Below are 922746 nucleotides of genomic sequence, written 5' to 3' on the forward strand. Positions count from 1 at the left end.
CAGCGTTTGGCGCTTCAATTGAGTTTAAAGCCGGAGCAGCTACGAAATTTGCTGGTGTTTTGGCTTGGGCTGCACGATATCGGTAAGTTCTCCCGAGCTTTTCAGGGGCTTTTTCAACCAACTTCAAGCGTCTCCTTAGTTCCTACCGCTGCGCAATATATCTACAAAGAGCGCCATGACCGCTTAGGCGCAGTGATTTGGGAGGCTAAATGGCTAGACTGGTTTGAAGACGGCACATTGCAGTGGTCAGCTGAGTTGACTCGCACTGATCGCAAGTCCCTACGCGCAGCTCTGCCTATCTTAACTGCGCCTTTTTTTGGTCATCACGGTCAGCCAGTAAGCGCAGGCTCTGTCGATATAGAGATGTTTTTCTGTAGTGATGAGTACGCAGATGATACTGAAGTTGCTCGCCAGTTCATTGCTGACTGGGCTAACGTCGTTCCGCCAGAGTGGCCAATCGAGCAGCTGTTTTCTGAAGAGTGGGTTTATGCCCTGCAGACGCTAAGCTGGACAATCGCCGGATGGGCAACGTTAAGTGATTGGCTAGGCTCGAACCAGGATCATTTCCCCTATCTTCAAGAGCAGCTTCCTCTCGCCGATTATTGGCAAATTGCGTTAAACAATGCTGAAAGCGCGCTGCAAGAAACAGGGTTTAACAAGATTTCTAAGCCCTTGCCTTACGACGGTATGGCTGACTGGTTTGGCAAACAAACCATTACACCAACGCCCTTGCAGCATGCCGCCGAGACAGTAGCACTAACGGATGTGCCGCAACTGTTTATCTTGGAAGATGTCACCGGGTCAGGAAAAACCGAGGCTGCCTGTATTCTTACCCAACGCTTGTTAGCGGCAGGCCATGGTGATGGGCTTTATTTTGCACTGCCTACGATGGCAACTTCCAATGCTATGTATTCGCGGCTGGGTAATTTGCATCGCCGCTTTTATACCGCTGAATCCTCTCCCTCTTTTGTCCTCGCCCACGGTGCGCGTGACTTAAACGACGAGTTTATCGCCGCCGTTGCCGTGCCTCAGCCTACCGATTTGGATTACACCGCTAGCGAATTGTCGGCCACTAGTCGTTGCAATCAATGGCTCGCAGATTCGCGTAAAAAGGCGCTTCTGGCGGAGGTGGGCGTAGGCACCATCGACCAAGCGTTAATGGCCATTTTGCCGTTTCGCCACCAGTCGCTGCGTTTATACGGGCTGGCGCGAAAGGTGCTCGTCATTGATGAGGTGCACGCCTACGACAATTACATGCAAACACTGCTCAGCCAATTGTTGGCCTACCATGCCCGGCAGGGCGGCAGCGCTATTCTGCTAACGGCCACGCTTCCCCGTGCCATGCGCAGTGCCTTAATGGCTGCTTGGCAAAAGGGGCTTGGGCAGCCCGCAACGGAACCACAAAAAGATGACTTTCCGTTACTGACCCATGTGAGCGAAGGGCAGCCTCTGGAGTTGCCACTGGGCTCGCGCAAAGAGGTGTCCAGGAGTGTTGAAGTCGCTTGGCTAACCGAAGAAGAACAGGCGATAGAGGTGGTGCTGGAGGCAGTGGAGGCCGGTGAGTGTATCGCTTGGGTGCGCAATACTGTTGATGACGCTATTCGTGCATTCGAAGCCATCGCCGCCCGCCACCCTGATCCTGAATGCTGCCTGCTGTTTCACAGCCGCTTTGCCATGGTGGATAGGCAGCGCATTGAGTCTCAGGTCATTGAGCGTTTAGGCAAAGACTCAACGCCTGAAATACGTAAGGGTCAAGTGTTGATCAGTACCCAGGTATTTCAGGAGTCTCTCGACTGCGATGTCGATGTGATGATCAGCGATATTGCCCCTATTGACCTACTTATCCAGCGGGCAGGCCGCTTACAGCGCCACCAGCGTGGTGAGCGCTGCCTGCCGCGTCTGCTGGTGCTGTCGCCGCCTTGGGCAGATGATCCCGACGAACATTGGCTTAAGCGAACGCTGCCGGGCACCCAGGCGGTCTATCGCGATACCTCGTTAAGTTGGTTAACGCAGAGGGTATTGTGTCGTTTAGAAGCAATCCGTATGCCCGAAGAGGCGAGAGATCTCATTGAAAGTGTGTATGGCGCTGTATCTGATGATATTCCTGATGCCCTGCAAGCAGCGCGCTACGAACAAAAGGGAATGCAGAAAACGGCAGGCTCAATGGCTAATTTCAACGCGCTCAACCTGGAAGAGGGCTATGTAAAAAGCGATCAGTGGCAGGAAGAACAAGAGATAGGTACACGGCTTATGGATGAGCCTACGGTCAATGTTGTGCTGTTGTTACTCACCGACGATAACGAGCTGGCGCTGTGGGCGGGAGAGCGCCGCCATGCCGATATACTTAGCCAAGTGAAGCTACGCCAAAGCCAGGCAGCCAAGTTGGCAGCGCTGCCAAGCCGCCATGAGAGCCAGTGGCTTACCCTTCAAGAGCGCTATAAAGCATTGAAGTACACCCAGTCTTGGCTGCCTGGTGATGACTCAGATTGTGACTACGACACCCAGTGGGGAGTTAGGTTAGGCAGTAAGGAGCCAGCGCCATGAGGCAATCAATGTTCGCTGGGTTGAAAGCTCATGGCTTCTTCGAAGCTGTACAGGCACTGCTCCGGGAATTCCTGCGGTTCTCGGTCAGTTTCAATCGCAGCGGCACGGCGAGCATCGTCATAAGCTTCGTTCATCAACTCAGGCAGAGATGCCTTCAGGCTAGGGTTATCTTTCAGCAGGCGATTCACCTTGGTTTGAGCGTCCTGAATCGTCAGCCGCCAACTACGCGAACGTCGTTCCGGCTGGTGATCCCATTTCAGCAGGTGCATCAGCAAGCGGGCCAACTGGCTAATCAAGGCGCGTCGCTCGCTTTTGCCCATGCTCTCAATCTCCTCGGCAAGATGCTCCAGATCCAACTTGTCCACTTTTCCAGCGCGCAGAAGCCCCGCCTGTTCAAGCGCCCAGGCATAGGCATCCTGCTCATAATGAATCGCCATTACCCTGATCCTCTTCATCCATGTGACGCAAACGCATGCATCAATAAATGGTTCGACAGTTCTGCAAATGCTTATCTAGGTAAATCCCCGCTCATGCGGGGAACAAGGCTCAATTGCTTACTTGATCTGCCTAGTTTACGGCTCATCCCCGCCCGTGCGGGGATTGTTAGGCTTATTAAGTTTGACCTGTAATTATTGGTTTGGCTAGTTTTCTAGAAAACATATTTGATTTGGATTGTTTACTTATGTTTTTTTATTTCCTATGCTTTCCTCATTATCTTAATGGGGGCTACTGCATATGCTCGGCTGGATAAAGGGCTTTTTTGAAAGACTGGGTGAGTGGGATTGGGTCAGCATCGTTGAGCGTTTGGCATGGCTGTTCCTTTGGAAGCTAAGTAAGCGAATTGCTCACATGCTGGGCAGGAGGTAAGAGTATGAACTTGATCGGTGGCGACCCTTGGTTGCCGTTTCTCCATCGCAGCGGCGAGGTTAAGTGTCGCCCTCCTTCGGCGCTAGCTGATCCTGACGTAATCAATCTGGCCCAGCCACGGGCGGACTTTCAAGGGGCGGCCTACCAGTTTCTGATCGGCCTGCTGCAGACCACACTGCCGCCGAAAACCCATGATGACTGGCTTGATTTGTTAATGGAGCCACCTAGTGTTGCAGCGTTGGATAAAGCCTTCGCGCCTTTCAGTAGCGCTTATGAATTGGGCGGCGATGGCCCCCGGTTTATGCAGGACCTTGACCCGCTGGACGATGTGAAAAACGCGACCGTCAGTGGTTTATTGATCGATGCCCCTGGCGCTAACGGCATCAAAAATAATACTGACTTTTTCGTAAAGCGCGGCCGTGTTGAGGTGATGTGTAACGCCTGCGCGGCTATAGCGCTGTACACCATGCAGATTAACGCCCCTGCGGGCGGCGCTGGTATCCGTGTGGGCTTGCGTGGCGGGGGGCCGCTGACAACGCTGGTGATGCCGGAGTCATCAGATGCCAGCCTGTGGGAGCGGCTGTGGCTAAACGTCATTACACAGAAAGAAGCCACCCAAAAAGGCCAGCAGTGGACAGCGCCGCATCCAGAAGAACCTTCGCTCTTTTTCTGGATGGCCAATACGCGGGTAAGCGATAAAAAAGGCACCGAGGTGCACCCTGAAGATACCCACCCCCTACACGCTTATTGGTCAATGCCGCGCCGCTTTCGGCTGCTATTTGAAGACGCAGATGCATGCCCGTGTGATATTTGCGGACGAAAAACACAGCGGGTAGTGCGCGAATTACGCGCTAAAAAGCAGGGGGCAAATTACGACGGCCCTTGGTTACACCCGCTAACACCCTATCGACGTGACCCCAAAAAGCCCAATGAGTTACCGCTTTCCAGTAAAGGTCAGCCGGGTGGGCTTGGCTATAGGCACTGGTCGGGCTTTGTACTGAATGATGAAGAGAACAGTGGTGCAATCGCGGCAGCGGTGCTGAAAAGTTACATCGACAAACAAAAGCTAGTGACACAAGAACGAGGTCGTGGAGAAGACATTCAGACGCTGCTGAGAGAGGCGCGTTTATGGGTGTTCGGCTACGACATGGACAACATGAAGCCGCGCGGCTGGTACAGCGTCGAAATGCCCCTGGTAGACATTCCACAAGGCCAGCAGGAAAGGCTTCGCGCCTGGGCTCACCAGTTGACAGAGCTTTCTCGCAATATCGCTTGGATGGTGCGCACCCAAGTCAAAAATGCCTGGTTCTCGCGTCCATCGGATGCCAAGGGCGATATGAGCGCCATTGATAACCAGTTTTACGATGCCACCGAGCCTGAGTTTTTTAAAGCGTTGCTAGCCCTGCAGCAGGTGCTGCAACAAGACTCGCCGCCACCGCATATCCCTCCTGTCATTGCTGAGCGTTGGTACTTCGCCCTTAAGCGTGAAGCCATGCGTGTATTCGAAGACCTAGCCCTAAGCGGTTCCCAGGAAAGCATGGATCTAGAACGTGCTACCGCCGCCCATCGGCAGCTGCAAAGCTTTCTTGGTGGCAAGAGCAAAGGTAGCAAAGTGGTGAGTGACTTTATTCAACAGGGTGATTTTGACCCCTCCGCGAAGGCCAAGCGTAAAGCGGCCTCTGCTGCAACAATGACAGGAGACGCCTGATGAGTGATGTGGAGACGCCGGAAACAATCGACAAAGAAGATATTTTGTCCGAGGCGGAGAAAAAAGCGCTCGTCGCTTTGAAGTTGGATGAAGCCGCCGCCCTGCGCCGGTGGTGGCAGCGGTTGACGTTAACCTCACAGGCTTTGAAAGCATTCACCCCCCAGCCACCACTGCCTCGTGGTGTAAGAGCGGTACTGCGACGTTGTGATACCGCTGAGGCCGCCATGTTAACCCAAGGTTTTCGTGAGCTATGGGCGATGCTGCCGGAAGCGACGAAACAAACGGATTATCGCGATGAAAAGCTACAAGTGTGGGCATGCATTGCGTTAATAGCTGCGGAGTTGCGCGAAGAAAAGAAGGGCGCATCGTTAGCCACGCGGCTTGGCCAGCAAAAAGAGCAAACCAAAAAACCGCTGATGAGTGAGCTGCGTTTTCAGCAACTTCTTTCCTGCCGTACGCCGGAAGAGTTCATCCAGCGCTTACGCCGAGCGCTGGCGCTTGCGGATAAGAAAGAAATCAGTGTCGTACTGCTGGCGAGTGTTATCGCGCTCTGGTGGCGTGAGCATCGTGGACGTTTATCTGCCAAGCCTACCCAGCGGCTTGGGTTTGTACTGGCAAATGACTATTTCGCCGCAACGTCTCGCTATAGCCATGGCAGCGACTGATTTTTACGACTGGCGATCAACCTTTCTAGCTTCATATAGACATCACGAACGGAGTTATTCATGAGCCACTTTATTCAACTGCACCTGCTGACTTCTTATCCGCCCGCCAACCTGAACCGCGATGATTTAGGCCGCCCCAAAACCGCCTTGATGGGTGGTGCCAAGCGCCTACGTGTTTCGTCGCAAAGCCTCAAGCGCACTTGGCGTACCTCTGCGCTCTTTGAAGAAGCACTGGCGGGGCATGTGGGTACACGCACCAAGCGTTTAGGCTCTGAAGCCTATAAAGAAATGAAAGAAAAAGGGCTGGATGAAAAAACTGCAGCGGCGAGCGCAGAAAAAATAGCCGGTGTGTTTGGTAAATTGCGCAAAGTAGAAAAAGGCGAAGCCAAAGAGTTTGAAATTGAACAATTAGTGCACGTTGGCTTGGAGGAGCGCCAAGCGATCAGCGCATTGGTTGAAACGCTGGCGGCAGAGAAGCGCGAGCCAAACGATGATGAATTAAAGCTCTTGCGCCACAAGCCCGCCGCCGCCGATGTGGCGCTGTTTGGCCGTATGTTAGCAGCGGTGCCTGAATATAACGTTGATGCTGCCTGCCAAGTGGCCCATGCCATCACTGTACATGCTGCCGAAGTGGAAGATGATTACTTTACCGCTGTTGATGATTTAAACACGGGCGATAAAGACCGCGGCGCGGCGCATATTGGTGAATCTGGCTTTGGTGCCGGGCTGTTCTACCTCTATATCTGCATTGACCGCCAGCAGTTGGTTGAGAACCTGCAGGGTAACAGTGAACTAGCCGACCAAGCGATTGCTGCGCTAGTGGAAGCTGCAGTTAAAACCTCCCCCAAAGGCAAGCAAAATAGTTTCGGTTCCCGCGCCCACGCGAGCTACGTACTGGCGGAAAAAGGCAATCAACAGCCGCGCTCACTCTCCACCGCCTACCTGCGGCCCGTGACGGGCCAGGATCAAACGCGTGATGCGATTAAGAGCCTGGAGCGCCAAGCGCAAGCGTTTGATGATGCTTATGAAGCAGGTGCCGATAGCCGCTTTGTCATCAGTGCCGAACCTGACTATGAAAGACCGCAGCTAAAAGGTGAGGTTAAGAAAGGCAATCTTGCTGAACTGATCGCTTTCTTAAAAACCGACCAGTAAGGAGGCGGCATGACCGACTATCTTATTTTTCGGCTCTATGCGCCGCTTGCCAGTTGGGGGGAGGCTGCCGTTGGTGAGACGCGCCCTACGGCAACTTATCCGGGTAAAGGGGCTGTTTTGGGATTGCTGGGGGCCGCCCTAGGTATTCGTCGCGATGACGATGCAGGCCAAATGCAACTACGTGACAGCATTGCCATGGGTGTCAAGCAGTACACCTCCGGTATGCTAATGCGCGACTACCACACGGTGCAGATGCCCGCCGCACAGTCAAAAGTGAGCTACCACACCCGCAAAGAAGAGCTAAGCGGGCCGCGCGATGCGCTGAAAACAATCCTCTCTAGCCGGGATTATCGCTGCGACGGTCTATGGACAGTAGCCGTTTGGCTAACGCCCGAAGCAACCCTAACGCTTTCTGAACTTGAGCAAGCGCTAAAAACACCCCATTACCCGCTTTATTTAGGGCGCAAATCCTGCCCGCCCTCTGCGCCACTTGCACCTCAATTACGGCAGTGCGCCACGCTTAAGGAAGCCCTGGATGTGGCGTTTCCTAAGCTGGCGGTTAACTGCCAAGAAGACAGAAAGGCACTGCGTTTTCCTGATGAAGCGTTATACGCATGGGAAGGCGAGGCGAGCGGTTTAGATGGCAGCCAAGTGGCAGAGTACAACGATGTATGGGATTTGCCGCTAAATCGCCGCCGCTGGCAGTTTGGCCCTCGGTTAGAGTTTCGCCGTTCAGTGGCAGCTGAGGAGGCACGCTAATGTATCTCTCCCGCGTACGTGTGGACTTCAATGGGCTGTCTCGCGAAAAGCTGTTTGATGTGCTGAACGCAGAAGCCTATACCGCGCATCAGCTTTTATGGCAGCTATTTCCCGAATATGAAGGCCCACGCCCGTTTCTTTTCCGACAGGAAATAGAAGAAGCCGAAGAGAGTAGAGCCATAAAAGGGTTACCGCACTTTTATGTCCTTTCAGACCGCAAACCTGTATCAGTGGCAGGCTTACTTACCGCAGAGAGCAAACCTTACGCACCAGAGCTTAACGTGGGCGATAGGCTGGCATTTCGCCTGCGTGCTAACCCCACCATGGCAGTGCATGTGCCGGGGCAACGTGGCCAGCGTGCCGACGTGTTAATGGCCGCCAAAAAGCCATTCCCGCCGGGGCAGCGTACAAGTCAAGCCTGCGTTGATGCGATGAATAGTAAGGCCCGTGAGTGGCTCGAAAGTCGCGCTGAAACATGGGGCTTTCGCCTGCCGGTTACGCCTGAGCTCGGTGCCTACCGCCAACATGTATTAAACAAAGGCAGCGGAAAGCCGGTTCAGTTTTCTACAGTGGATTATGAAGGGCTGCTAGAAGTCACCGATCCAGGAAAGCTGATCGAAACTATGGCCCACGGCATTGGGCGGGCCAAGGCATTTGGCGGTGGCTTACTACTGCTGCGCCGACCTTAGGAGAACAATATGGGCTTTATTCCACTAAAGCCCATCCCCGAAAAAGACCGTATGTCGATGATCTTTATCGGGATGGGGCAGATAGATGTACGCGACGGTGCTTTCGTCGTTATTGATGAAGTTAATGGCGAGCGCATGCATATTCCGGTGGGTTCGGTGGCGTGTCTGTTGCTTGAGCCGGGTACCCGAGTTTCTCATGCCGCTATTAAGCTCGCCGCTACGGTAGGCACGCTACTGATTTGGGTAGGCGATGCCGGAGTAAGGCTTTACAGCGCTGGCCAACCGGGCGGCGCGAGGTCAGACAAATTGCTCTATCAAGCGCAGTTAGCGTTGGATGAAAAACTGCGCCTAAAAGTGGTACGCAAAATGTTTGAGCTGCGTTTTGGCGAGGAGCCGCCTTCCCGTCGCAGCATCGAGCAACTACGCGGTATGGAAGGCGCCAGAGTGCGTAAAACGTATCAACTGTTAGCCAAACAGTACGGCGTTAAATGGAACGGACGCCGTTACGACCCAAAACAGTGGGATGCATCGGATGTTGCTAACCAATGCCTATCCGCGGCAACGGCTTGCTTATACGGAATTACTGAAGCCGCCATTTTGGCCGCAGGCTACGCACCAGCGATTGGGTATCTGCACACCGGTAAGCCGCTGAGCTTTGTGTACGATATTGCCGATATCGTGAAGTTTGAAACCGTGGTGCCCGCGGCCTTTAGAGTTGCGGCGCGCAATCCCCCCATGCCAGAAAGAGAAGTTCGTATCGCTTGCCGCGATGCATTCAAGCAATCCCGAATTCTCCAGCGCTTAATCCCCATGATCGAAGATGTGCTTGCTGCTGGCGATATACAGCCCCCACCGCCAGCACCCGATGCGGTTCCACCTGCTATTCCCGAACCCGCTTCGGTTGGCGATGCTGGGCATAGGAGCGGATAAATGGCGATGCTCGTAGTGATTACAGAGGCGGTGCCCCCACGCCTACGCGGCAGGTTAGCCGTGTGGCTTTTAGAGATTAGAGCAGGTGTTTATGTGGGTGATGTAAGCAGGCGCATTCGCGAAATGATTTGGGAGCAAGTCGAAGCGTTAGCCGAAGATGGCAATGTTGCCATGGCTTGGGCTAGCAACCATGAATCCGGTTTTGAATTTCAAACCTACGGTGAAAACCGCCGTGAGCCGGTTGACCATGACGGATTACGTTTGGTGCGCTTTTTACCGCCTCAAGTTAACTAACTGATTTTATTTGATCTTTAACAACTTAAAGTGGTTAAAAAGTAAGCAAAATAGCTGGTAGAATTTTTATCTGCTATTTTCTTCTTGTAGATCAAATATCTACAACTAGTCCGATCCCCGCACGAGCGGGGATGAACCGCCAAAGGTTGCGCCCTGCTGGGTGTCGGCCAGCCGATCCCCGCACGAGCGGGGATGAACCGGCCAAGCCCGCCACCAAGAAGGCGGACGCCACCCGATCCCCGCACGAGCGGGGATGAACCGTTAGCCAACACATCAGGCCGTGCCATCTACGCCCGATCCCCGCACGAGCGGGGATGAACCGCCACTGCTCTATCACCTTCCGCAGGCCATGCACCGATCCCCGCACGAGCGGGGATGAACCGCGGAGGTGGACGGCTTTGCGGTGGACCCTGCCCCGATCCCCGCACGAGCGGGGATGAACCGCTGCACACGGCGGCTGTTGGTGTTAGCTGGCACCGATCCCCGCACGAGCGGGGATGAACCGCCCGCCCACGGGCGCTTCAACCGGGTGCGCTCCCGATCCCCGCACGAGCGGGGATGAACCGTCTTCTGGGTCAACACCGCATCCAGCAGGCCGCCGATCCCCGCACGAGCGGGGATGAACCGTACGGGGCCAGCCCCACCAAATGGCTGGGCAACCGATCCCCGCACGAGCGGGGATGAACCGCCGGTGGTAATGGCCGAGCCGATCAGGTTGCGCCGATCCCCGCACGAGCGGGGATGAACCGGAGGTCGCGTAATGAGCCGTTATTCCGATGAGCCGATCCCCGCACGAGCGGGGATGAACCGGCCTGCACCTTGCGGTTGTTGCGGGTCACAATCCGATCCCCGCACGAGCGGGGATGAACCGCCAGGGTGTGCGGCGGATGCATTGTGGAGCCGCCGATCCCCGCACGAGCGGGGATGAACCGGTGAGCAGCTGCTGCCCGCACCCGATGCCACCCCGATCCCCGCACGAGCGGGGATGAACCGGTGGCCGCCTTGAACTGGGTCAGCGTCTCCTGCCCGATCCCCGCACGAGCGGGGATGAACCGCTGTATGTTTTACCGCTAAGAACTTGTATGACCCGATCCCCGCACGAGCGGGGATGAACCGAGAGATAAATACATTCATATCATTTGACCACACCGATCCCCGCACGAGCGGGGATGAACCGTCTTCTGCAAATGCTGGCATTGGTACTTTCTCCCGATCCCCGCACGAGCGGGGATGAACCGTAAGGTTCCCATTGATCGGGATGTTGTCGTAGCCGATCCCCGCACGAGCGGGGATGAACCGCCTGCCGAACTTGTGGTTGGGGGATGTTACACCCGATCCCCGCACGAGCGGGGATGAACCGCGCACCAGGCTATCGGAGTCTGGTTTGCGCTCCCGATCCCCGCACGAGCGGGGATGAACCGAACGAGCCCTAACGCGCCGTCATAATCCACTGCCGATCCCCGCACGAGCGGGGATGAACCGGATACCACTGGTACCGATAAACGGAACTGTCACCGATCCCCGCACGAGCGGGGATGAACCGATCTTGGCCATAACGCTGAACAGAGCTGCGGGCCGATCCCCGCACGAGCGGGGATGAACCGTTCTGGCGCGCTGGCTTTGCGTACGTTTTCGCCCGATCCCCGCACGAGCGGGGATGAACCGTCGCCGCCGTCATCCCACTTGGCCTCAGTTACCCGATCCCCGCACGAGCGGGGATGAACCGCGCATCAAGCAGCCTATTAAAATGGTGGTGATCCGATCCCCGCACGAGCGGGGATGAACCGGTTACCGGCGCAGACGGCTCCACTAGCCGCTCCCGATCCCCGCACGAGCGGGGATGAACCGCACGCGCTCCCATCCGCCCATCATTTGAACGACCGATCCCCGCACGAGCGGGGATGAACCGTCTGTGCGGTTTTCGATAATCGTTACGGCGGTCCGATCCCCGCACGAGCGGGGATGAACCGCTGGACTTATACTGCATGGCATCTTCCATTGCCCGATCCCCGCACGAGCGGGGATGAACCGCGATGGATGAAAGCGACGACCCAGGCGGGCGACCGATCCCCGCACGAGCGGGGATGAACCGCGATACGCGGCGGGGTTAGCGCCCCGCTGCATCCGATCCCCGCACGAGCGGGGATGAACCGCCGCGCTAGCATAATGCAGCGTGCGCCCGCCCCCGATCCCCGCACGAGCGGGGATGAACCGTGACATCGTTCGCAGCGTTAGCCAAAGCGGCACCGATCCCCGCACGAGCGGGGATGAACCGGAGTAGCAGATAAACCTATCACTCGCAACTTACCGATCCCCGCACGAGCGGGGATGAACCGGCGACCGGACGCAGTGGTATGACTCAGTGTCACCGATCCCCGCACGAGCGGGGATGAACCGGAGATAGAGCGGGCGCTAGATATGATTGACACCCGATCCCCGCACGAGCGGGGATGAACCGCGCTCATTGACGAGGCGCGTGCTCAGCTAGGCCCGATCCCCGCACGAGCGGGGATGAACCGGCATTCACCAATGTTATCTTCGTTATCGTACCCCGATCCCCGCACGAGCGGGGATGAACCGAATACTTCACGACTGGCAGAGCATACAAATTACCGATCCCCGCACGAGCGGGGATGAACCGCGTTAACAGTGACGCTAATGCACAGGCCCATACCGATCCCCGCACGAGCGGGGATGAACCGTCCAGCTTTGAGACAAGAGAGCGTTTTGCGGCCCGATCCCCGCACGAGCGGGGATGAACCGCGCGAGCGCATTAACCGTCGATTTAACAACACCCGATCCCCGCACGAGCGGGGATGAACCGTTAATACAGCCAAGGCGCTCGCTAAATCAGCGCCGATCCCCGCACGAGCGGGGATGAACCGGGTTTGCGGGCGCTGTGACCAGCAAGAGCGAACCGATCCCCGCACGAGCGGGGATGAACCGACACGACCGAATCCCCTGGCACCGTGACGCCACCGATCCCCGCACGAGCGGGGATGAACCGTGGTGGACTCCATGGGCTAAAGCCGACGGACACCGATCCCCGCACGAGCGGGGATGAACCGCCGGTACGAGACGAGCTTTTAGATTGTCAACGCCGATCCCCGCACGAGCGGGGATGAACCGCCCCCATTCTTCACCATTTCGATCTTCACATACCGATCCCCGCACGAGCGGGGATGAACCGCTGGCGGGGTTGATTTTAAAGCGGCTTCACAGCCGATCCCCGCACGAGCGGGGATGAACCGGTATCCGGCACCGGCCTAATACAGCAGCTAAACCGATCCCCGCACGAGCGGGGATGAACCGGCGCCGGGCCTCTCTCAGGGCAGTGGCTAGTGCCGATCCCCGCACGAGCGGGGATGAACCGTCAGTGCTGCGCGTGGCCAGCCAGGCATCGTCCCGATCCCCGCACGAGCGGGGATGAACCGGATTTGGCCACCGGCTAGGGTGTCGCCAATAGCCGATCCCCGCACGAGCGGGGATGAACCGCCCAGCCAGGACGTAGAGCGCTACTACCATGCCCGATCCCCGCACGAGCGGGGATGAACCGTCGGTGCTGGAGGCACGCTGCGCCGGTCGCTGCCGATCCCCGCACGAGCGGGGATGAACCGTTTCCGCTCCTGATAATGTCAGCCGTGATACTCCGATCCCCGCACGAGCGGGGATGAACCGCGCATCGAGAACACTATCTACAACGGGATGAACCGATCCCCGCACGAGCGGGGATGAACCGGCTGCTTGCCTAGATGGCTCCATACATTAAGACCGATCCCCGCACGAGCGGGGATGAACCGTCACGCTTGCGCCGCCAAAGTGAAGTCATGGCCCGATCCCCGCACGAGCGGGGATGAACCGCACGCTCAACGCTGAAACGTGGAATCGGTGGCCCGATCCCCGCACGAGCGGGGATGAACCGCGCGAAATTATGCAATTAGTGAACGTCGATCTCCGATCCCCGCACGAGCGGGGATGAACCGTAGAGAACGCTACTGGCGAGTTGGTATTGAGCCCGATCCCCGCACGAGCGGGGATGAACCGACCACACCGAAGAAGACGCCAAGGCGTGGGGCCCGATCCCCGCACGAGCGGGGATGAACCGGCTGCTCATTGTGGCTTGCGTAATGGTTAGATCCGATCCCCGCACGAGCGGGGATGAACCGACGTAGCTGAGGCCGCTTTAAAGCAACGCATCCCGATCCCCGCACGAGCGGGGATGAACCGCTCAAAATTAATAGAGCTGCTCGAATCGGCAGCCGATCCCCGCACGAGCGGGGATGAACCGCGTAGTCCCCGAGCCACGACTCCAGATCAACACCGATCCCCGCACGAGCGGGGATGAACCGGATTAATTTCTAGTTTGCTCATGGCCGCAGTTCCGATCCCCGCACGAGCGGGGATGAACCGTGCCAGTGAATCTACTGGCCAAGACGATAACCCCGATCCCCGCACGAGCGGGGATGAACCGAAATGCGATCGATACGTCGAAGGCGAACGCGTCCGATCCCCGCACGAGCGGGGATGAACCGCCATCGGCTCGTTCGACTCTGCGATCACTGCACCGATCCCCGCACGAGCGGGGATGAACCGCCATCGGCTCGTTCGACTCTGCGATCACTGCACCGATCCCCGCACGAGCGGGGATGAACCGCATTGGGACTTCCTTACGAGGAACTCAACGATCCGATCCCCGCACGAGCGGGGATGAACCGTGTGAATTGTAGCGGGTATTTTATGTCGTGCGCCGATCCCCGCACGAGCGGGGATGAACCGGGGTCGTTTATACGTTGATCGAGATAGGCCGCCCGATCCCCGCACGAGCGGGGATGAACCGCAGTTACCAAGCGGCAAATAGACTTTTAAAAACCGATCCCCGCACGAGCGGGGATGAACCGCCGTCCATCATTACCACCTTGAATAGTTGCGGCCGATCCCCGCACGAGCGGGGATGAACCGCTCGGCTTCGCCATCTCCTGCAAATCCCGGGTCCGGTCCCCGCACGAGCGGGGATGAACCGTCTGGTCTAAAGCCCGCGAGCTAAACGCAGACCCGATCCCCGCACGAGCGGGGATGAACCGCTGCCGCGACCATGGCGACCTCTGCTAAAGATCCGATCCCCGCACGAGCGGGGATGAACCGCGTTGGAGCGTTTCCTTCACAAGCGCCTAAAACCGATCCCCGCACGAGCGGGGATGAACCGCAGCTAGAGGAGAGTGAGAAATGAAAATTATCCCGATCCCCGCACGAGCGGGGATGAACCGACCAACCGCGCTAGCGCTAGCACTATCGGCGCCCGATCCCCGCACGAGCGGGGATGAACCGAACAGGGCTTTACAATCGAGGTGGCGGAGGGACCGATCCCCGCACGAGCGGGGATGAACCGTGATTTTATGCTGGCCTAACCACGTCAACCGGCCGATCCCCGCACGAGCGGGGATGAACCGATCAACGCCCGCGACGGCGGCATTGCCGAGATCCGATCCCCGCACGAGCGGGGATGAACCGCGCTCAACCGTTCTAGCTCAGGCACTGAGGACCCGATCCCCGCACGAGCGGGGATGAACCGACCAGCAAAAGAAGCTAACCGCGTTCCGCGATCCGATCCCCGCACGAGCGGGGATGAACCGCGCGTGTTGCGATGGATGAGGCGCTATGAGGACCGATCCCCGCACGAGCGGGGATGAACCGCTTGGTCGGTTGTAGCCCTCACCAAAGACTAACCGATCCCCGCACGAGCGGGGATGAACCGGGGTGCTCAATATCGTAGGTAAAGGCAATAAGCCGATCCCCGCACGAGCGGGGATGAACCGCAACACCCTGATTCCTAATTTCACCGAGCTTACCCGATCCCCGCACGAGCGGGGATGAACCGGCTACCAACAGCAGCGCCCGCCGCAGAATTCGCCGATCCCCGCACGAGCGGGGATGAACCGTTTTTTCGCAGCAACCAGAACAGCGTTGACAGCCGATCCCCGCACGAGCGGGGATGAACCGATCGTTACTTATATTCCAGAGATGGCCGCTTTCCGATCCCCGCACGAGCGGGGATGAACCGTAATAGTATGGGAGTACTACTAATGATTGGGACCGATCCCCGCACGAGCGGGGATGAACCGCGCGTGCTGGTACACAACACCCAGCCCACGCCCCGATCCCCGCACGAGCGGGGATGAACCGCTGGCCGTGACATGCTTATCAGAGCTTCACGCCCGATCCCCGCACGAGCGGGGATGAACCGCCTTGGTTTAAAACCCGCGCGCTCGCAGATAACCGATCCCCGCACGAGCGGGGATGAACCGGCTGCTTGCCTAGATGGCTCCATACATTAAGACCGATCCCCGCACGAGCGGGGATGAACCGTCCAAACTAGGCTGAACTGAAGGCTCAAATTTCCGATCCCCGCACGAGCGGGGATGAACCGCGTCTTACGCTCTACCCCCATTGCTAGCGCCACCGATCCCCGCACGAGCGGGGATGAACCGGAACCGATTTATGAACATCTTTGAATCTGACACCGATCCCCGCACGAGCGGGGATGAACCGTGGTCATGCTGGACGCAGGCAACCCCTACGCGCCGATCCCCGCACGAGCGGGGATGAACCGCAGTACGGAACTGCTGTTTACGCTGCCGCGCTCCGATCCCCGCACGAGCGGGGATGAACCGGAGCTGGTGATCGTGCCGCTCTTGCTCAGCGTCCGATCCCCGCACGAGCGGGGATGAACCGGTCACGTGTTACCCGGTCGACGTGGCGCGCCTCCGATCCCCGCACGAGCGGGGATGAACCGTTAGAGCGTAGCCAGGGCGCTATTGAGCAAATCCGATCCCCGCACGAGCGGGGATGAACCGTCCACGCCCCAGGGTAATCGCTGTATCACCCTCCGATCCCCGCACGAGCGGGGATGAACCGACAAAGCCAAGAAGTCGACCGATGGACTGAGTCCGATCCCCGCACGAGCGGGGATGAACCGTCTGACCAGCGCAGCGAACAGATTTCATCAAGCCGATCCCCGCACGAGCGGGGATGAACCGCTGGCATCATTGGTGAGGGTAGCGTTCCCACTCCGATCCCCGCACGAGCGGGGATGAACCGTTGTCGTACTCCCATTCCAGTTCGCTGGTGGCCCGATCCCCGCACGAGCGGGGATGAACCGGCCTGCATGCTGCCAGCCAGTGGCTAAAGAGCCCGATCCCCGCACGAGCGGGGATGAACCGTCAGCAGGCGTTAAGCGCTGGCGGTGGGTGCACCGATCCCCGCACGAGCGGGGATGAACCGGCCGCCCCGGCGGTTAGCGATGGCGGCGGGCGCCGATCCCCGCACGAGCGGGGATGAACCGACACGGCCAATGCGATGGCCACCTATAACGACCCGATCCCCGCACGAGCGGGGATGAACCGACTGGCTGCAGGGTATCGTTAACCAAGCTGCCCCGATCCCCGCACGAGCGGGGATGAACCGGTTCGTATGCGCACGATGGTAAAAAGCCTAATCCGATCCCCGCACGAGCGGGGATGAGCCGGAATAAGGCTTGTCCTGCCGCTATCAATGCGTCCGATCCCCGCACGAGCGGGGATGAACCGTAACGGGAAGGGAGGGCATGTAGTTCGTTTCACCGATCCCCGCACGAGCGGGATGAACTGTGTTTCTTATGTCTTACACTAAACGGCCGACCAGTCAGCTTTGAAGCTGGATTGAGGATATGTGTCCCAGGCACCGCTGCACGCTGCGTTCACACCGGGCCACCGCTGTAAGTGCGCTAATGCTTACGCCGTGCTACTAAAAATGTGCTTAGCTCGTGAAAAGAGGCAGAGCTTACGCCGCCCAGGCGTTTTTGGTTGAGTTTTCTGGACGGCGTTGGCGGGGTTATTCTTTCTCTTCCTCCTTATCGTCCTCGTCTTCTTGCCAGTGCTCCATCGCGCGTTTGTCATCGGGCAGGCGCACTATATCGCCCATGTCGAGTTTCTGATGGGATTGAAAGCGGTGGCCGTATTTGTCGAGGATAGCTGCGACGCTGCCAATGCTGACGGCATCCTCTTCTCGGTAGGTTTCAACTTTCACGCGTATAATTTTGCCCATGTAGCGGGCTGAAAGAATGGCGCCTGGGTAGGGCGGCATGTGATCCGGATCGTTCTTAAAGTATTCCGCTACGCTGGCGCTGCCTGGGTCATCCCATTCGATATGCTTATGCATCGCAGTATCCTTAGTAGTGGGTGAGAAAAGGGATAGAAAATAATTGCCTACCTCCAGTGTAGATAATGAAGGTGCCATTCCGCCAATGCAGTATTTCAATGCTGAGAGGGCGTTTTCAGGTGGAGCTTGTCTTATTACTTAACACACCGCCAACGCTAGCAGAGAGAACCCAGCTGTGGCTTATTCCTCGGGCCGCTCTACATATTGAAACATGAAGTTCAGCGCTGCCGGCAGGCTTGCTCGCCATACGCGCCAAGTATGGCCGCCTGGGTATAAATCGAGCCGCACGTAGCCTGGCTGAATACGCTCCATCGCTTGGCGTAGTACCCGAGCGTGATACTCCGCGTCGAATACATCACGGCGCCCCGCACTTATGTAAAGCGGTACGGGGGGAATATCGCTGGTAGTCGAACTTGGCCTTGGTGTAACAAGAAAGCGGTACTCTTCTAAGTGAGCGGTATAGTTGAGCCGCGTCCACAGGTCTTGGTCGAACTGCCCCTGCTCATTCTGAAACGCGGGATGTCGTTTGGCTGAGGAGTTTGCGGGCGGCGTGGGCACGTAGCTTGCTGGGCTTAATGCCGCTACAGCCGCGAACATATCGGGCCGCTCTAGGGCGAAGTTCAGTGCGCCGTAACCACCGGCCGATAGCCCGGCAACCCCACGCAGTTGGCGAGTGTTGCCAACGTTATAAGTGCTTTCGATATGCGGTAACAGGTCATCGAAAAAGGCGCTGCGGGCGGGCTCGTTATATCCATCTACCCACCAGCTTCGGCTGCCCGGCATGACAAATACTGTAGGGGGTATGTGGCCAGCACTTATTAGTCGGCCGGCTATTTGGGGAAGGTTACCCTGGGTGGCCCAGTCAAGCTCATTACCAAACGAGCCGTGGAGTAGATAGATAACGGGGTAGGGAGCTTGAGCATCTTTGTCATAACCCCGGGGTAAATAAATTGTATAAGGGTAGTCGTGACCTAGCGTGGGTGAGGTGAATTGCTCGCGGGATATATCGCCAGCCATCGTGTTACTGCTTATCGCCAAACCAATGGTAAAAGCAATTAAACTGCGCCAAACGCGCTTAAAAAAATACGCTAAAGAAGAGATGAGCACGTGGCCTCCAGGAATTAAATTACGTTACAAACGTCGTACGCCTTAGTTAGGGTTATGCCGCATATCTTAGCCTAGCAGGGTGTTTTCTCATTGGGAGGGTGGATGCAGAAGGTTGAGGAAATTTACTGGTTGCGTGCTTATGGGTGTATCGCTGTTTTCTTATTTCACTGGCTCGACCATATAAATCAGCGTGTTGATAATGTATTTACCGATCTGATGCGTATTCCGCTGGTGCTTGGCACGCCTATTTTTTTGTTTATTTCGATATTTGTGTTTGCCGTTCGATACAACAAACAAGTGCCGTCGGGGTTCCTCGGGCAGCGGGTTAAGTACGTCATGCTGCCCTATTTGGTATATGGATTCATTTATTCGACGGCTGAATGGATGCGTTTACAAAACAGCGATGAGCCGGTTGGCTTTATTAGCAATGCAACGGAGTATTTTGTTTTTGCAGGTTGGCATGGGTACTTCTTGATTATTGCTATGCAGTTTTACACGGCCTACTGGCTATTTACCCGCTGGCAGCTATGGCGCTTTGACCCTATGCCCTGGCTATGGGGTAGCTGCATCGTAAGCATGGCTTACTGGGGTTTAGCTTATTGGCTTGAGGTAGCGCCGCCTGGCTATTTGCTTTGGATTGCCCCGTTGGGCTGGGTGTATCTCTTCTTTTTGGCGCTCGCGCTGGTGCGCTACTACCTTTTAATGCCGTCTGCAGTGTCTCAAATGGAAACGGTTCAGTTACCCGCTTGGATACGTGTGTTGGCTCGGCCAAGATGGCTGATGGGGCTAGTGGTTTGCATTGTGATGGCCACCTTTGCGGGATGGCTGGCCTTTTCATCCAAAGAGGTCTGGGTGATTCCTTTTTTTGTGTTGTTCACGCTGTGGGCAATGCGCTACTTAAAGGGGCGCCGAGCGCCGCCTTGGGTACGCTATATCAATGCGTATTCGTTTGGTATCTACCTTGCCCACCCGATGTTTTTTGCAATCACAGATTTTTTTGTCGGGCCCACAGCGCTTCCCCTGCCTGTATACGCTGTGCTGCTGATTGTAGTGGGGGTTATCGGCTCTATAGCGCTCAACAAATTGGCGAATACGACTACCTGGGGCGCCATGCTTTTTGGCAAACGTTTAAAAGTATAAACGCGGGAATTAAGGGATTAGGTGTGAAGCGTGGAGTGGGTAACGTGCATCGTCTTTAACAAATAAGCCGTGCTGTGAGCGTAGAGTCTTGCTACTGATGGTTTTTAGGCGTGTGGGGCAGGCATAAAGGCGCTGCAGTAAGTCTACCAACGCTGGCTCATCCAGTTCGGGGTCAAACCCGCCTAAGCGTTCTAACCAGGCGCGTCGAATCGCGATGTAAGGTGGCACCGTAATGGCAGAGCCTATAAAACGTTGCAGGAGGCGCGAAGAAAAGCGCGGCGGTGCACTTACAATGATCAATGCGTCGAGAGAAGAGGTATCTAGCTGGGCAATAATCTCGTCCCACTGCTCTGGGGCGATGGTTTTTTTCTTTAGCGCGATAAACAGCCACTCCGCTTGGCTGATATAAGCAGCTTGGTTCAGGCGTGCACCCAGTGGGCGGGAGGGTGTAATTATGCAGTGCACTTGGTAGCGCTGCTCCAAGTCCGCCAAGCGATTATCAGCACGGGTATGAGTGACAATAATGGGCACTAGATGGTCTGAATGGCCGGACTGCCGAATGGAGTGGAGGTGGCGTGGTAAACGGGCACCCGTTACCAGCGCATCAACAATAAAGCAGACCGTACCCATGAAAGCGGCTTCCCATGTTATGAAACCTATAAAGTTTGTAATTTATTGTAGTTCTTGGTTTCTTTAAGTAGCAAGTGAAAGTTGCTTAACACAAATGAAGGTTGTGGGTTTTTTTATGCACCAAGTTGATGCATATAGGTGTTTGCTTGTGTGTTTTTGGTGCGTTTTTCTGGGTTGATGGCAAGGCAGGGCTGCTCTTATAGGCGTCATGCCACATGAAGAGGCATAGTGAGAGAAGTTTTAAATTAATAAATACAATGGCTTGCTATTTTTTAATGCCATATTGGTGCAAAGTTGGCATGCTCTGTGCTTTATATTTTGGAAACAGTTGTTTAGCGGCTAGCGTGTCGTAGGCAGAAGCCCTGTGGCGTGCTACAACAATAGCCGGTTTGGAATATCGCTGGACGTTTTGCTCTTTACCGCCAGACAAACGTTGAGCGAAGAAGAATGACAAACGTGACACATGCCCTTAGCGTGTTGAATGTTTTGTCGAATAACATTTTTATCGATAGCTTTCTGTTTTACGCTTTAAGCCACGCTCATACCGGAGGACACTATGTCAGCCAAGACTCTCGCGCTAATTGAAGAACATGATGTTAAGTGGGTAGACCTGCGTTTCACCGACACCCGCGGTAAAGAGCAGCACGTTACTGTTCCTGCTCGGGATGTGAACGAGGAGTTTTTTGAAAACGGCCAGATGTTTGATGGTTCTTCCATCAACGGCTGGAAGGGCATCAATGAATCCGACATGATTCTGCGCCCAGAAGACGGTACTGGTTTCCTGGACCCCTTCACCGAAGACGCTACCCTGATCCTGCGTTGCGACATTATCGAGCCGGCTACTATGCAGGGCTACGACCGCGACCCACGTTCTATTGCTAAGCGTGCAGAAGCCTACCTGCAGTCTACCGGCCTGGGCGATACGGCTTTCTTTGGCCCTGAGCCTGAATTCTTTATTTTTGATGAAGTGCACTGGAAGTCCGATATCCAGGGCTCTATGTACAAAATCACCTCTGACGAAGGCGCCTGGGCTACCGACAACGTTGTTGAGGGCGGCAACCTAGGTCACCGTCCGCGCGTAAAAGGCGGTTACTTCCCGGTTCCCCCGGTAGATAGCTTCCATGATATTCGTGGTGCTATGTGTAACACCCTGGAAGCGATTGGCCAGACCGTGGAAGTTCATCACCACGAGGTTGCCAACGCGGGTCAGAACGAAATCGGCGTTAAGTTCAACACGCTGGTGAAGAAGGCTGACGAAGTTCAGGAAATGAAGTACGTGATCCACAATGTGGCTCACGCTTACGGCAAAACGGCTACCTTTATGCCGAAGCCCCTGGTGGGCGATAACGGTTCAGGTATGCACATCCACCAGTCCTTCTGGAAAGATGGTCAGAACCAGTTCGCCGGTGACGAGTACGCTGGCCTGTCTGAAATGGCGCTTTACTACATTGGCGGCATCATCAAGCACGCCCGCGCTCTGAACGCCTTCACTAACGCGTCGACTAACTCTTACAAGCGTTTGGTACCTGGTTTTGAAGCGCCGGTAATGCTGGCCTACAGTGCCCGCAACCGTTCTGCTTCTATCCGTATTCCGTACACGGCTAGCCCGAAAGGCAAGCGTGTCGAAACGCGCTTTCCTGATCCGACGGCCAACCCCTACTTGGCGTTTGCCGCCATGCTGATGGCCGGTATCGACGGTATCAAGAACAAGATCCATCCTGGCGATGCGATGGATAAGAACCTGTACGACCTGCCGCCAGAAGAAGGCAAGTCAGTGCCGACCGTTGCAAACAGCCTGGATCAAGCGCTGGAAGCACTCGATGTTGACCGCGCGTTCCTAACCGAAGGTGGCGTGTTCACCGACGAAATGATCGACGCCTACATCGAACTGAAGATGGAAGACGTTGAGCGTATCCGCATGACGACTCACCCCATTGAGTTCGACATGTACTACAGCTGCTAATCAGCGTTATTAATACCTAGCTGCTACTATCACCCCGGCGGTGGTTGTCAGTAGCGAAGTAAATGCGCTAACAAGTACGGTAGTAAGTACTGTTACCAGCACTTATATCAGTACTGAAATAAGCACTGAAACCCCGCCTCGGCGGGGTTTTTTATTGGCACAAACAATGTAAAGGAAGGGGCGCGATGGCATTTGGGCGGCGTTTTGAGGCAAAAAAGAGTTTATTAACAGGCACTTTGCTCGTGCTGTGCCTGTGGGTAAGCGCTGCGCAAGCACAAACGGTTTACCGAGTGCTGGATGAGCAGGGCAGGGTCACCTTTACCGATAACCCGGAGCGCGGCGGCGAAGCGCTGACGTTAGCACCGCTGCCGAGCGTTTCCACGTCTCCCCGCGCTGCCCCATCGGCGCCGCGTCGCCAGGGTAGCCCTGGGCAGCCCTTTATGCCTTACGACCGCTTTGTGATTAGCGCGCCCCAGGGTGGGGCAGCTATTCGCGATGGCATGACCGCCGTCGAGCTGCACGTGTCACCCCCGCTGCGGGAAGATCACAAAGTTCAGCTATTGGTGAACGGTGAGCTTAGCCAGACAGCGCTGAATAGCGATGCATTTTGGTTGACGGGCCTTTCCCAGGGCCAGCACCGGCTTCAGGCTGAGTTGCTCGATAGCAGCGGCCGGGTGCAGCACCGCACTGATCCGGTGAGCATTACCGTTGCTGACGAGTAGCTCTGCACTATAGTGGTGCATTGACATCGCCAAGAAACCGCTACATTGCGCTAGAACGTCTCGCCGTGTTGGGAAACGATGCCCTCAAGCCGTGCAACTCGGCGCTTGCCGATAGTTGGCGTGCTTTTTGCAGTTCTTCCTGCACAACCGGCAGCGCGCCTTTTATGCTGAATCATGCGTATGCCCGAAAGAAGATTCTCAGCACACTGTTTTAGCGTATTACGTCAGCTCACTTAGTCAGGGTATGCCATGTATCAACGTTTGTTAGAACATCTCACAACGGCGGTACTGTTGCTGGATGGCGAGCTACGCGTTCGCTGGATGAATCCTGCTGCTGAAGCATTACTGGCCGTTAGCCTAAGCCGTGTACAGAATATAAGTCTGGATACCCTGCTGGGCAGTGGCGATAGCATTGATGACGTGCTCGCCAAAGCCCGGGATGCCTTTCACCCCTTTACCCAGCGTGAGGCGCGCATTACGCCGCTAAATAGCGAACCCCTCACGGTGGATTACACCGTTACCCCCCTTTCAGAAGATGAGCTGCTGTTAGAAGTAGAACCCCGCGACCGCCTGATGCAAATTTCCCGGGAAGAAGCGTTAACCACCCGCCAGGAAACCATCAAAATTTTAGCCCGCGGCTTGGCCCATGAAGTTAAAAACCCACTGGGGGGGATTCGTGGAGCAGCACAGCTGCTGGAGCGAGATTTAGACGACCCAGCGCTGCGTGAATTTACCCATATCATCGTCGAAGAGGTGGACCGCCTACGTGACCTAGTGGACTCCATGCTTGGCCCCAACCGCATCGTGAAACATGAGCCGGTCAATATTCATAAAGTGCTGGAGCGGGTGCGGGCGCTGCTCATCGCTGAGCACCCTCACGTAGCGGTCACCCGCGACTATGACCCTAGCCTGCCTGACCTTTCTGGCGATGAGTCGCAGATGATTCAGGCGGTGCTTAACGTCGCCCGCAACGCGGTTCAGGCCATGAGTGATGCAGGCACCCCCGCGCCAGAACTCATCCTGCGTACCCGTGCCAAGCGCCAGTTTACCCTGGGGGCCGAGCGCCACCGGTTAGTGAGCGAAGTAGGCGTGATTGATAACGGCCCTGGTATTCCTGATGCATTACGCGAAACGCTCTTCTACCCCATGGTTTCTGGGCGCGCTGAAGGCAGCGGCCTGGGGCTATCCATTGCTCAGTCAATTTTGCACCAACATCAAGGATTGATCGAATGCGATTCACGACCCGGCCACACCGAATTTCGTTTACTGATTCCATTGGTTATTAATTTCACCGGAGAAGCGTCATGACTGAGGCGACACGTACCGATGTTGCACGGGTGGTCATTGTCGACGATGACCGCGCCATCCGTTGGGTGCTCGAGCGCGCGCTGGCGCAGCCAGACCTGCAAGTCGAGTGTATTGAGCGGGCCGACACCGCCTTAGCCCGGCTATTAGAGAACCCGCCCGATGTGCTGGTGACCGATATTCGTATGCCGGGTATTGATGGGCTTGACCTGATGTCGCGGGTGCGCGATGCCCACCCCGATTTGCCCGTTATCGTGATGACTGCTCATTCCGATCTAGATAGCGCGGTGGCCTCCTATCAAGGGGGGGCATTTGAATACCTGCCTAAGCCGTTTGATGTGGATGAGGCGCTTGCCCTAGTGCGTAGAGCTGTTGCCCATGCCCGGGAACGCCAGCGCCCGGTAACGGTTCCAGAAGGCTTAAGCGCTGAAATTATTGGCGAAGCGCCTGCGATGCAGGAAGTGTTTCGTGCCATCGGCCGCCTTTCGCACTCGCATATTACGGTATTAATTAATGGGGAGTCGGGCACGGGTAAGGAGCGCGTTGCCCAGGCACTCCACCAGCACAGCCCCCGGGCGGGTAAGCCGTTTATCGCGCTTAACATGGCGGCAATTCCCCGTGACTTAATTGAGTCTGAGCTGTTTGGCCATGAAAAAGGCGCTTTCACAGGCGCTTCCCAGCAGCGTCAGGGGCGCTTTGAGCAGGCCAACGGCGGTACGCTGTTTTTAGATGAAATCGGCGATATGCCCGCCGAAACGCAAACACGGCTGCTGCGAGTGCTGGCCGACGGTGAGTTTTACCGCGTGGGTGGGCATACGCCGGTAAAAGTTGATGTGCGCATTATTGCGGCCACTCACCAAAACCTGGAGTCGCTGGTCGAGGATGGGCGCTTTCGGGAGGACTTGTTCCACCGTTTAAATGTGATCCGTGTGCATCTGCCGTGCCTAGCAGAGCGTCGGGAAGATATTCCCCGCCTCACGCGCCATTTCTTGGCCGAGGCGGCGAAAGAGCTGGCAACGGATATCAAAGTGCTCACCGCAGAAGCAGAGGCTCACCTTACCCGTTTGCCTTGGCCTGGCAACGTACGCCAGTTGGAAAATATTTGCCGCTGGCTAACGGTCATGGCTTCGGGCCGTGAGATCCTCATTGAAGACCTGCCGCCGGAGCTGCGTACGTTAAGTACGACAGAAAACAGCGCCCACGGCGATTGGCGCTCGGCTTTCAGAGAGTGGGCCGACCGCGCCTTGGCAGAAGGGCATACCCATTTGCTGGAAGAAGCCGTGCCGGATTTTGAGCGCATCTTAATAGAGACAGCGCTGAAGCATACCGGAGGCCGCAAAGGAGAGGCTGCCGAACTGCTGGGCTGGGGGCGCAATACGCTGACCCGTAAATTAAAAACGCTACTGCCCGCGCTAGCCGATGAGGGGGGATAACACCGCATTAAGCGTTTAAGCACCAGAGAATGACGTATGTCACGCGCGTTACTAATAAGGTTGGTAAAGTTAACCTGACAATAACCTTTATGTACGCTTTAGCGTGTATACACCAGAGTGCTTACCGTTATGCCCTCGCGTTTAGAACGCCGTCGCCGCGTCAGCTCCACCGCATTGGCCAACGCCGCTTGGGTGTCGAATACCCTGAGTGCGCTGCGCGACACGCTGACGGCTCGTCACCACAGCCGTGATTTTATCTATGCCTATGGCCATTACCTACGCAGCCGGGTCGTGGCCATGGGCTTTATTTTTTTACTGCTCTCACCGTTATGGCTATTGATTGATGCGATGATGCTGCCCGAACCACTGCACCGTTTTACCCTGGCGGGGCGTGTGGTAATGATGGTGGGGTTCGCGCTGGTGGTATGGTGGGCCTGGCGCAGTGAAGAGCAGATTCAGCGGATACGGTTTAGCACAGGAGCGCTGATTGCTTTGCCAGCGCTGTTTTACGCCTTGGTGTTAAGCCTAGTGCCGCCGGGTGATAGTCAGGCCTTGATCGGCTACAGCTTTATTCCTTTCTTGTTAGTCGCGTCTCTAAGTATCTTCCCCTTCACCTTGATAGAGTCGCTCCTCGCGGGGCTGCTGCTTCAAGGGTTGCTCACCTTTTCCCAGCAGGTGGCCGGTACCTGGCTAACGCCAGTCGGATTTGAAGAGCAGTGGCTATTAGCGGCGCTGCTGGTGGTGGCGCTGACGGCCAACCATTTTCAGCTTAGCCTGCTGTTAAGGCTTTATCGGCAAGCGACCCATGATGCACTGACAGGGCTGCTTAACCGCGGCGCCTTGGAGCGTCGCTTTGCCGAGCTTGAGCGCGAAGCCGCACGTACTGGCAAAGTGCTTCCTTATGGGTTGCTAATGATGGATATCGACCACTTTAAGCAGGTCAATGACACGCACGGTCACTCCGTGGGCGATAAGGTACTGCGCGAATTTGCCCGGGTAATAGCGTTGCAAGTGCGTACTGGCGATATGGTGGCTCGCTTTGGTGGCGAAGAATTTGTGGTGGTGTTGATGGGGGCAGATATCACCAACGCTTCCCTCATTGCTGAGCGCATTCGTGAGGCGGTTGAAACTGCAACGCTGTTTGATCATGACGGCCACCCGGTGCCTGTAACGGCCAGCATAGGCGTGGCCTGCCCCCAGGCCCTGGAAACCAGCGAGGAAGTTCTCAAACGAGCAGATGCGCACCTTTATTGCGCTAAAGCCAAGGGGCGTAACTGCGTGGTCGCGAGTGATCTATAAAAAAGCGCCCGCTGCTTATGCTTAGCAGCGGGCGCTTTAGTGTGGCTTAGGTGTTGCTTATTCGTCGGCGCCGGGTACGCCGCCTAGTTCTTCAATCAGCGCTTTGTAGCTTTCGGTCTGCTCAGTGAGTGTTTGGGTAACCTCATCTTCTGAGAGATAAACCACCGGCATTAAGATGCGCTCTTCGGTGATTTCAATGAAGCGCTCATCCTGGGTAGCGGCTTCCAGTGCTTCGGCCAAGCGTTCAACGTGGGCGTCAGGCGTGTTTTTGGGCACCATTACCACACGGATTTCCGCCGGGTTAATGTCATAGCCGGCTTCCTGCATGCTTGGGGCATCGGGGAACGCCACTAAACGCTCTTCCGCTAGGCTAAGCAGTACGGGCATTTCGCCAGACTCGGCATAGCCTGAGTGGGTGCCGCCACTGTAGGCAAAATCCACATCGCCGGAAAGAATCAGTGGCGCCATGCCGGCACCCCCTGCTGTCGGCACGATGCGAAGGTCGAGGCCTTCTTTCTGAGAGATGTACTCAATGATCATGCGATCAAGGGCGGTTTGCGTGGCGTAGCTAGTGCCCGGGTTTTCCCGCGCGTACTCAACCAGGGATTCCCAGCTGTCGCCGAAGGGGCGGTCTTCACCGGTTACAATGGCCGACTGCCCTAACGTAACGCCTGCAACGTAGCGGAAATCGTCCAGCTGATAGGCGGTTTCAGTTGCTAGCGGGCCGTAAGTAATGGTCATCGAGGTGCCAAAAGCGAAGGTATAGCCTTCATCGCGGTTATTGGCTAAGCGTGTTAGCGCAATACCGCCACCCGCGCCGGGTTGGTTGACCACGTTAACGGGCTGCCCCAGCTCATCTTCCAGTACGTTGGCAAGTACACGTGCCTGAATATCGGTGCTGCCACCCGCGCCAAAACCAACCACTAACGTAAGCGGCTTGTTAGGGAAGTCGCTTGCTTGAACGGTGCTCATGCCGACAGCCAGTGCCGCAGAAAGAATCGCTGTACTAAGAAGTGTTTTTTTCATGGTGCCATTTCCTCAATCGTTTATAGGAATAGTTTTTGATTTTTATATGTCGCGTTATAAAAATAGTTTTCAGGTGTTGGTTAGTTTGAGCACCGCAGGGCTATAGAGAGACCGAGCGGCGCTGTCGGTAAGAGCGGTAGCTGCTCCAAGCGAGGTGCAGCACCATCAGTACCGTGGCGACCACGAAGAGCAGTGCAATAGGCCGCTGCAGCAAAATGCTGATGTCACCGCCGGATAGAATTACTGATTGGCGCAGATTCATCTCCAGCATAGGGGTCACAATGAAAGCGACCAAGAACGTCACGAAGGAGTAATCGTGCTTCTTCAAGAAATAACCAAAGATGGCAAAACCGAACACGGTTAATAAGCCAAAGGTGCCGTACCCCTGCACCTGTATGCCCGCTAGGCACAGGAATATAACCACCGGAATGACGATGTTTTGTGGCACATTAGTGACTTTGGCAAAGATGCGTAGGCCATACCAGCCCACGGCGAGCATAAGTAGGCTTGCCACTACCATGCCCGCAAAAATAGTAAACAGCATTTGTGGATGGTCGCGCAGCATAAGCGGCCCCACCTGAATGCCGTGAATCATAAAGGCGCCTACCAGCAGGGCGGCAGAAACGCTGCCAGGAATGCCTAAACCGAAGAGTGGAATATAGCTGGCGGGGATAACCGCGTTATCGGCTGCTTCCGCGGCGGCAATGCCATTTGGGTTGCCTTTGCCAAAGCTGTGGGGGTCTTTTGAGCCCCGTTTAGCAAGCCCATAGGCCATAAAGGAACCCACTGATGGCCCAAGGCCGGGCAACGCACCTACAAAGGCCCCTACGCCGGTGCTTTTAAAAATAGTAGGTAGCGTCTTTTTAAATTCACCGTAAGAGAGGTCGTCATCAGGGTTATGGCCAAGACGCACCGAGCTGCCCCCTTTAGTACGCCGGTACTCGTCTAACTGCACAAACATTTCCGAGAGCGCTAAGGTGCCAATCACCAGAGGAAGTATAGGGACGCCTTCCATCAACTCAGCGAAGCCAAAGGTTAAGCGCATCGCCCCCGTTTCAGGGTCGAGGCCCACCGTTCCCAAAATAACGCCCATTCCACCAGCCGCCATGCCTTTTAGGAACGAGCCGCCTGCCATGCCAGCAATGAACACCAACGCAAAAATTAGGATAGCCGCTAACTCATAGGGGCCAAATTTGAGCGCCACAGAGGCAAAAGGGATCACCACGGCGATCAGCAGTAAGGTCGAGAGTAAGTCGCCAATGACCGAGGCTAGCAGCCCAACCTTGAGTGCTTTGCGGGGCTGGCCATTTTTGGCCATTGGGTAGCCGTCCAGGCAGGTAGCCGCTGAGGATGGCTCGCCAGGGGTGTTAAGCAAAATAGCTGAAACGGCGCTGCCTGCTGCCGTGCCTTTGGAAAGGCCGATAAGAAAGGCGATAGCCGCATAAGCGGACATATAGAACGTGAGGGGAATAGCGATCGCGATGGCAACGGAGCGGTTTAAGCCAGGAATGACCCCGACTAAATAACCTAATAGTACACCGCCAAGGATGACGCTAATGGAGTGCAGGGTTAATGCATCGCCAAATGCACCCGTAATTGCGCTAAGTTCCGGCATATCAGACCACCCCTATGCGCATTAGATGAACCGTTAATAAATAGAGCGCTGCGGTCGGAATGGCCGCTGCCAGAAGAATAACGTACCAGCGTCGTTCACCAAGCAGCGCGACCAGTGTGCCTACAATAAAAGGAGCTAACCAGGTAAGCGGGATAAACGTGGCTAGCCCGATAAACAAAAGCACATAACAGAAAGGCCAAGATTGGTGCCAAACGTTTGATAGGGGAGGGAGCTTAAACAGTGGCGCACGGCTTTTTTTGAGCTGTATCAGGCTAACAAGCGCAAGCGCAGCGGCACATAACAGCATTACCCAGGCACCTAGCGTGGCAAGGCGTTGGGGGTGCATGCCAAAGGCCATGCCTGAACCACCATACCGAGGGATAATCCAAATCAGCAGCCAGCAGGAGAGGAGGGTAACCCCCAGTCCTGACCACAGATTTTTACGGCGTTCTGCGATATCGGTCGTCATAGTTATTTTTTATTGAAATGAGTTGAGTATCACCACCCTATGAGTCGAGCAGGCAATAATCAACTTGCCGCAATGAAACATTTAAACGCGACAATCAACGCTTTTTTAAGTAAATGCGACGCCGTTAATGCGGTCTGTGAGAAAAAACAGCTGGGATACTAGTTGTGATTAGTAGGTGCAGAGTGAGTGTGAGCATCCGCTTCAAGCACAAACACAGCATCTGCTAATGAAGGGTCGGGTATTTGGCACTCGTTACGCTCCCAGGGTAACAGGCTCAAGGCGTGCTCTACGCCCATCCCGTTAAGCTGGTGGGCAACACCTTCGTTATAGATAACATGGCCCAGGCCCATTAAACCTACGGCCAAATATCCCTGACGAGCTTCGTCGGCTAACCCGTGGGCCATGGCGACGTCCCAACTGAGCTGGGCGTTAATGAAGCGCGTTAGCCGGTCAGGGTCGTCCATGTCCATGGCATGCTGCTCAAATGCCGCTTGCAGCCTTTGTTGGTAGGCGGCAGGCGCGTCTTGCGGGGCGGGAATGTGGTGGCGCTGGTCAGCGGGAACGTTTTCAAATCCCTCTGCAGACAAGCGCTGGCGCAACGCCGGAGTAATGTTTAAGGCAATGAGCGGAATCTGCTGTAATCGCGCAAAGTGAAAAATGGGTAGGTAAAGTGCAGGATCAAAGCCCCATGTCTCTTGCCACTGGGTCTGCTCTAGCAGTTCATTTTCATTCAGCTCACCTGCCACCCAGTCGTCTAGTACTGGCTGCGCGTGACGTGGCAGCATCTCCAAACCGATCACCATATCATTACGCAATGCGTGCAGCCCCGCCAGCGTGCTTAGCTGCCAGCGGTGATGGTCAATGGCGTCATGCCGCTCGCCTAGTAGCACTACCTGTTGCTGGGCAGCCTGAGCGAGAAGTTCGTTATTGGGCACTGCTTGATTCGCTTGCCACCATTCGCCTGGGCTGGGGCAACTGGCGTGCACGCTGAGCGGCGTTAAGCCAATAGCTGCCAGTGAGGCGGTTATCAGACGTAAATTCATAGGGTTGATGCCTACTTTTCAGCCGCTTTTAGACGGTTGATTTCTGCCAGAAGGGCTTCCGCCTCTTCTGTTAAGGTGGCGTTAGCCCGCATGTCACCGTTGCGAGATGCTTCCATCGCCGCCTGTAGTTTACGTTCATAAGCCTGCTGAAGCTTCTTTTTTGGGTCGCGCTTAAATAGTCCGAACATGAGCACTCTCCTAATGGGTGTATATCATTTGTATAGATTTATAGGGTGCATGTCGAATATTTGTTGAAATGCCTCAGGTAAAGACTGCTTAACAAGCGCGGTTGAGTGCCGCGCACTGGCCCAAAAAGCGCTCAAAATCAGCAAGAATAGTGTCCAGGCTATCGTGCAAACGGTGGTCGTCATCGACCATTCGTAGAGAGAGCCGCTGCACGCGGGCGCGTTCGATAACCGGCCCGGGCGGTACTACATCGTCCCGCCACCCATGAACAATATGCGTGACGGCTGCTTGAATAGTCGGCGATGTTTCAGGGTAGTCGAGTAGGCCCAGTGCGGGTGCCAGCAAAAAACAGCCGAGCACGGGCTGCTGCGCACTCACGGCAGCGCTTAACCAGCCACCGATGCTTGAACCAGCCAATACACAATGGGCGGGGGTATCGCGCCGGGATGCCATGGTGGCCCGCAGGTGCTGCAAGCGTTGTTGCGGTTCCGGCATTCCGCGATAGTCCATGACTACCGGCTCACAATCCTCCAGCTGTTCAGCAATGCCGTTGAGCGCCTGTATTTTTAACGCTCCAGGGCCACTTTCTAAGCCGTGGGAGAGGTAGACGGTCATCATAATGGTTAGCTACCTGCTGAGCGTTGGAGGGCTTCGCCGCCCTGTTCGATATCTTGACCCACGCCGCGAACGGTATTGCAGCCGCTGATAACAAGTAGGGTCGCCAGTACTACCACGCCAAGTAAAAGTGTGCGCTTCATCGAAGATTCCTTACAAGGACACGAGCCCAGCACGGGCAAAGAGGTTCACTGATTAAAATAAGCCCAGTTGGCGACTGATGCCACAGGTTTAAGGGGGAATGCTGATGTTTGCCGCGACTTTTTGTCTCATGTGTCAGTTTTATACACTAGAAAACGATTTTTTAAGTCAATCCAGTCGATTTTTCAGCAAATCATTTTTTAGTAAATCTATGTTTTTAATAATATTAATCCTTTGGCTTGGCTTGTTGGCCTATTGTCTGCAGTTACTAGGTGTACCCTGAAGAAACGCTGTCATTTAAAGGATTATAGTTAAAGGATTATTGCAGCCAGCAACGGAAGCGTTAGCAAGGATGGTAATTGGCAATGACAGAAAAATAGTACGAGTAAGCTGACAGGTAAGTCAGGAAGGCACGGAGGCCAGCAGTTGAAAAGGATTTAAAAGGACGCTCAGTTTGCTTGTTACTACTTGCGCAGGGAAGCGTTGGTCATCAAGGTCATGGAGCGGCAACGGTGCAAAATCACCATCTCGTTTAACCGAGGTGGTTTTTTTGCATGTTTGTGATTTAATAACGCGCTGATATTTCTAGGATTTCTTAAAACCTTTGCGTAACGCTCGGCTTTTGTACAGATGAACAAGGCTTTTTGGTCTATTCTTGCGGGACACGCAACTTTTAGCGGTTATAAAACGTCAACGCAGCAGCCGCACACCTTCAGGGACGAGCGTTATGGCCATGGTACTGATGTTATGCATGTTCGTGCTGTTTCTTGTGTTCTCAGGGCTTGGGCTTTACATGATGTTTAAAACATCTTTTTTGGCGACTGTCGACGATATTGACGATATGCCTCCTGAGAGATGAGCCCGCCACATCATTACACCAACGCCCGCAGCTGCGGGCGTTGGTGTTTTAAGTAACCATTTTTATTTGCTTTTATGCCACCGGCCTTTCCCTCGCTCAGGCACCATGCGCCCAAAATAGAGCAACCCAAAGGCTAACCAGCTGAGGGTTAAAATGCCGGTAAATATAAGTACTGAAAGCGCCCCAAACTGGGCGATGAGGGGTAGCGCGGCGGCTGTAAATAGTCCGCCCCCCACGACGGGTTCGAACATCAGCTGCTTGTAGCCAAAGCTTTCAAGTGCGCCAGATTTATTTTTGGGATCGGCCATTTTCATCAGCAGCAAGCCGGTAACGGTGACCCCCATGGATTGGCCAAAATCACCTATGCCGCGCTCAAACCAATTTTCGGGTATCACCCGTGGGGCAATGACGATCAGTACGAATAGGGACCAGCCGATACCTGCCAGGGCAAGCAGTAAGAAAGGCATAAAGTAGTCACCTAGCGTTGTAAGCGACAGAGTGGCCAGAGCGGCAACAATGGTAAAGTCGAGTGCGGTACCTGCGATGCGCGACATGGTTCGTGTGGATACATGCCGCTCCAAGTTGAAGCGCATAATAAACAGTTGAACAATCACGCCACCAATCATGGCAATCGGGAATAGCGGCACGTGGGCTAATATTTCCAGCCCGTCATTGCGCGCCCACGTCATTTGTTCTATCCACTGAAGGGCGGTGAGCAGCAGCCAGCCAATGACAATCGCAATGCCCACTAAGCCGATATGAAGACTGAGTGGGTCGGTAGTGCCTGCTTCTTGCATCAGGTCTTTCTTAAACTCGCTAAACTCTTCGGTTGAGGGGCGATCATCATGACGCATCAGCTCGTCAGGGTCTTCTTGCTCGCCTTCAAGCTTTACCACTCCTCTGCGGGCAGCAATATTGATCAGCACGGTGCCGATCAGGATTCCTGAAACAATGCCTATAGTGGCAAGCCCTAATGCCAAGTCAGCCCCCTCTTCAAAGCCTAGTTCTGAAAAGGTGTCGGCCATGCCCGCGGCGGTACCGTGGCCACCTTCAAAGCCAATTTCGATAAGTGCGCCTACCATTGGGTTCATATTAAAAATGGGTACTAACACTAAAAGCGCGAGGCTTAGCCCTACCACGTACTGGCCCCAGGCCATGGTTTGTCCCACGACTACCTGCGGCCCAGCGCGTAGCCAAATGGCGCGTAAACCAGGAATGGCGGTGCCTATAAAAAGTGCGGCAAATACGACGTTAATCAGCAGGCCCGGCAGGGCCGACCAGCTTTCTTGGACATAGGCGGGGAATAGCCCAGGGCTGTCTGTAAATAGAGTCGGCATAAACCGACCAATAACGTCAGGGCCAAGAAGCAGCAGAAGTAACCCACCAATCACTGAGCTTGGCAAGAAAAGTCGCCGCAGCCAAGGTAGCCAAAGGCGTAGTGCGTTACTTACCAGCAAAACCAGGGCAATAATCACCAGCGCAACAAACAGCTCACCCACTGATAAAGTCATTTCATCACTCCTTGATGAATAGCTGGCGCCGAAGGCGATTCGGCTAAGCCTAAAAATAGACAGGAATGATGTAAACGTAGTGCGAAATGGTTTAAAGCGCTATTAAACCGACGCTATATCAAGCGCGTTAGCCCATGACATAAAGACTAAGAAGCGCGAACCCATACCCGATGGCGGCCCCTGCTATCACGTCGCTGGTGTAGTGCAACCCCAGGCCCACCCGTGACACGGCGATCAGCAGTGAAAGCGGCAGGACAATTGGTAGTAACCACGGGGTATGTGCGGCGACTAATACGCAAAACATAACTGCATGCATGGTATGACCACTAGGGAAGCTGTAGCGGTCACGGGCAGGTTCGCCGCAGTGCACGCCGTTGCGGTAGGTAATAAACGGACGTTCGCGACAAAGGCGAGTTTTAAGCAACCGGTAAGCAACAATTGCCAGACAGGCAGTAGTGGCGTACTGCGCCAAACGCCAACCATGCTGAGGCTGTAGCCAGGGCTGAGCGGCAATTAGTGCTACCCATACCGGCCAGTCGCCTAACCTGCTAGCCGCTTGCAGCGTAAGGCGCCAAGGGCGGTAGAGGCTTAGTAGCGTGATGCGCTGACAAAACCGCCACTCCCACAGGTCAAGACGGTCGAATACGGCAAGCGGACGTGGACGCATGGTGGTTCTCCTGGGCTTGGTGAAGGTAACGCGTGAACTGCTCAGCAATGCCTGACCAGCTCTGTTCTAACACCCGTAGCCTGGCAACACGGCCAAGGCGTGCGTAGTCGGCAGGGTGTTGGCATAGCTCAATGGCTGCCTGTGAAAAGGCAGCGGTGTCGTCTGGGGTAACGGTAATGCCGTTATGGCCGCTTTGAATCAGCTCGGCGCTGGCGGCATGCTGGTAGGCCACCACCGCCAACCCACTTGCCATGGCTTCGCTCACTACGTTGCCCCAGGTTTCCGAAAGCGAAGGAAACACAAACATGTCGGCGCTGGCATAGTGGCGTGCCAAGGTCGATTTATCGACAAACCCAGTAAAGTGAGCCTCGGGCAGTGCCTTTTGCAACTGGGCACGGCCCGGGCCGTCGCCAACAATCACCTGTGCCATATCAGGGCAAACATTGCGCATGGCGTGCAGCGTTTCTTGAAGTAGCGCTAAATTTTTTTCCGGCGCTAAGCGCCCTACATAAAGAGCAACAGGTTGATGGTCGGTAACGCCCCATTGGCGACGCAGCCGGGAGTCACGGTGTGCGGGTGAAAAGTGTTCGCCGTCGATGCCGCGAGACAGCACATTCACATCATGAATGCCCTGCTGCTGTAGCGCCTTTGCTTGTTGGTGAGTAGGCACCAGCGTGAGCGCACACCCGTTATGGAAGTAGCCCAAGTAGCGGCGAGTAACCGCTGATAGCCAGGGCACGCCATAGTCGTAGCAGTAGTGGTCAAAGTTGGTATGCCAACCCGCTACCAGCGCAATTTTCAACCGCCGTGCCGCTTGGCGAGCCGCCCAGCCGAGAGGGCCTTGGGTAGCTAAATACACCGCATCAGGCCGCTGCTTGTGCCAAAAACGCCGTATTTTAGCGGGTGTGCAAAGCCCCACTTGCACCTCGGCATAGCCAGGTAGCGCTAGCCGCTGCACCTGAAGCTCGCTTGTCACCTTTGATGCTTTACCGGCAATGCTGGGTTTCGGGCGTATCACATCCACTGTCACGCCCTGGCGCTTTAGTTCGCGACATAGCCTGCCCAAGGTGTGCGCCACACCGTTGACATCGGGTGACCATGTTTCGCTGACGATACAAAGCCGCATGTGCGATTCATCCCTCATCACATTTAACGCCATGGTGGGCCGTGCGGGTGACACTGGTAAGACAGCAGGATGAAGAACTGATGACAGGCTTGCGCTAGTTTGCGTAGGCTACTCCATAGATAGGGCAGGCTTTACAAAACGCCTGTCGAGAGCCAGTTACACTGGACGTGTATAGATGTTCTATCTTCGTCGTCGTCATCAAGAAAAGCACCAGGGAGCCAAAATGAAATCAACCGTTGTTATTACCGGCGCTAACCGGGGTGTAGGCTTAGCGCTTGCTGAGTACTACGTTGACGCTGGGTGGCGCGTGCTAGGCGTTTGCCGTCAGTCGTCAGAAGAGCTGGTTCGCGTTGCGGATCACGTGTTCGATGGAATTGATGTCACTCATCCCCACGATGTTGCCCGGTTAGCCGAGGCGCTTAATGGCCAAACGGTCGATCTGCTAATTAACAACGCGGGGCTGCTTCGCGATGAGGCCCTGGGCAGCGTTGATTTCGACAGTATCCGTGAGCAGATGGAGATCAACGCCTATGCACCGCTGCGTGTCGTCGAAGCGCTTCTGCCTACCCTTAAAAAGGGCAGCAAAATTGCCAATATCACTAGCCGGATGGGTTCAATAGCGGATAACGATTCCGGTGGACGCTATGGCTATCGTGCCTCTAAAGCGGCGCTCAATGCGTTTGGTAAATCACTGGCGATGGACTTGAAGCCTCAAGGCATTGCGGTGGCGCAGCTACATCCCGGCTACGTGCAAACACGCATGGTGAATTTTGGTGGGTTGATCAGCCCCGAAGAGGCGGCATTAGGCATCGCTGCGCGTATTGAAGCGCTAACACTAGAGAACAGTGGCGGGTTTTGGCATAGCAATGGTGAGTCACTCCCCTGGTGATGGCGGGCGCAATGATCGCGACCGCTTTTTTTCACGCCTGCGCTGCCTCGCAATAGCGTTGCCATTAGCCAGTTGAATTAAGTATGCGATTTCTTCGTCACTTAGCGGTGCGCGCGGTTGGTTCGCCATTGTGGTCACCGTTTCGTTTAGCCTTTATGGCACGCTAACGATGAACTATGACACCCGTATGAACGTAGTGCCGCAGAGGGGAGGGGAGTGTTAATAAATGCTCACGGTGCGGCGGGCGGCAAGCGCTACCCGCCGGGGGCTTGGTGTCTCCAGGGCTTGTCTCTAGGGTTGTGCCTCTGCGTCTATGTTTTCAGAGCTGTGTTTAGGACAGTCTCTTCTAACACGTCAGTGCGCTGCCCCGTGGTGCTGTTAAAGGGGTGCAGTGCGTCTAGGGTAACGTAAAAGCGCAGTGTTTCACCTTCGGCGACCGGCGGCTGGCCTGACACGCGAATGACCGTGGGTTGGTCACTGTCGGCGAGGGTTACATACAGGTGGCTTTCAGCACCGGCGGCCTCAAATAGCGCCAGCGTCGAATCGACAGTTAAGTGGGGGCTTGCTGGTGGTACTAAATGCATGTCATCCGGGCGAATACCGACGATATCTGTACCTTCTGCCAAGTTGTCTAGTAGCCCCTGGGAGCCCCGTGCGTTTAAGTATTCAATGGGCAGCATGTTCATGGCGGGGGAGCCAATAAACCCAGCCACAAACATCGTCGCCGGACGGGCGTAAATCTCCATGGGCGTGCCTACTTGCTCAATTTGCCCAGCGTTCAGCACTACCAAGCGGTCGCCTAGGGTCATGGCTTCCAGCTGGTCGTGGGTCACGTACAGGCTGGTGGTTTTCAGGCGCCGCTGAAGCTGCTTGATCTCTACGCGCATCTGTACCCGTAGTTTGGCGTCTAGGTTGGAAAGCGGCTCATCAAACAAAAAGGCTGCTGGCTCGCGCACTAGCGCGCGCCCCATAGCCACCCGCTGGCGCTGTCCGCCAGAAAGCTTGCGCGGTTTGCGTTCTAAAAAGTCTTCAATTTCAAGCATTTTGGCAGCAGTGCGTACGCGCTTTTCAATCTCATCTTTTTTAAAGCCACGGTTCTTAAGGCCGTAGGCAAGATTGTTGTACACGGTCATGTGCGGGTAGAGCGCGTAGTTTTGGAACACCATGGCAATATCGCGTTCGGCGGGTTCGAGCTTATTGACCACACGATCACCGATTTTGAGCGTGCCATCGGTGATGGTTTCAAGGCCCGCCACCATGCGTAGTAGCGTGGATTTTCCGCAGCCTGAAGGCCCTACCAGCACCACAAACTCGCCGTCTTTAATGTGCAAGTCGATGCCTTTTACCGCATCGACATTGCCTGTGTAGGTTTTCTTTAGCCTTTCCAAGGTAATACTGGCCATCTTATTTCTCCGTCTCGGTCAGGCCTTTCACAAATAAGCGCTGCATAAAGAGCACCACTAGCACAGGGGGGAGTGCTGCCATGACCACCGCCGCCATCACCAAGTGCCACTGCGGGTCGCCATCGGCGGCGGTGGTCATGCGCTGAATGCCCATCACAATGGTGTAGTAGTCGGGGTCGGTGGTGATCAGCAGCGGCCAGAGGTACTGGTTCCAGCCATAGATGAACATGATCACAAACAGCGCTGCGATATTGGTAATCGACAGCGGCATCAGAATGTCTTTAAAAAATTTAAGCGGCCCCGCGCCATCGACCCGTGCTGCTTCCAGCATCTCTTCGGGTACGGTCATAAAAAACTGCCGGAACAGAAACGTGGCGGTCGCCGAGGCAATTAACGGGATAGAGAGCCCGGCAAAGCTGTTGAGCATTTTCAGATCCGCGACCACTTGGAACGTTGGGATAATGCGTACTTCCACCGGCAGCATCAGGGTGATGAAAATGATCCAGAAGAAGAACATCCGGAAGCGGAAGCGGAAGTACACAATGGCAAACGCGGACAGCAGCGAAATGGAGAGCTTGCCGATTGTGATGGCCATCGCCATTACAAAACTATTCCAGAGCATTTGTCCGGCGGGCGGCGCACCGGCGCGGGAAAGGCCGGTGCTCCACATGGCGGTGTAGTTGTCGATTGCGTGGGGGCCAGGCAGTAGGGGCAGCGTGCCGCGCAAGAATTCACCCGGGCCATGGGTCGAGGCAACAATGGCGATATACACTGGAAACACCACCAGCGCGACGCCAATAATGAGAATGGTATGGGCAAACAGGTTGGCCCAGGGGCGATTTTCAACCATCACAAGGCTCTCTTATCGGTAAAGGTTAGAACGTGCGCCATTAGTAGTTCACCCGCCGCTCAATAAAACGGAACTGCACAACGGTGAGCAGTATCACGATGATCATAAGAATCACGGACTGTGCTGCCGAAGAGCCGAGGTTCAGGCCAATAAAGCCATCGGCGTAAACTTTATAAACCAGAATGTTGGTGGCCTGAGAGGGGCCGCCCTGGGTCGTGGCGTGGATAATGCCGAAGGTATCGAACATGGCGTACACCACGTTAACGACCATCAAGAAGAACGTGGTGGGTGAGAGCAGGGGGAACACGATGGTCCAAAAGCGTTTCATTGGGCTTGCGCCATCAATAGCGGCGGCCTCAATCAACGACTGGGGGATAGACTGCATGCCTGCCAAGAAGAACAAAAAGTTATAGGAAATTTGCTTCCAGGCCGCAGCCAAAATCACCAGCAGCATGGCATCGTTACCCGAGGTGCGGTGATTCCAGTTGTAACCCACCATCTCCAGCAGGTAAGGCACGATGCCGATAGAGGGGTTGAAAATAAACCACCACAGCACCCCGGCAATGGCCGGCGCAATGGCATAAGGCCATACGAGGAGTGTGGTGTAGGTGCTTCGCGAGCGAATCATGCGGTTTACGGTACTGGCGAGCAGCAGCGCCACTGACATGGAAATCAGCGTGGTGCCGACGGCAAATACCACGGTGACCGACAGTGAGTTGAGATACGCGCCGTCACGAAATAGCCGGGCAAAATTCTCAAGGCCCACAAAGGTGGTGCGCAGGCCAAAGGCGTCCTCGCGTAGCAGCGATTGATACATCGCTTTGCCCGCTGGCCAGATGAAAAAAATCAGCGTAATAATGACCTGGGGAGCCAGCAGTGCATAAGGCAACCAGCGGCCAGGAAACGTCATGCGTTTAGTCTGCATGGAAGCTCACCTTACAACAAACGAAAGCGCCGCCTACGGGTAGGTAGGCGGCGAAGAAGTTACTAGCTTATTGGTTGGCGGCTTCGAAATCGCGGAGCAGAGCGTTACCCCGGCGGACCGCATCGTCTGCAGCCTGCTGCCCATCTTTGCGGCCGCTCATGACGGCTTCCATCTCCTCGGAGATGATGTCGCGAATCTGCACAAAGTTACCAAAGCGCAGGCCCATGGAGTTTTCTGTGGGCTCGTTGAGGGTCATTTGCTTGATGGACGTGTCGGCACCTGGGTTCTCGTCGTAATACCCCTGCTCCTCGCTTAAATCCCAGGCCGCTTGAGTAATCGGCAGATAGCCAGTGCGCTGATGCCAGTCGGCCTGCACGTCAGGTTGGGAGAGGTAGTCAAAGAAAGCGGCAACGGCCTCATACTCTTCGTCATCATGGCCCTGCATGGCCCACAGCGTAGCGCCGCCGATGATTGAGTTCTGCGGTGCGCCGTCAATATCATCGTAGTAAGGCAACATGCCAAACCCAACCTCAAAGTCGGCATTAGCGGCAATGTCAGCACGAGAAGCGGAGGAGCCAAAGAACATCGCGCAGTCACCGGCGTAGAACATAGGCACCGCGTCGTCACCAGGACCTGGGCCGCCCCAGCGGTAAAGCCCCTCTTCTTGCCAGGCTTTCAAGTTGTCCCAGTGGCGGGCGACGTGCTCGTTATTGAAATTCAGCTCTGTTTCTATGCCACCAAAGCCATTTTCCAGCGTGCCGAGCGGTAAGTTATGCATGGCGGAGAAGTTTTCCAGCATGACCCAGCTAGGCCAGGAGGAGGTAAAGCCACAGCGCGCGGCGCCGGATTCTCGGATCTGTGCTGAGAGCGCTTCCATCTCTTGCCACGTTTGTGGCGGCTGCTCGGGGTCTAGGCCCGCTTCCTCAAACACGTCGCGGTTGTAATACATGATGGGTGTGGAGGAGTTAAACGGGAAGGAAAGCATGTTGCCTTCGGTATCGGTGTAGTAGCCGACGACGGCAGGCAGGAAGGCATCATTATCAAACGCCCGGCCGTGCTCTTCCATTAACTGGTAAACAGGGTAGACAGCGCCGGCGGCATTCATCATGGTGCCTGTGCCAACTTCAAATACTTGTAAAATATGCGGTTGCTCTCCGGCACGGAAAGCAGCAATGGCACCGGTCATGGTCTCCGTGTAGTTACCGCGGTAGCTGGGGTTGACACGGTACTCATCCTGAGAGGCGTTGAAATCTTCCGTAATGCCTTCAAGAATTTCGCCAAGTTGGCCGCCCATGGCGTGCCACCAGCTAATTTCAGTAGTCGCGTGAGCTGACAGGCTAAGGCTGGCAGTCGCTACACCAACGGCAAGCGCGCGAAGTTTAAAACGAGACATAACAGCTCCTTGTAGGCCTGTTTCAAACAGGCTGTGCAATGCGTTTTTTGGATTCATTGGATGCACTGAACAGTAAGAAGTGTAGATGACGTTTTAGTGAATGCACGATGAACTTGACGTGACAGTCAACGTTTAGCAGTTATCGGTTATCTCGCTGAGTAGGAAAAGCCCTGGTGCAGTGCTAGTGTGGCGAAAAACAGTGAATTAAGAGAGTCCTATGACAGACGCAACCACGTTGCTGGCGAAGCTTGTGTCATTTGACACGACCTCCAGCGAATCCAATTTAGCTCTGATTGAGTTTGTTGAGCGCTACTTGGCGGACTACGGCGTTACCTCAGAGCGGGTAATGAGTCCCTGCGGGAAAAAAGCCAATTTAATTGCCCGCATAGGGCCACCGGCGCCAGGCGGCGTCATGCTGTCTGGGCATACCGATGTGGTGCCGGTGGCTGGCCAACCCTGGTCAAGCGACCCGTTTACGCTGCGTGATGGTGAAGATGGTCGACTTTACGGCCGTGGCACTTGTGATATGAAGGGCTTTATTGCCTGTGCGTTAGCGATGGTGCCCGTGTGGGTAAAAGCATCGCTTAAGCAACCGATCTATTTCGGGTTTTCCTACGATGAGGAGATAGGCTGCGTGGGCGCGCCTAGCCTGATTAAGCGCTTCTATGAGCACTACTCCACCACCGCCCATGTGATTGTGGGCGAGCCCACCAGCATGCAGCCGGTGGTAGCGCAAAAGGGCGCTACCAACCTGCGTACCACGGTGATTGGCCGCGAAGCCCATAGTAGCCAAGTGAATCAGGGTACCTCGGCGATCCATGTCGCCGCGCGACTGGTCACCTTTATTGAAGACACTATGGCGGCGCTAATAGAAGAAGGGCGAGTCGACGAAGCGTTTAATGTGCCTCACACTAGCCTTCACGTGGGCAAAATAAGGGGCGGCACGGCCATCAATATCATGGCGCGAGAGTGTCAGTTCGAATGGGAAATTCGTCACTTGCCCACGGAGTCATTTGACGAGATATACGCACGCTTTGAGGCGTTCTGCGCGCAGCTAACCGCGGAGCTACAGGCGAAAGGCAAACACGTAGAGATGACTACCGAGCCGTTGAATGTGACGGTACCAGGGCTTGCTGACCGGGATAATGATCGGGTGTTACGCCTCGCTAAAGATCACTTGCCGACTGCCTGCTGCCATCATGCGGTGGCTTATGCAACAGAAGCAGGGCAGTTCCAGGGTCAGGGCTTGCAGACGATTATTCTAGGGCCTGGCAGTATCGCCCAGGCGCACCAGCCTGATGAGTATATTGAGGTAACCCAGCTAAACGCGTGCACCGCGTTTATGCAGCGCTTAGGCGAAGCGTTAGAAACGCCGTTTTCGGGATGAGGGCTAGTTTCTGGATGAGGTCTAGGTGAAAACGTCCAATAAAAAACACCCGCCAACTATTAACAAAAGCTGTTAACAACGGGCGGGTGCTTTTCTAAGATATTACTCTACTGCTTCAAGCTTGAGGTTGCTCTTCGTAAAGCTCTGCTTTTGCGTGGCGCATCACATCTTCACAGGCCTGTTGGCGGGCCAGCTGGGTTAGCAGCCGCTGGGTCACTTCAAACCCTTTCCCTAAACAGGTATCAACTTCGTCTTGGCTAACGTGTGGAGAGACGTTGCAGTCGATCTTCACTGTGCGTCCGCCGCCTTCAAGACGGTCGGCAAACGCTCTTAGCCGCCACGCGATTCGCTCTTTCCAGTTTGCTGATTCTACCGCGCCTTCGTTTACGCTAAACGTGCACTGCCATTCCGGTTTATAAACCTTCATAGGAGAACCTCCACTGCGTTTGGAAAGAATGATCGGTCGTGTTGCGTACTCCGTCTGTCTAGTGATGTTGCTTTGTTACTATACCCACTCTAGGGCAGCACCGATACACCTACACTGAGGTGATATCAAAACAAATGATCCACTGCGCCCCTACTCTTTGTTCATGCTAGAGCCACCACTATGACTCAGTTAACCGCCGATAGTTGCCCCTGTGGCAGCAATACTTCGCTACAAGGGTGTTGCCAGCCCTATCTTCACGGTGCTAACGCGCCCACGCCAGAAGCGCTTATGCGCTCGCGCTACACAGCCTTTGCGTTGAATCAACCGGATTATCTATTAAACACCTGGTACGCCACCACGCGGCCAGCACACTTGCCGCCAGACCCGGATACCCAGTGGAAGTCGCTGGTTATTGTGGCTGCGCCCCCGCCGAGTAGCAGCACGGGCAGCGTGCATTTTCGGGCCTATTTTCGTGAGCCAGGCGGCTGGCATGTGCTAGAGGAGATCTCGCGTTTTCGCTTTAAAGAGGGGCGCTGGTGGTATGTGGATGGCGATCCTAGGGTTGAGCGGCTAAAGCCTCGTCGAAATGAGCGGTGCTTATGTGGTAGCGAGCGTAAATTAAAGGTATGTTGCGGTGAGTAGCTAACGCTAAGCAGGATGAGGCATTCCAAGCAATGAGCCAGCAGCGAGCACTATCCGACCATCAACCATTATCTGTGTGCCAACACTGGGTAGGGTATTTCTACTGGCGTTGGTTAACGCTGTTACATTGGTTTGGCGTGATCGGGTTCGCCGTGATGGGTTCAGGGGTGATGGGGCTGAGTGTGAGCGCGCCATTACTAGCCGATGAGCCTTATCCCTCTGCTGGGGTTACCTTAGTTGTGCCCTATGGCGAGGGAGGGGCTACCGATGTGCTTTTGCGCGCTGTGGCTGCTCAGGCCCAAGAGTACCTAGAGGTTCCCATCACCACCGTTAACATGCCAGGGGGTGGCGCTATTTTGGGCTCTCAGTTCGTCAAGGGAAGCGCCCCTGATGGCTATACGTTGCTAGGTAGCCACCAAACCATAGACCTTTCCTACCTCGCGGGCGTAACAGGGTACTCGCACCAAGCGTTTGCGCCTGTGGCACTACTCACTCGAACGGTGAACATCCCCGCTACCCGTGCGGGGCAGCCTGTGATAGGCGCCAGTGATATTAAAACCTTGGTTAACCAGCAGCCCGCGCCGTTGCTATTTGGCGTTATACCTAACTCAACAGACCACTTTTTTTGGCTGCACTTTTTTGCTGAGGAAGGTATTTCAGCAGCGGATGTCCAGTTTGTGCACTATCCAGACACCAGTGCCCAAGTCGAGGCTTTGTTGGGCGGGGAGCTGGATTTTGCCATGCTCAATCTTCCTTCTGCGGGCAGGCTGTTTAGCGCTGGCGCATTAGTGCCCCTTGGCGTTGCTAGCGAAGGCCGACTAGCTGCCCTGCCTCATGTGCCCACACTGCATGAGCAGGGAATTGCTTTGGTAAACACCACTGACCGTGGACTATTCGCACCGCTTGATACGCCGCCAGAACGGTTGGCGGTACTGGCGAAGGTATTTGAGCAAGCGCTGGTAGAGCCTGCGCTGATTCAAACGCTAGAGAAAGAGCATGGCTCTTTCGTTGATTTTAAAGCGTTAGATGCCTACGGCCGTTACCTGGAAGAGCAGTATCAGCTACTGCAAACCCTTGCCAGCGCGATACAGTTTGAGCGCTAGCCGCGTGCTAATAATGCAGAGGAGCAAGTGCGTTTCATGCCATTAAATACGCGAGACTTAGCAGCGCAAACGCTGTTGTTAATGGCGACGACGATGCTACTGTTGATGGGTAGTGCAGGGTTGCTAGGGTGGATGATGGTTCCTGGTATCCTGTCTGAGCCGATATTGGTGCCCGACGCCTCGGCTATTACCGTACTCATTGGTAGTGCCCTTTTCGCTACGCTCTTTCACTGCCACAAAGTAAGGGTTGTTAGCGCTGCGCTGTTAACCATGCTGCTGCTTTACACCTTACTCCACAACCAGTTTGAAGGAGATGTGGGCGCTTCCCTGCTCACAGGGGGGCAGCGCATAACATCGTTATCTGCCGCAGTGCTCCTGCTGATTAATCTCTGCTTGTGGTTAGGTATTGCCCACTCCCGTCGCCGTGTTGTTTGGCGCACGGTGGGCCTGGGCTTATGGCTGTTTGGTGGTGTGGTCATCATGTTGATGTGGCAAGCAGGCGCTGCCTATCGTCCGCTCTTTAGCTCGTCACCCATTGCGACGCTAGTGTTTGTTTTTCTGTCAGGCACTGCGCTGTTAGTAGCGGGCTGGCGTGAGCGCACTGAACGGTTAAACCCAGGCAAACAAACGGTTGCAGTAGCGCTTGGGGGCGTGGTGATCAGCTGTTTAGCATGGTTGTTGTTAAGCATGGGTCAGCGCAACGATATCGCGCAGCAGGCGGGATACTTGCTAGATAGCGTTCAACTCAATGCCGAGCAGATTATGACCGCGCGGCTGCAACTCATGCAGCGCATGGCCAACCGGTTGGATGTACTGCCTGCTGACCAAGGGATGGCATTACATGAAAGTGATGCGCAGCGCTATTTTCGTGATACGGCAAGCTTGCAGGCAATTACTTTAGTCAATGCCCAGGGGGACGCTATTTGGTCACAAGGGCGTCGCGACGGCAGTGACGATTGGTTACTTGAACAGATTCGCCAGCCCGTAGTTCAGGAGTGGTTGAGCATCCCCTTTAACCGCTCCCGCTTATTTCAACCCGACGAGGCTCAGCGCAGCTTAGTTATCATGGCGACCCCTGTCGCTAGCCGTGAGCAGCAACTGTTAGCATCCTTTGATTTGCGCACGCTATTAAGTAATGAGCTGCGGCTGGGCCTGGGGCCTTTCCAAGTGGGGGTTAACCGTGGCGCCGAGACGCTGATGGTGCTTCATCCGGTCGGTTTTAGCGCCAACGAGGCCACGGACCCGGCACAGGCACTTGCTGCACGCCATGTTGGGTTGCCCGGTGGGATAAATGTAACGCTCTATGCTTATCCTGGCACGCATCATAATTGGCACGTGATAGGTGTCATGCCGGTAGGGGTTGCCTTAGGCGGCTTATTACTTGGCTGGTTACTGGCGTTTAGCGTGGGGGTAGTGATTGTTAGCACTAACCGAACCAAAGAGCTTTCGGTGGCGCGGGAGTCGTTAGAGCAGAGTGAACAGCACTACCGCTCCTTATTTATCCATCACCCAGATGCAGTGTTTTCGTTAAATGGTGAGGGGAAATTTGTTACAGCGAACGAGAGCTGCGGCTCTATTACAGGCTACAGCAACGATGAAATTATGGGGCAGCACTTTACGCAATTCATTAATGCCGATGATTTCGCGCGTGTGGGGGAGTACTTTCAGCATGTCGTGTTAGGCAATAGTGCCCGGTTTGAACTCACCATTCAGGATCGTTATGGGCGAACCCATCTGCTGGATCTGGTTGCCTTGCCTATTAGTATTAATGGCAATTTTGTCGGCGTGCATTGCCTAGCCCAAGACGTTACCTTAAGCCGTGAACAGCAAACCCGCTTGCGCACCCTGGAACGTAGCGTTGAGGCGAGCGTAAACGGAGTGCTCATTGCCGATGCTTGCCTGCCTGATACACCAATTGTGTATGCCAATAAGGCATTTACGGCGATGACCGGCTACTCCCAGGAAGACGTTATTGGGCACAACTGCCGCTTTTTGCAGGGGCCAGATAGCGACCCTGAGGTGGTTGCACAGCTAAGACGCGGCATCAAAGAGCAGCGCGAAGTCCACGTGACGATATGCAACTATCGGCAGGACGGCACCCCGTTTTGGAATGATTTATATATAGCGCCTGTGCGGGATCAAGAAGGGCGGGTAACGCACTTCGTTGGCATTCAGCACGACATTTCCCAGCAGAAAGCCTCCGAAGCTCGCTTGGCCTATTACGCCAATCACGACGACCTCACACGGCTACCAAACCGTATGCTGTTTGAGGAAACGCTGTGTAAGCAGTTTGCACTAGCCCAGACCCATGAGCAGCGTATTACCGTGCTGTTTGTTGATTTGGATGATTTCAAACCGATTAACGACAGCCTGGGCCATGCGGTTGGCGATCGGGTACTGTTTGAGGTGGCCCAGCGCTTACGCGATGCGCTACGCCAAGAAGATACCGTCGCGCGCTTGGGCGGCGACGAATTTGTACTGCTGCTGACAAACACGCCCCAGGAAGCCCAGGTAGAAGAAGTGGTTGAGCGTTTATTGCCTGCCTTGGCAAAGCCCTACTGTATCGACGGGCGCGAGCTTCATTTAAGTGCCAGCGTAGGCATCGCCATGAGCCAGCCAGACACGCCTCAACCGCAAACACTAATTCAGCAAGCCGATATCGCTATGTACCGGGCCAAGCAGCAGGGACGCAATGCCTACGCCTGGTTTCACCACAACGGCAACGATATCGCCAGTGAGCGGGTCACGCTGCGTAATGACCTACAAGAAGCTATTGAACGCCAAGCGTTCGACCTGTATTACCAACCCATATTTAGTCGCGATGGCCAGATAGCCAGTGTCGAGGCCTTGCTGCGCTGGCCTCATCCTACCCAGGGGTATATCTCCCCTGATCGATTCATCCCGCTGGCAGAGGCGACAGGGCAAATTATGCCTATTAGCGAGTGGGTGCTTAACCGTGCCTGCACGGATATGCAGCAGTTAAACGACAAAGGGCTGGGAGCAAAATGCGTAGCTGTCAATTTGTCTCCCCTGCAGTTTCACCGCGCTAGTTTTCTGGAAACACTGAGCGCAACGCTAATGAATACAGGGATGCCGCCAGCGCAGCTAACACTAGAGCTGACAGAAGGCATTTTGATGGATAACACGGCCAATGCTATTGATATTCTGCACTCGGTGCGCAGTATGGGGATTAAAGTCTCAATTGATGATTTTGGTACCGGCTTTTCAAGCTTGAGCTACTTAAAGCATTTGCCGATTAGTACCGTTAAAATTGATCGCAGCTTTATTAAAGAGTTAACCCATAGCGATGACGATGCCGCTATCGTGCAAGGGATTATTTCCATGGCTCACCACCTGGGGTTAAAAGTGGTGGCCGAAGGCGTTGAAACCGATGAGCAGCATCAGCGGCTACTCACTTACCAGTGCGATTTTTTCCAGGGTTTTGGCTTAGCAATGCCGATGCCGCTATCGGCATTGGAGCAGTTAATGACGGCTCAGGCACTCTCTTCATCTCCCATGCCTTAGCGAGGCGATATGGTAACGGCGGCACACTCAGCGGCAGCGGCTCAGTGGTATCTCTATTTATTGGAGTGCCAACGAGGCACCTATGCAGGAATTACCAATAACCTTGCCAAGCGTTACCAAGCACACTGCAATGGAAAAGGCGCACGCTACACTCGGGCTAACCCGCCGATAGCGCTGCTAGGGGCGCAGCCCTTTGCTGACCGTGCCGCCGCCAGCCGGGCGGAGTACCAATTGAAACAGCAATCGCCCTCTCAAAAGCGTCAATGGGCTGCTCGCTGGCCTTACTCCCTATGAATGAGGACTCGCAATGCTGACATTTTTCTCCGAAGACAGCCGCCGGCGGCAAGCGCGAAGCGAACTACATGATGGCGCAATAGTGGCGCCGTTTGAGTGCCCGGAACGTATAGATTTAGTGCTTAGCGCACTGCGCAAGGCGGCCTTTGAGGTGCGCGCCCCCAGCGATTACGGACTTGCACCGGTGCTTGCGGTGCACGATGCAGACTACATCGCGTTTTTAGAAAATTGCTGGCAGGCCTGGCAAGCCGCCGGGCATGAAGGGGAAGCCATTCCTAATATTTGGCCAGCGCGCACCCTGCGGAGCGACAAAATCCCCCGCTCTGTCAGTGGCCAGCTAGGCTATTATGCCCTAGCGGCGGAAGCCTCCATTACTGAAGGCACTTTTGCCGCCGCCATGGCGAGCAAAGACACTGCCTTGGGCGCCGTCGACTATACCCTAGCAACGGGCGAGCCAAGCTTTGGCCTGTGCCGCCCGCCCGGCCACCACGCGGCCTATGATCAATTTGGCGGCTACTGCTTTTTCAATAACGCCGCAATAGCCGCCCAGCGGGCGGTGAGTGCCGGTAAGCGCCGGGTCGCGGTGCTGGATGTCGACTTCCACCACGGTAACGGTACCCAACACATTTTCTATCATCGTAACGATGTCCTGTTTTTATCGCTGCACGGCGACCCAGAGGTAACCTTCCCCTACTACTCTGGCTACGCTGATGAAATCGGCGAAGGCTCGGGGGAAGGCTATACTGTTAACTACCCGCTACCACCGGGTACCTCGGTAGCGACGTGGATGGCTACCTTGGAACAGGCGCTGGAGCGTATTCATCAAGCTGAATGCGAGCTTATTGTGATATCGCTTGGAGTGGATATATTTGAAGGCGACCCCATTAGTGCCTTTACCTTTCAACACGCTGACTTTACTGCCCTGGGTAAGCGCCTAGCTGACGCTGGGCTCCCGTGTGTGTTTTTAATGGAAGGGGGCTATGCCGTTGAAGAGATCGGTGTCAATGTGGTGAACGTCTTGCAAGGTTTTGAGCAGGGGCGAGGCTAGCCGCGGGATGAGAAGATGACAGTTATCCCAAAATCGGGCAGTCTAATGACCTTTTAGTCAACGTTAGTAATATCAAATAACCGTTTAGCATGGAGTGGAGTGTGGCAGTTTACGGCGGTATTCAGGCACATGAAGTAGAGCGTTGGTTAAATGCGTTAACCAACGCGGCCTATGATCGACGCTGCCCGCTTTCCAAAGTACATGGCGGTAACGCCCGTGCCCGTACCGCCCGCCAAGACCTCTTGCACTTGGCCCACGCCTTTCGCAGCGGCGAGTATAGCCGTGAGCAGCTGGCCGACGGTTTAGGCCGCTGGTGTCAGCACTATTTAAGTGAAGCGGAATGGTATGTATTGGTGGGCAGCCACAACCCCGCGGTCTTCAAACCCTCTTCTCGCGCAGAAGCCCCGACCCCCGATCAGCAGCCGGATGACGCAGACGCGCTGGACGTGCTCTATCAACACCGGGTGGGTTAACCTGCTCCATTAAGCACTGTTACAATGGATAGATGAACAGTGCACTTGTCGCGTCAGCGACCGCCTCCCTAGATGACCCTTTCTATTACCTAACGAACTTTCGTTATGTATTGGCGTGGGTAAGCACTCGCCACCACGATCTATTAAATGCTTCCGAGCGCGATGCTATTGGCCGTTTTGAGACGCTACCTCAAGCCTCCCAGGCGCTACTGGTGCGCATGGTGATGCGTAAAGGTGAACTGTTTCGCCTGGACAAACTGATATATGCGGAAATCGGAGATGTGGAGCAGGCCCTGGCACCGCTGATAGCGTTTGGTTGGGTAGATGACGCACCGCAGTTAAGCCGCCGTGAGCTGTTTCGCCTCTTACGGCTGAGTGAGCTGCGCCAGGCGCTGGCAGGTGAAATCACCAAGGCAGGCCTAGCGCGCAACAGCACGAAAGCTGCGCTTCAAACGGCACTGGACGAGCCGTTCCAGGTGTCCGCACCCCTTCAACAGTGGTGGCCAACGTCCACAACGCAGATTGTGCGGCTGACGGTGATGGCGCTTTGCGACCGCCTACGGCTGATGTTTTTTGGCAACCTACGTCAGGATTGGGCAGAGTTCGTGCTAACTGAGCTGGGCCTGCAGCGTTTTGAGCAGGTACCGCTAACCGCAGCGTCGCGCGCGTTCCAAAGCCGCGATGACGTAACAACGTACTTAACGCTTCACCGCTTGCGCGAACGCCTGGACGACGGCGAGCCGCCGCAGGCGCTTTCCACACAGGTGCCGCCTGCTTCCAGCAACCGTTGGTTAGCCTCTCGGCGGGCGCGGCTACTGTTTACCATGGGCCGTGAGGCCGAGCGTGGTGGCGATGCAGCGTTAGCGTTAACACTGTACGCTGATGCCAATAACAGCGATGCGCGTATTCGCAGGTTGCGCGTGTTAGAGCGTCTGGGCCGTTATTCAGATGCCTATGAGCTTACGGTCAGCGCGCTGGACGCGCAGCCAAAAGAAGGCGAGATCCAAGCCTTGATGCGGCTGTTACCGCGTTTGGCACGCAAACTACCGCAACAGGTTGAGCGCTCGACGGGGTCTGATAAACAGGCGGCTCAGGTGCCCACCTATGTGCTTCATTTGCCAGGCCCCCAGCCAGTTGAGCGTGCCGTTGCTGACTATATGGCGACCCCTAACGCGCCGGTGTACTACGTTGAAAATAGCCTGCTGACCGGGCTGTTTGGTTTGCTGCTCTGGCCGGCCATTTTTAAACCGCTGCCAGGGGCGTTTTTTCACCCGTTTCACAGCGGGCCTGCGGATTTATACCGCGACGATTTTGTTAGCCAGCGCCAAGTCGATATCGACACCTGCCTAGCCCAGTTGGATGACGGCCGCTACCAGGACACGATCCTTCGAACGTGGCACGCCAAACAGGGCATCGCATCGCCGTTTGTTCACTGGGGAGTTGTCAGTGAAGCACTGCTGACGCTTGCGCTTAAGTGTTTACCGCCTGCCCATTTGCGTGCCTGTTTTATGCGGCTATTAGATGACATTAAGCATAACCGCGCGGGCTTGCCTGACCTGATTCAGCTAATGCCGGATGCACCGTCCGGCGAGCCACGCTACAAAATGATAGAAGTAAAAGGGCCGGGAGATCGCCTGCAAGATAATCAGCGCCGTTGGATCGACTTCTTTTGCCGCTTCGGCATGCCCGTTGAGGTGTGCCATGTACGCTGGCAGCCTGAATCTGACGTAGAAGGGGCTGAACCAGAAGGGCCTGAACTAGAAGAAGCCGAATGAGCCGCTATCGGGTAGCGGTGCGCACGCTGTGCGATTTCACCGCTCGGGAAGGCGACCTTGACCACCGCTTTACGCCAGCCCCCAGCGCTCTGGAAGGCATCGAAGGGCATCGATTAGTGGCTAGCCGTCGGGGCGAGGGGTACTTGGCCGAACTGCCGCTTTCCGGTGAGTATCAGGGGCTTCGCGTAGCGGGCCGCGCCGACGGTTTTGATCCCAACGCTAACCGTTTGGAAGAGGTCAAAACCTACCGTGGCAATCTAGATCGCATGGCGGCTAATCAACGCGCGTTGCACTGGGCACAGGTAAAGATATATGGCGCACTGCTATGTGCCGAGCGCCGCCTAGAGCGGGTCACGCTGGTGTTAGTGTATCTGGAGATTGCTAGCGGCCAGGAAACGCTGCTCACCCACGAGGCTAGCGCAACCGAATTGCAGGTGTTTTTTACCGATCAGTGCCAGCGCTTTTTGGCCTGGGCGGAGCAGGAGTCTGCCCATCGCCAGGAGCGGGATGCATGGCTGGCTAGGCTCACGCTTCCTTACCCGGATTTTCGCGCTGGTCAGCGGGCGCTGGCGGAAGATGTATACAAGGCGGCCAGCACCGGGCGGTGCCTACTGGCCCAGGCCCCTACGGGCATTGGCAAAACCCTTGGTACGCTGTTTCCGATGCTCTCGGCAATGCCCCGTCAGCAGTTGGATAGAGTGGCTTTTCTGACCATGAAAACCCCAGGCCGCCGCTTGGCTCTGGACGCGTTGGCGTGTCTTTCTACATCCACTTCATCTACATCCAACCCATCTACACCCCCGGTGCCGCTGCGTGTGCTGGAGTTGGTGGCCAAGCACAAAGCCTGTGAATACCCCGGCACCGCCTGCCAGGGCGATGTTTGTCCGTTGGCGGCCGGTTTTTATGACCGCTTGCCTGCCGCCCGCCAAGCCGCGGTGGCACGTCGCTGGCTTGATCGCGATGGACTGCGTGAGGTGGCGCTTGCCCACAGTGTGTGCCCGTACTATTTGGGCCAAGAGTTAGCCCGCTGGGCCGACGTGGTGGTGGGCGATGTGAATCACTGGTTTGATACTCATGCGCTGCTGCATGGATTGGCCCACGCCAACGACTGGCGGGTAGGTCTGCTGGTAGATGAAGCGCACAACTTAGTTGAACGAGCGCGGGGCATGTACAGCGCAGAGCTTTCCCAGCAGCGCTTGAGCCGACTGCGTCGCCGCTCACCTCCCGCGCTTGCAAAATCGTTAGCCCGGGTCGGTAGGCAGTGGCAGGCGCTAACGAAGGAAGTGTCCACCGATGCAGCGGCGTTACAGCGTTACCATTTACTTGATGCGCTGCCCAACAAGCTGGTGGCTGCGCTGCACACGCTGGCTGGCGCGATCACCGATTATTTGGTTGAGCACCCCGACGCCGCAAGCGTGGAGCTTCAAGAGTTGTTGTTTGAAGCGTTGGCCTTCTGCCGTTTGGCGGAGCAGTTTGGTGAACACTCTCTGTGCGATCTTGCTATATATGGCCGGGGCGATGCGGTACTTGGGCTGCGCAATGTCATTCCAGCGGACTTTCTAGCGCCGCGCTTCAAGGCGGCCCACAGCGCTGTGCTGTTTTCAGCCACGCTGTCCCCATTTCACTACTACCGCGATTTACTAGGGTTGCCGGAAAACAGCGTGTGGCGGGAAGTGGCCTCACCGTTTGCCGCCCGCCAGCTGGAAGTGCGTATTCGCGCCGATATTTCCACGCGCTATCATCACCGCGAGGCCTCTTTGGCGCCTATTGTGGAAGCCTTGGTCAATCAGTATCAGCGTCAACCTGGCCACTATCTGGCGTTTTTTAGCAGCTTTGCTTACCTGGAACAGGTGAAAGCGCAGCTTCAGCACGCACACCCCACCGTACCGACGTTTGCCCAAACCCGGGGTATGCAGGAAGCCGAGCGCGACGCCTTTCTGGCGCGCTTTACCCCAGGGGGTAAAGGGATTGGATTTGCAGTGCTAGGCGGGGCTTTTGCCGAAGGGATAGACCTTCCTGGCGAGCGCTTAATCGGTGCGTTTATTGCTACCTTAGGCCTGCCGCCGTTCAACGATTTTAACGAAGCGCTGAAAGCGCGCATGAACTCCCGTTTCGGCCAGGGCGACGATTACACCTACCGCATACCTGGTATGATTAAAGTTGTGCAAGCCGCTGGAAGGGTGATTCGTAGCCCCCAGGATGAAGGGGTGGTGGTGTTAATGGATGATCGTTTTTCCCAGGCCAAAGTGCGCGCATTGCTGCCACGCTGGTGGGGGCTAGCCCCTTAGCGGGTTGCCAGCGTGTAGCCGGCATTGATTAAGCGCGTGGCGATAGCCGCAATATGGGCAGGGCCGACTTCGCAGCAGCCACCCACCACCGTCGCGCCTTGTTCCACCCACTGAAGCGCGTAATCAGCATACGCCTGTGGGCCCAGATCCTCTCGCGCTGTTAATGTGTCCACGGTGCCCCCTGGCTGAAGTGCTGCGATAGAGGTGAACCCATTAGCAAAGCCACCGAAGGGAATGTTGGCGGCTGCCAGCACGCCCATTGCCGTGGTAATGGCTTCGGGTACGGAGCAGTTCACGAGTATTTTCTCAGCGCCTGCGGCCATCGTCGCTTCTGCCGCGTCAGCAAGAAGCTCGCCAGAGCGCAGACGTGTGCCATCCGTATCGTCGACGGTAAACGCTGTCCATACCCGGGTATCGCGCTCCGCCGCCGCAGTGGTGGCTGCCAGCGCTTCCCGCGCCAGTGACATGGTTTCACAAATGAAGAGATCTACGCCTGCTTGAGCATCCACCAACTGGCGGTAGCTATCCAGACAAGTCTCGTCATCAGGCACTACCTCATGATGGTAACTTGCCACCAGAGGCGGCAGGCAGCCAGCAATAAGGACAGCACGGCCACTCTCTTGCTGCGCCTGTCGGGCTGCGGCAAGTGCCGCCCCATGTAGCGTTGCAAACAGCGCTGGGTCGCCATCCCGCGCTAGCCGTTGAGGGGTGGCGCTGTAGTTATTAAGCGTGATGACCTCTGCCCCGGCCTCAATAAAGTCGCGGTGAGCCGCCGTGACCAGGTGCGGCTCATCGAGCATGACCTGTGCCGACCACAGAGGCGAGGCCGGGTAGCGGCTACGTTTGCGTAGTTCCTGGCCCATGCCGCCATCGAGCAGGGTGACAGAAGGTGTTGAGTCGGTCATGGTGGCGCTTCCTTGTGTATTATCACAACGTTGGCTGTTGGTGAGCTGGGGCTTAAGGCCAGCTTAAGTCCACGGCAACCGGGTCATGATCTGAAGAGCGAAAGGGGTCGGGCTGGATATAAGCGTGCGCAGTGTCCGGCCCGTCATAACCAAGAAAACGCGGTTCATCTGCGTTGATTCGCCACGTTTGCGTCTGGGTCACGGAGCCAGCCAGTTCGGGGCTTGCCAATGCATGATCCAGGTAGCCTGATTCGCCACGGAAGACATAACTATAGCGGTGCTCAGGCGGCAGGTCGCGAGCAAGCAGATCGACCATGCCCGCATGAATCAGGGTACGGATCGGGTCTTCGGCGCCATAGGCATTAAGGTCGCCGGTTAGCAGTAGACGTTGATGACCGGCGGTATCGGCAAGCTGGGCCAAAAAGTCACGCATTGCCTCAGCCTGCTCTACTCGGCGCTCGTTCCAGCAGCCTTGGCCACGGTCAATATCCCCACGGGATGGGCAGCCCGACTTGGCCTTGAAATGCGCCGTCACTACTCCGAAGGCCGGGCTGCCGTTCACATCACGAAAAAAAGCGGCTAAAGGAGTGCGGTGGTGAGCAGGGTGGCTGTCTGCATATAGGTCGCTCAGCGCTTCCACTCGGTCTGGCCGATAGATCAGTGCCACCTTGATGGCATCAGACCCACGATTTGCGCTACCTCCGACGGCCTGATAGCGGATGCCTGTGCGCGTGCTTAGTTGCTCGATCAGGTCGGCCAGAGCGCCCGGGTCATTTTCGACTTCGACCAGCGCAAGAATATCGGCCTGAAGGCCTGAGACCGCAGCGGCCAGCTTGGCTCTCTGGCGTTCCAGCTCATCGCTGTTGGCAGCTCCCCGTTCCCCTAGGGTGGTGAAATAATTTTCTACGTTGAAGGTCGCTACTCTCAGCTGATCACCCGGCGCGGTCAGCGGTTGTGGGCGCGGGTTGGTATCCTCGAAACGCGGCTCTTCAGTTGGATGCAAGCGATAGGCGTCAAAGGCTTGCGTGATAACCCCGGTCAGCCCCTCAATGGTGCTACCTACTCGGCGGCTGCCGTTGGTATCCAGGTAGGGGATGGGGCTTGGGAAAGAACGGTAGCTGCCATCGTCCAGCAGCAAAATAGCTCCCTCCTCAGTCGCTTTCTCCGCTGTATTTGTTGGCCGAAACAGGCGCTCTGCGGCCAGCTTCAGCGTGCCGTAGCGTGCAAGCTCATAGTTGCCGGTAACGGTGAGGGTTTGCGGGAACACCACCAACAGGTCTTCTAGCCGGTGCAACTGATCTTCGTTAAGAGGCCAGGTTACTTCTATAGGCTCAGGCAATTGATGGTTGTCGCAGGTCTCGATCTGCGCGACCCGCTGGAGCTGAATCCGATCGCGGAACCTGCCAGCCTCCGCGTGGAGCTGCAGGTGCTGCCCAGGGGTGATTCGTTCAGCCTGACTCGGTGTAACCCTGGGCATATAGACGAACACGCCCGCTGGGCCGGGGTCAGTGAATTGCTGAAGATAGAAGCCGTTAAGGTTGTCTCTGCCGAGGAACACGCCAGTCACAATGCCGTCGACAACGACGTCGCTACCCTCGGGGAGCGCAGGCTGTTGGCTGCCGCCCTTGATGCTGACTATGTCGGTGGTGGAGGGAAGTGCGCAATTGGCGACCGCTGGCGCGGCCAGCAGCAAAGCTAATAGCGCTATCCAAGTGGCAAGTGAGGCGCGAAGGCGGCCACTTCTGCGAGTCAGTAAATGAAGAACGCCCATGACACGCTCCAAAATGTAGGGGAATGGCCAATCGTTTTCAGGCTTGACAGAGTAGGCCGATAGCTTACCTTACCTGTAGTGGCTTGTCGGCGCTGTTACCTATATGGAACCTAGCGCCTCCCCAACAAAAAACGGCCACTAGCTGATTTAGCTAAGTGGCCGTTTTTAATAGAATTCTTGGTCGGAATAGCAGGATTCGAACCTACGACCTCTGCCTCCCGAAGGCGTTCGCAAATATCCTTCAATCATAAATCAGCAACAAGAAGAAACCATAAATCATTTATAAAACATAATGTTGTTTGTTTTATTTTGTTTCTTGTTGCTACTCCTTTCCCCTCGTTTTATCCTTCGGTTGTCACCTATTTGTCACCTGGAAGGTAGTGCACAGCATGGCTGAAACCGTTACCCGCACAAAGCTAACTGTTAAATATGTAGAGCGATTGGCAAAGGAAATGCCAACAAGTGATGTCTGGGACACAGACCTAGCAGGGTTCCACGTGCGACCAGGGAAACGAGGGCTTACTTTTCGTTTGTACTACCGAACCAAGACCAATAAGCGCCGGATGATGACACTAGGCGCCTACGGCACGCTGACAGTTGCTCAGGCGCGCAAAAACGCTACGGAAGCATTGGCAGTTGTGGCCCAAGGCGGGGATCCACGCGCAGTAATAGAAAAAGACAAAGTTGATGAGGAGTACAGGCAACAGCAGACTATTAGCGCCTATCTGAACGGGCCTTATGCCGTAGTTCAGCGGCGAAAAAAAGATGGCGATGCCACTGTGCGACGTATCAGGAATGCTTTCAAAAGTTGGCTCGAAAAGCCTATGAGTGAAGTCACTCGAGCCGATATAGAACGTTGGCAGGGGGAGAGAGAAGCAAAGGGCGAGGCGTATAGCACCAGCAAGCGACACCTTGGCGCTCTCAAAACTATGCTGGCACATGCAGCTGACCGTAAGGTTATATCTACCAACCCTCTGGCTCGTATTAACCTGCAGCGTCCTGCGATGACGGAAGATGAGATGGCCGAGCAATCGTCTCAGCGACGATATCTTGAAGCTTGTGAGGTCGAGGCTCTGTTTATTGGCCTGGAGTCTTATCAGGAACAGAAGCGTAAGCAGAGGCGTAGTAGTCGTGCTCACGGCAAAGTATATTTGCCTGACCTAGGCGGCGTTACCTATGTAGATCACGTTGTTCCATGGATTATGACGATGTATTACACCGGCTTCAGGCCGGGCGCTCTGTTCGGCTTGCGGTGGGAGCAGGTCAACTTGGACTTCCGTACTGTGCGCAAGGTGATTGAAAAAACAGCGCATCATCGTCCTGAGCCTATGACATTCCCGCTATCCACCTCTGCTGTGAAGGTACTCAAAGGCTGGCACCAGCAGCAGGGCGAGCCGAAATCGGGGTTGGTGTTTCCGTCAGGTCGTAGCGGCAAGCGTATGAGTCCGACCGCAATGCAAAAGCCGTGGGCAAATGTGCGAAAGTTGGCTGGACTGCCAGATGACCTGCATCTGTATAGCCTGAGGCATAACTTTGCTTCTCAGCTCGTCATGGCTGGTATTGACTTGTTGACCGTCAGTAAATTGATGGCTCACTCGGATATTCAGACAACTATTCAACATTATGCTCACCTTCGGCCGGATCATTCACGAGATGCAGTTGAAGTGTTTGCTCATCAAACAGCTCAAGGCATGAGTAAACTTGGCACAAGTGATAGCCAGTCTCAATTTTCCATAGCTTAAGTAAGTTTTATTTTCTATCTGTGAAAGGTTTTTAATGAGTGATTTTGATTACTATCATATTGAGTCGATTGTGGAAATAAAGGATATGGCCACTATCTTGGCGAAGAAAATGGGGGATGCAAGTGTAAGCTCATATGTGGGTTGGTTAAGAGAGCTAACAACCGCTGTAGTCCGTAAAGAAATTACTGGATTTGAAATTTTATGTAAAAATTTTTCTGAAGGTGGCTGGGAACTGGTTTCTGTTGCCGAGCTTGGGAGGAAAATAAGTTTAAATAGCAGAGAGTTTGGTGGTTATTTGAACGATTTTAGTGTCCAGGTAAATAATTTTGAAGTCTTTGAATGGGTTAAAGTAAAATTTTCTAAACAAAGTGAAGATGTTGATAGCTTTGATAATATTCCATTACCTCATCTTTTAATCATAGCTGCACTCTTAGATTTATTAAAAGAAAACGATCGTCTTAATCACACGCAAGCCACACTTACTGAAGAGATCGATAAGCGATTCAAAAATGTAAGCGGGGTGAGTGTTAGTACTATGGAAAAATTGTTTCCTCTTGCAAATAAAGCGATGGGTAATGCTCGAAAACAAAGTGAGAAAAAGTGATTGGATAATTGCTCAGCTATTTCAATGAAATTATCTGAAATTTCAACTGAGTGACTGATTGAGGTGGTAACTTCATTATCGGGGCGTTAACCATCAACATGGAGACGCCTCAGTGCACGCCAAGACTAAACCCTTTGACATCCTTTCTAATGCTCTAGCACGCCACCGTAATGGCTTTGATTCAGCACTTATTGAACTTCCTGAAAAAGCCGTTTTCCCCGGCCTTATCAATGCGCAGCCTTCCACAGCCCGAAAATCCCGTACTACTGGCATTTTGCTGGGCCGCCCCGGTCCACGTTTTGTTAAGCATGGCCGGTCAGTTTTTTATCGCCTAAAAGACGTGCTCGAATGGCTAGAGGCAGGAAAGGACTACAGCAACACTGCAGAGGTTGGACTAGATCAAGGAGTAGCGAAATGAGTTATTCCATAGAGTTTGCTCAACTCAAAATTCGTCAGTTCAATATAAAGCACGCCCAAGTCATCGCCGACACCCCTAGCCAAGAGATTTTACGTGCTGCTGATCCTGCTACAGTCAAGAACCGTAATGCGCGTCGACTGATCCATAAAGCTCAAAGTAAAAGAGGGGGTCAGTGATGCTAGCTTACTCTACCTTTTTTCGCCTTGGTTTTCTGTGTTGGACGCGGCTCGGGAAGGCCTTTGCTTGCCATGATTGTATGAGCATCACCTCTGAGTTTGAAGTTTACGACCTGCAGGGTATCAAGAGAGGGCATCTTGATGACTAGCGCAGAAAATAGCCTCGCTGTGGGTGCAACCACTAGCGAGGCTCAAGGTAATACTTCAGAAGAAAAGAATAGCACCGCTACCGCTGCCCTGACCATCATCACATCAACAAAACCGGAGCGCTTAACCAAGAGTTATCGGCTGGCTGATGGCGAACTGGTGAAGGATCCCGGAGGGGATATGACGCAAGGCAGTGCCGCCGTTTATAGCGTGGATGGCCTGGCAGCTTTTGCCCGCTTGCTGAAATCGCTCAAAACCAACCAAGCGTTGGCCTATGGCTGTCCCGAGCGTCTGACTACCGAGCTGGTATCTAAGCGCCGCTGGCTGGAAGCGGGCCGCCCTGATGACCCTATCCCCCGCAGTAAGGAGCATTTTTCATGGCCTGCTAGCGCTGGTGTCATGATGGCCGATTATGACCCCGGCGATGGCGCGAACACGCTTTCCCGTGATGACCTGCTGGCTTGCCTTCATGAAGCCGTGCCCGCATTGGTTGACGTTGCCGCGCTCTGGTGGCCTTCATCGTCTAGCCATATTGTGAACACGGAAACCGGCGATGATTTAACCGGGCTGCGTGGCCAACGACTGTACTGGCTGGCGCTGGATGCTCGCGATATTGAGCGGGCTGGTCAGGCGCTGCAAACCTACCTATGGGCCGCTGGCCACGGTTGGGTAGACATTGGCGCTGCTGGCCAACGCCTAAAACGTACCCTATTGGATGCGAGCGTCTGGCAGGCAAACCGACTGGATTTTGCCGCAGGTGCTGAGTGCGTTCCACCGCTGGCGCAACAACGCGGCCAGCCGGTTCCCGTTGGTGGTGTGATGGCTGTGTTGGATACCCAGGCGGTAATTCCTAATCCTGACCAGACCACGTTGGCCGCTGCTGAAAAGAATCGTGTGGCTGCCATGAATGCCGCCAAGCCTGAAGCCGATATTGCTCAAGCGGACTATATCGATACCCGAGCTAGCGAAATAGCAGGCAGTGAGGCCAGCGAGGAAATACTACAACAGAGCCGGGAAATCGTGTCACGCGCCTTGAGCCATAGCTTATTGGCTGGGGACTTCCCTATAACCCTGGTAGTTGATGATGGAGGTCATCAGGTATTAACTGTGGGGGAGGTGCTGGATAACTCAGAACGCTATCACAACAGCCTAACGCTGGATCCCATCGAACCTGAGTATCAAGGCGGTAAGACTGTGGGGAAGCTGTACCTGATGGGCGCTCGCCCACGTTTGTATTCGTTTGCTCATGGTGGCAAAACCTACAAATTGAGCAGACCACCTGCCCGCGTGGAGTTAGTTAAAGGTCGTACTTTTGAAGCGGTAGAGCAAGTACTAGGCATCTTGCGCAGGGCCTCGGATGTGTATGATTTTGGTGGGCCGCTGGTGACTGCAACGAATGGCCGTGTTTACCCCTTGGATGAACACGCCCTAAAGCACTGGCTTGGTGGTGCTACGCAATTTTGGCGTTGGCATAAATTGAAAAATGGGGATCACATTGAAGTGTTAGAAGACCCTCCTGTAAGCGTAGCTAAGACCCTTCTGTCACTTGGCGAGCGCCGTGCCCTCAAGCATCTAAATGCTATTATCACCGCGCCAACCTTACGCCTTGATGGCTCGCTGCTGAATCGCCCCGGTTTTGATGAAGCCACCGGCCTGCTACTGGAAATTGACGGCGATGAAGTTCATGCGGTGCCGATACACCCGACCGTGAAGCAGGTCGAAACAGCGCTTGAACGCCTAATGGAGCCGTTTGTTGATTTTCCTCTAGTAGGCCCTGAGGATAGAGGAGTTTTACTCGCTGCGCTGCTAACAGCTGCCGTGCGCCCCGTTCTTCCCACCGCGCCCGCCGTTGGCTTTGATGCGCCCACCCAAGGCAGCGGCAAAACCCTACTGGCCAAGTGCGTGGCAGTGCTGGCGCTGGGAGAGGTTCCTACGATATGGCCACACACCCACGCCCGAGATGATGAAGAAATTCGAAAACGCATCATGACCATCTTGATGACCGGCACACGTGCCGTTATATGGGATAACGTCATTGGCGTGTTTGATAGTGCTGCGCTCGCTGGTGCTCTGACTTCCCAGAATTACAGCGACCGCATCCTCGGCAAAACAGGCAGCGCTAACGTACCCAATAAAGCGCTATGGCTGCTGACCGGTAACAACCTGACCCTGGCCGGAGACTTGCCGCGACGTGTGCTTAAGTGCCGGATAGATCCCGAAACTGATAGACCCTTTGCCCGTCAATTTGACGTGGATCCCGAGACGTATTGCCACCAGCACCGCCAACGCATGATAGCCGATGCTCTGACTGTTATCCGTGGCTGGCTAGAATCTGGTGATGCGCCAGCAACTGGTAGCATGGCGAGCTTTGAAGCATGGGATTTGATGGTGCGGCAGGCGGTAGCATGGGTAGCCCGTCATTTTGGCTCGTCAGGCGAGTATGCAGACCCAATGGAGGCCGTTAACGCTGCACAAGCGGCTGATCCTGAACAAGAACAGTTAGACGCGTTGCTGTGTTCACTGGCAGAGGTGTTTGGTAGAGACCCCTTCACCGCTAAAGACGTGAAGAAAATCCATGACAACTACCATGATCCTCAGCTTCGAGAGTTCTACTTGCCTGATGCAGAGCAGGCCCTTGCAGAGGCTATTACGGAATTCAAAAACTCCAAGCATTTAACCACACGAGGTGTGGGTAGCGTATTCAAATACAGGGCCGACCGAGTTGTAAATGGTAAGCGACTACGCAAACGCAGCGGGCGGGGAGGCGTCGCTGTGTGGATAATTGAGGCTGTTTAAAATTGAATGCCTGAAAGGATTACTTTGGTTGGTCTGATGAGTCTGTTTTCTACCGTCATGGAATAGGCATCCCAGAAACATGATAAATATCTAAAGGATATCAGGGGAGAACTAACCAACCAGAGCAACCAAAGCCATCACCAGTGTATCCCTCTGTGGAAAGTTCCTTGCCCCTTTTGTTTTGAATCCAGAATCAGAGATGGCAGAGCTACTCAATGGGCCGCCAGTAACTATGTATACCCCCCGGTTAGTTGTTCTTGAGAAATGTGAAACTAGAAACATCCAAAATGACCCCACTAGTATAGGAATAGTGTTTTATGAATGAAGTCATTGAACTGCAACAGTCTCGCATGGAAGCTATCCATGAGTTCGCAGGCTATTTACTGGCCAGTGAATGCGGAGTGGCACATGCGATTGCTGAAAAAATCAGTGAGCTTGCTGCGCTTTCCCAGGAGGACTTACAGATAGCACTCGACGCAAGTTAATGGTGCTATCTCTGATCCGCGCTCTTTGGTATGTGGGGGGCAGAGTGGCATCTAATACGCTGTCAATTCGGTGTTACTTTTAAAGTTAATATATTGATTATTATAATTAAAATAATATTTACGCGTTGACTGTAAAGACGATGCTAAATAATATGTTACAAATTGTTACTTAACAGGTGCTATTGTGGCTAAGAAGCGCCGGGTGAAGCAAAACGGCCGTGGTGAGCATCCAGCCAGCCTAGCGAATTTGATTCCTGCCGGGCCTGGCAACCAACGCGCGCGTAAGCATGGTGCCTATGCCCGATACCACCCAGCGGAAATCACCGAGCGGGTGATCCCAGGTGCTACATCCCCTCAGCGCATCGAAGCTTTGATTGAGCTGGAAGAGGCTCGCCTTCACTCAGCATTACAGGAGAAAGTTCGATGGGATGCTCGCTGTGAATACGGTGAAGTGAGTGCCGCTGACTTGATCCTTACAGAGATGCGTACGGGTAGTGATGGTAAGACAACCAAGAGAGAGCGGCCTGACTTTGAGCGTCTGATTGATCGTTCGATGGGGCGAATCAGTGCCCTAATTGACCAGAAAGAACGCCTCAGTGTGCTACCAACCTATGTTGCTACCCATATAGCCACACTTCTCGACAAAGCAGATGCAGAAGGGATGCGGGCAATTGAATGCGCCGAACTTTTCGAGCGTGAAGGTCTTGCTATACCGATATCGGTACAGCAGCGCGTCCGGGCAGAGCTAGCCATGTTGGAGCCCCCAGAGCCAGAGGGTGGCGTAACGGACGAGGAACTTGAGCGGCTATCAGCGGAATATGAGGCGCAGACTGCTAAAGAGTCAGTTTGGCTTACAGAGCGCCAGCGGCAGGTAAAAGACATTCACAAACAAAACGATAGGGAGCGTAACGCCCAATGACCACCCCCAACTACACCAGTGAGCAACTTCAAGAGATCGACGCACTGGAAGCCAAGTATGGCTTCCCAGGCCTAATCGTAGCTGGAGTCGATGCCGGGGTTGCAGCAACACTGACACCATCTCAGCACCAGCACGTAACTAATTGGTTATACATTGCGAATCAACGCTTCGGTGAAGAATTAAAGTCTCAGCTTGGCCGTTCACCAACTGCAGAGGAACTGGCTAACCGCTTGTCGCTATCCATGGCCATAAATCAACGGGTAAGAAGCAGTGCTATTTCATCTGCAAATATTATTCATTAAGGAATGTCCACTAAATAAAGCAGGCGCTGGGAAGAACAATCTGGTTTCCTGGGCGTTTCTACCTGCTACTAGACGATCCAGCATGTCTTTTTATTGGCACATCGCTTGATCATCAGGTAGCTATAATGTCGTGATGTGTTCAGCGGCTGCACACAGTTAATGCAGCCTCTGAATATCTATCGCTTTGCATCTTGCTTCTTGTATTTACATTTCCTCTCTCAGCGAATTTCCCGCAGAATTGTTTCCGCTTGCTCAAGCACTGTTTGCACCGCTTGTTGCGATAGGTCGGGCGGGTAGCCGTATTTCTTAAGGATGCGTTTCACTAAAATCCGCATTCGCGCACGAGCACTTTCTTTCTTGTGCCAATCCACGGTAGCGTTCTTTCGAACCTGCTCCAACAATTCATGTGCAATTAGCCGAAGCTGATCGTTGCCCATTGCTTCAACGGCATTCTGGTTTTGGGCAAGCGCATCGTAAAAGGCTAGCTCTTCATCAGACAAGCCTTCCGCCTCGCCTCTTGCAGCTGATGCCTTCATATCCTTCGCTAGATCTATAAGGGTTTGGATCATATCGGCGGTAGAAATAGCGTTCGCGTGATAGCGAATCACAGCTTGCTCAAGGCGTTCGCTAAAAGCACGGCTTTCCACCACATTGTGTTTAGCCTTGCTTTTAATCTCGCCATTCAACAGCTTCTTCAGTGCCTCAAGAGCGAGGTTTTTGCGCTCCATCGACTGGACTTCAAGTAAGAACTCATCTGATAAGATCGAGATATCAGGCGCCTTAATGCCAGTAGCCTTGAGGATATCGACAATCTCTGCATCTGCTACTGCTTTGTTGACCAGCTGCTCGATAGCAAACTGTTTGGCTCGGGAAGATAACTTACCCTTGACGGTGGTCTTGGCCATAGCCGCGCGAACTGCCTGAAGAAAACCAACTTCGTTTTTAATTTCACTTGCCAGGTCACTCGAAGAGGCCAAAGCGAAGGCACGTGAAAGCTCAAGTGTTGCATCTTGAAAACGCGAAAGCTCTTTTCTCTTGTCGGCTTCAACCGGCTTTCGTTGAGCGGCTTTTGCCTGTTGCCCGACGATCCAATCTATCGCATCCCCTAGCGCCTTGAGTCGCTTCTGTGCCATACCCTCAAGTCCAGCTTGGTAATTGTGACCAGCGAACATAGCGCGTACAACATCAAGCTTTTCAGCAAGCAAAGCGATGGCTTGTTCTTCATCGATGCCAGTTCTTTCACGGTCAGCATCTGAATATTGCGCTAAGGCGTTTTTAAGGTTCTGTGCAATGCCAATATAATCAACTACCAACCCAGCAGGCTTATCGCGGAATACCCGATTAACACGGGCGATAGCCTGCATTAAGCCATGGCCGCGCATAGGCTTATCTATATACATTGTGTGCATGCAAGGTGCATCGAACCCTGTTAGCCACATATCACGCACTATCACTAGTTTTAATGGGTCATCAGGATCGCGCGCGCGCTTTGCCAAATCATCACGGCGTTTTTTGTTACCAATATGGTTCTGCCAGCTTACCGGGTCAGAGGCAGAGCCCGTCATAACAACTTTAATAATGCCTGCTTTGTCGTCATCCGAATGCCATTCAGGACGGAGGGCAACAATTGAGTCATAGAGGGCCACACAAATTCGGCGGCTCATGCATACGGCCATGGCTTTACCGCCCAGAGCCTCTGTCCGCGCCTCTAAGTGTTTCACCAAATCTGAAGCAATCTGTCCAAGGCGTTTATCAGCCCCAACTAATGCTTCTACAGTGCTCCATTTAGCTTTAGCCTTCTCCTGGTCAGATAACGTTTCATCCTCAAGAATTTCGGCGATTTCTTCGTCGATCTTGGGCTTCTCATCCTCTGCCAGTTCGATTCTAGCTACACGGCTCTCGTAGTATATTGGGACCGTTGCTTTATCTTCTACTGCGCGTGTAATGTCATAGATATCGACATAATCACCAAAAACGGCTGGCGTGTTTACATCAGCCGTTTCAATTGGCGTGCCGGTGAAACCAATGAAAGACGCATTTGGCAAAGCTTGGCGTACGTAATGGGCGTAGCCATATTTGCGCTCGCCCGTCTTAGTATTAACCTTGGCATTTAGTCCATACTGACTGCGGTGTGCTTCATCTGCGATGACAATCACATTTCGCCGGTCGGTAAGCGTGGGAAACCGTTCCTCATCTTTTTCAGGCGAGAATTTCTGCATGGTTGTGAAAATGACGCCGCCCGATCGTCGCGCCAGCAATTCCCGTAGTTCTTCGCGGCTCTCAGCATGTGCAGGTGTCTGACGGATTAAATCTTTAGTAAGAGAAAACGTCTGAAATAGCTGGTCATCAAGGTCGTTGCGATCCGTAAGTACTATAAGCGTAGGGTTATTGAGCTTTGCATTGCGCACCAATAGTCCTGCAAAGAATGCCATTAAAAATGATTTGCCAGAGCCTTGTGTGTGCCAGATTACCCCAATACGGCGATCGCCTTCCGGTGACGTGGCTTCAATTGCACTGTTTAGCGCTTTTCGCGCACCATGAAATTGATGGTAACCCGCAATGATTTTAAACGGCCCTTCGCCAACATCACCAAACACTGTGAAATCACGCAACAGCGCCAGAAATCTTTCCTGATCGAAAACGCCCTGCAGTAGCGTGACCATTTCATGGGGGCCTGCTGGCGTGAAATCTCCGACCTCACCAGTGACCGAGCGCCATGGCATAAAGCGCTCTTCACTCGCTGTCAGCGATCCTATACGTGCCAATAGTCCATCGGAGCTAATCAACACAACATTAGTACGAAATAGGGAAGGAATTTGCTGCTTGTAGGTCTGAAGCTGTGCGAATCCATCCTCAATTGTTGTTGCTTCACTTGACGCATTCTTAAGCTCTACGACAGCTACCGGCAGACCGTTTAAGAACACGACTATATCGGGGCGGCGTTTGTATTTGCCCTCAATTACAGTGAACTGGTTTGTTACTAGCCAATCGTTGGCGGCTGGATCATCGAAATCGACTAGCCAAACTTTGTCGCCCTTGATGGCACCATCTTCTGCCCTATATTCGACATCAACGCCATTAACAAGCAACGCATGAATCCGGCGGTTCTCTTCAACAAGACTTGGTGTCTCGGCTACTGTTACCTTGCGCAGCGCGCTCAGTCGAGCATCTTCCGGAATGGCCGGATTGAGTCGCGCAATTGCTAATTTGAGCCGCTCTAGCAAAAGCACCTCACCATGTGACGACCGCTCCGGTGCGCTGCCGTCCGGGGCAATAACATTAGCGCCTAAAAAAGTTATGCCCTGTTCATGTAGAATTTCCAGCGCAGCCTGCTCGACGAGGTCTTCGTTAATTATGCTCATACGCCCCCCTGCAACATAGAAATCAACAGATCTTCTATAGACTGGCTATCTTCCCCGTCTGGGTAGTAAATCGGGTGAATACCTGCTGCTGCCAAAAATTTTCTTCGTATTAAACGATTATCTTTTTCCGATAATGGGAGAAATGCGTAGTGGGGAGTAGGCTCAGCTTGTGCTCGTTCTTTTAGCTGGCAAAGCGCATAGTAGGTCCTATCAGTATCTAGGCTGCATCCTAAAAATAGAAAACCACGCGTGCCTATTAGCTTATCTAGTACATCTGCAAGTTGTGAGTTGTCTTCGTAGTTTGCTTCGTATTCTGATTTTGTAAGAATTCGGCCTACCGAAGACTCAGCTGAGCCATGCAGACGAAGAAGGCAGTGTGGTTCGTTCGCAATTCTCCGTGGAGCCTCTTTAAGTTCGTAGCCACAGAGTTCAGATTTGAAAGGTACGTCACCGTTTTCAAAAGCGCGATATAAGACGTAGTCAAAATTCGTTGTGATCACGCCATTTTCAAATAGAGCAGGCATTAGATTTATTGGTCCAATTGTCCCAAGGCAACCAACACCCAGTTTGCTTCTTATTTCCTCATTGAAAACTGGCATGCCTAAAGTGTCGGCTACAAACTGAGCTGCACTTTCATAGTCTTGTGCAGTTAGAAAGTCTTCGACTGTAGGTAAAGATTCTGGAGAATCTGATAGCAGAGATTTTAAAAAGTCACCCCACCTTAGACCTCCGCTATCAATTGACATGCCTGCGCCAACAAACGGAATAATATTTGTTTGCTTATGAAGCCGATAAAGACTTCTGAAGCGATCAAGGCAGCCGTTTTCGGCTAGGAAACTCAGCGCCCGTTCTTTGCTTTCTTCGATCGTTTGGTTAACCCACTCATTGAATAGTTCACCCTCGGCTGAGTCGTCGAGAAGCTTGAGTGCATCATGTCGTTTCCAGGTAATACCTCTGATTTCAATGTCGCCTTCGTCATTTAGCTCCTCAATGAACCTCTGCTTGAAATACTCCATTCCTAGCTGCCCTCCGTGTGTTCAAGGCGTAGCCTCCCCGACATGAGCTTGGGAAGGAGCAAGTCCTGAATAGCAGTTAGGCTTTGATTTTCCTGTTCGTTGTTACGTATCATCTCCAGCAAAGCACCTGCAACTTTAGAAAACTTTGCCAGCACATCAGCACTTGCATGATTCACCTTTAGTGGACGGAAATTCTTTTTACTGATTTCCTGGAAAGTTGATCCATTTGCGTTGGCTTTGATCAGGTCAAGATTTTCAAGCGTCCAGAAATAGACAAATTCGGTTGGGAGGGCTGGAGCTGGCTGCATTGCAATGAAGCCTTGATTTATAGCCATAGGCTTTTCTACTATGGCGACATAACCAATGGGGGCGCGGGAAGACATAAGGACACTGCCCTTAGGTGACAAACCTGAGCGGATCTTCGCAAGGCCTAAATCGGTTATGCGGCGCTCGGTTTCCCGAATGAACATGCCTGTAAGTTTTGACAGGTCCTTTGGGGTCGCCCAAAGGTGTGTGCCTGCTTCCCAGAAAATTGGTTCTTTGGTGCTTGGGGTACCGCCTCCAACAATTTGGCAAAGATCTCCTATCTCACGTTCTTCCCATCCCTCTGGTAGGCCATTGGCTCCTAGGTTTTTTGGAAAAAGCGAAGTGACAGCCGCAGCTTGAGCACTATCGGGTAGCAGGCCACCAAGAATTGCAACTGGGTCAGTTTCACCTGAAGCAATGCGGCGAGTAGGTCCAAAATCGACAAACCAATCCTTGAATATCGCCCTTGCCATCGATTCCAACGTTTTATTCGTCTGTAGGTTTAAATCGATTTTATCGTCGTACACTAGCAGGCATTTCGCGATCGCTCTTTGTTCGGGTAGGGGTGGTACATCAAGATCGCGAACATACACTGCTGCGCGAGTTGTCGAAGGAATGGGCGATCCATCATCAATCTCGCCGAGTTTATGATGCTGAATGGCATAAAAAAGCCATCGCATGTCTAACTGATCGTGGAGGGGGCGAACATAATAAGCCGTGTCGATTACCCAAAACGGCTCAGTGCAAAAGTTAACTCCTCGGTAGGCTCCTTTTCGACCAAGAATAATTCCTGGTCCTGCAGTCAAATAGTCGCTTGTCCAACCTACAGGGCCGTTCGTGCCGTATACTCGGTAGTCGCCTACTGCGTCTTGATAGCCGCGAATAGCTTTACCGTATTCCAGAGCTATTTCGTCGCCCCAAGTTGAGGGCCGCCAATCAATCATTTTTGCGCACCAGTGAAAGTTGCTCTGATATCGCGTTTTTAAGAAGATCTGCCCGTTCAAATTGATCTGACAGCTTCGCAGTGAGCTGGGCAAACTTCTCTTCAAACGATACCCCGTCATCTATCTCATCCGCGGCCACTACATAGCGACTAGGGGTTAGGACATAGTCATGTTTTCGAATAGTCTCTAGGTCTGCACTTGCGCAGAAGCCAGCCTCGTCCGCATAAGCTAGCTCGGGCGTTTTGGCGCGCCAGCGGTGGTATGTGCTAGCTATTTTCTCGATCTCGGTCTCGCCAAAGTCACGCCGCACGCGATCGACCATATGGCCCATGTTGCGAGCATCGATGAATAGAATCTCTCCGCGCCGGTCGCGGTGGCCGTTGGCGGATTTGTCATTGGCGAGAATCCACAGGCAGGCAGGAATTTGTGTGGAATAAAATAGCTGTCCCGGCAGCGCGACCATACAATCCACCTTATCCGCATCGATCATTGCGCGACGAATATCGCCCTCTCCCGATTGCTGAGATGACATCGAACCATTGGCGAGTACAACACCGGCAGTACCACGAGGTGCAAGGTGGTAAAGGATATGTTGCAGCCACGCATAGTTAGCATTGCCCTTAGGGGGCCTGCCGAATTCCCAGCGAGGGTCCTCGGCTAGACGTTCACCACCCCAATCGGAGATGTTGAAAGGCGGATTGGCTAGGATATAGTCAGCGCGTAGGTACTGAAGCTCATTGCGGATGAAGGAACCTTCGTTATTCCACTTAATCTCTGCATCGATACCCTGAACGGCAAGGTTCATCATAGCCAACCGCCATGTGGTGTGGTTGATCTCTTGCCCATAAACTGAAATATCATCACGGCGACCACCGTGGTCTTCGATAAAGTTCTCAGACTGGATAAACATGCCACCCGAACCACAACAAGGGTCATAGACGCGACCCTGTTTCGGCTCCAGCATGGAAACTAATGTGCGGACAACCGAGCGCGGTGTGAAAAACTCACCGCCACGTTTGCCTTCTGATGATGCGAAACCCGCCAAGAAGTATTCATAAACACGGCCCAGTAGGTCGCGTGCGTCTTCCTGTTGCTTGCGCATATCGATCTTGGAGAACAGATCAATCAGGTCGCCTAACATTTCCTTATTCAGAGTCGGACGGGCGTAATTCTTTGGCAAAACGCCCTTCAGCTTTTCATTGGCGGGAACGCGTTCAATCGACTCCATTGCATCGTCAATGATTTTACCGATATTGGGGTCGCGGGCGTTATTGCGTAAATGTGTCCAGCGGGCTTCTTGTGGTACCCAGAAGATGTTCTCTGCGAGGTATTCTTCTGGATCTTCGGGGTCAGCGTACTCGTCTTTGGCAAGATCGGCATGGTAAGCCTCAAAAGCTTCAGAAATGTATTTCAGGAAAACGAGACCGAGAACGACGTGTTTGTATTCGGAGGGCTCAAGGTTGCCGCGCAGTCGGTCGGCGGCTTTGAACAGGTCGGCCTCAAAGCCTAGGTCGGAAGTGCGCAGATCAGACATTAGATTTCCTAATTTATGTCGGGTGGCAGAGGGCGTGCCGACATTTGAACAATAACGGGCTTTAGCAATAGTGCAGCCACGGCAGTGAGAATGCTGCCGCAGCTAACTTAGGCTGACGGTTAAAGATAACAATATAACAACATATAGGGTTGCTGATGAATATACGCCTAGGCCATATTTTGACTTGCGTAGCAATTCAGGTGAAAGCCTAATAGAACAACAAGTTTGGCTGATGGGGCGATACAGTGTATTGCAGAGCCAGCTGGCATTTTAGTAGGAAGGTGGAAGGTTACGTAATGAAGGTGCGCCGGTAGATCAGCTCATATGGTAGTAGCGTTCAGATTGTCGAGTGCCTGAAATGTGCAACAGGGTGGGGGCTGGTCTATTAAGTGAGACGTTTGTCACCTATATGTCACCTAGAAAAGGGAGTAACAAAAAACGGCCACCTGCTCAATGAGCTAAGTGGCCGTTTTTATTGAATTCTTTGGTCGGAATAGCAGGATTCGAACCTACGACCTCTGCCTCCCGAAGGCAGCGCTCTACCAAGCTGAGCTATATTCCGAACGTTGCTTAAACAGTGCTAGGCAGCGCTTAACAACGGAGCGAATCATACGCAGGCGAAGGGCTTTTTTCAAGCCTCTTTTTACGTGCTCCGTTGCTTTGTTGCGCGGACTTTATGCTTTGCGATCAACCGCTAAGCGTGCGATGTGCGCCATGCTATCACGGTAGGGGCTGGGGGGCAGGGCGTCCAGTTCGGCTAGGGCTTTGTTGGCCATCTCAACGGCGCGTGCACGGGTATATTCCAGCGCACCGGTGGCGTTGATGATCTCAAGCACTTCGTTGAGCTGCTCAAGCCCACCCTGGCGAATCACTTGACGGATCAGCTTAGCCTGTTCCGGCGTGCCGCGTTCCATGGCATGAATCAGTGGAAGGGTAGGTTTGCCTTCTGCTAAGTCGTCGCCAACGTTTTTACCCATGGCTTCGGCATCGCCTTGGTAGTCCAGCAGGTCGTCGATGAGCTGGAAGGCGAGGCCTAGATAACGGCCGTAATACTGCAGGGCGCGCTCTTGGTCAGGTGTAGCGTCTGCAAGTACGGCACCGCTGTGGGAGGCGGCCTCAAACAGCATGGCGGTTTTACCTTGAATAGTTTCAAAGTAGTCCGCTTCAGAAATGCTGGGGTTGCCAATGTTAGTCAGTTGCAGCACTTCCCCTTCGGCGATAATGCAGGTAGCGCTGGAAAGAATCGCCATGATGCGCATGGAACCTACATCGACCATCATTTGAAATGAGCGCGAATAAAGGAAGTCGCCCACCAGTACCGAAGGTGCATTACCCCAGGCATCGTTGGCGGTTTTTTTGCCACGCCGCATGTGTGACTCGTCCACCACGTCATCGTGAAGCAGGGTGGAGGTGTGCATGAACTCAATTAGGGTGGCCAGGGTGATGTGTTTGTCGCCCTGATAGTCAAGGGAGCGAGCAGCCAGCAGCACGAGCAATGGGCGTAAGCGTTTGCCGCCACTTTCAATAATGTATTGGCCGATGGTTTCGACCAGCGGCACTTTAGAATTCAACTGCGCGACAATGGTGCGGTTTACGGCGTCAAAGTCGTCGGCCACCACGGCGTGCAGCGGTGAAGGCGTTGGGCTGGCAGGCGGGGTTTTGGAGACGTTGGCTGTCATGGGTTCCGTTCATCGCGGGGGTAAGGTAGTTGGAGTCATGCTATGGGGCTGGTTGTGAGGCGTCAAGGTAGAGCTAAGCGCTCATGGTGTGATGTCTAATTGACAATGCCCTGTAGCCTTGTGGTAGACAACGATAGTCGCTATAATTCGCGACCCACTCATCATGCTCCCTGTCAGATGGCTGCCAAAAGGGGCGCCACTCGCAGCAGGTCAATAAGAGCGGAAGGCGATGAGCGTTGGTTACGCGGGGCGTAACCGGCATTAACGACAAGTCCGGAGAGCGACATGTACGCAGTTATTAAAAGCGGTGGCAAACAGTACCGTGTTAAAGAAGGTCAAACCCTCAAGCTCGAAAAAATCGAAGTCGCTACCGGCGAAACGATTGAGTTTGATGAAGTGCTGCTGGTTGCAGACGGCGACGACGTAAACATTGGCGCGCCCTTCATCGGCGGTGCCAAAGTGTCTGCTGAGATCGTTTCCCACGGCCGTGGCGATAAAGTAACGATCATCAAATTCCGTCGCCGGAAGCACAGCATGAAGCGTCAGGGCCACCGTCAGTGGTTCACTGAAGTCAAAATTACCGGAATTTCTGCGTAAGCAGCTATTTCCTTTAGGAGGATTTTGCAATGGCACATAAAAAGGCAGCCGGCTCCACGCGCAACGGTCGCGATTCCGAGTCCAAACGCTTAGGTGTGAAACTGTTCGGTGGCCAAGCGGCCAGCGCAGGTAGCATCATCGTTCGTCAGCGTGGCACACGTTTCCATGCAGGCACTGGCGTTGGCTTAGGCCGTGATCACACGCTGTTCGCTCTGAACGACGGCTTCGTGAAGTTCGAGACCAAAGGTCCGAACAACCGTAAATTCGTTAGCATCGTTTCTGCCTAAGTAACACTTGTTGCGCAGAATGAAGATGACGAAATAAAAGCCCCGCCATGGCGGGGCTTTTTTGTCTTTTCGATCCCTTTTGTCCGTTATCAACGGGCGGGATATTGCAGTTAGGGCGGCGGAAGCGGCCGGGAGAATCCAATGCAGTTCGTCGATGAAGCCTCGATTATTGTTGAGGCAGGTAAAGGCGGCAATGGCTGTCTGAGCTTTCGCCGCGAGAAATATGTGCCCAAGGGTGGCCCCGATGGCGGGGATGGCGGTCATGGTGGCAGCGTCTACCTAATTGGTGATGATTCGCTGAATACCTTGATTGACTTCAAGTTTCAGCGTTTTTATAAAGCTGAAAACGGCCAGGGTGGCATGGGCCGTCAGATGAGTGGTAAAGCCGGTGAAGACCTGCACGTGAAAGTGCCAGTGGGTACCACCGTGATTGATGAGGATACCCTTGAGGTCATCGCCGATGTCACTGATGTCGGTCAGGTGGTATTAGTGGGCGAAGGTGGCCGTCGTGGGTTGGGGAATATTCACTTTAAATCCTCCACCAACCGTGCTCCACGCCGCACCACGCCGGGCACCGAAGGCGACCGCCGTAACCTGCGCCTGGAAATGAAGGTAATGGCCGATGTTGGCCTGCTGGGCATGCCGAATGCGGGTAAGTCTACGCTGATCCGTTCGGTATCTGCGGCCAAGCCCAAAGTTGCGAACTATCCGTTCACTACCCTGGTGCCTAACCTGGGCGTGGTGAAGCTGGGCATGCACGAGCACTTTGTAATGGCCGACGTACCGGGGCTGATTGAAGGTGCCTCTGACGGCGCGGGCCTGGGGCTACGCTTCTTGAAGCACCTGACCCGCACGCGTCTGCTGTTCCACGTGGTGGATGTGGCACCTTTCGATGAGTCCGACCCGGTGGAAGCAGCGCAGGCGATTATTCACGAGCTTGGTCAGTTCTCTCCGGCGCTCTCTGAGCGGCCCCGTTGGTTGGTGCTGAACAAGTTTGACCTGCTGCCAGAAGATGAGCGCGAAGCCCGCGCCCAGGCGATTATTGATGCCTTGAACTGGGATGGCCCGGTATTCCGCATCTCGGCCATCAGCAACGACGGCACCGATAAGCTAGTTCAGGCGGCGTATCGCTGGCTGACCGAGCAGCAGCGTCTGGAAAATGAAGATGAAGAAGCTCATGCCCGCGAGCAGGAAATGCGCCGCCGCATGGAAGAGGAGTCAGTAGCCCGTACGGAAGCGCGTCTTGGCCGCCGCCGTAAGCGGGACGATGACGATGACGAAGACGACGACGATTTCGACGATGATGATTACGATGTCGAGGTAGAGTACGCCCCATAACCGACCCTCGGTTGAGTGGGAAGCGTCAACAGGGTTAACGGAAGCAATGCTGTGAGCGAAAAGGCTTGGGAGAGTCGCGACGTGGAAAGCAATGAGCAGTTGCCCGGCCGGGAGGCGTTAAGCAGCGCCCGCCGGGTAGTGGTTAAAATTGGTAGTGCGCTGCTCACCAACGATGGCCGTGGCTTGGACGAGGTGGCGATTGGTGGCTGGGTCGACCAGATTGCCACGCTGCATCAGCAGGGTATCGAGGTCGTGCTGGTCTCATCCGGCGCGGTTGCCGCCGGTATGGTGCGTCTGGGGTGGCAAGCGCGCCCCAGCGCTGTCCATGAGCTTCAAGCCGCCGCAGCGGTAGGCCAGAACGGCCTTACCCAGTGCTACGAGCAGCATTTTGCTCGCCACGGCATGTTAACGGCTCAGATTCTGCTTACCCACGATGACCTGTCTAACCGCAAGCGCTATCTCAACGCGCTGTCGGCGCTGCGTACCTTGGTCGAGATGCGCGTGGTACCGGTCATCAATGAAAACGATACCGTCGTCACCGACGAGATTCGCTTTGGCGATAACGACACCCTCGGCGCGCTGGTTGCCAACCTGTTAGAAGCCGATGCACTGCTGCTGCTTACCGACCAAGAGGGGCTGTTTGACGCCGACCCTCGCCACGACCCCAATGCTCAGATGATTGCCGAAGGGCGCGCTGACGACCCACGGCTAGCCGCTGTGGCAGGCAGTGGTGGGGCCTTGGGGCGTGGTGGTATGAGCACCAAAATACGCGCGGCGCAGCTCGCGGCCCGTTCTGGCGCAGTCACGGTCATTGCCAGTGGTCGCCAGCCAGACGTTATTTCTCGCGTCATGGCAGGCGAAGCGCTGGGAACCTTGTTGCGGCCTGACCAGGCACCTATCGCCGCCCGCAAGCGTTGGCTGGCGGGGCAATTGCAGGTACGGGGCACCTTGGTGCTAGATGCCGGCGCGGTGAACGTACTGCGTGGCAAAGGCTCTAGCCTTCTGGCAGTGGGCGTGCGCGAAGTGCAGGGCAGCTTTAAGCGCGGTGATATGGTGCTGTGCGTGGATGAGCAGGGCACGCGCGTGGCCAAAGGGTTGGTCAACTATGGGGCTGAGGAAGCACGCCAGTTAGCAGGCCAGCCAAGCCACCAGATTGAAGCAATCCTGGGGTACGTAGAAGCTCACGAGTTGATCCACCGCGATAACTTAGTCGTTGTTTAACCGCAAAGTAGCTGTTTAACGGCAAGGTGGCTGTTTAGCGAAGTGATTGTTTAATCGCGAGGGCGGGGCGGCAGCGGCACTTGGCGTGGCCAGTCATTGGGGACAAGGATGAGACGCTCCAGTGGCTGCATCTTTGCTCCTGTTCCTGTTCCTGTTCCTGTCTCCGCTTCTGGGTCGTAAAGCATCACCTGCTGTGGCCCGTAGCGCTCAATCAGCGGCTTCACGATTGCCATTTCCTCGTTGGCTGGCTGAAACGCCGCTTTAGGTGGCGGGGCCAGCCAATGGGGTTTCTCCAACCACGCCATGTGCAGTGACTCACTTGTTTGAGCTGCAAGCGCTGGCCAATCTTTTATATAACACCACCTACCGCGCCGATGATTGGCTGTTGCCCCGATGGGCGGCGGCATTGCCGTGTGCCAGGGATAAAACAGTACGCCGGGCATGGCTAGGCGCTGGGTGAGCTGGCCGTTAAGCGGCGCGGTGGGGCCAAGGTCCCTTGGCGCTAGCCATTGGGTGATCAGTGCCTGCGCGACGGCGGTACTCGAAATGGGCAGCTGATGGTGGCGCAGATGGCTGCATTTCAGTGCTAGGCTGTCTAGCCCGCCAGGGCCAATCCAGCGGCTTTGGCTGGTGGCATCTCCCGGTCCTTCGGGTAGCCCTAGGTAGAACTTAATGGCTACTTCCAAATGCACGGGAGCGGTGTTGTCACGCGTTCGATAGAGCATGTCCAGCTCGCCTAGCGTATTGCGCCGCTGCGTAATGCGTAGGTTCTTGGCCAAAAGCCGGGTAGTGGGGGCATTATCTAACAGCAGGTGCCAAAGCTGTTCGTGGTAGTGGCCCATACGGGTAGCTAACCTGCCATCCAGCGCGTTCAGCTTTGGCGTAAGCTGCGCCAACCAGGCGTCTATGCTGTCCGTCAAACCAAGCTCTTGTTGCGTTGGCTTGCCGCCACAGGGGATGGGCGGCGGTAGCTCAACGACATCCGGCGTGGCGATTAGCCACGCTAAGTCGCGGGCTGCTTGAGAGCTAAGGTGAGCGGAGTAGTGCTCGCTGGGCGCGTTGCTCACTATCACAGAAGGCACTCGTAGCTCATTGCAGGGCGTACGCCGCCAGGAGCACAACGGCGACTAATAGCGCCAGCACTAGCCCCCCTGCGTATCTTGCGTAGTTATGCAGCATAAAAACTCCCTAAACGATGTCAAAGCGGTCGGAGAAAATATGGGTGGGGGCGATTCCCTGGGCAATTAAACCTTTCTCGGCACTATCCATCATGGGGTCCGGGCCGCAAATAAAGTAGTCACGCTTCCCATCATCCCGGGGTAAGCAGCGGGCCAGGAGATCTTGGTCAACGTAGCCCACTTCCCCTTCCCAGCCCTCATGGGGGTCTGAAATAACGTGAATCAGCGTTAAGTTAAGTTGCTGAGCCAATTCATCCAGGTTGTCACGGAAGGTGGCTTCTTGCCAGGTGGGGTTGGCATAAATCAGCCAAATCGGTTGGCGGTCTTGCTGGTCGCGAAAGGTGTAGAGCATGCTCATAAACGGCGTAATGCCAATCCCCCCTGCGATCATTACCAGCCCCGAGGGATTGTTGGGGCGAGGGATGAAAGCGCCAAATGGGCCCTCAATAAACGCAGGTGTATTGGCGGTTACCTTGGGTAGTTGTCGGGTAAAGTCGCCCAGGCGTTTAGCGCTGAAGGTTATACGGCCACTGCTGGCAGCGCTTGATGAGAGCGAAAAAGGGTGTTGCTGAAGCGACCATGGGGTGTTGCCCAGGGTGATCCAGAAGAATTGTCCCGGTTGGAAAGTGAAGCGGTGAGGGCCGGCGGGTTCAAGCGTTAGTGTCGTGGTATCGCCGCGCTCAAGCTTTGTGTCCACTACGCGCCACGGGCGATGGCGCATACGCCATGGCCTTAATAAGCGAGTTTCGAGTACCAAGCAGGCAGGAATCAGAATAAGCAGTGCCAGACCCATCGAGGTAACCAAGCCCTCAGTGTACCGCTGGGCCATTATGGCATGGCCCAGCCCCCCAAAAACGATGAACAGCGCCAAGCCGCCATGGAGTAGTCGCCACCACTCATACGATAGCCCAAAACGCTTTCGCCAGAGCGAGCTAATAATCAGCACAATGCTGGCTATTAATAGCGCCATCAGGGTTAGGGCGCGCAGGGTTTCTTCCCGTGGGTCAAGAAAGTGAATCAGCGAAGGGTGGGCGATAAACAGGGCAACGGGGTGGGCAATAACCAGGAAAAGCGCCCCAATACCGATCTGGCGATGAAACTGCAGTACGTTGTCAAAACCAACTTCATGGGCAAACCACGTGTGTCGGCCAGATATTAACGCCTGCAGTGCCATGATGCTTAGGGCGAGTGCGCCAAGCAACACCGCCGCTTCACCAAGCCAGCTGCGGGGTGTTGGTGGTGAGAGAAGCAGCCAGCCTATCGGTAGCAGGGCAAGTAAACTGTACAGGCTTCCCCAAGCTAGGGCGCTACGTGTTATTGGGCTCACTATGTTCTCCCTGGGCATCCGTGCAAATAGCCTAAGTGTGAGAAAAAGCTGGGATTTCGCAAGTTAAAAAGCGTGTGCATTTACCAAGCTGCTACGCTTACACAGTGCTAAGTCCCTTATGAGCAGGCGCTGACGCCTATCAAGCAGAAGGAGAGTGCTACATGGCTAATGCGAAAGCGAAAAAACATAAAGCAAAGCAGCAAGCATCCAAAACACGTAAACCGCAAGCGGAAAAGAAAACGCTGCAAGCCCTGACCCCTGATACAGGCGCGGCGCTGTTTGAGGATGCTCGCTCACGGCTGGAGGCGGTATTTGAAGCGCTGGATATTCACCCGGATGCTCAGGCACGGTTGATGCAGCCGAGCCTGTCGCTTCAGGTGAGTGTGCCAATACGCATGGATGACGGAAGCCTAAAGGCCTTCCCCGCTTGGCGGGTTCAGTACGATACCAGCTTAGGGCCTGCCAAAGGTGGTGTGCGTTTCCATACGGACGTTAATCAGCATGAGGTCACCACGCTAAGTTTCTGGATGGCGGTGAAGTGCGCGGTGGTTAGCTTACCTTATGGCGGCGGGAAAGGTGGTGTACAGGTAGATGCCAAGGCCCTCTCCTCCCTTGAGCGAGAGCGGTTGGCTCGGGGCTATATTCGTGCCATTGCCGATATTATGGGGCCAGACCGAGATATTCCCGCCCCGGATGTAAATACCGATGCTACGGTAATGGGCTGGATGATTGATGAGTACGAACATATCGTGCGTGCCCAAGCGCCTGCCGCTATTACCGGTAAGCCGCTGTCTCTAGGGGGGTCTCCGGGTCGGGTAGCGGCCACTGGGCGCGGCGCGCTAAAAGTACTGGATTTGTGGGCCGAGCGCGAAGAGCGCAAGCCAGAAGAGACCACCGTTGCCGTACAGGGTTTTGGTAATGCTGCTTATCATTTTGCCCGACTAGCCAGTGAGCGGGGTTATAAAATTGTGGCGCTATCGGACTCAAGCGGCGCCATTTACAGCGCGGACGGGCTTGATGTTGACGCTGCGAAGCAGGACAAAGACAAGCACGGTTCGTTATCCAAGAGTAAGCAGGGCAAATCACTGACGAGCGATAAACTGCTGTCGCTTGAGGTGGATGTGCTGGCGTTAGCGGCACTAGAGAACCAAATTCACTGCGACAACGTTGACGATGTGCAGGCGGGGGCGATTCTTGAAATTGCTAACGGGCCGTTAACTAGCGATGCCGATGATGCATTAGCCAAACGCGAAATACCTGTGCTACCTGATGTCTTGGCTAATACTGGCGGCGTCATTGTTAGCTATTTTGAGTGGCTGCAGAACCGCGCAGGCGAAAAATGGCTAGAAGAAGACGTCAATCAGCGCCTAGATAACCTGCTGGGAGTGCAGGCAGAAAGCGTGTTGGCGCGGGCGGAGAAAGAGAAAGTCACCTATCGCCAAGCCGCCTACCGCCAGGGAATAGAACGCATCGCTGAAGCCATCATGGCGCGAGGAAATTGCCAGAATTACCGTTAACTAAAGTCAGTACAAAAAGAGTAGCGGGCCCAATGGGGCTCGCTAAGTGTTCGCAGTGTGGTGCCATTAATCGCGATCAATCGCGCTGGGTTGTCACACTGGTGTCATGCAGATGTCGCAATCTTGCTGCCCAAGTAGCCACCCGGTATTTCTCTGATGATTTACCGGTTTTTTTCTGTGGCTCATTAAAAACTATAGGGACAACCGTCTTTAAATGGGACAGCAAATATATGACCGCACAAGAAGCGCAGTGGCTGAATAACATTATCGCGGCAGAGGCGCTGCAGGTGCTTTTTCAGCCAATCGTAGATGCCAATCAACAGGCAATTTATGGCTATGAGGCGCTCATCCGTGGTCCCAAAACATCGCCGCTGCACTCGCCCCTACGCCTGTTTGATGTCGCCACCCAAGCCGGGTTGCTCGTTGAGCTGGATATACTCTGTCGTCGCTTGGCGATTCATCGTTTTGCCGAACTTGAATTGCCCGGGTTGCTGTTTCTCAACGTGATGCCGTTGACGATTGTCGAGCGGGACTTCCGTGAAGGGTTAACGCTTGGCTTTATCCAGGAGGTGGGGCTTCCCGCCGAACGGGTGGTGATTGAGCTCACTGAACACGTGCCCATTCACGATTACGACCTAATGCGTCAAGCGGTCGCCCACTACCGTGATATGGGGTTTCAGGTGGCATTAGACGATCTGGGCGCAGGTCACTCTAGCCTGCGCCATTGGTCGGAGTTGCGGCCTGATTTCGTTAAGCTAGACCGCCACTTCATTTCTGGCATTGACCAAGAGCCTGCCAAGCGTGAGTTCCTTCGTTCGATTCTAGATGTGGCGCGCAGCTTGGATTGCCAGTTAATAGCTGAGGGAATCGAAACCGCCGCCGAACACCTCTGCTTGTGGGAATTGGATCGCGGCTTGGCACTGCTACAAGGGTTTTATTTTGCCCGGCCTAGCCCCGATCCGCCGATGCAGCTCCATATGCTGCTACCTGCGGCCACCCAGTTAAAAAGTACGGCGGGTCGTACCGCGCACTCTATTTTGCGTCCGGTTAACCCCGTCGGGCCCAGCTGTGTGGTGCCGGAGCTTGCCGAGCGATTTCGCGAGCACCCCAACCTACGCTGTGTCGCCGTGGTTAAAGAGGGTATTCCCGTCGCCGTGGTGCGTCGCAATGCGTTCTTAACGCTGTTTACTAACCCCTACAGCCATGCTTTGTATGCTAAGCGCTGCGTGCTGGATGTGGGCGACGCCAAAATGTTAGTGGCCCCTGCAGAACTGTCACTGGAAGCGCTGAGCCAACAGCTTACCGACAGCCAAGATATTGAGCTTGAAGACTTTGTGATCGTGGATAACAACGGCCACTATCTTGGTATGGGTACTATTGTTGATCTACTACGCGAGATTACCGCCATCCAAGTGCGTCAAGCCCGCCATGCAAACCCGCTGACGGGGTTGCCGGGCAATATTCTTATCAACGAAACCTTGGTCGCGTATCTGGATAAGAGCGAAGGGTTCGCAGCCGCCTACGTCGATTTAGATAATTTCAAAGCGTTTAACGATGCTTATGGCTACGCCCGCGGTGATCACGTGATTATTTCGCTGTCGCGCTTGCTGCAGGGTCAGGTGGAGAGTGCCGGTGGGTTTATCGGCCATATTGGCGGTGACGATTTTATGATGCTGCTGCCACTTGAGCACTGGGAGGGCGTTTGCCAGCAAATTCTGCGCTCCTTTGAAGTCATGGCACCGGGTTTTTATGAAGAGGATGATCGGCAGCAGGGCGGTATCACTATTGAAAGCCGCCAAGGTGCCACGGCGTTCTTTCCCTTTGTTAGTGTATCGATTGCGGTTAAACCCATTGCCGAGCCTAGCACCTGCAAGGCACTGGATATTGCCGCCCAACTTTCCGAGCTAAAACATCAGGCGAAAAAAATAGTCGGAAATAGTCTCTTTATAGATCGACGGAACTGACGCGTGCTGCCTTAGCTAAGGGGTGTCACTTTGCTGTCATTGAGACGTCACTAGGTTGTCACGGGAGTGACCCGCTGCTGTCATGCAGGCTTGGCAGGATAGCGTCATCTTTGAACAGCTACTTAGGTGATGCATGCACGCTCCCACGCTTTCTAACTCGCTTTCCCGCACATTGATTAGCGCTGCTGTTGCAAGCGCATTTGCGCTGGCAGCGGTTAACGCCTCCGCCGACCTCTCCTCGCGCTACGTAGACAACGATGGCGATATGGTTGCCGATGCACCGACTGACGAGTCTCAGTGGGTCGACCCGGACACCTTGGTCTTTGCCTATACGCCGGTTGAAGACCCTGCTGTTTATGCGGATGTATGGTCTGGTTTTCTGGATCATCTAAGCGAAGCAACCGGTAAACGTGTGCAGTTCTTCCCCGTGCAGTCGAATGCTGCCCAGCAAGAGGCGCTGCGTGCAGGCCGCTTGCATGTCGCGGGTTTCAACACCGGCGGTGTGCCGGTTGCTGTTAACTGTGGTGGCTTTCGCCCCTTCGCCATTATGGCGAGTGAAGATGGTAGCTACGGCTACGAGATGGAAATTATTACCTATCCCGGTAGCGGTATTGAGTCCGTTGAAGACCTTGAAGGTCGCCAATTGGCGTTTACCTCAGAAACCTCTAACTCTGGTTTCCGTGCACCCTCTGCGCTGCTGCGCTCTGAGTATGGGTTAGAAGCCGATAACGATTACAAGACCGCGTTCTCCGGCTCTCACGATAACTCTGTGCTAGGTGTAGTGAATAAAGATTACGATGCTGCCGCCATTGCTAACTCGGTGGCTACTCGGATGATCTCTCGCGGTGTGGTAAGCGAAGGCGATTACGAGATTATCTATACTTCCGAAACCTTCCCCACCACGGCTTATGGCGTTGCCCACAATCTAAAGCCTGAGCTTGCCCAGCAAATTCAAGATGCGTTCTTCAGCTACGACTGGGAAGGCACCGCCCTTGAGGCTGAGTTTGCCAATTCCGGTGAAGCACAGTTTATCCCGATCACCTATGCAGAGCATTGGTCTGTGATCCGCACCATTGCTGAAGCCAACGGTGTGACTTACGACTGCGATTAACCCTTTGGCAGCTGTGCAACCCCATCGGCCAGAAGGGCAACCTTCTGGCCGAACCGTTATGAAGATGAGGTAAACCCATGTTGACACTTACCGGCGTTGGCAAACGTTACCCCACTGGGGATCGTGCGCTTACTGATATCGAACTAGCGCTTCCCAAAGGTCAGGTCATGGCGCTGATTGGGCCGTCTGGGGCGGGTAAAAGCACCCTGATTCGCTGTGTTAATCGCTTGGTGGAGCCCACCCAAGGCAGCATTCGGTTGGAAGATATCGAGCTGACGAAGCTATCAGGCAATCGTCTGCGCCACGCGCGTCGCTCCATGGGGATGATCTTCCAGGAATACGCCTTGGTGGATCGCTTAACCGTGATGGAGAACGTGCTCTCCGGTCAGCTAGGCTATGTTGGATTCTGGCGTAGCTTTTTGCGTCGTTACCCTCAGGAAGCCGTGACCGAGGCGTTTCGGCTACTTGAACGGGTGGGCCTTCCCCATGCCATCGACAAGCGCGCCGATGCGCTCTCTGGCGGCCAGCGCCAGCGGGTTGGCATAGCCCGTGCGCTGTTACAAAGCCCCAAACTACTGCTGGTCGATGAGCCCACCGCGAGCCTTGACCCGAAAACCTCCCGGCAAATCATGCGACTGATTCGTGAGCTGTGCGCCGAGCGTGAGCTGGCTGCGATTATCAACATTCACGATGTGGCGCTGGCGAAGCAGTTTGCCGACCGTATTGTGGGGTTGCGGGCAGGTGAAATCGTCTTTGATGGCAAGCCCAGTGAGCTAACCAGCGAGATTCTTACCACGATATACGGTGAAGAGGATTGGGATACGTCGCCTGAGCCTGTTGAGAGTGACGATGTTGAAGAGAAGGAAAATGCGTTCACTCGCCAACCCTATGCTGCCCACACGCAGCGGCCGTTGGCCAGTGTTGCCAGCGGAGGCGCGCTATGAGCGGTGTTGATACGCTGGCGCGTCAACAGGCGGCACGCCAAGGTCATTGGCGGCGGCTACCGCTGATTGATAATCCGCGTATGCGCTGGGGGTTGGTGCTGGGCGGCGTCGTGTATTTGGTGCTCGCATTAGCGTCTGTTGAAGTCAATTGGGCGCGTGTGGCGGAAGGTTCTGGGCGCGCACTGAATTTTCTCGGAGCGTTTTTGCAGCCCGACTTTGTTAGTCGCCAAAACGACATTATGGCGGGTCTGCTGGAAAGCCTCACCATGACGTTAACCTCTACGGTGATTGGCGTGTTGCTGGCGATTCCCGTGGGGTTGGGGGCGGCGCGCAATATCTCGCCCTTACCCATCTACGCGGTATGCCGCGCCATTATTGCGGTCTCGCGCACCTTCCAGGAAATTATCATCGCGATTCTATTTGTGGTGATGTTCGGCTTTGGGCCGTTTGCCGGGATGCTGACCTTGGCGTTTGCCACCATTGGCTTTATGGCCAAGCTGCTGGCAGAAGATATTGAAGACCTCGACTGGCGGCAGGTAGAAGCCGTGCGCGCCACCGGGGCGAGCTGGTGGCAAACCATGAACCATGCCATTCAACCCCAGGTGATGCCGCGCTTAATTGGCTTGTCGATGTACCGGCTGGATATCAACTTCCGTGAGTCATCGGTGATTGGCATTGTCGGGGCGGGCGGCATTGGCGCGACTCTCAACACCTCACTCAGCCGTTATGAGTACGGTACCTCCGCCGCCATCTTGTTAATTATCATCGCGATTGTACTGATGAGCGAGTACGCCTCCAGCTACGTTCGTCGCTGGACGCAATAACCCCACGCCGCTTGTCGTTAAGAGGAAACGTTATGCCAGTTTCAACAACACCCCAGGGCGCGCCGCTGTGGCAGCGGCGCACTACTCGCGCCCAGTGGCTTCAGTACGCCGCCTGGCTTGTCGGCATCAGCCTGTTTCTACTGTGCTGGAAAGTGATTTCTGATAACACCATGTGGGTGTTTGTCGAAGATGCGGGCCGCCAAGGCAGCGACTTGATCAGCCGAATGATGCCGCCGCGTTGGGAGTATGCCAGCGTGCTATGGAAGCCCATGTGGGATACGCTGAACATCGCTACGTTAGGCACCGTGCTGGGCATTGCCATGGCGTTTCCTGTGGCATTTTTAGCCGCACGCAACACCACGCCGCACCCGCTGGTACGCAGCCTAGCGCTCACCGTTATCGTCTCATCGCGCTCTATTAACTCGCTGATTTGGGCCATGCTGCTGGTCACCATTCTTGGCCCCGGTGTGCTGGCGGGAATCATCGCCATCGCGCTGCGCTCAATTGGTTTTGTCGGCAAGTTGCTCTATGAGGCCATTGAAGAGATTCACCCCACCCCCGTTGAGGCAATTAGCGCCACCGGCGCCAGCCGTCTACAGGTGATGAACTACGGTGTGCTGCCCCAGGTTATGCCTGCTTTCGCGGGTATCAGCGTGTATCGCTGGGACATTAATATTCGTGAGTCTACCGTGCTAGGTCTGGTTGGCGCTGGCGGTATCGGCTTGCAGCTTAACGCGTCGATTAACAGCCTCGCCTGGAACCAGGTTAGCGTTATCTTTGTGATGATTTTTGCCACGGTATTGGTCTCAGAGTGGATCTCTGCCCGTGTACGCCACGCTATTATCTAGCCAGACAGCCAGGGTAAGGAGCGATCATGCGCTTTCCAAATGCCACTATCACGACCATCGATATTATGCGCCACGGCGAGCCAGTCGGCGGGCGCATGCTGCGTGGTAGTACCGACCATCCGCTGAGTAAAGCCGGTTGGCAGCAAATGAGTGATGCCGTGATGCGACAAAGTGTGGGTGGGCGGCTGCCTTATGATGCCGTTATCAGCTCACCGCTGCTGCGCTGTCGTGAATTTGCGCTGTGGTTAGGTGAAGAGTTCGACCTGCCGGTACAGGTGGAGGATGACCTAGCTGAGCTTCACTTGGGGCGCTGGGAGGGCAAAACCCATGCTCAAGTGTTTGCCGAAGAGGGTAGCGAGCAGATGAGCGCGTTTTGGCATAACCCTTCCCAAGCGGCTCCGCCCGAAGGGGAAACAGTAGACGCATTGGATGCTCGGGTCAGTGATGTGTGGCGGCGACTGTTAATAAACCCACCGGGCAAGCATGTACTGGTGGTCGCCCACCTGTTTGTATGTAACGCGTTGCTGCGCCAAGTATTGGAACAGCCGCTTTGCAATGGCTTAGTGATGGATTTGCCCTATGCCGCGATGAGCCGACTACGCCATGAGCGCCATGCGCTGGGAGAAACCACCTTTGTTGAGTGGATTGGGCGTTAAATAAACCGCGCCATGAATCAGTAGCGAGTCACCAGCACTTAGGCCATGATAAAGCGATTGCTAACATGCCGCGCTGGAGCGTTTTATGCCGTTTCCCTGTGTGCTCTCTATGTACTCTGTGCCGCTGGTCCGCTTGCGGCGGTTGATGCCTCTGCAGCGCTTAATCACGCTGTTCGCCCTGTTGCTGATAGCTGGGTGTGCCAGCAAAGAGGTTGCCCCGCCATCTGCGCCTAGTGCTCAGGCGGGGATCTCCATGGAGCGAGCGCTGATTCTTTCCCATGCCCAAAAAGCCATTGGTACGCCTTACCGTTTTGGCGGCAACTCTCCAGAAGGGCTGGACTGCTCGGGGTTAGTTGAAATGACTTATCGCGCAGCAGGTATTCGTGTTCCCCGTACCGCCCATGATCAATTCCGGGCACTGCCTGCGGTTGATACTCCCCGTCCTGGGGATCTGCTGTTTTTTGGCAGTGGCGCGAAAGCCTCGCATGTTGGGATTTATCGCGGTAACCGGCAGATGATTCACGCCCCTGGCAGCGGCCGGGCAGTGGTCAGCGTGCCCTTGGATATCGATTATTGGGAGCAGCGCTTTTTAGGTGCGGCAGGGGCTGCGCCTTAAACCAGCATCATCGACGTAGGGGTGGTTTTTGCATGTTTCTTGACCCTTGTCGCGTTGACTAATCGCTGTTTCATGTAAAACATAGTGTTTGTGTGTGGTGGTAGTATGGCTAAACGTAATCCAACCTATACCGAGTTAGATGAGGAGAACGCAGCTGCGCGTGTCAGTCTCTGAGTCTGCTTAAGGAGCTGGCGTTGTCTCTGCAAACTAATCATGATGCTCCTGAACTGGACAGTGCTACTGCAAGATCGAGAACGACTGGGTCGGTAACTACTGGGTCCATAACTTCTATGTCGACGATCCTAACGTCGAAAACCACCCCTGGTGCACCGCTTCTTCGCGCTGAGTCGGCGTTTAATTTCGCCAACGAAGCCATCATTATTACCGATGCCAACGGCTGTGTGGCCGATGTTAATCCTGCGTTTTGTGAACTTACCGGCTTATGCCTTGAAGAGGTCTACGGCCAATCCTTAGAGGCGTTTAGCATTTTATCCCTCGACGACAGCCGCACCACGCGCTTCATGCGTGAGCAACAGCAGCTTCGGGATCGCAGCAAATGCCAAGTGAGTTACCGCAGCCACGATGGCCAGTTTTACCCTGGCATGATGTCGATAAATCGCGTGCGTAATGCACAGGGGCAGGTCGATCACCATGTCGTTGTCCTGGCTGATCTTTCCGCCATCCCTGCCCACGCGCGTCACCTGAAACGTGAGGTCTTTTTTGATGCGCTGACCGGGTTGCCTAACCTTCAGCTACTCACCCAGTTGATTCAAGAGTCGATCCAGCACGCGGAAGCCAAACAACTACCGCTGGCAATATGTTCGCTGGATATCGACCATTTTCAGACGGTTAACGAGCAGCTAGGTGCCCATGTCGGGGATAGTTTACTTTCCACCTTTGCACAGCGTATTAGCCACCTGCTGTTTGGCGATGATGTGTTGGCGCGGGTGGGAGGCGATGAGTTTGTGCTGCTACTGCACCACAGCGATGATGAGCACTTTTTTGAAAAGCTGCTGGCTACGATCCGAAAACCACTGGTAATTGATGGGCAAAGCATTTATCTCACCGCGAGTTTGGGCATTACACGTTACCCAAATGACCACTCCCAGGGCGATGTGCTGCTGCGCCATGCTCACCAAGCTATGTACCGAGCAAAGCAGCGGGGACGGGATACCTACCACTTTTTTGACCCCACCCAAGATCGTCTGTTGCAAGTGCGTCATGAGCAGCGTCAGCGTTTCATGGATGCCCTTAACCACAACGAGTTGCGGCTTTTTTATCAGCCCCAGGTAGATATGGCCAATGGGCGAGTGGTGGGCGTGGAAGCGTTGATTCGATGGCAGCACCCAGATGAGGGGCTGCTCTCGCCGGCCCAGTTTTTACCCATTATTGATGCCACGCCGCTGGAGGTCGACCTTGGGGAGTGGGTGATTGAGCAGGCACTACAGCAGCTTACCGAATGGCAAAAAGCCGGTATTGTGCTGCCTATCAACGTGAACATCAGCCCTGCCCACCTGCTGGGTAAAGAGTTCAGTGAGCGGCTTGCTGAGCTGCTAGCTAGTTACCCAACGGTTGCGCCTGCCATGCTTAAGCTCGAAGTGCTTGAGAGCGCTGCCATGCACGATATTCAGGCAGCGCTAAAAAACATGGCACGTTGCCAAGCCTTAGGGGTAGGGTTTGCCATTGATGATTTTGGAACGGGCTTTTCGTCGTTAACGCATTTGCGTCAGCTGCCCGTTAATCTAATCAAAATCGATCAGAGCTTTGTACGCGATATGCTGAGCGACCAGGACGATATGGCAATCGTGGAAAGCGTAATCTACATGGCTAACCGCTTTAAGCGGCCGATGTTAGCCGAAGGTGTTGAAACCCTGGCCCATGCGAAAGCGTTAATGGCATTGGGCTGTGAGCTGGCCCAGGGCTATGGCATTGCTCGCCCTATGCCCCCGTGTGATATGCCAGCTTGGCTGGAGGGGTGGCCGCAGCGCAGTGATTGGCACTCTTTAGCAACGCTGCAATAAGGATATGGCAACGCTTCAACGCCGCTAGGGTTATAAGGGATTTAACCTGGGCGGCTCGGTTCAGGCGGCTTGCTCCGGTGGGCTGGTGGCGGCTCCATCGTTACGTGCTTGATTCATTTGACTCTGCTCTAAGGCCGCTTCCAGCTTAGCTTCCAGCAGGTATTGTCGCGCTTGGGCAGCGACCTGATAATCTTTAGGTGAGGGGTCGGCAGGCGCTAAGGCCGCGGCAATCACCGTTTGCATTTTTTCCACTGTCGCTTGTGGGTCGCCAGGAACCGGGCCGTAGTCAATGGGCACTTCGCCGGCAACCGCGTAGCGCTTGCCATCAGGACCTATCTCATACTCGTAGGAGGCGCCGCCAGTATAAGGGCCGCCCGCTATCTGGTGGGCCATTTCATGCTGGCGCACCGCCCGGTCAGTCTGCTTTAGCTGCTCTAAATACTGGATTTCCTCAGGTGCCAGCGGGGTGCCGTCCGCCCGGGTGGGGCCTGTTGCTTCACTGGCGCGCTGATCATCTTCGCTCACCTGCGTAGCATCGTCGGTTTGAGCGCGGCGCTGTGCTTCTTCGGCGATAGCGGGTGACGCTGAGCCACTGGCCGCTATGGGCGAGGCAATAAACGCACTCATAAAGGAGAGTTCCATAAGCAGTTACCGGCGTATAAATGGTTACAGGTAGTCTTGAGTATCAGCGAGCCAGCCCTGGTACGCAAATATGGCGTTCTGTTTTTCTTGGCATTTGCCTGCTTTGGGAGTCGCTAGCGGGCGTAAGTGCTGTCCTCTTTAGTACCGCTCTATTATTATCTGCTCAATATTAAGTGTTACTTTTTTAAGAGTGTTTATGCCTGCCATTGATGTGGTTATCCATCTCTCCGAGAGTGAATGCCTAGCGCACTATGAAGGGCGCTACGCCAATGTGCGTACCCGTAGTGTGGATGGCCGCTGGGTGGTTTTTCCTGCCGAAGCGCTGCGCCGTGTTGTAACAAGAGAGGGTGTTCAGGGCATTTTTCGGCTTGAGTTTTCTGATCAGGGGCGTTTTGTTAGCATCCAATCGCTCTCAAAGCGTTGAGCGCTTGATCAGTGCTCACATGGCACCAACATTGCATGTATACTGCAGTGCAAGTAACGGGCTTACCCGCCCACTAGTAAACAGCCTGCTTACCCGGCAATGGCTGTAGTATCTTTAGGAGATATACCATGTCTGCCTCACCTGTCACCTTAATGGTGGCCCGCCGCGTGGCGAATGGCCGCTATCAAGACTTTAACCGTTGGTTAAATGAAGGTCGTGAACTAGCGGCTGACTTTCCGGGATACCTGGGGTCAGGCGTATTGGCGCCGCCAAAAGATGACGACGAGTATCAAATTATTTTTCGCTTTAGCAGCAGCGACACGCTAAACGCCTGGGAACACTCCGCTTCACGCCACGCCTGGCTTGCCCGTGGGAAAGACCTGTATGAGGCCCCCCATGAGCATCGCGCGACGGGTCTTGATGCTTGGTTTCAGGTTAACCCAGGGGTTACCCCGCCCCGCTGGAAGCAAGCGGTGGCCGTTTGGTTGGCGTTTTTCCCTGTCTCATTAATGTTTCAATGGTTATTTGGCGGCGCCATCGCGGATTGGGCGTTAGTTCCCCGGGTAGTTGTCAGCACGCTAATGCTTACCCCGGTTATGGTGTTTGTTTTTATACCGCTTTCGATGCGTTTATTAGCCCCCTGGTTACAGGGTAAGTGGTCGTTGGGTGACCTTTTATCGAAGTGGCGGCATGGGCAAAAAGTATAGGTTAGTAGGTCGGGTAAATAGCCAATAGTAGTGCTCTATTTGCACTAACATCGTGCAATTAATTACTTTTGGTTAAAAAAGTAAGCTTTGCTTACTACGTCCATGGGGTTCAACGCTGCAAGAGTGCTACGCTATATACGCTTGCAGTAAAAGGATAACTGGCGCTGACCCTTTGGCAGCGTGACAAGTCGCCCCATGGAGTGTTTATGATTCACGTTCATCATCTGGAAAAGTCCCGTTCCCACCGAATCTTATGGCTTCTTGAATTACTAGGCGTTGAGTACGAGATCCAGGTTTATCAGCGTGATCGTAAAACTCAACAAGCGCCAGATGCGCTTAAAAAAATCCACCCGCTAGGTAAGTCGCCTGTTATTACCGATGGCGAATTAACCGTCGCTGAGTCTGGCGCTATTATTGATTACCTTATCAGCCGTTATGGTGAAGGGCGCCTGCAGCCAGCGGAGACTGAGATTAACGACTGGGTAGATTATCGCTACTGGTTACACTATGCCGAAGGCTCATTGATGCCCCTGTTGGTGATGGGCCTGGTGTTTAATCAAATCCCCAAACAGTCACCATGGTTCATTAAGCCCCTGGCTAAAGGCATTAGTTCGACCGTGCGCCAGCGTTTTATTCAGCCACAAATGAACCAGCATTTAGACGTTATTAATAAGCACCTGGGTTCAAAGGAAAACTTCGCCGGACGTTGGCCAAGTGGGGCTGATGTACAAATGAGCTTTCCGCTTCAAGCCGTGGCGGCTACCCAGTCACTGGAAAAGTACCCGCACATTGCCGCGTTTGTAGCGCGTATCGAAAATGATGCTGCGTGGCAGCGAGTAGTCGTGCGGGCAGGCCCGCTCACCATGCCCGGTGAGTAGGGCCGATGATCTCGCGCACGCGAAAACCACTGGGCGTCCGCTTTTCGCTTACTGAGAGCGAGGCTCGGTGTTACCCCCTCCGCTGGCTTACCGGCGCTATGCTGGTAAGCATGTGGCTATGGGCCCCTTCATCGTTGGCGAGTGAAGCGCTACTTGTTGGGGTCTACCACAATCCACCGAAGTTATTTGCTGACAACCAAGGCCAGCTGCGGGGGGTATTGGGTGAGTTGCTAGAAGCGATTGCTGAGGAGCAGCAGTGGCATTTAGAGAGCCTTAGCTGTGAATTTTCACACTGCCTAACGCTGCTAGAGCAGGGCGAGATTGACCTGCTGCCTGATGTTGCGTGGAGTGAGGAACGTGCCCAGCGCTTTGCTTTCCATAATGAACCGGTGCTGCATAGCTGGTCACTGCTCTATCAGCGTGAAGAAATGCGCGTTGAGGCAATTTTGGATCTGGCCCAAATGCGCGTGGCGGTGGTTGAGAATGCCATACAGCAACGTTATTTAGCGGCCGTTACCGAGCGCTTTAATGTGCCGGTAACGTGGGTGTTGGTTAACAGTTTTTCAGAGGGCTTTGAGGCCGTTGCAAGTGATGAGGCTGATCTGGTGGCGTCTAATCACTTATATGGTGATTGGCGTGCTCGTGAATATGGCCTGCGAGAGACGCCGATTATTTTCCAGCCCGCACAGTTATTTTATGCAGCCTCTTATCAAGTCTCTGATAGCGTACTAGAGCGTATCGATACAACGCTCAGAGCCTGGAAACAGGATAGTAATTCTGTCTATTTTGATACGTTACGCGCTTGGCGCGTTTCCACCCCGCCTCCCCCTTTAGTACCCATTTGGCTGTGGTGGGGGGTTGGCCTGCTGACGCTTTTCTTGGTACTGGCCCTGGGCTGCAATGTGCTGCTAAAACGACGGGTAGTGGCTAACCGTGAGCAGCTCGTTACTCATGAAGCGCTATTGGCGACTATTTTGGATAGTGTCGATGCGCATATTTACATCAAGTCACCCTCCTTGAAGTACCGCTTTGTTAACCGGCAAATTAGCGAGCTGTTTGGCTTGCCTGCCGAGAAAATCATCGGCCAGTGCGATGAGGCTTTTTTTGATGCAGCAAGCGCCGCAGAAATGCATCAAGTTGACCGTGAGGTATTAGCGTCGGGCAAAAAAACGACGCTGGAAGAGCACAGCTTGCTCAAGGGTGAAGAGCGGGTGCGTACGTTTTTATCCATAAAAATGCCTCTTGTGATGCGTAAAGGGGAGGCGCCTTGCTTATGCGGTATTTCAACCGAGCTGACAGAATACTTGGAGATGCAGTCGCGCACTCACCATTTAGCCTTTTACGACGCTTTAACGGGATTGCCAAATCGGCGCCTCTTGATGGACTCGTTAGCATTAGTGACGGAACAAGATGATGACGTGTCGACGTTCAGTGCCGTGCTGATTATTGACCTTGATAACTTCCGGCTTATCAATGATATCCAGGGTCATGAGAGCGGTGATCAGCTGTTGATTAACGTTGCAGTGCAGCTGCAGGAGTCGCTTTATAAAGTCATCCAGGAAGCGACCGTTGCGCGGGTAAGTAGCGATGAGTTTGTCGTGTTGTTAAATGCGCTAGGGGAAGAGCCCGAGGTGGCTGCGCTGAGCGCTGAGCGTGTCGCGTGCCAACTGCTGGAAGCTGTTTCCCAACTGCACAACGACCGAGCGCTGCCGGTTAGCGCAAGCATTGGTATTACGCTATTTAAAGGGACAGAGCACAGCATGAATAGCGTATTACAGCAGGCGGATATAGCGCTTCAGCAGGCCAAAGCAGCGGGCGGCAATAAGCTCTGTTTCTTTAATCGGGATATGCAAACCAGCGTACTGGAGCGCGCCAGTTTAGAAGGTGACCTGAACCAAGCAATGGCGCGTAACGAATTGGCGCTTCACTATCAAGTTCAGGTTGACCATCGCAGCGTGACGGTCGGAGTAGAGGCGCTGCTTCGCTGGTACCACCCGCAGCGCGGCTGGGTGTCTCCCGGGACCTTCATCCCTTTGGCCGAAGAGAATGGCCTAATTTTACCCATTGGCTACTGGGTACTTAAATCCGCCTGCGAGCAGCTGGCGAAGTGGGCTGTCCAGCCCGCCTATTCATCGTTGACGATTTCGGTCAACGTCAGTTCAGTGCAGTTCCAACACCCTGAGTTTGTGCGGGATTTAGAGGCGTTATTAGCTGAAACTCAGGCGCCGCCAAACCGTTTGATATTGGAAGTAACCGAGAGCCTGCTCATGCGGGAGCCGACCAGAGTTCGCAATACCATGCTTAAGCTGCGTGCCCAGGGCATTCGCTTTGCGCTGGATGACTTTGGTACGGGCTACTCGTCGTTGAGTTACTTAAAGCGCTTGCCACTTGATGAGCTCAAAATCGATCAGTCGTTTATTCGTGAGCTGCTGACCGACAAAACCGATGCTGCGATTGTGGATACGACGATTCTGCTGGCAGCAAGCCTGGGCCTAACCGTGGTGGCTGAAGGAGTCGAGAAGAAAGAGCAGTTGGAATGGCTGCGGGGGCATGGGTGCTACCGCTACCAGGGGTACCTGCTGGGCAGACCAACGCCAATCGAGTATTTATTTGAAGCTTACTAAAACGCCCGCGCAGCGCTTGTAGACGCTTGGCGCGGGCATTAGGTGTTATGGCGGTTATTTATTAATTAAAGACAGTAAAGCTGTCGGCGTTAAGCCACAGATGCACGAGGATACTGGCGATGTAACCGAGAAAAATAACCGGTGCCCAGCGCAGGTGGCCCATAAAGGTGTAAGCGCCGCGAGCTTGGCCCATAACGGCCACTCCTGCTGCTGAGCCAATAGAGAGTAAGCTGCCGCCTACGCCCGCGGTTAACGTGATCAATAGCCAGTGGCCGTGGGACATCTCTGGCTGCATGGTGAGTACGGCAAACATCACCGGAATGTTATCCACCACCGCCGATACGATCCCCAGCACAATATTGGCCCAGGTAGCGTCCCAGCCTGTGTAAAGCGCTTCGGAAAGCAGCCCAAGGTAGCCCATGAAGCCAAGACCGCCCACGCACATCACCACCCCGTAGAAGAACAGCAGTGTGTCCCACTCGGCGCGCGCCACGCGGTTAAACACATCAAACGGTACCACGCTGCCTAGCTGCTCAAGCTTTTTGTTGTCTCCGCGGCGGCTATAGCGTTCACGCTTGCGCTCCAGCGAGCGGGGTAGCGTGCGGCGCAAGTAATAGCCAAAGAACTGCAAATAGCCAAGCCCAGTCATCATGCCGAGTACCGGTGGGAGGTGTAGCAACGTATGGCACAACACAGCGGTGGTAATCGTCAGCAGGAACAGCGCGATAATTCGCCGTGCACCGCGCTTTAGCCATACATCCTCATAGACGCTGCTGGGTTTCTGATCCTTGATAAAGATGCTCATGATGACGGCAGGAATCAGGAAGTTAACCAAAGAGGGCAGGAACAGGATGAAAAATTCCTGAAACTGAATAAGCCCCGCTTGCCAGACCATCAGCGTGGTGATGTCCCCGAATGGGCTAAAGGCCCCGCCGGCATTGGCGGCCACCACAACGTTAATACAGGCAAGATTAATAAAGCGCTTATCACCTTCAGCCACTTTGGTGATGACAGCACACATGAGTAGCGCCGTGGTTAGGTTATCGGCAATGGGAGATAGCACAAAGGCGAGGCCACCCGTTAGCCAGAACAGCTGGCGGTAGCTAAAGCCTTTACGCAGCATCCACGAGCGCAGCGCATCGAATACCCGGCGCTCTTCCATGGCGTTGATATAGGTCATCGCTACTAGCAGGAACAGCATTAGCTCGGTGAACTCCAAAAGGGTCACACGGAACGCATGTTCTGACGTTTCCGACATGCCATTTTGGACGTACACCCAGCCAATGAGTCCCCAAATGATACCGGCTGCTACCAGTACAGGCTTGGACTTGCGCATGTGGATTTTCTCTTCAGCCATAACTAACGCGTAGGCCAAAACGAAAACTGCGACTGCAAAGAAGCCGATAACAGACGTGGTTAAATCAATATCTCCGGTGACGGCAAAAGCCGCAGGGCTTATACCGAGTAGTAAAGCTGCAAACAGAAAAAGCCAGCGGCGAGAAACTCGCGGCTGGCTGGGGTCTTGCTGCAACATCAACATGATGGGCTTTATCCTAATAAAGATTAGAAGGGGAGAGGGTTAATCGCGGCTAGTTTATCAATCCGTGTTGCATTGCAATACGGAATAAAAACGAATGAAAACCGCTAATAAGGCAGGTATTACGTCTTTTTTTAGAAACTAATTATTTTGCTAATAAAAAACATAAGATTTTGTTGAAATAGCTATCGCTGATATTTTCCGGAGCTCGCTAGTGACTAGTGACAGCGACTATGCTCATGCTCTCTGTGAAGCAGCGCATCCAGTTCATTGCATATGAAGCGTGGCTCGATCCACTGGGCAAGATGTGCGTTGACATAGTGAAGAAAGCGCTGGGCGGATTGGGGAAGCCGCTGGTCATTGCGGACAATCATCTGCCAGTGGCTTTCAATGGGTAAACCTTCTACCGGAAGAATCGATATCTCGGGATGCTCGCTTGGCAGAACATGCTCTGATAGCACCGCGACCCCCATGCGCGCCGCCACGCCAACGCGAATCGCTTCATTGCTGGCCATTTGCAGGGTTTTCTTCATGGTTAGCCCATGCTCTTGTAGCCAACTTTCCAGTAGCATACGCGTGGCTGACCCCGGTTCGCGCAGCAACAAGCGCTCATTAAGCAGCTGCTCCATGGTGATTGATGAGTGCTGTGTAAGGGGGTGGCCAGCGGCAGCGATGGCCACCAGCGGGTTGCGCATAAAGCGTGCTGCCACGGCATGGGCAAGAGCAGGCGGATGGCTAAATACATAAAGGTCGTCTTCTTGACGCTCAAAGCGTGCCAACACTTGGCGGCGGTTGCCAATATGTACCGTTACGTCCACCTCAGGAAACGCCTGGCTAAACGGGCCAAGTAAGCGTGGCAATACATATTGGGCGGTATTCACCAGGGCAATACTAAAGCGCCCCTTGCTGCCTTGCTGAAAATCACTGAGTTGATCTGCAAAGTCATCAAAACGGCCTAAGACATCCCGGCTTGCCTGATAAAGCGCCTGCCCGGTGGCCGTCATGGTAAGCCCTTGTAGATGATGCTCCAGTAGTGGGCTACCAACTGCCTCGCTTAGCCGCTTTAGCTGTTGGGATACCGTCGGCTGGGTGAGGTGCAGCTGTCTTGCGGCTTCGCTGATTGATCCGCAGCGCACGACAGTGACATAGACTTGAAGTAGTCTAAATGTCAGGTGGCGAATGTTCATGGCTCTAGGCGCTCCTGAGGTACCCTTTGGTTACGCCAGCTAGTATAGATGATTATCTATGACTATCTTTCAAGTTATTATTAGTTGTCACCCGTAAATCCCCGCAAAATGCAGCCTCTTTTAACCCTGTGGAGCGTCAGCGATGCCAGATATTGTGGTGATGTTTTTCTTACTGGGGCTTATAGCAGGGGCGGTGAAGTCTGACCTGCAGGTACCCAAAGCCACCTACGACACGTTAAGCCTGCTGTTAATGCTGACCATCGGCTTAAAGGGCGGTATGGCGCTGCACGGGAATATTCATTGGGGATTGGTACCCGAGCTATTAGGCGTTGCGCTACTCTCTGCTTTAACGCCGCTGCTGCTAATGCCGGTGCTGCGGCGCTGGGTACGCCTTTCCCCGGCGGACAGCGCTAGTATCGCCGCCCACTACGGCTCGGTCAGTGCGGGAACGTTTGCGGTGGCGCTGGCCTATGTGGAGGCGCGGCAGCTGGCCGTGGGCAGTGAAGTCACACTCTATTTAGTAGCCATGGAGCTGCCTGCCATTATGGTGGCGATTGCGCTATTTAGGCGCCATCAAGGCGCAGCGGTGAAAGAGAGTACTCGTAAGCTTTGGCATGAGACGCTCACCAACCGTGGCGTGATTTTGCTGGCAGGCGGTGTGGTCATTGGAACGCTCTATGGGCCCTTCCAAGGGGAAGAAGTCACTGCGCTGTTCACGGGGGCGTTCAAGGGGGTGTTGGCGCTGTTCTTGTTGGAGATGGGGTTAACCGCTGCGCAAACTTTGCGGCCAATGCCCTGGCATCACTGGCGCTTGGTGACCTTCGCCCTCATCACGCCGCTGCTGCTATCCATGCTGGGCATTCTCATGGGCACGGCATTGGGACTCCCGGTCGGCTCGGTGGTCATTCTGGCGGCACTTGCTGCAAGCGCTTCTTATATTGCTGCTCCCGCTGCGATGCGCGCGGCCATTCCCCAGGCCAATATCGGCCTAGCGATGCTCGCCTCACTGGGGATTACCTTTCCGCTCAATGTCATGCTGGGCATACCGCTTTACCACATGCTTATCGAATTATGGTTGAGTTAGCGTCCGATAAGCTAGACGTTGCTGAGTCGGTCGCTGGGAGGTGCCCGTGGGCATCCTCAATTGACAGCGCCCGTCTCAGCACCTAGGGTAGCTGCTGTCCTAGGGGAGCCTGCACTGGCTGAGACTCCACCGCCATTTGGCGTTGGTAACCCTTAGAACCTGATCCGGGTCATGCCGGCGAAGGGAAGGATGTAGCCTAACAATACTCCCTCTTTGCTTTCGCCTGCCTGCCGTGCGCCCACTGCACAGCCCGGTCTAACAACAGGCAAAGAGGACCCGCTTTCATGATGCTTGACCCTATCTGGACTGGCCTGTGGCTGTCGCTATGTGCCGTTGCGCTAGCTGTGCCAGGCCTGCTTTATGCCCGCCGTCATCGCGATAATCTTGAAGACTACATTATCGCCCGCAATAGCCAGAATACCCGTGCCACGGTGCTAACACTGGTCGCGACCACGCTGGGCACCTGGATTCTGTTTGGCCCCGCCCAGGCCGCTACCTGGGGTGGCATTGGTGCCGTGCTAGGCTATGCATTTGGTTCGATGGTGCCCAGGCTAGTGATGATCCCTCTTGGCCGACGCATGCGCGAGCTGATCCCCGAAGGCCATGGCTTGACGGAGTTCGTTATCCACCGTTATGGCCGTACCATGTACGCATTCACGCTCGTGATTATGCTGTTTTACCTCTTTATTTTGTTGGCCGCTGGGTTAACCGCTGTTGCCCGTATGGTGGGTCTGCTGGCCCCTATTCCGCTGTGGGTAACGGCCAGTGTGGTGATGGTCGCCACGTTGATTTATACCTTTTACGGCGGCCTGCGCGCGTCCATTTACACGGATAAGCTACAGATGGTGGTGATTATGCCACTGCTAGGGCTGCTGCTGGTGTTTGGCTGGCAGGCTGCCGGTGGCGTTGCGCCAACGCTTGCAGGGCTTGCCGAGAGTGCGCCACAGCTCCTGCAGGTGAGCGATATAGGCGGTATACGCGCAGGGTTAACGTTCTTTCTTGCCGTAGCGCTTACCGGGCTCTTTTACCAAGGTACGTGGCAGCGTATTTACGCGGCGAAAGATACCAAGGTGCTGCGCCGAGGCTTCTGGATTAGCGGTGTATGCAGCTTCATCGTGGTGGCCCTGATGGGGCTATTTGGGTTGGCCTTTGTAGGGCTGGGGCTTGAAGGTGACGGCTCTGTGGCGCTGTTTAGCGTGCTATTGGCGGATGTGCCGTTATGGTTCGCTTTAGCGCTGGTGCCGTTGGGCCTCGCGTTGGTGATGAGTAGCGCGGACTCCACCATTAGCGCAACGTCGAGTATTATTGCTGTGGATATGGGGCGGTTACTCCCCAACGCCAGCAGTGCTTCATTGATGAGTATGTCACGCTGGTTGATTGTATTGGCTGCCATCCCGGTTACCTGGGTCGCCTCCCAGGGGTACAGCGTGCTTTATCTATTTTTGCTCGCTGATTTGCTCTGCTCAGCCGCTGCATTCCCGGTGTTTTTTGGGCTTTTCTATCGCCGTTACACGGGTCTTAACGCGGTTATCAGTACCGCGCTGGGGCTTGTGGCGGGATTGGCAATGTTCCCTGCACCCGGAGCGAGTACGGCAACCTTATTGGAGTCTTTCCTACTAGCGGCGCTGGTGCCCGTGGCGGTGTCGTTGCTGCTCTTACGTGTACTGCCGTCACGCCCAGCGTATGATTTTGGCTTGTTGCACACGGCAGTGCGCCGCTTTAAGGGGTGAATGCCGGGCAGTCGATATAGCGCTAATATGGCCGCCCGGCATCGCTTACGCTGTCGGGCGGGCCAGCCCCAAATGGTCACGCAGGGTGTTACCCGTGTACTCACGGCGGAATAGCCCACGTGCCTGCAGCAGTGGAACGACCTGCTCAATAAAGTCCTCAATACTACCCGGTAGCGTCGGCGGCATCAGGTTGAAGCCGTCTGCGCCGCCGCCCTCTACCCAGCGCTGCATCTCATCTGCAATCTGTTCGGGTGTGCCCACCATCGTGCAGTGGCCTCCGCCTGCCGCCAAGCGGCCTAATAGCTGGCGTAGTGTCGGGGCTTCGCTTTCGATAATGCGCAAAATAGTGGCATAGCGTCCTTTAGGCCCAGCAAAAGCCTCCAGTGGCGGCAGTTCTGGTAACGGTGCATCCAGCTCCCAGTGGCGGCAATCCTGACCGATAAATTGGCTTAGCTGATGCAGCGAATCTTCGGTGGGTAACCGCTCATCCAGTTCACGCTGCTTTGCCTTTGCGGCGGCCTCGGTGGACGCTACATATGTGACCAGCCCAGGCATAATCGCCACTGGCGCGCGGCCAGCCGCCCGCACGCGGGCTTGAATGTCTTGGTAGTAGGCTTGCGCCGAGGGGAGGTCGTAGGCCACCGCATAAATCGCTTCTGCATAGCGCGCTGCCAAGTTGCGCCCCGGTTCAGAAGCACCCGCTTGAAACAGCACAGGATGCCCCTGGGGTGGTCGCGGTACGGTTAGCGGGCCATTGACTAAAAAGTGTTCGCCATGATGATCAATGGGCCGCACTTTGCGTGGGTCAGCATACTGGCCTGCTCGGTCGCAGCGTAACGCATCATCCGCCCATGAATCCCAGAGCGCTAACACCGTTTGCGCAAACTCTTCAGCGCGGGCGTAGCGCACCTGCTGAGGAGGCATGGCCTCAAAGCCATGGTTGCGCGCTTCGCTATCAAACATCGAGGTGACTAAGTTCCACCCCATGCGCCCGTTAGAAATATGATCTAACGAAGCGAGCATTCGCGCCGCATGAAACGGGCTAAAAAACGTGCTGGAAATCGTCGAAATCAGGCCGATGTGCTCGGTGGCGCGGGCCATAGCGGATAGCGCCGTCAACGGTTCTAAAAACCACTGAGGCCCTCCGCTCACGTTGCCTGCGGCATGGCCATCGGCAAAAAAGACGGCGTCTAATTTTCCGCGTTCAGCGGTGCGTGCCAGCGACTCATAATAGCCAATGTCACCCATGCGCTCGGCAGCAGAACCCGGTTCGCGCCACGCGGCCTTGTGATGCCCGCAGCCCATAATGAAAAGATTGAGATGCATCGGTGTTGTCATTAGTTTTTAACCAACCCGCCATCGACCACCAAGTTTTGGCCGGTGACAGCCCGGCTCCAAGGCGATGCGAAAAACAGCGCTGCATCTGCAAACTCTTCCGGAGTAGTGACGCGGCGCAGCGGGGTGTTGGCAGCGATGAGGTCGAACACCGCTTCAGGCGTAGCCGCTGAGGCATCGGTGGTGCGCAGCAGCCCGCCCGAGAGCATATTCACCGTAATACCGTCAGGCCCCAGGTCGTTGGAAAGCGTGCGGGTGAGCGACAGCAGCGCCGCCTTGGCAGCGGTGTAATCGTGGTAAGGCACGACCGGATTCTGGAAGAGGTTAGTGCCAATATTGATAATCCGCCCACCACCCTGTTCGCGCATGCCCGGCAGCGCCGCCTGAATGGTGTTGAGCGCGCCGCGTGCCACGCCCTGCAGCTGCTGGTCGAGGTTTTCCCAGGTGAGTGTATCTGGAGATGGGCGGGCGTCGCCGTTAAATGAAAAATCCGGCAGGGCGTTGTTAATCAGCGTGGTTACCGGCATCCCAAAATGTGCTTGCGCGGTGGTGAACATCGCCTTCACGGCGGCAGGGTCACGCACGTCGGCTTGTATAGCCAGCGCGCGCTCAGGGGCGTGTGCCGCCACGGCATTTGCCGCGTCAGTGCTGTTTAAGTAGTTGACGATAACCCGTGCGCCCTGGGCTAAAAACGCGTGCGCTAGGCACGCGCCTAGGCCACGGCTAGCGCCGGTGATCAATACAAGTTGCTGGGAAAACGGGAGTGCGGTGGGTGTTGTTGGCATTATGGTACGTCCCTCGTAAAGGCGAGGGATGCATACCGGCCCATGGCAGGGCATTAGTGTGACATCCCTTCGCCGGTATGAACTGGATCAGGTTCAGCGGGTCTTATCTCAGCCCTGGCGTAACGCCAGGACACCCCGTGTCGTTTGTTGAAGGTATCCTAACTGATAATCCTGCTCGATTCATACCGCAAGGTTCAAACCGATAGCCACCCGCCGCGCTTGTCAGAATCGCCAGCGCCTAGAAGGCTTCCCATTCGGGTTCTGCTTCGAGTACCTTGCGGTGGTGATTAGCACGAGCGGCCGGAGGAGCTGCTGCCACCGGGACAGCAAGGCGGCTGGCAGTGGTCAACGTTTGTGATACGGCAGCGCTTGCGGGTAGCCCCATCGCGTTATCGTTCATGCGAAATGCGCTAACGGTGTCTGCCAGGAGATCCGCCTGGGACTTCAGCGCCGATGCAGCAGCAGCTGACTGCTCCACCAGACTGGCATTTTGCTGAGTGACTTGATCCATTTGGCTAACAGCAACGCTGACTTGCTCGACCGCCTGGGACTGCTCCTCTGACGCGGCGTTGATGTCCGCCATCAGTTCGGAAACCTGCCGCACACTGCCAACCACCTGCTCCATGGCTTCGCCTGCCTGCTGAACTAATGTGCTCCCGTCTTTGACCAGCTCTCCGTCGAGGGTGACCAGCGCCTGGATCTCTTTGGCGGCCGTGGCGCAGCGCTGAGCAAGGTTGCGAACTTCGCTGGCAACCACGGCAAAGCCGCGCCCTTGCTCTCCCGCCCGGGCGGCTTCCACTGAGGCGTTCAACGCCAGTATGTTGGTTTGGAAAGCGATGCTGTCGATGACGGAAATAATGCTGCCGATCTTTGCTGCACTCTCTTCAAGCTCATGCATCTTGCCCATGGCCTGGGCTGTCTTTTCACCACCGTTATCGGCCAACTGACGAGCGTTGCGCACCAGTTCATTTGCCTGGCGGGTGTTGTCGGCGTTCTGTTTCACCGTCGCGGCAACCTGCTCCATGCTAGTAGCGGTTTCCTGAAGGCTGGCCGCCTGTTCTTCCGTACGCTGAGAGAGGTCGTAATTGCCTGAGGAAATTTCGCCGGAGGCGATATGGATTGCTTGGGCTGAGTGCTGAATCCGTGCCACTAGCTCACGCTGCTGAATCTGTGTTTCGCTCAGCGACTCAAGGGCAAGACCTATTTCATCCCGGCGTTCGATCTCAATATGGTTATTCAGGTTGCCAGCGGCAATTGCCTTAAAATAGCCAATCATCCGGCCGAGGGGCTGGGTAATAACACGAATCAACAGCCATCCGCCTAGGGAGCCAATCAGCAGCGCCAGAATGATCATGGCAGCGGTTAGCGTGCGCATAAAGGTAAACGTTGACTGTGCCGAGGCATACTCGGCTCGTGCTACTTCGCTTTGTAGGTCAATCAAATTACGCAGCGTTTGGTTGGCAGACGTGAACGCGGGACGAGCGACCTCAACCATATGGGCTGTCGCGCGATCAATACTACCTGCTTCGTAGAAAGTGATGGCTGGCGCGATACCCTGCTGAAAGAAAGTGCGACGTTGGTTGCTATAGCGCTCGGCTAACTCTGCCTCTTGGGGCGTTAAGAAGGTAGCCATATAGGCTGACCAAAGCTGCTCCATCGTCTCAGTGTTGGCGGCTACGGTGTCTAAGTGGGACTGACGGTTAGCGCTGCTGGTGGACTCACCACTAGCGGTCTCATGGGTCAAGCTGATTTGGTTGAGTTCTATGATGCTGTCACGCATTAACTCATCAATGCGGGTGAGCTGCTGTACGGGAACTAACCGATCTTCATAAATGGTTTCTATAGCGCCGTCCATGGCGGTCATGCCGCGTATGCCAAAGCCGCCAACAACGGCGATCAGGGCAATTAACAAGACGATCAAAAGGATCAGGCGCGCTTTAATAGTAAGGGACATCCAAACTTCCTAGGAGTGAGGGAGTAGTTAACGGCTTGCTGAAAATGCCAGGGAGAGGCGGGCAGTGTTGCTCGCTTTTTTGTCGTAACCAGTCGGTGTGTATTGATTGTTTGAGTGTTTTATTCTTTTCTATTCTATCGTTATTTTCTTAAATACCTACCGCTATATTCTTCTATGGGCGTTGATGCTTTTAGCTATCTTGTTGTGCGGTACGTTGCTGTTGCGTAAGCGAAGCGGCACATAGCGGCGTGAATCAACGCAGTGAGGTTGCGTTAAAACATTTGCCTGCAGTGCTTAGCTTTTTAGGCGCAATATGGTGCGGCAGGAAGGGCTGTCAAACAAAAAAAGCACCCGTAGGTGCTTGATTTGTATAGTAAGGTGGTGGAGGCGGCGGGAATTGAACCCGCGTCCGCCAGCACTCGCCTATTGGCTCTACATGCTTAGATTCCGTCATTTGTTTTAACGCAACTGACTCCGACGGTCAGGATTCAGTCACGCGAGCCCTCTAAAGTTTAACGGTTGGAGAGAAGACACCACCAACCGCGGTCCTATCAGCTTTAGCTCGTATCCCCTCAGTGATGAATAGGCACATCACCTTAGGGCCAGACAAGAAGCTAACAGTGTTTAAGCTGCTAGCGCGCCTTGAGCGTAGTTTTCGTCATTTGCGACTATTTGATTGTGATGTGGGATTTACGAGATACATCACGCTCTCGGCATGCACCGCAAGGGTTGTCACCGGCGTCGAAACCATGTCGCCCCCTTATTACAAGCGAGCATTCTAACGTGCTCGCTGCTAATTGACCAGTTAAGCCTTGTTATGTTCCCGCATGATTCGCCCTTTTTGACGGCTCCAGTCGCGATCTTTTTCAGTGGCGCGCTTGTCATGCAGCTGTTTACCTGTCACCAACGCCAGCTCACATTTTACTTTATTGCGCTTCCAATAAAGCTTGAGCGGCACACAGGTATGGCCTTTGTCCTGGGTGATCGAAAAGATTTTGGCGATCTCTTTACGATGTAGCAGCAGTTTTCGCGTACGCGTAGGGTCGGCAATCTCGTGGGTGCTTGCCGTATTCAGTGGCATGATATGGCTACCCAGCAGAAATGCTTCGCCGTTGCGTACCAGGATATAGGTATCCGTCAGCTGCGCCTTACCGGCGCGCAAGCTCTTTACTTCCCAGCCAGCAAGCACCAAACCGGCTTCAAGCACCTCGTTGATGTGGTACTCAAACCGCGCCTTCTTGTTTTGGGCAATTACGCTGCTGCTGGGGCCCTTGCTCTTACCTTTCTTAGTGGCCATGGAACCTCATCGTTGATCTGTCGGTAGCGCCCCCATTCGTTATAGGGGGAGGCGTGATACCATTCAAGGTCTGAAAAATGTTTCCCATGATACGCTTTGGGCACTGTGAAGTCAGCGGAGAGGTCAATGCCAACCGTTAATCGTACCGCCTTGGTGCGGCACACCCCCCAGCAAATGTTCGATTTAGTCAATGATTTCGAACGCTATCCCGAATTTTTGCCGGGGTGTCGCCGCGCGCGCTTGCTTGAGCGCGATGATGTTCACTTAATCGGCGAAATGACCTTAGGGCGCGCCGGGGTTGAACAAACTATTACCACCCGTAACGATCTCTTTGCGCCCGAGCGGATAGAAATGTCGTTAGTGAAAGGCCCCTTCAAGCGGCTCACAGGTCGCTGGCTGTTTATCCCCATGGGGGAAGATGCCTGCAAGGTTAGCCTAGAAATGGATTTTGAGTTTAGCAATCGGCTGTTGGGCATGGCGTTTGGCAAACTCTTTCAGCAAATTGCTGGGCAGCTGGTAGACGCTTTCACTAAGCGTGCTGACGAGCTGTATGGACGCTGATGCGTTTACCGTAGAGGTTGCCTTTGGGTTGCCTCATAAGCAGCGTCTAGTGGCCGTTAGGGTGCCTCAGGGTACAACGGCGCGCCAGGCAGTGGCTCTCGCCGATTTGCCAAGCCTGTTTCCTGAACTGCCTAGCACCGCCTTTGAGCAAGCGCCGCTGGGTGTTTTTGGCAAAGCGCTGCGTCAGCCTGAAAAGGAAGTCCTGCGCGCGGGCGACCGTGTGGAGGTTTACCGCCCGCTGCAGGTTGACCCCAAAGCCGCAAGGCTTGAGCGCGCAAAGCGCCAAGCCAAGGGCCAGTAATATTACTCGGTCATAATCACCGGCTGCGGGTTGGGGTCGTTCTCAGGGGTGGGTGCTTGCTGAGTAGGCGTAGGTAGCGCGTCTAGCGGGTCAGATCCTTCTACCGCTGGGCCTACGCCGCTATCGGTGCTGATGGGAAGGTCGCCCGAGAAATTGCCTTGCTGATCAATATTGACCAAGCGCCCTGCGTTATCAAAGGTAAGGGTAACGCGGCGCTGTTCAACGCCGCTGTAGGCTTTGTCGAGGCGGTAAACGTAGTCCCACTGTTGTGAGTCGAAGGGCGCTTCCAACAGCGGACGACCCATGACGTAGGTTACCTGCTCCTGGGTCATGCCTGGTTGGAGCTGGCTAACCATCTCTTGAGTGACCAGGTTGCCCTGGGGAATGTCGCGCTTGTAAACGCCAACGTAGCTGCAGCCACTAACAACGGCTAGGGCAACGGAAAGGGTAATGATACGAGTCAATTTTTGCATTTGAGCCTGTTCTTCACTATCGTGGTTTCGGTCGATCATACCCGACCTAACCTGTTACTGCGAAGAGCAACCATGGCCGATCAGAACCATGAACTGCGCAAAGCCGGGCTGAAAGTGACCCTGCCGCGCGTCAAGATCCTGCAGATTCTCGAAAATGCTTCGGGCCAACACCACCTTAGCGCAGAAGAAGTGTACAAAACACTGATTGATGCGGGCGAGGATGTTGGTTTGGCAACCGTCTATCGCGTGCTGACTCAGTTTGAGTCGGCAGGCTTAGTGATTCGTCACAATTTTGACGGTGGCCATGCGGTATTCGAGATGACTCAAGAAGACCACCATGATCACATGGTGTGTCTGGAAAGCGGTGAAATCATCGAGTTTCTTGATGACATCATCGAGCGTCGCCAGCAAGAAATAGCGGAAGAGCACGGCTACGAGCTAGTAGACCACGCCCTTGTGTTGTATGTGCGCCCTCGCGGGTCGGACATTACGCGCCAAGACAGTGGCCCTACGAATAAAAAATAGCCGTTAGTTGCGCTAAAAATCGCCCCCAAGGAGCCAGTGACGTTTCACTTGCGCCTTGGGGGCGTTTTTATATCGGGCATTTTTATCTCTATTTTAGCCGGTTGCAGTGGGGGCAAGTGAAAACGCCACTAGCAACATAATGGTGCCAATTAACGTATCGAAGATTCGCCATGCGCGAGGAGATTGCAGTTTGGGGCCAAGAAAGCGCCCAAACCCCGCCAGGGAGAAAAACCACAGTAGCGAAGCAGACGACGCCCCAATAACGAACGCCGTTGTATTGGCTTGCTGCACGCCGACACTGCCAATAAGTACAACGGTATCAAGGTATACGTGCGGATTTAGAAGCGAAATAGCGGCTGCTTGGCCCGCAATCTGCCAGCCGCTATGGGCGCCACGCTGTTGGCTGGTTAACAAACCGCTGCTGCCCTGCCAGGCGCGCCTGAAAGCTTGCCCACCCAACCAGCACAGCAGCGCTATCCCTAGCCAAGTCATGACCGGTACCAGTGTGGGTAGCCGTTGCTGAAGCGACTCAATGCTATAAACACCCAGCGTAATTAGGGTGGCATCGATACTGGCGCAAATGGCAGCCACTACCCAGGGGTACTCTCGGCGCATGCTTTTATTAAGCACCCAGGCGTTTTGGGCGCCAATGGCGACAATTAAACCCAGGGAAATGCCAAAGCCCGTGAGTAGCGACGGTGTCATGCGAAGTGCCTCTAATGCTGATTAATGAGCCTTTTACAGTAAGTGTGGGCTTGTTTATTAATCTAACGAATAATATTTATGCTACATAAGCATTTCTTATGCTAAGAGCTATCTACAGCGTCGGCAGCACAGCGCTTTCCAGCCCCTAGTGAGCAGGCGTGTGAATGTGGTTGTGGATAAATGTGTGGATGGGTGTGTGGGTAGTAGGTGGGTAAGCGTGTGAAAAGGTGTGATTAGTGCTTGGCCGTTGTGCGAAAAATATGGGTATGGCCGACGTTTCGTACCCGCCATGGTGCAAAGCACTTTTTATTACGCTGCAAATTTGAGCAATGTGCTGTTCACATCAGTTTTCATGCTATTAAGGAGGCGAAATGTTGGACTACCGGCTATTGGAAGCACTGAGTGCAGTTATTGAAACGGGTGGGTTCGAAAAAGCAGCGCAGAAGCTTCACCTTACTCAATCAGCGGTTAGTCAGCGAATTCGCCAGCTAGAGCACCGCCTGGGCCAACCAGTAGTGCTAAGGCGCTCGCCGCCGATGGCGACAGCGCTGGGGCGTCGTTTGAATAACCACCTGCAGCAGGTTAAGCAGCTGGAATTGGGGCTGTTAGACGAAGCGCAGGGGGAGCCGCTTAAGGTGCGATTGACGGTTAATGCGGATTCAATGGCCACATGGTTAGCGCAGGCGATAGCGGCTTGCCCACTAAGTCATCAGATGGATTTTGATTTAGTGGTTGAAGACCAAGAGGTGGGGCTTGGCCGGATGCGCAATGGCGAAGTGATGGCGTGTATCTGTGCTGAAGCGCAGCCGGTTAATGGGGGCGCGGTAAGCCCGCTAGGTGTTTTGCGTTACCGGGCGCTGGCAAGCCCTGCCTTTATTGAGCGCTATCGCACGCAGTGTGACCCCTGGCGGTTGGTTGACGCCCCCTGCTTGATTTTTAACCGCGACGACCGCTTGCAGCACCAGTTTCTTGAGGCGCAGGGGCTACCGCCGCCTGGTCGTCAGCATCGGGTACCCTCTTCTGAGGGCTTCGTCAAAATGGCACTCCATGGCCTAGGGTACGGTATGTTACCGGAACTACAGGTGGCGGATTACCTCGAAAGCGGTCAGCTGCTGGACGTAGGGCCCGCTTTTACCCTAGATGTACCGCTCTATTGGCACTTTTGGCAAACAGAAAGCGCACCGCTTGCAGCACTGAGGCGCACAGTGATGGAGCAGGCGAGTCGGATGTTGTAAGGGCTTGCAGCGCCAAGCGGGTGGCGCTGCAGTGGTTAGCCCTTAATGCGGCAGGCGCTGGCTGGCGTGGAGCATTTCACGGGCGTGGGCCAGTGTTTGGTCGGAGAGCGTCACGCCCCCCAGCATGCGAGCCAGCTCACTAATTCGCCCGCGTTCATCTAGCAGCGCCATGTGGGTCAGCGTAGTATCCCGCTTGGCGCGTTTTTCGATATGTAGATGCTGATGCGCCTGAGCGGCCACCTGGGGGAGGTGGGTCACGGTCATCACTTGGCCATTTTCCCCCAGCTTACGTAGCAGTTGGCCGACAATTTCTGCTGTTGCCCCTGAAATACCCACATCCACCTCATCAAACACCAGGCTAGGAATAGTAGAGTGAGCCGCTGCCACGACCTGAATTGCGAGGCTGATACGCGAAAGCTCCCCCCCCGACGCCACTTTGGTAAGGGGTCTTGCGGGCTGGCCTGGGTTTGCGCTAATCAGGAACTGAATGTGATCCAGCCCTTCCGGGGTGGGAGTATCACGGGGCGTAACATCGACCTCAAAGCGGGCCTTGCCCATGGCTAGGAAGGCCAGCTGCTGCTGCACCTCTTTCCCCAGGCGCACGGCGGCTTTCTGCCGCGCCTCACTGAGTTTTTTGGCATCGCTACGGTAGCGCTCCCGGCACTCAGCCACCAAAGTGCTTAACGACTCCAGGTCGTTATCGCTACTTTCTAACTGGGCGACCTCGTGGCTCAGCTGGGCGTGCAGCGCACAAATCTCTTCTGGAGCGACGTGATGCTTGCGGGCGATGCGGTGAACATCCCCCATGCGCTCTTCCACCCAGGCCAAGCGCTCTGGGTCTAGCTCAGTGGTACTTGCCAATCGGCTAAGCTCGCTAGAGGCTTCTTCAACCTGAATGCGGGCATCGCTCAGCATGGCCAAGGTATTGGCGAGTGTGCCCTTATCGCTCCCCGGAAGGGCGCTTAAATGAGCGTAAGCTTGATTCAGCAAAGAGAGCGCACCCCCTTCGTCGCTGGCGCAACAGTCGGCGGCAAACTGAGTTTCTCGCAGGGTCTCTTCCGCGTGGGCCAGGGTGTGCTGCTCTTCTTCTAACGTTTTAAGCTCACCCTCTGCCAAACCAAGCTGGTCGAGTTCTTCTACTTGATAGCGCAGCAGCTGGCGCTTGGCTTCCACTTCGCTGCCTTCTTCGCTGAGCTTTTTCAGCCGTCGCCTAGCACTTCGCCATTCGCGAAATGTGTCTGCGAGTTGCTGGCTGCTTTCGCGCAGCCCCGCATAATCATCCAGCAGCGCAAGGTGAGTCTCTTCACGCATAAGTGCTTGATGCGCGTGCTGCCCATGAATTTGGATCAACTGCTCACCCAGAGATTTTAGATCGGCAATCGTGGCGGGATGGCCGTTAATCCATGCTTTAGAGCGCCCGCTGGCAGTGACTACCCGGCGCAGTAAGCACTCTTCTGTGGGTAGTTCTCGGGCGGTTAACCACTCCACGGCGGCAGGCAGGTGCTGAATATCAAAACGGGCAGAAAGGTCGGTGCGTTCGCAGCCGTGGCGCACGCTGCCAGCATCGGCACGCTCACCCAAACAGAGGCCAAGGGCGCCCAGTAGAATCGATTTACCCGCCCCGGTTTCCCCGGTAATGGCGGTCATGCCACGGGTTAAATCGAGTTCCAGACGGTCAACAATAGCGTAGTCCTGGATGGCAAGCTGAGTGAGCATAAGGCCTCCTGAGGCGGTGCGGCACAGAAGCTGGATACTTATCCAATGATTGTTGTTTTATACAGTAGTCGATAACTCACTTCAATGCTGCTCTTGAGATGGCTTTTATGGCCCCCATATAGGCTGCATACGTGGTTAATACTCCCTACTTAACTCTGGTGTGCCGCTTTGGGGCACCACTGCATATTTTTAGGAGCAAGGCATGGCTAAAGAACCGCAAACCCCCATGGATGATGAGCTGGCCCGCCGTGAGCAAGAAGCGGAAGTCACCGAGCAATCCGCTGAAGAGCGTCTGATTGAAGACGAGCTCGAAGGTCTGATTAATGATGAGATCCCGCTTCAAGGCGATGAAGGCAGCCCAGAAGCCGACGTGCTGGCTGCTCAAGTAGAAGAGCTGGAATTAAGTTTGGCAGAAGCTAAAGACCAGGCCCTACGCGCTGCGGCCGAAGCCCAGAACGTACGCCGCCGGGCCGAGCAAGAAGCCGAAAAAGCCCGCAAGTTTGCCCTTGAGAAGTTTGTGAAAGAATTGCTGCCCGTTGTGGACAGCCTCGAAAAAGCGCTCGAAAGCATGCAAGACGGCGCGTCGGATGTTCACCGTGAGGGTGTCTCGATGACCCTGACAATGCAGCTGGGCGTGCTCAACAAGTTTGGCGTTGAGAGTATTGACCCCCAGGGTGAACCCTTCGACCCGCAGGTGCATGAAGCGATGACCATGGTGCCCAATCCCGAGCTTGAGCCAAATACCGTTATGGACGTGATGCAGAAGGGTTATCTGCTCAACGGACGCTTAGTGCGTCCGGCCATGGTGGTGGTTAGCCAAAAAGCTAAGTAAGAAAAGGTTGCCGCTAAGCACAAAAAAGCCCTTGAAATGCTGCTAGCGGCCCCCAAATAAGGGTCAACCCCGCGGGATAAGCCCGCACACTGTTTTAAAAAACGAACTTTTCAGTTTTGTAACAAACGAATTCGAGGTTTTTGCTATGGGACGCATTATTGGTATCGACCTGGGCACCACCAACTCTTGTGTGGCCGTGCTTGATGGTGACAGCGCTAAAGTAATCGAAAACGCCGAAGGCGGTCGTACCACGCCTTCCATCATTGCCTACACCGACGACGGTGAAACGCTGGTAGGTCAGGCGGCGAAACGCCAAGCCGTGACTAACCCTGAAAACACGCTTTACGCCATCAAGCGCCTGATTGGCCGTCGCTTCAAAGACGACGTTGTACAAAAAGACATCAAAATGGTGCCGTACAAAATCGCTGAAGCAGATAACGGCGACGCGTGGGTAGAAGTAAAAGGCAAGAAAATGGCACCGCCGCAGGTAAGCGCGGAAGTGCTGAAGAAAATGAAGAAAACCGCCGAAGACTATCTCGGCGAAGAAGTGACCGAAGCGGTTATCACCGTGCCGGCCTACTTCAACGACAGCCAGCGCCAAGCGACGAAAGACGCTGGCCGTATTGCTGGTTTGGACGTTAAGCGCATCATCAACGAGCCAACCGCTGCTGCACTGGCCTACGGCATGGACAAGTCGCGCGGTGATAAAACCATCGCGGTATACGACCTGGGTGGCGGTACGTTTGATATTTCGATCATCGAAGTCGCTGACGTTGATGGCGAAACCCAGTTTGAAGTGTTAGCCACGAACGGTGACACCTTCTTGGGCGGTGAAGATTTCGATCTGGCGCTGATTAACTACTTAGTTGACCAGTTCAAGACAGACAGCGGCATTGACCTGTCCGGCGACAACCTCGCCATGCAGCGTCTGAAAGAAGCCGCCGAGAAAGCCAAAATTGAGCTTTCCAGCGCCCAGCAAACGGATGTTAACCTGCCCTACATCACGGCGGATAACACAGGCCCGAAACACCTTAATGTGAAGGTGACGCGCGCCAAGCTGGAGTCACTGGTTGAAGAGCTGGTACAACGCTCGCTTGAGCCGTGCAAAATGGCGCTGAAAGATGCTGGCCTCTCTGCATCTGAAATCGACGAAGTGATTCTGGTCGGTGGTCAGACCCGCATGCCGATGGTGCAGAAGAAAGCCGCTGATTTCTTCGGTAAAGAAGCGCGCAAAGACGTCAACGCTGACGAAGCGGTTGCCGTAGGTGCTGCGATTCAGGGTGGCGTACTGGGCGGTGACGTTAAAGACGTATTGCTGCTGGACGTTACCCCGCTGACCCTGGGTATTGAAACCATGGGTGGCGTGATGACTGCGCTCATCGACAAGAACACTACGATTCCGACCAAGAAGACACAAACCTTCTCTACGGCGGATGACAACCAAACGGCCGTGACGATTCACGTCGTTCAGGGTGAGCGTAAGCAAGTGTCGCAGAATAAGTCGCTGGGTCGTTTTGATCTCGCCGACATTCCGCCAGCACCGCGCGGCGTGCCGCAAATTGAAGTAGCCTTCGACCTGGATGCCAACGGTATTCTGAACGTGTCAGCCAAAGACAAGGCGACCAATAAAGAGCAGTCGATCGTCATTAAGGCCTCTAGTGGTCTGACTGATGAAGAGATCGAGCAGATGGTGCGCGACGCTGAAGCCCACGCTGACGAAGATAAAAAGTTCGAAGCGCTGGTACAGCTGCGTAACCAAGCCGATGGCATGATTCACGCCACGCGCAAAACCGTCCAGGAAGCAGGCGATAAAGCGACTGATGACGAGAAGCAGGCCATCGAGACCGCGATCGCTGAGTTGGAAGAAGCGCTCAAAACTGACGATCAGGACAACATTCAGAAGAAACTGGATGCCCTGACCGAAGCTTCGGGCAAGCTGGCGCAGAAGATGTACGCCGAACAGGCAGAAGCTGCCCAGCAGGCTGAGGGTGAAGGCGCTGAAAGTGCTAATGCCAAGCAGGACGACGATGTGGTTGACGCCGAGTACGAAGAAGTCAACGACGATCAGAAAAAGCAGTAATTAACCTCTTTCTGCCAAGGAAAGTGGTGACGCGGGAGGCAACTCCCGCGTTGCTGTTTCCAAGGCCGAGACGCCTATTAAGTGCGTAGCTAACCAGGAGGCGTAGGACCCATGTCCAAACGCGATTATTACGAAGTCCTGGGTGTCGAAAAAGGGGCTGATCAGAAAGAGATCAAAAAAGCCTATCGCCGTCTGGCGCAAAAATTCCACCCCGATCGAAACCCGGACGATAACACTGCAGCGGAAAAATTCCGTGAAGTGTCTGAAGCGTACGAAATCCTAAGCGATGGCGAAAAGCGCGCGGCCTACGACCAGTTTGGTCATGCCGGTGTGGATGGCCAGGGCGGCGGCTTTGGTGGCGGTGGTTTCGGCGGTGGCGCTGGTGACTTCGGCGACATCTTCGGTGATGTGTTTGGCGATATCTTTGGTGGCGGCGGTGGCCGTCGCCGTGGCCCCAACGCACCAGCCCGAGGGTCCGACCTACGCTACAACCTAGAGCTTGATCTAGAGAGTGCGGTGGCCGGTACCACGGTAGACATCCGAGTGCCGCGCCATATCGAGTGTGACCGCTGCGATGGTGGTGGCGCTGAGCCAGGTTCCAGTAAAGAAACCTGCCCCACCTGCCATGGTCATGGTCAGGTACGTATGCAGCAGGGCTTCTTTGCGGTTCAGCAAACCTGCCCGACCTGTCACGGCAGTGGCCAGCACATTAAGGTGCCGTGCCATAAATGTAACGGCGAAGGTCGCGTTCGCGAAACCCGCACCCTCTCGGTGAAGATACCGCCGGGCGTGGACACCGGGGATCGTATTCGTCTTAATGGCGAAGGCGAAAGCGGCGTTAACGGTGGCCCACCGGGTGATCTGTACGTTCAGGTTGCCATTAAGCCGCACCACATCTTCAAGCGCGACGGTAAGCACCTGCAGTGCGACGTGCCGATCAACTTTGTGGATGCCTCGCTGGGTGGTGAGCTTGAAGTGCCGACGCTAGATGGCCGCGTGAAGCTGAAGATCCCGCCGGAAACCCAAACCGGCAAACTCTTCCGCCTGCGTGGCAAAGGCGTGAAGCCGGTACGTGGCGGCGCCCCCGGCGACCTGCTGTGCAAAGTAGTGCTGGAGACGCCCGTCAACCTCAATGACGAGCAGAAAGACCTGCTTCGCCAGCTGCAAAAGAGCTTCGATGGCAGCAACAGCCACAGTCACTCGCCGAAGAAGACAGGTTTCTTCGACAGTGTGAAGAAGTTCTTTGAAGAGATGAAGCCGTAAGAATCTTTATCTATTTCATGCAGTTTGTGTAGCAACGCTAAAAACCAGCATCCATTGGGTGCTGGTTTTTTGTGGACTGTTGCTAAGTGAACGCATCGTTGTAATAAGTGCTCATTGTCCGCTTGGCTCTTATCAATACGCGGATTAGGCTAGTGGGTACTTACTCGCTACCTACATGGAGAGACTCCGATGCCTTTATCCCGTACTGAAATTGCGACCCCCTTTGGTGAGCGGTTGATGAGCCGTCTCTGCCAACACTGGGCGCATACGTTCGTCGTCGAGCAAGGCGACCAGCAAGCCACGATTACCTTCGAGACGGGCACCTGCTTAATCTACGCCGAGCCTGAACGGCTGCTGGTGTCCATTGAAACGCTGGAGGAGGAGCACCTCGATCAGTTAGAAGGCGTGGTGGAGAGCCACTTAGTGCGCATGGCGAAAGACGAGCCGCTGGAAATCGTCTGGGAAAACTAAGGGGGCGGTCTGTTATAATCAGAGCCACTTTTTTGTCCTTATTTTTATCTAACGCGTGATGCCGAACGGCGCATGCGCAGGAGTTGTCATGACCCGAATTGCCATTGTAGGCGTGGCTGGCCGTATGGGCCGCACGTTAGTAAACGCGGTTGAGCAAGAGGCTAAAGCCTCGCTAGCAGGCGGAATCGTTGAGCCGGGCAGCTCCCTGGTCGGTGCGGATATTGGCGAACTGGCGGGCGTTGGCAAGCGCGGTGTGGCAGCGGTGGAGTCATTAAGTGCGATTTTGGACGACTTTGATGTACTGATCGACTTCACCGCGCCCCAGGTAACGCTGGCCAATTTGGCTTTCTGCGCCGAGCACGACAAACGCATTGTGATTGGCACAACCGGCATGAGCGATGATGAGCTGGCCCAGCTTGATAGCTACCGCGATAAAGTGGCCATGGTGTTCGCGCCGAACATGAGCGTCGGCGTTAACCTGACCCTGAAGCTTTTGGAAACGGCAGCTAAGGCGCTGGGTGATGAAGGCTACGATATTGAAGTTATCGAAGCTCACCACCGCCATAAAGTTGATGCGCCCTCAGGTACGGCGATCAAAATGGGCGAAGTGGTCGCGGAAAGTATTGGCCGGACCCTCAAAGAGCACGGTGTATATGAGCGGGTAGGGCAGTGCGGCCCGCGTACTGATAAAGAGATCGGCTTTGCCACCGTGCGCGCGGGGGATATTGTCGGCGAGCACACGGTGATGTTTGCCACCGAAGGCGAACGCATCGAAATTACCCATAAAGCCTCCAGCCGCATGACCTTTGCCAAAGGTGCGGTGCGCGCCGCACGCTGGGTCGCGGGTAAAGAGGTGGGCCGTTACGATATGCAGGATGTGTTGGGGCTGGAGTAGGCGGTAGCGAATGTTTTAAACAGCGAACTATCGCTAAACACCTCTGCTATTCAGGGGTAGTTTTTGGCCAGAAATTCCTGTAACATTCCAAAAATTTTGGCCCAGTGGCTGCAAAAAACAGCAGCATATCTGCAGTGAACGAACATCTGTAGAGAATGCTCTGTAAAAAAGCACCGCGCTTGTTGCACTGGCCTTAGGTTAGAAAAAATAGTCAGCCAAACGCTGCGCCATGGCAACTCGCCGTGGAAGAGAACAACAAGCGGGATGAAACCGATTTTTTTATTATCGGCTTCGTCCCGCTTTTTTACGACCCGACGTTTGCTTATAAAAACGCCGTAACCGGATCGCCGAGCCTGCGCCCACAGGCTCCCACCAGCATGGGAGAACTTGTTTTGAATAACCCCGCATTGAGCAAACCCGCGATATTGGCCTTAGAAGATGGCAGCGTATTTCACGGTACAGCGATTGGCGCGGATGGCGTCACAAGCGGTGAGGTGGTGTTCAATACAGCCATGACCGGCTATCAAGAAATCCTCACCGACCCCTCTTATACCCGTCAAATCGTTACGCTCACCTACCCGCATATTGGCAATACCGGCATTAATTCCGAAGATGTGGAATCCGCGTCTATTGCAGCAGCGGGCCTGGTGATTCGCGATCTACCGCTTATGGCGAGTAGCTTCCGTTCGGAGCAAAGCCTCTCGGATTATCTGAAAAGCCAAAACATACTGGGCATTGCCGACATCGACACTCGCCGGTTAACGCGCATTCTGCGCGATAAGGGTGCGCAAAACGGCGCGATTTTGGCAGGGGCGGATGCAGAGGGCAGCGATGCGGTTGAGCGGGCGCTGGCGGCGGCGAAGGCGTTTCCTGGGTTGAAAGGCATGGACCTGGCTAAAGAAGTCTCGTGTAAAGAAGCTTACGAGTGGTCAGAGGGCGAGTGGACTTTGGGTGAGGGCTACGCCGACATGACTAAGCGCGAGCGTCCTTATCACGTGGTGGCGTTTGATTACGGCGTTAAATTTAACATCCTGCGCATGCTGGCCGCTCGCGGCTGCCGCCTGACGGTTGTGCCGGCGCAAACGCCAGCCGCCGAGGTATTGGCGATGAACCCGGACGGTGTTTTCCTAGCCAACGGCCCCGGGGATCCTGAGCCCTGCGATTACGCGATCAAAGCCATTCAAGAGGTGCTGGAAACCGACACGCCGGTATTTGGTATCTGCCTTGGCCACCAACTGCTGGCACTGGCCTCCGGCGCGAAGACACTCAAGATGAGCCACGGTCACCATGGTGCTAACCACCCGGTGCAAGACTTAGCGTCCGGCACGGTAATGATCACTAGCCAAAACCACGGCTTTGCCGCCGATGAGGCAACGCTGCCCAGTAACGTGCGGGCAACGCATCGCTCGCTGTTTGACGGCACCCTGCAAGGCATTGAGCGCACTGACCGCCCGGCGTTTAGCTTTCAAGGACACCCGGAAGCGAGCCCCGGGCCGCGCGATGTAGCGCCGCTGTTTGATCGCTTTATCGCCATGATGAAAGCGCGTCGCTAACGCAGCGCTGCCAACGTTACGCCGTTTTTGTTGCTCATCGTCACCACTTTTTTGCGGGAACCGTTATGCCAAAGCGTACTGATATCAACAGCATTCTTATTATTGGCGCTGGTCCGATCGTTATCGGCCAGGCCTGCGAGTTCGACTACTCCGGTGCTCAGGCGTGTAAGGCGCTGCGCGAGGAGGGGTACCGGGTTGTGTTGGTTAACTCCAACCCCGCTACCATTATGACCGACCCCGCCATGGCCGATGCCACGTACATCGAGCCAATCACCTGGCAGGCGGTGGAAAAGATTATTGAAGCCGAGCGTCCCGACGCTATTTTGCCCACCATGGGTGGTCAGACGGCGCTTAACTGTGCGCTTGAGCTTGAAAAGCACGGCGTGCTGGAAAAGTACAATGTCGAGATGATCGGTGCCAACGCCGATGCGATTAACATGGCCGAAGACCGCGATCTGTTCGATCAGGCCATGAAGCGTATTGGTTTAGAGTGCCCGAAAGCGAAAGTCGCGCACAGCATGGATGAAGCCTGGGAGATTCAGGCTGAGCTGGGCTTCCCGACCATTATTCGCCCTTCCTACACCATGGGCGGCTCCGGCGGCGGCGTGGCGTATAACAAGGAAGAGTTCGAAGAGATCTGTATGCGCGGTTTCGAGCTTTCCAACAACCACGAGCTGCTGATTGATGAGTCGCTGCTGGGGTGGAAAGAGTACGAGATGGAAGTGGTGCGCGACCGCAACGACAACTGCATCATCGTCTGTGCGATTGAAAACTTCGACCCTATGGGCGTTCACACCGGTGACTCCATTACCGTTGCGCCTGCGCAAACGCTGACGGATAAAGAGTACCAGATCATGCGTGACGCCAGCCTCGCGGTACTGCGTGAGATTGGTGTGGAAACCGGCGGCTCCAACGTCCAGTTCGGTATGGATCCGAAAACCGGCCGCTTGGTGGTTATCGAGATGAACCCGCGGGTATCCCGCTCCTCGGCGCTGGCGTCTAAGGCGACGGGCTTCCCGATTGCCAAAATCGCCGCCAAGCTGGCCGTGGGCTATACGTTAGATGAGCTGCAAAACGACATCACCGGTGGCCGCACGCCCGCGTCGTTTGAGCCCTCGATTGATTACGTGGTAACCAAAATTCCACGTTTCACGTTTGAAAAATTCCCCCAGGCCAATGACCGTCTGACCACCCAGATGAAGTCGGTGGGTGAGGTGATGGCGATTGGCCGGACTTTCCAAGAGTCACTGCAGAAAGCCCTGCGCGGCCTGGAAACCGGTAACGATGGCCTTGATCCGATCATCACCGATTTTACACCGGATAACATGTCGGTCATTCAGGGTGAGCTTCAAGCCGCCGGTGCCGAGCGCATTTTCTACATTGCGGACGCCATGCGCTCAGGTATGAGCGTTGAGGACGTATTTGCGCTGACCAATATCGACCCGTGGTTCCTGGTGCAGCTGGAAGACTTAGTGCTGACTGAAAACGCCGTTGCCAAGCGCACGCTTGCTGACTTCTCTGCCCGCGAGCTTTACCAGCTCAAGCGCAAAGGCTTCGGCGATGCGCGCCTGGCAAAACTGCTTGGCGTGTCGGAAAAAGAGTTCCGCAAAACCCGTCAGGCCGCCGGTATTCGCCCGGTTTATAAGCGCGTTGATACCTGTGCTGCGGAATTTGCGTCTGACACCGCCTACATGTACTCCACCTATGAAGAGGAGTGCGAGGCGGATGTGTCGGATCGCCAGAAAATTATGGTACTTGGCGGTGGCCCCAACCGCATCGGCCAGGGTATCGAGTTCGACTACTGCTGTGTTCACGCCGCTTTCGCTATGCGCGACGATGGCTACGAAACCATCATGGTCAACTGCAACCCGGAAACCGTATCTACCGATTACGACACCTCGGATCGTCTCTACTTTGAGCCGGTAACGCTGGAAGACGTGCTGGAAATTGCCGATAAAGAGAAACCGGTAGGCGTGATTGTGCAGTTTGGTGGTCAAACACCGCTGAAACTGGCCCGTGAGCTGGAAGCCGCAGGCGTGCCGATCATCGGCACCACGCCGGACGCCATCGACCGCGCTGAGGACCGTGAGCGCTTCCAGGTGATGATCGACAAGCTTGGGCTGAAACAGCCGCCTAATGCGACGGCGCGTAGCTTTGAAGAAGCATTTTCTAAGGCAGAAGTGATTGGCTATCCGCTCGTGGTTCGCCCGAGCTACGTACTGGGTGGCCGTGCGATGGAGATCGTCTACGACGCCTCCGAACTTGAAAACTACATGACCCATGCGGTGAAAGTCTCTAATGACTCGCCGGTGCTGCTTGACCACTTCCTGAGCGCGGCGGTAGAGGTCGATATCGATGCCGTTTCAGACGGTCAGCAAGTGGTGATCGGCGGCATTATGCAGCACGTTGAGCAAGCAGGCGTTCACTCCGGTGACTCTGCCTGTGCGTTGCCACCTTACTCGCTGCCTGCCGATGTGCAGGATGAAATGCGTGACCAAGTGAAGCAGATGGCCGTGGAGCTAGGTGTTAAAGGCTTAATGAACGTGCAGCTCGCGTGGCAGGATGGTGAGATCTACGTGATTGAGGTGAACCCCCGCGCCTCGCGTACCGTGCCGTTTGTGTCTAAGTGCATCGGCACGTCGCTTGCGCAAATTGCCGCACGTTGCATGGCCGGTAAAACGCTCGCCGAGCAGGGTTTTGAGCGCGAAATTATCCCGCATTTTTATAGCGTCAAAGAAGCGGTCTTCCCGTTCAACAAGTTCCAGGGCGTAGACCCGATCCTCTCACCAGAAATGAAGTCTACCGGTGAAGTGATGGGGTCTGGCGACACCTTTGCCGAAGCCTTCTTCAAGGCACAGTTGGGCGCGGGTGAAGCGATTCCTGCGCTGGATGGCGAGCGTAAAGCATTCCTGTCGGTGCGCGAGCCGGACAAGCAGGGGATTATCGAAGTTGCGCGTTCTCTGCTAACATTGGGCTTCACACTATGTGCAACGCGTGGCACGGCAGCGGCGCTTGAAGCTGCCGGGCTCGACGTAGAGCACGTCAATAAAGTCTACGAAGGCCGTCCCCATATCGTCGATCTGCTCAAGAACGACGAAATCGCCTACATTGTGAACACTACGGAAGGTCGTCAGGCTATTAACGACTCTTCGGTAATTCGCCGTACTGCTCTCTCGCGCAAGGTGCCCTATGCGACCACCTTGGCGGGCGCTAATGCTGTTTGCATGGCGCTTGAGTACGGTAGGGAGATTACGGTGCGGCGCCTTCAGGATCTGCATGCAGGAGCAACGCAATGAACAAGGTCCCGATGACGGTAGCGGGAGAAAAGAGCCTCCGTGATGAGCTTGCTCATTTGAAGGGCGAGGCACGCCCTCAAGTGATTGCCGCTATCGCAGAGGCGCGTGAACACGGCGACCTTAAAGAGAACGCCGAGTATCACGCCGCTCGCGAGCAGCAGGGGTTTATCGAAGGGCGTATTCAGGAAATTGAGAGCAAGCTCTCTGTTGCTCAAGTGATTGATGTTACGAAGCTGCCGAGAACGGGTAAGGTGATTTTTGGTGTAACCGTCTCGCTGCTGAATCTGGATAGCGATGCCAGCGTAACCTATCGTATCGTGGGTGAAGATGAGGCCAACATTAAAGAGGGTCGCATTTCAGTAACGTCACCCATTGCCCGTGCGATGATCGGCAAAGAAGAGGGCGACATCGTCGCGGTGAAAACCCCCGGTGGTGATGTTGAGTACGAAATTGAGAGCGTAGAGCACCTCTAGTTCGTCGCCACTCGCGGGCGCTAATCGCGTCCGCGCTTTGGTAGCCTAATGACGTTCTAAAAAAAGCCCGAAGCAGTTAATGCCTCGGGCTTTTTGCATCGCTTACGATGTTAGCGCTGCTCGTCGCTTTTAGACGTGGAGCAGGATCTAGTGCCGACCGTGGTGGCTCTCAAAGCGCACAACGTTAGAGAGCTTCGGGTTGGCCTTTGGGTTGCGGCGATAAAGTAGCGCCATTTTACCGATGGTTTGCACCAGTTCGGCCTTACTGTTGGCCAGTAGCTCGTTGACCATTGCGGCGCGGTCGTCGCGCTCGGGCAGGGCAAGCTTCACTTTAATCAGCTCGTGATCATTGAGCGCGCGGCTGAGTTCTGCGAGCAGGTTTTCGGAGACGCCGTTCTCAGAAACGGTGACCACCGGGTTCAGGTGGTGGCCAATGCTACGAAATGCTTTCTTTTGTGCCTGTGACAAGCTCATGGTATCTTGCGGTATCCCGGTTAGCGCTTAACGTTCCATCTTACGGTGAAATGCCGCTAAGTGAAAGCAATCGCGTAAATGCGCCCATCTCTTATATCAGTGTTAGATTCCCACATGCAGCAAAAGCCCCCAAGTCGTAAACATTCAGTGAGCAAGACCAGCAATAACTGGAAGAAGGAACATTTTGACGACCAGTACGTTAAGCAGAGCTGGCAAGACGGCTATCGCTCGCGGGCGAGTTATAAGCTGCTGGAGATGGATGAAAAGGATAAGCTTTTTCGTGCCGGCATGACGGTGATTGATTTAGGGGCAGCACCCGGCGGGTGGAGTCAAATAGCCGCAGAGAAGGTGGGGCCAGAGGGTGTGGTCATCGCCTCCGATATACTGGAGATGGATGCACTCGCGGGGGTTGACTTCATCCAGGGTGATTTTACCGAAGAGCGCGTGCTAAACGCGATTCTTGAGCGTTTAGGAAATCGCCCAGTAGACCTTGTTATGTCGGACATGGCCCCCAATATGAGCGGTATGGCAGCAATTGACCAGCCTCAAGCTATGTATCTGGTAGAATTAGCGCTAGAGCTTGCCCGGGAAACGTTACCCCCTGGGGGACGCTTTTTGGCTAAGGTGTTTCAAGGCGAAGGGTTTGACGCTTACTTGAAAGCGTTGCGCGGTAGTTTTAATCGGGTGGTAACACGTAAGCCTGATGCCTCCCGGGCGCGCTCCCGTGAAGTCTATTTTCTGGCAGAAGGGTTTCGTGGCTAGCGATAGCTGGCTGCGGGCTATTGATAGCGCGCTTTGGGTGCCGTACTGTTTTTTTGACCAGCTGCATGCTGCGTTAGGCACAGTTAACCGGTAGCTAGGTAGCTCAATAGACCTGATTCACCGTAATAGCTAAGTTTTATCGCCGCAATTGCCAGACAGGCAGGCGGAACATGTGTCACATTAGGCATCTTGGACGAGCGTGACACAGATGGCCCAAAGCCATATGCGCTTTGGCAATGGTTGAACGTTAAGCTCTAGTGTAAGGTCTGAGTATTAGCGGTTAACTGACGGATTCTTGTAATGAGGGTAGCCCCTTGAATGATATGGCGAAGAACCTGATTCTGTGGTTGGTCATCGCGGCCGTTCTACTGACAGTGTTCAACAATTTCAGTACGGAAAGTGCACCGCAAGCCACTAACTACTCTCAGTTTGTGCAGCAGGTGCAAAATCAGCAGGTGCGTAGTGTCACTATTGATGGCTATACCATCACGGGTGAGCGCACGGATGGTACACAGTTCCAAACCATTCGCCCTGCGGCAGAAGATCCTAAGCTGATGGACGATCTGTTGAGCAACAACGTAACGGTTGTCGGTAAAGAGCCCGAGCAGCAAAGCATTTGGGTGCGCCTGCTGGTCGCCAGCTTCCCGATTCTGTTGATTCTAGCCATCTTTATGTTCTTTATGCGCCAAATGCAGGGTGGTGCTGGGGGCGGTAAAGGCGGCCCGATGAGCTTTGGCAAATCGAAGGCAAAACTGCTCTCGCAAGACCAGATTAAAACTACCTTTGCTGATGTTGCAGGCTGTGATGAAGCGAAGGAAGAAGTCGAAGAGCTGGTCGACTTCCTACGCGATCCCACGAAGTTCCAGCGCTTGGGTGGCACTATCCCCCGCGGCGTGTTGATGGTTGGCCCGCCGGGTACCGGTAAAACGCTGCTGGCTAAGTCGATTGCCGGCGAAGCGAAAGTGCCATTCTTCTCTATTTCGGGTTCTGACTTTGTTGAGATGTTCGTGGGTGTGGGTGCTTCCCGTGTACGCGACATGTTCGAACAGGCTAAAAAGCAGGCGCCCTGCATTATCTTTATCGATGAGATCGATGCCGTTGGTCGTTCACGCGGTACTGGGATGGGCGGCGGTAATGATGAGCGCGAGCAGACCCTAAACCAGCTATTGGTTGAGATGGACGGTTTCGAGGCGAACGAAGGCATCATTGTTATTGCGGCCACTAACCGTCCTGACGTACTTGACCCCGCGTTAATGCGCCCAGGTCGCTTTGACCGCCAGGTAACTGTTGGTTTGCCTGATATCCGTGGCCGTGAGCACATTTTGGGTGTTCACCTGCGCAAAGTGCCGTTGGCCGACGACGTTAAACCGCAATTGATCGCCCGTGGTACCCCCGGTTTCTCCGGTGCTGACTTAGCCAATTTGGTTAACGAAGCGGCGCTATTTGCTGCCCGTCGTAACAAGCGCCTAGTGGCTATGGAAGAGCTAGAGCTTGCCAAAGACAAGATCATGATGGGCGCCGAGCGCAAATCCATGGTCATGACCGATAAAGAGAAGCTCAATACGGCCTACCACGAATCAGGTCACGCTATTATCGGTTTGGTCGTGCCAGGGCATGACCCGGTCTACAAGGTGACTATCATCCCGCGTGGTCGTGCGCTGGGCGTGACAATGTTCTTGCCGGAAGAAGATCGCTATAGCCTCTCGCGTCAGCAAATTCTCGGTCAGATTTGTTCGCTGTTTGGTGGCCGTATCGCCGAAGAGATGACGTTAGGCCCCAATGGTGTGACTACGGGTGCTTCGAACGACATTAAGCGTGCAACCGAGCTTGCTCACAACATGGTGGCTAAGTGGGGGCTTTCGGATGCAATGGGACCGATCATGTACGACGAGGATGAGTCTCACCAGTTCCTCGGTGGCCCTGGTCAAGGCGGCAAGCTAAAGTCTGGCGAAACGACCACGCGTCTTGATAAAGAAGTCCGCAAGATTATCGACGAGTGCTACGAGCAAGCGCGGCAGATTCTGAACGACAACCGCGACAAGCTGGACGCCATGGCTGAAGCGCTGATGAAGTTTGAAACCATTGACGCCACGCAGCTGAAAGACATCATGGAAGGTCGCGACCCGCGTCCACCGGAAGGCTGGGACGATGGTGATTCATCTGGTGGCGGTATGCCCGTCAATGATGACAAGCCAGAAGCCAGTGCTGAAGAGCCGGTAGACGGCACGCCATCCAAGGATGATGGTGAAGAAGATGACGACGAACCCCGTCGCCGCCCTTCAGATCCGTTAGGTGGTCCTGCTGGGTCGTAAGTACCTTAAGCAGTGTTAGCAAAGGCGTCCCATTATGGGGCGCCTTTTTGTTATGCTGTGGTCATCACGCAGCAATGTTCTCTTTTTAATCAGGCCGCCGCATGAAATCGACAGTTGACTCTTCATCATCTTTACAGGCAGCGGACAGCGCCTTTCACCTGCGCTGTGGGCGCCACTTGCTAGATCTCTCGTTTCCCCGAGTAATGGGTATTCTCAATGTGACTCCCGATTCGTTTTCCGATGGGGGGCAGCACGTCGCCCTGGACGATGCGCTGCGCCATGCGGAGCGCATGCTCGCCGAAGGGGCGGTGATGATTGATGTGGGGGGCGAGTCAACGCGTCCTGGTGCGCCAGCTGTCTCTGAGCAAGAAGAGCTAGATCGTGTGTCCCCTGTTGTGGAAGCGCTAGTGCGAGAGTTGGACGCGTTGGTGTCGGTCGATACCAGCAGTCCAGCGGTCATGCGCCAAGCCAGCGCGCTCGGTGCGGGTATGATTAATGATGTGCGCGCGTTAGAGCGAGAAGGTGCCCTTGCTGCTGCTATCGGTAGTGGCCTGCCGGTCTGCTTAATGCACCGTCAGGGCGAGCCGCAGAATATGCAGCAGTCACCTCGCTATGAACAGCCGGTTGAAAGTGCGGTAGTGGCCTATTTGGCAGAGCGCGTTGCGGCCTGCGAAGCTGCAGGGTTGCGCCGTAACCGATTGCTGCTCGATCCCGGCTTTGGCTTCGGCAAAACCGTTGAACATAATCTACGCTTGCTCAAATATATGGATGCGTTACAGGCGTTAGAGCTGCCACTGTTGGTCGGTATGTCGCGCAAAAGCATGATCGGTAAAGTGCTGGGTCGCCCAGTGGAAGAGCGTTTGGCAGGTGGTCTTGCGCTAACCGCTATGGCGGTCGAGCGGGGTGCTAATATCGTACGCGTTCATGATGTAGGCCCAACGGTGGATGCCGTTAATATGGCGTGGGCAGTGTTGCAAGAGGGCTGCGAGCCGCCGCTAAACAAGGAGTTTGATGCATGACACGACGTTATTTTGGCACAGACGGTATTCGTGGCACCGTTGGGCAGGCACCGATTACCGCTGATTTTATGCTCAAGCTAGGTTGGGCGGCGGGTCAAGTGCTGCGCCGTGAAAAGGGGCCTACCCGGGTGCTGATTGGGAAAGATACGCGTATCTCAGGCTATATGTTTGAATCTGCGCTTGAAGCAGGGCTTTCTGCTGCAGGCGTCGATGTTTCGCTTTTGGGGCCTATGCCCACGCCGGGGATCGCCTACTTAACTCGCACCTTCCGTGCGGATGCAGGTATTGTTATTTCCGCGTCCCATAATCCCTTTGATGATAACGGCATTAAGTTCTTCTCGGCGGAGGGTAAAAAGCTACCCGATGAGATAGAAGATCGCATTGAAACAATGCTGGATGCACCGTTAACCACGGCAGCGGCGGCTTCGCTGGGAAAAGCAACGCGGATTGATGATGCCGCGGGACGTTACATTGAGTTTTGTAAATCTACCTTGCCGGATCGCTTAAGCCTGCACGGACTGAAAGTGGTGCTCGACTGCGCCCATGGCGCGACGTATCACATTGCGCCCAATGTGTTCCGTGAGCTGGGTGCGGAGGTGAGTGTCATCGGGGCCTCCCCTAACGGGCTAAATATTAACCAGCAGGTAGGCTCTACTCATCCCGCAGCGCTGCGGGCAGCGGTTATTCAGCAGGGGGCGGATTTAGGCATTGCTTTTGATGGAGATGGCGACCGCTTGCTGTTGGTCGATGCTGATGGTCGTGAGGTGGATGGCGACGATATTCTTTATCTGATTGCCCGGGACCGTCATGAGCGAGGGCTGCTAGAAGGTGGCGTGGTGGGAACGCTCATGAGCAATTTTGGCCTTGCCATGGCGCTGGAAAAGCTGGGTATCCCCTTTGCCCGGGCCAAGGTCGGTGATCGCTTCGTGATGGAGATGATGGCTGAGAATGGGTGGGAGCTTGGTGGCGAGTCCTCGGGGCATATTGTTTGCGGGCATGTGCAGTCCACGGGGGATGGAATTGTTTCTGCTCTTCAGGTGTTAGCGCTGATGATGCGTGAACAAAAAACCTTACCCACGCTGCTAAAGGGTTTGGAAAAAGTGCCGCAGTCGCTGGTGAATGTTAGGCTGCCAAAGGGCGCTAGTGCCAAAGAAGTAATGGCGTCAGAGCCTTTGCAGCACGCCGTAGCGACGCTTGAAAAAGAGTTGGGTGACCAGGGGCGTGTGCTGCTCAGGCCTTCGGGCACCGAGCCGCTTATTCGCGTGATGGTGGAAGGTCGTGCCCATCTGGATGTGGATAAGCTGGCCGGTCACCTAGCCAATCAAGTGCAGGCGCTGCTGAGTTAAGCTGCGCAACAAACCGCGCTATGCCTGTAACAGCGGTTGTCTTGACAAGGCTGCTCCTATACCATTTCGCTCCACCTTGAGTGAGGATAGTCAATGCGCACGCCATTAATTGCCGGTAACTGGAAAATGAACGGTTCGACGGCGTTGATTCAAGCGTTTGGAGACGCTTTCGCGGCAGCGACACTGTCTGCAGATATCGACGTTGTTATCATACCGCCATTTCCGTATTTGGATGCGGCCCGTCATGCGTTCAAAAACACGCCGCTGCAATTAGGGGCGCAAACGCTCAACCCCCAGCACTCAGGGGCGCATACGGGTGAAATTAGCGGCCGAATGCTGAAAGAGTTTGAGGTTGGCTACGTGCTGGTCGGCCACTCTGAGCGTCGCAAGCTCTATCGTGAAACCGATGAGCAGGTGTTTGACCGCTTGGTAGCCGCCTTGGATGTTGGCCTGAGGCCTATTCTCTGCGTTGGCGAAACCCTGGAAGAGCGTGATGCGGGCAGTACGATGGATATTGTGCTTCGCCAAGTCGGTCATGTGATGGCCCGTTTGGAACCCGCTCAGCGCCTTCATGTCGTGATTGCCTATGAGCCCGTATGGGCAATTGGCACTGGGCGCACCGCCACTCCTGAACAGGCCCAAGAGGTGATGGCGGGTATTCGTGCCTACCAGGCTGGTTTTGATACCTCGCTTGCCGAGCAGCTTAAGCTGCTATACGGCGGCAGCATGAACGCAAGTAATGCGGCTGAGCTACTCGCGCAGCCGGATATCGACGGTGGTTTAGTGGGCGGTGCTTCGCTCAAAACCAACGATTTCTACGCCATTTGTCAGTCAGCAGGATAACGCCATGCAAGTTGCAATTCTTATGGTTCACGTGGTGATTGCGATCGCCCTGGTTGTACTCATCCTGCTTCAGCAGGGTAAAGGTGCCGAAGCGGGGGCCGCCTTTGGTGGCGGTGCATCGCAAACCGTTTTTGGTTCGCGGGGAAGCGGTAATTTCTTATCCCGTACGACCGCTGTGCTAGCGGCAGGTTTTTTCGTAACCTCGATGACGCTCGCTTACTTTGCGACCCAGGCGAGCCAAGCCCCGGAAGCCGGTATCCCCGACTCCCGCCTCATCGAGCAGCAGCGTAGTATTCCAACGCTTGACGACGGGCCTGCAAGTATGGATAATACCGCGCCAGTGCTAGAGGAAAGCAGCGAGTAACGTCTTGATGTCGCTTTCTTTAGCCTCCCCTGATGCCGAAGTGGTGGAATTGGTAGACACGCTATCTTGAGGGGGTAGTGACCGTATGGTCGTGCGGGTTCAAGTCCCGCCTTCGGCACCATCTGTTTTGCTGGCTTGTCAGCTTCCCAGAGTTTTTGCCTAATACGCTTTTGTAAAAGATAGCAGGGGTTGGCACCTGAGACGAAAATTGTACTTGAAGCAAGTTCTTGAAAATGAGTTCTTGACGTAAGTGGTTCAAGTGTCTATTATCGTCGACCTAGATTGATGCGGGGTGGAGCAGTCTGGTAGCTCGTCGGGCTCATAACCCGAAGGTCATCGGTTCAAATCCGGTCCCCGCTACCATCTTCTAGTAATATGTTATATCCCAGTTGCGGTCACTGATGAGTAACTGAGATGGTGAGAAGTCAACTTAACGACATCCGCCGCATGTTGCTAAAGTGGTATTACAGGTTTCTTTCAAAAAGCCCCTTCCTGTGAAGGGGCTTTTTGTTAGTAGCTTTTTTGTTACAGTTTTTGCGAACAAAATTTTTTAATAGCTTTTTGTTAAAGCTTTTTGCGAGCCAAGCGTGTCTCAAGAGCGGATGTCCTCCGAGTAGCCAGAGACACATTTCCGGGTAACGCCAATCAGTCGCCTAGCTTCTCTTATCTCTCCTGGCCAGGTGCCTGATGCAACGGCTATAGGAGCTTTGTCTGTGGCCACAAAACACGCTGCGCTTCACGCGCTGATCGAACCTGTCGTTGCCGCCATGGGCTTTGAACTATGGGGTATCGACCATATTTCCCAGGGTAAGCACTCGCGGCTAGTCATTTATATTGAGCGCGAAAGCGGTGTCAGCGTGCAAGACTGCGCTGATATTAGTCGCCAAGTTAGTGCCGTCATGGATGTAGAAGACCCCATTCCTGGTGAATACCGGTTGGAAGTTTCTTCCCCCGGCATGGCACGCCCCTTGTATACCCTGGATCACTTCATCCGTTATCAAGGCCACCAGGTCGCACTTAAGCTACGCGTTGCTTTTGATGGACGGCGTAAGTATCAAGGGCTTCTCGCCGGTGTTGATGGTGATGAAGTGCTGCTACAGCTGGATGGAGAAGAGTATTGCTTCCCCATCGAAAGCATCGATTCTGCGCAGGTTGTCCCGCAGTTCGACGATTAAACGAGTGGCGGCATCCGGCAGGTAGCCGGGGTGATGCACAAAAGGACAGGTTTTCTGGCGAGGCATACGCATGAGTAAAGAAATTTTAATGGTCGTGGACGCGATCTCGAATGAAAAAGGCGTTCCCCGCGATGTTATCTTTGAAGCGGTAGAAGCCGCGTTGGCAAGCGCATCACGTAAGCGCTTTGATCAGGAAGAAGCCAACGTGCGGGTACACATTGACCGGCGTACGGGGGATTACGATACCTTCCGCACCTGGACCGTTGTCGAAGATGACGAGTTTGAAACGCCAGATTACGAAATCAAAGAGACTATTGCTGAGCAGCGCGACCCGCCGCTAAAGCTAGGCGATATTGTCGAGCATAAAATTGAAAACGCCGCGTTTGGTCGTATTGCTGCGCAAACTGCCAAGCAGGTCATTGTGCAAAAAGTGCGCGAGGCCGAACGTGCTGAAGTCGTACGTCAATACGCGGATCGTGAAGGTGAGCTGGTTGCCGGTATCGTCAAAAAGACTACCCGCGATGGCCTGATTATCGACCTGGGCGAAAACGCCGAGGCCTTCTTGCCCCGCAACGAAATGATTCACGGCGAACGCTACCGCATGAACGAGCGAGTGCGTGCGCTGTTGGTGAAGGTTGATCCAGAGGCTCGCGGCGCTCAGCTTCAGCTGTCGCGCACCAGCCCAGACTTCATTATTGAGCTATTCAAAATTGAAGTGCCGGAAATAGCTGAGCAGCTGATCGAAATTAAAGGCGCGGCCCGGGACCCAGGTTCGCGTGCCAAAATTGCCGTGAAAACCAACGATCGCCGCATCGACCCGGTCGGTGCCTGCGTGGGTATGCGCGGTTCACGCGTTCAAGCGGTCTCTTCGGAGCTGCAAAACGAGCGTGTGGATATCGTGCTGTGGGACGATAACCCGGCGCAGTTGGTGATTAACGCCATGGCGCCTGCGGATGTGGCGTCTATCCTAGTTGACGAAGATGCCCATGCAATGGACGTTGCCGTCGCTCAGGACAATCTCGCTCAGGCCATTGGCCGTAGCGGGCAGAACGTACGTTTAGCCTCTGAGCTGACCGGCTGGCGCATCAATGTGATGACCGAAGACGAAGCCGAGTCTAAGCGTGAGCAGGAAATCGATAGTTTGGTGGACTCCTTCGTTCAGCACTTAGAAGTGGACGAAGATGTTGCCCGCCTGTTGGTAGAAGAAGGGTTTACCACCCTAGAAGAAGTTGCTTACGTGCCGCTTGAAGAAATGCTGGAAATCGAAGAGTTCGATGAAGCATTGGTAGAAGAGCTGCGTGCACGCGCGAAAGACGAGCTGCTGACGATGGCCATTGCCTCGGAAGAAGCCCTAGACGGTGCCCAGCCAGCAAATGACCTGCTGGAAATGGACGGCATGGAGCGCCACCTGGCCTTCATTCTGGCTAGCCGAGGCATTGTCACCATGGAAGATCTCGCCGAGCAGTCTGTCGACGATCTGGTCGATATCGAGGAGTTGGACGAAGCGCGCGCAGCGGCACTGATCATGACTGCCCGTGCGCCCTGGTTTGAAGACGAGAACGCATCGGATTCGAACACACAGTAAACAGGTCACGGGCTGAGGAGGGTCACTATGTCAGATATGACAGTTAAAGATTTTGCAGTAAAGGTGGGCCGTGATGTGCCCCGCCTATTGGAACAGATGAAAGAAGCCGGCTTACAGCACGCCTCAGAAGGCGACGCTGTGTCTGAAGAAGATAAGCAAAAATTGCTTAGCTTTTTGAAGAAAAGCCACGGTGGCAGTGAAGTTGATGCAAGCAAAAACCGCATTACGCTGACCCGTAAAACCCGCAGCCGTATTAAAACCGGTGAGCGCGGCAAGACCATTGAAGTGCAGGTACGTAAGAAAAAAACCTACGTTAAAAGCGCTGAAAATGAGAAGCCGAAAGCCGCTGAGCCTAGCTACACTGGCCCACGCCAGCTAGTAGGTGATATGGCGGAAGCCGAAGCTGAGCGCAAGGTTTCTGATGCGCGTGAAGCAGAGGAAAAAGCCGCCGCACAGAAAGCTCGTGCTGCACAGGTAGCTGAAGCGACTGCGCGCAGTAATAAAGAAGCTGAAGCCGCGCGTAGTAAAAAAGAGATTGATGCAAGACCTAGAGCCGCCAAAGCGCCGGCGACACCTGATGTCGCGGTGCCGAATCTTGAAATCGACGATACGCCGTCACCTGATGATATGCCGCCGGCGCCGCCGAAAGAGGGCCGTACCGACCGTCGTACCGCACCGCCCAAAAAAGCGGCTGCGAAGAAGAAAGGTCGTGACGACGAGGATGATCGTGGTGATCGCGAAGAGCGTAAGCGTGGCGGTGGCGGCAAGAAAGTAAAACGTGCCGAGCAGCGTCGCGGCGGTCGTCGTAGTGGCAACCAGACGGGCAACGGCAAGCACGCGTTCCAGAAGCCGACCCAGCCGATTGTGCGTGAAGTCTCGATCCCTGAGTCAATCAGCGTTGCTGAGCTTGCCGACAAAATGTCGATCAAGGCCAACGAAGTGATCAAGGCCATGTTCAACATGGGTGCTGCGGTCACCATCAACCAGACGATTGACCAGGATACAGCGGCTATCGTCGTGGAAGAGATGGGCCACAAGCCGAAGCTGGTGAAAGATGACGCGCTGGAAACGGAAATGCTCGAAGGCATCTCCTACGAAGGCGAAGAGATCACCCGTTCACCGGTGGTGACCGTTATGGGCCACGTTGACCACGGTAAAACCTCGCTGCTCGATTACATTCGTAAAGCGAAAGTGGCCACGGGTGAAGCGGGCGGTATTACCCAGCACATTGGTGCTTACCACGTAGAAGATAACCACGGTGGCGTGACCTTCTTGGATACCCCGGGTCACGCGGCGTTTACCGCCATGCGTGCCCGTGGTGCCAAGGCAACCGACGTCGTTATCCTAGTGGTGGCCGCCGACGACGGCGTGATGCCCCAGACCATTGAAGCGATTGAACACTCCAAAGCTGCTGAAGTACCGTTAGTAGTAGCGGTGAACAAGATCGATAAGCAGGGCATCGATCTGGATCGCATCAAGAATGAGCTTTCCCAGCACGGCGTTATCTCTGAAGAGTGGGGCGGTGACACCCAGTTTGTTCACGTCTCTGCTAAGACCGGTGAAGGTATGGAAGAGCTGCTGGAAGCGATCCAGCTGGCCTCTGAAGTGCTTGAGCTAAAAGCCGTGCCTTCCGCGCCGGGTAAAGGCGTTGTGGTTGAGTCACGCCTTGATAAAGGTCGTGGTCCGGTCGCTACCGTACTGGTTCAAAACGGTACGCTGAAAAAGGGCGATATCGTCCTGGCTGGCCTGCATTACGGCCGCGTTCGTGCGCTGACCAATGAACTTGCTCAGCAAGTTGATTCGGTTGGCCCCGCCATGCCGGTAGAGATTCAAGGCTTGGGCGGTACGCCGGATGCCGGTGATGACTTCATGGTTGTCGCCGACGAGAAGAAAGCTCGTGAAGTCGCTAACTTCCGTCAAGGCAAATATCGCGAAGTGCGCCTGGCACGTCAGCAGAAGGCCAAGCTGGAGAACATGTTCAGCCAGATGGGCCAAGACGAAGTGGCCAAGGTCAACATCGTCCTCAAAGCCGACGTACAAGGTTCGCTGGAAGCTATCAAAGGCGCCCTGGAAGAGCTCTCCACCGGTGAAGTTGAAGTGGCTGTGGTCTCCTCGGGTGTTGGTGGCATCACCGGTACCGATGCCAACTTGGCGCTTGCCTCTGAGGCTATCGTGGTTGGCTTTAACGTCCGTGCCGACGCTGCTGCCCGCGAGATCATCGAACGTGAAGGCTTGGATCTGCGCTACTACAGCGTCATCTACCAGCTGATCGACGAGGTCAAGCAGGCGATGAGCGGTATGCTCGCACCTGAGTGGAAAGAAGAAATCGTTGGTATTGCTGAAGTACGCGACGTCTTCCGTGCACCGAAGATTGGTGCGATTGCCGGCTGTATGGTGGTGGAAGGCAGCGTACACCGTAATAAGAAGATTCGTGTATTGCGCGATGACGTAGTGATTTACGAAGGCGAGCTCGAATCGCTGCGCCGCTTCAAAGATGACGTTCAAGAAGTACGTAACGGCATTGAGTGTGGCATCGGCGTGAAGAACTACAACGATGTCCAGGTCGGCGACAAGATCGAAGTCTTTGACCAAGTGAAGGTCGAGCGCAGCCTCTAAGGCCGCGAGGAGCAATCATGCGCGAATTTAAGCGTACCGACCGAGTAGCCGACCAGCTCCAAAAGGAGCTGGCGGTACTTATTCAACGCGAAGTAAAAGACCCGCGCTTAGGCATGATTACGGTGAGCGGCGCGACCGTCAGCCGTGACCTGGGTTACGCAGATATCTATGTCACCCTGCTGGGTGAGCAGGACCCTGAGCGTATCAAAGAGAATCTGCAGGTACTGAAGCGTGCCGCAGGCTTTCTAAGAAGCCAAATTGCCAAGCGTATCAAGCTACGCCACGTACCTGAACTACGCTTTCACTATGATGAAAGTGTCTTCCGTGGCCAGCACCTCTCATCGCTGATTGCCGAAGCGGTCTCAACCGACCGTGCCCGCCAGCAGGATGAAGAGGGCGAAAGTGACAACGGCAATAGTGATAGCAACAATGGTGAGGAGACGCGCTAATGGCACGTCGCCGTCGCGGATTACCGGTCAATGGCGTTTTGCTGCTGGATAAGCCCAAGGGCATTTCCAGCAACCACGCGCTACAGCGAGTGCGCCGTCTGTTTGAGGCGCAGAAAGCCGGGCATACCGGCACGCTGGACCCCATGGCAACGGGCTTGTTGCCCATTTGCTTGGGTGAGGCCACTAAGTTTTCCGCGCACCTGCTGGAGGCCGACAAGATGTATCGCACCCGAGTTGAGCTCGGGGTGATCACCGACACCGGCGATGCCGAAGGCACAGTCATCGAACGGCGCGAGGTGCCAAGCCTCACCGAGCAGGATGTTGAAGCGGTCTTGACGCGTTTTCGCGGCGAGATTGAGCAAGTCCCGCCGATGTACTCGGCCCTAAAGCATCAGGGTAAAAAGCTTTACGAGTTGGCCCGAGAGGGCAAGCACGTAGAGCGTGCAGCACGGCGGGTAAGCGTGTATGATGCGCGGCTGCTTGAGTTTGAGGGCACGGCCTTCGAGCTTGAGGTCAGCTGTAGCAAAGGCACCTATATTCGCACCTTGGCCGAAGATATTGGCCAAGCGTTGGGCTGCGGCGCCCATATTAGTCAGCTGAGAAGGCTCAAAACCGGGCCGTTTACCAGCGACGCGATGTGGACGTTGGAAAGCCTTGAAGCGCTGGCAAGCCAAGCCAACCGTGAGGCTGAGCTGATGCCTGTTGATGTGCTGGTGGATCATTTGCCTTCGCTAAACGTGGATGAAACGGCCTACGGGTGTCTTGCCCATGGCCAGTCCGCTCATTTAGCGATTGAGGCACTTGCGCCCGATGCGCTGGCAAGACTTTATTACGCCGAGACGTTTATCGGCCTTGGTGTTGTAAAAAGTGCCCAGGAAGTGGCACCTAAGCGGCTGTTAAGTACCGTCGCTATCTCGTAAACAGCGTTGCAAGGAAGCAGCCGTTTGCGCGAAAATAGTAGTTAGAAACCGTGGTTAAAAACTGCGGTTAGAAACTAGCGGTTAAAAGATCGCTAGTAGAAAGAAGAGAGTCGCCTGAGACTGCAAATATGCGTGGTCTCACCCATTCAATTTTAGGCATATTGCTTACTGGAGAGACAGATGGCATTAACCGCTGAGAAAAAGGCCGAGATCGTCAACGAATACGGCCGCGGCGATAGCGATACCGGTTCCCCTGAAGTTCAGGTTGCACTGCTAAGCGCCAACATCAATGGCCTGCAGGACCACTTCAAAACCAACAAGCAGGATCACCACTCACGTCGTGGTCTGATCCGCATGGTAAACCAGCGTCGTAAGCTGCTGGACTACCTGAAGCGTAAAGATTTCGAACGCTATCAGTCTCTGATTCAGCGTTTAGGTCTGCGTCGCTAAGCATTAGCGGCAATGATTCGAAACGGGCAGCCCCTTGGGGCTGCCCGTTTTTTTGTTTCTGGTAGCCGTATGGCGCCACAGCGCCTAGAATGGTGACGAGTCAAAACGACCCAAGCGAAAAGACAAGTAGATATTAATGTTAAAGGAAGTCGCCGTGAATCCGGTAAAAAAAACGTTCCAATACGGTCGTAGCACCGTCACTTTAGAAACTGGCCGTATTGCTCGCCAGGCCACTGGTGCCGTAATGGTGACCATGGATGAAACCGTTGTACTGTGTACAGTGGTTGCGAAGAAAGAAGCCAACCCCAACCAGCCCTTCTTCCCGCTCTCGGTACACTACCAAGAGAAAACCTACGCGGTTGGTAAGATCCCCGGTGGCTTCTTCAAGCGTGAAGGCCGTCCTACCGAAAAAGAGACCCTCACCTCGCGCCTGATCGACCGCCCGATCCGTCCGCTATTCCCCAAAGGGTTTATGAACGAAGTGCAGGTGATCTGTACCGTTCTCTCTACCGACCGCAACCATGATCCGGATGTAGCGGCGATGCTGGGCACCTCAGCAGCGCTGAGTATCTCTGGCGTGCCGTTTAACGGCCCGATTGGCTGTGCACGGGTTGGTTTTAACGAAGAGCAGGGCTACTTCCTGAACCCGACCGTTGAAGAGCTGGCTGCTTCCGAGCTGGACATGGTGGTAGCGGGTACTGATAAAGCCGTCCTCATGGTGGAATCAGAAGCCCAAGAACTGCTCGAAGACGAAATGCTGGGTGCCGTGCTGTTCGGCCACCAGGAAATGCAGGTTGCCGTCACCGCGATTAAAGAGTTGGTCGCTGAAGCTGGCAAACCGCGCTGGGATTGGCAGCCTGCGCCGGAAAATGTAGCGCTGAAAACCGTCATGGCCGAAGCGTTCGAAGCCAAAGTGGGCGATGCGTACCGCATTACTGACAAAATGGCCCGCCAAGACGCGCTTTCAGCACTTAAAGACGCCGCTGTTGAGCAGCTAGCGGCGGTTGAAGGTGAAGAAGCGGAAGGCAAATTCAGCAAAGATGACGTGAAAGGTGCGTTTGCCGGCCTTGAAAAGCGCGTTGTACGCTCGCGCGTTGTAAAAGGCGAGCCGCGTATCGATGGCCGTGACAACTTCACCGTGCGCCCGCTGGCCATTGAAGTTGGCGTACTGCCGAAAACCCACGGCTCTGCGGTGTTTACCCGTGGCGAGACTCAGGCGATTGCGATTGCAACCTTGGGCACCCTACGTGATTCGCAGCTCATTGAATCCCTGGAAGGTGAGCGTAAAGACCGCTTTATGCTGCACTACAACTTCCCTCCCTACTGCGTAGGTGAAGCGGGCTTTATGGGTGGCCCGAAGCGCCGTGAAATCGGCCACGGCCGTTTGGCGCGTCGTGGTATTCAAGCCATGCTGCCATCTGAAGACGTCTTCCCTTACACCATTCGCGTGGTGTCGGAAATTACTGAATCCAATGGCTCGAGCTCCATGGCCTCGGTGTGTGGCTCTTCGCTTGCGCTGATGGATGCCGGTGTACCGCTGAAAGCCCCGGTGGCGGGTATTGCCATGGGGCTGGTGAAAGACGAAGACGGCTACGCCGTGCTTACAGATATCCTGGGTGACGAAGACCACCTGGGCGACATGGACTTCAAAGTTGCCGGTTCTGAAGAGGGCGTCACCGCTCTACAGATGGACATTAAGATCGAAGGCATCAACGAAGAGATCATGGAGAAGGCGCTGCAGCAGGCGCACGATGCGCGTATCAGCATTCTGGCGCAGATGAACGACGTGATCAGCCAGAGCCGTACCGATGTGTCGGAAAATGCTCCTTCCATGGCCACCATCAAAATCGCCCCGGATAAGATCCGTGACGTCATTGGTAAGGGCGGCGCGACGATTCGTAAAATCTGCGAAGACACCGGCGCGTCTATCGACCTGGACGATGATGGCACCGTGCGCATCTACGCGGAAGATAAAGCCGCGGCGAAGCGTGCCATTGATACCGTACTGGCCATTACCGCAGAAGCGGAAATCGGCAAGCTGTACAACGGTAAAGTGGTACGTATCGCTGACTTCGGCGCGTTTGTTAACATCATGCCGGGTACCGATGGCTTGGTGCATATTTCGCAAATTGTTGCCGAGCGCGTTAACAACGTCCGCGACTTCTTAAACGAAGGCGACGATGTGATTGTTAAAGTGTTGGATATCGACAACCGCAACCGGGTGAAACTCTCTATTAAAGAGATCACCGAAGAAGAGAAAGCGGCTTTCGCTGCTGCCGAGGCAGAAGTTACCGAGTAATTAACCGGTAATGCTTAGCCGTTAAATGCGTCGCTAGTTTGCGACTCATTCACCGCCCCCGCAGCCTTCGGCTTCGGGGGCGGTTTGTTTTGGCGCGTAGGCACGTTTCGTACAACGCCTAGGTTGAAAGGCGCCTCACGGAAATAGTTTATGGTTAGCTGACGATGACGAGCCATGACGATGATCGACCATAAGGACACTACCCACGTGCTCAACTGGAAGGAGGTGCCACAGCTTCCCAAGGCGGAAGGGCGGATTGACGCGATTGATCTTGCCCGAGGCATCGCCATTGGGCTGATGATAATGAGCCACGCCGTTAGCGGGCTGGTGGGCATTCGCAACGTGCCCGAGTGGGGCATGGTGCCTATTCATTTTTTAACCAAATTCTCCTCATCGCTGTTCATCCTGGTGTTTGGCATCGCGTTAGCGGTAGCGTTTCTATCGCATACTCAGCGGGATGACTGGCCTAAGCGTCGGCTAAAGCTCTGGGTGCGGGCTATCGAGGTGTGGTTTTGGTACAAAGCGCTGACGATAGTGGAAATGCTGCCCTTCAGCGCGCCTAGCGATATCGTTGATACGCTGCTCTACCAGCGCTTTGCTATTTGGGTGGAAATTCTCGGCTTTTACGCCATCGCTCTGCTATGGGTGCCGCTGGTACTGCCATTTTGGGCACGAGCGCCGCTATGGGGGCGTTTAGCCACTATTGTTGGCCTAACGGCACTGTCCGCGTGGCTGCAAGGGGTTAGCTTTGGCGGCAACGATATTCTGAAAGCTCTGCTGGTCGACCACGAAGACCACTACGCCTGGGGGCAGCTCAGCCGGGCGCCGTTAATTTTGTCAGGCTTACTGATGGGTGAGGCCGTACTGCGTTGCTACTTCGATCACGCCTTGCGCCGCCGCTTGGTGTTTATACTCATGGGTATCGGCGCGCTAATGGTGGCTGCTTTTTATGGTGTGGCACTGGCCAGTGGCGATGTGTATGGGGCCATGATGGCGGTTGCGCGCAACGCGGGTAAGCACCCGCCTGAGCTGCCCTTTATGCTGTTTAGCATAGGGGGCGCGCTGGTGCTGTTGGGGCTAGCTCTGGCAGGGGGCGCCATGGCTGCTAAAGCACTACGGCCGTTAACCGTGGTCGGCAGCGATGCGCTAAAAGCGTTTATTTTTCACATCGTGATGATTTTTCTGGTGCTGCGTTTTTTGTTGGAAGGCCAAGGCACCTACACCTATCCACAGGCCCTTGGGGTAGGCGGACTGTTGATACTTGGGGCCGCGCTATGGATTTGGCTGACCCGCTGGGTGGCGCGCCACAAATAAGAGGTAACTTTATTAAGGTTATTACTATGTTGAGATCATTCCTGTGTTGAGAATATGACAGTGTTGAAGTTATTACAGGGCTTGCTGGGTATTGCGCTATTCATGGTGCTGCCTGCCTATGCCGCCGAGAACGTTATTAATGGGTACGAATCTCATGAGTACGAATTTGATTGGTACTATGAAGTCGACAAACAGAGCGCGTGGCAGGTTAATTTAAACGCCCGCGTGGCTGCCATCGAGGAGGTGTTTGGTGGGCAGCTGGGTGTCTATTTACAGAACCTGGCAAGTGGGGAAGCCTACTCATGGCGAGCCGATGAGCCGTGGTATTTGGCATCACTGGTGAAAGTGCCGGTGGCGGCCCAAGTGCTGGCCGAACGCCAAGCGGGCACGCTTTCCCTAGATGAGCGGTTAACCCTTGCCCGCAGCGACTATGTAGATGGCGCAGGGCCCGTTAACTGGCACGACCCGGGCGCGTCGATCACACTTCGTTTTTTGCTAGAGCAGATGATTACCGTTAGCGATAACACCGCGTCGGATATGCTGATTAACCGGGTGGGGCTTGATGAAGTAAATGCCCGGGCCAGGGCAATGGTAGCGGCCAGCGGTGGCCATCCTGAGGCGTTAGGCCCCATTAGCAAGCTAGTGGGTGTGCGCCAGGGGGTGTATGGCCAGCTACACCCGGATGCCCGTTCCCTGGATGGGTTAGACTTTATGGCCCTGCGCGAGCACAGCGTTAACCAGCGCCCGGCAGCGCTTGCCCGCACGCTCGGTGTAAGCCGCAATGCGTTTGAGCAGCCCGACTACGACCACGCTTTTGATGCCTACGCAGCAACAGGTGAAAACGGCGGCACGCTGCGTGCCTTTGGCGATGTATTAGCCAGCCTGCACCACGGGGGGATGGCCGACCTCAATGCCGAACAGCGCCAACTGCTGCTGGCGGTCATGGCGCGCACCCGCTCCGGTGAAAAGCGCTTAAAACAAGGCATGGGCAGCACCTTCCACTTTGCCCATAAAACCGGTACCCAGCACCGCCGCAGTTGCGATGCGGGCCTTGCTTCGCGCGTTGGCGCTGAATCGGCGCCGTGGGTGATTGTTGTCTGTAGTCGCGGCCCTCTTGCGCTAAGTGCTCACGAACGGGCGATGGCAAGCATAGGGGAAGCGCTGCGTGAAAGTGGCGCCCTGGCTGGCCCTTAACCAAGCCAATGTGAACGCCTACAACCGCGTGCCAGCGTGATAAACTGGCGACCCGCTTTGGGTTTTCATGTCTATTTAGGAGTTTGTTATGGCACGTGCTAGCGCCCGTCATATTTTGGTAAGCAGTGAAGAGCAGTGCAACGCACTGAAACAAGAGATTGAAAACGGCCGTGATTTTGCGGACGTGGCCAAAGAGCACTCAAGCTGCCCTTCCGGCCGCCAGGGCGGCGATTTGGGTAGCTTTGGCCCCGGCCAAATGGTGCCTGAATTCGACAAGGTTGTATTCAGCGGTGAAGTGAACAAGGTACACGGACCGGTACAAACCCAGTTCGGTTACCACCTGTTGGAAATCACCAGCCGCAGCTAATGGCGCCGAGCGCCCGTTAAGCACCGTGGTGGCAACGCCACGGTGTGAGGAGCACGCCTTGAACGACCCCATTATTACCATCGAAGGCTTGAACAAAACCTACGAAGGTGGCTTTCAAGCGCTTACCCGCGTGGATTTAACCATCCAGCGCGGCGAAATTTTTGCCCTGCTAGGCCCTAATGGCGCTGGTAAAACCACCTTAATCAGTCTGGTGTGCGGGCTCGTTAACCCCACTGAAGGCAGTGTGGTAGTGGATGGTTTCGACAGCGTGAGCCATTACCGCCAAGCCCGTGAGCGTATCGGCCTAGTGCCTCAAGAACTCACCAACGAAGCGTTTGAAACGGTGTGGAACACCGTCAGTTTTAGCCGTGGCCTGTTTGGCAAACCGCCGAACCCTGATCATATTGAAAAGGTGCTTAAGTCGTTAGCGCTGTGGGATAAGCGCAATAACCGCCTGATGACGCTCTCCGGTGGTATGAAGCGCCGGGTGCTGATCGCTAAAGCACTCTCCCACGAGCCACGCATTCTATTTCTGGATGAGCCTACTGCCGGGGTAGATGTTGAGCTTCGCCGCGATATGTGGAACGTTGTGCGCGGGCTTAGGGATAACGGCGTTACGATTATTCTCACCACCCACTACATCGAAGAAGCCGAAGAGATGGCCGACCGCATCGGCGTCATCAATCGCGGTGAAATAGTGCTGGTGGAAGAGAAAGCGGCGCTAATGAAAAAGCTCGGCAGTAAGCAGTTAACGCTACACCTGCACACGCCGCTTACCACGCTGCCTGCCTCCCTTGCCCAAGAAGAGCTCAGCTTAGCAGCGGATGGCTATGAGCTGGTGTACACCTACGAGAGCCGCAAGGAGGAGCAGCCGGGAGAGCCGCCAGAGGGCCGGGGAATTTCAACGCTACTGGCGCAGCTGGAAAAAGAGGGCATTGGCTTTAAAGACCTACACACCCGGCAGAGTTCACTGGAAGATATTTTCGTCGACCTCGTCAAGGAGCGCTCATGAACCTCTACCCCGTTCGCGCCATTTATATGGCTGAAATGGCGCGCACCCGGCGTACGCTGCTGCAAAGCATTGTCTCGCCGGTGATCTCAACCTCGCTCTACTTTGTGGTGTTCGGGGCGGCGATTGGCTCGCGCATCAGCGAGATTAATGGGGTCAGCTACGGCGCCTTTATCGTGCCAGGGCTTATTATGCTCATGCTGCTCACCCAGAGCGTATCGAACGCCTCCTTCGGAATTTTCTTTCCCAAGTTTTCGGGCAGTATTTATGAAATTTTATCGGCACCTATCTCTTACTTAGAAATAGTGGTGGGTTACGTGGGGGCTGCGGCGTCTAAGTCGATTCTTCTGGGGCTGATTATTCTCGCTACCTCGGGCCTATTTGTGCCGCTGGAGATCGCCCACCCTATCTGGATGCTCACCTTTCTGGTGCTTACCGCCGTCACGTTCAGCTTGCTAGGTTTTATCATCGGTATCTGGGCCGATGGCTTCGACAAGCTACAGCTGGTGCCGCTGCTGGTGATTACCCCGCTGACGTTTCTGGGCGGCAGCTTTTACTCCATTGATATGCTGCCGCCGTTTTGGCAAACCGTCACCCTGGCGAACCCCGTGGTCTATTTGGTGAGTGGTTTCCGCTGGAGCTTCTACGGTATTAGCGACGTTAGTCTTGGCGCCAGCGTGGCGATGATTCTGCTGTTCTTAGCCGCCAGCCTTGCCATTATTGCCTGGATTTTCCGCACCGGTTACCGCTTAAAACCCTAGTGTTTTAAGCTATTCGTTTTCTGTTTCTTCGCTTTCTGCTTAAAAGGTAACTCCCGCTTATGCCGCTACTGCAAAGCACCGTGCTTCGCCTGGAACCGTCGCTAGATGGCGAGCGCTTAACCGTTACGGCACCGCCAGCTGAAACCCCCAGCGCCAGTGACGATCCAACGATGACAAGCCTGGTGAACGCGTTAAACGACACCTACAACACCAAAGCTAAAGGGTGGGGGCGATTTGCCGAACAGGGCGAGCAGGCCGGGCCATTGGTGGCCTGGCTGCGGGATTACATGGCCGGTGAGCAAGACTTTACCCAGTTTTCTATCGCCATGGCCGAGCGCCTAGCGCAAACGCTGCAAGAGCAGCTCTCTGTCAGTGGCTACCTGGTCGTTGCTCACCTGCGCCAGGGCGACACCGAAACCCTGTTTTTAGGCTTGGTGCACCAGCGGGAAGGCATTGGCATTAATGAGACGCACCATGCGGTGCCCGCCGCCCAGCTCAATACCCGCCAGCTAACCCTGGCGGCACGGGTAAACCTTACCCAGTGGCAGAGTGATTCCGAAAGCGCCCAGTATGTGTCGTTTTTAAAAGATCGCGGCGGCAAAAAGCTCGCCGATGGCTTAATCGCACTGTTCGGGATGGAAGAGGGCATTGATGCCCCCGCAGAAACCCGTACGCTGCTGAAAGCCTTCAGCGACTACGTGGAAAAAGAGGATTTTGATGACGAGGCCAGCCGGGAAAAAACCGACACGCTAGTCGACTACGCCAACGAGCAGCTGCGCCGCGGCGAGCCAATGACCTTAGAAGAGCTTTCAGGGCTGGTAGACGAAAAGCAGCCCAAAGCGTTTTACGACCATATCCGCAACGCCGACTACGGCCTTTCCCCGGAGATACCGCCGGATAAACGCACCATCAGCCAGTTCCGCCGTTTTACCGGCCGCGCCGGGGGCGTTTCCATCAGCTTTGACTCCCACCTGCTGGGTTCCAGCATCGAGTACGATGAACATCAAGATCGCCTGATCATCAAGCAAGTGCCCAAGCAGCTAAAAGAGCAGTTGGCTAAGCGTAAGGAGTGAGGGGAAAGTAGTGAAGGTTGGAGTGTTGACGGGGGGACTGTGGTGCGTAGCGCGGCACTAACTGCGGTGGTAGAAGTCGTAAGATAAGGTTTTACAACAGGAGAAACAGCGTGCTGGTTGCTATCACTAACTTCTTCCAACGGGCGCTGGCGGAGCCAGAGCAGCGTGAAAATCGAACCATTACATTAGAACTAGCCACCGCGGCGCTGCTGTGCGAAGTGATGCGCGCCGACTATGACCAAAGTGACGCCGAACGCGCCGCGCTCAAACAGATGTTAACCACCCGTTACCAGCTAAGCGACAGCGAAGTGACCGAGTTAATGGCGCTGGCGGAAGCAGAGGTGGATGATGCGGTGGATCACTACCAGTTTGTCAGCCTAATTAAGCAGCACTACGGCTACGACCAGCGCTGCGAGCTGGTGGCATTAATGTGGCAGCTGGCCTGGGCAGATGGCAGTATCGACCCGCTTGAAGAGCACCGCATACGTCGGCTGGCAGACCTTTTACATGTGAGCCACGGTGATTTTATTCGTACCAAGCTGCAGGCAAAAAAGCCGTGTGCCGCCGATGAGTGATGCCCAAGATAAGGCCACCCGCTTAACTGATCTAGTTGACGCCCTGGAGCAAATAGCGCGCGAAACGCCAGCGGTCAGCGAAGATCAACTTAGTGGATCAACATAGCAATTCAACATAGCAACTCAACGTAGCAGCTCAACGACCAGATCATTTAACTGCTGGTGAAATTGGCCGCCCGGAGAAGGGGGCGTTGGGTCGGACGTAATCACCACGGTCATTTCCCGCTCTGGAATGACATAGAGCGCCTGACCACCGTAGCCCCTGCCGTAATACACCGGCACATCCGCAAGCGTCGTAATAAACCACCCGAAGCCGTAACCATCCCCTGTCCATGGGGATTGGCCTCTGGGTGTCCACGAGTCTTCAACCCAGCCTTCCGGCAGCACCCGCTGGCCCACTCCGCTGTCATCGACGACCATGCCATCATTACGATACAGCTCGCCGATCTCTATAAGCGCCCTGGGTGAAAGCTGCATATCATTGCCGCCAAAGTAGATGCCCTGGGGGTCGCGCAGCCAGGGGGGTATCGCAATGTTCAGCGGCTCCCCCAGCAAACGCTGCGCAAGGGCGTGAGTGGTTTCGCCACTTGCCTGGGTGAGTGCCGCAGAAAGCAAATGGCTAGTGCCCGTGGAGTAGAGCATGCGCCCACCGGGTTCATCCACAAACGGGCGGGAGAGTGCGTTATTCACCCAATTGTTGCTGGCGACCCAAGCGCTGTAGTTGCTGCCGGAAGTACGCTCTAACCCCGCCTGCTGGGCCAGCAGGTGCGCCACGGTAATCTCATTCACCTGCGGGTCAGCGCCGTTGGGTAGCGAGCCTAACATCGCCACCAAGGTTTGCTCGGTAGACTCGATCGCTCCCGCCTCAATGGCTGCGCCGGTAATGGCCGCCAGCACGGTTTTGGAAAGCGATTTGATATTGGTAGGTGCAGCGACGCCCGGGCCACCCTGATGCAGTTCGTGAACAATACTGCCCTGGTGAGCAACGACCACCGCATGCACACGGTCTAGTGCCGCCGTTTTCTGGTCGAGCGTGACTAGCGCACTGGTACTAGGTGCGTCAGCCGTTGCGCTAGCGCTAAAAAGCAGTGAGATAGCGGCACAGAAAATCAGTAGCACAGGTAAACGCATAGCAGCACCTTGGCAAAGAGCGGTGGCAGATGGGTAAAGAACAAGCAAAGGTTCGAGGCTAAGATACAGGAGAGGTTCAATCACGAAGTGATGGGGGCATTATGCAAATTGATCAAAAGCCTGCTAGGCTTGAATTGTTCGCTTTAAGGTAAGCAACCCTTTGATTTCTCTAAAACGCAAAAAGCAAGGAGTGCCGTTATGCGTAGCATTATTTACATCGTAGGTTTAGTGGTGGTAGTTCTGTTTGTTCTATCGATGCTTGGCCTGCGTTAATCCAGCACGCCCCGACGTAGCAAAGCGCCTGCAGGTAATTGGCTTCAACTAGCCCCTGCGGGCGCTTTGTATTTTTAAATATCTTTTTTCAAATCACTGGTTTTAAAGCAGTGATTTCAAAACCGCCAGTGTCACGTACTGGCAAGCAGCAAGCGCTACGCGCAGTCTGCGGCCCCTTGGCCAAACATATCGAACATCATCTCTCGCCCCATAGCCGTTAATACCAAACGGTGGTAATCGTTAAATTCCGCGGCACCGCTCTCTTCAAGCACCTGCTGGCAAGCCTGCCAGTGGTTATGCTGCGCGCTTAGCTGGTTAAGCTCGCGCTGGGTAAGGCCGCGCTGGGGCAGAGTGAGGGTTTCAAGTACGTGGCCGCTGTCGTAAAGCAGCTCGGCAACGGTAGAAAGACAGTGACGCAGGCTGCGCTGCACATGGTAAGCGGCCGTAGCGACTTGGGGTGCGGGCTGAAACACCGGGGAAGGCATAAATGTTCTCCTGCAAACAGGACCAAAACGGGCTTGTTGCAGTGCATTATAAAGCAATGAGGGTGTTAGACCAAGGTCTACATTCGAGATGTGCGTTAAGCTGTCATTTACATGCGGTAACTATTGAATGCTTAAAAGTTTTCTTTAATGTTTAAGTTTAGGGTTTAATAGTCGATAACTTTAAATTATAGATCGACATTCAACAGATAAGCAGCGTCAAGATAGTAGAGGGCGTTTTAAAAAAGGACGGTATTGTATGGCTACCATTTCATCACTCGGCATTGGCTCTGGGCTAGACTTGAACGGCTTACTGGATCAGCTGCAGGAAGCTGAGCGAGGCAAGCTCGAACCCATAGAGCGTCAACTGGAAACCCAGCAAACCAAAATTTCCGCTTACGGCCAGCTACAAAGCTCCCTTGCTCAGTTTCAAAGCGCCTCCGCCGCGTTAAACGATAGTGCGCTGTATGAAAGCCTTTCCACCAACGTAGGCGGTAGTGCCGTTACCGCCGCTGCAGACGGTGAAGCGCAGCCCGGCAACTACAACGTAACGGTTGACCGATTGGCGAGCGCTGGCACGCTCGCGACAAATTCGGTCGCTGATCCTGAAGCTTCTCGCACTGATACAGATCGTACCTTAACCTTACAGTTCGCCGGTGATGACCAGCCAAGTGTGCCGGTGCAGATTGCTGCTGGAAGCTCCCTTGAATATATTCGCGATGCGATAAATGCGACCGAAGATAGCGGTGTGTCTGCCTCGATTATCTTTGATGGTGAAGAGTATCGTTTAGCGCTGAACTCTACCCAAACCGGTGAAGCAGCTTCCGTATCTGGCCTTGAATGGGATGGTGCTGACAACCCTCTAGCGGCTGATGTCATTCAAGCGGGTCGAGATGCCTCGTTAAATGTTAACGGCATCGCGATTACCAGCCCTACCAATCAAGTGGAAGGCGCTATCCAAGGCGTAACGCTTAACCTGCAAGAAGAGGGCAGCAGCACCATTGCCGTAGAGCAAGACACCCGCGCCGTGCGTGAAGCCGTTACCAGCTTTGTGGATGCCTATAACGACCTAAAAAGCACCATGGGTGAGCTAACCAGCTTTAACCCAGAGACAGGTGAAGCAGGCGAGCTAAACGGTGACAGTGCTACCCGCTCGGTGGAGTCCCGCCTGCGCAGCGTACTCAGTGGCGGTGTGGAAGGCCAGTTCTCCATGCTGAGCGATATTGGTATTTCGCTACAGCGGGATGGCACGCTTGAAATTGATGATGGTGCGCTGGATGACGCCATTGCCAATAACCAAGACGCGCTTTCGACGTTTTTTGCCGGTGATTCAGCTGAAACCGGCATGGCCGGCCAATTGAACCAAACCATTGAGCAGCTGCTAAGCCCCAATGGTGCCGTCACCGGAGCCATCACTGGTGCTGAAAACCGCTCTGAATCATTGGTTGAGCGTTACACACGTATGGAGCAATCCATAGAGCAAACTATCTCCCGCTACCGTACCCAGTTTGGTCAGTTGGATGGCATGATCGCCCAGATGAACCAAACCAGCGATTACCTCACCCAGCAGTTTGATGCACTGGATGCCCAGCTAGGCCGTAGTTAACAATCGGTCGTGATGCCCTAAAACGCCTGCGCCAAGCAGGCGTTTTTGTTAGATAACCCTCCCGCCTTCTTTGAAAGCTCGAAAAAGCGCTAAAGTTATGCGCTGTTCTGTCGATAAAGATAGTATCTATTTTATGGGGGCGCTGAGTATCACTGCGCGCGCCCGTTCGGTTGTTTAAAAATGGCTTATTTAAATTAGCCATGGTTTAGCTTTTGCACTGAGGAAATCCCGCATGGCGACAATAACCTCTCTTGGCGTTGGTTCTGGCCTTGACCTAACAGGGCTGCTTGATCAGCTTCAGGAAGCCGAGCGGGGCAAACTTGCGCCGATTACGCTTCAGAAAAAACAGCAGCAGGCGAAAATTTCCGCGTTTGGCCAGCTGCAAACGTCGCTGAATGCGTTTCAAGACTCAGTTGCGAAAATTAACGACCCCAAACTGTACCAAAGCCTTTCCGCCAGCGTGCGGGGCGATGCCGTTAAAGCCACCACCACTGCCAGCGCACTGCCCGGCAGCTACCGGGTGGAAGTGACCCAGCTTGCCACCTCCGGCACGCTGGCCTCTAGCCGGGTAGATAAACGCGACGCAGCGCTAAACCTGCAAGGCGCTACGGCGCTGCAGCTCAATTTTGGTAGCGGCGATTCTGTCGACATCGACATTGCCCCCGGCAGCAGCCTTTCCGCGATTCGTGATGCTATTAACGCCAACAAAGGAGTTGGTGTTAACGCCACCATCATCAACGACGGCCAAGGTTACAGGCTGGCGCTAAGCTCTAAAGAGACAGGGGCCGATGCCTCCATTGATGGCTTTAGTTTTATCGATGCTGACAAGCAGCCAGTGACGGGCCCCTTCGCGGAAGATACAGATACCAAACGTGCTGGTGAAAACGCGGCTCTAACGGTAAACGGCATTACCATTAGCAGCGCCAAAAATCAGATTGAAGGCGCGATTCAAGGAGTAACGCTCAACCTCTCTGAACTCAGTATTGCCGATGGTGAAACCGCCACCAGCACTATTAACGTAGAGCGTGATACGCTAAAGCAGCGCGAGGCCATTAACGGCTTTGTAAAAGCCTATAACGACTTAAAAAGTACTATCGGCAAACTCACTAGCTTTAGTGGTGACAGTGAAACCGCTGGCGAGTTAGTGGGCGATAGCACCGTGCGCACCATTGAAAGCCGTCTGCGTAGCGTGCTCACCAGTGGCGTTGAGGGGGGCGAGCTTTCAACCCTCAACCAGCTTGGTATTACCCTACAGCGGGATGGCACGCTGAAGGTTGATGACACTAAGTTAAACGACCTAGTGGCTAATAACCCCCAAGCATTAAGCGACTTTTTTGCCGGTGAGAAAAAAGGCAGTGGGCTGGCAGGCAAACTAGGCACCAGCATTGAACAACTGCTGGGCAATAACGGCGTTGTTAAACTGGCAATAAGCGGCGCAGAAAACCGCGTGAAAAGCCTAGACGACCGTTTTGAGCGCATGGAAAAAAGCATTGAAGGCACCATTATCCGCTACCGAAGGCAGTTCAGCCAGCTAGATGGCATGATTGCCCAGATGAACAGCATGAGCGACTACCTGACTCAGCAGTTCGACGCGCTAGATAACCAGTTAGGCCGTAGAAGAAGGTAAACCCATCGCAGTTAACCTCAGTAAAAACCTAAAAGGCGGCCCAGGCTGCCTTTTCTCATTTTTCAGTTACTATTTTTTACATCTTTTTTTACCACTTCCCCTAAAGATTCCCCTCATCAAGCCGTTATCTATAACAACGGCACATACAGTGGCCGAAAAGCAGGCCTTCTAGGCCAGTGTCCCAGCAAGGAGAATCACCATGTCAGTGATCAATACCAACATCACATCGATGATCGGCCAGCAAAATCTGCAGAAGAGCCAGAACGCGTTGACCACGTCCATGGAGCGCCTGAGCTCTGGCTTGCGTATCAACAGCGCCAAGGATGATGCGGCAGGCCAAGCCATCGCTAACCGCTTCACCGCGCAGATTACCGGCCTTAACCAAGCCAGCCGTAACGCCAACGACGGTATCTCCATCGCGCAGACCGCTGAAGGCTCGCTGAACCAAATCAACGACAACCTGCAGCGTATCCGTGAACTGACTGTTCAGGCCGCTAACGGCACCAACAGCGCCACCGACCGTCAGTCTATCCAAGACGAAGTTAACCAGCGTTTGGCTGAAATTGACCGTATTTCTGAAGAAACCGACTTCAACGGCATTCGTGTACTGTCTGAAGATGCTGACTCATTGCGCATCCAGGTGGGTGCTAACGATGGCCAGACCATCGATATTAACCTGCGCACCATCAACGCCGAAGCCCTAGGCCTGGCAGATTTTGACGTGCGTGCTGCTGTCGCGCCTGAGCTAAGCGAAGATGCTGTTACCGAAATTACTACTGGTGATGACATTGCTGGCTTCGCGGCTACCACTACGTTTGCGGACGATGTCACTATTGCAGGTGGTAATGTTACCTTGCCTGCTGATCCTGCGAACTTTGGTGCAGTCAGTGGTTCTGTGGATACTGTAACCTTTACACAGTTTGTTACAAATAGTGTTGGTGAATTGTTTGCTCAAGTAGAAATCACTGGCTCTGACAGCGCTGGTGATCCTGCGACTGCAACAGCTTTTGTGGCTATCAGCGCTTCGAATATCAGTGCGGGCGGCACCGTTGACCTCACTGGTGGCACGTTTGTAGATGAAGCTGCTGCAGAAAACACTGTAGGTGAAGGTGTGACTGCTGCCTCTACTTCCGCTCTGACTTTCTCCTTCGAGTACACGCAAAACTTCGATAACGAGCCTGCTGGCACTATCGATTTCGTTGAGCGTGATGGTGAGTTGTTCATCCGTCAGGTGGATGGCGATGAGACCAACCTGTTTGCAGTAAGTGCGAGCGCGATCACTGCAAGCGGTACCGTAACATTTGACTTTGACGGCGCTGAGGCTGCTTTCACAGCAACAACGGTAAACATCACTGAAGACGCTTCCATCCAAGGCACTCTGCGTGAGGTACTGGATTCAGACGGTGAAGGTACTAACCAGTTTGTTGACGACCGTGGCGACGACGGCCTGTTTTTGGTTAACGTTAGCGATGGCGGCACCGCTACCGTAGCAGAAGCTGCAGTAGCAGGCGGTGACCCGGTAGAAGTTCGCTTCGGCGGTATCGATGGTGAAACCCTGTTCGCTCAAGTTGAAGTTGACGGCGAAATGCAGAACTTTGCGGTGACCGGCAATGCAACCGACGGCTACGAAGTGGATCTTGAAAGCGGTGCAATCGCTGTAGACGCCACTGAAAACCCGCTGGCAGCACTCGACGCGGCCCTGCAAGATATCGACAACCTACGCTCTGAGCTGGGTGCGGTGCAGAACCGTTTTGAAGACGCCATCACCAACTTGGATACCAACAGCACCAACCTTTCTGCCGCACGTTCGCGCATCGAAGATGCCGACTACGCAATGGAAGTGGCTGATATGACCCGCGCGCAGATTCTGCAGCAGGCAGGTACTTCCGTACTGGCACAGGCCAACCAGATTCCGCAGAACGTTCTTTCTCTGCTGGGTTAATATAAGGCTTAGCCGCAAGGCTGAAGCAGTAATATATAACGGGGCCGAAAGGCCCCGTTTTTATTTTAAAGTAGGATGTTATTATTATGGATAAAACAGGGCGGCCCCAGAATACAATGAGAGAGATACTCAGCAGAAATAATTTTAAAGGGCTACGAGTGAAGATGTTGAGCCAGTATGATGACGACGTAATTGACGGTCTTTATTATGCTGCGTGTCAGGCTGAGTCCCACATCAAGAAGCAAAGTCTTGCTGAACTAGATAGCCTGAAAAATGACAATAATATGCCGGATTCAGATCGAAATGAGCTTGAACTATTTTTAGTTGACGATAATTTTGAGGCAGAATTGATTCGGAAAATTTCTGAAGAAATGGTTATTGCTGCTTTATATAAAACAGTTGAGATAGTTATAAAACGAATGTTAGCCGTTAGTGGCCTTTTTTCAGAAAATGAGGTGCGTAGTTTTTTCAGGATAAAAGAGCTGAAGAGACTGGCTGGCGAGAGAGTGGCTAATTTAGAAGAACTGCCCGGTTTTTCTAGTTACGACGAGCTTAGGTGCATAAATAATTGTATCAAGCATTCAGGTAAGGTTAGTGACGAGTTATCAAATTTTTCGGGATGGAGTAAAAATGAAAAAATTGAGTATTTCTGGGAGCATTACTTAAGAATAAAGCCGGGTGTAAGAAAGTTTGTAACTTCTTTGTCAATAAAGATAATAGAAAAGATGTGAGCTACTCATAGTGTTCAAAAGTAGTTGTAGCTGGTGTTAAAGCATCAGCTTAATGATCCACCTTGTGTTTAGTTTCTGCAGTCAAGTTTTTTCAAGCTGAGAGACTGGTGCTTTTCCATATAAAGCAGGTCGTCATTTATAAAGGGGCCAAAGGTTAGGCCTGATTCTGGAATATATATCATGCCAGGTGCTCGCGATTAAATGCCTTCAAACTCTTCTTCAAACAGGCGAATGGAGGTGTTGATGATGTCGTTATCAGGCAGGCCATCGCGTAATAGGCAGCTTTCTGACCATACCCCGTCATCATCTGGCATAAAGCATGGAATGCGCTTTTGTGTTTGCTTGGCCATTAATACCATTTTTTTTACCACGTAATACGAGTGAGTGGCCATAAATACCTGAATGCCTTGCTTGGCTAAAAGGCCCAAAATATCCAACAGTTTAATAATAGCGGTAGGGTGTAAAGCGGATTCCGGCTCATCGATGAAGATCACCGGATTAGGGCTCAGAAAGCGGTTATCTAGCAGCGTATCCAATATGGCAATTTTTTTAATGCCTTCGGCAGTTCCATGGATCGAGTATTTAGCGTGGCCTTGTTTGTAAATCCACTGGTTGTCTTCAAATACCACTTTCCCTTGAAATATGGCCTCCAGCATAGAACGTGACTGGGAAAAACTGTCGTAATTTCGGCCTTTTTGCGGCTGGTTTTGTAGCGCTAAAACAAGGTCTGAATAGGTCGCATCGTAGCCGAAGGTACGGTCTTGTAGCGCACTTTTGAGGATAATATTCCACAGCGAGAGCACTTCCTTTGGGGGCAAAAAGATAGTGTTATCGTTGCGTGGTGACAGCGTGTTTTTGCTAGGTTTCACCTGTTTGCTGGTGGTGGCACTGAACTCTACTGCAAGCTGGCCGCCATCTTGCATTTTGGTGGCGAGTTTTAGGCGGTTCTGTTTGCCTTTCTTCACTAAATCGCCTAGGTGGTCTGTTTGGAATGTCCAGTACAGCTTATCGCTGAGCACCTCATAAAATTCGCGATTGTCATCGCCTCGGCCATGTTCTTCCTGTGAGCGGATAACGGTGTAAAGCAGTTTCAGTAACCACGTTTTACCGCTGCTATTTTTGCCGATGATAAGGTTAAGGTTGCTAAAGCCCTCGGTATTGAACGAGGTAACGGGGCCAAAATCGTTCAATTCGCAGGTTGCGATCATGTGAGGTGCCTCTTTTAGCATTCTGATGTAGCAGAATTTACGTCGTTGCGGCGTTAATCACAAGGTGGTGGGCATTTCGCATTAGGTGGTTTTAGTAAGCAAAAAGGGCCAACCAAAAGATGCTTGGCCGCTGTTCATGTTTTGTGTGCTGCCAAGGTACAGTGTGATGGTTTAAACGCCAAGCTGTGGCCTGTTTTGGTGGTTACTGTGCTGTTGATAAACCCGCACCACGGGTAAACTGATGCAAAGATAAAAGCGTAAGACAACAAGGAGATTGGCGTGGCGATACGACCCCAGCAGCAGGGTGCAACCCCTTCCGGTAAAGCGGTAAACGCAGTAGTAGAGTTGCTTAATCGCGGAGAGGCGGCCCAAGCAGAACAGCGGCTGCAAGACCTGCGCAAGCGCCACCCAAAGGATGGCCAGCTAATGGGGCTGCTGGCCAATGCCCTGCAAAAGCAGGATAAGCTGGATGAAGCACTAGCGATGTATCGTCAGGCGCGGCAATCGGGTGCTCACCAAGTGAATATGTTGGTAGATTATGCCCAGTGCTTAAACCGACAGGGCGAGCGTGATGAAGCTTTTGAGGTGATTGAGCAGGTGCTGGCTAAGGCACCGCAGTATGCCGATGGGTGGATTGTCAAAGGCGATATTCTGCGCGATACCCACTGTCTTTCCCAAGCAGCTCAGGCGTACCGGCAGGCTCAGGAGGCTAACCCTCAGAGCTGGCGGCTGTATTTAAGCATGGGTCACTTGGTGACCTTTGCGCCAGAAGACCCAGTGTTTGAGGTGCTGGGGAGCCGCCTTGAAAAAGCGACACGCGGAGATATTGCTCTTCAGGCTAAAGAGCACGCGAATCTGCATTTTATTTTGGGTAAGGCGTTTCTTGACGTAGGGGATGATGCCCAGGCATTTGAGCAGTTTACCCACGCAAACGCGTTGATGGATAACAGCCTGCCGCCTATTCGCGCCGAGTTAGAGCGCCGGTTGGGCTTTACGCGCCGCTACTTTACCCCAGCGCTATTTGAGGCATTAGCACCCTATGGGGTGCAATCGCGCCCGCAGTTGATTGTGGCGGGCATGTCGCGTTCGGGGAAAAGCCTAGTAGAGTCCCTTTTTCGTGGTGTGAAAGGTGTCTCATTGGCGGGTGAGGAGTTAGTCCTGGGCGAGTACACCGAGGAACTGTTAGCCCCTTTAGAAAAGCGCCTGCCCGACTACCTTGCCCAGCTAACGCCACAGCGGTTGGCGCAGGATGCCAAAGGTTACATCGAGCGATTAAACCCCGGCGATGACATTAAAATTACCACCGTGCCGGGGGATCTCTGGTACTTGGGCCTTGTGGGTCTGTGGGCGCCTAATGTGCCGATTATCTTCTGTGTGCGTAATTTATTGGATCTGGGTGTGACCGGCTATTTCCACCAGTATTTAGTTCCTGAAGGCTACCGTTATAGCTATGACCAGCACCAGCTAGGTAGGCAAATCGCCTGTTCGGAAAAGGTGATGGACCACTGGGCACAAGTGCTGCCAAACCCTGTTTACTTAGTGGATTACGAAGCGTTAACCCGTGACCCGGAAGGGGTGATGAATAACCTCTTGGCGGATTTAGGACTGGAGCGAGAAACAGCCTACGCGGAGGCCGTTGGGCAAAATGCCGATATGCTCGACCAGATTAGCCCGATTGTTTCCACGGATGCGCCCATGCCGGTCACTGAACGGTTTATTGGCATTGGCGAGCGTTTTCGCCAGTACCTAGGCCCCATGGTTGAAGGGTATAAAACCATTGCTGATGCGTTTCCGCGCTACGACCCGCCCGCTACCTTTCCGCAGCCATTGCCAAACGTGCTAGTGCAAGACGATGATGCGCAAGCGCGCCCCAGCGATGAAGTGACGTTTGATTGGCAGCTGCCTGAGCGCATTGTAGCGCTGGATAACGGCGCGAAACTCTTACATGCCAATGTAGAGGCGCTGATGGCGTTGGAGGCATTTAGTATTGTGGCCTTTGACCCGTTAAGCAAAGTGACCCTTCCTGAGTCGCTTCACGATCATCCTAATGTACAGTGTTTCCCTCACGCGTTGTTAGGTAGCGGGCAACAGGGCACACTTTACGCCTGCTTAGACCCCGCTTTTAGCGGTACCTTGGCGCCGCAAGGCGAACAAGCCAGCACTCATGCCTTACAGGTTTCGCCACACAGCGGCGCACAGGTGCTTGCACGTTTGCCTATTCAAACCATTGCGCTGGATGCCATTGAAGGGCTGCCAAGCGTTGATTGGCTGCTGTTGGATAATCGCCATGACAGTTTGGCGACGTTGAACCATGGCGAGAAAGCATTGGGCGAGGTGTTGGCGATTCAAACGCAGGTTAGTTTTCAGCCCACAAGGGAACGCGAGCCAAACCTAGCAGAGCTTAGCCATTGGGCTGCGCGTAACGGGCTGCGTTTCCATCGCCTGCTAGACCTTGATTACGAACAGGCGATGACTTCACATAACGATGTGATAACTCAGCCTGACTCAACGCGTTTGAAAACTGGCTATGCCCTGTTTTTGCCAAGCGAAGAGCGCTTGCAAACTATGAACGACGTGCAGCGGCTTAAACTGGCGTTCCTGTTAGATACGGTCTACCACATTCATGATATGACGTATGAGCTATTACGCCAGATAGGTGGAGAGCTAGGGGAGCGCTATTTAAAAGCCCGGGGTTATTTCGATAAGCGGAAGGGAGGGCCAGCCTCTGAGGCGCTGGCGGCGGTGCGTGAGGCGCTGGCCCAAGGGCGTGGCGAGGCGCATTTGCCAACGCTGAAGCAGTGGGCTAAGCAATACCCGCGCGACCCGGAAGTGCGTGCCCTTCGCGGGGAAGTGGCATCGTGGAATGGTCAGCACGACGTGGCGCTCTCGCAGCTCAACAAGGCCATTGATTTAGCCCCTGACTCGCTGTCTATTCGTCGGCGTAGTGTTGAGGTGCTAGTGCGAGCGGGCCTGTGGTGGGAAGCTTACTTAGTGATGCAAGCGCTGCACGCCTGCAGCCCTGCCCCTGAAGCGTTGGCATCGTTGTGGCCTGCGGTAATGGCAGCTTACCCGCAAGCAGCAGAACCGCACACCTCTGCGGTGTTGCAACAGCTTGAACAGATAGATGAGCCGCTGACGTTAACCTATAAAGCGTGCCTGCTGGCTCAGCTAGAAGGCGGTGCAAAGGCGCTAGAACCCCATCGTCAAGCTGAAGCTGCGCTAATGGCTGATACCCCTGCCTGGGTGCGGGCAGAGGTGTTCTTTCGTTTGGCGAAAACGTTACAAGCAGCGAATCAGGTTGAAGAAGCGGCCAAGGCTTGCTGGCAGGCGCTATCAGTTCGACCTGCGACCTTTGTCACCCAGTCTGCCCAGCGGCTGTTGAGCGCTTTGTTAGTGGAAGCGAAAGGCGAACTGACGCCGTTTGCCAAGCTGCATGCGCGTCTGCGCGAGCTGAAAAAAACGCATAAAGGCAGTGTGCCTATGGCAGAGTTCGACCTGCTGCGCCAGGGGCTTTCAGCAGCATGGTTGCCTGGCAGTCGGCCAACGGAGGAGCGCTTAGCGGCGTATGAGTTAGCCTCCTATTTGCCCGAAAATGCCAGAGCGCTGGATATTAACGCCGAACAGGGCTGCTTATTGCTAGGGTTAGCTGAACAGTTAAGCCATGCCGAAGGGCTGGGGATGTCTGATTTTCAGCAAGCGCTATGTGAGGCGCTTGGCCAAGCGTTGGATCTGCCTCCAGTAGTGACCAGTAGCGCAAACATTGATCATTTTAAACCGCGCAAAAAAGCCTACGACCTTATTTTGGCCTGTGGTGCCCATCGCCAAAAAGGGCTTTCGAGCAGTGCGCTGGGCGAGTCGCTTTGGTCGCTCTGCGCCGCCGGTGGCATTGTACTGCTAGAGAGCAGTGGAATACGCCAAGCTAATCAGGTGGAGCCCAGCTTTGCTGACCATGCCGGTCGTATAGCGAGTGCCGGGTTTGAGGTTGAGCACGTAGGACACCTTTGCGACGACGGCGTCAACTATCGTGAGTTTTGGGTGTTACGTAAGCCAGCATAGTGACTCTAGCTGAATTTGTTTATACGGCGCTCAAGGGTGCCGTTATTTATTAGGTAATACGCCAATGAATGCGCAAGAGCATCAAAAAATTATTGAAGAACTCCAGGCCCTTATCGACGACACCCAGGCCACGCTTACCCGTTTTGAAGAAACCGGTATGGATAAGGAAATGCCAGAGGATTATAACAAGCTGTTGGAAATTTTAGATGGTGCGGTGAAACAGCAGCGGGAGCATACTCTGGCGATGCTGGCTCACGCTAATCTTTAAGTGCGGTGAAATATGCTGCCATTCCTTTGCTAATCACCCATTCACTCGCCAACCGGCGATGCTACGCTAAGTTTTTTAATCCACAGAAATTAGCTTTTAAGCTGGTTTCATAGGGAGTGCCGTGAAGCCAACCACCACTACCATTTCTGCTTTAGAGGTCGTTAACGACCTGATCCCGAAGCTGAACACGGTCGAACATCATATTGAGCAGATGATTAACGCGGTGCTTGAGGCTAGCTCAGTGCCTAACCAGATTGAACGCTATAGCAAGCTTCAAGCGGAGTTTCAGCTTGAACTCACCATGATTCGTATGAATTTGGAACATTTGTTAAAACGCTACCGTAATGAGTTAAAAACAGTAATGAACGACCCGCGCCAGGATGTGCTGCTTACGTTAGATGCGTATGAAGCCACCGCCATTGAAAATGCAAAACAGCTGTATCGTCGTGTGCAGACGCTACAAACCCAAGGGGTAACATGACGCCTGATGATCACCAGCGCGTGATTGACGAGCTTCAAACGCTTATCGACGAAACGCAGCAAACGTTAACCCGTTTTGAAGCCACGGGCATGGATGAAGAGCTGGGCAGCGGATTACGAAAAGCTTCTGGAGATATTAGATAACGCCATTAAACAACAGCGCGAGCAAACGAAGGCGCTGCTGTTGGTATGAGATTGCTTCGTCGTTGCACTCCTCGCAAAGACAAGAGGATCAATTCTGCGTTTCTGCACGCAGCTTTTCAACTTCTTCAACCGACAATTCTGCAATCTCAGCGATCAGCTGATCATTCATTTCGGTACGGGCAATTAACTTGCGGGCGGCATTACGTTTATTTTCCAGTACACGCTCTTCTGCTTCTCGCAAGGTTTCCTGACGGCCTTTTTCTATCCATTGCTCAGGCCATTTCTTAATCCTTTCTGCCAGCATGTCATGCACCTCGTGTAAATCTTGTAAATCCGTAAAGTCAGGCAGCTCCATCTCAGGCACTCGGCTAGGTAACAGCACTCGGCGTATCCACACCACAAACGCTCGCCTTAGGCCCGTTTGCTCTGGGGCTTTAAGCCACTCCACCAACGTGCCAAGCACTGCCAGCATGTCTTGCTCATCACGGTTGTGTTCCAACCGAAAGAGTGCCGCCGCGACGTTGCGCATTTGATCCGACCAAGCGGGGTCGCTGACAATCGCGCCCTCATCAAGAAGCAAATAGGCCAAGTTTGGTCGGTAGCGCTCAAGGCCGCCCGGTACCCGTTCGACAAGATCCGCTACATTTTGTGCCGCTTTCCAACGCTTCTCTCCATTATAGAGCACAACGGGCAATACCGGTGGCAGCTTGCCACTAGGGGTAAAGGCGTGTTGACGAATTAAGTCCTGATACAGCAGCCCCAGGTACGTCATTATCCGCACGGCCATGTGCGCATCTTCGGAAGATTGGAACTCTAATAGCAAGTAGACGTAAAGCCAATCATCACCCCAGCGTACCCGCCAAATAATATCATCCTCACGATCACGCAGATCCTCGGTGACGTAAGAGCCACTCACCTTTTCCAGCGTCGAGAAATCAAGCTGCTCGACCCACGCTTCCTTGACGAAGCCCGTCAGCAGGTCTTTGACCATCTCGGGATGCGAGAACAGTAATTTGTAGCTGTGGTCGTGACGATTGTGGATGTTAGGGGGCATGCACGCTCCTGTCTCAATACGTTTAACGTTACCACAACACGCCCTATCCCAAGCCATGCGATAGCGCCTCCGCTGGATCGTTAAGTAGCCCAAGGAGCCTGCATCCCTGATGGGGGTAGGTTTTTATACCCTACTTCGCCATTAGGTTATATTGTGCCTAAGCGCGCTTTGCTTTGACGTTTACTAAAGTTATGGTTGGTTAGGCCGTAAATTAAGTATCGTTATGCATCTCATGGAAGAAAAGCAGCGCTCTGGCCGTTATCAATACCAATCTCACCTCATTAATTAGCCAGCAAAAACTGGGTAAATCTAAAAATGCGCTGGCGACCAGGCACCGCACTATTGGCCGGTGCTGAGCGTTGAGGTAATACCGAGGGGCACTCGGAAATTCACGCCTGTGGAGTTTGTATAAGACCAGCAATGCCAGGGCATTGAAGGCAACGGACAACGAAGCAGGAACCAGGGAGGTAACAACCTGGGAATCCGCCGCTATAATCTCTGATTTAGTGGTCGGTGCATGTCAAGATCGCGTACAAAGCCTACAGCAAAGCCCTTAACAGGTCAGTAATGACCCCTGGAGCGCATTCAAACGCGGCGTTAGCACTCAAAACGCAAATACGCGACATTCACGTACTCATTGAACCTGCAGAGCAGTACGGGCTGGGTGCTGAGGAGCCAGAAGGTTACCAAGCACTTTTAGATATTTTGGATAGTCCATCAAGCAGATGATGCTGTTTGTTCTGTGGTGCAGCTTTCTAGTGAGTAAGTTTCAGGCAAGTGACTTGGTGTATTATATTTTTTTGATGTATCTCACTATTGGGTTCGGTAAACATGGCATGCTGAACCCATCACTATAAACCGAAGGGAATCGGCGGTGGATACCTTGGCATTAACACTCGTGATTGCGATTGCGGCGATTTGGTTCAGCCTGAACTGTGGCTTGTTGGTAGTGTATATGCTGTTGAAAGGGGATGTGGTGGGTGGAAGCTCCCTCGTTTCTCAGCGCTCAGCACCTTTGAACGAGGAGCACGCTAATCCAGAAACCCCGGTGCTTGTGGATGAGAACGCCAGTGCGTGGGGGCTGTTTGTGATGTTTGATGCCCCTACTATTGCCAGCAACGAGCGCTTAAGCAGCGTGCTTGCGTCATCCGGTGCGGTGTATGAGAGCAGCAGTAGAACGTTCACCCTGGCAGGTGACTCCCCGCGCAACCCACTACTTATCTCTAACGCTTACCCGCCGGGCACTTTGCCTTCATTTAACCAAGATAATGGCGACTTTCCGGTGAAAGGCGTGACGGTGAAGTTGGCAAAAGAGCTTGCGCGAATTGGCGGCAAGGTGGTGGATGCGGAAAAGCAACCGATAACGGAAGCAGGGTTTAAAGCCGTTATCGCTGGTAAGGCAAAGGTTTAACCTTGCGTTGATGAATCGGTTTTCTGCGGCTCAGCGGGTTCTGTATAAAGGGGCGTTAGCGGCACTCTTTCGATTTTATAAAGGGTGAGGTTATGCCCTATTTTGCAACGTCATGTATGAGAGGCTGCCCTTAATAAGGAAGAGAGTGGGGTGCATTAAGTCATCACAAAACTAGCTATATAAAGCCCTTATCAGAAAGGCTCTTCATGCCCATTGTGTCTAACCTGCTCGTTGATCCCTCTGCGTTAAATGCTGTTCAAGGTCATTACATACCCCACTTAGTGCTCCTGTCATGGGTGATCGCCCTTGCGGCCTGCTACACCGGTTTGGATATTATTAAATTAGTGGGTAAGGCCCAGCGGTCAAGCTGGCGGCGAATATGGCTGCTAGCAGGCGCCAGCGTAATGGGGTTGGGCGTTTGGAGTATGCATTTTATTGGCATGCACGCCTATCGGTTGGATTTCCCCGTCTCCCATGCGCCGCTTCTCACGGCGCTCTCTATTTTGCCAGCGATACTGGGTAGTTTAGGGGCCATGACCGTGCTCTCCCGGGAGGCCCTGCCCCACCGCGCGGTGGTGTGGGCTGGAGCAGGGCTTGGGCTGGGTATTGGCATTATGCACTACACCGGCATGGCCGCTATGCAACTGCCTGCCACCCTTTACTACGCGGTTGACCTCTTTCTGCTCTCATTAGCCGTGGCCGTAGGGCTGGGGGTGCTCACCGTTTATGCCTATCGTCTATGCCGCCAGGAGTGGGGCATGCAGCGTTCGCGACGCTGCGCATTTGTCGCCGCGCTGTGTGCTTCATTGGCTATTTGTGGGATGCACTACGTGGCCATGCGGGCGGCGTGGTTTGTGCCTCAAGTGGGTGCGCACACAGAAGAGGCCGTTGAGCATGCAGGCCTCATTTACCTGATTGGCGGTATGGCGCTGTTCATTGCTTTACTCACGTTGACGGCAAGCTGGGTGCGGCGGCGTTTAGATGCCAGCGAGCGTCACGAACACATGACCCGGACGCGCTTATTGGAGGTGCTTTCTGCACTGCAGGACGGGGTTGTGCTGTTTGATCATAGCGCTCGCATTCGCCTTTGCAACGCCGCGTTTGAACGCTTGTTAGGACTTGATGCTGAGCACTCCCTCGGCTTTTCTCTGCGTCAGCTTGCTTACAGTGATGATAGCCACTCGCTGAATACGCAAATTCAACACTCCCTTGCCTCCCGGGGGGAGTGGCGAGGGTTAATTCAGGCGCGCCACCGCGATGGCCGGCGCTTTCCAGCGTGGCTTAGTGTTAGCCGAGTCACTTACGCAGACAGTGATGAGTGGGACTATGTGGCCCTGCTAAGCGACCGCACCGAAGAGCATCAGGCCGCGCAGCGCATCCGCTATTTGGCGTACCACGATTCGCTAACAGAGCTGCCTAATCGCCGTGCGCTACAGGAGCGGTTAGCGGAGCGTGGGCACTCCAGCGCCGCGCCGCATAGATTAGCGCTGTTAGTACTGTTCGATATTGACCGCTTTAAAGTGCTTAACGATAGCGTCGGCCAAGATGTGGGGGATGAACTGTTGCGCCAGTTGGCACAGCGGCTGCAGCAAGGGGCTGGCCCAGGCCAGTTTGTGGCGCGTTTGGATGGCAATGAGTTTGCGCTGCTTACATCGCTTCCCCTTACATCGATGGAAATCGCCGAACAGGCCGCGCGACGTTTGACCGATGAGCGCTTAGCGACGCTTACCGCTGACTATCAGCTACACGGGCACACCTACCCCTGCCGCTTTAACGTGGGAATGTTGATTTTCTCACCGAAACAGCAGGAGGGCGCTGCACTGCTGTTTAAGCGCGCAGGATTGGCGCTGGTGGAAGCGAAGCGCCAGCGTGACGGAAAACCGAGCCTGTTTTGCACCGCCTTTGAACGCGAACTAGAGGAGCGGCATACGCTTGAGCGTGAGCTTCGCTATGCCATCGGCCACGGCGAGCTTCTCCTTCACCTTCAGCCCCAGGTAGATGCTAATGGGCGTGTGCAGGGTGCCGAAGCATTAGTACGCTGGCAACACCCAACGCGGGGACAGATGTCGCCGGGGAGTTTTATCCCTATCGCAGAAGAGACCGGTTTGATTCTGCCGTTGGGGCACTGGGTGCTTAGGGAGGGCTGCCGGATATTAGGTGAATGGCAGCATGACCCACATTATCGGGACATTAAGCTTTCCATCAATGTGAGCGTTCGGCAGTTTCAGCAGCCTGACTTTGTCGATCAGGTTATTGCTGCAATGAATCAGTTCACGGCGCCTGCGAAGCTTCTCACGCTGGAACTCACCGAATCGCTGCTGCTCAGCGACCCGGCAGGCACTATTGCCAAGATGTCCCAGTTACGCAGGTTGGGGGTACGTTTTGCACTAGATGATTTTGGCACAGGGTACTCGTCCCTGGCTTACTTAAAGTCGTTGCCGCTGGATACGCTTAAAATTGATATCGCCTTTGTGCGCGATTTAACGCGGGATATGCAGGCCACGCCCATTGCAGCCACCATTATCGCCTTAGCGAAAAGCTTAAACCTGTCGGTGATTGCCGAAGGGGTAGAAACCGAAGAGCAGCGAGAGGTGCTAGCCGGGCTGGGGTGTAGCGCTTATCAAGGCTATCTGTTTGGGCGTCCGGTGCCTATTGAGCATTTTAATCCTGCCCTGTTCAGTGCTAAATGCGCCGATAGTTCAATACGTTAGTATGAGGTTTTCTTAACCTATTGCAGTCACAAAATGATAAAATGCGTAACAAAAATGCATGCTTATGGTGCTTAGGAAGGACTACTGAATGGACGCAATGCTTCAGGACGGCTCCAATAAAATCGCTGAATTAGCCCTGCTCAAACGCTATCGGGCAGTGTTTATGCAATCCCGCGAAGCCATTCTATTTTTTAGGCACGGACGTATTATTGACGCTAACCCTTCTGCGTTGGCGCTCTTGGCTATTGAAGATCGTGCCCAGTTGCCAGCGTTGGATATCCTCTGTTTCTCACCGCCAACACAGCCCAATGGCCAGTGCAGTGAAGCGCTGGGCAATGCCTATATTCAGCAAGCGTTTAGCCAGAGCGAAGTGGCGCTGGAGTGGTGGCTTCGCGACCTCAATGGTAGGGAGTTTCCGGCGGATATTATGCTTTACCGGCTTAAACTGCCGGATGGCGTTGTCTTACAGGCCACGATTCGCGACATCAGCGAGCGTGAGGCTCAGCGTAATGCGCTGTTACAGCGAGAGAAAGACCTGCTTGATGTGCACCGTATTGCCCAGATAGGTAATTGGGTGTCGGATTTTGAGAGCGGCGAGATACGCTGGTGCGAGCAGGTCTATCACATCTTTGGCCGCCCCAGTGATGAGCCGATAACCCACGATCTATTTCTACTGGCAGTGCACCCGGATGACCGGGAGCGGGTGCAGGCAGCGTTTAATAGCGCCATGCGAGGGGCGCCTTATGAGGTGATACACCGCATTGTGCGCCCGGATGGGCAGGAGCGCACGGTTCATGAGCGGGGCCAGATAGAGTTCGACCCACACGGTCGGGCACTTAGGATGCTAGGCTCCGTGCAGGATATAACCGAGCAAACCAACCTTGAGAATAACTTGCGCCGTTTAGTGGCGATTCTCGACAGCACCTCCGACCTCATCACGATGCATGGCCCTGACGGCGCCATGCTGTATATGAACAACGCCGGACGGCGCTTTCACGGCCTGCCCACCACGTGTATGAAAAAAGGCGACGATCTACAGTGCGGTTGGCAGCGTTATGGCTTGCCTGAGGAGACAGGCAGTCTTTCAGCGACCATCCGCCGCTTTCATCCAGAGTGGGCGGCGCAGCGTATTGAGCAGGAGGCCATGCCAACCGCTCTGCGCGACGGCCTTTGGCAAGGCGAGACGGCGCTGTTAACCCCTTATGGTGAGGAAGTGCCTGTCTCTCAGGTTATTATTGTTCATTACGATGATAGTGGCCGGGTCGCTCAGACATCCTCGATGATCCGCGATATTTCCGCGCAAAAACGCCTAGAGGCGCAGCTTGCGCACAGTGCTGTTACCGACCACCTGACGGGTATTTACAATCGTAAACGTTTTGATGAGGAAGTCGATAAAGCCCTCGCGAGGCGGCGGCGTAGTGGGGTTAACACGGCGCTGATCTTGCTGGATATTGACCACTTTAAGTTAGTCAACGATACCTACGGCCACGATGTGGGCGACCAGGTGCTGATTGACATCACTCGGCTACTTCAGCGGCACCTGCGGGTGCAAGACTTGCTTGCCCGCTGGGGTGGTGAGGAGTTCGTCATGCTGTTGCCGGATACGACCCTCGCTGATGGGTGCCAGCTAGCGGAGCGCTTACGGCAGTTAATCGCTGAGCACACTTTTAGCGCAGGAACGATTACGGCTAGTTTAGGCGTTACCCTGTTACATGCTGACGATAACCCTTCCCAGTGTATTAAGCGGCTGGATCTCGCCCTGTATCAAGCAAAGCGTGCTGGGCGCAACCAGGTGGTCGAAGCGGTGGTGTGAGGGGGAAGTATATTCTTTTTTGATATATGAACTGTTAAATAAAGAATTTCCAGCGGTCTGCTGCCAGCGGTAGGCTTTAACGATTATACCATTGAGCTAAGCGCCTGCTTTTCTAGCAGGCGCTTTTGGCGTTTCGAGAAGGTGAATTATGGCTATAACCTCTGCAGCGGTTTCCACGAACTATCGTGTGCCGCTACTCGCCACGGCGGCGATTGTGTTGGGAGCGTTGGTCATTGGCGTGGTGTTTAGCGCCAATACGGGCCTGCTTATGATTGTGGGTGGCCTACTAGGCATGGTGCTATACCATGCGGCGTTTGGCTTTACTGCTGCATGGCGGGTGTTTATCACTGAGCGCCGCGGGCGTGGCCTTCGCGCCCAAATGATTATGCTGGCCATTGCGGTGGTGCTGTTTTTCCCGGCGCTGGGTGCGGGCACGCTGTTTGGTACCGAGGTAAGCGGCTTTGTCTCACCTATTGGTATTTCGGTACTGTTTGGGGCGTTTATCTTTGGGGTGGGGATGCAGTTAGGCGGCGGCTGTGCGTCGGGCACGCTGTTCACCGCCGGTGGCGGTAATGCCCGTATGCTCATTACGCTGCTGTTCTTTATTGTTGGTTCGGTGATTGGTTCTGCGCATTTTGCATGGTGGCAAAGCTTGCCTGCGTTTCAACCCGTATCGCTGGTGAATGTGGCGGGTGTCGGCGGCGGAATCAGCATCAGCCTGGTGCTGTTTGCGGCCATTGCTGTATTTACGGTGATTATGGAAAAACGCCGCCACGGGCAGTTAGAGCAGGCGCCGATGATTGATAAGCCCGGCGTAGAGCGGTGGCTTACCGGCCCTTGGCCGTTGGTGGCCGGTGCGGTAGCCCTGGCACTGCTGAACTTCGCAACGCTGGCACTGGCGGGGCGCCCATGGGGCATTACGGCAGCCTTTGCGCTGTGGGGGGCTAAAGGCTTTGAGCTAGTGGGTGGCGATGTTAGCCAGTGGGGCTATTGGCAAGCGCCGGGCAACGCCGCCGCGTTAGAAGCCAGCGTGTGGAGTGACATTACCACGGTAATGAACGTAGGCATTATGCTGGGGGCGCTGGCGGCGGCAAGCTTGGCAGGCCGTTTTGCACCTAACTTTCGTATTCCGTTTAAATCCGTACTGGCCGCCGTGATTGGCGGCATTCTGCTGGGCTACGGGGCACGCTTAGCGTTTGGCTGCAACATTGGCGCTTACTTCAGTGGTATTGCGTCCGGCAGCTTGCATGGCTGGGTATGGATGGTTGCGGCTTTCGCCGGGAACATGGTGGGGGTTAAGCTGCGTCCGTTTTTCTTTGACGGCGTGGAAGGGCGCAAGCCTGTTGCCAAAAGCTGTTAATGCCTAATGTCACGTGAGTGTTGATTAACGTAGCGATGTTAATGCCCCGGCGCGGTTCCTAACCGACAGCGCTGGGGCATTTTCGTTTAAACGGGGGCGCCATAGTGGTATGACCAGTTTAGCCGAGTGATTCTGTACAGCGCAGTGTGTGCCGGTGCAAGCTAGTCGTATGTTTTTTGGCTAAAAAGTAAAGAGCGGGAGCAGTGGTGGGTGCTTGACGTTTGCATTGCTAGTCGCACAGGTAATAGATGCTGTTGTAAAAATACAACATTGGCTACGTTAAACACCTCTCCGTGGTACATTACTACATTTGGTGGCACTGTCGGCGCTTTGTTGCTGTGCAGTAAAGCGCCGACAGTGCCAGCATGAAACACAGTGTATCGATATATAAAGTAGAGAGCGCTCATGACCACCCCAAATAAACGCCCCTTGTACCTTCCTTACGCTGGTCCTTCTTTACTCGAAATGCCGCTATTGAACAAAGGCAGCGCGTTTACTCAAGAAGAGCGGCTGGCCTTTAATTTGATGGGTTTACTGCCCCAAAAAGTAGAAACCATTGATGACCAGCTAGAGCGGGCGTACCGCCAGTACCAGCAGTGCAATAGCGACCTTGAAAAGCATATTCATCTGCGCGCTATCCAAGACGATAACGAAACGCTTTACTTCCGTTTGGTTTCTCAACACTTAGAAGAGATGCTGCCGATTATCTATACGCCTACGGTGGGTAAGGCGTGCCAGGAGTTCTCTAACATTTACCGCAACCACCGGGGGCTGTTTATCAGCTATCCGGATCGCGAGTATCTGGATGATATTCTGCGCAGTGCCACCAAAGATAACGTCAAAGTGATCGTGGTGACCGATGGCGAGCGGATTCTAGGCTTAGGTGACCAGGGTATCGGCGGCATGGGAATTCCCATTGGTAAGCTGGCGCTGTATACCGCCTGCGGCGGCATTAGCCCGGCGTATACACTGCCGATCATGATTGATGTGGGCACCAATAATAAAGCACTGCTGGATGACCCGATGTATATGGGCTGGCGCCACGAGCGGGTAGGGCAAGAAGAGTACGACGCCTTTATGGCGGAGTTTATTACCGCTGTGAAACGTCGTTGGCCTAACGTGCTACTGCAGTTTGAGGATTTCGCCCAGGCCAACGCGGTGCCACTGCTGGAGCGCTACCGTGATGAGCTTTGCTGCTTCAACGACGATGTGCAGGGCACAGCTTCTGTCGTGGTTGGCACGCTCATGGCAGCCTGCCAAGCCCGTGAAGAGACCCTCGCCCAGCAGCGGGTGGTGTTCGTTGGCGGTGGTTCGGCGGGGTGTGGCATTGCTGAGCAAGTGATTGTATCGATGCAAGTTGAGGGCTTGACGGAAAGCGAAGCGCGGGCGCGCATGTTTATCGTTGACCGCGATGGTTTAATGACCACAGATCAAGACTGGCAGCGAGATTTTCAGCGCCGCTTGGCCCACGACCCTGGGTTAGTGGCTGGCTGGAATGGCCAGGGCTTGGAAGAGACCATCGCCCACATTAAGCCGACGGTGTTGATTGGCGTATGTGGCCAGCGGGGCATCTTCACCGAGCAGGTGGTGCGCACCATGCATGCAGGTTGCGAGCACCCGGTTATTATGCCGCTTTCGAACCCCACCTCTCAGGCAGAGGCCATCCCCGAAGACGTTATTCGCTGGACCGATGGCCAGGCACTGGTCGCCACCGGTAGCCCCTTTGCGCCGGTGGTGCATAACGGGCGCACTTACCCCATCGCACAGTGCAACAATGCCTATATCTTCCCTGGCATTGGCCTCGGGGTAGTGGCAGCGCGGGCGAGCCGTGTTACGGATGAGATGTTAATGAGCGCTTCCCGTGCGCTTGCACGTGAGGCGCCCATTGTTAAAGAGGGTAAAGGTGCGCTGTTGCCGCCGCTGTCGCGTATCCGCGAGATCAGCAAGTCGATTGCTTTTGAGGTGGCGGCGCAAGCACAGCAAAACGGCGTGGCGCTCAAAACCAGCGGTACGGAGCTGCGTGAGCGGATTGAAAGCGCGAGCTGGTCGCCGGAGTACCGTACCTACCGCCGTCGCGCGTTCTAATTGTAGAAGCGACGCCTGAACGCAAAAAAAAGCCCCCACCGAGGTGGGGGCATGCAAGCATTGGTAGGTTTTACCCTTAGGCTGCGCCGATCATTTTGCGCAGCACGTAGTGAAGGATACCACCGTGGCGGTAGTAAGCCAGTTCGTTGACCGTATCAATTCGGCACTTGGCATCAACGGTACGTTCGCCGTCACCGTTTTTGATCACGACTTGCACTGTGCCACCGGGGCTTAAATCGCTTAATCCAGCGATAGAAACCTCCTCATCGCCGGTCAGTCCTAGCGTTTCGCGGCTTTCTCCTTCGGGGAACTGCAGCGGTACTACACCCATGCCGATTAGGTTAGAGCGGTGAATGCGCTCGAAGGATTCAGCAATCACCGCGCGCACGCCCAATAAGCGCGTGCCTTTGGCCGCCCAATCCCGCGAGGAGCCGGTGCCGTACTCTTTTCCCGCAATAACCACCAGCGGTACACCTTCCTCTTTGTACTTCATGGCGGCGTCGTAAATCGCCATCTGTTCCCCGCTAGGTACGTGGCGCGTTTCGCCGCCCACGACGCCATCAAGCATCTCGTTTTTAATGCGTACGTTGGCGAAGGTGCCGCGCATCATCACTTCATGGTTGCCACGACGAGAGCCGTAGGAGTTAAAGTCAACGGGCTTTACACCGTGCTCCTGCAAGTAACGTCCAGCAGGGCTGTCAGGTTTAATAGACCCCGCCGGTGAGATGTGGTCGGTAGTCACTGAGTCGCCCAGCATGGCGAGTACTCGGGCGCCCTTCACATCTTCAATAGCGTCGGGTTCGCGCTGCATGCCTTCAAAGAAGGGCGGGTGCTGGATGTAGGTTGACTCCGGCCACTGGTAAACCTTGCTTTCGGGAACCTTGATCGCTTTCCAGGTATCGTCGCCTTCAAACACCGCGCCGTACTCTTTACGGAACATCTCTGTATTGACTTTCTCAACCGCGCCTGCGATATCCGCTTGAGAAGGCCAGATATCTTTCAGGTACACCGGGCTGCCGTCGTCATCATGGCCCAGTGGGTCGGTGGTTAAGTTGCACTGCACGTTGCCTGCCAGTGCGTAAGCAACCACTAGGGGCGGCGAGGCCAGCCAGTTGGTTTTGACTAGCGGGTGAACGCGACCTTCAAAGTTACGGTTACCCGAGAGCACCGAGGCAACGGCTAAATCACCGTTGTTAATCGCGGTTTCAATCTCATCGGGCAGCGGCCCCGAGTTACCGATACAGGTGGTGCAGCCGTAGCCGACGAGGTTAAAGCCCAGGGCGTTCAGGTCGTCGCTTAAATTGGCTGCGGCCAAATAGTCGGTGACGACTTTTGAGCCGGGCGCGAGCGAGGTTTTCACCCAGGGCTTGGTGGTTAAGCCTTTTTTACGTGCGTTGCGGGCCAGCAGCCCTGCCGCCATCATCACGCTGGGGTTGGAGGTGTTGGTACAGGAGGTAATCGCGGCAATGACCACCGCCCCGGGGTCAAGGTTGAAATCTTGGTCGTTGAGTTTTACGTCTTGGCTGGTGTTGTGCTTAAAGCTACGCTCAGCGCCCACCGCGGTTTGCCCGCCTTCTGAGGAGAACTTCCCTTTTGCGGTTGAATCGGCGTTGGTGTCCTCTTGCATGAACTTGTCGAAGGCTCCCGCCATATCCTTTAGTGCCACCCGGTCTTGGGGGCGTTTAGGGCCTGCGAGGCTTGCTTCTACTTCGGTCATGTCCAGGCTGAGAGAGTCGGTGAAGATCGGCTCATCATCTGGCTCGCGCCACAGGCCCTGGGCTTTACTGTACGCCTCTACCAAGGCAACTTGCTGGTCTTCACGGCCGGTTAAGCGCAGGTAGTTGAGCGTCTCTTCGTCTACCGGGAAGAAGCCACAGGTAGCGCCATACTCCGGCGCCATATTGGCGATCGTCGCGCGATCGGCCAAGGGCAGGTCTTTTAGGCCATCGCCGTAGAACTCAACAAATTTACCTACCACGCCTTTTTTGCGCAGCATTTCTGTAACAGTAAGCACTAGGTCGGTGGCGGTAATGCCTTCGCGCAGCTTACCGGTCAGCTTGAAGCCAATGACCTCGGGTATCAGCATGGAGACTGGCTGGCCCAGCATGGCGGCTTCGGCTTCGATGCCGCCCACACCCCAACCCAGTACGCCTAGGCCGTTAATCATGGTGGTGTGAGAATCGGTGCCAACGAGGGTGTCTGGGTAGGCAAGGGTTTTGCCGTCCTCCTCTTTCGTCCATACGGTGCGGCCCAGGTACTCCAGGTTAACCTGGTGACAAATGCCGGTACCAGGGGGCACAACGCTGAAGTTATCAAACGCCTGCTGGCCCCAGCGCAGAAACTCGTAGCGCTCGCCATTGCGCTGCATTTCGATGTCGACGTTCTCTTGGAATGCTGCTGCGTTGCCAAACTTGTCGACCATGACCGAGTGGTCGATCACTAGGTCAACGGGGGAAAGGGGGTTGATACGTGCGGGATCTTCGCCAAGCTTTTCGACGGCAGCGCGCATCGAGGCTAAATCTACAACGCCGGGTACGCCGGTGAAATCCTGCATCAACACCCGCGCAGGGCGGTAGCCGATTTCGCGGCTGGATTTCGCCTCTTTTTGCCAATCTACCAGCGCCTGCATGTCGTCGACGTCGACACTTTCATCATCGGCAAAGCGCAGTTGGTTTTCGAGTAGAATTTTGAGCGTTTTGGGAAGCCGGTCGATATTGCCGAGGGCTTCAGCGGCTTTGGGCAGGCTGTAATAGTGGTACGTCTGGCTGCCCACTTCTAACGTATGCTGCGTATCGGGTATCTTGCTCATGGCCTTCTCCTCTGATTGCTTGGCGTTAGCGACGTAACACGCTACGCGCGATGGTCACTGCTTTCTCCAGTATGGCTCACCCTAATAATAGTGTTGTCATTAGTGTCTTCTCCTACCCATATACATGGTGTTTCATCCATGCCTTTCAAGCCATCTTCGCCTAATAGCGTAGGCTAACCCTTGTAATAGCTTGTACTTGACGCCATTTCAGGCAGACTCTCTTTCAACAAATTCTGGCAACGAACTCTGCTCAATTGTGACCAAAGGTGGTGTCATGGAAACGCGTCATGAACGTTTGATTATTTTGGGTTCCGGCCCTGCCGGTTATACCGCGGCGGTGTATGCCGCACGCGCTAATTTAAAGCCGCTGCTGATTACCGGTTTGCAGGCGGGTGGCCAATTGACTACCACAACCGATGTGGATAACTGGCCTGGCGATGCCCAGGGGGTGCAAGGGCCAGAACTGATGGAGCGTATGAAGCAGCACGCCGAGCGCTTTAACACCGAAGTGCTGTTTGATCACATCAACGAGGTCAGCTTAGGTGAAAAACCGTACACCTTGAAAGGGGATAGCGGTATTTACACCTGCGATGCGCTGATTATTGCCACCGGTGCCAGCGCGCGTTACCTCGGCTTGCCCACTGAACAGCAGTTTATGGGCCAAGGGGTATCGGCCTGCGCCACCTGCGATGGTTTCTTCTACCGTAACCAGGAAGTGATTGTGGTGGGTGGGGGCAATACCGCCGTTGAGGAAGCACTATACCTTTCCAACATCGCTTCAAAGGTCACCTTGGTACACCGCCGCGACACGCTGCGGGCAGAAAAAATCCTTCAGGACAAGCTGTTCGAGAAAGCGGAAGCGGGCAAAATTGCCCTCGAATGGTTCTATGAAGTGGAAGAGGTGCTGGGCGATAACAGCGGTGTTACCGGTGTGCGGGTAAAATCGACCAAAGATGGCGCTACCAAAGAGATTCACGCGCCTGGGCTGTTTATCGCCATTGGCCATAGCCCCAATACCGGCATTTTTGAAGGCCAGCTTGAAATGAACGGCGGCTATATCAAGGTGAACTCTGGCCTGGAAGGCAACGCAACCGCCACCAGCGTGCCGGGCGTGTTTGCCTGTGGCGATGTGATGGATCATATCTATCGCCAAGCCATTACCTCGGCAGGCAGCGGCTGTATGGCAGCACTGGATGCTGAACGCTATTTAGACGGTATCGCTTAAACACGTATATGCACGACGGTTAGGAAGGTTCCATTAGTCAGAGCAATTAATGGGATCTTCTCCTACCCTAGTGCGCCCCCTGGGGTGAATGAAAACTTCCCTTCCAAATGGTTCTGTAGTTGCCCGAACTGGGCAAATTTCCATGGTTCGAGCTCCGTGGCTTATGCCACCCAAGTGGTTATAGTATAAGTAGGTTAAGCTTGCGTTTGTTCTGCTAATCGACGTAGCGCCTGCGGTAGCGGGAAAAAAACGTACAATAGCGTTTCCAGGTATATCCCCCGCTGGCTTTCCAGTAAACACCACTAACTCACCACTCCAATTGTTTGTACCTGATAAACAAGCAGTTCTGGCGCTGTTGATAGGGCAAACCGTCACGTCTCTACGTTGAGTGATCGCCGTATTACGCGCCAGCGTTAACACTGTTTGTAAGCGGTTTACTTCACTGGCGACCGCTGAGCGTTCACCTAATGCCTGAAAATTAGGAAGCCCCCAAGCCGCCAGTATTCCCATTAAAGCTAATGTGATGAGTAGCTCTATGAGCGTAAACCCTGTTGTTTTAGCGTGTAATGGGGATCGAATATGCGGCATGACGTCTCTCAGTGGCTTGACCTAGTGGTTCCCGTCGTTATGCTGGCTTTCCTTGGCTGGCTAAGAGCTGGCTTCATTCTAATAATAACGGACAACGCGTGTGAGTAATTTTCTCATTATTGGTGGCGGGGTCATCGGTATGATGACGGCGCTGCAGTTGGCAGATGCGGGCCAAAAAGTAACCTTAGTAGAGCGGGGCCTATGTGGCCAAGAAGCGTCCTGGGCCGGTGGGGGGATTGTATCACCGCTGTACCCGTGGCGTTATGCGCCGCCGGTTTCCCAGCTGTCGCGGTGGTCGGAAGGGGTCTATCCAACACTAGCGCTGCGCTTACTAGAAGAGACGGGCATTGACCCCGAGTATCGCCAAAAAGGGCTGCTGTACCTGAACGTCGACGACGATGACGCTGCTTTGGGCTGGGCGCGCCAGCTAGGCAAGCCCCTTGAGCGTGTTGATGCAGCGTTTGTCCACCAAAAAGAGCCCCAGGCAGCCGCTCCTGAGGGTAACGCACTGTGGATGCCAACCCTGGGTAGCGTGCGTAACCCGCGCTTGGGGCAGGCGCTGCGGGCGCGTTTAGCCGCAATGCCCGGCGTAACGCTCGTTGAGCAGTGTGCGGTAAGCGGGTTCATTAAGCACGAAGGCAGGGTAGTCGGCGTGGCCACTAGCCAGGGCGATAGGCGAGCCGAGCGGTTGGTGGTGTGCGGCGGTGCTTGGACGGCCCAATTATTAGCTGAGCTAGGCGTTCAGCTACCGGTGCGCCCGGTGAAGGGACAAATGATTGCGTATCAGGCGCCGCCGGGGTTAGTGCAGCGGGTTATTTTAAAGGATGGCCGGTATGTCATTCCGCGCAGCGATGGCTTGATCTTGGTAGGGTCAACCCTGGAAGAGGCAGGGTTTGATAAAACCACCGACGCTGAAGCGCTGGCCTCGCTCAAGAAAAGTGCCGAAGGTATTGTGCCTGCGCTTGCCAAGCTGCCTGTTGCCCACCACTGGGCAGGCCTGCGGCCAGGCTCGCCTGAGGGGTTGCCCTTTATTGGCGCGCTGCCCGGCTGGCCCAATGTTTACGTGAATGCGGGGCACTACCGTAATGGTTTGGTGCTTGCTCCCGCGTCTACCCATGTGCTGGTCGACCAGCTGCTGGGGCGTGAAGCATTGATCGACCCGACGCCCTTTCAGCCGACCGCTAAGCGGTTAACGGCATAAACCGTCAACGCTACTTTTTTTCCGCGCTAGTCGCGGTTCTCTTTGTCCTGCTGCTCTTGCAGGAAACGGTCGCGATGGGCGCTGGAGCAAAACCACTGTTCGTTGTCGCGTAGCGCTTCATCTTCGGGTACGTGCACCTCGCACCAGCGGCAGCGCACCATTTGGCCGCCTTCGTGGCGTTTTAGGGTGCTTTGTTCGTGAGAGAGCCGACGTTCGCGGTAGAGGCCATACAGCTTCAAACCGGCATAAAAAATAACGGCAAAAATAATCAGCCGAATAATCAAAAGGTTCATCCTTTTTCTGCTCCCATGGTGGGATGTGACAAGGGCAAGCGACATATGCGCACCGCATGGCCTTTGCCAGTTGGCGAGCCTTGCGGGACAATGCACCTAGTAAGGTGCCACTCAGTCCTAAAGATTCTCAAGAGATTTTAACGCCCATGCAAGACTTAACGCTGGTTATGGCCCAACTCGACCCTTTAGTGGGAGATATTCCCGGCAATGCTGCCCGCGCAATTGAAGCCGTGCGTGAAGCGAGGATCGAGCATGGGGCGGATATAGTCGTTTTTCCAGAGCTGTTTTTATCCGGCTACCCACCGGAAGATCTGTTACTGCGTCCCTCCATGGAAGCTCGCCTGCGTGAAGCGCGGGCCAAAATGGCGGAAAAAATCGCTCGGGATGTGCTAGTGATTATCGGCTACCCAGGCGTGCGGGAAGGCAAATGCTACAACTTGGCAGGCGTGCTGTATAACGGCCAGTGGGAAGCCGAGTACGCCAAGCAGGCACTGCCCAACTATCAAGTATTTGACGAGCAGCGCTACTTCACATCGGGCACCCAGCCCCTGGTATACGAGCATAAAGGCGCTAAGCTTGGGTTGTTGATTTGTGAAGACCTATGGGAAGGCACGCCGGTCCAAGCCGCCCGAGACGCAGGCGCTGAGGTGCTCATCAGCTTAAATGCCTCGCCTTACCACCAAGACAAGCCCGCCGAACGGCTGCGCCTGTTAGCCGAGCACGCCCAAGATGTACAGCTGCCGATTATTTATGTGAATACCATCGGTGGCCAGGATGAGCTGGTATTCGACGGCGGCTCTTGCTGTGTGGATGCCCAAGGCCAGCTGAAGGTACTTGCCCCTTATTGGCAGGTGGGGTTGATGCCGGTTCAGCTGTTGCAAACCAGCGCCACGACCTGGGAACCCCAGTCGGGTGAAATTGAGCCAGATGTGGCGCCGGAAGAGAGCCTCTACTGCGCGCTCGTCACTGGCCTGCGAGATTACGTTAATAAAAGCGGCTTTGAAGGCGTGGTGCTCGGGCTTTCCGGGGGCATTGATTCGGCGCTTTCCCTGGCGATTGCTGTCGATGCGCTAGGCCCGCAGCGGGTGCAGGCGGTCATGATGCCCTACCATTACACGGCGGATATCTCTAAGCAGGATGCCGCAGAGCAAGCCCAGATGCTGGGCGTGCATTACGATGTCATGCCCATTGAACCCATGGTTGAGGCGTTTATGGGGACGCTGGCGGAAAGCTTTGCTGGCACCGAACGGGATACCACCGAAGAGAACCTGCAGTCTCGCTGCCGTGGTGTGCTGTTGATGGCCATCTCCAACAAGAAAGGCCTGATGGTATTAACGACGGGTAATAAGAGTGAAATGGCGGTGGGCTATGCGACGCTTTACGGCGACATGGTCGGCGGCTATAACGCCATTAAAGATGTGTATAAAACCTGGGTGTATCGCTTATCACGCTGGCGTAATGCTCAGTCGCCGGCCATTCCTGAGCGGGTGATTGAACGCCCACCCAGTGCCGAGCTAGCGCCAGATCAGCAAGATAGTGATTCGCTGCCTGATTACGATGTGCTGGACGCCATTTTAGTGCGTTACATTGAAGGCGATATGAGCGCTGAGGCGATTATTGCGGCAGGTTTTGACCATGAAGATGTGTATAAAGTGGTCAAACTTGTCGACCGTTGTGAGTACAAGCGCCGGCAAGCGCCAGTGGGGGTGCGGGTGACGCCAAGGGGCTTTGGACGTGACCGACGCTACCCCATTGTTAACGGTTGGCAGCCGGGCGAGTAGATGTCTGTATCGGCATTGACGGGTTAAGTGAGTGTGGGCGGAGGTGCTAGGCAGTAGCTAGCCATCTCCGCTGCCGCCACCGGCTTACAAAAGTAATAGCCTTGGTAGGCGTGGCACTGGTGGTCGTTTAAGCACTTCCAGTGCTCCATGGTTTCTACCCCTTCAGCAATCACATTAAGCCCCAGCGAGCGGCCCATGGCGATAATGGTTTCTACAATCGCCATATCGTCTGCGTCATGATGTAGGTCGCGGACAAAAGATTGGTCGATTTTGATCTGGTCCAAGGGTAGCCGTTTTAAATACTGAAGAGACGAGTAACCAGTGCCAAAATCGTCCATCGCAAAACTGATGCCAAGCGCTTTCAGCTGGTGCATGCGGGCAATGATATCGTCGATTTTGCCGATCACCGTGCTTTCAGTGAGCTCCAGTTTAAGCTTGTGCGGTGATGCGCCGCTTATCTCAAGGGCGTGAGCTACATCGTCTACAAAGGTAGGCTGCTGGAACTGCTTGGCACTCACATTAACTGCTAGCACTAAATCTTTGGTGTGCTCATCGGCTTGCCAGGCGACCAACTGCTCGCAGGCAGCGTGAAGTACCCAATTGCCAATGGGTACAATGAGTCCTGTCTCTTCCGCCAAGGGAATAAACGCGCCTGGAGAAACAAAGCCGCGGGTGGCGTGCTGCCAGCGAATCAAGGCTTCAGCACCAATGGCGCTACCCTGGCTATCCACCTGAATCTGATAAACCAGGACAAACTCTTTGTTCTCGATGGCCAAGCGCAGGTCGCGCTCAAGCTCAGTGCGACTTTCAAGCTGAGCCTGAACCGCAGGGTCATAAAACCGGATACTGTTCTGACCCGCGCGCTTAGCAAAATGAACCGCTGAATTCGCATACTGAAATAGGCTATCTACGCTATCGTCAATACCCTTAAACAGCACAAGCCCTTGGCTAACGTTTAAGAACTGGTAGTGACCATCTAGGCAGTAAGGCTGGGTAAGTGCGTGCGCTACCTGGCTAGCGAACAGCTCTGCTTTTTCGGCGGCTTTCAACTTGTCGCTATCTAATCCGTCGATGATGATGGCAAATTCATCCCCATTTAAGCGCCCAATGGTGGCGGCCTGTTGCCCAAGGTTTTGGAGTCGTTCAGCCATTTGCTTGAGAAGCTCATCGCCTGCTTGGTGACCAATGCTATCGTTTATGCGCTTGAATTCATCTACATCCACGTATGCGAGCGCACCATAGGTGTTGGTTTGGCTGTTGGTTTCCAGTGAGTGTTGAAGGTGCTCTTTCATTAAACGCCAGTTGGGCAGGCCGGTGAGCGAGTCGTAATAGGCCAATTGATGCACCTGGCGCTCAGCGTGACGACGCTTCTGCTCTGTATCGCGTAATGAGAGTAGCGCCACCGCGATACGCTGAAGTGGCCCAGTATGCTTCCGGCTTAAACGTTCCACACGCTGCAAATCGGGTAGCGGTTGGCGGCTGTCAGAAAGCGCTAAGATGGCATCGCCGACGGTTACTAAGCGTCGGTTAATCCGCCATGCTGCAAATAAGGCTGCGCTAATCAGCAGTGCAAAAAGGCCCAGACCAATCCAGAGAATGGAGGCACGCGTGTTAGTCAGCGCACTGTAAGACTCACGATGCCGAGCACTGGCGCGTAACGTGAGTTCTTCAAATATCTGCTGTGAAAATAAATTAAATGTTGTGAAGTGGTGCTGTGCCTCTTGGAGGTAAAAGCTAGGCTCACCCTGATTAAGGGTCGCTGCTTCATTGGCCATACTGATAAAACTTCGGTATTGATGAAACACGCGTTGCAGAGCATCAGCGCTTTCTTGACTGAGGTCGAAAATAAGGGGAGATGTCGCCAGCCGGTCAATGTTGTTACTTATTTGAGTAAGTTCTTGGTTAATAACGCCATATTCGGCGTAACGCTGCATGGCGTTTAAATTGATATCCTCAACGCGGCTGAGTACGTCCGTCATCCGCTGGTGAAGATCGCCCAGCTGACGATCAAAGGTAGCCATCTGTACCAACGTATCTAAATCGTTAGATTGTAGCTGGTGATTTTGTAGCGACTCTTCTTGAGATACTTGTAGCGCAATGATTAGTAGCAAAACGGCAGGCAATACAATCATTAAAATAGGCAGTAAAAAGACCATCAGAAGGCTTTTGGAGGGCTTCATCATAACCTCGTGAATCAGGCTTAAGCGTGGCATCTTGCATAAAGATGCCACGCTTGCACTCAATAGCTAGCGGCTGGGTTAGTGTTATATTTGTTAATTATGATTAGAAATTTTTCCATTCAGGCTCAGCCGCCTGTTTGTTTGAGGGGAGTACGTGGGCAGCCTTGTTCTGAAGGGCATGATTAGGGCGAAGAGGTGCGGCTGGCTGGGCCGCGCTCGCAGGTAGTTTGAAAACCCCCATCGCATGGAGTAGTTGGTGGGCATTTTGACGTAAGTTGTTGGCAGCCGTCGCGCTCTCTTCTACCAGGGCGGCGTTTTGCTGGGTAACTTGGTCCATCTCTGTGACGGCTTGCCCTACTTCTTGTACACCTGCACTCTGTTCGGCGCTGGCGTGGCTGATCTCTTGCATAATGCTGGTCACGCGGGCGATGGCAGCAACAATCTCTTCGGTGGATTTACTGGCTTCTTCGGCGCGTTCATTACCGTGATTAACACGCTCCAGGTTGCTGGAAATAAGCTTATTAATTTCGCGAGCGGCGTCGGCGCTACGCTGAGCTAACTTGCGCACCTCTTCTGCCACCACTGCAAAGCCGCGGCCATGTTCTCCGGCACGTGCTGCTTCTACTGAGGCGTTTAGCGCCAATATGTTGGTTTGAAAAGCAATCGAGTCAATGGTGGAAATAATGCCAGCGATCTCCTGCGAGCTCTTGTTCAGGTCATTCATCGTGGCGACAACTTGATGAACGGCCTCGCCACCCTGAGTGGCGGTTTTAGAAGCGCTGGTCGCTTCTTGGCTGGCTTGGGCAGAGTTATCGGCGTTTTGCTTCACCGTGCTGTTGAGTTCTTCCATCGCCGAGGCCGTTTCCGCTAGGGCGCTCGCCTGCTGTTCGGTACGTGAGGCAAGATCATTGTTGCCTTCAGCGATTTGCTCGCTATTGGAGGCAACCGCTTCGGCAGATGCGCGTACCTGGGTCACAATATCTTGCAATTGCTTTGCCATCACCACCTGGGACGCCATGATGCTGTGGTTGTCGCCTTTCTTTAAACGGCCTTTAGTCGCTAGCTCGCCGCGGCCAATGGCTTCAGCAAAAGCTTTTACCTCATGGGGCTCTGCGCCCAGCTCACGCAACAGTTGACGAGATAAAAACACCGCAATTAAGCCACCCACTAATAGTGCAAATAGCGTCAACCCTAGCATCTGCAGCTGAAAGCCTGACGCCGTATCGCGCGCTTCCGCTGTGGTGGCGTTGTTAATCTGCTCTTGTAAATCAATAAACTGATTAATGCGGTTTAGCCACTCTGTGTAAGCGGGTCCGGCCTGTTCAAGCATCAGCCGTTGGGCGTTGTCATATTCGCCCGCTTGACGGGCGCTGATGACCTGATCGGCAAGCGCGTGGGTGGCTGTTTTCTGTTCGTCAATACTGTTGAGCAGGCTCTGTTCTTGTGCACTTCCCGTGTGTTCGCTGGTTACCTGCGACATGCCGGCTGACGCCGTGTCGTAGGCATCGCGCAAGCGCTCGATTTCACTTTCCAGCGCGTTAAGATTGCCATCACCGGCAGTAATCACGACATCGCGCAGCACAATGGCGCGGTCATGCACACTGCCACGCCAGTCCACCGCAAAGCGTTGTTTAGTGCCGTTCACATCGTTAATCGACGTGAGGCCACGGTCGATTTGATTAACTTGGTAAATACCTGCGCTTGTGAGAATAACCAGCAGTGCCAGCAGTGCCGAAAAGGCGATAGTTAGCCGGGTGCTGATTTTCATGGCGTTGAAACGAGATGCTGAGGACAACATTGAGCCTGCTCCCTAGGCGCCGTTGAGGCGCTTTATCATGTAGTTGGAATGATTATAGGTTTTTGTACAACTGTTTGTATATGTTTTGTGTAAATAATTTATAGGAGCATTTTATTCTCGTATAGATAAGTTTTTGTTAATTAAGTGTTTGTGCGATAAAGCAAAAAACCACGCCGAGGCGTGGTTTTTAAAATTGTACAAGGGCTAAACTAATAGCGGGTGCAGACAGCCTCTCAATTGCTGCTGCCATGTTTGGGTACGAAGCGACTGCCGCGTAGTTGCGCGTGGTCGGGGGCATTCTCCCGCAATACGGCGAGCACTTCGCTGGCGCGGTCATCCATCCCCAGCCCTTTATAACCCTCTACCATCGTGGCGAGGGCATCGCGGGTGGCGGTCGCTTCGGGGTAGTTCTCTATAACCCAGCGACCCCGCTCAACGGCGGCTAAGTAAGCGCCGCGGCGTAAATAGTAGTCAGCAACGTGTAGCTCGTGCTGGGCCAGCAGTTCACGCAGGTAAACGATACGCTGCTGAGCATCGGGGGCGTATTGGCTTTGCGGGAAACGCTGTATCAGCTCACGGAAATCGTTATACGCATCCCGGGAGGCGCCCAAATCGCGCTTGGAAATATCGATTAAGCGCAGCCGCTCCAGGCTAAAGCGCCCGGCTTGCCAAGCGGAAAGGCCGCGCAAATAGTAGGCGTAATCAACCTGGGGATGGTCAGGATGCAGGCGGATAAAGCGGCTAGCTGCAGCCCGGGCTTCTTCCCAGTTCTTGTTTTCGTAGTAGGCGTAAATGAGTTCAAGTTGCGCCTGCTCAGCATGTGGCCCGAAGGGGTAGCGGGTGTCGAGTGCTTCCAAGCGCTCAATGGCGATAGGGAAACGATTGCTATCTAGCGCCGTGCGCGCTAACTCATAAAGTTCGCGCTCTTGTACGCCCGCAAATTCATCATCCTCATCAGAGGTTGAGCCATTACTGGCACAGCCTGCTAAAAGGGCAAGGCTCAAGGCTAGGGCGCCAAAGCGGTTGGCAGCGGAAAAAACGCGCATCATCATCCTCGTTGCAAACAAGCCTCAATCACCGAAAAGCGACGATGGCCATAAGTAGAAATGGTAGAATAGGTCGCAGTTAGCCCACTATAAATCACCTCGACGCAAAACGCAGGCTTAGCGATGTTCTGAGTAACGTTTCGTCGGGTGCCGTTAAAGGAAAAGTTTTCATGCCATGGCTAGGTTTTTCGTGTATCGAAGAGGTGCTGCATGTCTCGTATTGTTGAAGCGACGCAGCGGGTACCGGCCACGCTAGCAGGCGCACGCTTTGACCAAGTCGCGGCGGAGTTGTTCAGTGACTACTCCCGCGAACGCCTTAAAGCGTGGATTAACGCCGGTGAATTAACGGTCGATGGCGCAAAACTAAAACCCAAAGCTAAGCTGCATGGCCACGAAATGCTGGTGCTTAAAGCGACCATTGAAGAAGATACGCGCTTTGAGCCCCAGGATATCCCGCTAGATATTGTCTACGAAGACGATGCGGTGATGGTGATTAATAAAGCTGCTGGCATGGTGGTGCATCCTGCAGCGGGCAATCCTGATGGCACTTTGTTGAATGCGTTGCTTCATCATCATTCTGCGTTAGCGGAAGTGCCGCGGGCGGGGATCGTCCATCGCCTGGATAAAGACACCACTGGGTTGATGATGGTCGCCAAAACCCTGCCTGCCCAAACGGCGCTGGTCGAACAGCTCCAGGCGCGCAGCGTATCGCGTCAGTATGATGCAGTGGTGATTGGCAAGCCGGTAGCAGGCAGTACGATTGATGCGCCCATTGGCCGTCATCCGAAAGACCGTAAGCGTCAAGCGGTAACCACGGCGGGCAAGCCAGCGGTGACTCACTACCGCGTGGTGGAGCGTTTTCGCGCCCATACGCACGTGCGTTGCACGCTTGAAACCGGGCGTACTCACCAAATTCGCGTCCACATGGCCCATGCCCGCTACCCACTGATTGGTGACCCGCTCTACAGCGGTCGTGCCAAACTGCCACCGGGCGCCGCTGAGCCGTTAAAAGAGATTTTGCGTGAGTTTCCGCGTCAGGCGCTGCATGCCCGCAAACTGAGTTTTGTGCATCCGGTAAGTGGTGAAACACTTACTTTTCAGATCGATCTACCCGATGATCTGCTAATGTTGTTGGACTACCTGCGCGAAGACAACGAGACCATGCGATGAGCGATGCGATTGATTTAAAGCCCACGCTGCTGTTACCCGACTGGCCCGCGCCTGCGAATGTACGGGCGTTCGTCACCACTCGGGAAACAGGGCCAAGCCAAGATGATTTTGCAGCGTTCAACCCAGCGACCCACGTAGGCGACAACACTGATCACGTCGCGCTGTGCCGTCGGTTGATGCATAAAGAGATCGGTGATGAGCGCCCGCTGTTATGGCTCAACCAAACCCATGGTGCGCGCGTGCAGCAGAGCTACCAAAGCGATACGCCGGAAGCCGATGCGGCGGTTGCCAGCAGCAACGACTATGCCTGTGTGGTACTGACGGCCGATTGCTTGCCGGTACTGTTTTGTAACCGCCAAGGCACGCAAGTGGGGGTGGCCCACGCGGGCTGGCGAGGGTTAGCAGGCGGTGTGCTGGAAGCCACCGTCGCTGCGATGAACTGTGACCCTGACGATATTTTAGTGTGGCTAGGCCCTGCTATTTCTAACGCCCAGTTTGAGGTAGGCCCTGAGGTATACGGCGCGTTTGTCGCGGTACACCCTGAAACGGCGGACGCGTTTGATCACAGCCCCTATCGCCTGGGTCACTACATGGCAGACCTATATCGGCTAGCGCGCTTTCGTTTGGAGGCGCTGGGGATTCACCACATCAGCGGCGGGCATTTCTGTACCGCCTGCGAGTCGCGCTTTTACTCCCACCGCCGTGACAATGGCAACACCGGGCGCATGGCCAGTGTGATCTGGATCAACTAAGTAGCGCTATTCCTTTATGCTTGTGATGCGGCCCTCTTGAAATGTGTGGAACTGACGCCATTTAACTTGTCAAGCTAAACGTTTTTAGCACATTTAAGACACGTTATTGGGAAACACCGTGCGTCCAAACGCACGGCACCCCCAGGAGGTACTCCATGCGATTCGATAAATTTACTGCCAAGTTACAGGCCGCCATTTCTGAGGCGCAGTCCCTTGCGGTTGGGCACGGCCATAATCAGCTTGACCCTGCGCACTTGCTGCTGGCGCTGCTGGATACCAAAGACACCGGCGTTAAAGCCCTGGTTGAAAAAGCCGAGGGCAGCAGCTCGCGCCTGCGTGATGGTTTGGTGCAGCAGTTAGATAACTTACCCAAGGTAAGCCAGTTCGACGGGGATGTTCAGCCCTCCCGTGACTTCATCAAGCTATTCAACTTAACCGACCGGGAAGCGCAAAAGCGTGGTGACCAGTTCATCGCTTCTGAGCTGGTACTGCTGGCAGCGCTGGAAATGAATTCAGCGATTACCAAGCTGATGAAAGAGGCAGGGATTAACCGCAAATCCCTTGAAGCCGCTATCAACAGCCTGCGTGGTGGCGCTACCGTCGACGATGCTAACGCTGAAGACCAGCGTGAAGCGCTTAACAAGTACACCATGGACCTTACCCAGCGTGCGCTAGACGGCAAACTCGACCCAGTGATTGGTCGCGACGACGAAATCCGCCGCACGATCCAGGTGCTGCAGCGCCGCACCAAAAATAACCCGGTACTGATCGGTGAGCCTGGGGTGGGTAAAACCGCCATTGTCGAAGGGCTGGCGCAGCGTATTGTGAACGGCGAAGTGCCTGAAGGCCTGAAAGATAAGCGCGTCCTTTCGCTGGATATGGGCTCGTTACTGGCAGGCGCTAAGTTCCGTGGCGAGTTTGAAGAGCGTCTGAAAGCTGTGCTTAAAGAGCTTTCCCAGGAAGAAGGTCGGGTCATCCTGTTTATTGACGAGCTGCATACCATGGTGGGCGCGGGCAAGGCTGAAGGCGCGATGGATGCGGGCAACATGCTTAAGCCTGCGTTGGCCCGTGGTGAGTTGCACTGCGTGGGCGCCACAACGCTGGACGAGTACCGCAAATACATCGAAAAAGACGCCGCACTGGAGCGCCGCTTCCAGAAGGTGCTGGTGGATGAGCCGTCTGAAGAAGATACGGTGGCCATTCTGCGCGGCTTAAAAGAGCGTTACGAGGTTCACCACGGTGTGGATATCACCGACTCTGCGATCATTGCGGCGGCGAAACTGTCTACTCGCTACATCACGGATCGGCAGCTGCCCGACAAAGCGATCGACTTGATCGACGAGGCGGCGTCACGTATCCGCATGGAGCTGGACTCCAAGCCTGAAGAGATGGATCGACTGGATCGTCGCTTAATCCAGCTAAAAATGGAGCGTGAGGCGCTTAAGAAAGAGACCGACGAGGCCACTAAGAAACGTCTTGACGCGTTGAACAACCAGATCCACGAGTTAGAGCGTGAATACGCTGACTTGGACGAGATCTGGAAAGCAGAGAAAGCCAGTATCCAAGGCGCAGCCCAGTTTAAAGCAGAGCTGGAGCAGGCGCGCATTGACCTTGAGCAGGCGCGTCGCCAGGGCGACCTAGGGCGTATGTCGGAAATTCAATACGGCAAAATTCCTGCGCTTGAGAAGAAAATCAGCGAAGCGGGGGAAGGCGAGGCGGATACGGCCAGCCACCAGCTGCTGCGCTCTAACGTCACCGAAGAAGAGATTGCCGAAGTGGTCTCTCGCTGGACAGGCATTCCCGTCTCCAAGATGTTAGAAGGCGAGCGGGATAAGCTGCTGCGCATGGAAGAGGCGCTGCATGAGCGGGTCATCGGCCAGCATGAAGCGGTAGAGGCGGTGGCTAATGCCGTTCGTCGCTCCCGGGCCGGGCTTTCTGACCCCAATCGGCCTAACGGCTCGTTTTTGTTCCTCGGCCCCACCGGGGTGGGTAAAACAGAGCTATGTAAATCGCTGGCTAACTTCTTGTTCGATACGGAAGAAGCGATGGTGCGTATCGACATGTCGGAGTTTATGGAGAAGCACTCCGTGGCGCGTTTGATTGGTGCGCCCCCAGGCTACGTGGGTTACGAAGAGGGTGGCTACTTAACCGAAGCGGTGCGCCGTAAGCCCTACTCGGTGCTGTTGCTAGATGAAGTGGAAAAGGCGCATCCGGATGTGTTCAACATCCTACTGCAAGTGTTGGAGGATGGCCGTTTGACCGATGGCCAGGGGCGCACGGTGGATTTCCGCAATACCGTGATCGTCATGACCTCCAACATGGGCTCGGATATTATCCAGCGCATGGGCGGGGATGATAACGACTACGAGTTAATGAAAAATGCGGTAATGGAGGTGGTAGGTAATCACTTCCGCCCCGAGCTGATTAACCGTATTGATGAAGTGGTGGTGTTCCACGCTCTTGGTCAAGCGCAAATTCAGGCGATTGCCGGTATTCAGTTAGCGCGATTGAAAGTGCGCTTAGCTGAGCACGACTTGAGCCTGGATATTAGCGATGAGGCGATGGCCCAACTGGCGGTGGTGGGGTTTGACCCGGTGTATGGGGCACGGCCGCTGAAGCGGGCGATTCAAAGCCGGATTGAGAACCCGTTGGCCCAAGACCTGCTGGCAGGTAAGTATGCCCCCGGCGATACTATTCATATCAGCGCGGGTGAAGGGAAATTAATATTTGAGTAATGCATGCTTGGTTACACGCTTAGGCAAGTGAACGCCTTGCGCAATTGAATAGGGCAAAAGCCCCGTTAGCTCTGCTAGCGGGGCTTTTTTAATGGCTTACGGCGACGTTTGTTGCGTTTGTCTTGATCGGAGGTTGACAGGCTGAGGGCGCTAATGGAATCTTGTGGGTTCCTGATTTGCGGGCGCGGAACCAACGGGCAACCCCTAATCCCCGCGCGAAGGGTAGGCAATGGCCTTTACCCGCCGAAGGACTTCCGGGCTTGGGCTAACCGCCCAACCTGGCCAACGCCCCGACACGGCAAACCGCCGTGTGAGGGAGCCACTGATTTATATCGCAATAAATGAGTGCTTCCGATGAGAGTGCAGGCCCTAACCGGGCCATATGCCAGGGTTTGGCATCAGGTGCCGGCAAGGGCCGGCAGCGGCATACCGCCGCACTCGACACCGCAGGATGTCCTGCGGATCGCACTCGAGACCTCCAGGGGAGAAACACAGTGGAACTGCTTTCCGGCGCAGATATGATCGCCCGCTTCTTACAAGATGAGGGCGTGGAATACATTTATGGTTATCCCGGCGGCGCAGCGCTGCACATTTACGATGCGCTGTTCCGTCAGGACAAGGTGAAGCACATTCTTGTGCGTCACGAACAGGCAGCGACCCATGCGGCCGACGGTTACGCCCGCGCTTCCGGCAAGCCTGGAACCGTGCTAGTGACCTCTGGCCCTGGCGCTACCAATGCGGTCACCGGCATTGCGACCGCTTATATGGATTCGATTCCATTAGTGGTGCTATGCGGCCAGGTAATGAGCCACCTGATTGGCGATGACGCCTTCCAGGAAACCGATATTGTCGGCGTGACGCGGCCCATCGTGAAGCATAGCTTCTCAATTCGGCATCCGTCTGAAATTCCAGAAGTGCTTAAAAAGGCCTACTACCTGGCCGCTACCGGACGCCCTGGCCCCGTGGTCGTCGATATACCCAAGGACATGACCGCGCCCACCGAGCGTTATGAGTACGTCTACCCGAAGAAGGTTAAGATGCGCTCTTATAACCCGGTGACTCGGGGTCACACCGGCCAGATCAAAAAAGCCGTTGAGCTGATGCTGAAAGCCAAGCGCCCAGTCTTCTATACCGGCGGCGGCGTGGTGTTGGGCAAGGCGAGTGAAGGGCTGACTGATCTGGTTAAACAGCTCGGTTTCCCCATTACCACCACGCTGATGGGCATTGGCGCCTACCCGCAAAGTGATCGGCAGTGTCTGGGCTGGCTGGGTATGCACGGCTCTTATGAATCCAATATGGCCATGCACCATGCGGATTTGATTATCGCCATTGGCGCGCGTTTTGATGACCGAGTGACCAACAACACGTCGAAATTCTGCCCCACGGCAAAAATCATTCACGTGGATGTGGATCCAAGCTCGGTATCTAAAACCGTGCGTGCGGATGTGCCTATCGTTGGTCCAGCGTCTAGCGTCATTAATGAAATGATCAGCCTGGTTCAAGGTCAGTCAATTTCGCAACCTGAAGCGCTGAGCGAGTGGTGGCAGAAGATTGACGGCTGGCGTGCTGAACGTGAAGGCAAGCTATATGAGTCTTCTAAGCCGGGCGAAGTGTTGAAACCTCAGGAAGTGGTCGAAGCGCTTTGCCGTGTTACTCGCGGTGAAGCCTACGTGACCACTGACGTTGGCCAGCATCAGATGTTTGCGGCCCAGTACTACAAGTTCGACAAGCCTAACCGACTGATCACGTCGGGCGGTTTGGGCACCATGGGCTTTGGTTTCCCTGCGGCCATGGGCATCAAGCAGAACTTCCCAGATGACGACGTAGTCTGCGTCACCGGTGAAGGCAGCTTCCAGATGATGATGCAGGAGCTCTCTACCTGTAAGCAGTACGGCATAGGTGTCAAGATTGTAAACCTCAACAACGCATCGCTTGGCATGGTTCGCCAATGGCAGGATCTGAACTACAAATCCCGCCATGCGCACTCTTATATGGAGTCGCTGCCAGACTTCCATATGCTGATTGAGGCGTACGGATTTACCGCGATCACCGTGAATACCCTTGATGAGTTGGAGCCGGCGCTAGAGCGCGCCTTTGCCAATAAGCATGAGCTGGTGTTCCTGGATGTGAAGGTTGATCCTTTTGAGCACGTCTATCCGATGCAGGTGCCGTTAGGTGCTATGCGTGACATGCTGCTGTCTAAAACGGAGCGTACCTGATGCGTCATATCATCTCGATTCTGATGGAAAACGAACCGGGTGCGCTGTCACGTGTGGTCGGGCTGTTCTCCCAGCGTAACTTCAATATTGAAACGCTGAACGTGGCACCCACTGAAGACCCGTCGCTTTCGCGTTTAACGGTCACCACTATTGGGGATGACCGTGTGATTGAGCAGATCACTAAGCATCTTAATAAACTGATCGATGTGGTGAAGCTGGTCGACCTGACCGAAGGTAATCACATTGAGCGGGAGCTGATGCTGGTGAAAGTGAAAGCGTTAGGCGCTGCTCGCGATGAAGTTAAGCGTACGGTGGATATTTTTCGTGCACAGATCGTCGACGTAACGCCAAGCCTTTATACCGTTCAGATTACTGGCGATGCGGGCAAGCTGGATGCTTTTCTTCAGGCCATGGCGCCGGTAGGCATTCTGGAAGTGGCGCGTACCGGGGTATCCGGTATTGCTCGCGGCGATAAAGTGTTGTCGCTATAAGCGAAGCATGCTTATTGAGTAAGTCGTTGAAAAGCAGCTTAGAAAGCCGTCCTTAACTAGGACGGCTTTTTTTATGGTGTTTTTTAATGCACGTTAACGTGGCGTCACGGTAGCCCAGAAGGCGTCGATCATCGGGTTTTTGAGACGCCGATTAAGCACGCAAAGCCCAACATCGTAGTGGGGGAGCTCGGGTTTTACATTGAGCACTTGCACACGCTCTGCCAGTGGGCTGTTATCTAGCACTATTTTCGGAACCACCCCTACGCCAAACCCCAGCCCAACCATGCTCACAATCGCTTCGTGACCTGCTACCTGGGCATAAATGCGCGGCGTTATGCCCATGGCTTTGAACCACGTATTGGCAAACTCCCTGGAAAGCCCCGCTTCCGACAAGATCATCGGCACGTGTTGCCACTGTTCGGCTGTTGAGCTTTCGGGTTTGCGCGGTAGCCAGTGGTGGGCTTCTGTCGGTGCAATAAACAGCAGCGGTGAGCGGGTCAGTGACTTAAAGGCCAGCGCGCTGGGTGGGATCCTAGGCCGCGGGGTAATGGCCATGTCGTCTGCACCTTCTAACACCCGCGACATCGCTTCGGCAGGGTCGCCGGTATGAAGTTTGAGCTCAATCCCTGGGTGGCGGGTACGTACATCGCTTAATAATTCATACAGAAAGCTATAGCTTGCGGTGACAGAGCAGTAAATGCTGATTTCGCCGCTGAGTTGTGTCGAGGTTGCAGACAGAGTGCGCTTTTGGTTTTCCCACTGCTCTAACGTCTCCTTGGCATAGCGTTGGAACGTGATGCCTTGTGGGGTCAGTGTGACGTGACGGTTATCGCGCTCAAACAGACGCGTACCCAGCTCGGTTTCCACTTGTTGAATCGAGCGGCTTAGCGTCGAAGGGCTGATATGACAAAGCTCGCTGGCGCGGCCAAAGTGCAGTGATTCAGCGAGCGTTACCACATGCTTAAGTAGGCGGAAGTCCATAGGGTGCTCAACATTTTAATCAATATTTCATAATTTGAAATAGTATGTTGCAAATATAGCGTTTTACGCAATAGTGCTGCTGGCGTACAGTGTCTTTAACGCCGAATCCCAGTGCTGCACAAGACGGCACGGGTGGCCATCAACGCTGACACGCGTCATGAAGATCATCACCATACAATGATCACTTTTTGATCGAATACTATTTTTGGAGCTGCGCCATGCACGTTTACTACGATAAAGATTGTGACCTGTCCCTTATCCAAGCCAAAAAAGTCACCATCGTTGGTTATGGCTCACAGGGCCACGCCCACGCGAACAACCTGAAAGAGTCAGGCGTTGACGTTACCGTAGCACTTCGTCAAGGCTCCTCTTCTGCCGCTAAGGCCGAAGCCGCAGGCCTGAAAGTAGCGTCTGTTCCTGAAGCGTGTAAAACCGCCGATGTAGTCATGTTGCTGGCGCCGGATGAAAACCAAAAGGCTATCTATGAGCAGGAGGTTGAGCCGAACCTGAAAGAAGGCGCAACGCTGGCCTTTGCCCACGGTTTCAACATCCACTACAACCAAATCGAGCCGCGCAAAGACCTCGACGTGATTATGATCGCGCCGAAGGCGCCGGGTCATACCGTGCGCTCTGAGTTTGTTAAGGGTGGCGGTATTCCTGACCTGATCGCTATTCACCAAGATGCATCGGGCAATGCTAAAGAGCTGGCGCTTTCCTATGCAGCAGGCGTTGGTGGCGGCCGTAGCGGTATCATCGAAACAACTTTCAAGGATGAGACCGAAACCGACCTGTTCGGCGAGCAAGCGGTTTTGTGCGGTGGTGCGGTTGAGCTAGTAAAAGCCGGTTTTGAAACCCTGACGGAAGCGGGTTATGCACCGGAAATGGCGTACTTCGAGTGTCTGCATGAGCTTAAGCTGATTGTTGACCTGATGTATGAAGGAGGTATCGCTAACATGAACTACTCCATCTCCAACAATGCGGAGTACGGTGAGTACGTTACTGGTCCTGAGGTGATTAACGACGAGTCGCGTGCAGCAATGCGCAATGCACTCAAGCGTATTCAAACGGGTGAGTATGCCAAAATGTTTATTCAGGAAGGCAACACTAATTACCCATCCATGACCGCACGTCGCCGTCTGAATGCTGAGCACGAAATTGAGCAAGTGGGTGCTAAGCTGCGTGGCATGATGCCGTGGATTGCAGCTAATCAGCTGGTTGATAAATCGAAAAACTAAGTGGTTAACGGCTAGTGCATTAACTAGAGCCTCGGGGCGCGCATTGTCGCGCCCCGAGGCGTTTGACGTTGCATGCTGCAATTGACTGGCTGAGTTAGCGCCACCGTGTAGAATGAAAAGAGATCACAGTTCTTGTGGCTTCACTTCAAACGGATGATATTTATGACCCAGGATGCTCGCGATCAAGAGCACGAAAAGACCCCGCAGTCAGCGTCTCAGAAAGGCCAGAAGGCAGCAAGTAGTGACGAGGCGGTCGTTCAAAGCGATGTTGGGCACGATGCTTTTAGTAATGACACGGTTAGCGACGATGCTGTCAGTAATGAAGATCTCGCCGCCGTTTTTTTACGGGAAACTGAGGTCGTTGAAGAAGCGGTTGAAAACGGCAAGAAAATCCGTCGCAAAGGTATTTACTTACTACCCAATCTGTTCACCACGTCTGCGTTGTTCTCAGGGTTCTTCGCGGTGGTGGCGGGTATTAACGGCGAGTTCACCTCCGCCGCAGTGGCGATATTTATTGCAATGGTGTTGGATGGTTTGGATGGCCGCGTAGCCCGGATGACCAATACCCAAAGTGAGTTTGGCGCTGAGTACGATAGTCTAGCCGATATGATCTCGTTTGGAATGGCGCCTGCCTTGGTGGCGTTTACTTGGATTCTGCAAGATATCGGTAAAACAGGCTGGGTCGTGGCGTTTCTCTACGTAGCCTGTGCAGCCTTACGCCTGGCGCGTTTCAATGTGCAAATCGGTAGTGTTGATAAGAAGTGGTTTATCGGCTTGCCCAGTCCGTCAGCGGCGGCGCTTGTGGCTGCTTGTGTCTGGACCTTCCACAGTTTTGATGCAGATGCTTTTGGCTTCAAGTTGCTGATGCTGTTTGTTGTTGGCACTGCGGGTATCTTGATGGTCAGTAATATTCGCTATTACAGCTTTAAAGACCTAGACTTTAAAAAGCCAGTGCCTTTCGTGGTGCTTTTAGCAGTGGTGCTAGGGTTCGTTATGATCTCGGTCGAGCCCTCAGTAATGCTACTACTGCTTTTTGGTGCCTATGTGGCTTCTGGTCCGGTATTAGCTGTGATGCGCAAGGCAAAAGCCAAAAGTTGAGAATTTTTCGACTTGTTTTTAAAATAGCCCTTGCCAAGACGGCAGCGAATCCGTAAAGTACGCATCCGCTGCCGGGGACGCCAAGCGTTACCAGCGGTAAATGAAGGTGAAAACCTTCGGTTTGTCAGTAGGTTAGAGCGGTTGTGCGGCTCGCCTCGTTCGCTGGATTCAGTCACTGAAAACAGCGGTTGACAACCACCAGGAAATGCGTAGAATACGCCTTCCTCGCTGAGGCAAGCCAGTTCAACGGCAAGCCGGTTATGTTAGCGAAACGCTCTTTAACAATTTGATCAGGTAATTCATGTGGGCGCTTGCCGATGAGGGTGGTAAATCACCAAATATCAAGGCAAGCGGTCATGACAATGTAAATTGAAATGAATTCGTTTGAACCTTGAGCCAAGTTTGATGCGCTTTTGTTGCTTTCGGCTAGTCCTTAAGTAACGAGCAAGCATCACAATGATTTTAAACTGAAGAGTTTGATCATGGCTCAGATTGAACGCTGGCGGCAGGCCTAACACATGCAAGTCGAGCGGTAACAGATCTAGCTTGCTAGATGCTGACGAGCGGCGGACGGGTGAGTAATGCATAGGAATCTGCCCGATAGTGGGGGATAACCTGGGGAAACCCAGGCTAATACCGCATACGTCCTACGGGAGAAAGGGGGCTTCGGCTCCCGCTATTGGATGAGCCTATGTCGGATTAGCTAGTTGGTGAGGTAATGGCTCACCAAGGCAACGATCCGTAGCTGGTCTGAGAGGATGATCAGCCACATCGGGACTGAGACACGGCCCGAACTCCTACGGGAGGCAGCAGTGGGGAATATTGGACAATGGGGGAAACCCTGATCCAGCCATGCCGCGTGTGTGAAGAAGGCCCTCGGGTTGTAAAGCACTTTCAGCGAGGAAGAACGCCTAGGGGTTAATACCCCCTAGGAAAGACATCACTCGCAGAAGAAGCACCGGCTAACTCCGTGCCAGCAGCCGCGGTAATACGGAGGGTGCAAGCGTTAATCGGAATTACTGGGCGTAAAGCGCGCGTAGGTGGCTTGATAAGCCGGTTGTGAAAGCCCCGGGCTCAACCTGGGAACGGCATCCGGAACTGTCAAGCTAGAGTGCAGGAGAGGAAGGTAGAATTCCCGGTGTAGCGGTGAAATGCGTAGAGATCGGGAGGAATACCAGTGGCGAAGGCGGCCTTCTGGACTGACACTGACACTGAGGTGCGAAAGCGTGGGTAGCAAACAGGATTAGATACCCTGGTAGTCCACGCCGTAAACGATGTCGACCAGCCGTTGGGTGCCTAGCGCACTTTGTGGCGAAGTTAACGCGATAAGTCGACCGCCTGGGGAGTACGGCCGCAAGGTTAAAACTCAAATGAATTGACGGGGGCCCGCACAAGCGGTGGAGCATGTGGTTTAATTCGATGCAACGCGAAGAACCTTACCTACTCTTGACATCCTGCGAACTTGTGAGAGATCACTTGGTGCCTTCGGGAACGCAGAGACAGGTGCTGCATGGCTGTCGTCAGCTCGTGTTGTGAAATGTTGGGTTAAGTCCCGTAACGAGCGCAACCCTTGTCCTTATTTGCCAGCACGTAATGGTGGGAACTCTAAGGAGACTGCCGGTGACAAACCGGAGGAAGGTGGGGACGACGTCAAGTCATCATGGCCCTTACGAGTAGGGCTACACACGTGCTACAATGGCCGGTACAAAGGGTTGCCAACTCGCGAGAGTGCGCTAATCCCGAAAAGCCGGTCTCAGTCCGGATCGGAGTCTGCAACTCGACTCCGTGAAGTCGGAATCGCTAGTAATCGTGAATCAGAATGTCACGGTGAATACGTTCCCGGGCCTTGTACACACCGCCCGTCACACCATGGGAGTGGACTGCACCAGAAGTGGTTAGCCTAACGCAAGAGGGCGATCACCACGGTGTGGTTCATGACTGGGGTGAAGTCGTAACAAGGTAGCCGTAGGGGAACCTGCGGCTGGATCACCTCCTTAAACGATGCATTATCCTCGCGGTAAGCGCTCACAATGAATTACCTGATCAGAATGCTGTTGATGAGCAGTGATAAACGCTCTTTCACACTAAAAAAGAAGAAAAGACCTTTCTTTTTCTTTTGATGTGGAAAACACGACCCGTTTATCACTGCTTATAGCAGTCGCTCTTTAACAATGTATATCATGCTGACATAAACGCTTCGTAGAAGTGTTTATACGTAATTGTTTTGTGATACGTCTCAAGCGTATCCGGCAATCGTTATTATTGCGAACCCCAGACTCCTTCGGGTTATAGGGTCAAGCAATTAAGCGCACACGGTGGATGCCTAGGCAGCCAGAGGCGATGAAAGACGTGGTAGCCTGCGATAAGGCTCGGCGAGGTGGCAAACAACCTGTGACCCGGGCATTTCTGAATGGGGAAACCCACTCAGCATAAGCTGAGTATCTTACGCTGAATATATAGGCGTAAGAGGCGAACCAGGGGAACTGAAACATCTAAGTACCCTGAGGAAAAGAAATCAACCGAGATTCCCCTAGTAGCGGCGAGCGAACGGGGACCAGCCCTTAAGCATGTGACTGATTAGGCGAACGCGCTGGGAAGCGCGGCCGTAGCGGGTGATAGCCCCGTAGTCGAAAATCTGATCATGTGAAATCGAGTAGGTCGGGGCACGAGAAACCTTGACTGAAGACGGGGGGACCATCCTCCAAGGCTAAATACTCCTGGCTGACCGATAGTGAACCAGTACCGTGAGGGAAAGGCGAAAAGAACCCCGGAGAGGGGAGTGAAATAGATCCTGAAACCGTGTGCGTACAAGCAGTAGGAGCAGACTTGTTCTGTGACTGCGTACCTTTTGTATAATGGGTCAGCGACTTATATTCAGTGGCGAGGTTAACCGTTTAGGGGAGCCGTAGGGAAACCGAGTCTTAACTGGGCGACACAGTCGCTGGATATAGACCCGAAACCGAGCGATCTATCCATGAGCAGGGTGAAGGTTGAGTAACATCAACTGGAGGCCCGAACCAGGATCTGTTGAAAAAGATTTGGATGACTTGTGGATCGGAGTGAAAGGCTAATCAAGCTCGGAGATAGCTGGTTCTCCTCGAAAGCTATTTAGGTAGCGCCTCACGTATTACCGCCGGGGGTAGAGCACTGTTTCGGCTAGGGGGTCATCCCGACTTACCAACCCGAGGCAAACTCCGAATACCGGTGAGTACAGCGTGGGAGACACACGGCGGGTGCTAACGTCCGTCGTGAAAAGGGAAACAACCCAGACCGTCAGCTAAGGTCCCCAAATCCTGGTTAAGTGGGAAACGATGTGGGAAGGCTCAGACAGCTAGGAGGTTGGCTTAGAAGCAGCCATCCTTTAAAGAAAGCGTAATAGCTCACTAGTCGAGTCGGCCTGCGCGGAAGATGTAACGGGGCTAAACCAGGTACCGAAGCTACGGGTTCACACTTAGGTGTGAGCGGTAGAGGAGCGTCGTGTAAGCCGATGAAGGTGAATTGAGAAGTTCGCTGGAGGTATCACGAGTGCGAATGCTGACATGAGTAACGATAAAGGGAGTGAAAAACTCCCTCGCCGGAAGACCAAGGGTTTCTGTTCGACGCTAATCGGAGCAGAGTGAGTCGGCCCCTAAGGCGAGGCCGAAAGGCGTAGTCGATGGGAAACGGGTCAATATTCCCGTACCGGACATGATTGCGATGGGGGGGACGGAGAAGGCTAGGTGAGCCAGGCGTTGGTTGTCCTGGTGAAAGTGAGTAGGCCGAGGTGCTAGGAAAATCCGGCACCTTAAAGCCGAGACACGAGATGAACTGACCACGGTCAGGAAGTCACTGATGCCACGCTTCCAGGAAAAGCCTCTAAGCTTCAGATCATGTGCGACCGTACCCCAAACCGACACAGGTGGTCAGGGTGAGAATCCCAAGGCGCTTGAGAGAACTCGGGTGAAGGAACTAGGCAAAATGGTGCCGTAACTTCGGGAGAAGGCACGCCGGCGTAGGGTGATGAGACTTGCTCTCTAAGCCCGAACCGGTCGAAGATACCAGGTGGCTGCAACTGTTTAGTAAAAACACAGCACTCTGCTAACTCGTAAGAGGACGTATAGGGTGTGACGCCTGCCCGGTGCCGGAAGGTTAAATGATGGTGTTAGTCCTCGGACGAAGCTCTTGATTGAAGCCCCGGTAAACGGCGGCCGTAACTATAACGGTCCTAAGGTAGCGAAATTCCTTGTCGGGTAAGTTCCGACCTGCACGAATGGCGTAATGATGGCCACGCTGTCTCCACCCGAGACTCAGTGAAATTGAAATCGCCGTGAAGATGCGGTGTACCCGCGGCTAGACGGAAAGACCCCGTGAACCTTTACTATAGCTTCACACTGGACGCTGATGTTGCCTGTGTAGGATAGCTGGGAGGCTTTGAAACCCGGACGCCAGTTCGAGTGGAGCCAACCTTGAAATACCAGCCTGGCATCATTGGCGTTCTCACTCAGGTCCGTTATCCGGATCGAGGACAGTGTGTGGTGGGTAGTTTGACTGGGGCGGTCTCCTCCCAAAGAGTAACGGAGGAGCACGAAGGTACCCTCAGCACGGTCGGACATCGTGCAGTGAGTGCAAGAGCATAAGGGTGCTTGACTGCGAGACAGACACGTCGAGCAGGTGCGAAAGCAGGTTCTAGTGATCCGGTGGTTCTGTATGGAAGGGCCATCGCTCAACGGATAAAAGGTACTCCGGGGATAACAGGCTGATACCGCCCAAGAGTTCACATCGACGGCGGTGTTTGGCACCTCGATGTCGGCTCATCACATCCTGGGGCTGAAGTCGGTCCCAAGGGTATGGCTGTTCGCCATTTAAAGTGGTACGCGAGCTGGGTTTAGAACGTCGTGAGACAGTTCGGTCCCTATCTGCCGTGGGCGTTGGATGTTTGAGAAGAGCTGCTCCTAGTACGAGAGGACCGGAGTGGACGACCCTCTGGTGTTCCGGTTGTCACGCCAGTGGCATTGCCGGGTAGCTATGGTCGGACAGGATAACCGCTGAAAGCATCTAAGCGGGAAGCCCCCTTCAAGATGAGACATCCCCGAGGACTTGATCCTCCTAAAGGGCCCAGCGAGACCAGCTGGTTGATAGGCACGGTGTGGAAGCGCTGCAAGGCGTTGAGCTAACGTGTACTAATGGCCCGTGAGGCTTGACCCTATAACACCCAAGGGGTCTGGTCGTAGTAGTAACGAAAACCGGATACGCGCATCAAGCCCAGGGCTTGATAGAGACGCACACAAACACGTCAGCATGATATATATCGCCAGTTACGCCTGACGACCATAGCGAGCGTGAACCACCTGATCCCTTGCCGAACTCAGCAGTGAAACCGCTTAGCGCCGATGGTAGTGTGGGGTCTCCCCATGCGAGAGTAGGTCATCGTCAGGCACTTATACCGCAAAAAACCCAGCCAACAGGCTGGGTTTTTTGTGTGCGTGGAAGAAAAAAGGGGGCTCTCCAGGGAGCATCCCGGAAGCCCGGCGCCCAGATGACCGGCCCAGACATCGTCAGGCACTGGGCATGAGCTTATAGGGTTTTGATCAAAACAAATGTTTTAATAATCTTAATAACAAGGAGTTACCAGGTTAAGCTGGTGTTGTAGGCTCCTTGGCAATTAATATAGCTGAGTAGTTATTATGAAGTTCTATCTCAGGAGGAGAGGCAATATGAGTAAGCAAGTAACCAAGAATTTAGTGATGGCACTATTGATGGCGATGATGGTTGGTGGTTTAGCTGCTTGCGATAATCAAGGCCCAGCAGAAGAAGCGGGTGAAAGTATTGATGAAAGCATGGAAAGCGCCGGTGAAAGTATCGAAGAGATGGGCGAGAACATAGAAGAAGCTGCCGAATAATAGTCTGGTAGCTTAGTAAATAACGAGATGGATTAGTCTCGATACTTACCAAAACAGCCGCTTAAAGCGGCTGTTTTGCGTTTATTAACGTGAAAAAGTAGGGCGTGGTTTAGGCACCAGGGTTTTGCTCAATGCCTTGCAAGTACCAAGGTGCGTCATCGCGCATTGCCCGCGTTAGATGCCAGGTTTCGTTGAACTCGGTCTGTTCACCATTTTCCTCTAAAACCCCATGGAATATAACGGTTGCCTCGGCATATCCGTCGTATTCATTTACGTCGCCAAGCTCGGCAAAAAGCTTAACAACCTCGGTGGAGTTGTCATCGGGGTGCTCGGTGCGCTCTTGGCGTAATAAATTATATAGCTCAGGTGTTACATACTCCTGGATCTGGCTAAGGTCGTTATTATCCCAGGCGCGTTGAAGCGTCATAAAGTGTTCTTTGGCACCTCCTAAAAAACGCTCTTTATCAAACCAGGCGGGCGTACTCTGCAGGCCGCTGGCTAAACTGCCGGGTGCGGCTGAGAAGTTGGTAGCGGCCGGTGTTGGTTCCTGTTGTTCGCGTTGGTAGCCAGCAGCAGAGCTAACAGATGCGGGGCGTCGCTGCCGCATAAATGCACGGAAAGCGAAAATGGCTAAAGCGGCCACGCCTACCATCACCAAGAGGTCCATGATGCGCAGCTCATCGAAGGCGCCGCCAAAGAAGAGTGCCGCTAGCAGGCCGCCTGCGAGTAGGCCGCCCATCATGCCCCCCATACCGCCTCTACGTGCCGCGGCAGCGCCTGCTTGGCCCTGCTGTTGCCCCTGAGCCTGTTGCTGCTGTTGGGGGGCGCTCGCTGGGCGATCCGCTGACCGTGACATGCTGCCCACGTTGCCACCTCCACCCATACGGCGAGCTTCGGCGTGCTCAATGGCTGCGCTGAAGCCCATGACGCTGACCAGCAGCATGACAAAAAACTGTCGTAACATGTTATTTCTCCGATGAGAACGTTGGAATTGACGGTATGCGCCGAGGCGCTATGTAGAAAATAATAAGTGGCTAGTTTACCGTGTAACTTGCTAGGTAGGTTATTCTGAGAATGTTTATAAAGACAAAAATAAGGTGAAAAAGTGCGCTTACATCATCAACAAAGTCTGTTGTTAGTCGTCGATTTTCAAGCGGGATTGCTGCCCGTTATTGAGGGTGGCGAAGCCGCTCTAGAAGAGGCTGGCTGGTTGGCGGGTGTTGCCGAGGCACTGCAGGTACCCGTATGGCTAACCGAGCAGTATCCAGAAAGGTTAGGAGGTACGGCGCCTTCTCTGTTGAGCACGTTAGGCGAGCACAAGGTGTGGCAAAAACTCCATTTCAGCGTGATGGAAGAGCCTGAGTTTGTCGACGCCTTACAAGCTCAAGGGGCGCGGCAAATAGTGATATGCGGAACAGAAGCGCATATCTGTGTGTTGCAGAGTGCGCTTGGCTTGCTTGAGGCAGGCTATGAGGTGTTTTGGCTTAGTGAAGCGACGGCGAGCCGCCGGAAAGATGAAGCGCGACTAGCCCGCGAGCGCGCCTGTGCTAATGGTGCGGTAGCGGTCACTGCGGACATGGTCGCTTATGAGTGGCTGCACCGTTGTGACACAGCCACTTTTAAAGAGGTGCATCAGCGCTTTCTCAAGCCGCGTTCGCCCCGCTCAGTGACGTTTTTCTAATGGTTAAGTGATTAACGATCAGCCTCTTTGCGGGTAAAGACCAGTGTATCGCCCTGGGAGGCAGCTGCATCAAATTGATATCCGGCCTCTTGAAAGCTTGTTAGCTGATCGGGATGGTTAATTTGTTGCTGAATAATCCAAGCGCTCATCAAGCCGCGCGCTTTTTTGGCATAGAAGCTGATGATCTTAAAGGTGCCGTTCTTTTCATCTTTAAAGACGGGCGTCACTACGCGCGCGCTAAGTTGTTTAGTCTCAATCGCCTTGAAATATTCGTTTGAGGCCAGGTTAACGAGCACCTTGGAGCCACTTTCTGCAATTGCGCTATTAAGCGCTTGCGTTAACGTTGGCTTCCAGTACGCGTAAAGGTCGTTGCCAGCGCCATTAGGCAGTTTGGTGCCCATCTCCAGCCGGTAGGGTTGTATTAAGTCTAGTGGCCGTAGTAAGCCATATAAGCCGGATAGAATGCGCAGGTGTTGCTGTGCAAACTGGTTATCAGCGTCGCTAAATGAGCTGGCGTCTAGCCCAGTGTAAACATCGCCTTGAAAGGCTTGTACGGCAGGTTTGGCATTATCTAGAGAGAAGGGTGGCTGCCAATCTGAAAAACGCGCAGCATTCAGGCCTGCCAGCTTATCGCTGATACCCATGAGATCGCTAAGCTGTTGCGGTGAGTAGCCACGCAAAATCTCAATCAGAGGCTTACTGTACTCAAGGAAGCTCGGTTGGGTGACCTGATCAGTAGTGGAGGGCGTTTCAAAGTCTAGCGTTTTTGCAGGGGAAATAACGCTCAGCATAGCCTGCTCCTTATCCCGTGGCAGAAGAGAGAAAATACGTGCGATGATTATACCAAGCCTCGGCGATGACCGAGGCTATCGGTATGATAGTGAGGTGGTTTGACCGCCTAGCGCTTGGCGCCATAAACCGCGCCTACGGGCAGGGGTTCGGCATTCGGCGATGAATGTCCTCGATAGCTTCGAGCACTTCTTCATCAAGCTTGATACTTTCACTGGCGAGATTGCTTTCCAACTGCTCCATTGTGGTGGCGCCAATAATATTGCTGGTCAAAAAACGGCGAGAGTTAACAAACGCCAGCGCCATTTGAGCCGGGTCTATGTCGTGCTCCTTGGCAAGCGTAACGTAAGCCTGCGTTGCGGCCTCTGCTTCTGGTGAGGTGTAACGTTTAAAGCGCTCATAGAGAGTGAGGCGACCCTTAGGTGGCTGCGCCCCATTAAGGTATTTACCCGAGAGCACTCCAAACCCTAGCGGCGAGTAGGCGAGTAGGCCAACATCCTCACGGTGAGCGATTTCAGCCAAACCCACTTCAAACGTACGATTTAGCAGGTTGTAGGGGTTCTGGATGGAGGCGACCCGTGGCATCGCCATCTGATCGGCGAGCTGCAGCATACGCATCACGCCCCAGGGCGTCTCATTGGAAAGGCCGATAGCGCGGATTTTTCCGGCATCCACTAGCTCTTTTAGCGCCGCGAGCGTGTCTTCCAGTGGGGTGGCGTCTTCTTGCTCTTTATGAGTGTAGCCAAGCTTGCCAAAAAAGTTGGTGTTACGGTCTGGCCAGTGGAGTTGGTACAAGTCGATATAATCGGTGTTGAGCCTTGCAAGGCTGGCATCAACAGCTTGATGCAGGTGGTCGCGACTCATCTTTGGCCCGCCACGAATGTGGTCTAGGCCCGGGCCGGCTGCTTTCGTTGCGATAATGACATCATCACGCGAACCGCGAGCCTTTAACCAACTGCCGATATACGCTTCGGTTAAGCCTTGGGTCTCTGCCTTTGGCGGAACCGGGTACATTTCAGCGGTGTCGATAAAATTGATACCAAAAGCTACTGCGCGATCGAGCTGCTCATGGGCTTCCGCTTCGCTGTTTTGTTCGCCAAACGTCATCGTACCTAAGCAGAGTCGGCTGACCTCCATCCCGGTTCTGCCGAGTGGGCGAGTTTGCATTGTTATCTCCTCTATAAGGCGAAATTGCCTCAGGATAAGCGTTATCTCCGCCGTGAATATCAGCGTGTGAGTGGCATGTTAGCGAGGCTCTCCAAAAGCAGCAAATCAATAGGGTTGAGTCGACGCAAAGGCAGGCGTATGCTTGCCAGCCCATCGACCAGCTGAACGCTGGTTAATCGTATGGTTAGCTGTCAAAAGTGGAACCGACTGTTAGCCGAAGATCTCAACAGATAGGCAAGGTGGTTTGCCATGCCGCAGGCATCATCATTGTTTACTCGTCTAGAATTTCGTCTCGCCGAGCAGCTGTTTCATACGCGTTGGCTACTGCCGCGCTCGCCACGCACGCAACGTTTAACGATGCAGTTATTCAAGCGCTGTGCAGAGGCGGGGCATCCTGATGCGCTGTCTATTTACGGCCATATGCTGTTTCATCGCAGCCAGTCACCCCATGACAAAGCACGTGGGGCACGCTACGTGTTAGAGGCTGCTCAGGCTGGCGATATAAAATCTCAGTACCAAGCCGCACGCATTCATGAGCACGGCTGTGTACAGTATCCGCGTCGTGAGGATTATGCGGTTACTCTGTATGCTCGGGCCGCTCAGTCTGGGCACTTTCTGGCAGCTGAAAGGCTTGCCCGAGCTTATCGCCTTGGCGAGCTAGGCTTGGCGATAGATAGTGAACAGGCGGCTTACTGGCAAGGTTTGGCCGACCGTCAGTCCCAGGCTGAGCTGGCGACCGCCTAGCCAATAGGATGAGTAAATGAGGAAGTCCGTGTCCGAGACGCTACCTACAGTGCTGGATATTGAAGCGTCCGGATTCGGGCGCGGCAGCTACCCGATTGAAGTTGGTATTGCCCGTGCTGACGGTAGCTGCTGTGCGTTTCTTATTCAGCCGTTAGAGGAGTGGACCCACTGGGATCCTAAAGCAGAATTGTTGCATGGGATTTCCCGAGAGCGCTTGCGCCAGGAGGGCTACCCAGTACAACAAGTGGCACGTTGGCTTAATGATGAGTTGCGCGAGGTAGGAAAAGCGTACAGCGATAGCTGGGGATACGATAATACTTGGCTATCGCTACTTTTTCATCATGCTGAGCTACTGCCCCGTTTTCGTTTAGAGGCGTTGCGTATCCTGCTCAGTGAAGCGCAGCAGGCCCTATGGAGCGATACTAAAGAGGCGGTGATTGCTGAGCGGGGCATTCACCGCCACAGGGCTGGAGAAGATGCCCGTTTGCTGCAGCTAACCTACCAACGAACGCTTCAGCTTACCGGGGATCCACGCTGTTAGTTCGCGTTTTTACCCTCGGCCCATTGCGCGTTGGCGTTGGCTCTTGCTGCAGCTTGAGCTACTTACTGTAACTGCCCCTCTAGCATCTCTAGTAGCTGAATAGGCGTTGGCGCGTCCACCAGCATATTGCGCGTTGTTTGGGCTAAAAAGCCATGGCTAACGGTGTTGTCTAGAAAGGTCAGCAGCGGTGCATAAAAGCCTTCGGTATCGAGTAGCCCCATGGGCTTGTCGTGAAGCCCTAAGTAGCCCCAAGTCCATATCTCAAACAGCTCTTCGAAAGTGCCAATACCGCCGGGCAGGGCAATAAAAGCGTCAGCGTTGGCGGCCATGGTGGCTTTGCGTTCATGCATATTGGGTACGCGAATCAGCTCAGTCAGGCCGAAATGTGCTTGTTCTCGTTCCACAAGATGATCTGGCATCACGCCAATGACCTTACCGCCGGCCTCAAGGGCTGCATTAGCTAGTTCGCCCATTAAGCCAATACGTGCGCCTCCATACACAAGCGTGTGCCCCCGAGCTGCTAGCGCTGCGCCAAGCGTGCGGGCCACTTGGCAAAATACAGGGCTATTGCCTTCTCGTGAGCCGAGGTAGACACAAATGCGTGACATAGTGAGAGGGTCCTTATAACAATCAATAGAGTGATGTAATTTGATGGCGTTTTGACGGAGCAGGTTAGTCTAGGCAGTCTGCAACCTGGTAGTGCTCGTCCATCCACTGTCCAACGGCGTTATTGCCACACAAATGGTGCGCGTATTGGGTATGCAGGCAGCGCACCTGTTGCCAGTTGCTAATGCCCCCAATACCGCGTTCGGTGAGTACGTCGGTGTAACCCAACATGGCGACTTCATCACGCTGAGCATTACTCATATACGCCCAGCGTGTCTTTACGTAGTCGCGGTGGCTCTCTTGGTACGCCTCCAGAAAATCAGGCTCTTCTTGAAGCCGTTGTTCCAGCGACTTAATGACGCCCACCGCTTCAATGCGTGAAATTTCGACTTTAAGTAGCTCTGAGCAGAGCCAGTAAAGGGTCGGGAAGGGCTTACCATCCACGATAGGCGCCATCCGTAATACTAAAGGCGTGCCTTTAGAATCGGTGGCAGCAACGGCTTCAATACCGCGAGGAGCCCGTCCGAGCTGTTGCGTAATAATCGCCAATTGGCGCTCGTCGGGGGCTTGGTCGGTACGAATTACCATTGCGCAGTTCTCTCACTTTCGGTCGTCTTGAATAAATTTATTTGAGCGGCCAACGGCGCGGAAAAAACAGCGGTTAAGCTGCTCAGGAGAGGCTACATAGCGCCATGTCCGCTCACAGTATTCGGCGGCTCGCGCCATTAGCGCGTCGTACAGTCGGTTGAACGGGGCATCATAATCGTAGGGGTCGGCGCCGAACAAGCGGATATGGGGGTAATCAGCAAAGCGTTCCATAAAGAAACGCTCTAAATCTGCCTCTACGGCCTGGTGTTGCGCCGTATTGTCGGGATCTATCCAAAGGTTATAACGGATCGCCATGGCGGTCTCCCAGCATACCGCAACGCGCGCGGCGGGAATGAACGTTATGCAGGCTCTGGTGCGTCATGCAGGTGCGCTAGCAGTGCTTCACGCAGCTCGCCCTCAATCGGCATAGCGCATTTTGCTTGATGGTCGTACTGCACCAGTATGGTGTGGCCGAGGTTAGTGAGCCTGCCGTGCTGTCGTGCTTCCTGAGTCACCGTAAAAGAGCTAGTGCCTAAGCGTGTCAGGTAGGTACGTAGTTCGATATCGTGACCGTAAAACAGTTCAGCTCGGTAGTCGACTTCCATGCGTGCCATGATTAAGCGCCACTGCTTAGGATTAAGGTCTGGTGTGAATAATTTAAACAGGTCATTGCGTGCCAGCTCAAACCACGCGGGCAAGCGGGTATTGTTAATATGGCCTAGCGCGTCGGTATCATAAAAGGCAGGCTCAATTGTGCGAGTAAACATTGGGTATCCTTATTATTAGTGGTTTAAGTTAGCCAGAATTACCCCTAACAAGCGCTTGGTCAAGTGGTGCGACGCTGATACCAAGCGGTGAGCTGCATCCAACCAAGCAGCCATAGGGTGGCGGTAGCAAACCCTGCCAAGGTGCCCCAAAAAAGCCCCATGGTGCTGTAGGTATAAGATACACATAGGGTGTAGCTAAGCAGTGAGCCCAGCCCCATGGGGTAGTGTTTGATGACGGTGGCTACGGGGGCGTGCCCATTATTGAGATGCAAAATCAGCAGAAATGGCAGCATGGTGACAGGAAAAGCGGCCAGGGTGCCTGCCCACTCCGGTGGTAACCAATGTGCTAGGCGTGTAATTGTAAAAATGATGGCTGTCGCAAGTCCTGCGCGAGCTGCTAGCGCAGGCCAGGTAAACGCTCGGCTAGCTGGGCTTTTAACATCGGGTACAGTGCGAAACAGCCAGCTAAAAACGGCAATAGCGACGAGGGTCACCAGCGTGCCGCTGACCCGATTAAAGTTGAACTGGGCAAGCACGCTGCTCACTGCTAGCCAAGCAACAAGCCCTCCCGCTACGCCGCTTAAAACCCCCTTTAGACCTGGCTGGCGGCCCATCACAAGATAGCCTGCCCCTAGGGCCATGGACGCGGTAAAGCCCGCTAAGGTATGAACCGCGCTTTGGGTCGCAAATTCGGGAGATAGCTCTAAGCCGATAAAAAAAAGCGCCAGCGCGGTGCCTAGTGGGTAACCTGCAAGTAGTCCGGCCATACGTGGGCTAGCACGCACTGCAATGGCGCCCAACCCCAGCACCATGCCAATTGAAAGGCTCAGCTTAGCCAGCTGCCAAGTCAGTGGAACTTCTATCATGAGGTGATTTCCTTCATATTATTGTGCCGTTATTATCGTTGTGCCGTTTGCGTAACACTATTTGATGCATTGATTCATTTTTGCGCTGCCTGCGTGCGGGGGTGCCACGATCGTGATGCGTTCTAACAAGCCAAGTGCTCATCTGCTCTCTCCACCGCCAAAGCCCGTCGGTTGTGAGCTTTGCCTACGCGCTGCGCCACTAACCAAGCATCACCTGATACCGCGTACCCTGCATAACAAGCCACGCTATCAAAAGCGTCATAGCCGGGAGGAGCGCTTAACCGCAATTGTGTGGCTTTGCCATCCCTGTCATAAGCATATTCATCGGCTCTACAGCGAGCGGGAGCTAGCTGATCATTTTGCCACGCTTGACGCTTTGAAAGAGGATGCTGAGATCAGCGCCTTTGTAGCGTGGCTGGCCACCAAACCGGCGGGGTTCAAGCCCAAGTCGTCGGTGCGTAAGCGTCGTTGATGTCAGGCTAAGCGTAACCCTTGCTGGTCGCGCCATGCGGCCTCTAAAGCATCTTCTAAAGGCGCTTTTAAGTGTGCGGGTAGTGCATCTTGAGCCGCCTGAAGCGAATCAAAGGAGCGGTTGCGCAGCCAGCAGTACGCCCACGCGCAGGCTTCCGCTTCGCTTTGTGGGGTGGGGCGGGCGGGCATCTGGTTGAGTAGGAACACGGCGGTACGTGGCGCCCAAAGAGGTATGTCGCCGTGCTCATCTTGACTCCACTGTTCAAGTGTCGCGCCGCTGGGCGTCGCGTCCGGGGTGCCCAGCTTTGCGACCCGTGCGGTTTCAGCCAGGATGAGCGCTAGCTGGTTGGCATCGGCCTGACCAAGCGAGCGCCACTGCCGCAACAGCGCCGAAAGCCCAGCGCGCGTCTTGGTATAAAAGTCATCTTGCGGCATGCTCGGTATCTACTCCCATCAATAAGTGAGATTCGTTATGGCGTTTGATTTTGCCACGCCCGTTGAGCGGCGCCACCCCGAAGGGGGTTATGCATCGCAAAAGTGGCACCGTTATGATGCTGAGGTACTGCCGTTATGGGTAGCGGATATGGATTTTCGCTCCCCACCGGCGGTGGTTGATGCCCTAAAAGCGAGGGTTGAGCACGGTGTTTACGGCTATGGCGAAGTTCCCGCTACGCTAACAGAAGCTCTTTGCCAGTGGAGCGCGCGCCATTACGATTGGCCCATTGACGCTGACTGGCAGTTGTGGCTACCCGGGGTCGTGCCAGCGCTACATTTTGCTGCCATGGCGCTGACTCAGCCCGGGGAAGGCGTGCTTACCATTGCGCCCATCTACCCACCGTTTTTGGCGGTTGCCGAACGTACGGGGCGGTTAGCACAACAGGCGATGTTAGCCGAGCCAGCGGCTGCTGGCGAGCCTTGGCAGCTGGATATTGACGCGCTCGAAGCCGCCATCACCCCGCAAACTCGGCTGCTGCTATGGTGTCATCCGCATAACCCTACCGGGCGGGTGTGGCGTGAGGACGAGCTTAGCCAGTTGGCGGAGCTGATAGAGCACCACGACCTGTGGGTAGTCTCTGATGAACTGCATTGCGATCTTTTGTTGGATAAAGATGCGTGTCATCGGCCCTTGGCCGCGATGTTTCCTGAGTTAGCTAAACGAACCATCACGCTGTGGGCGCCATCAAAAACGTTCAATCTTGCAGGACTTACCAGCGCCTGCGCGATTATTCCGGACGCTGCGCTGCGTAAGCGCTTCGCTGCGGCCACGAAAGGCTTTTTGCCAGATGGCAACGTGCTGGGTTTAGTTGCTGCGGAGGCGGCGTATCGTAACGGTGAGTCCTGGCGTCAGGCGCTTTTGGAGGTCTTGCGGGAGCATCGCGTTAGCTTAGAGGCGCGCGTCGCATCATGGCCTGGGGTGGCGCTAAGCCCGCCTGAGTCCACCTATTTAGCGTGGCTCGATATGCGTCAAGCGGGGTTAGGTGATTCGCCTGCTAAAGCACTGCTTGAGCAGGTGGGTGTAGCACTTTCCGATGGCGCTGCGTTTGGCTGCCCAGGGTTTGTGCGGCTTAACTTTGGCACCACCGCTTCCCAGTTGGAAGCGGCGTTAGTGCGCATGGATCGGCTGTTAAAAGCCTGATTAATAAAGCAGTGCGAACAACTTGCGCCGATAGGTGACGGTAAGCGGGTGGTCGGCGCCAAGCGCATCAAATACCTGCAGCAACGTTTTTCGGGCTGCGTCGTCGTTATAGGCGCGGTCCTGCTTCATTAACGCCAGCAGTGCTTCTAGCCCTGCATCGTATTGGCCATCCGCCACCTGCCGCAGCGCACGTTGGTACTGCGCCTCACTGTCGTGGCGATCACCTAGCGCCGCGACTTCTTCGCTGGAAAGCGCCTGCTCGCTAAACTCTATACTGGCGCGTGCCCCGCGTGCGGGAGCCGCATCGCGCTCTTCAGGGGGCAGGTTATCCAGCACGCTACGGGCATCATCACCACGCTTTTCAGCCACCAAGGCGCGGGCGAGGCCGACCTGATAGGCGTAGTGCTCTGGGTACTGACTGACCAGGGATTGATAAATCTCCCGTGCGGCGGCGGTATCGCCGGCATTCAGCGCTTCTTCTGCCTGCTCTTCGGGGCTGGGGGGCGCATCACCCGGCGCTGGGAAGTAACGGTTTAGCCACTCACGCACCTCTTTTTCTGGCAGAGCGCCCTGGAAGCCATCCACTAAGCCGCCTTGGCTAACCAGTTTTACATCGGGAACCGAGCGTACGCCAAGCTGCCCGCCAATCTCTGGATTTGCCGCGATGTCTAACTTGGCCAACAAGAACGCGCCTGCGTACTCAACCGCCAGTTTATCCAGCACTGCAAGGAGGGTGCTGCAGGTGTTGTCGGTTGGGGAGTAGGCGCCTAGTAATACCGGCACCTGCATAGAAGCTTCCAGCACCTGCTGAATATTCGCTGCGTTTAACTCAATGATGACCTCTTCAGGGGTGACTGAAGGGCGCTCAGTGGGTGCGTTCGCACTCTCTCCTGCGCTAGCGGTGTTGGCGGGCTCCGCAGTAAGCGGGTTGCCGGTACGGGGATCAATAATGGACATGGGTAAACTCTGCGTCGCATGAATAAAGGTTACAGATAGATATGCAGGCAGCAACGAGTGGATTCAAGGAAGCAGGTAGAAATAAACCCCGCTGCAGCGACGCGTAGCGAACCGGTACGCTGTGTTTTTTGACATGGCTCATGCTTTTGTCGAGTGACAACACGCCACAGTTGCACCCAGCGCTATTTGTACTAGCATATTCAAATAAGTTATTTAATTAGAGGTTTTTGTTATGAATGGCTGTATAGATAAAGGCGCTTACAAAAACGCGTTGGCGTTAGGGTCATCCTCTTTGTCGCGAGGCTTAGTAGGGCTAGCTGCTTCACTTGCCTTACTGGCCGGGGGTGCTGGCGTGGTTAACGCAGATGATGCCCCTACCTATAGAGAGACAAATTTAGGGTTATACGTGACGGCCCGAGAAGCGTTCGAGCTGCTGGAGCAAAATGAAAGCGCACTGCTCATTGATGTGCGGGATCCGGTTGAAATCAAATTTACGGGGTTTGCTGAGCCTACTGATATCCACGTGCCCTGGGTGTTAGCAGACACCGCGCAGTTCGATAAAGAGGGCAGTACGTGGCCAATGGTGCGTAATACCGACTTTGAGGCTCAGGTGGCTGCTGCCCTTGAGGCGCATCGCGCCAGTGCAGATACCCCGATTATCGTTATGTGTCGCTCAGGCGCGACGCGAAGCGCTCCTGCGGCGGACGCCATTGCCGAGATGGGGTTCTCAGAAGTCTATTCTGTAAGTGACGGTTTTGAAGGTGGCACGCTTTCTGAAGGTGACTCCAAGGGTGTGCGGGCGCGGGACGGCTGGCGCAATTCGGGGTTGCCCTGGAGCTATGAAATTGACCCAGACGTTGCATGGTATGAATCGCAGTAACGACAACGCGTTAAAACACGCTTTTTTATGATTAATGAAAGGAAGAGACGATGCGTAAGCTGACATTTATAGCAGGTTCACTGGCGCTGGCATTACCGGCATTGGCAGTAGCAGATCAACATGGCGAGCAGGGCGATCAGGCACTGATGGTGCTGACCAGTGACGCCGTGCAAACACAAACGATGGCGATGATTTTAGGCAATGCCATGCGTCAACAGGGCACTGACTTACACATTCTGCTATGCGATGCTGCTGGCGATTTGGCGGTAGAGGGTTTCTACAGTGACGAGGCGGTAAAGACCCCGCCAAGCAACCCTGCTGGAGAGGTTAAACCAGAAGGTATGCTGCAAATGTTGATGGGTGAAGGGGTGAGTGTGGACGTATGCGCGATCTATTTGCCCAACACCGATTACACTCAAGAGGATCTGCTTGACGGAGTGGGCGTTGCCGCGCCGGGCGAAATCGCAGAGATGATGCGTGACCCCGCTATTCCGGTGTATAGCTTCTAAAAGGTATTGACAGTTGCTAGTAAGGCCGCTTTGCGCGTGATAGACTATGCCATCCTCTCAGACAAGACCCGTGAACGGGCAGCCTTTAGACTGCTCGTTACACTATTTGGAAGCGCTTAAAATCCTTTCAAATCAATTGGTTGTTACGGAAACGTCGCGCTGTGGCAAATGCCTAGCCGACAAACACATAGTTAATCCGTTGCCGTTTATTGGCGGCAACCTTTATTCTCCAAGGAGATACCTGTGGCGAACAGCAAGCAAGCACGCAAGCGCGCCCGCCAGGCCGAGACTCGTCGCGTCCTGAAAGCTAGCCAGCGCAGCATGGTCCGCACCTACATTAAGCGTGTGATCAAAGCGATCAACACCGGCGACCATGGCAAAGCAATGGAAGAGTTCAAAGTCATGCAGCCGGTTGTTGACCGTATCGCTGACAAAGACGTTCTTTCTAAAAAGAAAGCAGCACGTCTGAAAAGTCGCTTGAACAAGCGCATTAAGGCTCTGGCGGCGTAAGTCGGCAGACGCCCTATAAAAAACCGGCTGCGGCCGGTTTTTTTGTGTCTAAAGCACCGCCCAAGGCAACCCTGTGTCTCTATGGATTGAGTGATGACCGCGAACACGCCACCCCAAGCTAACATGCCTCCCCAGCGCCGAGGGCTAATGCGCTCGGGGTTAGTGGTTAGCGCCATGACAATGCTCTCGCGGGTGATGGGCTTGGTACGCGATGTGGTGGTGGCCACCTTTCTAGGCGCGGGAAACGGTGCTGATGCGTTTTTTGTGGCGTTTAAGATTCCCAATTTTTTGCGCCGCTTGTTTGCCGAGGGAGCGTTTAACCAAGCCTTTGTGCCGGTGCTTTCCGAGTACTCCACCCAGCGCAGTAAACAGGAGATCCGCGAGCTGCTAAATGCGGTGGCGGGCAGTTTAACGGCTATGCTGGCGCTAATAACCGCCTTTGCGATGTTAGCAGCGCCTTGGCTGGTGTGGGTGTTTGCCCCTGGCTTTGGCCGTGACCCAGAAAAGTTGGCGATGACCGCCGATATGCTGCGCCTGACGTTTCCCTATTTACTGCTCATCTCGTTAACGGCGTTCTCGGGAAGTGTGCTGAATACCTGGAACCGCTTTGCGGTGCCTGCCTTTACCCCGGTGCTGCTCAACCTTTCGTTGATTGGCGCAGCACTGTTTTTAATGCCGCTGATGGAAGAGCCCGCCATGGCACTCGCTTGGGGTGTGCTCATCGCAGGTGCTGCCCAGTTGGCGTTTCAAGTGCCGTTTTTGCTCCGGTTGGGGCTTTTGCCTACGCCATGGCCCAATTTTGCCCATGAGGGTGTGAAGCGTATTTTAAAGCTCATGGCTCCCGCGCTGTTTGGCGTTTCGGTGTCGCAGATAAATCTACTGCTAGATACTATCTTGGCGTCGTTACTGGTGGCAGGTAGCGTGTCCTGGCTCTACTACTCGGATAGGCTGGTTGAGCTGCCGCTGGGGGTTTTCGGCGTGGCGATTGGCACGATTATTTTGCCCGCGCTCTCTAAGCGCCACGCGGATAAATCCACCGAACACTTCTCGGCGATGCTGGACTGGGCCATTCGGGTGGTGCTGCTACTGGGCATGCCTGCCGCCTTGGCGCTGGCCGTATTAGCCGAGCCGTTTTTGATAACGCTGTTCCACTATGGGGCGATGACCGACCACGATATTCAAATGGCCGCCATGAGCCTGCGGGCCTACGCCTTTGGGTTGGTGGCCTTTATGCTGATTAAGGTGTTAGCGCCGGGCTTTTTTGCCCGTCAGGACACGAAAACCCCGGTGAAGGTAGGCATTATCGCCATGGTGGCCAACATGGTGTTTAACCTGATACTGGTTTGGCCATTAGCCCACGCTGGCTTGGCCCTGGCCACCGCGCTGTCAGCGTTTTTAAACGCCGGCATGTTGGGTTACCTGCTTTACCGCCAAAAGGTGCTTGTCTTCCAGCCGGGGTGGGGGCGTTACGCAGTCCAGCTGGTAGGCGGTAGCGCACTGATGAGTATTGCGCTTTATCTTGCAGCCCCCGATTGGCAGGCTTGGCTTGATTTTGAACTGTGGCAGCGCATTCGCTGGGTGGCGGGGTTAGTGGTGCTCGGGGGCGGGCTTTATTTTGTATGGCTGACAGCGCTTGGCCTACGGCTGCGTCATTTTAAGATGAATAGCTAAGGCGAAAAAAGGAGTGGTTAAGATGAGAGTGAAGGTAATCTTCGCCTGCACCTAATCAGCGCCTTCGTTATAATCAAACGCTTTTAAACGGCAAACGCTTTTAAAACGGCAAGAGGTGCCATGCGCGTCATTAGAGGACTGCACAATCTGACAGCGGCTCAACGTGGCTGCGTTGCGACTATCGGTAATTTCGATGGGGTGCATCGCGGCCATCAGGCGATTCTGGAACAGTGTCGTGAGCATGCTGCACGCCTGAATGTGCCGCTGACCGTCGTGGTGTTTGAGCCTCAGCCGCGGGAGTTCTTTGCCGGAGACCAAGCCCCGCCACGGCTCACCCGCCTGCGTGAGAAAGTACGCCTACTGCGTGACCACGGCGCCGAACAGGTGTTGTGTTTGCCGTTTAACGATACGCTGCGCAGCCTAACCGGACGTGAGTTTATCGATCAGGTGCTGATTGAAGGCTTAGGGGTTAAGCACTTAGTGGTCGGCGACGACTTCCGCTTTGGCTGTGACCGCAAAGGTGATTTCAACCTGCTTGAAACGGTCGGGCAAGTGGCAGGGTTTGGCGTTGAGCATACACGTACCTTTAAAGTCGATGACGATCGGGTCTCCAGCACGCGAGTACGTACCTTGCTGGCAAGCGGTAACTTTGACGCGGTTGCGCGTCTACTAGGCAGGCCTTATTCGCTGCATGGTCGTGTGGTACGCGATCAGCAGTTAGGGCGCACTATTGGTGTGCCCACCGCTAACCTGCCGCTGATGCCTCAGCCGTTAACGCTGCGTGGTGTGTTTGCTGTGGTGGCCGAGCTGGCTAATGGACAGCGCTACCCCGCAGTGGCAAATGTCGGGTTTAGACCGACAGTGGGGGCTGAACGGCCCACGCTGGAAGTGCATCTGTTGGACTACTCCGGCGATCTTTACGGCCAGCGGTTGACGGTATACCCCTGTGCAAAGTTACGCGGGGAAGCGAAGTTTGACAGTTTTGACGCGCTAAAAACGCAAATTGAACACGATCAGGCCAGAGCGCGCCGCTATTTTGTGGCAGCGGATGCTGGTTGCATGAATTCTCTTCCGCTGGCCTCGGCCCCGCTTGGGCGTGAGACCGCTTCTTCTGATTTCTCTTCGGCGGATGACCCCGCCGATGCTAACGACGGCTGACCGGACTATGGATTATAAGCACACGCTAAACTTGCCAGAAACCGACTTTCCCATGCGCGGCATGCTGCCGAAGCAGGAGCCAGGGCGCGTTTCAAAATGGCAGGATATGGACCTGTATCAGCGCCTGCGCGACACTCGGGCAGGCGCGCCGCTGTTTGTTCTGCACGATGGCCCTCCCTACGCCAACGGCAGCATTCATATTGGTCACGCCGTTAATAAAATCCTCAAAGACATTATTGTTAAATCCAAAAACCTGGCAGGTTTCGACGCACCTTACGTGCCGGGCTGGGATTGCCACGGCCTGCCCATTGAGCACAAGGTAGAAACCACCCACGGTAAGCACTTAGCTGCGGATAAAGCCCGCGAGCTGTGCCGTGACTACGCCGGTGCCCAGATCGAAACCCAGCTAGCTGACTTTGTGCGCCTGGGGATTATCGGTGACTGGCATCATCCGTATCGCTCGATGGATTACGCCAACGAAGCAGGCGAAATCCGTGCGCTGGCGGATATGGTCGATGCGGGCTACGTGTTCAAAGGCTTAAAGCCGGTTAACTGGTGCTTTGATTGCGGTTCGGCCTTGGCAGAGGCGGAAGTTGAATACGCCGATAAAAAATCGGACGCTATCGACGTGGCTTTCCCCGTAGAAGATGCTGACAAACTGGCAGCGGCCTTTGGCCTAAACGAATTGCCCAAGCCTGCGGCAGTGGTCATCTGGACCACCACGCCCTGGACAATTCCCGCTAACCAGGCGCTGAACGTTCACCCTGAGTTTACCTACGCGCTAGTCGATACTGGCGAACGTCTGCTACTGCTCGCAGAAGAGTTGGTGGAAAGCTGTTTAGAGCGTTTTGGGCTGACCGGTAGCGTTATCGCCACTGCCCAAGGTAAGGCGCTGGACCTGATTAACTTCCGTCACCCGTTCTACGATCGTCTTTCGCCGGTGTATCTAGCGGACTACGTTGAGTCTGAGGTAGGCAGCACGGGCATCGTTCACTCCGCGCCGTCCTACGGTATGGATGACTTCATCACCTGCCGCGAGCATGGCATGAGCTTTGACGACATGCTCAACCCGGTGCAGGGTAATGGCGTGTATGCGGATGACCTGCCGTTCTTCGGCGGCCAAATGATCTGGAAAGCCAACCCGCATATCGTCGAGAAGCTGAGCGAAGTGAACGCGCTGATGGCGCATACGCCTATCAAGCATAGCTATATGCACTGCTGGCGCCATAAATCACCGGTGATTTACCGTGCTACCGCCCAGTGGTTTGTGGGCATGGATATCAAAGGGAAAGATGGCAAAACCCTACGCGAACGGGCATTGGAAGGCATTGAGGCCACCGCGTTTACCCCTGCATGGGGGCAGGCGCGTTTGCATAGCATGATTGCCAATCGTCCGGACTGGTGCATCTCTCGCCAACGCAACTGGGGCGTGCCGATTCCGTTCTTCCTGCATAAGCAAACCGGCGAGCTGCATCCGAAGACGGTTGAGCTGATGGAAGAGGCGGCCAAGCGCGTAGAGCAAGAGGGCATTGAGGCGTGGTTTAAGCTCGACCCTGCTGAGCTCTTGGGTGCTGAAGCGGCTGAGTACGACAAAGTCACCGATACCTTGGATGTCTGGTTTGACTCCGGCACCACGCACCGTCACGTACTGCGCGGCTCGCACCCCCATGGCCATGAAAGCGGTCCGCGTGCTGACCTGTACCTGGAAGGGTCGGATCAGCACCGTGGCTGGTTCCATTCGTCGCTACTGACCGGCGCAGCGATTGACGGCCATGCGCCGTACCGTCAGCTGCTGACCCACGGTTTCACGGTCGATGCCCAAGGTCGCAAGATGTCGAAGTCGATTGGCAATGTGGTTGCGCCGCAAACCGTAATGGATAAGCTGGGCGCAGACATTCTGCGCCTGTGGACTGCCTCGACCGACTACTCCGGTGAAATGGCGGTGTCTGATGAAATCTTGAAGCGCACCGCCGATGTGTACCGCCGCATCCGTAACACCGCACGCTTCTTGCTTTCAAACCTGAACGGTTTTGATCCGGCGAAAGATCAAGTGGCCTTTGGCGATATGCTGGCGTTGGATCAGTGGGTAGTCGACCGCGCGGCACAACTACAGGGGCGCATCGAAAAAGCCTATGAAGAGTACCGTTTCTTGGATGTGTACCAGCAGGTGCATGGCTTCTGTGCACGTGAGTTAGGCGGTTTCTACCTGGATGTCATCAAAGACCGCCAGTACACCACCCAAACGGATTCGCTGGCCCGCCGCAGCGCGCAAACGGCGCTTTATCATGTGGTCGAAGCGCTAAGCCGCTGGGTTGCCCCAATTCTGTCGTTTACCGCCGAAGAGATTTACGAGCACATTCCCGGCGAGCGTGGCGACAGCGTCCTGCTGGAAACCTACTACACCGGTCTTGGAACCTCAGATGATAGTGCTGAGTTAGGCCGTGCTTTTTGGGAGCAAGTGCTGGAAGTGAAGCACTCGGTGAACAAGTGCCTGGAAGATGCCCGTAATGCCAAAGTCATCAAAGGTAGCCTAGCGGCGGAAGTCACGCTTTACGTCAGCGATGAACTGAACGCCACGCTTGCCAAGCTGGGCGACGAGCTGCGCTTCGTTATGCTCACCAGTGAAGTACATCTCGCACCGCTAGCGGATGCCGCCAGCGCTGAAAGCACCGAGCTTGAAGGTTTGAAAGTGGCGGTTAGCGGAAGCGAACACCAGAAGTGCGAGCGCTGCTGGCACCACCGTGCGGATGTAGGCACGCATGCTGAGCATCCGGATCTATGCGGTCGCTGCATCAGCAACCTGCCCGAAGGCAGCGGCGAGATTCGTTACTATGCCTAATGCCGCATCAACGATGAACGATCAACAGCAGCGGCCGCCCATGGGGCGCCCGCTGCGCTGGCTTTGGCTGGCCGTGGCAGTCATCGTGTTGGACTTGCTGACCAAATATATGGCTAGTCACTTTTTAAACTATGCCCAGCCCGTTGAGGTGCTGCCGTTTTTTAACCTGACGCTGCTGCATAATCCAGGTGCTGCGTTTAGCTTTTTGGCAGACCACCCCGGCTGGCAGCGCTGGTTTTTTGCCACGGTAGCCGTAGGTGCCAGCATTGGTTTGACCATCTGGCTTTCCCGCCTGAGGGCCGATGAAAAACTGTTAGCGATTGCCCTGCCGCTGATTATTGGCGGTGCCCTGGGTAACCTCTATGACCGCTTAGTACACGGCTACGTGGTGGACTTTTTATCGTTCCACGCTGCTGGCTGGTATTACCCTGCCTTTAATGTGGCGGATATCGGTATTACGCTGGGGGCAATAGGGTTAATTTGGGAGTCGATAATGGGTGATCGACGCCGCAAAAAGGCGGCGTAACGGCGCCTATCTATATCGCTGATACAATCTTTGCATACGACCGTGAGGAACGTTATGGATTACCTGATCGACGACGGTATGGAAATTACCCTGCACTTCACGCTGAAGCTGGAAGACGGCACGGTAGTCGATTCCACCAAAGAGAAAACCCCCGCCACCTTCCAGTATGGCGATGGCAACTTGCCGCCCGGCTTTGAGCACCCGATTAAAGGCATGGCCGCTGGTCAGAGTGGGTCGTTTCAGATTACCCCTGAGCACTCTTTTGGGCAGCATAATCCGCAAAATATCCAAACCCTGAAGCGTGCTGATTTTGGTGATGAAGAGCCAGAGATTGGCATGGTGATGTCATTTGCCGATAAAGCGGGAACGGAGTTGCCTGGCGTGGTCAAAACCATTGACGGTGACCGAGTAGAGGTTGATTTTAATCACCCATTAGCTGGGCGTACGTTGACGTTTGAAGTGGATGTGCTAAACGTTACGCCCATCACCAAACACTGATTGTAAGAACGAGTTTTCACTTAACCGGCGATGCAGGTTGCATCAAGGCGCTTTTATGCAGTCATCAGAGTCCTCTCAGCCAATACAGATTAAGCTGGCGAACCCGCGCGGGTTTTGCGCTGGCGTGGATCGTGCGATCGACATCGTCAACCGCGCGCTAGATGTCTTTGGCCCGCCCATTTACGTGCGCCACGAGGTGGTTCATAACCGCTTTGTGGTTGAAACCTTACGCGAGCGGGGCGCCGTGTTTGTCGAAGAACTCCATGAAGTGCCCGATGATGTGATCGTGATTTTCTCAGCCCACGGTGTTTCTCGTGCCGTACAACAGGAGGCTGAGCAGCGTGGCCTTAAAGTCTTCGATGCGACCTGCCCGTTGGTTACCAAAGTGCATTTGGAAGTGCTGCGCTACGCTAAGCGTGGACAGGAATGCATTTTGATTGGTCACGAAGGCCATCCGGAAGTTGAAGGCACCATGGGGCGTTACGATACCTCCCACGGTGGCCAGATCTACTTGGTTGAAGATGAGCAGGATGTGGCGAAGCTAGGGGTCAACGACCCTTCTACGCTGGCGTTTGTGACCCAAACCACGCTCTCGATGGACGACACTGCCAAAGTGATCGACGCGTTACGGGAGAAATTCCCAGAGATTCAGGGGCCGCGCAAAGATGATATCTGTTATGCCACTCAAAACCGCCAGGATGCAGTGCGCGAATTAGCGGCGGATAGTGACTTGGTCTTGGTCGTTGGCAGCCCCAATAGCTCCAACTCCAATCGCCTGCGCGAACTTTCTGAGCGTATGGGCACGCCTGCCTATTTAATCGATAATGCTGACCAAATTGAGCCAGCATGGCTTGAGGGCGTTAGCCGTATTGGCGTAACAGCGGGTGCCAGCGCGCCAGAAGTATTGGTGAAGGGCGTCATTGATAAGCTGCAAACGTTTGGCGCAGAGATACCCGTTGAACTCCAGGGGCGTGAGGAAAATATTACCTTTTCTATGCCCAAAGAGCTGCGTGAACAAGTGATTGTAAGCGGGTGATGCAAACGGTATCAGTTTACGACATACTCAAAGTATGAGTTAACTGATACGGGAGCATCGCTTAGTGTCTTACGTTGTTGATTGCCGTGCGGATCATGTCAGTAAGCACCAGCGCGGCTTTACCCTCATCGAATTATTGATTGCGGTGGTCATCGTCGGGATCATCGCAAGCATCGCCTACCCCAATTACACCCGCTACGTTGAGCGCTCCGTCCGCTCTGATGGACAGACTGCACTCCTGCAAGCCGCTTCAGAAATGGAGCGGTGTTATTCACGTAACTATACGTATGACGGGTGTGAGCTAGAGATGGATACTTCGCCCAATGGCCATTACAGTATCTCATCTGACACCCCTAGTGGCGGCTACATATTAACTGCGACTACCCAGCGCTCAGATGGCTGTCCTAGCGATATAACTCTAAATGCGAGAGGGGAGCGTTTACCCGAGGCCTGCTGGTAATGAAACACCAGAAAGGATTTTCGCTGATTGAAGCACTTATTGCGCTTTTGGTGCTTTCTGTTGGTTTGATCGGTGTAGCTGCGATGCAGCTAAAAGCACTACAAAGCGCCACCGCCGGTTATCAACGTTCGGTCGTCACGCTTGCTGCTGTAGATGCTCAGGAGAGGCTTTGGGCGCAACTGGCGCAGGGCAACAGCTGTTCAGAGATGGCCAATAATGTAGAAAGTGAGTGGCAAGACCACTGGTTTTCGGGTAGTGAAACGCCGATTCGCCACTTTTCCGGAGTTATTGAGGCGAACGCAGCAGAGTGTGAGTTCAATATCATGGTGACTCTGAACGAGCATGAGTCAGCCAGTGCTGGCGAAATATTTAGCTATACATTTCGTTTGCCGAATCTGGGTAACGGATGATGCTTAACCAACGCCAAACAGGCTTTACCCTTGTTGAGTTGATGGTCGCTATGGCCATTGGTACAGTGATTATTTTGGGTGCTGGGCAGCTTTTTCTCACAACGTTTCAAACCTTTAAAAAAGTAGATGAGTTAAGTCGTAAACAGGAAGCAGTGGTGTTTGCGACGACCGTTTTAGCCAATGATTACCGCAAAAGCGAAAACAAAAGGGACTATACCTACATTCTGTCCAAGACAACGGATAATCCTGAGGAGTGCTCAATTAGGGCTCGCCGCAACGGTGGGTCACCTCAGCCGATTATAGGCGGGCTGGCACCTTATAAAGATGAAGGTGAGTGCGATACAGGTAGGTTTGTAAGCCTAGCAAAAGGGCTAGATGGCGAGGACTTAGATGGTTTTTACCACTTTACGTTTGATTTTAAGCGTGGTGACGGTCTAGAGACGCTCTCTTTTCATGTGATGGAGCGTAAGTTTTAACGTATGAAGTTAGCTGTTAAGCCTACAAGTGCTGAGCAACGAGGATAAAATGCAGAAACAACAAGGCGCTGCCCTCATTATCGTACTGGTGCTACTGAGTGTGTCGCTGGTAATCGGCATGTCGGGGATGAGTGCCGCACTGGTTGATGAGCGGTTAGCGAGTAATTATCGGGCGTCAGTGCTGGCACAGATGGCGGCTGAAACAGGTGGTAGCAAAAGGGTTAAGCTAATAAGAGCTGAGGAAGAGGAGTTTAACGCTGAAGCTTATCTTGATACTTGTTCAGAATTATCTGATAACTATGGTAGTGATAGCTTTAAAGATTCATTTGAATTTAGAGAAGTGAGTTTTAATAAAGGCGATAGTTTTTTGGTTGGTTACTATTACAGGGGGTGCAAGTTTGAAGATGAAGATTCTGGTTTAAGAGATGCTGATTTAATTATTGGTCAAGTTCGTAGTCAGCCTGGAGGGGAAATTGATGATTTTATTGGAATACATGTTATGGCAGTTGTTGACCGTGGTGTGGGCCCAGGGTTGAGTATTAATAATTCGCCTAGCGTTTCTAGCCCTCTCGTCTGTTTGCGGAGCAGCGGAGAGGGTTGTGGTTGGCAAGATAATAACGTGCAAAATTATTTTGATGGAAGGCCTCATTCTGTTCCAAGTGATTTTGGGTGTAATGGAAATAGCTGTCGTACGAGTCCTGAAGGAGAAGATGGAGCTCCGATTAGTTATGATGCGGACTCAAGGGGGGAATGGGCAGCATATCTTGAATCTTTAGCTGGCAACTTTGATGACTCTTTTAGTGGTGGTAATAATAATTTTGAGGATGGAAGTAGAGGCGATGTACGCCTTGTGGAAATTACTGGCAATGTCAAGCAAGCGTCCAACACGAATACCTATGGCATTATCGTAGTGAGAAGTGGTGCAAAGCTTGAGTTGACAGGCACAGGCCATCATGAAGGCCTCATTATAGTAGAGTCAGGGGGGGGCTTGCTATGGCTAATAATACAAACGTATATGGAAGCGTAATCGCTTTAGGATTTATTGACTTAGGAGTAGGAAATGGTGGCCAAGGTGGTGTGAGATACAGCGCTATTTCCTCAGGTGAAGGAGGCTCAGGCTTCGATTGGGAGATTTTATAGAGAGTTAGCCTTTTGTTATGTCAAGAGCTACCCTAGTTTGATTTTCAGCCCAGTGAGCTAAAAGTATGACCCAATCCAAAACCCGCGTCCTTACCGGCATTACCACCACCGGCACTCCCCACCTCGGCAATTATGTGGGGGCGATTAAGCCTGCCATTGAGGCCAGCCAAGACCCCAACGTTCAGTCGTTTTATTTTTTGGCTGATTACCATGCGCTTATAAAGTGCCCTGACCCTAAACGCGTGCAGGAATCCCGCCTGGAAATTGCCGCCACCTGGCTAGCACTGGGGTTAGACACCGATAACGCGATTTTCTATCGCCAGTCGGATATTCCGGAAATCCCCGAGCTTACCTGGATGCTCTCCTGCGTGTGTGCCAAGGGCCTGATGAATCGCGCCCATGCCTATAAAGCAGCGGTGGCGGAAAACGAAGAAGCGGATAACCAAGACCCGGATAAAGGCATCACCATGGGTCTGTTTGGTTACCCCGTGTTGATGGCGGCGGATATTTTAATGTTCAACGCCAACAAAGTGCCGGTAGGGCGTGATCAGATCCAGCATATTGAAATGGCGCGGGATATCGCAGGGCGTTTTAACCATCTGTATAAAGGTCAGCACTTTACGCTCCCTGAGGCAGTGGTGGACGACAAGATACAGCTGTTAAACGGCTTGGATGGGCGCAAGATGTCCAAGAGCTATGATAATACGATTCCGCTCTTTTCTGCCGAGAAAAAACTGCAAAAGTTGGTGCGTAAAATTAAGACCAACTCATTGGAGCCTGGTGAGCCGAAAGACCCAGATACCTGCACGCTGTTCCAAATTTACTCCGCATTTGCGACGGCTGATGAAACTGCTAGCCTGCACAAACAATATGCCGAAGGGATTGGCTGGGGTGACGCTAAAAATCACGTATTTGACTATTTGAATGCTCATTTGAGCGCCCCACGAGAACGCTACGCTGCGCTTATGGAAGACCCCGCTCATATTGAAGCTGTCCTTCAGAAAGGTGCACTGCGGGCGCGTGAAGAAGCGGCGCAAACAATGGATCGCTTGCGAGCAGCCGTTGGCCTAGGGCGGTTTGTTTAACCCCCAGGCAATTCGACAGCGACGCATGCTGCATACGAAAAAGCCCCTTCCGGTTGGAAGGGGTTTTTTGCAATCTTGTAATAAGACTGCTTAAAGGCGTTGCTTAGCCTTCAATCGGGGCGCGCCAGTCGTCAGAGCCAGAAGTGCCCGCAACAGTGTGTTCCCAATCGATTTTACGGTAAGCCAAAGACACGTCCATCAACTGAGTGAACTCAGACTTGGTGATGTCCTGTGCGTGCGGCATACGCAGGTTGATGTCAACGATAGTGGCATCGGTCAAAGTAGTAGTGAAGAAGTGCTCTTGCTTACCTTCAACAGACGTGCGGTACCACTTCAGCGCTACGTTCGGCAGCATTTCGCCAGACGCAAGGGCGTTGTACATCAACGGCACAGACTTGTTCAGAGCAACAGTGAACACGAACGGCTTGTGCGCACGCTGACCAGAAGGCTGACCAGACTGCGGGTCAGTAGGTACGGTGACAACATGCTTGAACTCTTGAACTAGCATCTCATCTTCGTGGCCTTCAACATAAATGTTGCCAACAGAATCAGGGGTAAAAGCACCAGCAGTGATATTGCCCTGAGTTTGGCCTTCGATGCTGATATAACATGGAGTTGGCATATGACTATTCCTTAAATGTGAGATAAATGTCGTGTGGACACCTTTAATATGGCAATGACTATGCCAATTTTTTTTTATTTATATATATCAGTAGTTTAATTTTCAAAAAATTTTTTAACTAATTTTTATTAGGCAATTTATTGCCTGTTTTAGGCAACTCTTTGCTTGATTGGCAATGAGTTGCTTATTTGATTTGGGGAATAGTTTCTTGCCTAATATTTATTGTTCGCTTAATTTAAAATTAAGTGCTTAATATTAAAAAATGTAGCTAAATTGTCTTTTTTTATTTATTGGCTTGCGCAGCAACTCCTCTCAGCAAGCTATCAGTGTTCCCAGTTTGACTTCATTTGTGCGTTATCTGCGCCAATAACCTTAAGAGATTGCCGATAGAATTTGTAAGACATATCTTACAAATTTAATTTAGCTTTTTAATGGTTGGTTTATTTGCGCCTATGTTCGTCAATTTTCGCCCAAAATGCCGCAAAAATAGCATTGATATAACAGGTGGTTCTTAGGTTGTTATAAATCAACTTTTTTGCCATAAAGGCTGGATTGGCATCACTCTAAAAAATTGGTTATTTTCCCGTGACTAAGAACCGTTAATAGTTACATGATGCATTACTTCTAGGGCGAAATGTTATGGCTAAGCAAGGGACCGTCGCGCCAAAAGAGCGCATTAATATTAAATATGTGCCAGCCACCGGCGACCAGCAGGCTGAAACTGAACTGCCGTTGAAGCTATTAGTCGTCGGCGACTTTAAAGGGGGTGAAGAAGAGACTCCTATTGAAGAGCGTCAGGCTGTTTCAGTTGATAAAAACAACTTTCAGTCAGTAATGCGCGAGGCTGGGCTAAATTTGCAGACCGCAGTGCCCAATCGACTAGATGAAAGTGATGAGCCCGCAGATATCGCTGTAAACCTAAGCTTTAAGTCGCTTGAAGACTTCTCACCTGATGCGGTTGCAAAACAAGTGCCTGAGTTGTGCAAACTAGTTGAGCTTCGTGAAGCGCTGGTTGCCTTAAAGGGACCGCTAGGCAATGTGCCGGCTTTTCGGGATCGGCTACAGAGGCTATTGGAAAGCGATGAAGCACGTCAGCAATTGTTGAGCGAGCTGGCATTGCTGGATGCAGATAAGGATAAGTAACTCCTTTGAATCAGTAGCGCTTTTTCAATCTATCGGCGAATTCGAGGCACAGTGATGAGTAAGACAGCAAAGCAACAGAGCGCGGCTACAGAGACAGAGGAAGTCTCTCTGCTTGATCAGGTCATGGCGCAAACGCGCATGGCGCCAGCTGATGAAGGTTACGACGTTGCTAAGCAGGGCGTGGCAGCGTTTATCGCTGAATTGCTGAATGGCGGAGACGCCGCCCCTAAGGTCAACAAGGCGCTTGTCGATAATATGATTGTTGAGCTAGACCGCAAGATCAGCCATCAAGTGGATGAGGTTTTACATGAAGCTAACTTTCAGCAATTAGAGTCTGCATGGCGTGGCCTGAAGCTGCTAGTTGATCGTACTGACTTCCGCGAAAATATTAAGCTAGATGTGCTTCACGCGACAAAGCAAGAGCTGCTAGAAGATTTTGAATTTGCGCCTGAAATTAGCCAGAGTGGCCTCTACCAGCACGTTTACAATGCGGGTTATGGCCAGTTCGGTGGGGAGCCTGTCGCCGGTATAATCGGGCACTACGATTTCTCTCCCTCCACGCCGGATATGAAGCTGCTTCAGCATACTGCAGCCGTTGGTGCCATGGCGCATGCTCCCTTCATGTCCTCGGTAAGCCCTTCTTTCTTTGGTGTTGAAAGCTTTGAAGAGCTTCCGAATATCAAAGACTTCAAAGCAATTTTTGAAGGCCCTAAGTATGCACGTTGGCGGAGCCTACGTGAGTCTGAAGACGCGCGCTATCTTGGCCTGACAGCGCCACGCTTCTTGCTACGGACTCCTTATGATCCGGTAGAGAACCCGATTAAGACGTTTAACTACCGCGAAGATGTGAGCGGCGACCACGAGCATTACTTGTGGGGCAATACGGCTTATCTTCTGGCGGAACGACTCACCGATAGTTTTGCCAAGTACCGCTGGTGCCCCAATATTATTGGACCGCAAAGCGGTGGCGCGGTCGAAAATCTGCCTGTTCACACCTATGAGGCATTCGGCCAGCTACAGGCGAAAATCCCTACTGAAGTATTAATTACTGACCGCCGCGAATTTGAAATGGCCGAAGAGGGCTTCATTTCCTTAACGATGCGTAAAGGCAGTGATAATGCGGCTTTCTTCTCGGCCAACTCGGTTCAAAAGCCCAAAGTCTTCCCTAATACCGCTGAAGGTAAAGCGACTGAGACCAACTTCAAGCTGGGCACTCAGCTTCCTTACATGTTCATTATCAACCGCTTAGCGCACTACGTGAAAGTGCTCCAGCGTGAACAGGTAGGTTCATGGAAAGAGCGTCAGGATCTTGAGCGTGAACTTAACGCCTGGATTCGCCAATACGTGGCTGACCAAGAAAACCCGCCAGCAGACGTGCGTAGCCGCCGTCCGCTGCGCGCCGCTTCTATTCAAGTGTCGGATGTTGACGGTGAGCCAGGTTGGTATCAGGTGTCTATGTCGGTTCGCCCGCACTTTAAGTACATGGGTGCCAACTTTGAGCTCTCGCTTGTTGGACGCCTCGACAAGGAATAAAGGATGGTCGTCATGGCAACTGACAGCGGTGGAGCGCTTGGGAAAGAGTCGCTAGGGAGTCGGTTGTTTGAACGCCTATCGAACCCTCATCAGCCCGTGCTGCGCAAGGAGGCAGACGAGCTGATGGAGGTTGTCGAGTCAATCAAGCGCCATCTGGTTGAATTACTTAATAGCCATCCGGGAAACAGTGCCTGTGCCCCGGAGCTGGGCTTGCTCGACTTCAACGATGCAACTATTGGCGTGCTGGATTTAGAGCGCAATATCCAGCATGCCATTTGTCAATGCATCGAGCGCTATGAGCCCCGAGTCAAACGTGTGGACGTTGAGTCTTTGCCTAACCATGGCGACCCGCTGCAACTGCGCTTTCAGGTGCATGCAACGGTTGCGCTGGGTCGGGAAAACACTCAAGCCACTATCGATTTGTTGCTTAACAACAAGCGTTATCAGTGTCTCAACTGATAGGCCCGAGAGGCACAAATGCTGAATCGCTACTACCGTGATGAACTCAACTTTTTAAAACGTCAGGGGCGGGAGTTTGCCGAAGCAAATCCCGGCCTCAGCCGTTTTTTGTCTGAGCGCAGTACCGACCCTGATGTAGAACGGCTATTGGAAGGGTTCGCCTTTCTCACTGGCCGCATGCGCGAAAAAGTTGAGGATGAGTTTCCAGAGCTTACTCACTCTCTTATCAGCATGCTGTGGCCAAACTATCTACGCCCAGTGCCTAGCATGACGGTAGTGCAGTTCACGCCTAGTTGGTATTCCCTTAGCCAACAGCAGTTGGTTAAGCGTGGTACTCAGCTGGCTAGTGAGCCCGTGGAAGGAACGCCCTGCCAATTTAGAACCTGCCATGATGTGACGCTCTATCCATTAGCGCCCATAGGGGTTGATGCGCGCCATACCCGCGAAAACTCTATTGTTGAGCTGACCATGGAGGTGCGCAGCGATCAGCCGATGAACGCAATGGGCATAGAATCATTGCGTTTGCACCTAGGTGGCGATGGTTATACCGCGCGTACGCTGCATCTATGGATGAGCCACTACTTAGGGCGGCTAGAGCTGGAAATCGATGACCATAAGCAATTGTTGCCCACGGATGCGCTGAAAACCGTTGGGTTTGAACGCGATCAAGCGTTGTTGCCGTATCCGCAGAATGTCCATCAAGGTTATCGCATTCTGCAGGAGTATCTGTGTTTTCCAGAGGCTTTCCATTTTTTTGATGTACTGGGCCTCGCGAATTATCTGCCCGCTGAGACGGCTAGCAATATCACATTGAGGTTTGTCTTTTCGCGCACCTTGCCCACTGATGCTCGGGTTCAGGAGGAGCATCTGGCGCTTTACTGCACGCCGGCGATCAATCTCTTTGAGCATGATGCTGAGCCGATTGATTTGAGCGGTGAGCGAAGTGAATACCGCATTCGCCCTAATAGCCGTTCACCGTCTCACTATGAAATTTTTAGTGTTGATGACGTCCAGGGTTGGTTAGAAGGAGGGCGCTCGGGTTGGCAGGAGAAGCCCCGCAACTATCTTCCGTTTGAAAGCTTTCAGCATCAAATTGAGCATGACCGAGGACGGGAATCGCTTTACTACCGAGTGCGTGTACGCGACAGCCTGCGTAGCGATGGCTTTGACCACGATATTGCCTTTGTGCGCGGCGATGAGCGTGAATGCTTGGGGCGTCGAGAAACGATTTCTCTGCAGTTAACCTGCAGTAATCGTGAGTTACCTGAGCAGCTGACCATTGGTGATGTTTGCGTGGCAACGGAAGAGAGCCCTGGCTATGCCACCTTTCGCAATATCACTCGGCCGACCCCGGTACTTCGCCCAGCACTTGATGACAGGCTGCTGTGGATATTGATCTCAAACCTATCGCTTAACTATCTCTCGTTGCTTGAGCGCGATGCACTGTGCTCAGTGTTACGTGCCTATGACTTCCGTGCGTTGGTTGATAGGCAGGCAGAACGAGTCGCGCAGAAAAGGCTGGCTGGCATTTTAGACATTAATACCCAGACCGTTGATCGCTTGCGTAAGGGGTTGCCTGTTCGTGGTTTGCGCTCGGTGATGACACTCGACCAAGAGGGCTTTGGGGATGAGGGGAGCCTGTATCTATTTGGCAGCGTGTTAGCGCGTTTCTTTTCGCTATACGCAAGCATCAACTCATTTCATGAGCTGCATGTCATTAACCGCCATAACCAAGAGTGCTATGAATGGACCTTACAGGTAGGGCAGCAGCCCCTGATGTAGCGCTCGCACCTGTTATCCAGGGCGCGCGCCGCTACGATTTTTTTCAACTGGTCGAGCTTCTGCACCGTCATCATGGTGATGATTTAGAGCAGCGGCATAGCGGCAGCGTGCCCGTTTTTCAGCGAGTGCAGTACAGGGCGTCGGCATCGCTTGGATTTCCTGGTAGCGATGTGCTTGCTCTCAGTGAAACCCAGGAAGGTCAGTACGAGATGGAGGTCAGCTTTCTGGGCTTGCAGGGTGCACAGTCACCGCTGCCCGGATACTACCTAGAAGCCTTAGCTCATAGCGCTGCCCACCAAGAGGGTGCCGCCAGCGATTTTCTGGACTTTTTTAACCATCGTCTGCTGACGCTCGTTCACCGTAGTTGGCGGAAATATCGTCACTACGTGCGTTACCAAGATGACGCGAAAGATGGTTTCTCCGCCGCCATCTTTGCCCTGGTCGGTCTAGCTGACAGCGACCTGCGCGGTGAAACACCGATCAACTGGAGCAAAATGCTCGCCTATGTCGGCCTATTGGCAGGGCGTTCGCGTTCTCCTGATGTGGTTAGCGGGATTGTCGGGCACTGCTTTGATTTATCCCAGGTAGAGATAGAAGAGTGGGTGCAACGTTGGGTGGATATTCCTCTTGATCAGCGCAGCCGCATGGGCCTCTCAGGTATGACGCTTGGGGAGGACATGGTGGCAGGCGAGCGAGTCGCTGATGTCAATGGCAAGTTTGCGCTGTGCTTACGTGGCTTGAGCCTGGCGCGATTTAGAGATTTTCTGCCCGATGGTGAAGAGCATCACCCGCTTAAAACGCTGGTGAACTTTGTATTACGTGAGCCTTTGGCTTACGACCTTGAGCTCGAACTGCTGGAAAGCGAGGTAAAACCCATGCGCTTGGGGGATACCCGTTCTTGCCAGCTTGGTTGGACCACCTTTGTCGATCCAGAGAGTGACGACCGCAGCACGCGCCGTCGCGTTCGCATTCAGATGACGAGTTAACCCGATGCAACCTAATCAGCTTGATGCCATTACGTTGGTAGTCACCAACAGCGAGCAGCTTGAAGGGCGTTCGACCAGTAGTTTCGTCTTTTATAACGAAGGCGGAACGTTGGGCAGCAGCACCCATGATGACTGGTTGCTGCAAGACCATGGCGGGCGAATTAGATCAAGCCATGCGGAAATTACCAAAATTGACGGCAAGTTCTGCCTGATTGACCTGAGTGGCCATACGTTCATTAACCGCACCACGCTGCCGATTGGTCGCAATCGCAAGGTGGCGTTACGCGATGGTGATGAGCTGTTGATTGGCGAGTACCGCTTGAAGGTACACCTTGGCGACCGTCATTCATGGCAGCCCGGTGTTCATTCGCTTGCCACGCTTATAGACGAAGAGCATGACGAGGTCACTACTCATGGTGCTGCGTGGCCGACGGAGCGCGGTAACACCTTCAGCCATGAAGCTGAAAAAGGCGATCCGATGGAGGCGCTTGGCGGCGCGTTGCCGGGCTCTATCCAGCATGACCCGATGGTGGCATTAGACCGTGAAGAGAAGTCCTCGTATCCCATGGAATCGCTGGAGGCAATGGCGCTCTCTGAGCGAAAACATACGTATTCAGGCCATGTGTCTCAAGAGCGTTCATATCAAGAGCGCTCTTTCCAGAGCCCGTCATCTCAGAACCAGTCATTTAAAAAACCGTCTTTTCGAAGAAGCCCATCTTTTCAAGACCGGTCTTTCGAAGACAACAGAGGGCCGCAGCAAGAGCGCCATGATGAGCTGCTAAGCCTTCCTGTTGCTAGAACACCTAATGGCAAAACAAATTATGAAACATCAATTTATGAAACAACAGCGCAGAGGAGCAGTGGCATGGACGAGCGGCAGATAAACGACTTAGAGCGCTCAGTTGGGGAGCAACTGGAAGACCGCTGGCAAAAGCCTACGACACAATCCCTTGGCCATGTTGGCGCAGACCCTCTGTTGAGAGGCTTAGGGCTGGATTTATCCTTCCGTGACAGTGAAGAGCAGCAGGCGTTTCTGGAAGAAGCGGGACATACCCTGCGCGCCACCATTGATGGTTTGCGCCTTCTGCAGCAAGCCCAAAATGACACTAAGTATCCGCTGCGAGACCGGCGCTTACAGCCTATTGAAGATAATCCGCTGCGCCTTGGTCAGTCTTACGAAGAGACCGCTGAAACGATGTTTTCTGCTCAGCGTAGCCCCGTGCACTTATCCGCACCGGAGGCAGTCGCAGAGTGTTTGCGCCACCAGGGCCAGCATCAAGCCGCGGTGGAAGAGGCGATTGGTCACGCATTGGGCGCCATTCTCGATGCATTCTCGCCAGAAGCATTGCTCAAGCGCTTTCATGCATACCGCGGAGCCGGTAATCGCATTGAAGATGAAGGCGGTTGGGCGTGGGAGATGTACCACTATTACTACCGTGAGCTTAACTCTGGTCGCCAGCAAGGTTTTCAAAAACTGTTTTGGGAAGTCTTCGAGCAAGCTTACGACCAATCAGTACGTAAGCAGCAGCGTGAGGAGGCATGAGCATGCACGGCATGAACATGCAGAAGGTGGCGCGGTTTACCTCGCTGCTGTTCATCATCCTGCTATTAGCAGGCTGTGCTTCTACCCGTGAAGCCACGGGTAAAGCGTGGCAGGTAATGCGCGACCCATCCATTCCGGTCGGTTATCCCGAAGACCGGCCGACGCTAGTGGATCTCAGCATGATCGCTGAGCCTAACGTCAATCCTAATATCGATGGCGAAGGCACACCGCTGCGTTTTCAGGTGTTGCAATTGAAAGACGATTCCATGCTGATGGCGGCTGATTTAAGTCAACTGAGCCAGGGTCTGGAGGAAGCGCTGGGAACGAACTATCTGACGCATGATGACTTCACTTTACTGCCCGGGCAGTGGAAGTTTTATGAGCCTTTTGAAGTCGACGAAGAAACGCGCTACATCGGGCTGATTGCTTTCTACGCAAACCCCAATGAAGCCGAGTGGAAAAAGGTGGTCAAGGTGAGAACTCGTGGCGAGCACTACCACCTACTGGTTCACCTCCGTGATAGTGAAGTCGAACTAAGGAAGGAGGAATAATGGCCAGTCGCAATCGAGTGGTATGGAGCGAAGGGCTATTCATTAAGCCTCAGCATTTCCAGCAGCAGCAGCGTAGTTTAGAGGGCCTAATAGATGCTCGGCTAAAAGGCATTAGCCATTACCTGTATGGTTTCCATACCCTGGAACTGAATAGCGAATTTCTTAGCTTTGGGCGTATCGCCATTAGCCGTGCCAGCGGTGTCATGCCTGACGGTGTGGCCTTTCAGCTACCGGCCGATGACGTCGAGCCAAACCCATTAGAAATCAGCGATGCCAGTATTACCAACCAGATTGTCTATCTTGGCTTGCCGTTAGCCACCGATGGTGTAGGGGAAGTGCGCTGGCCTGGGGATGACTTGCCTGCGCGCTATCGTCTCTCTTCACGCAGCGTGCGCGACTTGCACTCACGTGACGGTGCGACGGCAGAGCTTGAAGTGGCTCGTGTGTCACCGCGGTTACTGCTGCAAAGCGATGACCGCAGCGGCTACGCCTGTTTGGCAGTGGCCAAAATTGTTGAGCGCCGCCCGGATGGCAGTCTAGTGCTGGATGAGCAATTTCTGCCCACGCTGCTCAATGTTCAGGCAGCGCCTGGGCTGCAGCGTTTTGTCGGCGAAATGGCCGGTTTAATGCGTGAACGGGCGCGCAACATTGCTCAACGCCTTTCCACGCCGCATCAGGCCGGTGTTGCTGACGTCTCTGATTTTATGTTGCTGCAGCTCCTTAACCGCGCGCAGCCGCGTTTTCAACATCTTGCCCGGCTTGGCCAGCTCCACCCTGAGCGTCTGTACGACACCATGCATGAAGTCGCCTGTGAATTGGTCACGTTTACCGATGAATCGCGGCTGCCGCCTGAGTGCCCGGCCTATGACCACGACCACCCCGAAGTCGCTTTCCGGCCATTGATGAAAATGCTGCGCCAAGCGCTTTCAACCGTGCTGGAACCTCGCGCTGTCGCTATTCAATTGCAGGCACGTCGCTTTGGCCTGCTCGTTGCACCACTGTCTGATGTCAGTCTCATCGAATCGGCGGAATTCATTTTGGCGGTACGCGCCGATATGCCCAACGAGCGGCTGCGCAAACTGTTCTTGCAGCAAACTAAAGTCGCCAGCGTCGAACGTATTCGCGACCTTATCAGCCTGCAGTTGCCCGGTGTGCCGCTTGAGCCCTTACCCGTTGCGCCCCGCGAGTTGCCTTATCACGCTGGCTACACCTACTTCCAGTTGGACCGCCAGAGTGAAGCATGGGGAATGCTCAATGGCGCCAGCGGGTTTGCCTTCCACGTCGCCGGTGAATTTCCAGGGCTGGAAATGCAGTTCTGGGCCATCAGGAGTTAAGCCATGCAACATCTCTCAACAGGTGAACAACCTCTTGCACGCGCTCGTCCTGATCACCGGGACAAAGTGCGCCACGAAGACCTCATTAACGAGCGCGGCTTAGAGCACCTGATACATAGCCATGCGGAACAGCTTGATGCTGATGAAGACTATTGGTTTCGTCTACGCGGCCACAACCTAAATCCGCTGGTAGATGCCGCCAGTAGCCTGCTTGGCATGGTAGTGCGTGTTCGCCAGCTCGACAGTGCAGGCGATGTTGAACGCCTTTATCGCCAGGTGGTGGACGAGATTGCCGCCATTGAAATTGAACTCACAGAGCAAGGTTATGACCGGGCGACGTTGCTCGCTTATCGCTACGTACTGTGCTCGTTCATTGATGAAGCGGTCATGGGCATGCCCTGGGGGCGTCAGAGCAAGTGGGCAGAGCACTCGCTATTAACGCGTTTCCATAACGAAACCTGGGGTGGTGAGAAGGTGTTCTCAATCCTTTCACGCCTGCAGCAAGAGCCTCAGCGCTATCGCGACATGCTGGCGTTTATCTATCTGTGCCTGTGCCTTGGCTTTGAAGGCCGTTACCGTGTGATGTCTCACGGGCGTGATGAGTACGAGCAAATTGTGCGTGCCCTGGGCGACCAACTGGCAACGCTCGACCAGCCGCCTGAAGAGGCTCTGACGCAACCACTGCGCAATGTGGTGAACGGTCGGCAGCGACTGCGTACAGGGTTTCCGGTATGGGGCATTTTTGCTCTGTTTGGTATTGCCATGGTGTCGGTGTATTTGGGCTTGTCATGGTCACTTGACCAGCAGTCTGAACAAATTACCACGCTACTCAATCAAATTTACCGATAGGAGATACCATGCTCAGGGTAGAGCTTCCGGCGCTTATAAGCCGTTTAAACGTGATCGCTCGCCAAGGACTCGAACAGGCAGCTGTGTTATGCGCGCAGCAGCAGGCGCCCGAGGTCACCGTTGCTCATTTGCTGCAGGCACTGCTGGATCAGCCGCTATGCGACGTGCGCTGCTTATGCGAAACATTCGATATCGATGCCGCTGAGCTGCGAGCTCAACTCGCTGAAGATATGCGTCCACCGCGTGATCTTGAGGTCACCACCCCTAGCTTTTCACCGCTGCTGGTGGAGCTACTTCAAGATGCTTGGCTGCTGGGTACCACTGAATACCAGCACAGCGAGCTGCGCAGTGGCGCCATCTTTACCGCCCTGCTGTATAGCCCTGAGCGCTATTTAGGCGCAGGCTCTGTTCGCCTGTTGGCAGACATCAACCGTGAAAATTTACGCCGCCATTTCGAGCGTTTAACGGCCGAATCCGCCGAAGCACCTCAAGACAATGCAGTGCCAGGCCAGCGTGCGGCGTCCCCTGGCAGTACTGATGACAGCGCATTGGGACGCTTTGCCACGTCGCTGACTGAACAAGCGCGCCGGGGTGAGCTTGACCCGGTACTGGGGCGTGATCCGGAAATTGACCAGATGCTCGATATCCTAGGGCGTCGGCGCAAGAACAACCCCATTGTGATTGGTGATGCAGGGGTGGGCAAAAGTGCCGTAGTGGAAGGTTTGGCCGCACGCATTGTGGCCGGGCAAGTACCTGCTGCTCTGGCGGATGTTGAGTTACTGACCCTCGATTTAGGTGCGCTCCAGGCCGGTGCGGCGGTGAAAGGTGAATTTGAAAAGCGTCTGAAGGCCGTCATTGACGAGGTCAAAAACGCCCCACGCCCAACGCTACTGTTTATTGATGAAGCGCACACCTTAATTGGGGCTGGTAACCAGGAAGGGGGCGGTGACGCGGCCAACCTGCTTAAACCTGCCTTGGCACGGGGCGAGCTACGTACCATCGCCGCCACCACTTGGCGTGAGTACAAGAAGTACTTTGAAAAAGACCCGGCGCTTTCACGTCGCTTCCAACCTATTGCCCTGGCCGAGCCTAGTGTTGATCAAGCGCTGGTGATTCTACGCGGCCTGCGCGATGTGTATGAGCGCGCCCACGGCGTGTTGATTGGCGACAGCGGTTTGCGCGCAGCCGCAGCGCTTTCTGCCCGTTATTTGGCGGGTCGGCAGTTACCTGATAAAGCCATCGATGTACTGGATACTGCCTGCACACGATTAGCCCAAGCGTTAGATACGCCGCCACGCAAGCTTAGCCATTTGCAAAGTGAGCACACCGCTGCGTTGCGTGAGCGTTACCAGGTGGAGCGCGAACGCCTGCTGGGGCGGGAGCCTGACAGCGAACTCCACCACGAGCTAACCGAGCGTTTAGCCAAATTGGAAGACGAGTTGGCTAGCCTAGAAGCCGCTTGGAAAGTCCAGCGTGAGTGTGTGGATGCCATTGTGTCGATGCATCGCCAGCTGTTAGCAGCGAAAGAGGGCGATGAAGCTGAGCCATTGCCGGAAGGCATCCATCAAGAGCTTGCCGAGCGTGAGCAACAGTTAGCGCAGCTTCAAGAGTCTTTCGCGTTGGTCAACCCAAGCGTAGAAGAAGCACAGATTGCCCAGGTAATCGGCGATTGGACCGGCGTGCCGGTCGAACGCATGACCAGCGACGAGCTAACCCGCCTTACTGAGCTACCCACGCACCTGGGGGCATTAATCCAAGGCCAGGGCAGTGCGATTGAGCGTATCCATCGTCATTTGCTGACCGCGCGAGCGGATCTTCGCCGCCCCGGCCGCCCCCTGGGCGCGTTCCTGTTGGTAGGCCCCAGTGGCGTGGGTAAAACCGAAACCGTGGTGCAAATTGCTGACCAGCTGTATGGCGGTCGCCAGTTTCTTACCACTATTAATATGTCTGAGTACCAGGAAAAGCACACCGTTTCACGCTTGATTGGTTCACCCCCGGGCTATGTCGGGTTTGGCGAAGGCGGGCTATTAACCGAAGCGATTCGTCAGCGCCCCTACTCGGTGGTGCTGCTGGATGAAGTCGAAAAAGCTCACCCGGATGTGCTGAACCTGTTCTACCAGGCCTTTGATAAGGGTGAGCTGGCCGATGGCGAAGGGCGCGTGATCGACTGTAAAAACGTGCTGTTCTTCCTAACCTCCAACCTGGGCTATGAAGCAATTGTCAGCTACGGCGATGACCCCGCCGCGCTGGATGCGGCGCTCTACCCGGTACTGGCGGAATTCTTCAAGCCAGCGCTATTAGCACGTATGGAAGTCGTGCCTTATATGCCGCTTGATGGCGACACCCTGCGCGAGATTGTGAAGGCCAAGCTGGATACCTTAGCTAACCGTATTCGCGAACGTCATCGCCAGGCAGAAGTGGTGCTTGATGACAGCCTGGCCGAAGCGATCTGTAAACGTGCCACGCGTAGTGAAAATGGCGCGCGGATGCTGGAGTCTGTGATTGATGGCGAACTGCTGCCGCCGCTTTCCCGTGCGCTGCTTGAACGCATGGCAAAGCGTGAACAGGTGACCAAGGTAGCGTTAGGTGTGGATGCCGAACAGGGCACCTTTACCGCGGAGGTGGCGTGACATCATGACGCTTCAAGCCATCGACGCCTTTGCTGCCAGCAGGGCATGCTTATCATCGCCACTTGCCGCTATGCCCATCGCGTTAACTCTGGTGGAAAGCGGCAATGCCGAAGTGTTGCGTAAGCGCGCAGCGCAGATACTGTGCGATGGCTTGGCGCTTGACTGCGCAGAGTGCCTGTTTGTAGAAGGCAGCGGACGTTGGCTTGGTCGCGATGGTGACTCGGTGCAGTTTGATTGCAGCGATTTTAGCCACCCTTATGCACACGTGATCCGCAGCGGTAAATCGCTCACGTTAAGCGTTGGTGATGCGCGTACACGCTTGGATCACGCTGGCTTTCAGGCCCAGGTCGCCAACTTAGGAGCCAAAAAACGGCTTCAAGTAAGGCCTTTGCGCGCCAAGGACGGTGAGCAAGAGTGGCTAGGGGTGCTGTTGATGGTGGGTGACGGCAACACGTTTAGCACCCTCAATGATGACCCCGGCATGACAGCATTTGAGGAGCTGCTGTGCCAGCTGTGGGCGCGCTTGTCCCGGGAGCAGGGAGAGCGACACCGCTCGCGGGCACTACGCGATTCGCTCGCCAAGCTCAACGATGGCGCGCGCCGCCAAGCGTTGGCAGAGCAGTTAGCCGACGATCTGCTGGGCCAATCCTCTGCCATGCAAACACTGCGTCAACAGGTGGTTCGGGCGGCAGAAACTAACTTGGCCGTGCTGCTACAAGGTGAGACAGGTACCGGGAAAGACCGCGTGGCGAGGGCATTGCACCAGCTTTCGGCCCGATCAAAAGGCCCTTTTATGGCCATTAACTGCGCGGCGATTCCTGAATCACTGCTGGAGTCTGAGCTGTTTGGTCATGCCAAAGGGGCGTTTTCAGGCGCTGATCATGCCCAGGAAGGACTGATCAGCCAAGCCGACGGCGGTACGCTGTTTCTGGATGAGATCGGCGATATGCCGCTGGCGTTGCAGGCCAAGCTATTAAGGGTGCTTGAAAGCGGGCGTTACCGACCGCTTGGGGCCAGCGAAGAACGCTGTGCTGATCTGCGCTTAGTGGCGGCTACACATCAGCCGCTGCGCGAGCAGATTCGAGCCCAACATTTCCGCGCTGACCTTTACTACCGGTTAGGACAATTTCCGCTCACTTTGCCACCTTTGGAAGAGCGGCGTGACGACATTGCCCTGCTAGCACAATCTTTCATTAGCGACTTTTGTGCCCGGGAAACGCGCGACGAGATGGGGATTACCCCGGCTGCGCTGCGCTTATTACAGCGACGGGAATACCCCGGCAATGTGCGTGAGTTGAAGAACTTGATTGATTACGCCTGCGCCATGACTCCGCAAGGGGCGGATATTGATGCCTATGTCTTCCCGAACGAGCAAACGTTTCCGGGCGAACAAGGCTTTCCTGGCGAAAGCGATGGGCAGGTGGCCTCAGCGTCTCAAGGCAATAATTCGGGGCTCTCCATGGGGCTCTCTTTGCCCAATGATATCGACGACTTGCGGCAAACGCTTCGCGACGTTGAAACCGCCATCATCCGACAGCGGTTAATGCATTTTGGTGGCAATCGCGCCCAAGCCGCAGCAAGCCTCGGCTTACCTAAGCGAACACTGGCACATAAATGTCAGCTGCTAGAACTGGATACCAAATGAAAGAGAGATTACCAATCCGCCAGTGGTCGTGCTGGGTGCTACTCCTTATCGCGGGTTTGGGGAGTACAAGCGTACTAGCGGAACAGCACCAGGCAATGCTTGAAAGCGCGCTGGAGTGTGCAGATGAACCGTCGCGGTTAGAGCGGTTGAGCTGCTATGACAGCGTGTTTCAAACCGCCACCTCTTCCACTGAGGATCGAGAGCTACCGGATTTATGGTATGCAATCGAACGTCAGGAGAGGGATCGCGATAGCGACGACATTGGCTTGTTAGTGGGGCTCACTGGCGACGATGTGTTGATGAGTGTTCCCGCGCTGGGCACGACGCCCCCACGGCCGATCATGGTCATGGCTTGTGAAAAGCAGATCACTCGTTTCCAGCTGCATATGCCAGAGCCCATCGCTAATGCCCGCGTTGACCTACAGCTAACCGCGAGTGGCGCCACGATCCAGCAGCAGTGGCGAGTGCGTGATGGCGGGCATGTGATTAATGGCGGCCGAGGGTTACCCGCTATAGATACCTTGCGCCAACTGCTTAACGCCAACGAAGTCACCATTAGAAGCGATGTATCGAGCTTAAATAGCTTGCGCTTTGATATTGCCGACCTTCGCCAACTCATTCAGCCGCTACGCGAAGCGTGCCGTTGGTAAAGGAACAAACTATGCGTATTACTGCTGAAGTTCATCTGGATCCTTTATTAGCATCGCTGGCCGCGAACGAACAGGGCCCGCCGGTGGGGGAGTCGCTTGAAGAGTCGAGCGACTACATGGCTCTTGATGCTGAGATGATGAAAGTCGGTTCACTGCAGCACGCCAGTGTTGCCTGGGAAACCGCTGAAGCGTTGGCGATTCAAATGCTCAGTCAGCGTGGCAAAGACCTGAAAGTGCTAGGTCATTTACTGCACTGCTTACAGCATGATGGTAATGGCGTGCGCTTTGCGCTTTCGCTGCGTTTGCTGTCGCGAGCGCTTGAGCAGCCGTGGTGGGAGCACGCCTACCCGTTTAACGGCCCGCGCGGTGCCAAGCTACGCCCGCGGCTGTTTCAACAGTTTACTCAGCGCAGCGTCAAACTCGCCACTGGGCTTGATTTTCATAACGCTGAAGATGAGTTCGAGGCCTGTCAAAGCGCACTCACTGAGCTGCAGGCGCGAGCAAAGCAGTTCTCTTTGCCAGGGGATGCGCTAAGCGACTTAAACCGGCAGCTATTAGCGCAGCGCCCGGTTCAGCCGTCTTCTGCCAGCGGTGGCAGCAACGCTGGCGGCAAGGATGCAGGTAGCCAAGAGAGAGGCAGTAATGAGCAAGGCAGTATCCCGCCAGGTAGTCATCAAGCAAATAGTTCAGGCGCTACGCAGCCTGCGACCGCAAAGGCGCCAGAGCTGCGTTTAGAAGCGGGCAATGAGCGCTCTAATCGCCAAGCGCTGCTCAAAATGGCGGACTTCTTAAGTGAGCAGTCGCCGGGTGAACCGCTAGCATATCGCCTTCGCCGCTACGCAGTATGGAGCTCAATTCAGGCGCTACCTGGCTCTAAAGAAACGGGTAAAACCGAGCTAGCGCCGGTTTCCGCAGACCGTATTGCCGACTACCGGGAAGCACTTTCCCGCGGTGGTGACCACGAGCTATGGCAGCGTATCGAAAATAGTTTGGCGGTCAGCCCCTATTGGATAGAGGGCCATCGGCTTAGCGCTGGTTTGGCAAAGCAGTTAGGGCACCCGCGCTGTGCCGAGGCCATTCGCGATGAAGCACAGCGTTTTGTGGAGCGGCTACCGGGGATTGAAAAGCTGACATTTAACAACGGCGCAGGGTTCGTTGACGACGAAACTCAGCGCTGGCTTTACAGCAGTGCCTCAGGCGGTGGCGGTACAGGGGGTGGTGGTGAGGCATGGCAGGCGGGGCTAGAGGAAGCCCGTGGCGCGGTAGAAAGTGGCGATATAGGGGCAGCGTTAAAAGTGCTTGATCAAGGCTTAAGCGCTGCCCGATCACCGCGTGAAAGCACGTATTGGCGGTTAGCGAGTGCCGACCTATTGCACGAAAACGGGTTGGAAAGCCTCGCGCAGCAGCATTACCACACCTTGCATAAGACCGTTAAGGAGCTTGCGCTAGAGCAGTGGGAACCTTCGCTGGTATCGCGCCTTAGCGCAGCGGTTAAAGACACGCACTAATAATGTTCATCATTAAAGGGACGAGGGATAAAGGCTAATGTGGTCAACATTAAAATCAAAGCTAAGCCGCTGGGTGCCGGGTATGTCGAGGGCTCAGACGGCGCAAAACCGGGCCAATGCTCACGGTAACAAAGCCAAAGGGTTGTTAAGGCTTTCAACGCTGCTTTGGGCGGTGCTGCTGGTAGCGTTGGTCGTCGCGATTTGGTGGCTAGGGCCGAGCTGGGAAGTTCGCGGTGTAATGCCCCTCGCGCCGTTAACGAATCGTCTATTGGCCACACTAGCCGTAGTGACGGTGATCGCCGTGATTTGGGGCGTGCGCTTAGCACGACGCTTACGGGCGCTGGATGAAGAGCGCCAGCAGGAAGATGCTCGTCTCCAAGACCCGATCATGTCCCAAGTGGAGCGCCAAGAAGCGTCTCTTAACAGCGTGTTAAATGAAATTGCCGACAGCTTAGGCGGCGGCCATAGCAGCCGCTATCGCCTGCCTTGGTACTTGGTGATGGGGGTCGAAAACGCCGGTAAAACCAGCCTGATCAATCGCTCAGGGCAAAACTTTGCCCTCACCCACGTGATGAAAGCGTCTGGCCAGAGCAGCAAGCAAGGCCAGCTTGGCTTTGACTGGTGGATTGGCGATAAAGCGGTATTGATTGATCCTGACGGTGAACTGCTCACCCAAGGCGCCATGGAAGGTGGAGAGCCTCAGGAGCTTCAACGCAGGCTTTGGGATCACTTCGTTGATTGGCTGGAACGCAATCGCGCCCAGCGCCCCTTAGATGGTGTTGTACTGGTACTTGACCTTGCTCGTCTGAGTCATGCTCAAGTGGCGGTGCGTAAAGGTTATGCCGCGCTACTGCGCAGTCGTCTGCGAGAATTAATGGAGCGCCACGGCACCCGGCTGCCGGTTTACGTCACGTTTAGCAAAATGGACTTGCTGTACGGCTTTGATGACTTCTTCCGCCACTACTCCCGCGATGCGCGCCGGGCGCCGTTAGGGTTTACCTTTTCGCCAGCGTCCATGGATACGCTTGGGAAATGGGAGTCAGAGTTTGAGGCCGACTACGACGCCATGCTGGCGCGTCTAAATCAGCATCTGCCCACCATGCTGTCGGAGTGTCGCGACCGTGAAGAGCGCGAGTCGGTGTTCCGCTTTGTTCGCCAGTTGGCAGGCCTGCGCGATGTGCTGTTCGGCTTTCTGGCCGAGGCGCTATCCAGTGACCGATTCTCTACCGCGGCCATGGTGCGCGGCACGTACTTTACCTCGGTATATCAGCAGGGTGTTCCAGAAGACCCCTTTGTGGATGCCGCCGCTCGCCGTTACGGCATGGATGACAGTATTCAGCCCGCACACCGGGCAGCACGCAGTGCGCTTTATTTTACCGAAGAGCTATTTGATAAGGTCATTTACCCTGAGGCTGGCTTAGCCGGTGATAACGCCAGGGTGACAGAGCGTCGCCGTCGTGCGCGCAATATTAGCCTAGTGGCTTGTTTGATTATGGGCATAGGCCTGGTAGGGGGCTGGGCGCATTTCTACCAGAAAAACAGCGTGTCTCTGGCCGCGGTAGAAGAGCGGGCGGAAACGTTTTTAGCCGCACAGCCTGACGCCTTCCAAAGCGACGATCCCAGTGGTTACGAGTTTTTAGAACCGCTGGACAGATTGCGCTACGCGCTTGAAACTTTCGATGGTTACCGCACCCATACGCCCTATTTGGCCGATATGGGGCTATACCAGGGGCATATCATTGGTGCCCAGGTTGAACGTGCCTATTTGGCCATGCTTGAGCATCAATTCCTACCAGCGCTGATGATTGGCATCATGGACGACATGAACCGCGCTGAAGAAGGCAGCAATGCGAAGCTGGCACTGCTGCGCGTACTGCGCATGATGTCGGATGCCAGTGGTCGTCAGCCCGAGCGGGTAGAGCGCTATATGGCCCAGCGCTGGCAGGCCTATTTCCCCCAGCAGGGCGACGTTCAAGAGCGGCTGTTAACCCACCTAGGCTATGCCTTGGAGCACAGTGACCTAGAAGGCCATATTGCCCAAGGGCAGCAGCGCCCAGCTCAGGCAATGGCGCCGCTGCGTGGCAGCTTGGATGCGGCTCAAGAAGAGCTATCGCGTCAGCCAATTGATGAGCGTATATACGCTGCGTTAAAAGCAGCCGGTAGCCGCCAAGGCGAATCGCTGGATTTACGCCGCAGTGTGGGCACTATGTTTGATACCGTCTTTATGGCCCGCAACGATGAGCCAGAGCATGTGCGCCTGCCGCACTTGATTACCCGAGATGGCTTTGAGAACTACTTCTTACATGAGCTTGATCGAGCCACTGAACTGGCGCTTATCGATGTTTGGGTACTCGGGCAGCGTGACAATATCAACTTCAGCGATGCGGATAAGCAGCAGCTGCAAGCGGCCCTGCGTGAGCACTATGTCAGTGATTACCATGTCAGTTGGCGTGATGCGTTGCGCAATACCCAGTTAGTGCCTCTGCCGGATATTCATCAAGCCATTGTGGTCGCTGACGCACTGGTCGGTTCCCAGCGCCCGTTAGATAGATTACTGGCCGCCGTGGAGCGCAATACCAGCCTCTATCCTGAGTTGCCCGCTGATGACGAACAGGCCCGCGAGGCTCTGCGTCAATCCCAGCGCTATCAGCTGGCGCTTGCCATTGAGCAACCGTTCACACCGATCAACCAGTTGAGCCAGGCGCGTAACGACAACCCTTCTTCGCTAGAAGAAATCAAAGCAGCGGTAACCGACTTACGCGACTACTTACTCGAGATCGAAGAGTCTAGTAATGCTGAGCGTGCGGCCTTTATGAATGTGCGTGATCGGCTCTCGCTGCGGGGTAACGACCCCATTCTTAACCTCCAGCGTATTGCCGACAACACGCCTCAGCCGGTTGGCAACATGTTGCATGAGTTAGCTGGCCAGAGCTGGCAGCTAATGATGGTCAGCGCCACACGCCACCTAGAGCACCTCTGGCTTGACGACGTGGTCGCGCCTTATCAAGAGCGTTTGGCTGGCCGCTACCCCTTAGTACCGAGCGCCACTCAAGAAGTAGCCCTTAGTGACTTTGAGGACTTCTTCTCCCCAGGCGGTACCTTAGATACCTTTTATGAAGACAGCTTAAAGCCCTTTATTGAAGGTGCCCCTGAGTACCTAGTGGATGCCCAAGGCAATTCTCTACTGCGCGACAGCCTGCACCGTGCCGTACAACAGGCCGAACAGATCCGGCGTGCATACTTCAGCCGCGACGGCGCGTTGGACGTAGAGTTTGCCCTGGAACCGGTGAGCCTAAGCCCCGACAAACGGCGCAGTGTGATCAGCGTTGATGGGCAATTAATTGAATATGCCCACAGTGCCAGCCAGCGCGTCTCAATGATTTGGCCAAACGCCCTACGCGGTGGTACGGAAAGCCGTATCACCATGGTGCCCAGTGAAGTGAATCGCTCTCCGCGTAGCGTGGCACAAGATGGCGCCTGGGCTTGGTTCCGGTTATTGGAACAGGCCGATATCACCAGCGTGAGTGAGCGCGAGCTAGAGCTGCGTTTCAGTGTTGATGGCGGCACGATGCGCTATCGCCTGTTTGCCAACGGCGCACCCAACCCCTTCACGCGCCCACAAGCGGCAGGCTTCCAGCTGCCATCAGCACTTTACGCGGAGCGAGGCGGTGATGCTGACCAAACTTAAGCAGCTATTTACCTCCAGCGAACCTCGGCCTATAAGGCGCCACAAGCGCAATATAAAACGCTCGCGCGCCCTGGAAGAGGCGCGTAGCGAAGACATCGACAGCTTTATTGAGGCGGTTTATCAGGCTGATGCCAAGGGGCGCTCCCCTTGGGTGTTGCGAGATAAAAGCGTATTAGACACCTTGCGCCGGGCGTTGGAGTTCACCGTGCATCGCGGTCTATGGCTGCAGCGAGAGGACGGCCAGGTTCAGCACTGGCAGGGGCGGCTGCTTTCCCTGCGCCATGGCGAAGGGCCACCGCTCGGCATGGTGCTCGCTTGTCGGCCGGATGATGAAGCCGCCTGGCAACTGCGCTTTTTTTACATTAGCCAAGAGTGGAAAGGCAGCGGCCATGGCACACGGCTGCTAATGGCCGTAAGACGCAGCTTAAGCGGTGTACCGCTGCATACACGTTTGCCAATGGCCTGTCATACGGCCATTGAGAGTCTCGAAGCCGCAGGCTTTACCCGCCAATACGTCGATGCTTTTGAGGTTGCCAGCTACGAAGCCCCAGCAAAGTGGGACGAATAAGCGGGATCAGAATAAGGAGTATCAACATTGGGCCAGAAATTTGTATTAGTGGGTGATATCGGCACTGAACACGATGGTTTTCCACCGACACCGGTTATCGCGGGCAGTGGCACGGTGTTCATGGACGGTAAACCAGTCGCCAGGGTGGGCGACCCGTTAGAACCTCACGACAAACCCAAGCATCCGCCGCATCCACGTGCTATTGCGCAAGGTTCCAGCACGATTTTAATCGACGGCAAACCGGCGGCACTCACGGGCCACTCGGTGGATTGCGGCGGTGTAGTGATTGGCTCTGGTTCAGGAGAGGGGGCGACATAGCTGGGATTGGTGGCGTTTCTGCAATGGCATTTGCTGCTTCTATGGCGTCTACCGCAAGCTCTACTGTATCTGAGTCGGTTAACAGAGAGGCCTCTATATCTGCTAGTTCGTCGGTTTTGAGTGAAGCGGGCAAAGAGTAGCTCAAAGATGTTGAGCAACTGAGCTTAATGCCTTACGACGATCAAACTGGTGAAGAAATAAACCAGTGGGTGCCCGGAGCAACGATTGGATATGGGCACCTTATTTCACAACAAGAATGGCCTATTTATCAAAATGGCATTACGGCCGAGCAGGCGGATCAAGTTTTTGAGGATGACTTAACACCGTTCGTAAATACAGTAAATCGCATTATTAATGTACCCCTTGAGCCCCACCAATTAGATGCTGCTGTTATGCTCGCTTATAACATCGGTGTTGGCGGCTTTAGCTCATCTTCAGCGGTTAAGCTGATAAATGATCCCCAAGCTGAGACACCATACTCTTCCTTGGAAGACGCATGGAAGGCTTGGAATAAATCCCAAGGCCAAGTGAATCAAGGTCTAATAAATCGGCGCTCAGCAGAGTGGGAAATGTTTTCAAAGGGGGTGTACGAAAGATGGTGAATATTTTTAAAGGAGTTATAATTTTTTTTGCTTTTCCTCCTTTAGTTTTTACTAATGCAGAGGCCATTGAAAAAGAGGGTGCTCTTGAGAAGCTTTATGGTGTCTATTTTGTCGCCAATATAGAACGCTACCGTGGCGGCTTAGTGAGTAATGAAGAGGCTTTTAGACATTTAAATTCTTTAGTGGTAATAAAGGAGGATGAGTTTTCTTTTTTAGATAGGGCTTTTTATGGAAAACCTATTTATGACATTGAAGTTCACGCCATACAGAATGAAGAGGGAAATGTTCCAAGGGCAGATGAACGATTTGGTAATTTCTATGGCTATGGTCAAGAAAGAGAAAATATAAGAACGCTGACCGTGGATGGAAAAAAGCTAAATGAGCCTCCTTATATATTTGAAGTTGTTGAGGATATGCTTTGGTTTTTTTCAGATGGTTGGTTCTACAGGCTTGAAAAACATTCAACTGATGATAGCCCGCTTTCTTTTAATAAGAACGCTGATACCTGCTTAAGCAATCAAATTCAAGGATGACGCCATGACAGGGCTGCAATTTACCTTAACGCTACCCAGCGTTGGTAATCCCCCATTTTTAGAGGGCTTCAAAAGTAGATCTCAGGCCATCATGGCCAACTTCTGTTGAGGAGTGATTCCTCCGAGCCCTATGTTAGGCCGTTCGTGATTGTAGTGCCAGAGCCAGCGAGTAGCATAATCTTGGACGTCTTCAATGCTATCGGACAGATGCTTTGCCAGCCAGTCGTAACGCACCGTGCGGTTTTAGCGTTCGATATAGGCATTCTGCTGGGGTTTGCCGGGCTGGATAAACGCCAACACAATACCTTAGTTTTCCGCCCAGTTCGCCAGCTTGCCGCTGATGTGTTCAGGGCCGTTGTCACAGCGAATAGAGCGCGGTTTGCCCCGCCACTCAATGATCTGTTCCAGTGATCGGATAACACGCTCTGTAGGAAGCGAGAAGTCTACTTCGATGCCAAGGCCTTCGCGGTTGAAGTTATCAATCACATTCAGCAAACGGTAGCTGCGACCATCGTTGAGCTGATCATGCATGAAATCCATCGACCAACTGTCATTGATCATTTCCGGCACGGCCAACGGCTCCGGCTTTTCACGAACCAGGCGTTTCTTGGGTTTTATCCTCAGGTTCAGTTCCAGCTCCCGATAAATTCGGTAAACCCGTTTGTGATTCCAGCCAAACCCTTTGACGTTTCTCAGGTGCAAAAAGCACAGGCCGAAGCCCCAATTTCGCTGGTTATGAGTCAACCGGATCAGCCAGTCGGCAATCTCTGCATTCTCGCTGTTGAGCTTGGCCCGGTAGCGATAGCAGGTCTCGCTGATGCTGAACATCCAGCAAGCCAACCGAATACTGATACGCTTCTCATTGACAGCTTTCTGCGCCATCTCACGGCGTCGAGACGGCTTCACCACTTTTTTTCGATGGCTTCCTTGAGGATGTCCGCTTTCAATCGTTCCTCAGCGTACATTTTCTTGAGCCGTCGGTTTTCATCCTCTAGCTCTTTCAGCCGAGCCATCATGGACGCATCCATGCCGCCGAACTTGGCCCGCCACTTATAAAAGCTAGCACTGCTCATGCCGTGCTCACGACAGAGCTCAGGCACCGGTACGCCGCTCTCAGCTTGCTTCAGAATTGCCATGATCTGGCTGTCGGAAAAACGTGATTTTTCATGCAGAATCTCCCTGCATTTAGCTTACGGAAAATTCTACTTTTGAGCACCCTGGTTTTTTGGGGGGATTACCATGCCTAATGGGGAAACATTTCATAAGCAGTGCGGGGAAGCTGTCCGCTGGCGGTCTCGCCATAGGCAGGCGAACATCCATAAAAACACCGGTACGTTCATTAATAGCCCATAAAGCAGGGGAACCAAACCGATGCCGGGTTGCTGAAGCAGCGTAAAAGCGACCATCATAGCTACCCCCGCATTTTGCACGCCAACCTCAACAGTAATGGCGCGGGCACTGGTATGTGGTAGGCGTAAGCGGCGTGCCACTTGGTGGCCCAACGCCATGCTCAACACGCAAAGTAGCAGCACCGCCAATGTTTCAACGCTGAGCAGCGGGGGTAGGCGCTGAGCATGGCTAACGAATAGCGCGACCACCACCCCAATCATCGCCACGCCAGTTAACACCTTTATTTTGGGCAGTAGCCAGTTCAGCAGTGTTTCCTTTAGTAAGCATCGCAGGAGCATGCCCGCGAGAACAGGCACCAGGGTCACTAGCAGCAGCTTGCCTACGGTTGGCCAGTAGGGGAGGCTTAGTCCGGCACTGCTTAAGCCGAGAAATTCTAGGTTCCAGCCCATAATCAACGGCAGCGTAAAGGGGGCAAGTACCGCCGCAATGGCGGTTAAACTGACGGATAACGCTAAATCTCCCTGTACGAGATAACTGAACATGTTTGAGGTTGCCCCCCCAGGCACCAGCGATACCAGCAACAATCCAGCCGCAGCTAACGGCGAAAGCGGCAGCAAGGCTACTATGCCCCATGCGAGCAACGGCAATGCCAGTATCTGTAGGCTGGTGCCTAGCATTAAGCGGCCTGGGTGGCGACAGGTGTGTAGAAAGTCGTTTTTAGTCAGATTCAGGCCCATGGTCATCATCACACCGGCCAATACCCAGGGAAGCAGTACTTGGGACAACCACTCCGATAACATAGCAATTCCTTAAAAATAGGACAGGCGAAAAGCTTATACCCTCTTAACACACGCTTACCAAGGCACGCTGCGGCGCCCGGTTTGAAACGCCACTACCTTTTGATAAATATCTTTCGCTCGTTCAATCGCGTCTTGTTCCATCTCATCGGTGGTGATAGCTCGGTTGCCACTGCTTCCGTTACTTTTAAGTAGCGTCTGAACATCGGCGCGGTAGCGCTCCAGAAGGTGTTCCAGATTGGTGAGGGTGGCCTGCAGTTCCAGCGTGAATGCTCGACGCTGCTCTAAACGGGTATGTAAATCGTTAGGATTCTTAGCCGTATCAATCAACGCATCTAGCGTGTTATTGACTAGTGTTTGCGCCCGGTGCAACCGGGGGATAATAATGTACACGACGTCGTACAGGTGAACGGGTGACGCATAATTATTCATAAGATGCAGGTGCTTATAAGCATTGAGTAGCAGGTAACGTTGGCATTTTACCCGTCCACAGCCGTTACGCTAGCGCAACCAGGTAAAAACTAAACTAAAAGAACGCGGCGCGTTGCAGCACGCCCCTGGCTCAATATGCAGCGTAAACCTCATGTTGGTTGGAGTGACGCTCGCGGGCGATATAAGCGTTTAAGAGAGGTGTAGGGGCGCGCTCATTAATAGATCCGGAAGCTGCTGCAGTTCATGTAGCGGCATGGGGCGTGCAAATAAGTACCCTTGAAGCAGGTCGCAGTGCCTGCGTGATAAATCTTGCTGCTGTTCTGCCGTTTCAATGCCTTCGGCGACCACTATCATATCCATATGATGCGCCATGGTGATAACGCCTTGTACAATCGCCGCCATGCGGCGGTTTTTTTGAGCCTCTTGTACAAATCTGCGGTCTAGTTTGACTTTATGAGTGGGCAAATCGCATAAGTAACTTAGGCTTGAAAAGCCGGTGCCAAAGTCATCTAAAGCTATACGTACGCCCATGGAAGTAAGGGTCTCCATCAGTGCAATAATGGGGCCTGTTCCGTCTAGTAGTACGCTCTCTGTTACCTCCAGCTCAAGCTGCTCCGCCTGTAATCCAGATATGTACAAGGCGTGTTTCACTTCATCAAGAAAGCCTTCCCGGCAAAACTGTAATGAAGAAATATTAACGGCAACGGGGAGTATGCGCTCACTCTGGGCATTGAGCGCTGCTATATCCCGGCAGGCTTGCAGGAGCACCCAGCGCCCCAGGGGAATGATCTGCCCGGTTTGCTCTGCTAGGGGAATAAACTCACCTGGGGATACCAAGCCCAGGCTCGGGTGTTGCCAACGAACTAGGGCTTCGACGCTGCGTATGCGTCCGCTGACGGCATCCACTATAGGTTGGTAGTGAAGTACAAAATCCCCAGCTGAGAGTGCGGTATGCAGCTCGTGACGCATGGCCACATTGTACTTAACGTTTTCGGCTTTACGACCCCGGTACCACTGCCACGTGTTTCGCCCCTGCCGTTTGGCTTGCTCTAGCGCTAAGTCGGCGTGTTGTAGCAAGCTGTAAGGCTCTTGAATAGAAGGCGTATGGCAAGCAATGCCAATGCTGGCGCTGATATGTATCAGCTCTCCTTCCAGGGCAACGGGTTCTGCCAGGGTGGTTAAAATACGCTCAGCTAAGCTAACAATTGCAGCGGTGTGCCCCTTTTTAACTGCTAGAAGAATGGCAAATTCGTCCCCTACTAGGCGAGCCAGCATATCTGGGTGGCTAATCATCCCTTCAAGGCGGCGGGCAACCGTCACTAATACTTGATTAGCGACCAGGTGTCCCAGCCCATCGTTAATGGCTTTAAATCCGTCCAGATTAAGATGTAGAACTGCTAAGGTGCCGTGGTTTCCCCGCTGGTGTTGCTCAAATACGGTGGATAGCTGCTCGGTAAACGCTGAGTAGTTGGGCAAGTCGGTGAGCAAATCATGCGTGGCCTGGTAGGCCAGTTTTGCTTCCTGCTTTTTCTCGTGCGTAATGTCCTGGTGGATGCCGATGTAGTGCGTGCAGTTGCCCCCAGGGTCGAAGACGGGGCTAACGACAAGATGGTTCCAGAAGGGCTGCCCATTTTTACGGTAATGGAGCAGGGTAATACTGATATCGCGCTTTTCGCGCATCGCGTCTCGTATGGCTTCAGTCGCTTCGGGCCCGGTATCAGGGCCGCGTAGAAAACGGCTATTGTTGCCGATAACCTCGTCAGGTGTGTAGCCGGTAATACGATAGAAAGCGGGATTAGCGAAGACGATAGGCATGCCGTTTTGCTGCGCATCCACCATGATAATGCCGCTGGGGCTGGCTTCCATGCCTCTTTTTAGCAGTCTTAATTCATCGGTTTGCTTATTTCGGGTAGTAACGTCTCTGCATATGCCATAAACACCTACAATGATGTCATCAATAATCACTGGGAAATTAGTGATTTCCAGCGAGTAGTAGTGCCCATTGGCATGCCTTCCCAGGGTTTCGTAGGTGATGGCCTCGCCACGGCAAGCGGTGTTAAACGCTTGTTGGGTTGATTCGCGAAAATTGGGCGCGATGAATTGGCTAAAGTGTAAGCCGATAAGCTCGGATGTATCGTAGCCCGTAATGCGCTCTAGCGCGGTATTACAACGTTGAAAATGACCCTCAAGGTTGAATTCATACACACCGTCAGGGTGGTTAACAAACAGTGAGCGGTGCCATTCTGATTGCATGCGGTGCTGCTGTTTATCGCGGTGGCGCAGCAACACAAGGGCCGCGAGACTGGCGCTGCGGGCAAGGTGGTTCTGCTCTTCTTGCGTGGGTGAGGCAGGGTGCCTGTAATAAGTGGCGAAGGTGCCGAGTAACTCCCCCTGAGTCGAGAGAATAGGCACTGACCAGCAGGCCCGAAGCCCCTCTGCTAAGGCTCCTTCCTTAAAGGCTGTCCAGTGGGGTTCTAGGTCAATATCTTCAGTCACCACTAGCTGTTTTTCAAAAGCAGCTCTTCCGCATGTCCCCACCGCTGGACCAATCATAAGCGCTTGCATGTAGGCAGTGTAGGCGGGTGAGAAGTGGCGGTTAGCAACCAAACTTAAGGTATTGTTAGCCGGGTCAAAGCGCATGATAGAAACCAGCGCTTGGGGCAGCATACGTTCTGCCCATTCGGCTACCGCTGCCAATGTTTTAGTAAGAGGAGCGCCCGCAGCGGCGAGATCGTGGATTTCCTGTTGAGCTTCGAGTAAGGGATATTCGTGGTACATAAAATGCCCCGGGTATTTAAAATCTAATGATTTTCATTGTTATAGGTGCTGGCTGCGGAAACTACGATTAACATCATGTAATTAAGCCTAAAGAATGGCAATCAAAAAAGGCTAATAATGTTTAATTTAGTTGCTTTGGACGAATTGTTGATGGCGTTTTTCCTTGTTTTAAGAATGAGATAATTAATCATCAATAAGCATTAAAAGGGGTTGGGCGAGGTGAGAGCATGCCCCAAAGCTATCTAGCCCTAAAAAACTTGTTTCGTCATACTGCCTCAGAACGCTAAGTTTTAATATGTGGTAGGTAGTTATGGAGCGCTATGGCAACGCTATAAAAGGCTTATCGGTACGCGAAAATCGTGAGACGCACGCCGATATATTGACCAAGCTCATGGTCGGCCACCGTGTCGCCATCCTCGGGTTCCAGAATAAAAGAGCGAATTAAGACACTCTCCTGCTGGGTACTGGCAATCTTGAAGCGGCGACCGCCATTAGGGGCGGCTAGCGCACTTAAAAACTATAAGATGTATTTTTGATACTTGTCATGGTTTTCGATGGTTGCGAGGCGCACAATGATTTTTCCAAGTAAATTAGTCGGGATTATGCCATGCCAACGACCGCCTCATCCCAGCCCGCCTCCACGCTTAAGCATCTGCCATTGGTGCGCCTAGCTTTTAGGCCTTTCTTCCTACTGGCGGCGTTGTTCAGCGTGGCATCGATGTTCGTGTGGTTAGCGTTCTGGCACGGCAATATCCTTTTGCGCCCCTATGGCGGCCTAATTTTTTGGCATCAGCATGAAATGTTATTCGGCTTTGCGGCGGCGGTGGTTGCGGGGTTTTTACTAACGGCGGTGCGTAACTGGACTGGATTGCCAAGCTTAAGCGGCGGGCCGCTGCTGGCGCTAGTAGGGTTATGGCTGTTAGGGCGGCTGCTAATGGCCTTTCCCATGGCGTTGCCGGGCTGGCTAGTACTGATGGTCGACCTTGCGTTTCTGCCGGTGGTTGCCATCGTGATGGCGAAATTAGTGATCACCGCGAAGCGTTGGCGCAATTTGATCTTCATCCCTGTGCTGGCGCTGTTTGCGATGGCTAATCTGGCGATGCACTTGGGGTTGATGAATGGCAATGCCGAGTTGATTCGCCAAGCGGCCTACTTAGCCGTGCTGTTGATCACGCTTTTGATGACCGTCGTAGGCGGGCGGGTGATTGCTATGTTTACCGCCAACCGTTTAGGGCGGCCCAAGCCAGCGCCGATTCCCGTACTGGAAGGTGTTACGCTGGCGAGTACGGCGGGCGTCGTATTATTGCAGTTGGCCATTATGCTGGGCGTTGCCGTTCCTACGATGTTAATGGGTGGGGCGATGGTTTTAGCGGCATTGGCCAACACACTTCGCATGGCACGCTGGAGTGGGCTGCACAGCTGGCGCGAACCATTGCTATGGGGGTTGCATGGCAGCTACGCCTTCATTCCTTTAGGCCTCGTCATGTGGGTATTAGCGCTTATGGGTCTAATGCGCACTGAGCTTGCAATTCACGCCCTAAGTATTGGGGGAATGGGCGTTATGATGTTAGCGATGATGGCTCGGGTGTCACTAGGCCACACCGGTCGGCCAATACGCGCCCTGCCGGGAATCGGCGTAGCGCTGGGGCTGATGTTAATAGCAGCCGTCATGCGCTCACCCGTGTTAGCGCTATTTCCCCAGATCACCCACTGGACCTACACGCTAAGCATCATCTTCTGGTGCTTGGCCTACGTTATATTTCTCGTGCACTACACGTTGCCATTAATGCAGGCGCGCATTGACGGGCAGGAGGGCTAGAGAGTGCTAAGCGCTGACGGTAGGAATGCGCATAAGTTGCGCCAGCTGAGGTTGTTGATTGCCCAGCAAGTCAGCCAGTGTGTAGTTATCTAGTTCGTCTAGAAATGCGGACAACGCATCCTTAAGAATCGATTGAAGTCGACAGGCTGGCGTGATGATGCAGGCGTTATCACTATGAAAACACTCCACTAACGCCATGTCATGCTCCATCTCCCGTACCAGCTCGCCTAACACAATGGTTGCGGGGTCGCGGGTCAGCAGTAAGCCGCTATTCTTGCCGCGAATAGCGGTAACGTATTGTTTCTGGCTAAGTGCCTGAACGATTTTCATCAAATGATTGCGCGATATATTAAAGGTCTCGGCAATCTCATGAATAGTAGAGCGCTCCTCTCCCTTGGCAGCAAGAAAGATCAATACGCGTATCGAATAATCAGTGAATCGGGTGAGATGCATGGAGTTGGCGTTGCTCCGTGGGTAATCAAGCTATAAGTCAGCCAGTCATAAAAAGCATGTTGTATGAATGTTCAGTAGGTTGCAATGAGAACATGGGTGAGTATGACTGATCTCGTCGCTATTACAGTGCATGCCTGAGTGTTTGAGTCGCCTATTTGTTGCCGCTCTTTGACTCAGGTCATGGTTGAGTAACTGGCAAGCATCGAGAGCAGGTGAGGGCAAGTGCAGAGGGGCTTTTAAAACGTATACTGTATGAATATTAACCAGCGTTTGCTGCGTTCACTTCTAGAGACCTTTTTTAAAGATCTTTTTTCAAGGACCCTTTTCAGAGACCTTTCCCTATTATGCTAGATGAGCAGTTGTTCAACCGCCCCCTGGTAGAAAAGTATGACCGGCCGGGTCCCCGCTACACCTCCTATCCTACCGCTCCGCAGTTTCATGCGGCGTTTGCTGAGGATGACTACCGTAGCGCCGCCCAGCGCAGTAATCAGGCTGAAGAACCAAAGCCACTATCGGTTTACGTGCATATCCCGTTCTGCAAAAGCCTGTGCTACTACTGCGCCTGCAACAAGATCATCACCCACAACACCGAGCGTGCGGCTGAGTATCTCCAGTGGCTAAAACAGGAGATTCGCGTTCAGGGGGCACTATTCGATAGCACCCGGCGGATGACCCAGCTACACCTGGGAGGCGGCACACCAACCTACCTGAGTAACGCCCAGCTAGGCGAGCTAATGGCTGCGCTGGACGAAGCCTTCCATTTTGCGGCACCTGCAGAGCGAGAATTCTCGCTAGAGGTAGACCCGCGCACCGTAACCCCAGCGCAGGTGTATGAACTGTACGCGCTGGGGTTCAATCGGTTGAGCTTTGGCGTGCAGGATTTTGATCACGAGGTGCAGCAAGCGGTGAATCGCGTTCAAAGCGAAGAGCAGGTGGTCTTGCTGGTTCAAGCGGCTCGCGATGCCGGCTTTGAATCGGTCAGTGTGGACTTAATCTACGGCCTACCGCTGCAGACGGTAGCAAGTTTCGATACCACCCTGGCCAAAATTATTGACCTGAAACCGGACCGCATTGCTGCATACAGCTACGCCCATCTACCCGACCTGTTCAAGGCTCAGCGGTTGATTCGCCCCGAGGATATGCCGCCGCCAGAGCGGAAGATAGAGCTGCTTGAGCTCACGATCAATCGCCTGACCGCCGCCGGTTACGTTTACATTGGTATGGATCACTTCGCCCTGCCAGATGACGAGCTGAGCCTCGCCCGTGAAAACGGCACGCTGCAGCGCAACTTCCAGGGCTACTCCACCCATGCTGACTGCGACATGATCGGGTTGGGCACTACCTCCATCGGCAAGGTGGGCGACACCTACAGTCAGAACGTCAAGGAGACAGCACAGTACCAGCACCGCATGGAGGAGGGGCGTTTACCTGTCTTTCGTGGCTATCGGCTCAGCGATGATGACCGCCTGCGCCGCGATGTCATTAATACCCTGATGTGCCATGGGCGTCTTGAGTTTGCTGCTATTGAGGCCCGCCACGGTATCGAGTTTCGCAGCTACTTTGCCCGTGCCCTAGCGAGCCTGGAAGAGATGGCTGTGGACGGCTTGATCGCCCTTCGCGACGATGCAATCGAAGTGCTGCCTTCGGGTCGGTTAATGATCCGTAACCTGGCCATGGCGTTTGATGCCTACCTAACGCCGAAGGAAAACCGCTACTCGCGGACCGTATGATTTCCAAGGCTACTCCGCATCTATTTCTTAACATGGACATGGAGGAGTTGCTCTTCGCTATTCGCGACTAAGCTTGAACCAAAGGGGGTGTTCCTGTTCGTAGCGACTTATCTATCATCACGCTTCCGGATAGACAAGTGCTCTAGCGAAGCTTTCATGAGCGGAATTCAAGGAGTATTACCAAAGTGCTCGGGGTGGGGGAAGCGGCAACGGCCCAAGAGGTTCAGAGGGCCTGCCGCACGCTAGCGCCTAAGCTTCACCCTGATGTCAGCAAGGCTGCATTATTGGGTGAAAGTGCGGGATGTGCATCAAAAGGTGCCAGTAACGCCTTGGGCGGCAGCTTTGGTGGGCTGCATCGAAACCCCAACGCCTTCAGGGGTGGAGAGGCTTAAGATTAAAGATCCTCTAACCTGACGGCGTCACGCATCATGCGCATCACTTCATGCTGTTCCAGCGCAAGGACTCCATTCAATAATTCCTCGGTCGACGATATTTCAGCCCGCGCCGATAAATAGCGGTATAGGTTTATAATGCCTTCATGTATCGAGAGCAGCGAGAGCATGACCTCAGTAACGGTCATACGAGCGTAATCAATGCGCTCGAGTTCTTCGTGAGCAAAAGGATGCTTATCGAAATACTCCGCACACCAAGTGTGAAGAGCCGCTGGCTGGGCATCTTCCTCGGTCAATGCAATAACCTTGCTGAGTTCTCGTTCATGTAACGAGAGATAATCCAGCAGCATACGCAGCCTTTCCTGCTGTGCCTCATGCGAGGCGTGCTGAAGTGTATCAGCTAGGTTAGCGTGTAGCCGCCGGGTTAATTCCAGAACGTCTTCAATAGTTTCGACTGTCATCGCTTTACCCTATCTCACGGTTAAAAAAACAACGTGTTATTCGTTTTTTAACCTTAGAGTTCAGACCAAATGCGTTCTCGAAAATCGTCGCTGAGTTCGGATACTTTGCGCATGCGGTTATAAGTGGCTTCTGACATGTCGCCAGCGATTTTATGATAGCAAGATGCCATTGATGCCGGAGTTTGCAGGCCTTCGAAACCAAGCATGCAATGCGTCAGCTTGCTGTAGAAGGGCGCTACAGTTGACATAAATTCAAGCTCATAACGGAAAGCATCGTTAACTGTTTCTAACCAAATGCGCTGCAGCTTGAACGCCGAATGAGTGATTTCCAGGTACCAGAAAACAAGTAGGCTGTCGTCATTGGCTACTCTGGCGTCCAGCTGGGGTTTGGGGGATTTTGGGGTTGTCATTTTTTGGCTCCTCCCGTGGGTTTGAAACAGTATAGTTGCCCCTTTTTTACTACGTTTTTTTAAAAACTTTTTATTTGATCAATATCAATTTTATAAAGATAAAAACTATTTCGATTAACCTAGGTAATATGTAATAGGGTGGTTTTTTTAATACATTTAATTTGTTTTGATAATCCCTTTTTACTATTTTTTGATAAGTCAAGGCAAGTGGTGAAGTCTAATCTAAGTACGTTGGCTTGGTATTGGCCTAAAGCTGTTTTTTGTTTGTTATTTTATTGGTGTTTGGGCAATCACTATGTATGCTTTTTTAATGAGTTTGGCCTAGTGTTAAATGGTTATTTATTTGTTGGTTTATTGTTAAATTTATGATTGTTATATAAAAATTGATATATATCATGAGAAACGGTTTTTTTCGAACTAAGATGGCGGCTTGATTTATGCCCAGTTTGAATCTTTTAGATTTGATAGTGAGAAAATTACAATGGATAAATTAGCAGCTTTGAATTTTTTGCCGCAAGAACAGCTCTATTTGGCTAATTCACACGAACAAAATGAGCTTCATCGCTATCGTTGGCTAGCACTTAGCTTCCTTCCCATTGCTCCTCCTGTAAGCCACCTTATGCAAACGATTGGGATGGAGTGCGTTAACCGCCTTGATAACCTACAAGATGTGGCTAAACAGATGAATCTCCAAGCCTGTATTGCTGAGCTCTCAGTAAAGAAACCTTATCCTTTTTATAGCAGAAAAAAGCCGCATTTTTTTGTGGTCGATGAGCCCATGGGGATACAAGTTCTTGAGGGGGTTGAGGAAACGGCGAGAGAGACATGCACGTTTTTTAGCTGGCTGCTGGAAACAAATACTACCCCCGAATTGCATCAACTTTTATTTAGCTTCGTCACCCAGAAAAACAATGAGTACCGTGTGATTCAGGAGTGTCGCGAGCACTGGGGAACAAGCTTTTCTGAACCAGTTTCCCACTATAGACGTTGAGGTATAAGGTCGTATCAATCAGCAGGCTCATGCTATGGAATCTCCTCCATGGCATGAGTACTTGCGTTCCTGATTCGTAAAATAACTGCAGCACCCTGAGTGCAGAACGTGCATTTGCCCGCCGCTATCCCAGCCAAAAACGAATTTTTTGTGCGTGTATTTTGAGCATTGCAGCTACTTCCAACACAAGCTGGCGCGGTCTAGTTAGGCTTTAGCCTTGGCTGGCTTCGCGCTAGCCGTACACCCCATGGCAGGCTGAGCGTTGCTACTGGAATAATAGAGCATGACGGTTCGCATTATATAACAAAATGAGCTATCGTTATTCCTATTAATGCCGAAGCCCGTAGGAACGCATAATGCTCAACGCTACTTCCCGATACCACCCGGCTGTTTACGGGGCACTACTGTACGCCCGATGGCCGCGAGCCGCAGTGGGGAAGTACGGTGGCTGAACAGCGCACGAGTAACCTGCACTACAGGTCAATGCGCGTGGTGGGCGGTTACCGTCGCCAGAAGCTAACGTTAAGCGTTATGTAAAGTTTCCACTGGATGCTTTAGCAGGCGCCGCGTGGGAGTAAATGTTTAACAAGAGCTATGAAAAAGGGGAAGTGCTATGCAAACACAGCCGTTAGAAAAGGGTGTCGAGATTACGTCGTCACTCACCGTTGAAGCATTAGAGGACGTTAAAGCCAAAGGCTTCAAAACAGTTATCTGCAACTGCAAGGCTGGGGAAAGTGACGAGTTTCCAGATGAAGCGTCCTACCGCCAAAAAGCAGAAGCGATAGGCCTGCACTGGGTACATATTCCGGTAGCACCCGGTGACTATCGCCCCGCGGATGTAGAGGCATTCGCACAGGCCATGCAGCAGTTACCCCGACCTATTTTAGCGTTTTGCCGTTCTGGAAAGCGTGCAACGCATCTTTGGGCGTATGCCAAACGCCATACCGAACAGTGCGACCTAGCCGTGCTTTTCTCTGCTGCAAAAGCCGCAGGGTTTGATTTGGAAGAGCACCGCGAGGGGTTAGAAAATCAGCCTAATGAATAGAACATCGCCGCGGAGTGTGCGGTTGGCGAGTGACTACGTGAGTGCGCAAGATGAGACTTGAGCGTTGGGTGCCATTAGTCGGCTGGCTACGTCGCTACCAGCAAGCGCAGTTCTCTCGGGATGCGCTGGCAGCGGTGATAGTAACGCTTATGCTAGTGCCTCAAGCGCTGGCCTATGCGTTATTGGCAGGGCTGCCCCCGGAAATGGGGTTATACGCCAGCATGCTGCCGCTAGTGCTGTATGCCATTTTTGGTACCAGCGCGAGTTTAGCGGTGGGTCCAGTGGCCGTTGCAGCGCTAATGACAGCGTCTGCGTTAAGCGGTTTTGCGACACCTGGTAGCCCGGAATACATAGGGGCCGCGCTGGTGCTGGCGGCGCTTTCAGGGCTTATTTTGATTGCCATGGGCGTACTGCGGCTGGGTTTTTTGGTGAATTTTTTAAGCCATCCCGTTATTTCAGGGTTTATCACCGCCTCAGGTATTTTAATTGCCATTAGTCAGCTCAAGCATATTTTAGGGGTTGAGGCGTCTGGCCATAACGTAATTGAGTTATTAGGTGCGCTGTTCAGCCAGTGGCAGCAGGTTAACGTCATCACGTTAATGATTGGTTTAGGCGTGTGGGGCTATTTGCTGGTCTGTCGTAAACACCTACAGCAGTGGCTGATAGCGCTGGGGGCTTCCGCCAGCGTTTCCGGCATCGTCGTGAAAGCCGCGCCAATCTCAGCGGTAATGGTTACGACGCTGCTGGCCTGGGGCTTCAGTTTGGATCAACACGGCGTTGATGTGGTGGGCTTTGTGCCCAGCGGTTTGCCAGCTATTGCGCTGCCAAGCCTTGATCAATCGCTGTGGGTGGGGTTGTTGCCGGCGGCGCTGCTAATCAGTCTAGTGGGGTTTGTGGAGTCGGTTTCTGTGGCGCAAACCCTTGCGGCGAAACGCCGTCAGCGCATCGACCCTAACCAAGAATTGATTGCCCTGGGAATGGCGAACTTGGGCGCTGGCGTTAGCGGTGGTTCGCCGGTGTCGGGTGGGTTTTCCCGTTCGGTAGTTAATTTTGAAGCAGGAGCCGCAACGCCGCTGGCAGGTGCATTCACGGCCTTAGGAATTGTGCTGGCGACGCTGTTGTTAACAGACTTGTTGGCGTTTTTACCTACCGCGACGCTGGCGGCTACGATTATCGTGGCGGTAAGCACGTTGATTGATTTACCCGCGGTTAAGCGAACATGGCAGTACTCCCGCAGCGATGGCATGGCCATGGTGGCGACCTTGCTGTTAACGCTACTTCATAGCGTGGAAGTGGGCATTGTAGGTGGCGTGGTGCTCTCGCTGGTGCTGCACCTTTACCGTACCAGCCAGCCGCACAGTGCTGTTGTGGGCCGGGTCCCGGGCACTGAGCACTTTCGTAACGTGCAGCGGCATAAGGTTGAGACGGATGAGCATGTGGCGATGCTGCGAATTGATGAAAGCCTCTACTTCGCCAACGCTCGCTACCTGGAAGACACCGTGATGGCGCTGGCTGCCCGCTCCCCGTCGCTGAAACACATTGTGCTGACCTGCCAGGCCGTCAACATCATTGATGCTTCCGCATTAGAAAGCCTAGAAGCCATTAACGGTCGGCTAAAAGATGCTGGCGCTACGCTGCACTTAGCCGAAGTGAAAGGCCCCGTTATGGACCGCCTAAAAGGGACCGACCTTTATCGCGAACTTACCGGGCAGGTGTTTTTTACCACCTTTGAAGCCTGGCAAGCATTGGTTCACCCCGACGAAGCGGTCACGCCAGTAGCGTGACCGCAAGCGCGAAAGGCGGCCACTTTCAACATATGAAAAAGAGGGGTTAGTGCGTGGTCACCAGCATCACCACGCTAAGAGCAGCTGAGACCCACATGGCCGGTTTGATCGCCTGGATGTTGCCGGTGAAAAGTTTGATCAGGACGAAGCTGAGGAAGCCAAAGGCGATACCCAGGGTGATCGAGTAGGTCAGCGGCATCAAGATGATGGCCAGAAAAGCCGGGAAAGCCTGGTCGAACTCCGTCCACTCGATTTTGCTGATCGGCGCCAGCATGAACAGCCCCACCAGCACCAGGGCAGGCGCCGTGGCAATACCGGGCACCAGTGAAAGCAGCGGCGAGAGGAAGAGGAAAGGCAAGAACAGCAGAGCGATGACCACCGCCACCAGGCCGGTTCGGCCGCCCTGGGCCACGCCAGCGCCGGACTCGATGAAGGTCTGGGCCGCACTGGTACCCAACGGCGCCGCGATCATCGAGGCGAAGGCGTCGACGGTCATGGAGCGTTTCAGGTTGCGCGGGTTGCCATCTTTGTCCTTAAGGTTGGCCGACTCAGAAAGGGCCATGAAGCAGGATAAGGCATCGAAGAAGTTGGTGAACAGCATGACGAAGATGAACGGCAGGTAAGCAACCTTCAGCGCTCCCCAAATATCTACCTGCATCACCGCGCTGAAGTCAGGCCAGGCCGCCAGGCCGCTCCACTCCACGACCACGTCACCGCCCCACAGTCGGCCCATGGGCGATGCCAGCAGGGTAGTCAGGGCGATACCCAGAATCAGCGCACCGTTGAAGCGTAGGATAACCAGAATCGCTGTCGCCATCATGCCGATGAAGAAGGTGACCATGCTGGCATCCATAGAGCCTAGCGTCACCAGCGTCGCGTCGCTGCCGACAATGAAGCCCGCATTCTTGAAGCCGATGAAGGTGATAAACAGACCAATGCCGCAGGTGATCGCGTAGCGCAGCGAAGGGGGAATGGCTTCAATGATCGCCTTGCGGACGTTGAACATGGCCAGTACGGCGAATAGCACCCCGGACCAGAACACGCAGCCCAGCGCCACTTCCCAGGAGAGCCCTGCACCTTGTACCAGGGTATAGGTAAACAGGGCGTTCATGCCCATACCCGGGGCGACCAGAATGGGGTTGCGGGCATAAAGCCCCATGGCTAGGCTGCTCATGAAGCTGATCAGCACCGTAGCCGAGAGCGCGGCGGAGAAGGGGATGCCCGCATCGCTGAGAATGGCTGGGTTGACCACAATGATGTACATGGACGCCAGGAAGGTCGCGATCCCGGCGAGGACTTCAGTGCGCATCGATGAGCCGCGCCGGGTCACGCCAAAATAGTGGTCCAGCCAGTTAGCAGGCCGAGCGGTGCTCTTCTCGGCAAGGGAGGAGGAGTTCGGTTCCATATAGGTGATCCTATTGTTGTTGGAGATCGTTGTTAAAAATCGTCGTTGATCGCCTGGTGGGCCCAGTGGTCAATCCCGTGCGTGTTGGCGCCTTCCGCCCGCCCAGGTTTCCAGTACGCTGCGGTCATCACCCAGCATCATCAGCGCAAATAGGCGCTCGCTCAGGGTGCGACAGCGTGCCTGACGTCTTGACAGCAGCGGTGTGGCATCAGGGTCGAGTACCACGAAGTCGGCTTCCATGCCGGGGGCTAAGCGGCCAATGTTGCTATCCAGTGACAGGGAGCGCGCATTGCCTAGTGTCAGGCCGTAGAACCCTTGCCAGGCGGTTAGGGGCTGCCCCCGCAATTGCCCGACTTGATAAGCGGCTTTGAGGGTCGCTAGCCCGGAAAGGTCGGTTCCCCCACCAACGTCGCTGGCATAGGTCACGTTGAGCCCGACATCGCGTGCGGCGTGGCGGTCGAACAGTCCGCTGCCAAGGAACAGATTAGAACTGGGGCAGAAGGCCAGGTTGGCGCCACGATCCGCCAGTCGGCGGCGCATCCCCTGGTCAAGATGGATGCCATGGGCAAAGGTGCTGCGTGGCCCTACCAGCCCCGACTGCTCGTAGACCTCAAGGTAGTCGCGGCTCTCGGGAAATAGCTCGGCCACCCAGTCCAGCTCGCCGGTGTTTTCGGAAAGGTGAGTCTGTAGCCACAGGCTCGGGTCATTGCGCAACAGCCCGCCCGTCGCGTCTAGCTGTTCGCGGGTTGAGGTGGGGGCAAAGCGGGGCGTCAGGCTGTAGCCGAGCCGCGCTGTGCCGTGCCATTCGCTGATCAGCCGCTCGGCGTCGCGAATGCCACCCTGGGTGTCGTCGCAGAGCGCCTCAGGGGCGTGACGATTCATATGCACCTTGCCCGCCAGCATGCGCAGGTCGCGCTTGCGGCTGGCGGTGAAGAAGGCATCCACCGAACTGGGGTGGCTGGAGCAGAACACCTGGGCCGTGGTGGTACCCACCCGCAGCATCTCATCAAGAAACGCATCAGAGAGCGCCAAGGCATGCTCGTACTGAGCGAAACGACACTCTTCAGGAAAGGTGTAGTCGTTGAGCCAATCCAGTAGCTGCCGCCCGTAGGAGGCCATGATTTCAAGCTGGACGTAGTGCACGTGGCTGTCGATGAAGCCGGGCATCATTAACTTGCCACGGTGGTCGGTCACCTCGATTCCGGGGGGCAGGGTTGGTTCGAGTCGCGCATAGTCATCGATGGCTCGGATGCGGCCATTCTCGATCCACAGGGCAGCGTCTTCGATATGGCAAACGCTGCCTTCGGCAGGGGTGTCGCCCTCGCCGGGGTCGGCATCGAAGCTCAGCAGTTCAGCGCGTATCACGCGCGAGTCGTTTGTCGTCATGAGAGGGGCTCTTTTTTTCAAATGTTTATGAAGTGCGACGGCGCATGTTTAAGAAGTGTGCTGGTCGATGAGGGCGCGTAGTTCGCCTGGGGCGAGGCCGCGTTGGTCGGCCCGCTCATGGGCGCCCATCAGTGGGAGCAGCTCGGCCAGCGCGGCTAGCGCAATGGCATAGGGCGTCTTGTCGCCGCCGGTGCCACCACTTGCCATACCGATGGGGCAGCGCACCCTGGTTAGCGCCACTTCGTCATGACCGGCATCGGTCAGCCGCGAGCGGAAGCTAGCCCACTTGCTGTGTGATCCGATCAGGCCGATTGAGGCTATGTCGTCACGCAGCAGTAGGGCATCCACCAGCTCGCGGTCTTCGGCGTGGTCGTGGGTCAGCACCAGCGCGTGGCTGTTCGCAGGCAGCGCCGCGACGGCGGCACGTAGGTCAGTTGCTTGGTGACAGGTTAGGCGCGGCTGCGCTTCAGCCCAGGCGGGAAAAACAGCGTCGCGGCTGTCGTGCCAAAGCACTTGCCAGGGCAGCGGAGCGGCCAGGCGTACCAGCTCGGTGCCGACATGTCCGGCGCCGAAGAGGGCCAGGGTCGCCGCACTGCCGGGGAAGACCTCCAACAGTACGTTGACGAAGCCGCCGCAACACTGCCCGCTGCGCCCACCCAGGGAGAAAGCTTCAAGGCTCATGCCGGTTTCAGCGCTCGCCAGCCGCTCCCGAGCCGCGTCGATCACCTGAAACTCAAAGGTGCCGCCGCCCAGGGTGTCGTGGACGGCGTCTGCCGTGATCACCATGCGAGCGCCGGGCTCCCGGGGGGTGGAGCCGGCGCTGGTCACCACGGTGGCTAGCGCATGGGGTAGGCCGTCCCTCTGCAGGCGGTGCAGGGCCTCATGCCAGCTTTCGGGGCGCTGGGTGTTCATCACTCGTCACCTTTTTCCAGCGGCCGTTTGTTGTGCAGGGCGTCGTGTTGGGAACCGTATTGGGCGCGTAGAGCCTCAGCCGCCATCAGCACGCGCTCGGGCGTGGCTGGGGTATCGAGCCGCGGCGCCTCGACGTAGTCGGTCAGGCTTGCCAGGGCATCCCGCAGCGCGGACCACACCGCCATGCCGAGCATAAAGGGTGGCTCCCCCACGGCCTTGGAGCGGTAGATGCTGGCCATGGAGTTGGGGTGTCCCTCCAGCAGCTTGACGTTGAACACCGGCGGTAGATCACCATAGGTGGGGATCTTGTAAGTGGCTGGGCCGTCGGAGATCAGCCGTCCGGCATCATTCCACTTCAGTTCTTCGCTGGTGAGCCAGCCCATGCCCTGGAAGAAACCGCCCTCCACCTGGCCGATGTCGATGGCCGGGTTCAGCGAGTCCCCCACGTCTTGCAGGATATCGACCCGGTCAACCTGGTACTCGCCGCTGAGGATATCCACGCTGACTTCTGCCACCGCAGCGCCAAAGGCGTAGTAGTAGAAAGGGCGCCCCTGGCCGACGTTGCGGTCGTAGTGGATCAGCGGGGTGGCGTAGAAGCCTTTCTCCGAGAGCGAGATGCGATTCAGATAGGCTGCCTGGATCAATTCGCCCCAGGGAATGCGGCGTTCGCTCTCGCCGTGGCCGGCAATTAGGTGTCCTGCTTCCAGGCGCATGTCTTCGCGGTCAAGCCCCTGATCCTGATAGAGGTGCTCATGGGCGAAATCGAACAGCCGCTGCTTGAGCTTCATGCAGGCATCCCGTGCCGCTTGGCCGTTAAGGTCGGTGCCACTGGAGGCCGCGGTGGGCGAGGTGTTGGGTACCTTATCGGTGCGCGTGGCGCTAATGCGGACTTTCTCGGTATCCAGCCCCAGCTCACGAGCGGCCACCTGACAGATCTTGGTGTGCAGGCCCTGGCCCATCTCGGTGCCGCCATGGTTGATCATCACGCTGCCGTCGGTATAAACATGCAGCAGCGCGCCGGCCTGGTTGAGGTGCTTAGCGGTGAAGGAAATACCGAACTTCACCGGCGTCAGCGCTAGGCCACGCTTGATGATGGGGCTGTCGGCGTTGAATGCGGTGATCGCACGGCGCCGCTCCCAGTAGTCGCTGCTGGTCTCAAGCTGCTCGACCAGATCATGCAACAGGCCGACCTGATCTACCTGCTGGCCATAGTGGGTAATATCACGACGGGTCGTTTGGCTGTCGGCGCGGTAGAAGTTGCGCTTGCGTACTGTCAGCGGGTCCTCGCTGATGCGTCGGGCGATGTCGTCCATGGCCGCCTCTATCACCATCATGCCCTGGGGGCCGCCGAAGCCGCGAAAGGCGGTGTTGGAAGCAGTATGGGTTCGGGCACGGTGACCGGTCACGCGGGCATCGCCCAAGGAGTAGGCGTTGTCGCTGTGGAACATGGCGCGGTCGACGATGGCGTCCGAGAGGTCCGGGGAATAGCCGCAGTCGCCAATCAAGGTGATCTCGCCGCCCTGAATCACGCCCTGTTCGTCGACGCCCAGCCGGTAGCGGTTATGGAAGGGGTGGCGCTTGCCGGTGGCACGCATATCGTCGCCACGCGGAAGGCGTACCCGGGTGGTGCGTCCGGTACGCCGGGCGACAAGCGCGGCGATGCAGGCCCAGGGTGATGCCTGGGTTTCCTTGCCGCCAAAGCCGCCGCCCATGCGGCGTACCTCTACGGTCACCGCATGAAACGGAATGCCCAGCACCTCGGCTACCAGCTTTTGGGTTTCGCTGGGGTGCTGGTTGGAGGTAAAGACCACCACGCCCTCATCTTCGGTGGGCTGCACCAGGCAGGCCTGGCCTTCCAGGTAGAAGTGCTCCTGGCCGCCGACAAACTGCTCATCTTCCACCACCAGGGCGGCGTCTTTCAGCGCCTGCTCCCAATCACCGCGTTGCTGAACATGGCTGGGGCGCACGAACTCTTCCCGCTCAGCGGCGGCGACCGGATCAAGGCAGGCGGTCTGCTCATCGATCTCTATGACGGCGGCCTGAACTGCCTCACGGGCAGCGCGATGACTCTCGGCGGCCACGGCAAAAATAACCTGACCGACGTAGCTGATCGTATCCGACACGAAGATCGGGTCACCGGGGAAGACCGGGCCGATATCGGTATGACCGTGGACATCATCCACGGCAATCACATCCACCACGCCGGGCATGGTGCGGACTTTATCCAGGTCGAGGCGGGTCAGGCGGCCATGGGCGACGGGAGAGAGGCCTAGGGCCACGTGCAGCGTATCGGCCGGGGCGCTCAGGTCGTCGATGTAGGCCGCCCGCCCGGTGACATGCTTAACCGCGCTCTCATGGGCCTGGGAGTGCGGGTGAGTATTGGTGTAGGGAAGCGTGTCGCGGGCCAGGGGGCCAGAACCTTTGATGCGCCCATCGAGTTCATGGCGTGCAGCCGCGGAGTCGGCGCTGACGTCTTCGGCAGCATCGCTGGGCGCCTTAGCATTCGGCGCTGTAGAGAGCTTAGTGAGCGTACGCATGGAGCATCACCTCCCGAGGGCTGTTGGTGGCGTCCTGGGACTGGTTTTCAGTATTCAGCACCAGGCGCAGGCGTTCGAGTAGGTTGGCGGCGGAAACTTGGCGATAGTGGGCGCTGCCGCGCACATCGGACATCGGCTGGAAATCCTGAGACAGCGCTTGCCGTGCCGCTTGGAAGGCCGCTGATGAGGGCGCTTTGCCCTCAAGCGCTGCTTCGGCCTGGGCTGCACGCTTGGGGATACCGGCCATGCCGCCAAAGGCTAGGCGCACGTCGCGCAGCATTCCATCCTCCAAACGCCAAGCGAAGGCCCCGAGCACCGCAGAAATATCGTCCTCACGCCGTTTGGAAAGCTTCCACACTTTGAGCGTTTCCCCCTCCACGGGGTGGGGTAGGAACAGTGCGCGGATCGCTTCACCCTGCTGCAGGGCGGTTCGCTTGTAGTCGAGGAAGAAGTCATCAAGCGGCAACTCGCGCTCACCTTTGGGGCCAACCAGGCGCAGACGCGAGCCCAAGGCCAGCAGTACCGGTGGGGTGTCGCCGATGGGCGAGGCATTGGCCACGTTGCCGCCCAGGGTGCCCCGGTTGCGAATCTGGGAGGAGCCTAAGCGGTGTAACAGATGGGCAAAGGCGTCAAAATGTTCCTGAAGCAGCGGTTCGATCCGGCTATACGTCACGGCCGCGCCGATCCACCAGCCACGACGCCCATCTTCGAGGGTGGTCTCTTCGATCACGTTCAACTCGGCGACGCGGGTGACATCGATAAGCCGCTCGAAGCGAGCCAGTCGCTGGGTGCTCTCTAGCCACAGGTCGGTGGCCCCGGCAACCAGCCGCGCTTCGGGGTGGCGTCCCAGGCACTCGACCAATTCGGCGAGCGTCGTGGGCTGGGCAAAGAGGCTTTCAACTGCGGCTGGTGAGGCTTTCGGCTCAGGGGCGGCGGCGTCCATCCACAGCGGGCGATGTTCGGGGTGCTCGTTCATGCTCAGCGCGGCGTCGCGGATCGGGCGGTAGCCGGTGCAGCGGCAGAGGTTGCCCCCTAGAGCGGCCTCAAGGCGTTGTGGCGTCAGCGGGGCCAGGGCCTTGTCGGGTTCCCTACGCTGCTGCTCGTGAAGGGTGAACAGCGACATCACAATACCCGGCGTGCAGAAGCCACACTGACTGCCATGGCACTTAACCATAGCGGCCTGAGCGGGGTGTAACTGGTTTCCATCGGCGAGGCCATCCACGGTCACCAGGTGCCGTCCATTCAATTGATGGGCCGGGGTAATACAGGCATTGGCGCTGTGATAGCGCAGCTCGCCGTCGGGCCCTGTTTCGCCAATGGCGACGGTGCAGGCGCCGCAGTCACCAGAGGCGCAACCCTCCTTAGTGCCCGTGGTGCCAAGGGTTTCGCGCAGCAGTTCAAGCACACTGGTTTCGGGGGCTGCCTCGCACTGGCGGGGCTGCCCGTTGAGCAGGAAGTCGATCATCGCCGTGTCTCTTGTTGATCTTGTTAAGGGGAGTATGGGTTGTAATGGTTTGACCGATTGGTCAATATTTTTTCAGCATGTGCCAGGATGTCGCATTTTGCAAGTCCAAGAACGGTCTTTGTGTGACAGAGGGGATGCTTTAAAAGCAGCGGTTGTCGTGCCAGACATTATGCAGCGTCAAAGGCTGTCGCAGAGGAACAACAGGAGGCCCAAGAGAGGGCCGAGGAGGGTGCTGAAGGCGCCGCCGAGCATAATTAGCCCGTCGGCAGGCGGGCGGGGTTAGCGGGGGGCACGGTCGTCCTGTGGCTGCGACGCGTTACCCTCTTGTAGGCGCTCGATAGAGGCATTGCCCTGCTTGGACAAGGTCGCTAGGCGCTCGATCTGCTCATCCAGGCGGGGCAGGGCTTCCTGACGATAGCTCGAAAGATCATCGATGGCGCCCATCACCTCGCTGAAAGCCTCCTCAAGCACTTGCATATCGAGCATCGCGCCGGAGGCCCGCTTCTGGATATCAACGCCTTGCTGGCGCAGGGCCTTGGCGGTTCCGCTGATCATTTGCGATGTGGTGGTGTTGAGGGCTTCAATGCGGTCTAGCACTAGGCGCTGATTAGCCATTGCCATGGCCACGGTTACCGCGACGGTGAGCGCAGAGACGGTGACATTAATGGCCCTGTCCACGCCGCGCATCAATTCCCGGTTGTTGCGGATGATGACCTCTAGCGCCAGTATGCCTTGCTGGCTCACCGCCAGCTGCTGCTGGAGGTCGAGGATGCGCTGGCGTAGGGGAAAGAGCAGCTCCTCCTCAAGGAAATGGCGCCGCGGATCAACGCCGTCGCGAGCGGCGATTTCGTCGCACAATCGGCGGTCGATCATACGGCCCAGTGCAACTTGACGGTTCAACTCGGCAAGGATGTTCGTTAAGGCCTGCTGGTCATCGCTGAGGGTGAGGTTGTCGCGATGGAGCATGTCGCGTCCGCTTTCCAACTCCTCAATGATGGCGTCCAGCGCCTGCTGGGCATTCTCAAACTTACGAAAGTAGCGCTGCAGGCGGCTGTCGAGGCCGGGAATGACGGAAAGAATGCGATCCAGTGTGGTAGGCACCAGGCGATGGCGGGCGGGGTCCAACCCTTCCATGCGCCCACGTAAATCAGTGAGTGCCTTGGCGACCGGCCCGCCTTCGTCGCCCTGGTGGGCCAGCTGGCGCAGCGGGGTCTGTAGCATGGCACTGCGATGGGCGGCCTGCTGCTGTAGTTCAAGGCCCATTTCGTCCACGGCTCGGCGTTGGCGAGCTGCCGATGTCTCATCACCTTCGGCAAGGATATCTTCGACAAAGTTGTCAGCCATCGCCTCAAGCTCAGGGTCGATGTCACGGGCATCAAAATTGTCCGAATCGGCCTGACGCGCCCCTAATTGGCTAGCCCCTAACTGGTCGGCTATCTCGTCTACCGGCGGCAGGGAGAGACGACGTTTGTCATCGGATTGCTGAGCCATAGATAACTCCTGGGCTATTAAAAAACGGTTAAATAGAACCGATTACATAAAATCTCTTTAAAACTGCAAGGTAGCACTGAGTGCCAGCTTAATCCTTGCGTGCATAACGATCCGCACCTTCGACGAAGCGGCGTAGATCCTCCAGCGCTTTTTCGGTGGTGACCGACGCCTGGGGGCGAGCGGTCTCAATACGGGCCATGGAAACAGCGGTATCGTCGAGCACGGTGAGAGCGGATTCGATACGGGCAGAAAGCTTATTCAGCCGGTGTTCAGTCTCCACCAGTAGATCAAGGCGCCGCACTAGGGCGGCGCGTTCCTCCTCGCCCAATCGGTTACTCTCCCGCTCTAGTCGGCCGCGTACGTAATTGCCGTCCACGCTCACCACGCCTCGCGCTTGAGACGCCATGGTCGTTAGCGTATCCACCGCGCCATAACAAACTTGAGTGACCAAGCCTTTTGAACGCTCGAAGGCCAGCTCGCCCGCGTGGAACCGCTCGCCCAGCACGTCCATGACATGACGGTAGCGGCTATAGAGGCGGTCTGTAAGGATCGCTAGGTCGGGGCGTTGCACATCGAGCAGGCTCTGCTTGGCCCGACACATTGCCAGCACAAGGTCGTCGGCTCCCATAGGAGGCCTTGCCGGATCAAGCACCAACACACCCGCTTCATAGGCGTTGCGCTCCTGCTGCGCACGGCGCTGATGTGCCTCGGCCTCTCTTTGGGCCTCCTGGCGCCGCACGCGGCGACGGGCTAGCCAGCCGCGCAGCGTCCGCTCAATGGGCAGCGCCACGGGTATGGCGACAATGCCCGCGAGCCAGCCAAACAAGCTAGGGCTAAAACCACCCCACAGGGAGGTCAGCCACAGCAGCATGCTGATCGAGGGAACCACTAGGCAGTAACGGCCGATAACCCGTAAGCGGCTGGGAACCGCTATCGGAAGCGCCAAACCAGGATTAAACAGACCAACCAGTAGCCAAGGCAGGCAGGTCATAAACAGGCCATAGGAAAATCCTTGCAGGAATCCCAGCATAGAGATGGCTATCCTTCCGTCATGGAACGCGAATGCGGCATTAATAATAAATCAGCAAGCCCCCGTGAACTAGCGGGCCAGCTATCGACAACTACAAAAGGCCACTAAAAGCGACCACTACGAGGGCTTAATAGTTTCAATCGTCTGTTCGGACGCTAACGCAAATGACGCTAACGCGACTATAGGGATAACGTTTCAGATGCCCGCTTGGTTTGGCTGAACGGTAGCCGTAGGGGCGAGGCGCTCTGCGTAGGGGCTAGGAGGCCTGCTATCGGTTGAGAAAAGTTTGCTAAGCTAGCCAGCGGTTTTCTTTGCGGGTGCGCACTAGCATGAGTTCGCTTCACTCTTCATTTCGCCCTACGCGGTGGCTACCCGGCGGGCATTTACAAACGCTGTTTAGCCCGCTGTTCCGCGCTAAGCCCAAACTGCAGCGCCAACGTGAGCGCATCACGCTGAAAGATGGTGACTTTATTGATCTGGATTGGTACGGCCCTCAAGGTGAACAGACGCGCTGCGCGATTCTGCTCCATGGGCTTACGGGCAGTTCAAAATCGCTGTATATCTTGGGCCAGCAGCAGGCGCTGGCAGCGCAGGGGTGGCAGAGTGTGGCGGTCAATTGGCGAGGCTGTTCCGGCGAGCCTAACCATCGCGCCAGGGGCTATCACTCGGGTGCTAGCGAAGACCTTGCCGATATTATCCAACAGCTAGCGGCTCGATACCCCGATAAGCCGCTAGCGGCGGTGGGGTACTCGCTGGGCGGCAATGTGTTGCTCAAGTACCTCGGCGAAACTGGGCGTCATAACCCGCTGCGGGGCGCCGTGGCGGTCTCGGTGCCGTTTCGTTTAGACCACTGCGCTGATCGAATTAGCCAGGGCTTTTCTAGAGTGTACCAGGCACGTTTTCTGCGCGATTTACGCCGCTATGTGGAATCTAAGCAGAGTTCGTTCCGTCAGCAGGGCCGTCAAGAGGAGCTGGCAAGGTTAAGAGCGCTTGAAACGCTGGAGGGCATGAAAACGTTTTGGGACTTTGATGGCAGGGTCACAGCGCCGTTACATGGCTTTGATAGCGCCGATGCGTACTACCAGCGTTGCAGTAGCGCCTTTTTTGTTGAGGCTATTCAAGTGCCAACACTTATTGTGCACGCTGAAGATGACCCTTTTATCTACCCCCACAGCGTACCAACGGCAGACATGCTACCGGGTTGCGTCGCTTTAGAACTTTTACCTAGTGGCGGGCACGTGGGGTTTATTGAAGGCAGCCCCTGGAGGCCGCGCTATTATCTTGAACATCGGTTGCCTGCGTGGCTAAACGCCCAGGTGCCACATGCAGCGGCGACCCATCGCCCTCAGGTGATCGCATCGTAACCGACCACCCTTAGCGAGGTTTTCAATGTCTGGGTTCTATGATCGTTTGAAAGAAGTGGCGTCGCCACGTATTGGCTTGGGCTGTATGAACCTTTCCCATGGCTATGGGCAGTATGTGTCAGAAGAGAAGGGCGTTAAGGCGCTGAACGACGCCTTTGAGATGGGCTATCGCCATTTTGATACGGCCACGCTTTACGGCGGTACCGCTAACGAACGGCTGCTGGGCAAGGCGCTTGCCTCGAAGCGCCAAGAGCTGCTGCTGGCTAGCAAGTGTGGGATGGCCATAGACCCAGAGAGCGGTAAGCGAGTGATCGATGGGCGGCCTGAGACGCTGCGACGTCAGTGTGAGGAGAGTCTGGCTCGCCTGAAAACCGATCATTTGGATCTCTACTATCTCCACCGCATGGATCGCCAAGTGCCCATTGAAGAGAGTGTTGGGGCGCTTGGCCGGTTGGTGGAAGAGGGTAAGCTGCGCGCGGTGGGTTTATCGGAAATCTCCGCAGACACGCTGCGCAAAGCATACGCTGAGTACCCAATAGCGGCGGTACAGTCGGAATACTCACTGTGGACGCGTAACCCCGAAATTGCCCTCAGCCAAGCGTGCAAAGAGCTGGGCACAGCGCTAGTAGCCTTCAGCCCGTTGGGTCGCGGGTTTCTCTCTGGCGCTATCCACGCCCATACTGCATTCGCCGAAGGCGATATGCGCGCTGGAATGCCGCGTTTTAATGGCGATAACCTTATCCACAACCTGACGCTGCTAACGCGCTTTGATAACATGGCGAAAGGTTTGGCCATCACCCCCGCTCAGCTGGCGCTTGCGTGGGTGAAGGCGCAGGGTAGCCATGTGATTCCCATTCCTGGGTCGCGCTCTATTAACCATATGCAGGAAAACCTCAAGGCCGAGCAGCTAGTGTTAAATGACGCGGCGTTGGTGCAGCTTAATCAGATGATGCTGCCTAGCGAGGTCGCGGGTGCTCGATATAACGAGGCACAGCAGGCCGATATCGACACAGAAGAGTTTGCGCACAAGGAATGACGTGCTGTTTGAAGCAACGCCTACGGTAGCCCTCATGTCCAGCATCATGCAATTGACCGCATTCAGCATTAGAGACGTGAAGCCGTTTCCCGAAGTGGGTTGAATGATTGTTGAGGAGGCCTAGGGCGACGATCCGAAGGCCTTTGGACTCGATGTCGTTGCGCAACATTTGTCGCTCATCGCCGGCGTTGCTATGCCTCAGCCCCCAGCTTGTTACTTTTCTGTCTTAAATTTTGCTTTGCAATTACCGCTCATACACATTGTACAGAAGTGCTCCCTATCTTCGTGTTGAGTACCCTTAGCAATGGCAGTGCCGCAGTTGTTGCAAAGCAGAGTGCCAATGCCGTCTTCGACTTTCACAATTGCATGTTCGTAGTCCATAAAGTGCTCCGCGAAGCCCCCATCCTGCAAGTGCGGGAGGTAATAGCTTGTCGGCGAAAGCCAACCCTTCCCTCGTCCCTCTTCTGACGGTGCGATCGAGCATCAGTTCAAATGCTGCGGGTTCCCGGCATATGGGTAGGCTCCTTTCGCTACCCTGGTAGTGCAGGATGAAAACTTGGTCGGAGCAGGTGCCACCTTTAAAGTCACAGCTGTCGAAGTGCTTGTGTTGCATGAAACAACCCACGGCTTTCACCCGTCGCGCGATCTGATGTAGCCACTGGTGCTGGATAAGACCATTTTTAAAAACGGGCAAAATTTGGGCGCAGCGCTTTTTGGAATGACAGGCATAAAAAAAGGCAGACCAGTAAGTAACTGATCTGCCTTTCAAAATATTGGTAGCGGGGACCGGATTTGAACCGATGACCTTCGGGTTATGAGCCCGACGAGCTACCAGACTGCTCCACCCCGCATCAACGTGTTGCGTATTCTACGCATTTTTCATCGTAAGTCAACCCCCTGCATAAAACGCTAGAAAGGCAGGTTGAGACTTTCATCGTGCTGCAACATTAAGCGAGTAGAGCTATGCTTTCATTAAGCATAATAAAAAGCTTACTGTTGGTAGGTCGCACAAGAAAAACAGCGACGTACTATGAGTGATAGAAGCGCTTCTGCGCTTATTTAGAATGGCTTGCGGCGCTATAACATCGCTTACAGTCCAAGCCATTTGTCATATCAGGGAGGTAGTCAATGGCCAATCAAGCCCCCGTCGCCTGGGTAACTGGTGGAACTGGTGGAATCGGAACGGCAATTTGCCGATCATTAGCGGATGCTGGTTATTTGGTCGTGTCGGGGTATCGCAACCCTGACAAGGCTAAAACCTGGCTGGAAACCCAGCAAGCCGATGGTTATAACAACATCGTGTTATCTGGTGTTGATCTTTCCGACCACGATGCTTGCCTAGAAGCGGCTCGCGAGATCCATGATAAACATGGGCCTATTAGCGTGCTGGTTAACTGTGCAGGCATTACCCGTGATGGCACGATGAAAAAGATGTCGTTTGATCAGTGGCATCAGGTCATCGATACGAATCTTAACAGTGTGTTCAACACCTGCCGCAGCGTTATTGAAATGATGCTGGAGCATGGTTACGGACGCATCATCAATATTTCGTCGATTAATGGTCGCAAGGGCCAATTTGGTCAGGTGAATTATGCGGCAGCCAAGGCGGGTATGCATGGGCTTACCATGTCGCTTGCTCAAGAAACGGCGACAAAAGGCATTACGGTAAATACCGTTTCGCCTGGCTACATTGCTACCGACATGATTATGAGTATTCCAGAAAAAGTCCGCGAAGCCATTCGCGAAACAATCCCAGTGAAGCGCTATGGCACGCCAGAAGAAATTGGCCGTTTGGTGACTTTCCTGGCGGATAAAGAGTCTGGTTTTATTACCGGCGCCAACATTGATATCAACGGTGGCCAATTCATGGGCTAAGGAGTAACGCTATCGTTAGAAGTAGCGGTTACTTGAAGGGTAACGTTCAGAAAAGCTAAGGGGACTGACAACGGGAGGCGCTTGCCTCCCGTTGTCGTTATCGTTGCTGCGTTGCAGGCTGCCAGCGCCTTAAGGGTGGGGTACGTGCGCTAAACGGCTTAACAGGCTGTCAAACTCTTCCACTTCTTTTTCCCAAAGCGTTAGCGGTATTGGGCCTAGCGCAAGCAGTGTTGCCAACACATCGATAATTTCCTCTGCGCGGCTACGCTCGGTATGTAGCCCTTCGTTTAAGCGCTCTACCTGGATGGCTAGCCGGAGCGGTTCATCGCGCTGTTTAACGCTACCTAGCGCTAAAAGCGAAAGATGTACGCGCAAGCGGGCAAGGTCATCTTCCAGCGCGGCTAATTGCGCTTGAGAGAGCGGTGCAGAGGTGGCTCGCCGTGATTGATTGCGCTGTTGATGGGCGCCAGCAAAGATGGCGGGCAGCTCAGTGCTGAGCAGCGAAGGGGCATCTACATCCTTTGCGGCTTCACCTGCTAGCGCCTGCTGGTCGGCGGTTAGGTGTGCTTTCACCAGCGGGAGCAGGGCTTGCCACTGCTGCACAGTAGCCGCTACCGCAAGGCGACTTAAACGCTCACGCCTGGCGCGCACAATACCGCTTAAACGCCGCTGCATACCATCGGTACGGCGATTGCGGGGCAGTGGCTCAAGCTGGCTGGCGCGTTTGAGGTAATCCTCCAGGGTTTCGGCTTCGTCGGCATGGGCGGGTTGCCAGCTATCCATTTGTTCAATCAGCGTTTGCATATCATCCAGCTGCTGTTGCTGGCGTGCCGCTTGTTCGTTCTTATGAGCATCGCGCTGGGCAAATAGCTGGTCGCAGGCGTGGCGGAACGTTTTCCAGAGTGCCTGTTCTTCGCCTTTAGGGGCGCGGCCCAGTTGGCGCCACTGTTGCTGAAGCTGCTTGGTTTGAATAATGCGTTTCGCCAGCGGTTGTTCGCTATCGTTTTGCAGTGCCTGCACTTGCTCAATGAGGGCGTGCTTCTGCAGGCCAATGTGCTCGGCGCGCTGGTCAATAAGACGCTGTAAGCGATGCCGGATTTTAGCAAAGCGTTGGCCTACGGCTTCGGACTGTTCCCGGGGGACAGGGCTGTAATCGCGCCATTGATGGCGGGCCTTGTCCCTAATTTCCCGCAGTACATCGGGGTCAGCGTCTTGGGCGGGTTGGTCTAGCAGGGTTTCCAGCTGTTCGCAGAGTGCTTCACGGCTACGCAGGTTGGTTTCTCGTAGGTGGGTAAGCTGCTCGCGCCATGGCGTCAGGCGTTCGTGAATGCGGTCAGAAGCAGCGCGAAAGCGTGCAGACTGTTCACGGTTTGCAGCGGCGTCGCCGAGTGACTTCCACTCTTTCACAAGCTGGCGGTGGTGACGGTCCAGGGCCTCTTCGGCCATGTGCTGGTCGTCTGCAAGGGCTTCAATGCTGGCGCAGAGCTGTTCACGCTTGGGGCCTGCTACAAAGCCTCGCCAGTCGCGAAGCTCGGCTAACCGAGCGCCAAGCTGCTTTAGGCGCGCTCTGTGCGGTTTGGCGTCGTCTGTGGTCAGCGCTTCTAAGGATGGTTTTAGGCGTTGATGCAAACGGCTGGCGCTTTTAAACGCGCCTCGCTCAAGTAGGTGTTCAAGGTTATCAAGCTCAGCGTTCAGGGCGCTAAGCGAGGGCGCGCGGTGCTGTTCCGCGGAGGCTTCCGCCACTAGCGATGCTTGCGCGCGCTTTAGCAGGGCTGGTGGTGCAAGCTCCTTTGGCCAGGCGCATTGGTTAACAATCGCCGTAATGCTGGGGTGGTCGTGGAGCGAGACAGCGCTTTCAAGCGCGCTGGCGTTCTCTTGCCAGCGCTGCCATGCGTCCATGAGCTGTTCATAGCGGGCAAGCGCCTGGGTATAGCGCTTTTGAATAGGATCGCTAGGCGGGTGTAGGTCTGAGAGCGACTGCCAGCGCTGGCTAAGCAGTTGGCGTTGGGCACGCAGGCTGTCTATATCCTGCGCGGTGACTTCGCTTGATTGGTGTAAGCCTTCGAGGGTCTCTTCTAGGCCTTCTAGCAGTTGGTCGCGCGTGCTTTCGGCCTCGGCCCGGCGCACAAGGCTTTGCTGGCGTGCCTGCTCTTGCGTCTCATGGTCATGCAGCGTTTTACGACAGCCGAGCAGGGCTTGATGAAAGCGCTGCTCCTGCTCGATGCTAGGCGGGTGCTCCAAGTGTTGCCACTCTCGCTCCAAGTGCCTGAAACGCCCGCCATACAGCGGCTCCCAAGGCGCTTGGGCATGCTTTTCTAGCTGCTGAAGCAGCTGCTCTCGTTGGTTTTTCTGCTCGGCAAGCCACTCAGCATTATTACGGGACTGGGTGAGTTTTTCCCGCGCCAAGCGCATTACCTGGCGATCCCGTCGCGCCTCTTTGAGTAGTCGCTTGAGGTTGTCTTCGTTTTCAATGCGCTGGGCTGCCTGATGACGTACAGCCGCTACGCCGTTATGGCACGCTTGGTGCGTTAAATCTTGCTCGTCACTCAGCTGTGCAAGGGCCGTGAGGCGTAGATCGAGATTGTCACCTTTCAGGGCAATTGCGTTGAGCAGCCGAGGCTCTGACAGCTCTGTTACCAGGGCTTGACGTTGATGTAAGTCAGCGTGCCCTTCAGCGCCGGTTAAGCGTTGGCAGGCAGCGTTAAACCATGTCTCATCCTGGGGATGCTTGGCGTAGCCGCTCACCAAGCCTTGAATATCATCAAGGGCTAACAGGGCGGCGAGCTGTATCTCGCTATCACTATCTTGCGCTAAGGCATGTAATGCATCGCGCTGCGTTGGTTGTTGTGGGTCTAGCTGGTCGAGTGCCTTAAGACGCACCTCGGAATTGGGGTGCTTCCACCGAGGAGCGAACAGGCGTCTTAACAGTCCGTGCATGGATCATCCTGATGAGAGGTGCGTAGCGTGAAAAAAATCAGTCGTCGGTGCCTAGGCGGTTGCAGTCACCGGCGCTGTCGCTTAGCTTTGCTATATGCGCTGTGGTTCATGATGGATCTTTACAACGCAAAGCGCGAGATTGGGCTACCTTAATCTTACCTGAACATGACTTGGAGTTCGGCCATGAGCCTCAACGCCGATAGCGCAGACATAGCCTTCACCTTCAAGGGCGGTATGCTGCCGATGACCGTCATGGAGCTAAGCAGTGCTGACCCGGAACGTATACGGCGTCAGCTTGCTGGCAAATTGTCGCAATCCCCCGCGTTCTTCCAGCATACACCGGTTGTGCTGAGCGTGGAAAAACTCGATGAACCGCATTTGGCGCTAGAGCGTATATGCGCGGTATGTCGTGACCACAAGCTCTTGCCTGTTGCGGTGCGTGGTGGTGCCGAGCCTGTGCGCCAGTCCGCCTGGGCGCTTGGCCTTGGTTGGTTTGCGCCGGTAGAAGAAGGCCGTGCGAGAATATTAGAAAGCGTTAGCCGGATGATAGAGCCTGACGTGGCGGCCGAAACGGCTGCTGCAGAACAGGAAATACCGGACGGTGCTACGGTGGCGACACGCCTTTACCGTGGCACGGTGCGCTCCGGCCAGCAGGTGAGCGCGGCTGAGGGCGACCTGGTGGTGATTGGGGCGGTCAATGCGGGCGCTGAAGTGCTCGCGGCGGGCAGTATTCATGTGTACGGAGCGCTGCGTGGCCGTGCATTGGCAGGTATTCATGGTAATACCCATGCGGGCATTTACTGCCGCGAACTTGAAGCCGAGCTGCTGTCCGTTGCCGGTAATTATAAGCGGCTGGAAGATATTGACTCCCAATTGCTTGGCCGTGGGGTAGAAGTACATTTTATAAAAGAGCAGCTTGAGATTAAACCGCTGGGTTAAGTCATCTGCATGAGCGTACGTTGGTGCTTCATGCCTAGCGACGGCAAACGCGCTATCCGTTACAGTGTGTCCTGTTGATGACATTGACGTGCTCGTTATGTGCAGGGCGATATTTGAAATGCGTCCGCGATATACGACTTCAAGAAGGAAGTGACTCTTGGCCAAAATTATTGTAGTGACCTCAGGTAAAGGGGGGGTCGGTAAAACTACCAGTGCAGCCGCTATCTCGACCGGGCTTGCGTTGCGTGGCAAAAAAACGGTGGTGATTGATTTTGACGTTGGTCTGCGAAATCTCGATTTAATAATGGGTTGCGAGCGCCGGGTGGTTTACGACTTGGTAAACGTTATTCAGGGCGAGGCAGGCCTTAATCAGGCGCTGATTCGCGATAAGCGGGTAGAAAACCTATTTATTCTGCCTGCTTCACAAACCCGTGATAAAGATGCTCTCACTCAAGAGGGTGTTGAGCGAATACTAGAGCAGTTGAAACAGGACTTTGATTTCATTCTGTGCGATTCGCCCGCCGGCATTGAGCGCGGCGCCCAGCTAGCGATGTACTTCGCGGATGAAGCGATCGTAGTGACCAACCCTGAAGTATCGTCGGTGCGTGACTCAGACCGTATTTTAGGTTTGTTAGGCTCTAAAACTCAGCGTGCTGAACAGAGCCTGGACCCGGTTAAAGAGCATCTGCTTATTACGCGTTACAACCCATCGCGGGTGACCTCTGGGGACATGCTTACCCTGGAAGATATTCGCGAAATTCTTGCTATTGATTTGCTTGGCTTGATTCCTGAGTCGGAAGCAGTGCTGCGCGCTTCCAACCAAGGTGTGCCGGTGACCCACGATGCATTAAGCGACGCCGGTCAAGCGTATACAGACACCGTCTCGCGTTTGCTTGGTGAAGAGATACCGCTGCGTTTTCATGAGTTGCAACGCAAAGGTCTACTTAGCCGCATGTTTGGGGGTAGTCGTCGATGAAACTGCTGGAGTTCTTGAAGCGTGAGCGCAAGAAATCCGCCTCGGTGGCCAAAGAACGTTTACAAATCATCGTGGCGCATCAGCGTAGCCAGCGTGGTCAACCTGACTACATGCCGATGCTTGAGCGCGAACTGCTAGAAGTGATCCGTCGTTATGTCCACGTGGACGATAATGCCATTCAAATTTCGCTGGATAGCGAAGATAACTGCTCAGTGCTTGAGCTAAACGTGACGCTGCCAAAAAGCTAGGTTTGGATAGTGGCAAGAAGGTGTCGCGTTAATTGTATAAGAGGTTGGCAGAGGAAAGATTTTGGCGCATAAGTGCGCAGTGCGGCGGAGCGGCGCGAGGGGCAGCGGTTGTGCTAGGCTTGGGTTTTTCATTGCTCAGCGGAGTGCTTCTTCATGGCGCCACCCAATGCTGCCCCTGTCAGCTTTCTTTGGCATGATTATGAGACATTTGGGGCCGACCCTCGTCGTGATCGGCCTGCTCAGTTTGCTGCGCTGCGCACCGATGCTGAGCTGAATGAAATCAGCGAGCCGATTGAACTCTACTGTAAGCCTGCCGATGACTATCTGCCACATCCGGCTGCCTGCCTGATTACCGGTATTACGCCTCAAAAAGCTCAGCGTAAAGGTCTTCCTGAGGCTGAGTTTGCCACACAGGTTCAAGGCCACATGAGTGAGCCGGGCACCTGTGTGGTGGGCTATAACAGCCTGCGCTTTGATGATGAAGTCTCCCGCCACCTGTTTTATCGTAACCTGCTTGACCCCTACGCACGCGAATGGCAAAACGGCAACTCCCGTTGGGATTTGATCGATGTGGTACGCGCCTTTTATGCGTTGCGTCCTGCAGGCATCGAGTGGCCACTACGGGATGATGGCGCGCCCAGCTTTAAACTAGAGCACTTAACCGCAGCTAATGGCATTGCCCATGAAGGTGCCCATGATGCGGTGGCCGATGTGCGCGCGACCATTGCCTTGGCGCGGCTGTTAAAAGCGCGTAACCCCAAGCTGTTTGATTATTTGCTCGGGCTTAGGGGCAAGCGTGCTGTGGCTAACCAGCTTGACTTGCCCAGTGCCAAACCTCTGTTACATATTTCTCGCCGCTATCCCGCCAGCCGTGGCTGCAGTGCGTTGGTAATGCCGCTGGCCGAACACCCAACCAATCCCAATGGCGTGATTGTTTACGACTTGAGCGTTGACCCTAGTGAGCTGCTTTCAATGAGTGCTGAGCAGATTCGTGAGCGGGTGTTTGTTAGTCAGCAGGATCTCTCTGAGGGTGAAACGCGTATTCCGCTGAAGGTCATTCATATCAACCGCTGCCCGGTGGTATTTCCCGCAACGGCATTAAAAGATGTGGAAGGCCCGCATAAAGGTGAGTATGGCGTCATTGTCGAGCGGTTGGGGCTGGATGTGGATGCTTGTCGCCGTCACTGGAAAACCCTTCGCGACGCCAGCGGCGTGGCGCATAAAGTGGCTGAGGTGTTTAATTCGGCTTACGAGGACACGCCGCACGACCCCGATCTAATGCTCTATTCAGGCAGCTTCTTCTCTGCTGCCGACCGCCAGCAGATGGAGCGTGTTAGGGCTATGGAGCCTTGGGACTTAGTGGGGCAGCGCTTTGCCTTTCAAGATCCGCGCTTGGAAGAGATGCTGTTTCGCTACCGTGCGCGCAGCTACCCGGAAACCTTAGAGGGCGAAGAGCGGGAGCAGTGGGAGGCTTTTCGTTGGACGCGCATCAATGACCCGGTTATTGCGGGCTTTACGCTGAAAGCCTTTGCCCGGGAAATTGAGCGTTACAACCAGCAGTCGCTGACAGATCGCGAGCGCCAGGTATTAGAAGAGCTGGTGATGTATGTTGAAGCAATGATGCCAGCCCAGGCATTTGATGCCTGAGCTGGCAGGTACATTGCTTAATCAGTTGTGGTGGTGGGTACGTCGGCTGTTTTAGCTAAAGGGCTAAGCGCTTCGCGATAGGCGTTAATGTCACTTGGTTCATCGCCTGGGTTAAAGCGAACATCCAACTGCTGCGATAGCAAAGAGGGCCATAGCGCTTGAAGCTCCTCGGCGCTCACCTCTAAAGCGAGGGCCGCTAGCTGCTCGCGGCGGTCGAAGCGCACCTCTTCCAGTGCGGTTGCCTGCCAGAAACGATTGGCCATCCCTTGTAAGCTGGTGTCCCGCTGGCGCAGCCGGTCATGAACCGCCTGGCGGTGGGGGGCCAGCGCTTCATCGGTGAGCAGTGCCAGCCGCTCACCCGCCATGTCCATAAAGGCATCCATGCGTTCGGCTATGGTCGCGCTGTCGACATCAGGCGACTGCACGACAAGGGCCAGGCCGGGTGCTTCAAGTAGCGGCAAATAGCCCGCATTGACTATATAGCCCAGCTGCTCCTCGGTACGCAGCTGCTGATAGAACGGCGTGTCCAGCCACTGCGCCAAAACGCTAATCATGGCTTGTTCTTCAACGGTTTGGTTGCGTCCTTGGAAGTAACGCATTACCAGCGACTCTTCCCGGTTGCTGTGGGGATGCAGGACGCTTGCCTCATCGCTCACGGCTAACGGCGTTAGTTCGCGAATGTCGTCGCGAGTTAAGCGAGGCGTAAGTGCATCGCGTATCACGCTTGCCTGTTCGCTTGCCAGGGTTGCGTCAAGATTGCCAATCGCCATTGCATCTACGTACAGGTCTTTCAAGAAACGTTGACGAAAGTCTTCTAAGTGCTGGCGCTCCATGCGTTGGCTAGCGTTAAGTAGCTCAACGCTTGACCACTGCGGGGTAAGGAGCGCTTCCCCTAGGGTGCGGCTGGCTTGCCCGTATAGCGATGCTTGAGGCGCATTGCGCCATTCGCGCTGAAGCTGGTAGCGCACGCGCTCAAACTCGCTGGGCGAGATATGGGCGGTTTTCAGCTGCTCAAGCGCTTGCTCAATGAGTGGCGTTTGGCCATCACGCCAGCCAGAAAACGACAGCGTAATGCCCCGAGCATGGGGGTAGGCGCTAAACGCTTGCCCGGCAAGCCAGGCAGGGTAAAGCGATTCGTTTAAGCTGTCATTCAGCCAGCTTGCCAGTAGGCGGTTAAGCACGGCCTCTTCTGCTGAGTAGCTGGCGCTAGGATGCTGCAGGCTGACCCGCCACTCAACGCTTGGGGTGTTAAAGCGGGCGTCCTGCATATGCCACGCGGTAAATGTTGAGGCATCTACCAATACGCTGGGCCGCTCATCTTGCCCCGACAGCAGCGTTAAGTCGTTGGCAATAAAGGGGTTGGGTTCGGGTAGCGCTAAACCGCTCAATGCTTGGCCTTGCCGGTTGGGAAGCGCTTCCCGCCACTGGGTGTTAAACCAGGGGGAAACCGTCTCGCTCTCAACGTCTGGCGCTGAGTAGAAGCGCAGCATGTTGTCAGGGGTAAGCGCGTCTAGATAGACCTGTTGGCGCTCACTATCCATGCCGTCCATACGATAGGGTGCGTACTGCACGTCTTCCACTGGGTAGCGAGAGAGGCTCATTGCTAAACGCATGGCTTCCTGCTGTGGCGCACCGTGTTGCTGGAAACGAAAGGCTTGTTCGCTAAGGCTTTGTTGTTCGTCGTAACGCCAGCTATCTATTCCCTCTTCGCGGATCTGTTCAATCGCAGCAAACAGGGTGGCTTCAATATCACCCAGCCGTTCAGCGCCGGAGGGCGTCAGGCTGATGGAAATGGTAAATAATGCTTCGTTGCCATCGCCTCGGCCAACCCCTGCTGAAAGTGCATCGGCCAAGCCTGCTTCTCGTAGCACCGCAAGGAGGCTGCCATCACCTTCATCGCCCAGTAGGTGGGAGATTAGTTGGGTCGGTTTAGTGCGGTACTCCTCGGTGGGGTCGGGGACCGGGAAGTAAAAGCGCAATTGACGGCGATCCTGCAGCGACTGACGCTCAATATAGCGGGGTAGGGTGTCGGCATCCACCAGCGGGACATCAATGGTCGGCACGCTAAGCCCGTTATCTGGGATGTCGGCAAACCGCTCAACAACCCACTCTTCAAGGGTGTCCAGCGACTGAGGTGCCACGACGGCCAAGTTCATTACATTGGCGTCATAATGGCGATGGTAAAAGTCGATGACCCGCTCCCGCAACGTTGCCTCGCCTTCGGGCGGGTTCGCTAGGGTGTCGCGGCTACCAACGGCAAAGCCAGTGGTGGGGTTGTCAGGGTTTAGTAGCTGGTTCAGGACATCGTTTTCACGGCGCGACTCATCACGGATGCGCGCCATGTACTCCGAGTGAACAATATTTCGTTCGCTCTCTAACTTGTCGGCATTGAATAGCGGCGATAGAAAGAACTCGCTAAAACGATCTAGCGCGCCCGGCAGTGCAGAGGGCTCTATGTCGAAAAAGTAGTTAGTGTCCTGTTGGGCAGTAAACGCATTGTGGGCGCCGGCGTTATCCGAAATATAGCGCTGGTAGGCGTCTGATTCGGGGTAGGTCTCGGTGCCCAGAAATAGCATGTGCTCTAGAAAATGAGCCAGGCCTTGTAAATCGTCGGGGTCCTGAGCACTGCCTACGCGTACATTCATAGAGGCAGCCGCTTTATCGGCGTCAGGATCGCTAACCAGCAAGGCTTGAAGACCGTTTTCCAGGGTGAGTACCCGGTAGTCACGGCTATCAAATGGGCTAACCGTCGGCGTAGTGACGTCAGCGATTGGCGTCTCTTCGGCAAAAGCACTCGGTGTCCACCACGCGATGCTGGCGGCGATGCCAATGGCGGCCTGCTGGGCAAAGGGTGGGGCGAACATTTTATAAGGTCGCAACATTAAAGCTCCTGTGACACAGCCCAGCGCAGCATCGGCCCAGTAGGATGGGCGCAGGACGATGACTGGTAGGCAGGGTTATTTACATGTTTTGATACCGGAAAAGCGCCTAACAGTTCCAAAGGTGCGGGCACTAATTTTGCTTTAAGGTCGTCTAGTGGTGTGGCTGGGTCTAACCAGCGTGTTAACGCTTCCGGAGCAATGACCACCGGTAATCGATCAGTAAGTGAGGACAAGCAGGCGTTAGCTGGCACGCTGATCAACGCCGTAGAGTCGGTAAACGTGGTTAGCGTGGTGTGATAGCGGCACCAAAGCGCGCCGAGTAACAGGGGGGTGCGAGCCACGTGAGTGACCAAGTAGGGCTGCTTGCTTCGCGGCTGCGTTTTCCAAACGTAAAAACCGCTGACGGGTATCACACAGCGCCGAGCGCTAAAGGCGTCGTTAAACATGGCGCGTGACGTCAGTGTTTCGGCGCGTGCGCAGTGGGGGGCGTGATCAAGTACCTTCAGCCAAGGGGGGGTCAGTCCCCAAAACAGCGGTTGTAATTGATACCTGCCCTGTTCAAGACGAAGTGCCGACACAGGTTGGCGTGGCGACAAGTTAGGCGACTCAATCAGCGCTTCTGCGTTGCCAAGGGATGGCACTAGGTTTGAAAGAGATAGGCGTTGCACGTGTAGGCGTCCCGTCATGCCTGTCTCCTTATGTGAAATGGCCAGAAAAGTGTGGGGAGGCGGGTGCGAGAAGAATACGGTAATTGTAGCGTTTTAGTGTCGAAAACAGTGTTCGATGTAAGGTATCCTATATCACCCCTTGCTCACGCTAAAGCGCGATGAGGCATTCTTCCTGTTTGCCGTTGACCCTAAGAGATCGCCATGGCCCGTCCTAGACAGCATGCGCCCGATGCCCTCCACGCGCAGGTCATGTACGCTTGTGATGAGTGGTTGGCTAACCAGCCAGTCCATGGTTTGTCACTGCGTGCCTTGGCCCGAGACGTGGGCTGCGCGCCCAGTACGCTGCTAAAACTGTATGGCAGCTTTAACAACTTACTGCAGCACGTCAATGTCGAAACGCTTGCACGGTTGCAGCATACCATTACTAGCCTGCCAGCAGATGACCCTGAGCCTTGGTTGCGCTCACTGGCGCTTGCCTATTGGCACTTTGCGGAGCAAGACTGCTACCGCTGGCAACTGCTGTTTGACTATCCCCTGGCTCAAGAAGGCGAGTTGGATCAGCGTCAAAGCGACTTAATCGAAGCGCTTTTTACCCAGGTTGAAACGTCGTTAAAGCAGTATCAACCCGCGCTGGATGATCTGGAAGCACGTCGCCTGGGGCGTACCCTTTGGGGCAGTGTTCATGGGTTGGTGCAGCTGGGCTTAAACGAGCGGTTAGGCTACTGGCAGGGGCAGCAGCTCAAAGTAGATGAGTTGCTGGATCAGTTAATGAGTACTGTGCTAGCAGGCTTGCGCCATCGGGAGGCGGCGACGTGACATGGCTGGTTAAATGTGTCCGCTATATCCTGCGTAGCGCTATCTATATAGCCATGCGCCTTTGCTATCGGCTTAGCATTCACGGCCGTCACCACTTGCCCAGAAAGGGCGCTGCGCTGGTGGTTTGTAATCACGTTAGCTTTATGGATGCGCTGGTATTAGGCGGTGCTAGCCCTAGGCCGCTGCGGTTTGTGATGGACCAGCCTATTTTCGACTCCCGCTGGCTTAAGTGGTGGTTCCAGCTGGTAGGCGCGATTCCTATCGAGTCTGAGCGGCATAGTCCGGGGGCGCTGCGTCGTGCGCTGGATGATGTCAGTAGCGCGCTACGCCAAGGTGAAATTGTGATGGTCTTCCCAGAGGGGCGCCTTACCCCTGATGGTGATATTCACACGTTTCGTCGTGGGCTTGAAACCATTTTGGCCCGGGATAATGTGCCGGTTATTCCTGCTGGTATTGCAGGGCTATGGGGATCTTGGACATCGCATTATGGCGGCAAAGCGCTTAAAAAGTGGCCTGCCCGCTTCCGTGCGCCGGTCAGCCTCCACTTTGGCCCCCCGGTCATGGCCCAAGAGGCAGAAGAAATTGCCCTACGGCGCTTTTTGGAGGCTCGGGTACGGGCACTTAAAGCGGCTGGCGATAATGAAATTGCCCACCGTTAGTGTAGGTGGGCATGTGAAAGCTGAGTGCTAGCGGCGTGGTAGGCGCTGTTTTTGCCAGCAGCGTGCCGACGTGATCAAGTTGTCGCGAATTTCAAGAATTTCCATACGCGTATTGCCAATTTGTAGGCTAGCAGGCCCCTCTGGAAACGCCTCTAAATGCTCTAAAATTAAACCATTTAGCGTTTTAGGGCCGTCGGTAGGCAGTTGCCAGCCAAGCATCTTGTTGATGTCGCGTATGTTAGCTGTGCCTTCGATAACGTGGCTGCCATCATCCTGCTGATGAATCTCTTCATCTTCTGATACGTCGGTGGTGAACTCGCCAACGATCTCTTCAAGAATATCCTCTAGCGTCACTAATCCTTCCACATCGCCGTACTCATCGACCACGATGCCAATACGGCGCTTCTGTTTTTGGAAGTTGAGTAACTGGGTGTGTAGCGGCGTCGACTCTGGAATGAAGTACGGTTCGCGGGCCTCTTGCACGATGGCTGCTTTAGTAACTTCGCTACGCGATAAAAAGCGTGCGGCATTACGCAAATGCAGCATGCCAATGATGTTGTTGATATCACCTTTGTAGACTGGCAAGCGGGTATGCTGGCTGGTTCGGATCTGGGTCAGAATATCTTCAAGCGAGTCGTCTAGGTCGATACCCAGCACTTCGTGGCGTGGTACCAAAATATCGTTAACGGTGACGTTCTCAAGATCGAGTATCGATAGCAGCATAGCCCGGTGGCGATAAGGGATTAGCGTGCCAGCCTCGTGAACCACCGTGCGCAGCTCGTCGCGGGTTAGGCTGTCGCCGCCGTTCTCAACGCTTTTAACGCCCACTAAGCGTAGTAGGCCATTGGAAATTACGTTCACCAGCCAGACAAGCGGATAAAGCAATTTTAGCAATGGCCCGAGCGCGACCGATGCGGGGTAGGCAATGCGTTCGGGTTTTATGGCTGCGTAGGTTTTTGGCGTCACTTCAGCAAAGATAAGAATCGTGATTGTGAGTAGTGCAGTAGAGATGGCGGGGCCTGATACATCGCCAAAAAAGTGGATGGCAATAATAGTCGCGATAGAGGCGGCTAAATTATTAACAAAGTTATTGCCAATCAGGATAACGCCAATTAATCGGTCTGGACGCGAGAGCAGTCGTAAAACCCGCTTTGCGCGACGGTCGCCGCTGTTGGCCTGATGGCTCAGGCGGTAGCGGTTTATCGACATCATGCCTGTTTCAGAACTGGAGAAGAAGGCAGACAGCAGTATCAAGATAGCTAGCAGGCCGAACAGTAACCCCAGAGGGAAGTCGTCGCTCAAGTCGAAAGTTCCTTTGTGGCGTATCAGGCTCGTTGTGTAGAAGTAAGGCGGTAGCGTGCCGGGGGCATGTCATTAGAAGAACGCATCGTTAAGCTATCAGGCTTAACGGTTAAGTAAAATTTCCAATACAAATTTACTGCCAAAATAAGCCAGTATTAGTAGGCCGCAACCTCCTAATGTCCAACGTACGGCACGCATGCCACGCCAGCCAAAACGATAGCGTCCCACCAGCAGCGTAGTGAAAATAATCCAAGCACCCAGCGAAAGAACCGTTTTATGCGCTAAGTGCTGGGCAAAAAAGTTGTCGAGGAAAATTAGCCCGCTGGCGATCGAGAGCGTGAGTAGCAAAATGCCTGCCCAGACCAACTCAAACAGCACCCGCTCCATGGTGGTAAGCGGTGGTAATGATTGTACGATGCCGCGAATATGGTGATGGCGCAGTGCTTGATTTTGCAAGCCGACAAGCACCGCCTGAACCGCGGCAATTGCGAGTATTGCAAAGGCCAGTGCAGAGCTGACCGCATGTAGCAAGATGCCGGGCGTTAGGCCGCTCTGGCTGCCTTGGCTGGGGAGCCAGGTGGCCACAATTAGCGCGATGCCCGCCAGGGGGAAGAGTACAATGCCGGCATTTAGCACCGGCTTAAATAGGCTGGCGACCAGCACCACGTTAACCGCCACGGCCATCAGCAGCGTGGCGCTCGTGGTAAAACCAGGCAAAAGCCCTGGTGCCGCACCCACCAGCTTCACCACGACTGGGATGTGCAGTAAGAGCCCCAGTGCGCCCAGTAAGCGCACCATGCCCTGCCGAGGGGGCACCCGGCGAAAAAGAGTCATGCCCTGCCAAATAGCAGCGGCAACATAAACAACAAAAGCTATCGTGGCGAAAGGGAGCGCCTGCATGATGCTATCCGTGCGCCTTGCAGCGCGTTGCTGTGAAAATCGATCAACTCAATAACTACTGCCTACTATAACTAATCACAGCGGCGCCGCACAGCCATGGATAGCCAACGCTATCACCATGGAGACTCGCGGCCTGAGCGCGTATAATCGTTACCCACATTCGTCCGGTGAATCCGCCCGGCGACAGCGACGGAGGCAGAGGCCCCATGTTTCAGAATCTGAGCGAGCGTCTTTCCCAGACGCTGAAGTCGATTAAAGGCCAGGCACGGCTGACCGACGATAATATTAAAGATACCTTGCGCGAAGTGCGTAAAGCGCTTCTAGAGGCGGACGTTGCACTGCCGGTCGTGAAGGCGTTTATCGAGCGCGTGCGCGAGCGTGCGGTGGGCCAAGAAGTTTCTAAGAGCCTTTCGCCTGGGCAGCAGTTTGTCAAAATCGTCCAGCAAGAGCTGGAAGCGATTATGGGCGAGGCCAACGAAGGCCTCACGCTAAAAGGCTCGCCAGCGGTTGTGCTGATGGCTGGTTTGCAGGGCGCAGGTAAAACCACCTCTGTTGCCAAGTTGGCCCGCTACCTGCGCGAGCGCGAGAAGAAAAAAGTGCTAGTGGTCTCTGCTGACGTGTATCGTCCGGCGGCGATCGATCAGCTAGAAACGCTAGCCAAAGAGGTCGAGGTTGATTTCTTTCCCTCGCGCTCTGATCAAAAGCCCGTTGATATTGCCACGGCGGCCATTAAGCACGCCAAAATTCAGTTCCACGATGTGGTGCTGGTGGATACGGCCGGGCGGCTAGCCATTGATGAAGCCATGATGGCCGAGATCCAGGCACTGCATAAAGCGATCTCACCTCAGGAAACGCTGTTCGTCGTCGATGCGATGACCGGCCAGGATGCGGTGAATACCGCCAAAGCGTTTAATGAAGCGCTGCCGCTGACCGGGGTAATCCTCACTAAGGCCGACGGTGACGCCCGTGGCGGTGCCGCGCTCTCGGTGCGTCATGTTACTGGCAAGCCGATTAAATTTATGGGTGTTGGCGAGAAGGTCGACGCCCTTGAGCCTTTCCACCCGGATCGCGTGGCCTCGCGGATTCTGGGCATGGGCGACATGCTGTCGCTTATTGAAGAAGCTGAACGCACGGTAGATAAGGATAAAGCCGCAAAGCTTGCCAAGAAGGTTAAAAAAGGCGACGGCTTTGACCTTGAGGACTTCCGCGACCAGCTCCAGCAGCTCAAGAAGATGGGCGGTATGGGTGGCCTGCTAGGCAAGTTGCCCGGAATGGGGCAAATGGCCGAGATGGCCCAGGGGCCAGGCCCGGAAAAAGAGCTGGGTAAGCTTGAGGCATTGATTAATTCCATGACGCCGAAAGAGCGTCGTGCGCCCGATATCATCAACGGCTCTCGCAAACGGCGTATTGCAGCGGGTGCCGGCCTTCAAGTGCCCGATTTAAATCGTCTGCTGAAGCAGCACAAGCAAATGCAGAAAATGATGAAGAAGGCGGGCAAGAAGGGCGGCATGCAGAAAATGATGCGGGGTATGTCCGGCATGATGGGCGGTGGTGGCCCCGGCGGTCCCGGTGGCCCTGGTGGTATGGGCGGCATGGGTGGCCCAGGCGGGTTGCCTTGGCGCTAAGCCGCTGAGCGTTGTTAATGAAGGCTTGGTAAGGTTGACGGCCTGAGAGTTTTCTGGCTGTCAGGCTTTCCAAGCCGGGCGCATTTGCGTAGAATGCGGCCTCTTCATGCGTGGGTGTTGGCATAGCTATGCGTAATTGTAGCCGCGGCACCTTGCATCGAAGTGCTTAAAGTACTCAGTAATCACTAACTTATTGCTGTAAGTGATGACAGTACCCTGAAATCAGCATGATGAGTGTTCTGATAGCGATGTGCGCTATTTCACACTCTCGTAACCTCAACCGAAGGATAGTTATCGTATGGTTACCATTCGTTTGGCACGTGGTGGCGCCAAAAAGCGTCCCTTTTATCACCTGACTGTTACCGACTCTCGCAACGCCCGTGACGGCCGTTTCATCGAGCGTATCGGTTTCTTCAACCCGGTTGCCCGTGGTCAGGAAGAGCGTCTGCGCGTCGATTTAGACCGCGTTACTCACTGGCAGAGCCAAGGCGCCCAGCTATCTGGTCGTGTTGCTGAGCTGGTTAAAGAAGCGCGTAAGCAGGCCTAAGTCTGTTGTTACGTGTTCGGTGCTGTTGCCGTTGGAGCTGTCGTCGATGACGCGTTTAGAAACAAGCCATACTGACGACGCACATGTGGTGCTTGGTAAGCTGACCAGCCCTCACGGGATTAAAGGTTGGCTAAAGGTGTACTCCTATACCAGCCCCATGGACAGCATTTTGCAATACCCCGAATGGTGGGTGCGCCAGGGTGAAACCTTGACGAAGATGACCATTGTTCAGGGGCGTCGGCAAGGCAAAGGGTTAGTCGTTCAGCTTAAGGGCATTGATGACCGAACGGCGGCGGAAGCGCTGGCGCAAACGGATATTCTGATGCCAAAAGAGGCGCTACCTACGCTTTCCAGCGACGAGTATTACTGGCATGAGCTTGAAGGCTTAACGGTTTTTACTCAGTCAGGCGAACGGTTAGGGCAGGTCAGCTACCTGTTTGAAACCGGCGCCAACGATGTCATGGTGGTGCGTGGTGATAACGACGCGATCGACAAGCGCGAGCGTCTGTTACCTTTTTTGCCCGATGATGTGATTGTTGAAATCAGCCCGGAAAATGGCCGTATGGTTGTTAACTGGGATCCCGAGTTCTGAAAATAGGTTTGAAAACTGCGTTGAATAAACCGACTTCGAATGAGCTCACGGCAACTGATTTATCAGCCCTTGCATCAAACAGTGAAAAAGAGACAGAGCGAGTGCCTGCAATGTGGATCGGCGTGGTGTCGTTGTTTCCCGAGATGTTCGATGCTATTACCCAGCAAGGCGTGGTAGGTCGAGCAGTAGAGAAGCAGCGTATTGCCCTGGAGTTTTGGAATCCACGCGATTATGCCACTGACCGCCACCGCAGCGTGGACGACCGCCCGTATGGCGGCGGCCCCGGAATGCTGATGAAGGTAGACACTCTGCGTGCTGCTATCTTCGATGCTCGCCAGCGAGCAGAACAGGCGACCGGTCAAACGCCAACCGTGATTTACCTTTCGCCCCAAGGGCGCAAGTTGGATCAGCAGGGCGTGCAGCTGCTCGCTTCAGCAGGCCCTTTAGTGGTCGTGGCGGGCCGCTATGAAGGCATAGACGAGCGCGTGGTGGAGAGTGACATCGATGAAGAGTGGTCAATTGGCGATTATGTGCTGAGCGGTGGTGAACTGCCTGCCATGGTGCTAATTGATGCGGCGGCAAGGCTGGTACCCGGCGTGCTGGGCCACCAGGACTCCGCTATCGAAGACTCGTTTAATGACGGCTTGCTAGACTGCCCGCATTACACCCGTCCCGAGGTAATTGACGGGCGCCAAGTGCCCGATGTGCTGCTTAGCGGTAACCATGCAGCCATCAAACGGTGGCGGTTAAAGCAGTCGCTAGGCCGGACATGGCAGCGTCGTCCTGATTTGTTGGCAGGGCGAGAGCTTGATGCCGAGCAGCAGCGGCTTCTTGACGAGTTTATCGAGGAACACGCTCTGTCAGCTAAGTAGGGCTTTGCATGCAGGTGCTTAGCAACTACCTAGATCAGAGCGGCGGTGCAGGACGTTAGCTTACGTACAACAGCTAGCCTACGTACCTGCGTCACCCATAACGATTCCCGCGAAGCTCGCTTCGAGCGCCGGGATCACGGTTTGCCCCTCCCACAACTGCGTGGCAAACCACTACGTTATTTAGGAGTATCAAGATGAGCAGTAAGAACAAGGTGATCCAGGCGATCGAATCCGAGCAAATGACCAAAGAGATTCCGGTATTTGCTCCGGGCGACACCATCGTCGTTCAGGTAAAAGTTAAGGAAGGCACCCGCGAGCGTCTGCAGGCGTTTGAAGGTGTGGTCATTGGTAAGCGTAACCGTGGCCTGAACTCCGCGTTCACCGTACGTAAAATTTCTCACGGTGTTGGCGTTGAGCGTACTTTCCAGACCTACAGCCCGCTGGTTGACTCTATTGAAGTCAAGCGTCGTGGTGACGTTCGTCAGGCCAAGCTGTACTACCTGCGCGAGCGCAGCGGCAAGTCAGCGCGTATCAAGGAAAAGCTGGCTTAATCGCCACTTTTTCACGGGCGTTCTGCGCCCGGATACCAAGACCCCGTCTCCGCTCTGCGGGGCGGGGTTTTTGTTTGGTGAGTCACTCCCTAGAGACTGTTAGCCTATGAGCGTGATTGATGCTTTCCTGGATGCCCTGTGGCTTGAGCAAGGGGCAAGCGATCATACGCTAGCGGCCTATCGGCACGATTTGACTGCTTGGCAGCAACAACTTGAAAATGAACAGGAGACGCTGTTAACCCCTTCGCCACAACGCTTTGCAGAATGGCTTGAACGTCGTCGCGAGCAGGGTTACCAACTGCGCAGCAACGCACGGCTGCTCTCCTCACTGCGTAGTTTTTATCGCTGGGCGCGGTTGTATGGGCATATCGCTAGCGACCCACTGGCTGAGGTCACGTTGCCGCCGGTACGGCCAAGCCTGCCCAACATTTTGGAAGAGGACGAGGTTGAGCGACTGCTGCTGGCGCCGGATATCACCACGCCGCTGGGTGTCCGCGACCGCACCATGCTTGAACTGCTGTACGCCTGTGGGCTGCGCGTGTCAGAGCTTGTAGGATTGACCGGCGATGCGGTCAATTTACGCCAAGGAGTTGTACGCGTGCGGGGTAAAGGCGATAAGGATCGCCTAGTGCCTATGGGCGAAGAGGCTGCTGAGTGGTTGGCCCGCTATATGGAAACGACAAGGCCTATGCTCATGCAGGACCCCACGCGCCCGGCGCTATTTCCTGGTCGGGCGGACAAGGCCATGACCCGGCAAACGTTTTGGCACCGTATTAAAGCCCACGCCATCACCGCGGGTATTTCAAGGTCGCTGTCACCTCATACGCTGCGTCATGCGTTTGCGACACATTTGTTGAATCATGGGGCCAATTTGCGGGTCGTACAGCTGCTACTAGGTCATAGTGACTTATCCACAACGCAAATTTACACGCACGTTGCCCAGGCGCGCCTGGAGCACCTGCATGCCGAACACCACCCACGAGGTTGAAGAGATAATGCGCCAACGTAAGACGCTCTTGTTAGGTAAAGCTGCTGCTTTAACACTGCTTGCTCCTTGGGTCGCGGTAGCGGGTAGTTTGTTGCCGGCGCTTGCCAGCGCTGATGTAACGGCCGAGCGGTTAGCCGAAAACCTAAGCGTTAACGGTCAGTCGATGCCGGTGAAACAGGTCAATGCGACGCCAATGGACGGGGTTTACCATGTGCGTCTAGAGAGTGGTGAGTCGTTCTACTCCAATGCGGATGGCAGCCACTTTTTGGTAGGGGACCTCTACCAAAATGGGGATAATGGTCTGGTCAATTTAACCGAGCAGTCGCGTAATCAGGAGCGCGCCGCCGCACTTGCTGCCGTGCCGGACAGCGAGCGGGTGATCTTTCAGGGCATGGGGTCGCCAAAAGCGACGGTCGTGGTGTTTACTGACCCCTCTTGCCCCTACTGTGTGCGGCTACATGAGACCATTCCAGAGCTTAATGAAGAAGGCATTGCCGTCCACTATATGGCGTTCCCCCGTGCAGGCATGGGTAGCGCGGCAGCAACATCGCTAGAGCAAGTGTGGTGCTCGGAAAATCCAAGTGAAGCGATGAATCAGGTAAAGCAGGGCCAGACGCCTTCAAGCTCGGCACGTTGCGATAATCCGGTGAGCGGCCAGTACGATCTAGGGGTAGCGCTAGGGGTGCAGGGCACACCCGCGATTGTCTTGCCCGATGGGCAGCTGGTTCCTGGGTTTGTGCCCCCCGAACGGCTGGTTGCCATGTTAGGCTTGGAAGATGAATAACGTCACATAGAGTGACGAACGATAACGCTGAGACACTGATCGACATAGCGGCACTTGCGGGTGCCCATCACGAAAGGGGAAGTATTTTGAAACCGGTAAGAGTAGGCATTTGTGGGTTAGGTACAGTCGGCGGCGGTACGTTTAACGTATTAACGCGTAATGCGGACGATATTAGCCGCCGTGCGGGCCGCCCGATTGTCATTGAGCAGGTTGCCCACCGCAGCGTTCATCCCGACTGCGATATTACCGGCATTAATGCCACCTCGGACGTATTCGAGGTGGCCAACAACCCTAACGTGGACGTATTGGTAGAGTTGATTGGCGGCTACGACATCGCGCGTGAGCTGGTGCTAACGGCTATTGCCAACGGTAAGCACGTAGTCACTGCTAACAAAGCGCTGATCGCCGTTCATGGCAACGAAATTTTCCGCGCCGCCCATGAAAAAGGCGTGATTGTCGCGTTTGAAGCCGCTGTGGCGGGCGGTATTCCGGTCATCAAATCCCTGCGTGAAGGCCTCGGCGCTAACCGCATTGAGTGGGTGGCGGGCATTATCAACGGCACCGGTAACTACATTCTTACCCACATGCGCGATGAAGGCCGTGCCTTTGAAGACGTGCTGGCCGAAGCGCAGGCGCTGGGTTACGCCGAATCCGACCCCACCTTTGATGTGGAAGGTATCGATGCGGCGCACAAGCTAACGATTCTGGCCTCGATTGCCTACGGCGTACCGCTGCAGTTTGAAAAAGCCTTCACCGAAGGCATTTCGCGGATTACCGCCGAGGACGTTGAGCAGGCCGATAACCTGGGCTACGTGATTAAGCATTTGGGTATTTCCAAGCGCACCGATCAAGGGCTTGAGCTGCGGGTTCACCCGACGCTGATTCCTAAAGAGCGTCTGCTGGCCAATGTGCACGGTGTTAAAAATGCTATTGCGGTCATGGGCGATGCGGTTGGCCCAACGCTTTACTATGGCGCCGGCGCTGGCGCAGAGCCGACCGCTTCGGCGGTGGTCGCTGACCTGCTCGACGTTGCCCGTGATATCACCACGGACCATCACTATCGGGTGCCTTACCTGGCGTTTAGCGGCATTGATGAAGATGTTAGTCAGCTGCCCATTATGCCGATGGAAGATATCATCACGGCGTACTATCTGCGTCTGCTGGCGGTAGATCGCCCCGGTGTGCTGGCGCGTGTGGCAACAATTCTTGCTGAGCAGGGCATCTCTATTGAAGCGCTGATCCAGAAAGAGGCCACCGAAGGTGAGCTGGTGCCGATTATTCTGCTGACCCACCGCACCAAAGAGAAGCAGATGAACGAAGCAATCCGCGAGATCGAATCCATGGCGGACATTGCTGGCCCCTTGACCCGCATTCGCGTTGAAAGTCTGGACGAAGGAGAGTAACCCCATGCGTTATATCAGCACGCGGGGCCAAGCGCCCGCACTCTCCTTTGAAGAGGTGGTATTAACCGGCATGGCCAGCGACGGCGGTCTTTACGTGCCGGAAACGCTGCCCCAGTTCTCTAAAGAAGAGCTGGCCAGCATGGCCGGTCTCTCTTATGCAGAGATTGCGTTTCGGGTCATGAAGCCGTTTGTAAATGGCGAAATTGACGACGATACTTTCCGCCGCTTGGTGACCGAAGCTTACGCGACGTTCAACCACGACGCCGTGGTGCCGTTAAAGCAGTTGGATGCTAACCACTTTTTGCTAGAGCAGTTCCACGGCCCGACGCTGGCGTTCAAAGATGTTGCGCTGCAGCTACTTGGGCGTCTGCTGGATCACTTCCTGAAAAAGCGCAACGAGCGTGCGGTGATTATGGGTGCGACGTCTGGGGACACCGGATCAGCGGCCATTGAAGGGTGTCGCCACTGCGATAACCTGGATATTTTTATTCTTCACCCGCACAACCGTGTCTCGGAAGTGCAGCGCCGCCAGATGACCTCGGTGCTGGCGAATAACGTGTTTAACATCGCCATTGAAGGTAACTTCGATGACGCTCAGGCAATGGTGAAGGCAAGTTTTGCTAACCAAGACTTCCTGAATGGCACGCGTCTTGTCGCGGTAAATTCGATCAACTGGGCGCGCATTATGGCGCAGATCGTCTACTACGTGGCCGCTGGCGTTGCGTTGGGTGCTCCCCAGCGTGAAGTGAGCTTCTGCGTGCCATCGGCCAATTTCGGCAACGTCTTTGCTGGCTACATGGCGTTTAAGATGGGCCTGCCGGTGAAGCAGTTTATTATTGCCACCAACGCCAACGACATCTTACACCGCACTCTGGCGGCGAACGATTTCTCCAAGAAGGAGCTGGCCGCAACGTTGGCGCCTTCGATGGATATCGTGGTTTCGTCGAACTTTGAGCGGCTGCTGTTTGACGCCTACGACCGTGATGGCTTAGCGGTAGCAGCGCTGCTAGAGCGCTTCCAGCAAGAGCCTACCGCCCTTGCCGATGCGCCGCTGGCGAAGCTGCGCGAGAAATTCGCTAGCTACAGCGTCGATGACGACACGATTCTGGAAGTGATTCGCGAAGCCCACCACCGTACCGGGGAGATTCTTGACCCGCATACGGCCACTGGCTACCGCGCGGCCGAGCGCGCACGGGCTGATACCACGACGCCTGTGATTACGTTAGCCACCGCGCATCCGGCAAAATTTGCTGAAGCCGTGGTTAAAGCGGGCTTCCAGGGCGTGCCACTGCCCACGCATATGAATGACTTGCTGGAGCGTGAAGAGCGCTACACCGTGCTGCCAGCCGAGCTGGGTGCGGTTCAGCAGTTTGTCGCTGACAACCGGCGCTGAGGCCTCATGGCCGACGAGTCAACCCAAACCCAGAATGCGAGCCAACCACGCTTAGAGCCTCGTCCAGTGGACGAGGCTGTCTATGCGCGTGCCCAAGCAGAAGGCTTAAGCGAGCTACAAGCGCGTCTTCTTGCCTCTCGGCTGCCAGGCTACGCGGGCGAACTTGCCCCGCTGGTATCACCCAGCCTGCGCTATTTGGCACATCCGGAAAAGCTGACCGACGGCCGCCATGCCGCTGAGCGTATCGCTCAGGCGGTGGCCGAAGGGGAGACTATCGGCATTCTCACTGACTACGATGTGGACGGCATTACCTCCCATGTGGTGATTCGGCGCACCTTGGTGGAGCTGTTTGGCGTACCCGAATACAAATTACATAGCCTAATAGGCCACCGTATTCACGATGGCTATGGCATCAGCCTGCCACTGGTTGAGCGGACACTTAGCTTAACGCCTAGGCCCACGGTAGTGATTACCGCTGACTGCGGCAGCTCGGACGAGCCCCGTATTGCCCGCTTAAAAGCGGCGGGTATTGATGTGGTAGTTAGCGACCACCACGCGTTGCCGTTGGAGGGGCCACCGCCTTCCGCCTACGCCTGTGTTAACCCCACCCGCCTTGACTGTGACTACCCGGATAAAACCATCGCCGGGTGCATGGTGGCGTGGCTTCTGATGTCGCTTGCCCGCGGCGTATTAATTGAGTGGGGAGCACTGCCGGATGCGACGCCGAAGCTGTCGCCGTGGCTCTCTTACGTCGCGCTGGGCACCGTAGCGGACTGTGTTTCGCTGGGCGGCAGTCCTGCTAACCGCGCCGTGGTGAGCCACGGTTTAACGCTGATCAATCGCATGGATGCTGCCTGTTGGCGTGCCATGGCTACCCGGTTAGGTGCCGACAGCGTTCCCTTTAACGCTGAAACCCTAGCCTTCCAAATGGGACCGAGGATTAACGCTCGCTCGCGGCTGGATGATCCCTACGCGGCGCTGCACTTTATGCTGGCGGAGACGGACAGCGTGGCGAATCGTCAGCTAGAAGTGCTCGACCAGGATAACCAGTCCCGCAAGGCGATTGAGGCGGATATGGCGGAAGAGGCGCGCACCTTGGCTGTGCCAGCTCTGGATGCTAACGAGCCTGCGGTGGTGGTGCTGCTGGAGGATGGACACCCTGGTGTGCAGGGCATCGTCGCTTCACGGTTAGTGCAGGCCTATGGCCGCCCCGCGCTGGTGCTTACCCGCGCGGCGGCGCCCAATATGTTGACCGGCTCTGGTCGTTCGATTGATGGCCTGCACTTGCGGGATGCTCTGCAACGCACCTTTGAGTTGGCTCCTGAGGCGCTGCCGCGTTTTGGTGGCCACAGTGGCGCGGCAGGCGTGGGTGTGCCGAGGGAGCAGCTAGCTGCTTTTAAGGCTGCGTTTTTACAGGCGGTGAGCGAGCAGTTAGGCGATACGCCGCTCTATCCACGGCTGTGGACCGACGGTGAGCTTTCTACAGCCCAACTGTCGCTGGTAACGCTTAACGAGGTCGAAGCCCTTGGGCCTTACGGGCGAGAGTTCGATCCGCCGCTGTTTGAAGGTCGCTTTATTGTTGAAGCGCTACGCCCGGTGGGGGCCGAAGGGTCGCACCTAATGCTTGAGCTTTCCATGGGTGCGGTAACCAGCAAAGCGATCTGGTTTCGAGCGCTAACGCCAGGTGAACTACCTTCGTTTAGCGTGGGGGATACGCTGCACTGTGCCTATAAGCTCAACCGCAATCGCTGGCGGGGACGTGAAACATTGCAGTTGATGGTGGAGCACGCTAGCCCGATTTAGTGCTCTCCGCTATCCTCGCGCCCTTGGCCATTTAAACGGCCGCTCGAATATTCCCAAAAAGGACGCGTGAATGCGTATGGAAGACTTTCCTAAAGACCCTCATAAGCCCTATGAGGATATTATGGCGATGCTGCTCGGCACATTTTTTGTTGCCCTTGGGGTGGCGTTTTACACTCAGGCGGTACTCATCACCGGCAGTACAGCAGGCTTGGCGCTGCTGTTGAACTATGTAACCGGATGGGGGTTTGGGGTCTGGTTTTTCGCGATTAATCTGCCGTTTTACTATCTGGCGGTGAAACGTATGGGGTGGAGCTTTACGCTGCGCACCTTTCTAGCGATTGGCTTGGTGTCGCTATTTTCCGAGCTAACCCAGGGCTGGGTACAGTTTGCCAGCGTGCCTTCACTCTACGCAGCTTTGATGGGTGGGGCGCTGATGGGGATTGGCATGCTAATGCTGTTTCGCCACCGCACCAGCCTGGGCGGGATTAATATTCTGGCGCTCTACCTGCAAGAAAAGCACGGCCTGCGGGCAGGCTATGTGCAGCTGGGTATTGATGGGTTGATTCTGCTGATGGCGCTTACCCAGCTACCGCTAGACCGGGTGGGTTACTCGGTGCTGGGTGCGCTTACATTGAATTTAATTATTGCCCTGAATCATAAGCCTGGGCGCTATATTGGGGTTAGTTAAGCCAGAACCACCAAATAATGAGGCCAATCAGGCCGATCCCTATCAAGTTGATCAATAGGCTCATAAGCCCTCCTGTTGGGCGGGTGTCCAAAGCCTTAAGCGGTTGGCGTTACTGACCACTGTGATGGACGACAGTGACATCGCAATGCCAGCAATGATGGGCGACAACAGCATGCCGGTGAAGGGATAAAGCACGCCTGCGGCTATTGGGATGCACAGCACGTTATAGCCAAAGGCGCCGACTAAGTTTTGCTTGATATTGGTAAGCGTCGACCGGCTTAACTCAATGGCGGTGGCCACACCGTGAAGTGAGCCGCGCATCAGGGTAATTCCCGCACTTTCCATGGCGATATCGGTACCCTGGCCGATGGCAAAGCCCACGTTCGCACGGGCTAGCGCTGGGGCGTCGTTAATGCCGTCGCCTACCATACCCACGACTTCCCCAGCCTGCTGGCGACGCTCAATTTCTGCGTGCTTGTCATCCGGTGTCATGCCTGCTTTGAACTCGCTGATGCCCACTTCCCGGGCCACGGCGGCGGCGGTGTGTTCATTATCGCCGGTGAGCATCACGATGGTTAAACCATCATCCTGCAAGCGTTTTACCGCCGCTGCCGCGTCTTCACGCAGTGGGTCGCTTACCCCAAACAGCGCTGCAAGCTCGCCGTTCACCGCAAGGTACACCAGCGAGCGGGCTTTGGCTTCCAACTGGCGAACGCTCTGTTCAGCGGGTGAGAGACTCACCCCCGCCGCTTCTAACAAGCGGGCATTCCCCAGAAGCAGGGTATCGCCTGCTTGGCTGGCTCCCTTTACACCGCCCCCGGTGACGCTCTCAAAGGCTGTGAGTACATCGGCATGGGCGTGCTGCTCTTCGGCGTAGGCCGTTAGTGCATTGGCCAGGGGATGTTCCGAGCGGCTTTCCAATGCCATTACCCAGGCCAGCACTTGAGCAGTGTCGTTGTGAAGCATCGTGGCATCAGTAACGCGGGGTTTGCCCTCAGTGAGCGTACCGGTTTTATCGACCACGAGAGTGGTTAGGCGGCTGGCGGTCTGCAGCGCTTCGCCGGTGCGCACCAATACGCCGTTTTCAGCCGCTTTGCCCACGCCAATCATGGTAGAGATGGGGGTTGCCAGCCCCAGGGCGCAGGGGCAGGCAATAATGAGTACGGTGGTGGCAGTGACCAGCATGTGAATTACGACCGGTGCGGGGCCAAGGTTGTACCAGGCTAGCGCCGTTAGCACCGCAATGATCATGACGCTTGGAACAAAAATGCCCGATATCTTATCGGCTAGCTCACCAATAGGGGGGCGGGAGTTTTGCGCGCTGGCCACTTGTTCGGTGATTCGCCCCAAACGGGTATCGCTGCCCACCCGGGTGGCACGAAAGACCAAGCTGCCGTTGCCGTTAACCGTCCCTGCGCTAATCTCGTCACCATTAGATTTATGCACGGGCAGCGGCTCACCGGTGAGCATGGATTCGTCGATATAGCTTTGGCCCTCAAGTACGATGCCATCCACTGGCAGCCGCTCCCCGGGGCGTACGCGAACATGATCATCCAGAACCACCTCTTCAATAGGCACTTCCTGCTCTTTGTCATTGCGAATCACTCGGGCGGTTTTTTCCTGCAGGTCGAGCAAGCGTTTTAAGGCACTGCTGGTGCGTCCGCGGGCGCGAAGCTCAAGGGCATTACCTAACAGAATAAGCCCGATAATCATGGCTGACGCTTCAAAATAGATGCCGTGGGCTACCTCCGGCAGCCAGGGTGCAAACAGCACCACCGCCATAGAGTAGAGCCAAGCGGTGCCGGTGCCCATGGCTACGAGCGTGTCCATATTGGCTTGGTGGTGCTTAAACTGTTTCCAGGCGTTGGTAAAAAAGTGCCGCCCTGGAAAGGCCAGAATGGCTAGGGTGAGTAAGCCCACCACCAACCAATAAATACGCCCAACGCCCATGGGATGGGGGTGGTAGACAAACATGCTCAGCATCAGCGGTATGGCAAGGGCAAGCGACAGCGCGCTGCCCCGTAGGCGTTGACGGTAGGTAATGGCTTCTTGAGCTTCGCGGGTGCGCTCGGCCTCGCGCATATCCACAATGGGTTCGGCGCTATAGCCTGCTGCTGCTACGGCCTCAATCAGTGTATCGCGTTCAGCGCTTCCCGAGACCTGGGCGGTGTGGGTGCCAAAACTCACCGAGGCTGCAGTGACGCCAGGGGTGTTAATAAGCGCCTTCTCAACGCTTTTTACGCAGCTAGCACAGGTCATGCCGCTAATCAGCAGGCGCTGTTGTGGGGTATCGGCGGCAGGGCCTTCAACGGCCTTGCCAGGGCTAGGTGCCTGCCCACTAGGTGCCGCAGTTTCAACGGGGAGTTCGCCGTGCGGGTAACCTGCTTCACTCAGCACGCTATCCAGGGTGTCGCCATCCAGCAGGCTGGTAACCTCTAAACGTTTTTCATTGGGAAACCCTGTCACGTCGGCACTTGCGTCCTGGGCTTGAATAGCCTCACGCATACGTTTAACACAGCCCTGGCAGTTCATGCCCGGCACGGTGCGGGTTAGCGTTTGTGGCTGCACGGTTTTGCGCTGCATGGTGCCTCCTCAGGAAAGCTTTCAATTAATCGGCATAGGCTGTGGCCGTCTGGCGTGCCGTCGGGCATCTCCTGCCAGCTTTCCAGTGCCTGTTCCATACGCTGGGCAAGTGCCTCTAGTTCGGTAATGCGCGCGCGAATTTGCGGCAAACGGTTCGCGAGCAGGTCGCGTACCAGTGGGCAAGGGGAGTCGCCTTGGTCAGCGTGGGCCAAAATGTCGCGAATTTCTGCCACGCTAAAACCGAGCTTGCGCGCCCGCTGAATAAATTGCAGGCGCTCAGCATCGGTGCCGGAATAGAGCTGGTAGCCATTGTCAGGGTGGCGCGTTGGTGCCAAGAGGCCTTCACGAGTGTAGTGACGCACTGTTTCAGCGGTAACGCCACCGCGCTTGGCTAGCTCGCCAACTTTGATTGTGGCTGTTTGCATAACTTCCCCGCTTCTATAAATTAAGCTGATTCAGTGTAAAACCTATGGGTAACCCATAGGTCAAGCGACGTTCGAGCACTCAGCCAATAGGACTAAAACACTGATTTAAAACAGTCGTGCGACTAATGTATAAGTAAAAAACAAAATAAAACGCTCGTTTGCCCTTGAACCAAACCCTGCATTGGGCGAAAACTAACGCGTAAGAACAACGAGGGTGGATGGCACTATCCACTGGATCATTGGGAAGAGAGGCCCACTATGTATAATAACTTTAAAAAGCTCACTCTGACGGCTGCAATCGCAGCGGTAGCATTTGCCAGCCAAGCGAACGCAGGCGGGTACCAAATCAACGAACAGAGCGTCAGTGGTCAGGGGTATGGGCACGCTGGCCGTAGCTCCAACGTTAACGATGCCACGATTGTTTACGGTAACCCGGCGGGTATGTCGTTCCTTGACCGTGCCCAAATTACGGCAGGTGCTACTTATCTGAATGTAAATTCAGATATTTCTAATGTTGAAGCCAGCCGCTTTATTGATGCAGGCGTAGCGCAAGGCGGTGCTCCCAACGGAAACCAAATACCTGTTGGTAGTATTCCCGGCGGGAATAATGGCGATATGGTGCCTGGCACAGCGATTCCTTTTGCTTTTTATGCACATCCAGTAACGGATAAGCTAGCATTTGGTTTTGGGGTATATGCGCCGTTTGGCTCAAAGACCGATTATGAAGATGATTTCCAAGGTCGCTATTTTGGTAACTACACGGAAGTGAGAGTAATTAGTGCACAACCGACTGTTTCTTATCGCTTTAACGATCAGTTGGCCGTAGGTTTAGGTATAACTTACAATCAAGTAGAAGGTGAGTTACATCGTCAGCTCCCATCAGAGGCTACTTTTAATCCTGATGCTGATATCGACTCTCGCGTGGATGGTGACGATGAAGCCTGGGGCTACAACTTAGGCGTGATCTATCGGCCAGTGCCTGAAACGACGCTCGGCCTAACCTACAGATCGAAAGTGGACTACACCTTGGAAGGTAACTTTAGTGCGACCGACCCGATGGGAAATGTGCTTCGTGCCGATACAGCCAGCCTAGATTTGACTACCCCAGAAACGGTCAACTTCTCAGTTACACAACAAATGAGTGATCGACTGAAGTTGATGTTTGGTGCTTCTTGGGTGCGCTGGAGCCAGTTCGATCAAATTTTGGTGACCGGTAGTCAAGGTAATGAAATTACTAATGAGCAGCAGAACTACTCAAATGCATGGGCGTTTGCGACAGGTGGTGAGTATCAGCTAACTAATACGTTAGCGCTTCGAGCCGGTGTGACATTAGATTTTACACCGACTAATGATAATGATCGCAGTGTGCGTATTCCGTCTGATGACCGTCGAATTTTCTCGCTGGGGGCAGGTTGGAGCCCAACGCCTGATCTGACGCTCGACGTTGCCTACTCTTACCTGACCGAGCGTGGAACCTTTGTTGAGCAAGCGCGCGATGACCTACTTACAGAGTATGCTCCGGAACAATACTTAGGTGGGGCTAACTACTCAGCCGACTACAAAAATGAAGCCCATGGTTTCGGTGCCCAGCTTACCTACCGCTTCTAACGGATAGCGCGTTAACACTTATTGATCGACTATCGTTAGTCACTGACCCGGCCTCGGCCGGGTTTTTGCTTTCAGCCGGGAATTTGTACAGAGTGACCATCCACCCGGGGTGGGTGCGGTAAGCGCTAGGTTTCGTTACAATGCGCCTTAGAATTTCGCCGCTGGGCTGGCGGGTGCTAACGTTTAACGTAATAGCGCGCAGTCGGCCCAGCGGCGCCTGTCTCTTTTGAACCGTGCACTACTGACCAAGGCAAGGGCGTCCATGTTGGAAACTAACCCGATTCATAACCAGATCAAGGACCTGTCTGAGCGGACAGACGTTCTTAGGGGGTATCTTTGACTATGCCGAGCGTAAAGATCGGCTAGAAGAAGTTTCCCGCGAGCTTGAAGACCCCAACGTTTGGAACGACCCGGACTACGCCCAGAAGCTGGGCAAAGAGCGTGCTTCCCTTGAAGCCATTGTGGCGACTATTGACGAACTCGATCAGGGCTTGGCTGATAGCCGCGACCTGCTAGAACTGGCCGAAATGGAAGAGGACGAAGGCACCGTTGAGGAAGTTCGTCGCGAACTGGATGGCCTGCAAGGCGCGCTAGAAAAGCTCGAGTTTCGCCGCATGTTTTCCGGTGAAATGGACGAGAACAACGCCTATCTGGATATTCAGTCAGGCTCTGGCGGTACCGAAGCGCAAGACTGGGCGAACATCTTGCTGCGTATGTACCTGCGCTGGGCAGAGAGCCACGGCTTTAAAGCAGAGATTATTGAAATTTCCGCAGGTGAAGTGGCAGGTATTAAATCTGCGTCGATCCACATTCAGGGCGACTACGCCTTTGGCTGGCTGCGCACTGAAACCGGCGTTCACCGTTTAGTGCGTAAAAGCCCGTTTGACTCCGGTGGCCGTCGCCATACCTCCTTTGCGTCGGTGTTTTTGTCACCAGAAATCGACGACAGCTTTGAAGTTGAAATTAATCCTTCCGACTTGCGCGTGGACACCTACCGCTCTAGTGGTGCCGGTGGCCAGCACGTTAACACCACCGACTCTGCGGTGCGGATTACCCACGAGCCCACGGGTATTGTGGTGGCGTGCCAGAATCAGCGCAGCCAGCACGCCAACCGCGACTTCGCCATGAAGCAGTTAAAAGCGAAGCTGTGGGAGCACGAAATGCAGAAGCGCAATGTGGCCAAGCAGGAAGCAGAAGACTCCAAAGCTGATATCGGCTGGGGTAGCCAAATTCGCTCTTATGTATTGGACGATCAGCGTATCAAAGACCTGCGCACCGGCGTTCAGTCCAGCAACTGCGACAAAGTGCTCGATGGTGATTTAGACCAGTTTATCGTCGCTAGCCTGAAGCAGGGTTTGTAATTTTTTAGCGTTTGAACATGAATAGGGTGCCCGATGGCTAACCAAGACGCGTCTTCTCTCGATAACGAAAACCACCTGATCGCCGAGCGCCGAGCCAAACTCGCGGCCCACCGTGAGCGCACGGCCGAGCAGGGTAAGAGCGCTTTCCCGAATGATTTCCGCCGCGACAGCTTAACCGTTGAGCTGCAAAACCTGCTGGGCGACAAGGATAAGGCGGATCTGGAAGCCCTTGACCACCACGCCTCGGTGGCGGGGCGTGTTATGCGTAAACGCGGCCCCTTTATCGTGATTCAGGATGTGGCTGGTCAGATTCAGCTCTACGTGGATAAAAAGGGCCTGCCGGAAGACGTGCTTGAAGACATCAAGGGCTGGGATATCGGCGATATCGTCGCTGCCCGTGGCCCGGTGCATAAATCGGGCAAGGGCGATCTTTATGTGATGATGAAAGAGGCGCAGCTGCTCACAAAGAGCTTGCGTCCGCTGCCTGATAAGTTCCACGGCTTAACCGACCAAGAGGCGCGCTACCGCCAGCGCTATGTGGATCTGATTATGAATCCGCAGTCGCGTAAAGTGTTTGAGACGCGGGCGGCGGTCATCAGCTCCATGCGACGCTTCTTTGAAGCCCGTGGCTTTATGGAAGTGGAAACGCCGATGCTCCAGCCGATTCCCGGTGGCGCAGCGGCACGGCCGTTTATTACCCACCATAATGCGCTAGATATTGATATGTATCTGCGTATTGCCCCGGAGCTTTATCTTAAGCGGCTAGTCGTGGGCGGCTTCGAGAAAGTGTTCGAGATCAACCGTAATTTCCGTAACGAAGGGCTCTCCACACGGCATAATCCTGAGTTCACCATGGTCGAGTTTTATTGGGCCTACGCGGACTACCGTGACTTGCTCGACATGACCGAAGCCATGCTGCGCACCGCCGCCGAAGAAGTGCTGGGTACCACGACGCTGAGCTATCAAGGCGCCAGCTACGACTTTGGCCAGCCTTTCCATCGCCTGACGTTGCGCCAAGCGGTTCTTGATCATGGCGACGGCATCACCAATGCGGATCTCGATACATTGGAAGCCGCGCGGACAGTGGCTGAAAAGCTGGGTATCAAGGTGAAAGAGAGCTGGGGCTTAGGCAAAATCCAGACCGAAATCTTCGAAGAGGTGGCCGAGCACAAGTTGGACCAGCCGACGTTTATCACTGAATATCCAGCAGAAGTCAGCCCGCTGGCACGGCGCAACGATGCCAATCCGTTCGTTACCGACCGTTTTGAGTTTTTCGTGGGTGGTCGAGAGATCGCTAACGGCTTCTCGGAGCTTAACGACGCCGAAGACCAGGCGGAGCGTTTCCGCGAGCAAGCAGCGGAAAAAGACGCTGGCGACCTGGAGGCGATGTACTACGATGCGGACTACGTGCGCGCGCTTGAGTACGGTATGCCTCCGACAGCAGGTGAAGGCATTGGTATTGACCGTTTGGTGATGCTGTTTACCGACAGCCCATCCATTCGTGATGTACTGCTGTTCCCGGCAATGCGCCCCGAAGTAGATTAAATCCAGCTAACTGTCCAGTGACGGACGAAAAGTTGGTAAGGGCGCGTTTTAGCGCCCATAATGGTCAACGTTTCGACGGCGAGGAGAATCCCATGAAACTGCTAAATCGCTCTGCCCTGAGCGTCAGGCCGACCCAGACCTTCGTGGACTGGATCAATGCGCTCGAACCCACCATGGGAGACGACGACCTGACCCTGGACGACGTCGAACGTGAAAGCACGGTGTATCTTATTCCGGAAATGGATACGCCTGAAGCGCTAGAAACCTTTGTTCGCGAACGCCACGTAGAAATCCTGGAGACTGAGCTGCGCGCTTGGGAAGAGGATGAGCGTCAGTGGCCAGAGAAACTCGATTGGTCGCTGTTTCAGGACTTCTTGCGCGTTGAGCACAGTTATTTGGCGATTGACCTGGACGACGAAACCGCCCTGGAGATCTCCGAGGTTGAAGATGCGCTGCTACTCGACAACGAACAAGATTAGCGTGCTATTATTTTTAGCGTAAGCGCATCGTAAAACCGGCTTCGGCCGGTTTTACTGTTTTAAGGGGGCTGTTTAGGAACTGACAACCATGCGACTGTTTGAATCCCGCCCAGGTGACGACGGCCTGCCAGGGCCAGAGCGCGCGTTGGCGGTATTAGCGCTGGTCACCGGCACGCTGATGGCGGTGGTGGATACCACCATGATCAACTTAGCGCTGCCGACCATTGCCGCTGATCTTAACGTGCCTGCTTCCAGAGCTGTATGGATCACCAATTTATTCCAGGTCGTGTGTGCGGCATTCCTGCTAGTGTTTGCCGGTATCAGTGAGCTGATTACCCGCAGGCGGCTCTACCTGTTTGGCTTAGCGACCTTTGTGGTGGCCGCTCTGGGGGCGGCGCTATCGCGTAACTTAGAAACGTTGCTGGCGTTTCGCGCCCTACAAGGGTTAGGGGCCGCGGCCACGCTCTCGATTGGGCCCTCGCTGTATCGAGCGATCTTTCCATCGCGTCTGCTGGGCAGTGCGCTTGGCCTGAGTGCCTTAGTCGTCGCCGGTGGCTACGCAGCGGGCCCTACCCTCAGTGGCGTGATTCTCTCCTTTGCCGACTGGCCGTGGCTGTTTGCCCTAAATGTGCCGCTGGGGGTCTGCTCGCTATGGCTTGCCAGCCGGGCGTTGCCACGGGACAAACCGCGCCAGGGCAGTTTTGACATCCAGGGCGCGTGTTTCTCCATACTGATGCTGGCCAGCTTTTTTATTGCCATGGACGCCGTTGGTCATGCCGCGCCGCTGTGGCAAAGCGGCGGCTGGGTACTGCTGGCCGTCGCGGCCTGTGCGCTGTTTATCCGTCGCCAGCGCCGTGCCCCTTTCCCTTTGTTGCCACTGAGCGTATTCGCGGAGAGGCGCTTTACACTCGCGGTTTCAGCGTCGGGTTTGGCGTTTATTGGCCAGGGATTAACCTTTGTGGCGCTGTCGTTTCTGTATCAGGAGCAGATGGGCTTTTCGCCGCTGGAAACTGCATGGCTATTCACCCCTTGGCCGCTGGCTATTATGGTAGTAGGGCCGCTGGCAGGGCGCTTGGCCGACCGGATTAATCCCAGTCTGCTCTCTAGCACCGGGCTCGTACTGCTGATTATTGGGTTGGTGGCGCTGGCACTGGTGGATGAGACTAGCGGCGTGGCTGATAGCCTGTGGCGTACGGCGCTCTGTGGCATTGGCTTTGGGCTATTCCAGCCGCCGAACAATCGAGAGATGATGGGGAGCCTGCCGCCTGCGCGCAGTGCCAACGTCTCCGGCGTGATGAGTACTACCCGTACCGTTGGGCAGTCGTTTGGGGTGGCGCTAGTGGGGGCTGCACTGGCCCTTGGCCTGCCTGTGCAGGTTACGCTTTGGTTGGGAGCGGGCACCACGCTGCTGGCACTGGTGGCAAGCCTTTCACGGGTAAGCCTCGCTCAGCGTGCCCTTGTTGAGCGTCGGGCATCGTCTGTTGGTAAGTAAGGGCGTACAATAGGGCGGTTGCTGATTGAAGGAGAGCCCCCATGGCGATGCAGACACAAATAGAGCAGAAGTTAGCGGCGTTAACCCCGGACGTGCTGCACGTAGAGAATGAAAGCCATATGCATAACGTGCCAGCGAACGCCGAAACTCACTTTAAAGTGACCCTGGTGAGCGATAGCTTCGATGGCATGATGCCGGTGAAGCGCCATCAGCAAATTTACGCCCTGTTGGCTGATGAGCTAACAGGCCCGGTGCACGCGTTGGCGCTGCATCTGTACACGCCCAAAGAGTGGCAGGCACGGGGCGGCGAGCGCCCGGATTCTCCCAACTGCCGCGGCGGCGGCCAGTGACCCCAGAGGTTATTCGCAGGCAGTATCTTGACGCCATGGGCATCACTGCCTGGGCGTCACGTTATGAACTGCCTAACGCGCTGCCTACCCAAGCCTGCGAGTGGGAAGACGCCCCTGCGTCTCAACCCCCTCGCGAGCGCTTGCATGCCTTGCTGGATGACGCCCCCGCACCCCCGCGCCCGCGCAGCCAAACACCGTCTGCTGCAACCCCTTCCTCGGTGCCCTCAGGGGCTGCATCGCCGTCGGCCGTGCGCGCACTGCTAGGCCAGGAGGCGCCTGCCGTTGCCCCAGCAGTGGAAGCACCCGCCGAGCCTGCGGCAAGCATTACGCCGATTCAGCAGGCACAGCCGCTTGAATTCAGCCTCTCCTGTGTGTGTCTCGGTGGACGCTGGCTGGCGATTTGTGAGGGTGAGCTTGGGCCCAGCGAGCAGCAGTTGTTGGCCAACATGCTGCGGGCAGCAGGCGTGCTAAACGGCGCGCTGCCAGCGGTCATCTATTTTAAATGGCCGCCAATGGCCACCGTGTTTACGCCGGAAGAGCCGCTAGAAGAAGCCCGGGATGGCGTGGCTGCTTTTATAGCCGGTGCCGCCAGTCGGCAAGGCTGGCAGCTAGAGCACGTGCTGTGGTGGGGAGCTGATTCAGTAGCCGATGACGCACCCTTGGTGCAGGTAATGGCGGTTAATCAGGATAAGAGTCATACCTTGGGGCTGCCGGTATGGCAGGGGCCCGCTTTAGCGACGCTTACCCAGAGTGGCAATGCTAAGCGTGCGCTATGGCCTAAGCTAGTCGCGCTAGCTGATCAGTGGCGAAGCTCAGCGCCGTGATTAGTCCGCTGACCCCCTCACATGCTGCTTTGCTCCACGCCCTTGAAGCCGAGGCCTATAGCGGTGCAAGCCCGCAGCAGCTTAGCGATGCGCTCAGCGATACGACATCACAAGTAGTCGGGTTTTGGCAGCAAAATGGACTCATGGGCTACGCCATGGTGGCACGCCTACCCTTTGATGCTGAACTGCAGGCCATTGCTGTATTGCCTGCATGCCAAGGGCGGGGGATTGGAAGGCAGCTGCTTGGGGAGGTGATCGCGTGTGCTGAGCAGTGGCAAAGCGAACGGCTATTGCTTGAGGTGCGGGCAAGTAACCAGCCTGCCATCCGACTGTATCAGCAGCATGGTTTTAGCGAAGATGGCCGCCGCCGACATTACTACCCGGCAGTGCAAGGGGCTACCGGGCGAGAAGATGCACTCTTAATGTCGCGGCCCTGCTAAAGCGCGTTGCTATCAGGCATTGTCGTCCATGCCATCAAATTTGCTAAGCACGCCCTGTAAGCGGCGTTCCCACTCTTCACGCTCCTGTTTCAACTGAGCGTTTTCGCTACGCAGCTCTTCGTTTTCCAGTTTCATCATTTCCAGCGCTTCGACGGTGTCGGTGACTTTCTGCTCTAGCTGGTTAAACAATTCAAGGCTCATGCCTACCTCCAGTAAATAGCGGCGGGGGGTGTCCGCCGTTAAGGGAATAAAATAGCCAATCAATCGGGCGAGCGTAACGCCGCGGCAGGGCGGCGGCAAGCGCTTTACGCTGGCTGGCGATAATAGAGCCTTGCAGTACTCTCGCCAGCGCGGGTTTCACGGTGTAGCTGCCAGTTAGCAGGCACCTCTGGCGTCAGTGTTTGCTCGGTTTCCAGATAGATGGTTGCTTCCTGTGCTAGCCAACCCCCCGCTTCCAGTGCTGCGCAGCAGGGGGCAGCAAGCCCCTGATGAAACGGCGGGTCTAAAAAGACAACGTCCGCAGGCTGGCCCAGTGAGCCAAGAAACGTCAGCGCATCGGCGGTGACGACCTCGCCTTGAGGCGCCCCAAGGGATGCTAGGTTGTCGCGGATTAACGTGGCCACCTGCGCATCGCGCTCGACAAAGATAACCTGGGAAGCTCCCCGGGAGAGCGCCTCAATTCCCAGCGCGCCCGTGCCCGCAAATAAGTCCAGCACCTGTGTGCCATAGAGCTGTTGGCCGAGCCAATTAAACAGCGTTTCGCGCACGCGGTCTGGCGTGGGCCTTAAGCCAGGATGGTCGAGCACGGGAAGCTGGCGGCGGCGAAAATCACCGCCGATAATACGCAGCTTGCCCATGGGCTTTGCGTCAGCGCGTCGGGAAGTAGATGAGTGTGGGGGGCGTTGTCGTTTCATAATGCGGATTGTAGCGGGCTGCTTATCCAAAGTCTTGGTTGGCGGTGGTAGGATGGTCACAATGTTCACTTTTAAGTCGGATGACACCCATGTTTGGTTTTTTCAAGCGTAAGAAAAAGCACGACTCCCAGCAGGAGCAGCAAGAAAATCAACAGCCCTTAGAGCAGCATGATCAGCAAGCGCCGATGGATGCTCCCGCTGAGCCAGATCCTCTAAATGATGAGCAGCCAACTACTGCAGAAAAACCAGCCCCTACAGAAGCGAGGATTGAGCCGGTAGCGCCTATCCCGGATGCTGAGCCAGAGCCAGAGCCAGAGCCAGAGCCAGAGCCAGAGCCAGAGCCAGAGCCAGAGCCAGAGCCAGAGCCAGAGCCAGAGCCAGAACCAGAACCAGAACCAGAATCGACACCCGCGCCTAAACCGGCCTTGCAAGAAAAGCCGGTGGCCGAACAAGGTGACAAAAAGGGTTGGTTTGCCCGCATTAAGTCAGGCCTGGGTAAAACACGTGCCAATCTTACCGACGGCATCGCTGATCTGTTTTTAGGTAAAAAGCAGATAGACGACGAGCTGCTTGAAGACCTAGAGACTCAACTGCTCATGGCCGATGTGGGGATTGAGGCCACCAGCGAGATTATCGAGCGGCTTGAGGCTCGGGTATCACGCAAAGAGTTAAACAACCCTGAAGCGCTGTATCGCGGTTTGCAGGAGGAGCTGGCGGCCATGCTGTCGCCGGTGGCCACACCGCTTAGCTTTGAAAAAGAGAGTGATGGTCCCTTTGTTATCTTAGTGGTAGGGGTCAATGGGGTGGGTAAAACCACGACCATCGGCAAGCTGACTCAGCGTTTCCAGCGTGAAGGTAAAAGCGTCATGCTGGCCGCGGGCGATACCTTCCGCGCAGCGGCAGTAGAGCAGCTTAAGGTATGGGGCGAACGTAACAGCGTGCCGGTGATTGCCCAGCACACCGGAGCCGATAGCGCTTCGGTGATTTACGACGCAGTGGCGGCGGCAAAAGCGCGCGGTGTGGACGTACTGATTGCCGACACCGCTGGGCGGCTGCACAACAAAAGCCACCTGATGGAAGAACTGAAAAAAGTCCACCGTGTCATGCAGAAGCTAGATACAACAGCCCCTCACGAGGTGATGCTAGTGCTGGATGCGGGTACCGGGCAAAACGCCATTTCCCAGGCCAGCACCTTCAACGAAGCCGTGCCCATCAGCGGTATTACGCTTACCAAGCTGGATGGTACTGCCAAGGGGGGGATTATCTTTGCTTTGGCTAAACAGCTGGAAACGCCGATTCGCTTTATCGGTGTTGGTGAAGGGATAGATGATCTGCGCCCCTTTGATGCCAATGACTTCGTCACAGCGCTGTTTGACCAGCAAGGGGACGATAGTCGCGGATGATCGCTTTTGAACATGTGGGAAAGCGCTATGGAGGGCGCTTTGACGCGCTGGCGCACCTCAACTTTCGCGTTGCGAGAGGAGAAATGGTGTTTCTTACCGGCCACTCCGGTGCAGGTAAAAGCTCGCTGCTACGGCTGATTATGCGCCTTGAAAAGCCCAGCCGTGGTCGTGTGGTAGTGGCTGGGCACGATATCGCCCAGTTACACCCTAGCCAGGTGCCGTTTTATCGTCGACAAATTGGCGTGGTCTTTCAGGATCACCAGCTACTATTCGATCGTAGCGTTTACCACAATGTTTCGCTGCCCCTGGAAATTCAGGGGGTAGAACCCCGTGAAGCGGCGCGGCGGGTACGCGCCGCGCTTGATAAAGTAGGGCTTTTACACCGTGAAAAAGCGCTGCCGGTAGAGCTTTCCGGTGGCGAGCAGCAGCGGGTGGGTATTGCCCGCGCAGTGGTCAATAAGCCTGCTTTACTGCTTGCTGACGAACCCACCGGTAACCTGGATCCACAGCTCTCTGCTGACATTATGGCGCTGTTTGAGGATTTCAATCGAATCGGCACGACGGTGATGATCGCCAGCCACGACTTGGCGCTGATCGCCCGGCTGCGTCACCGCATTTTGCGCCTGCGCGATGGGCGATTAATTGCTGACGAGGGGGCCGTATGAAGCGTGCCGTGACACCCCGCACGAAAGGCGCGGCGCCCAAAGGTCAACGTCAAGCGGCGAAGCGGCCCAGTGAGCCGCCTGCTGAGCGGCGCGGCGCGCGTTCACAGCAAACGCGCTTTACCAGTCGGCTTCGTGCATGGGGGCGCCACCACCGGGCCATGGCTTTCGATAGCCTCTACCGGCTGGTGCGCCACCCGGTGGGTAATCTGCTAACGATGCTGGCCATTGCCATTGCCCTGGTGCTGCCCGCCGCCCTGTGGCTCACGCTTGATAGCGCTAAGCTGTTGGATGCGGAGCTAGAAGAGAGCGCCACGTTAACCGTGTACCTGGAAACTGCTGTAGATGCTGCACAGGCGGCGCGTATTGAGGAGGCGGTTGGCGCAGAAGACGATGTTATGCAAACCCGCTTGATCAGCGCAGAAGAGGGTATGGCGGAGTTTCAACAGTCGCTAGGGTTAGATGACGCCTTGGCCGGGCTTGAAGATAACCCGCTGCCCGCCAGCATTGTGATTTACCCGCAAAGCGTTGACCCCATTGCCATGGATCAATTGGCCCAGCGGCTTGAAACGTTTACTGGGGTGGACGAAGTGCGCCTTGATTTAGCCTGGGTGGAGCGCCTGCGCCACTTGGCTAACCTTGGCCGCCGTGTTGCGCTTGCGCTCGGGGCATTGTTCGGGCTAGGGGTATTGTTGGTAGTCGGCAATACAATACGGCTTGCTGTTGAGAGCCGTCGGCGGGAAATCGAAGTGGTTATGCTGATTGGCGCCACCCATGCGTTTGTCCGGCGGCCTTTTTTGTACAGTGGCGCCTGGTATGGCTTTGGCGGCGGTTTGTTAGCGTTAGGATTGCTAGGGCTTGGTAACCACTGGCTAGCGATGCCTGTAGCAGCATTGGCGGCAAGCTATGGCGCTAATTTTGTCTTGCCGCAATTAGACGTGGCGGGGTCTACAATTCTGCTATCTTGCAGTACACTATTGGGCTGGTTAGGCGCATGGCTGGCCGTTACGCGACACCTTTCCAGTATTCGTCCACGCTAATCACTTTTTAATGGCTACCAGCGTATTACTCACCGCTATAGTTGTTATTGTTATGTGGGCATAAACGGGAATTACCACCCCTGTTTTTATAAGGGTGCGGTGCACAGCGTAAACACGTACGGTATCGCTCGCCTGAACCTTATGCTTAGGCTAAAGTCTTAGTAGGTAACACACAACGTATCGGCCCACCACGCCAGTACGTTTCCACGATTGGTTACAAGGGAGACCACCTGAACATGAGCACTAGTCTTATACCGGTGGGACAGCTTTCTCCAGGCCATGACCTGGGCGGCTATATTCAAGCGGTAAACGGTATTCCTGTTCTCAGTGTTGAGGAGGAGCGTGAGCTCGCATTCCGCCTCCACGATGAAGGGGATCTCGAAGCTGCACGCCGTCTGGTGCTTTCGCACTTGCGTTTTGTTGTGCACATTGCCCGCAGTTACTCAGGCTATGGCTTACCCCAGGCGGATCTGATCCAAGAGGGTAACGTCGGCTTGATGAAGGCTGTTAAGCGCTTTGATCCTAATCAGGGTGTGCGTTTGGTGTCGTTTGCCGTGCACTGGATCAAAGCAGAAATTCACGAGTTTGTACTGCGCAACTGGCGAATTGTAAAAATCGCCACCACCAAAGCGCAGCGTAAGCTGTTCTTCAACCTGCGCAGTGCTAAAAAGCGGTTATCCTGGCTGAATAACGACGAAGTCAGCGCAATTGCTAAAGACCTCGATGTTAAGCCGGAGATTGTTCGTGATATGGAGGGCCGTCTTTCGGCGTTTGATGCAGGCTATGATGCCTCTCCCGGTGAAGATGACGAGAGCACGTATCAAGCGCCTGCCTTCTTTCTAGACGATGCCTCGGCAGATCCAGCATCACAGATTGAAGATAGCGACTTTGAAGAGGACTCCACGCGTCGTCTTCAGTTGGCGCTGAAAGATCTGGATGAGCGCTCACGGGATATTTTGCAGCGTCGTTGGTTGACCGACGATAAAGCAACGCTTCACGATCTTGCCGACATATACGGCGTGAGCGCTGAGCGTATTCGACAGCTCGAAAAGAACGCAATGAAAAAGCTGCGTCAGAAAATGGGTGAGGCGTTAGCCGCGTAAAGTCGATGTGGTCGTAGTCGACGTAGTCATAAAAAACCCCGAAGGTACTACCTTCGGGGTTTTTTGATGCGTGAATGCTTATCTGCTAGGCAGGCTGCACCGTTTCCCGTAGCAGTTGGCTAGAAAGCATCGCCCACTGGTCTTCCCAATATTCAGTGGGCAGGCGTTTAAAGTCGCTGCGCACATATTGGGAGATACGCCCTTCTACGTGAGCAATCAGCAGGTTGGCGGCAGCTGAAGCGGGAATGGTCGTGCGCGTGCCTTCCCGAATCTCGGCCTCCCTTAGCACCTGCTTAAGCTGGGTTTCCAGGCGTTCAAACAGCTGGTGAACCCGCTGGCGTAAGCGTGCGGTTTCGCCGGTCAGTACGTCGCCACCAAGCACCCTGGCAAGCCCCGGGTTCTTCTCAGCAAACCCAAGCAGCAGTGCTAGCATAGTGCCGCTGCGGCCCACGGCCTCGGGTATGTCCTCCAGAATGCGGGTAATACGTGCAAAAATGCTCTCTTCGATGAAGTCGATCAACCCCTCAAACATGCGTGCCTTACTGGGAAAGTGGCGGTAAAGCGCCGCTTCCGAGACCCCTACTTGGCGGGCCAGGGCGGCGGTGGTAATTCGCTTGCCGCTGTCCTCTTCCAGCATAATGGCCAGTGCGTGCAGAATTTGCTCGCGGCGGTGCGGTTTCTGGTCGTCGCTCATGACGTTAAGCCCTCCGTCGCGGTTATTCTGCGTCTGTGATGAGGGTGCCTACCCCAGCGTTGGTAAAGATTTCCAGCAAAACCGCGTGGGGAACGCGGCCATCAATGATATGGGCACTGTTTACTCCCCCTTTCACGGCGTCTAACGCGCAGCGTATTTTGGGTAGCATGCCGCCATAAATGGTGCCGTCAGCAATTAAGCCATCAACTTGGGCAGTGGTAAGGCCGGTAAGCACCTCGCCTTCACTATTCATCAGGCCTGCGACGTTTGTTAAGAGCATCAGCTTTTCAGCGCTTAGCGCTTCAGCTAGCTTGCCAGCCACCAGGTCGGCGTTAATGTTGTAGCTATGCCCTTCGGCATCAACGCCAATGGGCGCAATAACCGGAATAAAGTCGCGAGCCGCGAGCATCTCGATCAGGTCGGTAGAGATTGCTTCTACCTCGCCCACATGACCGATATCGATAATTTCCGGTGCCGTCATCTCGGGGCTTTGATGTTCAACCTTGAGCTTGCGTGCGCGAATTTGCGCGCCGTCTTTCCCGGTTAATCCAATCGCTTTGCCGCCGCTTTGGTTAATCAGGTTAACGATGCTTTTGTTTACCAGGCCGCCCAGTACCATTTCCACGACGTCCATGGTTTGGGAGTCGGTGACACGCATTCCATTAACAAAGCGCGATTCGATATTGAGCTTTTCCAGCAGGCTGCCAATTTGTGGGCCGCCACCGTGGACAACGACAGGGTTAATGCCGACCTCTTTCATCAGGACGATGTTGCGGGCGAAAGAGTCCATCAGCGTATCTTCGGTCATGGCGTTGCCGCCGTATTTAACCACTACGGTTTTACCGGAAAACTGTTGGATATAGGGGAGGGCTTCTGACAGCACCTCCACAACGACCTGTGGGTCGCGGCTTGCTGAACTCATGACGTTATCCCTTTGCTTTTTTTAATCGCTGCTAGGTAATTTGCTGTTTTATTTTATTGCGTTCTAAAGGTGCGCTCATTGTGCTGGGGTTTCAGGAATCTTAAGCGCTGGTGAAACCGCTGCCAGCGCTTGGGCAAAGCGTTCGCGGATACGGGTAAGTGCCGTGGCATCTTTGCCTTCAAAGCGCAGCACTAGAGCTGGCGTTGTGTTGGACGCGCGACATAACCCCCAGCCGTCGGGGTAGTCGACGCGAATGCCATCCAGCGTGGTTCTGACACCTTCGCCGAAGTTGCCTTCACGAGCAAGCTTCTCGACAATGGCAAATTTTTCTTCGTCTGGTACCGTGATGTTGATCTCGGGTGTGCCCACATCTTGTGGAAATTGATCAAACAGCGCGTCGGCACTGCCAGGATACCGCGCTAAAATTTCCAGCAGGCGGGCGGCGGCATAGAGGCCGTCGTCAAAGCCATACCAGCGCTCTTTGAAAAAGATATGCCCACTCATTTCACCACCCAGCTCAGCGCCTGTTTCCCGCATGCGCGCTTTAATGAGTGAGTGGCCGGTGCGCCACATTTCGGGTTCGCCGCCTGCTTTACTGATGACTTTGGCTAGGTTGCCGGTGCATTTGATATCGAAGATCACCTTGGCACCGGGGGTGCGCGATAGCATGTCAGTTGCAAATAACATTAGCAGGTGATCGGGATAGATCATGCGGCCGCTGGGTGTGACAACCCCTAAGCGGTCGCCGTCGCCGTCAAACGCGAGGCCAATATCGGCGCCGGTTTGTTGCACATGGTGGATTAAATCCTGAAGGTTTTCAGGCTTGCCAGGGTCGGGGTGGTGATTGGGAAAGTGGCCGTCAATCTCAGCGAATAGCGGTGTAGTGGTAACACCCAGCCGCTCAATAAGCGCTGGGCCTAGCTCCCCCGCGACGCCGTTCCCGCAGTCCACCACGGCGCTCAGCGGCCTCTCTACGTGCACGTCACTGAGGATACGCGCCAAATAGGCGGCGCGTAGATCATGCGCTCGCACGCTGCCTTCGCCGTGGGTAAAGTCGCCGGCTTGTATCCGCTCGTAGAGCGCGGTGATGGCGTCGCCTGAGAGTGTTTCCCCCGCCAGGACAATTTTAAAACCGTTGTAATCAGGCGGATTATGGCTGCCAGTTAACATCACGCCAGAGCTGCTCTCAGGCAGCGTGTGGGTCGCAAAGTAGAGCACCGGCGTGGGTACCATGCCGATATCAATGACATCCCGCCCAGCGGCTTGCAGGCCACGCATCAGCGCCGCTTGCAGACGTGGCCCAGAAAGCCGCCCATCCCGGGCAACAATCACCGTATGTTCGCCGCGGGCAGCGGCCTCCGAGCCGATGGCGCGACCAATCAGCTCAGTGGTGGCTTCATTGAGCGTGCTATCGACAATGCCGCGGATGTCATAAGCGCGAAAGATGGAGGCAGGTACGGTCATGGTCAGTCCTTGAGAAGCGGGCCTTAATAAGCGCTGAGTGGACGGGCTGTCTATTGACGGCCTGTACTTCCAAAGCCGCCAGTGCCGCGAGTGGAGTCTTCAAAGGTTTCCACAATGGCAAGGTCTGCCTGGATCACGGGCACCAGCACGTACTGCGCGAGACGCTCGAAAGGCGCCAGCGTAAAGCTTGTTTGACCACGGTTCCACACCGAGATCATCAGCTCTCCCTGGTAGTCGGAGTCAATCAGCCCCACTAGGTTGCCCAGCACAATGCCGTGCTTATGGCCCAAGCCCGAGCGGGGCAGAATCATGCCTGCAAGGCTTGGGTCTTCAATATAGATGGCAAGGCCAGTGCGCACGAGTTCGCAGTCGCCGGGGGCAAGGGTTAGCGGTTCATCTAACAGTGCCCGTAGATCCATCCCCGCAGAGCCTGCCGTGGCGTAGGAGGGCAGGTAGTCGAGCAGGCGATCATCTAATACGTTGCACTGCAGGCGTGGGCGGGGGCTGCTCATGATAATGCTCCGGAGGGTTGAGGGGGGAGTAGCGTCAGCGCTTGGCGAATGATGAGGGTCGCCAGCGCTTTTTTAGTTTGCGGCGGCGCTGCCAACTGCTCAGTGCCAGAGGTTGCCCGCCAAAGGAGCAGGGCCGCGTTGTCGTCGCTGCCAAAGCCGAGACCCTGCTGGGAAACATCATTGGCAACGATCATATCTAGCCCCTTGCGCTGCAACTTGTCGTTTGCGTAGCGCGGTACATCCTGGGTTTCAGCGGCAAAGCCCACCACAAAGGGGCGTTGGCTGTTGGGCAGTGCAGCGACCTCGGCAATAATGTCAGGGTTTTTAATCAGCGTAAGGGTAAGCGTGTCGTTATCGTCGGTTTTTTTGATTTTATGCACGGCAGCGCTTTCGGCGCGGTAGTCGGCAACCGCTGCACAGCCAATAAACAGCGCTGCCTGTGGCGCTAAGCGCAGCGCTTCTTGGTGCATCTGAAGCGCTGTTTCCACGTCAATGCGTGCGACGCCTTGGGGGGTGGGTAGATTCACCGGGCCGCTGATTAACGTGACCCGTGCGCCTTGCGCTGCTGCTTCAGCGGCTAGTGCATAGCCCATCTTGCCTGAGCTGTGGTTCGACAAGTAGCGCACTGGGTCCAGCGCCTCTCGAGTAGGGCCTGCGGTAATCACAATATGTGGTGCACGGCTGGATATTTCGCCAGACGCTTTGACGGGAGGCGAAAAGTGCTGAGCTAGCGCGTTAAAAATCTCTTCTGGCTCGCTCATTCGGCCTGGGCCCACATCTCCGCAGGCTTGATCCCCAGCCGCTGGGCCAATCAGTTGCCAGCTATCGCTGGCTAACTGCGCCACATTGCGCTGGGTGGCAGGGTGGCGCCACATGGCCTGGTTCATCGCAGGGGCGATCAGCTTGGGTGCTTCAGAGGCTAGGCACAGCGTGGTTAGCAGGTCATCCGCCATGCCATGCACTAAACGGGCGATTAAGTCGGCGGTAGCTGGGGCAATAACCACGGCGTCTGCCCAGCGGGCCAATTCAATATGGCCCATGCCAGCTTCGGCTTCGGGGTCTAGCAGTGAAGTGCGCACAGGCTCCCCGGAGAGCGCCTGCAGGGTTAGCGGCGTGATAAAGGCTTGGGCGCCCTCGGTCATTACCACGCGTACCTCGCAGCCCGCTTGCTTGAATAAGCGAACAAGTAGCGCGCTTTTATAGGCCGCGATACCCGCGCTAACGCCTAGCAGCAGGCGTTTGCCGGTAAGCGACGATAAAGAAGATAGCGGAAGTGAAGCCATGGCGGGCAGTCCAGTGTGACGTTCGTAAAGAGGCTTACCATACCATTTGACTGATTATTTTGGCATGCTCCGGCAGAGAGTATAAAAGCTAGTTATAGTGAGATGTTGGTGGTCGAGGGGTTTTAAACTAACAAGCAGGGAGGCGTGGATGGGGATTAATCATTGGCCAGAAGGTGAGCGACCAAGAGAGAAACTGTTAAACATGGGCGCCCAGGCACTTTCAGATGCCGAACTGTTGGCGATTTTTCTGCGTGTAGGCGTTAAAGGACGCTCGGCAGTGGATTTGGCGCGGGATCTGCTGAGCAGTTTTGGTGGGTTAAGGCAGCTGCTTGAGGCCGATCAAACGCAGTTCTGTGCGGCTAGGGGGCTGGGTAGCGCGAAGTTTGCTCAATTACAGGCAACGCTTGAGCTTTCCAGGCGCCATTTGGCGAGTCAACTGGCGCGTGGTAACGCGCTAACTTCACCTGCGCTGGTACGCCACTATCTCAGTTCCCAGCTGCGCCATTTAGGACATGAAGAGTTTGCAGTGCTTTTTTTGGATACCCAGCACCGAATTATTCGCTATGAATCCCTGTTTCGCGGTACCCTAGACAGCGCGTCCGTTTACCCCCGCGAAGTTGCCAAGCGTGCGTTAGAATTGCACGCAGGTGCTGTCATCCTGGCACACAACCACCCATCGGGTGTTGCTGAGCCAAGCGATGCTGATCGACGTATCACCGAACGCTTAAAAGATGCTCTTGCACTCTTCGATGTGCGGGTGCTTGATCATTTTGTGGTGGGTGACGGTGATGTGGTTTCATTTGCCGAGCGCGGCTGGCTATAAAAAAGATAAGCGACACAATGGCCTTAAGGTTTTGGTTGCTTGTCTAAGTAAACTGACCAAAAAACGTCTTTTTTGGCCTTTTTGGGCGGTTTTCCTTGCCGGTGGCTAGGCGCTCTGGTATAAAGTGCCACCTTTAAACTTGGGTTGAATAACGGATTTGGGTAAAGCTTGGCGGTTAACGGCGTCGACTCCTTCCCTGCTCCGGTTTGCCCGACAGTTTTGAACAACTCGCCAAGTGGTTGGAGGCTCTCATGTCCAAAGTATGTCAGGTTACCGGCAAGCGTCCGGTAACTGGAAATAACGTTTCTCACTCCCAGCGTAAGACACGTCGTCGTTTCTTGCCGAACCTGCACACCCATCGTTTTTGGGTTGAAGCTGAAAACCGCTTCGTCAAACTGCGCGTTTCCTCTAAAGGTATGCGTATTATTGACAAGAAAGGTATCGAGTCGGTTCTGGTTGATATCCGCAAGCGCGGCGACGCGATCTAAGCCAGCTTTTGGCTAAGCACTTTTGGGAGAGTTAAACCATGCGCGATAAGATCAAGTTGGTGTCTAGTGCCGGTACAGGCCACTTCTACACCACTGATAAGAACAAGCGGAACACACCGGATAAGTTCGAATTCAAGAAATACGACCCGGTCGTCCGTAAGCACGTTATCTACAAGGAAGCCAAGATCAAGTAATCACGGTTACGATGATCGGCTTTCACTGCAGGCGAGCGCCTGTTGAAAAACCCGGCCCCAAGCCGGGTTTTTGCATGTCTGCTTGTTAGCGTCTCTGTTAGGGCGTGCCACTTTTGCGTCAGTAAGGAGTGGCAACGTCACTGCCAGGGCCGTTGTCATTGTGCTGTCATCATAGGCTTTCATCATGCCCGAATTGCCTGAAGTTGAAACGACACGACGCGGTATTGCCCCCTATTTGGAAGGGCAGGAGATCAGTGAAGTGCTTGTTCGCCAGCCGCGTCTTCGTGTACCCGTGCCTGATGATCTTGCTGAGCGACTGGTAGGGGCGCGGGTTGGTGTGTTAAAACGCCGGGCCAAGTACTTACAAATCCCCTTGGTAGTGCCTGAAGGGGGTGCCACGCTATTGTGGCACCTAGGCATGTCGGGCAGCTTGCGCATCGCTCGCGTGGGGGATTTGCCGAAAAAACATGATCATGTGGACGTGGTGACTACCTCGGGTTACGTGCTGCGTTATCACGACCCACGCCGCTTTGGTTTTGTTGATTGGCAGCAGGGTGATGGCAGCCTAGATAAACGCTTGGCACACCTTGGGCCAGAGCCGTTAGGCGACGCGTTTAACGGCCGCTGGTTATATAACGCGTCACGTAATAAGCGCGTTGCGGTGAAGCCCTTTTTGATGGATAACCGCGTGGTGGTTGGCGCGGGTAATATCTATGCAGCCGAGGCACTGTTTATGGCGGGTATTGACCCGCGTCGCGCGGCAGGGCGTATCTCCCTAGCGCGTTATCAGGCGCTTGCTACTGCGGTTAAAGACGTATTGGCGGCGGCGATTACCCAGGGCGGCACGACACTGCGTGATTTTGTTAGCGGCCAGGGTGAGCCGGGCTACTTTGCCCAGCAACTCAATGTGTACGGGCGCCATGGGCAGCCCTGCCTGCGCTGTGGCACGGAGCTTAGACGCATTACCCTTGGTCAGCGCGCTAGTGTGTTTTGTCCCGGCTGTCAGCGTTAACGACCGCTTTTTTTACTGTTTGTCTGTGCTTTCAGAGCCTATGTGCTTTGTGAGATTGCTCTTTTGGAGATTGTTGTGACTCAACGCCTGCGCCTGAATAAAGATGCCGATCGCCGCCTAAAAGCGGGCCATCTATGGATCTACTCTAACGAAGTAGATATCAAAGAGACGCCGCTGAAAAATTTTGCCGCAGGTGAGCCTGCACTCATTGAAGCATCGAACGGTAAAACCCTTGGGGTGGCCTACGTTAATCCGCACTCGCTCATCTGTGCGCGCGTGATGTCTCGCGACCCGGAAATGCGTTTAGACCGTTCGTTGTTTATACACCGCTTTAACCAAGCGTTGGCCCTACGCCAACGTCTGTTTGATAAGCCGTTTTACCGTTTGATTCACGGTGAAGGTGATCTGCTACCGGGCTTGGTGATTGACCGTTTTGGCGATGTGGTCGTGGTGCAACTTAATACAGCGGGTATGCAGGCACTGGCGGAAGATATTGTCGACGCCCTGGAAAAAGTTATTAAGCCCAGTGCCATTGTCTTCCGTAACGATACGGGTGGCCGTCGTCAGGAAGGCCTGGAAGCTCACGTTGAAGTTGTGAAAGGCATACTGCCCGATGAAGTGCTGCTGGAAGAGAACGGCGTGCAGTTTGCAGTGCCGGTACTTAACGGCCAGAAAACCGGATGGTTCTTTGATCACCGGGTTAACCGCGCATGGCTAAATAGCCAAGTGGCGGGTAAGCGGGTGCTGGACGTATTCAGTTATGTGGGAGGCTGGGGTGTGCAGGCGGCAGTCAGCGGTGCGACTGAGGTGCTGTGCATCGACTCCTCGGCCCCAGCGCTTGATCAAGTGGCGCGTAACGCCGAGCTAAACGGTGTGCAGGAGCAGGTCGCGGTGGGTGCGGGCGATGCGTTTGAGGCCCTAGCGGCGCTGAAAGCCGACGGCGAACAGTTCGACGTGGTGATTCTTGACCCGCCTGCGTTTATCAAAAAACGCAAAGACATTCCCAATGGTGAGCGCGCGTATGCCCGCTTAAACCGTGAAGCGATGCGCTTATTGGGTCGCGACGGCTTGTTACTTTCAGCCTCGTGCTCCATGCACCTCGCGCCTGAGCGCTTGGTTGACGTAGTGCGCGGTGCGGTGCGCCACCAAGATCGTCACGGCCAGGTGATTTTCCAGGGCCACCAGGGGCCTGACCATCCAGTGCATCCGGCTATTCCTGAAACCTCGTATCTGAAAGCGTTAGGCGTGCGAGTGTTCCGTGATTAAGCCTTCCAGCAGGCTACTGGTGTAGAGCAATAGTGTAGGGCAATAAAGCAAGGAGGAGTCAATGGAGTGGGCGTTGCCGGATCCTTTTGTGATCGATATCCACGTGACCCACGAGGCGATTGATGCCTACCAGCATGTCAATAACGGCGAGTATTTACGCTGGGTTGAACAAGTGAGCTGGGCCCACTCCGAGGCGTTGGGGCTTTCTCTTGAGCGTTATCGTGCGCTTGACCGAGCGATGGTCGTGCATCGCCATGAGCTGGACTATCTGGCGCCTGGTTTTGTAAACGACCATCTGCAGCTGGCGACATGGATTGTTGCCAGCGATGGACGCTTTAGCCTTACCCGACGCTTCCAGCTTAAGCGTGTAAGCGATGGTAAAACGCTGCTGAATGCGCGTACCCGGTTCGCTTGCGTTGCTCTTTCTAGCGGTCGCCCCAAGCGGCTGCCCGACGAGTATCAGCGTATTTACGGAGGTGCGCTGGTGGCAGCGTCGGAAATTGAAAATTAGCGATGATTTTTTTGTCTAAGCTTTTTAAGCGCTAGATTTTTCTATAAAAAACGCCTTTAGCGGCGTTTTTTTTGTTTTCCTTTTTGGTGCTGGTAGACGACGTTAGCTGTGCTGTAATGAAGTCTGGATCGTTTATATAAAGCCCAAGCCAGGAGAATATCTAATGCAAGTCGCTATCCCCAAAGAGATTAAAAATCACGAATATCGAGTGGCGCTTACCCCTACCGGTGTGCGCGAATTGGCAGGGCGTGGTCATACAGTGTGGGTGCAGGCGGGAGCGGGTGAAGGAGCAGGGTTTAGCGATAGCGATTATGAGGCCGCGGGTGCAACGATTGAGGCTGATGTAGAAGCGCTATGGCAAAACGCTGAGCTGATTCTTAAAGTAAAAGAGCCTCAGCCGGAGGAGGTCGCCCGGCTAACGTCTAATCACACCTTATTTACCTACCTTCATTTAGCCGCTGAGAAAAAGCTGACCCAGGCTCTGATGGCGAGCGGCGCTACCTGCATTGCTTATGAAACGATTACGGATGGAAGGGGAGGCTTGCCGCTACTGGCGCCGATGAGCACCGTGGCGGGCCGTATGGCAATTCAGGCCGGCGCACATAGCTTAGAGAAAGCCCAGGGCGGTTCAGGGGTGCTTTTGCCCGGCGTGCCGGGGGTGGCACCTGGCAAGGTGACCGTGATTGGCGGTGGCGTAGTGGGTGAAAACGCTGCGCGCATGGCGTTAGGCTTAGGGGCAGAGGTAACCATTCTGGAAAAGTCCATTGCCCGTTTAGAGGTGTTGGATGACCGTTACCAAGGGCGTATCAAAACGGTTTATTCAACGGCAGATGCTCTGGATGACGCGGTTAAAATGTCCGATATGATCATCGGCGCCGTGCTTATCCCAGGTGCAGCGGCGCCTAAGTTAATCACCCGCGCTATGCTGGCCGACATGCAGCCCGGCAGCGTGCTGGTAGATGTGGCTATTGATCAGGGCGGCTGTTTTGAAACCAGCAGGCCCACCACTCACGCTGAGCCAACCTACATGGTGGATGGCATTGTTCACTACTGTGTGGCCAATATGCCGGGCGCAGTGGCGCGTACATCCACCTTGGGGCTAACGAATGCCACGCTCCCCTTTGTGCTGGCGCTAGCAAATAAAGGATGGCAGCAAGCGCTTAAGGATGACGCCCATTTCTTGCCGGGGCTTAACGTGCACAATGGCAATATCACCTATCAAGCGGTGGCAGAGGCCTTCGGTTTGGAAAGCGTCAGCCCTGCCGATGTGTTAAACAACGTTTAAAACTAAACCAACGGCAACGACCTGCGAGCTGGGATGATCGTCCGTGAGTATTAGCCAGTGAGTATTAGCCAGTGAGTATTAGTAGTGGGGCGGTATTTCATCTTCTGGGCGAGAGGAGCCTTGGGAGTCGCTTGCTTGTAGCGCCTGATGCTGCTCGCGAAGGCGTTCGCGCATTAGGGCGCTTAGCTGCTCCAGTTTTTCTAAACGGCGCTCTTGCTGGGCAACCGCTTGGTCAAGAGTGTCCAGCCAATGCTCTTGATACGCTAAGCGACTCTCTAAAGATTCAAAACGTTGAGTTAGCTCAGCGGGCGATAAGTCGTTTGTCATGATAACATCGTCACCTTGTGTAGTATGCTCGGTACTGTTAGGAATGGGCCTTGTAGTCCGAGTATTGTCCTTCGTCTGTTACCCATACAACAAGAGAGCTTTTATTATCTATGAATCCAAAAGTTGTTTTTCGCTGTTTCTTCATCAGTGTCTTACTTGCCGCCCCCACGCCGCTGCTGCTGGCGGGGATTGTTCATTTAACGGATGCGTTGCTGGCTGAACAGTTGTTAGCGGCGGGTATTAATGGTGCTTATATTGCCGTCGCGTTGGGTTGTTTTGCCGTGCTGTTTATCGGTACTTTAGCCGCTGCTGCCCTGGCGCCACCTATGGTGGTAAAAGCAGATATAGCCCGTGCACAGCCCGCACCCCGCCAGCCCCAGGCGGCGCCTATGGTGGAAGATGATGAGGAAGAGGAAGATATCATCGACCCCAATGATGGCCGCGAAGAGGGAGAGGTGAAGTGGTTTAATACCAATAAAGGATACGGTTTTATTACTCGCGATAACGGCGAAGACGTGTTTGTTCACTTTCGTGCAATTCGTGGCCGTGGGCCGCGTATGCTCGCCGAAGGTCAGATTGTTCGCTATCACGTGATCAAGAATGACCGTGGCCTGCAGGCGGATGATGTCAGTATTATCGAGTAGCGATTATCGAGTAGTGATGGTTAAGTAACACTGCCATTGTTAATGGCTGGAAAGACAAGACCCCGCTTCGGCGGGGTCTTGTGCGTTTAGCGACCTGAATCGGGCCACTCAATGGCCTTTTCTTGCCCCCCTGGCAACACTTGCCAGAAGCGGTCAGGGTCATCGCCTGGGTGCCAACCACCTAGCGAGCAGCGTACCTCAATTTGTAGCGCTTCGGCGGCGTGCTGGGCGCACTCTTGATCGGTATGCCACGGCGTGTGGTGGCTATCAAACCACAGGCTGGCAAACCCGTCGGCGGCGCGGTCTACTAACAACACAGGCACTGCCTCCCCTTCATGCTGACCACGGGTGTTCCACTTGCCTTTGCCTGCGGGGCTAAGCGGCGGGGCGTTCAGCGCATCCTGCAGCCATGCATTAATGTCATCCAGGGTGACCTGTGCAAGGTACACCTCAATATCTGGAAACCGCTCCATCATACGCTTACCTCGTTGGTCGTTAGCAGCGCTTGAAGAGTGGCCTCGTAGATGCGGCTTAGCGTATCTAGGTCGCTGGCGAGCACGCGCTCATTGGCTTTATGAATCGTGTCGTTGAGCGGGCCGAGCTCGACGACCTGGGCGCCAAGGGTGGCGATAAAGCGGCCATCGGAGGTGCCACCGCTGGTAGAGAGCTTAGGGCGTTCGCCGGTGACAGCTTCTACTCCGCGAATCGCGGCATCCACCAGCTTGCCTTCGGCGGTTAAAAACGGCTCGCCGTTGAGCGTCCAGTCGATATGATACTCAAGGCCATGCTGATCCAAAATCGCTTCAGTGCGAGCGCGTAGCGTTTCGTGGGTGACTTCGGTGGAGTAGCGGAAGTTGAAGACTACTTCGACGTCGCCCGGGATCACATTAGTCGCCCCGGTACCTGCCCGGAAGTTAGAAATTTGAAAGCTGGTAGCGGGGAAGAAGTCGTTGCCCGCATCCCAGTGCTCATTTGTTAGAGCATCTAGAGCTGGCATCGCTTGATGAATCGGGTTGCGCGCCAAGTGCGGATAGGCCACGTGGCCCTGCACACCTTTAACATGTAGGACGCCACCCAGCGAACCACGGCGACCGTTCTTAATGACATCCCCCAAGCGGGCCGTGGAAGAGGGCTCGCCGACGATGCAGTAATCCAGGCGCTCATTGCGTTCGCGCAGATGTTCCACCACCGCACGGGTGCCATCGACAGCGGGGCCTTCTTCGTCGGAGGTAATTAAAAACGCAATGCGGCCATCGTGGTCGGGGTGGGCGGTGACGAAACGCTCAACGGCGGTCAGCATAGCCGCTAAACTGCCTTTCATATCGGCCGCTCCGCGCCCACACAGCATGCCGTGGTCATCAATGCAGGGTGAGAAGGGCGGAAACTCCCAGCTGGTATGCGGCCCGCTAGGCACCACATCGGTGTGGCCAGCAAACGCAAGCACTGGGCCGTGGTGGCCGCGTACCGCCCAGAAATTCTTCACATCGCCAAAGGGAAGCTGCTCAACATGAAAGCCGAGCGCCGTTAAGCGCTCGATCATTATGTCCTGGCAGCCTTCGTCGTCTGGCGTTACTGATGCACGGCCGAGTAGATCAAACGCCAGCTTCAGCGTAGGCGACAGCGCGTCAGGCTCAGTTATGGGCATGCAGTGCCTCGTTCAGCGCGATGGCGCTTTTATTGGTCAGGCACTCGATGCGGCCGTTTTGCGAGTTACGGCGTAGCAGCAGATCATCCTGGCTCGCCAGCTCGCGGGCGGCCACAGTCTTTACTTCCTGGCCCTGGTCGTCCAACAGGGTGACTTTTGAGCCAGCCGTAATGTAAAGGCCTGCTTCGACGGTGCAGCGGTCGCCCAGCGGAATGCCAATACCGGCATTGGCGCCAATGAGGCAGCCTTCGCCGACTTTAATGATGATATTGCCACCGCCAGAAAGCGTGCCCATGGTCGAGCAGCCCCCGCCGAGATCAGAGCCTTTGCCGACCATGACACCCGCCGAGATGCGCCCTTCAATCATGCCGGGGCCTTCGGTGCCTGCGTTGAAGTTGACGAAGCCTTCGTGCATGACGGTGGTGCCTTCACCCAGGTAGGCGCCCAAACGTACGCGGGAGGTGTCGCCAATGCGAATGCCGGTGGGCACGACGTAGTCGGTCATTTTGGGGAATTTATCAACGCAGTCTACCGACAGCACGCGGCCAGCCAAACGTGCTTTTAGGCGGCGGGCGGGTAGCTCTTCGATGTCGATTGCGCCTTCGTTCGTCCAGGCAATGTTACGTAACAGGCCGAACATGCCGGTCAGGTCCAGCCCATGAGGCTTCACTAAACGGTGGGAAAGCAGGTGGAGTTTGAGGTACACCTCAGGGGCGGTTTGCGGTGCTTGGTCGGTCTCCAGAAACATGGCCACCAGCGGGCGGTGGCTCGCTGCCAGTGATTCGGCAAGCTCTGCTTGCTCCGGGTGGCCAGCGGCTTCCAACGCTTTGGCCAAGCGCGTGCAATCTTCCGGTAAGAAGCTGACCGGTGCATTGCCCGTAGGCGCATCCAGCGTTTCTTTGGCGGTGGCTACTAAGCTTTCTGCGGGGTTAAGCAGCGGAGCCGGGTAGTAAATTTCCAGCCAGTCGCCCTGGGTATTTTGAGTGCCAATTCCAAGCGCAAAGCTCAGCATAACGCGTCATCCTTTAAGTGTTTAAGAGCGTGAAAAGTGTGAAGAGAGTGGGAGGGTATGCGTCAGGGCGCTAGCCTAATTTATCGTAGTCGCCTTCACGGTAGCCTATCAAAATGGTGCCATCATCCCGCTCTAACAGTGGGCGTTTGAGCAGGGTGGGGTAGGTGAGCAGCAGCTGGCGAGCTGAGTTTGCGTCGTAATTTTTTTCATCGTCGGAAAGCTCTCGCCAAGTTTTGCTGCGTTTGTTCATCACGTCTACCAAGGGGACGCGATTTAAAATATGTTCCAGCAGCGCGGCGGAAAGGCCATCTTTGCGAAGGTCATGGGTTTTGTACAACAGGGCTTTCTCGTCCAGCGCTTTGCGTGCTTTGCGACAGGTATCACAGGTGTTGATCATATAGAGCGTCAGCATACAGTCTCCTAGCCGAGTTCAATCAGTTGCCGTAGGCGCTTTGCCGCTTCCAGCGTTGGCTCAAGTTCCGCCACTAAGGCTAAGCGTAGCCGCCCAGCCCCTGGGTTGTGGCCATTGTGCCCGGGGCGGCCCATCAGGCTGCCGGGCAGTACGCTAACGTGCTGTTCGGTGTAAAGCCGTTGGCTAAACGCAATATCATCACCGCCCGGTACGGCGGGCCAGAGGTAGAAACTGGCCTCTGGGGTGGGGAAGTCCATCACTGGCGCTAACACCTCCGTCACGGCACCGAATTTAGCGCGATAGGCATCACGGTTGGCCCGCACGTGGGCTTCATCTTGCCAAGCAGCAATAGAGGCGTGCTGGAGCGGTAACGACATCGCACAGCCATGGTAAGTGCGGTAGCGCTTAAACGGCGTGAGAAGATCCGCGTCGCCCGCGACAAAGCCAGAGCGCAGCCCCGGCAGGTTAGAGCGCTTAGAGAGTGAATGAAACACAACGCAGCGGCGGTAATCATCGCGGCCTAGTTCGGCGCAAGCCTGTAGTAATCCGGGCGGCGGCGTTTTTTCATCCAGGTAGAGCTCGGAGTAGCACTCGTCAGAGGCGATGATAAAGTCGTGTTCGTCTGCCAGGGAAATTAGCTGCTTAAACTCGTCAAGCGGCGTTACCGCGCCGGTGGGGTTGCCCGGCGAACAGATAAACACGATTTGCACATCACGCCAGGTCGTGGCATCAACCGCTGAAAAATCCGGGCGAAAGCCGTTTTCGGCGGTGCAGTCTAAGTAGAGCGGCTGTCCGCCCGCTAGCAGGGTGGCGCCTTCGTAAATTTGATAAAACGGATTAGGCACGGCTACGTTGGCAGGACGGCTGCGATCGAGAGCTGCCTGCACGAAAGCAAAAATCGCCTCTCGCGTGCCGTTCACCGGCAGCACCTGGCGTTCGGCATCAAGCCCGGTTAAGCCAAAGCGCTGGGTGGCCCAAGCGGCAATGGTCTCGCGTAGCGCCGGCAGGCCGTTGGTGGCTGGGTAACGGGCCATTTCCAGCTGGTGGGCCACCAGGGCTTCAAGCGCCGCTGGGTAAGGGGCGTGCTGAGGCTCACCGATGGTGAGTGGGATGTGCTCCAGTCCCGCCGGTGGCGTCAGCGCCGCTTTAAGGGCGGCCAGCTTCTCAAACGGATAGGGATGTAGAGCGTTTAAGTCAGGGTTCATAGCGTGTCCGTTGATGGCTGGCGGGCGTAGGCCGTCGATTATAGGCAAGCCCCGGTGTAGGCTCAAACCTAACCGGGGTTGCAAAAAATATTAAACCCCTAATACCTCAATCAAGCGCTCGCGTAGCTGCTGCTGGCGCTCTGGATCGGTGAGTGGCTCACCCGCTTTATTGGTAATAAAGAATACGTCCTCTACCCGCTCGCCAAGGGTGGCAATTTTGGCAGCGGAGAGGGCGATATCCTGCTCCATGAAAATTCGCCCAACCCGGGCAAGCAGGCCGGGGCGGTCGGGCGCGGTTAGCTCTAAAAGCGTGCGCTCGTTGGCTGGGTCCTGCTCAATTAACACTTCGGTAGGCACCTTGAAGTGTTTCAGCTGGCGAGGCGTGTGACGGGAGACAATGTCTGGGTAGTCGTCTGGATCGTCCAGCTCTTCCACCAAGTGCTGGCGCATCTCTTCAATACGCTCAAGATCACGAATAGGCTGGCCAACGTTATCAAGCACGATAAACGTATTTAGTGTCCAGTTATTGTGGGACGTGGCAATGCGGGCATCGTGAATCGACAGCCCCAGCTGCTCCATGGCCGCCGCGGTGGCGGCAAAAAGGTCGTCTACCGAGCGGGTATGGATAAATACTTTGGTGCCGCCTTCCGCCATATCTGCGGTGGGTGCGCTGATCAGCACCAGGGGCAGCGGTGAGGGCTGATGAGCAAGAATGCCCTGGGTTTGCCAAACGATTTCGCTAGGTGCGTACTGTAGGAAATAGTCTTCGCCCAGGGATTCCCAGAGCTGGTCGATCTGGTGGCTATCCACCCCAATGGTTTGCAATAAAGAGCGGGCTTCGGTGCGGGTTTCCCGTACCCAGTCATCCCTGTCAGGCGGGTTATTTAACCCGCGCCGTAATGCCCGCTTGGTTTCGGCGTGGAGCTGGCGGAGCAGTGAGGCACGCCAGCCGTTCCACAGCGTGGGGTTGGTGGCATTGATGTCGGCTACGGTGAGCACATAGAGATAGTCTAGGCGGGTTTCATCGCGAACCACCAGGGCAAAGTCGCGGATCACATCAGGGTCGCTGATATCGCGCTTTTGGGCGGTCATGGACATCAATAAGTGGTGCTCTACCAGCCAGCTCACCAAATTGGTGTCGCGCTGGGAAACGTGGTGACGTTTGCAGAAGTGCTCAACATCACGCGCACCAATCTCAGAGTGGTCGCCGCCGCGACCTTTGCCAATATCGTGAAATAGCCCGGCAATCCAGAGTAAGTCCAGCTTGGGCAGTTGGTGGATCAGCGTGGCGGCCACAGGAAAGTCGCCTTTGGCATCGGGCTTGCGGAAGCCGTGTAGAAATTTCAACAAGCGCAGGGTGTGGGCATCCACCGTGTAGATATGAAATAGGTCGTGCTGCATTAGCCCTACGGCGCGGCCAAACTCCGGCAGGTATTTACCGAGAATGCCGTAGCGGTTCATACGCCGCAGCTGGCGGGGAACGTTACCCGGTGCGCGAATAATAGCCATAAACAGCCGCTGGTGGCGCGGGTCTTCCCGGTAGTGGTCGTCAATTTGGTGACGGTGGTCGCGAATTAAGCGAATGGTGTCCGCACGCACGCCCTCTATCTCAGGGTGTTTCGCCATCAGTAAAAACAGCTCTAGCATCGCTGCCGGGCGCTCGCGGAACAGGCTGCGCGAACGCACCTGAATGTAGCCGCCTTTAATTTCAAAGCGCTCGTTTAGCTTCACCGTTTCCAGTGATTCTTTGCCGCGTAGAATAACTTCATCAAAGTGCTGCAGCAGCATGTCATTAAGCCCTGCCAGGGCCGTCACATGCCGGTAGTAGCGCTTCATAAACTGTTCGACCGCTAGGCGCTCAGGCGTGTCTTTGAAACCGAACATTTCAGCAATGGTGCGCTGATGGTCAAACAGTAGCCGGTCTTCGGCGCGGCCTGTCAGCATGTGCAGGGCATAACGCACCTGCCACAAAAAGGCTTGGCCTTGGCTTAGAATGCGAAGTTCGGCATCGTTCATAAAGCCATTGGCGACAATGTCGGCATACTGCTCGGTGCCAAAGTGGCGCTTGGCCACCCAGCCGATCATTTGAATATCGCGCAGCCCGCCGGGTGAGCTTTTAAGGTTGGGTTCTAAGTGATACTCAGAGTTGTTGTAGCGGTAGTGGCGGGTAATTTGCTCTTGCCACTTGGCCTCGAAAAAACGATTGGCAGGCCAAAGGTCGTCAGCGTTAAGCCGCTCGCGCATCTGCTCTCGTAGCCATTCGGGGCCAGCAATCAGCCGTGACTCTAGAAGATTGGTGATCACCGTGACATCCGCTTCGGCTTCGCGCACGCAGTCATTGAGGGAGCGTACGCTGTGGCCAATCTCCAGGCCGATGTCCCATAAAAAAGTGATAAAAGCGGTCAGCGACTCCCGGTAGGGGGTGTCGTCGTCGCGCTCTAGTAGAAACAGTAAATCAATATCAGAGTGGGGGTGCAGTTCGCCGCGGCCATAGCCGCCCACCGCTACCAGGGCGACGCTATCATCAGGCCAAGTGTGCTGTGCCCAGGCAATGGCCAGCAGCTGATCAAGATACCACGCCCGGCCGCGTACAAGATTGCGAATGTCGGCGCCGGCACGGAACTGTTCATCTAGCCTGGCCTGCAGCTCCCGCAGCGCCGCCTTGAATGGCGCGACGGGGGAGCGTGCCCCTGCAAGCTCGGTGCGAAAAGCGTCAAGGTCATACAGTGCGGTGTCCGGCTCGAACCGGTAGTGGTGGAGTAGCATCAGCGATTCAGAAAGCTAAAGTCTTCGTCGCTGCGTGCGGTTAGCACGTCAACGCCGGACTCGGTGACCAGCAGGGTGTGTTCCCACTGGGCTGACAGGCTGCGGTCTTTGGTGACAGCGGTCCAGCCATCGCGCAGAACCTTGGTTTTGTAGCCGCCGACGTTAATCATCGGTTCAATGGTAAAGCACATGCCTGCTTCCAGCGCGATATCCGCGTCCGGTGCATAACCATCGTAGTGTAAGAACTGCGGGTCTTCATGGAAGTCAGCGCCGATGCCGTGGCCACAGAAATCGCGCACCACGGAGTAGCCGTGGTCTTCGGCATGCTTTTGAATTACACGAGCAAGTTCTGATAAGCGGACGCCGGGTTTAATGAGTTCGATGCTTTTGTATAAACACTCCTGAGTGATCCGGCACAGGCGCTCGCCCTGGATTGTTTCGCCGATCACGAACATCACGCTGGAGTCGCCATGATAGCCGTCGGCGGTTTTGACCGTAATGTCCAGGTTCATGATGTCGCCGTTCTTAAGCTTTTTGGCATCATCGGGAATGCCATGGCATACCACGTGGTTAATCGAGGTGCAGGTGGCTTTAGGAAAACCGTGGTAATTAAGCGGCGCTGGGGTAGAGCCCAGCTCGTTGACAATATATGCGTGACACAGACGGTCAATTTCACCCGTGCTGATACCCGCTTTTATATGCGGAGTGATCATTTCAATGGCGCTGGCGGCTTGGCGCCCGGCCTCGCGCATTTTCTCGATTTCAGAAGGCGACTTAATAGGAACGTTCATGAATTCTCGATGTGGGCTCGTAAGTAAGTGGTAGACAGCAAGTGATAAACGGCAAAAGCGAGCGGCGAAGTAAAGCCGTTACATGGACTGTGACTTCATCTTGGCAATGATCTATGGTATAAAGCCGCGCGCTTTCCTGCAATCGCCATCCCATGCTTCTTGGCTGGCAGGGTGATCGATGGAAGGCAATTTGATAGCAGCAAGGATACCCCTGCGCTGCTTAACAGCAAGCCTTGAAAACACACATGCACCGGCACATGGTCCCGGGTGCCGCTGGCGACGTTTAACGACGCCTTTGGTCGGATCCATGGGGTGCGTGGAGGCCTAACCCGAGTTTCAGGAGTTCTACCATGTCTCACGTTAATATGCGTGACCTGCTGAAAGCAGGCGCTCACTTCGGTCACCAGACCAAGTACTGGAATCCGAAGATGGGTAAATTCATCTTCGGCGCGCGCAACAAGATTCACATCATCAACCTTGAGCACACTCTGCCTGCACTGAACGAAGCGGTCGATGTGATTGAGAAGATGGCGGCATCCAACAACAAAATTTTGTTTGTTGGCACCAAGCGCAGCGCTAGCAAGATCATCAAAGAAGAAGCGAATCGCGTTGGCCAGCCGTTCGTCAACCATCGCTGGTTGGGCGGCATGCTGACCAACTTTAAGACTATTCGTCAGTCCATCAAGCGTCTGCGTGAGCTAGAAGTTATGCGCGAAGACGGTACGTTCGATAAGCTGACCAAGAAAGAAGTTCTGATGGCAACGCGCGAGCAAGATAAGCTTGAGCGTTCTATCGGTGGTATCAAGAACATGGGCGGCCTGCCGGACGCACTGTTCGTTATCGACGTTGACCACGAGCGCATCGCGATCAACGAAGCCAATAAGCTGGGCATCCCGGTTATTGGCGTGGTAGATACCAACTCCAACCCAGATGGCGTTGATTACGTGATCCCGGGTAACGATGACTCCATCCGCGCTATTCAGATCTACGTGAAAGCAATTGCTGACGCCTGTAACCGCGCGAAAGAAGGTCGTCCGGACGAGTTCGTTGAAGTGACTGAAGAAGCCGCTTCCGCCGATACTAACGCTGCTGCCGAGTAATACGGGCAGTAGGTGCGGCGGGCAGTTAGGCCGCATCGCGTTAAGAGGGGGCCTTATGCCCCCTTTTTCCCGCTTTGGGTACGCCCGGGCGGGCCGAACACGCCGGTTACTTATCGCCGGCAAGCGCACTGCACAGTAAGTCGCGGTGGTCATCAACCGCACTTATACTCTGTAGCGCGTTTAACTCTCAGCTAGAACCATTTCCGAGGTGAATTCTCATGGCAGCTATCAGCGCCTCCCAGGTTAAGGAACTGCGCGAACGTACCGGTCTTGGCATGATGGAGTGTAAAAAAGCACTCACTGAAACCGACGGTGATATCGAAGTCGCAATCGAGAATCTACGTAAAAGCTCTGGTCTTAAAGCCGCGAAGAAAGCGGGCCGCACTGCAGCAGAAGGCGCAGTGGTTACCCGTGTAGCCGAAGACGGCAGCTACGGCGTGATGGTTGAAATTAACTCCGAGACCGACTTCGTTGCCCGTGACGACAACTTCATCGCGTTTACCAATAAGATCGCTGAAGCGTTCTTTGCGGCGAAAAGTGAAGATGTGGCGGCTGTTATGGCTGGCGACCTTGAGTCTGCCCGTGAGCAGCTCGTTCAGAAAATCGGTGAAAACATCGGTGTGCGTCGTGCCGTTGTGGTCAACGCGGTTGAAGGTGGTCTGGTGGGCGAATACGTTCACGGTGGCCGCATTGGCGTTTTGACCGTTCTGACCGGTGGTAACAGCGAAGCCGCTAAAGACGTAGCGATGCACGTTGCCGCGATCAACCCAGCGGTAGCCCTTCCGGCAGACATGCCTCAGGAAGAGCTGGATAAAGAGAAAGCGATCATCATGGCCCAGCCAGATATGGCCGGTAAGCCAGAGCAGATCGCTGAGAAAATGGTTGAAGGCCGCTTGAAGAAGTACCTGGCCGAAAACAGCCTGACCGAGCAGCCGTTCGTTAAAGATCCGAACCAGTCCGTTGCTGAGTTCGTGAAGGCGGCCGGTGGTGAAGTGGTCAGCTTTACCCGCTTTGAAGTGGGCGAAGGCATCGAGAAAGAAGAAGTCGACTTTGCTAAAGAAGTCATGGAACAGGCTGGCCGTCGCTAAGGTCAGAGGTTCTAGTAAAAAGATGGCGTGCGCGGGAGCGCACGCCTTCGTGTATCCGGCCCCTACTAAATTGGGCTGCCCCGCCCACCGGTGCCTAGTTCTGCCTCAGGAGAGATGCCATGTCACATGATATTCAAGAGTCTACCCCCGCTGCTGCCTCTAAAATTGATAAGTCGAAGTCAAAGTACAAGCGTATTTTGCTGAAGCTTTCAGGCGAAGCACTGATGGGTGAGCACGAGTTTGGTATCGATCCGAAAGTGTTGGATCGCATGGCGCTTGAGATTGGCCAGTTGGTAGGTATTGGTGTTCAGGTGGGGATCGTAATTGGGGGTGGTAACCTGTTCCGTGGCGCAGCGCTGAATGAAGCGGGCATGGATCGGGTGACGGGTGACCATATGGGAATGCTGGCAACGGTGATGAATGCACTGGCCATGCGGGATGCCCTGGAACGCTCTAATATTCGTTCGCGGGTCATGTCAGCGATTCCCATGAGCGGTGTGGTGGAGCATTACGACCGCCGCACGGCCATCCGCTATTTAACGTCCGGCGACGTGGTGCTGTTCTCGGCAGGCACTGGCAACCCTTTCTTCACCACCGACTCGGCTGCTTGCTTACGCGGTATCGAAGTAGACGTCGATGTGGTTATCAAGGCCACGAAGGTAGACGGCGTGTACAATAAGGACCCGGTGAAGTATCCCGACGCTATAAAATATGACCAGCTTTCCTATGATGATGCGCTAGAGCAGAAGCTGGGTGTAATGGATTTGACCGCGATCTGCCTGGTACGTGACCATAATATGCCGGTGCGGGTATTTGATATGAACAAGCCTGGCGCTCTGCTGAATTTGGTAGTAGGGGGCAAGGAAGGCACGCTGATAGACAGAGGGTAACAACGTGATCAACGACATTAAGAAAGATGCAGACTCCCGCATGAAAAAAAGTGTTGAAGCGCTGAATGGCAACTTCAACAAAATTCGTACAGGGCGTGCTCATCCCAGTATTCTAGACGCCGTTAGCGTCGAATATTACGGTAGCCAAGTGCCGTTAAGCCAAGTGGCTTCCGTTAACGTGGAAGACGCGCGGACGCTGGCAGTAGTTCCCTGGGAGCAGGGCATGGTGCCTAAAATTGAGAAGGCTATTATGACCTCTGACCTGGGGCTTAATCCTTCAAGTGCCGGTACCGTTATTCGCGTGCCGATGCCGATGCTGACTGAAGAGACGCGCAAAGGTTATATCAAGCAAGCCCGCAGCGAAGCGGAACACGCACGCGTGGCGGTGCGCAACGTGCGCCGCGATGCCAACGGCGATTTCAAATCTTTGCTCAAGGATAAAGAAATCACCGAAGACGATCAGCGCCAGGGCGAAGATGAAATCCAGAAGCTGACCGACAAGTACATCGCCGAGATCGACAAGGCACTTGCCGCAAAAGAACAAGATCTCATGCAGGTATAATTGCCTGTTTTCATTTAGCCGCGGGCAGCCAAGTACTGCCCGCTGGGCCATCGCTTGGCTTACTTATGACTGATCTTTGGTGAGAGAATCCATGACGTCACCGCAGCTTCCTGAAAAGCAGCCGGGCGGCGCAACGCCTTCTCACTCCGAGGAGGCATTGCCGCTGCACGTTGCTATCATTATGGATGGCAACAACCGCTGGGCGCGAGCTCGTGGGCTTTCTGGTGTGCGCGGCCATCGCGCGGGGGTTGAAACCGTTAGAGCGGTGATCCAGCGCGCAGCCGAGCGTGGTGTGAAAACCTTAAGCTTGTTCGCATTTTCCAGCGAAAACTGGAAGCGTCCTGCGAATGAGGTCAATGCGCTTATGGAGCTTTTTTTAATGGCGCTTAAGCGCGAGGTTAAAAAGCTCAACGAGCGTAATGTTCGCCTTTCCATTATTGGCGAACAACGTGGCTTCTCCCATGCTATTCAAAAGCATATCCAGCGCGCTGAAGCGCTTACCGCTGCAAATACGGGAATGCATCTGGTGATTGCGGCCAACTATGGTGGCCAGTGGGATATTGCACGCGCTGCCAGGCAGTTGGCTGAGGAGGTTGCCGCTGGGGAGCTGGCGGCAGCTGATATCGATGAAGCGCGCCTCGATGTGGCGATGAACACCCACCAGGTACCCCCGGTGGATTTGTGTATTCGTACCAGTGGCGAGCAGCGGCTTTCCAACTTTATGCTGTGGCAGCTGGCTTATGCTGAGCTGTATTTTTCCCCTCTGTTGTGGCCTGACTTTGACGCAGCGGCGTTTGATACGGCGCTGGATGATTTTTGCCAGCGCCGCCGCCGCTTTGGTATGACTGATGAACAAATAGAGGCGCAAGGTGCTTAAACAGCGGATTATCACTGCAGCCTGGTTGGCTCCCCTAACGCTGATCGGCCTGTTCGGACTTCAAGGCGGCGCCTTTGCGCTATTTACAGCATGTATTGTATTGCTGGGTGCGTGGGAGTGGACAAACCTAGCTGGCATTACCCGCCAACGCTCGCGTTTGCAGTGTGTCGCGGGGCTGGCACTGCTCATGGTTATCATGTGGCTGAGCGGCGCAGTATTAGCCGCTTGGCCATTATGGATTGCCGCAATTGGGTGGCTGCTCAATCTTTATTGGGTTACCCGCTATCCTGAAGCAGGGCACCAGTGGCAGGCCACTTCACGTCGCTTGTTGATGGGGCTCTGGGTGCTGCTGCCGTGCTGGGTTGGCTTCAATGTTCTCCGTGATAGCGGGGCAGTGTGGCTACTGTTTGTACTGCTGTTAGTGTGGTGCGCGGATATTGGCGCCTACTTTTCCGGTCGCCGCTGGGGCAAGCGCAAGCTGGCACCGAGGGTGAGCCCAGGCAAATCCTGGGAGGGGGTTGTGGGCGGACTGGTTGCCACTTCGCTGTTAGCCATAGGGTTTGCAATTTGGCAGGCACTGGGCGTTTCCGGTGGGTTAACGCTGATAATCATTACCGCACTGGTGACACTGGTCTCGGTGCTGGGTGATTTGCTGGAAAGCATGCTGAAGCGCTATCGCAATATTAAAGACTCTAGCCAGTTATTGCCCGGCCATGGTGGCGTGCTGGATCGCATTGATAGCTTAACGGCGGCTATCCCAATCTTTGCGCTATTCTACCTGCAGGTGCTTCACCTACAGGTGAGTGCATTATGAGTCCGCCGCCGCTTCAGCACGTAACGGTGCTTGGCTCTACCGGCTCAATTGGCAATAGTACGCTTAATGTGATTGCCCGCCACCCTGACCGCTACCGGGTATATGCGTTAACAGCCCATACTTCGAAAGAGGCCTTGCTGGATCAGTGCAAAACGCACCAGCCTAGCGTGGCGGTACTTAACGACCCGGTTGACGCGCAGTGGCTGCGTGATGCGTTAGTTGAGGCAGGTATCCCTACTCAGGTGCAGGCGGGGCCAGAGGCGCTGTGCGACGTAGCCCGCGAGGCTCAAGTCGATACGGTGATGGCGGCTATCGTCGGTGCTGCAGGGTTACTGCCCGCGCTGGCAGCGGCGGAATCGGGTAAACGTGTACTGCTCGCCAATAAAGAAGCGCTGGTAATGAGCGGAGCGCTGTTTATGGATGCCGTGGCGCGTTCCGGTGCAACGCTCTTGCCGATTGATTCTGAACATAATGCTATCTATCAGTGTCTACCAGCTCAGCACCGAGGTGGCCTTGCGCGTCACGGTGTCCGGCAACTGCTTTTGACTGCCTCTGGTGGCCCATTTCGTACTTGGCGCCCAGAAGACATTGCCAAGGTGACGCCCGAGCAAGCGTGCGCTCACCCTAACTGGTCGATGGGGCGTAAAATTTCGGTGGATAGTGCCACCCTGATGAATAAGGGACTAGAGCTGATAGAGGCATGTTGGCTGTTCGATGCTACCCCTGAACAAATTCAAGTGGTCGTGCATCCCCAGAGCGTGATCCACTCCATGGCGGCTTACGATGACGGCTCGGTTATTGCGCAATTGGGCAACCCTGATATGCGTACGCCGATTGCTTATGGGTTGGCATGGCCTGAGAGAATTGATGCAGGCGTTGAGACATTAGATCTTTTTCAGGTTGCCAGGCTCGACTTTGAAGCGCCGGATGAAACGCGCTTTCCGTGCCTGCGTCTAGCCCGAGAGGCGATGGTAAAAGGCGGGGCAGCACCGGCAATTCTCAACGCTGCTAATGAGGTCGCAGTAGACGCCTTTTTGGAAGGGCAGCTTGGTTTTAGCGCTATTGCAGAGGTGGTTGCTGAGGTCATGAGCCAGCCTTTTGAAGGTAACGCTGATTCGCTTGAACAAGTTTTAGCAGCGGATAAGTGGGCTCGGGAACAGGCGGCATTGAAAATACAGCGATAAAACATGCAGGGCGCGTAGGTTTCAGCCATTCGCTGAGCAGCGTGTAAAGGAGCGAAGTGTGGGCCTGATACAAAATATTTTAGCGGTAATCGTGGTGCTTGGGTTGCTGGTGACCTTCCACGAATTCGGCCATTTCTGGGTCGCGCGACGCTGTGGAGTCAAGGTGCTGCGTTTTTCAGTCGGCTTTGGCAAGCCGCTGTGGTCGACCGTAGACCGGCATGGCACCGAGTTCGCTGTGGCGGCAATACCGCTAGGCGGCTACGTAAAAATGCTTGACGAGCGTGAAGCGCCCGTGCCGGATGAGCAGCTTGATCAGGCGTTTAACCGCAAAAATGTTTGGCAGCGAATTGCCATTGTTGCCGCTGGCCCCCTGGCTAATTTTTTACTGGCTATCGTCGCCTACTGGGCGTTGTTTGTAGCAGGCACTACAACGGTCATGCCTATCGTAGGTGAAGTTGAGCCAGATTCGCCTGCTGCCGAAGCAGGCCTTGCCCATGGCAGCGAAATTACCTCTATCCAGGGCGACGCGATGCGTTCCTGGGAAGAGATAAACCTTAAGCTGGTTTCCATTATTGGCTTTAGCGGGGAGTTGACCTTTGAAGCATTGCCCGAGGGGGCGAGCACTCCTCAGGTATACCAGCTGCCGGTCAATAATTATCTGGTTCGCCAGGACCCACCACAGCCGCTGCAAAGCTTAGGCATTACCCCGTGGCGCCCTGATTTGCCAGCTGTACTGGGTCAAGTGGTAGATGGCCAAGCTGCCGCTCAGGCAGGGCTTCAGCCGGGTGATCGCATTCTTTCCTTAAACGGTGAGGCGGTGAGCGACTGGATGCAGTTTGTCGCCATGATCCGTGATAGCGCAGGCCAAACCTTAGACGTTAGCTATCAGCGCGGCGAAGAGCAGGGTACGCTGTCGCTCACGCCCGGCAGTAATACCGTCGAGGGGGGGCGAGAGATTGGCTACATTGGTGCCGGTGTACAGCATGTCTCCTGGCCTGACGAGCTGCAGCGAGAAATTCGTTATGGGCCAGTAGAGGCTGTTGGACAAGCGTTATCTCGCACCGGTGAAATGACGCTACTGACGGTCGATGCGATTCGCAAAATGTTGGTGGGACTGATTTCACCCTCTAATTTATCTGGGCCTATCACGATCGCGCAAATTTCTGGCGACTCTGCCCGTGCAGGGATGGAAGCCTTTGTTGGCTTTCTAGCGTATCTTTCCATTAGTCTGGCGGTGCTCAATTTACTGCCTATCCCGGTGCTCGATGGTGGGCACCTGCTTTATTATTTTATAGAGGTCGTGCGTGGCCGGCCGGTCTCTGAACAAACTCAAGCGGTAGGGCTTCGCATCGGGCTTGCCATGGTAGGTACCCTCATGTTGATGGCTCTCTATTTTGATCTGATGCGCCTGTGGTAATGACGCGTGTAGCGCGCTGGATGCCTTGTCATCTGCCTGCACAAATGTATATGGTGCCTGTCTGGAACGACAGGCAGACCAACGCGAGCGAACTGACTGCATGAAAATCAAGACCCTTGGAATGGCGGCACTTTTGCTGGCAGGCGCCAGCAGCGCCCAAGCAGAATCCTTTGATGTTTCGGACATTCGTGTGGAAGGACTACAGCGGGTCTCCGCCGCCTCGGTCTTTAATGCGTTTCCTGTGAGTGCAAATGACCGCGTAAGTGAGCAGCAGCTATCTGCTGCCGCACGCGATCTGTTTGCAACGGGCCTGTTCGAGGATGTTTCCCTCGCACGAGAGGGCGATGTCCTCATTGTTCAGGTGGTCGAACGCCCCACGATTGCGCGGTTGAACATCAGTGGCAACCGGCAAATTTCTGAAGAAGATTTACGCAACGGGCTTCGCGAGTCGGGTTTATCAGAAGGCCAGGTGCTGCAGCTTTCTACGTTGGAAGAGATTCAGCGTGAGCTGGAAGGCGTCTATCAATCTCAGGGGCGCTACAGTGCAGGCATCAATGTCGACGTTGATGAAATTGATGAGGGCCGAGTTCAGGTCAACATTAATATCAATGAAGGTGAAGTAGCGAAAATTCGTCAAATCAATATTGTTGGTAACGAAGACTTTGACGATGACACGTTACGCTCTGTGTTTGAACTCAATGACCGTCCAGGGCGAGTGTTTGGCTGGTTCTCTCGGGATGAGTACTCCCGAGAGGCGCTCTCCGGCGACATTGAGCGTCTGCGCTCTTTCTACTTGGATCGTGGTTACGTGAACTTTGATGTCACTTCTACCCAGGTTTCTATCGGTCCAGAGAAGTCTGAAATATTTATTACGCTCAATATTGATGAGGGTAGTCAGTATCGCGTGGGTGATATCCGTTTTGCTGGCGACCTGCAGATTAGTGAAGATGAGGCCCGTCAACTGCTGGAAATTAGTAGTGGGGATACCTTCTCTCGTGGGCAGGTGAATGCCTCTACCGAAGCATTGCGTCAGCGCCTGGGTGCCGAAGGGTTTGCGTTTGCAGAGATTCAGGGCGTGCCTGAAATGGCGGACGATGGTGAAACCGTTGACCTAGTGATTGCTGTTAACTCAGGGCAGCGTGCGTACGTGCGTCGTATTGAGTTTTTCGGTAACACCACGACTCAAGACGAGGTGCTGCGTCGTGAAATGATTCAGTTGGAAGGGGCGCCTGCGTCAACTGAGTCGATTACCCGGTCTCGTCAGCGGCTTGAGCGCCTTGGCTTCTTTAGCCAGGTTGAAGTCGATACTCAGCCTGTGCCAGGCCAGCCTGACCTGCTTGACGTCACCTACAACGTAGAAGAGCAGCCCTCTGGCTCGGTTTCTGCCAGCGTTGGCTTCTCGCAAAGCGCCGGGGTGATTTACGGCGTTGGGCTTGCTCAAAATAACTTCCTAGGTACGGGGAACCGCGTCAATATCGGCGCCCAGCGCAGCGATACGTTTACCAGCGTCAACTTCGCGTTTACCGACCCCTACTGGACACTAGACGGTATCTCTCGCGGTTATAACCTTTTTTACCGGGAGACTGACTACGCTGATTCGGATATTTCGACGTTCTCAACAGATGCTTATGGCGCGGGGATTAATTTTGGCTACCCAATAAGCGAGCTTTCGCGGCTCAATTTTGGCGCCAGCATCGAAGATCTGACGGTGAGAACGTTTAACGACACGGCGTCAGAAATTCGTCGCTACGTGGAAGACCAAGGCGCAGATGCGCAAAGCCTTAAATTAACGGCAAGCTGGACGCGCAACAATCTGAACCGCGGCATCATGCCTACGGCCGGTAATTACCAGCGGGTCTCCGCGGAAACCGGCGTGCCGGGCAGTGATGCAGAGTACTACAAGCTGCAAGCGCGTGGTCAGCAGCTATTCCCGATTAACGATGATCAAACCTGGGCGCTTAAATTTAGCGGTCATCTGGGCTATGCCGACACCCTTGGCAGCAACGACCCATACCCCTTTTATGAGAACTTCTACGCAGGCGGCTTAGGCTCTGTGCGTGGCTTTACCTCAAACACGTTAGGCCAGCGAACAACGCCTGCGCGTGAAGGCGGTCGTGATCGTACAATGGGCGGTAACGTTTTGGTCCAGGGTAGCGCTGAAGTGCTCTTCCCTCTGCCATTTATTGAGAATCAGCGTTCACTGCAAACATCGCTGTTTGTGGATGCAGGTAACACATTCCTGACTTCCTGTTATGACGTGCTGGAAGAGGATGCCGCACGTCAACAGTGCAGTTCAGGCGTTGACCTTAGCGATCTGCGCTACAGTGTGGGTATTGGTCTATCCTGGCTAACACCGGTAGGCCCGCTAACGTTCAGTATTGCCGAGCCGCTGAATGACGAAAGCGGAGATGACACTCAGTTCTTCCAGTTCTCGCTGGGTCAAACGTTCTAATCGAAGGAGCTATATGATGCGTAAATTGGCAGCAGCTGTGTGTCTATTTGGAGCGATGGTGCTACCCGCTCACGCCGCCGAGGTTGCAGTGCTCGATTGGCGCGCCGCGTTGATGAACACCCAGTCAGCCCAGTCCTCGCTAAGCCAGCTAGAGCAACAAATTGGCGGCCAGCAGCGCGAAGCGCAGTCGCTAGGCAATGAGCTTCAGCAACTGCAAGAGCGGCTGCAGCGCGAAGGCGAAACCATGTCGCAATCCCAGCGTGATTCGTTAATTGCCGAGCTGCAGGAGAAGGGCAGTCGTTTTGAACAGCTGCGTCGTGAAGTGCTTCAAGCTCAGCAGCGCTCTGAACAGCAGTTTTTGGAAGGTGCAGAGTCTAAGCTTGAGCGCGCCGTTGAGCAGGTGCTGCAACGCCACAATATTGATGTGTTAGTAGAGCCTCAAGGCGTACTGCACTCATCGACAGACTTACCCAACGTGACCAATGAGGTCACACAGATTTTCGATTCGTTAAACTAATTTCATGAATGCTGGTGCGGGCTTGCTCGCACCATAGCTTTTCTGGGCTTCCATGACGCACGCTTCTCAACACCTCACCCTAGCCGATATCGCACGTCACCTGGAGGTTGATTTTCAGGGCGACGCAGACCAGCCTATTCGTGGTTTGGCTACGCTCAAGGAAGCGACATCCGATCAGGTCGCGTTTCTTGCCAATCGTGCGTATCTCAAAGACCTCGCCACGACCCGTGCCGCCGCGGTTTTGCTGCATCCTGAGCACGGCAAAAACTGCCCGGTTCCTCGCTTAGAGATGGAAAACCCGTACTTGGGTTATGCCAAGCTGTCTCAGCTGTTCGACCCGCTTCCTGCACGGGATGTACCCGGTATCCATCCTTCGGCAGTCGTCGCAGAAGGCATTACGCTAGGGAAAGATGTGTCGATTCAGGCCCATGCGGTGATTGAAGCTGGCGTAGTGCTAGGCGACCGTGTGGTGGTTGGGGCGGGCAGTGTGGTTGGTGCAGATAGTATCATTGGTGAAGGCACACGATTGCATCCCAATGTCACCGTGTGCCACGGTGTGGTTATTGGTAAGCGTGGCATTCTGCAAAGTGGCTGCGTCATTGGTGGTGATGGATTTGGTTTTGCTCATGACGGTGCAGGCTGGCATAAGATTGCTCAGTTGGGTGGTGTTGTGCTGGGTGATGATGTTGAAGTAGGTAGTTGCTCAAGCATTGATCGTGGTGCGCTTGGCGATACGGTGATTGGCAACGACGTAAAAATCGACAGCCAAGTACAGATCGCACATAACGTCACCATTGGTGATCACTGCGCACTGGCCGGCTGCGTGGGTATTGCAGGTTCAACCAAAGTGGGTAAACACTGCATGTTAGGCGGCGGCGTAGGGCTTTCAGGGCATCTAACTATTTGCGATGGCGTGCAAGTCACTGGAATGAGCCTTGTTACTAATTCAATTCACGAGCCGGGTGTTTACTCCTCAGGCACGGGGGCGATGAGTAATGCGCAGTGGCGAAAAAATGCCGTGCGTTTTAAACAGCTCGATGATATTGCCAAGCGATTATTGCGGATGGAAAAAAGTCAGCGTTCAGAATAGTGGTCGCTTGAATTTCTTAGGCAGTGGCTTGAGGCTTGCTTGCAGCAGGTTATAATCCACTGCCTTTTAACCAGCCGCTGAGCTGGTGAGCGCCTGATTTTTTTCAGGCCTTTTGTCATTTTAGAGGTCGTTACGATGGTTATGGATATTAACGAAATTCGCGAATACTTGCCGCACCGCTACCCGTTCTTACTGGTGGACCGTGTGACGCAATTAACCATTGGCGAATCCATCGTTGCGTTCAAAAATGTTAGTATTAATGAGCCGTTTTTCAATGGCCACTTTCCCCATCACCCAATTATGCCCGGTGTGCTGGTGGTTGAAGCCTTGGCCCAAGTGTGCGGTATTTTAGGTTTCAAAACAGTTAATAAACTGCCCGCTGATGGCTACGTCTACTATTTGGTAGGAAGTGATAAAGTACGCTTTAAGCGCCCCGTGATGCCTGGCGACCAGCTGGTATTGGAAGCAAACGTGATTCGTGGGAAGCGGGGGATTTGGAAATTTGCTTGCCGCGCGACGGTTGATGGTGAACTGGCGTGCGAAGCTGAAATTATTTGTGCCGAGAGGAAGGTGGCTTGATACATCCTACTGCACTGGTTGACCCGACGGCGCAGCTTGCTGATGACGTTGAGGTGGGCCCGTTTAGCGTTATTGGAGCAAACGTTACGATTGGCGCCGGCTCAATCATTGGCCCCCATGTGGTGATCAAAGGTCCAACGGTGCTGGGTGAGCGTACACGCATTTTTCAGTTCGCCTCGGTGGGCGAGGATTGCCAGGATAAAAAGTACGCTGGTGAACCAACGCGTTTGGTGATGGGCGATGATAACGTGATCCGTGAAGGCGTTACCCTCCATCGCGGAACGGTGCAGGATCGTGGTGAGACCACTATTGGTTCGCGTAACTTATTTATGGCCTATGTCCATGTCGGGCACGACTGCGTGATTGGTAGCGACTGTATTTTGGCTAATCAGGTAACGTTGGCCGGTCACGTCACCCTTGGCAACTTCGCTATACTTGGCGGTTTGTCAGCGGTTCATCAATTTTGCCACTTTGGCGAGCACGCTATGGCGGGTGGCGGCTCGATTATCACTAAAGATACCCCTGCCTATGTGATGATTAACGGTAACCCCGCCGAAGCCCGAGGTCTTAATCTGGTGGGGTTGAAGCGTCGTGGATTCAGTCGTGACGCTATTAACGCGCTCAGCACCGCTTATAAAATGGTGTATCGCCAAGGGCTGACTGTAGAGCAGGCGGTGAGTGAGATGCGTAGCCGCTTCGAGTTACCGGAAGTTGTTCTCTTTGCTGACTCCATTGATCGCTCCACCCGTGGCATTGTGCGCTAACACTCACCTCTAATCGGTTTTTCCGTCCTTATGACCCTTGAGCGCGTATACCTTGTGGCTGGCGAGCTTTCCGGCGATATCTTAGGTGCTGGATTGATGCGCGAGTTAAGCGCTCGTCATCCCGGCGTCGAGTTTCGCGGTATGGGTGGGCCACGCATGGAAGCGCAAGGGCTTGTCAGCCGCTTTCCCCTTGAAACGCTATCCGTCATGGGCTTGGTTGAGGTGGTTAAGCATCTTCCTGAGCTGTTACGCGTGCGCCGCACGCTGCGCGAAGAAGCGCTTGTCTGGCAGCCCGATATCATGATTGGTATTGACGCCCCCGACTTTAATATTGGCCTAGAAAAACAGCTACGCGATGCCGGGCTTAAAACTGCCCACTACGTTAGCCCCTCGGTATGGGCGTGGCGGCAGGGGCGAGTCAAAAAGATCGCTAAGGCCGTTGATGGGATGTTAACTCTGCTGCCTTTTGAAGCCGATTTTTACCATCGCCATCATGTGCCCGTCGCCTTTGTGGGTCACCCGTTGGCCGATGAGCTGCCCCTTGAGAATGACCGTCACGCTACTCGTCAAGCGCTTGGACTTCCCTCTGAGGCTTCAATTGTCGCGTTGCTACCCGGCTCCCGGGGCAATGAAATTCGTTTTTTAGGCGCGACTTTTTTACGCGCCGCCGAGTTGCTCTGCCAGCGCCATGAGACGCTTCACGTGGTTATTCCCGCGGCGACCCCGCAGCGTTATCAGGAGGTCAGCCAGCTACTGGTAGGCTATCCCTCCTTACGCGAGCGCGTCTCGCTACTGGATGGCCAGGCCCGCGAAGCCATGGTCGCAAGCGACGCCGTGTTACTGGCTTCGGGCACCGCTGCCCTTGAAGCGATGCTTTGTCATCGTGCGATGTTAGTGGCCTATAAAATGGCCCCGGCTACTCACTGGCTGGCAAAACGATTGGTGAAAACCCAGTGGATTTCACTGCCCAACCTGATCGCTCAAGAGAGCCTGGTGCCTGAATTGATTCAGGAGGCTGCCACATCGGAAGCGATTGCCGATCAGCTTGACCAGCTATTGGCGGATGAGGCGACGCGGCACGCTCTGGAAGCACGTTTTGCACGCATGCATCAAACGCTCCAGCGCAACGCCAGTCAGCGCGCCGCCCAGGCAATCACCTCGCTAGTGGCAGGCGAACCTTTAGATAACGATGAAATAGCGGGCCAAGAAGGGCGACATCATGGCCGTTAAACTTGCTGACTATCCAGCGCTGGTCATTCATTACCAGGGTGATCGTCTGGCGGGTGTGGATGAAGTCGGCCGAGGCCCGCTGATCGGTAGCGTGGTGGCCGCGGCGGTGATTCTTGATCCCTCCCAGCCTATTGAAGGTCTGACAGATTCAAAAAAGCTTACCGCCCGTAAGCGAGAAGCGCTGGACGTGCAGATCCGCGAGCGGGCACTGGCGTTCGCTGTTGCCGAAGCGAGTGCAGCAGAGGTGGATCAGCTCAATATTTACCATGCGACCCATCTGGCGATGTGCCGGGCAGTAGATGCCTTGGCCCCTGAAGCAGAGTATCTGCTGGTAGATGGCAACCGCTTGCCGGGGCACGCACTGCCGGGCCAGGCGGTGGTAAAGGGCGATGCTCGTCATCCGGCGATTGCCGCCGCGTCTATTTTAGCCAAAGTCTTTCGGGATGCGCAGATGGTGGCGCTGGATATGCGCTATCCTGAGTATGGCTTCGCCCGACATAAAGGCTATCCCACGAAAGAGCACTTGGCAGCACTGGCCGCTCATGGGCCACTTGCCGAGCATCGCCGCAGTTTCGCGCCGGTACAGCGTCAGTTAGCGCTGCTGTAAGCCTTCTCTATTTATCTAGTTCTGTTGCTGAGAGTCCCATGACGGTTCCGTTCGTTCATCTACGTTTGCACAGTGAATACTCTCTGGTTGATGGCTTGGTCAAACTCAAGTCATTGATCAGTACCACCGCTGAGCGCGGGATGCCGGCGTTGGCCTTGACCGACGAGGCCAACCTGTTTGGCTTGGTGAAGTTTTACAAAGCCGCCCAAGGAGCCGCGCTTAAGCCCATCATTGGCAGTGATTTATGGCTGCATAACCCCAATGATGACGCGCATCCGTACCGTATTACGCTGCTGGCCATGGACGGGGTTGGGTACCGCAACCTCACCGAGTTAATTTCCAAAGGGTGGAGTGAGGGCCAGCGCCAGGGGCGCGCTATTCTGGATAAACAGTGGGTGCTAGATCAAAGCGACGGCTTGATAGCCCTGTCTGGCGGACGCGAAGGGGAGATTGGCCGCCACTTATTATCTGAGCATGAACGTGAAGCGCGGCTGTTGCTGGAGGAGTGGCAGCGCGCCTTTCCTGATCGCTTCTACCTAGAGCTGATTCGTACGGGGCGGCCGCTTGAGGAAGAGTGTGTTCACGCCAGTGTTCAACTGGCCATTGAGTCAAGCACGCCGGTAGTCGCCACTAACGACGTACGGTTTTTAGAGCGTGAGGACTTTTGGGCCCACGAAACCCGCGTGGCGATTGGCGAAGGCAAAGCGCTAGACGACCCGCGTCGCGAGCGCCGTTATACCGAAGAGCAGTACCTGAAAAGCCCCGAGGAAATGGCCGCACTGTTTGCTGACATACCTGAGGCGCTAGAAAACAGCGTCATGATCGCCGAGCGCTGCAGCGTGGATGTGCGCCTGGGTGAGATTTTCCTACCCGAGTTCGAAATTCCCGAAGGCATGACCCAGGATGAGTTTTTCCGCAAGGTCTCCCACGACGGTTTGACTGAGCGGCTGGATTTTCTTTTTCCTGCCGAGCAATACCCCCGTGATAGCGAGTCATTTCGTGAGATCGACCAGCGCTACCGGGACCGGCTTGAGTTTGAACTGAACGTTATTATCCAGATGGGCTTCCCTGGCTACTTCCTGATCGTTATGGACTTTATTCAGTGGGCCAAGGATAACGATGTGCCGGTAGGGCCGGGGCGTGGCTCGGGTGCGGGTTCACTGGTGGCCTACGCGCAAAAAATCACCGACCTTGACCCCATTGGTTACGACCTGCTGTTTGAGCGCTTTCTAAACCCCGAGCGTGTCTCCATGCCCGACTTTGACGTCGATTTCTGCATGGAAAAGCGCGACAAAGTAATTGAATACGTTGCTAACCGCTACGGTCGTAATGCGGTTTCCCAGATTGTCACTTTTGGCACCATGGCTGCTAAAGCGGTGGTGCGCGACGTAGCGCGTGCCCAAGGCCGCCCCTACTCGCTGGGCGACAAGCTCTCGAAGCTGATTCCTTTTGAAGTGGGCATGACCCTTGCCAAAGCCATTGAGCAAGAGCCCGCGCTCAAAGAGTTCATCGAGAAGGACGAAGAGGCCGAAGAGATCTGGGAGATGGCGCTCAAGCTAGAGGGCACCACCCGAGGCACCGGCAAGCACGCCGGGGGTGTGGTGATTGCGCCCACCAAGCTGACCGACTTTTCGCCGCTGCTTTGTGATGAAGATGGCTCAGGCTTAGTGGTTCAGTTTGATAAAAACGATATTGAAGAGGCTGGGCTGGTCAAGTTTGACTTCCTCGGGCTGCGTACGCTGACGATTATCGACTGGGCCCTTAAAATGGTCGATAAAGTGCGGGGTGTTAACGGCCAAGAGCCGCTCAACATCGACGCTATTCCGTTAGACGACGGCAAAACCTTCGAGATGCTCAAGCGGGCTGAAACTACCGCCGTCTTCCAGTTGGAATCCCGCGGTATGAAGGAGCTGATCAAGCGTCTGCTGCCAGATTCGCTAGACGATATGATCGCTCTGGTGGCGCTGTTCCGCCCGGGGCCGCTGCAGTCGGGCATGGTCGATGACTTTATCAACCGTAAGCACGGTCGTGCAGAAGTCTCTTATCCACACCCGGATTATCAGCACGAACTGTTGAAACCGGTGCTAAGCCCCACCTACGGCATTATCTTGTATCAAGAGCAGGTCATGCAGATCGCTCAGGTGATGGCGGGATACTCGCTGGGGCAGGCGGATATGCTGCGTCGCGCCATGGGTAAGAAAAAGCCCGAAGAGATGGCCAAACAGCGCGCAGGCTTTATGGAAGGGTGCGCCGACAACGGCATCGACAAAGATTTGGCGGGCAATATCTTTGACCTAGTAGAAAAGTTTGCGGGCTACGGTTTTAACAAGTCCCACTCCGCGGCTTACGCCTTGGTATCGTATCAAACCGCCTGGCTGAAGGCTCACTACCCAGGGCCGTTTATGGCCGCGGTTATGTCCACGGAAATGGATAACCTGGATAAAGTGGTGCCGTTAATTGAGGAGTGCCGCAACCTCAAGCTTACCGTTACCCCGCCGGATGTTAACGTCGGTGGTTACAGATTTACTGTCGATACCGAAGGCCGTGTGGTGTACGGGCTGGGGGCGATACGCGGTGTCGGCGAAGGGCCGATTGGCGCCATTGTTGAGGCCCGCAATACCGATGGCCCGTTCAAAGACCTGTTTGATTTCTGTCGCCGCCTCGACCCCAAACGGATGAACAAGCGGACCTTGGAAGCGCTGATTCGATCAGGGGCGCTGGATACGCTTGGGCCCAACAGGGCAGTGCTTGCCGCCGCCATGGAAGACGCCCTAAAAGCCGCTGCTCAAAACCACGCGAACCAGAACCTGGGTATGCTGGATATGTTCGGTGAGTCGTTCAGCGCAGAAGAGGAAGCAAGCGACCCTTACGCCGAATATCATAACGCCCGTGAATGGACTGACCGCGAGCGGCTCTCAGGGGAAAAAGATACCCTGGGCCTCTACCTGACAGGTCACCCAATTGATGAGTACGAGCGGGAGCTAAAACGCTTTGTCTCGACACGCATCAGCGATCTAAAACCTTCCCGCGAGCCGCAGCGGGTGGCGGGGCTGGTAGTGGCGATGCGTACGATGAAGTCCAAGCGTGGCGATACCATGGCATTTATCACCTTGGATGACCGTACCGGGCGCATTGAAGCCTCGCTGTTTGGTGAATTGTTTGAGCAGCTACGCGGCCAGATTGAGTCTGATCAGGTGATTATTGTCGAAGGGGAGGTCTCAAATGATGACTTTTCTGGCGGCATGCGCCTGCGTGGCAAAGATGTAACGCCCATGGTGACGGCGCGGATACGCTACGGGCAGGCAGTGGAGCTGGCACTGGATGCCGAGCAGATCAACGGCCGGTTGGTGGAAAGCCTGCGCGACAGCCTCACCCCCTACCGGGATGAAGCGGGCTTGCCCGTGCGTTTGCAGTATCGCCATCCGGATGCGGTGGCATGGCTGGAGCTAGCCGATGAGTGGAAGGTAGCCCCCAGCGATGACTTGCTGCTCGCGCTGCGCGATGTGCAAGGACAGGCAGGTGTGCAACTGCGCTATCGATAACGCTCACTGATAGATAATGCACGGTTAAATAGCAGTAGGGCGTGTACCCAACTTGCGTGGCAGGGTCAGGGTGCGATAATGCCCTTTATTTTCTAATGACATATGCATGCTTACTTTGATCAGGCAGAGCCGATGAATCCTAATTACCTCGATTTTGAACAGCCCATTGCCGAACTCCAGGCAAAAATTGAAGAGCTGCGTTTGGTCAGCTCTGATAGCCAGGTGAATCTCTCCGATGAGATTGCTCGGCTGGAAGAGAAAAGTCGCAAGTTAACCGAATCGATCTTCAAGGATTTAACGCCCTGGCAGGTTTCCCAGATATCTCGCCACCCTCAGCGCCCTTACACGCTGGATTATCTTGAGCATATTTTTACCGATTTTGATGAGCTTCACGGCGACCGAAATTTTGCTGACGACGCGGCACTGGTCGGTGGTATTGCGCGCTTGAATGATGCGCCGGTAATGGTCATCGGCCATCAAAAAGGCCGTGATGTAAAAGAGAAGGTGCGCCGCAACTTCGGTATGCCGCGCCCAGAAGGTTATCGTAAAGCCTGCCGTTTAATGGAAATGGCCGAGCGCTTTAAAATGCCGATTCTGACGTTTATCGATACGCCTGGCGCTTACCCGGGTATCGATGCTGAGGAGCGTGGTCAGTCAGAAGCCATTGCGTATAACCTGGCCGTGATGTCGCGTCTGAAAACCCCCATTATTTCCACTGTGGTTGGTGAGGGGGGCTCTGGTGGCGCACTGGCGATAGGTGTGTGTGATGAGCTGCATATGTTGCAGTACTCTACCTACTCGGTAATTTCACCAGAAGGCTGTGCTTCCATCCTGTGGAAGAGCGCGGAAAAAGCCTCCGATGCCGCTCAGGCCATGGGGATTACCGCCGAACGTCTGAAAGAGTTAGGTTTTGTCGACGAGCTGATCAAAGAACCGCTGGGCGGCGCTCATCGCCACCCGCTGACCACCGCCGAGCGTGTTAAAGAAGCCTTGGCAGGCAGCCTTGATCGCCTACAACGTCTAGATACCGATGCGCTGCTTGATCGCCGCTACAAGCGCCTGATGAGCTATGGCGCCCCAGCTGCCTAAGCCGCTACTCCGCTTGCTAAATGACGCCCTGGCGGAGACCCCGCCAGGGCGTACTATTTGGGTAGCACTTTCCGGCGGGCTGGACTCGTCGCTGCTGCTGACGCTTGCTGCTCACGTTTGCCGAGATGCGAGTCGCCCGCTGCGCGCTATCCACATCAACCATGGGCTGCAATCAGCCGCCAGCGCCTTCGAGGCGCACTGTCGGTTAGTGTGTGATGGCCTAGGTGTGCCGCTGACCGTGGTTCATGTGGTGGTGAACAGCCAGGGAGAGGGCATTGAGAGCGCTGCACGGCATGCGCGTTATAGCGCCTTCAAGCAGTCGATCCCCCACGGCGATACGCTCTGGTTGGCCCAGCATCAGGATGACCAGGCGGAAACCTTGCTACTGGCAGCGCTGCGGGGCAGCGGTATTCGGGGCTTAGCGGGCATGCCCTACCGGCGTGTGTGGCAAGGGTTAACCCTACTGCGCCCCTGGTTGAGTATTAGCCGGCGCACGCTAGCGGAAACCGCCAAGGAGCTGGCGCTGGAGTGGTATGAAGACCCTACCAACGCGGATGTGGCGTTTGACCGTAATCGCCTGCGTTACCAAGTGATGCCGCAGCTTCAAACGCGCTGGCCAGGCGCCGCAAGCTCGCTTGCAAAAAGTGCCCAGCACGCTGGGGAAGCTGACCAGCTACTGGTCGAGTATGCGGCGAGCGAATTGGCAAGCCTTGCGGTGGGGGAGGGTTGCCTTGACACCACCGCGCTAGGCCAGCGTAGTCTCCCCCGCCAGCGCTTGCTGGTGCGTACCTTCTGCCAACAGTTAGGCTTACCTACTCCGCCCCAGAAACGCTTAGACAGCCTGTTGGCGCAGCTAGCCGTCTCCACCGATGCACAGGTGAAGGTGGTATGGCCGGGCGTTGAGGCGCGGGTATGGCGTCAGCGGCTCTATCTTATGGCCGCTTTGCCACCGCTGCCTGACTGGGAAACGGCTTGGGATGGTCAGGCAGGACTTTCCACTCCGCTGGGAAAACTGATGGTTTCAATGCCATCCTCGCGTTCGATGACGCTGCGCTGGCGTCAGGGGGGCGAGGTTATTGATCTTCCAGGCCGCGGTCGCCGGGATTTAAAGCGGCTGCTGCAAGAGAGCGGGCTGCCGCCTTGGGAACGCAAGCGCTTAATAGTGGTGCTAGAGGGGGAGAGGTGCGTTGGCGTCATTCAACCGCCTGCCCAGGTGCTATGGCAGGCGAAAGAGACTATTTTTACTGTTCCTGACGTACGGCAAACGTAAATCCAGCCGCGACCATAAACGCCTGCTCTTGCTCCATGTCGGTGCTGAGTAGGGTGGGCTCATCGCTAGTAGGCAGTGTCACTGTCAGTATTGAGTCCTCCACGCTAATTTCCGGCAAAGGGGGGGCGCTCTCGGGCCGAGAGTGGTTGATCAGTACGGCAAGGCGCAGCAAGCGGGCCAGTTTTGCACACCCTTCCTGATGTGAAATGGGCAGTGCCTGCCACTCTTTGAGCGGGAATTTGCGTCGGTGAGCGCGTACTAAAAATGCCAATAACCGCTGCTCCGGGCGTGAAAAGCCTGCCAAGTCGGAGTGCTCTAGCAAGTAAGCACCGTGACGATGGAACTGACTATGCGAGATGGCCAAGCCAATTTCATGCACATGGCTGGCCCATATGAGGTAGTGGCCCTGTGTTTTGGTTAGTCCCCATGCCTTTTTTACTTTATGAAACAAGCGAGCGGCGGTATCGGCGACGTTTTCCGCTTGTCGGGAATCAGCATCGTAAATCCGTTTTAGCGCATCCACGCTCTTGGAGCGGGTATCCTCTGCGCTGTTGCGTCCAGCCATGTCGTACAGCACGCCTTCCCGCAGGGCGCCATCGGCAAAGCGCATTTGGGAAAGGTTAAAGGCTTCAAAGATAGCGCTCAAAATGGCGATACCTGCCGGAAAAACTTTTGCCCGGTCGGGTTTTAGGCCGTCTAGTTCAACTTTATCCAAATGTTTGCACTTCAGCAGACGTTCACGGAGCTTTTTCAAGCCACTACGGGTGATAACGCCCTCTTGAGGCGTGTCGCCGTAGGCGTATAGCACGCTTGCAGCGGCTTTAATCGTTCCGCTTGAACCTACGGGGTCGTCCCAGCCAAGGCGCTGGTAAGGACGTTGAATGTTGGCTAATTCAGAAAACGCCGCCAGCTCAGCGCGGCGCATGCGCTTTTCACTTAGCTCATCATCGGGGAAGAAACGGCGGCTAAAGGTAACACAGCCCATCCGCAGGCTTTCCAGCGCTTTGGGCTCAAAGGACTCGCCAATGATAAATTCGGTAGACCCGCCGCCAATATCAACAATAAAACGTCGGCCATTTTCTGCTAAAGCGTGGGCAGCCCCCAAGTAAATCAAACGGGCTTCTTCTCGGCCGGCAATAATTTCAATGGCATGACCGAGCTGGGCTTCGGCGCGCTCAATAAAGGCTTGGCTGTTATTGGCATCGCGCAATGCATTAGTGCCCACAATGCGCAGGTTGGCGTCTTCAATATCTTTTAGAAAGGGCGCAAATCGGCCTAGGCAGTCTAATGCTCGCTGCATAGCAGCTTCGCTTAGGTAGCCCTGGTCATCTAGCCCGGCGGCTAACTGCACTTTTTCTCCCAGACGAGCGACCACCTGTAGGCGCTCGTTTTGGTAGTTAGCCACCAGTAAATGGAAGCTATTTGAACCTAGGTCGATGGCAGCTAAGCGCTGCGGATCACCATAGTCAACGTCTTCCTTTACTGCGGTGGTAGGGAGTGAAATGTCCTTGGGCATGAGCTATCCTTCCTGTTGGCTATGCCAAGGTTGCGGCGCCCTCTGACTATTGTCAATTGTCAAAGGCTTGCGTTTATCGCAGCCCTTGACTACCATCGAGCTACTGGCTTGATCCGAGTTGGCTTGTTCGTCTATTTAACAAGCGTAGTGACTCGGTTATCCCGAGCAGTACGTATCCAGATGGCATCAGCCAGATGTCCAAGTCGTCAGATAACCCGCTGAAACAGCATTTTTCTGTGCCGATCAGATTAACTAGTTTATTAGCACCCTCTCGCTAAGTAGTCATTGATGCCGTCACTTCTTAATTTGGTATCTGATTCAAGACTGCCCAGCCTTCAGTATTCGAGAGTGTGCCTAGATGGGTTCTGAACGCATCACTCGGCGGAATGACCACGCCTCCTGTCTTATTCCCGGCGCCTAGCGTCCAGCTTTCATGAGCAACTTTCTAACACACCGATGAATCTCACTGAACTCAAGCAAAAATCCGTTCCCGAGCTGCTCGATATCGCCCGCGAGATGGGTATCGACAACTTAGCCCGTTCGCGCAAGCAGGACATCATTTTCGCTATCCTCAAGAAGCACGCCAAAAGCGGTGAGGATATTTATGGCGATGGTGTGCTGGAAATTCTCCAGGATGGCTTTGGCTTCCTGCGCAGCGCCGACAGCTCCTACCTCGCCGGACCGGACGATATCTACGTATCGCCGTCACAGATTCGTCGTTTCAATCTGCGTAAAGGCGACTCCATTTCCGGCAAAATCCGCCCGCCGAAAGAGGGTGAGCGCTACTTTGCGCTGCTCAAAGTTAGTCAGATCAACTTTGACCGTCCCGAAAACGCCAAGCATAAGATTCTCTTTGAGAACTTAACGCCGCTGTTTCCGGATGACCGGATGCGCATGGAGATTGGCAACGGGTCTACTGAAGACCTGACCGCTCGGATCATTGATCTGACCGCGCCGATCGGCAAAGGCCAACGTGGCCTGCTGGTGTCGCCGCCGAAAGCGGGTAAGACACTGATGCTGCAGAACATCGCGACATCGATTACGCGTAACAACCCTGAGTGTCATCTGATCGTTCTGCTGATCGATGAGCGCCCTGAGGAAGTGACTGAGATGTCGCGCACCGTGCGCGGTGAAGTCGTTGCCTCTACGTTTGATGAGCCACCGGCCCGCCACGTGCAGGTTGCCGAAATGGTCATCGAAAAGGCTAAGCGTCTGGTTGAGCACAAAAAGGACGTGGTGATTCTGCTTGATTCCATCACCCGTTTGGCCCGTGCATACAACACCGTGGTACCCAGCTCCGGCAAAGTACTGACCGGTGGTGTAGATGCCCACGCGCTTGAGAAGCCAAAGCGTTTCTTCGGTGCTGCGCGTAATATCGAAGAGGGCGGCAGCCTGACGATTATTGCCACTGCGCTAGTAGATACCGGTTCGAAAATGGACGAGGTCATCTTCGAGGAGTTCAAGGGTACCGGCAACATGGAAGCGCACCTTGACCGCAAACTAGCTGAGAAGCGTGTCTTCCCGGCGATCAATATTCGTCGCAGCGGCACCCGCCGTGAAGACCTGCTGGCCTCTGAAGATGAAATGCAGCGCATGTGGATTCTGCGCAAGCTGCTCAACCCGATGGAAGATACGGCTGCCACCGAGTTCCTGATTGATCGTCTGAAAGATACCAAGACGAACCTGGAATTCTTTGAAGCAATGAAGCGCCGCTAGGCGCTGCATTACGGCTAAGCACTAGCGATAGCAACGCCTGACAGCCGGGGTGAAGTGCCTTGAGGAGAGAGCCTTGAAGTACCACGACTTGCGCGATTTTATTGCGGCCCTAGAAGCACAGGGTGAACTCAAGCGAATTAAAGCTGAAGTTGATCCTTACCTGGAAATCACTGAAATCTGCGACCGCACGCTGCGTGCCGGTGGCCCTGCATTATTGTTTGAGAATGTGAAGGGACACGACATGCCGCTGTTGGGCAATCTGTTTGGTACACCCAAGCGGGTAGCACTGGGCATGGGGCAGGATTCAGTAGAGGCGCTGCGTGAAGTAGGTAAGCTACTGGCGTTCTTAAAAGAGCCAGATCCGCCCAAAGGTCTAAAAGACGCCTGGGACAAGCTGCCGATCTTCAAACAAGTGCTTAGCATGGGCCCAAAAAGTGTCAAGCGCGCGCCGGTGCAGGACGTCGTTTATGAAGGCGATGAGGTTGATCTAGGCCGATTGCCCATTCAGCACTGCTGGCCTGGCGATGCGGCCCCCTTGGTGACGTGGCCCCTGGTGATTACCAAAGGTCCCCACAAAAAGCGTCAAAACCTGGGCATTTACCGCCAGCAGAAAATCGCCAAAAACCGTCTGATTATGCGCTGGCTTTCCCATCGCGGCGGCGCGCTGGATTTTCTTGAGTTTCAAAAAGCCCATCCTGGTGAGCCTTTTCCGGTCGCCGTAGCGCTAGGCGCCGACCCGGCAACGATTTTGGGTGCAGTGACTCCTGTGCCAGATTCGCTCTCTGAATATGCCTTTGCCGGACTACTGCGCGGTTCTCGCACTGAGCTTGTTAAGTGTGGCCACGCTGATCTTGAAGTGCCCGCCTCCGCTGAGATTATTCTTGAAGGCTTTATTTACCCGGATGATATGGCACCAGAAGGGCCGTTTGGTGACCATACCGGTTATTACAACGAGGTTGACCACTTCCCGGTGTTCACCGTGACGCGGATGACCATGCGCCGCGATGCCATTTATCACTCCACCTATACAGGCCGCCCACCCGACGAGCCCGCCATTTTAGGCGTCGCGCTTAACGAAGTGTTTGTGCCGATTTTGGCTAAGCAGTTTCCTGAAATTGTCGATTTCTACCTGCCGCCAGAAGGCTGCTCCTACCGCATGGCCGTAGTGACGATGAAAAAGCAGTATCCCGGTCACGCCAAGCGCGTGATGATGGGGGTATGGAGCTTCTTACGCCAGTTTATGTACACTAAGTTTGTCATTGTGCTGGACGACGACGTGGATGCGCGCAATTGGGAAGATGTCATGTGGGCGATCACCACCCGGATGGACCCGGCGCGGGATACGGTCATGGTGGAAAATACCCCCATCGACTATCTCGATTTTGCGTCGCCTGTCTCTGGGCTAGGGTCCAAAATGGGGCTGGATGCAACCAATAAATGGCCCGGCGAAACCGACCGCGAGTGGGGCACGCCGATTGTGATGGATGACGCGGTGAAGACGCGAGTCGATGAGCGTTGGGATGAGTTGGGCATCGATATTCCGTTACCCGCGCCTCGCCACAGTTAACCTGACGGTGCGGTTCAAACGACTTTTCACAAAGAGGCTTTAATGAGCGCAACGACGTTAACGTGTAAAACGCTAACCTGCCAAGTCACCGCTGTTGAGGATTTAAATCCTGACGTATTTGGGGTGACCGTCGAAGGGCGCGCTGAAGCCATGCAGCATGCACCAGGACAATATCTAGAGCTCAAACTAGACGACGAAACCTGGGTGCCATTTTCCATTGCCAGCGCCGACCGTCGAGACGGCACCATCGAGCTGCATATTCAGCACTGGCCAGAGCGCGATAATTCAGCGCGCCTGCGTGATCTGCTGCAAGTGGCCAATCAGTTAACGGTGCGCCTGCCCAGCGGCGAGTGTGTACTGGATACTGAAAGTGAGCGCCCATTGTTGCTGATTGCTGCAGGGACCGGTTTCGCTCAAATGAAAGCGATCATGGAAGCTTCCCTGCAAAGCCAACCAGAACGGCCTATCTCGCTCTGGTGGGCTGCGCGTGAACACCGCGATCTTTATGCTGAAAACCTAGCTACCCAGTGGGCACAGCAGCACGCCAATGTCTCTTTTCAAGCAGTGACCGAGTTTCCGCTGACTGAACCATTAGCGCCGGGTGAGCGTATCTCCCATTACCAGGGGCGGGTTGACCTGGTGTTGGAAAAGGCGTTAATGAAAGCCACTGAAAAAGCTCCTGTTCGGCCCAGCGATTGCGACATTTACCTCTCTGGCTCGCCGGGAATGGTGTATGCCTGTGTTGCTATCCTTGAACGCCAAGGTGTTGGTATTGAGCGTATGTTTTCGGATGTATTTGCCTACGCACCGCGTCCCCAATAAAATGGCCGACCAACGCATGCTATCTCTGTCTCGCTAACCCCCTATCCCGATAACAAGGAGGCTTTATGGCCGATCATGACGACAACTTTAAAGATGAATCTGGTTTGCTTGCCATTGTCCTGGGCCTTGTGGTGCTGGTAAGCATGAGCGCGCTGCCTGCAACGATTGGTTGGATACAAGCATTTAGTGGCTGATAGTTGCCATTTTGCCCGTATGCAGGCAGGATTAAGCCAATAGACCCAACGTCTTCGGCGAATTTATTAAACATTGGATAATGTTATGCACATTGCACTCACTACACAGCGCCCCAACGCCAAGCCGGAAACGGCGGTTAGCGCGTGGATCTCTGAGTGTGTAAGTGCGTTTGCATTTGTTTATGCTGCGTATTGGTTTAGCCACGGTGTGCCCCTGGCCGACCGATAAGGTCGCGCTAACAGGCACACCACCTCGGTTGCCTGCCGCATGCAAAGAAGCCTCGGTTGGTAACCCAACCGAGGCTTCTTTTGTTTTAAGCCTATCAACACCGTCCATAGAACATTCATCAAGGAGCTGCACCATGTCTTACCGCGTACACGCTATCGCCTCTCCCATTGCCCCCCGCTATATCGGTTATGGCTATGGCTGGCGATTTAGCGGCGCGCGGTCGGTGCAAGCTGCCACCTCCGACCGTGCCTGCTTGGGTGGCCAGTTAGTCACGCGAAGTCATACGCGATGTCACACGCTTTCGGAGAGATAAATAATGAATGCCCATGCCAGTCCTGCAAAGTCACCGCTATCGTCATTAACTAATGGTCCTACGGGTACGACTCAGCCGTTGCCGCTGCCTGTAGAGCTTCGCCGACGTATCGGCATTAGTGCGCCGTTGAGCGAGCAAATTACCCAGCAGCGCCACGCAGTTCAGCGCGTTCTCAATGGTCAAGACAATCGGCTACTGGTCGTTGTGGGTCCATGCTCGATTCATGACCCGGACGCGGCCCTTGAGTACGCCGATAGGCTAGCGGCGCTGAGCGATGAAATCAGCGAGCAAATTCTGCCGGTCATGCGTGTATATGTCGAAAAGCCCCGCACCACCGTCGGGTGGAAAGGCCTCGCCTACGACCCAGATCTAGACGGTAGCGGCGATATGCCCCGCGGGATTGCACTCTCCCGTGAGCTCATGCACGCAGTAGCCGCGCGAGGCCTGCCGGTGGCCACCGAGCTTTTGCAGCCAATGCTGGCGCCCTACCTGGATGACCTGCTGAGCTGGGTAGCGATTGGCGCGCGCACCACAGAGTCCCAGCTGCACCGGGAGCTGGCCAGCGATTTAAGCGCTGCAGTGGGGTTCAAAAATGCCACCAGTGGCGATGTGCAGGTAGCCATTGATGCTATGCAGGCAGCAGCGCATTCCCATCAGCGTTTTGCCATCGACAGTGAAGGTCGGCCAGTTATGCAGGAAAGTGCTGGCAACCCTCATACCCACCTGGTACTGCGGGGCGGTCACGGCGAGCCCAATTACCAGGCCCACCATGTGCGCTCATCGGTAAATGCCTTACACAAAGCAGGTCAAAACCCCCGTTTGATGGTGGACTGCAGTCATGCCAATGCGCGTAAAGATCATCGCCGCCAAAGCGAGGTTATGCTGGACGTGCTTGCTCAGCGTAAAGCAGGCGATGCTAACCTAGTAGCGTTGATGCTTGAAAGCTACCTGTTTGAAGGTAAGCAAGCGCTTAAACCCAGCAGTATGCGCTACGGGGTGTCGGTGACTGACGCCTGCGTTAGCTGGGAAGCAACGGAGCGGCTGCTTAAAACGGCCGCCGAGCGAATGGGCTAAACCAGCAATCTCTATGCATTGCTAGATAACCTCTTGTCTGGCTGGGTCAGCCCCGTATCATAAGAGCCTTCTATTGATAATGAGGTTGGCCATGGCTTTTACGCTTGAACAACATAGTCCAGATGCTTACCGTCGCAAAGCGCGCATGATCAGTATCGTGATGGCAGGGCAGCTAGTGGTTTTTGGGCTGCTGTTTTCAATGCTATTAGCCGCCACCTTTGGCGGCAGCTTCTGGATGAACGCCCTGGGCGTGCTGCTTGGGTTGCTGGCCACTAGTGCGATGTTCGCTGTGCTGCGTGATCGACCCTGGATGACTGAAATGCGTTACGTCTGGCAGCTCAAACATCACCTTTCGCATATTAGCGGCTACTTACAGCCTCTACGCCGAGGTGTGGAAGAGAACAATCGCGTAGCGCTGGATATCGTGACGTTCTACCACCAGGGAATGACCCAGTTGGCTGAGCTCAATGGCCGTACCACTGACGATGATGCTGAGCGCCTTGCTGAAAAAATGCAGATAAAATTAAAGCGCGAAGAACTAGGGCTGCCAGAGCAGGTAGACCGCTTTGATCCGCAGGACTTGAGCGCCTTTAAACGCCGCTAGAGCCGTATTTAATGCCGTTAGGGTTATCCAACAGGGAGCATTGAGTCATGATCCACGCAAAAAAATCGTTCGTCGCCATGGCAATGGTGACCACAACACTGGCTATCGCTGGCTGTGCCACGTCTACAACGGCGCCGAGTGAGCCTGCCAATATGACGGTAAACAGCAGTGCGCCTTTGCTTCCTGCTGCTCTGTTCCCTGGTAGCGCCGAGAGATTTGATGCTTGGGAGTGTCAACCAGCGAACCAGAATCTAGTCACTGCGGTAAACGACGATAATCTGCGCCTCTGGTCGCTGCACGGTGCTTGGCGTTTACCTGCAGCCGTGGTTGCCAGCGGTGCACGCTATCAGGACGGCGAAATCAGCTTCTGGAACCGGGGTGACCAAGCCCAGGTAGAAACGCCGCGTGGTCAGCTTCAGTGTCAGCAAGGGCTCGTGCGAGAAGCCTCAACCCGTGCCAATCATCCCGGCGTTATGTTCCTAGGGCGTGGCAACGAGCCGGGCTGGTCGATTGAGCTAGCTCACGACGCCCCTGTGATGACTTGGACGACCGCCTACGGCACTGAAACGCAAACCCTGCCTTATATGGTGAGCGTGATGGATAACGAAGCGGGCCGTGTCGTTATTGAAAACGCCAACGCCGAGCACTTTTTCCGTGTCCGTATCGAAGCCGGCGCATGTTTTGATGACATGAAAGGTCAGCCTTATCCTGCCCGCGTCACCTTGACGATAGACGGCGAGCAGTACAACGGCTGTGGTCAAGGCATCGCCCCGTAATCAGCGGCTTATCATAATAGCGCTAGCGTTTTAACAGTGGTAAAGGAACGGTTCTGCACGCCACTGGGGCTCAATAAAATCGCTAGCGCAAAGCGCGGTGACATCACCTGCCGCCCTGGAGGCGAGTCTAGAGAGCGTTTCCAGGCGGAGGTCCCGTGAGGTTTCGAGCTGCTCGCTCGTTTCTACCGGTCTCCATGTGTCCCCATCCCGCGTTGCCAGCGTAAAGCTGAACGGGTGGAAGCCTGGAAAGCCGAGGCGGATATCCGTGGCAATCAACGTTTCCTGGCCATCAATAAGGCGTGTTTCATAGCGCAAAAAAGGACCGGTAAACCACGCCAACCGCTGGCCACGCGGCCCCGCCAGTGCATACTCCTCAAGGGCTACATTGCGCCTAAGCGGCTCAAGCGTTAAGGAGCGCTGGCGATCGAATAAGCCCACTAGGCTCTCGTAATAGCGGTCGTCATTGATAATGGTGGCGCGCCACAGCGCAATATTAAACGGCGTGGGCTGGATCAAAATGGGCGCTTGCTGAAGCCCTTGCTCAGCCAGGACCGGCGCGAGGCGCTGTTCGACGCTCCACTTCGCACCCGCCGCTAACAGTAGGTAAACGCTGGAGAGTGCGAGGCCTATGGCGCAGGCATTACGCACTTTTTTAGTGGTAATGCCGATAAGCAAGGCAATAAGCAGCGGTAGCGTGTAAAAAGGATCGATAATAAACACGATAGGCCATGCCACGGGCGGCACGTCTAGCGGCCAAAATAGCTGAGTTCCGTAAGTAGTAAAGGAATCAAGCAGCGGGTGAGTGGTCAGACAAAGCACGAAAAACCACCACCAATGGTGAAAGTGAACAGGCCGTGCTGCTGTTGCTGGAAAAAAGCGCGTAGCCAGCAGGGCAAATAGAGTACCCAGGCCGGTCAGCACAAACAGTGAGTGGGTGAAGCCTCTGTGCTCCGTTACATTGGCCACGGCATCGCCGTAGTCGAGCACGACGTCTAGGTCGGGCAGCGTGCCGAGCAGCGCACCAATCAACACGGCTTTACGGCCCAGCCGGCGGCCTAAAATGGCGCCGCCAACGGCAGCCCCTAATGCTGCTTGGGTAATCGAATCCACTGATGGCTCCTTGGGGTGGCCCCTACGCAAAGTAGTCGATGTACTATTATACAGATCTGTGAGGAGGGTGGTTGAATGTCACGAAATCGTCTAATTAAATGCTTGTCAGGTGGTCTTCTGGCTGCCTATTCGTTAAGTGCTTTGGCAGCGCCTACTATTGACGTCCACAGTGACCCTAACTGCGGCTGCTGTAGTGACTGGGTGGCTCATCTTGAAGAGGCAGGGTTTGACGTTAATCACCACCGTGATGGCGATGTCCGTGCCATTAAAATGGCCAACGGCGTTTCTCCTGAACTGGCCTCTTGCCATACCGCCCTGGTGGACGGCTACGTGATTGAAGGCCATGTCCCCGCGTCGGATATTAAACGCCTGCTGGAAGAGCGTCCGGACGTTGTTGGGTTAACGGTACCGGGTATGCCCCACGGTTCGCCGGGGATGGAAACTGGTCGTGTAGATGATTATGCCGTGCTCAGCTGGACTCGTAACGACAGTCCCCCTGCTATCTTTAGCGAATATACCCAGTAATCACAAAGGGAGAGTGACATGCAGTTTTTGCACACTATGGTACGGGTAACTGACCTGGACGCGTCGCTGACGTTTTACTGCGATCTGTTGGGGCTGAAAGAAGTACGTCGTAAAGAGAACGAAAAAGGTCGTTTTACGCTGGTTTTTCTCGCCGCACCGCAGGATGAGGCGCGCTCAGAACGTTTAACGGCTCCGGAGCTAGAACTGACCTATAACTGGGATCCAGAAGAGGTTGCCGGTGGGCGCAACTTCGGTCATTTAGCCTATCGCGTTGACGATATTTACGCGCTATGCCAAAAGCTTCAAGATAATGGTGTCACCATTAACCGCCCACCCCGGGATGGGCATATGGCGTTTGTAAAGTCGCCCGACGGTATTTCTGTCGAGTTACTGCAAAAAGGCGATGCGCTCTCGCCCCAGGAGCCATGGGCGTCAATGGAAAATAGCGGAAGCTGGTAACGTTAAGATGAGGAGTAACCGTAAGGTGAAAGGACTACCCCGTAATGCCCTGGTAGGAATGGGCTTGGCGCTTTTGGTCAGTGCGTGCAGCAGCGCCCCTCAGCAAGAGCGTGTGGATGCCCCGAAAAGCACTGAATTGTCCGGCCCGATTGTCGAGCAGCGCTGGAACTTGTTGCTGGTAGGCACCGATGAGCGGCTCTCCATGCAAGAAACCCCGTTTTTCCGCATTGAGCGCGACGGTAAAGTAAGTGGCTCGGATGGCTGTAACCGCTTTACCGGTAGCGTGAGCTTAGGCGAAAGTCAGCGGATTGAGTTTAGCGAGCTGGCGTCCACCCGCATGGCCTGCCCTAATATGGAAGATGCCAAACGGGTAACCGATATGCTCGATACGGCTTATCGCTATTTGATTGACCACGACCGGCTGGTGTTCTTTGGCCCAGATAGTCGCGTGTTAGGCGGCTGGCGCGAAGCCAATTAAGCCTTTAGTCACAACCTGAGCGCCACTATTTATGGCTTAAAAGGCGGATTGAAGCGCGCTATAAAGCGCGCATCAATCCGCTTTTTCCATTCCCATACCCAGCGGCCTGAAAAACCGATCTCACCACGGCTGGCAATCGCGTGGCCATCGCCAGTGCCAATCAGTGCCAGCACGCGTTTAGGTGGCTGCCACGCGGCCAGCGGTTTATGGTGGCAGGCGGCGCGCAGATTGTCGGCGAGCAGTGGCCCCATGCGCACCGCGTACACGCCGGCCTTAGGTAGAGAAGAAACGTGCAGTGGAGAAGTGTGCAGTGGTGGGTTGAAAGCGGCACAGTCGCCAGCGGCGAACAGCCCCGGCTGGCTCGCTACTTCAAGGGTCTTATTCACCTGGATAAACCCATGCTGATCTAGCGGCAGCGAGGTGTCTTTAAGCCAGGCTTGGCCAACGGCACCGGTCGCCCATAGCACGATATCCGCGTCAATGAGTTCCCCTTCAGAGGTGCGCACGCCACCTGCTATTAGCGCCTGACCACGCACGCCGTGACGCAGTGTAATACCTGCCCGGTCCAGCGCCCGCTTTGTTAACCAGCGGGGCAGCCGACCTGCGCCGGGTAGCAGCGTTGGTGATGCGCTGACTAGCGTGCCTTGCCAGGTAATGTCGGCGCGCTGTTGACGAAGCTGCGCTAGCACGCTCATCAAGGTTTCACAGCCTGCCGCGCCGCCGCCTACGCTCACCACCCGCTGGTGAGTGCCCGTAGGGAGTTGGTCGATCTTCTCTCTTAGCGCTTGCCAGCGGTGGTGCAGTGAGCTTAGCGGGCGCATCGCCAATAAGTAGGGGCGCTGTTCGTCATGAGTTTCTGAAAACGGCTGCTCTGGCAACGACTGTTCGGGCAACCGTAGCGTGGAGCCCACGTTAAAGGAGGCCACATCAAAATGGATCACCTCGCCATTCGCTAGCGTTACTCGGCGCTTAGTGGGATCGATAGCCACTGCAGGCGAGGTGATTAAATGGGCACCTGCTCGTTGCGATAGTGCCGCCACACCAATTTGTGTTTCGCGTAGCGTGCATTCCCCAGCCAGCCAAGCGGGCACGCTGCCGGAGTAGGCGGCCAGACCGCTATCGCTGACCACTGTCATAGCGATCGCAGGGTCTGGGCGCTGGGCAAAGGCTTCCAGCACAAAGGCGTGGGCATGGCCCGCGCCAATCAGCACCAGGTGTTTCATGGGCGGCATCACTTTTCCTCGCCACGGCGCCAGCGGAAGTAGCGCGCAAGCAGGGTGAGAATACGCTCGGGTTTGTGGGCGTTTTTCCATACGCCTGCGGTGGCCTTGGCGGCTTCACCCAGCGTTGGGTAGGGGTGAATGGTGCCCAGCAGTTTGTTCAGTCCCAGCCCATGCTTCATCGCAATGGTAAATTCACCCAGCCACTCCCCGGCGTTTTCCGCCACGATGGTAGCACCGAGTATTTTGTCTCTACCGGGCACGGTGAGCACCTTGATAAAACCTTCTGTGGCCCCTTCGGCAATGGCGCGGTCGCTTTCGCTCATGGCGTAGCGGGTAACTTCAAACGCTACTCCTTTGGCAGTGGCCTCTTTTTCGTTTAGCCCGACCCGCGCTACTTCCGGCTGCACATAGGTGACGGCAGGCATAAAGCGGTAATCCACTGCAAAGCTTTTCAACTCGCCAAACAGTGCGTTGACTGCCGCGTGCCACGCCTGATGCGCGGCGGCGTGGGTGAGCTGGTAAGGGCCAGCTAGGTCGCCGCAGGCCCAAATATTGGGCAAGCGGGTTTGCAGGCGCTCGTTTAGCGCTAGCGTGCCGCCTTCTGTGGTGGTAATGCCCAGCGCTTCCAACCCTAAGCCTTCAACATTTGCTTGGCGGCCAACACTCACCAGCAGGTAGTCGAATTCAACAGTGAGTCGTTCGCCATTATGCTCCACTACAAGCTGGTGTTCCTGGCCGACTTGGCAGACCTCCAGCGCTTTAGCGCTGGTCATCACGGTCACGCCTTCCTGGGTGAGCGTGCGCGCAACGTGCTCGCCCACTTCCGTGTCTTCACGGCTCAGCAGCTGCTGCGCGCCTTCCACGAGTGTTACGTGGCTGCCTAAGCGGGCAAAGCTTTGGCTTAGCTCGCAGCCAATCGCACCGCCACCCAGTACGACCAAGCGTTTAGGCAGCTCGGTGAGCGACCATAAGTTTTCCGAGGTGAGAATCGGTGCGTGCTCAATGCCAGGAAGCGAAGGCACGCGGGGGCGTGCACCGGTGGCCAGCACGATATGGCGGGCGGTCAGGGTTTTCTCACCCACTTTAATTTCCCAGGGAGACGTTAGGGTGGCGTGATCTTGATACACCGTCACCCCAAGCCCTGAGTAGCGCTCGACGCTATCGTGGGGTTCGATGTCGGTAATTGATTGATGAACGTGGCCCATCACGTCGGCGAAATTTATCTCTGGCTCGCTGGCGCTAATGCCAAAGCGTTGCGCCGTGCGGATTTCATGGGCGGCGCGAGCGGCGCGAATCAGCGCCTTAGAGGGCACACAGCCGGTATTTAAACAATCGCCGCCCATTTTGTGCTTTTCTACCAACGCCACTTTGGCCTTTACGGCGCTGCCAATGTAGCTAGTAACAAGACCTGCCGAGCCACCGCCAATCACCACAATGTCGTAATCAAAGCGGGATGGACGAGTATAACCACGGTAGGCATTGCGCTTTTGCACCAGTAGCGCAATACGACGCGCTATCCAGGGAAACACGGCCAGCAGCGCAAACGATGCCAGTAATCCAGGGGAAATAATGCCGCTAAGGTTTTCCAGCTCGCCCAGTTGGCCGCCTGCATTCACGTAAACCGCCGTACCGGGCAGCATGCCAAGCTGGCTCACCCAATAGAACGTGGTGGTTTTGAGCCGCGTTAGCCCCATCACCAGGTTGATCATAAAAAACGGAAACACCGGTACCAGGCGAAGGGTGAAAAGATAGAAAGCACCGTCTTTATCTACGCCACGATTGACCGTTTCAAACTGGCGGGGAAAGCGCTTCTCAATCGGTTGGCGAAATAGAAACCGCGAAACTAAAAAGGCCAGTGTGGCGCCGATGGTGCTGGCAAAGGAGATAATCAATAGTCCCCAACCGAGGCCAAAGAGCGCCCCACCCAGCAGAGTGAGCAGTGTCGCACCCGGTAGTGACAGTGCTGTCATGACGACGTACACGGCAAAGAAAATCCCCGCAACCTGCCAAGGCGACTGTTGAAACGCTGCCTGAAAATCGCTGCGATAGGCTTGTAGGGTTTCCAAGGTGAAAAACGTGTGGGCGCCGCTCAGGTAAAAGCCGAGCACGGCCAGTAGCAGCAGGGTGATAATCAGCAGGCGCTGACGGTTCATGGCAGGCTCCGGTGTGGCGTTGCGATGTTAGAAGCAGAACATTTGTTAAGTATTAGTGGCGCACAGCGCGGATTCATTACACCTTGGAAGCGTTTTTCAGGGTTTGTTGCCAGCGCTGCCAGTCTTCTGGTCGGTCAATGTCCCACATGGTGTCGGGAAAGGTGGCGTTTAAACGCAGCGCGGCAAGCCGTTGGCGGGTGACCTTGAGCACGTGCTCAGTTCCCCAGGGTATTCCCTCAAACAGGCTAGGGTGGTCGTTGTGAGTGCCAATCAACCCGTAGCCGCCATCTTCGGCAGGTAAAATCACCACGGGTGCGCTTTCAAGCGCTTCACTGCACTGCTTCAGCATGCCAACGGTAATGCTTGGGCAGTCGGTGCCCATCACCATCGCCGGGCCTTGTGCGCTATTTAGTGCATGACGAACGCGCATTCCCACGTCACCCTGTTGTTGAGCGGCAAGGGCTATGCCGTGGTGCGCCTGAAGCTCCAAAAACAGCGGATGTTGATGCTCCAGAGAGGTCCATAGCGTGACGTTTACTGCTCCCAACGCTTGGCAGGCGGTAGCAACGCAGTGGCGAACCATAGTGGCATGGGCTTGCGCTGCGCCTTCTGGCCCCAGGTAAGGAATTAAGCGCGTTTTCGCCTGCCCTGGCAGTGGCGCCTTGGCCAGCAGGTGTAAGTGGGGCTGCATGGTTGGCTTAACGGGCATTGCGATACTCCTTGGCCAATTGAGTGGCGCTTACGCCGCGCCAGTAACGGTAACGCAGCCGCCACATCAGGCGAATGGTTTTCCAGGCGCCGAACTTATCCCAGCGTCTGCCTGAGCTTACCACTTTGATGCCAAGGCAGGCGGGGGGAGAAAGTGCCTTCAGTCGCTTGCTTAACGCGATATCTTCCATTAGCGGCTGATCGGGAAAGCCGCCCACTGCGTCAAACGCCTCCCGGCGTAGGAACATGCCCTGGTCGCCAGTGGCGATACCGCTCAGCCGTGAGCGTAGGTTCATCAGAGTACTGACGACGGGCAGCCAGCGGCTATGGCCTTCAAGCTGAATATCAAACCGCCCCCAGCAGTGCGTGCTTAGCGCCTGGCTAATCTGTTCAACAGCGCCTTCGGGAAGTTGAGTATCGGCATGTAAAAACAGCAGCGCCGGTGAGTGCGCGCGTTCTGCGCCTAGGTTCATCTGCCGTGCCCGGCCAGTGTCACTAACCACTACTGTATCCGCTAGCGGGGTAGCTAGCGCCACGCTGTGATCGGTACTGCCGCCATCGACCACAATGATTTCCACTTCGGTCTCCCGTAGCGGTTGCAACAGAGCCAGCGCCGTTTCAATTCCCAGGGCCTCATTCAGCATTGGAATTACAATGCTAAGTTTAGGCGCTTCTACGCCTGGCTTAACCCAGGTCAATGATCGGCCCTCTCGCGGCATTGGCATCGGCTTCATCGTGGGTGACCAGCAGAGTGGGTAGGCCTGCGGCCCGCAACTGGCCGAACACCAGCGTGCGCATTTCCTGGCGCAATGCCGTGTCGAGCTTGGAAAATGGCTCATCCAGCAGCACGGCGCGGGGCTGTGAAAGCAGCAGGCGCATCAGCGCTACCCTGGCTTGCTGGCCGCCGGAAAGGGTAGCAGGGTCACGGGCTTCAAAGCCTGCTAACCCTACCTGCTCTAGCGCTTGGGCGACCTGCTGGCGTTTGTCGTTGGCACGGTGTGGCAGGCCAAAGCGCAAATTTCCCGCCACGCTTAAATGCGGAAATAGCATGGGATCCTGAAACAGCAGGCCAATGCCGCGCTGTTCGGCGGGTAGTGAGAGCACATCGCGTTGGCCGAGGTGCACCTTGCCTTGGGCAACAAAGGCGCTATCCAAAAAACCGGCCACAAAGGCCAATAACGTGGATTTCCCCGAGCCTGATGGTCCCATGATGGTAAGCACTTCGCCTGGTGGCACCGTGGCATCTACGCGCAGCAGCTCTCGGCCTGCTAAGCGAATACTCACCTTCTCTAAGACCAGCGCTTCAGTGGCAGCGTCGTTCACATTCATCCTTATGGGTTAAGAGCTTGTTATTCACGTGCTAGGTGGTGAAAGCGTGCGGCGAGACACGCCGATCCAGCGGGGCACAGCCAGCGCCACCACAAAGCCCACGAGCGGCAGGCCTGCTTGAACCAGCGCCCACACGCCGATCAAGCGTCGGTTTCCACCGGAGGCTAGCGCTACGGTTTCAGTGGTCACGGTTGAGACCCTGCCTGCGCCAAGAAATTGAGTGGGCAAATACTGGCCAATACTCACCGCCAGCCCAACGGCAAACGCGGTGAGCAGGGGGGCCACCATTAATGGCAGGCGCACCCGCCAAAACGCGCGATTGCGGGAAACGCCTAACGATTGCGCAATCGTCAGCCAGCGAGGGTCCAATTGGCGGTAGGCGGCGGCTAACGAGAGGTACACATAGGGCAGTACAAACAGCAAATGGCCAGCCACAACCAGTAACAACTGTGGGCGAACCCCCAGCTTTTCGGCTGCGACCACCAAGCCAAATAGAAAGGCGATTTGCGGGACTAGCAGCGGCAAATATAGCAACCATAGCGCACGGGTAGGGTGCAGGTGCTGGCGCTGTTCATGCTCTAGGGCTGCCACCACCAACAGCGTGGCCAGGCCGGTTGAAAGCAGTGCTATCAGCGCTGTTGCGCGCAGTGGGGCTGCCAACATCGCTGCGCTACGCTGCCAATGGTCAAAGGTGAATGATTGAGGCAGTAGTTCCGGGAAGCGCCAAAAGCCTGCCATAGAAAATAGCGCAAGCCCCACCAGCGCGGCCAATGCGGAAAGGCTGGCAAGCGCTAAGCCTCCGCGGCCGATTACTTTAAGTGCCGTCTCGCCTCGCTGGCGGCTGCCGTTGGTGAGCAAGCGCTGACTTACCCGATGCACTAGCTGCTCCATTAGCCACCACGTCACAAGCGCCGCCAGGGTAACGCCCAACTGAAGCACTGCCGCCGCAGAGGCCATAAAACGGCGCGTGATATCAGGGTCATTAAACCAACCCAAAATTGAGACACTCAAGGTCGGCGGTAGCCGTGGCCCTAGAATAAGTGCCATGTCCACCACCGAAGTGGCATAAGCAATAACCGCATATACAGGTAGTCGAATGAGAGGATAGAGAGAAGGCAGCACGACTTTCAGCCAAGCAATCGCAGGCGTATAACCAAGCGAGCGCGCAAGGCGCAGACGCTTTTCCGCCTGCAGCTGGGGCAGTGCTGCTAAGCTCATCAATAGCAGAAACGGTGCTTCTTTCAGTACCAGGCCGAACGTTAAAGCAAGACCCCAGGGGTCGTTAACGATCAGTGCATCTGGGGGAGACTCCCAGCCAGAAAGCCAGGGGGAAATAGCGCGAGCCATTAAGCCGGAAGGCGCGATCAAGAAGGCAAAACCAAACGCCACTGCTGCATGGGGAATGGCCAGCAGTGGCGATACTAAACGGCGCAGGCTGCGATCCAGCCAAGTACCTTGGCTGGCCGCTAAAAACAGCACCACGATGAGCAAGGCCATCGCGGTGCTGGCTAGGCCGCTGGCAAAACTCACCGTGACTGAGCGCCATAATCCCGGCTGGGCGAACAGCATTTGCCATGGGGCGATACTTACTTGTTCACCGCCAAGCACCGGTAGGTAGCCAAAGGCGGGCAGCAGCACCATGCCAAGCCCTGCGCTTACTGGAATAACCAGCAGCGCAATAATCAGTACTGGTGCTAGCCACAGCATCAATTAATTAACGCCATAACGCTCAAGCCACGCATCCTGAAGAGCTGTCATCCAGCTGGGGTGTGGTTCGGCCAGGGTGTTGGAAAGTGCATCAACGGGCAGTGCTGATGGGTGGCTTTCCCCCTGTTCGAACAGCGCCATGTCGTTTTCATTTAATTGACTGACTGCCAACACGGTACGGTCGCCCCACATACTAAGCGACTGCTTTTGGGCTTGGGCTTCGGGTGAGAGCAGAAAGTTGGCCAGCGTCATTGCGCCTGCTTTATGGGGCGAATTATATGGAATCGCGACAAAGTGAACGTTGCCCAGGGTGCCACCCTCCAGAACGTAGCTGCGCACACTTTCTGGCAGCTCATACTCCATTACCGCGACGGCAGCATCTGTCGGGTAGAAGGAGAAGGCCAAGCTTAGCTCACCATCGCTCATCAATGTGCGCAGGTTGGGGCCAGATTCCGGGAAACTGCGGCCGCTGCGCCACAGGTGCGGGTGCAACTCATCCAAATAATCCCACAGGGGCGCGGTGATTTCTGCAAACTCTGCTTCCACCACTGGTGCATACAGGGCGTCATCTTGCTCGGTGAGTTCAATCAGCGCCTGCTTGAGGAAGGTGCTGCCGGTGAAGTCGGGAATACGTGGGTAGCTGAACCGGCCAGGATTATGTTTGGCCCATTCCAGCAGGCCCGCAATGCTTTGCGGCGGCGTTTCGGTTTGAGCGTTGTCGTAGTAGAACGTAATTTGCGCTTTGCCCCAAGGCGACTCGTAGCCCTCCGTGGGCAGGGTGAAGTCGGTCACCACCTCTGGGTTATCGTCTGGGTGAGTCAGTGCAAAGTTGGGCAGCGACTCGGCAAAGGGGCCAAACAGTAGGTCTTGTTCGCGCATGGCAGCGAAGTTTTCCCCGTTGATCCAGATTAGATCGATGCTGCCATCACCATGGTTACTGGCTTGCTTTTCGCCGAGTACCCGCGCTACGGCGCTACTGGTGTCGTCTAGTTTAACGTGCTCCACGTCAACGCCATATACGGCCTGCATTTGCTCAGCCACCCAGGCGATATAGCGGTTGGTGCGCGCATCGCCGCCCCAGGCATTCCAGTAAACGGTCTGTCCTTCGGCGGCTTCTAGCACGGCCTCCCAGTCATTTGGGTCTGGGGCGGCGGCGGCGGGCAGTGCCAGCATGGCAGTGGCGACAGCAGCCGCTAGAGTAGCGCGTGGTTTCATCGTACACCTCGTAAAATCAATCGTTTATAGAGACGCTTTTAGGTGGAGAAGTTCATTATGAACCTGCTCAATAATAGGCAGTGACAGATAGTGCTCGACCCGGTCCCGCACGTGCTCAATGACGGCGGCATCGGTGAGCTCTGCTGACCAGTCCTGGCCGCGATGCTCCGTATCCTGAGTGTGCAAATGCTGGGCGCGCCACTTGGCGCACCAGGTCAACGACCACAGCCATGTGGCGCGGCGGCATGCCACTAGAGTTTCCGCACTGGGTGATTTGGCCATACGTGCCTGCCAGCGCTGATAAAAGGCGACGACTTCGTCCAGGGTGAGCACTGCTTGGCTGTTAATGTCCCAGGTGGTTGAGGTGTAAAGCGAGGTGTGGGCGAGATCAATCCCCGGCAGACCATAGCGGCACTTCTCTAAGTCCACAAGGATCGCACGGCCTTCTGCTGTCATCAGGAAGTTGCCGGGGTGGGTGTCAAAGCTGATTAGGCAGCGCTCGGCATCAGGTAGCGTGACGGGCAGCGCGTTCAGTTCGTCGCGAACACGTGAAATAACAGCGCCACTCAGGTCAGCTTTTTCCAGCCACTCGGCTTGGCGGCTGACTTCCTCACACATAGCCTGCCAGGGGTCTGCCGGGGCCAGCAGTGGCGCGGGATGTGCTGGCAACGGCAGCTGGTGCAGGCTGGCCAGAGTGTCGGCAATGCACGGTAAATCTTCTGGCAGCTGCGCCAGCCGGCCATCAATGGCATCCACCAGCAGACCACCACGGGGTAGTGCGTCGCTAACTGGCAACGTGCCGTGTAAACGGGGTACGTGGCCACCCTGGCTGGCGCGCTCGTAGCACGCGGCTTCATAGGCAAGGTTCTCTGCGGGCGCTAGATCCATCTGGCTCTGTTTGGGCAGCCGGGCTACCCAATCATCGCCATGGCGGTGCATCCATACATGATCGTGAGCAAGCCCGGTGTCTGCCATTGGTGAAAGCGATTGGTAAGCGATCCCCGACTGTTGCAGTGAATTTTCCAGTGTCTGCAAACGTACCTCTAAAGGTGTGGGCATAGCGTCATCCGTGTCAGTATAAGTTTAGCAATGCCATTAAGTGGCTGTTCTTGTACCAACCTTACACGGTTATGATAAAAAAGTGATTAAGGCGTGGCAGAAGGGCGCGGTGGCCAAAACGTCGCTATCTTTACCCATCCCCAATTACGCCGTACCAGGAGGCGCAAACATGTTTGAGACGGCTATCGTGCTGGGTGCAACAGGGGCTGTAGGCACGCAGTTAGTCACCCAGTTAACCCAGTGTGACGAGGTTGCCACTGTCATCGTGCTGTCGCGTCGTGAGTTAGATGTATCGCAGGCTTTTCCAGATGCCGTTGCCGCTAAAATCAGCCTGCGGGTGATTGATGTTAACAAACTGGAAGAGCAGGCTGCGGCCTTAATACCTGCCGGTTCAGTAGCTTTTGTGGCATTAGGTACAACGAAAAAACAGGCGGGTAGTAAAGCGGCTTTTCGCGCTATTGATCATGGTCTGGTTCTGGCATTTGCTTGTGCATGTATGTCCGCTGGAGTGAGCCAGCTAGGCGTAGTCACTGCGGTTGGTGCCAATGCGCGTTCTGCCAGTTTTTATAATCGCGTTAAAGGCGACGTGGAGCAGGATATCCAAGCGCTGGGGTTGCCGAGCGTATTTTTTGCACGTCCCTCGCTGCTGCTGGGGCGGCCGGATGATGGGCGGGTTGCAGAAAATATCGCTGAAAAGCTGTTGACGCCGATGGCGCCGTTGCTACCAAAAGCAGTACGTCCGATTGCGACACAGCGCGTTGCAGCTGCCATGATTGAGGTGGCGTTTAGCACTGAGCAGAAGCGGCCGATGTTTGTGCTATCAAATGCTGACATGCATTCACTAACGTAACCGGCATGGCGGCCTTAACCTTTGGTGCTGGCGAGCCCGACTGCCTCGCGCAGAAAGGCGTCGATGCTCTCTGAGTAGGTCGGTTCGCTGTCAAGAAAGCCGGTGTTATGACCTCCTTGAATCTCCAGTAACTGCTTTGGCTCCTGGGCTGCTTGGTACACCGCTTCTCCTTGGGCAAAGGGAATAATCTCGTCGTCGCGGCTGTGAATGACCAGTAGTGGTGCGGATATCTGCGTAACATAGTTTTCCACTGGGTAGTCAATACGTGCCAGCCAGCGCGCGGGTAGGAATGGATAGAGCTGCTGGGCGAGTTCGGGCACTGAGCGAAACGGTGACTCAAGAATCACTGCTGCAGGCGCCGCGTGGTGCTCTTTTAAGCTTGCCGCAAGCTCTGCGGCCACTGCCGCTCCCAATGAACGGCCGAATACCACTATTTCGTCGGTCTCGTTTCCTTCATCACGCAGCCATTGCCAAGCGGCGCGAGCATCCAGCGCCGTGCCTGTCTCTGATGGGCTGCCCTCGCTGCGGCCATAACCACGGTAATCGACGATCAATACCGACAAGCCCAGCCTCTGGAACTGGGCGATGCTCTCAAGCCGATGGGAAATATTGCCCGCATTACCGTGAAAGAACAGCAGGCTAGCGCGAGGATTCGGGGCGGGTACCCACCAGGCATCCAGGGCCACGTTGTCCTCAGTGGTCAGGGTCACCACTTCCCATACCAAGCCACGGTCGGACGGAGTGGCAATATGCTCGCGGCCAGCGTTAGGCAGGTACAATAAACGCTCCTGGAAGGCCCACATCAATGCCACCAACAGGGCATAGATTATCGCCAGGGATAGCACTGTTTTCGCCATCATTCTCGCCATAGATTCGGCTCGTCGGATAAATATCGACGGTAAAACACATGCATTAGTTTTGCATGGGAATATCATCTTTCCAGCGAAACCCTACGCCACCGGCTTTCCAAATGCCGTCGCGATTAAAAGGGTGTGGCCCATCCAGATTGATGTACTGCGGCAGCCCAAAATGAGGCGCCAGGTTCTGTCTGGATTTGACCGTCACACGGTCCATAATCCGCAGTCCTTGCTCCTCTGCGGACATATGCGCCTCTGGCGCCGCCCGGTGCGCAAGCGCCCAGTTATCAACGTACAGTAGGTCACCGGTGTCGTAGTGATACCGTATGCCGTAATGCTTCTCAAATGATGCATTTAATAGGTCGTTGTAGTCGTTGAAAAGCTGTTTCATCTCATCTTCGTTGAGCAGTCGAAGCTGATCGGTAGAGGCCGGTGCTTGTTGCAGTTCATCAATGGGTAGGTCTTCTGCGGGAAACCGTTCGATGACCGCACCGGTCATGCCTAGGTGGAGCCATACGCTCTTGCGTCCTGAAATGGGATGCGTGTGAACAACGGGATGACTGACGCCTGAAGCCGAGTTAACAGACACCAATCTCTCCCAGAAAGCTTGCTTTTCCTCTGGCAGCGCATCAAAGGCGGCGCCTTGATGGGCAAAGTGAGTGCCGCCTTGCTCAGGGGCGCGTGCCATATAGTAGGCTGAGTGAGAGAACGTCGCCGCCTCGAAGCTGCCGTCGTTATGCCACTGGGGGCCAACGCCTAGGATCCCGTAGCGGTTGTCGTTGGAGCAGCGGAAAATATCCCGGTTCATACCCGGCGTGGCGGGGTGGACGCCATGGGTCGAGTGAATTCCTCCGGCACCCCACCATTTGCTGGCATTGACCAGCTCTTCCGCCGAAAGGTCTGTTTGGTGCTTGAAGACGATAAATCCGCGGTGCGCCATTTCAACTTCCAGAGCTTCAATGACGGGATCGGAGAGCCGGGTGCGAACATCGGCGCCGTATATTTCAATGCCAAGCGGTTCAAGGGGCTTGACCGTCAACCCTTCTCGCTCGAACAGCGATAGGTAGTCAGGGTTCAGCGGCGCTATGGTAGGTAGTGTGCTGCTGACGTTATTGGATAATGTTGTCATATGGGAGTGAGCTCCATGGGTGAATGCGGGGCAGTGTCACTCGATAGAGGGTAGTGACTCGCCCTTAGGCCATCAGGCTCTAATGGCCCAATACCTATGGGCAGGCCGTCAGCGGTTTTGTTCCTGACGCGTTCAGCCAAGCGGAGCACCTAACCCAAGACGGCACCTTATTAGGTGCCGTCTTGGGTTGCGCCATAATCAGGGCTTTTTTAAAGCTTCGCGATTTTCGCCTTTTGCTCTTCCAGCAGCTTTTTGGCGGCTTGGAATTCAGCAAGCTTGCCACGCTCTTTTTCCACCACGGAAACCGGCGCTTTGGCGATAAAGCCATCGTTGCCGAGTTTTTTCTCAATGCCGCCGATCAGTTTGTCTTGCTTCTCGATCTCTTTAGCGAGACGAGCAAGCTCGACGTCTTTATCGATCAAATCCGCCATCGGCACCAGCACTTCCATATCGCCAACCAGCTGAGTAGCCGAGAGCGGGGCGTCGTCTGGGTTGGCGAGCCAAGTGGCGCTTTCCAGTTTGGCTAATTTAGCCAGAAAGTGGCGGTTGCTTGCCAGACGCTCAGCGTCTTCCAGCTTGCCTTTGGTGAGCAGCACATCAAGTGGTTTGCCGGGGGCAATATTCATCTCGGCGCGAATATTACGTACGGCGATAATCACGCCTTTCAGCCACTCGATATCCAGGGTGGCCTGATCGTCGATTTTGCTTTCGTCGGCTTCTGGCCAGGCTTGGAGCATGATTGAGGCGTCTTCGCCCACGTAAGTGCCCGCCAGCGGTGCCACGCGCTGCCAAATCTCTTCAGAGATATAGGGCATCATCGGGTGGGCCAGGCGCAGGATAGTTTCCAGTACGCGAACCAGGGTGCGGCGCGTTCCACGCTTCGCTTCGGCGCTGGCATTTTCGTCCCATAAAACAGGCTTGGAAAGCTCCAGGTACCAGTCGCAGTATTCGTTCCAGACAAACTCATACAGCGCTTGGGAAGCGTGGTCGAAGCGGTAGTCATCCATGGCTTTGGTGACCTGAGCTTCGGTTTTCTGTAGCTGGGAAATAATCCAGCGGTCGGCTAGTGAAAGCTCAACCTCTTCGCCGCTGGTGCCGCAATCTTCACCTTCGGCATTCATCAGCACATAGCGCGAGGCGTTCCACAGCTTGTTGCAGAAGTTGCGGTAGCCGTCCAGGCGGTTCATATCAAACTTGATATCGCGCCCGGTGGTGGCTTGGGAGAGGAACGTAAAGCGCAGCGCATCGGTGCCGTGGGCTTCAATGCCGTCTTTAAACTCGTCTTTGGTGGCTTTAGCAATCGCCTTGGCCTGTTTTGGCTGCATCATATTGCCGGTGCGCTTTTCCAGCAGTTCATCGAGCGTGATGCCGTCGATCAGATCAATAGGGTCTAGCACGTTGCCCTTGGATTTAGACATTTTCTGACCCTGACCGTCGCGTACCAAACCGTGCACATAAACGGTTTTGAAGGGTACTTCGCCGGTGAACTTGAGGGTCATCATGATCATCCGAGCGACCCAGAAGAAGATGATGTCAAAACCGGTCACCAGCACGCTGGAGGGGTGGAAGGTTTCCAGTTCTGGGGTCTTTTCCGGCCAGCCTAGCGTGCCAAACGTCCACAGGCCTGAGCTGAACCAGGTGTCGAGGACATCTTCGTCTTGAGTCAGCGCCACCTCGGCACTCAAACCGTGCTTCTTGCGGGCTTCCTCTTCTGTGCGCGCAACGTAGACATTGCCTTCGGCATCGTACCAGGCCGGGATGCGGTGGCCCCACCACAGCTGGCGTGAGATACACCAGTCCTGCAGGTCGCGCATCCAGGCGAAGTACATGTTCTCGTAGTTCTTGGGCACGAACTGGATGTCGCCGTTTTCCACCGCTTCGATAGCGGGCTTGGCAAGAGACTCTACGGCCACAAACCACTGGTCGGTGAGCAGCGGTTCGATGACATCGCCGGAACGGTCACCGTAGGGCAGGGTGTTGTTAACCGCCTCTACCTGCTCCAGTAGGCCCAGTGCATCCATATCGGCAACGATCTGCTTGCGCGCTTCAAAGCGGTCTAGCCCAGCATATTTGGCAGGCAGGGTCGCGTCTTCGTCTGGCTGGGGTTGGCCTTTCAGGTCGAAAATTTCAGCTTGTTCAAGAATCGCCGCGTCTTTGGAGAAGACATTGATCAGCAGGTGGTTCTGGCGTTTGCCGACTTCGTAATCGTTGAAATCGTGGGCCGGGGTGATCTTCACGCAGCCGGAGCCTTTCTCCATATCGGCGTGTTCGTCGGCAACAATAGGAATCCGACGTCCAACCAGCGGTAGCTCAATAAACTTGCCGACCAAGGACGCGTAACGTGCATCGTCGGGGTTAACCGCCACGCCGGTATCGCCCAACAGGGTTTCCGGGCGGGTGGTGGCCACGACAACATAATCTTTACCGTCGGCAGTTTTGACGCCATCGGCTAGTGGATAGCGGAAGTGCCAGAAGCTGCCTTGCTGCTCTTTGTTTTCCACTTCCAGGTCGGAAATAGCGGTGTGTAGCGTCGGGTCCCAGTTGACCAAACGTTTGCCGCGATAGATCAGCTTCTCTTCGTGTAGACGCACAAACACTTCTTGCACGGCTTTGTAGAAGCCGTCATCCATGGTGAAGCGCTCGCGGCTCCAATCAACGCTGGCGCCCATGCGGCGCAGCTGGCGGGTGATATGTACGCCAGACTCGTGTTTCCATTCCCATACTTTATCGATAAACGCATCACGGCCGAGATCGTGGCGCGTTTTGCCCTCTTCAGAGGCCAGCTTGCGCTCTACCAGCATTTGCGTGGCGATGCCCGCGTGGTCAGTACCTACCTGCCACAGGGTGTTGTTACCCTGCATCCGCTTCCAACGCGTCAAGGTATCCATAATAGTGTCTTGGAACGCGTGGCCCATGTGCAGGCTGCCGGTCACATTGGGCGGCGGAATCATGATCGAAAAAGGCGCGCCCTGGCCAGAAGGGGCAAAACGGTTATCGGCTTCCCAGCGCTCGTACCAGTGGGTTTCGATCTGTTCGGGTTGGTAGGTCTTTTCCATGGAATCACTCACAGCAGAGACGCCCCGCGTGGCGAGGTATCGAATTCATTAGTCGAGGATGCAAAATGGCGACAAGTATAGCGCGACTCGGGCGGGGCCGTCAGGGGCGGGTTATGAATCTGCCCCACCGTTAATCGCGCATGGCGCGGTCGCGTACTTTTACAACGGGCTCCATTAGGTAGTCCAGTACGCTGCGCTTGCCGCTGAGAATATCAATTTCCGCCACCATGCCGGGAATAATGGTTAGCGGTTGGTTGTCGGCGTCATATAGGTAGCCTTCGGTGCGTACTTCAACCGGGTACATCAACTCGCCTGTTTCGGGCATTTGAACAGCATCGGCGGCAATTGTGACCAGCTCGCCATCCAGGCCGCCGTAGCGGGCAAAGTCATAGGCGGTTAGTTTCACCTTCACCGGCTGGCCGGGGTAAAGAAAGGCGATATCCGCAGGGCGAATGTGCGCCTCAACTACCAGTGCGTCGTCGGCAGGGACTATTTCGACCAGTGGCTCACTAGAGCGTGCTACGCCACCGACGGTACTGATGTGCACCTGGTTGACGACCCCAGCCACCGGCGATCGGATCGTGGTGCGTGCGACTTGGTCTGCACGGCCGGGCAGCGTTTTTTCAAGCTCAGCAACGTGGGAGGTCGCCTCGGCCAGCTGGGCGAGAGCGTCGGCTTCAAAGGCGTTGCGGGCAGCTATTTTGCGGTCTTCTATTTCAGCAATAGAAGATTCAGCGCGGGCAACGGCGCTTTGTTGGCGGGCCACCTCGCCGCGTAATTCATTGAGCGATTGGCGCACCCGTAACAGCGAAGTTTCTGGCTCGATGCCGCGCTGGGCCAGCGGTTGAATAATAGCCAGTTCCTGTTCAGCCAGCTGCACACCGGAACGGGCGGTGCTTAGTGCAGCTTCTAGCTCGGCCTTTTCCTGGCGGCGTTGGTAGCCTTGCTGTTCAAGCACCTGTAGCTCGGCGTTTAGTTCCAGCTGTCGCCCATGGAATAAGCGGGTTTCACTAGCAGCGACGCTGGGCGCGCCTTGGCTGAGAGCGTAGTCCAGCTCCAAAGGTACTTGGTTAATTTCGGCTTCCAGCCGTTGTAAGCGTAGCTGCAACGAACGCAGGCGTTGAAGGCTCTCTTCGTAATCACCTTCCAGGGTGCCTCCGCTAAGCACCATCAGCGTATCGCCTTGTTCGACTACATCGCCTCGGCGCACGTTGATTTCGGTGACGACGCCACCCTCCAGGCTTTCCACGACCTGTAGGCTGCGTGACGGCACGACTTTGCCTTGACCCCGGGTGACTTCATCGACTTCCGTGAGGTAGGCCCATAAAAAGCCAATCAGCAAAAAACCAATAATAGTGAACAGGAGTAAGCTGCTGGCGATTGGGCGCTTGGCGCGACCATGGCGAACGAAGTGTTCAAAATCCAGCTGGGAATTAGGGCGGCTCACGGTGTTGTTCCTTCACGCGGGCGGAGGGGGGGAGCTTCCACAGGGCGCATCACTTTGGCTTTGGGGCCATCGGCAATAACCTGACCCTGATCGAGAATAATCACTCGGTCGACCAGCTCCAGAAGGCTGGTGCGGTGGGTCACTACGACTAGGGTTTGCGATTGGCTAGCCGTTTTCAGCCGGGCGATGACCTCTTTTTCGGTTTGAATATCCATGGCGCTGGTGGGCTCATCCATGAGCAGAATAGGCGGCGCGCCAAGCAGTGCGCGGGCAAGGCAAATGAGCTGTCGTTGTCCGCCGGAAAGTCCTTCGCCACGCTCGCCAATGGGCATGTCGTAGCCGTTGGGGTGGCGGGCGATAAAGTCGTGGGCACCGGCTAATTTGGCAGCATTTAGAATTTGCTCATCGCTGGGATGGTGGGCGCCAATCGCGATGTTCTGGCGCACGGTGCCGGAAAACAGCCAAGCCTCTTGCAGCACGCTACCGATGTTGTGGCGTAAATCCGCCGGGTCGATTTGGCGAATGTCGGTATCGTCTACCAGCACCGAGCCCTGTTCTGGTGGGTAAATGCCTAACAACAGCCGCGCTAGCGTGCTCTTGCCGGACCCCACTCGGCCCAGGAGTGCAACCTTTTCCCCCGGTTCAATGGTCAGGTTGATAGCGGTCAGCGCCGCCGTGGTTTGCTCGGGGTAACGGAAGCTAACGTCGTGCAGGCGAATTTTACCCTCGAGGGCTGGGCGGCTTAGATAGTGACGGCCCGCGGGGCGCTCGGAAGGCATATTCATCAACTGGTCAAGCGCCCGGTAAGAGGTGCGCGCTTGGTTGATGCGGGTCATGGTTTGAGCCAGCTGCGCCAGGGGGGCCAGCGCGCGTCCGGTGAGAATCACACAGGCGATCATTGCCCCCATGGATATCACCCCATCGCCTACTAAAAACACTCCGTATACCACAATGCTCACCTGGGCAGCCTGCTGGGCTAGCGCGGTAGCATTTAACGCAAACTGCTGTATTGCGCGGCCTTTGCGGCCGACATTCGACTGCTGCTGCACGCTCTCTTCCCAGCGCTTGCGAATCATTGGCGCGGCACCGCTGGCTTTAATGGTCTCAAGCCCGGCCACGGCTTCAATTAGCACGCCTTGCTTAGAGCGGTTCTCCTCGAATGCCTGACCGGAAAGACGCTTAAGGAATGGTTGTACGGCAATGCCCACTAGCAACACTAGCGGTACTGCGATCAGTGGCACTAAAAACAGCGGCCCACCAATCAGGTAAATCACGCCGATAAACAGCAGAATAAAGGGTAAATCAACCACCGCTACCAGCGACGCCGAGGCGAAGAAATCACGCAGCGACTCAAATTCCCGCAGCGTATTAGCGAAGCCGCCAGTAGACCCCCGCTTTGCGCTCATTTGTAGATTGAGGACATGGTCGAAAATGCGCCTGCCCATGCGGAGGTCGGCTTCTTGGCCTGCCCGCTCAATAAATAGCTGGCGTAGGGTCTTCACCGCAAAATCAAACACCAGGGCAATGCTGACACCGATCGTAAGCGCGATCAGAGACTCAATCGCTTCATTTGGCAGCACACGGTCGTAGACCACCATAATAAATAGCGAGGTAGCTAGACCTAAAAAGTTGGTGAGTGCAGCGGCAATAACGACTTGGGTATATACCCAGCGGTTAGATGAAAGCGCGCTCCAGAACCAGTGGCCGCCTTGAATGGCGGGTTCGCTGTTAAGTGTCACCGGGCGGTAGCGGGCGCGAACGGCAATGAGATGACCAATGTACTCTGCCTCCAACGCGCTTAAGGCGGTTTCTACCGGCTGGTTACCAAGCGCTGGGTCGAACAGCGCAAAACGCTGCTCATTGATACGTTCGATAATCACCACGGCGCGGCCGTTTTTGAGCAGTGCGACCGCCGGTAGGAGTGAATTGCCCAGTGTTTCAAGGGCATGTTCGCCTAGCGCGGCGACCATGCCGTGACGTTCCGCGGCATCAATAAAGCCATCGGGTGTAAGCGGTGCGTCAGCCCCCACGCGGTGGGCGCGTACAGCGGCTTCAGAAACAGGCAGTTCCAACTGGGCGGCTACAAAAGTTAAGCACTGCTCAAGAGAATCCGTGCTCGGGTTAGCGGCGTTCAAGATAAATCTCCATCACGTCGAGTAGCTGCCCGGTAACCGCAAGCTGTTGGAAGCTCGCCTGCTCCCAACGTACGCGGCGGTTGACCAGCTCCAGGGCAGTTTGGAATAGGTCGCGCTGGGCATCCAACAGGTCATTAATACTGCTCCTGCCGACTGCAAACTGATCGCGGTAGGCCAGTAGGGCCTCTTCTTCAGCAGCAAGGGTGGCAGTTTGCGCTTCCAGCTCTGCTCGGCGGGTGCGGGTGTCGGTATAGGCGGAGCGTACTTCCCGCTCCAGCTCGCGCCGCAGCGCCTGCTGTTCGAATTGACTCTGCTGCTGACGTTCAACCGCTTGGGCAATGCGTGCCGAGGTCGCACCGCCGCTATAGGGGGTGTAGTCCAGGTTGAAGAGCAGCGCTACGTCGTTGTCCGAGTCGCTGAAGTCGTTAACGTCAAACTGTCGGCCTTCCACAGCCACACTTAGGCTAGGTAGGCGGGCATTCCGGGTAGACTGGGCTTCAGCATCGCTGGCTTCACTGGCTAGCGTTTGGCTGCGCAGTGAAGCGTTGCGGGTAAGGGCGTCGTTAAGCAGTTGATCAGCACTGGACTCGCTTAACAGTGCGGCCCCTTGGGGTAAGGCAACTACGTCTGGCGTAGTGAAAAACGCTTCTTGATAGACGTTGACGGCGCGGGCCAAGTCACCGTCCAGGGAAACCAATCGAGACTTAGCGTCGCTTAGTCGGCTTTGTGCGCGCAGCATGTCGGCTTGTGAGCCAGCGCCCGCCTCGCGGCGGAGTTGAACGTCTTCAAAAATACGTTGATGCTGTTGCAGATTGTGCTCGGCTAGCTGTCGCTGAGCGGTCAGGCGGGCTACATCCAGGTAGGCGGTTACTGCGTAGAGGATTTCTTCCTCGACACTCGCATGGGACTGCCAAAAAGCAGCTTCAGCGCTTAGATCTGCAGCGCGTAGCCGTTCGCCACTGGCGCCAAAGTCCATTAGCAACTGACTGAGAGTGACTACCGCGTCTACGCGGGAGCCGCGGTCGGGCAGTGATTCAGTGCGTTGTAAATCGTTGCGGTACTCAAGTCCAGCATTCACTTGGGGGCGGCGCACGGCGCGCACTTCGTCAATTTGCAGCACTGACTCACGCTCTCGGGAGCGCTGGGCCAGAATGCGCGGCTGCTGCTCTAACGCCAGCTGGATTTTATCGCGCAGGGCGTTTAGCGCTTGAGTTTGCCCCATTGGTTGGCCAGCCTGCCAGCGAAAGCTATCCAGTAACTGCTTAAGTGACGGCGAAAAAACCGGGCCTTCCAGAGAGGAGGTAGGCAGCGGCGCGGAGATAGGGAGCGGTTCATCCAAGTCAGTTTCAGCGACGAGTAGGGGGCTTGCGAGTAAACAGGCAGCCCCCACGCTGATAAGTAGTCGCCGTTTATGTGGCAGCGTATCAACATTAAAAAACATTCACTTTCCTGGATAACGTCGGTGCTTAGCACCCAATTAAGAGGGATCCGGCCATTGGTAGTGCTCTTCGCTGCTTAGCGCTTCCTGCCATTCAGCAAGCGGGCTTGGTGTAGGTTCGGGCGGAGGTGCGGCAGTAGCCCTGCGCCGCTGGTAAGCGCTGAGAATGCCCAGCTGCAGCTGAGATTGCAGCTGAGCGTACACTAAAGGCACGGCGCCTAATTGCCAGAAAAGCCCTATTTGTTCAGTTGTTAGCGCCTGCCAGGCACGATCATCGATTTTATACAGCGGCGTACTGCCTTGGTAAACCTTGGGCTGCCAAGGCGTGAGTAGGTGGGCGTTGGCTAATGCTTGGAGCTGCTGCGTTACTCGCTGGCAGCCTTTTTCCCGCTGTTGAAGAAAATTCAGCACCTGTTTAGGGAAGCTTGCTAATCCTCCCTGTTGGTTAAAAAAGGGCTCAGCATCCAGGCGCTCCACCACACAGGGTGAGCGCTGGTCGATGCACAGTGTATCTGGGAAATCGCGATGCAGCCCGAACGGATGGCTGCGCAGCGCAGCAGGTACATAGGTCGCCCGCCAGCGCCCCTCGCTGTCAATGATCAGGTTATTGGCACCGTCTAATCCGAGCAGCGCTACCGCCTGCCAGCCATCACTCCCTTTGATAAGCCCAATAGGAAAGCAGGCGGCGGCGAAGCGCAGTTCTGGTTCAGCGAGAGAGACATAAGCGGTGTGCCGAGCAAAATGGTAGGCAGTGTAGCGCTGCCACATCAAACCGCCGTGGTGCTCTTGGCTGAGCGGCACCCATTGGGCAGCGTGGGCCATAGTGAAGACCTTTCGTGACGTTGCTAAAAAATGGCTACCTTAGCAAGTAATCGCTGGAATCATTTACCTGAAGAGAGCCCACGCATGGCGATTAATCCAAGCACTGGTCCTGGCAGCAGCCACCAGACCACCCAGGGCCCTTGGCTTGCCCACAGGGCGGTGACCAAGGCGATAGAGGGAATTGTTAAGCCAAAGCCGATAGCGTTCATCATGGCAAGGGCCGCGCCCAACCGTTCGGGTGGGGCAGCGGCTGACGCCAGCGCGGAAAACTGCGCAGAGTCGGCAATAACGCTAAGGCCCCAAACCCCCAAAAGTGCCAGCAGTAGCCAGGGTGATGTGCCACCTAAGAGGGGATAGACCAAGCAAAGCGTGCCGGAAATGGCTAGCGTCACAAAGGCTACTCGCGCGCTGCCCACGCGGCGGCTCCAGCGGCCAGCCCAAACGCAGCCTGGCAGGCCAAGGGCAATGACCGCAAAGCTTACCCATGGCTGCAAGCCGGGCGCTGCAGTGAGTCGTTCAAGCTCGCGCGCGACTAAAAACGGCACGAGTGCCCAGAGGGCATACAGCTCCCAACAGTGACCAAAGTAGCCCAGCGACGCAGCGCGGAAGTGCTTTTTTCTGAAGGCTGCAAGCCCCGCCCAGGGGCGCCCGCCACTGGCTTTGGCAGGGAGATGCGGCCCTACGCCTAGCTTGAAAATCATGAAGGCGGCGCATAGCGCAAGGGCAGAGGCCATCAGCAGCGGCCACTGCCACGGGAGGTGCAGCGTAAGCCCACGCAATAGATGCGGCGAGGCAATGCCCAGGGTAAGCATGCCCACTAACCAGCCAAGGGCGGCGCCTGCGTGGGTGGGCGTCCAACTCACCACCAACTTCATGCCGAGAGGATAAATACCCGCTAGGCATAGCCCCACTAAAAACCGTGCCACCGCCGCTAAGCTGACGCTTTCCGCCACGCCGATAAAGGCGGCGTTAATCAATGCGCCTAGCACCGCCGAGGCGGCAAACAAGTGGCTGGCACGGACACGATCGGCAAGCCCGGTGGTGGCGATTAACAGAGTGCCGGTAATAAAGCCCGCCTGCACGGCAATGGTGAGCATCCCTAAGTCGCGCTCACTCAGGCCCACGGCATCTTGAAGTGCCAAGCCAACGCCATTCACGCTAAACCACAGCGAGGTACCCAATAGCTGGGCGATGACGATCGTAACAAGCGGGTAGCGCGTGAACACGTTTATTTCTCCATGAGTCCAAATGGCGCGGCAAGGCGCCGCTAATGGTAATCAACAATTTGCCGTTATAACGAATTTTTTGAAAACAGTACTGTCGGACCGGGGAGGTATCGACAGTTAGCCTGTTTGTGGCCTTGTTGACTAGCCACCGCGGGAGCCCGTAGCCAAGACGAGTCGCTACCATAGAGCTTTGTGGTTCCTGCTGTGTAGGTGGTTTGTCATAGGGTCATATAGGGTTATCGCAAGACCCGTCAGTACTGTGTCGGGTAGGAATACATTTTGTACGCAATTGGAGTTTTTATGCACCTAGCTAAGCTTTTCGTTCCAGCAGTCGCAGCACTGGCATTCAGTGTTCCCGCCATGGCCCAGCAAATGGGTGGCGCCACCCCCAGTGTCGATGACCAAGTTAATCAACTTGATGAAATGGTGGATCTGAATGAAGGACAGAAACAGGAGTTGAATAACCTCTTGACCCAGGTGCAAAACGAAATCAGTAGCAAGGAGCAGGAAGCCCAGCAGTTGCAACAGCAACTTGGCGAGCAGGTTGGGCCCGATTACGATGAAGCTGCCATACGCGCGGATGCGGAGCGTCTTGGTGACCTAACGGCCGAAATGACTGCTGATAGCGTTATCATTCAGTCTCAGATCGAAGGTGTATTCACTCAGGAACAGCGCAATCAACTGGATGAGGCGATGGCTCAACAGCAGGAGCAAATGCAACAACAAATGCAGGAGCAGATGCAGCAACAGCAACAGGGTGGCTAGGGCGAAGACTGCCTAGCCGCACCCATAGTGATTGCCTAATGTCTGTTGATGGCCCCGCCAAGTGCGGGGTCAGATGTTTCTGGTGGACGGTTTTACCGGCTATTTATCCCAGTTTATGCGGCACCACCTCATGCCCCATTTCTTTATAGCGTTGCCAGCAGGCGCGTTTAGCAACTAACACCTGCTGGTGTTGGTTGATGATCTCGGCAATTCTCGCGTAGTTTTCTATGCCGTCGGGGATCTCAGGGTGCAAGTTCAGCAGCGCAGTCTCTTCGGTGGGTACTGGTAGCTGTTGCCAGCCGAGCGTGATGGGCACGCTAGCGGCCATCGCGCTATCTTCCAACGCATGGGGTAGGTAGGCGTCTTCGCGGAAATTCCACAGCGCTTCATCGGCCTTTTCGGCCAGGGTTTTGTCTTCGCAGTGGAGGTGCAACCGATACCCTTTGCGGTGGATAGTTTCGGCAAGCTTGCAAGCAAACTGCAGTCGCGCTTCCAGGGTAGTGTCGGGAAGGATATAGAAGTCGATACGTGCCATCGGTGGCTCCAGCGGTTCCAGCTCTTTCAAAAAAAGCCTACCGCCGCTGCAAGCGGCGGTAGGACGCTGGGTGATACCTGTTGGTTGATACTAACTGATTTATACCAACCGGGTGAGCCAGCCGTACTTATCTTCGCTGCGGCCATACTGCAGGTCGAGCAGCGTTTTACGGATACGCTTGGCGATCTCGTTATTGCCGTCGCCTTGCAAACGAATACGCTCGTTTTCGGTGACTAGCTCGCCGACCGGAGTAATGACCGCTGCGGTGCCGCAGGCGAACACTTCGGTAATCTCACCTGATGCTGCGCCTTCACGCCATTCGTCAATGCTGATGGGGCGCTCTTCTGGGGTTAAACCGGCGTCTTTAGCCAAGGTGAGGACTGAGTTACGGGTAACGCCTTCCAAGATAGTATCGGTAAGCCGGGGAGTGACAATACGACCATCTTTATAGACAAAGAACAGGTTCATGCCGCCTAGCTCTTCTACCCATTTGTTTTCGGCAGCGTCTAAGAACGCTACTTGGCTGCAGTCGTTGGCGGCAGCTTCTTTTTGCGCTGCTAGCGATGCTGCGTAGTTACCACCGCATTTGGCAAAGCCGGTGCCGCCTGGGGCCGCGCGCTTGTAGTGTGACGAGAGCCAAATGGAAACCGGCTCAATGCCGCCTTTGAAGTACGCCGCCGCGGGTGAGGCAATGACGTAGTAGTCCACTTCATGGGCTGGGCGCACACCTAGGAAAGCTTCAGAAGCGATCATGAATGGACGCAAATAGAGGCTGCACTCGTCGGCATCGCTTGAGGGCGTAGGCACCCAGTTGTGGTCTTTGGCCAGCAGTGCTTTAAGCGAGCCGATAAAGTCGTCGTCGGAAAGCTCCGGTAGCGCTAAACGGCGAGCGCTCCGACGGAAACGCTCGGCATTTTTCTCCGGGCGGAAGGTCCAGATAGAACCATCGGCATGGCGATAGGCTTTGATACCCTCAAAAATTTCCTGACCGTAGTGCAGCACCGATGCTGCAGGGTCAAGGATTAGCGGACCATAGGGGCGCACCTGATGGCCGTGCCAGTCAGCGTCGACTGTCCAGCGGACGTGGGCCATGTGATCAGTGAAGTGCTTGCCAAAACCAGGGTTTTGCAAAATGTTGTCACGAATTTCATCAGCCATCGGTTGATTGGACGGCAGCATTTCAAAATGTGATTCAAGCTGGGTATCTGAAGCTGTGGGCACGGCGTATTCTCTCCGCTATAGCCTGGCCCCGAAGGGCAAGTGTTAGTGTTTGTTAGGTGTAGCATGCGCCCTGAAAGCAGCACGCATGCTAATGCCCTTAGATGTAACGTTTACGTCAACGAATGGCAACCGTTGATCGCCTGATTGTGATGTTAGTCGTCGCTATTCTCTACTTGGGCGTCGGCTTCACGATCAAGCAGGTACTGGGTTAGTAACCCGACTGGGCGACCGGTGGCGCCTTTTTGCTTGCCGGAGTGCCACGCGGTACCCGCGATATCCAGGTGCGCCCAGGGGAAGTGATCAGCAAAGCGCGATAGGAAGCAGGCGGCGGTAATGGTGCCTGCCGGGCGTCCGCCGATGTTGGCCAGATCGGCGAAGTTGGAATCCAGCTGCTCCTGGTACTCATCCCATAGCGGCAGGTGCCAGGCACGATCCCAAGCAGCTTCGCCTGCGTCTAATAGGTCAAGCGCCAGGTCATCGTCGTTGGAGAGTAGGCCGGTGGCATGATGACCCAGGCCAATAATCACGGCGCCGGTTAGAGTGGCAATATCAATCACACTGGCGGGGGTAAAACGCTCCGCGTAGGTGAGGGCATCGCAAAGCACCAAGCGGCCTTCGGCGTCGGTGTTAAGCACTTCCACCGTTAACCCTTTCAGCGTTTTGATAATGTCACCGGGCTTAGTGGCGGCACCGTCGGGCATGTTTTCGGCAGCGGCAACAATGAAGACCACGTTCAGCTTGGGCTGAATGGCCAGCACCGCTTTTACCGTGCCAAACACACTGGCCGCGCCGCCCATGTCGAATTTCATTTCGTCCATGCCTTCGCCGGGCTTCAGCGAAATACCGCCGGTATCGAAGGTGATGCCTTTACCTACCAGTACATGGGGGGCTTCTTCCAGGTTTTCTGCGCCCTGGTACTTCATGACGATCAGCCGCGAAGGTTCCTGGCTGCCGCGACCGACGGAAAGTAGTGAGTGCGCGCCAAGGGCTTCCAGCGCCTCCTCATCTAATATCTCCACCTCAAGCGCACCTTGGGAGTCGCGGCCCAGCTGCTCGGCCTGCTCAGCCAAATAGCGTGGGGTGCAGACATTGCCCGGTAGGTTGCCCAGGGTGCGAGTGAAGTTAATGCCCTGACCGATCGCGATACCCAGCGCAGCACCTTGCTTAGCCATGGGCGCGGCATCGGCGTCGCTGATAATGAGGTTTAATTTTGTCAGGCTTGGGGCTTTCTGGGGTGACGACTTGAACTGATCAAAACGATAAATTGCTCGCTCCGCCGATTCAAAGGTTTTGCGTGCTTTCCAGGTTGTGTCACGATCTTCCAGCGGGACATCGGTAAATGCGATGCAGGCTTCATCTATAGGTAGCTTGACTAGCGCCGTCAGTGCCGCGTCGAGGGCTTTGATAAATGCCGTTTCCTTGCATTTCTCGCGCTTACCCAGACCTACCAACAGCAAACGTTCGGCGCCCAAGCCCGGTGCAAAGGGAATGAGTTGCACATTGCCAAGGGCCGCATCGAAGTCGCCGCGCTCTAACAGCTGGCCAATCAGACGCTCACTGGCATCGTCTAATTTGGCGACAGCGGGCAATAAATCGCTACCTTTAAACACGGGGAGAACGAGGCAAGCCGTTTCGGCTTTGGCTGGGTTCGCGGTCTGAACGGAAAATTCCATGACGTCTCCAACAAGACAAGCATCGAGTGATTCGGGATAATGCCCCGTTACTAGGGTTTTATAACAGTTGGATTAGTGTACCCAAGCCATGGGCGCATTGCATGGCAACCTGCACCTTTAGCCGGAGAGTGCGTTGATTTTATTTCGGTACTTAACTCGTGAAGTGTTACTGACCATGTCTGCTGTGGCCGGTATTCTTCTATTGGTCATTATGGGCAGTCGCTTCATCCGTTATTTTGCGGATGCTGCCGAGGGCGATATTCCCGTCACCATTCTGGGCAGTTTGATGTTTTTTCACCTGCCGGGGTTCATGGAACTGATTCTGCCGCTGTCATTTTTTCTGGGCATCCTGTTGGCCTATGGACAGCTCTACATGAACAGCGAAATTACTGTGATGGTGGCCTGCGGCATGAGCCCCGCACGGCTTTTACGGGTAACGCTGCTGCCAGCCTCCGTGGTGGCTGTGTTGGTCGGGGTGTGCAGCCTGTGGTTGACGCCCGCCGGCGCATTACTGACCGAGGCTACCCTGGAAGAGCAGCGTAGCCGATTGGATGTTTCGATATTAGCACCGGGCCGCTTTCAGGACTTTGGTGGGGGGCGTACAGCCTATATTAGAGATTTTAGTAGTGATGGTAGGCAAATGCAGGATGTGCTGGTTCATGAACAAGCGCAGCCCAATGCAGAAAGTACCCATAGCTACGTGACACGGGCTGGGGCAGGCTATCAGGAAACTAACCTCGCCACCGGCAGCCGCTTTTTAGTACTGGAAGAAGGGGAGCGCTATGGTGTGACGCCAGGGCGGCAAGAGGCCGAGCGTTTAACCTTTGAGCGCTATACGCTGCGCTTGGGGTTAAGCCGCAGTCGCCAGGAGCTGGATTCACTCGAGTATGCGACTACCTTTGAGCTATGGAGTGACCCCGATCCGCGCGCTCAGGCACAGTTTCAGTGGCGATTAGGCCTGCCGTTCATGGTGTTTATCTTGGCGCTGCTGGCGCAGCCGCTCTCTCGCGTTAATCCTCGGCAAGGGCGCTTTGCAAAGCTACTGCCTGCGGTGTTTCTTTATGTCGCCTATTTGAGCCTACTACTGGCCGCCGTGGATGCTATTGGCAGCGGCTCATTGTCAGCGACCATCGGCGTGTGGCCAGTGCACGCGCTATTCTTGGGCCTTGGTTGTCTACTGCTATGGCGTTCACAACGTAAGGGGATGCGTTAAATGGTGTTCGATCGCTTGGATCGTTATATCGCTCGCAATGTCCTGGCCGCCATTATCGTGGTGCAGACTGTGCTGCTGGGGCTAGATATCACCATTGCTTACATTGGGGACTTAAGCGATACCCAGGGTGACTACACCGCTTTCGACGTGCTGCTTTATTTAGGTATGCGTTTGCCCTGGCGGTTTTACCAATACGCCCCTGTGGCGGTGCTGATTGGCGCACTGATAGGCCTGGGCAGCATGGCGTCAAGCAATGAGCTGACGGTGATGCGGGCAGCAGGGCGCTCTCTCGCGCGTATTGTGTGGGGAGTAATGAAACCGGTTTTGCTGGTGGTCGTGGTGGTTCTGTTGGTTGCCGAATTTGTCACGCCCCGCACCGAGCAGTTTGCCGAGGCGTGGCGTTTAGAGCAGCGTCAGGGTGAAGGGGCAATGCTCACCAGCCGTAGCGGGTGGCAATTTGAAGGCGATAGTGTGTATCGCTTTGGTGCAATCCGCGCGGATAATGTGGTGCTGGACTTAACCCGCTACCGCTTTGACGAGCGCCGCCTTATCGAAGCCACGCATGCCCAGCGTGCCCATTGGGAAGGGGGGGAGTGGCAGTTAGAAAACATCACTACCACACGTATTTTTGACGACCGTACAGAATCGGCGTTCCAGGCGCAGGCTAGTTGGGAGACGGCATTCACACCGACCCAGCTAGAGCGACTTTTACGCAACATTCAAAGCCAGGCACCCAGTGAGCTTTGGGCTTATGCCAATTTCTTGGAAAGCCAGGGTCTACAGGCTGACCAGCCGCTACTCTACTTCTGGCAAAAAATACTTATGCCGCTCACCATGGGCTCTTTGGTGTTGATTGCTGCTTCCTTTGTTTTTGGCCCGCTGCGAACGGTGGCTGCAGGTACCCGAGTATTCTACGGGGTAGTGACTGGGTTGATCTTTAAATATGTGCAAGACCTGTTAGCGCCCGCATCGACGATTTTTGGTTTCTCACCGGTTTGGGCGGTATTGGTGCCCACGCTTGCCTGCGCAATCGTGGGCGTCTATTTTCTGCGCCGAAACGGCTAATCCTTAGTTAAGAAGAGATTGACATGGTTCAACGACGTTTAACGCAGCTTGATAGTACATGGCCTGCCGCTCTACCGCGGCGCTTGGGAGCGATGATTTACGATGGTTTTTTAGTCGCGGCTATCTGGATCAGTATTACAGTGGCTCATGTGGCATTTTTCCGCTTTGTACTTGGCCAAAATGCCGATCAAATCGGTGTGGGTGCTTTAGAAGTATGGAGCTTAAGAGCGCTACTCGTGCTGTCTGCGATGGCATTTTTTACCTTTTCATGGACGCGTGGTGGTATGACGCTAGGCATGCAAACGTGGCGCTTACGCGTACAAACGGTAGATGGCTATACGATTACGCCGATGCAAAGCGTGATTCGCTGCTTAACCGGCTGGCTATCGTTGGCTGCTTTTGGGCTAGGTTATTGGTGGGTCTTGTTTGATCGGCAGCGTAGAAGTTGGCCAGATATCGCCTCTAATACGCAAACGGTTGTGTTGCCGAAAAAATAATGGCAGCGCCTGTTTCGCTAAAAATGTTGCTGTGCCAAGGCGTTACCTTATCGTTCATTTTTATTAAGACGAATAGATACCAAAAAGCATCCATTTCTACTTGAAAAGATGTATGCGAATCATTTACATTCATCTCATGACTTTTATGAGGTGTCGCCATGTACGTATGTGTGTGCAAGGGAGTTACCGACCATCAAATTCGCCAGCAAGTTAGCGACGGAGCGCGCAGCTGGAGAGAAGTGCGCGAAGCCACAGGTTGCGCTACCCAGTGCGGCAAATGCGCTTGCTACGCAAAATCCCTGACCCGTGAAGCGGTACAAACGACTCGTTATGAAGCTGATATAGGCCTTGCCTATGCTGTATGACGCGAATCACTATTGTTGGGGTTATCGTTAGCAAATATATGATTTATTTTAGTTTTTAACCATCTTCGCTATACTCCCATTCATATTGGGAGTAAATCATTGCATGACCTATACTCCTAGATTAACGTTTAAGACAGTACTTAAAGCGCTGTTTTTTTAAGTATTGGATTTTAAGAACTGTACGCTAAGAAAGGTGACGTCATGAAAGGTGATCCTAAGGTCATTCAGCATCTCAATATCGCTCTCGGCAACGAGCTGGTAGCCATTAATCAGTATTTTTTGCATGCCAAAATGTACAAAGACTGGGGCTTTAAAGAGCTTGCCAAGTGGGAGTATGACGAGTCTATTGAAGAGATGCAGCACGCAGATAAACTTATCGAGCGTATTTTGTTCCTTGAAGGTATTCCTAATCTTCAGGATCTAGGCAAGCTGCATATTGGCGAAAACGTTAAAGAAATGCTCGAAAGCGATCTGAAAATTGAGCACGACGGTCGCAAGGACTACATTGAAGCGATTACCTATTGTGAAAGCGTCAAAGATTACGTGACACGTGACCTGTTGCGCGACCTGCTTGCTGATGAAGAAGGCCATATCGACCATATTGAAACGCAGCTTGGTTTAATCGATAAAGTGGGTCTTCAAAACTACCTGCAAAAGCACATGCAGTTGGCTACAGACGAAGAGTAAGTTACGCGCTTTTCAGTAAAACGGGCAGCCTAATGGCTGCCCGTTTTGCATTTCTACGGCGTTTAATGGGTTCTGCCTGTTAAGACTCAATAACGCCGCAGGCCATGCGTGCACCGCCACCGCCAAGATGTGGCTCATCATCGTAGGTATCGCCGCCTTCATGAATGATCAGGCTACGGCCCGACATGTCGTCCATGCTTAAGCGTGGTGCCAAGACGGGTAGGTTAGCTTCGCCATCGTCGTTAACGGTGAGTACTGGTAGATCGCCAAGATGACCGTCACCATAGGGGCCCTGGTGAGTATCCGACTCTTCGGGGTCATAGTGTCCACCCGCCGATAGGGCAGCCGTGGTTTCGCCCGCGTCATTTTCAGCCGGTTCGCAGCTGGCGTTTTGGTGTAAGTGGAAACCATACACCCCAGGTTCAAGGTCGCTTAGTGACGGGGTCAGCAGTAAACCGTGCTCGGTATGCTCAATGGTAACGGTGCCAATGGAGTCTTCAATACCGTCGGTGCTGACTTTGTTCATTTCCACCTCAAGCTTCTCACCAGCATTCGCCGCTGACGCGGCGAGCAGTAATGAGGCAGCAAAGGCGGTAAGCGATGTTGAAGAGCGTATAGTCGAATAGCGCATAAAAACTTCTCCTTCCTAATCCATGGAAACGCGACGTTAGCGTTGCTTATTTAAGGTAGCTGCCAGCGAACAACTCTGCCAGCCAACCGATTGATGACATCTCACGGCCTAGCCGCGACAATAGCGTCCTGTTTAGATGGTTAGCGACTGCTTATTAGCTACTTTTTCATTAGCCATTATTAATTAGCAATTGCCGGGGAGCGTTATGACGCCACTCAACATCCTCTATCAGGATGAGTATCTCGTTGCAGTGCATAAGCCGTCAGGGCTGTTAGTGCATCGCTCGGCACTGGCGCGTGGCGAAACAGAATTTCTACTCCAGCGTTTGCGAGATCAGCTTGGCAAACGGGTCTATCCCGTTCATCGGTTAGATCGGCCAACATCGGGCGTTATTGTATTTGCGCTCTCTTCAACGGTGGCTAGCCTGCTCAGTGAGGCGTTTAGTGAGCGCCAAGTGGAAAAGCGCTATTTGGCAGTAGTGCGCGGCAAAGCGCCGGAGAGCGAGCGTTTGGATTACCCCCTGCGGGAAGAGGACGGCACGCGACCTAAAGCCGAAATGCCTGCCATGCCGGCGATGACCGATATACGCCGCCTGGATAGTGTCGAACTACCTGTGCAGGTTGACCGCTACCAAGTTGCGCGCTACTCGCTGGTAGAAGCGCGGCCGCTGACTGGCCGCCGCCATCAAATTCGCCGCCACCTTTCGCGGCGGGGCTACCCGATTATTGGCGATGCCAAGCACGGCAAAAGTGTTCACAACCGCTTTTTTGCTGAACAGCTTAGCGCGCCGCGTTTACTGCTGGCGGCTACCTACTTGGCCTTCGACCATCCGCTGCTCGATAAGCGTATACAATTAAGCTGCGCCCTGGATGACACCATGACCACGCTGCTTCATCACCTTGGCTGGGCGGGGCATTTGCCGCTGGATAGTATTCGCACGCCGCCACAGAAAACGCCTTCAGCCCTCCAAGCACTATGAGTGAGTCTATTCCTATGCCCGCAGTTGAACCTTCCAACGAGCCAATGCCAGTCTCAGGGGATTACGACTTTCGCTTTGGCGGGATTCGCCGCCTTTACGGCCAGCGTGCTGCCAGCGTATTTCGTCATGCCCATGTGGTGGTGGTCGGGGTGGGTGGGGTGGGTAGCTGGACGGTGGAGGCCCTGGCGCGTTCGGGCATTGGCAAGCTGACGCTGATCGACCTGGACGATGTGTGTGTTTCCAACGTTAACCGGCAGCTCCATGCGCTGGATGGCACCATTGGTCAGCCTAAGGTTGATGTGCTAGCTGAGCGCTGTCGTTTGATTGCGCCGGAAATCGAGATTGTGGCGGATACTGCCTTCGTGACCCCCACCAACCTGGCTGAACGGATTCCCGACGATGTCGATCATGTGGTGGATGCCATCGACAGCGTGATTGCCAAGGCTGCGCTGATCGCTTGGTGCAAACGGCGCAAAATTCCGATTACCGTGACCGGCGCGGCGGGCGGGCAAACCGACCCCACGCGTATTCAGGTGGCGGACTTGACCCGCACCGAGCACGACCCGCTGCTATCCAAAGTGCGCTCGCGGCTGCGCCGGGACTACGGCTTCTCCCGCAATCCCAAGCGGCGCTTCTCGGTGGAGTGTGTCTACTCCGACGAGCAGTTGATCTATCCCGGCGCCGATGGTGAAGTGTGCCTGCAGAAGCCTGGCAGCGGCGACGCCACACGCTTGGACTGCGCCTCAGGTTTTGGCGCCGCCACCTTTTTAACCGGCACCTTTGGCTTTGTCGCCGCGTCAAAGGTGCTAGAGCGACTCGCTAAAAAAGCCAATCAGCCAATCGCCACACAAGAGGAAACCAAATGACGACGCCTGTTCCCGGCATTTACCGTCACTACAAAGGCAATTTGTACGAAGTGATGGGTACCGCCCAGCACAGCGAAAGCGAAGAGCATGTCGTGGTTTATCGTGCCCTTTATGGCGCCTATGGCCTATGGACGCGTCCGCTTGAGATGTTTACTGAAACGGTGACCAAAGACGGCCATACTCAGCCGCGTTTTGCGCTGGAAAAGGCGTTTTAAGCCAGCCTTTCGTTAACCAGGAGTGTTCATGCCCCCCACATCACCCCAGCAAACGCTGAAAGACGTATTCGGTTTTGACGACTTTCGCGGCGGCCAGCAGGCGGTGGTGTCCAGAGTGCTGGAAGGGCACTCTACGGCGGCGATTTTCGCCACCGGCGCGGGTAAATCATTGTGCTACCAGCTTCCGGCGCTGCACCTGCCGCATTTAACTCTGGTAGTGTCGCCGCTATTGGCGCTAATGCAGGATCAGCTCGTGTTTCTAACCCGCCACGGTGTGGCGGCGGCCAGCATCGACTCCACCCAAGACCGAGACACCACCCGCGATGTGATGGAGCGCGCCAAAAGCGGCGAGCTGAAAATCCTGATGATCTCGGTGGAGCGGCTTAAAAACGAGCGCTTTCGCCATTTTTTGCGCCAAGTACAGATATCGCTACTGGTAGTCGATGAAGCCCACTGCCTCTCCGAGTGGGGGCATAACTTTCGCCCCGACTATTTGAAGCTGCCGGACTACCAGCGTGATTTTGCCATTCCCCAGGTGCTGCTGCTCACCGCCACCGCAACGCCCACGGTGATTGCCGATATGGGCGAGAAGTTTGCCATCGCGCCGGATAACGTCATCACCACCGGTTTTTACCGCCCCAATCTTGAACTGCTGGTGGCACCCGCCATGGAGGATCGTCAGCAGCAACTGATTAACTGGCTGAAGCCGCAGATGCAGCCAGGCTTTGAGGCGCCGACGATTATCTATGTCACCCTGCAGCAAACTGCCGAGCAGGTGGCGAAGGCGCTGGTGGCCCAGGGAATTCCCGCCCAGGCCTACCACGCGGGGCTAGATTCCCAGCGAAGGGATGAGATTCAGCGTCAGTTTATGGGTGGCGAGTCGCCCTGCATCGTGGCGACTATCGCCTTTGGGATGGGCATCGATAAGGGCGATATTCGCAACGTGGTGCACTATGACCTGCCCAAATCGATAGAGAACTACAGCCAGGAGATTGGCCGGGCAGGGCGCGACGGCCAGCCTTCCACCTGCCTGACCATGGCCGGTCGTGATGGCCTGCGGGTACTGGAAAACTTTGTTTACGGCGATACCCCTGAATACGCTGGCATTGTCCGTTTGCTGGAGGAAATCGCCACGGCAGGCCAAACCCCGGATCGCCAGTGGGAAGTGCTGCTCAACACGCTTTCCCGAGATACTAATCTCCGCCTTCTGCCGCTAAAAACGCTGTTGGTGCGGCTGGAGATGCACGGCATTATCGCCCCACGCTTTGCGTTTCTGGCCGAGTATCGGCTGCGCTATCATCTTGAGCCTAATGAGTTGGTGGGCCGCTTTGAAGGCGAGCGTGCTGCTTTTGTACGCCTTGTTGTCGATAACATTCCGATTGCGCGTACCTGGGGTACGGTGGATTTTGAGCGCTTAAAGCAGGCGGGGCAGGCGCAGCAGATTGATGCTTCGCGGGCTCGTGTGATCACCGCGTTAGAGTATTTTCAGGATAAAGGCTGGCTAACACTGGAAGGCAAGCGGATGACTGATGTTTATGAGGTGTGTCAGCCCGGTTTTGCCATTGAGACGCTGGCGAACCAGCTGTATGACGACTGCCTCAATCGTGAACGTATTGAAATTGACCGGCTGCAGTCGATGCTGGCGCTGTTTGAGTCGGAGAGTTGCCTAACGCGACGAGTGGCTGAACACTTTGGTGACAGCACGTTTAGTAATAGCACGTATGACGAGCCAACCGAGAACGAGCAGGGCCGCTGTGGTCACTGCTCGGTGTGTTACGGCCACCCGGTGAAACTACCGGATGCACCGCCACCGCCTGCATTAACGGCTGCTGACTTCCAGCGTTACGCAACGCCGCTAATTGAGCGTCATATCGAACAGTTCGGCCAGCCGCCCAATGCCCAGCGGCTGGCTCACTTTTTGTGTGGTTTAACCATGCCGATTTTCACCCCGCTCAAAGCCCGCACTCTTAACGGCTTCGCGGTCTTTGAGCGGCGCGCCTACCCCGAGGTGCGCGAGTGGGCGGAAGCGATGCTAGGCCAGTAGCTCAGCGGCACTTCTGCCCGCTACAGCGCCCAGTATCACGGCACTGAGCAGCCCGTTACCGGAGAGGTAGCCGCTGTCGTTGGAACCTGAAACACCGCGGGCAGCACCGCCTGCGGCAAACAGGTTGGGTAGCGCCTGGCCTTGCGTATTGAGTACCCGTGCAGTGGGATTCACCTCTAAACCGCCCTGGGTGTGAAACAGCGCTCCCGTGACACGAATGGCATAGTAGGGTGCTTTGAGGAGGTTGGCGGGTTCAAAACGGCGACTAAACGTATCTACCGTTTGCTGTTTGGCATGCTGCTGCATCTCCGCAAAGGTAGCCTGCAGCACTGTTAGTGGCAGGTTCAAGCCAGCGGCCATCTCTTCAAGGCTGGCAAAGCTGCGTACTGCGCCGCTCTCCTGGGCATTACGGTAATCTTCAAACGCCTGGGCCGATTCATGAATGCGGGCATCATAAAGATTCCAGGCCACTTGCTCCGGCTGCGCCAGCACCTTGGCGGCCTGTTCGGAGTAGCCGCCGTGCTCATTGGAAAAGCGCTCGCCCTTGATATTGACCTGAATGCCCCCTTGCATCATCAGCGCCCAGCTAATCAGCGTTTGGTGCGGCGTGGCGAGCGAGCCGTGGCCTTGGCAGGCACCTAGGTCTTTGGTGCTCGCGCCCATTTCCTGGCCCCACAGCAAGGCGTCGCCCTGGTTGCCCTCGTGGCCGTAATACAGCGCGTGTTTCAGCGTGGGCAGATAGCGCTCGACCAGTTCAGGATTACCTCCATAGCCGTTGCAGGCCAGTATCAGCGCATCGCAGCCAATGCTTTCGCGGCTGCCGTCTGGGCGCTCCAGGGTGACGCCCCGTACACGCTGGGTGCTATCCACGTGCAAATCTACCACCCGGGCCTGGGTCAGAATGTCGATACCCGCCGCTTCGGCGGCGTTGAGCAGCGCGCCCATCAACTCTTCCCCGGTGCGCCGGGGCGTGGCGTGCATGCGCAGGTGACGGTGGCCGGGGTAGAGGAAGCCTTCCACCAGCTCGAAAGGTACACCGTGTCGGTCTGCCAGCCACTCGATGATTGGGCCGGACTGGCTGGCCAGCAGTTCGACGATGGCCGGGTCTGCCTCAAAGCCATTTTTTTTATGAATATCTTCTGCCATGGCCTCGGCGGAGTCCGTGACGCCTAGCTCATGCTGAAAGCGCGTATTGGCCGCTGGGATAAAACCCGACGACATCGCCGTGCTGCCCCGAGGCAGGACATCGCGCTCTAAAATAGCTAGCTCAACGCCCGCTTCCTGGGCGGCCAGCGCCGCCACCAAACCGCAGGCTCCCGCGCCAATAATTAGCAGCGGCAGGTGGGCATCAAAGCCGTCGTGTGTGTAGGGAATGATCGCCATTACGCCTGCTCCGCTGCTTGGTGGAAGGCATCCAGAATCTCACCCGCCGGGGCCTGCCATACGTCTGGGTGCCCGCTGATGTGTGCCAGCACGTCTTCCAGGCAGGCAATACGGTGGGGCTGGCCGACTAGCCAGGGGTGCAGGTTCAGCGCAAACAGCCGCCCGCCCTGTTCCCGGGACTCTTCCAGCAAGAAATCGAAGGCGTCTTTTACCTGTGTCACCCAGGAACCTTCCGAGTGCAGGTTCTGGCTCATCACAAACTGATCTTCAATCTCGGTGGCCAGCGGCATCATAGTTAATTTGCCGGTGCTGGTGGTACAGGCATAAGGCAGGTCGTCGTTCACCCAGTCGGCGCAGTACTCAAGGCCGTTGTCTGCCAGCAGGTCCAGGGTGTTGAAGCTCTGGTGCTTAGCGGGGCTGAGCCAGCCGCGTACGGGCTGGCCGGTCACTCGCCGCAGGGTGTCCACAGAGCGCTTGACCAACTCGGCCTCTTCTTCGATGGGCTGGCCGCCATAGTGCAAGTGGTCCATGTTCCAGCCGTGGGCAATGAACTCGCCGCCGTGCTCTTTTAAGCGCTGCACCAAATAGGGCGTCTGCTTCGCCAACTGCGCATTGATTGCAAAGGTGGGCGTGATGTTGTGCGCCGCCAGCGCTTTGAGTACCCGATAAATGCCCACTCGGTTGCCGTAATCCCGCAGCGAGAAGTGGCGCAGATCTGGGTAAGGCATGGTCATGCCGTTGGGCACTTTAAACGGCTTGCCGCGCTGATTGAGCGGGTAGAACTGCAGCGAAATATTGATCCACACCGCCAGGGTTTTGCCCTCGGGCCAGGTAACGGGGGCGCGTTCACTTAGCATCGACCATGCATAGCGGTCGTGGTCGTAGCCGTGGCGGCGTAAAGGGTAGTCGAGATAGTCGTCATTAAGCGCCATAGCGTTACCCCTGTTTGCCTGCTGTGGTGGCCTGGGCCGCGATACTGTCGAGGGCGGCATCGTAATAGTGGGCCAGGTAGTAATCGGCAATCTCGCGGCCCGTGGCGACCCATACATCCGGGTGCCCGGTGATGTACTCAAGCGCCTCTTCAAACGCCTTGATGCGGTGGGGGCAGCTCACTTGGTAATTGTGGGTAGGAATGCACATCACCGTGCCGGACTCCGCGCCCTCTAAATACAAGCGGTCAAAGTGGCGCTTAAGCATGGTGGCGTACTGGCGCGGCTCCACCTTGTTTACCGCGTAGACGATGGTGTCGTTCATCTCTAGCGAGTAGGGCATGGAGATAAACCGCTTGCCGGAGCGCACGCTGATCGGCGTCGGTTGGTCATCGTGGAACAGGTCGCAGGTGTAAAGCCCGCCTTTGTCGCCGAATAACTCTTCACCCACTTCGGCAAACAGATCCAGGGTGCGCTCCGAGTGGGAGAGCGCAGGGGCCAGATAGCCCGCGCAGGCCTGGCCGGTGTGGCGATGGATGGTCTCCATGCTGTCACGGATCATCGCCCGCTCTTGAGCTTCGCTAAGGCCGTAGGTGTAGCGGGTGTTGTAGATGCCGTGGCTGAAGAACTCCCAGTCGCGCTCTTTGCACATCTGGATAATTTCCGGATGGTGCTTGCAGAGCGCCACCGACAGTGACACCGAACCGCGAATGCCGTACTTGTCTAGCAGGGCCATCTGGCGCTGGTGGCCCACGCGGTTGCCATAGTCGCGAATGCTGTAACCTGGCACCGATGGGTGTGGGTGCGGCCATGGCTTGCGGCTTGGGTTCTGGGGCGGGTCGAGTTCGTAATACTCGATATTGGGGGCGACCCAAAAGGCCACCTTTGCGCCGCCGGGCCAAGTGATTTTGGGGCGCTGGTCGTAGGCCCAGTAATCGTAAACGCCAAGTGACTCTTTCATTGCTCGCTCCTCACCTTATTTGCCGCCCTCAAGCCACGCCAGCACGTCAGCCACGGGCATGACATCGGCGTACTTGAGGTGCAGGTCGGTCAGGTTGGCGTAGTGGTAACTCTCGTGTTTGTCCGCCACGCACTCCATGGGCACGATGGTGCGGTAGCCACGAGAAAGGCTTTCCACGGCAGTGGCGCGGATGCAGCCCGACGTGGAGCCGCCGGTGATAATCACCGTATCGACTTGATGCCATACCAGCAGGGACTGCAGCGGCGTTTCAAAAAACGCCGAGGGCATGCGCTTGGTGTAGATCACGTCGCGGCTGCGGTCGATCTCGCAGCGCTCGTCGAACTCGGCGCGTTCGGAGCCGTACTTAATGTTTTGCAGCGAGTCGGGGGTATCGGTGCGGGTGCCCCACACGCCCGCATCTTCGGCGGAGTCCAGAAAGGCGACATGAGTCCAGACCACAGGCCAGCCTTTTTCCCGAAAACCACGGGCCAGTTGGTTGGTGTACTCCAACTGTTTGGGGTCGGTTTCGTAGGCGGTCTTGAAGAGATCGGTGCGGGTGTAGGCCTTTTGCGGGTCGACGTTTACCAGCACTGCTTTGTTGCCAAAACCAAACGGTACCCGCTGGGGGTTGGCCATGACATCGTTAAAAATCTCTTTCGCCGTTTTGTCGGTGGTCTGCATCGTCGTCTCCTGAGTTTTATTTGTTGGCGCTGATGTGTGCTGAGTCGTTAACGATTGTCGTATTGCTGACCAAGCTCCAGCATCGCATCGGTGCCTAAGTAGTCATTGAGCTGTTTGAAATCGAGCATCTGGTCGCGGAACGCATCGGTGGTGCCATCTTCTTTCAGCGTGGCAAAAAAGCGGCTGGCCATGTGGGTGATAGCACGTACCAGGGCGCCTGGGAAAATCACCATCGAAAAGCCCAGCGCTTCCAGGGCCTTGGCATTTTTCAGTGGGGTGTCGCCGCCTTCCACCATATTAGCCATGATGGGCACCTTGCCTTTGAACTGCGCCATGATCTTGCCGATATCTTCGTCGCTACGAATACCTTCGATAAACAGCATATCCACCCCAGCTTCGTAATAGGCCTGGGCACGCTCAATGGCACTGTCGGTGCCTTCCACGCCAAGGGCATCGGTGCGGCCGATGATTAGCGTGTTATCACTTTCACGGGCGTCTAGTGCAGCATGCAATTTGCCGACCATTTCGCTTTTGGAGACCAGCGTTTTGCCGCGTAAGTGGCCGCAGCGCTTAGGGTAGGTTTGATCTTCCAACTGAATCGCATTGGCGCCCGAACGCTCCAGCAAGCGCACGCTGCGCATGACGTTCATCGCATTGCCAAAACCGGTGTCGCAATCCACCACAACCGATAAATTTGTGCGTTCGCGAATATGTGACATCGCAGTGCAAATTTCGGTAATGCTGAGTAGGCCAATATCCGGCCGGCCCAGCTGGGTATAGGCTAGGCTTGCGCCCGAAAGGTAGACCGTATCGAAGCCTGCCTGCTCAGCAAGTGAGGCGCCAAGGGCGTCAAACACGCCAGGGGCGACCACAATGGAGCTGTCTTTCAACTGCTGCTTAAGTTGGGCTGTCTGGTGTGAGGCGTGCTGTTGGCGTGTCATAAATATCTCGTCACTCTAGGAAAAGCGATAGTAAGAAAAACATGAGCGGTGGATTCAGAGGTTGGCGGTGGCTGCTTGTACTAGCGCCAAGTCATTCCAAACATCCTGACGGGTAATCAGGCCATCGGTAAGTTCAAAGCGGTCAATAAAACGCACGCCGGTTGAGGTAGTACCATCCAGCCACTCCACTTTGAGTTCGCCATGGCAGGTCACGACGGCATGAGGCTGTGAGGTGTAGCTATCCAGCGCATAGATCGTTTTGCTAACGCTGCGGTAGCGGGTTCGCGCCCACTCAACGACCTCGCTTAGTCGCAGCATGGGCGGCGCCCCAGGGAACTGCATGACCACGTTAGCCGCAAGGTGGCGCTCTGCGCTGGCCAGGTCGCGGGCTTCCATGGCGCTTAGAAAAGCGCGCACCTGCTCTGTGTTGTGGTTCTCTGCGTTAGTCATTTCTGCGTTAGGCATCTCGACTCTCTTACTGCCAACGGATCATTTGAGGCCACATTGTTAGCGATACGAAACGGCGTTGGTTCTGTGATAATGGCTTTCAAGTGGCAGTGATTGTGTTATTACTTAGCTGTCAATATGTATTATATGTAATACATTTTTATGTCTATTATTATCCCTGCGTCAAGCCTGACATGAATTTTTTGAACAATATCCTAAGGAGAGGCGTGGATGAGTGAGGCACAAACCTCCGCGGTGGGTGGCACTAAATCACATCGCATCTACCTGCTGTTGAAAGACGCTATCTTGAGCGGACGGCTCCCGGCGGGCAGTAAATTGCCGGGTGAAAATAAACTGGCGGAGCAGCACGGGGTGTCTCGTGTCACTGTTCGGCGTGCGATGGAAGCGCTGCAAGCGACAGGCATGGTAGAGCGTAAAGCGGGCGTGGGCACGGTGGTGTTAGAACAGCCGCTGGACGCCACGGTGATGACCGCTAGCGTTTCTAACCTAATGCCTAATATGGTCAAAATGAGCCAGGCTTCTCAGGTGCGGCTGCTGGAGTTTGCTTATGTGCTACCACCGGAGATGATCCGCGAACGGCTGGGTATGGCGCAGAACGGCAAAGTGCAGCGTTCGGTTCGGGTGCGCATGGTTGACGATAAGCCGTTTTCCCATCTGGTAACCCATGTGCCTGAGCCTATTGCTCTGCACTACAACGAGATGGATTTAGCCAATACGCCGCTATTTGTGCTGCTGGAGCGCAGCGGGGTGAAGGTTGACCACGCGTCACAATCGATTTCAGCCACGTTGGCCAGCCATGAGGTGGCAGGGGCGCTGGATGTTGCCGTGGGCTCGCCGCTGATTTCACTGACCCGCGTGGTGTTTGATGAGCAGGGCCGAGGCGTTGAGCATCTTGATGCACTTTACCGTCCGGATCGCTATCGCTTCCAAATTGATCTAGAGCGCAACGGCGATGATAACTCCCGCTACTGGGAGCCTAAGGTGGGCGGAATGCCCACCGATGGGAAGGCAAAGTAGCGTAATTGGGCGACTTTTTTAATGTATTAAATTTAATACAGATTTAAAATTAAAAAAAATACATTTGACCTGTGTTGTGAAATTGCGCTAGTTGTATTGGGTAAGAACGATAAGTCTAACGAAGGCCGAGGCAACGAGCGACGACCATGAGTACCCCCACAACGCTGTTTGACAAAGTTTGGCGCGCCCACGAGGTTCACCGCAGTGAAAGCGGTCAGAGCCTACTGTGGATTGACCGCCACTTTGTCCACGAAGGCTCTTTCCATGCGTTCAATAAACTGGCTGAACGCGCGCTGCCCGTTGCCCGGCCCAATTTAACCTTTGGCATTGCTGATCACTACGTACCAACCCTAACCCGCGATCTAGCAGGTGTGGTCGACCCCAAAGTACGTTCGATGATAGAGCAGCTCTCCCACAATACTCAGCAGCACGGGGTGACGCTGTTTGGCTTGGACGACCCGCGCCAGGGCATTGTGCATGTCTTGGGGCCCGAACAGGGGCTTACCCAGCCCGGGATGGTGATGGTTTGCGGTGATAGCCACACCGCCACCCACGGCGCCTTTGGCAGCATTGCCTTTGGTATTGGCGCCTCGGAAGTGGCCCATGTGCTGGCGACGCAAACCTTGTGGCAAAGCAAGCCCAACGTAATGCGGATAACCGTTGAGGGCCAACTGGCCGAGGGCATCACTGCCAAAGATATTGCGCTGACTTGGATAGCGCGCCTGGGCGCCGATGGTGCTCGCGGCTATGCCATTGAGTACGCTGGCGAGGCGATCCGCTCACTCTCCATGGAGGCACGGCTTACGCTGTGTAATCTCTCCATTGAGGGCGGTGGCCGCTGCGGCATGATTGCCCCGGACCCAATCACCTTTGAGTATCTGCGTGATCGCCCCTGGAGCCCCAAAGGGGAAGCCTTCGAGCAAGCCTGCGCCTACTGGTCCACATTATATAGCGATCCAAGCGCTAATTTTGATCTTGAAGTAACGCTGCATGCGGATGACATCGCACCGACGGTGACCTGGGGTGTTTCCCCTGAAGAGGCGTTGCCGATTGATCGCTCAGTGCCTGATCCTGACCAACTGAGTGATCCCGCGAAAGCGCGCCAAGCCCGAGATAGTCTGGCTTATATGGGATTAACACCCGGACAAAAACTTACTGAGATCAACATTGATCGAGTCTTTATCGGTTCTTGCACTAATGCGCGCATTGAAGATTTACGCGCCGCCGCGGCGGTGCTGGTAGGGCAGAAAAGCTGCGTGCCCGGCATGGTATCGCCCGGCTCAACGCAGGTGAAAACCCAAGCCGAAGCCGAAGGATTAGATCGTATCTTTATCGATGCAGGGCTTGAGTGGCGACACTCCGGCTGCTCCATGTGCGTCGGCATGAACGGCGATTTAGTGGCTAGCGGCGAGCGCTGTGCTTCCACCACCAACCGCAACTTCAAGGGCCGTCAAGGGCCAGGCGCACGCACTCACCTGATGTCACCTGCGATGGTAGCCGCTGCGGCGGTGAGTGGTCGGCTAGCCGATGTCCGCACGCTAAAGCTAAATGGCAGTGCTGGCTCAACCGTTCAGCCTTCAGGAGCGAAGTAATGCTACCGATTACCGTATTGGATTCCCTTGGCGTTGCCCTTACTGCGGCTAACGTGGATACCGATCAACTGATTCCCGCGCGTTTTATGAAAGAGCCGCGCAGCGTCGGCTACGGTCAGTTTTTACTTTATGACGTTCGCCACAATGAGCAGGGCACCCCGGACGAAGAGTTTATTCTTCATCGCCCTAATGCGTCTGACGCTGAGGTGATGGTCAGCCGCCGCAATTTCGGAGCAGGGTCTTCCCGGGAAGCGGCAGTCTATGCCCTGGTCGATTACGGCTTTCGCTGCGTGGTGGCACCAAGCTTTGGCGATATTTTTGCGTCTAACGCCGTTAATAACGGCTTATTGCCTGCGGTGGTGGAAGAGGATGACGCCGAGCGTTTGCTGGCAGCCCTTGGTGATATACCGGCGGCCATTTACGTTGATTTGGAGAAGCAATTAATTCGTGTCGCTGAAGTTGAGGTCAGTTTTTCAATTAGCCCCGTTTGGCGTACCAAGCTGCTGAACGGTTGGGATGATATTGATATGACCCGCCAGCACGCTGACACCATTACCGATTTCGCAGCGAACTACGCCCGGCAGTTCCCCTGGACAGCCGCGCAGACACCAGAACCGAGCATTATCGGCAAAGGGTAACGGAAAACACCGTTACAGTAAGAGAGGCACACTCGTTACACCACTATAAGAACAGCACGCACGCTTGCATCAATGGTTAAAAAACACTCTACAAAGCAGCCCCTTGTGCAGGAGATATATGATGAAAAAAGTAACCCTTACCCTGGGCATGCTCACCGCCCTGGTTTCCACCCAAGCACTGGCGGTTGATCAAATCACCGCTGTGCATGCATTTCCCCCTTCGTTGATCTACACCCAAAGCTTTCTGGAATTCGTCGATAAGGTCAACGAGCGAGGCGAAGGTGTGGTGCAAATCAATGTACGCGGCGGTCCTGAAGTCATCGGCCTTTCTGAGCAGCCTGATGCCGTACGCAATGGTGTAGTGGATATGGCCTACACCGCTGCAAGCTTCTACGCAGGCACGGTGCCAGAGCGCGATGCTATGGTCGCTTCTAACACCAACGCTATTTTCGCCCGTGAAAACGGTGGTATCGACCTGCTTAATGAAATCCACCAAGAGAAAATGGGCACCTACTATCTGGGCTGGTTCGATAGTGGGGTGAGCTACAACCTCTATACCATTAACGAGCCCACCATTGATGACGACGGCAACCTAAGCGTCTCGGGGCTGCGGTTGCGCAGTAATCCTGTGTATGACGCTTTCTTCCAAGACTACCTGGGTGCACAACCGATCAGCCTGCCAACGACCGACGTATACGCAGCGTTGGAGCGTAGCGTGGTTAATGCCACTGGTTGGACGCAAATTGGCCTGAAAGATCTCAACTGGGATCGCTTTCTCAACTATCGAATTGATCCGGCGTTCTTCTCTACCGACATGGGCGTAATCGTTAACCTGGATAAGTGGAACCAGCTAAGCGAAGAGTCCCAACAAATTCTTCAAGAAGTGGCCATCGAACATGAGCGTGCAAGTGCCGAGACATTGGCTAACTTAGCCGAAGAGCAGCAGGCTGAGCTTGAGGCTGACGGTATGCAGGTCATTACCCTTGAAGGCGAGGTTGGTGAGCGCTATGCCGAAGCTTCCCGCGATGCCACCTGGGAGCGCATGCGCCGCCAGATGGAACGCCATCCTTCAGGTCTGGAGCATTACGACACGCTGATCGAGAAGTTTAACGATCTGTAAAAAGCATGTGGGGCGCTAACGTTATTAGCGCCCCTTCCTGTGTGGCTATATTTTCTAGGGCTTTTTATGCGCTACGCACAACGTGGCTACTTACTGCTGCTTAACGGCATGGCACTACTAGCCGCCATCATGTTGGTATGGCTGATGGTGGCAGTGGTGCTCTCAGTGGTAATTCGTAATTTGGGACTTCAGCCCTCGGCGTGGTTTTTCCTTTCAACCGAGTACGCCATGTTCTACCTCACTCTGCTGGGTGCCCCCTGGTTGGTGCGCCAAAAAGGGCATGTGCATATTGAGCTGCTGACCTCGGTGTTGCCCCCTGCAGCGCTGAATATAGTTAGCCGTGGTGTGTCGCTGCTGTGTGTGGTGGTCTGCGCCATATTGGCCTGGAAAGGGTTGGATTTGGTGTTACTCAATATCGAGCGGAGTGATTACGACGTGCGCGCTTTCTTTGTGCCGAAGTGGATGTTGACGATAGTTTTCCCTATCAGCTTCACTTTAATGGCAATCGAATTTGGCCGCTTCGTGGTGGGTCATGACATTCTTCACAGTGGTGAAGCGGGGATAAAAGAATAATGGAATGGTACTTTGCACTCGCTTTTTTGCTTTCGCTGATTCTCATTTTTATGGCCATTGGTACGCCGATTGCGCTTGCGTTTTTAGCCGCCAACGTGATCGGTGCCTGGCACTTTATGGGGGGGCAAACCGGCATTGTTCAGATGCTCAACAACGGTTTTGGCGCGCTCTCAAGCTTTAACTTAGTGCCTATTCCGCTGTTCTTATTGATGGGGGAGCTGTTTTTCCGCACTGGCCTGGGCATGAAAATGTTTAATGCTGTTGACCAACTAATGGGCAAACTCCCAGGACGTTTATCCTATGTCACCGTCGTGGGCGGTACGGCTTTTTCTACCCTGAGCGGCTCTTCTATGGGCTCCACAGCATTGATGGGTTCGCTGCTTGTGCCGGAAATGGAGCGGCGCGGCTATAAAAAGAAAATGGCCATTGGCCCGATTCTGGGCACCGGCGGCCTCGCGATTATTATTCCGCCCTCAGCGCTTGCTGTACTGTTAGCAACGTTGGCAAGAGTGGATATTGGCGCACTGCTTATTGCGGGCATTTTACCGGGACTTACCCTGGCGGTTTTTTACATCGTCACTATTTTTATCCAAACCAAGTTGGATCCAGCCGCCGCACCTGCCTATGAGTTAGAGCCGGTACCGCTTAGCACAAAGCTTAAGCTGATTGTGACCGATATTCTGCCCATGCTCAGCGTAATGGTGATTATTGTTGCGATGATGCTGTTGGGGTTTGCAACGCCTTCAGAAGCGGCGGCCTTTGGGGCATTGGGCGTGATTATCTTGGCGTTTATTTTCCGCTGCATGACCTGGGAGGCGTTTAAGCTTTCGGTCACCGGGGCGCTGAAAGTCACTTTAATGGCCTACTTAATTGTGTTCGGTTCAGCGACTTTCAGCCAACTACTGGGCTTTTCAGGCGCCTCAGGTGGGCTGATCGGCTGGGCGACCAGCTTTGAGCTTTCACCGATTTTTATGCTGCTGGCAATGTTTGTGGTACTGCTGGTGTTAGGCACCTTTATGGAGCAAATCTCCATTATGATGCTGACTGTACCGATCTTCTTCCCTTTGGCACATGCGCTGGGCTTTGATTTGGTGTGGTTCGGTATTGTTGTTTTGTTGGCGCTTGAAATCAGCTTCTCAACGCCGCCATTAGGGCTGTTGTTGTTTGTGATGAAAGGGGTCGCACCGGCAGGTACTACCATGCGTGAAATTTACTCGGCCGCGATTCCTTATATTTTCTGTTCGATGCTGTTGGTGGCGGTGCTGATAGTATTTCCGGGCCTGGCTACCTGGTTGCCCAGCATGCTGCAATAAGGCCCTTAGCGTGCAAAAAAACAGTCGGCAATAAAAGAGAGAGGCTGCGGCCTCTCTCTGCTGTTTATGCATCACCCCAACGGCTTACTCCCAAGCCGGAAAAGGGTCGGGCAGCGTCTTCCACGCTTCCATACCATCTAGCAGCTCACCTTCACTCAACAGGCACGCATCCAGCGCTTCGCGCATTTTGGCTTGGTCCAGGTGTTGGCCGATAAACACCAGCTCCTGGCGCATATCGCCAAACGGTTCCTGCCACTTTTCCATAATAAACTGGCGGTATTCGGGGTCGTCGGGCCAGCTGTCTTCAGGGATAGCTTTCCAGAACACACCGGCAGGGCCGTGATGAGCAATGCCGCCCGCTTGGCTCCACTGGCCTGCATAGCGTGGCCGAGTCGCGAGCCAGAAGAAGCCTTTCGAGCGTAGCAAGCCTTTACCAAACCACTCTTGATTTAGCAGGTCGTGGAATTTTTGCGGATGAAAGGGGCGGCGGGCGTGATAGGCAAAGCTGCCAATGCCATACTCTTCGGTTTCGGGCACATGCTCGCCGCGCATCTCTTTTAGCCAGCCGGGTGCCTGCTGAGCGCGCTCAAAGTCGAACTTGCCGGTATCCAGCACTTTGTCTAGCGGCACACCACCTTGGGTGATTGGCACCAGCTCCGCATCGGGGTTAAGCGAGCGCAGAATCGCTTTCAGTGCCTCCAGCTCTTTTTCACTGATTAGGTCGGTTTTACTGATCAGCAGAACATCACAAAACTCAATTTGGTCGACCAGCAGGTCGGCAACGTTGCGCTCGTCGTCTTCGCCTAAGCTTTCGCCTGCTTCTTCCAGAGTTTGCGCTTCACGGTACTGCTCAAGGAAGTTGGCACCGTCTACCACGGTGACCAGTGTATCCAGCCGCGCAACCTGGGAAAGGCTCTGGCCGCTTTCGTCCTCAAAAGTGAAGGTTTCCGCCACGGGCAGCGGCTCGGAAATGCCGGTGGACTCGATCACCAAGTAATCGAACTTACCTTCTCGTGCCAGTTGGCTGACTTCTTCCAGCAAGTCCTCACGCAGGGTGCAGCAGATGCAGCCGTTGCTCATCTCTACTAAGCGCTCCTCCGAGCGGTTTAGTGCCACGTCACCATCCAATGTCGACTCACCAGGGCCGCCGCGCACCAGTGCGCCGTCGATATTTACCTCACTCATATCGTTAACGATGACCGCTACCCGGCGACCTTCACGGTTGGCGAGAATATGGTTGAGCACGGTGGTTTTACCGGCACCTAAAAAGCCCGAAAGTACGGTGACGGGCAGGGGAGAGAAAGCAGTCATTGCGAGTACACCTCAAAACGGTCTTATGTTATGAGATAATATAACAATAAAGAGGCGTCTTAAGAAAGTTCTGTTTTGATGACCGCTGTATAAGCCTGTGCTGGCTGGCGTCATTAGCGCTTATATTGTGTGGGGCAGTAGCCCCGCAATACATCGGGTGAGCGCAAGGCCGTGTGTTTGGTAGCCCGACCAGTGACGCGCTTACGCCATAGCCGAAATGAAGCAGGTTTCAGCTGATGGCGCATTACCTCGATGACATCCGGCTCGCCCAAGCCAAACAGTCCTTCGATGGCTTCAAACGGTGTGCGATCCTCCCAGGCCATCTCGATAACGCGGGATTGCTCTTCTTCTGGGAGGCGGCGAAAACGTTTCACGGCAGCTTTAGGCATTGGGCACCCTGAGTATTGGCTGATAAGCGACGCGCATAAATAGCGAAACAGTTGGTTGTACAAATGCTTTACGCGATTAGGGTGATTGTACTAAAAGTGCGGATTAAAATGCAGGTTTTCTGAATGCGTTAGCTAACAAACAGCTTAGTAGGGCTTATTTTGTCGCCAGCAGGGCGCGGAATAAACCCTTCATAAGCACCGGTTCGTCGCGCTGAATGGTAAAGCCAGCCTGTTGTATAAGAGGCGTGGCCTGGCGTGTGATATCGGTAGCGATAAACGAGGTGAAGGCGTTTAGCGCCCGCCTGCTTGGCCCAGCAGGTTGAGCATCTGGCTGAAATTTGTCCATTACGCACAGCTGGCCGTCCGGCTTCAGCACTCGGTTAGCTTCTGCCAGCCCCTGTTCTGGGCGGGGCATGACCGCGAGGATAAGATGCATCACTACCACGTCGAAATGTTCGTCCGGGTACTCTAGCGCAGCGGCGTCCATGACTCGGCACTCTACATCCCGCCTCGCTTTTTCTGCCCGTTCTCGTGCACGCTTTACCATGGCGGGCGTTAAGTCGGTCAAATGTGTTTCTAGCTCATGGGGCAAATACGGCAAGTCTAAGCCTGTGCCTGCGCCTACTAATAAAACGCGCATGCCTGGCTCCCAGTCGACTTGGCCAAGGGCCATGCGTCGCGGCTTACAAAACGCTTTGGTGGCCACAAGGTCATACAGTGGGGCGTAGACAGTATAGCGAAGTCGATTCCAAGCTGTTGTATTTATCATCTTACTTCTTAGCTCCCACTTATTTTAACGGCTGACGTGCAGCACATCAGCGGCTAACTTGAAAGTCACCCATGCCTATAAGCATAGCTAATATGAGGGTGATGCGATGTCACAGTGTTATCACACCACGTTGGGAGAGCGTACTTACCGTTTTTCCAATTTAGCGGAATTAATGGCTAAGGCCACACCGCCCCGTTCCGGTGACCGTTTGGCGGGGGTGATGGCTGAATCCTCGGAGGAGCGGGTGGTGGCGCAAATGGTGCTTGCCGAGCTGCCGCTCACGACGTTCTTAAATGACGTTCTGATTCCTTATGAGCAGGATGAAATTACCCGGTTTATTATCGATGACCACGATATCGGCGCTTTTGCGCCGCTAAAGCATCTAACCGTGGGAGATTTCCGCAACTGGTTGCTGTCTGACCACGCCACTTGCGAGGTACTCACTGCTGTTTGTACCGGCATTACTCCCGAAATGGCTGCCGCGGTGAGCAAGCTAATGCGCAATCAGGATCTGATTTTGGTGGCCAAAAAGTGCCAAGTGACGACCGCGTTTCGCAATACAATTGGGCTGCCGGGGCGGCTCTCTACACGGCTTCAGCCCAATCATCCTACCGACGATGTCACCGGCATTGCCGCCAGTATTCTCGATGGGCTGCTGTATGGCAGCGGCGATGCGGTGATTGGTATCAACCCTGCCACCGATAACGTCGCTCAAAGTATCAAGCTGATGCGCCTGATGGATGAGGTGATCCAGAAGTATCAAATCCCTACCCAGTCCTGCGTGCTTACCCATGTGACGAACACGTTAGAAGCGATTGAGCAGGGCGCCCCAGTCGATCTGGTCTTCCAATCCATCGGCGGTACAGAAGCTACCAACCGCAGTTTCGGGTTCGATTTAAGCACCCTAGCTGAAGCTGAGGCAGCGGCGCATTCGCTCAATCGCGGGACAGTGGGCCGCAACGTAATGTATTTCGAAACCGGCCAGGGCAGCTCGCTTTCTGCTGATGCCCACCATGGCCTTGATCAGCAAACTTGTGAAGCCCGTGCCTACGCCGTGGCGCGCAAGTTCAATCCGCTGCTGGTGAATACCGTGGTGGGCTTTATTGGCCCTGAGTATTTATTCGATGGTAAAGAAATCACTCGGGCGGGGCTTGAGGATCACTTCTGCGGCAAGCTGTTAGGGGTGCCTATGGGTTGCGACGTTTGCTACACCAACCACGCTGAGGCCGATCAAAACGATATGGATAACCTTCTGACGCTACTCGGCGTAGCGGGCTGTAACTTCATTATGGGCATCCCCGGCTCTGACGACATTATGCTCAACTACCAAACCACTTCTTTTCATGACGCGCTTTATGCGCGGCGCGTACTGGGGCTGAAAGCAGCGCCCGAATTTGAGCGCTGGTTGGTGGACATGCAGATTTTCCAGGATGTCAGTACGTATCGGCTGAATGACCAACTCCCCACCGCCTTTGCCAACAGCCTGCGTCATCTGCCTAAGGAGCCGCGCCATGGTGCATAAACCCTTATCCCCCATCGTGGTGGAGAATCCTTGGGAGCGATTGAGTGCCTTTACCGATGCGCGGATTGGCCTTGGACGCGCTGGGGTTAGTCTACCCACCAGCAAGCTATTAGCGTTTCAGCTGGCCCACGCTCAAGCCCAGGATGCCGTTCACTGCGCACTTGATGGTGAAGCCTTAGAGGCAGCGCTAACCGACACGCTTAACCTCACTGCGTCGCCTATTCGCTTACACACGCTTGCAAAGGATCGCGCTACTTATCTACAGCGGCCCGACTATGGTCGACGCTTAAGCGAGCCGTCGCGGGAGCAGCTGCAGCAAGCCGCCGAGTCAGGTCAGCGCTTCGATTTGGCGGTGGTGATTGTCGATGGGCTTTCCGCACTGGCGGTGCAGCAGAACAGCGCGCCGTTTCTTACTGCGCTGTATCGCGCTTTTGAAAGTGATCAGCAAGCGTGGCAGCTCGCACCCTTAACCTTTGTCGAACAGGGCCGTGTCGCCATTGGCGATGAAGTGGGTGCGCTGCTTAACGCCGATGCGGTGCTGGTGATGATTGGCGAACGCCCAGGATTAAGCTCCCCCGATAGCCTCGGGTTGTATATGACCTGGGCGCCTGAAGTGGGTCTAAAAGATGACCGGCGAAACTGTATTTCAAATGTCCGTCCGGCAGGGTTGAATCCCGAGGAGGCTGCTCGGCGGATGCTATTGCTATTAAAAGAGGCCCGGCAGCTAACGCTTTCCGGCGTAAAGTTGAAAGATCGCAGCGAAGATAACGTGCTGGAAGGCGACGCCGTCGCCACAGGCTTTAAGGATAACTTCCTCGTCGCTGATTGAAGCCAATGTTGCATTCATTAAGCCGTAGTGAAACGCTGGATATTCCACTTTTTGAGGAGCCACCATGACGTTAACTTTTACCGATCCAAGCGAACAGCAGCGCTGGTATGCCGTGGATGATGGCGTAATGGGCGGTGAGTCCCACAGTGGGTTTCGTATTGAAGCAGGCTCAGGCTGCTTTTATGGCGAGGTCTCATTGGAAAACGGCGGCGGCTTTGCCTCGGTACGCCGTGAGCCTAACCACGTTGAACCATTGCTTACCCAGGGCGAGGGCATAAGGCTTAGGGTGCGCGGCGATGGTCGCACCTATCAGCTGCGTTTAAAAAGTACTGCATTAGAGGACGCCAGTGCCTATCGGATAACGTTCACGCCTACCAAAGATGAGTGGGAAACGTGGGATTTTCCTTGGCATAGTTTTGAAGCCGTACGCCGCGGCACGCTGCTTGGCAGTGCGCCGCTGTTAGACCCGAAAAGTATTCATCAAATTGGTTTTTTAATTGCCGACAGAACCGCTGGGCCATTTGCTCTCTACGTGTTGGGACTAGAGACATTGAGCGGGAATAAGTAGAACGTTTTCTGGTCTCATTAAATAGTATTAGCTGATTGCTTTGAGGCCCTGGTACTGCTAGATTCAAAAGGTAGTTATAATCTATGTATAGCTTTTGTACAAAAAATTGAAGTATTCAATGCGTCTGCAGGGTACTCAAACAGGAGATGTGGTAATGGCGATGGAAATGGTACGTTTTGGCGGCGATGATATTGAAAATGCCCTAGCCAACATGGACGACAAAAAGCTTGATACGCTGGCTTTTGGCGCCATCCAGCTAGATGCCAATGGCAAAATCATTCAATACAACGCAGCGGAAGGTGGTATTACCGGTCGTGACCCTAAAAGCGTCATTGGCAAAAATTTCTTTACTGATGTTGCTCCCTGCACACAAAGCAAAGAATTTCAGGGCCGTTTCAAGGAAGGCGTTAAAAATGGTGATTTAAACACCATGTTTGAGTACGTGTTCGATTATCAGATGACGCCCACAAAAGTAAAAGTGCATATGAAAAAGGCGCTTTCTGGAGATACTTTCTGGATTTTCGTTAAACGCTTATAACCCAGATTACCCAAGGGCCGCCCGCTCAATGGATACTGTGAGTGGGCGGTTTTGTGTTTAAACCGTACGATATTTCTGGCGTTATTAAGGATCATCAGATGCCTCAGTGGCTAAGCGAAGCCGATTGCAAGGCGGTTCTGCAATCTCTGCTAAGCGCTGAACTCGCTGCCTACCGCGGAACTCCCGCGCCAGACTGGCAAAGTTCGCCCTCCATCGACTCCCTAGAAAGACTGCATCTCGCCGCCTGTGTGAATGAATACTTTCGTTTATATGAAACAGGGGTAGAAGACCGTCTTCTCATGACTCAGCACATTGATGACTGGGCAGCCATTGTGGCGCAGGCGCTCGATGATACGTCAGGCCTTACGTTTCGCACGTCAGGGAGTACAGGCGCTCCCAGCGCCCATTTAAACCGTTGGGAAGATATAGCAGCGGAAGTGCAGGCGCTAATACGCCGCTTAGCGCCTGTGATGCCGATTAACCGTGTCATAGGGTGGTTACCGTTACATCATCTTTACGGCTTTATGTGGGGCGTTGCCCTGCCAGCACGGCTGAATATACCGCGCGTTAGTGTAGCAGGAGCAGCTATGCCCGCTTTGGCGCCTAGCGACATGCTGGTGACTGTGCCGCCTTGCTGGGACTACCTGGCAAGCACTCGCAGGGAGTGGCCTGAAAACGTGACCGGCGTCTCTTCATCGGCCCCCCTTTCGGCGGCTACGTCTAACACGCTGGTTGAGCAAGGCTTAGCCGGTTTGCTCGATATTTATGGCAGTACAGAAACCGGCGGTGTGGCAACCCGTTGGCGTGCCTCTGAGCCCTACCAGCTGCTAACCCACTGGCAACGCCACGATACACAGCACCTTCAGCGCGATAATAGTGACCACCCGGTTCCGCTTCTGGACGCTACGCAGTGGGTCGACGACACCCATTTTACGGTGAAAGGGCGCCTTGACGATGTGGTCATCATTGGTGGTGTTAACGTCAGCCCCCAGCATGTCGCGCGGAATTTATGCGCGTTAACCGGGGTTGCCGACTGTAGTGTGCGCGTCACCGGGTCTGCCGCATCGCCACGCTTAAAGGCGTTCGTGGTTCCTACGCAAGATGAACATGAAACCGCCAGTACGATTGCCCAAGCCACGGCCCACTGGCCAGCCGCAGAGCGCCCGGTAAGTATCACTTACGGAGCATCGCTACCAACCAATGCGATGGGCAAACTCACTGATTGGTAATTTTTGTACAGGAAGTACTGATATGAACGATGACTCTCGGACGTTGGAAGAGATTGAAAACATCGCCCTTGGGCGTCAGATGCTTGTGCTGTCGCAAGAAGAAAAACGAGCGAGCGCACAAGCACATGCTTTTCTGTGCGACGCTATTAACCAGCGACGCCGTATCTACGGAGTGACAACAGGGTACGGGCCGCTGGCCACCACGGACGTAGATCCTAAGCAGTCAGCGCTCCTGCAGCAGAATTTGGTCTATCACCTATGCAGCGGTGTGGGAGAGCCGCTGGCACACACCCAGGTTCGCGCCATGATGGTGGCCCGCGTCGCGAGTCTAGTTCGAGGACACTCCGGCGCGAACCCTTTATTAATCGAGCGGCTGCTTGCATGGCTTGAGGCGGACGTGGTGCCTGAAGTGCCCTCGCGGGGCACGGTAGGGGCGAGCGGTGATTTAACGCCGCTGGCGCACCTGGCCCGCGCATTGAGCGGTGAAGGCAGAGTAAGCCTGCGTGGCGGCCGCTGGATCGACAGCGCCGAGGCTCACCGTCAGCTGGGGTGGGAGCCGCTTGTCCTACAAGGCAAAGATGCCATTGCGCTCGTCAACGGCACATCGACCACGGCCGGGATCGCGGCGTTAAATGCCACTGCTGCGCAACGGGCGGTAAAACTCAGTGCCTTACTGGTACTGCTTTACTCGGAACTACTGGGAGGGCACCGCGAGGCGTTTCATCCGCTGATAGGCAAGCTTCGTCCACACCCAGGCCAGCGGCAGCTTCACCAGTGGCTTTGGTCGCTATCCGCAACTAGCGATGCACTAATACCTTGGAGGCCCGTATCGGAGCAGCTTCCAGAGATGCCCAGCGATATTACCCAGCACCGGCCACTACCCCAAGATGCGTATACGCTGCGCTGTGCTCCCCAGGCGCTAGGTGCCGTGTGGGACGTTGTTGAGCAACATGCGCAAACGGTGCGTATTGAACTGGAAGCGGTCACTGATAACCCGCTACTGTTTGCCGACGACGACCTGATTTTGCACGGCGGGAATTTTTTTGGGCAGCACTTAGCCTTTGCCAGCGATCACCTCAACAATGCGCTCATTCAGATGGCGCTTTACAGCGAGCGTCGCATTGCCAGAATTACCGACCCTTTAAAAAATAAGGGGCTTCCCGCCTTTATGCAGCCGCTTGATACGGGCTTGCACAGCGGGTTTATGGGCGCTCAGGTGAGCGCAACGGCGCTAGTGGCTGAATTACGTAGCCACGCCATGCCCGCCTCTATTCAGTCTATTCCGACGAATGCGGATAATCAGGATATTGTGCCGTTAGGAACCATTGCCGCACGCCGCGCAAGCACGAGTTTAGAGCAGCTTTACCAAATCTTAGCGATTGAAGCCTTGGTACTGGTGCAGGGCGCTGAGTTGAAGAACACCCATGCGCTTAGCCATGCCTCCCAAACACTGTGCCACTGGGTGCGAGAAACGGTTCGACCGCTTGAGCAAGACCGCCCTTTGTCAGAAGACATTACCCAACTCTCACAGCTGCTTGCCGACCCCGACCACGTTGCACCGCTGATGGTGCTGCTGGATACCGCCCCGCAGGAGAGCGCTTAACGCGCGCTCCTCCACTAAGGTCGTCTCGCATGTAGTCAGGCGTTAAGGGAGTCTTTGTACACTCTCTTTTTAAACGAGCAACCCTGACATGAAGCTCTCTCCGGCCTACCGCTTAGCCGCCACCATTCTGCATGGGTTTGATGCCTATCGTGGGCGCTTTAAACAGATCACGGCGGATGCCAGTCGTCGTTTCCGCGATGCCGCGTGGCGCGAAGCGCAGCAAGCGTCCGCTGCCCGTATCAACCTCTACGAAGAGCGAGTGGGCGATACCCTAGAGCGTTTGCAGCGCACTTTTGAGCATGATGTGCTGGCGCACTGTGAAACCTGGGGGGAAGCCCGGGGTCACTATGCCGAAATGATTGCTCAGCGGCTGGATTACGAGCTGGCGGAGACGTTTTTCAACTCACTGTTTTGCTCAGTGTTTCATTATCGCCACATCCGTAACGAGTGGATGTTTGTTTACAGCTCCCGTGAAGACGCTGCCCACCACTCCGGCATTGAGCTGTGCCGAAGGCAAACGGTAAATGGAGATTGGCAGGCGGCGCTGGCCTGGGCGCTGGATGAGGCGCCGTTTGACAACCCATTTGCTGACTTGGAGGGCGATATTGCCCTAGGGGCCGATCTGCTGAAAAGCCAGCTCCCAGCGGCTATTTTGCAGGCAGAAGATGCCCAGATTGAGCTGCTTAAAAACGTCTTTTATCGCAACAAAGGGGCGTACTTGGTGGGCCGTATTTTAGGCGGTGGCGAGCAGGTGCCGCTGGTACTGCCAGTGCTTCACGGCGAAGGCTTTGGTGAGCAGCAGGGCGGCGATCCGTGCCTGCATTTGGACACGGTGCTCACAGAAACGGATGAAGTCTCGATTATCTTCTCGTTTACCCGCGCCTATTTTCAGGTGGAAGTACCGGTGCCGAGCGAATTTGTCAGCTATCTAAAGCAGCTGATGCCCCATAAGCCTGAAAGTGAGCTGTATGCGGCGATTGGCTTTTTTAAGTACGGGAAAACGGCGTTTTTCCGGGCGCTTAATCTGCAGGTTGCTAAGCGCGAAGATCAGTTTATTATCGCGCCCGGTGTTCGCGGCATGGTGATGGCGGTGTTTGTACTGCCCAGCTTTCGCACCGTTTTTAAGATCATTAAAGATAAATTCGATCCCGCGAAGGAGGTCACCCACGCGGTGGTTCGGGAGAAGTACCGGTTGGTAAAGCGCCACGACCGGGTGGGGCGAATGGCGGATACCCAGGAATTCTCAAACTTTATCGTCCGCAAAGACCACTTCGCGCCGGATTGCCTCGAGCATCTATTAGAGGTCGCGCCCTCTACGGTATCGCTTAAAGATGACAAGGTGATCATCAAGCACTGCTACACCGAGCGGATGATGACGCCGCTCAATATCTACCTGGAGCAGTGCAGCGCCGATGAGCAGGTGATGGTGCTTAAGGATTACGGCAACGCCATCAAACAGATGGCGGCGGCGAATATTTTTCCGGGTGATATGTTGCTGAAAAACTTTGGGGTGACGCGCCACGGGCGGGTGGTTTTTTACGATTACGATGAGGTCAGTTACCTCACCGAGTGTCGTTTTCGTCACATTCCTAAATCCTACGGCAATGACTTTCAAGGGGGAGGGGCCGAGAGCTTCTCCATTGGCCCCAACGACATCTTCCCTGAGGAGTTTGGCCCGTTTATGTTTGCCAACCCCGGGCTACGCGCTGTCTTTATGCAGCAGCATCCTGAGCTGTTCGACCCGGATTACTGGCTGGAGCTGCAGCAGGCGATTATCGATGGGCGAGTGATCGACGTTTACCCCTACCGCAATAAACAGCGTTTCGCGGGAACGATAGGGCAGCTGGTATATTAAGAAGCCGTAAGGCGCAATGTAACCGAGAGACACTATGACAGCACCTCCCCACTTAGTAGTTTTCACCGGCTCAGGTATTAGTGTCGAGAGTGGCATTAGGTCGTTTCGCGCAAGCGACGGGCTATGGGAAGAGTATCCCTTAGAGGAAGTGGCCACACCGCAAGGGTGGCGCCGTGACCCTGAACGCGTCTTGGAGTTTTACAACCAGCGCCGAGAGCAGATTCGAAAGGCAAAGCCGAATGCGGCCCACAAAGCACTGGCGGCGCTTGAAAAAGAGGGCTTTAAAGTAAGCGTTGTTACCCAAAATATTGACGACCTGCACGAGCGAGCGGGGTCGCGGAATGTGCTGCATCTGCACGGTGAGATTCTGCAAGCGCGCTCTTCTGTCGATATGCGGCTTCGCTACCGGCTGCCCAAGGGCGGTATTGCGCTGGGTGATGTGTGCGATATGGGCAGCCAGCTGCGCCCCGATGTGGTGTGGTTTGGCGAGGCTGTGCCGCTGTTTGAAGACGCCTGCGAGCTGGTCAGCGAAGCCGACTTTTTTCTGGTGGTCGGTACCTCCTTGGCGGTGATGCCTGCCGCTTCGCTGCTGAGTTATATCGACTACGATACCCCCTGCGCCCTAGTGGACCCCGACGCGGATTCACTCACGCCCCCAGGTGTACTGGCGATCAATACCACCGCAGGCGAAGGCGTGCCCGCCCTGGTGAACCAGTGGCGGAAACAGGGGAGTTTGATACTGCCTTAGGGTGTCTGATGCTCTAAAAACCATGCCTTCATTACCCCGGTAATCTGGGTGATCTCGGCGTCGGAAGTGATATAGGCGGGCATGGTGTAAAGCCAGCGGCCAATGGGGCGCAGCCATACGCCGCGCTCCCGGGCGAAGCTGGCTACCCCTTTCAATGTGTCCGCGCTGTGCGCTTCAATCACCGCCGTGGCCCCCAGCACGCGCACATCGGCTACCGCTGGGTGGGCATTAAGCGCCGTGTCTTCCCGCAACTCACGATGTAGCGTTTGGCTAAGGGCGGCAATTTTCGCTAGGTAGTTCTCTTCTTCAAACACCCGCAGGCTCTCCAGCGCGACTCGGCAAGCCAGCGGGTTGCCCATAAAGGTAGGGCCGTGCATAAAGGCGTGATGGGGGCTATCGCCGATAAACGCGTCGTGGACGCGATCCGTGGCAAGCGTAGCCGCATGGCCCAAGTAGCCGCCGGTCAGCCCTTTTGAGAGCACCATAATATCCGGCGTTACATCGGCGTGATTGGCCGCAAACAGTTTGCCGGTGCGGCCAAAACCGGTAGCAACTTCATCAAAAATCAGCAGCACGCCAAACTCATCGCATAACGCCCGTGCGCCGCGTAGGTAGTGGGGCGAGGTCATGTTTAGCCCGCCTGCCGCCTGCAGCAAAGGCTCCATTAACAGCGCGGCAATCTCATGGTGATGCCTTTCAAGCACGCAGCGCAAGGCGCTAAGGTCGTGTTCGACCTGTTCCATGCTGGCATGGAAGGGGGCGGTAGGTGCCGGGGCAAAGTGGTGTTGGGGCAGCAGGCTGGCGAACAGGCTGTGCATGCCTTCTTCGGGGTCGCACACCGCCATGCAGCCGGTGGTGTCGCCATGATAGGCCTTCATTAAGGAAAGCATCTTACGTTTTTCGGGGTGGCCGATAAGCACTTGGTACTGCAAAGCCATCTTCATCGCCACTTCCATGCCCACCGAACCGCTGTCGGAGTAGAACACGTGATTCAGCCCCGGCGGGGTAATACGCACCAGCGCTTGCGCAAGCTGGTCGGCGGGGTCGTGGGTGAGACCACCCAGCATGACATGGCAAAGTTCGCCCGCCTGCTCGCGAATCGCGGCCACTAAACGCGGATGGGCGTAGCCATGAATCATGCACCACCAGGAGCAGGTGGCATCCAGCAGGTGTTCGCCACTGTCCAGCGTAAAATGGCTGCCGCTACCACCGATGACTTTGGGGGCAGGCGTTTGGGTTTTTAGATGAGCGTAAGGGTGCCAGACGTGAGGACTCATAAGACAGCTTCCTGGTGCAGCGTGGGCGCGTTAAGCAGCGGTGTTAACGACAGATACGGATGAGCCTGTGCCGCATCCGGGGTCGCTAAATGGGGAATAATGCCCAGGCACGGCGCTGGCAGTGTGGCATTGAGGAGCGCTAGGTTAGCGTCAAAACGTAACTGATTTGCGGTAAATTCAGGGTCCACCACGCTGCCGACCCAGCCCGCAAGCGTTAGACCATCGGCAGCGATTACCTCCGCGGTGAGCCGTGCATGGTTAAGACAGCCTAATTTGAGACCCACCACCAATATCACCGGCAGTTGCAGCGCGTTGGGAATATCAGAGAAGTCTTCATGCGCGTTAAGCGGTACCCGCCAACCGCCTGCGCCCTCTATCAGCGTTAGATCGCGCTGAGTGTGGTGAAGTGTTTGTTGCAGTACCTCCGTTACCTTCGCCACGCTCAGCACAGCGCCTGCTTCCTGGGCGGCCAAGTGTGGAGCAATGGCGGGGGCGAACGCCCAGGGGTTAACGGTTTCGTAGCGAACGGGTGGCGTGCTTTGCGCCTGAAGCGCTAGGGCATCGCTATTGCGCAGCCCCTCTGGCGTAGTACTGCTGCCCGAGGCTATCGGCTTAAGCCCTAGCGTACTAAGCTGCTGCTCTTTAGCGGCGCATAGCAGGGCGCTGGTCGCCAGGGTTTTACCTGCATCGGTATCCGTACCGGTGACGAAATAGGTGGTCATGGTGTTTTTTCCAGGTGCAGGGTGAAACAGTGGTAGCTAACCGGCAGCCCTTGAGGTTCACGTAGGGTTTCAAAACGCGCTTGGGCGGCGGCCAGTTCACGACGGGTAAGCTGCGCGTTGGGCCGTGTTACCTGGGCGCCTACCCCTTTAATCGATGCCATGACGGCGCTTAGGTCGGGGTAATAAAACTGCCGCTGCTCGGTGGTGCTGCGAGCCAGCGTTAAGCCGCTAAGGGCAACAGCGTCTTCAACCGTAGAAGCATCGGGCATCTGCAGCAGTGCTTCTGGCCGCTGCCAGGCGGTGGCGACTTCTTTCAACGTGCCGGGTAGCAGCGTGGTGATGTGTGCCTCACCACCGGGGGTGAGCACTCGCGCCAGCTCCTGCATCACGGCGCTGACATCGCTGCACCACTGAATTGCTAGGTTGGAAACGATTAGATCAAAACGGCTGTTCTCAAACGGTAGCGCGGCGGCGTCGCCCTGTTGCCAGGTAATCACATCACCGTAAAGTGCCTGGGCATGGGCGAGCATACCCGGGGCAATATCCAGCCCCGTAAGGTGGGCGTGGGGGTAGCGCGCGGCCAGGCGCTGGGTCCAATAACCGGTGCCGCAGCCGAGGTCGAGCACGTGTTTGGCGTGGGTGGGCAGCGCCAGCCACAGTGCTTTGCCTATTTCACGCTGGGCGCTGGCGAGCGCGTCGTATTGCGGGGCTGCCCGAGAGAAAGCCCGAGCGACACTTGCCTGCCAGTTCGGCAGGTGGGGCGGCGGCGTAGCTAGCGTGCTGCTCATGGCGACTCCTTAACGGCCTGCTGGGTAAGCGTAGCGGCGTGTTCAGTGATGACGCCGGCCAACTCGGCGGGCTGTGAAAGCATTGGGCAGTGCCCCGCGTGGGCGAGGCGGGCAGCCTGCGCACGCTGGCCAGAATCCACTAACGGGTCGTGCTCACCGACTAACCGACTGACCGGACAGGGCGTATCTTGCAAACGCTGGGTGTTGTCCAGGGTGGCCAGCCAGTGAAGCCCTTGGGACAGCGTGCTTGGCGTGGCACTTGGGGTGTCCCCCAGCAGGGTGCGTAGCTGCTGATAGGCGTGGCGAGCGTTAGGCTCACCCTGGCTTTGCCAGCGTAAAAAGTGTTGCCAGGTGGCGTTAGGGTCGCGGGCAAACGCGCGCTGAAAAGTGGCAAGCTCAGCGGTACTTACGCCGTCATCGCTACAAAACCGCTCCCCTGCGCCAATCAGGATAAGGCCCCGCGGGGCGGGCAGGTGGTCAAGCAGCGCGGTCGCCAGTAGCCCACCTAGCGACCAGCCCACCCACACGGCATCACTGGGCAGCTGGTCGGCCATGGCATGGGCAAGTGAGGTAAGGGTGGCCGGTTCTGGCAGCGCGGCCACGTCACCGTAACCCGGCCAGTCTGCGCGGCTAACCTCACTTCCATCGGGCCAATAGTCTGCAAGGGGCTGCCAAATACGCTGATCGACTCCCCAGCCAGAAAGCAGCACCAGACGTTGAGGTGCTAAGCGGGGCATGCCGCTTCCTCCCGCAGGCAGGCGCAAAGCCCTTCCAGTAGGCGATCAATATCGTGGCATGTGTGGCGGGCGCTTAACGTAATGCGTAGCCGCGCTGCGCCCTTGGGCACCGTGGGTGGCCGAATCGCGCCCACTTGAATACCTTGCTCGGCGAGTTGGTTGGCCCACGCTAGGGTGCGAGGCTCGTTGCTCAATAACAGCGGTTGAATCGGGGTAAGTGATTCGGTGAGCGGTAAGCCAAGCGCTTGGGCCTGTTGGCGGAAGTAGCGGATGTTATGGTGGAGGCGCTGGCGGTGTTCTGGCTCGCGCTGCACGATCATTAATGCCTCCAGGGTCGAGGCGGCGATGCTGGGGGGCTGCGCGGTGGTATAAATATAGCTGCGCGCAAACTGGGTAATATGCTCGATGAGTGCGGCATCACCGGCCACAAAAGCGCCGGCAGTGCCGAGTGCTTTACCCAGCGTGCCCACCAAAATGGGCACACGCTGGCTGTCGAAACCTGCCACGCAGCCACTACCGTTATCGCCCAATACGCCCAGGCCGTGCGCGTCATCAATCATTAGCCATGCGTTGTGTTGCTGGCTGATATGGGCAAGGGCGGCAATATCGGCAACGTCGCCATCCATGCTAAATACGCCGTCGCTGACCACCAGTTTATGAGTGGCCGCGCTGCGCGAAAGAAGACGCTCAAGATCAGCGCTATCGCGGTGGTGAAAGCGACGCGAGCGAGCACCGCTAAGCGCTGCGCCGTCTAACAAAGAGGCATGGTTAAGGCGGTCTTGAAATATAGCCGTGCGCGGGTCTGCAAGCGCCTGCAGCACGCCAAGATTCGCCATATAGCCGGTAGAGAACAGCAGGGCCCGCTCGCGGCCTGTCCAGCGTGCCAGGGCGTCTTCCAGTGCGTCGTGTATCGCCAGATGGCCGCTAACCAGGTGGGATGCACCTGCGCCTGCGCCAAAGCAGCGCGCGCCTTCCTCTTGGGCGGCCTGTACCCGAGGGTCCTGGGCCAGCCCTAGGTAGTCGTTTCCCGCAAAATCGAGCCCGCTGTGGGTGTTCACTAACCGGTGCCGCCAGCGCTGCTCATTGAAACGCTGTTCGCGAGCGCTCGCCAGCCGTTCTTGCCATGCTTCAGACACTGGCATCTACCGCTAACTCGGCAACGCGTTCGGCGTGTTCCTGCTGCTGAGCCTGTTGGGCGAGCCGAGCGGCTTGGGCGTCTTCGCTTTCGCAGGTCTCACGCTTTTCAGGATGCAGGCCGAGCTTGGTAAACAGCGCACGGTCGCGATCCGCCTGAGGGTTGCCGGTGGTAAGTAGCTTGTCGCCGTAGAAAATGGAGTTAGCCCCGGCCAAAAAGGCCAATGCCTGGGTCGATTCACTCATCTGCTCTCGGCCAGCAGAGAGCCGCACGTGGCTTTGCGGCATCATAATGCGGGCAACGGCGATGGCGCGGATAAACTCAATGGGGTCGAGGTCTTCGACGTTTTCAAGCGGCGTGCCGGGGACTTTTACCAGCATGTTAATGGGCACGGATTCAGGGTGCGGGGTGAGCTTGGCGAGCTGCTGAAGCAGCGCACTACGGTCTTGGGCATCTTCACCCATGCCGAGAATGCCGCCGGAGCACACCTTCATACCCGCTTCACGCACGGTCGCGAGCGTGTCCAGGCGGTCGCTGTAAGTACGGGTGGTGATAATTTCGCCGTAGAAATCCGGCGAGGTATCCAGGTTGTGGTTGTAGTAATCAAGCCCAGCGGCGGCAAGACGGTTGGCTTGCTCACCATCGACCATGCCCAGCGTCATACAGGTTTCAAGCCCCAGGGCTTTTACCTGGCGAACCATCTCTTCCACCAGTACGAGGTCCTTGTCGCGCGGGCTGCGCCATGCGGCCCCCATGCAGAAACGGCTGGCGCCCGCCGCTTTAGCGGCTTGGGCTTGGGCCACGACCTTTTCGATTTCCAGCAGCTTCTCTTTTTCTAGCTGGGTGTTGTAGTGGCCAGACTGAGGGCAGTATTTGCAATCCTCCGGGCAGGCACCAGTTTTGATGGATAAAAGGGTAGAGACCTGCACCGCGTTAGCATCAAAATGTGCCCGATGCACCTGCTGGGCCTTAAACAGTAGGTCATTGAAAGGTAGCGCAAACAGCGCATTAATCTCTTCCAGTGTCCAGTCGTGACGGGGAGCGGCGGTGTCGGCATTGAAAGCGGTAGCGGTCACGGGTAAACCTTTTTTCTTTTGAAAGTTGACAAGACTGTATCGGTGAGTTGCTTTTAGTGTCAACTTTAAAAACTATGCAGGTTTACTGAAGTGGCCGAAAGAGCGCGGTGTTCGTCATGGTGGGCGGGCTGCTATATACTCTGCGCCCTTTTATTGCCTTCTTTAAATCGTTGGAGCGCAGATGTCTGACGCTACCTCTATTACTATTCCGCCTGAGCACACTGAATGTGATCCGGTAACGGGACACCCGCGGCCGCCTCGGCGTGAATTTAAAGCGCGGGGTAGTTTTGTGACGCGCTGTAAAGGCTGTAATCTGCCTGAGCTTAACTGCCTGTGCCCTTATCAAGTAAAGGCAGAGAGTGACGCCCAGGTGTGGTTGCTAACTCACTCTATTGAGCACTTTAAACCGACCAATACCGGCCGGTTAATTGGCGATGTACTGACCAATACCCGCGTGTTTACCTGGTATCGCACTGCACCAGATGAAGCGCTGGCGGCCCTGCTTGAAGATCCGCGCTACGCGCCCTTTGTGATTTTTCCTGATGATCAGCCTGATTACGCCGAGCGTGTGGTGGGTATTAACGCTGTGCACGCGGCGAAGCAGCAGGCACGCATTCCGGTGTTTGTGATTTTAGATGGCACCTGGCGCCAAGCGCGGCGCATGTTCCGCAAGAGCCCCTACTTGGATACGCTGCCCGTTTTGCCGCTGCGCACCGAGCGTGAAACACGCTATCGGCTGCGTAAACCAGCCTCGAAAGCGCACCTCTGCACGGCGGAAGTGGCCATTGAGCTATTGCGCCAGAGCGGCGATGAAGGTGCGGCAAGTGTCTTGGATGATTACTTTGATGTGTTCAACGACAGCTACGCCGAGAGCCGCTACTACCGCAAAATTGCAGAACCAACCGCTGCCATGCAGCGGCTGTTAGCCCGCAAAGTAGATGGCAGCGTTTAGGGCATTAAGCGTGCAATGTTTAGGCTGCACCGCTACCAAACAGGGCGCCCGCAATTCTAAACCCGGCTACCCAGGTGCCTATCGCCGAGCCAATAGTCGCCAGTAGAAAGACCAATAAGGTGCGCGAGACGCGGTTTTTCCACCAGCCTTTAAGCTCGGTCACATCGTGGCGCAGGGTAGAGAAGTCGCGCACCTTGGGTTTGCGCATAAATAGCTCTACCCCAGCGGCCACAAACCCCGCGCCAATAGTGGGGTTAAGCGAGGTGAGTGGCGCGGCAAAGAACGTCGTAATCACCGTCACCGGGTGTGCTAAGGCGATAATCGTCGCGCCACCCGACAGAATGCCGTTGATTAAAAACCACTCAATCACCAGCTGCCAGCCAAGCTCGGTATTGCGCGAAAAACCAATCACAAACCCGGTAAGCACCAGCGCAGTAATCAGCCAGGGGGCGGCTTTCCAGAGTTTGGAGGGCGGCGGCGTCGCTTCAAGCGCTTCCCGCTCGGGGGTGGGGCTTTCCGGCAGCGGCGCTTCAAGATGCTCTACCGTGCCTTTCAAGTGCCCGGCACCCAGCACCACCAGCACGTTTTTATAGCGCCCGGGCGGTGCCTCTTCGGCCAAGCGTAGCGCCATGTAGCGGTCGCGTTCGCGAATCAGCGGCGTGTACAGCGCTTCCGATTCGGCGGCGAATTCGTTGAAGGTCGCCTCCAGCATATCGCCCTCTTTGAGCTTCTCGATATCCTCTTTGGAAACGTCCTGGCGGGACATGACGCTGCCAATCAGCCCAGAGAAAAGCGAGAAACGCTGCCACCAGGGCACATTGCGGTAAATACGTTTCAGGGTAATGCCCACATCCCGGTCAACTAACAGCAGCGGTAGCTCCCGGCGCTGGCAGGCTTCCACCGCCGCGCGCATTTCGGCGCCGGGCTGGATGCCCGACTGCTCGGCAATACGCTGCTGAAAGGCGCCAAGGGCCAGGCTTGCTGCCACCATGCCCGCTTTACCTTGCTTGAATACCTGGAACAGGTCCTGCTCGCCCATGGCGTCAGGGTTGTTCATGCTGTGGTGGCGTGCGTCACATAGCTCAATCGCAACGGCGTCAAAGGTGCCGCCGTTGATAAGATTGCGAACATCATCAGCGCTTTCGGCAGAGACGTGTGCGGTACCCAGCAGGGTGTAGTGGGTGTTACCTACGGTCACGGTTTTTAAAGGCCCGCTGGTGGCGGGTAGGGTGATAGGCGCCGTGGCCAGTGGTGAACTGTCGTCTTGGGTCATGACTATTACTCAATGTATAAAATATGAAAGCGCACATATAAAAGCGGTGGTGGGTTAACGGCGCCAAAATGCGGGCGTAAACAGCACCAGTATGGTGAAAATCTCCAAGCGCCCCAGCAGCATGGCGATGACTAGAATCCATTTGGCGAGACTCGGCATATCGCCGTAGTGGCTGCTGGCCTCGCCGAGGGCAGGGCCCAGGTTATTAAGCGCTGAGCCAACGGTTGACCAAGCGGTCACCTGGTCAACGCCCGTCGCCATGACACCAACAATCATTAAGAAAAACAGCATGAGGTAGGCGGAGAAGAACCCCCATACCGCTTGGGCGATGCCGTCAGGCACGCTAACTTTACCCACTTTAACGGCAATCACCGCATTGGGGTGAATTAAGCGCATTACCTCACGCATGCCCTGTTTCAAAATCAGAATAATACGGATGACTTTCATACCGCCTGCGGTGGAGCCTGAGCAGCCGCCCACAAAAGCGGCCATAAACAGCAAAAAGGGCAGTGCGCCGGGCCAGGCGGAAAAGTCAGCGACGCCAAAGCCAGCCGTAGTGGCAACCGAGACCACTTGGAAAACGCCGTGGCGCAATCCTCGCATGACATCGTAGGTATTGCTCAGCCAGAGTGTAATGACGGTGATGATGGTTAAACCCGCCAAAAACAGCATTAAAAAGCGGGCTTCCGGGTCTTGAAAATAGTGCAGCAGGCTTTTTTCACGCCAAGCGATAAAGTGCAGGCTGTAGCTCACCGCTGAAATGATCATGAAGGCAATACAAATGAGCTCAATCGTGGCGCTATCAAAGTAACCAATGCTGGCGTCGTGGGTAGAAAAACCGCCAATGGCGACGGTGGAAAAGCTATGGCCCAGGGCATCAAACCAGTCCATACCCGCCAGCATGTAGGCCACCATGCAGGCAATGGTAAGAGTGGCGTAAATATACCAGAGGGCTTTGGCGGTTTCGGTAATGCGCGGTGTTAGCTTGGAGTCCTTTAGCGGCCCCGGTATTTCGGTGCGGTAAAGTGCCATGCCTCCAACGCCCAGCGTCGGGAGGATAGCGACAGCCAGTACCACAATCCCCATACCGCCCAGCCATTGTAGCTGTTGGCGATAGTAGCGCACGGATTCCGGCAGAAAGTCGATGCCGGTAATCACCGTCGCGCCGGTGGTGGTTAGCCCTGAAAATGATTCGAACACTGCATCGGTGATGCTTAGCGACCCTTCACCAAACAGCATGAGGGGAAGCGAGCCGAACAGCGCCAGCACCGTCCAGAACATGGCGGCAATAATAAAACCATCACGAATCCGCAGCTCTTTTCGGGCATTTCGGTTGGGTAAATAAAGGACTAAACCGGTCACTACTGAGATGGCAATCCCGCTCATAAAGGCGTGCCAGACGCCGTCACGAAACCATAGCGACATCAGCATGGGGGGCAGCATGGTGAGGCTGAATAGCATCAGCAGCAAACCTAAAATGCGTAAAATAATCCGCAAACTCATAGCAGTGGTTGCCTCATAGCAGTGGCCCCGTGTTTAGTAAGAACATTGCCTAGAAGAACGTTAATCCCACTTGAAATAGCCGCTCCACATCACGGATTCGCCGCTTATCGACCACAAACAGAATGATGTGATCGCCGCTCTCTACCATCACATCATCGTGGGCTATGAGGACCTCTTTGCCGCGCACAATGGCACCAATGGTGGTGCCTTCGGGTAGATCAATGTCACGAATCGTGCGGCCGACGACCTTGGAAGACTGTTTGTCGCCGTGGGCAATGGCTTCAATGGCTTCTGCGGCACCCCGGCGCAGGGAGTGTACGTTAACAATATCGCCCCGGCGCACGTGGGTGAGCAGGCTGCCAATGGTGGCCTGCTGGGGGGAGATGGCAATATCAATGTCACCGCCCTGAACTAGATCAACGTAGGCTGCATTGTTGATCAGTGTGAGCACTTTCTTCGCTCCAAGGCGTTTGGCCAGCAGCGACGACATGATGTTGACCTCGTCGTCGTTGGTCAGGGCACAGAAAATATCGCAATCCTCGATATTTTCCTCTTCCAGCAGCCGTTTGCTGGTGGCACTGCCGTGGAGTACCACGGTGCGGTCAAGCCGCTCAGAGAGCGTGGTGCAGCGCTCCAGGTTGTGTTCAATGATCTTCACCTGGTGGCTGTGCTCCAGGTGCTCGGCGAGGCGTTCACCGATATTGCCACCGCCAGCGATCACCACCCGGCGGAAATCACGCTCGACGCGGCGCAGTTCGCTCATCACCGCGCGGATATCCCGCCGTGCGGCGAGAAAGAACACTTCATCGTCGGCTTCAATGACCGTATCGCCACGGGGAATAATCGGCCGGTTGCGGCGATAGATGGCCGCTACCCGTGTATCCACGTTGGGCATGTGCTTGCCCAAGAAGGCGAGGTCTTGCCCTACTAGTGGGCCGCCGTAAAACGCTTTAACCGCCACTAGCTGCACCAACCCACCCGCAAACTCCAGCACCTGCAGAGCACCTGGGTGCTCAATCAGGCGGCGCACGTGGTCGGTCACCACTTGCTCTGGGCTGATCAATACATCAATGGGGATCGCTTCGTGGGCAAACAGGCCTTTGCGGGTTAGGTAGGCCGTGGCGCGCACGCGGGCTATTTTGGTGGGGGTGCGAAACAGCGTATGGGCCACTTGGCAGGCGATCATGTTGATTTCGTCGGTGTTGGTCACCGCAATCAGCATGTCGGCGTCTTCACAGCCCGCTTGGCGAAGCACAATTGGATAGGAGCCTGCGCCGGTAACGGTACGAATATCCAGCTTGGTGTGCAGTTCGCGCAGTTTAGCTGCATCGGTATCAACGACGGTAATGTCATTTTCCTCGCGGGCGAGGTGTTCCGCCAGGGTGCCGCCGACCTGGCCGGCGCCAAGAATGATGATTTTCATTGCTGAGCATCGGTTCCGTTGTAAGCGCCAGCGCGTCTTGCCACTGGATAATGTGTGTAAGTGTGCGCTGCAATAAAGACGGCGGCCAGTGTAAACCAGCCGCCGTCAAAAAGCAGGTAGCGCTTACTCCAGTGTAAAGCCTATTTTCACGGTGACCTGCCAGTGGGCAACGCGGCCATCTTCGATATGGCCACGGGTGTCGGTGACTTCCAGCCAGCGCATGTGCTTCACTGTCTCAGAGGCTTTAGCCACTGCGTTCTGTACGGCTTCCTCGATACTTTTCTCAGAGGAGCCGGTTAGCTCAATGTGCTTGTAGGTGTGATGACTCATGGTGTCTCCATCCTTGTCATGAATTCACTGCCTTGGGTGAAGTAACCGCTTAGGCAGGTTGCTTCTCTAGTCTGGCATAAAAAAAGCCATCGTGACTGCCCTGCGCTGGAAAGAGCTGACGACCTTCGCCGCTTGGGATGCCCCAGGCCACGTCGCTGGGCGTGGTGACCTTGGCATCCGGTGTGCGGGCAAGGAAGGCGTCAATTTGGTCGGCGTTCTCTGCGGGTAGTACAGAGCAAGTCGCGTAGAGCAGCGTGCCACCGGGGCGCAGCAAGGGCCAGAGATTATCCAACAACTGCTGCTGCAGCTTCGCGAGTTGACGAATATCCTCTTTGCGGCGCAGCGTTTTAATATCTGGGTGGCGGCGAATAACCCCGGTGCCGGAGCAGGGCGCGTCGAGCAAGATGGCATCAAACAAGGTGCCGCTCCACCAATCTTGCTGGGTGGCATCGGCATGCTGTAGCTCCGCCGTTAGCCCTAGGCGGTTGAGCGTATCGTCTACCCGGCCTAAGCGCTGGTTGTCACTATCAATGGCGGTTAGGGCAATATCGAACTGCTCTAGCAAGTGGGCTGTTTTACCCCCAGGGGCGCAACAGGCATCCAACACATGGGCGCCAGGACGCGGGGCAAGAGCGGGGCCAAGCAGCGCAGCTGAAAGTTGGGCCGCTTCATCTTGAACACTGACATGGCCTTTTTCAAAGCCGGGCAGCGCCGCAACATCGCAGGGCGTATTAAGGGTGATGCCATCGGGGGCATGGGGGCATAAATAGCCGCTTAAACCCTGCTCGATAAGTTGCGCTAGGTAAGCCTCGCGGTCGTTATGGTGCTGGTTAACCCGTAGCGTCATAGGCCCCGGCTCATTATTCGCCTCGGCAATGGCGCGCCACTGATTGGGCCAAGAATCGCGTAGGGCGGTTAGCAGCCAAGGGGGGTGCTCTAGGGCAATATGCTCTTCGCGGTCGACATCGGCCTGGAGCGCCTCGGCTTCTCGCTGCAGACGGCGCAGGCAGCCGTTAAGCACGCGAGTGGCCCACTCTTTGCCCAGCAAGCGCGCAGCGCCCGCGGTTTCACCCACCGCTGCGTGGGCAGGGATGCGCATATACAACAGCTGATAAATACCCACCAGCAAGAGCGCGTGAACGTCGCTATCGCGCTTCTTGAAAGGTTGCTTAAGCAGTTTGTTAGCGAGGGCTTCCAAGCGGGGTAGGCGGCGGCAGGTGCCGTAGCAAAGTTCTTTTAATAGGCCACGGTCACGGGCCACTACGCTATGTTCATCAAGCCCGGCAAGTGAGCCTTTGTCCGTAAGAACGGGTACTAACGCACGGGCGGCGGCAGCGCGCACCTCTTGGCCGCTGCCGCCTTTTGCGGGGCGCTGTTGGCTCATTGATTAGCTCCTTGTTGAGGTGCGGGCAGCCCAAGCTGGGCGCCAGGCGTTAGGGGTGTTTGGCGGGCATTGAGCAGGTCACGTACGGCCATGGCTTTGCCCCCCGGTAGTTGCGCGCGGCTAACACAGAGGACTTCTTGGCCCTGTTCGCCGCAGGCAATACGCAGGTGATCCTCGCCATGTTCAAGCAGTGTGCCGGGCAGTGAGGGCGGCTGTTCGCCGGGTTCAACACTGGCCATTAATAAACGTAGGCGGTCATTGCCTAGCGTGCACCAGGCCACCGGCCAGGGATTAAAAGCGCGAATCTTACGCGCTAGCTGTTCGGCGGGCTGGTGAAAGTCTAGCTCGGCTTCCGCTTTACTTAGCTTGGCTGCATAGGTCACGCCCTCTTCGGGCTGGGGAGTGGCGGTTAGGTTGCCGCTATCCAGTTCGTCTAACACGTTAACCAACGCGTTTGCCCCTTGGATTGCTAGCCGGTCATGCAGCTCACCGCCGGTGGTACGCGCGGTGATCGGCGTTCGTACTTCATAAAGCATCGCGCCGGTATCGAGCCCTGCATCCATTTGCATAATGACTACACCAGAGGCGCTGTCGCCGGCTTCAATAGCCCGCTGAATAGGCGCCGCGCCGCGCCAACGGGGTAATAACGAGGCATGTACGTTGATACAGCCTAATCGAGGCGTATCCAAAACGGCCTGGGGCAGCAGCAAGCCGTAGGCAACAACGACCATCACGTCAGCTTCCAGCGCCGCTAATTCGGCTTGGGCGTCCGCGTTTTTTAAGCTGGCAGGTTGATACACCGGTATTTCATGCTCAAGGGCAAGTTGCTTGACCGGGCTAGGGGTGAGTTTGCGTCCTCGGCCTGCAGGGCGGTCGGGCTGGGTATAAACTGCTACCACCTGATGCTGGCTCTCTAACACGGCGGCGAGGCTTGAAGCGGCGAAATCAGGCGTGCCAGCAAAAACAACGCGCAACTGAGACATGGGCGTGACTACCTAACAGTAAAGGGGGGGGCGTTTAACAGTTAAAGGCCGAGCAGCGAACGCGGAAGCCACATAATGACAAGTGGGCTTGTTTATAGCGTGGCCGCTCGGCCGGGGGTAACGCATTGGTATCAGCTTAAGCGTCCTGCATCAGCTTGTGGCGCTTTTGCATCTTTCTCATCACCCGGTCTCGCTTAAGCGACGATAAGTAATCAACAAACAATACGCCTTCCAGATGGTCATACTCATGCTGAATACAGTGTGCCAATAGGCCGTCAGCCTCTAACTCATAGGGCTCGCCGTTTCGGTCAAGCGCATTGAGCTTTACTTTGAGAAAACGCGGTACCTCGGCGTAATACTCAGGGATGGACAGGCACCCCTCGGAGAGTGGCTCTTTCTCTTCACCCATCGGCTCGTAGCGTGGGTTGATAAGCACCAGCGGCTGGGAGTTATCGTCGCTAACATCCATCACTACCACGCGGCGATGAACGTCGATTTGCGTCGCCGCAAGGCCGATGCCCCGCGCGTCGTACATGGTCTCCAACATATCGTCGACAAGCTGGCGGACCTCATCGTCAACGGTTTCCACCGCTACCGCCTTGGTACGCAGGCGCTCGTCGGGGAATTCGAGAATAGGAAGTTTGGCCATGGCGTTACAATCACCGTTAAGCTGAGTCTTTAATGTGAAGGCCTCACCACCTGTGTCGGCGGGCCTAAGTGCATTACTATAAGTGGTTTACTAACAGCCATCATATCATGCTGTCGGTGTTACTGGGCACGTGCGTTCCTCGCTGCGGCCTTGCGTATCACTCCACCAGCGACTGCCTAGGGAGAACAGGATGGCGGCAAGAAAGCCTCTTTATTATAGCGTCTTTGGCGCCCTGCTAATGTGTATAGCCCTGCTGGTGAGTCATCCGGTTTTAGGCTGGGAGCGGCTGCGTAGCGACGCGCCGGAGCGGTATGAAGTGGTTCGCGGCGATACGCTGTGGGATATTTCTGCGCGCTATTTACGTTCCCCCTGGCAGTGGCCTGAACTTTGGCAGGCCAACCCGCAAATTCGCAACCCCCATCTTATTTACCCAGGCGATGTGCTGGTGCTAGGCCGTTGCCAGGGCGCCCCCTGTTTAACGTTAGAGCGGGGGCAGAGTGTGGTAAAGCTGACCCCCCAAATGCGCACTGTGCCGGAACGGGAAGCGATTGCTCCCCTGCCCATGGACGTTGTACGGGCTTTTTTGCGCGAACACCGAGTGCTGGAGGAGGGTGAGTCGCTGCGGGAACTGGCCTACGTGGTGGGTGGGGAGAACCGACGCTTGATTAGCGGCGCAGGGGACACGCTCTATGTTCGGGGGGAACTTCCCGCGAGAGCGCGGCTGGGCATTTATCGCCAAAGCGACCCCTATCTTGCCAATGACGGAACACCGCTGGGTATTGAAATGATCAACATTGGCGAAGCGCGAAAGCTAAGCAGTGAAGGCGATATTGCCCGGGTAGAAGTGTTGAGTGCCTATCAAGAAGTACGTAATAACGACATTCTGATGGCGCTTGAAGATCGTGAGCAAGAGGAGACCTTCCAGCCTCGCGCACCGTTAAATAGTCTGTCTGGTCATATTATTGCAGTGCCTGGGGGCGTGCGTTTTATTGGGCGCTTGCAGGTGGTGGCGGTAGACCTCGGTACTCAAGACGGCCTTCAGCCAGGGCATGTGCTGCGGGTAGACCAGCAGGGGGAGCTGGTTAATGACCCGCGTACTGACGAGCTTATCCAACTGCCTGCTACAGAAGCAGGCCAGGTGATGGTCTTTAAGACTTACAACCGCGTGAGCTATGCCTTGGTCATGCAGGCATCGAACGTACTTACCGTGGGTGATGTGGCACGTACACCGGTTAGATAAAACGTTACTAAAGAGCAGCGAAGAGGAGGTTGAGTATGGATGCCAAGGAGTGGCTGGTAGTGAATGCCCTGCCCGGCATGGGCGCCCACCGCATTGCGCAACTGGTCGCCCGCAGGCCACAGTGGCCCCAGGGCTGGTTGGCGGCGCTGCCAAGCACGGCGGCCACGGCCCTGCGCGTATGGCTTGAGCACCCGGCGCGTAGTCCACTGCAGTCCGTGGTAAACGACACACAAGCCTGGCTCCAGGGCAGCCCCCGCCGTCATCTGCTGCACCGTGACCACCCTGCTTGGCCCATGCTGCTTAACCAACTACCCGACCCGCCCGTCGTGCTTTGGGCCCAAGGCGATCTAAGCGCACTCGAAGGCCCAAAGCTTGCGATGGTGGGAACACGCAGGCCTACCTCAGAAGGCAGCGGTAATGCCCAAGCGTTTGCCCGCGAACTGGCCCAGCGTGGCTGGTGCATTGTTAGCGGCATGGCGCTGGGAGTCGATGGGGTCGCCCAGCGCGCTGCGCTGGCGACCGGTGGGCACTCAATTGCGGTGTTAGGCTGCGGCGTTGATGTCATTTATCCCGCCCGTCATCGGGATTTATACGAGCAGCTAAGCACCGCGCCAGGTGGGTTGCTGCTTTCCGAGCATCCGCCGGGAACGGTTGCCCGGCCGGCATTCTTCCCCCGTCGTAATCGAATTGTCACTGGCCTCAGTTTAGGCACGTTAGTGGTAGAGGCGACCGAGAAAAGCGGTTCACTGGTGAGCGCTCGTTTAGCCCTTGAGCAGGGGCGCGAGCTGTTTGCCTTGCCAGGGTCGCTGCATAATGTGCAGGCGCGCGGCTGTTTGCACCTGCTACGTACCGGCGCCACACTTGTACGCCATGTGGACGATATACTTGAAGAACTGCAGCACTGGGCTAGCAGTTTTTTACCGCCTGAGCTGGAACCGGTTGCCGACGCTACGGGCGTTGTTGAGACAAGCGGCACTGTACCGCCCACTGACCCTCTATTGAGCGTTTTAGGCACCTCGCCAACGCCGATTGATGTGCTGGTTCAGAGTACTGGCGTCACGGTAAGCGAGTGTCAGCAGCGGCTATTGATGCTGGAGCTAGAGGGCCATGTTACGCAGCAGGCAGGCGGTTGGGTGCGTTTGGCACGGCCATGGTAGGATGCCACTAACTGATTATTTTCACTGGCTGAGCAGTGGCAGGTCATGATTTTTCACGAGGAGCATCTATGGAATCAGCTGAATTAAAGGCGGCAGTGAGCGCGCTGCGCTCGGGAGGCGTTATTGCATGCCCCACCGAAGCCGTATGGGGGCTTAGCTGTGACCCGGATAACGATGAAGCGCTGGCGCATTTAATGCGTATGAAAGCGCGTGACCCTGCCAAAGGAGTCATTCTGGTGGCGGCCAGTATTTATCAATTTCAGCCCTGGTTAAATCAGCTGCCGCTTGCCCTTCATGCCCCCTTAGCCGCTAGTTGGCCAGGGCCCAATACATGGCTGGTGCCGGATAATGGCCGCAGCCATGGGCTTGTGCGTGGCGCTCATCAGTGCGTGGCGCTGCGGGTAACCGACCATCCTCTGATGAAAGCATTATGCGAAGCGTTTGGCGGGCCGCTGGTCTCCACCTCCGCTAACCGCGCGGGAGACCCGCCTGCCATGAGCGCTGAAGAAGTCGCCTCGATATTTGGTGATGACGTCGCTGCTATCGCACCCGGTGCATTAGGTGGCAACGCTCGCCCAAGCACCATTCGTGACTTAGTCACTGGCAACGTGCTTCGCCAGTAAACGCAGCGGCTCACTCAACCTATTTACCCTGGGAGTTAATGTGGCACACGAGCACCTAGACGACGTTAAACACTACCTGTTAGACCTGCAGGAACGGCTATGTGCCGGCCTTGCCGCCGCCGATGGTCGTGCCAGTTTCAAGGAGGATAGCTGGGAGCGTGAGGAGGGTGGCGGCGGGCGCTCTCGGGTGATTGAGCATGGCGCTGTGTTTGAAAAAGGCGGTGTGAACTTCTCCCATGTGTTTGGTGCAAAGCTCCCGCCCTCTGCCACGGCGGTGCGGCCTGAACTTGCTGGGCGCAGCTTTCACGCGGTAGGTGTTTCCTGGGTGCTGCATCCTGAAAATCCCCATGTGCCTACTAGTCACGGCAACGTGCGCTTTTTTATTGCTGAAAAGGCAGGCGAACCCCCCGTTTGGTGGTTTGGCGGCGGGTTTGACTTAACCCCTTACTACCCTGTGTTTGAAGACGCCGTGCACTGGCATCACGTGGCAAAAACCGCCTGCGCGCCCTTTGGTGAAGAGATTTATCCTCGCTACAAAGCGTGGTGCGATGAGTACTTTTACCTCAAGCATCGTGAAGAAACCCGGGGCGTAGGCGGGCTGTTTTTTGATGATTTAAATGAAGGCAGCTTTGAGGACTGTTTTGCCTTTCAGCGAGCCGTTGGCGATAGTTTCTTAGAGGCTTACCTACCCATCGTTGAGCGGCGCAGAGACGATGCCTGGGGCGAACGAGAGCGGGACTTCCAGCTTTACCGTCGCGGTCGTTACGTGGAGTTCAATCTGGTCTGGGACAGAGGCACGCTGTTTGGCCTGCAAAGCGGCGGTCGCACTGAGTCGATATTAATGTCGATGCCGCCATTAGCGCGTTGGGAGTACGCCTTTACGCCCGAAGCGGGTAGCCCAGAGGCGAAGCTTAATGAATACCTAGTGCCCAGGGATTGGCTCGCTGAAGCCGCCCAGCAGGGCGAGACATAAGGAGGCTTTATGGCTGACCGTTATTGCGTCTTTGGTAACCCTATCAAACACTCTAAATCATCGCTGATTCATGGGGAGTTTGGTCGCCAAACCCAGCAGCCCATGACCTATACCACTGAGCTTGCACCGTTGGACGGGTTTGCTGCGGCATGGCAAGCGTTTGTGGCGCAAGGCGGGCGCGGGGCGAATGTGACCGTGCCCTTCAAGGGTGAGGCCTTTGCACTGTGTGACACCCTTAGCCAACGTGCCAAACGTGCTCAGGCGGTCAATACCCTGATCGCGGGGGGCAATGGCCGTACCTATGGCGACACCACCGACGGCATAGGGCTTGTTCGTGACCTGGCTTACCACGGCGTGCCCATTCAAGATAAGCGCGTGCTGGTCATTGGCGCGGGTGGCGCCGTACGTAGCGTGCTGGAACCGCTGCTGGCTGAAAAGCCCCGCGAGCTGGTGGTGGTGAATCGCACCGCTGAGAAAGCCAGCCAGTTGGCGCAAGACTTTGCTGACCTGGGCCCGGTGAAAGGCGGTGGACTTGACACCATAGAGGGGCAGTTTGATCTGGTTATTAATGGCACCAGCGCCAGTCTTACCGGAGACTTACCGCCGCTGCCTGACCTGCTTTTTACCCAGCAGGCCTGGGCTTACGACATGATGTACGGCAGCGAGCCAACGGTCTTTTTACAGTGGGCGGGACCCCGTGGCGCCAAGCTGCTGGATGGGCTAGGTATGCTGGTAGAGCAAGCCGCTGAATCGTTTTTTCTGTGGCGTAATGTACGCCCGGACACCGCGCCAGTGCGCTCGCAGCTTAGGCAATCGCTAAATTTTAGCGATTAATGCTTCTATCGATTAGTGCTGCTGTTGATGAAGGCGTTGATCGACAAATGGCAGTGCATGATAAGTAACGGGGGCAGCTTGGTTAGCTGCCCCCGTTACTGTTGCTGGCGTTATTACCCCGCGATTAACGGCGTTTGGTGTAAAACCCTACCATGCACATAACCAGCCCCAACACAGACACTAGCATGCCGCCGTTGACCAGTAGCGGCGAGCGCTCAAGCCAGGAAACAAAAGGCTGCGGTGTCTCACGGCAGGTACTTTCCAGGTAATCCCAGTAGCCGCCGTCAAGCTGGCAGGCGCGTACATCGCCCAGTTCCCAAAAATAGACGGCCATCAGTACCAAAATGGGCAGGACAAGCAGTAGTAAACCAATTCGAATCATTCAAACCTCTAGCGTAGGCCGCTCAGGGACGCGGGCAGTTGGGCGTGCGGCCGCTGTTGCGTGCCTGTTCATAATTTGCCAGCGCTTGATCCATATTCGCTTGAAGCCCTTGGATTCGCTGGCCCTGGCTTGGATGGGTAGACATCCAGGCGGGCGGCGCGCCACCGCTGGAGGCCGCCTGCATATTCTCCCATAGCGTGACGCTTTCCCGAGGGTCGAAACCGGCCTGGGCCATCAGCTGTAGGCCGATAATGTCGGCTTCACTTTCATGGCGGCGTGAGAAGGGGAGCGCAATGCCATACTCTGCCCCCATGCCTAGCACGCCCATTAATTGCTGGCCCCCGGGGGTCTGCATACCTGATGTGCTGGAAATGACCGATAAGCCCAGTGACGTCGCGCTTTGGGTAGAGGCGCGCTCGTTGGCGTGGTTAGCGATAACGTGGCCTATCTCGTGGCCTACCACAGAGGCAAGCTGATGTTGATTGGTGGCTATATTCAACATGCCCGTGTTGACCCCCATATAGCCGCCGGGTAGCGCAAACGCGTTCGGCTGCTCAGACTCGAAGACACGGATTTGCCAATCGAGGTCACGCTGTTCAGCGGGGAGTACGTCAACAATCGCATTGGTTATACACTGAACATAGCGGTGACTCGCCTGATCAGCGGTAGGCACATCTTGTTGATACTGAGCAAAGGCCTGTTGGCCCATTTGGTTCAGCTGATCATTTGAAAGTAATAACAGCTGCGAGCGGCCGGTTGGAGAGGTTGCGCACGCCGCTATAGAGGCACACAGCGCAGTAATAGCCAATGGACGAAGCCAACGCATAGACGGTTTCCTTATAGACGAGTAGAGATCCTTGCCGACAAGATAACTACTGTCGGTGGTAAATCAAACCTTTCTATCATAACGCACTCCGAGGACAACGATGGATGCTGAATTGAGCCAGCGCCTTACGCGCCTGTTAGATCATGTCGACCACTGGCTGCCGCCTGCACCCACGCCGGTGGATTGGAACATTCATGTGGCGGCGATTTGGCAGCGCCACCCCTTGGGTGGGTGGCTGGTGCCGGTACCACCACGCGATGCGCTGACATTGGACGACCTGCTGGGTATTGAGCGGCAAAAATTGGCCCTAATTGATAACACACGGGCGTTTCTACAAGGTCACCCCGCTAACCATGCCCTGCTGTGGGGGTCTAGGGGAAGCGGGAAGTCATCCATTATACGCGCGCTGCTTAATTCGCTGGCTGAGGAGGGGCTGCGGTTGATCCAAGTGGATCGTCACGACCTTTGCAGCCTTCCTCTGCTGGTAGAGCAGTTGCGCCATATGCCACAGCGCTTTGTGGTGTATTGCGATGACCTCTCTTTTGAGGGCAACGATGACGCTTATAAAGCGCTCAAAAGCGTGGTGGACGGTGCCTTAACTGGGCCGCCCGAGAACGTCTTACTCTATGCAACTTCCAACCGTCGCCATTTGCTGCCGGAATCGATGGATGACAATAGCGGCAGCCGCTTGGTTGGCGAGGAGCTGCATCATGGCGATGCGGTGGAAGAGAAAATTTCGCTCTCAGACCGGTTTGGGCTATGGCTTGGGTTTCACCCCTTCAGCCAAGCGACGTACCTTGAGGTGTGTGAGCACTGGGTTAGCCACCTTGGCCAACCCCAGGATTGGAACGATACGACAAAAGCAGAGGCCGTCCGTTTCGCGACATTGAGAGGAGGGCGTAGCGGTCGAACCGCCTGGCAATTTGCGGCCCACTGGGTAGGCCGCAAGCGGCTGCAAGAAAAGAGATAGCCTGATAATACCAGCGCCTCTTAGCTTGCCCTTTTTAAATCGCTCTCTTAAACCGCCCTAAGCCATTAGCGTTGGGGAATGAGCTGGCCATCGGCCCCAACATTTAGGCGAATGGTAGGCGTGAAGAGGCCTGATGGCAGCGTCATGCCTAAGCCGCGCAGATCCCCAGGGGTGATGGCTAGCTCGCTACCGGCAGGCAGCTCACCTTGTGATGCTAATTGGCTAGCGAGTTCCAGCATAGGCGTCATGCTGCGTGGGTCGGTAGCCAGAATATCGAAGGCAACAGGCAGGCGTAATTTAGCATCGTCGCCGGGAGTCAGCGTGACATCCTGCTGGTATTGACCCTTGACGGGGTCTACCCCCGGCATATCTAGCGTCCAGCGAAAGCCCGACATCTCAACCGCAGGCATGCCCGCAGGTAGCCCTAAGCCCATCGCCAGCGTGGCCTGAACGGGCAAGCTGCCCGTGCCTAGGCTAGAGGCTATCAAGCTGGTTAAATCGCTGGTATCGAGCCCAGCCTGAATGCTATAGGGGCCAATGCGCACCTCTTCAATGCCAAGTGAGGTAACGGCTAAGCGAAAAGCAAACAAACCCGTTTGGGGTAGCGCAAGGCAGCCAGTTAAAAGGCTTGCCATGGCTAATATAGTAAATCCGCGCCAGCGGCTAACGGTAGTTATCATAAAACTCCCTCCTAGGAAGGGCTAAGAATTCAGGGTGAGGCAGCGCTGAAAAGCGCGGCTATTTGAGGGCTAGCGCGAACGTCTGTCAAGCTAATTTACGAGCGCTAACTTATAACTAAAAACGCCCGCTGAAGAATTCAGCAGGCGTTGTTTATATCAGCCTAGATGATGTAGCCGGCATTAAGGCCTAGCGGCGGCTTTTACGCGCTTCTTTGGTGCGGTTAAGCTCGCGTTTTTTAGCTTTCTCTTTATCGCTGGCGCCCGCCATATGGTCGAACGGATTGTCGCCCGTACGGAATTCAAAGCGCATAGGTGTGCCGCGTACCTTTAACACTTTACGAAAGGTGTTGGTCAGGTAGCGGCGGTAAGCCTCAGGCAGCGACGCGGTCTGGTTGCCGTGTACCACAATGATAGGCGGGTTGCTGCCGCCCTGGTGGGCCATCCGTAGTTTGATCCGCCGCCCGTTGACCATCGGCGGTGGGTGCTGGCTTACCGCATCTTGCAGCAATGTGGTCAACCGGTTGGTTGACCAGTGTGCGTTAGCGGCGTTAAAGGCGCGTTCAATCGAGGGGTATAGATCACCCACCGCCGTACCGTGCAGAGCCGAGATAAAGTGTATCTCGGCATAGTCGGCAAAGCCTAAACGGCGTTTAATTTCCGCGCGCATCTTCTCTTTGGCGTCGCTCTCAAGGCCATCCCACTTGTTTATGGCTAGCACTAGCGCTCGGCCAGTGGTCAGCACGTAATCCAGCAGGTGCATGTCTTGTTCAACTAAACCGCTGCGTGCATCGAGCACCATCACTGCAACATGGCACTCTTTGATCGCGTCGAGGGTTTTGATGATCGAGAACTTTTCGGCGATTTCGCGCACGTTCTTACGCCGTCGAATACCGGCAGTATCAATTAATACGTAAGGTTTGCCATTACGCTCGAAGGGTATTTCGATGGCATCCCGGGTGGTGCCGGCTTCATCGAACACCACCACGCGCTCTTCGCCGAGCAGGCGGTTGACTAGCGTGGATTTACCCACGTTCGGGCGGCCAATCACACCAATACGAATCCCTTTACTGCCCGTATCGGCAGGGATGCTGGCGTCGCGCTCAGGGAACGGCTCTAGTACGGTATCGATTAGCAGCGATACGTTACGCCCATGGGCGGCAGCGATGGGCCAGGGGTCACCCAGGCCAAGCATCCAAAAGTCAGCCATGGCCGAGTGCTCTTCCAAGCCATCGGTTTTATTCACTACCAGCCAGGTTTTTTTCTGGTTTACACGCAGGTGATTGGCAATGGCCTCGTCAGCGACGTTTAGCCCTGCCCGAGCATCAACCAAAAACAGCACGATATCGGCTTCATCAATGGCAGCTAACGACTGCTCCGCCATTGCGGCATCGATGCCTTCTTCATCACCGCTAATGCCGCCAGTATCAATGACGGTGTATGACTTGCCGCCCAACATGCCATTGCCATATTTGCGGTCACGAGTGAGGCCAGGAAAATCGGCCACGAGCGCATCACGCGAACGCGTCAGGCGGTTAAACAGCGTCGATTTACCCACGTTGGGTCGACCGACTAAAGCAATGACGGGTGTCATGGAGTTATTTCCAGGGTTTCCAGGCGACCATTATTCGCCTGAACATGAATGATGTTGCCTTCAGTCACCGGGCGTACGCTAATACCTGAACGGTGCACGCGGGTGCGGCCGACGATATCGCCTTCACGGGCATCAAGTAGATGCAAGTAACCTTCAAAGTCGCCAAATACCAAGCGTCCATCAGCGAAGGCGGGCGCCGTTAGCCAGCGGTCTTCCAGGTTGTTGTTGCGCCAAATTTCTTGGCCACTGTTAGCATCCAGAGCCACCACGTGGCTGTTGTCGGTGACCACAAACAGCAGGTCGCCTACCAGGATGGGCGTGTGACGGCTAGACAGATTGCTTTCCCACAGCACACCCCCTTGGGTAGCTTCCAGGGCAACAACGCGTCCATTATAGCTGGTCACAAATAAGCGGCCGTCCGGGCTCAGCACTGGCTGGCCGGATAGGTCGACCAAGCGCTCAACTTCGCTGCGCCCCCGTGGTGTGGCAATTTGCATGTCCCACAGTGGCTGACCATTACGGTTATCCAGCGTGGTTAATCGGCCATTGGCCATGCCAACAAAGGTAACCGGGTCGATGGCCATGGGTGTGCCGGTGCCGCGTAGCGTCAACGATGGCTGCGAACTGGTATAAACCCAGCGCTCTTCACCGCTAGCACGATCTAACGCGGTTACTTGACCATCAATGCTTTGTACTAACAGTAACTGCTGGTTAGCCTGGGGGGCGGCCAGCACTTCGCTGGCGACCCGTGAACGCCAGCGAACGCTGCCATCACGCTGGTTAAGCGCGAACACTTCACCGTTGCGGGTGCCTAGGTAGACGTTGCCTGCCACGGCATTCAAAGCGCTTGAAATGGGCGTGTCCAGCTCGGTCTGCCACTCCCGCTCACCGCTGTCCGCATTAAGCGCCATCACCAGGCCTGTAGCGTCAGCAGCAAATACCGTATCGCCTTCACGGGTGGGGGCGATGGGGTAGCGTGCGCGGCCTAGACCATCGCCTACGTTTCTACGCCACACGCTGTCCAGCGATGAGGTCTCTTCAAAGCTGCGTAACTCTTTAGGCGTATAGGCGGGTTCGCCTTTATTGGCACACCCCGCTAGTAATGCTAAGGCAACAGCGCCGAGCGCCACGCGCAGTAGCTGCTTGGAAAAAAGCGGTTTTGTCAGGCTGATCGTCATTATTGTGTCGCCTCCTCGGCGCCGAGATCGTCAAGCTTAAACTGTACGCCGTAGAGCGCTTGGTTACGGGCTTGGGCCAGCTCTAACGCAGTTTGCCAAGCGTCACGCGCTTGCTCTGTATCACCTAACGCCGCATAGGCGTCGCCCCGTATATTGGCTTGCTGGGCGGCGAGCGACTCTGTGATCGGCTCATCAAGCAGGCTAAGCGCACCTTCAGGGTTGCCTTCAGCGACTTCGATACGCGCTAAGCGCAGCCAGGCAAGGCTTTGTACATAGCGGCGCGACGACCTGTCGGCGACGTTCTCTAGAGCGGCCTTGGCGTCTGCCAGGTTGTCTTGCTGTACGGCAAGGCGAGCGTCCAGCAGTAGCGCAAGCTCGGCATAAAGCGTATTGCCATGATCGTCGTTAATCTCGCTGATTAACGCGCGGGCGGTGGCCAGTTGATCCTCTTCTAAGGCGTTACCAGCCGTCATGTTCACAAGCTGTTGGTAACGCGCAGAGGCGGCTTCGGCCTGGCCTTCCTGGTAGTTTTGCCAGGCGTTCCAACCAAACACCCCCGCTGCTGCGAGAACGGCGCCTGCAATAAGAGAGGTTCCATTCTCTTTCCACCAGCGCTTGATGACATCAAGCTGCTCTTCTTCGCTTCTCAGCTCCGCCACGGGCGGCCTCCTGTGCTATGGCATAGCCGCATAGGCGGCTAGCAAGTATTCATCTGCTGTTTCGGCATTGCGTCACAGCAGTAGGGTTAATGGGAAACTAGTTCGCCTAGCGTAGCCGCAAGCTCGTCGCGGGCCACGCGTTGCTGCTCGCGTGCTTCGCGCAGAAACTTAAGCGTAACGACATTTGCCGCCATCTCATCTTCGCCCAGTAGAACGGCAATGGGGGCGCTACTTTTGTCGGCTTTTTTCATTCGGCTCTTAAAACTGCCACCCCCGCAGTGTAGCTGCAACCTGAGGGCCGGAAGCTCGCTGCGCAGCTGTTCTGCTAGGGTAAGTGCGGCCACCGTGGCGTTGTCGTCCATGGGTAAAAGATAGACATCGCAGCCGCCTAACGCAGCGTCAGGCACTAAATTGAGCGTTTCCAGCAGTAGTACAAGGCGCTCGATGCCCATGGCAAAGCCCACCGCCGGGGTGGGTTTGCCGCCTAGCTGCTCTACCAAACCATCATAACGCCCGCCTGCGCAAACGGTGCCTTGGCTGCCCAGTGCGGTAGTTGTCCACTCAAATACCGTGCGGCAGTAGTAGTCTAGGCCGCGCACAAGGCGAGGGTTGACCACGTAAGCAATATTGGCGGCATCCAGCATCGCTTTCAGTTGCTCGAAATGCTCCTGGGATTCGTTGTCAAGATGGTCCATCAGCTGCGGGGCAGCATTAAGCATCTCGGCCATTGCCGGGTTCTTCGAATCAAGAATACGCAATGGGTTGCTGGTCAGGCGGCGCTTAGAGTCTTCATCCAGCACGTCGTGGTGTTGCTCGAAATAGGCCACCAGTTTCTCGCGGTAGGCGGCGCGGGCTTCTGTGGAGCCCAACGAGTTCAGTTCTAGCGTTACGTGTTCCAAAAGGCCCAGCTCACGCCATAGGCGGGCTGAGAGTAGGATCACTTCCGCATCTATGTCGGGTCCTTCAAAGCCATAGGTTTCGACACCTACTTGGTGGAACTGGCGATAGCGGCCCTTTTGCGGACGCTCATGGCGAAACATCGGCCCCTGATACCAAAGCCGCTGGGTTTGGTTATAGAGCAGGCCATTTTCCATGGCAGCACGCACACAGCTTGCGGTGCCTTCAGGGCGAAGCGTCAGGCTATCGCCATTGCGGTCGTCGAAGGTGTACATCTCTTTTTCGACAATATCGGTCACTTCGCCAATAGAGCGGGCGAAGAGCGCGGTTTGCTCGACAATGGGCGTACGAATTTCATCAAAGCCATAGCGATGCATTAACTGACGAACGGTGGTTTCAAAAAATTGCCAGCGAGGACTGTCGCTGGGCAATAGGTCGTTCATTCCACGAATCGCTTGAATCTTTTTGGCGGTGGACTTACTCAATGAAAACTCCTTGTATGGGAGGCAGCCCGGGACGCACAGGTTAACTGAACAGTGCGCTCCGGGCTGGGCAGTCTGGCTCGGCGTTAAACGCTGCGAGCGATCATATCGTCTTGCTGCTGCTGTTTTTGACGTACTTTCTCGCGGATCAGCTTTTCAAGGTCATCGACAAGGTGGTCGTTACGCAGCTTGCTGGCGGGTTTGCCATCGATATAAACGAGGTTGGCAGGAGAGCCGCCGGTTAAGCCAATATCGGTCTCTTTGGCTTCGCCGGGGCCATTCACAACACAGCCAATGACGGAGACATTCAAGGGTGTCATCACGTCTTCTAAGCGCTCTTCGAGCTGATTCATGGTGCTGATAACGTCGAAGTTTTGCCGTGAACAGCTGGGGCAGGCGATAAAATTGATGCCTTTAGAGCGCAGCCTCAGGCTTTTGAGCATATCAAAACCGACTTTTATTTCTTCAACCGGGTCCGCCGCCAGGGAAACACGAATGGTGTCGCCAATACCGTCCATCAGCAGCATACCGAGCCCGATAGACGACTTGACGGTGCCTGCGCGCAAACCACCCGCTTCGGTAATGCCCAGATGTAGCGGCTGCTCGATACGCGTAGCTAAGTCACGGTAGGCCGCCACGGCCATAAACACATCTGAGGCTTTAACGCTGACTTTAAAGTCGGCAAAGTCCAGGCGGTCGAGGTGGTCGATATGACGCATGGCTGATTCTACCAGCGCGGCGGGGGTAGGCTCACCGTACTTTTTCTGCAGGTCTTTTTCTAAAGAGCCTGCGTTAACACCAATGCGGATTGGAATGCCGTTATCACGGGCTGCACTGACGACCGCGCGTACCCGATCTTCCCGGCCGATATTGCCGGGGTTGATGCGCAGGCAGTCAACACCCAGTTCGGCAACGCGCAAGGCGATTTTGTAGTCGAAATGGATATCGGCCACTAACGGTACATCGACTAGCTTTTTGATCTGGCCAAAGGTTTCAGCAGCGTCCATATCGGGCACGGAGACGCGCACAATATCGGCACCGGCTTTTTCCAACTGTTGAATTTGCGCCACGGTGGCTGCGACATCAAGCGTGTTGGTATTGGTCATGCTTTGGACAGCGATAGGTGCATCGCCACCAACGGGTACCTTGCCAACATGAATTTGGCGAGAAAATCGACGTTTAATGGGAGAAGGGGCGTGCATAAGACGTGTCACTCTCCTAAGGTGAAGCGGGCAACATTATTGGCACCGGCGCGTTGAGGAAGGTCGATGACTTCGCCTTGATAGCGTAGCTCTACGCCCGTTGCGTTGCCGATCGTTAACCGAAATGGAGGCTCCCCTTCTACACTGGCGGTAGTGCCGGGCGTCTGGAGGCCGACAAACACCCGCTGGTTGCTGGCATCAAAAATCTCAGTCCAGGACTGTTCGTTAAATGTCAGCTCCAGGGTATTGGGCGCGGCGGCAGGGGGAGCGGCTTCTGCTGTAGGCTCCTCTTCGCTGGCATCGCTCGCGGGTGTGCTACTACCCGCAACCACCATGGCGGCTGCTTGTGTGGCTTCATCTGTCACCTCTGCCATGGGCGCGGGTGATGTCTCATCCTCTTCTTCCGTTAGTTGCGGTGCGGAGGCTACTGCCGGTTCACTGGTTGGGGTTGGCTCGCGCTCAGCGGTAGCATTAAGCGCTTCTTCTTCCTCTACCGATGGGGAAGCGCCCATGCTGGGTGGCTCACTGCCCCCACGGCTTTGCCACCACATTACGGTAACGGCAATTAAACCAACGATCACTAGCAACGTGACAAGCTTAAATAGCCAAGCGCCCACTTTGGAAGGGGGGCGGCTAACTGAAACGGGGGCAACTTTGCGTTCCGTGTCGATGCTGCCATTTTGCACTTGATAAGCATCGAGCACTAAGCGGTCGTCCATGCCTAAATACCGGGCATAAGCGCGTAGGTAGCCTCGTCGATAGGCGGTGACCGGAATCTCAGCGTAGTTGTCTTGTTCCAGCCCTTCCACCACAGCAGGGCGCAGGTTGAGAGCGCGTGCAGCATCAATCAGGGGAACGCCAAGCGCTTCGCGTTGGCGTAATAGAAGCTCACCAGGGGAGGTGGTGTCGGCGGTAACGCTATCGTGTAACTGTGTGTCGCTCATGGCTGAGCATCCTTCAATAAATAGGTGATCAGGGCATCAGTTAATTGGTATTCAGCATGCGCTGGTAATCGGCAGCCGCGGCGTGGTCGCCTCGGGCATGGGCGAGGTCAATCGCCATTTCCAGTGCTGCTGGGTCTGGCCCGGCTAGCTGCAAATAGCTCTGCAGTGGCGCCCAGGCTTGCTCATAATTACCCTGTGAAACTTCAAGTTCGGCTAACATTAAATACCCACGCGGGTTGCGTGGGTCGATACTTTGCGCCCGCTGAAAGCCTTCGCGGGCGCTATCAAATTCTTCCAGCGCCACATAGCACTGCCCTAAGTTGGTAAATAACTGGGCTCGGTTGGCGTACTGGGCATCTTGCGATGCAATTTCTAACTGTTCACAAGCCGCTGCAAACTGCGCCCGTTGATAGAGAAATGCGGCGTAGTTGTTGCGCGCTCGGGTAAATGAGGGCGCTGCATTAACGGCTTGCTCAAAGTAGCGATTAGCAAGTTCGTTCTCTCCTTGCTGCTGATAGACCAGCGCAAGGGCCTGAAGTGCCTCAGCGTGACGAGGATTAATTTCCAGCGCACGATCAAGAGCGCTCAACGCGCGGGGAAGGTTATCGCGCTCTAAGTAAGCGACCCCTAGCTGGGTATAGGCTTCAGCTGCATTTTGGCCGCCTTCGACCGGGGCGTTGCTTGGCGTAGCACAACCGGTTAGCAGCATGCTGCTGATAAGCACACACAGCATAGATGCCCTAGATGGAAAGCGCCTGCAAAGACCGGTCATGTACACCCTCTTGATGGTTGCCTTTACTAAATGCCGCTGAAAACGGTTGATTCTAAATGACGTGTCTTTAAATGCCGTAAATCTTAAAACGGTAGTGTTGGCGGTCAAGCCCCTGCCGCCAACAAAACGAATCCATCAAAGCGCTGTGTTCAATGGAAGTCAAGGTCACCAGCGTCTAGTCCGCATCTAACTGCACGGATTGAATGTAGCGTGCGCTGCGCTTGGTGCGGTCTTTGACGCGTCCGACGAGCTGGCCGCAAGCCGCATCAATGTCTTCACCTCGCGTAACGCGAACAGTAGCGTTGTAACCTTGATCATAGAGCCACTGCTGAAAGCGCATGACTTGGTTGCGCGACGGTGTTTCGTAGCCGGAATTAGGGAACGGATTAAACGGTATGAGATTGATTTTGCAGGGCAGCTCTTTCAGCAGTGCAGCAAGCTGCTCGGCATGCTCCTGCTGGTCGTTAATGTCACGGATCAGCGTATATTCGATTGTGACCTGGCGGTTGTCAGGACATTTCGATAGGTACCGGTGGCAGGCATCCAGAAGTGCACGAATGTTGTACTTGCGATTAATCGGTACGAGTTCGTTACGCAGTTCATCGGTGGACGCATGCAGCGAAATAGCCAGGCTGACGTCCATCTCATCACCCAGCTTATCGATCATCGGTACAACGCCGGAGGTTGATAGCGTTACCCGGCGTTTGGAAAGCCCATAGCCGTTATCGTCCAGCATTAGCTTCATTGCGGGTACCACATTGTCAAAGTTAAGCAGTGGTTCACCCATGCCCATCATGACGACGTTAGTAACTGGACGATTGGCAGTGTCGCGGCGTGGTCCAACGCTGCGCTGGGCAACCCATACCTGGCCAATAATCTCAGCCGCGGTCAGGTTGCGCTGGAAGCCTTGCTTGCCGGTGGAGCAGAAGCTGCAGTCCAGCGAGCAGCCCACCTGGGAAGAGACACACAGTGTGCGCCGCTTACCGTTTTCAGCGGGGATCAGCACTGTTTCAACGTAGCTGCCATCTTCCACCTCTAGCACCCACTTGCGCGTGCCATCGCTTGAGGTGCCTTCGTAGACAACCGACGGGCCACGAATCTCAGCCACCTTTGCTAATTTTTCCCGTAGCGGCTTTGATAAGTTAGTCATCGCTGCGAAATCATCGCTGCCTTCCTGGTGTATCCACTTCATCACCTGGGCGGCGCGGAACTTCTTTTCGCCAATGGACAAAAAGAAGGCTTCCATCTGCTCGCGGGACATGCCGAGCAGGTTCTGGCGCTCTATCGCGGGATTAGCGGTAGGCGCACGTTCAGTTGTGGAGTGGGGGGCAGGCGTATGTTGAGCTACGGTGGTGGTCATGGCGGTCAGCGTTCATAAAGAGGCGGGGGCGAGGCCCCCGCAAAAATGGCCGGCAACGGGTGTTGAAACGGCGGCGCGAAGTGCTTAGCGCGGGCAGATTTCGTCGTTACCGAAGAAGTAGCTAATTTCACGCTCAGCACTTTCCGCAGAATCAGAACCGTGGACAGCGTTAGCGTCGATAGTTTCCGCAAAGTCAGCGCGGATAGTGCCAGGAGCCGCTTCTTTCGGGTTGGTAGCGCCCATCAGTTCACGGTTTTTAGCGATAGCGCCTTCGCCTTCCAGCACTTGAACAACGACCGGGCCAGAGGTCATGAAACCTACTAGGTCTTTAAAGAAAGGACGCTCTTTGTGCTCGGCGTAGAAGCCGCCCGCTTTCTCTTCAGAAAGGTGGGTCATTTTAGCGGCAACGACGTTCAGGCCAGCTTTTTCAAAGCGAGCAATGATGTCACCAATCGCGTTTTTAGCGACGGCATCGGGCTTGATAATCGAAAGAGTGCGTTCAGTAGCCATGCAGAGTTCTCCTTAATTGAGATAAGCAAAATTGCCGCCCCGGAAAGCCGAGGCGGCGCAGGAAAAGTGATTCGGCACGCGTGCAAAGGTATCACTGGGTACCGAGTGGCCGCGATTATAGCGTTTCCCGGTGGGGATGAATACCGGTGATATTGCCCGGAGAGCTTAAACAGTAAAGCTTTCGCCACAACCGCACTGATCTTTAACGTTAGGATTATTGAAGCGGAAAAAGCGGTTAAGCCCTTCGCTCACATAATCCACTTCGCTGCCATCCAGCATTTCTAGCGCATCAGGTGCAACATAGACGCTGGCGCCATGCTCCTCAAAGCGCACCTCGTCGGCGGCGGTCTCATCGGCAAAGTCGAGCACGTAGCTATAGCCGGAACAGCCGCTGGGTTTAACAGATACACGCAGGCCGAGCCCTTGGCCGCGTTCGTCTAGTACGTGACGAATCTGCTGGGCGGCTGCGGGGGTAATGTTGAGAGTTGCCATTTGGGCGTCCTCCTTGAAGAAGTCTTAAGTAGAGAGCCAGGAGAGAGCATTGGCTATTTAACGCGCTGTGGCGCGTAGACCGCTCACCGCATGACGAATAAGGCTTAACGCATGGTCAATATCTGCGTTGTGGGTAAAGCGGCCAAAACTAAACCGCAGCGATGAAAGGGCAAGTGAGCGGGGTGTGCCAATGCCTAGCAGCACATACGAGGGGTCAACGCTTGCAGAGTTGCAGGCCGAGCCGGTGGATACGGCGACATCGCGTAGCGCCATCAGAAGGGCTTCACCATCAACCCCTTTAAACGCAAGGTTCATAATATTGGGCACCGCGTGCTTCAGCGGGGAGTTGGCGACAATGCCGTCAATGCCTTCCAAGCCGGTTAAAAACCGCTCGCGAAGTTGTGCGATGTGCGCTTGGTCGGCTTGATGCTCGCGCTGTATGAGCGCAAAGGCTTCCCCCATTCCGGCGATTTGGTGGGTCGGCAGGGTGCCCGAGCGCATGCCCCGCTCGTGCCCGCCGCCATGGATCAACGCTTCAACACGAATATCTGGGTGGCGTTTAACGTAGAGCGCGCCGACCCCCTTGGGGCCATAGGCTTTGTGGCCAGAAAGCGACATCAAATCGATGCTCTGCGCCACCACATCAAGGGGAACTCTACCCACCGCTTGAGCTGCGTCAGTATGAAACGCGGCACCAAATTCGTGGGCAACCGCGGACAGTGCGGCAATATCGTTAATGCTGCCTAGTTCGTTATTGACCGCCATCAGCGACACCAGTGCGGTGTCATCACGCATCGCGCTGCGAAGCTGCTCGGGCGTTATGCAGCCGTCGCGCCCTGGTGTTAGCCAAGTGACCTCAAACCCTTCGTTTTCAAGCGCCTTAGCCGTATCGACAATCGCTTTATGCTCGATGAGGGAGGTTACCAAGTGCATGCCGCGTTCACGGTTAGCACGCATAAAACCAATCAGCGCTAAGTTGTCGGCTTCGGTGGCGCCACTGGTCCAGACAATTTCACGCGGGTCAGCGCCAATAGTATCTGCCACTTGGCGCCGTGCCTGCTCAACGACTTGTTCAGCCTGCCAGCCGAGCATATGACTACGCGAGGCGGGGTTGGCAAACAGCTGATCAATCGTCAGGTAGCGCTGCATGACCTCGGCCACCCGAGCATCTACCGGCGTCGTGGCGGCGTAGTCTAAGTAAATCGGCAGCGAAGGTGAGGTAGTCGTGGTCATGAGTTCCAGCGTGCAGGTTGGGCCTTCAGGGGGATGAGGCAAGAATGCCAGCATCTACGCGATGTTGTTGCCGGGAAGCTATACGTATTACATCGGGGCGTTGCATCAACTGGGCAAGGGTAATGTCGTCAAAAAAGCTGCGAATTTGCCCAGAAAGCTCACACCACAGAAAGTGGGTTAAGCAGGTATCGCCCTGTTGGCAGTCGGATAGTCCCTGACAACGCGTGGCATCAACGGTTTCGTTCACGGCGTCGATAACTTGCGAGACGCTGATCTCTTCAGCGGGCATGGCCAGTAAATATCCGCCGCCAGGCCCGCGTACGCTGGTAACCAGCCCTGCACGTCGTAAGCGGGCAAATAGCTGCTCCAAATAAGAGAGGGAAATCTCTTGGCGTTGCGAAATATCGCTCAGGCTAGTGGGCCCGTGCTGCACATTAAGTGCCAAATCAAGCATGGCAGTGACAGCGTAACGGCCTTTTGTGGTCAAGCGCATGACAGGAACCTCGACGCTGAGCCATCAGCGTGCTCACGGCAAATGTACAGCCATTATGGAAATCCTGAGTGCTTTGGTCAACTATTGCGCGTGGTCGACGTATCAGAAGATGAATGGGGGGCTGTGTCGTTGGGCTGATTGCGCTGATGTCTGCCTAGCCCTGGGCAGCCGGTATCGTTTTCGTCGAGAATATCGGCAAAATCTTCATCCCGCAGTTCAGGTAGCTGGCCATCCCGGTAGCTTGCATCTAATTTGCGCAGTGTGGAGCACATGCGCTCAATGCGCTCATCCACGGCGTGCATGTGGTCCAGCATCGCCTGCATGGAGCGGGCAACGGGGTCGGGCATGTCCTGACTAACGCCGTAAGCATCGAAGCCAAACTTTTGGCAAATAGCCTCTCGGCGAGCAGGGTCCACATCCAGTGCTTCCTCTACATCCGGGTCAGCACGCTTAACAATTTTGCCAGGAATACCTACCACGGTTGCACCCGGAGGTACTTCTTTTGTTACCACAGCGTTTGAGCCAATTTTAGCCCCCGCACCGACGGTGAACGGGCCAAGAATTTTGGCACCCGCGCCGACAATCACGCCATCTTCCAGGGTGGGGTGGCGCTTGCCCTTATTCCAGCTGGTGCCTCCTAAAGTGACCCCTTGGTAAAGCGTTACGTTATCGCCCACTAACGCTGTTTCACCAATCACCACGCCCATGCCGTGGTCGATAAAAAAACGCCGGCCAATGGTAGCGCCTGGGTGAATTTCTATACCCGTAAGCCAGCGGGAAAACGTCGAGATTGTGCGGGCTAGCCACTTGAGGTTTTTGTTCCATAGCCAGTGGCCGCAGCGGTGCAGCAGCAGCGCATGCAGGCCAGGATAGTTGGTTAACACTTCCAAAAAATTACGGGCCGCAGGATCGCGGTCGAATACGCTATTAATGTCTTCACGCAGGCGTTGAAACATGGGTGATCCTTGGGCGTTAAGGGCGGCAGCGTCGCATCAGTGGGTTAACCGTCATAAGTTAACAGCAATAAAAAAGCGTAATGGAATAACGTTAGCAGGAAGGCGATGTTGGGGCGCGAAGCCACGACTTCAAGTTTAGGTCATTCTGGTTAGTTCAGCGGCTATCACTATGGCTGCTGCCGATCTGCTGCTTTCTCGGTGGCTGATAGAATGCCGCGCAAAATATTCATTTCCATTTTTTCCGGACGGGCGCGTAAGTATAAGCGGCGCAATCTTGCCATTAGCTGACGCGGCTGAGCCGGGTCGTGAAAATCAATCGCAATGAGGGTGCGCTCTAAATGCTCGAAGTAACGCTCCAGCTCTGCGTGAGTCGCCAGCTCGTCCTCATTATCGCTGACTGGCTCTGGCGTTGCTTGGATTAACCACGCCATGCGGCATTCGTAGGCTAATACCTGAACGGCTGCTGCTAAGTTGAGCGAACTGAAATCAGCGTTGGTGGGGATATGCACATGGGCATGGCAGCGCTGTAGCTCGGCGTTGGTTAAGCCGCTGTCTTCACGGCCAAATACCAGCGCGACGTGGGCGCCTTCCTGGTGGCATTCGCTCGGTAGGCGCTCGGCCAGCTCGCGGGGTGAAATCATTGGCCAGGGGAGGGTGCGCGAGCGCGCGCTGGCTCCTACGGCCAAGGTGCAGTCAGCAACAGCATCCTCAAGAGTGGCATGAATCACCGCTTGATGAAGCAGGTGGTCAGCGCCAGAGGCCCGGGAGATGCTGTCCTGGGTGATCACCTCGCAGCGAGGAGCTACCAAGGCAAGGTCGGCCAAGCCCATGTTGTGCATAGCGCGTGCTACGCCGCCAATATTGCCGGGATGGCTGGTGCCGATAAGAACAATACGAATGCGCTCAAGCATAATAGGCTCGGTAATCAAGTGCGGAAACCGCGCAGTTTAGCATGAGTCGATGGCATGCCCGAGGGGGCTCTGCTAGAATTGCGCGCCAAAGGTAGCCCTGCGACTACCCACTGTTCTTTAACATCACTGTGACAAGGCCCGATCATGAATCCGATGGTCCAATTTACGCTGCGCGCTGCGCGTGGCGCTGTTGAACACTTTTTACGCGTCCGTGAGCGGATTGAAAATGCTCATGAAGAATTTAATCTCGACCGGTTGCTAGAAGACACTGCGCGTAAGGCAGAGGCGACCATCGTTCAGCAGTTGGAGCGTGGCTACCCCCACCATGGTGTTACCGGCCGCTATACGCCGTATAAAGCCGGTGAAGGGGAAGGCGCGGATACTGTCTGGAAGATTGAACCTATGCATGGCTACTCAAATTTAGCGGTAGCTGGCAAGGGCTTTGCACTCTCAGTGGTGTGTCTTGTGAAAGGGCGCCCCGAGCACGCGGTGATTCTCTCGCCGTTTGGTGATGACGAGTATATCGCCAGCCGTGGCCGTGGCGCGCAGCATAACGACAAGCGTATGCGCGTTAGCAAGCCAACGGCGATCGCCGGTACGCGGATGGCGATGAGTCTACCCGAAGCTTGGCTACGCCCTAGTCACTTGCCCGCTTACTTAACCATTGCTCAGCAGCTTGCCCCCCAGGTTGAAACCTTGCTGGCCACCGGCAGTGGTTTGCTTGATATCTGTGAATTGGCGACTGGCCGCGTAGACAGCGTTTTTGTCTTGGGTCTTGAAGAGCAGGATATGCAGGTGGGGTCACTGCTGCTTAAAGAAGCGGGTGCGTTAATGGGCACACCAGATGGCAAACCGACCGTAAGTCCCGAGAGTCAGCTGATGGCTGCTGGCCCGCGCCTTTATAAAGCGCTGATCAAACAGCTGGCGCCGCACTTTTAGGTCAAGTCGAGTACTTAATGAGCACCTAAAATGAGTGCTTAAAAAAGCCCTGCTGGCATCACCAGCAGGGCTTTTTGTTGTGTGCCAAACGTGCTTTGTTAAGGCAGCTCTTCTTCCTCTTCATCAAGCTCTTTTTTGGTTGGAATTAGATCTTCCCGAGAGAGCTTAAGTGGCAGCAGCAGCGCGCCGGAAATATAGATCGAGGAGAAAGTACCCACCAGCACGCCGATTAACAACGCAATGGCAAAGTTATTAATCATATCGCCGCCCAGTAACAGCAGGGCTAGCAGTACGAGAATAGTGGTGCCAGACGTTGCCAGGGTACGCGAGAGCGTGGCGTTGATCGCTTCGTTAAAAATTTGCGGCATATCATCAATGCGTGACGTGCGGATCGTTTCACGAATCCGGTCATACACCACAATCGTATCGTTTAGCGAATAACCAATGACCGCCAGAATGGCTGCAAGAACCGTGAGGTTAAAGTCGAGCTGGAATAGCGCGAAGATACCCACCACGATAATAACGTCATGCAGCAGAGCAAATAGCGCACCAATGGCAAATTTGTATTGGAAGCGAAAGGCCACGTAGAGCATCACAATGCCAAGGGCGACCAGCATGCCTAGCCCGCTCTGGTCGCGCAGCTGCTCACCGACCTGAGCGCCGACAAACTCCGCGCGTACAAGATCAACGCTTTCGCCCTCAGCGCGAAGCAGGCTCACCACTTCGTTGCCTACCTCAGGATCAAAAGCTTGCTGCAAACGGATCAATACTTCGGTTGAAGCGCCAAAAGTCTGCACCGACACATCCTGAAAGCCGCTGCTTTCAAGAAGTTGACGGATCGCATCCAGCGAAGGTGCTGCGCTATAACGCACCTCAACCAAGGTTCCACCAGTAAAGTCGAGCCCTAGATTGAGCTGCTGAAACAAAATGGCGCCAATCGACACAATAAGCATGACGGCTGAGGCAACGAACGCAATGTTGCGCCGCCCCATAAAGTCGATCTGCAGGTGTGATAGGGGTTTCATTACCACCTCTTAAATTCTGAGCTGAGCACGTTTTTCAGATCCACAGCTTTTTGACGGGTTTGCTGCCATAGGTCAGGTTAACCATGGCACGGGTCACCAGCAGGGCGGTGAACATCGACGTCAAAATGCCGATGGAGAGCGTAACGGCAAAGCCTTTAACGGGGCCGGTGCCAATAGAGAACAGAATCACAGCCACCAGCAGCGTGGTGATGTTGGCATCCACGATGGAGGTGAAAGCGCGTTCGTAGCCCGCGTGTATGGCTTGTTGAATCGACATACCGTTGCGCAGCTCTTCGCGTATTCGCTCAAATATCAGCACGTTGGCATCCACCGCCATGCCCAGCGTCAGCACAATACCGGCAATGCCTGGCAGCGTCAGGGTAGCCCCCAGCATCGACATTACGGCGATTAGCAGGGTTAAGTTGATGGCGAGCGCAATGTTGGCGAAGATGCCGAATACCTTGTAGCGCGCGAGCATAAAGATCACTACCAATAGCAAGCCGATCTGCACCGAGAGTACGCCGCGCTCGATGTTTTCAGCGCCTAGGCTTGGGCCAATGGTGCGCTCTTGAACAAAGTAAATGGGCGCTGCCAGCGAGCCGGAACGCAGCAGTAGCGCAAGCTCTGCGGCTTCGGTGGGTGAGTCCAACCCGGTAATCCGGAAGCTATTGCCTAGTGCGCTTTGAATAGTGGCAAGGCTGATCAGGCCACGCTCAACATAAGGCTCGCGAACGATAGTTTCTTGGCCGGTTTCTGGGTCAGTTTCAACCCGGTCTTCACTTTTGTGCTCAATGAACAGCACTGCCATATTGCGACCAATGTTGGTGCGCGTGGCGCGGTTCATTAGCGTACCGCCGGTACCATCCAGGTTGATGTTGACCTGGGGGCGGCCGTTTTCGTCAAAGCTATGGCTGGCACTGGAAACGCTATCGCCTGTAATAATCACATCACGCATCAAATCCGCTGAGCGCGAAGTGTCGTTGCGGAATGTATGGCGCTCGGTTTCCATGTCGGGCGTGTCGTTGCGCGCTTCTAAGCGGAACTCCAGGTTAGCGGTGGCGCCGACAATACGCTTTGCAGCCACGGTGTCTTGGATGCCCGGTAGTTCAACCACAATCTGGCTGGGGCCCTGACGCTGTACCATCGGTTCGGCAACGCCTAGCTCATCCACCCGATTGCGCAAGGTGGTTAAGTTTTGGTTAACCGCGTAATCCTGTATTTCGTTGACCGTTTGGTCGCTAAGCGACATCACCAGCCGAGAGGTACGGCCATCGCCTTCGCTGCTGTAATCAAAGTCGGGAAAGTCGCGGCTGATTAAGCGGCGCGCTGCATCACGGTCATCGCTGCTGGCAAAATCAATAGAGAGCGAGCGTTCGGCTACTTCGGTGTTGCGGTAGCGAATGCGCTCACCGCGCAGCAGCTCACGCATGGCGCTTGCATTGACTTCTAATCGTTGGGTAAGGGCGGCATCCATGTCCACTTCAAGTAAAAAGTGAACGCCACCGCGTAAATCTAGGCCCAGCGTCATGGGTGACGCAGAAAATGCTTGTAACCAGCTCGGCGTGGCTTCTGCCAGGTTAAGTGCAACCGTGGCTTCGTTGCCTAATACGCGAGTGGCGATGTCGCGAGCATTCAACTGATCATCGTTATTTTCCAGGCGAATGAGCCACTGGCCATTCTCCTGCTCGATGGTTTTGATTTCGACGCCTTGTTCGTTAAGCGCTTCTTCGACAAGGGTTATTTGACGCTCATCCAGCGCATCGCCCTGGGCGCTGCTAACCTGAATGGCGGGATCTGCGGGAAACAAGTTGGGAAGCGCATAGATAAGGCCAACCACCAGGACGACCAGTATCAGCAGATACTTCCACAGGGGGTAACGGTTGAGCATGCAAGCCCTGCCTTCAATTACAAACGGAATTGCTGTGCACAGACAGGCTGTGCACAGCAACGTTCACCATCGACGCTACCATGTCACCCCTGCCGGGGTGGCTGGCACTGACTCGGCAGGGAAGACTTCAGGCGTTAGATGGACTTAATGGTACCCTTGGGCAGAACGGCAGCGACGGCATTTTTCTGCACGTTAACTTCGTTGCCTTCTGAAACTTCCAGAGTTAAGAACTCATCGCTAACTTTGGTAATGCGGCCCACTAAGCCACCACCGATGACGACTTCATCACCTTTAGCTAAGCTGGTAACCAGCTGTTTGTGCTGCTTGGCGCGTTTTGCCTGGGGGCGCCACAGCAGGAAGTAGAAAATCAGTACGAAACCGACCAGCATGACAATTTGCGCGATGCCACCGCCTGCACCGGCTTCTTGGGCATGGGCTGGTGAGATGAAGAAATCCAGCATTGCAGAGAACTCCTGGGTTATAAAAAAGTGGTCGAATAGTTTAAACCACGCGCGCAATGCGCGGGGCGATTAATTCGTTAGGGTTGAGCTAGAGGAGGCACTGGCAGCCCACGCTGGGCATAAAAGCCTTCCACAAAGGTCGTCAATGTACCCGCTTCGATTGCCGCGCGCAAATCAGCCATGACCCGCTGGTAGTAGCGCAGGTTATGGATAGTATTGAGCATAGAGCCCAGCATTTCATTGCAGCGGTCAAGGTGGTGTAAGTAGCCCCGCGAGAAATTCTTGCAGGTATGGCAGTCGCACTCATCATCAAGCGGGCGGGTGTCGAAACGGTGTTTGGCGTTGCGAATTTTGACCGTGCCGTCAGAGGTGAAGAGGTGGCCGTTGCGCGCATTGCGGGTCGGCATTACGCAGTCAAACATATCCACGCCTCGGCGCACGCCTTCTACTAGGTCTTCCGGCTTGCCCACGCCCATCAGGTAGCGCGGCTTTTCGTCGGGCATCCAGGTGGGTAGATAATCGAGCACCTTGATCATCTCTTCTTTGGGCTCGCCAACGGACAAGCCACCAATCGCCAAGCCGTCGAAGCCGATCTCTAACAACCCGTTGAGCGAACGCTCGCGCAGCGCCGGGTGCATGCCGCCCTGAATAATGCCGAATAGCGCTGAAGGTGAGTCGCCATGGGCATCGCGTGAGCGCTGGGCCCAGCGTAACGAAAGCTCCATGGATTTTTCCGCTTCTTCAAAGGTAGCGGGGTAGGGGGTGCACTCGTCAAAGATCATCACTACGTCAGAGCCCAGCGAGCGCTGCACGGCCATGGACTCTTCCGGCCCCATAAACACCTTGCTGCCATCTACCGGCGAGCGGAAGTGGACGCCCTGCTCGGTGATTTTGCGCATTTCACCCAGGGAAAACACCTGAAAGCCGCCGGAGTCGGTCAGTATGGGTTTGTCCCACTGGGCAAAATCGTGAAGGTCGCCGTGGGCTTCAATCACGTCGGTGCCCGGACGCAGCCAAAGGTGAAACGTATTACCAAGGATGATCTCCGCGCCAATCTCTTTCACGGAGTCGGGTGTCATACCTTTGACAGTGCCGTAGGTGCCTACGGGCATAAAGGCGGGCGTTTCCACCGTGCCACGGGGAAAGTGCAGGCGGCCACGGCGCGCACGGCCATCTTCGGCTAAGCGCTCAAAGCGCATAAAGCATTCGTTTCGCATCACAATAACTCGTTAATTAGCGGGTAAGCAGCATGGCGTCGCCATAACTAAAAAAGGCGTAACGCTCTTCTACGGCTGTACGGTAAGCCTGCATCATGTGTTCATAGCCCGCGAAGGCCGACACCAGCATCAGCAGGGTAGATTCCGGCAGGTGGAAGTTGGTGATTAGCGCATCCACGCAGCGCCACTCGTAACCAGGGTAGATAAAAATATCGGTATCGCCGCTGTAGGGAGCTATCTCACCGTTGGCGCTTTTCATACAGGCGCTCTCTAGGCAGCGCACGCTGGTGGTGCCAACCGCAACCACTCGCCTACCAGCAGCCTGGGTATCGCGCACTTTTTGGCAGGCAGCTTCAGAAACCTCAATCCACTCGCTGTGCATGTGGTGTTCAAGGATATTATCAACCCGTACTGGCTGAAAGGTGCCCGCGCCCACATGCAAGGTCACAAATGCACTGTTAATCCCTTTTTCGGCCAGCGCGTCTAGCAGCGGTTGGTCAAAATGAAGCCCCGCCGTAGGAGCGGCCACCGCGCCGTCGCGACGGGCATACACCGTTTGGTAACGGTCTCGGTCGCTGAGTTCATCTTCGCGGGTGATATAGGGCGGCAGTGGCATATGGCCATGCGCTTCCAGCAGGGCAATCATCGGCGTATCGCCTAGAAAACGCAGTTCAAACAGTGCGTCGCGGCGGCCTTCTACGATGGCATGAATATCGCCTTCAAAGATTAGCTCGGTGCCTGGCTTCGGCGATTTACTGGAGCGGATATGCGCCAAGCCGCGATGACTGTCTAAAGGGCGCTCCAACAGCATTTCGACTTTTCCACCGCTGGCTTTATGACCGTGCAGGCGTGCTGGTATGACGCGGGTGTCGTTGAACACCAGCAAGTCGCCAGGCTCGAGAATTTCAAGTAAGTCGGTAAATCGGCGATGGTCACGTGTGCCGCTCTGGCCATCCACGCATAGCAAACGGCAGTCGCTGCGCTGCTCAGAGGGGTAACGGGCAATGAGCTCATCGGGTAGCTCGAAATGGAAGTCCGCGCGCTGCATGGAAATGGCTCTTTTCAGTGGTCAAACAGGCGGCATAGGATAGCGCTTTCGTTAGATAAAGTCAGTTGATGTGATTGACCTACGGTGTTATCTCCGTATAATGCGCATCCATTGCCGGTGTGGCGGAATTGGTAGACGCAGCGGATTCAAAATCCGCCGCCTTTACGGGTGTGCCAGTTCGAGTCTGGCCACCGGCACCAAATTTTAGGGCTTAGCGTTCATCGCTAAGCCCTTTTTTGTTGTGCCTGCCCAAACTATCTCCCCCTGCGCATGTTCATGAAGCCTCTAATACGCGTTAACAGGCAATTAAGCGTCCTTTTTAATGGTTTATTTGCTACTTCTTTGTGAAATACTTAAGGCCATTTTTCTAATCACATTGATTACTGCTTCTCACCGCGGCACATCGTCGATTAACGGCGATCCGAAATAAAAATACGGCGCATAGCGCCATTGACCTTTAGTGGAGATGTGCTTAATGGCGACGTCATCAGCCGATATTCTTAAGTCGACGCAACCAGGCGTGATTAGCGGCCATTTGCTTAACGGTGTCAGGGTCAGCAGTGCTGCTTCGCAGCATGCATGGCAAACAATGGCCGACACCCGCGGCGATGTTGTGCGTATCGACATACCGGCTGATCCACAGGCGCGAGTGGCATTCGTGCGCCGCTGGATGGCGAAAAACCAAAAAGCACTCAAAAATACCGGCATGGCTGCCACGCTGGTTTTACCCCTTATGGCCCAGCAGGCGCTTGCTGACTCCAACGTGGCGATTAACGATTTACAAGGCGTCGCCGAAGTCATTCGCATGCCTAACGGCAGCCTGACGCTGCTAATGAATAATGGCTATCGTATCGACTTGGCGGCTGCGGATGTTGCCCTTGAGGGTGGCCGTGTGGTGGTTGATATCACCGCGCTCATGGAGGCGTTAAGTAATGATAGCGGCCTGCTAGTTCCCCTTAGTCAGCTTCCCGATGTGCAGTCATGGGAGCTGCTGCCAAACGGTGATGTGCTGATTACCCGGGCGGACGGCAGCCAAATGACGTTGGCGCGTAGTGCAGTTGTCCAGCAAGGGGATTTGCTCCTTATCAGCCCCAGCAGTGCGCTTCAGTACGGCGTAGCAGAAGGCACCGACTTCGGTAATTTACTTTTCGTACCGAGCGCCTCTTTCAGCCCCGCTGTGTCAGGCACAAGCATGGCAAGTAATAGCGCACCTGTTAGCTCTTTCGCGGATATTCCACCTTGGTTGTATGTTGGCGGGGGCGCGATTGCCCTGGGAGCTGCCGCCGCGGGTGGTGGTGGTGGTGGTGGTGGTGGTGGTGGTGGTGGCTCGACACAGCCAGAACAACCAGAACCGCCTTCCACCATCAGCGGCTATGTGATTGATGGCTATATCGTTGGGGCGACAGTGACGCGCGAATTTGACGCCAATAGTGTCACCACAGATGGAAGCGGCTTTTTCTCAGGCTTGGAAGGCAGCGGTATTTTAACAGCCACTGGCGGGGTAGATATTTCGACGGGTCTGCCCTTCAACGGCGTACTACGAGCACCCGATGGCTCGACCGTCATTACTCCGCTGACAACGATGATGGTACAGCTCTCTCAACAGTTCGAGCTGAATAATGCTGACGCACAAGCTGATATTAAAACAGCTTTGGGGCTCGACTCGCGTATTGACTTGATGACGACTGACCCGCTCAGCACATCTTCACCCAATGTGGAGTTGCTGATTGCAGGCGTAAAAGTCGCCAGTCTATTAGCGATGGCGGCTACCGCAGGCATCAGTTCTGCCGATGCGCTGTCGCGGCTTGGCGTGGCATTCAATCAGGCTGGAGAAGAAGGGCGTGCGCTGACCAATCAGGAGATGGCCGACGCACTGGGGCTGCCTTCCATTGCTGGCCAGGTGAAGCAAACATTGGATGCTATCGATGCCGCCGGTGTAAACCTGGATCTGGATGCCTATCGTGATGGCTCGCGCAACCCGTTGCGGGATGCACAGCGCGAAGCTCAAGACCCTGATAGTAACCTCTCGGATACCATCGAAGCCAGGGCTGACGTTCCCTACTTGACGCTTCAGCAAGCAGTGACGCTGGCGCAGAATGGCGAACTTCCCGCCCGGTACCTCATTAATCCCAATGAGCCTCTGGCGGCAGGGAATCTTGGACTCACGGCAGCGGCCGACCGCCTGGCGCTTGTGCAGCGCATTCTGGCGGGCGACTACGATGTCGAAACGGCACCTATTGCCCTATCTGACATTTACACTTGGTCGATCCGCGCCAGTGCCGGAGACGTGCTGGTCAGTGGTGGCCTGGAGCGTCCAGAAGTCGTCGGTGCCGAACGCGTCACGGTGACCAACAGCACCATACGCCCAGACCAGTATCGCGCCCTGGACACGTTAGAGAACTTTGAGCTGGGCAATGTCGTCGTGCGTTATACCCTGGAGCAAGCGCTGGGTGAGCTGGCCGATGATCTGATCATGCCAGCCAACTACACTATTAATCCTGATACGCCTTATCCCGTCAGGAATTTAACGCTTAGCGAAGCGGCGGAGCTGCTGGATCATACCCGCCAGCTGTTGGATCGTGCCCAGAATGCTGAGTCCGATAGTCTGACTCGTGAGGACCTGTTCAACTGGAATATTGTCGATAGCGTTGCCAACATTCTGGGCACTTCCATTGCTAACCCTGAATTGGACGAAGCGCTTAGCGTTCGAGTAACGGCAGCACAAATCACGCCCGAGCAGTTCGTGCGCCTCAATAGCCTGGACAACTTCGTTCTCGAGCCCACTGAAGTGCGCTACACCCTGGCTCAGGCGCTGGAAGCCGAGCCGCTAGCCAGCAACTACATCATTACCCTGAATGCGCCTTTGCCCGAGCAGACACTCACGGTCGCGGGTGCACAAACGCTGTATCGCAGCATCGAAACCATCCTCGATGGCGCCAACAATTCGCCGGTATTGGCCACGCTGTTTATCTGGAATGTCAGTGACGGTGCCAGTCGCATCATTAACGCACTAGATGCGGTGCATGTCACGGAAGCACGGCGTGTGTCGGTCACCGACGAAACGATTCAGGCCGCGCAGTACGAACAGCTTGCCCGCCTTGGCAACTTCGACCTGGGCAATACCGTAGTGCTCTACACCCTGCAGCAGGCGGTCACGGCGCTCGAAGCGGACGTCGCGCTGGCTGACAACTACGAGATTCTCGCCAACCCTCGCTATAACGTCACTAATCTGAGCGTGGAGCAAGCGGCCAGCCGATTAGCCATCGTCGAGTCGCTGATCGGCGAAGATCTCGTTTCACAGCGCTATACCTGGACCATCCGCGATAGCGTCGACACCATTCTGGCCGCCGCAGGCGAGAAGCATCTGACCAGCGCCAATACCGTCACCATCGATGCCAACATCATCACGTTGGCCAGCTACGATGCCCTGGCGGCGCTCCAAGGGGTCAGTTTCAGCAACCTCGATACTATCACGGTGGAGTACACCCTTCAGCAGGCCATCGATGCCGGGAGCGAGCTACGCCCCAGCTATGCCATCAATACCGACCCTGCCAGTCGCCTGGAGCGCAGCTACAGCTCCATCGGCGCTGCTGAGCAAGATTACGATCAGTACCTGAGCATCGTGCAAGGTGCACGGAACAATCCCAACCTCCGAGATGCTTTCCGCTGGGACATCACCGACTCTGCGCCCAACATCATCGGAGCACGCACCGAGGCCTTTTTGCTTCAGGCACGGGAAGTGCGCGTCAGCGACGACAACATTTCTCAGCAGCAGTACCAGGATTTGCGTGCGCTCAACAACTTTGTGCTGGGCGACACGATCGTGGATTACCAGACGTTGGCCGACGCGGTGGGCGCGCGTGCAGACAACGCATTAGCACCCGCAGGCAGCTACCGTATTGATGGCGATACAAAGTTTGAGGTCGTACAGCCGTTCAATGTGGCCAACGCCCTGACGCAGCTGAATATCGTCAAGGCCGTGCTGGCAGGCGCCACCAACCGCAGCGCAGCGGATTTCGCAGAGCTATACATCTGGAACGTCAGTGATACCCCCGCCCGTATCCTCAACGCGGCAACACAGGATCACATCACCGGCGCCAACACTATCTTTGCCGATGCCAATGGGCGTATCACCTTTGCGGAGTACACGGCGCTGGTAGAAGCGCTGGGGGTAGATGGCTTCACTTATAACCTGGTGCTGTACACGCTTCAGCAGGCCATCAATGAAGATAATGCCGACCGACTGGTAGACGACTACAGCATTGCGACGACCCCCGTGGTGACCATTGCAGACCCGCTCACTGCCGAGGCTGCGGAGGCGCTGTATAGCCAGGTCTCTGCCCTGTTGGATGGAGCCACTGCCAAACCCGCCATTACCAGTGCGCTGGTGTACAGCATCACTGACAGTGCTGCCAGCCTGCTGGAGACCCGAAGTGACGGCGACGCTTTCCCGAGCTACGTGAGTCAAGCGCAGAATGTGCGTATCAATGACGAGACCACCATCAGCTTCGATGATTACGAGGCACTGGCCACCCTCGCCAATTTCAGAATCCAGACCTACACGCTACAAGAAGCGGTAGGGATTTTCCTAGATGATGACAGCGAACTGGCAGCCAACTACATCATCAATACGACCACGGCGTACCGCGCGCAAAATCTATCGGTGGCCGATGCCTTAACGTATAAAGAGGCCGTAGATACTATTCTGGGCGGCGATGACGCGGCTGCAAGGAATGCCCGTATCAATGATGAGGCATTAGGGGATTTGTATAGCTGGACGATACGAGATAGTGCGGAAACTATCTTAACGCAGCAGGCTGAAGACCCCTCTATTTTGCAGGATGCAGTGAGTATTCGCCTGACGGATGAATCGATTATCTATGCTGATCAGTATTTGGATGGGCTTAATAAACTCATGACGCCTGCTGATTTGGCAGACGTAAGGGTTGATTTCTTCTATGGTAATTCGACTCGTCTAAGTTTTATTCAAGGCCAGGGTTTTGCAGCTAACTTCGGCATTGTGGTGGGAGATGACAGTCCTCTCACGTACTTTGGTGACGACGGTCGTGGTGAAACGGCTGCCGTGGCTGAAGCTGAATATCTGCGTATCGCTGAAATTTTCAATAACGCAGCCTTGGTGCCGGAAGGCGGCATTCCTGCGCTAGTTCAGTGGCGCATCAATGATTCTGTCAATAATATCGACCCTAATGCTCAATCAGTCTTGTTGGCAGATCAGATACATCTGACAGATACCGACTTAACCGCTGCCCAGTTTCTGAAGTTTGTCAGTGTGGAAGACGGGAGTGTGACGTTGCTGACGTCACTCCAAACGGATGATATTGAGACCGTTACCTTCACGCCAGAAGAAGCCTATGCGAACAGAGAGGCTTTCCTGGAGTTGGCGGGTGACGTCGCGAATTTCAATATCGTCGGGGCGCAGTGGGTCTTTAGCGAGCCTTTTTCAGTCGAGGAGGCCAATACCCTCAACACGACTCTGAACTCGCTGATTGCAGCAGCCAATGACTCACCAACGAGGGAAGACGCCTACAGTTGGCGTGTGCTGGATTCAGTCGCGAATCTTGTCGTAAATGAAAATGATGAATTTACCGTTATCAACGATGATGGGGTGCGTAATGCCGCTGAAGTGCGTGTGAGCGACAGCGAAATTTCCATATCACAATTTGAAGCATTGCTGGCGCTTGATAGCTTTATCCAAGGGGATGTGGTGGTTGGCTATACCCTGGGTGAAGCACTTGAGCGTCTGCCTGCCGCCTTTGGCCTGGCAGATAATTATACCCTCATCGATAATGAGCCCTTCAATATTGGCACGTTGAACGCTTTTGATGCCAAACGGGTTTATCAGTTGGTAGAGCGCTTGATTGAAGGTGCCGTCAACAGCAATGACGTGACAGTCGAAAGTTTGATGTCTTGGGTGGTAAAAGATAGCTGGGTGGAATACCAAGCAGTAGGTATAACGTCAGACAACGCCTTCTTGCTGGGGGCGGATAGCGTACTGATTTCAGGAAGTGGCGCAGGAGGCGCGGTCACATCACAAGATCGCCAGAATGCGAGTGAAGCATCCGTTGCATCTGGTGCTAATTTCGTGGCGGAAGCAGGTTCTCCAGCTCCCCCCTACAGCCTCACTTACACCTTGAGTGGCAGCGAAACCTTGGGTGACCCCATCATCGACTTCAGCGCGGGAGAAGGCGGCGACGTTTTCTTCATCGATCTGACGGCTGATGAGTTTGATGCGCTGCGTGGTGATGGCACGGGCTTTGACATTTATGGCGGTGCCACAACGCTTGAGGCGAATACCGCCTTTGCAGTGTTTACCACCGAAAGCTTTGCAAATCTCGACTGGCTAAATGACTTGGGTCTTGAGGATAACGACATCGTTTACCTTTTGGCCAACGAAAATACCACCGGCAACAATGCGCAGCTCTTCAAGGTCGAAGATGTGGGCACTGAGTTTAACACCCAGATATTGGCCAACTTTGAAAACCTGGACCTCAACGGGTTCCTCGAAGAGAACTGGAATACCAACTACAGCACCACCTGATGTATGTTAAAGCCCCTGCAACTGCCAGTTTAGTCCTGCAGGGGCGGTGGTCCTTATTGGTACGTTACCAACACATGACACTATCAACACGTGGTTATGCGCTGTGCTAGCCGCGTGATACATCACTCTATTAACCCAATGTCGCGGGAGACAACCCCATGAGCGTGACCTATCACGAAAGCAATGCGCGTATGAGCCAAGTGGCTATTCATAACGGAACCGTCTACCTCGCGGGCCAGGTGCCAGCCGATGCCACGGTAGGCATACGTGGCCAAACCGAGCAGGTGCTGGCGCGTATCGATGAGCTGCTGGCGCAGGCGGGCACCTCTAAAGAGCACCTGATCTCTGCTCAGGTGTGGGTGACCGACATGGCCGAGTTTGCGGAAATGAACGAAGTGTGGGAAGCCTGGGTCGTCCCCGGTCGCCCGCCAGTACGCGCAGCGCTGGAAGCCAAGCTGGCCAAGCCTGAGTGGAAAGTGGAAATTATGGTGATCGCCGCACCGCCTGACGCCTAATCGGTTAATGACCGTTGTGGTGTGCGTTAATGCAACGTTAACGCACCCTCGCTTTTCAGCAGGGCATCGCCGTATAGTAAAGGCTCTTGTTGAGAACCAACCAACGGTACATCCATGGCCCAGTTTGAGCTGCATAACCGCAATTTGGCCCCAGAGCAGGTGGCGCACACCCACGATTTTCATCAGCTAATTTTGGCGACGTGCGGTGTCACCGAGCTTGCTATGGAAGGCCAAGGAGAGCGAGTCACAGCTCGCCGTGGTTGCTTAATCCCTTCGTCGCGCCATCATGAGTACCAGGGCGATGGCAGCAATCGCACGCTAGTGCTGGACATTCCCGTGCAGCACTTAGCCACGCTGGAAAAGGGCAGCGAGATTGAGCGCTTATTCGATAAGCCGCGTTTCTTTACCGTTCCACCTGCCTTAAACCAACTTACCCATGCGTTGGCTCATCAGCTTGAGCAGTGCCCGGCGCTGCAAAACGAAATCGCCGTGCTGCTGTTACGGGCGCTCTATATGTATTTACAAGATGAGTCCATACAGACAGCAGGGCAGCTAGGTGCCCGTTGTATCAGCGAACGGCTGGACCTAGAGCGTTTGGATGCCTGGCTAGACCAGCATTTGGCGGATGAAGTGCGCGTTGAGCAGTTAGCTGCCCTGTGTGCCTTAAGTCCAGGCCATTTCCACAGCTGCTTTCGCGAGCTAACGGGTGTTACGCCCCTCGCGTATGTTCAGCGTAGGCGCTTAGAGCACGCTCGCACGTTGGTTCGTCACAGCACGCTTAGTTTAGGTCATATTGCCATGCTGGTAGGCTTTCGTGATCAAGGTAGCTTCTCCCGCGCCTATCGGCGCTACTTTGAGATCGCCCCCTCTTCTGATAGATAAGCCTTGTCGTTAATACTTTTCCCCAATCAACGTTGCTTGGTGCGTTTCAGCACTTGCGGGCAAAGTTTTCAGAGTTTCGGGCAAGCGCGCTGCACCCCATCGTCGTAGTCTCCAACATCTGCTACTACGATTGGAGATCTCGCAATGGCCGCAATGTATCCAGATCATCACTACTTCCAAGTGGTGATGGCAGTCAACAACGCATCGAGATGCCGGCCCAGCAGGGTAAAACGTCACAGTGGGAGGGCTAAGTGATGCAGGTTGTCTCTTCTGCAGATGTCGCACGTTACCTTAGTTGGAAAGGCGTGATTAGCCGGTTACATCATACTTTTGTGAAGGGTGTTGAATCTCCGCCGCGTCACCACCACGCCATGCATCGGCCCGATGGTGAAGCGACTATGCTGCTGATGCCTGCCTGGGAGTCGGCGGGCTATATTGGCGTGAAAATGGTAAACGTCTTCCCGCAAAATGCCGATCACGGTATTCCGGCTATCTCTGGGCTTTATCTGCTTAGCGAAGGACAGCACGGCCAGCCCCTGGCCTGTATCGATGGCAGTGAGTTAACGCGCCGACGCACAGCAGCAGCTTCTGCGCTGGCTGCCCAGGCGTTGGCCGTTGAGTCGGCAGAAACGCTGTTGGTGGTGGGTACAGGCAAACTGGCACCTATGGTGATTGAGGCCCACGCCAGCGTTCGCCCCATCAAACGTGTGCTGATTTGGGGGCGTAACCCGAGCAAAGCAGCGGCAATCGCACATGAGTATGCTGATCGTTTTGAAACTCACGTAGTGGAAGAGTTGGCCGCCGCTGTGGGAGAGGCCGACATTGTGAGTTGCGTAACGCTATCCACCCAACCGCTGATTAAAGGCGAATGGCTAACACCGGGCACGCACTTGGATTTAATTGGCGCGTTTCGCCCCCAAATGCGTGAAAGCGACGCAGAGTGCTTACGCCGTGCCGAGGTGTTTGTGGATACCTACGCCGGGGCCAAAGGCGAAGCGGGGGACATTCTGCAAGCCATAGAGGAAGGCGCTTTCCACTTTGATGACATTCAAGCTGAGCTTGCAGAGGTGCTGTCAGGTGCCAAGCCGGGGCGCTCGAATAAAGAGGCCATCACGTTGTTCAAGTCGGTAGGCGCTTCCTTGGAGGATTTAGCCGCTGCGATTGAGCTATGGGAGACACTTACTTCTCACCGTGTCGAGGGGTGAAGCACCTTTTCAAGCGCGGCTAATTTACCGGGTTCCAGGGCTTCTTCCACCGCCGTGATACGGATCACATTCGCCAGCTCAGGGTGCGCTAAACGTGCGACCAGCACACCCTCTGCTAGCAGCTCCTGATGTACCGCGGTGGCAAGTTCGACGGTGGGAAGACGGATACCGATGAAGTTCGTCGCGCTGGGCAACACATCTGCTCCCAGACCGATAAAATGCAGTGCCAGCTGTTCGCGGCGGGCTTTGACATCCGCAATATGCTGGCGTACTTCCTCGGGGTGGTCGAGCACCACTTCGGCAGCGGCTTGGGTGAAGGAAGAAACCGCGTAGTGAATACGCGCCTTCATCATCATCGTCAGCACGGTAGGCTCGGCAATGGCGTAACCAATGCGCAGACCGGCCAAACCGTGTGCTTTGGATAGCGTACGCAGGCGAATCACCCCCGGAAGCGCCTTGCTAGCAAAGTCGCTATCCGCATCGTCGCGAAAATCCCCGTAGGCCTCGTCTAATAGCAGCCAGCAAGTTTCTGGCAGCGCTTCGCGTAACGTGAGAATCGCACTGTTGCTATGCAGGTGACCGCTGGGGTTATCCGGATTGGCTAGATAAACCAGCCGAGCATCTTCTTGATGGGCGGCCGCTGCCAGTGCTTCCAAATTGGGTGCGAGTACGCCAGGCGCCTCATGGTAACTTGGCTCAATCAAGCGGCAGCCCTGTCCCTGGGCGAAATAACCGAAGGTAGGGTAGGTGCCTGCGGTGCTAACCACTGTATCGCCCACTGTACAGGTGGTGCGTAGTGCCAAGGCAATCAGGCTGTCGGCTCCGGCATCTACCAGTAGGTGCTCAAGCGGAATGTTCTGCAGCGCGCTCAAACGCTGGCGCACCCCCAGCGCCTCAGCATCACCGTAGCAGTAAACGTGCTGCACCACCGCATCGCCAAAGTGCTCGCGCAGGGCGCGGTGTGGCATATCCAATCCCTCGTTAGAGCCCAGTCGATGAGGAATCTCCCGGCCAATGCGGCGCTCCAAAACTTTAATGCCGGGAAAAGGGTTAACAGGGCCTTCGCCAGTGAGGTGGTCGGGATAGCGGGGCATAATATCTCCAAATCAGATTGCGTAAACGGTAGCTTAGCACTGCAGTGACCGCTCTCGTCCAGCAGGCGCGTATGGTGCTGAGGGTTGTTACACCATGAAAAAAGCCGCCCATAAAGAGCGGCTGAAAACATCTTATTTATAGCATTTTTAGCGCCAAGAAGGGCCACCCATCACGTCTGGCAACCAGAGCGCGATTTGTGGAAACGCTAACACTAGCGCCAGCACGATCAATTGCGCAATGATAAAGGGCACAACGCCTCTATACATATGCCTGAGGGTCACTTCTGGAGGGGTGATCGCCCTTAAGTAGAAAATCGCCGGTGCCAGCGGTGGGGTGAGATAGCTGGTTTGTAGCACCACTAAGAACGCAACACAGAACCAGATCTCATCGAAGCCCAGCATCCTGACGATCGGCATAGCCACAGGGATAATAATCAGTACGACTGAAATCAGATCCAGCACAAACCCTGCAATAAAGGCGATTAGCAGAATCATGCCTAAAATCATCCAGGGGCTCAAGCCGGTGTCCATCAGCAATCCCTGAACCGTCGCCATTCCGCCTGAGGCAAAAAACACCCCAGCAAACATGCTGCCACCTAATACAATGAGCAGGATCATCGCAGAAATATTCACGGTCTTGATGGCCGAGGTCCACATAACCGAAACATTCAAGTTTCGGTAAGCCGCTGCCAAGATGATAGAGCCCAGAGCGCCGCACGCGGCAGCTTCTGTTGGCGTTGCCAAGCCCATAAGAATAGTGCCCAGCACGGTAAAGATCAGCAGCATGGTGGGCACGAGCGCAATCAGCGTGATACGCAGTTTTTCGCCGAGCGGAACATCGGGTTCCTGGTCTTGAATGCGCGGCGCCATCTCCGGCTTTAAGTACGCAACGCCAATGATGTAGGCCATGAACATTAGCGCCATCAAAAAGCCTGGGATCAGCAAACCACTGAACAGCGACCCCACAGAAACCCCGGCCACAGGGCCTAGCACCACGACGGTAATCGAAGGGGGGATGGCTGTGCCCAGAGAGCCGCTGGCGCAGATGGTCCCCGATATCAGGCTTTTGCTGTATTGATGCTTGAGCATCACGGGAATGGCCAGCATGCCAATGACCGCTTCTGTTGCACCAACAACGCCGCTGGAAGCGGCAAACAGGGTGCCCAAAATGATGGCCCCGATACCCAACCCACCGGGCAAACGGCGCGTCCACATGTGAATCGCTTCAAATAAACGCTCGGCTATACCTGAGCGTTCAAGCATCGCACCCATAAAAATAAACAGCGGTACGGCTGCAAGAATCGAGTTGGACGCCGTATCTTCGATTTTGGTCAACAGCTGGTAAGCGGCAACGTCGCCAAACTGAATAATGCCAAAGCCGGTGGCCACTAAAATCATTGAAAAGGCGATTGGGAAACCCGCAATGATTAAGGCCATCAGTGCAGGGAACATCAATAGCGCAAGGTAGCTACTCATTCGGCTGACTCCTCTGTGGGGTGTTTACCGACGAGCAAACATAAGGATTTCAGAAGTTCAGCCACTACTTGCAGTGCCAGCAGTGCAAACCCTACAAACCATACCGTGAAGATCGGCCAAACGACTGGGTTCCAAGCAGAGCGGCCCGAGCGTTCATTGGTTTCAAAAGCAGATAGCGCGTACTTGGATAGCTCCCATACCAGCCACGCCAATACGGGGAGAAATAGCACATAACCTATTGCGCGAATGGCAGCATTTGCACGTGGGCTAAGCTGTAAAGCGACAATGTCTACGCTGACGTGTTGGCCTATACGCAACGCATTGGCCATACCCAGCATGAACATTGCCCCCATTACCATGTAACTAACTTCAAAGGCCCATAAGGTCGGCCTACCGGCTACATAGCGGCTAAATACTTCAATGATTAATGCACCTATTAAAGGCAGGACGAGGAGTGCGCCCAACCAGCCAGCAAAGCGGGTGAGCGCCTCTATGGTTCGGATTAGTTTCATGAGGAAATCTCAGCGGATCAGAGGGACATAAGCCAACAAACAAAAGAGAGGCCCGTTAAGGCCCCTCTCATTGTTTTAAAAGTGGCTACTAACGGCCCATAACACCAATAGGCAGTCGATATTCAGACCAGTTGCTCATGCTGTCTTTAAACGAGCGCTGAGATTCGAGTACCCGCGCAAACCACTCATTGTCAGCGGCATACTCATCTTCCCACTTGGTTGTCTCTTCATAAATTGCATCGATGAAGGACTGATCTAGTTCAATCAGCTCATTGGGGCCATCAACCAACTCTTGATAGGCCTCAAGATCAGCGAATGAGCTAGCAAGCCACGTATCGAAAACCGACAATTTACCTGCAAGACGCAGCATGCTCTGGTCGCGTTCATCTAGCTCTTCCCAGGTATTGCTATTCACCTGGCACTCAAGGAAGCCGCCTGACTGGTGAACGCCAGGGGTAATCACGTATTGCGCGACTTCTTGAAACCCTGTTGGGCGGTTCATTTCAGGGCTGCCCCACTCCGCAGCATCAATCACGCCTCGCTCCAGAGCACTGTAGATATCACTACCCGCCATGACGACCGTAGAAGCGCCTAAACGAGAGGCAATTTCTGCCCATGCGCCAGAGGTACGCAGCCGTAGCCCCTGGAAGTCCTCCAGTGTTCTAACCGGTTTGTTGGAATGAAGGAAGATTTCGGTGCCAAGAATGGCACAAGGGAACGCCACAACATCAAATACTTCACGTCGATACTCTTCGTAGAGTTCAGCGCCACCGCCTTCGTACATCCATAACATGAACTCTTCCGGCGTTAAGCCGCTTGAGTGACCTGCCAGCAACGCAGTAGTGGGGTCTGTGCCATAGTCATAGTTAATGTAGTTATGACTAACCTGAGCCACCCCAGACTTAACGGTGTTGGTAACGCGCAGTGCGCTACCCAGTGTGCCACCAGGGTAGACTTCGATCGCGATTTTTCCATCGGTCAACTCGCTAACGCGATCAGCAAACATCTGCGCATCGCGCTCAAGCCATGGGCCACCGCTCCATGGTGTCGCCATACGCCAGTTTATATCCGCAGCGGAAGCCGTTACGGATACGCCAAGGCTTAAACCGACCGCCAACGTAATTTTGTTTAGCTTATTCATGGTAGTTTCCTCATAAATGGAGCGTTATAAGTGTGTTTGCTGGCCGTTACTTATGTTTATCGTTTTTTTGAAGTTACCACCTTCGTACATACTGCATTTGGCCCAAACTCAGAAGAATTATGCTGAACCTCAGTAATGGGCAAACTTTGTGTGCAAAAAAGCCTTCGGATGAACTTGGTTCAGGCATGAGGAGGGCGCTAGTGCGTGATGAACGCAGTATGCAGTGAGCTGGTGATGTCACAAAGATTGCTGCGTTTTGAAGGGGGTTAATGCAGTATTGGCAAGCGCAGTGGCAAATTAGAAGTGTCTGAGAAAGGCAATACCAACACCAGTCCAAGGATACGGCATGGCTCACTTATTGCGAATCGTGATGATTCACGGCCACTTAAACGGGGTGGTCGAACTCAGTGTGGACGGCCACACCAATATTTGCGGCACCAACGCCTCCGGTAAAACCACGCTGCAGCGGCTGGTGCCGGTGTTTTACGGCGAATTACCCAACAAGGTAGTGCCCAAAACCCGCATGAAGTTTGATGCGTTCTACCTGCCCCACCGCAACAGCTACCTGGTGTATGAATACCGCCGCGAGGCGGGCAATATCTGCCAGGCGGTGCTGACCCGCAAAGCCGAAGGCGGGGTGGAGTACCGCTTTGTCGGCGCGCCCTACCAGCCCGAAGACTATCTGGTGGAGAGCGACGCAGGCGTGGCGGCGCTGGACTACACCCAGTGGGCCAGCGGCCTGCGCCGCAACGGAACGCCGGTCTCCCCCAAGCTGGGCGCGACCTCTGAATTCCGCTCGGTGATTCAAAACGACTTTACCCAGCTGCACGGCAACAGCCGCGACGGCCTCAAGCTGCGCCAGATCGCGGCGCAATTCAGCCTGGTGAAGCCCGAGCGCCGCATCCGCCATATCGAAAAGCTGGTCTCGGCGGTGCATGCCAAAGAGGGCAAGATGGACACCCTCAAAACCATGCTGGCGGCGATTTTCGAAGAGGATGGCGTTGAGCTGCCGGTGACCCGGATTCGCAACACCAAGGCGCGGGAGTGGATCGCCCAGATGCGCCAATCCATGCGTCTGGAACCGCTGCAGGCCTCTCTCGCCCGGCTCGCCGGTATTGATCGTGAACTTGCCGACCTGGATGCCACGCTGTGGCAACTGAAGCCCCAGCTAGAAGACGACCGCCATCAGGCAGAGCGCCGCATGGCCGACGTAGATGCCGAGCTAGCCCGCCACCAGCGCGAGTTCCAGCAGCGGGAGAGTGACCACGCCGAAGCCCGCGACGCGCTAAACGACCGCCACAGCGAAGTGGTCAGCGATTTGCAGCAGACCCAGCGCCGCCTGAATGACCTGCAAGCGCAATACGAGCGCTACGCGGAAGCGGATATGCCCGCCCTGGAGCGCGACATCAATTCGCTTCCCCAGTGGCGGGAGCAGCGCGACCAGCTGCAAAAGCACCTGAACGTGATGCAGGACGCGGTAAAAGAGAGCCAGGCGCGTTTAGACGGCCGCCTGCGCGAGCTTTCCGAAGCCCTGGCCCGCCAGACCCGCGAATCCCAGGAGCTGATCGACGCCCTGGTCGAAGAGAAAGCCCTGCGCCGGGAGCAGCAGTGGGAAGCCGAACAGCAGCTCAACGAGCGCTATCAGCAGGAGCGTCAACGCCTGGAGGGCGAGTATCAGGCGCAGCTGGAACTCGGCGTCGAACAGCTAGCCGAACTAAAAGCCCAGCTCTCGCTCTCCACCCAAACCGCCGAAGAGGCCAAAGAGGCGGAGCTTGCCCAGGCGCGCCTGGATCATGCCCAGCAAGAGCGCAACGCCTCGGCCGCCACCCTGGATGGCCTGCGCCGGGAGTTTGAAAGCCGCAAACGCGAACGCGACAGCGCCGAACAGCAGCTGGTGCAACTTCGCCAGCAGCTGGAACGCGCCGAGCAGCGCAGCTTTGCGCTCTATCAGCAGCGCGACCCGGAGCAGGGCAGCCTGCGCCACTTCCTGCGCTACCACCGCCCCGGCTGGGAGCAGCAGCTAGGCAAAGTGATTGCGCCGGAGCTTTTGGAGCGGCGTGATCTTGCCCCGCAACTGGCAGAAGGCGCGAGCGATGACCTGTTCGGGCTGGCGCTGGATCTTTCCGCCATTGCCCTGCCGGATTACGCTCAGGATGAAGCCAGTTTGCTGGCCGCCATCGAAGAAGCCGATAGTGCAAAGCGCCGGGTGCAAACGGAGAGCCAAGCTGCCGAGAAAGCGCTCAAGCAGCAAAACGAGCGGGTGCAGCAGGCCGATGAAGCCCAGGATCAGGGCCGCATGGCCCACAAGCGCGCCGAGCAGGAAGTCGAGTTTGCGCTAGAGGCCCGCCGCCAGCAGCAGGAGCGCCACACCAAGCGCCAGCAGGAACGTCGCGCCGCGCATCAAACTGCGTTAGCCAGCCAGGAGCAGGCACAAAAGGAGCTGCGCGAAGAGAAGCAGCAGGCGCTGGCCGCCCTTAGCGAGACCCACCAAAGCCAACTGCTGGAGCTAAAAGCCGACGGTCAGAGCCAAGTCGATAGCCTGGATGCCCAGCTGCGCCAGTATAAGCAGCAGCTAAGCGACGCCAACGCCGAGCACCAGCGCCAGCGGGAAGAGCTTGAGGAAGCCTTTAGCCAGGAGCTGGCCGAGCAGGGCGTCGACCCCGCCAAGCTCAAAGATACCAAGCAGCGCTTGGCCAGCCAGGACGAACGCATCCGCGTTACCGCTGCCCGTCAGGATGAGCTCACCGAGTACACCCGCTTTATGCGCGTGGAGTGGGGCCAGCATAAACCCCAGCTGGTTGCCCAAGAGGCCGAACTGGAGCAGGCGGAACAGAAGCTACAGCGCGATAAAGAGCATCTGAAAAGCGACTTCCAGGCGGCGCGCAAAACTCACCAAAGCACGGTCAGCACGCTGAAAACCCAGCGTGAAAGTGAACATAGCTGTTTGGAAGCGTTAAAACCGCTGCTGAGCCAACTGGAAAGCTTGACCATTGAACCCGACGGCCAAGCCCCCAGCACGCCCCTGGGCGATGTGGATGAGCGCATCGAGCGCGCCCGCCAGGCCCTGGGCAATCGCCACCAGCAGATCGAGCAGCTGCGCCGTGGCTGCCTGGAGGTGGAGAGCCAGCTGATCAAAGACGCCAGCAGCGGCTTTGCCGAAGCGCTGGAGAGCGAGCGCAGCAAGCTGCAGAGTGACAACCCACGGCTACAGCTGCCGCTACTGCGCGACATGCTTAAACTGCTGGAGGATCAACAGCAGCAGCTGATTCAGGAAGGCCGCAACCTCAGCGACGACCTGGATAAATTCTTCACCGTGTTCCGCGACCTGAACCGCCGCATCAGCGCCCAGAGCCGCCGGCTTTCAGAAGAGGTCGCCGACGACCTGCGCCTGGAGGGCATCAGTAAAGCCGAAGTGCGCATTCAGTCCACCATTGATGAGCTGGGCTTCTGGGAGCCGCTGAAGCTATTTGCCCAGCGCTATAAAGAGTGGCGGGAATCGGGCCTGATGCTACCCAGCGACGACTACCTCAACGCCCTGGCGGACGTGGTGGATCTGCTGCGCAGCGACCAGCAGTACAGCTTTGAAAGCCTGCTGCGCCTGGAGCTACACCTCAACGAAGGCGGCACCGATCTGGTGATCAAAAACGACCGCCAGTTGCTGGAATCTTCAAGCCACGGCATGGCCTACCTGATTCTGTGCAAGTTCCTGCTCGCCTTTACCCGCCTGCTACGCGGCGACGCAGAAATCGCCATCCACTGGCCCATCGATGAGATCGGCACCCTGGCCTACCACAACGTGGAAAAACTGTTCGACGCCTGCGACAGCAACCGCATTCATATCGTCGGTGCCTTCCCCAACCCGGAATCCGACGTACTGCTGCTGTTCGCCAACCGCTACCTGATCGACCGCGATGAGGCCAACCCCAATAAGCGGGGGCTAAAACGCATTGAGCCGCGGCTAAGCCGCCTGGCCGAACGGCTCCAGGAACGTCAGCAGGAGGTGACGCTATGATCGAACACGGCCCACTGCTTGAACGCCTGCTGGCGGGGGAGTTTATCTGCCCGATCAGCGATGAGAGCGGCTACCGCCACCTCAGCGATGAAGAGACCCGCGAGTCGATAGACGCCTATCTGCGCCCCCTCAATCGCCGCCTGGCCAGCAACGAAGACGGCAGCGTCTACTTTCTGGCCTGGCGTCAGCTCAACGACAGCGCCCGGGATCAGCTCTCGCGCCAGCTGGGCGATACGCTCAATAGCCTGCTGCCGCTGCTGGAGTGGCTGCAGCTGGTGCAAGAAGCGCTAGGCCGCGACACCCTGGCCGCCCCCGGCGATGTGCTCAAACCGGCGGAGTTCAGCGCCAAGTGCGAAGATAACCAAAGCCTGCGCGAGCGCCTGGAACGCCTGGCCACCGACAGCTTTTTCGGCTCGCAAAGTGACCAGTTGGATGCCCAGGTAAAGCAGGTATTCAAGCGCCTGAAAGAGCACGGCTACCTGCTCCAGCCCCATTTAGAGCGGCAGGTATTTATGGTTACCGGCAAGATCGACTACCTGGTGGACTTGGTGCGCTTTATTCGCGATGAAGAAAACCTGCCCATCGAAGAGGGCAGCGAGGAGGGCTCCGGTTCCCAGGAGGCCCTTCTGTGAATAAGAGCGTGATCATGAGTATGAACAGCGGAGAACACGCTCTGGAAAGCCGCCTGCTCAAAACTGGCAGCGAGCGGCTTGCGCTGCTGGGCAAGCATTCTGAAGCGCTGATGCAGGCCTACACCCGCGATGAAGTGCCGCTGGAATCACTCAGCGACAGCGCGCTGCGCAAGCTGCTGGCGGCGCGCATTCTATGGCGACCGGACGAGCAGAGCGGCGTGAAGCTGGCGCCCAAAGTGCGTGAACTGATCGCCGAGATGCTCGCCGACGAGACCCGCCGCCATGTGAATGCCGACGTAGCAGAAACCCTGGAGCTGATTCGCGCCCTGGTACACAGCTACCGAGAGGCGCGCAGCCGCGGCGAACACTGGCGGCTGGAGCAGCAGTTGATGCGCCTGCGCCAGGAAGTCGACGACCTGAACGGCCGCTTCGCCGATGCCATCGACAGCTTATGGCAGCGGCTGAATAGCGATTTTGGTTTTGTCAGCCAGCTCAACGACAAGATCCGCGAAAACGACCGCGCCCAGAAGCAGATCGCCAGGCTGCTGGATGGCCTGGCGCTGATCGACTTCGATGAGTTGATAGAGCTGGTAGGCAGCGACGGCAGCCTGCGCAAGCTATTGATCAGCCAGCTACAGCAGCAGCTAAGCAACCACTACACCGGCCTGCGGGAAGTGCAGCGGCGCTTGATCGAACTGATGGCGCGCTTTCGCAAGCAGCAGGCGCGCAGCCGCCTGATCAGCGGCATGGCCGCCTTTATGCGCGAACACCCCGGCTTTGTGCCCGGCAACTACGCCCGGCGCAGTGAGGTACCCACGCTGGTCAATCAAGCCGCCCCGCTTAGCGCCGCCGCCGCCCCGGCGCTGGATCGCAATCTTGAGTGCCAGGTGCTCGCCGAGCTGCTCCACCAGCTACCCCAGCCGCGCCACACCACGCAAACTGTTGAAGCAGCCGCCCCTGCCCAAGCCCAAGAAAGCAGCCTTGCCGCCGCCCGCCAGCAGGCGCTCAAGCAGGATGTGGAGCACTTCTATTTAAGCGTGATCGATCAGCCTCAAACGGAGCCGGTCAGCGCCCTTGAGTACCTACACGAAAGCCCGCTGGAATGGCCGGATGAAATCTGGCTTTTCCAGGTGATTTCCGAGTACCAGGGCCTACCGCGCAGCGATCAGAAAGCGTTCCGGCTCAAACAGCAGGAGAGCCAGGCCAGCCAATTCAACCACCTGCGTCTGATCCACGATGTAGAACTGCAGCTGGCCGTATGAACCTACCCGGCCGCGCACGCAATGGGCTAAACGGCGTCGCCCGCGAGCTTCTCCGCCAGCCCACGGTGGAGAAGCCCCGCCGCCAGTGGGTAGACGACGTAGTGGCCTGGTGCCACCAGCACGACATCGACTTGGCCACTCGCATCAACAGCAAAACGCTACGCTTTGACGCCGCCCTGCTGGCGCAGATTGATGATGTGCTAGAGAGCGCCCGCATAGCTCCAGTAGGCCGCTCGCTAAGCGGCCTGACCAGCACCGCCCAAGCAAAAGAGGGCGTAGAAGAAGACAAAGCAACCCGCGAAAGCCCCCGCGCACGGCGGGTACTCGTCAGCTTTCCGCCGCAGCCAATAGCGGGGCTTGCCACTGAGCAGCGCGCTATTCGTGATGTAGATGTACTGGGGTTAAAGCTGAGTGCGTTCAGTGCGCTGATTCAGGTCGAAAACCTCGATAGCTTCTATGAGTTTTCGCCGGATATTTCAGCGCTAAGCGGCTACATTAACCCGCTGGTGGTCTACCGTGGCGACAGCCATTACGGTGGCGGCTTCGCCTTACTGGCAGAGGCGTGGCACAAAACCCGCCGAACACATATCTACGCCGGTGACTTCGATGTAAAAGGCGTTACGTTAGCGCTCGATAGCAACGCCACCCACTTACTCCTGCCCACCATCGAATGGCTCACTCAGAACTCCACGCCGTTGCATGTGCCTGCTGAACAGTTCCCTTACCAACGGCGATTGCGCAAACATCTTGCCGGGCTGCCATCTGCTCATCCATTGCGTGGCTACCTTACGTTGTTGTTGGAAAATCACCGGGGGCTTAAGCAGCAGTGGTTTGGTGGGGAGATGGTTTGTGTAGGGTTGGTTTAAATAGGGGGCATGATAAGATATCTAAATTTTGGACACGTAACAGGTTTGATCTTTGCTCAAAAATAGGCAATAAGGTAGATTAAATAATCGCAGCTAAAATAAATTAAAATAATTTTATGGAGATTTTTTTGGAACTTAATAGAGATATTTTGCGGGATCAATGGTCAAGCGAATACACCGAGGACTATAAAAGCTGCTTAAATGCGAGAGGGTTATATGACTCCATGCAGTTTGTTTTAAGGCTAAGGCGCGACTTACATGTGCTACTTGAGAATGTTGAAAGCGGCATAGTGAAAATAGGAGATTATGACTTTGAGACGATACAGGCTTTTTCGACATATTTTCATGAAACAATACATTGGTGGCAACACTCAGGATCGATTTCAGGTTTGATTCTGAGCTTAACTTATCCATCTCAAACGCACATCAATCATTCAGAACTTAAGCGCCATCTAAAGTTGACTGGCCCGGTTAAATCAATAAAAAAATATAATAAAATCAATTCAAGAAATAGCCATCTGAAAAAAGATGAATTTAAAGTTATAAATATAATTTTAAATAATTTCCATGATATTGAGTTTTTTAAGTATAGAGTTATAGTTCCTGAGGCTGCAAAAAAGTTCGGATCTGACCCCTTGTTTGAGTCAGTTGGGCATTCTTTTTATATTGCATACTCATCATTTATTAATTTGTTGTCTTCTTGTTTTGACGAAGATCTTGTGTTTTTGCCTAACGCAAAAGATTGGCCTAAAGAATTTAGTAAGTTGAGAGAAGCTGAAATTGAAGGTTACTATTATGGGTCTGATATTGCTGTGCCGCCCTTAGGTCTCAAGGAAATTTATGAGGGCCAAGCACGATTCTTGCAAATTCAATACCTTTACTTTGCATCAGGAGGCAAGCTTAGTTGGGATGATTTTGAAGATATGGACATGTTATCTGGAATCTACTATAAAGCCTTTTCGCTTTTTTTAGAACTTACAGAGTCTGAGCGACCAGAATCGATAGATAGCTCTTTAGTGGCGCTTTTTCTTTTGATTCTTGATTTGGCAATGAACCCCACAGACGGCTTTCCTTTTGAAATAATTCACCATGAGTCATTTATAGAGTCGGTAGATCCTGGTATTAGATTTTTATTTTTGTGTAGAATGGTTTTTCTGAAATACCCAGAACTAAAAAATTACATTAAGGATTATTCCTATTCTGAATATTTTGAAGTTTCCCAATTGTTATCTAAAGCTTTAGTTTGCCCTTCTCCATTGGATTCGGCTGCTTTAATAGTAGAGTGGGCGGAAAATCAACCCTCCTTAGTTGAGCTTATGAAAGAAGAAGAAAACTTTGATTTTGGTGATGTGAATCAACCTATAAGGTTGATTTTTTCAAGATTTATTAGATTTCAGCAAGACAAGCTTATTAATCCTGAATATTTTTGTTGGACAGGAGTGTACTCTGCTGGTGCTAAGTGTTCGGAGAAGAGCGTTCGCCTTTTTAGTGAGCATGAGGCGCTTTTTAAAGATAAAATAGATGGGGATATTTATCCAAGGATATTTCCAGGTAAAGAACAAGAATTAGTTCAGTCGACATTCGATAAATTTTATTCTTGGGTAGCTACATATAATCTAAGTCGTCAGTGGATAATTGAAGATGGTGAGTTCAGTTATGATTTTTGGTGGTTGACTAGTAAATACACTATGGAGGAATTAGAAACCTGGGCATCGTATTATTTTGAATTAGCATTTGGCGTAAAGCCACAAGATTTTAGGTTGGTTGAAGATGACTAATAAAATAAGTGTATCTTCAACGCCCGCTAAAATGGGATCGTTAAAGTGTTTAGCGACAAAACCGGTGTCATGGCGGTGATCACCCTATTGGTTAGGGTCAGGACATGCTTGTCCATTAAACCGAGCACGTGGTCTTACTCGTGACGTTACGACATTAGGATTATCGGAGCAACATGAAATGCTCACATCACTGCGAAGAAAACTACCTCTTCTGCCCGAGAAGCTGGGTGCTATCTGCGAGAAGTTCAATAGGAGTCAGCGGTTTTATCTTCTGGGTTTTGTTTTTAGCGTGCTTGCTGCGTTTTGGTACGTCACACCCTTCAATGATATTTTTTTCACGGCCCTAGTTGCTTCCGGAATTTTTCTTACATTTGGAATAGTTTCTGATTTATTGCTTCTCTACAAGGTTGTTTGGGAAACAATTATTGGCAGAGGGCTTCTTCTGCTTCTATTAGCTTTTGCAACTAATCTTGCCTACTCAGTATCATCTAGATTGGTTAACGAATTGGTCATGTTCGATACATCTAGTCTTACCTATACTGTCAATTTTGTTGCTTTTCTGCTAGTGCCAGTGTTTGTTTTTATTGCAACTTCGGTTGTATTTACTCTCGTGCTTATCGTTGGCCAGTTCTACTTAATGCTGACTATTTATACTGAGCAGTTCAGAAATAAAAAGTGCATAGGAGCGCTAGTTAGGCAAAAAAAGGAGAACTACCCAGGAGTTACTTTTTTTGCGAGAGTCATTGCTTTTCCTGTAGTACTTGGGTTTCTAATTGGTTCTGGAAAGGTTGTGTCACCTGCATATATAAGCTTTGTGGAAAAAACCGCTTCAGCTTTTATTTTTCATGTTGATTCGGAACGCTATTCTCGATGCGAAGTTTCGCCATATGAGCGAGTAATTAAGGTAAATGATAAGGAAATCATTGTTGTAAAAGATACTCAGGTTGGAATCAAGTTTGAACCAAAGAAATGTGTGCCGATAATCAAACCCTAACACTTTGTTTTAGGGGGCTGCGCAGTTCACCAGATTTTGCATTTTAGAAATCAAAAGTTAAAAATCATAGGTTTTACTAGGCTTATTGAGCATTGATTTCCTGCTGCTGTTGATTTTTTATATTGCAGTGAAAATTAGCCAAAATATAAAAATTCAGCATATACTGATTTGAAGTAAAAATAGGAATATTTAAGCGCAGATGATGGTAGTAAACCGATGGGCTTTCCTCATAAAAATTTTGCAATGTTATGGTCTAAATATTTTGTGGAAAAGATGTTTGTGACTATTTTAATGAATCATGATCTCTGCTTTTAAGAAAAATTAATAGCATGTAGTTACGTTATTATTGTTCTTAGAGCTAGTTAGTTACCGCTGGTGAGTTATAAAGATCATATTGAGTCTATCGCACTGAATTGTTAGAGGTAGGCGCGCTTAACTATTTGGTTAATAGAATGCCAATTTAGCTAACTGGCAATTCACCGTCTTATTCCCAAATTGAGTGCATAGGAGATCATGAGAGAGATATGAATTTACTGTTCCTAGGCACCTCCGCCGGTGTACCCACCAAGCAAAGAAACGTCTCCGGCATCGCCTTGCGAGAGAGCAAAGGGAAAGGTTGGTACCTGATCGATTGTGGTGAGGGCACCCAACATCAGGTCTTGCATACAAAGCTGTCGTTTCATTCTTTGAAGGCCATCTTGATTACCCACGTGCACGGCGACCACTGCTATGGGCTGCCGGGCATACTGGCGAGTGCGGGAATGGGTGGCCGAAAAGCGCCGCTTACCATTGTGGCACCTGCAGGCATCAAGGCATGGTTAGAAGCTACCTGTGAGGCCACGCAGCTATGTTTGCCCTTCACTTTGGAGTTTATCGACTCGGACGAGCTGCCCAGCGTTGAGTTTGAGAGCATTGCGGTTACCACTCACAGGCTTTCACACCGGGCGCCTTCCTATGCTTATGGGTTTACGGAGGCAAAGGTCGACGCTGCCTTGGACGTGGATAAACTAGCGCAAAAGGGCATTCCGAGAGGGCCTTTGTGGGGGCAGTTGAAGCAAGGGGTTGATGTTGAGTTTGCGGGTGAGCAGTTAAAAAGCCATGACTTCTTAATCTTCAAGCACAAGCCGAGGAAAGTGGTGATTGCCGGGGATAATGACCAACCTGACTTGTTGGTTAAGGCGTGCGAAGGGGCGCAGGTGTTGGTTCATGAAGCCACCTACACCGAAGAGATGGCCCAGAAGGCCGGTGATGTGGGGCATAGCTACGCCAAGCTGGTCGCCGATTTTGCCGAATTGGTACAGCTGCCCAACCTGGTGCTGACGCATTTTAGCCCCCGCTACCAGCTCAACTCCCATGCAACGCCTTCCATAGAAGACATTCGCAAGGAAGCCGAGAACGCCTATTCAGGCTCGCTTTATTTGGCGCGGGATTTTGGCGAATACACCCTGGATAAAGCGGGCCGCTTTTCTGAACTGGCATAGCAAGTTTCTCGACTCTTTTTGATGTGTATCATACTAATGCCGAGATAGTGAATTACGAAGATTATCACTGAGGTAGCGCCAATGTTGATGCACAATCCACCCCATCCTGGAGAAGTATTACGCGAGCTTTGCTTGGAGCCCCTAGGCATTAGTGTGACAGCCGCTGCGGAAGCGCTGGGCGTAAGCCGTAAAACGCTTAGTGCTGTCCTGAACGGCAAAGCCGGTATTAGCCCTGAAATGGCGGTACGGCTTTCTATCGCGTTTGATACCTCTGCGGAAAGCTGGCTGAACCAGCAGTCCCAATACGAACTCTGGCATGCTGAACAGCATCGCAACGAGCTGAAGGTAAAGAGGCTGGTTGCCGCTTAAAGCAGCGGTGGTTTAAGTACAGCCTTAACTGGCGGGCGAGTAGTTTTGTTAGGTTCGGTCTATACGCCAGGAGTGTAGTACTGTTTTGAGCATCAAATTCCAGTAACGGCGAGATCAAGCGCACCCATAATCTGGCTTCTAAAGTGCTCAAGGGTGCCGATGGGATTTCTCAGATGTTTTTCTGGCACTGATGAGATTTGTGGTGTCAGTAACAATAGTGCCTGGTCATGGAAGGTTATTTCCGGCGTAAGGTTCTGCATGGCGTTGCCATCAAAAGCTGCTCGATGACCCAGTGGGATCACGATGCGGGTTGCTAGATCCGTTAGTAGGCTGCTTTGGATATCTACCAAGTAGGGATAGTGCGTTCTGCTGGTCTTGCTGGGGTTAGGGTAAACATCGAACTGAGCCATCAAAACTCCCGAAATTCGTCACCGAAGCAGCCATGCTGCTCGACAAATTCGTTGTAGCTTGTGATCGCCGCCCGATTTTCTTCAACCCACTGGGAAGCCTCGCATTTTGCCAACTCTTCTCGCAATGCTCGTTCTAGTGTGGCCGAGAGATTAATGTTCAACGCGCGAGATCTTTGAAGCAAGTCGCTGTTAACTGACAAATTAGCGGCTTTTTTCGGTGCTGTTGTGTCATATAGCGCGGCCATTGCAGCCCCCTGTGACGGTCATAAGCGTATAAATAGCATATGCGCATGGTACTGCGCATTCAAGCGACCAAAACGTTAATATCGTCAGCTGTCATTGCGCCGCGTTTGCCGATTCGGTATAGCTGCTCAACCTGATGCTGACGCACTTCAATCCAGACGATTCCTCTCTTTTACTGGTAGTAATGATCATAGGCTTGTGATCGCTGCTGGGCTGGTTGCGGTGATGTGTTTCGTGATACAAGCCAGAGCCTATCGTCATTTCGCCCTGGTGACCGAGCCCAAAAAGGAGAATCCCCATGCAAAAGGTAAGAATCGACCTAGTATCCGATGTGGCCTGCCCGTGGTGCGCCATTGGCTACCGGCGCTTGGAGCAAGCGTTAGAGATACTCAATGGCGAGATCGACGTTGAGCTGGTCTGGCAGCCCTTTGAGCTGAATCGCGATATGCCGCCTGAGGGCGAGCCGATTTTGGAGCACTTGTGCCGCAAGTACGGCAAAGACGCGGCCACCATGGAGCAGTCTCAGCGCGAGATTATGGCCGCCGCCGAAGAGCTTGGACTGAATTTCCATGGCGCGCTGGAGCGCCGGGCGAACAATACCTTCGCTGCCCACTGCGTGCTGGCATGGGCCGGAACGCAACACCAAGAGACGGCGCTTCAGCTGGCCCTATTTGAGGCCTACTTCGGTGAAGCGAAAAACCCCGCCGACCCAGCGGTGCTTCGCGAGAAGGCCATTGAAGTGGGGTTGGACGGCGACACTGCTGAAGCCATCGCCCGCTCTGATCAGTACACGGATGAAGTACGTGAAGCCGAGCAGCGCTTTATGGACGCGGGTGTGAGCGCCGTGCCCGCATTTATCCTCGATGGCCGCTACCTGATTTCCGGTGCCCAGCCCGCCGACGTACTGGTGGATGCGCTGCGCCAAGTGGCTGAAGAGAACGCCAGCCGCTAACGCCCTATAGGCTTCGATCTGAAAGGGGGGTAGCACTAGTGGCTCATCATCCAGCTATGGGTGCAACATCTCCGTTTATCTGCGGCCACAGGTGAGGGCGGGTGCTAGGCAATATGACAAAAAAGAAAGGGCCTGCGAATGTTTAACCATCGCAGGCCCTGGTGTAGATCGCTAAAGCAAATAGGTGTTAGCGAGGTGCTAGCGCAAGCCAAGAAAGGAAAGAATCGCAACAACGATTACGATTGCACCGACGATATAGACGATATTAGTCATTAATAGATACTCCTTTTAATAAATTTGAAGTCGCAGGCGCGCCATCCTTCATGTGGCGCACGATATAACTTCCTGTGGAGGCTACTCCTTTGTCTCATCTCAACTCAGAGTAGGCTATCGGCTTTATAGGGTCTGTTCGCTGGAGCACTGAGTTGCGAAAATAAAGGGCAATGCGCGAGGCCTATCCAAGCGCTGGCTTTAACCTTAAACCAGCGTTTTATCGCATAAACTCCTGCAATGCAGTGCGAGCCTGGTCGTTTAGGTTATTGGGTGGAGTCAAAGAACCAAGCAAAGGAATGAAAATAGTTATGGGCAGTAAACGTCTCTTTGATTTAAGCGACGAGAGTGGCGTTCTTAGAACCTCTATCGCGGTGACACTGGTGATTGCTGGACTGGGAATTGGCTTTGGCCTGATATCGGGGTCGTTTTCGATTATGTTCGATGGCATCTATGCGATGGTGGATGCCAGCATGAGCCTGCTTTCGTTACTGGTAGTGAACCTTATTACCTCCTTCGCAGCCTCGAAAGGGCTTTCCCGCAAGCTTAGAGAGCGGTTTTCAGTGGGCTTTTGGCATCTTGAGCCCATGGTGTTGGGGGTGAACGGTACGCTGCTGATTGGCGTTGCGATTTATGCATTGTTTAACGCCATCAGCAGCTTGCTGGAGGGCGGGCGCGAGCTTGAGTTTGGGTGGGCGATTGTCTACGCAGTGATTACGCTTATTGCATGTATAGTGATCGCCACCGTTGAAGCCCGAGCCAACCGCCGGATAGGCTCAGATTTTGTGCGCCTTGATGTAAGAGGGTGGGTGATGTCCGCGGGCATTACTGCTGCGCTGCTGGTGGCGTTTTCCCTTGGCTATATCGTCCAGGGAACCCCATGGGAGTGGATATCACCCTACATCGACCCGGCGGTGCTTGCGGTTGTGTGCCTCATTATTATTCCGCTACCGGTCTCAACTGTCAGGCGAGCCTTGGCAGATATCTTCCTTGTCACTCCGTCAGCACTTAAGCAGCATGTCGACCAAGTGGCACAAGCATTTGTCCAAAAACATGGCTTCGCTACCTATCGTGCTTACATTGCGCGTGTGGGCCGCTCCAGGGAAATTGAGCTTTATTTTATCGTTCCCAGCGATGCACCGGCGCGGACCATTGGCGAGTGGGATGCTCTGCGTAACGAGGTGAGCGACTTGGTGGGCGATGAAGGGCCCCACCGCTGGCTAACGGTCGTGTTTACCGGAGACCTGGAATGGGCCGATTGAGGTGATACGCCGTGTAACAGACATGACTAAGGAGCCCGTATGGCAAGGATGCAAGCAACCCCGCTGGTGACCAGTATCATTGCACTGCTGGGGCTATGGATGGTTTTACGGCATTTACCGGACTTTGCGGTATCGCTGACAATGGTGTTGTTTGGCCAGGAGGATATACCCGCTAGTGTGTTAACGGTTCATGCTGTGCACTTTTTCAGTAATACGCTGATAGGTCTCTGCCTTATTTTATTGCGCGAGAAGCTGGGCAGGAGGTTGGTACCGCAAACTGTAGGCGTGTTAGTGAGTACACCCGCATGGCTGGCAGTAGGTGCGGCACTAATGGGTATTTATTTTGTGGCGATGGGCGCGGTGTCTATTGGCGAGAGTTTTGCACAATCGCGCCCAAGCGCTAATCCCTATTTACGATGGCGGGGTGGTGCCTCTGTCTTAATAGGCGTCCTTCTATTTGCTGGCTCGGCGGGAATTGGCCGACTGTGGGCGTTGTTGTTGGGCTTGCGACGTGCTGGATGGTGATTAGAGAAAGACTAGGCTATACCGAGATTGGTCTACTAAATCAGTCAGCGGTTGTGGGGGCGTGAGGTTGGTTTATAGAGCCTGAGCCTGGTTTATAGAGCCACGGTGTAAGCGCTGGCCCCAAAGAGCCAGCGCTCACGCCTTTACCTCAAAAACTCTCGCAGTGTTTCGCTAGCCTGTTCGATGGATAGAACACCATCCAAGTGACCTCTGTTGCCTTCCAGGGTTTCAAGCGCCACCTTGTTGCCGCCTGCCTCAATTAACTCGGCGGTATGGCGCACGCCTTCGGGGGCGAATACAAGGTCGTTTTCACTGTAGAGCATTAGCGTGGGGGCGTTGATGGCGGCAAGCCCTTCCTCTAACGAGTCACCGTAGCCCGCCATAAAGGTTTGGTTGGCGCGCACCAGATACAGCAGGTGATTGGCATCGGAAAGCTCTGCGCGAGCGGCAGCAACGTCATCCAGGGTTTTCTCAATCGCGTAGCGGGCGTTGATATCCTGGGCGGGGTCGCGCTCTTCGTCGGCCCAGTCGCGGTTGAAGGTTTCATTGGCCCACTGCCAGTGGTTGGCGTTGAGCGTGACGAGCTTAAGCGCTTCTTTCAGCCCATCGGTGGGTGGTTCACTGTCGTAGTAGTTACCCTCGTTCCAGTTGGCATCCAGTCGAATCGGCGCGGCCCAGGCGCTAAGCGTTGCCAGTAGCCATGGGTCGGCAACGCCGCCACCGATAACAGGTATTAGCCTATCGACCTTGTCAGGGTAAGCACTGGCCCACTCTATTGCTTGAAGAGCGCCCATGGAAGCGCCCATCACGGCATGTAGCGATTCAATGCCTTGGCTTTCTAACAGCTCGCGCTGCACTTCTACAAAGTCGCGAATCGTCACCACGGGAAAATCCATTCCCCAGGGCTCGTCGGTGTCTGGGTTAATTGAAGCGGGGCCTGTGGTGGTGACATTGGGGTCATTGGCATTCAGGTTTACCAGCGTATCCGAGGAGATAATGTAGTACTCATCGGTATCCAAAGGTTTGCCGGGGCCAATGATCGCATCCCAGTAGCCGGTCGGCTCGCCATCGGCGTCATAGCGGCCTGCAGCATGGCTGGTGCCGGAAAAAAAGTGGGTAATCAGAATAGCGTTATCGCGCGCCTCATTAAGCTCGCCATAAGCTTCCCAGCCTATCGTCACGTTGGGGATTGTCTCGCCGCCTTGCGTGGTGAAGCTCTCCATCTCGAAGGTTTGCTTTTCGACTACGCCATCCCAAGCCCATAAGGGCGTGGCTAGCAGCAGGCCAAGACCGGTTAACGAGGCAAATGTGGCCAGTGCATAGGGTTGCTTGCGTTGCATGCGCTTTCCTTTTCTTGAAGATTGTTGTGGTTGTTTTTCGGGCTACGCGTAGCAGCCACCTTATTAGCATAGCCATCCCGAGTTGGATGTGGAGCACATAGGGTGCTTGGAGCCCATTTCAAATGTGGGCGCTAGTTGATTTTGGTGTGGTTAACACATCCGGTGTGCATAATGTCAGCGGGTGACGTCGCTTCTTGGCGGGAGTTTGGGAAATGTCCATGTTGTTGTTATTGGTTGACTGCGAGAATCTGAGGCTTCTTTATTAGGCCAGTAAATAAGCAATCGATATTCCAGCAATCTGCCCTAAAAAAATCACGAGACATATCGACATTCTAGTGAATCTTTTCAGCATGCCAACCCTCGTGATAACAAAGAAGCTATAAAATAAGGACGTTAACCAAAGGCCTAGCATGAACAGAATAATCCAAGCCAGTGGAGAGGAAGGGCCAAACATGCCTATCGAGAAGGTGATAACTATATAAGATGGGAGTATTGCTAACCCTTCGATATTACGGCTTTTCCAGAAGACTATGTTCTGTTTGTGGCTTTTCATCAGTTGCTCCCCGGTCTGCATATGCCGATTCCATAGTGACTATCAGACAAGCCGTCACCGTCTAAATCACAATACAGGCTTTGGCACTCAGCCATTCCCTCCCAATGGAAAAGCAAACCCCACGCCCCTTTCGGGTTAGGTATAACCCTGGCAGTAGCAGGATCAATCTTGGAAAAAACACCAGTAACTTTTCCCCATACTTTACTCAGCCCAGTGTTTCCGGTCTTTTCTAACGTTGATCTGGGCGCAGCCGGATAGCGAGAATAAGGGTTGCCAACACGCCCACGGCGTCCAGATTGATCAATATCCCCTGGGCGATCAAACAACCCCAGCGGATCCACCATCCCCGTCGGATTCGTCACATAGCCATACAGGTTAGTGCCGCCGTTAAGACTAATCGGATCCTGACTAATATACCGCCCCTGTTTTGGGTCGTAGTACCGATGGCGGTTGTAATAGAGCCCGCTCTCTTCATCGTGCCATTGGCCTTGGAAGCGGATCGGTTGGGTGACGTTGCGCACGGCGCGCTGGTTTTTGACCGCTGCCCAGTCGTCGGGCTCGGCGAGCCAGCGGGGTTGGCCGTTGGGGGTGACCAACTGCATCGGCGTGCCCAGGGCATCAATTGACCCTGTTGAGTGTCGTCGATTCTCAGCATGGGCACAAAACTACCCGGCTCATACACCACGGTGGTGCGCTGCTGGTCGCTCTCTTCCCGTACGATGCGGTCACCGTCCCAACCGTAGTGGGTGGTGGCGGTGGTGCCGTCGGGATGGCGCACGGTTTTACTGATGCGTCTTCCCAGACCGTCGTAGCGGTAGGTGGCTTCGCGGGTGTAGCCTAACTCGCTTGCGTGAATCAGGTGTACTAAGCGATTGGCGCCATCGTAGCCCAGGGTTAAGCGTTCGCCGTTAGGCTGTTGGCGTTCGATCAGGTTGCCAGCGCCGTCATAGCGATAGCGTGCCCCGTTGAGTTGAGCCAGCTGGTTGGTGGTGTTCGGCGTTGGACTCTCTGTTGATGGTGCCGCTAACCGATTACCTGCCGCATCTACGTTGTAGCGGTGGGCATTATCGCCGTGCTGGCTACCGATCAAACGCCCAGCGGCGTCGTAACTGTAAGCGATCACCTTGGAGGCGGGATCACCTTGCAGGCTACGGAAGTGCATCCGGCCCAGGGCATCGTATTGATAGCTCTGCTGGCTGGTGGTGTCCGGGCTGCGTAGGGTGAGGTGATCCAACTGACCTAGGTTGGTATATCCTCGCTCCAGCACCAGCGGTTGATTGTGCGCATTGGCGTTGGTGCTAAGTCGGCGCTGGGTCTCCCGGTGCAGGGCATCGGGTTCCAGGGCAATTTCCAAATCCAGGCCGGGGGCACTTAGGCCGTGCAGGTGGCCGCTGCCGTAGGTGTGCCAGTTAAGCGTGGGGAGGCCCCAAACTGGCTGGCCTGGGGCGCGCCGGTGGCGGTGAGGCGATGCTGGTGTTGCCAGCTCCAACTGTTGCCGCCTTCTAATCCGGCATGTTGCTGCTGTTCGCCGATTAACCGCTGGGCGTCGTCGTAGCGGAATGTGACGTCACCATTATCGTTGGTGACGCTAATGAGTTGCCCATTGCTGCCCCACTGGTACTGCTCCGTGCTGGCCGGGGCGTGTTCGGTGGCGGGCAGGTATCGGGCGGTGAGGCGACCGGCTTCGTCATAGTCGTAACGGGTGATAAGCGGCTGGCCGTCGGGGCCTGTGCGGTTGGCTTCGATGCGTTCGATCAGTCGTCCGGCGTCATCGTAGCGGTACTGCTGCTCGCGGCCATCGGGGCCGGTCTCGCGGGCGAGGCGATCCATCTCGTCATAAGCAAAGCGGTAGACCGCGCTGTTGCCCAGAGTCAGCTCGCTCAAGCGGCCAATGTCGTCGTAGGCGGTAAACTGCTGGCTGCCGTCGGCTTCGATGCGCTGTACCGGGCGGCCGTGGTTATCAAAGAAGAACTGCTGCCTAAACCCTTGGGGGCCTTCCAGTTCTACCAGCCGCCCAAGGGCATCCACATGGTGGTGCCAGTAGAGCCCGTCGGGGAGCTGGGTGGCGATGCGGCGACCCAGCTCGTCGTGCTGGGTGCGGGTGGTTTCCCCTAGGGCGTTGGTGACGCTGGCCAGGTAGCTGTGGCGGTCGTAGCTATAAGTTGTGCGCTGCTGTGAACAGTCGATCTGGGCGGTAACCTGCCCCAGGGCGTTCCACTCCCGCTGGTGGGTAGCACCCACCGCATCGGTGACGGTGGTAGGGCGGTTGGGCAGGTCGGCATTGTCATAGGCCAAGGCGGTGGTGCCTTCCGGCCCCGTCACTGTTACCGGATGGCCGCGTTCGTTGCGGGTGATCTGCCAGTGTTGGCCGCCGGGCCCTCGATGCGTACGGGACGCCCCAGGGCATCGCGCTCAATCGCCCAGCGGCTTCCTGATGACCGATCACGCAGCCTTCGGGACTGAGTTTACCGAATATTGACCACCCTTCCCTTAGTTATCCATCGACTCATCAATACCTTGAGCAGCAAACTCATCTAATACATCCTTAGCTTCTTCTACGCCCTGTTCAGCGGCTTTTTGGTACCAATGAACAGATTTGGTATGGTCTTGCTCAACTCCCCAGCCATTTTCATACATAGCACCTAAGTTATACTGAGCAAGTTCATGGCCTTGCTCAGCAGCTTTGTGAAACCATTCGGCGGCCATAGTATCGTCTTGGGCAACTCCTTCACCATGTAAATAGAGCACGCCCAACTGGTATTGGGAAGATGGGTCTCCTTGTTCTGCAGACAAACGGAATAGCTGTGCAGACCTTTCATGATCTACGGATACACCATTTCCGAAGTAATACATATCGCCGAGATAGCCTTGGGATTTTGGTAGCCCTTGTTCTGCGGCTAATTCAAACCACCTAGCCGCTTCCGAATAGTCGCGTTTTACTCCCCTGCCGTAATAATAAATTAGCGCTAGATTTTCCTGAGAGCCGTCTACCCCTTGTTCTGCTGCTTGGCGGTACCATTTCATTGCTTCTTGATAATTTCGCGATACACCACTCCCATTTTGATACAGCCAGCCTAAATTATTTTGGGCTATTGCATCCCCTTGGCCTGCAGCTAACTTTAGCCAACTAGCGGCTTTCTCGAAATCTTGGTCAACACCTTCACCTACCAAATACATCCCGCCTAAGAAGGCTTGCGCATCTGAATTACCCTCCTCAGCCAACGGCTTAAAGTGCTCAAGCGCAAGAACATAATCTTCATTTTGAAGTGCTTCCCTTCCTTCTTCTACAGAGCTAGCCATTGTACTTAGTGTTGCTAGCATAAAAGTCAGAGTTACTACCGATATAATTACTTTAAATAAGTTCATTTACGTCACCATTTACCTTGTGTATTTATAGGGATTGACATCTAGACCATTGTCTTTTGAAGCTTCTGCGCCCCCATCTTTTAAGACTTTCCTTACCGCCGACCGTGGATTACCAGGAACCCCTATCTGGTGATCAAAGTGGGCATCTTCGGGTACTGGCCCTGGCCATATTTCAAAATTGGGGATTAGTTCGCCAGTATCTCGATTTAGGCGGCTTCCATCATTATTCTGATGCGCACAAACGCCATGTATCGTCGCAGCCTCCAAGAATTGCGCAAAAAATCCAACGCCAGGTTTTTTGCTCAACACCGCCATGACGGAGTTTCTCGCATTTACGGCCCCTGAGTAATCAGGCACCTTCATCCAGTCTTCAACATCGCTAATACATGTCTCTATAATCCCATTATTCATGGAAGAAGCGCGGCTACCCCCCATCCCCATTAGGGCTCTAGAGTCTGGCCTACTACCAGCAAGACCACTCAACCCCAGCGGATCCACCATCCCCGTCGGATTAGTCACATAGCCATATAAGTTCGTGCCGCCATTGAGCCCAATCGGATCCTGACTAATATACCGCCCCTGCTGCGGGTCGTAGTACCGATGGCGATTGTAGTAAAGCCCACTCTCTTCGTCGTGCCATTGCCCCTGGAACCGGATCGGTTGGGTGACGTTGCGCACGGCGCGTTGGTTTTTGACGGCAGCCCAATCATCAGGTTCGGCGAGCCAGCGGGGTTGGCCACTGGGGGTGACCAGTTGCATGGGGGAGCCCAATGCATCGGTGATATAAGCGCTGACTAATGGGCCTTGCTGGGTATCGTCGATGCGCAGCATGGGCACAAAACTCCCAGGCTCATACACCACGGTAGTGCGCTGTTTCTCGGTTTCTTCCCGTACGATGCGATCACCGTCCCAGCCGTAATGGGTGGTGGCCGTGGTGCCGTTGGTGTGGCGCACGGTTTTGCTGATGCGTCTTCCCAGGCCGTCGTAGCGGTAGGTGGCTTCGCGGGTGTAACCCAGCTCGCTGTCATGCGTGAGATGTACCAAGCGGTTAGCACCGTCGTAGCCTAGGGTTAAGCGTTCGCCGTTGGGCTGTTGGCGTTCGATCAGGTTACCGGCGCCGTCGTAGCGGTAACGGGCGCCGTTAAGCTGAGTGAGGCGGTTGTCAGGTAGCGCCTGCTGATTGTCTTGAGACTCTAACCGATTACCCGCCGCGTCCACCGAGTAGCGGTGGGCGTGGTCGCCGTGCTGGCTGCCAATCAAACGCCCGGCTGCGTCATAACTGTAAGCAATCACCTTAGAAGCTGGATCACCTTCCAGGCTGCGGAAGCTCATCCGCCCCAGGGCGTCGTATTGATAACTCTGCTGGCTGGTGGTGTCCGGGCTGCGTAGGGTGAGGTGATCCAGCTGGCCGAGGTTGGTATATCCTCGCTCTAGCACCAGCGGCTGATTGTGTGCATTGGCACTGGTGCTGAGGCGGCGCTGGGTCTCCCGGTGCAGGGCATCGGGTTCCAGGGCGATCTCAAGATCCAGGCCGGTGGCTCTTAGGCCGTGCAGGTGGCCATTGCTGACGATGCGCCGAAGTTTAATGTGAGTCATGCTGAAAGGTGCTTACTGGCACGCTACCGCCAAGGAAAACAGAACATGCCTTCTTTGGCGGGTGGTGAATAGGTGTAACATCCATGTTGCGTTCTTTATTGCCACATTTTCAGCCTATCAATAGGCATAAAAAAATAAGGCCGGCAGTAATAGCCAGATAAGTACTACAACGCCCATCCTAGGGATGGATTTAATAAATGATGGCCTAGCTATAAAGAAAACTCTATAAAATGGAGAGAAAGAAAAAAAAAGCATTATAAAAAGAATCACTTGAAGAAAGCCAGAAGACCTCATCAAGCAAAGCAAGTGAATAATATGGGCTGGTAGCATCACCAATACTCCTGCCCATCTACTTTCCCAGCTATAAAGGGTTTTTCTCTTAGGCATTTAATTTTCTCCCGGAACACACATCCCAGCTTCAAAGTGTCTATCCGAAAGACCATCATCATCTAGGTCATAATATCTGGATTGCTTAACACTTATTTCGCTGGGCGTGAGTAGGCCACCGAGTAAAACTTTGACCGGGTGGGCTTTTAACACCGCCCCAGTAGCAGTATCGATCTTGGAAAGCCCACTAGTAACTTTGTCCCAGGCCTTATTTAATCCCCAGTTCCCCATCTTTTCTAAATTTGATCTAGGTGCAGGTGGAAAGCGAGAGTAGGGATTGCCGGTACGTCCTCTTGGCCGACTAGATTGATCGCCTGGGCGACGCCCTCGGCGACGAGATTGATCAATATCCCCTGGGCGATCAAACAACCCCAACGGATCCACCATGTCGGTAGGATTCACCACGTAACCATATAGATTCGTACCACCATTGAGCCCAATCGGATCCTGACTAATATACCGCCCCTGCTGCGGGTCATAATAACGGTGGCGATTGTAGTAAAGCCCGCTCTCTTCATCGTGCCACTGACCCTGGAACCGGATCGGTTGGGTGACGTTGCGCACGGCGCGTTGGTTTTTGACGGCCGCCCAGTCGTCGGGTTCGGCGAGCCAGCGGGGTTGGCCGTTGGGGGTGACCATTTGCATTGGTGTGCCGAGAGCGTCGGTGATATAGGCGCTGACTAATTGGCCCTGTTGAGTATCATCGATCCTCAGCATGGGCACAAAACTCTCAGGCTCATACACTACAGTAGTGCGCTGATTCTCGGTTTCTTCCCGCACGATGCGATCACCGTCCCAGCCGTAGTGGGTGGTGGCGGTGGTGCCGTTGGTGTGGCGTACGGTTTTACTGATGCGCCTTCCCAGGCCGTCGTAGCGGTAGGTGGCTTCGCGGGTGTAGCCTAATTCGCTGGCGTGGATCAGGTGCACTAAGCGGTTGGCGCCGTCGTAACCAAGCGTTAGGCGTTCGCCGTTGGGCTGTTGGCGTTCGATCAGGTTGCCAGCGCCGTCGTAACGATAGCGGGTGCCGTTGAGTTGAGCCAGCTGGTTGGTGGTGTTCGGCGTTGGGTTCTCTGTTGATGGTGCCGCTAACCGATTACCTGCCGCATCCACGTTGTAGCGGTGGGCATTATCGCCGTGCTGGCTGCCGATTAAGCGACCGGCGGCGTCGTAACTGTAAGCGATCACTTTTTCTGCGGGATCACCTTGCAGGCTGCGGAAGCTCATCCGGCCCAGGGCATCGTATTGATAACTCTGCTGGCTGGTGGTGTCCGGGCTGCGCAGCGTTAGGTGATCCAACTGGCCGAGGTTGGTGTAACCCCGCTCCAACATTAATGGTTGGTTATGTTCATTGGCACTGGTGCTAAGACGGCGCTGAGTCTCCCGGTGCAGGGCATCGGGTTCCAGGGCGATTTCCAGATCCAGGCCGGGGGCGCTCATACCGTGCAGGTGGCCGCTGCCGTAGGTGTGCCAGTTGAGCGCCGGTAGGTCGCCGAACTGGCTGGCCTGGGGCGCACCGGTGGCGGTGAGGCTGTGCTGGTGCTGCCAGCTCCAACCGTTGCCGCCTTCTAATCCGGTATGTTGCTGCTGTTCGCCGATTAAGCGTTGGGCGTGGTCGTAGCTAAAGGCCACCTCGCCATGATCGTTGGTGACGCTAATGAGTTGCCCATTGGCACCCCACTGGTACTGCTCCGTGCTGGCCGGGGCTTGTTCGGTGGCAGGCAGGTGTCGGGCGGTGAGGCGACCGGCTTCGTCATAGTCGTAACGGGTGACCAGCGGCTGGCCGTCGGGGCCTGTTCGGTTGGTCTCAATGCGTTCGATCAAGCGCCCGGCGTCATCGTAGCGGTACTGCTGCTCCCGGCCATCGGGGCCGGTCTCGCTGGCTAAGCGATCCATGTCGTCATAAGCAAAACGATACACCGCGCCGTTGCCCAGGGTCAGCTCGCTAAGGCGGCCAATGTCATCGTACGCGGTAAACTGCTGGCTGCCGTCGGCCTCGATGCGCTGCACCGGGCGGCCGTGATCATCAAAGAAGAACTGTTGCCTAAACCCTTGGGGGCCTTCCAGCTCTACCAAACGCCCAAGGGCATCCACATGGTGGTGCCAGTAGAGCCCGTCGGGGAGCTGGGTGGCGATGCGGCGCCCCATCTTGTCGTGCTGGGTGCGGGTGGTCTCGTTCAGGGCATTGGTCACGCTGGCCAGATAGCCGTTTCGGTCGTAGGCGTACTCGGTACGCTGCTGGGAGCAGTCGATCTGGGCCGTGACCTGGCCCAGGGCGTTCCACTCGCGCTGATGGGTGGCCCCGCCTGCATCGGTGACGGTGGTAGGGCGGTTGGGCAGGTCGGCATTGTCATAGGCGAAGGCGGTGGTGCCTTCCGGCCCGGTAACTTCTAGTGGGTGGCCGAGCTCATTACGCTGAATCTGCCAGCGCTGCTCCTCGGGGCCTTCGATACTGATCGGCTGCCCGAGCGCATCCCGCTCAATGGCCCAGCGTGTGCCGTCCGGGCCGGTCTGGGCGATTACCTGGCCGTAGTCATCCCGTTCGATCAATGTCTCATGACCCAACGGATCCACCGTCGCTATCTTGAGACCCGCACGGTCGTAGCGGAACTCGATCCGCGAGCCGTCGGCGCGGGTGTGGGCCGTCCAGCGGCGGCCGGGGCCGCTGCCCACAAAGTGGTAGCGCTTCTCCCGGCCAAGTATGTTTAACGCAGGCATGTGATTAACTTTTTATTACTGATCCTTTTTTTTTGTAAGAAAAGTCAGAGTTGCAATCCCTAAAGCTACTAACAAAATGGAGTAAATTTTTCTTAGATTTTCATCATTTAATACCCCTCCCCTCCCTATTTCTCCTGTGAAAAAAACATTTATACCAGCAGCTATTGACAGTACTCCAAGGAGCAAAAAGCCAAAATTAATTTTTTTAGCCTTTCTTAGTAGTTTTTCTTGATATTTTTTCATCTCAAAGCCTCTTTGGGGCTTGTGATGAAGTCTATTAAAAAACCGCCAGCCCCATAAAAGTCCGGCGTAGGGCTAGTTCCTCCCACCGCGCTATCAATGAAGTCTAAAGCCGCGCCTTGTACGCCTGGATTCGCTATTCCGACAGCCGCACCCGGCGATACAGTCGCCACACTGCACATAGCACGCAGGCTAAGCTGATTTGCACTTGCTGCTAAAGCGCTACTGGCTCCTGCCGCGATTTTTGCTGCACCGGGTGCAGCTGCACCTACCATTGGGGCTCCTAAGGCGCCTGATGCCGCAGGAAGTGTGATATCACTACGTGTCGCCCCCTGATATCTCAGCGCTCTTCCATGATTTGCATCTTTAGCAAGTGCCGACATTCTTGTTGGGAAAATCGAAGCAATGATCCCTGGATTGTAATCTCCACCTGTTAGTACTTGGCCGCCTTGATCTGGCAAAGGAGCTGGTGCAGCGTGTGCTAACGCTTGTGAGCCATACGCTGCACCGATACTGCCCATGGCTGATTGAAACAGCCCCAGCGGATCCATCATGCCTATTGGGTTGGTCACGTAGCCATACAGGTTCGTACCACCATTGAGGCCGATGGGGTCTTGGCTGATGTAACGGCCCTGTTCGGGGTCATAGTACCGGTGGCGGTTGTAGTAAAGCCCCGATTCTTCATCGTGCCATTGCCCCTGGAACCGGATCGGTTGGGTGACGTTGCGCACGGCGCGTTGGTTTTTGACGGCAGCCCAATCATCAGGTTCGGCGAGCCAGCGGGGTTGGCCACTGGGGGTGACCAGTTGCATGGGGGAGCCCAATGCATCGGTGATATAAGCGCTGACTAATGGGCCTTGCTGGGTATCGTCGATGCGCAGCATGGGCACAAAACTCCCAGGCTCATACACCACGGTAGTGCGCTGGTTCTCGGTTTCTTCCCTGACAATACGATCACCGTCCCAACCGTAATGGGTGGTGGCGGTGGTGCCATTGGTGTGGCGCACGGTTTTGCTGATGCGTCTTCCTAGGCCGTCGTAACGGTAGGTGGCTTCGCGGGTGTAGCCTAATTCGCTGGCGTGGATCAGGTGCACTAAGCGGTTGGCGCCGTCGTAACCAAGCGTTAGGCGTTCGCCGTTAGGCTGTTGGCGTTCGATCAGGTTGCCAGCGCCGTCATAGCGATAGCGTGCCCCGTTGAGTTGAGCCAGCTGGTTGGTGGTGTTCGGCGTTGGACTCTCTGTTGATGGTGCCGCTAACCGATTACCTGCCGCATCTACGTTGTAGCGGTGGGCATTATCGCCGTGCTGGCTACCGATCAAACGCCCAGCGGCGTCGTAACTGTAAGCGATCACTTTTTCTGCGGGATCACCTTGCAGGCTGCGGAAGCTCATCCGGCCCAGGGCATCGTATTGATAACTCTGCTGGCTGGTGGTGTCCGGGCTGCGCAGCGTTAGGTGATCCAACTGGCCGAGGTTGGTGTAACCCCGCTCCAACATTAATGGTTGGTTATGTTCATTGGCACTGGTGCTAAGACGGCGCTGAGTCTCCCGGTGCAGGGCATCGGGTTCCAGGGCGATTTCCAGATCCAGGCCGGGGGCGCTCATACCGTGCAGGTGGCCGCTGCCGTAGGTGTGCCAGTTGAGCGCCGGTAGGTCGCCGAACTGGCTGGCCTGGGGCGCACCGGTGGCGGTGAGGCTATGCTGGTGCTGCCAGCTCCAACCGTTGCCGCCTTCTAATCCGGTATGTTGCTGCTGTTCGCCAATTAACCGCTGGGCGTGGTCGTAGCTAAAGGCCACCTCGCCATGATCGTTGGTGACGCTAATGAGTTGCCCATTGGCACCCCACTGGTACTGCTCCGTGCTGGCCGGGGCTTGTTCGGTGGCAGGCAGGTGTCGGGCGGTGAGGCGGCCGACTTCGTCATAGTCGTAACGGGTGACCAGCGGCTGGCCGTCGGGGCCAGGGCGGTTGGCTTCGATACGTTCGATCAGTCGCCCGGCGTCATCGTAGCGGTACTGCTGCTCCCGGCCATCGGGGCCGGTCTCGCGGGCTAAGCGATCCATGTCGTCATAAGCAAAGCGATACACCGCGCCGTTGCCCAGAGTCAGCTCGCTAAGGCGACCAATGTCATCGTAAGCGGTAAACTGCTGGCTGCCGTCGGCCTCGATGCGCTGTACCGGGCGGCCGTGGTCATCAAAGAAGAACTGCTGCCGAAACCCTTGGGGGCCTTCCAGCTCTACCAAACGCCCAAGGGCATCCACATGGTGGTGCCAGTAGAGCCCGTCGGGGAGCTGGGTGGCGATGCGGCGACCCATCTCGTCGTGCTGGGTGCGGGTGGTTTCCCCTAGGGCGTTGGTGACGCTGGCCAGATAGCCGTGGCGGTCGTAACTATAAGTTGTGCGCTGCTGTGAACAGTCGATCTGGGCGGTGGCTTGACCCAGGGCGTTCCACTCCCGCTGGTGGGTAGCACCCATCGCATCGGTGATAGTGGTAGGGCGGTTGGGCATGTCGGCATTGTCATAGGCGAAGGTGGTGGTGCCTTCCGGCCCAGTGACCTCCAGCGGGTGGCCGAGGTCGTTACGTGTGATCTGCCAGCGCTGATTCTCGGGGCCTTCGATACTCACCGGCTGGCCTAGCAGGGCATCGTGCTCAAACAGCATCTCGTAGCTTAGGGGATCAACTGTGGCGACTTTACGTCCCGCGCGATCGTGGGCCGTCCAACGTTGACCCACGACGCAGCTAACTACATTGGGAACTGACATTATTTAAATGTTTATGTGCTATGTACATATTTCTGCGTGGCTACTCCAACACATACACATGGCCATCAATACTGCCAAAATACAAACGTCCATCGACGATGGCAGGTGTGGAAGCAATCCCTGCATCAGTTTCATAACGCCATTTCATTTCGCCCGTATGGCGGTCAACGGCATACATATAGTGATCCCCACTGCCAAAATAGACAGTATCTCCAGCAATAGAAGCAGCACCTCTTATGAATCCCTCTGTTTCAAATCGCCAGATAAGCTCGCCATTTTCGACATTCATAGCATTCATATAGCCATGTGCGCCTGCGTAGCCTTCGCCATCGTCGCCGAAGAAAGCAATGTCATTAGCTAAACTGATAGATGACATACTTGAATATTCTATAGGAAACTCAGCTATTAGCTCTCCGTTATCTTTGTTTATTCGACTTATCATCCCTCCTTCATTTTCGCTAATTATGGAGTAAATGCAGCAATCATCTATAGCTGGGGTGCTAAAAGAGTTTTGCTTATTACTTGAGGAGGGGTAAGTCCATATTTTTTTTCCAGTCGCAACTGACAGCGCATCAATGCTCTGTGAGGTATCTTGAAAAAAAAGTATGTCATTCGATACTAATGGCTGTCCGCTACCCCCTTGAATAGGGTGTCTCCAGATTTCTTCACCTGTTGCTAAGTCCAAAGAAAATAGATTGTTAGACATAGATGTTAGAAATACCATGTCGTTATAGATTGTAGCTGCATCCATACCTGATTTGTCATCAGGCTCAAACCGCCAGATTTCCTCTCCTGATAATCGGTCAAAGGCTATTAAATAACTTTTATCATCGTTCCGAGAAAATCGGCGTCCCACAAGAAGAAAATCTTCATTCAGCGTAATCTGAAAGCTAGGCTGCTGCACTAGGTTTTTTTCCCAAATTAGTGAGCCGCTATTTTGGTTGACAGCATAAACTCCGCCCTCAAAGTCAGTAAAATATACAATCCCGTCATATACTAGCGGTGTGCTGAATACAGGCGAGCCAGCATCAAACTTCCATGCTAGCTTTGGTAAATTCTCCGGCCCCGTATCATCGTAAACTCCTGTTCTTTCCAAGTTAGCCTGGAACATCGTAGAATCCGCTAGAGCAGGAAAAAATATTGGTGGTAAAGAAGCCAGTAGCCCTATTGCTACTAAGCTTACTGGCGAAGCGGTAGACTTATAAATCATTTAAATACCCTTGTTTCTACTATTAGGGATGCCCAGGTCACCAAAAGATGGTTCAAGGCAACTCTTGTAAATTTCACTTAACTGATCGTCGATATTTGAATGTCTAGTTCTATTCTCTTGGGCAATATCAAGAACTCTTCTATGGTAACTTCTTTCCGAACGATCCACGCAAGCATTAAATTCACCTTCGATTACATCATCAGGCAGCAATAAAGCGCGTCGATTTTCCCTATCAGATTCACATCCTGCAATACTGCTTGCTTTTGCCTCATCAGCTTTTTCTATTTGATGCTCTACAATAGTAGGCAACTGGGAAGTACTATTGCTTATCGCTGTATAACTAGCTACGCACCAAGCATCATTGGCGTAGCCCGCTGCTTTTTGGGCTCCAGCGACTGCCGTCATCAATACACGAGGAGATAGGCCCATCGGATCTATGTTAGTTGTAGGGCTTTTTGTATAGTTATAAAAATTCATACCACCCAACAACCCAATTGGATCCTGGCTGATGTACCTACCTTGCTGCGGGTCGTAGTAACGGTGGCGATTGTAGTAAAACCCCGATTCTTCATCGTGCCACTGACCCTGGAACCGGATCGGTTGGGTAACGTTGCGTACGGCGCGTTGGTTTTTGACGGCTGCCCAGTCGTCGGGTTCGGCGAGCCAGCGGGGTTGGCCGTTGGGGGTGACCAGTTGCATGGGCGTGCCCAATGCATCGGTGATGTAGGCGCTGAGGATTTGGCCTTGCTGGGTATCATCGATTCTCAGCATGGGCACAAAACTGCCCGGCTCATACACTACAGTAGTGCGCTGGTTGTCGGTTTCTTCCCGCACGATGCGATCACCGTCCCAACCGTAGTGGGTGGTGGCGGTGGTGCCGTTGGTGTGGCGCACGGTTTTGCTGATGCGCCTTCCTAGCCCATCGTAGCGGTAGGTGGCTTCGCGGGTGTAGCCCAGTTCGCTGGCATGAGTGAGATGTACCAAGCGGTTGGCGCCGTCGTAGCCCAGGGTTAAGCGTTCGCCGTTGGGCTGCTGGCGTTCGATCAGGTTACCTGCGCCGTCGTAGCGGTAGCGGGTGCCGTTGAGTTGAGCCAGCTGGTTGGTGGTGTTCGGCGTTGGACTCTCTGCTGATGGTGCCGCTAACCGATTACCTGCCGCATCCACGCTGTAGCGGTGGGCATTGTCGCCGTGCTGGCTGCCGATCAAACGCCCAGCGGCGTCGTAACTGTAAGCAATCACTTTTTCTGCGGGATCACCTTCCAGGCTACGGAAACTCATCCGGCCCAGGGCGTCATATTGATAGGTTTGCTGGCTGGTGGTGTCCTGGCTGCGCAGGGTGAGGTGATCCAGCTGGCCGAGATTGGTGTATCCGCGCTCCAGCACCAGCGGCTGATTGTGCGCATTGGCATCGGTGCTGAGTCGGCGCTGGGTCTCCCGGTGCAGGGCATCGGGTTTCAGGGCGATTTCCAGGTCCAGGCCGGGGGCACTTAGGCCATGCAGGTGGCCGCTGCCGTAGGTGTGCCAGTTGAGCGCGGGGAGATCCCCGAACTGGCTGGCCTGGGGCGCGCCGGTGGCGGTGAGCGTGTGCTGATGTTGCCATGTCCAACTACTACCTTCAGCGTTTGCGATGTGCCGCTGCTGTTCGCCGATCAACCGCTGGGCGTGGTCGTAGCTAAAGGTCACCTCGCCATGATCGTTGGTGACGCTAATGAGTTGCCCATTGGCACCCCACTGGTACTGCTCCGTGCTGGCCGGGGCTTGTTCGGTGGCAGGCAGGTGTCGGGCGGTGAGGCGACCGGCTTCGTCATAGTCGTAACGGGTGACCAGCGGCTGGCCGTCGGGGCCTGTTCGGTTGGTCTCAATGCGCTCGATCAGTCGTCCGGCGTCATCGTAGCGGTACTGCTGCTCCCGGCCATCGGGGCCGGTCTCGCTGGCTAAGCGATCCATGTCGTCATAAGCAAAGCGATACACCGCGCCGTTGCCCAGGGTCAGCTCGCTCAAGCGGCCAATGTCATCGTAAGCGGTAAACTGCTGGCTACCATCGGCCTCGATGCGCTGCACCGGGCGGCCGTGATCATCAAAGAAGAACTGTTGCCTAAACCCTTGGGGGCCTTCCAGCTCTACCAAACGCCCAAGGGCATCCACATGGTGGTGCCAGTAGAGTCCATCGGGGAGCTGGGTGGCGATGCGGCGACCCATCTTGTCGTGCTGGGTGCGGGTGGTCTCGTTCAGGGCATTGGTCACGCTGGCCAGATAGCCGTTTCGGTCGTAGGCGTACTCGGTACGCTGCTGGGAGCAGTCGATCTGGGCCGTGACCTGGCCCAGGGCGTTCCACTCGCGCTGATGGGTGGCCCCGCCTGCATCGGTGACGGTGGTAGGGCGGTTGGGCAGGTCGGCATTGTCATAGGCGAAGGCGGTGGTGCCTTCCGGCCCGGTAACTTCTAGTGGGTGGCCGAGCTCATTACGCTGAATCTGCCAGCGCTGCTCCTCGGGGCCTTCGATACTGATCGGCTGCCCGAGCGCATCCCGCTCCATGGCCCAGCGGGTGCCGTCCGGGCCGGTTTGCGCGATCACCTGACCGTGGTCGTCGCGCTCGATTAGCGTCTCGTGACCCAGGGGATCCACGGTAGCGATTTTACGACCCGCACGGTCGTAGCGGAACTCGATCCGCGAGCCGTCGGCGCGGGTGTGGGCCGTCCAGCGGCGTCCGGGGCCGCTGCCCACAAAGTGGTAGCGCTCCTCCCGGCCCAGGCTATCGGTGACCAGGGTGTGATCCACCTGGTAGCTGTACGTCCGCGCTAAACCTCCGGCTTCCTGCTGGCCCACCACGCGGCCATCCGGGGCGTGGCGATCCCAGCTGTAGTGGGCTTCCATGCCACCGGGTACCCGGTGGGCGGTGAGCATATGGTCTTGCCACTCAAACTCCCGCACTACCTCACCATGGCGGTGGCGCACCGCAATCAAATCACCCACCGGGCTATAGGAGTAGCGCACCAGCCACTCGTCCGCTAGCTTACCGTCGTGTTCCTGTACCAGCTTAACGCCGGTTAAGCGTTGGCCGGTATCGCCCTGCATAGCAGGAAGCAGGGCATCGTAGACTAACTGGTAGTGGCGCTGGGCGCTGTCGATCACCCCCACCAATAGATCCCCCTCCCAACGGTACTGGGTGGCATAGCCGTTGCGGTCGCGCTCTTCGATTAAGGGCCAGCGGTTGGAATCGCCAGCAGAACCCTCTCTTACAGAACTCGATTCTGTAGCGCTAGTGCCTACAGCACTAGCGCCGGAGCTGGCAAAAATATAGTAAAGCCCACTGGCATCGCTTAGCACGATACGCTCAGGATCACTGCGCAGCGTTTCGTCTAACGCTTGCCAGCGGGGCGCGTGACTCTCTTCAGTGGTTGAGGCGCCCCCACGCCGTATCCACAGCTGCTCGGTGGGCGAGAAACGCGACTGACCGGGAGCCAGTGCACCAAAGGTAATCTCACGGCCCTGGGCATCATGAACAATGCAGGCGTCGTCGTTGAGGGTAATGGCTAGGGACTCGCCGGGGAGCGACCAGCCCTGTCCCAGTGCACCTACCTCACCGTTACTGGAGAGGTAGCCACGGCTAAACACAAACGGCCGTGGCGCCGGGAGCGCAAAATCGGTCTCCGCGGGCAGCAGTTTGGCGCCCAGCAGTGGGTTGACCGGGCTACCCACCGCGGGCTCACAGGCACTGCAATCATCGGCCAGGCCATCGGTAATATCGATATCGTCCAGCGCTAGCGGCGTGGCGGCTGTAATGTCGCTGGTTAACAGCGGGGTCTGGTGTGGTTCAAGGGTGACGTCCTCGCTCTCCTCGGGCTCGGCCTCAAAGGGTAAGCGGGGCAGCACAATGGCGTGGCCCTGGCCGCGCCCAGGGCTACCGCCGGAGTTGATCTTGACCTGGGGGCCGACAATAGTCACCCCGCCCGGGTCGAGCTTGATAAAGCTGCCGCCCGCCTTCAGGGTGATCTCACTACCGGCTTCCAAGACAATCTGGTTGCCCGCCTTGTGGTGCAGCTCGCGGCCGGTCTCCACCAGCTGGGACTCCCCGTAGACTTCATGGCGGCTCTCATCCACCTGAAGGTGGTCATCGCCTTTGATCAGGGTGTGCCGTTTACCGTGTACGGTGAGGTGATCGTCGTTATGGATCTCACTGAGTCGGTTGCGATGCAGCTTAAGGTGGCTATCCCGGCGGATCTCCTCGGTACGGTCGTTAAGGGTTAATAGCTCCAGGTCTTTTTGGGCGTGGAGCCAAATCTGCTCTTCGCCCGCTTCGTCTTCAAAGCGCAGTTCGTTAAAGCCGTCGGCCTTGTGGCTTTGGGTGCGGATCACCGTGCGGGTTTTGTGTTCCGGCAGCGGGTACGGGGGCGTGTTGACCGCGTGGTAGGTGCGGCCGGTGACCAGCGGTTGATCGGGGTCGCCCTCTAGGAACGAGACAATGACCTCGTGGCCGATACGGGGAATCGCCATGCTGCCGTAGCCGCCGCCTGCCCAGCCTTGGGCCACCCGCACCCAGCAACTGGCGGTTTCATTGGGTTCGGCGTAGCGGTCCCAGGGGAACTGGACTTTGACCCGGCCGTGTTCGTCGCAGTAGATCTCTTCACCTTCCGGCCCCACCACAAAGGCCACCTGGGGGCCATCCACGCGCGGCTTGGGATTAGGCACCGGGCGGAAGGTTTGATCCTTGGGCATGATCACCACGTCGTTGTGGTAACGGGTCATTAGCTCGCCTGACTGGGCAGAGCTACTGCCATTACCGCCCCTCGCCATACCGTCCTCTTCCAACGCCTGGGGCTGTTCGCCGTGGTGCACCACCGAGACCACCTGCCACGCCTGGTTAAGGCTATCGATATCGTGGTCGGTGAGGGTAAAACAGATACCGGGGGCAAGTTCCGGCAGGTCACTCTCGGCTTCAGCGGTGAGGGCATCGGCCCGTAGGGATTCTAAGCGGTGGCGGGTAAACGGCTTACCGGACGCATCCTTCTTATAGCGGCCGGGATAATCGAAGTGTTCGTAATCTTCCCGCTGGGCGTGTTCGCCTAGATTTGGGGCGTGGTGTTCGTGGAGCTGCGCGTAGGGCGGATTCTTAAAGGTGTAATCTTTGAGCATCGCCGAGGCGGGACGTACCCGGCTGGCCTGGCGCAACTTGCGTACGTGGCGTCGGGGCGGGGTGCCCCCGGCGCGACCGTGGTAGACGCGCTCGCCTATGCTGGGCAGTACCACGGTGGCGTCAGCAAACACTAACGAGTGTTTACCCCCTTCGACGTTCTCAAACGCATGGAAATAGAAACACCCCTCTTCGGCGGCCACGCGCTCGATAAAGGCCAGGTCGGTCTCGCGGTACTGCACCAAAAACTCGCGATCCAGGGGCGTGCGGGTGGTGGCAAAGCCGATATCGGTGAGGCTGCGCTCGCTGGCTAGCGTAGTAATCGCATCGTAAGGCGAGGCGTCCTGAAAGATGCGCGAATTATGGCGCAGGGATAACCGCCACAGCGCAGGGCGAATCTCGACCCGATAAAAGCTGCGCCGATGACCGCGATCGCCGCGATGCAGCTCTGCGATCACCCCATGCACACGGCGCAGCGGTTCGCCGTCCTGCCAAATGCTAAGCGTCGCCTCCTGATCCAAACAGTCGGTGGGCGACAGGTCGTGGGTACGGCTGGCAAAGTCCACGGAGAGGGTAAACGGCTCAGAGAGGGCTTCACGATGGGTAAAACGCACCACGGCGGTATCATCCACCCCGGGTAGGGTCAGGGTAAACTGCAGGCCCGTTTTATCCGCCATCGCGCCGCTCCTTGGATCGTTATCTGCTAAATAAGAACGGATTAGGATAGCGGCAACGAGGCCCGAGACAAGCCCAGATAGGCAAGTCACAGGGATCTCTTACGTGCGTAAGAGATAGCTTACATAATTTTAAGAGATCGCTTACAGAACAGCTTCAGGCTCTAGTGAAACGGTATCGGGGCAAAAACCCACCCCGATGATTTCAGCTCATTTTGAACGGATTTAGCCCATTGGCCTGCTGCATCATCATGCGTTTGGCGAGCGGTACGCGTTCGGCAAGGTGAAGGCTAAGGTCGCCCAGCTGGCGCAGCGGTCTGGAACCCGTAAATAAATGGTGGAAGCTGTCGGTGGCGGCGATCATCGCTTGGTTAGCCGCTCGGCGCTGACATTCAAAGCGGAGTAGGTTGAGGTAGTCGCCGGGGTCGCGGCCTTGCATGATAATTTCGGCCAGTGTGTCGGCGTCATGCAGGCCAATATTTAACCCTTGGCCAGCCAGCGGGTGCACCACATGGGCCGCGTCGCCAATCAGTGCTAAGCGCTTGCCGATATAGCGCTTGGCGTGTTGGCGTTTAATCGGAAAGCTGGCATGTGCAACGATACGGGTGAGCTTACCGAGACGTTTGGGGAAGGTGGTTTCAATGGCGTGCTGAAGCGCCTCATCAGATAGCTGCTCGCGGGCTTTGGTGGCTTCATCGCTGTCGTACCAAACGAGCGATGCGCGCTGGCCGGGTAAGGGTAGCATCGCGATGGGGCCAGTGGGGGTGAACACCTGCCAGCTGATATCCTGCTGGGGCAGCTCAGTCTCAACGTTAATAATCATCGCCCGCTGATGGTAGTCGTAGCTACTGATGCTAATGCCCGAAAGCTCTCTAAGCGTTGAGCGGGCGCCATCTGCACCCACAATCAAGCGGGCGCTTAGGGTTTTACCGTTATCCAGCTCCAGCATGCGGCCAGTAGTGGCTGCCATGGTGCTTAGCGGTGCGCACTCGGTGTAACAGGTAACGCTGGGAAGGTTCGCTAAGCGTTGCCACAGCGCGTACTGCAGCGTGCGGTTTTCGATAAAGAGACCGAAGTCGTCCATGCCGCTCTCTTCGGCGGAAAATAGCGAGTGGCCGGTGCCGTCCTGGTTGGACACATCAATATGGCGAAACGGGCAGCAGCGTTCCTCAGGAAGTTCGGTACCGCTCGCTTTCACAAACGCCAGTGAGCGGGCATTAAGCGAAGAGATACGCAGGTCATAGTCGCCACTGAGCGGGGTTGGGGCGCTGCCACGTTCTACTAAGCCAACCGACACGCCCGCATGGCCAAGCCGAGCCGCCAAGGCGGCGCCTACCATGCCGCCGCCAACAATAATAATCTCGTGATCCCACTGCATGAGACACTCCTTACGTTGAAAACGAGGGCACATTGCATGTGCTTTGATTGTCATACAGTATCGTTTACTTGTAGCAATATTGCCTAGGGTGATCCATTGACGCAGGCCGTGGAAATGACAATTAGCACCGCGAAAGCGGGGGAAGCGTTGGCGGATTTTATCGAACGCCATTCTAAATTGTGGGTGATTACCGGGGCAGGGGTAAGTACTGACAGCGGCATTCCTGATTATCGGGATGCTGATGGGCAGTGGAAGCGGCCGCCGCCGGTGCAGCACGGCGATTTTATGGCATCACTCGCCGTGCGCCAGCGCTACTGGGCGCGGGCGCTGGTGGGCTTTAAAGCCATGCGTGAAGCCCAGGTGAGCGGCGCCCACCGGGCGTTGGCAGCGCTTGAGGCGATGGGCCATGTGGAGCTACTGGTAACGCAAAATGTGGATCGTCTACACCAGCGAGCGGGCTCTAAAAAAGTAATCGACCTGCACGGTAGGGCAGACGTAGTGGCGTGTATGGCGTGTGAGTATCAAATGATGCGCCACGCCATGCACAGCGAAATGGCTAGGATGAATCCCTATTTTGCGGCGCTGGACGCCCGCCATGCCCCCGATGGCGATGCGGACTTAGAGACTGATTTCTCTAGCTTTAAGGTACTTAACTGCCCGCGCTGCCAAGGGATATTAAAGCCCCAGGTGGTCTATTATGGCGATGTGGTGCCCCCTGCTCGGCGGCTAGCTGCTCAGGCGGGGCTTGAAGATGCGAACGCGGTGCTCGCAGTGGGCACCTCGTTGATGGTTTATTCCGGCTACCGCTTCTGCCGCGAAGCCCACGCCATGGGCATGCCGGTGGCCTCGCTCTCATTGGGCGTCACCCGGGCGGATGCGCTGTTAACCCATCAGTGGCGGGCGCCGTTAACGCCTGTTTTAGAACATGCGGTGGCCTGCCTGACGCGAGGTTAACGTGCTTTTGATACCCAAGGATTGTTGTCTATCCATAGCCGCCAAGGGGCATCGCGGTCGGCGGGCTGGGCATAGTCGATACCCACGCGGGGGCCAGAGGCAACGGCGTGGGGCGGCTCGCCTGCCGTTATCCATAGCGCGTTAGGTTGAGTCATATCATGGCCATACAGCGCTTTATCAATACGTAGCGCTCGGGAGAGCTTGCCGGGGCCATTGCTCAGGTTACGCCCCCGCACATCACGCAGCGCACGCATAGCGGCTTCGCCGGTAACCGGCTCTACCGCGCGGATAAGCACTGCGCAGGGGTTGCCTTCTGGCTGGGTGACCACGTTCAGCAGCCAGTGCATGCCATACACCAGATATACATAGGCGTGCCCCGGTGGCCCGAACATGGCCTCGGTTCTTGGTGTTTTCCGCCGGTGTGCGTGGCAGGCGGAATCTTCCGACCCACGGTACGCTTCAGTTTCCACAATCTTCGCTACCATGAGTTCGCCTTCATATTGGCGTACTAAATGGCAGCCCAGTAAGTCGTGGGCAACCTTAAGCGTATCCCTGCAATAAAAATCCCGTATAAGCGGTGTTAAATCGTCGCCCTCAACCGGGGCCATACCATTGGTTGGTGGTTTCGTCTGCGGCATGTTATCGCCAATTACTTGAGTAAGCTGCTAGGGTATTCTCTAGGCGACTATTTTAAAAGCGGAGGCCCCTGTGCTGCCATTTGAACACCAGTTTGCAACGCTTCCCGAGCCACTGTGGGCTGCTTGTCAGCCTATGCCAGTGAGCCACCCCACGTTGATTGCGTTTAATGAACCCTTGGCGGAAACGCTAGGTATGAAGGACAAACCTGATGATGCCACCCTTACCCAATGGTTTAGCGGCAACCAGCTACCGCCAGGCGCTGAGCCTCGGGCGCTGGGCTACGCAGGACACCAGTTTGGCAACTTTGTACCGCAGTTGGGCGATGGCCGCGCCCTGCTGTTGGGGGAAGTGGTTGACCAGAAGGGGGTACGTCGTGATGTGCAGCTAAAAGGCAGCGGCCGCACGCCGTTTTCCCGTGGCGGTGATGGCCGTTCGCCGCTGGGCCCGGTGCTGCGGGAGTATCTCGTCAGTGAGTTTATGGCCGCGGTCGGTGTACCAACCACCCGCGCCTTGGCGGCAGTGGCGACCGGTGAGCGAGTGGTTCGCCAATTACCCGAACCCGGCGCAGTATTTACCCGTGTGGCCAGCAGTCATATTCGCGTAGGCACCTTCCAGTTTGCCGCCGTGCGACGGGACGAGCAGGCACTTAAAGCGCTGGCAGATCACGTTATTGCGCGCCACTATCCCGAAGCAGCCAGTGCCGAAGACCCCTACCTCGCCCTGTTAGAAGCGGTTGTCGCTCGGCAAGCCACACTGGTGGCACGATGGATGAGCTTTGGCTTTATTCATGGCGTGATGAACACCGACAACTGCAGCATTGCCGGGGAAACAATTGATTATGGCCCCTGCGCGTTTATGGAGCAGTTTGACCCGCAAAAGGTGTTTAGCTCGATTGATCAGGGGCGCCGTTATGCGTTTGACAACCAGCCCGCTATCGCCCAATGGAATCTTGCCCGCTTTGCCGAAACCCTGCTGCCGCTGATGCGTGAAGAGGGCGATGCGGTGGTGGCGCAGGCCACCGATATTATACGTCGCTTTGAGCCGCTATTTGATGCCGAACAGCGCCGCCTGCATGCAAATAAGCTCGGTCTTACGGCGGACAGTGACCAAGCCGAGCCGCTAATGAAAGGGCTGGAAAGCCGCATGCATCAAGGGCGTATGGATATGACCGCCACGTTTGACGCACTAACGCATTACGCAGAAACCTCAAGTGAGCAGCACAAAGAGGCGCTGCTGGCGCTAACCACCCAGCCCAGTGAGCTAGCAGTATGGTTAGCTACCTGGCAAGCAGAGCAGGCGGCCAGCCAAAACAGCGAGCGCTTAGCCATTATGCGGGGCGCCAACCCGGTGATCATTCCCCGCAACCACCGTATACAGGAAGTTATTGATGCGGCGTATGAAGGCGATTTTGCGCCGTTTCACACCCTACTGGCGGTGGTCACTCACCCTTATGATGAATCCGAAGGCGCGCGCCGCTTAGCCGCGCCGGCAACAGAAAACGAGCAGGTACTGCGCACGTTCTGCGGCACGTGATTTAAATCAGCGGGGTTTGCCGCTCATCATCGCTACAGCATGCCTTGTGATAAACTGTGATTTTTTACAGGCGGAGGCAAGGCTAGCCTGTGCGCAAAATTATCCATTGCGACTGTGACTGCTTCTACGCAGCGGTAGAAATGCGCGATAACCCGGCGCTTAGCGATGTGCCTATTGCGATAGGCGGCAGCGTTGAGCAGCGCGGGGTGGTCGCCACCTGCAATTATCCTGCCCGTAAGTTTGGCATCCACTCCGCCATGCCCATGGCTCAGGCGCTTAAGCGCTGCCCGCATTTAACGGTAATCCGTGGCGATATGGCCAAATACAAAGCGGTGGCACGCCAAGTATTTGCGATATATCGCGATGTGACCGAACTGATTGAGCCGCTCTCGTTGGATGAAGCCTTTTTAGACGTTTCCGAGGTCACGCTGCACCACGGCAGTGCTACGCTAATGGCCGAAGCGATTCGCCAGCGGGTGAGCCGCGACGTGGGTATTACCGTTTCGGCGGGTGTAGCGCCGAATAAGTTTCTGGCCAAGATCGCCAGCGACTGGCGCAAACCCGATGGCCTGTTTGTCATCACCCCAGACCAGATTGATAGCTTTGTGCAGCAGCTGCCGGTAAAAAAGATTCACGGGGTTGGGCCACGCACCGCTGAAAAACTGGCAGGGCTGGGTATTCATACCGGCGGAGATTTGCGCGCTCGCCCGCTGACTGAGCTGGTCGAACAGTTTGGCCGCTTCGGGCATCGGCTGTTCGAACTTAGCTATGGGCGCGACGAGCGGCCGGTGAAAACCCACCGTGAGCGTAAATCGATCAGCACCGAGCAAACCTACTCCCAAGACTTGCCTACGCTAGAAGCTTGCCGCCAGCAGCTGCCTGACTTGCTCAACGACTTAGAGCAGCGATATGCCAGGCTAGAGCCCGCGCCCGCTGTGCGTGGGCTAATGGTAAAAGTGAAGTTTAACGACTTTACCCAAACCACCGTGGAGCACGCCGACCCGGCACCTAACCTGGAGCAATTTGAAACGCTGTTAAAGGTGGGGTGGTCGCGGGGTGAAAGGCCGGTTCGGCTATTGGGCGTGGGGTACCGCTTGGCAGAAGAAACCACCGTTCAGCAACTGTCGCTGTTTTAGTGCAGGTAATGACTAGGCGTAGCTGAATTACTCATCAAAGTGAGCCTGCATAGTTTGCCTTTTTGAGGCAAGATAACGATCAAACGAGTCACGCAAAGAAACCACCTGCGCACTGCGCTGCTGCGACAAAAGAGTAAATAGGATGTCTTCAAAAGAAAGCGAAATCGAGCAGCACCTGATCAAAAAGCTCGACGAGCTAAAGTACACTTATCGTCCTGACATTCGCGATAAAGTCTCTCTAGAGCAAAATTTCCGCCAAAAATTCGAGGCGCTTAACTATGTTCGGTTAACCGATGCTGAATTTGCCCGACTGCGCGATGAAATTATCAATGCTGACGTTTTCCAGGCTGCCAAGACACTGCGTGAATACGGCCATTTCCAGCGTGAAGATGGCACGCCGTTGGATTACATGCTGGTTAACCTCAAGGATTGGTGTAAAAACGACTTTGAAGTTATCAACCAGCTGCGCATCAATACGGATAACAGCCACCACCGCTATGATGTGATTCTGCTGATTAACGGTTTGCCATTGGTGCAAATCGAACTGAAATCCATTGGTATCACGCCGCGCCGGGCGATGGAGCAGATTGTCCAGTACAAAAACGACCTCGGTAACGGTTATGCCAATACGCTGCTGTGCTTTATGCAGCTATTTATTGTTAGTAATCGCCATAACACCTACTACTTTGCCAATAACCACAGTCAGCATTTTGCTTTTAACGCCGATGAGCGTTTTTTGCCGATTTATCAATTGGCCGGTGAGGATAATCGCAAAATCAAACACCTGAACGATTTTGCTGATAGCTTTCTGGCCAAATGCACGCTTGGCCAGATGATTAGCCGCTACATGGTATTGGTCGCCAGTGAGCAAAAGCTGATGATTATGCGGCCTTATCAAATCTATGCGGTGAAGGCTATTGTCGATTGTATCCATCAGAATCGTGGGAACGGCTACATCTGGCACACCACCGGCAGTGGTAAAACGCTGACATCTTTTAAAGCGTCTACGCTGCTCAAGGACAATCCCGATATTGAAAAATGCCTGTTCGTCGTCGACCGTAAAGACCTCGACCGCCAAACTCGCGAGGAATTCAACAAATTCCAGCAAGGCTGTGTAGAAGAAAACACCAACACCGAAACCTTGGTGCGCCGCCTGCTTTCTGAAGATTACGCCGACAAAGTGATCGTCACGACCATTCAAAAGCTGGGGTTAGCACTGGATGAAAACAGCAAGCGCAACCAGCAGCATAAAGAGAACGGCAGACTCACCTACAAAGAGCGCCTAGAGCCATTGCGCAACAAGCGCATTGTGTTCATTTTCGATGAATGCCACCGTTCCCAGTTTGGCGATAACCATAAAGCTATCAAGGCGTTCTTTCCCAGGGCGCAACTGTTTGGCTTTACAGGTACTCCCATATTTGAAGACAACGCAACTTATAAGCAGATTGATGGCACCGTCGGGTCTTACCGAACCACTGAAGACATTTTTGAAAAGCGCCTGCACGCCTACACCATTACTCATGCGATTGAAGATCAAAATGTGCTGCGTTTTCATATTGACTACTTCAAGCACGAGGGTAAGAAGGAAAACGCAGACCAGCAGGTACCTGAAGGAAGCCGTGCTGACAAAAAGCAACCCGCTAAACCCAGCGAGAACATTACCCAGCAGGCGGTGGTTGAGGCCATTCTAAGTAAGCACAACGCCGCCACTAACCAGCGGCGCTTTAACGCGATACTGGCGACGGCCTCCATTAACCATGCCATTGCGTATTACGAGCTGTTTAAGCAACTACAGGCGGAGCGCCAGGGATTAGATCCAGCGTACCAACCACTGAACATCGCATGCGTGTTCTCTCCGCCTGCTGAAGGTAACAAAGACGTTAAGCAACTGCAGGAAGATCTGCCCCAGGAAAAAGCCGATAACCAGCAAGAGCCTGAACAAAAGAAAGCGGCGCTCAAAACCATCATTGCTGACTACAACACGCAATATGGCAGCAACCACAGCATTAACGAATTTGACCTGTATTATCAGGATGTGCAGCAGCGCATCAAAGATCAGCAATACGCCAACAGTGATTATCCCCACAAAAACAAGATCGATATCACCATAGTGGTGGATATGCTGCTCACAGGCTTCGATTCCAAGTACCTCAACACCTTATATGTGGACAAAAACCTCAAGCACCATGGCTTGATTCAGGCGTTTTCTCGCACTAATCGCGTGCTTAATGACACCAAGCCTTATGGCAATATTCTTGATTTCCGCGGCCAGCAAGCATCGGTGGATACAGCTATCGCGCTCTTTTCTGGCGAGGACACCAGCCGCTCCCGCGAAATCTGGCTGGTTGATCCTGCCCCCAAGGTGATTGAAAAGTACGAAGAAGCCGTGGCGGCGATAGAAGCGTTTATGGCAGAAAAAGGCGTGGTCGACGAGCTAGGAAGCGGTGACGAGGCCAGCAAGGTGATGGAGCCTGAAGGCGTTTACAACCTCAAGGGCGACGCGGCACGTACCGAGTTCGTTAATCGCTTTAAAGAAGTCCAGCGCTTGAAAACACAGCTTGATCAATACACCGACCTTGATGAAGCGCAAGTAGAGAAAATCAACGCCCTCTTGCCTGAGGAGCAGCTGAAAGCATTACGAGGATCGTATCTGGAAACCGCACAACGCCTTAAGGCTCAGCAAGGTAAAAGTGGCGAAGAGGCCAGCGAGGTACAGACAGACATTGATCAGCTAGATTTTGAATTTGTGCTCTTCTCCTCGGCGCTGATTGACTACGACTACATCATGGGGCTTATAGCCCGTTTTAGTCAGGAAGAATCCGGCAAACAGAGTATGAGCCGCACGCAGCTGGTCAACATGCTCTCTGCCAGCAGCAACCTGATGGAAGAGCGCGATGATATTGTTGCCTACATCAACAGCTTGCAGGCAGGTGAGGGCTTAAGCGAACACGCGATACGCGATGGTTACCAGGCCTTCAAAGCACAAAAAGCGGACGGCGAGATAAGTGAGCTAGCGGTAAGGCACGGCTTGCAGGCAGATGCACTGAAAGCCTTTGTTGACGCAATTTTCGACCGCATGATTTTTGATGGTGAACGCCTAAGTGACTTGTTTGAACCGCTGGAACTGGGCTGGAAAGCACGCAGCAAAGCCGAACTGGCGCTGATGGAAGAGTTAGTGCCCTTTTTGAAGAAGCAGGCCCAAGGGCGCGAAATTTCCGGGTTGGCGGCGTATGAATAGCAAGCAAGGAGCACACAATGAAAAATGAACTGATTCAAACGCTGACGGAGAGTTTCGAAGGACACGCCCAGCAGACGGAAAACGGAGTGGAGTTTTGGTTGGCCAGGGATCTCCAACACCTGCTGGGCTATGGAAAATGGGATAACTTTCAAACGGTGATATCCAAAGCTAAAACTGCTTGTGAGCTTTCTACTTATGCCATCTCTGACCATTTTGCCGACGTCGGGAAAATGGTCGAGCTGGGCTCCGGCAGCCAGCGTGAGATCAGCGATATCATTCTCACGCGGTATGCCTGCTATCTCATTGCTCAAAATGGCGATCCAAGAAAACAGGAAATTGCCTTCGCCCAAACCTACTTTGCCATGCAAACTCGCAAGGCAGAGTTGATTGAGCAGCGCTTGTTGGAAGCGGAGCGGGTGTCAGCGCGCAAGAAACTCTCTGCAACTGAAAAAGAGCTGTCGGATGTCATCTTTGAGCAAACCGGTGGCAGCCAGAATTTTGCCTTGATCCGTAGCAAAGGTGATACCGCCTTGTTCGGCAAAAACACCAAGTCGATGAAAGCCCAGTGGCAGGTGCCCGATAATCGCCCGCTGGCGGACTTTGCTCCCACAATTATTCTCAAAGCCAAAGACTTTGCCACTGAGATCACTATTCACAACGCACGTGGACAGTCGATGAGCCGCGAGCCACAGATTTCGCAAGAGCATGTCACCAATAACCAAGCCGTGCGCCAAACCTTGATTGATCGAGGTATCCGCCCAGAAAGCCTGCCACCTGCGGAGGATGTGAGGAAAGTCGAGCGTCGGCTGACATCCGCAGAGAAAAAAGCAATTAAAAATCCTGATGGGCTGGAGGAGTAATGGGCGAGAAACAAGCACTGATACCCCGCCTGCGTTTTCCTGAGTTTCGGAATGCAGGGGAGTGGGCGAAAGCCGGTATGAGTGATCTGTATGGGTTTTACCCAACAAACACGCTTTCAAGAGATAAGCTGAATTACACCAAAGGCGATGTAAAGAATATTCATTATGGTGATATTCACACAAAGTTTGCCACGCTATTTGATGTAGCTAACGAAGTTGTACCGTTTATAAATGGCACTGAATCAGTAGAACGAATTCGAGCCGAAAGCTATTGTATTGAAGGTGACTTGGTTTTTGCCGATGCGTCCGAAGATATGGAGGATGTGGGAAAGAGCATTGAGATTGTAAATACCTGCAATGAAAAGATAGTTTCTGGTCTTCATACCATACTTGCAAGACAGCTAACTAACCATTTGGTTATCCGCTTCGGTGGATATTTGTTTAAGTCCGGTGCAATACGTGAACAAATCAAGAAGGAAGCCCAGGGCGCTAAGGTGCTGGGTATCTCTTCTGGAAGGCTTTCACGCATAAAAATCTGTTATCCATCTGACAGAGAAGAACAACAAAAAATTGCCGATTGCCTTTCGTCTCTTGATGCGCGGATCGCCGCGCAAGCGGAAAAAGTCGATGCTCTCAAAACGCATAAAAAAGGGCTGATGCAGCAACTCTTCCCCCGCGAAGGCGAAACGGTTCCCCGTCTGCGCTTTCCTGAGTTTCAGGGGCGAGGAGAATGGAAGACTAACCAGTTACAAGATTTGAGTAAAATTATTCGAGGAGCAAGTCCAAGACCTAGAAATGATCCAAAATTCTATGGCGGTGATATTCCTCGATTGATGGGGCAGGACGTTTCGCGAGACGGAAAGTGGGTAACACCGTGCATTGATTTTTTGACGAAAGAAGGTGCCAAGTTGAGCCGCTTATGCGAGAAAGGTACGTTGACGATTATATGCTCGGGCGATGTAGGAATCCCAAGCTTTCTTGCTGTTGATGCATGCATACACGATGGTTTTATTGCTTTAATTGATATTGATATTCACAGGATAGATGTCAATTACCTCTATTATTGTTTGATTAATCTTCAAAGAGTATTTAATAGCTCTGCTACTCATGGCGGGATCTACAATAATTTGACGACTACGATTCTAAAAGAATTCTCGATTAGGCTTCCGTGCCTTGAAGAGCAACACATGATTGCCAATTGCCTCTCTTCCCTCGATGCATTGGTTTCCGCCCACATTGAAAAGCTCGACGCCTTAAAAACTCATAAAAAAGGGTTGATGCAGCAGCTCTTTCCTAGTGTGGAGGCCGTTGTTTCATGAGTAATGCAGTGACTGAGTTCGCTAGCCTTTATGAAACTGCAGCTCATCTGCGCGAGAAGCTAGAGCAAAAAAAGTATGTGCTGCTGTTCGCCTATAACGGTACTGGCAAGACGCGTCTCTCGATGGCCTTCAAGGAACTAGGTAACCAGGACGAGCGCGATACTCTCTATTTCAACGCTTTTACCGAAGACTTGTTTAGCTGGGATAACGATCTCGATGGGGATGCGCAGCGCGTGCTGCGAATGAACACCGACTCACAGTTCTTCAGTGGCCTGCAAGAACTGGAAATGGAGAACCGCATCCGCCCACTGTTGCGGCGTTATGCAGATTTTGATTTTTATATTGATTACGAAAAAGGCGTGATTAACTTTGTTCGTGAGGTGCTAACGGGTGACGGTACGGACACTATCGAGAACATCAAGGTTTCACGCGGTGAGGAAAATATCTTTGTTTGGTGTTTTTTTCTAGCCGTTGCTCAACTGGCAGTGGACGAACAAGAAGCTTATGACTGGGTAAAATACCTCTATATCGATGACCCTATTTCATCACTGGACGATCATAATGCGATTGCCGTGGCTAGCCATCTGGCTCAGCTGCTGAAAAGCCGTGATAGTAAGATAAAAGCGGTAATTTCATCTCACCACACACTGTTTTTCAATGTGATGTGGAATGAGCTGAGCGAGACAAAAAAAGCCCACCCTTACTTTCTTAGCAAAGAAAGCGCTTCTGGTGGCTATTCTCTGCGCTACACGGGAGCCACACCGTTCTTCCACCATGTAGCCTTGCTAAAAGAGTTACATGAGGTGGCTGAGTCGGGGCAAGTGTATACCTACCACTTCAATATTCTGCGCAGCATTCTGGAAAGAACCGCCACTTTCCATGGCTTCAAGAACTTTTCTGCCTGTATTAAGCAGGGCAATGACGACCCTGATGGCATTCTTCATGCTCGGCTGGTGAATGTGCTGAGCCACGGTAACTATTCACTTTATGAACCCCAGGAAATGTTGCCGGAAAATAAAGAGTACTTTCGCAAAATCCTGCGCGACTTTATGGCCAACTATCGCTTTAACCCGGAGCTGTTTCCAGCCAAGGATGAGGGGGCGTATGAGTGAGCTAATTATCTACACCACCGAAGACGGACGGAGCCAAATTCAGCTGCGGGCGAACAATGACACTGTATGGTTGACCCAACTGGAAATGGCGGAGCTGTTCCTTACCACCAAGCAGAATGTCGCCAAACATCTCAAAGCTATCTTCGCTGAGGAAGAGTTGGAGCAGGATTCAGTTGTCAACTATTGGTTGACAACTGCCACCGACGGTAAGAAGTACCGTGTTGCGCACTACAACCTCGACGCCATTCTGGCGGTGGGCTACCGGGTGCGGTCGCCCAGAGGCGTACAGTTTCGCCGCTGGGCCACCACCGTGCTTAGCGAGTATCTGACCAAGGGCTTCGTCATGGATGATGAGCGCCTGAAGAATCCCGATGGCCGTCCGGATTACTTCGATGAGATGCTGGCGCGTATCCGCGATATCCGGGCCTCCGAGAAGCGCTTCTACCAGAAAGTGCGTGATTTGTTCGCCCTGAGTAGCGATTACGACAAGACTGATCGGGCCACACAGCAGTTTTTTGCCAGTGCGCAGAACCTACTGTTGTATGCGGTAACTCAACAAACGGCCGCTGAATTGATCATGGCTCGCGCCAACCCGGAGGATGCGCATTTCGGGCTGCTCAGCTGGAAAGGCGACCGAGTGCGTAAGCAGGATATACTGATTGCCAAGAACTATTTGAGTGAAGATGAAATCGACACCCTCAACCGGCTGGTGGTGATCTTTCTAGAAACCGCTGAGCTGCGCGCCAAGAGTCGCCAGGAAACCCCCATGGCTTTCTGGCAGGCCAGGGTCGGCGACATTATCACCAGCAATGGCTTTCCTTTGCTGACCCATGCGGGCTCCATCAGCCATATACAGATGGAGCGGTTGACCAGTGACCGCTACGCCGACTTCGATCAGCGCCGCAAAACCCAAGAAGCCATTGCGGCTGATGAGGCTGATGAGGCTGAACTAAAAGCACTGGAAGACAAGCTCAAACACAGAACGCAGCATTAAGGTGTAGATAGAACCATGACCAAAGAGCAACTTAGCCAGTTGGGTAAAACCCTCTGGGGCATTGCCGACGATTTGCGCGGTGCGATGAATGCCGATGACTTCCGCGACTATATGCTGTCGTTTCTGTTTTTACGTTATTTATCTGATAACTACGAGGCAGCCGCTAAAAAAGAGCTAGGGCCTGACTACCCTAAACTGGAAGACAATGACCGTCGTGCGCCTTTATCCGTCTGGTATCGGGATAACGCCGAGGACGTGCCTGCGTTTGAAAAGCAGATGCGTCGCAAGATGCACTATGTGATCCACCCGGATTACCTATGGAGCAGTATTGCCGAGCAGGCGCGCATTCAAGACGCTGAGCTTTTACAAACCCTAGTGCGTGGCTTCAAGCATATTGAGAACGAGTCGTTTGCCAGCACGTTTCAGGGGCTGTTCTCGGAAATTAATCTGCACTCGGAAAAGCTGGGTAGAAGTGCCCCAGAGCGTAATAAAAAGCTCTGCACCATTATCAGCAAAATTGCAGAAGGCATCGCGCAGTTCTCTACCGATAGCGATATTCTCGGTGATGCCTATGAATACTTGATCGGTCAGTTTGCGGCGGGTTCCGGTAAGAAAGCGGGGGAGTTCTACACCCCGCAATCGGTGTCGACCATTCTTTCGCGCATTGTAACGCTAGATAGTCAGGATCCGTCTTCCGGCAAAAAGAAAAAGCTCAACCGTGTGATGGACTTCGCCTGTGGCTCGGGTTCGTTGCTGCTCAATGTGCGCAAGCAAATGGGCGCTCACGGCATTGGTATGATCTACGGTCAGGAAAAGAATATCACCACCTACAACCTGGCCCGCATGAACATGCTGCTGCATGGCTTGAAGGATACCGAGTTCAGTATTCACCACGGTGATACCTTGGAGAATGACTGGGATATTCTCAACGAGATGAACCCCGCCAAGAAGCTGCAATGTGATGCCGTGGTGGCCAATCCGCCGTTTAGCTATCGCTGGGAACCCAACGAGAGGCTGGGCGAAGACTTCCGCTTCAAAAGCCATGGCCTAGCGCCCAAGTCAGCGGCAGATTTCGCCTTTTTACTGCACGGTTTTCACTTCCTGGGTGATGAAGGCACCATGGCGATTATTTTGCCCCATGGTGTGCTGTTCCGTGGTGGCGCAGAGTCACGTATCCGCACCAAGCTGCTCAAGGATGGCCATATTGATACGGTCATTGGCTTGCCTTCCAATTTGTTTTTCTCGACGGGCATACCCGTGTGCATTCTGGTGCTGAAAAAGTGCAAGAAACCCGATGATGTGCTGTTTATCAACGCTAGTGGCAAGGAGCATTTTGAAAAAGGTAAGCGACAAAATACCCTGCGCCCTGAAGACATTGACAAAATCATCGATACCTACCAGAACCGCCCGGAAAACGTTGAGCGGTATGCTCGTCGTGTGGGAATGAAAGAGATCGAGAAGAATGATTACAACCTCAATATTTCGCGCTATATCAGCACCGCTGAACCCGAGGAAGAAATCGATTTGGGTGAGGTGCACAAAACGCTGAAAGAGATTGATCAGCGAATTGAAGCGTCTACCAAAACGCACAATACATTTCTTAGTGAGTTGGGGCTGCCAACTATTTGACGAGACAGCATAGCGTCAATCTTTTGCGGCATTGACGCTGGGGGCAGAGCACGTTAAAACAGACGTATGATAGTCTGTCTAATTACTAAATAGCGTGGATGCTGCCCCACGCTGCTTCCCTGCCTTATTACCCTGCGAGCCCTCCATGTCTGCCCAACGCCCCCGTTTAGTGTTTGCCCATGCGAATGGCTTTCCTGGCTTAAGTTACCGCACACTGCTGGAACCATTGGCAGAGTCGTTTGACCTCCATCCGCTGGATCGACTGGGCCATCATCCTGACTACCCGGTAAACCATAACTGGAGCAACTTGGTTGATGAACTGATCAGCTACCTGCCAAAAAGTGACGCGCCGTTGCTGGGCGTTGGCCACTCGCTAGGTGGTACCTTGATGGCTATGGCGGCTGATAAGCAGCCCGAGCGCTTTTGCGGGGTGATTATGCTCGACCCTCCCTTAATGCTGGGGCCGGATGCCTGGGCGATGAAGGCGGCCAAACGGTTTGGTTTTATTGATCGCATCACCCCTGCTGGTAAAACCCAAGGGCGGCGCAGCGTGTGGCCAAGCAGAGAAGCCATGGCGAACTCGCTGCGCCGCCGTGGGCTGTTTTGTCGCTTTACCCCAGAGGCGCTAAACGACTACATTGAGGCAGGTACGCGCCTGTTAGACGATGGCAGCGCTGAGCTAACCTTCGACCCGCGTGTTGAGGTGGAGATTTTCCGCAATTTGCCGGATCACCTCTCCGGGCTGCCGCGCCGAGTAGGAGTGCCCATTCAACTGGTGGCGGGGCAGGAGTCACATCTGCTGACGCCTTCACGGGTTAAACGGCTTAAACGTCAGGGGCTGGCCATCAGCGAAGTGCCTGGAACGCACATGTTCCCCATGGAGCACCCAGATGAAACGCGCGCAGCCATTGTGGCGGCGTGGCAGCGGTTTGAGCAGGGAGCCAGCAAGCGCGCATAAATAAATAAAAGGAGGCAGGATGTATCTTTCCGTACAGCTAAGCTATTACCCGCTGGCCGATGACTTTAAGCCAGTGGTTAAAGACGTGGTAAAGCGTTTGGAAGCAACTGGGCTTGAAGTGCACCCTAACCGGATGAGTACCCAGGTGTTTGGGGAGTTTGACGAGGTGATGGCGGCATTAAGCTACGTGATGAAGTGGTCGTTTGAGACTCACGGAAAGGCCGTCTTTACGGTGAATTTCCTAGAAGGCGACCGACGTCCACGTTAAAAAAACGCCGCCTGATTTGGGCGGCGTTTATCTTGGTGCTAATGACCTTTAAATCAGCGATTCCAAGCAGGACTCGATAATATCGAGGCCCTCGTTCAGCACATCATCTTCAATTGTGACCGGCATCAGGAAACGAATCGTGTTGCCGTACATGCCGCAGGAGAGCAGGATCAGACCCTCTTCGCGGGCTTTCTTACACAGCGCAGCTGCCAGCTCAGCGTTGGGCGTACGGTCGGTTTTATTTGAGACCAGCTCAAATGCTGCCATGGCGCCCATGTTGCGCACGTGATCGATGCAGTCAAACTTGCTCTGCCACTGGTTGAAGCGCTTGGCTAGCTTGTCACCCAGGGCCTGACTTTTCTCAAGAATGTTCTCTTCTTCGAACACTTCCATCACGGCCAGGGCTGCAGCACAGGCGGTGGGGCTGCCGGTATAGGTGCCGCCCAGGGAGTTGGGGCCAGAGGCATCCATTACCTTGTCGGTACCCACAATCGCTGAGATGGGCATACCGTCTGCCATACTCTTCGCCATGGTCATCATGTCGGGCTCAACGCCGCTGTGCTCAATGGCGAACATTTTGCCGGTGCGGCCAAAGCCAGACTGCACTTCGTCGATGATCATCAGCATGCCGTGCTCATCGCAAATTTCGCGGATCTTCTTCAGGAAGCTGGTGGGGGCCGGGTAGAAACCGCCTTCACCCAGTACCGGTTCAAGAATGATCGCTGCGGTGTCTTTCGGGTTGGCGTCGGTTTTCAGCGTCATTTTCAGGCCGCGAATGGCTTCGTCTTCGCTAACGCCGTGGTAGGGCACCGGATAAGGGGCGCGGAATACCGTGCCTGGCATCGGGCCGAAATCGGTTTGATACGGGGCCACTTTGCCGTTCATGGCCATGGTGTAGAAGGTACGGCCGTGGTAGCCGCCGTCAAAACAAATCACGTTAGAACGGCCTGTCGCAGCGCGGGCGATCTTCACTGCGTTTTCCAGCGCTTCTGCGCCTGAGTTAGCCAGCATCACTTTAGCATGACCACGCACCGGGACGATGTGGCTCAGCTTCTCAGCGACTTTTACGTAGCCTTCATAGGGCATCACTGTTTGGCAGGTGTGCATCAGCTTATCGAGCTGGGCTTTGACTGCTGCGACTACCTTGGGGTGTCGGTGGCCAACGTTTAATACACCGATACCGCCTGCGAAGTCGATGAAGCGGTTACCGTCGGCGTCCCAGATCTCAGCGTTTTCGGCGCGATCCGCAAAGGCGGTGGCGGGGCTTGCAGCGCCCGCTGCGACGTATTTCTGCTTTAGTTCGTTTAGCTCGGCATTGCTCATAGCTCGCTCCTATTGGTATAGGGAGTGTGGACAGGTTGTCGTTTTAGCATAGTGTGCAATAAGCGTTGTTACATGGCTGACGGTGCAATAACGACGCAGTTGCGCCCGTTTTGCTTCGCCTGGTACATCGCTTTGTCAGCACGATCAAGCATTCGAGTGCTGGAGGCTTCAACATAACATGCAATGCCCGCTGAGAGCGTGACCGATAGCCTATGTTCAGTACACGGTGATTCAGCGACACATTGGCGAATACGCTCCATTGCCGTATGTGCGGCTTGGGCATTGATTTCAGGCATGATAATTAGGAATTCTTCGCCCCCCAACCGCACTTGCACGTCAGTCGAGCGAAGCTGGCCATTCACTTTGGCGGTCACTTCTTGAAGTACGTTGTCACCGGTAGCGTGGCCGTAGGTATCGTTGACGGCTTTAAAATCATCTAGATCAAACATGGCAATGCTAAGCTCACCGCCGTAACGCTCGCAGCGCTTAAGCTCCTCCTCTAAGCGTTTAAGCCCTTGCCGTCGGTTGACAAGCCCAGTGAGTTCGTCATGGCTAGCCATATAAACCAACTGCTCATTGGCTTGCGTTAAACGCTCTTCGAGCCGTTTGCGCTGGGTAATATCAACAACAAAAGTGACTTTTCTTGGTTTGCCATCATCGCCAATAGTGCGGGCGGCCTCGGCAATAATGGTGCGTGTTTCGCCGTTTTTACAGCGTACTTCCCACTCCTGGCGAAGCTCATGGGTTTCATTGCCTTGAATAAATACATCGTGAAGTTCTGCCATCTGCTGGCGGTAGGCGGCGGGCACCACCAGCGTAAAGTGCTGGCCAATAAGCTCCTCTTCACGATAGCCATAAAACTGGCAGTAGGCAGGATTGACCATTTCAAAATGCCCGTTTGGGTCGGTAATGCAAATACCCAGGGGAGCCGTTTTAATAACGTTTTCAGTATTTTGCTTAGAACGATTAAAAAGCTCATAGAGGTGGTCAGCGCTAATGGCAGTCATCCATTGCTCCCTTCAGGCCTGTACTTCTGCTCTTAACTCCAGCAGTAGCGGGGTAAGGTTGTGTCCCAAGGAATTTATAGCCGGTTTGGCAAAAAAGAAGCCTTGCTGACGCGTAATTCCTGCTTTTGCTAACCATAGCGCCTCTGCGCGGGTTTCTACACCTTCTGCAATCAAGGTGGTATCTAGCTCTTTCGCGAGCAAAATAATCGCATTGAGCAGTGCTTGGCGCCGCGGGTCTTGATCGCAGTTCATCACCAGCTCACGGTCGATTTTCAGTTTGTCGGGGGTGAGGTCGGTGAGAAGATCCAGGTTGGCATAGCCGTTTCCAAAGTCGTCTAGCGCGGTTTTAAACCCCATTGAGCGATACGCATCAATGATGTTGCGTAAGTGTTGGCGGTCGCGCACTTTCTCGGTTTCAGTAATTTCAAAAATGAGCCGATGTGTGGGCCAACCAACGCGCTCTGAAACTTCCAGCGTTGCCTGGATACAGGCTTCTGGCTCATAAACAGCATTAGGCAGAAAATTGATCGATAGATCCGTCTGCATATTTAACGCACTCGCCATTTCAATCGCTTTGACACGGCAAGCTTGATCAAAACGGTAGAGCATTTCGTCGGTTACTTGGGAGATAACGCTCCAGGCGGACTCTCCGTTGATACCGCGCACGAGGGCTTCGTAGGTGACTACTTTCGCAAGCGAGACATCCACAATGGGCTGAAACGCCATAGTGAACTCAAAAGGCAGCTCGCCTTCGCAGCGCTTACACGTTCCGTTGACCCGTGCGCAGTTAGCCATGTTTTCTCCTTTTTGATGACGATTATTAATCTAGGGGTGCAGGCTCTTACTACTGACACTGGTCAATTAGCGTGAGTTTAGAAAATACCTTAATACCTTTATTTTAGCCGTTTGTTAACTTTTTGTACAGGTGTTGTATAAATTGCGAATAAATTGATATTGCGACCAAAAAAAGCGCCGGAAGGGCGCTTATAAAGGAGATTATCAGGAAGGGGATGTTAAATAACACCTGCCGTTCGCAGTGCTTGGCGCTGCTCGACGGTAATGCCGATCTCTTCCAGCACGCGTTCCGTATGCTCGCCCAAGGAGGGCGGGGCAGTGGTAGCGCTCATCGACTGGCCGTTGATACGGATCGGGTTAGCCACCAGGTCTACCTGGCCCGCTTGGCTGTGCGGCAGGGTCTGTTTAAGGCCGCGTGCTTGCACATGGGGGTCATCAAATACCCGGTCAAGGGTGTTAATAGGGCCACTGGGAACGCCGACGGCTTCAAACGCTGCCAGCCACTCATCGGTGCTGCGCTGGGCAAGCGCGGCTTCAAGCAGCGGTACGAGCTGTTCGCGATGAGCGACCCGCTCGCCGTTGCTCGCAAAGCGTTTGTCTTGAGCTAGCTCAGGCAGGGAAAGCACTTGGCAGAAGCGTTTGAACTGCTCATCGTTGCCGACCGCCACAATCATGTGGCCATCCGCCGTGGCAAACGCTTGGTAAGGCACAATATTAGGGTGCGAGTTGCCTAACCGTTGGGGCACCTGGCCTGAGGTGAGGTAGTTAAGCGCTTGGTTGGCCAGCACGCCCACTTGCACATCCATCAGGGCCATATCGATATGGCAACCAACGCCGGTATCACGACGCTGATAAAGCGCGGCCAGTACCGCATTGGCAGCATACAGCCCGGTGAAAATATCGGTGAAGGCGACGCCGCTTTTCACCGGGCCACCCCCCGGCTCCCCATCCGGCCTGCCTGTTAGACTCATAATCCCGCCCATGGCCTGAACCATAAAGTCGTAGCCCGCCCGATGGGCGTAGGGGCTTTCCTGGCCAAAACCGGTAATTGAGCAGTAGATCAGCCCTGGGTTAATCGCCTTGAGGCTGGTGTAATCCAGGCCATACTTTTTTAGCCCGCCCACTTTGAAGTTCTCAAGCAGTACGTCCGACTGGGCGGCAAGCTGCTTAATAAGCGCTTGGCCTTCGGGCTTAGCCATGTCTACCGTGACCGAACGCTTGCCGCGATTAGCGCATAGGTAATAGGCGGATTCAGCGCTGCCAGAAAGCCACGGAGGCCCCCAGTGGCGGGTATCGTCGCCACTGACCGGACGCTCAACTTTAATTACCTCGGCCCCCATGTCCGCGAGCATTTGCCCGCACCACGGGCCAGCCAGTACACGGGAAATATCGAGTACTTTAATGCCTGCCAGTGGTTTGGTTGCTGTGCTCATCAACGGCCTCGCTTGGTATGTTCATCGCATGGGCTGGGTGTCGGCTGGCCGTTTAAAAGAACGACTGGATACCGGTTTGGGCGCGGCCAAGAATCAGCGCGTGCACGTCGTGGGTGCCTTCGTAGGTATTTACCGACTCCAGGTTCACCATATGGCGAATCACACCGTACTCATCAGAAACGCCGTTGCCGCCGTGCATGTCCCGGGCAACGCGAGCGATATCCAGCGCTTTACCACAGTTATTGCGTTTGATCAGCGAGATCATTTCCGGTGCCCAGTTGCCACTATCCATCAAACGACCCACTTGCAGGGCGGCTTGTAGGCCCAGAGTGATTTCGGTCTGCATATCGGCGAGCTTTTTCTGGATCAGCTGGTTAGCGGCCAAGGGGCGGCCAAACTGCTTGCGATCCAGAGTGTACTGGCGGGCGGCATGCCAGCAGAATTCGGCGGTGCCCATCACGCCCCAAGCGATGCCGTAGCGTGCTTTGTTCAAGCAGCCGAAGGGGCCTTTCAAACCGCTCACGTTGGGTAGCAGGTTCTCTTCGGGTACAAAAGCGTTATCCAGCACGATTTCACCGGTAATGGAGGCGCGTAGCGAAACTTTGCCTTCAATTTTCGGCGTGGTGAAGCCTTCGGTGCCGCGCTCAACAATAAAACCTTTAATTTGGTTATCGTGGGCGGCCGACTTGGCCCATACCACGGCGATATCGGCAATGGGGCTGTTGGTGATCCACATTTTAGCGCCGGTTAAGCGGTAGCCGCCGTCGACTTTTTCAGCGCGGGTAATCATCGAGCCGGGGTCGGAGCCGTGATCAGGTTCGGTGAGGCCAAAGCAGCCAACCATTTCGCCACTGGCAAGCTTGGGCAGGTACTTATGCTTTTGCTCTTCAGAGCCGAAGGCTTCGATGGGGTACATCACCAGCGATGACTGCACGCTCATGGCCGAGCGGTAGCCGGAATCTACGCGCTCTACTTCACGGGCAATCAAACCGTAGGCCACGTGGTTAACACCCGCGCCGCCATACTCGGGGGAAACGGTGGCACCAAGCAGGCCTAGCTCACCCATCTCACTCATGATCTCGCGATCAAAGCGCTCTTCACGAAAAGCCGTCAGCACTCGCGGCTGTAAGTTTTCCTGACAGTAGTCGTGGGCGGCATCGCGGATTTGGCGCTCTTCATCAGTAAGCTGATTTTCCAGTAGCAGCGGGTCGTCCCAGTTAAAGCGTGTCATGGCGTGCACTCCTTGATTCGCGTTTAAAGACGCCCACAGCGCCCATAGCGAAATTGAACAATAAAATGGCTTGGCTCCAAGGTATCGCCGTTTTGATAAAATATCTACATTTTTTTAAAACGCAGAATTTAGTTAATTCCTCGCGCGGTTAAAACCCGGGTAATAATCGGCACAGGCGTTATTAGATGATCGCGCATCAAATTAGCCGCCTGATCGGTGTCTCTTGCCAAAATAACGTCCACCAGCGCGGCATGTTCTTGGCGTTTAATGTCTAGCGCTTGGGGAGACATGACTGTTTCTTGCAACCACAGATGGCGGTAGCGCTCAACCTGATCGAACAACGTATTGCGCATTTGCAGTAAGTGCGGCGAATTGCAGCCGCTGGCAATGGCGGTATGAAACGCCTTATGACGCAGGTCCCAGCCATCCAGCAGTTCATCGGGGGAGCTAATGTCGGTCACTTTGGCAAGGCGGTGAGCGGTGGCCAGCACGTTGGCTTCCCAATCGTCGTCGCCCCGCTCAATAGCCAAACGTAGAATCAGCCCTTCCAGCTGGGCGCGGGCATCGTAAATATCGTTAAGCTCAGCCAGCGACATTGGCGCTACGCGGTAGCCGCGCTGGCTAATGGCGACTACTAGCCGGTCAGCGACTAACTGAGAAAGTGCTTCCCGCAGTGGGCCGGTACTAACGCCGTAGCGCTCCTTGAGGCGGCTCATTAACAACTTCTCTTCAGGCGCATAGCGGCCGCGAATAATGTCGTGCTTTAACTCGCGATAGGCGCTGATAGCGAGATTTTGGCGCGGCGCATCGTGCTCCATAGTGTCTCCTTAGACCAACGTCGGAACGTGGCGATCAACGTTAATTAACGGCTATTATCAATAAATTTTGAAAATTTGGCACAGGAAACGACATTTATGTGGGATTTCATCATTATCGGTGGCGGTATTTTGGGTATGTCCACCGCTATGCAGCTGAAACAGACTTACCCCGATAAACGCATGCTGGTGATTGAAAAAGAGAGTGGCCCGGCTCAGCACCAAACTGGCCATAACAGTGGGGTTATTCATGCCGGGGTGTACTACACGCCGGGGAGCCTAAAAGCGAAGTTTTGCCTTGAAGGCAACCGCGCTACCCGCGAATTTTGCGATCAGCACGGCGTTAGCTACAACATCTGCGGCAAGCTGCTGGTGGCAACGAACGCCCTTGAAAAGCAGCGCATGGAGGCGCTTTGGGAACGAACGGCCGCCAATGGCTTGGAGCGAGAGTGGCTGGAGGCCGATGCGCTTAAAGAGCGCGAGCCAAATATTACTGGGGTGGCGGGTATTTTTGTGCCTACCAGCGGCATCGTTAATTATGCTGAAGTGACCCGCGCGATGGCCGCTGAATTTGAGCGTTTAGGCGGCGAGATCCGCTATGGTTGCTGTGTCACCGGGCTTGAAGAGCGCGCCGAAGAGGTAGTGGTAACGACCCATAATGGGTCTTTTACCAGCCGCTACTTAGTGTCGTGCTCTGGCCTGATGGCGGATAGGGTGATCCGCATGCTGGGCCAAGACCCAGGCTTTACGATCTGCCCCTTTCGCGGTGAATACTATCTGCTGCCTGAGCGCCACAACCATATCGTCAACCATCTGATATACCCGATTCCTGATCCCGATATGCCTTTTTTGGGGGTGCATCTGACCCGGATGATTGATGGTACGGTGACCGTTGGACCCAACGCAGTGCTGGCGCTTAAGCGCGAAGGTTACCGCAAGCAGGATATGTCGCTGCGGGATATGGGGCAGATGTTTACCCATCCCGGTATTTTAAAAGTGCTCGGTAAGCATTTGAAGCCAGGCCTGTTGGAGATGAAAAACTCGCTCTACAAGCGCGGCTATTTGGAACTGGTGCGCAAGTATTGCCCTAGCTTAACGGCAGAAGATTTGACCCCGTACCCTGCAGGAGTGCGCGCCCAAGCGGTATCCAACGACGGCAAGCTGGTGGATGATTTTCTGTTTGTAAATACTAAACGCACGGTGAATGTAGGCAACGCACCTTCGCCTGCGGCTACCTCGGCTATGCCCATTGGGGCACATATTGTTGCACAGGTAAAAGCTCAGCTTGGCTAGCGATGTTGCTATTGGCATCAAACGCGCAAGCCGTGCTAACTTCTCCCCACCGCTTCTGCTTGCCGTTTACGGCAGCGAGAAGCTGGGGCTTCACACCTCCCTAATTTGTCTACCATACCTATAAGTCCAAGTAAGGACGGAGGAAACGCTCATGAAAACGCTAAAATACGCAGCGGCAGCATCCATGTTGGCCGTAGCACTGCCTGCCAGCGCGCAACAGCTTTCCATTGCCACCGGTGGCACCGGTGGCGTTTATTATCCCATCGGCGGTGGTTTTGCCGAGATGATCAACAATCATATTGAAGGTGCCCAGGCGACAGCAGAGGTCACCGGGGCCTCGGTTGAAAACATGGGGCTGATTATGCGCGGCGACGCGGATCTTGCCCTGGTGCTGGCGGATACCGCCTACCAAGCCTATACCGGCACCGGTGACTTTGAGAGCCGCCAGATTGAAAACACCCGTGCGCTGGCCTCCGTTTATCCCAATGCGGTGCAGTTAGTTACTCTAGCCGATTCGGACATCCATAGTATTGCTGACCTTGCCGGGAAGCGCGTTTCTGTAGGTGCGCCAGGCAGTGGCACCGAGCTAAATGCCCGTGCTGTGTTGGAAGCTAACGGCGTCAGCTACAGTGACTTTACCCCTCAGCGTCTTAACTTTAACGAAACCGCCGATGCCATCCGCGATGGTGATATTGACGCCGGTTTCTGGAGTGTTGGGCCGCCCACGAGCTCTATTCTCAACCTAGCCGCTACGCGAGATATTCGTTTAATTGGTTTATCGGATGAAGAAATTGCTAACGCCCAGGAAGCTGAAGCAGTATTCGCCCCATACGAGCTAGCCGCGGGCATGTACGACGGTATGGACGAAGCAGTGCAAACCATCGGGATTCCCAACGTGCTGGTCGTTAATGCGGATATGGATGAAGAACTCGCCTATCAGCTTACCCAACTGCTGTTTGAAAACACCGACGAGCTGATTGCCGTTCACCCGGCTGCCAACGACACCACCGTTGAGTTCACTATGAACTCTACGCCGGTTCCGCTTCACCCGGGCGCGATTCGTTACTTTGAAGAAGTGGGTGCCGACATTCCGGATCGCCTTCGTCAGTAACCGTTAGTTAATAGCGCGTGAAGGGCTTTTCGCTATGCACCGCCAGGCACTACGGCTAGTAGCGCTCTTCTTAATATGTTTGCCGTTCGCCGAAGCGGGGGAATTCCCCGCTTCGGCGTCTGTGCCTGTGCGGTTAATGGTGATCTCGGAGCAAGATGAAACGCTAGTAGCCTTCGCTGCACCCGTGGGTACGCGCTGGTGTATCCAATGGAATCACTCAGTAGCCAAGTTTACGGTGCTGGACTGCTACCGCAACGTAGCAGGCGTGATGCAGTTAGAGCGTAGCCACCAACCTGACTTTGCCGCAGGCCTTGGGCATGTAGAAGGCCGGGGTGAGCAAGTCTCCGATGGTCACGGGGGATACTGGATCAATGCAATTCATGAGCCCGTACCCAACAATCGCTATGTATTAAGAGTCGGTTCGCCTGCGGTTAATCATCAAGTGGTGTGGCCGGATGGCGAGCATCCCGCAGTCAGTTTAAGTGACAGCGCGGCAGGACAGCGCGTGACTATACTACTGACAGAGCCTCACGCGATTCCGCGCGAATAAAAAATAAGCAAGACAACGCTTCCGAGGACTTCATGATCGAATCCACTCCACCGCCGGTTGTCATGCCTGGCGGTAATGCGATTCAACCCCGCATGGTGCTGTGGTGTATCACCATTGTGGCGGTGGGTCTTTCCCTGTTCCAGCTTTACTCCGCTGGCATTCAGCCACTGGGGCTGTTTTATCAGCGTAGCATCCACTTAGCGCTGATCATGCTGCTGGCGTTTCTTATGTTTCCAGCCTTCGGCCCCAAGCGCAAACGCGGCGTGCTTGGCTGGGGGATCGACTGCCTGTTTTTAGCAGGCGCGCTGGTGACCGGCGGCTATTTAGTACTTAACCTGGATGCTATCTTCAGTCGTGCGGGGTTTTGGAGCGAAACCGATATCCTAGTGGCCTGCATTGCCACCGTGACCGTGTTGGAAGCCAGCCGCCGTGCGGTGGGCTTTGGTATGACGCTGATTGGCCTGCTGGCCATTATTTATGCGTTTGCGGGGCCACGGGGCGAATTGCCTTGGCTCGGTGAGTGGATGCCCGGCATTCTCTCGCATCGTGGTTACTCCCTTGACCGCGTAGCGGGGCAGCTCTATCTCGGTCAGGAGGGTATCTTTGGCCTGCCCTTGGGAGTGGCGGCGACCTATATCTTTATCTTTGTACTGTTTGGCGCTTTTTTGGAAAGCACCGGTGCAGGTAAATTCTTTATTGATATGGCTTATGCCGCCACGGGTCGCCAGCGCGGCGGGCCTGCCAAAGCAGCGGTGCTTGCCTCGGCGGGGATGGGGTCTATTTCTGGCAGTGCCATAGCCAACGTAGTGACCACCGGCGCGTTTACTATTCCGCTAATGAAAAAGCTCGGTTATCAGCCGAAGCAGGCGGGCGGTATCGAAGCGGCCGCGTCTACCGGGGGGCAAATCATGCCACCTTTGATGGGCGCTGGGGCGTTTTTGATTGCCGAGTACACTAATACGCCTTACTTAGAGATCGTCAAAATCAGTATCCTGCCGGCGATTATGTACTTTGCGACGGTGTACCTTTTTGTTCATATCATCGCTTTAAAGCAGGGTATGCAGGGCTTGCCTAAAAGCGAGCTGCCGCAAATGCGCCAGGTAATGAAAGATGGCTGGCACTTTTTACTGCCACTCGCGGTGCTGGTATGGCTATTGGTCATGAACATGTCGCCGATGCGGGTGGGCTATTACGCAGTGGTGACCATGGTGGTGGTGGCGGTATTGCGCTACGCCTTGTGGTACTTCTTTGTTGCCCCAAGGCAAGGTCAGGCGGTAACGTTTGAGCGCACTCGGGGAGTGATATGGGCCGGTCTTGTGAAGCTAGTGCAGGGCCTAGAGCTAGGTGCTCGAAATGCAGTTGCGGTCTCCATGGCTTGTGCAGTAGCGGGTATTATCGTTGGGGTAGTTGGCCTTACGGGGTTGGGTCTTAAATTCTCCTCCATGATGCTGGCTTTCTCGGGCGGTAATTTGGTGCTGGCGCTAGTAATGGTGCTGCTGGCAAGCTTAATCCTTGGCATGGGCCTGCCGGTCACTGCGAGCTATATCGTGTTGATCGTACTGGTGGGGCCTGCGCTTACCGCTGAGTTTGGCGTGCCGCTATTAATTGCCCACTTGGTGGTGTTCTGGTACTCCCAGGACTCCAACGTGACGCCGCCCATTGCCTTGGCAGGCTTTGCTGGGGCGGCGATTGCGGGCAGCAAGCCAATGGAAACCGGCTTTCAAGCGTGGAAGTTTGCCAAAGGTCTCTATTTGATTCCGCTGTTTATGGTGTTTAACCCGGAAATCATTGTCGGTGGCCCGGTGCCTATCGTGATCTGGAATGCGGTCATCGCGATTCTTGCCCTTGGTGCCTTTGCGGCTGCGCTGGAAGGCTATCTCTTCACCAAAATGTCGCTGTTACCACGCTTAGCGATTGCTGCTGCTATCGTCGGTGTGTTCTACCCAAGCTTAATCACCGAAGTAGCGGGCGTCGTTGTTATGAGCTTGGCGATAGGTGCCAATTGGCTGGCCAGTAAGCGCGAATCTCAGGCAACGCCAATGACGGGTTAAAGCCTTAAGCTGCTGCGAGGCCAGTGAAGACAGCCAGTAATGGTGATGTACAAAATTGGCTGATCTAAAAAAGCCCGGGAACCATTAGGTTTCCGGGCTTTTGCTTGGGGTTAGTTTTAACGATGCTGTTTAGAAGATCGATTCTGCAGTGCCAGAGCCTTGCGAACCGCCTACCTCTTCTAGTTCACGACTAATGCGGCCAGTCTGATACTCCGGGAGGTGATCGCGATGGAACAGTTCGGAGATTCCGCCTGACTGGTTATCTTGCAAGCGACGACCTGTGTCTGCGTCTACCCGGGCAGAAACAACATTGTCTGGACGATTGGGGATCGCAGAAGGAGAACCTGCTAAAGCGCCGCCCATAAACTCGATCCAAATAGGTAGGGCAGCGTTAGCGCCATACTCGGCAAGGGTTTCGTTACTGTCTTTACCTACCCACACAGTGGTCACTAAATCGCTGTTGAAACCGGCGAACCAAGCATCACGCTGGTTGTTGGTGGTGCCGGTTTTGCCCACGAGGTCATCACGGTTCAGGCTCAGTGCCGCGCGGCCTGTTCCTGAGGTAATAACGTCGCGTAGCATGTCGCGCAAAATATACACCGCTGCGGCGTCAGCCACGCGGGGCGCAACGGGGTACTCTTTTCCGTCGATCTCAACGGTTTCTTGTCCTTCTGCACAGCTTGGGCAGGCGACCTGGGGCGTTGCTTCGTCAATCAGTTCGTTGTCATCGTTGCGGGTAACGCGCTGGATAAACCACGGTGTCACCTGGAAACCACCGTTAGCGATCACAGCGTACGCATTGGTCATCTCCATCGGCGTTAGGTCGGCGCTCCCCAGCGCTAACGATAAACCACGGGGTAGGCGGCTGGAGGCAAACCCAAAGCCCTCAAGATAGTTGATCGTATGATCCAACCCCATGGTTTGCAGGACACGAATGGTCACAAGGTTACGTGAGCGGGCCAGAGCAGGTCGAAGGCGCGTGGGGCCCTCGAAATCGCGGCTGGCGTTGACTGGGCGCCATAAAGAGTTACTGCCGTCATCTAGCACTACGGGCGCATCATTCACGACGCTGGCGGCATTCATCTCACCGTCCTCCAGCGCTGCTAGGTAAATGAACGGCTTGAAAATAGAGCCCGACTGGCGCTGCGCTTGAACAGCACGGTTGAACTTGCTGGCGTTAAAATCAAAGCCGCCTTGCAAGGCTAAAATTGCGCCAGTGCGCGGATCTTGAGCAACCAGCGAGCCTTCTGCATCAGGTCGTTGAGACAAGCGTAAAGTGCCGTCTTCATTTTCAAACACGCGTACCAAGTCACCACGAACGGCAATTTGGTCGGCTGAGCTAGGCTCGGCCCCCCGGCTGCGCGGGCTTAGGTATTGGCGCGCCCAGCTTAGGCCGCTCCACGGGATGGTGTGCAGTTCGCCACCACGTAAAAGCACCTGCATCTCGCGGCCACTGCTTTCTACTACAATGGCGGGGCGCAGCAGGCCAAAGTTGGGCGTTCGGTCTAATACTTGTAACCAGTTACTGACATCGCCATCAATGCCTTCCACTTCCGTTTGGCTGCGCTGGGCTGCCTGGCGCGCCGTTTGACGAATTTCGGGAGACTCCGCAAGCTCTTCCTCCAGCCCTTGGGTGGCGGTCTGTTCTTGGGCTTCTAGCAGGCTTGATGCGATATCACGCTGTTCCGGCCCGCGCCAGCCATGGCGAAGATCGTAAGCCACTAGGCCATTGGCCAGTGCTTGGCGTGCATAGGGCTGCATTTCGCTGTCGATGGTGGTGTAAATGCGATAGCCACCGGTGTACGCGGTATCGCCAAAGCGTTCAACTGCGTACTGGCGCGCCATTTCAGACACATAAGCGGCATCAACTTCTGTTTGGGTAAAGTAGCGGCGGGCAGTTACCGGCGACTGAACCGCTTCCTGATACGCTTCGTCATCGATGTAGCCCAGCCCGCGCATACGGAACAGAATCCAGTTACGGCGGATCAGCGAGCGCTCAGAGTTAGCCAGTGGGTTAAAGGCAGAAGGGGCCTTGGGCAGCCCGGCAATCATGGCGGTTTCTGCTAGGGTAAGTTCAGCCAGGGGCTTGTCGTAATAGGTTTCTGAGGCCGCCGCAATGCCATAGGCGCGATTGCCTAAGAAAATTTTGTTAACGTAAAGCTCAAATATCTCTTCTTTGCTGAGTAGCTGCTCCATTTGCAGGGCAAGCAGAATTTCACGGATCTTCCGAGTGAAGGTTTGATCCAGCGTCAGCATGTAGTTACGTGCCACCTGCATGGTGATGGTGGAGCCGCCGGATTGAATCGTGCCACCGCTCTGTACCAGTTCCACGGAGGCCCTTGCTAAGCCCCGAGGGTCAACGCCTGAGTGGTCGAAATAGTTGGCATCCTCAGCTGCAATCAGGGCATTGATCATATCCTGAGGAATCTCGTCAAAGTCAATCGCCATACGGCGCTCTTCACCAAACTCACCGATCAGCTTGCCGTCGTTGGTGAAGATGCGCAGCGGCGTGTGTAGCTCGAAGTTCTGCAGCTGACGCACATCGGGCAGCCCCGGCGAAAAATAAATAGCCGCGCCTACTACTGCCAGCGCAGTGGCTCCAAACAACGCCACAATCAGCGAAAACAGCGACAGGATGAGGGTTCGAAAAAACGTCATGAACAGAAGGCACCCGTGGAAAGAAGTAATAGGTACGGCGCTAAAAGGGCCGTAACACGTAATTGGCTGCCATTATAGGAAGGTGAAGCAGCGGCCACCAGTGTTGATGTGCCGTAAGGCCATCTGCGTGTGACTTAACTAAAAATCATGTAACCTCAGAACTCGCAAGATTGGCAGGCGGAGCCGAACCCCACATGCGCTTACTTAAACCCACTAAAGGGTTGATTGGTGTCGATATTACCTCGGCAACCGTCAAGCTGTTAGAGCTCAAGCAGTGCAACGATAATTACCAAGTAGAAAGCTACGCTGTGCGACCGTTGCGCGAAGGTGCCGTGGTAGAACGTCGCATACGCGATATTAACGATGTAGCCAACGTGCTAAGTCGTGCGGTGGAGCATGCAAAACCCTCTACGCGTAAGGCGGCGGTGGCCGTGCCGGCAAGTGCTGCCATTACTAAAACGCTCACGTTTCCAGCATCGCTCAGCGAAGATGAAATCGAAGAGCGAATTACCGCCGAATCTGACCGTCATATTCCGTTTCCGTTCAGTGAAGTGGCATTCGATTTTCAGTGTTTGGGGCCTGCTCCGTTTGATGAAGACCAGCAGCAGGTTGTATTAGTTGCGTGTCGTCAGCAGGATGTTAGCCAGCTAACAGAAACCTTGGAGCGCGCTGGGCTCGAACCGGCAGCTGTCGATGTTGAAACCTTTGCTATGGAGCGCTCGCTGGCTGAGCTGCGCCGTCAGTTAAATGTTGAAAACGACCCAACGGCGTGTGTTGGGTTGGTAGATATTGGCGCTAATATGAACGCGTTTCACGTGGTGCGCGGAGGGCAAATCGTTTATAGCCGCGACACGGTGTATGGCGGGCGCCAGCTTACCGATGCTATCCGCGACCGCTATTCGATGAGCAATGAAGAGGCTGGATTTGCCAAAAAACGCGGCGGATTACCCGACGATTACCAGGATATGGTGCTTAATCCGTTTTTAGAAACCGTGGTACAGCAAGTGGGGCGCTCGCTGCAGCTGTATTATACAGCGGCTCGCCAGCATGAGGTGCAGCACATTGTGCTGGCGGGAGGCTCAAGCGTTATTCCCGGCCTTGCCGAACGTATCGCAGAAGATAGCGGAATGTCGGTGACCATTGCTAACCCGTTCCAACGCATGCGGGTGAATAAACGCTTAAATATTGAAGCACTCACCAACGATGCCCCCGCCATGTTAACGGCCGGTGGCTTGGCGATGAGGGTCGGCCAGTGAGTATTAATATCAACTTGCTGCCCTGGCGTGAAGCGCGCCGGGAGAAGCAGACCCGCGCCTTTTATGGTGTGGTGTTACTGATGCTGTTAACGGGCGGTGCGCTGGCCTATGCGGTCTCGTATGTGTATCAGCAACAGCTTGTTGCCCAGCAGCAGCGCAATGCTTATATCACTACCTATATAGAGCGGCTGAATAGAGAAATTGCCGACGTAAAACGCTACCAGTCCGATGCTGAACAACTAGGCGAACAGCTGCGGCTGTTCCAAACGCTACACAGTGAGCGCATCCATACGGTTCAGCTATTCAATGATTTGGCGGCCAGTGTGGCCCAGGGCGTGGTTTATCAGCGACTTAGCCGAAGCGGTGAGCGCATTAGCCTTTCAGCCATAGCCGGTAACGAGCGCCAAGTGTCTGAGCAGCTGCGCCAAATAGCCAGCATGCCTGGGCTTGGGGTGCCGGTGCTTTCGGAAGTGGCTGGCGGGCAGAATGGAAGCGAGCGTGCTTTTCAGTTTGAGGTTGTTCAATCTGCTGACACAGCGGCTGCTGAGGAGGCTGGGCCATGAGCTGGGATCGAGAACGCTGGCGCTCAGAGTGGCAACGCTTTCAAAATCTTGATTGGCAAGCGCTGGACATCAAAGAGGCAGGTGAGTGGCCCTCGCTGCTTAAAGGGCTATGTGGGGTGCTCGCTTTCTTGATTATGTTTGGTGGCATCAGCTGGTGGTTAGTGGGCGAAAAACGTGAGCAGCTAGCGACTGAGCAGCGTCAAGAAGTGCGCTTGCTGAGTGAGTATCGCAGTAAAGCATCGGAAGTGGCTTATTTACCCGAAATACAAAGCCAGCTTGCCACTTTGGAAGAGCAGATGGTGCAAATGCGAGCAATGTTGCCTACCAGTGCCGAAATACCGTCACTACTGGACAGTATTAGTGACGCCGCCGTGGATAATCGGCTGACGATTGAGACAATTCGCTTAAGGCCTACGGTAAGTAAGACACACTATATTGAGCATCCGCTGGACATTCAGGTACGCGGTGGCTACCACCAGCTGGCGCAATTTGCTGCGGATATAAGCCAAATGGCACGTATCGTTACCCAGCATGACCTCACTCTGGTGCCTGTTGACCAGCAGGGCGATGTTCTAAGACTCTCACTGCTTGCCCGTACCTACAGCTATATAGAAGCAGTAGACGAAGGGAGCACACCATGAAGCGCTTGATGTGGGTGTGCTGTAGCATTGTGGTAGCGGGATGCAGTGATGCAAATCTTGACCAGTTAGATGCGACGCTGGCCGAGATACGCCGCGCCCCCGGTGGGCAGGCTCCCGACATTATCTCGCCAATGCCTGCGCCACGGCCGCTTGATTATCAATATGCTGAGGTGCGCAGCCCTTTTCTTGCCCCGGAAAGCGTGCGCAGCCAAGACGCATTATTACCGCCGGAAGCGAGCGAGCTTGCCCCCGACCAGCAGCGCACCACTGAACCGTTGGAGCAGTTTCAGCTTCAGTCGTTACGGTTAGTAGGCACGCTGGGTATGGGAGGGCAGCAGGTCGCGCTGATTGCCTCCCCGGATGGTAAGGTAGCCAGCGTTCGGGTGGGGAATTATTTAGGTAGTAACCACGGGCGAATTACTCGTATTAGCTCCCAAGAAATCACGCTTGTAGAGCGAGTATTTAGCCAACAGCAGGGATGGCAAGAGCGCCAAGCAGCGCTAGCCATTGATGAATAGCCTTTTTACTTGTTACTGGAACCACACCATGGTCGCCGCGCTTCGTCGAATTACGCTGTTATTGCTAGCCTTTACTCCTACGTTAAGCTTGGCTTCAGTGCTTACCCAGATGGATGTACGCCAAGCCGACAGCGGGGAGATGGAGTTGGTGCTGCGATTTAGCGGCGGTGTAGCCGAGCTAACTGGCTACCGGCTAGATGCGCCGCCGCGCCTAGCGCTAGATTTAGCTGATACCCAAAGCGGCCTGGCTCAGCGTCGGTTGAATGTGGGCAGTGGCGGTGTCGAGCGTGTCACCGCCATTGAAGGTAACGGCCGAACCCGGCTAGTGGTCGACTTATCAGAGCCTCTTGATTATCGCTCCCAGGTGGAGGGTGATCAGTTGAAAATCACCCTAGGGGCGCCCAGCAGCAATGCAGCAGCGCCTGCACTCGAAACCTTTGAAGGCCCCAGCGTTGAAGATATTGATTTTCGCCGCGGTCCCGATGGCGCAGGTCGGCTGCTAATCACCTTTGATCGAGAAGGTGTGGTGAGCCAAGTACGTGAAGGCAGCGAAGGCCGAGTGATTGCCGAGCTGCGCGATGTTGGTCTTCCCGATGCGCTGAATCAGATATACGACGTGACCGATTTTTCCACGCCCATCACTCGCATTACGCCGCGCCCTGGTCAGCGCGATACATTGCTGGAGCTGCAAACTAACGGCCCCTACGCGATGATTTCCTCTCAAAGTGGGCGAACACTCACTATCGAAGTGCAGCCTGTTAGCCAAGAGACCCAGACCGTTCGTGAGGGGCAAGGCGATAGCTTCACCGGCGATAGGTTAAGTCTCAACTTTCAGGACATCGAAGTTCGCGCGGTACTGGCAACGCTTGCTGAGTTTACGGGGCTTAACCTAGTGGCAAGCGACAGCGTCACGGGGCGCGTGACACTCAACTTAAACGATGTACCTTGGGACCAGGCGCTAGCGCTGATTCTGCAGAGCCAGGGGTTATCCAGTCGGGAGCAGGGCAATGTGATTGTCGTTGCCCCCGCCAGCGAGCTGGCGGCCATTGAGCGCCAAGAAATTGAAGCGCGCAATCAGCGTGAAACGCTCGCCCCGCTGGTTACCGAGTTCATTGAAGTAAAGTATGCCCGGGCAGAAGACCTCGCCCAGTTGCTGCGTGGCGGTGATGGGTTTGGCTTATTGACCGAGCGCGGCCGCGTCAGCGTTGATCAGCGCACCAATACACTATTGATTCAGGATACCGCCGAGCAGGTGCGCGATATTATCCGCACCCTAGACCGCCTTGACGTGGCCGTGCGCCAAGTGCAAATAGAGGCGCGCATTGTTATCGCCCGAGATACAGCCTCAAGAGAGTTAGGGGTGAACTGGGGGGCGTCCAGCACGCGAGGGTTCCAACCAAACGAAGCGGGTAATTTTGTTGGGCGTAACGTTAATCCAGATGGGTTGAATCGTGCTATGGGGGGGTTGGCGGTGGATTTAGGCTCCACCGGGGCGGCTGGGACTGGCTTTAGCTTTGGCTACTTATCCGGCGATATATTGCTGGATCTTGAGCTGCGGGCACTAGAGAGCGAAGGTAAAAGCCAGACGATTTCCCAGCCTCGGGTTATTACTGCCAATCAGCGCACGGCGATTATTCGCCAGGGTGAAGAGCGAGCCTTCCAAAGCGTGGATGCCCAGGGCAACCCAGATACCGAATTCAAAGAGGCTGAGCTCTCCCTAGAGGTAACGCCGCAAATCACGCCAGATAATCGCATCATTATGGATTTGGTGATTAAAAACGACAGCTTCCGTGAGAGCGAGTTTGGCGGCGAGCCACCTATTGATACCAACCAGATTGAGACCCAAGTGCTGGTGGACAATGGCCAAACAGTGGTGCTAGGCGGTATTTTAACCACAGAGCAGTTGAGCCAAATTGCTAAAACGCCTCTGCTGGGTGACCTGCCACTGATTGGTCGGCTGTTTCGCTATACCCAAGAGAGTAATGAAAAGGTAGAGTTATTGGTCTTTATTACTCCACGACTCCTTGATGATGGTTTGATGACTCGCTGATGCAGGATTTACCCAATATTTTTTTAATTGGCCCTATGGGGGCTGGTAAAAGCACGATAGGCCGTCTATTGGCGGGAGAACTGTCGCGCCCGTTTTACGACAGCGATCATGCCATACAGGACCGCTGTGGAGCCGATATACCCTGGATATTTGATGTCGAGGGTGAGCCAGGCTTCCGCCAGCGTGAAATTCAAATGATTGATGAGCTTACCCGGCTATCAGACGTGGTGGTGGCTACTGGCGGCGGCGCGGTTCTGCGCGAAGAGAACCGTCGGGCCCTGCGCGAGCGCGGTACCGTAGTGTATCTAATGACCACCGTTGACCAGCAGCTGAAGCGCACCGCCAAAGACCGTAACCGCCCTCTGCTGCAGTGTGCCAATCGTGAGCAGGTGCTGAACGACATGTTTGCCACCCGAGACCCGCTTTATCGCGCCACGTCGGATATTACCGTACGCACTGACCGGCGCAGCCCGCGAGCCGTGGTCAATGAAATACTGCGTCGTGTGTATCGCTTGGTAGACCCGTTGGAAACCGCTGGAGTACCAAATAAAGTGCAGAATAAAAAGGTATCGCAATGACAGAAACGCTCAATGCTCCGCGTACGTTAACGGTGTCACTCGGTGACCGTAGCTACCCTATTCACATTGGTGCAGGGCTACTGCAGCATGCCAATGTGCTGACGCCCTACTTAGCGGGTCAGCAGGTGATGGTGGTGACCAATGACACTATTGCGCCACTTTATTTAGAGGCGCTTTGCGCCACGCTTCCTAGCCACCTCGACGTGCGAAGCGTTGTGCTCCCTGACGGCGAACAGCATAAGACTATTGAGCAGGTGGGGCGCATTTGGGATGCCCTGCTGGAGGCAGGATTTAACCGCCGCTGTACGTTGATCGCACTTGGCGGCGGCGTGATTGGCGACATGGTGGGTTATGCCGCGGCGTCTTATCAGCGCGGTGTGGCTTTTATTCAGGTGCCGACGACGCTGCTTTCCCAGGTGGACTCGTCTGTCGGGGGGAAAACCGGGGTTAACCACCCGCTAGGCAAAAACATGATTGGCGCTTTTTGGCAGCCTAAAGCGGTGTTGGTGGATACCGATACGTTAACCACGCTGCCTGGTCGCGAGCTTTCCGCCGGACTTGCCGAGGTGATTAAGTACGGGCTTATCCGTGATGAGGCGTTTTTAAGCTGGCTAGAAGAGAACATGCAGGCGTTGCGCAGCGTTGAGCCTGATGTGATTGCGGAAGCCATCGCCATAAGCTGCCAGATCAAGGCGGATATCGTCGCTGAAGATGAGACTGAGCAGGGGGTTCGCGCGCTGCTGAACCTTGGTCACACCTTTGGGCACGCCATTGAAGCGCATCAAGGTTACGGTCATTGGCTGCATGGTGAAGCCGTGGGGGCGGGGATGGCGATGGCAGCAACGCTGTCACGTCAATTAGGCTGGATTGATGAGGCGGCACTGACAAGAGCGCAGGCGGTTATTCAAAGCGCTGGGTTGCCGTTGGCTGCCCCGGCAAATATGTCAGCAGATGATTTCTTGGTGCGTATGCGGTTGGATAAGAAAAATATCGACGAGAAGCTACGCTTAGTGCTGCTCAAGGCCTTAGGCGATGCCTGTGTTAGCGATGCAGCGCCCGCTGATACCCTTTTGGGCCTGCTTCAGCGCTATCCTCGTCTCTAGCGCTTCATTACCAACGCTTCATTAATAGCTCTTTGCGGCTAACGCCGCACGGACCATTTGCCAGTATGGAAAAACCCGCCTTTGTGCGGGTTTTTTTATTGCCTGAGCATTAGGCTAAATAATCACCCTGCATGCAATCCGCATGGCTTATGCGCTATCGGCATGGGTTTTTAGGGCAAATTTAGACTAAAGTATATAAATTATTTTCTACCGTTTAAAAAGCGTTTTATTGGTTTGCAAGTGGTTGAAGTGTATGTGTTTTTTATAATTAAGTCAGTGTAACTGCAGGATTTGGCGAGGATTTTAGAGGATTTGGTGGGTGCGAGAGATTGCGCGCTCTAGGGGCAAATAGCTATGCTGAGCGGCCATTTCTTGCAGCAGCGGTTAGGGGAAACTCCCTGTCTGGGCGGGTGATAAAAGCGCCATAAAAAAATAAAAACCCGAAATAATACCATGTAAACGCTGCTAATAAAATACGCTTAATAGAGGCACGCCCATGAATAGAGGTCTCCACCAGCCCGGCGAGTTTCGCGACAACTGTGGCTTTGGCTTAATTGCCCACATGGAAGGGCAGGCCAGCCACGACTTGCTGAAGACGGCTATTGAATCACTTACCTGCATGACCCACCGTGGGGGCATTGCGGCCGACGGAAAAACCGGCGATGGCTGTGGGCTGCTGCTTAAAATGCCTGTTCAGTTTATGCGCGAAGCGGCAAAAGAGGCGCTGGACGCAGAGCTAGGCGAGCAGTTCGCTGTAGGCGTGGTTTTTCTGCCCAATGACGACGACCGGGCAAAGGCCGCCAAAGAGATCTTGACCCAAAAGCTAAGTGCCCGTGGTTTAGAGGTATTGGGCTGGCGTGAGGTGCCTACGGACGCCAGCGTCTGCGGCCCCATGGCGCTTGACTGCCTGCCACGCATTGAACAGCTCTTTGCACAGCCAGGCAGCAGCAATAGTTTCGCTGTCGACCTGTTTATGGCCCGCCGTCTTGCAGAACAGGCGCTGCGCAAAGAAGAAGAATTTTATGTCGCGTCGCTCTCTTCAGAGGTGGTGTCGTACAAAGGCTTAGTCATGCCGGAAGATTTGCCGGCGTTCTATAAAGACCTTAACGACCCGCGCCTGGAAACCGCGATCTGCGTTTTCCACCAGCGCTTCTCGACCAATACCGCACCCCGTTGGCCCTTGGCGCAGCCATTCCGCTTACTTGCCCACAACGGCGAAATTAATACCATCGAAGCTAACCGTGGCTGGGCAAACTCCCGTAAAGCGAACTTTGTTAACGAGCGCCTGCCGGATATCGCCGAGCTGGATGAAATCGTCAACACCACAGGCTCTGACTCCTCCAGTATGGATAACATGCTGGAAGTGTTGCTCACCGGCGGGATGGAACTGCACCGCGCGGTGCGCATGATGGTGCCACCTGCCTGGCAAAACGTGGAGACCATGGACGCCGAACTGCGTGCGTTCTATGAGTACAATTCCATGCACATGGAGCCCTGGGATGGCCCAGCGGGTGTGGTAATGACCGACGGCCGCCAAGCGGTGTGTATGTTGGACCGTAACGGCCTGCGCCCAGCGCGCTGGGTGATTACTAAAAACGGCTACATCACGCTGGCGTCTGAAATTGGCACCTACGGTTACAAGCCAGAAGATGTCGTCGCCAAAGGCCGCGTTGGCCCGGGTCAGATACTGGCCGTGGACACCCAAACCGGTGAAGTGCTGCATACCCATGATATCGATGACCGCTTAAAGTCTGCGTACCCCTATAAGCGTTGGTTAAAGCAGGAAGCCAGCTATTTAGAGTCTGCGCTGGCCGAGCTTGCGCGTTTCCAGTCGATGGATACCGACGCGCTTAACGTTCAGCAGAAGATGTTCCAGGTAACGTTCGAAGAGCGCGACCAGGTACTGCGCCCGCTGGCAGAAAGCGGCCAGGAAGCGGTGGGCTCCATGGGTGATGATACCCCCATGGCGGTACTGTCTAGCCGTCCGCGCCTGCTGACCGATTTCTTCCGCCAGAAATTTGCTCAGGTGACTAACCCGCCGATCGATCCGCTTCGCGAGGCGATCGTGATGTCACTGGAAACCTGCTGTGGCGCTGAGCTAAACGTCTTTAAGGCAACGCCTGAGCATGCTCACCGCTTAATTTTGACCACGCCTGTTCTGTCACCGCGTAAGTTTACTGCGCTGGTGAGCCAAGACGACCCTGCGTTTGCTAGCCACACGCTGACGCTGGGCTACGACCCAGAGCAGACGAGCTTGCATCAGGCTATTACTGCGCTGTGCAAAGAAGCCGAAGCACAAGTCAAGGCAGGTAAGGTCATTCTTGTACTGACCGATGCTGAACTGCCCAAGGGGCATTTGCCGATTCAAGCCGCGTTGGCGGTAGGTGCGGTTCACTCACACCTTGGCCGCTTAGCGTTACGTCCGAATGCCAACATTGTGGTGGAAACAGGTTACGCCCGTGATGCTCACCAAATGGCCGTGCTGTTTGGCGTAGGCGCCACTGCGGTTTATCCGTGGCTGGCGTATCAGGTCATGGCGGATATGCACCGCACTGGCGAGCTGAATGGCAACCCTGCCGATGCGCGGGAGAATTACCGCAAAGGCATGCAGAAAGGGTTGTTTAAGATTCTCTCGAAAATGGGTATCTCGACGCTGGCGTCTTACCGCGGTTCGATGCTGTTTGAAGCCGTGGGCTTGTCTGATGAGATTATGGACACCTGCTTTGTGGGCATGGCGTCGCGTATTCAAGGCACCGGTTTTGCCGAGCTGCAGCTGCAGCAGGAGCTGTTAGCGAAAGATGCCTGGATTGCGCGCAAAGGCATTTCCCAGGGCGGTATGCTGAAATACGTCCACGGCCACGAGTACCACGCTTACAACCCGGATGTTGTGACATCGCTGCAGGCGGCGGTACAAGAGGGTAGCTACACTAAGTGGAAAAAGTTTGCCCAGTTGGTGAATGAGCGCCCGGTAGCGACCATTCGTGACCTGCTGGTTCTTAAGCCCGCAGAAACCCCCATCGCACTGGATGAAGTAGAACCCGTTGAGGCGCTGCTGCCGCGTTTTGATAGCGCCGGTATGTCGCTGGGCGCGCTCTCCCCTGAGGCACACGAAGCGTTGGCCCAGGCCATGAACGAGGCGGGTGGGCGCTCCAACTCTGGCGAAGGCGGCGAAGATCCTGCTCGCTATGGCACTATCCGCAGTTCGAAAATCAAACAGATCGCCTCCGGCCGCTTTGGCGTGACCCCGGCATATCTGGTTAATGCCGAAGTGCTGCAGATCAAAGTAGCCCAGGGCGCCAAGCCAGGCGAGGGCGGCCAGCTGCCCGGCGGTAAGGTCAACCAGCTCATTGCTCGCCTGCGTTACTCGGTGCCCGGCGTGACGCTGATTTCACCGCCGCCACACCACGATATTTACTCCATTGAAGACTTGGCCCAGCTAATTTTTGACCTTAAGCAGGTCAACCCTGAGGCGCAGGTTTCAGTGAAGCTTGTGTCCGAGCCGGGTATCGGCACTATCGCCACTGGCGTAGCGAAGGCCTATGCAGACCTGATCACGGTTTCTGGCTACGACGGCGGCACGGCGGCTAGCCCGTTAACCTCTATTAAACATGCGGGTTCCCCTTGGGAGCTTGGCCTTCCTGAGGTGCATCAGGCGCTGCGCATTAACGGCCTGCGCGACAAAATTCGCCTGCAAACGGATGGCGGCTTAAAAACCGGCCTCGACGTTGTTAAGGCAGCGATTCTCGGCGCTGAGAGCTTTGGCTTTGGTACGGCGCCGATGGTCGCGCTGGGCTGTAAATACTTGCGTATCTGCCACCTGAATAACTGTGCCACGGGCGTGGCGACGCAAGATGACTTCCTGCGTGGCGAACACTTCCGCGGCACCGTGGACATGGTCAAAAACTACTTCCGCTTTATTGCTGAAGAAGTGCGCGAACTGATGGCGATGCTGGGCGTTCGCAAGTTGACCGATCTGATCGGCCGTACTGATCTGCTTGAAGTGTTGGAAGGCAACACGGCGTCTCAGCGCAAGCTCGACTTAACGCCGCTGCTGGCCAACGACTTTGTCCCCAAAGATGCGCCGCAGTTTTGCGAGGTGAGCCGCAATGTGCCCCACGACCCAGGTGCCAAAAACCAGGAAGTACTGGCCGCGCTAAAAGAGGCGATTGAAAATCAGTCGGGCGGTACCTTTGATTTTACCATTACCAACTGCGACCGCAGCGTAGGGGCGTTGACCTCCGGGGCGATTGCCAAACGTTACGGTGAAGATGGCCTTGAAGCGGCGCCAATGACCGCACGTTTTACCGGGGTGGCTGGGCAAAGCTTTGGGGTGTGGAACGCCCGTGGTTTAAACCTCTACCTCGAAGGTGACGCCAACGACTACGTGGGCAAGGGCATGAACGGCGGCAGCATTGTGATTGTGCCGCCCAAGGTTAGCCAGTTCGAAAGTCACAAAACCGCCATTATCGGTAACACCTGCCTGTATGGCGCGACAGGCGGCACGCTGTTCGCCGCGGGTACCGCCGGTGAGCGTTTTGCGGTGCGTAACTCCGGTGCTACCGCAGTGATTGAAGGGGCAGGTGATCACTGCTGTGAATACATGACCGGCGGTTTGGTCTGCGTATTGGGGGAAACTGGCGTTAACTTCGGTGCGGGTATGACCGGTGGTTTTGCCTATGTGTTAGATGAAGACCGCAGCTTCGTGGACAAGTACAACCATGAGCTGGTTGAGATCCACCGGGTCAACACAGAAGCAATGGAAGCGTATCGCCGCCACTTGCGTGAAATGATTGAAGCCTATGTTGCGGCAACAGGCTCTGATCGTGGCGCGGCGATTCTGGAAGACTTCGGCGACTACGCGCGCCACTTCTGGCTGGTGAAGCCAAAAGCGGCAAGCCTGGGTAGTTTGCTGAATCAATCTCGGCGTCAGCCGGAATAACCCGCCAGAGCCTACGCTTCGAGGAGAGAGATCATGGCTAGCCGTTTAAATAACGATTTCCAGTTTGTTGATGTGGGTCGTAAGGACCCACAGAAAAAAGCCGCACACACTCGCGCAAAAGAGTTTGCGGAAATTTATGAGCCGTTCAAACCCACCGTTGCAGCCAGCCAGGCACACCGCTGCCTGCATTGCGGTAACCCATACTGCGAGTGGAAGTGCCCGGTACACAACTACATTCCTAACTGGCTGCAGTTGGTGGTGGAAGGCAATATTATTGAAGCCGCCGAGCTTTCCCACAAAACCAACTCGCTGCCGGAAGTGTGTGGTCGGGTGTGCCCGCAAGACCGTCTGTGCGAAGGCGACTGCACGCTGAATGATGGTTTTGGTGCGGTGACCATTGGCTCGATTGAGAAATACATCACTGACACTGCCTTTGCCATGGGCTGGCGCCCGGATATGTCAAAAGTGGTGTGGACGGACAAGAAAGTCGCCATTGTGGGCGCAGGGCCTGCGGGTCTTGGCTGCGCCGATATTCTTGCGCGCAACGGCGTTAAGCCTGTCGTGTTTGATAAGTACCCGGAAATTGGCGGACTGCTGACCTTTGGTATTCCAGAGTTCAAGCTTGAAAAAAATGTGATGGAGCGTCGCCGTGCCGTCTTTGAAGAGATGGGCGTCGAGTTCCGCTTGAATACCGAGATCGGTACTGATGTCGAGTTCGAAACGCTGCTTCAGGAGTACGACGCCGTATTCCTGGGCATGGGTACTTATAAATATATGGCGGGTGGCTTCCCTGGCGAAGACCTGCCTGGGGTCTACAAGGCGCTGGATTTCTTGATTGCCAACGTCAACCGCCGATTAGGGTTCGAAAAAGACCCTAACGATTTCATCTCCATGGAAGGCAAGCGCGTGGTGGTGCTTGGCGGTGGTGATACGGCGATGGACTGTAACCGCACATCGATTCGCCAGCGGGCCGCGAGCGTCAGCTGCGCCTACCGCCGCGATGAAGAGAACATGCCCGGCTCCCGCCGTGAAGTGGCTAATGCGCGTGAAGAGGGCGTTGAGTTTTTGTTCAATCGTCAGCCGGTAGCGGTGGTGGGTGAAGAGAAGGTCGAGGGCGTTAAGGTTGTGCGCACTCGCCTGGGCGAGCCGGATGAAAATGGCCGTCGACGCCCTGAGGTGGTGCCTGGCTCAGAAGAGATTATCGCTGCTGATGCGGTGGTGGTAGCGTTTGGCTTCCAGGCCAGCCCCGCCCCGTGGTTCGATAGCGCCAAGATCGACGTTAACGAGTGGGACTTGGTGAAAGCGCCCGAACATGGTCAGTACGCCTTCCAAACCAGTAACGAGAAAATCTTTGCCGGTGGCGATATGGTGCGCGGCTCTGACCTTGTGGTTACTGCGATTTATGAAGGTCGCCAAGCGGCAGAAGGGATTTTGGACTACCTGGGCGTGTGATATTGGATAGTGAGGGGCGATGTCGCCCCTCAACTAGAGCAGTTCAAATTGAGCCTTAAGGCTTACTCTGCTATTCTGTCGTCCCATCCTGGTGTGGCTTTCTGTTACGCCTTTTGATCACGTTTCGACAGGTTTTCCATGACACGATATATCTTCGTGACCGGCGGCGTTGTGTCCTCTCTTGGCAAGGGCATCGCGTCTGCCTCGCTGGCGGCGATTCTCGAGGCCCGCGGCCTTAAGGTCACCATGCTCAAGCTCGACCCCTACATCAATGTGGACCCGGGCACCATGAGTCCTTTCCAGCACGGCGAGGTGTTCGTCACCGAGGATGGCGCCGAGACGGATCTGGACCTTGGTCACTACGAGCGCTTTATTCGTACCAAAATGACCCAAGGCAACAACTTCACCACGGGCCGCGTGTACGAGAACGTGCTACGCAAAGAGCGCCGTGGCGACTACCTGGGTGGCACCGTTCAGGTTATTCCCCACATTACCGATGAAATCAAGCAGCGCGTTTACGCGGGTGGCGAGGGTTTTGACGTAGCGCTGGTGGAAATCGGCGGTACGGTTGGCGATATCGAGTCGCTGCCGTTCCTTGAGTCGATTCGTCAGATTCGCAGCGAGCTGGGCGCAAGCCGAGCGATTTACATGCACCTGACCCTGGTGCCGTACATCAAGACCGCAGGCGAAACTAAAACCAAGCCGACCCAGCACAGCGTTAAAGAGCTGCGCTCTATCGGTATCCAGCCGGATATTTTGATTTGCCGCAGTGAAGTAGAGCTGGAAGAGAGCGAACGTCGTAAAATCGCCCTGTTCACCAACGTGGAAGAGCGTGCGGTGGTGCCGCTGCAGGATGCCGACACCATTTATCGTATTCCGCTGATGCTCCATGAGCACGGCCTGGACGATATCGTTTGTGACAAGCTGCGTTTAGAAGCCCCCGAAGCTGACCTGTCCGAATGGGTGAAGGTGTTGGATTCTAAGCTGAACCCGCTGAAGTCGGTAAGCATTGCCATGGTCGGTAAGTACATGGAGTTACTGGATGCCTACAAATCGCTCAATGAAGCGCTGATCCATGCGGGCATTCAGGGACGTATTAAGGTCAATGTCGATTATATTGATTCGGAAGATATTGAGCGCCACGGTACCGAGCGCTTAGCGGGTAAAGATGCCATTCTGGTGCCGGGTGGTTTTGGCGAGCGCGGCGTGGAAGGCAAGATTCTTGCTGCCCAGTTTGCCCGTGAAAACAAGATCCCCTACCTGGGTATCTGTCTAGGCATGCAGGTGGCCGTTATTGAGTTTGCTCGCAACGTGGCCGGCTGGGAAGACGCCAACTCCACCGAGTTTACTCACGACACCAAGCACCCGGTGGTGGGGCTGATTACTGAGTGGATTAACGCCGAAGGCAAAATTGAGCTACGCGATGCGGCCTCTGACCTTGGCGGCACCATGCGTTTAGGCGGGCAGGTTTGTCATCTGGCCTCAGGCAGTAAAGCTCGCGCGGCCTATGGTTCTGATGAGATTGTTGAGCGCCACCGCCACCGTTTTGAAGTCAATAACCAGTTTATTGATGAGCTGGAGAAGGCTGGCTTGGTGATTTCAGGGAAGAGCGTCGACCAATCGCTGGTCGAAGTAGTGGAGCTTGCCGACCACCCCTGGTACGTGGCGTGTCAGTTCCACCCAGAGTTCACATCGACACCGCGCGATGGGCACCCGCTGTTCTCAGGCTTTGTTAACGCCGCCGTTGAGCACAAAGCAGCACGTACCCGTGCCCACGCGGCGCCTCAAGAGTAAAGGGGGAAACATGGCTTCTCACGCACTAACCCCAGAGCGTCATATCAACGTTGCCGGCCTAACCGCCGGCAATTCTTTGCCGCTCATGTTATTAGGCGGCATGAATGTGCTGGAGTCGGCAGAGCTGGCCGATGAGATCGCCCAAGCCTATGTTGAAGCGACGCAAACACTGGGTATGCCTTATGTCTTTAAGGCGAGTTTTGATAAAGCCAATCGCAGCTCGATCCACTCCTATCGTGGGCCTGGGCTGGATAAAGGGTTACAAATCTTAGCTGACATCAAAGCCCGCTATGGCGTGCCGATTATCACCGACGTACACGAGCCATGGCAGGCGGCGCCCGCCGCCGAAGTCGCTGATATCATCCAGCTACCGGCGTTTTTAGCGCGCCAAACCGATCTAGTGGTAGCGATGGCAAAAACGGGGGCGGTTATTAACATTAAAAAACCGCAGTTTTTAGCGCCCCACGAAATGCGCCATATTCTCACCAAGTTTCAGGAAGCGGGCAATGACCGCCTGATGCTGTGCGAGCGGGGCACAAGCTTTGGTTATAACAATCTGATCGTCGATATGCTGGGCTTTGGCGATTTGAAACAAACGGGTTATCCGGTGTTTTTTGATGTTACCCACGCACTACAGCGTCCTGGTGGCCGTGCTGACAGCGCTGACGGGCGCCGTGCCCAAGTGGCTGAGCTGGCTCGCGCGGGCGTCGCTGTTGGTTTAGCGGGGCTGTTTTTAGAAGCGCACCCAGACCCTGACAACGCCAAGTGTGATGGCCCCTGTGCGTTGCCGCTGGATCAGCTGGCGCCGTTTTTGTCGCAGCTTACCCAGCTAGACACGCTGGTCAAAGGCTTCGATCCGCTAGCCATTCGCTGATCGTGATAATAAACGTGGTATATATTTGACCCACCACCCTCTATCAGACTGACAACCTAAGGATACTGTCATGACCAAAATTGTTGAAATCAGTGCGCTGGAAGTGCTCGATTCTCGTGGCAACCCAACTGTTCAAGCTACTGTTCGCCTTGAAAGCGGTGCGATAGGTGAAGCCTGTGCGCCAAGTGGTGCGTCCACAGGCTCCCGCGAGGCGCTTGAGCTGCGCGATGGCGACAAGACACGCTACCTCGGTAAAGGCGTTTTAAAAGCCGTTGAAGCCGTGAATGGCAGTATTCGTAATGCATTGTTAGGTATGGATGCGCGCGATCAGCGCGGCCTGGACGATGCCATGCTGGCGCTCGATGGCACCGAAAATAAGGCTACGCTAGGTGCTAATGCGATTTTGGCCGTATCGCTGGCCGCCGCTAAAGCCGCCGCTAATGCCAAGGGTGTACCGCTGTATGCTCACATCGCTGAGCTATACGGACAGCCGGGCCAGTACAGCATGCCGGTGCCGATGATGAATATTCTCAACGGTGGTGAACACGCGGATAACAACGTTGATATCCAAGAGTTCATGGTGCAGCCGGTGGGTGCAGCCAACTTCCGTGAAGGCCTTCGTATGGGCGCAGAGATTTTTCACGCGCTGAAAAAAGTACTGTCGGCCAAAGGTCTGTCTACCTCGGTGGGTGATGAGGGCGGCTTTGCCCCTAACTTGGCATCTAACGCTGATGCGCTGGCCGTAATTAAGCAGGCTGTTGCCGACGCCGGTTACTCCCTTGGTAAAGATGTAACACTGGCACTCGACTGCGCCTCCTCTGAGTTCTACAAAGATGGCCAGTACAACCTCTCCGGCGAAGGCAAAATCTATGACGCTGAAGGCTTTGCTGACTACCTAGCTGGGCTATGCGCCGATTATCCGATTGTGTCTATCGAAGACGGTATGGATGAATCCGATTGGGCGGGCTGGAAAGCGCTGACCGATAAGCTGGGTGATAAAGTGCAACTGGTGGGTGACGATTTGTTCGTTACCAATACCAAAATTCTCAAGCGCGGTATCGATGAGCAGATTGGTAACTCCATTCTGATTAAGTTCAACCAGATTGGCTCGCTGTCTGAAACCCTAGATGCCATCAAGATGGCCCAGGACGCTGGATTTACTGCGGTTATCTCCCATCGCAGCGGTGAAACGGAAGATACTACCATTGCTGATTTGGCCGTGGGCACCTGTGCAGGGCAGATTAAAACTGGCTCGCTGTGCCGCTCTGACCGAGTTGCCAAGTACAACCGTTTGCTGGTGATTGAAGCTGAACTGGGCGAGGTGACTTACCCGGGTTTGAAGGCTATTAAAGGCCAGTAAAGGCGAAACGTTGCGCTGGCTTGTAAGAGATGTCTCAAGATTTTGTAAGAGATCTCTTACAAATGCCGACGACATTCGCTTGGTTTGGGTAGGATAAAACGAAATTTTCCACTAATCTTAATTTAACTGATTGATTTCAAAGTTTTTAAAAAATAAGGCGAGCCGACTAGGCTCGCCTTTTGCGATTTTGGCCTGCTTGTGATGACCAAATTATCTGCCACAATACGTTCAGGACTAGGGGAGGCAAGGATGCTTCAGGCAGGATGCAACGGGATGCAGGTAGGTGCGCCGGGTGACATAGTGACATGAGCCCCGGCAAGGACGTCACCTAAGGAAGTTGACACAGGGAGTGGTCAGAGGAAGTGCTTGGAGCGGGCGGCCTACGGGCCGCCTTTTTTTGCGCGTGTGTTACCGAAGTACAAAAAGGTGCATAAAAAACCAGCGCGAACGCTGGTTTTTATAGAGCGTTAAGCGGTGTTGCAGTTTAGCGCTCCAGTTTTTCAAGCTTACCGGTTTTACCATCCCACTCTTCTGCGTCGGGCAGTGGGTCTTTCTTCTCTGCAATGTTTGGCCACACCTCGGCCAGTTCTGCATTGATTTCAATGAACTGCGTTTGGTTATCGGGCAGCTCATCCTCGGAGAAGATCGCTTCAGCGGGGCACTCCGGCTCACACAGGGCGCAATCGATACACTCATCTGGGTGAATAACCAAGAAGTTAGGGCCTTCGTAGAAGCAATCGACCGGGCAGACTTCCACGCAGTCAGTGTACTTGCACTGGATGCAGTTCTCGGTAACGACAAACGTCATCTTGCTATCCCTCTTGCAGGACCAGAAACGCTTCCGGTCATGGTCAATCGTGAATGGTTATAAATCAGCTGTTTTTTATAAGCTAAAAAGTATGGGCGACATTCTAGAGGTGCCCTTACCCGTGGGCAAGCGCCACATGACCTTCTATTAAGACGATCACAGTAGTTCGCGCCATTGATACAGCAGTGCCAACGCCTCCCGAGGCGATAAATCATCTACGTCCGCTTTTTTAAGCGCCTCTACAACGGGGTGAGGGGCGCTGGCAAACAAGTCGTTCTGCTGTGGCACGCCTTGTTCTGAACCTGCCGAGACAGCGCGGCGCTGCTGTTGGTCAACGTCACGTTGCTCCAAGGCGATCAGTTTTTCCCGTGCGCGGGAGATCACAGGGGTGGGCACGCCAGCGAGCTGCGCGACCTGTAAGCCGTAGCTTTGGCTTGCAGGGCCAGCCTCGATACGGTGCATAAACACGATGCTATCGCCGTGCTCGGTGGCGGTTAAATGAATGTTGGCCACGCCGTTTGTCTGTTCAGGCAGGGAGGTCATTTCAAAATAGTGGGTGGCAAACAGTGTTAATGCACGGGCAGTCGCTAAGTGCTCGGCGCTTGCCCACGCAAGAGAGAGGCCGTCAAACGTACTGGTCCCGCGGCCAATCTCGTCCATAAGCACTAAGCTGTGTTCCGTTGCGTTATGCAGGATGTTGGCGGTTTCGGTCATCTCTACCATAAAGGTGGAGCGCCCCCCCGCTAAGTCGTCCGATGAGCCAATGCGGGTAAAGATACGGTCGATAGGGCCAATTTCAGCGGCGTCAGCGGGCACAAAGCTGCCGCTGTGAGCCAGCAGGGCAATTAGCGCGGTTTGGCGCATATAGGTCGATTTACCACCCATGTTGGGGCCGGTGATGATCAGCATGTGCTGGTCGGGCGATAGCGTGACATCGTTAGGTACAAACGGCTTGTCGCTCACCTGCTCAACGACCGGGTGGCGGCCTGCGCTAATGCTTATGCCAGTGGCTTCAACTAAGTGAGGGCGTACCCAATTGAGCGCTTCGGCGCGCTCGGCAAAGGCGCATAGTACATCCAGCTCCGCCAGTGCCCGAGAGGTGCTTTGTAGCGCGTGGAGTAGCGCATTAAGCTCGCCCATTAGCCGCTCGTAGAGCCATTTTTCCCGGGTCAGCGCCCGTGATTTAGCCGAAAGCGCTTTGTCTTCAAACTCTTTAAGTTCTGGAATAATAAAGCGCTCGGCATTTTTCAGCGTTTGGCGGCGAATATAGTCGGCGGGTGCCTGCTGTGCCTGGGAGCGGGGCAGTTCAATAAAATAGCCGTGCACGCGGTTATAGCCCACTTTTAAGTTGGCAAGCCCCGTACGCTCGCGTTCGCGTAGCTCTAGTTGAACCAAATATTCGCCGGCATTTTCGGCCATGCCGCGATGTTCATCCAGCTCAGCGTCAAAGCCATTGGCAATAACGCCCCCGTCACGGATCACGACGGGCGGGTTTTCGACCAGCGCGCGCGTAAGTGTATTGGCCATTTCCGGGTAGGGACGAATATGCGGTTTAAGGCTATCTAAGGCGCTGCCGGTATCCACTTCGGCCAGTAACTGCTCAAGCTCAGGCAGCGTAACAAGCGCATCACGCAGGCGTGCTAAGTCACGTGGGCGGGCGCTATACAGAGCAACACGGCCAAGAATACGCTCTACATCGCCCACGTCGCTTAGGGTGTCGCGCAGTGACATGTAGGCAGCGTCAATGGACAGCAATGCCACGCCTGCTTGGCGACCCTCAACAATATCCCGCTGACGTAGCGGGCGATTCAGCCAGCGCTTTAGTAGCCGAGAGCCCATCGCGGTGGCACAGGTGTCTAAAACACTGGCTAGGGTGTTGTCGCTGTTACCGCCAAGATTAATGTCGATTTCTAGATTGCGCCGACTGGCGGCGTCAATGACTACTGCATCGTCGCGGTTTTCCACGCTAATCGCCGTGACGTGGGGCAGGCGTGAGCGCTGAGTGTCTCGAGCGTAATCGACCAGCACCCCGGCGGCAATGAGTGCAGTCGTTAAGTGCGCGCAGCCAAAGCCGCGTAAATCCTGTACTTCAAACTGGTCGCATAGGCTGCGGGTGGCGCTATCCAGGTCAAACAGCCACTCACCTTGGCGGCGCAGGCTGCGTTTTTGTGACCAGGCATCAGGCAGCGTCAGGCTTTCTGGTACTAGCAGTTCAGCGGGGGAGAGGCGAGTAAGCTCGGCGAGCATCTCAGCTTCACTCTCCACTTCCAGTACATTGAAGCGTCCGCTGGAAAGCTCAAGCCAGGCAAGGCCAAAACCCTCTTTTCCAGGGGCAACAGATACCAGTACGTTATCGCGGCGTGCGTCCAGCAGCGCTTCATCGTGGAGCGTGCCGGGGGTCACAATACGCACGACCTGGCGATCAACGGGCCCTTTGCTGGTGGCGGGATCGCCAATCTGTTCACAAATCGCCACTGATTCGCCGCCGGCGACCAGGCGTGCCAAATAGCCTTCCGCGCTGTGGTAAGGCACGCCCGCCATTGGGATCGGTTTGCCACCTGATTGGCCGCGTTGTGTAAGGGTAATATCCAGTAGCGCGGCGGCCCGCTTGGCGTCGTCGAAAAAGAGTTCGTAAAAATCCCCCATGCGGTAAAACAGCAGTACCTCGGGGTGTTCGCGTTTAATCTTAAGGTATTGCGCCATCATGGGCGTATGAGAGGGGCTGGCCTGTGACATGGGTGTCCTGGTTGAGCGTGGCGTAAGTCATCACGGCTTACGGCATGTTCGTTGGGCAAGTTCTGCGAGTAAATTCTATGAGCAACTGCTTAAAGTCAGCGCTACGAGTAAGTTCTTAGAGCTAGCTCTTAGCGTGAGTTCTTAGAGTGAGTTCTTTGGGCAAGATAAACGCTGTATTCTACGCTGAACTGAGGTCTTACATGAAGGAGTCACTATGGCACCCAGCGTTTCTAGCCTGAAAAATCTTGATTTATCGCTGCTTGCTCAGCGCATGGGGCGGTTGTGCCAGCAGCTTGGTGTGGAAGTGACCACCGCGGAGTCGTGTACTGGTGGCGGAATCGCTAGCGCCATCACGTCGGTAGCGGGCAGCTCGGCTTACTTTACCGTCGGCTATGTGACGTATTCGAACGCTGCGAAGAGCCGTCTATTGAAGGTGCCAGCAGCTACCCTGGAAAGCGTTGGGGCGGTAAGTGAGCAGGTAGTAAAAGCAATGGCAGCAGGCGCTTGTCGGGAAAGTGGCGCAGGTTTAGCCGTGGCGGTGAGCGGTGTGGCAGGCCCTGACGGCGGCAGCGAAGAAAAGCCGGTGGGTACTGTATGGCTGGCGTGGGGTGATGCTGAGCATCAGCAAGCCGAGTGTTTTCACTTTCCTGGTGACCGTCAGGCGGTGAGAGAGCAGGCGGTGCGCGAAGCGCTGGCGGGTTTGGTGGCGCGTCTCACCGAGCAGGCAAAAGGCAGCAAAAAGAAATAATCGTTAAATATAGCGGTGAGGATTTGTTTAGCCGCTAATCTTTGGCATACTACTGGCTAATTATACAGCTTGTTATGAGGAATCTCTGAATGGCTCAGGACGACAACCGCACAAAAGCACTCAACGCAGCGCTTAGCCAAATCGACCGTCAGTTTGGCAAAGGAACCGTCATGCGCTTAGGCGATGCGCCTCGCGTTGTGATGCCGTCGGTTTCAACCGGTTCGCTGGGGCTGGATATCGCACTCGGTATTGGCGGGCTGCCGTTCGGCCGGGTGTGTGAAATCTTTGGCCCAGAGTCATCAGGTAAAACCACACTGACACTTTCAGTGATTGCCCAAGCGCAGAAGCAGGGCAAGGTTTGTGCTTTTGTGGATGCCGAGCACGCCCTCGACCCAAGCTACGCTGAAAAACTGGGTGTAAATTTAGACGACCTGCTGGTTTCCCAGCCGGATACCGGCGAGCAGGCATTAGAAATTACGGACATGCTGGTGCGCTCAGGCGGTGTAGACGTCATTGTCATCGACTCTGTTGCCGCCTTAACGCCGCGTGCTGAAATTGAAGGTGAAATGGGTGACTCCCACGTTGGCCTGCAGGCGCGCTTGATGTCCCAGGCACTGCGTAAAATCACCGGTAACATCAAAAACGCGAACTGTTTAGTCATCTTTATTAACCAGATCCGCATGAAAATTGGCGTGATGTTTGGTAGCCCCGAAACCACCACCGGTGGCAACGCACTGAAGTTCTACGCTAGCGTGCGTTTGGATATCCGCCGCACCGGCTCGGTGAAGGTGGGCGATGAAGTTACGGGTAATGAAACCCGCGTTAAAGTGGTTAAAAACAAAGTGGCACCGCCGTTCCGCCAAGCTGAGTTCCAGATTCTTTATGGCAAAGGCATCTACCACGCCGGTGAAGTGATTGACCTGGGTGTGCAGTGCAACCTAGTGGATAAAGCGGGTGCTTGGTACAGCTATAAAGGTAAGAAAATCGGCCAAGGTAAAGCGAACTCAGCCCTGTATCTGGAAGAGCATCCGGAAATTATGCTGGAGATCGAAACCCAGATTCGTGAGCAGCTGTTAGCCAAGCCTGACCCTAAAAAGGAAGAAACGGCGCCTGTGGCAGACGTTGCCGCTGATAGCGACGACGACTTGCTATAAGTCCCTTGTGATGCGCGTTTTTAAAAGGGTGGGGGAGCGCTATGTTTGCTTCTGGCGGTGACGCCTCTCCACGCGACGTTGCCATTCAACTGCTAGCTCGGCGGGAGTACTCGCGCGCCGAGCTAGCGCGTAAGTTGTGCCAAAAAGCCTTTGAGCCAGAGGCGATACAGAGCTGTCTGGATGCACTGGTTGAGCAATCGCTGCAGTCAGATGCGCGGTTTGCGGAAAGCTTTATTCGCTCGCGCATTGCACGCGGGCAGGGCGTTATTCGCATCAAAGGTGAGTTGCGGCAGCGGGGTGTTGATCAAGAAACGTTAGCCGCTGCACTGGCGGCGGTAGAAGAGCGTGAAGCGGTAGATTGGTTTGAATTAGCCCGAGAAACCTTAGCAAGGCGATACACATCTCCCGGTGACACGCCTAAAGAGCGCGCCAAGCGCGAACGTTTTTTGGCTTCCCGTGGGTTCGATTTTGAGCAAATTCGCTACGCCCTCAGCTGTTTATCTGAGTCTTTTTCCCTCTAAATACCCCCTCAGTTTGGAACTCTGCCACTAACTGCGGCTTTAGTCGTTTGACAACTGCGTTATAATGCTCCTTTTGCGACCCCAGCGGGTAGCGGCGACAGCGCCCTGGGGCATCACGCTTTCTTGTCACGGATACCCTATGAAAAGCGCAGAAATCAGGCAGGCTTTTTTATCGTTCTTTGAAGAGCAGGGGCATACGATTGTTCCCACCAGCTCCCTAGTGCCGGGCAACGACCCAACGCTGCTATTCACCAATGCAGGCATGGTGCCGTTTAAAGATGTGTTCCTGGGTCGTGACCCGCGCCCTTATGTGCGGGCCACGTCTTCCCAGCGTTGTGTTCGCGCAGGTGGTAAGCATAACGATTTAGATAACGTCGGCTACACCGCACGCCACCATACCTTCTTTGAAATGCTGGGTAACTTTAGCTTTGGCGATTACTTTAAGCGCGACGCCATTCGCTTTGCTTGGGTTTTTCTAACGGAAACCCTGGGGCTGCCGAAAGAGAAACTTTGGGTAACCGTTCACATTAGTGACGATGAAGCTGAGCGTATCTGGAAAGATGAAATCGGCATTGACCCGGAGCGCTTCTCTAAGCTGGATGAAGACAACTTCTGGCAGATGGGCGATACCGGCCCCTGTGGCCCAAGTTCGGAAATTTTCTTTGATCACGGCCCTGACGTGTGGGGCGGCCCGCCGGGAAGTCCAGAAGAAGACGGCGACCGCTATATCGAGATATGGAACTTGGTGTTCATGCAGTTCGATCGCGATGCCTCAGGCACACTAAACCCGCTGCCCAAGCCGTCTATTGATACCGGTATGGGCTTGGAGCGTGTTGCCGCGGTGATGCAGGGTGTGCACTCCAACTATGAAATCGATCTGTTCCAGAATTTGTTAAAAGCAGCGGCTGATGCCACCGGCCACCGTGACACTGCGACGCCTTCGCTGCGGGTTATTGCCGACCATATTCGCTCCTGTGCCTTTTTGATTGCCGATGGCGTGCTGCCGTCCAATGAAGGGCGCGGCTATGTGCTACGGCGTATTATTCGTCGGGCGATCCGTCATGGGCACAAGTTAGGCGCCTCTGAACCGTTCTTCCACAAGCTCGTGAGCGCGCTAGATGCTGAAATGGGCGAGGCGTACCCTGAGCTACATGAAGCCAGTGGGCAGATCGCCCGTGTCCTGCTCAAAGAAGAGGAGCAGTTTGCCCGTACGCTGGATCACGGTATGGGGCTGTTGAATACGGCACTTGAGGAACTTCAAGGCGATGTGCTGCCCGGTGAAACCGTGTTCAAACTCTACGACACCTACGGCTTTCCCTTTGATTTAACCGCCGATGTTTGCCGGGAACGGGAAGTATCGCTGGATGAAGCCGGTTTCCAGCGTGAGCTTGAGGCTCAGCGTGAGCGCGCCCGTGCTGCCAGCCAGTTTGGCGCAGACTATAGCGCCTCTATTGAGCTTGAAGGTGAAACTCGCTTTACCGGTTATGAACAGCTAGAAGACCAGGCAACGGTCACCGCTATCGTTGATACGGAAGGCAGCGCGCTTGCTGCCTTGGAGGCGGGCCAAAAAGGTACTGTCGTACTTGATCGCACGCCATTTTATGGCGAGTCAGGTGGTCAGGTGGGCGACACCGGCTACCTGTATGTAGACGGTGGGCGTTTCCAGGTAACGGATACCCAGAAGCAGAGCGGTCACCATCTGCACCAAGGGATCATGGTGGAGGGCGCGCTTAATGTAGGTGCACACGTGCGTGGTGAAGTGGATGCCAGCCTGCGCAGCGCCACTATTCGTAACCACTCGGCAACCCACCTGCTGCATAAAGCGCTACGGTTGGTGCTGGGCGATCACGTTCAGCAGAAAGGCTCGCTGGTCAATGCCGAACGGTTACGCTTTGACTTTAGCCATTTTGAGCCAATGACGGCGGATCAATTGGCTGAAGTAGAGCGCTTGGTCAATGAGCAAATACTGGCGAACGCGCCGACCAAAATTGAGCAAATGAGTTTGGCTGATGCCAAGGAGAAAGGCGCAGCCGCGCTGTTTGAAGCAAAATATGCTGACAATGTGCGCGTGCTGACCATTGGCGCCGATGACTTCTCTATCGAACTGTGTGGTGGTACCCATGTGGCTCGCAGTGGTGATATTGGCTGCTGTCATGTGATTAGCGAAGTGGGTATCGCGTCAGGTGTACGTCGTATAGAAGCAATTACCGGCGAACATGCACTGGCGTACTTCCGCGAGCAAGAAGCCCGTGTGCAGCGTCTTGGCGAGCGTCTGAAAACCAAGCCTGAGCAAGTAGAGGCCAGGGTTGAGTCGCTAGTTGATCGTAACCGCGCGCTTGAGAAAGAGCTTGAGCAGTTGAAAGCCAAGCTGGCTAGCGCTGCAGGCAGCGACATGCTTAGCCAGGTGCAAGAAGTTAACGGCGTTAAGCTGCTGGTGACTCAGCTTGAAGGCGTATCGGGCAAAGACCTGCGTGGCGTGCTGGATCAGTTGAAAAACAAGCTTGGTTCAGGGGTTGTCATGCTCGGCACAGCAGACGCCGCAGCGGGGAAAGTTAGCTTGATTGCTGGCGTAACCCAGGATTTGACCAGCCGCGTCAAAGCGGGTGAGCTGGTTAACCACGTTGCTTCCCAGGTGGGCGGCAAAGGTGGTGGCCGCCCGGATATGGCGCAAGCAGGTGGTAGCCAGCCTGATGCCTTGCCAGGAGCGTTGAACAGCGTTCCGGCTTGGTTGGAAAACACGCTTCGCTAATAACGAAGGCCGGTGGCATTATCTGCTACCGGCCTTTTTGTTAGTGAAGAAAATTAGCAATAACAACATTCACCCTCCATTCCCGAACCCATAGGAAAACGGCATATGGCATTATACGTACAGAAGTTCGGCGGCACCTCGGTGGGCTCTGTCGACCGTATCAAGGCCGTGGCGGAAAAGGTCAAAGGCTTTCGTGATCAAGGCCACCAAGTCGTGGTCGTCGTCTCTGCGATGAGCGGCGAGACCAATCGCCTGACCGATATGGCGCAGGCCCTCAATGAGGAGCCGGCACCGCGCGAAATGGATATGCTGCTGTCGACCGGTGAGCAGGTCACCATTTCGTTGCTGGCCATGGCGCTCCAGCAAATTGGCGTTTCCGCCACTTCTCACACGGGTGCCCAGGTAGGTATTCACACCGATAGCGCCTACACCAAAGCGCGCATTCAGCGTATTGAAACCGATGATCTGAAAGCTGACCTGGATTCAGGCAAAGTGGTGGTAGTGGCTGGCTTCCAGGGCGTTGATGAGAACGGCAATATCACGACGCTGGGACGTGGTGGTTCCGATACCACGGGTGTTGCACTGGCCGCAGCGCTGGGCGCCGATGAGTGCCAAATCTACACCGATGTCGACGGTGTTTACACCACCGACCCCCGCGTATGTTCCAAGGCGCAACGCCTTGAGAGCATAACAGTGGAAGAAATGCTTGAACTGGCGAGCTTAGGCTCCAAAGTGCTGCAAATCCGTGCTGTGGAGTTTGCAGGTAAGTACAACGTACCGCTGCGGGTGCTGTCGAGCTTTGAAGACGGCCCTGGCACCCTGATTGTTGCAGACGCAGACCAAGACGAGGACTCTATGGAAGAACCGCTGATCTCCGGTATCGCTTTTACCAAAAACGAAGCCAAACTCACCCTGTTGAACACGCCTGATGTGCCCGGCGTGGCGTCACGTATTCTTGGCCCAATTGCCGACGCCAATATCGAAGTAGATATGATCGTCCAGAACGTGGCGCCAGCAGGCGATTACACTGACTTCACCTTTACGGTTGCCAAGGGTGACTATAAAGCCACTAAGAAGATTCTGGAAGAAACCGTTATTCCTGATTTAGGCGGTGGCGAGCTGCGCGGTGATGATAATATCGCCAAGGTGTCGCTAGTAGGCGTTGGTATGCGCTCGCATGCAGGCGTTGCTTCTAAAATGTTCCGCGTATTGGCCGATGAAAACGTCAATATTCGTATGGTATCTACCTCTGAAATTAAAATTTCCGTGGTGATTGACGAAAAACATATGGAGCTTGCGGTTAATGCATTACACAAAGCTTTCGGCTTAGATAAGACAGATATAGAATCTGAATAACAATAATGCCTTAAACCTTCTACGCTGAAGGGGTGACTCGCTGCCGAGTGGTGGTGAGCTTTCTTTCAACGGGAGGTTAAGGTGTCATGGAGCCAGAGAGTCATTGGTGACGAGCGACGCCATGCAGCATAATAGGGTGGCGTCGCTTCTGGCGGACACATCCCGTTGTATTAAAACGTCTGAGAAGGAGATCAGCCATGCTCATCCTAACCCGCCGTGTTGGCGAAACACTGATGATCGGTGATGAAGTTACTGTCACTGTACTCGGTGTGAAAGGCAACCAAGTGCGCATCGGTGTGAATGCACCCAAAGATGTAGCGGTTCACCGCGAAGAGATCTATCAGCGCATTCAGCGTGAACGTAATAGTGAAAGCGAAGCTGAGTAAATGGCCGTGATTGTCACGCCCCCAGTAGGGCGTTTAAGCGGTAACATCCGGTCGGTGCGAAAAAAATCTGTAGAGGACTAGACAGCAGTCGTCATAATCGGTAATATTCGCGCCGTGCCGTTGAGGAGAGGTGGCCGAGTGGCTGAAGGCGCTCCCCTGCTAAGGGAGTATAGGGTTTATAGCCCTATCGAGGGTTCGAATCCCTCTCTCTCCGCCAACTGCATATCAAGTAGCAGTATCGCTTGAAAACGTAATATCGTATTACCTTCATGTGTAAGAAGATTAGCGCCCGTAGCTCAGCTGGATAGAGTACCTGACTACGAATCAGGGGGTCGGAGGTTCGAATCCTCCCGGGCGCGCCATCTTGCATGCGGGCGTTGTCAAAGCTAAGTTCTTTGAAATAAAAGTTTTAAAAGAACAGGCCGTTGAAAACAAACGTTGTTGAAAGCGTAAGTATCTGATGTTACAATAAATTCATTGTTTAATACGTTAAGCATGAATGTTAAGCGCCCGTAGCTCAGCTGGATAGAGTACCTGACTACGAATCAGGGGGTCGGAGGTTCGAATCCTCCCGGGCGCGCCAGAATTTAAAAACCCGCTCTCACAGAGAGCGGGTTTTCTGTTTTCTAGCCTGGTCAGCGTGGCTCGCACGCTGATCTTGCGATCGTGTCAAGCGCCCCCGCATTTGCGGTAGGGCGCTTTTTTTTGCTCAATTCGTTTAGTTAGGTCTGGTGAGATTAAGCACTGCGCAGTAAGGTTGTATGAGCGACGGCTAAGCACTGTCTAAGTCGCTTCACAGGCAGGAAGAGGGGTGTCGCTAGGTACCAAGTTGGTTAATAGCGTATCGAGGTCTGTGAGGCGCTTTAAGCGCTGAAAGTGCTGGTCGGCTTCTGCATTGCCTTGGCGCATTTGAGCCAGCCACTGTTTCACAAGCGACACCACCACGCGATCAGGTAGTTGCTGCCGTTGTATGGCGGCGTATTGCTTAAGTACGCTGACACGCATTTCCCAGGTGGTTTCAGGAAGTCGCTCGCCGGTTCGCTGCCAGTGGCGAATGCGCGGTGCAAGCCAGGGGTCTGCTAACGCGCTACGCCCCAGCATGACATCGCGACAGCCAGAGAGCGTGCGCGCTTTCCAGTAGTCTTCAAGCGTCCATATATCGCCATTGGCCACTACGGGAATAGACACCTGATGGCGAATTTTGCTGATCCACTCCCAGTGCGCAGGTGGGCGGTAGCCCTCATCCCGTGTTCGGCCGTGCACGACTAGTCGGGCTGCTCCGCCGGCTTGGGTGGCTTGGGCGCAGGCGATGGCTAGGCGTCGATCAGAGAAGCCAAGGCGAATCTTGGCCGTCACCGGTATTTGGCCCTCCAGAGCCTCGGCAACTGCCTTTACCGCTTGGTAGACACGTTCTGGGCGGCGAAGTAGTGATGCACCGCCATCGTGGCGGTTAACCAATTTTGCTGGGCAGCCAAAGTTTAGGTCGATGCTCAGCGCGCCAAGGGCAAGCGCTTGGCGCGCATTTTCCGCCAGAGCGGTGGGGTCGGAGCCGAGTAACTGAAGATGCACCGGTACGCCACTTGGGGTGGCGACGGGGCGTTGGGTAAGTTCAGGGCAGTGCCTGTAAAACACACGTGGCGGTAGGCGTGCATCAACCACCCGTACAAACTCGGTTACCGACCAGTCAAAACCTGCTTGCCGGGTGAGTAAGTCGCGGGTGAGAGCGTCGATAACGCCCTCCATGGGCGCAAGGCCTATTTCGCCGCTTTGTAGTAAATTAACAACCATGACTTCCACTATGGCGCCATTGCAATCTATTCTGGATGTGGCAGGTTAGTGCATAGACCTCACTGCGCCAAGTGCCTTTAGAGGCTTTTGAGGTACCGATAAGCATTTGAAATAAGGAGAATGCGGTATGCAAGATACAGAGCTACTCCACGAGGGGCTGACCCTAATGGGGCTTGGTATGGGCTTTGTTTTTGTTTTTCTTACTGTTTTGGTAATTAGCGTTACGCTAATGTCAAAGCTGATTGGCCGCTTTCAGCCGACTCCGGCGGCGGTGCCTAGCAGTGGAAACGGTAAAAAAGCGACGGCTGCAAAAAGTCAAAACGATGAGGTGCTAGCAGTGATTAGTGCTGCAGTGCATCGTTATCGTTCTTCACGCCGCCAATAGGCAGCCCTTTTTGTAGCTGGCTTGCCACGCTACCGGCATTTTTTTTGTTAAATTTACTACAAATTCATAACGTACCAACTGTGAGCCACGACCATGAATGAAATAAAACGTCCTCTGGGAATCACTGATGTTGTCCTTCGCGATGCCCACCAATCGCTGTTTGCTACCCGGCTGCGGCTTGATGACATGCTACCGATTGCCGAAAAACTCGATAAGGTTGGTTATTGGTCGCTTGAAACCTGGGGTGGCGCTACCTTTGATGCGTGTATTCGTTATCTGGGCGAGGATCCTTGGGAACGTATCCGTGCGTTGAAAGAAGCGATGCCTAACACGCCCCAGGCGATGCTGCTACGCGGCCAAAACCTGCTGGGTTATCGCCACTACGCTGACGATGTAGTGGATAAATTTGTCGAGCGCGCAAAAACCAACGGCGTGGATGTGTTTCGTGTGTTTGATGCGATGAACGATCCGCGCAACCTAGAGCGTGCGATTAAGGCAGTACGCCAGGTAGGGGGGCATGCGCAGGGCACTATTTCCTACACGGTCAGCCCGGTACATACCCTGGATAGCTGGGTAGATCTAGCCAAAACCATTGCCGCAATGGGAGCAGATTCACTGGCTATCAAGGATATGGCGGGGCTGCTAACGCCGTATATCGCGTATGACTTGGTGACGCGGCTGAAAAAAGAGCTGTCTATCCCGGTTCATTTGCACTGCCATGCCACTACCGGCCTCTCCACCTCGACGATTCTCAAAGCTGTGGAAGCTGGGGTCGACAATGTCGATACCGCTATCTCTTCAATGTCGATGACCTATGGACACAGCCCCACCGAGTCTGTGGTCGCGATGCTCAAGGATACCGACCGTGATACCGGCCTGGATCTGGAGCTTTTAGAAGACATCGCTAGCTACTTCCGTGAGGTGCGTAAAAAGTACGCCGCCTTCGAAGGGTCGCTCAAAGGCATCGACTCACGCATCCTGATTGCTCAGGTGCCGGGCGGCATGCTTACCAACATGGAAGGCCAGTTAAAAGAGCAGGGCGCTGGCGATAAGCTAGATGACGTGCTTAATGAAATCCCACGCGTGCGTGAAGACTTAGGCTTTATTCCCCTGGTGACACCAACCTCGCAAATTGTGGGTACCCAGGCTGTGATGAACGTCATGATGGGCGAGCGCTATAAGTCGATCTCTAAAGAAGTTCAGGCACTGCTTAAAGGTGAATACGGCTACGCCCCGGCGCCGTTCAATGCTGAGCTACAAAAGCGGGTGTTGGAAGGCGGCGAGCCGATCACCTGCCGCCCGGCGGACAACCTATCGCCTGAAATGGACAGGCTAGCGACTGAACTTAAAGAGAAGGCCGGTGCAGATAAAATCCGCCTAGCTGACGGCGAGCGGGAAATAGACGATGTGCTCACGTACGCCTTGTTTCCGCAGATTGGCCTGAAGTTTCTGAAAAACCGCGACAACCCAGACGCCTTTGAACCCGTTCCCCAGGCGCCTGATGCGAGCGCTGCCAAGGTTCCTGCTAAGGTCGAGAAGAGCGCCAGCGTTCCTGTGGCGGCGAGTGGCCCAGAAACTTACACCGTTAAGCTCAACGGTAAAGCGTTTGTGGTGGAAGTCTCCGAAGGGGGCGACATCAGCGAAGTGAAAGAGCAGACGGCGGGTGCCGCAAAAGAGCCGGCGGCCAGCGATGAAGTTGAAAGCAGCGGCGAAAGCATTGATGCACCGCTAGCGGGCAATATCTTCAAAGTGAATGTGCGCCCCGGCGACCAAGTAGCGGAAGGTGATGTCGTGATTATTCTGGAAGCCATGAAAATGGAAACCGAAGTGCGTGCTAGCAGCGCCGGCACCGTATCGAAAGTTAATGTCAGCGAGGGCGACAGCGTTGCCGTTGGCGACTCGTTGATCGAGCTTTAAGGGCATTCGGCAATGGATAATTTAATCACCTTATGGGAGGGCTCGGGGCTTTATAACCTTGAGCTGGGTCAGGCGGTTATGATCCTGGTGGGGCTTGGGCTGCTCTACTTGGCTATTTATAAGAAGTTTGAGCCGCTGTTGCTGGTGCCTATTGGCTTTGGCGGCATTCTTGCCAACATTCCAGAGGCAGGGTTGGCTATTTCGGCCCTTGATCAAGCAATGGAGGTCGCGCAACCAGCTGTCTTGCATCAGATAGCATCGGCGCTGGGCGCAACGCTTGATCCGTTGGGCGGCGTAGAAGCATGGCGGGAGACATTAAAGACGATTGCTGACGACGCTGCCGCACCGGATCAGCTGCGTGCTGCAAGAGATGTTGCCATGAACGTTGGTTATGGCGACGGCATGCTTTACACCTTCTATAACATCGCTATTGCCTCTGGAATCGCGCCGCTGATCATCTTTATGGGTGTTGGGGCGATGACCGATTTTGGCCCGCTGCTGGCCAATCCGCGTACGCTATTTTTGGGCGCTGCTGCGCAGTTCGGTATTTTTGCCACAGTCTTTGGTGCCGTCGGTATGTCGGCCATGGGCTGGATGGATTTCTCCATCGAGCAAGCGGCGGCTATTGGTATCATCGGTGGAGCTGACGGCCCAACGTCTATTTATGTATCGAGCGTATTAGCGCCAGAGTTGTTGGGTGCTATTGCCGTGGCTGCCTATGCCTATATGGCGTTAGTGCCGATGATCCAACCGCCGATTATGCGGCTGCTGACGACGAAGAAAGAGCGTGAGATTGCGATGACTCAGCTGCGCCCGGTGTCCAAGCTTGAGAAGATTATCTTCCCGCTGGCCCTGCTGATGCTGGTAGCGCTCTTTTTGCCGGACGCTGCACCGCTGTTGGGGATGTTCTGCTTCGGTAATTTAATGCGCGAGTGCGGTGTGGTAGAGCGCCTGACGGATACGGCTCAAAACGCTCTAATTAACATTGTCACTATTGTGCTGGGCTTGGCAGTAGGGTCGCGCTTGATGGCCGATTCTTTCCTGGCAGTAGAAACGCTTGGCATTATGGCGCTGGGCATTGTGGCCTTCGCTATTGGTACCGCGGCTGGGGTTCTCATGGCGAAATTGATGAACGTGATGAGTAAGATGCCGATCAACCCGTTGATTGGTGCTGCGGGCGTGTCAGCGGTACCGATGGCTGCTCGGGTTGCCAATAAAGTTGGCTTGGAGTCGAACCCGCATAACTTCCTGCTGATGCATGCGATGGGGCCCAATGTGGCTGGTGTGATTGGCTCAGCGGTGGCCGCCGGGGTGATGATCAAGTACCTGAGTTAAACGCAGTCAAAATGTAAAAATACGCATAGCCCGTTAACGCGGCTTATCGAGCAAGTGCTCGCTTAAGTCGCGTTTTTTTGTTTTGTGAGTTTTATTAACGCTATCTATTTAACGCGTAGGCTAGGCCTTCTGGATATTGAGCGTCATTTTGAGGCGGTTCTCGAGCGCTGCTAGATCCAGCACTACGTCCCGCGGCCAGCCAATGGTCAAGCGCACCCCGTTACCATCGTAATCGACATATTGAATCGGGATGTGCTGCTCATCGCACCATGCCCGCGTCACTGCTTCGTGGGCAAAGCCAACGTTTAGCTGATAGTTATCCCGTTCAACAACTTCTCGCAGTGGTAGCGTTTCAAGCCCTGAATTGACTGCTTGGGCATAAGCGCGGGCAAGCCCACCGGTGCCGAGTTTTGTGCCGCCAAAATAGCGAATCACCACACAGCCGATTTCACCCAGCTCACTGCCTAATAACGCTTGATACATAGGTCTTCCGGCGGTGCCGCCAGGTTCGCCGTCATCTGAAAAGCCAATATGTGTTTGCTCTCCTGGTGGTCCTGCAATAAAAGCGCTGCAGTGGTGGCTTGCGTTAGGGTGAGCGGCTTTGGCTGCATGCAGCAGCGCATCAAAAGCTTCTTTGTTCGGGGCATGGCACACCCAGGTGAGAAATTGGCTTTTCTCTACCTCTATAACGGCTGTGTGCCACTGGTAGGGGGGTAAGTCAGGGATGCGATATCGCACTCATTACTCCTGGGAGTCGTGAGGCTTGAATTAGCCTTAATGATGCCGTGATGGTGAGTCGTGATGCTCAATGCCCATCACCATGCCTAAAACTTGAATATCACAATTATGCAGGAATACTGCAGGTGTTGCTGCGTCTTCAGGCAATAAATGCACGCCCAGGCGACTGATCGAGAGCTGTTTTAACGCGACTTCACGCTGGTTAATAGTCACAACCGCTGTTTCCTGCTGGGTATCATGCTGATAGCGGCGAATAATAATAACATCGCCATCGAATAAGTTGCTGTCACGCATGCGGTCGCCGCGTACTTTGAGTGCGTAGGTGTTGCGTCGTGTAATGTGTGCAGCGTTACGCCGCCGCGCGGTGGTAGTGGTAAGCGTTGCTGGCTGAAGGGGGGCGCCCTGGATAGGCCGTGGTGCTGGCATCGACATCGTCATTGTAGTTTCTCCAATGCAGCGCCCGTTCCTTAGGCGTTTGGTTGTATTGAGTGCTGTGTTTTTATGGGGTGTTTTTTCATACAGTATATGCAGTATAAACCTGTTTTTGCATACAGTTCCAGTGGTGCGTTTTCACTTATTACGGGCGCTTGTTTTTTGTCCTCCTATTGATATGCATCATGCTGCGACCCCAGGCCGCAGAGTGCGACTGGCGAGAAAGTGCCTTTCCGTGTAGAGTTCGACCGAATTCAATATGGCTGGAGAGACCTTTGAGCCTGTGCCTACAAGCCCGACAATTGGCCTGTGAACGCGATGACCGTTGGCTATTTGAAGGGCTCGATCTTGATATCCAACGGGGTGAGATCGTGCGCATTGAAGGCCCTAATGGCAGCGGTAAAACAACGCTGTTGAAAATTCTCTCGGGCCAACTGAGCGATTATCATGGCGAGCTTTACTGGAATGGCGCATTAATGCGTGAAACCCGTGAACATTTTCTCGCCAATTTGCTCTATTTAGGACACGCCCCGGGGGTTAAGTCGGGTCTGACTCCCTTAGAAAACCTTACTTGGTATCAGGCGCTTAGCGGTGAGCAAGGCTCTGAAGAGCAGCGTGAAGAGGCCTTGGCTAAGGTGGGGCTGAGAGGCTTTGAAGACGTGCCGGCAGGGCAGCTTTCTGCGGGCCAGCAGCGGCGGATTGCGCTGGCAAGGTTAACGCTTACCCCTAGAGCTCTTTGGGTGCTGGATGAGCCATTTACGGCGATTGATCGTGACGGTGTGGCAGCGCTTGAGACGCAGTTAGTTGCGCACGCCAAAGCAGGAGGGTGTGTACTGGTTACCACGCATCACGAGTTAACCGCTTCACCCGTACTTCGAAGAGTACAGTTGGGGTAAAAGGAGATAGCGTTGCCCAGTACAAATGCCACCGTCAGTGCCCCGGTAATGCCTATGCACGACCCCAAAGGGGGGCTAATTGTTGCGCTCAATGCCACACTCAGGCGTGATCTAACGCTGATGCTTAGGCGGCGAGGGGAGGTGCTGAACCCACTAGTGTTTTTTGCCTTGGTGATTACCCTTTTTCCCATTGGTATTTCACCAGACCCTCAGCTGTTAGCGGTTATCGCGCCTGGGCTATTGTGGGTAGCCGCACTGTTAGCAGCGCTGCTCTCTTTAGATAGCCTATTTCGCAGTGATTACGAGGATGGCAGCCTGGAGCAACTTCTTCTAGCGCCGCAACCTCTGGCAGCGTTAGGGCTAGCAAAAGTAGCTGTACACTGGCTACTTACTGGCCTGCCACTTGCACTAATGGCGCCAGTGTTGGGCATTATGTTGGCACTCCCAGCTGGTAGCTATTTGGTTTTAGCACTTTCACTGGCGCTTGGTACGGCTAGCTTGAGTTTAATTGGTGCGATTGGCGCTGCACTAACGGTAGGTTTGGCACGGGGAGGGGTACTGCTTTCACTGCTGGTACTGCCGCTTTATATTCCAATACTTATTTTTGGTGCAGGCGCCGTACAGGCTGCGATTATGGGCGATGGGGTAACGGCGCACTTGGCCATCTTAGGGGCGTTACTTGCGATGGCTTTAATGCTTTCACCTTGGGCGATTGCTGCATCGTTACGTATCAGTATCAACGGCTAAAGGACGGAAATTCCATGTGGGCCTTTATTAATAAACTGAGATCACCCAAGTGGTTTTACGCAATTAGCGCTAAGCTGCAGCCTTGGTTTTGGGCGCTTGCAGCGCTGCTGTTGATAACCGGCACGGTATGGGGACTTGCTTTTGCTCCTGCGGACTATCAACAGGGCAATAGTTTCCGGATTATTTATGTCCATGTGCCAGCTGCGTTTTTGGCCCAGTCAATTTTTGTTTCCATGGCCATCACTGGGTTAGTGTTTATGGTGTGGAAGATCAAAATCGCCGATATGGCTGCAACCGTTATGGCCCCCCTGGGTGCTGCAATGACGTTTATAGCGCTGTTTTCAGGCGCGGTATGGGGAGTGCCCACCTGGGGCACGTGGTGGATGTGGGATGCCCGCCTTACCTCTATGCTAATTTTGTTGTTTCTGTACTTAGGCGTCATTGCCTTGCGGGGGGCGTTTAGTAGCCGAGACAGCGGCTCACGCGCCGCATCAGTACTGGCGATGGTAGGTGTCATCAATATTCCAATTATTAAATATTCGGTTGATTGGTGGTACACGCTACACCAGCCCGCCACCTTTACCATTACCGGCCGAGCGGCGATGCCTCTGGAAATGTGGGCACCGCTGTTGATTATGGTGCTTGGGTTTTACAGCTTTTTTATTGGCTTAACGCTGATGCGTACGCGCAGCGAAATCTTACGCCGTGAGGCCAGTAAGCGCTGGGTGCGTGACCTTATAGAGGAGTCGCGTTAATGGCTTTCTCATCGATTAATGAATTTCTCGCAATGGGCGGTCATGGGCCTTATGTATGGGCCGCCTGGGGCGTTACTGCGCTGTTGTTTTTAGTCATTTTGTGGCATGCGCGGCTGGAGCGTCGCCAGCTGCTTAGCGGCTTAAAGCGTCGTGCTCGCCGTGAAAGTCAGGCTAACAACTACCCGCATAAATCAGCGCAGGCACCGGTTAAACCTGTTCAAGGGGACGTTCATCATGACGCCTAAACGTAAGCAAAAGCTGTTTGTTATTTTAGGGTTAGTCTCGTTAACGGCGATTGCCGTTGGGCTGACCCTTTACGCGCTGCGTGCCAACATCAATTTGTTTTTCAGCCCGGTACAAATTGCACAAGGCAATGCACCTATCGAGCGCCAAATCCGTGCTGGTGGCATGGTGAAAGAGGGCTCGGTTTCCCGCGATCGAGAAAGCTTGAATGTTGAGTTTACGGTGACTGACTACGTAGATGATCTCGACGTTTATTACAGTGGGATTTTGCCGGATCTGTTCCGCGAGGGGCAGGGGGTTGTCGTCGTGGGGGAGCTTCAAGCCGACGGGCGTTTCCGGGCTGACCAAGTGCTGGCGCGCCACGATGAAAACTATATGCCGCCAGAAGTTGCCCAAGCGCTGAAAGAAGCAGGCTACTCACCGGCCGACTTCCAAGCGAAGGCGGCTAAAGTCGGCGAGCGGTTGGAGCAAGAAGGCGTTCCACACGCTAGCGAATACTAACGCTCACGCTGCCCTGCTGCGCAGCATGCTGTTTTGCCCAGTGCTATCTCGGAGCGCTCATGTTCATAAAAATGATTCCTGAAATTGGCCATTTTGCCCTGGTTATTGCCCTGCTAATGGCGATAGTTCAGTCGATTATGCCGCTTGCAGGGGCGGCGACCCGCCGCCCACTGTGGATGGCGTATGGTCGTCCTATGGCAGCCGGCCAGTTTTTCTTTGTCGCGATTGCTTATATCTGCCTTACAACAAGCTACATGCTGGATGATTTCAGCGTTGCTAACGTTGCCAACAACTCTAACTCGCTACTGCCCTGGTACTACAAGTTTAGTGCCGTATGGGGCAACCATGAAGGCTCGGTACTGCTGTGGAGCCTGATGCTGGCGGGCTGGGGTTATGCGGCATCGGTGTTCTCAGGTGATTTGCCACGGGACATGGTGGCACGGGTTCAAGGCGTCATGGGAATGGTCTGCGTTGGCTTCCTGCTGTTTATCTTAATGACCTCCAACCCCTTTGAGCGCCTGCTGCCTAACATGCCGCAGGATGGTGCGGATCTAAACCCGCTGCTTCAAGATTTTGGCCTCATTGTGCATCCACCGATGCTGTATATGGGCTATGTCGGCTTTTCCGTTGTTTTTGCATTCGCTATTGCAGCGCTTTTAGGTGGGCGTTTGGATGCCGCTTGGACACGCTGGGCGCGCCCTTGGACCAACTTGGCCTGGGCGTTTCTTACCGTAGGGATTGCGCTAGGTAGCTGGTGGGCCTACTACGAGCTTGGCTGGGGCGGCTGGTGGTTCTGGGATCCGGTCGAAAACGCGTCGCTGCTACCTTGGCTCACGGGTACGGCATTAATGCACTCGTTGGCGGTCACCGAAAAACGCGGCTCGTTTAAAAGTTGGTCGGTATTGCTGGCGATCTCCACGTTCTCGCTCTCCTTGTTGGGCACTTTCTTGGTGCGCTCCGGCGTACTCACGTCGGTTCACGCCTTTGCCAACGACCCTTCTCGCGGTTTCTTTATTTTGATGCTGCTAACCATCACGGTCACGCTCTCGTTGTTGGTGTTTGCACTGCGCGCGCCACGGGTTAGCCATAAAGTTGGTTTTAACTGGCTTTCACGGGACTCACTGCTGCTGATCAACAATATTCTGCTGGTCATCATGACGGTGACGGTGTTGTTGGGAACCGTCTACCCGCTAATTCTAGACTCGATGGGGCTGGGTAAAATCAGCGTAGGGCCTCCTTACTTTAACGCGTTATTTGTACCCCTTACGGTCATCATGTGTGTCTTTATGGGCTTAGGCCCGGTGGCCCGCTGGAAGAGCATGCCTGCGGGGGAGCTAGTGCGTAAGCTATGGCTGGCAGGGGCTGCATCGCTGGTATTAGGCGCGGCAATGCCGCTGCTATACGGCGGTGAATGGAACCTATGGGTGTCGTTAGGGACTATTTCAGCCCTGTGGATTGTCTTGCCCATGGTGCGCGATCTATTTGATAAAACGCGCCACGCCAGCTCGTTTTTGGCCGGCCTGCGCAAGCTCTCGTTGGCCTATTGGGGCATGGTGCTGGGCCACGTGGGTATTGCGGTGACGATTGTTGGGGTGGCGATTGTTTCTAACTACAACATCGAGCGTAACGTGCGTATGTCACCGGGCACCACGGTGGAGGTCGCGGGCTACCAGTTCACCATGACGGAGCTTACCAATCGCCGTGGGCCAAACTTTTTGGCAGACACATCGATTATCCATGTACAGCGTGGCGAAACAGGGCGTAGCTTCATCATGCGCCCGGAAAAACGTCTGTATTTGGCGACTGGCATGCCAATGACCCAAGTCGCTTTGCGTCCTGGCTTATTCCGCGACCTGTATGTGGCCATGGGTGAGGATCTAGAAGACGGCAGTTACGCCATGCGTGTTCAATATAAGCCGTTTGTACGCTGGCTGTGGCTGGGCGGATTGCTGATGTCCTTCGGCGGCATACTGGCCATAGTGGATAAGCGCTACCGTCGGGTGACTGCGCGTAAGTCCGCGTCTGCCGATGCTGCTCAAGCGCCGTCGAAGGAGGCTACGGCATGACCCGTCGCTTGCTACTGCTACTGCTGCCGGTTGGCTTTATCGGTATCGCACTGTTTCTTTATCAGGGGTTGGGGATTAACCCCTCTGACCGGGATTCCGCGCTGATGGCGCGGGAGTTCCCACCCTTTGAGGCGAGCACCCTGCGAGACGCTAATCGTCAAATTGACGAGTCGCTATTTGTCGGCGAGGTAACGCTTGTCAATGTGTGGGGAGAGTGGTGCCCCGCTTGTAAACAAGAAATGCCTCAGTTGCTGGCATTGGCTGATCATAATATCCGTATGGTGGGCATCAACTATCGCGATACCCGTGAAAAAGGGCTGGAATTTTTAAGCGAGTTTGGCGACCCCTTTGAGGTCAATATCTTTGACCCCGATGGTAGCCTGGGTTTTGACCTGGGTGTTTACGGCGCGCCAGAGACCTTTTTAGTCGATGCCGACGGTGTGATTCGCTATCACCATAAAGGCTACGTATCGCCTGAAGATGTCCGCGAACGCATCCTGCCGGAGGTGGAAAAATGGCGTTAATTCGTACGCTTTCAGTTCTCTTGATGTTGCTCTTTACAGCCAGTGCAATTGCTGGCGGTATCGAAGTTAGAGAGTTTGATGACCCGGTAATGGAGAAGCGCTACCGCGACTTGACCGCATCCATGCGCTGCCCGCTATGTGAAAATCAGGCCATCGATGACTCTGATGCACCTATCTCAGGTGATATGCGCGAGCGGGTTTACCTACTGCTTCAGGATGGCCAGTCGGACATCGAAATTATTGATCATATGGTGCAGCGATTTGGAGATTATATTCTTTACAACCCTCGCCTGGAAAACCGCACCTACCTGCTATGGGGACTGCCCATTGGGCTGATTTTTGTGGGGATGCTGGTGGTCGTGTTAATGGTGCGTGCCCGCCGTAATGCCTCTGCAAAAGCCCTTAGCGCCGAAGAACGCGCCCGCCTAGATGCGCTGATCAACCGCGAGAGGTCCTCATGACACCGCTCTGGATAGCAATTGCGTTACTGTTACTGCCTACGCTATGGCTGTTAATAGCACCGATGCGTGGCGCCCGTAAGCTGAGTGATCAGCTACATCACTTTGAAGCTAACGATACCTCTGCTGAACAGAATGTGGCGATATTTAGACGCCGCTTAGCTTCCCTGGAAGCCGCCCGCGAACGCGGTGATATTGATGAAGCCCGCTTCGAAGAAGATCGGCTTGAGCTGGAGCGCAGCCTGCTGGACGACACGGTCGTTATTACTAAACGGCCGCTAAAAGCCGCGACTGCCGGTAAAGTTGTGGTGCCCGTGCTGATGGTGACGGTCGTCGTTGCAAGCGTGTTTTGGTACCAGCAGCACGGCGCTGAGGGCGATCTAACCCTATATGCTATTCAACAGGAGGTTAGAAACGACCCAGACGGCTCATTAGCCATGTATCTAGAACGCATGGAGGCCGAGGCCGCCCGTCAGCCTAATAACCCTAACGTGTGGAGCTTGCTCTTTCCGCTATACCGCGACTCAGGCCAGCCAGAACAAGCTGCCGCTGCCTTGGAGCGGTTAATCGAAATTGACGGCCGGATTCCGCCGCTGCTTGCCCAGTTAGCCCAGCTGCGATTCTTTATGGCCGAGCGTGAGCTGGTTCCAGAGGTTCAAGACTTAGTGGACGAAACCCTGGCGCAAGATCCGCGCCAGCCCACTGTGTTGGGTATCCTGGGCATTTATGCCTTTGATAACGGTGAATATGAAGCTGCTATTGATCACTGGCGCCGGGCTCTCGCTAATATTGAAGATCCCAATACAGCCTCTTCGCTGCGCGATGGTGTTCGCGTTGCCCAGCAGCGCTTAGGCATTGAGCCTGAAACAGCCAATGTAGAAGCCGCGCAAAGCGAGGGTATACGGGTAACCGTGTCGTTAGATGAGGCCTTAGTGGGCAGTGTCGATGATGATGCGGCGGTGTTCATTACTGCACGGGATCGAGAAGGCGAGCTGCCGCCGCTAGCGGTGGTCAGTGCCCAGGTCTCTGAGCTGCCGATCACCGTGGTATTAGACGATACCGCTGCTATGTCGCCCGACGCGCAGATATCCCAAGTGCGAAACGCGCGCCTGATGGTGCGTGTTTCGCCTTCTGGCCAGGCAACGCCTCAGCCAGGGGATTTGTTTGGTGACTTGGATAACGTTAGCGTAGGCCCCATTAGCGAAGATGAAGCGGCGAATGTCGTTATTAACCGCGTTTTTGAATAACCGCCACGTAAGTAGCTGCTAAGAAGGGTCGCAATGCGCTTAACCTCTATTCGTCTGGTTGGGTTTAAGTCCTTTGTTGACCCTGTCACTGTGCCCTTCGATGGCAATATGACGGCCATCGTTGGGCCAAACGGTTGTGGTAAATCCAATATCATTGATGCCGTTCGCTGGGTAATGGGGGAGTCCTCAGCGAAAACCCTGCGCGGTGAGTCAATGGCTGACGTTATCTTCAATGGCTCAACGGGTCGTAAGCCCATTGGTCAAGCGTCCATTGAGCTAAAGTTCGATAACCGTGATGGCGGCATGGGTGGTGTGTATGCCCAGTATTCAGAGATTGCCGTTAAGCGCCTAGTAACCCGAGATGGTCAATCCAACTACTTTTTTAATGGCCAGAAGTGCCGCCGTCGGGATATTGCGGATCTTTTCATGGGCACCGGCCTTGGCCCACGCTCCTACGCCATTATTGGTCAGGGAATGATTTCCCGGCTGATTGAAGCCCGCCCCGATGACTTGCGCGCTACGCTTGAAGAAGCCGCTGGTATTTCTAAGTACAAAGAGCGCCGCCGGGAAACTGAAAACCGCATGCGCCGTACTCAGGAAAACCTAGAGCGCCTTGATGATATTCGTGAAGAGCTGGATAAACAGCTGGAACGCCTTAAGCGTCAGGCAGAAGCGGCAAAACGCTATCAAGAACTCAAACAACAAGAGTACCGGCTAAAGGGCGAGCTTGCTCTACTGCGCGGTCGCACGCTGCGTATTGAGCAGTCCCATCAAGAAAGCCGCGTCCGCGAGTTGGAAATTGCCGTTGAAAAAGACGTTTTTGGCGTTCGCCAGTGCGAAACCCGCCTTGAGCAAGCCCGTGAGCAGCACGATGAGCTGGCCGAGGTACTTGACCGCCACCAGCAGCAGTTTTACGAAATCACTACGCGCATCGCCCGTCTAGAACAAGATCAAGCTCACCGTCGCAGCCGCGATGCGCAGCTAGCAAGCGATATCACCACCGCTCATCGAGACCTGAGCGAACAGCGCCGGGTCAGCGAGGGCGACCAAGAGCGCCTAGCGACAATCAACGCTCGCTTCGATGACCTGCTGCCTGAACATGAAGCGCTTGAGGAGCAGCTGGAGATTCTTGAGCAAACCCTCGCTGACGCCTCCCCTGCGTTAGAAGCCGCCGAGCAGCAGTGGAGTGATGCCGAGAATCACTGGCGGGATGCCAGTCGTGAAGCCGACCGTAGCCAAGATCAGCTACGCAACTTAGAGCAGCGCATCACCCGCCTGCAAACGGAAAGCCAGCGGCGTCGGCAGCAGCAAGGTGAGTTGGCCGATGTCACCGTGCTACGTTCCGAACACGCCGAGTGTCAAGAGCAGCGTGACGAGGCGGAGCAGCGCAGCGGCGCATTTCAAGTTGAACGCGACCAGTGGCAGCAACGCTACAGCGATGCCAAAGCCGCCTACCAACAGGCTGTTCAGGCCCGCGACCAGCAGCGCGCCGAGTTAACGCAACGCCAAGGAGAGCTGGCTTCGCTTAATGCGTTAATTGAAGCTGCGTTGGCCGACCACGACCCAATGCTAGCGGATGTGTTAGCGGCCCATGACCTTACAGATGCCCCGCGCTTGGGAGAAGCCATTAGCGTCACCCAAGGGTGGGAGCGGGTGATCTCCTGGCTGCTTGAGCCGTGGCTAAATGCCCGCTTGGTCGCCACTGAGCAATTAAAAACCTTGCCTGAAGCGCTGGCGACTGACTGGTGTTTGATCGAACAAACGGCGTATTCACCGTCACTTCGCCACCGTCTAGATTCGCTGGTAACCGGCGCAGGTGCCCTCGGCGAGTGGCTGGCACGTATTCACTATGTGGAAACCTCTCAAGACGCCGAGGCCCTGCTTGCGACCCTAGCACCGGGGGAGAGTGTGGTGAGCCGTGATGGGGTTTGGCGCGGACGTGGCTGGCTTCACCAGCAGGCCAATGGCGAAGGCGTGGATGCGCTTTTGGTAACCCGCCGCCGCTATGATGAGCTAGCCGCCCGTCGGGAGCAGGATGAAAAGGCGCTGGCACTGCTAGACGCGCAGTGTGGCGACGCTAGTGACACCATCGAAGCATTAGAGCATACCCGGGAGCAGCAGGCCTCAGAAGAGCGCGCTCATGCGGCGACGCTGCAGCAGTTAGCGGTGCAAGAGCAGCGCCTCGCCCAGCGGCTGGAGCATTTAGAGGGCCGTGCCAGCGAGCTTAACGATGAATTGGCACAGCTGCAGGAGGACGAGGCGGAACTAACGCTCACGCTAGAAGAGCAGCGTGCCCGTTGGCACAGTGCCATGGAGCAGTTAGAAGCCGCTGCTAACGCGCGTGAAGCTAGCGTTCAGCAGCGTAGTCGTCAACGCGAGCAACGCGAGCAGCTCAACCAGCAGCACGCGCCCCTTAAAGCGCGCCAGCAGTCCCTAGCACTTGAGCGGGAAAGGCTAACTGCTGAGCGCGATAGCCTACGTGCCCAGCAAGCCCGCAGTAGTGATAGTGAAGAGCGTTTGGCGCTGCGTATTGCCGAGTTAGAAGAAGCACGGGAAATGTTGATAGAGCCGATTGAACTTGCCGCCGAAGAACTTGAGGAGCTGCTTTATCAGCGCGAACAGCAAGAGCGACGCTTAAACGAGACTCGCCAACAGGCCCAAGCCCTGGCTGAGCAACTGCGGAATGACGAGCTGGGCCGACAGCAGCATGAACGTAATCTAGAGCAGAGCCGTGAGCAGCTGCAGCAGCGCCGCATGGAAGTGCAAGCGCTGGTGCTAAAGGCCGCTACCCAGGATGAACAGTTAGCCGAGCTTGGTCATGACGCAGAAACCCTTGCCGAACACTTGCCCAGCGACGCCAGTGAAACAGCATGGCAGGAGCGTTTAGAGAGCACCACGGATAAAATTCGCCGCTTGGGCGCCATCAATCTTGCCGCCATTGAAGAGTATGACCAACAGGCTGAACGGCGTAATTACCTGGAAGCCCAACATGCCGAGTTAACCGAAGCGTTGGAAACGTTGGAGCGTGCGATTAAGCGTATTGATCAGGAAACCCGCGTACGCTTTAGGGAAACGTTTGAGCAGGTGAATACGGGGCTGCAAACGCTATTTCCGCGAGTATTTGGCGGCGGGGCTGCTTGGCTAACCTTAACCGGGGATGATCTGTTGGAAACCGGCGTGGCCATCATGGCCCGCCCGCCAGGCAAGAAAAACAGTACAATTCATCTTTTATCGGGGGGTGAAAAGGCGCTAACGGCGCTCTCCCTGGTCTTTGCGATTTTTCAGCTCAACCCGGCGCCGTTCTGTATGCTAGACGAGGTAGATGCCCCGCTGGACGACGCCAACGTTGGCCGTTATGCCAAGCTAGTCAAAGAGATGTCGGAAAGCGTGCAGTTTATCTACATTACCCACAATAAAATTGCCATGGAAGCTGCTGAGCGCCTGATGGGGGTAACGATGCAGGAGCCTGGGGTGTCGCGGCTAGTCTCGGTGGGGATTGATGAAGCCGCTGCACTGGTGGATTAGCATTTTCTCTGCACAGGTTTAACCACTAAGCCTCAGTGCATCCCCGTAGGCGAACAGAATTTTTTAGAGAAATTCGCAAGAAACAAAAACATTCACTAGCCTTACATTCAGCAATAGAAGCTGGGGTGATTAATCAGCGCTGAACATTGATCACTTTTGTTAAACTATTCAAACACCATGCTTCAAACACCAGGGCAGTATCAGAAAAGTTAGATTCGTACAGAATTAAGGGTGTTGGATTTAAAGGCAGCTGGATTAACGAGTTAGATGGACGAGTGGGCCGCCTTTCGCTTAGTGAATGAGCAAAGCCAAAGTGAAAAGGTGCGGTGCTTGATGTTAATAAGCACTAAAATTGCACTTTTCACGGTTGATACGGTCGGAAAATTGCCTTAAAAACATCTAATGCGTCGCACTAACGTAGAAAATAGCAAAAAGTGGCCCTTTTCGTAGCAATCGCGCTATGCTTGGTGATAATTAGTTACTATCCAAAAGGTTTCCGTCTTCAGGCATGGCGCCTTAGCAACCGGTTAAATGACCCATGGAATGCTCGACATGGAATTAAGAGAGTGGTTAATCATTCTAGGACTGGCGCTTGTTTCGCTTATCGTGGTCGACGGTGTGCGAAGACTCCAGCGTCAGCGTCGCGTCCCTCGACTGGACCAAGCAGTCAACGACTTACCGGCCGTTAAACCGGAGGAGTTCGATGACGATGCTAAAGAGGCCGAGATAAACTGGGAGTTACCCAACGGTGGCGCCAGGGTAGTTAAACCTGCTGATTACAGCGGGCTTGGAAAAAAGCCCAAGTTAGAGCGACAAGAGCATCCTGGGCCTTCCAAAGTGCTCAATGATTTTAAACGCTCCTTTTCTAAAGCGATGCCTAAGCACAAATTTACGGCTAAGCAGAAAACTGCGTCTGTTCCACCTAAGACTGTATCTGCTCCACCTATTATCGAACCTCAGGCTAGCGCGCCCTCAACCCATGAGGTCAAGCACAGTGAGCAGCCAGCATTCGAGCAAGACCGTCGCGAGCCTAGCGTGTCCATGGCCGATAACGACAGCCGGATGCTCTCAGCGACTACTCAAGCGGCAACTATTTCGGAATCTATAACGCCTGAAAGCGTTGCTTCTGAACCAACTGTTTCTAAAACCACTGTCTCTGAACCAACTGCTTCTGAAGCCATCATTGCTGATCAAAAACTAAAAAGTGAAAAACCCAAGGTAGAGCAAGCGCTGCCTCAGCCAGCTGCCCAAACTGCTGCGGCTAGCATTACCGCTACTGAACAGCCTGTTTCAGGTGTTGATACTCCATCTGCCACTCTTTCTACGGCAGAAGAAGCCCCCGCACAAATGGAGGCGTCAGAGCAACCAGAGCGCCAAGCAGAGCCAGAACCCGTGCTGCGTGCCGAGCCGGAAGATGCTGTGTTTGCCAAACACGCCTCTGATGCACCTAAGCGCCGCCAGCTTCGCTCGGATACGGTGGGCGAACATGACGAGCTTGATGACGATGCCATTGATGAATACCGTTTGGTTGATTTTGAGGGTATTGGACGCTCCTTTAAACGCCGCTTGATTGAGCGCCGCAAGCAAAAAGCCATTAAGAAAGCTGAAAAAGCCAAGCGTGCTGAAGCATCAGCCAAACAGAAAGCTGAGCGCAAGGCCCTCGAAGCAGAGCAGCGCCGCGAGGCGAAAGAAGCCGCTGAAGCTGAAAAAGCCCGTATTGCCCAAGAGCGTGCAGAGGCCCGAGAAGCGGCGGCCAGCGCCGCGGAAGCTCAGCGAATTGCAATACAGCAAGAAGCGCGTGAAGCTGCCGCTAGCTCTCCAGTGAGCCGCCATGATGAAGGTCATTATCAAGGCCACTCCGAGGGGTATGCTAACGACTATTCCCAAGGTTACGACAGCGTCGATGAGTATGATGAATATGTAACCGATGCTTACGCCGCCCAGGATCGCGTTGTACGTGCCCACCCAGCGCTTGAAAAGGCGTTACGACACGACGTTAATGGCGCGCATGCCAAGGAAACGTTGACCAACGCCGATGAAATGGTCGTGATTAGCGTTCTATCACGTGACCCCGAAGGCTTTGATGGTGCCAAGCTACTTGAATTAATGATGGTATGCGGGCTGCGCTACAGCCGTGAAATGGGCGTTTTTCACCGGTTTGAAACGGAAAGCGCTGATAGCGAGCTGCAGTTCTCGATGGTTAACGTGCTTAAGCCCGGTACTTTCCCCATTGAGGAAATGGACGAGTTCGTTACTCCGGGTATTACTTTCCTTATGCCTCTACCCGGTGCGACGGATAGTTCCGCCGCTTTTGAGGCCATGGTGGAAACCGCTATGGTGTTGGTACGCCACATGGGCGGTGAGTTAAAAGATGAAAACCGCAGCGTGATGACCGCGCAAACCATTGAGTTTGCTCGCCAGCGGGTGCACGAGTTTGAGCGTCGCCACCGCCTGCACCGCCAACTGCAGGCACGTTAATCACCGCGTTGTTATAACACCCGCCTTCTACGAAGGCGGGTGTTTTTGTTATTAAACGTCTGTTTTACTTTGTATGCCGGAACCTCCTGAATGAGTCAGACTGACCCCCGTTTGCTTGAAGAAATTAGCCAGCTCCGCGCCGATTTAGATGATGCTAATTACCGCTACTACGTGTTGGACGAACCGAAACTGACCGATGCGGACTATGACCGAAAGCTTCAGCGTTTAACGCAACTAGAGGCAGAGCACCCTACGCTGATATCGCCAGATTCGCCCACCCAGCGTGTAGGTGCTGCACCGGCGGAGGGCTTTCCTGAAGTCGCCCACGCTATTCCCATGCTCTCATTGGATAATGCTTTTAGCCGTGACGATGTGGTGGCCTTTGCTGAACGGGTCGCCGAGCGCTTGGAGTGTGACGCAACAGAGATTGAGTTTAGCTGCGAGCCAAAGCTTGATGGCGCGGCGGTATCGCTAGTGTATGAGCAGGGCGTATTAGTGATTGGCGCCACCCGCGGGGATGGACGCACCGGGGAGGGAATTACCTCGAACTTGCGCACCCTACGTTCTGTACCGTTAAAACTGATGGGTAAAGACCTACCTGAACTGTTGGAAGTGCGCGGCGAGGTGATTATGCGCCATGCGGGTTTTGAGGCGCTTAATGACCGTGCCAGGGATGAAGACAGTAAGGTATTTGCCAACCCGCGCAACGCCGCCGCTGGCAGCTTACGCCAGCTTGACCCGCGTATTACCGCCACTCGCCCACTAGAGTTTCATGCTTATCAAGCGGCACGGTTGCAGCCTGATATGGGTGACACTACCCACAGTGCGCTGATGGCGCGACTATCGGTGCTTGGGTTTCGCACCAGCGCCGAGTTAAGCACTATGCGCGGCCCCCAGGCCGTCGCTGACTACTGCGAACAGCTAGGCGAAAAGCGTGATCAATTGGGCTATGACATTGATGGCGTTGTGATTAAGGTGAATGATCTTCGTCACCAGCGGGAGCTTGGCTTTGTGGCCCGTGCCCCGCGCTGGGCAGTAGCGTTTAAATTTCCTGCCCAGGAAGAGGTCACCACGCTGAATGATGTAGAGTTTCAGGTGGGTCGCACCGGGGCTATTACGCCGGTCGCGCGGCTTGAGCCGGTCACGGTTGCCGGCGTAACGGTATCCAACGCGACACTACATAACGCCGATGAGATCACCCGTCTGGGTGTGATGATTGGCGATACCGTCGCTATTCGCCGTGCAGGGGATGTTATTCCACAGGTTGTGCGGGTGGATACCGATAAGCGACCGGCAGAAGCACGCACGATTACCTTTCCTGACCACTGCCCAGTGTGCGGCTCGGACATTGAACGCCTGAAAGGCGAAGCAGTTGCCCGCTGCTCGGGTGGGCTCTACTGCGCTGCCCAGCGCAAAGAAGCGCTAAAGCACTTCGCCAGCCGAAAGGCGCTGGATATTGATGGGCTGGGTGAAAAGCTTATTGAGCAGTTAGTGGATCTAGACTGGGTGAAAACCCCGGCAGACTTGTTTCACCTGACGGCGGGGCAATTGCAAAGCCTGCCGCGCATGGGCGAGAAGTCGTCTACTAACTTGGTGAACGCGCTGGATAAGGCTAAAAATACCACCTTGGCGCGGTTTATTTACGCGTTGGGCATTCGTGAGGTGGGCGAGGCGACGGCGGCTAACGTGGCCAACCATTTTGGAACCTTGCAAGCGTTGCAAGACGCTGACCTCACTGCGCTAGAAACGGTTAATGATGTGGGGCCTATTGTGGCAGCCCATATTCACACCTTCTTCCGCCAGCCCCATAACCTAGAGACCCTTCAAGCGCTGCTGGATGCCGGTATCACCTGGCAAGAGAGCGAAGTGACCCATGGGCCCACTCCCCTTGAAGGGCAAACCTGGGTGCTGACAGGTGCCATGGACACCATGACCCGGGACGAAGGTAAAGCGCGGCTGCAATTGCTGGGGGCTAAAGTGGCGGGCAGTGTCTCAAAGAAAACCAGCTGCTTAGTGGCCGGTGAGGCAGCAGGCAGCAAGTTAACCAAAGCAGAGCAGCTGGGCGTTGAGGTCATTGATGAAGCGACGTTTATTGAGCGCCTAGCTGCCTGGGAGCAGAGCGAATGAGCCGATTTATCGAAGTGCCGGCGCGCATGCTGCCGCCGGAAACACTGAATGCCTTGTTGGAAGCGTTTGTCACCCGCCAGGGCTATGACACCACCGATACAACCGGCGAGGGTATGCACGGCTGGGTAGCCGAGGTGAAAAAACAGTTAGAGCGCCATGAACTGATTATTGCCCATGACCTGGAGCTGGAAATGACCGAAGTGATGACGCTCGCCCAATGGCGCTCCTTTGGGCGAGACCTGGCTGATGATGAGGAAGAGGGCGACTACTGAGCTCGCACCAGCGCGGTGATAATGCGCCGCCCAGGGTGCAGGTGATCTACCAGCGGTAACTCTAGCGGTAGCGGGTCGTCGCATACACTTGAGGCAATCACTTCGGCGCACAACGGGGCGCTGGCCAGCCCGCGAGAGCCATGGGCAGTGGAGATCCACAGGCCGGCGTAGTGCTCCCCGTTGATATTGGGCGCTTTTGAGGCATCTTTGCGCAGCACCGCGTAGTCGCGTTGCCAGGCAGCTGCATTCGGCACTGGCCCTGCGTAGGGGCTTTTATCTGGGCTTGCCGCGCGCACAGCAGCGCGGCCTCCCAGGGCGTCAGCACTTAACGCTAGGCCAGATGCTTCAAGCTCTGCGACCCACGCGGGTAGCGCTAGGCGCAGCTCGTCAATGTTGCGCTGGTGGTCGTCAGTGGTGACGTGGTGGGTGGCGTCATTGGGCACAAAGCTGGCGCCAAATGTCAAAATGCCTTCCAACGGTGGCGACACATAGCCACCGGCGCACACTACCCGCTTGGGGGCCTTCACTCCTTTTGGGAGGGGCAGTTCACTGACTTGGCCGCGTACCTGCTGCAACGGCAGTTCAGCGGTCTGTGCAAAACGGTTGGCAAGCGTCGCGTTGGCCACCACCACGTGATCAGCGCTGACGGAATTACCGCTAGCCATCTCAACCTGCCATTGGCTGCCTTCCTGGTGCAAAGCGGAGGCTTCCCCTTCATAGAGCGTGATATTGGCGTGTTCAAGCAGCCGCTCACACAACCGTTTGGGCTGAACCCAGCCCGCCTGGGGATAAAAAAGCCCGTGGTCGGCTGATACTGGCACACCGCTGAGTTCGCTAAGTGCTTCTCTCTGGGCGGAAACCACGGTTTCTGGCAGTGGATGGCCGGCCATAAAGCGCTGTTGGCGAGCGGCCTCTTTGTCGCTTAAGGCTAACTGCACCACCCCGCAGGGCTGCCACAGAGGTATCTCAAGCGGCGTGCTGGAAACGAGCTGACTAAGCCAGCGCTGGCTGTAGAGCAATCCCGTAAAATAGAAGCGGCTTTGAGGGTTGGTTTCGGCGGCGAGTTTTACATACAACGCTCCCTGACGGTTGCCAGAGCCGCCTGCACCTGGGGCATCTCTTTCAATAACGGTCACTTTTAGCCCGCGTTTTGCCAGTGCCGCCGCCACGCTGCAACCGGCGATGCCGGCACCTATGACGACCACATGGTTAGCGGGCTTCGCCGCGGGGGACGTGAACCATGGTGTTGATTGACGGCGGGTGTCGCTAGGTGGCGTGTCGATAGAGCCTGCGAGCATTTCCCGTTTACGCCCAAACCCCGGCACCTTTTTCCAGTGAAACCCTGCTGCTTTTAAACCGCGTTTAACAATGCCTGCACAGGTGAACGTGGCAAAAGTAGCGCCCGGGCGAGAGCGGGCGGCCATGGCTTCAAACAACGCTGGCTGCCACATATCAGGGTTTTTAGAGGGCGCGAAGCCGTCTAAAAACCACGCGTCCACCAAGCCTGCTAATAGCGTCAACCGTTCTGTGGTATCGCCAAAGTGCAGGTCTAGCGTGACACGCTCGCTAAGATGTAATCGGTGGATACCGCTGACAGCCTCTGGCCATAGGTCACATAGCTGCTGTGCATAACGCGCGAGCGAAGGCCAGGCGCTTAACGCGCGGGTCAATGAGTCTCGGTCGAGGGGAAACATCTCTGTGGATAACAGATGCAGTCGCGCGTTGGCGGGTGCGTGCTGTTCAAAACAGGCCCAGGCGCAGAGCATATTTAACCCGGTGCCAAAGCCTGTTTCACCGATCACAAAGGCGCGGGTGTGCTGCCAAGTGGCAAAACGCTCGGGTAGATGGTTGGCCCCTAAGAAGACGTGCTCGGTTTCCGCGCGGCCATCTTCCCGGGAAAAGTAGACATCACCGAAGGCATCCGAGTGGGGTGAAGCGTCGTTCCAGGAGAGCAACGGAACGCTTAACGCCGCAAGCGGGGGTAGGGCAATGGGGCGTTGAACAGGGCGTTGGGTCACGCGGGTATCCGTGATGATGAAGTAAATAATAAAAATTGGTTAAAAAATAACCAATTTGTTAATCGTGGCGCTATCGCTGGCTTATAGAAAAGCGTCCGCCGAGTTTTCACAGAGTTTTCCACAGGCTCTGTGAAAAAGACGTCGGACCCTCCACACTCACTCTAATCGGTCAAGGCAAAACTTTCTTGAATGGCTTAACAATTACCTTGGCATACACCCCTGCAATGATATATGGGTCTGCGTCTGCCCAAGCTTGAGCGGCATCTAAGCTTTCAAACTCGGCGACCACCAAGCTGCCGCTAAAACCGGCTTCACCTGGGTTGTCGGCATCAATGGCTGGATGGGGGCCTGCTAGCACCAAGCGGCCTTCATCGCGCAGTGCCTCTAGCCGGGCGAGGTGGTCGGGTCGGGCCGCTAAACGGCGCTCCAAGCTGTTAGATACATCTTCACTAATAATCGCGTATAGCATAGGTGTAACTCCTTGAATGTAAGGGGCGGTAGTTAAGCCGTAGGATTGACCGCCTCTACATTAGCGCGCACCATGGCGAGCGCCTGTGAACCGTTAACGGGGAAACAGGATGCCTGTTTGTGTATGACTCACCTATTCTGACAAACTCGCCACACGGCGTCATGCTTATGCCCCTACTTCCTGCAATTTCTTTGCCCCATGTGTTTGATGCCGACCAGCGTTACCCCGTGGATTTACACATGCACTCAACGGCGTCCGACGGCGCGCTTACCCCAACGGCGCTAGTAACGCTGTGCGCTGAGCGTGGGCTTAGCCACATGGCATTAACCGACCACGACACCATGGACGGCGTAGCCGAAGCGGCAGAAGCTGCTCAGCACGCAGGGCTATGCCTGGTACCTGGCTGTGAGTTATCCACCCGTTGGCAGGGAATTAATATTCATGTGGTGGCGCTCATGCCCGGCGGACTGCAGGGTTCTATGATAGAAGGGCTTGAACAGCAGCGCCTGGCACGCATACAGCGCGCCGAGGTGATTGCTGAGCGGCTGGAGAAAGCGGGGCTTGCCAATGCGCTTGAAAAAGCCCGGCAGCAGGCGGGTAGCGAGCGCCCCTTGGGTCGTCCTGATTTTGCCCGCGCTCTGGTAGCTGAAGGCATGGTGCCTGACTGGGCGGGCGCGTTTAAGCGCTACCTAGGCAGCGGTAAAAAAGGCGATGTAAAAGCACTCTGGCCAGAAATTAGCGAGGCAGTAGGGTGGGTAGTAGCCTCGGGGGGCGTGGCGGTTCTCGCGCATCCGCTGCGCCACGGGCTAACCCGGCGCAAGCGCGGCCTGCTCATGGACACCTTCCAAGCAGCCGGTGGGCAGGGGGTAGAGCTGGTGAGCGGACAGCAAAACCCTGACAGCACCCGTGACCTGGCACGCCAACTGGTCGAACGTGGCTTCTACGCCTCTATGGGAAGCGATTTTCACTTTCCCGGTAGCCACGCTGCCCCCGGCAGCATGAGTTTGATCCCACGTACCGCTGCGCCGCCCATCTGGCAGCACCCGCGTCTTGCCCATCTGCGTGATGCGCCTAGTGGAATGTTAGCGCGAGGGTGATAAGCCAGCGAATCAGCTAAGCTGAACGGATACAGCTAAAAAATATCTAGCGAACATAGGTCTACCAGCAGGAGTAAGCGATGAGCCAATATTTTCAAATACACCCAGAAAACCCGCAAAAGCGCTTGATCGATCAAGCAATAGAGATCATTCGTAAGGGCGGTGTCGCCGCCTACCCAACCGACTCAGGCTACGCACTGGGCTGCCATCTGGGCGACAAAAAAGCCATTGAGAAAATTAAGTGGCTGCGCTCGTTAGACGACAAGCACAACTTCACGCTTGTATGCTCTGACCTGTCTGAAATTGGCACCTACGCCAAGGTAGATAACGCGGTGTTTAGGCTGTTAAAAGCGCATACGCCTGGCCCCTATACCTTCATTCTGGATGCCACGACCGAAGTTCCGCGCCTGTTACTGCACCCTAAGCGTCGTTCTATCGGGGTGCGCGTGCCGGACCACCGTATTACCCACGCCTTGTTAGCCGCGCTGGGCGAGCCGCTCATGAGCGTAACGCTTATCCCGGTCGGTGATGACCTGCCCATGAGCGACCCTGAAGAGATCCGCGAACGCTTTGGCGCCCATTTAGACGCCATTATCGACGGTGGTGCCTGTCATTTAGACCCCACCAGTGTGATCGACCTACGTGAGCTGCCGCCTAAAATCCTGCGCGAAGGCCGGGGCGATGTTTCGCCGTTTACCAGCTAAGGCGTTACTTAAAACCGCCTAGGCTACTTGTCTGGGCGGTGCTCTAGTTTGCTTTTATGCGGATCTTCGCTCTCTTCGTCCAGCCATGTGCCGCAGCGCAAGCAGTAGCGGGCGCGCTTTTCGTGCCGGTCGTGGCCGCAGCCAGGGCAGGCTTCATCTGAATAACGATCCTCTCGAATAGAGCGTATTACCTGGGCCGAAAATACCCCTGTAGGTACGGCGATAATCGAGTACCCCAGCAGCATCAAAATCATAGTGATCGACTTGCCCAATGGCGTGGCGGGCACAATGTCGCCATAGCCTACGGTGGTCATGCTAACAATCGCCCAATAAATGGACATGGGGATGCTGGTAAAGCCTGCCTCTGGCGACTCAATGGTGTACATCAGCGCGGCAAACAGCGTAACAACCATCAGAATGCTGCTAAAAAACAGCAAAATCTGGCGTAGGCTACGTTTGAGCGCATCTATTAGCAGCCGCGCTTCGCCGACAAACTCCATCAAGCGCAAAATGCGGAAAATACGTAGCACACGCAGTAGTCGAACAATGACCAGCCCTTGGGCGCCGGGCACTAATAGCACTAGCCACGTGGGCAAAATGGCGATCAGATCTATGATGCCGTAAAAACTTTTTAGATAGAGGGTTGGGCGTTCAAGGCAATAGATCCTCACTGCTAGCTCAATGGTAAATAGCAGGGTAAATGCCCACTCCACATAGAAAAAAATAGCGCCATAGCGCGTGGCGTAGGCTTCCACGCTGCTTAGCAGTATTACCGCTACACTCATCAAAATGGCAATAATCAGCGCCAGATCAAATGCCTTGGCCCCCGGTGTATCCGACTCAAAAATAATATGGAAAAGCCGCGTGCGCAGCCCCTCTGCACCGGGGGTTAAATGAAAGCTCATCGTGTCATCCTGAAGTGGGCTTAATGCGTATCAGCGTAGCGGGGTTTGTGTCGACAAGCGATGGGCCAGCGTTAACGCGGCGTGGCCGTAACCAGTCTTCGGCTGCCCATTGGCAGTAAGTGCATTGGGCAGCTGTTGGGCAATAGGGCGTAGGGTATCGTCCAACTGAGGGTGAGTGGCCAGGGTATTCAAGGCCTGCTGGGCCGCTACTAAGTGCGTGTTTTGACCACTGTCGTGATAAGCATCTAACGCCAGGGTAGCCCGGTGTAGCCACTGGGCGGGCGTGCTGGCATCCGGAAGCGTCCACTGGTTAGCGGCCAAGGCGTTACCCCGGGCAGCTTTGCTGCTGTCAGATGGCCGCAGCGGCACGCTTTCCGTAAGCGCTAGCGCCAGGGACCATAGCGCTTCTGGTTCGCCCGCTTTTAACTCCAGTTCTACCTCGCAAATCGATGCGTGGGCGCCGCCGCTGATAATTTCCCCCTCGTCCAATACCAGCTCAATATGGCTACCTTGCCACGTTAGCTGCCAGCTGTGACGGGTAAAGTCGGTATTTAACGTAGGGGTTAGTTGCTCAATAGCCCTTGCTAGTTCGCCTTGAAAGGGTGGCAATTCAGCAAGAGCGGTAGCGTCCAGCTGCCGGTGGTTAAGCGCCCACTCCCACTCCTGGCGACTTGATAGGCCTCCGCCGCCATGGCCTGCAGTTTTAACCGTTTGCAGCACGTGGTTATCTACTTGGCGCAGGCGCACGGCGATCTGGCTCCTGGCTAAATCACCGGCAGGCGTGTCGAAGTAGGTATTAACTAAATGCTGTTTTAATGGCGCCGCGCCCACAACGGTCGCGTGGTTAAACAGCGCATCCACCTGTGTGGAAGGCAGTGCTAGCTTAAGCTCAACCTCATTAATGGCAGAATTGAGGTTTGAATTTTTCATGATATTAGCCACCTTAGCTGTGTGACGGTTTGGCGAGTTTCTAACGACATTATGAACTTTTTATGACGGGGGCAGGCGCACTCTTTATACTAGCGCCCGCCATTTCCAGGCACTCCGAAAACAGGCTAAAGGCTATATGGTTACCTCCAACCCTTTTTCCGCGATGTTTGGCCGCTCGCCATTCCAGCCGCTGTTGGCCCACATCGTCAAGGCCAATGAATGTGCCGATCAACTGTTGCCCTTTTTTGAGGCAACCCTTATCGGTGATTGGGAAACCGCGGCCACGTTGCGCGAAAACGTGACCCGGTTAGAGCACGATGCGGACATGCTCAAAACCGAGCTGCGGCTGAACCTTCCCAACACTATGTTCTTACCCGTATCGCGCTCTGACCTGCTCGACTTGATCAGCGTACAGGACAAAATCGCTAATAAAGTGCGCGACATTACCGGCATTATGCTAGGCCGCAAAATGCGTGTGCCCGATGAGCTAGCAGCGCCTATGCGCGAGTATATGGTCACCAGCGTGGCCTGTGTTGCCCAGGCACGCCAGGCGCTCGAAGAGCTTAAAGACCTGCTGGAGTCCGGGTTTGGGCGCAATGTTTCCGATGTCATGCAGAACATGATTCGTGAACTGCACACCCTCGAACACCAAGCGGATGGTCAACAAGTGGCGATTCGCCGCCGTTTGTTTGAACTGGAAAGCCAGTTGCCCCCCGTGGACGTGATCTTTCTCTACAAGATCATTGACTGGGTCGGAGAGCTATCCGATCGCGCCGAACGCGTGGGCAGTCGCCTACAGATTCTGACCGCTCGCTAAGGGGTTCTCATGCTGATTATTGCCCAGCACGGTGAAATTTTTATTATCCTAGCCTGTCTGTTTGGCTTCTTTATGGCGTGGGGCGTAGGTGCCAACGATGTGGCCAACGCCATGGGTACCTCGGTGGGGTCGAAAGCGATCACCATCAAGCAGGCCATCGTCATTGCGGTTATTTTTGAATTTTTAGGCGCCTGGTTAGCTGGTGGGGAGGTGACCGCAACGATTCGCGGCGGCATGCTTGACCCGGTACTGCTTGAGGCAAACCCGCAACTATTGGTCTATGGCATGCTCTCCGCGCTACTGGCAGCAGCGATTTGGCTGATGATTGCCTCTGCTCGCGGCTGGCCGGTATCCACTACTCACTCCATTGTGGGTGCTATCGTCGGTTTTGGCGCAGTAGGTTTAGGTGTGGAAGCCGTAGCGTGGGGCAAAGTGGGGCAGATTGCGTCCAGCTGGGTAGTCTCGCCCTTGTTGGCCGGTACCATTGGTTTTGTGCTGTTCAAGTCGGTTCACCACCTGATTTTTGAAAGTAACGACCCGTTTGCTGCCGCCAAACGCTATGTGCCGGGCTACATCTTCTTAGTGGGCTTTATTGTTTCCATGGTCACGCTCACTAAGGGGTTGACCCATGTCGGGCTGGATCTTTCGTTTGGTCAAAGCTTCCTTTTGTCGATCCTGATTGGTGTCGTCATTATGGGCTTAGGCGTGGTGATGCAGCGGCGTATCAAATACGAAAAAAACGCAAGCGACCACTTTGGTTATGCCAACGTTGAGCGGGTGTTTGGCGTGTTGATGATCTTTACCGCCTGTGCGATGGCCTTTGCCCACGGCTCTAACGATGTGGCGAATGCCGTTGGCCCGTTGGCGGCGGTGATTAGCGTGGTGCGTAGCGATGGTGTTATCGATAGTGCTGCGTTAGTCCCTTGGTGGGTGCTGGTGCTTGGTGGCGGTGGCATCGTCTTTGGTCTTGTCACCTACGGCCATAAAGTCATTGCCACCGTAGGTACTGGCATTACCGAGCTAACCCCCAGCCGTGGTTTTGCGGCCACGCTGGCGGCGGCCACCACGGTCGTACTGGCGTCCGGTACGGGCCTGCCGATTTCTACTACCCACACCTTGGTAGGGGCAATCCTTGGGGTGGGCTTAGCACGCGGTATGGCGGCTCTTAACCTGCGTGTGATTGGCACCATCGTGATGTCGTGGTTGATTACCCTGCCTGCAGGGGCAGGCTTAGCTATCCTGTTCTTCTTTATGTTTAAAGGCATGTTTGGCTAATGGGCGATTAGCCTGTACGGCGCGCTTTGGCATGGTGCCAGGGTAAGCTACGAACCCAGCGGCACCTTCTTTTCACAAGAAGGTGCCGCTGTTTTTTGTGCTCTGTTAAAGTAAGTGCGGTTATTTTTCTTTCACCTGCTGCCGGAGAGCGGCCCTTGGACACACGTTTCCCCTTTGTTGATTGGTTTCGCAATGCCTCCCCCTATATTAATGCGCACCGGGGGCGAACCTTTGTCATCTTAATTGAGGGCGAAGCCATGGCGTCTGGCCGAGGGGAGCAGCTGATCCAGGATTTGGCGTTACTGCATACCCTGGGCGTGCGGTTAGTGGTGGTGTTTGGTATACGCCCCCAGGTGCATGAGTCACTCCTCGCTGCCGGTGTTGAGCCAACCCGTGTCGATGGCCGCTGGGTAGCCGACCGCGCGGTAATGGCCCATGTCGAGCAGGTGGCCGCCCACCAGCGGCTATGGCTGGAAGCGCGGCTGTCACTTGGCCTGCCCAGCACGCCGCTGCACGGCGTGGAGCTTAGCGTGATTTCCGGCAACCTTGTGACTGCCAAGCCACTGGGCGTGCGTGAAGGGGTCGACTTTGACCACAGTGGCGAAGTACGCCGGGTGCGGGCCAGCGCCATTGAAGGACTGCTTGAAAAAGGCTCGCTGGTGTTGCTACCACCGTTGGGCTTCTCCAGTACCGGCGAAGTGTTTGATTTAGATGCCTCGGATGTGGCCCAGCATGCCGCCGTTGCCCTAAAGGCAGATAAGCTGATTTTACTGGGTGAATCTGAAGGGCTAGAAGACGAGCAGGGCGCGTTGCTGCGCCAGCTCTCCCCCTCAGAAGCCGAGCCTCGCCTGCAGCATGCGTTGCCGGGCAGCGAGTTGGCACGCCACTTAAACGCGGCCTGTACCGCTGCCCGGGAAGGTGTAGCTCGCACCCACTTACTTTCCTGGCGTAATCACGATGCGCTATTGGGGGAGCTGTTCACCCGTGACGGGGTGGGCACCATGATCACCCAACACCGCTACGAGCAGCTTCGCCCAGCCACGCTTAACGACGTAGCGGGCCTGCTTGAATTGCTAGAACCGTTAGAGCGTCGCGGCATGCTGGTGGCCCGCTCCCGGGAGCGGCTTGAGCATGAAATAGATGATTACATGGTGATCGAGCGGGACGGCATGGTGATTGGTTGCGCCGCGCTGCATGTTTTCCCCGGTACCACCGTGGGCGAAATGGCCTGCGTAGCGGTACATGGTAACTACCGGGGCGGCGAGCGGGGCGAGCGCTTAGTCGAGGCATTAGAGCGCCGTGCCCGCCAGCGTGGACTGGCAGAAATATTTGTGCTCACAACCCATACTGCCCACTGGTTTGTGGAGCGCGGCTTTCGCACGGCTAACCTAGATGACCTGCCGCCGTTAAAACGCGAAACCTATAACCACGCACGAAAATCCAAGGTGCTGGTAAAGTCGTTAAACGGGTAACGTTGACCAAGACGAAGCGGGTGAAAAACTGGATAATGGGCCGCAATTCGCCTGGCGCCTTATTTTAAATGCCAAGGCACACTCATTGCTCCGGACGCCCGCTCATGGAAATTAAAGTTAACTATCTCGATAACCTCCGCCTAGAGGCCAAGTTCGACGACTTCACGGTGATTTCTGACCAGCCGATTCGCTACAAAGGCGACGGCTCTGCCCCTGGCCCGTTTGACTACTTCCTGGCGTCTTCTGCCATGTGTGCCGCCTACTTTGTAAAGGTGTACTGCAACGCCCGGGATATCCCCACCGAGAACATCCGCCTTTCCCAGAACAATATCGTCGACCCGGAAGATCGCTATAAGCAGATTTTCAAAATCCAGGTCGAGCTGCCGGAAGATATCTCTGAAAAAGATCGCCAGGGCATTTTGCGCTCCATTGACCGCTGCACCGTTAAGAAAGTGGTACAAACCGGCCCCGAGTTCCAGATCGAACCAGTCGAAAACATCGATGAGGATGCCCAGGCACTGTTAATGGGCGCCCCGGAAGGCAGTACTACCTACATTCCGGGTAAAGACCTGCCGCTAGAACAGACCATCGCCAATATGAGTGCGATGCTGGCCGAGCTAGGCATGAAAATCGAGATCGCTTCCTGGCGTAATATTGTGCCCCACGTCTGGTCGCTGCATATTCGTGATGCCGCTTCGCCCATGTGCTTTACCAACGGTAAAGGCGCCACCAAAGAGAGCGCGCTGTGCTCGGCCCTGGGTGAGTTTATCGAGCGCCTGAGCTGCAACTTCTTCTATAACGACCAGTTCTTTGGTGAAGAGATTGCGGGCAGTGATTTTGTTCACTACCCCAATGAAAAGTGGTTCCAGCCGGGGCCTAACGATGAGCTGCCCAAAGAAATCCTCGATGAGCACTGCCTGGCTATCTACAACCCGGAAGGTGAACTATGCGGGTCGCACCTGATTGATACTAACTCCGGCCGCGAAGACCGAGGCATTGTATCGCTGCCGTTTGTGCGCCAATCCGATGGTGAAACGGTCTACTTCCCCTCGAATCTCATCGAAAACCTTTATTTAAGCAATGGCATGAGCGCCGGTAATACGCTGGTAGAAGCCCAGGTGCAGTGCCTGTCGGAAATTTTTGAGCGGGCGGTAAAGCGGGAAATCCTTGAGCAGGAGCTAACCCTGCCCGACGTGCCCCAGGAGGTGCTTGCCAAGTACCCAGACATCTTGGAGGGCATTAACGCCTTGGAGGCTCAAGGCTTCCCAGTGCTGGTGAAAGACGCCTCCATGGGCGGTCAGTTCCCAGTGATGTGCGTGACGCTGATGAATCCACGTACCGGTGGCGTGTTTGCCTCTTTTGGTGCCCACCCGAGCTTTGAAATAGCCCTAGAGCGCAGCCTGACCGAGCTGCTCCAAGGCCGCAGCTTTGAAGGCTTGAATGACCTGCCGTTGCCGACGTTTAACTCCCAAACCGTGTCCGAGCCCAACAACTTTGTTGAGCACTTTATCGACTCTTTCGGCGTGGTGTCCTGGCGCTTCTTTAGCGCTACGCCTGATTTTGAGTTTAGCGAGTGGGACTTCTCCGGCACCAACGAGGAAGAAGCCGAGACGCTGTTCGGTATTTTTGCAGAGCTAGATGCGGAAGTGTATATGGCGGTACACGAAGACCTGGGCGCGCCGGTCTGCCGTATTTTGGTGCCGGGCTACTCCGAGGTGTACCCCATTGAAGATTTGATTTGGGATAACACCAATAAGGCGCTGGATTACCGCGAAGATATTCTCAACCTGCATCGACTGGATGATGATCAGCTCACCGACTTGGTGGAACGGCTGGAAGAGAGCCAAATGGATGACCACGCCGATATCATCACGCTGATTGGTATCGAGTTTGATGAGAACACCGTGTGGGGGCAGTTGACGATTCTAGAGTTGAAGCTGCTGGTTTACCTGGCACTGCAGCGCCATGAAGAGGCGTTGGACTGCGTGCAGATGTTCCTGCAGTACAACGACAACACCGTGGAGCGCGGCTTGTTCTATCAAGCGGTGAACGCGGTGCTGGAAATTGCGCTGGATGACGAGCTGGAGCTTAAAGACTACCTGCCCAATTTCCAGCGCATGTTTGGCGAGGCCACCATGGCGGCGGTGGTGGGCTCAGTCAGTGGCGAGGTTCGCTTCCACGGCCTAACGCCAACGAATATGCAGTTAGAAGGCCTAGAGCGCCACCAGCGCCTGATCGAAAGCTATAAAAAGCTTCATGCGGCTCGGGCGGCAAAGGCGAATAGCTAACCCGTTGGCTTTATCGTAATCAGCGCCATCTAGCGATCAACGGTGCGTCGCCTTACAAGACGCGCACCGTTTTGCTATTTGCTTGAAGAGACGCTGAGTTTTGTTACGGTCGCGAGTATTAACGCCATGCCAACCATTTGCACAACGCCTAGCTGTTCGCTCAGTATCACGACGCCGAACAGGGTTGCCGTGATGGGTTCAACCATGGCAATCATGGAGGCGAGAGCAGCAGACGTATGGTTGATGCCTAGGATATAGAGTAGAAAGGAAAGGCCCGCGCCGAAAATACCCAGCGCCAAAAACAGCGGTATATCGGGTGTGCTCAACACGCTGATAGCTTGATTGATATCGGTTGGCACGAGTAGAACGATAGTCAGGACGGCAAAGGCAATAGAAAGTATCGCTTGAGGGCTGCCATGGGGAGCGGCATATTTAAAACCAAAAATGAATATGGCATAGGAGAGCCCTGCCAGTAGCCCAGCACCGACCCCAAATAGCGGTAGTTCGCTAGTGCCAATCTCATAAAGCTTGGTCAGCATAGTGATGCCCAGCATTACTAGAGCGATCGCCACCCACTTTCCAACCGTCGACCTTTCGAGCTTTAGTGCAAAGGAGATCAGGTAAACGAAGATTGGCGCGCAATACATCAAGGTAGCGGCAACCGCCACGTTACCGTGGTCAATACTGATGAAGTAGAAAGTGAAATTGCCTGCTACGCCAAGACCAGCGATAACCGACCAAAACCAAAGCTGCTTGTTTCTCAGGCCGCTGTGCTTTCGCTGAAGTAGTAGCCAGAGTATCGCGAAGAGAAGGCCGACAGCCCCACGGTAAAATGTAACAACAGAGGCATCCCACCCATCGTCTAAAAGAATGCCTGCAATTCCCCCTGATACCCCCCAAAAAAAAGCGGCGAGTACAATAAATATGCTGCCTTTACTTAGCATTACTTCTCCCATCATCCATGATGTCGCCTACTAATCCGGTGTAATAGGCGTTTAAAGATAGATAGCCTAAAGCGTCTCCTTATAGGCTTGGTTAACCAATGAATAAAACAAAGGCCCTCAAATGAGTATGGCAGCCATAAAGGCTGCCAAGACATAACTTAGTTTAAAGTAAAGCAAAATAACTACCGAAACGCATAACGTGCTTGTCGATAATACTGTGGTTTAGGCGCGTGACTCATATTAAGCGTGGTCAGTGCTTTTTTACTTTCCAAACTCGCCAGGTAAGCGTAGCGATAATAAGCGTGCCCAGCGGGATCAGCACGGTGGCGGCAACGTTAGGTTCGATATCGATTCCTAGCGCACTTAAACTTTCTAGCCCTAACTTCATTAAGCTGAAGATGTAGTAGCTGATCACTATGATCGAAAGCCCTTCAACCGCTTTCTGTATTTTAAGCTGACTGCTGGCGCGAGCATCTAGGCTTTGCAAGATTTTGTAGTTTTGCCCTTCGATTTCTACCTGAGAGCGTGTGCGTAACAGGTCATTAAGTCGTGTGGCACTGGTGGCAAGGGTTTCAACGCGGCGGTTCATGGCGTCGCAATAGCGGGTGGCAGGCTCAAAGCGGCGCAATATAAACATGCCAAGTTGAGGATAATGGCCGATCCGTTCTTCGCGCAGCTCACTGATACGAGCAAACACAATGCTGGAGTAAGCCTCTGTTGCGCTGAACCGCTGGCGGGTTTGTACGCCACAGCGCTCAAGCTTTGCCGAAAGGAGCGTTAGAGCGCTTAGCAATGGCTCCGCTGGCGACGTGTGTTGCTCGGCGTGTTGGTTAGAGAGCGTAGATAGTTCGGCCTCATAGTATTGAAGGTCGCTACTCAATGCTTTGGCTTCAGGCAGCGCAAGCATCGCCATCATACGGTAGGTTTCAATATCAAATAGCCGTCTCGCCATTCGTCCTAGTCGGTAGTTGTCCAGACGGTCGTTGACCAGTAAAAAGCGGTTGATGTGCCGATCATCGAGGTTGAAATCGCTCCATACAGTGGCATCGTCACCCCCTATCCGCGAGCCGGCGGGTTTATCTAAACCGTAGGCCTCAACACTGCCTGCCCAGCGGTTGGCGGTTTCTACGCGTAGTGTGCTGGCGCTGATAATTTGATCAGTGTAGTCTGCCAAAACGCTATGTAAAAACTCGGGAGGCGTTGGCCATGTTTGCGGGTCGTCACTGTTTGCCTGCTTGATGGTCAGCGTAAAAAACTCAGTGTGCCGCTCCCATTTCACGGAGCACTCTTGGTAGCTGACAATCTGTTGCACTTGATCTGGGGAAACCGTGGTGCCTGTTGCATCCGCGAGACGAATAAGCATCGCATCAACGTCATCGCCCTCAAGTACAAAGGCGAAGTGATGTAGGCAAGCTGGGCCTTCAAAATAGATAGGAGGGCGGGCGTGGAGCTCGTTATGAAGCGCCGCATGTTGGTGGTGCATAGGTAGTTACTCAATATATTGTTATAGAAAAGTTATTCAGTGGCTTAGTTGGCGCTAAGCTGCCTAGCCAAAAAACCAGTAGCAGACTGCAATGGCCGTAAAAATACCAGCGGCATCGGCCACCAGGGCGCAGCCTAAGCCGTGACGAATACGGCGAATTCCAACGGCGCCGAAATAGACGGCGATAACGTAAAACGTGGTTTCAGTGCTGCCCTGCAGGGTGGCGGCCAGTAGCCCTGCAAAACTGTCGACGCCGAAGGTGTCCATGGTTTCAATCATCATGGCGCGGGCGCCGCTGCCGGAAAGCGGTTTCACAAAGGCAGTGGGCAGCGCATCCACAAAGCGGGTGTCCCAGCCAACCCCTTCTACCAGCCAGCGCACGCCGCTTAGCCCGGCATCTAGTACGCCGCTGGCGCGCAGCACACCTACCGCCACCAACATGGCGATTAGGTACGGCAGCAGGGTGACGGTAAAGCTGACGCCCTCTTTTGCGCCTTCAATAAAAGCGTCATACACCTTCACGCCCCGTAGCGCACCCACCACTAAGAACATAATCACAATGCTGAAAAGTGTGAGGTTGCCCACGAGGGTGGAAGCTGCGGCTAACGCCTGTGCTGACATGCCCGCTAGCGTGGTAATTAAAAGCCCCAAGGCAAGTGCAGCGGCGAGTAAGTAGGCAAGCACAACAGGTTGCCAAAGCTTTAAGCGTTGCATTAACGCCACCGCCAGAAGCCCCGCTAGGCTAGAGGCGCTGGTGGCCAGCAAAATAGGTAAAAACACCAGTGTTGGCTCGGCTGCGCCCTGTTGAGCGCGGTACATAAAAATAGTAACCGGCAGCAGCGTGAGCGATGAGGTGTTCAGTACCAAAAATAGAATTTGCGCGTTACTGGCGGTCTCTTGACTGGGGTTAAGGCTTTGCAGCGAGTGCATGGCCTTAATACCAATGGGGGTCGCTGCATTATCCAAGCCCAGGATGTTAGCCGCAAAATTCATACTAATCAGCCCCATCGCAGGGTGGCCACGGGGTACGTCGGGCATTAGGCGGCAAAATAACGGGTCAAGCACACGCCCAAGAAGGCGAATCAGCCCTGCTTTTTCAGCAATAGAAAGAAACCCCAGCCACAGCGTCATGGTACCCAGCAGCACCAAAATGATATCAACGCTCACCCGCGCCATATCGAACAACGACTGCACAAGACGCGCAAATACTTCGCTGTCGCCACCCACTAACCACTGCCAAACAGATGCTGCAAAAGCAGCAATAAAAAAGCTTAACCAAATTCCATTTAGCATGAGGCGCGGGCATCCTGGGCATTGAAGCGATGGCGATTTAAACTGTCAGAGCTGCTTATCCTAACCAATACACGCTCATGGTTACTAACCGGATAGCGAAAGAAAAAACAGGATGAGCGGCGGGGAGAGCAGCGATAGGATAAAGCCACTGACGACTGCCACGGGCACGCAGGCCACGCCGCCGTGTTGTTGGATAACGGGTAGAGTGAAGTCCATGGACGTCGCACCGCCATAACCAATGGCCAGGGCGGTGTGGCGGTGAATGACCAGTGGAATCAGGATAAACGCCAGCAGCTCACGGGTAAGGTCGTTAAAAAACGCCACGCCGCCCATCAGTGGGCCAAGCTGGTCGCCAATTAAAATGGCTGAAAGTGAATACCAGCCAAAACCTGACGCCATGGCGAGGCCTTCGTTCCAACTCAACGAAAGCAGCGGAGCGGCCACCAAGCCCGCCAGCAGCGAGCTAAGCGCTAGCGTCACGGCAATGGCTAACCCCATGCGGTTGAGCAATATTTGCTTTAGTGGCATGCCTGAGTTACGCAATTGACAGCCAATCAATACCAGCAGCAGATAGAGCACCCATTCAGCCAGTAAATCGGCTGTATCAAACAGCGCTTCACCAAGATAGGGGCCAAGTAAAAGGCCCACTATAACGCCTGCCACCACTACTGCGACTAGCAGCAGAGATCCCTGCATCGCGGCCAGTTTGCTGGTAGGGGCATTTTTTACCACCGGGGAGTTGCCCACTTTTAACCTTAAACAACACGACAACCACCACAGCGCCGCTAAGTTAAACGCGGTGGTAATGCTGAATAGCAGCAGGGCATTGCCGCCCAAGCGTGAAAGTTGACTGGTAAGGTTTTCAAGCCCCGCCAAGCTGATGCCCATAAACAGCAGGATCAGATAAACCGAGCCACTCACGGCTCGGTTTATCTGATCAAGTAAGCGGGATGAGCGAATGCGGACTAAGTAACCCAGCACCAGGGGCAGTAGAACGATCAGTAATCCTGAGAGCATTTAGGGCGTATCTACCTCGGCGGGATTAAATTGCGTCATGGTGAGCTGCGTTTGCCTACGCCCCTCTTTTTCATACCGTGCCGACAGAATTAGCCCCGGCCACTCGGGGTGGAAGTTAATCTGTAAATGGCGGTCGGGCTTCTCCACATCGAAGAGTGTTACGCGGCGCGCTTCAAATTCACCTGCCGGAACGCTGACAGTGCCAGGCTCAGTCACGTAATACTGAAAATGCTCGTCGCGCCCGCGATGGTCGACAAATTCAATATCGCACGGGGCATTGGCTGTGCAGTTCTCGTGACCGGCTCGGCGTGAGAGATCGAACAGCGCGGCCTGACGATCAAGGGAGCTAATATCACTTTCGTCTAGCTGATAACTATCGCCTATTCCAAACAGCGAGTAGCTGCTGTTATAAAGCAGTGAGTGGGTCTCGTTATCATTTAATGTAAAGCGGCTGCGTTCTTGGCCCCTTGCCACTGCCACAGAAAAACGCATATCGCTGAGCCAGTGAAACCCTTCGTTGTTGAGGGTGTGGGTGATGGAAGCGCTTGGCCAGCCGCGAATTTCAAGCTGGTACTGAGCCTCAAAAGGCTGCGGCATGGGAAGTGGCTGGGTATCGGCATTAGGCGCGGTATCGGCGGCGGCAGAACTATAAAAAGCCAAGCCGTACATTGCCAACATAATAGCAGCGCTGGTTAACTGGCTTTTAGTTAAACGTAGCGAAACGTTACGCAAAAGCTCATCCTCCATTGATAGTGTAGTCCTAAGAGTTGTTGACCAGCACTTGGTTCCCAGTATAACGAGGGCGGCGGGCAGCGTCAGTAGCCTGCGTCAGGATTAACAGTGGCAAGTTCTTCACCTGCTTCAAAAGCGCGAAGATACGAGATGACTTGGTCAATCGCGTCGCTTAACGGCGTTGGGCCGGCCATGTGGGGGGTGACGATAACCCGCGGATGCTGCCACAATGGGTTGTTGGCAGGCAGTGGCTCTTCACAGAAAACATCCAGCAGTGCACCGCGTAGATGCCCTGGCTTGCGATCTTTGCCTAGTGAGTCTAGTAGCGCCTGCTCGTCGATGAGGCTGCCCCGGCCAGGGTTAATCACACAGGCGCCTTGGGGGAGTTTTGCCAGTCGTTTAGCGTTGAGAATGCCGTGAGTCTCGGCGGTATCCGGCAGAATAGTCACGACGCACTGCACTTGGCTAAGCAGCCCATCAAGTCCTGCGTCACCGTGAAAGCACTCGACACCCGAAATCTGCTTTGCTGAACGGCTCCAGCCTAGTACTGGAAAACCTGCTTGCGAAAGGTGAGTGGCCACTAGGCTTCCAATCGCCCCTAGGCCCAGGATGCCAATTGGCCAGTGGGATTTCTCAGGCACCTGGTGAGGCTGCCACTCGGCATTAGGCTGCTGCTGGGCGTAGCGGTCCATACTGCGATAAAAATGCAGTACGCCGTAAAGGGTGTAGTCGGCCATTAGCTCGCCCATGCCCGCGTCGCGTAATTTTACGACCGGCACATCGCTGGGTAGGCCAGGCGTTTTTAGCAGGTGATCCACTCCTGCGCCTAAGTTAATAATGCCCTTAAGCTGGGCTTGTTCCTGCAATAGGTGCGCCGGGGCTTTCCAGACTGCTAGGTAATCGGCATTAGCACGCGCTTCGGCGGGCGCATCGCTCGTCAACACCGTTGCCTGGGGTAGCGCTTTCTCAATCGCCGCCTGCCACTGAGCGGCATCATCAATATGCACCACTATTTTCATATCGTTTCCTCTGGCTCATCGTCGTGTTTTATCAGCCTAACATGGAGAGCGCTAAAGGCTGCTCTACGCGGGTATAGCGTATATCACCGTTCAGTATGCACTTTTTGTAATAAAGGCTTTGACCGGCAACCAAGGGTGAGTGCTAGTATCGGCTTAAGACGACATTGGCGGGCCTACTGCGGCGGTGGCCAGGTCGATCCTGTGGCCCAGCGCAGCGCCTATTATGGGTAGTGTGCTGGTTCTTAGTGATCTTTGATGGCGAGTTGCCCGATGACTGAGGTTTCCCTGCCTTTTACGCGCGAAGAGTATGCTACCCGCCTGTGGAAGGTGCGTGCAGAAATGGCTGGCCGTGGCATTGATGTGCTGATCGTCAGCGACCCTTCTAACATGGCGTGGCTAACCGGCTATGACGGGTGGTCCTTTTATGTTCACCAGTGTGTGCTGGTGGGCCTTGAAGGCGAGCCGGTATGGTTTGGCCGCCGGATGGATGCCAACGGTGCCCTGCGCACCTGTTGGATTCATCCTGATAACATCACCTACTACCCGGATTACTATGTTCAGAATCCGGATATGCACCCCATGGAGTATCTGGCTCAGTCGATCATGCCTGACCGTGGCTGGCATACCGGCGTGGTGGGCATGGAAATGGACAACTACTACTTTTCTGCCAAAGCGTATCAAAGCCTTTTGCGCGAACTGCCCCATGCGCGCTTTATGGATGCCAACGCCCTGGTGAACTGGTGCCGAGCAATTAAGTCCCCACAAGAAGTCGCTTACATGCGTATCGCCGCCAAAATAGTGGAAGGCATGCATACGCGCATCTTGGAAGTGATTGAGCCGGGCCTTCCCAAAAGCAAGCTGGTATCGGAAATTTACCGCGTCGGCATCGAAGGGTTTATCGACGAAAATGGCAAAGTGTTTGGCGGTGATTACCCGGCCATTGTGCCTATGTTGCCCACCGGCAAAGACGCCGCCGCACCGCACCTTACCTGGGACGACACACCCTTTCGTAAAGGCGAAGGCACGTTTTTCGAAATTGCCGGTGTGTTTAAGCGTTACCACGCGCCGATGTCGCGCACGGTGTTTCTGGGGACACCGCCGGCGGATTTTATCCGTGCGGAGTCAGCTCTGTTGGAAGGCATTGAAAATGGCTTAGCCGTTGCCAAGCCTGGCAACCGCACGGCGGATATCGCCATGGCGCTGGGCGCGGCCATGGATAAATACGGTTTTGACCGGGGTGGTGCTCGCTGTGGTTACCCCATTGGTATTTCTTATCCGCCCGACTGGGGCGAGCGCACGATGAGCCTACGTCCCTCAGATGAAACCATCCTAAAACCGGGCATGACCTTTCACTTTATGCCCGGCCTATGGGAGGACGATTGGGGTCTGGAAATCACTGAAAGCATTCTTATTACTGATACCGGCTGTGAAACCCTGGCCAATTTTCCGCGCCAGCTGTTTGTTAAGTAGTGGGTTGTAAAAAATAAAAGGAACATGCAATGACCGATCAACTGAGTCAAAAGCGACCTAGCCCTATCTCTGCCACCGTCGATTTTGATGCCGATGGGGTGCAACACGGTTTTTTAAAGCTGCCGATCTCTACCGATGAGTCGGCCTGGGGAGCGGTGATGATCCCTGTCACCGTGATTAAAAATGGCGAAGGCCCCACGGCGCTACTAACGGGCGGCAATCACGGCGATGAGTATGAAGGGATTACCTCGTTACTTAAGCTTTCTGCATCGCTGAAAGCAGTAGAGGTGACTGGGCGGGTGATTATCGTTCCGTGCATGAATACGCCCGCGGTCATGGCAGGTAAGCGCACCTCGCCGATGGATAAAGGTAACCTTAACCGCAGTTTTCCCGGTGATCCGAATGGCAGTGTCACGCCGCAAATAGCTGACTACTTTACCCGCGTGCTGGTCCCCATGAGCGATGTGGTACTCGATCTACACTCCGGTGGCCGCACGCTGGATATCCTGCCGTTTGGCGCCTCTCATGTGCTGGATGATAAAGCGCAGCAACAGTCTGCTCTTGAGGGTGCCAAAGCCTTTGGTGCGCCTTACGCGATGGTGATGTTTGAGCTGGACGCTGAAAAACTCTTCGATACGGCCTGTGAACGCCAGGGCAAAGTATTTGTAGCCACCGAGCTAGGCGGTGGCGGTACCTCCACGCCGCAAAGCATTGCGATTGCTGAGCGGGGTGTGCGCAACTTCTTGATTCACTATGGCCTGGTAGAAGGCGAGGTGGAAATGCCCAAAGGCGGGCAGGTGTATCTCGATATGCCGGATGCCAGCTGCTACGTACAGAGCCAACACTCCGGTGTGCTTGAGCTGCTGGTCGCGTTGGGTGATGAAGTGAAAAACGGCCAAACTATCGCCTATGTCTACGATATGACCCGTAGCGGCACTGCCCCGGTGGCCTATAAAGCGGAACGCGACGGTATTTTAATGGCCCGCCGCGCGCCTTCGTTAATCAATATGGGGGACACCCTTGCGGTGATCGCTGATGTTGTTGAACGCCTGGAGGCGTAGCGTCGGGCATGATGAAACTCGACCGTTATGATCTGAAAATACTCGACATCCTCTCCCGAGATGGGCGCATCACCAAATCGAAACTTGCCGAGGCGATTAATCTCTCGGTAAGCCCCTGCTGGGAGCGGGTAAAACGGCTAGAAAAGGCGGGCGTGATTGAAGGCTATACGGCGCGCATCAATGCAGACGTATTGGTGCCGCGTAACCCAGTGTGGGTGCAGATCGAACTCAAACAGCACAACGCCGAAAGTTTCGCCCGCTTTGAAACGTTAGTGATGCAAACCCCAGAGGTTACTGAATGTGTGGCGGTAGGGGGAGGGGTGGATTACTTAGTCAAGTTTGAAGCTCGCACCATTGATAGCTACCAGCGCCTGATGGATAAGTGGTTAGTATCTGAGGCGGGTATTGAGCGTTACTTCACCTACATTGTGACAAAAACGGTTAAGCGCGAGCCTATTGGAATTGACGACACTGATATGCTCTAGTGTGCTATTCGCTAACTGCCAAAAAAAACCACGCAAAAACGCCGTCTCACAAAAAAAGTGCAGCGATAACTCCTCGTTTTCAAAAACACTTCGTGGCCACTCTCCTTTACCCTAGTTACATCGAATCAGCTCGGCGTTAGGTCGAGCGATTCACCTTTATTTTTATAATGGTTTGTCGTCCAAGGTGGCTGCAGCCAGGGGAGGTGCCCATGACCACACTATCGACCACGCTCGCGAAACGCCTGGAAGATCCGCGTCTTTTCCGGCAGTACGCCTACGTAGACGGCAAGTGGACCCATGGCGAAGGTGGCCGTGAAGAAGCCGTATATGACCCAGCGACTAACGAAGCCATTGGGCATATCCCGCTCCTGGAAGCTGAACAGATTACGGCCGCAGTGGATGCTGCAGAGGCTGCGTTTACCCACTGGCGTGCGCTGCGCGCTGATGAGCGTTGCGAGCGGTTGCTCGCTTGGTACGACCTGATTCAAGCCAACCGTGAAGACCTTGCCACCATCATGACCCTAGAGCAGGGCAAGCCACTGCCCGACGCCCGTGGTGAGGTTCAGTATGGCGCTAGCTTTGTGCGCTGGTTCGCAGAAGAGGGCAAGCGTACCTATGGCGAAACCATTCCTAGCCACATTCCTAACGCCTCACTTGGCACCCTTAAAGAGCCGGTGGGTATTGCTGCAATGATTACGCCGTGGAACTTCCCGCTGGCGATGATTACCCGCAAAGCAGCGGCCGCGCTTGCTGCTGGCTGCCCGGTAATTGTCAAACCCGCCAACGAGACGCCCTTTTCGGCGCTGGCGCTGGCAGAGTTGGCCGAGCGAGCGGGTATTCCTGCCGGGATTTTCAACGTGGTGCTGGGCGACCCGGCGGAAGTCTCGAAAATTTTGTGTAGCGAGCCGCGTATTCGTGCGCTGTCGTTCACCGGCTCCACGCGTGTAGGGCGCCTATTAATTGAGCAGAGCGCTAATACCGTCAAGCGTCTTTCCCTGGAGCTGGGTGGCAACGCGCCGTTTATTGTTGGGCCAGATATGGACCCCAAACAAGCCGCCTATGCGGCCATCGACGCCAAGTTCCAAACCGCTGGGCAGGATTGCCTTGCCGCGAACCGTATTCTGGTTCATGAGTCGATTCACGATGAGTTCGTTGAGCATTTCAAGGAGCGCATGCTGGCCCTCACAGTGGGAAATGGCTTGCAGAGTGAAATTGACCTTGGCCCGCTCATTCATCGTCAGGCGGTAGAAAAAGCGGCAGCCATTGTGGATGACGCCATCTCCAAGGGCGCTACCGTGAGCGGCGGCGACCAAAGCCAAGCGCCAGGTGAGAACTACTTTATGCCGGTTATGCTGACAGGCGTGACCCCCAAAATGAAAGTATGGCGTGAAGAGAACTTCGCCCCTGTGGCAGGCATTACTGCTTACAGCACCGACGACGAAGTGATTGAAATGGCTAACGACACCGAGTACGGCCTGGCGGCCTATATCTACACCCACGATATTCGCCGTATCTGGAAACTGATGCGCGCGCTGGAGTACGGCATGGTGAGTGTCAACTCGGTGAAAATGACGGGCCCGCCGGTGCCTTTTGGCGGTGTGAAGCAATCCGGCCTTGGCCGTGAGGGCGGCGCCACCGGTATCGATGAATATCTAGAAACGAAGTATTACTGCTTGGGTGCTTTGGGCTCAGTATCGGGTAGCTAACGACGGATCGCTCAGTCAGGCCTTTGCTCGCAGAGCAGCAGTTATTGCCTAAAAAAGTGCTTACTTATTAAAAATACCCTCCTCGCTAACCGAGGAGGTTTACCGTATAGAGAGAACGTTATGAGCTTGCATCAGGATCTGATTGAACGCGACCGCAAAGTTACGTTCCACGCTTCTACCCACCTGCGCGATTTTGCCCACGGCGATGCGCCGGGCCGCGTAATTACCGGCGGTAAAGGCATTAACATTGTGGATAAAGATGGCCGTGAGTTCATCGATGGCTTTGCGGGGCTTTACTGCGTCAATATTGGCTATGGTCGCACCGAAGTTGCGGAAGCGATCTACAAACAAGCCCTGGAACTCTCCTACTACCACACCTACGTGGGTCACTCCAACGAGCCACAAATTGAGCTTTCTGAGCGCATTCTAAAAATTGCCGGCATGAACATGTCCAAGGTCTACTACGGCATGTCCGGCTCGGACGCCAACGAAACCCAGCTCAAGATTGTGCGTTATTACAATAACGTGCTGGGCCGCCCGCAGAAGAAGAAGGTCATTTCACGCATGCGCGGCTACCACGGTTCAGGCATTGCCTCTGGCTCGCTGACCGGTCTGAAAGCATTTCACGACCATTTTGACCTGCCGATTGATACCATTCGCCATACCGAAGCGCCGCACTACTATCTGCGCGCCGCCGAGCAGCATGGTATGACTGAGCTGGAATTCTCCTCCCTCTGTGCCGATAAGCTCGAAGCGATGATTTTGGATGAAGGCCCGGATACCGTGGCCGCCTTTATCGGTGAGCCGGTACTGGGTACCGGCGGTATCGTGCCGCCACCAGAAGGTTATTGGGAGGCCATCCAAGCCGTGCTGACGAAGTACGATGTGCTGCTGATTGCCGACGAAGTAGTGTGTGGTTTTGGACGCACCGGTTCCGATTTTGGCAGCCACCATTACAACATGAAGCCTGATTTGGTCACCATCGCCAAAGGCCTCACCAGTGCCTACCAACCGCTTTCCGGCGTGATTGTGGGTGACAAAGTATGGAAAGTGCTTGAGCAGGGCACCGGCGAGTTTGGCCCTATCGGCCACGGCTGGACCTACTCCGGCCACGCCTTAGGGTGCGCCGCTGGACTTGCCAACCTGGATATTATCGAGCGTGAAAACCTCGTAGGTAACGCCGCAGAAACCGGCGCTTACTTCCAAGCTCAGCTGAAAACCGCCTTTGAAGGCCACCCCTTGCTGGGCGATGTGCGTGGTGTTGGCCTGATGGCAGCGCTGGAGTTCTCACCAGATGCCAAGCAGCGGCTGCACTTCGACCCAGCGCTGAAAGTTGGCCCCCGTGTCGCTGCGGCGGCAATGGAAGAAAGTTTGATAGCCCGTGCAATGCCACAAGGCGATATCCTGGGTTTTGCGCCGCCGCTGACCATTAACCGTGACGAAGTTGATGAGATGATTGGCCGTACCAAACGTGCCATCGACCGTATTACCGATGAACTGGTGCGCTCGGGCGATCTCAAAACCGGCGAACAAGAAGCTGCCTTTACCGTTTAATAGGGCTGAACGCCGGTCAAACGCCGCTGTATATCACAGCGGCGTTTTTGTTTTTCAAACAGACAGCTATGCTAAATGCATGAGATAACGAGTCACAAGCATCAGGGCGGGAGTTACTATGCAACCGGTATTAGCATTTGATGTGTACGGTACGTTGATTGATACCCAGGGCGTAACGGTGGAGCTTGAAAAGCGCCTGCGCGATTCTGCAAAAGCAGGCGATTTTTCCAAGCGCTGGCGGGAAAAACAGTTGGAATACAGCTTTCGCCGAGGACTAATGGGCGCTTACGTGCCGTTTTCAGAATGTACCCGTGAAGCATTGGTATTCACCGATCGTGCGATGCAAACGGGCCTTACCGATAATGACCAAGACCACTTGATGGCGGTGTATGCGGAGTTGCCCGCGTTTCCTGATGTGGTGCCTGCACTTGACCAATTGCGCGCTGCAGGTATCCGTTGCGTCGCGTTTTCTAACGGTACTCATGAAGCGGTGACTAAACTACTTGCCCGGGCAGGCGTAGAAAGCCACATGGACGCGGTGGTTAGCGTCGATGATGTAAAACGCTTTAAGCCTGACCCCGCCGTGTATGCTTATTTACGTACCCGGCTAGAGGTTCGGCCAGAGCATACCTGGCTGATTTCCAGCAACCCCTTTGACGTGATTGGAGCTACTCATGCAGGGCTGCGCAGCGCCTGGATAAGACGTCACGCTGACGCGCCCTTTGACCCCTGGGGCGGTGAACCTGACATGACCGTCGCTGACCTTGAAAGCTTCGCCGACCGCTTGCTCAAATAACCTTCCCTAAGCTAAGGAAAAAGTATGCGTTTTACTTACTATGCCGCCGTAGCCGCATTAATCGTTGCTCAACCTGCATTCGCATCCTCATCAACGGGAATTGAGCATGTTGATAGTGAGCGCTCATTCGAGCAGGTGACCGACCAACTAAGTTCGGCACTTGAGGAAAAAGGACTCATGCTGGTAGCAAGTATCGACCATGCGCAAAATGCTGCCGACAACGGACTCTTGTTGCCCGCTACCACCACGTTTATTTTTGGTAACCCTAATGTCGGCACCCCGATGATGCAGTGCAATGGTAGCGTTGCATTGGATTTGCCACAAAAAATGGTCGTGCGAGAAACGGATAATGGCGTTCGTATCGAGTGGAACGACCCACGCTATCTCGCTGAGCGCCATCGCTTAGAAGAGTGTGATCTGCCGCTTGATAACGTGACCAATGTATTGCGCAACGTAGCCGAAAGCGCGGCTCAATAGCATCATGAACGCTGTAGCGTAACGGCTGTCAATATGCCCAGTGGTCGCCCATAATAATGGCTGTTCAATTATTTAGGATGTCAGCATGTCGGAAAAAATTTACTGCATCGCCAGTTTCAAGCCTAAAGCGGGTAAAGAAGAAGCGGTCTTTAAAGCGCTACAGGGCCTAGAGCCAAACACGCATCGTGAAGATGCATGTATTCACTACACCGTCACGCGCCAAATCGATAACCCCTTCGCTCAGGGCACCAGCTACCCCATCGTGTTCCATGAAATTTGGGCCAGCCGTGAAGAGTTTGAAGCGCACTGCCAGCGTAAAGAGATCCAAGATTTTTTCGCGGAGCATGTCGAATCACCTGATGGCGATATTGAAGATGCCAACGTGTGCGTTTACACCGATGAGCCGTGGAATTTTGACGCTCCCAAGGTGTAAAAAGCGGCAAGAGTGTAGAATACGCCCATGACACACACGAAAAAATGGAGCCAACATGACTGAAAAGAAAATGAACGTCGAAAGCTTTAACCTGGATCATACCAAGGTAAAAGCGCCTTACGTCCGCTTGGCCGATATTAAAGAAGGCCAGCACGGTGACCGTATCCATAAATACGACCTGCGCATCTGCCAGCCTAATAAAGAGCACATGGACATGCCCGCGCTTCACTCTTTGGAGCATTTAATGGCCGAGCTGTCGCGCAATCACACGGATAAAGTGGTTGATATTAGCCCGATGGGCTGCCAAACCGGCTTTTATATCGCGATGATCAACCACGATGATTATGACGGAGTGATCGACATCATTGAGCAAACGCTCAATGATGTGCTGAATGCCACTGAAGTACCCGCTTGCAATGAGCTGCAGTGCGGCTGGGCCGCCAGCCATAGTTTGGAAGGTGCGCAGGAACTTGCCCGCAATCTGCTGGCTAAGCGCAACGAATGGACAAACGTATTCGCGTAAGCTAGGCGAATACATATGACATTACATGAATGCCTCCGTGCTCTATGTAACTGCACGGGGGCGTTTTTGTAAGTGGTTGTTGATAACAATTGGAAACGCAATAGTTGTTGTTAATATAATACTTTTTAGCTAGTTTAAGTTATTAAAAGCCTGTATTTTTAAAATATTCGATACTCCATATTCGATACCCCATCACTGATAATTAAAACGACACGGGGAATAACGATGCATACCCTCTACCAAAGTAAAAACCCATCCGCAAAAGTGTTACAAACCTTTATCAAGCATGAGTACGAGCTTTGCATCTACGCTAAAAATGTACCGTGTACACTAGCGGCTGAGGTAGTGGGGCTAAGTCTCGATAGTGGACAGCTATTGTTAAAGGTGGAGTCACAGGGAGATAAGATAGAGGACTATTTAGATGAAGAGTGCATTAATTTTGACATTGAGGCCCTTCACCCCTATGAAGCCAGTGATAAGAATAGAACACTAAGACGTGATGCGTACAGTATTAGCAATGTACCTGCAGTGGCGACAAAGCTAAATGCCGGTATCTATCAGTTAAAATGCACACTGCCTGCGTCTGTTTTTTTAGTGGAGCACCGTGGCACTGCCAGAATCCCCTTTATTTTAGGGATGAGCGCAGGGGTGAGTATTGAAATTTATACTAACGGTTTGGTAGTAAATGGCTCTTTGCGCAATATTTCAGTAGGTGGCTGCCTAGTGGAGATTAGTATTGAGGATAGTAATGCGCTAACCGTTGGTCACCTGTTGCCCGGGGTCACCATAGAGTTTCCAAACGGTACTTACTTTCGCGCAAACGCGTTATTGCGCCATATACGGCCTTTTGGGCACCATGGCTATGCCGCGCTAGGTATACAGTTTGAAGCGCTAGACCCACAGCAGACAGAAGAGATTTTTCACCTGGTCTCCGAGGTAGAGCGCGAGGCTGCTTATCGTTCAGGTATTAATGAGAAAATAGTCAGTCATTCGTATCTTTTTCTACCCGGTACAAAACAGAAAACGATTCTCCGTCGTGAGGAGCAAAGCCTGGAAAAGCGCAAACGTCAATCACCTATACAACGCGGTGTTTTGGAGTTAGCACATCAGCTTCAGTATGCACTGATGTATATTAAAAGCCGTGAACACTTCCCTGAAAAAACACTTTATGACTGTGTTGAAACGGTGCTTTATTTTGTCAGGCAAGATAGAAAAACAGCGCTGTATTCGCTCTCCTTTTTGCACAATGAGCCGGACTGGGTAAGGCACGCCATACGTGTGGCCACGCAAATCGCTGATATGATGCTATTAAGGGACGCCTATTCAATAAGCATTAGGGAAGTGGTGCTAGGCGCTTTGTTGCATACCATGGGTAAGCCCTTAATGGTGAGCGAAGAGTTACCCTCTTTAAAAGAGAGCATGAACGCACGTCAGAAGCTTCTTTTAAAGCAGCATGTTAATGTTCTGATAGAAAAGCTAACAGCGCTAAAGTGGGTGCCTAGTGAGATATGTGAAGATGTAATAATGAATGCTAACGAGCGGCTGGATGGCACGGGCTACCCACGAGGCTTAAAAGATGAGCAGTTAACAGAATTGGTTAAGCTCGTATCAATTATTAAGGCGGTTGATAAGCTAACCCATGTACGCAATGGAATTCAACCCCGTGCACCTCTAGATGCCTACCGCATAGTTAACGAACAGCACGGTAGCTATGATAAAGCGATATTGGTTGAGTATATTCAGTGCTATGGCCTTTATCCTATTGGTAGCTTGGCAAAGTTTTCAGGTGGCTTTTTAGCATGGATAATGGATGTTGATAATAAAGGTATGCCGGTGAAAGTCGATGTGGTTAAAAACTTGGCCTTTAGGGATACAAATATCGATACTATTTTAGACATGAACGACTTTGGCCAAATCGGTAGGCTGGAGGGCATTGTCGATCCGGATGATTATGGTATTCAGTTTGCAAAAATGTAACCGCGATAGGTGAGTTGACCTGTTTTTAAATGCTCTACATAAATGCCCTACAGGGCAGGGCGTGTTAAAAACCACTGTATCCAGTTATGTGTTGTATCAGTGTGATTTTAACCATTTTGCCATAAACTCATCAGCAGGCAGGGGTTTGTCGTACAAATAGCCTTGTCCCTCTTGGCAGCCCATCTCACGTAGGGCTGTGGCCAGCTCGCAAGACTCCACCCCCTCAGCAACCGTGACCATGCCCAGGCTATGGGCCATCACAATAATTGTCTCCACAATAGTGCGGTCGTGATGGTTGTTTAGCATGTCGAGAATAAACGACATATCAATTTTGAGCTTATCGGCTGAAAAGCGCTTTAGGTACGCCAGCGATGAGTAGCCTGTGCCGAAATCATCAATGGCTAGGCCGTAGCCAGCCTCTTTTAGAGCTTGAGTTATCGCCACGGCTTCCTCGGGGGCTTCCATAAAGCCACTCTCAGTCAGTTCAAGGCAAATTTGAGAGGGCAAGACGCCATGGGCAATACATTTACGCTGTAGGTTGTCGATAAGCCGGGGGTCTTCAAAGTGGCGAGACGCAATGTTGATGGCTATTTTTCCGGGCATGGTGAGCCCTTCAGACTGCCAAGCGGCCAACTGGCGAAAAACGTCGTTGATGACCCAGTTGCCCAGTGGAATGATAAGGCCGCGTTCTTCTGCCAAGGGTATAAACTCATTCGGGCCAACAAACCCCAGCACGGGGTCGTACCAGCGACAAAGGGCTTCTGCACCGGTTAACAGGCCGGTTTTGAAGTCAATTTGCGGTTGATAATGAAGGCTTAATGACCCGTTGACTAGCGCTTCAGAGAGCCGCTTTGCCATATCCAATCGCGAAGCAAGTGCAACCCCCATCTGTGCTTCAAAAAAGAGATAAGGTAGTTTTTGCTGCTTGGCTTGGTACATGGCAATATCAGCGTGCTTCAGTAGTTCCCGGGCACTCTCTGCATCGTCTGGGTATAGCGCAACGCCAATACTCACTTCTAGCTCAAAACTCTGACCATCGATGACCAGAGGGTCCGCCAGTGCATGCAGCAAGCACTCTGCCGTGTGAATAAGTGAGCGTTGAGTGCTTGGTTCGATGAGCACCACAAATTCATCGCCCCCCAAGCGAGCGAGATACTCATTGCCCGTAAGGGATCGCTGGAAGGCCGCCGCCACCGCCTTTAAAACCTTATCGCCAACATCGTGCCCTTGGGTATCGTTAATCTCTTTGAAGTGGTTAAGGTCGAGCAGCATTAAGCCAAGGCCGTGGTCTTGTTCTACCGCATGATCAAAGCCACTTTCCAGGCGCCGCATGAATGCAGTGCGGTTAGGTAAGCCGGTACCTGGGTCGTAAAAAGCGAGTTGGCGAATATGTGCTTCATCTTTTTGGCGCGCCAGCTCTGCGGCAACGCCCGAGGCGAAAATCTGTAACACGCTGGAAACTAACTCGGTGTCGTGTAGCGGTTCTCTGTACATTACGCCTAACAACCCAATCGCCTTGCCCTCATTATTATCTAACCGTCGGCCTGCGTAGGCACGCACCCAGTACAGTGCATCACGCCCCTCCACGGGAAGTGATGACCCAGCACCGTCAGCCACAATACACTCACTATTAGCTAACACTTCTGCACAGGGAGAACCTGGTAGAGTGTAGGTAAAATTAGGCTGCCGCTCCCCATCAATCACGACTGCCAGCGTATCAGCCCGATTGGGGTCGCTGGTATTAAGCCGAGCAATAAACGCTAAGTCTGCGCTTAGCGCATCTGCCATATGGTGAGTTAGCTGATCGAGAAACTCCTCACCTGTGCGTGCAGAAACAGCCAGGGTAATTTTTAATACCGCGCGCTGAATGCGTTGCTGAGCCGCTTTACTGCGTAGCGTATCAATACCAAAGGCGACGTTACCTGCTAGTGCATTAAGTAGCTGTAATTCATCGTCGTCGAAGGGTTGAGTATCAGGCTTATAAAGTGCCAGCACGCCATAACATTGGTCGTGGCACTCAAGGGGGAGGCACACGACGCTGCGTAGATGACAGGCTAACGCAATGTCTTTTTGCGAGCTAAAAGCAGGGTGGTTTGCAATATCAGCAAGCTGTATAGGTGTGCAGCAGCCTACTTCGGTGTGCTCCAGATGCGGAGAAGCCGCATAAAACTCCCCGAACGCCGCCACAATAGTCGCTACGTGGTCGTGTGCCTTGCCTGCGGCTGCTTGAGGGGAGATTACATGCCTATTGCCCGGCTGTGAATAGCCGATCCAAGCCATCGAAAACCCACCAATCTCAACGGCCTGCTGACAAACTGTGTCTAATAATGCTTGTTCACTACTGGCTTGGGTAATCACTTTGTGGCTATGGCTAAGTAGCTTTAAGGCTTGCCTTTTGTAGAGCGTGCGCTGCTGCTGGCGCCGCTTTTTTTCAAGCCGGGTAATCTCCGCCCCGATACTCACCGACGCCATGCGTAGTACTTCCGCCGAGTAATGAGAGTCTTCAATAGCGCTGGGGCTGGCGTTAGCGGCTGCTACAAACCCAATGGATCCTCTTTCAGAGTGAGCTGCCGAGGGTAGGGTGAACGGTACGCTTAAATAATCATCAACACTTAGTGTAGGGAGCAGCAGGTTGTGGGGGAAGTGTTGCGCAGTGCTTGGGTGGATATTTAAATTGATTGTGTTGTTGGTAGCGCTTGGAGGCACATCTTTTAAAGAAAACGTGACGTTATTAAGTAAACTTCCTTTAGACCACATTGCCAGCGTGGTGGCCTGTTGATGCTTATCAATACGAGCAATTATTAAATGGTCGACTGCTAACAACGCACCAAGCGCCGCTGCGACTTTTTCAAAGTAGGCTTCGCCATGCGCTTCAGAGAGCACGTCGGCAAGGCGATGGAAGATGTTAGCGTCTGAAACCTGGCAATTCATTGATTTTCCTAAATAACTGCCGCTAGCAGAAATGGTTTGGCGTAAGGTTATTGGAAGTTTTCTAGCGAGGCTTGGAGAATGAATTTTATGAATAAATAGCCTGCGTAAATTTTGAACAGTACGAAAGTTGATTTTAAAACTAGAGTTGTTTAAACAATTCACTGCTTGATGTTCATAAATAAAAATTATAAATTAGAAAATTTTAATGTAGATTAATTTAATTTTTTGAATGATACGTGCTTCACCCTTATGACAGTAATAGTGGGCTACTCACTGAGCGGTTATACCAATAGTATTGACAATCATAAAGTTAATAAATGATAGCACGAAAGCTAATGCGCTCGTCGAGTATTCTTTTATGCCGCTTTACAAGGGAAGTATAACTAACTCAATGGAGGTGTAGAGCTATCTTCGAGAAAGCACCGTGTATTTACCCTCCTAGGTAGATGGCAGGAGTACGCCTAGAAATTATCGTTAACCTAGACGATAGGAGTAGCTTGCCCCTGGGAAGGAGAAGGGCTGGGATGCACTAACCCTTATTCTTCACAGCCCGCCTATCCGATGCTTTTAATAAGCGCAATCTTGTCTGTCTGCATACGCTTTGTTGCCTTTGAATGGGGTGATGAAGTAGAGAAAATATTTCAATAATTTTTAGCTATAGGCTCCTAATTGATTGAGACAGAGCGTACATCTCACAGCGCCCCGTTGCTCAGTGAGCAAAATCCCCATGTAAGTTGTTGAAATAGGCGGTTTAGTTAGCATGCTATTGGTGTAAATAATAATTGTTTGCACTTGCGAAAATGTTCTTATTGGGTAATATGGCCCAAATAAAAAAGCGCCTCACTCTCATTATCATTCTCATTTTTTGATCGGGATGATAGTTCACGGTCGTCTTACCGGTGCTTTTAAGTCTTACACAAGGGAGCATGCACCATGTTAACAACGAAGAAAAAAGCGCTTTCCAGCGCAATCAACTCACACACTTTTAGTGCGGTGAGCGCTCGCTCATCCTCTTATGCACGCACATTGCTTACCGCTAGCGCCTGCATTCTTGCAACAGCAGGCGTTAATGCTCACGCACAAACCGCCGCAGAGGCCTCAGCTGAGCTTGATACGGTCACTGTGACAGGCTACCGCGGTACGTTTATGGATAGCGTGAAGTATCAGCGGGATGTATTGGAAACACCGCGCATCGTAACGGTGTTGACCAGTGACCTACTGGAAGACCAGAGCGTTACCGAACTGCGCGATGCGCTGCGCAATGTTTCTGGCATTAGCCTGCAAGCAGGTGAAGGTAATCCACCCGGTGGCGACCAGCTTAAAATTCGCGGTTTTAACGCACGTGACGATATTAACGTGAACGGTAGCCGCGACCTGGGTAACTACTTCCGCGATCCTTTCTATGTCGATCAAATCGAGGTGGTTAAAGGCCCTAACTCGGCGTTCTCTGGCCGTGGTTCTGCGGGAGGCACCATTAACTTTGTGACCAAGCAGCCGTTAATGGAAGATCGCAACCGAATAGAAACCTCTGTGGGCACGGATGAGTTGTTTCGTCTAACCGGTGACTTTAACCGTCGTATAGATGATAACAGTGCGTTTCGTCTCAACTTGATGCATCACACGCAAGACGGCCATGGGCGCGACGTTGTGGAGCATGACCGCCAAGGCGTGTATGCCGCTTACGTGTGGGGGTTGCAAGAAGATACGCGGGTAGACGTTGATTTCTTACATACTCGGCAAAATAACGTTCCCGACCAGGGGATTCCACTTGATCGGGAAGGATTTAGTGGTGACCCTTCGGGCTTAAATGATCGTGGCCGTACGCCGGGTGGTCAGCGCGCAGGCGATGGTTACTACACTGGGCAGCTGCCGCCGGGGATTGATTACAGCAGTTTCTACGGGCATGTTGATGACTATCAAAAGATCAACGTTGACCAGCTGGGCGTCGCCGTTGAGCACTATGTCAACGATGGCTTGAGCGTGCGCAACCAGTTCCGCGCTAGCCGGGTAGAGAATGATTCCATTACGTCGTCACCGCGAATCAAAATCCCTGAAGCGGCTTGGGGAAGCGGCGATTTTTCCCAGGCTCAGGTGCAAGGTGATTTAAAACCGCGTGACCAAACAGACACGTCGTTCTTTAACCAGACGGACCTGCTGTTCTCATTCGATACGGGGCAGATTGGGCATGACTTAGTCGTTGGTGCTGAAGTGGGTTACGTGGATATCAAGAATGATCGACGTCCGGATCAAAACGGACCCCGTACCTCTCTCTATGATCCTGAACGTCGCGTTAGGCCTGAGGTTTACTACGATGGCACGCGTCACCGGCTTGAGTCGGAGCAGGTGGGGCTTTATGCGCTGAACGTGGCGGCGCTTGCGCCTCAGTGGGACTTACATACCGGCGTGCGCTGGGATCATGTCAAATCAACCGCCACGGATACTGGCTATGATGAACCGATTGGCCCAGTGTCGCGAACGGATAGCGAATGGAGCGGTAACCTAGGGTTGGTCTTCAAGCCAACGGAAAACGGTACTGTGTATGCCTCTGTAGGTACATCATTTGATGTGACCGGTACCTTTGATCGTGGGCTGGTGCAGCTAGCCGGTGGTGGCGATGCGACCCAAGGGGGCCGCGAAGACATTATTGATGAGTCTGCCTTCAATACCGATCCAGAGCGGACCATTGCCTATGAACTGGGTACTAAGTGGAACGTTGCCGATAACCTGCTGCTGAGTGCTGCATTGTTCCGTACGGATAAGAACAATGCACGCACGCCGGCTCAGGGCGGCGGAGACCTACTTGATGTGCTGGACGGTAAGCAGCGCGTTGAAGGCTTCGAGATTGGCGCCATGGGTAGCTTAGCCCCGGGTTGGGACTTGTATACCAGCTACACGTACATGGACTCTGAAGTGCGTAGCTCTAATAACGCGTGGGAAGTTGGGTCACGTTTGGGCGGTACGCCGCGCCATACGTTTAACGTGTGGTCTGACTACGAGGTGACACCGCAGTGGAGCATTGGTGGCGGTATGGAGTACGTCGCAAGCCAGGTCAACAGCGTGGCGTCTGAACCGGGCGCGCGCCGCCGCCAAGTCGACATCGATGGGTATTCGGTGTTCCATGCGTCAACGGCTTATCGCTTTACCGATGAACTACAGCTACGTGTGAATGCCTTTAACCTGACGGATAAAGACTATATTTCTCAGCTAGCGGAAGGCGGTGCGCAAGGGATTCCTGGCCCAGGCCGCCATGCCATTGCAACGCTTCGCTACGACTTCTAAGAGCTAACCTATGATTGTCAGTTTTGAAAATATTCTGACACCTGAAGAGCTGGCGACCATGCGTCGCCAGCTATTAGAGGCCGAGTGGGCGCGTGGCATTAGTGCGGGCCCACAGGCACGACAGGTGAAAAAGAACCTGCAAATCCCAGAGCAGTCACCGGTGCTTCGCGATATGCGCACTATCGTGATGCGTGCATTAAACCGTACGCCAGAAGTGATGAGCGCTGTACTGCCTTTAAAAATTATTCCACCTAACTTCAATCGTTACACGGTGGAAGATAGTCATTACGGTAAGCACATTGACAGCACGTTGCGTCCACTGCCAGACGGCAGCTATTTACGCACTGATGTGTCGGCAACGCTGTTTCTGTCTGTTCCGGATGAGTACGAAGGGGGTGAGCTGAAAATTACCGACACCTTCGGCGAACAAACCGTTAAATTATCGGCAGGGAGCTTAATTACCTATCCGTCGGGTTCGCTACATGAAGTCACGGCGGTGACAAGCGGTGAGCGACTGGGCTGCTATATGTTCATGCAAAGCCTGATTCGCGACACAGAAAAGCGCCGTTTACTTTATGAAATGGACACGTCGCTGCGTCGACTAAGGTCGGAGCAAGGAGAGGCGCACCATGAGTTGGTTGCCCTTACGGGCACGTATAATAACCTGGTTAGAATGTGGTCGGAGTGTTGATTGCTAAATGAAGGTTGCCTGTTAGGTTTCGATTGTTGACCGGCGCGTAGTGCGCCGGTTTTTTATGGCAGACCTCTTCACGTGGGCTCTTCTTGAATTATGTTATGTTATAACATAATATTTTTAAGAGGTGTCGGCCACTAGAATGCAACTGTGGGCGTCTGCCGTTAATAAATGACTGATAATTATATTATTAATATATTGTTATGATATATCATAACATATTGTGTAAGAGATTGATTAATGAGTAAACGTGGGTTGAAGAGTGTGCTTGCAGGACTGACGACCGCAGCACTTTTTATACCGCCCATCGCGGTGGCGGAAGGCAGCAGAGATACTGGCTTGGAAATTGATGTCTCGCTGATTTTGGAAGGATTTTTTTATAACGAAATATCCAGCGGTAATCAGACGCTGGCTGGTTTTTCAGGCCATGATCATGGCCATGACCACGGACACAGCCACAGCCATGACCACGGTCTGAGTGAAGGCTTCAACCTTGGGCATTCCGAACTGATCATTGAATCGCGGCTGGGCGACTTATTAGATGGCACGCTGCTAGTAGGGTTTGATGAGGATCACATAGAAGTTGAAGAAGCCTACTTAGTTACGCGTGCGTTACCGGCAGGGTTTCAGCTTAAGGGTGGTAAGTTTCTGTCAGACGTGGGGTACATGAATAGCCGCCACCCGCATGACTGGAACTTTTCTGATCGTCCGCTGGTAAATCGTTTCCTATTTGGTGACCACGGTCTGCAAGAAACGGGGATACAGGCGAGCTGGGTAGCGCCAACGCGGACGTTTACACGATTCGGTATTGAAGTGTTACAGGGAGAAAACGGCCACTTTAACCGCTTTGTCGCCGTCGCCAGTGGTCACGGCGATCACGGGCATGGCCACGATGATCACGGGCATGGTCACGACGATCACGGGCATGGCCACGACGATCACGGGCATGGTCACGACGATCACGGGCACGGACACAGCCATGGCGGTGCCCCTTATTCAGAGCATAGTGCGCCAACGCTATTTACTGCCTTTGTGAAAACAGGGCCAGATCTTGGAGCAGACCACGCACTGCAATTAGGCGCGTCGACTGGTTATAACCGTCAGGTAGCTCGTGTAGAAGATCACGGCCATCACGCTCATGCGCTTGAAGGCGATGCTTGGTTTGCAGGTTTAGACCTTGCTTACCGTTACGATGCCGGGCGCTCCTATGGCCAAGGCGACTGGCGTGTTACCAGTGAATACTTCCACGTTTGGCGCAATCTTGACGAGTACGTTGAGCATGGCAACTGGGAGCAGCGGGACCGCCACCGTGAGCGTCAGGATGGAATGTACCTAGAAGCTGTTTATGGCGTAGCGCCCCGTTGGCAGGCAGGCTTGCGCACCGAGGCATTGGGTCTGACCAATAAAGTGGTCGACTTTCATCCTACGGAAGTAGAGTCGCTTAGCACCTCTTATCGGCATAGTGCCCAAGTGACGTTTCGCCCTGTTGAGCAGGTGTTTTTACGCACTCAGCTGAGCCACAACGACTTCGCCGCCAACAATGGCGAGCGTGATCGCGGCTTGGAGCTAATGTTCCAGGTCAATGTGGCACTAGGGGCACACGGCGCCCACCGTTTCTAAGGAGCGTTAAATGCGACTTATGCTGAAGCGCAGCGTTGGGGCTCTCGCCCTAACGCTGTTAATAAGCCTGCCGTTCCCAGCGCTGGCGACACTTAATATCGTTGCGACGACGGCAAGTCTCGGTATGTTAGCTAACGAAGTAGGTGGGGATCAGGTGTCGGTGACCGTGTTGGCTGCCCCAGACCGCGATGCCCACTACCTGGACGCGCGCCCCAGCTTTATGGCGGCGCTGCGTCGGGCCGATGTGCTGCTGGAGGTGGGAGCGGGCCTAGAGGAGGGCTGGCTCCCTGCAGCTCAACGCGGTGCTGCGAACCCAGCGGTGAATAGTGGTCGTGACACACACTTTGTTAGCGCCAATATTTTACCGCTTAGGCGCTCTATCACCATGGATGGTCCGAACGTTGGACATGTGCACGCTGAAGGGAATCCGCATTTCAACGTCGACCCACTGCGCATGGCGACGCTGGGTGAGGCATTGGCACGTCGATTAGCGCAGCTGGATCCAGAGCATGCCGAGGATTACCGTTCCCGCGCGGACGTCTTGGCAAGAGCCCTGCGGGATGAAGCGAAAGAGCTCGCAGCGGGCGTGGCTGAGCAGCGCATCGTGGTTTACCACGAAGATCTTGACTACTTGGAAGAGTGGTTGCCGGTAAACGTAGTGGGGTACCTGGAACCTGCGCCAGGTATTCCACCAGGAGCACGCCATCTACGCGAGCTAGTTGACGAGTTGCAAGGCACAGCTGGCCGCGTGCTCTACGCCAACTTTCAGCCCGCTAGGGGTGCGGAGTTTTTGCAACGTTACCTGGCATGGCCCGCGTCAAGCGTCCCTTTAGAACCACAGACACCAACGCTAGAGGGGTATCTCACCCTGATGCGAACATGGGTCGACGCGCTGGAGGCGCGCTAAATGCCAAGTGCTGATGTGATTGTGGCGCTAGATCAAGCATCGCTCGGTGTGGAGCGTGCCTTGGTAGGGCCGTTGAGTTTGATCATCCCCATGGGGGCAAGGCTTGCGATTACTGGGCCGAATGGCAGTGGTAAGTCACTACTGCTCAAAGCGATTGCTGGTCAAGTAGCGGTGTTTTCCGGCGATTTTTGGCGCTATCCAAAGCTGACACTGATGCTGCTGGCTCAGGAGAGTATGCGCCGCGACCCCTGGCCGCTTTCAGGTCATGACTGGTTTGCTGCCATGGGCATTGTGCCGCCTGAACTTCCGCGTTTAGCGGCACTGCTGCCGAAGCGGATTGACTCCCTTAGCGGGGGGCAATGGCAGCTTTTGAGGCTGGCGGCTGCATTAACACCCCCTGCAGGCGCAGGCGTTAAAGTACCGCATCTAGTGATGTTGGATGAGCCGGCGAACCATCTGGATCAGGCGGTTAAGCAGATAGCCGTTGAGCTGATGAAAGAGCTTTCTCAAAATGTCACGCTGCTCATGCCCGGTCACGACCGTGGCATGATCGACGCCTGTGGTGCTAAGTCACTGCCATTGGAGGCGTGTTTGGATGCTGCCTGACATGCTCTGGCTGCCGCTGCTGACAGGTGTTGGCATGACGCTGTTGCTTGCATTAGCAGGTGTTGGGCTGTTCCTGAAAGGATCTGCTTGGCAGGCGCTGGCGCTCAGCCAATGGGCGGCGGTTGGCGGTGTCGCAGCATCGGCGCTGTCTTGGCCGGTGCTCCCTATAGCGTTAGGGGTAAGCGGGGCGATGATGTGGCTACTGCGGGTGCAACGACAAGCGGAGCATGCAGCGCTAGCGAGCTTTTTGGCTGGTTTAGCACTAGTGACACTGCTGGCCGCCAACGCACCGCAAGCTAGCTTAGCGGCAGCGCGTTGGGCGGAGGGGCAGCTCTATTTTGTGGTGCCTTCGGACACATGGGCAGTCATCGGCTTAACGCTGGTTTCACTGCTGCTGTTCTGGACACTTAGGCGGACATGGTTGCGGGGGCAGTTAGCGCCTAACGTGGCGTCGTGGGTCACACCCAGCTTATCCGCGCGTCTTTTAGAGGCTGGGTGGCTGGTGGCAGTGATTGTCATGGGAGCTATGGTGTTTGGCGTTCCTGCGGCGCTATCGACGCTGCTGTTTCCCGCCTGGATGAGTGCGCTACAGGCTCGCTGCCTGCAGCACTGGATACAACGCACTATATTGCTTGGGCTCATTACTTTTATGGCCGCTTGGTGGTTGAGCCTTTGGTGGGACCAGCCCTTCGCGCCGATGCTAATTATAACCCATGTGGCCATGGGTATGCTGTTATGGGGGCTGCGCTTGCTGCGTGTTTTACCAGGGCGACCGGGTGGCTAAAGTCGACGCTAGTATCGCGCCATCCTGGCCTTAGTGCTGTGGTGTTTAAGTGCTGATGCGATTTTTTCGACCTCTTTAGCGGCGCTCTTTTATGTCCGTGTGGTGCAGCGAAGGCGCGTTGGGTGGACCATATAATGGAAGAAGGTTAAGCCGGGTCAATGGTCAGCAGTAACCGCTTTTGGCCCTCATTAAGTGCTGGGCTGCGGTGTACTAAACCGCGCTCTTCACTGCCTTCCCAGCCGCTGCCTTTTATCAATCCAATGTCGCCTGCTTGCATGCGCTGAATGGCGTGGCTATCGCGTACGATCTCTGGGCGGTTGGGCGCAGGGGCGCCTAGTCCTGCACGGTTAACGGCGTGTTCGGGCAGCCATTCGCTGCCAGGGCCCGCGTAGGTGGCGACTAAGCGCACAGGGAGGTTATCGCAGTGAAAACGCGGGCACATGGCGGCGGTTAATAAGCGTAGCCGAATGCCGACGGTGTCGGTATCAAAGAGATAGGCGATGGCTTCGGCAACCGTCGCAATATCCTCAATCAGTGCATCCCCTGCTGAGGGTTCTGGAAGTTTGCGGTAGAGGTCTTCTCTCAGTGCGTCTGTTGGGCTGCCTAGCCATCCGTACTGCCAATCGCGGCTAGTTTGGCACTGGGCATTTGCGCTTATCGCTATTTCAGCGGGCAGCGTGCGTTTGAAAATAGCGATGCTAATGTGTTCTTCAAAAATACGCGGCAGCACGCTGATGTCACTATCTATAGCGGCGTTTGGGTATACATCTAGGGTGGTCGCTGTCGTTGAATAGGGGGTAGGCATAGCAAAGCTCCTAGGGAAGTATGAGTCGAAGTGCTTTATTTGTTATGTTATAACGTTTTTATCAAAAGGAGGCCACCCATTGCAACGTGATACTCATCTATCCCCTAGTGAATCAGACACCAACGCGACGCCCGCCTCCATGCAAAAAGTGCAGGAGAGTGCGCTTTTGGCACAACCTGAAAGTGACTATATGAACGCCGCACAGCTGGCGTTTTTTAAGCAGCGTTTATTAGACGAGCGCGAGGAGCTAACGTCGCACCTAAGAGAGGTCAAAGCGGCTATCGCCTCCCATGAACGCGACAGCGATGAGGCAGACCAGGCGTCGTTTGAAGAGGAGCTACGTCTAGCGCTGCGCCAAGCCGACCGAGAAAGCAGGCTAATCATTAACATTGATGCGGCGCTAAAGCGCATTGAAAGCGGGGAGTACGGCTACTGTGAAGAGACTGGCGAGCCCATTGGCATTCCACGGCTGCTGTTTCGTCCAACGGCAAAGCTCTGCATAGAAGCAAAAGAGCGCCAAGAGCAAAAAGAGCACCATTACCGCAAAGCGCGGGGGGAGTAATGCAGTTTACGACGCTAACGCCGGTGAATGTGCTTACCGGGTTCTTAGGGAGCGGTAAAACCACGCTGCTTAACCGTTGGGTTCGCCAAGCTTCTATGCAAAATACGCTGGTGGTGATCAATGAGTTTGGCGATATTGGCTTAGACCACCAGTTGATTACCCAAAGCGACGAGCAAGCGGTCGTAGAGATGAGTAGTGGCTGTTTGTGCTGCACATTGCGAGGCGATTTAAGCCGTACGCTACAACAGGCGATAGATGAGCTGCTGGCAAAAGGTAAGCCGCCACCCTCCCGTGTAGTGATCGAAACCACTGGGCTTGCCGACCCCGCGCCTATTTTGCAGCTGTTAATGACCGACCACTGGCTTGCCCATCGTTTTCAGCTAGATAGCGTGGTGTGCTGTGTGGATGCCGCCAACGGGGAAGCAACGCTGCAAGCGCATCGAGAGTCACAGCGGCAGGTGGCGGTGGCGGACAGGCTGCTTATTACCAAGACGGACTTAGCCGATGAAGGGCGTTTGGGCTATTTAGCCAATCAGCTAGCTAAGATTAACCCGGCCGCTGAGCAGTGGCAGGTAATCAATGGCAATCTCGCGCCCGACTTACTGGTAGGTGCCGGGTTATACCGTGGGGCATCACAAGGCTATCAAGTAAACCAGTGGTTAAAGGCGGCCAGCTATCACGCGCATTATGCAGCTCCCCACACCCCTGGTGAGGGTAAGCCAAATAGCACGGTTGCTACGTTAACCCAACCAAACAGCCAGCCGACGCTCACTCGCCATGGGGAGCATATCAATGCGTTTTGCTTTTGTGTTGAGGCGCGTATTACCCCGGAGGTGCTAGAGAATTGGCTGGATATAGTGATGTCATTAATGGGTGAAAAAATGCTGCGTATGAAAGCGGTAGTTCACCTGACTGACCGTGAAGCGCCCTTGGCGCTGCATGGCGTTCAGCACATTTTTCACCCACCGGCGCCGCTGCCACTTAACAGCGTGAGCGATCGTATTTCACGGTTTGTGTTTATTACCCAAAACGTGGCGCCAGCCACGGTGGCCGAGCTTTATTCATTTTTCACACCATCTAATGAGGTCGTTAAATGACGGCGGTTACGTTACCCGATATTGCCCAACAAACTGCCCAATTACCGGGCACTCTTTCCTGGGTGGGGATGGAGGGCATTGCGCTGCCTGTCGTGTTGGCTGGAAGCCAAGTCAATGCCAAGGTTTCAGCGGGCGTCAGTCTTGAGGCAGCCGAGGCGCGTGGCATCCACATGTCGCGGCTCTATACGGCACTTGAATCCTTAGAGCATCAACCTCTTTCACAAGCATCAATTCAGCGTGTTCTCGGTGCTTTTTTAGAGAGCCATCAAGGGTTATCAACACATGCATACCTCATGTTTAGCGGGGATGTGCTACTTAAGCGGGAGGCCCTTATTAGTCCCCTAGCGGGGTGGAAGAGTTATCCGTTTACGCTGCATGGCCAGCTTACCCCGTTAGGATTTCAACTGGAGTTAGAGGTAGCCGTTGGCTATTCGTCAACGTGCCCCTGTTCAGCTGCATTAGCCCGGCAATTAATTCAGCAGGCTTTTACAACGGATTTTGACGATATTCCACTCTCTAAACAGGCTGTGCTTGCCTGGTTAGGCAGCGAGGAAGGGATTTTAGCCACGCCTCACAGCCAGCGCAGTCACGCTCACTGCTCGGTGCGGTTAAACGGTAACGCCGATATACCGCTGGAAGCAGTTGTGGAACGTATCGAGAAAGCCCTAGGGACAGCGTTGCAAACCGCGGTGAAGCGCATTGATGAACAAGCCTTTGCGCTTGCGAATGGGCAAAACCTAATGTTTTGCGAAGACGCCGCTAAGCGCCTGGATAATGTGCTTAGAAAAATGGATTATATCGATGGGTTCCAGCTTAAGGTGGTACATGCTGAGAGCCTGCATGCCCACGATGCAGTGGCACGCTGTGAGTGGCAGTGGTAATTCACGCTGGTAATAAAAGACATGCAGCCCTAATAGCTGTGAACGAGTGATAAACGTGGGTTGTCTTAACAAGTGAAGAACATCAAGATCGGAAAAGTTCCAGTGTGCCGTGAAGCCTGTTAAGGAAAGATAATGTCATTACGTATCAATGCAGTAGTACCTGATTTCGACGCAGAAACCAGCCAAGGCCCTATCCGTTTTCATGAGTGGATTGGCGATAGCTGGGCGATCCTGTTTTCTCACCCGAAAGATTTCACGCCGGTCTGCACTACCGAGTTTGGTGCGGTTGCTACGTTAAGTGCGGAATGGGAAAAACGTGGCACCAAGGTAATTGGGGTTTCTGTCGATGGTGTGGAAGACCACAAACGCTGGGCGGGGGATATTGAAAAGTTTAGCGGCAGCACGGTGGGCTTCCCGATTATTGCCGACGAAGGGCTAAACGTTTCTAAACTCTTCGACATGCTGCCGGAAGATGCTTATCTGCCCGATGGCCGCACGCCGGCTGATAGCGCCACCGTGCGTTCGGTGTTTATTATTGGCCCGGACAAGCAACTGAAACTTTCCATGACGTATCCGATGACCGTGGGGCGCAACTTTGCGGAAATCTTGCGTGCTCTTGATGCCCTCCAAACTAACGCAAAACATGGTGTGGCCACACCTGCTGACTGGACCGTTGGGCAAGACGTTATTATTCCGCCGAGTGTGTCGGATGAAGATGCCAAGCAGAAGTTTGGTGAGTTTGATGCGGTTCTGCCTTACCTGCGTAAAACAACATTGCGCTAGGTCGAGTGTGTCAAAATCGTAGGCCAGCACTTTTCGGTGCTGGCTTTTTTTATGCATCAGTTAGGAGATTCTAGGGCTAACTGATCAATAGAGCTTGAAACGCTTCGTGCTCCAGTGAGTATCTCATTCACGATCGTTTCTATTTCCCCAACGCTCGTTTGGCTGGATTTTCCCTGCTCTACCACCTGTTGCATCGCTTGGGTGGTGCGTTTTACTAAATCGCTATTTTCTTTAAGCACTCGGGTAGGGCGTCTAAAAAGCTCCGCGATGAGAACTGTGTTAGGGCTGCCTAGCCACTGATAAGACCTTGGGCGAAATAACCAGCACCAAAGGCAAGCCCGGCGGCGGCGATACCCATAACTAATGTGCGTATGCCCGAACGCCATATTGGTTGTTGGTAGACAGCACTTTTGAGCATTCCAATGGCTAGAAAGACACCTCCTGCCAAACCTAAGCTACTGAGAAATTGAGTGGTGGTGCTGAATCCAGAAAATGTATAGGGGAGTAACGGGATCGCACCAACGATCAAAAACGCTATAAAGGTTACCAGTGCTGAGCGCAGTGGGCTGATGCCCTCCACATTCAGTTGGTGCTCTTCTCGTATCATAGTGGCTACCCACACCTCAGGATCGCTGCAAATTACGTCTACGGCTTCCTCAAGCAATTGCCCCTCAAACCCTTTAGCACGAAATAACTGGCGTATTTCTTCACGCTCCCCCTCGGGTATAAGCGCAATATGTTGTCGCTCTGTGCGCTCGGCACTCACGGCTTGGGCCAGTTTTGCACGGCCTGCCTCATAATTACTGACGGCCATACTGAAGCCATCAGCGAGTAGATTGGCAAGGCCAAGTACCAGGGCTACCTGTGGAGAAAAGCCTGCCCCAAAGGCACCTGAAACCACAGCAAAGGTGGTGACACAGCCATCAATACCGCCAAGTACGGCATCGGGAAGTGTGGAAGCTTTTGTAGGTTTAGCTAATCGCGCGCGAATAGCGGCGGGGTGGTGGTCGTGTATAAGCTGCTCATGTTCTGGGGTTAGCATGAGGAGACCTCTGGAAAACCACTAATATAAGTGCAAGCGGCAGTATCGTCGTACGTTAAAGATAGCTGAGAGAACGAGAGCTGAGATAACGCGTGATAACTAATCGCGCATTGTGAGGGGTGACTCAATTATGGGCAGCTAGGCGGTATGGGGGTGCTAGAAAAACCAAGTTGACTAAACCAGGCGGTGGCATTGCCGCCTGCATTATCGCCATCGCTCATTAACGCGATGCCGTTGATCTGACTGGGGCTGCTGCCGAAAAGTGCCTGATAATCAGCGCGGACATCACGAACCTCTGCTACCCATTCGCCCACGTCATCGTTGCCACTTCGCAGCGCCATTAATTGAGCACGGCTGGTAAACGCATTTGGCCAGGTCGCCCCCTGGAGCTGCGTTGATGCCCATACGTAGTTGACTGACTCCACCTGCCACGGCAGCAAGCCTGTTTTACGCGCAACGTATACGCGGGCTGGGTAGTCATCGCCCGCCTTGGTGGTTTCATCAATGCCTGGGTATGTGGTGCTTACCTGCCAACACCAGTGAAGGTAGGGCGTTTCATTAAGGTCAATATCCCGCTCTAAATAGCGAGCCGATGCTTGGCCCTGTGCGCTGGCTTGCAGGACGCGCTGACCCGATTTTTCAACAATGTCGTAATGGGTTTCACCGGAAAAACTACGCGTAGGCCAAGTCATGATCTGGTTAGGCGAGAAGTGAATCGCTTCGGCATGGGCTGCTGAAAACGGTATGGCGAACAGGCACGTTATGGCCGCGGTTAGAGCCGTTAGGGCACTAGCGCGGCTCATAAGGATCACTATCGCTGTATGGCTTGTCTGGCGATGCGGGGTGGTGGCTACCTATTTTATGTAACAGGTCGAACTGGCGAGCACAGGCTCGGCAGGCGCCACACATAGAGAGATGAAACCCCAGTGACGCCTTCTCACGGAAACTAAGCGTTTTATCCTGTTTGAGTGACATTAAGCGCGTCGCCTCACGGCACATAATCATAATGTGGCTCTCCTTTCACCAGGCGAAAATTCGGCGCTGGCCGTGGATACTAACCGTCAGCGCTGAATCTTTTGGGTTCAGTGTTTGCTAAGCGCTTTTCCTTACATCGACCTACTATGTAAAGGACAAAGGGCCTGAAAAAGGCTAGCCACTGAGGTTGAAAAACGTTACGACGCTAGCGACGTGAGGCCGTTAACTGTTCAAAGGACGAGCGCAACGAAGGCGTGCTGGTGACCCCTTGAATCGTATCCTGGCGATTTCCTTGCCCATCAAAGAGCAGAATCGTTACGTGACCAACGCCATATTGTTTGGCAAAATCAGCGCCTTTTGTGGTGTTAATGTCCACAATACGCCAAGCGGGCGGAGCATCCATTTGAGCTAATGCGTCTTCAGCATTGGCTTTTAAGCGCTGGCAAAGCGGGCAGCTATGATCATGAATTTGCACGGCGACCGGCGTTCCACCGCCAAGAACGCTAAGGTCTGATTCGGCGCTGGCAGTACGTTCGTTTACGATCAGCCAAGCGATAGGCACTGCTAGAAATGCAAGCGCTACCAGTAATTTGCGAGCTACTGTCATTAACCGACGCTTTGCTGGCTTGCGGCGAGGCGGATTTTTTGCCGTCTTCTTTTTCATTTTATGTTAACCACCCTTTTTCGATACAGGCGCGTAGCTTCAACCTAGCGCGGTGTAGCATCACCCAGCAGTTAGCATCGCTTAGCGAAAGTGCGTCGCAAATTTCCTGGGTGGTGAGCCCCATAAGTTCACGCATCGTAAATACGCGGGCTGTGCTGTCGGGTAGTACTAGTAAGCAGGTGTCTAATAACTTCCAAAAGGAGGCGTTTTCAAGAACTTGATCTGGGTTGCCCCAGGATTGAGGCTTATGTGCCGGTTGCCAACGCCCATTGTCTTGAAACAAATTCTCGAAAGCATCTTCATCACTCTGCTCACTGTTTTGCCAAGAACTATCTTGCCAAGAACAGTAACGTCGTTCGTAGCGTATACGCTCAAGAATTTTGTTTTTTAAAATGCCAAATACCCAGGTTTCAAACGCCGAACGCCCAGCGAAAGCGTCATGCTTCTCCAGTGCGACGATGAGGGTGTCTTGAACCGTGTCTTCAGCGGCAACACTATCTCGCAACTGCAGCCGTGCAAACGCAATCAGCTTCGGCCTTAGGGCAGTGATATGGCCTTCAATGGAAAGAGTGTCAGTGTTCACATGCGTCCCCAGAAGAGCACTCAGGCGAGTGTTTTAAATACAACAGATGGCCGCCTTAACGACCATCGGACGCTACGCTTACGTTATGACGCTGGGGCTTCCCAGGCGAGTGGCTTAAGCTCTTCGTTGAGCGGGGTGCCCGCAATATGGTTAGTGTAGTTTGAAAGCGTTTTCAACGCACAAGCGATAACCAGTTCGAGTACTTGTTGCTGCGTGAATCCAGCTTCCAAAAACGCGTCTAACTCGGCTTGTTCGGCCCAGCCGCGTTGAGCATTCAAGTGGCGGGTAAAGCGAGTTACCGCTGCCAACTTAGCATCGTTTGGGGTCGTACGGGCGCGTAAATCTTTAACAGTTGCATCATCGGCACCGGCTTTTTTGATCCCGCCGGTGTGGGCGGCAACGCAAAAAGCACAGTGGTTGTCAGCGCTGATAGCGAGCAGTGCGGCTTGTTGCTCTACCGGGCTAAAGCTGGTTTTAGCGTAAATCCCGTCGAGTGCCAAGTAGGCTTCTAGCAGCGTTGGTGCTTCTGCCATTTTGGCGAATATATTGGGCAGAAAGCCCATTTTCTTCTCTGCCGCCTGCAAGTTCGCTTTGGCTTCTTCTGGCGCGGTATCGGTTGTGTGCAGTGTAAAATCCGTCATTTATTCAATCTCCTTCTGAATGTTGGGTTATGCCCCGGTTTGTTCAGCGGTTTGGCTTGACTTGATTATGGAACGTTGAGTACAGAAATGGCAATGGTCAATTTTTCCGTTTTATTCATATTGGGCAGTTTTTAAGTCATGGGGGTGTAAGGGTTTTGCCTTGGCCGTCACCAATAGGTGTTACTCAACAACAACACACAACAAAGACAAGCAAAAAATAAATAGAGCGGCTGCGGTGTGGGTCAGCGCTCGAATAACAACAGTGATAAGAGGTGGGTGCCATGTCTAAAGAACAGCAAAAACGCCATAAGTTACTCAGTAAACTGCGTCTGAAAATGTGTTATACCGCGCCTGTTTTAGCACTGATAGCGGGGGGAGTGAAGTTACAAGCCGTTGCCAACAGCCAGGCGGTGTATGCCTATGGCGAAGCCCCTACAGCGCTGCTGTTGGCTAGCCATCACGCTGAGGCCCAAGCCCAACCTGAAGGCGAGGCGGAAGCAGAGGGAGAGGCTGAAGGTGACGCCCAGGCTGAGGGTGAAGGCGAAGCGCAAGCTGAAGGTGAGGCAGAAGGGGAATCCCAGGCCGAGGGCGAGGGCGAGGCTGAGGCTGGCGCGCCAGCCAATGCGCGTACACAAGCCGTGTCGCGGCCGGATAGCTACGTGCCCGGTTACGATGAAAGCGGTAATAACCCCGCCTCATTGGTCGAGCGGGGGAAGGCGCTCTTTAACGATTCTTCCTTGAGCAGTAATGGTCTTTCCTGTGCTAGCTGCCACGGTGGCGATGGTCAGTCGGGCTATCAGGACACCTTTAATCAGCCTTATCCTCATGCCGTTGCGATGGGCACCAATATGTTTGGTATGGAAACAGTGTATGCCGATGAGATGGTGCAGCTTTGTATGGTGGCGCCCATGGAAGCAGAGCCACTCGATTGGGAGTCGGACGAGTTAGCGGCTCTGGCAGCCTATGTTGTGAGTGCCCAGCAAACATTTGCGGGAGGAGCGGACGGCCACTGCGATAGTTGATCAGAGGTTTTTTTAGTGCAACCGTTTGGAGTGCAACAAGCGGCTTGAATGGACATGGAGGGGCGTTGTGCAAGCCGCTGTATTTTGGACTGATCGTTTTTGTTATGTTAAACATGCACTGCATACGTCATCGGCGTAAGCCAAGGGAGCAAGATGTTAGATAAAATGGCGCTGTATGCGTAACGCGGGTATTAAGCAATTCTCCGCACTTTTTTTGATGGTGCTACTGGCTGCCTCTAGCGTTAGCGCTGGCGGCATGAGTGCTGTCAGCTGCTTTTTCGATGAGCCCCCTGTTGCTGCTGACGATTCACGCTGCTTAGCCAGTACGCCTACAACAAATGCTGAATATCACGAAGCCTCATGCTCACCCTTTGCACAGTCAGCGGCTGGGCAAATAGCAGGTGTTGCTCCTGTACACTCTCCGCATTGGCTGACATTTCAGCCCTTCCCACAACGTCTGCCTAATCGTTTGGATAAACCTCCCCGCGTTTCATTATCTCTCTAGTCGTTATTTGAAAATCGCCGCAATGCGCAGCGTGCTGATGGCATCTGTGCGGGCACGACGTATGTGTTGGATAGATGGAGAACGGTAATGGAATATCCTGCAATTGACCCTGTGGCTATTGCCATTGGGCCGCTAGTGATTCATTGGTATGGCCTGATGTATTTAGTGGGCTTCTTAGCTGCTTGGTGGTTAGGGCGGCGGCGTGCTGCTTATTTAGGGCTTAGCAACGAAGACATTGGTGATTTGGTGTTTTATAGCGCTATTGGCGTCGTGGCCGGTGGGCGCTTGGGCTACGCGTTGTTTTATGGAATGGAGCAGTGGCTGAGTAATCCGCTGTGGGTATTCCACGTGTGGGATGGGGGGATGAGCTTCCACGGTGGGCTGCTTGGGGTGTTAACCGCAGCGGTGCTATTTGCTCGGAAAAAGCAGTTGGGTTTTTTAGACACCACGGACTTTATCACGCCTTTGGTACCCATTGGTTTAGGTACCGGTAGGTTAGGCAACTTTATTAACCATGAACTGCCGGGCCGCATCAGCGATGTGCCTTGGGCACTGGTGTTTCCTCATCTAGGGCCAGAGCCACGCCATCCTTCGGCGCTTTATGAGTTTTTCTTAGAAGGCGTGGTGCTGTTTGCTTTGCTTTGGTGGTTAGCAAGCCGACCTGCACAACGAGGCTTTTTATCGGGTGTTTTCTTACTTGCCTACGGCGTTTTTAGGTTTGCCGTGGAGTTCGTTCGCCTTCCCGATGCGCATTTGGGTTTTATCGCCTTTGATTGGGTCACGATGGGCCATTTACTGACACTACCTATGTTACTGGGTGGGGCGGCACTGATCGTATGGTCGCGTTCCCAGCCTGTTGCTAGCGTTAAAGGAGCTTAAGCATGATGAGCTTAATGAACACCAGTACGCGCCGTGTTTTTTTAAAAAAGAGCGTGATCGCTGTATGCGGTTTAGCCACCGTGAGTGTGTCGACATGGCCCTTATTAGCACAAGGCAGTGAGGAGGATATGCCTGACAACCATTACCCTCTTCCCGAAAAGGGCGATATTATCGGCCAAGATTATCAGGTAGTAGCCAATCAAGACGATACGCTCGTTGATATTGCCCGTGCACATAACGTGGGCTATGAGGAGATTCTTTCTGCGAACCCAGAAGTAAGTGTGTGGATGCCAGGAGAGGGGGCCGCTGTGACCATCCCTCGGCGCCATATCTTACCTAACGAGGCGCGTACGGGGATTGTGATTAACGTCGCAGAACTAAGGCTATATTACTATCCTGAGGTCAAACCAGGAGAAACGCCCTGGGTTGAAACCTACCCTATTGGGATTGGCCGTGAAGGCTACAACACGCCACTTGGCATTACCAAAACAACCATTCGCTTAGAGAATCCAGCGTGGTATCCGCCCCGCTCTATGCGTGAGGAAGCCGCTGAGCGGGGAGACCCTGCTCCGGCGGTGGTGCCACCTGGCCCTGACAATCCGCTAGGTGAGCATGCGATTTTATTGGATATTCCTGGCTACTTGATTCATGGCACTAATCAGCCTGATGGTATTGGCATGCGCGCTAGCCGAGGCTGTATACGCATGTACCCAGAGGATATCAGCTCAATATTCGATAACGTGCCCAGCGGCACCCAGGTCAATATTATCGACCAGCCCGTCAAAGTGGGGGCCAGTGAAGAGGGCGAAGCCTATGTGCAGGTCTTTAAAACGGTTGATAGCGATAAGGTCGGCGTTGATGCATTGAAAGCGATGCTTCGCTTGCAGCTGTTGGCGTCTGAGGACAGCCTTGCTGAGCTGGATGATCGTCAGTTACAGGCGCTATTTGATAAGCCGGATGATCAAATAGCAGCGTTATCGTCATTTCATCAAGCGCCGGATGAACGCGAAGGCGAAGCGGCAAGTATGGATATTTATCAAAGAGTAAGCCAGGCAACAGTTAGATAACGAGAGCACTGTAGGCACCTTCATGCGTTTGGAGGTGCTTTCGTTATTCAACACAACGTAGTGCTGTGTCTCTATTTGACGGTGGTGCCTTCATCGCTAAAGCGCTTTGCGCTGCTGTTCCCAAAAGCGCAGCGTAGAAGGGTGTACGCCGAAGTTGCTGGGGAGCGCAATACCCAGTTGGTCACAGAGCAGGCTCAGCAGTGCCATGTGGTGAATGCTATGGCTGGTTAAAAACGCAAGCTCGCGACCTAGACTAGAGGGCAGCGGCAGCGCGTTTACAGGCGGCGCATGCCCTGGTTCTTCGACGGGGTAGCAAAGTATCAGCAGTGTATCGTGGGACGTTGTTGACAGAGCTTTTAAACCTGCCTGCAGCTCATGTAGACGCTGTCGTGCCTGAACAGGGTTGTTTTCCAGAGCCGCTTCCCGCTGGCGATGTTCATAATCCAACGATGCCGTGGATTGAGAGGTTTCTAGGGAGGGGGCTGGAGAAAGTTCTGGCGCATCTATCAGCGTCTGATAGTGCTCCAATATATGGCGGACATGCTTACCCAGCGATTGCATTTGCCTGCTGCCCACTAGGCGTTGGTAGGTTGGCGCAGGGGTGCGTTCCAGTAACCTGGCGAGCTGTTCCAGCGCTTGCAGGTTTTCATCGACCAGCAGCGCCGTGGCGCTTGAACCTGACTTTAACGGTGTCGGCGAGGGCATAACGGGCTCCTGTTAAGCTGTGCCGGCGATTAAACCGGCACAGGGCACTTGGCCGTGTAAGGAAAAGGGGATATTTAACCGGCTTCAGCGCCGCCTTCACCCTCGGCCTCTCCTTCAGCCTCACCTTCTCCCTCTCCCTCGGCTTCACCTTCTGCATGGTGGGCTTCAGCCAGCATCAACGGCGCTTCTTGCATATTGGTAAATGCTTCTGTGGGTTCGTCAGCGTGTGCCTGAAAGGCAAGGCCGCTAGCCACTAGCGCAAGCGCCGGTGCGGTGTAACCAAATTGGCGGCTTAAACGGCTAAGTAGACGACGTTTGGCTTCTTGTTGAGACATGATGTTTCTCCTGAATCATGGCGTTTGATGGCGCCGAATGGCGCAACTTCTCCGCTATACAGCGGCGCGAGAAGGGGTTGAATGAGGTGATGGATTAAGCCAGGGCGTTAATGTTTGGCGAATGGTGAGCGTTGAGTTACCCAAGTGTGCGCGCTGCGGCTGTTGGCAAAGCTGTCGCAGTGCTTCTAAGGCGGCAGGGCTTAAACGCTGTTGCTGCTCTTGTGCAAAGGGCAGTAGCGCGCCTAATAGGTCAAGGAAGCTGGGCACGTTTGAGCCGGGTGCGGCTGCGTCGCTTAGCCATAGAATGCCCGCAAAGCGCTGGGGGCGTGAGGGCGTCAAAGGCGTATCGGCGAGCGGCAGATTAAGCGGCTCGATAACGCCAGGGGTGTTAAGCGCTAAACGCGCGCCTCGGGACAGTGATAGCCCTTGCTGCTCAGCGGCTTCACCCAGGGCGTTAATGGCCCTGAGGTGGGCGTCACCCTCGGGTAGCAGGCAGACGATATGCTGGTGGTCGCTACTTAATAGGGCAATATCCAGCACAAGATGCTCTTGGCGTGCGGCGCTACGTAAGCAGAAATGGGTGATGGCCGGCAGAATGTCATCGATAGACAAACGTGAGCTAACTACATGACTGTCGGTGGTTAAACAGTAGCCGTTAGCGCTCTCTAAAAGGTGCAACGACTCGCCTAGTGGGGTGGCATCGGTCGTGGTTAGTAATGGAGAAAGCAGTGGAGAAAGCGCCGATGTGATGCGCTCGGCAACAGGGCCTGTCGGTGCGGTAATCGGCCAACGGCGTTGGTCGAAGGTCAGCTGGCCGTGCCAGGTAGCTGGCATTTCACGCGCTTGCTGCTTTTGGGCGGCTGTTTCAGTGTGACTAGGGGCCAGCAGCCCGTGCTTCCACCACGGTGTTAACGTTGCCCAGAGATCGCTTTCCAATTGGGCCGTTGTAGCTTGGCCGCCACTGGCGGCATGCAAGTGGCTAACAATACTGTCAATCGGCTCGCCTTCACTCACTAACAGCCATATAAGCGCCGCGCTGTCGTTAAGCTGGTAATAAAGCCCGCTAGCATGGTGGTAGAGCGCCAAGCGGTCATCGTCGATGAGTTCACTGACGTCGTTGGCGCGGAACGTCATCGCTTGGCGCGCTGCTGCGTGGGCTAAGCGATAATCTAACAGGCTAGGTAGTCCGATAACCGCCAGATACGCTTGGGTAAGCAGCGGGTTATGTGCTGGGTAGAGCGGTACAAAACCACCGGCTCGCTGGTGCTCTTCGGCTAGTGCTACTGCATCAAATTCAGCTTCATGTACTGGTTGCGTCAAGCCAACGAGCTCGATCATATCGCGCACCAAACCGCCTTTGACGCTCTTTTCGATGTCGCCACCGTGCTCTGGCTTGGCGCATATCCCCAGTGAAGGGCTTAGATTGCACTCCAAAATCCAGGGCTTTAACTGATCATCTACCAGGCAGTCCAAGCTAATCAGCTCGTAGCAGCCGCGGGGGTCTGCACCTGCTGCTTGAGAACGCGCACGCATGGCGTCCACCCCAGAAAGGGCGGTGAGCGTGGCTAAGTCATGCAGCTGGTCAAACAGCGCGTTGTCATCATGGCCTTGCTCACGTAGCCAGTGGCGGTAGCGTTTCAGATCAATAAACTCCACGGGGATCTCGGCATTCAGGTTGAGCGCGTTGATATCCGGGTTGGTTAACTGGCTAAACGGGTTGTCGACGTCATCAGGGTCCCATGGTTCAGAGGCCAGCTTGGCAAAGCCCTGGTCATACAGGTAGACACGCAGCGGGTCGATACTGGCAACCAGCATATAGAGCCGCAATACGTATTTATGCCCGCGAATGGTATGTGGGTTAGCCACGTACTCCTGCACTAGCCAGTTGGCCAAAAGAGGCGCCTTGGCAGGGTCTTTAAGCACTTGAACACCTTGGCCTTTTGAGGCGTTGGTGGGCTTTAAAATCCAGCGCTTATCTGGGTTAGCCGCTGCGTCTTCTATTAGAGCTGGGTAGTCGTGGGGCATTTCATAGGCCCGAGGGAAAAAAGCCAGCCGTTGGGTGAGGGGGTGATCATGGCCAAAGTGACACCGCGTCCGTTCGCGTAGCGCGTTGAGGCTAGCGTGAAGCCGACTTTTAACGGTTAACGACGCGTTGCCAGGAATATGGTTCATCTTGGCGCTAGGAGAGGCCGCTTTAAACGCTGTGTTGGTCGGCATACCCGTTACCCAGGCGGCTTGCCAGTGTTTTTCGTCACCTTCTGCCCAGCCATGTGCTTCCAGCGTTTGGCGAAAAAAGTGATCCTGCTCGGCGTGGCGTTTTCCGCTTAGCCAAAATGTAGGCGATGAGGCCGGTGGGCTAGAAGCTGAGGTGGGCATCGTTACTCTCCTTTGGCGTTGTTCTACTCTTCAGTGGCACGAGTAGGGGATTACTTACAGCGGTTTGCTCTGTTTTTAAAAAAACGTGTCGTTAGAGCCCCTCGCGGCAGGTGTTGCACGCCCTCCTGGCTATATGAATAAGCCTAATGCGTATTGTCAGTAACACTCTATATAGCGCATCATGCTATTAATGTACCAGTCGTTCCATGCGTATTCTTAAACGCAAGAATGCATTCAGGCGGCAATGATGTTGTGCTGCCATCACGCTATGAGAGTAAAGACCATGATTCGATTTTTTGTGGGTGCCCTTTTCGCCCTGGGGCTTACGGCCCCGGCGCATGCCCTTGAGATGACACCATTGGTGGATGCGCAGTGGCTTAATGATCATCTTGATAACGAGGCGTTGGTAATTCTTGATGTACGCTCTTCGATAGATAACGGTGGCGATGAAGACAGCTTCATTGAGGCGCGTATTCCTGGCAGCCGTTACACCAGCTATACCCATGCTGGCTGGCGCGAAACCCGCGATAGCGTCGCCGGGTTAATGCCGGAGGTGGGTAAGCTAGAAAGCCTGATTGGCAGCGTGGGGGTTGATAACGATAGCGCGGTGGTCATTGTGCCCGCAGGTACCGGTGCCACCGATTTTGGCAGTGCAGCGCGGGTTTACTGGACGCTTAAAGTACTGGGCCACGACAATGTTGCCATCTTAAATGGCGGTTTCTCTGGCTGGCAGCAGCAAGGGTTTGAGGTGGCTAGCGGTGAGCCTGCTAGTTTTGACGCGGCTGAGTTTAAAGCGATTACTCTTCGTGAGGAGCTGATTGCCTCTACTGAGGATGTGGAGGCCGCCCGCGACACTCAGGCACAGCTGGTTGATGCACGACCGGCGGACTATTTTGCAGGCGACACAACATCCCCAGCTGTTAGGGTGGCAGGTACTATTCCGGGTGCGCGTAGTCTTCCTCATCAAACGCATCTAAACAATCAAAGCGGTGCTTACTATTTAGATATTGATGGTCTGCAGTCACGTATCAATGCAGCCGATTTAGATAGTCGTGAGCGTACGATTGCATTCTGCAACACGGGACACTGGGCGGCGACAGACTGGTTTGTATTAAGCGAAGTGGCCAATTTTAGCAATATTGCGATGTACGATGGTTCAATGGCAGCTTGGACGATTAGCGACTCGCGCCCAGTGCAGTTTGCTCGTGAAGGAATAAAGCAGGTGCGTGAACTGCTTAATTAATATGCTTATGACAACACATCGCGTTCCTTTTGGTGGGCGCGTGATGGCTGCATTGGCAAGAGAAAGGTGTGCTACATTAACACGCTAATTTTAAATGCCGATGTTGAGGTGGTGAAAATGCGTCTTGGTCGACCACTACAGCATGAGCCCGAAGTGGCGCTGACCGCTGCGATGCATGCGTTTTGGCGTTCGGGGTATCACCATACTTCTATGCGTGATTTGTTGGATGCGATGCATATTTCCCGTAGCAGTCTTTATCAAGCCTACGGTAATAAAGAGGCGCTGTTTTTGCAGGTGCTTGCTCGCTACCGAGAAGCACTGCTTGAGCGGCTGGCTGAATCGCTTGCCCAAGAGGAGAGTGCTTGGGCGTTTATTCAAGGCATTCTGGAGCGCACGGCACAGCAAGCAGAAAGTGAGCAGGCAGCGCTTGGCTGTTTGATTTTCAACTCGGCCACCGAGCTTGGTAATACAGGAACGGCGGTATCGGATGCCGCTGTAGAGAGCGTGCAGGCGATTACTCAGTTTTTTGTCAACGTAGTGGAGCAAGCGCAACAAGAGGGCGTAATTCCCGCAGCGCACGATGCGCAAAGTCTGGCTTATTTTTTAACGCTTTCCATGTCCGGGCTACGGATGTTGCTAAAAAGTGGCGCTAGCCAGCAACAAGCCGAGCAACAGGTGGCGCATATTTTACGTGGGCTTAGTGCTGAAGCGTTCGCAGGTCAGGATTAGCACTTAAGAAATAGCGCTTAAGGCATAGCGTTTTGCCTCCGTTAATGGTTAGCACCGCTATCAGACTCAAAAGCTGATAGCAGTGCTTTGTGCGCTGCACTTACGCTTTAACGTGTTCCACCAATGCTTGAGCGAAGGTATCAGTAGTGCCGGTGCCGCCCATATCAGGGGTGACCATATCACGACGGGTTTCCAGTACTGTGCGAATACCCTGGCGGATAGCGTCGCCTTTTGCGTTCATGCCCAAGTGATCAAGCATCTGTGCTGCAGCCAAGAGCAGGGCGCAAGGGTTAGCAATTTTTTGGCCTGCAATATCCGGTGCTGAGCCGTGTACCGCTTCAAAAATCGCGGCTTTTTCGCCGATGTTAGCGCCAGGTGCTAAGCCCAAACCGCCGACTAACCCAGCGCACAGGTCAGAAAGAATATCGCCAAACAGATTAGTGGTGACCACCACATCAAACTGATGGGGGTTCATCACCAGCTGCATACAGGCGTTATCCACGATCATTTCCTGGAACTCGATCTCTGGATACTCTTTGGCAATTTCCCGTGCTACATCTAAAAACAGCCCTGAGCTGGTTTTAATAATGTTGGCTTTATGCACCGCGGTCACTTTCTTACGGCCGTTGGCTTTGGCCAGCTCAAAGGCGTAACGCACGATGCGTTCAGAGCCTTGGCGAGTGACCTTAATCACCGAGATGCCGGTATTGCCGTCGTCAATCATCTCCTGGCCGTCGGAGAGGTAGGCGCCTTCGGTATTTTCTCGCACGGTAATCATGTCGATATCGTCGTAGCGCGATTTTGTGCCGGGGAAACTAATGGCGGGGCGCACATTGGCGTACAGGTCAAAATGGCGGCGCAATTGCACGTTAATAGAGGAGAACCCCTTACCAATCGGCGTGGTAAGCGGGCCTTTCAGGGCAAGGCCATATTTTTCAATGGCGTCCAGTGACGCTTGAGGAATCAGCGTACCGTGCTTTTCAAGCGCGCCTAGGCCAGCATCAACAAACTCGTAATTTAGGCCGCAATCTAACGCGTCCAGCACTTGCAGGGTTGCATCCATAATCTCGGGACCAATGCCATCACCCTTAATCACTGCAATTGACTGGCTCATATACTGCTCCTCTAACGTAAAATCATTAGCCCAAACGCTGAGCGTTTCTCTATCTATAAGGTGGCTTATGGTAAGCCATGGCAAGGCAAGAGGTCATCCCGAAGCCGTCGTCTAAACGTCTAGGGTGACGGGTGCGGCTTGAGTGCTTTACTGGTAGAATGCCGCATTCGGGATGACGTGAAAGCACTTAGCAGGTGTTATCTCGCCTGAATAACGACGATAGAACAGTAAGGTGTCCTTTTTATGAACAATGCTATGGCAGCCATTGCTCTGCCGATACCAGGGCTGATGACTCCACCCTAGGTTTCCCCTCCTTATCAGCGCTATGACGCTCTTCGCGTTATGTCGGCGCTGTGGCACCTCGTTGCCGTTATTTGGCTATCGGCGCTTTTGCGTCTTCGATAGATACTATTTCCGACATCTCGTTACCCTACGCTTTTAGCTGCCTTTGTTTGCGGCTGTGGCGTGCAGTGTCTTTAAACCCTTAACCATGGACTCCCTGAATGACCCTTTTCAGCAAGCAAGAGTGGTTTTCTAACATTAAGGGCGACACGCTCTCAGGTATTGTCGTCGCGCTGGCGTTAATTCCTGAGGCGATTGCGTTCTCAATCATTGCAGGTGTTGACCCTAAAGTCGGCCTTTATGCCTCATTTTGTATCGCGGTAGTGATTGCCTTTACCGGCGGTCGCCCGGGGATGATTTCTGCGGCAACGGGCGCCATGGCGCTGCTGATGATCACGTTGGTGCGTGATCACGGCCTTGAGTATCTGCTGGCCGCGACCCTCTTAACGGGTGTCTTACAGATTATTGCGGGCTACTTAAAGCTTGCTGAGCTAATGCGCTTTATATCTCGCTCGGTGGTCACAGGGTTTGTGAATGCGCTGGCGATTTTGATCTTTATGGCGCAGCTACCTGAGTTAACCAACGTGACGTGGCATGTATATGCCATGACCGTGGCAGGCTTGGGCATTATTTATCTGTTCCCTTATTTACCCGTGATTGGTAAGTCGATCCCATCCCCGCTGGTGTGCATTGTGGTGCTGACCGTGGTGTATATGGTGAGCGGTATGGAGATTCGCAGCGTCGGCGATATGGGCGACTTGCCTGATACCCTGCCAATGTTCTTGTGGCCGGATGTACCGCTTAACTTTGAAACGTTAATGATTATTTTCCCCACAGCGCTAATGTTGACCGTGGTGGGTCTGCTGGAATCGATGATGACAGCGACGATTGTGGATGACTTAACCGATACCCCCAGCGATAAAAACCGCGAGTGTAAAGGTCAAGGTATTGCCAATATTGGTTCAGGCTTACTGGGCGGTATGGCGGGCTGCGCGATGATTGGTCAGTCGGTGATCAACATTAAATCTGGTGGCCGTACACGTCTTTCATCGCTTATCGCCGGTGTCGTATTGCTGATGATGGTGGTATTTCTTTCCGATTGGGTATCGCAAATCCCTATGGCGGCGTTAGTGGCCGTAATGATTATGGTGGCCATAGGTACCTTTAGCTGGGAATCGATCCGCGATCTGAAAAAGCACCCCATGAGTACCAACTTTGTCATGGTCGCTACGGTTATCGTTACGGTAGTAACGCACAACTTAGCGATTGGTGTCTTTGTGGGTGTTCTACTGGCGGCAATGTTCTTTGCCAACAAAGTGGGTAACATTCTCTACATTGGCTCTAAAGAAGTGGATGCTGGTAAAGAGCGCGAGTATCAAGTGGTTGGCCAGGTATTTTTTGCCTCTTCTGAGCGTTTTATTGGTGCTTTTGATTTCAAAGAGAGCATCGATAAGGTCACTATTAATCTTTCCCGTGCGCACTTTTGGGATATTACCGCTGTTCAGGCGCTTGATCGCGTGGTGATTAAGTTCCGTCGTGAAGGCACCGAGGTTGAGTTAGTCGGCCTCAATGAAGCCAGCGCGACGGTGGTAGACCGCTATGCGGTTCATAATGACCCCGCAGCCGTTGAAAAACTGATGGGCGGCCACTAACCACCGCAAGGAGAGCGAAATGAGTGAACACGTTTTTGCCGCAATTGATGGCTCCCAGTTCTCAGAAGGCGTATGTGATTACGCCGCTTGGGCAAGTTTGGCGCTGAGTGCTCCATTAAGCTTTGTGCACGTGGTGGATAACCACTCTCAAGTGCCCGACGAGCAAAATCTATCGGGTAACCTTCGGTTTGGTGCCCGTGAGCGCCTGATGAAAGAACTTTCCGAGCTTGACGAGAGGCGCGCCAAGGTAAATCGCGAGCAGGGCAAGCACATGCTGGAAGCGGCCAAAGCGCGGGCGATAGATGATGGGGTGAGCGACCCGATTACCCGTCAGCTAAATGGTACGCTGGTTGAAACCCTGGTAGCGCTTGAAAAAGATATGCGCTTGTTGGTGGTGGGTAAACGGGGTGAAACCGCTCACCAAGCCAGTGGGCACCTTGGCTCTAACCTAGAGCGCGTAGTGCGTGAAATGCACAGCCCGATACTTATGGTGCCTAAAACCTTCAAGCAGCCCGAAAAAGTGCTGATTGCGTTTGATGGCAGTAAAACCGCCCGTAAGGGGGTGGAAATGCTAGCCCGCTCGCCGCTATTTACGGGGGCCGAGTGCCATGTGCTGATTGTAGGCGCGGATACCGTTGAGCAACGCTTACAGCTAGGGTGGGCACTTAGTACGTTGAGCGAGGCCGGTCACAAAGCGGAAGGCACTATTCGCGCTGGGGATGTGGACGATACCCTACAAGCATACGAAAAAGAGCATGATATCGACCTGCTGGTGATGGGGGCCTATGGCCATTCACGTATTCGCCACCTGCTAGTGGGCAGCACCACTACCGCGATGCTGCGTAATAGCAAAATACCGGTGCTGATTTTACGTTAATCCTTGCGCTACTAACGGAGGGTTAACAATCAGCATGTAAACATTAGCTCGCTTTGCACCATGTTCCCGCAGCCGGCCCTCAACCATTTGAGTGTGCCGGCTTTTTAATGGCTAGAGGGCAGCAGCTTCGGCACCCAGTGTAAGTACGCCACCATGCCAAATAGCTCTACTAAAGATTGAAATACAATCACTACCACCGCGGCTTGCCACCCGCTTGGCAGGGCTAGCGCAATGGGCAGCATCACAAAGGAGTTGCGCGTACCGAAGCTAAAGACGAGGGTTCGCGCACTGGTGGCGGGGAGCTTAAATAACTTGCCCAGTAGTTTGCCTAGTATTGCCGCAACCACCAAATAGCCCGCAAAAATAAGCACGACTTGAACCAGCACGTGGGCAAGTGCCAGCACGCTATTAACCTGCGTAGCGGCAATCACTAACACCACCAATGCCAGCAGCGGCACCGGCAGGTAGCCAAGCTTTTGCGTGGTTCGTTCAATGGCGCGGTATCGCTGGGCGCCAAGCTCGGTTAGCCATGCTAACACTAAGGGCAGCACAATAAGCCCCGCAAATGCGCTGAGCAGGTTCGTGGAAACAGTTAGCTGAAACCACTCGCCGCCCAAAAATAGCCAGAGATAAACGGGTAATGCAGCCATCTGTACCAATAGCAATAGCGGCGTTGCCGCAATTGCGCGGGCAGCATCGCCTTTGCCTAAATGCGTAAAGGTAATAAACCAATCCGTGCAGGGCACCAGTAGCACCAGTAGCACCCCGGCAATCACCGGCGGGGAAAGCGGTAGCCACAGCACCAAAAGCCCTAATAACGCCGGGATGACAACAAAGTTGCCGACCAGCAGTGCTGTCATAAAGCGCACATCAGCAACACTTTGTTTTATATGCAGTAGCGGTATTTGGGTAAAGGTAGCGTAGAGCAACACACCAAGTAGCGGCCATAGCAGTTGCTCAAGGGGGGCTACCCGTGTGGGAGCTAAAACCCCCAGCGTTAGTCCTAAGCTAATAAATCCCAGGTAGAGCCAGGATTGCTGTTTTTCAAGCTGTTCACGCATCAGCGGTCCGGGTTATCAGGTGCCTTAGAGAGCGCTAGGCGACCACCTAACCCAGCAGCCAATAGCCACAGCGGCAGGCTAACCAGTATATACACAAGTGCCATGACCACTTGGCCTTGGTTAACAAAGTGCAGGGTTTCTAAGCTGAACAGTGAGAAAGTGGTAAAACCGCCGCAGAGACCCGCCACGAGCAGAGGCTGCAAGCGTGCTAATGTGCCAGAGGGGTGGTTAACCACGGTCGCAGCAAGCCACCCAATTAAACAAGACCCCAGCACGTTAACGAGAAGGGTGCCCCAGGGGAAAAAACTGCCCAGAGCCGACATGGATGCCAACGAAACGCCATAGCGCAGCGCACTGCCGATACCGCTTCCGATCCCAACCGCGAGATACGCCTGCCAGCTCATAGTGCGCCCCCAGCGAGCCAAAAGCCCAGCACAGCCATTGCCAAGCCTAGCAGCAGGGTAGCGGCGATATTCAGGGCGGCCCGCAGCCACTGACCGCGTTGCCACAGCGCAAGGGTTTGTAAGCTAAACGAAGAAACCGTGGTATAGCCCCCCAGCACGCCTATCACGGTAAATAGCCCTAACGCGGAAAGCTGTGCATTAGCCTGCCCCAATTGGCCAAAAAGCCAACCTGCAATAAAAGCGCCGCTGGTATTAACTGCTAAGGTGCCCCAGGGAAAACTGCTACCAAAACGCTGAGCCATCCAGTTGGAAATAGCGAACCGGCCCATCCCGCCCAGTGCCCCACCTATCGCTACCAGCAACACGCTGGTAAAACCGTACCCCATGTTTGCCTCGTTTGGCTGGCCTGTTGAGTAGGTGACGAGTGTAGCACGCTGTTTGCAGCGCTTTTGGTAGCGTCCTTGGCAGCGTCCTTGGCATTAGAAAGAACGCTTATAGGTGTCACTGGTCAATAAGTTCGTGTAAAAAAGATCGAGAATAACAATAACGTTGATGCACCCGCTCTAGGAGAAACTTACATGTCTGATTGCGTTCTTGCGGCAATTGATGGCTCACAGTTTTCAGAAGGCGTCTGTGATTATGCTGCTTGGGCCGCTAAAGCCCTTGATGCACCGCTGCGTTTTATTCATACCGTGGATAACCATGTCCAGGTTGCGGAGCCTGATCTTACAGGAAACTTAGGCTTAGGTACTCGGGAGCACCTGCTCGAAAAGCTGTCGGAGATCGAAGAGCAGCACGCTAAAATTTCCCGCGAGCAGGGCCGCTTAATGCTGGATGCTGCCAAGGCACGGGTAGCAGCGTTAGGCATTGTTGAGCCTGCGTGCTTACAGCGCAACGGTACGCTGGTGGAAACACTGGTAGAGAATGAAAAAGAGGTGCGTTTACTGGTGGTAGGCAAACGTGGCGAAACCGCTCACCAGGCCAGCGGCCACTTAGGCTCTAATCTTGAGCGCGTGGTGCGTGAAATGCACCGCCCGATTTTGATGGTTCCCAAGCAGTTTACGCAGCCAAAAAACGTGATGATGGCCTTTGACGGCAGTAAAACCGCGCGCAAAGGCGTTGAGATGCTGGCTAAAAGCCCGCTGTTTGAAGGTGCTATCTGCCATGTGGTGATTGTTGGCGCTGAAACCGCCGAAAATCGCGCGCAGCTTGAGTGGGCCACCGAGACGCTAGAAGCAGCGGGCCACATGGCCAAAGGGACTATCCGTGCCGGCGATGTAGAAGAGACCCTGCGCACCTATAAACAGGAGGAGGGTATCGATTTGCTGGTGATGGGTGCTTACGGCCACTCCCGCATTCGCCACTTATTGCTGGGCAGTACTACTACCCAGATGCTGCGTAGAGTTCAGGTTCCGGTGCTGATTCTGCGCTAAAGCCAATAGGCGGCGCGTTACAACATATTGACCAAGAGAGCTTTGGTGAGTGCATTGAATGCGGCGAATGGGTGGGTGCCAAACGCCCCACCTGGGGCCCGGTAGTGCTGCAACGTATCGAGTGCGTGGAGTAACACGCACTCAACGAAACGTTATTTAAGCTTCCAGCGTGGCATTTTCACGCTGGCGCTGAGAAGCCGCGGGGTAAACCGAATTAATCCCTGATAACAGCGCCTTTAGCGATGCGCTTACGGTATCGCTATCTTCGGCTACGGCACAAACCCGCTGCCCGTCGATGTTGAGCTGGACAAAGGCAATGGCATTGGCCTCGCTGTCGCCACCCAGGGAGTGCTCGCTGTAATCTATAATCGCCACGTGGCTACCGGAGTGTTTTTTCCAGGCGTCGGTGAACGACGACATGGCACCATTGCCCGTGCCAGAAAGCCGCAGCGTTTCTTTTCCTTGCCAAAGAGTAATGTCGATACCCTCGTGCTGCCCTTTGGAAAGCTGATAGTCAGCTAGGGCAAGGGGGGCGTCGTAAGCAAAACTATCGAACATCACCTGGCGTATAATTTCACTGGAAAGCTCGCTATTGCGCCGCTCGCTCTCTTTTTGTACATAGGGGGCGAGTGCCAGCATCATCCAGCGGGGCAGGTTGATGCCGTAATCCCGCTCCAGCAAAAAGGCCATGCCGCCTTTGCCCGACTGGCTGTTTACACGAATCACGGCTTGGTAGTCGCGGCCGATATCGTGGGGGTCAATGGGCAGATAGGCCACTTGCCAAGGCTCGTCGGGTTTTTGATGCTTGAGTGATTTACGAATAGCGTCCTGGTGGCTGCCGGAAAACGCGGTATAGACCATTTCGCCCACCCAGGGGTGGCGCGGGTGCACAGTGATGCCGGTGCACTCATGGACGACCTGAACAATTTCGTCGGGGTTTGAGAGGTCAAGCTCGGGGTCGATGCCTTGGCTATAGAGGTTCATCGCCAAGGTGACGATATCCATATTGCCGGTACGTTCGCCGTTACCCAACAGCGTGCCTTCGACACGGTCAGCACCCGCCAATAATGCAAGCTCCGCTGAAGCCACTGCGCCGCCGCGGTCGTTGTGGGTGTGTACAGAAACAATCACGCTGTCCCGGCGGCTAATATGCTGACAAAAATACTCGATTTGATCCGCATGGTGATGTGGCCCAGCCACTTCTACTGTGGTGGGCAGGTTCAGAATGCATTTGTTGTCGGGCGTAGGCTGCCACACATCCATCACGGCTTCGCAAATAGCGAGTGAAAAGTCGATTTCAGTGCTGGAAAAGCTCTCTGGCGAGTATTGAAAACGCCACTCAACGCCAGGGTATTGCTCGGCATAGGTTTTTACCCAGGTAGCACCCTGTACAGCAATATCGGTAATGCCGTCACGATCCATCTCAAATACCCGCTCACGCTGGATAGTGGAGGTGGAGTTATACAGGTGAATAATCGCCCGCTTCACGCCGACTAATGAGGCAAAAGTTTTTTCGATCAGGTGTTCACGGCACTGCACTAGCACTGCAATGGTTACGTCGTCGGGAATTTGATTCTCTTCGATTAGCCAGCGCACAAAGTCGTAGTCGGGCTGGCTAGCCGAAGGAAAGCCGACCATCACCTCTTTAATGCCTACTTTGATGATCTGATGCCAAAAACGCTGCTTTTGCTCAACGGTCATCGGTTCAAGTAGTGCCTGGTTACCATCGCGCAGGTCTTCACTGACCCAAATCGGCGCCTGGGTAAGGTCGCGGTCGGGCCATTGGCGATTAAACGCGGGAACACGTGGAGCAGGGCGGTACTTGCGATGATCGAAAGCGGGCATGGTGGACTTCCTGTTAGTCAGCGTTGTTAAGGGCGGCCGCTTGTGGCGTGAGCCGCTTGTTATGGTGCCCAGGTAAAGCACCGCGTGGCGCTGCTTATGGCAGTAGCACCAGTTTAAGCGAATTATGGCGAAAGGTTATTGCTAATATGTGGCTTTATGGGCATTAAAAGGCAGATAATATCAGCTATGTTATTTTTGTTAGCAGGAGTTGCTTTATGCCGGTAGTCCCGCTTGAACTTGACCGTTTTGATCGGCGTATTCTTGATGTGCTTCAGCAAGAGGGGCGCATCAGCAATCAGGAACTGGCTGAGCGGATCGGCTTATCGCCATCGCCCTGCCTGCGCCGCGTGCGTGCGCTGGAAGAACACGGGTTAATTACCCAGTATCGTGCCGATGTGGATGCGCGTCAGCTGGGTTACCAGCTTATGGTGCTGCTGCACATCTCCATGGATAAACACACCCCTGAACGCTTTGATAACTTCGAGCGCCATATTCGACAAATCCCCAATGTGATTGAGTGTTTGATCATTACTGGCCAGGCCGCTGATTTCCAGCTCAAGATTCTGGTGCGGGATATGGATGACTATCAGCACCTTTTACTGCACGTGATTAACCGTATCGAAGGGGTGACTGGCGCCCATACCAGCTTTGTGTTGCGCCGAGTATTTGAACACCGCCCGGTGCCCACGGAAAACACTTGATGATGAAGGCGTAGGCAATAAGGCGATGGCGGTTTACACTGCTTTTTTTTCAATATTTAGGAGATTGCCCCATGACAATTAAACGCCATGATACAAAAGCCCGCATGAGTCGCGCTGTTATTCACCAAGGCGTTGCCTACTTGTGCGGCCAGGTGTCAGGTCCTGAAGCGCGTTACGAAGACATTAAAGCGCAAACCGAAAGCATGCTGGCACGGGTCGACGCGCTGCTAAAAGAGATTGGCTCAAGCCGCGAGCAGCTATTAAGCGCCACTATTTACCTTAAAGACGGCAGTGATTTTGCTGCCATGAACGACGTGTGGGACGCCTGGGTGCCGGAGGGCTATGCACCGGCACGCACCTGTGTATGCGCGCCGTTGCCCGCTGATGAGCTTAAAGTGGAAATTACCGTCACCGCAGCTGTAAGCAACTAATAGCCGTGACTGGTTTTGAAAGGGGCCTGTCGCTTATTTGCCGGTTTTCTCAATAGGAAAACGGGTATCGCGCAGGCTATCTTTGATTTTCTTAAGGTGCGGCAGAAAGTCTTCGCCGCGCCTTAGGGTAACCCCTGTTGCCAGTGCATCAATGAGCGTCAATTGAATCATCCGTGAGGTCATCGGCATGTAGTGGTCGGTGTCCTCCGGTGTGGCAACTTCTAGGGTGGCGGTGCACTCTTGGGAAAGCGGGGAGTTAGGAGCGGTAATCCCCAGCACCACGGCGCCTGCTTCCCGGGCTACCCGCGCGATATCGACCAATTCTCGAGTACGGCCTGTGTAAGAAATTACCACCACTACGTCCCCGGTATGGCAGGCAGCGGCTACCATGCGCTGCATTAACACATCGACATAGGCCATGACCGGCAGGTTGAAGCGGAAAAATTTGTGCTGGGCGTCTTGTGCGACAGCGCCAGAGGCGCCGAGGCCAAAAAAATGCACCTGCTTCGCCTGAGTGAGGTAGTCGACCATACGTTCGATGGCCGCCATATCTACTTCCCGTTGAGCTTCATCTAACGCTGCGATCGTCGCGCCAAAAATTTTATGGGTGTACTGGGTTGCGGAATCGCCAGGCTCGACTGCCCGGGTAACGTAGGGTGTGCCACCGGCAAGGCTTTGGGCGAGCTTGATTTTAAAGTCGGGAAAGCCTTTGGCACCAAAGTTGCGGCAAAACCGGTTGACCGTGGGCTCGCTGACGCTGGCCGCTTGGGCGAGGCTTGCTATGCTGAGGCTGGTCGCGGCTGCAGGGTCTTCAAGAATAACATTGGCGACTTTGCGTTCCGAGCGGTTCAAGTCTTCCAAGCGTTCGCGTATACGGTCAAGCAGGTCATGTGCCATTAATAGACTCCATGTCAGTAGCCGGGTGGTGGCGGGGTGTCCACGCCTTGCACCAGGTGAAAAATTCGTTCGCGGCGAGTGGGCGGGCATAGTAATACCCTTGCGCCGCTTCGCAGCCAATTGAGCGTAGGTAGTCTGCTTGTGCCGCGGTTTCTATGCCTTCTGCCACTACATCGCAGCCCACCGCATGGGCTAGTTGGGTAATGGTTAGCGCCAACTGGCGATCTACAGCGTCTTCTTCTAGATCCATCACAAAAGCGCGGTCGATCTTTAATGTTTTGAACGGTAGCGTTTTTACATAGGCAAGCGATGAGTGGCCTGTGCCGAAATCATCAATCGCGACGGCAATATTGACGTTGGCCAACTGGGCTAGCTGCGCGCGGGCATTTTGCATATCGCTCATTATGCCCGACTCAGTGACCTCTAGGGCAAAAAAACGCTGTGGGATCGCATGTTCGGCTAGTCTGGCGAGTAGTTTTTCAGCGAAGTCTTTCCGCGCTAGCTGGCGGGCTGCCACGTTTACTGCGATGTGAAAATCATCGTTTAGGAGGCCTTGCTTGCGCCAATCCACAATATGTCGCATGGCATCGTTGAGCACCCACTCACCAATGGCGAGAATATCACCGCTGGCTTCCGCCAGGGGAATAAAGTCGGCGGGGGATACCTGGCCAAGCTCGGGGTGATGCCAGCGGAGCAGCGCTTCGGCACCAATAATGCGCTGAGTGCTTAACGAGAGCTTAGGCTGAAAAGCGAGGGACATCTCGCCGCGGTCAATGGCACCGCGTATCGCTTGCTGAAGGTGCAGCCGGTGTCGCTGCTTGGCTTCTAAGGTTTCGTTATAGCACTGAATCTGTAGTGTGCCGCTTTGGGGAAGCGCTAGGGCTGCCATGTGCACAAGGCGCGCTATATCGAAATGGCCCTCGGCCCAGCTAATGCCAATACGAGCGCTAAGGGGCAGCAGGAAATCCCCTAACGCTTGATCCTGTTCGAAACAACTTAGTAGCGTTGCCGCTAGCTTACGTAGCTTATCAAGCTCGGCACTGTCGGCAATCACTAATAACTCGCTGCCCCCCCATAGCCCCAGTTCGCAGTGAGCCGTTAAGCGGGTAGAGAGCTGTTGGGCAATATGCCCCATTAGTTGGTCGGCAACGCCATAGCCATGCAGTCGTATTACATCGTCTAGGTGATCAAGGGCAATAAACAGTAGTCCGGTGCCCTTGCTGCTCATAGCGGCTTTGCGCAACATCTCGGTTAAAGCCCGCCGATTAGCAAGCTGGGTAATTGGGTCGGTGCGGGACTGGCGCTCCAGCTCTTTAGTGCGCTTTGCCACCATGCGCTCTAAGTTTTCGGCTTGCTGATCGCGTACCTGGTAGCGGTGTTCAACGCTTAAGGTATTGCGAATACGCTGTAAGACTTCATCGTGCTTGAACGGCTTGGTCACAAAATCACGCACGCCGAGGTTCAGCGAGCGATGGCGAGTTTCATCGTCAATTTGTGCGGTAAGCACGATAATCGGTGGGGCGTGGTGAGCAAAGTGATCCTGTAGCTGGTTGATTACCGCGTAGCCGTCAAGGTAGGGCATGCGGATGTCCAGCAGAATTAAGTCAGGAAGCTGCTGCTGGCAGTAGGCAAGCACCTCGCGAGGGTCGCTGATGCCGTGGGTGCTGGCAAAGCCGTGCTCGTCTAAAAGGTCGAGCAGCAGCTCGACGTTAATACTGTTGTCATCGACTACCAGCAGATGTTTCTGAACGAGGTTCATGGCTACTCCTTGAGCGTCACCGCGAGAAACCGCTTGAGCGTGGCGGTTAGTTTTTCAATCTCAATAGGCTTGGTGAGATAGTCGGCGAAACCGGCGGCTAAGCCATATTTTAGGTCGCGGTCCATGGCGTTAGCGGATAGCGCCACCACGCTGATATGCTTCAGCTTAGCGTCTTGCTGGATAGCATCTAACGCTTGGTAGCCGTTCATTCCAGGTAAGTGGATATCCATCAACACTAAATCTGGGGGAGAGTGGCGCATGATCTCCAGTCCCAGTTCTGCACTCGCAACGGTTTGCAGCTGAATATGTTTAAAGTCCTCGATGATATCTTCCATCAGATGCTGATTGGTGGGGTTGTCTTCGATATAGAGCAGCTTGTAAGCCGGTGAGCTGCTGTCAATGATCTCATTGCTGGTGGCGGCAATCGGCTGTGGGGGATTGGCTTTCTGGTCTGTAATGGGCAACGTAAACCAGAAGGTAGACCCTTGGCCGAGCTGGCTCTTAAAGCCAATTTGCCCGCCCATGCGTTCCACGAGCTCTTTGGTGATCGCTAGGCCAATTCCGGTGCCTTGAATGGTGCTGTATTCAGCGCCCAAACGGTTAAACGGTTCAAAAAGCTCGTGCTGGCGTTCTAAGGCAATACCACAGCCGGCGTCGGTAATGCTGATACACAGTGAATCACCGCTCTGCTCTGCGCCAATGTGAACCGTGCCGTTAATACAATTGTACTTGATGGCGTTGGAGAGCAGGTTAAGTAACACCTGCTTTGTGCGGGTGTAGTCGGCAATAACCTGCCAGGAGCAAGCTAATGGGGCGCGGCTTAGGGTGATACCTGCCGCGTCAATGTTGGCTTCCAGAGTGCTACAAGCATCATCTAGGACGTTGGCAATAAGCAGCGGCTCAAGGGATAGCGGGGTAAGACCTGCCTCTATTTTGGCTAAGTCGAGCACATCATTAATTAAGCTCAATAGGTGTTGGCCGCTTTTCTCAATTTGACCTACCTGGCGCTGCTGTTTGTCGCTTAGCGGCTCGCGGCGCCCTTTGGCTAATAGCTGTGCAAAACCAATAATGGCATTGAGGGGCGTGCGCAGCTCATGGCTCATAGAGGAGAGAAACTCACTCTTGGCTTTATTGGCTTGCTCTGCCTGGTCACGGGCGTTAGCTAAATCCCTTGTGACTTGCTCGCGCTCGGCCATTTGCCGATAAAGATTAATCAGTAGGGCGCAGGTGTCGGTAAACGGCTGAAGCCAGTCAAGCAGCGCTTGGTTTAGGGGCTGCTTGCTGTTGGCAATGGCAAACATGCCAATTAAGCGCTCGCCGCTGAAGATTGGTGCGCCCAAGTAGTTGGTCAATCGGGGGTGGCCAGGCGGGAAGCCGCCGCGCTTGATATGGCTATAAACATCGTCGGTGATAATAACCTCACCATAAGCGAAAACACGTCCCAGCAGCGAATGGGGGTTGGTTAACATCATATTGCCGCTGCGGAGCTGCTCCATTAAGTGGCGCGAATCGGGGTTCCAGGTGAGGTCGGTAATCGCATGAATTTTAAGCGCGTTGGTGGTGTCGGTAGGCAGCACTTCACCAATCAACGCATAGTCGCTGTCGGTAAGTTCGCGCAGCGCTTCCATTAAGAACGTCCACAGCCGCTCTCCAGACATCAACGCTTGGTAATCGGTAATACCCTGGTGAAGTACTTTTAGTAGGCTTTGCTCTTTTTGTATGCGTTGGGAGGCATCATAGATATTGCTTAGATTGGTTAAGATGCCTAAAAACTCAACAACATGGCCCTGCTCGTTTTGGATAGCGTTAACCGCCAAGTGCACCGGAATGGTATAGCCCGTTTTATGCCGTGCCTCCACTTCTCGTCCCCGGCCAATCACCTTCGGTTCGCCCCCGGCTAAAAAATCGCTGATAAAACTATCGTGCCGAGCGCTGATAGCAGCAGGCGTCAGCATGGCGACATTTTGGCCGATGACTTCTTGCGGGTCATATCCCAGCATGGTGAGCGCAAAGGGGTTAATGTCTAGTACTTTGCCTGACCGGTTAATGCGAATAATACCGGTGGCGCTTCCATTAAATAGCGCCTCATAGCGCAGGGTGGTCTGCGCCAGAGAACGACGCATTTGGTGCTGGCGCAGTAACTCTTCAACCTGGCCCGCTAGGCCTTTAAGCAGCTGGCGGTCTCGCTGGCTAAAAGTGCGCGGCTTTCTATCAATCAAGCACAGCGTGCCGACGGGTAAGCCTTCGCTGGGCCGCAGTGGGTGCCCTGCATAAAAGCGAATTTGGGTGGTGTTTTCGACAAGCGGATTATCGACAAAGCGTGGATCATTTAGTGCGTTTTCAATCACTAGCGGTGCATTTTTAGCAACTGCATGGGCGCAAAACGAGATCTCGCGGCTGGTTTCACAGGTATCTAGCCCGCTATGAGATTTAAACCACTGACGCTCTTTATCTACCAGGGATACTAGCGCAATAGGCACTTCAAAAAGATCTTGGGCAAGCTGAGTAATGCGATCAAATGCTTCATCAATGGGTGTGTCAAGCACATGGAGCGCATGCAAGGCCGTCAGGCGCTGCGTTTCGTTATCAGGTAGATCGGCGGCTTGCATAGTGATTCCAAAAATATAATGAAGATATGGCCCTGCCCAATCATTATCGGGAATTTACCCGTTAGCTTTAACTATTATCGTTAACCAAGCCTCAGTAACTTCATTAACCAGCGCCGATAAGGCGGCCTAATAAGCCGGCTGGATGGCCGTTTAGATTGGTAGAAAATACCGCGTAGATGGCTAAAACGCTCAAAGCCATGACGCCCGTGATAACTGCCCATGCCGCTCTCGCCGACACCGCCAAAAGGTAGCGAGGGCACCGCGTGATGCAGCAGGGTTTCGTTAAACACCAGCGCCCCAGAATGGGTGTGTTGGCGTAACGTTAACTGAAGCGCTTTATCATCGGTGAATGCATAAAGCGCTAGCGGGTGGGGGCGGGCATTCACATAGGCAATGGCGTCATCGATATTTTTAACGCCAATGACTGGCAGGCAACGGCCAAAGATCTCTTCGCGCATCACCGCTAGGTCGTGGGTGGGGTCAATAATTAGCACAGGCGCATGGGGGCCTGCATCAATAATGCGGCAGCCGTGGTCCCGCGCTTCTTCAAGCAGGTTATCAAGGTGCTGTTGATGGCGCTCGTTAATCGCTGAGGTTGCGTCTTTGTCGTTAGGCCGCTGGTGTGCAATGGCTTGGGTTAACGCTTTGATCATGGCGTCCAGGCGGCGGCTTTCTACCAAAACATAGTCGGGTGCAATGCAGGTTTGCCCGGCGTTCATGCCTTTGCCAAACACAATGGCGGCGGCGGCGCGATCAACATCAGCATCGGCGGCTACAATCGCGGGCGATTTACCGCCAAGCTCAAGAGTCACCGGGGTTAAATTAGCGGCGGCTGAAAGTGCAACCCTGCGCCCAACCTGGGAAGAACCCGTAAACAACAGGTGATCGAACGGCAGGGCGCTGAACGCTTCAGCTACCTCTACACCACCCTCTATGACGCTAAACTCTTCTTCTGTGAAGTATTGAGGAATCAGCTTGGCGAGCAGCGCGCTGATATGTGGCGCATGCTCGCTGGGTTTGAGCATCACCACATTGCCCGCAGCAAAGGCGTCTATGGCGGGCATGATGGCGAGGCTCCAGGGGTAGTTCCACGGTGCCATCACCCCGACGACGCCTAATGGTTGAGGCACAATATGCGCTTTAGCGGGCAGTAGCCGCCAGGGCATGCTTGCCCGTCGGGGGCGCATCCAACGCCAAAGCTGAAGCCGGGTATAGCCAATGGCTTGTAGCACGCCGCTAATTTCAGCTAAGCGGATTTCCGTTTCACTACGTTTTCCAAAATCTGCCTGAATAGCGCGGACAATGTCGTGCTGGTGACGCTTTGTCATGCGTGCTAAGCGGCCCAACCGTTCACGCCGGGTGCTGAGCGAAGGGTAGGGCGCCTGTTCAACAGCGTGCTGCTGAGCGTGGAACACACTGGTTAGATCGCGTTTCATGGCCTCTCCTTGATGAACGCATGATGAAATACGCCGTAGGGAAAATAAACAACCGATGGCGTCGTCACCATCGTTGAGCGTTAGGGGTAATGGTAGAGTGTTGGCTTAAACACTGTCGCTTGTTTTACTACCGGTTGTTTAGCCGATGCCCTTGAGGGACGCCATGCCATCACGCTCGCTATCACTTGCTATTCTACCTGCCATTGAGGCCGTCGCGGCAAGTCAGTGGGACGCGCTGGTGGGTAAAGATCAACCGTTTTTACGCCACGCTTTTTTGCAAGCGCTGGAGGGCAGCGGCTCAGTAAGCAGCGCCACCGGTTGGGAGCCATGCCATATAAGCGTTTGGCAAGCTGACCGGCTAGTGGGCGCGTTGCCCATGTACCGCAAACATCACTCTTACGGTGAGTATGTGTTTGACTGGGGGTGGGCTGAGGCGCTAGAGCGTGCCGGAGGACACTACTACCCTAAAGCGCTGAGTGCGATCCCTTTTACGCCGGTGCCAGGGCCACGCAGCTTGATAGCCGCGGATGTCGACGCCGATGCGATACGCGAACAGTTGGCATCTGCTTGGCAAGGGCAGTGTGAGGAGCTGGCGCTTTCAAGCTGGCATCTGCTGTTTGCTGAAGAGCAAGAAGTGGCTGCCTGGCAGCGTCAGTTCCCTGGCTTGATTGCCAGAGAAGGGGTGCAGTTTCAATGGCGTGACCGGCAATTTAAAGACTTTGATGGTTTCCTGGCGAGCCTTACCTCTAAGCGGCGCAAAATGATCAAGCGAGAACGCCGCTTGGTGGCAGAGCAAGGGTTTACCATGCGGCGTTTAGAAGGTAACGACATTACCCAGGTTGCCATGGCACATTTTTACCGCTGCTACACCATTACCTATCACGAGCGCGGCAGGCCGCCTTATCTCAACCAGGCGTTTTTTGAGCGCTTGCGCCACACCATGCCTGAAGCGCTAGTGCTAGTGCAGGCACTTTTAGACGGCCAGCCGGTGGCAGCAGCGCTCTGTTTTCGTGGTGAAACAGCACTTTATGGCCGCTATTGGGGAAGCGAGGTGGTGGCTGACTGTCTGCATTTTGAAGCCTGCTACTACCAGGGGATCGAGTACTGCTTGGCGCAAGGTTTGACGCTATTTGACCCGGGAACCCAAGGGGAGCATAAGCTGGTGCGCGGTTTTGCCCCTCAGCGGGTGCGCTCGCTGCACTATTTGGCGCACCCCGGTTTGGCTGCGGGCGTCGCTCGGTTTTGTCAACAAGAAGCCGCGCATATTAACGCCTATCGTCAGGCGGCAGCGCAGGCGCTGCCGTTTAAGTAGCGCAGGTGGGATAAACATGCCCTCAATCCGTTATTAAACGCCTGGCATGCTCGCTGGGCAGACCCCCTTAATGGCATAATGCGCGGCGTTTACGCCGTCAAAAAGGAACTCGGTGATGCATAAATGGCTAGTGGTTGCGCTACTTGCCGTGTTGGGGTTGCTCCAATACCAGCTGTGGCTAGGCAATGGGGGCTGGCAAGACCTTCAGCAGGTAGAAGAGCGTGTAGCCGTGCAAGAAGCTGCCAATGTACCGCTGCGCGATCGTAACGCACGACTAGCGGCAGAAGTCACCGATCTTAAAACCGGCCTGGATGCCATTGAGGAGCGCGCCCGCAGTGACATGGGCATGGTACGTAGCGACGAGCAGTTTTTCTGGGTGCCAGGTGTGGCCATTGAAGCCGAGTTGATAGGCCTTAACGCAGGTTTAGTGGTGCAGCCAAAACTGACGGATGAAAGGGCAGGCCAATGAGCAACTCACTGTGGCTGATTGTTCCGGCCGCGGGTCAGGGCAAGCGTATGGGCGCCGATAAGCCCAAGCAGTATCTCACCATTGCCGAGCGATCGATCCTTGCGCATACCCTTCACCGCCTAAACGCGGCTTTTCCCAAGGCGCAGCTAGTGCTTTGCCTAGACAGTGATGATCACTGGTTCGACCCCGCTTGGGTGCCGTTCACCCATTGGCAGCGAGTGACCGGTGGCGCTGAACGTATGGATAGCGTATTAAACGCGTTACAAGCAATACCGGCCCACGCCAGCGACTTAGTAATAGTGCACGACGTAGCGCGGCCCTGTATCACCTCAGCTGATTTGCAGGCGCTCTACAAGGCAGCCAGTGAGCACCCCGACGGCGCGCTGCTTGCCATGCCGGTGGCGGACACCATGAAACGTGCCAACGCGGAGCAGCTTAGCATGGCCACCGAACCGCGCGACGGGCTGTGGCATGCGCTAACACCCCAGGGCTTTCGCTATGACCTGCTACGCACTGCCCTTGAGCATGCCGTTGAAACGCGCTGTGTTGTGACTGATGAGGCTTCCGCCGTCGAGGCGCTGGGTAAGGCCCCGCGATTAGTTAGTGGGCGGCGCGATAATTTAAAAGTTACCCACCCCGATGATCTCGCCCTTACCGCAGCGATTATGGCGTCGCAGTCGGCCTGAGTAACTGAAAGGAGCTTTTAATGCGAATTGGTCATGGATTTGATGTGCACCGTTTTGGGCCTGGTGACCACTTAATGATTGGTGGCGTAAAGCTACCTTTTGAACAGGGGTTTGTGGCCCACTCCGATGGGGATGTATTGCTGCATACGGTCAGCGACGCGTTGCTTGGGGCCTGCGCATTAGGCGATATTGGTCGCCACTTCCCCGATACTGACCCCACTTGGGAGGGCGCCGATAGCCGGGATTTGCTGCGCCGCGTGGTGCATCTTGTGCGCGAGCAGGGCTTTGGTGTAGTTAACCTGGATGCCACGCTGATGGCCCAGGCACCTAAAATGGCGCCACATATCGATGCCATGCGTAGAGTGATTGCCGCAGACCTAGGCGTGGACGTAGGGCAAGTAAACGTAAAAGCCACCACCACCGAACGGCTTGGGTTTACCGGGCGTGGCGAAGGGATCGCCGCTGAAGCCGTGGTGTTAGTCGAGCGCTTAGAGGCGTTGAATGCTTAACTTACCGCCCTGGCAGCGCTTGCTAGATGGCCATTTTGGAGCGCCTAAGCCGGGTCAGTACCGCGCCCAGCCAGAGGACTTTATTGTCGACGAGCAGCTCGACTTTACCCCTGAAGCCCATGGGGAACACCTGTGGTTACGGCTTGAAAAGCGGCACCAAACCACGTTAGATGTGGTCAAAAGCGTGAGTCGGCTATGTAACGTAACGCCAAAAGATATTGGCTACTCTGGTATGAAAGACCGTGTGGCGGTCACTCGGCAATGGGTAAGCGTTCATCTACCCGGGCGAGAGGCGCCCGCTGAGTTATCGGCATCGCTAGATGCACTGGGCATCAAAGTGCTAGAGCAAGCGCGCCACCCCCGAAAGCTTAAACGCGGCGTTCACCGCACCAACCATTTTACTTTGAGGTTGAGCGGTGAAGCGGTGCAGGCCGACGACTTTGAGCAGCGCTGGCAAGCACTGTGTACCCACGGCGTAGCCAACTACTTTGGCCCCCAGCGTTTTGGCCCCGGTGGGCGCAACTTGCAGCGCGCAGAAGCGCTTCTCGCCAAAGGTTGGCGCAAGCGTGACGACCGCCAAGGGATGATGCTATCAACCGCGCGCAGTTTTTTGTTTAACGAGTTATTAAGTGCCCGCTTAGCCGATGGCTCCTGGTGCCAGCCCTTACCAGGCGATACGCTAATGCTTGATGGCACCCAAAGCGTGTTTAGCGTTGATGAGGTGGATGATAGCTTAGTGGCTCGCGCAGGCGAGTTGGATATTCACCCGACAGGCGTACTTTGGGGCGTTGGCGAAAGAGCAAAACAGCAGATAACGGCTTACGAGTTACGGCTGTTGGTACAACACCCAGCACTATGTGAAGGGTTAGAAAAGAGCGGCGTTAAGCGCGCTCAGCGGGCGTTGCGGATTAGGCTGTTGGCGCCACAGCTTCGCAGAGAGCATGAGGCTGTGGAGCTCTCGTTTGCGCTGCCGCGGGGTAGCTTTGCCACAGCGGTGGTTAGTGAGTTGATTGAGCATCCTGATTTTGTTTAACCCATGACGCTAGATATAACTTAATACGCTTTATCTCAAGGAGACGCTAATGCGGCGACTGCTGCTTTCCAACGATGATGGTGTCCATGCCCCGGGTTTACGGGCTCTGCACGATGCATTAGCGGCTCATGCTAACCTGCGCGTCGTGGCTCCCGACCGAGACCGCAGCGGCGCCAGCAACTCGCTTACGCTGTCACGACCACTCTCATTAACGGCGTTAGATAACGGTTTTTACAGCGTAGACGGCACGCCAGCGGACTGCGTTTACCTTGGCGTGAACGGCGTTTGGAACGAGAAACCTGACCTGGTGGTATCGGGGATTAACCACGGCAGCAACCTGGGCGATGACGTGCTCTACTCCGGCACGGTAGCTGCGGCGATGGAGGGGCGCAATTTAGGCATGACTGCCATTGCCATGTCGCTATGTGGCGAGCGCCACTTCGAGACAGCGGCGAAAGTAGCGGCCAGTTTAATCGGGGCTGCCGAACAGCTATCACTGCCGCCGCGCACGCTATTAAATGTAAACGTGCCGGATGTGCCATGGGAGGAGATCAAAGGCGTTAAAGTGACGCGCTTGGGCTACCGTGGGCCAGCAGAAAAGCCTGTGCCGCTGAAAGATCCCCGTGGGCGTACCCGCTACTGGATTGCGCCAGTAGCGGCGAATGCCGATGATGGCGAAGATACCGACTTTGCAGCTATTGGAGCGGGGTACGTTTCGATTACCCCTCTCCAAACTGATCTAACGCGCCACCCCGCGCGCCGTGATGTGCAGGATTGGTTGGATGCCTTTGCCTGAGTTATCACCCGGCGAGCTTCGCGGGCGAGGGATGACCTCCCAGCGCACTCGCGACCGCATGGTTGAACGGCTTGTTCAACAGGGGATCCGTGATACTCGCGTCCTGGATGTCATGGCCAGCGAGCCCAGGCACCTGTTTGTCGATGAAGCGCTTGCGCACCGCGCTTATGAGGACACCGCGCTGCCCATTGGTTTTGGTCAGACCCTCTCGCAGCCGCTTACCGTTGCGCGCATGACGGAGCTAGTCCTGCGCGCGCAGCCGCGCCGTGTGCTCGAAGTGGGCACTGGCTCTGGCTACCAAGCGCTTATTTTGTCGCGATTAGTGGATTCGCTTTACTCCCTAGAACGTATTTATGCCCTGCACGAGCGCGCCGCTGAGCGGCTATGGCGGTTAGATGCAGAAGCAGCGCTAGCCGTATCTGATGGCGGCGATGGCTGGCCGACAGCAGCGCCCTTTGACGTTATTTTATTAACCGCCTGTGCCCAGTCGCTACCAGAAGCGCTGCTTGAACAGCTTAGCCGCGACGGGGTGTTAATTGCCCCGCTTGAAGAACCCGATGGCAGCCAGTGGCTTACCCAAATAAAGCGCATTGGTGGTGCCTTTGAAAAGCGTCGGCTTGAACCCGTGCGCTTTGTACCCCTTTTGCAAGGAGTGGTGGATTGAAGCGTCGATTTTTAGGACTGTTTTTTAAAGGCGCCGGTATGGGGGCCGCTGACGCGGTACCCGGTGTTTCAGGTGGCACCATTGCCTTTATTACCGGCATCTATGAAGAACTTATCAATACGATTAAGCAGTTCGGCCCCAGTGCGCTAGTGGTTTGGCGACGCCAAGGGTTAGCGGGCTTGAGCCAGCACTTGAACCTCACGTTTTTGGTTCCGCTTCTTTTAGGGGTCGCGGTAAGCCTTTTTAGTGTTGCGCATTTGGCGCTCTGGCTCATGGAGGCCTACCCACTGCTGCTGGATGGCTTCTTTTTTGGCTTAGTAGCGGCCTCTGCACTCGTGGTCGGCAAAGCCGGGCATGGCTGGAAAATATGGTATTTATTGCCTTTAGCGGTTGGCTTGCTACTCGCGCAAGCCCTACCCGCTATGATGCCGCTGGTTCTGCTTGTCGGCAATGAAGCGCTGGTCGTCATGTTAGCGGGCGCAATCGCGATTAGCGCCATGCTGCTGCCTGGTGTTTCTGGTAGCTTTTTATTGCTCACGATGGGACTCTACGGCACCATCATGGGCGCCATACGCAGTTTTGATATGGTGATCATTGTTTTGTTTGGCGTGGGCTGCGTATTTGGTCTGGCGCTATTTTCCCGGCTGCTTTCGTGGCTGTTGAGTCGTCACCACGACTCTACGCTGCAGCTGCTGCTGGGCTTTATTATCGGCTCATTACCCATTCTCTGGCCTTGGAGAGAACTGGTACGCTACCAACTTGGCCCTGAAGGGCAAATGATCCCACTCGCTCACCGCTATCTAATGCCGAGTGATTACGCCGTGCTGACTGGGGCGTCGGCACAACTTGTGGGCGTGGTGGCACTAATGGCCGTCGGCGCCCTGTTGGTGGTATTGCTTAATCGCCGCGCAGCGGATCCCGTCGGTGAGCATGACAAGAGCGATGCAGGGCATCATTTAACAGATAACGCGCGCGGCGTTGAAAAGGAGTAGGGTTTGCATGCGTAAGGTTTTCATGATGTCTGTGTTGGCGCTGGCTATTAGTGGCTGTGCAAACCAACACCAAAACACCCCCCAAGTACGTGATTTAAGCGACGCGCGCCGTGCGGTAGACAGCTCGCCGCAATATACGGTGAAAGCGGGCGACACGCTTTACGGTATCGCGTGGGAACACAACCTTGATTATCGCCAGTTAGCCGCGCTCAATAATATTGCGGCGCCCTACCAAATTCACCCAGGGCAAACCATTGCGCTGCGCGAGGGGGCGGGTGAAGCTTCCAGCCAGCCATCGGTTGATGCTGCTAGCCGTCCAGCATCAGGCGCTGTGGCAACGGGGTTGAGGCCTCAAGCCACCGCCGTTGCAAGCAATGACCAGGACATGGACTGGCTACTGCCTGATGAAAGCGCCATTGAACGCAACCAACGCATAACTGCAGAGCGCTCAGCGGTGGAAGCTGCCCAACAAGTCGCACAGGGTGCTGCTGAGCCTAGTGACTCTGCCGTAGAAGCAGCACCAAGCGTAGAAGCCACCCAGCCCGTCGTTCAAGAGCAAGCTTCGGTGCAGGAACGGGAGCCAGAGCCTACGCCTGCTTCCGAGCCGGAGTCGGAGCCGGAGCAAGTACGCGAGCCAGAGCCCGCACGTGAACCAGAGCCAGCGGCGTCGCAGCCTAGCCAAACCGCGCAAGCCGACCGCTCTTCGCGCACCTTCACACCGGTTGACGAGATTAATTGGCGGTGGCCGACCGAAGGCGAGGTAACCGGCGAGTTTGGTCAGGGTGGGGCAATTACCGCCGGGATTGATATCGCCGGTCAAAAGGGGCAACCTGTTAGAGCGGCAGGCCCGGGTATTATCGTTTATGCAGGCAGCGGCGTGCGTGGTTATGGCAACTTGATTCTACTTAAGCATAACGATCAATATCTTAGCGCTTACGCTCATAACGACAGCTTAAGCGTCAAAGAGAATGATGTTGTAGAAGCTGGCGAGGTGATTGCCACGATGGGAGATAGCGATGCGGATAGCGTTAAGCTTCACTTTGAAGTGCGCCGCGATGGGCAGCCTCAAGACCCCATGAACTATTTGCCGTCTCGCTAATCACGGATTTGTCGCGTTAGTGACTAAGCAGTTCCGTTAACGCCAGAGCCGTTGTATAAACATGGATAACGCAATACATAGCAAACGGTAGGCGATTGCGCCTACCGGTAAAACCTGGATAGCTCAATCAGGCGTCATATAACAATAACGGTGAACGCGTACATGGAGTACAACCACTTTCACTTTTTAAATGGCGGCAAGGTGTAACAACGGGGGGTGAGACTATGAGTATGCTGGAGAAGGATCTGCAGGAGATTGACCTAAACGCGGTTGAAGAGGCGGTGGATGATCCCGATGATGATGTCACCGCAGAGGAGGAAGCCTTCGAGAAAGCGTTAGGTCGTGAAGACCGTCAATCGACTCAAAGCTTGGATGCAACACAAATCTACCTCAATGAAATCGGCTTTTCGCCGCTGTTGACACCAGAGGAAGAGGTATATTACGGCCGCTTAGCGCGCAAGGGCGATGCGCTTGGCCGCTCTCGGATGATTGAGTCCAACCTGCGGCTGGTGGTTAAAATTGCCAGACGCTACCTTAATCGCGGCTTAACGCTGTTGGACCTGATTGAAGAGGGCAACCTGGGGCTTATTCGTGCGGTTGAAAAATTTGATCCCGAGCGAGGCTTTCGTTTTTCAACCTACGCTACTTGGTGGATCCGCCAGACTATAGAGCGCGCACTGATGAACCAAACGCGTACTATTCGTTTGCCGATTCACGTGGTGAAAGAGCTCAATATCTACCTGCGTGCGGCCCGGGAGTTGACCCAAAAGCTGGATCACGAAGCCACTGCAGAAGAGATCGCCGACCATCTTGATAAACCGGTAGAAACCGTCAAGAAAATGCTGGGTCTTAACGAGCGCGTTTCCTCGGTGGACTACCCCATGGGTGGCGAAAGCGACAAGCCCTTGATCGACACCTTGGCCGATGATGATGTGCAGGGGCCAGAAGGGTGTTTAGTTGATGGCGATGTGCGGGAGCACGTTGACCACTGGCTTGATGAGTTGAGCGAAAAGCAGCAAGAGGTTGTTGTGCGCCGTTTTGGCTTACGTGGCCACGAAGCCGCAACGCTGGAAGAGGTGGGTGCAGAAATAGGGTTAACCCGAGAGCGGGTTCGCCAGATTCAGGTAGAGGCCCTTAAGAAACTTCGCCGCTCCCTAGAGAAACAGGGCTTATCCTTAGAGGCTATTTTCGAGAGCTAACCGCTAAAAACATAGCGCCTGATAAAACCGCGCTGGTGAAACCAGCAAAAAATAGCGCACCGAGTCGACCACTCGGTGCGCTATTTTTAGGCCCCGCTTTTTATTAATGTTGATTGAATATCGCTAAGTGAGAAACGTGATGCGCCCGCTAGTGGCCCATATTGACCTAGACGCTCTGCGTCATAATTACCAGCTGGCATGTAGCTGTGCGCCTCAAAGTCGTTCGGTAGCTGTGATTAAAGCCGATGCCTATGGCCATGGTGCGCTTGAGTGCGCGCATGCCTTAGAAGCCGATGTGCCCGCGTTTGCCGTGGCCAGCATCGAAGAAGCCCTTCATCTACGTTCAGGCGGTATAACAAAGCCGATCATTCTGCTGGAGGGGATTTTCAGTGCCGACGAGCTAACGCTGGTCGACCAGCATGGGTTTTGGATCAGCGTACACAGCGAGTGGCAGGTCACCGCGTTATTAGCATTTTCACCCCGCCAGCCTATCCCCGTGTGGCTCAAGGTCGATTCGGGGATGCATCGATTGGGCTTCTCGCCAAAAGAGGCCCCAGCGGTTTGGCAGCAGTTAGCCAACGCGCCACAGGTGACGGCACTCCATTTAATGAGCCACTTTGCGACGGCAGATGCCCATGAAGGCAGCTACTTTAACCAGCAGATGTCGATATTGACGGAGCTAGCCGAGCAACTGAAGGCTCCTCTCTGTTTAGCTAACTCGCCCGCAACCCTGGCTTGGCCCGCTGCCCACGGTGACTGGAATCGCCCGGGAGTCATGCTCTACGGTAGTGACCCGCTAGAAGTAGCGAATGACATTACCCGGCAATTACGTCCAGTGATGAGCCTACGCTCTGAAATTATCGCCCTGCGCGAACTCGAAGCGGGTGAGTCGGTTGGTTATGGTGGCCGATGGCGCGCCGAGCGGCGTTCGAAAATTGCGGTGGTGGCCGCAGGTTATGGCGATGGTTACGACCGTCACGCGGTGGATGGCACCCCCGTGCTAGTCAACGGTCAGCGCTGCGCGATTGCCGGTAAGGTCTCGATGGATATGTTAACGGTCGATGTGACCGATATTCCCGATGCCGCTATTGGCAGCGAAGTGGTGTTGTGGGGAGCGTCAGTCGATGGCGCCGTGCTGCCGGTTGATGAAGTCGCTCGCTATTGCGATACGATTAGCTACACCCTGTTAACGGGTGTATTGCCAAGAGCCCCGCGCCGCTACCATGGTGCCTGCGTTTAAACGGTTATATGTATGTCAAAAAATTCGTACCCACGCTCATTTGCTCATCCCCGTTACTGGCCTACCTGGTTAGCCATCGGCTTGATGTACGTTGCTGCCTGGCTCCCCTGGCCGTTAAAGCTAGGGGTAGGAAAAATGCTGGGCCTGCTGGCGTGGCGGTTTGCTAAACGACGCCGGCAAATTACGGCTGCCAACATTGCCCTCTGTTTTCCAGAAAAATGCGCCGAGCAGCAGCGTAAACTGGTTAAAGAAACCTTTATTGCTAACGGGATAGGCCTAGTGGAAACCGCCACCGGCTGGTGCCGCGAGGCGGAAGGCTTCCATCACCGCGTGGCGTATAATGGCCAGGAGCACCTTGCCCGAGCATACGCCCAGGGCAAAGGCGTGCTGGTGGTGGGTATCCACTTTTCAACACTGGATTTAGGTGGGGCGCTACATTCGCTGTTTTTCCCAGCGGATGTTGTGTACCGGCCACATAACAACCCGCTTTTCGAGCGGTTTATGACCCGCGCCCGCTCGCGTATTTTTGGTCAGGCGATTGATCGTCATGATCTGCGTGGCGTGGTGCGGCGGATTAAAGCGGGGCATATTGTTTGGTATTCACCGGATCAGGATTTTGGCCGCGATGTCAGCGTGTTTGCGCCGTTATTTGGCCAGCAGGCGGCGACTATTCGCCTAACGGGCAAAATTGCCCGCATGACAGGCGCGCCCGTGGTACCACTGATGTTCCACCGCAACCCGGATAATCGCACCTATACCATTGAGTGCCTGCCCGCGTTTGATGATTTTCCGAGTGGGGACGAGGTAGCAGACGCAACCCGGGTAAATGAATTTATCGAGCGGGCTATTCGTAAGCATCCTGAACAGTATCTATGGCTTCACCGACGGTTTAAAACGCGCCCAGAAGGCGAGTCGAGCCTTTATTGACGGCATAGGCAATATACCCAGCGTAAAAAAAGCCGTCCCACGATGAGTCGTGGGACGGCTTTTCGGTATTTAAGCGTTTGAGAGCGTGACGAGCTGATTGAGCAAAACGCTTAATCGAGATTACGCGAGTAAAAAATCTCAAGCATCTCTTTGCGCAAGCGGCTTTCGATATCCCGCGCTTCTTCAAAGGTAATATCCCGGCGCGAGGTGCCGAACAGGTAGTTGTCCAGTTCGAAATCCTTCAGCAACATCTTGGTGTGGAACATGTTTTCTTGATACACGTTCACGTCGATCATCTGATAAGCCTGCTTGGTATCTTCTGCCAAGTAGTCTTGGATCGAGGTAATGTCGTGATCAATAAACAGCTTCTTACCATCCACATCGCGGGTGAAACCACGTACGCGATAATCCATGGTCACGATATCGGAATCAAAGCTGTGGATCAGGTAGTTCAGCGCTTTAAGAGGGCTGATATGTCCACAGGTAGAGACATCGATATCCAAGCGGAAGGTGCTAATGCCGTTGTCCGGGTGAGACTCAGGGTAGCTATGCACCGTTACGTGGCTTTTATCCAGGTGGGCGACGACCGTTTCGGGTAGCGGGCCGGGGCCTGGCTCCGTGTGTTCAAGGCTTGGCTCATCCAGTTCGTGTTCAGCGATTAGGATGGTGACGCTAGCCCCGTGCGGCTCATAGTCTTGACGCGAAATATTCAGCACGTGGGCGCCGATAATATTCGTGACGTCTTTAAGGATCTGCGTCAAACGTTCGGCGTTGTAAAGCTCATCGATATAGTCGATATAAGCCGCACGCTGCTCTTCGGTTTTGGCGTAACAGATGTCGTAAATATTAAAGCTCAGCGAGCTGGTCAGGTTGTTAAACCCGTGGAGTCGGAGATTATCTGACACGTCCGAACCTCCCTATGGCAGATGAAGACACCCCGACGAGCCAGCGCCGGAACCGATAAATACTTGTCACCGCGCTTGTCAGGTGGCGCTCGCAAGCACGTGCTACGCAGTAGGGATATAAACAAGCGGGCGTATTATGCCCGCCCATGGCGTGGTATGCATCCAGACGGGCAATTTTTTTTGCCGCTAGCGTGTCTGGTAGGGGCCTTTTCAGGTGCCCGCTAAGAACGATGGTGTGGCTCACACGGGCTGGGCTAACCCCTAGGCAGCTCAAGCTTCGATGATCTCAAACGAGTGGGTAATCTCAACACCCCCTTTCACGAGCATAATCGAAGCACTGCAATATTTTTCAGCGGAAAGCTCAACGGCACGCTGTACCTGCTTCTCTTTCAAGCTGCGCCCGGTCACTAAAAAGTGAACGTGAATCTTTGTGAACACGGAGGGCACGTCGTCGGCACGCTCTGCCTCAAGCTCGGCAACACAGTCGGTGACATCTGCCCGGGCTTTGTCGAGGATATTCAGGACATCGAACGCCGTGCAGCTACCCATACCCATCAACAGCATTTCCATGGGGCGCGGGCCTGTATTCCGGCCACCGTGATTAGGTGGACCATCGATGACAACGCTGTGCCCACTACCCGATTCCGCGACAAACTGGCGGCCATCCGTCCATTTTACCCGTGCTTTCACGTTGCTCTCCTCATCTTGGCGACGAAAGGTAAGTCGCGCAGCATAACATTTCTATCGGGTAGCGCACTGCCTCATCGCTCCCTAAGCTGCATCAGGTGGTGCTCAAGGGCGGTTAATCGTTCCGGGGTGCCCACATCCACCCAGCGGCCTGTAAAGTGCTCGCCGCTTACTCGGTTATCAGTCATCGCTTGCTTGAGCAGCGGCGCCAGGGCAAACGCCCCCGGCGGCTCGCTTTCCAGTAGTGCAGGATGCAGCAGGCTAATGCCGGCGAAGGTTAAGCGCGGCGAACCGTCAGTCGTAACGCGGCCGTGATTCAGGGCAAAGTCGCCCGTTAAGTGGTGGTCAGGGTTATCAACTAACACTAAATGTGCGAGATCCCCTTTTTTAAGCGCTATTTCAGTGGGTAAATAGTTACACCAGACGTCGCCATTAATGAGCATAAAAGGCGCGTCGCCAAGTAACGGCAGCGCTTTTTGTATGCCTCCACCGGTTTCTAGCGGGGTGGTTTCACGGCTCCAGTGGATGCGCAGCTGATACGCTGAGCCGTCGCTTAATGCTGCCATTATTTGCTCAGCCCGGTAGCTAACGTTAATCACTACTTCTTCAACTCCGGCTTGCTGTAACCGCTCAAGGTGATGAATGATTAACGGTTTGCCCGCCACAGGTAGCAACGGTTTGGGGCAGTGGTCGGTTAGCGGGCGCATCCGTTTCCCTAACCCGGCGGCGAGAATCATCGCTTTCATGTAGCGCTTTCCGCTAGACGTTGAATAATCGCTGGGCGAAGCGCAGCGCTTACCCACTGGCTAAAGTCGTCATGTTGGTTAAGTGCCGCTAAGCTATCCTCCAGGTGATTCAAAAAGTGGGGCAGACGGGCTAAATAACCCTGTTTTTGGTCACGCAGCGTCAGCCTGCAGAAAATTCCCAGTACCTTTAACGAGCGCTGAGCGGCCATGGCGTGGCATTGGGTGAGAAACATTGATTCACTGGTTTGGCGGGATAGTCGCCCGTCTTTGCGCGCATCTTCGTAGAAACGCCGTGCGAACTGGTTAAACTGTTCGTTAGAGAAGCGGCAGTAGCGTCCTCGAAGCAGGGAGATAACGTCGTAGCTGATGGGGCCGGCGACGGCGTCTTGAAAGTCGATTATATAAAGCTGCTGATTCAGCACCATAATATTCATCGCATCAAAGTCGCGGTGTACGCAAACCACGGGTTGCGCAAGGGCCTGCTCAATTAACGCTGCATGCAGCGCTTTCCAACTCTCAGGGATAGCTAGCCCAAGCCACTTGCCCAGGCACCACTCGGGAAAGAGGTCGAGTTCACGCCCGAGTAATGCCGCGTCATAGGCGGGTAGTGCCTGTGGGTTGGCACGATTTTGCAGCTGGGCTATTAGATCTAGCGCTTGGTGGTGGCTTTTCTGAGTGCTCTGCTCATCGGTGAAAAAGTCTTGTAGCGGCGTATTCCCCAGGTCATCTAGCAGTAAAAAGCCGCTATCTAAATTTGCTGCGTGAATAGCAGGCACGGGCAGCCCAGCGGCATGCCAGCGTTGGCCTATTGCTACAAAAGGGGCAGAGTCTTCTTGAGCGGGTGGTGCGTCCATCACTACTTGGGTGGTGCCGTCTGGCAGGGTTAGCCGAAAATAGCGCCGGAAACTGGCGTCGCCCCCTGCGCGTGTAATGGCAATAGCGGCCACATCTAGGCCGTTTTGGTTAGCTGCCCATCGGGTGAGGGCGTCGATCCTGGAAGAGGACATGCAAGCTCCTTGCTGGTCGGGCATCATGCTGCCTGTATAATACCGATTCTGGATGCCAAGGATAACGAACATGGGCAAGCGATTTTCGCGCACCGCTCCGGTCGCGCACACGCTGTTGGGCAGTTTGCTCGCGGGCGCCTCCTTTTCAGCGGTGGCCCAAGGCCAACCGCTGCCTGCTGAGGCGCTTGATTGGCAGCCCTATGGGCAGGATGAGGCGTCTCTACAAGTGTGTCGTGGGCGTTATGTAATGCCTGGCTACCGCTTGCCAGCGGAACAGAACCCCGAAACACTGTCGGTTGAAACCCAAGAGGTGGATTATGCTGCAGACGGCGAAGCACTTCTGCGGGGCGATGTGGTATTGCGGCGGGGCAATACGGAGCTGACCGCGGAACAGGTTTATTTACCTGCTGACCGCCAGCAGGTCGAGGTTCAGGGCAACTTAGCCCTGCGCGACGGCCAAGCACTGTTGCGCGGCGACCAAGCTACACTAATGCTTAACGAAGATCGCGCTTCGTTAAGCAACAGTCACTATGTTCTTTACGAGCAACACTTGCGCGGGCAAGCCAGCCAGCTTGAGCAAACCGGTGAAGAGCAGTATCGCTTGCGCAACGCTACCTTCACCGCCTGCGACCCGGGTGCCAATAGCTGGCAGTTAGTGGGAAGTGATATCAAGCTGGATCAGGCCGAGGGCTTCGGCACCGCACGCCATGCCCGTTTAGAAATAAAAGACGTGCCGGTCTTCTATTGGCCTTGGCTGCGCTTCCCCATTGATGACCGGCGCCATACGGGGTTGCTTTCACCTTCCGTGGGCTTCTCTAGTGACGGCTTTGACTATACCCAGCCGTTTTACTGGAACATTGCACCCAACCACGATGCCACCATCACCCCGCGCTGGATGTCGGATCAAGGCTTACTGCTCAACGGTGAATATCGTTATTTGTTTGCCGAAAGCCAGGGTATTGTCGAAGGCGGCTTTTTAAATAACGATGGGGGAAGCAGTACCGGTAGCAACCGCTTTGAGGGCGAAGACCGCTGGTATATTGACGCCTACCATACCGGCCTGATTAATGAGCGCAGCGACTACAATTTACGTTATGGCGCCGCCAGCGATGGCCGCTACTTTGACGACTTTGGCGGCGAGTTTGGCAATAGTGAGCGGGTGAGTATGGAGCGGCTGGCCCAGGTCGATTACCGCGGCGAGCGCTGGCAGCTGGATGCCCGTGCCCAGGGGTTCCAGCGTTTAGAGGATCCGTTAAGCGATACCGATAAACCTTTTTATCGGCTGCCTAGCTTAACGGCCAATGCCGACTGGCAGTTTGGCAGCGGTTTCTATAGCCAGTGGCGCTCTAACGCCACCTACTTCTGGCGGGATGTCGATGAGCGGCAAGTGCCTGAGCGTGAAGCGGCCACCGGCACGCGTCTGCATTTGTCGCCTGCATTTGGCTGGCGGGCAGAGCAGGCTTGGGGGTATATCGAACCGCGCACCGAACTATGGCAAACCGCTTACGAGCTTGACTATGGTCAGCGTGTTACTGACCGCGAGACCTCGCCAAGCCGCAGTATTGCGATTACCTCCATCGACAGCGGGTTAGTCTTCGACCGCGAGCTTGAGTTGGGCGGGCGTGACTATCGCCAAACGCTGGAGCCGCGCCTGAACTACGCCTACGTGCCGCGCACAAACCAAACCCAACTGCCCGATTTTGATAGCCGAGAGCGGGTGTTTTCTTGGGAACAACTCTGGTCGCCGCATCGCTTTTCGGGAACCGACCGGGTCGGGGATCTTAACCGTGTCTCTGTTGGCGTGCAGTCACGTTTGCTTGAAGACAGTACAGGGCGTGACCGGCTGACCTTTGGCATCGGTCAGAGCCTCTATTTTTCTGAACGTCGCATTGATAGCGAGGGTGACCCCGATACGCTGCCAGCGCGGCCCGAGGAAGACCCAGGCGTCAATCCCCAGCGTCGTTACCAGGCCACCCGAGACCGCTCACCGCTGGTTACGCGGCTGGACTGGCAGATCAATGACCGCTGGAGCACCGGCTACGAATGGCTCTACGATGACCACCGCGAGCAGACCGAACGCTCTAGTGTGGACCTACGCTATCGCCATCCGCAGGGCCATATAGTGAACCTTGGCTACCGTTGGGAGATCGAAGGGTTCGATCCTGGCGTTGTTCCCGGAGATGATGGCTTTCGAAACTTTAACCGCGAAGAGTGGGATCTCTCGTTTGCCTGGAAAGCCAGCCCTCGGATTGATTTGATAGGCCGCTACCTTCACGATCAGACTAATGACCGCTCACTGGAGCAGTTAGCGGGGCTGCAGTGGAATGACTGCTGCTATGGTGTGCAGCTAGTGTGGCGTGAGTGGGTGGACGATAACGATACCGCCCGAGTGAGTGATGATTTCAATGACCGCGGACTGTTTTTACGCTTTGTGTTCCGTGGCTTGGGTGGCGTTGGGCAGGATGCCGACAGCTACTTTGAACGGGCGATCCCTGGCTATCGCCCAACACCCCTTTAACGACCTCCTTAATTGGCGAGTGAAAGAGACTTTTTATGACGATCAGAAACACCCTGCTAACCCGTGTGGTAACAAAACGGGCAAAACTGCTCTCTGCGGGTAGCATGATGGCACTCTGCCTCGGGGCCAGCGCAGCGCTTGTGCCATTCACCCTGCATGCGCAGAATTTTGAGTCCACGCAGCGGCAAATGTTGGATAACGTTGTTGCCGTGGTGAACGATGGCGTCATTATGCGCAGCGAACTTAACGACCGCATCAACCAGGTTGAGCAGCAGGCCGAGGCCCAAGGCGGTAGTTTGCCGCCACGCTCTCAGCTGGCGCAGCAGGTGCTTGAACGTATGGTGATGGATGAAATTCAGCTTCAGATGGCGCGCCAGGCTAATTTGAGCGTTGATGATACTGAGCTAAATCGACAGCTGCGCACGATTGCAGAGTCCAACGACATGACGCTGGACGAGTTTGCCGACGCCGTGGAAGCCGATGGTATGAGCCTGGCCGATGTCCGTGAGGAGGTTCGTCGTGAAATGCTCATGCGCCAAATTCAGCAGCGCCGTATTAGCCAGCGTGTTTCTGTAAGTGACCGCGAGGTTGAGCGTTTTATAAGCCAGCAGCAGGACGCGCAGCAGGGGCAATCCTTTATCGAAGAGACACGAGCTCGCCATGTGCTGGTTGAACTGACGCCCAACCGTGATGAAAATCAAGCACGCGCCAGGGCAGAGCAAGCGCGCCAGCGTCTACAGCAAGGTGAAGACTTTGCCGCGGTCGCCCGAGAGTTTAGCGACGACCGTGGCAGTGCTATGAACGGCGGTGAGCTGGGCTGGGTGCGCCCAGGCCAAACGGTACCTGCCTTTGAAGAAGCAATGGGCTCGCTTGGCGCTAATCAAACCTCTCAACCGGTGCGCTCACAGTTTGGCTACCACGTTATTGAGGTGCTGGAGCGTCGTCGCCAAGATGTTACCGAAGAGAGTCGCCGCGAGCAGGTTCGCCAAGCGATTTTCCAGCGGCGTGCAAATGAAGAGCTGCAAGCCTGGCAGCGTGAGATCCGTGAGCAGGCCTTTGTGGATATCCGTCTTTAATGCTTAGTCAAACAGGCCCAGGCCAACCAAACTTGCCCCTGCTCATTACCACCGGGGAGCCAGCAGGGATTGGCCCGGAGCTAACGCTTATGCTAGCGGCCCAGGGGCGGTTGCCGGAAGGTACACTTGCCGTGGGCGATCCCGACATGCTGCGCCAACGGGCAGCTATGCTAGCACTCGACGTTGAGGTTGTTGAGGCCGTGTCAGAGCAGGGCGTTGCCTCATCAGCGGGACGCTTGGCGGTGATGCCGGTTTGGTTGGAAGCGCCTGCTAGTCCGGGTGTGCTCAACCCTGCCAATGCACGCTACGTGCTTAATACCCTCCAGGCCGCGGTTGATGCTTGCCAGCAAGGTCGAGCGGCTGCGATGGTTACCGCGCCGCTGCATAAAGGGGTGATTATTGAAGGGGGCTTTGAAAGCTTCACTGGCCACACCGAGTGGTTGCGGGATGCCTGCGGCGTGAATGAAGTGGTGATGCTGCTGGCGACCGATGCCGCCCTGCATACCAAGGCCGAGAGTTGGCAAGGCAGTGGCGACCTGCGGGTAGCGCTGGTTACTACGCACCTGCCGCTGCGCGACGTGGCGGATGCGATTACCTATGAACGGGTGTTACGTATCAGTCGCCTGCTGGCGAAAGACCTTAAGGGTCAGTTTGGGATCGCGACCCCGCGTATTGCGGTATGTGGTTTAAACCCCCATGCCGGGGAGGATGGCCACCTAGGCCGCGAAGAACTTGAAATCATCACGCCCGCGCTTGATGCGCTGCGCGCAGAAGGTTTGGACATACAAGGCCCTCTTCCCGCTGATACGCTCTTTACGCCCCGGCACTTAGCAGGCGTAGACGCGGTATTGGCGATGTATCATGACCAGGGGCTTGCAGTGCTAAAATACGCAGGCTTTGGGCAGGCTGCCAATATTACCCTTGGGCTGCCGTTGGTACGCACATCGGTTGACCATGGCACGGCGCTTGATCTTGCCGGGCGTGGCGTTGCCGACCCCAGTAGCCTTGCGGTTGCGCTAACGCTGGCGCGACGTCTTGCTGACCAGCGCCAGTTGGCGACTTAATAACGTTAGCCATGCCGCTTGCGTGTTCACTAAGCCCATACGCCCAGCCCTATTACAGCAGCTTCACGAACTATACTTCCAAGGATCACTGTTAGATGTCTCACGTGCCCCAGCAGCACCGCGCTCGTAAACGCTTTGGCCAGAACTTTCTTCGCGATCTTGGCATTATCTCGCGTATCATCCGCTCGATTGGGCCTCGTGAAGGCGATCGTCTTGTTGAAATTGGCCCTGGCCAAGGGGCGCTTACCGCACCGCTGCTGGAGGCGACCGGCAAGCTGGAGGTCGTTGAGTTAGACCGCGATTTGATCCCTGGCCTGCGAGTGCAGTTCTTCAACTACCCGGATTTTGTCATCCACGAAGGCGACGCGCTGAAGTTTGATTTTGCCGCGCTTAAAGGGGATGGTCCTGCACTGCGGGTAGTGGGCAACCTCCCCTATAACATCTCAACTCCCTTGATTGTGCATCTATTAACCATGGGCACTGCCATTGCCGATATGCACTTTATGCTGCAAAAAGAGGTGGTTGAGCGCTTGGCGGCTGAGCCGGGGAGCACCGACTGGGGGCGCTTGTCAGTGATGGCCCAGTACTACTGCCATGTGGATCAGCTGTTTATCGTGCCTCCGGAAGCCTTCGTACCCCGCCCGAAAGTGGACTCAGCCATTGTTAGGCTAACACCTCACGATCGTTTGCCCCACACCGCCGATGACCCAACGCTGCTGTTTGAACTGGTTAAGCTCGCTTTTGGTCAGCGGCGTAAAACGCTGCGCAATAACTTGAAAGGCCGAGTGAGCGCTGCGACCTTAGAGGCGTTGGGGATCGATCCTGCCCGTCGCCCGCAGACGTTGAGCGTGGCGGAGTATGTCGCCATCGCTAACCAAGTGGCTGCTGATGAGGCCAGCGGTCAAGAGGAGGGAGAGACGTGAGCGGCCTGGACATTGAGGTCAGCGTAACCCCCGAATACTGTTCTGGCGAATCAAGCGATGCCGAATCGCGCTATGTATTCAGCTACACCGTGACGGTGCATAACCAAAGCCCCCACAGTGTTCAGCTAATGGCGCGCTATTGGAAAATTACCCAAGGCAATGGCGATAGCCAGGAAGTGCGCGGTAAGGGCGTGGTAGGGCAGCAGCCGCTGATTGGCCCAGGTCAGCGTTTTCGCTATACCAGTCGGGCGATCTTGCAGTCTCCTGTCGGGGTGATGGAAGGTGCCTACACGCTGCTTGATACCTACACACAGCGCGCTTTTGATGTGTCTATTGCGCCTTTTCGGCTAGCGGTACCGCGTCAGCTGCATTGATTATCTGCTAAGGGGCGTCGCCTGTGAGTACTTATGTGATTGGCGATCTACACGGCTGCCATGCCGAGTTCGTCAGCCTGCTTGAGCAACTAAACTTTAATCCGGTCAAGGATGCGCTCTGGCTGGTAGGTGATGTCATCAACCGAGGTCCTGGCTCGCTTGCTTGTCTCCGCGAGGCAAAAGCGCTGGGCAGTAGGTGCGTACTGGGTAACCACGATTTCCATCTGTTGGTGGTGGCCCGCGGGGGCGGCACGCTAAAAAAACACGACACCCTAAGCGATATTCTCACCGCGCCAGACCGCGAAGCGCTACTGGATTGGCTGCAAAGCCAGCCTCTGGCTATCCAAGACGGCAATACGCTAATGACTCACGCCGGTGTATTACCCACCTGGAGCGCCCAGCAAACGCTATCGCTAAGCCAAGAGGTGCAGGTAGCGCTGACGGGGGAGCGCTCTGGAGAATTCCTATCCCAGCTGTTTGGTAACCAGCCGAACCGCTTCGATAACGCATTAGAAGGTGTTGACCGCCTACGCTGTATCGTCAATGTGTTAACCCGCATGCGCTTTATTGATGAGCAGGGGCGGCTAGACTTTGCTGCAAAAGAGGGGTTGGATAGCGCTCCAGAAGGGTTTTATCCCTGGTTTCAGTACCCAAGAGGCGACGCGCTTCAACTGCTGTTTGGCCATTGGGCGGCGTTAGAAGGCCGAACGCCGGGTTCAAAGGTTAATGCTAGCGCCATCGATACGGGCTGTGTCTGGGGCGGTTCACTCACCGCGCTTAACCTAGACACCGGTGAGCGCACCAGCGTGCCAAGCCTGCAACGGAGGGGCCGTTAACGTGTTTAAGCAAGACCCTAAAGTAAAAGGGCTTGAGGTGCATCGGGTAGGGGGCGCCGTGCGGGATGAGCTTCTGGGTTGGCCGGTTTACGATAACGATTGGGTGGTGGTCGGTGCGACGCCAGACATGATGCGTAAACGAGGGTTCAAGCCTGTCGGTCGTGATTTTCCTGTATTCCTGCACCCAGAGACATCTGAGGAGTATGCATTAGCCCGCACCGAGCGCAAGTCAGGGCATGGCTACGGTGGTTTTGAGGTGCACGCGAGTCCAGATGTCACCCTAGAAGAGGACCTACTGCGGCGGGATTTAACGATCAATGCCATTGCCCAGCGTGCCGACGGGGAGTTCACTGACCCATTTCATGGCCAGCAAGATATTGAAAATCGTTTGCTACGCCATGTTTCCCCTGCGTTTAGCGAAGACCCGTTGCGGGTGCTGCGTACCGCTCGCTTTCTGGCGCGCTATGCCAACCTGGGGTTCACCATCGCCGCTGAAACACTCGATTTAATGCAGCAGGTGAGCCATAGCGGTGAACTTGAACACCTAGCAGCAGAGCGAGTGTGGGTCGAAACCGAAAAAGCCCTGGCTGAACCAAGCCCTGATATCTATTTCACAACGTTACAACGCTGCGGTGCACTGTCCGTTTGGTGGCCAGAATTAAACGACCACCTGTCGGCAGGTTTAACGCGACTGATGCACGCGCCAGAGCAGACGCACATGCCCTTAGCCCATTGGCGCTATGCGCTGCTTGTCTCGGTGCTGGTTGACCCACAACGCGACGCCCTTGCTCAGCGCCTACGCTTGCCTAACGCCGTGGCCCAGCTTGCTCGCCATGTGGCGCTTAGCTTTAACCTGATGGCGGCACCGCTAACTGACGAGGGCGTGCTGCATTGGTTGGAACGTTTAGATGGGTGGCGAAAGCCCGAGCAGGTTAAGGCGCAGCTACAGCTTATCTGCCGGATTAATAGCGAGCTTGAAGCGCCGTTGCGTAACGCTTGGCAGGGAGCTAAGGCGGTTGATCCTCAAGCGCTGGTGAGCGAAGGCTTGCGTGGCGGTGCGCTGGGTGAGGCGCTGCGGGCACGGCGCCAACAGGCGGTCGCCAAGGCCCTTGCTTAGGCTATTATCTTGCTTGAGCTGCTCGGAGTTGAGGATCTGCCTGGGAAACCCAGCGGCCACGCCACTGAAAATCCACTGCCCATAAGCGCTGGTTGCCCAGCTTGAAGCGCTGCCACAGGGTGGCGTAAGGGGTTAAGCAGGCAGGGTGGCGCTGGGCGGGTAGAAGCTCGGCCAGCGGTTGTAGCACGAAAGCGTTGTGGGTGATTTCCGCGCGGGGCAGGGGAATGCCGTCCACAATGCCGTTGGCGTCACCCACTGTCAGTAGGTCTATATCCAGGGCTCTGGGGCTGCATTTTGTCATTTCTGGCGTGCGCCCGTGAGCGATTTCAAGCTGTTTGGCCCAGGCCTGCAGCTCACCCGCTGGCCAGTTGCTATGGAAGGCAACCACGGCGTTGTAAAAATTGCGGCTATCTTTAAAACCTACCGGTTCGCTTTCAAATATACGGGATATTTGCAGGTCGCCAAAGGTATCCTCAAGCGCATCCAGGCACAGTCGAATATGTTTGTCGGGGTGAATATTGCTGCCTAAACTGACGGTCACCAAGCTCATGAATGCGTAGCCTCGATGGCCTCCGGTAATTTGCCGCGGGTAATTTCAAGTCCTACGCTGGAAGCTTGGGGGACGGCTCCTGGTTTGCGTAGGGTGAGCCGTAACCAGCTAATCGAAAATTCGCTGCGTAAACACGCCGCGAGACGCTCAGCAAACGTTTCCACCAGGGCGAACTGGTGCTCATTGGCGAATTGCTGGATTCGTTGACAAATAGCGGCATAATCGAGCGTTAAACGTAAATCGTCTGTGGCCGCTGCAGGTCGAATGTCCGTTGCTAGCGATAAATCCAAGCTCAGCGATTGCGTTATCGTGCGCTCCCAGTCGTACACACCGATGACGGTGTCTACGGTGAGTCCTTCGATCAAAATACGATCCACGGGCATTCCCCTAGCGGCAACAAGCGAGCGATTGTACTTGAGGTCGGCGCTAAACGACAGTAAGGCGATGGACAAGGTGAACAGAGCTAATGCGACTCACGGATGTCATCAGAACTAACGTTGTCAATCTAAAGGCCACCATAACGAATGCGAGCCGGCCATGATCTTGATAGTACTGGGCTATCTAAGCGGCAGCTGGTTGGCAGCGCTTAGCGTTTGTCGCCTCGCGCAGGTGGCAGACCCAAGGTTTCATGGCTCATGTAACCCTGGTTTTTCAAACGTGCTACGCCTTTATGGGCCCCGCCTAGCGGCGGCAACGCTGCTGCTGGACGCACTGAAAGCGGTGCCCGCAGTATTGGCTGCCAAGCTTCTTGCGCTGCCTATTTGGCTGCAAGGGGCGGTGGGGTTAGCGGTGCTTTTAGGCCATAGCTACCCGCTATGGCATAAGTTTCGTGGTGGTAAAGCGGTAGCGAGTGCTTTCGGTGTATTGCTGGTGCTGGTGCCCAGTGTGGCGTTATTAAGTGCGGTGTGCTGGGCGCTATTAGCATGGCGGCTACGCACCGCCGCGGCGGCATCGGTAGTTAGCGCACTGATCGCTCCTATAGCCTGTTACTGGTTAGCCCCAGAATATGTGAGCGTAGTGGGCGGGTTCAGCCTGTTGGTGTTGGCCCGCCACTGGTTAAATATTCGCCGTTTGCGCCAGGGTGAAGAGCCTAACCTGCGCGGTTAGGGGAAGGGGGAAGTAATGTATCTAGCGGCCAGCGGGGGGTTGCTTGCATTACCCCGTTTGTGTCTTGTTCGCCTGCGGCTAAGCGCTGAGCGCCTACATAGGCAATCATAGCGCCATTATCGGTACAGAAGCGCCCCCGTGGGTAGTAAGCGCGGGCGTTGCGTTTCTCAGTTTCCAGTGCCAATCGTTCGCGCAGCCGTGTATTGGCGCTTACGCCTCCCGCCATGACGATGCGCTTTAAGCCTGTTTGATCTAGCGCACGGCGGCATTTAATCACCAAGGTATCTACCACGGCTTCTTCGAACGCCCGCGCCACATCAGCCCGTGCTTGGCTATCTAGCTCGCCGGCTGCTTCTAATTGACGAATGGCGGTGAGGGTGTGGGTTTTTAGGCCGGAAAAGCTGAAGTCCAAGCCGGGACGGTCGGTCATCGGGCGGGGGAAGCGAAACCGCTTGGGGTCGCCCTGCTCAGCCAGCTTGGCAATCAGTGGGCCGCCGGGGTAAGCAAGACCCAGCATTTTGGCGGCTTTATCAAACGCTTCACCTGCGGCATCGTCCACGGACTCGCCCAGTAGTTGATAGCGGCCTAAGCCCTGTACTTCAACAAGTTGCGTATGCCCGCCCGATACGAGCAGTGCCACGAATGGAAAATCGGGCGCGTCATCCTCAAGCATGGGTGCCAGCAGATGGCCTTCCATGTGATGAACCCCCAGTACGGGGATGTCTAGCGCTCGTGCCATGCCGTGTGCGGTGCTGGCGCCAACCATCAGGGCGCCTACCAAGCCCGGGCCTGCGGTATAGGCAATGCCATCGAGGTCTTGTCGCGTGAGCTTAGCGTCGTGGAGTACCTGCTCAATGAGTGGCAGAAGCTTGCGTGTATGGTCGCGGGAGGCAAGCTCGGGGACGACGCCACCGTACTCCGCATGCATCGCAATTTGGCTGTAAAGCGCGTCGGCCAACAAACCGCTGCCGCCCGTTTGCGCGGCGTCATAGATCGCGACGCCTGTTTCGTCGCAAGACGTTTCAATGCCCAGTACGCGCATAACAATGGAACCCGTTGAGATAGTCAGAAATAAGATGGTTGGAAAAGGCGTAAGTAATCGCTAAACGGCTTAGTCTAGCATTTGCAAAGATCGTCAACCACGACTAGACTACTGTGCGCTGTAAAACTGGGTCGCATACCGCATTTTGCAGTATGCGTACTATCCGAAATCAAGACTCCTTAAGGTAGGTGAGTGCTTAATGCCTTCTGTAAAAGTACGTGATAACGAGCCGTTTGACGTCGCCCTGCGTCGCTTCAAGCGTTCTTGCGAAAAAGCCGGTGTTCTCTCTGAAGTACGCCGTCGCGAGCACTACGAGAAGCCGACTGCTGAGCGTAAGCGCAAAGCGGCAGCTGCCGTAAAACGTCACGCTAAGAAGATCCAGCGTGAGCAAAAGCGTTTCGAACGGCTCTATTGATCCGTACCTGGGGATAGCCAGCGTTGTTAGCGGGTTATCTCAAGAGGGATGCCAAGCGGCCGCCACTAGGTGGCCGTTTGTTTTTCATTGCTGGTAGTGATCTTTACTCTGTATTGCGTTGTTTAAGGTGATCAGGCGCGCTGCCTGATGACGTTAAACCCGCCCGCAAGCGCTTCGCGCGAGGATGCCCGCAGTTCATGGCTGGCCAGATTCCACAGCGTTTCATTGACGACTTGCTTGGCCGCGTAGATGTGGTTGAGGTGGTTGGTGAGCGCGTGCAGCTTAAGAAAGCTGGCCGAAACTACGCTGGTCTATGCCCCTTTCACCAGGAAAAATCACCGTCATTTACCGTAAGTGCCGACAAGCAGTTTTATCACTGCTTTGGCTGTGGCGCCCACGGTAATGCGCTACGCTTTTTAATGGAGTACGACAAGCTGCCGTTTCCTGAGGCGGTCGAGCAGTTGGCTGGCAGGTTGGGTATCGAAGTGCCTCGGGAAGGCGCTGACGACCCCCGCGCCCAGCAGCGTGAAAAAAAGCGTAAAGAGGGGGTTAACCTGCTGGAAGTAGCCGCTAGCTTTTACCGCGAGCGGTTAAAAATGCAGGAAGGGCAGAGCGCCCAACGCTATTTACAGGGTCGCGGTTTATCGCCGGAGGTAGTCAGCACTTATGGCATTGGCTATGCGCCTGGGGGCTGGGAGGCGTTAAAGCAACACTTGAGCGCTAAAGGTATTGGTGAGTCGGTGCAGGTGGAGTATGGCCTGCTGATTCATCGTGAGGATACCGGGCGCACCTATGACCGCTTTCGTGACCGGGTGATGTTTCCGATCCGCGACCTACGTGGTCGAACGATCGCCTTTGGTGGTCGGGTAATGGGCGATGAGCAGCCGAAGTACCTTAATTCGCCAGAAACCCCTGTCTTTCATAAGGGGCGAGAGCTTTACGGCTTGTATGAAGCGCGTCAATCCTCCAGCAAGCTAGAGCAGTTGGTGATTGTCGAGGGCTACATGGACGTCGTGGCTTTGGCTCAATACGGTATACACAATGCTGTGGCCACGCTGGGAACAGCTACCACGGAAGATCACCTTAGCCGCCTGTTTCGCGTGGTTAGTCGGGTGGTGTTCTGCTTCGACGGGGATCGCGCTGGGCGCCAAGCCGCTAGCCGCGCCCTTGAAACAGCGTTGCCGCTAATGATTGACGGCCGCGAAGCACGGTTTCTGTTTTTACCGGAAGGCGATGATCCAGATACGCTGGTTCGTCGTGAGGGGAGTGAGGCATTTCAAGATCGCGTCACCTGTGCGATGCCCCTCTCGGAGTTTCTGTTTGAGCAAGCCGCCCAAGGGCGTGATCTCAATACGGTGGAAGGGCGTGAGCGGTTTGCCAGTCAGGTGCTTGAGGCGTTGAGTAAAGTGCCCGAGGGCATGCTCAAGTCGCTGCTGTTTGAGGCGCTGGCAAAGCGCAGTGGTTTGGCCCAGGCACAGCTTCATGTGCTGCTTGAAAAGCGAGTGAGTGCAGCGGCTGCGCGAAAAGCGCCAGCAGATTGGGAGCCGGTAGAGGCGGTCGCAGAAGTGCCGATGCAGGAGGCGCCGGTTTCTACCGGCCGCGCAGCATCTGGTCGTCCCACGGTCAGTGCACGTAGCCAGCATTCAGCACAGGTGCTTTCCACGGTGGCGCGTATTGTCCAGCTGTTGCTGCATGAGCCAACGCTGGTGTCAGCCCTGCCGGATACACTGGATTGGCTGCCTGAGAGTGACGAAACGCCGCTGTGTCGCGAACTGATCGCGCTACTGCGTGCCGGGCGTTACCGCAGCCCTCAAGTGGTATTGGCACATTTTCAGGGAAGTCATGAGGGGCAAATGCTAGCAACGCTAGCGAAACGTGAGCTGCTTATACCGAAAGCGACGCGGGAAGCGGAACTTGAAGGGCTGGTTGAGCATCTGTTGGATAGACAGCGCAAGCGTTCACCTCAGGATGAGTATGACGCGTTGCTTAATCTAGAGCGCTCAGGGCAAAAGCTCGATAAGGCTCAGCGGCAGCGTTTAGCCAGTTTGGTAATGGAGCTTGCCCAGCGTCATTAAGCGGTGTTTAAGGCAGTGGGGTTGAATTTCTCTGCTTTGACACCACATAAAGGTCAGTCGCCAAACAATGGCCTAACCGAATAACCTAACACACCTGAAAGACCGCGCAAATACGTTCCGCTGGAAAAAAACCAGCTATTTACGCTATACTGTTCGGCTTGTTGAGTTTAATCGATTCAGCGCTCCCAGGTGTTTCATTCTTCTTCGTCGAGATAGGGTTTCTATGGCTGGAAATGCGCAGCAGCAGTCGCGTCTGAAGGAGTTGATCGCGCGCGGCAAGGAACAGGGCTACCTGACCTATGCCGAGGTCAACGACCATCTACCCGAGGATATCGCCGACCCGGATCAAGTGGAAGACATCATTGGCATGATCAACGACATGGGTATTAGTGTCGCTGAAGAAGCGCCAGATGAAGACACTTTGATGATGTCGGATCACTCCACGGACGAGTCCGCTGCGGAAGAGGCCGTTGCGGCACTCGCCGCCGTGGAAAGCGACGTCGGTCGCACCACCGATCCCGTGCGTATGTACATGCGCGAGATGGGCACGGTTGAGCTTTTAACCCGTGAAGGCGAGATTGAAATCGCCAAACGGATTGAAGAGGGTACCCGTGAGGTAATGTCGTCTCTGGCCTATTTGCCGGGTGCCGTCGCGTCTATTCTTGACGCTTACGATGCCACCCAGGATGAAGAAGCGCCGGGGCGTTTGTCGGACCTGTTTTCTGGCTTCATCGATCCCGATGAAGGTATTCCTGGGGTAGCGGAAGCAGAAGTGCCTGAGCCAGAGCCTGAGCCCGAAATTGACGACGACGTTGATAATGACGGCGACGACGAGGACGAAGACTCCACCGCTAGCGAAGGCGGCCCAGATCCTGAAGAGGCGCGTGCGCGCTTTGAACAGATTCGTGAGCAGAACGCTTTAGTCGAGGCCGCATTTGCCAAGTACGGCCGAGGCAGCGCCGAGTTGAAGGCGGAGCAGACTCGTCTGGCGGTTCTTTTCTCGCCCATCAAGCTAGTGCCGAAACATTTCGAGCGCTTAGTGGGTCAGGTGCGAATCAGTGTCGAGCAGGTGCGTGCCCAAGAAAAAGCGGTCATGCAGCTGTGTGTTAAGAAAGCAAAGGTCCCGCGTAAGACATTTATCAAGTCTTTCCCCGGTAGTGAATCTGACCCGAAGTGGTTAGACGCTTTCCAGGAAGCGCAGCCCAAGTATGCCGACCGCCTAGAGCCGCTGCGTGCTGATATCGCCCGCTCTCAGCGTAAAATCGCCTTTGAGGAAGACATGGTGCAACTCACCGTGGCTGACCTTAAAGAGGTTAACCGTAAACTGTCCATTGGTGAGGCTAAAGCACGCCGCGCCAAGAAAGAGATGGTTGAGGCGAACCTGCGCTTGGTTATCTCGATTGCTAAGAAGTACACCAACCGTGGCCTGCAGTTCTTGGATCTTATCCAGGAAGGTAACATCGGTTTGATGAAGGCGGTGGACAAGTTTGAATACCGTCGCGGTTACAAGTTCTCGACCTATGCCACGTGGTGGATTCGCCAGGCGATCACCCGCTCTATTGCGGATCAGGCGCGCACCATCCGTATTCCGGTGCACATGATTGAGACGATCAACAAACTCAATCGCGTATCGCGCCAAATGCTGCAGGAAATGGGCCGCGAGCCGACCCCGGAAGAGTTGGGCGAACGCCTGGAGATGCCGGAAGACAAAGTACGCAAGGTGCTCAAAATCGCCAAAGAGCCGATCTCCATGGAGACGCCTATTGGTGATGACGACGACTCGCACCTGGGCGACTTTATCGAAGATGGCACTATGCTGTTGCCAATCGATATGGCCACCGGTGAAGGCTTGATCGAAGCCACGCGTAACGTGCTTGGCGGTTTGACCGCCCGCGAAGCGAAGGTGCTGCGCATGCGGTTTGGTATCGATATGAATACCGACCATACGCTGGAAGAAGTGGGCAAACAGTTCGACGTTACTCGCGAGCGTATCCGCCAGATCGAAGCGAAGGCGCTGCGTAAGTTGCGTCATCCTAGCCGCTCTGAGCCGTTGCGTTCGTTCCTCGACGAGTAAGCATAAGCAGTAAGCTGAATAGTAAGTGGTAAGTGGTAAGTGGTAAGTGGTAAGTGGTAAGTAAGAAATAGAAAGTAGCCACCATGACCGAAAAGCCCGCCGTTCTAAGAACGGCGGGCTTTTTTGCGTTGGACTCTACAAGCACGTCCTGCGTGTAGAGAGCCTACAACGTGTAGTAAGTGGCAGAGCCAGGGCCAACCGGCAGGCCGAAGACAAATACCCAGATAAAGAACAGTATCGTCCAGCCAACCAGCATAAATAGCGTATAAGGCAGCATAATAGCGACCAGGGTACCTATGCCCATATCCTTTCTATAGCGTGTCGCCACGGCAAGAATCAGCCCAAAATAGCTCATCATTGGTGTGATCAGGTTAGTCACCGAATCGCCAATACGGTAAGCCGCTTGGATAACCTCTGGTGCGTACCCCATCAGCATTAGCATGGGTACAAAGATCGGTGCCGTTACTGCCCACTGGGCTGACGCGCTGCCAAGCGACAAGTTAACGAAGGCGCACATAATAATAAACAGCGCAAACAGGCCAGGGCCGCTTAATCCTAGTGACTGCAGCAAGTCTGCCCCGGCAACAGCGGTTACCGTGCCGAAATTACTCCAGTTAAACAGCGCCACAAACTGAGCGGCAAAGAATACTAGTACGATATAGAGGCCTAGGCTGCTCATGCTCTTTGCCATGGCGTCGACCACGTCGCGATCATTTTGCATGGTGTTTGCTAAGCGGCCATAGGTGAAACCTAATACCGTAAAGGAGATTGCGACGATGACGACGATGCCGCGTAAGAACGGTGAGCCGCTAATTAAGCCGGTTTCAGGGTTACGCAAAATCCCGTTCTCAGGTACCACCATAATTGCGACGAGAGCAATGAGCGCCAAGGTAGCTAGGCCAGTGCCTTTCAGTGCGCGCTTTTCGGTGCTGGTTAGGCCTTCCATACGCTGCTGGTCGATATCGCTATCGGCGTAAGTAGCATCAAATTTACCCAGTTTAGGCTCCACAACCCGCTCAGTGACTAAGCCGCCTATCAAGGTAACAAAGAAGGTGCTAGCAAACATAAAGAACCAGTTGGCCTCAGCGCCGACCACATAGGCGGGGTCGAGAAGGCGCGCGGCCTCCTGGGTGATGCCCGAAAGCAGCGGGTCAACAGTACCAATCAGCAGATTAGCGCTGTACCCACCGGACACGCCGCAGAAGGCGGCGGCAAGGCCTGCTAAAGGGTGACGCCCTAGCGAGTGAAAGATCATCGCGGCCAAGGGAATAAGTACTACATAGCCAAGCTCAGCCGCCATGTTAGACATAATGCCCGCAAATACCACGGCGTAAGTCACAATGCGTGGCGAGCGATTAAGCACCAGAGCGCGCATGCTGGCCGACAGGAGACCTGAATGTTCCGCTACGCCAACACCTAACATGGCCACTAGCACGGTGCCTAATGGTGCGAAGCCCGTGAAGTTAGTGACCATTTCGGTGATTAAGCGACGTAAGCCCTCCGCATTTAGCAGTGAGTTAACCGCTATCCACTCTCCCTCATTAGCTGGCCGTGGGTCGGCCACAGAAACCCCTAGCGCGCTAGCAATGCCGCTGGCGACGACGACTAATATACAGAGAATGGCAAACAGGGTGACGGGATGGGGCAGTAGATTGCCAAGCCACTCAACGCTATCGAGAAAGCGCGTAAACGCTCCTCTTTTTAGGTTTTCTTCACGATTTTGTGGAGTTGTCATATGATTTATGTCGTCAGTGTGGGTTTTTTTAGCAAAAGAGCCCAGAAGGCCTAGCGCGCGACACTACGTTGAAGCGGTGAATCGCGCAAATGGCTTTACGTATAGCGACATATAAAAAATGAAATACCGCCTTAACAAAGCAGGTGAGCAGAGCGAAGGCGGCGGTTAGTGCGGTTGGCGACAGGGCTAGCGAGTGGTGCGGCGTGCTTTATGAATACGTAGGGCGAGGAGGAGTAACTCAAGCGTGGCGAATAGAATTAGGCTATACCCGAGCAGCTCAACAACTTCTTCAGCGGCGCTTTTAAATGTCCCTACGTAGTTCTCTTCAAGTACCGCGCGCCAAAAATCTTGCCGACCATACAGGCGTGAAAATATGTAGGTAGTCAGTAAGCCAGCGCTGAACAAGCCGAAGGCGAAGGTGTTGCTATAGTAAGTAAACTCTTCTAAAAAGCGACGCCGGTGGATAATGACCCAGGTAATGGAAGGAATAACAATGAGCGCAACCAGTACCTTCCAGGTGTGACGAGCAACATAGTTATCTAGAAAATAATCCTGTTCACGTACTAACGAGGCCGCGACAAAGGCCAGTAATAGCAGTGTAACGGTAGGCCAGACCTTGAGAACATGGCGAACATAAATCAGCATTGCGCAACACGTTGCCAATACCAAGGTTTGGGTAAGCTCCGTAAACCCTAGCTCTGAAAAGCGCACAGAAGGAAGATAAAGTGCTTCAAGATAAGCTCCCTGGGCAATGGCGCCAATAAATAAGACGTATAGCACGGCGCGCACTAAGGTAGTTTGGAAGCCTATTGGCCAAACAGGCGGAGGAGTTGGCATTTGATATCCTTTAAAAAACCAAACGTAGGAGGGGTGGTTGGTTAAACATTCACCGATGAATGTTCATTATATCGCCACCTTTCTATGTCTGCACGTCGAACCTGCGGATAATACTCGACGCCTGGTAAGCAACGCCGCACAGTAAAATAAGGCAAGTAAAACAATCGGTGGGGGACCGGCTTTATTATGGCTATTAGTGTGTTTGATCTATTCAGAATTGGTGTTGGGCCTTCCAGCTCCCATACGGTGGGGCCGATGCGCGCCGCCGGTGCGTTTGCGCGCTCGTTAGGGGAACAGTCACTCAACCGTCTTGTGGTAAGGCTGCATGGTTCACTAGCGTCGACGGGCGTGGGGCACGGCACTGACCGAGCAGTCGTTATGGGGCTACTGGGCGAAGCGCCTGAGACGATAGACCCCGATACTATCGAGCCAAGGTTGAACGCGCTTGACCAAGGCGAGCCGTTACGTCTGCCTGGTGGACAAGCACTGAGGTTTGACCGTCAGCGTGATATTGAGTGGGAAGAGACCTGCTTAGCATTTCACCCTAATGCCATGGTGCTGACGGCTTATCAGGATGAAAGCATCATTGCTACCAATACCTACTACTCCCTTGGGGGTGGCTTCTTTATTGATCAGGCAAGCGCCGATAAAGGCGGGATTGAAGAAGACACAACAAGATTGCCTTACCCATTTGAGACCGGCAACGAACTGCTTGAACTTTGCCAAACACATCAACTTCGAATCAGCGAGCTGATGCTGGAAAACGAGAAAGTATGGCGCAGTGAAGAGGAGATTCGCCAAGCACTACTGACGATTTGGCAGGCCATGAGCGACAGTATTGATAACGGCTTAAAGGCATCAGGATGCCTGCCGGGTGGGCTTAACGTCAGGCGACGCGCTCAGTCGCTGCACCAGCAACTGCTCTCGCCACCCGCTCACCAGCGGCTAATCGTATCTAGCTTTACCGTTATGGATTGGGTCAATCTCTTTGCCCTTGCAGTCAACGAAGAGAATGCCGCCGGGCGGCGTATGGTTACCGCCCCCACTAACGGCGCGGCGGGCATTGTGCCTGCGGTGTTGGCTTATTACCGTAAGTTTGAACCAGACGCCTGCGACGGGGACGTTGTGGACTTTTTACTGGCCGCCGGGGCGATCGGTATTTTATGTAAGAAAAACGCCTCAATTTCTGGCGCTGAAGTTGGCTGCCAAGGGGAAGTAGGCTCCGCCTGTGCTATGGCGGCGGCAGGGTTGGCAGAGGTGTTGGGAGGCTCTGCGAAGCAGGTGGAAAATGCAGCAGAAATTGGCCTTGAACATAACCTCGGTCTTACCTGTGACCCGGTCGCGGGGCTGGTGCAGGTGCCCTGTATTGAACGTAATGCGATTGCCTCAGTAAAAGCAATTAACGCAGCGCGGATGGCGATGCATGGCGACGGCGACCATTTTGTCTCGCTGGATAAAGTCATACGCACCATGCGTGATACTGGCCGCGACATGCAGGATAAGTATAAAGAGACCTCCAAGGGCGGCTTAGCCGTCAATGCCATTGAGTGTTAAATCAGCGGGTTAATTGGCAGTGTGGTATTGATATTTTCCACCAAATAATCAACAAACTGGCGGATTTTAGGCGATAGGTGGCGGTGGCGAGGGTACACCGCCCACACTGCCGTATCGTTGTGCTGGAAAGGCTCTAAAACGGACATTAGCTCGCCGCTAGCCAAGTGGGGCATGACGTAGTAATCGGGCAGTTGGGCAAGCCCTAGCCCCTTTAGCGCAGCATCAAGTAGCGCTGGCCCTGAATTGCCGCTCCAGCAGCCTTCCACCCGCACCTCACGGCGCTGTCCGTTAACCTCGAATAGCCAGTTGGGCCGCGAGCCAATCAAGCAGCGGTGCTGGCTAAGCTCTGAAAGCGTGTGCGGCCGTGGCGCCTGGCGAAAATAGGCACGCGACCCCACGATATACTCCCTCCGCTCGCACAGCCTGCGCGCAATTAAGCTTGAGTCTTTGAGTACGCCCATGCGAATGGCGATATCGTAGCCCTCTTCAATCAGTTCCACAGGGCGATTGGTGAAGTGCATGTGTACATCTAGCTGAGGGTGCAGGCTTTGGAAATCATTGACCAGTGGCGCAATGTAGCGCTCGCCAAACGTGGTGGCGGAGGTCAGTTTCAATAGCCCTCGGGGTCTTGCCTGTAATTCATTAATAGCTTGTTCGGCATCCCGCAGGCCATCAAATAAGTGGCGGCAGTGCTCTACGTAGAGTGCGCCAGCATCGGTTAAGCGAATTTGCCGCGTGGTGCGATATAAAAGCTGCACACCCAGCTGGTTTTCAAGTTGGCTGACTAAGCGGCTGATATGCGAGGTGGATACCTTTAAGTGGCGGGCGGCGGCTGAAAATGTGCCTAGCCTCACCACTTCTACAAACGCTTCAATGCGGTCCCAGCGCTGCATAGGCGCTCCTGATAAAGAGTGATTGTTGCTCAGTGGCAATAATCTTATGAGTGTATCCCGCCTTATCCAAGCCGACTAGCTGACCTACACTGCAATCACAGACGTTTTAACCAAACCGAACATTCGCCTTTTGTGAATACTGTTTAGGAGATCACACGATGAAATCACGTGCCGCCGTTGCATTAGAAGCGGGTAAACCGCTGGAGCTGGTCGAAATTGACGTGGAAGGCCCGAAAGCGGGTGAAGTGCTTGTCAGAATGGCGGCTACCAGTGTTTGCCATACAGACGCCTATACGCTTTCAGGCGCTGACCCTGAAGGTAACTTCCCGGCAGTGCTGGGCCACGAGGGCGCGGGCGTTGTGCAAGAAGTGGGTGAAGGTGTCACCAGCGTTAAGCCAGGTGATCACGTTATCCCGCTCTACACCGCTGAGTGTGGCAAGTGTAAATTTTGTTTGTCAGGCAAAACCAACCTATGTGGCAGCGTACGCGCGACTCAGGGCAAGGGCGTCATGCCCGACGGCACCTCGCGTTTCTCGCTGGACGGTAAAATGCTCCACCACTACATGGGAACGTCCACCTTCAGTGAGTACACTGTGCTGCCGGAGGTTTCCCTTGCGGTCGTATCGAAAGAAGCACCGATGGATAAGATTTGCCTGCTAGGCTGCGGTGTGACTACCGGCATCGGTGCGGTGCTTAACACTGCCAAGGTTGAGCCAGGCTCCACCATTGCCGTGTTTGGCTTGGGTGCCATTGGTCTGGCGGTCATTCAAGGCGCAGTGATGGCTAAGGCATCGAAGATTATTGCTATCGATGTTAACCCTGATAAATTCGAGCTGGCCAAGCAGTTTGGGGCTACCGATTTTGTTAACCCGAAGGATTACAGCGACCCGATTCAGCAGGTCATTGTTGATATGACCGACGGCGGCGTTGACTACTCCTTTGAGTGCATTGGCAACGTCAACGTGATGCGTTCAGCCCTTGAGTGCTGCCATAAAGGCTGGGGTGAGTCGATTGTTATTGGCGTAGCAGGCGCAGGTGAAGAGATATCCACCCGCCCGTTTCAGCTGGTCACCGGGCGTGTTTGGAAAGGTTCCGCTTTTGGCGGGGTAAAAGGTCGCAGCGAGCTACCTGGCTACGTTGATCGCTATATGAGTGGCGAACTCAATATCGACGATTTTATTACCCACGATATGCCGTTTGAGAAGATTAACGAAGCGTTTGATCTACTCCACCAAGGCAAGAGCATTCGTACCGTCCTGCATTACTGAGTATCATCGGTACTGAGTATCAGTGGTAACCGGCTAAAAGAGCGCGGCAGGGAAGCCCAGCCGCGCTTTCATCTTCTCAAGGAGCCTGCCCATGAGCATGAGCGAAACGTTAGAACTGGTGTCGGCCAACCGCAGCTTTGGTGGTTGGCATAAGCGCTACCGTCACTACTCCCGGGCGCTGGACTGCGACATGGTGTTTGCGGTGTACCTGCCGCCCCAGGCAGAAAACGAGCGGGTACCGCTGTTATGGTGGTTGTCGGGTCTGACCTGCAACGACGAAAACTTTATGCAAAAGGCAGGCGCCCACCGCATTGCCGCAGAGCTGGGTGTGGCGATTGTTTGCCCCGATACCAGCCCGCGGGGCACCGATTTGCCCGGGGAGCATGAGAGCTATGACCTGGGCTCTGGCGCTGGTTTTTATGTTAACGCTACCCAGGCACCGTGGAAATCTAACTACCGCATGTATGACTATGTGGTGGAGGAGCTGCCTTCGGTAGTGCGCCAGCACTTCCCGGTTAATGGGCGCGAATCCATCAGCGGTCACTCCATGGGAGGGCACGGGGCGTTGATTCTCGCGCTGCGCCACCCGGGCAGGTTCCGCTCGGTGTCTGCGTTTGCCCCGGTCGTTAACCCCATGAACTGCCCCTGGGGGCAAAATGCGTTTACCAGTTATCTGGGCGATGATTCGTCTCGCTGGCGCCAGTATGACGCCTGCGAGCTGGTGGCAAACGGTGCTTCCCGACAACGGCTGTTTATCGACCAGGGTGAAGCCGACCAATTCTTAGAAGAGCAGTTGATGCCCGAGCGTTTAGAGGCCGTTTGTGAAGAGCATGATCACCCGCTTACGCTGCGCCGCCAGCCTGGTTACGATCACAGCTACTTCTTTATCGCCTCGTTCATTGAGGATCATATGCGTTATCATGCCGAACATCTCATGAAGCGCTAAGGATACCGAAATGCTCAATCGCGCGCTGCGCCGTTTTCTTCGCCTTTTATGGCGTCTTGTTTGGCGTGGCGCGCTTGCGTTTGTGGTGCTTTCCATTGCTCTCGTTCTACTGTTTCGCTTTGTGCCGCCCCCGGGCTCTATGGTGATGGTGGAGCGTAAAATACAAAGTTGGATAACCAGCGAACCGATCACAATAAACCGCCAATGGCGCAGTTGGGATAACCTGTCCAACAATGCCAAGCTTGCCGTGATTGCGGCTGAGGATCAGCGTTTTCCCGTTCATCGGGGGTTCGATATTGTTGAACTGCGCCGCGCTTGGCAGGCGAGTCGTGATGGCGCGCGGCTGCGCGGCGCTAGTACGTTAAGCCAGCAAACCGCTAAAAATGTGTTTTTGTGGAGCGGCCGCAGCTGGGTACGAAAAGGGCTTGAGGTGTGGTTCACACTGCTGATTGAAACACTGTGGAGTAAGCAGCGAATACTCGAGGTGTATCTTAACGTCGCCGAATGGGACACCGGGGTGTTTGGGCTGGAAGCAGCGGCTGGCCATTACTTTGGCGCCTCAGGTAGCGCTTTAACCGAGCGACAGGCAAGCCTTTTGGCTGCGATTCTTCCCAGTCCGCGCACTCGCAGCGCATCGCGGCCCGATGCGCAGGTAGAGCGCCGCAGCCAGTGGATACGCCAGCAAATGCGCAATCTGGGTGGTACAAGCTATCTGGAGCGGCTTTAATCGTACTTTTCGTCGTCCACTCTAGGTAACTGCTCAATCTGAGGGCGAGCAAAATAATAGCCTTGCTGCACCGGTATCCCTAATGCCAACAAACAGCGCGACTCTTCACGGGTCTCGATGCCTTCGGCCACTAGGTGGACGTCCAGCGTATCCGCCAGAGAAACCAAACTTTTCAAAATAGCCTGACGCCGCTGGCTAGAGTCGCAGCCCATGACCAGTTCGCGGTCGATTTTAAGCGTATCAGGGCGAAGATCTGTGAGTAGGTCAAGGTTGGCGTAGCCGTTGCCAAAGTCATCCAGCGATGTGGTGAACCCCATGCGGCGGTAGCTCTCGATGATCGAGCGCATATGCGCACGGTCAACCACTCGCTCTGTTTCAGTAATCTCAAAGTTAAGCCGTTCGATGGGCCAACCTACCCGTTCTGACGTCTCAAGTGTTGCCTGGATACAGGCCTCCGGCTCATAAACAGCATTGGGTAGAAAGTTAATCGATAGCCGCTCCTGCATACCGAGTTCACTGGCAAGCTCTATTGCTTTGACACGGCATGCTTGGTCGAAGCGATACATCAATTCATCGGTGACTTGTTCAAGAATCGAAAAGGCCGACTCGCCGCTGATGCCACGCACTAGCGCTTCGTAATAAATGATGCGGCGTTTTTCCACATCCACAATGGGCTGAAATGCCATGGTGAAGGCAAAAGGAACGTCGGTGTCGCAGCGGTTGCAGACACCATTCACTCTGGCGCAGTGAGGTTGTACTGTCATAGTTGTCCAAACCCTGGAAATTTTTTTAACTATTTTAATTGGTTATTTTGCGGCTGGCCGCACTGCCAAAATCACCCCTGCAATGGCGGCAAGCATCCCTATTAAGCCAAGCAGTGGCAGGCGTTCGTCAAATAGCCACCACGCTTGTAACGCTGTAACTGGCGGTACCAGATAAAAAAGACTCGCTACCCGCGAGGCTTCCCCTTTTTTTATCAAGGCCATCAATAACAGGATAGCGGCAATTGAGAGGATCAGCACCAGCCAGCCAAGCGTAAGAATAAACGTTGGGCTCCAGTGTACTTCCCGGGTTTCAAACACCAATGCCCCGATGCCCAACAGAACGCCAGCTGCCATGTACTGAACCACCGCACCAGACAGTAGCGGCATGCTGGTGCAGTAGCGTTTTTGATAAAGAGTGCCAAGTGATATGCCCAGCAATGCGGCGATAACGCTTAAAAGCGCGCCAAGGCCAAACCCCTCGAATAACGAACTGCCAAGCTCCAGTTTACTGCCCAGTACCAAGCTAATACCTAATAACCCTAACAAAAGCCCCAGCCATTGCCGGGTGCTTAAACGTTCACCAAGCAGCGGCCCTGCACAGGCGGCGGTGAGTAGAGGCTGTAAGCCGACCAAAAGCGCTGCGAGTCCGGCGGGCATACCCAGGTAAATACCGTAAAACACCCCGCCTAAATAGGTAGCGTGCACCAGTAAACCAGAAACCCCGATATGTACCCATAACCTGGGTGAAGAAGGCCAAGAAATACGCATTAAGCTAATAAGAGGGATGAGCAGAAACAGGGTCAGGACGAAACGAATAAACAGGAAAGTGAAAGGTTCGGCATAGGGCAGGCCAAATTTGGCGCCAATAAAGCCTGTGCTCCATAGCAAAACGAAGACAACTGGCATAGCGGCTAGCCCCAGGGTAGGCAGATGCAGACTGTTTAATTTTTTTAAAGAATCGAACATAAGACCTCGGTGTGCTCCCAATGGCGGGTGGTTTTATTACTTTAAAATTCTTTTTGTTACTTAAAATTACATAAAAAGTTGAACCTGAGCGCAAACAGCGCGTCACACTGGGCACATTCATAATGCGCCAATGAGGTTTCTTAACTATGCAACGTATAACTGCTCTGTTTTCTGCTGCTCTTCTCGCGACTGGTCTTCTGGCAGGTACTGCCCACGCCCAGCAAACCCAAGATCCAGCGCAAGATCCGATGGCTACCCAGCAAGCCCCAGCTCAGGACTTCTCTGATCAGCAGCTACAGCAGTTCGCCGATGCTTCTCAAGAAATCGCCGTGATCTCGCAAGAGTACACACAGCGTCTGCAGGAAGCAGAAGGTGAAGCTCAACAACAGGAAGTTCGTGCCGAAGCCAATGATCGTATGATCGAGATTGTTGAAGACAGCGGCTTGGATGTGGACACCTTCAACGCCATTGGTCAGTCTATCCAACAAGATCCGGAAATGATGCAGCGCGTTCAAGAAATGGCCGGTCAATCTTAATCGCAGCGATTGCTTCAAACTGTTTTCGTACTAACGTAACGTCCGATATTGAGAGATAGTGACAGATTTTACTTAACCAGCGAAGTATCTGTTTTTTACATTCTCAGTGTCACCCTAAGCCCGGCGCATCAGCGCCGGGCTTTTTTTGTACCTTAGGGTTTACGCTGGCACCTAGCCCCGCCAGACTTAAAGCATACATAGGTGCTTTATACGGCCAAGGTTAATGTTTAATGGTGCCCAAATAGGGGTAGGAGGCTGCATGGAGGTTGAACTGTTAGAAATACGTCAGCATATGGGGCAGTTCCCACCCTTTGACGGCCTATCCGATAAGCTGCTTGATAGTATTGCCGCAGAAGTGGAGGTTCGTTACTTCAAAACCGGCAGCGAGATTCTGAAGCTTGATCAATCGCTGACTGAGCTTTGCTATATTCGCAGCGGTGCGGTGGAAGTGTACCGTCGCCAGGGAGAGCTATATAACCGCTTAGGTGAAGGGGATATTTTTGGCCACTTCAGTTTACTGCGAAACCATAAAGTTCGTTTGCCCGCCACGGCCATTGAAGACACCCTCATTTATTTTATTTCCGGCGCCGTTTTTAAACGCCTCTGCGAGGAGGATGATAATTTTGCCGACTTTGTTGAGCTTGAGCGTCCTCGTCTAGAAACGGCTGCTGAGCAACAGAAAAAGTCTAACGACATGATGGTGACGCGTATACGCAAGTTAGTAACGCGTTATCCCGTAATGGTGGAGTCGACAACCAGTGTTCAGCAGGCGGCCAAGCAGGTGAGTGAGGCCCAGGCATCTGCGGCATTGGTCATTAATGAAGGTAGTAATAACCCGCGCTACAGCTTTCAGGACAGTGAAGGCAAAACCTGGCAAATGTGCGGCATCCTTACGGATAGCGACTTTCGTACCCGCATTGTGGCGGAGGGGTTATCTGCGCAAACGCCCATTGGCGATGTAGTTTCAGAGCGGCTCATTACGATTCAGTCGGATGCATCGATCTATGAAGCGATGCTGACTATGCTACGCAGTAACGTGCACCATTTGCCGGTACTTTATCGTCAGCGCCCCGTGGGCGTGGTGCATCTCTCCGATATTATTCGCTATGAAACCCACAGTGGGCTTTATCTGGTCAGTAACATTTTTAACCAGTCCAGCGCCCAAGGGTTAGCCAAGCTTTTACCGGATGTACGTGCCGCTTTTGTGCGTATGGTGCAAGAGGGTGCCAACTCACAAATGGTAGGCAGCGCGCTCTCAACCATCGGGCGCAGTTTTACGCGACGGCTTTTGGAGCTAGCGGAAGAGGCATTAGGGCCGCCTCCGGTTCCTTACTGTTATATGGTTAATGGCTCTATGGCACGAAACGAACAAAGTATCGTGACCGATCAAGATAACGCGCTAATTTTATCTGATGACTTTAACCCAGCAGAACATGATGCTTACTTTCATGCATTGGCAGCGTTTGTGAGCGATGGCTTGGATGCCTGTGGTTATACCTACTGTAAAGGCGACGTGATGGCGACTAACCGCCAATGGCGTCAGCCACTGAGCGTATGGAAAAGCTACTTTAAAGAGTGGATGGCGAACCCCACTCCCGAAAAGTTACTGCACAGCTCGATTTTCTTTGATTTAGATAGTATCTACGGAGAGGATCACTTCGTAGAGGCGCTACAGGACTTAATCGCTGAGACGGCCCCCCAATCGCCGCTTTTTTTAGCGGCAATGGCCCGTAATGCCCTCAATCGCACGCCGCCGCTAGGCTTTTTCCGTACCTTCGTGATGGAAAAAGATGGTAAACACAATAACTCGATTAATTTGAAGCGACGTGGCACTGCGCCTATGGTCGATCTTGTTCGGGTGCATGCGTTAGCCTGTGGTTCTAAAGCGCAAAATTCGTTTAAGCGTTTGGAGGATATTAGCCATACCCAGCTATTAGCCACCGGGGTCAGTGACAAGCTCAGCTATGCCCTGGAGTTTTTGTGTATGTCACGGATTCGTCATCAGGTGATTGATCTTCAGGAAGATCGTGCCCCAGACAATAATATCGAGCCTGAAAATGTCGAGGACAGCGAACGCCACACGCTTAAAGATGCTTTTCAGGTGCTGAGTAATGCACAAAAGTTTTTGAAGTTTCGATATCCAGTACCTGCACAGCGGCAGGGCCGATAATATGTATGAAATTCGACCACGCCAAAAAGTCGTTCAAGCCGATTGGATTAGCTACATGGCTGAGCGCGCCTTGCGATCGCAAGATAGTGCGCTAAAGCGGTTTTTTGAAACGTCACTCCCCGATCCGGGTACGCCTATTGCAGAGGTACCGATGGTGGCGTTGGATATGGAAACGACAGGGTTAGACGAGCGGCGCCATGGCATTATTAGCATAGGGGCTGTGCCATTTACGCTAAATCGCATTAAGTTAACGGAGCGCCGTTACTGGGTGGTTAAGCCGCCCCGCCCTCTGGATGAGGCGTCTATCGCTTATCACCATATCACGCACTCAGAAATTGCTAATGCACCTGATTTAGACGTGGTGCTGAATGAAGTGTTAGAAACGCTGGCAGGACGGCTAGTGGTCGTCCACTTTCGTAATATAGAGCGGCCATTTTTAGATGCAGCGGTAAAAGATAGGCGCGGTGAAGGCGTGATGTTTCCGATGATTGATACCATGTCGCTTGAGGCACGTCTGCACCGTCAAACGCTATGGGCTCGTTTTCGCCGCTGGATAGGCCAGCCGCCTGTTTCTATTCGCTTAAACGCCAGCCGCGCACGCTATGGGCTGCCTGCTTATCAAGGCCATCATGCTTTGTTAGATGCGTTAGCGACAGCAGAGCTATTTCAGGCACAGATCGCCCATCGCTATGAACCAGATACGCCGTTGAATACGCTGTGGTGCTAATGCGTCTCTTCGTAACGCAAAACGGGCAGCCCTTGGGCTGCCCGTTTGTTTTACTGCGCTAATTAGCGGCTCTTAGGCAGCGCTTTAGGTTCCGTCATTAAGCCTTTGATAATGGCATAGCACGCCACCAGCAAAATAATCGTGAACGGAAAGCCTGTCGACACCGCCATTGTTTGAAGTGCAGTTAAGCCACCGCCAAGCAATAGCGCAATGGCGATAGCGCCTTCAATGATCGCCCAAAATACCCGCTGCGGTTTGGGTGCATCTACTTTACCGCCGGCGGTAATGGAGTCGATAACCAGCGAGCCAGAATCCGAAGAAGTGACAAAGAAAATTACCACTAACAGGATCGCGACAAACGAGGTGATCTGCGATAGCGGCAGCTGCTCAAGCATAATAAACAGCTGTAAATCGACGCCTGCATCACGCACGGCTTCAATGCCCTGGCTCACGTATTGGTCAATCGCGGTGCCACCAAAGGTGGTCATCCACAATACCGATACCAACGAAGGCACCAGTAACACCGAAATTAAGAACTCGCGCACGGTGCGGCCACGTGAAACACGGGCAATAAACATACCGACGTACGGGGACCAGGAAATCCACCACGCCCAGTAGAACGCAGTCCAACCTTGGCTAAAGTTCGCGTCTTCGCGGCCAAATGGGTTGGAAAGTGCGGGCAGGTGTACAGCATAGTTGATTAGGTTTTCAAAGAAGCCGGTCGCAATCAGCAGTGTTGGACCAACGGCAATCACAAAGAACAGCAGCAGTGCCGCCATCGCAATGTTGATTTTCGAGAGCAGCTGCACGCCCTTGTCGACACCCGCCATAATGGAGCCGATAGCAATAATCGTGATGCCGATGATTAATAGAATCATCGTGATGTCGGTTTCAGGTGCGCCAAACAAGTGGCTTAAGCCCGCGGCTGCCTGGGTAGCCCCTAGCCCCAACGAGGTTGCCAAACCAAACAGCGTGGCGAACACTGCCAGGATATCAATCAGGTGGCCCGGCCAGCCCCATACGCGCTCACCCAGTATCGGGTAAAAGACTGAACGCATTGAGAGAGGAAGGCCTTTATTAAACGAGAATAGTGCCAGGGAAAGGGCGACGACTGCGTAAATGGCCCAAGGGTGTAAACCCCAATGGAATATGGTGGCGGCCATGCCCAGCGCCGCAGCACCTGCAGTATCGCCTTCAGCACCTGCAAGCGGTGCCCAGCTACCGCCATCCAGCGAGGTGCCAAAATGGGTTAATGGCTCGTTAACGCCGAAGAACATCAGGCCAATGCCCATGCCCGCAGCGAAAAGCATTGAAAACCAACCCGTATAGGTGAAATCAGGTTTGGCATCCGCGCCACCAATCCGGATCTTGCCCAGTGGCGAAACGATCAAGCCAAGGCAGAGAATTACGAATACATTGGCAGCCAGAATAAAGAACCAGGCCAGGTTGCCCGTCAAAAAGCCAAATACAGCATCGTAGATCGGTGCAATTGTATCTTGTAAAGCGAGCGTTAATATTACAAACAGCAGCACCACAATGGACGAAATGGTGAATACCTTGCCATGTAGGTCAAGGTTAACGCCCATGGTGCTGGTGGTTATATTGTCTTGACCAATAACATAATCGGTATCGATCAAATTCGCTGCGCCCTCAGGGGCCGGGATGCCCTCCGAGGCTGGCTCTTCAGATGATTGATTTTGCGGCTTTTTATCCACAAACTTGCTCCCATCATTATTAAAGTGCGTGTCGTTAAACGCGTGTCATCAAAGCACACTGCCTAACCAAAACAATATTAGTTGTTAAGCCACTGTTCGACGACATCTTGGTTGTTTTCCACCCACCGCTGGGCGCTTTCATAGGGGTCGGCACCATCTTCTTGGTTCATGAGCATGACCTCGCCCATCTGCTCAGGTGTCCATTCAAAAGCATCTAAAATGGCATAGGCCTCAGGCATATCGTCTTTCAGCCCCTGGCGCACTACGGTATGAACTTGCTCCGCACCGCCATACACGCCTTCTGGATCTTCAAGGTACTTAAGGTCAAAGCGCGCAAACATCCAGTGTGGTGTCCAGCCGGTGACCACAATGTCTTCTTCATTGTTGATAGCGCTGGAAAGCGCTGCTGTCATTGTGGCGCCGCTGCCACTGCGCAGGTTCAGCCCGAGGTCATAGGTATCCACGACCTCTTCGGTGAGCGACATCAAGCCTGCACCGGGGTCAATACCGATGATCTCGCCGTTAAAGCTGTCGGCGTTATCGTTCAAATCAGCAATTGAGTCTACATCTGTGTAGGCAGGCACTACTAAGCCAAGCTTAGTGCCGTCGAGATTCATGCCCAGATCTTCGACATTGCCACCCAAGCGTTCCATATAGTCTGCGTGGGTAGTGGGGAGCCAAGCAGCAACAATGGCGTCGGTATCGCCTGAAGAGAGCGCTTGGAACATGGCCGCTGCGGAAAGCGACGTTAATTCAACGTCAAAGCCAGCCTGTTCAAGCACTGCTGCAATAACGTTTGTAGAAGCGACCTCGGAAGACCACTCGACATAGGCAAGGTTAATCGTGCCGTTTGCTTGGGCGATACTGCCAGCAGCGAGTCCAGTGCCTGCGACAAGGGCCAGTGAAGCTAGGCGGACACGCTGGTTGAGTGTGCGAGTTTTCATATACTTGCTCCTTCTTGTTAAACGGAGGGGTAACGTTGCCCAATGGTTTTGTAACCGCTGGGCTCTTTTAACCCCATGGTTCTTGCATCTTTTACATAACGCGCCATTGCTAGCCCTTTAACGACGGGTTTTGCGCAGTGATTGGGTTAGGCGATCCAGCAACATGGCGAGTATCACTACCGCAATGCCAGCCTCAAAACCATCACCTGGGCGCAAGCGCTGGATGGCGCGCCATACCTCGCTGCCTAAGCCATCGGCACCGATCATCGCGGCGATAACCACCATAGAAAGAGCCAGCATAATGGTTTGGTTAATACCGGCCATCACCGTCGGTAAAGAGAGCGGTAGCTGAACTTTGAAAAGCTTCTGGCCCCGTGTGGCGCCGTAAGCATCGGCGGCTTCAATAAGTTCTACCGGTACTTGGCGGATACCCAGGGTGGTAAAGCGAATAGCGGGCGGCATGGAAAAGATAACCGTAGCAAAAATCGCCGACACCGAGCCAATACCGAAAAATGGAATCGCTGGAATTAAGTACACAAACGCAGGCATGGTCTGCATGAAGTCAAGCATCGGCATGATAAGCCGATACAGGCGCTCGGATAGAGCAGCCGCGATACCTACCGGGAGGGCGATGAGTACGGCAACGAACGTGGCGATCACCACGAGGGTGAGCGTTTCAATCATGGGGTCCCATAGCCCCAAATTCCAAATAAGGGCCAGGCCTGCAACAGCGCCAATGGCTAGGCGGAGGCTAGCAACTTTCCAGCACAGTAGCGCAATCATTGCCATCAGTGCCCACTCGGGCAGCCACATGAGCCCATCGTTGAGGCTATTAATACCGGTTTGGGTAAATCGGGCAATGCCACGTGTAACGAGCGAGTACTCACTGGTTAGCCAGTTGAGGCCGTTCTCAATCCAAGCGCCTAAGGGGATGCGTGGAATATCCATTACTGCTCTCCTGCTCGTGCGAGTTCATCCAAAACTGCTCCTTTTACCACCACACCAAGCAGTCGCTGCTGCTCATCAACGACGGCAATAGGGAAACTTTTGTCGCTGAACATGGCAAACAGGTTATGCAGCGGCTCTTCAGGAGGCACTTTTCGGAAATCCTGTGTCAGGTGATGGGTAATGGTTTCTGATTTGGCCTCAATGGCACTACTGGCCATCTCGGCTTCCAGCAAACCGATGAGGCGGCGATCTCGGTCAGTGACATAGATCGAATCAATACTATGGTCACGCATTCGGTGTAGAGCGGTTCGTGGGCCGTCGCTGTCGCGGGCAGTGGTGCGTACCGGTCGCATGGCGCTTTCAGCAGTTAATATTCTTGAGCGGTCGACCCCTTCAATAAAGCGGCGAACGTAGTCGTCAGCAGGCTTCGTTAAAATCTCTTCAGGGGTGCCAATCTGGACGATTTCACCATCTTTCAACAGCACGATGCGGTCGCCAATATTGAGTGCTTCGTCTAAGTCGTGGGTGATGAAGACCGTGGTTTTCTGCATTTTAGACTGCAGTTGAATAAGTTCTTGCTGCATATCTTTACGTATTAATGGGTCAAGCGCTGAAAATGCTTCATCCATCAACAATACGCTGGAGTCGTTCGCTAGTGCTCGGGCAAGGCCAACGCGCTGCTGCATACCGCCAGAAAGTTGATTAGGGTACGCTTCTTCCCAGCCATCAAGCCCCACCTGGGTGAGGGCGGTCTGAGCAGTTTTCTGACGCTCTGCTTTGTCTACCCCGCGAATTTCAAGCCCAAACTCGGCGTTTTGCCGCACGGTACGGTGAGGAAAGAGCGCGAAATTCTGAAATACCATAGAGAAGTGGCGACGGCGGCACTCCAGCAGCGCTTTTTCCCCCAGCGCAGGAATGTTTTCACCGTCAATAATGATCTCGCCTTCGGTGGTATCAATAAGGCGATTAAGGCAGCGAATTAAGGTTGACTTGCCGGAGCCTGACAAGCCCATGATAACCAGTAGCTCGCCTTCAAAGACATCGAAGGAGATATTTGACAGGCCCAAGGTCTGGCCGGTTTTTTCAAGAATATCTGAACGATTCAACCCCTGATTACGTAGTTCCAATGCTTTTTGAGGCTGCTTGCCAAATACTTTGCTTAAGCCGCGCACTTGAATTTTGACAGGGCGTGTCTCTTCCATCAGTGATGCCTTTTATGGAGTATGAACCCTCTTACACCAATGGCTTTTAAAAGCAGTCACAGGCGTCGATTCATAAGTATAAGTTAATGTTAACTGTATAAATGTATTAACAATTATTATACATAAGTGAGGGGCGTGTGTCACAAAGGCTCAGGGTGGGCGGGCAATAAACGCTACATGTGTCAAAATTAACCCATCAATGTAGTAAAATAATAGGCGTATCTCTTTGTTTTGTTTTTTATAAGTGGCTGATTTTAATTATTTTTATTTTTTTTTGTGTTCTTTGGCATGTTATATGAAGGGTGTTGTTTAGATTTTAATACAATCTTTAAATGTTAATTGTTTAACGCAAAATGTAGAACGCTGTCTAAGCTCTCATTAGGTGGCACGTACAAACACATACATGTGCAGAAACGTGTTTTTTGTGGAACTAGTCAGTTGCTGCATTAGCGATTTATATAAGTTTTAACGGAGGCAAGCCTTATGGATAAGCAAACGAAATCGGCCATCAAGCGCCCACGCGTATTAACGCTTTGCATGTTGGCGGCTACCGTAAGTACCTTGGCACTTGCCGGTTGTGGTAATAACGATGATGAGTTACCACCAGCGCAGCAGCCAGAGCCGATGGAGCAGGATGCAACGACTAACGAGGGTCAGGCACCTGCCATGGGCGATGAACCTGCCATGACAGATGATCCAGGTATGCAAGACCCTACGATGGATGATCCTGCCCTTGATGATAATGCAACCTCTTCACAAGAGCCTATGCCAGGTGAAGAATCAGGTATGAATGCCACTGATCCTGACGAAGAGCCAGGTTTTGGTGAAGGCGCCGAACCTATGCCCGGTGCAGATGATGATGACGATGAGTTAACTCAAGGCCAGTAATTGTTACCGCTCCCTACGATGATAAGCCGATACAGCTGTCTGTTCCCTGCGGCTGCTCCACACGGTTTATCATCCTTTTCCCTCGCGCCCGCGGGGGTTTTTTTTGTCGCTGTAATAGTCACTCATTAGTGATTTAATTTCGCCGGGGCTCTGCCTGCTAACTGTAATGAAGTGACTAGTGTTGAGGGACGGACGTTGAATTTGGTAAATGATCCAGTAAGCCGCTATGTTGAAAAGGCGGTTAGCACAACCCCCTAAAATCAAAGGAAGGAGCACGACATGATGTCTACCCACCCGAGTCGCCGTATAAGCGCCTTACTTCTTAGCGCAATGTTAGCCCTCGGTACCCTAGGGCTTGCGGGCTGTGGCGGTGACTCGCCGCCAAACGAAGAAGCCCAGCCAGAGCCTGAGCAGCCAATGAGCCAGGGCCCCATGTCGAATGAAGACGCTGGTGAAGCGCCAAGCGATGACTTATAAGGTTATGTAATAGGGGTAGTAGAACACTTGTTTCCTACACGATGAATGTACTCCGCCATAGCGACGCCCAGGGGCTTAGCTATGGCGATCGTCGTTTACGGGATAACATTTTTCTGGCTAAAGACGTCTTGCTTATGACATATGTTGGATAGGGGTATTTTGGATAGGGGCATTAAGGCTACTCCCCATCATCTTCCAGGCGACGGTAGAGTGTTCGACGAGCAATGCCCAGTACTTCAGCTGTGCGACGTTTGTTGCCGCCGGTAGCTTCAAGCACTTTTCGAATATAACGTTTCTCTACTTCCTCAAGGCTTGGCCAGCGGACAGGGGCAGGGGCAGGAACTTGGCTGCCAGGTAAGACTTCGCCGCTTAGCGTAGGTGTTATTTCGCTACCGCTCTCTTGGCTGGTGTGTTCGCGAAGCCGCTCGGGTAGGTCTTGGTGCTGCAGAACCCCTTCCTCACTTAACGTAACGGCACGCATAATGGCATTTTCAAGCTCACGCACATTCCCCGGGTAGGTGTAGCTCAACAGGCTATTGAGTGCGTCTGGTTCGATCTGCTCAATGTGTTTGCCCTGGGCGTCTGCAAGCTTGTCAATTAGTGCAAAAATCAGATGCTCGATGTCGCTACCACGCTCTCGTAGCGGTGGAATGCGTAACGAAAAGGTTTCTAGGCGGTAGAATAAGTCGCTGCGAAAATTCTCTTGCTCAATCTCCTTCTCAAGATTCCGGTGCGTGGCAGCAATAATGCGCACATCTACGGCTTCTTCGCGCTCGCCCCCCACCGGGCGCACGGTTTTTTCCTGTAATGCACGCAGTAGCTTGGCTTGTAGGTTAATGGGCATTTCACCAATTTCATCTAGAAACAGGCTGCCGCCTTGAGCGCTATGGAAAAGCCCTTTCCTGGCTTCGTTAGCACCGGTAAACGCCCCTTTAACATGACCAAAAAACTCGCTTTCCATCAAGTCCGCAGGAATGCTGGCGCAGTTAACCGGCACAAACGGTGCATCGTGGCGGGGGCTTTCTTGATGAATGGCGCGGGCAAGTAGCTCTTTACCGGTACCGCTTTCACCCAGGATCAGAATGGGCGCATCGCTTTTGGCAAGCCTTGAGGCATCGTGAAACAGGGACTGCATGACATTGCTTTTGCCTACAATGCCATGGAAATGGTTTACCTCGCTCTCTTCATGGGAAAGCGACAAACGCTGGCGCTCAAGCACACGAAAAACAGCTTCACGGATGGCGTCTAAATCGAGTGGTTTGGTGAGAAAGTCATCTGCACCAAGTTTAAGCGCTTCCACCGCCTGATCAATCGTGCCAAATGCGGTGATAACAATAATGCCAAGTTCGCTGCCGCTATTACGCAGCTGCTGAAGAAGCTGGATGCCGGTCATTCCGGGAAGGCGTACATCCGTAATCATCATTGCCACGGGAGTATGGCTCAGTAGTGCTAGGGCGTCTTCTGCACTGGGAACGCCTAGCGTTTGGTAGCCCGCGTCGTTGAGTTCTTCCTCTAGTAACTCACGTATAGCGGCGTCATCTTCCACCACCAATAAAGGTAAAGGGTGTTCCTGATGGGTCACAAACGTTGTCCTCAAGCGGATGCGGTTTCACTAAGGGGTAGCGTAATTTCAAAGCCAGCGCCACCAAGGCCGCTGTTAAATACACCAATCGTCCCGCCGTGGTCGTTAATAATGCGATGCACCATCGAAAGCCCCAATCCGCTTCCTTGGCCCACTGGTTTAGTGGTGAAGAAAGGGTCAAATACTTTGTGGTGATCTGATGGAGGGATGCCCGGCCCGTCGTCTTCTACCCACAGCGTTAACTCCTCACCATGCTGTGCTGCACGCACCTGAATACGGCTCACGTCAGGCGCTTGGGCGGCATTGCGTAATAAATTGGTTAACACCTGCACAATTTGCTGCCCGTTAACCAATAAATGGGGTGAAGGGGAAGGAAGATCAATGTCTAAGCGAATATTTCTAGGCTCAAGCTCCTCTTCCACTAACTCGCTGGCGCTTAGAATAAGCTGATCGAGGGCTTGATTACCTTTCTCTACGTTATGTTGCCGGCCTAACTCCATCAGTTGGCGGACAATTTCAACAATCCGTTCGACTTCCCCACGTATGCGCCCCAGTTTTGCCCGTTCGTCATCGCCAATGACATCCCGGCGCGCTAAGCGCTGAGCTTGACCGTTAATAACGGTGAGCGGTGCGCCGATTTCATGGGCAACCCCGGCGGCAAGTACGCCTAGTTCGGCAAGCTTTTTAGATTTGCGTAGGCGTTTTTCCAGCTCAATCTCACGCCGTTGGCGGGCGTCAATATCGCGGTCTTTTTCTGCCATGGCGTCTAACATACCGTTAAGGCCGGAGGCTAAGCGGCGATACTCCGTTGGGCCATCCTCTGTTGCACGCTGGCTGCGGTCGCCACCTTCTACTAATAGCATTACGTGTAGCAGGCGGTTGAGTGGCCGCTCGATATAGTGGCGAAACCCCCACCAAATACTGAAAACAATACCCGCCGCGCCGATGACAAACACCAGTACCGCAACAATACTAATAAAGCCGGTGTAATTCTCGATGCCCGTATTGAGTCGGTTCACCTGAAGCACGCCTTGAACCGTGCCGTCCTGGTTGCGTAGTGGCGTCAATGCGGAGTAGTAGTTCCACCCTTCATGCTGGCGATAGTTACTGTAAAGATCGTCTCGCTCGATAACTTGGCGGATCTCTTCTGGGGTAAACAGGTTTTTACCCAGCCCGAGTCCGTAGACCTCCCGACCTTGGGTATCAAACACGTAAGCGCCGTAGATGCGGTGGAAAGAGAAGGCGGATTGCAGCGCCTCTTCCAATGGCGTCCCGCTATCCCGGGCAACGGCGTAGCTCAATGAGGAACTCAGCGCTCGGGTTATAATTTCGACTTCCGTTTGTAGCTTGGAGCGAACGTTATCTTCCAGGGACTTAATAGCCACAAGACTAAACACCACCAACACGATAAACAGCGGGACAATCACCGTTAAGATAATTAAGTTACGTAGTCGCATCGAGCATCCGTGTTCGTGTAGGTGGTTATAAAACAGGGCTTATAAACAACACTTGCCCTTTTTCCAAGCGCAACCTGGCAGTTGATTAGTTCGCCGCCTGCAAGCGATAAAGACTGCCTTGGTTACTATCGGTAAGCAAGTAAATGGCATCGTCCGGCCCTTGGCGCACATCGCGGATTCTGCCCAACTCGCCCTTTAGAATTTGCTCTTCATCGACCACGTGACCCTCTTCTAACGCTAGGCGCAGCAGCGTATTACTGGCCAACCCGCCAGCTAATAAATGCCCTTGCCAAGCATGAAACGCAGCGCTGGTGACCTCGGCCAAACCCGAGGGGGCAAAACGACCTTCAAATACATAGACCGGGTCAACCATGCCGGGCAGGGAGTCTACGCCAATTGGCTGGTTAGTGGCGTAATCATTGCCCTGGCTAACTTTTGGCCAGCCGTAATTATTGCCTGGCTCAATAAGATTCAGCTCATCGCCGGTGCGAGGTCCGTGTTCAGAGACCCAGGCTTGCCCATTGCTCAAGACCGTCATGCCCTGAATATTGCGATTACCCAGGGTGTAAATTTCATCCAAGGTACTGTCGTCATCAACAAAGGGGTTATCGCTGGGTACGCCGCCGGTGTCGGTGAGTCGTAGCGTCGTGCCTGCATGATCGTCGCTCTGCTGGGCACGCGAGGTAGTCCCGCGGTCGCCAATGCTCATCAGTAGGGTGCCGTCCTCTAGCCATGCCAGTCGTGAGCCGTAATGGCGTCCAGGTGAGGAAGCGCGATCTTGCTCAAACAAGTGCTCTACTTCACCAAGCGTATCGCCTTGCCACTTCACTCGGGACAGTGCTGAGCGGCTAGCGTTGCCATCGGGTTTGCTCCAGGTAAAGTAAACCCAGTCGTTTTCCCCGTCACCAAAATCTGGGTGGAGCACTACGTCGAGCAGCCCCCCTTGGCCGTGATGGTTAACGCTGGGCATTCCTTCGAGGGGCTGGGGGTCTCCGCCCTCAGCGGCCACGAGGTTTAGCTGGCCACTCCGCTCGCTAACTAAAAATCGGCCATCGGGAAGGAACGCTACTGCCCAGGGGTTTTGAAACCCTCCAGCTACTCGCTCGATGGAGATATCTACATGCTCAGTGCTAATAGATTCATGAACCACTTCTGCCTGCGCCGCGCTGATACTGCCTGCTAATAGCAGCCCAGAAATGGCCGGGGTGAGCCAGCGGGCGCTTAAAAAAGTGGGTAAACGAGCTATCTGGGCAGTCTGGCGTATCGTGTTCATGGTGTTCCCTCTATCAGCGGTCAGCGTTGCGCATAAGCATCATAAGTCTAGCAGTGACTCTCTCCTGAGGGTGGGGTTCCTTGTAGAGCGCTACATAAGTAGCGCTAACACAATGGGAAGATAAAAGAGCGCAAGCAGCGTAGAGCAAAACACGAGGCTGGCAACGTAGGCGGGCTCACGCTGAGATCGCTGGGCAAATAAGTAGTTAATGACCGCTACCGGCATGCACATTTGCAGTATCAATATGCTTTGCGCCAAGGGGGGGAGCCCTAACCAACCGCCCACTAGCCACGCAATCACTGCTGCGAGCGGAATGCGCACCAGGCTAAATCCAAGTCCCGACCGCAAGCTTTTAACTTGAATGCTGGCCAAGGAAACCCCAAGGGTGATGAGCATGAGCGGTACGGTAAACCCTGACATTAAGTCCACTGTATTGGCTAACCAGGGGGGGAGGGAGGTATCGGTGAGTAGCAACACCATGGCGATAACAATGGCATAGACCGTGGGTGTTTTAACCAGGGATTTAAATGGGTTACCGCTGCTGCTCATGGCAGTGCCCAGGGTGAATTGAAACAGGGAAACCGTGACCATCACGGTAATCCCATAGGCGAAACCGGCGCTGCCGAAAGCGTAGAGCACCACAGGCAGCCCCATGTTCCCTGTATTGGGATACATCATGGGTGAGAGAAGCACTCGCCAGTCACGCCGCAGTAGTTTGGCCACGATAAAGGTGGCGGCTCCCATGGTGAGCATCACCAAGGAGGTTGCCAGCATAGTACGGCCGAAGGTGCTGGCATCAATATCAGCACCTGACAGGGAGGCCAGCACAAGCGCGGGTGTGCCGATGTTAAATACCAGGCGGGTAATAAAGTCGACAGGGTAGGGGTGCCCTAAGCGAACCCACCAAAAACCCAACCCTGCGCCAGCAAGCACAGGGGCCATAACGGCAAACAGTTCAGCAAGCATGTGCTTTCCTTGGCGATATCAAGCCGCTTATTGTGGGTAATTAGGCCGCTAACTGGCAAGGTGAATTCGCTATTCGTTCGTGGCTAGCGCTGGCTGGTTCTGCCAGGCGAGGGGGGCTTGCTCGCGTAGAAACTCCAGTAGGGCGTTGACCCGGCGAGAGTGATGGCCGTAGGCGTAGAGCATCGTGATAGGCAGTGGGGTAGGCTCCCAGCCTGGTAGGCAGTGAGTGAGTTCGCCAGGATGATGCTGTTCGCGGTTCTCTACTAGCCAGTGGGGCAAAAGCCCGACCCCTTGGCCGCAGGCAATGGCGTCTAAATGCAGCGCAATTGAGTCAACCCGCAGCCGAGAGCGCGGGGGGCTAAACATATAGTCACTGCCGTTATTGTGATGGAGCAATAAACCACTGGCGGCGGTGTCCAGTAAATCAACCCAGGCGTGGGTTTCCAGCTGTTTTGGGTGATCAAGATAGCCTGCATCAGCAAGGTAGCCAGGGCTTGCGTAAAGGCCGTGGGATAAATGCCCTAGCAGCTCTTGGTTTAGCCCGCACTCATGAGGCGCACCCAGCCATATATGAACACTGTTACTGTGCATTTTGGTTGGCGGTGCTTCGAGGGTATGCAGGGTCAGTTCCAGCTTGGAGTGATGCTTTAAAAAATCATTTACCACGCTGGCTATCCAACGAGCTAACACCCCATGAACTTCAAGCGTAATGTTGCCGCTGATCTCTTCGCGCAGCTCGGAGAGCGCTTCGCGACTGTGCGCTGCCATGGCGAGAAGTTCGTTACAGTAGCCGTGAAAAAGCTGCCCCGCTTCGGTGGGTATTAAGCGGTTAGCCTGACGCCTTAATAACGGCTGGTTCAGCCTGGTTTCTAACTGACTAATACGTCGGCTAAGCGTCGATTTGGCTAGCCCCAGCTTCTGAGCACTGCGGGTTAAGCTGCCTGTAGCCATTACGTCGGCAAAGGCGGTAAGTTCATCAAAGTCATACATGGCTAGGCCCGTTGGGCAAAGGTAAGCCGTGTATTGTGCCATCTATTCATGAGAATGAAAATAATATGCATTTGTATTCTGTCTTGGCTTACCTGCGGACGCAGGCTTCAGAGCGAAGCGTGTTTCGTCTAAACGTGTTTGCACCCAACAAGGTGTTTACCGTTTAACCACAGGAAAAGCAAAAGCCCCGGCGCTGGGCCAGGGCATTCAGTCAGCATAGAAAAAACAAGCAGCTGTTTTTTAATGCCGATTAAAACTCATAGGTAGCGGATACCCAGAAACTGCGGCCATCAAGCGCGATACCATCAGTGGCGCGGCCAGTTTGTGTGAAGCGATAGGCGCGTAGCGTTTCGCCGTTGTGCTCGAAGGTATCAGAGACGGTAAAGTCCTTATCTAGCAAGTTATAGATGGTACCGGTCAAACGAACGTTGTCGCTGAAGCGGTAGGAGCTACGCAGGTTAAATAACTCATAGCCGTCTAGCTTATTGCCCAACTGCTGGTAGAGCGAAAGCGTTTCGCCTGAGGTAGGTAGTCCGGCGGAGAAGCGTTCGCGGGAGGAGTAGTATTCGCCCTCTAGCGTGGTGCTCCAGCGGTCGTTAATTGCCCAGGTAAGGTCAGCGGTTAGTTTGTGGTCAGGCGTATTGGTTAACACTTGGCCTTCATTTTCGCCCGAGGTGATTTCAGAGTCAGTGAAGGTATAGCCGCCGCTGATATGCCAGGCGGGTGCTAGCTGGTAGCTGGCCGTTAATTCAACGCCCCGGGTTTCCGCTTTATCAATATTGGTCAGCTGTCCAAAGTTCTCTTGTTGGGTAAAGTTACCCACGCTTAAGCAGTTAGCGAGCCCTGCGTTAGGGGTGTTACCGTTGCTGTCCACAAACTGGCAGTTGGGAATATCAGCAGCGTCTGCAATTCGGTCACGGAACTGAGTAAAGAACACTGTAGCACCCGCTGAGAAGCCAGCTAGGTTGTCATAGATAGCGCCAATTTCGTAATTGGTACTTTTTTCTGGCTCTAGCGTTGGCGAGCCGATTGTCACGGTGGCACCTTGCGCGGTAAAGCCGTTAACACCGTCCTGGAGCTGGTTCAATGTTGGTGTTTTATAACCCTGGCTAATGCCACCTTTTAGCGTCCACTGGTCAGTGGTATTCCAGACGAGATAGCCGCGGGGGCTGAAGTGGCCACCAAAGGCGTCGTGGTGTTCATACCGGCCACCTACGGTTAGCGCTAGATCGTCGCGTAGCAGCCACTCATCTTCGGCAAAGGCCGCCCAGCTGGTTTGCTCAAATGCTTGGTTGCCCGCGGTACCGTCTTCAAGCTTGGCATCAGTGTACTGACCGCCCACAGTCACTATGTGGTCACCCAGCGGAGCAACAAATTTACTGTCTACCACGATGTCACGGTTTTCCAATAGCCGCGGTTCACCGCCTTGGGCTACATAGCCGTAGTCAGGTGCATTACCGGCCGGCAGCGTGCGGCCCAGTGTTTCAGTGGTATTGCGAGTAATACTGCTTTCCCAGGTACCTGCATCAAAACGACCGGTATGGCCCAGGGCAATTTGGTCGCGGTTAAAGCGTAGTTCGTCTTCGTAGCCGAAGACCCGCGCCGGGGTATCAAGATTACCTAGACGGCCATCGCTGTTGTCGAAGGTTTGGCGCGAACGCTCAAGGTCAATCCAAAGTTCGTTGGTATCGTCTGGGGTGATATTTAAGCGCCCACCGAGGGAGTAAATGCGCGCTTCAGAAGGGCGGGGGTCGCGACCAGATCCATTCTCAATCATGCGCTCAGAGCTATCGCGGTCGAACAAACGGCCACGTAACTGCAGTCCAACGGTGTCTTCAACTAAAGGCCCCGAAGTGTATAGGTTGATTGCCGAGCTGTTGCCCGCGTCGCGGTCTTGCTGAAAGGTGTTCTCTACCGTTACCGAACCCGCCCAGCTATCGCTCACCCGACGGGTAATAATATTGATGACCCCACCCATAGCATCGGAGCCATACAGCGTCGACATTGGGCCACGGATAACTTCGATGCGCTCAATGGCGGAAAGCGGCGGAATGAAGCTAGTAGACGTTTCGCCAAAGCCGTTAGGAGTAACGTCTCCCGATGCATTCTGGCGACGGCCATCAATTAAAATCAACGTATAGGCGCTTGGCATGCCGCGAATAGAGATATTTAAACCACCGGTTTTACCGGTGCCTGAACGTACATCGACACCAGGAACATTTGCAATTGCTTCCGCAATGTTAGAAAACTGCTTCTGCTCTAATTCTTCACGGGTGACCACAGAAATACTGGCAGGTGCGTTATTTAACGACTGCTCATAGCCCGCTGCAGTCACCACCATGTTATTAAGCTGGGCATTTTCTTGAGCGCTGGCCACGGTGGCAGTAACGCTAAGAGCGACGGCGCTGGCTAAGGCGGTGCGAGTAAAGCGTGGCATGGTGATCCCCTAAGATGAAACCTACTTGCTAATGAAAATGATTATCAAGAGAGGTGGGGATTCTAAGAAGAAAAGTTCCCATTTGCGAGGCTGTATCATCGAACGTTGCGTTGCTTAATCTCGAACGTGAGTTGATTCTAATAATTAGCTATTAATTTTTGAGACTGCTAATTAAATTAATACTGCAGCGTCCCCAATGTGCGGTTCATTGAACGTGGGTACAGGAGATCTTGAGCATCGTTATTCACGCCTACAGTGTTGGGGGTTTGGCCCTGGTGGCTGCGGCCACTCAACCCTGTTTTCTCGCCTAGCTCGCCTGCCTAACGGCATTTAGGCGCTATCACCAATAACAACCAAAAAGGAAACGATGTGGCTTCTTCTCCACCGGACTCTCACGCTCAACCTTCAGAAAATCAGGGAACTCACAGCCAAAGCTTTCAAGCACTTGTGCGACTGCTGCGCTACGCCAAAGGCTACCGGCGGCGGATAGCCGCAGCCACACTCTGCTCGATGATTAACAAGCTGTTCGATATTGCCCCGGAAATTCTCATCGGCGTGGCGATAGATGTGGTGGTTAACCAAGAAAACAGTTTTGTAGCGCGGCTTGGGTTCGAGTCGCCCCAAGAGCAAATTACCATTCTCGCGGTGCTGACGTTCTTTATTTGGGCGGGGGAGTCGCTGTTTGAATATCTCTACCAAATCCTGTGGCGCAATTTAGCCCAGCGGCTGCAGGCGGATATGCGCCAGGACACCTACGAGCATGCCCAGCGATTGGATATGGCGTTTTTCGAATCGAAAAGCTCTGGTCAGTTGGTCGCCACTATGAACGACGATGTGAACCAGCTGGAGCGCTTCTTGGACGGCGGTGCCAACGCGCTGATTCAAGTGGGTGTAACCGTAGTGGCGGTGGGGGCGGTGTTTTTTGTGCTGTCACCGCTTATCGCGCTACTGGCGTTCACCCCCATTCCACTGATCATCTGGGGCGCGTTCTTCTTCCAGCGCAAAGCCGGGCCACTTTACAGTGACGTGCGCGAGAAGGTCGGTGATCTTGCCAGCCGTCTTTCTAATAACCTGAGTGGCATTGCCACTATTAAAAGCTTTACCAGCGAAGTGCGAGAAGCCGAACGGCTACGCGATGCCAGCGAAGCCTATGTGGAATCCAACCGTCGGGCGATTAGGGTTAGCTCCGCGTTTATTCCAGTGATCCGTATGGCGATTCTAGCGGGCTTTCTCGCTACCTTTACGGTGGGCGGCATGATGGCGCTGAACGGTACCTTAAACGTGGGCGCTTATGGGGTGCTGGTATTTCTGACCCAGCGGTTGCTGTGGCCGCTTACCGGTCTTGCCCAGGTGATTGACCTATTCGAGCGCGCCATGGCCAGCACCAAACGGATTCTCGACCTGCTGGAAGTGCCTATTACGGTTAAAGACGACAGCACAACGGCCCTGGCCGCGCCAATCAAAGGCGAGGTGCGATTTGAGGCAGTGAGCTTCCAGTACGCAACAAGCCAAGTTGGGGTGAAAGGCGTTGACCTGCACGTGCCAGCTGGTAATACCTTGGCGCTGGTGGGAGCGACAGGTTCCGGTAAATCAACATTGATTAAACTACTGCTGCGTTTCTATGACCCCGAAAACGGCCGCGTACTGGTCGACGGCCAGCCGATCACTGAGGTCAGCATGCATTCGCTGCGCCAAGCGATTGGTTTGGTCAGCCAGGATGTGTACCTGTTTGAAGGTAGCATTCGTGACAATATCGCCTACGGCAAACCCGAGGCCGAGGATGCAGACATTATCGATGCCGCAAAAACTGCCGAGGCGTGGAGCTTTATTGAAGTGCTGCCTCAAGGACTGGATACACCGGTAGGCGAACGGGGCGTGCGGCTTTCTGGTGGCCAGCGCCAGCGGCTTTCGCTGGCCAGGGCGCTGCTTAAAGATCCGCCTATTCTAGTGCTAGATGAAGCCACTAGCGCGGTGGATAACGAAACTGAAGCCGCTATTCAGCGTTCACTAAAGCGCATCGCCCATGGCCGCTCGGTGATTATGATTGCCCACCGGCTTTCGACCATCGTTCACGCCGATGAAATCGTAGTGATTGAGCAAGGCCAAGTAGCCGAGCGCGGCAGCCACTCAATCCTATTAGAAGCTAACGGCCACTACGCCGCGCAGTGGCGAGTACAAACGGGCGATGCCCAAGCAGGGGATGTAGAAGTACTCAGCCACGAAAAGCGCCATTCAGCGCCTTAGCGGTTAACTAAAAGAGCATTTAGGGTGACGGGCACATGCTCGTCAATCTCTTGGTAGCCCAGCATTGAGAGCACGGTTCGCACCGTTCCGTTTGCCATCAACGCTCTGCCATCCATGGCCATCGGTTCGGCATGGGTAACGCGCACTTCATTCAACCCTTCACGGGTAAAGCGCAGGGGCACCGCCTCTTCCTGGTTAATCATGTCGGTTTGCACGCGAAAGGTGAGCGTTTCCACCATAGACTCACCTATATCTAAACCATCCAGCCGTTCCGGCGGCATTTGTGCGACCAACGTTACCAGCGTGGTATTAGCCAGCAGGCCCACCCAAGGCGGCAGGTCGCCAAAGCGGCTAAGCAGGTCTGTTTGACTCAAGCGCAGCGGCAGGCGCAGGGTGCCATCGGCGGAAATATCGCCCTGCAAATTATTGACCTGATGGTGATGGGTTTGCGGGGCCTCACCATCTAATTGAGTAATCGACGCCTGCACCCGTGACTGAGCAGGATCTAGCTGCCAATCCGCATGAACCGGCACCGCCAACAGCAGTGGGATAAGAGCAATCAAAGCTTTCACAGCGCGTCTCCGCATTAGGAACTCACTAGCAGACCCCATGGCTTGAAATAAGTGCAACAAAAAAGTGCCGCTATCACTACAAGATAGCGCCGCTAGGGGGTAGCCTAGCCCCGTTACATTCGCTATTATATGCACGCTTTTCGGGCCTATAGCTCAGTTGGTTAGAGCAGGGGACTCATAATCCCTTGGTCGTAGGTTCAAGTCCTACTGGGCCCACCAATTAAATCAATAGCTTATAAGTATTTAGTCATCGTGTTCTTCTGATCATGTAGTCATAATGTAGGCAAGTAACTTGCAGTATCGGCTTTTAGCCCACTTAGTTAGAGCACTCGACTCATAATCGATTATCCACTGATTCAAGTCTAGCAAGGCCCTTCAGTTCAAAGCCTTAGGTCACACGGCCTGGGGCTTTTTCATATGAGCAGAACGGCCTTCATGTGTGCTTATCCGTAGCTTATATAAGCCCTTCTTTCTATTTTTTCTTAGCCCTGATAAGTTGATCCTATTACCCAAAGGATCAGCAATAATGAGTTTTGACAGTAGTAATAACGTACTTCCTATTGATGAAGAGCTTATAGATAAAATTTTGGTGCCAGCAGCGAAGCATTTTTTGAGCACCGAACAGTACCCCATCAGCTCTCTCCCGATGTTCACTGGGGTAGGCGTTTACGCCATTTATGTCGACAGCGGCGCAGATACGATCTATAACGGGGTGCTTTCTGATGACTACCCGATTTATGTTGGGAAAGCGGTGCCATCTGGATCAAGACAAGGCAAATCAACTACTGCAAAAAGGCAGCTTCGTAATAGGCTCCTTGAGCACAAGAGAAGCATGGAGCAGGGTGGTTTGCCCGTCGAGTACTTCAAGTGTAGATTTATGGTGATGACAGGTATCGGGGAAGATCTGATACCAGCACTGGAATCGACGCTGATTCGCATGTTCCACCCGCTATGGAACTCATATATTGACGGCTTTGGAATCCATACTCCCGGAGAGGGAAGGTTAAACCAGCAGCCCTCTGAATGGGACACTCTGCACCCCGGTCGTCCTTGGCTTCATAAACTCACCGGCGCCCCCAGAGATAGAAACCAGATAGCTGAGAAAATTTGTAGTTACAGAATGAGATAAGTTTAATGAGATCAGTTGAACTATTTGCCGGTGGCGGAGGGCTTGCAATCGGCCTAGAGCAAGCAGGCTTTGAGCCTGCTTTTATCATTGAGAACAATCGTGATGCCTGCAAAACACTAGCTGCCAACTATCTCGGAAAAAGTGGGGCGTCCATTCATACTGGCGACATCCGCAAGTTCGACTACACGTCCATTAAGGAAGATGTCACTCTCGTATCGGGCGGGCCACCTTGCCAGCCCTTTTCCTTAGGGGGTAGCCATAAGGCGTTTAACGACGACCGAGACCTATTTCCCGAAGCCGTGCGAGCAATTCGCGAACTCCAGCCCCAAGCGTTCATTTTTGAAAATGTTAAGGGTCTGCTTCGCAAGTCGTTTGCTGAGTATTTTGAATATATTCTCCTGCAACTACAGTACCCTCTTCTTAAAAGGAATGGCGCTGATTGCTGGACTGAGCACTTGTCGAAGCTCGAAAAGCATCACACAAGCAGGGGTGAAACGGAGCTGGAATACAAAGTTTGCTTTAGGTTGCTCAATTCCGCCAACTATGGCGTACCGCAAAAACGAGAGCGTGTCTTTATCGTCGGTTTTCGCTCTGACCTAGATGTAGACTGGTCTTTCCCTGACCCAACCCATTCACAGGATGCGTTGCTCTGGAGCAAATGGGTTACCGGTGACTATTGGAAGCGGCATAACATGGTTCCGCCTGATCTTGATCCCAAGACTTTTAAATGTGTTAAAGCTCTGCGGAGTCTATATGGAATGTTTGAGCCAACAGAAAAGCCATGGGTGACGGTACGGGATGCGCTTGCCGACTTACCTGACCCTAAGCACTCATCTGCAAGCAACCACCTCAATCACGAGTTTAAAGGCGGAGCAAGGAGTTACCCTGGTCACACAGGCAGCCCTATTGATGAGCCGTCAAAAACGCTCAAGGCTGGCGGGCACGGGGTTCCGGGTGGCGAGAATATGATTCGGTTTGAAGATGATTCCATAAGATATTTTACTGTGCGAGAAAGTGCTCGCGTACAGACTTTCCCTGACGACTACAACTTAGAAGGAGCTTGGGGAGAGGCCATGCGTCAAATTGGGAACGCTGTCCCAGTGCAACTCGCGAGAGTGGTAGGCTCAAGCGTCAATGCGGCTTTAACACGCCTCCAGCAGCGGCAGCTCAAGGCCAGCTAGAATACCGGCAGCAATAATGCCCTGACGGTTATCGATCGTCGCCTGTGCCAGTTTAGGTAGCCTCGATGAGCACAACGCCACCATTGCCGTCTCGAATTGGCTCGCGGGCCGTAATGCCATAGATGTCCGCCAGCTTGCTAAGCGCTCGCACCCGCGTCATGTGGTCTGGGCCTTCAGCCTGGAGCCAGAAAGAACTTGCCAGTACGTCTTCATAACTTTGCTCGCGTACCCAGCGGTCTAATCCCGCTAACCCACCTTCGGCTGCTTCTAAGCGGCGCAGTGTTTCACCTTTCATTTCACCTCTCCAAGCAACTACGGTAGCGAACTGCCCAAAAAAATTATCCTCAAAGAGATGGGGGCGTTCCCGCCGAAGTTGCGCTTTTGCTTCTTCGATTCCCTCAAGCACTGCCGTATACAGTTGTTGCGGGGTGCAGTGGGGGCCTGTTTGCGTAACTAGATTGGTAAGTTTTCCGACCTTAAAAATATATTGGTCAGGGTCGTCTGTTGTCGCAAAAACCCGGAGCCCCCTGTGGTCTTCATAGCGAAGAGTTGGCAAGTCGTTCATTTGGGTACTCCCACAGGTAAGGGCGGTGGCGGAATAGCATGAGCTCGGTTAAGTCATTTCTATTACTTCAAGGCGCGTGGCAAGCTCATCTTGCTCACGCAGCTTCGCAAAGGAGCTGATGCTATCGATTAATAGCTTTCCAGTCTCAGGATCAATATCACCCGTCGATACAGCTTCAAGAACTTGGCGTGCCTGCTGAGTCAAGGGGGCGTCAGGATCAAGTTGGAAGTTGACTCGTTCCGCCCGTGACCTGAGGGGCGGCTGTAAACGGCTAAGTACAATGTTCGCCGCTTGCATGTCTCCCTCAAGTGCCTTTTCGCAGACCACGCGAGCAATTTCTTTGCCACTTTCCATTAATGCAGCCGCAATTTGAGTCTTCTTGTTTAAAGTCCCTTTCGGGCGCCCATTAGGGTTGCCAGATTGTCCCGGTTTCCAAAGATGTTCTGTCGTAGGCATGGTGCCGCTCCTGTTTTTTGCAGGTAAAAAAGAGCTTAATTAAACCGCCTGGAAGGCTCGCTCTGCCTCATCCTTTGCTTTCTTGATGTGGTTCACCTCATCCCAGGTAGCGCCAACAGCTTTGGTTACCTCGCTCCAGATAAGAGGTGAGTATTTATCAATAAGAGTTAAAGCACGTTTGGTGGCATCAAGGCGTTTGACTAGGTTGGGATTCTGTTGCTCGTGAAAGGAACGGGTGTAGGCTGTCCGATATACTTCTTTAAGGCCGCTCAAATAACCGGGTGCGCCAAGCATTGCGGACAGGGTTTGGACATCTTCTGAAGCTAGGGCATGGTTGATAAAAGCCGAGCGATTTTTATCTGAAAGGCCTTTTGCATGGGCTCTAATCTCCGCACTAATTGCAGAGTGAGCTGGTGCTTTCATTGGCTCGTTAAGCGCAGTCTCGGCTGCGTTTGCGGCAGAGATCAGATGCTCTCTCGCCATATCAAAGCTGCGAGTGATTTTATCTTGGCGTTTGCTGGCGAATTCGGCGACTGTCAGAAGTTTGGCGGCTTCGTTCAGTGTGGGGTTCTTAGCCACACTTAGCCTTGCATCATGGATTGCACCTAGCTCTGTATAAACGAGTTCGAACGCTTCGCGAGCTCCTCGAAGATATCCTTCATAGATAGAGTAATTTTCGATGTTCTCAATAACAGCTGGATGTAGTGACGGAGTGACGTCTGAGCGGATTTTCATGTTGGCTACCCTATTGTTGGCACAATGCTTGCATATGCACTACAAACAGTAGTGTAGTTATTTGTAAAATACAATAAAAACAATAGGATGCGTAATTAAAAACATGTTATAGGGAATACCTTGGGCAGCCTTTCAGCGGGGGCTTGGTTGCGGGTATTGACCACAGGAGGGGGTTGCATGATGCTGAGGGCGGAGCGGGTCGTTGTCGCTGGCATGTGGTAATTGGCGGGTAAAACGAACCCCCAGCGCCAGTGCTACGGCTCCAGCAAGCTCGCACAGGCTGCGATCGGGGTTTCGGTAGTGCGTGTGTGCTGGGTGAGCCGGGGAGGCGGCCTGTACGAGCGCATGGCGGGGCGTCGGTTATGCTGGGGCAGTGTATTGAACACATGGTTAGAAAAGGCGGTAGGTAAAGCGATGGCGCTTAGCTTAAAAAGACGGGTGATTTCCGAACTATCTGCGCAACGCCCCCGACCCGAGATAAGCGGCGATTTTTACATGGCTGATCGCCGCTTTCGGGTTGCGTTAAAAAGGGGCGTTGCTTATAGGTATAACGCACCAACGCACCCCCTCGGGGGTGCTGTGCGTATGGGTCTGCGAAAAGGGCGTTAACGATACCCAACGCCCCGACAACGCACCCCAACGCACTAACGCGCCCTCATTCGTTCAACCGCGCTGAGCCATGGCTTTCCATTCTCTTTTTCCTCCTGCAGACGCCCCTCGGTGACAAGCCTGGCAATGGCGTCCCTCAATTGCTTTTGGGTTAGCTGTATCTGTGGTTTCATTTGATCTCGCTGCCTCTCAAGTGAGCGCCCGCTCGGAAACTTTCCCGCTTCGACCTCTTTCCGCACCCACTCGCACACAAAGTCATTCTCTTCAGCAACTCGCACACTGTGGTCATTAGCGTTGTACTGAGCGGCGAGCGCCACGACACACGAGGTGATCGGATCTCCGTCCTCGTTGTGATCGATTAATACCTGCTTCAGGGTAAAAGATTCACCGCAGCCATCCTGGCCATCCTTCGCCTTTGTGAGCTTCCAAGACCGGACTCCACTGCTATCTCGGGCTACTTCAATGGCCGCGTCCAATGCCCCTTGTAGGCCTGACCACCCGCGCAGGCCTCGCTCTCTGTCCTTGCCCGTGTGGTGAACGACAAGAATGCATCCGCCAACCTCATGTTGGATGGTCTGTAGCTCCGAGATAAGCTTGCCCATTCCCTCGCTACTGTTCTCATCAATACCGGGGGCACTGGCTGCAAGTGTGTCGATACATAAGACACCTCCTGTCAGAAGGTGCTGTTGAAGCACTTCAATCAAGGCGTCACGGTCTGCGGGCTCAATAAGGCTGATTGTGGGCGCTTCGATAAAGCTAAGCTGATCAGGCATCCAGTGTGCTTTTTGGAACGCACTGACGCGCTGAGGCACGCCGTGCCCACCCTCGAATGCCACATAGGCGACTGGCGTTTGTCTTACCTTGTGGCCAAACCAAGGCTGGCCTGCTGCAATGTGCGCCAGCATGTCGAGCGTGAGGAAAGATTTGCCACAAGCTGGGGGGCCGTACAGAGCTGCGAAACCTTCTTCCGGAAGGATTCCATGTATGCGCCAGCGTACCGGAGGGCGTTTCACCAACTCAGCAGCAGAGCTAACTTTGATGCGGCTCTTCGCCTGTGCCTTTTCGTTTACTCGCTGCTCCTCTTGGCGTCGATTAAATGCTTCAAGGAGCACGGCAGCAACTTGTTCGCCGTGTTTAATGTGGTAATCCTTGTTGGGATCATCTTCCTCTTGCTGGCGCGTCCGTACTATGGACAGCGTCCGGTTAAGGTAGCGGTCATTCCTGCTAGCCTTATCCCGCTGACCCAACGCACTACCCCGGAACAAGCGTCTACACTGTTCATTGCTGCGGCTGTAGAAGGCAAACATGGACATGAGCGACAGGTCTGCTTCGGACTGGCTGGGGTACTCTATATAACTGTCCCAATTACCTTCATAGAGGTCATTAAACTTGTCGGAGTTACCTGCGTTACGCGCGCGCTCAAGTATTTCCGAATCGTCGTAATCCTCAGGCATTTCTTCCATGCTAGCAGGGTCAAGCTTAGCGCCCCGGGTACGCTCAATCTCACTCACTAGCTGGGCAACCAACTCCCCGCGTTCTTCAAGCGGCCGGTCGTTCATTACGTTTCCGGTACAGACGATGAAACGCTCTTTACTGTATACCTCCACACCATCCCGGCGTACCCCTGCACCACGCCCACCCTTGCACCAAACGTGCCTGCCTAAACCACCTTGGGACAGTTCCGTATAGCTGTCGAACGCCTCTATGATCTTATTGAAGCGTTCAAGCTGTTCCGGAGTAGTGTGCTTAGCAGGGTTATCCTCATTGCGCGCATCTTTGTAATCAATGTCTATGCAGGTATAAGGATCTTGCTCGGTAAGTATAAAGCCAATACCTGCATCGTGAGCGGCTGCTGTCTTAACCGCATCTTCAAACTCCATGAACTTGTGGTGATCATGGACGCTTATATTAACCAGCGTCCCATCTTTGCCCACGCCGTAAGGTGCTTTATCAGAGCCAGCGATACACCACTGCTTGGCCCGCTTTAGCTCCTGCGGTATGTTCACCCAGCGCGCTGGCTGTGGGGCCGCTGGAGCTGCGTTCCCGGTAGCAGTGCTACTAGGGTGCTGGCTCGGGTTGCGCGCGGCCTGTGGGTGTGCACTTTTTTCCCCAAGCTGCTCGGTCTGGGTTTTTTTTTGATCAGTCGGGCTGCTCATAATAATTTCTTAATGCTTACACTAGGCGTACAGATGCTTAACCACATCTTGTATAGCGGCGGTAAGATTAATGTTTTTCGACAAGCCCAAAGTATTGGCAGTACCTTGGGCCTCTCTAAGAAGGGATTAAACTGCATGCTCTGACGTAGAGTTTCGCGTCTGGCTTTCTATGTAATCCAGGAGGTCGCTATCAGAATATCGAACACTATTTCCGATCTTTTTATATGCGGGACCACAGCCGCGCCAACGCCATATCTCTAGGGTGTTTTTCTTCAACCCCAACAGATTGGCAGCTTCGGCAGTGTTCAGTAATTTAATTGAAGAGGTAGTGCTAGTCATGGGCAAGTCCTCGAACTTACCTTGCCATGCTTGGAGTATAGTGCATCGGCAAGATTGGGTGGCTTGCCGTCTGGTCGCGCTGCCCACTGACGGTTAATACGGGCGTGCTTATCAATATGATTACCGATAAGCCAAGAGGCGTTGCACCCCATAGCGCTAACTACGTTTTATATGTTAGTGCGCAGCTTATGTAGTCGCAAGCATTAATTTTATAATGTTTTAATTATAGGGTTTTCTATAGTTAGTTTTGTTTATGGTTGTTGTAATGAATCTTACAACTAAACAACTTAACTTGTTTTATAATCACTAGTGATCCAGTCGGCAACTTGTTGTACTTGTGGTTTTAAGTAACGTAAGTCGCTCCTTTCTGCATAGTGCTTACCAACGATGGACTTGGGCACGTGGTTGGTGAGTAGCTCGACATTAACGAACTCGATCCCACATTGCCTAGCTGTACGCGTGAAGGTGCGCCTGAGATCGTGCGGTGTCAGACGCTCGACTTCCGCTATTGCCTTCAGTTTCGTCAATATGCCTCGAGCATCTGTCACATGGCGTTTCCGGTTTCCTCGCGCTGGAAACACGAAGTCGCTCCCTGTGTCTCGTCTGGCGGCTAGCAGATCGCAGGCCACAGTGCTGAGCGGTAGAGTCACAGCGTTGTGGTTCTTCGGATTTGGCAGGTGCCACCAGCCTTCATCAAGGTTCACTCTATCCCAAGTCAGTTCCGCAGCTTCGCTCCAGCGGGCACCCGTCAGTAGAAGAAAGATGACAATGTCTGTGGTCGTGCGATCATTAGTGTTGCGCATATTGGGATCGCCAAGCGCTAGTAGCGTTTCCCATACCGCTCCTAATTTTTGATTAGGAATGTGGTCTTCCCGCGCCTTTTCCTTGTTCCACACTTTCATGCCGCTGAGAACGGCTACCGGGTTTTCTGGCAGAATGGGTTCGTCGGTAGAGGTGCGATAGCGTTCGCGCGCGTAGTTGAGTAGGGCTCGCAGGTAACGGAAAGCTAGATTTGCTTGTCCAGGTCCGCGCTCTGACATCTCTCTAAAGCGTTCAGCTACTTTATGGCGGGTGATGCTAGCGACTGGTTTGTCTGCCCAAGCTGTAAGATTACGGGTGACGTGCTTCTCGATGTCGGCTTTAGTGCTAGGGCGGAGGTCATGGTCTTGAATGTAGCCCTGCATTACTTCGCGAAGGGTAACGCCAAGTATCTTTTCGCGTTGCTTGGTCTCCTGTGGGTCAACCCCTTGATCCATCTCACGGAGGCGCTCACGAGCTTCTTTGCGCGCTTCATCGCATGTCCATTTGCCGTGGGCTCCGATAGTGAAGCGACGGGATTTACCCGAACCTTTGATGCGACCTTCGGCAATGTAGCTCTTCGCGCCGGCCTTGGTGACACGGACAGCAAAGCCTCGCAATTCGCTATCCCATAGAAACGCTTGCTGTTTACCCTCGGGGCACCGGAACGCCTCGACGCTCTTCTTCGTGAGCTTAGCCATCCTGTTGTTCTCCCTGCTATGTAGGCATCATGTAGGCACAAAAGGTAAAGTTTAGCAGAGGTTCGTAAATATAGGTAAAATCGCAAACAATTGATTAATAAGTAAATTACAAACTTGGTAGGGTAGGGTCTAGCAGGGTAAAGCCATCACGCATGTTACTCATAATCCCTTGGTCGTAGGTTCAAGTCCTACTGGGCCCACCAATTACCAATGATTTCCCTGCCTTTGTTTTTTCTCTCCGTACTTTTAGCGTATACATAGTGTTTCTGAAGTACCTTCTTGTTGACAGCCTTTTTAAAGCACCAGAGCTCATTTCTTTTTACTGTGTACAAAAGGAATGATCCTGGCCATTGCGCTGTTGGCCACTTGATCAAGCGGTTTGTGTTCTAAACTCACGTCGGCTCTGGTGGCGGTATATGTTCCTTTATCTTCCCGCGCTATCACACCGACGCTACTTACATCTATTCTAGTTTACGTATCGGATGGTCGAAGTCCTTCGACCATCCGCCGTGAGATCTCAAAAATAGTAACCCTCGCCGATATCGAGCTACAGATGCCATTGCCATTGCCATGGCGGGCTACTCATTCGTCGTGGTGCTGACTGCGGCGATGCATGAACAGGTGTAGCCCTAGGCAGAGCCCCATCGGTAGGAGTAGCAGCCAGGCACCGCTGCCGAGCGTTTGCGCGCGCCACATTAGCAGTACCATTGCCACGCCCATCATTGCCAGGCAAGCAGTCATCATCCAGTGGTGAATGCGGTTCATTTCGAACCTCCTTGTGGGCTGCTTGTGGCGAAGCGTTGCTTGAGTAGCAGCGAGTTGCCAATGACGGAAAGAGAACTCGCCGTCATAGCGATGACGCCGATCATTGGGTGCAGCAGGCCAATAGCGGCGATGGGAATGGCTGCGACGTTGTAGGCGCTGGCCCAGATCAGGTTTTGGACGATTTTGCCGAAGGTGGCGCGGGAGAGGAGCATGGCGTCTACCACGGCGGTCAGTTCGCCGCGCACCAGTGTCACATCAGCGGCCTCGATGGCCACATCTGCCCCCGCACCAATAGCGATGCCAACGTTGGCTTGTTTCAACGCCGCGGCATCATTGATGCCATCGCCAACCATGGCTACGTGGTTACCGTGCTTTTTCTGTAGCGCGCGGATGGCATCGACCTTACCTTCTGGCAACACTCCGGCCTGAACCTCGTCGATGCCTACCTCGTCAGCCACGGCCCGGGCGGCGCGCTCGTTGTCGCCGGTGATCATCACCACGTGCAGGCCCAGGTCATGCATGCCGCGGATGGCCTCTATGGATTTTTCCTTGAGGGTATCGGCCACTGCCACCAGGCCCAGGGCCTGACCGTCGGCGGCGATGATCACCACGGTGCGCCCCTTGCCCTCGAGCTCTGCCATGGCGTCATCAAGAGTCTCGAGGCCTGTCACGCCTTCCTCTTCCAACAGTCGACGATTGCCGATCAGCACGGTTTCATCGCCCACCTTGCCCGAGACGCCGCGGGCTCCGGTGGAACGGAACTCGCTGACCTCGCCGGGCTTCACATCGTGTTCCTTGGCACCCTCGACGATGGCCCGGGCGATGGGGTGCTCCGAGGCGTTCTCCACACTCGCGGCCAGGGTCAGCAGGCGCGTTTCCTCGACACCCTCTGCGGTGACGGCATCGGTGAGCTTGGGCTCGCCGCGGGTAATGGTGCCGGTCTTGTCGAGCACCATCACTTTGACGTCCTTGAAGGTCTGGATGGCTTCGCCGGAGCGGATCAATATGCCGCGTTCGGCACCGATGCCGGAGCCCACCATCAGCGCGGTGGGGGTGGCCAGACCCAGAGCACAGGGGCAGGCGATGACAAGGACGGCGACAGCGGCAATCAGGGCTAGCGTAGGTGTGCTGGCCTCTGGATTCACCCAAGGCAGAAAGGTCGCGCCCCAGTCGAGGATTGGGCGCATGACATCGGGAAGAAGCAGCCAGACACTCAGGCTGGCCAGAGAGATCAGCAGCACCATCGGCACGAAGCGGCCGGTCATCCGGTCGGCGAACTCCTGGATCGGCACCCGGGAACCCTGTGCTTGGTCGATAAGACGCACTACCTGGGAGAGAAAAGTATCGCCGCCGACGCGGGTCGCCTTGACCCGCAATCGGCCCTCCTTGTTGATGGTAGCGCCGATCACGCTGTCGCCGGTGCTCTTGTAGACCGGTATCGACTCGCCTGTAGCGAGGGATTCGTCGAGATGGCTTTCACCCTCGACCACTTCGCCGTCGGTGGGTATCTTATCGCCGGGGCGCACGATCATGATGTCACCGGGGGCTAGCTCTTTCACCGGCACCTCAATTTCTTCACCGTCGCGCTCCACCCGCGCCGTCTTGGCGCCTAGCGTCATGAGGCGACGAATAGCCTGAGAGGCGCGCCCTTTAGCTAGTGCCTCCAGGTAACGGCCCAGTAAGTGGAAGGTCATGATGGTGGCAGCCATCTCAATGAACGAGGTCATCGGGTAGACAAAGCCAATCAGGCCGATCAGGTAGGGCGGCAGGCTGCCCATGGAGATCAGCACGTCCATGTTAAAGGTGCCGTTTTTCAACGAGCGCCAGGTTGACTTGTGGGTGGCAATACCGCCATAGAGGAATACCACCGGGAAGGCTAGCAGTGCCACGATGGCCAGATAGCCGGGAATTGGCTGCCAGAACATGTGCGGAATCATTAGCAGCATGATCAGGGTGGTGGGTATCGCGGCGATGATCAGTCGCTTGCGAGCTTGGCTTAGATAGGCCTCCTCAATCTCGGTGTCGCTTTCGGCGTCCTCCTGGTCACTCTGCACGGCAGCCACGTCATAGCCTGCTCCCTCGATGGCTTTCTTTAAGGTATCGCCGTCAGGCCCGCTTGCTTCGATGGTCACACTGACATGGTGACTGGCGATATTGGTCTGAATCGTGCCCACACCATCAAGGCGTTCGAGCGTTTTTCGCACGATACCTGCGCAGTGGTCGCTGCCCATGCCGGGCACCGTCAGGATGATCATGCTCGGGGTTGAATCGGACATCATGTGCCTCCTGCTGGCGTCGATGAGAGAACGGCCAAGGATGGCCGTCCGTACTAATGCCTACGCAGTGACATCTCGGTCAGTGATGGACGTCGTGGTCGTCAGGATCGACGTCACTTTCCTGTGTGGCCTGCTCAAGCTGCTGGCGCTGTTCGTCGCTCATCAGGTCATGCATGACATTTCGCATGCGCACCATCTCGGCCATCATCTCGCCGTGCAACTCGGCCATCTGTCCGTGTAGCGCCTGAACCTCATCAGGGTCTGGGCGATCGCCATGCATCTCCGCCATCAGGTCGTCGCGTAGGTTCATTAGACGGCCTTTGCGTTCGAACTGGGCGGGGCGGTGTTCCTGCATCATTGCACGCATTTCGCTGCGTTGATCCTCATCGAGCATCGACATCATGCCCATGCTGGCGCCGCCCATCATCGGGCAGGGCATCATGCCGCCACCCATCATTTCCTCCATCATGCCGGGGCCCATTCCGCTTTGGCCGCCCCCCATCATTCCTCCCATCATGGAGCGTCCTTGGCCCGTTTGGTCACCCATCATCCCTTGGGCGACAGCAACGCCGGTTCCACTGGCAGCGAGTGCTAGGGTAAGTCCGAAGGCAAAAGTGTGCTTGCGAATATCCATGGTCGTTCTCCTTGGCGACAGGCCCATATTGGGCCTAGATGTCGAAGGCCTATATCAAAGGCCTATGTCTGAAGTATTGAGGTTATGTGCGGCACCTAGGTCAATTTTCAATATGGCATTCAGGCATGCCTAAAGCTCATCAGAACGTGAAACAAAGCAGTTTATTGATCTATGTCAATTTTAGTGATTCGGCAACCTGAACCTGCCTGCTGCACTTGGGTTGCGTGTGTCTGTGAAGCCATGAAATACTCTTTATCCTCTATTCGATAGCGATTACCTCTTTGTCATGACTTGCTCCGCTTATAAATGGCTGGTTTGTTTGCTGATGAGCCTTACCTTGGCGCAGCCATTGATGGTCGTGGCGATGGATCATCATGAAGATGAGCCCTGTTTGTTCACTGACATTGATTTAGCCAGTGGAGCGGTCGAGGTTGTCGGGTCTGTCAGCATTGGCGACCACGATGCCTCTCATATGGCAGAGTGCTGTATGCCCTGTGCTCAGTGTGCGGTAAATCTCGCGCTGCTTATCGAAGATGCAACCTCTGCCACGTCGACCTTGCCTCGTTATCTGGTTAACTGGTCACCAGCCCCGCGCACGCTCCTTGATCGCCCTCCTCGCGTTTAAACCTTCATCGCTGAACGTTCAGCTCGCCTTTGGCGGGCCAAGATGAAGATTTTATTCACGAGGAATATCCATGAAACGTCGCGAGTTTCTTCGCTACACCACCTTGGGTGGTTTAGCCCTATCTGGGTCTGGCCTATTGGTTCACGCTTTGGCCGGACGACATACCCAGGCGTTACCAACAGCTCTGCTAGATAACGCTAGCATCCCTGCAGGACAACCCCTTCAACCACTGCCTCGGATTGCAAACTTGAGTGATCAGGTTGGGCGCTTTCAAAGTGTGTTAACCCCCGCTGCCCATGCGGTGCCAGTGGGCGATGGGCTTGAGGCAAAGTTGTGGCTCTACAACGGCAAAGTGTTGCCATTGATTGAGGTGCACGAGGGGGATGAGTTGGAAATCACCCTAATAAATGAGCTTGAGCACCAAACCACATTACATTGGCATGGGGTGCCGGTTCCTCAGGCGCAAGACGGGGCGCCCTGGGATGCTTTGTTACCAGGAACGTCACGACATTATCGTTATGTTTTTCATAGGGGGAGTGCAGGATTACACTGGTTCCATCCCCACCCACATGAAGGTACTGCGCGACAGGTAGCTCATGGCTTAGCGGGGGCATTATTGGTCAGACCCCGGCTAGATGTGTTGCCCATTGAAGTGCAGGAACATCTACTTGTAGTCAGCGACCTACGTCTGAATATGGATGGTGAGGTGGCACCCCATACCAGCGAAGATTGGATGAATGGACGCGAGGGGGAGCTACTCTTGGTAAACGGCCAACGCGAGCCACGTCTTGATGTGGCGCCGGGGACTACTCTGCGGCTGCGGCTGGTCAATGCCTGTGCCGGTCGCTACTTGCGGCTACGTTTGGAAGATCACGAATTGACCCTGATCGGTACCGATGGCGGACTGATCGAGAGACCGCAAGCGCTTGAAGAGTTGCTGCTCACCCCGGGTGAGCGGGTCGATCTGTTAGTGCGGATCAGCGAGAAATCTGAAAGGAGTTTTGAGCTGGCGAGTCATCCCTATACGCGTGGTTGGATGGGGGATAAGCCTGCACACCTGGGCGAGATTGCCCCGCTATTGTCGATTCATACCCGTAACGCTGGGGTGATCCCTACGGTCGCGTTACCTGACCCCTTGTCCCATATCGAACCTCTGGGCGAACCAGCGGTGAAACGTCAAGTGGAACTGACCGAGCTAATGCCAGACCATGGCGATCACGGTGCGGCGAATGGTGATCCGCATGCCAGCCACGGCGGTAGTGAGAGCCATCACGGAACCCATGGGCAGGGGCATGGGCATGGGGCGAGCCACGCTAGCGGCGATGAAATAGCGGTTCGGCCCGAGGTGGATTTCCTGATCAACGGCCGCGCCTTTGCCATGGACGAGATCTTGTTCGAAGGCCAGGTTGGCGAGGTAGAGGAGTGGGAAGTCTTCAATAACTCTCATATGGACCACCCCTTCCATGTGCATGGCACCCACTTCCAGGTGATCGCGACCCGCGATATTGACAGTGAATGGCGAGACGCGCCCTGGCTGGCATGGAAGGACACCGTCAATCTGGCTCCTTACCAACGGCTCAGGCTGCGCATGGTATTCCTTGAACCCGGCGATTGGCTGTTCCACTGCCACATTATCGAACACGAAGAGCTAGGCATGATGGCGACGATCCGTATCAGCTGAACGTGCCTTGTTTTGCTCTAGCCCACCTGACGACTGATAAGGATGTGATGTCATGACCTATTATCGCTGGCCACTCGCTGTGGCCTTCATGCTTACCCTGCTTGCAGGTTGCTCCCGAGAACCGAGTAGTATCAGCCTTGAGCAGCTGCGAGAACAGACCCACATTCACGGCCTGGCCGTCGATCGATCGAACAGCGAGCGCCTGTGGCTGGCCACCCATCATGGCTTTTATGCCGTTGGTAGTGATGGAATGGCCCGACGGGTCTCAGAGGAGTCCCATGACTTCATGGGCTTTGCTCCTCACCCAGAAGAAGCCGAGATATTCTTTGCCAGCGGCCATCCGGCCAGGGGAGGTAATCTCGGCGTGGTTAAGTCCCTGGATTCAGGACGCAGCTGGTCACCATTAGCCGCTGGCGTTGACGGACCGGTGGATTTTCATCAGATGACCATCAGTGAGGCCAGCCCCAATGTGCTCTATGGGGCTAATGCTGGCCAGCTCCAAGTCAGCCAGGATGGTGGTGCTAATTGGCAGATTAGCGACGTGGCGCCGGCCGGGCTGATTGCCCTGGCCGCCTCAAGTCGTGATCCCGAGCAACTCTATGCCGCCACCCAGACCGGGCTGTTGATGAGCCTTGACGGAGGCAAACGATGGCGGCAAGTATACGCTGAGCGGCGCCCTACAAGCCTGGTGGTGGCCAGCCAAGGAGAGCTTTACGCCTTCATGATAGGGGTAGGTTTGCTGAGAGTTGAGGAGGGCAGTCGGGATTGGGAGGTAGTCAAGCGTGGCTGGGAAGAGCGCTATCTGATGCATCTAGCGCTGGATCCGCACGACCCCCAGCGTTTGGTGGCGGTCGATGACCTCAATCAACTGCTGGTCAGTAATAACGGTGGGCGCGATTGGTCACACCTCTAATGAATTGGGAGATACCCCATGTTGCAATATCCCCAGATTAATCCAGTGGCCATCAGCTTCGGCCCGTTCGCGGTTCACTGGTATGGCTTGATGTATAGGGAGGGCTTCGTCGCTGCCTGGTGGCGTGGGCGCCTTACTATCAAAACGGGGCAGTGATGCTGCCCTTTAAGCTAAGTCGATTCTGGCGTCGTTTGCTTCTCGTGGTAGGAGTTGCTCATCTGTTTGGGTTGGTATCCTCACTGGATGCGATGATGTCGAGCCGCACCTCTCAGGGGGCTGTGGCCTGGATCGTTTCACTAAACACATTGCCCTATGTGGCGGTGCCAGCCTACTGGGTGTTCGGCCGCACGAAATTTCAGGGCTATGTTTCTGCACGACGCGACGAGAACTCGGTGTTGGGGCAGGCGCTTGCTGAAAAACTGGCCGAGCTGCGCGCTCATGGGGTTCCGGCTGCACACGCTGACAAGCACTTGGTGGGTGTCGAGCAGCTGGCCAAGTTGCCGTTTCTCGGTGGCAACCGGGTGGAGCTGCTGATCGACGGTGAGCAGACCTTCGAGAGCTTGTTTGCTGGTATTGATGCCGCTGAGCGCTATCTGCTGGTGCAGTTTTATATCGTTCGGGCTGATGAAGTGGGGCTAGCGCTGCAGGCACGGCTAATTGAGAAGGCAAGGGAAGGCGTGCAGGTCTTCTTTTTATACGATGAAATTGGCAGCTATGCGTTGCCGAATAGCTATCTCCAGACGTTGGAAGAGGCGGGTGTTCGAGTGCATCGCTTTCATTCTACGCGGGGGGCGGGTAATCGCTTTCAGCTAAACTTTCGCAACCACCGCAAAATCGTGGTGGCAGATGGTGAAAGGGCCTGGGTCGGTGGACTCAATGTCGGTGATGAATACCTGAAAGGACACCCACGAATTGGCCCGTGGCGCGATACCCACCTAATGATTGAGGGGCCGGCGGCCCTGGCGCTGCAGCTGGTGTTTCTTGAAGATTGGCACTGGGCGACTGAGGAAATCCCCGAGCTTCCCTGGTCACCGCTAATTCCAAGCGGCCATGGAACACCGGTGCTCATTCTTCCGAGTGGGCCCGCAGACCGATTCGAGACGGCTAGTCTGATGATTCAGCAGGCGATTCACGCCGCGCATGAGCGTATCTGGATATCTAGTCCCTACTTTGTGCCAGATGAGGGGGTACTGGCGATGCTTAAACTGGCGTCGTTAAGCGGAATAGAGGTGAAAATCCTGATTCCCGAACGTCCAGATAACCTTCTAACCTACTTTGCCGCCTATGCCTTTCTCGATTCGTTGCTTGAGGCGGGGGTTGAGGTCTATCGCTACGAGGGGGGCTTCTTACATGGCAAAGCCTTTTTGGTTGACGAAATCGGTGCGGCAGTGGGTACCGTTAACCTCGACAACCGCTCCTTTCGACTCAACTTCGAGGTGACGGCGATGGTGATGGACGCCGATTTTGCCGCCGAGATTGATGCGATGTTCAAGGCGGATTTCGCGCGAGCTCGGCAGATGCAGCCAGAAGAGATCAATGAAAAGCCGCTTTGGCATCGGGTGGCGGCTCGAACAGCCTATCTATTCGCACCAGTCTTGTGAGTGTGCTTGACCACTTGCCACAGAGATTTTTGGCGGTTCATGGGATTTTTTAGCTACTATCAGGACAAAGTTTTCATGTTTGGTACGTTGATTCCCTTTGTTCCAGGGAGAGCAGTCCAGTGAAGTTAAAAGTTCTTGTGTTGCGCTGGTTACAATGACCTTATTTTTGCCGATAGCAGTATGTCGCTGGCTGAATAAAGTCATCATATTCTCATGCGGATTCACCAATTTGAGGTGGAAGCGCGAATATCTTCGGGGTGTTCTTATCTGTAATTGTGTTTTGTTGGCGGGTCGAATTACCTTTATATCCATGCTGGGTAAGTAAGCGTTAGTGCGAGGCAAGCTCATTGAAAAAAGCTGGATTATCCTGAATGGTAGCCAGCACTTTAGCCGCCAGTCCTGTGGGGTTACGGCGCTTGGTTTCCCAGCCTTTGATGGTGTCCACACTGGCTCCCATCGCTTCAGCAAACTCCGCCTGAGAGACATGCAGCTTGGCGCGGATGGCCTTCACGTCGGCCACCTCATGGCGCGGCTGGCCTGCGCTTTGCCCTGTTTAATCTCAACGGCTTCCTGCAGTGAAGATTGCAGTTCGTCAAAAATGCTCATTTGGAAACCTCCCCCCTTCAGTTGGTGGGTCAGTGTTTTCAATGTGGCCTTTTCAGCGGGCGTTAAGTTGTCCTTCACGCTCTTGGGGTAGGCCAGTATCAAGTAGATTTTCTCTGTCGTTGCCAAAAAAATGGATAACCCTGGCACCGCCGCTCTTGCCTTGGTTGCCCAATGCCATGCGTATTTTGCGTAGCCCACCCGTGCCCTGAATCAGGTCACCTTTGTCGGGTTGAGCAATCAGGGTTCGCTGCAGCTCCTTTAATTCATCGTCCGTCGCAATGGCCTAGATCTGGCGTGTGAACGTCGGGGTTTCGATAAATTCAATCGCATGACTCACGTTGGGGCACTTCCTTTAGTCAGCTTGTCTTTTGGTGTACATAGTACATTTCTGGTTATCAACTCCCGACCTTTCATTTTGATGTGGCTAGCAGTAATTTGGTTGCCAACTGGTCGTCGCTTGGTTGTCATTTGGCTGCTAACAGGGTGAAAGTCATGTAAGGGGTGTGACGTGTGGAAATCTTTAAGCATATGAAAAATAAAAATTTAAGCGTTGTCGACGCGATCCCGAAGTCTGTTTAGCTGCACTTACAATCCTTTAGTCTAAGGTTGACCTTTCCCTAAAGACTGAAGCCATCCATCACAAAACTATTTGCTTGATTAGCTACCCGCTTTAGTTCAACACGTACCCATGAAGCGTTTCTGAAATACTTTCTTTTAGCGGGTTTAAACGCTAAACCTCACTTCTTTTTATTACGCATAAAGGGAAAGATTTTGGCCATGGCGTCATTGATAACTTGATCAAGGGGTTTGTGCTCTAAGCTAATAGCTGCTCTGGCGGCGGTGTATGTTCCTTTATATTCCCGGGCTATTTCACTGTCAGTCATGCTATCGGGTAGCTGCTCTTTTTTACGAATGGCGTTGATGACATCCTTATTCATAGCGCTCTCCATTAATGCCGTGGTATCACCAGCATAGTGCATAGCGGCTCGACGTTAAAACGCTGTAGGGGTAGCCGGGAGGGAAGGGTTTTATAGCGAAAAGAGAGGGGTAGAGCGGCAATTGCCTTTTACTATGCGGTTAATATACGAGTATATAGCGCGCAATCTTCAATGTAGCACTCGCATGAGGCTTCAATCAGGCCGGGTCGGTCAATCACCGTAATTTCACCGCGGTGGTAGCGAATTAAACCGCGCGACTGTAGGGCAATAGCGGCTATCGTAATTCCCGCGCGGCGTACGCCTAACATCATGGCGAGAAAGTCGTGGGTTAGCTGCAGTTGATTAGAGCTAGCGCGATCCTGCGTCATCAATAGCCAGCGAGCAAGGCGCGCTTCAATGCGGTGGTAGTGGTTGCAGGCCGCTGACTTCGCGAACTGGTTCATTACGACATAAAGATAACTGTTTAGCCGTTGATGCAGTACCGGGCTTTTCTTTAATAGCTGCTGGAAGCGGGTGGCATTGATGCGCAGAGCGGTTCCTGTCCCCTGAACTAGCGCAAGTAGGGGGGCTTCATCGACGCCTAGCACTAGCGAGGTGCCTAACATGCCCTCTTTGCCAGCCATCGCAACTTCGAGTCGGTTATCAGCGTCGATAATAGCGATGAGCGAAATAAAACTATCGATGGGGAAATAGACGTGGGAAACCGTATCTGCGGGCTGGAATATCACTTCTCCAAAGGCAAGTTCTACGGTTTCGCATTCAGCCATAAATGCATACCGCTCACTCTCCGGAAGTGCAGCTAGCAGCTCATTGGACATGGGTTTTTGGACAATTAAAGTCATGTGCCTCTCCGGTTATCAAAACCTGGCAAACGGCACAATGAGGGTAGTCATCATTTTGATGTCGGCTGCAGAGTTACCGTCCTAAACTCTTACAACGGTAGCTCTGCATATTAACATTGGCTGAAACACGCGTCGGCACGCTAGCGTACACAACTCGCGAATGGTTTTGCGTTTAAGAAGTCTTACTTAGCGGCAGGTCATAGGATGCTGTGGCGATGGAGTAAGCGTTCATATTCGTCTTTAACTACCCCGTAGCACTCGCAGACACGTGCCTCAAGCCCAGGTCTGTCTAGTACGGTGATATGTCCTCGGCTGTATGAAATCAAGCCTGCCTTTTGGAGTTTACCCGCTGACTCGGTCACCCCTTCTCGTCGTACGCCCAGCATGTTGGCAATCAGCTCCTGTGTCATGACCAGTTTGTCCCCCGGTAGCCGGTCAAGGCTGAGGAGCAGCCAGCGGCATAGCTGTTGATCGACGCTATGGTGGCGATTACACACCGCTGTTTGTGCCATCTGTGTTATTAAGGCTTGAGTATAGCGAAGTAGCGATTTCTGCATCGAGCCTGCGCGGTAAAATTCGTTTTTAAGCAATTGGCCTTTAAGGCGGTAAGCGTGCCCCGCACTTTGCACGATCGCCCGGCTAGGCGTGGTTTCTCCTCCCATAAATAGCGATACGCCAACAACACCTTCATAGCCCACCACCGCAATTTCTGTAGAGGCACCGTTTTCCATTACGCAAAGCAGCGAAACGATGGAGTCCGTTGGGAAGTAGACGTGGCTCATTTGCTGGCCTGATTCGCATAAGGATTGGCCTAAGCACAGAGGCACTTTCTCTAGGTTCGGCATTAGTCGATTCAGTTCTTCTTCTGGCAGCATGCCAAGCAAAGAGTTTTGCTGAAAATCACGCGTATTAAGCATTGAACACCCCCCGTTATTCCAAGCTATCGCGCAGTTTTATTTAAGTGTGGTTTTTCGCGTCAGACGTTTTTTTGTTATGTAACAATTCTGGCTCGGAAAGCTCGCCGTGGTTAAGTATAGCGAGCCAGAGGGCCATTACTGTACGTTAGCGCACATAGCCCTTTTTAGCAGGCTAATAAATAGTGCTATTTCTTTGAAAGAAAGATTTTGAAGGGGAGCATTGGTACGTTCGCTAGCGCACGGTTAAACGCTGGTTTATCTATTAGTATGCTTATCAGTGAGGCAAAGGAACTGCCGAAACAGGACGTTGCACTGTGCGCTGCAGGGACGCAGCGCTCTCTTTTTTTATCCTCTAACGGCGTAGTTCTTTGTTTTGGGCTATAAGCAGATGGAATGCAGTCAAAACATGTTCTATGTGCGCTTTCGAACAGAAGGTGGGCTTGCAGCTCTTTTAAAGTCGAACAAAAGCAATCAATTCACCAGCGCTGGTGAGTAATACGCAGCGGCTTATCTGGATAAAAATAGTTTTTAAAAACAAGGAGCAGGCCCGTGGAACCAAAAGCGACCACGCTGAGCGGCGTTTGTATAGCGAGTGAGGCGTTGTCAAATATAAAAGGCAGCGGAACATACTATACGGAGGCACGACTGCGCAGCGTGGAAGCTACACTGCAAGCTGTTACGGAGTGGGCTCAGGTGACTCTGGATTCAATCGGGGATGCCGTGGTAACGACTGATTTAGCGTGCCGGGTCACCTATATGAACCGGGTCGCAGAAAGGCTTACGGGCTGGTCAAGCAGTGACGCGTTAGGTAAGCCTTTACCTGAGGTCTTAACGCTTGTTAATGGGAAGACACTAAAAACGGCTGCTAATCCAGCGCAACGTGCCATGTACGAAAACCGTACGGTTGGTCTTGCGTTAGATTGTGTACTGATTCGCCAGGATGGCAGTCAGCTTGAAATTGAAGACTCGGCAGCACCGATACATGATCGTGACGGTTATATTAGGGGAGCGGTGATTGTTTTTCATGATGCCTGTCAGTCCCTTACCCACTCCTCCAGGTTTGCTTATCAGGCGCAGCATGATCCGCTGACTGGCTTGCCTAACCGTATCTTACTGTCAGAACGTATCTCGCAGGCGATTGGGCTGGCAAAGCGCCATCGGCATCAAGTCGCCCTTATGTACCTCGATCTTGATGCCTTTAAGCCTATCAATGACTCTCTTGGTCACGGTGTGGGTGATCAATTGCTGCAATCGGTGGCGGATCGCCTTAGCAGCTGTGTCCGTGATACGGACACAATATGTCGCCAAGGGGGGGATGAGTTTGTGGTGCTGCTGAGTGAAATTGAAAAGCCCCAGGATGCTATAGCGTTTGCTCAGAAAATCCTTAACGCGCTAGCTGAACCGCACCGCGTTGGTAATCATGAGTTGCGCATTACCACCAGTATCGGTATTAGCCTTTATCCTGACCATGGCGTCGATGCCAGTACACTGCTCCATAATGCTGATATGGCCATGTACTACGCAAAAAGTAGCGGGTGCAATCACTCTCAGTTGTTTAGAAACAGCATGAATGCGTTGGCAGCGCAGCGCAGCCATATTGAGTCACAGTTGGAACGGGCACTTAAGGACGGGGCGCTATTTCTCGATTTTCAGCCCAGAGTTGAACTCGCCACTGGCAAGTTAATGTGTGCCGAAGCCCTAGTGCGTTGGCGCAACCCGACCCTGGGGCTTATGCAGCCATCGGCGTTTTTGCCCGTAGCTGAAACCCACGGACTGATTGTCCCTATTGGGCACTGGGTGCTGCATGAGGCATGTCGCCAACTGCAGGCGTGGCGAGAGGAAGGTATTGAGATCGTACCTATCGCGGTGAATATGTCGGTCATTGAGCTACACGATAAGCGTTTGGCCGCTTATGTTGCCGATATCTTAGCTAAAACAGGGATAGAAGCCCGTTATTTAGAATTGGAGGTGTCTGGAAGCAGCCTTCTTGTGCACCATCAGGATGACATCACAATATCGACGTTGACGGCGTTAAGAGCGCTAGGCATACGCATTTCGATAGATGACTTCGGGGCGGGGGATACCAGCCTGAAACATCTGCAGCGCTACCCCCTGGATACGATCAATATCGCTCCCTGCTTTGTTCAAGAGATGCTCGATAATCTAGAAAATGCCAGTTTTACAAGGGCGCTTATCAACTTTGGCCAGCAGTTATCCTTACGTGTGATTGCCAAAGGAGTTGAAACAACAGCACAGTTTGATTATCTCAAGTTACATGGGTGCGATGGCGCTCAGGGCTTTTTGTTTAGTAAGCCGCTGTCAGCAAGAGCGTTTAGTTTGCTGCTTGGCACTCAGCCTTCTGATAGCCTGAACTCTCCAAGCTAGGAATTTTTACAGCTAGGTAGGGGGTAGGCAATAAAAAAGCTGGGCACCTATGGCCCAGCTTCAGCGCTCTACTGTGAACGGTTGCTTCGTTAAAACAGCTTTTAGCGTTTAATTACCGCCAGCGGCACCGCCTACGATGCCGCTGCGAAAGCCGCCGTCGCTTGGGTTGCTGGAGCGGTTTTTAAGGTGGTTGGCAACGGTATCTTCAGGTGAACCTGCCATTTCGCGGAACATACCCATTGAGCCAAGAAGCGCTGATGATTCGTAAGGCACAAACACGCGTTCGCCGTTTTTCGCCATATTGGGTAAGCCTTTGATGTAGCTTTGCCCCAATAGATACCCTACGACGGTGCGCTTGTTCTCTTCGCTGTCGCCAATGGCGTTGAGTACCAGTTTGATGGATTCTTGCTCACCTTGGGCGCGCAGAATGGCCGACTCTTTGTCGCCCTGGGCGTTAAGGATAGAGGATTCACGCTGGCCCTGAGCCATAGCAATGGCGGCTGATTTTTCACCTTCGGCTTCGGTTACTGTGGCGCGGCGCTTGCGTTCGGCGGCCATCTGTAGGCGCATGGCCGACTCCACCTCGTCGGGCATGGCAATATCCTGTACCTCTACCCGGGAAATTTTAACGCCCCACTTAGATGCGGGCTCTTCCATGGCCGCTTGAATCTCGTTATTAACTTCGGCGCGGGATTCAAACAGCTTATCCAGCTCCATTTTACCTACCACCGAGCGCAGCGTGGTTTTGGCGAGTACTTCTACCGCTTGGCTCATGTTTTCGACTTCATACACGGCCCGCTTAGGGTCGATGATTTGATAGTAAAGGGCACCGTTGATCCGCACCGTTACGTTATCGGTAGTCACCACTGGCTGGCCGGGGAAGTCCATCACCGTTTCACGGCGGTCGATACGGAACTCATCGGTCATAATGGGCTGGTAATCCTCACCCATTTTGCGATAGCGAATCATGGTGATCGCACGGGGCTGTTCAATAAAGGGAATAATAATGTTGATACCGCTTTCCAGCACGCGGTGAAACGAGCCGAGCCGTTCCACGACCATCACTTCGGATTGGCGAATAATCACCAGCCCTTTAGAAATGATCACGATTGCGATCACGACAATAATCAGGCTAATCAGTAAACCTGGGCTAATGGGTAAATCCATGAGGTCATTCATGCTTATGGCTCCTTGCGTTGGGAAAGATCATCCTGACGAGTTAGGTCTGCTGGCTGTGGCAGCATAACCAAGGCGGTAGTGCCTTCAAAGCGTTTGAACACCACTAGGGTGTCGGGCGACAGTTCTGTTTCACCGCTTTCTACGACGCGTAAGCGGTAAAAATCACCGTTTACTTTAATGCCCGTGGCGTTATCAAAATCGCGTCGTTGCGTTCTGTAGAGGCTGCCTTTTTCAACGCCGGTACCGGTGGTGCCGTAAGCGACGCCTTTGGGTGTAAAACGTGGGCGAATCACCATCACACCAAGGGGTACCAACACACCTGCAAAAACAGCCATGCTGATCAACTGCCAAGGCAGCGTGAAACCAAGTGCCGCAACGGCGGCGGTAAACGCTGCCGCGATGCCCAGTGCGAGTAGCACCATAGCCCCAGAGCTGAGCTCGGCTAAGCTCAACAGCAGGGCGACAACTAACCAGCTATAAGCAGGGTTCCAGTCCATGCGTGCTCCTATGCCTTTGATGAATGATGCTATCTCCAGGGTAACGCACTCAGCGCATCTTGACCTGTGGGCTGCCCGTAGGTTTTACACTTTATTTGTGGTCAATAACTATTTTGGCTTCTCTAAGCGTTACCCATTGCCTATAGGCTATTCCCTAAAGGCTATTCCCTACAGGAGAGTTGCTATGATGCTTAATCGTTCCAAAATGGCTGAACTGTTACAAAATCGCTTGAAAATGGCGGCAGGCGTATGCGCAGTAGCGGGGTTGTTGGTTGCTCCCGCGGCCTATGCCCACCACCACAATGCTGATAATGGCCATGAAGACCACGGGCAACACGGTAGCAGTGACCAAGACCACGGCGACAATCCGGCGGTAGCGGCGTACAAAGCCGCCAATGATCGCATGCATGAAGATATGTCGATGTCATTTACTGGCGACCCGGATGTGGATTTTGCCAAAGGCATGATTCCTCACCATGAAGGCGCCATTGCCATGGCGGAAATTGTTCTTGAGTACGGTGAGGACGAGGAGATCCGTCAATTGGCTGAAGAAATTATTGATGCCCAAGAGAGTGAAATCGCTTTCTTGCGCGAATGGTTAGAGCAACAGGGCCACTAAGCCGCGCCTAAACGCCTGCCGCCATCACCAACTACCCACAAAGACGCTAAAGAGGGTGCTATTCTTCCGGCTTAACTATTTTCCCCCTAACGAGGGTGATAAAGGAGAGCCGCGTGTCGGGTGTTATTTACTGGTTGGATATGGCGGGGGTGATTGTGTTTGCCCTTTCCGGGGTGATCTTAGCGTGCCGTTCGCGGATGGATCCGTTCGGCATGCTGGTGTTAGCCGCGGTAACCGGCATTGGCGGCGGCACCCTGCGTGATTTAGTGCTTGGCGTGCGGCCAGTGTTCTGGGTGACAGACCCTACCTACCTGTGGGTTATCCTAGCCACGGTGGGGGTCTCGCTTGTTGGGTTTCACTATATCCACCGCCTGTCCCGGGGCTTTTTACCCGTGGCGGATGCCTTTGGGCTGGCGCTGTTTACCGTTATAGGTACGCATAAAGCGCTGCTGTTGGGGTCGCCCGGCGTTGTGGCGGTGCTAATGGGAATGATGACCGGCGTAGCAGGCGGCATGATTCGTGATGTACTGGCACAGCGGGTGCCTATGGTGCTGCGGGAGGAGATTTATGCCACCGCCGCTTTGGCGGGTGGGGTTGTCTATGTGGCACTGCATACGCTTGGCGCGCCGCTCACGGCCACCATTGCGGCTTCCCTAATGGTGACGTTAGGGCTGCGGTTAGCCGCCATTCATTGGCACTTAGCGCTGCCTGTATTTGCCTGGGTGACGCTGCCGCCGAAAACCACCGATGCCGCCACGCCACTCTCCACCCCCGAAAAAGCCAAAGAGCGGGTGCGCATTATTCGTCGAGAGCGCACCCGCCGCTAGTTGTTGGTAGTTGAAGATTACCCCAGGCTCTGATCCCTCATGGCCTGGGAAAGCGCTGCGCTTCCCGCCAGCGCTCAAACCAGCGCCTTGGCTGCAGTATGCGCAGGGTGGGTTCGCTATCGACCAATTCGACGCCAACGCCGACTGACCCCAACTGTGCATACAGTGCGCCATTAGCGCTTTTATCTGCCAATACCACATCTGAAAGCAGTAGCAGCGGGCCGCCGGTGAGCGTTACATCCTGTAGGCTAATCTGCTCACCGTTAATGCGTAGCTGCGCGTTGCCATCAATATGGCGCACGTTTAACAACCGGCCTAGCCAGTCACTTTCTCGGGCGCGGGCTAGAAATAGCCTGGCCAACAGGCCGGAATCGCGCATGCTTAGGCGCAGCTGGCTGGTTAATCGAATCGGGTCATCCCACTCAAGCTGCGCTTCGTCCATGGCGAGCTGCACCCACCAGCCTGCATCCTGCGCACCTGCCTTGCTTTGCCGGAATACGTTTTCCAAGCGTAAAAACGAGTCATTGGCGGTAAAGCGTCGCGTTTCAAGGTCGCCCTCGGTGAGCTGTAAACGTAATGCCACATCGCCCCGCAGCTGTTGATCGAGCAGCGTCAACTCTGCACCAAAGGCGCGCAGATTGATCTCTCCCTGGGCAGTCAACCCCTCTAATAACCACTCGCTGGAGAGACTGGCCTGGCCCCCGAGTAGTTCGATCCCCGCATCTTCAGGCAGGTAGTGGTTATAGCGGGTGAAGTCGGGGACATCGGTAATAGGTAGGGCGATGCGGGTAGTGAAGTAACGGGGTTCAGGGGACGCCAGTACCTCACTAAAACGCTCGGTTTGGGTGGTCAGAGCAAAATGCCGGCCCTCCAGGTGGGGGCGCTCGTCGTCTTGGCGGCGAAGTGAAAAGCGTGGGATGCCGAGCGAAAGCTGCGCCTGCTCGGCCGTGTCGAGCTGCGCCGTTAACTCACCTCGTCCGGTGGCGAGGTAGTCTAAAAACGCGACTTCAAGCTGGTTGGCATTCACCCGTAGGCGAGTGGGGGCCTGTAGGCGGTTATCGCGAAACGCCCCTTGGGCAAATAGCTGCCCGTCACCGGAAAGGGCTAGGCCGTGGGCATCGGGAAGAAATGCATTTAAAAAGCCTAGCCGCTGTACGCTGCCTTCTAACGCAAACTGACCGCTAAGGGTGTCGCGGTTCTGGAAACGCCCTTCACGTAGCACAAGCGTGCTTTCTAAGCGCTCGCTGGGGGCTTGGGCATCGGCTATTTGCCAGCTTAGGCGCGACCCACTGATATCCAGCGCGGTGCCCTCTGTGGTTGCCCTACGGATCATTAGGCTAAGTTGAGCATCGCTTTCAAGCGTGCCGGAACGCTCATCGTGCTGCCATTGGGTGGTTAACTGCTCGCCTGCTAGGTGAATCTCTCCGTTTAACTCGGCCGTCGTAAAGGCAAGCGCGCCACGGCTAGCCGCTTGGCCGCTAAGTAGTTGAAGCGGTGCAGGGCTAGGCAACACGGAATCTAGGTAGTGTTGCAGTACGCTGATATCGGGTAGGCGCGCGTCCTCCCAATGTAGTTGGCCAGAAGCTTGCTCTTGCGCGTGTTCCGGGTCAATTGGGCTACGTGCTTCCAGCGTGATGTCGGCATCTGCCAACAGGGTTTGTTGGCGGTGGCTGAGCGTGGCATCGCTGAGTGCGAGCGTGGCAGTAAGGGATTCATCGGGGGAGAGCACTGCTGTTAGCGAGCCATCGCCCTGGGCGGAAAAATCAAGCAGCTCAGCACCAAGTGCCGGGGCTTGAACCTGAAGTGAAGCCTGGTAAGGCCGCGCATCGCGCAGGGTGGCGCTGGCCTCAATGTGGCCGCTCCCAGAGAGCTGTATTCCTTGGCCATCAAAGGTGTGTGCCAGGTAGCGGTCCAGCATATCCAAACGGGTGACGTTACCCTGAAGATCCATGCTTACCCCGGTGGGAAGGTCTAGCTGGTCGAGACGCTGGTTGGGCACGTGGGTGGCTAAACGTAGCTGGGTGTCGACAGCGTATGGGTGGGTGTCGGCAAGTACGACCTCGTTTAGCTGTGTTGAAAAATGCAGCTGATCAGCGTCTACGGATAGGTTTACCCGTCCTTCACCGCTGGCCGTATGACGTGGCGGTGGGGCGTCGGCAATTAGCCAGCGGCGGGTATCCTCTTCAGGGGGCTGCAGGCGCTGCTCGTCAAAGGTTAAATGCAGGGCGGGGGCGTCCAGTGTTAGGTGGCTGCCAGACAGGAATTCACCATTTGCAAGACTAAGCTCACCTGCTAGGGCGCCGCGGCCGTTCAGGGTTAGCCAAGGCAGCGCTTCTAAATAGGGCATGAACACGTCCCAAGCGTCTGCTTGGGCATTAATGGAAAGCTCTGCCGAAAGGGCGCTCAGCAGCGCAGCCGTTAGTTCATCTCGGGATTGTTGCGTAGTGACAACCGGCTCAAGGGTGGCATTTGCCTGAAGATGAATGTCACGCACCAGCGTTGCTTGGTCGCTTAAGCGCAGTAAGCGCCCTTGGGTGATATCCAACGATGCGTTGGGCACGGCGAGGGCGTCGCGGCTTAATTGGGTATTACTTACCTGCAGCTGGCCTTCGGCTTCCAGGGCGATATCGCCCACGGTCAGGCGACGAATGCCCTGTGCATCCAGCGCTTGAATATGTAGCTCGCCACGCAGCAGCGCCAGCAGAGAGAGGGAAAGCGTAGCCTGCTGTGCTTCCACTGTAATGGGGAGCGCGCTGTCATTCCGTGCTAGGTAGAGATTTTCCACCTCCCAACGCCCAGGGTGAAGGCTAGTGGCATCTGTCCAGCGGATTTCCACACCGTCAATCTGTGAGATGCGCTGGGGTAGCCACTGGCTATTAAGCAGCCATGTACTGCCTATTAGCCATGTTAAGGCGACCAACAGGGCGCTTAGCAGGGCGATAAGTAGCAGGCGCGGCAGGCGGCGCGGCGCATGTTTACTGTTCGTCATACGGGCTTCCTAGCAGATGACTCCTGTTGGCGCATGTTTTATGGCATTATGCGCGTCGTGGGGCAGTTATGGGTTTTCGATTTCAACGCTAGGCAGGCAGCAAAGCCATGTTCAAGGATTTTTACGCGCAGCGCGGAGAGTATGTAGTGATCTCTGCTGAGCAGGCCAGCCGTTTCGCTAAAGGCGTGGCCGGCGATTACAACCCGATTCATAACCCGGATGCGCGGCGTTTCTGCGTACCCGGTGACCTGCTGTTTACGCTGGTGCTGGTGAAGTTTGGGTTGTCGCGACAAATGGAATTTCGCTTCACCAATATGGTGGGCGCCGATACACCGCTGATGTTTAATGAAGTAGAAAATGGCGATATTCACGTCGTGGACGAGAGCGGCAAGTGCTATCTCCAAGTAGTGCGTCGCGGTGATGTTACCCAGGATAAGGCGGCGGTTGAAGCGTTTGCTCGCTGCTATGTGGCGTTTTCAGGTAAAAACTTCCCGCACTATTTGAAGCCATTGATGGAACAGCATGGGGTGATGTTTAACCCTAAACGCCCCTTGGTTATCTACGACAGCATGGGGTTTTGCTTAGAGCGCTTAGACGGTTTTGCGCCAGACCTAGCGTTAACCCGCTCATCCTTAGATGTGCAGGGCAAGCGCGCCGATGCGCTGCTGGAGTTTTCCATCGAATCGGCGGGTGAGGCCGTGGGTGTTGGCTCCAAAAAACTGGTTGTTAGCGGGCTGTGCGACTACGATGCGGCTGAAATGTCCGCTATCGTGGACGAGTTTTATCGTTTAAAGGCGGCCTACGAAGCCGCCTAAACGTTGTTAAGCGCTGTGCACTAGGCCACTACCGTGACGGGGCAGGGAGCAAGCTCAATGACTTTTTGGCTCACGCTGCCTAATAGCGACTCCTGAAGATACCCCAAGCCCCGTCGGCCCATTATGATCACGGGGCTGTCGGGGCACTGTTTAGCATGCTGAATAATGGCTTCCGCGCAGTGCTCAGCCTGTATAAGCTGCTCGGTCACGCCTGCTGGTACCTCGCCCAGGGCCTCACGGGTGCTGCGAAAGATCCGTTGCTCTTCGCTCTCACCGCTGTCCAGTAAGGGCTGTGACCCTGGGGGTTGGCAAAACAGCATCTCAACGCTGATATGACCGCTGCGTGCCAGGTCGCCTGCTAATTGCGCTGCCACATCGCTGTGGGACGAGCCATCTACCGGTAGTAAAATGCGTCCAATCCGCGCGGATTCTAGAATGCCAGCATCGGCATGGATAACCGTGACCGGCCCTCGGGCGCGGTGAACCACTGCATTACTCACGCTCCCTTTTAGCCATTTGCCCACTTCACTCAAGTGACGAGCGCCCATCACGAGCAAGGTCTTTTGATGCTGACGGGCGTGCTCCACAATGACGCGTTCCGGGTGGCTCACAAAACCATCATCGTGTAAGCGCGTCTCTTCTACGGTCAACGCCTGGGTAAAAGGCAGTGCCGCCAACTGGTGGCGGGCGGCTTGAAATGCATCGCTGGCTTTTGCATCCTGCTGGGCGCGGTCGTGGTCGTCGCTGATATTGCGGTTGCTGGGCACGTCGCTTAGCTCGGCAGGCTTGAGAGGCAGCACATGCACCAGCTGCAATGTTGCATCTAACAAGCTGGCTAGCAGGGCGGCGTGATGGGTGGCCGCTGTGGCTTCTTCCGAACTATCGACCGGCACCATCACAATGGATACGCGTTCGCTCATGTTTATAGCTCCTTGTGGTTAAGAGCGTAATCGTTATAGTCGATAGCCTAGCGCAGCCGCGTTTTAATATCAGCGTTAAGCGCGGTAAAGATTTGCAAGCCCGTTAACGCTAGCAGGTGCCATCAACGCCGCCACTGCGGTATTCTCAGCGATACCATTATAATGACAGGGTGCTCAGGCACCTTGCGCTGGACTCAATGAGGCTTTGCATGAACCGAATGAAAACGCTAACGCTTGCCTGTGCTGCGGCCACTTTAGCCGCCGCTTCCTTTAGTGCTCAGGCGCGTGACTTTCGCTTAGGCTTGATTACCCCCGCCCAGCACCTTTGGTCTACTGAAGCAGAAGCCTTTGCCGAAACGCTTAACGAGCGCTCTGGCGGTGAACACAGCGTTAGCGTTTATCCCGCCCAGCAGTTGGGCAACGAGGCGCAAATGGTGCAGCAGCTGCAAACCGGCGCGCTGGATATGGCCTTCTTGACCATTGCCGAGATTTCTAACCGTATTCCTGATTTTGGCGCGCTTTACGCCCCCTATCTGGTTGATGATGTAAACCACGCGGCGCGGCTGCTGCGTTCAGACGCTGCAGACGAACTGCTGGGGTTAATGCCGGAGGGTGTTGGGTTAATGGGCATGGGCTACGGCATGGTCGGTATGCGCCAAGTGCTTAGCCGCAGCCCTATTGAGCGTGCTGAAGATCTGCGTGGTCAGCGCCTGCGGATTACCCCTTTTGATCCGATTCGCGACTTTTATAACGCCGTAGGCGCGGCGCCTGCACCCATGCCACTGTTAGAGGTCTACGATGCCTTGGCGAATGGTCAGGTAGACGCCATTGATATGGACTTCGATTCGATCTTAATCCTGAAGTTTTACGAGCAGGCGGAAAACCTACTGATCTCAAACCACATGATGTTCCCCATGGTGGGCGTGGTGTCGGGTCGTGTATGGCGTGAGTTGTCCGAAGAGGACCGCGAGCTGATTGAAACCGCCATGGCTGAGCATCTAGAGAACGTGCTGGTCGGTTTTGAAGAGATGGACGCGGCCCAGGAAGAAGAGATCCGCGCGCTGGATATTAATATTGTTGAGGCCGATGCCGAATTCTTCTCTGAGGCGATTGCCGAGTGGGAAGAGGTGTGGGGCCCCAAAGCGCCGATGTTAGAAACTTTGCGTGAGGAAGCTGACCGGCTGCGTGACGAGTAGCACTCTATCAAGGGCCTTTAACCACCATGCTGCAACGCTTTTCTTTAGGGCTTGCCCGATGTGAAGAGATTACCGCCGCTGCGTTAGCAGCGGCGGTAACGTGTTTGATACTCATCAATATTGCGTTTCGCGCCTTGGGAAACCCGATTTATTGGGTAAGCGAGCTGGCGATTTACGCCATGATCTGGATGACCTTTCTGATTGCGGGGGCCGTGCTTAAGCGCCGCCAAGGTATCGCGGTAACACTGTTGAGTGACTTGCTGCCCCCCGTAGGCCGGAAGCTAATAGTGCTTTGGGTTGATGTGATGGTGCTGCTGTTTGCTGTGTTGCTGGTGTGGCTATGCTGGCGCTGGTTTCAGCCGCTTGCGCTTGCTCAGGCCGGGTTTGATACTCGCGCATTTCAGGGTCAAACCTTCAACTTTATTTACGCTGAGAATACTTCGACGATTGGCATTAAAAAATTCTGGGTATGGCTGATTGTGCCATGGTTTGCACTCTCGCTTAGCCTGCATAGTCTCGCCAATCTAGGGCAGTCACTTTTGTCCCTTAAGGCCCGCGTATGACCATTATCGTTTTTTTGCTGCTGTTGCTGGGGGCCGTGCCTATTGCCTTGGTGCTGGCTCTGACGGCTATGTGGTATATCCAGGCCTCCAACAATACGGTGCTGTTTGATTCCTACCCGCAACAGCTATTTAGCGCCGTTGAAAGCTACGGCCTGCTAGCGATTCCGCTGTTTATGCTGGCGGGAGAACTGATGAATGAAGGCGGGCTGACCAAGCGCCTGATTGCGCTGGCGCGTATTTTGGTGGGTGGTTTTCGTGGCGGGCTTGCCTACATTAACCTGGTAGCCAATATGATGATGGCGGCGATTATTGGCTCGGCCGCTTCGCAAATTGCCATTATGTCCCGTGCGATGGTGCCTGCTATGGAGCAAGAAGGCTATGACAAGCCCTACAGCGCGGCGATTACTGCTGCTGGGGGGCTGCTCTCGCCGATTATTCCGCCTTCCATGCTGTTTGTGCTGTTCGGGGTGATGGCCCAGGTGCCCATTGCAGAAATGTTTATTGCCGGGCTATTGCCAGGGTTGCTGCTAGGCGCAAGTTTTTTTGTGGTAATCGCTTTAGTGGGGGTTGTTCAGCAGTACCCAAAAGGTGAGTGGCCTAGCCGCCGTCAGGCGCTGCACGATGCGCTATGGGGGCTGCCTGCGCTGCTTATTCCGGTGATTATAATTGGTGGGATCTTACTGGGTATTGCTACCCCCACGGAGTCCGCTGCGCTGGCGTCGCTTGCGGCGTTATTGATGGGGCGTTTTGTGTATGGGGATTTGCGCTTTAAACAACTACCCGAGGTGCTGATCCGAACCGCGATTAATGCGGGGCTGGTGATTATGCTGATTGCTGCCGCAGGGGTGTTTGGTTGGGTAGTGGTTTATGAACGGCTACCGCAAATGGCAGCGGCGTGGATCGCCGCGTTCACCAGCGACCCCTTTGTATTCTTGTTACTGGTGATTGGGGCGCTGCTGCTGGTAGGAATGATCATCGACGGCATCGCCGCGCTCATTCTAGTCGTGCCCATTTTAATGCCCATTGCCCAAAGCCAGTTTGCCATTAGCCCGTATCAGTTTGGGGTGGTGGTGTGTTTAACCTTGGTCATGGGGCTGTTGACCCCACCCGTTGGCGCAGGGCTGTTTATTGCCTCTTCCATGACCGGTGCGCCGCCGCTGAAAATTTTCCGAGCGTTGCTGCCGTTTCTGCTGGCAACGCTCGTCACGCTAGTGCTATTAGCCTGGCAGCCCTGGCTAACGACCGGGCTTATTCAGCGTTAAGCCGCGCTGTCATTAAGCGGCATCACGTCGACCTCGACCTCTAACTGATGGTCACCGCCGCCGTTCATGACGCCTTTTAGTGGCGCAACGTCGGCGTAATCCCGCCCCCAGGCCAGCACCGGGTGCTGCTCACCGGGTACAGTACCGTTGGTGGGGTCTAGCGCTAGCCAGCCCCAGTCAGGAATCCAGGCGGCAAGCCACGCATGGGAGGCGTCCGCGCCAATCAAACGTGGCTGGCCAGGCGGTGGCTGGGTTTCCAGATAGCCACTAACGTAGCGCGCTGCCAGGCCTACGGAGCGTAGGGCGCCAATGGCTAAATGGGCAAAGTCCTGACAGACACCGCGGCGATTAGAAAGCACGTCGCTTAATGGGGTGGCGAGCGTTGTGAAGCTAGGGTCGTACTCAAAGGTAGAGTAGATCAGTTGGTTAAGCGCTAACGCTGATTCTATTAACGGGCGGCCGGGGGTGAAGCAACTGCGAGCAAAAGTCGCGAGCTCGTCGTTCCGGCGGATAAACGGTGAATCCAGACGGTAGAGCTGCATGTCGAACCGGTTGTCGCCACGCAGCTGTTCCGCGACCTGTTCCCAGGCGGGCGAGTGGGCGGGCAGTGGCCCCAGTGGCTGGGTGTTAAGCGGTGTGACGACGGTGACATCCAGGGTCTGATGAACCTCTTCCATGGCGAAGTAGAGCACCCGATTGCCGAACACATCTCGCCGCTCTGCCTGTACCTGGGGCATCGGGCTAATGATGAGTTCTGATGCACCGCACTGCTGGTGCAGGGTTTTGCGCGGCAGCACCCGCGCTTCACTATGGCACAGAGTAACCGGTGCGCTGTAGTGGTAGCGCGTGGTATGCCGCAGGGTGTAGTTCATTCGTCTGGCTCCATGCTGACTAATTGGCGCGGCCGCTCTACATGGCTGAAGTGGCTGTGGCTGATGGCATTTGATAGCGCACTGAGCGGGGCAATTAAGTCATCCAATAGCTGCTCCAGCGCCTCCTGCGCCCCAGGGGTGTCAGCAAGATGGTTCAAACGGTCGATGTCCGCTAGGTGCAGCGCCGCGTTGGCCTGAATCAGCAGTCGCCGCTCGGCGTTGCGGTAAGGCGATGAGCTGCCGGGCAGTTTGTCCATTTGCCGCTCAAGGCGTTTGAGCATATAGCCCACTGAACGGGGGTTCGTTTCATCAAAGAGCAGCAGGTCGAGAATTGCTTCTGGGTGCAGCTCGCTACGGTAGCGCCTTCGGTAAGCGGTAAAGTTATCGGTGGTGGCCAGCACGACTTCCCATAGCGCTAGCCCCGGCGAGTGTGGCGAATTAAGGGTGAGTTTAAGCAGCGATAAAAGGCCCAGCACCCGATCCAAAAAGCGACCGATATCCATAAACCGCCAACCGTAGTGATGGGGCATAGTTTCGTTGCATAGGCCAAAAAATGCCGCTAATTGGGCAGAAAGCCCCTCGCAGGCGCGCCTGGCAGCGCTAGGCGCAAGGGTTGGGCTTAAGCTGCTCATCTGTTGGCGTAGCTGGTGCGCTACCCGCCAGGAGTCATCGCCCAGGTGGTCACGCACGCTGCGGGCGTTACGCAGCAGTTGGGCAAACAGCGGCTGCAGCGCCTGTGGCTCTTGTTCACCAAACTGGGCTAACAATGCGGTGCTTTTTTGCGCAAAGCCAATGAGCGGCGGTTTGGCGTTTTCAGCGTCGCTCTCTAGCGTGGTGATCTCTAGTGCGAGTAGCAGCTCGTCGAGCAGTTGGTCAGCAATATCGTCCTGGTCATACTCCATGAGGCGCATCAGTGCTTCTCGCAGCAAACGTGCGCGGGCATCCAGGCGCTCACCGTAGCGGCCTAACCAAAACAGGCTTTCGGCGACACGGCTGGGTAGGTCGGTGCCGTCGCGGGTAGCGACCACCGGGCCACGGGCCTGACGAAGCTGGCTAACGTGGGGCTGTGGCGTTGTCGCGGTTACCCACACATCTTTTACCACCGGGCTACTGAGCGAAGGCGTACCAGGCGCGCCGACCCAGGCTAGCCCACCGGGCATCACATGGTAGTCGCTATGCTGTTGCCCTGGCATACCGACGCTTGCCGGTGTGCGGGAAACAAAGCAGCGTAGGTTCAGCGTGGTAGGAATTAAGCGCTGCAATTGGTGGTCAAACACGGGGGCGGTCGCAGGCTGTGTATCAGCGTTGGCGTTGGGAAGCAGTAGCGTCTCCCCCAGTAAATGCTCGCACAGTGCAGGCAGGTAGTCCGCAAGTTCCGTTAACTCAAGCGCGCCTACCCCAAGGGCATTCGATATAGCCACACCCCCGGTACGGGCGGCTTGTAACAGCCCCGGTACGCCAAGCTGTGAATCACCGCGAAGTTCTAACGGGTCGCAGTAAGCGTCGTCGCAGTGGCGCAGCACGACATCCACTGGCTGTAGGCCGCCTAAGGTGCGCAACCACAGCTTACCGTCGCGCACTACCATGTCCTGGCCTTCAGCGAGGTTGATGTTCAGGTAATTAGCCAAGTAGGCGTGTTCAAAGTAGCGCGGGCTGCCCGGCCCAGGGGTGAGCAGCACCACGCTAGGGTTATCGCGGTGCTGGTAGGCCAAAGCGGTTAGCGTGCGGTGGTACTTATCTAAAAAGCCTGCCAGCCGCTTTAGCGGCGCGTTGCGGTACATCTCGGGCAGCGCGCGGGCCATTAAAATACGGTTTTCCAGCGCAAAGCCGGTGCCGGAAGGTGCCTGCAAACGGTCGGCGATTACCCGCCATTGGCCTTCCGCATCTTGAATCACATCCACGCCGTGAAAGCTGATGGCGGGGCGGTCACCCGGCTGTGACCCGTGGCAGGGCAACAAAAAGTGAGGCGAGGCCAGAATGGCTTGGGTAGGCAAAAGGCCTGCGTCAAACAGCGTGCGGGAACCATAAATGTCTTGATACAGGGCATTGAGCAGGCGGCTACGCTGGGTGAGGCCAGTTTCTAGCGTTTGCCACTGGGCCTGATCGATTACCCACGGCAAGGGGTCGAGCCGCCAGGCACGTCCGTGGGAGTCATCGTGCATGTTGAAGATGACGCCGTTTTCCGCCAGCAGCCGCTGGATCTCTTCATGCTGCTGAAAGCGACCATCCGCCCCTAACGCTTCAAGGGCGCCGAGCAGATTCTGCCAACCAGGGCGTAGCTGGCCCTGGCAATCTAGCAGCGCATCAAAGGTGCCGGGCTGTCCCTTGCCTAGCTGATTAACGTAGTCCTCAACAAGCGCGGCCTTGCCGCGCAGAAGTGAGGGAGAGACAGGGGCCGTCATGATCCTTGTTGTCCTAAGCAGGTAAGGGGCGGATTATCCTGCAGCGCGTGTTGATAAGAAAGTATTAAGCACCAGTATATGAAAGACCATTAGCGTGGGTTCCAGCGCAGGTCTAGTGTACAAGGCAGTTCTTGGTTGGCCATTTCTGCGTTAGGTGCTTGAAAGCCATGGCGATGTCCGCTGTCGCTAAACCTTCCCAGGCGGCGGGCTTCTGCTTCAAAAGCGTTCACAGGAAAGGTGTCAAAACCACGGCCAGTGGGGTGCACCACATGGTATGTACAGCCTGCGACGGCACGCTGGTTCCAGGTATCAATCACGTCGAACACCAGTGGCGCATGGATGGGGATTTGCGGGTGTAGCGCCGAAGGCGGCTGCCAGGCGCGGTAGCGCACGCCAGCGACGGCTTCCCCGTTCCGCCCTGTCGAGGTAAGGGGTACCCGGCGACCGTTGCAGGTCACCAGGTAGCGGTCGCCGCTCATACCGTTAACCTTGACCTCGAGACGTTCAACCGACGAGTCCACATAGCGGGCGGTGCCACCATTGGTGGACTCTTCACCCAGCACATGCCATGGCTCAATCGCTTGGCGCAGCTCAATATTTAGCATGGGCGTACTCAGCCGCCCGTGAACTGGAAAGCGGAACTCTAAAAACGGCGCGAACCACTCAAGCTCAAAATCGAAGCCATGATTGCCCAGGTCACTGAGCACGTCGTTTAAGTCTTCCCATAGGTAGTGAGGGAGCATCCAGCGGTCTTGCAGGGCGCTGCCCCAGCGTATCGGTTTGGCACGATACGGCGTTTTCCAGCATCGGGCCACCAGTGCACGAATCAGCAGCATCTGCATGAGTCCCATGCGGGCATGGGGCGGCATTTCAAAGCCCCGTAATTCTAAAAGGCCCAGGCGGCCGCTATCGCTATCCGGTGAGTAGAGCTTGTCGATGCAGAACTCGGCGCGATGGGTGTTGCCGGTTAAGTCGGTGAGCAGGTGGCGCAGCAGCCTGTCGACTAGCCAGGGTTGAACTACCTCACCTTCGGGCATTTGCTGCAAGGCAATTTCCAACTCATACAGTGCTTCGTGGCGGGCTTCATCCACACGGGGTGCTTGGCTAGTGGGGCCGATGAACAGGCCTGAGAACAGGTACGAAAGACTGGGGTGGTGCTGCCAGTAGGTCACCAGGCTCGCCAGTAGATCAGGGCGGCGTAGAAATGGTGAGTCGTCTGGGGTAATCCCGCCCAGAGTGACATGGTTGCCGCCGCCGGTACCGGTATGACGGCCATCCAGCATGAACTTTTCGGTGCCTAGCCTAGCTTGGCGGGCTTCGTCGTAGAGCCGTTCGGTTTGGGCTACCAGAGTTTGCCAGCTGGCAGCGGGCATAATATTGACCTCAATGACACCAGGGTCAGGGGTGATCTGGAAGCTTTCCAGGCGTGGGTCCCGGGGCGGGGCATAGCCTTCGATCATCACCGGGCAACGCAAAGCACGGGCGCACTCTTCAATACTACTTAGCAGGTCTAAGTAGTGCTCAAGCTGGGTAAGCGGCGGCAGGAAGATGTGCAAACGCCCGTCCCGTGGCTCTATGCACAGGCTGGTGTGAATGACTTTGTGCTCGCGGTCGCCCTCGGCGTTAGGCTGTTGTTGAACGGCTTCACCTTCGGGGTGGCTGTGGCTGGGGTGTAAGCTTTGGCCCTGGCGCTCGGCGCTGGTGAAAAGGTGCTGTTCGGCGTTACGTCTGGCTACTTCACCATGGATGTCGCCGATCTCAGGACGGGGGGCAAACAGCGACTGGGGCTGTGGTTGATCTTCTGGGTCGGCCCAGGGCAACGCGGAAAGCGGCAGGCGCAGGCCCATGGGTGAGTCGCCGGGAACAAGGAAGAGATGGTCGCGCTTCAGCGGCCAGCGCCCGCTCTCCCAGCGGTGGTTGTGGGCAATGGAGTGGCGCAGAGGCAGGGCATAGCCCACTGCGGCGCCCAGGTCTTGTTCCAGCAAACGGGCCAAGCGCTGGCGTTCTGCATCATCTTTTAAGTCGGCGCTGTGGGGGTCAACGCTTACCGGAAGCGTTTGCTCTTTCCAGAGGTAGTAGTAAGCGTCCTCAAAGGCTGGGATCCAGTGGCGCTCTGCCACATCCAGGCGCTCGCTAAGGGCACGCGTAAATTGCTGGGCCATGGCGTCATCGACAACTACCTTCGGTGCGCCGTCCATACAGGCCAGCCATTTAGGGTCGCGCCACAGGGCCACGCCATCCTTACGCCAATAGCATGCCAGTGCCCAGCGGGGCAGTGGCTCTCCGGGGTACCATTTACCCTGCTGCTGTTGGATAACGCTGCCAGGGGCATAGGCGGTTTGTAGGCGGGTTAAGAGGGCTTCGGCACGCTCGCGTTTATGTTCGCCCAGGGCATCGGTATTCCACTGAGGGCTTTCCATATCATCGACGGACACAAACGTAGGTTCGCCGCCCATGGTCAAGCGTACGTCTTGGCGGTTGAGTTCGCTGTCCACCTGGTCGCCTAGCTGCAGAATTTGTTGCCACTGCTGGTCACTGTAGGGTTTGGTGACCCGAGGGTCTTCGTGGATGCGCTCCACGCGCATCTCCACATCAAAAGTGGCCTCACACTTTTCCGAAAAACCGGTAATCGCGGCGGCACTCCCGGTGGTGGGTGTAGCCGCAAGCGGGATGTGCCCTTCACCGGCAAACAGGCCCGAGGTGGGGTCAAGCCCGACCCAACCAGCACCGGGCAAAAATACTTCTGTCCAAGCGTGTAAGTCGGTGAAGTCGACGTCGGTGCCACTGGGGCCGTCCAGGGCTTTTACATCAGGAGTCAACTGGATCAAGTAGCCCGAGACAAAGCGTGCCGCTAAGCCTAAGTGGCGCAGAATCTGCACCAATAGCCAAGCGCTATCCCGACAGGAGCCGCTGCCAAGAGACAGGGTTTCTTCACAGCTTTGAACCCCAGGCTCCATACGTACTAGATAGCTGATGTCATGCTGGAGCCGCTGATTAAGGGCCACCAGAAAATCCACCGCGGTGGTTGGCTCCCGAGTCACCTCTTCTAGCCATTCAAGCAGGTGAGGTCCTGCTTCGGTCACTTCCAGATAGGGGCTTAGCTCGTTGCGTAGCTCTTCGGGGTAGGTAAACGGGATTTTTTGGGCAATATCATCCAGAAAAAAATCAAACGGGTTAATAACCGTCATTGGTGCAATCAGCTCGACGGCAATGGTTAGCTCTTTGCGGGGTTCGGGGAAAACCAGACGCGCATTAAAGTTGCCGAACGGATCTTGCTGCCAGTTTAGAAAATGGTCATCCCCCGAGATATTGAGCGAATACGCTTCAATGTGCGTGCGGCAGTGGGGCGCGGGGCGAAGGCGAACCACATGGGGCGATAATTGAACGGGTCGGTCAAAGCGGTACGTTGTGCGGTGATGCAAGGCAACGCGAATGGTCATGAGGCAGCCCCTAAAATAAGCCGTGTTCAACCGATCTAACGTTTAGCTAGCATCGGTAAGAAAAACAACAGTTAAAAAGTTAAGTAACAAAAGTATCGTTCCAGTTGATCTTTTTTGCAGCTGCAATATTGCGCTAGGCGTTTAAGAAGTGTGGAAAGTCGACTAAAACCCTTGGCAAAGCATTGCTTGCACTTTAATGGTGCTTTTTTTAGCCGTCGTTGTGGTAAAACACCAAAAAGGTGCGCTGATAAATGACTGAAAATTTAAGTCTCTTCTTATGAATTGCCTAAACGTTGAAATAACGCGAAAGATGGTACGTATTTTGCGTAATTACATGTGTAGTTAACTATAAGAGTAGTTAACTACATGAGTGGTTAATGTGTGTCGTTAGCTACGTAGATTGCGCGCGGCAGGCCTACACTAGGGTTAATGTAGATGTCGCTTCTACCCTTGCGCTAGGAGAGCGCCCATGAGCCAAGTGAATTGGAATAACTATGTGTGCCGTGACTTTTACGATGAACTGTTAGCGGCGCCAGGGCAGCCCCGTGCATCGGCAGATGAGCTGTGCAATATGCTGGCGCGGTTTAGCGGTGAAGAGCTAGCTGAGCGTAAAACAGCAGCGGAAATTGCTATTCGCACCATGGGAATTACGTTTACCGTGTATTCCGAAGGGGCGATGATTGATCGGGCTTGGCCGTTTGATATTGTGCCAAGGATTATATCCGCCAGTGAATGGCGCAAAACAGAAGCCGGGTTAAAGCAGCGAGTACAAGCGCTAAACCTGTTTATTGATGATCTTTATCATGACCAAAAAGTAATTAAAGACAAAGTGTTACCCGCTGAAGTGTTAGCCCAGTCGGTTAACTTTCGGCCCCAGTGTGTCGGAGTGAAACCGCCCCACGGGGTATGGGCGCATATTTGCGGGTCGGACTTAGTGCGTGGCGGAGATGGCACGCTTTATGTGCTGGAAGACAATCTGCGTATTCCCTCCGGTGTTTCTTACATGCTGGAGAATCGTAATGTGACTAAGCGCGTGCTGCCGGAACTATTTGCCTCGGGAAAGATTTTACCTGTGGATGACTATGTGTCCCAGCTTTATGACATGTTGGCGGCGATGTCGCCTCGCCCAGGGGATGACCCGCAAGTGGTTGTATTAACCCCCGGTATCTATAACTCTGCTTACTTTGAGCACGCCTATTTAGCCCAGCAAATGGGGGTTGAGCTGGTGCAGGGCAGCGATCTGCTGGTCGACGATGAGGATGTGGTTTACATGCGAACCGTCGAGGGGTTGCGCCGCGTCGACGTAATTTACCGCCGCGTCGACGATGAGTTCCTCGATCCAGAAGCGTTTAATCCCGACTCCATGCTGGGAGTGGCGGGCTTAATGCGCTCCTGGCGAGCGGGCAAGGTGGCACTAGCCAATGCACCTGGGGCCGGCGTCGCCGATGATAAAGTTGTCTATGCCTTTGTGCCTGACATTATTCGCTATTACCTGGATCAGGAGCCGCTGCTGCCCAACGTGCCGAGCTACCTGTGCATGTTTGAAGATGACCGTAAATACGTGCTGGAACATTTAGATGAGTTGGTGGTGAAGCCCGCTAATGAATCTGGCGGTTACGGCATGCTGATTGGCCCGCGCTCCACTAAAGAGGACCGTGAAGAGTTTGCCCGGCTAATTAAAGCCAACCCGCGTAACTACATGGCTCAGCCTACGTTAGCGCTATCAACTACCCCTACGCTTGCCAATGGCATACCACAGCCGCGCCATGTGGATCTTCGCCCGTTTATCCTGTCTGGACCGGAAACCCATGTTACTACCGGGGGTTTAACCCGCGTAGCGCTGGTGGAAGGCTCGTTAGTGGTGAACTCCTCTCAGGGCGGCGGTAGCAAAGACACGTGGATAGTCGAAACCGATGAGAACGCGGCGCCTGCCGCTGAGCTGAAAGGAGCCTAGCGCCATGTTGTCACGCGTAGCAGAAAACCTTTACTGGATGGCGCGCTATATCGAGCGTGCCGAAGACACCGCCCGGCTATTAAGTGTTAATAGCCACCTGATGCTGGATTTGCCCCGTCTTCTTCCGCTTGGTTGGGCGCCTCTCATCGAAATGACCGGCACGCTGGAAGAGTTCAATGCACGTCACACCAGCTTTGATGAGCGCAGCGTGGTCTATTTTTTGTGTGCCGATGCGCAAAACGGCAGTTCGATTCTTTCCGCGCTGGCTAGCGCCCGGGAAAACTTACGAACCACTCGGGATGTGGTGCCCCGGGAAATTTGGGAAGAGATCAATCAGCTCTACCTCAATGTTGCGGATCATGTTGAAAGCGGCGTTAGCCCCCGACGGCGGGATACGTTTTTGAAAAACGTGATACGCGGCTGCCAAACCTTAACGGGCTTGATTGAAGGTACGTTAAGCCATGGCCCCGCACGTACCTTTATCGAGCTGGGCCGCCAGCTTGAACGGGCGGATATGACCACGCGTATTGTTGACGTTCGCTCGGCAAGCCTGTTGCCCCAGAACCCCGAAGAACTGCTGCCCTTTGAAAACCTACAGTGGATGAGCGTATTAAAATCACTCACCGCTTACCAGATGTATCGCCAGCAGGTGCGGTTAAGGGTACGTGGGCCGGATGTGCTGCGTTTTTTGCTACAGGATCCTAACTTTCCACGCTCGATAGCCTGTAGTTTGGAAACCTTGGGCCACGAGCTGCAGCTGCTGCCAAGGCTGGATCGGGTAGCCGCAACGGTTTCTTTGGTTCGGGCGGATGTTGTCGACGCCGACATTCAGGCACTGGCCCACTCGCCTAGCAAGCTGCATGCCTTTGTTGACGAGCTTCAAATAGGCTTCGCCACTATTCACGACACGCTTAGCGCCACTTACTTTGTGAACAGTGAGGAGGTGCCGCGAGTGACGCAATGGCAGAGCCAAAGCCAGAGCCACGCCGGGGATAACGACAACGACTAATTAAGCAGGTTGAGAGCTGGCGCTCGCGCTCTGAATCAATTCATGGACATACGCCAGCTTATCGCGCACCGCAGGAGCAATTACCCCCGGTGCTAAATCCAACAGTCCCATGTCGCGGTTTAGCTCATTAACCGCTAGGCCTACTTGGTGAAAGGCCAGCAACATACTATCCAAAGTGCCGTCATACTCCGCAGGGGAAAGCCCCATGTGGAGTGCGGTATCCAACACAGCCACCATATCCAAATAAAACGCAAATGTTTCGGCGAAGTCTTCCCAGGGGTGCATAGCGGCGTAAGCCGAAATAAACTGCGCTTGCCATTGGGAGGGTGAGCCCTGCTGGTAGTAATGCTCTAGTGCATCGGCGTAGGTGGGATAATTATGGTCGCCAAACACCAGGCAGAAAGCCTGCTCATCGCGCTCTTTGACCAGCAAGTCCCAGTAATAATGACCAATTTCATGGCGGAAATGGCCGATTAGCGTTCGGTGAGACTCGTTCATATCGACCCGCAAGCGTTCACGCTCAACGTCATCCGCTTCCTTAACGTTTATCGTAATGTGGCCGTTTGCGTGGCCGGTGTAGACCTTCTCCTGGCTTGCCGTTGAGCGCCAAAGGCCTTGATCGGGTAAGGCGTCTGCCATAAATGAAAAGCTTAACGGCACACGAATATCTTCTCCTTCCGTACCGTGGGGGAGCGAAAGTAGGTCGAGTGTGTGGAACAGTCTACGCTTAGCGGCTTCAAGTGCTGCCCAGCGTTCCCGGTGCCCGTTAATCGCAAGGTCGGGGATAACAGCGTTATAGCGGCAGCAGGCGCACAGCGTATCGGCGTGACCCTCATGCATCACCACCATGCGGTTACACACATTCTCTACTGCGTAGTTGTGGCACTTCATCAGCGCAGCATTGCAGCTAGGGTTTGTGCAGCGGTAGCCCCCATTTGTTAAAGGCGCCAACGCCACGATATGCGAACACGCAGGGCACCAGCCTACTTCCGATTGGCAGGCAAGGCAGTGGGTGTTTTCATAAAAAAGTGGATTGCCACAGCGGCAGCTGAACGTCTGCATAATGCCTCCTTGTGTGATGCCGCACCGTGGGAACCGCACGCGCAGCATTGCTAGCACTTGGCTGTAACGTCAGCATAGCGATGGGATGTCCGCTAGGGAAAGACTAATTATCGTGACCATAAAGATAGCTACTGCACTAAGGGTGATGTTGACGTTTACGTCAACTTGCTGATATACCCTAGAGGCTCCTAATTAGAACCCATAACAAACATAAACGTGAGGAATAGTGCTATGTCCGTACGCGAAATACCCATGTACATCGATGGTCAGCAAGTCGTATCCGAAAGCCAGGACTGGCGCGATGTAGTAAACCCTGCCACCCAAGAAGTGGTTGCCCGGGTACCTTTCTGTACCGCCGAAGAAATAGAGCGCGCCATTGCCAGCGCAAAAACAGCGTTTAAAGAGTGGCGTAAAGTGCCGCTGGGTAAACGTATGCGCATTATGCTGAAGCTTCAGGCGCTGATTCGTGAGAACACAGCTGAACTGGCGGCGCTGATTACCGAAGAGCACGGCAAAACATTGCCCGATGCTGAAGGTGAAGTAGGGCGTGGCCTTGAAGTGGTTGAGCACGCCTGCTCGATTACCTCGCTGCAGTTGGGCGAGCTTGCTGAAAATGCCGCCAATGAAGTTGACGTTTACACTATGCACCAGCCACTTGGTGTTGGCGCCGGTATTACGGCATTCAACTTCCCGATTATGTTGCCCTGTTTTATGTTCCCGCTGGCAATCGCCACCGGCAATACCTTTGTTCTAAAGCCTTCCGAACAAGACCCAAGTTCCACCATGCGTTTGGTAGAACTTGCCCATGAGGCGGGTGTTCCCCCCGGTGTACTGAACGTTGTGCATGGCGGCCCTGATGTGGCGAACCAGATTGCCGATCACCAGGATATCAAAGCGCTCTCATTTATCGGTTCGTCCCACGTAGGCTCACTGCTCTACAACCGTGCTGCTGCTGCAGGTAAGCGCATGCAGGCCATGATGGGCGCCAAAAACCACTGTGTCGTTATGCCGGATGCCAACCGCAGCCAAGCCATTGATAGCCTGTTAGGCTCAGCTTTTGGTGCCGCAGGCCAGCGCTGTATGGCTAACTCCGTGGTTGTGCTGGTGGGTGAAGCTCGCGAATGGGTGAAGGATATTGAAGAGGGCGCCCGCAATATGAAAGTGGGGCCAGGCACTCAGCGCAATGCGGATTTAGGCCCGTTGGTTTCGCCCCAGGCAAAAGAGCGCGTAGAGCGCCTGATTACCGCTGGTGAAAAAGAGGGTGCCAAACTGTTAGTGGATGGCCGTGGCTTCACAGTGGAAGGGTATGCTGAAGGTAACTTCGTTGGGCCAACACTGTTTGCCGACGTTACGGCGGATATGACCATTTACCGTGAAGAAATCTTTGGGCCGGTTCTCTGTGTGGTGAGTGTTGAAACGCTGGATGAAGCCATTGAGTTTATTAACGCTAACCCCAACGGCAATGGCACCTCGATTTTCACTAACTCCGGTTGGGTAGCGCGGCGTTTTGAAACCGATATTGATGTGGGCCAAATCGGGATTAACGTTCCCATTCCTGTACCGGTGGCTTATTTCAGCTTTACCGGTTCGCGGGGGTCCAAGCTGGGAGATTTGGGGCCGAACGGTAAACAGGCCATTGCCTTCTGGACACAGACAAAAACGGTCACCGCTCGCTGGTTTGAGCCGGAAAATGTCTCAAGCGGTATCAATAGTACGATCTCGCTGTAACGCTGACTCAACCCAGTGACGCGAGAGGCAATAAACGCAACAAGCCCCGTCTGAACGGGGCTTGTTGGCACGTAAGGTTAGTTCTCGCTTGGCTTAAAAATTATCAAACAGCGGCAGGCTTTTTTCAAAAAGCTGTTCGATGGGGCCTAGCTGGCTCTCATGTAGCACTAGAAGGGTGGAGGCATCTTTAAAGTCTTCGCGTAAAGGGACAAGTAGCGCAAACTCTCCCTCTTCAAGGTGAAACTCGTGGATTTCACGCAGCCCGTTAGGGGTTTCAAGCTGGGAACAGCGGTAGTTGTCGTCTTCGCTGTAAACAAGGCGATGGTACATTTTAAACAGGGTATAGAGGGCTAAGCCGCCAACAAAAGCGGGCCAGCGTGCTGGGGTTTCGCGGATGTCCGCGGCTAAGGTTTTGCCGTCGGCTTCAGCGTCGGCAATGGCATCGGCCAGCGGTGTTGCAAGAATCGCCGTGTCGTCGGCAGGCAGCGGAGCATTTTGACGGGTTGCTTGGTCAAAGTCGTTAACTGCAGCGCGAAAATCGTCCAAAGAGTGAAGCGCGTAATCCACGTGCTGTAGGTCAGCGGGTTCAAAACCGCCGTTCTCCCAACCGTGGATAACGCGTAGTGTTACCTGACCCCGGCTCATGGGGCGAGCTAGGAGCATATGCAGCATCGTACGGATGTGCATTTGCCGCTCATTGGCGTCATTCTCAAAAGCACGGTATGGCTCAGCAAATAGTTCGTGCAGTCGTCCCTGAGTATGCTCTTTGGCTTCGGCGTATTGCATGGCGTTTCCCTTTTAGCGAGCCGTTTTATGCGCGCTGTGCACGGTTTTTTTATGATGTGTTAGTAAGCGTAAAGTATGGCGAGCGAAACCTGGGATTAATAGTCACTTTGCATAGTATTTTGTTACTGAATTACTAAGCCTATTACATTTCGTTAACTGTACAACTCATACCTATTTTTAACCATAACAACAAAGGTGAGACTATGCCTGCTTCAATAAGTCGCTTTGCCGTACCAGCATCCCTCGATGAGCTGCCCGAGGATATTCGCAGTGCAATTTTAAACGTGCAGGAAAAAGCAGGGTTTGTGCCGAATGTATTCTTAATGCTTGCCCATCGGCCGGATGAGTTTCGCGCTTTCTTCGCCTATCACGATGCGTTAATGGAACGAGCATCGGATACGCTCACAAAAGCTGAAAAAGAGATGATTGTGGTAGCCACTAGCGCTCGTAACCGCTGCCTTTATTGTGTGGTGGCTCACGGTGCCTTAGTGCGTATTTATAGTAAAGATCCACTACTTGCAGATAACGTGGCGATTAATCATCACGTGGCCGATCTAAGTGAGCGTCACCGTTTGATGCTCGATTTTGCCCTGTATAGTTCCATTGAGTTAGGCGAGTTCTCGCGCGCCTGGCAGGAGCGCTTAGCGAATGTCGGTTTCACCCTTGACGACTGCTGGGACATCGGCGCTATTGCCGCCTTTTTTAGCATGTCCAATCGGCTGGTCACCTTGGCAGGCACACCGCCTAACCCCGAATTTTATGCCATGGGCCGTGTTCCTCGGAGCAATGTTTCTGATGCCTCTTAGGGTTTACTAAGCCGCTGATTTAGCCGAGGATAGTGCCTTCACACATATGTCGCCAGGGGCGTCCTCATTGAAGGACTGAGAGTTCCATAGGCAGACCCTGGAGCCTGAACCAGTTTGTTCCAGCAGAGTAAGTGCGACATGGCTTACCTAACGAGTAGCCAGAGAGCTAAGCAGTAAACGTTGTTTCGCGTTATGGTGTCGTATTGCCTCTCCCCGAATGGGTTCAACAGCGATGAGCTATCCACTACCGTTCAATGAAGATGCCCGTCTAGCAGCGCTAAATGAATTGGCACTGCTAGATACGGCTAATGAGCCGGTATTTGACCGGATTACTCGGTTGGTGACCCTGCTTTTAAACGTGCCAATGGCAACGGTTACCCTAGTGGACGCCGATCGACAGTGGTTCAAGTCTAAAATCGGTTTAGATATTTCGGAAACACCACGGGATGTCGCTTTTTGCGCTTACACCGTGATTCAAGCAGCTCCTTTGATTGTGAATGACGCGCTTATAGACGAGCGGTTTGCCAGTAACCCTTATGTGACAATGCCAGACGGTGTGCGTTTCTATGCAGGCTTGCCCTTAAAAAGCTCCCAGGGCTACGTATTAGGTTCGCTCTGTGCGATGGACAGTAAACCTCGCTTATTAAGCACCTCCGAGCAGGCAGCGATGCAAGATCTTGCCGATATTGTCGTAGGGGAAATACAGCTTCGTGAACGGCTGATTGCCGAGCAAAAAAGCAAAGAAGTCTCACAGCGCGCGTTAAAGGCGCTGCATTTAAGCCTTGAGCAGCAGATTGAACAACGCACTCGAGAGCTTAGTCTGGTGATGGAAACAGCCTACGACGCCTACCTAAGTATTGATGAAATCGGCCGTGTTCTTGATTGGAATCATGCGGCTGAAGTGATGTTTGGCTGGCAGCGTAAAGAGGCGCTGGCACGCACTATTGCCACACTAATGTTTCCTGAAGGGCTGCCCCACGCGTCCTCATCTCCCATCATGGGAAAAGCCAAACGGCGGGATGGCGGATGGCTTCCTGTGGAAATTCGCCTAAAAAGCTATGCAGTGAATGGCCGTGAGCGACGCAGCTTGTTCATTCATGATATTACCGAGCGCCAGCAGTTAGAGCGTTTGCGCAACCAGGAAGCCCGAGAAGATGCGTTAACCACGTTACCCAATCGGCGCGCGCTAGATGAGCGGCTTCCAGAAGCCATGGCAAGGGTGCGCCGCACGCGTAAACCGCTGGCCGTGCTGTTTATGGACTTAGATGGTTTTAAAGGGGTAAACGATTGCTACGGGCACGCCATGGGTGATGAGCTGCTGCGGGATATTGCCCTTAGGTTGCAACAATCGGTACGCGAAACAGACTTTGTGGCGCGCTGGGCTGGTGATGAGTTTGTGTTGTTACTAGAAGGGGTCGACAGCGGGGCCCTGGTGACCTTTACGAACAAATTGATACGTACTATCGAGCAGCCGCTGATAGTGGCTGGCGTCACGCTTAACGTTAGCACCAGCGTTGGTGTGGCGCTATTTATGCCGGAAGCCGTCGAGACGGCAAAAGAGCTGCTCAAGCGTGCAGATGTTGCTATGTATGAAGCCAAACATGCAGGTAAAGGGCGGCTACACTTAGCCCAAGACGTTGATATATAAAACGATATTTAGTCAGCACCCACCTCAGGGACGATTATGATCCGCAGTATGCTCACCACGCCTGACGGGCTCGTGCATGAAGGCGATGAAGACTCAATTGAGCAGTGGCAGGCAACCCCGGGAAGCCATATCTGGATAGATATGCAAGGAGAGTCAGGTCCGCGAGAGCGGAGTCTACTTGAGCGTTTAGAGTGCCACCCTATGGCTATCCAAGATGCACAAAAAGAGCGGCACCCACCTAAAATTGAAGAGTTTGAGCACCATACGCTGATTATCTACCGTGGTATTTCCTCCTTTGATGCACAGCTCAACTTTGTGCCTCAGCAGATCTGTTTTTTTATTGGTGAACGCTTTTTGGTGACGCTGCATCCCGGCGATGCGCTTAGTGTTGATCGGTTTTTCAACGAACAGGGCAGCACGTTGCTAGCGCAATCACCCGAGCGTGTTGCATTAAGAGTGATGTATACCTCGGCAGGTTTTTACATTGATAGCTTGCTTGAATTTGAGAGTGAACTAAGCGATTTAGAGGATGAGTTGCTGGCGAACGGTAACGACGTTTTAATGCGCAAACTGACCACCTACCGTTCACGATTAGTGAAACTGCGTCGTATTTTTAGCTATCACAAAGGTATTACTCAGGAGTTAACAGCCTACGACTACGCGCATCTGCCACGAGATGATAATGAAACCCTCTACGCGATCAATGATGTAGCCGAGCGTTTTGAGCGCCTTTATACCCTCACGCAGATGTATTACGACATCTGTGGCGATTTAGTGAATGGCTATATTTCGATTTCGTCGCATCAGCTTAATATTACGATGCGGGTATTGACGGTGATTACGGCCATTTTTGTTCCGTTGACGTTTATTGCCGGTATCTACGGCATGAACTTTGAGTACATGCCCGAGCTGGGCTTTCAGTATGGGTACTTCTTTGTGTTGGGCGCCATGGCGGGGATTGGGGGAAGTTTGATTTGGCTTTTCAAACGTAAAAATTGGTTTTAGGCCGTTTGGCGAGCGAAAAGTTGAACCCCTCCCATGTGGTTTAGGCCTGACTGTGGCATTCTCTGCGTCGACTAATGACGTGCATACACCTGGGAGCAAACACCATGACCATTATGATAATAGGCCTGCTGATATTTCTGGGCAGCCACTCTGTGCGTATTTTTGCGGAAAACTGGCGCCAGCAGCAGGTAGCCAAGCTAGGGCTAACCAACTGGAAGCTCGCCTACTCGGCTGTATCACTGGTGGGGCTTGCCATTGCTATTTATGGCTTTGGCCAAATGCGTTTTGATCCCATCTACATCTGGTTTCCACCGGTGGGGTTACGCCATGCAGTAGCCCTACTCATGCTGCCTGCCTTTATTATGCTGGTAGCGGCTTATGTGCCGCGCAATGCTATTAAAGCGAAGCTTGGCCACCCGATGATGCTGTCGGTTAAGATTTGGGCGCTTGCCCACTTGCTGGTCAACGGTCGGCTGGGCGATATCATCTTTTTTGCCGCTTTCTTGGTATGGGCTATTTTGGCGTTTAAAGCGGCCAAGCAGCGCGACCGTATGAACCCACCCGCGGTTGTAGCCACTTCGACGCCCGCAACGATCGCCACGGTGGTTATTGGTGTTGTGGCTTACGTGCTGTTTGCGTTCTATTTGCATACCCTGCTTATTGGTGTGCCAGTGTTTGGCTAATAGCGATAATGAGCGTTTTGTTAACGGCGGCAGCGCATTCAGCGCTGCCGCCGTTGTGTTTAATGGCTTGTGACTCCTCACAGATTTGCTACGTTGTCAGGCAGATGCACTCTGTTATTCACAAGGAACCAGCCCATGGATGAAGCCGACTACGCTGTGCCTAAAACGATGTCCGCCATGTTATTAACGGGTCACGGCGACGTTGATAAACTGCACTACCGTCAAGATGTGCCCACGCCTCAGCCAGGGCCAAACCAAGTGCTGGTGAGGGTAACGGCCACGGCAAAAAATAACACCGACCGTAAGGCCCGCGAGGGGCTTTACCCCACCAAAGGAAAAGAGGAAGTGACCTCTTTTGCCATGGGTGGCTCACCGACACTTACCTTTCCACGTATTCAAGGTGCAGACGTTGTTGGGCGAGTCGTAGCAGTGGGTGAAGGCGTGGATAGCGCACGCAGGGGGGAGCGAGGCCTGCTGGATTTTAATATCTACGCCGATGAGCGCCGCACGATTAACCTGACGCCTGACTACTATGGCCACGGAGCCGACGGTGGCTATGCCGAGTACATTGCGGTACCGGCGGATCAGTTCCATCAAGTAACTAATCCAGCGCTGCACGATGCTGAGTTAGCTGCGATGGGCATGTGCTCTTATCAAACGGCCTACCACATGATGACCTCTGCCAACGTCAGTGCCGGTGAGCGTGTGTTGGTCAGTGGCGCCAGCGGTGGTGTCGGCACGGCGTTAATCCAGCTGTGCCGGATTGTTGGGGCAATACCTTACGCCGTTAGCCAGCCAGACAAAGCCGATGCGCTCTTAGCACTAGGCGCTGAAGCAGTGATTGACCGTGGAGATTTATCCACCTTTGTTGAGCGGATGTTGGCCGCAACCCACGGGCAGCCCATTGACGCCGTGATGGACTTAGTGGGCGGTGACATGACGGATCTGTTTATCGATACCATGATTGTCGATATGCAGTGCCGGAGCACTTATCCTCGGCTCTCCATCGCCGGGGCAAGTGGCGGCAATATCAGCGAAATTATGTGGACGCGGATTTACCTCTATCAAGTGCAGATATTTGGCGTTTCCCATGGCACTCGTGAAGAGGCGGAGCAACTGATCGAGTGGATCCGCCGCGGTGATTTAAAGCCCGTACTGCACGCCGCTTTTAAACTCTCTGAACTTCACATGGCCGAGCGTTACTTTGTGAATCGCGGTAGCAACTACCTTGGCAAAATTGTCATCGTGCCTGATGCTCAGTGGGCTGCCCACGGCGCACGATTTGCTTTACCCACCGATCAGGAGTCGCGCCTGTGAAGCATCTTCATACCATTGACCTGCTAGATACCCATGCGGGCGGTGATGTTAGCCGTATCGTAACCGGCGGTATTGATACGCTGCCCGGCGCCTCGGTTCGTGAGCAGATGGAATATCTGCGAGATGACGCCGATGGTTTGCGGCGTTTGTTGCTGGAAGAACCTTACGGTATCCCTGAAATGTCGGTCGATCTGCTCGTGCCTGCCTCCCACCCTGATGCAGTGGCGGGCTATATCATTATGGAAGTAATGGGCTATCCCATTTATTCAGGCTCCAATACCCTGTGTACCGCCACGGCCGTGCTGGAGACGGGCATTGTGCCCAAGCAAGAGGGTCTTCAGCGTTTTAAGCTGGAAGCGCCCGCTGGGCTGGTGCAAATTGAAGCCAGCGTGCGAGATGGCGTGGTGGAGTGGGTGACATGCGAAGGCCTGCCCAGCTATATCGATACCTACCGTGACACCATTCAGGTACCGGGTATTGGGCCTGTCACTTATTCGATTGCCTATAGCGGTGGTTTTTACGCCTTGGTCGATGCCGAAGCCCTGGGGTTCAAGCTAGTACGCGATGAAGAACAGGCCCTAGCGGCTTGCGCCTATAAGATTGTCGAGGCGATAAAAGCCCAGCGCGGCTTTTCCCATTACACCCTAGGGGATGTAGGGCCGCTGCCCTTTTTGCACTTTATGGGGCCAGAAGAGCCAGTGGCGGAAGGCTATATCCGCTCGCGTTCAACTACCTACGTGCACCCTGGGGTTATTTGTAGAAGCACCACAGGCACCGGAACGTCAGCCCGGCTGGCGCTGATGAACTATGAGGGACGGTTAACGGTAGGTGATAAGCTCGAAACGGTGTCGCTGCGAGAAACCGGGTTTATCGGTACTTTTACCGGTACCCACCAAGAGGGCGCTTACCAAGTGGTGGAAAACACCATTACGGGGCGCAGCTATGTGCTGGCAGAATCAAAGATAGTCATTAATTGCGACGACCCTCTGGTGGCATGCGGCGAACTGCACCATATTTTGAGCGACCGTCACGATAAACCGCCACAATAAGCGTGTTGCTTAATGCTGCAGGGCGATAATCAAACCTACCGGGATGTTTTGGCATACCCCTCGCGCTCCAGCCTTTCCCACACTGGGGCCTTCTCAGCCTCGGTCATGGCCCCCCAGCAGGCAATCTCATCAAGTGTGCGACCACACCCTAGGCAGAGTTCTTGGGATAGACCTTGGTGGCGCGATGCCACGGGTTCGATCTTACATACTTGAATACAAGGAGAAAGAGGGCGGCTAGCTGGCAACATGGTCAATGCTCAATGGAGTAACGATAGGCCTAGATAGTGGCGGACTTAAACAACGCGTTAAATCGGCACTTTACCACGCAGTGATTTGGTTTTGCCCTTACGCGTTTTATGATCTACCCGGCGACGCTGAGAGCCTTTGGTAGGTTTGGTAGGTCGGCGCACCTTCGGCTGTTTGGCAGCACTTTGTATCAGCACTTTTAGGCGGGCCAATGCATCCTCTTTATTTAGCTCAAGCGTGCGATAGCTCTGCGCCTTGATAATAATCACGCCCTCTTTGCTGATGCGTTGATCAGAAAGCGCCATCAAGCGTTCTTTATACACTGGGGGCAGGGTCGAATTTTGAATATCGAAACGTAAATGAACCGCAGAAGCGACTTTATTGACGTTTTGACCGCCTGCACCTTGGGAGCGAATTTGGCTAATATCAATTTCCCAATCCGCCAGCGTCACGCTATTTGAGATAGTGAGCATTGCGTTCCTCTGTACCGCATGTAGCCAGTAAGGCTAGCATATTTACTCTTTGGCGTTTTTAAGCCCCTACCGGCAAAACAATAAATTACTTTTTGCTACGCAGCGTTTAACGTTAATGTAGATTAAGTCGTATATTCTCTCGCCATAATTAAAAAAAGTTTCATTCAGGTACCAGCGTGGGCGGCCAGATTGGCGGCAGTGTTCACGATCTCAATTGAAAAATAGGGGGACGGCCCAATGCGGCGAATAAGCGTATGGTTATTGGCGGGGATGCTTTTTTCACCGTTAGCTCAGGCAGCGTTAACTTTTGGTATTGTCGCCCCTGCCAGTGGCGGCGCGGCGCCACTGGGTATAGGTATGCAGCAGGGTATAGAGGCTTACTTTTCTGAGGTGAACGCATCCGGTGGTGTTAATGGCAAGCAACTGACGCTCACGGCACTTGATGATCAATACCACCCCCTGCAAGCTGCTGAGCATACCCGGCAACTGGTTGGCGACGAGCGCATACTGGCGGCCATTGGCAATGTTGGAACGCCAACCGCCGCCGTTACTATTCCTATTTATAATGAATATAAAACACTGCTATTCGGCGCGTTTACAGGGGCGGGAATCTTACGCCGTTCACCGCCTGACCGCTATGTGATTAACTTTCGCGCAAGCTATCTACAAGAAACTGCTGCCATGATTGATGGCTTGCTTGAAGCGGGTATCCGGCCGGAAGAGATCGCCTTCTTCACGCAAAACGATAGCTTTGGCGATGCGGGCTACAACGGTGCTATCCAAGCGCTTGAAGGGCATGGTTTTACACAGGCCTCGCGGTTGGCCCATGGTCGTTTTACCCGGGGAACACGTAATATTCACCAAGGTTTAGCCAGTATTCTTCAAGCGCCAGTTACCCCCCGGGCGATCATTGTTGTAGGCACCCATGGCCCAGCGGCGGATTTTATACGTGAAGCCCAGCGCGATTTGCCGACGGCAATCTTTCTTAATGTTTCGTTTGTGGGTAGCCAAGCGTTGCTAGCGTCGTTGGGTAGCCAGGCGGAAGGCGTCATTGTGACGCAAGTTGTCCCGCCCCTGGATGCGGATTTGCCAGCCGTTGAAGCATATCGTCAAGCGCTATCAACGTATCAGCCAGATGCAGAACCCGACTTTATCTCCCTGGAAGGTTACCTTGCGGCGAAACTGTTGGTGGAAGGTGTAAAAGCGGCGGGTAATAACCCAGGCCGCGAAGCTATTATCGATGGATTGCTAGGGTTGGGCAGCGTGGATATAGGGTTAGGAGAGCCCCTTAGCTTAGGGCCTAATGATCATCAAGCAAGCGATGCTGTATGGCCGACGATTATCCGCAACGGCCGTTTTGAGCCGGTGGATTGGTCAACCATTGCCCAGTAATAGCGCTGTTACGGCACCATTTCCTGACATAAGCGAACACGCAAAATGAAAAAATCCTTAAGTATCCGCGCTATGTTAATTAGTCTTTTTATAGCGGCGGTATTGGGTGCGGTAGTGCTTGCTGCCACTGGTTGGGCGACAAATCAGCGGCTCATTAATGCTCAGCGCTACATCACCGGCGATGTACTGCCTCTGCAAGATGCTAGCCGTAGCATGGTGCTGGCAATGGGGGCCTTTGGTCAGCGTCACGCGGATTTGCTCGCGATACAAGACGAAGACGCGCTGGCCGAGGTAACCCCCCGCAGCGCGTTGGACGAACGCTTTAGCCAAGCGCGTGAAGGCTTGTCGCTGATTGAGCAGTCGGAGCAAAGAAACCAAATAGCGGCGCTCGATAGCCACTACCAGGCGCTGCTAGCAGGAGATGAAGCGCTCGAATCAGCACGTCGTGAAGTCCTCAGCCTACAGGCACAGATGGCCGGGCAGATTAGTCAAATGGAAGCCGCCATTACGAATGTCATGCTAAGTGCAGACGATATCGCTGGCCGCGCCGCACTAGACCAGGTTCGCCAAGAACGGCGCCTTCGCGGCCTTATGGAGGCGTGGCGGGAAGAGGGCACCACCTCACTGCCAACGCAGCTGCTCGACGATATGTTTGCTCCAAGAGCAGATATCGGACGACTTAGCGGTAATGCGCGTATGGCCGTGGCAATGCTTTCTGACCTTGGGCGTCAGATGATGCAGGTCAACCATGTTGATGCATTAGTGAATTTACGTAACAACGAAATTTCACAGCAAGGGACGCTGGCTCGCCAGTCGTTAGCCACTATTGCACAAGCCCCCAGCACTGAAGTAGAGCAGCGGGAGATGATCAATGAACTTGATACAGTGCTTCTCTCGCTCAATGGGTTGATGGTAGAAGACGCTGATTCAGTTTTTGCCCTGCGCCAGGATCAGCTTGCGCTTAACGTTCAGGTTCAGGCGGCGCTTACCAGCGTTTCTCAAGCGACGCGTGATATGCGCGTGGCCCTTAGTGAACTCGAAGCGTCTATTGTGGCGCAGGCGGCCACTGCAAGCAGCGACGCCGAAATGTTGGCAAATGCGGGCCGTACACTGCTGGTGGCGGTAACGCTGGGGGTCATCGCGCTTCTGGCAATATTCGGCTGGCGCACCTTAGTCCGGGTACTGGGGCCGTTAGTCACTATGCGTCGGCAAATGGAGAATATCAGCGGTGCTGCGGGCGAGAATGCTGACCTTTCAATGCGCCTGGCGCTAGAGCGCAACGATGAGGTAGGCCAAGCTGCGCAAGCGTTTAATCGCATGATGGATACCTTTGAGAGCATGGTGGCGCAAATTCGTGAAAGCGCTGAGGCCATTGCGGCCAGCAGCCGCCAAATTGCTGCTGGTAACGAAAACCTCTCTCAGCGCACCGACCAACAGGCGGCCTCGTTGGCTGAAACGGCATCCAGCCTGGAGCAGATTACCGCGACGGTGAAGCAAACGGCAGACTATGCCGAACAGGCCAAAGGGGCCAGCGGTGGCGTGGATAATCGGGCGCGTTCGGCAGGAGAAGTCGCCAAGCGCACCACTGAAGCCATGAGTGAAATTCGTCAATCAAGTGAAAAAATCACCGCGATTATTAAAGCGATTGACGACATTGCGTTTCAAACGAACCTGTTGGCGCTTAACGCCTCAGTAGAAGCGGCCAGGGCCGGTGAGCAGGGGCGTGGTTTTGCCGTTGTGGCGCAAGAAGTACGCAAGCTTGCCGGGCGCAGCGCCGAAGAGGCGGCACAAATTCGCCATTTAGTGGATGACAGTGTCAAAAAAGTGAACGAAGGTGAGCAGCTGGTCACCGCGTCCAGCAACCACTTGCAGGATATTATCGATAGCCTTACGGAAGTAACCCGCTATGTGACGGAAATTGCGGACGCCACGCATGAACAGTCCGCCGGAATTGACCAAATCAACCAAGCGATCTCGCAATTGGATCAAGTGACGCACCAGAATGCCCGTTTGGTTCAAGAAGCTTCTAGCGCAAGCCACACCTTAGACGAGCGTGCAGGGGATATGCACTCCCTGGTCAGCCGCTTCCAGGTAAGTGGCGCGGGACAGCGGCCCGCCTCACTGCCTCCGTCAGAAGAGGCAGCGCGCTTACAACCGCCCGTTTAACCTTCGATTTCAAACCCACCCGGGTGGGTGGTAAACAGGCAAGCCCGTCGCTTTTAAAAGTGACGGGCTTTTTTTATGGGGCGTCATTGCCCTGTTCCTGGCTATTTACTCTAGGCGTTCACGCAGTGCTGTCAGAAATGTTTCGATTCGTTGGGCATTGATACCAACATCGCTGGCGCCTAGTCGAGAGGCCGAGCGCATATCAATACGAACAGCATCTTGTTGTTCGGTCAGGCGTATCACCACATCATCTTCAAAGCCAAACCAGTAGGTCGTGGCGGTCGCTTCAATGGTGTTCTCGGTAATCGCTGCAATCCGCCAGCCGGATGCTTCCACCTCTGCTTGAGCTGCCGCAAGAACGCTAGTGACAGGAGCATCAACCACAAGCGGCTGCACATTAGGATACGCCTCCCGCTGCTGTCGGGCCGTGGTTTCGCCGGGGTAGTCCACCGCATTGGGTGCAGCTTCGCGTTCGTTTCTTAAGGCGTTGAAGGCAGGAGGGTTTTGCAAGTCGGTCGTAATATCGTGAATAACGGGGGCTTGTTGCGCGCGCTGCCACTGCTGCCACGGTGAATATAGCAGCGCCAGGGTGGCTGCAAGTACTATTACCGCTACTAAAGCAGCACCAAAGCGACGAGTGATGCCACTCACCACAAGCAGTAGCAAGCTTAGCAGCATCGCACCTGCGGTGGCATACACACCATTCCGAAGTAATGTGAATGCCTCACCAAGCCCAAGGAGTTGCCAGCGGTAAGCCGGGCCAGCGCCCGCCATCAGCAGTGCTGCAATAAACAGTGTTAAAACGCTTACCCATGCCAACAGGGTTGGCCATACACCGCCTTTCGTTTGTTGAAAGTTTTTTAATCGTTTAGCCATGCCTTTTTCCTAGCGTCGATCGCGGTAACATGCGCAAAGTATGTCTTCAGCATAACCAGCGCTTCAATAGTGTGCTTATTAATCTGATGAAGAGAGTGCGTCACAATCATGGCACAACGCGATATAAACGCCGCTTTAGCGTCCCAGGTGCGCTCACTGCTACTCAGCACGCCCAGCGCTGAGTTGCCGATGACTTATCAGCAAGTAGCGATTGCGTTAGGACTCACGCCACCGAGAACTATACAACGTGTTGCTAAAGCGCTTGAACAGCTGATGGAAGAGGATGTTGCCGCAGGGCAGCCAATGATTGCCGCGTTGGTGGTTAGCCGCCGAGGTGATCACTTGCCCGCCGCTGGCTTTTTTGAGCAGGCCGTGGCGCTAGGTCGATTTCCTGCTGATGCTCAGCAACACCAAGCGTTATACGTCATTGAACGTGATCGGGCGCTGAACAATAGGCATTAGATTAGCAGCCACTTGATTATTTGTGGCGCAGTGGTTCAAGCAGACCGCTGAGGCCGTTATGGTCAATCTCATGCATCAAGTGGAGGAGGTGACCAATCTCACCGTCAGGAAAGCCCTCCCGCGCAAACCAGTTGAGATAGGGCCCAGGTAGATCGGCAATAATCCAGCCTTGGTACTTTCCAAACGGCATCGTCCGGGTGACAAGTTTCTCAAGGTCTTTAGGTTGCATGGGGGTGGCCTGCGTACTGATTGAGTCAATGAAGGTCATTAGTGGTTTAAGAAGCAATAGTACCAATTAATTGGGACAATGCCCGAGCGGGCTGGCTTAAATGCCCGTTAGTGCGATGAATCAAACCTATATCGCGGTGTATAGTGCGTTCGCCTAAATCAATCGCCCGCACTCCCTTAGGCCAGCGTTTCAATGCCTTGGGTTGAGGGACAAGCGCGACTCCCACGCCATCGGCAACCAATTGCACAATAGCATCTAGCTCATCGACCTCGCATATGTCGCGCACTTGGCAGTGATTATCCCTTAAAAAGCGATCTACCTGACGGCCGCCAAACGAGGTTCGGTCGTAGCGTACGAAGGGATGGTGAGTAAGAAGTTCTCGCCACTCTTCGCCCGGTAACTGGCGGGGCACCAGTAAGCGAAAAGGCTCGTGAGCCAGAGGCGTCCAGCGTAAATCGCTGTGCAGTGAAAACGGAGGACGAATAATCACCGCCATATCCAGCTCACCTGCGTCTACCTGGTTCATTAAGTCCATAGAAAGCCCCGGCACTAAGCGCGTATGACACTCGGGGTAACGGCGGTGAAAGCGCGCTAAAACAGCGGGTAGTAGGGTGCGTTGAATAGAGGCTATTGCCCCTATGGTGAGCCGAGTATCAAGCCCCTGATGTGATGGCGAATCGCCTAACGTGGCGTACATCCCTAGCAACGCTTGCGCCTGCAGCAGGGTTTCTTGCCCTCGCTGCGTAAGCACGGCTGCTCGGCCACTGCGTTCAAATAGGGTCAGTCCAAGCGCTTCTTCCAAACGCTTCATTTGTGCACTGACCGCTGCCTGGGTAAGCCCAACCTGCTGGCCTGCCGCTGCAAAGGTGCCGTGTTGAGCAACGGCGACTAGGGTTTTCAGTTCTCGTATCATTCGCCGTTTCAATCATCAGTAATATTTGTGAATCAATAAAAAAACAATTGATTTTATTTTTGCATGGCACCGCCTAGGATAATCGCATAGCGGTTGTGTCGCCTGCCAGCCCACACCAATCTATCCCTAACAAAAGCACTAAAACAGGAGACAGTCATGAGCCTTTCCCCTTTCCATTTAGCGATTCCTGTCTACGATGTAGCGCTTGCCCGCGCGTTTTACAATGATGTCTTTGGCCTTGAAGAAGGGCGCTCTAGTGACCACTGGGTCGATTTTAATTTTTTCGGCCATCAGTTAGTGATTCACGAGCACCCCAAAACCCCTGGCCAAGATAGCGCCCACACCAACCCGGTGGATGGACATAACGTGCCGGTGCCACACTTTGGCGTGATTTTAGAGTGGGAGGAGTGGGAAACCCTGGCTAAGCGGTTAGAAAAGAGAGGCACCGATTTTATCATCGAGCCCTACATTCGCTTTAAAGGCGAAGTAGGTGAGCAGGCCACCATGTTTCTACTCGACCCCTGCGGTAACGCCCTTGAGTTCAAAGCATTTAAAGATAAAAGCCAGATATTTGCCAAGTGAGCCTACTGAGGTCAACTACCTATGCACGTAGCGCCTGTTCCTGTCGCTTGTGCTGTAACGGTGATTCGCCAAAATAGCGCTTATAGTCTCGACTGAATTGAGGCACGCTGCGATATCCCACTGCCAGTGCTGCTTGGTTCACATTGTGACTATCTTGCAAGATAAGCTGCTGCGCTTTGATCAGGCGCAGCCGCTTTAAATACTGGGCAGGCGACGAGCGGGTAATCTGCTTAAAGTGCTGATGAAAGGTTGATACGCTCATGTTCGCCTGTTGGGCGAGCTGTTCAACGCTAAAGTCGTCAGCAAACTGTGCGTGAAGCTTCGACAGTATTTGCACTATGCGTGAGTAGTGGCCATGCCCTTTAACCAGTGCCCGCAGGGCTGGGCCTTGCTCCCCTTTTAGCGCTTCAAACACCACATCCCGGATGCGGGCATCGCCCATTATTGTGCACTCTAGGTCGTCATGCAGCGTGTTTGCTAAGCGCAGCATCGCCCTTTGCATGCCCTCGTTCATCGCAACTGACGCCATGGGCTTAGGGGGTGTTGAGGGTAGGCCAATATCCCCCATCGCGGTAACCATTTCACTGAGTAAGGCGGGGTCAAGCTTGACTGAAATGCCAAGTAACGGCGTATCAGGAGAGCCATGCGTTTCACACTCGAAAGGCATGGGGAGGGTCTGCACGAGATAGTGACCTGGGTTGTAATGGATCTCACGATCGCCTAGGTAACCCACCTTACGGCCCTGGGCGATAATAATTAAGCTGGGATCGTACATGAGAGGAGTACGCTCCTGATGACGCCCCAGGCAGAGTATCCCCACCCGTGATAAGCGAGACGCGTTTAACCCATTTCCGTTTACCAATGGCTTGATTAAGTCAGCGAGCGCGCTGCCTGTATGCGCTGTGCTAGCCACGGCTGGTTCTCCTTTGTGGTGATACGTCAGTGGCAATCGACAATTATGATGTTTTTTAGCTATTTATTGTTATTTTATTGCAAATAAAGAGAGAAATAAGCAAAAAAAACGTAGCTTCGCTCATCGCTATCTCACCGCTAGCGGCGAATAATGAACTTACCTTTCCGCATGCGCGGGATAGTTTAAAAAGGAGTTTTTATGAGCCAAGCAAAATCATACGCGGCGTTTTCCGCCGATAAACCACTGGCACCGTTTACCTTTGATCGTCGTGAGCCACGCGCCGACGACGTTGCTATTGAAATTCTTTACTGTGGTGTTTGCCACAGTGACCTGCACTTTGCCCGTAACGACTGGGGAATGAGCCAGTATCCGGTGGTACCCGGACACGAGATTGTTGGCCGCGTGACCGCTGTGGGTGGCGATGTAACACGTTTTAAAGCCGGTGATTTAGTCGGCGTGGGCTGCATGGTTGACTCCTGCCGCACCTGCTCTGCTTGTAAAGAAGGCGTAGAGCAGTACTGCATGGAAGGCTTCACCATGACCTACGGCAGCGCTGACCGCCAGGACGGCACCTTAACCCAAGGTGGCTACTCTGATGCGATTGTGGTCAGTGAACACTTTGTGCTGAAAATGCCCGATGGCATCGATCTCGCCTCTGCTGCTCCTATTCTGTGTGCTGGTATTACGACCTATTCGCCTCTTAAGCACTTTAAGGTTGGCAAAGGCCACAAAGTGGGCGTGATTGGTATGGGCGGCCTTGGCCATATGGGCGTCAAACTAGCCAAAGCGCTGGGGGCTGAAGTCACCGTGTTTACCCGCTCTGACGCTAAAGTAGAAGAGGCCAAGCGCAACGGTGCCGACCATGTGGTGGTGTCTGGCGATGAAGCGCAAATGAAGGCTGTAGCAGGCTCCTTCGATTTTATGCTCGACACCATTCCGGTGCAGCATGACTTGAACCCGTACTTGGCCTCATTAAAGTATGATGGCACGCACATTCTAGTGGGCTTGCTAGAGCCTATCGAGCCGGCAATCGAAGCGTTTAACCTGGTGTTTAAGCGCCGCGTGGTGGCGGGTTCACTGATTGGTGGTATAGCTGAAACCGAAGAGCTGCTCCAACTGTGTGCTGAGCAAAACATCACCTGTGATATCGAAATGTTAGATATTAACAATATCAACGAAGGCTTCGAGCGTATGGAGAAAGGTGATGTACGCTACCGCTTCGTTATTGATATGGCGACATTAAAAGATACCCGTGTGTAAATAGCACTAGCAATGCATACCCACCGCCTACCGCGGTGGGTTTTTTATGTGGTCACTTTAAAGCGCAGGCGATACTAGACGTGTGCGGAGACCCTAAGCCGTACATAGTCAGCCGTCCAGTTGCCTTGACCATCGTTTAGGCTATGGGAAAGAAGATTCATCGTATTATCAATAATGGCTTCTTGTAGGTCTTGGTCTAAGTTGTGCAGGAAGGGGTTGGCAAAGGTTCTAAGCCAGCCTGCCATGCCCGTAGGCAGGAGGGTAGGACGTGGGAACAACTCAATAGAGTCGACATGAAAACCCACGGTTTGCAGTAGGTGGGCATACTCTTGCGTGGTGGGAAAATACCATGGATGGCGCCCGTGTGAACTAATGCCACGAAACTGCAGCGAGGCGATAAGGGCGGTGCAAATGGCCGCCACATTGCCATGGCCGCCAAACTCGGCAACAAAGCGCCCACCCGGTTTTAGCGCGCGCTTTACGCCAGCGAGCACCTTTTGTGGGTCTAGCATCCAGTGTAATGCTGCATTGCTGAATACGGCGTCAAACTCATGGTCAAAGGGCAGCTGGTGGCCATCAATTACACGGGCGTTGAGGCCCCGCTGTCGCGCAGCCTCCACCATCTCCTCTGACGCGTCGATACCCAACACATTCGCCCCCGTTTGGGCAATACGCTCGGTTAGCGCACCATCGCCACAGCCAAGGTCCAATATGCGCTGGCCCGCTTGTGGGGCAAGAAGTTTTAGCACTTCGCCTCCCAGTTTAGGAACGAAGTTCGCGTTTTCCGCATAGTGGCTGGCGTTCCATTCCTGCCCTGGCGGTGTGTTTGAGCGATTAGACATGGCGGCTTCCCGGCAACGTTATTCCATTTATTTTCATAATAAACAGTATAGCCGTACGCTGGATAACTTATTCGCTAAGAAGCCACTGATTCATGATGGTATTTGTCTATACCGTTTGCAATTAACCGCGTGCGCTAGCTAGTAAAATGCTCGCTTACATCACCGTTAAAAAAGCCGCTCATCGAAAATTCATAAAAATGGCAAGGCTGTGCCATGCTAGCCACTGGTTGTTATCACCCTATTCCTAAGTGAGGCACTATGAACGACGTTATCAAATTACTGCAGTCCCACCGTTCTATTCGTAAATTTAGCGACCAGGAAATACCCCATGGATTGCTGCTTGAACTGATTCAAGCGGGCCAAAGCGCGGCGACCTCAAGCCACGTACAAGCCTATACCGTTATTCACGTTAAAGACGCCGCTAACCGTGAGCAGATCGCCGAGCTGGCCGGTGGGCAAGGGTATGTCGCAAGCTGCGCGGCATTTTTAGTATTTTGTGCCGATATGAAACGCCCGACGGAAGCATCAGCACGCACAGGAGCCAACGTTGAGCGAGGCATGACCGAGCAATTACTGGTTGCCACCGTAGACACTGCCTTAGTGGCCCAAAATGTTGTGGTAGCAGCGGAGTCCGAAGGGCTAGGTATTTGCTATATCGGCGGTATTCGCAATAACCCCCAGCAGATTAGCGATTTGTTGCGCCTTCCTGAGCACGTTTATCCGGTATTTGGCTTGTGCCTTGGCTACCCAGCGCACAATCCGGAAGTAAAGCCGCGCCTGCCAGTAGAAGCGATTTTAAAAGAAGACTACTACACTGAAGACACCGAGCTGGTACAAGCTTTTGATTCCACGATGCAGGCTTACTACCAAGCGCGGAGCAGTAGCAATAAAAATACCGACTGGTCGCATAATTTGAAGCCACTGTTTGATGACAAGCTACGTCCCCATATGCGTGATTTTTTGGTAAAGCGTGGCTTTGAAATGAAATAACGCAGTAAGCGACATAGGTTGAGCATTTCTATCTGGGTTGCATGGCAAACGGCGGTACCAAAAACTATAAAAGGAGCCATCAATGACTCTCACGCGTGCCTACTATCTCTTAGCCGTTTTTTATACGCTGATTCCCGTCATGGGGGTCGTTGCGCTGTTTTCGGGCGGTGGAACGCCCCTCGCCATAGTGCACCTCTCTGTAGGGGCGCTGGCTGTGCTGGGGTTGTGGGGCTACATCTTAAAACGTGGCTTTATGAACCCTCGTATCTGGCGGCCTTTTGCCATCTTATTGGCCATTGGGGCGGTATTACAGCTGTTGGTGATTTTCACCATGCCGGTGGCGAATGTAGAGCTAACCTGGATGCTTACCAGCACTGTTTTTTCGGTCTTGCTAGTAATTCTGCTTTACCACTACGGTAATCGTGACCAACCGCTGTGGGCAACGTCAGATGAGCAGGCAGCAGCCCGTCAACTGGCAGCGCTACTGGAGACATCCACGCCCCTAACGGCTGTACACCGTGAGGGTGAACGGGAAAATAGCGTCAATGTTAGCAAGGTTGGCGATGAGTATAACGCTCGCGTTACGCGCCGCACCCAGGGGCAGCAGGAAGCCTTTGAGCGGCGCTTCAAACACCCTGAAACATTAGTGTTTTTTCTGGAAAAGTTTGCCAGCGTAACGGTGCAGGATTTCAAACAGCAAAAGGCTACTTAACCCTGGGCTGGGGGCTGGCCTAGGGTAAGTATCTAACTTAAAGCGGTGTGGCGTCACTAAAAGCCGGGGTGTTTGCGTATGCTAGCTGGGTAGCGAGGCCGGATTTTATCAGCTGGTAGAGTGGTACTATTTTTTCGGGCAGGTGGTGTTCAGCTACACGTTGGTCAATATAAAAGGCGGCTCTTTCACCACAGTGTTGAATGAGTTCGCCTACTTGTTGAAAGTGCAGTCCTGAGGCGCCAAGCAGACGATTAAACCTCGGCTCAAGCATAGCGAAGACATGGTGGCGCTGTGCAATGCCCACAATGGCCGTTGCGGCCAGGAACAAGCTTAAGCTAACAAGCGCCGGGCTTTCACGAATACTGCTCTCATGGTTGTTGATGTCGGCGGCGCTTTTTCGTCTGAACCCAGGGTGCACCGCTAAACGCGACACTTCACAAACGCTTTCAGATGCAAAGTAGCGGGGATGCTGGTGCGAGGTAAAGAGGCTTTTATGGTAATACTCTTCCAGGGGAAGGCTGGGCGAAGAGGAAAAGCGCTGCTTGTTGATTAACACTACGCGTACGCACCCCACATCAATTCCGGTTTCTTTATGGTGCAGTAAACAGAGTATTGAGTGCTGATCGTGAATATCTTTTTCAATGTTCTGGTGGGGCGTATCGCCAAGTTTGTAATTAAGCTCTTCGTTAAAAACGGCGTGGCGAAGGGAAAAAGCGCGTATTTTTTCATCAGTAGTTTGCGCAATGATTAAAGAGAAATGACGATCAAAAAAGTCGGGTGTAAAAGTGTTTTGCTTTATATCTTCAGGCGTTGTAGTAGGCGGGTGAATAGTTTTATTAATGGCTATTTTCTTCACGGCTACTTTATCCCTTTAGTAGTTGTTCTAACCTCTCTGGCTTGCCCAAGTGCAAGCCCTGCCCATACGTGATGCCATACTCTTTCAGAATAGGCGTTAATGCCTCCTGGTCAACATACTCAGCAATAGCTTGCTTACCAAAGCCCTTGGCAATGTCTGCTATTGCTTTCACAATCGTGTGGCTATCAGGGTTGGTCAGCAGGCTACGAATAAACGAGCCGTCGATTTTTATATAGTCAACAGGCAGTTGGCCTAGGTAGTGGAAGCTGCTAAAGCCGATGCCAAAATCATCCAGCGCAGTGCGACAGCCCAGATCGCGAAGGCTTTGCAGCACATTCCGCGCCGTAGAAAAATCGGTAATGGCGGCCGTTTCGGTGACTTCTAAAATCAGGTGGTGCGGGTCTGCGCCACTGCTTCGCAACTCTTCAGTTAAGTACTGTCTTAGGCTTAAATCGTGCAGTGACTGGCCAGATAAGTTGACAGAGAGCGAAATGCCGCGCTCTTGTAGCGTTTTAAGGGCCTGTAGGCTGTGTTTAATTACCCAGTGGTCAATCTGAACAATTAAGCCGCTCTGTTCCGCAACAGGAATAAAGTGGGCGGGGGAGACTAAGCTGCCATCGGGGTTACGCATCCGTAGTAACACTTCATAATGTTTGATATCGCGATCCTGCAGTCGAACAATGGGCTGCGCCATTAATTCGAAACTGTTGGTCTCCAGTGCACTATGCAGCCGCTCTACCCAGTAAACACGCTCTTGGAGTTCGTCTTTAATATTTGCCTCTTTGGAGTGCAGGTACCAGTGGGGGAGGCCGCGCTCTTTCGCTTTGTACATCGCCATATCTGCACTGGCGAGAAGGTCTGCCGGGGTTTGCCCATGGCTTGGGAAAAGGGCAATGCCTATGCTGGCAGCTATATGATGTTTTCGGCCAGCACTGATAAAGCAAATAGCATCTAAAAGTTGGGTAATATATTCGGCAATATGGATTGCTTGTTGACTATTAACACTCTCTAGCAGTAGCGCAAACTCATCCCCCCCTAAGCGGGCAATAGTGCTGCGTTGGCCTAGGTTGGCATATAGCGTCTCCGCCACTTTGCAGAGCAACTGGTCACCCACATGGTGGCCGCTAAGCTCATTGATTTCTTTAAACTGGTTAAGGTCCAGCAGCAGAATGGCGCCCTCACTACGGCGTGAAAGTGAATTAAGCAGCGCATCTTGGAAGTAACGGCGGTTAAACAGCTCGGTTAATGGGTCGTGTTCGGCCAGCCACGTTAAGCGCGCCTCGGCTGCTTTGCGCTCGGTAATATCTAGCCCAATAGAGATACGGGCAGCGCTGCCGCTGTGGTTGTCGGCTAGAGGAGCATGGTACCAAACGACGGTGTAAAAGCGTTTATCGACGGTGTGAAAGGTTTTTTCTTCCTGGGTGGGAATGCCCAAAGGCTCGTCACGAGGGACTTTGTGACTACCATCAGCCAGTGAAGAAGGACGATGGCTGAGTGTTAAGGGGTCGTGCTGATCAAAAATATCAATGAAGTGGCGACCTAGCAGCTCGCTATCATTGAGGCTGAGCCGCTCCCGCGTGTAGTCATTCACCAGTTGGATACGGCCGGCACTGTTTTGCACCACGATAAAGACCCGGGCGGTATCTAAAAGGCTACTTACAAAATCGCGCTCTTTGGCGAGTTCATCAATGCGTTCTGCAAGCTGGTTGCTGCGCTCTTGTACTGCGGTTTCCAGAGACTCAAGCTGATAAGCGAGTTCGCGGGTAGAGTACTCCAGCACATCAATTTCATTGGAAAGTCGCGGCGTTGAACGAGGCAAGGTAGCCGTAACGCGACTAAACTGCCCGCTTGCCAGAGCCGGGAGGAGGCCTGCGATGCGGCGCAGCCGTGCCATTGGCCCTAATAAGATCATCAACAGCAGTAGCTGAGCGGCCAGCCAACCCATAACCCCAACAAAGAGCAGCGTATTAGTGGCTGAGTTAATTGCAGCCATTTGAGAGGTAGTATCGGAGATCAGAAGGAAGTAGCTGGTGCTGCGCCAATCCGCATCATCCTCCATATAGACGGCGCCGAGCTCTAAATAGCGGTTGGCATACTCAATCCTGAAAGGAGTGCTGGCCAGCGGATAGATCGGTGTTTTAGTAGCGGCAAGTTGGAGTAATGAAAGTGTAGGCTCGCGGTTGGTCAGCGCGACTAAGTGGCCGTTCCAGGCTGTTAAACGGCGCTCTTCTAAAACCCCTGGGATCTCGCTATCGCCGATTACCAGCAGCGCAATTTCGCTGCCCGAGACCTCTTTCGCCTGTCGAGTCACATCGGCCAGCGAGCGCGAGAGCACCACTGTACCAATACTTTCTCCTTCCATCAGCATGGGCACCGCCGCAAATTGTTGGCAGTCTGCTGCGCAGCGTAGTGTGGTCACTGGCGAGTCGGTGGCTAATACTTCGCCAATCCAGCTTTCTAAGGGGAGATCGGTAGGGGCTATGCTGGTTCCTGAGTGGCCTGCCAACCGTCCTTGGGAATTGAATACAAAGACTTCGTCCACGCCTGCCTCAAGCTGCAAGGCAGGCCAGCGCGCATTAAGGGTGGTTTCTAATGCTAAAGGCCTGCGTTGCAATAACGCTTCCGCTAGGTCGGGGGCGGCTGCCGTTAGGCCTGCTAGTTGGCGCAAGTTATCGGCAGAGCGTTGCAGGGCCAGGCGCACTTCACGCTGTTGGCGTTCATGATGTAATAAGCGGTTGTTTTCAAACTGCTGCGTTAGGTAGTGGTGCCCCAGCCAAGTGGAAAGCGCCACTAGTACCAGTAGCAGCAGGCTACTAAGCGCCGTGACGCGCCAGGTTAGGCTAAGCCGTTGTCGTGCTCGTGAATTTGTAAACGCCTTCATCACGGACGCTCCGTTGTCTTGCTGTGTTAAAAACGCAGCGAAAGCTGAAAGAGCAGCATATTCCAGTGCTGGCGAGTGGCTGAAGCGTCAGGGTTATCCTGTGTTGGCAGCCAGCCAGTGCCATTCACGTGATGGTATTCCCCTGCAAGCATCAGGCGAGAGTTGGGCGTCCACTGAAGGCCTAGGGTTACATCATCTGCAAACTGCGAGTGGGCTGGTCCAAAGCCGTTTTGTTCATATTCACGGCCTGAGCGGTCGGCGGTATTGTTGACGAGGCTGTCGTACCTCACCAGCCAGCTCCAGCTCGGCGTTATGCGTCGTTGATACTGTAAGTACCAGCTATGGCCGGTAATGTCGAAATTTCGAGATAGATTGTCACCTTCGAGGGACTGTTTTCGTAGGGCGAACTCAGCTGTCAAGCTCCATAGCTCTTCATTGTATTGCAGCGAGGCAATCCAGGGCTGAAAGCTGAAGTCTGCGGCGTTGCCGGCAAAGTTGGCATCTAAGTTAACGTTGGCAGCACTTAACGCTGCAAGGAACTTACCGCTATGGTCTTCGTATAAAACCTGTGCAATGGCCGATAACGAAGAAGAAGAGATACTATTGCCAGTATCACCAAATAGCTGCTTAGCGAGTAAGGAGCCTGTTTGTGGTCGGCCAACGCCGCTGCTGACTCTAAGCGTGCCTGAGGGGATGCGCTCTTCCAGATACACATTGACGCCATCTGCGGCTATACCCAGTGCCCGGGTACGGTCAAAGTAGATCGATTGAGGTAGTAAGATGCTTGGCCGGGTGAACGCCACATCCCGGGTTTGGTTATAAAGGCCAAAGGGATTTTTAAACCTACCCGCCTGTACGCCCAGGGTTCGCGCCTGGTTTGAGACCATCTGATAATCAATCACGCCGTAGTCCAGCGTGGGTTGTGCATCGCTGGTTTCACCGCCTGCACGGCGGCTTAGTAACTGGGCAGCTACCAGTACATCTCGGTTCGGGCGAAGCGAGGCGTTAATCCCAAGCTCAGTAAACTCTACACTCCCCGAACCGTTACTGCTGGGGCCAAAGAAGTTGTTGTCGTCGGTCACGATAAGCGCCTGGCTCAAAAAACCATGCACCTGCAGCGTATCCAGTACGTGCTCATCGGCTAAGCTGGCAGCGGTGGGCGCTAACAACACAAGGCACGCCATCAGCCTCTTGGCGAGTTTTCGATCACTCCATTGAAATGACTTGGACGCTTTCATCCAGGTACTCCCTTTCAAGGTATCCCAGCGCACCGGGCGTACTGGCCACTTTCTCGTGCATTTCAGTGAGGTTGCGAACACGGTTGGGTGCTTGCCCCCTGCCAGAAAACACCACTCGATCCCAGGCCAATTGAAGCTGGTGAGGGTAAACAGCAAGCTGCTCTTTGGTAAAACGCGCATGTACAGGGTCGCGGTTGGGCAGCACAAACACCTGTACGGCTTGGCCATTCGGCCAAGTACGTTGGCGCATGGCGAAAATTGCCCGAGTGGTATCACGGGTTAACCAGCTGATGGGGACGTCAGGATGAGCCACTAAAACAATGACGCTTTCATCGGCAACCGTTTGTGCTTTTGCTAACCCCGAAAACAGTACAAGCATCAGGCAGGCTGTTATCCAAGCCAATTGCCTGCGTGTGCTGCTCAAAAAAGAGAACGGCGAGGAATGGTTAGTCATTGCCCGCTAAACGCCAGGCCATGCACCCTGCAGGCGTCGCCCACACTGCTGATGTGAATAAGTAAATGACGTGTCTCCCTTACAGCCGCTACTTAAAAAGTCCTTGGGTGAGGAGCTTATCGGCTTTTCTTATTGACGGAAACTACAAAATAGCTAGGCCAAAGTAACCTGAAATACCTAGTAACACTACACCATCTTTAAGATGTCTCCAGGCACATAAAACATATCACTGCCGCATTACATTAAGCCTACATAACTAAAACGCCCGGCAAAAGCCGGGCGTTTCTTCATGTAACGGAACATGGTTACTCAACGAGTTCAAGCAGACGGTCAGGGTAGTCAGTAAACAACCCATTTACGCCCCAATCGAGTAAGCGCTGCATCTCGTCGGTCTCGTTGATCGTATAAATATGAACGGGCAAACCATTTGCCTGTGCTTGGCGAATAAAGTTTGCATCAATAACGTCGTTTCCATCGTAAGTGACGTTAGTACCGATGCCCACTGCGTATTCAGCGATTGCTTGGAAATCTTCATCGGTGATCTCGGCTGGGCCCGGTGTGACGCCTGTCCACTCCTGTAGCTGCGAATCATCCTCTTCATTAGTGTGGTACCACACTAGTTGAATGAGTGGCACGTTCTCATTTAGCTCGCGTATTTTAAGTAGACTGTCCTGCTCGAATGACTGGACTAACACGCGTCCTGTCTCAATCATATCGTGGGCTTCTAACGACTCAACCAGGGCTTCTTCCAAGCCAGGGTTTAATTGCGGTGATTTGGTTTCAATGTAATACCGCTCATCATGGCCGAAACGCTCAAACAACTCATCAAGCGTCACAATTTGAGCGCCTTCAAACGCCGCATCGGCTTTTTCAGGGTTGGCGTCATTGAACCAAGTGCCGGTATCCAACGCTTGTAGCTCTTCTAGAGTGTGGTCATTGATGGCGCCTTCACCTGTGCTGGTGCGATCAATGGCGTCATCATGAAACACCACCAACTCACCGTCGGCGGTGATTTGAACATCCAGCTCTAAATAATCGACGCCCCATTCATGGGCCAGTTCGTAGGCGGCCATCGTGCTTTCCGGCGCATGGCCGCTGGCGCCACGGTGGGCAATGACTTGAAAGGATTCGAGGTCTTTTAGCTGCTGCTCCAGCGGTGTTGTGTCAGCCAACGCAGAGGACGTGGCAGCACCAGCGAAAAGACCTAGCGATATAGCGGCAATTAGCGGATGACGTTGCATAGAAGCTCCTTAATTGAATGGTCGTTCAATTACCTTACAGGTCGTGGTGTATAAATGCCAAATTTGGCCACCTTTGATTGGCAAGCTGATCGGTTTGTCAAGCAACATAAGACGTTTCTTAGTAGAGTTAACGCGGCAGTAGTAGCGTTTACTTCCCTAATCGAGAGTCACTGCATATGCTTTATCTACACGACAAATGAGATACCTTATGAATCAAATGCCGAGTTGGGCCGCCCTATGCTTACGTTTTATTATCGCGATGTTTGTAGGGGTGATACTGGGTAGCATCGTGCAAACCCAATTTAATATGGCGGCGCTGCAATCAATAGGTGTGGATATCCCGCTTGGCTTACGTATTGTCTCAACGCGCGAAGATTTAATTCACTTCGGGCCTATTTATGCGGCGCTGTTTTCGGTGGGTTTCATCATTTCCCAAGCATTTGCAATGCTGGTCGCACGTAGGTTAGGTAAGCCGTGGCTAGCACCGCTGTGCGCTATTGCGGGGGCTACTGGGTTATGGGTGACGTTTCTTTTGGTGAACCGTGTAGCACCCATGCCCACCCTGATTGCCGCCACTCGTGACACTTTTGGGCTACTTGCCATGCTAGGAACGGCAGCCATTGCGGGGTTAGTGTTTGGATTGCTTAACAGTCAGACAACGGGCCGCGCGCGCCAACCAAAATTTCTGATTGTGGTGCTTGGCATGAGCGCTCTAGCTCTCCCGGGTTATTCTGAAAACCTGCAAGCCCAGGCAACAACGGCCGGTACCGTGCCGTATCACATTGACACTATCGCTGAGGGTCTTGAACACCCGTGGTCGTTGGCATTTCTGCCGGATGGGCGAATGTTAGTGACCGAGCGCCCCGGGCGGCTGCGGTTGTTAACGGCGCAAGGCGATACCCAGGTGGCGTCATTAAGCGGTTTGCCGCCGGTATACGCATCCGGGCAAGCGGGGCTATTTGATGTTTTGCCTTCCCCACAGTTTGAGCAGAACCAACAGATTTTTCTCAGCTATGCCTGCGGCAACCATAGCGCCAACCACACCTGCATTGCCTATGGAACACTCACTGAGCGCGGGCTTGAAGAGGTCGAAGAGATCTTCCGCGTTGACCCAGCCAAACGGGGGGATGCCCACTACGGTGGCCGGTTAGCTTGGCTACCGGATGGAACCTTAATCGTGACATTAGGCGATGGGTTCGACTACCGCGAACAAGCGCAGAACCTTGGCAATCATATCGGCAGCATCGTGCGTATACACCCTGATGGCAGTGTGCCGGATGACAACCCGTTTATCGGGCATGCGGATGTTCGGCCGGAAATTTACAGCTATGGCCACCGCAATATCCAAGGGCTGGTGGTGGATGAGCAGAACCAGCGGCTGGTTGCCCATGAGCACGGCCCGCGCGGTGGTGATGAGCTCAATATAATTACTGCAGGCGCTAACTTTGGCTGGCCTATCGCAACGGGCGGGCTGGATTATACGGGCGCGCGCATTACGCCGTTCAACCAATATCCTGGCACCATTCCACCGCTGCTTGAGTGGACGCCTTCCATCGCGCCATCTGGTATGGCGCTGTATACCGGCGAGCTATTTCCCGAATGGCAGGGTGATCTTCTAGTGGGCGCCTTAGTCGACAAAGAAGTGCGCAGGGTACGCCTCTCAGCAGATGCTACCCATGCGGAAGATGTGGAAAGATTATTTGGCGAGCTTGAAGAGCGTATTCGCGATGTGCGGGTAGGCCCGGAAGGTGCTATTTACCTGCTGACTGACAACCCAGAAGGCAGAGTGCTAAAAGTGACGCCGAGTCAGTAATGTACCTTGTGCACCTTAGCTAATGCCGTCGTCGCGAACGCTCTTCATTTTGTAACCACCTGAGGCAAGCATGGAACTCTTTCTAAACGCAACGTCCCCCTATGCGCGTATGGCGCGCATCATCCTGCTGGAAAAAGGGCTCATGGAGGATGTGACGCTGCGCTGGTGTGACCCCTGGGCAGACGACAAAGCGCTGCTAGCGGTTAATCCCGCAGGGCGCATCCCGGCGCTCGTTACTCCGGATGGCAAAACACTCAGCGAGTCGCTGCTGATTGCCTTTTATCTTGATGATGTTAGCCCCAGCATGCCAATAGTACCCATCTCCCAGCGGGCTGACGTACTGCACCTAGCCGGGCTGGGGCAAAACCTAATGGATGCCGCCTTCACTACGGTGATCGCTCGAAAACATTATGGTGCTGAGATTGATCAAAGCGAACTTGGCCTAAGACGCCAGCGTGCCATCCAGCGTCTAATAAAACAGTTAGGCGATGAACTTCACCAAAACCAGCTTTCCGAATCACTCACCCTTGGTGAAATCTCCACGGCGGTGGCGTTGGACTATTTAGCCTTCAGGTTGCCCGAGGTGAACTGGAAAGAAGCGTATCCGCAGCTTCAGGCATGGCACGCTAAGGTAGTGGCGCGAGAAAGCTTTCAGAGCACCGCCTTTGCATAATCAGCATTAGCAGCGAGTGCATCGCTGCTATATCTTCAGTTCTTCCTTAAACCAATTAGCCAGCGATTCGCTGCGGCGGGCGTTGGTGTGTTTGGGCAGCCACAGGCAGAGCCTAGCCGGGGTTTCGATGCTGCCCCAAGGGGCAAGCAGCCTGCCGCTTTTCAGGTCGTCTTCCACCAGTAGCCTAGGGGCGATAGCCACCCCTAAGCCCGCCACGGCGGCTTCCATTAAGTAGTAAAGATGCGCAAAGCCTTGGCCCTGTTTGAGGGCCGTTTCCAACGCGGCGGTTTCTAGCCCTTGAGCGGCAGCCCACTGGGGCCATGCTTGTGGGCGCGAAGCGGTATACAGCAGTTTGTTGGTAAACAGCGATGTGGGATGAGAGCCATCGCACGCTTCTGCCAAGCGCGGGCTGAGGACGGCACAAATCTCTTCAGGAATGAGTTCGATCACTTCCACATCGACAGGCCAAGGTGGTGCAGAAAATGCCAAGGTCGCGCTGGCATCTGAAGGCGTGCCGAGCTGCTCGGAATCGCTCACCACTACTTGCAGTTTTAGCTCCGGTAGCGCTTGGTTTAAGCGGTCTAAACGGGGGATCAGCCAACGGGCCAGCAGGCTGCCGGGGCAAGCCAGGGTAAACGGCGCTTCTTCCACCTCATGCTTGAGCAGGGTGCAACTATCTCTGAGTTTCGCGAAGGCTTCCCCCACACCGCTTTGTAGCCGCTCGCCGTGGTGAGTAAGTACTAACCCACGCCCCGCTTTAGCAAATAACGCTACACCAAAATGCTCATCCAGGCTCTTTAGCTGGCGGCTAACCGCGCCGTGGGTAACGCTTAGCTCGTTGGCGGCGGCGGTCACGCTGCCTAGCCGTGCGGTGGCTTCAAAGGCGCGCAGCGCACTTAAGGGCGGCAGGCTGTGTTGCATGGGTGCCTCTTTCAATAGTTGCGTAAAACTCACAGATGCTTGCCATCTTATCGATTTTTCTTCCCACCTGCCTGCGTTAACGTCGTGGCAACTTAAATCGCCCCGATACCGCAGAGGTCGTGATGAACAAACCTTTAAGCCTACCCGATGCCAACGGGCTGTTTGGCAGTTTCGGTGGCCGCTTTGTAGCGGAAACCCTGATGCCGCTGATTCTTGAGCTGCAGGATGAGTACGCCACGGCCAAAAACGACCCGGAATTTCAGCGCCAGCTCGCCTATTTTCAGGGCGACTACGTAGGCCGCCCCAGCCCGCTCTACTTTGCCGAGCGCCTCACCGAGCACTTCGGCGGTGCGAGTATTTACCTCAAGCGCGAAGAGCTGAACCACACCGGCGCGCACAAAATCAATAACTGCATTGGCCAGGTGCTGCTAGCCAAGCAAATGGGTAAAAAGCGCATCATCGCGGAAACCGGAGCGGGCATGCACGGCGTGGCGACGGCCACCGTAGCGGCCCGCTTTGGTTTGCCCTGCGTGATTTATATGGGCGCCACCGACATCGAACGCCAGCAGCCCAACGTGTTCCGCATGAAGCTGCTGGGCGCGGAGATCGTGCCGGTCACCTCCGGCACCGGCACGCTGAAAGACGCCATGAACGAAGCGCTGCGCGACTGGGTCACCAACGTCGACGACACCTTCTACATCATTGGCACCGTGGCAGGCCCGCACCCGTACCCGGCCATGGTGCGCGATTTCCAAGCGGTGATTGGCCACGAAACTCGCACTCAAATGCTTGAAAAGCAGGGTCGCCTGCCGGATTCGCTGATTGCCTGCGTGGGCGGTGGCTCTAATGCCATGGGCTTGTTCTACCCGTTTATTGATGATGAAAGCGTTCACATGGTGGGCGTGGAGGCGGGCGGCAAAGGCGTTAACAGCGGCCTGCACGCCGCCAGCCTGAATGGCGGCACCCCCGGCGTGCTGCACGGCAACCGTACTTACCTGCTGCAAAACGAAGATGGCCAGATTATCGACGCTCACTCCATTTCCGCAGGGCTGGACTACCCCGGCATCGGCCCCGAACACGCTTGGCTGCACGAGCAAGGGCGGGTTGAGTACGTTTCCGCCACCGATGACGAAGCGCTGGAAGCGTTCCAAATCTGCTGCCGCCAAGAGGGCATTATCCCCGCGTTAGAAACCGCCCACGCCCTGGCCGAAGTGGCTAAGCGCGCGCCGACGCTTCCCCGCGAGCACCTGATGGTGGTCAACCTCAGTGGCCGTGGCGATAAAGACATGATGAGCGTGGCCCACCACCTGGGCGATAAGTTCGGAGTAAAAAACGTATGAGCGCCCTACGCGAGAGCAATGTAGTGGAGGAGAACAGGCTAGTGGAGGAGAGCAGCATGAACACAACGTCGCGTCTTGAAGCGTGCTTTGACGCGCTCAAGCAACAAAACCGCCCGGCGCTGGTGAGCTACCTCACCGCAGGCGACCCGGACGCCGAGACCTCCCGCCGCCTGCTACACGGGCTGCCGGAAGCGGGTGTGGATATCATCGAACTCGGCATGCCGTTCAGCGACCCCATGGCCGATGGCCCCGCCATTCAAAAAGCCGCCCTGCGTGCGCTGGAACAAGGCCAGACTCAAGCCAAAACGCTAGAAATGGTGCGCCAGTTCCGTGAGCAGAACAGCACCACCCCCATTGTGCTGATGGGCTACTACAACCCGATTTACTGCTATGGCGTTGAGCGTTTCCTAACCGATGCCGCCAAGGCCGCGGTAGACGGGCTGATCGTGGTAGATCTACCGCCCGAACACGACGAAGAGCTCTGCCAGCCCGCCGCACAGCACGGTATCGATTTTATCCGCCTCGCTACGCCCACCACCGATGCCAAGCGCCTGCCCAAAGTGCTGGCCAACGCCTCTGGGTTTATCTACTACGTTTCCGTGGCGGGCGTCACCGGCGGCAGCGCACCCACGCCAGAACGGCTAGAAAGCGCCGTGAACCAGCTGCGCGAACACACGCCCCTGCCCATCGCCGTAGGTTTTGGCATTCGCACCGCCGAACAGGCCGCCACCATTGGCCGCTTCAGCGACGCCGTAGTGGTAGGTTCGGCGCTGGTAGATTGCATCGAACATGCCAGCAGCGGCGAAGAGGCCGTGACGCGGGTGCATGGGCTGGTGAAAGCGCTGGCGGAGAGTGTGAGAGGGTGCAGGCATTAGGCATCGCATCGTTGAGCGGTGAATGTAAACAGCGAACGCTTGGAGTCGTCGCAAAAAAAGAGCTAATATGAGGGCTAGAAAAGGAGCTTTTTTATGGCTTCAGGAGGTTTCTATGCACCAAGTATTAGCTAACTTTTCGGTCAGTATTTCTGAGCTAAAGAAAAACCCTTCGGCACTGCTGACCCAAGCAAGCGGTGCCCCCATTGCTGTGTTGAATCACAACAAGCCCGCCGCTTACCTAGTCCCTGTAGAAACTTACGAGGCGATGATGGAGATGCTGGAAGACTACGAGCTGGCCAAGCTAGTGGAAGGGCGTCGCGCCGATAAAGACAAGGCTGTCACGGTATCACTGGATGACTTATAAGCTACGCTTTTTGCCCGCGGCCTTGAAAGAGTGGGAAAAGCTTAGCCCACCCGTCAAACAACAGTTCAAAAAGAAGCTAGCTGAAAGGCTAGAAACTCCACGTGTGCCTGCCGATAAACTCAGTGGTTTCGATGCCTGCTACAAAATAAAGCTTCGAAGCGTAGGCTATCGTCTGGTTTATGAAGTAGTGGATGATGAACTGTTTATCTACGTTATTGCTGTGGGTAAGCGTGACAAAGGCAACGTTTACGCGTCGCTAAAGCGCCGGATGTAATCCATCACCTATCGTGCAAATGACCACAAACAGAGGCAAATAATGGGCAAGCTCTTTTCATTGTTGGTACTACTGGGACTTGGCTACGCAGGCATCTATTTCTACTACGGCGTAGTGATCGAGCGGGAAGTCGAGCAGCAGCTGGTAGCCCGTGGGCTTTCATCGGTCAGCGTGGATAACGTCGAATATGACCTGCTGGCCCCCGTTAGTAAGAGCGCCAATATTGCCGTTACGGTTAGCTACCGTGGCTCCCAGGCAGCGGTCAACGTGCGCGTGCAAGGCCACCCGCTGTTGTCTGATGAGGTCACGGTACAGCTGGACGGCCTGCAAGCACTGCGTTTGGGGATTAGTTTCGGTCAATAAAACTTCTGAAAGGACACTGCCATGTTTACCGGCCTGAGTGCGTTTCCGCTAACCCCCATGAATGAGCAGGGCATTAACGAGCAGGAGTTTATCCAGCTCGTGGCCCGCTTGGCGCAAGCACAGGTGGATTCCATTGGCGTGCTGGGCTCGACCGGCAGCTACGCCTATTTAAGCGTGGAAGAGCGGGCGCGGGTGGCCAAGCTGGGTGTGGAGAGTGCGGCGGGGGTGCCGGTGGTGGTGGGCATTGGCGCGCTGCGCACCCGCGAGGTGCTGGTCAATGCCGAACATGCCCAACAGGCCGGTGCTAATGGCTTGCTGTTAGCGCCTGTTTCGTACCAAAAACTCACCGATGACGACGTGTTTAACCTGTTCAGTACCGTCAGCCGGGCCATCAGCGTGCCGCTGTGTGTGTACGACAACCCAGGCACCACGCACTTTACGTTCAGCGACGAGCTGCACGGGCGCATTGCCGAGTTGCCCCAGGTGCGCTCGATTAAGATTCCGCCAGTGCCCAACAACCTAGAAGATGCCAAAGCCCGCGTGGCGCGGCGGGGTCGCCGCTGATTCCTGATGATGTAACCATCGGCATCAGCGGCGACCCCGCCGCTGCCACGGGCCTGCTGGCGGGCTGTGAGGCGTGGTATTCGGTGATTGGCGGGCTTTATCCAGAACTTGCGCTGGCGCTGACCCGTGCCGCCCAAGCGGGAGACGCCGAACAAGCCCAAGCCCGTTCAGACGCCTTAGCGCCGCTATGGGCGCTGTATAATGAATATGGCGGCAGCCTGCGGGTGGCGGCGACCATCGCTGAACTCACCGGCCGTGCCAGCCAACCCTGCTTGCCCCAGCCGTTGAATACCCTGCAAGGGGAAGCCCGCCAGAAGGTCGCTGCGGTGATTAAAGAGCTTGGGCTTCACTAAATCGCTCAAAGCCCTTGCGCACCGCGCCGCAGCCAGCCATGCACAAAAGCAAGCTTGCGCATGGCCGCATCGGAAAGCACAAACGGATAAAGATCCGACAGGCCCATCGAGCGGTTAACATGGTTCACGCCCGCCACTAACGAGGCGGCAATGTGAATTAGCCGCTCAGCATCTGGCTCGGCGTAGGCGTCCCAGTTATAGGTGTTGGGCAAGGCCGGAGAGGTCATGCCCGACGACACAAAGCTGTCGGTAATATCGGTCAGGTGCAGCAGGTGTGAGGTGGTTTCTGCCCAATCTTCGTGGGGGTGGGAAGAGGCGTAAGTAGACAGGAAACGCTGCCGCCAATCCGCAGGCGGGCCGTTTTGATAATGCCGCTGCAATGCCCCCGGGTAATCCTCCCGCTCATCGCCAAACATCTCACGAAACGCATCCAGAAAATCATCCCGCAAGCTTAACCGCCACCACAACATGTGGGCAATTTCATGGCGCATGTGGCCAATCATCGTGCGGTAAGGCTCATCCAACGCCTCTTTACGGGTGGTACGCAGCACGGCATCCGCTTCCGCGACGCTAATGGTCACCACGCCGCCCACATGCCCCATGGGCACCGGGATCGACCCTTCAGCCAGCATATGAAATACCGGCGGTGCGCCTGGGTCTTCCGGGCGAAACCAGTTCCAACGGCCAAGGTTGTCGATTACCCAGCGTTTGGCCGCTTCGGTTTGCGCCCAGTTGGGGATCGCATCTGCAATAGACGGGTCTGGCGCTAGGGCCGTCATCGCGCAGGCACGGCAGAACTCGCCCTGCTTTGGCGCAATCCAGTTGCAGCCAATCACGTCGCGGTTGGCGCAGAAGGGCGGCATGGGAATAAACGCCCGTGCTTGGGGGTCATAAGCCACCGGCACGCCATCCGCCGTGACCAAATTATCAAACCAGAGTGAACCGGCACCGACCGGATTAGAAAAAACACGCATAGGTCGGTAACTCAAAAGAAATGAGCTTACAGTCTAGGAGCTGAGGCACGGTTAAGCCAACGGCGATTGCAGAGCCTGCTCTATTGCGATAAACCCACATTCTGCCACTTGCGCCGTGATGCAATGATAAATTGATCATCCCAAACAACAATCCACAGCTAAGGTGACATGTTATGCAACCACGCCACCCTTGGGCCGACACGCTGCCACAGCTTCACGACCACCTGTGGTCACGCTTGATTCGCGGCGTACACGACCGCCACGCACCCGCGCGGCATCCTACCTTGGCAACCGTCAGCCCAAGCGGCATGCCCCAGGCACGCACGGTAGTGCTGCGCGGTGCAGACAAACAGGCCGCCACACTCACGCTATACACAGACGTGCATTCAGATAAGGTAAAGGCACTACACACCACGCCCGTTGCCGCGCTCCACGTTTGGGATGCCACCGCCCATCTGCAAACGCGTATTGAGGCAAGCGTGACGGTGTTAACCGGCGATGCTGCTCACGAACACTGGCAGCGGGTGCCTGAACACTCGCGAAGTGCTTACAGCTGTGGCCCTGCCCCTGGCGAGCCAATTACCGATGCGTTGGCGTACACCAAAACGCCGGATCAGCAGGCCTTCGCCGTGCTGTTACTCCAGGTCAACACCATCGATGCGCTGCACCTCGGCCCGCAGCACCGCCGCGCCCTGTTTACGCGTGAAGACGGCTGGGCAGGGCAGTGGGTGGTTCCCTAACGCGCTAGCAACGCAAACGGCCACCGCCACGCCCCAGTCGCCAAGGCTGCCCTGGCTCAGTATCATCACCCGCTCATTCACCACAGAAGCCACTGCTTATGTCTTGCCCGCCATGCCCCCGCTGCCAGTCCGAATTTGTCTATCAGGACCAACGCCTGTTCATCTGCCCCGAATGCGCCCACGAATGGAACCCTGAAGAAGCCGCCGCCGAAGAGGCCGTGAACGTGGCCGATGCCAACGGCACGCCGCTCGCCGAAGGCGACAAGGTCACGCTGATCAAAGACCTCAAGGTAAAAGGCAGCTCCCAAGTGCTCAAGATCGGCACCAAAGCCGTCATCAAACGGCTAAAAGAGGGCAAAGACCACCAGCTAGACTGCAAAGTAGACGGCGCAGGCGACATGATGGTGACAGCGCAGTTCGTGAAGAAAGCTTGACGACCACGTTAGGCCAACAGGGCAGCCAGCACAGTGGGAGGTGGTTTAGCCCATGGCCCTGCTAGCGCAAGCTAAGCATTAGTTACCAACTAAAGGCTCGTTCGGCAAGGTAGGCTTAACCTAAATTAGCTGGTAATCTCGAAGTGTTAGAGCGAACGACGACATAAGGAATTGACGACGCAGGATGCTTGTATAACGCTTAAACCCAGCAAGCAGCGTATGCAAGTGCAGGCTAACGGCACTTTGCTGAGTAAACTATAAAAAGCACCAATACGTTTGGACGCTGCGAGAGCGGTTACCCGTCACTTCACGTGCGAAGATATACGAATGGCTCTTTTCGACCCTGAGCGGTCATGCCGGGAAATGCAGCAGGCGCGCGAGTTTTGTATATATAGCCTAATGAAAATTAATGGCTATAAGAATCATAGGCTTGGGAAAATCTGGCAGGCTGCATTTGCTGGACAAAAGTGCCAACACGTTCATTCAATCATAGAACGCGCTGTCTAATACGCTGTTATACACAATAGCCCGCACTTACAGAGGACGAAATGCGTATTGATTTGGACTACATGGCGCGACTGCTAGATGTCTTCCTAGAGGCAGATACCGCCCATATTTCAGTTCCCGAAATTGAACGCTCTGGAATAAAGATCGCCGGGGAAACCGGTTTGGATGAAAAGTTCCTTTTCCATTTTCAGTTGGCTGCAGAGAATGGATTGATCAGTAACCGTGATCTTCAAGTAAACGGCCTCAAGTCACTTGGCATTACGATTGGCGCCGGAGGTGGGGTCAGGCTTGTATCAACGCCTATACGACTTACGCAGTCGGGTCATGATTTCGCCAACGCATTACAAAACAAAGAAGTTTTGATCAAGCTTCGCTCGGAACTTAAAGACGCCCCATTCAGAGTCCTTTTCGATGGTAGTCAGAAACTGTTAGAACATTTCGTAAAGAAGAAGCTCGATCAGCTATTGGAGTGACCAGTGTATAACCATCGCAGGCACAGCGACGGATTCTTCATTCCGGCTGCGCCTCCATTACAAAGTCGCGCGTGCTGCGGGCGTTATGTTCACTTCGTCGCCACCGTAGCCCATGAGGAAAAGTTTTGAATAAGTATTATCACGTAATATTAGAAACAACCGAAGTCGACTCGAAAGGAAAGCGAAATAGCGAGTACTGGTACGACTGCCAAGACTTAGACGAGTTATATGAAGATGTAATAGAGCCTTATGTTAAAAAGAAAGAACTGTACATTTCTGGTAGGCAAATAGATTTCGGAAATGTTCACTCTTTGATTATTAAATCTTCTTCGCAGCCAATAAGTTCTTTGGTTGATGCAGAGAGAAATAGAGTGCCTCCTGGTGTTTTTTATGTGCCAATAGCTCCTGGCGTTGTTCGCGGGAATCAAGGATTAAGTGATGTCACTAAAGAATTGGTAAAGCAAAAAAGGGCTGAGCTTGCAGAAACTCAAAATCAGTCTTCAGATACCTCACTTGTAATCGCTAAAGACGCACAAAAGAAAGTGTTCGTTGTTCACGGTCATGATGATTTAGCAAAAACACAAATGGCTAGGTTCATCGAGAAGGCAGGGTTGGAACCAGTAATCTTGCATGAGCAAGTGAGCTCGGGAATGACCATTATCGAAAAGATTGAGTCATATAACGGAGTAGGCTTCGCGGTAATTCTCTACACTCCCTGTGACTTTGGTGGCTCTAATAAACCTGATGCAACCCCTCATCCTAGGGCGAGGCAGAATGTTGTATTTGAACATGGCTACTTTTTAGGGCATTTAGGTCGCTCTAAAGTATCGGCATTCGTGAAAGGTGATATAGAAACGCCTAATGACATTAGTGGTGTAGTGTACACATCATTAGATGATGCTGGTGCCTGGAAAATGTCATTGCTGAAAGAGCTTAAAGCTGCAGGCTATTCAGTCAATGCTGAGTCATTAATTTAGATGTCGGAACATAACAAGTGGCTGCTGGCGGACGTGCCTACACTGCGCTCCGGCACGCCGCAGAGCCAAGCGTTAAGTTTCAGGAGGAGTCGTGCGAATCGAAATAGGTACGGAAACGGATTCAGATCACTGCAAAGCAATTACGCATGAATATTATAAGTGCAGAGATGCTTTTGAGAGATTTCGAGTCACAGCGGAAGGAATAATTCTTTCAGGCCAAAATAAAGAAATTTCTTATCGGGCCTATAATGCATATTCATATTTTATCCATCATTTGTATGAGTTTTTAATGGCTTGCCATGCAAGAGATGCTGGAAATACCAGTATTACTAATAAGCGAGGCCCAGAACGTACAGAGTATCTTGACTTACTGTTAACTGGTGATGCTCACAGAGTTGTTAGAGCAAGGATAGACCGGATTAGCCAAGGAAGAGCCCCAAGTTGGGAAAATCATATTTCTTATTATGAAGGCTTACTGCCAATTCCAGAGAATTTTGGGGAGGACTTTCGCACTTACAGAAACAAGATTTCAGGTCACGCCTCATTTGAACGAATATCCGAATTAAATTTAACGAAATTCTATAAAAAGTATCACCCATACCTTTATCTTCTATACAGGGATGTTGGTGAAATGTGGGGACGTGATCTCGAAGAGTTTCCATGCCTAAAAGACGTAACAAGCTTCTTCGAAACCATCGCAAATGGAACTTAACAAGTAGCGGCATTTCGCAGCCTTCGGTTGCCGGACGCTCGCAAGCTTGCGCCGTTGCGCCAAGCGTTGAAACGCTATATCAGTGGCTCCTAAAAGGCCGCTCTTGGCCGAAACCCGACACCACTATAACTAGTGATGTCGGTTTTCATTAACCCCAAACCCCACTAACCCTAACCACTTCCCTCACCACCGCCTCATTCAACACCCCGCGCTTGGCTTCCACCACCGTGAGCCATTCGCGGGCGCGGGTGATGCCGGTGTACACCAGCTCGCGGGTCAGAATGGGGTTTAGGGTGGGCGGTAGCAGTAGGGCGGTGTGTAAGAACTCCGAGCCTTGGGATTTGTGGACCGTCATCGCAAACACGGTTTCTACCGCGTGCAGGCGGGAAGGCAGCACCCAGCGGATAGGTTTGTCGGTGTCGCTAGTGGGGAAGGCGACTCTTAATAGCTTCTGCTGCGGGTTACGCGGGTCGGGCACGGCCAGGGTGATGCCGATATCGCCGTTCATCAGTTTTAGGCCGTAATCGTTTTGGGTCACCAGTACCGGGCGGCCTTCATACCAGCCTTTTTCCAACGTGTAGTCGCTGCCGTACAGCAGCTTTTTGCGGCGCAATGTGCTGGCGATGCGCTGGTTTAACCCTTCTACGCCCCAGGGGCCTTTGCGCAGCGCGCACAGCAGTTGGAAGTGGCTGTAGGCGCTGAGCACCTCGCTGGCCCAGGCGTCAAAAGCGGTTTGGTTCTCCTCGAAGGATTCCCCCGGTGGGCGCTGTGCGTGCAGCACGTTAAGGTAGTGGCGGTAGCCGGTGGGCGGGGCGATGGGCTGGCCTTCGCGGTCGGTGCGGCCTTCGCCATTGCCCGCAAAGCCGCTGGGGCTGCCGTGAATCACCAGTTTATCCAGCGCGGCGTCGTCGCTCATTACCAAGTGGTGAATATCCGGGTAGCCGTGGCGCAGCACGGCGCTTACCGCCTGCTGTTTTTCCCGTTCGCTTTGCGTATGGCCCGGCTGGTTGATGGCCTTGGCTAGCTGGCCGATGCCGCTGTGTTCATTGAAGCGGTGGCTAACCCGCAGCATGGTAATGGCTTGGTCGAGCGGTTGGCCTGCGGGGTCGATGAACTCGGCTGGCAGCGGCTGGCCGGTGGCCTGGGCCAGCCATTCGGCGGTGGCCGGGGTGTAGTGGGCGGCGTCAGCGCGGCGGCATAGGTCGCCGAGTACCGAGCCTGCCTCTACCGAGGCGAGCTGGTCTTTATCCCCCAGCAGTATGCACTGGGCGTGGGCGGGCAGGGCGCTGAGGGTGGCGGCCATCATTTCGATATCCACCATCGAGGCTTCGTCGATCACCAGTACATCCAGCGTCAGGGGGTTGGCGGCGCTGTGGCGGAAGTGGCGGGTGTCGGGGCGTGCGCCGAGTAGGCGATGTAGTGTTGTCACTTCCGTAGGAATCGCGATCTCGCTGGCTGCCGCAGAAGGTGAGTGTTCACTTAACAGCGTTGCCAACTCAGCGAGCGGTAACGCATTCACCTGCCCGGCGATAGATTCGTTCAAGCGGGCGGCGGCTTTGCCGGTGGGGGCGGCTAGGCGAATGCGCAGCGGCTGGCTGGTGTGCTGGGCCAGTTGCAGGGTTTGCAGCAGGGCGAGCAGGCGTACCACGGTGGTGGTTTTACCGGTGCCGGGGCCGCCGGTAATAATGCCGAAGCGGCTGCGGGCGGCCAGCGCGCAGGCGGTTCTTTGCCAGTCTAAGCTGTTGCTTTGTTTGAAAAGAATGTTGAGCGCTTGGGGGAGTAAGCCCGAGGCGCTGGCGTCATTCGTCTCTTCTAGGCGCGCGGCGATGTGTTGGTGCAGGCTTTGTTCGTACTGCCAGTAGCGGCGCAGGTAGAGCCGGGTGCTGGGGGTGCCGCAGGCTGAGTGAGTGGTCACTACGACCAGTGGCGTGTTGCCGGGGCCTTCGCTTGCGAGCAGCGGGTGGAGCAGGGCGGCTTGCCATTCGCTGAGTGTGAGCGTGGCCAGCACATCGCTGGGCAGCGGCGGCGGGTCGGTGAGGTCGTCCCCTTCGGGCGGTAGCGAAAGGGCGAAATCCGGCGCGTTCAGCGTGGCGTTAATATCCAGGCATACGTGGCCGCGGCCTAGCTGGTGGCTGGCAAGTGCTGCCGCCAGTAGCAGCAGTGTGGGGGCGTCCGGGGCTTCACTGGCTAAAAAGCGCACCAGGGCGCGGTCTAAATCCCGCAGCCAGCCTCGCGCGACCCAACGTTCGCACAGGGCCAGCAGTTCCGGGGTGCTGCCGAGTGCCGGGTGGGCGCCGGCGGCATCGCCAAACATATCGAAGGTGTGGGTGTCGTGCTGGCGGCTCATGCCGTGGCCTCCTGCTGGGTGGCGTGTGGCTCGCCTGCAAACAGGCTATCCAGGGCTTCGATGAGTTCAACCGGGGCGGGTTCGCCTACCACCCCGCGCCCAGGGCTGCGGCTGCCGCGTAGAAATACCGTCATCGAGCCGCCCAGGTGCTGGTGCGGGTCGTAATCCGGTAGGCGTGCTTTTAGCAGCCGGTGCATGGCGAGTAAGTAGAGCGCGGCCTGCAGGTCGTAGCGTTTGGCCAGCAGCGCGTGGCGCAGGGCCTCGGGTTCGTAGGCGCTGTCGTTGGGGCCTAGGTAGTTCGATTTCCAGTCCAGCACGTAAAAGCGCCCCTGGTGCTCGAAGGCCAGGTCAATAAAGCCTTTCAGCATGCCGTTGAGGGTGTCGGCATCCAGCGCGGGGCGCTCTACCCCTGGCAGTAAGTGCTTGCTCACCAGCGCATCAATGGCTTGGGTGTTTACCCGCTTGGCGGCAAACCAGAACTCTAGCTCTACTTGGTAGCTCTCTAGTTCATTCAGCGCCACGCTTTGCGGGGTGGGCGCGGCCAGCGGTAGCGGAGTGGTGAGCAGGGCGCTTAGCCAACCCGCCAGCGGTTCTTGCCATGCCTGCCAGCCGCGTAGCTGCACCCGCCGCCACAGCATGTCGTTGAGTGCTTCCATATCGTTCGCGGCGGTATTAAAGCCTTGCTTGCCCGCCCACTCCAGCAGCCCGTGCAGAAAGGTGCCGGGGCCGGGGCCACGTGGAAACTTATGTAAGTGAAACGCTTCTAGTTGAGATCGTTCTTGAGATAGTTCTTGGGGTTCATCCAGCACTTCAAAGGCGGTGGCTTCTTGGGCGGTGGTAGGTTCCAGCGGTGGCAGCACCGGGGCGGTCAGTGTGCCGGAAAGCCGCAGTGCGGAGTAGCTGGCAATCCACCAGTGCTCTTTGGCGGGACGCGTGGGCGTGCGGGCGTGGCCCAGCGCGCTGCTTTGCTCCACTTGGGCCACGCGCTCTGCGGTGGGCGCGGGTGGCTGGTGGATCTGTATATCGCTGCCTTCCACCAGCTCACTAAGCGCGTTATTGAGCGCCTCCGGTGAAAGGGCATTGCCGCCTTTTAGCAGGTAGCCCAGCGCGCTGTTCTCCAGGCCTTTCAGCGGGGCCAGCCCCAGCCAGGTGGCGTGGCGGGCGCGGGTAAGCGCGACGTAGAGTTTGCGCAGGTCTTCCCCCAGCCGTTCGCGGTCGGCGGTGGCGAGTATCGCGTCATCCGCTTCTAGGCTGAGCTGTAGGTTGCCTTTGCCGTCGTGCCAGCGCAGCGGTACGTCCTCGGCTTTGACCGGGCGGTGGTTGGCTATAAAGGGCAGGAACACCAGCGGATACTCCAGCCCTTTGGATTTGTGGATGGTGACCACCTTCACCAAATCCGCGTCGCTCTCCAGGCGCAGTTTGTGGCTGTCGCCGTGGCTTTCTGGGTCGGCAATGGCATCAAACAGGAAGCGAATCAGCGCGTGCTCGCCGTCCAGTTCGGCGCTGGCCTGCTGCAGCAGTTCGCCCAGGTGCAGCAGGTCGGTGAGCAAGCGCTCACCCTCTTCAAACTCCGCCAGGAGGCGGGCGGGAATATCAAAATCCACCATCATGCGGCGCACCAGCGGCAGCACACCCTGGCGCTGCCACAGGCGGTGGTAGTGGCTGAACTGCTCTACCCGCGCTTCCCAGGCCAGCTCGTTTTGCTGCAGGTGGTCCAGCTCTGCCAGGCTTAGCCCCAGCACCGGCGTGGCCAGCGCGGCGCGCAGGAGCGCTTCGGCTTGGCGGGAGCTAGCCAGCGGCTCGGCGCAGGCGCGCAGCCAGCGCTCTACCTGGGCGGCCATGGGCGAGCTAAACACCTTATCGTGATCCGAAAGATACACGCTCTTCACCCCCCGGCTGGCCAGCGCTTGGCGAATGGCGCGGGCTTCCTGCAGGCCGTTCACCAGCACCGCCATATCCGAGGGCTTGAGCGGGGTGAGCGTCTCGTCGGTTTGAAAGCCGCTCTTGCCTTGCTGGCCTGCGCTGAGCAGTTCCGCCATATAAGAGGCGCAGCGTTCGGCCATCTCGGTTTGGTAGGTGGTTTTGGAGAGCGGCTCGTCGGCTTCAAGCGGCCAGAGCGTCATGGCGGGCAGCGGCTGGCTCTGGTGAATGAGCTGTTCCCTTCGGCCTTTGGCCTCTACTGGCAGAAACGGCAGCGGGTTATCGCCGCCTTCGTCGCGGAACAGAAACGCCCCGGCGGTGTGCTGGTCGGCATAGCGGAAGCAGTGGTTCACCGCCTCTACCATCGCGCGGCTGGAGCGGTAGTTGGTGCCCAGTGTGACGTGGCGGCCTGCGGTGTCTTCGCGGGCTTTTAAGTAGGTGAAGATGTCCGCGCCGCGAAAGGCGTAAATGGCCTGCTTGGGGTCGCCGATCAGCAGCAGGGCGGCGTCTCGGCGGGGCTTGGCGACCTCATACACCGCGTTGAAAATGCGGTACTGGATGGGGTCGGTGTCCTGGAACTCGTCGATCAGCGCCACGGGGAACTGGCGCAGTATTTGCGCGGCCAGGGCCTCTTTATTGGGGCCTTGCAGGGCGCGGTCCAAGTGGGTGAGCAGGTCGTTGGGACCCATTTCGGCGCGGCGCTCTTGCTCCCGCTCCAGGCGCACTTTGCACCACTGCACGGCGTGAACCAGCAGGTCGTTGCGCGGCTCGGGCAGTGCGTTCAGTGCGGCGGGCAGCTCGGCCAGCGCTTCCCAGGCGGCGGGGCAAGGGGGCGCGCCCTCTTTCCATATCTCGGCCATGCCATCTGGAGTGAGGCGTTTCCAGGCGGCATCGGTGAGTGCGGGGCGGGTGGCGTCGCTGTCGCACCACTCCCACAGCGCTCCTAGCCAGTTGGCGCGGCTTTTGGCGTTGAAGCTTTGGCCTTTGAAGGCTTTGCGCTTGGCGGCGTCTTCCAGTGCAGGCACTAGGTCATCCAGCCAGGCGGGCCAGGGGGCTTTTAGCTCGGCTAGGTGTGCGCTGCGCTCGGCTTGGGCGGCGCTTAGGGTTTGCTCGGGCGCGGGGCGCGGGCTGCCCAGGGCCTCGCCTTCGGCCAGCAGTTTGCGCACCTGCCCGTGGAGCTGGTCCGGCGACTTCCAGTAACCGGTAATGCTGCCCAGCGCCTCGGCGTCTAGCGGGTAGTAGAAGGTGCGCCAGTAGTCGCGCACTACCTCTTGCTCCAGCTCTTGCTGGTCGTTTTCCAAATTGAGCGAGAACAGGCTGCCGCTATCGAAGGCGTGCTCGCGCAGCATGCGGTAGCACCAGCTATGGATGGTGGAAACGGCGGCTTCGTCCATCCACTCGGCGGCTAACTCTAAGCGGCGGGCGCAGGCGGGCCAGGTGGTTTCAGGGTATTGGCTGCGTAGTTGGACAAGTAAAGGATCGTCAGCAGACTCGGAAGCAGGCCACTGCGAGGGCGCTGTGAACCCATCCTTGGGCGCTACTTTTTCCATCCCTGGAAAAAGACCCTCTCCGTGGCCTGCTTCCTTCGTGTTTGGTGCTTTCCTAAACACCGCCGCCGCTTCCACCAGCCGATGGCGGATACGTTCGCGTAATTCTTGCGTGGCGGCGTTGGTGAACGTGACCACCAAAATTTCCGGCGGGGTGAGCGGGCGTACGAAGGCGGTGTTGTCTTCGCTGTGCTGCCCGCCCAGCACCAGGCGCACATACAGCAGTGCAATGGTGAAGGTTTTCCCCGTACCCGCGCTGGCTTCAATTAAACGGCTGCCGTGGATTGGGAGCGTAAGAGGGTTCAGCGGCGTTGGGGTGGCGTCCTGGCTCATTGGGCAGCTCCTTTCTTCGCGTCGGGCTTTTTAACTGCTTTGAACAGCGGCGCGTACAGCGCCTCAGCCAGCGTGGCAAAGGTGTGCCCGTTGGCTTGCTCGAAAAATAGCCGCTCGAAGCGGTGCCACTGGCGGCTTAAATACGCGCTTTGGGCCACTTCACCGGTTTGGTAGCGGCAGCCTTCATAGGCGGTTTCAGCGGCGGCGTAGGCGTCGCTGTCTCGGCCTTTTTCTTGCGCCATGTCTGGCGTGCCTTGCTTACTTAGCCAAGCAAACGCGGCTTGCGGTGCGAGCGGCAGCGGGGTTTCTAGGCCTGCTTGCCACGCGGCTAGCTGGGTTTCCAAATGCTGGCGAGCGGTCTCGGCATCCACCGGCGCTAGCGTGACATGCCCCGCTTTGGAGAGCAGTTGCGTCGTCATCGGGCCATCCAGGTTGCCCGCTAGGTGCGCAACCCAAGGGCGCAGCAGGTGGCTCCAGCGGTACTGGCCGCGCCCGCTACCTTGGCTAATCAGGCTGCTACTCAGCAGCAGCAGGCGGCAGCGGCGGCCTGCTTCATCCTGGCGCAGCTCGCCCAGGGGCTCTTCCAGCGTGAGGCCGTGGGCCTCGAAGTGAATCATGGTGTCGGGCAGGGGATGCGGCCACGCGTCTAGCGCTTCTGCGTAGGCGTTGAAAAGCGCCTCCATGGGTTCGGCGAGTGCCGCGCGCATGCGTTCGCCGAATGCGCCTATGGCCAGCACGCCTTGGCCTTGAAAGCGCTCCAACGCCTCGTGCAATGCTTGCATGCGCGGCTGTCCGTTATCCACCGCGTGGCGCTGGGCGGCAATCAGCTGGTCTTGTAGCTGCCAGTTTTGCAGGCCATCGAGAGCAAAGGGCTCGGCGTCCAGCTCGGCGATGGCTTCCTGCTCGAAATAGACCCCCAAGCGAGTATTAAAGAAGCTGCGCACCGGCTCGCGCAGAAAGCCGCCCAATTGCGCCAGTGAGAGGCTGGTGGGGGCGTTTTCTGGCGGCGGCAGCGTGCGGCTCGCGGCGGTGGGCGTGCGCGGGGCGTGCACCTCGCGCCATTCGTGGGCGTAGGTGAACAGTCGGCTTGCTGGGCTGTTGAAGTAGGCGCGGCTAAAAGGCTGCAGCGGGTGTTCGGTGGTGAGTGTTTCCAGCAGCGGCGCGCTGTTTTCCGTTTGCCAGCCGGTTTCCAAGTGGTCGCGCAGTTGGCCCACCAGCACCGAGGGCGCAAGCGCAGTGTTATCGATCTGGCTGCGGCCGACCCAACTGATGTAGAGCTGGTCGCGGGCGGAGAGCAGCGCTTCCAGAAACAGGTAGCGGTCGTCTTCCCGGCGGGAGCGGTCGCCGGGGCGGTAGTCGCTGCCCATGAGGTCGAAATCCAGCGGCGGCTGGGAGCGGGGGTATTCGCCGTCGTTCATGCCCAGCAGGCACACCCGTTTAAAGGGAATGGCGCGCATGGGCATCAGCGTGGCGAAGTTAACCGCCCCGGCCAAGAAGCGTTGGGAAAGGCTGTGCTCATCAACCTGCGCCAGCCAATGCTCCCGCACCATAGAGAGCGGCAGCGGGTCGTTGAGTTCGGCTTCCCGGCTGCTTTCCAGCATCTGCTGCAAGCCGCTTTCCAGCTTGGTGAGCATGATGCTCTCTTGGGCGTCGTCGGTGAGGAAGAAGGTTTCCAGCAGTTCCCGTAGCCGCGCCACCCAGGTGGCGGCATCGGTGGGTTGGCAGAAGCTCTCCCAGGTGGCTTCGAGCTTCTCCAGCAGCGTCGCCAGCGGCCCCGCTAAGCCCGCTTCCAGCCCGCCGATATCATCGAACGGTTCGATGCCTTGCCACGCGTGGCCGTCGCCCACGGTGTAGCCCAGCAGCAGGCGGCGCAGGCCGAAGGCCCAGGTGTTTTGGCTCAGCCCACCGGGCAGCTCCAGCCGCTGGCGCTGCTTGGCGTTGAGACCCCAACGTATCCCCGCGCCTTCCATCCAGCGCTCTAGTACCGGCAGGTCGCGCTCTTCTAGGCCGAAGCGCTGGCGCAGGGCGGGTACATCCAGCAGGTCGAGCAAATCGCTCACCGATAGGCGCAGCTCCGGCAGCCGCAGCAGCTTTTCCAGCGCAATCATCAGCGGCAGGCGGTGGCGGCTGGCTTGGTCCGAGAGCGTGTAGGGAATGTGCCGTGGGTCGTCGGTGGGCAGCTGACCAAACACCGCTTCGATGTGCGGCGCGTAGCGGTCGATATCCGGCACCATGACGATGATGTCCCGTGGGCGCAGGTGTGGGTCGGCGCTGAAGGCGGCCAGCAGTTGGTCGTGGAGAATCTCCACTTCCCGCTGGGGGCCGTGGGCGATATGAAACACGATGGAGTCATCGGAAGCGGGCAGTGCAGGCCAGTGGCCTTGCGTTTCTACCACCGGGCGCAGCTCGCGGATGTCGTCTTGTAGCTGGCTGAGCAGGCAGTGGCGATCCTCGCCGCTGAACGGCTCGAACATATCGATGCGTAGTGCCTGCTGCTCGAATAAGGTTTGGTAGTTGCCTGCGTCGTCGTGCTCATCGAGCAGGCGCAGGTAGTCGCGGCCCTGCTTGCCCCAGGCGGCTAGCAGCGGCTGGGCGTGCAGGTGCAGGGCGTCATCGGCATCGCCGGTGCCCAGTACATCCAGCGCTTCGGGCATGCCAGTTTTGCGCCGCTGGCGGTAGCGCTGGGCGCGCAGCAGGTCTTTGTGTTCGATAATATCCGCCCAGTAGAACTGGCAGGGGTTGTGAACACATAGCACGATTTGGCAGCAGCGTGAAAGCGCCGCCAGCGCTTCCAGGGTTTGCTGGGGCAGCGATGAAATCCCGAAGATGATCAGCCGCCGAGGCAGCCCCGGCGGGCAGTCTTGGCCTTCTAAGTGCTCGGTGGCCTTCAAAAAGCGCTGGTGAACCTGGGCGCGGCTGCTGTTCAACCCGGCATCGCCTTGGGTGGCGGCCACGTCGTCACGCAGGATGCGCCAGAGCGCGGGCTGCCATCGCTGGTGCTCTTCCAGCGGGCGGTGCTCACCTCTGGCGGTAATCAGCACATCGTGGCCGTTGGCCCAGGCGTCCAGCCAGTCAGCGCGGTACACCTGATACTGGTCAAACAGATCCGCCAGCCGTTCGGCCAGTTGGTAGTGCTTGCGCTGGTCGCGGTCGATTTCTAGAAACTGCGCCAGCGGCTCGAACACCGGCTGCCCGGCCAGGGTAGGCAGCAGGCGCAGCAGCCGCCACACCAAGCGCGACTTATCGAACGGCGAGGTTTCCGGCACGGCGTCGGCATTTTTCGAAACGTAAGTGAGCACCGTGCGGTAGGCCTGCCATAAAAACCGCGCGGGCAGCATCACCTCTAGCGCCGCCGCAATGCCCGCGCCGCCGTCCTTGGGGTCTTCCGCCAACGCCAGCTTCAGCCACTGCCCAATACCGTTGCTCTGCACCAGAATGGTTTCGTTCTCCAACGGCCCCAACGGCTGGCGGCGCATCCACTCCACCGCCAAACCGCGTAAATCTTCCAAGCGGTTAGCGTGTACCACCATAAAACCGGGGGGGAGCGAAGTGGGGGAGAATAAAATATTGGCAGGCATACGGCGGCGTTCCTTCACGGCAATCAGCGTCACGGGGTGCGGTGAGGCTATGGTGCCATAAGTTAAGTGCCTTGCGGGATGTAAGATATATCGCCAAGCTGTGCCCTTTGCCATGCCATTGAGAGGAGTCCGTGATGACTGAGCCGACCAACAATAATACCCGCCGCCACTCTGCCCAAGTGGTGGATGGCCCCGGTAAAGCGGCTAGCCGCGCCATGCTGCGCGCCGTGGGCTTCAACGATGATGATTTTCAAAAGCCTCAGGTGGGCGTTGCGTCTACCTGGAGCATGGTGACGCCATGTAATAGCCATATCGGTGAGCTGGCGGAGTTTGCCCGTGATGGGGCTGATGCTGCCGGTGGCAAAGGGGTGATTTTTAATACCATCACTATTTCTGATGGCATCGCCAACGGCACCGAAGGCATGAAGTACTCGCTGGTCTCGCGGGAAGTGATTGCCGATTCGATTGAAACCGTGGCGGGCTGCGAAGGCTTTGATGGGCTGGTGGCTATAGGCGGTTGCGATAAAAATATGCCGGGCTGCATTATGGGCTTGGCGCGACTGAATCGCCCCAGCGTGTTTGTTTATGGCGGCACCATCATGCCCGGCAAAGGGCACACTGATATTGTTTCGGTGTTTGAGGCCATGGGCGCCCACTCCCGTGGTGATATCGATCTAATTGAGCTTAAAAACATCGAAGAAACCGCCATCCCTGGCCCGGGTTCCTGTGGCGGTATGTATACCGCCAACACCATGGCGTCTGCCATTGAAGCATTGGGCATGAGCCTGCCGGGTAGTTCAGCGCAGAACGCCATTTCCCAAGAGAAACGCGACGACTGTAAAGCCGCCGGTGAGGCCGTGCTGGCGCTGCTGGCTCAAGATATCAAACCCTCCGATATCATGACCCGCGAAGCGTTCGAGAACGCGATTACGGTGGTCATCGCCCTTGGGGGGTCGACCAACGCGGTGCTGCACCTGATAGGCATGGCACGCACTATCGACGTTGAGCTGACCCTGTCAGACTTTACCGAGATTGGTAAACGCGTTCCGGTGCTGGCCGACCTGCGCCCCAGTGGCCACTATATGATGAGCGAGCTGGTGGCGATTGGCGGTATTCAGCCGCTGATGAAAATCCTGCTGGATGCCGGACTACTTAACGGCGACTGCCTAACGGTCACGGGCAAAACGCTGGCAGAGAACTTAGCCGATGTGGAGCCTTACCCCATTGATCAGCAGATCATCGCGCCGCTGGGTAACCCGCTTAAAGGCGAAAGCCATCTGCGTATTTTGTTTGGTAACTTAGCGCCGGAAGGCGCGGTGGCGAAAATCACCGGCAAAGAGGGCACGCGCTTTAGCGGCTCGGCGCGGGTGTTTGGCTCGGAAGAGGAAGCCCAGGCGCGCATTAATGATGGCACCGTGGTGGCGGGCGATGTAGTGGTAATTCGCTACGAAGGCCCGAAAGGCGGGCCTGGCATGCGCGAAATGCTCACGCCTACCTCGGCCATTATGGGCCGTGGTTTAGGCAACGACGTGGCGCTGATTACCGATGGTCGCTTCTCTGGCGGCAGCCACGGGTTTGTGGTGGGGCATGTGTCGCCGGAAGCCTTCGACGGTGGCCCGCTGGCGCTGGTAGAAGATGGCGATGCCATCACCATCGACGCCGAAGAGGACACTATTGATGTACATATCAGTGACGAGGAGATGATGCGCCGCCGCGCGGCTTGGCAGCAGCCAGCACCTCGCTATACGCGCGGTGTACTGGCGAAGTACGCCAAGTTGGTCAGTTCTGCGAGTACGGGTGCGGTTACCGACTAAGCGTAAAGCGGCGTCACCATGCTGCTTCTTATAGATGGCCATGGGGAATGTCATCAAGCAGTCAAGCGCAAGGCTTAACATTGAGCCTTGCGCTTTTTAATTGGCTAAACGGTGGGAACAATGGCAGAACAGGTACCGCCAAGAGGGCGGATAAGTGAAGTTTTTTGGGCGTTTCTGGCCCTGGGGCTGACCTCGTTTGGTGGTCCGGTCGCACACCTTGGCTACTTTCGCACGGAGTTTGTGGCACGACGCAAATGGCTTACTGAGCAGGCCTACGCGGATTTAGTCGCGCTATGCCAGTTTTTGCCGGGGCCGGCTAGCAGTCAGGTAGGCTTTGCGTTGGGGTTAATGCGGGCAGGCCCTTGGGGCGCGGCCATGGCATGGCTGGCATTCACACTGCCCTCGGCGTTGGTGTTGGCGATGTTTGCCATGGGCGCGGCAGTGCTGGATGGTCCAATTGCCAGTGGCATTATTCACGGCTTGAAGATTGTGGCGGTGGCCATTGTGGCCCATGCGGTGTGGGGGATGGCGCGTAACCTCTGCCCAGATAAAACCCGTGCAGGTATTGCGCTTGCGGCGGTGTTTGCCGTGGTAATGGTGAGTGGGCCGTTGGGTCAGGTGAGTGCGATTGTGCTGGGTGGTTTGGTGGGGCTTTTGCTCTGCCGTGAAAGCGCTCAGGGCGAGCTGGCGGACTCGTTACATTTTGCGGTGTCCCGTAAGGTAGGCATGATTTCCCTGGGGCTTTTTGTAGCGCTGCTGGTGCTGTTGCCGCTACTGGCCGGGGGGGCGATGTGGCCGGCCTTGGTGGATGCGTTCTACCGTTCGGGTGCGCTGGTGTTTGGTGGTGGTCATGTGGTGTTGCCGCTGCTGGAAGCTGAAGTGGTGCAGTCGGGCTGGATAACGGCGGATGAGTTCTTGACTGGCTATGGAGCTGCACAGGCCGTGCCGGGGCCGCTGTTCACCTTTGCGGCCTACCTAGGGGCACTACTACCTGGGTTGCCCAGCGTGATCGGCGCACTGTTGGCGCTGCTGGCGATTTTCGTGCCAGGCTTTTTGCTGTTGGTCGGCGTGCTGCCGTTTTGGAACCGTTTCCGCCAGTGGGGCAGCGCCCAAGCGTTGATGCGCGGGGCTAACGCCGCCGTGGTGGGCATTTTAGGGGCAGCGCTGTACAACCCCGTGTGGATCAGCGCCATTGTAGGGCCTTATGAGTTTGCGCTGGCGCTCACTGGGTTCTTACTGTTAACCATCTGGAAGCTGCCTGCATGGGCAGTGGTGATTGTGGTCGCGCTGGGTGGTGTTTTGATTGCACCCTAGGCTCTAGCTAAGGCAATGGTTGGCTGGGTTTTAAGAAGCAAAACCGCCGCTTTGTTTAAGCGGCGGTGAATGCCTTTCTGCGTTTTCGTCCCCTGCGGGGCAAGGCAAGCACGCTTTAAGCCAGCATAATGGTTTAGTCGGCTTTTACTCCTTCTGGTAATTCAAAGGGAATGCCTTCAGGTGGTTCAAAGTTGACGGGAATATCTCCCGTTAGGGCTTCTTGGAAGGCGACCAGCTCGTCCAGCGCCTCATCATCAAGCTCTTGGCCTAACTGTATGCGCGCCATAATTTCTGTTGCACGGCGAAGGTCATCCACAGAGCCATCATGGAAGTAGGGGCCGGTTTGCGCAATATTGCGCAGCAGGGGAACGCGGAAGAAGAAACGATCGCCTTCTTCGCCGGTGGCGTCCATAAGACCTGACATGATTTGCGGCGATCCAGTGTGCTCCCAGTAGTTTTCCATGACACCGAAGCGTTGGAGCATCGTACCGCCGACCAGCTCGCCGCTATGGCATCCCGCACAGCCTGTGTTCAGGAAGCGCTCCAGACCACGAACTTGTAGCTCATCTAGCGCGTCGTCGTCGCCTTCCATCCAGGCATCGTAAGGAGCAGGGGTTCTCAGGGTACGCTGATAAAATTCCAGTGCTTCACCGTAATTGGTAACTGAAATGGGGTCTGGGTCGTTAGGAAAGGCTGCTTCGAATAAGTCTGCATATCCATGCTCTTCCAGAACGGGAAGAATGTCTTCACGCTCACCAAAGCCCATCGAGCCGGTGATGGATCCCATCGCTTGGGCGGCACCGCTCTCGCGGTCCGCTAGCCAACGCAAACCGGGCGTATCTTGAGAGTGGAAGACCGTTTGAGACTGTAGTGTCTCAGAACCGCGTGCGTTTATGGAGCGAGGGCGACTATCAGAACCCCAGTTCTCGCGGAAGTGACAGCTGGCACATGCGACCTCGCCATTTGAAGATAGACGAGTATCCCAAAATAGCGCTTGGCCGAGCTTCGAAATAGGGTTTTCCACCTCGTCACCCGGTGTGGCGCTGACCGTTCCTAGTACCGTATTCGCTCTTTCTCTAAGCGAGTCGTTGGATGCGATAGCCAGTTGGCCCGCGACCAACGCTGAACCCGCTATAGCGGCCACCATCAGCTTTTTTTGCATGGCTATTGTCCTCTTTATGTCACGATTGTTTTGATCCGTGGGTGCGAATAGGCAGTGTGAGAGTGCCACGATGGTTTTCAGGCGTGGCTCACACTGCTGATGGTTATGCACCTTCTAATAATTGATAGCTATTTAGCTAAAAGCTTTTAGCTATCAAAAGAAGTATGAAAGCTGACGAAGAGCCTGTCCTGTGGTAGCAAGACGGATTGGTACTTCTATGACATGGGTCAAAATGACCGTAAGTGTTTATGCTAAATAAGTTTGTTCATAGTTATTTGGAATTGATACATGGGGCGCATCGAGGTTCTGTTATGGCGTGCTTCCCTAGCAGAGGTACTGGATAATACCCCTGCTAGAAATACCCCTATTAAAATTCACTTAGATACGGCTTACTTTAACCGGTAACCCTTGGCGCACGCTGGCACCGCTAATAGGCTCTAGCCAAGTGCCGTCTACCGACCGCGTAGGGTCTTTAAATCCCAAGTCGTTGATGTTGATGCCTGCCCGCATCCACGGCATATCTGGCTGGGACTTACCGTCAATAATATGCGGTGTGGCGCCTAAATCTTTATGGCCGTAGCCATGCTCTATGCCCAGGGCGCCGGGCACAACGCTTTCGCTTACCAGGGCTAGCCCCACCACGCTGCCGCCGGGGCTTTCAATGCGAATGGTGTCGCCATGCTGAATACCAAAGCGCTCGGCGTCTTGGCGGTGCATTTGTACTGGGTTATAAGGCTTGATCATCCGCAGCCGCTCGTTGCCGATAGCATAGGAGTTCATCAGGTTAGATTTGAACGAAAACGCCAGCAGCGGCCATTCCTGTTCTGAAAACACCTCACGCATGGCCTGTTTGTTCGCCAGCTGGGGCAGCTTATGGCACGGCACGCCGATGTTGGGCAGGCCGTTAGTGGTGTCAATGCTGGTGCCTACCGCTTCGTTGTAAACGCATAAGGTCTGTTTCCACTGGTGTTTCAAATGCTCGCCAACAAAGTGTTGGCTGGCATCTTCAAAGCGCCCCCCTCGTGCGTAAAGGTACGCCACACGTTTGCGCTCGGCGGCTTTCAGCGTGCGTTCAAGCTTGGGCAGCAGTGGCGCAATACCGCTATGAGCAACATCGGCGTCATTGGCTTCTGGCAGTGGCTCGTCCTGAAAGGCGATATTGGCGGCCGCACGCAGGTAATAGTCTTCGGCGCGGTTGAGTGGGTGAAGGTTGCCGTCGGCATCGGGAATGGCGTTGTCCCCAAAGCCGGGTAGCCCTAGCCGTTTGGCCACGGCAATAAAGAAGCTGTCCATGGATACCGGCTCACCGTCGGCGGTTTTTTGTTGGCGCGGTTCCACCACTGGCCAGCAGGCGGTCGTCAGCTTGCCCAGCGTGCCTTTCCAAGAGCCTGCAAAGCCCCATACTTCGTACATCACTGAATCCGGTACGATGTAATCGGCGTAGCGGTTGGTCTCGTTGATAAAGCCATCAACCGCGACAAACAGCCCCAAGCGCTTGGGATCTTTTAACTTATCAACAATCACGCCTTTTAAGCCCGCTTGGCCATAAATTGGGTTAGCCATGCAGCCAATCACCGCTTTAATGGGGTAAGGGTAGCCATCCAGCGCTGAAGGTAAATGCTCGGTGAGTGTAGGTGGTGCTAAGGAGCGCCAGGGCGCCTTGGCAGGGTATGGGTTTTCCCCGGCGGCGACCTTGCGCTGGTACTCCGATGATTTTTCATAAGGAAAGCGTGAGCGTGAAAGGAACACGCCCTGAGGGCCACGCTTGCCGGGGAAGTTGGCTAAATCGTAGCGCGGGCCTTCTCCCGTACCGCTGTAGGTGCCACCCCCCACCGCGCTGCCGCCTTTCATGTTGTAGTTGGCTGCCAGCAGGTTAAGCATTTGAACGCCAAAAGCAGCGTAGAAGCCGTTGCCTGACATCATACCGCCGTGGCAGTTAACGGCGGCCTTACGGCCGTGGCTGGCATACGTTTTGGCTAAGTCGATAATCGTTGCTTTGGGAATACCACAATGTTCAGCATAGGTGTCCATGTCGTATTCATGGGCCGATTCACGCAGCAGCGTTAGGCTGGTTTTAACGGTGACGGTGCTGCCATCGGCAAGCTCCACTGCGCGCTCGGCAAATAGCTCGGCGGCCATGACATCTTCGCTGAGCGCGAATTCGCCGTCTGACACGACGACGGGCATATCCGCATCGCTACCGGCCTCAGCAAGGCCCAAATCGCTGGCGCGCAAAAAGTAGCCACGGCGCGGATGTTCAAACGTATCAATGACCAAATGCGTCGCGTTGGAGTGGGTGGTCTCGCCTGCGGCATCGGCGGCGGACTGGCCCGGTAGGGCGAGAAAGTCGCTGGCGTAACCCTCGTTATCCAGTAGCCACTGAATCATTGCCATGGCAAAGGCGCTGTCGGTGCCGGGGCGAATGGGCACCCAGCGGTTATTATCCGCCGCGTGGGAAGTGGCGGCATTTAGTGCGGGGTCGACTACCACATACTCAAGGGTTCCTGCAGCGCGTGCCTGAGCAAGCAAACGGCCCTGACGCTTAAACGGGTTGCCTGCTTGGCTGGGCGCGCAGCCGATATACATGATGAACTGTGCGTTCTGAATGTCGGGTTTTACATGGGCATTAGTGACAATATTGTTCATCACTGCCCCCGACCCCATGCGGAACGCCAAGCCGCAATAAGCACCGTGGTGGCCGTAGTTGCGCGTCGCAAAGGCATTGAGGGTAAAGCGTTTAAGCAGGTCTGAACGCCCGTAGTCGGTGGCTTCCATGACCATCAGCTGGTTCGCCTTGGGGCCGTACTCTGGATTGGCAGGGTCGATAGGCGTGTCGTGATCGTGAATGGCTCGTAAGCCGTCTACATGACCTTCGTTAAACAGGTCGCCGCCTTCGCAGACTTCTTCAATCAGCTGCTCAAAAGAGATTTTCTGCCATTCGCGGTTACCGCGTTCACCCACCCGTTTAAGGCAGTGGTCGATCCTGAAAGGGTTGGTGATCTGGCTCATCATTGAGTTACCACGGGCGCAAGCGGTAGAGCGATTTACTTGGCCTTGTTCTCCGTAAGCGCTCACGCTGCGCAATGCCTCGGCCACTGGAGTGCGCATAGGTAGATGATCGTCGGCAGAGAGAGGGTGGTAAGGGTTGCCAGATACCCGCAGCACTTCGCCCTGGGTGTCATCAACTCGCACCCTGACGCCGCACTGGGTGGTGCAGCCGTAGCAAATAGTAAAGGCGACTCGCTGGTCGGGTGTGAGGGTTAGCTCGCCGGTGTCTAAATCAACGCGGTATTCCGGTGTTAGCGAGTTGCCATGAATATGGTGCTTAGGTTTTTCACCCGCGCTGCCGGTAACGCCCTTGGCCATTTTGGCCAGTGGGTCGGCATAGCCCACTGCAAAGGTGGCGGCACCGCCTGCGGCAGCAGCGCCTTTAAGAAACCGGCGGCGTGAGAGGTCTTGAGCAGACTTAGCCATGGTTAGGCGCTCCTTGTTTAGCGTTAAGAGAGTCACTGGTAGCGGCAAGAGGGTCACTGGATGCATGGGCATCGAGAGGAGTAGGGGTGTTGACGCCACCTTGCTTGGCCTGCCGCCAAGGGATAAACAATTCAATCAGTAAGATGGCGGCGAGCCAAAGCCCAAACGTACCCACGATGCCTAAGATGCCGGAAGAGCCAGCGGGAATGCCGTAGTGGTGGAAACCTGCGCTGTTACGGGCCACATGTTGAACATCCATCAGCACCACCCAGCGGAACATCCAGCCCATATGAATCGCCACGAGGCCTAGTAGCCATGCCCAGGCAAAAAGTGCGGGCTGGCGATGGGGTGGGCGCAAGAGTAAAAGCGCCACAACCGCAAAGAGTGCTGCTCCGGTCACACTGCCCCACAGCGCAGTGCTGCGCCAAGAGGGACTGTGGCGCACAGATTCAAGCGCCGCTGCCACAGAACCTACGTGGGCATTCATGCCATCTAATAACCAGCTAAGCGCTATCAAACCAGCGACTGCACAGAAGGCTAACAGTACATAGAGCATTTGCCGGGTAGCGTCGTTTGAACGTAGCCCGCTTGCACGGTTTAGTACCAGCACTAGTCCAGCCGCTGCGATAAATCCGGTGGCGACCAGCATGGGTGGCAGCCATAGGGTGTTCCATAACGGACGCGCCTTAACAACGGCCAGCTCCGCCCCGGTGTAGAGCATAATAGCGCTAGAAAGCAGTAGCGCGGTTAGCCCAACAACGGCCACCAGCACTCTCGGCGTGGCTCCATTGCCTAGGCTCAGCCACTTTGCGATAAGCCCGCCAAGCCCTGACGCACTCCGCTGAGCTTGCAATGCAGGGCGCCAGGCCAGCCAGGCAAGGCCTAATACACTGATCAGGTAAATTGGCAGTACCACGCTGCCAATCGACATCCACGAATGGGTGTTGGCGTAGGCGTAGAAGTGCCAGAAACGCAACGGCTGGTGTAAATCTGCCAGTAAGGCTACCGGTGCTACTAGCGTCGTACTAACGCAGGCGATGAGCGCCAGACGTGCCGTCGGTAACCACGTTTTTTTGCCAAATATTAAGGCCGGGGCAGTTAGCCACACACTTGCGTAGGAGATTGCGATCAGAAAAAAATACTGTACCGCCCAGGGGTACCAGGCGATGTCATAGCGGGGAGCGAGTAGTTCAATGGTGGAATTCATAGCCCATCTCCTGACCGTGGGGGTCGAGCACTTCAAGAGCCACCGGTTCCGCTACGGGGCGTGTGGTGAACCGCTCATCCATACCGAGGTAAAACACTTGGGGAAGCGTATTTTTTTCTGGCTGCAGTACCATAAGTGCATCGCGGTGTTCTTGGATCAAGCGGCTGATTTGGCTATTCGGGTCGCGCATGTCGCCGATGATCCGCGCACCACCTACACAGCTTTCCACGCAGGCGGGCAGCAGCCCTGCCTCTAAACGATGCGCACAGAACGTGCATTTGTCGGCGGTTTGGGTGCGTTCGTTGATAAAGCGTGCATCATAGGGGCAGGCGTTAACACAGTAAGCGCAGCCCACGCAGCGGTCACTATCAACCACAACGATGCCATCCTGCTGTTGGTAGGTAGCTTCAACGGGGCAAACAGGCACGCAGGGTGGGTTTTCGCAGTGGTTACACAGGCGTGGCAGCATAAACGTGGCCAGCGCACCGCTCTCCTGGTGCTGCACTTCGTACTGGGAAACCGTGGTGCGAAATTGGCCAAGCGGTGCGGCGTTCTCGATATGACACGACACCGTACAAGCCTGGCAGCCGATGCACTGGCGAAGGTCAATCAGCATGCCGTAGCGTTTGGTGGGGTCACCTTCGCGGCGGGCAGGCTGTTGATTAATGCCGGCTTGGGCAATGCTTGAAAGTGGTACTAGCGCAGCGCCTGCGCTTAAGCGGGCTAACTGGCCGAGTAATGATCGGCGTATGGCGTCCATAGCGCCTCCTTAGCGGATAAAGCGTCATTCGCAGGGGGCGAATGGTCGGGATAGGCTAAGGTTACGCCTCAAGCTGAAAGAAAAAATTGATTACCGTCAATGGGTTAGCGTGGCTTTCTTAATGCTCTCTTAATCTTAGAGCGCTAACTGATTGTTTTAACGAAAGATCGTCTATTAAGCGGTACAAATAAAAACAGGCTGACCCAATGGGCCAGCCTGTATTGAAAAGAGGGGAGATTCTGATGTAGTAGCTGTTGCTATGGCGCCTCCAGCTCTAGGGTGCGACGCAGTACATTGAGTTCGTCAATGTTGAGGTGCTCAAGCCTTCCGGCGAGCAGGTCGCTGACCTTTTGCACTGGAAGACCCGCCCGGTGGGCGATATCACGACTTCCTAGGTCTGAAATAGCAATCAGACGGGTAATAATACGCATTAAGCGCGTACGTTTTTCTAAATCCCTGACGTCGAGGTCAGGGCTGCTTCGCGGAGGATCCAGCGTTTCTGCGTAAGCGGTTGAGTATGCCGTACTCATGGGACTCCATCAGTCTGAAATGACAATCACACAATGCCGCCAAGTCGCGCGCTTTTCAATGCCTAATTTGATGAAAATTTCACGATCACGCAAACGCCCGCAAACGGTTACGGCTCTGGTAAACTACGCGCCTTCCTATTTCTGAGTGAGCTGCGCACTGTGTGCGGCTTTTTCCACTGCTTTTTTGCTTAACGAGGCCGTTGGCCGAGGAGTTTTTGCATGTCGAACAGCGCACCTAAAGTGGGCGTGATCATGGGGTCAAAATCTGATTGGCCGGTCATGGAGCACGCGGTGGCGATGTTAGAGCGGTTGGGCGTTGCCTATGAAACCCGCGTGGTGTCAGCGCACCGGACCCCAGACCTGCTGTTCGAATATGCGAAAAGTGCCGCTGAGCGTGGCCTCCAGGTAATTGTGGCGGGTGCAGGCGGTGCGGCCCACTTGCCAGGCATGGTGGCCTCGCAAACGGCGCTTCCGGTGCTGGGCGTGCCGGTTGAATCCAAAGCGTTGAAAGGCTTGGATTCGCTGCTCTCTATTGCGCAAATGCCCGGCGGTATTGCGGTGGGTACGCTGGCCATTGGCAAGGCCGGGGCCACCAATGCCGGCTTGCTGGCAGCGCAAATTGTTGGTTTGCAAGACACCGCTATCCGCGAAGCAGTGGAAGCTTTCCGTGCCGAGCAAACCCAGCTAGTGCTGGATAACCCTGACCCGCGCCCCGATGCGGAAGCGAACTAAGGAGTTCTGGTAATGAGTTCTGGCATCTCAAAGAACATTGGCATCTTAGGTGCCGGCCAGTTGGGTCGCATGTTAGCGCTGGCGGGCTACCCTCTAGGTAATCGCTTTACGTTTTTAGATACTACCGGCAACCCGAGCGCGGGGATTGGTGAGGTGATTGTCGACCCTGATAACCAGCGTTTGGCGGAGTTTCTCGATAAGGTCGATGTGGTGACCTACGAGTTTGAGCACTTGCCGGTTGAGCTGGTGCAGCAGATTGAGCAGCACAAACCGGTATACCCCAGCAGCCGCGCGATTGCGGTGTGTCAAAATCGTGTTGAAGAGAAAACCCTGTTTGATCGTTTGGGTATCCCCACGCCTGCTTACCGTGTGGTGGAGAGCGCAGAGCAGCTTGAAGCTGCAGCGGTTGAGTTAGGCTGCCCGGTGGTGGCTAAGTCGGTGACTGAGGGCTACGACGGCAAAGGGCAGGCGGTACTAAAAGCACCAGAGCAAGCGCATGACGCGTGGAAGGCTATTGGCCACCCGCAGCTGGTCGTTGAGGCCTTTGTGGATTTTGTGCGCGAAGTCTCGATGATTGCTGTGCGCGGCCGCGATGGTGAGGTGGTGTTCTACCCCATGGCAGAAAATCAGCACGTTGATGGTATTTTGCGTTACTCCGTTGCGCCACTGCCCGATTTAGACGCCAGCGTTCAGCAAACCGCCGATGGCTATATCCGTGCCTTGTTGGATGAATTGGACTACGTAGGCGTGCTGGCGCTAGAGCTGTTCCAAACCCGCGATGGTGGGCTGTTGGCGAATGAAATGGCGCCCCGCGTGCACAACTCTGGGCACTGGACCATGGATGGCGCGGTCACTAGCCAGTTTGAGAATCACCTGCGCGCCGTGCAGGGGTTGCCGCTGGGCAGCACTGAGGCGATAGCCCCTACCTGCATGGTCAATGTGATTGGCCGCGAAGGCGACAACGCTGCGCTGCTGGCGCTGGGGCATGCGCACCTTCACCGCTACGATAAACAAGAGCGTCCAGGACGTAAGCTGGCCCATGTGAACGTCGTCGCCGCTAACCACGCTGAACTGATTGAGAAGGTGCGTGCCTGCCAAGCGCTGATACCTGATGCCCCGCCCGTGGCGTGGAGTTTTAATATTTCTCAGTAAAAAAGCTTCTTTTAAAGCTTTTTTTACCAGCCGCCTAACTTCAGGCGGCTTTTTTATTAGCTCATAGGCTACTTTTATTTCGTAAACGTGCTAAAATAAACGTGTGAACATTGTTCGCACAAGCAAATAAGATTGGTTTATAAGCCGACATAAATACAGGGAGTTTGTATGCCACCCCCCAGCTTTTTAGCCACAACGGCTACGGCGTCTGGGCTGCGCAGTGGTTATCAGCGCGACCATCTTCTGACACAGCAGCGCTTACGCTGCGAAAAAGTACGTTTACTCTACGATAACCTGTGGCAGCCGGTGCTAAGTAGCGTGCTCGCGGGAGGACTACTGGTCGCCGCTATGTGGCCCGTGGTTAACGCTGTTTTACTGGTTGGCTGGTTTGTGACGCTTGCGGTCGTGTCCGGCTTGCGACTCTCATTGGCCTATCGCTTAAACAGCTGCCTATTACGCAGCAGCAGCGCCACCGCTGGCTGCGCTGGTTTGCCATGGGAGCAATTGCTGCTGGCTGTGTGTGGGGGGCCTCAGGGATACTGCTATTTAGCACGGAACACCCAGGACAAGTGGCGGCGCTTTCCATTGTATTAGCAGGTATTGCGGCAGGCGGCGTCACAACGCTCTCTTCGGTATGGTGGGTAGCGCTGGGCTTTGTGCTGCCCATTTTATTGCCATTAAAAATTCAGTTCATGCTGATGGGCACGTCTTTGTCGATTTTGATCGGCTTGATGCTCGTGCTGTTTTTAGCCCTAATTCTGATTGCCAGCCGGCGCTTTAGCTACACGACTCACGATAATATTGCTCTTCGAGTGAGCATGGCAGCACGGGAAGCGCAGCTGCAAGAGAGTGAGAATCGCTACCGCTCTATTTTCCACCATTCGCCATTAGGGGTGCTGCATTTTGATGCCCATGGCTGGATCACCGACTGTAACCATAAACTTCTAGAGATACTCGGCGTTGACCGTGCCCAGCTCATTGGTTACCGGATGCTGGCGCGCTCAGCGGATGGTGAGGTAGCGCAAGCAGTCAAGGATGCCCTGGAAAACGGCTCGGGGTATTACGAAGGTACTTTCCGCATGCCTAGCGCTAAAGAAGGCACCCCGCTCCGTGCTTTTTTTAACGGTGTGAATAGTGCCAATGATGAGCGCGTAGGTGGAGTGGCGATTATTGAAGACTTCACTGAGCGTAAACACAATGAGGCGATTATTTATCGCCAGGCGTTCTATGATGCGCTCACTGACCTGCCCAACCGCCGGTGCTTTATTGAGCGTTTAAAAGCGTTGTGCAATGAGCATGAAAGCGAGCAGCGTAGCGGCTTGGTGATGTTTCTAGATATGGATCGTTTCAAGCTGATCAACGACACCTTGGGCCACGCCGCTGGTGATGAGCTATTGGTACAGGTTGCTCGCCGCCTGGAGCAGTGCTTAAAAGAGAGCGATATGGCCGCACGTTTAAGTGGCGACGAGTTTGTATTGCTAGCACTGTTTGACGAGGTGGCCCCTAAGGCGCTGGAAGCCCAGGTAGAGCACTACATGCAAAACGTTCAGCAGAGTTTATCTGGCAAGTATCAGCTAGAGAATCGCGCCGTTGAGGTAACACCTAGCATGGGCTACACCTGCTTTAATGCGGCTAAGTGCGACCATGCTGAAGTGTTAAAAGAAGCTGATACGGCGATGTACCAAGCGAAAACCGAAGGTCGGGCGCGGCTAAAGCGCTACCAGCCCTGGATGCGTGATGAAGTAAACAAGCGTGTGGCTGAAGAAATTTCTAGCCTGCCAGCTGGCCGCTAAGCAGTAGCCACAGGGCAATAAGTGCAAAGTGCCCCGGGTACCAGGCTAGCCAGAGGCGTCGCGGCATGGCGAGCGCCACGGGTGGTACACGCTGTGCCGCGCCTGCGGCCAGCATGAGCACAACCACACAGGTAGCCACCGTGAACGACTTTGCCATGTCGGAGGCGTTCATCTGGCCTGCAATCCATAACACGGGAAAAGCAGCTAACCCCGCCCAAAGGCGTGATATTAGCGCATCGCGGGTTTCACTAAGCGCCTGCATAGCGAACATAAATAGCGGTATCAGCAGCAATCCGTTATGGCCATACTCCACCCAAAATCCTAGCAAGTACCAAGCGGTCACCCCAAGCCCAGCACCTAGCATCAGCCAGCCCAAACTAAGGGTTTGCTGAAGATAGTGTTGCCAGCCCTGGCGTACTAAAGCACCTAGGGCTAAACCGCTTGCCAAGGTAAAACAGACGTTAAGAATAAAGGCATCGGAGGCGCGCGGCATCATCATATAAGGCGCTTGAGCCGCTAGCCCAATAATTAAAATTCGCCAAGAATAGCGCAACGGGTTACGGGTGTTAAACAGCCCATGCCACGCCACCATGGCCGCAAATAGCGGAAAAGCAATGCGGCCAATAGACGAGCCTGCCCAGTCTAATTCCCATGCGCCGGGAAGCACATAGCGGGTGAGATGATCCACCGTCATGGTGAAAAGCGCGAGCCACTGCCCCCATGCGGTCCAGTGGGATGAAGGGCGAAACGTCTCAACGGTACCGGGCTCAGGTGATGAATATGCCGCCGTTTGTTCAGCCATGGTACCTCCTTGTAAGTGTCCATGCTGGAGTAAAGACCCGATTTGGCTGCGCAAGTTCGGTTTTTGTAACAGTGCTATTTGCTAGCGCACTTTACCATTGGATTCACTATCGTAAATCGGTTTGCCTAATGCCCATACTTGATCAATCGACCAGCGATTTTCAGCAAGCACGATAAAGTCAGCGTCAGCACCGGCGTGTAAGCGGCCTTTATGGGGCAATTTTAGTGCATCTGCGGCAGTCGTAGCAGCGCAGCGCAGCGCCTGTTCCATAGGAATGCAATGCTCGTTCACGCACTCGCCCAGTACGTCAAACAAACTGCTTAGTTTGCCGGGTTTTAAACCAATAAAACGGTGCTGCTTATCAAATTCTGGCAGCGAGGCATTGGCATCTGAAGAGAGACTTAGCTGGCTAGGCTCAATACGTGCTTTTAGTGCCCGTGCCACTGCCTCTGATGCAGGGACTTCGCCGCCCGCCAGCAATTCTGGTGTTGTGCTGGTGGTGAAGTCGATTCGGCCACCCTCCCGGGCAAAGCGTAGGCCATCTTCAAACAGAGTGGCGGTACGATTGATGTGAGTGGGGTAGAACTGTGAAAGCGGTATAGCACTATGCTTTGCCACTTGGCGAAGCGGCTCCAGGTGAGTGTCGGCGTCTCCGGTGTGAATAAACACAATGCCGGATTTTCCTGCCAGCAAGCCAGCGGTGCGGGCATCGGAGGCTAGCCGTGTTAGTTCGTGGGTGCTGGGCTGAGAGCCGCGATGGTCGCTAATCGCCACTTCACCTACGCCGATAAACTCTGGGATATAGAGAATATCGCTGGCAATCGAACCGGTAAGCGTTACCGGCGGCAGTTGGTAAGAGCCGGTATAGGCGTAGGTGGTCAAGCCGCCAGCGGCGAGTTCTCGGGCTTTGCCAATTAAGTTAGCCGGCGTGCGGGTTAGGGCATCGGTGCCTAGCGCGCCAATTAACGTGGTGACGCCTGATGCGCAGGCATCTTCTAAGCTAAGTTCGGCGGTGCGGTTGCCAAACCCACCTTCGCCGCCGCCACCAATATAGTGAACTAGCGGGTCAACCAGCCCAGGAATTACCCTGCGTCCTTCAAGGTCTATAGTGGCAATTAGCGCCCCTGCGTTTACTGGTTCAGCGGCATCCAATACTGCTGCGATACGCTGGTCGGCAATTAATAGGTGGCAAAGGCCGCGAGGTTCTGGCGTAAACAGCTGGGCGTTTTTAACAAGTGTCAGCATGTGTTTCCCGGGGGAATCAGCAGGTGGTGAATATGCGCCGACCAGTGGTCGGCGCAGAGATCGTGCCTATGAAAAGTGAGTACGAAGCGTATTTATAAACGCACATCGTAATTGAAGTAACGGCCCATGATTTCATCGTAGGTACCGTCTTCTTTGAGTGCGCTCAAGGCTTCATTGAAACGCTCTGCCAGAGCTTCGTCACGGGGACGGAAAGCGACGCCAACGCCTTTGCCAAAGATATGCTCTGGTTCTTTGATGAAATTACTGATGCGTTGGAAATCGCTCTCAGGTGTATCGATATCAATTGCTGCTTCGGCAATTGGGTAATCCATGAAGGTAAGGTCTAAGCGTCCGGCCAAAAGATCTGTGACGACATCATCCACACCCGTGTAGCGGCGGATTTCAAGCACGTCGCCATATAGCTCAGTGACATAGTTATCCTGTAGCGTGGCGCGCTGAACGCCTACTGTTAAGCCTTCAAGGCTGGCGCGGTCTTCAATATCAATGTCGTGTTCGTGGGTGGTAATCCAGGCGCTGGGCGTCGTGTAGTAAGGTTCAGAGAACAGCACCCGCTGGGCACGCTCATCGGTAATTGCCATAGAGGACATAATGGCATCGTAGTTACGGGCGAGCAGCCCAGGAATAATGCCGTCCCAGTCTTGCTCAACCCAGGTGCAGTTGGCTTCTAAGTAATCACAAACCGCGTTACCTAACTCAATTTCAAAGCCGGTAAGTGTCCCGTCTGCTTCTCGGTACATGAAAGGCTCGTAGGGGATGTCGACCCCAAGGCGAATATCTGTATAGTCACGCGCCACTGCAGTCGTGGTTACGAAAGACATAGAAACACCAGCCGCGAGCATAGCGGCGAAGGGTAGCGTTGCATAACGCATAGTAGTCTCCTGAAGCGATTTTTTTGATATTGATAATGGCATGCTTAGCGGTAATTCACGTTAGCTATAGTAGGGGAGTGCGCTAAGCGTAGAGTTGCTTTACGTTATTATTAACGTATAGCAAGGATCACGCGCAGGGGCGTGAGATGGCACGGGCGTGCCAAGAAGGGAAGGCTATTCGTCGAACCATTCGCTCAGGTAGAAACAAGCAATGTTGCCGCTAATTCCTGGGCGAAGTTTGCACAGTACTTGCGCTATAAAAAGAGAAAGAGGTGTATGCATGTTGGCCTCTGACGGTATAAGCCTCCCCAAGGCGGGGAGACTTATAAAACTCGCTAAAATTAATCTTCGCTGAAGTAACGCTCGAAGATTTCATCATAGGTGCCATCGTCTTTCAGCTCGGCGAGGGCGTCATTGAATTTTTCTGCCAGTGCTTCGTCGCGCTGGCGGAAGGCAATGCCAAAGCCGTCGCCAAAGTACTCTTTAGGCTCGCTGATGCGTTCGCCGACCACAACATAATCAGCATTATCGTTGTTTAGCAGCGTAGACTGGCCGATTGGGAAGTCTAGGAACACGATGTCCAGGCGCTGTGCCTGCATATCCAGCACCATGTCATCAGCGGTGGAGTAGCGGCTGATATTGGCAACACTGTTGAAATTATCGGTCACGAAATTATCTTGTAGTGTGCCGCGCTGAACACCAATGGTTTTACCCGCCAGGGTTTCTTCGTTAGCTTCGCTGATATCTAAGCTGCTGGGCGCGAACCAAGCGGAAGGCATCGTGATGTAGGGGTCAGAGAACAGCACCTGCTGGCGACGCTCTTCGTTAATCGTCATAGAGGACATGATCGCGTCATAGTTGCGCGACATTAAGCCAGGGATAATGCCGTCCCACTCCTGCTCGATCCACTCACAAGTGATGCCGATTTTCTCGCACAGGGCGTTACCAAGATCAATGTCGAAACCGGTTAGCTCGCCATCAGCGGTGCGGTACTCCATGGGTTCGTAGGGAACGTCAACGCCAATGCGCACGTGATCATAATTGCGCGCATGCGCAGAAGAGGCGGCAGCAATGGCGAGGCCAAGCACCGAAACAGTTAAGAGTTTTTTCATTTTTTTACTCCGTAGGTAACAGGTTCACGTGAAGTGATCCCTCTTAACGTACCCCAGGTTGAGGTTAACGGAAAGAGGGAGTTTTGTTCAGAACCAACGTTTGTTTGACGGTTGTTTTATTTTTATTTACAGCTGACGGCTTAGTTCGTTTGTGGCCTTAAGTGGGCCAGTAGCTTTTTCTCCAGAAAACGGAAAAAGTACAAAATTGCAAAAGTGAGGCAAAGGTAGATGGCTGCCACAAACAGAAAGGCTTCGAAAGGGGCGTAAAAGCGTGCGTATACAAAACGTGCAGCGCCGGTGAGATCCATCAGTGTGACAACGCTGGCAATAGCACTGGCATGCAGCATAAAGATCACTTCGTTGCCATACGCGGGCAGCGCGCGCCGAAACGCACTGGGCATAATAATGCGACGCATCATCAAACTTTGCGACATGCCGTAGGCCCTTGCTGCCTCAATTTCACCTTTAGACGTTGCCTTGATCGCCCCACGGAAAATCTCGGTGGTGTAGGCTGCGGTGTTAAGCGTAAAGGCGATTAGCGCGGGGTAGAACGCTTCTCGCAGAATTGGCCACAGGAATGTTTCTTGAATGCCGTCGATAAACACGACGCCGTAGTAAATGATATAGAGCTGAATTAGCAGCGGCGTGCCGCGAAACACATAGGTATACAGATAAACCGGCAGGCTGATCCACTTACGCTTAGAGCTGCGCATGATGGCCAGCGGCACCGCGAGCACTAAACCTGCTACCAGGGATAAGAAGACAAGCTGCGTCGTAGTGACCAGTCCTTCCCAGTAGTAGCCCAGCGTCGTGGGGGTGAAAATCAGATTGCCAGCGAGCAGGTCGTTGAACCACGCAGAAATATCTAGCATCTCACTGCCCCCCAAAGCCAATGTCGTAACGTTTTTGTAGCCGTGCGAAAATCCACTCGGACACGCTGGCAATGAGCAGGTAAACCGCCGCTACCGGCAGTAGAAACACAAAGGGTTCGTGGGTAGCTCGAGATGCCTCGGCGGCGACACGCACCATATCGCTTAAGCCGATAACAGAGACCAACGCGGTGGTTTTGAGCAGTACCATCCAGTTGTTGGAAAGCCCCGGCAGCGCGTGGCGCATCATTTGTGGAAAGCGGATGCGTCGAAAGACCAGCGCATTGCTCATTCCATAGGCTTTACCTGCTTCAATTTGGCCGTTTTCCACCGCCATAAAGGCGCCGCGGAAAGTCTCGCCCATATAAGCACCGAATATAAAGCCGATGGTAATTACACCTGCCGCGAAGGCATTGAAATTGATGTAAATATCAATGTCATAGTTGTAATACAGCGCGTCGCTGATGGCATTCACGCCGATTTGCCCACCGAAAAACAGCAGCATCATCAATACAAGGTCAGGAACACCGCGAATGACCGTGGTGTAGACCGTCGCCGTGCGGCGTAAAAACCAGTTGCGTGACATTTTGGCGGTAGCGGTAAACAGGCCAAGCACAATGGCCAGTATCAACGATAGCACCGCTAGCTGAATGGTGACGCCCGCCCCTTCGATCAGGCGGGGGCCGTAACCTTGCAAATCAAGCATAGTGTACGTGCCTCGCAGATCAATATTTGGGGGCTAGAAACTGTTTTAAGCGCGGCGACTGCGGGTTACCGAGTACTTCTGCTGGGGGCCCCGCTTCCTCTACTAAGCCTTGGTGGAGATAAACCACTTTGCTGGATACATCCCGTGCAAAGCTCATTTCGTGGGTGACCACTACCATGGTGCGCCCTTCCTCGGCCAAGCCGTGCATTACCTTCAAAACGTCGCCCACCAGCTCTGGGTCGAGGGCAGACGTGGGCTCATCGAACAGCATCACTTCTGGGTCCATGGCCAGCGCTCGGGCAATGGCACCGCGCTGCTGTTGGCCGCCGGACATTTGGGCAGGGTAGGCGTTTGCGCGTGCACTTAACCCAACCCGCTCTAGCAGCGCGTGGGCATGCTCAAGGGCCTCTTTTTTGGGCTTACCTAGCACGTGAATCGGCGCTTCGATAATGTTTTCGAGCAGTGTCATATGAGCCCAGAGATTGAAGCTCTGAAACACCATCGATAGCTTGGCGCGCATCTGCACCACTTGTTTCCAGTCTGCAGGCTCACGGCCATGTCGGGTGGTTTTGAAGAGGATCTGTTCGCCGTGGACAAACAACTCGCCTTCATCAGGCTGTTCCAGCAGGTTCATACAGCGTAAGAAGGTGCTTTTGCCTGACCCTGATGCACCAATGAGGGTGATCACGTCACCTTTTTGGGCTTCAAGGGAGAGGCCTTTAAGGACTTCAGTATCGCCAAAGCGCTTTTTTATATTACGCACTTCAAGGGGAGTAGGCGTATCAGCCATAACTTAGGCTCCAGTACAGGGTTGCCGCGGTAGCAACGAGTTTAAAACGCGTGCTTGGTAGGCGGCTGGCGCGAAAAAAGGGGCGATTCTATCAGGACTCTGCATGATACGCGTGTTTTATAAGATTGGCTTTTATCTTAACGCCTACCTGCCGGCCTGAAGTCACCTCTACGTTGTTGTTATCAAAGCTTTTTAAAAATATTTTGGTTGTGTGGTTAGTGGCTTTAAAGTGGCTTTGCCGGTTGGCAGGGCACCACAAGCAGCGCTGCCCGTGCGCCTATTTCTACGTTTGCATTGGGAAATACCACGCGTAGCGGCGTTTCTTCCACAATAAAATCACCGGCGGTGCTGTCTTGAGCAAGGCAGGTGCCTGGTTCAAAGCGGCTAAAATTGGGCACATCGTCGTCAAAACAGAGGGAGAATGTTTCTGACTGCCGCATTAGCTCGTGCTTTACTTGAAAAAACGTCATGGTATCAGCGGGTTGACGGGGCGGCTCATCACCACTGCCCAGCGCACAAATAAGCGTGAGCATAGGCTCAAGGGCGGCCATATCGTTTTGCCCAAACGGCGCCACACGTCCCAGCTCGAAGGTAAACGATTGGGCACTGTGGTAGTGCTTGCTGTAATGGGAAAACGTCCAGCTATGTTGATGCTGGTGCAATACCGCCTGCATATCCGCTGCGGCTAGCCACGCCCACTGGGTGGGTTCGGTAGGGCTCTCTGCGAAGGGCTCCACCACAAAGCGTGTAAAGAGGCTCTCTCTAATGGCGGTATGCAGGTCGTAATGCAGCGCTGGTAGCGCCTGATACCGGGCGTAAAAAGTGTCGACAGCTGCCATTAGCTCACGGGCGCGGTCGGGCTCGTCGCCTTGATCTTCCAAGTCCCGTTTAAATAAGCGGTTTAGATTAGTAGTAAGAAAGCGCTGCTGTTTTTTCAGGGCCGGTATATTGCCCAGTATCACCAGTGTTGGAGCACCTAACTGCACTGTGCTGGCTTCAAGGGCACATAGCCAGTTCCCGAGTAGCTCTACCGGCGCGGTTTCATTGCCATGAACCGCCGCTGAAAACACGCAGGCGTAAGCATTAGGGCGCACAACATCGGGTGTTAGCTCCAAAATGCCTGGCGCATGAAAGTCATAGGTACCGCTCGCAAAGCGACCCTTGCGAGGTGTGGGGCTTTCGTCGTCGAGCGTCCAGTCGAGCCATTGGCCTAGCATGGGAGGTTCCTTGGCATAGGGAATCAGCTTTTAAGATGCTCTACCTTTACCATGCATGAGCTTCGCCACAAGAGGATGCGTCGTTCGCATGAAAATGGCGGGTGCGAACATGAAAATGTGCGGGTAAAAAAGCGCTAATACCTACTCAAGTACAAGCGCTTGGGATAGCGATGGGCGAAGGCCTAATTACTCTGCACGTTGACGCTTCATTTCTGATTGGTATTCGCTCGCTAGCGCGGTTTTCTGCTTCTCTTGTAGGCCACGGCCTGCCAATTGGAAAACTTCCTGCTCTTCTTCGTCTAGGTGGTGGGTAACCAAGTGCTGAAGTTGCTTGGCGTGGGTTAACCAGTTGGTAGCGCTATAGTCGGTTGTATCTAAAAGCTCGATCAGCTCGTCAATTTCGTGGTGCTCGGCAACGCTATGGCGGGCTTTTTCCTGGGTGAGATCGATATCCATCATGGGTATATAGAGGGCACGCTCCTCAGCGTTAGCATGGTATTTCAATTCGGCGCGCACCTGCTGATAGAGCGTGTCGCGCTCTTCGCTATCGCCGTGAGTTTCTACTAGGCGAGCCAGTAAATCCCGTTGAATGTCGTGATCCTTGCGTAGGGCTTCAAAAATGGTCATTCCAGGCTCCTTGGATTAGAACGTTTGCGGGATGTTAAAAAGCTAGTGCTCAACCCTATAAAGCGCAAGGCGCTCACATCGATGAAATCGAAGGAGGACGTCGAAAACATTCGCTTTTTTCTACCTCACCCTGGTCTAAAGTGTAGCTAGCCTTTCAAAATCGTTTTCAGTCTGATTTTCGTAAGCCCGCTCAGGGCGGCCCATCGCAATGTAAAGGAGTGAACAATGACGAAAGTATTGGTGCTTTATTATTCTATGTACGGCCATATCGATACCCTAGCCGCCGCCGTAGCGGAAGGCGTTAAAGAGGTGGATGGCGTAGAGGTCACTGTTAAACGTATACCTGAGACGATGCCAGAAGATGCGTTTAAAAATGCTGGCGGTAAGCAGGATTTTACGACGCCTGAAGCATCCCCCCAGGAGCTTGCCGATTACGACGCGATTATTTTTGGCACCCCAACGCGGTTTGGCAACATGGCGGGCCAAATGCGTACCTTCCTTGATCAAACCGGTGGCCTGTGGGCCAAAGGCGCGCTGCGCGGTAAGGTGGCCAGTGTGTTCACCTCGACGGGTACCGGTGGCGGTGATGAGATGACCATTACCTCTACTTGGACCACCCTTGCCCACCACGGCATGGTGATTGTGCCGATTGGCTACGGTATTGAAGAGCAGTTTGATATTTCTAAAGTCAGCGGTGGCACGCCTTACGGTGCCGCTACCCTGGCTGGTGGCGACGGTTCCCGCCAGCCAGATGAGCGTGAACTTAAAATTGCTCGTTTCCAGGGCAAACACGTTGCCGGGATTGCTGCCAAACTGGCGAGCTAGCACTCACACGCTGATGCCCAGACAAGCCTCACTGCTGTTGCAGTGAGGCTTTTTTTAACGGCTAATACGCTCAGCAATGGCTTTACCCAGGCTTGCCGTGGTGCCTTGGCCGCCTACATCGCGGGTAAGCACTTGGCTATCGCCTTCGCTGAGTACCGCTTCAATGGCGCTTACCATGGCGTCAGCGGCCTCTTTATAACCTAGATGCTCCAGCATCATAGCGCCGGACCAGATCTGGCCAATAGGGTTGGCGATCCCTTTACCGGCGATATCTGGCGCGCTGCCGTGTACCGGCTCAAATAAGCTGGGGAACTTGCCTTCCGGGTTGATATTGGCCGAGGGAGCAATGCCGATAGTACCGGTACAGGCGGGACCAAGATCGGAAAGAATATCGCCGAATAGGTTGCTGCCGACCACGACATCAAACCAGTCTGGATGTAAGACAAAGTTGGCGGTGAGAATATCAATGTGGAATTTATCCACCTCAATATCCGGGTACTGTTTCGCCATTTCAGCAGCGCGCTCGTCCCAGTAGGGCATGGTGATTGAGATGCCGTTGGATTTAGTTGCGGAAGTAAGCTTTTTGCGCGGGCGGGTTTGGGCCAAATCAAAGGCATATTTCAGTACGCGGTCAACGCCAGTACGGGTCATCACCGTTTCTTGAATAACAATCTCACGCTCCGTGCCCTCAAACATTTTGCCCCCAATGCTTGAGTACTCACCCTCGGTGTTTTCGCGCACAACGTAGAAGTCGATATCGCCTGCATTGCGTCCTGCTAGCGGGCTTTTAATGCCGGGCATTAGCTTGCAGGGGCGTAGGTTAATGTATTGGTCAAACTGGCGGCGGAATTGCAGTAGGGATCCCCACAAAGAAATATGGTCGGGCACTTTGTCGGGCCAGCCCACGGCACCGTAAAACAGCGCGTCGAACTCTTTTAACTGCTCAAACCAGTCATCGGGCATCATTTTGCCATGCTCAAGGTAGTAGTCGCAGTTGCCAAATTCAAAGGTGGTGAGCTCAAGGGCGATGTTGAACTGCCTCGCAGCTGCTTCCAGGGCGCGTAGGCCCTCAGGCATTACTTCGGTGCCAATGCCGTCGCCAGCAATTACTGCAATACGGTGGGCCATGGAGACTTCCTTAGGTAATAAGCTATTAAGAGTAGACGATGAAAAATATCCTTATGGGAGATGAGTGTAGTACCTATGGCAGTAGAGATAATCAGGCTAAACTTCAATTTACTATTGCTTTAAAGTGAAGAATTGATGGCCCCATTAGATGACTTGGCTTTTTTTCAGCAGCTGGCGCGGGCAGGTAGCTTAACCGCCACTGCCCGTGAGTTGGGGCTTTCACTCTCGGCGGTGAGCAAACGGCTCAAACAGTTGGAAGGACGGCTTGGGGTGTCGCTTGCTGCACGCACCACACGGCGTTTAACGCTCACCGCCGAAGGCGAGCGTTACCTTTCACAGGGTGGGCTGATTCTGGAAGAGCTTAAGGAGCTGGAAACCGCCTTAAGCGATTCTACCAGCCAAATGCTGAGCGGACGGCTGCGGGTAAACGCTACTTTTGGTTTTGGTCGACGTCATATTGCACCGCTGCTGTCGCGCTTTAGGACTCAGAACCCAGGTGTCGAAAGCTGGCTGGAGTTGACCAATTTCCCGCTTAACTTGAGTGACCACGGCTTTGATGTAGGCGTACGAATTGGGGCGCCGCCAGACTCTCGCTTGGTAGCGCGGCGCATTTTGGCGAACCGTCGTGTGCTATGTGCATCGCCCAGCTACATTAAACGCATGCCGGGGTTAAACGTGCCCGCTGATCTTACTCAGCACAGCTGTTTGGTGATCCGTGAAAACGATAGCGATTTTCCGCTGTGGCGCTTTGAGCGCTGCGATTCTCCTGAGAATGTTCAATCCGTCAAAGTAAGTGGCCCGCTTGCCAGCAATGACGGCGAGGTGATTACCCGCTTAGCGCTTGATGGGCATGGTGTCATGCTGCGCTCTTGGTGGGATGTTAACGAGCACCTTGCCAGCGGGGCGCTTTTACCACTATTGCCAAGCTGGCAGGGGGTGCGGGCGGATTTCTATGCGGTATATGAGCACCGCCGCCATGTTCCTGCCCGCATCAATACCTTTGTAGCTTTTTTAGCCGACCAAATAGCCGGTCGGGTGCCTGCGTTGCCCCAAGGCTGAACTTATTAAGGCAGTACCTTTTAGCGCGGCGGGCAGTTTTGATCCTGCACGACGTCGATCAACTCATCGGTGGGGAAGTTAAGCTCGGCTGCCCGCTGGCGCAGGCTTTGTTCTAGCTCGTTATCGATTTGCGGTGTGCGAGCGAGAATCCAGAGATAGTTGCGGTTGGGGCCAGAGACCAGCGCCCACTGGTAGTCGTCATCCAGCTCAAGCACATTATAGCCACCGTAAAAGGGGCCAAAGAAGCTGACTTTAAGACGTCCAACGCTTTCGTCGTCAATAAAATAGGCGCGCCCTTCAGCTTCATTCCACTCTTGATCGTCTAGGTTATAGCCCCGGTTAATGACTCTTACGCCCCCGTCGCTACGCAGGCTATAGTCGGCGGTGACGCAGTCAAGACCACGTTCAAAAGAGTGATCCAGGCGCGCTATTTCATACCATTTGCCTAGGTAGCGGTTAAGTTCAAAGTCGGTTACAGGTTCGGTACCTGCAGGTATGCCGGTACAGCCTGCTAACAATAGGCTGCAACATGCAGCGATCCCTGGCTTTGCCGCAGCGTAACAGGCCGATTTAAGCATCATGCTCTCCTATTCATTTAACTTAAAAACGCTAACGCTAGCAGTGTCGAGGAGTAAGCGCCATGTCTACCGTCGTCTACACTTAACGGCAGCAGTGGCTTACCACTCATGCTCTTCGGCAGCACGACCAATAATTTTAACAACAAACAAGGAGTGTCTATGTGGCATCAGCAGGAGATCCATTTCCCAGAAATGCCGCGAGGCTTCCATCATGTGACCGATGATATTGCCAGGGCATTGCCCTGTTTGGCTGATTGCAGCCAAGGGTTGCTTCATTTGCAGCTTATGCACACTTCCGCATCGCTTACTTTAAATGAAAACACCGACCCTGATGTATGTCTCGATATGGATGCGTTTATACGCCGTTTGGTGCCCGATGGGCTGACTTATTTTCGTCATACGCTTGAAGGGCCAGATGACATGCCTGCCCATGTGGCGGCGAGCCTTTTGGGGACACAGCTTACCTTAGCTGTGCTCGATGGGCGTTTAGCGCTAGGTACATGGCAGGGTGTGTGGCTCGGAGAGCATCGGGAGCAGGGCGGTCCGCGACGTTTGTTGGTGACATTGACTGGATGTTCAGGTCAGTAAGGGTTTTCTTGCTATTTTTAGATTATTTTTCCAATTTTCTTGCCATTTTAGTGCAGCCGTGAAGAATGATGCGCCTTCATAGTTTCAAAAAGGCGTGTTTGGTATGGATTTTACTCTTCCTCCTCTGTTGACGGCGATGGTTGATCGCGGCAACGGACTGCTGTGGGGCAGCGTGCTGATTTATCTTTTGATCGGCGCGGGCCTCTATTTCACTGTGATGACCCGTGGCATCCAGGTGCGCTATTTCGGCCATATGTTCAAATTGCTGCGCACATCTCGCCAATCTAACGGTGGTATTTCCTCGTTCCAGGCGCTCTCCACCAGCTTGGCGGCACGGGTAGGTACCGGCAACCTTGCGGGTGTGGCGGTGGCTATTTACTTTGGCGGCCCCGGCGCGATTTTCTGGATGTGGATGACCGCCATGGTGGGTATGGCGACCAGCTTTGTGGAGTCTACCCTGGCTCAGGCATACAAAACCGACCACGGTGATAACACCTTCCGTGGTGGCCCTGCCCGTTATATTGAGCGCGGTCTTGGGTTACGTTGGCTAGCGGTGCTGTTTTCTATCTGCTTGATTATTGCCTTTGGGCTGGCTTTTAACAGTGTGCAGGCCAACTCTATTGCCCAAGCGATGGAGCAAGCTTTTGCAGTTCCCACCTGGGTGATGGGGCTGGTGTTAATGGTTGTGGTGGCACCGATTATTTTTGGCGGTTTGAAGTCGATCGCCAAAGTAGCCGAGCTGGTGGTGCCGCTAATGGCGCTGTTGTATCTGGTCCTTGCGTTGATTGTCGTGGCGCTGAATATTAGCGATTTACCCGCTGCCTTTATGACCATTATACAAAGCGCGTTTGGCTTGGAGCAGGCGGCCGGTGGCGCAATGGGCTACGCCATTTCTCAGGCGATTATGAACGGTATTCAGCGTGGTCTGTTCTCCAACGAGGCGGGTATGGGGTCGGCACCTAACGCGGCAGCTACCGCCAGCACACGGCCTAACCACCCCGCTGCCCAGGGGTTTATCCAAATGCTGGGTGTATTTTTGGATACGCTAGTGATTTGTACTGCGACGGCGGCCATTATCATTATGGCGGGGCCTGAGCTGTTAACCAGCGAAGAGAGTAACGGTATTCAGCTAACCCAGATGGCGCTTTCCAGCCACGTGGGTGAATGGGGCGGTATGTTTATTGCCGTGGCTATCTTGCTATTCGCGTTTACCTCGGTCATTGCTAACTACTCCTACGGTGAATCGAATATCGAGTACTTGGCAGGACGCCGGGCACCGGTCGCTGTGCTGATCTATCGCTTAGCGGTACTGGGTATGATTATGGTGGGTTCGGTGGCGAGTCTTGGTGCTATCTGGAACTTTGCCGACCTTTCCATGGGGATGATGGCGATCATCAACCTGGTGGCTATCTTACTGCTGTCGCCCATCGCGTTTGCGCTGTTCCGAGATTATGACGAGCAGCTTAAAGCGGGCAAAGAGCCGGTGTTCGACCCTAGCCGATTCCCAAAATTGGCTAACAAGGTAGACCCGAACGCTTGGCCGAAAAAGAAGTAACCTGATCTTAATGGTCGTCTAGCCCCACCCTGAAAAAGCAGGGTGGGGCTTTTTTACGACATCATGATTCGATTTTGTCGAATGAAACTGGGAAAACGTTGCGCTTTTGCTTATCTAAAAGCACCGTAAAATAGCCCCAATACCAACTACTTATTTGTTAAAGGCTATTTTATGACCACTCAAGCGCTGATGGTGACTTCTTCTATTTTGGGCGACAACGGGCAGTCGAATGCGCTTGCCCACCATTTTAAAGCGCTGGCGGAGTCTCGCTCTGGCGTAGCGGTCACTCACCGGGACGTGGTAGCCAATGCACTCCCCCATTTGGCGATTGAGGAGCTAGGTGCCTGGCAAACCCCTGCCGAAGAGCGCAGTGCTGAGCAGAAAGCGTTAGCTGCCTACTCCGATGAGCTATTGGCAGAACTGCGTGCCAACGATGTGCTGGTACTGGCGGTGCCGATGTATAACCTAGGCATTCCTTCTCAGTTAAAAGCGTGGTTCGATCGGGTACTACGTGCCGGTGAAACCTTCCGCTACACTGAAAATGGCCCCCAGGGTTTGATTGAAGGCAAACGGGCGATTATTCTCGCTGCCCGTGGTGGTCAGTATGCAGGCACCGAGCTTGATAGCCAAACGCCACATCTAAAAACCATGCTTGGTTTGATGGGCATTAACGATGTCGAGGTCGTTTTTGCTGAAGGTTTAAACATGGGCGATGAAAAGCGCGATGCGGCGCTAAAAGAAGCGTTTCAAGCCATTGATCAGTTGGTCGAAGCGCTCTAAAACACCGTCTAGCCGCTGAGACAAACAGTCATTAAGAAAAACCAGTCGAGAAAGCAATGCCGCGCCCGGAGCTGCTTGAACAAATCTATACCATCGTTGATCAGATTCCCGCTGGACGGGTGACGACCTATGGGCGTGTTGCAGCAATGACAGAGGGCGCTACCCCGCGCATGGTGGGCTCGGCCATGCGTCACTTGCCAGACGGGCATCAGTTGCCCTGGCACCGGGTAATCGCCGCGTCGCTGACGCTAGCTGACCATGGTGGTGCTGCGCGTCAGCATCAAAAGCTACGTGACGAAGGCGTGGTGTTTGATAGCAAAGGGCGGGTGCCCGCTCATCTTGTCTGGCCTGATTGAGCTAAGTGACGCGCGCTAAAAAATAACGCCGCTCGAATTGAGCGGCGTTATTGGTTTACTCTTCCAGGTTAGCCCCAGACTTCCAGGACCAATCGCGCCAGCGAAGGTCAAACAGGTCCTTGCGGCGGTCTTTTAGGTTGGTGACCGAGCCTTCGGCACGCACCACCGTCAGGCGCGTTAAATCAAGATCCGAGAAGAAGATCATTTCGGTGTTAGGCGTCGTTTCTGCCAGTACTGCATCATGGGGGAAGGCAAAGTCAGACGGCGTAAACACAGCTGATTGCGCGTACTGGATATCCAAGTTTTCAATCGAGGGTAAGTTACCGACGCTGCCGCATATCACCACGTAGCACTCGTTTTCGATGGCACGTGCCTGTGCACAATGGCGTACACGCAGGTAGCCGTTTTTGGTGTCGACCCAAAATGGTACGAACAGAATATCCATATCCTGGTCAGCCAGTAGGCGGCCAAGTTCCGGGAATTCCACGTCATAACAGATTAAAATGCCCACGCGCCCTGCGTCGGTGTCGAATACTTGCAGTTCGTCGCCACCCTCAATCACCCAATCGCGGCGCTCTTGTGGGGTGATATGCAGTTTAAATTGCTTCTCTACTTCGCCGTCTCGGTGGAAGAGATAAGCGACGTTATAGAGTCGATCATCTTCACCCACCTCAATCATAGAGCCACCAACAATGTTGATGTTGTATGAGACTGCCATTCTCGACAGTTCGCTCTTGAATCGGTCGGTAAAGCTTGCAAGGAAGCGTATAGCGGCCGTCTGGTCTTTTTGGGCGGCGCGATCTTGCAAGCCCATCAGTGGCGTTGTGAATAGCTCGGGAAAAACGGCAAAGTCGCTTTGGTAATCTGATAATGCATCTACAAAGTATTCAATCTGCTGTAAGGCTGCTTCAGCAGACGCGAACTCACGCATTTGCCACTGCACGGCACCTACGCGAACTTGCGTGGGGCGGGTATCGAGCACGCTTTCGGCTGGCTCAAACAGAATGTTATTCCACTCAAGCAGCGTGGCATAACCACGGGACTGCTCATCTTCCGGCAAGTACTTGCGCAGCAGGCGTTTGACTTGAAAGTCATTCGCCAGCTGAAATGACAAAATAGGATCGTAGATTTCTTTACGAGAGACTTTTTCGATGTACTGAGCGGGCGTAAGTTCTACCGCGTGTTGATGATATTCAGGTATCCGCCCCCCGGCTAAAATAGCGCGCAAGTTGTGTGACCGGCACAGCTCTTTGCGTGCTTCATATAAACGCCGCCCCAGACGGTAGCCACGGTAGTCGGGGTGGATCAGCACATCCAGCCCGTACATGGCATCGCCATCCTCGTTGTTGAGGATGGTTTCACGATGGCCGATGAGGTCATCATATTTATGCGGATTAGAAAACTCGTCGTAATCTACTTGTACAGTAAGTGCTACGCCCACCAACATTCCATCGTCTTCAATGGCGATTTGGCCATCGGGAAATTCCTGAACCAGCTTGTCGATAGTATGCTTTGGCCACGCACCACCGATATCGTGATATACCGCGTCCATCAAGGCTTTGAGCTGTTCGTAGTCGTCGCTGGTCAGGTTACGCAGGTTAAGATGTAGTTCTTCTAGGGACATATTCAGGGGTTCCCGGCCGTCGAATGGAGTTAGCCTAGTCTATCATTGCTGGGTTCTGCTCGTTTTATCTACCGCCACCGCGCGCACCAGCGGCCGCGTTAGCGTCTGCGCCATGATCACACCTGCCAAAATTAACAGCCCGCCGATGAAGTGGAATCCAGCCACCCGCTCACCTAAAAATGCCATCGCAATAAGCGCACTAAACAGCGGCATCAGGTTGATAAAAATACTCGACTGGTTAGCGCCGATTTGGCGCACTGCGCGCATCCATAAAAAGGTGGTGATAATGGAGGCAGGAATGCCCGCGTAGAGAATCAGCCAAATATTGTGGCTATCCACCGGTGTCATGGGGCCCATTAAATAAGGTGGCAGCAAAAACAGCACCGCAAAGCATACCTGAGCATAGAGCATTACCCAGGGCGGTAAGTTCATAGCCCAGCGCTTAAGCATCACGCCATACAAGGCGTAACAGGTAGCGGCGACGACCATCAGCGCGTCGCCGTAGGCGACCTGGAGCTGCAGTAAGGAGAGCGGGTTACCCCGGCCAAGCAGCACGGTTACCCCCACAAAAGCCAGCACACCGCCAACGACACCGCCTAAGGTGGGCGGTTCGCGTAAAATGAGCGCGCTTAACAGCACTGTTAGTAGAGGCACCATGGCCGCTAGTATGCCCATATTGGTTGCAGTGGTCGTTTCAGCCGCCACATAAGCTAAGCCTTGCCACAGCCCCATGCCTAATAGCCCTAGTAGCGCCAGTTTAGGCCAGTTGCGATATATCTCCTCGCGGTGGCGTAGTACTGCAGGCAGCACAAACGGAGTCATGACCACCAGAGCTAACAACCAGCGTAAAAAAGCGATGCTGCTGGGGGCAATAGCACCGACGGTTAATTGGTTAATAGTCATATTCCCTGACCAGATCAACACCGTGGCCAGTGGCGGTAAAAAGTAAATCAATGGCATAGCACGTTCCCTAATTGTTAGCCGGTTAATGTGACGCGCTTTGCCGTGATGAGCAAGGCCTAAGGCGACCCAGTGCCGTCGTGATTTCAAAGCGTGATATTAAGATGGGTAAAGGTCTGTACGTCGTGGCAAGTATGTCATACGCTTGTTTGAATGTTTTCGGCAAGAAGTTCTAAAATTTAGAAGTTCTAACAATAGTGAAGCTCTAACACTGTAGGAGCACCGTGATGAACCATACGCCCGCTTACCCCAACCTTTTTCGCCCGCTGACCCTCGGCCATTTAACGCTTCCCAATCGTGTGCTGATGGGATCGATGCATACCAATTTAGAAGAGGCGTCCAATGGCTTTGAGCGCTTGGCCGCGTTTTATGCCGAGCGCGCGCGCGCGGGCGTTAGTCTGATCGTTACCGGGGGCATTGCTCCAAATGCCGAAGGCGCGGTTTTTCAGGGCGCTAATGCGCTGACGGAGGAGTCCCAGGTACAAGAGCATCGGCAGGTGGTGGACGCTGTGCATGAGGCGGGGGGGCATCTCTGTATGCAGATCCTTCACGCTGGCCGATATGCTTACTCTCCTGAGCTAGTGGCCCCCTCCGCTATACAGGCGCCTATCAACCCATTCACCCCGCGGGCGCTTTCAAACGATGACGTTGAGCAGCAAATCGCTGACTACGTGCGCTGCGCAACGCTTGCCCAGCAGGCGGGTTATGACGGTGTTGAGGTCATGGGGTCCGAAGGCTATCTGATCAATCAGTTTATTTGCCAGCGTACTAATCAGCGCGATGATGAATGGGGCGGTAGCTTCGAGCAGCGTATCCGCTTCCCCGTGGAAATTGTTGCGCGTATTCGTGCAGCGGTCGGCGAGCGTTTCTTGCTGATTTTCCGCCTCTCGATGATTGACCTAGTGGAGGAGGGCAGCACGTGGGAAGAGGTGGTTCAGCTTGGGCAGGCCATTGAAGCTGCCGGCGCTAACGTGATTAATACCGGTATTGGCTGGCATGAAGCGCGGGTGCCAACCATTGTCACCAGCGTTCCCCGCGCCGCCTTTACCGAAGTCACTAAGCGTATTAAATCAGCGCTCTCTATCCCGCTGATTACCACCAATCGCATCAATATGCCGGAGGTGGCCGAGCGCGTGCTGGCTGAAGGCCACGCCGATATGGTTTCCATGGCGCGTCCTTTTCTGGCTGACCCAGAGTGGGTAAGCAAAGCCGAAGCAGGCTTGGCGAAAGAAATTAATACCTGCATCGCCTGTAACCAGGCCTGCTTGGATCACACCTTTATGGGCAAGCTGACTTCATGCTTGGTAAACCCCCGTGCTTGTCACGAAACCGAGCTGAACCTTGACCCCGCGCAAACGCCTAAGCAGGTAGCAGTGGTGGGCGGTGGTCCAGCGGGGCTGGCTACCGCCGTCGCAGCGGCAAGTAGAGGGCACCATGTGGTGCTGTTTGAGCGCCGCAGCGAGCTGGGCGGGCAGTTTAACTATGCCCGCAAAATTCCTGGCAAAGAGGAGTTCAATGAAACCCTCCGTTACTTCCGCGTTATGTTGGAAAAGCATGGGGTAGAAGTGCGTTTAAACACGGCGGCCACTCCCGACAACCTCGCTGAGTTTGATGAGGTGGTGATTGCCACCGGCGTGATGCCCAGAGAGCTGGCACTCCCAGGGGCTGATCACCCCAGCGTGCTTAGCTATGCTGAAGCGATTGAGCAACCCGAGCGGGTAGGCAAGCGCGTAGCGGTCATTGGCGCGGGTGGCATTGGGTTTGATGTATCAGAGCTATTGGCCCACCAAGGGCATCCCTCCCTGGATCTTGATGCCTGGTGCGATGAGTGGGGTGTCGACCTCGCTATGGGCGAGCGGGGTGGTTTAAAATCGCCAATGCCACCAGCCTCATCCCGTGAAATTGTTATGCTGCAGCGTAAAAGTTCTAAGCCCGGCAAAAATCTGGGTAAAACCACGGGCTGGGTGCACCGCGCATCGCTAAAACAGCGTGGTGTGAAAACCCTGACCGGCTGCGAATACCTTAAAATCGACGATGCAGGCTTACATATCCGTCGTGATGACGAGGAGCAGGTGCTGGCGGTAGATTCGATTGTTGTTTGTGCAGGCCAGGAGTCGGTGCGTGATTTAATTGCCCCCCTCAGCCAGGCTGGCGGTCGTGTCCACGTGATTGGTGGTGCAGATGAAGCGGCCGAACTGGATGCCAAGCGTGCTATTGACCAAGGCACGCGTCTTGCCGCTGCGCTTTAGTCAAGTTATTAGCGCGGGTGACGTAAACGTTTAAATGGCGATAGACTGGTTAACCAATTTAGCTGTTAACCACGGTTAAATCTCCAAGGCGCGGGTGGCACCCAGCCCGCGCTGTACGACCGCGAGATAAAAAGGACTATTGCCATGCCCTCGGAGTGCACCCCACGATTTTTGGCCAGTGATAATACGTCCGGAATTTGTCCGGAGGCCATGCAATATCTGCTAGAAGCCAATCAATCCGATGACTTGGCCTACGGCAACGACCGCTGGACCGCCCGCGCCGCCGATCGCTTTCGTGAAATGTTCGACTACGATTGCGATGTGTTTTTTGTGTTTAACGGTACCGCCGCAAACTCACTGGCCCTTTCCGCGATGGGGCGCAGTTACCACAGCGTGATTTGTCACGAGCTGGCGCATATTGAAACCGACGAGTGCGGTGGTCCCGAGTTTTTTTCAAACGGGGCCAAGTTGCTCACCTCGCCCGGAGCTAATGGTAAGTTGACGCCACAAGGCATTGAGGCGTTAGTAACCAAGCGCAGTGATATTCACTACCCCAAGCCCAAAGTGGTTTCGCTTACCCAGGCGACAGAAGTAGGCACGGTGTATTCGCGTGAAGAGCTGCTCGCCATTCGCGCGATGGCCGATAAACACGACCTACGTCTGCACATGGACGGCGCGCGGTTCGCCAATGCCTGCGCCGGTCTCAATGCGAGCCCCGCCGAGCTCACTTGGCAGGTGGGTGTTGATGTTCTGTGCTTTTCAGGCACTAAGAACGGCCTTGCGTTTGGTGAGGCTATTCTGTTTTTCAACCGCGATTTGGCTGAAGACTTTGCCTACCGTTGTAAGCAGGCAGGGCAGTTGGCATCAAAAATGCGCTATGTTTCCGCGCCTTGGTTGGGGCTTTTGGAAAGCGGTGCATGGTTGACCAATGCTGAGCACGCTAACGCGATGGCACGCTATTTATCGGAAGGGTTGCAGGCACTTCCCGGTGTTTCACTGATGTTTCCTACCCAGGCGAACAGCGTCTTTGTTGAACTGCCCCCCCAGGCCATCGAAGCGTTGAAAGCTAAAGGTTGGACCTTCTACACCTTTATTGGCGCCGGTGGTGCGCGTTTTGTCTGCGCTTGGAACACCACCGTTGAATTGTTAGATCAGCTATTAGTCGATGTAAAAGCAGTACTAGAGTAACGCGTAATGCGGCTTTTATTGTCGATGCGCCGCCTTATGGCGGCGTTTTGCGTTCTATTCACGGCTGCTGATTTTGATTTAGCGAATATGCGCTGAGCGATTTCAACGCAACTAAACCTCTTCTGTCATGCTCATAACCATAACGCTGCAGCGTTGAAGAATTAGTAATTACTTTTTGCTAATGCTGACTACGCTGATAAAGCGACACCTCGTTTTGTACGCCGTTACAACGCTGTGTTTGTGCGGTAGCTGCCTGAGGATGGGCTACAGGAGAGTTCAATGAGCATCTTTGATCACGTTCAAGACCGATTCGCCCGCGTACAGCAAGAAGACATTAGCCTTGAGGAGTATCTAGCGCTTTGCCGCAGAGACCCTAAGGTCTATGCGAGTGCCTCTGAGCGCATGCTTGAAGCAATAGGCGAACCTGAAGTGATCGACACGGCGAAAGACCCGCGTCTGTCACGCATTTTTTCGAATAAGGTGATTCGCCGCTACCCTGCCTTTGCCGAATTTCACGGCATGGAAGAAGCCATTGAGCAAATTGTGGCTTACTTCCGCCATGCAGCCCAAGGGCTAGAAGAGCGTAAGCAGATCCTCTATTTATTAGGGCCGGTGGGTGGCGGTAAGTCGTCGTTGGCTGAGCGCTTGAAGCTGCTGATGGAGCGTATCCCCTTTTATGCCATTAAAGACTCCCCCGTTTATGAGTCGCCGCTAGGGCTATTTTCTCCTGAGGAGGACGGCGAACTACTGGAACAGGAGTACGGCATTCCCCACCGCTACCTGCGCAGCGTGATGTCGCCCTGGGCTGCTAAACGACTTAAAGAAGCCGGTGGTGATATCTCCCAGTTTCGGGTAGTGCGGCTTTACCCCTCACGGCTGAATCAGATCGCCATTTCTAAAACTGAGCCGGGCGATGAAAACAATCAGGATATCTCCTCCTTAGTAGGTAAGGTGGATATCCGCCAGCTAGAGCTTTACTCACAAGATGACCCCGATGCTTACAGCTTCTCAGGCGGGCTATGCCGCGCTAACCAGGGGCTGATGGAGTTTGTGGAGATGTTTAAAGCGCCGATAAAGGTGCTGCACCCGCTACTTACCGCGACCCAAGAGGGGAATTACAACCCCACCGAAGGCATGGGGGCTATTCCTTTTGACGGCGTGATTTTAGCCCACTCCAATGAGTCGGAATGGCAGGCGTTTCGTAATAACCGCAACAACGAGGCGTTTCTAGACCGGGTTTATATCGTCAAGGTGCCTTACTGCCTACGGGTTTCTGAAGAGATCAAGATTTACCAAAAGCTATTGGAGGACTCTTCCCTCAACGCAGCGCCCTGCGCGCCGGATACGCTGCGTATGCTGGCTCAGTTTTCGGTGCTTTCGCGGCTAAAGTTGCCAGAAAATTCCAGCATTTATTCGAAGATGCGCGTTTATGATGGCGAGAACCTGAAAGACACAGACCCTCGGGCTAAGTCGATTCAAGAGTATCGTGACGCGGCCGGTGTTGATGAGGGTATGCAAGGGTTATCGACCCGTTTTGCATTCAAGATTCTCTCCAAAGTATTCAATTTCGATAGCACAGAAGTCGCGGCCAACCCCGTGCACTTACTCTATGTGCTGGAGCAGGCGCTAGAGCGCGAGCAGCTACCCTCTGAAGTGTTTGAGCGCTATATAGGTTTTATTAAAGAGTTTTTGGCGCCCCGCTATGTGGACTTCATTGGCAAAGAGATCCAAACCGCCTACCTGGAGTCTTACAGCGAGTATGGCCAGAATATTTTCGACCGTTATGTAACCTATGCTGATTTTTGGATTCAGGATCAAGAGTACCGCGACCCCGAAACCGGCGAGCTGCTTAACCGCCAATCGCTGAACGAGGAGCTTGAGAAAATTGAGAAACCGGCAGGGATTTCCAATCCGAAAGACTTCCGCCATGAGGTAGTTAACTTTGTGTTGCGTGCTAGGGCGCAAAATAACGGCATGAACCCCAGTTGGCAGTCCTATGAAAAACTCAAAGGCGTTATCGAACACAAAATGTTCGCCAATACTGAAGAGCTGCTACCGGTGATCTCGTTTAATGCCAAGGCCTCGAAGTCTGACCAGAAAAAACACGAGGATTTTGTGGCGCGCATGGTAGACCGTGGCTACACCGAAAAACAGGTTAGGCTACTGTCGGAGTGGTACTTACGTGTACGCAAATCCCAGTAGCGGATGGTTCTTAAGGCTAGTGCTGGGTAATAGGGCTAGCGCTTAAGGCCACGGTTAAGGAGGTCGTATGACCTACTTTATTGATCGCAGACCCAACGCTAAGCACAAAAGCGCGGTCAATCGACAGCGCTTCCTAGAGCGTTATCGTAAGCACATCAAGCGTTCGGTGGAGGAGGCGGTGAACCGCCGCTCCATCACCGACATGGAGCGGGGAGAGAAAATATCTATACCCACTAAAGATATCTCTGAGCCGGTCTTTCAACACGGCCCCGGCGGTGCGCGAAATATTGTATCGCCGGGGAATAAGGAGTTCTTGGAAGGCGATAAAATACGCCGCCCTAGCGGTCAGGGCGGTGGTGATGGCGCAGGGGAAGGGGGGGCTTCTAACCAGGGCGAGGGTAACGATGAATTTGCCTTCACCCTTAGCCGCGAGGAGTTTCTGGAGTTTGTGTTCGACGGTTTAGAGCTGCCTCATTTGCAACGCAAGCCGCTTAAATCCCTCGAAGAAATCAAGATGGTGCGGGCAGGGCTAGCTCGGGATGGTGTGCCATCACGAATTAGCATTACCCGCTCAATGCGGGAAGCCTATGCACGCCGTATTGCCATGCGTGCGCCTATCAAGCGGGCGTTAAAAGAGGCTCAAGACGCGCTAGCTGCCGAAGAGCGTAAAGACCCGGTATTGCGCAACCCTGCACGTATTGCCGAGCTGAAGGCCGAGGTCGAGCGCCTGGAGAAACGCATCGAAGCGGTGCCGTTCATTGATACCTACGACCTGCGTTATCACCAGTTGGCCGCACAGCCTCAGCCCTCAAGCCAAGCAGTGATGTTCTGTGTGATGGATGTATCCGGCTCCATGACGCAAAACCATAAAGACATCGCTAAGCGATTCTTTTTATTGCTCTATCTGTTTTTAGAGAAACATTACGAAAAGGTCGAGCTGGTGTTTGTGCGCCACCACACAGCGGCGCGGGAGGTCAGCGAAGAGGAGTTTTTCTACTCCCGGGAAACGGGCGGTACGATTGTTTCTAGTGCGCTCACGTTGGTGAATAAAATCATCGAGAAGCGCTACCCGGCCGGGCTGTGGAATCTCTATGTTGCGCAAGCTTCCGACGGTGATAACTGGGACGACGACTCAAATATTTGTCGGGATTTGCTGATCAAACAGCTTATGCCGCAACTGCAGTACTACGCCTATGTAGAAATTACCCCCCACGACCATCAGTCGCTTTGGCATGAGTATGAAACGGTGGCCGCACAGTTTTCTGAGCGGTTTGCCATGCGTCAGATTGTTGATGCGGGAGATATCTACCCTGTCTTCCGCGAGCTGTTTAAGCGCCGCTTAAGTCAGGAGCGGTAACGCGAGTAGAGGAGTGCGCTATGAGTGTAACCCGCAAACCAATAGCCACCGGTTCCGACTGGAATTTTAGTGTATTAGAGCGCTTCGACGAGGAGCTCGCTAGGCTCGCTGATGAGTATCGGCTGGACACCTATCCCAACCAAATAGAGGTAATCACCACCGAGCAGATGATGGATGCTTATGCCAGTGTGGGTATGCCGGTGGGCTACCATCACTGGTCGTTTGGTAAACAATTTCTTGCTGTCGAGCAAGCATATAAACGTGGTCAGATGGGGCTTGCCTACGAACTGGTGATTAACTCTAACCCTTGTATTGCCTACTTGATGGAAGAGAACACCCTGATGATGCAGGTGCTGGTCATTGCCCACGCCTGCTATGGGCATAACTCGTTTTTCAAAGGCAACTACCTGTTTCGCACCTGGACTGATGCAGACTCCATTGTTGATTATTTGGTGTTTGCCCGTAAATACATTGCTCAGTGCGAAGAGCGCCATGGCGTTCATGCGGTAGAGCAGCTGTTGGATGCCTGTCACGCGCTGCAAAACTATGGTGTCGATCGCTATAAGCGTCCTTCGCCTATTTCTGCGGAGGAAGAAGCCAAGCGGCAAGAGGAGCGCGAAACTTACCTGCAAACCCAGGTCAACATGCTTTGGCGAACGATCCCAGAGCCGCCTAGCGGTATCGCTCCGCTGCCGGGTAGCCTACCAAGCAATGATGATCCGTTGGGGTTGCATGATGGGGTCTCCTACCCACCGGAGCCGCAGGAGAACCTGCTTTACTTTATTGAGAAAAATGCCCCGTTACTGGCGCCCTGGCAGCGTGAAATTGTGCGGATTGTGCGTAAGCTGGCGCAATACTTTTATCCACAGCGGCAAACCCAGGTGATGAACGAAGGCTGGGCCTGTTTTTGGCACTACACCTTAATGAATCGGCTCTATGACGAAGGCAAGGTGGATGAAGGCCTGATGCTGGAGTTTTTGCAATCCCACGCGGCGGTCATCAATCAGCCAGGCTTTGATAGTTCCCACTACAGCGGCCTTAATCCCTATGCGTTGGGCTTTGCGATTTTTATGGATATCAAGCGTATCTGTGAAGCTCCCACTGAGGAGGACAAAGAGTGGTTCCCGGATATAGCGGGCAGCGCGTGGCGAGACACCCTTGAGTTTGCTATGCGTAACTTTAAAGATGAATCCTTCATCCAGCAGTTTTTGTCGCCCAAGGTCATGCGCGATCTTAAGCTTTTTTTAATCGTCGATGATGATCAGTCAGAAACGATGGAGGTGGCTGCGATTCATGACGACCGAGGGTATAAGCGAGTGCGCAATGCACTTTCAAGTCAGTATGCGCTTTCATTGCGTGAACCTAATATCCAAGTGGTAGAAGCCGCCATTCGCGGTGATCGCTCGTTAACACTGCACCACGTTCAGGATAGCCGTCGACCCTTAGGCCGCAGTGTTTATCCAGTTATACGCCATTTACAGCAGCTCTGGGGGTTTCCGGTACAGCTGGTGTCAATAGAGGAGGGTAGAGTTACCCATCGATTTCGCTGGCCGGTAGAAGAGGAAAACAAAGACACTGGCTAGTGGTTCCCAAAAAATTACCCCGCGACAGGCGCGGGGTAATATCTAGCGGCGTTTGCCTAACGACTAAGCGTTATGCTTGCGCTGTCCAAGACTGACACCAGCCTTTGGGTTCAACGCTATTTTGTGGGAACAGTTGGCAGCCTTCTTTATCGGCGACCCAGAACATGCAGTTATCGCAAACTTCGCCTTCTTCATAGGCGGGGTGATCGCTTGCGTCACTTGCAACTTCAACGTAGTTAAGTGCTTGAGCGGTGGATGAAGAAGGGTCTAGGCGCGGCAGTTCTTGTGCAAATGCAGTTTTAGAAAGAATCCCAGCACCCAGCGGCAGAGCAGCAAGACCTAAAACGCTGTTACGCATGAACTTACGACGGCTTTGATTAGCCATGGTATCTCCTTATCGTCACGGACTGACGTTAGATCATAGTTACGGGTGGTGGTTCCACCTCTTTAACGTTTCAACACATGGTGCATAAACGTTGCCAGCTACATGCTAGCGCATGCTAAAAATTTGTGCGAATAACCTTATGAAAAGCGCGACAATTGGTCACGTTACGCCGCAGTGCTTGGCCTTGTCCGGTGGGCTGTTATACTCGGCTGATTGCCGCTTTGCGGTTTTTATATTTATTTTTCAAGGAGGGCGCTATGCAAAACGCAGTTATTTTAATTAATACTGAAAAGGGCCAGGTCAAAGCGGTCGCCGAGCGTCTAGCCGATGTTGAAGGCATCAGCGAGGTTTACTCCACTTGCGGCCGCTACGACTTGGTTGCTATTGCGCGAACCCGCGACTTTGAAAGCTTGGCGGAACTGGTTACCGAGCGTCTTAACGCCGTGGAGGGAATCAGTGATACCGAAACCCTTAATGCCATGCAGGTGCACTCCCGCCACGATTTAGAAACGATGTTCTCGGTTGGCTGGTAGCCGTTTCACCTGCGAACGGTTAGTGCCAAATGAACACTACAAACCCGTAAAAATAATCAAATAGAAAAATCAACTAAAATAAGTGCTTAGAAGATAGGTACTTAGTAGGTAAGTATTCCAGGGGAGTAAGGTAGTTGGGGAAATCGCTTTTGCGCTGGCGTCGCCAGGGTCGACGTCTGGGTATTGCCGTGCTGTTTGTGGTGGTGGGAACCGGACTATGGGAGTTCCAGGGGCGCCAGCACCAGGATGCCTACACGTGGATGGGCGTGCCCACCTGGGATGGATTTCATCCCACTACGTTTCACCGGGTGTTGCGTAACGATGGGTTTCTAGTGGGGTGGTCAGACGTGCGGGTAAACCCTCTCTGGGTTAGCTATCAAGTTACTGCGGTGCCAGATGATATGAGGATTGGCTCAAGGCCTAACTTTCAAGCTGATTGGCGCACGTTATGGCCTATTAGTGCTGATAGCTATGCAGGCAGCGGCTACGACAGAGGCCATCTGGCGCCCAACTATGCCATTGCTGCCGTGCACGGACGAAGTGCTCAAGTGGATACGTTCTTAATGAGCAATATGACGCCCCAGCGGCCCAACTTAAATCGTCAGCTTTGGCAGCGTCTTGAGCAGTCCGTGATGGATCATTTTGCTCCGCGCTTTGAGCGCTTGCAGGTGGTAACCGGGCCAGTATTCCCTGAGCGCTTTATGGATAACGTGTTTAATCGGGTGGGCTTTGTAGAAGTGCCTGAGGCCTTTTACAAAATTATCGTAGCGCCTCACGATGAGGCACCGCTTGCACTTGCCTTTATTATGCCCCAAGACGTGAGGGGCAATGAGCCGCTTGAAGATTACCTTGTCACCATTGATGAAGTTGAAGCGCGAACAGGGCTTAACTTTTTTCCAAATCTATCGGCAGAGCTTGAGGCTGTACTGGAAGGAGAGCTACGTACCCAAGGGTGGGCGCTGGAAGATGTCTCTCGTAGGCCCGGGCGCTTTCAATAGAACAAAAAAAGGGATTAGAAAGAAAGCGATTAGCTAATATCTGGTGGGCAGTGGCGTCGAGAGTTGATTAAGGCGCCATGCCTGCAAGTGCGGCAGGCTTATATTTAGAGCGGCTGGCTACGCTTAGAAAAGTATCGCCACAGAGAGCGTATTTGCTTTGGACAATAATGGATTCTAAGTCAATGGCTAAACAGAGGGGGTATAAACAGAAATAATTTTACGTAGAATTTCGTTTAAAGAGATGCAGACGGGGCCATTGAAAATGGTGCCCAGGAGAGGACTTGAACCTCCACGTCCACACGGACACTAGCACCTGAAGCTAGCGCGTCTACCAATTCCGCCACCTGGGCGCATCATCTCTAACGACTGTTTGTATTCGTATGGTGCCCAGGAGAGGACTTGAACCTCCACGTCCATACGGACACTAGCACCTGAAGCTAGCGCGTCTACCAATTCCGCCACCTGGGCGAATACAAACATACTGCCTGTTGCTATAAGCCTTACTGCTTAAAGTCTTACTACTTGCTGCTGCACCTAGCTACATCGTGTAAAGGGGGTAACACAATATAGTTTGGTGCCCAGAAGAGGACTTGAACCTCCACGTCCATACGGACACTAGCACCTGAAGCTAGCGCGTCTACCAATTCCGCCATCTGGGCAAGTGGCGCGTATGATACCCGGGTCGCGGTTAAATGCAAGCCCCAGAGGGCCTTTTTTATGCCATAAATCGCACATTTACGACGCCGGATGGTTGGGTGATTGAACATGCGGCGCTATACTGCATACATGACCAAACAAAACATGAATTTACTCAGCCTTATGGGAATTGAACCAGCCGCTGAGCCAGCTTGTAAAACGCTAGCTGAACACTCTCACCCGCAGCATTTACTGGCTGCGTCTATTATTCGCCTCCCGCAGACGCAATTAAGGATGTTGATCGCATGAAGTATTGGACGTTGAGTGATGATCCGCACGCCGAGCGCGAGGCGCAAAAGTACGATAATCCAGCGCCTAGCCGCGAATACTTGCTAGCTGCTTTAGAAAGCTACGGCAAACCGATTACTCATGAAAACATGAGTCGAATGCTCGGCATTGAAGATGAGGATCATCTTGAGGCGGTGCGTCGTCGGATGGCGGCGATGGAGCGCGATGGCCAAGTGCTGCGCGATCGTCGTGGTGCCTATGCACTTATTGATAAGCTTGATTTGATCAAAGGCAAGGTGCTGGGGCATCGTGATGGTTTTGGCTTTATTTTGCGTGATGATGGCAAAAAGCCGGACTTGGTACTGCCTCCGCGGCAAATGCGTCGCGTTTTCCACGGTGATCACGTGCTGGTTCGAGTGAGCGGGCGTGACCGCCGAGGCCGGGATGAAGCCACAATTGCGGATGTGATTTCACGTAACACCCAAACCATAGTGGGCGTATATCGTAGCAATACGCCGGAGTTTGGCGTGCTTATTCCTGAGAATCCGCGCATCACTCAAGAAGTGATAATTCCTCATACGGCCAGCGCAGGTGCTAAAGATGGTCAGGTGATTTCAGCTAAAGTTGTTAGGCAGCCGGAAACCCGCGTTCAGCCGGTGGGTGAAGTGATTGAGGTGTTGGGTGAGCGTATGGACCCCGGCATGGAAATTGATATCGCCATCCGCAGCTACGATATTCCTGCTGAGTTCCCGCCTGAAGTGTTGGATCAAACAAGCGGTATCTCAGCGGAAGTGCTGGAAGCGGATAAGCAGCACCGGGTGGACCTGCGCGATACACCGCTGGTGACTATTGATGATGAGTCTGCGAAAGACTTTGATGACGCGGTATGTGCCTGGAAAACCAAGTCGGGTAGCTGGAAACTGTTGGTCGCAATTGCTGATGTTTCCCACTATGTGCGTCCGGGCACTGCGCTTGACGATGAGGCGCGTACGCGCGGCAACTCGGTCTATTTCCCTGGCCAAGTAGTGCCCATGCTGCCCGAGCTACTCTCTAATGGCTTGTGTTCACTCAATCCTCATGTCGATCGCTTGGTGATGGTCTGTGAGATGAATATCTCAAAGACCGGCGCCATTAGCCGCTACTCCTTCTATGAAGCGGTCATGAAGTCACATGCTCGGCTTACCTATAACAAGGTAGCGGCCATACTTGATAATGAGAGCGAAGAGGGTGAGGCGCTGCGCAATCAGCACCAGGATCTGGTGAAGCCGCTGCAAAATCTGCACGAGCTTTATCATTTGCTGCGTGAGGCTCGGGAAGAGCGCGGGGCGCTTGATTTCGATACCACCGAAACGGCAATTATCTTTAACGATGAGCGCAAGATTGAAAAAATTGTGCCTCGCACCCGCAACAATGCTCATAAGATAATCGAAGAGTGCATGCTTGCCGCAAACGTCGCTACGGCACGCTTCTTAGATAAGCACGACTTGCCGGCGCTTTACCGTATCCACGAGCGCCCAACCCCAGAGCGACTTGATAAGCTACGCCTTTTCTTAAGTGAATTGGGCCTTTCGGTGGGTGGTGGTGATATGCCTACCCCCCAGGACTATCAGGCGTTGCGCGAAGTGATTATTGATCGCCCAGACGCTGACATCATCCAAACGGTGATGCTGCGCTCGATGAATCAGGCAGTCTATTCGCCCCAGAATGAAGGCCACTTCGGTTTGGCGTATCAGGCGTATGCCCATTTTACCTCGCCAATTCGCCGCTATCCTGACCTGCTGGTACACCGGGCTATACGCTCGGTTATTCGCGGGCCGCGCCAAACCAATACCGTGGTGCGTGTCGAAGGTTCGCCCGTTGAGCCGCCGAGTAAATGGTGTCCTTACACCTTTGAGCAAATGCTTGAGCTGGGTGAACACTGCTCCATGACCGAGCGGCGTGCTGATGAGGCAACCCGCGACGTTGAAAGCTGGCTCAAGTGTGAGTTTATGTCAGATAAGCTGGGCGAGACCTTTGACGGCACCATTGCCTCGGTGACTCAGTTTGGCTTGTTTGTGCGCCTTGATGCGTTCTATGTGGAAGGTTTAGTGCACGTTACTTCGCTGCCCTCTGACTACTACCACTATGAGGCAGAAAAACATCGGCTCAAGGGCGAGCGCACAGGCACCACCTATCGACTGGGCGACGGCCTAACGGTGCAGGTAGCGCGGGTCGATATGGATGATCGCAAGATTGATTTTGGCCTGGCCGATGAGAAGCCGCGCCCGCGTCGTCAGCCGCGCAAACGTCGTGGTGGAGAGAGTGGTGGAGAGAGTGGTGGAAAAGACGGGGGCGCTGAAAAATCTGCGGCCCCATCAGATAAACAGCCAACGCGCCGGGGGCCGCGTCGTACGCGTAACGGCTCGCGTAAACCTGCGCCGAATAAGGAGTGAGCATGAAGTCGGCGTCATCTCGGCGCAGCTCGCGTCCGGTTGTCCGTACCCCTGATGGGTTAGATCACGTGTACGGCGTTCACGCGCTTGAAAGCCTGTTAGAGCGAGGCGAAACGCCCCGTGAATTATGGGTTCAGCAAGGTGCAGGCACTCGCCTAAAAGAAGTGGTTGCCAATGCGCAGGCGCGGGGTGCACGTATTAAAGAGCAGCCTCGGGAGCTGTTAGATCAGCTCACCCAAGGTGCGGCTCATCAGGGCGTTGTGGCGTTTTGCCCGCCGCTGGTGCCCGAGGGAGAAGAATCGCTTTGGCTAAAACTGCGTGCTTGGCAGGCGCCGACACCTCCGCTGCTGTTGGTGCTAGACGGGGTTACCGACGTGCATAATTTTGGCGCCTGCTTGCGGAGTGCCGATGCCGCGGGTGCCCATGGTGTCATTGTCGCGAAGGATAAAGCAGCGCCCCTGAATGCCACTGTGCGCAAAGTAGCCTGTGGAGCCGCTGAAGTGGTGCCCGTTTACCAAGTGACCAACCTTTCACGCACCTTAGCCAAGCTAAAAGACGCCGGCGTTTGGATTACCGGGACGGCTGGGGAGGCTGAGGCTAGTGTGTTTGAGATTGATATGACCGGGCCAACAGCGCTTGTTATGGGTGCCGAAGGGAAGGGGATGCGCCGCCTGACGCGGGAGGCTTGCGACAATTTAGCCAAGCTGCCTATGGCAGGGCAGGTCTCTAGTCTGAACGTTTCAGTCGCCACGGGTATTTGTTTGTTTGAAGCCGTTCGACAACGACAGCTTGCAAGTTAACTACCTGCCCACTAAAATGCTTGCGCCCGTTTATCTATAAGCGGGCGCAAGTTATTGGCTGATAGCCAGTACAAAACACAGTTCTGCTTGATGTCTTGGCTCCCATTGCTGTTTGCGGTAAGCCCGGGCATTTCAGTTAACTCCTTGCTTCCCTGTCGTCTAGCGTTTTTGCGCAAACACACCGGAAGCTGTCAAACCGCAAGGAGATTCCATGCGTCATTACGAAATCGTGTTTATGGTCCACCCGGATCAGAGCGAGCAAGTGCCGGCTATGGTCGAGCGCTACACCAGCATTGTTACCGAGAATGCGGGTACTGTGCATCGCTTAGAAGATTGGGGTCGCCGTCACTTGGCTTACCCGATCAACAAGATCCACAAAGCCCACTACGTGCTGATGAACGTTGAATGTACCGGTGAGACACTCGACGAGATCGAGAACATCTTCCGTTTCAACGATGCCATCATCCGCAGCCTAGTAGTTCGCTGCAAAGAAGCGATCACTGAAGCTTCTCCGATGATGAAACCGGCAGAAGAAAAGCGTCCGCGTCGCGAAGAAAAGCCGCGCGAAGAAGCTGAAGAAACTGCCTGATTCTATCCACTGCACGTTTTAAGGAGCTAGTCCATGGCACGTTTTTTCCGTCGCCGTAAGTTTTGCCGCTTCACCGCTGAAGGCGTCAAGCAGATCGATTACAAAGATCTCGACACGCTGAAGGCTTACATCACCGAAACCGGCAAGATCGTTCCGAGCCGTATCACCGGTACCAAAGCACGCTATCAGCGTCAGTTGGCGACTGCTATCAAGCGTTCGCGTTATCTGGCACTGCTGCCCTACTCCGATAGCCACCAGTAAGCGTTTAACGTGATGCTGGCACTAGCACGATGGCTGATGCGGGGCACGCCCTATGCCGCAGGCGGGGCAGCGCTAGCAACGCTAGTGCCCTGGCTGTTTTGGTTAGGAGCAGCCATTGCAGCGTTAATGACCTTGCGCAAAGGCTTTGCCCCTGCGCTACCGGTCATTATCGCAGCCGCGCTGCCGGCAGGTTTTTGGTGGGCACAGGGTGACGTGATTCCGCTTGCCAGCGTATTGCTGGTAACGCTAATGGCCGTCATCTTGAGAGAAAGGATGCGTTGGAGCGAAGCCTTAATCGTAGGGGCAATAGCCGCTGCGGTAATGGTTCAGCTTGGCATCTTTAGCCCACCAGGTGGAACCCAGCTAATGCTGGAGCAGTTGCGAGAGGGTTCCGACGAAGTCGATCGTATGCTCACAGAGTTTGCTAACCAGGGGTATGACACCCAGACACTTGCCGCGATAGTGGTGGGAGGTGTGACGGGCTTAGTTGTACTTTTAGCAGGTATTGCGTGTTTAGCTTTAGCACGAAGTTGGCAGGCTGGGCTTTATAACCCAGGCGGCTTTCGTGAAGAGTTTCACTCGCTACGTCTAGCCCCCAAAGAGCTGGCTATTTTAGTAGTGCTCGGGGTGGTTGGGATGATGCTAGGGGCGCATGCTTTGGCAATGTTGGGCTGGATTCCGCTATTGGTTGCTGGCGTTGCGTTAGTGCACGGGTTTATTGGATTAAAGGGGATGAACGGGCTGTGGCTGGTAGCATTTTATGTGCTACTGATCACGACCTGGCCCACGATTCTCATTGTGCTGCTGTTGGGGCTGATTGACACATTCGCGAACGTTCGCGCACGCCTTGCCCGCAGCAATTGACAAGAGGTTTACGAGATGGAAGTCATTCTGCTCGATAATATTGGTAAGTTGGGCGGCCTGGGTGACAAGGTCACTGTGAAGCCTGGTTATGGTCGTAACTACTTGGTACCTTACGGCTTAGCCGTACCGGCCACCAAAGAGAACGTAGAGGCGTTCAAAGCGCAGCGTGCTGAGCTTGAAGCCCAAGCCGCTGAGCGTAAAGCAGAAGCCGAAGCCCGTGCAGAGCAACTTAACGACATCGAACTGTCGTTGGTTTCTAAAGCCGGTGATGAAGGCAAGCTGTTCGGCTCTATTGGTCCTCGCGATCTGGCTGACGCTATTTCCTCCGCTGGCATCGACGTTGCCAAGAGCGAAGTGCGTATGCCGCAAGGCCCGATTCGTCAAACTGGCGAATATGACATCGCTCTTCACCTGCATGCAGATGTTGACGCTGTTGTACGCGTGGTCGTTGTCGCAGAGTAAACGCTCTCGCCAACGCTGACGCCTCAAAGGGCGCGGGGATTCCCGCGCCCTTTGTTATTTGTAGACGCCCGATTGTAATCGGCATTGTTTTGGCTATATGAAATGCCAGCCAAGTGTCGTTCAAAACCCTCGGCTGTATAGGTAGGCCGTTGTTTTTAGAACGCCATTGGGTCTGCTAACTTCCGTGGTTGGGGGCAGTGGTTTCTCATTAAGATAAGTATCGTTGTTGGCTACGTATTACTGTCAAGGAGCTCGCTATGCAGGACAAGCCTTCTGCTGATCAGGAAACGGCAGCGCTGAAGTTGCCGCCGCATTCGCTAGAGGCGGAGCAGTCGGTGTTAGGCGGGCTAATGTTGGATAACCAAGCCTGGGATAACGTTTCAGAGCGCTTAGTGACCGACGACTTTTATCGCTACGAACATCGCCTCGTCTTCAACGTGATGATTCATTTGGCGGAGTCTGGGCAGCCGCTGGACGTGATAACGCTCTCTGAAGCGCTTGAAGCCAGAGATCAGCTCGATACGGTGGGTGGGTTGGCATTTCTAGCCGAGCTTGCCCGTAACACCCCCTCAGCTAGTAATATCCGCGCCTATGCGGATATTGTGCGTGAACGAGCGACGCTGCGTAAGCTTATCCGCGCGGCAAATCAAATAGCCGACGGGGCTTTCTCCCCACAAGGGCGGCCGGCTGACGAACTGCTCAATGAGGCCGAACGGCTGGTATTTCAGATCGCTGAAGAGCGTCCGAAAACCGGTGGCCCGATTGGCATGAGTGAGCTACTCACCAAAGCAGTTGACCGCATTGATGAGCTGTTCAATCTCAAAGGTGAAATGACCGGGCTTTCCAGCGGGTTCCGCGATTTAGATGAGATGACATCTGGGCTGCAGCCCTCTGATTTGGTAATTATCGCCGGGCGCCCCTCCATGGGTAAAACCACCTTCGCAATGAATTTGGTAGAGCACGCGGTTATTGCTAGCGATAAGCCGGTTATGGTGTTCTCTATGGAGATGCCCGCCGAATCGCTAATGCTACGTATGCTTTCATCCCTTGGCCGGATTGACCAAACTCGGGTGCGTTCAGGCCAGTTAGAAGACGAAGACTGGCCACGACTTACCTCAGCGGTCAACCTGCTGAAAGACAAGCAACTGTTTATTGACGATACGGCTGCACTCTCACCGAACGAGATGCGCTCGCGGCTGCGTCGGGTCGTGCGTGAGCACGGCAATATGGCGTTAGTTATGATCGACTATCTGCAGCTAATGCAGATCCCCGGATTTTCTGAAAACCGTACGGGCGAAATTTCTGAGATTTCACGCTCTCTAAAAGGGTTGGCAAAAGAGTTTCAGTGCCCCGTGGTAGCGCTTTCCCAGCTAAACCGTTCATTGGAGCAGCGCCCTAACAAACGTCCGGTGATGTCGGATCTAAGGGAATCGGGAGCGATTGAACAGGATGCGGACGTTATCGCCTTTGTTTATCGTGATGAAGTCTATAATCCGGACAACCCTGACAACCAAGGGATTGCGGAACTGATTATTGGCAAGCAGCGTAACGGGCCTATCGGCACGGTGCACATGGCGTTTATAGGTAAATACACCCGGTTTGAAGATCTAGCGCCCGATCGCTACGGCGAAGCGTTTGGCGATTAACGTATGCGTAGGCGGTTAACGCAGATGCGGGTAATTAACTTGTGTGGAGCAGGGCAGGTCGTATAATGCTCGCCCCTCTTTCGAAGCAGATAGACAGGAGTAGAAAATGGCAGGTGGTTTTAGACGTGGTAACCGAAAGCGTCTTCCTAAGCTGGAGGGCCGCGGGGAGTTGCAGTCGCTAGAGCGCGAAGGGCCATTTAAAGAGTGGTTGGGAATGCCTGACCTTTACCGCTACTTCCTGGTGGTGGAAGGGGAGAAGTACAGTTACCAAACCGAAGATGGCGAGTTGCCTGTGGCGGTTGGTGACAAGGTTGTCTTTCGTTATAAGGAAACCAAAGGCGGAAACTGGATTGATCGCAATTCACTAGGCAAGGCTATCGACCCGTCTGAATATCAATAATTGAACGCATAAGTTGACGTTTTGGTCAGGAACTCTTTTGTTAAGTTGCCGTCTCATGAAGTTAGTGCCAAGGTAACATTATTGTCATGGGTTTGCGGGATGCTTTGCCCATGACAATGTCTAATAACAGGAGGGAACCATGGAGCTAAAAGAGCTTAAACAGTTTGTCGCAAACCACGACAACTTCGAAATTCGCGTTATTACCCACTCAGGCAGCCGCTTCTATCAGGTTGAGCTTGAAGATGTTGAAGGTGAGCGACATATGCTGACGCAACGTCATAAACCGATGTTGTTTCGCTCGCTAGATGACGTCTATCTGGAACTTAAGCGAGCAGGCATTCATCGCGCGTATCTAGTTCAGCATGTGCCGCAAGATGAAGTGATCGGACGCGATGCCCACTATAGCGAGCCGTTAACATCTCGCATGCCGCTCGTGTTTTAAGCAGTGGGTTTGGCGAGTTTGGTCAAAAAACGCCCGTATATGTGTAATCGGTTCATTATTTAGCTTGTCGTTTTTCCCACCACTGCCCTAGCCGGATTCTGCGGCGGGCAAAAAATCGGTAGCCTGCATCCATTGCGCTTCGCAGGCCCGGTAAGCAAGATAGCCTTACTAGCCGCCGGTAACCCAGTACTGCATAAAGGGCCCGGCTGGCATCCATGCCTACATACCATATCCCTTTATTATCAAGTAAGTGAAGCTGCCCCATCATGTCATCAAACGAACGCCCAAGCTTAGCGGCGTTGAAGTCGTTGCTTTGAATATCTATCAGTTTGACCTGCTCTTGATGTCGGTGCTTCGAAAGCCATTCAACTTCGACCCGACAGAAAGGGCAGTGACCATCGTGAAAAAGTGTGACGGGCGCAGCTGCTTGAAGCGTAGAAAAACGGCTCATTGATACGACTCCTTTTGATAACCTTGAGTGTGGCTAGGTAGCCCATAACCTGGGCGCGTTTCTAATGTTGAGAGAAACTGCTCTGCCTGTTGACGGATAGCCTCGCGCTTCTCTTCCTTCATGCGGGAAAGGGAGCCGTAAATCAGCCTCATCCTGGGGTTGCGATTTAGCTGCTCGGCGTTAGTTTCTAAAAAATGCCAATAAAGACTGTTAAGGGGGCAAGCGTTAGGCCCTGTTACTTGTTTAGGGGTGTAGCGACAGTGTTGGCAGTGGTCAGACATTTTGTCGATATACTTACCCGATGCACAGTAAGGCTTGGAGCCCATCAAGCCACCGTCGGCATGGAGAACCATACCCAGCGTATTGGGTAGCTCCACCCACTCGCAGGCATCGGCATACACGGCTAAGTACCAGTCGCAAAGCGCTTCAGGCTTTACACCACATAGCAGGGCAAAGTTACCCGTCACCATTAATCGCTGGATATGGTGGGCATAGCTATTGTCGATGGTCATTTGTATGGCGCGCTGTAGGCAACGCATGTCGGTGTTTCCGTCCCAATAAAACTTTGGTAGATCGCGCTTGGCGCTGAGTCCGTTTTGTTGCTTATAGCTGGGCATTTGCGTCCAATAAAGCCCGCGTACATACTCCCGCCAGCCGAGTATTTGGCGGATAAAACCCTCTACGGCATTAATGGGGGCCTTGCCTATGTGATACTGCTGTTCCGCCGCTTCGCACACTTCATGGGGGGTTAGCAGGCCAATATTGAGGGCCGCAGATAGTCGAGAATGATATAAAAACGGCTCGATATCGCTAATGGCATCCTGATAGCGGCCAAAGTCCGCTAGCCCATGGTCAATAAAGTGTTTTAAATCTACCAGCGCTTGGCGGCGTGTCACGGGCAAGTTGAAGTTATCCAGTGACCCCATATGCTCGCTAAAATGGTGCTGCGCATCTCTGAGCGCTTCCCGGGTTAACTCATCTTGGCTGTGCTGGGGCAGCGCTGGAAAGCTAAGCGCTGCACTAATAGGTTCACGGTTATCGTGATCAAAATTCCACTTACCACCGGCTGGTGCATCGCCTTCCATCAACAGCCCCGTGCGCTTACGCTGTTCGCGATAGAAGTATTCTAGGCGCAGCTGTTTACGCCCTCTGGCCCAACTAGCGAAGTCGTCTGGGGTGGTGAAAAAACGCTCATCTTCTAATAATGTCCATGGCAAGGCGGCGTCTTTGCGCGCCGTTATATCGTTCCACAGTCGCCACTCCCCAGGGCGGGTAACACGTATCTGATCGCAGCCGTACTGTTTGGCAATCCGTTCTGCTTCATTAAGAAGTGACTGAGTGTTGTCTGCATCGTCAATTCGGCTGTAGTGAACCTGGAAGCCTTTGTCTCTCAGGGTTTGGGCAAAGTGTCGCATGGCGGCCATAAAGAGGCCGATTTTATGTATATGATGGGGGACATAGCGAGCTTCATCCGCGACTTCGCACATGGCTACCACCGCATTAGGGGGGGCATCTTTTATCGCTGTGAGTGAAAGGGACAGCTGATCACCGAGTACGAGTAGTAAAGGCTTGGACATGAATTTGCCTATAGTTATACAAATAATGTTGATAGTATAACTTTATGCCGTAACTTTGCTGGAAAGTGTTACTATTTTAGCCATTAAAAGTAGTCTTTTAGGAGTAGACGTATGACCGATAGCGTTGTGAAGGATCAGCCAGGAGCAGGCCGCTTGGCCCACGCGCCAAGTGACCATCCGGCTGTGCCCCGTGCGAAGGTAGGGGTAGTGCTGGCCAATCTTGGCACGCCGGATGCTACCGACTACTGGTCAATGCGTCGCTACCTGAATGAGTTCCTATCCGACAAGCGGGTGGTGGATTATGCCGGTTGGAAATGGCAGCCACTGCTTCAGCTCATTATTTTGACGAAACGTCCCTTTTCGTCGGGTCATGCGTACAAAAGTATCTGGAATACTGATAAAAACGAAAGCCCTCTGCTAACGACTACCCGTGCGCAAACGGAAAAGATGGCCGAGCGACTCAAAGCCCTCTACGGCGATAATGTAGAGGTTGATTTTTGTATGCGTTACGGTAATCCCTCCACTGAAAGTGTGCTAAACCGGATGAAGGAGAAGGGATGCGAGCGCATCGTCTTTTTCCCGCTTTATCCCCAGTATGGTTCGCCCACCACGGCCACCGCTAATGACCAGGCGTTTCGTACACTGATGAAGATGAAATGGCAGCCTTATATTAGGACCGTGCCTGCCTACTTTGAACACCCAGCGTACATTCAGGCGTTAGCTAACTCGGTGCAAGAGGCTTACGACAGTTTTGAAAGCCGTCCCACGAAACTGGTGGCGAGTTACCACGGGGTGCCGGAACGTTATCTGCTGGAAGGTGACCCCTACCACTGCCAGTGCCAGAAAACGACGCGCCTAATGCGTGAGAAGCTTGGCTTCACCAAAGAAGAAGTAGATACCGCTTTTCAGTCACAGTTTGGTCCCGAAAAATGGGTAGGGCCACAAACCGTTGATCACGTGGCGGCGTTGGCTAAGCAGGGGCATAAGCACATCGCTATTATGTCACCCGCCTTCTCATCGGACTGTGTGGAAACACTGGAGGAGATTAAAGAGGAAATCCACGACAGCTTTATGGAAGCCGGGGGCGAAACCTTCAGCTATATTCCTTGCTTAAATGACCGGGATGATCATATCGATGCGCTGTTAGCCGTCGTGAATAATGAACTATCGGGTTGGCTGTGTTAATTATCTACCTGTATAGCGTAATGCGCTTATCTGCCACGGGCTTTTAGCAGCTGGCGGCGGCGGTTTTTGATACTGCCAGGGCGTTTGGGGCGGCCGGGTTTTGCTACTCGGTTTTGCCCCACATCTTCATCCAGAAGTTCAGGCAGCGAGCCACGGGTGCTGGTGGTAAAGCGTAAATGCATGTGTAGTCCTGTTTTTGCCAGCATGTGACCTGTCACGGGGGCAGTTAAAAACAGAAACAGGGTAATTAATAGCTCTTGCATGTGGGGTTCACGCTGGGTGGTTGTAAAGTAAACCATTGAAGCAATCAGCACACAGCCGATGCCTAGCGTAGTGCCTTTGGTGGGCCCGTGTAAGCGCATGAAAAAGTCTTTGAACTGCAGCATGCCAAGCGAGCCAGTAAAGGCAAACATCCCGCCGCAAATAAGCAGAAGCGATACCAAAGCCTCAATCATAATAGCAAATGTCATGTCAGCCTCCGTTACTCAATAATATCGCCGCGTAGCAAGTATCGACAAATTGCCATGGTGCTGATAAAGCCGAGTAAGGCGATTAACATGGCAGCTTCAAAGTACGTTTTTGTGTTGAACCAAAGCCCAGCAATTACGATAAGCGCAATTGCGTTGACATACATGGTATCTAGCGCTAGCAATCGATCGGGTATGTCTGGGCCTATAAGTAAGCGGTAAACATTCATTGCGAGTGCTAGCACTATTAGTGTCAAACTGATCCAAAGGGCGATGGCTAGCATTCGAAAATCTCCTTAATGGGACGCTCGTAACGCTCATGAATGTCTTGAATAAGAGCCTGCTCATCCTCCATATCCAATACATGAATAAGCAGCGACGTATGATCTAGCCGAATATTGGTGGAAACAGTGCCAGGCGTCATGGTGATGGTATTGGCCAAGAGAGTAATGGCTAGCCGATCCTGTACTTGTAGTGGGTACTCAATAAAGCCTGGGTGCGGTGTCCGCTTGGGGCTCAAAATTAATAAGCTAACGTGCAAGTTGGCGACTACGATATCGGCAAGTACCCGTAAGACAAAACGTACGAGCTTTATAGGGTGTTTAACCCGGGGGAAAGGCAGCCAAAAAGCGCGGGTTAGCAGCGGTATGCCAATTGCTAGCAGCACTCCTAGTAGCAGTTGGCCGAAAGCCAAGCTTCTCACCATTAGAAGCCAGGTGATTAATAGTATTAGTGACAGGGCAGGTGCGGGAAAATAGCGGGCAAACATTACTGCTCCTCCTTATCGCGCAAAGCAAAATCTGAAGGATTTACTTCGGGCAGTATGGTCTGAATAGTCCGCTGTGGCGAAGCAAGTTGCTCAGCAGTGGCTTGAGTGTATTCGCTTACAGGCCCCGCCAGTAACACTAACAGCGGCGCGCTAATCAATAACCACGTTACGCCAGATAGCTGCAAGGGAGTGATACGTGGCCCGCTGGGAGCACCTTTGTAGCTCGCCCAGAAAAACACCGAGCCAGCCCGAGAGAGGGCAATCATGGCCGCTAAACCAGCCAAAAGTAATAGTGGCCACAGCCATAGCCTCTGTGCGCTATCCGCAGCCTGCATCAAGAGTAATTTGCCCAATGCCCCAGCTAAGGGGGGCAGGCCCGCCATGGCGACGGCTCCTATCAAAAACATACCGCCAAGCAGGGCTGGTTGATGAAGCTTGCGGGCACGTACTAAGCGCGTGCCCGCCTTGCCCCGCTGTAGACCGATCAGCTCAGCTAGCAGGAACAGTGCTCCAGCGATGAGCGTGGTGTGCACGAGGTAATAGAGCAAAGCCCCCGTGCCTGAGATGTGACCCATACCAGCCCCGCTCATTAGCGTGCCGACAGAAACAAGCACTAAATATGCCACTAGGGTGCGAAGATCACGAGCGGCTAAAACGCCAATGCCCGCCAACAAAAGGGTTGCCAAGCCGCCCCACCAAAGCCAATTATCGATATAAACAATGGCTGGGCTTTCCGAAAATACTAGCGTTTGAACCCGAAGCAGGGCATATAAACCGACCTTTGTCATAATCGCAAACAGCGCTGCTACCGGTGCGGGCGCAGAGGCATAGGTGCTCGGTAACCAAAAATAGAGGGGTAAAATAGCGGCCTTCAAACTAAATACGACGGTAAGCAGTAAAGCCCCCGCGGTCACCAGCGCGGCATTAGCCTCATCCATCTGGGCAATGCGATGCCCCATATCTGCCATGTTGAGCGTGCCAGTGGCGCCATACAGTATCCCAAGGGCAATTATGAACAGCGCTGAACCCACTAGATTAAGCACAACATAGTGAAGTCCTGCGCCAATGCGCGCTTTACCACCGCCATGCATAAGCAACGCGTAGGAAGCCAGCAGTAAGATTTCAAAAAATACAAAGAGGTTGAATAAGTCTCCAGTTAAAAAGGCGCCGTTTAAACCCAGCAATTGAAGCTGAAAAATGCCGTGAAAGTTACTCCCGCGGCCATCATCTCCTGCGCTGGCAAACAGGATGCACCCTAAAGCCAGTACGGCGGTGAGTGCCACCATCAGTGCTGAGAGGCGATCTAATACCAGCACAATGCCAAACGGTGCCTGCCAGTTCCCCAGGTTATAAATATTGATAATATCGCTATTGGCATGTACCAGTAGTACGCCCGATAGCACCACTAATAGTGCGGTTGAGATAATGCTAATACGCCGCTGCAGCGCGCTGGGGGCTTGCCCCATGAGCAGTAAACCAAGCGCAGTCAGCATGGGTAAAAGAATAGGAAAAACTAGCAGGTGCTGGCTCATTAGCGGGTGCTTCCTTCTTCACCTTGCTTACCATCCACGTGGTCATTACCTAGCTCGGCGCGCGCTCGTATCGCAAGAATGACCATGAACGCAGACATGGCAAAACCAATTACGATGGCCGTTAATACCAGTGCCTGAGGGAGAGGGTCGGCAGGTGCGGCTGAGGCACCTATCACCGCCGCTGAGTGGGTATGCAGGCCACCGGTTGAAAATAAAAACAGGTTGACCGCATAGGAGAGCAACGCAAGTCCTACGATAATTGAGAAGGTGCGACCTCGAAGCAGTAAATAAATACCGCTAGCGCTTAATACTCCGGTTACCAACGAAAAAAGCAGCTCCATTATTTATTGCCCTCTTTTGATGCCGTTTGTTCCGTGGTTTTGAGCGTAGGGCGATGCGCTGTGGTAACGCTGCCCAGGTTCACCAAAATCATCAGCGTGGCGCCCACTACCGCAAGATAGACCCCCAAGTCGAACAGTAGCGCCGTTGCTAGCTCTGTTTTGCCAACAAGCGGAATATTAAAGTAGCCGAACGAGGAGGTTAAGAAGGGATACCCGAACAGCCAGCTTCCCAAGCCGGTGAGTACGGCTATGACAAGGCCAATTACTGAAATAACCGGATACGATAGCGGCAAGCGGCGGCTGGTCCATTCGTAGCCCCGTGCAATGTACTGCAATAGTAGTGCGATAGCGGTAATTAACCCCGCAATAAAGCCGCCGCCGGGTTGGTTGTGCCCACGTAAGAAAATATAGACCGAGACAAGCAGTGCCAGCGGCAAAATGATTTGAGCGACTACTTCAAGAATCATCGGGTAGCGATGGCGCGACCAGCGAATCCCTTCAAGGTTACCGGAGGGCTTAAATAGCCGCAGCCGGTTAAGCAGTTTATAGGTCGCTAGCCCGGCAAGAGTGAGTACGGTAATTTCCCCTAACGTATCGAACCCGCGGAAATCAACCAAAATTACGTTGACGACGTTGGTGCCGCCGCCGCCAGGCACACTGTTGGTGAGGAAGTAATCAGAAATGCTCAGCACTTCCCGGGTTAGAAGGGCATAGTTCAATCCAGCAATAACTAACCCTAATGAACCTGCCAGTAAAACATCCCGTACGATTCGCCGCGAGGAGACCCAGCGAGGGGGCCGCTGAGGGAGGAAAAACAGGGCCAGTATTAGCAGTATCATTGACGCCACTTCAACGGATAGCTGCGTCATTGCGAGGTCGGGTGCTGAAAAGCGGATAAACGTAAGCGAGACGGTAAGCCCCACCATGGAAAGCATTAGCAGTGATACTAGTCGCCAGCGGTGTGCAAGCGCGCTGCCAATGGCGCCAATCATCATCACGCTGGCACCTAATAGTGTAAGCCCGTCAATTGGCTGCATGTCTACGTTTCCAGCCAATGTATCCAATTGACTAAGGCCGAGCGCAGTCATGCCAAGAGCCGATAATAGAAGAAGCGCTTGATAACGCTGCAGGGAGCCGTTTTCTAAACGTAGCGTTATCCAAAGCGAGGCTTTAATAAGGCGGGTGACAGCTTTTTCAAACAGGGCCGGGGCGCTAGGTGTAGGTAGCAAAGAGGCTAAGCTGCTAATGTTTTTATGCCGCCACAATAAAATGATACCGCCGAGGATTGCGAACAAGCTCATTAAGAGCGGTAGGTTAATCCCGTGCCACAGTGCAAAAACGAAAAGCGGTGCGTTATCCCCTTGTACTGCAATGCTTGCCGTGCGAATGAGAGGGGCGGCTAGCGTCATGGGGAACAGGCCTACGAGCAGGCACAAACAGGCAAGCATTAAACCCGGCAGGTACATGCCTTTAGGCGGGTCGTGGGGAGTGTGTGATTCCTCCGGTGGATTATCGTTAGGAGCAAAAAATACGCAATATACCAAGCGCAGTGAGTAAGCCACTGACAGGGTGGCGCCTACCAGCACCAGTAATGGAATCACGCTGCCTAGGCCACCAAATAGATCGGTGGCTAAGGCCTTGGTCAGCAGCATCTCTTTCGATAGAAAGCCATTAAACGGAGGGAAGCCCGCCATTGCTGCGCCGGCCATAAGCGTTAATGTTCCGGTGATAGGCATAAGGGACCATAACCCACCTAGGCGCCTGATATCCCGTGTGCCGGTTTCGTGGTCGATAATGCCAGCGCTCATAAACAGCGTTGCTTTGAACAGCGCATGGTTAAGAATATGAAAAAGGGCTGCGACAATCGCCAGCGGCGTATTCAAGCCAAGCAGTAGCACCACTAATCCAAGATGGCTTACCGTTGAAAAGGCTAAAATACCTTTTAAATCACGCTCTAATAAGGCGAACCAGGCGCCGTACACGAGCGTAGCCAAGCCTGCTAGTGTTAGACTGATCGACCATAATGACGTGTCGCCTAATGCCGGATGTAGCCGAGCGAGAAGAAAAATCCCCGCTTTTACCATGGTGGATGAGTGCAGGTAGGCGGACACGGGGGTGGGCGCGGCCATGGCGTGGGGTAACCAAAAATGGAAGGGGAACTGGGCCGATTTAGTAAAGGCGCCCAGTAATACCAAGGCCATAATGACAGGGTAGGTGGATGCTTGGCGCAACTGATCGCCAGCGGCCAGTACGTCGGGCAGCGCAAAACTACCTACTTCATGGCCTATAAGCAAAATACCGGCTAGCAATGCCAAACCGCCAGCACCAGTGACGGTAAGGGCCATGCGTGCTCCGCGCCGCGCATCGCTACGGTGTCCCCAAAAACCAATCAGTAAAAAAGAGGCAATGCTAGTAAGTTCCCAGAACAGCCATAAAAGCAGCAAATTGTCGGCCATGACAATGCCGAGCATAGCGGTCATGAACAGCATCATGTAAGAGAAGAACCGCCCGTCATTTTCGCTGCTAGAGAGGTAATAGCCCGCGTAAATGATGATTAAACTGCCGATGCCCAAGATGAGCAGACCAAACAGTAGGGTTAGGCCGTCAACTCGTAGGGCAAGGTCTAGTCCTAACAACGGTATCCAGCTTAGCTGCTGTGATACCGTACCACCGTCTAGTAGTATCGGCAGGTGGCTAAGCAGTAGGGCTAGGGCGGTAATGGGAACGATTGCTGTCGCGGCGGTGCAGAACAATCGTCCGCGAGAGACAGTTAGTAACGGCACTAACGTGCCAACCAGGGTTAACAGTGGTATCCATAGCAGCGGCATTGCTAGCGTTCCACATTCTGGGCGGCAGCGGATGCTATCAGTAGATAGACTACGCTGCAGATAAGGGCTTAGGGGTTAGTGCTAGCGAAAAAGGCGCGTTAAGATGCATGACTGGTAACCCGCAGGTGCCTGATATAAGGTTTACAACCTGAAGATTCCTGTTATCTAACACGGCCTTGTCTGCTAACACAGCCAAGTTTATAGAGGCAGCCGCTTGGATGGTAGGCGACTTACGCCTATCGCACTTTAGTGTTACATCCTAAGCAAAAGTGGTTCTATGCCCGCTTGCAGCCTTGGATAATAGTGAAAAGGCATCATGCCGCATGGGGTTTTTCCATACGGGAAAAGCAGTTTGTTACTCAGGAGATTTTGCTAGATGCAACTCGCCGTATTATTGGGATTTGTGCTGGCCGCGTCGTCGCCACTGCTTAACCGCTGGTTTGGTCAGCGTGCAAGCATGGTGCTAGCGCTGTATCCAGCCTTGCTGGCTGCTTGGCTATTCAGCCAAGCCCCCTCAGTACTTAATGACGGCCCGTTGCTACTGGAATGGCAGTGGGTACCTTCGCTGGGCATTAGCTTGACGTTTATGCTTGATGGTTTATCACTGCTCTTTGGGCTGCTGATTACCGTGATAGGCACCTGCGTTTTAATCTACGCAGGTGGCTACTTAAAAGGGCACGAGGATATTGCGCGCTTTCATTTAGCACTGCTGGCCTTCATGGTCTCAATGCTTGGGTTAGTGCTTGCTGACGGGCTGATTACCCTGTTTATATTTTGGGAGCTCACCAGTATTACCTCTTACCTGCTAATCGGTTTTAATCACACCGATATTGAGGCGCGGAAGTCGGCACGTCAGGGGCTGTTTGTCACCGTAGCGGGCGGCCTTGCGCTGATGGCAGGGCTAGTGCTGCTAGGTGTGGCAAGCGGTGGCTGGTCATTCTCAGACATCGGCCAAATGGAGAGCGACTTGCGTGAGCATGCTCTTTATACACCGATGTTAATTTGCTTACTGCTTGGCGCTTTTACCAAATCGGCCCAGTTCCCTTTCCATTTCTGGTTGCCCAACGCCATGGCGGCGCCCACCCCTGTATCCGCTTACTTACACTCGGCGACCATGGTGAAAGCGGGCATTTATCTACTGGCGCGGTTGCAGCCGGAGTTAGGCGGTACAGCGCTGTGGGTAGGTGTTCTCTCTGTAGTGGGTGCGACTACGATGCTTACGGGCGCTTTCCTGGCGATCCAGCATACCAATATTAAGAAGCTGCTCGCATACTCCACCATCATGGCCTTGGGCACCTTGACCATGCTAGTGGGGATCGGCACTGATTATGCAATGACTGCCTTTGTGACGTTCTTGCTGGGCCACTCCATGTATAAAGGCGCGCTCTTTATGGTGGCCGGTATTTTGGATCATGAAACCGGCACCAAAGACGTGACGGCCATGGGCGGGTTACGCAAGCAAATGCCGATAACGGCAGCCATTGCCATGATAGCGGCACTTTCGCTAGCGGGTGTGCCGCCGCTCTTTGGATTTATCGGAAAGGAGTTGATGCTTGAGGCAGTGTTTGGCGCTGATGGGTTCAGAGCACTATTGATACTCTTTGCGTTTATGTCTGCCATTCTAACCATCGCGGTGGCGGCGATTATTGCCCTTCGGCCGTTTTATGGGCATCGCCACGAAACGCCTAAAACACCCCATGAAGCACCTTTTAGTATGTTGCTTGGCCCAGGCTTATTGGTAGTGGGGTCACTTTCGCTGGGGCTGCTCCCCGCCGTACTGGGTGGCGACGCACTCTTGACAGCGGCCGCAACGGCGGTGGCTGGGCAGCCGCTAGCGGTATCTCTCTCGCTTTGGCACGGCATTAATGCTGCGTTGATTATGTCGATCGTTAGCCTCGGGCTGGGCTTTTTACTGTTTAAGCGGTGGGATCGTGTTCGCGCAAAACTGTCTATATTGGCGCCGGTCATGCGCCATGGTCCTGAGGCTGGCTACGAAGGATTCATGAACGGTGTTGTGCGCTTCTCCGAGTGGCAAACGCATCTGCTGCAAAACGGCTACATGCGAAATTACATTCTGGTGATGCTGCTGGTGCTTATTGGATTGATCGGCAACTCAATCTTGCTGCGTCACTCCCCCCAGCTAGCGTTTACGTTGGATGTTCGCTTTCACGAAATAATCGTTGTGGGCACGATGGTGATGGGCGCGCTCTTTGCGACGATTTCCCGCTCCCGTCTAGGTGCTGTGGTGTCCGTCGGCATTATGGGCTTCTCTATCGCGCTGCTCTTTATTCTCTTTAGCGCTCCTGACCTGGGGATCACCCAGCTACTGGTTGAGACCCTTACCGTTATCTTGCTGGTATTAGTGTTGTTCCGGTTGCCGCGGTTTTCGAACCTCTCAACCAGTCTTGAGCGTATACGAGACGGCTTTGTCGCAGCCATGATGGGGGTGTTGATTTTTCTGCTCATCATGACTGCGTGGAGTATCGATCAGTTTGAAACAATCTCCACCTATATGGTGGAGAATAGCGCACCGCTGGCACATGGCCGCAATATCGTAAACGTCATTCTGGTGGATTACCGTGCACTCGACACCTTAGGAGAAATGTTCGTTCTTGCATTGGCCGCGATTGGCGTAATCGCCATGCTGAAGCTGCGTCATGACACCAATGGTGATAAAGCCAACGAGGGCGACAAAAATAGCGCTAAGGAGCCGTACGATGGTTAAGTCAGGCACCATTATTCTTAATACGGCCGCGCGCTTTTTAATGCCGTTGCAGTTAATGTTTTCGGTCTTTTTATTGCTGCGTGGCCATGATGAACCCGGCGGTGGGTTTATTGCCGGGTTAGTGGCAGCAGGGGCGTTTACGCTCTACCTGTTTGCATTTGGCGTCAGTGCCACTAAAGAAGTGCTGCGTATGGTGGACCCCCGGGATTTGATTGGCGTGGGGCTACTGCTTGGCATGATCTCTGTGGTGCCAGCTTGGTTTATGGGTCAGCCCTTCCTAACAGCTCAGTGGTGGACGATCCCTGTTATCGATTTTAAAGCCTCTACCCCGCTTATTTTTGATGTTGGGGTTTACCTTGCGGTACTTGGCTCGGTAATGGGAATGGTCATGGCCTTGATGGAGGTGGATAAGGATGAACCCTAAGTTAACAGGAGGCCTTCAATGGAACCAATAATGGCATTGGCGATTGGGCTACTGTACGCCGCCGCCATTTTTATGATGCTTCGCCGCTCAATTGTTAAATTAGTGATTGGCCTATTACTGCTTTCCAACGGCGCCAATCTACTTATTTTCACAACGGCCGGAATGACAAGAGGCGCACCCCCCTTGATACCTGAAGGCATGCTGCAGCCTTTGGGAGAGGTGGCTGACCCGCTCCCCCAAGCGGTGGTTTTGACCGCTATTGTGATCGCTTTTGGCGTGTTGGCGTTCGCGGTGGTATTGATTCGCCGAGCCTACGAGATTGTTAAGGCAGATGATTTGGACAAAATGAAGGATACCGACACGTGAGGCCTGAAGTTGCACTTCCCGTCCTGTTGCCGCTGCTTTCTGGAGCAATTTCACTGCTTTTTTGGCGTTCACGCCCCATGCAGCGCTTTGTTGCTGTTGCGGGCAACGTAGCGCTCCTGCTAGCTAGTTTATGGCTGTTTGTTGCAGTACTGTCAGATGGCTACGTCACTATGCAAATGGGCAATTGGCCAGCGCCCTTTGGTATCACGCTAATCGCGGATATGCTCAGTGCGGTCATGATACTGATGACCGGTATCATCGGGTTAGCGATGGGGATTTACTCGCTGGCCTCGACCGGCCGAGGGCATGAAAAGTTTGGCTACTATCCCCTTATGCATTTGCTGTTAGCGGGGGTAGCCGGTGGCTTTCTAACGGGCGATATCTTTAACCTCTACGTATGGTTCGAGGTCATGCTGGTTGCCTCGTTTGCGCTGCTGATCTTGGGCGGTGAGCGGGCGCAGATGGAAGGTGCAATTAAGTATGTGACCTTGAATCTGCTGGCATCGGTTATCTTCTTAACCGCCATTGGCCTGCTATACGGCACGGTCGGTACGCTCAATATGGCCGATATTGCGCTGCGCTTGGACGAAGCCGAGCACAGCGGCATGGTTGAAGTGTTGGCCGTCATGTTTATGGTGGCCTTCGGTATTAAAGCGGCAGCTTTTCCACTGTTTTTCTGGTTACCGGCGTCTTATCACACCCCACCGGTGGCAGTTTCGGCGCTATTTGCCGGTTTGTTAACAAAAGTGGGTGTTTATTCACTTTTCCGTGTCTTTACACTGATGTTCGATCAGACCATGGGGTACCTGCAGGATATTATGCTGTGGGGGGCCGTGTTGACCATGGTGACTGGCGTGTTAGGGGCGGCCGCCCAATATGAGTTCAGGCGTATCCTCTCTTTTCACATCGTTAGCCAGATTGGCTACATGATATTGGGGCTGGCGCTTTACACTCCCTTGGCGATTGCCGGTGGTGTTTTTGCCATCATGCACAACATTATTGTTAAGACGAATCTTTTCTTGATCAGTGGTATCACCCATCGTTTACAAGGTACTTATCAGCTTAAAAAAATGGGCGGGCTTTATCGTGAGCGCCCTTGGTTAGCCGTTGCCTTCTTTATCTCTGCCTTTTCGCTGGCGGGTATTCCCCCGCTATCGGGTTTCTTTGCCAAATTCGTGCTGGTGCGGGCTGGCATAGAGGCCGGGGCTTATGTGGCGACGGGTATTGCCCTTGCAGTGGGTGTTATGACGCTTTACTCCATGGTGAAAATTTGGAACGAGGTGTTTTGGAAGGCCTTGCCAGAAGAGAATCACGTGCCTGCATCGCAAACCCCCGTGGGAGATGATGGCCGCTTATTGAAACCTAGCCTTTGGATTATGTACCTGCCGGTAGTGGTATTAGCCGCGATGTCGCTGTTAATAGGTGTCTTTGCGGAGCCCATTATGCAGGTAATGAACCTTATTGGTGATCAGCTCATGACGCCCGCTGGTTATATTGAAGCAGTATTGGGGCCTTCTGCCAGTGCTGAGTCGGCGCTGCTAACGCCCACCGAGATACAGGCAGAGCAGGTAGGTGAAAGCATGGAGGGAACCCCATGACCGGTGCAATTTGGAACCTTATGCTGGGCTTGGCCTGGGTGCTGTTAAGCGGTGACTTTTCAGGGCTGAATATGCTGGTCGGTGTGGTGTTTGGCTATATAGCGCTGGTGCTCATTGAGCCGCAGGTAGACTCACTAAAAGGCTACCCAGCGCGAGTGCCAAGAATAATTGGCTTTATTTGCTTTTTTATCAAAGAGCTAATGCAAGCCAACCTACGCGTAGCGTTTGACGTGCTCACGCCTCCTTGGCATATGCAGCCTGGCGTCATTGCCTTCCCCCTTTCGGCCCGGACTGAAATGGAAATTACCATGGTGGCGAGTCTTATCTCGTTAACACCAGGCACACTAAGTTTAGACGTGTCTGATGATCGTAAAGTGCTCTATATTCATGCGATGTTCTTAGATGATGAAGATGAGCTACGGCGCAGCCTTAAAAACATGGAGCATCGCGCACTGGAGTTATTTCGTTGATGGATACCGTTATATTAATCAGCCAAATTATTATGGGTATGGCGCTTGTCTTGACTTTTGTACGCGTTGTGCGAGGCCCTAGCCTGCCAGACCGTGTAGTAGCTTTGGAGCTTTTCTCTACCACGGTGGTTGGTTTGGTGGGGGTCTACGCTATTCAGTCCGGCGTGGCGAGCTTTCTTGATGCTGCCATTGTTATTGCACTAATGGGCTTTTTGGCGGCCATTGGTTTTGCACGCTTTTTGGAACGTGGGGGGCCGCGGGATGATTGAGTTTATCAAAGGCACGCTGCTGATAGCGGGCTCACTATTTATGCTGCTAGCGGCCATTGGCCTATTACGTTTGCCGGATCTATTAACCCGCATGCATGCCACTACCAAGGCGGCTGCACTAGGGGTAATTTTGATCATGCTCGCAGCAGCCATGCACTTTGCAGAAGTGGGTATAGTGGCCCGTTCGTTTGCCATTATTGTGTTTATTCTAATGACGGCGCCGGTAGCTGCTCACGTGATTGGCCGAGCAGCCTACTTTGTTGGTTCACGGCTATGGAGTGGCACCGTTAAAGATGAGCTGCGCCCTAACTACGATCCGCTAACCCATGAGCTAAAAAGTGGCCTTGAAACCCACGAAAACGCTAAACGTCATCCACGGGAAACTGATCCCAGTTAAGCGAACGCTAAACGCTATTGCTAATGGCGGCCGCACAAACATCACCGTTAATGTGGGTTTGAGATTAAGCTCTCTCCGCTCGCTATCAGCACAAGCCATCCTACGGGGTGGCTTTTTTTACGCCTGAAAATCACAAATAGAGCCGTATAAGTATATTTTTCATGTACAATAATTGTACCAATGTGTTCTGCGTGTCTATCTTTTGAGGTTGCATTTAAAGTTAGCGCGCTGCGAGATACAGAGAAAGACGCATGCATCACAAGCAAAATCTACCGCAAAAAGAGTGCGCCCACTGCTTACGCCCCTTTAGTTGGCGAAAGAAATGGGCGCGCTGTTGGGATGAAGTGCGCTACTGCAGCGAACGCTGTCGTCGCGAATCCAAGCAGTAAAGCACGCCTAGGAGGCAAGCGCATGACTACTACGATTGACATTGTCTGGCTGCAAGACAACTTGCGCGTAGCCGATAATCCGTTATTACAATTTGATTCTCCTCCTGATCAATTGCTTTGCCTTTACGTGCTAGATCAGAACTGGTTACAGCCTTGTGTGGCAGGAGAGCCAACGCCCAGGTTAGGCCCCGCCCGGCTGAGGTTTCTCTGGCAAAGCTTAATGGAGCTCCGTGGCGAGCTGTTGCAACGTGGCAGTGACTTATTAGTGCGTATTGGCGACCCTGCTGAGGTGGTTGTTCAGCTAGCAACGTCGTTAAATGCCCGGCAAGTCCGAACGGCAGCACACTCTGGTAGCGAAGAAGTGGCACATGTCGCTAAAGTATCACAGCAGCTTCCAGCATCAACTCAGTTAGCCTGTGTTGATAGTGGCTACTTAATTAGCGCCGACACGTTACCCTTTGCAGCAGAGTTGCTACCCGCAAACTTTTCAGCATTTCGTAGAAGTGTGGAAAAACAATGTGTCATTGCCTCCCCGATGCATGCGCCAGTGACCTTGCCATCCTGGCCAGACGCGCCACGTGGCTTTCCGCCGCTTAAGTCAGTATGCCAAGACAGTGATGCATGGCAGCCGGATGATCGGCAAGGCTTCACGTTTATAGGCGGTGAGGCTGCTGCAGTCGATAGGCTGAAGAACTATTTGTGGCAGCAGAAAGGCGGTGAGTCGTATAAGAAAACTCGCAATGGTTTATTAGGTGCTAGTTTTTCGACGCGACTTTCTCCCTGGCTAGCGCGCGGCTGCTTATCAGCGCGGCAAGTCCATCAAGAGGTTAAGGCATGGGAGGAGGTAAACGGCAGCACGGAGTCAAGCTACTGGATTATTTTTGAACTGCTGTGGCGCGACTATTTCCATCGTGCGGCCCAGCTTGAAGGCCGTTTACTTTTCGGTCGTGAAGAGTTACCCGAGCCAACCGAAGCCTTTAATGCATGGCGCAACGCTTCCACCGGTGTGCCTTTTATTGATGCTGCTATGCTGGAACTTTATCGTACTGGGTGGATATCTAATCGCTCGCGTCAGAATGTAGCTAGCTTTTTGGTAAAAGATTTAGAGGTAGATTGGCGGCTAGGCGCGTGGTGGTTCGAACACTGCTTGATTGATTACGACGTTGCCAGTAATTGGGGCAACTGGCGCTATATTGCAGGCGTTGGACGTGACCCCCGTCAGGATCGCTATTTTAATGTACTCAAGCAGGCTGGGCACTATGATCCAAAAGGGCTGTATGTTGCCTATTGGCTACCCGCTTTAGCGTCACTGCCGTGTGGCTTAGAGCGTCATCAACCTTGGCGCGTAGCGCCGACGCAGTTCCCTGAGCCACTGGTGATGCCTGACGAGTGGCAGCGCTGGTTGATTGCGGAAGCTGAGCCTTTAAATGCCGAGCACAAACAAGGGGGAAGTAATGAAGCTGCTGTGCAGTGATCGCCGTTTAGCCTGGGGATTGGGCGTTGCTGGGTTAATTCCTTTTGCGGTTGCGCTGTTGCTCGCATGGTGGGGCCCTACTGTGTGGCAAGTAGTGGCCACTTACAGTTTTGTTTACTACAGCGCGGTGATCCTATCTTTCTTAGGTGGGGTGCACTGGGGGGCGGCTATTCAAAACGCTCAGGAGGGCAGTCGCCGTCGATTAGTGCTCGCTATGGTGCCGAGTTTACTTGCTTGGCCAGCACTCATGATGAACACAGTCTCTGGTCTTTGGATTTTATTAGCGGGTTTTATACTAATAGGTGGTTACGACATGAGCCGCGAAGGGCGGGTCGGCTTTCCTCGCTGGTACCTTATGCTTCGCGCTGTGCTTACGTTGGTGGTTGCTATTTTCCATGGGTTTCTGTTGTTACGCTTACGCGGCTAGCGCGGGGCTAGTATCTGTCGGCTTTCTACGTCATTATCAGGCTCACGCTAAGGATTGCCGAGAGAGTGTTGCTATGTTATTGAAAAATAAAGGGTCACTAGGTTCTGGTGCGGCGTTTTGCTTATCATTACTGCTCGCGACAGGTGCGGCCTCTGTAGTGAGTGTCGACGCACAGGCGAGCCAGCGGTTAATGACTGAAGTAGATGCGCGGGCAGCAGAAGAGCTTCGCTATGCCAGTTTTAATCAATGGTTGAGTGAGTTTAGGCGTTATGCTGCTGCTCAAGGCATTCGTGAAGCAACGCTTGTTTCTGCTTTTGACGGGCTGCGCTATCGCGAGCGTGTCATTGAGCTTGATCGCCATCAGCCGGAGTTTGTCCGCCCGATATGGGACTACTTGGACACTGCTGTGTCTAGTACACGTATCAATACTGGTCGTGAAAAGCTTGAACAGCATCGTGACACGGCTCTTGAAATGCAGCGACGCTATGGCGTTCCCGCTGAAATTATTGTCTCGATTTGGGGAATCGAAAGTAACTACGGTAGCAATTTTGGCGACTTCTCAACGCTAGAGTCACTCGCGACGCTGGCGTATGACGGGCGCCGCCAGGATTTTGCCCGGGGAGAACTTCTCGCCGCGCTGCGGATTATAGATCAGGGGGATATCGCCGCTGAGCAAATGCGCGGTTCGTGGGCAGGGGCTATGGGACATACCCAGTTCATACCCAGTAGTTTTGAAGCCTATGCAGTGGATGGCGACAACGACGGCCGCCGTGATATTTGGGGTAGTATTCCTGATGTGATGGCCTCAACGGCCAATTACTTGGCGCGTGCTGGCTGGCAGTCAGGGCAGCCGTGGGGCGCAGAGGTCGTGCTACCGTCATCGTTTGATTATTCGCAAACCGAGCGGCGCAGTAGTGCGGAGTGGGCAGCGCAGGGTGTACGTGCGGTGAGTGGTGAGCTTCCAGCATTTGAGAGCGCTGCCGTTATAGTCCCTGCGGGGGCAGAAGGGCCTGCCTTTATAGTAGGGGCTAATTTCCGCGCTATTTTGCGTTACAACAACGCGACCAGCTACGCGTTAGCCGTGGCGACACTTGCCGACGCCATTGCTGGTCGATCGGGTATCAGCGGCTCTTGGCCGAGAGATCAGGCACCTTTAACCCGTGATGATGTCAGAACTCTCCAGCAGCGTTTGAACAGTGCTGGTTATTCGGTGGGTACCGCAGACGGTATTATGGGACCCAATACGCGGGAAGGAGTGCGCGCTTTCCAGCGTGATCAGGGGCTGACGCCGGATGGTTTCGCAACCCAGGCGTTGCTGGATCTGCTTCGCTAATTAATTTCTCAACAGGGACGAGATGCAATGGGTAAAACGTTTTTAGGCGCGACATGGGCAGGCGCATTAGCAACTACGGTAATGGTCGGTACCTTAACGATAAGTACCAACGCTACCGCTGAGGAGCCTGATGTCTTTGGTTGGGTTGAAAATGCCACTATCGAGCCTTGGGGTATTGCGGTTAAGGCGAAGTTGGATAGTGGCGCCCTTACGTCATCGATGGATGCACGTGATATCGAGCTTTTTGAAAAAGCGGGCGAAGAGTGGGTACGTTTTCGCCTAAAGCTCGAAGATCAAGAGAGTGGTGAAACGTTTAGCGATCAAATTGAGCGTCCACTCTATCGCGAGCTTACGGTGCGAGGCGCCGGGGGGCGCGATGAACGTCCAGTAGTACTGATGGATGTCTGTATGGGCGATACAATTTACGAAGAGCAGTTTAGCCTGCGTGATCGCGAAGAGATGATCTATCCACTGCTCTTAGGCCGCCGCACGATCAGTCACTTAGGCTTGCTTGATGTACGTAGTACGTTTTTGCAAAACCCTAAGTGTGGGGATAATGCAGAGCACGTGCCTTACGACCCTGACGATGAGCAGACCTAATGAGTGTGTAATCACAGGCGCAGGGTCGTCTGTCTCATAGCCTTTTAAAACTGTTCTTAAAACAGCCGTGATAACAGCGCTGTAACTGCCGTTTCGACCCGCAGAATGCGAGGGCCTAGGTGCATGCCCTCGCAGCCTGCGGCAAGCAACTGCTCTACTTCCCACCCTATGAATCCCCCTTCTGGGCCAACAAGCAGCAGCGTTTCATCGCTAATGCCTCTAGGGCATGGGTTTGGCATGCCGGGGTGGGCGACTAAGCCACGCCGTTCATTCAGCAATGCCGGCAACTGCACCTCAATAAACGGCCTAAAGCCTTTACTTAGGGTGATGGTGGGCAGCTGAGTATCTCTGGCTTGTTCAAGGCCGAGTAACAGGTGCTGATGTATTTTATCCGGGCGAAGCTCTGGCGACTGCCAGTAACTTTTCTCTACCCGCTTGGTGTGCAGCAGAGTGATCTGTTTTACCCCTAGGGCAGTGACGTGCTCCAGGGTGCGAGCCAGCATGCGAGGGCGAGGCAGTGCCAGTACCAAATGAACGGGCAGGGGAGGTGGCGGTAATTCTTCTAACTGGCCTAGTGAGAAAATAGCCTGCTCATGGCTTAGCTCAATAAGTTCGGCTTTGCCCATGTTGCCGCCTTGAATGCCCACGTTGAAGCTTTCGCCTTCGGTGGCGCGATTAACCTCCATTAAATGTTTGAGACGGCGGGCATCGGTAATGCGAACATGGTGGTCAGCGCCTATGTCGTTGGGATCAAGCAGAATCAGGTTCATGGTGGTCGTCTATTGTCATAAGAGAGGCTCGCTTAACGCGGCTAATCGGTTAAGCTGGCTTGCATGAGCGTGTGTTGCAGGCACAATACCAGCAACGGCGACAAAAGCCTCTATCACGTTTAAGGAGATGCGCAGTGCGCGTAATTCGCAAATATGCCAACCGCAGGTTATACGATACTCAACAGAGTCGTTACGTAACGCTTGAAGATCTGCGGTGTTTGATTATTGAAGAAGAGCCTTTTCGCGTCGAGGATGCTAAAAGCGGTGAAGACTTAACGCGCACGATTTTACTGTCGATTATTATCGAACAGGAGCAAGCGGATAGCGAGGCAGAGGTGTTTTCTAATGACCTGTTGGCCCAGTTGATTCGTGTTTACGATATGTCTTCTCCGCTACCTTTGGCTCGCTATCTTGAGCAGGGCACTCAGCTGATGCTGGAACAGCAAAAACGTATGCAAACCCAGTGGAAGCAGGCCATGCGCCATTCGCCCATAGAGTTTATGCGCGAGCTGGCGGAAGAGAACATGCGTTTTTGGCAAAAAGCTATCAACCAACCAACGCCACCGGAAGACGAAGAGAAGCCGGAACCTAAAGAGGATAAAAAGCCGTAACGCCACTGTTCATAAGCCGCTATTTATCCACGTTGTCGCTGTTAGAGCCTCTACTTACACATAAGACCACTTGGGGCTGCGTTGTGGCATAATGCGCCCCATAAACGCTCTCTCGTTTAAGAAGGACGACCATGAAAGTTTTGATGATAGGTGGCGGTGGCCGTGAACATGCGTTGGCATGGAAATTGGCTCAATCTAGTGATGTCGAACAGGTGTTTGTCGCCCCAGGTAATGCGGGCACGGCAACGGAGCCTGGCCTCACCAATGTTGATATTGCCGCGACCGATTTGGCTGAATTAGTCGCGTTTGCTCAGCGCGAGCAAATTGGTTTAACTGTAGTAGGGCCTGAAGCCCCCTTGGTTGACGGTGTTGTTGACCGTTTTCAGGCAGCAGGGCTAACGATTTTTGGTCCTACTCAACAGGCCGCTCAGCTGGAAGGCTCCAAGTCGTTCACGAAAGATTTTTTGGCCCGCCATAAAATTCCTACCGCTGACTATCAAACATTCACCGCCGTAGAGCCAGCGCTCGCTTACTTAGCGGAAGTAGGCGCGCCGATTGTGATTAAAGCGGACGGGTTAGCCGCTGGTAAAGGCGTCATTGTGGCGATGAGTGAAGCGGAGGCGGAATCAGCGGTTCGGGATATGCTTGATGCTAATGCTTTCGGGGACGCGGGTGCTCGCGTGGTTATTGAAGAGTTTCTTGAGGGAGAAGAAGCAAGCTTTATCGTCATGGTGGATGGTGAGAACGTGGTGCCAATGGCCACTAGCCAAGACCACAAACGTGCCTACGATGGCGACACTGGCCCAAATACGGGTGGCATGGGTGCATATTCACCAGCCCCGGTGGTTACTCCAGAAGTAGACGAACGCATCATGGAGCAGGTCATTCTGCCAACCGTGCGGGGCATGGCGAAAGAGGGCAATGCGTATACGGGCTTTCTTTATGCTGGGCTTATGATTGACGCTGAAGGAAATCCTAAAGTCATTGAGTACAACTGTCGCTTTGGTGATCCTGAAACACAGCCAATTATGCTGCGTTTGCAGTCAGACCTTGCTGCACTTTGCTTGGCTGGAGCAAAAAGCGAGCTTGCCGGAAAGCAGTGCGAATGGGATAGCCGGGCTGCTGTAGGCGTTGTGATAGCGGCAGGCGGTTACCCGGGTAGCTATCGTAAAGGCGATGTTATCCAGGGGTTGGAAGCGGCAGAGAAAACACACTGTAAAGTTTTCCATGCAGGAACCGTGCAAACCGATCAAGGCAGTATCGCCACCGCTGGCGGCCGAGTGCTGTGTGTTACCGCGTTAGGAGAGAGCGTATCTGCTGCGCAGCAACTGGCCTACCAAGGTGTCAGTGAGATTCACTGGGATGGCGCAGAGTATCGACGGGATATTGCGTTTCGTGCCATTGCTCGGGAAGAGTGAACACGAATCAAAAGAGTACGTTTTACCGCCTGTTTTCACCGATAAGGAGTCATGCATGGAGCGAGTTACGCTGGAGTTTCCTGCGGCAGCGGTTATTCATCGTCACCCCTTAACGGTACGAGTAACCGATATGAATTACGGGCGACACTTGGGGCACGATGCCCTGGTGTCGTTGCTCCACGAAGCGCGGGTGCACGCCTTCGCGGCACTTGGCTTGCCGGAGTGGGACATGCAGGGGTATCCCAGCGTGGTGGTGGATTTGGCGGTTCAGTATCAATATGAAGCACGCTGGCCTGATGCACTGGTTATTGATACGGCGGTACCCGAGCCGACCGGCAAAGCACTCACGGTTTACCAGCGTATTCGCAACGCTGAAAAGGATAAAGTAGTAGCGACCGCCAGGGTGAATCAGCTGCTGCTGGACCTTTCGACTGGGCGGCCTGTGGATGTTCCTGAGAGCGTTAAACAGGCCTTAGCCCAGGCGAGGGGAACCTAATGTCCCGGGAGTACCCCATCATTGGGATAACTGGCTCATCAGGCGCGGGAACCACCACGGTTAGGCGTAGCTTTGAGCGCATGTTCCTACGTGAAGATGTGCATGCTGCTATGGTGGATGGCGATGCGTTTCATCGTTATACCCGTGATGATTTGCAGCGTATGTTCCGTGAAGAGCCAGAGCGCAAAGATGAGCTATCTCACTTTGCAGTGGAGGCTAATCTTCTTGATCGGCTAGAAGGGCTGTTTGTTGAGTACGGCGAACACGGAACCGGCACTTTCCGCCACTATATTCATGCCGAAGATAAGCAAAAAATCGAAGCAGGGTATCGAGTGGGCACCTTTACCGAGTGGCAGTCCCTACCTTGTGGCACGGATCTGCTTTTTTATGAAGGGTTGCATGGCGGGTTGGTGACCCAGGAGTATGATATTGCGCGCCATGTTGATTTGTTAGTGGGTGTCGCGCCAACCATGAACCTGGAATGGATCCAGAAAATTGACCGTGATACGAAGCTCCGTGGTTACTCTCAAGAAGCGGTCATCGATACTATTCTAGGGCGTATGGATGACTATGTGCGTTATATCCAGCCGCAGTTCTCCCGTACACACATTAATTTTCAGCGGGTGCCTACGGTAGATACCTCAAACCCCTTTGAGGTGCAGGATATTCCAACGGATGCAGAGTCGTTCGTGGTCATACGGTTTAGGGACCCATCAACGGTAGACTTCCCTTGGTTATTAGCGATGATTAAAGACGCCTTTATGACCCGCCCACATACCTTGGTAGTGCCTGGGGCACGTATGTCGCTGGCGATGGAGTTGATACTAGCGCCTTTGGTGCGTCATTTGCTCGCTCAACGCCGTTTTCGCTAGCCTATTGGTTTACGTTTGAACGTGTTGTTGTATTGAAATTCGCTTTATTACAATAATGAAGGAGGCCGCTATGGAATGCCTGTTTTGCAAAATTATTAACCGTGAAATTCCCGCCGATATCGTATTTGAGGATGAACATGTCCTCGCCTTCAATGACATAAGCCCTCAAGCGCCTACTCATCAGCTCATTATCCCTAAAAAGCACATTGCAACGCTAAACGATATTGAGTCAGGTGACTTGGCGATTATTGGTCGATTACAGTACACCGCTGCTCAGTTAGCTAAGCAGCAAGGATTTGCCGATGATGGCTATCGTGTAGTCATGAACTGTAATGAAATGGGGGGCCAAACGGTTTATCACATTCATATGCATCTAATGGGTGGGCGCCAATTTACGTGGCCTGCAGGTTAGCAGGGCAGGTAACGTCGCCCACAACACTGCTTAACGGAGTAAGCGTTATGATGGAGCGTCAGCTGAGCCGTTCAGATCGTCTAATTGCTCACATGGATAGTGCCTTACGTACCCTGGTACCTAATGCCGTTGTGGCAAGCCGAATCAACCCAGCCGCTGCTGTTGCTGAAGTGACGCTGGATGAGTTTGAGCGTCAACATGTTGCCGGGCTGGTACGGGCGGCCCATATTGCGACAGTAGGTGTTCAGGGGTTTTATCAAGGGCAAATGGCGCTTATTAAACTGCCGGCTTCACGTCGGCAAATTGAGCCACTGCGCGGGGAAACGCTGGACCATCTTGCCTGGTGCCATCAGCGGCTTGCCCAGCTTAAGAGCCGCACAAGTTACTTTACGCCCGTTTGGTATGGTTTCTCTCTTGGGCTGGGATTAACAGCAGGCGCTATCGGTGACCGTTTTGGTTTGGGTATGACGGCGGTTACAAAAGAATTAATGAGCCAGCAACTCAGTGAGCAGTCCACCCAATTGCCCGTTGATGACCATAATTCTCGTCCCCTTTTTCGTCAAATGTCGGCGGATAACGGCCATCATGCTCGGCTTGCTATTGAGGCTAGTGGCACCCGGTTTCCCACGCCGATCAAGTGGGGAGTGGGTCTGCTGGCCAGTGGCGTTATGAAAATTGCCTATTATGCGTAGGGTTGGCGGATATTTGTCCTTGACGGATAGCGTTTTATAGCCAAACCTTATGAGGGTAAGTAGTCGATAGGCAGAGAAAAGTGCCCTATAAGCGCTGAGATAAATATGCTTTCGAGCGTATTCTCTGATGACAGGATTACTATCGGCTATAGCAGAAACGTCACCATGGAAAAGGAGTAAGACGATGCTAGGCAATGCAATGCTGTTTTTAATTATCGCCATTATTGCGGGTGTATTAGGTTTCTCAGGTATCGCTGGGGTAGCTTCAACTATTGCTCAGGTTTTATTTGCAATCTTTTTGATTCTGTTTTTGGTATCGATTTTTACCGGTCGGCGTCGTTGAAGTGACGTAATGTGAGAACAACAAAAAGCCCCTGTCTATATATAATAGCCAGGGGCTTTTTGCTGCATAGGCCCTTTTACAAGCTAGGTATGGGCCAGTAATAATTCTTTAGGCATCAATGCGCTTATATTTCATTCGCTTAGGTGTATCGTTGCCGACCCGCTTTTTATGATCAGCTTCATAATCTGTGTAGTTGCCATCAAAGAACACTACTTCAGAGTCTCCTTCAAATGCCAGAATATGCGTCGCGATACGGTCTAAGAACCAGCGATCATGTGAGATCACCATGGCGCAGCCAGGGAAAGCCAATAACGCTTCCTCAAGTGCCCGTAGAGTCTCAATGTCCAGGTCATTAGAGGGTTCATCCAGCAACAGCACGTTTGCGCCTTGTTTCAGCGTTTGTGCAAGCTGGAGACGGCCACGTTCACCCCCGGAGAGTTCGTCTAGCCGCTTTTGCTGGTCGTTGCCTTTAAAGTTGAAACGGCCAACGTAAGCGCGTGATGAAACTTCATACCCGTTAATGTTGAGAACATCTTGGCCATCGGAGACGGCTTCCCAGACGGTTTGCTTATCATCCAGTGCATCGCGAAGCTGTTCGACATAAGCGATATTGACCGTTTCGCCAATTACCACCTCGCCTGCATCAGGCTGCTCTTTGCCTGTGATTAGCTTAAACAGTGTCGATTTACCTGCACCGTTGCCGCCCACAATGCCCACGATAGCGCCCTGAGGAATACTAAACGACAGGTCTTGGTAGAGCAGTTTGTCATCAAAGCGCTTAGCCACGTTGTGAAAGTCAATGACCTTATCCCCTAGGCGTGGGCCAGGTGGAATATAGATTTCATTGGTTTCGTTACGCTTTTGAAAGTCGCCTGACTGCATTTCTTCAAAACGGTTAAGGCGAGCTTTGCTTTTAGCTTGGCGTCCTTTAGCGTTACTGCGTACCCACTCAAGTTCTTGCTTAATCGCTTTTTGGCGGGTGGCTTCTTGCTTCGCTTCTTGAGAGAGGCGCTGATCCTTCTGCTCAAGCCACTGAGAGTAGTTGCCTTCAAACGGGATGCCTTGACCACGATCCAGCTCTAAAATCCAGCCAGCTACATTATCAAGGAAGTAGCGGTCGTGGGTGATAGCCACTACGGTGCCGTTGTAGTCGTGGAGGAAACGCTCCAGCCAGGCAACTGATTCTGCGTCCAAGTGGTTAGTAGGCTCATCCAGCAAGAGCATATCTGGGCTGGAGAGCAGCAGGCGGCAAAGCGCTACGCGACGGCGCTCACCACCGGATAGGTTGCCTACTTTGGCATCCCAGGGCGGAAGGCGCAGGGCTTCGGCTGCAACTTCAAGCTTTCGCTCAAGGTTGTGTGCGTCAGCGGCTTCGATAATGTTCTCAAGGCGCGCTTGTTCACTGGCTAGGGCATCAAAGTCAGCATCAGGTTCGGCATAGGCAGAATAAACGGCATCCAGCTTCTCTTGGGCTTCTTTAATAGCGCCTAATGCTTCTTCAACAGTGTCGCGCACACTCTTTTCGTCATCGAGCTGCGGCTCCTGGGGGAGGTAGCCCACATTGATGCCAGGCATCGGACGAGCTTCACCTTCAAACTCTTTATCGACACCGGCCATGATCCGCAGCAGTGTGGACTTACCAGCACCGTTCAAGCCGAGTACACCAATTTTGGCGCCAGGGAAGAATGATAGCGATATATCCTTGAGAATTTGCTTTTTGGGTGGCACAACTTTGCCAACCCGGTTCATGGTGAATACGTATTGCGCCATGGAGATCCGTTAGGTTGATGGAAAAAAGAGACGCCACTGAGTGCTGGCGTTAGGCTTAGATGATAGTGCTCAGGGCGCACAAAGGCCAGAATAGCGATAAAGCTGCGGCTATTCTGGACAAAGCGAAGCATCAAGAAGGTAACGGCTGAACAAGAAATACCTAGAGGGTTTTGAAATAAATAATAGTAATCATTGATGCCCGGGCTTGATAGCGCTATGTGCACGGCCGGCTATATTGGCGATCAGCTACTCCTCTTCCTCCCAGTCGTCTTTTATAGCACGTTGCAGTCGCCGCTCTTCCAGCCAAGCTTCAACTTGGCGTCGAGCGCGTAGGGTATCTGCTTTGCTGGGTTTGCTTTTACCGTAATGATCATCGTTAACAGCGTCCAAGTTTTCAAACTCGTCAGCGTCAAGTGTCTCGGTGGTGTAGGTTTCACGATTTAAGGGGTCACGGCTCATGGTATGCCCTCCAACCCAAGCCGGCGCGCCGGCATCACAATGGCTTCCTATCTTACGTTGCTTAAACGTTAGTTAGATAAGAAGCGCCTAGCACTCTGTACTGCTTCATAAGTACTTAGCCGCTATATAACGCTGCTTGGGTCAAAGATCAAGCGCAATTTTTTAAATTCGCTCAAATAATATTATTTGGCATGCTCCTGCTGCTTTTGCAGCGCGGCAAGCGCTAGCTGCGCTTCTACACGCTCAGTAACATCTTTTTGTACGCCAATGTAGTACATCAAGTTATCGGCTTCGTCATAGACTGGTGTGATCGACAATTCATTCCAGAACATGGTGCCGTCTTTACGATAGTTGCGCAGCACTTCTCGCGAGGGGTGACCATCTTTCAGGGCGTCCCTAATGGATGCTAAGGCATCTTGGTCGCGGTCTTCGTTTTGTAAGAAACGGCAGTCGCGGTAAAGAATTTCATCAGCACTATAGCCGGTTAAGCGTTCAAACCCCTTGTTTACATAGATGAGTATATTTTCGTCGCCTTCCTGCTCCGCAACGACAATACCATCTTCTGAAGCGTCAACAATGCGTTCGAGTAGCTCAGGGCTAATTAAAGGAGATCGTTTCATCAATGGGTTCCTGTTGCCGCTCTCATTCTTTCGTAGCCATGACGTTGTAAGTCAACGCGGGGCTTGCCTTGTGGAAATCTCTTGATGCGGGACTATGCTGCATTTCATGTTCGCTAACAAAGCAAAAATAGCAAAAAAACCAACTAGCCACCGCTATCTACTCCCTATCATGGCGAGCGTTGCCATGCTTTGCAAACCACTATTGCTACTATTGAGGTTAACTATTCGGGTGGGTTAAGGCGATTGACAAACCTTAACGTAAGCGAATGCTAAAAAGAGTACCGATAGCGCTATTCTACTTCAGGTAAACGCTGGGCGCTGAGCATGGCGCAGAAAGCAGTCACGGCAAGTATCACCAGTAACAGAGCGCTGCCTAGCCACTGCGCAATGGCGCCAATGATACCCCCAACGATAAGCATTAAAACGCCTGTTAGTGTATTAGAAAGAGCAACATAGAGCGCGCGGTTATCCTGGCTCGCCATATCAACGAGGTAAGTTTTACGCCCTAAGCGTACGCCATGGTGCACAATGACTAGCAAGGCATAAATAACCGCATAAGGCCACACGCTTTGGGTCCATTCCCCGGGTAGCCAGCCAAGACTAGCCCCTAGCAGACAGCATAGTACTGTGCCGATGGCAGCGTCGCGCATCACACGGCGGCTCGACTGGTCAGCCCGCTTGCCCCATACAGGGCTTGCTACTATTGCAGCGATGCCAGACACCACCACTAACAGCCCCAGCCCCCCTAGTTCAGTGCCGCTCTGCTGTTGGCCGAGAAGGGCTAAGTAGGGCAGAGCCAAAGCACTTGATAGGAGCAAAGAGCGGGAGAGGTTAAAGTGTAAAAAAGTGGGGTCTGATTTCATTAACGAGAGGCCTAGCTTAATGCTGTCCCAGGCATTTTCGCCACCCTCGACCGCGCCTGGGATTTCTTTTATACGGGCTGCGCAAAAGGCGTTAAGCAGCCACCCCAAACCTGCCACGCTAAGCAAAATGGCGAGAGCCACATTGCCGGGGCGGTCTCCGAACCACATCAGTACCCCGCCAGCCACCAGCGTGGCAGCACCTGCTACGCTGCCACTCCAGCCCATTAGTGTGCCACGCCGCCGCTTGGCAATGGTTTTGCCCAATACATCCTTGGTGGCAATGGATGATAGTCCTCGTGCCAGTGCAAGCAATACCAGCACGAACAGCACCAACATACCCCCCAAAGAGCCGCTGCCCATTAAGGCAAGCAGTGCTAAAGCAAAGGCGGCCAGGGCTTGTAGAGCAGCGCCGACTACCCACGCCCATTTACGTTGTGGCCGTAAGCGAATAAAGCCCGCCACAAATAACTGCGGCAGCAGCGCGCCTGCTTCACGAATAGGGACTAAAAGGCCCACCATCCAAACTGGCGCACCGATAATGCCCATTAACCACGGTAACACCAAGCGAGCGCTGGACAGCTCGTCGGCCAGCTTATTACCTAGCGATGCGATGAGATGCTTGAAAAAGTTACGAGGCTGTTCATCGCAGGCTTCTTCAGGGATGTCATCACACATGCGGCTGTCGTCGTCCCCTGTCAGCCACTCGTATAAACGTGATTGAGATACGTTGTGTTCAGCCATTAGGGGTCCTTGGCGGTTGCTGATGGATGGTGACAAAATGCCCGGCTATGACACCTTAATAACATACACGCTTTAACAGCTCACGGAGTTCAGTATGTCGCGAATTCATATTCGTTATTGTACCCAGTGCCAATGGTTGCTTCGCAGTGCTTGGTACGCACAGGAGTTGCTATCCACCTTTGGCGAGCGCTTATCTGAAGTAGCGCTTTCACCCTCCCATGGTGGCACATTTGAAATATGGTGTGACGGCACATTGCTGTGGGAGCGTCAGCGTGATGGCGGTTTCCCTGACATTAAATCGCTAAAGCAACAGGTAAGAGACCATATCGAGCCGAGCCTTAACCTTGGGCATGTAGATCGATGAATCAGGATCGCCAGGCCATTTTTTATGGGTTAGGTGCCGTTGCGTTATGGTCAACGGTTGCGACTGCTTTCAAAGTGGCCCTTGTCTGGATGAGTCCTCTGGAGCTTATGTGGCTGGCCGCCCTGGTGTCATGGGCACTGATGGGCATGGTAGTGATTAAGCAAGGCAACCTTGCATCGGCCTTACGCAGTGGCTGGAAGACCGCCGCCTGGGCAGGGTTGATGAATCCAGTTGCGTATTACCTGGCTCTTTTCGGGGCTTACGACCGGTTGCCAGGGCAAGAAGCGATGGCGCTGAACTATACCTGGGCGCTTGCCATGGCATTTTTAGCCGTTCCCCTACTGGGTCAACGGCTGACGCGGTTAGACGTTTTGGCGGGTTTAGTGGCCTATTCCGGCGTATGGGTAATTGCGACACGGGGGCAGGTGATCGACGTTGCGTTTGAAGACCCATTAGGCGTGGTGTTGGCGCTGTCATCGACACTGCTTTGGGCGCTCTATTGGCTGCTAAATACTAAGGACAAGCGTCAACCCCTGGTTGGCCAATGGCAGAATTTTAGCGTTGGGCTGCCTGTGTTAACGGTGTTATTGCTTTTGGGCCCTGGCTTTGAGTGGCCTGGTTGGCCAGCCATTGGTGCAGGTGTGTACGTGGGACTATTTGAAATGGGCATCGCTTTCATACTTTGGCAAATGGCGGTTCAAAAAGTCTCTCGTACAGCTAAGGTGTCTAATCTGATTTTTCTATCCCCGCCTGTTTCATTGTTGCTTCTCTATCTCGTGGCTGGTGAACCGTTGTTGGCTTCTACGCTTGTGGGATTAGCATTAATTTTATCGGGATTGGCGCTTCAGCAGCTGCCAGGGCATGGGCAAACTAGTATCAAGAGGTAATGTTTTTTTAATGGTTTTATTGTAAATTTTTGTGACTTTTGGTTTGATGGAAGGGTGGAAGTGCTAGCGCGATTAAATTGAGCTAACCTCACTAAAACGATGTTTATTTATGAGGTTTTTAGTTAGCAAGCTAGTTCTTTTGGCTGAGCTGTATGTAAAAGCCAGTAAGCGGTTCTAAAAGTGCTGAAAAGTGCAGGCGCGTAGCCCCAAACGTTCACTAGGGAATGATGACCATGAAAAGCAACGTCACTTTGAAATTAAAAAAACTATTTTCACAACACGCTTTTCGGCCGTTAACGGTCACTACCCTGGCGTTCGTGCCACTCTCAGCGCTTGCACAATCGCTTCCAGCGAGCTTATACGCACCGGGTGCCACTGACTTGCCAAGCACCATCCAGCAAACCATTGTTACTAACCCTGAAGTAAATGCTGCCTGGGCTAACTTTAGTGCCACGGGTAGTGATGCAAGGGGGGCAAGGGGCAATTACCTGCCGTCAATTGATGTACGTGCTGGGGTGGGTCGGCAAGATCAGCAAAATGACGGTCGTGGCAGCTATAACTCTGATTTCGCAGAATTAACACTTACCCAAATGGTGTTCGATGGTTTTGCTACCCGCAGTGAAGTTGAGCGTTTAGACCGTGCTAGGCTGATTGCATATTTTCAATTACTCGGTGCAAGTGAAGAGATAACGCTAGAGGCTTTTAGGGCCTACGTTGATGTGCTTCGGCATCGTGAACTTGTCCGTTTAGCACAAGATAATTACCGAGAGCATCAGCGTGTGTTTAGCCAAATTGAAGAGCGGACTATTTCTGGAGCGGGGCGCGGTGTTGATTTAGAGCAAATCAGCGGCCGCCTAGCACTGGCTGAATCGAATCTTATGACCGAGGCGTCCAATCTCCATGATGTAACGGCACGTTTTCAGCGTATTGTAGGCACGCTACCCGCGCAAAATATGCTGCCAGCTCCTTCATTAGCAAATGAGTTACCAGAGGATGTTAGCCAAGCGGTAGAAATGGCGTTTCAGGGTAACCCTGAATTCCACGCGGCTATTGAGAACATTGCCGTGCAGCGGGCAGAGTTAGAGGGGGCTCGGGCCGCTTACATGCCCCGGTTGGATATTCAGGGGCGCACAGGCACTAATAACCAGGATGATGCGATTGCAGGTCGTCGGGACGAGCATAGCATTCAGTTAGTCGCTAGCATGAACCTCTATCGTGGTGGTTCCGACCAAGCAGCTTTTAATGCGGCAAGTACACGCATTGAACAAGCTGAAAATCAGCGTGAAACCGCTTGCACTAATGTGAGGCAGACGACGCAAATTGCTTATAACGACACTCAGCGTTTGAACGAGCAACTTAGTTATTTAAATGAGCATCGCCAGTCGATTGATCGCGTCCGTGGCGCGTATCAACAGCAGTTTGATATTGGCCAGCGTACGTTGCTAGACGTGCTGGACAGTGAAAACGAGTTCTTTGAAGCCAGTCGCGCGTATTCCAATGCGCAGTTTGATCTGACATTGGCTCAGGCGCGTACGCTTGCTGCGATGGGTCAGCTCATGCATACCCTGCAAGTCACCCGAGATGACATCCCAAGCCTTAGCGAGCTTGGTTATGAGGATATGGCTGACAGTATTCGCATGGCTTGCGGTGTAGAGGGGCCGCGTGGTTTTACCTTAGATGATTTCACACGTGGAATCTCTGCTCAGCAAAACGATATGCCGCAAAGCGCTTACTCAGAATCTGAAAATGTGGTGATGGCTGCTCCTGTTGAAGCTGCTGTTACACAAATGTCAGCGCCAAAGCCAGCCCAAGGTCTTTATGTTCAGGTGGCGTCTTTAAGTGCTATTGAACGCGCTGAAGCGCTTAGTAACCAGTTAAGTAATCAGTTAACCGATGGCGCTAGAGTGTTAGCTGCCGCAGGGAACTTCCGTGTGCAAGTAGGGCCTTTTGAATCCTTTGATGATGCCAAGTCACTGCAGTCTGAATTGCAAGGATTTGGCTATGCGGATGCGTTTATTACACGTGGTTAAATTGTGAGCTATGTGCATCTAGTCATCCGGGATATTCATATTTCGGAAGGAAAATGAGGTTTCTGTGACGCAAAGTCAGCTGAGAGTGTCTGAAGCTGCCCGTAGTAATGGGCAGGAGCCAAGCGATGAACTGTTGGAATGTTTGAAAACGGTTGCTTCCTATCATCAGCATGAAGTGTCATCTGAGGCTTTAAAGGCTGGTTTGCCGTTAGAGCAAGGCAAGCTTATTCCATCAGTATTTGGACGAGCAGCTTCACGGGCAGGGTTAACCGCCAGAATTGTAAAAAGCAATTTGTCAGCGCTTAATCCCGCCCTGTTTCCTGCGATTCTATTGCTGGAGCCTGGTCGCGCGTGCGTCCTTTTAGGGCTAGACCTTAAACAGCAAAAAGCACGGGTTATCTTTCCAGAGCTTTCAGAGGCTGATTTAGAGGTGCCTTTGGAGGAGCTGTATTCTGGTTACAGTGGCGAGGCAATCTACGTACGGCCTAAGTTTCGCGTTGACAGTACTTCAGAACCTGGCGTTAAAAAGCGCCGAGACCAGCACTGGTTCTGGGGGGTCATTCGTGAGAGCAGGCGGCTGTACCGCGATATCGTGCTTGGCTCAATTGCTATTAACATGTTTGCTTTGGCGATGCCGCTGTTTGTGCTCAATGTCTATGATCGCGTAGTGCCTAATCAGGCGACGGAGACCCTCTGGGTGCTCGCATTAGGTATTTTTATTGTGTTGTGTTTCGACTTGGCACTGCGCCTAATGCGCAGTAGTTTTGTTGATTTGGCGGCTAGTCGTGCTGATGTAAAGCTCTCCTCTTCAATCATGGCTAAAGTGCTAGGGATGCGCTTGGAAGAGCGTCCAGCGTCTACTGGCTCTTTTACGGCAACACTTCAGTCGTTTGAGTCAGTGCGTGCGTTTATCGGATCCGCGACGGTCATAGGCATTGTTGATTTGCCCTTCGTACTGCTTTTTGCCGCCATTATTGCGTTAATTAATCCTTGGTTAGTGCTACCTGTACTGGTGGGTATCGTATTTGTGCTGCTTTATGCGCTGGCCGCGCAAGGCAAGCTCCACGAGCTTTCACAAACCACCTGGGAAGTGGGTGCACAGCGTAACGCGCTCTTAGTCGAGTCGGTCTCGCAGCTGGAAAATGTAAAAGCATTAAGGGCGGAAAGTCGGATTCAACGCCACTGGGAAAAAGCGTCTGCTTTTCTTTCAAGAACCTCTGCTCAACTACGTTTGGTGAGCACATCAGTCTCCAATGTTGCTCAATGGGCCCAGCATAGCGTAGCGGTGTGCGTCATTATTGTGGGTGTATACCAGATCATTGAGGGCAACCTGACTCAGGGTGGGTTAATTGCGGCTTATATGCTTTCGTCTCGAGCGATGGCGCCTATTAGTCAAGCCGCCGCTTTATTAGCGCAGTATCACCAGTCTTCAACGGCATTAGAGGCGTTGAATAACGTGATGGGTAAACAGGTTGAGCGTCACGAAGGTAAAGCTTATGTAGAAAAGCCCAATGTTGCTGGCAGCATCCGTTTGGATAAAGTCACGTTACGCTACCCTGATGAAGAGCGCGAAGCGCTGCGAGATGTTTCTATTTCTATAAAAGCGGGCGAAAAAGTTGCTTTGCTGGGCCGTATTGGTTGCGGTAAGTCTTCTCTCAATAAGCTTTTATTAGGATTTTACCAACCCACATCGGGCGCGGTGCTCATTGATAACGTCGATATTCGTCAATTAGACCCTCTTCAGCTGCGTCGTCACATTGGTTATGTACCTCAAGATGTAAGCCTTTTCGCTGGCTCATTGCGCGACAACATTGTGGCAGGCGGCGGAAGCGACCGCATAGATGATGAGGCGCTACTAAGAGCTATCGAAATCGCTGGCTTAGAGTCATTGGTGAATAGCCATCCTAATGGCATTGATCTTCAGGTAGGCGAGCGTGGACAAGCCCTCTCTGGTGGGCAGAAACAGGCAGTCGCTATTGCCAGGGCGATGGTGCAAGACCCTCCTGTTCTATTATTGGATGAGCCTACTAGCTCGATGGATAACGCCAGCGAAGAGGCGTTTAAGGCCAATCTCACCAAAGTAGCCGCAGGTAAAACGATATTGGTGGTGACACATCGCACTTCGTTACTCTCTCTTGTGGACCGTATCGTTGTTATGGATGCCGGTAAGGTAGTGGCCGATGGCCCTCGTGATACGGTAGTTGAAGCATTGCGGAAAGGGCAGATTGGGAGGGCGTCGTAATGACTAAGAAACCCTCTTCAACCTCAGAACAAAAAGGCTTCGAAGCCATAGGGCGTTTCTCGGAAAAAGGTCAAAAACCGTTTCGCCCCTTTATGGATCGCCTATTCGCACGGCGTGTTACTTCTGCGCATCTCAGTCGTGACTGGGCGAGTGATACTGACTGGGCACGAATGCAGCAAGAGCCTATTCGAGCTCGGGTTTTTCTCTATACCGTTTTGCTTACCATTATCTCGCTTATCACGTGGGCTTATTTTGCCCCGATTGATGAAGTAACTCGTGGGGCGGGGCGGGTAATTCCTGCTAGCCAGTTACAGCGTATCCAGTCGTTTGATGGTGGCGTGGTCGAGCAGATCAGGGTAAGGGAGGGGCAGGTGGTCAGTGCAGGCGAAGTGCTTATGCAAATTGACCCCACTCGGTTTGTGTCAGACTTTCGTGAAAACCGAGCACAGCGGTTTGCGCTGGAAGCCCGGGCGGAGCGCTTACGCGCGTTAGCAACTAATACAGCGTTTGAGCCTTCCGAGGAGTTACGCCAAGAAGTGCCTGGTATTGTTATGCAAGAGCGCGATGTCTACGAAAGCAGACGAGAGGAGCTTAGAGAGCAGGAAACAGTGCTGAATGATCGCATTCGTCAGCGCCGTGAAGAGCTCAGAGAAGCACAGGCACGCAGAGATACTGCACAACGCGAAGCCAATATGGCTGGCCAAGAGCTGAACTTAACCCGGCCGCTACTTGCCTCAGGTGCTGTTTCAGAAGTAGAGGTGCTTCGTCTGCAGCGTGAAGTTTCCAGAGCGACCGGCGAGCGTAATCAAGCAGATGCAGCCGTATCACGCTTAGAGGCCGCCGTAGAGGAAGCCCAAACACAGCTACGAGAGCTAGGGGCAGAACGAAGGAGCGAGTGGCGCAACGACCTGGCGCAAGTCTCAGGTGATCTCAATGCGCTCCAGCAATCGGGCACGGGTTTACAGGATCGCGTGCGACTGACCGAAATTCGTTCGCCTGTAGATGGTGTGGTCCAGCGGCTTCACATCAACACTATCGGTGGCGTTGCTCAGCCTGGCCAAGAGGTTGTCGAAATTGTGCCCAGTGATGAGCAGTTGCTGGTAGAGGCGCGAATCGCCCCCCAAGATATTGCGTTCCTGCACCCTGGGCAGTCGGCGACTATTAAGCTTACTGCCTACGATTACGCCATTTTTGGTGGGCTGCAGGCAGAGCTTGATCACATTAGTGCGGACACTATCACTGATGATGATGGCAATACCTTCTACTTGGTGCGTGTGCGCAGCACGGAAGATGAAAACATCGCCGAGCGGCTTCAGGTCATTCCTGGCATGACGGCACAGGTAGACATTGTGACAGGTAAGCGAACGGTGATGCAGTTCCTGCTTAAGCCTGTCTTAAGAGCATGGCGAGATTCCATGGGGGAGCGCTAATGAAGCACTGGTTTATAACAACAGATGGCAGCCTAAAAGCCCGTTGGAAAAAAGCGTTCCCCGAGGCGACTGCGTCGACACCTAATACGCTGAGTGACCAGCTCAAGCCCAACGATGTGGTTTGGTTGCTAACAACGCTTGAAGATTGGAATGCCCTCACCACCACAGTGACCGCAAAAGGAGCAGTTGCAGTAGTGATGAGCTACGCGCCTGATGATCGAGAAGCCTTGAAAGCACTCGATCTTGGTGCGAGAGGCTATGTACATACGCTCGCGGCTTCTGATGTGCTTAGGCAAGTTGCGCTGGTGGTTAGCAATCAAGGGGTGTGGGTGGGGCAGGCGCTGCTGGCTAAAGTATTGGGTGGATCATTCAAAGCACTGCAACAGCAAGGTGAGGGGAATGCTTTCCAATATAGCGAGTGCCTGGAACAATTGACCGAACGGGAGCGCGGTGTGGCACTCGCGGTTGCGAAAGGTGCTACTAATAAAGAAGTAGCACGCCAGTTAGATATTACTGAGCGTACGGTGAAAGCGCATCTAAGCGCTATTTTCAAAAAGCTAACGGTGCGTGACCGTTTACAGCTGATATTAAAGCTGGCGCCTGTTTCTGAACAAACAGCCAATTAATAGCCCTCACTATAAGCTAGTTACTCTAATGAGATAGTCTGTTGATACCTGAAGCGCGCCTCCTCATAAGGCGCGCTTTTTTGTCCATCGGTACAATACTTTTCTGTTGTCTTACCTCCTAGTATCGACATATATGCCGCTATTCAGTCTGGTGCCAATTTACTAGAACAGTGGCTCTACATTTGTGATCGAGGAGTGACACATGGCAGCTGCAACCATTATTGCAATTTCTGGCCAAGCTTGGGCGCGTGATGAAGCAGGTAATATTCGCGAGTTGCGTATTGGTGATGTGCTGCAAGAAGGCGAGGTCTTAATTACCTCTGCCAATGGCCAAGTGCAGCTAGATTTTGCCGACGGCAGCGGCGCCAATGTCGTCGAAGGTGGTCAGGAAGTTGCCGTCACTCCTGAGTTAGACAGTGATCTCATCGTAGCGACAGAAGACGCCAGTGCGATGGATGATGACCTTGAGGCACTTTTGTCAGCATTAGATGATGACGGTGACCTACTCGAGCTACTTGATGCCACTGCAGCAGGTGCTGGCGCCGGTGGTGGCGGCGGTGGCGGGAGTAGCTTCGTGCGCGTTGCGCGAGTCGCGGAAGAAACCGACCCGTTGGCCTTTAGCACTGACGGAGGCCTAGACGGTGCGGAGTTCGTTGAGTTTGGTGGCGGAGCCGTCGCGGTTGCCACTGATGATGCAGACACTGTCGTTGTTGATACTACTCCTCCCACACTTACTGTCGACGCCCCCAGCGGCAACGACAATACGCCGATAATTACCGGCACTTCCAGTGAAGTTGGCGGCACGGTCACAGTCATCGTCACCGATGCTGCAGGCAATACCCAAGAGCTAGAGTCAGTGGTGGGATCTGACGGCACGTGGAGTGTTGAAGTAACCACGCCGCTAGCCGAAGGCGACTACACCGTAGATGCCAGTATTACGGATGCGGCGGGTAACACAGGCACTGCTTCTGGTGGCGGTGTGATCGACACTACTGCACCTTTACTCACTATTGACGCACCTAGTGGCAACGACACCACGCCGACGATCAATGGTACCTCAGACGAAATTGGCGGTACCGTGAGTGTTGTGGTTACAGACGCAGCAGGCAATCGCCAAGAGCTGGAAGCAGTAGTCGGCGATGACGGCACTTGGAGCGTGGAGGTAGAAACTGCGCTGGCCGAAGGCGACTACACCGTAGATGCCAGCATTACCGATGCGGCGGGTAATACGGGTACGACTAGTGACACAGGAACGGTCGAAACCGTTGTTAGCGAGCTCACCGTGACCGCCGCCGTGGACAACGGCGACGCCACCCTGGACATCAGCGGCACCAGCGTTGACGTGGCCGCCGGCAGCGTGGTGGCGATCACCATCACCGACCAGAACGGCAACACCGTGACTGCCCAAGCCACCGTGGGTGCCGATGGCAACTACCTGGTTGAAAACGTCAACGTGGAAAGCCTGACCGACGGCCCGCTGACCATCGACGCGGTGGCGACCGACAACAACGGCAACACCATTGAAGCTGACACCAGTGCGGTACTGGATGCGGTTGAATCTGCGCTGAGCGTGAATGCCACCGTGGATAACGACGCCGCGACGCTGGACATCAGCGGCAGCACCACGGATGTGCCTGAAAATGGTGTGGTGAACATCACCATCACCGACCAGAACGGCAACACCGTGACTGCCCAAGCCACCGTGGGTGCCGATGGCAACTACCTGGTTGAAAACGTCAACGTGGAAAGCCTGACCGACGGCCCGCTGACCATCGACGCGGTGGCGACCGACAACAACGGCAACACCATTGAAGCTGACACCAGTGCGGTACTGGATGCGGTTGAATCTGCGCTGAGCGTGAATGCCACCGTGGACAACGACGCCGCGACGCTGGACATCAGCGGCAGCACCACGGATGTGCCTGAAAATGGTGTGGTGAACATCACTATCACCGACCAGAACGGCAACACCGTGACTGCCCAAGCCACCGTGGGTGCCGATGGCAACTACCTGGTTGAAAACGTCAACGTGGAAAGCCTGACCGACGGCCCGCTGACCATCGACGCGGTGGCGACCGACAACAACGGCAACACCATTGAAGCTGACACCAGTGCGGTACTGGATGCGGTTGAATCTGCGCTGAGCGTGAATGCCACCGTGGATAACGACGCCGCGACGCTGGACATCAGCGGCAGCACCACGGATGTGCCTGAAAATGGTGTGGTGAACATCACCATCACCGACCAGAACGGCAACACCGTGACTGCCCAAGCCACCGTGGGTGCCGATGGCAACTACCTGGTTGAAAACGTCAACGTGGAAAGCCTGACCGACGGCCCGCTGACCATCGACGCGGTGGCGACCGACAACAACGGCAACACCATTGAAGCTGACACCAGTGCGGTACTGGATGCGGTTGAATCTGCGCTGAGCGTGAATGCCACCGTGGATAACGACGCCGCGACGCTGGACATCAGCGGCAGCACCACGGATGTGCCTGAAAATGGTGTGGTGAACATCACCATCACCGACCAGAACGGCAACACCGTGACTGCCCAAGCCACCGTGGGTGCCGATGGCAACTACCTGGTTGAAAACGTCAACGTGGAAAGCCTGACCGACGGCCCGCTGACCATCGACGCGGTGGCGACCGACAACAACGGCAACACCATTGAAGCTGACACCAGTGCGGTACTGGATGCGGTTGAATCTGCGCTGAGCGTGAATGCCACCGTGGATAACGACGCCGCGACGCTGGACATCAGCGGCAGCACCACGGATGTGCCTGAAAATGGTGTGGTGAACATCACCATCACCGACCAGAACGGCAACACCGTGACTGCCCAAGCCACCGTGGGTGCCGATGGCAACTACCTGGTTGAAAACGTCAACGTGGAAAGCCTGACCGACGGCCCGCTGACCATCGACGCGGTGGCGACCGACAACAACGGCAACACCATTGAAGCTGACACCAGTGCGGTACTGGATGCGGTTGAATCTGCGCTGAGCGTGAATGCCACCGTGGATAACGACGCCGCGACGCTGGACATCAGCGGCAGCACCACGGATGTGCCTGAAAATGGTGTGGTGAACATCACCATCACCGACCAGAACGGCAACACCGTGACTGCCCAAGCCACCGTGGGTGCCGATGGCAACTACCTGGTTGAAAACGTCAACGTGGAAAGCCTGACCGACGGCCCGCTGACCATCGACGCGGTGGCGACCGACAACAACGGCAACACCATTGAAGCTGACACCAGTGCGGTACTGGATGCGGTTGAATCTGCGCTGAGCGTGAATGCCACCGTGGATAACGACGCCGCGACGCTGGACATCAGCGGCAGCACCACGGATGTGCCTGAAAATGGTGTGGTGAACATCACCATCACCGACCAGAACGGCAACACCGTGACTGCCCAAGCCACCGTGGGTGCCGATGGCAACTACCTGGTTGAAAACGTCAATGTGGAAAGCCTGACCGACGGCCCGCTGACCATCGACGCGGTGGCGACCGACAACAACGGCAACACCATTGAAGCTGACACCAGTGCGGTACTGGATGCGGTTGAATCTGCGCTGAGCGTGAATGCCACCGTGGATAACGACGCCGCGACGCTGGACATCAGCGGCAGCACCACGGATGTCGCCTGAAAATGGTGTGGTGAACATCACCATCACCGACCAGAACGGCGAACACCGTGACTGCCCAAGCCACCGTGGGTGCCGATGGCAACTACCTGGTTGAAAACGTCAACGTGGAAAGCCTGACCGACGGCCCGCTGACCATCGACGCGGTGGCGACCGACAACAACGGCAACACCATTGAAGCTGACACCAGTGCGGTACTGGATGCGGTTGAATCTGCGCTGAGCGTGAATGCCACCGTGGATAACGACGCCGCGACGCTGGACATCAGCGGCAGCACCACGGATGTGCCTGAAAATGGTGTGGTGAACATCACCATCACCGACCAGAACGATGAAACCGTGACTGCGCAAGCCACCGTGGATGCGGATGGCAACTACAGCGTTGCCGACGTGGACGTGAGCGAGCTGACCGACGGCCCGCTGACCATCGATGCGGTTGCGACCGACAACAACGGAAACCCAGTCAATGGCAGCACCACTGCCGAGCTGGATGCGGTTGAGTCTGCGCTGAACGTGAATGCGAGCGTGGATAACGATGCTGCGACGCTGGACATCAGCGGTAGCACGACGGATGTCGCCGAAGGCACCGTGGTGGCGATCACCATCACCGACCAGAACGATGAAACCGTGACTGCGCAAGCCACCGTGGATGCGGATGGCAACTACAGCGTTGCCGACGTGGACGTGAGCGAGCTGACCGACGGCCCGCTGACCATCGATGCGGTTGCGACCGACAACAACGGAAACCCAGTCAATGGCAGCACCACTGCCGAGCTGGATGCGGTTGAGTCTGCGCTGAACGTGAATGCGAGCGTGGATAACGATGCTGCGACGCTGGACATCAGCGGTAGCACGACGGATGTCGCCGAAGGCACCGTGGTGGCGATCACCATCACCGACCAGAACGATGAAACCGTGACTGCGCAAGCCACCGTGGATGCGGATGGCAACTACAGCGTTGCCGACGTGGACGTGAGCGAGCTGACCGACGGCCCGCTGACCATCGATGCGGTTGCGACCGACAACAACGGAAACCCAGTCAATGGCAGCACCACTGCCGAGCTGGATGCGGTTGAGTCTGCGCTGAACGTGAATGCGAGCGTGGATAACGATGCTGCGACGCTGGACATCAGCGGTAGCACGACGGATGTCGCCGAAGGCACCGTGGTGGCGATCACCATCACCGACCAGAACGATGAAACCGTGACTGCGCAAGCCACCGTGGATGCGGATGGCAACTACAGCGTTGCCGACGTGGACGTGAGCGAGCTGACCGACGGCCCGCTGACCATCGATGCGGTTGCGACCGACAACAACGGAAACCCAGTCAATGGCAGCACCACTGCCGAGCTGGATGCGGTTGAGTCTGCGCTGAACGTGAATGCGAGCGTGGATAACGATGCTGCGACGCTGGACATCAGCGGTAGCACGACGGATGTCGCCGAAGGCACCGTGGTGGCGATCACCATCACCGACCAGAACGATGAAACCGTGACTGCGCAAGCCACCGTGGATGCGGATGGCAACTACAGCGTTGCCGACGTGGACGTGAGCGAGCTGACCGACGGCCCGCTGACCATCGATGCGGTTGCGACCGACAACAACGGAAACCCAGTCAATGGCAGCACCACTGCCGAGCTGGATGCGGTTGAGTCTGCGCTGAACGTGAATGCGAGCGTGGATAACGATGCTGCGACGCTGGACATCAGCGGTAGCACGACGGATGTCGCCGAAGGCACCGTGGTGGCGATCACCATCACCGACCAGAACGATGAAACCGTGACTGCGCAAGCCACCGTGGATGCGGATGGCAACTACAGCGTTGCCGACGTGGACGTGAGCGAGCTGACCGACGGCCCGCTGACCATCGATGCGGTTGCGACCGACAACAACGGAAACCCAGTCAATGGCAGCACCACTGCCGAGCTGGATGCGGTTGAGTCTGCGCTGAACGTGAATGCGAGCGTGGATAACGATGCTGCGACGCTGGACATCAGCGGTAGCACGACGGATGTCGCCGAAGGCACCGTGGTGGCGATCACCATCACCGACCAGAACGATGAAACCGTGACTGCGCAAGCCACCGTGGATGCGGATGGCAACTACAGCGTTGCCGACGTGGACGTGAGCGAGCTGACCGACGGCCCGCTGACCATCGATGCGGTTGCGACCGACAACAACGGAAACCCAGTCAATGGCAGCACCACTGCCGAGCTGGATGCGGTTGAGTCTGCGCTGAACGTGAATGCGAGCGTGGATAACGATGCTGCGACGCTGGACATCAGCGGTAGCACGACGGATGTCGCCGAAGGCACCGTGGTGGCGATCACCATCACCGACCAGAACGATGAAACCGTGACTGCGCAAGCCACCGTGGATGCGGATGGCAACTACAGCGTTGCCGACGTGGACGTGAGCGAGCTGACCGACGGCCCGCTGACCATCGATGCGGTTGCGACCGACAACAACGGAAACCCAGTCAATGGCAGCACCACTGCCGAGCTGGATGCGGTTGAGTCTGCGCTGAACGTGAATGCGAGCGTGGATAACGATGCTGCGACGCTGGACATCAGCGGTAGCACGACGGATGTCGCCGAAGGCACCGTGGTGGCGATCACCATCACCGACCAGAACGATGAAACCGTGACTGCGCAAGCCACCGTGGATGCGGATGGCAACTACAGCGTTGCCGACGTGGACGTGAGCGAGCTGACCGACGGCCCGCTGACCATCGATGCGGTTGCGACCGACAACAACGGAAACCCAGTCAATGGCAGCACCACTGCCGAGCTGGATGCGGTTGAGTCTGCGCTGAACGTGAATGCGAGCGTGGATAACGATGCTGCGACGCTGGACATCAGCGGTAGCACGACGGATGTCGCCGAAGGCACCGTGGTGGCGATCACCATCACCGACCAGAACGATGAAACCGTGACTGCGCAAGCCACCGTGGATGCGGATGGCAACTACAGCGTTGCCGACGTGGACGTGAGCGAGCTGACCGACGGCCCGCTGACCATCGATGCGGTTGCGACCGACAACAACGGAAACCCAGTCAATGGCAGCACCACTGCCGAGCTGGATGCGGTTGAGTCTGCGCTGAACGTGAATGCGAGCGTGGATAACGATGCTGCGACGCTGGACATCAGCGGTAGCACGACGGATGTCGCCGAAGGCACCGTGGTGGCGATCACCATCACCGACCAGAACGATGAAACCGTGACTGCGCAAGCCACCGTGGATGCGGATGGCAACTACAGCGTTGCCGACGTGGACGTGAGCGAGCTGACCGACGGCCCGCTGACCATCGATGCGGTTGCGACTGACAACAACGGAAACCCAGTCAATGGCAGCACCACTGCCGAGCTGGATGCGGTTGAGTCTGCGCTGAACGTGAATGCGAGCGTGGATAACGATGCTGCGACGCTGGACATCAGCGGTAGCACGACGGATGTCGCCGAAGGCACCGTGGTGGCGATCACCATCACCGACCAGAACGATGAAACCGTGACTGCGCAAGCCACCGTGGATGCGGATGGCAACTACAGCGTTGCCGACGTGGACGTGAGCGAGCTGACCGACGGCCCGCTGACCATCGATGCGGTTGCGACCGACAACAACGGAAACCCAGTCAATGGCAGCACCACTGCCGAGCTGGATGCGGTTGAGTCTGCGCTGAACGTGAATGCGAGCGTGGATAACGATGCTGCGACGCTGGACATCAGCGGTAGCACGACGGATGTCGCCGAAGGCACCGTGGTGGCGATCACCATCACCGACCAGAACGATGAAACCGTGACTGCGCAAGCCACCGTGGATGCGGATGGCAACTACAGCGTTGCCGACGTGGACGTGAGCGAGCTGACCGACGGCCCGCTGACCATCGATGCGGTTGCGACCGACAACAACGGAAACCCAGTCAATGGCAGCACCACTGCCGAGCTGGATGCGGTTGAGTCTGCGCTGAACGTGAATGCGAGCGTGGATAACGATGCTGCGACGCTGGACATCAGCGGTAGCACGACGGATGTCGCCGAAGGCACCGTGGTGGCGATCACCATCACCGACCAGAACGATGAAACCGTGACTGCGCAAGCCACCGTGGATGCGGATGGCAACTACAGCGTTGCCGACGTGGACGTGAGCGAGCTGACCGACGGCCCGCTGACCATCGATGCGGTTGCGACCGACAACAACGGAAACCCAGTCAATGGCAGCACCACTGCCGAGCTGGATGCGGTTGAGTCTGCGCTGAACGTGAATGCGAGCGTGGATAACGATGCTGCGACGCTGGACATCAGCGGTAGCACGACGGATGTCGCCGAAGGCACCGTGGTGGCGATCACCATCACCGACCAGAACGATGAAACCGTGACTGCGCAAGCCACCGTGGATGCGGATGGCAACTACAGCGTTGCCGACGTGGACGTGAGCGAGCTGACCGACGGCCCGCTGACCATCGATGCGGTTGCGACCGACAACAACGGAAACCCAGTCAATGGCAGCACCACTGCCGAGCTGGATGCGGTTGAGTCTGCGCTGAACGTGAATGCGAGCGTGGATAACGATGCTGCGACGCTGGACATCAGCGGTAGCACGACGGATGTCGCCGAAGGCACCGTGGTGGCGATCACCATCACCGACCAGAACGATGAAACCGTGACTGCGCAAGCCACCGTGGATGCGGATGGCAACTACAGCGTTGCCGACGTGGACGTGAGCGAGCTGACCGACGGCCCGCTGACCATCGATGCGGTTGCGACCGACAACAACGGAAACCCAGTCAATGGCAGCACCACTGCCGAGCTGGATGCGGTTGAGTCTGCGCTGAACGTGAATGCGAGCGTGGATAACGATGCTGCGACGCTGGACATCAGCGGTAGCACGACGGATGTCGCCGAAGGCACCGTGGTGGCGATCACCATCACCGACCAGAACGATGAAACCGTGACTGCGCAAGCCACCGTGGATGCGGATGGCAACTACAGCGTTGCCGACGTGGACGTGAGCGAGCTGACCGACGGCCCGCTGACCATCGATGCGGTTGCGACCGACAACAACGGAAACCCAGTCAATGGCAGCACCACTGC

General features: G+C 54.7%; 798 protein-coding genes, 12 tRNA genes, 3 rRNA genes, 1 other RNA gene, 5 pseudogenes, 1 CRISPR repeat array and 2 riboswitches (2 of these 822 running past the window's edge). Of the genes and pseudogenes, 494 read left to right on the top strand and 325 right to left on the bottom strand.

Annotated elements, in window-relative coordinates; genetic code table 11:
• Positions 1-2544, top strand: partial view of a CRISPR-associated helicase Cas3' gene (cas3, locus tag P8S54_RS12525; RefSeq protein ID WP_281441987.1) — the 3' portion only. 132 nt of this gene lie to the left of the window's left edge; only the last 2544 of its 2676 coding nucleotides appear in the window; the start codon falls outside the window, past its left edge; its stop codon occupies positions 2542-2544.
• A 5-nt stretch (positions 2545-2549) separates the two neighbouring features.
• On the opposite strand, the gene P8S54_RS12530 is transcribed toward cas3, so the two are convergent.
• Positions 2550-2981: a DUF29 domain-containing protein gene (locus P8S54_RS12530; protein ID WP_281441988.1), complete on the bottom strand. Its 432-nt coding sequence runs from the start codon at positions 2979-2981 to the stop codon at positions 2550-2552.
• Between the two features lie 434 nt (positions 2982-3415).
• On the opposite strand from P8S54_RS12530, the gene casA reads away from it, so the two are divergent.
• Genes casA through cas2e form a run of 7 tightly spaced genes read left to right on the top strand, consistent with a single transcriptional unit; the run spans position 3416 to position 9608 of the window.
• Complete coding sequence (gene casA / locus P8S54_RS12535) at positions 3416-5119, top strand: type I-E CRISPR-associated protein Cse1/CasA (RefSeq protein WP_281441989.1); 1704 nt, start codon at positions 3416-3418, stop codon at positions 5117-5119.
• The gene (gene casB, locus P8S54_RS12540) at positions 5119-5784 is read left to right on the top strand and encodes a type I-E CRISPR-associated protein Cse2/CasB (protein WP_281441990.1); all 666 of its coding nucleotides are present in this window, start codon (positions 5119-5121) and stop codon (positions 5782-5784) included. The genes casA and casB overlap by 1 nt, the downstream gene beginning before the upstream one ends.
• A gap of 60 nt (positions 5785-5844) precedes the next feature.
• Positions 5845-6936, top strand: coding sequence for a type I-E CRISPR-associated protein Cas7/Cse4/CasC (gene cas7e, locus P8S54_RS12545; protein WP_281441991.1), 1092 nt, complete (start codon positions 5845-5847; stop codon positions 6934-6936).
• Between the two features lie 9 nt (positions 6937-6945).
• Positions 6946-7695 (top strand): type I-E CRISPR-associated protein Cas5/CasD, encoded by a 750-nt coding sequence (gene cas5e / locus P8S54_RS12550; RefSeq protein ID WP_281441992.1) that lies wholly within the window; start codon positions 6946-6948, stop codon positions 7693-7695.
• Positions 7695-8384, top strand: a complete 690-nt coding sequence (cas6e, locus tag P8S54_RS12555) for a type I-E CRISPR-associated protein Cas6/Cse3/CasE (RefSeq protein ID WP_281441993.1) — start codon at positions 7695-7697, stop codon at positions 8382-8384. Before cas5e ends, cas6e begins: the two co-directional genes overlap by 1 nt.
• A 9-nt stretch (positions 8385-8393) precedes the next feature.
• Positions 8394-9314 carry a type I-E CRISPR-associated endonuclease Cas1e gene (cas1e, locus tag P8S54_RS12560; protein ID WP_281441994.1) on the top strand — a complete coding sequence of 307 codons (921 nt, stop codon included), beginning with the start codon at positions 8394-8396 and terminating at the stop codon, positions 9312-9314.
• The gene (gene cas2e / locus P8S54_RS12565) at positions 9315-9608 is read left to right on the top strand and encodes a type I-E CRISPR-associated endoribonuclease Cas2e (RefSeq protein ID WP_035564117.1); all 294 of its coding nucleotides are present in this window, start codon (positions 9315-9317) and stop codon (positions 9606-9608) included.
• A gap of 110 nt (positions 9609-9718) precedes the next feature.
• Positions 9719-17252: a CRISPR direct-repeat array (repeat unit 29 nt; unit sequence CCGATCCCCGCACGAGCGGGGATGAACCG).
• 222 nt (positions 17253-17474) lie between these two features.
• Here the strand turns inward: cas2e and P8S54_RS12570 are convergent.
• Complete coding sequence (locus P8S54_RS12570) at positions 17475-17801, bottom strand: hypothetical protein (protein ID WP_009097032.1); 327 nt, start codon at positions 17799-17801, stop codon at positions 17475-17477.
• A gap of 180 nt (positions 17802-17981) precedes the next feature.
• Complete coding sequence (locus P8S54_RS12575; RefSeq protein WP_281444101.1) at positions 17982-18857, bottom strand: alpha/beta hydrolase-fold protein; 876 nt, start codon at positions 18855-18857, stop codon at positions 17982-17984.
• A 153-nt stretch (positions 18858-19010) separates the two neighbouring features.
• Here P8S54_RS12575 and P8S54_RS12580 point away from each other — a divergent pair, with 153 nt between their 5' ends.
• Positions 19011-20048 (top strand): acyltransferase family protein, encoded by a 1038-nt coding sequence (locus P8S54_RS12580; RefSeq protein ID WP_281441995.1) that lies wholly within the window; start codon positions 19011-19013, stop codon positions 20046-20048.
• Positions 20049-20057: 9 nt separating this feature from the next.
• Here the strand turns inward: P8S54_RS12580 and P8S54_RS12585 are convergent, their stop codons facing one another.
• Complete coding sequence (locus tag P8S54_RS12585) at positions 20058-20678, bottom strand: hypothetical protein (RefSeq protein WP_281441996.1); 621 nt, start codon at positions 20676-20678, stop codon at positions 20058-20060.
• Positions 20679-21234: 556 nt separating this feature from the next.
• On the opposite strand from P8S54_RS12585, the gene glnA reads away from it, so the two are divergent.
• The 5 genes from glnA to P8S54_RS12610 all read left to right on the top strand — a co-directional run bounded on the left by glnA (position 21235) and on the right by P8S54_RS12610 (position 27400).
• Positions 21235-22641: a glutamate--ammonia ligase gene (glnA, locus tag P8S54_RS12590; protein ID WP_281441997.1), complete on the top strand. Its 1407-nt coding sequence runs from the start codon at positions 21235-21237 to the stop codon at positions 22639-22641.
• A 185-nt stretch (positions 22642-22826) separates the two neighbouring features.
• Positions 22827-23363 carry a DUF4124 domain-containing protein gene (locus P8S54_RS12595; protein WP_281441998.1) on the top strand — a complete coding sequence of 179 codons (537 nt, stop codon included), beginning with the start codon at positions 22827-22829 and terminating at the stop codon, positions 23361-23363.
• 249 nt (positions 23364-23612) lie between these two features.
• Positions 23613-24671 (top strand): nitrogen regulation protein NR(II), encoded by a 1059-nt coding sequence (gene glnL / locus P8S54_RS12600; RefSeq protein ID WP_281441999.1) that lies wholly within the window; start codon positions 23613-23615, stop codon positions 24669-24671.
• Positions 24668-26101: a nitrogen regulation protein NR(I) gene (glnG, locus tag P8S54_RS12605; protein WP_281442000.1), complete on the top strand. Its 1434-nt coding sequence runs from the start codon at positions 24668-24670 to the stop codon at positions 26099-26101. The genes glnL and glnG overlap by 4 nt, the downstream gene beginning before the upstream one ends.
• A gap of 129 nt (positions 26102-26230) precedes the next feature.
• Positions 26231-27400 carry a GGDEF domain-containing protein gene (locus P8S54_RS12610; RefSeq protein WP_281442001.1) on the top strand — a complete coding sequence of 390 codons (1170 nt, stop codon included), beginning with the start codon at positions 26231-26233 and terminating at the stop codon, positions 27398-27400.
• A gap of 57 nt (positions 27401-27457) precedes the next feature.
• Here P8S54_RS12610 and P8S54_RS12615 read toward each other — a convergent pair whose 3' ends face one another.
• From P8S54_RS12615 to P8S54_RS12660, 10 genes are all read right to left on the bottom strand, one after another.
• Positions 27458-28426 carry a tripartite tricarboxylate transporter substrate binding protein gene (locus P8S54_RS12615; protein ID WP_281442002.1) on the bottom strand — a complete coding sequence of 323 codons (969 nt, stop codon included), beginning with the start codon at positions 28424-28426 and terminating at the stop codon, positions 27458-27460.
• 100 nt (positions 28427-28526) lie between these two features.
• Positions 28527-30041, bottom strand: coding sequence for a tripartite tricarboxylate transporter permease (locus P8S54_RS12620; RefSeq protein ID WP_281442003.1), 1515 nt, complete (start codon positions 30039-30041; stop codon positions 28527-28529).
• 1 nt (position 30042) lies between these two features.
• Positions 30043-30510 (bottom strand): hypothetical protein, encoded by a 468-nt coding sequence (locus tag P8S54_RS12625; RefSeq protein WP_281442004.1) that lies wholly within the window; start codon positions 30508-30510, stop codon positions 30043-30045.
• A 158-nt stretch (positions 30511-30668) separates the two neighbouring features.
• Positions 30669-31553, bottom strand: coding sequence for a ChaN family lipoprotein (locus tag P8S54_RS12630; protein ID WP_281442005.1), 885 nt, complete (start codon positions 31551-31553; stop codon positions 30669-30671).
• 11 nt (positions 31554-31564) lie between these two features.
• Positions 31565-31741 (bottom strand): DUF6435 family protein, encoded by a 177-nt coding sequence (locus P8S54_RS12635; protein WP_281442006.1) that lies wholly within the window; start codon positions 31739-31741, stop codon positions 31565-31567.
• Between the two features lie 88 nt (positions 31742-31829).
• A complete protein-coding gene (locus P8S54_RS12640) occupies positions 31830-32357 on the bottom strand; it encodes a YqiA/YcfP family alpha/beta fold hydrolase (protein ID WP_281442007.1) in 528 nt (175 codons plus the stop codon).
• A 5-nt stretch (positions 32358-32362) separates the two neighbouring features.
• Complete coding sequence (locus P8S54_RS12645; RefSeq protein WP_281442008.1) at positions 32363-32497, bottom strand: entericidin A/B family lipoprotein; 135 nt, start codon at positions 32495-32497, stop codon at positions 32363-32365.
• 919 nt (positions 32498-33416) lie between these two features.
• The gene (locus P8S54_RS12650; protein ID WP_281442009.1) at positions 33417-34865 is read right to left on the bottom strand and encodes a sodium/glutamate symporter; all 1449 of its coding nucleotides are present in this window, start codon (positions 34863-34865) and stop codon (positions 33417-33419) included.
• Positions 34866-34992: 127 nt separating this feature from the next.
• Complete coding sequence (locus P8S54_RS12655) at positions 34993-35532, bottom strand: phosphatase PAP2 family protein (RefSeq protein ID WP_281442010.1); 540 nt, start codon at positions 35530-35532, stop codon at positions 34993-34995.
• Positions 35495-36658 (bottom strand): glycosyltransferase family 1 protein, encoded by a 1164-nt coding sequence (locus P8S54_RS12660; protein WP_281442011.1) that lies wholly within the window; start codon positions 36656-36658, stop codon positions 35495-35497. The genes P8S54_RS12655 and P8S54_RS12660 overlap by 38 nt, the downstream gene beginning before the upstream one ends.
• A gap of 223 nt (positions 36659-36881) precedes the next feature.
• Between P8S54_RS12660 and P8S54_RS12665 the strand changes: the two genes are divergently transcribed.
• A complete protein-coding gene (locus P8S54_RS12665; RefSeq protein ID WP_281442012.1) occupies positions 36882-37547 on the top strand; it encodes an SDR family oxidoreductase in 666 nt (221 codons plus the stop codon).
• A 311-nt stretch (positions 37548-37858) separates the two neighbouring features.
• Here P8S54_RS12665 and P8S54_RS12670 read toward each other — a convergent pair whose 3' ends face one another.
• From P8S54_RS12670 to ugpB, 4 genes are all read right to left on the bottom strand, one after another.
• Complete coding sequence (locus tag P8S54_RS12670) at positions 37859-38950, bottom strand: sn-glycerol-3-phosphate import ATP-binding protein UgpC (RefSeq protein WP_281442013.1); 1092 nt, start codon at positions 38948-38950, stop codon at positions 37859-37861.
• Position 38951: 1 nt separating this feature from the next.
• A complete protein-coding gene (gene ugpE / locus P8S54_RS12675; protein ID WP_009097273.1) occupies positions 38952-39800 on the bottom strand; it encodes a sn-glycerol-3-phosphate ABC transporter permease UgpE in 849 nt (282 codons plus the stop codon).
• Between the two features lie 40 nt (positions 39801-39840).
• Entirely contained in the window at positions 39841-40725 is an 885-nt protein-coding gene (gene ugpA / locus P8S54_RS12680) for a sn-glycerol-3-phosphate ABC transporter permease UgpA (RefSeq protein ID WP_281442014.1), read from the bottom strand.
• A gap of 67 nt (positions 40726-40792) precedes the next feature.
• Positions 40793-42118, bottom strand: coding sequence for a sn-glycerol-3-phosphate ABC transporter substrate-binding protein UgpB (gene ugpB / locus P8S54_RS12685; protein WP_281442015.1), 1326 nt, complete (start codon positions 42116-42118; stop codon positions 40793-40795).
• 217 nt (positions 42119-42335) lie between these two features.
• On the opposite strand from ugpB, the gene argE reads away from it, so the two are divergent.
• Entirely contained in the window at positions 42336-43505 is a 1170-nt protein-coding gene (gene argE / locus P8S54_RS12690; RefSeq protein WP_281442016.1) for an acetylornithine deacetylase, read from the top strand.
• A gap of 115 nt (positions 43506-43620) precedes the next feature.
• Here argE and P8S54_RS12695 read toward each other — a convergent pair whose 3' ends face one another.
• On the bottom strand, positions 43621-43932 hold the full coding sequence (locus P8S54_RS12695) for a hypothetical protein (protein WP_281442017.1): 312 nt from the start codon (positions 43930-43932) through the stop codon (positions 43621-43623).
• A gap of 180 nt (positions 43933-44112) precedes the next feature.
• Here P8S54_RS12695 and P8S54_RS12700 point away from each other — a divergent pair, with 180 nt between their 5' ends.
• The 8 genes from P8S54_RS12700 to P8S54_RS12735 all read left to right on the top strand — a co-directional run bounded on the left by P8S54_RS12700 (position 44113) and on the right by P8S54_RS12735 (position 55080).
• Positions 44113-44574 (top strand): YchJ family metal-binding protein, encoded by a 462-nt coding sequence (locus P8S54_RS12700; RefSeq protein WP_281442018.1) that lies wholly within the window; start codon positions 44113-44115, stop codon positions 44572-44574.
• A gap of 32 nt (positions 44575-44606) precedes the next feature.
• Complete coding sequence (locus P8S54_RS12705; RefSeq protein ID WP_281442019.1) at positions 44607-45677, top strand: tripartite tricarboxylate transporter substrate binding protein; 1071 nt, start codon at positions 44607-44609, stop codon at positions 45675-45677.
• A 36-nt stretch (positions 45678-45713) separates the two neighbouring features.
• Complete coding sequence (locus tag P8S54_RS12710) at positions 45714-49202, top strand: EAL domain-containing protein (protein ID WP_281442020.1); 3489 nt, start codon at positions 45714-45716, stop codon at positions 49200-49202.
• Between the two features lie 9 nt (positions 49203-49211).
• Positions 49212-49496 carry a GIY-YIG nuclease family protein gene (locus tag P8S54_RS12715; RefSeq protein ID WP_281442021.1) on the top strand — a complete coding sequence of 95 codons (285 nt, stop codon included), beginning with the start codon at positions 49212-49214 and terminating at the stop codon, positions 49494-49496.
• A gap of 13 nt (positions 49497-49509) precedes the next feature.
• The gene (locus P8S54_RS12720) at positions 49510-50544 is read left to right on the top strand and encodes a histone deacetylase family protein (RefSeq protein ID WP_281442022.1); all 1035 of its coding nucleotides are present in this window, start codon (positions 49510-49512) and stop codon (positions 50542-50544) included.
• A 101-nt stretch (positions 50545-50645) separates the two neighbouring features.
• Positions 50646-51017 carry a hypothetical protein gene (locus P8S54_RS12725; protein WP_009097297.1) on the top strand — a complete coding sequence of 124 codons (372 nt, stop codon included), beginning with the start codon at positions 50646-50648 and terminating at the stop codon, positions 51015-51017.
• A 32-nt stretch (positions 51018-51049) separates the two neighbouring features.
• Positions 51050-52792 (top strand): VRR-NUC domain-containing protein, encoded by a 1743-nt coding sequence (locus P8S54_RS12730; RefSeq protein ID WP_281442023.1) that lies wholly within the window; start codon positions 51050-51052, stop codon positions 52790-52792.
• On the top strand, positions 52789-55080 hold the full coding sequence (locus tag P8S54_RS12735; RefSeq protein WP_281442024.1) for an ATP-dependent DNA helicase: 2292 nt from the start codon (positions 52789-52791) through the stop codon (positions 55078-55080). The genes P8S54_RS12730 and P8S54_RS12735 overlap by 4 nt, the downstream gene beginning before the upstream one ends.
• Here P8S54_RS12735 and P8S54_RS12740 read toward each other — a convergent pair.
• The gene (locus tag P8S54_RS12740; protein WP_281442025.1) at positions 55077-55985 is read right to left on the bottom strand and encodes a homocysteine S-methyltransferase family protein; all 909 of its coding nucleotides are present in this window, start codon (positions 55983-55985) and stop codon (positions 55077-55079) included. The two genes, P8S54_RS12735 and P8S54_RS12740, sit on opposite strands and share 4 nt — an antisense overlap.
• Before the next feature lie 52 nt (positions 55986-56037).
• The gene (locus tag P8S54_RS12745) at positions 56038-57756 is read right to left on the bottom strand and encodes an ExeM/NucH family extracellular endonuclease (protein ID WP_281442026.1); all 1719 of its coding nucleotides are present in this window, start codon (positions 57754-57756) and stop codon (positions 56038-56040) included.
• 389 nt (positions 57757-58145) lie between these two features.
• Between P8S54_RS12745 and P8S54_RS12750 the strand changes: the two genes are divergently transcribed.
• The 8 genes from P8S54_RS12750 to P8S54_RS12785 all read left to right on the top strand — a co-directional run bounded on the left by P8S54_RS12750 (position 58146) and on the right by P8S54_RS12785 (position 65345).
• The gene (locus P8S54_RS12750; RefSeq protein ID WP_281442027.1) at positions 58146-59498 is read left to right on the top strand and encodes a tyrosine-type recombinase/integrase; all 1353 of its coding nucleotides are present in this window, start codon (positions 58146-58148) and stop codon (positions 59496-59498) included.
• A gap of 34 nt (positions 59499-59532) precedes the next feature.
• Positions 59533-60102, top strand: a complete 570-nt coding sequence (locus tag P8S54_RS12755) for a hypothetical protein (RefSeq protein WP_281442028.1) — start codon at positions 59533-59535, stop codon at positions 60100-60102.
• A 112-nt stretch (positions 60103-60214) separates the two neighbouring features.
• Positions 60215-60520 carry a hypothetical protein gene (locus P8S54_RS12760; RefSeq protein WP_281442029.1) on the top strand — a complete coding sequence of 102 codons (306 nt, stop codon included), beginning with the start codon at positions 60215-60217 and terminating at the stop codon, positions 60518-60520.
• A complete protein-coding gene (locus tag P8S54_RS12765) occupies positions 60517-60696 on the top strand; it encodes a hypothetical protein (protein ID WP_281442030.1) in 180 nt (59 codons plus the stop codon). The genes P8S54_RS12760 and P8S54_RS12765 overlap by 4 nt, the downstream gene beginning before the upstream one ends.
• 141 nt (positions 60697-60837) lie before the next feature.
• Positions 60838-63639 (top strand): hypothetical protein, encoded by a 2802-nt coding sequence (locus P8S54_RS12770; RefSeq protein WP_281442031.1) that lies wholly within the window; start codon positions 60838-60840, stop codon positions 63637-63639.
• Positions 63640-63956: 317 nt separating this feature from the next.
• Entirely contained in the window at positions 63957-64124 is a 168-nt protein-coding gene (locus P8S54_RS12775) for a hypothetical protein (RefSeq protein WP_281442032.1), read from the top strand.
• 184 nt (positions 64125-64308) lie between these two features.
• A complete protein-coding gene (locus tag P8S54_RS12780; RefSeq protein WP_281442033.1) occupies positions 64309-65043 on the top strand; it encodes a hypothetical protein in 735 nt (244 codons plus the stop codon).
• Positions 65040-65345: a hypothetical protein gene (locus P8S54_RS12785; protein ID WP_281442034.1), complete on the top strand. Its 306-nt coding sequence runs from the start codon at positions 65040-65042 to the stop codon at positions 65343-65345. The genes P8S54_RS12780 and P8S54_RS12785 overlap by 4 nt, the downstream gene beginning before the upstream one ends.
• 218 nt (positions 65346-65563) lie before the next feature.
• Here P8S54_RS12785 and P8S54_RS12790 read toward each other — a convergent pair whose 3' ends face one another.
• The 6 genes from P8S54_RS12790 to ispB all read right to left on the bottom strand — a co-directional run bounded on the left by P8S54_RS12790 (position 65564) and on the right by ispB (position 74186).
• Positions 65564-68707, bottom strand: coding sequence for a type I restriction endonuclease subunit R (locus tag P8S54_RS12790; protein ID WP_281442035.1), 3144 nt, complete (start codon positions 68705-68707; stop codon positions 65564-65566).
• Positions 68704-69723: an SIR2 family protein gene (locus tag P8S54_RS12795; RefSeq protein WP_281442036.1), complete on the bottom strand. Its 1020-nt coding sequence runs from the start codon at positions 69721-69723 to the stop codon at positions 68704-68706. Before P8S54_RS12795 ends, P8S54_RS12790 begins: the two co-directional genes overlap by 4 nt.
• Positions 69724-69725: 2 nt before the next feature.
• Complete coding sequence (locus P8S54_RS12800; RefSeq protein ID WP_281442037.1) at positions 69726-70973, bottom strand: restriction endonuclease subunit S; 1248 nt, start codon at positions 70971-70973, stop codon at positions 69726-69728.
• A complete protein-coding gene (locus tag P8S54_RS12805) occupies positions 70966-72507 on the bottom strand; it encodes a class I SAM-dependent DNA methyltransferase (protein ID WP_281442038.1) in 1542 nt (513 codons plus the stop codon). The genes P8S54_RS12800 and P8S54_RS12805 overlap by 8 nt, the downstream gene beginning before the upstream one ends.
• Before the next feature lie 485 nt (positions 72508-72992).
• A tRNA-Pro gene (locus tag P8S54_RS12810) sits at positions 72993-73069 on the bottom strand.
• Between the two features lie 112 nt (positions 73070-73181).
• Complete coding sequence (ispB, locus tag P8S54_RS12815; RefSeq protein ID WP_281442039.1) at positions 73182-74186, bottom strand: octaprenyl diphosphate synthase; 1005 nt, start codon at positions 74184-74186, stop codon at positions 73182-73184.
• A 285-nt stretch (positions 74187-74471) separates the two neighbouring features.
• On the opposite strand from ispB, the gene rplU reads away from it, so the two are divergent.
• The 4 genes from rplU (at position 74472) to proB (ending at position 77629) form a co-directional block, all read left to right on the top strand.
• Positions 74472-74783 carry a 50S ribosomal protein L21 gene (rplU, locus tag P8S54_RS12820; RefSeq protein ID WP_009097311.1) on the top strand — a complete coding sequence of 104 codons (312 nt, stop codon included), beginning with the start codon at positions 74472-74474 and terminating at the stop codon, positions 74781-74783.
• A gap of 29 nt (positions 74784-74812) precedes the next feature.
• Positions 74813-75070 carry a 50S ribosomal protein L27 gene (gene rpmA / locus P8S54_RS12825; protein ID WP_009097313.1) on the top strand — a complete coding sequence of 86 codons (258 nt, stop codon included), beginning with the start codon at positions 74813-74815 and terminating at the stop codon, positions 75068-75070.
• Positions 75071-75211: 141 nt separating this feature from the next.
• Positions 75212-76408, top strand: coding sequence for an Obg family GTPase CgtA (gene cgtA, locus P8S54_RS12830; RefSeq protein ID WP_281442040.1), 1197 nt, complete (start codon positions 75212-75214; stop codon positions 76406-76408).
• Positions 76409-76489: 81 nt separating this feature from the next.
• Positions 76490-77629: a glutamate 5-kinase gene (proB, locus tag P8S54_RS12835; protein ID WP_009097317.1), complete on the top strand. Its 1140-nt coding sequence runs from the start codon at positions 76490-76492 to the stop codon at positions 77627-77629.
• Positions 77630-77679: 50 nt separating this feature from the next.
• Here the strand turns inward: proB and P8S54_RS12840 are convergent, their stop codons facing one another.
• Both P8S54_RS12840 and P8S54_RS12845 read right to left on the bottom strand, forming a co-directional pair.
• Positions 77680-78702, bottom strand: a complete 1023-nt coding sequence (locus P8S54_RS12840) for a DUF1853 family protein (RefSeq protein WP_281444102.1) — start codon at positions 78700-78702, stop codon at positions 77680-77682.
• A gap of 115 nt (positions 78703-78817) precedes the next feature.
• Positions 78818-80134, bottom strand: a complete 1317-nt coding sequence (locus tag P8S54_RS12845) for a ferredoxin reductase family protein (RefSeq protein ID WP_281442041.1) — start codon at positions 80132-80134, stop codon at positions 78818-78820.
• Between the two features lie 161 nt (positions 80135-80295).
• Between P8S54_RS12845 and P8S54_RS12850 the strand changes: the two genes are divergently transcribed.
• The 9 genes from P8S54_RS12850 to P8S54_RS12890 all read left to right on the top strand — a co-directional run bounded on the left by P8S54_RS12850 (position 80296) and on the right by P8S54_RS12890 (position 90635).
• Complete coding sequence (locus P8S54_RS12850) at positions 80296-81651, top strand: Glu/Leu/Phe/Val dehydrogenase (protein WP_281442042.1); 1356 nt, start codon at positions 80296-80298, stop codon at positions 81649-81651.
• Positions 81652-81881: 230 nt separating this feature from the next.
• Positions 81882-83615, top strand: a complete 1734-nt coding sequence (locus P8S54_RS12855; RefSeq protein ID WP_281442043.1) for a bifunctional diguanylate cyclase/phosphodiesterase — start codon at positions 81882-81884, stop codon at positions 83613-83615.
• 133 nt (positions 83616-83748) lie between these two features.
• A complete protein-coding gene (phnD, locus tag P8S54_RS12860; protein WP_281442044.1) occupies positions 83749-84726 on the top strand; it encodes a phosphate/phosphite/phosphonate ABC transporter substrate-binding protein in 978 nt (325 codons plus the stop codon).
• A gap of 77 nt (positions 84727-84803) precedes the next feature.
• Entirely contained in the window at positions 84804-85670 is an 867-nt protein-coding gene (gene phnC / locus P8S54_RS12865) for a phosphonate ABC transporter ATP-binding protein (RefSeq protein ID WP_281442045.1), read from the top strand.
• Positions 85667-86494 carry a phosphonate ABC transporter, permease protein PhnE gene (gene phnE, locus P8S54_RS12870; protein ID WP_009097332.1) on the top strand — a complete coding sequence of 276 codons (828 nt, stop codon included), beginning with the start codon at positions 85667-85669 and terminating at the stop codon, positions 86492-86494. Before phnC ends, phnE (P8S54_RS12870) begins: the two co-directional genes overlap by 4 nt.
• 32 nt (positions 86495-86526) lie before the next feature.
• A complete protein-coding gene (phnE, locus tag P8S54_RS12875; protein ID WP_009097334.1) occupies positions 86527-87342 on the top strand; it encodes a phosphonate ABC transporter, permease protein PhnE in 816 nt (271 codons plus the stop codon).
• 26 nt (positions 87343-87368) lie between these two features.
• The gene (locus P8S54_RS12880) at positions 87369-87998 is read left to right on the top strand and encodes a histidine phosphatase family protein (protein ID WP_281442046.1); all 630 of its coding nucleotides are present in this window, start codon (positions 87369-87371) and stop codon (positions 87996-87998) included.
• 145 nt (positions 87999-88143) lie between these two features.
• Positions 88144-88614, top strand: coding sequence for a C40 family peptidase (locus P8S54_RS12885; RefSeq protein ID WP_281444103.1), 471 nt, complete (start codon positions 88144-88146; stop codon positions 88612-88614).
• A gap of 290 nt (positions 88615-88904) precedes the next feature.
• A complete protein-coding gene (locus tag P8S54_RS12890) occupies positions 88905-90635 on the top strand; it encodes a GGDEF domain-containing phosphodiesterase (RefSeq protein ID WP_281442047.1) in 1731 nt (576 codons plus the stop codon).
• A gap of 60 nt (positions 90636-90695) precedes the next feature.
• Here the strand turns inward: P8S54_RS12890 and P8S54_RS12895 are convergent, their stop codons facing one another.
• Positions 90696-91262: a putative metalloprotease CJM1_0395 family protein gene (locus P8S54_RS12895; RefSeq protein ID WP_281442048.1), complete on the bottom strand. Its 567-nt coding sequence runs from the start codon at positions 91260-91262 to the stop codon at positions 90696-90698.
• A 211-nt stretch (positions 91263-91473) separates the two neighbouring features.
• Between P8S54_RS12895 and P8S54_RS12900 the strand changes: the two genes are divergently transcribed.
• From P8S54_RS12900 to P8S54_RS12915, 4 genes are all read left to right on the top strand, one after another.
• Positions 91474-91701 (top strand): DUF2835 family protein, encoded by a 228-nt coding sequence (locus tag P8S54_RS12900; protein WP_281442049.1) that lies wholly within the window; start codon positions 91474-91476, stop codon positions 91699-91701.
• A 128-nt stretch (positions 91702-91829) separates the two neighbouring features.
• Positions 91830-92408: an antibiotic biosynthesis monooxygenase gene (locus P8S54_RS12905; RefSeq protein ID WP_281442050.1), complete on the top strand. Its 579-nt coding sequence runs from the start codon at positions 91830-91832 to the stop codon at positions 92406-92408.
• 206 nt (positions 92409-92614) lie between these two features.
• Complete coding sequence (locus P8S54_RS12910; RefSeq protein ID WP_281442051.1) at positions 92615-93286, top strand: glutathione S-transferase; 672 nt, start codon at positions 92615-92617, stop codon at positions 93284-93286.
• Positions 93287-93291: 5 nt separating this feature from the next.
• Entirely contained in the window at positions 93292-95910 is a 2619-nt protein-coding gene (locus tag P8S54_RS12915; protein ID WP_281442052.1) for an EAL domain-containing protein, read from the top strand.
• Between the two features lie 61 nt (positions 95911-95971).
• Here the strand turns inward: P8S54_RS12915 and nhaD are convergent, their stop codons facing one another.
• Both nhaD and P8S54_RS12925 read right to left on the bottom strand, forming a co-directional pair.
• Positions 95972-97450 (bottom strand): sodium:proton antiporter NhaD, encoded by a 1479-nt coding sequence (nhaD, locus tag P8S54_RS12920; RefSeq protein ID WP_281442053.1) that lies wholly within the window; start codon positions 97448-97450, stop codon positions 95972-95974.
• A 215-nt stretch (positions 97451-97665) separates the two neighbouring features.
• Positions 97666-98634, bottom strand: coding sequence for a LysR family transcriptional regulator (locus tag P8S54_RS12925; RefSeq protein WP_281442054.1), 969 nt, complete (start codon positions 98632-98634; stop codon positions 97666-97668).
• A gap of 142 nt (positions 98635-98776) precedes the next feature.
• Between P8S54_RS12925 and P8S54_RS12930 the strand changes: the two genes are divergently transcribed.
• Together P8S54_RS12930 and P8S54_RS12935 are read left to right on the top strand one after the other, a co-directional pair.
• Positions 98777-99718: a sodium-dependent bicarbonate transport family permease gene (locus tag P8S54_RS12930; RefSeq protein ID WP_281442055.1), complete on the top strand. Its 942-nt coding sequence runs from the start codon at positions 98777-98779 to the stop codon at positions 99716-99718.
• Positions 99719-99809: 91 nt separating this feature from the next.
• A riboswitch (TPP riboswitch) is annotated at positions 99810-99921 on the top strand.
• Positions 99922-100002: 81 nt separating this feature from the next.
• On the top strand, positions 100003-101448 hold the full coding sequence (locus P8S54_RS12935) for a sodium:solute symporter family protein (protein WP_281442056.1): 1446 nt from the start codon (positions 100003-100005) through the stop codon (positions 101446-101448).
• 45 nt (positions 101449-101493) lie between these two features.
• Here the strand turns inward: P8S54_RS12935 and P8S54_RS12940 are convergent, their stop codons facing one another.
• The 5 genes from P8S54_RS12940 to smpB form a co-directional block, all read right to left on the bottom strand.
• On the bottom strand, positions 101494-102774 hold the full coding sequence (locus P8S54_RS12940; RefSeq protein WP_281442057.1) for an LLM class flavin-dependent oxidoreductase: 1281 nt from the start codon (positions 102772-102774) through the stop codon (positions 101494-101496).
• An 11-nt stretch (positions 102775-102785) separates the two neighbouring features.
• On the bottom strand, positions 102786-103568 hold the full coding sequence (locus P8S54_RS12945; RefSeq protein ID WP_281442058.1) for a 3-oxoacyl-ACP reductase: 783 nt from the start codon (positions 103566-103568) through the stop codon (positions 102786-102788).
• Between the two features lie 47 nt (positions 103569-103615).
• Positions 103616-103716, bottom strand: a riboswitch (TPP riboswitch).
• A 90-nt stretch (positions 103717-103806) separates the two neighbouring features.
• Entirely contained in the window at positions 103807-105522 is a 1716-nt protein-coding gene (locus tag P8S54_RS12950) for a methyl-accepting chemotaxis protein (protein ID WP_281442059.1), read from the bottom strand.
• Positions 105523-105901: 379 nt separating this feature from the next.
• Positions 105902-106282: a transfer-messenger RNA gene (gene ssrA, locus P8S54_RS12955) on the bottom strand.
• Positions 106283-106327: 45 nt separating this feature from the next.
• Positions 106328-106819, bottom strand: coding sequence for an SsrA-binding protein SmpB (gene smpB, locus P8S54_RS12960; RefSeq protein WP_009097365.1), 492 nt, complete (start codon positions 106817-106819; stop codon positions 106328-106330).
• A 126-nt stretch (positions 106820-106945) separates the two neighbouring features.
• Between smpB and P8S54_RS12965 the strand changes: the two genes are divergently transcribed.
• Positions 106946-107380: a type II toxin-antitoxin system RatA family toxin gene (locus tag P8S54_RS12965; RefSeq protein WP_281442060.1), complete on the top strand. Its 435-nt coding sequence runs from the start codon at positions 106946-106948 to the stop codon at positions 107378-107380.
• Positions 107370-107681 (top strand): RnfH family protein, encoded by a 312-nt coding sequence (locus tag P8S54_RS12970; protein ID WP_281442061.1) that lies wholly within the window; start codon positions 107370-107372, stop codon positions 107679-107681. Before P8S54_RS12965 ends, P8S54_RS12970 begins: the two co-directional genes overlap by 11 nt.
• Positions 107682-107683: 2 nt before the next feature.
• Here the strand turns inward: P8S54_RS12970 and bamE are convergent, their stop codons facing one another.
• The gene (gene bamE, locus P8S54_RS12975; RefSeq protein WP_281442062.1) at positions 107684-108154 is read right to left on the bottom strand and encodes an outer membrane protein assembly factor BamE; all 471 of its coding nucleotides are present in this window, start codon (positions 108152-108154) and stop codon (positions 107684-107686) included.
• 72 nt (positions 108155-108226) lie between these two features.
• Between bamE and fur the strand changes: the two genes are divergently transcribed.
• Positions 108227-108679, top strand: a complete 453-nt coding sequence (gene fur, locus P8S54_RS12980) for a ferric iron uptake transcriptional regulator (RefSeq protein ID WP_263066293.1) — start codon at positions 108227-108229, stop codon at positions 108677-108679.
• Positions 108680-108772: 93 nt separating this feature from the next.
• Here fur and P8S54_RS12985 read toward each other — a convergent pair whose 3' ends face one another.
• Entirely contained in the window at positions 108773-109384 is a 612-nt protein-coding gene (locus tag P8S54_RS12985; protein WP_281442063.1) for a LysE/ArgO family amino acid transporter, read from the bottom strand.
• Between the two features lie 371 nt (positions 109385-109755).
• Here P8S54_RS12985 and P8S54_RS12990 point away from each other — a divergent pair, with 371 nt between their 5' ends.
• Positions 109756-110619, top strand: a complete 864-nt coding sequence (locus P8S54_RS12990; protein WP_281442064.1) for a LysR family transcriptional regulator ArgP — start codon at positions 109756-109758, stop codon at positions 110617-110619.
• A gap of 42 nt (positions 110620-110661) precedes the next feature.
• On the opposite strand, the gene recN is transcribed toward P8S54_RS12990, so the two are convergent.
• Positions 110662-112335 (bottom strand): DNA repair protein RecN, encoded by a 1674-nt coding sequence (gene recN / locus P8S54_RS12995; RefSeq protein WP_009097379.1) that lies wholly within the window; start codon positions 112333-112335, stop codon positions 110662-110664.
• A 202-nt stretch (positions 112336-112537) separates the two neighbouring features.
• On the opposite strand from recN, the gene grpE reads away from it, so the two are divergent.
• From grpE to greA, 8 genes are all read left to right on the top strand, one after another.
• Positions 112538-113167: a nucleotide exchange factor GrpE gene (grpE, locus tag P8S54_RS13000; protein ID WP_281442065.1), complete on the top strand. Its 630-nt coding sequence runs from the start codon at positions 112538-112540 to the stop codon at positions 113165-113167.
• A 145-nt stretch (positions 113168-113312) separates the two neighbouring features.
• The gene (gene dnaK, locus P8S54_RS13005) at positions 113313-115247 is read left to right on the top strand and encodes a molecular chaperone DnaK (protein WP_281442066.1); all 1935 of its coding nucleotides are present in this window, start codon (positions 113313-113315) and stop codon (positions 115245-115247) included.
• Between the two features lie 111 nt (positions 115248-115358).
• Positions 115359-116510, top strand: a complete 1152-nt coding sequence (gene dnaJ, locus P8S54_RS13010) for a molecular chaperone DnaJ (protein WP_281442067.1) — start codon at positions 115359-115361, stop codon at positions 116508-116510.
• 189 nt (positions 116511-116699) lie between these two features.
• Entirely contained in the window at positions 116700-116981 is a 282-nt protein-coding gene (locus P8S54_RS13015) for a DUF2218 domain-containing protein (protein WP_281442068.1), read from the top strand.
• Positions 116982-117069: 88 nt separating this feature from the next.
• Positions 117070-117876, top strand: a complete 807-nt coding sequence (gene dapB, locus P8S54_RS13020) for a 4-hydroxy-tetrahydrodipicolinate reductase (protein ID WP_281442069.1) — start codon at positions 117070-117072, stop codon at positions 117874-117876.
• 407 nt (positions 117877-118283) lie between these two features.
• Complete coding sequence (gene carA, locus P8S54_RS13025; RefSeq protein ID WP_009097386.1) at positions 118284-119429, top strand: glutamine-hydrolyzing carbamoyl-phosphate synthase small subunit; 1146 nt, start codon at positions 118284-118286, stop codon at positions 119427-119429.
• 65 nt (positions 119430-119494) lie between these two features.
• A complete protein-coding gene (carB, locus tag P8S54_RS13030; RefSeq protein ID WP_281442070.1) occupies positions 119495-122725 on the top strand; it encodes a carbamoyl-phosphate synthase large subunit in 3231 nt (1076 codons plus the stop codon).
• Positions 122722-123198 (top strand): transcription elongation factor GreA, encoded by a 477-nt coding sequence (gene greA, locus P8S54_RS13035; protein ID WP_281442071.1) that lies wholly within the window; start codon positions 122722-122724, stop codon positions 123196-123198. The genes carB and greA overlap by 4 nt, the downstream gene beginning before the upstream one ends.
• Positions 123199-123345: 147 nt before the next feature.
• On the opposite strand, the gene yhbY is transcribed toward greA, so the two are convergent.
• The gene (gene yhbY / locus P8S54_RS13040) at positions 123346-123672 is read right to left on the bottom strand and encodes a ribosome assembly RNA-binding protein YhbY (RefSeq protein WP_009097393.1); all 327 of its coding nucleotides are present in this window, start codon (positions 123670-123672) and stop codon (positions 123346-123348) included.
• 114 nt (positions 123673-123786) lie between these two features.
• Between yhbY and rlmE the strand changes: the two genes are divergently transcribed.
• From rlmE to P8S54_RS13150, 22 genes are all read left to right on the top strand, one after another.
• Complete coding sequence (gene rlmE / locus P8S54_RS13045) at positions 123787-124434, top strand: 23S rRNA (uridine(2552)-2'-O)-methyltransferase RlmE (RefSeq protein ID WP_009097395.1); 648 nt, start codon at positions 123787-123789, stop codon at positions 124432-124434.
• Positions 124435-124748: 314 nt separating this feature from the next.
• On the top strand, positions 124749-126746 hold the full coding sequence (ftsH, locus tag P8S54_RS13050; RefSeq protein ID WP_281442072.1) for an ATP-dependent zinc metalloprotease FtsH: 1998 nt from the start codon (positions 124749-124751) through the stop codon (positions 126744-126746).
• A 101-nt stretch (positions 126747-126847) separates the two neighbouring features.
• Entirely contained in the window at positions 126848-127765 is a 918-nt protein-coding gene (gene folP, locus P8S54_RS13055; protein WP_281442073.1) for a dihydropteroate synthase, read from the top strand.
• Positions 127762-129111: a phosphoglucosamine mutase gene (gene glmM / locus P8S54_RS13060; RefSeq protein WP_281442074.1), complete on the top strand. Its 1350-nt coding sequence runs from the start codon at positions 127762-127764 to the stop codon at positions 129109-129111. Before folP ends, glmM begins: the two co-directional genes overlap by 4 nt.
• A 93-nt stretch (positions 129112-129204) precedes the next feature.
• Positions 129205-129954 (top strand): triose-phosphate isomerase, encoded by a 750-nt coding sequence (tpiA, locus tag P8S54_RS13065; protein WP_281442075.1) that lies wholly within the window; start codon positions 129205-129207, stop codon positions 129952-129954.
• Between the two features lie 4 nt (positions 129955-129958).
• Complete coding sequence (gene secG / locus P8S54_RS13070; RefSeq protein WP_281442076.1) at positions 129959-130318, top strand: preprotein translocase subunit SecG; 360 nt, start codon at positions 129959-129961, stop codon at positions 130316-130318.
• Between the two features lie 34 nt (positions 130319-130352).
• Positions 130353-130439, top strand: a tRNA-Leu gene (locus tag P8S54_RS13075).
• 165 nt (positions 130440-130604) lie between these two features.
• Positions 130605-130681, top strand: a tRNA-Met gene (locus P8S54_RS13080).
• Positions 130682-131031: 350 nt separating this feature from the next.
• A complete protein-coding gene (gene rimP / locus P8S54_RS13085; RefSeq protein ID WP_009100915.1) occupies positions 131032-131493 on the top strand; it encodes a ribosome maturation factor RimP in 462 nt (153 codons plus the stop codon).
• 70 nt (positions 131494-131563) lie between these two features.
• Positions 131564-133078, top strand: coding sequence for a transcription termination factor NusA (nusA, locus tag P8S54_RS13090; protein ID WP_281442077.1), 1515 nt, complete (start codon positions 131564-131566; stop codon positions 133076-133078).
• 27 nt (positions 133079-133105) lie between these two features.
• A complete protein-coding gene (gene infB, locus P8S54_RS13095; RefSeq protein ID WP_281442078.1) occupies positions 133106-135694 on the top strand; it encodes a translation initiation factor IF-2 in 2589 nt (862 codons plus the stop codon).
• Between the two features lie 17 nt (positions 135695-135711).
• Positions 135712-136143: a 30S ribosome-binding factor RbfA gene (gene rbfA / locus P8S54_RS13100; protein WP_281442079.1), complete on the top strand. Its 432-nt coding sequence runs from the start codon at positions 135712-135714 to the stop codon at positions 136141-136143.
• Entirely contained in the window at positions 136143-137063 is a 921-nt protein-coding gene (truB, locus tag P8S54_RS13105) for a tRNA pseudouridine(55) synthase TruB (protein ID WP_281442080.1), read from the top strand. The genes rbfA and truB overlap by 1 nt, the downstream gene beginning before the upstream one ends.
• A gap of 180 nt (positions 137064-137243) precedes the next feature.
• Positions 137244-137513, top strand: coding sequence for a 30S ribosomal protein S15 (rpsO, locus tag P8S54_RS13110; RefSeq protein WP_009100924.1), 270 nt, complete (start codon positions 137244-137246; stop codon positions 137511-137513).
• A 136-nt stretch (positions 137514-137649) separates the two neighbouring features.
• A complete protein-coding gene (pnp, locus tag P8S54_RS13115) occupies positions 137650-139812 on the top strand; it encodes a polyribonucleotide nucleotidyltransferase (RefSeq protein ID WP_281442081.1) in 2163 nt (720 codons plus the stop codon).
• A 180-nt stretch (positions 139813-139992) separates the two neighbouring features.
• On the top strand, positions 139993-141126 hold the full coding sequence (gene opgC, locus P8S54_RS13120) for an OpgC domain-containing protein (protein ID WP_281442082.1): 1134 nt from the start codon (positions 139993-139995) through the stop codon (positions 141124-141126).
• Positions 141127-141186: 60 nt separating this feature from the next.
• Complete coding sequence (locus P8S54_RS13125; protein WP_281442083.1) at positions 141187-142320, top strand: serine hydrolase; 1134 nt, start codon at positions 141187-141189, stop codon at positions 142318-142320.
• Positions 142321-142408: 88 nt separating this feature from the next.
• Positions 142409-142687, top strand: a complete 279-nt coding sequence (locus P8S54_RS13130; RefSeq protein WP_281442084.1) for a peptidylprolyl isomerase — start codon at positions 142409-142411, stop codon at positions 142685-142687.
• A 58-nt stretch (positions 142688-142745) separates the two neighbouring features.
• On the top strand, positions 142746-143699 hold the full coding sequence (locus tag P8S54_RS13135; RefSeq protein WP_009100936.1) for an ABC transporter ATP-binding protein: 954 nt from the start codon (positions 142746-142748) through the stop codon (positions 143697-143699).
• Positions 143696-144457 carry an ABC transporter permease gene (locus P8S54_RS13140; RefSeq protein WP_105208824.1) on the top strand — a complete coding sequence of 254 codons (762 nt, stop codon included), beginning with the start codon at positions 143696-143698 and terminating at the stop codon, positions 144455-144457. The genes P8S54_RS13135 and P8S54_RS13140 overlap by 4 nt, the downstream gene beginning before the upstream one ends.
• A 59-nt stretch (positions 144458-144516) precedes the next feature.
• Entirely contained in the window at positions 144517-145530 is a 1014-nt protein-coding gene (locus P8S54_RS13145; RefSeq protein WP_281442085.1) for a nucleoid-associated protein, read from the top strand.
• A 110-nt stretch (positions 145531-145640) separates the two neighbouring features.
• Positions 145641-146105 (top strand): TerB family tellurite resistance protein, encoded by a 465-nt coding sequence (locus P8S54_RS13150; RefSeq protein ID WP_281442086.1) that lies wholly within the window; start codon positions 145641-145643, stop codon positions 146103-146105.
• 123 nt (positions 146106-146228) lie between these two features.
• On the opposite strand, the gene P8S54_RS13155 is transcribed toward P8S54_RS13150, so the two are convergent.
• Both P8S54_RS13155 and P8S54_RS13160 read right to left on the bottom strand, forming a co-directional pair.
• Positions 146229-147236, bottom strand: coding sequence for a serine hydrolase (locus P8S54_RS13155; RefSeq protein ID WP_281442087.1), 1008 nt, complete (start codon positions 147234-147236; stop codon positions 146229-146231).
• Between the two features lie 428 nt (positions 147237-147664).
• Positions 147665-147994, bottom strand: coding sequence for a hypothetical protein (locus tag P8S54_RS13160; RefSeq protein ID WP_281442088.1), 330 nt, complete (start codon positions 147992-147994; stop codon positions 147665-147667).
• A gap of 256 nt (positions 147995-148250) precedes the next feature.
• On the opposite strand from P8S54_RS13160, the gene fliD (P8S54_RS13165) reads away from it, so the two are divergent.
• The 4 genes from fliD (P8S54_RS13165) to P8S54_RS13180 all read left to right on the top strand — a co-directional run bounded on the left by fliD (P8S54_RS13165) (position 148251) and on the right by P8S54_RS13180 (position 153897).
• Positions 148251-149597, top strand: coding sequence for a flagellar filament capping protein FliD (fliD, locus tag P8S54_RS13165; protein WP_281442089.1), 1347 nt, complete (start codon positions 148251-148253; stop codon positions 149595-149597).
• Positions 149598-149829: 232 nt separating this feature from the next.
• On the top strand, positions 149830-151224 hold the full coding sequence (gene fliD, locus P8S54_RS13170) for a flagellar filament capping protein FliD (protein WP_281442090.1): 1395 nt from the start codon (positions 149830-149832) through the stop codon (positions 151222-151224).
• Between the two features lie 199 nt (positions 151225-151423).
• On the top strand, positions 151424-153166 hold the full coding sequence (locus tag P8S54_RS13175) for a flagellin (RefSeq protein WP_281442091.1): 1743 nt from the start codon (positions 151424-151426) through the stop codon (positions 153164-153166).
• An 86-nt stretch (positions 153167-153252) separates the two neighbouring features.
• Positions 153253-153897 carry a hypothetical protein gene (locus tag P8S54_RS13180; RefSeq protein ID WP_281442092.1) on the top strand — a complete coding sequence of 215 codons (645 nt, stop codon included), beginning with the start codon at positions 153253-153255 and terminating at the stop codon, positions 153895-153897.
• Positions 153898-154094: 197 nt separating this feature from the next.
• On the opposite strand, the gene P8S54_RS13185 is transcribed toward P8S54_RS13180, so the two are convergent.
• Complete coding sequence (locus tag P8S54_RS13185) at positions 154095-155105, bottom strand: AAA family ATPase (protein ID WP_281442093.1); 1011 nt, start codon at positions 155103-155105, stop codon at positions 154095-154097.
• A gap of 279 nt (positions 155106-155384) precedes the next feature.
• Between P8S54_RS13185 and P8S54_RS13190 the strand changes: the two genes are divergently transcribed.
• The 4 genes from P8S54_RS13190 (at position 155385) to P8S54_RS13205 (ending at position 160053) form a co-directional block, all read left to right on the top strand.
• Complete coding sequence (locus P8S54_RS13190) at positions 155385-159161, top strand: sulfotransferase (RefSeq protein ID WP_281442094.1); 3777 nt, start codon at positions 155385-155387, stop codon at positions 159159-159161.
• 64 nt (positions 159162-159225) lie between these two features.
• On the top strand, positions 159226-159429 hold the full coding sequence (locus tag P8S54_RS13195; protein ID WP_281442095.1) for a hypothetical protein: 204 nt from the start codon (positions 159226-159228) through the stop codon (positions 159427-159429).
• Positions 159430-159550: 121 nt separating this feature from the next.
• On the top strand, positions 159551-159910 hold the full coding sequence (locus P8S54_RS13200; protein WP_281442096.1) for a hypothetical protein: 360 nt from the start codon (positions 159551-159553) through the stop codon (positions 159908-159910).
• Complete coding sequence (locus tag P8S54_RS13205) at positions 159907-160053, top strand: hypothetical protein (RefSeq protein ID WP_281442097.1); 147 nt, start codon at positions 159907-159909, stop codon at positions 160051-160053. Before P8S54_RS13200 ends, P8S54_RS13205 begins: the two co-directional genes overlap by 4 nt.
• Positions 160054-160141: 88 nt before the next feature.
• Here the strand turns inward: P8S54_RS13205 and P8S54_RS13210 are convergent, their stop codons facing one another.
• On the bottom strand, positions 160142-161107 hold the full coding sequence (locus P8S54_RS13210) for an Rpn family recombination-promoting nuclease/putative transposase (RefSeq protein ID WP_281442098.1): 966 nt from the start codon (positions 161105-161107) through the stop codon (positions 160142-160144).
• Positions 161108-161674: 567 nt separating this feature from the next.
• On the opposite strand from P8S54_RS13210, the gene P8S54_RS13215 reads away from it, so the two are divergent.
• The 6 genes from P8S54_RS13215 (at position 161675) to P8S54_RS13240 (ending at position 170487) form a co-directional block, all read left to right on the top strand.
• Positions 161675-161836, top strand: a complete 162-nt coding sequence (locus P8S54_RS13215) for a hypothetical protein (RefSeq protein ID WP_281442099.1) — start codon at positions 161675-161677, stop codon at positions 161834-161836.
• Positions 161837-161981: 145 nt separating this feature from the next.
• Entirely contained in the window at positions 161982-162518 is a 537-nt protein-coding gene (locus P8S54_RS13220; RefSeq protein ID WP_281442100.1) for a hypothetical protein, read from the top strand.
• Positions 162519-162724: 206 nt separating this feature from the next.
• Positions 162725-165229: an EAL domain-containing protein gene (locus P8S54_RS13225; RefSeq protein ID WP_281442101.1), complete on the top strand. Its 2505-nt coding sequence runs from the start codon at positions 162725-162727 to the stop codon at positions 165227-165229.
• Between the two features lie 88 nt (positions 165230-165317).
• Positions 165318-167042 carry a diguanylate cyclase gene (locus P8S54_RS13230; protein ID WP_281442102.1) on the top strand — a complete coding sequence of 575 codons (1725 nt, stop codon included), beginning with the start codon at positions 165318-165320 and terminating at the stop codon, positions 167040-167042.
• 148 nt (positions 167043-167190) lie between these two features.
• Positions 167191-168402, top strand: coding sequence for a YeeE/YedE family protein (locus tag P8S54_RS13235; RefSeq protein WP_281442103.1), 1212 nt, complete (start codon positions 167191-167193; stop codon positions 168400-168402).
• Positions 168403-168807: 405 nt separating this feature from the next.
• The gene (locus tag P8S54_RS13240) at positions 168808-170487 is read left to right on the top strand and encodes an NAD-dependent malic enzyme (RefSeq protein WP_281442104.1); all 1680 of its coding nucleotides are present in this window, start codon (positions 168808-168810) and stop codon (positions 170485-170487) included.
• A gap of 76 nt (positions 170488-170563) precedes the next feature.
• Here the strand turns inward: P8S54_RS13240 and acnA are convergent, their stop codons facing one another.
• The gene (gene acnA / locus P8S54_RS13245) at positions 170564-173296 is read right to left on the bottom strand and encodes an aconitate hydratase AcnA (RefSeq protein ID WP_281442105.1); all 2733 of its coding nucleotides are present in this window, start codon (positions 173294-173296) and stop codon (positions 170564-170566) included.
• A 274-nt stretch (positions 173297-173570) separates the two neighbouring features.
• On the opposite strand from acnA, the gene trxB reads away from it, so the two are divergent.
• On the top strand, positions 173571-174521 hold the full coding sequence (trxB, locus tag P8S54_RS13250) for a thioredoxin-disulfide reductase (RefSeq protein WP_009100974.1): 951 nt from the start codon (positions 173571-173573) through the stop codon (positions 174519-174521).
• A 688-nt stretch (positions 174522-175209) separates the two neighbouring features.
• Positions 175210-176310 (top strand): glycine oxidase ThiO, encoded by a 1101-nt coding sequence (thiO, locus tag P8S54_RS13255; protein WP_281442106.1) that lies wholly within the window; start codon positions 175210-175212, stop codon positions 176308-176310.
• 26 nt (positions 176311-176336) lie between these two features.
• Here thiO and P8S54_RS13260 read toward each other — a convergent pair whose 3' ends face one another.
• Positions 176337-176603, bottom strand: coding sequence for a PP0621 family protein (locus P8S54_RS13260; protein ID WP_009100980.1), 267 nt, complete (start codon positions 176601-176603; stop codon positions 176337-176339).
• A gap of 146 nt (positions 176604-176749) precedes the next feature.
• Here P8S54_RS13260 and P8S54_RS13265 point away from each other — a divergent pair, with 146 nt between their 5' ends.
• Positions 176750-178384, top strand: coding sequence for an NAD+ synthase (locus tag P8S54_RS13265; RefSeq protein WP_281442107.1), 1635 nt, complete (start codon positions 176750-176752; stop codon positions 178382-178384).
• Positions 178385-178407: 23 nt separating this feature from the next.
• Here the strand turns inward: P8S54_RS13265 and P8S54_RS13270 are convergent, their stop codons facing one another.
• The 3 genes from P8S54_RS13270 to P8S54_RS13280 form a co-directional block, all read right to left on the bottom strand.
• Positions 178408-180564 (bottom strand): GGDEF domain-containing phosphodiesterase, encoded by a 2157-nt coding sequence (locus tag P8S54_RS13270; RefSeq protein WP_281442108.1) that lies wholly within the window; start codon positions 180562-180564, stop codon positions 178408-178410.
• Positions 180565-180667: 103 nt separating this feature from the next.
• On the bottom strand, positions 180668-182362 hold the full coding sequence (locus P8S54_RS13275) for a methyl-accepting chemotaxis protein (protein ID WP_281442109.1): 1695 nt from the start codon (positions 182360-182362) through the stop codon (positions 180668-180670).
• A 233-nt stretch (positions 182363-182595) separates the two neighbouring features.
• A complete protein-coding gene (locus P8S54_RS13280; RefSeq protein WP_281442110.1) occupies positions 182596-183408 on the bottom strand; it encodes an outer membrane protein assembly factor BamD in 813 nt (270 codons plus the stop codon).
• 210 nt (positions 183409-183618) lie between these two features.
• Here P8S54_RS13280 and rluD point away from each other — a divergent pair, with 210 nt between their 5' ends.
• From rluD to ilvN, 5 genes are all read left to right on the top strand, one after another.
• The gene (gene rluD / locus P8S54_RS13285) at positions 183619-184578 is read left to right on the top strand and encodes a 23S rRNA pseudouridine(1911/1915/1917) synthase RluD (protein WP_281442111.1); all 960 of its coding nucleotides are present in this window, start codon (positions 183619-183621) and stop codon (positions 184576-184578) included.
• Positions 184575-185330, top strand: a complete 756-nt coding sequence (gene pgeF / locus P8S54_RS13290; protein WP_281442112.1) for a peptidoglycan editing factor PgeF — start codon at positions 184575-184577, stop codon at positions 185328-185330. The genes rluD and pgeF overlap by 4 nt, the downstream gene beginning before the upstream one ends.
• A gap of 155 nt (positions 185331-185485) precedes the next feature.
• The gene (gene clpB / locus P8S54_RS13295) at positions 185486-188065 is read left to right on the top strand and encodes an ATP-dependent chaperone ClpB (protein ID WP_281442113.1); all 2580 of its coding nucleotides are present in this window, start codon (positions 185486-185488) and stop codon (positions 188063-188065) included.
• Positions 188066-188559: 494 nt separating this feature from the next.
• Positions 188560-190284: an acetolactate synthase 3 large subunit gene (locus tag P8S54_RS13300; protein WP_281442114.1), complete on the top strand. Its 1725-nt coding sequence runs from the start codon at positions 188560-188562 to the stop codon at positions 190282-190284.
• The gene (gene ilvN, locus P8S54_RS13305; protein ID WP_009101679.1) at positions 190284-190775 is read left to right on the top strand and encodes an acetolactate synthase small subunit; all 492 of its coding nucleotides are present in this window, start codon (positions 190284-190286) and stop codon (positions 190773-190775) included. Before P8S54_RS13300 ends, ilvN begins: the two co-directional genes overlap by 1 nt.
• Positions 190776-190868: 93 nt before the next feature.
• On the opposite strand, the gene ilvY is transcribed toward ilvN, so the two are convergent.
• On the bottom strand, positions 190869-191756 hold the full coding sequence (gene ilvY, locus P8S54_RS13310) for an HTH-type transcriptional activator IlvY (protein WP_281442115.1): 888 nt from the start codon (positions 191754-191756) through the stop codon (positions 190869-190871).
• Positions 191757-191974: 218 nt separating this feature from the next.
• On the opposite strand from ilvY, the gene ilvC reads away from it, so the two are divergent.
• The 6 genes from ilvC (at position 191975) to P8S54_RS13340 (ending at position 199968) form a co-directional block, all read left to right on the top strand.
• Positions 191975-192991 carry a ketol-acid reductoisomerase gene (gene ilvC, locus P8S54_RS13315; protein ID WP_281442116.1) on the top strand — a complete coding sequence of 339 codons (1017 nt, stop codon included), beginning with the start codon at positions 191975-191977 and terminating at the stop codon, positions 192989-192991.
• A gap of 162 nt (positions 192992-193153) precedes the next feature.
• Positions 193154-194089, top strand: a complete 936-nt coding sequence (pssA, locus tag P8S54_RS13320; protein WP_281442117.1) for a CDP-diacylglycerol--serine O-phosphatidyltransferase — start codon at positions 193154-193156, stop codon at positions 194087-194089.
• Positions 194090-194553: 464 nt separating this feature from the next.
• A 16S ribosomal RNA gene (locus P8S54_RS13325) occupies positions 194554-196086 on the top strand.
• 295 nt (positions 196087-196381) lie between these two features.
• Positions 196382-199273: ribosomal RNA gene (locus tag P8S54_RS13330) — 23S ribosomal RNA — on the top strand.
• Positions 199274-199388: 115 nt separating this feature from the next.
• Positions 199389-199504 (top strand): 5S ribosomal RNA (gene rrf / locus P8S54_RS13335).
• Together the 16S, 23S and 5S rRNA genes form the textbook arrangement of a ribosomal RNA operon.
• A 278-nt stretch (positions 199505-199782) precedes the next feature.
• Entirely contained in the window at positions 199783-199968 is a 186-nt protein-coding gene (locus tag P8S54_RS13340; protein ID WP_281442118.1) for a hypothetical protein, read from the top strand.
• Positions 199969-200077: 109 nt separating this feature from the next.
• On the opposite strand, the gene P8S54_RS13345 is transcribed toward P8S54_RS13340, so the two are convergent.
• Entirely contained in the window at positions 200078-200932 is an 855-nt protein-coding gene (locus P8S54_RS13345) for a Tim44-like domain-containing protein (protein WP_009098006.1), read from the bottom strand.
• A gap of 141 nt (positions 200933-201073) precedes the next feature.
• Between P8S54_RS13345 and P8S54_RS13350 the strand changes: the two genes are divergently transcribed.
• On the top strand, positions 201074-201649 hold the full coding sequence (locus tag P8S54_RS13350; protein ID WP_281442119.1) for an isochorismatase family protein: 576 nt from the start codon (positions 201074-201076) through the stop codon (positions 201647-201649).
• 11 nt (positions 201650-201660) lie between these two features.
• On the opposite strand, the gene yaaA is transcribed toward P8S54_RS13350, so the two are convergent.
• Positions 201661-202440, bottom strand: coding sequence for a peroxide stress protein YaaA (gene yaaA / locus P8S54_RS13355; RefSeq protein WP_281442120.1), 780 nt, complete (start codon positions 202438-202440; stop codon positions 201661-201663).
• A gap of 133 nt (positions 202441-202573) precedes the next feature.
• Positions 202574-203605 carry an NADP(H)-dependent aldo-keto reductase gene (locus P8S54_RS13360; protein WP_281442121.1) on the bottom strand — a complete coding sequence of 344 codons (1032 nt, stop codon included), beginning with the start codon at positions 203603-203605 and terminating at the stop codon, positions 202574-202576.
• A 249-nt stretch (positions 203606-203854) separates the two neighbouring features.
• Between P8S54_RS13360 and P8S54_RS13365 the strand changes: the two genes are divergently transcribed.
• Together P8S54_RS13365 and P8S54_RS13370 are read left to right on the top strand one after the other, a co-directional pair.
• Positions 203855-204349, top strand: coding sequence for a sel1 repeat family protein (locus P8S54_RS13365; RefSeq protein WP_281442122.1), 495 nt, complete (start codon positions 203855-203857; stop codon positions 204347-204349).
• 28 nt (positions 204350-204377) lie between these two features.
• Positions 204378-204890 (top strand): hypothetical protein, encoded by a 513-nt coding sequence (locus P8S54_RS13370; protein WP_281444104.1) that lies wholly within the window; start codon positions 204378-204380, stop codon positions 204888-204890.
• A gap of 62 nt (positions 204891-204952) precedes the next feature.
• On the opposite strand, the gene P8S54_RS13375 is transcribed toward P8S54_RS13370, so the two are convergent.
• The 5 genes from P8S54_RS13375 to P8S54_RS13395 all read right to left on the bottom strand — a co-directional run bounded on the left by P8S54_RS13375 (position 204953) and on the right by P8S54_RS13395 (position 207717).
• Positions 204953-205498: a TIGR00730 family Rossman fold protein gene (locus P8S54_RS13375; protein ID WP_281442123.1), complete on the bottom strand. Its 546-nt coding sequence runs from the start codon at positions 205496-205498 to the stop codon at positions 204953-204955.
• A gap of 64 nt (positions 205499-205562) precedes the next feature.
• Positions 205563-206084, bottom strand: a complete 522-nt coding sequence (locus tag P8S54_RS13380; protein ID WP_281442124.1) for a DUF501 domain-containing protein — start codon at positions 206082-206084, stop codon at positions 205563-205565.
• A 12-nt stretch (positions 206085-206096) separates the two neighbouring features.
• Positions 206097-206399, bottom strand: coding sequence for a hypothetical protein (locus tag P8S54_RS13385; RefSeq protein ID WP_009097991.1), 303 nt, complete (start codon positions 206397-206399; stop codon positions 206097-206099).
• A 44-nt stretch (positions 206400-206443) separates the two neighbouring features.
• Complete coding sequence (locus P8S54_RS13390) at positions 206444-206851, bottom strand: thioesterase family protein (protein ID WP_009097989.1); 408 nt, start codon at positions 206849-206851, stop codon at positions 206444-206446.
• 59 nt (positions 206852-206910) lie between these two features.
• Positions 206911-207717 (bottom strand): hypothetical protein, encoded by an 807-nt coding sequence (locus P8S54_RS13395; protein WP_009097987.1) that lies wholly within the window; start codon positions 207715-207717, stop codon positions 206911-206913.
• A gap of 115 nt (positions 207718-207832) precedes the next feature.
• Between P8S54_RS13395 and P8S54_RS13400 the strand changes: the two genes are divergently transcribed.
• Positions 207833-208189: a hypothetical protein gene (locus tag P8S54_RS13400; protein WP_281444105.1), complete on the top strand. Its 357-nt coding sequence runs from the start codon at positions 207833-207835 to the stop codon at positions 208187-208189.
• A gap of 2 nt (positions 208190-208191) precedes the next feature.
• On the opposite strand, the gene P8S54_RS13405 is transcribed toward P8S54_RS13400, so the two are convergent.
• Entirely contained in the window at positions 208192-208623 is a 432-nt protein-coding gene (locus P8S54_RS13405) for a hypothetical protein (protein WP_009097983.1), read from the bottom strand.
• A 37-nt stretch (positions 208624-208660) separates the two neighbouring features.
• On the opposite strand from P8S54_RS13405, the gene P8S54_RS13410 reads away from it, so the two are divergent.
• Positions 208661-209824 carry a PatB family C-S lyase gene (locus P8S54_RS13410; RefSeq protein WP_281442125.1) on the top strand — a complete coding sequence of 388 codons (1164 nt, stop codon included), beginning with the start codon at positions 208661-208663 and terminating at the stop codon, positions 209822-209824.
• Here the strand turns inward: P8S54_RS13410 and P8S54_RS13415 are convergent, their stop codons facing one another.
• Positions 209825-210781 carry a tetratricopeptide repeat protein gene (locus P8S54_RS13415; protein WP_281442126.1) on the bottom strand — a complete coding sequence of 319 codons (957 nt, stop codon included), beginning with the start codon at positions 210779-210781 and terminating at the stop codon, positions 209825-209827.
• A gap of 232 nt (positions 210782-211013) precedes the next feature.
• Between P8S54_RS13415 and P8S54_RS13420 the strand changes: the two genes are divergently transcribed.
• The 14 genes from P8S54_RS13420 (at position 211014) to P8S54_RS13485 (ending at position 223979) form a co-directional block, all read left to right on the top strand.
• On the top strand, positions 211014-211661 hold the full coding sequence (locus tag P8S54_RS13420) for a rhodanese-like domain-containing protein (RefSeq protein ID WP_281442127.1): 648 nt from the start codon (positions 211014-211016) through the stop codon (positions 211659-211661).
• 50 nt (positions 211662-211711) lie between these two features.
• Positions 211712-212170, top strand: a complete 459-nt coding sequence (locus tag P8S54_RS13425) for a DsrE family protein (RefSeq protein WP_281442128.1) — start codon at positions 211712-211714, stop codon at positions 212168-212170.
• A gap of 243 nt (positions 212171-212413) precedes the next feature.
• Positions 212414-212680, top strand: coding sequence for a 30S ribosomal protein S20 (gene rpsT, locus P8S54_RS13430; protein WP_009097974.1), 267 nt, complete (start codon positions 212414-212416; stop codon positions 212678-212680).
• A gap of 93 nt (positions 212681-212773) precedes the next feature.
• The gene (gene murJ, locus P8S54_RS13435; RefSeq protein ID WP_281442129.1) at positions 212774-214351 is read left to right on the top strand and encodes a murein biosynthesis integral membrane protein MurJ; all 1578 of its coding nucleotides are present in this window, start codon (positions 212774-212776) and stop codon (positions 214349-214351) included.
• A 120-nt stretch (positions 214352-214471) separates the two neighbouring features.
• Positions 214472-215509 carry a bifunctional riboflavin kinase/FAD synthetase gene (gene ribF, locus P8S54_RS13440; RefSeq protein ID WP_281442130.1) on the top strand — a complete coding sequence of 346 codons (1038 nt, stop codon included), beginning with the start codon at positions 214472-214474 and terminating at the stop codon, positions 215507-215509.
• A 7-nt stretch (positions 215510-215516) separates the two neighbouring features.
• The gene (gene ileS, locus P8S54_RS13445) at positions 215517-218348 is read left to right on the top strand and encodes an isoleucine--tRNA ligase (protein ID WP_281442131.1); all 2832 of its coding nucleotides are present in this window, start codon (positions 215517-215519) and stop codon (positions 218346-218348) included.
• Positions 218341-218874 carry a signal peptidase II gene (gene lspA, locus P8S54_RS13450; RefSeq protein ID WP_009097964.1) on the top strand — a complete coding sequence of 178 codons (534 nt, stop codon included), beginning with the start codon at positions 218341-218343 and terminating at the stop codon, positions 218872-218874. The genes ileS and lspA overlap by 8 nt, the downstream gene beginning before the upstream one ends.
• A gap of 54 nt (positions 218875-218928) precedes the next feature.
• The gene (gene fkpB, locus P8S54_RS13455) at positions 218929-219372 is read left to right on the top strand and encodes an FKBP-type peptidyl-prolyl cis-trans isomerase (protein WP_009097963.1); all 444 of its coding nucleotides are present in this window, start codon (positions 218929-218931) and stop codon (positions 219370-219372) included.
• 55 nt (positions 219373-219427) lie between these two features.
• Positions 219428-220408: a 4-hydroxy-3-methylbut-2-enyl diphosphate reductase gene (ispH, locus tag P8S54_RS13460; RefSeq protein ID WP_281442132.1), complete on the top strand. Its 981-nt coding sequence runs from the start codon at positions 219428-219430 to the stop codon at positions 220406-220408.
• 64 nt (positions 220409-220472) lie between these two features.
• On the top strand, positions 220473-220868 hold the full coding sequence (locus P8S54_RS13465) for a type IV pilin protein (RefSeq protein ID WP_281442133.1): 396 nt from the start codon (positions 220473-220475) through the stop codon (positions 220866-220868).
• Positions 220868-221278 (top strand): type IV pilus modification protein PilV, encoded by a 411-nt coding sequence (gene pilV, locus P8S54_RS13470; protein ID WP_281442134.1) that lies wholly within the window; start codon positions 220868-220870, stop codon positions 221276-221278. Before P8S54_RS13465 ends, pilV begins: the two co-directional genes overlap by 1 nt.
• Complete coding sequence (locus P8S54_RS13475) at positions 221275-221754, top strand: prepilin-type N-terminal cleavage/methylation domain-containing protein (RefSeq protein WP_281442135.1); 480 nt, start codon at positions 221275-221277, stop codon at positions 221752-221754. Before pilV ends, P8S54_RS13475 begins: the two co-directional genes overlap by 4 nt.
• Before the next feature lie 49 nt (positions 221755-221803).
• Complete coding sequence (locus P8S54_RS13480) at positions 221804-222781, top strand: PilX N-terminal domain-containing pilus assembly protein (RefSeq protein WP_281442136.1); 978 nt, start codon at positions 221804-221806, stop codon at positions 222779-222781.
• Between the two features lie 178 nt (positions 222782-222959).
• Positions 222960-223979, top strand: coding sequence for a tryptophan--tRNA ligase (locus P8S54_RS13485; RefSeq protein WP_281442137.1), 1020 nt, complete (start codon positions 222960-222962; stop codon positions 223977-223979).
• A gap of 103 nt (positions 223980-224082) precedes the next feature.
• On the opposite strand, the gene P8S54_RS13490 is transcribed toward P8S54_RS13485, so the two are convergent.
• Complete coding sequence (locus P8S54_RS13490; RefSeq protein WP_281442138.1) at positions 224083-224601, bottom strand: Hcp family type VI secretion system effector; 519 nt, start codon at positions 224599-224601, stop codon at positions 224083-224085.
• A gap of 639 nt (positions 224602-225240) precedes the next feature.
• On the opposite strand from P8S54_RS13490, the gene tssB reads away from it, so the two are divergent.
• The 18 genes from tssB to P8S54_RS13580 all read left to right on the top strand — a co-directional run bounded on the left by tssB (position 225241) and on the right by P8S54_RS13580 (position 246923).
• Positions 225241-225744: a type VI secretion system contractile sheath small subunit gene (tssB, locus tag P8S54_RS13495; RefSeq protein WP_281442139.1), complete on the top strand. Its 504-nt coding sequence runs from the start codon at positions 225241-225243 to the stop codon at positions 225742-225744.
• Positions 225745-225798: 54 nt separating this feature from the next.
• Positions 225799-227277 carry a type VI secretion system contractile sheath large subunit gene (gene tssC / locus P8S54_RS13500; RefSeq protein WP_281442140.1) on the top strand — a complete coding sequence of 493 codons (1479 nt, stop codon included), beginning with the start codon at positions 225799-225801 and terminating at the stop codon, positions 227275-227277.
• Positions 227278-227289: 12 nt separating this feature from the next.
• The gene (tssE, locus tag P8S54_RS13505) at positions 227290-227736 is read left to right on the top strand and encodes a type VI secretion system baseplate subunit TssE (RefSeq protein ID WP_281442141.1); all 447 of its coding nucleotides are present in this window, start codon (positions 227290-227292) and stop codon (positions 227734-227736) included.
• Between the two features lie 18 nt (positions 227737-227754).
• Positions 227755-229518, top strand: a complete 1764-nt coding sequence (tssF, locus tag P8S54_RS13510) for a type VI secretion system baseplate subunit TssF (RefSeq protein ID WP_281442142.1) — start codon at positions 227755-227757, stop codon at positions 229516-229518.
• Complete coding sequence (gene tssG / locus P8S54_RS13515; protein WP_281442143.1) at positions 229482-230504, top strand: type VI secretion system baseplate subunit TssG; 1023 nt, start codon at positions 229482-229484, stop codon at positions 230502-230504. Before tssF ends, tssG begins: the two co-directional genes overlap by 37 nt.
• A gap of 4 nt (positions 230505-230508) precedes the next feature.
• Entirely contained in the window at positions 230509-232047 is a 1539-nt protein-coding gene (gene tagH / locus P8S54_RS13520) for a type VI secretion system-associated FHA domain protein TagH (RefSeq protein ID WP_281442144.1), read from the top strand.
• The gene (gene tssJ / locus P8S54_RS13525; protein ID WP_281442145.1) at positions 232044-232598 is read left to right on the top strand and encodes a type VI secretion system lipoprotein TssJ; all 555 of its coding nucleotides are present in this window, start codon (positions 232044-232046) and stop codon (positions 232596-232598) included. The genes tagH and tssJ overlap by 4 nt, the downstream gene beginning before the upstream one ends.
• Positions 232598-233932 carry a type VI secretion system baseplate subunit TssK gene (gene tssK, locus P8S54_RS13530; RefSeq protein ID WP_281442146.1) on the top strand — a complete coding sequence of 445 codons (1335 nt, stop codon included), beginning with the start codon at positions 232598-232600 and terminating at the stop codon, positions 233930-233932. Before tssJ ends, tssK begins: the two co-directional genes overlap by 1 nt.
• 3 nt (positions 233933-233935) lie before the next feature.
• Positions 233936-234781 carry a type IVB secretion system protein IcmH/DotU gene (gene icmH / locus P8S54_RS13535; protein ID WP_281442147.1) on the top strand — a complete coding sequence of 282 codons (846 nt, stop codon included), beginning with the start codon at positions 233936-233938 and terminating at the stop codon, positions 234779-234781.
• An 8-nt stretch (positions 234782-234789) separates the two neighbouring features.
• The gene (gene tssH, locus P8S54_RS13540) at positions 234790-237411 is read left to right on the top strand and encodes a type VI secretion system ATPase TssH (RefSeq protein ID WP_281442148.1); all 2622 of its coding nucleotides are present in this window, start codon (positions 234790-234792) and stop codon (positions 237409-237411) included.
• Between the two features lie 4 nt (positions 237412-237415).
• Positions 237416-239056 carry a sigma-54 dependent transcriptional regulator gene (locus P8S54_RS13545; RefSeq protein WP_281442149.1) on the top strand — a complete coding sequence of 547 codons (1641 nt, stop codon included), beginning with the start codon at positions 237416-237418 and terminating at the stop codon, positions 239054-239056.
• Positions 239053-239706, top strand: a complete 654-nt coding sequence (gene vasI, locus P8S54_RS13550) for a type VI secretion system-associated protein VasI (RefSeq protein WP_281442150.1) — start codon at positions 239053-239055, stop codon at positions 239704-239706. Before P8S54_RS13545 ends, vasI begins: the two co-directional genes overlap by 4 nt.
• An 11-nt stretch (positions 239707-239717) precedes the next feature.
• Positions 239718-241214: a type VI secretion system protein TssA gene (tssA, locus tag P8S54_RS13555; RefSeq protein WP_281442151.1), complete on the top strand. Its 1497-nt coding sequence runs from the start codon at positions 239718-239720 to the stop codon at positions 241212-241214.
• Positions 241215-241251: 37 nt separating this feature from the next.
• A complete protein-coding gene (gene tssM / locus P8S54_RS13560) occupies positions 241252-244902 on the top strand; it encodes a type VI secretion system membrane subunit TssM (RefSeq protein WP_281442152.1) in 3651 nt (1216 codons plus the stop codon).
• Entirely contained in the window at positions 244886-245470 is a 585-nt protein-coding gene (locus P8S54_RS13565) for a GNAT family N-acetyltransferase (protein WP_281442153.1), read from the top strand. Before tssM ends, P8S54_RS13565 begins: the two co-directional genes overlap by 17 nt.
• Positions 245471-245497: 27 nt before the next feature.
• Positions 245498-245788 (top strand): type VI secretion system PAAR protein, encoded by a 291-nt coding sequence (locus tag P8S54_RS13570; RefSeq protein WP_281442154.1) that lies wholly within the window; start codon positions 245498-245500, stop codon positions 245786-245788.
• A 167-nt stretch (positions 245789-245955) separates the two neighbouring features.
• On the top strand, positions 245956-246390 hold the full coding sequence (locus tag P8S54_RS13575) for a lysozyme (protein ID WP_281442155.1): 435 nt from the start codon (positions 245956-245958) through the stop codon (positions 246388-246390).
• Positions 246384-246923 carry a hypothetical protein gene (locus P8S54_RS13580; RefSeq protein WP_281442156.1) on the top strand — a complete coding sequence of 180 codons (540 nt, stop codon included), beginning with the start codon at positions 246384-246386 and terminating at the stop codon, positions 246921-246923. The genes P8S54_RS13575 and P8S54_RS13580 overlap by 7 nt, the downstream gene beginning before the upstream one ends.
• 81 nt (positions 246924-247004) lie before the next feature.
• Here the strand turns inward: P8S54_RS13580 and P8S54_RS13585 are convergent.
• From P8S54_RS13585 to P8S54_RS13600, 4 genes and pseudogenes are all read right to left on the bottom strand, one after another.
• A pseudogene (locus tag P8S54_RS13585) lies at positions 247005-248059 on the bottom strand (IS3 family transposase).
• 123 nt (positions 248060-248182) lie between these two features.
• Complete coding sequence (locus P8S54_RS13590) at positions 248183-249073, bottom strand: bile acid:sodium symporter family protein (RefSeq protein ID WP_281442157.1); 891 nt, start codon at positions 249071-249073, stop codon at positions 248183-248185.
• A gap of 54 nt (positions 249074-249127) precedes the next feature.
• Entirely contained in the window at positions 249128-249502 is a 375-nt protein-coding gene (locus P8S54_RS13595) for a hypothetical protein (RefSeq protein ID WP_281442158.1), read from the bottom strand.
• A gap of 189 nt (positions 249503-249691) precedes the next feature.
• Complete coding sequence (locus P8S54_RS13600) at positions 249692-252280, bottom strand: EAL domain-containing protein (protein ID WP_281442159.1); 2589 nt, start codon at positions 252278-252280, stop codon at positions 249692-249694.
• Positions 252281-252887: 607 nt separating this feature from the next.
• Here P8S54_RS13600 and P8S54_RS13605 point away from each other — a divergent pair.
• Positions 252888-254099 carry an NnrS family protein gene (locus tag P8S54_RS13605; RefSeq protein WP_281442160.1) on the top strand — a complete coding sequence of 404 codons (1212 nt, stop codon included), beginning with the start codon at positions 252888-252890 and terminating at the stop codon, positions 254097-254099.
• A gap of 6 nt (positions 254100-254105) precedes the next feature.
• Here the strand turns inward: P8S54_RS13605 and P8S54_RS13610 are convergent, their stop codons facing one another.
• Positions 254106-254552 carry an Rrf2 family transcriptional regulator gene (locus P8S54_RS13610; RefSeq protein WP_281442161.1) on the bottom strand — a complete coding sequence of 149 codons (447 nt, stop codon included), beginning with the start codon at positions 254550-254552 and terminating at the stop codon, positions 254106-254108.
• Between the two features lie 344 nt (positions 254553-254896).
• Here P8S54_RS13610 and hemN point away from each other — a divergent pair, with 344 nt between their 5' ends.
• On the top strand, positions 254897-256282 hold the full coding sequence (gene hemN / locus P8S54_RS13615; RefSeq protein ID WP_281442162.1) for an oxygen-independent coproporphyrinogen III oxidase: 1386 nt from the start codon (positions 254897-254899) through the stop codon (positions 256280-256282).
• Positions 256283-256676: 394 nt separating this feature from the next.
• Here hemN and P8S54_RS13620 read toward each other — a convergent pair whose 3' ends face one another.
• Positions 256677-257135, bottom strand: a complete 459-nt coding sequence (locus tag P8S54_RS13620) for a hypothetical protein (protein ID WP_281442163.1) — start codon at positions 257133-257135, stop codon at positions 256677-256679.
• 53 nt (positions 257136-257188) lie between these two features.
• The gene (locus P8S54_RS13625) at positions 257189-257545 is read right to left on the bottom strand and encodes a hypothetical protein (RefSeq protein ID WP_281442164.1); all 357 of its coding nucleotides are present in this window, start codon (positions 257543-257545) and stop codon (positions 257189-257191) included.
• Positions 257546-258026: 481 nt separating this feature from the next.
• Between P8S54_RS13625 and P8S54_RS13630 the strand changes: the two genes are divergently transcribed.
• From P8S54_RS13630 to sulP, 3 genes are all read left to right on the top strand, one after another.
• On the top strand, positions 258027-258536 hold the full coding sequence (locus P8S54_RS13630) for a hypothetical protein (RefSeq protein WP_281442165.1): 510 nt from the start codon (positions 258027-258029) through the stop codon (positions 258534-258536).
• Positions 258537-259149: 613 nt separating this feature from the next.
• Positions 259150-259581 carry a TIGR01244 family sulfur transferase gene (locus P8S54_RS13635; RefSeq protein ID WP_281442166.1) on the top strand — a complete coding sequence of 144 codons (432 nt, stop codon included), beginning with the start codon at positions 259150-259152 and terminating at the stop codon, positions 259579-259581.
• 50 nt (positions 259582-259631) lie between these two features.
• Positions 259632-261365, top strand: coding sequence for a sulfate permease (sulP, locus tag P8S54_RS13640; protein WP_281442167.1), 1734 nt, complete (start codon positions 259632-259634; stop codon positions 261363-261365).
• Positions 261366-261411: 46 nt separating this feature from the next.
• Here sulP and P8S54_RS13645 read toward each other — a convergent pair whose 3' ends face one another.
• The 7 genes from P8S54_RS13645 to P8S54_RS13675 form a co-directional block, all read right to left on the bottom strand.
• Positions 261412-262770: an NCS2 family permease gene (locus P8S54_RS13645; protein WP_281442168.1), complete on the bottom strand. Its 1359-nt coding sequence runs from the start codon at positions 262768-262770 to the stop codon at positions 261412-261414.
• Between the two features lie 69 nt (positions 262771-262839).
• On the bottom strand, positions 262840-264156 hold the full coding sequence (guaD, locus tag P8S54_RS13650) for a guanine deaminase (RefSeq protein WP_281442169.1): 1317 nt from the start codon (positions 264154-264156) through the stop codon (positions 262840-262842).
• A 48-nt stretch (positions 264157-264204) separates the two neighbouring features.
• Positions 264205-265068 carry a xanthine dehydrogenase accessory protein XdhC gene (gene xdhC / locus P8S54_RS13655; RefSeq protein ID WP_281442170.1) on the bottom strand — a complete coding sequence of 288 codons (864 nt, stop codon included), beginning with the start codon at positions 265066-265068 and terminating at the stop codon, positions 264205-264207.
• Entirely contained in the window at positions 265068-267605 is a 2538-nt protein-coding gene (gene xdhB / locus P8S54_RS13660) for a xanthine dehydrogenase molybdopterin binding subunit (protein WP_281442171.1), read from the bottom strand. Before xdhB ends, xdhC begins: the two co-directional genes overlap by 1 nt.
• A complete protein-coding gene (gene xdhA, locus P8S54_RS13665) occupies positions 267589-269070 on the bottom strand; it encodes a xanthine dehydrogenase small subunit (RefSeq protein ID WP_281442172.1) in 1482 nt (493 codons plus the stop codon). Before xdhA ends, xdhB begins: the two co-directional genes overlap by 17 nt.
• 279 nt (positions 269071-269349) lie before the next feature.
• Positions 269350-270561, bottom strand: a complete 1212-nt coding sequence (locus P8S54_RS13670) for a toxic anion resistance protein (protein WP_281442173.1) — start codon at positions 270559-270561, stop codon at positions 269350-269352.
• 88 nt (positions 270562-270649) lie between these two features.
• Complete coding sequence (locus tag P8S54_RS13675; RefSeq protein ID WP_281442174.1) at positions 270650-271591, bottom strand: cobyrinic acid a,c-diamide synthase; 942 nt, start codon at positions 271589-271591, stop codon at positions 270650-270652.
• Between the two features lie 329 nt (positions 271592-271920).
• Between P8S54_RS13675 and P8S54_RS13680 the strand changes: the two genes are divergently transcribed.
• Positions 271921-272955, top strand: a complete 1035-nt coding sequence (locus P8S54_RS13680; protein WP_281442175.1) for a hydrolase — start codon at positions 271921-271923, stop codon at positions 272953-272955.
• A 25-nt stretch (positions 272956-272980) separates the two neighbouring features.
• Positions 272981-273991, top strand: a complete 1011-nt coding sequence (locus tag P8S54_RS13685) for an aldo/keto reductase (protein WP_281442176.1) — start codon at positions 272981-272983, stop codon at positions 273989-273991.
• A 774-nt stretch (positions 273992-274765) separates the two neighbouring features.
• Here the strand turns inward: P8S54_RS13685 and P8S54_RS13690 are convergent.
• Positions 274766-274842: transfer RNA gene (locus tag P8S54_RS13690), tRNA-Met, on the bottom strand.
• 277 nt (positions 274843-275119) lie between these two features.
• On the opposite strand from P8S54_RS13690, the gene phbB reads away from it, so the two are divergent.
• Positions 275120-275866 carry an acetoacetyl-CoA reductase gene (gene phbB / locus P8S54_RS13695; RefSeq protein ID WP_009098527.1) on the top strand — a complete coding sequence of 249 codons (747 nt, stop codon included), beginning with the start codon at positions 275120-275122 and terminating at the stop codon, positions 275864-275866.
• 129 nt (positions 275867-275995) lie between these two features.
• Here the strand turns inward: phbB and P8S54_RS13700 are convergent, their stop codons facing one another.
• Positions 275996-278803: a DUF349 domain-containing protein gene (locus P8S54_RS13700; protein WP_281442177.1), complete on the bottom strand. Its 2808-nt coding sequence runs from the start codon at positions 278801-278803 to the stop codon at positions 275996-275998.
• A 183-nt stretch (positions 278804-278986) separates the two neighbouring features.
• On the opposite strand from P8S54_RS13700, the gene minC reads away from it, so the two are divergent.
• From minC to sbcB, 4 genes are all read left to right on the top strand, one after another.
• On the top strand, positions 278987-279742 hold the full coding sequence (gene minC, locus P8S54_RS13705) for a septum site-determining protein MinC (RefSeq protein ID WP_281442178.1): 756 nt from the start codon (positions 278987-278989) through the stop codon (positions 279740-279742).
• 157 nt (positions 279743-279899) lie between these two features.
• Positions 279900-280718 (top strand): septum site-determining protein MinD, encoded by an 819-nt coding sequence (gene minD, locus P8S54_RS13710; protein WP_009098534.1) that lies wholly within the window; start codon positions 279900-279902, stop codon positions 280716-280718.
• A complete protein-coding gene (minE, locus tag P8S54_RS13715; protein ID WP_009098536.1) occupies positions 280715-280966 on the top strand; it encodes a cell division topological specificity factor MinE in 252 nt (83 codons plus the stop codon). The genes minD and minE overlap by 4 nt, the downstream gene beginning before the upstream one ends.
• 153 nt (positions 280967-281119) lie before the next feature.
• Complete coding sequence (sbcB, locus tag P8S54_RS13720) at positions 281120-282613, top strand: exodeoxyribonuclease I (RefSeq protein ID WP_281442179.1); 1494 nt, start codon at positions 281120-281122, stop codon at positions 282611-282613.
• Positions 282614-282630: 17 nt separating this feature from the next.
• Here sbcB and P8S54_RS13725 read toward each other — a convergent pair whose 3' ends face one another.
• A complete protein-coding gene (locus P8S54_RS13725) occupies positions 282631-285495 on the bottom strand; it encodes an insulinase family protein (protein ID WP_281442180.1) in 2865 nt (954 codons plus the stop codon).
• Entirely contained in the window at positions 285495-286181 is a 687-nt protein-coding gene (locus P8S54_RS13730; RefSeq protein ID WP_281442181.1) for an SOS response-associated peptidase, read from the bottom strand. Before P8S54_RS13730 ends, P8S54_RS13725 begins: the two co-directional genes overlap by 1 nt.
• A gap of 183 nt (positions 286182-286364) precedes the next feature.
• On the opposite strand from P8S54_RS13730, the gene P8S54_RS13735 reads away from it, so the two are divergent.
• Both P8S54_RS13735 and P8S54_RS13740 read left to right on the top strand, forming a co-directional pair.
• Positions 286365-286979 carry a TetR-like C-terminal domain-containing protein gene (locus tag P8S54_RS13735; RefSeq protein WP_009098544.1) on the top strand — a complete coding sequence of 205 codons (615 nt, stop codon included), beginning with the start codon at positions 286365-286367 and terminating at the stop codon, positions 286977-286979.
• Positions 286976-287638: a 1-acyl-sn-glycerol-3-phosphate acyltransferase gene (locus P8S54_RS13740; RefSeq protein ID WP_281442182.1), complete on the top strand. Its 663-nt coding sequence runs from the start codon at positions 286976-286978 to the stop codon at positions 287636-287638. Before P8S54_RS13735 ends, P8S54_RS13740 begins: the two co-directional genes overlap by 4 nt.
• Before the next feature lie 27 nt (positions 287639-287665).
• Here P8S54_RS13740 and P8S54_RS13745 read toward each other — a convergent pair whose 3' ends face one another.
• Positions 287666-288940, bottom strand: a complete 1275-nt coding sequence (locus tag P8S54_RS13745; RefSeq protein WP_281442183.1) for an HlyC/CorC family transporter — start codon at positions 288938-288940, stop codon at positions 287666-287668.
• A gap of 102 nt (positions 288941-289042) precedes the next feature.
• A complete protein-coding gene (ccsA, locus tag P8S54_RS13750; RefSeq protein WP_009098550.1) occupies positions 289043-289840 on the bottom strand; it encodes a cytochrome c biogenesis protein CcsA in 798 nt (265 codons plus the stop codon).
• A 206-nt stretch (positions 289841-290046) separates the two neighbouring features.
• On the opposite strand from ccsA, the gene ffh reads away from it, so the two are divergent.
• From ffh to P8S54_RS13805, 11 genes are all read left to right on the top strand, one after another.
• Positions 290047-291465 (top strand): signal recognition particle protein, encoded by a 1419-nt coding sequence (gene ffh, locus P8S54_RS13755; RefSeq protein WP_281442184.1) that lies wholly within the window; start codon positions 290047-290049, stop codon positions 291463-291465.
• A gap of 298 nt (positions 291466-291763) precedes the next feature.
• Complete coding sequence (gene rpsP / locus P8S54_RS13760; RefSeq protein WP_009098555.1) at positions 291764-292012, top strand: 30S ribosomal protein S16; 249 nt, start codon at positions 291764-291766, stop codon at positions 292010-292012.
• Between the two features lie 46 nt (positions 292013-292058).
• Complete coding sequence (gene rimM, locus P8S54_RS13765; protein WP_281442185.1) at positions 292059-292604, top strand: ribosome maturation factor RimM; 546 nt, start codon at positions 292059-292061, stop codon at positions 292602-292604.
• A gap of 110 nt (positions 292605-292714) precedes the next feature.
• A complete protein-coding gene (gene trmD / locus P8S54_RS13770; RefSeq protein ID WP_281444106.1) occupies positions 292715-293476 on the top strand; it encodes a tRNA (guanosine(37)-N1)-methyltransferase TrmD in 762 nt (253 codons plus the stop codon).
• Positions 293477-293670: 194 nt separating this feature from the next.
• The gene (rplS, locus tag P8S54_RS13775; protein ID WP_009098561.1) at positions 293671-294027 is read left to right on the top strand and encodes a 50S ribosomal protein L19; all 357 of its coding nucleotides are present in this window, start codon (positions 293671-293673) and stop codon (positions 294025-294027) included.
• Positions 294028-294133: 106 nt separating this feature from the next.
• Positions 294134-295015 (top strand): site-specific tyrosine recombinase XerD, encoded by an 882-nt coding sequence (xerD, locus tag P8S54_RS13780; protein ID WP_281442186.1) that lies wholly within the window; start codon positions 294134-294136, stop codon positions 295013-295015.
• On the top strand, positions 294990-295799 hold the full coding sequence (locus P8S54_RS13785; RefSeq protein WP_281442187.1) for a DsbC family protein: 810 nt from the start codon (positions 294990-294992) through the stop codon (positions 295797-295799). Before xerD ends, P8S54_RS13785 begins: the two co-directional genes overlap by 26 nt.
• Positions 295800-295885: 86 nt before the next feature.
• A complete protein-coding gene (locus P8S54_RS13790) occupies positions 295886-297202 on the top strand; it encodes a homoserine dehydrogenase (protein ID WP_281444107.1) in 1317 nt (438 codons plus the stop codon).
• Positions 297203-297206: 4 nt separating this feature from the next.
• On the top strand, positions 297207-298595 hold the full coding sequence (thrC, locus tag P8S54_RS13795) for a threonine synthase (protein ID WP_281442188.1): 1389 nt from the start codon (positions 297207-297209) through the stop codon (positions 298593-298595).
• 6 nt (positions 298596-298601) lie between these two features.
• Positions 298602-300398: a DHHA1 domain-containing protein gene (locus tag P8S54_RS13800; protein WP_281442189.1), complete on the top strand. Its 1797-nt coding sequence runs from the start codon at positions 298602-298604 to the stop codon at positions 300396-300398.
• Between the two features lie 70 nt (positions 300399-300468).
• Positions 300469-301086: a YitT family protein gene (locus tag P8S54_RS13805; protein WP_281442190.1), complete on the top strand. Its 618-nt coding sequence runs from the start codon at positions 300469-300471 to the stop codon at positions 301084-301086.
• A 60-nt stretch (positions 301087-301146) separates the two neighbouring features.
• On the opposite strand, the gene P8S54_RS13810 is transcribed toward P8S54_RS13805, so the two are convergent.
• Both P8S54_RS13810 and P8S54_RS13815 read right to left on the bottom strand, forming a co-directional pair.
• Complete coding sequence (locus tag P8S54_RS13810) at positions 301147-303669, bottom strand: heavy metal translocating P-type ATPase (protein ID WP_281442191.1); 2523 nt, start codon at positions 303667-303669, stop codon at positions 301147-301149.
• Complete coding sequence (locus P8S54_RS13815; protein ID WP_035540440.1) at positions 303636-304079, bottom strand: MerR family transcriptional regulator; 444 nt, start codon at positions 304077-304079, stop codon at positions 303636-303638. The genes P8S54_RS13810 and P8S54_RS13815 overlap by 34 nt, the downstream gene beginning before the upstream one ends.
• Positions 304080-304352: 273 nt before the next feature.
• Between P8S54_RS13815 and P8S54_RS13820 the strand changes: the two genes are divergently transcribed.
• The 8 genes from P8S54_RS13820 to rimI all read left to right on the top strand — a co-directional run bounded on the left by P8S54_RS13820 (position 304353) and on the right by rimI (position 312193).
• Positions 304353-305702, top strand: a complete 1350-nt coding sequence (locus P8S54_RS13820; RefSeq protein ID WP_281442192.1) for an outer membrane protein transport protein — start codon at positions 304353-304355, stop codon at positions 305700-305702.
• Between the two features lie 262 nt (positions 305703-305964).
• A protein-coding gene (gene prfB, locus P8S54_RS13825; protein WP_348651266.1) for a peptide chain release factor 2 occupies positions 305965-307063 on the top strand; the annotation gives its coding sequence in 2 pieces (ribosomal slippage) (positions 305965-306039 and positions 306041-307063; 1098 coding nt in all).
• Between the two features lie 33 nt (positions 307064-307096).
• Positions 307097-308608 carry a lysine--tRNA ligase gene (lysS, locus tag P8S54_RS13830; RefSeq protein WP_281442193.1) on the top strand — a complete coding sequence of 504 codons (1512 nt, stop codon included), beginning with the start codon at positions 307097-307099 and terminating at the stop codon, positions 308606-308608.
• A 92-nt stretch (positions 308609-308700) separates the two neighbouring features.
• Positions 308701-309087: a hypothetical protein gene (locus tag P8S54_RS13835; RefSeq protein ID WP_009098588.1), complete on the top strand. Its 387-nt coding sequence runs from the start codon at positions 308701-308703 to the stop codon at positions 309085-309087.
• An 88-nt stretch (positions 309088-309175) separates the two neighbouring features.
• On the top strand, positions 309176-310579 hold the full coding sequence (locus P8S54_RS13840) for an MFS transporter (RefSeq protein ID WP_281442194.1): 1404 nt from the start codon (positions 309176-309178) through the stop codon (positions 310577-310579).
• 41 nt (positions 310580-310620) lie between these two features.
• Positions 310621-310929, top strand: a complete 309-nt coding sequence (locus P8S54_RS13845) for a BolA/IbaG family iron-sulfur metabolism protein (RefSeq protein ID WP_009098591.1) — start codon at positions 310621-310623, stop codon at positions 310927-310929.
• Positions 310926-311753: a hypothetical protein gene (locus P8S54_RS13850; RefSeq protein ID WP_281442195.1), complete on the top strand. Its 828-nt coding sequence runs from the start codon at positions 310926-310928 to the stop codon at positions 311751-311753. Before P8S54_RS13845 ends, P8S54_RS13850 begins: the two co-directional genes overlap by 4 nt.
• Complete coding sequence (rimI, locus tag P8S54_RS13855; RefSeq protein WP_281442196.1) at positions 311750-312193, top strand: ribosomal protein S18-alanine N-acetyltransferase; 444 nt, start codon at positions 311750-311752, stop codon at positions 312191-312193. The genes P8S54_RS13850 and rimI overlap by 4 nt, the downstream gene beginning before the upstream one ends.
• 12 nt (positions 312194-312205) lie before the next feature.
• Here the strand turns inward: rimI and zapB are convergent, their stop codons facing one another.
• Both zapB and rsmD read right to left on the bottom strand, forming a co-directional pair.
• Positions 312206-312394 carry a cell division protein ZapB gene (gene zapB / locus P8S54_RS13860; RefSeq protein WP_009098594.1) on the bottom strand — a complete coding sequence of 63 codons (189 nt, stop codon included), beginning with the start codon at positions 312392-312394 and terminating at the stop codon, positions 312206-312208.
• Between the two features lie 104 nt (positions 312395-312498).
• Complete coding sequence (gene rsmD, locus P8S54_RS13865; protein ID WP_035540447.1) at positions 312499-313107, bottom strand: 16S rRNA (guanine(966)-N(2))-methyltransferase RsmD; 609 nt, start codon at positions 313105-313107, stop codon at positions 312499-312501.
• A gap of 89 nt (positions 313108-313196) precedes the next feature.
• Here rsmD and ftsY point away from each other — a divergent pair, with 89 nt between their 5' ends.
• From ftsY to rpoH, 4 genes are all read left to right on the top strand, one after another.
• Positions 313197-314510 (top strand): signal recognition particle-docking protein FtsY, encoded by a 1314-nt coding sequence (gene ftsY, locus P8S54_RS13870; RefSeq protein ID WP_281442197.1) that lies wholly within the window; start codon positions 313197-313199, stop codon positions 314508-314510.
• Positions 314507-315175 (top strand): cell division ATP-binding protein FtsE, encoded by a 669-nt coding sequence (gene ftsE, locus P8S54_RS13875; RefSeq protein ID WP_009098598.1) that lies wholly within the window; start codon positions 314507-314509, stop codon positions 315173-315175. Before ftsY ends, ftsE begins: the two co-directional genes overlap by 4 nt.
• On the top strand, positions 315172-316212 hold the full coding sequence (ftsX, locus tag P8S54_RS13880) for a permease-like cell division protein FtsX (protein ID WP_281442198.1): 1041 nt from the start codon (positions 315172-315174) through the stop codon (positions 316210-316212). Before ftsE ends, ftsX begins: the two co-directional genes overlap by 4 nt.
• 236 nt (positions 316213-316448) lie before the next feature.
• Complete coding sequence (rpoH, locus tag P8S54_RS13885; RefSeq protein WP_009098602.1) at positions 316449-317315, top strand: RNA polymerase sigma factor RpoH; 867 nt, start codon at positions 316449-316451, stop codon at positions 317313-317315.
• Positions 317316-317400: 85 nt separating this feature from the next.
• Here rpoH and slmA read toward each other — a convergent pair whose 3' ends face one another.
• The 5 genes from slmA to coaBC form a co-directional block, all read right to left on the bottom strand.
• Positions 317401-318009: a nucleoid occlusion factor SlmA gene (slmA, locus tag P8S54_RS13890; protein ID WP_281442199.1), complete on the bottom strand. Its 609-nt coding sequence runs from the start codon at positions 318007-318009 to the stop codon at positions 317401-317403.
• A 22-nt stretch (positions 318010-318031) separates the two neighbouring features.
• Positions 318032-318931, bottom strand: a complete 900-nt coding sequence (gene argB / locus P8S54_RS13895; protein WP_009098606.1) for an acetylglutamate kinase — start codon at positions 318929-318931, stop codon at positions 318032-318034.
• 75 nt (positions 318932-319006) lie between these two features.
• Positions 319007-320395 carry a phosphomannomutase/phosphoglucomutase gene (locus P8S54_RS13900; protein ID WP_281442200.1) on the bottom strand — a complete coding sequence of 463 codons (1389 nt, stop codon included), beginning with the start codon at positions 320393-320395 and terminating at the stop codon, positions 319007-319009.
• Between the two features lie 50 nt (positions 320396-320445).
• On the bottom strand, positions 320446-320907 hold the full coding sequence (gene dut, locus P8S54_RS13905; RefSeq protein ID WP_281442201.1) for a dUTP diphosphatase: 462 nt from the start codon (positions 320905-320907) through the stop codon (positions 320446-320448).
• Positions 320904-322190, bottom strand: coding sequence for a bifunctional phosphopantothenoylcysteine decarboxylase/phosphopantothenate--cysteine ligase CoaBC (gene coaBC / locus P8S54_RS13910; RefSeq protein WP_281442202.1), 1287 nt, complete (start codon positions 322188-322190; stop codon positions 320904-320906). Before coaBC ends, dut begins: the two co-directional genes overlap by 4 nt.
• 148 nt (positions 322191-322338) lie before the next feature.
• Between coaBC and radC the strand changes: the two genes are divergently transcribed.
• The 7 genes from radC to ald all read left to right on the top strand — a co-directional run bounded on the left by radC (position 322339) and on the right by ald (position 327769).
• Positions 322339-323013 (top strand): DNA repair protein RadC, encoded by a 675-nt coding sequence (gene radC / locus P8S54_RS13915; RefSeq protein ID WP_009098617.1) that lies wholly within the window; start codon positions 322339-322341, stop codon positions 323011-323013.
• A gap of 251 nt (positions 323014-323264) precedes the next feature.
• On the top strand, positions 323265-323501 hold the full coding sequence (gene rpmB / locus P8S54_RS13920; protein WP_009098620.1) for a 50S ribosomal protein L28: 237 nt from the start codon (positions 323265-323267) through the stop codon (positions 323499-323501).
• A gap of 38 nt (positions 323502-323539) precedes the next feature.
• The gene (rpmG, locus tag P8S54_RS13925) at positions 323540-323695 is read left to right on the top strand and encodes a 50S ribosomal protein L33 (RefSeq protein WP_009098622.1); all 156 of its coding nucleotides are present in this window, start codon (positions 323540-323542) and stop codon (positions 323693-323695) included.
• Positions 323696-323879: 184 nt separating this feature from the next.
• On the top strand, positions 323880-324707 hold the full coding sequence (gene mutM / locus P8S54_RS13930; protein WP_281442203.1) for a bifunctional DNA-formamidopyrimidine glycosylase/DNA-(apurinic or apyrimidinic site) lyase: 828 nt from the start codon (positions 323880-323882) through the stop codon (positions 324705-324707).
• A gap of 75 nt (positions 324708-324782) precedes the next feature.
• Entirely contained in the window at positions 324783-325973 is a 1191-nt protein-coding gene (locus tag P8S54_RS13935; protein WP_281442204.1) for a class I SAM-dependent rRNA methyltransferase, read from the top strand.
• A 61-nt stretch (positions 325974-326034) separates the two neighbouring features.
• Positions 326035-326484 carry a thioesterase family protein gene (locus tag P8S54_RS13940; protein WP_281442205.1) on the top strand — a complete coding sequence of 150 codons (450 nt, stop codon included), beginning with the start codon at positions 326035-326037 and terminating at the stop codon, positions 326482-326484.
• Positions 326485-326647: 163 nt separating this feature from the next.
• Positions 326648-327769: an alanine dehydrogenase gene (gene ald / locus P8S54_RS13945; protein ID WP_281442206.1), complete on the top strand. Its 1122-nt coding sequence runs from the start codon at positions 326648-326650 to the stop codon at positions 327767-327769.
• A 78-nt stretch (positions 327770-327847) separates the two neighbouring features.
• On the opposite strand, the gene P8S54_RS13950 is transcribed toward ald, so the two are convergent.
• Complete coding sequence (locus tag P8S54_RS13950; RefSeq protein WP_009101706.1) at positions 327848-328096, bottom strand: SlyX family protein; 249 nt, start codon at positions 328094-328096, stop codon at positions 327848-327850.
• Between the two features lie 110 nt (positions 328097-328206).
• On the opposite strand from P8S54_RS13950, the gene P8S54_RS13955 reads away from it, so the two are divergent.
• Positions 328207-328740, top strand: coding sequence for a cold shock domain-containing protein (locus P8S54_RS13955; RefSeq protein ID WP_281442207.1), 534 nt, complete (start codon positions 328207-328209; stop codon positions 328738-328740).
• A gap of 86 nt (positions 328741-328826) precedes the next feature.
• Here the strand turns inward: P8S54_RS13955 and P8S54_RS13960 are convergent, their stop codons facing one another.
• From P8S54_RS13960 to map, 7 genes are all read right to left on the bottom strand, one after another.
• Positions 328827-329216, bottom strand: coding sequence for a hypothetical protein (locus tag P8S54_RS13960; protein WP_281442208.1), 390 nt, complete (start codon positions 329214-329216; stop codon positions 328827-328829).
• Entirely contained in the window at positions 329213-330385 is a 1173-nt protein-coding gene (dapE, locus tag P8S54_RS13965; RefSeq protein WP_281442209.1) for a succinyl-diaminopimelate desuccinylase, read from the bottom strand. Before dapE ends, P8S54_RS13960 begins: the two co-directional genes overlap by 4 nt.
• Positions 330372-331397 (bottom strand): 2,3,4,5-tetrahydropyridine-2,6-dicarboxylate N-succinyltransferase, encoded by a 1026-nt coding sequence (gene dapD, locus P8S54_RS13970; RefSeq protein ID WP_281442210.1) that lies wholly within the window; start codon positions 331395-331397, stop codon positions 330372-330374. The genes dapE and dapD overlap by 14 nt, the downstream gene beginning before the upstream one ends.
• Before the next feature lie 70 nt (positions 331398-331467).
• Positions 331468-331809, bottom strand: coding sequence for a Spx/MgsR family RNA polymerase-binding regulatory protein (locus P8S54_RS13975; protein ID WP_281442211.1), 342 nt, complete (start codon positions 331807-331809; stop codon positions 331468-331470).
• 8 nt (positions 331810-331817) lie between these two features.
• A complete protein-coding gene (dapC, locus tag P8S54_RS13980; protein WP_281442212.1) occupies positions 331818-333014 on the bottom strand; it encodes a succinyldiaminopimelate transaminase in 1197 nt (398 codons plus the stop codon).
• 90 nt (positions 333015-333104) lie between these two features.
• On the bottom strand, positions 333105-335780 hold the full coding sequence (locus P8S54_RS13985; protein WP_281442213.1) for a [protein-PII] uridylyltransferase: 2676 nt from the start codon (positions 335778-335780) through the stop codon (positions 333105-333107).
• On the bottom strand, positions 335780-336571 hold the full coding sequence (map, locus tag P8S54_RS13990; RefSeq protein WP_009101722.1) for a type I methionyl aminopeptidase: 792 nt from the start codon (positions 336569-336571) through the stop codon (positions 335780-335782). Before map ends, P8S54_RS13985 begins: the two co-directional genes overlap by 1 nt.
• Positions 336572-336921: 350 nt before the next feature.
• Here map and rpsB point away from each other — a divergent pair, with 350 nt between their 5' ends.
• The 18 genes from rpsB (at position 336922) to tilS (ending at position 357643) form a co-directional block, all read left to right on the top strand.
• Positions 336922-337671, top strand: coding sequence for a 30S ribosomal protein S2 (rpsB, locus tag P8S54_RS13995; RefSeq protein WP_281442214.1), 750 nt, complete (start codon positions 336922-336924; stop codon positions 337669-337671).
• Positions 337672-337889: 218 nt separating this feature from the next.
• A complete protein-coding gene (gene tsf / locus P8S54_RS14000; protein ID WP_281442215.1) occupies positions 337890-338759 on the top strand; it encodes a translation elongation factor Ts in 870 nt (289 codons plus the stop codon).
• Positions 338760-338878: 119 nt separating this feature from the next.
• Positions 338879-339649, top strand: a complete 771-nt coding sequence (pyrH, locus tag P8S54_RS14005) for a UMP kinase (protein WP_009101728.1) — start codon at positions 338879-338881, stop codon at positions 339647-339649.
• A 4-nt stretch (positions 339650-339653) separates the two neighbouring features.
• Positions 339654-340211 (top strand): ribosome recycling factor, encoded by a 558-nt coding sequence (frr, locus tag P8S54_RS14010; RefSeq protein ID WP_009101730.1) that lies wholly within the window; start codon positions 339654-339656, stop codon positions 340209-340211.
• A 91-nt stretch (positions 340212-340302) separates the two neighbouring features.
• Positions 340303-341088, top strand: a complete 786-nt coding sequence (gene uppS, locus P8S54_RS14015) for a polyprenyl diphosphate synthase (protein ID WP_009101732.1) — start codon at positions 340303-340305, stop codon at positions 341086-341088.
• Positions 341081-341902: a phosphatidate cytidylyltransferase gene (locus tag P8S54_RS14020; RefSeq protein WP_281442216.1), complete on the top strand. Its 822-nt coding sequence runs from the start codon at positions 341081-341083 to the stop codon at positions 341900-341902. Before uppS ends, P8S54_RS14020 begins: the two co-directional genes overlap by 8 nt.
• Entirely contained in the window at positions 341899-343086 is a 1188-nt protein-coding gene (gene ispC / locus P8S54_RS14025; RefSeq protein WP_281442217.1) for a 1-deoxy-D-xylulose-5-phosphate reductoisomerase, read from the top strand. The genes P8S54_RS14020 and ispC overlap by 4 nt, the downstream gene beginning before the upstream one ends.
• A 58-nt stretch (positions 343087-343144) precedes the next feature.
• Positions 343145-344503 (top strand): RIP metalloprotease RseP, encoded by a 1359-nt coding sequence (rseP, locus tag P8S54_RS14030; protein WP_281442218.1) that lies wholly within the window; start codon positions 343145-343147, stop codon positions 344501-344503.
• 121 nt (positions 344504-344624) lie between these two features.
• Positions 344625-346955, top strand: a complete 2331-nt coding sequence (bamA, locus tag P8S54_RS14035; protein WP_281444109.1) for an outer membrane protein assembly factor BamA — start codon at positions 344625-344627, stop codon at positions 346953-346955.
• Positions 346956-346971: 16 nt separating this feature from the next.
• The gene (locus P8S54_RS14040; RefSeq protein ID WP_281444110.1) at positions 346972-347472 is read left to right on the top strand and encodes an OmpH family outer membrane protein; all 501 of its coding nucleotides are present in this window, start codon (positions 346972-346974) and stop codon (positions 347470-347472) included.
• A 52-nt stretch (positions 347473-347524) separates the two neighbouring features.
• Complete coding sequence (gene lpxD, locus P8S54_RS14045; protein WP_281442219.1) at positions 347525-348562, top strand: UDP-3-O-(3-hydroxymyristoyl)glucosamine N-acyltransferase; 1038 nt, start codon at positions 347525-347527, stop codon at positions 348560-348562.
• A 135-nt stretch (positions 348563-348697) separates the two neighbouring features.
• Positions 348698-349141, top strand: coding sequence for a 3-hydroxyacyl-ACP dehydratase FabZ (fabZ, locus tag P8S54_RS14050; RefSeq protein WP_035540934.1), 444 nt, complete (start codon positions 348698-348700; stop codon positions 349139-349141).
• Positions 349138-349905 carry an acyl-ACP--UDP-N-acetylglucosamine O-acyltransferase gene (lpxA, locus tag P8S54_RS14055; protein WP_009101748.1) on the top strand — a complete coding sequence of 256 codons (768 nt, stop codon included), beginning with the start codon at positions 349138-349140 and terminating at the stop codon, positions 349903-349905. Before fabZ ends, lpxA begins: the two co-directional genes overlap by 4 nt.
• A 30-nt stretch (positions 349906-349935) precedes the next feature.
• The gene (gene lpxB / locus P8S54_RS14060; protein ID WP_281442220.1) at positions 349936-351135 is read left to right on the top strand and encodes a lipid-A-disaccharide synthase; all 1200 of its coding nucleotides are present in this window, start codon (positions 349936-349938) and stop codon (positions 351133-351135) included.
• Positions 351125-351742: a ribonuclease HII gene (gene rnhB, locus P8S54_RS14065; protein WP_281442221.1), complete on the top strand. Its 618-nt coding sequence runs from the start codon at positions 351125-351127 to the stop codon at positions 351740-351742. The genes lpxB and rnhB overlap by 11 nt, the downstream gene beginning before the upstream one ends.
• Before the next feature lie 38 nt (positions 351743-351780).
• Positions 351781-355284 carry a DNA polymerase III subunit alpha gene (gene dnaE, locus P8S54_RS14070; protein WP_281442222.1) on the top strand — a complete coding sequence of 1168 codons (3504 nt, stop codon included), beginning with the start codon at positions 351781-351783 and terminating at the stop codon, positions 355282-355284.
• 132 nt (positions 355285-355416) lie between these two features.
• On the top strand, positions 355417-356373 hold the full coding sequence (accA, locus tag P8S54_RS14075) for an acetyl-CoA carboxylase carboxyl transferase subunit alpha (protein WP_281442223.1): 957 nt from the start codon (positions 355417-355419) through the stop codon (positions 356371-356373).
• Positions 356354-357643: a tRNA lysidine(34) synthetase TilS gene (gene tilS / locus P8S54_RS14080; RefSeq protein ID WP_281442224.1), complete on the top strand. Its 1290-nt coding sequence runs from the start codon at positions 356354-356356 to the stop codon at positions 357641-357643. Before accA ends, tilS begins: the two co-directional genes overlap by 20 nt.
• Here tilS and ppx read toward each other — a convergent pair.
• Positions 357615-359159: an exopolyphosphatase gene (ppx, locus tag P8S54_RS14085; RefSeq protein ID WP_281442225.1), complete on the bottom strand. Its 1545-nt coding sequence runs from the start codon at positions 359157-359159 to the stop codon at positions 357615-357617. The two genes, tilS and ppx, sit on opposite strands and share 29 nt — an antisense overlap.
• A 456-nt stretch (positions 359160-359615) precedes the next feature.
• Between ppx and rho the strand changes: the two genes are divergently transcribed.
• The 8 genes from rho to P8S54_RS14125 all read left to right on the top strand — a co-directional run bounded on the left by rho (position 359616) and on the right by P8S54_RS14125 (position 366454).
• Complete coding sequence (rho, locus tag P8S54_RS14090; RefSeq protein ID WP_009101764.1) at positions 359616-360875, top strand: transcription termination factor Rho; 1260 nt, start codon at positions 359616-359618, stop codon at positions 360873-360875.
• A 73-nt stretch (positions 360876-360948) separates the two neighbouring features.
• On the top strand, positions 360949-362442 hold the full coding sequence (gene ubiD / locus P8S54_RS14095; RefSeq protein ID WP_009101766.1) for a 4-hydroxy-3-polyprenylbenzoate decarboxylase: 1494 nt from the start codon (positions 360949-360951) through the stop codon (positions 362440-362442).
• A 42-nt stretch (positions 362443-362484) separates the two neighbouring features.
• Positions 362485-363264 (top strand): NAD(P)H-flavin reductase, encoded by a 780-nt coding sequence (locus P8S54_RS14100; protein WP_009101768.1) that lies wholly within the window; start codon positions 362485-362487, stop codon positions 363262-363264.
• A 65-nt stretch (positions 363265-363329) separates the two neighbouring features.
• Positions 363330-363458, top strand: a complete 129-nt coding sequence (locus P8S54_RS14105) for a hypothetical protein (RefSeq protein WP_257790896.1) — start codon at positions 363330-363332, stop codon at positions 363456-363458.
• Positions 363459-363820: 362 nt separating this feature from the next.
• The gene (locus P8S54_RS14110; RefSeq protein WP_281442226.1) at positions 363821-364000 is read left to right on the top strand and encodes a hypothetical protein; all 180 of its coding nucleotides are present in this window, start codon (positions 363821-363823) and stop codon (positions 363998-364000) included.
• A gap of 3 nt (positions 364001-364003) precedes the next feature.
• A complete protein-coding gene (locus P8S54_RS14115) occupies positions 364004-365074 on the top strand; it encodes a 3-deoxy-7-phosphoheptulonate synthase (RefSeq protein WP_281442227.1) in 1071 nt (356 codons plus the stop codon).
• A gap of 91 nt (positions 365075-365165) precedes the next feature.
• The gene (locus P8S54_RS14120) at positions 365166-365678 is read left to right on the top strand and encodes a DUF3087 family protein (protein WP_281442228.1); all 513 of its coding nucleotides are present in this window, start codon (positions 365166-365168) and stop codon (positions 365676-365678) included.
• Positions 365679-365725: 47 nt separating this feature from the next.
• A complete protein-coding gene (locus P8S54_RS14125) occupies positions 365726-366454 on the top strand; it encodes an MliC family protein (RefSeq protein WP_281442229.1) in 729 nt (242 codons plus the stop codon).
• A 30-nt stretch (positions 366455-366484) separates the two neighbouring features.
• Here P8S54_RS14125 and P8S54_RS14130 read toward each other — a convergent pair whose 3' ends face one another.
• Complete coding sequence (locus P8S54_RS14130; protein ID WP_281442230.1) at positions 366485-367564, bottom strand: metal-dependent hydrolase; 1080 nt, start codon at positions 367562-367564, stop codon at positions 366485-366487.
• A gap of 75 nt (positions 367565-367639) precedes the next feature.
• Between P8S54_RS14130 and P8S54_RS14135 the strand changes: the two genes are divergently transcribed.
• The 3 genes from P8S54_RS14135 to P8S54_RS14145 are packed head-to-tail and all read left to right on the top strand — an operon-like array spanning position 367640 to position 369026.
• Complete coding sequence (locus P8S54_RS14135; protein ID WP_009101779.1) at positions 367640-368089, top strand: DUF411 domain-containing protein; 450 nt, start codon at positions 367640-367642, stop codon at positions 368087-368089.
• A gap of 18 nt (positions 368090-368107) precedes the next feature.
• On the top strand, positions 368108-368548 hold the full coding sequence (gene gloA, locus P8S54_RS14140; RefSeq protein ID WP_009101781.1) for a lactoylglutathione lyase: 441 nt from the start codon (positions 368108-368110) through the stop codon (positions 368546-368548).
• Between the two features lie 25 nt (positions 368549-368573).
• A complete protein-coding gene (locus P8S54_RS14145; protein WP_281442231.1) occupies positions 368574-369026 on the top strand; it encodes an META domain-containing protein in 453 nt (150 codons plus the stop codon).
• A 29-nt stretch (positions 369027-369055) separates the two neighbouring features.
• On the opposite strand, the gene P8S54_RS14150 is transcribed toward P8S54_RS14145, so the two are convergent.
• The 8 genes from P8S54_RS14150 to P8S54_RS14185 form a co-directional block, all read right to left on the bottom strand.
• On the bottom strand, positions 369056-370258 hold the full coding sequence (locus P8S54_RS14150) for an FAD-dependent oxidoreductase (protein ID WP_281442232.1): 1203 nt from the start codon (positions 370256-370258) through the stop codon (positions 369056-369058).
• Positions 370258-372402, bottom strand: coding sequence for a bifunctional TVP38/TMEM64 family protein/FAD-dependent oxidoreductase (locus P8S54_RS14155; RefSeq protein WP_281442233.1), 2145 nt, complete (start codon positions 372400-372402; stop codon positions 370258-370260). The genes P8S54_RS14150 and P8S54_RS14155 overlap by 1 nt, the downstream gene beginning before the upstream one ends.
• A gap of 76 nt (positions 372403-372478) precedes the next feature.
• Positions 372479-373111: a TIGR04282 family arsenosugar biosynthesis glycosyltransferase gene (locus P8S54_RS14160; RefSeq protein ID WP_009101789.1), complete on the bottom strand. Its 633-nt coding sequence runs from the start codon at positions 373109-373111 to the stop codon at positions 372479-372481.
• On the bottom strand, positions 373101-373829 hold the full coding sequence (locus tag P8S54_RS14165) for a TIGR04283 family arsenosugar biosynthesis glycosyltransferase (protein ID WP_281444111.1): 729 nt from the start codon (positions 373827-373829) through the stop codon (positions 373101-373103). The genes P8S54_RS14160 and P8S54_RS14165 overlap by 11 nt, the downstream gene beginning before the upstream one ends.
• Positions 373795-374433 (bottom strand): ATP-binding cassette domain-containing protein, encoded by a 639-nt coding sequence (locus P8S54_RS14170; protein WP_281442234.1) that lies wholly within the window; start codon positions 374431-374433, stop codon positions 373795-373797. Before P8S54_RS14170 ends, P8S54_RS14165 begins: the two co-directional genes overlap by 35 nt.
• A 30-nt stretch (positions 374434-374463) precedes the next feature.
• On the bottom strand, positions 374464-376146 hold the full coding sequence (locus P8S54_RS14175; RefSeq protein ID WP_281442235.1) for an ABC transporter permease subunit: 1683 nt from the start codon (positions 376144-376146) through the stop codon (positions 374464-374466).
• A gap of 3 nt (positions 376147-376149) precedes the next feature.
• A complete protein-coding gene (locus tag P8S54_RS14180) occupies positions 376150-377361 on the bottom strand; it encodes an ABC transporter substrate-binding protein (RefSeq protein WP_281442236.1) in 1212 nt (403 codons plus the stop codon).
• Between the two features lie 24 nt (positions 377362-377385).
• Positions 377386-378420, bottom strand: coding sequence for an aminoglycoside phosphotransferase family protein (locus P8S54_RS14185; protein ID WP_281442237.1), 1035 nt, complete (start codon positions 378418-378420; stop codon positions 377386-377388).
• A gap of 169 nt (positions 378421-378589) precedes the next feature.
• Here P8S54_RS14185 and P8S54_RS14190 point away from each other — a divergent pair, with 169 nt between their 5' ends.
• Positions 378590-379270, top strand: a complete 681-nt coding sequence (locus P8S54_RS14190) for an NAD(P)H-binding protein (protein ID WP_281442238.1) — start codon at positions 378590-378592, stop codon at positions 379268-379270.
• A 14-nt stretch (positions 379271-379284) separates the two neighbouring features.
• On the opposite strand, the gene P8S54_RS14195 is transcribed toward P8S54_RS14190, so the two are convergent.
• From P8S54_RS14195 to P8S54_RS14230, 8 genes are all read right to left on the bottom strand, one after another.
• Positions 379285-380139 carry an alpha/beta hydrolase gene (locus P8S54_RS14195; RefSeq protein WP_281442239.1) on the bottom strand — a complete coding sequence of 285 codons (855 nt, stop codon included), beginning with the start codon at positions 380137-380139 and terminating at the stop codon, positions 379285-379287.
• Positions 380140-380182: 43 nt separating this feature from the next.
• Positions 380183-381256 (bottom strand): TauD/TfdA family dioxygenase, encoded by a 1074-nt coding sequence (locus P8S54_RS14200; protein WP_281442240.1) that lies wholly within the window; start codon positions 381254-381256, stop codon positions 380183-380185.
• 209 nt (positions 381257-381465) lie between these two features.
• Complete coding sequence (locus P8S54_RS14205; RefSeq protein ID WP_281444112.1) at positions 381466-384312, bottom strand: valine--tRNA ligase; 2847 nt, start codon at positions 384310-384312, stop codon at positions 381466-381468.
• 130 nt (positions 384313-384442) lie between these two features.
• Positions 384443-385759, bottom strand: coding sequence for an HlyD family type I secretion periplasmic adaptor subunit (locus P8S54_RS14210; protein ID WP_281442241.1), 1317 nt, complete (start codon positions 385757-385759; stop codon positions 384443-384445).
• Positions 385756-387894: a type I secretion system permease/ATPase gene (locus tag P8S54_RS14215; RefSeq protein WP_281442242.1), complete on the bottom strand. Its 2139-nt coding sequence runs from the start codon at positions 387892-387894 to the stop codon at positions 385756-385758. Before P8S54_RS14215 ends, P8S54_RS14210 begins: the two co-directional genes overlap by 4 nt.
• Positions 387881-389335: a TolC family protein gene (locus P8S54_RS14220; RefSeq protein WP_281442243.1), complete on the bottom strand. Its 1455-nt coding sequence runs from the start codon at positions 389333-389335 to the stop codon at positions 387881-387883. Before P8S54_RS14220 ends, P8S54_RS14215 begins: the two co-directional genes overlap by 14 nt.
• A gap of 36 nt (positions 389336-389371) precedes the next feature.
• Positions 389372-390154 (bottom strand): SapC family protein, encoded by a 783-nt coding sequence (locus tag P8S54_RS14225; RefSeq protein WP_281442244.1) that lies wholly within the window; start codon positions 390152-390154, stop codon positions 389372-389374.
• A gap of 59 nt (positions 390155-390213) precedes the next feature.
• Positions 390214-391380: an MFS transporter gene (locus P8S54_RS14230; protein WP_281442245.1), complete on the bottom strand. Its 1167-nt coding sequence runs from the start codon at positions 391378-391380 to the stop codon at positions 390214-390216.
• 300 nt (positions 391381-391680) lie between these two features.
• On the opposite strand from P8S54_RS14230, the gene P8S54_RS14235 reads away from it, so the two are divergent.
• Positions 391681-392145, top strand: a complete 465-nt coding sequence (locus tag P8S54_RS14235; RefSeq protein ID WP_281442246.1) for a Spy/CpxP family protein refolding chaperone — start codon at positions 391681-391683, stop codon at positions 392143-392145.
• 103 nt (positions 392146-392248) lie between these two features.
• On the opposite strand, the gene P8S54_RS14240 is transcribed toward P8S54_RS14235, so the two are convergent.
• The 3 genes from P8S54_RS14240 to P8S54_RS14250 all read right to left on the bottom strand — a co-directional run bounded on the left by P8S54_RS14240 (position 392249) and on the right by P8S54_RS14250 (position 395574).
• Entirely contained in the window at positions 392249-392680 is a 432-nt protein-coding gene (locus tag P8S54_RS14240) for a DNA polymerase III subunit chi (RefSeq protein WP_281442247.1), read from the bottom strand.
• A gap of 99 nt (positions 392681-392779) precedes the next feature.
• On the bottom strand, positions 392780-393901 hold the full coding sequence (locus tag P8S54_RS14245; RefSeq protein WP_281442248.1) for a branched-chain amino acid aminotransferase: 1122 nt from the start codon (positions 393899-393901) through the stop codon (positions 392780-392782).
• A 152-nt stretch (positions 393902-394053) separates the two neighbouring features.
• Complete coding sequence (locus P8S54_RS14250; RefSeq protein WP_281442249.1) at positions 394054-395574, bottom strand: leucyl aminopeptidase; 1521 nt, start codon at positions 395572-395574, stop codon at positions 394054-394056.
• 133 nt (positions 395575-395707) lie between these two features.
• Here P8S54_RS14250 and lptF point away from each other — a divergent pair, with 133 nt between their 5' ends.
• The 5 genes from lptF to bfr all read left to right on the top strand — a co-directional run bounded on the left by lptF (position 395708) and on the right by bfr (position 399401).
• On the top strand, positions 395708-396787 hold the full coding sequence (lptF, locus tag P8S54_RS14255) for an LPS export ABC transporter permease LptF (RefSeq protein WP_009100788.1): 1080 nt from the start codon (positions 395708-395710) through the stop codon (positions 396785-396787).
• The gene (gene lptG, locus P8S54_RS14260) at positions 396788-397852 is read left to right on the top strand and encodes an LPS export ABC transporter permease LptG (protein ID WP_281442250.1); all 1065 of its coding nucleotides are present in this window, start codon (positions 396788-396790) and stop codon (positions 397850-397852) included.
• A gap of 23 nt (positions 397853-397875) precedes the next feature.
• Positions 397876-398349, top strand: a complete 474-nt coding sequence (locus P8S54_RS14265; protein WP_009100792.1) for an RDD family protein — start codon at positions 397876-397878, stop codon at positions 398347-398349.
• A 158-nt stretch (positions 398350-398507) separates the two neighbouring features.
• Positions 398508-398714: a (2Fe-2S)-binding protein gene (locus P8S54_RS14270; RefSeq protein WP_281442251.1), complete on the top strand. Its 207-nt coding sequence runs from the start codon at positions 398508-398510 to the stop codon at positions 398712-398714.
• Positions 398715-398915: 201 nt separating this feature from the next.
• Positions 398916-399401, top strand: a complete 486-nt coding sequence (gene bfr / locus P8S54_RS14275) for a bacterioferritin (protein WP_009100796.1) — start codon at positions 398916-398918, stop codon at positions 399399-399401.
• A gap of 79 nt (positions 399402-399480) precedes the next feature.
• Here the strand turns inward: bfr and sodC are convergent, their stop codons facing one another.
• Positions 399481-400032 (bottom strand): superoxide dismutase [Cu-Zn] SodC, encoded by a 552-nt coding sequence (sodC, locus tag P8S54_RS14280; protein WP_281442252.1) that lies wholly within the window; start codon positions 400030-400032, stop codon positions 399481-399483.
• Positions 400033-400237: 205 nt separating this feature from the next.
• Here sodC and P8S54_RS14285 point away from each other — a divergent pair, with 205 nt between their 5' ends.
• Genes P8S54_RS14285 through P8S54_RS14300 form a run of 4 tightly spaced genes read left to right on the top strand, consistent with a single transcriptional unit; the run spans position 400238 to position 404136 of the window.
• Positions 400238-401011 (top strand): pseudouridine synthase, encoded by a 774-nt coding sequence (locus P8S54_RS14285; RefSeq protein ID WP_281442253.1) that lies wholly within the window; start codon positions 400238-400240, stop codon positions 401009-401011.
• Positions 401012-401025: 14 nt separating this feature from the next.
• Positions 401026-401877, top strand: coding sequence for a tRNA cyclic N6-threonylcarbamoyladenosine(37) synthase TcdA (gene tcdA / locus P8S54_RS14290; RefSeq protein WP_281442254.1), 852 nt, complete (start codon positions 401026-401028; stop codon positions 401875-401877).
• Entirely contained in the window at positions 401874-402092 is a 219-nt protein-coding gene (locus P8S54_RS14295) for a DUF1653 domain-containing protein (RefSeq protein ID WP_281442255.1), read from the top strand. Before tcdA ends, P8S54_RS14295 begins: the two co-directional genes overlap by 4 nt.
• A gap of 28 nt (positions 402093-402120) precedes the next feature.
• The gene (locus tag P8S54_RS14300; RefSeq protein WP_281442256.1) at positions 402121-404136 is read left to right on the top strand and encodes a RecQ family ATP-dependent DNA helicase; all 2016 of its coding nucleotides are present in this window, start codon (positions 402121-402123) and stop codon (positions 404134-404136) included.
• Here the strand turns inward: P8S54_RS14300 and P8S54_RS14305 are convergent.
• Genes P8S54_RS14305 through P8S54_RS14330 form a run of 6 tightly spaced genes read right to left on the bottom strand, consistent with a single transcriptional unit; the run spans position 404125 to position 409496 of the window.
• Entirely contained in the window at positions 404125-405519 is a 1395-nt protein-coding gene (locus P8S54_RS14305) for an FAD-dependent oxidoreductase (protein ID WP_281442257.1), read from the bottom strand. The two genes, P8S54_RS14300 and P8S54_RS14305, sit on opposite strands and share 12 nt — an antisense overlap.
• Positions 405519-406451, bottom strand: a complete 933-nt coding sequence (locus tag P8S54_RS14310; protein ID WP_281442258.1) for a polysaccharide deacetylase family protein — start codon at positions 406449-406451, stop codon at positions 405519-405521. Before P8S54_RS14310 ends, P8S54_RS14305 begins: the two co-directional genes overlap by 1 nt.
• 4 nt (positions 406452-406455) lie before the next feature.
• Positions 406456-407409, bottom strand: coding sequence for a polysaccharide deacetylase family protein (locus P8S54_RS14315; protein WP_281442259.1), 954 nt, complete (start codon positions 407407-407409; stop codon positions 406456-406458).
• A gap of 15 nt (positions 407410-407424) precedes the next feature.
• On the bottom strand, positions 407425-408090 hold the full coding sequence (locus tag P8S54_RS14320; protein WP_281442260.1) for an isochorismatase family protein: 666 nt from the start codon (positions 408088-408090) through the stop codon (positions 407425-407427).
• Between the two features lie 47 nt (positions 408091-408137).
• Positions 408138-409031, bottom strand: coding sequence for an oxaloacetate decarboxylase (locus P8S54_RS14325; protein WP_281442261.1), 894 nt, complete (start codon positions 409029-409031; stop codon positions 408138-408140).
• A gap of 54 nt (positions 409032-409085) precedes the next feature.
• Positions 409086-409496: a nuclear transport factor 2 family protein gene (locus P8S54_RS14330; RefSeq protein WP_281442262.1), complete on the bottom strand. Its 411-nt coding sequence runs from the start codon at positions 409494-409496 to the stop codon at positions 409086-409088.
• 213 nt (positions 409497-409709) lie between these two features.
• On the opposite strand from P8S54_RS14330, the gene P8S54_RS14335 reads away from it, so the two are divergent.
• The 6 genes from P8S54_RS14335 (at position 409710) to P8S54_RS14360 (ending at position 415752) form a co-directional block, all read left to right on the top strand.
• A complete protein-coding gene (locus P8S54_RS14335; protein WP_281442263.1) occupies positions 409710-410516 on the top strand; it encodes a GntR family transcriptional regulator in 807 nt (268 codons plus the stop codon).
• A gap of 146 nt (positions 410517-410662) precedes the next feature.
• Positions 410663-412108 (top strand): 3-isopropylmalate dehydratase large subunit, encoded by a 1446-nt coding sequence (gene leuC, locus P8S54_RS14340; RefSeq protein WP_281442264.1) that lies wholly within the window; start codon positions 410663-410665, stop codon positions 412106-412108.
• Positions 412108-412746, top strand: a complete 639-nt coding sequence (gene leuD / locus P8S54_RS14345; protein WP_281442265.1) for a 3-isopropylmalate dehydratase small subunit — start codon at positions 412108-412110, stop codon at positions 412744-412746. Before leuC ends, leuD begins: the two co-directional genes overlap by 1 nt.
• Before the next feature lie 121 nt (positions 412747-412867).
• Positions 412868-413866 carry a TRAP transporter substrate-binding protein DctP gene (dctP, locus tag P8S54_RS14350; protein ID WP_281442266.1) on the top strand — a complete coding sequence of 333 codons (999 nt, stop codon included), beginning with the start codon at positions 412868-412870 and terminating at the stop codon, positions 413864-413866.
• Positions 413867-413932: 66 nt separating this feature from the next.
• Positions 413933-414439, top strand: a complete 507-nt coding sequence (locus P8S54_RS14355; RefSeq protein ID WP_281442267.1) for a TRAP transporter small permease — start codon at positions 413933-413935, stop codon at positions 414437-414439.
• A complete protein-coding gene (locus P8S54_RS14360) occupies positions 414439-415752 on the top strand; it encodes a TRAP transporter large permease (protein WP_281442268.1) in 1314 nt (437 codons plus the stop codon). Before P8S54_RS14355 ends, P8S54_RS14360 begins: the two co-directional genes overlap by 1 nt.
• An 84-nt stretch (positions 415753-415836) precedes the next feature.
• Here P8S54_RS14360 and zigA read toward each other — a convergent pair whose 3' ends face one another.
• From zigA to P8S54_RS14375, 3 genes are all read right to left on the bottom strand, one after another.
• Positions 415837-417063 carry a zinc metallochaperone GTPase ZigA gene (gene zigA / locus P8S54_RS14365; RefSeq protein ID WP_281442269.1) on the bottom strand — a complete coding sequence of 409 codons (1227 nt, stop codon included), beginning with the start codon at positions 417061-417063 and terminating at the stop codon, positions 415837-415839.
• A gap of 113 nt (positions 417064-417176) precedes the next feature.
• Entirely contained in the window at positions 417177-417452 is a 276-nt protein-coding gene (locus P8S54_RS14370; RefSeq protein WP_009100811.1) for a TIGR03643 family protein, read from the bottom strand.
• A 154-nt stretch (positions 417453-417606) separates the two neighbouring features.
• On the bottom strand, positions 417607-418221 hold the full coding sequence (locus P8S54_RS14375; RefSeq protein WP_281442270.1) for a class I SAM-dependent methyltransferase: 615 nt from the start codon (positions 418219-418221) through the stop codon (positions 417607-417609).
• A 106-nt stretch (positions 418222-418327) separates the two neighbouring features.
• On the opposite strand from P8S54_RS14375, the gene P8S54_RS14380 reads away from it, so the two are divergent.
• From P8S54_RS14380 to P8S54_RS14415, 8 genes are all read left to right on the top strand, one after another.
• Positions 418328-419743 (top strand): ethanolamine ammonia-lyase subunit EutB, encoded by a 1416-nt coding sequence (locus P8S54_RS14380; protein WP_281442271.1) that lies wholly within the window; start codon positions 418328-418330, stop codon positions 419741-419743.
• Positions 419733-420572: an ethanolamine ammonia-lyase subunit EutC gene (gene eutC / locus P8S54_RS14385; RefSeq protein ID WP_281442272.1), complete on the top strand. Its 840-nt coding sequence runs from the start codon at positions 419733-419735 to the stop codon at positions 420570-420572. Before P8S54_RS14380 ends, eutC begins: the two co-directional genes overlap by 11 nt.
• Before the next feature lie 64 nt (positions 420573-420636).
• Positions 420637-421140, top strand: coding sequence for a CIA30 family protein (locus P8S54_RS14390; protein WP_281442273.1), 504 nt, complete (start codon positions 420637-420639; stop codon positions 421138-421140).
• 154 nt (positions 421141-421294) lie between these two features.
• Positions 421295-421678, top strand: a complete 384-nt coding sequence (pyp, locus tag P8S54_RS14395) for a photoactive yellow protein (protein WP_281442274.1) — start codon at positions 421295-421297, stop codon at positions 421676-421678.
• Positions 421679-421776: 98 nt separating this feature from the next.
• A complete protein-coding gene (locus P8S54_RS14400; RefSeq protein ID WP_281442275.1) occupies positions 421777-422907 on the top strand; it encodes an AMP-binding protein in 1131 nt (376 codons plus the stop codon).
• Positions 422908-422929: 22 nt separating this feature from the next.
• Entirely contained in the window at positions 422930-424510 is a 1581-nt protein-coding gene (locus P8S54_RS14405; protein ID WP_281442276.1) for an aromatic amino acid ammonia-lyase, read from the top strand.
• A gap of 88 nt (positions 424511-424598) precedes the next feature.
• A complete protein-coding gene (gene aceK / locus P8S54_RS14410) occupies positions 424599-426365 on the top strand; it encodes a bifunctional isocitrate dehydrogenase kinase/phosphatase (protein ID WP_281442277.1) in 1767 nt (588 codons plus the stop codon).
• A gap of 34 nt (positions 426366-426399) precedes the next feature.
• Positions 426400-427113 (top strand): NAD-dependent deacylase, encoded by a 714-nt coding sequence (locus tag P8S54_RS14415; protein ID WP_281442278.1) that lies wholly within the window; start codon positions 426400-426402, stop codon positions 427111-427113.
• Here the strand turns inward: P8S54_RS14415 and bioA are convergent.
• The 6 genes from bioA to bioB are packed head-to-tail and all read right to left on the bottom strand — an operon-like array spanning position 427110 to position 432848.
• On the bottom strand, positions 427110-428390 hold the full coding sequence (gene bioA / locus P8S54_RS14420; protein ID WP_281442279.1) for an adenosylmethionine--8-amino-7-oxononanoate transaminase: 1281 nt from the start codon (positions 428388-428390) through the stop codon (positions 427110-427112). The genes P8S54_RS14415 and bioA overlap by 4 nt on opposite strands.
• Positions 428387-429112, bottom strand: coding sequence for a dethiobiotin synthase (bioD, locus tag P8S54_RS14425; protein WP_281442280.1), 726 nt, complete (start codon positions 429110-429112; stop codon positions 428387-428389). The genes bioA and bioD overlap by 4 nt, the downstream gene beginning before the upstream one ends.
• On the bottom strand, positions 429109-429900 hold the full coding sequence (gene bioC, locus P8S54_RS14430; RefSeq protein ID WP_281442281.1) for a malonyl-ACP O-methyltransferase BioC: 792 nt from the start codon (positions 429898-429900) through the stop codon (positions 429109-429111). Before bioC ends, bioD begins: the two co-directional genes overlap by 4 nt.
• Positions 429897-430637 (bottom strand): alpha/beta fold hydrolase, encoded by a 741-nt coding sequence (locus P8S54_RS14435; protein ID WP_281442282.1) that lies wholly within the window; start codon positions 430635-430637, stop codon positions 429897-429899. Before P8S54_RS14435 ends, bioC begins: the two co-directional genes overlap by 4 nt.
• The gene (bioF, locus tag P8S54_RS14440; protein ID WP_281442283.1) at positions 430625-431779 is read right to left on the bottom strand and encodes an 8-amino-7-oxononanoate synthase; all 1155 of its coding nucleotides are present in this window, start codon (positions 431777-431779) and stop codon (positions 430625-430627) included. Before bioF ends, P8S54_RS14435 begins: the two co-directional genes overlap by 13 nt.
• On the bottom strand, positions 431766-432848 hold the full coding sequence (gene bioB / locus P8S54_RS14445; RefSeq protein WP_281442284.1) for a biotin synthase BioB: 1083 nt from the start codon (positions 432846-432848) through the stop codon (positions 431766-431768). The genes bioF and bioB overlap by 14 nt, the downstream gene beginning before the upstream one ends.
• 181 nt (positions 432849-433029) lie before the next feature.
• On the opposite strand from bioB, the gene P8S54_RS14450 reads away from it, so the two are divergent.
• Complete coding sequence (locus P8S54_RS14450) at positions 433030-433800, top strand: DTW domain-containing protein (protein WP_281442285.1); 771 nt, start codon at positions 433030-433032, stop codon at positions 433798-433800.
• Between the two features lie 19 nt (positions 433801-433819).
• Here P8S54_RS14450 and P8S54_RS14455 read toward each other — a convergent pair whose 3' ends face one another.
• From P8S54_RS14455 to def, 7 genes are all read right to left on the bottom strand, one after another.
• Positions 433820-435073, bottom strand: a complete 1254-nt coding sequence (locus tag P8S54_RS14455; protein WP_009100835.1) for a TraB/GumN family protein — start codon at positions 435071-435073, stop codon at positions 433820-433822.
• Positions 435074-435127: 54 nt separating this feature from the next.
• The gene (locus tag P8S54_RS14460) at positions 435128-436576 is read right to left on the bottom strand and encodes a TrkH family potassium uptake protein (protein WP_281442286.1); all 1449 of its coding nucleotides are present in this window, start codon (positions 436574-436576) and stop codon (positions 435128-435130) included.
• A 49-nt stretch (positions 436577-436625) separates the two neighbouring features.
• Positions 436626-437999: a Trk system potassium transporter TrkA gene (gene trkA / locus P8S54_RS14465; protein ID WP_281442287.1), complete on the bottom strand. Its 1374-nt coding sequence runs from the start codon at positions 437997-437999 to the stop codon at positions 436626-436628.
• Positions 438000-438122: 123 nt separating this feature from the next.
• Complete coding sequence (locus tag P8S54_RS14470; RefSeq protein WP_263067515.1) at positions 438123-438329, bottom strand: dodecin; 207 nt, start codon at positions 438327-438329, stop codon at positions 438123-438125.
• A gap of 49 nt (positions 438330-438378) precedes the next feature.
• Positions 438379-439713 carry a 16S rRNA (cytosine(967)-C(5))-methyltransferase RsmB gene (gene rsmB / locus P8S54_RS14475; RefSeq protein ID WP_281442288.1) on the bottom strand — a complete coding sequence of 445 codons (1335 nt, stop codon included), beginning with the start codon at positions 439711-439713 and terminating at the stop codon, positions 438379-438381.
• Positions 439710-440696 (bottom strand): methionyl-tRNA formyltransferase, encoded by a 987-nt coding sequence (fmt, locus tag P8S54_RS14480; protein ID WP_281442289.1) that lies wholly within the window; start codon positions 440694-440696, stop codon positions 439710-439712. Before fmt ends, rsmB begins: the two co-directional genes overlap by 4 nt.
• 136 nt (positions 440697-440832) lie before the next feature.
• Positions 440833-441345, bottom strand: coding sequence for a peptide deformylase (def, locus tag P8S54_RS14485; protein WP_281442290.1), 513 nt, complete (start codon positions 441343-441345; stop codon positions 440833-440835).
• Between the two features lie 190 nt (positions 441346-441535).
• On the opposite strand from def, the gene P8S54_RS14490 reads away from it, so the two are divergent.
• The 5 genes from P8S54_RS14490 (at position 441536) to aroE (ending at position 446172) form a co-directional block, all read left to right on the top strand.
• Complete coding sequence (locus tag P8S54_RS14490; protein WP_281442291.1) at positions 441536-442585, top strand: LysM domain-containing protein; 1050 nt, start codon at positions 441536-441538, stop codon at positions 442583-442585.
• A gap of 35 nt (positions 442586-442620) precedes the next feature.
• The gene (dprA, locus tag P8S54_RS14495) at positions 442621-443742 is read left to right on the top strand and encodes a DNA-processing protein DprA (RefSeq protein WP_281442292.1); all 1122 of its coding nucleotides are present in this window, start codon (positions 442621-442623) and stop codon (positions 443740-443742) included.
• A gap of 68 nt (positions 443743-443810) precedes the next feature.
• Entirely contained in the window at positions 443811-444365 is a 555-nt protein-coding gene (locus P8S54_RS14500; RefSeq protein ID WP_281442293.1) for a Sua5/YciO/YrdC/YwlC family protein, read from the top strand.
• A 40-nt stretch (positions 444366-444405) separates the two neighbouring features.
• Positions 444406-445338 carry an oxygen-dependent coproporphyrinogen oxidase gene (gene hemF, locus P8S54_RS14505; protein ID WP_281442294.1) on the top strand — a complete coding sequence of 311 codons (933 nt, stop codon included), beginning with the start codon at positions 444406-444408 and terminating at the stop codon, positions 445336-445338.
• A 9-nt stretch (positions 445339-445347) separates the two neighbouring features.
• Positions 445348-446172 (top strand): shikimate dehydrogenase, encoded by an 825-nt coding sequence (gene aroE, locus P8S54_RS14510; protein WP_281442295.1) that lies wholly within the window; start codon positions 445348-445350, stop codon positions 446170-446172.
• A 124-nt stretch (positions 446173-446296) separates the two neighbouring features.
• Here aroE and P8S54_RS14515 read toward each other — a convergent pair whose 3' ends face one another.
• Positions 446297-446554, bottom strand: a complete 258-nt coding sequence (locus P8S54_RS14515; protein ID WP_009100852.1) for a hypothetical protein — start codon at positions 446552-446554, stop codon at positions 446297-446299.
• A gap of 22 nt (positions 446555-446576) precedes the next feature.
• Positions 446577-447380 (bottom strand): M48 family metallopeptidase, encoded by an 804-nt coding sequence (locus P8S54_RS14520; RefSeq protein ID WP_009100853.1) that lies wholly within the window; start codon positions 447378-447380, stop codon positions 446577-446579.
• A 100-nt stretch (positions 447381-447480) separates the two neighbouring features.
• Between P8S54_RS14520 and P8S54_RS14525 the strand changes: the two genes are divergently transcribed.
• Entirely contained in the window at positions 447481-448350 is an 870-nt protein-coding gene (locus P8S54_RS14525; RefSeq protein WP_281442296.1) for an ATP-binding protein, read from the top strand.
• Positions 448351-448415: 65 nt separating this feature from the next.
• On the opposite strand, the gene P8S54_RS14530 is transcribed toward P8S54_RS14525, so the two are convergent.
• From P8S54_RS14530 to trmJ, 15 genes are all read right to left on the bottom strand, one after another.
• Positions 448416-449030 carry a hypothetical protein gene (locus P8S54_RS14530; protein WP_281442297.1) on the bottom strand — a complete coding sequence of 205 codons (615 nt, stop codon included), beginning with the start codon at positions 449028-449030 and terminating at the stop codon, positions 448416-448418.
• Between the two features lie 187 nt (positions 449031-449217).
• The gene (gene der / locus P8S54_RS14535; RefSeq protein ID WP_281442298.1) at positions 449218-450621 is read right to left on the bottom strand and encodes a ribosome biogenesis GTPase Der; all 1404 of its coding nucleotides are present in this window, start codon (positions 450619-450621) and stop codon (positions 449218-449220) included.
• Complete coding sequence (bamB, locus tag P8S54_RS14540; RefSeq protein ID WP_281442299.1) at positions 450618-451799, bottom strand: outer membrane protein assembly factor BamB; 1182 nt, start codon at positions 451797-451799, stop codon at positions 450618-450620. Before bamB ends, der begins: the two co-directional genes overlap by 4 nt.
• Complete coding sequence (locus tag P8S54_RS14545) at positions 451799-452458, bottom strand: tetratricopeptide repeat protein (RefSeq protein ID WP_281442300.1); 660 nt, start codon at positions 452456-452458, stop codon at positions 451799-451801. The genes bamB and P8S54_RS14545 overlap by 1 nt, the downstream gene beginning before the upstream one ends.
• Positions 452459-452544: 86 nt before the next feature.
• A complete protein-coding gene (gene hisS / locus P8S54_RS14550) occupies positions 452545-453840 on the bottom strand; it encodes a histidine--tRNA ligase (protein ID WP_281442301.1) in 1296 nt (431 codons plus the stop codon).
• Between the two features lie 83 nt (positions 453841-453923).
• Positions 453924-455039, bottom strand: coding sequence for a flavodoxin-dependent (E)-4-hydroxy-3-methylbut-2-enyl-diphosphate synthase (gene ispG, locus P8S54_RS14555; RefSeq protein ID WP_281442302.1), 1116 nt, complete (start codon positions 455037-455039; stop codon positions 453924-453926).
• 8 nt (positions 455040-455047) lie between these two features.
• A complete protein-coding gene (locus P8S54_RS14560; protein ID WP_281442303.1) occupies positions 455048-455983 on the bottom strand; it encodes a RodZ domain-containing protein in 936 nt (311 codons plus the stop codon).
• Between the two features lie 40 nt (positions 455984-456023).
• A complete protein-coding gene (pilW, locus tag P8S54_RS14565; protein ID WP_281442304.1) occupies positions 456024-456755 on the bottom strand; it encodes a type IV pilus biogenesis/stability protein PilW in 732 nt (243 codons plus the stop codon).
• Between the two features lie 175 nt (positions 456756-456930).
• Positions 456931-458115 carry a 23S rRNA (adenine(2503)-C(2))-methyltransferase RlmN gene (rlmN, locus tag P8S54_RS14570; RefSeq protein WP_009100871.1) on the bottom strand — a complete coding sequence of 395 codons (1185 nt, stop codon included), beginning with the start codon at positions 458113-458115 and terminating at the stop codon, positions 456931-456933.
• An 84-nt stretch (positions 458116-458199) separates the two neighbouring features.
• On the bottom strand, positions 458200-458625 hold the full coding sequence (ndk, locus tag P8S54_RS14575) for a nucleoside-diphosphate kinase (RefSeq protein ID WP_009100873.1): 426 nt from the start codon (positions 458623-458625) through the stop codon (positions 458200-458202).
• A gap of 165 nt (positions 458626-458790) precedes the next feature.
• Positions 458791-459117 (bottom strand): iron-sulfur cluster assembly accessory protein, encoded by a 327-nt coding sequence (locus tag P8S54_RS14580; protein ID WP_281442305.1) that lies wholly within the window; start codon positions 459115-459117, stop codon positions 458791-458793.
• A gap of 57 nt (positions 459118-459174) precedes the next feature.
• Complete coding sequence (locus P8S54_RS14585) at positions 459175-460350, bottom strand: aminotransferase class V-fold PLP-dependent enzyme (RefSeq protein WP_281442306.1); 1176 nt, start codon at positions 460348-460350, stop codon at positions 459175-459177.
• Positions 460351-460375: 25 nt separating this feature from the next.
• Positions 460376-460843 carry a Fe-S cluster assembly transcriptional regulator IscR gene (gene iscR, locus P8S54_RS14590; RefSeq protein WP_009100879.1) on the bottom strand — a complete coding sequence of 156 codons (468 nt, stop codon included), beginning with the start codon at positions 460841-460843 and terminating at the stop codon, positions 460376-460378.
• A gap of 77 nt (positions 460844-460920) precedes the next feature.
• A complete protein-coding gene (cysE, locus tag P8S54_RS14595; RefSeq protein ID WP_009100881.1) occupies positions 460921-461799 on the bottom strand; it encodes a serine O-acetyltransferase in 879 nt (292 codons plus the stop codon).
• Positions 461800-461966: 167 nt separating this feature from the next.
• Positions 461967-462710, bottom strand: coding sequence for a tRNA (cytosine(32)/uridine(32)-2'-O)-methyltransferase TrmJ (trmJ, locus tag P8S54_RS14600; RefSeq protein ID WP_281442307.1), 744 nt, complete (start codon positions 462708-462710; stop codon positions 461967-461969).
• 144 nt (positions 462711-462854) lie between these two features.
• On the opposite strand from trmJ, the gene P8S54_RS14605 reads away from it, so the two are divergent.
• Positions 462855-463649 (top strand): inositol monophosphatase family protein, encoded by a 795-nt coding sequence (locus P8S54_RS14605; protein ID WP_281442308.1) that lies wholly within the window; start codon positions 462855-462857, stop codon positions 463647-463649.
• Positions 463650-463747: 98 nt separating this feature from the next.
• Here the strand turns inward: P8S54_RS14605 and secF are convergent, their stop codons facing one another.
• The 5 genes from secF to queA all read right to left on the bottom strand — a co-directional run bounded on the left by secF (position 463748) and on the right by queA (position 469288).
• Positions 463748-464674 (bottom strand): protein translocase subunit SecF, encoded by a 927-nt coding sequence (gene secF / locus P8S54_RS14610; RefSeq protein ID WP_009100887.1) that lies wholly within the window; start codon positions 464672-464674, stop codon positions 463748-463750.
• 34 nt (positions 464675-464708) lie between these two features.
• The gene (secD, locus tag P8S54_RS14615) at positions 464709-466562 is read right to left on the bottom strand and encodes a protein translocase subunit SecD (RefSeq protein WP_281442309.1); all 1854 of its coding nucleotides are present in this window, start codon (positions 466560-466562) and stop codon (positions 464709-464711) included.
• A gap of 134 nt (positions 466563-466696) precedes the next feature.
• Positions 466697-467023, bottom strand: coding sequence for a preprotein translocase subunit YajC (gene yajC / locus P8S54_RS14620; protein WP_281442310.1), 327 nt, complete (start codon positions 467021-467023; stop codon positions 466697-466699).
• A gap of 77 nt (positions 467024-467100) precedes the next feature.
• Complete coding sequence (gene tgt, locus P8S54_RS14625) at positions 467101-468240, bottom strand: tRNA guanosine(34) transglycosylase Tgt (RefSeq protein ID WP_281442311.1); 1140 nt, start codon at positions 468238-468240, stop codon at positions 467101-467103.
• Between the two features lie 16 nt (positions 468241-468256).
• Positions 468257-469288 carry a tRNA preQ1(34) S-adenosylmethionine ribosyltransferase-isomerase QueA gene (gene queA / locus P8S54_RS14630; RefSeq protein ID WP_281442312.1) on the bottom strand — a complete coding sequence of 344 codons (1032 nt, stop codon included), beginning with the start codon at positions 469286-469288 and terminating at the stop codon, positions 468257-468259.
• 113 nt (positions 469289-469401) lie between these two features.
• Here queA and P8S54_RS14635 point away from each other — a divergent pair.
• The 5 genes from P8S54_RS14635 to P8S54_RS14655 all read left to right on the top strand — a co-directional run bounded on the left by P8S54_RS14635 (position 469402) and on the right by P8S54_RS14655 (position 478449).
• Positions 469402-469488 (top strand) — tRNA-Leu (locus P8S54_RS14635).
• A gap of 275 nt (positions 469489-469763) precedes the next feature.
• Positions 469764-475847, top strand: coding sequence for a calcium-binding protein (locus tag P8S54_RS14640; protein WP_281442313.1), 6084 nt, complete (start codon positions 469764-469766; stop codon positions 475845-475847).
• Positions 475848-476005: 158 nt separating this feature from the next.
• Positions 476006-476362 (top strand): RidA family protein, encoded by a 357-nt coding sequence (locus P8S54_RS14645; protein ID WP_281442314.1) that lies wholly within the window; start codon positions 476006-476008, stop codon positions 476360-476362.
• 114 nt (positions 476363-476476) lie between these two features.
• Complete coding sequence (locus P8S54_RS14650) at positions 476477-477244, top strand: AraC family transcriptional regulator (RefSeq protein WP_009100669.1); 768 nt, start codon at positions 476477-476479, stop codon at positions 477242-477244.
• A 254-nt stretch (positions 477245-477498) separates the two neighbouring features.
• Positions 477499-478449: an ornithine cyclodeaminase family protein gene (locus P8S54_RS14655; RefSeq protein ID WP_281444113.1), complete on the top strand. Its 951-nt coding sequence runs from the start codon at positions 477499-477501 to the stop codon at positions 478447-478449.
• On the opposite strand, the gene P8S54_RS14660 is transcribed toward P8S54_RS14655, so the two are convergent.
• From P8S54_RS14660 to P8S54_RS14675, 4 genes are all read right to left on the bottom strand, one after another.
• Complete coding sequence (locus P8S54_RS14660) at positions 478431-479543, bottom strand: aminotransferase class I/II-fold pyridoxal phosphate-dependent enzyme (protein WP_009100664.1); 1113 nt, start codon at positions 479541-479543, stop codon at positions 478431-478433. The genes P8S54_RS14655 and P8S54_RS14660 overlap by 19 nt on opposite strands.
• Before the next feature lie 147 nt (positions 479544-479690).
• A complete protein-coding gene (locus tag P8S54_RS14665) occupies positions 479691-481019 on the bottom strand; it encodes a TRAP transporter large permease subunit (RefSeq protein ID WP_281442315.1) in 1329 nt (442 codons plus the stop codon).
• Positions 481016-481531 carry a TRAP transporter small permease subunit gene (locus P8S54_RS14670; protein ID WP_281442316.1) on the bottom strand — a complete coding sequence of 172 codons (516 nt, stop codon included), beginning with the start codon at positions 481529-481531 and terminating at the stop codon, positions 481016-481018. The genes P8S54_RS14665 and P8S54_RS14670 overlap by 4 nt, the downstream gene beginning before the upstream one ends.
• An 88-nt stretch (positions 481532-481619) precedes the next feature.
• Positions 481620-482672 (bottom strand): C4-dicarboxylate ABC transporter substrate-binding protein, encoded by a 1053-nt coding sequence (locus P8S54_RS14675; protein ID WP_281442317.1) that lies wholly within the window; start codon positions 482670-482672, stop codon positions 481620-481622.
• A 346-nt stretch (positions 482673-483018) separates the two neighbouring features.
• Here P8S54_RS14675 and P8S54_RS14680 point away from each other — a divergent pair, with 346 nt between their 5' ends.
• The 8 genes from P8S54_RS14680 to P8S54_RS14715 all read left to right on the top strand — a co-directional run bounded on the left by P8S54_RS14680 (position 483019) and on the right by P8S54_RS14715 (position 494066).
• Positions 483019-486684: an ATP-binding protein gene (locus P8S54_RS14680; protein WP_281442318.1), complete on the top strand. Its 3666-nt coding sequence runs from the start codon at positions 483019-483021 to the stop codon at positions 486682-486684.
• The gene (locus P8S54_RS14685) at positions 486681-487316 is read left to right on the top strand and encodes a hypothetical protein (RefSeq protein ID WP_281442319.1); all 636 of its coding nucleotides are present in this window, start codon (positions 486681-486683) and stop codon (positions 487314-487316) included. The genes P8S54_RS14680 and P8S54_RS14685 overlap by 4 nt, the downstream gene beginning before the upstream one ends.
• A 14-nt stretch (positions 487317-487330) precedes the next feature.
• On the top strand, positions 487331-488578 hold the full coding sequence (locus P8S54_RS14690; protein WP_281442320.1) for a hypothetical protein: 1248 nt from the start codon (positions 487331-487333) through the stop codon (positions 488576-488578).
• Positions 488575-489444, top strand: a complete 870-nt coding sequence (locus P8S54_RS14695) for a hypothetical protein (protein WP_281442321.1) — start codon at positions 488575-488577, stop codon at positions 489442-489444. Before P8S54_RS14690 ends, P8S54_RS14695 begins: the two co-directional genes overlap by 4 nt.
• A 128-nt stretch (positions 489445-489572) precedes the next feature.
• On the top strand, positions 489573-491222 hold the full coding sequence (locus P8S54_RS14700) for a hypothetical protein (RefSeq protein WP_281442322.1): 1650 nt from the start codon (positions 489573-489575) through the stop codon (positions 491220-491222).
• A gap of 178 nt (positions 491223-491400) precedes the next feature.
• Complete coding sequence (locus P8S54_RS14705; RefSeq protein WP_281442323.1) at positions 491401-492216, top strand: hypothetical protein; 816 nt, start codon at positions 491401-491403, stop codon at positions 492214-492216.
• 524 nt (positions 492217-492740) lie between these two features.
• Positions 492741-493697 carry a ribonuclease Z gene (locus P8S54_RS14710; protein WP_281442324.1) on the top strand — a complete coding sequence of 319 codons (957 nt, stop codon included), beginning with the start codon at positions 492741-492743 and terminating at the stop codon, positions 493695-493697.
• A gap of 81 nt (positions 493698-493778) precedes the next feature.
• Positions 493779-494066 (top strand): HigA family addiction module antitoxin, encoded by a 288-nt coding sequence (locus P8S54_RS14715; protein ID WP_281442325.1) that lies wholly within the window; start codon positions 493779-493781, stop codon positions 494064-494066.
• A 92-nt stretch (positions 494067-494158) separates the two neighbouring features.
• Here P8S54_RS14715 and P8S54_RS14720 read toward each other — a convergent pair whose 3' ends face one another.
• Together P8S54_RS14720 and P8S54_RS14725 are read right to left on the bottom strand one after the other, a co-directional pair.
• Positions 494159-494476 carry a CcdB family protein gene (locus P8S54_RS14720; RefSeq protein WP_281442326.1) on the bottom strand — a complete coding sequence of 106 codons (318 nt, stop codon included), beginning with the start codon at positions 494474-494476 and terminating at the stop codon, positions 494159-494161.
• Positions 494476-494721 carry a type II toxin-antitoxin system CcdA family antitoxin gene (locus P8S54_RS14725; protein WP_281442327.1) on the bottom strand — a complete coding sequence of 82 codons (246 nt, stop codon included), beginning with the start codon at positions 494719-494721 and terminating at the stop codon, positions 494476-494478. Before P8S54_RS14725 ends, P8S54_RS14720 begins: the two co-directional genes overlap by 1 nt.
• 296 nt (positions 494722-495017) lie before the next feature.
• Between P8S54_RS14725 and P8S54_RS14730 the strand changes: the two genes are divergently transcribed.
• The 3 genes from P8S54_RS14730 (at position 495018) to P8S54_RS14740 (ending at position 497728) form a co-directional block, all read left to right on the top strand.
• Positions 495018-495671, top strand: a complete 654-nt coding sequence (locus tag P8S54_RS14730) for a DsbA family oxidoreductase (RefSeq protein ID WP_281442328.1) — start codon at positions 495018-495020, stop codon at positions 495669-495671.
• Positions 495672-496252: 581 nt separating this feature from the next.
• Positions 496253-497203, top strand: coding sequence for a cation transporter (locus tag P8S54_RS14735; protein ID WP_281442329.1), 951 nt, complete (start codon positions 496253-496255; stop codon positions 497201-497203).
• A 39-nt stretch (positions 497204-497242) separates the two neighbouring features.
• Entirely contained in the window at positions 497243-497728 is a 486-nt protein-coding gene (locus P8S54_RS14740; protein ID WP_281442330.1) for a hypothetical protein, read from the top strand.
• A gap of 143 nt (positions 497729-497871) precedes the next feature.
• Here the strand turns inward: P8S54_RS14740 and P8S54_RS14745 are convergent, their stop codons facing one another.
• The 12 genes and pseudogenes from P8S54_RS14745 to P8S54_RS14800 form a co-directional block, all read right to left on the bottom strand.
• Positions 497872-499068, bottom strand: coding sequence for a homoserine O-acetyltransferase (locus tag P8S54_RS14745; protein WP_281442331.1), 1197 nt, complete (start codon positions 499066-499068; stop codon positions 497872-497874).
• Positions 499069-499979: 911 nt separating this feature from the next.
• Positions 499980-501110, bottom strand: a complete 1131-nt coding sequence (locus tag P8S54_RS14750) for an RHS repeat protein (protein ID WP_281442332.1) — start codon at positions 501108-501110, stop codon at positions 499980-499982.
• Positions 500993-501943: a hypothetical protein gene (locus P8S54_RS14755; protein ID WP_348651267.1), complete on the bottom strand. Its 951-nt coding sequence runs from the start codon at positions 501941-501943 to the stop codon at positions 500993-500995. Before P8S54_RS14755 ends, P8S54_RS14750 begins: the two co-directional genes overlap by 118 nt.
• Before the next feature lie 168 nt (positions 501944-502111).
• The gene (locus tag P8S54_RS14760) at positions 502112-502987 is read right to left on the bottom strand and encodes a tetratricopeptide repeat protein (RefSeq protein ID WP_281442333.1); all 876 of its coding nucleotides are present in this window, start codon (positions 502985-502987) and stop codon (positions 502112-502114) included.
• Between the two features lie 12 nt (positions 502988-502999).
• Positions 503000-504583: an RHS repeat-associated core domain-containing protein gene (locus P8S54_RS14765; protein WP_281442334.1), complete on the bottom strand. Its 1584-nt coding sequence runs from the start codon at positions 504581-504583 to the stop codon at positions 503000-503002.
• Positions 504584-504970: 387 nt separating this feature from the next.
• Positions 504971-507685 carry an RHS repeat-associated core domain-containing protein gene (locus P8S54_RS14770; RefSeq protein ID WP_281442335.1) on the bottom strand — a complete coding sequence of 905 codons (2715 nt, stop codon included), beginning with the start codon at positions 507683-507685 and terminating at the stop codon, positions 504971-504973.
• A gap of 15 nt (positions 507686-507700) precedes the next feature.
• Positions 507701-507928, bottom strand: coding sequence for a hypothetical protein (locus P8S54_RS14775; RefSeq protein WP_281442336.1), 228 nt, complete (start codon positions 507926-507928; stop codon positions 507701-507703).
• The gene (locus tag P8S54_RS14780) at positions 507925-510684 is read right to left on the bottom strand and encodes an RHS repeat-associated core domain-containing protein (RefSeq protein WP_281442337.1); all 2760 of its coding nucleotides are present in this window, start codon (positions 510682-510684) and stop codon (positions 507925-507927) included. Before P8S54_RS14780 ends, P8S54_RS14775 begins: the two co-directional genes overlap by 4 nt.
• 40 nt (positions 510685-510724) lie before the next feature.
• Complete coding sequence (locus P8S54_RS14785; RefSeq protein WP_281442338.1) at positions 510725-511894, bottom strand: PQQ-binding-like beta-propeller repeat protein; 1170 nt, start codon at positions 511892-511894, stop codon at positions 510725-510727.
• Positions 511895-515767 carry an RHS repeat-associated core domain-containing protein gene (locus P8S54_RS14790; protein WP_281444115.1) on the bottom strand — a complete coding sequence of 1291 codons (3873 nt, stop codon included), beginning with the start codon at positions 515765-515767 and terminating at the stop codon, positions 511895-511897.
• A gap of 21 nt (positions 515768-515788) precedes the next feature.
• Positions 515789-517702, bottom strand: a pseudogene (tssI, locus tag P8S54_RS14795) (type VI secretion system tip protein TssI/VgrG); the annotation flags it as partial.
• Positions 517703-517904: 202 nt separating this feature from the next.
• The gene (locus P8S54_RS14800; RefSeq protein WP_281442339.1) at positions 517905-519077 is read right to left on the bottom strand and encodes a UbiH/UbiF/VisC/COQ6 family ubiquinone biosynthesis hydroxylase; all 1173 of its coding nucleotides are present in this window, start codon (positions 519075-519077) and stop codon (positions 517905-517907) included.
• Between the two features lie 114 nt (positions 519078-519191).
• Between P8S54_RS14800 and P8S54_RS14805 the strand changes: the two genes are divergently transcribed.
• Positions 519192-520031, top strand: coding sequence for an NAD-dependent protein deacetylase (locus P8S54_RS14805; protein WP_281442340.1), 840 nt, complete (start codon positions 519192-519194; stop codon positions 520029-520031).
• Here P8S54_RS14805 and P8S54_RS14810 read toward each other — a convergent pair.
• Positions 520028-520669, bottom strand: a complete 642-nt coding sequence (locus P8S54_RS14810; protein WP_281442341.1) for a DNA-3-methyladenine glycosylase — start codon at positions 520667-520669, stop codon at positions 520028-520030. The two genes, P8S54_RS14805 and P8S54_RS14810, sit on opposite strands and share 4 nt — an antisense overlap.
• 70 nt (positions 520670-520739) lie before the next feature.
• Here P8S54_RS14810 and P8S54_RS14815 point away from each other — a divergent pair, with 70 nt between their 5' ends.
• From P8S54_RS14815 to P8S54_RS14860, 10 genes are all read left to right on the top strand, one after another.
• The gene (locus P8S54_RS14815) at positions 520740-522203 is read left to right on the top strand and encodes a protein adenylyltransferase SelO (protein ID WP_281442342.1); all 1464 of its coding nucleotides are present in this window, start codon (positions 520740-520742) and stop codon (positions 522201-522203) included.
• A gap of 89 nt (positions 522204-522292) precedes the next feature.
• On the top strand, positions 522293-523339 hold the full coding sequence (dinB, locus tag P8S54_RS14820) for a DNA polymerase IV (protein WP_281442343.1): 1047 nt from the start codon (positions 522293-522295) through the stop codon (positions 523337-523339).
• 142 nt (positions 523340-523481) lie between these two features.
• Entirely contained in the window at positions 523482-526577 is a 3096-nt protein-coding gene (locus P8S54_RS14825) for a type I restriction endonuclease subunit R (protein ID WP_281442344.1), read from the top strand.
• A gap of 17 nt (positions 526578-526594) precedes the next feature.
• Positions 526595-527437, top strand: a complete 843-nt coding sequence (gene dinD / locus P8S54_RS14830; RefSeq protein WP_281442345.1) for a DNA damage-inducible protein D — start codon at positions 526595-526597, stop codon at positions 527435-527437.
• Positions 527437-528756, top strand: coding sequence for a restriction endonuclease subunit S (locus P8S54_RS14835; protein ID WP_281442346.1), 1320 nt, complete (start codon positions 527437-527439; stop codon positions 528754-528756). The genes dinD and P8S54_RS14835 overlap by 1 nt, the downstream gene beginning before the upstream one ends.
• Positions 528753-529868 carry an AAA family ATPase gene (locus P8S54_RS14840; RefSeq protein ID WP_281442347.1) on the top strand — a complete coding sequence of 372 codons (1116 nt, stop codon included), beginning with the start codon at positions 528753-528755 and terminating at the stop codon, positions 529866-529868. The genes P8S54_RS14835 and P8S54_RS14840 overlap by 4 nt, the downstream gene beginning before the upstream one ends.
• The gene (locus P8S54_RS14845) at positions 529861-530862 is read left to right on the top strand and encodes a virulence RhuM family protein (protein WP_281442348.1); all 1002 of its coding nucleotides are present in this window, start codon (positions 529861-529863) and stop codon (positions 530860-530862) included. Before P8S54_RS14840 ends, P8S54_RS14845 begins: the two co-directional genes overlap by 8 nt.
• Positions 530863-530877: 15 nt before the next feature.
• A complete protein-coding gene (locus P8S54_RS14850; protein WP_281442349.1) occupies positions 530878-532491 on the top strand; it encodes a type I restriction-modification system subunit M in 1614 nt (537 codons plus the stop codon).
• A 145-nt stretch (positions 532492-532636) separates the two neighbouring features.
• Entirely contained in the window at positions 532637-533449 is an 813-nt protein-coding gene (locus P8S54_RS14855) for an alpha/beta hydrolase (protein ID WP_281442350.1), read from the top strand.
• Between the two features lie 19 nt (positions 533450-533468).
• On the top strand, positions 533469-533717 hold the full coding sequence (locus P8S54_RS14860; RefSeq protein WP_281442351.1) for a YkoF family thiamine/hydroxymethylpyrimidine-binding protein: 249 nt from the start codon (positions 533469-533471) through the stop codon (positions 533715-533717).
• Between the two features lie 48 nt (positions 533718-533765).
• Here the strand turns inward: P8S54_RS14860 and gabT are convergent, their stop codons facing one another.
• The 6 genes from gabT to csiR form a co-directional block, all read right to left on the bottom strand.
• The gene (gabT, locus tag P8S54_RS14865; protein ID WP_281442352.1) at positions 533766-535040 is read right to left on the bottom strand and encodes a 4-aminobutyrate--2-oxoglutarate transaminase; all 1275 of its coding nucleotides are present in this window, start codon (positions 535038-535040) and stop codon (positions 533766-533768) included.
• Between the two features lie 68 nt (positions 535041-535108).
• Complete coding sequence (locus tag P8S54_RS14870) at positions 535109-536047, bottom strand: sensor domain-containing diguanylate cyclase (RefSeq protein ID WP_281442353.1); 939 nt, start codon at positions 536045-536047, stop codon at positions 535109-535111.
• Between the two features lie 12 nt (positions 536048-536059).
• Entirely contained in the window at positions 536060-536842 is a 783-nt protein-coding gene (locus P8S54_RS14875) for an EAL domain-containing protein (protein WP_281442354.1), read from the bottom strand.
• Positions 536843-537060: 218 nt separating this feature from the next.
• Positions 537061-538275, bottom strand: a complete 1215-nt coding sequence (locus P8S54_RS14880) for a CaiB/BaiF CoA-transferase family protein (RefSeq protein WP_281442355.1) — start codon at positions 538273-538275, stop codon at positions 537061-537063.
• Between the two features lie 52 nt (positions 538276-538327).
• On the bottom strand, positions 538328-539506 hold the full coding sequence (locus P8S54_RS14885) for an acyl-CoA dehydrogenase (protein WP_009096769.1): 1179 nt from the start codon (positions 539504-539506) through the stop codon (positions 538328-538330).
• A gap of 128 nt (positions 539507-539634) precedes the next feature.
• Complete coding sequence (gene csiR / locus P8S54_RS14890; protein WP_281442356.1) at positions 539635-540324, bottom strand: DNA-binding transcriptional regulator CsiR; 690 nt, start codon at positions 540322-540324, stop codon at positions 539635-539637.
• Positions 540325-540420: 96 nt separating this feature from the next.
• On the opposite strand from csiR, the gene lhgO reads away from it, so the two are divergent.
• The 4 genes from lhgO to P8S54_RS14910 all read left to right on the top strand — a co-directional run bounded on the left by lhgO (position 540421) and on the right by P8S54_RS14910 (position 545326).
• Positions 540421-541614 carry an L-2-hydroxyglutarate oxidase gene (gene lhgO, locus P8S54_RS14895; RefSeq protein ID WP_281442357.1) on the top strand — a complete coding sequence of 398 codons (1194 nt, stop codon included), beginning with the start codon at positions 540421-540423 and terminating at the stop codon, positions 541612-541614.
• A gap of 151 nt (positions 541615-541765) precedes the next feature.
• Complete coding sequence (locus tag P8S54_RS14900) at positions 541766-542725, top strand: TAXI family TRAP transporter solute-binding subunit (RefSeq protein ID WP_281442358.1); 960 nt, start codon at positions 541766-541768, stop codon at positions 542723-542725.
• Between the two features lie 34 nt (positions 542726-542759).
• Positions 542760-543275, top strand: a complete 516-nt coding sequence (locus tag P8S54_RS14905) for a DUF1850 domain-containing protein (protein ID WP_281442359.1) — start codon at positions 542760-542762, stop codon at positions 543273-543275.
• Positions 543276-543307: 32 nt separating this feature from the next.
• Positions 543308-545326 carry a TRAP transporter permease gene (locus P8S54_RS14910; protein WP_281442360.1) on the top strand — a complete coding sequence of 673 codons (2019 nt, stop codon included), beginning with the start codon at positions 543308-543310 and terminating at the stop codon, positions 545324-545326.
• Between the two features lie 129 nt (positions 545327-545455).
• On the opposite strand, the gene P8S54_RS14915 is transcribed toward P8S54_RS14910, so the two are convergent.
• Positions 545456-547984: a PBP1A family penicillin-binding protein gene (locus tag P8S54_RS14915; RefSeq protein WP_281442361.1), complete on the bottom strand. Its 2529-nt coding sequence runs from the start codon at positions 547982-547984 to the stop codon at positions 545456-545458.
• Positions 547985-548178: 194 nt separating this feature from the next.
• On the opposite strand from P8S54_RS14915, the gene pilM reads away from it, so the two are divergent.
• The 12 genes from pilM to eno all read left to right on the top strand — a co-directional run bounded on the left by pilM (position 548179) and on the right by eno (position 565112).
• Positions 548179-549240, top strand: a complete 1062-nt coding sequence (gene pilM / locus P8S54_RS14920; RefSeq protein ID WP_281442362.1) for a type IV pilus assembly protein PilM — start codon at positions 548179-548181, stop codon at positions 549238-549240.
• On the top strand, positions 549237-549803 hold the full coding sequence (locus tag P8S54_RS14925; protein WP_281442363.1) for a PilN domain-containing protein: 567 nt from the start codon (positions 549237-549239) through the stop codon (positions 549801-549803). The genes pilM and P8S54_RS14925 overlap by 4 nt, the downstream gene beginning before the upstream one ends.
• Entirely contained in the window at positions 549800-550444 is a 645-nt protein-coding gene (locus tag P8S54_RS14930) for a type 4a pilus biogenesis protein PilO (RefSeq protein WP_281442364.1), read from the top strand. The genes P8S54_RS14925 and P8S54_RS14930 overlap by 4 nt, the downstream gene beginning before the upstream one ends.
• On the top strand, positions 550441-550962 hold the full coding sequence (locus P8S54_RS14935; protein WP_281442365.1) for a pilus assembly protein PilP: 522 nt from the start codon (positions 550441-550443) through the stop codon (positions 550960-550962). The genes P8S54_RS14930 and P8S54_RS14935 overlap by 4 nt, the downstream gene beginning before the upstream one ends.
• Positions 550963-550990: 28 nt before the next feature.
• Positions 550991-553012, top strand: coding sequence for a type IV pilus secretin family protein (gene pilQ, locus P8S54_RS14940; RefSeq protein ID WP_281442366.1), 2022 nt, complete (start codon positions 550991-550993; stop codon positions 553010-553012).
• Complete coding sequence (aroK, locus tag P8S54_RS14945; RefSeq protein ID WP_281442367.1) at positions 553012-553590, top strand: shikimate kinase AroK; 579 nt, start codon at positions 553012-553014, stop codon at positions 553588-553590. The genes pilQ and aroK overlap by 1 nt, the downstream gene beginning before the upstream one ends.
• Positions 553587-554693 (top strand): 3-dehydroquinate synthase, encoded by a 1107-nt coding sequence (gene aroB / locus P8S54_RS14950; RefSeq protein ID WP_281442368.1) that lies wholly within the window; start codon positions 553587-553589, stop codon positions 554691-554693. Before aroK ends, aroB begins: the two co-directional genes overlap by 4 nt.
• A 496-nt stretch (positions 554694-555189) precedes the next feature.
• On the top strand, positions 555190-559632 hold the full coding sequence (gene gltB / locus P8S54_RS14955; RefSeq protein ID WP_281442369.1) for a glutamate synthase large subunit: 4443 nt from the start codon (positions 555190-555192) through the stop codon (positions 559630-559632).
• 33 nt (positions 559633-559665) lie between these two features.
• Complete coding sequence (locus tag P8S54_RS14960; RefSeq protein ID WP_281442370.1) at positions 559666-561084, top strand: FAD-dependent oxidoreductase; 1419 nt, start codon at positions 559666-559668, stop codon at positions 561082-561084.
• 138 nt (positions 561085-561222) lie between these two features.
• On the top strand, positions 561223-562878 hold the full coding sequence (locus P8S54_RS14965) for a CTP synthase (RefSeq protein WP_009096736.1): 1656 nt from the start codon (positions 561223-561225) through the stop codon (positions 562876-562878).
• A 10-nt stretch (positions 562879-562888) separates the two neighbouring features.
• Positions 562889-563752 (top strand): 3-deoxy-8-phosphooctulonate synthase, encoded by an 864-nt coding sequence (gene kdsA / locus P8S54_RS14970; RefSeq protein WP_281442371.1) that lies wholly within the window; start codon positions 562889-562891, stop codon positions 563750-563752.
• Positions 563753-563822: 70 nt separating this feature from the next.
• On the top strand, positions 563823-565112 hold the full coding sequence (gene eno, locus P8S54_RS14975) for a phosphopyruvate hydratase (protein WP_281442372.1): 1290 nt from the start codon (positions 563823-563825) through the stop codon (positions 565110-565112).
• Between the two features lie 484 nt (positions 565113-565596).
• On the opposite strand, the gene fdxA is transcribed toward eno, so the two are convergent.
• Positions 565597-565920, bottom strand: a complete 324-nt coding sequence (fdxA, locus tag P8S54_RS14980) for a ferredoxin FdxA (protein ID WP_009096730.1) — start codon at positions 565918-565920, stop codon at positions 565597-565599.
• A gap of 156 nt (positions 565921-566076) precedes the next feature.
• A complete protein-coding gene (gene mutS / locus P8S54_RS14985; RefSeq protein WP_281442373.1) occupies positions 566077-568656 on the bottom strand; it encodes a DNA mismatch repair protein MutS in 2580 nt (859 codons plus the stop codon).
• A 214-nt stretch (positions 568657-568870) separates the two neighbouring features.
• On the opposite strand from mutS, the gene P8S54_RS14990 reads away from it, so the two are divergent.
• From P8S54_RS14990 to P8S54_RS15030, 9 genes are all read left to right on the top strand, one after another.
• Complete coding sequence (locus P8S54_RS14990; protein WP_281442374.1) at positions 568871-569404, top strand: CinA family protein; 534 nt, start codon at positions 568871-568873, stop codon at positions 569402-569404.
• 89 nt (positions 569405-569493) lie between these two features.
• The gene (recA, locus tag P8S54_RS14995) at positions 569494-570558 is read left to right on the top strand and encodes a recombinase RecA (protein WP_281442375.1); all 1065 of its coding nucleotides are present in this window, start codon (positions 569494-569496) and stop codon (positions 570556-570558) included.
• A 41-nt stretch (positions 570559-570599) separates the two neighbouring features.
• The gene (locus P8S54_RS15000; protein ID WP_281442376.1) at positions 570600-571079 is read left to right on the top strand and encodes a regulatory protein RecX; all 480 of its coding nucleotides are present in this window, start codon (positions 570600-570602) and stop codon (positions 571077-571079) included.
• Positions 571080-571218: 139 nt separating this feature from the next.
• Positions 571219-573828 (top strand): alanine--tRNA ligase, encoded by a 2610-nt coding sequence (gene alaS, locus P8S54_RS15005; RefSeq protein WP_281442377.1) that lies wholly within the window; start codon positions 571219-571221, stop codon positions 573826-573828.
• 105 nt (positions 573829-573933) lie between these two features.
• On the top strand, positions 573934-575184 hold the full coding sequence (locus tag P8S54_RS15010) for an aspartate kinase (protein ID WP_281442378.1): 1251 nt from the start codon (positions 573934-573936) through the stop codon (positions 575182-575184).
• A 197-nt stretch (positions 575185-575381) separates the two neighbouring features.
• Complete coding sequence (csrA, locus tag P8S54_RS15015) at positions 575382-575570, top strand: carbon storage regulator CsrA (protein WP_009096716.1); 189 nt, start codon at positions 575382-575384, stop codon at positions 575568-575570.
• A 124-nt stretch (positions 575571-575694) separates the two neighbouring features.
• Positions 575695-575787: transfer RNA gene (locus tag P8S54_RS15020), tRNA-Ser, on the top strand.
• 68 nt (positions 575788-575855) lie between these two features.
• A tRNA-Arg gene (locus P8S54_RS15025) sits at positions 575856-575932 on the top strand.
• 144 nt (positions 575933-576076) lie between these two features.
• Positions 576077-576153 (top strand) — tRNA-Arg (locus P8S54_RS15030).
• 200 nt (positions 576154-576353) lie between these two features.
• Here P8S54_RS15030 and P8S54_RS15035 read toward each other — a convergent pair.
• Positions 576354-577358 carry a tRNA-dihydrouridine synthase gene (locus tag P8S54_RS15035; RefSeq protein ID WP_281442379.1) on the bottom strand — a complete coding sequence of 335 codons (1005 nt, stop codon included), beginning with the start codon at positions 577356-577358 and terminating at the stop codon, positions 576354-576356.
• 127 nt (positions 577359-577485) lie between these two features.
• Here P8S54_RS15035 and P8S54_RS15040 point away from each other — a divergent pair, with 127 nt between their 5' ends.
• The 3 genes from P8S54_RS15040 to P8S54_RS15050 all read left to right on the top strand — a co-directional run bounded on the left by P8S54_RS15040 (position 577486) and on the right by P8S54_RS15050 (position 580995).
• Complete coding sequence (locus P8S54_RS15040; RefSeq protein WP_281442380.1) at positions 577486-577743, top strand: OadG family transporter subunit; 258 nt, start codon at positions 577486-577488, stop codon at positions 577741-577743.
• Positions 577744-577836: 93 nt separating this feature from the next.
• Positions 577837-579660, top strand: a complete 1824-nt coding sequence (gene oadA, locus P8S54_RS15045; RefSeq protein ID WP_281442381.1) for a sodium-extruding oxaloacetate decarboxylase subunit alpha — start codon at positions 577837-577839, stop codon at positions 579658-579660.
• Positions 579661-579672: 12 nt separating this feature from the next.
• Positions 579673-580995: a sodium ion-translocating decarboxylase subunit beta gene (locus P8S54_RS15050; protein ID WP_281442382.1), complete on the top strand. Its 1323-nt coding sequence runs from the start codon at positions 579673-579675 to the stop codon at positions 580993-580995.
• 120 nt (positions 580996-581115) lie between these two features.
• Here the strand turns inward: P8S54_RS15050 and P8S54_RS15055 are convergent, their stop codons facing one another.
• Both P8S54_RS15055 and P8S54_RS15060 read right to left on the bottom strand, forming a co-directional pair.
• Positions 581116-581733: a YigZ family protein gene (locus P8S54_RS15055; protein WP_281442383.1), complete on the bottom strand. Its 618-nt coding sequence runs from the start codon at positions 581731-581733 to the stop codon at positions 581116-581118.
• 36 nt (positions 581734-581769) lie between these two features.
• Positions 581770-582171: a S24 family peptidase gene (locus tag P8S54_RS15060; protein WP_281442384.1), complete on the bottom strand. Its 402-nt coding sequence runs from the start codon at positions 582169-582171 to the stop codon at positions 581770-581772.
• A gap of 269 nt (positions 582172-582440) precedes the next feature.
• On the opposite strand from P8S54_RS15060, the gene ccmA reads away from it, so the two are divergent.
• The 13 genes from ccmA to P8S54_RS15125 all read left to right on the top strand — a co-directional run bounded on the left by ccmA (position 582441) and on the right by P8S54_RS15125 (position 598004).
• Positions 582441-583061 (top strand): cytochrome c biogenesis heme-transporting ATPase CcmA, encoded by a 621-nt coding sequence (ccmA, locus tag P8S54_RS15065; RefSeq protein ID WP_281442385.1) that lies wholly within the window; start codon positions 582441-582443, stop codon positions 583059-583061.
• A 48-nt stretch (positions 583062-583109) separates the two neighbouring features.
• Positions 583110-583808: a heme exporter protein CcmB gene (gene ccmB, locus P8S54_RS15070; RefSeq protein ID WP_281444116.1), complete on the top strand. Its 699-nt coding sequence runs from the start codon at positions 583110-583112 to the stop codon at positions 583806-583808.
• A 14-nt stretch (positions 583809-583822) separates the two neighbouring features.
• Positions 583823-584563: a heme ABC transporter permease gene (locus P8S54_RS15075; RefSeq protein ID WP_009096699.1), complete on the top strand. Its 741-nt coding sequence runs from the start codon at positions 583823-583825 to the stop codon at positions 584561-584563.
• Entirely contained in the window at positions 584563-584808 is a 246-nt protein-coding gene (gene ccmD / locus P8S54_RS15080) for a heme exporter protein CcmD (protein WP_281442386.1), read from the top strand. Before P8S54_RS15075 ends, ccmD begins: the two co-directional genes overlap by 1 nt.
• Positions 584798-585307: a cytochrome c maturation protein CcmE gene (ccmE, locus tag P8S54_RS15085; protein WP_009096695.1), complete on the top strand. Its 510-nt coding sequence runs from the start codon at positions 584798-584800 to the stop codon at positions 585305-585307. The genes ccmD and ccmE overlap by 11 nt, the downstream gene beginning before the upstream one ends.
• A 59-nt stretch (positions 585308-585366) precedes the next feature.
• Positions 585367-587373, top strand: a complete 2007-nt coding sequence (locus P8S54_RS15090) for a heme lyase CcmF/NrfE family subunit (protein ID WP_281442387.1) — start codon at positions 585367-585369, stop codon at positions 587371-587373.
• The gene (locus P8S54_RS15095; RefSeq protein WP_281442388.1) at positions 587370-587897 is read left to right on the top strand and encodes a DsbE family thiol:disulfide interchange protein; all 528 of its coding nucleotides are present in this window, start codon (positions 587370-587372) and stop codon (positions 587895-587897) included. The genes P8S54_RS15090 and P8S54_RS15095 overlap by 4 nt, the downstream gene beginning before the upstream one ends.
• A complete protein-coding gene (locus tag P8S54_RS15100) occupies positions 587888-588358 on the top strand; it encodes a cytochrome c-type biogenesis protein (protein WP_009096689.1) in 471 nt (156 codons plus the stop codon). The genes P8S54_RS15095 and P8S54_RS15100 overlap by 10 nt, the downstream gene beginning before the upstream one ends.
• Positions 588355-589602: a c-type cytochrome biogenesis protein CcmI gene (ccmI, locus tag P8S54_RS15105; protein WP_281442389.1), complete on the top strand. Its 1248-nt coding sequence runs from the start codon at positions 588355-588357 to the stop codon at positions 589600-589602. Before P8S54_RS15100 ends, ccmI begins: the two co-directional genes overlap by 4 nt.
• Before the next feature lie 33 nt (positions 589603-589635).
• Entirely contained in the window at positions 589636-593127 is a 3492-nt protein-coding gene (gene smc, locus P8S54_RS15110; RefSeq protein WP_281442390.1) for a chromosome segregation protein SMC, read from the top strand.
• A gap of 552 nt (positions 593128-593679) precedes the next feature.
• Positions 593680-595605: a cell division protein ZipA gene (zipA, locus tag P8S54_RS15115; protein ID WP_281444117.1), complete on the top strand. Its 1926-nt coding sequence runs from the start codon at positions 593680-593682 to the stop codon at positions 595603-595605.
• A gap of 90 nt (positions 595606-595695) precedes the next feature.
• Positions 595696-597732, top strand: coding sequence for an NAD-dependent DNA ligase LigA (gene ligA, locus P8S54_RS15120; protein ID WP_281442391.1), 2037 nt, complete (start codon positions 595696-595698; stop codon positions 597730-597732).
• Complete coding sequence (locus P8S54_RS15125) at positions 597729-598004, top strand: YheU family protein (protein WP_009096679.1); 276 nt, start codon at positions 597729-597731, stop codon at positions 598002-598004. The genes ligA and P8S54_RS15125 overlap by 4 nt, the downstream gene beginning before the upstream one ends.
• Here the strand turns inward: P8S54_RS15125 and mnmC are convergent.
• Together mnmC and P8S54_RS15135 are read right to left on the bottom strand one after the other, a co-directional pair.
• On the bottom strand, positions 597998-600022 hold the full coding sequence (gene mnmC / locus P8S54_RS15130; RefSeq protein WP_281442392.1) for a bifunctional tRNA (5-methylaminomethyl-2-thiouridine)(34)-methyltransferase MnmD/FAD-dependent 5-carboxymethylaminomethyl-2-thiouridine(34) oxidoreductase MnmC: 2025 nt from the start codon (positions 600020-600022) through the stop codon (positions 597998-598000). The two genes, P8S54_RS15125 and mnmC, sit on opposite strands and share 7 nt — an antisense overlap.
• Before the next feature lie 169 nt (positions 600023-600191).
• Complete coding sequence (locus P8S54_RS15135) at positions 600192-600491, bottom strand: YciI family protein (RefSeq protein ID WP_281442393.1); 300 nt, start codon at positions 600489-600491, stop codon at positions 600192-600194.
• 167 nt (positions 600492-600658) lie between these two features.
• On the opposite strand from P8S54_RS15135, the gene P8S54_RS15140 reads away from it, so the two are divergent.
• Both P8S54_RS15140 and P8S54_RS15145 read left to right on the top strand, forming a co-directional pair.
• Entirely contained in the window at positions 600659-601588 is a 930-nt protein-coding gene (locus P8S54_RS15140; RefSeq protein WP_281442394.1) for a PHP domain-containing protein, read from the top strand.
• Between the two features lie 80 nt (positions 601589-601668).
• On the top strand, positions 601669-602292 hold the full coding sequence (locus P8S54_RS15145; protein ID WP_281442395.1) for an L-threonylcarbamoyladenylate synthase: 624 nt from the start codon (positions 601669-601671) through the stop codon (positions 602290-602292).
• 23 nt (positions 602293-602315) lie between these two features.
• On the opposite strand, the gene P8S54_RS15150 is transcribed toward P8S54_RS15145, so the two are convergent.
• Entirely contained in the window at positions 602316-603197 is an 882-nt protein-coding gene (locus tag P8S54_RS15150) for an ion transporter (RefSeq protein WP_281442396.1), read from the bottom strand.
• Positions 603198-603227: 30 nt separating this feature from the next.
• Complete coding sequence (locus P8S54_RS15155) at positions 603228-604127, bottom strand: CYTH domain-containing protein (protein ID WP_281442397.1); 900 nt, start codon at positions 604125-604127, stop codon at positions 603228-603230.
• 136 nt (positions 604128-604263) lie between these two features.
• On the opposite strand from P8S54_RS15155, the gene P8S54_RS15160 reads away from it, so the two are divergent.
• The 4 genes from P8S54_RS15160 to P8S54_RS15175 all read left to right on the top strand — a co-directional run bounded on the left by P8S54_RS15160 (position 604264) and on the right by P8S54_RS15175 (position 609979).
• A complete protein-coding gene (locus P8S54_RS15160; protein ID WP_281442398.1) occupies positions 604264-604944 on the top strand; it encodes a TIGR00153 family protein in 681 nt (226 codons plus the stop codon).
• Positions 604945-604953: 9 nt separating this feature from the next.
• A complete protein-coding gene (locus P8S54_RS15165; RefSeq protein ID WP_281442399.1) occupies positions 604954-606219 on the top strand; it encodes an inorganic phosphate transporter in 1266 nt (421 codons plus the stop codon).
• Between the two features lie 155 nt (positions 606220-606374).
• Complete coding sequence (argA, locus tag P8S54_RS15170) at positions 606375-607691, top strand: amino-acid N-acetyltransferase (RefSeq protein ID WP_281442400.1); 1317 nt, start codon at positions 606375-606377, stop codon at positions 607689-607691.
• A gap of 104 nt (positions 607692-607795) precedes the next feature.
• Positions 607796-609979: an OsmC domain/YcaO domain-containing protein gene (locus tag P8S54_RS15175; protein WP_281442401.1), complete on the top strand. Its 2184-nt coding sequence runs from the start codon at positions 607796-607798 to the stop codon at positions 609977-609979.
• A 74-nt stretch (positions 609980-610053) separates the two neighbouring features.
• Here the strand turns inward: P8S54_RS15175 and P8S54_RS15180 are convergent, their stop codons facing one another.
• The 6 genes from P8S54_RS15180 to P8S54_RS15205 all read right to left on the bottom strand — a co-directional run bounded on the left by P8S54_RS15180 (position 610054) and on the right by P8S54_RS15205 (position 616467).
• Positions 610054-610923, bottom strand: coding sequence for a DMT family transporter (locus tag P8S54_RS15180; protein ID WP_281442402.1), 870 nt, complete (start codon positions 610921-610923; stop codon positions 610054-610056).
• A 250-nt stretch (positions 610924-611173) separates the two neighbouring features.
• Positions 611174-612406: a DUF3422 domain-containing protein gene (locus P8S54_RS15185; protein WP_281442403.1), complete on the bottom strand. Its 1233-nt coding sequence runs from the start codon at positions 612404-612406 to the stop codon at positions 611174-611176.
• A gap of 63 nt (positions 612407-612469) precedes the next feature.
• Positions 612470-613699 carry a spore maturation protein gene (locus P8S54_RS15190; protein WP_281442404.1) on the bottom strand — a complete coding sequence of 410 codons (1230 nt, stop codon included), beginning with the start codon at positions 613697-613699 and terminating at the stop codon, positions 612470-612472.
• A gap of 84 nt (positions 613700-613783) precedes the next feature.
• Positions 613784-614716, bottom strand: a complete 933-nt coding sequence (locus tag P8S54_RS15195) for a lysine exporter LysO family protein (RefSeq protein WP_281442405.1) — start codon at positions 614714-614716, stop codon at positions 613784-613786.
• A complete protein-coding gene (locus P8S54_RS15200) occupies positions 614717-615463 on the bottom strand; it encodes a hypothetical protein (protein ID WP_009096645.1) in 747 nt (248 codons plus the stop codon).
• A 68-nt stretch (positions 615464-615531) separates the two neighbouring features.
• Positions 615532-616467 carry a glyoxylate/hydroxypyruvate reductase A gene (locus P8S54_RS15205; protein ID WP_281442406.1) on the bottom strand — a complete coding sequence of 312 codons (936 nt, stop codon included), beginning with the start codon at positions 616465-616467 and terminating at the stop codon, positions 615532-615534.
• Positions 616468-616737: 270 nt separating this feature from the next.
• Here P8S54_RS15205 and doeA point away from each other — a divergent pair, with 270 nt between their 5' ends.
• The 10 genes from doeA to P8S54_RS15255 all read left to right on the top strand — a co-directional run bounded on the left by doeA (position 616738) and on the right by P8S54_RS15255 (position 626949).
• Complete coding sequence (gene doeA / locus P8S54_RS15210; protein ID WP_281442407.1) at positions 616738-617937, top strand: ectoine hydrolase DoeA; 1200 nt, start codon at positions 616738-616740, stop codon at positions 617935-617937.
• Between the two features lie 29 nt (positions 617938-617966).
• Positions 617967-618998 (top strand): N(2)-acetyl-L-2,4-diaminobutanoate deacetylase DoeB, encoded by a 1032-nt coding sequence (gene doeB, locus P8S54_RS15215; protein ID WP_281442408.1) that lies wholly within the window; start codon positions 617967-617969, stop codon positions 618996-618998.
• 8 nt (positions 618999-619006) lie between these two features.
• The gene (locus tag P8S54_RS15220; RefSeq protein WP_009096641.1) at positions 619007-619483 is read left to right on the top strand and encodes an Lrp/AsnC family transcriptional regulator; all 477 of its coding nucleotides are present in this window, start codon (positions 619007-619009) and stop codon (positions 619481-619483) included.
• A gap of 209 nt (positions 619484-619692) precedes the next feature.
• A complete protein-coding gene (locus tag P8S54_RS15225; RefSeq protein WP_281442409.1) occupies positions 619693-621189 on the top strand; it encodes an NAD-dependent succinate-semialdehyde dehydrogenase in 1497 nt (498 codons plus the stop codon).
• A gap of 120 nt (positions 621190-621309) precedes the next feature.
• Complete coding sequence (locus tag P8S54_RS15230; protein ID WP_281442410.1) at positions 621310-622743, top strand: aspartate aminotransferase family protein; 1434 nt, start codon at positions 621310-621312, stop codon at positions 622741-622743.
• 118 nt (positions 622744-622861) lie between these two features.
• Positions 622862-623539 (top strand): haloacid dehalogenase type II, encoded by a 678-nt coding sequence (locus P8S54_RS15235; protein ID WP_281442411.1) that lies wholly within the window; start codon positions 622862-622864, stop codon positions 623537-623539.
• 24 nt (positions 623540-623563) lie between these two features.
• Positions 623564-624016, top strand: coding sequence for a DUF302 domain-containing protein (locus P8S54_RS15240; protein WP_281442412.1), 453 nt, complete (start codon positions 623564-623566; stop codon positions 624014-624016).
• An 85-nt stretch (positions 624017-624101) separates the two neighbouring features.
• Positions 624102-624449 (top strand): antibiotic biosynthesis monooxygenase, encoded by a 348-nt coding sequence (locus P8S54_RS15245; RefSeq protein ID WP_281442413.1) that lies wholly within the window; start codon positions 624102-624104, stop codon positions 624447-624449.
• A gap of 55 nt (positions 624450-624504) precedes the next feature.
• Positions 624505-624972: an S-ribosylhomocysteine lyase gene (locus P8S54_RS15250; RefSeq protein WP_009096636.1), complete on the top strand. Its 468-nt coding sequence runs from the start codon at positions 624505-624507 to the stop codon at positions 624970-624972.
• A gap of 225 nt (positions 624973-625197) precedes the next feature.
• Positions 625198-626949 (top strand): HD domain-containing phosphohydrolase, encoded by a 1752-nt coding sequence (locus tag P8S54_RS15255; protein ID WP_281442414.1) that lies wholly within the window; start codon positions 625198-625200, stop codon positions 626947-626949.
• A 96-nt stretch (positions 626950-627045) separates the two neighbouring features.
• On the opposite strand, the gene P8S54_RS15260 is transcribed toward P8S54_RS15255, so the two are convergent.
• Positions 627046-629880: an EAL domain-containing protein gene (locus tag P8S54_RS15260; RefSeq protein ID WP_281442415.1), complete on the bottom strand. Its 2835-nt coding sequence runs from the start codon at positions 629878-629880 to the stop codon at positions 627046-627048.
• Positions 629881-630813: 933 nt separating this feature from the next.
• Here P8S54_RS15260 and P8S54_RS15265 point away from each other — a divergent pair.
• From P8S54_RS15265 to P8S54_RS15290, 6 genes are all read left to right on the top strand, one after another.
• Complete coding sequence (locus tag P8S54_RS15265; protein ID WP_281442416.1) at positions 630814-633159, top strand: TonB-dependent siderophore receptor; 2346 nt, start codon at positions 630814-630816, stop codon at positions 633157-633159.
• Between the two features lie 10 nt (positions 633160-633169).
• Entirely contained in the window at positions 633170-633850 is a 681-nt protein-coding gene (locus tag P8S54_RS15270) for a Fe2+-dependent dioxygenase (RefSeq protein WP_281442417.1), read from the top strand.
• A 243-nt stretch (positions 633851-634093) separates the two neighbouring features.
• A complete protein-coding gene (locus P8S54_RS15275; RefSeq protein WP_281442418.1) occupies positions 634094-635473 on the top strand; it encodes a TonB-dependent receptor in 1380 nt (459 codons plus the stop codon).
• A 10-nt stretch (positions 635474-635483) separates the two neighbouring features.
• Positions 635484-636380 (top strand): metal ABC transporter substrate-binding protein, encoded by an 897-nt coding sequence (locus P8S54_RS15280; RefSeq protein WP_281442419.1) that lies wholly within the window; start codon positions 635484-635486, stop codon positions 636378-636380.
• Positions 636381-636986 (top strand): ATP-binding cassette domain-containing protein, encoded by a 606-nt coding sequence (locus P8S54_RS15285; RefSeq protein WP_281442420.1) that lies wholly within the window; start codon positions 636381-636383, stop codon positions 636984-636986.
• On the top strand, positions 636976-637770 hold the full coding sequence (locus P8S54_RS15290; RefSeq protein WP_281442421.1) for a metal ABC transporter permease: 795 nt from the start codon (positions 636976-636978) through the stop codon (positions 637768-637770). The genes P8S54_RS15285 and P8S54_RS15290 overlap by 11 nt, the downstream gene beginning before the upstream one ends.
• Before the next feature lie 145 nt (positions 637771-637915).
• Here P8S54_RS15290 and P8S54_RS15295 read toward each other — a convergent pair whose 3' ends face one another.
• Entirely contained in the window at positions 637916-638575 is a 660-nt protein-coding gene (locus tag P8S54_RS15295; RefSeq protein WP_281442422.1) for a DUF1826 domain-containing protein, read from the bottom strand.
• Positions 638576-638714: 139 nt separating this feature from the next.
• On the opposite strand from P8S54_RS15295, the gene dksA reads away from it, so the two are divergent.
• The 4 genes from dksA (at position 638715) to P8S54_RS15315 (ending at position 641898) form a co-directional block, all read left to right on the top strand.
• Positions 638715-639137, top strand: coding sequence for an RNA polymerase-binding protein DksA (gene dksA / locus P8S54_RS15300; RefSeq protein ID WP_035540716.1), 423 nt, complete (start codon positions 638715-638717; stop codon positions 639135-639137).
• A complete protein-coding gene (locus P8S54_RS15305) occupies positions 639137-640234 on the top strand; it encodes a GTP-binding protein (protein ID WP_009100202.1) in 1098 nt (365 codons plus the stop codon). Before dksA ends, P8S54_RS15305 begins: the two co-directional genes overlap by 1 nt.
• Positions 640231-641115 carry a GTP cyclohydrolase FolE2 gene (gene folE2 / locus P8S54_RS15310; protein WP_281442423.1) on the top strand — a complete coding sequence of 295 codons (885 nt, stop codon included), beginning with the start codon at positions 640231-640233 and terminating at the stop codon, positions 641113-641115. Before P8S54_RS15305 ends, folE2 begins: the two co-directional genes overlap by 4 nt.
• 132 nt (positions 641116-641247) lie before the next feature.
• Entirely contained in the window at positions 641248-641898 is a 651-nt protein-coding gene (locus tag P8S54_RS15315) for a peroxiredoxin (protein ID WP_281442424.1), read from the top strand.
• A gap of 56 nt (positions 641899-641954) precedes the next feature.
• Here the strand turns inward: P8S54_RS15315 and P8S54_RS15320 are convergent.
• The 7 genes and pseudogenes from P8S54_RS15320 to P8S54_RS15350 form a co-directional block, all read right to left on the bottom strand.
• Positions 641955-642143, bottom strand: a pseudogene (locus P8S54_RS15320) (chemotaxis protein); the annotation flags it as partial.
• 44 nt (positions 642144-642187) lie between these two features.
• A complete protein-coding gene (locus P8S54_RS15325) occupies positions 642188-642940 on the bottom strand; it encodes a VIT1/CCC1 transporter family protein (RefSeq protein WP_281442425.1) in 753 nt (250 codons plus the stop codon).
• A gap of 128 nt (positions 642941-643068) precedes the next feature.
• Positions 643069-643743, bottom strand: coding sequence for a DUF3047 domain-containing protein (locus P8S54_RS15330; RefSeq protein WP_281442426.1), 675 nt, complete (start codon positions 643741-643743; stop codon positions 643069-643071).
• The gene (locus P8S54_RS15335) at positions 643730-643945 is read right to left on the bottom strand and encodes a zf-HC2 domain-containing protein (protein WP_281442427.1); all 216 of its coding nucleotides are present in this window, start codon (positions 643943-643945) and stop codon (positions 643730-643732) included. Before P8S54_RS15335 ends, P8S54_RS15330 begins: the two co-directional genes overlap by 14 nt.
• Positions 643946-644120: 175 nt before the next feature.
• Positions 644121-644522, bottom strand: coding sequence for a thioredoxin domain-containing protein (locus P8S54_RS15340; RefSeq protein WP_281442428.1), 402 nt, complete (start codon positions 644520-644522; stop codon positions 644121-644123).
• A gap of 58 nt (positions 644523-644580) precedes the next feature.
• Positions 644581-645162 (bottom strand): sigma-70 family RNA polymerase sigma factor, encoded by a 582-nt coding sequence (locus P8S54_RS15345; protein ID WP_281442429.1) that lies wholly within the window; start codon positions 645160-645162, stop codon positions 644581-644583.
• Positions 645163-645245: 83 nt separating this feature from the next.
• Complete coding sequence (locus P8S54_RS15350; protein ID WP_281442430.1) at positions 645246-645803, bottom strand: carboxymuconolactone decarboxylase family protein; 558 nt, start codon at positions 645801-645803, stop codon at positions 645246-645248.
• 281 nt (positions 645804-646084) lie between these two features.
• Here P8S54_RS15350 and P8S54_RS15355 point away from each other — a divergent pair, with 281 nt between their 5' ends.
• From P8S54_RS15355 to P8S54_RS15365, 3 genes are all read left to right on the top strand, one after another.
• Positions 646085-646825 (top strand): c-type cytochrome, encoded by a 741-nt coding sequence (locus P8S54_RS15355; protein WP_281442431.1) that lies wholly within the window; start codon positions 646085-646087, stop codon positions 646823-646825.
• 592 nt (positions 646826-647417) lie between these two features.
• A complete protein-coding gene (gene lgt / locus P8S54_RS15360; protein ID WP_281442432.1) occupies positions 647418-648209 on the top strand; it encodes a prolipoprotein diacylglyceryl transferase in 792 nt (263 codons plus the stop codon).
• Between the two features lie 2 nt (positions 648210-648211).
• Entirely contained in the window at positions 648212-649276 is a 1065-nt protein-coding gene (locus tag P8S54_RS15365; protein WP_281442433.1) for a L,D-transpeptidase family protein, read from the top strand.
• Positions 649277-649372: 96 nt separating this feature from the next.
• On the opposite strand, the gene P8S54_RS15370 is transcribed toward P8S54_RS15365, so the two are convergent.
• From P8S54_RS15370 to P8S54_RS15380, 3 genes are all read right to left on the bottom strand, one after another.
• Positions 649373-649981 (bottom strand): DinB family protein, encoded by a 609-nt coding sequence (locus P8S54_RS15370; protein WP_281442434.1) that lies wholly within the window; start codon positions 649979-649981, stop codon positions 649373-649375.
• Positions 649982-650055: 74 nt separating this feature from the next.
• On the bottom strand, positions 650056-650316 hold the full coding sequence (locus P8S54_RS15375) for a hypothetical protein (RefSeq protein ID WP_009100231.1): 261 nt from the start codon (positions 650314-650316) through the stop codon (positions 650056-650058).
• 54 nt (positions 650317-650370) lie between these two features.
• Entirely contained in the window at positions 650371-652692 is a 2322-nt protein-coding gene (locus P8S54_RS15380; protein WP_281442435.1) for a PqqD family peptide modification chaperone, read from the bottom strand.
• A gap of 283 nt (positions 652693-652975) precedes the next feature.
• On the opposite strand from P8S54_RS15380, the gene P8S54_RS15385 reads away from it, so the two are divergent.
• Both P8S54_RS15385 and P8S54_RS15390 read left to right on the top strand, forming a co-directional pair.
• Positions 652976-653935 (top strand): sulfurtransferase, encoded by a 960-nt coding sequence (locus tag P8S54_RS15385; protein ID WP_281442436.1) that lies wholly within the window; start codon positions 652976-652978, stop codon positions 653933-653935.
• A gap of 117 nt (positions 653936-654052) precedes the next feature.
• The gene (locus P8S54_RS15390) at positions 654053-654664 is read left to right on the top strand and encodes a TetR/AcrR family transcriptional regulator (RefSeq protein ID WP_281442437.1); all 612 of its coding nucleotides are present in this window, start codon (positions 654053-654055) and stop codon (positions 654662-654664) included.
• A gap of 100 nt (positions 654665-654764) precedes the next feature.
• On the opposite strand, the gene P8S54_RS15395 is transcribed toward P8S54_RS15390, so the two are convergent.
• Complete coding sequence (locus P8S54_RS15395; protein WP_009100238.1) at positions 654765-655778, bottom strand: isocitrate dehydrogenase; 1014 nt, start codon at positions 655776-655778, stop codon at positions 654765-654767.
• Positions 655779-656281: 503 nt separating this feature from the next.
• Between P8S54_RS15395 and P8S54_RS15400 the strand changes: the two genes are divergently transcribed.
• On the top strand, positions 656282-657772 hold the full coding sequence (locus tag P8S54_RS15400) for a SulP family inorganic anion transporter (protein ID WP_009100240.1): 1491 nt from the start codon (positions 656282-656284) through the stop codon (positions 657770-657772).
• 19 nt (positions 657773-657791) lie between these two features.
• Positions 657792-658649, top strand: a complete 858-nt coding sequence (locus tag P8S54_RS15405; protein WP_281442438.1) for a universal stress protein — start codon at positions 657792-657794, stop codon at positions 658647-658649.
• Positions 658650-658753: 104 nt separating this feature from the next.
• Here the strand turns inward: P8S54_RS15405 and P8S54_RS15410 are convergent, their stop codons facing one another.
• From P8S54_RS15410 to crcB, 3 genes are read right to left on the bottom strand one after another with little or no spacing between them, the layout of a single operon-like run.
• A complete protein-coding gene (locus P8S54_RS15410; protein ID WP_281442439.1) occupies positions 658754-659710 on the bottom strand; it encodes an arsenic resistance protein in 957 nt (318 codons plus the stop codon).
• Complete coding sequence (locus P8S54_RS15415; protein ID WP_281442440.1) at positions 659710-660114, bottom strand: CrcB family protein; 405 nt, start codon at positions 660112-660114, stop codon at positions 659710-659712. Before P8S54_RS15415 ends, P8S54_RS15410 begins: the two co-directional genes overlap by 1 nt.
• Positions 660111-660500: a fluoride efflux transporter CrcB gene (gene crcB, locus P8S54_RS15420; protein ID WP_281442441.1), complete on the bottom strand. Its 390-nt coding sequence runs from the start codon at positions 660498-660500 to the stop codon at positions 660111-660113. Before crcB ends, P8S54_RS15415 begins: the two co-directional genes overlap by 4 nt.
• 192 nt (positions 660501-660692) lie before the next feature.
• Here crcB and P8S54_RS15425 point away from each other — a divergent pair, with 192 nt between their 5' ends.
• Positions 660693-661547 carry a universal stress protein gene (locus tag P8S54_RS15425; protein WP_281442442.1) on the top strand — a complete coding sequence of 285 codons (855 nt, stop codon included), beginning with the start codon at positions 660693-660695 and terminating at the stop codon, positions 661545-661547.
• A 156-nt stretch (positions 661548-661703) separates the two neighbouring features.
• Here P8S54_RS15425 and P8S54_RS15430 read toward each other — a convergent pair whose 3' ends face one another.
• Positions 661704-663392: a 2-isopropylmalate synthase gene (locus tag P8S54_RS15430; protein WP_281442443.1), complete on the bottom strand. Its 1689-nt coding sequence runs from the start codon at positions 663390-663392 to the stop codon at positions 661704-661706.
• A 215-nt stretch (positions 663393-663607) separates the two neighbouring features.
• Between P8S54_RS15430 and P8S54_RS15435 the strand changes: the two genes are divergently transcribed.
• Positions 663608-664093: an Lrp/AsnC family transcriptional regulator gene (locus P8S54_RS15435; RefSeq protein WP_009100256.1), complete on the top strand. Its 486-nt coding sequence runs from the start codon at positions 663608-663610 to the stop codon at positions 664091-664093.
• A 71-nt stretch (positions 664094-664164) separates the two neighbouring features.
• Entirely contained in the window at positions 664165-664524 is a 360-nt protein-coding gene (locus P8S54_RS15440; RefSeq protein WP_281442444.1) for a RidA family protein, read from the top strand.
• A gap of 33 nt (positions 664525-664557) precedes the next feature.
• Here P8S54_RS15440 and P8S54_RS15445 read toward each other — a convergent pair whose 3' ends face one another.
• From P8S54_RS15445 to P8S54_RS15460, 4 genes are all read right to left on the bottom strand, one after another.
• Complete coding sequence (locus tag P8S54_RS15445) at positions 664558-665421, bottom strand: MurR/RpiR family transcriptional regulator (RefSeq protein ID WP_009100261.1); 864 nt, start codon at positions 665419-665421, stop codon at positions 664558-664560.
• A complete protein-coding gene (locus P8S54_RS15450) occupies positions 665411-667180 on the bottom strand; it encodes an EAL domain-containing protein (protein WP_281442445.1) in 1770 nt (589 codons plus the stop codon). Before P8S54_RS15450 ends, P8S54_RS15445 begins: the two co-directional genes overlap by 11 nt.
• 2 nt (positions 667181-667182) lie before the next feature.
• On the bottom strand, positions 667183-669789 hold the full coding sequence (locus P8S54_RS15455) for a GAF domain-containing protein (RefSeq protein WP_281442446.1): 2607 nt from the start codon (positions 669787-669789) through the stop codon (positions 667183-667185).
• A gap of 80 nt (positions 669790-669869) precedes the next feature.
• On the bottom strand, positions 669870-671225 hold the full coding sequence (locus P8S54_RS15460) for an aldehyde dehydrogenase family protein (RefSeq protein WP_281442447.1): 1356 nt from the start codon (positions 671223-671225) through the stop codon (positions 669870-669872).
• Positions 671226-671388: 163 nt separating this feature from the next.
• Between P8S54_RS15460 and P8S54_RS15465 the strand changes: the two genes are divergently transcribed.
• The 12 genes from P8S54_RS15465 (at position 671389) to lpxL (ending at position 682151) form a co-directional block, all read left to right on the top strand.
• The gene (locus tag P8S54_RS15465; RefSeq protein ID WP_281442448.1) at positions 671389-672537 is read left to right on the top strand and encodes a GNAT family N-acetyltransferase; all 1149 of its coding nucleotides are present in this window, start codon (positions 671389-671391) and stop codon (positions 672535-672537) included.
• A gap of 115 nt (positions 672538-672652) precedes the next feature.
• Entirely contained in the window at positions 672653-673006 is a 354-nt protein-coding gene (gene ftsB / locus P8S54_RS15470) for a cell division protein FtsB (RefSeq protein WP_009100272.1), read from the top strand.
• Positions 673003-673692 carry a 2-C-methyl-D-erythritol 4-phosphate cytidylyltransferase gene (gene ispD / locus P8S54_RS15475; RefSeq protein WP_281442449.1) on the top strand — a complete coding sequence of 230 codons (690 nt, stop codon included), beginning with the start codon at positions 673003-673005 and terminating at the stop codon, positions 673690-673692. Before ftsB ends, ispD begins: the two co-directional genes overlap by 4 nt.
• A gap of 20 nt (positions 673693-673712) precedes the next feature.
• Complete coding sequence (ispF, locus tag P8S54_RS15480; RefSeq protein ID WP_281442450.1) at positions 673713-674201, top strand: 2-C-methyl-D-erythritol 2,4-cyclodiphosphate synthase; 489 nt, start codon at positions 673713-673715, stop codon at positions 674199-674201.
• The gene (locus P8S54_RS15485) at positions 674194-675234 is read left to right on the top strand and encodes a tRNA pseudouridine(13) synthase TruD (protein WP_281442451.1); all 1041 of its coding nucleotides are present in this window, start codon (positions 674194-674196) and stop codon (positions 675232-675234) included. Before ispF ends, P8S54_RS15485 begins: the two co-directional genes overlap by 8 nt.
• 49 nt (positions 675235-675283) lie before the next feature.
• A complete protein-coding gene (gene surE, locus P8S54_RS15490) occupies positions 675284-676030 on the top strand; it encodes a 5'/3'-nucleotidase SurE (protein WP_281442452.1) in 747 nt (248 codons plus the stop codon).
• Positions 676017-676694, top strand: coding sequence for a protein-L-isoaspartate(D-aspartate) O-methyltransferase (locus tag P8S54_RS15495; RefSeq protein ID WP_281442453.1), 678 nt, complete (start codon positions 676017-676019; stop codon positions 676692-676694). The genes surE and P8S54_RS15495 overlap by 14 nt, the downstream gene beginning before the upstream one ends.
• Positions 676691-677686: a DUF368 domain-containing protein gene (locus P8S54_RS15500; protein ID WP_281442454.1), complete on the top strand. Its 996-nt coding sequence runs from the start codon at positions 676691-676693 to the stop codon at positions 677684-677686. The genes P8S54_RS15495 and P8S54_RS15500 overlap by 4 nt, the downstream gene beginning before the upstream one ends.
• Positions 677687-677693: 7 nt before the next feature.
• A complete protein-coding gene (locus P8S54_RS15505; protein WP_281442455.1) occupies positions 677694-678785 on the top strand; it encodes a peptidoglycan DD-metalloendopeptidase family protein in 1092 nt (363 codons plus the stop codon).
• Positions 678786-679009: 224 nt separating this feature from the next.
• Positions 679010-679984, top strand: coding sequence for an RNA polymerase sigma factor RpoS (gene rpoS, locus P8S54_RS15510; RefSeq protein WP_281442456.1), 975 nt, complete (start codon positions 679010-679012; stop codon positions 679982-679984).
• A gap of 139 nt (positions 679985-680123) precedes the next feature.
• Positions 680124-681224 carry an alanine racemase gene (gene alr / locus P8S54_RS15515; RefSeq protein WP_281444118.1) on the top strand — a complete coding sequence of 367 codons (1101 nt, stop codon included), beginning with the start codon at positions 680124-680126 and terminating at the stop codon, positions 681222-681224.
• 12 nt (positions 681225-681236) lie between these two features.
• On the top strand, positions 681237-682151 hold the full coding sequence (gene lpxL / locus P8S54_RS15520) for an LpxL/LpxP family Kdo(2)-lipid IV(A) lauroyl/palmitoleoyl acyltransferase (protein ID WP_281442457.1): 915 nt from the start codon (positions 681237-681239) through the stop codon (positions 682149-682151).
• Positions 682152-682261: 110 nt separating this feature from the next.
• On the opposite strand, the gene speD is transcribed toward lpxL, so the two are convergent.
• From speD to P8S54_RS15540, 4 genes are all read right to left on the bottom strand, one after another.
• On the bottom strand, positions 682262-683056 hold the full coding sequence (speD, locus tag P8S54_RS15525) for an adenosylmethionine decarboxylase (RefSeq protein WP_009100296.1): 795 nt from the start codon (positions 683054-683056) through the stop codon (positions 682262-682264).
• 270 nt (positions 683057-683326) lie between these two features.
• Positions 683327-683746 carry an OsmC family protein gene (locus tag P8S54_RS15530; protein WP_009100299.1) on the bottom strand — a complete coding sequence of 140 codons (420 nt, stop codon included), beginning with the start codon at positions 683744-683746 and terminating at the stop codon, positions 683327-683329.
• Positions 683747-683817: 71 nt separating this feature from the next.
• Positions 683818-684489, bottom strand: coding sequence for an N-acetylmuramate alpha-1-phosphate uridylyltransferase MurU (gene murU / locus P8S54_RS15535; RefSeq protein ID WP_281442458.1), 672 nt, complete (start codon positions 684487-684489; stop codon positions 683818-683820).
• Positions 684486-685496 (bottom strand): phosphotransferase, encoded by a 1011-nt coding sequence (locus P8S54_RS15540; protein ID WP_281442459.1) that lies wholly within the window; start codon positions 685494-685496, stop codon positions 684486-684488. Before P8S54_RS15540 ends, murU begins: the two co-directional genes overlap by 4 nt.
• 70 nt (positions 685497-685566) lie before the next feature.
• Here P8S54_RS15540 and P8S54_RS15545 point away from each other — a divergent pair, with 70 nt between their 5' ends.
• The 7 genes from P8S54_RS15545 (at position 685567) to P8S54_RS15575 (ending at position 693404) form a co-directional block, all read left to right on the top strand.
• Positions 685567-688014, top strand: a complete 2448-nt coding sequence (locus tag P8S54_RS15545) for an LPS-assembly protein LptD (protein WP_281442460.1) — start codon at positions 685567-685569, stop codon at positions 688012-688014.
• Between the two features lie 35 nt (positions 688015-688049).
• On the top strand, positions 688050-689090 hold the full coding sequence (locus P8S54_RS15550) for a peptidylprolyl isomerase (RefSeq protein WP_281442461.1): 1041 nt from the start codon (positions 688050-688052) through the stop codon (positions 689088-689090).
• The gene (pdxA, locus tag P8S54_RS15555; RefSeq protein ID WP_281442462.1) at positions 689090-690154 is read left to right on the top strand and encodes a 4-hydroxythreonine-4-phosphate dehydrogenase PdxA; all 1065 of its coding nucleotides are present in this window, start codon (positions 689090-689092) and stop codon (positions 690152-690154) included. The genes P8S54_RS15550 and pdxA overlap by 1 nt, the downstream gene beginning before the upstream one ends.
• 95 nt (positions 690155-690249) lie before the next feature.
• The gene (gene rsmA / locus P8S54_RS15560) at positions 690250-691077 is read left to right on the top strand and encodes a 16S rRNA (adenine(1518)-N(6)/adenine(1519)-N(6))-dimethyltransferase RsmA (RefSeq protein ID WP_281442463.1); all 828 of its coding nucleotides are present in this window, start codon (positions 690250-690252) and stop codon (positions 691075-691077) included.
• Positions 691074-691451 (top strand): Co2+/Mg2+ efflux protein ApaG, encoded by a 378-nt coding sequence (apaG, locus tag P8S54_RS15565; protein WP_281442464.1) that lies wholly within the window; start codon positions 691074-691076, stop codon positions 691449-691451. The genes rsmA and apaG overlap by 4 nt, the downstream gene beginning before the upstream one ends.
• 23 nt (positions 691452-691474) lie before the next feature.
• On the top strand, positions 691475-692287 hold the full coding sequence (locus P8S54_RS15570) for a symmetrical bis(5'-nucleosyl)-tetraphosphatase (RefSeq protein ID WP_281442465.1): 813 nt from the start codon (positions 691475-691477) through the stop codon (positions 692285-692287).
• Position 692288: 1 nt separating this feature from the next.
• The gene (locus P8S54_RS15575) at positions 692289-693404 is read left to right on the top strand and encodes a polynucleotide adenylyltransferase (RefSeq protein WP_281442466.1); all 1116 of its coding nucleotides are present in this window, start codon (positions 692289-692291) and stop codon (positions 693402-693404) included.
• A 4-nt stretch (positions 693405-693408) separates the two neighbouring features.
• Here P8S54_RS15575 and folK read toward each other — a convergent pair whose 3' ends face one another.
• Together folK and folB are read right to left on the bottom strand one after the other, a co-directional pair.
• On the bottom strand, positions 693409-693954 hold the full coding sequence (gene folK / locus P8S54_RS15580) for a 2-amino-4-hydroxy-6-hydroxymethyldihydropteridine diphosphokinase (protein WP_009100322.1): 546 nt from the start codon (positions 693952-693954) through the stop codon (positions 693409-693411).
• Positions 693951-694331 carry a dihydroneopterin aldolase gene (gene folB / locus P8S54_RS15585; protein WP_281442467.1) on the bottom strand — a complete coding sequence of 127 codons (381 nt, stop codon included), beginning with the start codon at positions 694329-694331 and terminating at the stop codon, positions 693951-693953. Before folB ends, folK begins: the two co-directional genes overlap by 4 nt.
• Positions 694332-694491: 160 nt before the next feature.
• On the opposite strand from folB, the gene plsY reads away from it, so the two are divergent.
• The gene (gene plsY, locus P8S54_RS15590) at positions 694492-695061 is read left to right on the top strand and encodes a glycerol-3-phosphate 1-O-acyltransferase PlsY (RefSeq protein WP_281442468.1); all 570 of its coding nucleotides are present in this window, start codon (positions 694492-694494) and stop codon (positions 695059-695061) included.
• On the opposite strand, the gene tsaD is transcribed toward plsY, so the two are convergent.
• Complete coding sequence (tsaD, locus tag P8S54_RS15595; protein WP_281442469.1) at positions 695045-696103, bottom strand: tRNA (adenosine(37)-N6)-threonylcarbamoyltransferase complex transferase subunit TsaD; 1059 nt, start codon at positions 696101-696103, stop codon at positions 695045-695047. The genes plsY and tsaD overlap by 17 nt on opposite strands.
• Positions 696104-696302: 199 nt before the next feature.
• Here tsaD and rpsU point away from each other — a divergent pair, with 199 nt between their 5' ends.
• The 3 genes from rpsU to rpoD all read left to right on the top strand — a co-directional run bounded on the left by rpsU (position 696303) and on the right by rpoD (position 700667).
• Positions 696303-696518 carry a 30S ribosomal protein S21 gene (gene rpsU / locus P8S54_RS15600; protein WP_007113641.1) on the top strand — a complete coding sequence of 72 codons (216 nt, stop codon included), beginning with the start codon at positions 696303-696305 and terminating at the stop codon, positions 696516-696518.
• Between the two features lie 197 nt (positions 696519-696715).
• Positions 696716-698593, top strand: a complete 1878-nt coding sequence (gene dnaG, locus P8S54_RS15605) for a DNA primase (protein WP_281442470.1) — start codon at positions 696716-696718, stop codon at positions 698591-698593.
• A gap of 223 nt (positions 698594-698816) precedes the next feature.
• On the top strand, positions 698817-700667 hold the full coding sequence (gene rpoD, locus P8S54_RS15610) for an RNA polymerase sigma factor RpoD (protein WP_009100335.1): 1851 nt from the start codon (positions 698817-698819) through the stop codon (positions 700665-700667).
• A gap of 163 nt (positions 700668-700830) precedes the next feature.
• Here the strand turns inward: rpoD and P8S54_RS15615 are convergent, their stop codons facing one another.
• Both P8S54_RS15615 and P8S54_RS15620 read right to left on the bottom strand, forming a co-directional pair.
• On the bottom strand, positions 700831-702402 hold the full coding sequence (locus tag P8S54_RS15615; protein WP_281442471.1) for an AbgT family transporter: 1572 nt from the start codon (positions 702400-702402) through the stop codon (positions 700831-700833).
• A gap of 186 nt (positions 702403-702588) precedes the next feature.
• The gene (locus tag P8S54_RS15620; protein ID WP_281442472.1) at positions 702589-703239 is read right to left on the bottom strand and encodes a hypothetical protein; all 651 of its coding nucleotides are present in this window, start codon (positions 703237-703239) and stop codon (positions 702589-702591) included.
• A 186-nt stretch (positions 703240-703425) separates the two neighbouring features.
• Here P8S54_RS15620 and P8S54_RS15625 point away from each other — a divergent pair, with 186 nt between their 5' ends.
• Complete coding sequence (locus P8S54_RS15625; RefSeq protein WP_281442473.1) at positions 703426-704793, top strand: L-serine ammonia-lyase; 1368 nt, start codon at positions 703426-703428, stop codon at positions 704791-704793.
• Here the strand turns inward: P8S54_RS15625 and P8S54_RS15630 are convergent.
• Positions 704790-705686, bottom strand: coding sequence for a LysR substrate-binding domain-containing protein (locus P8S54_RS15630; protein ID WP_281442474.1), 897 nt, complete (start codon positions 705684-705686; stop codon positions 704790-704792). The two genes, P8S54_RS15625 and P8S54_RS15630, sit on opposite strands and share 4 nt — an antisense overlap.
• Before the next feature lie 158 nt (positions 705687-705844).
• On the opposite strand from P8S54_RS15630, the gene P8S54_RS15635 reads away from it, so the two are divergent.
• The 3 genes from P8S54_RS15635 to mtgA all read left to right on the top strand — a co-directional run bounded on the left by P8S54_RS15635 (position 705845) and on the right by mtgA (position 708627).
• Positions 705845-706954, top strand: coding sequence for an S-(hydroxymethyl)glutathione dehydrogenase/class III alcohol dehydrogenase (locus P8S54_RS15635; RefSeq protein WP_281442475.1), 1110 nt, complete (start codon positions 705845-705847; stop codon positions 706952-706954).
• A 91-nt stretch (positions 706955-707045) separates the two neighbouring features.
• Positions 707046-707900, top strand: a complete 855-nt coding sequence (fghA, locus tag P8S54_RS15640; RefSeq protein WP_035540706.1) for an S-formylglutathione hydrolase — start codon at positions 707046-707048, stop codon at positions 707898-707900.
• Between the two features lie 10 nt (positions 707901-707910).
• Positions 707911-708627 carry a monofunctional biosynthetic peptidoglycan transglycosylase gene (mtgA, locus tag P8S54_RS15645; protein ID WP_281442476.1) on the top strand — a complete coding sequence of 239 codons (717 nt, stop codon included), beginning with the start codon at positions 707911-707913 and terminating at the stop codon, positions 708625-708627.
• Here the strand turns inward: mtgA and P8S54_RS15650 are convergent.
• Both P8S54_RS15650 and P8S54_RS15655 read right to left on the bottom strand, forming a co-directional pair.
• Entirely contained in the window at positions 708624-709313 is a 690-nt protein-coding gene (locus P8S54_RS15650; RefSeq protein ID WP_281444119.1) for an EAL domain-containing protein, read from the bottom strand. The genes mtgA and P8S54_RS15650 overlap by 4 nt on opposite strands.
• A gap of 120 nt (positions 709314-709433) precedes the next feature.
• Positions 709434-710357, bottom strand: coding sequence for a DMT family transporter (locus tag P8S54_RS15655; RefSeq protein WP_281442477.1), 924 nt, complete (start codon positions 710355-710357; stop codon positions 709434-709436).
• A 146-nt stretch (positions 710358-710503) separates the two neighbouring features.
• Between P8S54_RS15655 and P8S54_RS15660 the strand changes: the two genes are divergently transcribed.
• The 3 genes from P8S54_RS15660 (at position 710504) to P8S54_RS15670 (ending at position 713790) form a co-directional block, all read left to right on the top strand.
• Positions 710504-710893, top strand: coding sequence for a DUF4168 domain-containing protein (locus tag P8S54_RS15660; RefSeq protein ID WP_009100347.1), 390 nt, complete (start codon positions 710504-710506; stop codon positions 710891-710893).
• A 259-nt stretch (positions 710894-711152) separates the two neighbouring features.
• Positions 711153-713063: a DUF294 nucleotidyltransferase-like domain-containing protein gene (locus tag P8S54_RS15665; RefSeq protein WP_281442478.1), complete on the top strand. Its 1911-nt coding sequence runs from the start codon at positions 711153-711155 to the stop codon at positions 713061-713063.
• 1 nt (position 713064) lies between these two features.
• On the top strand, positions 713065-713790 hold the full coding sequence (locus P8S54_RS15670) for a 3'-5' exonuclease (RefSeq protein WP_281442479.1): 726 nt from the start codon (positions 713065-713067) through the stop codon (positions 713788-713790).
• 62 nt (positions 713791-713852) lie between these two features.
• Here P8S54_RS15670 and P8S54_RS15675 read toward each other — a convergent pair whose 3' ends face one another.
• The 4 genes from P8S54_RS15675 to P8S54_RS15690 all read right to left on the bottom strand — a co-directional run bounded on the left by P8S54_RS15675 (position 713853) and on the right by P8S54_RS15690 (position 718599).
• On the bottom strand, positions 713853-715505 hold the full coding sequence (locus P8S54_RS15675) for a BCCT family transporter (RefSeq protein ID WP_281442480.1): 1653 nt from the start codon (positions 715503-715505) through the stop codon (positions 713853-713855).
• Positions 715506-715582: 77 nt separating this feature from the next.
• Positions 715583-716449, bottom strand: a complete 867-nt coding sequence (locus P8S54_RS15680; protein ID WP_281442481.1) for a glycine betaine ABC transporter substrate-binding protein — start codon at positions 716447-716449, stop codon at positions 715583-715585.
• Positions 716450-716566: 117 nt separating this feature from the next.
• Positions 716567-717397 carry a proline/glycine betaine ABC transporter permease gene (locus P8S54_RS15685; RefSeq protein WP_009100359.1) on the bottom strand — a complete coding sequence of 277 codons (831 nt, stop codon included), beginning with the start codon at positions 717395-717397 and terminating at the stop codon, positions 716567-716569.
• Positions 717397-718599 (bottom strand): glycine betaine/L-proline ABC transporter ATP-binding protein, encoded by a 1203-nt coding sequence (locus P8S54_RS15690; RefSeq protein ID WP_281442482.1) that lies wholly within the window; start codon positions 718597-718599, stop codon positions 717397-717399. Before P8S54_RS15690 ends, P8S54_RS15685 begins: the two co-directional genes overlap by 1 nt.
• Before the next feature lie 483 nt (positions 718600-719082).
• Here P8S54_RS15690 and P8S54_RS15695 point away from each other — a divergent pair, with 483 nt between their 5' ends.
• Both P8S54_RS15695 and P8S54_RS15700 read left to right on the top strand, forming a co-directional pair.
• Positions 719083-719487, top strand: a complete 405-nt coding sequence (locus P8S54_RS15695) for a hypothetical protein (RefSeq protein ID WP_281442483.1) — start codon at positions 719083-719085, stop codon at positions 719485-719487.
• 279 nt (positions 719488-719766) lie between these two features.
• Entirely contained in the window at positions 719767-719964 is a 198-nt protein-coding gene (locus P8S54_RS15700) for a hypothetical protein (RefSeq protein WP_009100365.1), read from the top strand.
• Between the two features lie 178 nt (positions 719965-720142).
• On the opposite strand, the gene P8S54_RS15705 is transcribed toward P8S54_RS15700, so the two are convergent.
• The 6 genes from P8S54_RS15705 to P8S54_RS15730 form a co-directional block, all read right to left on the bottom strand.
• Entirely contained in the window at positions 720143-721546 is a 1404-nt protein-coding gene (locus P8S54_RS15705) for a sigma-54 dependent transcriptional regulator (RefSeq protein WP_281442484.1), read from the bottom strand.
• 11 nt (positions 721547-721557) lie between these two features.
• Positions 721558-723003, bottom strand: a complete 1446-nt coding sequence (locus tag P8S54_RS15710; RefSeq protein WP_281442485.1) for an ATP-binding protein — start codon at positions 723001-723003, stop codon at positions 721558-721560.
• 85 nt (positions 723004-723088) lie between these two features.
• Positions 723089-724276, bottom strand: a complete 1188-nt coding sequence (locus tag P8S54_RS15715) for a PQQ-dependent sugar dehydrogenase (RefSeq protein WP_281442486.1) — start codon at positions 724274-724276, stop codon at positions 723089-723091.
• A 90-nt stretch (positions 724277-724366) separates the two neighbouring features.
• Positions 724367-725242 carry an AEC family transporter gene (locus P8S54_RS15720; RefSeq protein WP_281442487.1) on the bottom strand — a complete coding sequence of 292 codons (876 nt, stop codon included), beginning with the start codon at positions 725240-725242 and terminating at the stop codon, positions 724367-724369.
• Between the two features lie 69 nt (positions 725243-725311).
• Complete coding sequence (locus P8S54_RS15725) at positions 725312-726232, bottom strand: LysR family transcriptional regulator (protein WP_281442488.1); 921 nt, start codon at positions 726230-726232, stop codon at positions 725312-725314.
• Between the two features lie 250 nt (positions 726233-726482).
• Positions 726483-728669 (bottom strand): TonB-dependent receptor, encoded by a 2187-nt coding sequence (locus P8S54_RS15730; RefSeq protein ID WP_281442489.1) that lies wholly within the window; start codon positions 728667-728669, stop codon positions 726483-726485.
• A 447-nt stretch (positions 728670-729116) separates the two neighbouring features.
• Here P8S54_RS15730 and P8S54_RS15735 point away from each other — a divergent pair, with 447 nt between their 5' ends.
• A complete protein-coding gene (locus tag P8S54_RS15735; RefSeq protein WP_281444120.1) occupies positions 729117-730913 on the top strand; it encodes an ABC transporter ATP-binding protein in 1797 nt (598 codons plus the stop codon).
• On the opposite strand, the gene P8S54_RS15740 is transcribed toward P8S54_RS15735, so the two are convergent.
• Positions 730910-731485 (bottom strand): hypothetical protein, encoded by a 576-nt coding sequence (locus P8S54_RS15740; protein ID WP_281442490.1) that lies wholly within the window; start codon positions 731483-731485, stop codon positions 730910-730912. The genes P8S54_RS15735 and P8S54_RS15740 overlap by 4 nt on opposite strands.
• Positions 731486-731627: 142 nt before the next feature.
• Between P8S54_RS15740 and P8S54_RS15745 the strand changes: the two genes are divergently transcribed.
• The 3 genes from P8S54_RS15745 to dcm all read left to right on the top strand — a co-directional run bounded on the left by P8S54_RS15745 (position 731628) and on the right by dcm (position 733795).
• A tRNA-Ile gene (locus P8S54_RS15745) sits at positions 731628-731704 on the top strand.
• 307 nt (positions 731705-732011) lie between these two features.
• On the top strand, positions 732012-732614 hold the full coding sequence (locus P8S54_RS15750) for an Eco29kI family restriction endonuclease (protein ID WP_281442491.1): 603 nt from the start codon (positions 732012-732014) through the stop codon (positions 732612-732614).
• 5 nt (positions 732615-732619) lie between these two features.
• Positions 732620-733795 carry a DNA (cytosine-5-)-methyltransferase gene (gene dcm / locus P8S54_RS15755; RefSeq protein WP_281442492.1) on the top strand — a complete coding sequence of 392 codons (1176 nt, stop codon included), beginning with the start codon at positions 732620-732622 and terminating at the stop codon, positions 733793-733795.
• Between the two features lie 52 nt (positions 733796-733847).
• On the opposite strand, the gene P8S54_RS15760 is transcribed toward dcm, so the two are convergent.
• The 9 genes from P8S54_RS15760 to P8S54_RS15795 all read right to left on the bottom strand — a co-directional run bounded on the left by P8S54_RS15760 (position 733848) and on the right by P8S54_RS15795 (position 743829).
• On the bottom strand, positions 733848-734360 hold the full coding sequence (locus P8S54_RS15760; RefSeq protein WP_281442493.1) for a hypothetical protein: 513 nt from the start codon (positions 734358-734360) through the stop codon (positions 733848-733850).
• A 48-nt stretch (positions 734361-734408) separates the two neighbouring features.
• Positions 734409-734816, bottom strand: coding sequence for a DUF5681 domain-containing protein (locus P8S54_RS15765; protein WP_281442494.1), 408 nt, complete (start codon positions 734814-734816; stop codon positions 734409-734411).
• 39 nt (positions 734817-734855) lie between these two features.
• A complete protein-coding gene (locus P8S54_RS15770; protein ID WP_281442495.1) occupies positions 734856-735551 on the bottom strand; it encodes a hypothetical protein in 696 nt (231 codons plus the stop codon).
• 644 nt (positions 735552-736195) lie between these two features.
• Positions 736196-738316, bottom strand: coding sequence for an AAA family ATPase (locus tag P8S54_RS15775; protein WP_281442496.1), 2121 nt, complete (start codon positions 738314-738316; stop codon positions 736196-736198).
• Between the two features lie 126 nt (positions 738317-738442).
• Complete coding sequence (locus P8S54_RS17235; RefSeq protein WP_348651268.1) at positions 738443-738655, bottom strand: helix-turn-helix domain-containing protein; 213 nt, start codon at positions 738653-738655, stop codon at positions 738443-738445.
• A gap of 287 nt (positions 738656-738942) precedes the next feature.
• A complete protein-coding gene (locus P8S54_RS15780; protein WP_281442497.1) occupies positions 738943-740154 on the bottom strand; it encodes an integrase family protein in 1212 nt (403 codons plus the stop codon).
• Between the two features lie 582 nt (positions 740155-740736).
• Complete coding sequence (locus P8S54_RS15785) at positions 740737-740919, bottom strand: hypothetical protein (protein WP_281442498.1); 183 nt, start codon at positions 740917-740919, stop codon at positions 740737-740739.
• The gene (locus tag P8S54_RS15790; protein ID WP_281442499.1) at positions 740916-743195 is read right to left on the bottom strand and encodes a heavy metal translocating P-type ATPase; all 2280 of its coding nucleotides are present in this window, start codon (positions 743193-743195) and stop codon (positions 740916-740918) included. Before P8S54_RS15790 ends, P8S54_RS15785 begins: the two co-directional genes overlap by 4 nt.
• Positions 743196-743274: 79 nt before the next feature.
• Positions 743275-743829, bottom strand: a complete 555-nt coding sequence (locus P8S54_RS15795; RefSeq protein ID WP_281442500.1) for a Spy/CpxP family protein refolding chaperone — start codon at positions 743827-743829, stop codon at positions 743275-743277.
• 337 nt (positions 743830-744166) lie between these two features.
• On the opposite strand from P8S54_RS15795, the gene P8S54_RS15800 reads away from it, so the two are divergent.
• The 5 genes and pseudogenes from P8S54_RS15800 (at position 744167) to cls (ending at position 748649) form a co-directional block, all read left to right on the top strand.
• On the top strand, positions 744167-744454 hold the full coding sequence (locus P8S54_RS15800; protein WP_281442501.1) for a hypothetical protein: 288 nt from the start codon (positions 744167-744169) through the stop codon (positions 744452-744454).
• 70 nt (positions 744455-744524) lie between these two features.
• A complete protein-coding gene (locus P8S54_RS15805; protein ID WP_281442502.1) occupies positions 744525-746135 on the top strand; it encodes a multicopper oxidase family protein in 1611 nt (536 codons plus the stop codon).
• 52 nt (positions 746136-746187) lie between these two features.
• Positions 746188-747048 (top strand): F510_1955 family glycosylhydrolase, encoded by an 861-nt coding sequence (locus P8S54_RS15810; protein WP_281442503.1) that lies wholly within the window; start codon positions 746188-746190, stop codon positions 747046-747048.
• 18 nt (positions 747049-747066) lie between these two features.
• Positions 747067-747180 (top strand): annotated as a pseudogene (locus P8S54_RS15815) (prolipoprotein diacylglyceryl transferase family protein); the annotation flags it as partial.
• Positions 747181-747203: 23 nt separating this feature from the next.
• Positions 747204-748649, top strand: a complete 1446-nt coding sequence (cls, locus tag P8S54_RS15820; protein ID WP_281442504.1) for a cardiolipin synthase — start codon at positions 747204-747206, stop codon at positions 748647-748649.
• A gap of 328 nt (positions 748650-748977) precedes the next feature.
• Here cls and nadS read toward each other — a convergent pair whose 3' ends face one another.
• From nadS to P8S54_RS15845, 5 genes are all read right to left on the bottom strand, one after another.
• The gene (gene nadS, locus P8S54_RS15825) at positions 748978-749160 is read right to left on the bottom strand and encodes a NadS family protein (RefSeq protein ID WP_281442505.1); all 183 of its coding nucleotides are present in this window, start codon (positions 749158-749160) and stop codon (positions 748978-748980) included.
• Entirely contained in the window at positions 749157-749453 is a 297-nt protein-coding gene (locus P8S54_RS15830) for a hypothetical protein (protein WP_281442506.1), read from the bottom strand. The genes nadS and P8S54_RS15830 overlap by 4 nt, the downstream gene beginning before the upstream one ends.
• Positions 749454-749992: 539 nt before the next feature.
• Positions 749993-750193 carry a hypothetical protein gene (locus P8S54_RS15835; RefSeq protein WP_281442507.1) on the bottom strand — a complete coding sequence of 67 codons (201 nt, stop codon included), beginning with the start codon at positions 750191-750193 and terminating at the stop codon, positions 749993-749995.
• Between the two features lie 131 nt (positions 750194-750324).
• The gene (locus tag P8S54_RS15840) at positions 750325-751035 is read right to left on the bottom strand and encodes a Crp/Fnr family transcriptional regulator (protein ID WP_281442508.1); all 711 of its coding nucleotides are present in this window, start codon (positions 751033-751035) and stop codon (positions 750325-750327) included.
• Between the two features lie 197 nt (positions 751036-751232).
• Positions 751233-751952, bottom strand: a complete 720-nt coding sequence (locus P8S54_RS15845) for a Crp/Fnr family transcriptional regulator (protein ID WP_281442509.1) — start codon at positions 751950-751952, stop codon at positions 751233-751235.
• A gap of 693 nt (positions 751953-752645) precedes the next feature.
• Between P8S54_RS15845 and P8S54_RS15850 the strand changes: the two genes are divergently transcribed.
• The gene (locus tag P8S54_RS15850) at positions 752646-754337 is read left to right on the top strand and encodes an EAL domain-containing protein (RefSeq protein WP_281442510.1); all 1692 of its coding nucleotides are present in this window, start codon (positions 752646-752648) and stop codon (positions 754335-754337) included.
• Positions 754338-754445: 108 nt separating this feature from the next.
• On the opposite strand, the gene P8S54_RS15855 is transcribed toward P8S54_RS15850, so the two are convergent.
• Both P8S54_RS15855 and P8S54_RS15860 read right to left on the bottom strand, forming a co-directional pair.
• The gene (locus P8S54_RS15855; RefSeq protein ID WP_035540729.1) at positions 754446-755504 is read right to left on the bottom strand and encodes an SPFH domain-containing protein; all 1059 of its coding nucleotides are present in this window, start codon (positions 755502-755504) and stop codon (positions 754446-754448) included.
• A 14-nt stretch (positions 755505-755518) separates the two neighbouring features.
• Complete coding sequence (locus P8S54_RS15860) at positions 755519-756013, bottom strand: nodulation efficiency, NfeD-like protein (protein ID WP_281442511.1); 495 nt, start codon at positions 756011-756013, stop codon at positions 755519-755521.
• Between the two features lie 184 nt (positions 756014-756197).
• Here P8S54_RS15860 and P8S54_RS15865 point away from each other — a divergent pair, with 184 nt between their 5' ends.
• Both P8S54_RS15865 and P8S54_RS15870 read left to right on the top strand, forming a co-directional pair.
• Positions 756198-756632 carry a DUF305 domain-containing protein gene (locus P8S54_RS15865; protein ID WP_281442512.1) on the top strand — a complete coding sequence of 145 codons (435 nt, stop codon included), beginning with the start codon at positions 756198-756200 and terminating at the stop codon, positions 756630-756632.
• 113 nt (positions 756633-756745) lie between these two features.
• On the top strand, positions 756746-757459 hold the full coding sequence (locus P8S54_RS15870) for a trimeric intracellular cation channel family protein (RefSeq protein WP_281442513.1): 714 nt from the start codon (positions 756746-756748) through the stop codon (positions 757457-757459).
• Between the two features lie 37 nt (positions 757460-757496).
• On the opposite strand, the gene P8S54_RS15875 is transcribed toward P8S54_RS15870, so the two are convergent.
• On the bottom strand, positions 757497-760448 hold the full coding sequence (locus P8S54_RS15875; protein ID WP_281442514.1) for a hypothetical protein: 2952 nt from the start codon (positions 760446-760448) through the stop codon (positions 757497-757499).
• Between the two features lie 107 nt (positions 760449-760555).
• Between P8S54_RS15875 and P8S54_RS15880 the strand changes: the two genes are divergently transcribed.
• Complete coding sequence (locus tag P8S54_RS15880; protein ID WP_009100398.1) at positions 760556-761263, top strand: DUF3581 family protein; 708 nt, start codon at positions 760556-760558, stop codon at positions 761261-761263.
• 20 nt (positions 761264-761283) lie between these two features.
• On the opposite strand, the gene P8S54_RS15885 is transcribed toward P8S54_RS15880, so the two are convergent.
• On the bottom strand, positions 761284-762183 hold the full coding sequence (locus P8S54_RS15885) for a universal stress protein (protein WP_281442515.1): 900 nt from the start codon (positions 762181-762183) through the stop codon (positions 761284-761286).
• Positions 762184-762392: 209 nt separating this feature from the next.
• Between P8S54_RS15885 and P8S54_RS15890 the strand changes: the two genes are divergently transcribed.
• The 3 genes from P8S54_RS15890 to P8S54_RS15900 are packed head-to-tail and all read left to right on the top strand — an operon-like array spanning position 762393 to position 765204.
• Positions 762393-763379 carry a TRAP transporter substrate-binding protein gene (locus P8S54_RS15890; protein ID WP_281442516.1) on the top strand — a complete coding sequence of 329 codons (987 nt, stop codon included), beginning with the start codon at positions 762393-762395 and terminating at the stop codon, positions 763377-763379.
• Between the two features lie 26 nt (positions 763380-763405).
• Entirely contained in the window at positions 763406-763942 is a 537-nt protein-coding gene (locus tag P8S54_RS15895; protein ID WP_281442517.1) for a TRAP transporter small permease subunit, read from the top strand.
• Positions 763939-765204, top strand: coding sequence for a TRAP transporter large permease (locus P8S54_RS15900; RefSeq protein ID WP_009100406.1), 1266 nt, complete (start codon positions 763939-763941; stop codon positions 765202-765204). The genes P8S54_RS15895 and P8S54_RS15900 overlap by 4 nt, the downstream gene beginning before the upstream one ends.
• Here P8S54_RS15900 and P8S54_RS15905 read toward each other — a convergent pair.
• From P8S54_RS15905 to P8S54_RS15915, 3 genes are all read right to left on the bottom strand, one after another.
• Positions 765201-766076: a transglutaminase family protein gene (locus P8S54_RS15905; RefSeq protein WP_281442518.1), complete on the bottom strand. Its 876-nt coding sequence runs from the start codon at positions 766074-766076 to the stop codon at positions 765201-765203. The genes P8S54_RS15900 and P8S54_RS15905 overlap by 4 nt on opposite strands.
• Positions 766073-768478, bottom strand: coding sequence for a circularly permuted type 2 ATP-grasp protein (locus P8S54_RS15910; RefSeq protein WP_281442519.1), 2406 nt, complete (start codon positions 768476-768478; stop codon positions 766073-766075). The genes P8S54_RS15905 and P8S54_RS15910 overlap by 4 nt, the downstream gene beginning before the upstream one ends.
• A gap of 89 nt (positions 768479-768567) precedes the next feature.
• Entirely contained in the window at positions 768568-771918 is a 3351-nt protein-coding gene (locus tag P8S54_RS15915; RefSeq protein WP_281442520.1) for a transglutaminase family protein, read from the bottom strand.
• A gap of 469 nt (positions 771919-772387) precedes the next feature.
• Between P8S54_RS15915 and P8S54_RS15920 the strand changes: the two genes are divergently transcribed.
• Together P8S54_RS15920 and P8S54_RS15925 are read left to right on the top strand one after the other, a co-directional pair.
• Positions 772388-773872 (top strand): circularly permuted type 2 ATP-grasp protein, encoded by a 1485-nt coding sequence (locus P8S54_RS15920; protein ID WP_281442521.1) that lies wholly within the window; start codon positions 772388-772390, stop codon positions 773870-773872.
• A gap of 4 nt (positions 773873-773876) precedes the next feature.
• Entirely contained in the window at positions 773877-774881 is a 1005-nt protein-coding gene (locus tag P8S54_RS15925; RefSeq protein ID WP_281442522.1) for an alpha-E domain-containing protein, read from the top strand.
• Here P8S54_RS15925 and P8S54_RS15930 read toward each other — a convergent pair whose 3' ends face one another.
• Positions 774882-775943: a putative zinc-binding metallopeptidase gene (locus P8S54_RS15930; protein ID WP_281442523.1), complete on the bottom strand. Its 1062-nt coding sequence runs from the start codon at positions 775941-775943 to the stop codon at positions 774882-774884. It lies immediately after the preceding gene.
• A 231-nt stretch (positions 775944-776174) separates the two neighbouring features.
• Here P8S54_RS15930 and P8S54_RS15935 point away from each other — a divergent pair, with 231 nt between their 5' ends.
• On the top strand, positions 776175-777671 hold the full coding sequence (locus tag P8S54_RS15935; RefSeq protein WP_281442524.1) for a CoA-acylating methylmalonate-semialdehyde dehydrogenase: 1497 nt from the start codon (positions 776175-776177) through the stop codon (positions 777669-777671).
• A gap of 93 nt (positions 777672-777764) precedes the next feature.
• Here the strand turns inward: P8S54_RS15935 and P8S54_RS15940 are convergent, their stop codons facing one another.
• Positions 777765-778457: a hypothetical protein gene (locus tag P8S54_RS15940; protein WP_281442525.1), complete on the bottom strand. Its 693-nt coding sequence runs from the start codon at positions 778455-778457 to the stop codon at positions 777765-777767.
• Positions 778458-778660: 203 nt separating this feature from the next.
• Between P8S54_RS15940 and P8S54_RS15945 the strand changes: the two genes are divergently transcribed.
• From P8S54_RS15945 to P8S54_RS15970, 6 genes are all read left to right on the top strand, one after another.
• Positions 778661-779263 (top strand): peroxidase-related enzyme, encoded by a 603-nt coding sequence (locus tag P8S54_RS15945; RefSeq protein WP_281442526.1) that lies wholly within the window; start codon positions 778661-778663, stop codon positions 779261-779263.
• 232 nt (positions 779264-779495) lie between these two features.
• Complete coding sequence (locus P8S54_RS15950) at positions 779496-780911, top strand: diguanylate cyclase (protein ID WP_281442527.1); 1416 nt, start codon at positions 779496-779498, stop codon at positions 780909-780911.
• 36 nt (positions 780912-780947) lie between these two features.
• A complete protein-coding gene (locus P8S54_RS15955; RefSeq protein WP_281442528.1) occupies positions 780948-781916 on the top strand; it encodes a magnesium transporter CorA family protein in 969 nt (322 codons plus the stop codon).
• A gap of 104 nt (positions 781917-782020) precedes the next feature.
• Positions 782021-782599, top strand: coding sequence for an NnrU family protein (locus tag P8S54_RS15960; RefSeq protein WP_281442529.1), 579 nt, complete (start codon positions 782021-782023; stop codon positions 782597-782599).
• 135 nt (positions 782600-782734) lie between these two features.
• Positions 782735-783916: a zinc-binding dehydrogenase gene (locus tag P8S54_RS15965; protein WP_281442530.1), complete on the top strand. Its 1182-nt coding sequence runs from the start codon at positions 782735-782737 to the stop codon at positions 783914-783916.
• The gene (locus P8S54_RS15970; RefSeq protein WP_281442531.1) at positions 783913-784965 is read left to right on the top strand and encodes a proline racemase family protein; all 1053 of its coding nucleotides are present in this window, start codon (positions 783913-783915) and stop codon (positions 784963-784965) included. Before P8S54_RS15965 ends, P8S54_RS15970 begins: the two co-directional genes overlap by 4 nt.
• Positions 784966-785000: 35 nt before the next feature.
• On the opposite strand, the gene P8S54_RS15975 is transcribed toward P8S54_RS15970, so the two are convergent.
• Together P8S54_RS15975 and arfB are read right to left on the bottom strand one after the other, a co-directional pair.
• Positions 785001-785213, bottom strand: a complete 213-nt coding sequence (locus P8S54_RS15975) for a DUF1289 domain-containing protein (protein WP_281442532.1) — start codon at positions 785211-785213, stop codon at positions 785001-785003.
• A 57-nt stretch (positions 785214-785270) separates the two neighbouring features.
• Entirely contained in the window at positions 785271-785684 is a 414-nt protein-coding gene (gene arfB / locus P8S54_RS15980) for an alternative ribosome rescue aminoacyl-tRNA hydrolase ArfB (protein ID WP_009100432.1), read from the bottom strand.
• A gap of 237 nt (positions 785685-785921) precedes the next feature.
• Between arfB and P8S54_RS15985 the strand changes: the two genes are divergently transcribed.
• A complete protein-coding gene (locus tag P8S54_RS15985; RefSeq protein WP_281442533.1) occupies positions 785922-787076 on the top strand; it encodes an ABC transporter substrate-binding protein in 1155 nt (384 codons plus the stop codon).
• Between the two features lie 45 nt (positions 787077-787121).
• Positions 787122-789242, top strand: a complete 2121-nt coding sequence (locus P8S54_RS15990) for a methyl-accepting chemotaxis protein (RefSeq protein ID WP_281442534.1) — start codon at positions 787122-787124, stop codon at positions 789240-789242.
• Positions 789243-789347: 105 nt separating this feature from the next.
• On the opposite strand, the gene P8S54_RS15995 is transcribed toward P8S54_RS15990, so the two are convergent.
• Positions 789348-790118 (bottom strand): DUF1499 domain-containing protein, encoded by a 771-nt coding sequence (locus P8S54_RS15995; RefSeq protein WP_281442535.1) that lies wholly within the window; start codon positions 790116-790118, stop codon positions 789348-789350.
• Positions 790119-790226: 108 nt separating this feature from the next.
• Here P8S54_RS15995 and P8S54_RS16000 point away from each other — a divergent pair, with 108 nt between their 5' ends.
• The gene (locus P8S54_RS16000) at positions 790227-790580 is read left to right on the top strand and encodes a hypothetical protein (RefSeq protein ID WP_281442536.1); all 354 of its coding nucleotides are present in this window, start codon (positions 790227-790229) and stop codon (positions 790578-790580) included.
• A 16-nt stretch (positions 790581-790596) separates the two neighbouring features.
• Here P8S54_RS16000 and P8S54_RS16005 read toward each other — a convergent pair whose 3' ends face one another.
• Both P8S54_RS16005 and P8S54_RS16010 read right to left on the bottom strand, forming a co-directional pair.
• Positions 790597-790809: a DUF3820 family protein gene (locus tag P8S54_RS16005; protein ID WP_281442537.1), complete on the bottom strand. Its 213-nt coding sequence runs from the start codon at positions 790807-790809 to the stop codon at positions 790597-790599.
• A gap of 46 nt (positions 790810-790855) precedes the next feature.
• Positions 790856-791722, bottom strand: a complete 867-nt coding sequence (locus P8S54_RS16010; RefSeq protein WP_009100447.1) for a LysR substrate-binding domain-containing protein — start codon at positions 791720-791722, stop codon at positions 790856-790858.
• A 156-nt stretch (positions 791723-791878) separates the two neighbouring features.
• Here P8S54_RS16010 and P8S54_RS16015 point away from each other — a divergent pair, with 156 nt between their 5' ends.
• On the top strand, positions 791879-792304 hold the full coding sequence (locus P8S54_RS16015; protein ID WP_281442538.1) for a VOC family protein: 426 nt from the start codon (positions 791879-791881) through the stop codon (positions 792302-792304).
• Between the two features lie 19 nt (positions 792305-792323).
• Here P8S54_RS16015 and P8S54_RS16020 read toward each other — a convergent pair whose 3' ends face one another.
• Positions 792324-793217 (bottom strand): AraC family transcriptional regulator, encoded by an 894-nt coding sequence (locus P8S54_RS16020; RefSeq protein WP_281442539.1) that lies wholly within the window; start codon positions 793215-793217, stop codon positions 792324-792326.
• Positions 793218-793415: 198 nt separating this feature from the next.
• Here P8S54_RS16020 and P8S54_RS16025 point away from each other — a divergent pair, with 198 nt between their 5' ends.
• A complete protein-coding gene (locus P8S54_RS16025) occupies positions 793416-794477 on the top strand; it encodes an NAD(P)-dependent alcohol dehydrogenase (protein WP_281442540.1) in 1062 nt (353 codons plus the stop codon).
• Positions 794478-794551: 74 nt separating this feature from the next.
• Here the strand turns inward: P8S54_RS16025 and P8S54_RS16030 are convergent, their stop codons facing one another.
• Complete coding sequence (locus P8S54_RS16030; RefSeq protein WP_281442541.1) at positions 794552-795319, bottom strand: methyltransferase domain-containing protein; 768 nt, start codon at positions 795317-795319, stop codon at positions 794552-794554.
• A 258-nt stretch (positions 795320-795577) separates the two neighbouring features.
• On the opposite strand from P8S54_RS16030, the gene nfsA reads away from it, so the two are divergent.
• Together nfsA and P8S54_RS16040 are read left to right on the top strand one after the other, a co-directional pair.
• The gene (nfsA, locus tag P8S54_RS16035) at positions 795578-796309 is read left to right on the top strand and encodes an oxygen-insensitive NADPH nitroreductase (protein WP_009100457.1); all 732 of its coding nucleotides are present in this window, start codon (positions 795578-795580) and stop codon (positions 796307-796309) included.
• Between the two features lie 82 nt (positions 796310-796391).
• The gene (locus tag P8S54_RS16040) at positions 796392-797021 is read left to right on the top strand and encodes a hypothetical protein (protein ID WP_009100459.1); all 630 of its coding nucleotides are present in this window, start codon (positions 796392-796394) and stop codon (positions 797019-797021) included.
• A gap of 37 nt (positions 797022-797058) precedes the next feature.
• Here P8S54_RS16040 and P8S54_RS16045 read toward each other — a convergent pair whose 3' ends face one another.
• The 5 genes from P8S54_RS16045 to P8S54_RS16065 all read right to left on the bottom strand — a co-directional run bounded on the left by P8S54_RS16045 (position 797059) and on the right by P8S54_RS16065 (position 803691).
• Positions 797059-797877 carry a PEP-CTERM/exosortase system-associated acyltransferase gene (locus tag P8S54_RS16045; RefSeq protein ID WP_281442542.1) on the bottom strand — a complete coding sequence of 273 codons (819 nt, stop codon included), beginning with the start codon at positions 797875-797877 and terminating at the stop codon, positions 797059-797061.
• A gap of 7 nt (positions 797878-797884) precedes the next feature.
• Positions 797885-800758, bottom strand: coding sequence for an EAL domain-containing protein (locus tag P8S54_RS16050; protein ID WP_281442543.1), 2874 nt, complete (start codon positions 800756-800758; stop codon positions 797885-797887).
• Between the two features lie 26 nt (positions 800759-800784).
• Complete coding sequence (locus P8S54_RS16055; RefSeq protein WP_281442544.1) at positions 800785-801996, bottom strand: hypothetical protein; 1212 nt, start codon at positions 801994-801996, stop codon at positions 800785-800787.
• The gene (locus P8S54_RS16060) at positions 801965-802450 is read right to left on the bottom strand and encodes a hypothetical protein (protein ID WP_235803709.1); all 486 of its coding nucleotides are present in this window, start codon (positions 802448-802450) and stop codon (positions 801965-801967) included. The genes P8S54_RS16055 and P8S54_RS16060 overlap by 32 nt, the downstream gene beginning before the upstream one ends.
• A gap of 305 nt (positions 802451-802755) precedes the next feature.
• On the bottom strand, positions 802756-803691 hold the full coding sequence (locus P8S54_RS16065) for a glycerophosphodiester phosphodiesterase (RefSeq protein ID WP_281442545.1): 936 nt from the start codon (positions 803689-803691) through the stop codon (positions 802756-802758).
• A gap of 208 nt (positions 803692-803899) precedes the next feature.
• On the opposite strand from P8S54_RS16065, the gene P8S54_RS16070 reads away from it, so the two are divergent.
• Both P8S54_RS16070 and P8S54_RS16075 read left to right on the top strand, forming a co-directional pair.
• The gene (locus P8S54_RS16070) at positions 803900-805504 is read left to right on the top strand and encodes a PQQ-dependent sugar dehydrogenase (protein ID WP_281442546.1); all 1605 of its coding nucleotides are present in this window, start codon (positions 803900-803902) and stop codon (positions 805502-805504) included.
• A 70-nt stretch (positions 805505-805574) separates the two neighbouring features.
• Positions 805575-806177, top strand: coding sequence for a glutathione S-transferase N-terminal domain-containing protein (locus P8S54_RS16075; RefSeq protein ID WP_281442547.1), 603 nt, complete (start codon positions 805575-805577; stop codon positions 806175-806177).
• Between the two features lie 27 nt (positions 806178-806204).
• Here the strand turns inward: P8S54_RS16075 and P8S54_RS16080 are convergent, their stop codons facing one another.
• Positions 806205-807098 carry a LysR family transcriptional regulator gene (locus tag P8S54_RS16080; RefSeq protein ID WP_281442548.1) on the bottom strand — a complete coding sequence of 298 codons (894 nt, stop codon included), beginning with the start codon at positions 807096-807098 and terminating at the stop codon, positions 806205-806207.
• Positions 807099-807220: 122 nt separating this feature from the next.
• On the opposite strand from P8S54_RS16080, the gene trpB reads away from it, so the two are divergent.
• The 6 genes and pseudogenes from trpB (at position 807221) to P8S54_RS16110 (ending at position 811231) form a co-directional block, all read left to right on the top strand.
• Positions 807221-808438, top strand: coding sequence for a tryptophan synthase subunit beta (trpB, locus tag P8S54_RS16085; RefSeq protein WP_281442549.1), 1218 nt, complete (start codon positions 807221-807223; stop codon positions 808436-808438).
• A gap of 56 nt (positions 808439-808494) precedes the next feature.
• On the top strand, positions 808495-809313 hold the full coding sequence (gene trpA / locus P8S54_RS16090; protein ID WP_281444121.1) for a tryptophan synthase subunit alpha: 819 nt from the start codon (positions 808495-808497) through the stop codon (positions 809311-809313).
• Positions 809314-809425: 112 nt separating this feature from the next.
• Positions 809426-809677, top strand: a complete 252-nt coding sequence (locus P8S54_RS16095) for a type II toxin-antitoxin system prevent-host-death family antitoxin (protein ID WP_281442550.1) — start codon at positions 809426-809428, stop codon at positions 809675-809677.
• A complete protein-coding gene (locus P8S54_RS16100) occupies positions 809667-809951 on the top strand; it encodes a type II toxin-antitoxin system RelE/ParE family toxin (protein WP_281442551.1) in 285 nt (94 codons plus the stop codon). The genes P8S54_RS16095 and P8S54_RS16100 overlap by 11 nt, the downstream gene beginning before the upstream one ends.
• Before the next feature lie 42 nt (positions 809952-809993).
• Entirely contained in the window at positions 809994-810314 is a 321-nt protein-coding gene (locus P8S54_RS16105; protein WP_281442552.1) for a hypothetical protein, read from the top strand.
• 21 nt (positions 810315-810335) lie between these two features.
• Positions 810336-811231, top strand: a pseudogene (locus P8S54_RS16110) (dihydrodipicolinate synthase family protein).
• A gap of 5 nt (positions 811232-811236) precedes the next feature.
• Here P8S54_RS16110 and P8S54_RS16115 read toward each other — a convergent pair.
• Positions 811237-812205 carry a putative zinc-binding metallopeptidase gene (locus tag P8S54_RS16115; RefSeq protein ID WP_281442553.1) on the bottom strand — a complete coding sequence of 323 codons (969 nt, stop codon included), beginning with the start codon at positions 812203-812205 and terminating at the stop codon, positions 811237-811239.
• Positions 812206-812378: 173 nt separating this feature from the next.
• Between P8S54_RS16115 and P8S54_RS16120 the strand changes: the two genes are divergently transcribed.
• The 5 genes from P8S54_RS16120 to P8S54_RS16140 all read left to right on the top strand — a co-directional run bounded on the left by P8S54_RS16120 (position 812379) and on the right by P8S54_RS16140 (position 816048).
• Positions 812379-812945, top strand: a complete 567-nt coding sequence (locus tag P8S54_RS16120; RefSeq protein WP_281442554.1) for a pyridoxamine 5'-phosphate oxidase family protein — start codon at positions 812379-812381, stop codon at positions 812943-812945.
• Positions 812946-813043: 98 nt separating this feature from the next.
• Positions 813044-813379: a zinc ribbon domain-containing protein YjdM gene (locus P8S54_RS16125; RefSeq protein ID WP_009100498.1), complete on the top strand. Its 336-nt coding sequence runs from the start codon at positions 813044-813046 to the stop codon at positions 813377-813379.
• Positions 813380-813927: 548 nt separating this feature from the next.
• A complete protein-coding gene (locus P8S54_RS16130) occupies positions 813928-814359 on the top strand; it encodes a hypothetical protein (protein ID WP_281442555.1) in 432 nt (143 codons plus the stop codon).
• Between the two features lie 125 nt (positions 814360-814484).
• Complete coding sequence (locus P8S54_RS16135; protein WP_281442556.1) at positions 814485-815336, top strand: nucleotide-binding protein; 852 nt, start codon at positions 814485-814487, stop codon at positions 815334-815336.
• Positions 815337-815427: 91 nt separating this feature from the next.
• Positions 815428-816048 (top strand): hypothetical protein, encoded by a 621-nt coding sequence (locus P8S54_RS16140; RefSeq protein WP_281442557.1) that lies wholly within the window; start codon positions 815428-815430, stop codon positions 816046-816048.
• A 148-nt stretch (positions 816049-816196) separates the two neighbouring features.
• Here the strand turns inward: P8S54_RS16140 and recD are convergent, their stop codons facing one another.
• From recD to recC, 3 genes are read right to left on the bottom strand one after another with little or no spacing between them, the layout of a single operon-like run.
• Positions 816197-818395: an exodeoxyribonuclease V subunit alpha gene (gene recD / locus P8S54_RS16145; RefSeq protein ID WP_281442558.1), complete on the bottom strand. Its 2199-nt coding sequence runs from the start codon at positions 818393-818395 to the stop codon at positions 816197-816199.
• Positions 818392-822195 carry an exodeoxyribonuclease V subunit beta gene (gene recB, locus P8S54_RS16150; protein ID WP_281442559.1) on the bottom strand — a complete coding sequence of 1268 codons (3804 nt, stop codon included), beginning with the start codon at positions 822193-822195 and terminating at the stop codon, positions 818392-818394. Before recB ends, recD begins: the two co-directional genes overlap by 4 nt.
• A complete protein-coding gene (recC, locus tag P8S54_RS16155) occupies positions 822192-825773 on the bottom strand; it encodes an exodeoxyribonuclease V subunit gamma (RefSeq protein WP_281442560.1) in 3582 nt (1193 codons plus the stop codon). Before recC ends, recB begins: the two co-directional genes overlap by 4 nt.
• Positions 825774-825907: 134 nt before the next feature.
• Between recC and ilvD the strand changes: the two genes are divergently transcribed.
• Entirely contained in the window at positions 825908-827587 is a 1680-nt protein-coding gene (gene ilvD / locus P8S54_RS16160) for a dihydroxy-acid dehydratase (protein ID WP_281442561.1), read from the top strand.
• Between the two features lie 120 nt (positions 827588-827707).
• The gene (gene chrA / locus P8S54_RS16165; protein WP_281442562.1) at positions 827708-828901 is read left to right on the top strand and encodes a chromate efflux transporter; all 1194 of its coding nucleotides are present in this window, start codon (positions 827708-827710) and stop codon (positions 828899-828901) included.
• 133 nt (positions 828902-829034) lie between these two features.
• Here chrA and P8S54_RS16170 read toward each other — a convergent pair whose 3' ends face one another.
• The 5 genes from P8S54_RS16170 to P8S54_RS16190 form a co-directional block, all read right to left on the bottom strand.
• Positions 829035-830063 carry a cytochrome c peroxidase gene (locus tag P8S54_RS16170; RefSeq protein WP_281442563.1) on the bottom strand — a complete coding sequence of 343 codons (1029 nt, stop codon included), beginning with the start codon at positions 830061-830063 and terminating at the stop codon, positions 829035-829037.
• A 378-nt stretch (positions 830064-830441) separates the two neighbouring features.
• Positions 830442-833537, bottom strand: a complete 3096-nt coding sequence (locus P8S54_RS16175; RefSeq protein ID WP_281442564.1) for a molybdopterin dinucleotide binding domain-containing protein — start codon at positions 833535-833537, stop codon at positions 830442-830444.
• The gene (nrfD, locus tag P8S54_RS16180) at positions 833530-834744 is read right to left on the bottom strand and encodes an NrfD/PsrC family molybdoenzyme membrane anchor subunit (RefSeq protein ID WP_281442565.1); all 1215 of its coding nucleotides are present in this window, start codon (positions 834742-834744) and stop codon (positions 833530-833532) included. The genes P8S54_RS16175 and nrfD overlap by 8 nt, the downstream gene beginning before the upstream one ends.
• Positions 834728-835504, bottom strand: a complete 777-nt coding sequence (gene dsrO / locus P8S54_RS16185) for a sulfate reduction electron transfer complex DsrMKJOP subunit DsrO (RefSeq protein ID WP_281442566.1) — start codon at positions 835502-835504, stop codon at positions 834728-834730. Before dsrO ends, nrfD begins: the two co-directional genes overlap by 17 nt.
• Before the next feature lie 257 nt (positions 835505-835761).
• On the bottom strand, positions 835762-836034 hold the full coding sequence (locus tag P8S54_RS16190) for an XRE family transcriptional regulator (RefSeq protein ID WP_281442567.1): 273 nt from the start codon (positions 836032-836034) through the stop codon (positions 835762-835764).
• A 219-nt stretch (positions 836035-836253) separates the two neighbouring features.
• Between P8S54_RS16190 and purE the strand changes: the two genes are divergently transcribed.
• From purE to P8S54_RS16205, 4 genes are all read left to right on the top strand, one after another.
• Entirely contained in the window at positions 836254-836766 is a 513-nt protein-coding gene (purE, locus tag P8S54_RS16195) for a 5-(carboxyamino)imidazole ribonucleotide mutase (protein ID WP_009097207.1), read from the top strand.
• A gap of 12 nt (positions 836767-836778) precedes the next feature.
• Complete coding sequence (locus P8S54_RS16200; RefSeq protein ID WP_281442568.1) at positions 836779-837918, top strand: 5-(carboxyamino)imidazole ribonucleotide synthase; 1140 nt, start codon at positions 836779-836781, stop codon at positions 837916-837918.
• Between the two features lie 168 nt (positions 837919-838086).
• Positions 838087-838512 (top strand): hypothetical protein, encoded by a 426-nt coding sequence (locus tag P8S54_RS17240; protein WP_348651269.1) that lies wholly within the window; start codon positions 838087-838089, stop codon positions 838510-838512.
• Entirely contained in the window at positions 838488-839711 is a 1224-nt protein-coding gene (locus P8S54_RS16205) for a diguanylate cyclase (protein WP_348651270.1), read from the top strand. The genes P8S54_RS17240 and P8S54_RS16205 overlap by 25 nt, the downstream gene beginning before the upstream one ends.
• Here P8S54_RS16205 and P8S54_RS16210 read toward each other — a convergent pair.
• From P8S54_RS16210 to P8S54_RS16250, 9 genes are all read right to left on the bottom strand, one after another.
• Entirely contained in the window at positions 839689-840513 is an 825-nt protein-coding gene (locus tag P8S54_RS16210; protein ID WP_281442569.1) for a TraX family protein, read from the bottom strand. The two genes, P8S54_RS16205 and P8S54_RS16210, sit on opposite strands and share 23 nt — an antisense overlap.
• A gap of 81 nt (positions 840514-840594) precedes the next feature.
• Positions 840595-841758 carry a beta-aspartyl-peptidase gene (gene iadA / locus P8S54_RS16215; RefSeq protein ID WP_281442570.1) on the bottom strand — a complete coding sequence of 388 codons (1164 nt, stop codon included), beginning with the start codon at positions 841756-841758 and terminating at the stop codon, positions 840595-840597.
• A 92-nt stretch (positions 841759-841850) separates the two neighbouring features.
• Positions 841851-842648, bottom strand: a complete 798-nt coding sequence (locus tag P8S54_RS16220) for a transporter substrate-binding domain-containing protein (protein ID WP_281442571.1) — start codon at positions 842646-842648, stop codon at positions 841851-841853.
• A 341-nt stretch (positions 842649-842989) separates the two neighbouring features.
• Entirely contained in the window at positions 842990-843760 is a 771-nt protein-coding gene (locus P8S54_RS16225) for a transporter substrate-binding domain-containing protein (protein ID WP_281442572.1), read from the bottom strand.
• 140 nt (positions 843761-843900) lie between these two features.
• Positions 843901-844632, bottom strand: coding sequence for an ABC transporter permease (locus P8S54_RS16230; protein ID WP_009097194.1), 732 nt, complete (start codon positions 844630-844632; stop codon positions 843901-843903).
• 1 nt (position 844633) lies between these two features.
• Positions 844634-845335, bottom strand: coding sequence for an ABC transporter permease (locus P8S54_RS16235; RefSeq protein WP_281442573.1), 702 nt, complete (start codon positions 845333-845335; stop codon positions 844634-844636).
• A 19-nt stretch (positions 845336-845354) separates the two neighbouring features.
• Entirely contained in the window at positions 845355-846125 is a 771-nt protein-coding gene (locus tag P8S54_RS16240) for an ATP-binding cassette domain-containing protein (RefSeq protein WP_281442574.1), read from the bottom strand.
• 224 nt (positions 846126-846349) lie between these two features.
• Positions 846350-847342 carry a succinylglutamate desuccinylase gene (locus P8S54_RS16245; protein WP_281442575.1) on the bottom strand — a complete coding sequence of 331 codons (993 nt, stop codon included), beginning with the start codon at positions 847340-847342 and terminating at the stop codon, positions 846350-846352.
• Positions 847343-847528: 186 nt separating this feature from the next.
• Complete coding sequence (locus P8S54_RS16250; protein WP_281442576.1) at positions 847529-847969, bottom strand: hemerythrin domain-containing protein; 441 nt, start codon at positions 847967-847969, stop codon at positions 847529-847531.
• Positions 847970-848194: 225 nt separating this feature from the next.
• Between P8S54_RS16250 and wrbA the strand changes: the two genes are divergently transcribed.
• On the top strand, positions 848195-848794 hold the full coding sequence (gene wrbA, locus P8S54_RS16255) for an NAD(P)H:quinone oxidoreductase (RefSeq protein ID WP_009097182.1): 600 nt from the start codon (positions 848195-848197) through the stop codon (positions 848792-848794).
• A gap of 54 nt (positions 848795-848848) precedes the next feature.
• Here wrbA and P8S54_RS16260 read toward each other — a convergent pair whose 3' ends face one another.
• Complete coding sequence (locus P8S54_RS16260) at positions 848849-849922, bottom strand: tartrate dehydrogenase (protein ID WP_281442577.1); 1074 nt, start codon at positions 849920-849922, stop codon at positions 848849-848851.
• A gap of 135 nt (positions 849923-850057) precedes the next feature.
• On the opposite strand from P8S54_RS16260, the gene P8S54_RS16265 reads away from it, so the two are divergent.
• Complete coding sequence (locus P8S54_RS16265; RefSeq protein ID WP_281442578.1) at positions 850058-850981, top strand: LysR family transcriptional regulator; 924 nt, start codon at positions 850058-850060, stop codon at positions 850979-850981.
• 20 nt (positions 850982-851001) lie between these two features.
• Here the strand turns inward: P8S54_RS16265 and P8S54_RS16270 are convergent, their stop codons facing one another.
• Entirely contained in the window at positions 851002-851559 is a 558-nt protein-coding gene (locus P8S54_RS16270; protein ID WP_281444122.1) for a lipocalin family protein, read from the bottom strand.
• Positions 851560-851718: 159 nt separating this feature from the next.
• Here P8S54_RS16270 and P8S54_RS16275 point away from each other — a divergent pair, with 159 nt between their 5' ends.
• The 4 genes from P8S54_RS16275 to P8S54_RS16290 all read left to right on the top strand — a co-directional run bounded on the left by P8S54_RS16275 (position 851719) and on the right by P8S54_RS16290 (position 854838).
• Positions 851719-852147 (top strand): secondary thiamine-phosphate synthase enzyme YjbQ, encoded by a 429-nt coding sequence (locus P8S54_RS16275; RefSeq protein ID WP_281442579.1) that lies wholly within the window; start codon positions 851719-851721, stop codon positions 852145-852147.
• A gap of 103 nt (positions 852148-852250) precedes the next feature.
• A complete protein-coding gene (locus P8S54_RS16280; RefSeq protein WP_281442580.1) occupies positions 852251-853702 on the top strand; it encodes an alanine/glycine:cation symporter family protein in 1452 nt (483 codons plus the stop codon).
• Between the two features lie 171 nt (positions 853703-853873).
• Entirely contained in the window at positions 853874-854482 is a 609-nt protein-coding gene (locus tag P8S54_RS16285; RefSeq protein ID WP_281442581.1) for an NAD(P)H-dependent oxidoreductase, read from the top strand.
• A 56-nt stretch (positions 854483-854538) separates the two neighbouring features.
• Positions 854539-854838, top strand: coding sequence for an MGMT family protein (locus P8S54_RS16290; protein WP_009097168.1), 300 nt, complete (start codon positions 854539-854541; stop codon positions 854836-854838).
• Between the two features lie 55 nt (positions 854839-854893).
• Here the strand turns inward: P8S54_RS16290 and P8S54_RS16295 are convergent, their stop codons facing one another.
• Both P8S54_RS16295 and P8S54_RS16300 read right to left on the bottom strand, forming a co-directional pair.
• Positions 854894-856462, bottom strand: a complete 1569-nt coding sequence (locus P8S54_RS16295; RefSeq protein WP_281442582.1) for a carbon-nitrogen hydrolase family protein — start codon at positions 856460-856462, stop codon at positions 854894-854896.
• Between the two features lie 42 nt (positions 856463-856504).
• Positions 856505-857422: a DMT family transporter gene (locus tag P8S54_RS16300; RefSeq protein WP_281442583.1), complete on the bottom strand. Its 918-nt coding sequence runs from the start codon at positions 857420-857422 to the stop codon at positions 856505-856507.
• Positions 857423-857649: 227 nt separating this feature from the next.
• On the opposite strand from P8S54_RS16300, the gene P8S54_RS16305 reads away from it, so the two are divergent.
• The 5 genes from P8S54_RS16305 to P8S54_RS16325 all read left to right on the top strand — a co-directional run bounded on the left by P8S54_RS16305 (position 857650) and on the right by P8S54_RS16325 (position 866001).
• A complete protein-coding gene (locus P8S54_RS16305) occupies positions 857650-859671 on the top strand; it encodes an NADPH-dependent 2,4-dienoyl-CoA reductase (protein WP_281442584.1) in 2022 nt (673 codons plus the stop codon).
• A gap of 144 nt (positions 859672-859815) precedes the next feature.
• Entirely contained in the window at positions 859816-860859 is a 1044-nt protein-coding gene (locus tag P8S54_RS16310) for a low specificity L-threonine aldolase (protein ID WP_281442585.1), read from the top strand.
• A 279-nt stretch (positions 860860-861138) separates the two neighbouring features.
• A complete protein-coding gene (locus P8S54_RS16315) occupies positions 861139-863061 on the top strand; it encodes a PrkA family serine protein kinase (protein ID WP_009097158.1) in 1923 nt (640 codons plus the stop codon).
• A 67-nt stretch (positions 863062-863128) separates the two neighbouring features.
• On the top strand, positions 863129-864418 hold the full coding sequence (locus tag P8S54_RS16320) for a YeaH/YhbH family protein (protein WP_281442586.1): 1290 nt from the start codon (positions 863129-863131) through the stop codon (positions 864416-864418).
• A gap of 20 nt (positions 864419-864438) precedes the next feature.
• On the top strand, positions 864439-866001 hold the full coding sequence (locus tag P8S54_RS16325) for a SpoVR family protein (protein WP_281442587.1): 1563 nt from the start codon (positions 864439-864441) through the stop codon (positions 865999-866001).
• Between the two features lie 70 nt (positions 866002-866071).
• Here P8S54_RS16325 and P8S54_RS16330 read toward each other — a convergent pair whose 3' ends face one another.
• Positions 866072-866386 carry a high-potential iron-sulfur protein gene (locus P8S54_RS16330; protein ID WP_281442588.1) on the bottom strand — a complete coding sequence of 105 codons (315 nt, stop codon included), beginning with the start codon at positions 866384-866386 and terminating at the stop codon, positions 866072-866074.
• 257 nt (positions 866387-866643) lie between these two features.
• Here P8S54_RS16330 and P8S54_RS16335 point away from each other — a divergent pair, with 257 nt between their 5' ends.
• Positions 866644-866919: an Lrp/AsnC ligand binding domain-containing protein gene (locus tag P8S54_RS16335; RefSeq protein ID WP_009097150.1), complete on the top strand. Its 276-nt coding sequence runs from the start codon at positions 866644-866646 to the stop codon at positions 866917-866919.
• 149 nt (positions 866920-867068) lie between these two features.
• Positions 867069-867917, top strand: coding sequence for a DNA/RNA non-specific endonuclease (locus tag P8S54_RS16340; RefSeq protein ID WP_281442589.1), 849 nt, complete (start codon positions 867069-867071; stop codon positions 867915-867917).
• 263 nt (positions 867918-868180) lie between these two features.
• Here the strand turns inward: P8S54_RS16340 and P8S54_RS16345 are convergent.
• The 3 genes from P8S54_RS16345 to P8S54_RS16355 all read right to left on the bottom strand — a co-directional run bounded on the left by P8S54_RS16345 (position 868181) and on the right by P8S54_RS16355 (position 868576).
• Positions 868181-868267: transfer RNA gene (locus P8S54_RS16345), tRNA-Leu, on the bottom strand.
• Positions 868268-868298: 31 nt separating this feature from the next.
• Positions 868299-868385: transfer RNA gene (locus tag P8S54_RS16350), tRNA-Leu, on the bottom strand.
• Between the two features lie 104 nt (positions 868386-868489).
• A tRNA-Leu gene (locus P8S54_RS16355) sits at positions 868490-868576 on the bottom strand.
• Between the two features lie 282 nt (positions 868577-868858).
• Between P8S54_RS16355 and rnr the strand changes: the two genes are divergently transcribed.
• The 9 genes from rnr to P8S54_RS16400 all read left to right on the top strand — a co-directional run bounded on the left by rnr (position 868859) and on the right by P8S54_RS16400 (position 876737).
• Complete coding sequence (gene rnr, locus P8S54_RS16360; RefSeq protein ID WP_281442590.1) at positions 868859-871273, top strand: ribonuclease R; 2415 nt, start codon at positions 868859-868861, stop codon at positions 871271-871273.
• 2 nt (positions 871274-871275) lie between these two features.
• Positions 871276-872073, top strand: a complete 798-nt coding sequence (rlmB, locus tag P8S54_RS16365; RefSeq protein ID WP_009097142.1) for a 23S rRNA (guanosine(2251)-2'-O)-methyltransferase RlmB — start codon at positions 871276-871278, stop codon at positions 872071-872073.
• 211 nt (positions 872074-872284) lie between these two features.
• A complete protein-coding gene (gene rpsF / locus P8S54_RS16370; protein ID WP_009097138.1) occupies positions 872285-872662 on the top strand; it encodes a 30S ribosomal protein S6 in 378 nt (125 codons plus the stop codon).
• Between the two features lie 33 nt (positions 872663-872695).
• Entirely contained in the window at positions 872696-872923 is a 228-nt protein-coding gene (rpsR, locus tag P8S54_RS16375; protein ID WP_009097135.1) for a 30S ribosomal protein S18, read from the top strand.
• Between the two features lie 12 nt (positions 872924-872935).
• Positions 872936-873787 (top strand): hypothetical protein, encoded by an 852-nt coding sequence (locus P8S54_RS16380; protein ID WP_281444123.1) that lies wholly within the window; start codon positions 872936-872938, stop codon positions 873785-873787.
• A 15-nt stretch (positions 873788-873802) separates the two neighbouring features.
• Positions 873803-874249 (top strand): 50S ribosomal protein L9, encoded by a 447-nt coding sequence (rplI, locus tag P8S54_RS16385; protein ID WP_030073316.1) that lies wholly within the window; start codon positions 873803-873805, stop codon positions 874247-874249.
• A gap of 257 nt (positions 874250-874506) precedes the next feature.
• Positions 874507-875895: a replicative DNA helicase gene (gene dnaB / locus P8S54_RS16390; protein WP_281442591.1), complete on the top strand. Its 1389-nt coding sequence runs from the start codon at positions 874507-874509 to the stop codon at positions 875893-875895.
• Positions 875896-876001: 106 nt separating this feature from the next.
• Positions 876002-876295, top strand: coding sequence for a hypothetical protein (locus P8S54_RS16395; protein WP_009097126.1), 294 nt, complete (start codon positions 876002-876004; stop codon positions 876293-876295).
• A 139-nt stretch (positions 876296-876434) separates the two neighbouring features.
• Positions 876435-876737, top strand: a complete 303-nt coding sequence (locus tag P8S54_RS16400) for a DUF6482 family protein (protein WP_009097124.1) — start codon at positions 876435-876437, stop codon at positions 876735-876737.
• A 55-nt stretch (positions 876738-876792) separates the two neighbouring features.
• Here P8S54_RS16400 and P8S54_RS16405 read toward each other — a convergent pair whose 3' ends face one another.
• Both P8S54_RS16405 and P8S54_RS16410 read right to left on the bottom strand, forming a co-directional pair.
• Positions 876793-877188, bottom strand: coding sequence for a DUF393 domain-containing protein (locus tag P8S54_RS16405; protein ID WP_281442592.1), 396 nt, complete (start codon positions 877186-877188; stop codon positions 876793-876795).
• Positions 877185-878765, bottom strand: coding sequence for a cryptochrome/photolyase family protein (locus P8S54_RS16410; protein ID WP_281442593.1), 1581 nt, complete (start codon positions 878763-878765; stop codon positions 877185-877187). The genes P8S54_RS16405 and P8S54_RS16410 overlap by 4 nt, the downstream gene beginning before the upstream one ends.
• Before the next feature lie 111 nt (positions 878766-878876).
• On the opposite strand from P8S54_RS16410, the gene hemH reads away from it, so the two are divergent.
• Positions 878877-879950, top strand: a complete 1074-nt coding sequence (hemH, locus tag P8S54_RS16415) for a ferrochelatase (protein WP_009097117.1) — start codon at positions 878877-878879, stop codon at positions 879948-879950.
• A 26-nt stretch (positions 879951-879976) separates the two neighbouring features.
• Here the strand turns inward: hemH and P8S54_RS16420 are convergent, their stop codons facing one another.
• Genes P8S54_RS16420 through P8S54_RS16445 form a run of 6 tightly spaced genes read right to left on the bottom strand, consistent with a single transcriptional unit; the run spans position 879977 to position 885887 of the window.
• Positions 879977-880420 (bottom strand): Na+/H+ antiporter subunit G, encoded by a 444-nt coding sequence (locus P8S54_RS16420; protein WP_281442594.1) that lies wholly within the window; start codon positions 880418-880420, stop codon positions 879977-879979.
• A gap of 11 nt (positions 880421-880431) precedes the next feature.
• Positions 880432-880701 (bottom strand): K+/H+ antiporter subunit F, encoded by a 270-nt coding sequence (locus P8S54_RS16425; RefSeq protein WP_009097114.1) that lies wholly within the window; start codon positions 880699-880701, stop codon positions 880432-880434.
• The gene (locus P8S54_RS16430) at positions 880695-881186 is read right to left on the bottom strand and encodes a Na+/H+ antiporter subunit E (protein WP_009097111.1); all 492 of its coding nucleotides are present in this window, start codon (positions 881184-881186) and stop codon (positions 880695-880697) included. The genes P8S54_RS16425 and P8S54_RS16430 overlap by 7 nt, the downstream gene beginning before the upstream one ends.
• Positions 881186-882718: a monovalent cation/H+ antiporter subunit D gene (locus P8S54_RS16435; protein ID WP_281442595.1), complete on the bottom strand. Its 1533-nt coding sequence runs from the start codon at positions 882716-882718 to the stop codon at positions 881186-881188. Before P8S54_RS16435 ends, P8S54_RS16430 begins: the two co-directional genes overlap by 1 nt.
• The gene (locus P8S54_RS16440) at positions 882718-883059 is read right to left on the bottom strand and encodes a Na+/H+ antiporter subunit C (RefSeq protein ID WP_009097107.1); all 342 of its coding nucleotides are present in this window, start codon (positions 883057-883059) and stop codon (positions 882718-882720) included. The genes P8S54_RS16435 and P8S54_RS16440 overlap by 1 nt, the downstream gene beginning before the upstream one ends.
• Positions 883059-885887 (bottom strand): monovalent cation/H+ antiporter subunit A, encoded by a 2829-nt coding sequence (locus P8S54_RS16445; protein WP_281442596.1) that lies wholly within the window; start codon positions 885885-885887, stop codon positions 883059-883061. Before P8S54_RS16445 ends, P8S54_RS16440 begins: the two co-directional genes overlap by 1 nt.
• A 376-nt stretch (positions 885888-886263) precedes the next feature.
• Between P8S54_RS16445 and P8S54_RS16450 the strand changes: the two genes are divergently transcribed.
• The 12 genes from P8S54_RS16450 (at position 886264) to P8S54_RS16505 (ending at position 896359) form a co-directional block, all read left to right on the top strand.
• Positions 886264-888612, top strand: a complete 2349-nt coding sequence (locus P8S54_RS16450; protein ID WP_281442597.1) for a putative monovalent cation/H+ antiporter subunit A — start codon at positions 886264-886266, stop codon at positions 888610-888612.
• Entirely contained in the window at positions 888605-889036 is a 432-nt protein-coding gene (locus P8S54_RS16455) for a Na+/H+ antiporter subunit B (RefSeq protein ID WP_162218899.1), read from the top strand. Before P8S54_RS16450 ends, P8S54_RS16455 begins: the two co-directional genes overlap by 8 nt.
• A gap of 18 nt (positions 889037-889054) precedes the next feature.
• A complete protein-coding gene (locus tag P8S54_RS16460; RefSeq protein WP_009097098.1) occupies positions 889055-889402 on the top strand; it encodes a Na+/H+ antiporter subunit C in 348 nt (115 codons plus the stop codon).
• On the top strand, positions 889399-891000 hold the full coding sequence (locus P8S54_RS16465) for a Na+/H+ antiporter subunit D (RefSeq protein ID WP_281442598.1): 1602 nt from the start codon (positions 889399-889401) through the stop codon (positions 890998-891000). The genes P8S54_RS16460 and P8S54_RS16465 overlap by 4 nt, the downstream gene beginning before the upstream one ends.
• Positions 890997-891470, top strand: coding sequence for a Na+/H+ antiporter subunit E (locus tag P8S54_RS16470; protein ID WP_009097093.1), 474 nt, complete (start codon positions 890997-890999; stop codon positions 891468-891470). Before P8S54_RS16465 ends, P8S54_RS16470 begins: the two co-directional genes overlap by 4 nt.
• Positions 891470-891739 (top strand): cation:proton antiporter, encoded by a 270-nt coding sequence (locus P8S54_RS16475; RefSeq protein ID WP_009097091.1) that lies wholly within the window; start codon positions 891470-891472, stop codon positions 891737-891739. The genes P8S54_RS16470 and P8S54_RS16475 overlap by 1 nt, the downstream gene beginning before the upstream one ends.
• Positions 891732-892136, top strand: a complete 405-nt coding sequence (gene mnhG, locus P8S54_RS16480; protein WP_009097090.1) for a monovalent cation/H(+) antiporter subunit G — start codon at positions 891732-891734, stop codon at positions 892134-892136. Before P8S54_RS16475 ends, mnhG begins: the two co-directional genes overlap by 8 nt.
• Before the next feature lie 251 nt (positions 892137-892387).
• Positions 892388-892525: a DUF2256 domain-containing protein gene (locus P8S54_RS16485; protein ID WP_009097087.1), complete on the top strand. Its 138-nt coding sequence runs from the start codon at positions 892388-892390 to the stop codon at positions 892523-892525.
• Positions 892526-892547: 22 nt separating this feature from the next.
• A complete protein-coding gene (locus tag P8S54_RS16490) occupies positions 892548-893999 on the top strand; it encodes a DASH family cryptochrome (RefSeq protein ID WP_281442599.1) in 1452 nt (483 codons plus the stop codon).
• Positions 893980-894426, top strand: coding sequence for a DUF3429 domain-containing protein (locus P8S54_RS16495; protein ID WP_281442600.1), 447 nt, complete (start codon positions 893980-893982; stop codon positions 894424-894426). The genes P8S54_RS16490 and P8S54_RS16495 overlap by 20 nt, the downstream gene beginning before the upstream one ends.
• A 73-nt stretch (positions 894427-894499) precedes the next feature.
• The gene (locus tag P8S54_RS16500) at positions 894500-895759 is read left to right on the top strand and encodes a lytic murein transglycosylase (protein WP_281442601.1); all 1260 of its coding nucleotides are present in this window, start codon (positions 894500-894502) and stop codon (positions 895757-895759) included.
• A 27-nt stretch (positions 895760-895786) separates the two neighbouring features.
• On the top strand, positions 895787-896359 hold the full coding sequence (locus P8S54_RS16505; protein ID WP_281442602.1) for an ATP-dependent zinc protease: 573 nt from the start codon (positions 895787-895789) through the stop codon (positions 896357-896359).
• Between the two features lie 56 nt (positions 896360-896415).
• Here P8S54_RS16505 and P8S54_RS16510 read toward each other — a convergent pair whose 3' ends face one another.
• Positions 896416-897129, bottom strand: coding sequence for a 16S rRNA (uracil(1498)-N(3))-methyltransferase (locus P8S54_RS16510; RefSeq protein WP_281442603.1), 714 nt, complete (start codon positions 897127-897129; stop codon positions 896416-896418).
• A 134-nt stretch (positions 897130-897263) separates the two neighbouring features.
• Here P8S54_RS16510 and phaR point away from each other — a divergent pair, with 134 nt between their 5' ends.
• The 7 genes from phaR (at position 897264) to P8S54_RS16545 (ending at position 901973) form a co-directional block, all read left to right on the top strand.
• Positions 897264-897740: a polyhydroxyalkanoate synthesis repressor PhaR gene (gene phaR / locus P8S54_RS16515; protein ID WP_009097075.1), complete on the top strand. Its 477-nt coding sequence runs from the start codon at positions 897264-897266 to the stop codon at positions 897738-897740.
• 131 nt (positions 897741-897871) lie between these two features.
• Complete coding sequence (gene purD, locus P8S54_RS16520) at positions 897872-899158, top strand: phosphoribosylamine--glycine ligase (protein ID WP_281442604.1); 1287 nt, start codon at positions 897872-897874, stop codon at positions 899156-899158.
• A gap of 55 nt (positions 899159-899213) precedes the next feature.
• On the top strand, positions 899214-899654 hold the full coding sequence (locus P8S54_RS16525) for a thioesterase family protein (protein WP_009097072.1): 441 nt from the start codon (positions 899214-899216) through the stop codon (positions 899652-899654).
• On the top strand, positions 899654-900526 hold the full coding sequence (locus P8S54_RS16530) for a phosphoribulokinase (protein WP_009097071.1): 873 nt from the start codon (positions 899654-899656) through the stop codon (positions 900524-900526). The genes P8S54_RS16525 and P8S54_RS16530 overlap by 1 nt, the downstream gene beginning before the upstream one ends.
• A gap of 70 nt (positions 900527-900596) precedes the next feature.
• On the top strand, positions 900597-900938 hold the full coding sequence (locus tag P8S54_RS16535; RefSeq protein ID WP_281442605.1) for a histidine triad nucleotide-binding protein: 342 nt from the start codon (positions 900597-900599) through the stop codon (positions 900936-900938).
• A 47-nt stretch (positions 900939-900985) separates the two neighbouring features.
• Positions 900986-901630 carry a demethoxyubiquinone hydroxylase family protein gene (locus P8S54_RS16540; protein ID WP_281442606.1) on the top strand — a complete coding sequence of 215 codons (645 nt, stop codon included), beginning with the start codon at positions 900986-900988 and terminating at the stop codon, positions 901628-901630.
• A gap of 184 nt (positions 901631-901814) precedes the next feature.
• A complete protein-coding gene (locus P8S54_RS16545; protein WP_009097063.1) occupies positions 901815-901973 on the top strand; it encodes a DUF1328 domain-containing protein in 159 nt (52 codons plus the stop codon).
• 108 nt (positions 901974-902081) lie between these two features.
• Here P8S54_RS16545 and ettA read toward each other — a convergent pair whose 3' ends face one another.
• From ettA to P8S54_RS16565, 4 genes are all read right to left on the bottom strand, one after another.
• The gene (gene ettA, locus P8S54_RS16550) at positions 902082-903743 is read right to left on the bottom strand and encodes an energy-dependent translational throttle protein EttA (protein ID WP_009097061.1); all 1662 of its coding nucleotides are present in this window, start codon (positions 903741-903743) and stop codon (positions 902082-902084) included.
• A 246-nt stretch (positions 903744-903989) separates the two neighbouring features.
• Complete coding sequence (locus tag P8S54_RS16555; RefSeq protein WP_281442607.1) at positions 903990-904202, bottom strand: hypothetical protein; 213 nt, start codon at positions 904200-904202, stop codon at positions 903990-903992.
• A 182-nt stretch (positions 904203-904384) separates the two neighbouring features.
• Positions 904385-904822, bottom strand: coding sequence for a PAS domain S-box protein (locus P8S54_RS16560; protein WP_009097057.1), 438 nt, complete (start codon positions 904820-904822; stop codon positions 904385-904387).
• A 290-nt stretch (positions 904823-905112) separates the two neighbouring features.
• Complete coding sequence (locus P8S54_RS16565; protein WP_281442608.1) at positions 905113-906426, bottom strand: MFS transporter; 1314 nt, start codon at positions 906424-906426, stop codon at positions 905113-905115.
• Positions 906427-906520: 94 nt separating this feature from the next.
• Here P8S54_RS16565 and P8S54_RS16570 point away from each other — a divergent pair, with 94 nt between their 5' ends.
• The 8 genes from P8S54_RS16570 to P8S54_RS16605 all read left to right on the top strand — a co-directional run.
• Complete coding sequence (locus P8S54_RS16570; protein ID WP_281442609.1) at positions 906521-906790, top strand: SelT/SelW/SelH family protein; 270 nt, start codon at positions 906521-906523, stop codon at positions 906788-906790.
• Positions 906787-907677 carry a DMT family transporter gene (locus tag P8S54_RS16575; protein WP_281442610.1) on the top strand — a complete coding sequence of 297 codons (891 nt, stop codon included), beginning with the start codon at positions 906787-906789 and terminating at the stop codon, positions 907675-907677. Before P8S54_RS16570 ends, P8S54_RS16575 begins: the two co-directional genes overlap by 4 nt.
• Before the next feature lie 233 nt (positions 907678-907910).
• Positions 907911-909707 carry a TolC family outer membrane protein gene (locus tag P8S54_RS16580; protein ID WP_281442611.1) on the top strand — a complete coding sequence of 599 codons (1797 nt, stop codon included), beginning with the start codon at positions 907911-907913 and terminating at the stop codon, positions 909705-909707.
• A gap of 64 nt (positions 909708-909771) precedes the next feature.
• Complete coding sequence (locus tag P8S54_RS16585) at positions 909772-911949, top strand: type I secretion system permease/ATPase (RefSeq protein WP_281442612.1); 2178 nt, start codon at positions 909772-909774, stop codon at positions 911947-911949.
• The gene (locus tag P8S54_RS16590) at positions 911949-913379 is read left to right on the top strand and encodes an HlyD family type I secretion periplasmic adaptor subunit (RefSeq protein ID WP_281442613.1); all 1431 of its coding nucleotides are present in this window, start codon (positions 911949-911951) and stop codon (positions 913377-913379) included. Before P8S54_RS16585 ends, P8S54_RS16590 begins: the two co-directional genes overlap by 1 nt.
• Positions 913379-914005, top strand: a complete 627-nt coding sequence (locus tag P8S54_RS16595) for a response regulator transcription factor (RefSeq protein ID WP_281442614.1) — start codon at positions 913379-913381, stop codon at positions 914003-914005. The genes P8S54_RS16590 and P8S54_RS16595 overlap by 1 nt, the downstream gene beginning before the upstream one ends.
• 202 nt (positions 914006-914207) lie before the next feature.
• Positions 914208-917660: a retention module-containing protein gene (locus tag P8S54_RS16600; RefSeq protein WP_281442615.1), complete on the top strand. Its 3453-nt coding sequence runs from the start codon at positions 914208-914210 to the stop codon at positions 917658-917660.
• 47 nt (positions 917661-917707) lie between these two features.
• Positions 917708-922746, top strand: partial view of an Ig-like domain-containing protein gene (locus P8S54_RS16605; protein WP_281442616.1) — the 5' portion only. The gene runs 2962 nt beyond the window's last position; only the first 5039 of its 8001 coding nucleotides appear in the window; the start codon lies at positions 917708-917710; the stop codon falls past the right edge of the window.

The sequence above is a fragment of the Halomonas sp. M1 genome, from assembly GCF_029581375.1.
Lineage (GTDB): Bacteria > Pseudomonadota > Gammaproteobacteria > Pseudomonadales > Halomonadaceae > Vreelandella.

What these genes read in the sequence shown, in the direction of transcription:
- tssB (WP_281442139.1), top strand. Translation starts at nt 225,241, where the DNA reads ATGGCTAAGCAAGGGACCGTCGCGCCAAAAGAGCGCATTAATATTAAA.
- P8S54_RS12655 (WP_281442010.1), bottom strand. Translation starts at nt 35,532, where the DNA reads ATGCGTCCACGTCCGCTTGCCGTATTCGACCGTCTTGACCTGTGGGAG.
- P8S54_RS15780 (WP_281442497.1), bottom strand. Translation starts at nt 740,154, where the DNA reads ATGGCTAAGCTCACGAAGAAGAGCGTCGAGGCGTTCCGGTGCCCCGAG.
- P8S54_RS14645 (WP_281442314.1), top strand. Translation starts at nt 476,006, where the DNA reads ATGAGCGTGACCTATCACGAAAGCAATGCGCGTATGAGCCAAGTGGCT.
- P8S54_RS12585 (WP_281441996.1), bottom strand. Translation starts at nt 20,678, where the DNA reads ATGGGTACGGTCTGCTTTATTGTTGATGCGCTGGTAACGGGTGCCCGT.
- P8S54_RS15195 (WP_281442405.1), bottom strand. Translation starts at nt 614,716, where the DNA reads ATGCTCTCAGGATTACTGATCGTTCTACTGCCCCTGGTGCTGGGTTAC.
- P8S54_RS15635 (WP_281442475.1), top strand. Translation starts at nt 705,845, where the DNA reads ATGAAATCACGTGCCGCCGTTGCATTAGAAGCGGGTAAACCGCTGGAG.
- P8S54_RS12910 (WP_281442051.1), top strand. Translation starts at nt 92,615, where the DNA reads ATGATTCACGTTCATCATCTGGAAAAGTCCCGTTCCCACCGAATCTTA.
- tssM (WP_281442152.1), top strand. Translation starts at nt 241,252, where the DNA reads ATGTGGTCAACATTAAAATCAAAGCTAAGCCGCTGGGTGCCGGGTATG.
- P8S54_RS14330 (WP_281442262.1), bottom strand. Translation starts at nt 409,496, where the DNA reads ATGCCTAACGCAGAAATGACTAACGCAGAGAACCACAACACAGAGCAG.
- P8S54_RS15155 (WP_281442397.1), bottom strand. Translation starts at nt 604,127, where the DNA reads ATGAAAAATTCAAACCTCAATTCTGCCATTAATGAGGTTGAGCTTAAG.
- lpxB (WP_281442220.1), top strand. Translation starts at nt 349,936, where the DNA reads ATGACCCTTGAGCGCGTATACCTTGTGGCTGGCGAGCTTTCCGGCGAT.
- P8S54_RS12795 (WP_281442036.1), bottom strand. Translation starts at nt 69,723, where the DNA reads ATGGAGTATTTCAAGCAGAGGTTCATTGAGGAGCTAAATGACGAAGGC.
- rpsO (WP_009100924.1), top strand. Translation starts at nt 137,244, where the DNA reads ATGGCATTAACCGCTGAGAAAAAGGCCGAGATCGTCAACGAATACGGC.
- P8S54_RS14930 (WP_281442364.1), top strand. Translation starts at nt 549,800, where the DNA reads ATGAGCTGGGATCGAGAACGCTGGCGCTCAGAGTGGCAACGCTTTCAA.
- fur (WP_263066293.1), top strand. Translation starts at nt 108,227, where the DNA reads ATGGCCGATCAGAACCATGAACTGCGCAAAGCCGGGCTGAAAGTGACC.
- P8S54_RS15205 (WP_281442406.1), bottom strand. Translation starts at nt 616,467, where the DNA reads ATGAAAATAGTGGTGCATATTGATGATGCCGCTCAGTGGCAGGCGGCG.
- P8S54_RS13145 (WP_281442085.1), top strand. Translation starts at nt 144,517, where the DNA reads ATGCCGCTACTGCAAAGCACCGTGCTTCGCCTGGAACCGTCGCTAGAT.
- tagH (WP_281442144.1), top strand. Translation starts at nt 230,509, where the DNA reads ATGCAACCTAATCAGCTTGATGCCATTACGTTGGTAGTCACCAACAGC.
- P8S54_RS15240 (WP_281442412.1), top strand. Translation starts at nt 623,564, where the DNA reads ATGCGTTTTACTTACTATGCCGCCGTAGCCGCATTAATCGTTGCTCAA.
- P8S54_RS13565 (WP_281442153.1), top strand. Translation starts at nt 244,886, where the DNA reads ATGCTGACCAAACTTAAGCAGCTATTTACCTCCAGCGAACCTCGGCCT.
- P8S54_RS13360 (WP_281442121.1), bottom strand. Translation starts at nt 203,605, where the DNA reads ATGCAAACTCGCCCACTCGGCAGAACCGGGATGGAGGTCAGCCGACTC.
- ispF (WP_281442450.1), top strand. Translation starts at nt 673,713, where the DNA reads ATGCGAATTGGTCATGGATTTGATGTGCACCGTTTTGGGCCTGGTGAC.
- clpB (WP_281442113.1), top strand. Translation starts at nt 185,486, where the DNA reads ATGCGATTCGATAAATTTACTGCCAAGTTACAGGCCGCCATTTCTGAG.
- rpsU (WP_007113641.1), top strand. Translation starts at nt 696,303, where the DNA reads ATGCCTTCTGTAAAAGTACGTGATAACGAGCCGTTTGACGTCGCCCTG.
- nhaD (WP_281442053.1), bottom strand. Translation starts at nt 97,450, where the DNA reads ATGTTGATGTTGCAGCAAGACCCCAGCCAGCCGCGAGTTTCTCGCCGC.
- P8S54_RS12925 (WP_281442054.1), bottom strand. Translation starts at nt 98,634, where the DNA reads ATGAACATTCGCCACCTGACATTTAGACTACTTCAAGTCTATGTCACT.
- P8S54_RS16540 (WP_281442606.1), top strand. Translation starts at nt 900,986, where the DNA reads ATGATGGAGCGTCAGCTGAGCCGTTCAGATCGTCTAATTGCTCACATG.
- csiR (WP_281442356.1), bottom strand. Translation starts at nt 540,324, where the DNA reads ATGGAGCACGATGCGCCGCGCCAAAATCTCGCTATCAGCGCCTATCGC.
- P8S54_RS15060 (WP_281442384.1), bottom strand. Translation starts at nt 582,171, where the DNA reads ATGACGATGTCGATGCCAGCACCACGGCCTATCCAGGGCGCCCCCCTT.
- ettA (WP_009097061.1), bottom strand. Translation starts at nt 903,743, where the DNA reads ATGGCGCAATACGTATTCACCATGAACCGGGTTGGCAAAGTTGTGCCA.
- P8S54_RS16380 (WP_281444123.1), top strand. Translation starts at nt 872,936, where the DNA reads ATGCTGGCACTAGCACGATGGCTGATGCGGGGCACGCCCTATGCCGCA.
- P8S54_RS15505 (WP_281442455.1), top strand. Translation starts at nt 677,694, where the DNA reads ATGCGTAAGGTTTTCATGATGTCTGTGTTGGCGCTGGCTATTAGTGGC.
- P8S54_RS15435 (WP_009100256.1), top strand. Translation starts at nt 663,608, where the DNA reads ATGCCGGTAGTCCCGCTTGAACTTGACCGTTTTGATCGGCGTATTCTT.
- P8S54_RS15865 (WP_281442512.1), top strand. Translation starts at nt 756,198, where the DNA reads ATGATGCTTAATCGTTCCAAAATGGCTGAACTGTTACAAAATCGCTTG.
- P8S54_RS15125 (WP_009096679.1), top strand. Translation starts at nt 597,729, where the DNA reads ATGAGCCGATTTATCGAAGTGCCGGCGCGCATGCTGCCGCCGGAAACA.
- phnD (WP_281442044.1), top strand. Translation starts at nt 83,749, where the DNA reads ATGCACGCTCCCACGCTTTCTAACTCGCTTTCCCGCACATTGATTAGC.
- P8S54_RS14860 (WP_281442351.1), top strand. Translation starts at nt 533,469, where the DNA reads ATGTATCTTTCCGTACAGCTAAGCTATTACCCGCTGGCCGATGACTTT.
- P8S54_RS15775 (WP_281442496.1), bottom strand. Translation starts at nt 738,316, where the DNA reads ATGAGCAGCCCGACTGATCAAAAAAAAACCCAGACCGAGCAGCTTGGG.
- P8S54_RS15845 (WP_281442509.1), bottom strand. Translation starts at nt 751,952, where the DNA reads ATGCTTAATACGCGTGATTTTCAGCAAAACTCTTTGCTTGGCATGCTG.
- P8S54_RS12735 (WP_281442024.1), top strand. Translation starts at nt 52,789, where the DNA reads ATGAGCCGCTATCGGGTAGCGGTGCGCACGCTGTGCGATTTCACCGCT.
- pilM (WP_281442362.1), top strand. Translation starts at nt 548,179, where the DNA reads ATGCGCTTACTTAAACCCACTAAAGGGTTGATTGGTGTCGATATTACC.
- P8S54_RS12770 (WP_281442031.1), top strand. Translation starts at nt 60,838, where the DNA reads ATGACTAGCGCAGAAAATAGCCTCGCTGTGGGTGCAACCACTAGCGAG.
- P8S54_RS12635 (WP_281442006.1), bottom strand. Translation starts at nt 31,741, where the DNA reads ATGTTCGGACTATTTAAGCGCGACCCAAAAAAGAAGCTTCAGCAGGCT.
- P8S54_RS15700 (WP_009100365.1), top strand. Translation starts at nt 719,767, where the DNA reads ATGATGTCTACCCACCCGAGTCGCCGTATAAGCGCCTTACTTCTTAGC.
- P8S54_RS12985 (WP_281442063.1), bottom strand. Translation starts at nt 109,384, where the DNA reads ATGACACCGTCGCTACTCACGGGCTTTGGCATTTCCCTGGGTTTAATT.
- P8S54_RS15485 (WP_281442451.1), top strand. Translation starts at nt 674,194, where the DNA reads ATGCTTAACTTACCGCCCTGGCAGCGCTTGCTAGATGGCCATTTTGGA.
- nusA (WP_281442077.1), top strand. Translation starts at nt 131,564, where the DNA reads ATGAGTAAAGAAATTTTAATGGTCGTGGACGCGATCTCGAATGAAAAA.
- rpsP (WP_009098555.1), top strand. Translation starts at nt 291,764, where the DNA reads ATGGTTACCATTCGTTTGGCACGTGGTGGCGCCAAAAAGCGTCCCTTT.
- ligA (WP_281442391.1), top strand. Translation starts at nt 595,696, where the DNA reads ATGAGTCAGACTGACCCCCGTTTGCTTGAAGAAATTAGCCAGCTCCGC.
- P8S54_RS16425 (WP_009097114.1), bottom strand. Translation starts at nt 880,701, where the DNA reads ATGCTAGCCATCGCCCTTTGGATCAGTTTGACACTAATAGTGCTAGCA.
- P8S54_RS14775 (WP_281442336.1), bottom strand. Translation starts at nt 507,928, where the DNA reads ATGAAAAAATATCAAGAAAAACTACTAAGAAAGGCTAAAAAAATTAAT.
- P8S54_RS15660 (WP_009100347.1), top strand. Translation starts at nt 710,504, where the DNA reads ATGCAACGTATAACTGCTCTGTTTTCTGCTGCTCTTCTCGCGACTGGT.
- P8S54_RS15400 (WP_009100240.1), top strand. Translation starts at nt 656,282, where the DNA reads ATGACCCTTTTCAGCAAGCAAGAGTGGTTTTCTAACATTAAGGGCGAC.
- P8S54_RS15795 (WP_281442500.1), bottom strand. Translation starts at nt 743,829, where the DNA reads ATGGATATTCGCAAGCACACTTTTGCCTTCGGACTTACCCTAGCACTC.
- P8S54_RS14710 (WP_281442324.1), top strand. Translation starts at nt 492,741, where the DNA reads ATGAATTTACTGTTCCTAGGCACCTCCGCCGGTGTACCCACCAAGCAA.
- P8S54_RS14310 (WP_281442258.1), bottom strand. Translation starts at nt 406,451, where the DNA reads ATGGCGCTTAATGACGACTATCTCGACTACCCTTTACGCCGCCACGGC.
- lpxL (WP_281442457.1), top strand. Translation starts at nt 681,237, where the DNA reads ATGTCAAAAAATTCGTACCCACGCTCATTTGCTCATCCCCGTTACTGG.
- P8S54_RS13265 (WP_281442107.1), top strand. Translation starts at nt 176,750, where the DNA reads ATGCAAGACTTAACGCTGGTTATGGCCCAACTCGACCCTTTAGTGGGA.
- murJ (WP_281442129.1), top strand. Translation starts at nt 212,774, where the DNA reads ATGACCGCGAACACGCCACCCCAAGCTAACATGCCTCCCCAGCGCCGA.
- pdxA (WP_281442462.1), top strand. Translation starts at nt 689,090, where the DNA reads ATGCTTAGTCAAACAGGCCCAGGCCAACCAAACTTGCCCCTGCTCATT.
- dapE (WP_281442209.1), bottom strand. Translation starts at nt 330,385, where the DNA reads ATGCCCATAACTGAGCCTGACGCGCTGTCGCCTACGCTGAAGCTGGCG.
- leuD (WP_281442265.1), top strand. Translation starts at nt 412,108, where the DNA reads ATGCTACCGATTACCGTATTGGATTCCCTTGGCGTTGCCCTTACTGCG.
- P8S54_RS12765 (WP_281442030.1), top strand. Translation starts at nt 60,517, where the DNA reads ATGAGTTATTCCATAGAGTTTGCTCAACTCAAAATTCGTCAGTTCAAT.
- P8S54_RS15250 (WP_009096636.1), top strand. Translation starts at nt 624,505, where the DNA reads ATGACTGAAAAGAAAATGAACGTCGAAAGCTTTAACCTGGATCATACC.
- P8S54_RS14500 (WP_281442293.1), top strand. Translation starts at nt 443,811, where the DNA reads ATGGAATCAGCTGAATTAAAGGCGGCAGTGAGCGCGCTGCGCTCGGGA.
- P8S54_RS16395 (WP_009097126.1), top strand. Translation starts at nt 876,002, where the DNA reads ATGGCAGGTGGTTTTAGACGTGGTAACCGAAAGCGTCTTCCTAAGCTG.
- P8S54_RS16565 (WP_281442608.1), bottom strand. Translation starts at nt 906,426, where the DNA reads ATGGCTGAACACAACGTATCTCAATCACGTTTATACGAGTGGCTGACA.
- P8S54_RS14740 (WP_281442330.1), top strand. Translation starts at nt 497,243, where the DNA reads ATGGCAAGGATGCAAGCAACCCCGCTGGTGACCAGTATCATTGCACTG.
- P8S54_RS14160 (WP_009101789.1), bottom strand. Translation starts at nt 373,111, where the DNA reads ATGCCCGTTAAGCCAACCATGCAGCCCCACTTACACCTGCTGGCCAAG.
- P8S54_RS16245 (WP_281442575.1), bottom strand. Translation starts at nt 847,342, where the DNA reads ATGCTAGGCCAATGGCTCGACTGGACGCTCGACGACGAAAGCCCCACA.
- P8S54_RS13805 (WP_281442190.1), top strand. Translation starts at nt 300,469, where the DNA reads ATGCGTATGGAAGACTTTCCTAAAGACCCTCATAAGCCCTATGAGGAT.
- P8S54_RS13680 (WP_281442175.1), top strand. Translation starts at nt 271,921, where the DNA reads ATGAGTTCGCTTCACTCTTCATTTCGCCCTACGCGGTGGCTACCCGGC.
- P8S54_RS16430 (WP_009097111.1), bottom strand. Translation starts at nt 881,186, where the DNA reads ATGTTTGCCCGCTATTTTCCCGCACCTGCCCTGTCACTAATACTATTA.
- rpsR (WP_009097135.1), top strand. Translation starts at nt 872,696, where the DNA reads ATGGCACGTTTTTTCCGTCGCCGTAAGTTTTGCCGCTTCACCGCTGAA.
- P8S54_RS15620 (WP_281442472.1), bottom strand. Translation starts at nt 703,239, where the DNA reads ATGCCAACTCCTCCGCCTGTTTGGCCAATAGGCTTCCAAACTACCTTA.
- P8S54_RS14885 (WP_009096769.1), bottom strand. Translation starts at nt 539,506, where the DNA reads ATGACACGCTTTAACTGGGACGACCCGCTGCTACTGGAAAATCAGCTT.
- P8S54_RS16275 (WP_281442579.1), top strand. Translation starts at nt 851,719, where the DNA reads ATGTGGCATCAGCAGGAGATCCATTTCCCAGAAATGCCGCGAGGCTTC.
- P8S54_RS14650 (WP_009100669.1), top strand. Translation starts at nt 476,477, where the DNA reads ATGGCCCAGTTTGAGCTGCATAACCGCAATTTGGCCCCAGAGCAGGTG.
- P8S54_RS15390 (WP_281442437.1), top strand. Translation starts at nt 654,053, where the DNA reads ATGCGTCTTGGTCGACCACTACAGCATGAGCCCGAAGTGGCGCTGACC.
- oadA (WP_281442381.1), top strand. Translation starts at nt 577,837, where the DNA reads ATGAATGAAATAAAACGTCCTCTGGGAATCACTGATGTTGTCCTTCGC.
- zigA (WP_281442269.1), bottom strand. Translation starts at nt 417,063, where the DNA reads ATGACTGCTTTCTCTCCCCTGCCCGTCACCGTACTTTCGGGCTTTTTA.
- P8S54_RS15950 (WP_281442527.1), top strand. Translation starts at nt 779,496, where the DNA reads ATGAGCTATCCACTACCGTTCAATGAAGATGCCCGTCTAGCAGCGCTA.
- P8S54_RS15655 (WP_281442477.1), bottom strand. Translation starts at nt 710,357, where the DNA reads ATGTTCGATTCTTTAAAAAAATTAAACAGTCTGCATCTGCCTACCCTG.
- tsaD (WP_281442469.1), bottom strand. Translation starts at nt 696,103, where the DNA reads ATGCGCGTACTGGGCATTGAAACGTCTTGCGACGAAACAGGCGTCGCG.
- zapB (WP_009098594.1), bottom strand. Translation starts at nt 312,394, where the DNA reads ATGAGCCTTGAATTGTTTAACCAGCTAGAGCAGAAAGTCACCGACACC.
- P8S54_RS13225 (WP_281442101.1), top strand. Translation starts at nt 162,725, where the DNA reads ATGCCCATTGTGTCTAACCTGCTCGTTGATCCCTCTGCGTTAAATGCT.
- casB (WP_281441990.1), top strand. Translation starts at nt 5,119, where the DNA reads ATGAGTGATGTGGAGACGCCGGAAACAATCGACAAAGAAGATATTTTG.
- P8S54_RS14335 (WP_281442263.1), top strand. Translation starts at nt 409,710, where the DNA reads ATGAGTGAGGCACAAACCTCCGCGGTGGGTGGCACTAAATCACATCGC.
- P8S54_RS14165 (WP_281444111.1), bottom strand. Translation starts at nt 373,829, where the DNA reads ATGCCGCGAGAGGGCCGATCATTGACCTGGGTTAAGCCAGGCGTAGAA.
- P8S54_RS14735 (WP_281442329.1), top strand. Translation starts at nt 496,253, where the DNA reads ATGGGCAGTAAACGTCTCTTTGATTTAAGCGACGAGAGTGGCGTTCTT.
- P8S54_RS15915 (WP_281442520.1), bottom strand. Translation starts at nt 771,918, where the DNA reads ATGACCATTCGCGTTGCCTTGCATCACCGCACAACGTACCGCTTTGAC.
- P8S54_RS13630 (WP_281442165.1), top strand. Translation starts at nt 258,027, where the DNA reads ATGGATAAATTAGCAGCTTTGAATTTTTTGCCGCAAGAACAGCTCTAT.
- phnC (WP_281442045.1), top strand. Translation starts at nt 84,804, where the DNA reads ATGTTGACACTTACCGGCGTTGGCAAACGTTACCCCACTGGGGATCGT.
- ugpB (WP_281442015.1), bottom strand. Translation starts at nt 42,118, where the DNA reads ATGTCTCGTTTTAAACTTCGCGCGCTTGCCGTTGGTGTAGCGACTGCC.
- iadA (WP_281442570.1), bottom strand. Translation starts at nt 841,758, where the DNA reads ATGCTGACACTTGTTAAAAACGCCCAGCTGTTTACGCCAGAACCTCGC.
- P8S54_RS13575 (WP_281442155.1), top strand. Translation starts at nt 245,956, where the DNA reads ATGCCTTACGACGATCAAACTGGTGAAGAAATAAACCAGTGGGTGCCC.
- P8S54_RS15395 (WP_009100238.1), bottom strand. Translation starts at nt 655,778, where the DNA reads ATGAGCCAGTCAATTGCAGTGATTAAGGGTGATGGCATTGGTCCCGAG.
- rpmA (WP_009097313.1), top strand. Translation starts at nt 74,813, where the DNA reads ATGGCACATAAAAAGGCAGCCGGCTCCACGCGCAACGGTCGCGATTCC.
- P8S54_RS14910 (WP_281442360.1), top strand. Translation starts at nt 543,308, where the DNA reads ATGATCGAATCCACTCCACCGCCGGTTGTCATGCCTGGCGGTAATGCG.
- P8S54_RS16405 (WP_281442592.1), bottom strand. Translation starts at nt 877,188, where the DNA reads ATGAGCCGTTTTTCTACGCTTCAAGCAGCTGCGCCCGTCACACTTTTT.
- P8S54_RS14695 (WP_281442321.1), top strand. Translation starts at nt 488,575, where the DNA reads ATGAACCTACCCGGCCGCGCACGCAATGGGCTAAACGGCGTCGCCCGC.
- P8S54_RS15040 (WP_281442380.1), top strand. Translation starts at nt 577,486, where the DNA reads ATGCAAGATACAGAGCTACTCCACGAGGGGCTGACCCTAATGGGGCTT.
- P8S54_RS16530 (WP_009097071.1), top strand. Translation starts at nt 899,654, where the DNA reads ATGTCCCGGGAGTACCCCATCATTGGGATAACTGGCTCATCAGGCGCG.
- rimM (WP_281442185.1), top strand. Translation starts at nt 292,059, where the DNA reads ATGACGCGTTTAGAAACAAGCCATACTGACGACGCACATGTGGTGCTT.
- P8S54_RS15145 (WP_281442395.1), top strand. Translation starts at nt 601,669, where the DNA reads ATGAGCCAATATTTTCAAATACACCCAGAAAACCCGCAAAAGCGCTTG.
- P8S54_RS15975 (WP_281442532.1), bottom strand. Translation starts at nt 785,213, where the DNA reads ATGTTGCCAGCTAGCCGCCCTCTTTCTCCTTGTATTCAAGTATGTAAG.
- zipA (WP_281444117.1), top strand. Translation starts at nt 593,680, where the DNA reads ATGGAATTAAGAGAGTGGTTAATCATTCTAGGACTGGCGCTTGTTTCG.
- alaS (WP_281442377.1), top strand. Translation starts at nt 571,219, where the DNA reads ATGAAAAGCGCAGAAATCAGGCAGGCTTTTTTATCGTTCTTTGAAGAG.
- P8S54_RS15010 (WP_281442378.1), top strand. Translation starts at nt 573,934, where the DNA reads ATGGCATTATACGTACAGAAGTTCGGCGGCACCTCGGTGGGCTCTGTC.
- greA (WP_281442071.1), top strand. Translation starts at nt 122,722, where the DNA reads ATGAACAAGGTCCCGATGACGGTAGCGGGAGAAAAGAGCCTCCGTGAT.
- P8S54_RS15885 (WP_281442515.1), bottom strand. Translation starts at nt 762,183, where the DNA reads ATGAGCGAACGCGTATCCATTGTGATGGTGCCGGTCGATAGTTCGGAA.
- P8S54_RS13210 (WP_281442098.1), bottom strand. Translation starts at nt 161,107, where the DNA reads ATGCCCCCTAACATCCACAATCGTCACGACCACAGCTACAAATTACTG.
- P8S54_RS15940 (WP_281442525.1), bottom strand. Translation starts at nt 778,457, where the DNA reads ATGCAATACGCCGAAGCCAAAGAGCATACTCAGGGACGACTGCACGAA.
- P8S54_RS16170 (WP_281442563.1), bottom strand. Translation starts at nt 830,063, where the DNA reads ATGCAAAAAAAGCTGATGGTGGCCGCTATAGCGGGTTCAGCGTTGGTC.
- P8S54_RS14105 (WP_257790896.1), top strand. Translation starts at nt 363,330, where the DNA reads ATGGCCGATCATGACGACAACTTTAAAGATGAATCTGGTTTGCTTGCC.
- P8S54_RS16280 (WP_281442580.1), top strand. Translation starts at nt 852,251, where the DNA reads ATGGATTTTACTCTTCCTCCTCTGTTGACGGCGATGGTTGATCGCGGC.
- P8S54_RS12705 (WP_281442019.1), top strand. Translation starts at nt 44,607, where the DNA reads ATGAGCCAGCAGCGAGCACTATCCGACCATCAACCATTATCTGTGTGC.
- P8S54_RS13625 (WP_281442164.1), bottom strand. Translation starts at nt 257,545, where the DNA reads ATGACAACCCCAAAATCCCCCAAACCCCAGCTGGACGCCAGAGTAGCC.
- queA (WP_281442312.1), bottom strand. Translation starts at nt 469,288, where the DNA reads ATGCAGCGCGCGGACTTCCATTTCGAGCTACCCGATGAGCTCATTGCC.
- yaaA (WP_281442120.1), bottom strand. Translation starts at nt 202,440, where the DNA reads ATGCTGAGCGTTATTTCCCCTGCAAAAACGCTAGACTTTGAAACGCCC.
- P8S54_RS12710 (WP_281442020.1), top strand. Translation starts at nt 45,714, where the DNA reads ATGCCATTAAATACGCGAGACTTAGCAGCGCAAACGCTGTTGTTAATG.
- P8S54_RS15175 (WP_281442401.1), top strand. Translation starts at nt 607,796, where the DNA reads ATGGAAATTAAAGTTAACTATCTCGATAACCTCCGCCTAGAGGCCAAG.
- nrfD (WP_281442565.1), bottom strand. Translation starts at nt 834,744, where the DNA reads ATGAATTCCACCATTGAACTACTCGCTCCCCGCTATGACATCGCCTGG.
- xerD (WP_281442186.1), top strand. Translation starts at nt 294,134, where the DNA reads ATGAGCGTGATTGATGCTTTCCTGGATGCCCTGTGGCTTGAGCAAGGG.
- tssF (WP_281442142.1), top strand. Translation starts at nt 227,755, where the DNA reads ATGCTGAATCGCTACTACCGTGATGAACTCAACTTTTTAAAACGTCAG.
- aroB (WP_281442368.1), top strand. Translation starts at nt 553,587, where the DNA reads ATGACAGAAACGCTCAATGCTCCGCGTACGTTAACGGTGTCACTCGGT.
- nfsA (WP_009100457.1), top strand. Translation starts at nt 795,578, where the DNA reads ATGAACGACGTTATCAAATTACTGCAGTCCCACCGTTCTATTCGTAAA.
- P8S54_RS15190 (WP_281442404.1), bottom strand. Translation starts at nt 613,699, where the DNA reads ATGCTAAATGGAATTTGGTTAAGCTTTTTTATTGCTGCTTTTGCAGCA.
- P8S54_RS15035 (WP_281442379.1), bottom strand. Translation starts at nt 577,358, where the DNA reads ATGGTTGTTAATTTACTACAAAGCGGCGAAATAGGCCTTGCGCCCATG.
- gabT (WP_281442352.1), bottom strand. Translation starts at nt 535,040, where the DNA reads ATGAGCAATGCCGAGCTAAACGAACTAAAGCAGAAATACGTCGCAGCG.
- P8S54_RS16210 (WP_281442569.1), bottom strand. Translation starts at nt 840,513, where the DNA reads ATGGCTGAACAAACGGCGGCATATTCATCACCTGAGCCCGGTACCGTT.
- P8S54_RS14810 (WP_281442341.1), bottom strand. Translation starts at nt 520,669, where the DNA reads ATGCCGCAGACGAAACCACCAACCAATGGTATGGCCCCGGTTGAGGGC.
- P8S54_RS12855 (WP_281442043.1), top strand. Translation starts at nt 81,882, where the DNA reads ATGACCGCACAAGAAGCGCAGTGGCTGAATAACATTATCGCGGCAGAG.
- ald (WP_281442206.1), top strand. Translation starts at nt 326,648, where the DNA reads ATGCAAGTCGCTATCCCCAAAGAGATTAAAAATCACGAATATCGAGTG.
- P8S54_RS12970 (WP_281442061.1), top strand. Translation starts at nt 107,370, where the DNA reads ATGGACGCTGATGCGTTTACCGTAGAGGTTGCCTTTGGGTTGCCTCAT.
- P8S54_RS14185 (WP_281442237.1), bottom strand. Translation starts at nt 378,420, where the DNA reads ATGCCCACACCTTTAGAGGTACGTTTGCAGACACTGGAAAATTCACTG.
- trpA (WP_281444121.1), top strand. Translation starts at nt 808,495, where the DNA reads ATGAACACAACGTCGCGTCTTGAAGCGTGCTTTGACGCGCTCAAGCAA.
- P8S54_RS16075 (WP_281442547.1), top strand. Translation starts at nt 805,575, where the DNA reads ATGGAACTCTTTCTAAACGCAACGTCCCCCTATGCGCGTATGGCGCGC.
- P8S54_RS14640 (WP_281442313.1), top strand. Translation starts at nt 469,764, where the DNA reads ATGGCGACGTCATCAGCCGATATTCTTAAGTCGACGCAACCAGGCGTG.
- P8S54_RS13810 (WP_281442191.1), bottom strand. Translation starts at nt 303,669, where the DNA reads ATGCAGCGCAAAACCGTGCAGCCACAAACGCTAACCCGCACCGTGCCG.
- iscR (WP_009100879.1), bottom strand. Translation starts at nt 460,843, where the DNA reads ATGCGCTTGACCACAAAAGGCCGTTACGCTGTCACTGCCATGCTTGAT.
- rlmN (WP_009100871.1), bottom strand. Translation starts at nt 458,115, where the DNA reads ATGACCACCACCGTAGCTCAACATACGCCTGCCCCCCACTCCACAACT.
- P8S54_RS12645 (WP_281442008.1), bottom strand. Translation starts at nt 32,497, where the DNA reads ATGAAGCGCACACTTTTACTTGGCGTGGTAGTACTGGCGACCCTACTT.
- P8S54_RS14765 (WP_281442334.1), bottom strand. Translation starts at nt 504,583, where the DNA reads ATGACTCACATTAAACTTCGGCGCATCGTCAGCAATGGCCACCTGCAC.
- pgeF (WP_281442112.1), top strand. Translation starts at nt 184,575, where the DNA reads ATGAGCGATGCGATTGATTTAAAGCCCACGCTGCTGTTACCCGACTGG.
- P8S54_RS13975 (WP_281442211.1), bottom strand. Translation starts at nt 331,809, where the DNA reads ATGCTGACGCTCTATATGATCAACACCTGTGATACCTGTCGCAAAGCA.
- cls (WP_281442504.1), top strand. Translation starts at nt 747,204, where the DNA reads ATGCTGCCCTTTAAGCTAAGTCGATTCTGGCGTCGTTTGCTTCTCGTG.
- P8S54_RS12950 (WP_281442059.1), bottom strand. Translation starts at nt 105,522, where the DNA reads ATGTCCCTTACTATTAAAGCGCGCCTGATCCTTTTGATCGTCTTGTTA.
- P8S54_RS13375 (WP_281442123.1), bottom strand. Translation starts at nt 205,498, where the DNA reads ATGTCACGCATTTGTGTCTACCTCGGCTCACGAGAAGGCAATAGCCCT.
- P8S54_RS13590 (WP_281442157.1), bottom strand. Translation starts at nt 249,073, where the DNA reads ATGTTATCGGAGTGGTTGTCCCAAGTACTGCTTCCCTGGGTATTGGCC.
- P8S54_RS12720 (WP_281442022.1), top strand. Translation starts at nt 49,510, where the DNA reads ATGCTGACATTTTTCTCCGAAGACAGCCGCCGGCGGCAAGCGCGAAGC.
- P8S54_RS16105 (WP_281442552.1), top strand. Translation starts at nt 809,994, where the DNA reads ATGGGCAAGCTCTTTTCATTGTTGGTACTACTGGGACTTGGCTACGCA.
- P8S54_RS15370 (WP_281442434.1), bottom strand. Translation starts at nt 649,981, where the DNA reads ATGCCCTCGCCGACACCGTTAAAGTCAGGTTCAAGCGCCACGGCGCTG.
- pyp (WP_281442274.1), top strand. Translation starts at nt 421,295, where the DNA reads ATGGCGATGGAAATGGTACGTTTTGGCGGCGATGATATTGAAAATGCC.
- P8S54_RS13140 (WP_105208824.1), top strand. Translation starts at nt 143,696, where the DNA reads ATGAACCTCTACCCCGTTCGCGCCATTTATATGGCTGAAATGGCGCGC.
- P8S54_RS16470 (WP_009097093.1), top strand. Translation starts at nt 890,997, where the DNA reads ATGACCGGTGCAATTTGGAACCTTATGCTGGGCTTGGCCTGGGTGCTG.
- cas7e (WP_281441991.1), top strand. Translation starts at nt 5,845, where the DNA reads ATGAGCCACTTTATTCAACTGCACCTGCTGACTTCTTATCCGCCCGCC.
- P8S54_RS12695 (WP_281442017.1), bottom strand. Translation starts at nt 43,932, where the DNA reads ATGAAGGTTTATAAACCGGAATGGCAGTGCACGTTTAGCGTAAACGAA.
- P8S54_RS15855 (WP_035540729.1), bottom strand. Translation starts at nt 755,504, where the DNA reads ATGGATTTACCCATTAGCCCAGGTTTACTGATTAGCCTGATTATTGTC.
- pnp (WP_281442081.1), top strand. Translation starts at nt 137,650, where the DNA reads ATGTTAAAGGAAGTCGCCGTGAATCCGGTAAAAAAAACGTTCCAATAC.
- dnaK (WP_281442066.1), top strand. Translation starts at nt 113,313, where the DNA reads ATGGGACGCATTATTGGTATCGACCTGGGCACCACCAACTCTTGTGTG.
- pssA (WP_281442117.1), top strand. Translation starts at nt 193,154, where the DNA reads ATGACCCAGGATGCTCGCGATCAAGAGCACGAAAAGACCCCGCAGTCA.
- P8S54_RS15405 (WP_281442438.1), top strand. Translation starts at nt 657,792, where the DNA reads ATGAGTGAACACGTTTTTGCCGCAATTGATGGCTCCCAGTTCTCAGAA.
- P8S54_RS15330 (WP_281442426.1), bottom strand. Translation starts at nt 643,743, where the DNA reads ATGAGCCGCGCTAGTGCCCTAACGGCTCTAACCGCGGCCATAACGTGC.
- P8S54_RS16295 (WP_281442582.1), bottom strand. Translation starts at nt 856,462, where the DNA reads ATGTCCCTAGAAGAACTACATCTTAACCTGCGTAACCTGACCAGCGAC.
- P8S54_RS15495 (WP_281442453.1), top strand. Translation starts at nt 676,017, where the DNA reads ATGCCTTTGCCTGAGTTATCACCCGGCGAGCTTCGCGGGCGAGGGATG.
- P8S54_RS13155 (WP_281442087.1), bottom strand. Translation starts at nt 147,236, where the DNA reads ATGCGTTTACCTGTGCTACTGATTTTCTGTGCCGCTATCTCACTGCTT.
- P8S54_RS14900 (WP_281442358.1), top strand. Translation starts at nt 541,766, where the DNA reads ATGAAAACGCTAAAATACGCAGCGGCAGCATCCATGTTGGCCGTAGCA.
- P8S54_RS14115 (WP_281442227.1), top strand. Translation starts at nt 364,004, where the DNA reads ATGAATGCCCATGCCAGTCCTGCAAAGTCACCGCTATCGTCATTAACT.
- P8S54_RS15905 (WP_281442518.1), bottom strand. Translation starts at nt 766,076, where the DNA reads ATGAACTACACCCTGCGGCATACCACGCGCTACCACTACAGCGCACCG.
- P8S54_RS15075 (WP_009096699.1), top strand. Translation starts at nt 583,823, where the DNA reads ATGTGGGCCTTTATTAATAAACTGAGATCACCCAAGTGGTTTTACGCA.
- P8S54_RS14990 (WP_281442374.1), top strand. Translation starts at nt 568,871, where the DNA reads ATGGCACCCAGCGTTTCTAGCCTGAAAAATCTTGATTTATCGCTGCTT.
- P8S54_RS14715 (WP_281442325.1), top strand. Translation starts at nt 493,779, where the DNA reads ATGTTGATGCACAATCCACCCCATCCTGGAGAAGTATTACGCGAGCTT.
- ugpA (WP_281442014.1), bottom strand. Translation starts at nt 40,725, where the DNA reads ATGCAGACTAAACGCATGACGTTTCCTGGCCGCTGGTTGCCTTATGCA.
- fghA (WP_035540706.1), top strand. Translation starts at nt 707,046, where the DNA reads ATGAGCATGAGCGAAACGTTAGAACTGGTGTCGGCCAACCGCAGCTTT.
- rlmB (WP_009097142.1), top strand. Translation starts at nt 871,276, where the DNA reads ATGAAGTCGGCGTCATCTCGGCGCAGCTCGCGTCCGGTTGTCCGTACC.
- glmM (WP_281442074.1), top strand. Translation starts at nt 127,762, where the DNA reads ATGACACGACGTTATTTTGGCACAGACGGTATTCGTGGCACCGTTGGG.
- P8S54_RS12595 (WP_281441998.1), top strand. Translation starts at nt 22,827, where the DNA reads ATGGCATTTGGGCGGCGTTTTGAGGCAAAAAAGAGTTTATTAACAGGC.
- P8S54_RS14770 (WP_281442335.1), bottom strand. Translation starts at nt 507,685, where the DNA reads ATGCCTGCGTTAAACATACTTGGCCGGGAGAAGCGCTACCACTTTGTG.
- P8S54_RS16505 (WP_281442602.1), top strand. Translation starts at nt 895,787, where the DNA reads ATGGGTAAAACGTTTTTAGGCGCGACATGGGCAGGCGCATTAGCAACT.
- P8S54_RS15140 (WP_281442394.1), top strand. Translation starts at nt 600,659, where the DNA reads ATGCCCCTACTTCCTGCAATTTCTTTGCCCCATGTGTTTGATGCCGAC.
- P8S54_RS15550 (WP_281442461.1), top strand. Translation starts at nt 688,050, where the DNA reads ATGACGATCAGAAACACCCTGCTAACCCGTGTGGTAACAAAACGGGCA.
- mnhG (WP_009097090.1), top strand. Translation starts at nt 891,732, where the DNA reads ATGATTGAGTTTATCAAAGGCACGCTGCTGATAGCGGGCTCACTATTT.
- P8S54_RS15715 (WP_281442486.1), bottom strand. Translation starts at nt 724,276, where the DNA reads ATGAACACGATACGCCAGACTGCCCAGATAGCTCGTTTACCCACTTTT.
- P8S54_RS14520 (WP_009100853.1), bottom strand. Translation starts at nt 447,380, where the DNA reads ATGCGTTGGCTTCGTCCATTGGCTATTACTGCGCTGTGTGCCTCTATA.
- P8S54_RS13365 (WP_281442122.1), top strand. Translation starts at nt 203,855, where the DNA reads ATGCCGCAGGCATCATCATTGTTTACTCGTCTAGAATTTCGTCTCGCC.
- P8S54_RS14325 (WP_281442261.1), bottom strand. Translation starts at nt 409,031, where the DNA reads ATGACACGCCAACAGCACGCCTCACACCAGACAGCCCAACTTAAGCAG.
- P8S54_RS14100 (WP_009101768.1), top strand. Translation starts at nt 362,485, where the DNA reads ATGAGCGCAACGACGTTAACGTGTAAAACGCTAACCTGCCAAGTCACC.
- P8S54_RS14455 (WP_009100835.1), bottom strand. Translation starts at nt 435,073, where the DNA reads ATGACCCAAGACGACAGTTCACCACTGGCCACGGCGCCTATCACCCTA.
- fmt (WP_281442289.1), bottom strand. Translation starts at nt 440,696, where the DNA reads ATGTCTCAGTTGCGCGTTGTTTTTGCTGGCACGCCTGATTTCGCCGCT.
- P8S54_RS14305 (WP_281442257.1), bottom strand. Translation starts at nt 405,519, where the DNA reads ATGGCGATCATTCCCTACACACACGACGGCTTTGATGCCCACCTGCCG.
- P8S54_RS14685 (WP_281442319.1), top strand. Translation starts at nt 486,681, where the DNA reads ATGATCGAACACGGCCCACTGCTTGAACGCCTGCTGGCGGGGGAGTTT.
- P8S54_RS14760 (WP_281442333.1), bottom strand. Translation starts at nt 502,987, where the DNA reads ATGAACTTATTTAAAGTAATTATATCGGTAGTAACTCTGACTTTTATG.
- hemH (WP_009097117.1), top strand. Translation starts at nt 878,877, where the DNA reads ATGACCGATAGCGTTGTGAAGGATCAGCCAGGAGCAGGCCGCTTGGCC.
- P8S54_RS13415 (WP_281442126.1), bottom strand. Translation starts at nt 210,781, where the DNA reads ATGTCCATTATTGATCCCCGTACCGGCAACCCGCTTACTGCGGAGCCC.
- P8S54_RS15930 (WP_281442523.1), bottom strand. Translation starts at nt 775,943, where the DNA reads ATGCAGACGTTCAGCTGCCGCTGTGGCAATCCACTTTTTTATGAAAAC.
- P8S54_RS14135 (WP_009101779.1), top strand. Translation starts at nt 367,640, where the DNA reads ATGTCACGAAATCGTCTAATTAAATGCTTGTCAGGTGGTCTTCTGGCT.
- P8S54_RS15805 (WP_281442502.1), top strand. Translation starts at nt 744,525, where the DNA reads ATGAAACGTCGCGAGTTTCTTCGCTACACCACCTTGGGTGGTTTAGCC.
- P8S54_RS15890 (WP_281442516.1), top strand. Translation starts at nt 762,393, where the DNA reads ATGAACCGAATGAAAACGCTAACGCTTGCCTGTGCTGCGGCCACTTTA.
- dinD (WP_281442345.1), top strand. Translation starts at nt 526,595, where the DNA reads ATGAAAAATGAACTGATTCAAACGCTGACGGAGAGTTTCGAAGGACAC.
- cas5e (WP_281441992.1), top strand. Translation starts at nt 6,946, where the DNA reads ATGACCGACTATCTTATTTTTCGGCTCTATGCGCCGCTTGCCAGTTGG.
- P8S54_RS16595 (WP_281442614.1), top strand. Translation starts at nt 913,379, where the DNA reads ATGAAGCACTGGTTTATAACAACAGATGGCAGCCTAAAAGCCCGTTGG.
- P8S54_RS14390 (WP_281442273.1), top strand. Translation starts at nt 420,637, where the DNA reads ATGACGTTAACTTTTACCGATCCAAGCGAACAGCAGCGCTGGTATGCC.
- P8S54_RS16190 (WP_281442567.1), bottom strand. Translation starts at nt 836,034, where the DNA reads ATGAGTACGGCATACTCAACCGCTTACGCAGAAACGCTGGATCCTCCG.
- P8S54_RS14785 (WP_281442338.1), bottom strand. Translation starts at nt 511,894, where the DNA reads ATGATTTATAAGTCTACCGCTTCGCCAGTAAGCTTAGTAGCAATAGGG.
- P8S54_RS12530 (WP_281441988.1), bottom strand. Translation starts at nt 2,981, where the DNA reads ATGGCGATTCATTATGAGCAGGATGCCTATGCCTGGGCGCTTGAACAG.
- P8S54_RS16570 (WP_281442609.1), top strand. Translation starts at nt 906,521, where the DNA reads ATGTCGCGAATTCATATTCGTTATTGTACCCAGTGCCAATGGTTGCTT.
- P8S54_RS14150 (WP_281442232.1), bottom strand. Translation starts at nt 370,258, where the DNA reads ATGCCGCCCATGAAACACCTGGTGCTGATTGGCGCGGGCCATGCCCAC.
- P8S54_RS16440 (WP_009097107.1), bottom strand. Translation starts at nt 883,059, where the DNA reads ATGGAGCTGCTTTTTTCGTTGGTAACCGGAGTATTAAGCGCTAGCGGT.
- guaD (WP_281442169.1), bottom strand. Translation starts at nt 264,156, where the DNA reads ATGACGACAAACGACTCGCGCGTGATACGCGCTGAACTGCTGAGCTTC.
- pilV (WP_281442134.1), top strand. Translation starts at nt 220,868, where the DNA reads ATGAAACACCAGAAAGGATTTTCGCTGATTGAAGCACTTATTGCGCTT.
- P8S54_RS13425 (WP_281442128.1), top strand. Translation starts at nt 211,712, where the DNA reads ATGCGTAAGCTGACATTTATAGCAGGTTCACTGGCGCTGGCATTACCG.
- P8S54_RS13180 (WP_281442092.1), top strand. Translation starts at nt 153,253, where the DNA reads ATGGATAAAACAGGGCGGCCCCAGAATACAATGAGAGAGATACTCAGC.
- tssH (WP_281442148.1), top strand. Translation starts at nt 234,790, where the DNA reads ATGCTCAGGGTAGAGCTTCCGGCGCTTATAAGCCGTTTAAACGTGATC.
- P8S54_RS14180 (WP_281442236.1), bottom strand. Translation starts at nt 377,361, where the DNA reads ATGAAACCACGCGCTACTCTAGCGGCTGCTGTCGCCACTGCCATGCTG.
- P8S54_RS16290 (WP_009097168.1), top strand. Translation starts at nt 854,539, where the DNA reads ATGCCGCGCCCGGAGCTGCTTGAACAAATCTATACCATCGTTGATCAG.
- P8S54_RS15265 (WP_281442416.1), top strand. Translation starts at nt 630,814, where the DNA reads ATGTTAACAACGAAGAAAAAAGCGCTTTCCAGCGCAATCAACTCACAC.
- ribF (WP_281442130.1), top strand. Translation starts at nt 214,472, where the DNA reads ATGCGCGTCATTAGAGGACTGCACAATCTGACAGCGGCTCAACGTGGC.
- P8S54_RS12730 (WP_281442023.1), top strand. Translation starts at nt 51,050, where the DNA reads ATGAACAGTGCACTTGTCGCGTCAGCGACCGCCTCCCTAGATGACCCT.
- P8S54_RS15720 (WP_281442487.1), bottom strand. Translation starts at nt 725,242, where the DNA reads ATGCTTGCTGAACTGTTTGCCGTTATGGCCCCTGTGCTTGCTGGCGCA.
- P8S54_RS16060 (WP_235803709.1), bottom strand. Translation starts at nt 802,450, where the DNA reads ATGACTAACCATTCCTCGCCGTTCTCTTTTTTGAGCAGCACACGCAGG.
- hemN (WP_281442162.1), top strand. Translation starts at nt 254,897, where the DNA reads ATGCTAGATGAGCAGTTGTTCAACCGCCCCCTGGTAGAAAAGTATGAC.
- P8S54_RS15410 (WP_281442439.1), bottom strand. Translation starts at nt 659,710, where the DNA reads ATGCGTGAACAGCTTGAAAAACAGCAATCCTGGCTCTACCTGGGATTT.
- P8S54_RS12775 (WP_281442032.1), top strand. Translation starts at nt 63,957, where the DNA reads ATGAATGAAGTCATTGAACTGCAACAGTCTCGCATGGAAGCTATCCAT.
- P8S54_RS14320 (WP_281442260.1), bottom strand. Translation starts at nt 408,090, where the DNA reads ATGCAGACCACCGACAAAACGGCGAAAGAGATTTTTAACGATGTCATG.
- P8S54_RS14270 (WP_281442251.1), top strand. Translation starts at nt 398,508, where the DNA reads ATGTACGTATGTGTGTGCAAGGGAGTTACCGACCATCAAATTCGCCAG.
- pilQ (WP_281442366.1), top strand. Translation starts at nt 550,991, where the DNA reads ATGGTCGCCGCGCTTCGTCGAATTACGCTGTTATTGCTAGCCTTTACT.
- P8S54_RS15450 (WP_281442445.1), bottom strand. Translation starts at nt 667,180, where the DNA reads ATGAACCTCGTTCAGAAACATCTGCTGGTAGTCGATGACAACAGTATT.
- P8S54_RS12665 (WP_281442012.1), top strand. Translation starts at nt 36,882, where the DNA reads ATGAAATCAACCGTTGTTATTACCGGCGCTAACCGGGGTGTAGGCTTA.
- P8S54_RS15280 (WP_281442419.1), top strand. Translation starts at nt 635,484, where the DNA reads ATGCGACTTATGCTGAAGCGCAGCGTTGGGGCTCTCGCCCTAACGCTG.
- P8S54_RS14240 (WP_281442247.1), bottom strand. Translation starts at nt 392,680, where the DNA reads ATGGCACGTATCGACTTCTATATCCTTCCCGACACTACCCTGGAAGCG.
- P8S54_RS13185 (WP_281442093.1), bottom strand. Translation starts at nt 155,105, where the DNA reads ATGATCGCAACCTGCGAATTGAACGATTTTGGCCCCGTTACCTCGTTC.
- P8S54_RS14250 (WP_281442249.1), bottom strand. Translation starts at nt 395,574, where the DNA reads ATGGAATTTTCCGTTCAGACCGCGAACCCAGCCAAAGCCGAAACGGCT.
- plsY (WP_281442468.1), top strand. Translation starts at nt 694,492, where the DNA reads ATGATCTTGATAGTACTGGGCTATCTAAGCGGCAGCTGGTTGGCAGCG.
- P8S54_RS15665 (WP_281442478.1), top strand. Translation starts at nt 711,153, where the DNA reads ATGGAGGTTGAACTGTTAGAAATACGTCAGCATATGGGGCAGTTCCCA.
- tgt (WP_281442311.1), bottom strand. Translation starts at nt 468,240, where the DNA reads ATGCGAAACGAATGCTTTATGCGCTTTGAGCGCTTAGCCGAAGATGGC.
- lspA (WP_009097964.1), top strand. Translation starts at nt 218,341, where the DNA reads ATGCCTAATGCCGCATCAACGATGAACGATCAACAGCAGCGGCCGCCC.
- P8S54_RS13410 (WP_281442125.1), top strand. Translation starts at nt 208,661, where the DNA reads ATGGCGTTTGATTTTGCCACGCCCGTTGAGCGGCGCCACCCCGAAGGG.
- P8S54_RS16240 (WP_281442574.1), bottom strand. Translation starts at nt 846,125, where the DNA reads ATGGCTGATACGCCTACTCCCCTTGAAGTGCGTAATATAAAAAAGCGC.
- P8S54_RS14720 (WP_281442326.1), bottom strand. Translation starts at nt 494,476, where the DNA reads ATGGCTCAGTTCGATGTTTACCCTAACCCCAGCAAGACCAGCAGAACG.
- P8S54_RS14560 (WP_281442303.1), bottom strand. Translation starts at nt 455,983, where the DNA reads ATGAGCGACACACAGTTACACGATAGCGTTACCGCCGACACCACCTCC.
- P8S54_RS15305 (WP_009100202.1), top strand. Translation starts at nt 639,137, where the DNA reads ATGCAGTTTACGACGCTAACGCCGGTGAATGTGCTTACCGGGTTCTTA.
- P8S54_RS15275 (WP_281442418.1), top strand. Translation starts at nt 634,094, where the DNA reads ATGAGTAAACGTGGGTTGAAGAGTGTGCTTGCAGGACTGACGACCGCA.
- P8S54_RS13725 (WP_281442180.1), bottom strand. Translation starts at nt 285,495, where the DNA reads ATGTTGCGACCTTATAAAATGTTCGCCCCACCCTTTGCCCAGCAGGCC.
- glnG (WP_281442000.1), top strand. Translation starts at nt 24,668, where the DNA reads ATGACTGAGGCGACACGTACCGATGTTGCACGGGTGGTCATTGTCGAC.
- bioC (WP_281442281.1), bottom strand. Translation starts at nt 429,900, where the DNA reads ATGAGCAGCACGCTAGCTACGCCGCCGCCCCACCTGCCGAACTGGCAG.
- P8S54_RS14235 (WP_281442246.1), top strand. Translation starts at nt 391,681, where the DNA reads ATGCACCTAGCTAAGCTTTTCGTTCCAGCAGTCGCAGCACTGGCATTC.
- P8S54_RS15790 (WP_281442499.1), bottom strand. Translation starts at nt 743,195, where the DNA reads ATGTCCGATTCAACCCCGAGCATGATCATCCTGACGGTGCCCGGCATG.
- lhgO (WP_281442357.1), top strand. Translation starts at nt 540,421, where the DNA reads ATGTGGGATTTCATCATTATCGGTGGCGGTATTTTGGGTATGTCCACC.
- P8S54_RS14585 (WP_281442306.1), bottom strand. Translation starts at nt 460,350, where the DNA reads ATGACCACGACTACCTCACCTTCGCTGCCGATTTACTTAGACTACGCC.
- P8S54_RS13730 (WP_281442181.1), bottom strand. Translation starts at nt 286,181, where the DNA reads ATGACGGGACGCCTACACGTGCAACGCCTATCTCTTTCAAACCTAGTG.
- P8S54_RS12745 (WP_281442026.1), bottom strand. Translation starts at nt 57,756, where the DNA reads ATGGGCGTTCTTCATTTACTGACTCGCAGAAGTGGCCGCCTTCGCGCC.
- P8S54_RS16015 (WP_281442538.1), top strand. Translation starts at nt 791,879, where the DNA reads ATGAGCCTTTCCCCTTTCCATTTAGCGATTCCTGTCTACGATGTAGCG.
- P8S54_RS12990 (WP_281442064.1), top strand. Translation starts at nt 109,756, where the DNA reads ATGTTGGACTACCGGCTATTGGAAGCACTGAGTGCAGTTATTGAAACG.
- P8S54_RS16270 (WP_281444122.1), bottom strand. Translation starts at nt 851,559, where the DNA reads ATGCTTAAATCGGCCTGTTACGCTGCGGCAAAGCCAGGGATCGCTGCA.
- def (WP_281442290.1), bottom strand. Translation starts at nt 441,345, where the DNA reads ATGGCCAAACTTCCTATTCTCGAATTCCCCGACGAGCGCCTGCGTACC.
- P8S54_RS16320 (WP_281442586.1), top strand. Translation starts at nt 863,129, where the DNA reads ATGACCTACTTTATTGATCGCAGACCCAACGCTAAGCACAAAAGCGCG.
- P8S54_RS13685 (WP_281442176.1), top strand. Translation starts at nt 272,981, where the DNA reads ATGTCTGGGTTCTATGATCGTTTGAAAGAAGTGGCGTCGCCACGTATT.
- P8S54_RS16560 (WP_009097057.1), bottom strand. Translation starts at nt 904,822, where the DNA reads ATGAAACGATCTCCTTTAATTAGCCCTGAGCTACTCGAACGCATTGTT.
- P8S54_RS14660 (WP_009100664.1), bottom strand. Translation starts at nt 479,543, where the DNA reads ATGCCCCGCTATCCCGACCACCTCACTGGCGAAGGCCCTGTTAACCCT.
- P8S54_RS15220 (WP_009096641.1), top strand. Translation starts at nt 619,007, where the DNA reads ATGATGAAACTCGACCGTTATGATCTGAAAATACTCGACATCCTCTCC.
- P8S54_RS13670 (WP_281442173.1), bottom strand. Translation starts at nt 270,561, where the DNA reads ATGGCTCAGCAATCCGATGACAAACGTCGTCTCTCCCTGCCGCCGGTA.
- P8S54_RS13400 (WP_281444105.1), top strand. Translation starts at nt 207,833, where the DNA reads ATGCGTTCTAACAAGCCAAGTGCTCATCTGCTCTCTCCACCGCCAAAG.
- surE (WP_281442452.1), top strand. Translation starts at nt 675,284, where the DNA reads ATGCGGCGACTGCTGCTTTCCAACGATGATGGTGTCCATGCCCCGGGT.
- P8S54_RS15785 (WP_281442498.1), bottom strand. Translation starts at nt 740,919, where the DNA reads ATGAACCGCATTCACCACTGGATGATGACTGCTTGCCTGGCAATGATG.
- ccmE (WP_009096695.1), top strand. Translation starts at nt 584,798, where the DNA reads ATGACGCCTAAACGTAAGCAAAAGCTGTTTGTTATTTTAGGGTTAGTC.
- P8S54_RS14360 (WP_281442268.1), top strand. Translation starts at nt 414,439, where the DNA reads ATGGAATGGTACTTTGCACTCGCTTTTTTGCTTTCGCTGATTCTCATT.
- P8S54_RS16460 (WP_009097098.1), top strand. Translation starts at nt 889,055, where the DNA reads ATGGAACCAATAATGGCATTGGCGATTGGGCTACTGTACGCCGCCGCC.
- P8S54_RS15760 (WP_281442493.1), bottom strand. Translation starts at nt 734,360, where the DNA reads ATGAACGACTTGCCAACTCTTCGCTATGAAGACCACAGGGGGCTCCGG.
- eno (WP_281442372.1), top strand. Translation starts at nt 563,823, where the DNA reads ATGACCAAAATTGTTGAAATCAGTGCGCTGGAAGTGCTCGATTCTCGT.
- P8S54_RS16070 (WP_281442546.1), top strand. Translation starts at nt 803,900, where the DNA reads ATGAATCAAATGCCGAGTTGGGCCGCCCTATGCTTACGTTTTATTATC.
- P8S54_RS15630 (WP_281442474.1), bottom strand. Translation starts at nt 705,686, where the DNA reads ATGCAGCGCTGGGACCGCATTGAAGCGTTTGTAGAAGTGGTGAGGCTA.
- P8S54_RS16080 (WP_281442548.1), bottom strand. Translation starts at nt 807,098, where the DNA reads ATGCAACACAGCCTGCCGCCCTTAAGTGCGCTGCGCGCCTTTGAAGCC.
- gloA (WP_009101781.1), top strand. Translation starts at nt 368,108, where the DNA reads ATGCAGTTTTTGCACACTATGGTACGGGTAACTGACCTGGACGCGTCG.
- P8S54_RS15695 (WP_281442483.1), top strand. Translation starts at nt 719,083, where the DNA reads ATGGATAAGCAAACGAAATCGGCCATCAAGCGCCCACGCGTATTAACG.
- P8S54_RS17235 (WP_348651268.1), bottom strand. Translation starts at nt 738,655, where the DNA reads ATGACTAGCACTACCTCTTCAATTAAATTACTGAACACTGCCGAAGCT.
- ftsE (WP_009098598.1), top strand. Translation starts at nt 314,507, where the DNA reads ATGATCGCTTTTGAACATGTGGGAAAGCGCTATGGAGGGCGCTTTGAC.
- rluD (WP_281442111.1), top strand. Translation starts at nt 183,619, where the DNA reads ATGTCTCGTATTGTTGAAGCGACGCAGCGGGTACCGGCCACGCTAGCA.
- P8S54_RS16285 (WP_281442581.1), top strand. Translation starts at nt 853,874, where the DNA reads ATGACCACTCAAGCGCTGATGGTGACTTCTTCTATTTTGGGCGACAAC.
- dsrO (WP_281442566.1), bottom strand. Translation starts at nt 835,504, where the DNA reads ATGGACGCCATACGCCGATCATTACTCGGCCAGTTAGCCCGCTTAAGC.
- P8S54_RS15290 (WP_281442421.1), top strand. Translation starts at nt 636,976, where the DNA reads ATGCTGCCTGACATGCTCTGGCTGCCGCTGCTGACAGGTGTTGGCATG.
- P8S54_RS15935 (WP_281442524.1), top strand. Translation starts at nt 776,175, where the DNA reads ATGTCCGTACGCGAAATACCCATGTACATCGATGGTCAGCAAGTCGTA.
- P8S54_RS14870 (WP_281442353.1), bottom strand. Translation starts at nt 536,047, where the DNA reads ATGACTGCCATTAGCGCTGACCACCTCTATGAGCTTTTTAATCGTTCT.
- P8S54_RS14110 (WP_281442226.1), top strand. Translation starts at nt 363,821, where the DNA reads ATGTCTTACCGCGTACACGCTATCGCCTCTCCCATTGCCCCCCGCTAT.
- P8S54_RS13345 (WP_009098006.1), bottom strand. Translation starts at nt 200,932, where the DNA reads ATGTTACGACAGTTTTTTGTCATGCTGCTGGTCAGCGTCATGGGCTTC.
- P8S54_RS14265 (WP_009100792.1), top strand. Translation starts at nt 397,876, where the DNA reads ATGGTTCAACGACGTTTAACGCAGCTTGATAGTACATGGCCTGCCGCT.
- recD (WP_281442558.1), bottom strand. Translation starts at nt 818,395, where the DNA reads ATGAGCCGCCAGCACGACACCCACACCTTCGATATGTTTGGCGATGCC.
- P8S54_RS12945 (WP_281442058.1), bottom strand. Translation starts at nt 103,568, where the DNA reads ATGCCAACAACACCCACCGCACTCCCGTTTTCCCAGCAACTTGTATTG.
- P8S54_RS14415 (WP_281442278.1), top strand. Translation starts at nt 426,400, where the DNA reads ATGACAGCACCTCCCCACTTAGTAGTTTTCACCGGCTCAGGTATTAGT.
- yajC (WP_281442310.1), bottom strand. Translation starts at nt 467,023, where the DNA reads ATGCTGGATTTCTTCATCTCACCAGCCCATGCCCAAGAAGCCGGTGCA.
- P8S54_RS14300 (WP_281442256.1), top strand. Translation starts at nt 402,121, where the DNA reads ATGCCCCCCACATCACCCCAGCAAACGCTGAAAGACGTATTCGGTTTT.
- P8S54_RS15810 (WP_281442503.1), top strand. Translation starts at nt 746,188, where the DNA reads ATGACCTATTATCGCTGGCCACTCGCTGTGGCCTTCATGCTTACCCTG.
- dnaB (WP_281442591.1), top strand. Translation starts at nt 874,507, where the DNA reads ATGCAGGACAAGCCTTCTGCTGATCAGGAAACGGCAGCGCTGAAGTTG.
- rpmB (WP_009098620.1), top strand. Translation starts at nt 323,265, where the DNA reads ATGTCCAAAGTATGTCAGGTTACCGGCAAGCGTCCGGTAACTGGAAAT.
- ffh (WP_281442184.1), top strand. Translation starts at nt 290,047, where the DNA reads ATGTTTCAGAATCTGAGCGAGCGTCTTTCCCAGACGCTGAAGTCGATT.
- secF (WP_009100887.1), bottom strand. Translation starts at nt 464,674, where the DNA reads ATGAAACCCCTATCACACCTGCAGATCGACTTTATGGGGCGGCGCAAC.
- P8S54_RS15840 (WP_281442508.1), bottom strand. Translation starts at nt 751,035, where the DNA reads ATGACTTTAATTGTCCAAAAACCCATGTCCAATGAGCTGCTAGCTGCA.
- P8S54_RS15340 (WP_281442428.1), bottom strand. Translation starts at nt 644,522, where the DNA reads ATGACAGTAGCTCGCAAATTACTGGTAGCGCTTGCATTTCTAGCAGTG.
- P8S54_RS15995 (WP_281442535.1), bottom strand. Translation starts at nt 790,118, where the DNA reads ATGGCTAAACGATTAAAAAACTTTCAACAAACGAAAGGCGGTGTATGG.
- P8S54_RS12580 (WP_281441995.1), top strand. Translation starts at nt 19,011, where the DNA reads ATGCAGAAGGTTGAGGAAATTTACTGGTTGCGTGCTTATGGGTGTATC.
- P8S54_RS16065 (WP_281442545.1), bottom strand. Translation starts at nt 803,691, where the DNA reads ATGCAACGTCATCCGCTAATTGCCGCTATATCGCTAGGTCTTTTCGCT.
- bioF (WP_281442283.1), bottom strand. Translation starts at nt 431,779, where the DNA reads ATGCCAGTGTCTGAAGCATGGCAAGAACGGCTGGCGAGCGCTCGCGAA.
- P8S54_RS14960 (WP_281442370.1), top strand. Translation starts at nt 559,666, where the DNA reads ATGGCTAGCCGTTTAAATAACGATTTCCAGTTTGTTGATGTGGGTCGT.
- rpsB (WP_281442214.1), top strand. Translation starts at nt 336,922, where the DNA reads ATGTCTCACGTTAATATGCGTGACCTGCTGAAAGCAGGCGCTCACTTC.
- P8S54_RS13955 (WP_281442207.1), top strand. Translation starts at nt 328,207, where the DNA reads ATGAATCCAAAAGTTGTTTTTCGCTGTTTCTTCATCAGTGTCTTACTT.
- folP (WP_281442073.1), top strand. Translation starts at nt 126,848, where the DNA reads ATGAAATCGACAGTTGACTCTTCATCATCTTTACAGGCAGCGGACAGC.
- P8S54_RS16490 (WP_281442599.1), top strand. Translation starts at nt 892,548, where the DNA reads ATGACTACTACGATTGACATTGTCTGGCTGCAAGACAACTTGCGCGTA.
- glnL (WP_281441999.1), top strand. Translation starts at nt 23,613, where the DNA reads ATGTATCAACGTTTGTTAGAACATCTCACAACGGCGGTACTGTTGCTG.
- P8S54_RS16535 (WP_281442605.1), top strand. Translation starts at nt 900,597, where the DNA reads ATGGAATGCCTGTTTTGCAAAATTATTAACCGTGAAATTCCCGCCGAT.
- P8S54_RS15415 (WP_281442440.1), bottom strand. Translation starts at nt 660,114, where the DNA reads ATGAGCTGGCAGGCGTATCTCGCGGTTGGGATCGGAAGCGGTATCGGC.
- P8S54_RS15315 (WP_281442424.1), top strand. Translation starts at nt 641,248, where the DNA reads ATGTCATTACGTATCAATGCAGTAGTACCTGATTTCGACGCAGAAACC.
- P8S54_RS12885 (WP_281444103.1), top strand. Translation starts at nt 88,144, where the DNA reads ATGCCTCTGCAGCGCTTAATCACGCTGTTCGCCCTGTTGCTGATAGCT.
- rnr (WP_281442590.1), top strand. Translation starts at nt 868,859, where the DNA reads ATGAAGTATTGGACGTTGAGTGATGATCCGCACGCCGAGCGCGAGGCG.
- P8S54_RS15295 (WP_281442422.1), bottom strand. Translation starts at nt 638,575, where the DNA reads ATGCCTACCCCCTATTCAACGACAGCGACCACCCTAGATGTATACCCA.
- P8S54_RS15160 (WP_281442398.1), top strand. Translation starts at nt 604,264, where the DNA reads ATGGTTACCTCCAACCCTTTTTCCGCGATGTTTGGCCGCTCGCCATTC.
- P8S54_RS15945 (WP_281442526.1), top strand. Translation starts at nt 778,661, where the DNA reads ATGCCTGCTTCAATAAGTCGCTTTGCCGTACCAGCATCCCTCGATGAG.
- secD (WP_281442309.1), bottom strand. Translation starts at nt 466,562, where the DNA reads ATGCTCAACCGTTACCCCCTGTGGAAGTATCTGCTGATACTGGTCGTC.
- P8S54_RS16555 (WP_281442607.1), bottom strand. Translation starts at nt 904,202, where the DNA reads ATGAGCCGTGACCCCTTAAATCGTGAAACCTACACCACCGAGACACTT.
- trmD (WP_281444106.1), top strand. Translation starts at nt 292,715, where the DNA reads ATGTGGATCGGCGTGGTGTCGTTGTTTCCCGAGATGTTCGATGCTATT.
- P8S54_RS13240 (WP_281442104.1), top strand. Translation starts at nt 168,808, where the DNA reads ATGACCACCCCAAATAAACGCCCCTTGTACCTTCCTTACGCTGGTCCT.
- P8S54_RS15920 (WP_281442521.1), top strand. Translation starts at nt 772,388, where the DNA reads ATGAGCCAAGTGAATTGGAATAACTATGTGTGCCGTGACTTTTACGAT.
- P8S54_RS13235 (WP_281442103.1), top strand. Translation starts at nt 167,191, where the DNA reads ATGGCTATAACCTCTGCAGCGGTTTCCACGAACTATCGTGTGCCGCTA.
- P8S54_RS13395 (WP_009097987.1), bottom strand. Translation starts at nt 207,717, where the DNA reads ATGATAGAAGTTCCACTGACTTGGCAGCTGGCTAAGCTGAGCCTTTCA.
- accA (WP_281442223.1), top strand. Translation starts at nt 355,417, where the DNA reads ATGAATCCTAATTACCTCGATTTTGAACAGCCCATTGCCGAACTCCAG.
- tssA (WP_281442151.1), top strand. Translation starts at nt 239,718, where the DNA reads ATGCGTATTACTGCTGAAGTTCATCTGGATCCTTTATTAGCATCGCTG.
- P8S54_RS13160 (WP_281442088.1), bottom strand. Translation starts at nt 147,994, where the DNA reads ATGCCTTCCCCGGTGTTTCAGCCCGCACCCCAAGTCGCTACGGCCGCT.
- grpE (WP_281442065.1), top strand. Translation starts at nt 112,538, where the DNA reads ATGGCTAAAGAACCGCAAACCCCCATGGATGATGAGCTGGCCCGCCGT.
- dksA (WP_035540716.1), top strand. Translation starts at nt 638,715, where the DNA reads ATGCAAAAAGTGCAGGAGAGTGCGCTTTTGGCACAACCTGAAAGTGAC.
- rpoH (WP_009098602.1), top strand. Translation starts at nt 316,449, where the DNA reads ATGAGCACTAGTCTTATACCGGTGGGACAGCTTTCTCCAGGCCATGAC.
- P8S54_RS13840 (WP_281442194.1), top strand. Translation starts at nt 309,176, where the DNA reads ATGCGACTGTTTGAATCCCGCCCAGGTGACGACGGCCTGCCAGGGCCA.
- ileS (WP_281442131.1), top strand. Translation starts at nt 215,517, where the DNA reads ATGGATTATAAGCACACGCTAAACTTGCCAGAAACCGACTTTCCCATG.
- tssJ (WP_281442145.1), top strand. Translation starts at nt 232,044, where the DNA reads ATGAGCATGCACGGCATGAACATGCAGAAGGTGGCGCGGTTTACCTCG.
- P8S54_RS12620 (WP_281442003.1), bottom strand. Translation starts at nt 30,041, where the DNA reads ATGCCGGAACTTAGCGCAATTACGGGTGCATTTGGCGATGCATTAACC.
- casA (WP_281441989.1), top strand. Translation starts at nt 3,416, where the DNA reads ATGAACTTGATCGGTGGCGACCCTTGGTTGCCGTTTCTCCATCGCAGC.
- P8S54_RS14405 (WP_281442276.1), top strand. Translation starts at nt 422,930, where the DNA reads ATGAACGATGACTCTCGGACGTTGGAAGAGATTGAAAACATCGCCCTT.
- ccsA (WP_009098550.1), bottom strand. Translation starts at nt 289,840, where the DNA reads ATGCAGGCGCTCCCTTTCGCCACGATAGCTTTTGTTGTTTATGTTGCC.
- P8S54_RS15355 (WP_281442431.1), top strand. Translation starts at nt 646,085, where the DNA reads ATGTCTAAAGAACAGCAAAAACGCCATAAGTTACTCAGTAAACTGCGT.
- aroE (WP_281442295.1), top strand. Translation starts at nt 445,348, where the DNA reads ATGGCTGACCGTTATTGCGTCTTTGGTAACCCTATCAAACACTCTAAA.
- P8S54_RS15090 (WP_281442387.1), top strand. Translation starts at nt 585,367, where the DNA reads ATGTTCATAAAAATGATTCCTGAAATTGGCCATTTTGCCCTGGTTATT.
- P8S54_RS15165 (WP_281442399.1), top strand. Translation starts at nt 604,954, where the DNA reads ATGCTGATTATTGCCCAGCACGGTGAAATTTTTATTATCCTAGCCTGT.
- recB (WP_281442559.1), bottom strand. Translation starts at nt 822,195, where the DNA reads ATGAGCCAGGACGCCACCCCAACGCCGCTGAACCCTCTTACGCTCCCA.
- P8S54_RS15710 (WP_281442485.1), bottom strand. Translation starts at nt 723,003, where the DNA reads ATGCGACTACGTAACTTAATTATCTTAACGGTGATTGTCCCGCTGTTT.
- P8S54_RS14845 (WP_281442348.1), top strand. Translation starts at nt 529,861, where the DNA reads ATGAGTGAGCTAATTATCTACACCACCGAAGACGGACGGAGCCAAATT.
- bamB (WP_281442299.1), bottom strand. Translation starts at nt 451,799, where the DNA reads ATGACGATCAGCCTGACAAAACCGCTTTTTTCCAAGCAGCTACTGCGC.
- P8S54_RS16055 (WP_281442544.1), bottom strand. Translation starts at nt 801,996, where the DNA reads ATGAAAGCGTCCAAGTCATTTCAATGGAGTGATCGAAAACTCGCCAAG.
- P8S54_RS15270 (WP_281442417.1), top strand. Translation starts at nt 633,170, where the DNA reads ATGATTGTCAGTTTTGAAAATATTCTGACACCTGAAGAGCTGGCGACC.
- P8S54_RS13675 (WP_281442174.1), bottom strand. Translation starts at nt 271,591, where the DNA reads ATGCTGGGATTCCTGCAAGGATTTTCCTATGGCCTGTTTATGACCTGC.
- map (WP_009101722.1), bottom strand. Translation starts at nt 336,571, where the DNA reads ATGAACGTTCCTATTAAGTCGCCTTCTGAAATCGAGAAAATGCGCGAG.
- P8S54_RS15685 (WP_009100359.1), bottom strand. Translation starts at nt 717,397, where the DNA reads ATGGATATTCCACGCATCCCCTTAGGCGCTTGGATTGAGAACGGCCTC.
- P8S54_RS16030 (WP_281442541.1), bottom strand. Translation starts at nt 795,319, where the DNA reads ATGTCTAATCGCTCAAACACACCGCCAGGGCAGGAATGGAACGCCAGC.
- slmA (WP_281442199.1), bottom strand. Translation starts at nt 318,009, where the DNA reads ATGAGCGACGACCAGAAACCGCACCGCCGCGAGCAAATTCTGCACGCA.
- P8S54_RS14435 (WP_281442282.1), bottom strand. Translation starts at nt 430,637, where the DNA reads ATGCCCCGCTTAGCACCTCAACGTCTGGTGCTGCTTTCTGGCTGGGGA.
- P8S54_RS15910 (WP_281442519.1), bottom strand. Translation starts at nt 768,478, where the DNA reads ATGACGGCCCCTGTCTCTCCCTCACTTCTGCGCGGCAAGGCCGCGCTT.
- P8S54_RS15990 (WP_281442534.1), top strand. Translation starts at nt 787,122, where the DNA reads ATGAAAAAATCCTTAAGTATCCGCGCTATGTTAATTAGTCTTTTTATA.
- dprA (WP_281442292.1), top strand. Translation starts at nt 442,621, where the DNA reads ATGGATGCCAAGGAGTGGCTGGTAGTGAATGCCCTGCCCGGCATGGGC.
- P8S54_RS15690 (WP_281442482.1), bottom strand. Translation starts at nt 718,599, where the DNA reads ATGGAAGAGACACGCCCTGTCAAAATTCAAGTGCGCGGCTTAAGCAAA.
- vasI (WP_281442150.1), top strand. Translation starts at nt 239,053, where the DNA reads ATGAAAGAGAGATTACCAATCCGCCAGTGGTCGTGCTGGGTGCTACTC.
- trpB (WP_281442549.1), top strand. Translation starts at nt 807,221, where the DNA reads ATGAACAAACCTTTAAGCCTACCCGATGCCAACGGGCTGTTTGGCAGT.
- cas6e (WP_281441993.1), top strand. Translation starts at nt 7,695, where the DNA reads ATGTATCTCTCCCGCGTACGTGTGGACTTCAATGGGCTGTCTCGCGAA.
- P8S54_RS13580 (WP_281442156.1), top strand. Translation starts at nt 246,384, where the DNA reads ATGGTGAATATTTTTAAAGGAGTTATAATTTTTTTTGCTTTTCCTCCT.
- crcB (WP_281442441.1), bottom strand. Translation starts at nt 660,500, where the DNA reads ATGGGGTACGGTTTTACCAGCGTGTTGCTGGTAGCGATAGGTGGGGCA.
- aroK (WP_281442367.1), top strand. Translation starts at nt 553,012, where the DNA reads ATGCAGGATTTACCCAATATTTTTTTAATTGGCCCTATGGGGGCTGGT.
- dnaE (WP_281442222.1), top strand. Translation starts at nt 351,781, where the DNA reads ATGACGGTTCCGTTCGTTCATCTACGTTTGCACAGTGAATACTCTCTG.
- P8S54_RS14605 (WP_281442308.1), top strand. Translation starts at nt 462,855, where the DNA reads ATGAATCCGATGGTCCAATTTACGCTGCGCGCTGCGCGTGGCGCTGTT.
- P8S54_RS13785 (WP_281442187.1), top strand. Translation starts at nt 294,990, where the DNA reads ATGCCGAACACCACCCACGAGGTTGAAGAGATAATGCGCCAACGTAAG.
- P8S54_RS16225 (WP_281442572.1), bottom strand. Translation starts at nt 843,760, where the DNA reads ATGAAAAAACTCTTAACTGTTTCGGTGCTTGGCCTCGCCATTGCTGCC.
- P8S54_RS15955 (WP_281442528.1), top strand. Translation starts at nt 780,948, where the DNA reads ATGATCCGCAGTATGCTCACCACGCCTGACGGGCTCGTGCATGAAGGC.
- P8S54_RS15245 (WP_281442413.1), top strand. Translation starts at nt 624,102, where the DNA reads ATGTCGGAAAAAATTTACTGCATCGCCAGTTTCAAGCCTAAAGCGGGT.
- recC (WP_281442560.1), bottom strand. Translation starts at nt 825,773, where the DNA reads ATGCCTGCCAATATTTTATTCTCCCCCACTTCGCTCCCCCCCGGTTTT.
- P8S54_RS14825 (WP_281442344.1), top strand. Translation starts at nt 523,482, where the DNA reads ATGTCTTCAAAAGAAAGCGAAATCGAGCAGCACCTGATCAAAAAGCTC.
- P8S54_RS12740 (WP_281442025.1), bottom strand. Translation starts at nt 55,985, where the DNA reads ATGACCGACTCAACACCTTCTGTCACCCTGCTCGATGGCGGCATGGGC.
- argE (WP_281442016.1), top strand. Translation starts at nt 42,336, where the DNA reads ATGACAGACGCAACCACGTTGCTGGCGAAGCTTGTGTCATTTGACACG.
- P8S54_RS14730 (WP_281442328.1), top strand. Translation starts at nt 495,018, where the DNA reads ATGCAAAAGGTAAGAATCGACCTAGTATCCGATGTGGCCTGCCCGTGG.
- P8S54_RS15255 (WP_281442414.1), top strand. Translation starts at nt 625,198, where the DNA reads ATGCATACCCTCTACCAAAGTAAAAACCCATCCGCAAAAGTGTTACAA.
- tcdA (WP_281442254.1), top strand. Translation starts at nt 401,026, where the DNA reads ATGCCCGCAGTTGAACCTTCCAACGAGCCAATGCCAGTCTCAGGGGAT.
- tssK (WP_281442146.1), top strand. Translation starts at nt 232,598, where the DNA reads ATGGCCAGTCGCAATCGAGTGGTATGGAGCGAAGGGCTATTCATTAAG.
- P8S54_RS14745 (WP_281442331.1), bottom strand. Translation starts at nt 499,068, where the DNA reads ATGCAACGCAAGCAACCCTATGCACTGGCCACATTTGCCTCGTTAACC.
- P8S54_RS12805 (WP_281442038.1), bottom strand. Translation starts at nt 72,507, where the DNA reads ATGTCTGATCTGCGCACTTCCGACCTAGGCTTTGAGGCCGACCTGTTC.
- P8S54_RS16040 (WP_009100459.1), top strand. Translation starts at nt 796,392, where the DNA reads ATGACTCTCACGCGTGCCTACTATCTCTTAGCCGTTTTTTATACGCTG.
- P8S54_RS14380 (WP_281442271.1), top strand. Translation starts at nt 418,328, where the DNA reads ATGTCACAGTGTTATCACACCACGTTGGGAGAGCGTACTTACCGTTTT.
- P8S54_RS12790 (WP_281442035.1), bottom strand. Translation starts at nt 68,707, where the DNA reads ATGAGCATAATTAACGAAGACCTCGTCGAGCAGGCTGCGCTGGAAATT.
- smc (WP_281442390.1), top strand. Translation starts at nt 589,636, where the DNA reads ATGCGCTTAACCTCTATTCGTCTGGTTGGGTTTAAGTCCTTTGTTGAC.
- P8S54_RS16260 (WP_281442577.1), bottom strand. Translation starts at nt 849,922, where the DNA reads ATGGCCCACCGTATTGCAGTAATTGCTGGCGACGGCATTGGCACCGAA.
- P8S54_RS12630 (WP_281442005.1), bottom strand. Translation starts at nt 31,553, where the DNA reads ATGAATTTACGTCTGATAACCGCCTCACTGGCAGCTATTGGCTTAACG.
- P8S54_RS16050 (WP_281442543.1), bottom strand. Translation starts at nt 800,758, where the DNA reads ATGAAGGCGTTTACAAATTCACGAGCACGACAACGGCTTAGCCTAACC.
- P8S54_RS13940 (WP_281442205.1), top strand. Translation starts at nt 326,035, where the DNA reads ATGGAGTGGGCGTTGCCGGATCCTTTTGTGATCGATATCCACGTGACC.
- P8S54_RS15235 (WP_281442411.1), top strand. Translation starts at nt 622,862, where the DNA reads ATGCAACCGGTATTAGCATTTGATGTGTACGGTACGTTGATTGATACC.
- P8S54_RS14490 (WP_281442291.1), top strand. Translation starts at nt 441,536, where the DNA reads ATGGCGGCAAGAAAGCCTCTTTATTATAGCGTCTTTGGCGCCCTGCTA.
- murU (WP_281442458.1), bottom strand. Translation starts at nt 684,489, where the DNA reads ATGAAAGCGATGATTCTCGCCGCCGGGTTAGGGAAACGGATGCGCCCG.
- rpoS (WP_281442456.1), top strand. Translation starts at nt 679,010, where the DNA reads ATGAGTATGCTGGAGAAGGATCTGCAGGAGATTGACCTAAACGCGGTT.
- ugpE (WP_009097273.1), bottom strand. Translation starts at nt 39,800, where the DNA reads ATGGTTGAAAATCGCCCCTGGGCCAACCTGTTTGCCCATACCATTCTC.
- P8S54_RS16265 (WP_281442578.1), top strand. Translation starts at nt 850,058, where the DNA reads ATGGCCCCATTAGATGACTTGGCTTTTTTTCAGCAGCTGGCGCGGGCA.
- P8S54_RS12715 (WP_281442021.1), top strand. Translation starts at nt 49,212, where the DNA reads ATGGTAACGGCGGCACACTCAGCGGCAGCGGCTCAGTGGTATCTCTAT.
- ilvN (WP_009101679.1), top strand. Translation starts at nt 190,284, where the DNA reads ATGCGTCATATCATCTCGATTCTGATGGAAAACGAACCGGGTGCGCTG.
- P8S54_RS13405 (WP_009097983.1), bottom strand. Translation starts at nt 208,623, where the DNA reads ATGCCGCAAGATGACTTTTATACCAAGACGCGCGCTGGGCTTTCGGCG.
- gltB (WP_281442369.1), top strand. Translation starts at nt 555,190, where the DNA reads ATGAATAGAGGTCTCCACCAGCCCGGCGAGTTTCGCGACAACTGTGGC.
- P8S54_RS14905 (WP_281442359.1), top strand. Translation starts at nt 542,760, where the DNA reads ATGCACCGCCAGGCACTACGGCTAGTAGCGCTCTTCTTAATATGTTTG.
- P8S54_RS15875 (WP_281442514.1), bottom strand. Translation starts at nt 760,448, where the DNA reads ATGACGAACAGTAAACATGCGCCGCGCCGCCTGCCGCGCCTGCTACTT.
- P8S54_RS16450 (WP_281442597.1), top strand. Translation starts at nt 886,264, where the DNA reads ATGCAACTCGCCGTATTATTGGGATTTGTGCTGGCCGCGTCGTCGCCA.
- thrC (WP_281442188.1), top strand. Translation starts at nt 297,207, where the DNA reads ATGCGTTATATCAGCACGCGGGGCCAAGCGCCCGCACTCTCCTTTGAA.
- rplS (WP_009098561.1), top strand. Translation starts at nt 293,671, where the DNA reads ATGAGCAGTAAGAACAAGGTGATCCAGGCGATCGAATCCGAGCAAATG.
- P8S54_RS15095 (WP_281442388.1), top strand. Translation starts at nt 587,370, where the DNA reads ATGACCCGTCGCTTGCTACTGCTACTGCTGCCGGTTGGCTTTATCGGT.
- P8S54_RS15900 (WP_009100406.1), top strand. Translation starts at nt 763,939, where the DNA reads ATGACCATTATCGTTTTTTTGCTGCTGTTGCTGGGGGCCGTGCCTATT.
- P8S54_RS16590 (WP_281442613.1), top strand. Translation starts at nt 911,949, where the DNA reads ATGACTAAGAAACCCTCTTCAACCTCAGAACAAAAAGGCTTCGAAGCC.
- ftsY (WP_281442197.1), top strand. Translation starts at nt 313,197, where the DNA reads ATGTTTGGTTTTTTCAAGCGTAAGAAAAAGCACGACTCCCAGCAGGAG.
- phnE (WP_009097334.1), top strand. Translation starts at nt 86,527, where the DNA reads ATGCCAGTTTCAACAACACCCCAGGGCGCGCCGCTGTGGCAGCGGCGC.
- P8S54_RS15425 (WP_281442442.1), top strand. Translation starts at nt 660,693, where the DNA reads ATGTCTGATTGCGTTCTTGCGGCAATTGATGGCTCACAGTTTTCAGAA.
- ccmI (WP_281442389.1), top strand. Translation starts at nt 588,355, where the DNA reads ATGACACCGCTCTGGATAGCAATTGCGTTACTGTTACTGCCTACGCTA.
- argB (WP_009098606.1), bottom strand. Translation starts at nt 318,931, where the DNA reads ATGAGTTCAGCAAGCCGCGACCCACAGGTCGTTGTGGAGGTGCTGTCA.
- tilS (WP_281442224.1), top strand. Translation starts at nt 356,354, where the DNA reads ATGGCGCCCCAGCTGCCTAAGCCGCTACTCCGCTTGCTAAATGACGCC.
- rpoD (WP_009100335.1), top strand. Translation starts at nt 698,817, where the DNA reads ATGGCTGGAAATGCGCAGCAGCAGTCGCGTCTGAAGGAGTTGATCGCG.
- P8S54_RS12755 (WP_281442028.1), top strand. Translation starts at nt 59,533, where the DNA reads ATGAGTGATTTTGATTACTATCATATTGAGTCGATTGTGGAAATAAAG.
- infB (WP_281442078.1), top strand. Translation starts at nt 133,106, where the DNA reads ATGTCAGATATGACAGTTAAAGATTTTGCAGTAAAGGTGGGCCGTGAT.
- P8S54_RS16025 (WP_281442540.1), top strand. Translation starts at nt 793,416, where the DNA reads ATGAGCCAAGCAAAATCATACGCGGCGTTTTCCGCCGATAAACCACTG.
- P8S54_RS16500 (WP_281442601.1), top strand. Translation starts at nt 894,500, where the DNA reads ATGTTATTGAAAAATAAAGGGTCACTAGGTTCTGGTGCGGCGTTTTGC.
- rbfA (WP_281442079.1), top strand. Translation starts at nt 135,712, where the DNA reads ATGCGCGAATTTAAGCGTACCGACCGAGTAGCCGACCAGCTCCAAAAG.
- icmH (WP_281442147.1), top strand. Translation starts at nt 233,936, where the DNA reads ATGCAACATCTCTCAACAGGTGAACAACCTCTTGCACGCGCTCGTCCT.
- trkA (WP_281442287.1), bottom strand. Translation starts at nt 437,999, where the DNA reads ATGAAAATCATCATTCTTGGCGCCGGCCAGGTCGGCGGCACCCTGGCG.
- P8S54_RS13380 (WP_281442124.1), bottom strand. Translation starts at nt 206,084, where the DNA reads ATGGTAATTCGTACCGACCAAGCCCCCGACGAGCGCCAATTGGCGATT.
- P8S54_RS13610 (WP_281442161.1), bottom strand. Translation starts at nt 254,552, where the DNA reads ATGCATCTCACCCGATTCACTGATTATTCGATACGCGTATTGATCTTT.
- P8S54_RS16220 (WP_281442571.1), bottom strand. Translation starts at nt 842,648, where the DNA reads ATGCGTTATGCAACGCTACCCTTCGCCGCTATGCTCGCGGCTGGTGTT.
- rpsF (WP_009097138.1), top strand. Translation starts at nt 872,285, where the DNA reads ATGCGTCATTACGAAATCGTGTTTATGGTCCACCCGGATCAGAGCGAG.
- P8S54_RS12650 (WP_281442009.1), bottom strand. Translation starts at nt 34,865, where the DNA reads ATGACTTTATCAGTGGGTGAGCTGTTTGTTGCGCTGGTGATTATTGCC.
- P8S54_RS14840 (WP_281442347.1), top strand. Translation starts at nt 528,753, where the DNA reads ATGAGTAATGCAGTGACTGAGTTCGCTAGCCTTTATGAAACTGCAGCT.
- P8S54_RS16095 (WP_281442550.1), top strand. Translation starts at nt 809,426, where the DNA reads ATGCACCAAGTATTAGCTAACTTTTCGGTCAGTATTTCTGAGCTAAAG.
- doeB (WP_281442408.1), top strand. Translation starts at nt 617,967, where the DNA reads ATGACCGATCAACTGAGTCAAAAGCGACCTAGCCCTATCTCTGCCACC.
- rplU (WP_009097311.1), top strand. Translation starts at nt 74,472, where the DNA reads ATGTACGCAGTTATTAAAAGCGGTGGCAAACAGTACCGTGTTAAAGAA.
- dnaJ (WP_281442067.1), top strand. Translation starts at nt 115,359, where the DNA reads ATGTCCAAACGCGATTATTACGAAGTCCTGGGTGTCGAAAAAGGGGCT.
- uppS (WP_009101732.1), top strand. Translation starts at nt 340,303, where the DNA reads ATGACGTCACCGCAGCTTCCTGAAAAGCAGCCGGGCGGCGCAACGCCT.
- acnA (WP_281442105.1), bottom strand. Translation starts at nt 173,296, where the DNA reads ATGAGCAAGATACCCGATACGCAGCATACGTTAGAAGTGGGCAGCCAG.
- glnA (WP_281441997.1), top strand. Translation starts at nt 21,235, where the DNA reads ATGTCAGCCAAGACTCTCGCGCTAATTGAAGAACATGATGTTAAGTGG.
- P8S54_RS13645 (WP_281442168.1), bottom strand. Translation starts at nt 262,770, where the DNA reads ATGGAACCGAACTCCTCCTCCCTTGCCGAGAAGAGCACCGCTCGGCCT.
- sulP (WP_281442167.1), top strand. Translation starts at nt 259,632, where the DNA reads ATGAGACTTGAGCGTTGGGTGCCATTAGTCGGCTGGCTACGTCGCTAC.
- ispH (WP_281442132.1), top strand. Translation starts at nt 219,428, where the DNA reads ATGCAGTCATCAGAGTCCTCTCAGCCAATACAGATTAAGCTGGCGAAC.
- rlmE (WP_009097395.1), top strand. Translation starts at nt 123,787, where the DNA reads ATGCAGCAAAAGCCCCCAAGTCGTAAACATTCAGTGAGCAAGACCAGC.
- P8S54_RS13620 (WP_281442163.1), bottom strand. Translation starts at nt 257,135, where the DNA reads ATGACAGTCGAAACTATTGAAGACGTTCTGGAATTAACCCGGCGGCTA.
- leuC (WP_281442264.1), top strand. Translation starts at nt 410,663, where the DNA reads ATGAGTACCCCCACAACGCTGTTTGACAAAGTTTGGCGCGCCCACGAG.
- aceK (WP_281442277.1), top strand. Translation starts at nt 424,599, where the DNA reads ATGAAGCTCTCTCCGGCCTACCGCTTAGCCGCCACCATTCTGCATGGG.
- P8S54_RS14725 (WP_281442327.1), bottom strand. Translation starts at nt 494,721, where the DNA reads ATGGCCGCGCTATATGACACAACAGCACCGAAAAAAGCCGCTAATTTG.
- P8S54_RS15860 (WP_281442511.1), bottom strand. Translation starts at nt 756,013, where the DNA reads ATGGACTGGAACCCTGCTTATAGCTGGTTAGTTGTCGCCCTGCTGTTG.
- P8S54_RS14120 (WP_281442228.1), top strand. Translation starts at nt 365,166, where the DNA reads ATGGCTTTTACGCTTGAACAACATAGTCCAGATGCTTACCGTCGCAAA.
- P8S54_RS16250 (WP_281442576.1), bottom strand. Translation starts at nt 847,969, where the DNA reads ATGACCATTTTTGAAGCCCTACGCAAGGATCACGACATTCAACGGGAT.
- P8S54_RS14690 (WP_281442320.1), top strand. Translation starts at nt 487,331, where the DNA reads ATGAGTATGAACAGCGGAGAACACGCTCTGGAAAGCCGCCTGCTCAAA.
- truB (WP_281442080.1), top strand. Translation starts at nt 136,143, where the DNA reads ATGGCACGTCGCCGTCGCGGATTACCGGTCAATGGCGTTTTGCTGCTG.
- P8S54_RS12900 (WP_281442049.1), top strand. Translation starts at nt 91,474, where the DNA reads ATGCCTGCCATTGATGTGGTTATCCATCTCTCCGAGAGTGAATGCCTA.
- P8S54_RS16510 (WP_281442603.1), bottom strand. Translation starts at nt 897,129, where the DNA reads ATGAACCTGATTCTGCTTGATCCCAACGACATAGGCGCTGACCACCAT.
- P8S54_RS16580 (WP_281442611.1), top strand. Translation starts at nt 907,911, where the DNA reads ATGAAAAGCAACGTCACTTTGAAATTAAAAAAACTATTTTCACAACAC.
- ccmD (WP_281442386.1), top strand. Translation starts at nt 584,563, where the DNA reads ATGGCTTTCTCATCGATTAATGAATTTCTCGCAATGGGCGGTCATGGG.
- cysE (WP_009100881.1), bottom strand. Translation starts at nt 461,799, where the DNA reads ATGTTTCAACGCCTGCGTGAAGACATTAATAGCGTATTCGACCGCGAT.
- dapC (WP_281442212.1), bottom strand. Translation starts at nt 333,014, where the DNA reads ATGAACCCTGACTTAAACGCTCTACATCCCTATCCGTTTGAGAAGCTG.
- pilW (WP_281442304.1), bottom strand. Translation starts at nt 456,755, where the DNA reads ATGACCGGTCTTTGCAGGCGCTTTCCATCTAGGGCATCTATGCTGTGT.
- purD (WP_281442604.1), top strand. Translation starts at nt 897,872, where the DNA reads ATGAAAGTTTTGATGATAGGTGGCGGTGGCCGTGAACATGCGTTGGCA.
- P8S54_RS16485 (WP_009097087.1), top strand. Translation starts at nt 892,388, where the DNA reads ATGCATCACAAGCAAAATCTACCGCAAAAAGAGTGCGCCCACTGCTTA.
- P8S54_RS13280 (WP_281442110.1), bottom strand. Translation starts at nt 183,408, where the DNA reads ATGCGCGTTTTTTCCGCTGCCAACCGCTTTGGCGCCCTAGCCTTGAGC.
- P8S54_RS14040 (WP_281444110.1), top strand. Translation starts at nt 346,972, where the DNA reads ATGCGTAAATTGGCAGCAGCTGTGTGTCTATTTGGAGCGATGGTGCTA.
- P8S54_RS13195 (WP_281442095.1), top strand. Translation starts at nt 159,226, where the DNA reads ATGAATGCGCAAGAGCATCAAAAAATTATTGAAGAACTCCAGGCCCTT.
- ispB (WP_281442039.1), bottom strand. Translation starts at nt 74,186, where the DNA reads ATGACAGCCAACGTCTCCAAAACCCCGCCTGCCAGCCCAACGCCTTCA.
- P8S54_RS12965 (WP_281442060.1), top strand. Translation starts at nt 106,946, where the DNA reads ATGCCAACCGTTAATCGTACCGCCTTGGTGCGGCACACCCCCCAGCAA.
- P8S54_RS13475 (WP_281442135.1), top strand. Translation starts at nt 221,275, where the DNA reads ATGATGCTTAACCAACGCCAAACAGGCTTTACCCTTGTTGAGTTGATG.
- rsmA (WP_281442463.1), top strand. Translation starts at nt 690,250, where the DNA reads ATGTCTCACGTGCCCCAGCAGCACCGCGCTCGTAAACGCTTTGGCCAG.
- minE (WP_009098536.1), top strand. Translation starts at nt 280,715, where the DNA reads ATGAAACTGCTGGAGTTCTTGAAGCGTGAGCGCAAGAAATCCGCCTCG.
- P8S54_RS16130 (WP_281442555.1), top strand. Translation starts at nt 813,928, where the DNA reads ATGCGTATTGATTTGGACTACATGGCGCGACTGCTAGATGTCTTCCTA.
- P8S54_RS15460 (WP_281442447.1), bottom strand. Translation starts at nt 671,225, where the DNA reads ATGAAACGCGATCTAACCAGTGTGTTCCACGCTCAGCAGCACGCTGTT.
- lysS (WP_281442193.1), top strand. Translation starts at nt 307,097, where the DNA reads ATGGCTAACCAAGACGCGTCTTCTCTCGATAACGAAAACCACCTGATC.
- P8S54_RS16525 (WP_009097072.1), top strand. Translation starts at nt 899,214, where the DNA reads ATGGAGCGAGTTACGCTGGAGTTTCCTGCGGCAGCGGTTATTCATCGT.
- P8S54_RS15325 (WP_281442425.1), bottom strand. Translation starts at nt 642,940, where the DNA reads ATGCTAACCCCAGAACATGAGCAGCTTATACACGACCACCACCCCGCC.
- P8S54_RS15050 (WP_281442382.1), top strand. Translation starts at nt 579,673, where the DNA reads ATGGATAATTTAATCACCTTATGGGAGGGCTCGGGGCTTTATAACCTT.
- P8S54_RS16125 (WP_009100498.1), top strand. Translation starts at nt 813,044, where the DNA reads ATGTCTTGCCCGCCATGCCCCCGCTGCCAGTCCGAATTTGTCTATCAG.
- ispC (WP_281442217.1), top strand. Translation starts at nt 341,899, where the DNA reads ATGAGTCCGCCGCCGCTTCAGCACGTAACGGTGCTTGGCTCTACCGGC.
- sodC (WP_281442252.1), bottom strand. Translation starts at nt 400,032, where the DNA reads ATGCGCTATTCGACTATACGCTCTTCAACATCGCTTACCGCCTTTGCT.
- P8S54_RS14370 (WP_009100811.1), bottom strand. Translation starts at nt 417,452, where the DNA reads ATGCCTAAAGCTGCCGTGAAACGTTTTCGCCGCCTCCCAGAAGAAGAG.
- P8S54_RS13950 (WP_009101706.1), bottom strand. Translation starts at nt 328,096, where the DNA reads ATGACAAACGACTTATCGCCCGCTGAGCTAACTCAACGTTTTGAATCT.
- alr (WP_281444118.1), top strand. Translation starts at nt 680,124, where the DNA reads ATGCGCCCGCTAGTGGCCCATATTGACCTAGACGCTCTGCGTCATAAT.
- P8S54_RS15545 (WP_281442460.1), top strand. Translation starts at nt 685,567, where the DNA reads ATGGGCAAGCGATTTTCGCGCACCGCTCCGGTCGCGCACACGCTGTTG.
- P8S54_RS14315 (WP_281442259.1), bottom strand. Translation starts at nt 407,409, where the DNA reads ATGAAAGAGTCACTTGGCGTTTACGATTACTGGGCCTACGACCAGCGC.
- P8S54_RS13960 (WP_281442208.1), bottom strand. Translation starts at nt 329,216, where the DNA reads ATGATGGAGCGGTTTCCAGATATTGAGGTGTACCTTGCACAGGTCACC.
- P8S54_RS14875 (WP_281442354.1), bottom strand. Translation starts at nt 536,842, where the DNA reads ATGGCTAACTGCGCACGGGTCAACGGAACGTGTAAGCGCTGCGAAGGC.
- ndk (WP_009100873.1), bottom strand. Translation starts at nt 458,625, where the DNA reads ATGGCTACTGAACGCACTCTTTCGATTATCAAGCCCGATGCCGTCGCT.
- P8S54_RS14190 (WP_281442238.1), top strand. Translation starts at nt 378,590, where the DNA reads ATGTTTGAGACGGCTATCGTGCTGGGTGCAACAGGGGCTGTAGGCACG.
- tssG (WP_281442143.1), top strand. Translation starts at nt 229,482, where the DNA reads ATGGACCTTACAGGTAGGGCAGCAGCCCCTGATGTAGCGCTCGCACCT.
- P8S54_RS15750 (WP_281442491.1), top strand. Translation starts at nt 732,012, where the DNA reads ATGAGTTTTGACAGTAGTAATAACGTACTTCCTATTGATGAAGAGCTT.
- P8S54_RS13175 (WP_281442091.1), top strand. Translation starts at nt 151,424, where the DNA reads ATGTCAGTGATCAATACCAACATCACATCGATGATCGGCCAGCAAAAT.
- fkpB (WP_009097963.1), top strand. Translation starts at nt 218,929, where the DNA reads ATGGATTACCTGATCGACGACGGTATGGAAATTACCCTGCACTTCACG.
- P8S54_RS15985 (WP_281442533.1), top strand. Translation starts at nt 785,922, where the DNA reads ATGCGGCGAATAAGCGTATGGTTATTGGCGGGGATGCTTTTTTCACCG.
- P8S54_RS14705 (WP_281442323.1), top strand. Translation starts at nt 491,401, where the DNA reads ATGCTCACATCACTGCGAAGAAAACTACCTCTTCTGCCCGAGAAGCTG.
- P8S54_RS14530 (WP_281442297.1), bottom strand. Translation starts at nt 449,030, where the DNA reads ATGATAACTACCGTTAGCCGCTGGCGCGGATTTACTATATTAGCCATG.
- P8S54_RS15225 (WP_281442409.1), top strand. Translation starts at nt 619,693, where the DNA reads ATGACCACACTATCGACCACGCTCGCGAAACGCCTGGAAGATCCGCGT.
- P8S54_RS12800 (WP_281442037.1), bottom strand. Translation starts at nt 70,973, where the DNA reads ATGATTGATTGGCGGCCCTCAACTTGGGGCGACGAAATAGCTCTGGAA.
- phnE (WP_009097332.1), top strand. Translation starts at nt 85,667, where the DNA reads ATGAGCGGTGTTGATACGCTGGCGCGTCAACAGGCGGCACGCCAAGGT.
- P8S54_RS13205 (WP_281442097.1), top strand. Translation starts at nt 159,907, where the DNA reads ATGACGCCTGATGATCACCAGCGCGTGATTGACGAGCTTCAAACGCTT.
- P8S54_RS15895 (WP_281442517.1), top strand. Translation starts at nt 763,406, where the DNA reads ATGCTGCAACGCTTTTCTTTAGGGCTTGCCCGATGTGAAGAGATTACC.
- P8S54_RS14225 (WP_281442244.1), bottom strand. Translation starts at nt 390,154, where the DNA reads ATGGCCCACGCTGCCCAATGGGTGCCGCTCAGCCAAGAGCACCACGGC.
- P8S54_RS16305 (WP_281442584.1), top strand. Translation starts at nt 857,650, where the DNA reads ATGAACCATACGCCCGCTTACCCCAACCTTTTTCGCCCGCTGACCCTC.
- P8S54_RS14780 (WP_281442337.1), bottom strand. Translation starts at nt 510,684, where the DNA reads ATGTCAGTTCCCAATGTAGTTAGCTGCGTCGTGGGTCAACGTTGGACG.
- P8S54_RS15670 (WP_281442479.1), top strand. Translation starts at nt 713,065, where the DNA reads ATGTATGAAATTCGACCACGCCAAAAAGTCGTTCAAGCCGATTGGATT.
- ispG (WP_281442302.1), bottom strand. Translation starts at nt 455,039, where the DNA reads ATGCACGCCCCTTCTCCCATTAAACGTCGATTTTCTCGCCAAATTCAT.
- P8S54_RS14965 (WP_009096736.1), top strand. Translation starts at nt 561,223, where the DNA reads ATGACACGATATATCTTCGTGACCGGCGGCGTTGTGTCCTCTCTTGGC.
- xdhA (WP_281442172.1), bottom strand. Translation starts at nt 269,070, where the DNA reads ATGATCGACTTCCTGCTCAACGGGCAGCCCCGCCAGTGCGAGGCAGCC.
- eutC (WP_281442272.1), top strand. Translation starts at nt 419,733, where the DNA reads ATGGTGCATAAACCCTTATCCCCCATCGTGGTGGAGAATCCTTGGGAG.
- tsf (WP_281442215.1), top strand. Translation starts at nt 337,890, where the DNA reads ATGGCAGCTATCAGCGCCTCCCAGGTTAAGGAACTGCGCGAACGTACC.
- P8S54_RS15200 (WP_009096645.1), bottom strand. Translation starts at nt 615,463, where the DNA reads ATGGAGGATGAGCTTTTGCGTAACGTTTCGCTACGTTTAACTAAAAGC.
- rpmG (WP_009098622.1), top strand. Translation starts at nt 323,540, where the DNA reads ATGCGCGATAAGATCAAGTTGGTGTCTAGTGCCGGTACAGGCCACTTC.
- minC (WP_281442178.1), top strand. Translation starts at nt 278,987, where the DNA reads ATGAGCCTCAACGCCGATAGCGCAGACATAGCCTTCACCTTCAAGGGC.
- P8S54_RS14525 (WP_281442296.1), top strand. Translation starts at nt 447,481, where the DNA reads ATGGATGCTGAATTGAGCCAGCGCCTTACGCGCCTGTTAGATCATGTC.
- dapD (WP_281442210.1), bottom strand. Translation starts at nt 331,397, where the DNA reads ATGCTGAGCTTTGCGCTTGGAATTGGCACTCAAAATACCCAGGGCGAC.
- P8S54_RS14915 (WP_281442361.1), bottom strand. Translation starts at nt 547,984, where the DNA reads ATGACGTTTTTTCGAACCCTCATCCTGTCGCTGTTTTCGCTGATTGTG.
- P8S54_RS12615 (WP_281442002.1), bottom strand. Translation starts at nt 28,426, where the DNA reads ATGAAAAAAACACTTCTTAGTACAGCGATTCTTTCTGCGGCACTGGCT.
- fdxA (WP_009096730.1), bottom strand. Translation starts at nt 565,920, where the DNA reads ATGACGTTTGTCGTTACCGAGAACTGCATCCAGTGCAAGTACACTGAC.
- P8S54_RS14355 (WP_281442267.1), top strand. Translation starts at nt 413,933, where the DNA reads ATGCGCTACGCACAACGTGGCTACTTACTGCTGCTTAACGGCATGGCA.
- folE2 (WP_281442423.1), top strand. Translation starts at nt 640,231, where the DNA reads ATGACGGCGGTTACGTTACCCGATATTGCCCAACAAACTGCCCAATTA.
- P8S54_RS16315 (WP_009097158.1), top strand. Translation starts at nt 861,139, where the DNA reads ATGAGCATCTTTGATCACGTTCAAGACCGATTCGCCCGCGTACAGCAA.
- P8S54_RS12915 (WP_281442052.1), top strand. Translation starts at nt 93,292, where the DNA reads ATGATCTCGCGCACGCGAAAACCACTGGGCGTCCGCTTTTCGCTTACT.
- P8S54_RS14670 (WP_281442316.1), bottom strand. Translation starts at nt 481,531, where the DNA reads ATGAAACTAATCCGAACCATAGAGGCGCTCACCCGCTTTGCTGGCTGG.
- P8S54_RS13420 (WP_281442127.1), top strand. Translation starts at nt 211,014, where the DNA reads ATGAATGGCTGTATAGATAAAGGCGCTTACAAAAACGCGTTGGCGTTA.
- P8S54_RS12570 (WP_009097032.1), bottom strand. Translation starts at nt 17,801, where the DNA reads ATGCATAAGCATATCGAATGGGATGACCCAGGCAGCGCCAGCGTAGCG.
- P8S54_RS15430 (WP_281442443.1), bottom strand. Translation starts at nt 663,392, where the DNA reads ATGCCCGCTTTCGATCATCGCAAGTACCGCCCTGCTCCACGTGTTCCC.
- P8S54_RS12850 (WP_281442042.1), top strand. Translation starts at nt 80,296, where the DNA reads ATGGCTAATGCGAAAGCGAAAAAACATAAAGCAAAGCAGCAAGCATCC.
- P8S54_RS15625 (WP_281442473.1), top strand. Translation starts at nt 703,426, where the DNA reads ATGGCTATTAGTGTGTTTGATCTATTCAGAATTGGTGTTGGGCCTTCC.
- P8S54_RS12930 (WP_281442055.1), top strand. Translation starts at nt 98,777, where the DNA reads ATGCCAGATATTGTGGTGATGTTTTTCTTACTGGGGCTTATAGCAGGG.
- P8S54_RS15835 (WP_281442507.1), bottom strand. Translation starts at nt 750,193, where the DNA reads ATGAATAAGGATGTCATCAACGCCATTCGTAAAAAAGAGCAGCTACCC.
- bioD (WP_281442280.1), bottom strand. Translation starts at nt 429,112, where the DNA reads ATGACCACCTATTTCGTCACCGGTACGGATACCGATGCAGGTAAAACC.
- P8S54_RS16410 (WP_281442593.1), bottom strand. Translation starts at nt 878,765, where the DNA reads ATGTCCAAGCCTTTACTACTCGTACTCGGTGATCAGCTGTCCCTTTCA.
- P8S54_RS14515 (WP_009100852.1), bottom strand. Translation starts at nt 446,554, where the DNA reads ATGATTCGAATTGGTTTACTACTGCTTGTCCTGCCCATTTTGGTACTG.
- P8S54_RS12660 (WP_281442011.1), bottom strand. Translation starts at nt 36,658, where the DNA reads ATGCGGCTTTGTATCGTCAGCGAAACATGGTCACCCGATGTCAACGGT.
- P8S54_RS16400 (WP_009097124.1), top strand. Translation starts at nt 876,435, where the DNA reads ATGGAGCTAAAAGAGCTTAAACAGTTTGTCGCAAACCACGACAACTTC.
- P8S54_RS13385 (WP_009097991.1), bottom strand. Translation starts at nt 206,399, where the DNA reads ATGGCGATCCGTTATAACCTTTGGATAGATCCCGACAATACGGCGCAA.
- radC (WP_009098617.1), top strand. Translation starts at nt 322,339, where the DNA reads ATGGGGATTAATCATTGGCCAGAAGGTGAGCGACCAAGAGAGAAACTG.
- kdsA (WP_281442371.1), top strand. Translation starts at nt 562,889, where the DNA reads ATGGCTTCTCACGCACTAACCCCAGAGCGTCATATCAACGTTGCCGGC.
- P8S54_RS13485 (WP_281442137.1), top strand. Translation starts at nt 222,960, where the DNA reads ATGACCCAATCCAAAACCCGCGTCCTTACCGGCATTACCACCACCGGC.
- P8S54_RS14175 (WP_281442235.1), bottom strand. Translation starts at nt 376,146, where the DNA reads ATGCTGTGGCTAGCACCAGTACTGATTATTGCGCTGCTGGTTATTCCA.
- P8S54_RS13390 (WP_009097989.1), bottom strand. Translation starts at nt 206,851, where the DNA reads ATGTTTACTCGCACAATTGAGCCTGCCTTTTATGATACCGACGCGCTA.
- P8S54_RS12610 (WP_281442001.1), top strand. Translation starts at nt 26,231, where the DNA reads ATGCCCTCGCGTTTAGAACGCCGTCGCCGCGTCAGCTCCACCGCATTG.
- P8S54_RS13845 (WP_009098591.1), top strand. Translation starts at nt 310,621, where the DNA reads ATGGCGATGCAGACACAAATAGAGCAGAAGTTAGCGGCGTTAACCCCG.
- P8S54_RS14375 (WP_281442270.1), bottom strand. Translation starts at nt 418,221, where the DNA reads ATGATAAATACAACAGCTTGGAATCGACTTCGCTATACTGTCTACGCC.
- smpB (WP_009097365.1), bottom strand. Translation starts at nt 106,819, where the DNA reads ATGGCCACTAAGAAAGGTAAGAGCAAGGGCCCCAGCAGCAGCGTAATT.
- yhbY (WP_009097393.1), bottom strand. Translation starts at nt 123,672, where the DNA reads ATGAGCTTGTCACAGGCACAAAAGAAAGCATTTCGTAGCATTGGCCAC.
- ilvD (WP_281442561.1), top strand. Translation starts at nt 825,908, where the DNA reads ATGACTGAGCCGACCAACAATAATACCCGCCGCCACTCTGCCCAAGTG.
- P8S54_RS13800 (WP_281442189.1), top strand. Translation starts at nt 298,602, where the DNA reads ATGGCCGACGAGTCAACCCAAACCCAGAATGCGAGCCAACCACGCTTA.
- P8S54_RS12880 (WP_281442046.1), top strand. Translation starts at nt 87,369, where the DNA reads ATGCGCTTTCCAAATGCCACTATCACGACCATCGATATTATGCGCCAC.
- P8S54_RS14220 (WP_281442243.1), bottom strand. Translation starts at nt 389,335, where the DNA reads ATGTTTTTTAATGTTGATACGCTGCCACATAAACGGCGACTACTTATC.
- P8S54_RS14125 (WP_281442229.1), top strand. Translation starts at nt 365,726, where the DNA reads ATGATCCACGCAAAAAAATCGTTCGTCGCCATGGCAATGGTGACCACA.
- P8S54_RS16475 (WP_009097091.1), top strand. Translation starts at nt 891,470, where the DNA reads ATGGATACCGTTATATTAATCAGCCAAATTATTATGGGTATGGCGCTT.
- P8S54_RS14805 (WP_281442340.1), top strand. Translation starts at nt 519,192, where the DNA reads ATGACAATTAGCACCGCGAAAGCGGGGGAAGCGTTGGCGGATTTTATC.
- P8S54_RS16300 (WP_281442583.1), bottom strand. Translation starts at nt 857,422, where the DNA reads ATGCCATTGATTTACTTTTTACCGCCACTGGCCACGGTGTTGATCTGG.
- P8S54_RS16115 (WP_281442553.1), bottom strand. Translation starts at nt 812,205, where the DNA reads ATGCGTGTTTTTTCTAATCCGGTCGGTGCCGGTTCACTCTGGTTTGAT.
- ftsX (WP_281442198.1), top strand. Translation starts at nt 315,172, where the DNA reads ATGAAGCGTGCCGTGACACCCCGCACGAAAGGCGCGGCGCCCAAAGGT.
- P8S54_RS14935 (WP_281442365.1), top strand. Translation starts at nt 550,441, where the DNA reads ATGAAGCGCTTGATGTGGGTGTGCTGTAGCATTGTGGTAGCGGGATGC.
- secG (WP_281442076.1), top strand. Translation starts at nt 129,959, where the DNA reads ATGCAAGTTGCAATTCTTATGGTTCACGTGGTGATTGCGATCGCCCTG.
- P8S54_RS15960 (WP_281442529.1), top strand. Translation starts at nt 782,021, where the DNA reads ATGACCATTATGATAATAGGCCTGCTGATATTTCTGGGCAGCCACTCT.
- P8S54_RS15180 (WP_281442402.1), bottom strand. Translation starts at nt 610,923, where the DNA reads ATGCTAAGTAAAGGCAGCATATTTATTGTACTCGCCGCTTTTTTTTGG.
- dapB (WP_281442069.1), top strand. Translation starts at nt 117,070, where the DNA reads ATGACCCGAATTGCCATTGTAGGCGTGGCTGGCCGTATGGGCCGCACG.
- P8S54_RS15335 (WP_281442427.1), bottom strand. Translation starts at nt 643,945, where the DNA reads ATGATTATGTGCCGTGAGGCGACGCGCTTAATGTCACTCAAACAGGAT.
- P8S54_RS15650 (WP_281444119.1), bottom strand. Translation starts at nt 709,313, where the DNA reads ATGGCATTTCAGCCCATTGTGGATGTGGAAAAACGCCGCATCATTTAT.
- dut (WP_281442201.1), bottom strand. Translation starts at nt 320,907, where the DNA reads ATGAGCAGCCCCCGCCCACGCCTGCAGTGCAACGTATTAGATGATCGC.
- P8S54_RS12935 (WP_281442056.1), top strand. Translation starts at nt 100,003, where the DNA reads ATGATGCTTGACCCTATCTGGACTGGCCTGTGGCTGTCGCTATGTGCC.
- fliD (WP_281442089.1), top strand. Translation starts at nt 148,251, where the DNA reads ATGGCTACCATTTCATCACTCGGCATTGGCTCTGGGCTAGACTTGAAC.
- rsmD (WP_035540447.1), bottom strand. Translation starts at nt 313,107, where the DNA reads ATGAAACGACAACGCCCCCCACACTCATCTACTTCCCGACGCGCTGAC.
- P8S54_RS15350 (WP_281442430.1), bottom strand. Translation starts at nt 645,803, where the DNA reads ATGACGGATTTTACACTGCACACAACCGATACCGCGCCAGAAGAAGCC.
- csrA (WP_009096716.1), top strand. Translation starts at nt 575,382, where the DNA reads ATGCTCATCCTAACCCGCCGTGTTGGCGAAACACTGATGATCGGTGAT.
- pyrH (WP_009101728.1), top strand. Translation starts at nt 338,879, where the DNA reads ATGTCACATGATATTCAAGAGTCTACCCCCGCTGCTGCCTCTAAAATT.
- P8S54_RS16005 (WP_281442537.1), bottom strand. Translation starts at nt 790,809, where the DNA reads ATGCAACCTAAAGACCTTGAGAAACTTGTCACCCGGACGATGCCGTTT.
- P8S54_RS15680 (WP_281442481.1), bottom strand. Translation starts at nt 716,449, where the DNA reads ATGAAAACTCGCACACTCAACCAGCGTGTCCGCCTAGCTTCACTGGCC.
- P8S54_RS14680 (WP_281442318.1), top strand. Translation starts at nt 483,019, where the DNA reads ATGGCTCACTTATTGCGAATCGTGATGATTCACGGCCACTTAAACGGG.
- P8S54_RS12640 (WP_281442007.1), bottom strand. Translation starts at nt 32,357, where the DNA reads ATGATGACCGTCTACCTCTCCCACGGCTTAGAAAGTGGCCCTGGAGCG.
- P8S54_RS15185 (WP_281442403.1), bottom strand. Translation starts at nt 612,406, where the DNA reads ATGCACCACCAACATGCGGCGCTTCATAACGAGCTCCACGCCCGCCCT.
- P8S54_RS16010 (WP_009100447.1), bottom strand. Translation starts at nt 791,722, where the DNA reads ATGATACGAGAACTGAAAACCCTAGTCGCCGTTGCTCAACACGGCACC.
- P8S54_RS15365 (WP_281442433.1), top strand. Translation starts at nt 648,212, where the DNA reads ATGATGAGCTTAATGAACACCAGTACGCGCCGTGTTTTTTTAAAAAAG.
- P8S54_RS13595 (WP_281442158.1), bottom strand. Translation starts at nt 249,502, where the DNA reads ATGAATAATTATGCGTCACCCGTTCACCTGTACGACGTCGTGTACATT.
- P8S54_RS12785 (WP_281442034.1), top strand. Translation starts at nt 65,040, where the DNA reads ATGACCACCCCCAACTACACCAGTGAGCAACTTCAAGAGATCGACGCA.
- folK (WP_009100322.1), bottom strand. Translation starts at nt 693,954, where the DNA reads ATGAGCTTGGTGACCGTCAGTTTAGGCAGCAATATTCACCCCGACAAA.
- ftsB (WP_009100272.1), top strand. Translation starts at nt 672,653, where the DNA reads ATGCATAAATGGCTAGTGGTTGCGCTACTTGCCGTGTTGGGGTTGCTC.
- arfB (WP_009100432.1), bottom strand. Translation starts at nt 785,684, where the DNA reads ATGCTCACTATCTCAAATAGCGTGACGCTGGCGGATTGGGAAATTGAT.
- P8S54_RS14580 (WP_281442305.1), bottom strand. Translation starts at nt 459,117, where the DNA reads ATGGCAACTCTCAACATTACCCCCGCAGCCGCCCAGCAGATTCGTCAC.
- bamE (WP_281442062.1), bottom strand. Translation starts at nt 108,154, where the DNA reads ATGCAAAAATTGACTCGTATCATTACCCTTTCCGTTGCCCTAGCCGTT.
- phbB (WP_009098527.1), top strand. Translation starts at nt 275,120, where the DNA reads ATGGCCAATCAAGCCCCCGTCGCCTGGGTAACTGGTGGAACTGGTGGA.
- ilvY (WP_281442115.1), bottom strand. Translation starts at nt 191,756, where the DNA reads ATGGACTTCCGCCTACTTAAGCATGTGGTAACGCTCGCTGAATCACTG.
- P8S54_RS13600 (WP_281442159.1), bottom strand. Translation starts at nt 252,280, where the DNA reads ATGTACCACGAATATCCCTTACTCGAAGCTCAACAGGAAATCCACGAT.
- P8S54_RS12890 (WP_281442047.1), top strand. Translation starts at nt 88,905, where the DNA reads ATGTCGACGATCCTAACGTCGAAAACCACCCCTGGTGCACCGCTTCTT.
- bfr (WP_009100796.1), top strand. Translation starts at nt 398,916, where the DNA reads ATGAAAGGTGATCCTAAGGTCATTCAGCATCTCAATATCGCTCTCGGC.
- tpiA (WP_281442075.1), top strand. Translation starts at nt 129,205, where the DNA reads ATGCGCACGCCATTAATTGCCGGTAACTGGAAAATGAACGGTTCGACG.
- P8S54_RS16455 (WP_162218899.1), top strand. Translation starts at nt 888,605, where the DNA reads ATGGTTAAGTCAGGCACCATTATTCTTAATACGGCCGCGCGCTTTTTA.
- P8S54_RS16445 (WP_281442596.1), bottom strand. Translation starts at nt 885,887, where the DNA reads ATGCCGCTGCTATGGATACCACTGTTAACCCTGGTTGGCACGTTAGTG.
- cas1e (WP_281441994.1), top strand. Translation starts at nt 8,394, where the DNA reads ATGGGCTTTATTCCACTAAAGCCCATCCCCGAAAAAGACCGTATGTCG.
- lptG (WP_281442250.1), top strand. Translation starts at nt 396,788, where the DNA reads ATGGTGTTCGATCGCTTGGATCGTTATATCGCTCGCAATGTCCTGGCC.
- P8S54_RS16230 (WP_009097194.1), bottom strand. Translation starts at nt 844,632, where the DNA reads ATGCTAGATATTTCTGCGTGGTTCAACGACCTGCTCGCTGGCAATCTG.
- P8S54_RS16175 (WP_281442564.1), bottom strand. Translation starts at nt 833,537, where the DNA reads ATGGCTAAGTCTGCTCAAGACCTCTCACGCCGCCGGTTTCTTAAAGGC.
- P8S54_RS13735 (WP_009098544.1), top strand. Translation starts at nt 286,365, where the DNA reads ATGGCCCGTCCTAGACAGCATGCGCCCGATGCCCTCCACGCGCAGGTC.
- P8S54_RS13480 (WP_281442136.1), top strand. Translation starts at nt 221,804, where the DNA reads ATGCAGAAACAACAAGGCGCTGCCCTCATTATCGTACTGGTGCTACTG.
- P8S54_RS15540 (WP_281442459.1), bottom strand. Translation starts at nt 685,496, where the DNA reads ATGTCCTCTTCCAGGATCGACGCCCTCACCCGATGGGCAGCTAACCAA.
- P8S54_RS15230 (WP_281442410.1), top strand. Translation starts at nt 621,310, where the DNA reads ATGAGCTTGCATCAGGATCTGATTGAACGCGACCGCAAAGTTACGTTC.
- P8S54_RS15465 (WP_281442448.1), top strand. Translation starts at nt 671,389, where the DNA reads ATGCCATCACGCTCGCTATCACTTGCTATTCTACCTGCCATTGAGGCC.
- P8S54_RS13545 (WP_281442149.1), top strand. Translation starts at nt 237,416, where the DNA reads ATGACGCTTCAAGCCATCGACGCCTTTGCTGCCAGCAGGGCATGCTTA.
- P8S54_RS12750 (WP_281442027.1), top strand. Translation starts at nt 58,146, where the DNA reads ATGGCTGAAACCGTTACCCGCACAAAGCTAACTGTTAAATATGTAGAG.
- carB (WP_281442070.1), top strand. Translation starts at nt 119,495, where the DNA reads ATGCCAAAGCGTACTGATATCAACAGCATTCTTATTATTGGCGCTGGT.
- P8S54_RS14400 (WP_281442275.1), top strand. Translation starts at nt 421,777, where the DNA reads ATGCCTCAGTGGCTAAGCGAAGCCGATTGCAAGGCGGTTCTGCAATCT.
- rplI (WP_030073316.1), top strand. Translation starts at nt 873,803, where the DNA reads ATGGAAGTCATTCTGCTCGATAATATTGGTAAGTTGGGCGGCCTGGGT.
- P8S54_RS15765 (WP_281442494.1), bottom strand. Translation starts at nt 734,816, where the DNA reads ATGCCTACGACAGAACATCTTTGGAAACCGGGACAATCTGGCAACCCT.
- coaBC (WP_281442202.1), bottom strand. Translation starts at nt 322,190, where the DNA reads ATGGCTTCACTTCCGCTATCTTCTTTATCGTCGCTTACCGGCAAACGC.
- P8S54_RS16435 (WP_281442595.1), bottom strand. Translation starts at nt 882,718, where the DNA reads ATGAGCCAGCACCTGCTAGTTTTTCCTATTCTTTTACCCATGCTGACT.
- P8S54_RS12940 (WP_281442057.1), bottom strand. Translation starts at nt 102,774, where the DNA reads ATGCATCTCAATCTTTTCATTATGGGCTGCGGGCATCACAAGGCCGCG.
- P8S54_RS16200 (WP_281442568.1), top strand. Translation starts at nt 836,779, where the DNA reads ATGAGTTCTGGCATCTCAAAGAACATTGGCATCTTAGGTGCCGGCCAG.
- P8S54_RS12625 (WP_281442004.1), bottom strand. Translation starts at nt 30,510, where the DNA reads ATGACGACCGATATCGCAGAACGCCGTAAAAATCTGTGGTCAGGACTG.
- cas2e (WP_035564117.1), top strand. Translation starts at nt 9,315, where the DNA reads ATGGCGATGCTCGTAGTGATTACAGAGGCGGTGCCCCCACGCCTACGC.
- P8S54_RS15380 (WP_281442435.1), bottom strand. Translation starts at nt 652,692, where the DNA reads ATGCCCACCTCAGCTTCTAGCCCACCGGCCTCATCGCCTACATTTTGG.
- P8S54_RS13900 (WP_281442200.1), bottom strand. Translation starts at nt 320,395, where the DNA reads ATGACCGTACCTGCCTCCATCTTTCGCGCTTATGACATCCGCGGCATT.
- lgt (WP_281442432.1), top strand. Translation starts at nt 647,418, where the DNA reads ATGGAATATCCTGCAATTGACCCTGTGGCTATTGCCATTGGGCCGCTA.
- P8S54_RS16120 (WP_281442554.1), top strand. Translation starts at nt 812,379, where the DNA reads ATGCAACCACGCCACCCTTGGGCCGACACGCTGCCACAGCTTCACGAC.
- tssE (WP_281442141.1), top strand. Translation starts at nt 227,290, where the DNA reads ATGGCAACTGACAGCGGTGGAGCGCTTGGGAAAGAGTCGCTAGGGAGT.
- P8S54_RS14285 (WP_281442253.1), top strand. Translation starts at nt 400,238, where the DNA reads ATGACGCCACTCAACATCCTCTATCAGGATGAGTATCTCGTTGCAGTG.
- recA (WP_281442375.1), top strand. Translation starts at nt 569,494, where the DNA reads ATGGCTCAGGACGACAACCGCACAAAAGCACTCAACGCAGCGCTTAGC.
- P8S54_RS14655 (WP_281444113.1), top strand. Translation starts at nt 477,499, where the DNA reads ATGCAGGTTGTCTCTTCTGCAGATGTCGCACGTTACCTTAGTTGGAAA.
- lpxD (WP_281442219.1), top strand. Translation starts at nt 347,525, where the DNA reads ATGACGCACGCTTCTCAACACCTCACCCTAGCCGATATCGCACGTCAC.
- trxB (WP_009100974.1), top strand. Translation starts at nt 173,571, where the DNA reads ATGGAAACGCGTCATGAACGTTTGATTATTTTGGGTTCCGGCCCTGCC.
- P8S54_RS15285 (WP_281442420.1), top strand. Translation starts at nt 636,381, where the DNA reads ATGCCAAGTGCTGATGTGATTGTGGCGCTAGATCAAGCATCGCTCGGT.
- rho (WP_009101764.1), top strand. Translation starts at nt 359,616, where the DNA reads ATGAATCTCACTGAACTCAAGCAAAAATCCGTTCCCGAGCTGCTCGAT.
- P8S54_RS13835 (WP_009098588.1), top strand. Translation starts at nt 308,701, where the DNA reads ATGAAACTGCTAAATCGCTCTGCCCTGAGCGTCAGGCCGACCCAGACC.
- mtgA (WP_281442476.1), top strand. Translation starts at nt 707,911, where the DNA reads ATGCTCAATCGCGCGCTGCGCCGTTTTCTTCGCCTTTTATGGCGTCTT.
- P8S54_RS14295 (WP_281442255.1), top strand. Translation starts at nt 401,874, where the DNA reads ATGACGACGCCTGTTCCCGGCATTTACCGTCACTACAAAGGCAATTTG.
- P8S54_RS16420 (WP_281442594.1), bottom strand. Translation starts at nt 880,420, where the DNA reads ATGACATTTGCTATTATGATTGAGGCTTTGGTATCGCTTCTGCTTATT.
- P8S54_RS15135 (WP_281442393.1), bottom strand. Translation starts at nt 600,491, where the DNA reads ATGCTATACGCGATTATTAGTGAAGATGTATCTAACAGCTTGGAGCGC.
- P8S54_RS15440 (WP_281442444.1), top strand. Translation starts at nt 664,165, where the DNA reads ATGACAATTAAACGCCATGATACAAAAGCCCGCATGAGTCGCGCTGTT.
- P8S54_RS13260 (WP_009100980.1), bottom strand. Translation starts at nt 176,603, where the DNA reads ATGAACCTTTTGATTATTCGGCTGATTATTTTTGCCGTTATTTTTTAT.
- dnaG (WP_281442470.1), top strand. Translation starts at nt 696,716, where the DNA reads ATGGCTGGCCAGATTCCACAGCGTTTCATTGACGACTTGCTTGGCCGC.
- P8S54_RS13230 (WP_281442102.1), top strand. Translation starts at nt 165,318, where the DNA reads ATGGACGCAATGCTTCAGGACGGCTCCAATAAAATCGCTGAATTAGCC.
- P8S54_RS15455 (WP_281442446.1), bottom strand. Translation starts at nt 669,789, where the DNA reads ATGCAAGCCGCCGATCTACCTGATAACGAAACGCAGCGCCTGACGGCC.
- P8S54_RS13820 (WP_281442192.1), top strand. Translation starts at nt 304,353, where the DNA reads ATGTATAATAACTTTAAAAAGCTCACTCTGACGGCTGCAATCGCAGCG.
- chrA (WP_281442562.1), top strand. Translation starts at nt 827,708, where the DNA reads ATGGCAGAACAGGTACCGCCAAGAGGGCGGATAAGTGAAGTTTTTTGG.
- P8S54_RS16335 (WP_009097150.1), top strand. Translation starts at nt 866,644, where the DNA reads ATGCAAAACGCAGTTATTTTAATTAATACTGAAAAGGGCCAGGTCAAA.
- P8S54_RS14200 (WP_281442240.1), bottom strand. Translation starts at nt 381,256, where the DNA reads ATGACAACATTATCCAATAACGTCAGCAGCACACTACCTACCATAGCG.
- P8S54_RS12895 (WP_281442048.1), bottom strand. Translation starts at nt 91,262, where the DNA reads ATGAGTGCGTTTATTGCCTCGCCCATAGCGGCCAGTGGCTCAGCGTCA.
- sbcB (WP_281442179.1), top strand. Translation starts at nt 281,120, where the DNA reads ATGGCGCCACCCAATGCTGCCCCTGTCAGCTTTCTTTGGCATGATTAT.
- fliD (WP_281442090.1), top strand. Translation starts at nt 149,830, where the DNA reads ATGGCGACAATAACCTCTCTTGGCGTTGGTTCTGGCCTTGACCTAACA.
- P8S54_RS15385 (WP_281442436.1), top strand. Translation starts at nt 652,976, where the DNA reads ATGATTCGATTTTTTGTGGGTGCCCTTTTCGCCCTGGGGCTTACGGCC.
- P8S54_RS13340 (WP_281442118.1), top strand. Translation starts at nt 199,783, where the DNA reads ATGAGTAAGCAAGTAACCAAGAATTTAGTGATGGCACTATTGATGGCG.
- P8S54_RS15000 (WP_281442376.1), top strand. Translation starts at nt 570,600, where the DNA reads ATGTTTGCTTCTGGCGGTGACGCCTCTCCACGCGACGTTGCCATTCAA.
- P8S54_RS16310 (WP_281442585.1), top strand. Translation starts at nt 859,816, where the DNA reads ATGCCCTCGGAGTGCACCCCACGATTTTTGGCCAGTGATAATACGTCC.
- P8S54_RS15260 (WP_281442415.1), bottom strand. Translation starts at nt 629,880, where the DNA reads ATGAATTGCCAGGTTTCAGACGCTAACATCTTCCATCGCCTTGCCGAC.
- P8S54_RS14675 (WP_281442317.1), bottom strand. Translation starts at nt 482,672, where the DNA reads ATGAATAAGCTAAACAAAATTACGTTGGCGGTCGGTTTAAGCCTTGGC.
- P8S54_RS15615 (WP_281442471.1), bottom strand. Translation starts at nt 702,402, where the DNA reads ATGACAACTCCACAAAATCGTGAAGAAAACCTAAAAAGAGGAGCGTTT.
- P8S54_RS12700 (WP_281442018.1), top strand. Translation starts at nt 44,113, where the DNA reads ATGACTCAGTTAACCGCCGATAGTTGCCCCTGTGGCAGCAATACTTCG.
- P8S54_RS16600 (WP_281442615.1), top strand. Translation starts at nt 914,208, where the DNA reads ATGGCAGCTGCAACCATTATTGCAATTTCTGGCCAAGCTTGGGCGCGT.
- P8S54_RS16325 (WP_281442587.1), top strand. Translation starts at nt 864,439, where the DNA reads ATGAGTGTAACCCGCAAACCAATAGCCACCGGTTCCGACTGGAATTTT.
- doeA (WP_281442407.1), top strand. Translation starts at nt 616,738, where the DNA reads ATGACTGAGGTTTCCCTGCCTTTTACGCGCGAAGAGTATGCTACCCGC.
- P8S54_RS14850 (WP_281442349.1), top strand. Translation starts at nt 530,878, where the DNA reads ATGACCAAAGAGCAACTTAGCCAGTTGGGTAAAACCCTCTGGGGCATT.
- P8S54_RS16495 (WP_281442600.1), top strand. Translation starts at nt 893,980, where the DNA reads ATGAAGCTGCTGTGCAGTGATCGCCGTTTAGCCTGGGGATTGGGCGTT.
- recN (WP_009097379.1), bottom strand. Translation starts at nt 112,335, where the DNA reads ATGCTCACTCAGCTTGCCATCCAGGACTACGCTATTGTTGACCGTCTG.
- P8S54_RS15725 (WP_281442488.1), bottom strand. Translation starts at nt 726,232, where the DNA reads ATGTATGACTTTGATGAACTTACCGCCTTTGCCGACGTAATGGCTACA.
- P8S54_RS15100 (WP_009096689.1), top strand. Translation starts at nt 587,888, where the DNA reads ATGGCGTTAATTCGTACGCTTTCAGTTCTCTTGATGTTGCTCTTTACA.
- dcm (WP_281442492.1), top strand. Translation starts at nt 732,620, where the DNA reads ATGAGATCAGTTGAACTATTTGCCGGTGGCGGAGGGCTTGCAATCGGC.
- P8S54_RS14855 (WP_281442350.1), top strand. Translation starts at nt 532,637, where the DNA reads ATGTCTGCCCAACGCCCCCGTTTAGTGTTTGCCCATGCGAATGGCTTT.
- ppx (WP_281442225.1), bottom strand. Translation starts at nt 359,159, where the DNA reads ATGCCCAAGGACATTTCACTCCCTACCACCGCAGTAAAGGAAGACGTT.
- opgC (WP_281442082.1), top strand. Translation starts at nt 139,993, where the DNA reads ATGATCGACCATAAGGACACTACCCACGTGCTCAACTGGAAGGAGGTG.
- P8S54_RS13215 (WP_281442099.1), top strand. Translation starts at nt 161,675, where the DNA reads ATGACCCCTGGAGCGCATTCAAACGCGGCGTTAGCACTCAAAACGCAA.
- P8S54_RS16330 (WP_281442588.1), bottom strand. Translation starts at nt 866,386, where the DNA reads ATGGCTAATCAAAGCCGTCGTAAGTTCATGCGTAACAGCGTTTTAGGT.
- der (WP_281442298.1), bottom strand. Translation starts at nt 450,621, where the DNA reads ATGACACCCGTCATTGCTTTAGTCGGTCGACCCAACGTGGGTAAATCG.
- P8S54_RS13490 (WP_281442138.1), bottom strand. Translation starts at nt 224,601, where the DNA reads ATGCCAACTCCATGTTATATCAGCATCGAAGGCCAAACTCAGGGCAAT.
- P8S54_RS15150 (WP_281442396.1), bottom strand. Translation starts at nt 603,197, where the DNA reads ATGAGCTTTCATTTAACCCCCGGTGCAGAGGGGCTGCGCACGCGGCTT.
- P8S54_RS15880 (WP_009100398.1), top strand. Translation starts at nt 760,556, where the DNA reads ATGTTCAAGGATTTTTACGCGCAGCGCGGAGAGTATGTAGTGATCTCT.
- P8S54_RS15965 (WP_281442530.1), top strand. Translation starts at nt 782,735, where the DNA reads ATGGATGAAGCCGACTACGCTGTGCCTAAAACGATGTCCGCCATGTTA.
- mutM (WP_281442203.1), top strand. Translation starts at nt 323,880, where the DNA reads ATGCCCGAATTGCCTGAAGTTGAAACGACACGACGCGGTATTGCCCCC.
- bamA (WP_281444109.1), top strand. Translation starts at nt 344,625, where the DNA reads ATGGCGGCACTTTTGCTGGCAGGCGCCAGCAGCGCCCAAGCAGAATCC.
- mutS (WP_281442373.1), bottom strand. Translation starts at nt 568,656, where the DNA reads ATGTCACAGGCCAGCCCCTCTCATACGCCCATGATGGCGCAATACCTT.
- P8S54_RS14800 (WP_281442339.1), bottom strand. Translation starts at nt 519,077, where the DNA reads ATGCAGTGGGATCACGAGATTATTATTGTTGGCGGCGGCATGGTAGGC.
- ilvC (WP_281442116.1), top strand. Translation starts at nt 191,975, where the DNA reads ATGCACGTTTACTACGATAAAGATTGTGACCTGTCCCTTATCCAAGCC.
- P8S54_RS14460 (WP_281442286.1), bottom strand. Translation starts at nt 436,576, where the DNA reads ATGAGTTTGCGGATTATTTTACGCATTTTAGGTTTGCTGCTGATGCTA.
- P8S54_RS13985 (WP_281442213.1), bottom strand. Translation starts at nt 335,780, where the DNA reads ATGCTACTCCACCACTACCGGTTCGAGCCGGACACCGCACTGTATGAC.
- P8S54_RS16545 (WP_009097063.1), top strand. Translation starts at nt 901,815, where the DNA reads ATGCTAGGCAATGCAATGCTGTTTTTAATTATCGCCATTATTGCGGGT.
- P8S54_RS15445 (WP_009100261.1), bottom strand. Translation starts at nt 665,421, where the DNA reads ATGGCACATGACCTGCTTGACCGTATACGCGAACGCTTGGAAGACTTG.
- P8S54_RS14835 (WP_281442346.1), top strand. Translation starts at nt 527,437, where the DNA reads ATGGGCGAGAAACAAGCACTGATACCCCGCCTGCGTTTTCCTGAGTTT.
- P8S54_RS13270 (WP_281442108.1), bottom strand. Translation starts at nt 180,564, where the DNA reads ATGAAGCCCTCCAAAAGCCTTCTGATGGTCTTTTTACTGCCTATTTTA.
- tssC (WP_281442140.1), top strand. Translation starts at nt 225,799, where the DNA reads ATGAGTAAGACAGCAAAGCAACAGAGCGCGGCTACAGAGACAGAGGAA.
- P8S54_RS13605 (WP_281442160.1), top strand. Translation starts at nt 252,888, where the DNA reads ATGCCAACGACCGCCTCATCCCAGCCCGCCTCCACGCTTAAGCATCTG.
- rsmB (WP_281442288.1), bottom strand. Translation starts at nt 439,713, where the DNA reads ATGAGCCAACAGCGCCCCGCAAAAGGCGGCAGCGGCCAAGAGGTGCGC.
- P8S54_RS15730 (WP_281442489.1), bottom strand. Translation starts at nt 728,669, where the DNA reads ATGCCACGCTTTACTCGCACCGCCTTAGCCAGCGCCGTCGCTCTTAGC.
- wrbA (WP_009097182.1), top strand. Translation starts at nt 848,195, where the DNA reads ATGACGAAAGTATTGGTGCTTTATTATTCTATGTACGGCCATATCGAT.
- rnhB (WP_281442221.1), top strand. Translation starts at nt 351,125, where the DNA reads ATGGCCGTTAAACTTGCTGACTATCCAGCGCTGGTCATTCATTACCAG.
- P8S54_RS16100 (WP_281442551.1), top strand. Translation starts at nt 809,667, where the DNA reads ATGACTTATAAGCTACGCTTTTTGCCCGCGGCCTTGAAAGAGTGGGAA.
- P8S54_RS14665 (WP_281442315.1), bottom strand. Translation starts at nt 481,019, where the DNA reads ATGAGTAGCTACCTTGCGCTATTGATGTTCCCTGCACTGATGGCCTTA.
- bioA (WP_281442279.1), bottom strand. Translation starts at nt 428,390, where the DNA reads ATGAGTCCTCACGTCTGGCACCCTTACGCTCATCTAAAAACCCAAACG.
- dctP (WP_281442266.1), top strand. Translation starts at nt 412,868, where the DNA reads ATGAAAAAAGTAACCCTTACCCTGGGCATGCTCACCGCCCTGGTTTCC.
- P8S54_RS14155 (WP_281442233.1), bottom strand. Translation starts at nt 372,402, where the DNA reads ATGAACCGTCAGCGCCTGCTGATTATCACCCTGCTGCTACTGGCCGTG.
- P8S54_RS13015 (WP_281442068.1), top strand. Translation starts at nt 116,700, where the DNA reads ATGCCTTTATCCCGTACTGAAATTGCGACCCCCTTTGGTGAGCGGTTG.
- P8S54_RS15925 (WP_281442522.1), top strand. Translation starts at nt 773,877, where the DNA reads ATGTTGTCACGCGTAGCAGAAAACCTTTACTGGATGGCGCGCTATATC.
- xdhB (WP_281442171.1), bottom strand. Translation starts at nt 267,605, where the DNA reads ATGCGTACGCTCACTAAGCTCTCTACAGCGCCGAATGCTAAGGCGCCC.
- P8S54_RS13130 (WP_281442084.1), top strand. Translation starts at nt 142,409, where the DNA reads ATGGCACGTGCTAGCGCCCGTCATATTTTGGTAAGCAGTGAAGAGCAG.
- P8S54_RS17240 (WP_348651269.1), top strand. Translation starts at nt 838,087, where the DNA reads ATGCCACCCCCCAGCTTTTTAGCCACAACGGCTACGGCGTCTGGGCTG.
- P8S54_RS14205 (WP_281444112.1), bottom strand. Translation starts at nt 384,312, where the DNA reads ATGGAAAAGACCTACCAACCCGAACAGATCGAAACCCACTGGTACGAG.
- P8S54_RS12670 (WP_281442013.1), bottom strand. Translation starts at nt 38,950, where the DNA reads ATGGCCAGTATTACCTTGGAAAGGCTAAAGAAAACCTACACAGGCAAT.
- P8S54_RS14195 (WP_281442239.1), bottom strand. Translation starts at nt 380,139, where the DNA reads ATGGCGAGAATGATGGCGAAAACAGTGCTATCCCTGGCGATAATCTAT.
- P8S54_RS12905 (WP_281442050.1), top strand. Translation starts at nt 91,830, where the DNA reads ATGTCTGCCTCACCTGTCACCTTAATGGTGGCCCGCCGCGTGGCGAAT.
- P8S54_RS13700 (WP_281442177.1), bottom strand. Translation starts at nt 278,803, where the DNA reads ATGCACGGACTGTTAAGACGCCTGTTCGCTCCTCGGTGGAAGCACCCC.
- trmJ (WP_281442307.1), bottom strand. Translation starts at nt 462,710, where the DNA reads ATGCTTGAGCGCATTCGTATTGTTCTTATCGGCACCAGCCATCCCGGC.
- P8S54_RS15770 (WP_281442495.1), bottom strand. Translation starts at nt 735,551, where the DNA reads ATGAAAATCCGCTCAGACGTCACTCCGTCACTACATCCAGCTGTTATT.
- P8S54_RS13275 (WP_281442109.1), bottom strand. Translation starts at nt 182,362, where the DNA reads ATGTTGTCCTCAGCATCTCGTTTCAACGCCATGAAAATCAGCACCCGG.
- ispD (WP_281442449.1), top strand. Translation starts at nt 673,003, where the DNA reads ATGAGCAACTCACTGTGGCTGATTGTTCCGGCCGCGGGTCAGGGCAAG.
- P8S54_RS16575 (WP_281442610.1), top strand. Translation starts at nt 906,787, where the DNA reads ATGAATCAGGATCGCCAGGCCATTTTTTATGGGTTAGGTGCCGTTGCG.
- P8S54_RS14450 (WP_281442285.1), top strand. Translation starts at nt 433,030, where the DNA reads ATGTCTGACGCTACCTCTATTACTATTCCGCCTGAGCACACTGAATGT.
- P8S54_RS16000 (WP_281442536.1), top strand. Translation starts at nt 790,227, where the DNA reads ATGGCACAACGCGATATAAACGCCGCTTTAGCGTCCCAGGTGCGCTCA.
- P8S54_RS15375 (WP_009100231.1), bottom strand. Translation starts at nt 650,316, where the DNA reads ATGTCTCAACAAGAAGCCAAACGTCGTCTACTTAGCCGTTTAAGCCGC.
- purE (WP_009097207.1), top strand. Translation starts at nt 836,254, where the DNA reads ATGTCGAACAGCGCACCTAAAGTGGGCGTGATCATGGGGTCAAAATCT.
- P8S54_RS16235 (WP_281442573.1), bottom strand. Translation starts at nt 845,335, where the DNA reads ATGCTTGATTTGCAAGGTTACGGCCCCCGCCTGATCGAAGGGGCGGGC.
- fabZ (WP_035540934.1), top strand. Translation starts at nt 348,698, where the DNA reads ATGGTTATGGATATTAACGAAATTCGCGAATACTTGCCGCACCGCTAC.
- xdhC (WP_281442170.1), bottom strand. Translation starts at nt 265,068, where the DNA reads ATGAACACCCAGCGCCCCGAAAGCTGGCATGAGGCCCTGCACCGCCTG.
- P8S54_RS14880 (WP_281442355.1), bottom strand. Translation starts at nt 538,275, where the DNA reads ATGAGCACAGCAACCAAACCACTGGCAGGCATTAAAGTACTCGATATT.
- cgtA (WP_281442040.1), top strand. Translation starts at nt 75,212, where the DNA reads ATGCAGTTCGTCGATGAAGCCTCGATTATTGTTGAGGCAGGTAAAGGC.
- P8S54_RS14470 (WP_263067515.1), bottom strand. Translation starts at nt 438,329, where the DNA reads ATGAGTCATCACACCTACAAGCACATTGAGCTAACCGGCTCCTCTGAG.
- P8S54_RS13635 (WP_281442166.1), top strand. Translation starts at nt 259,150, where the DNA reads ATGCAAACACAGCCGTTAGAAAAGGGTGTCGAGATTACGTCGTCACTC.
- ccmB (WP_281444116.1), top strand. Translation starts at nt 583,110, where the DNA reads ATGCCTATGCACGACCCCAAAGGGGGGCTAATTGTTGCGCTCAATGCC.